This is a genomic window from Microbacterium sp. PAMC21962, from assembly GCF_019443465.1.
Taxonomy (GTDB): Bacteria; Actinomycetota; Actinomycetes; order Actinomycetales; family Microbacteriaceae; genus Microbacterium; species Microbacterium hominis.
In genome coordinates this window covers 1,190,496-2,103,042 of sequence record NZ_CP080381.1, presented here as the reverse complement: position 1 = coordinate 2,103,042, position 912,547 = coordinate 1,190,496, and the positions used below count along the sequence as shown (strand labels likewise).

Sequence of the window (912,547 nt, the reverse complement as noted above, 5' to 3'; positions counted from 1 at the left end):
GACTTCGAAGGAGAATCCATGGACATCGCCGGCGCATCCGCGCTCGTCACCGGCGGGGCCAGCGGCCTCGGCCTCGCCACGGCACGACGGCTCGCCGACGCGGGCGCCCACGTCGTGATCGTCGATCTCGGCGCCTCTGCCGGCGCCGAGCGGGCCGCGGAACTCGGCGGCACCTTCGTGGCGGCCGACGTCACCGACCCGACGCAGATCGCCGCCGCCGTCGAGACGGCCGCCGCGCAGGGGCCGCTGCGTGTCGTCGTCAACTGCGCCGGCATCGCCCCGCCGGCCAAGGTGCTCGAGCGCGACGGGTCGCCGAGCGACCTCGCCCACTTCGAGCGCATCGTGCGCGTCAACCTCATCGGCACCTACAACGTGATCGCGCAGGCCTCCGCCGCCATCGCGACGACGGAGCCCACCGACGGCGGTGATCGCGGCGTCATCGTCAACACCGCCTCGGTGGCGGCCTTCGACGGGCAGATCGGCCAGCCCGCCTACTCCGCGAGCAAGGGCGGTGTGCACGCCATGACGCTGCCGATCGCCCGCGAGCTCGCGCGCCACGGCATCCGCGTCGTCACGATCGCCCCCGGCATCATGGAGACGCCCATGCTCGCGGGCCTGCCCGAGGCGGCGCAGCAGAGCCTCGGTCAGCAGGTGCCCTACCCCGCCCGCCTCGGACGGCCCGACGAGTACGCGAGCCTCGTCGCGGAGATCGTCCGCAACGGCTACCTCAACGGCGAGACCATCCGCCTCGACGGCGCGATCCGGATGGCGCCGAAATGACCGCCTCGATCATCCACACCCGCGACGGCGCGCTCGCGCGGCTCACGTTCAACCGGCCCGCATCGCTGAACGCGATGGGCTTCGAGATGGGCCCGCGCTGGCGCGACCTCGCCCACGAGATCACGGCGGACCCGTCGGTCGGCGCCGTGCTCCTGGATGCCGCGGGCCCGGCGTTCTGCGCGGGCGGCGATGTCGTCGAGATGGCCGCCTCCGGCTCGAGCGGCGCCGACATCACGGCGATGGCGCACGTGATCCACGACGGCATCCGCACCTTCGTCGAGTCCGGGATCCCGATCGTCGCGGCGGTGCAGGGCGCCGTCGCCGGCGGCGGACTCGGGCTCATGCTGACCGCCGACTACATCGTCGCCGGCGACCGTGCCCGCTTCGTCAGCAAGTACGCGAACATCGGCCTCACCCCCGACCTCGGCGTCTCGACGCTGCTGCCGGCGGCGATCGGGCAGACCCGCGCGTTGCGGATGCTCCTCGACGACCTGACCATCGACGCCGCGACGGCGCTGGAGTGGGGGCTGGTCACCGAGGTCGCGGACGACCCGGCCGCCCGCGCCGAGCAGATCGCGCGCCTCTGGCTCGACGGCGCGACCGCCGCCTTCGGACAGGCCAAGCGGCTCGTGCGCGCCGGCGCGCGCCGCCGCTTCGCCGACAACCTCGACGATGAGGCGCGCACCATCGGCGCGAGCTTCGACACCCCGGATGCGGCAGCGCGCGTCGCCGCGTTCGCCGCGGCCTCCGCCAAGACCACGCACGACAGGGGACACGCATGACACTGGCCGGCAAGACCATCCTCATGTCCGGCGGCAGCCGCGGCATCGGCCTCGCGATCGCGCTGCGCGCCGCCCGCGACGGCGCGAACATCGCCCTCCTGGCCAAGACCGACACCCCGCATCCGAAGCTCGAGGGCACGGTCCACTCGGCCGCCGAGGCGATCGAGGCCGCGGGCGGTCGGGCGCTGCCGATCGTCGGCGACGTGCGCAACGACGACGACATCACGGCCGCCGTCCTGAAGACGCAGGGGGAGTTCGGCGGCATCGACATCGTCGTCAACAACGCGTCGGTCATCGACCTGTCGGGGTCGATCGAGCTCGCCGCCAAGAAGTACGACCTCATGCAGGACGTCAACGTCCGCGGCACGTTCATGCTCAGCCGTGCGGCGGTGCCGATCCTCAAGTATGCCGAGAACCCGCACATCCTGTCGCTGTCGCCGCCGCTGAACATCACGCCGCGCTGGCTGGGCGCCCATACCGGCTACACGCTGGCGAAGTACGGCATGACGATGGCCACGCTGGGGATCGCCGCGGAGTTCGCGCGCGACGGCATCGCGGCGAACACCCTGTGGCCCGAGACGACGATCGCGACGGCGGCCGTGCAGTTCGCGCTCGGCGGCGACCGGATGATGAAGGTCAGCCGCACGCCCGAGGTCTACGCCGACGCCGCGTACGAGGTGCTGATCCGCCCGGCGCGTGAGCGCACCGGTCAGACGCTCATCGTCGAGCAGGTGCTGCGGGAGGCCGGGGTGACGGACTTCTCCCGCTACGCGGCGACACCGGGCACGCCCGACGACGAGCTGTTCCCCGACATCTTCCTCTGAGCTCTGCGTTTCGACTCGTCGCTGCGCTCCTCTGCGTTTCGACTCGGAGTCGTGCCCCGGTCAGATCAGGCCGAGGCGGGCCAGCGCGTTGCCGACCCCGTCCTCGAGCACGCCGGTGGTGACCAGATCGGCCATCGCCTGCAGCTCGGGATCGGCGCCGCCCATCGCGACGGCGGTGCCCACGACCTGGAACATCTCGACGTCGTTCCAGCTGTCACCGATGCCGACCGCGTCCGCGGCATCCATGCCGAGCACCTCCAGCACCTCGAGGATCGCCGCGCCCTTGTTGACGCCCTGCTGGCAGATCTCGCCGTTCGAGCCCCCGGGCAGCGGGATCGATCCCGGGATGACGTGGAACTCGTCGCCGAGCTGTTCGGCCGCGCGCGACAGCGTGTCGCTCGCGGTGCTGAGGAACGTCGCCTTCACGACCGTGTCGAGGTCGACCTCGTCGAGCGGACGGTAGTGGTTCAGCAGGGCCAGATCCTCCGTCTCCGCCGCGTGCTCGCCGCGCGGGTCGACCGGCGGGTGGGCGCGCAGGAAGCGCTGCGCGTGCTCGAGCACGCCGGGGCTCACGTAGACGCTGCGATCGGTCTGCAGGAAGTAGTGCGCGCCCTGCTCCTCGAAGTAGGCGACCATGCGGTCCACGAGCGGACGGGGCATGAGGTGGGCCACAATCTGCTCGTCGCCGCGCACGGCGAACGCCCCGCCGTTGGTGATGGCGCCGTCCACCTCGATCTCGCGGACGCGGGGGTTGATGTCGCCGGCCGATCGTCCCGTGCAGAGGTAGACGAGGTGGCCGTTCGCGCGGGCGGTCGCGATGGCGACCGGCGTGGAGGGGGACATCCGGGCCCCGTGTTCGAGGATGGTCCCGTCGATGTCGATGAAGACGATCCGGCGGCGCGAAGGGGGAGGAGTCACCCCTCCATTGTCCCCGGATCCGTCAGTGCTTCGGGCCCGTCACCAGCAGGATGCCGCCCAGGCCGATCATGAGCCCACCGCCCGTCGCCGTCAGTCTCTCGATGCGCTTCGGCGAGCGGGCGAACCAGGCGCGCGCCGCGGCGGCGGCGAGCACCCAGATCGAGTCGGAGACGAGGGCGAGGACGGCGAACACGACGCCCAGCTCCATGAGCTGCAGCGGCACCGATCCGGCGTGCAGGTCGACGAACTGCGGGAGGACGGCGACGAAGAAGGCGATGGTCTTCGGGTTGGTGATGCCGACGACGAAGCCCTGCCAGAGCTGCCGGCCGTGGCCGGTGGGCAGCCGGGTCGGATCGGGAGCGCTCGCGGCATCCTTGCGGTGACGGATGGCCTGGATGCCGAGGTACACGAGGTACAGCGAGCCCGCGATCTTCAGCACCGTGAACAGCACCACCGACTGCGCCACGACACCGCCCACCCCGACGGCGACGAGCGCGACGATCGGGATGAGCGCGAGGCTCACCCCGGCGACGCTCAGCAGCCCGCCGGTGCGTCCCAGTGCGAGGGTGCGACCGACGGAGAAGAGCACCGCCGGGCCCGGGATGAGGATCAGGACGAGGGCGGCCAGCGTGAACGCCAGGAGGTTGTCTAACGGCACCATGGCGTCAGTGTACGACCGCGTCAGATCAGCCCGTTGCGGCGGAACGCGGTGCGCAGGCCGTCCTCGTCGATCGCCGTCGTCACCTGATCGGCCAGCGCCTTCACGCCGTCGACGGCGTTTCCCATCGCGATGGAGGTGCCCACGACCGCGAACATCTCCGCGTCGTTCCAGTTGTCGCCGATGCCGACGGCGTCGTCCGGGTCGAGGTCGAGCTCGCGCAGCAGCGCCTGGATCGCCGCGCCCTTGTGCACGCCGCGCGGTGCGACCTCGCCCGAGGCGGCGAAGGCGACGGGGATGGTCCCGCCGACGACCTCGAAGTCCTCCGCGAGCTCGGTGAGCGCGCGGGCGGCGGCATCCTCGTCGTCGGTGAGGAAGACGAGCTTCGCGATGAGGGTGTCGTCGACCTGAGCGTCGTCGTGGAACGACTTGGACGGGAAGCCCGCCGCCGTGAACCGCTCCGCGAGCAGCTCCGCCAGGCCCTCCGAGGCGAACAGGCCGTCGTACGACTGGAAGTAGCCGTGCAGACCGGTGCTCGCCAGATAGTCGCGCAGGCGCGCGACCTCCTCCGGCGTGAACAGCGTCGCCGAGACGATCCGCTCGCCCAGGCTGGCGAAGGCGCCGCCGTTGGTGACGGCGCCGTCGAAGCCGATGTCCATCAGCTCGGCGTGCAGCTCCGCCGTCCCGCGGCCCGTGCTCAGGAACACCAGGTGTCCCCGAGCACGGGCCGCGCGGATGGCCTCGACCGCGGACGGCGGGATGTGCCGTCCGTCCTGCAGGATCGTCCCGTCGACGTCGAGGAAGATCGCACGGGTCATGCGGTCAGCGCACCGCCGTTCGTGCGGATGACCTCGGCGTACCAGGCGAACGACTTCTTCTTGTGGCGGTCGAGCGTGCCGGAGCCGTCGTCGTTGCGGTCGACGTACACGAAGCCGTACCGCTTGCTCAGCTGCGCGGTGGATGCCGAGACGAGGTCGATGCAGCCCCACGTCGTGTAGCCGAGCACGTCCACGCCGTCGGCGATCGCCTCGCCGACCTGCACCAGGTGGTCGTTCAGGTAGGCGATGCGGTAGTCGTCGGCGACCGTCTTGACGCCGTCGATCTCGACCAGCTCGTCCTTCGCGCCCAGACCGTTCTCGACGATGAACAGCGGCTTCTGCCACCGGTCCCAGAACTGGTTGAGCACGATGCGCAGCCCCACGGGGTCGATCTGCCAGCCCCACTCGCTCGCCTCGAGCGTGGGGTTGGGCACACCGCCCATGATGTTGCCCTCGCCGGCGACCTTCTTGGCGGGGTCGGCGGTCGCGGCGACCGACATGTAGTAGCTGAACGACACGAAGTCGACCGTGTTGCGGAGATCCTCGCGGTCCTCGTCGGTGATCTCCAGCTCGATGCCCTTCTCGCGGAGGGTCCGCAGGAAGTAGCCCGGGTAGGCGCCGCGCGTGTGCACGTCGCCGTAGACCAGGTTCGAGTGGTCGAAGTCCATGACCGCCAGCGCGTCGGCGGGCGACGGGGTCAGCGGGTAGACCGGCATCGACAGCACCATGCAGCCGATCTGCGCGTTCGGTGCGACCTCCCGCGCGATGCGGGTGGCGCGTGCCGACGCGACCAGCTCGTGGTGCATGGCCTGGTAGAGCGTCTGCTCGCTGAGCTCGCTCTTCGGCGTGTTGATGCCGCCCGACATGAAGGGGGCGTGCAGGAGCGAGTTGATCTCGTTGAACGTCAGCCAGTACTTCACGCGGGCGCCGAAGCGCTCGAAGAGCGTGCGGGCGTAGCGCTCGTAGAACCCGATGAGGCGGCGGTCGGTCCAACCGTCGTACGTCTCGGCGAGGTGCAGCGGCGTCTCGTAGTGGGAGATCGTCACGAGCGGCTCGATGCCGTACTTCTCCAGCTCGTCCAGGAGGCGGTCGTAGAACGCGAGTCCCGCTTCGTTGGGCTCGGTCTCGTCGCCGTTCGGGAAGATGCGGCTCCACGCGATCGAGAACCGGTACGTCTTGAACCCCATCTCGGCGAAGAGGGCGATGTCCTCCGCGTAGCGGTGGTAGTGGTCGATGCCGACGAGCTTGAGGTTGTCCGGCGTCGGCGCGGCCGTGCGGGGGCCGACGATGCCCCGGGGCATGACGTCCTGGACGGACAGCCCCTTGCCGTCGGCGTCGTAGGCGCCTTCGAGCTGGTTGGCGGCGGTGGCGCCGCCCCAGAGGAAGCCGTCGGGGAAGGCGGGTGCGGTGGTGGTCATGGTGGTTCTCCTTACGTCGCCGGGGGTCACTTCGTCGCCGCGACCGAGTCGACCGAGACCGCGGTGAACAGCGGCTCGCCGTGCGCGATCGGGCCCGACGCGGCATCCGCGACAGCCGGGTAGAGGTCGGGGTTGGTGACGATGACCGGGGTGGTGAGGTCGTACCCGGCCTTCTCGATGGCGTCGCCGTCGAACTCGACGAGCAGATCGCCGGCGGCCACCTGCTGGCCGGTCGTGACCTTCACCGAGAAGTGCGCGCCGCCGAGCTTGACGGTGTCGAGGCCGATGTGGATCAGCACCTCGGTGCCGTCGGCGTGGCGCAGCCCGAACGCGTGGCCGGTCGGGAAGGCGGCGACCACGGTGCCGTCGAACGGGGCGTACACGGCGCCCGAGCGCGGCTGGATCGCGACACCCTGACCGAGCGCGCCGTCGGCGAAGGCGGCGTCGGCCACCTCGTTGAGCGGGATGACGGTGCCGTCGATCGGCGAGAGCACCGTGACGTCGTTGGCGGCGGCGGGGGCCGGAGCCTCCGTCGCGGCGTCCTCGGCGGGCTCCTTGAAGCCGATGAGCACGACCAGCAGGAACGGGAGCACGATGGCCACGAGCAGGCCGAGGCCCAGCATCACCATGTTGCCGTTGCCGAGCAGCCCGGTCACGGCCAGACCCGAGGGGACGACGAACGACTTCGAGAACACGCCGCCGAGGGCGATGATCGCGCCGCCGATCGCGCCGCCGACGATGCCGAAGGCGAACGGGCGCTTGAGGGGGAGGTTGAGGCCGTAGATCGCCGGCTCGGTGATGCCCGCGAGGAAGCCCGACAGGGTGGCGGGGGCGGCGAGCGACTTGAGGTTCTTGTTGCGCGCACGCACCCACACGCCCGCGACGGCACCGGCCTGCGCGAGGACGGCCGCGAACACGGGGCCGAGCAGCAGGATCTGGCCGGTCGTCTGGAACTCCACCTGGAAGACGGGAACGAGGCCCCAGTGCAGGCCGAAGATGACGAAGACCTGCCACAGGCCGCCCATGATCGCGCCGCCGGCCCACGGGGCGACATCCCACACCCAGCTGACCGCGTTGCCGACGCCCTGCGAGAGCAGGTCGGAGATCGGGCCGATGACGACGAACACCAGCGGCACGGCGATGAGCACGACGATCATCGGGGTGACGAAACGGCGGATCGCGGCGGGGAGCTTCGCGTAGAGGAACTTCTCGGCGTGCGACTGCAGCCACACGACGATGATGATGGGGATGACGCTCGAGACGTAGCTCACCATCGTGAAGGGGATGCCGAAGAACGTGAGGTCGGGGGCTCCGTTCGCCGCGACCACCGTCGGGTAGACGAGGGCGCCGGCGATCGCGAGCGAGGTCCACTCGTTGGCCTTGAAGTAGCGCGCCGCGGTGATCGAGAGCACCATCGGCAGGAAGTTGATGAACGCGTCCGAGAGCGCGTTGAGCACGAGGTAGGTCGAGGAGGTGGCGTCGATCCAGCCGAACGTGGCGGCGGCCGACAGGAACGCCTTCAGCAGGCCGGTGCCGGCGAGGGTCCACAGCACGGGGGTGAAGATCGCCGAGATCATCGAGATGAACCGGTTGAACAGGTTGCCCTTCGGCCCGGTGTCCTCGGCCGCGGCGTCGTGACCCCCGCCGAAGCGGGAGACCTTGCCGATCTCGGCGAACACCTCGGGCACGTCGTTGCCGATGACCACCTGGTACTGGCCGCCCGCCTGGGCGACGGTGATGACGCCCGGGGTGGCCTTGACCGCCGCGGCATCCGCCTTGCTCTCGTCCTTGAGGACGAAGCGCAGACGTGTCGCGCAGTGCACGAGCGAGCTGACGTTGTCTTCGCCGCCGACGCCGGCGAGCACGCCGGCCGCGGTCTTCGCGTAATCCGCCATCGGATTCGCCTTTCCTTGTGTGTGGAAGGCCCGGGCACCTCTGCCCGGGCAACAAAAAAACCTGGACTCGATGAGTGCCGAAGCTCTCGGTGAGTCCAGGTTTCGCCCGCTGATGCGGTAACGATCCAGGGATCTGCGATCAAGTTACCACAGGGTCGGGTTCAGCGCCAGGGGCGATCTGACTCTTCAGGCGCTCGACGTGGACGATGAGGTACAGCAGCTCCTCGTCGGTCAGCTCCGACCCGGTCGCGCCGCCGACGTACGCCTTGACCTCCTCGGCGATGGCGTACGAGCGCGGGTAGCTGTGCTTGGCGAACTCGAAGAACGAGGTGTCGCCGCTCGCGAGCATGGTGCGGCTCACGAGCCGCTGCAGCAGGAACTGCACGTGCAGGATGAACCGCGCGTAGTCGGGGCCGTCGACGTCCAGGCGCACGCCGAGCGAGTGCTCCACCACCTCGACCACGTGCTGCACGCGGCGGAACAGCAGCGCGGCCGTGCCGTTGGGCTCGTCGCGGGTGGCGTTGAGCAGGTGCATCGTGAGGAACACCGCCTCCTCGGCGGGAAGCTCGCGGTCCAGGCTCGTCGCGATCGATCCCGCCATGTGCTCGGCGGCGGCGAACTCCTGGGGGTGGAGCACGCGAAGCTCGGGCATCGAGGTCGTGGTGATCCGCATCCCCTTGTCCAGCCGCTCGATCACGTAGGCGACGTGGTCGATGACGGCGATCGTGAACCGCCGTCCCAGATCGCGGCCGAGTCGGCGCTCGGCCTCGTCGACCGCCCGCGTGGCGGCCTCGACGATGGGATACGGGACGTCGGTGAGCAGGCGCCGCTCGCGCTCGCCGTCCGCGCCGGTGTCGAGGATGAACGTCTTCTCCACCTTGGCGGGATCGAGCACGTCGGCCGGCTTCAACCCGAAGGCGAGCCCCCGTCCCATCAGCACGCGCTCCCGCCCCGACTCGTCGACGGCGATCACGACGTTGTTGTTGAGCACCTTGTGCACCGGGACGGCGTGCGTCGCGGGGGTGCGCCGAGCGGATGCCGCGGCGTCGGGGGTGCTCATGTGGAGAAGTCTAGAAGTCGCGCCGCCGACCGCTCCGACGATTTCGTGGTTGTAAAGGTTTCATTACGTACTGAAAGTTCGAAAGCTTTCGCCTCTACTGTGTGGGTATCTCGCCGGTCCTGCTCCTCGCCGGTGAGGCGCAGCACCTCACCCGTCCCGCAACCCGCAATGAGGAAACCATGAACAAGAGGCTCCTGGCCGCGGCGGCCACGGTCGTCGCCGCCGCCCTCGCACTGTCCGCCTGCAGTGCGACACCGTCCGATTCCGGCGCGGATCAGAAGAAGGAGATCCGCGTCGCCTCCACCGACCCGCAGCTGATCGTCCCGGGCCGCCAATCCGTCGCCTACGACGTGAACATGGCGGTGTGGGCGCCGCTCGCATTCCTGAACTCCGACGGCTCGCTCGAGTACGTCCAGGCCCAGTCCATCGAGTCCCAGGACGCCACGACCTGGACCGTCACCCTGCGCGAGGGCTGGACCTTCCAGGACGGCACCCCCGTGACGGCGCAGAGCTACGTCGACTCGTGGAACGCGGTGGCGTACGGTCCGAACGCGTTCGAGAACTCCGGACAGCTGGCCAACATCGTCGGCTACGCCGACCTCAACCCGGCATCCGGCACGCCGTCCACGACCGAGATGTCCGGGCTGAAGGTCGTCGACGACCTCACTTTCACGGTGACCCTCATCGGTCCCGACAGCCAGTTCCCGCTGCAGGTGACGCAGGCGCAGACCGCGATGTTCCCGATGCCCGCCTCGGCGTTCGCGGACTTCACCGCCTACAACACGCATCCGGTCGGCAACGGTCCCTTCCAGTTCGCGCAGGACTACGTCGAGAACGAGCCGATCGTCCTCGACGCCTACAGCGCCTACAAGGGCGACAAGCCCACGATCGACCGCATCACGTTCGTGCCCTACACCGACAGCGAGACCGCCTACACCGACGTCCTCGCCGGCAACCTCGACGTCGCGGGGGTCCCCGCCTCCAAGCTCACGCAGGCGTCGGCCGACTTCGGGCAGCGTCTGTACTCGTTCGAGGCGCCCGGCATCTCGTTCCTGGGTCTGCCCCTGTGGAACTCCGCCTACCAGGACGTGCGTGTGCGCGAGGCGATCTCCATGGCGATCGACCGCGAGGCGATCATCGACGTGATCTACGGCGGCACGTACGCCCCGGCGACGGCGTGGACGCCGGCCATCGAGCCCGGCACGCCCACCGGGATCTGCGGCGACTACTGCTCCTTCGACCCCGAGGCGGCCAAGGCGCTGCTGGCCGAGGCCGGCGGGTTCTCGGGCCCGATGGAGATCTACTACCCCGGTGGCGGCGGACTGGACCCGCTCTACCAGGCGATCGCGAACCAGCTCCGACAGAACCTGGGGATCGACGCGACGGCCACCCCGAGCGCCGACTGGGCCGAGTTCCTGCAGAACCGCAACGACGAGAACATCACCGGTCCGTTCTTCTCGCGGTGGGGCGCCCTCTACCCCAGCCAGCAGGCGACGCTGCGCGTCTTCTTCATCAAGGGCGGCGGCTGCACCAACTGCATCCCCTGGTACAGCGACGAGGTCGCCTCGGCGATGACCGCCGCCGACGCCGATCTGTCCACCGACGGCTCCGCCTACGCCGCCGTGCAGCAGATCATCCAGAAGGAGTTCCCGGCGGTGCCGCTCTTCTTCGAGAAGTACTCCTACGTCACCTCCCCGCGCGTCGCACAGCTCGTCACCTCGCCGGTGGGCAACCCCACCTACCGGTCGATCGTCCTCACCGAATGACGGTCGGGGTGCGGAGCGTCCCGCCCGACGCTCCGCACCCGCCCCGGCCGCACCCGCCCTCGACCCCCCTGCGGGGCCGTTCCAGTTCCAGACGAGAGCGCTCATGACCTTCCTCCCCGCCGCCGCTCCCGGTGCCGCCGACGCGATCGACGGCTTCCCCACCGTCGACGCGCTGCGCGCCGATCTGCAGGAGCTGTGCCGAGCGCATCCCGACCGGGCGACGGCATCGGTCATCGGACACTCGCGCGAGGGTGCGCCCATCGACGTGATCACCATCGGCGACGGGCCGGCGCAGGTCGTGGTCGCGGCCGGCGTGCACCCCAACGAGCCGATCGGCTTCCGCACCGTCCAGCGGCTCGCCCGCCTGCTGCTCACCGAGCCCGAGCACTCCCGCGGCGCGACGTGGCATCTCGTCCCGTGCGCCGACCCCGACGGCACGCGGCTCAACGAGGGCTGGTTCGCCCCGCCGCTTCGCCGGGCGGACTACTACCGCGGCTTCTACCGGCCGGCGCCGTCCGAGCAGGTGGAGTGGTCGTTCCCGTTCGCCTACCGCGGGGCGCGCTTCGACGCCCCGATCCCCGAGACGCTCGCCCTGATGGGGCTGTTCGACCGCGTCCGGCCGGACGTGTTCGTCGGCCTGCACAACGGCGAGTTCGGCGGCGTCTACTTCTACACCAACGACGCCGACCCCGCGCTCGCCCGCGAGCTCAGCGCGATCCCCGCCGCGTTCGGGCTGCCGCTGGACGTCGGAGAGCCCGAGTTCGACGGACTGACGCCGCTGGCCGACGCCGTCTTCCGGGCACCGCTGACGCGCGAGCTGATCGATCACCGCCTCGCGTCCGGCCTCGGCCTCGACGCCCGCGCGGGCGGGGCGGGCACCGCCGACTACCTCGAGCGCTACGGGACGACCACGATGATCGCCGAGCTGCCCTACTGGATCCACCCGGACGCCGCCGACACGACCGCCACCGACCTCGCCTACCGCGAGGTGCTGCGCACGAAGGCCGACCACCTCGACGAACTGCACGCGCTGCTGACGGGCACCCTCGACGCGGTGCGCCCGCTGCTGACGATCGACTCGCCGTTCCTGCGCGCCAGCGAGGCGTTCGCGCCGGGCATGGGCGCGGTCGCCGTCGCCGAGCGGCGACGGTCGGCGACGGCCGCCGCGGATCGTCCCGCCACCGTCGCGGAGGTCTTCGGCAACACCGAGGTCGTGCGCACCTTCCGGCTGCGTTTCGCCGGCATCCTGCGTCGCGCGCTGGATGCCGAGGTGCACGCCGGCACGGCCGCCGCCGACATCCGCCGCGCACGCGACGCCCTCGCGGCGCAGTGGGAGCGGTGGCTCGCCGAGGACCCGCACGCCGACCTGCCGCCCGTTCCGGTCGAGGCCCTCGTCGGGGTGCAGCTCGCGGCGCTGTTCGCAACGGTCCGGCGGAGGCTCGCATGATCGGCGCGCGGCGCATCGGGGGACGCCTGGCGGAGTTCGTCATCGTCGTCATCGGCGTCACCTTCATCATCTACGCCACCGTGTGGGCCCTGCCGGGCGATCCGATCGCCGCCCTCGGCGGAGACCGGCCCCTCCCGGCGAACGTCGTCGCCCAGCTGCGGGCGCAGTTCCACCTCGACGAGCCGCTCTGGCAGCAGTACCTGCGCTACCTGGGCGGGCTGTTCTCCGGAGATCTGGGCACGACCTTCAGCGGTGTGCCGGTCGCGGATCGGATGGCGTCGCGGTGGCCGGTCACGATCACGCTCGCGCTGACGGCGTGGGTGATCGAAGTCGTGCTCGGCGTCGCCCTCGGCCTGCTCTCGGGTCTGCGCCGCGACAGCGCGATCGACCGCACGGTGCTCTTCGGGACGATCCTCGCGACGTCGATCCCCGTGTTCGTGGTGGCCGTGACCGCGCAGCTGGTCTTCGGACTGCAGCTCGGCTGGTTCCCCATCGCGGGCACCGATGCGGGATGGCCGGCGTCCTACCTCCTGCCGGCGCTGGTCATCGCCCTCTTCGGTCTCGCCTCGATCACCCGGCTCATGCGCGGCAGCGTCGTCGACTCGATGGACTCCGACTTCGTGCGCACCCTGCGGGCCAAGGGCATGCCCCGCCGCCGCATCGTCGGACTGCACGTCATGCGCAACTCGGTGGCGCCCGTGCTGACGTTCGTCGCGATCGACCTCGGGTTCCTTCTGGGCGGCGCCGTCGTGGTGGAGGGCATCTTCAACCTCCCCGGGATCGGACAGCTCCTCTTCGGCGCCATCCGCACGCACGAGGGACCGACGATCGTGGGGGTCGGCACGACGCTGATCCTCATCTTCCTCGTGCTGAACGTGCTCGTCGATCTCCTGAACGCGTTGCTCGACCCCCGGAGCCGTCATGACTGAGACCGCTGTGACCGCCCTCGAGCACATCACCGTCCGCCGCGGCGTGTGGATGAGCCTGCGCCGTCGCGTCCTGTTCTGGCTCAGCGCCACGATCCTCGCGGTGCTCGCGCTCGTCTCGCTGTTCCCGTCGGTCATCGGCGGGCTCTTCGGCCAGCCCGACCCCCGCGCGTGCACGCTGCGCGACAGCGCCCAGCCGCCGAGCGCCGCGCACGTGTTCGGCACCGACCTGCAGGGCTGCGACGTCTACGCCAACGTGATCCACGGCACCCGCACCTCGCTGTTCATCGGCCTGACCGCGACGGTCATCGCGCTGGTCATCGCGATCGTCGTCGGGACCGTCGCGGCCTACTACGGCGGCATCGCCGACGCGATCATCTCCCGCCTGACCGACGTCTTCCTCGGCTTCCCCTTCATCCTCGGCGCGATCATCGTGCTCAACAGCGTGGGGGAGCGCACGCCGCTCGTGGTCGCCGTCGTGCTCGCGGTGTTCAGCTGGCCGACGCTCGCGCGGCTCGTGCGCACCTCCGTGCGCACCGTGCGGCGGACGGACTACGTCAGTGCGGCACGCGCGATGGGAATCTCCCACACCCGGACGCTCCTCACGCACGTGGTCCCCAACGCGCTGGGCCCGGTGCTCGCGATCACGGCGACGATGGTCGGCAGCATCATCGTCGCCGAGTCGACCCTCACCTTCCTCGGCGTGGGCCTGCGCGCGCCGTCGATCTCGTGGGGGCTGCAGATGGCGAACGCCCAGTCGTACTTCGGCACCTCCCCGCACATGCTCTTCTTCCCCGCTCTCTTCCTGAGCGTGACCGTCTTCGCGCTCATCACCCTCGGCGACATCCTCCGCGATGCGCTCGACCCGAAAGGACGTCGTCTGTGACCGCCTCCGCCTCCCCCTCCGACGACGAGACCGCCGCACGTCGACGCCGAGCCGTCGAGGATGCCGCGCGCTACGCGGCCCGGTGGTTCGCCTTCCTCGGCGCCCAGCGGGAGGTGCCCGGCATCCAGGCCGCCATCCGCGTCGACGGCGAGCTCGTCCTCGACTTCGCGTGGGGCCGTGCCGACGCCGCGAGCGGAACCCCGCTCACCGGCGCGCACCTGTTCCGCATCGCGTCGCACTCCAAGACCTTCACCGCGACCGCGGTGCTCCAGCTCGCCGAACGCGGTGATCTCCGTCTCGACGACACCGTGGCCGCCTGGGTGCCCGAGCTCGTCGACACCGAGCTCTCGGCGGTGACCGTCCGTGAGCTGCTCGCGCATCAGGGCGGTGTCGTCCGCGACGGACGCGACGCCGACTACTGGCAGCGCGGCGGGCCCTTCCCGGATCGTGCGCGCCTGGTCGAGATCTGCCGCGCGGAGGGGCGGGTGTTCGCGCGCAACGAGTTCTTCAAGTACTCCAACATCGCGTACGGGCTGCTGGGGCTCGTCATCGAGGCGGCATCCGGCGTGGACTACGACGCGTACACCCGCACGCACATCTGCACGCCGCTGGGTCTGGTGCGCTCGGGGTCGGACTGGCAGGGCGCTCGCGAGGGCGAGTACGCCGCGGGTCACACGGCGCGACTGGCCGACGGCGAGCGTCGCGTGATCGGTCACGTCGACACGCGTGCGCTCGCCGCCGCGACGGGCTGGTACTCGACGGCCGCGGAAACCACCGCCTACATCGCCGCCCACGCGCTCGGCGACGATCGCCTCCTCGCCGACGACAGCAAGCGCCAGGCCCAGCACGCGCACTCGCGCATCGACATCGGGGGCGTGACGCGGGACTACGGCCTCGGCTTCGAACTGCACACCCTCGGCGGACGCCGCCTCGTCGGACACAGCGGCGGCTACCCGGGGCACATCACGCGCACCTGGCTGGATGCCGAGGACGGGATCGCCGTCAGCGTCTTCACCAACGCCATCGACGGCCCGGCCGACCTGCTGGCCACCGGGGCGATGGCGATCATCCGGCTCGCCCTGACCCACGCGGATGCCGATGCGCGCGCCGATCTGCCGGAGGAACGGTTCGCGAGCCTGTGGAGCGTGCTCGACATCGCCCACCTGGGGGGCGCCACCTTCGCGCTGCACCCGGTCGCGGACGATCCCGCGCGCGCGGCCGAGAAGGTCGAGGTCGACGCCTCCGGACGCATGCACCAGGCGCGCCGCGACGGCTTCGGCGCGACCGGCGAGCCGATCGAGGTGGCGAAGGCGCCCGGCGGTGGGGTGGAATCGATCGTGTGGAGCGGCATGACGATGTGGCCCCAGGCCGTGTTCGAGGCGGCCATGGCGCTCCCGGAGCCGGGGACGGTATTGGAGAGGATGTCGCTATGAGCGAGGAGACCGACCGTCAGGCGGAGCAGCTGAGTGAAGAGGCGCGCACGTTCGTCGAGGACTTCGCCTTCTCGTGGGGCGCGGCGGGCAACCCGCGGATGGACGGGCGGGTGCTCGGCCTGCTACTCATCGTCGACCGACCGTTCCTGTCCTCCGCACAGATCGCCGAGATGCTCGGGGCGAGCGCCGGGGCCGTCTCGATGTCCACGCGCGCCCTCGTGAGCCTCGGGTTCCTGAAGCCGCACTCGCTGCCCGGCGATCGCAACCGCTACTTCCGCGTCGAGGAGGACGTCTGGGGCAGCTTCCTAGCCGGGGAGCGCGACTACGCGCGGCGGGTCACCTCGACCATCGAGTACGGTCTCGACATCCTCCCCGATGCCGCCTCCGGACCCCGCACGCGCCTGCAGAACGCGCGACGCTACATGATCTGGCTGATGGGCTACCACCGCAAGATGCTCGCCGACTGGCAGGCGTACCGCGACGCCGACATCGACGAGGACGTCGCGCCGTGACGTCGCTGCTGGAGGTGCGCGACCTGGCGGTGGACTTCGTCACCGGCGGCGAGACCACGCAGGCCGTCCGGGGCGTGTCGTTCGCGCTCGAGCGCCGTGAGGTGCTCGCCCTGGTCGGCGAGTCGGGATCGGGCAAGAGCGTGAGCGCGCTGGCGCTGGTCGGGCTGCTCCCGCGCAACACCGTCGTGCGCGGGGAGGCGCTGCTGGACGGCGAGGACCTGTTCACGATGACGCCGGCCCGGCGCGAGGCCGTCCGCGGAACGCGCATCGGCGTGATCTTCCAGGATCCGGGCAGTGCGCTCGATCCCGTGTTCTCCATCGGCGCGCAGATCGAGGAGATGCTCATCGTGCACCGGCCGGAGATGACGCGGGCCCAGCGACGGGCCCGCGTGATCGAGCTGCTGGAGATGGTCGAGATCGCCGAGCCCCGCAAACGCCTCTCCAGCTACCCGCACCAGCTGTCGGGCGGCCAGGCGCAGCGGGTCATGATCGCGATCGCCCTGGCGTGCGACCCGGAGATCCTCATCGCCGACGAGCCGACGACGGCGCTCGACGTGACGGTGCAGCGCGAGGTGCTCGACGTGCTGCGTCGGCTGCGCGACCGCGTCGGCACGGCGATCATCATGATCACGCACGACATGGGCGTCGTCGCCGACATCGCCGACCGCGTCGTCGTGCTCCACGACGGCCTCGTCGAGGAGGCGGCGGGCGTGCAGGAGCTGTTCTCGGCGCCGACCGCGGACTACACGCGCCGGCTGCTCGCCGCGGTGCCGCGCCTCGGCGCGCCCGAGCGCGACGATCCCTCCGGCAGCACCGTCGTGCTCGACGTCGACGCCCTGTCGGTCGTCTACGGGCGGGGCCGGCACGCGGTGGCGGCGGTGGACGATGTCACGCTGGCCGTCCGGGAGGGCGAGATCGTCGCGCTGGCGGGGGAGTCGGGGTCGGGCAAGTCGACCATCGGGCGCTGCGCCCTGGGCCTCACGCCCATCTCGGCCGGGACGGTGCGCGTGTGCGGCGTCGACCTGCGCGCCGTCAGCGGACGTCGCGCCGTCGCCGTGAAGCGCCAGGTCGGCGTCGTGTTCCAGAACTCCACCGCCGCGCTCGATCCGCGCCGCACCGTCGGTGACGCCGTTGCCGAACCCATCCGCGTGCACGCGCGGCTGCGAGGCGCCGCGCTCGACACGCGCGTCGCCGAGCTCCTGGATGCCGTGGGCCTTCCCGCCGCCTGGCGACGCCGGTATCCGCACGAGCTGTCGGGCGGTCAGCGTCAGCGCGTCGCGATCGCGCGCTCCATCGCGCTGCGTCCGCGGCTGCTGATCGCCGACGAGCCCACGAGCGCACTCGACGTGTCGGTGCAGGCGACCGTGCTGGAGCTCCTGCGCGAACTGCAGCGGGAGCTGCGCTTCGCGTGTCTGTTCATCAGTCACGACCTCGCGGTCGTCGACGAGCTCTGCGATCGCATCGTCGTCCTGCAGCACGGCAGGGTCGTGGAGGAGGGGCGGCGCACGCAGGTGCTGCGCGCGCCGCGGCATCCGTACACGTCGGCGCTGATCGCCTCCTCTCCCGTGCCGGATCCCCTCGTCCAGGCGCAGCGGCGCACCGCCTGACGCGACGGTCGGTGTCGTTTCGGCATCGATGCTTGACGAACCGGCGAGCTCGGGTCAATAATCACTCCAGACGTTAAATCGATTTATCACGAGGAAGTGGTGACATGGCCCGCGTACGCATCTCCGACGTGGCGGCAGCGGCCGGTGTGTCGGTCACGACGGTCTCGCTCGTGCTGAACGACGTCGAGTCGCGGATCTCGCAGGAGACGCGAGACCGCGTGCGCGCCGCCGCCGCCGCGGTCGGCTACGCGCCGAGCGCCCTCGCGCGCGGCCTCCGCCAGCAGCGCACCAAGACCGTCGGGCTCATCTCCGACCAGATCGCCACCACGCCCTTCGCCGGCCGCATGCTCGCCGGTGCGCAGGACGTCGCCCGCGCGAACGAACACCTCGTCTTCCTCGTCGACACGGGATCGGACGCCGCGGTGGAGGACGCCGCGATCCGGGCCCTCACCGCGCAGCAGGTCGACGCGCTGATCTACGCGGCGATGTGGCACCGCATCGTCCCGGCCGACGTGAAGCTGCCCGCCGACACGGTGCTGCTGGACTGCCGTCCGGCGGACGGCGTGACGGGCTTTCCCAGCGTCGTGCCCGACGACCGCGCCGGCGGCGCCGCGGCGACCCGCGAGCTCGTCGAGGCGGGCCACACGCGCATCGCGTACATCGACACCGACGAGGACCCGGGCCGTCCCATCGCCGCCGATCTTCGCCTCGAGGGCTACCGCGAGGTGCTCGCGGCATCCGGGATCGTCGTCGACGACGAGCTGCACGTGCACGGGGAGACCTCGCACCGCGGCGGGCGGGGCGCCGCCGAGCGCCTGCTCGATCTCCCGTCGGAGCGCCGCCCGACGGCGATCTTCTGCTTCAACGACCGCATGGCCACGGGGGCCTACACCGCGATCCACGCACGCGGGCTGCGCATCCCCGAGGACATCTCGATCATCGGCTACGACGACCAGCAGTTCATCGCCGCCGAGCAAGACCCCCCGCTGACCACCGTCGCGCTGCCCCACTACGAGATGGGCCGCTGGGCGATGGAGGTCGCACTCGGCATCCGCGAGGGGGGAGAGGATGCCGTTCACCAGATGGAGTGTCCCGTCGTCCGACGAGACTCCGTGGGCCCGCCGCCGGCGCATGTCGCCAAACCGAACCGGCGACGGACCTCACAACACACCGAGCGGTCGCTTTCGGCGACCCCCGATCGGTGATCGACGCACGCGTCGATCACGAGACAAGGAAATCACAATGAAGCGCACATCCGTGTCGGTCCTCGCTGCGGCGGGGCTCGTCGGGGTGCTGGCACTGACCGGCTGCGGTCAGGCCGGCAAAGGTGACAGCACGACCGAGGACGGTCGTACGAAGCTGACGATGTGGACGCACTCGGCCGGAAACCCGGCCGAGCTCGCGGTCTACCAGCAGATCATCTCGGACTTCAACGCGTCGCAGGACCAGTACGAGGTGGTCGAGGAGTCCTTCCCGCAGGGCGCCTACAACGACGCCGTCGTCGCTGCGGCGGCATCCGGCGACCTGCCCTGCCTCCTCGACCTCGACGGGCCGATCATGCCCAACTGGGCGTGGGCCGGCTACCTGCAGCCGCTCGGCATCGACACCAAGATCACCGACGCCCTGCTGCCGACCGCCGTCGGCACGTGGGACGGACAGATCTACTCGGCCGGCTACTGGGATGCCGCGCTGTCGATCTTCGCCCGCAAGTCCGTTCTCGAGGCGAACGGCATCCGCATCCCGACCGTCGACAAGCCCTGGACGAAGGATGAGTTCGGCTCCGTGCTGGCCACGCTGAAGGCCGCGGGCTACGAGACCCCGATCGACATCGGCGCCGAGGACAAGGGCGAATGGTGGCCCTACGCCTACTCTCCCTTCCTGCAGAGCTTCGGCGGCGACCTCATCGACCGCTCGAGCATGCTCACCGCCGAGGGCGCGCTCAACGGCGACGACGCCGTCGCGTGGGGCACGTGGTTCCAGAACCTCTTCCGCGACGGCTACGCCAACGCGAACGGCACGGTCGGCAACCAGGAGTTCGTCGACAACAAGGTCGCCCTCAGCTACACCGGCGTGTGGAACGCGCTCGCCTCGGTCGACGCCGTCGGCGACGACCTGCTGATCCTGCCCCCGCCGGACCTCGGCACCGGTCCGAAGATCGGCGGCGGCTCGTGGCAGTGGGCCATCTCCAAGGGCTGCAACGACGCCGACGGTGCCCGCAAGTACCTCGAGTTCAGCTTCCAGGACAAGTACATCACCCAGTTCGCCGACCAGCAGATCGTGATCCCGGCGACCGACTCGGCCGCGCAGGCCTCGAAGTACTTCAACGATGAGGGCGTGCTGCGTCCCTTCGTCGAGCTGTCGCAGAAGTTCGCGGTGCTGCGTCCCGCGACGCCGGCCTACGCCGTCATCTCCACGACGTTCGAGACCGCCGCGAAGGACATCATGAACGGCGCCGACGTCAAGACCTCGCTCGACCAGGCGGTCAGCGAGATCGACGCCAACATCTCGTCCAACGACGGGTACGGCTTCACCAAGTGAGCCCGAGCGGGTGGGACCTCGCGTCCCACCCGCTCCGCTCGACGACCTCGAAAGAGTCACCATGACTGTCACCCCTGCCACGGCCGTGGCCGAGAAGCCGCGCCGCGCCCTGAGCCGCTTCCGCTCCATCCGCGGACGCGAGACGTGGGCCGGCCTGGCGATGATCGCCCCGGCCGGCATCCTCCTCGTCCTGTTCCTCGTCATCCCCGTGCTGCTCGCCTTCGGGCTCTCGTTCACGAACGCGCGCCTCATCTCGCCGAACCCGCCGCGCTTCGTCGGCCTCGACAACTTCGCCCGTGCCTTCGGCGCCGACCCGATGTTCCTGCAGTCGGCCTGGAACACCTTCCTGTTCGCGCTCGTCGTCGTGCCGGTGCAGGCCGGCCTCGGCCTGCTGCTGGCGGTGCTCGTCAACCGGCGGATGCGGGGCGTCACCGCGTTCCGCGTGATCTTCTTCATCCCCGTGGTGACCTCGATCGTCGTCGTCTCGATCCTCTGGAAGTTCATGTACCAGAAGGACGGGCTCATCAACTCGTTCATCGACACGCTCACCTTCGGCGCCTGGCAGAGCGTCGACTGGCTCAACAACCCCGCCACCGCGCTGCCGGCGATCATCGTGCTGTCGATCTGGCAGGCGGTCGGTTTCCACATGATCATCTGGCTGTCCGGTCTGCAGACGATCCCGGAGGAGCTCTACGAGGCCGCGAAGATGGACGGCGCGAGCCCCTGGCGCCAGTTCACGAGCGTCACCTGGCCGGGACTGCGTCCCACCATGGTCTTCGTCCTCGTCACGATCACGATCGCCGCGCTCGGGCTGTTCGTGCAGGTGGACGTCATGACGCAGGGCGGGCCGACCGGCTCGACCTCCACGATCGTCTACCACGCCGTCCGCAAGGGCTACCAGCAGCAGGAGATCGGGTACGCCGCGGCGATCTCGCTGATCTTCTTCGTCGCGGTACTGATCATCGCGCTCATCCAGCGCCGGCTCACGCGAGACAAGGACTGAGTCATGACCGCCACCGTCACCCCCCTCGCCGCTCGCGTCCGCAAGGACGCCAGCGAGAGCCGTCGTCGCCGCCTCGGCCGGATCCTCACGTACGTCGTGATGAGCGGCTTCGGCATCCTGTTCCTGTTCCCGCTCGTGTTCATGTTCGTCTCGAGCCTCAAGCCCGACGCCCAGATCCTCCGCGACGTGAACTCGCCCGCGGCGTTCCTGCCCGTCGGCGACATCAGCCTCGACAACTACTTCGGCGTGTTCGACCGCGTCCCCGTCGCCCAGTTCATGTTCAACTCGGTGCTCGTCACCGTGCTGACCGTCGGGCTCGGGCTCATCGTCAACTCGATGGCGGGCTTCGCCCTGTCGCGCCTGCGGTGGAAGGGACGCCTCGTCGTGATGGCGCTGATCATCGCGACCCTGATCGTCCCGTTCGAGACGATCGCCGTCCCGATGGTCTACTGGGTCTCCCAGCTGCCGACCCTCGTCATGGAGGGCGGCGTGCTCAAGTACGACTTCGGCTGGCTGAACACCTACCAGGTGCAGATCGTGCCGTTCATCGCCAACGCGTTCTCGATCTTCCTGTTCGCCCAGTACTTCTCGACCATCCCGGCCTCGCTCGACGAGGCGGCGCGCATCGACGGGGCCAGCTGGTTCACGATCTACCGCCGGATCATCGTGCCCCTGTCGGGGCCGGCGTTCGCGACGGTCGCGATCCTCACGTTCCTCCCCGCCTGGAACCAGTACCTCTGGCCGCTCATGGTGGTGCAGAAGGAGGGGCTGCGGCCCGTGATGGTCGGGATGCAGTACTTCTTCCAACTGAACACGGCGTGGGGAGAGGTCATGGCGTACACCTCGCTGATCACCCTCCCCGTCCTCATCGTGTTCCTCGTCTTCCAGCGCGCGTTCGTCAGCAGCATCGCGGCCAGCGGAGTGAAGGGCTAAGCGCACATGTTCGACCTCTCCTCATCCTGGGTGTGGGACTACTGGTTCGCCGACGACGGCGAGACCTACCACCTCTTCTTCCTGTACGCCTCGCGCGCCCTGCACGACCCGGACGCGCGCCACTACCGGGCCTCGGTCGGCCACGCCGTGTCCGACGACCTCGTGACGTGGACGCCGGTCGCAGACGCCATCGTCCGCGGCGAGGCGGGCAGCTTCGACGACCTCGCGACCTGGACCGGCTCGACCGTCCGCGGCGACGATGGGCTCTGGTACCTCTTCTACACGGGGTCGTCGCTGGCCGCCGACGGCAAGAACGTGCAGCGGATCGGCTGCGCGACCTCGCCCGACCTCCTGGTGTGGACGAAGGTGCCGGGACCGCTGCTGTCGGCATCCGGCCCCTGGTACGAGACGCTCGCCGACGGCGACTGGCACGACGAGGCCTTCCGCGACCCGTGGGTGTTCGCCGACCCCGACGGCGACGGCTGGCACATGCTCGTGACCGCCCGCGCACCCGAGGGTCCGGCCTTCGGCCGCGGCGTCATCGGCCACGGCTGGTCGCCCGATCTGAAGACGTGGGAGCTGCGCCCGCCGCTGTCGGCGCCCAGCGAGCGGGGCTTCGGGCAGCTCGAGGTCATGCAGGTCGAGGTCGTCGACGGGCGGCCCGTGTTGCTGTTCTCCTGCCTCGCGGAGCACGCGATGCCCGCTCGCGCCGTCGAGCGCGGCGGCACGTGGGCGGTTCCCGCGGCGAGCGTGCTCGGGCCGTTCGAGGTCGAGGAGGCCTACCCCGTCACCGACGAGAGCCTCTACGTCGGGCGGCTGCTGCGGCGGCGCGACGACGGCCAGTGGCTGTTGTTCGCGTTCCACAACCTCGACGAGCACGGCGCGTTCGTCGGGGGCATCACCGACCCCCTGCCCGTCGGCTGGGTCGATGGCCGCCTCACGGTGCGGGAACTCACCCGACCGTCCTGACCGATACAGACAGAAGGATCCGACGATGCATCCTCGCCTCCGCGGACAGCGTTCCGCCACCACCCGATCGACCGCGCTGCGCACCGTGCGGGGGGTCGTCTGCGCCCTCGGCACGGTCGTGGCGCTCGCCGCCGCCCCCGCCGTCACCGCCTCGGCGTCGGCCTCGGCATCCGAGCCGGCCCCGAGCCTGCGGGCGCAGTACCACTTCACGGTGCCGGACCACTGGAAGAACGACCCTCAGCGACCCGTCTACATCGACGGCGCGTTCCACTACTACTACCTGTACAACGCCGACTACGACGCGAACCCGTCGGCCAACTTCGGCACGGCGTGGCGGCTCGCCACCACGACCGACGGCGTCTCCTTCGCCGATCAGGGGATCGCGGCGCCGAAGGGCACCAACGCGAACTACGACCTCTGGTCGGGCTCGGCCGTGGTCGATCACGCCGGCACCGCGGGGTTCGGTGCGGGCGCCGTCGTGATGCTTGTCACGCAGATGGACCATCCGACACCGGCCCAGAAGCTCGACGCGTCCGGGCAGCAGGCGCAGTTCCTCTGGTACTCGATCGACGGCGGCCGCACGTTCCGCCCCGACGGGGACCAGCCGGTGATCCCCGGAGACGGGCGGCGCGACTTCCGCGATCCGAAGGTGGTGTGGGATCCCGACCACCAGCGCTGGGTCGCCCTCATCGCCGAAGGCGACCGGGTGAGCTTCTACACCTCCCCCGACCTCCACTCCTGGACGCGTCGGTCGGAGTACGTGAACACCGGCATCGGCACGATCGAGTGCCCCGACCTGTTCCGCATCCGCGCCGACGACGGCACGTTCCACTGGGTGTTCGGGGTGAGCGCCAACGGCTTCGCGACCGGCGAGCCGGCGACCTTCGCGTACTGGACGGGCTCCTTCGACGGGGAGCGGTTCACTCCTGACCGGACCGCCCCGCAGTGGCTCGACCACGGGTTCGACTGGTACGGCGCCGTCACCTGGGAGGACCCGTCCGCCCCCGACGACCGGCGGTACGCGGTCGCCTGGATGAACAACTGGGACTACGCGCACTCCTCCGTGACCTGGCCCTCGGACGGGTTCACCGGCACCGACTCCATCACGCGGGAGATCCGGCTCGTGCGCGACGGGACCGGCTACACGCTCGCCTCGCAGCCGGTCGCGGCGCTGCAGCAGTACGCGTCCGCGCGCCACGAGCTCGGCGACGTGACGGTCGACGGCTTCCGCGAGCTCGCGTACCAGGGCGACGCGTACGAGATCACGACGCGGGTCAGCCGGCAGACGGCCCAGAACATCGGTCTGCAGCTGCGCCGCTCCGCCGACGGCAGCCGGCATGCGGATGCCGGGGTCACCTCCTCGTACGCGTACCTGAACCGCGGTCAGACGGGGCATCCCTCGCCGACCCACAAACTCGAGAGCCGGACCCCGTTCGACGGCGGGGCGGGAGAGGTCACCCTCCGCATCCTCGTCGACCGGACGACGATCGAGGTGTTCGTCGACGACGGACGCTACGTGCAGTCGAGCCAGGTGTTCGCTCCCGCCGCCGATCGCGGCCTGGCGCTGTACACGAGCGGGGGACCGGCCGTGTTCCACGACCTCACCATCACGGAGTTCGCCGGCCTCGCGCAGCGACCGGCGCGCGTGATCGCCGACTTCGAGGGGACGACGTGGGGTGACGGCTGGACCGCGACCGGGAGCCTCGCGGGGATCGGCCCGTCCGCCGCGGAGCTTCCCGGCCAGGTCGGTGCGCGCGTCGCGGACACCTTCGCGGGATCGGACGCGGCCACCGGCGTGCTCACCTCGCCCTCGTTCGTCGTGGACCGCGATCACCTGCACCTCCTGATCGCCGGCGGACGGCATCCGCTGGGGGTCGAGCCGGCGACGTCGGTGCAGCTGCTGATCGACGGACAGCCCGTGCGCACGGCCACCGGCGACGACTCCGCGACACTGCGCCCCGTCGACTGGGACGTGCGCGCGTTCGCGGGGCGGACGGCGCAGCTGCAGATCCTGGACGACGCGACGGGAGCGTGGGGACACCTCATGGTCGACCACGTCGTCCTGAGCGACTGAGCTCGCGCGGGGCGGCGGGGCGACGATGGGATAGCGTCGGAGGCGGGTCCGCGGGTGGGCGGACCCGCCGGCGACGAAGGAGAGGCGACATGGCGCGACCCAAGCTCCAGGACGTCGCCACGCGCGCCGGCGTCTCCGTCACGACGGTCTCGCGCGTGCTGAACAATCGCGGCTATCTCAGCGACGAGGTGCGGGCCCGGGTCAACGCGGCCATCGCCGAGCTGGGATACCGCCCCGACGGGATCGCGCGTTCGCTCATCGGACGCAAGTCGGGACTGGTCGGGGTGATCGTCCCGACGGTCGCCGACCCCTTCTTCGGCGAGCTGGTGGCGGCGATCGAGAACGCCCTGGCCGAGCGCGGGTACAAGGTGCTGCTGTGCGACTGCCAGGAGAACCCCGAGCGCGAAGCCGAGTACCTCGATCTCCTGCAGGCGAACCGCGTCGACGGCGTGATCACCTCCACCCACAATCGCGAGGTCCGCGGCTACGACGCCGCCGAGCTGCCCCTCGTCGCCGTCGACCGCCGCATCGGCCCGCGCGTGCCGATCGTCCGCGGCGACAACGCCGCCGGCGGACGCCTGGCCACGGAGCACCTGCTCGCGCGCGGAGCGCGCCGGCCGCTGCTCGTGACCGCGACCGACCACCCGGGCAACGACCGCGCCCGCGCCTACCGCGACGTGGTCGCCGCCCACGGGATCGAGCCGCGCGTGCGGGCGTACGGGTACTCGACCCCCGCCGACGAGCGTCGCGCGCTCATCGAGACCTGGCTCGCCGAGACCGGGGCGGACGCCGTGTTCGCGACCGACGACCTCACCGCGCTGATGGCGCTGGAGTGGGCCCACAAGACGGGGCGGCGCGTTCCCGACGACGTCCGCATCGTCGGCTACGACGGTTCCGCGGCCGTCCGGCTCGGCATGCCCGGGCTGACCACCGTGCGTCAGCCGATCGCCCGCCTGGGCGCGCGCGCCGCGGAGCTCATCGTCGACCGCATCGCCGACCCCGACGCCCCACCCGCCGCCGAGCCGCCGCTGCCGGTGGAGCTGCGGCTCGGCTGGACGAGCTGACCGGCCTCAGCGCTGCGGGTCGACCACGGCGAGCGGGGTCACCGACATCGCGTCGATCCTCACCGGGGCATCGACCGCCTCGACGCTGACCGGCGTCGTCGCGGTGGGATAGGCCGCCATCGTCAGCGACGAGCCGTCGCCGGTGAACACCTCGATGCTGGACGCATCGACGAGCACGTCGAGCTCCAGCCGGCCCCCGGCATCCACGGCGCTCGTGCGCACCGTGCGATAGGTCTCGGAGAGCCGCCCGGCCACCGTGTCGTGCGCACGGTCGACGAACACCGCGCCCGCCGCCGCGTCGTAGCCGACGGTCACATCGCCGCCGGCCTCTCCCAGTCGCAGGCGCAGGGTGCCGCCGGACGGGTCCAGCGTGACGCGCAGACGGTAGGACGCGGATGCCGGCTGCACCGCGAGAGGCGCGATCGCGCCCGGCTCGATGGTCTGCGCGGGAGCCGACGATGCGTCCCCCTCCAACCCGCGCAGAGCCTCGGCCGGACGCGACCGCAGTCGGAGCCGACCGTCGCTGTCGTCGAGGACGATGCGGCGCGTCACCGACAGCGCCCCGCCCTGCCAGCCCTCGGTCGGAAGATCCCTCGCGTAGGCCCAGTTGTTGATCCACCCGAGCGCGTAGCGCTCGCTCAGCCGGTCCGTCGCGGATCGGCGGGGATCGTCCCAGGTCACGGCGGCGTAGAAGTCGGCGCCGTCGTCGAGCCACTGCGGGTCGGCGGCATCCGCGGTGAAGCGCTCGCCGTCCCAGCTCCCCGTCCAGTAGGCCAGGCCGGTCGTGCGTCCCTCGCGCGTCCCGTCGGCGCTGGCGGCGAGGATCCAGGTGCGCCGGCCGGAGGCGGGGTCCACCATCTCGAACAGGTCGGGGCACTCGAGCAGCCCCAGACCGTCCGCGTCGAGGTCGGAGACGTAACGCCAGGAGCGCAGGTCGGTCGAGACGTAGAAGCCGATGCGCTTCCCCTCCGCGAGCGTCATGACCCAGCGGTCGTGGAGGTCGTCGCGCACGACCTTGGGGTCTCGCCAGTCGACGGCGCCGGGGTTGTCCATCACCGGGTTCCCGTCGTACTCCTGGAAGGTGTAGCCGTCGTCGGTGGAGAAGAAGAGCGACTGGCGCTGCACGCCGTCGTCCTGCTGCGTCACGAGGGCGACGACCGCTCCGGCACCGAACCCGGCGCTGCCGGTCTCGTCGACGACCGCGGAGCCGGTGAGGATGTCGCCGAGCCCGTTGCGGTACTTCTCGATCGCGACGCCCTCGTTGCGCCACGTCACGAGGTCGTCGGATGTCGCGTGGTACCAGGCGGTGCCGTTGCCGTGGGGGTAGTCGGCGTTGTAGAGGTAGTAGAGGTGCCACGTGCCGCCCGCGAACACGGGGCGCTGCGGATCGTTGATCCAGTGCGCGGCGGGCGTGAGGTGGAAGCCGGGGCGGAACCGCTCCCAGTCGGCCGGGCGGTCGAACGTCAGCGCGTCCCCGCCCGGTGCGGTCGGTGTCGGTGTCGGCGACGGGCCGCGGTCGTCGCGGCCCGCCACGACGACGGCCGCCACCACGAGCATCACGGCCAGGGCCGCCGCGGCGGCGATGACGAGGGCGCGCCGCCGCGACCCGCCCCGCCCCCGCGGCGTGCTCACGAGGTGCTCCGGCGGTCCCGCCGACGCGCGCTCCGCAGCGCGAGCGCGCCCGCGGCGCCCAGCGCGACGGCGACGGCGATGCCCGCGGCCGCTCCGGCGATCGATCCGCCGGTCGCGGCGAGCCGCTCACCCGGACGGGGCCCGGGCTCCGCCGGCACCTCCGGGGTGAGCGGAGGTGCCGTGATCGCCTGGAGCGTGGTCGCCCTCACGACGGTCGGCGCCGTCGCGCGGGTCGCGGTGACCGCCGCGGTGTTCTCGACGTCGCGCGGCCCACCGGCCACCGTCGCGTCGAACGCGACCTCCACGATCTCGCCGTCCTGCACCGCCGTGACGGCGACCCGGAGGCTCCCCGAGACGCACGAGACCTCGACGCGGTCGGCGGCCACGTCGGTCAGATCGACGAGGTAGCCGGTGTCGGGCTCCATCCGGGTGGTGGAGCGGACGCTCACGCCGGCTGCGCAGTCGATGTCCTGGCCCGGTGTCACCGTGTCGACGACCTCGACGGTGTCCCAGGGGCCGCGCGGGGTGTCGATGCTCCAGCGGACGACCGCGGGTTCGGTCGACGTCCACAGCCCGTACTTGTTCGCGGCATCCCGGTCGACGACGCCGTGGAAGGCGCCCGGCACATCGTCGGCGCGCAGACGGCTCGTCGCGGAGGACGTGAACGACTCCGGGGTGCCGGGTGTCGTGGACACCGTGGTCGTCACGATCGTCTCTCCTCGTCGGTTCGCGGGGTCGTCGGCCGCGTCGGTCAGCGTGATGGACAGGTCGCCGTCCGGGCCGAGCACGGCGATGCCGATCACCGCCCCCGAGGCAGCGATCCAGCGCCCGTCCCCGAGGCTCGACGAGGCGTGGTCGGGCAGCGCCAGCCGCACGGTGTCGCCGCCCCGGGCGGAGTCGGGCAGCTCCCACACCGTCGACGTCGTGACGGTATCGGCTCCGACGCCGGTGGTGCTGGTCGCGATGAGGTCGTCGCCGGTGGCGCCCCGGGCGGAGGCGCCACCGGCGATCGTGACGACCGCGGCCAGGATCGTCGTACCGAGGCCGATCATCCCCCGGCTCGCGGTCGCGCCGATCATTCCGCTCCCACCTCCGGGGTGGCCCGGCGACGCGCACGCAGGACGAGCGTCGTGCCGGCGGCGGCGAGGGCGAGGCCCCCGATCACCGCCCCGGCGACGAGGGCGCCGTCGCCGCCGGTGCGGGCCAGCGACCCGCTGCGCTGCGCGCCCGCCAGCGGGGTCGACGTCGCTGCCGCCGGTGCCCCGGTCGGGGCGGCCGACGCCGAGGGGTCGGGCGTCGGCGTCGCCGCGGGGGCGGACGACGAGATGCCGCCGGCCGCGAGGATCAGCGTCGTGTCGAGGTGGCCGTCGACGGTGTCGGCGACCGCCGCCACGATGGAGGTCTCCGCTCCCGGCGTGACCGCGGCCGTGCAGGTGAGGGCCGTCGTGAAGCCGTTCATCTCGGTGTCGTGCGCGGTCGACGGGGTGCGTCCGTCCGCGTTCGACACGAACGACGCGGCGTTGCGGGTCGCGTTGATGGTGTCGATGCCCGCCGGCACGCCGTCGATCAGCGAACACCGTGTGCCGTCGACGAAGATGCCCAGCGCGTCGGTGTAGTCCTTGGCCTCCCAGACGCCGTACTCCTCGCTCCCGAACTGGTAAACGATTGACAGAGTGTCGCCGGCAGGGACCACCGTCAACGCGAGCTGCGCGGCGTCGTACGTCGTGGAGCCGACCGCCGCGGACAGCTCCGCGGAGCCCTCGCCGCCCAGGTCGCCGGTGGTCGTCAGCGTGCTGTTCGGCCCGGTGAGCGCGGACCGCGAGAAGTCCACGTCGGCGGACGAGCTCGGATCGGCGGCGCGCAGCGACCCCGTGGTGAGGGCGACGCCGGACCCGATCGCGGGGTCGAGCGCCGCGCCGGTGACGGTGCCGATCTGCACGGCGCGCCCGTGCGCGATGGCGGCGTCGCGCAGCTGGATGTTGCTGCCGATCAGCGTCGCCGCGGCATCCTGGACGGAGATGGACTCCAGCGTCGTCACATCTGTGGCGGCGGATGCCGAGGCGGCGAACGCCGCGGCGGCCACGAGGCCGACGGCGGCGCCGGCGGCGAGGACGCGGCGTTCGCGCGTCGTGCGGAGATGGAACATGGCACTCCCTGGTGCTGTCGGTGCACCGCCGCCCGCGGGGACTGCCGGGGGCGCGACGGTGCGAGGGGGGATGAGAGATGGGCGTGCGCCCCGAGAGTCGATCCACGGGTCCCTCCGGATCGGAGGTCTCCACGGATGAGTGAACCATGGCGATTCGCGATATGTCAAACGTTTGACATATCGCAGCCCCTCGCCCTAGGCTCAGCCGCGAGAGACGACCACGCCTTCCGCCCTTCTGAGAAAGCAGACAGACGTGACCACCATTGACCCCCGCCGCCGGCGCCGCCCCCTCGCGCGTGCGTTGGCGATCGTCGCGACCACCGCGGCCGCGGCGACGCTGCTCGCGGCATCGCCCGTGCAGGCCGCCGACGAGATCGACGCCGTTCCCGGCCACCCCGCTCCCACCGTGCACACCCAGCAGGCGTACGATCCCGCCGCCGACTTCACGGCGCGCTGGACCCGTGCCGACGCGCGGCAGATCGCCGCGATGAGCGATCCGACCGCGGCTCCGCGGCAGAACTCCCTGCCCGAGGAGTACACGATGCCCACGGTTCCGCAGGACTTCCCCGACATGAGCAACGACCAGGTCTGGGTCTGGGACAGCTGGACGCTGACGGACGAGACCGCGGCGCAGCCGAGCTTCAAGGGGTGGGAGGTCGTGTTCTCGCTCGTCGCGGACCGCAGCCTCGGGTTCGACGACCGCCACACCTTCGCGCGCCTCGGCTACTTCTTCCGCAAGGCGGATGTGGCCGAGCGTCCCGCCGACGGCGGATGGACCTACGGAGGCCTCGTCTTCCCCGACGGGGCGTCGGGAGCGATCTTCGAGGACCAGTCGTTCAGCCACCAGACCGAATGGTCGGGCTCCACCCGCATCTTCGACGGCAACAAGCTGCGCATCTTCTACACCGCGGTGGCGTTCTACCGCAACGAGGACGGCAGCAACCGCAAGCCCTACGACCCGCGCATCGTGCAGAGCGAGGGGCGCATCTTCGCCGACGAGAACGGCGTCTGGCTGACCGGATTCCGCGACCAGCACGACATGCTGCAGGCCGACGGCACGTACTACCAGACCGGTGCGCAGAACGAGTTCTTCAACTTCCGCGACCCGTTCACCTTCGAGGACCCGGCCCACCCCGGCAAGACCTTCATGGTGTTCGAGGGCAACACCGCCGCCCCGCGCGGCGAGCGCGTGTGCACGGAGGAGGACATGGGCTACCGCACCGGCGACCCGTACGCGGAGACGGCCGCCGAGGTCATGGACCGCGGCGCCCACTACCAGCTGGCGAACGTGGGTCTCGCGGTGGCCGACAACGCCGCGCTGACCGAGTGGACCTTCCTCCCGCCGATCCTCTCGGCCAACTGCGTGAACGACCAGACCGAGCGCCCCCAGATCTATATCAAGGACGGCAAGTACTACCTGTTCACCATCACCCATCGCGGCACCTACGCCGCGGGCGTCGACGGGCCCGAGGGCGTCTACGGCTTCGTCGGCGACGGCATCCGCAGCGACTTCCAGCCCGTCAACCGCGGATCGGGTCTGGCACTGGCGAGCCCCTCGAACCTGAACTTCGCCGCGGGCACGCCGTTCGCCCCCGACGTGAACCAGCACCCCGGCCAGTTCCAGGCGTACTCGCACTACGTCATGCCGGGCGGGCTCGTGCAGTCGTTCATCGACACGATCGGCACGAGCGACGACTTCGTCCGCGGCGGCACCCTCGCCCCCACCGTGAAGGTCGACATCGACGGGTCCTCCGTGACGGTCGACCGCGCGTACGGCGACAACGGCCTGGGGCAGTGGGCCGACATCCCCTCGGGTTACGCGCACGACGTCCCGGCGACCGCGGACGTACGTCCGACGCGGTGACCGTGCACGGCTGACGCTCGTCGCGGAAGGCTCCCCTCTCCTCGTGGGAGGGGAGCCTTCCGTGTCCGCACGGACAGGCGGGCGGGCCCCTGGCTACGCTGAGGACGACCGAGGGAGGTCGCCATCGACGAGAGCCCGGTGCCGGCGGAGCGGATCGTCGCCGCGCTCGGCGACGTGAGCAACATCGCCGCATCCACGCACTGCGCCACGCGGCTGCGCATCGCCGTCGTCGATCCCGCCGCCGTCGACGAGCGCGCCCTGGCCGGGATCGACGGCGTGCTGGGCGTCGCGCGCGTGGGCGAGCAGGTGCAGATCGTCGTCGGGCCGCGTCGGGTCGCATCGACGCACGAGGCGCTCCGCGAGCTGGTGGACGCCGCGGCCGCCACCGCGCCGGCGCCGGGCGAGGCGCCGGTGCCCGATGAGGCCGACGGCACCTCGGGACGGCGCTGGCTGCGACCCGTGACCGTGGTGATGGACGTCATCGTGCCGCTGCTGCCGACCTTCGTCGCCGGCGGACTCCTCCTCGGGCTCCACAACCTGCTGACGGCGCCGGGCATCCTCGGACCGGCGGCGGCGGTCGAGGCGCTGCCCGGGATCAGCGGGATCGCCGCCCTGATCGGCATCCTCGGGGTGGGGGTCTTCACGCTCCTTCCCGTGATCGTCGGGTTCTCGGCCGCGCTGCGGTTCGGGACCAGTCCGTACCTGGGCGCCGCGATGGGCGCCGCCCTGGTGGTCGCACCCTTCCTCGTGGATGCCGGGGTGTTCCCCGCGCTGCGGCTCGACGGCGCCGGGGGATGGACCATCGCCGGCGTCGATGTGCTCGGCATCGACTACCGGGGCACGGTGGTGCCGATGATCGCCGTCGCCTACGTGCTCGCGCGGGTGGAACGGCTGTGGACGCGCCTGCTCGGCGGCACGGCGCGCTACCTCTTCGTCCCCACGCTGACGCTGCTCGTCACGGGACTCCTCGCCTTCCTCGTGATCGGGCCGGTCCTGGGCTGGCTCGGCGACGGTCTGGCCGCCCTGCTCACGGCGGCGTACGAGGCCACGGGCATGATCGGCGGCGCCCTCTTCGGCGCCCTGTATCCGCTCCTGGTCGTCACGGGGACCCATCAGAGCCTGGTCTCGGTGGAGCTGGGCCTGCTCGGCCAGGGCGGGTCGTTCATCTTCCCCGTCGCGGGCGCGGCGAACCTCGCCCAGGCGGGTGCCTGCTTCGCGGTGGCGCTGCTCGCCCGGCGACGCTCGTCGATGCGGGCGCTCGCCGCCGGCGCCGGCCTGCCCGCGTGCCTCGGCATCGCCGAGCCGGCCATCTTCGGCATCACCCTGCGGCTGCAGTTCCCGCTCGTGGCCGCCGTGATCGCCTCGGCGGCCGGCGGCGCGATGCTCGCCGCGTGGAACGTGCAGGCCGTCACGCTGGGCGCGGCCGGCGTGCTCGGGATCGCCTCCATCGCCCCGGGTCTCGGCATCCCCTATCTGGCGAGCGTGGCGACCAGCGCCGTGGTCGCCTTCGGGCTGACCCTCGGCTGGGGACGGCTGCGCCGACGCCCGATCGATGACGGCGCGGCCGGCACCGACCTCCGCCCTCCCGCCGCGCATCCAGGCGGCCTCGGTACCCTGGAGACATGACCGAGTCCAGCCCCGTGCGCACCACCCGTCCCCGACAGGTGCGCCCCCGCACCGAGGGCTGGACCCAGCGGGTGGATGCCGACGGCAAACCCCTGCTGCAGTTCGCCGCGCCCAAGCGCGGGATGCCGCCCGTGCACCTGGCCGACCTGACGCCCGAGCAGCGCGTCGAGCGGGTGAAGGAGCTGGGGCTGCCGGGGTTCCGGGCCAAGCAGGTCGAGAAGCACTACTTCCAGCACTACACGTCCGACCCCGCCGCGATGACGGACCTGCCGGCATCCGGACGGGAGGAGCTGGTCGCGGGCCTGCTGCCGCATCTACTCACCGAGGTGCGACGGCTCGAGACCGACCGCGGCGACACGATCAAGTTCCTCTGGAAGCTGCACGACGGGGCGCTCGTCGAGTCGGTGCTCATGCGCTATCCCGGCCGCATCACGCTGTGCGTGTCGAGCCAGGCCGGCTGCGGCATGAACTGTCCGTTCTGTGCGACCGGTCAGGCGGGGCTCACCCGCAACATGTCGGCCGCGGAGATCATCGAGCAGGTCGTCCGCGCGAACGCGGCGATCCGTGCCGGTGAGCTGGGCCCCGCCGAGCACACCGACGAGCGCGTCACGAACATCGTCTTCATGGGGATGGGGGAGCCGCTCGCCAACTACAACCGGGTGATGCAGGCCGTCCGCACGATGGTCGACAAGGATCACGGGCTCGGGATGAGCGCGCGCGGCGTGACCGTGTCGACCGTGGGTCTCGTGCCGGCGATCAACAAGCTCGCCGCCGAGGACATCCCGGTGACGTTCGCCCTGTCGCTGCATGCGCCGGACGACCATCTGCGCGACGAGATGATCCCGATCAACTCGCGCTGGAAGGTGGACGAGGCGCTCGATGCGGCCCGCGGCTACTTCGAGAAGACCGGCCGCCGCGTGTCGATCGAGTACGCCCTCATCAAGGACATGAACGACCACGCCTGGCGCGCCGACCTGCTCGCCACCAAGCTCAACGAGCGCGGTCGCGGCTGGGTGCACGTCAACCCGATCCCGCTGAACCCCACGCCCGGGTCGGTGTGGACCGCATCCGACAAGGATGTGCAGCGCGAGTTCGTGCGCCGCCTCAACGAGGCCGGCATCCCGACGACCCTCCGCGACACCCGCGGCAAGGAGATCGACGGCGCCTGCGGCCAGCTCGTCGCGACCGAGGAGGACCGCGCCGTCGCGGCATCCGTGCCCGTCGACTGACCCGGCCCGGTGCGCGCCGCGCGCGCTGCCCTCGCGCGGCCCGAACTGCAAGGCCTGCTGCCCGACACGCCGGTGTGGGGTGGCCTGCTGCGGCGTGTCGCCCGGCATCCCTTGCAGTTCGGTTCGGGGGAGGGGGATGGTGCCGGCGTCGCCGGCGGATGCCGAGGCCGCGGCATCCTGTCAAGCCCGCCCGCGCCGGTGCGCGCCGGCGGTAGCGTTGAGGAATGGTCAACTATCGCTATCTCGGCAACAGCGGCTTCAAGGTCTCGGAGATCACCTACGGCAACTGGGTGACCCACGCCTCCCAGGTGGAGAACGACGCCGCCATCGCCACCGTGCACAAGGCACTGGACCTCGGCATCACGTCGTTCGACACGGCGGATGCCTACGCCAACACCGCCGCCGAGGTCGTGCTGGCCGAGGCGCTGAAGGGCCTCGAGCGCACCGACTACGAGGTCTTCACGAAGGTCTACTGGCCGATCGGCAAGAAGGGCCCGAACGACCAGGGCCTGTCGCGCAAGCACCTCTTCGACGGCATCCACGGCTCGCTGCGCCGCCTGAACGTCGACTACGTCGACCTGTATCAGGCGCACCGCTTCGACTACGAGACCCCGCTCGAGGAGACGATGCAGGCCTTCGCCGACATCGTGCGCCAGGGCAAGGCGCTCTACATCGGCGTGAGCGAGTGGACGGCCGAGCAGCTGCGCGAGGGCGCGGCGCTCGCGAAGGAGCTGAACTTCCAGCTCGTCAGCAACCAGCCGCAGTACTCGGCGCTCTGGCGCGTCATCGAGGGTAAGGTCGTCCCGACCTCAGAGGAGCTCGGCATCTCGCAGATCGTCTGGTCGCCGATGGCGCAGGGCGTGCTCAGCGGCAAGTACCTGCCCGGACAGCCCGTTCCGGACGGCTCGCGCGCGACCGACGAGAAGAGCGGCGCCAACTTCATCAAGCGTTTCCTCAACGACGACACGCTCGCCGCCGTGCAGAAGCTCAAGCCGATCGCCGAGCAGGCGGGCCTCACCATGCCGCAGCTCGCGATCGCGTGGGTGCTGCAGAACCCGAACATCTCGGCAGCGCTCGTCGGCGCGTCGCGCCCCGAGCAGCTCGAGGACTCGGTCAAGGCCTCCGGGGTCGTGCTCGACGCCGAGGTCATGTCGGCGATCGACGCGGCCCTCGCGCCGGTCGCGGTCACCGACCCCGAGGAGACCTACATGGTCTCGCCCGCCTCGCGCCCGCTCTGATCGTCGAGGCCGCGAGTCGCGGAGCCTGACGCTCATGGTCACGACGAGCGCCGGCATCCTGCTGTACCGGAGAGATCCGGACGACACGGTGTCGGCGCTCGTCGCGCATATGGGCGGTCCCCTCTGGGCGCGCAAGGACGAGGGTGCCTGGTCGATCCCCAAGGGCGAGTTCGACCCGTCGCAGGAGTCGGCGCGGGATGCCGCGGTGCGCGAGTTCCGCGAGGAGCTGGGCGTCGACCCGCCGGCGGTCGACGACGTCGAGCTCGGAACCTTCGCGTACGCGTCGGGGCGCAAGACGGTCACGGTGTTCTGCCGCGACGGCGCCGGTTTCCTGGCTTCCGCCGCCGAGCGCGCCGCGCTCGTGTTCGGGTCGTTCGAGATGGAGTGGCCGCCGCGGTCGGGACGTCGTCAGCGCTTTCCCGAAGTCGATCGCGTCGAGTGGATGCCGCTCGCCGAGGCTCGTCCGCGCATGGTCGCCGGTCAGCGGCCGGCGCTCGACGCGTTGGACGTGCTGCTGCGCCAGGAGTGACCCTCTTGTGGTCGCACCGTCCGCGGCGCAGACTGTGCGCGGCGGAAGGAGCCATCATGGCGCACGGCGACATCACCCACATCGACATCCCCGTCGCGGACCTCGCGAAGGCGGCCGCGTTCTACTCCGATCTGTTCGGGTGGCAGATCGCGGAGCCGCCCGGTTTCGAGGGCTACCCGATGTGGTCGGCGCCCAACGGCATCAGCGGGGGCGGGCTCGCGCCGCGCAGTGACGGGTTCACCCAGCCGCGGTCGTACGTCGAGGTCGACTCGATCGACGACACCATCGCGAAGGCCGAGGCGGCGGGAGCGACCGTCGCCATGGCGAAGGAGCCGATCACCGCGAAGAGCTGGTGGGCGATCATCGTCGACCCCGACGGCAATCACATCGGACTGTTCGAGGGCACGACCCAGGACTAGCGCTTCTTCTTCGGCGCCGCCGACACGTCGAGCTGCGGGTGTAGGCCGCCCAGCGACGACCACGCGCTCGCGGTGCCCTTTGCGGCGTGCTCGGCACCGCGGACGGCGCGCTCGTCGGCCCACTCGTTGAGCACGTGGCCCTGGTGGCCGCGGACGTGCTCCAGCACGACGTCGGGCAGGCCCGCCGCGCGGCGGGCGTCGCGGGCGGCGATGAGCTGTTCGAGGAGGTCGCGGTTCTTCGTCGGCGCGCCCGTGGAAGTCTTCCAGCCGCGACGGCGGTGCCCGTCCATCCAGGACGAGTAGGTGTCGATGGCGTACTTGGAGTCGGCCTGCACGACGAGGTGCGCAGTGTCGGCGTGGTCTTCGATGGCCTTCAGCAGCCCCATGAGCTCGCCGATGTTGTTGGTGCCGCTCGGGATCGCGCCGGCGGCCCAGTGGCCGTCCTCCCCGACCCACGCCCAGCCGGTCGGTCCCGGGTTGCCCTTGCAGGCGCCGTCGGTGGCCACGGTGTAGGTGTCGTTCGGGTCGGTCGCGGAAGTCACCGTTCGACGGTACTCGATGGGGCAGGCGGCGGACGCCGCGGGCGCGTCGCGGCTCCTCTCGTATGCTGACGACATGACCGGTGTGCGCGTGACGACCGAGCTGGACGAGATCGACCTGGACCTCGTGCACCGCTGGCTCTCCGACGAGGCGTACTGGGCGCTCGGGCGCAGCCGTGAGCTCGTCGAACGCGCCGCCCGGGCGTCGCTGAACTTCGGGGCTCTGGATGCCGAGGGCGCGCTGGTCGGCTACGCGCGCGTCGTCACGGATGCCGCGACGTTCGCCTGGGTGTGCGACGTGTTCGTGGCTCCCTCTGCGCGCGGTGCGGGTGTCGGCACGCTGCTGGCCGAGACGATCGCGGCCACGGTTCGACCGTGGGGACTGAAGCGGACGATGCTGGCGACCGCCGACGCCCACGGCGTCTATTCGAAGGTCGGCTTCGTGCCGCTGCCGAATCCCGAGCGGATGATGGTCCTCGGCGGCTGACCCTCCATCTGAGTGGCCCCGCGCCCAGCGCACGCCACCGCCACGAGAATGGGAGCATGACCTCTCCGCGCCCTGTTCTCACTCTCATCGGCGGTCCCACGGCGATCCTCGAGTACGGCGGCATCCGCCTGCTCACCGACCCGACGTTCGACGAGCCGGGCGACTACCCGTCCGGCGCGGTCACGCTGCACAAGCTCACGGGTCCGGCGCTCGCAGTGGACGAGGTCGGCGAGATCGACGTCGTGCTCCTGTCGCACGATCAGCATCCCGACAACCTGGATGCCGCGGGACGCGCCTTCCTGCCGCGCGCCGGTGCCGTGCTCTCCACGCCCGCCGCGTCCGCCCGCATCCCCGGCGTCCACGGCCTCGAACCGTGGCAGACCCGCACCGTCGGCGACGTCGAGGTCACCGCCGTCCCCGCGCTCCACGGTCCCGACGGCGCCGAGGAGCTCTCCGGACCGGTCACCGGATTCGTCCTGCGCGCCCCCGACCGGCCCGTCGTCTACGTGGCCGGCGACAACGCGTCGCCCACGCTCGTCGCCGACATCGTCGACCGCGTCGGACCGATCGACATCGCTGTCCTGTTCACCGGCGCGGCCAACGTCGGCCGTTTCGGCGACAGCGACCTCACCCTGAACGCCCGCACCGCGGTCGAGGCGGCGCGGGCGTTGGGGGAGGCGATCATCGTTCCGGTGCACGCCGAGGGGTGGCACCACTTCAGCGAGACGATCGACCGCCTCGAGCGCGAGTTCGCCTACGCGGGGCTCGCGGACAGGCTCCGGGTGCCCGCCGCCGGCGTGCCGTTGCCGCTCTGACGCGCCGCGGGGTCGGCCGGTGCCCCCGCGACGAGGTCGCCGACCGTGAGCGCGCGGAGGGCCGGATGCCGCCGCGTCGCGGTCGCGATGGATCGGACCAGCATCGGTGTTCGCGCACCGGGCGGGCACGCGGGCTGACGGAGCCGACGCGCGATGCCGGCGTCGATCGCGCCGAGCGTGTCGCGGTGGGCATCGAGGGCCTCGTGACCGTCCGTGTCGCCGCCGCGGTCGTCGTCCGCGAGCCAATCGATGACGCGTGCGATGGTCCACTCCGACACAAGTGGCATGGGGGATGGCTGATTCTGCGGGTGTGGGGTCACGCGGGGGTGGGTCATTGGACCAGAATCGGTCTCGATGGACGCTCACGACAGGGCCACTTCTCCGCGAGTGGTCACACGATTGGCCGATGCGGACCGCACCGCAGTGGTGTCTCCCGCGGCGCTGGCGGCGCGGCTGGGGCGCTGGGTCGACTCCGACGGGTCGCTGACGGCGAGTCTGGCCGCCGCTCTGCGCGCGCTCGTGAGCTCGGGCGAACTGCGCCCCGGTGACCGGCTGCCCTCGGAGCGTGCGCTCGCCGCGGCCGTCGCGGTCTCACGCGGCACGGTCGTGGCGGCCTACGCCGCGCTCGCCGACAGCGGCGTGCTGGAACGGCGGCAGGGCAGCGGCACGCGCGTCGCGGGGGCGGCGATCGCGCTGCCGGCCCGGCGCTCGCAGGGCGAGAGCCTCTTCCAAGCCGCGCCCGCCTCCATCGACCTCCTGCGCGCGGTGCCGCGCATCCCCCCGCGCACGATCGAGATCGTGCGCGGCTTCGATGCCGCCCTGGTCGCCGCGACGGCCGCCGATTCCGACCCCGCGGGCCTGCCCGAGGTGCGGGAGCGCATCGCGCGACTGCTGAGCGACGACGGCACGCCGACGACGCCCGAGCAGGTGATCGTCACCAGCGGCGCCCAGCAGGCGCTGAGCCTCGTGATCGACGAGCTCGTCGCGCCGGGCGACGTCGTGCTGAGCGAGGAGCTCAGCTGGCCCGGTCTCGTCGACCCGGTCCGGCGGCGGGGAGCGCGCGTGCACGGGGTGCCGATGACGCCGGACGGCGTCGACGTGGATGCCCTGGAGGCCGCGATCGTGGCCCTGCGCCCCGTCCTCATCGCCCTCAACCCCCACCACCACAACCCGACCGGATCACGGATGCCGCCGGCATCCCGTTTGGCGGTCGCCGAGCTCTCCGCCCGTTACGGCGTGCGCGTCATCGAAGACCGCGTGCTCGCGAACATCTCCTTCGACGGAGTCGTGCCGGTGTCGCTGGCGGCGTTGCGGTCGGACGCGCCCGTCATCGTCGTCGACTCGCTGTCGAAGTGGGCGTGGTTGGGCCTGCGCATCGGGTGGGCGCGCGCCGATCCCGTGCTGATCCGGAGACTGCGCGCGTCGCGGCAGCTCGTCGACCAGGCCGCCAGCGTGCCGGCGCAGCGGATGGCGCTGGGTATTCTCGACGAGGCGCCCGCCCTGCGCCGCGACGCGAGCACCACCCACGCCGCGGCGCTGGAGCGGCTGGTCCCGGTGGTGCACGAGCACCTTCCGGGCTGGACCTTCGACGTGCCGCGCGGCGGCCTCTCGCTCTGGGCGCGCCTGCCCTCGGGGTCGGCGACCGCGTTCGCGCGGCGCGCGGCTCTGGCGGGTGTGGCGGTCGCGGGCGGCTCGGAGTTCGCGGCATCCGCACCCGCCGACGACCACATCCGCATCCCCTTCACCGCTCCCGACGAGCTGCTCCACGTCGCGATCGAGCGGCTCGGGCGGGTCTGGCGCGCGGGGTGATCACCCGGCCTGCGGAGCCGTCGCCTCGGCGGTCTTCGACAGCCGCAGCCACGTCTCCACGACGGTGTCGGGGTTGAGCGACACCGACTCGATGCCCTCGGCGACGAGCCATTCGGCCAGATCGGGATGATCCGACGGGCCCTGCCCGCAGATGCCGACGTACTTGCCGGCCGCGCGGCAGGCGCTGATCGCGAGGGACAGCAGGCGCAGCACGGCCGGGTCGCGCTCGTCGAACGTCGACGCCACGAGCCCTGAGTCGCGGTCGAGGCCGAGGGTCAGCTGCGTCATGTCGTTCGAGCCGATCGAGAAGCCGTCGAAGAACTCCAGGAATCGATCGGCGAGCAGCGCGTTGGACGGCAGCTCGCACATCATGATGACCTTGAGGTCGTTCTCGCCGCGGCGCAGCCCGTTCTCGGCGAGCAGCTCGACGACCGCGTGCCCTTCGCCGACGGTGCGCACGAACGGCACCATGACCTGCACGTTCGTGAAGCCCATCTCATCGCGCACGAACCGCAGCGCCTCGCACTCCATGTCGAAGCACGGGCGGAAATCGGGCGAGATGTACCGCGACGCCCCGCGGTACCCGAGCATGGGGTTCTCCTCGTGCGGCTCGTACAGCTCGCCGCCGACGAGGTTCGCGTACTCGTTCGACTTGAAGTCGCTGAGACGCACGATCACCGGCTCCGGCCAGAAGGCGGCGGCGATCATCGACACCCCCTCCGCCACGCGGCGCACGAAGTAGTCGCGCGGCGTGTCGTACGCCGCCGTGGCGTCGGCCACCCGCTCGCGCAGCTCGCCGTCGAGCGTGTCGAACTCCAGGAGCGCCCGCGGGTGGATGCCGATCTGCCGGTTGATGACGAACTCCAGCCGGGCCAGGCCCACGCCGCGATGCGGCAGCCGCGAGAACGAGAAGGCCTGGTCAGGGGTCCCGACGTTCATCATGATCTTCACCGGCGCCTCCGGCATGGAGTCCAGCCGCGTGATCTCCTCCTCGAACGGGAGGATGCCGCGGTAGACGAACCCGGTGTCGCCCTCGGCGCACGAGACGGTGACCTCGTCGCCGTCGGACACGATGGTCGTGGCATCCCCCGTGCCGACGACGGCCGGGATGCCGAGCTCGCGCGCGATGATCGCCGCGTGACAGGTCCGCCCGCCGCGGTTGGTCACGATCGCGCTCGCGCGCTTCATGATCGGCTCCCAGTCGGGATCGGTCATGTCGGCGATGAGCACCTCGCCCGGCTGGAAGTCGGCCATCTGGTCGAGACTGCGCAGGACCCGCGCGGGTCCCGCACCGATGCGCTGGCCGATCGCGCGGCCCGCCGTCGCCACCTCGCCGCGCGCGCCGAGCACGAAGCGCCGGATCACGCCCGCCTCGACCCGCGACACGACCGTCTCCGGGCGCGCCTGCAGGATGTAGAGCCGTCCGTCGATCCCGTCTTTGCCCCACTCGATGTCCATCGGACGTCCGTAGTGCTCCTCGATCACGAGCGCCTGGCGGGCGAGTTCGACGAGGTCGGCGTCGTCGATCGAGAACAGACGCCGAGCGGATGCCGGGACGTCCTCGAACCGTGTCGAGGCGCGCGCCTCGCGGGCACCCGTGTACCGCATGGCGATCGCCTTCTCGCCGACGGAGCGCTTGAGCACCGCGGGGCGACCCGCGCGCAGCGCGACCTTCGAGACGTAGAACTCGTCCGGGTTCACCGCCCCCTGCACGACCGCCTCGCCGAGTCCGTACGAGCTCGTGATGAACACGGCGTCCTCGAAGCCCGACTCGGTGTCGACGGTGAACATGACGCCGGCGGCGCCGATGTCGGAGCGCACCATCTTCTGGACGCCGGCCGACAGCGCGACCTCGTCGTGGTCGAATCCGTGGTGGGCGCGGTACGCGATCGCCCGGTCGTTGTAGAGCGACGCGAACACCGACCGGATCGCGGCGAGGACGTTGTCGATGCCCGCGACGTTCAGGAACGTCTCCTGCTGGCCGGCGAACGAGGCGTCGGGCAGGTCTTCGGCGGTCGCGGAGGAGCGCACCGCGAAGGAGGCCTCGGGGTTCTCGCCCGCGAGGCGGGCGTAGGCCGTGCGGATCGACGCCTCCAGCTCGGCCGGGAAGGGCTGCTCCTCGATCCACGCCCGGATCTGGGTCCCCGCGTGCGTGAGCGCCGCGACGTCCTCGACGTCCACGTCCGCGATGGCCGCGGCGATCCGCTCGCGCAGCCCGCCCTCCGCCAGGAACTCCCGGTACGCGTCGGCGGTCGTGGCGAAGCCGCCGGGCACGCTCACCCCCAGAGCGGCGAGATGCGACACCATCTCGCCGAGCGATGCGTTCTTGCCGCCCACGGCGGGGAGGTCTGCCATGCCGAGCTGATCGAACCAGAGGATGCTGCTCATGTGTCGGGCCTTTCGGTGGGAGGGGGCGCGGGGAGGGGTGGGACGCTCAGGTGCGGAGCTTGAGGGACTGCATGATCACCGCCGACATCTCCTCGACGCTCTTGGTCGACGAGTTCACGAACGGGATGTGGGTGCGGCGGTAGAGGTCCTCGGCGCGGCGCAGCTCGAGCGTGCACTGCGCGAGACTCGCGTAGGTCGAGTCGGGGCGCCGTTCGTGGCGCACCTGGCTGAGGCGCAGCGGCGTCGTGGTCAGTCCGAAGCAGCGCGCGGCGTAGGGGGCGACCGCTCGTGGCAGCCCCTCGGTGGGGAAGTCGTCGTCGGTCAGCGGGTAGTTCGCGACGAGCAGCCCGTACTGCAGCGCCAGATACATGGTCGTCGGCGTCTTGCCGCAGCGCGACGGTGCGACGATGAGCACGTCCGCCTGGTCGAGGGCGCGCATGCTCTGGCCGTCGTCGTGCTCGATCGCGTACTCGACGGCGCGCATGCGGGCGAAGTACTGCTCCGTGTCGCCGACGGTGTGGAACGAGCCGAGCTGCTCCGACGCCGTGGTGCCGAGCGCCGCTTCGAGCTCGGTGAGGTGGCCGCTCAGCAGGTCGATGTGGGTCGCCCGGGCTCCGCCCAGCACGCGGGCCACCGCGGGGGAGCGCACGGTGTGGAACACGATCGGCTCCTCACCCGCCGCGGCGGCGCGGTCGATCTCGCGGGCGACGGCGGCGGCGCCCTCGGCGGAGTCGACGAACGGCACGGTGTGGCGGCGGAACGTGACTCCGGGGAAGTTCACGAGCAGTGCGCGGCCGAGCGTCTCGGCGGTGATGCCGGTGGAGTCGGAGACGAAATAGGCGGCGCGGGGCGTCGTAGGGGTCACGCGGGTGCTCCTCGTCGCCTCGGGGGAGACCGGCCGATCGACCGGTTGTTCCGAGGCTACGAAAGATGACCCTTCCCTCTGCGCGCTCGGCGCGTAAAGAACTTCCGTTCTTGCGGCTCTGTCAGGAAGTCGCGATCGGGTGCGGCCCTCAGGCGCGCAGCTCGCGGCGCCGCATCGCCAGCAGGGCGGCGGCCACGGCGAGGGCGGTGGCGAGAGCGAGGGGCAGGATGCCGCGGAGATCGACGCCGTCGGAGGTCGGCACCGGCGCGGACGCGAACGGAGCGACGTCCACGAGCGCCGCGCTCATCCCGAAGAGGGGGCCGAAGAGCGCCACGACGGCGCCGATCGCGACGAGGGCCCACGCGGTCGGGATCGCGAGTCGCGGCAGCACCACGACGAGCACGGCGGCCAGCCCCGCGAACAGCCAGGCGGGCACCAGCTGACCCGCCCCCGCGATCGCCGCATCCCGCACCAGCCCCGCGCCGTCGCTCGCCGCCTGGGCGCCGGCGGCGGCCCCCAGGACGCCGCCGACGAGGGTGAGCGTCGCCGCGACCAGCGCGACGACGACGTGATCGCCCAGCCACCGCCGGCGCGCGACCCCCGACGACAGCAGCAGCTCGGCGGTGCCGCGGGTCTCGTCCTGCCGGGCGCGGACGACCGTCTGCGTCGCCGCGCACGCCGCGAAGACGCCCAGCATCACGAAGAAGACCACGACGAGGCCCCGCGCGAGATCCGCGCCGGCGCCCCCGAGGGCCTGCAGGACGGCGGTGACCGTCGGGTTGTCGTCGCCGATCCGGTCGGCCACGGAGCCCAGCGAGGTCGAGAGGACGCCGACGAGCACCCCCGCCGCCGTCCAGCCGATGACGGAGGGCAGGCTCTGGCGGGCGACGAGCGCCAGATGGGAGGCGAGGGCGGGGCGCGCGTGCGCGCGACCGCGCCGCTCGGGGAGGAAGGCGGCCCCGAGGTCGCGATGGGCGTGCAGCGCCGCCGCCGCGCCGATCAGGACCGCCGCGACCACCGCGCCGAGGATCAGGGGCCGGGGATCGTCGGCGTCGAAGGGGCGCACGTTCTCGGCCCAGCCGAACGGCGACGCCCAGGCGAGGCCCGAGCTCGTCATGCGGGTGAGGTCGTCGCTCGGGGTGCCGAGCGCGTTGCCGACGCCCGCGACGACGAAGCATCCGAGCAGCACCCAGACCGACAGGCTGTTCGCGCCGCGCGCGGTGGGCAGCAGCTCCGCCGCCGCCAGCCCCACGCCCAGGAAGACGAGCGCCACGACGAGGCAGGCCGCCCCGACCAGCGCCGATCCGAGCGCGGGAGCGCCGCTGGCGACGAACACGGCGCTCACCACGACCCCCAGCACCGCCGCGGCGACCGCCCCGTGCACCACCGTCGCCGCCAGCGGGACGGACCTGCCCGCCGGCGTCGCCGCCACCAGCTCCAGACGGCCCTCCTCCTCGTCGCCGCGGGAGTGCCGCACCGCGAGGAACGAGCTCATCAGCGCTCCCAGCAGCAGCAGCCACGGCAGCAGGAGGAACGCGACCATCTGCGCTTCACCCGCCCCCGACGGCAGCCCGCGGAAGAGCAGGATCACCGGATTGGCCATCACCGTCGCCAACAGCGCGACGCGCTCCTGCTCGTCGCCGTACGAGCCGCGCACGCCGGGGTAGCCGGCCGCGGCAAGGGCGGCGGTGCCCCCGATCCACACGCTCAGCTGCACGGCATCGCGGCGCAGGCGTTGGCGCAGGAGCGGAGCCAGCGTCGTCATCGCGGCCCCCCGGTCGGCTGTGCGCTGTAGTGGCGGAGGAACAGCTCCTCGAGCGACGGGGGAGCCACCCGCAGCCCTTCGGCGCCGAGCGCCCCCAGGCGCGGCAGCGCCGCCGCGACGGCGTCGCTCGCGAGGGTCAGCGAGATGCGCCCCGCGGCCTGCGTGACGTCCTCGGCGCCGGGCACCGTGCGCGCCGCCGCGAGCGTCGCACGATCCGTCGCGACGAACGACACCTCCGTCCGGGTGAGGTGGCGCATCTCGGCGAGCGTCCCGGCATCCACGATGCGACCGCCGCGCACGATCGACACGCGGTCGCACAGCAGTTCGACCTCCGACAGGATGTGGCTGGACAGCAGCACGGTGGCCCCGGCATCCCGCACCCGGGCGACCTCCTGACGGAAGACGACCTCCATGAGGGGGTCGAGGCCGCTCGTGGGCTCGTCGAAGACGTACAGGTCGGCGGGGACGGCGAAGGCCGCGACGAGCGCCACCTTCTGACGGTTGCCCTTCGAGTACGCGCGGCCCTTCGTGCGGGTGTCGAGATCGAAGTCCGCGCAGAGCCGGCGTCGCACCGCGGCATCCGCCCCGCCGCCGCCCGTGCGCAGGCGGCAGAGCAGGTCGATCGCCTCGCCTCCGGACAGGTTCGGCCACAGGCTCACGTCGCCGGGGACGGAGGCGATGCGGCGGTGAAGGCGGGAAGCCTCCGCCCACGGATCGCCGCCGAGCACAGTCGCCGAGCCGGACGTCGGCCGCGCCAGCCCGAGCAGGATGCGGATGGTGGTGGACTTGCCGGCGCCGTTGGGGCCGAGGAAGCCGTGCACCTGGCCCTCGTCGACCGTGAGGTCGAGCCCGTCGAGGGCGTGCACGCGGCCGTAGTGCTTCGTGAGGGCGTCCGTGCGGATGACGGCGGTCATGCGCCGGATGCTACGCCGAGGGCGGGTGCCGCGGTAGATGCGACACCCGCCCTCTCCCCCGGTGCGTCGGGGACGGCGCTCAGATCTGCGAGCGCGGCCCCGGTTCGACGATCTTGTTGAAGCCGGTGACGGGCTGGTTCTCGTCGAACGAGACGACCGGCCGGCGGAAGCCCCGCGTCAGGAAGACGAGGTACAGCAGACCGAGGCCCGTCCAGATGAGGCCGACGATGAGCGCGTGGTCGTCGAGGTTCACCCACAGCAGTCCGGTCAGCGCCATGCCGATGGCGGGCATCACGATGTAGTTGACGACGTCGCGCGGTGTGTGGCGTCGTCCCTGGCGGATCGCGAACCAGGCGATCACCGAGATGTTCACGAAGGTGAACGCGATGAGGGCGCCGTAGTTGATGTAGTCGACGATCTGGTCGAGGGTGAACGCGATGGCCGCGAGGCTCACGATGCCGACCAGGACGACCGTGAAGGCCGGCGTGTGGGTGCGCGGGCTGATGTAGCCGAAGAACTTCTTGGGCAGCACGCCGTTGCGGCCCATCACGAGCAGCATCCGCGCGACGGAGGCGTGCGAGGCGAGCCACGACGCGAGCGTGGCCGCGAAGCCCGCCGCCGTCAGCACCGACTGCAGCACGATGCCGCCGACCTGCGAGCCGATCTCCGGCAGCGTCGAGTCGGCTATCGCCTCGGGCGGGAACGCCTCGTGGGACGGGAAGCGCAGCTGCGTGAAGTAGGCCGCGATGAGGAAGATCGCCCCGCCGACGAGCACCGTGAGGAGGATGGCGCGCGGCATCGTCTTGGGGTTCTTCGCCTCCTCGGCGTACATCGTCACCGCGTCGAAGCCGATGAACGAGAAGCACACGATCGTCGCGCCGGCCAGGACCGCGCCGAACTCCACCTCCGGGTGGAAGAAGGGCTGCACCGAGGCGACCGTGCCGGCGCCGGCGCCCTGCACGAGCTGGACGATGACCATCACGACGAACACCGCCATGACCACGATCGAGAAGATCAGCAGGATCATGTTGACGTTCGACGTGCCGCGCATCGTCAGGTAGATGATCCCGGTGACGCCCGCCGTGAAGGCGACCACCCACACCCAGCCGGGGATGTCGGGGAACAGCGCCTCCATGTAGCTGCGGAGGATCAGCGCGTTCACCATCGGCAGCAGCAGGTAGTCGATGAGCGAGGTCCAGCCGACGAGGAAGCCGAGGCTCGGATGCATCGACTCGCGCACGTACGTGTAGGCGGAGCCGGCGCTCGGGATGACCCCGACCATCTTGCCGTAGCTGATCGCCGTGAAGCCCATGACGATGAGGGCGAGGGCGTAGGCGGCGGGGACGACGTTGTTGGTCTCGACGGCCACGTTGCCGAAGGTGTCGAACACGACCGTCGGCGTCATGTAGCCGAGGCCGAGACCGACGATGGACCAGACCCCCAGCGAGCGTGCGAGGGTGGCGGAGCGCGAGGATGCCGACGTGGCGGCCAGTGACTCGTTCGTGATTCCTCCTGATGATGAGGTCTTTCGGGTGCTCGAATACTAGGGTCGGCCTGTTTCGTTTGTGTAGCGTCGCCGTCACCTCGGATGACGCGTCGGCGCCATGTCCGGACGATTCGACCGGGGATCGCGTCCGCGCGGACGAACGGTGCGGGCTCAGACGCCGCGCAGGCCGTCGGTGCGCTCGAAGATGAGGCTCGTGTTGGTCGCCGCGACGATGGAATGGGTCGAGAGGTGGTCGGTGACGAAGGCGCGCAGGTCCGCGCTGTCGCGTCCGCGGAAGTGGATCACGAAGTCCTCCGCGCCGGCGACGTAGAAGTACTGGGCGACGTCGGGGTGGGTGCGCAGCTCCTCCGCGAAGCGCGTCAGCTGCGCCCGCGCCCCCGGACGGATGCGCACGGAGACGAGCGCCTCCGTGCGGTAGCCGAGCGCCGCGGGGTCGACGTCGATCGTGAAGCGGCGGATCGCGCCGCGTGAGACGAGTCGCGCGATCCGCGCGTGAACGGTGGACGCCGCCAGCCCCAGGGTCGTCGCGAGACGGCTGAGCGGTTGCCGCGCGTCCGCCCGCAACTCGTCGATGAGTCGGAGGTCAGCGGCATCCATCGAATCATTCGAGCCTGATGCGACCATGCGCCGATCTTATTTCGGTGGAACGTGCCGATGTCAACGAATCTTCGGTGGATCTTGTCGAGGTTCCGCGGGACTGACATCGTGATCGCGCTGCACCGCTCCACCTCACCCGCCCGTGGACCAGCATGAAGGAGTCCCGCCATGATCATCGGTGTTCCCGCAGAGATCAAAGACAGCGAGCGCCGCGTCGGCATGACGCCCACCGGCGTCGACGAGCTGGCCGCGCACGGCCACCGCGTGCTCATCCAGAGCGGCGCCGGCGTCGGGTCGGGCTTCGGCGATGAGGCGTACCGCGCCGCCGGCGCCGAGATCGTCGCCGACGCCGCCGAAGTGTGGGGCGCGGCCGACCTGCTCGTCAAGGTCAAGGAGCCCATCGCCCCCGAGTACGGCTTCCTCCGCGAGGACCTGACGCTCTTCACCTACCTGCACCTGGCGGCCGCCCCGGCGTTGACGCAGGCCCTCCTGGATGCCGGGACCACCGCGATCGCCTACGAGACCGTGCAGCTGCCCGACCGCTCGCTGCCCCTGCTCGCGCCCATGAGCGAGATCGCCGGGCGCCTGTCGGTGCAGGTGGGCGCGCAGCAGCTGCTCGGTCCGGCGGGGGGCCGCGGCATCCTGCTGGGAGGAGTGCCGGGCACGCCGCGCGGCCGTGTCGTCGTGATCGGCGGCGGTGTCGCCGGAACCCACGCCGCCCAGATGGCGGTGGGCCTCGGCGCGCACGTGACGATCGTCGACCTGTCGATCCCGCAGCTGCGGCGCCTGGACGAGCGTTTCGACGGTCGGGTCGACACGCGCGTGTCCACCCGTTCGACGATCGCCGACCTCGTCGCCGACGCCGATCTGGTCATCGGGTCCGTGCTCGTCCCGGGCGCCGCGGCGCCCAAGCTCGTCACCCTCGACATGGTCGAGCGGATGCGGCCGGGCTCGGTGCTGGTGGACATCGCGGTCGACCAGGGCGGCTGCTTCGAGGGCACCCACGCCACGACCCACACCGACCCGACCTACCGCGTGCACGACGCGATCTACTACGCCGTCGCGAACATGCCCGGCGCGGTGCCGCTCACCTCGACCCTCGCCCTGACCAACGCGACGCTGCGCTACACGCTCGCGCTCGCCGACCTGGGCACCGGCGCCGCCCTCGAGGCCGACGCGTCGCTGCGCGCCGGCCTGTCGATCCGCGGCGGCGAGGTGGTGGACACCCGCATCCTGGGGTGACACCACTCCCGCCCGGCGGGGGCGGGATGCCCGTCAGAGGCGGGTCCCGGCCTCCGTCAGCACGCTGCGCAGGATCTGCTCGATCTCGTCGAACTCGGCGGGTCCGATCGTCAGCGGCGGGGCGAGCTGGATGACGGGGTCGCCCCGGTCGTCGGCGCGGCAGTACAGGCCCGCGTCGAACAGGGCCTTGGAGAGGAAGCCGCGCAGCAGGCGCTCGGACTCGGCGTCGTCGAAGGTCTCCTTGGTGGCTTTGTCCTTGACCAGCTCGATGCCGAAGAAGTAGCCGTAGCCGCGCACGTCGCCGACGATCGGCAGGTCCAGGAGCTTCTCCAGCGTGGCGCGGAAGACCGGCGAGTTCTCGCGGACGTTCTCCAGCAGCTTCTCCTCCTCGAACACGTCGAGGTTCTCCAGCGCCACCGCGGCCGACACGGGGTGTCCGCCGAAGGTGTAGCCGTGGGGGAACGACAGGTCGCCGTGCGCGAACGGCTCGTAGACGCGGTCGTTCACGATCGTGCCGCCGAGCGGCGCGTACCCGCTCGTGACGGCCTTCGCGAACGTGATCATGTCGGGCTGGTAGTCGTAGGCCTGCGCGCCGAAGTAGTGGCCCAGGCGGCCGAAGGCGCAGATGACCTCGTCGGAGACGAGCAGCACGTCGTAGCGGTCGCAGATCTCGCGCACCCGCTGGAAGTAGCCGGCGGGAGCGGGGAAGCAGCCGCCCGCGTTCTGCACGGGCTCGAGGAAGACGGCGGCGACCGTCTCGGGGCCCTCGAACTGGATCATCTGCTCGATGCGGTCGGCCGCCCACACGCCGAACTCCTCGGGGGTTCCGCCGCCGAACCCCGACTCCGCCGCGCGGTAGTAGTTCGTGTTGGGCACCCGGAAGCCGCCGGGGGTGACGGGCTCGAACATGTGCTTCATGACCGGCAGGCCCGTGATCGCGAGGGCGCCCTGCGTCGTGCCGTGGTAGGCGATGGCGCGGGAGATGACCTTGTGCTTGGTGGGCTTGCCCTGCAGCTTCCAGTAGTGCTTGGCGAGCTTGAACGCGGTCTCGACCGCTTCGCCGCCGCCCGTGGAGAAGAAGACGTGGTTGAGGTCGCCGGGCGCGAGGTGCGCGATGCGGTCGGCGGCCTCGATGCCGGACGGGTGCGCGTAGGACCACAGCGGGAAGAAGGCGAGCTCCTCCGCCTGCTTCGCGGCCGCCTGGGCGATGCGGCGACGGCCGTGGCCGGCGTTCACGACGAACAGGCCGGCGAGCCCGTCGATGTAGCGCTTGCCGCGGGAGTCCCAGATGTGGTGGCCCTCGCCCTTGACGATGATGGGGACCCCGGGGCCCTCCGTCATCACCGACTGGCGTGCGAAGTGCATCCAGAGGTGGTCGCGGGCCTTGGCCTGCAGGTCGGCGTCGTCGATGGTCATCGTGTCCCCCAGTTGTAGAGCTGACGGTGGAGTTTGAGGTAGACGAAGGTCTCGGTCGAGACCACCTCGGGAAGGGCGCGGATCTGCTCGTTGAGCAGGTCCATGAGGTCGTCGTCGTTCTCGCAGACGACCTCCACGAGCAGATCGAACGAACCCGCCGTCGACACGACGTAGCTGACCCCCGGCAGGGTCGACAGCTGTGCGGCGATGCCGCGCGTGTCTCCGGCGACGCGGATGCCGATCATCGCCTGGCGGGCGAAGCCGAGCTGCAGCGGGTCGGTGACGGCGACGATCTGCATCACGCCCTGGTCGACGAGCTTCTGCACGCGTTGGCGCGTGGCGGCCTCGCTGAGGCCGACGGCCTTGGCGATCTCCGCGTAGGGACGTCGTCCGTCCTCCTGCAGCTGCTCGATGATCAGCTTGGATGCGGCATCCAGGGTCTGTCGACGCGAAGCTGCGATTTCCGTCGTCTGAGGCATGATCCGCGACGATATCAATCGAGGCAGTGAATAATCAAGACTGATTCAGAAGCTCTCGGGGGTCTCCATGGTGTCCAGGATGCCGATGAGGTCCTCGAACGTGGTGCGCGGGTTGAGGATCGCGAACCGCGCGTTCGCCCGGCCTTCGTGGCTCGACGGCGTGACGAAGGCGTGCTGCACGTCGAGCAGGCGCTGCGACCAGGCCTCGTATTCGGTCCGGGTCCAGCCGTCGCGCTCGAAGACGACGACGCCGAGCTGAGGCTGGCGCACGAGCGAGAAGCCGGGGCGCGCCGCGATCTCGTCGGCGATGCGGCGCGCCAGCACGATCGACGCGCTCACCGCCTCGCGGTAGGCGGCGGCGCCGTGCGTGGCGAGCGAGAACCACAGGGGGAGCCCCCGCGCGCGGCGCGTGAGGTGGGCGGCGTAGTCGGACGGGCTGTAGTCGGAGCGGTCGGTCAGCGTGTCGAGGTACTCGGCGTGCTGCGTGTGCGCGCGCCGGCCCTGCTCGGGGTCGCGGTAGATGAGGGCGCACGCGTCGAAGGGGGCGAACAGCCACTTGTGCGGGTCGACGATGACCGAGTCGGCCTGCTCGACCCCCGCGTACAGGTGCCGGGCCAGCGGCGAGAGCATTCCGGCCAGGCCGTAGGCGCCGTCGACGTGCAGCCAGACGTCGTGCGCGTGGGCCGCGGCGGCGACCCCGGCGATGTCGTCGACGATGCCGAAGTTGGTCGAGCCCGCCGTGGCGACGACGGCGAACACCCGCTCGTGTACGTCGGCCAGCGTCGCGGCCACCGCCTCGCCGCGCAGCACGCCGTCGGCATCCGTCGGCACGGTGATCACGTCGACGTCCATGACGCGGGCGGCCGAGGCGATCGAGGAGTGCGCCTGCGAGCTGCAGACCACGGCCCAGCGCGCGGGGGCGGGCGCTGCCGCCTCGGCGTGCCGTGCGCGCGCGGCTTCCCGCGCCGCGACGAGGGCGGAGAGGTTTCCGAGCGTGCCGCCCTGCACGAAGACGCCGCCCGCGGATGCCGGCAGGCCGAACTCGTCGGCCAGCCAGCGCAGCACCTCGTTCTCGGCGTGCACCGCGCCCGCGCCCTCCAGCCACGAGCCGCCGTAGAGCGCGCTCGCCGACACGACGAGGTCGAACGCCGCCGCGGCCTTCGTGGGGGCCGTGGGGATGAAGGAGAGGTAGCGGGGGTCGTCGGTGGTGATGCAGGCCGGGGCGAGCACGTGTGTGAACACACCGAGCGCGCGCTCCGCGCCGACGCCGTCCTCGGAGATCGTCCGACCGGCGAGCCGGCTCAGCTCCGCCGCGGAGAGCGGCTTGTCGAGCGGGGTGTCCTGGGCGAGCAGGCGTTCGCGGGAGTAGTCGAGCACGAGATCGACGATGCGGCGGGTCTCGGCGGTGACGTCGTGCATGCGGGCGGCATCGGTCATGTGCGGTCCTTCAGGGCGGGGGTGCGCGGCGGCACCGGTCGTTCGGGGGTGAGTGTCTCGATCGCGCAGCCGAGGCGCAGGAGTGCGACGTCGTCGCCGGATCGTCCCGCGATCGTCAGCCCGACCGGCATCCCGATGTCGGACAGGAGTCCCATCGGCACCGTCACCGTCGGGATGCCGAGATGGCGGATGGCGAGATTGCCGTTCGCGACCCACACGCCGTTTCGCCAGCCGAGGTCGGCGGAGGCGGGGTTCACGTCCATGTCGGCGGGGCCGACGTCGGCGACGGCGGGGAAGACGACGGCGTCGAGGCCGCGATCGTCCATCCAAGCCTCCAGGTCGAGCCGACGGGTGTGCTCGAGGCCGCGGAGGCCCTCCTCCAGCTCGGGCATGTCGCGCCAGGAGGTGCCGGGGTGGGCGCGCACCCAGCCGGGGTAGGTCGCGATGTCATCGTCGAAGCCGGTGTAGCGGTCGGGAAGGGCGCCGGCCGGGTGCGGGAAGATGCGGGCGCCGTCGACGGCGGCGAGCGAGGACAGGGCGGGGTCGCCGTTCGCGGTGAGGAAGTCCTCCCACGCCCACGCCGAGAGGTCGACGATCTCGCGGCGCAGGTAGGCGGGCGAGACGAGCCCGCGGGTCGCGATGGTGGGCGCGCCCGGGCGGTCGCCCTCGTAGTTGCTGACCACGGGGAAGTCGACCTCCACGACCTCGGCGCCCGCGGCCTCCAGAGCGGCGCGCGTCTGCTCCCACAGCGAGATCACGGAGGCACGCGTCCGGATCCGCTGCCCCGTCGGGCCGCCGATGCCGGGTGCGGCGGAGGTCCCGGCATCCGGATCGGCGTTGACGTACATCCGGGGGATGCCGAGGCGCAGTCCGGCCACCGCGGCGCCGGAGGCGAGCGTCCGGTAGTCCTCCGGTCGCAGTGCCGAGGGGGCCGGGAGGGGGATCCACGGCTGTGTGCGCCAGAAGTCGCCGCGGGTGTCGGGGTCGTCGGCGACGACCACGTCGAGCACCTCCAGGAGGTCGGCCATCGTGCGGGTGTGAGGCACTACGACGTCCATCGTGGGCACCAACGGCCAGTTGCCGCGCGTCGAGATGACGCCGCGCGAGGGCGTGTAGGCGCACAGCGCGTTGTTGCTGGCGGGCCCGCGGCCGCTCGACCACGTCTCCTCGCCCAGGCCGAAGGCCGCGAAAGACGCCGCGGTCGCCGTGCCCGAGCCGTTGGACGAGCCCGATCCGAACGGCGCCGTCAGCCAGTCGCGGGAGTAGGGGCTCTCGGCGCGCCCGTAGACGCCGCGCTGCATGCCGCCGTTGGCCATCGGCGGCATGTTCGTCAGTCCCAGGCAGATCGCGCCGGCGGCGCGCAGGCGCTCGATCGTGAACGCGTCGCGCTGGGCGACCAGCTCGGCGAAGGCGGGGGAGCCCGCGGCTGCCGTCAGGCCGCGCACGAGGTAGCTGTCCTTCGCGGTGTACGGGATGCCGTCCAGCGGCGAGAGCGCCGCGCCGCGGGCGCGGCGCGCGTCGGAGGCCGCGGCCTCCGCGAGCGCGTCGGGGTTGCGGACGACGACGGCGTTGAGGGCGGTCGTCGTGTCGGGGCCGTCGTAGGCGTCGATGCGCGCGAGGGAGGCCTCGACGAGTTCGACGGCCGTCGTGCGCCCGTCCTCGAGCGCGGCGCGGAGGTCGGCGATGGTGGCCTCGACGACGTCGATCATCGCGGCGTCTCCTGCCCGCCGAGTGCGGGCTGCTGCTGCGTGATGCAGTGGATGCCGCCGCCGCGGGCGAAGATCGGGCGGGCGTCGACCGTGACCACCTCGCGTCCCGGGTAGGCGTCGGCGAGGATCGCGCGAGCCTCGGCATCCGCCTTCTCCTCGCCGAAGCCGCAGGCGATGACGCCGCCGTCCACGACGAGGTGGTTGACGTAGCTCCAGTCGACGAAGCCCTCGTCGTCGCCGTGGCCGTCGCGCAGCGTCGCCGGCGCGGGAAGCTCGATGACCTCGAGGCGGCGCCCGGCCGCGTCGGTCTGCGCGGCGAGCAGCTCGTGCAGGGCCTCGCTGACGGCGTGGTCGGGGTGTGAGGGGTCGCGCTGGGTGTGCAGCAGCACGCGGCCGGGGGAGGGGAAGGTCGCGACGATGTCGACGTGGCCGTTGGTGCCGAAGTCGTCGTAGTCGCGCGTGAGCCCCCGCGGCAGCCAGATGGCCTTCGTCGTGCCGAGCGTGCGGGCGAACTCCGCTTCGACGCGGGCCCGGTCGGCGTAGGGGTTGCGGCGCGGGTCGAGCTGCACCGTCTCGGTCAGCAGCACCGTGCCTTCGCCGTCGACGTGGAAGCCGCCGCCCTCGGTGACCAGCGTGGAGGACACGAGCTCGGCGCCGACCTCGGCCGCGATGAGGCGGGCGTGCTCCGCCGAGCGCTCCCACCGCGCCCAGTCGTGGGCTCCCCACCCGTTGAAGATCCAGTCGACGGCCCCCAGGACGCCGGGACGTTCGTCGTCGACGACGAACGTCGGGCCGTGGTCGCGCATCCAGAACTCGTCGACGGGCGCCTCCAGGATCGTGACGTCGCCGGGCAGCATCCGCCGGGCGCGCGCGAGCTCGGAGGGGTCGACGACCATCGTCACCGGCTCGAAGCGGGCGATCGCCGCGGCGACCTCCGTCCAGGCGGCGTAGCCCTCGTCGCGGTCGGCATCGCGCTCGCCGAGGGTCGGCCCCTCGACGGGGAAGGCCATCCACGTGCGCGCGTGCGGCGCGGTCTCACTCGGCATCCGCCAGCTCATCGGCATCCTCGACTCTCGTCCGGTCCTGGAGTAGCTTATTGATCACATGATCAACTCATCGGAGGGTAGCGAGCGGATGCCGCAGACGTCAACCACTGGGCGCGCGCGATTGAGCGCCGAGCAGCGGCGTGAGCAGATCGCCGGCGCCGCGCACGACCTGGCGCTCGCCGACGGTCTGGACGCGGTGACGCTGCGCGCCGTCGCCACGCGCGTGGGGGTGGCGTCGGGACTCGTCGCCCACTACATCCCGAGCATGGACGTCCTCGTCGCCGACACCTTCTTCGACATCGTGGCCGGCGAGCTCGACGAAGTGCGCGCGCTCCTCCCCGCTGCGCCCGCGCCGGTGCGGATCGGCGCGCTGCTGCGGACCACGCTGGATCCCGCCCGGCGCGACGTCACCCTCGTCTGGGTGCAGGCGTGGGCGCTGGGGACGCGCAACGCGCCGCTCGCCGAGAGGGTGCGGGCGGCGATGGACGCCTGGCGCGGCGCGCTCGCCGACGAGATCGTGCGGGGGATGGATGCCGGGGTGATCCCTGCGGCCGATCCGGAGCCCCTCGCCTGGCACCTGCTGGCGATGATCGACGGTCTCAGTGCCCACGCGCTGGTCGGCTGGGGGCCGGGGATCGAGCCGGTCGCGCCCGTGCTGCGCGCGGCCGCGGGTCTGCTCGGGGTGGAGGCGGAGGCGCTCGACGGGGCCTGACGGTGGCCTCGGGCGGTGGCGGGATTCCGCGATCTCGCTCTTGCGTGTTTCGAATGTTTGTTCTATAGTGGGATGAAGAAACCCCGCGCGTGCCCACCTTCTGTTGCGGGTCCTGTCCTCCGGTTGTGGCCGGGTCAGGGGTGATGATGCACGCGCTGACGAGGACCCGTGAGGGTGATGCGATCTGGTCCGGGTTGGATGCCGTGGTGGCCGGTGTGGTGGATGCGCGGCGGCGTGCGGCTCAGGCGCAGGCCGCGGAGGCGAGGTTCCTGGCCGATGCGGTGGGACTGGTCGCGGAGCGGACGGCGTTGCTGCGTCAGGAGGCGCAGCACCGGGGTGGGTCGGTGCGGTCGTCGGATGCGGATCTGCCGTTGCGGGAGGTCGCGTTGGAGCTGGCGATGGCGTTGCGGGTGTCGGATCGGGGTGTGCAACGGCGGATGTCGGAGGCGTACCTGCTGACGACCCTGTTCCCGCGGACGCTTGAGGTGTGGGCGGGCGGGGAGATCGATGCCGCTCATGCGTGGGCGATCAGCCGCACCGGCACGCTTCTCACCTCTGAAGCAGACCGGTCACGGTACGAGACCCTCGCGTTGGAGGCGGCCCGGTCGGAGTCGCCTGCGCGGATGAGTGCGGCGGCGAAGGCGATCGCGGCGACTATCGACCCTGCCGCGTTCACCGAGGCCGCGCAGCGCGCGTATGACGAACGCTCCGTCCGGTTGTTCCCCTTGGAGGATGGGATGGCCCGGCTGATCGCGGATCTTCCCGCGCCGCTCGCCCACGCCATTCACGACACGCTGACGGCCCAGGGTCGGGCGATCCTCGACCAGCCCGACGAGGGCATCGACGGTGAGGCGGATGCCACCGAGGCGGCTACCCTCACCGGCGCCGACACGCTCATCACCGGCCCCGCTCGCGCCACCGACGTGACCTGCACGACCACGCCCACGGCCACGACCGCCGTGAAGGACTCCCGCACGCTCGCGCAGGTGCGTGCGGACATCCTCACCGACCTGCTCCTGACCGCTACTCCCTCCACCCGCGCCACTGGCGCCGGAGTGGAAGCGGTGACGGCGCAGATCCAGGTGACGATCCCTGCCCTCACCCTCGCCGGCGACCCCGACGGAGGCCCGGCGATCTTGACCGGGTACGGGCCCATCGACCCGGGACTTGCCCGCCGGTTGGCGGCGCTCGCGCCCGGGTGGGATCGGGTGTTCACCGACCCGACCACCGGCATCCCCGTCGCCGTGGACCGCTACCGACCCTCCGCGGAGTTGCGCCGTTACCTGGCTGCACGGGATGAGCGCTGCCGCACCCCCGGCTGCACCCGCCCCGCGCACCGGTGCGACCGCGACCACACGACCGCAGCCGCAGAAGGCGGCCCCACCGCCCCCGACAACCTCGCCCACCTGTGCCGCCGCCACCACACCGTCAAGCACCACACCGCCTGGCGGGTCCGACACCTCGGCCACGGCACCCTCCAGTGGACCTCACCCACCGGACGCCACTACGAGGACCACCCACCCAGCCTGGTGAGATTCGTCCCCGAACCCGCCACGCCGGCCGACCCGCCACCCTTCTGACGCCGAGCGGGGTCCGGCCGTGTGCGTGTGCGTCAGTCCAGGCTCGCCATGACGTGCTTGATGCGGGTGTAGTCCTCGAAGCCGTAGACGGAGAGGTCCTTGCCGTACCCGGAGTGCTTGAAGCCGCCGTGCGGCATGTCGGAGACGAAGGGGATGTGCGCGTTGATCCACACGCAGCCGAAGTCGAGGTCGCGCGAGAACCGCAGCGCTCGGGCGTGCTCGCGGGTCCAGACCGACGCCGCGAGGGCGTACGGCACCCCGTTCGCCAGCGCGAGCGCGTCCTCCTCCGACGTGAACGGCTGCACCGTGAGCACCGGGCCGAAGATCTCCTGCTGCACCACCTCGTCGTCCTGGCGCACACCCGTGACGATCGTCGCCTCGAAGAAGCAGCCCGTCTCGCCCTGTCGGCGTCCGCCGATCGCGATCGACGCGTGCGACGGCAGCCGGTCGACGAACCCCTGCACGCGCGCGAGCTGGTCGGGGTTGTTCACCGGGCCGAAGAACGCGTCGGGGTCGTCCGGCGCGCCGGCTCTCGCGTGGTCGCGCGTGTGGGCCACGAGCCTCTCGACCAGGTCGTCGTGCACCGCGGCATCCACGAGCACGCGGGTCGCGGCGGTGCAGTCCTGTCCCGCATTGAAGAACGCGGCCTCCACGATGCCGCGCGCCGCGCGATCCAGGTCGGCGTCGGCGAACACCAGCGCCGGCGCCTTGCCGCCGAGCTCGAGGTGCACGCGCTTGAGGTCCTGCGCGGCCGACGCGGCCACCTGCATCCCGGCGCGCACCGAGCCGGTGATCGCGACGAGCTGCGGCGTCGGATGCTCGACCAGCATCCGGCCGGTCTCCCGGTCGCCGAGCACGACGTTGAAGACACCCGCGGGAAGGATCCCGGCGGCGAGCTCCGCGAGGCGCACCGTCGTCTGCGGCGTCGTCTCGCTCGGCTTCAGCACGACGGTGTTGCCCGCCGCGAGGGCCGGACCGATCTTCCACACCGCCATGTTCAGGGGATAGTTCCACGGCGTCACCTGCGCGACCACGCCGATCGGCTCGCGGCGCACATAGGAGGTGAACCCCTCCGCGTACTCGGCCGCCGCCCGCCCATCGAGGTCACGGGCGGCGCCCGCGAAGAAGCGCAACTGGTCGATCGACTGGACGATCTCGTCGGCCACGAGGCTCGCCCGCGGCTTGCCGGTGTCCTGCGACTCCAGATCGGCGAACTCCTCCGCGTGCGCCTCGAGCGCATCCGCGAGACGGAACAGCAGCAGCTGGCGCTGGGCGGGCGTCGTCCGCTTCCACGTGTCGAAGGCGCGGGATGCCGCCGCGAACGCGGCATCCACCTCGTCCGCCGTCGAGATCGGCGCGTGCGCGTACACCTCGCCGGTCACCGGGCTCACGAGCGGCAGAGCCGCGCCGACCGAGGCGACCGGCACGCCGTCGACGACGTTGCGGAGCACGGTCGTCGACGTCGTCACGATGCCGCCTCGGCATCGGTGACCTCAAGGGCGCGGTCGATGATGTCGAGGCCCCGCACGAGGTCGTCCTCCGACACGATCAAGGGCGGCGCCACGTGCACGCGGTTGAAGTGCGTGAACGGCCAGAGCCCCGCCTTCTTGCACGCCGCGGCGAACGCGGCCATCGGGGCGGCATCCGCTCCCGCCGCGTTGAACGGAACCAGCGGCGTGCGCGTCTGCCGGTCGCGCACCAGCTCGATCGCCCAGAACAGGCCGAGTCCGCGCACCTCGCCGACCGACGGATGCCGCGCGGCCATCTGCTCCAGTCGCGGACGCACGACACGCTCGCCGAGGTCGCGGACGCGCTCCAGGATGCCGTCGCGACGGAACACCTCGAAGGTCGCGATGCCCGGGGCGCACGCCAGCGGGTGGCCCGAGTAGGTGAGCCCGCCGGGGAACGACACGGTATCGAAGTGCGCCGCGATGCGGTCGGAGACGACGACGCCGCCCAGCGGTACGTAGCCCGAGTTGACGCCCTTCGCGAAGGTGATGAGGTCGGGCACGACGTCGAAGTTCTCGAAGCCCCACCAGGTGCCCAGCCGTCCGAAGCCGACCATGACCTCGTCGGCGATGTACACGATGCCGTAGCGGTCGCACAGCTCGCGGACGCCCGGCAGATACCCGGGCGGCGGGATGAGCACGCCGTTGGTGCCGACGACGGACTCGATGATGATCGCGCCGATCGTCGAGGCGCCCTCCAGGATGATCGTCTGTTCGAGATGCGCGAGCGCCCGCTCGGCCTCCTGCTCCGGGGAGTCCGCGTGGAACGGCGACCGGTAGGCGTACGGACCGAAGAAGTGCACGACGGACGCGTCGGCCGGCTCGTTCGCCCACCGGCGCGGGTCGCCCGTCAGCGTGATGGCCGTCGACGTGTTGCCGTGGTAGCTGCGGTACATCGCGAGCACCTTGCGCTTGCCGGTGACCAGGCGCGCCATCCGGACCGCGTTCTCATTGGCATCCGCCCCGCCGTTGGTGAAGAACACCTTCGAGAAGCCGTCGGGGGAGATCTCGCTGATCCGCCGCGCCAGCTCGCCGCGCGTGTCGTTCGCCATCGACGGTTGGATCGTCGCCAGGCGCCCGGCCTGCTCCTGGATGGCCGCGACGAGGTCGGGGTGCTGGTGGCCGAGGTTGAGGTTCACCAGCTGCGAGGAGAAGTCGAGGTAGTTGTGTCCGGCGTAGTCCCAGAACGTCGCACCCGCGCCGCCCGCGACCGGCAGCGGGTCGATCAGGGCCTGCGCGCTCCAGGAGTGGAAGACGTGGCGGCGGTCGTCGCCGCGGACGGCCGCGTCGGCGGCGGGGTCGGCGGCGGGGGCGATGGTGCTCATGGTGTCTCCTTCGGATGCCGCGGGGTCAGTGGTTGCTGGGGAAGCCGAGGCTGATCTGGCTCTCGCTGGGGTCGGGCCAGCGGGTCGTCACGACCTTGCTCCGCGTGTAGAAGTGGATCGACTCGGGGCCGTAGATGTGCGAGTCGCCGAACAGCGAGTTGCGCCACCCGCCGAAGGAGAACGCGCCCACCGGCACGGGGATCGGCACGTTGACGCCGATCATCCCCACCTCGATGTCGAACTCGAACTGGCGGGCGGTGCCGCCGTCGCGCGTGAACACCGCGGTGCCGTTCGCGAAGGGGCTCGCGTTGATGAGGGCGACCGCCTCGTCGTAGGTCGCGACGCGTGCGACGGAGAGCACCGGGCCGAAGATCTCCTCGTCGTAGACCTTCATGCCGGGAGCGACCCGGTCGACGAGCGAGACGCCGATGAAGAAGCCGTCGCCCTCGAACTGCTGCGTCGTGCCGTCGACGACCACCGTCGCGCCTTCGGCGGCGGCGCCGGAGACGTACGCGGCGACCTTGTCGCGGTGCTCGCGCGTGATGAGCGGGCCCATCTCGCTCGCCGGGTCGGTGCCCGCGCCGATGGTCAGCCCGGCGATGCGCTCCGCGACCTTCTCGACCAGCGCGTCCGCCACGTCGTCGCCGACGGCGACGAGCACGGAGACGGCCATGCAGCGCTCGCCGGCCGAACCGTAGGCGGCCGACACGGCGGCGTCGGCCGCGGCATCCAGGTCGGCGTCGGGCATGACGACCATGTGGTTCTTGGCGCCGCCGAGGGCCTGCACGCGCTTGCCGTTCGCGGCGGCGCGCTCGTAGATCGAGCGTGCGATCGGCGTCGAGCCGACGAAGCTCACGGCGCGGACGGTGGGGGAGTCGAGGATCGCGTCGACGGCGACCTTGTCGCCGTGCACGACGTTGAGGACACCCGCCGGCAGGCCCGCCTCCTCGTAGAGCCGCGCGAGGAAGAGCGCGGCCGAGGGGTCCTTCTCGCTCGGCTTCAGCACCACGGTGTTGCCGCACGCGATGGCGGATGCCGTCATCCACAGCGGAACCATCACGGGGAAGTTGAACGGGGTGATCGCGCCCACGACGCCCACCGGCTGCTTCACCGAGTGCACGTCCACGCCGCGGGACACCTGCTCGGCGTGCTCGCCCTTCAGCAGATGGACGAGTCCGGCCGCGAACTCGACGTTCTCGATGCCGCGGCTGATCTCGCCCTTCGCGTCGGAGAGCACCTTGCCGTGCTCGGCGGTGATGATGGCGGCGAGCTCGTCCGCCCGCTCGACGAGGAGGTGGCGCAGGCGGAAGAACACGTCGGCGCGCTTGATGAGGCTCGTCGCCCGCCAGGCCGGCAGCGCGGCGGCGGCCGCCGCGATCGCGGCCTCCGTCTCGGTGGTCGAGGCGAACGCGACCTCCGCCTGCACGACGCCGGTCGCCGGGTCGTAGACGGGGCCGGTGCGCTCGGCCGATCCGGTCGATCGGCCGGCGACGTGGTGACGGATGAGATCCATGCGGGGCTCCTGACGGGAGGGGAGACGACGGGCGGGTACGCGGGTCGGACAGATCGACCGGCACGTGCCATGCTTATGCTGACTCAGCGATGGGGGAGGCGCAGGTGTCTGTTCGTCACGATGTAGACGTTTCCCGGACAGAACGTCCGACGACGGTTCTGCCGACCGTGGCGGAGGTGCTCGCCCTGGCGGTGTTCTCCGCCGGAGCGCCCGTCGTGGTCGTCGGCGGCGACGCCCTCGGCGCCGCCGTGCGATGGGTCCACGTCTCCGACAGCGCCGACGTCGCGCGGCTGCTCGAAGGCGGCGAGCTGCTGCTGTCGACGGGCTCCGGCTGGCCGGACGACCCCGCCCTGCTCGCCGGGTTCGTGACGCAGCTGGCCCGGGTCGGCGCAGCGGGCATCGTGCTCGAGCTCGGCTCGCACTACCGCTACGTGCCGGCGGTCCTCGCGGATGCCGCCCGCTCGGCGGGCCTCGCGCTGGTCGCCCTCCACCGCGAGGTCAAGTTCGTCACGATCACCGAGGCCGTGCACCGTCGCATCATCGCCGACCAGACGACGGCGCTGGAGGCGCGCGACGCGGTACGGACCCTGTTCACCGGGCTGGCGCTGCGCGGAGCGCCGGCCGAGTTCATCGTCGAGCAGGTCGGGCTCGCCCTCGCCGCCCCCGTCGTGCTGGAGACCGTCGCGCACGAGGTGGTGGTCGCCCACGTCGGCGGGGCGATCGAGACGCAGACCCTCCGCGGCTGGGGGCGCCGGTCGCGTGCGGCCGCGGCGGCCCCCGACCACGAGGGGCGGGCGATCGTCGCCGTCGAAGCCCGCGGCATCCGGTGGGGATGGCTCGTCGCGCTGCCCGGAACACCGCACCCGGCCGGACGGGAGGCCGTCCTCGAGCAGGCGGCCACGGCGCTCGCCCTGGGCCGGCTCGCCGATCCGGGGGGAGAGGAGTGGTCCCGGCTGGGGCGCCGCCGCGTCGTCGACGCGCTCGTCGACGGCCGGTTCACGAGCCTCGGGGCGGCGGCGGCCCGCCTGGACGCGGCCGGCCTGCCCCTCGCCGGCGTCGTCGCGTTCCCGCTCGTCGCGCTGGCCCCGGCCGGTCGCGAGGATGCCGTGGGTGTCGCGACCGCGGCGGACGTCGCCGCCGCCGCGCTGGGTGCGCGTGCCGTGTGCGGTTCGAGCGCGACACTGGAGGACGGGTCGGGCCTCGTCCGCACGCCGGTGCTGCTCACCGTCCCCGCCCGCGCCGCGACCGCCGCGGACAATCGCGCCGACGCCTTCGCCGCCGCACTGGAGGAGGCGTTGCGCGTCGCCACCGCCTCCGCCGGCGCCTCTGCGACGACCCTGCCGTCGCGCCCGGCGCGGCCGCGCGTCGTGCTCGGCCCCGGTGTCGCCATCCCCTCCGTCGAGGACGAGCGGGGCATGGGCCTGCTCGTCGGTGCGCTGCGCGAGACGATCGACCTCGTCGCCGCCGACGACGGCATCCGCAGCGCGCGCCGCGACCGCGAGGGCGACGGGCGCCGCACCGTCGAGCGGCCCCTGACCCGGGTCGTCGCCGCGATGCGTGACGATCATCGCCTCGTCGCGCACGCGGACCGGATGCTCGCCCCGGTGCTGGCCGAGGCACGGGGCCGCGGCGGCGACCTGCTCGACGTGCTCGCGGCCCTGCTGGCGCACCCGTCCAACCGCACGGCGGCCGCGGAGGCGGCGCACCTGTCGCGCTCGGTCTTCTACCAGCGCATCGCCCTGCTCGAAGACCTGCTCGGCATCGACTTCGACGACGGCGAGCAGGTCGCGGCCCTACACCTCGCCGTGTTGACCCATCGGCTCCACGTTCCCCACTGAACCGCGGCGCGCGCGACTTTCTGTATGCACTAGTAGCAGTTCGGGGTCGATGACTTCCCCTCAGAGCCACTTTTGTATACAGTGATGGCGACGAGAGGAGTTGTCGTGCGCGCGAGCGATCGGGCCTACCGCAGTCTCCTCGACGAGATCCAGTCCGGCGTCCTCCGCCCCGGTGCCGTGCTCGCCGAGGTGGAGCAGTCGGTGCGCCTCGGCGTGAGCCGCACGCCGCTGCGCGAGGCGCTCGGCCGGCTCGCCGCGGACGGGCTCGTCGTGCAGGCGTCGCCGCGCATGACCGTCGTCAGCGACCTCGACGCCGACGACATCCGCGAGCTGTTCGAGGTGCGCCGGGCGCTCGAGGAGACCGCCGCGCGCCTGGCGGTCCGCTCCGGGGCCACGCCGCCGTTCGCCGCGCTGGCGACCGAGTTCGCCGCCACGGATGCCGCCGCCGACCCCGACGCCTACTACGCCCTCATCGCGCGCTTCGACGACGCGCTCGATCTCGCCGTCGCCAATGACTACCTGACCGCGGCGCTGAAGACGGTCCGCACGCACCTCGTGCGCGTGCGCCGCCTCGCACGCGACAACCCCGAGCGGCTCGCGGCGTCCGTGGCCGAGCACCGGCTCATCGCGTCGGCCATCGGGGCCGGCGACGCGGAGCTCGCCGCGCACGCCACCCACGTCCACCTGCACAACGCGCTCGCCGCGATCCTCGCCTCGTTGGAAGGAACCCCATGACCGTCACCCACCACGTCCGTGTGCACCGCAGCGAGGAGAACCTCGCGCGCGAGGATCAGCTCGCCTTCGCGATCGCCGAGGTCGCCGCCGACCCGGTGGCCACCCTGCCCGAGGTCGTCGAGATGATCATCAACCGCGTCATCGACAACGCCGCGGTGGCCGCGGCATCCCTCACCCGGGGCCCCGTGACCGCCGCCCGCGCGCAGGCGCTCGACCACCCCGTGTCGCGCGGCGGACACGGCGCGACCGTGTTCGGCGAGCCCGACGACGTGCGCACCAGCCCGGAGTGGGCGGCGTGGGCCAACGGCGTCGCCGTGCGCGAGCTCGACTACCACGACACCTTCCTCGCCGCGGAGTACTCCCACCCGGGCGACAACATCCCGCCGATCCTCGCCGTCGCCCAGCACGTCGGCGCCGACGGGGCGGCGCTGGTGCGCGGCATCGCGACCGGCTACGAGATCCAGATGGATCTGGTGCGCGCCATCAGCCTGCACCGGCACAAGATCGACCACGTCGCCCACCTCGGCCCGTCCGCGGCCGCCGGCATCGGCACGCTCCTCGGCCTCGACGCCGGCACCATCGCCCAGGCCGTCGCGCAGGCCCTGCACACGACCACGGCCACCCGTCAGTCGCGCAAGGGTGAGATCTCCACGTGGAAGGCGCACGCCCCCGCGTTCGCGGGCAAGATGGCGGTCGAGGCCGTCGACCGCGCGATGCGCGGGCAGACCTCGCCGTCGCCCATCTACGAGGGCGAGGACGGCGTCATCGCCTGGATGCTGGACGGTAAGGACGCCGCGTACGACGTGCCGCTGCCCGCCCCCGGCGAGCCCAAGCGGGCGATCCTCGACTCCTACACGAAGGAGCACTCGGCCGAGTACCAGGCGCAGGCCTGGATCGACCTGGCCCGAAAGCTCCACGGCACCCATCCCGAGCTCGCCGACCCCGCGAACGTCGAGAGCATCGTGCTGCACACCAGCCACCACACGCACTACGTGATCGGCTCCGGCGCCAACGACCCGCAGAAGTACGACCCGGCGGCCTCCCGCGAGACCCTCGACCACTCGATCCCGTACATCTTCGCCGTCGCCCTGCAGGACGGCGGCTGGCACCACGTCGACTCGTACCTGCCCGAGCGGGCGGCGCGCGAGGACACCGTCGCGCTGTGGCACAAGATCACGACCGCCGAGGATGCCGAGTGGACCCGCCGCTACCACTCCGACGACCCCGACGAGAAGGCCTTCGGTGGACGCGTCGAGATTCGTCTCACGGACGGTTCGACGATCGCCGACGAGATCGCGGTCGCCGACGCCCACCCGCTCGGCGCGCGCCCGTTCGCCCGCGCCGACTACATCCGCAAGTTCCGCCTGCTCGCCGAGCCGGTGCTGGAGCCCGCCGAGATCGAGCGGTTCCTCGCCCTCGCCGAGCGACTGCCCGAGCTGACCGCCGATGAGGTGCGGCAGCTCAACATCGTCGCCCGCGACGGCGTGCTGGCCTCGGTTCCGAGCCCGAAGGGGTTGTTCTGATGCTCCGTTTCGACTCGTCGCTCCGCTCCTCGCTCGACGACCGGAGTACCCAGGACGGAGCCGACTGATGCTGTACAGCCAGACCCCGGCATCCGAGAAGCGGCGCCTGCTGCGCGAACGCCTGCGCGCGGGAGAGCTCGTCCGCTTCCCCGGCGCGTTCAACCCGCTGTCGGCGCGGCTGATCGAGCAGAAGGGGTTCGAGGGCGTCTACATCTCCGGCGCCGTCCTGAGCGCCGACCTCGGGCTTCCCGACATCGGGCTCACGACCCTCACGGAGGTCGCCGGCCGCGGGCAGCAGATCGCCCGCATGACCGAGCTCCCGGCGATCATCGACGCCGACACCGGCTTCGGCGAGCCGATGAACGTCGCGCGCACCATCCAGACCCTCGAAGACGCGGGGCTCGCGGGCACGCACATCGAAGACCAGGTCAACCCGAAGCGCTGCGGCCACCTCGACGGCAAGCAGGTCGTCGACACCGGTACCGCGCTGCAGCGCATCCGCGCCGCCGTCGACGCCCGCCGCGACCCGAACTTCCTCGTCATGGCGCGCACCGACATCCGTGCGATCGAGGGCCTGGACGCCGCCGTCGACCGCGCCAAGGCGCTCGTGGATGCCGGGGCCGACGCGATCTTCCCCGAGGCGATGCGCGACCTCTCGGAGTTCGAGGCCGTGTGCGCCGCCGTCGACGTGCCGGTGCTGGCGAACATGACCGAGTTCGGCAAGAGCGACCTGTTCACGGTCGACCAGCTGCGGGATGCGGGCGTGCAGATCGTGATCTGGCCGGTCTCCCTCCTGCGGATCGCGATGGGTGCGGCCTCCCGCGCGCTGGATACCCTGAACGACGAGGGGCGTCTCACGTCCCGTCTCGGCGAGATGCAGCATCGCGCGGAGCTGTACGACCTCATCGACTACGAGGGCTACAACCACTTCGATTCGAGCATCTTCGACTTCCAGATCACGAAGGAGTGACATGAGCGACCAGCAGATCCACAAGGGACTGGCGGGCGTCGTCGCCGACACGACCGCCATCAGCAAGGTCAACCCGGAGACGAACTCCCTGCTCTACCGCGGCTATCCGGTGCACGAGCTGGCCGCGACGCAGCCGGCCGAAGCCGTCGCCTACCTGCTGTGGAACGGCGAGCTGCCGACCGCCGACCAGCTCGCCGAGCTGCGGGCCACCGAGCGCCGGCACCGCGCGCTCGCGGACGACGTCAGGGCGGTGATCGAGCTGACTCCGCTCGACGCGCACCCGATGGACGAGGTGCGCTCCGCCGTCAGCGTGCTCGGCGCCCGCGACCTCGCCGGCACCGGCTCGGTGCTCGACGCGAGCGGGTCGCCCGCTGACAACCTCGCCCGCAGCATCCGCCTGTTCGCGGCCCTGCCCGCGATCGTCGCCTACGGACAGCGCCGCCGCCGCGGCCAGGAGCCCATCGCCCCGCGCGACGACCTCGACTACGCGGCCAACTTCCTCTGGATGACCTTCGGCGAGGAGTTCGACCCCGTCGTCGTCGACGCCTTCAACCGCTCGATGATCCTGTACGCGGAGCACTCCTTCAACGCGTCGACGTTCACGGCGCGGGTGATCACCTCGACCCTCAGCGACCTGTACTCGGCGGTCGTGGGGGCGATCGGAGCGCTCAAGGGGCCGCTGCACGGCGGCGCGAACGAGGCCGTCCTGCACATCTTCGACGAGATCGGCGACGCCGACAACGTCGGGCCGTGGCTCGATCGCGCCCTCGCCGAGAAGCGCAAGATCATGGGCTTCGGCCACCGCGTGTACAAGCACGGCGACTCGCGCGTCCCGACGATGAAGGCCGCCCTCGACACGCTCATCGTCCACTACGACCGCCCCGACGTCGAAGCGCTCTACGCGACGCTCGAGCGCGAGTTCGTCGAGCGCAAGGGCATCTACCCCAACCTCGACTACCCGTCGGGCCCCGCGTACAACCTGATGGGCTTCGACACGCTCACCTTCACGCCGCTGTTCGTCGCGGCGCGGGTGGTCGGGTGGACCGCCCACATCAGGGAGCAGGCGGCATCCAACGCGCTCATCCGTCCGCTGTCGGCCTACAGCGGTGTCGACGAGCGCCACGTCGACGGGTTCGTCGACGAGGCCGGCACCTCGTCGATCGCGCTGCGGGCCGCCGAAGCCGAGGGCTGAGCAGACATGCGCACCGCCGTCATCGTCGACGTCGTGCGCACCCCGTCCGGGCGCGGCAAGCCGGGCGGGGCGCTCAGCGGCATCCATCCCGTCGACCTCGCGGCCGAGGTGCTGCGCGCGACGCTGGAGCGCAACGGGCTCGCCTCGACGCAGGTCGACGACGTGCTGCTCGGCTGCGTCAGTCAGGTCGGCGAGCAGACGATGAACGTCGCCCGTCAGGCGGTGCTCGCCGCCGGCTTCGACGAGCGGGTGCCGGCGACGACGATCGACCGGCAGTGCGGATCGAGCCAGCAGGCCGCGCACTTCGCCGCCCAGGGCGTCATCTCCGGCCAGTACGACGTGGTCATCGCGGGAGGCGTCGAGTCGATGAGCCGGGTGCCGCTGGGGGTCGCGGCCTCCGTCGCGGGCTCGCCCTTCTCGCCGGGGCTGCACGCACGCTACCCCGACGGGCTCGTGAACCAGGGCGTCTCCGCGGAGCTCATCGCCGCGCGCTGGGGGTTCTCGCGCGAAGAGCTCGACGCGTTCGCGGCGGAGTCCCACGAGCGGGCGGCCGAGGCGCAGGCGCGGGGCCGGTTCGCCTCGCAGATGCTCGCGGTCGCCGGGGTCGCGGCCGATGAGACGGTGCGACCGGGAACGACCGTCGCCGCCCTCGCAGGACTGGCGCCCGCCTTCCGGACGGATGCCGCGGCGCAGCGCTTCCCCGAGATCGACTGGCGGATCACCCCCGGCAACTCCTCGCCGTTGACCGACGGCGCCTCCGCGGCGCTGATCATGAGCGAGGAGAAGGCGCTCGAGCTCGGGCTCACACCCCGGGCCCGCTTCCACGCCTTCGCGGTCGTCGGCGACGATCCCCTCCTGATGCTGACGGGGCCGATCCCCGCGACGCGGCGCATCCTCGAGCGGAGCGGGCTGACGATCGACGACCTCGACGCCTACGAGGTGAACGAGGCGTTCGCGTCGGTGCCCCTCGCCTGGGCGGCAGAGCTCGGGGCGGATGCCACGAAGCTCAACCCGTGGGGAGGGGCGATCGCGCTCGGTCACGCGCTCGGATCCAGCGGCACGCGCCTGCTCGGAACGCTGCTCGCGCACCTCGAGGCAACGGGCGGTCGCTACGGCCTGCAGACGATGTGCGAGGGCGGCGGCATGGCCAACGCGACGATCATCGAACGGCTGTAGGGGGCGGCGTCCCCATTTACTAGGACGTCCATGTAAAATGATCGCTGTGCCCTACCCGGCACGATTCTGGCTGTCGATCTGTTTCACAAGGACGTGACGCGATGAGCATGACTTTCACCCCCTCGCTCTCCGCCGATGAGCGCGGAGCGATCCTCGACGCGGTGCGCGAGTTCGCGCGCACCCGGCTCGAGCCGCACGCTCTGGAGTGGGACCGCGACAAGCACTTCCCTCGCGACGTGCTCGCCGACGCCGGTGAGCTGGGGCTCGGCGGACTGTACGTGCGCGAAGACGTCGGCGGCACCGGGCTCGCGCGCGAGGACGCCGCGCTGATCTTCGAGCACCTGGCGATGGGCGACCCGACGATCGCGGCCTACATCAGCATCCATAACATGGTCGCGTGGATGATCGACACCCACGGCACTGAGGCGCAGCGCCACGAGTGGCTGCCGCGGCTGACGACCCTGCGCGACCTCGGCGCCTACTGCCTCACCGAGCCCGGTGCCGGCTCGGATGCCGCGGCCATCACCACCAGTGCGATCGCCGACGGCGACGCCTACGTGCTCACCGGCGTGAAGCAGTTCATCTCCGGCGCCGGCGACGCGGCGGTCTACGTCGTCATGGCCCGTACCGGCGAGCCCGGCGCGCGCGGGATCAGCGCCTTCCTGGTTCCGGCGGACGCCGTGGGGCTGAGCTTCGGCCCCAACGAGCGCAAGATGGGGTGGAACGCGCAGCCCACCCGCCAGGTGATCCTCGACGAGGTGCGGGTGCCGGCATCCGCTCTGCTGGGAAGCGAGGGCGGCGGGTTCCGCATCGCGATGAGCGGTCTCAACGGCGGCCGCGTCAACATCGCGGCCTGCTCCGTCGGCGGTGCCCAGTGGGCGCTCGATCGTGCCGTGCGCTACGTGCACGAGCGCTTCACGTTCGGCGAGGCGCTGGCCGAACGCCAGAGCGTGGTGTTCGCGCTCGCCGACATGGCGACCCAGCTGCAGGCGGCCCGCGCGCTCGTCCGCGACGCCGCCCGCGCGATCGACACCCACGCCGATGACGTCGCGGTGCAGTGCGCGATGGCCAAGCGCTTCGCGACCGATGCCGGCTTCGAGGTCGCCAACCGTGCGCTGCAGCTGCACGGCGGCTACGGCTACCTGCAGGAGTACGGCATCGAGAAGGTGGTGCGCGATCTGCGGGTGCATCAGATCCTGGAGGGCACGAACGAGATCATGCGCGTGATCATCGGCCGCGACGTTCTGGGAGCATGAGCACATGAGCGACTACTCCACCCTCCTCGTCTCCACCCGCGGCCGCGTCGGGTGGATCACCCTGAACCGCCCCGAGGCGCTCAACGCGCTCAACTCCACGCTGCTGGGCGAGCTGGCCGACGCGGCCGTCGCGTTCGACGCCGACGAGCAGATCGGCTGCATCGTCGTGACCGGGTCGGAGCGCGCGTTCGCCGCCGGCGCCGACATCAAGGAGATGGAGGACAAGTCGCCGGTCGAGATGTCGCTGCGCAGCCCCTTCACCGGTCTCGAGGCCTTCTCGCGCGTGCGCACGCCGGTCATCGCCGCCGTCGCGGGGTACGCTCTCGGCGGGGGGTGCGAGCTGGCGATGGCGTGCGACATCATCCTCGCCGCCGACACCGCGCGTTTCGGCCAGCCCGAGATCACGCTCGGGGTCATCCCCGGCCTCGGCGGCACCCAGCGCCTGCCGCGCGCGATCGGCTACTACAAGGCGGCCGAGCTCGTCCTCACGGGCCGCATGATGGATGCCGCGGAGGCCGAGCGCGCCGGCCTCGTCTCGCGCGTCGTCCCCGCCGCCGACCTGCTCGCCGAGGCGGAGGCCATGGCCGATCAGATCGCGGCGAAGTCGCTGCCGGTGCTCTACGCCGCCAAGGAGTCGCTGCGGGCGTCGCTGGAGACGACCGGTGCGGAGGGGCTGCGGTTCGAGAAGCAGGTGTTCACGTCGCTGTTCGGCCTCGACGACCAGAAGGAGGGCATGGCCGCCTTCCGCGAGAAGCGCGCGCCGAGGTTCACGAATCGCTGACCACGTCGCCGGCGCCGGCGCGCAACCGCGCCACGATCGCGATGAGCCCCTCCACGTCGCCGTCGTCGAGGCCCGGCGCCGCGAACACGCGGGCGTTGAGCGCCGCCGTGGCACGCGCCGCCAGCTCGCGTCCCGCCGGGGTCAGTGCGACGAGCGTCGCGCGCCGATCGCCCGGGTGGGGCTCGCGCGTGACCAGTCCGGCTGCTTCGAGCCGATCGACGGTGTTCGTCACGCTCGTGGGATGCACCTGCAGGCGGCTCGCCGCCGAGGACAGCGGCATCCGCCCCGCGCGGGTGAAGCTCAGCAGGGTCAGCAGCTCGTACCGCGCGAAGGTGAGGGCGAACGGCTTCAGCGCCTCATCGACACGGGCCAGCAGCAGCTGATGGGCGCGCATGATGCTCGTGACGGCGGTCATGCCGGCCGCGGCATCCGCCCAGCCGTGCTCCACCCACTGCAGGCGCGCCTCGGCGATGGGGTCGCGGCGCGGCGACGGGTCACGGTTCACGGGTCCTCCTCGGGGCGGGTGTGTGCTCTCACGCTAGCGCGTGAGCCTCAGTGTCAACGGATGCGATACTGAGTCGCACCTTCTAGAATGAGTGCGTCGTGAAGGAGAACCGATGAAGATCGTGGTGCTGGTCAAAGAAGTCCCCGACACCTATGGCGACCGGAGGCTCGATCTCGAGACCGGTCTCGCCGACCGCGGCGCCTCTGACCGCGTGCTCGACGAGATCGGAGAGCGGGCGCTCGAAGTGGCGCTGAGCTACGCCGACGCGCACCCCGGCACCGAGGTCGCGGTCGTCTCGATGGCCTCCGAGGATGCCGCCGCGACCGTGCGCAAGGGTCTCGCCATGGGGGCGGCGTCCGCGGTGCAGGTCGTCGACCCCGCGCTCTCCGGCGCCGACCTGGGCGTCACCGCCGCCGTGCTGGCCGCCGCCGTCCGACGGGCGGGGTTCGACCTCGTCATCACCGGCAACCTCTCCACCGACGGCACGGGCGGGGTCCTTCCCGCCATGATCGCCGAGCATCTGCAGGTGCCCCAGGCCACCGCCCTCTCGTCGGTCGAGATCGGCGAGAGCGAGGTCGCCGGAACGCGGGCGACCGACTTCGGCACGGCACGCGTGACGGCGCCGCTGCCCGCCGTGATCTCGATCACGGAGGCGCTGCCCGACGCCCGGTTCCCGAACTTCAAGGGCATCATGGCGGCGAAGAAGAAGCCGTTCGAGACGGTCTCGCTCGCCGACCTCGACGTCGATGTCGACCCGGCCTCCGCGCCGCAGTCGATCATGACCGCCGTCGGACAGAAACCGCCGCGCGGCGCGGGTGTGAAGATCGTCGATGAGGGGGATGCCGCCGACAAGCTCGCCGCGTTCCTCGTCGAGAACAGACTGGCCTGAGGAACAAGGTGGGAAACGACATGGTGGACTTCGCCGCAGATTCGATCCTCGTCCTGCTGGACGTCACCCCGGCCGGTGATCTCGCGAGCTCGGCCGCGGGGCTCCTCGGGGCCGCCGCCGGTATCGGTGCGCCCGTCGCGCTGGTCGTCGCCGACGAGTCGCGCCACGCGGCGCTCGTCGAGGCCGCCGGCGCGCTCGGCGCGCCGCTCGTGCTGACCGCCCCGCTCGGCGGTGCGGACAGCGCCCTCACCGTCCCGCTCGTCGACGCGCTCGCCGCGGCATCCGCGCTCGTGCAGCCCGACGCGGTGCTGGTGTCGAACTCGATCGAGGGCCGCGACGTCGCCGGCCGCTTCGCGGCGCGCACCCGCTCGGCGCTCGCGGTGGACGCGGTGGGCGTCGCCCGCGACGAGGAGGGCGTGCTGGCGCAGCACTCCGTCTACGGCGGGTCGTACAACGTCACGAGCGCGCCGACGTTCGGGACCCTCGTGGTGACGGTCCGGCAGGGAGCCGTCGACGCGCGCGCCGCGTCGACGGCGGCGCAGGCCGTGCCGCTGGAGGTCGCCGCCTCCGGCGCGCCCGCCGCGCGGATCACCGGCTTCGAGGCAGAGGTCGCCGCGTCGTCGCGGCCCGAGCTGCGCGGCGCCGCGAAGGTCGTCTCGGGCGGGCGCGGACTCGGCTCGGCCGAGAAGTTCGCGCTGGTCGAGCAGCTCGCCGACACGCTCGGCGCCGCGGTGGGTGCCTCGCGGGCGGCCGTGGATGCCGGCTACGTCCCTTACTCGCACCAGGTCGGCCAGACCGGCGTCTCCGTCTCGCCGCAGCTGTACGTCGCGCTCGGCATCTCCGGCGCGATCCAGCACAAGGCGGGCATGCAGACCGCCAAGACGATCGTCGCGATCAATAAAGACGGCGACGCCCCCATCTTCGACATCGCCGACTTCGGCATCGTGGGGGACGTGTTCACGGTCGTCCCGCAGCTCATCGCGGCCCTCGAAGCCAGGAAGGCCTGATGGCGACGGGAGGATCGTCGGTGCGCCGGGGGCTTCCCCGCGTCGCCGGAGGCGAGCCGTGGCCGCCCCTCGACACCGGGAGCGCTGAGGCGGCGGCGGTGGAGACGGTGACGGAGGCGGCCCCCGCTGCGGCCGTCGCGCCCTCTCCGGCCGCGTCCTCGGCGGTGCGGCGCGGACTCCCGCGCACGCCCGGGGGAGAGCCCTGGCCCGAGGCGGCGGAGATTCCTGCCGTCGCGGAGGTCGCCGAGCCCGTGCGCGAGCAGGGCGTCGGGGTGCGGCGCGGGCTGCCGCGCGTGGCCGGGGGAGAGGCCTGGCCGCCGGCAGACACCACGGTGCCGATGGCGGAAGCACCGGCAGAGGTCGTCGCGCCGACCGCTGCACCCGCGGTCCCGGCGGTGCCCGAAGGCCCCCGCGCGCCGCTGACGGTACCGCGGAGCGCGTGGGCGGGACGCGCGGTGTCCCACCGCCCCATCCCGAAGACCGAGCCGCGACGGGTCGGACCGTTCACCCGCACGCAGTGGGCCGGAGCCGTCGTCGTCGGGGGCCTCGCACTGCTGTTCGCGGCGGGCATGGCCGTGCTCGCGGTGAGGTTCCTGCTGAGCCTGGACGGCATGCGGGACTTCCTCGCGACCTACCCGGGGGAGTACCACCTTCCCGACGGTGCCCCCGTCGGCATCCCCGCCTGGCTGGGCTGGCAGCACTTCTTCAACGTGTTCCTGATGGTGCTGATCATCCGCTCGGGCCTCACCATCCGTCGCGAGAAGCGTCCCACCGTATTCTGGGCGCCCAAGAACAACCCCAAGGGCAAGACCAGCCTGACGATCTGGTTCCATCAGGCGCTCGACATCCTGTGGCTGGTCAACGGCGCCGTCTTCATCGTCCTGCTGTTCGTCACCGGGCAGTGGATGCGGATCGTGCCGACGAGCTGGGAGGTGTTCCCCAACGCGCTCAGCGCCGCGCTGCAGTACGTGTCGCTGGATTGGCCCACCGAGAACGGCTGGGTCAACTACAACTCGCTGCAGCAGCTCGCGTACTTCTCGACCGTCTTCATCGCGGCCCCGCTCGCGGCGATCACGGGCTACCGCATGAGCGGGATGTGGCCGAAGAAGAACCTCACGCTCAGCGCCGCCTACCCCATCGAGTGGGCGCGGAAGGTGCACTTCCCGGTCATGCTGTTCTTCGTGGTGTTCATCGTGATCCACGTCGTGCTGGTGCTGGCGACGGGGGCGCTGCGCAACCTCAACCACATGTACGCCGCACAGGGCTCCGTGGATCCGATGGCCTACGCCGACAACTGGACCGGCTTCTGGCTGTTCGTCGTCTCGCTCGTCGTGATCGCCGGGGCCTGGGTGGCGGCGCGGCCGCTCGTGCTGGCGCCCATCGCGCGTCTGTTCGGGACGGTCAGCGGACGCTGACCGTCCCCCGGCGGACGCCGTCAGCGGACGAAACGGACCTCGGTGAGCGTCTCGCCGAGGAAGGGCTCGGTGTGGCTCGCGCCGTCGAGGGCGAAGCCGTTGCGCACGTAGAAGCGGTGCGCGCGAGGGTTGTCCTCGGCGACCCAGAGGTACAGCTCCTCGCCGGGCTCGACGGCGGCATCGAACAGCTGCTGGCCGATGCCGGTGCCGTGGAACTGGTCGAGCAGGTAGATGAAGTACAGCTCGCGGGTGCGCGGGGCGTCGCGGTCGCGCGCGGGGCCCGATCCCACGAAGCCGACGATGTCGCCGTCGACGAGGGCGGCGAACATCTTGAACTCGGGGCCCTGCTGCGCCCAGTGGGTCCACAGCTCGGCGAGGCGCTTCGGCGAGACGTTCTCGAGTGCGGCCTTGCTGATCAGATGGTCGTAGGTCTCGTGCCAGCAGCTGGCGTGGACGCGTCCGAGGGCCTCGGCATCGACGTCGCGAACGGGACGGACGACGGTGTCGGTCTGCGCTGAAAAGTCGGTGGTGGCTGCCATGGCCAGACTCTACGGCGGCCCTCGGAATTCGCGAAATCGGCGCAGCCCGGCCCACAGCGCGTCCCGGGACGCGTCGAGCGGACTGTGGGATGCCCACAACGGATTTCCGCTGACCCCTGTCGAACCCGCTAGCATCGCGCTTCGTGAACGTGTGGTGGCGGACCCTGCTGACGATCTGGCGTGCGAAGGTGCTGCTGCACCGTCGGGGGCCGATGCCGCCGCGCAGCGTGGGACGACTGCGGCTGCGCACCCTGCCGACCGACATCGATCTGCTCGGTCACATGAACAACGGCCGCTACGCCTCCCTCTTCGACCTCGGGCGCTTCGATCTGCTCATCCGCACCGGCATCTGGGACGCCATGAACGCCCAGGGGTGGTACGCGGTGGTCGCGAGCGAGACGGTGACCTTCCGCAAGTCGCTGCAGCTGTGGCAGCGGTTCACGGTGGAGTCGCGGCTCTACGGTCACGACGACAAGGCGGTCTATCAGATGCACCGGGCCGTCGTCGACGGCGAGGTCTACGCCGAGATGATCGTGCGCGCGCGGTTCCTGCGCCGCAGCGGCGGCGTGGTCAACACCGACGAGCTGTTCGAGGCGCTGCAGCGCCCGGACGACCTCCCGCCGCTGCCGCAGTGGGTCGCCGACTGGGCGCGCGACAGCGCACTGCCCTCGACCAAGGCCCCCGCCCCCAGCGAGTGGGACTGATCCTCGCGCCGGCCTCAGCGTGAGCGTGCGGCGAACGCGTCGCTGAGCGCGTCGCGCACGGCCCGGATGCCGGGCCGGTTGCGGCTGGCGCGGCGCGCCGCCGTGAAGATCTCGCGGACGGGATCGCCCGGCAGAGGAGTCAACCGCACCCGGGGCACGCCGCCGCCCCACAGCAGGTCGGGCAGCAGCCCGACGGCGTGACCGGCCGCGATGAGCTCGACGTGCCCGCCGAGATCGGCGAGCTCGAAGCGCACGTCGGGCTCGAAACCCGCAGCGCGGCACTGCTGCAGGGCCCACTCCCGCGCCGCGGTCCCGCGGGGCTCCATCACCCACGGGCGGTCGCCCAGCGCGGCGAGCGGGCGCGGCTCGCCCGAGGTCGCGAGCCGGATCGGGTCGGAGCCGAGTACGTCGCGGTCGAGCTCGGAACGATGCGGCCGGGTCAGCCCGGGGTACTGCTCGGCGATCGCCAGGTCGAACCCCCGGGCGCCGAGCTCGAAGAGGCCCTCCTCGGGCGGCAGCTCGGCGAGCTCGACGCGCAGCCCGGGAGCCCTCGCCGCGAGCAGGGTCAGGGCGGAGGGGACGATCGTGCGCGCCGCCGTCTGCAGCACCGCGACCCGCACGGGGGCGACGCCGGCCTGCAGCTCCTCGAGCTCGCCGCGGATCTCCTCGTCTGCGGCGAGGGCGCGCGCCGCGAAGGCGGCCAGCGTCTCGCCGTGCGCGGTGAGACGGACGCGGCGACCGTCGGGGGTGAGAAGAGCCACGCCCGCGTCGCGTTCCAGCTGCGCGAGCTGCTGCGAGATGGTGGACGGGCTGTACGAGAGGGCCTGTGCGACGGCGGCGATGGTCCCCCGCTGCGCCAGCTCGTGGAGCAGGCGCAGGCGCCGCAGCTCGAACATGTCCGCTCCTCGCACCCGCCGGGAAAAACATCGGTCTCATCGAACGATATCCGTCGAGGATCATCGCTTTTGCCGAATCATATGCGTGCCGCACGCTGGACGCATGGACACGGTGCACTCTGGAAGCGTGATGGACGACGACACTGCGCCCCCTTCGGCATCCGAGCTCGCCGAGCGCGCCGTCGCGCTCGCGCGCCGCTGGGTGGACGAGTCCGCCGCGGCGGACGTCGACCCGGCCGCCGCGCGCCTCGCCGGGGTGCTGAAGGACCCGCACGGCCTGCCGTTCACGATCGGCTTCGTCGACGGCGTGATGCGGCCCGAGTCGCTGGGCGCCGCGGCCGCGAACCTGCAGCGCGTCGCCCCGCTCGTGCCCGACTTCCTGCCCTGGTACCTCCGCGCCGCCGTCCGCACCGGCGGCGCGCTCGCACCGCTGCTGCCCGCGCCGACCGTGCCTCTGGCCCGCCGTGCCCTGCGCGAGATGGTCGGCCACCTCATCGTCGACGCCCGGCCCGACAAGCTGGGCCCCGCCCTCGCCGCGATCCGGGCCTCGGGCGCCCGTCTCAACCTCAACCTGCTGGGCGAGGCCGTGCTGGGCGAGGACGAGGCGCGCACGCGGCTCGACGGCATCCACGACCTCATCCGCCGCGACGACGTCGACTATGTCTCGGTGAAGGTGTCGGCCATCGCCAGCCACATCTCGATGTGGGCGTTCGACGAGGTCGTCGAGAAGGTCGTCGAGCGGCTGCTGCCGCTCTATCTGACGGCCGCGGCCGCACCGGGTCCGGACGCGACGCAGACCTTCATCAACCTCGACATGGAGGAGTACCGGGACCTCGACCTGACGATCGCGGTGTTCACCCGTCTGCTCGCCGACCCGCGGCTGCAGCGGCTCGAGGCGGGCATCGTGCTGCAGGCCTACCTTCCCGACGCGCTGCCCGCGCTGCGGCGGCTGACCGCGTGGGCGCAGGAGCGCGTGGATGCCGGCGGCGCGCGCATCAAGGTGCGCCTCGTCAAGGGCGCCAACCTCGCGATGGAGCGGGTGGATGCCGCGATGCACGGCTGGCCGCTCGCGACGCACGCCAGCAAGCTCGACGCCGACGCCGGGTACATCCGCTGCCTCGACGAGGCGCTGCGAGCGGAGAACACGCGCGCCGTCCGGCTGGGCGTCGCGGGGCACAACCTCTTCGACATCGCCTTCGCGTGGCTGCTCGCCGGTGAGCGCGGGGTACGCGCCGACGTCGAGTTCGAGATGCTGCTCGGCATGGCGCAGGGGCAGGTCGCGGCGGTCTCGGCCGAGGTGGGCCACGTGCTGCTCTACGTGCCCGTCGTCCGCCCCGACGAGTTCGACGTCGCCATCAGCTACCTGGTCCGCCGCCTGGAGGAGAACGCGTCGAGCGACAACTTCCTCTCCGCGGCCTTCGACCTCGCCGACGATCCCGCGATGTTCGCCCGCGAGCGCGACCGTTTCCTCGCGTCGCTCGATCGCGCCGTCGATGCGGCCCTGCCGGCCGGCCCGGTCCGCACGCAGGACCGCGGAGCGCAAGCCGCGGCATCCGAGGCGCCCCTCGCCGTCACCCGGCCGGCGCCGGCCGATGCCGACGCCGACGCCGACCTCACGCAGGTCGTCCTCGGCATCGCGAGCGGCCGGGACGACGGCGGTGCCTTCGTCGACACCGCGGTGTTCGACCTCCGCGAGAGCGCCGCCGCGGAGGGGGCGTCCGGCTTCGCGAACGCCCCCGACACCGACCCCGCGCTGCCCGCGAACCGCGCGTGGGCGGCGGACATCCTGTCGCGGGTGGAGGGCTCGACCGCGGGGGAGGCCGCGATCGCCGCGGCCCGCATCGACGATCCGGCCGCGCTCGACGAGGTCGTCGCCCGGGTCCGTCGCGCCGGCGCGCGGTGGGCCGCGGTGCCGGCCGACGATCGCGCCGCGGTGCTGCAGGCCGCCGCACGCGGCCTCGAGGCGCGTCGCGGCCGGCTCATCGAGGTCGCCGCCGCCGAGACCGGGAAGGTGTTCGCGGAGGCGGATGTCGAGGTCAGCGAAGCCGTCGACTTCGCGAACTACTACGCCGCGACGGCGCGCGAGCTCGACCGCGTCGCGGGGGCCGTCTTCGTCCCGGCGGCGCTGACGGTGGTCGCGCCGCCCTGGAACTTCCCCGTCGCGATCCCCTCGGGCGGGGTGATCGCGGCGCTCGCGGCGGGGTCGGGCGTCGTCTTCAAGCCCGCTCCGCAGGCCCGGCGGTGCGCCGCGGTCGTCGCCGAGGCGGTGTGGGAGGCCCTGGAGGGCGCCGGCATCGACCGCGACGTCCTCGCGCTCGTCGACCTCGACGAGGGGGAGCTCGGTGAGCGTCTGATCGCCCATCCCGACGTCGACCGCGTCATCCTCACGGGATCGTGGGAGACGGCGCGGCTGTTCCGGTCGTGGCGGCCCGACCTGCCGCTGCTGGCGGAGACGAGCGGGAAGAACGCGATGATCGTCATGCCGTCGGCGGACCTCGACCTCGCCGCCGCCGACCTCGTGAAGAGCGCGTTCGGTCACGCCGGACAGAAGTGCTCCGCGGCATCCCTCGCGATCCTGGTCGGTCCGGTCGCCCGGTCCGAGCGCTTCGCCCGCCAGCTGGTCGACGCCGTGCGCTCGCTGCGGGTGGGACCCCCGTCCGACCCGCTCAGCGAGGTGGGGCCGGTGATCGAGGTGCCGCGCGGCAAGCTCGAGTGGGCGCTGACCACCCTGGAGGAGGGGGAGAGCTGGCTCGTCGCACCGGAGCCGGTGGACGCGGCCGACCCCGTCCACGCGGGACGGCTGTGGCGGCCCGGCATCCGCGTGGGCGTGCGCCCGGGGTCGCGGACGCATCTCGAGGAGTTCTTCGGCCCGGTCCTCGGGATCATGCACGCGGCATCCCTCGCGGAGGCGATCGAGCTGCAGAACGCCGTCGCCTACGGGCTGACCGCGGGCCTGTACACGCAGGATCCCGCCGATCTTGAGCTGTGGCTCGACGAGGTCGAGGCGGGGAACCTCTACGTCAACCGCGGCATCACGGGGGCGATCGTGCAGCGCCAGCCCTTCGGCGGGTGGAAGCGCTCGTCGGTGGGAGCGGGCACGAAGGCGGGTGGGCCGAACTACCTGATCGGGCTCGGCTCCTGGCGTCCCTCGGCCGGCGGGCCCCCGTCGTCGACGCTGCACCTGCGGGGTCTGGACGCGCGCATCACCGCGCTCATCGAGGCCGCCCAGCCGTCACTGGACTACGAGGCGTTCGAGTGGCTCCGCCGCGGCGCCCTCTCCGACGCCGTCGCCTGGGATCGTGAGTTCGGGCGCGTCAAGGACGTCTCGCACCTGGTGATCGAGCGCAACCTCTTCCGCTACCGACCCGTGTCGGTCGCGATCCGCGCCACCAAGGATGCCGCGTGGCACGCGCTCCTGCGGGTCGTCGTCGCGGGGGTGCGCGCCGGCGGCGAGATCACGATCAGCGCTCCGGTCGGGCTTCCCGCGGGGGTGCGCCGCGCGCTCGGAGACGTCGACGTCGCGGTCTACGTCGAGACCGACGACGAGTGGATCGCCCGCCTCGCGGCGACGCGCGAGGAGGACGGATGGCCGCGCGTGCGGTTCGTCGGGCCGGTGGGCTCGGTCGCGGCCGCGCACGGCGTCCTCGTCGCGGCGACCGACGGCGACCCCGACCTCGCCGTGTACGACGGCGAGGTGACGACCGCGGGGCGGGTCGAGCTGCTCCCGTTCCTGCACGAACAGGCGATCTCGATCACGGCGCACCGTTTCGGCAACCCCGACCGGTGGAGCGAGGACGTGATCTAGGCGCCGGGCGGGACGTCCCGCCCGGGGTCGTGGCATGATGCCGCACATGCCGGAGACGTCTCTGCAGGTCCGCGCCCTCGCGGCGTCCGAGGTCGATCGCATCGAATCCGACGAGCCGCCCGGCCAGGGATTCGTCCGAGGGATGTGGCGGTTGCAGTCCCTCGGCGACAGCGTCCTGCTGGTCGCATGGCTGGGCGATCGGCCGGTCGGCTCGGGACAGCTCGACCTCCGCACGGTGCGGATCGAGCTGAAGAACCTGAACGTTCGGCCGGACGTCCGCGGCCGCGGCATCGGCAGTGCGATCGTCGTCGCGGCGGAGAACTGGTCGCGCGAGCGCGGGCATCGCCGGATCGCCATGGGCGTCGCCGTGGACAATCCCGAGGCGCGGCGTCTCTATCGGCGGCTGGGCTACGCCCCGACGGGCGAGCTCTCGACAGTGACCTACGAGTACGTGGATGCCCAGGGCGCCTCTCGCACCGCCACCGAGACGGACGAGATCCTCGTGAAGGTTCTCGGCTGAGTCACGCCGTCACGCCCGGAAGAGAAACAACTTATCTTTCTGGCGATGGAAGGTCGTGCGAGCGACGATATCTATGGCGCAACTGGGGAGCGCCGGACGGCGACCTCGTCCTTCGAGGATGCATCAGGTCGTGCCGTCATCCGACACGCCGGGGGGAGTGTCGCTCTGGGGCCGGGGGGATCACTCGACCCCAGAGCTCCCGGAGTGCGCGCCGGGGTGCCGGGCATCCTCGATCGGCGTCATGAACCCGGAGATGAGGGCCCGGACGCCGAGCGCGAACAGCGTCCACGTGCCTTCGGGGATGTCCTCCGCCGCACCGACCTCGAACGTCGGATGCGGGATGCCTTCGACGGCCCGCAGCGCGAAGCCCTCCGACATCGCCGCCATCACCGCCGTGAAGTCCTCGACCGTCAGAGGAGAGCGCATCCGCAGCCCGTACGCCTCCATGAGGTAGACGTAGAACTCCGCGAACGCGGCGATCGAGCCGTCGTGACGCTCGCGGCTCGCCTCCTTCAGCTCGGGCCAGGTCTCCGCCGTGGCCCGCAGCGCCAGCGTCACGAGGAACTGCTGCGCGTCGAGCGCATGGTCGAGGCGGTCGGCGTCGATGGAGATGCTCTGCACGTGCGCCGCGGCGGCGGCACGGATGACATCGTCGCCGTCGGCGCCCTCCGCCACGAGCTTCTCCACCGCCTCACGCGCGTACGCGGTCGGGCTCGTGCGCAGCCGCAGCCGCACCATGGACACCGCGAGGTCGCGCTGGTAGTCGTTCTGATCGGCCCAGAGACGGTAGGCGGCGCCGGTGGTCAGCCCCGCGCGGCGCAGCACCTCCTGCAGACGGATGTGCTGCACGCCGGCGGAGACGCCGCGCTCGAGCAGCATCTGCATCCCGACGCGCAGCAGCAGCGCGCGCGTCTCGTCCCCCGTTCGCCGGGCCATGAGAAGAAATCTACTCACCTGCATGCGCTCCGCAACGGGGGCGCCGAACGGCTGTCTGGCACAATGGACACCTGGCGTGGAACGAGGAGCGAGAATGCCCGACCGGATCGCGCAGCACCGCCGGTACCTGATGTGCCGGCCCGAGCACTTCACGGTGAGCTACCGCATCAACCCGTGGATGGAGCCCGCCCTGCCCACCGACACGGCGAAGGCCGTCGCGCAGTGGCAGACGCTCTACGACGCGTATCGGGCCTTGGGGCACGAGGTGGAGCTGATCGACCCGCTGCCGGGGCTTCCCGACATGGTCTACACCGCCAACGGCGGCTTCGTCATCGACGGACGGGCCCTCGGGGTGCGCTTCCGCGTGGCCGAGCGCCGCGGCGAGGAGCGCCCCTTCATGGACTGGTTCGCGGCGCACGGCCTCGAGGTCGTGGAGCCCGTCGAGGTGCAGGAGGGCGAGGGCGACTTCCTGCTCGTCGGGCAGACGATCCTCGCCGGCACCGGGTTCCGTTCCACCGGCGACAGCCACCGCGAGGTCGCGGAGGTCTTCGGGCGCGAGGTCGTGTCGCTGCGCCTCGTCGACCCGCGGTTCTACCACCTCGACACCGCGATCTGCGTGCTCGACCCCGTCGAGGGCCCCGGCGGGGTGGATGCCGCGAACATCGCCTACCTGCCCTCCGCGTTCGACGAGCCGTCGGTGCGCGTGCTGGAGGACCGCTACCCGGACGCCATCCGCGTCGACGACGCCGACGGGGCGGTGTTCGGTCTCAACGCGGCATCCGACGGGCGTCACGTCTTCGTCTCGCCGCGCGCGACCGGTTTCGCCGCCCACCTGGCCGAGCGGGGATACGTGCCGGTCCCCATCGATCTGTCGGAGCTCCTGCTCGGCGGCGGAGGCATCAAATGCTGCACGCTCGAACTGCGAGGAAAGCGATGAGCACCACCACCGAGCCCGACGACGTCACCGCGACCCTGATCGCCGCCGAGGAGGCGCACGTCGCCCACAACTACCATCCGCTGCCCGTCGTCATCGCCCGGGGCGAAGGCGCCTGGGTGACCGATGTGGAGGGCAAACGCTACCTGGATCTGCTGTCGGCGTACTCCGCGGTCAACTTCGGGCACCGCCACCCCGCCCTCGTCGCCGCCGCGAGCGCACAGCTGGGGCGGGTGACGCTCACCAGCCGCGCGTTCCACAACGACCGGCTCGGACCGTTCGCGGAGGCGCTCGCTGCGCTCTGCGGCAAAGACCTCGTGCTCCCGATGAACACCGGCGCCGAGGCGGTCGAGACGGGGATCAAGGTCGCCCGCGCGTGGGCGTACCGCGTGAAGGGCGTCGCCGCCGGGGCCGCGACCGTCATCGTGGCGGACGGCAACTTCCACGGCCGCACGACGACGATCGTCGGCTTCAGCGACGACGAGCAGGCGCGCGCCGACTTCGGGCCGTTCACCCCCGGGTTCGTCCGGGTGCCGTACGGGGATGCCGCGGCCATCGCCGCCGCGATCGACGAGACGACGGCGGCCGTGCTGGTGGAGCCGATCCAGGGCGAGGCGGGAGTGGTCATCCCTCCCGACGGGTACCTGCGGGCGATCCGCGAGATGTGCGACCGCGAGAACGTGCTGTTCATCGCCGACGAGATCCAGTCGGGCCTCGCCCGCGTCGGCACGACGTTCGCGTGCGACCGCGAAGACGTGGTGCCCGACGTGTACCTGCTCGGCAAGGCGCTCGGCGGCGGCATCGTCCCGGTGTCGGCCGTCGTCGCCGACCGCGACGTCCTCGGGGTCATCCGTCCCGGCGAGCACGGCTCGACCTTCGGCGGCAACCCCCTGGCCGCCGCCGTCGGCCTGCAGGTGGTCGAGATGCTCGCGTCCGGCGAGTTCCAGACCCGGGCGCTCGCCCTCGGCGCGCACCTCGAGGAGGCGTTGCAGCCGTTGATCGGCAGCGGCGTCACGGCCACGCGCGTCGCGGGACTCTGGGCCGGCGTCGACATCGACCCGGCGCACGGGACGGGACGCGAGGTGGCGGAGAAGCTGCGCGGTCGCGGCGTGCTCGTGAAGGACACCCACGGCCAGACCATCCGCATCGCGCCCCCGCTCGTCGTGCGCGGCACCGAGCTCGACTGGGCGGTCGAGCAGCTGCGGCTGGTGCTCGCCGGCTGAGGCTCGCCGTCAGGCGACGGTGATCTCGACGCGGGGCCAGCCGGTCGCGCCGTCGGGCGCCGGCGGGGCGGCCGTCTGCGTCTGCGGTTCGCCGTCGAGGCCGATCGCGCGCGCCGTGATGGTGTGCTGTCCGGGGCTCGCCTGCCACGGCAGCGACCACTGCACCCAGGTGTCCGCGGAGATCGCGGTCGCGAGGGTCGCCTCCTGCCAGTCGCCGTCGTCGATGCGCACCTGCACCCCGCGCACCCCGACGTGCTGCTGCCAGGCCACGCCTGCGATCACGCTCTCTCCCGCCGCGACGGTGCCGCCGCGGCGCGGCACGTCGATGCGGCTCGCGAGCTTGATCGGTCCCCGCTCCGACCAGCCGCGCGGCGTCCAGTACCCCTGGGCGTCGGAGAACCGCGTGACCTCCAGGTCGGTGACCCACTTCGTCGCGGAGACGTAGCCGTAGAGGCCCGGCACGACCATCCGCACGGGGAAGCCGTGCGCGATCGGCAGCGGCTCGCCGTTCATCCCGACCGCGAGGATCGCGTTGCGCTCGTCGGTCAGCGCCTCCAGCGGGGTGCCCGCGGTGAACCCGTCCGCCGACGTCGAGAGCACCATGTCGGCATCCGCCTGCACACCGGCGCGGGCGAGGAGGTGACGGATCGGGTATCCGAGCCACAGCGCGGTGCCGATCAGGTCGCCGCCGACCTCGTTCGACACGCACGTGAGCGTCGTGACGCTCTCCTCGAGGGGGAGTGCGAGCAGCTCGTCCCAGCTCAGCTCGATCTCCTCGTCGACCTTGCCGTGGATGCGCAGCCGCCACGTCGCCGGATCGATCTGCGGCAGCGCGAGCGCCGTGTCGATGCGGTAGAATCCGGCGTTCGGGGTGATGACGGGTGCCAATCCCGGGATGCCGAGGTCGGCCCCCGCCAGCACGGTCGCCGCGGCGGCGGCCCGCGGCAGGGTGATCGCGGCGCGGACGGCGGTGGCGGCGCGCGCACCCGTCTGCAGCGCCCATCCGCCGACAGCGGCCAGCGCGCCGGTCGCTGCCGCGCCGGCCGTCCACAGGAGGAAGGTGCGGCGCGAGGCGCCCGAGCCCGCGGCATCCGTGTCCGACGCGGTCGCGGGCGGGGCCGCGGCGATCGCGCGCGTCACGAGCGCGCTCAGAGCGAGGAGGGTCGCCCCGGCGCCGACCGCCGGCGGCACGACGGCGAGGGCCGCGGCATCCGCCCGGGTGACGGCCGCTCCGGCGCCGAGGAGACCGAGCACGACCACGAGCGTCTGCGCGGCTCCGCGGGAGCGCACGGCGAGCAGGCCCGCGGCGGCGCCGAGCAGCAGGAGCACGATCGCGACCGCGGTGACCAGGGCCGCCTTGTCGCCGGTGCCGAACAGGGCGATCGCGAGGTCCTTGCCCCACGGCGGCGCGAGGTCGATGAGCGCTCCGCCGACGGCGGCGATCGGGCTGGCGCCGACGATCGCGCCGGTGAGCTCGGCGAGGCCCGCTCCGAAGGCCGCCGCGGCGGCGCCGGCGAGCGCGGCTCGACCTCGTGATCGCGTGCGCATGCGCTGATCCTAAGTCGCGGGGGCGCGATGAGGGTGCGGATGCCGCGGCATCCATCGTCACACTCAGGAAACACGGCCCGGACTAGGCTCATGGCATGGGTGACCTGTTCGACGGATACGGCTCGACGCTGGCTCCACGCAAGACCGTCTCGGGCGTGCCCGCCTTCGACGAGATGTTCACCGCGCCGGCGTCCTCCGGCGCCCCGACGACCTCACGCGCGGCGTACCGCGAGCTGCATCAGGCGCTCGCGAGACTCACGCAGGAAGAACTGCGCGGACGCACCGAGTCGCTCGCCAGCTCGTACCTGGCGCAGGGCGTCACCTTCGACTTCGCGGGCGAGGAACGGCCCTTCCCGCTGGATGCCGTGCCGCGCGTGATCGAGTACGACGAGTGGTCGCACATCGAGAAGGGCGTCCAGCAGCGGGTGCGCGCCCTCGAGGCGTTCCTCGACGACGCGTACGGCCACCAGCACTGCGTGCGCGACGGGGTGCTCCCGGCGGCGCTGATCGCCTCGAGCCAGTACTACTACCGCCAGGCCGCCGGCATCCACTCCGCGAACGGGGTGCGCATCCAGGTCGCCGGCATCGACCTCATCCGCGACGAGCACGGCGAGATGCGCGTGCTCGAGGACAACGTGCGGGTGCCCTCGGGCGTCAGCTACGTCATCTCCAACCGGCGGGTCATGGCCCAGACGCTGCCCGAGCTGTTCGTCTCCATGCGGGTGCGCCCGGTCGGCGACTACCCGAACAAGCTGCTGCAGGCCCTGCGCGCGTCGGCCCCGCCCGGCATCGAGGACCCCAATGTCGTCGTGCTCACCCCCGGCGTCTACAACTCCGCCTACTTCGAGCACACGCTGCTCGCGCGCCTCATGGGCGTCGAGCTCGTCGAGGGTCGCGACCTGCAGTGCGTCGGCGGCAAGGTGTTCATGCGCACGACGCGGGGACCGCGCCGCGTCGACGTGATCTACCGCCGCGTCGACGACGACTTCCTCGACCCGCTGCAGTTCCGCGCCGACTCGATGCTGGGAGCTCCCGGCCTCATGCTGGCCGCGCGCCTGGGCAACGTCACGATCGCCAACGCGGTCGGCAACGGCGTCGCCGACGACAAGCTGCTGTACACGTACGTGCCCGACCTCATCCGCTACTACCTGGCCGAGGAGCCGATCCTCAAGAACGTCGACACGTGGCGGCTGGAGGAGCCCGAGGCGCTGGAGGAGGTGCTCGACCGGCTCGACGAGCTCGTCGTGAAGCCCGTCGACGGCTCCGGCGGCAAGGGACTGGTCGTCGGGCCCGACGCGTCGCCGGCCGAGCTGGAGAAGCTCCGCAAGAAGCTGATCCGCGATCCGCGCGGCTGGATCGCGCAGCCCGTCGTGATGCTCTCCACCATCCCCACGCTCGTCGAGGACGGCATGCGGCCCCGTCACGCCGACCTCCGCCCGTTCGCCGTCAACAACGGCGACGAGGTCTGGGTGCTCCCGGGTGGGCTCACCCGGGTCGCGCTGCCGGAGGGCCAGCTCGTGGTCAACTCGTCGCAGGGCGGCGGCTCGAAGGACACGTGGGTGGTCGGCGGTGAGGCGCCCCGCCGCGGCGACTACGCCGTGCAGACCTCCGGGGGCCTCGCCGGGCTGGTCGCGGACCAGGCGTCGGTGACCGAGGCGATCCCGATCATCTACGACGCGCAGGGGCAGCAGTCCCATTCGCCGCAGGATCGCCCCCGCACCACGCGCGAGCAGCAGGAGCAGCAGCAACAGCAGGTCTCCCGTCCGGTCGGGGGTGAGCACGGATGCTGAGTCGCATCGCGGAGAGCCTGTTCTGGATCGGACGGTACATCGAGCGCAGCGACGGGACCGCCCGCATCCTCGACGTGCACCTGCAGCTGCTGCTGGAGGATCCCTGGATCGACGAGGACACGGCCTGCCGTTCGCTCATGGGCGTCATGGGCTCCGTGCCGCCGCCGGCGGGAACCGAGGTCACCCGCTCCGACGTGCTCACGAGCCTCGCCGTCGACCGTGCCAACCCGTCGAGCATCGCCTACGCCGTGCAGGCGGCGCGCGAGAACGCGCGCCGCGCCCGCGAGATCGTGTCGACGGAGCTGTGGGAGACGCTCAACACCACCAACTCGCGGATGCCGCGGCGCCTGCACAACGAGAAGGTGCACGAGTTCTTCCAGTGGGTGCGCGAGCGCTCCGCGCTCGCCGTCGGGATCACCGACTCGTCCACGAGCCGCGACGAGGCCTGGCAGTTCCTCACGCTCGGCCGCTCGATCGAGCGCACCGACATGACGGCGCGGCTGCTCGCCACGCGTGCGCTGACCGAGGCCTCGGGGCCGTCCTGGACGACGATCCTGCGCTCGTGCGGCGCGTACGAGGCGTACCTGCGCACGTATCGCGGGATGCCGAGCGCGTCGAACGCGGCGGAGTTCCTGCTCCTGGACCGTCTGTTCCCGCGCTCGATCATCTACTCGATCGCGCAGGCCGAGGCGTGCATGCGCGCCATCGACCCCGTCGCCGACCGCGTCGGCCACTCGAACACGGTGCTGCGCGCTCTCGGCCGCATCCGCAACGACCTGGAGTACCGTCCCATCGGCGAGATCCTCAGCGAGCTGCCCGACCACATGGAGCGGGTCCAGAAGGTCACCCGAGAGGCGTCGGAGGCCATCCGCGGGCGGTTCTTCCCGACACACGCCGAGCCGAGCTGGATCGGAGAGACCTCATGATGCGCCTGCGGATCGAGCACACCACCGGCTTCGCGTACCAGGGGGAGGTGGGCGCCTCCTACAACGAGGCGCGGATGTTGCCGATCTCCACCGACAGCCAGTTCGTGCTGAGCTCCCAGCTCGACATCGACCCGTCGACGAGCGTCAACTACTACCTCGACTACTTCGGGACGCGCGTCGCCGCGTTCGACGTGCTCGCGGGCCACCGCGACCTCGAGATCACGGCGCGCTCGCTCGTGGAGGTCCGGCCGCGTCCGCTGGAGTTCCCCGAACTGAGTTGGGAGCGCCTGGCCGCCGAGAGCGCCCGCTCCATCGGCACGGTCGAGATGCTCGGCCAGTCCGTGCGGACCGCGCCGCACCCCGACGTGGTGGAGCTGGCCCGCTCGATCGCGGGCCGGCACGCCGAGCCGGCCCGCGCGGCGGTGGAGATCGCCACGGCGATCGGCGACGCGATGGAGTACATGCACGGCATCACCGGCGTGCACTCGACGGGGGCCGAGGCCTGGGCCGAGCGCAAGGGCGTCTGCCAGGACATCACCCACATCACGCTGGGCGCCCTGCGCGCGGTCGGCATCCCCGCCCGGTACGTCTCCGGCTACCTGCACCCCGACCCGGACGCCGAGGTCGGAGCGCCCACGACGGGCGAGTCGCACGCGTGGGTCGAATGGTTCTCCGGCGGCTGGCAGGGCTTCGACCCGACCAACAACGTGGAGATCGGCGACCGCCACGTGCTCGTCGGCCGCGGCCGCGACTACAACGACGTCCCGCCGCTGCGGGGCGTCTACGCCGGCCCGTTCAAGAGCAACCTTCACGTCAAGGTCACCGTCACCCGGGAGGCGTAGCGCCCCGCGCCGTCACTCGTAGCGCAGCGACTCGACCGGGTCGGCTCGCGCGGCCCGCGCCGCCGGCAGCGTGCCGGCCAGGAACGCGATGCCCATCACGATCAGCGTCGTGACCAGGATGGAGACCGGGTCGAAGGCGATCAGCTCGAGGCCCGGCAGGTCGGAGAACAGGCTCGTGGCGAGCTGCGCGCTCACCGCCGTGCCGACGACGATCGCGACCAGCGCGCCGATCGCGCTGCCGAGGAAGCCGATGACCACCGCCTCGAGGCTGAACAGCGTGAAGACGCGGCCGCTGCCCATGCCCATCGCCTTCATGAGCCCGATCTCCCGGGTGCGCTCCTGCACCGACATCAGCAGGGTGTTGACGATGCCGAAGCTCGCCGCCAGCAGCGCGATGACCGCGAACGCGTTCAGCACGAGCACGATGCCGTTGATGACGGCGGTGAAGGTGCCGAGCTGATCTGCGACGGTCGTGGCGGTGTACCCCTGCGCCGACAGCGCGGCCTTGACGTCGTCGAGCTGCGCCGGCGTCGCGTCGGCGGACACCCAGGCGTCGGCGCTCGCGAAGCGGTCCAGCTGGTCCTGGGGTACGCCGTCGTTCTGCAGCGCGAACATCGCATCGGTGAGGGCGGTGTTCGGCGTGACGGAGGTGCCGGCGGCGAAGGCCGCCTCGGTGACCCCGGTGATCCGGGCGGTGACGGTGTGCTGTGCGCGCAGGGGGTCGGTGACGGCGATCGTGGCCGTCTTGCCCACGGCATCCTCCGCGTCGGCGAAGCCGAGCGGCTCCACGAGGGCGAGGGGGATGGCGACCTGCGGCGTGCCGTCGGCGTCGTCGGGTGCGGCTCCGGCGGCCAGCTGCAGGGTCTGACCGGCGACGAGCGTCCCGACGCTCGCGACGTAGCGGGGACCGTCCGCGTACTGGATGTAGTCCGCCGTCACGGTGCGCACCGGCTCCACCTTCAGGATGCCGTCGGTGGCGGTGATCGCGGCGATGTCGTCGGGCGTGAGCGCCGTCACCGACGCCGTGCCGCCGCCGGGGGCTCCGGGCTGGGTCGACGCGACGGCGTCGGGGTCGTACTCCTGCGGGCCGCCGCCGGTCGCGGCGACGGTCTTGGTCACCGTCAGCACGTCGGAGGCGCCGAAGGAGGCGACCGTGCTGTCGATGAACCGGTTGATGCCCGTGCCCAGCCCGTTGGTGATGGTGAGGGTGAAGGCGCCGACGAAGATCGCGAGGATGGTGAGGATCGTGCGCGTCTTCGAGCGGAACGTGTTGCCGACGGCGGTGGTCAGCAGATCGGCGGTCTTCATGCGGCGCTCCTCTCGTCGGGGACGAGCACGCCGTCGCGGATCTGGACGCGGCGGTCGCAGCGCGCCGCGAGCTCCTCGTCGTGGGTGACGACGATCAGCGTGATGCCGTGCTCGCGGTTGAGGCGGAAGAGGATTTCCTCGACCACCGCTCCCGTCGCCGAGTCGAGGTTGCCGGTGGGCTCGTCGGCGAAGATCACGTCGGGATCGTTCACGAGCGCACGCGCGATGACGGCGCGCTGCTTCTGCCCGCCCGACAGCGCCGTCGCCTTGTTGCGCGCCTTGTCGGCCATGTCGAGCTCGGCGAGGGCGGCCATGCCGCGGCGGCGGCGCTCCGCGCGGCTCACCCCCGCGATCTTCAGCGGCAGCACGACGTTGTCGAACACCGAGGCGCTGGAGGTCAGGAAGAACTGCTGGAAGACGAACCCGAACGTCTTGTTGCGGGTGCGGTTCAGGCGGCGGCCGCGGAGGGTGTCGGCATCCACGCCGTCGAGCAGCACCCGCCCGCTGGTGGGGGCGTCCATGAGCGCGAGCAGGTGCATGAGCGTGGACTTGCCCGAACCGCTCTTGCCGACGATCGCGATGCTCTCTCCCCGCCGGATGTCGAGGCTGACGCCGCGGAGAGCGTCGAAGCGGGCGGAGCCGCGGCCGTAGGACTTGTGCAGGTCGTGGACGGAGAGCAGGGGCGGGGGCGCGGACGGCGCCGGATCGGATGTCATGACGACCAGCCTTCCCGTCGGCCGGCGCGGCGGCATCCCGTCGCTGCGGCAGATGCGTACCCCAGGCGGGGGATGCCGGGATCCCTCGCCGGGGCGATCCGTTGCGGTGCCCGGGGCGTCAGACTGGAGTCGTGAGCTCACCGGACGACACCTTCCCGCCGCCGCACCCCGTGGGCCCGGCGTGGGCGGCGGACGTCGTCCTGGTCGTGCTCGTCCTCCTCCCCGCCCTGCTCCCCCTGCCGATGGCCGAGCTGCGGCCGTCGACTCCGCTCGTCCTCGTCCTCGTCCTCCTGCCCGCCCCGGCGCTGCTGCTGCGGCGGCGCTGGCCGGTGGTGACGCTCGCGCTCTGCGCGGCCGCCTACGTCGCCGCGCTGGTGTGCGGCACGAACTCTCCCGGGGCGGCGCTCGCGGCGCTGGTGGCGATGTTCATCGTCGCCCGCGACACCTCCCGTCGCACCGCCGTCGCAGCGGCCGCGATCGTGGTCGCCGTCGTGGTGGGCGTGGGCATCGGGGTCACCGTCGCGACGAGAGCCGACACGCGGTTCCTGCAGATCGGGCTCGCCCTGGCGCTCGCGGCCGCGGTCGGCGACGGGGTCCGCTCGCGCCGCGCGTACCTGACGGCCGTCGTCGACCGCGCCCGCCGCGCGGAGCAGACCCGCGACGCCGAGGCCCGTCGGCGCGTCACGGAGGAGCGGCTGCGCATCGCGCGCGATCTGCACGACGCGGTCGCCCACCAGATCTCCGTGATCAGCCTCAATGCAGGGGTGGCCTCGGCGGCGCTCGACTCCCGCCCGGAGCGGGCGCGGGAGGCGCTCTCGACGATCCGCACGGCGTCCCGCGACGTGCTCAGCCAGATCGGCGGCATGCTCAGCGTGCTGCGCGCGGATGAGACGACCGCGCTGCGGGAGCAGCCGGGGCTGGCCCGGCTGCCGGAGCTCGTGGAGTCGGTGCGGGTCGCCGGTCTCGACGTGGTGCTGCGCGACGAACGCGGCGACCTCGCCGACACCCCGCTTCCGCTGGCGGTCGACATCGTCGCGTACCGGGTCATCCAGGAGGGGCTCACCAATGCGCTCAAGCACGGGGCCGGCGCGCGGGCGCACGTCCTCCTGCGGCTCGAGGACGACGCGCTCGAGGTCGTGGTCACGAACCCCGTCGACCGCAGCCTGCCGGTCGAGTCGGGCCCGGCATCCGGGTTCGGCCTGCTGGGGCTGAAGGAGCGCGTGGGGTCCGTGCGGGGCCGGCTCGAGTCGGGGCGCGCGCCGGGCGGCTTCCGGCTCGCGGCGCGGCTGCCGATCGATGCGGTGGTCGCCTCGTGATCGCCGTGGTCGTGGTCGACGATCAGGCGCTCATCCGCACCGCCGTGCGCGACCTCCTCGACGGCGAGCCGGACATCACGGTGGTCGCGGAGGCGACGGACGGCGAGAGCGCCGTCGAGGAGGTGCGCCGCCGACGACCGGATGTGGTGGTCATGGACATCCGGATGCCGCGCATGGACGGCATCGAGGCGACCACCCTGATCTGCCGCGACCCCGCCCTCGCCGACACGCGCGTGCTCATCCTCACCACGTTCGAGGAGGACGAGTACGTCGTCGCGGCGCTGCGCGCGGGAGCGAGCGGCTTCGTGGGCAAAGGCGCCGAGCCGGAGGAGATCGGCCGCGCCGTCCGCGCGGTCCACGCCGGCGACGAGCTGCTCTCGCCGGCCGCCACCCGCGCGCTCATCGGCAGATTCGTGCGCTCGACGGCCCCGGTCGCGGCGCCCCGCTCGCTCGCGCCGCTGACCGACCGCGAGCGGGAGATCCTCGTGCTCGTGGCCCGCGGCCGCTCCAACGATGCGATCGCGGCCGAGCTGTTCATCTCGCCGCACACCGCCAAGACCCACCTCAAGCGCGTGATGACCAAGCTGGGCGCGCACGACCGCGCCCAGCTGGTCATCGCCGCCTACGAGAGCGGACTGGTCGCGCCCGGGTCCTGATCGTCACCGGTCGCCGGGGCGCCGGTGCCGGCGGCGGCGCGCTGCTTCCGCTCCCGCTCCTCGGCCTCGGCGCCGCCGATCGCCTCGCCGCGCGCGACGAGGCCGGCGACGTCGGAGAGGGGGATCTGCTTCAGCGTGAGCGCCAGCACGAAGGCGAGGGCGATGAAGGGGACGAGGTACCAGAACACCGGCGCCAGCGCGTCCGCGTAGGCGTTCACGATCCCGTCGCGCACCTCCGGGGGAAGGGTCGCGAGCGTCTGCGGGTCGAGGTTCGCGGTGGCCGCCGCCGACTCCGACGCGCTGGCCCCCGCGGAGGAGAAGACGTCCCGGAGGTTGTCGGTGAGCCGCGTCGTGAAGAGGGTGCCGAACACCGCGGTGCCGAGGGCGGCGCCCACCTCGCGGAAGTAGTTGTTGGTGCTGGTGGCGGTGCCGACCTCGGCGGCGGGCACCGCGTTCTGCACGACCAGGACCACGACCTGGATGATCAGGCCCAGGCCCGCGCCGAAGAAGAACAGGAAGACGCAGATGAGCCAGATCGGCGTCGCGGCGGTGAGCGTCGTCATCGCGATCATCGACGCGCCCGTCACCAGCGTGCCCACGATCGGGAAGATCCGGTAGCGCCCCGAACGGCTGATGAGGATGCCGGAGGCGATGGAGGTGCCCATCAGTCCCGCCATCATGGGCACCATCAGCAGCCCCGACTCGGCCGCCGAGGTGCCGGAGGACATCTGCAGGAACGTGGGCACGAACCCGATCGCCGCGAACATCCCGATGCCGAGCGTCAGTCCGATCGCCGTCGCGTTGAGGAACACCGGGTTGCGGAACAGGTGGAGCGGGATGATGGGGTCCTCGGCGCGGGACTCGACGAGGACGAAGCCGCCCGCCGCGATGAGCAGCCCCAGACCCCACGCCCAGGTGGCGGGCGAGGTCCAGCCGAAGTCGGTGTCGCCGCCGAAGTCGGTGAAGAAGATGAGGCAGGTCGTCGCGATCGACAGCAGCACGATGCCGAGGACGTCGATCCGGCGGGTCGCGCGCTTGTCGGGCAGCGTCAGCGCGAACAGGGCGATGACGAACGCCGCGATGCCGACGGGGATGTTGATGTAGAACGCCCACTGCCAGGTCAGGTGGTCCACGAAGAACCCGCCCAGCAGGGGGCCGGCGATCGCGGAGAGGCCGAAGACGGCGCCGAGCGGGCCGAGGTACTTGCCGCGCTCCGAGGCGGGGACGATGTCGGCGATGATCGCCTGCGACAGGATCATCAGGCCGCCGCCGCCCAGCCCCTGCACGGCGCGGAAGAACACGAACATCCAGAAGTCGCTCGCCAGCGCGCAGCCGACCGAGGCCAGGGTGAACAGCGCGATCGCGATGAGGAACAGGCGGCGCCGGCCGAGCACGTCGCCGAACTTGCCGTAGACGGGCATGACGATCGTGGTCGCGAGCAGGTAGGCGGTGGTGATCCACACCTGGTGCTGGACTCCGCCCAGCTGGCCGACGATCGTGGGCATGGCCGTCGAGACGATCGTCTGGTCCAGACTCGACAGGAGCATCCCGGCGATGAGCGCGCCGAAGATGATCCAGACGCGCCGCGGGGTGAGCAGCAGGGGGGAGGCGGACGGCGAGGCGGCGGCGGACATGGTCATTCCTTCGGCGAGGTCGGGGAGAGGGCGGCGCGGCCCGCGTCGGCGCGGCGGCGCAGGAGGGTGAGGAAGTCGGGGTGCTCCTCGTCGAAGAACGCCGCGATCGCGGACCGCAGGAGCGGATTGATCATCCGCACGAGCATGTCGACGACGAGCGGGTCGGTCGGCGCGTCGGGGCGGCTGCGCACCAGCGCGATGTCGTTGACCTCGGCATCCGCCATGATCGACATCAGCTGGGCGTGCAGGCGCGGCTCGTCCGCGAGCAGGCGCCCGACCTCCTCGGCCTCCGTCCGGGTGTGGCCCATCAGCGCCCAGCGGGCGGCGTGCAGGTGCAGGTAGTCGTCGAGCAGGTCGCCGTCGCCGTGCACGAACCGCTCGTCGAGCTCCTCGAGATGCGCGCGCAGCGTGAGCCCGAGCACGGCGTTCTCCTTCGATGCGAAGTAGTTGAAGAACGTCCGGCGTGAGACCCCGACGTCGGCGCACAGCTGGTCGATCGTGAACCCGTTGAGTCCGTGCGCGGCGGTCAGCCGTCGTGCGGCGGTGCGCAGCGCGGCCGCTGTCTCGGCGATGCGTCTCCCGCGGGATCCGTTTGCACTCTCAGTCACAGAGTGCATGTTTGCACTCTTGGGGCGACAGTGCAAATTTCACGGATTCACGGCGCGGGGAATGCGGATCGCACTTTGTTGTTGCATCAACCATCGCCGCTCGGAGTCGCCGACGGCCCACCGAAAGGACCGCTCGTGCTCATCGTCTCCTTGTCCGTCGTCGGTGGCGGGGCGCCGGCATGAGGGCCGCGACCCTCGACTGGCGGCCCGCGCCGGTGCACACCGCGGGTGCCGCCGCCGACGCCACGCGGATGGACACCGTCGAGCTGCTCGTGGGCGACCTCGACGCGCAGACCGCGTTCTACCGCGATGCCGTCTCGCTCGAGATCCTCGACCAGTCCGGCGCGCAGGCGACCCTCGGCCGTGACGGCATCCCGATCGTCGCGCTCACGCACGCCCCCGAGCTCCCGCCGTTCGACCGCCACGGTGCGGGCCTGTACCACACGGCGATCGCGTTCCCCGATCGCGCGGCGCTGTCGGCGGCCGTGATGTCGATGGCGCGCCGCGCCGGCGGCACCTTCGAGGGCGCGACCGACCACACCTTCAGCAACGCGTTCTACTTCCACGACCCCGAGGGCAACGGCATCGAGCTGTACTGGGATCTGCCCACCGAGGTCTGGCAGGACAAGCCCGCCGGATGGATGCCGCGCAACACCGCGATCGACCCCAACGCCTTCCTCCGCGAGCACTTCGACCCGGCCCGCACGACCGCCGACGAGGCCACCGTCGGCCACGTCCACCTGCAGGTCGGCGACATCCCCACCGCCCGGCGCTTCTACGTCGACACGCTCGGCTTCGACGTGTCGATCGACGTGGGCTCCGCGCTGTTCCTCTCGGCGGGCGGCTACCACCACCACATCGGACTGAACACGTGGCACAGTGCGGGCGCCGGACCGCGGGCCGTGTCGCTCGGACTCGGCGACGTGCGGCTGCGGATGCCGGAGCGCGACGACGTGCTCGCGCTCGCCGATCGTGCGCGGCACGCGGGCATCGCGGTGCAGGACGACGGCGCCGGGGTGCGCCTGCGCGATCCGTGGGGGACGCTGCTGACCGTGCTTCCCGAGGGGAGCGCCTGATGGCGCTCACGGCCGGCGGGCTGCCGGCGGCGACCGTCCGCACCGCGGTGACGGTGCCGCTGCGCTTCTCCGATGGGTACGAGACGACGGCGCGCGTGCACACCTTCCACGCCCTGGTGGACGGCGCCGAGCACCTGCTGCTGAGCTTCGAGGGGCGAAGGCCCCGCGCGCGGGAGAGCGCACCGCTGGTCCGTCTGCACAGCGAGTGCCTCACGGGCGACGTCTTCGGATCCGAGCGGTGCGACTGCGGACCGCAGCTGCGCGAGGCCGTCGAGCGGCTCTCCGAGGACGGCGGAGCGCTCCTCTACCTCCGGCAGGAGGGACGAGGCATCGGGCTGTACGCGAAGCTCGACGCCTACGCGCTGCAGGACGAGGGGCTCGACACCTACGAGGCCAACACGGCGCTCGGGCACGGCGAGGACGAGCGCGACTACAGCGCCGCGGCGCAGATGCTGCACGCCGTCGGCATCCACCGGCTGCGTCTGCTCACGAACAACCCCGACAAGGTCGCGCAACTGCGCGCGCTCGGCGTCGAGGTGGCGGATGCCGTGGCCACCGGCGTGCACCTGACGGACGCGAACGCGCGCTACCTGCGTGCCAAGCGGGACCACACCGGTCACACGATCGACGTCCCCGCGGCCTGAGGATCATGGTGTATCCCGTTCCGCGCATGACCACCGCCGAAGCAGAGGCCTGGCTGGGGCTCATCCGCGTGTGCGACCTGCTGCCCAGCGCGCTCGACTCGCAGCTGCAGCGCGACTCCGCCCTGACGCACTACGAGTTCGGGGTGATGACCTTCCTCCGGCGCATGCCGGAGGCCACGGCCACCATGAGCGAGGTCGCCGAGGCGACCAACGCCACGCTGTCGCGGCTGTCCCATGTGTGCTCGCGCCTGCAGACGCGGGGTCTCGTGCTCAAGAGCGGGTGCCCCACCGACCGTCGGGTGAGCCGGGTGACCCTGACCGGCGCGGGGCGCCGGGAGCTCATCCGGGCCACCCCCGGCCACATCGCGACGGCCCGCTCGCTCGTGGTCGACGCGCTCTCCGCGGACGATCTCGCCCACCTGGCGCGGATCACGGCCGTCCTCGGCGAGCGTCTCGACCCGGACCACCGGTTCGGGGCGCACCAGTGAGCGGCGTCGGTACGCTGGCACCGTGACCACCTGGCGCAGCTCGCAGAAGGCCGACCGGCGCGCGCGACTGCTCGTGGAGGCGGCGGCGCTGTTCGCCCGTCGCGGCTTCGCCGCCGTCACCACCGTCGAGATCGGCGAGGCGGTGGGGATGAGCGGCCCGGCGCTGTACAAGCACTTCCCGAGCAAGGACGCGATCCTCGCCGAGCTCCTGGTCGACGCCAGCGAGCGGCTGCTGCAGGGCGGCCGCGAGATCGTCGCGGGCGCAGGTCCGTCCGACGCCGTCGCCGCGGGAGCCGTGCTCGACGAGCTCATCGCGTTCCACATCGGCTTCGCGACGGCGGCGCCCGACATCATCCGCATCCAGGATCGCGAGCTCGCCGGTCTCGACTCCGACACCAACCACCGGGTGCGGCGGCTGCAGCGCGCGTACGTCGCCGAGTGGGACGTCGTGCTCGCCACCGCCGCGCCGGCCCTGAGCGCGCCCGAACGCGAGACCCGCCTGCTCGGCGTCTTCGGCCTGCTCAACTCGACGCCGCACAGTGCGGGGGCGAGCGGGGACGACGCGGCACGGATCCTCGCCGGGATGGCGCGGCGTGCGCTGCGGGACGAGGCCTGAGCTCACCCCTCCTCGGTCGGTGCGCACCGCATGAGCACGCTGCGGGTCGCGGTCGCCACGACCTCGCCGCGCTGGTTGCGCATCGTGTGGGCGAGCTCGACGACGCCCTGACCGGGACGTGAGGCGGACCGCCGCGTGCCGACGACGAGCGTCTCGGCGTACAGCGTGTCACCGTGACGCACGGGAGCCGGGAAGCGCACCTCCCCGAATCCCAGGTTCGCCACGATCGTGCCCTGGGTCAGCTGCGCGACCGAGAGGCCGACCATCGTCGAGAGCGTGAACATGCTGTTGACGAGCCGCTCGCCGAACTCCGTGCCGGCCGCCCACGCGGCATCCAGGTGCAGCGACTGCGTGTTCATGGTGAGCGTCGTGAACAGCACGTTGTCGGTCTCCGTCACGGTGCGCCCCGGGGCGTGCACGTAGAGCGCCCCCTCGACGAACTCCTCGAAGTACAGTCCCCGCTGCCGGATGACCTCGCTCACGTCGTCCCCTCCTCGTCCTCGTCCTCGTGCCCATCCTCGTCCGCGGGCTCGATCGCGGCGACCACGCCGCCGCGCACCACCTGGTCGCCGACCGCGACACGCAGGCGGAGGATGCCGTCGACGCCGGCCCGCAGCACGTGCTCCATCTTCATCGCTTCCACGGCGACGACCGGCTCTCCCGCGCGCACCCGCGCGCCGTCGTGCGCGGCCACCATCACGACGGTCCCCGGCAGGGGGGAGGCGATCGTCGGCGACGCGTCCGCGCGGTCGTCCGCGGCGCCGTCGATCGTGCGCTCGGAGACGAGGACGGCTCCGGCGTCGCTGCGCAGCCACAGCCCCGCGGGGGCGGCGGCGACCGGGAAGGTGCGGCCGCGACCGTCGATGACGACCGTGGCCGACCCGCCGTCCGCGCCATGCCGCCGCACGGATGCCGCGACCGGCGCCGTATCGCCGACGGCGACGCGCAGCGGCGTGGACCACACCCGCACGCGGGCGTCGGCGTCGGCGGACACGAGGTCGTACACGCTCGGGGCCGCCGCCGCGCCGAGACGCCAGCCGTCGGCGCGGCTCCAGGGGCCGCTCACGGTCGCGTCGGGGGCCCGGGTCGCCGACGCCGCGTGCATCACGAGCGCCGCCTCCGCGAAGGTGCGCTCCGTGACGTCGGGGAAGGGCAGCTCGTCGAAGACGCGGGCGATCAGGCCGGTGTCGAGCGCGCCGGAGACCACCTCGGGGCGCTCCAGCAGCAGGCGGAGGAACGTGAGGTTCGTCTCGAAGCCGAAGATCGCCGTCCCGTCGATCGCGCGCACGAGGCGCCGGCGCGCCTCCTCCCGGTCGGGGCCCCACGCGATGAGCTTCGCCAGCATCGGGTCGTAGTCGGTCGAGACGACGAGGCCGTCCTCGAGTGCCGTGTCGACCCGCACCCCGGCCCCCGACGGGTGGACGACGCGCGTGACCGGACCGCCGGTGGGCAGGAACCCGGCGCGCGGGTCCTCCGCGTAGACGCGCGCCTCGATCGCGTGACCGTCCAGGCGCACGTCCTCCTGGGCGAACGGCAGCGGCTCCCCGGCGGCGATCCGCAGCTGCAGCTCGACGAGGTCACGGCCCGTGACCATCTCGGTGACGGGATGCTCCACCTGCAGACGGGTGTTCATCTCCATGAAGAAGAACGTGTCGGGCCGGTCGCCCGGCACGATGAACTCGACCGTGCCCGCTCCGACGTAGCCGACGCTCCTCGCCGTCTCGCACGCGGCCGCGCCGATGCGCGCGCGGGTCGCGGCGTCGAGCAGAGGGGAGGGCGCCTCCTCGACGACCTTCTGGTGGCGCCGTTGCAGCGAGCACTCGCGCTCGCCGAGGTGCACCACCGTGCCGTGCGCATCGGCGAGGATCTGCACCTCGATGTGGCGCGGTGCGGTGACGTAGCGCTCCAGGAACAGCGTGTCGTCGCCGAAGGATGCCGCGGCCTCCCGGCGGGCGGCGGCGACCGCGGCTGGAAGCCCCGCGGCCTCCGTGACGACGTGCATGCCCTTGCCGCCGCCGCCCGCGGACGGCTTGATCAGCACCGGGAAGCCGACCTCCGCCGCCCCCGCGATCAGCTCCGCGTCGGTGAGGCCGGCGCGGGCGATGCCGGGGACGGTGGGCACGCCGCGCGCGGCGACGGTGCGTTTGGCGGAGATCTTGTCGCCCATGACCTCGATCGCCTCGGGCGACGGGCCGATGAAGACGAGGCCCGCGTCGGCGCAGGCCCGTGCGAAGGCGGCGTTCTCGGCGAGGAAGCCGAACCCCGGATGGATCGCCTCGGCACCGGTGGCGAGCGCGGCATCCACCACGCGTTCGATCGACAGGTAGCTCTGCGCGGCGGCGGCGGGCCCCAGCCGCACCGCCTCGTCGGCCAGGCGCACGTGGAGCGCGTCGGCGTCGGCGTCGCTGTAGACGGCGACCGAGCGGATGCCGAGCGTGCGCAGTGTCCGGATGATGCGGACGGCGATCTCGCCGCGGTTGGCGATGAGGACGGTGCGGAGGGCGCTCATGCGATCACATCCGGAAGACGCCGTAGCCGGCGTCGGGCATCGGGGCGCGGGCGACGACGTCGAGGGCGAGCCCCAGCACGTCGCGGGTCTGCGCGGGCTCGATCACCCCGTCGTCCCAGAGACGCGCGGTGGAGTAGTAGGGGCTGCCCTGGTGCTCGTACTGCGCACGGATCGGCGCCTCGAACGCCTCCTTCTCGGCGGTGGTCCAGGGGGTGCCGGCGGCGTCGAGCTGCTCGCCGCGCACCGTGGACAGGACGGACGCCGCCTGCGGCCCGCCCATGACCGACACCCGCGCGCCGGGCCAGAGCCAGAGGAACCGGGGCGAGTAGGCGCGCCCGCACATCGAGTAGGTGCCGGCGCCGAACGAGCCGCCCACGACGACCGTGAGCTTGGGCACCCGCGCGCACGCAACGGCGTTGACCATCTTCGCGCCGTGCTTCGCGATGCCGCCGTGCTCGTACTCGCGGCCGACCATGAAGCCCGTGATGTTCTGCAGGAACAGCAGCGGGATGCCGCGCTGGTCGCACAGCTCGACGAAGTGCGCGCCCTTGAGCGCCGACTCGCCGAAGAGCACGCCGTTGTTCGCGACGATGCCGACGGGGTGGCCGTGGAGGTGCGCGAAGCCGGTGACGAGCGTCTCGCCGTACTCGCGCTTGAACTCGCTGAAGCGACTGCCGTCGACGAGGCGGACGATGATCTCGCGGGCGTCGTAGGGCGTGGTCAGTTCGACCGGGACGACGTCGTACAGCGAGTCCGGGTCGTGCAGCGGCGGGTCCGCGGGCCCGAGCCGATACGGCAGCGGTGCCGGCTCGGGCACCGTCGCGACGATCTCGCGGACGATGCGCAGCGCGTCCGCGTCGTCGGCGGCCAGGTGGTCGGTGACGCCGGAGATGCGCGAGTGCGTGACGCCGCCGCCCAGCTCTTCGGCGCTGACCACCTCGCCGGTCGCGGCCTTCACGAGCGGCGGGCCGCCGAGGAAGATCGTCCCCTGATCGCGGACGATCACGGTCTGATCGCTCATCGCCGGGACGTACGCGCCGCCGGCGGTCGAGGAGCCCAGGACGGCCGCGATCTGCGCGATGCCGTCCCGCGACATCCGGGCCTGGTTGTAGAAGATGCGTCCGAAGTGGTCGCGGTCGGGGAACACCTCGTCCTGGAGGGGGAGGAAGGCGCCGCCCGAGTCGACGAGGCAGATGCACGGCAGGCGGTTCTCCGCGGCGACCTCCTGCGCGCGCAGGTGCTTCTTCACGGTCATCGGGTAGTACGTGCCGCCCTTGACGGTCGCGTCGTTGGCGACGACCATGACGTGCCGACCGTGCACGAGCCCGATCCCCGCGACGACCCCGGCCGCGGGCGCCTCGCCGTCGTAGAGGCCGTCGGCGGCGAGAGGGGCGAGCTCGAGGAAGGGGCTGCCGCGGTCGAGCAGCAGATCGATCCGGTCGCGCGCCAGCAGCTTGCCGCGCGCGGTGTGCCGGCGCCGCGACGGTTCGGGGCCGCCGAGGGCCGCGGCCTCCCGCTTCGCCCGCAGCTCCGCGACGAGGGCGCGATACCCGTCCGTGGTCGTCGTCGACACGGCATCCTCATTTCGGTTATCAATCAGTAACCCGATCAGGAACATAGCGCCTGCGCCGCCGAATGTCCACCGTCGGCGCCGTTCTGGGACGGCGCGGCGCGCGTGGGGCACAATGATGCGATGAGCACGACGCCCGATCAGCCCGCGTCCTACTGGTACGTGGACGACGATGCGCGGTCGACGTCGGTCATGGAGGCCATGCGCTCCTACCGGGCGGCCGAGGTCGCGATGCGTCGACGGACGCAGCAGTCGATGGACATGGGCGAGAACGAGCTGCTCGTCCTGCGCTTCCTCGCCCGGGCGCGACTGCGGGGCGAGCCGGTGACCCCCGTGACGCTGAGCAGATATCTCGGCATCACCTCGGCATCCACGACGGCGCTGCTGGATCGCCTGGAGAGGTCGGGGCACATCACGCGCACGCCGAACCCGGGGGACCGGCGCAGTGTGCTGATCGCGTCGAGCGAGAAGTCAGACCTCGAGGTGCGTCACACCCTGTCGGCGATGCACGAGCGCATGATGGCGGTCGTTCGCGAGATGGACGAGGACCAGCGCGACACCGTCATCCGGTTCCTGGATGCGATGCGCGTGGCCGTGGATCACATCGACGCGTAGTCGCGCGAGACGACCGATCCGGCGATCTCGTCGGCGGCGCCGGTCGCGGCGTCCAGGAAGCTCAGCACGGCGGCCCGCCCCGACGGGTCGAGCCTGCGGATGGCCGCGGCCACGCGGTTCTCGAAGGCGTCGACGAGGTCGGCGACCTCCGCCGCGGCCCGCTCGGTCGGCGCGATGAGGATGCTGCGGCGGTCGGTGGGGTGGTTCACGCGCTGCACGCTGCCGAGGCGCTCCAGGCGGTCCAGCAAGGCGGTCGTGGATGCCGAGCTGATGCCGAGGTGGCGGGAGATCTCGCTCGGTTTGACGTCCAGGCCGTCGCGGTCGCAGGCGAGGACGTACTGAAGGATGCGCAGTTCGTTCTCGCCCAGTGCGGCGTTGGCCCGGACGCGCTGATGCATCTGCGCGTCCGCGGCCCGGAAGCGCGCGAGCGCATCCAGGACATCGGTCGTGCCGGATGTGTGTGTGGTCGTCACCGCACTCACCTCCACTCAGAGTCGGCGCCCGTAAAGGGTTCGGTGACACCAATATAGCTCATGATATATCTCGCTTGACTAACTACTTATTCACGGAATAACCTACTTCACGACAGATCCACCGCTGCGGCGAGGCCGAGCCCGACGCGCACCGAATGAGGGAGTCACGATGGGACGCTTGTACTACGGCAACACCAGCGACGCGATCGAGGTCGACGACACCGACCTGGCTCACCTGAGGATGGTGGCGATGACGAAGCTGCGTCGTTCCGAGGGCTTCAGCCTCACCTTCTCGTCGCCGACGCGTGGCCGCAGCGCCCTCTGGGTGCACTGCGCCATCCCGCTGCGCTTCGAGTTCGATGCGGCGGAGCCGATCCGCCTCGAGCCGGCGCGCGTCAACGAGCTGGCCCAGGCCGCCGCCTCCGCGGCGGGCATCGTCGTCGAGCTGGCCGCCGAGGCCGTGCCCTCGCGTGCCGAACTGGCGGCCGTCGCATGAGCGTGCTCGCCCTCGCGTCGGCGCCCACCGGCCGCGTGACCTGGGCGGCCGTCAGCGACGGCTTCTACGTCGCCTCCCGCGTCGGTGACTACGTCGGATGCGTCGAGTGCACGCCCGACGGTCACTTCGTGGGGTTCGACTTCCGCTCCACCCCCGTCGGGCGCTACGCGTCGCTCGGGGAGGCGCAGCGCGCCGTCGGCGGCGCCCACGAGGCGCGCCCCCTGCTCCCGTCACCCGAGCCGTCGCCCCGCGCGCAGGCGCTGTGGCAGACCGCCGCCGCGATCAGCGGGGTGGTGGCGCTGGGCGCCCTCGCGACCGCGGTGCTCACGACACCGCTGGTGTGAGCGCGCCGGCCGGCCGGCGCTAGGAGGCGCTCGCGGTCTCGGCGATGGCCTTCTCGGTGCGCTCCTGCAGGAAGCCGCACAGCTCGGCGACGGCGGCGAGATCGGCGGACAGGCGTGCGACGCCCGCGGCATCCAGGTCGAAGCTGTCGGCCCGCGCCTCGAACGTGACCACCCATCGCGGGCCCTCGTCGTGGACGACGGGCTGGATGTAGGTGACGGTGGAGGCGTTGCTCAGGGCGACGACGACGAGGCCCGAATCGGGGCCGGGGGTGTAGTCCTTCTCGAGGACGGAGATCGACGACTCGGCCGCCGGGTGGCCCGCGAGGTACTCGCGCACCCATGCTTCGACCGTCGCTTGATTGCGGTAGGGCATGGGACCTCGATCCTGGGTGTCGACGCGCCTGGCGGCACGCCTGTCCCATTATGCCGTGCGCGGGCGCAGGAGCGAGGTCAGCAGGAGCTCCATCGCGGCGACGGGATCGGCGTCGTCGGCGAGCCAGCGGATCTGGATCCCCTCCCATCCCGTGACGATGAGGCCCGCCAGGGCCGTGTCGTCGTCGTGGATCGGCGCGATCCGCCCGCGGGCGCGGTCGTGGGCGATCAGCCCGGCGTAGTCCGTGATGACGGACGCGTAGCGGCGCTGGAGCCACTCGTGCGCCTCGTGCCCCGGGTAGGTCGCCTCGGCGGAGACGATCGAGAACATGCGCACGAGCTCGCGGCGGCCGAGGTTGCGCCGGACGACGCCGAGCACGGCCGGGAGCAGGCCGTCGCGCCGTGCACGCTCGGGGAAGTCGGCGTCGGCGGCGTCCTCCTGCTCGAGCACCGCGGCCAGCAGTGAGACCTTGGTGGGGAAGTGGTGCATCACCGTGGTGAGGCTGAGGCCGAGCTCGGCGGCGATCTGCCGCAGCGACCCGCCGCGGTAGCCGTGCGCGCTGAAGATGGCGGTCGCCGACGCGATGATCTCGGACCGCCGCTCCGCCGACTTCGCGTACGGCCCGCGGCGAGCGGGCGACGAGGTGGCCATGGCATCAGAGCGTACCGCGCGGCTCTCCGAAAAAACCGTGCATGTGCACGATATTCGTTATAGGATGCCGACATGGCAACGCACGCGCGGGAGTATCGCTGGGTTCGAGACGGAGCAGTGGGGGCAGGACGCATGCGCTACGGCGCGGACTACAACCCCGAGCAGTGGTCGCGCGACGTCTGGGCGGAGGACATGCGCCTCATGCGCGAGGCCGGCGTGAACATCGTCTCTCTCGCGATCTTCTCGTGGGCGCTGCTGGAGCCGCGTCCCGGCGAGTTCGACTTCGGCTGGCTCGACGAGGTCATCGACCTGCTCCACGAGAACGGGATCGACGTCGACCTCGCCACCGCCACGGCATCCCCGCCCGCGTGGCTCTCGCAGCGTCACCCCGAGATCCTGCCCCAGACCGAGGACGGCACCGTGCTGTGGCCCGGCGCCCGGCAGCACTGGCGGCCGACCTCGCCCGTCTTCCGCACGCACGCGCTGCGACTCGTGCGGGCGCTCGCCGAGCGCTATCGCGACCATCCCGCGATCGTCGCGTGGCACATCTCCAACGAGCTCGGCTGCCACAACCTCTACGACTACTCCGACGACGCCGCGGCCGCCTTCCGCACCTGGCTGCGCGACCGGTACGGCACCCTCGACGCCCTCAACGAGGCGTGGGGCACCGCCTTCTGGTCGCAGCACTACACGGAGTGGGAGCAGATCCTGCCGCCGCGCACGGCGCCCACCCACCGCAACCCCGGCCAGCGCCTCGACTTCGAGCGCTTCTCCTCGGGCGCCGTGCGCGACCACCTGCGGGCGGAGGCCGCCGTGCTGGCCGAGCTCACCCCCGACATCCCCTTCACGACCAACTTCATGGTCGCCCAGAACGTCCGCGACATCGACTACCCGACGTGGGCGGGCGACGTCGACTTCATCTCGAACGACCACTACCTGCGCCCGGGTGAGCTGGGCCGCGACGACGTCTCCTTCTGGGCCAACCTCACGGGCAACATCGCCGAGGGACGCCCCTGGTTCCTCATGGAGCACGCCCCCAGCGCCGTCAACTGGCGCGAGGTGAACCCGCCGAAGCGCCCGGGGGAGCTGATGCGCGACGCCCTCACCCACGTCGGGCACGGCGCGGATGCCGTCTGCTTCTTCCAGTGGCGCCAGTCGCGCGCCGGAGGCGAGCGCTTCCACTCGGGGATGGTGCCGCACGCCGGCGAGCACAGCCGCGTGTTCCGCGACGTCGCCGCCCTCGGCGCGCGACTGGGGGAGCTCGGCGCCGTCACGGGCTCGCACCGCGAGCGCGCGCGCGTCGCGCTGGTCTTCGACTACGAGTCCTGGTGGGTCAGCGGCCGCGACTCCCACCCCTCCGACGCGCTGCGCTACGACGACGAGACCCTCGCCTGGTACCGGGCGCTGCTCGATCTCGGCGTCCGCGCCGACGTCGTCCCCGTCGCGGCGTCCCTCGACGGCTACGACATCGTCGTCGCCCCGATGCTGCACGTCGTGCCCGACGCCCTGCGGACACGGCTCGAGCACGTGGTGCGAAGCGGGCGCCACCTCGTGACCACCGCCTTCTCCGGCATCGTCGACGAGCACGACCGGGTGTGGCTCGGCGGCTACCCCGGGGCGCTGCGGGAGGTGCTCGGCGTCACCGTCGAGGAGTTCGTCCCGCTTCTGGCCGACGAGACGGCGCGACTGGCCTCCGGGGCCGTCGCGACGCACTGGAGCGAGCGGATCAGCCACGTCGCCGACGATGTCGAGGTGCTCGACACCTACGCCGCGGGCGATCTGGCCGGGATGCCGGCGGTCACGCGTCGCCGCGTCGGCGCCGGGTCGGCCACATACGTCTCCGCCGACACCGGCCGTGACGGGGCGCGCGCGGTGCTGGAGCGCCTCGCGGGCGACATCGGCGCGCTGGCCGGTGACCCCCTCGCCGCCGACGGCCGACTCGAGGTCATCGTCCGCGTCGACGCCGCGCGTCGCCATGTCTTCGTCGTCAACCGCACCGACGACGAGGTCGTCGTGGACGATCCCGAGCTCGGTGCGCTGCGCGTGGCGCCCCGCGGTGTCGAGACGCGCAGCATCCCGGCGCAGGAGCCCGCGCTCGCCGGCGCGCACGGAAGGATGGACGCATGAGCGAACGCATCGACTGGAGCGCCGGCACCTGGACCACACCGCCCGCGGCGGCGGTGGTGCGCGAGGACGGGCTGGCCGTCGTCGCGGTCGAGGGCAGCGACGCCTGGCGCCGCACGGCCTACGGCTTCATCCACGACACCGAGCACGCGCTGCTGGCCCCGTTCGAGGTCGGCACGGCGATGGAGGTCGTCTTCATCGCCGACTTCACGGCGCAGTTCGATCAGGCGGGCCTGTTCGTGCGCGCCGACGACGAGCGGTGGATGAAGGCCGGCGTCGAGAACGCGGACGGGGTGCTCGGCGTGGGCGCGGTCGTCACCGACGTCATGTCCGACTGGTCGGTCGGCGCGGTGCCGGAGTGGGCGGGCCGCCGACTCCGCGTGCGGGTCAGCCGCGGAGCCGACGCGCTGACGGTGCGCGCCGGCATCGACACCGAGCCGCTGCGTCTCGTGCGCGTCGCGCCGTTCGCGGGCGAGCTCGCCGCCCAGGCCGGCCCGTTCGTGTGTGCGCCGATGCGCGCCGGGCTCGAGGTCGTGTTCGCCGAGTGGACGCGCACCGACGCCGACGCGTCGCTGCACTGACGACGCGCCCCGCGATCACGTCTGCGGCAGGTAGCGACGCGGTGCGTGCGTCTGCGCGACCAGGTCGCGCAGCGCGTCGAGCGAGCCGCTGACGACGCCCGCGGCGCGTGCCTGCACCAGCACGTTGCCCAGCGCGGTCGCCTCGACGGGGCCCGCGAGCACCGGCATCCCGGAGCGGTCTGCGGTGCGCTGGCAGAGCAGCTCGTTGCGGGCCCCACCGCCCACGAGGTGGATCGTGCGCACGGCGACACCCCCCAGCCGGCTCGTCGTGACGACGGCGTCGGCGAAGGCCTGGGCGAGCGACTCCACGATCGCCCGCACATAGGCGGCGCGGGAGCGCGGCGGCGCGACGTCGTGCTCGGTGCACCAGGCGTCGATGCGGGCCGTCATGTCGCCGGGCGGCAGGAAGCGCGGATCGTCGACGTCGAACACGGGCACGGCGGATGCCGGGACGAGCGCGGCCGCCGCGAGCAGCTCCGACAGGTCGGCGCCGGCGCCGTCGGAGGACCAGCCGCGCACCGCCTCCGTCAGGATCCACAGGCCCATCACGTTGTGCAGCAGACGCACCCGCCCGTCGACCCCGCCCTCGTTGGTGACGTGCGCGGCCGCGACGGCGTCGTCCAGCACCGGATGCTCCACCTCGACGCCGACCAGGCCCCACGTTCCGCAGGAGATGTAGGCGGCCGCGTCCGCCCGCATCGGCACGGCCACCACGGCGGAGGCCGTGTCGTGCGAGCCGACCGCCGTGACCGGGGCCGTCCCGCCCAGCGCCGCCGCGACGTGCGGCAGGAGCGCGCCGACCCGCTCGCCGGGCGCGATCAGCTCGGGAAGCAGCGACCGCGGCACGCCGAGCCGCGCGGCGAGCTCGTCGTCCCAGCGGCGGGTGCGCGCGTTCAGCAGCCCCGTCGTGGACGCGTTGGTGAGCTCGGCCCGGGCCCGGCCGGTGAGCCAGTACGCGATCAGGTCGGGGACGAGCAGCGCCGTGTCGGCGATCGCGAGCACCTCGGGCGGCTCGGCGGCGAGCTGGTACAGCGTCGTGAAGGGCAGGAACTGCAGGCCGTTGCGGGCGAACAGCTCGGGGTATGGCACGCGGGCGTGCGCGCTCCCGACGCCGCGCTCCGTGCGCGCGTCGCGATAGTGGAACGGGAGGCCGAGCAGGCGCCCGTCCCGCAGCAGCCCGTAGTCGACGGCCCAGGAGTCGACGCCGATGCTCGCGATCGCGGGCTCGGCGCGGAACGCGTCGCGCAGGCCCCGCAGCGCCGCGGCGTACAGGCCGGGGATGTCGCCGTGCAGGCCGTCACCCAGGCGCAGCGGGGCATTCTCGAAGCGCGCGATCGTCGTGGTCTCCAGCGTGCCCCGGCCGACGTGCCCGAGGATGACGCGGCCGCTCGTCGCGCCCAGGTCGACGGCCGCGACCGCCGCGGTCATCGCAGGAACGCGGCGGCGACGCCGGAGTCGACCGGGATGTGCAGTCCCGTGGTGCGGCTGAGGTCGGGCCCGGTCAGCACCGCGACGGCGTCGGCGACGTTCTCGGGGACGACCTCGCGACCGAGGATCGTGCGGGCGGCGTAGAACTGCCCGAGCTCCTCCTCCTTCACGCCGTAGGTCGCGGCGCGGTTCGCGCCCCACCCCGAGGCGAAGATCCCCGAGCCGCGCACCACGCCGTCGGGGTTGATGCCGTTGACCCGCACGCCGTGCGCGCCCAGCTCGACCGCGAGCAGGCGCACCTGATGGGCCTGATCGGCCTTCGTCGCCGAGTACGCGACGTTGTTGGGGCCCGCGAAGACGCTGTTCTTCGACGAGATGTAGACGATGTCGCCGCCGAGGCCCTGGGCGATGAGCACGGATGCCGCGGCCTGCGACACCAGGAACGAGCCCTTCGCCATGACGTCGTGCTGGAGGTCCCAATCGGCCTCCGTCGTCTCCAGCAGCGGCTTCGACAGCGACAGTCCCGCGTTGTTGACGACGAGGTCCAGGCCCCCGAACGCGAGCACGGCGTCGGCCACGGCGGCCCGCACGGCCTCGCCGTCGGCCACGTTCACGGCGACCCCGACCGCGACGTCGCCGCCCCCGAGCTCGGCGGCGGCCGCTCGGGCCTTCTCGAGGTCGAGGTCGGCCACCACGACGCAGGCGCCGGCCGCGGCGAGGCGGGCCGCGGTGGCCTTGCCGATGCCGCTCGCGGCGCCGGTCACGAGCGCGATGCGGCCCTGGTGGCTCTTCGGCGCGGGGCGGCGCTGCAGTTTCGCCTCCTCGAGCGCCCAGTACTCGATGCGGAACTTCTCCGCATCCGAGATCGGCGTGTACGTCGAGACCGCCTCCGCTCCGCGCATGACGTTGATCGCGTTGACGTAGAACTCGCCCGCCACGCGCGCGGTCTGCTTGTCGGCGCCGTAGGAGAACATGCCGACGCCCGGCACGAGCACGATCAGGGGATCGGCGCCGCGCATCGCCGGGCTGTCGGCCGTCGCGTGCCTCTCGTAGTAGTCGCGGTAGTCGGCGCGGTACTGGGCGTGCAGCTCCCGCAGTCGGGCCAGCTGCTGGTCGACCGACGCCGTCGCGGGCAGGTCGAGCAGCAGCGGCTTCACCTTGGTGCGCAGGAAGTGGTCGGGGCAGCTCGTGCCGAGCGCCGCCAGGGCGGGCGCCTTCTGCGAGGCCAGGAAGTCGAGCACGACCGGGGAATCGGTGAAGTGTCCGAGCAGGGGGCGATCGGTGGAGACGAGCCCGCGGATCGTGGGGGCCAGCGCCGCCGCCCGGGCGCGCCGCTCGGCGGCGGGGAGCGCGTCGAATCCCTCACGGACGGCCCCGAACGGCGCGGGGCCGCCGTGCTCGGCCAGGTAGGCGGCCGCGGTGTCGATGATCCACGACGAGTTGCGCTCGGCATCGTCGGAGGTGTCGCCCCACGCCGTGATGCCGTGCCCGCCGAGGATCGTGCCGATCGCCTGCGGGTTCTCTGCGGCGATCGCCGCGATGTCGAGTCCGAGCTGGAAGCCGGGGCGCCGCCAGGGCACCCAGACGACGCGGTCGCCGAAGATCGTCCGCGTCAGCTCGGGCCCGTCGGCCGCCGTCGCGATCGCGATGCCCGAGTCGGGGTGCAGATGGTCGACGTGTGCGGCATCCACGAGGGCGTGCATCGCGGTGTCGATCGACGGCGCCGCGCCGCCCTTGCCGTGGAGGCAGTAGTCGAAGGCGGCCACCATCTCGTCTTCGCGGTCGACTCCGGGATAGATGTCGACCAGCGCGCGCAGACGGTCCCGCCGCAGCACGGCCAGGCCCTCGGGCGCGAGGGTCCCCAGGTCGCCGCCCGAGCCCTTGACCCACAGCAGCTCGACCGGCGCGCCGGTGACGGGGTCGATGTCCTCGCCCTTGGCCGACGTGTTCCCGCCGGCGTAGTTGGTGTTCTTCGGGTCGGAGCCCAGGCGGTTGCTGCGCGCGATGAGCGCGGCGGCGGTGGGGTTCGTCATCTCAGGCACCCCATCCCGCCTGGACGCCGCCGACGCGCTCGTCGGCGATGGTGCGGGCGTAGCCGGAGGCGAGGTAGGCGGCCATCGGATCCGCGGGCAGCCCGCGGCTCTCCCGCCAGGTCGCCAGCTGCGGCCGGACGTCGGTCTGGAAGGCGTCCATGAGGATCGCGTTGGCCGTCAGCACGTCGTTCTCCTCCTGGGCGGCGGCCAGCGCGTCACGATCGAGCAGCAGCGCCCGCGCGGTCATCTCCTGCACGTTGAGCACGGAGCGGATCTGGCCGGGGATCTTGTCCTCGATGTTGTGGCACTGATCGAGCATGAAGGCGACGTCCGGGTTGTTCAGCCCGCCGCCGCGGACGACCTCCACGAGGATCCGGAACAGCTGGAAGGGATCGGCGGCGCCGACGATGAGGTCATCGTCCGCGTAGAAGCGGCTGTTGAAGTCGAAGGAGCCCAGGCGCCCCAGTCGCAGCAGCTGCATGACGATGAACTCGATGTTCGTCCCGGGCGCGTGGTGGCCGGTGTCCAGGCACACCATCGCCTTCTCGCCGAGCGCGGCCACCTGCACGTAGGACGTCCCCCAGTCGGGGACGTCGGTGTGGTAGAACGCCGGCTCGAAGAACTTGTACTCCAGCACGAGCCGCTGCGCGTCGCCGAGCCGCGCGTAGATCCGGGAGAGCGAGTCGTGCAGGCGGTCCTGACGCGCGCGCATGTCGTTCTGGCCGGGGTAGTTGGAGCCCTCGGCGAGCCAGATCTTCAGATCGCGCGAGCCGGTCGCATCCATGATGTCGATGCAGGCGAGGTGGTGGTCGATCGCCTTGCGTCGGATGCGGTCGTCGTGGTGGGTGAGCGCGCCGAACTTGTAGTCCTCGTCCTGGAACGTGTTCGAGTTGACGGTGCCCAGCGCCACGCCGAGGTCTTCGGCGTGACGGCGCAGCGCCGCGTAGTCGTCGACCGCGTCCCACGGGATGTGCAGCGCCACGGTCGGGGCGAGCGCCGTGTGGCGGTGCACCTGGGCGGCGTCGGCGATCTTCTCGAACGGGTCGCGGGGCGTGCCGGGAGTGGGGAAGACCCGGAAGCGGGTGCCGGAGTTGCCGAACGCCCACGAGGGCAGTTCGATCCCCTGGGCCTGGAGCGTGGACAGGTTCTCGGCTGACAGCGTCGTCATACTCTCGCGCTTTCGGTGTGGAATCCGCGCCTCCGCGGATCTCTGCTGTGAATCGTTTCAAAGAGTAGTGTGGTTGAAACGATTCGTCAAGCGGCGACGACGACCTCGGAGGAGCGTGGATGAGCGCCAGCGTCAAGGACGTCGCCGCGGCGGCGGCGGTGTCGGTGGGCACGGTGTCGAACGTGCTGAACCGGCCCGAGAAAGTCGCCCCCGAGACCGTCGCGCGCGTGCACCGGGCCATCGAGAGCCTCGGGTTCGTCCGCAACGACGCCGCCCGGCAGCTGCGCGCCGGGCGCAGCCGCTCCATCGGCCTGGTCGTGCTCGACACCGCCAACCCGTTCTTCGCCGAGGTCGCGCGCGGCGCGGAGGAGCGTGCCGCGCGCGACGGACTGGCGGTGCTGCTCGGCAACAGCGACCAGAACGCGCAGCGCGAGAGCGCCTACCTCGACCTCTTCCGCGAGCAGCGCGTGCACGGCGTGCTGCTCACGCCGCGCGACCTGGACCCCGCGCCGCTGCGACGGCTGGCGCTGGCCGGCATCCCCCTCGTCTTGGTCGACGGCGACATCCCGGGCGAGCAGATCCCCTCCGTCGCGGTCGATGACGTGCAGGGCGGGTACGCGGCGGTCGAGCATCTCCTCGCCCGCGGACGGCGCCGCATCGCCTTCGTGGCGGGGCCGCTGACGATCCGTCAGGTGTCCGATCGTCTCGCCGGCGCGCGCCGCGCGCTCGAGACGGCGCCGGATGCCGCGCTCGAGGTCATCGAGACGACGGCGCTGACGGTGCTCGCCGGTCGCGCGGTGGGCGAGCAGCTGGCGCTGCGCGCGCCCGCCGACCGGCCCGACGCCGTCTTCTGCGCCAACGACCTCCTCGCCGTCGGCGTGCTCCAGGGGGCCGCCATCCTGGGCGACATCCGTGTGCCGCAGGATCTGGCCATCATCGGCTACGACGACATCGACTTCGCGCAGGCGGCCGTCGTCCCCCTCAGCTCGATCCGCCAGCCGGCGCGGGAGATCGGTGCGACCGCCGTCGACCTGCTGCGCGAGGCCGCCGCGGCTCCCGGATCGCCCGCCCGCCACGTCCGCTTCAGTCCCGAGCTCGTGGTGCGCGCGTCGACGCAGGCGTGACGCGCGCGGTCAGGGCGCCCCGCCCGTCCGCACCCTCTCGAACAGGTCGTCGTCCCCGACCTGGCCGCCCTTGAGCAGCAGTTCGACCCCGTCGAGCGGGCCGTCGGCGTGCGCGCGCAGGAGCGCGACGTTGCCCCAGGGGTTGGCGGCGATCGACAGCGCCCGGATGCCGAGGAGGCGCACGACGCGACTCGATGAGTCGCCTCCGCACACGATCACCCGGCGCGTCTCGCCGGCCGCCACCGCGGTGCGCACGACACGCGCCGCGCGCCGGGTGAGCCCGTCCAGCGCGCCGCCGTCGTCCGGCCCGAGATCCGACGCGAGCACGACGCTGCGCCCGGCGCGCAGGGCGTCGCGGGCGGGTGCGGCTTCGCGATCGTCCCGCGGAAGCGGCGCGACGAACCACCCGGCATCCGCGGCCGCCGCCGTCTGCCGTCGCGTCCGCGGCGACCGACTGCCCGAGACGACCAGGACCGGTCCGCTCGCGGCGGCCACGGCGGCCGGTGCCGGCCGGCGCGGTGCGGCATCGGCGATCGCCGCGCTCAGACCGCCCGAGCCGACGACGAACGCGGTCGGGGCGAGCCGGCCGATCGCCTCGCCGATGAGGCGCAGGTGGTGCGCGTCGAGCGCGTCGAGCACGACGGCGTCGGCGCCGCACGCCTCGATGCGGCGGGCGAGATCCGCGGCATCCGTGTAGCTGGTCAGGGGGATGCCGGTGAGGGCGAGCGCGGTCTGCGCGCCGAGGTGGCGCGCGATGTCGGACTCGGACATCGGGGTCGACGGATGCCGGGACATCGTCGGCTGCCGGTCGAGGCGGTACACGACGCCGTCGTCGGCCGCGAAGTGGTGGCCGAACACGGTGTAGCGGCCGAAGTCGGGCTGGGCGAACAGGAGCGGCACGGGGCGGGCGCCGGTGAGGTCGCGCCCGATCTCGAGGACGCGGCCGAGGCTGCCGACCTCGGGCGAGGAGTCCACGGTGGAGCAGGCCTTGTACTGCAGCACCGCGGGCCGCAGCGCGGCCAGCGCCGCCAGCGCCGGCCGCACCTCGGCCTCCAGCGCCGCGGGGCCGAGGGAGCGGGCGATGCCCGCGATGCCGACGACGTCCCCGTCGTCCGCCGCGTCGGCCAGCGCCGACGCGGTCGGGAGCGAGGTGAACAGGCGTCCGCGCCACCCGCGGCGGGTGAACTGCAGCAGCGCGTCGACGCTGCCGGTGACGTCGTCGCCGTAGAACCCGACCGCCGGCTCACTCACGGACGGGTCCGAACGTCTCGGCCGCACGGCGCAGGGCCGGTGAGGCCGCGAGGGCCTGCGCGACGCTCTCGCCGCGTTCGGCGGACGACCACGCCTCGCGCATGGCGGTCACGCCCGCCGCCGCACCGTCCGGGTGGCCGTGGATGCCGCCGCCGGCCATCACCAGCAGATCGGCGGTGCCGGTCGCGGCGTAGGTGGCGTGCGCGAGGCCGCCCCACTGGCCGGAGGAGAGCACCGGCACGGTCGAGGTCAGGCCCGGCAGGGGCGTGCGCACGGCGGCGACGGAGGCGAGCACGTCGTCGTCGGACTCGTAGAACTTGTTGGAGATGCCGTTGGTGTGGAGGTGGTCGACGCCGCACAGCCGCGCGAGCTTCTGCCACGCCGTGAACGAGATCCCCAGCCGGTCCGAGCGGCTCAGCGCGCCGAACCCGGCCCGGTGCCCGTGGATCGGCACGCCCGAGATGCGGCGCAGGTGGGCGATGCCGGCCAGGCCGACGTGCGCGATCACGGCCATGACGCACGTCCCGCCCGCCGCGACGACGAGGTCGTGATGGGCTTCGAGCCGGTCGATGTCGTCGGTGATGTTGAACGCGTACATGGGTTTGACCCCCGTGCGGTCGGCATGCCTCTCCAGCACCGGCATCACCGCCGCGACGCGCGCCGCGAGCGGGGCGTGCGGCGCGTTGCCCTGCAGCTCGTCGTCCTTGATGAAGTCGACGCCTGCGCGCGCGAGCTCGCCGACGAGCTCGGCCAGTTCCGCGGGCGAGAGTCCGATGGAGGGCTTCACGATCGTGCCGATCATGGCGCCGGTCGGCCGCGACATCAGCCGCCGCGTGCCCTCGAGGCCGAAGCGCGGACCCCCGTAGCGCTGCGCGAAGGCCGGCGGAAGATCCAGGTCGACCAGCTTCACGCCGGACAGCTCCTTGATCTCGAACAGGTTGCCGGCCACCGTGCTGAGCAGGTTCGGGATCGACGGGCCCGAGTTCTCGAGGGGGAACCGCACGCGCACGCGGGCGCGCCGGCGGTGGCCCAGGTCGCCGACGGCGCCGGGCAGGGGCGAGGAGTCCGCCGGGGGCAGCTCGGTGATCTCCACGACGCGCGCGGCGAAGCGGTCCCGCAGCGCGTCGCTCTCCCGCTCCACCCGCACGAAGGTTCCCGTCGACTGCTCGCCGGCGAGGATCTCCGCGGCCCGCTCGAGGTCGAGCCCGGTCTCGATGACGTAGGTCGCGACGACCGCGTCGGTCGCGGCGCTCACCAGATCACCGGCAGCCAGACGGACATCTCGGACGGGCCGCGATTGGCCCACGCGAAGTACGGCACCAGCCGCACCGTCGCCGTCGTGATCGGGTCGTCGTCGACCTCGTCGTACAGCGTCGCGGGCGTCGGCGGGAGGACGGCCGCCTCGGTCTCCAGGGCGACGACGCGTCGGCCCGCGATCTGTGTCGGCACGGCGCGCAGCGCGGCGCCGCGACGCAGGGCGATGCGTTCCAGGTCGATCCCCGCGGGCAGGTCCGGGCTCTCGACGCAGTACACGACGGGCCCGCGCTGGACGGCGACCTGCGCCGTGAGCTCCTCGGCCAGCCGGTGGCCGCGGAGGAGGCGGGCGGGCATCGGGAGGTCCAGGACGATCTCGTCGCCGGCGCGCCACGGGCGGTCGACCCGCGCGTACGACGAGGACGCCGCGGTCTCGACGTCCGCGCCCGCGACGGTGAGCCGCGCCCCCCGCGCCCACCCGGGGATCCGCAGGTGCAGCGGCACCGTGCCCTCCGCCTCGGTGACCGTGAAGACGATGCGCCCGTCCCACGGGTAGTCGGAGCTCTCACGCAGGCCCAGGACCCGCCCGTCGCCGAACGCATGACGGATCTGCGATCCGCCGTACTGGTGCACCCACAGCCCGTCGTCGGACACCGAGCCGATCCGCTCGTGGAGCTGCGCGAGGGTGCGCGCGATGTTCGGCGGGCAGCAGAAGCACGACAGGTACGGCTCGCGCAGGCGCTCGTCGGACGGCGGCGGGGCGGGCACCGGATGCAGCCCCGTGTCGCCCGCGCGCCGCAGCGGGAAGGGGAGCTCCCGCACCTGTCGCAGGGGGTTCGTGTAGAAGTAGGTGGCTCCGTCCAGACCGATGCCGGACAGCAGCGCGTTGTACGCGATGGTCTCGATGACGTCGGCGTACCGGGCGTCGGCGCGCAGCGCCAGCATCCGCTCGCTCCACAGCACCATCCCGATCTGCGCGCACGTCTCGTTGTGGGCGGTCGTGTGCGGCAGCTGGTAGGGGCGTCCGTAGGCCTGGTGGACCCGGCTGATCTCCTCCTGCCAGGGGTGGGCGTCGGGGGAGGCGCCGTCGTAGAGCGCCCCGCAGCCGCCGGTCACCGCCAGCTTGGTGTCCACGACATCACGCCACAGCGTGTCCAGCACGGCGTGCAGCTCCTCGTCGCCGGTCTCGATGACCAGGTCGGCCAGACCCGCGTAGAGGTAGTTGGCCCGCACGGCGTGCCCGGCCACGACGCTCTGGCGGCGCACGGGGATGCGGTCCTGATTGTCGTCGCCGCCCTCGTCGAACTCGTCGCGCACCCGCAGGAACGACTCCGCGAGCGTGAGGTAGCGGCGCTCGCCGGTCGCGCGGTAGAGGTCGACGACGGCCATGTAGTGCGAGGGGCAGACCGCGCTGCGGGCCAGCTCGCGCGGCTTGTCGGTCGCGAGGTGCTCCAGGAACCGCGCCGCCCCGCGGGCGACCTCGAGCAGGGTCGGCGATCCGGTGACGCGATGATGGCGCACACCGGCGGTGATCAGATGGCCGAGGTTGTACGTCTCGAAGTTGAAACGGTCGGCCAGGGCCGAGACGGGCTCGTCGTCGCGCGCGGCGATCGCCGTCGGCGTGTGGACGTAGCCGTCCTCCCGCTGCACCGCGGCGATCAGACGGGCGATGCGCTCCAGCTCGGCCTCGAGAGCCGGATCGGGATCCGTCTCCAGCCGGCTGATCGCCGCCTCCATCCACTTGTAGAAGTCGCCGTCCATGAAGGGGGGACCCTCGTGGCGGCCCGGACGCAGGCCCGCGGCCACCTCGAAGTTCGCGAGGGCCGGACTCGTGGCCGGGTCGGCGAGCATGGCGCCCATCGTCGGCACCGTCACCTCGCGCGTGCGCCGGGCGATGCGGCCCCAGAAGCCGTCGGCCCAGCGCGCATCGGCTGCGCCGAGGGGAGTCAGCGTGGCGTTCATGCCCGCGCCTCCGTTCCGGTCGCGTCGAGCGTCCGCGCGAGCCGCTCGACGCCGAGGGCGACGCTGGTCAGCACGGGGACCGTGGATGCGGCTGCCGCCGCGGCCGATGCCATGGAGGCCTGCGCGAGGACCACGACATCGGCGCCCGCGGCCGCCCGCTCCACGGCCTGGGCCACGAGACGGTCGTGGCGGTCGCGATCGCCGCCGGCGACGGCCGCGAAGGCGTCGTCGATCACCTCGGCATCGATGCGCGGCCGCGTTCCGGCGCGGTCGGCGCGCTCCCGCAGGAGCGCGGCCGTCGGCGCGCAGGTGGTCGGAAGGGTCGCGAGGACCGCGATGCGTCCGTCGCCCGCCGCCGTCACCGCGGCATCCGCCATGGCCTCGTCGATGCGCAGGACCGGGATGCCGACCGCTGCCGCCGTCGGCGCGGCCAGCGTCGAGATGGACGAGCAGGTGAGCATCACCGCCTCCGCCCCCGCGTCGCGCGCGGCGCGGGCGAGCTGTGCGATCCGGGCGGGCACCGACGGGGCCTCGTCGCGCGAGAGGTCGGCGACGATGCGGTCGTCCAGGTAGTTGACGATCTCCACGCCCGGCAGGAGCGTCGCCGCCTCCGCGGCGACCATCGGGATGACGACGGCGCCGGTGTGGATGAAGGCGACACGTCGCGGCGCGCTCACGCGATCACCTCCACCGCGCGGCGGACCACCCGTTCGTGCACGCCGTGGCCCACCCGTTCGGGGTCCCGACCCGGCAGGTCGACGATCGCCTCGGCGCCGACGGGCACCCGCATCCGCACGCGCAGGTCGTCGCCCTCGCGGACCCAGGAGATCTCCGCGGGTCCGTAGGGGGTGAGATGGCGGGCGCTCGCCGAGGTCAGTCCGCCTCCCGGACGGGGTGCGAACCGGATGCGCCGATAACCCGGCGCGTCGGGGGCCAGGCCGGCGACCGTCCGGTGCAGCCAGTCGGCCACCGCGCCCAGCGCGTAGTGGTTGAAGGAGGTCATCGTGCCCGCGTTGACCGATCCGTCCGGCAGCATGGCGTCCCACCGCTCCCAGATCGTGGTGGCGCCCATCTCCACCTGATACAGCCACGACGGGCAGCCGCGCTCGAGCAGCAGGTCGTACGCGGCGTCGAGGTGACCGTTCGCGCTCAACGCGTCGCACACCAGCGGCGTGCCCACGAACCCGGTGGCGATGTGGTTGCCGGCCTCGCGCACGAGGTGTGCGAGGCGGTCCGCGGCCGAGGAGCGCAGGTGCGCAGGGAGGAGATCGAACTGCAGGGCGAGCGCGTAGGCGGTCTGCGCGTCGGAGGTCATCGTGCCGTCCGGGCGGACGTAGGCGGCCACGAAGGCCTCGACGATCTCGTCGGCCAGCCGCCCGTACGCGCCCGCCTCCTCGGCGCGCCCGAGCTCCGCCGCCATCCGCGCGACGATCCGCGCCGACAGCGCGAAGTACGCCGTCGCGACGAGGTAGCGGTCGGTGCGGGCATCCGCCGGATCCTGCGGCGGTGCGGCCGGGTCGAGCCAGTCGCCGAGCTGGAAGCCCGTGTCCCAGAGGCGGCTCGGGCCGGCGATCTCGGCCTGGAGGTCCACCCACCTGCGCGCGCTGTCGAACTGCGCGCGCAGGATCTCGGGGTCGGCGAACCGCGAGAACAGCGTCCACGGCACGACCGTCGCCGCGTCGCCCCAGGCCGCTCCGGGCCGCTGCGGCGTCCACATCGTGTCGGCCGGGATCACCGGGACGAACCACGGCACGGTCCCATCGGGGAGCTGTTCGAGGGCCAGGTCGCGCAGCCAGCCGCCGAGCATGCCGGACACGTCGAAGAGGAAGGAGGCGGTCGGGGCGAACACCTGGAGGTCGCCGGTCCACCCGAGGCGCTCGTCGCGCTGCGGGCAGTCGGTCGGCACGTCGACGACGTTGCCGCGCATTCCCCACACGACGTTCTCGTGGAGCCGGTCGAGCATCGGATCGGAGGAGGAGAACCAGCCGGTGCGCTCCAGGTCGGTGTGCAGCACGCGCGCCTGCAGCGCGCCGGCGGCGGCATCCGCGTCGAGATCGCCCGGCCAGCCGTCGACCTCCACGTAGCGGAACCCGTGGAACGTGAACCGCGGCTCCCAGGTCTCGCCCTCGGGGCGGCCCGCGAACGTGTAGGCATCCGTGGAGCGTGCGTCCCGCAGCGGCCGCGTGTAGAGCTCGCCGTCCTGCAGCACCTCCGCGGTGCGCAGGGTCACCGTGGTGCCGGCGGGTGCCGTCGCGCGCAGGCGGACGACGCCGACCAGGTTCTGCCCGAAGTCGAGGATGCGCCTGCCCGACGGCGAGGTGAGCACGCGGCGGGGCGGGAGCTCCTCGGTGACGCGCACGGGCGGGCCGGTCGGGGCCACGAGGGTCGCGGGGTCGCGTCGCCGCATCTGCACCCGCTCCCAGCCTGCGTCGTCGAAGCCGGGGCGCGACCAGCCGGGCTGCTCCTCGCGCGCGTCGTACACCTCGCCGTCGTAGAGCCCCGCCTGCAGGATCGGGCTCGGCGCCGCCCGCCACGACGTGTCGGTCGGGACGACCACGCGCGAGCCGTCGTCGTAGACGAGCTCGAGCTGGGCGAGGAAGGAGAGGTCGTCGCCGAAGAGGTTGCGAAACCCGCCCCGCCAGCCGAGGCGCCCGCGGTACCAGCCGTCGCCGAGCCAGGCTCCGATCGCCGCGCGCCCGCTCTGCAGCAGCCCGGTCACGTCGTAGGTCGTGTAGCGCAGCCGCTCCCGGTAGACCGTCCAGCCGGGGGCGAGCAGGTCGTCGCCGACCCGCTCGCCGTTGATCTCCGCCTGGAACAGGCCGTGCGCGCTCGCGTACAGCCGGGCGCGCACCAGGCCGGGCGCGACGTCGAACTCCCGGCGCACCAGCGACGGGCGCCGCTCGTCGCTCATCGGGTTCTCGTTCCACAGCGCCCCCACCGGCGCGGCCGCCCAGTCGGACGGGTCGAGGAGTCCGATCTCGACGGGCGCCCACGGGCCCGGCGCGCTCCAGACGCCGTCGTGGCCACGGACGCTGATGCGCACCTCACGGCGCTCGCGCGACCGCAGGGCGGCGAACGGCCACGTCACGAGGATCTGCGCGGACGAGGCCACCTCCGCGCACTCCGCGGCGCGCTCGTCGGCGGCGGGATCGGCGGCCGCGTGCGGGTCGCGGGCCTCCACGCGGTAGGCGCTCTGGTGCCACTCGGGGGCCGCGTCGTCGATCGTCCAGGACAGGCGCGGCGCGCTCTCGCCGATGCCGAGCGCCTCCCGATGGTGTTCGAAGCGCGGTGCGGACACGGTGGCCGTCATTGGTCACATTCCCCTCGTTGGGCGGTCGAGTCGACTCGAAACGTTTCAGTCTGTCGTTTGCGATGCGAATCGCAGAGCGAACCAATAGCATTGGTACGTTTCAAACCATAGCAAAAGGAGCGGTCATGATCATCGCCGTCACGGGCAGCAGCGGGACTCTGGGACGGGCCACCGTCGAGCGGCTGCGCGCCGACGGGCACGACGTCGTCGGCTTCGACCTCGCCGGCCCCGCGGGTCCCGGGTTCACGCGCGTCGACCTGTCCGACTACGGACAGACGCTCGACGCGATCCTCGGCGTCACGGCCCGCCACGACGGCCTCGACGCCCTCGTCCACCTCGCCGCGGTGCCGGTGAACGGGCTGATCCCGGATGTCGCCACCTTCGAGAACAACCTGGCGGCGTCGTCGCACGTGCTCTTCGCGGCGCACCGCGCCGGCATCCGGCGCATCGTCATCGCCTCGAGCATCACGGCCGCGGGGTTCCCCTTCGACGTCGCGCCGCCGGCGCTGCCCGTCGACGAGGGCTACACGCGCGCGTTCAACACCTACGGCCTCGGCAAGGTCGTCGAGGAGACCCTGGCCGCGCAGATCGCCGGCTGGCGCGAGGGCGTCTCGATCACGGCCCTGCGCTTCACCAACGTCGTCGCCCCGGACGGCTACGCCACCTTCGCGCGTGCCGGCGAGGACGACTACCGACGCGATCTGCTCGGCTCGTGGGTCGATGCCCGCGACGGGGCCGAGGCCGTCGCCCTCGCCCTCGGGCGCGGACGCCCCGGATTCGAGGTGTACAACGTCGCGGCACCCGAATCGGGGCTGTCGACCCCCTCGCGCGAAGTCGCGGCGCGATGGTTCCCGGGCGTGCCCGTCGCGGAGGACCTCGGCGCGTTCGAGTCGCTGCTGTCGACCCGGAAGATCCGCGCGGAGCTGGGCTTCCGCGCCCGGCACGACTGGCGCTGAAGGATGCCGGCGGGTGCCGTCCTCGCGACCCGCCGGCATCCGGCTCATCCCTTGACCGCGCCGGCCGCGAGGCCCTTCATGATGCGCTGGTTGAGGAAGAGGTAGAGGACGAGGATGCCGACGACCGTGATGCAGATCGCCGCGAACAGCGGCCCGTAGTTGATGGCCCCGTACTCGCCGGAGAAGTTGAGCAGGCCGACCTGGATCGTGTTGAGGCTCTTCTTGCCGCCGAACACCAGCGCGATCAGCAGGTCGTTCCAGATCAGGAAGAACTGCACGATCGCGACCGTGAGCACGGCGTTGCGCATCATCGGGAACCCGATCGAGAAGAAGGCGCGCACCATCGAGGCGCCGTCGATGGTCGCCGCCTCGAAGATCTCGCGGGGGATCGCCCGGAAATAGGTCGCCATCATGAACACCGTCAGCGGCAGTCCGCCCGCCGTGTAGATGAGGATCATCGGCAGGTGCGAGCCGTTGATCCCGAGCTGGAAGAAGGCGTTGAACAGCGGCAGGATGATCATCTGCCCCGGGATCATGATGCCGGCGAGGAAGAGCAGCAGGACGGCACCGCGCCCCTTGAAGACGAGGACCTCGAGCGCGAAGCCGGCCGCGGTGCCGAGCACGACGATGAGCAGCAGCGACGGCAGCGTCACGATGATCGAGTTCATCACCGTCGTCGAGAGGTTGCCCGTCTGCCAGGCGGTCGCGTAGTTGTCCCAGCGCCACGTCTCCGGGAAGGCGTACGACGGGTTGTTCAGGAAGTCGGTGTTCGACTTCAGCGAGTTGATGAACATCCAGAACAGCGGGTAGGCCGTGACGACCACGAGGAAGAGGATGGTCAGCCAGGTCGGCACGCGGCGCAGCAGCGCGAGGGCGCGCCCCGCCGGCGTCGGTCGCTGCGACCTGACGGCACGGGGGCTCGTGACGGCGATGGTGTCGAGAGTCGTGGTCATGAGGTGCTCCTCTCAGACGGTGTTGTCGCGGCGCGACGAGCGGAAGATGGCGAGGGTGACGAGAAGGCACATCACGGTCAGCAGGAGCGCGATGGTCGACCCGTAGCCGAAGTCGCTGTACTGGAACGCGGTCCGGTACATGTAGAGGGTCAGCGGCGTGGTCGAGTTGCCCGGCCCGCCGCCGGTGAGGGCGAAGACCGAGTCGAACACCTTGATGGTGCCGTTGATGCTGAAGATGAACGAGGCGAACAGGATCGGCAGCGACATCGGCAGGATGATGTGCCGGAACAGCGAGAAGGTCTTGGCGCCGTCGATGCGGGCCGACTCGACGATCTCGTCGGGGATGTCGAGCAGGCCGGAGAAGACGAGCACCCCGTAGAAGCCGACCGAGCGCCACACGTCCATCACGACGATGACCACGAAGGCCGTCGTGCCCGAGCCCAGCCAGTCGACGGACGACAGGCCGACGTTGACGAGCAGCTCGTTGACGAGACCGTCGTTGGGGGCCGACTGGAAGATCTTCTGGTACAGGATCGCGATCGCGACGGTGGGCAGCACGACGGGGAAGAACACGAGCGTGCGCACCAGGACCGACGACCGGCGCAGGACGAACTGGTACAGCAGCGCGAGGCCGTAGCCCAGGACGACCTGCAGGATCGTCACCAGCACGGCGTACTTCAGCGTGAAGACCAGTGCGTCGCCGACGTAGGGGTCGGAGAGCAGCCGGGTGAAGTTGTCGATGCCGTTCCACTCGAATCCGGTCAGCACGCTGCCGGAGAAGAACGTGAGCCCGAACGACCAGAGGACGGGGACGAGCATGATCAGGGTGTAGACGATGAGCGCGGGAAGAAGCAGCAGCGTGATCGCCTTGCGGTCGCCGAGGACGGACTTCATGGGTGGCGGCTTTCGTGCGGAGCGGAAGGGGGTCGGGCGCCGGCCGGCCGGGGATCGGGACCCCGGCCGGCCGGCGCGGGGAGGGTCACCCCTCGTCGAGCGCGTCCTGGACGAGCTTCATGAACTGCTCGGCGGAGAGCTGGCCGGTCACCAGCAGGGCGGCGTTGGTCGAGGAGATGTTGCTCGCCTTCGCGTTGAACAGGGCCTCGAACCAGAGGACGCTGTCCTTGGCGCCGGCGATCTCGTCGGCGATCGTCTGCGAGATCGCGGGCAGCTCCACCTTCTTGTCCGCGATGAACCCGGTGATCTGGCCCTGCGCGAGCGCCTCGTTGCCGTAGTTCGACGTGATGCACTTCAGCCACGCCCCGACGCTGTTGTCGGCCGCGTAGGTCTTGGCGTTGAAGGTGGCCGGCAGGCCGACGTTGGAGGGGTACTCGTCGATCGAGCCGCTGCCCCCGGCGACGCCCGGGAACTTGAAGAAGCCCACGTTGTCGGCACCGATCTGGTTGCTGTCGCTGTTGATGTTGCCCAGCAGCCAGCTGCCCATGTAGATCATCGCGGCCTTGCCGGTGAGGAACTCGTTCGTCGCGGCGTCGTAGTCGAGAGAGGCCACGTTCGAGCCGAAGTAGCCGGCGGCGCCGAGGTCGGCGACGGCCTGCGCGGCCGCGACGTACTCAGGATCGGTGAGCTTGGCCTTGCCGTCGGCGACGTCCTGGAGGGCGTCGGCGCCGAGGGAGCGGAACAGGTAGCCGGAGATGAGGCGGGTCAGCGGCCAGCCCTGCTCGCCCGATGCCGCGAACGGCGTGAGCCCGGCGCTCTTCGCCTCGCCCGCGATCTTCAGCAGGTCGTCCCACGTCTCGGGCACCGCCCAGCCGTTCTTCTCGAAGAGCTCCTTGTTGTAGAAGATGCCCTCGATGTTGTACTGGTAGGGCAGGAAGCTGAAGGAGCCTCCGTAGAGCTTCTTGATCGTCGACACGGCGCCCTCGGCGACCTTGTCGCGCACGCCGAGCTCGGTGAGGGCCTTGTCGAAGTCGACGAGGTAGCCCGCCTTGGCGAGCTTGGCGCCCTCCGCGGGGTTGCCGCCGGCCGAGAACATGGGGGGCAGGCCGTCCTGCGTCGCGAGGAGCTGGACCTGTGCGTCGAGGTCCGCCTGCGGGACCGAGTTGACCTCCAGGGGAGCGGCGTCGTTCTCGGCCGTGCACGATCCGGATGCCAGCGCGTCGAGCACGGGCTGGGTGGTCGTGTTCTCCGCGTTCTTCAGGAACTCGAACGTCGTCGGGTTGTCCGTGCCGCCGCCGCTGCCGCCGCCGGAGCAGCCGGTGAGCACCAGCGCGCCGGCGCCCAGGAGCACCACGGCGCTGAGAAGCGGCTTGTTCGGGCGCCGCCGTTTCGCTGTGAACACATTTCCTCCTTGAAAGTGGTCATCTCTTCTTTTGAGACGTTTCAATAGTGGATGCTAGGGCGCTCGCCGACCCCTGTCAACAGTGATTCCCGGCCCTGCGGAGCGGCAGAGCAGCGAAATCCGTGACAGGGATGAGCCGACTGGGGCAAGATGGGGACGTGGAGTTTGAAACGTCACAATCTCATAACGGGTCGTCGTCGACCCGTCCCGGCGTACGCGTCGGCATCCGTGACGTCGCCGCTCTCGCCGGTGTCGCCGTCGGCACGGTCTCCAACTACCTGAACCATCCCGACCGCGTCTCCGACGACAAGGCGCAGCGCATCCGCTACGCCATCGACTCCCTCGGCTTCGTGCCCAGCATCGCGGGCCGTCAGCTGCGGCTCGGCGTCAGCCAGGTGATCGGCTACATCGCCCCCGACGTGAGCAACCCCTACTTCGCCGAGATCGCGGAGAGCGTCGAGCGTCGAGCCAGTGAACGCGGCGTGACCGTCTTCCTCGCCAACTCGCATCGCAGCCGGGAGCGGGAGGACGCGTACCTCGAGGTGTTCGAGCAGCACCGCGTGCAGGGGCTGCTGGTGTCCTCGCACCTGCCGATCGAGGACCGTCTCGCCCAGGTGCGCAGACGCGGCACCCCGTCGGTCATCGTCGGCCAGCGCGCCGAGAGCTCCGAGCAGCCGTCCGTGTCGCTGGACGACGTCTCCGGCGGGCGCCAGGCGATGCAGCACCTGCTCGATGTCGGATGCCGTCGCATCGCCTTCGTGGGAGGCCCCCTCGGCATCCCCCAGGTGGCCGACCGCCTGGCCGGGGCGACCGAGGTCGTCCGCACCTTCGGCGCGGCGACCGTCGAGGTGATCGACATGCCCGACCGCACGGTGCGCGGCGGCCGCGAAGTGGCGCGCGCGCTCGTCGCGCGCCCCGAGGCGTTCCGCCCCGACGGCATCTTCGCGGTCAACGACCTCCTCGCGCTGGGCATGATGCAGGTGCTCGTGCAGGCCGGCATCGACGTGCCGCGCCAGACGGCCATCGTGGGCTACGACGACAACGAGTTCGCCGAGGTGTCCCTCATCCCGCTCACCAGCGTCCGGGGCCGTCACGAGCGCTTCGGCATCGCGGTCGTCGACGCCCTCTTCGACGCGATCGCGGGCCGGTCGGCCGCGGACCCGCATCGGATGTTCCAGCCGGACCTGGTCGTGCGGGCCAGCACCGAGGGCTTCGGGCGCGGCTGAGACCGACGGGCCGCGCCGACGGCTCAGAACTCCGCGACGACGGGGCGTCCCTCCTGCCACGCCATCATGTTGAGCACGAGGAAGTTCCAGTTCTGGAAGCCGCTGGTCATGATCGGCTCGCCCGTGTCGGGGTGGTAGTACTCGTGCAGCGCGCCGGAGGCCGCCAGATCGCGCCCGAACAGGGCGACCGTCTCGTCCACGAGCGCCGCCGCATCCGCGTCGAAGCCGTAGCGCGCCAGCGCGCGGAAGACGAGGTAGTTGCTGATGCCCCAGACCGGCCCGAGCCAGTTCGAGGGGTTGTTCGACGCCCTCAGGTCGTACTGCTGCTCCAGCCGCGACAGCGTCCGCACCCCGTAGGCGGCGCGGAACGTGCGGCGGTCCGCGATCCGCGCGCGCACGCGCTCCGCGCGGTCGTGCGGGGCGATGCCCGCCCAGAGGGGAAGGAAGCTCGACCAGTTGTCGATGCGCAGCAGCAGCGAGTTCCAGCGGCGCGGCGCGCCGCGGTGCAGCCAGTCCTCGGGGTCGACGGGGCGGAGGTGGAGGTCGGCGCTGTAGTACATGCCGTCGCGCTCGTCCCAGAGCAGCGCGTTGACGGCATCGGCGAGGTCGGCGGCGCGTCCGCGCCACTGCAGGGATGCCGCGGCATCCCCGAGGTCCTCGCACAGGGCGCCGAACGCGAGCATCTCGCGGTAGAGCAGGCTGTTGAGGTAGACCGAGGCCGTGCTGCGGTCGGGGCGGTAGTACACGGACGGATCGTTGTCGACGCCGATCGCGAAGTCGGTCTGCCAGTAGGCGAGCCCGGTCGCCGGGTCCATGTGCGAGTGCACGTACCGCTCGAGGAAGCGTCCGATCCGTTCCCGCTCGGGTCTCAGCCACTCGGCCGACCCGCGCCGACGGGCCAGCAGCAGCGCCTGCTGGGCGACGATCGGCTTGTGCATGTTCTCGGTGAAGCCCGCCGCCCGGCTCGGATCGCGGTGCAGGAGCGGTCCGCCCGGCTTGATCAGGATCGGCATGACGCCGTCCTCGTCCATGTGGTCGAGGAAGTTGCGGATCGTCCCCTCCTCGTAGACGCCGAACAGGCCGGGCCGTCCGGTCTCCACCTCGACCTGGCCCATGACGACGCTGATGAACCACGAGTCCCAGTCCCAGAGCGTGTCGGAGTAGAAGGGGGACTCCGGGGCGCTGGGCACCGTGTACGGATGGGTGAGCACGCCGGAGGGCTCCCGGGTCATCCGGATCGTGGCGGCGTGGATGTACTCCGTCAGCAGGCTGCGGTGCGGTGCGGTCATGAGGGCTCCTCGATGAGCGGGTCGGTCGGGGCGGATCAGTCGTGAGCGGACGGTGCCGTGAGCGGAAGGATCGCGAAGGCTCCGGCGGGAACGGTGCGGGTGCCTCCGGGCTCGACGCGGACGACGCGCGGCACCCGGTCGAGGTTGGCCACGAGGACGCTCCCCCCGTCGTCGCCGCGCCCCCCGACGGCCCAGACGAGGCCGTCCGGGCTGTCGCCGTGCAGCAGGGTACAGGCTCGCCCGTCGGGCCCGGCGACGTCGGCGAGGGCGCGCAGCGCCGCGGCGACCGGCCGGTCCCGGCCCGCGGCGGTGCGGATGCCGCGGGGCCCCCACTCCTCGAAGAAGGTCAGCGCGGCCACCCCCGGCACGGCGAACGCCGCCGCGCTCGCGATCGTCCATGCGGCCAGCTCGTCGCTGTCGTGGCGCGGATCGTCGGCGTCGAGCAGTTGGGCGCCGTACCCCTCGGCCAGATCGGTGCGCCCGGGGCGGGGCGGGGGCGTGGTCGCGACGTCGTTGAAGCGCGGCCGGAGCGTGACCGGTCCGATGTGCACGGAGAGCCCCGACGCGATGTCCACGGCCTCCTGCGCCACGCGTCGTTGCATGGCGAGCGCCTCGACGAGCTGGTCGGTGCCGCGGCTGTGGAACAGCGGCGTGCTGCTGAGCACGATGCCGTCGAGCCCGTCCGGGAGACGGTGGTGCTCGCGGTTGAGCTCGGTGAAGTGCGCGCGGGTTCCGCCGACGACCGGCACGTCGACGTCGGCGGCGCGCAGCGCCGCGCGCAGCGCCCGGATCGTCGGGCCGTCGGACACGTGGCGGGCCGGCCCGGTCGCAGGGAAGGCCGTCACGCGCGCCGTGCGCCGTCCGCGGAGGGCATGCGCCGCCGCCCGGAGCGCGTCGGGGTCGTCGTCCGCGAGCACCAGGCGCACCTCGACCGGCAGTCCCGCCGCGCCCGCCCGGTCCAGGGCCGCGCGCCAGTTGGGATCGGCGAGATCGATGTCGGCGACGACGTGCGAGCCGAGCGGCGAGCCGAGCGGCGGCGCCGGATCCGGCGCGGTCGCGGCGCCGAGGCCGAGGCGCGGGAACGCGCCGCCCGGTCGAAGCTCGATCACCGCGGCCGGGGCGGGCTTCGCCGTCTCGATCACCGGGGCCGGGGCGGAGGCCGTCGCCTCGATCGTCACCGTCTGCGTCACCCGTTCGCCCGCCGCGACGCGGTACGGGAACGGGAGGTCGAGGGGGCGGCTGTACGTCTTGAACGAGGCGTCCGTCCAGTTGCGCTGATCCTCCATCTCGAACACGTCGCCGTCGAAGGTCAGCGCGACGGCGACACCTCCCGCCGTCCACGCCAGGGCCGCGATGTCGCGCACGGGCTGGTGCGCGCTGATGCGCGCGGGGAAGCGCGTCACCTCCGGCTCCGCCGCGGAGTGGACCACCCGCAGGGGCGTGCCGGCCAGCGTCGGCGGATGCAGGACCACGAGCCCCGTCCGATTGGTGTCGAACGGCTGCCGGGAGGTCAGGTCGCAGACGATCTGCAGACGATCGCCGTGTGCGTGCACCTGCACGGTGCCCGCGAACGACGACCCCAGCCCGCTCGAGTGCAGGGCGATGACGATCGCGTCGTCGCGGGCGTCGACATCGTCGATCACGAGGGGTGCGGTGCGCCAGTCGTGGTCGCGGACGACCGCGCGCGCGGAGCGGAGCACCACGACGCCGTCGTAGGCGATGTCGGCGAGCTCGTCGCCCCGCAGCTCGAGCGACCACCGCGCGCTGCGCCAGGGTCGCCGAGCCTCGTCATCCCACGTGCCGCTCACAGCGACGTCATGCCTCCGTCGACCTGGAAGACCGCGCCGGTCGCGAAGGCGCCGTCGTCGCTCGCGAGGTAGACCATGATGCCGGCGACGTCGTCGGGGGTGCCGGCGCGCCCGATCGGGATACGGCCGACGATGGCCGCGCGCGCCTGCGGGTCGTCCGTGATGGCCGCGACCAGAGGGGTCTCGGTGTAGGCGGGCTGCACCGTGTTGACGCGGATCCCCCGATCGGCGTAGGCGGCGGCGACGGTGCGTCCCAGCCCGTGGATCGCGGCTTTCGACGCGCTGTACGCCGTGAAGTCCCGGCCCTCGCCGTTGACCGCGGTCGGGCTGCCGGTGAGGATGATCGCCCCGCCGCCGCGGGGGAGCATGCTGCGCACGGCGTGCTTGACGGTGAGGAAGGTTCCCGTGAGATTGACGTCGAGGGTGCGCCGCCAGACGTCCAGCTCGAGGTCGGCGGCGGGGGCGTCCTGCCCGAACAGCTGGACGCCCGCGTTCGCGACGACGACGTCCGGCGCCCACCCCGCGGCCTCCAGCTCGGCGAACCCGGCGGCCACGGCCGCCTCGTCGGAGATGTCCATGCCCTGGGCGCGGGCGTGCGCGCCCAGGGCGGAGGCCGCGGTGGTCGCGGCATCCACGTCTCGGTCGGCGAGCACGACCCGTGCGCCCTCGCGGACGAAACGGGAGGCGACGGCGAGGCCGATGCCTTTGGCCGCCCCGGTGACGAGGGCGGTCTTGTCGGTGAGCTGTCCCATGCGATCCTCAGCGTTCGATGCGATCGAGGTGGAGCATCCGCGCGAGGTTCTTGTCGAGCTCGTCGTCGCGGAAGATCTTCTTCCAGTCGTCCTTGATGATGCTCTCGCGACCGTAGTCCATCGCGATGAGGCAGGCGTCGCTGAAGGGGTTGTCGCCGCGGAGCCCATTGGCCAGCGCCACCTGCGTGTGCCCGTACAGGATGCTGCGCGCCGCCGCCTCGGGAACGCCCATCGTGTGGATCGCCTCGTGCAGCGCCTCGTTGAGGAGGGATCCGATCATGCACGCGACCGTCTCGACGAGGGTGGGCTCCAGCTGGGCGAGCTGCTTGACGCTCACCCAGTGCACGTCGATGACGGGGGCATAGATGGCGCGCACCGTCTCCTCGACGATCGCCTTCTTGCGCGGGTCGTCGCTCTCGATCGCGGCGATCGCGTCCTGCGGTGCCGCGACGCCGCCGAAGGTGTCGGCCCATTCCTCCTTCGACGTGCGCTCGAGGAACACCGACGGGTGGCACGGATGGGCGACGGCCTGCACGATGTCGTCGCGGGTGGTCAGCAGGCCCGCGTAGGCGGCTGCCGGGTCGAGCGTCAGCACGATCGTCCCCGGCCGCAGCTGCGGAACCAGCTGCGCCGTCACGGGCCCGAGCGCGAGGTCTGGCACGGCCAGCACGACGATGTCGGCGTCGGCGACGGCGTCGGCGGCCTCGGACAGCGCGCGACCCGCGGCGCGCACGCGCTCGCGACCGGCGGGCGACGTCTCGACGTAGTGGACGGTGTGATCGGTGCGCACGAGGTTGTCGGACACGCGCGTGCCCATCTTCCCTCCGGCTCCGAAGACGGCGATGGTGTGGCTCATGGGGTTCTCCTCAGGTGGTCCAGGGCGGTGCGGGTCCATTCCCGCTCGGTGCGGACGGTGGTCTCGGCGTCGCTCTGCCAGGGCAGCCAGTGCTCGACGATCTCGTTGATCCCGCGCGCGGCGGGACGCACGGCGGCCCGCAGGTGCGCGTAGTCGTGCAGTCCGGTCCCCAGGGGGGTGCCGGTGAAGGTGAAGCCCACCCAGCCGTCCTGCCGCGCGAAGGCGAAGTCCTTGACGTGCACGTTGACCGTGGCGGATGCCGCGAGCTCGACCGTCGTCCGCGGTGTCTCCAGCCGGGCCACGACGTTGGCCGGGTCGAGGCACACGCCCAGCGCCGGGCTGCCGACGGCGGCGATGAGAGCGAGCAGGTCCGACGTCGCGATCTGCTCGTACGTCTCCAGAGCCAGCGTCACTCCGGCTCGCTCGAAGTCCCGCACGGACGATTCGAGCCACGTCTGCGCCTGCGCCGTCGTGGGCGCCGAGCCGGGGCCGTTGAGCATGGACCGCACCAGGCGGGCGTCGAAGACCTCGGCCACCCGCAGGTAGCGGCTCAGGTGCTCCGGGGCGATGCCCTTCGTGCCCAGCTCGATGGTCAGGCCCAGGTCGCGGGCGGCGGCCGCCGCCGCGCGCAGCTCCCGCTCGTTCATCGCGTCCAGCGGCGCGTAGTCGCAGATCTGGAACAGGTCGACCCCCAGCGCGCGGGTCGCCTCGAAGGCGCCGACCAGCGACAGGGGGTGGGCGACGCGCTCGGAGTGCTGCCAGAAGAAGGCGTACGTGCCCAGCCCGATCATGGCGCGAGCCCCGGCATCCGCGCGGCCTCGTCGACGACCGCGCGGAAGGCGGCGGGGTCGTGCGCGAACCGACCCAGGAACAGGCCGTCCACGGCGTCGCCGAGGCGGGCGAGCAGGCCGGGGCCGGCCGATCCGCCGTAGACGACGGCGGAGCCGGCGCGTGCGGCATCCGCGTCGAGCGCGACCCGCAGGGCCCGTGTCACCGCGGCGACGTGCGCGACGGGCGCCGGCGCGTCGGCCCCGATCGCCCACACCGGCTCGTAGGCGACGACGAGGCGCCCCGCCGGGGCGGCGTGGGTCGCGGCACGCAGCTGCGCGAGGGTGGCCGCCGCGGCCGCCGCGGCATCCTCTCGCGTGCTCTCCCCGAGGCAGAGCACGGGCACGACGCCCTCGGCGAGGGCGGCGGCGACCTTCGCGGCCACGTCGGCGTCGGTCTCGCGGTACAGGCGCCGCCGCTCGGCGTGGCCGATCTCGGCCAGCGTCACGCCGGAGCGGGTGAGCTCGGCTGCGGAGACCTCGCCGGTGAACGCGCCGTCGCCGTGGGCGGAGACGTCCTGCGCGGCGACCGCGATCGGTGTGTCCCGGAAGGCGCGGACGGCGTCGTCGATCTGCAGGTAGGTCGGCGCGACGAACACCTCGACGGCGCCGGCGCGGACCGCCGGGTGGGTGCCGACCTCGGCGGCGACGACGTCGAACCAGCGGCGGGCGCGGTCGCGGTCGAAGTAGGCCTTGAGGCTGACGCCGACCGTGACGGGGCTCACCCGCACGATCCCGTGCTCTCGTAGGCGGCGATGACGGCGACCTTCTCCGCCGACGCCGACGAGGCGTCGAAGCGGTAGGTGAGCCATTCGCGGACGAGGCGGCGCGCGAGCTCGATGCCGACCACGCGCTGGCCCATCGTGAGCACCTGCGCGTCGTTGGAGAGCACACCGCGCTCGACGGAGAACGAGTCGTGGGCCGTCACGGCGCGGATGCCGGGGACCTTGTTGGCCGCGATCGCGACACCCAGTCCGGTGCCGCAGATGAGGAGCGCGCGGTCGGCCTCGCCGCGGGCGACGCGCTCGGCGGCCTCGATCGCCACCGTCGGGTAGGGCGTGTGGCCGTCGGCGTCGACGCCGACGTCGACGAGGTCGGCGACGAGAGGGTGGGCCTGGAGGTCGCGCTTGAGGACCTCCTTGTACTCGAAGCCGGCGTCGTCGCTGCCGATGACGAGGCGCAGGGGTGCGGTCATGACGGGGTCCTCTCGGAGGGGCGTGCGGCGAGCACGGGGCCCACGGCGGTCGCGATGAGGGCGAGCGAGTGCGCGCCCGGGTCGGGGGTGCCGACGCTGTTGCGGCCGTGGGTGCGGGCGCGGCCACGACGGGGTACGAGGTCGGCGGTGGCGTCCGCGGCGGCGCGGGCGGCGGCGGCCGCGAGGGGCCAGGCGTCGGCGAGGCCGGCGCCGTCGCCCACGGCGCGCGAGAGCGCGGCACTGAAGGGCAGGAGGGCGTCGACGAGCGTCTTGTCGCCGGGCTCGGCGCCGCCGTACCGCTGCACGGCGCGCACGGCGTCGGCGACGCCGGCCGCGATCGCCGCGGCATCCGGCGCGCCGGTGTCGCCCAGGTGCTCCGCGATGCGACCGAGGATGACGCCCCAGAGCGCTCCGGACGTGCCGCCGGCGCGGTCGGACCAGGCGTCGGCGGCGCGCAGGAGCGTTCCGCGTGCGCCTGCCCCGGCGGCGGCGGCCTCCGCGGCGGCGTGCCGTGCGGCACGGGCGCCGCGCTGCATGCCGATGCCGTGGTCGCCGTCGCCGGCGACGGCATCCATCCGGCCGAGCTCCGCGACGTTCGCGTCGATGGTGGCGGAGAGGGTGCCGAGCACATCGACCACCGTGGCGGCGCAGCGGCGCGAGGCCTCGTCGCCGGGAGGCGCCGCGGGCGCGGCGCTCGGCGCGGCAGGGATGACCGCGGCGGGGGCGGGCGCCGCGGGGCCGGGCGCGGCCGTCGCGCCGCGGCGGTACGCGGGGGTGTCGACCGGGCTGTCCCAGAGAGCGGCCAGCTCGTCGTCGAGCCAGAGGAGCGTGAGCGACGTGCCGGCCATGTCGAAGCTCGTGCAGTAGTCGCCGACGTGCGGGTCGATGACCTCCACCCCGGCGGCGGCGAGCAGATGGGCGACGCGGCGGTAGACGACGAACATCTCCTCGTGCGCCAGCGAGCCGAGCCCGTTGAGGATCGGCACCACCCGGGCGCCGCTCGCCTCGACGCCGTCCGGGATCTCGCCGAGAAGCGCGTCCACGAGCAGAGCGGCGAGTCCGTCCGCGGTCGGGATGTCGGTCTCGGCGACGCCCGGTTCGCCGTGGATGCCGAGACCCACCGCCATCCGGCCGGGCGGCACCGAGAACAGGGGCGCGTCGGCGCCGGGCAGGCTGCACCCGGAGAAGGCGACGCCGAAGGAACGGGTGCGCTCGTTGGCGAGCGCCGCGACGCGGGCCACGCCGTCCAGGTCGTAGCCCGCCTCGGCGGCGGCACCGGCGATGCGGAACACGGCGAGGTCGCCGGCGATCCCGCGGCGGCGGTGCCGCTCCGCGGGGGCCGCGCTCATGATGTCGTCGGTGACCGCGACGGTCGCGCACGCGATGCCCTCGCCGCGCAGTCGCTCCTGCGCGGCGTCGAAGTTGAGCACGTCCCCGGCGTAGTTCCCGTACGCGAAGAAGACGCCGCCGCCGGCGTGGGCCGCCGACGCGACGGCGTGCACCTGCTGCGCGGAGGGGGAGGCGAACAGGTTCCCCATCGCGGCGCCGTGCGCGAGGCCCGGGCCGACGAGACCGCCGAACGCGGGGTAGTGGCCCGATCCGCCGCCGACGACGACCGCGACCCGGCCGGGCGTGGTGCCGGCGGCGCGGACGACGCCTCCCGTGACGCGGCGCACGTAGCGGGCGTGCGCCGCCACGAAGCCGTCGATCATCTCGTCGGCGAAGTCGGCCGGATCGTTCCACAGCCGTGTCATCGCGCGCTCCGCGCGGTCGCGGCGTGCGCACGAGTGCTCTGGAGAGGGTCCACGGTGACTCCTGGTCGATCGGTCCGGCGGCGAGCTGCCGCTCACCCGTCGATATTCTGACAAACCGGTTGACCAATTGCAAGAACCGGTTGACCAATATCTCACCCGCGACGGCGACTGCCGTATGTTGGTCCCGTGCCCGCCTACCCGGACGACCGCTCCGCCGAGATCACGGCGGCGCTCGGCGCGCTGCCGTCTGGGACGCCCGTGTCCGAGGTTGCCCGACGGCTCATGGATCTCTTCACCGGCGGCTCGCTCGCGCCCGGCACGCGTCTCCCGCCCGAGCGTCAGCTCGCTGCCACCCTCGGCGTCGGCCGCTCGGCCGTTCGCGAGGCGCTCGCCGCGCTGGAGATCCTCGGCATCGTCGACGTCCGCGCCGGCTCCGGCACCTACCTGCGCGGGACGGCCAGCGACCTGCTGCCGCAGACGCTGCGCTGGGGACTGCTGATCGGACAGCAGAACACCGCCGAGCTGCTCGAACTGCGCTCGGGCCTGGAGATCTACGTCGCACGCCTCGCGGCCGGACGGGCCGACGCCGCGCATCGGGCCGCCCTCGCGGCATCCCTCGATCGCATGCGGGCGGGCACCGCCGACCTGGGCGCCTTCGCCCGCGCGGATGCCGAGTTCCACGAGACGCTCGCCGCGGCCGCCGGCAACGACACGCTGGTCGACCTGCTGCACGTCGTCCGGTCGCTCCTGCAGGTCTACGCCGACCGCGCGGTGCACGACGAGGCGGCGGCCCTGCTGGCCATCGACGAGCACGCCGCCGTGCAGGCCGCCGTCGCCGCCGCCGACGCCGATCTCGCCGCCTCGGCGATGGCGACGCACATGGCGACGGCCTCGCGCCGGCTCTCGGAGGATTCGGGCCCGCTCAGGCCGGAATGACGACGGTGCTGAACGAAGCCGCCGGCAGCTCGAGCGACAGCACCCGTTCGCCCAGCAGCAGGCTGATCGGCAGGGGCTCGGCCAGCTCGTTGTGCAGGACCACCACCACCGAGCCGTCCGGGTTGCGGAACACCAGCTGATTGTCGTGGCCCGCGACGCACCACGTCGGCAGCACGCGGGCGCCGGGCCGCACGAACGCGGCCACGTGCTTGAGTACGAGGTAGTCGGGCGTGTACCGGAAGGTGCGGCGCTGCGGATCGACCACGACGAGCGAGTTCTGGGTCCAGCCCCATCGGCTGCGGCCGCCCTCGGGCAACGCGATGTTCCAGTACTGGTAGGCGTTCGCGCCGTTTCCGAGGAAGTGCTTCATGAGGCGCCACGCGTAGCGCGCCTGGCGCCAGTCGTTGCGGCCGTCGCCGCACTCCTGCTCGGTCTGGACGATGCGCAGGTCCGGATGCAGGCGGTGCAGCGCCGCGACCGCGCCCTTGCCCGCCCACTGCACGCCGATCCCCGACACGACCGCGGCCGCCGCATCGTCGGCGAGCACCGCGCCCACCAGACGGTCGTCGGCGCGCTCGAGGGTGCCGAGGTACACCTCGACCCCGCGGGCCGCCATCTGCGGTCCGAGGTGGCGCAGCAGCGCGGCCAGCCCGGCCGGCGTCCACGTGCAGCTGGGGAAGACCTGCGGCGAGTTGAACTCGTTCTGCGGCATGACCATCGAGATCGGGATCCCGCGCTCGGCGTAGGCGTCGACGAATCGGCCGAAGTAGGCGGCGTAGGCGCGCAGGTGCTCCTCGTCGGTGCGGAACATGTCGGTGCCCTCCGCGCCGACCTGCTCGGGTCGCAGCCCGTTGTCGACGTCGCCGAAGAACGGATGCGGCATCGCGCCGGCGTAGTGGCCGTTGCGCTTCATCCACGTCGGCGGGCTCCACGGGGACGCCCACAGCCGCAGGTCGGGCCGGTGCGCGCGTGCGGCGCGGATGAACGGGACGAGCGTCTCGTCGTCGTGCGACGCGTCGAAATGCGCCAGCGCGAGGTCGCCCGGCGTCTCGTCGTACGAGTACCAGTCCAGCGAGAAGTCGTTGGCTCCCACCGGCATCCGGCACAGCCCGAACGACGCGCCCACCCCGGGGGCGAACAGCTCGCGCAGGATGCCGTCGCGCTCCTGCGCCGTGAGCAGCCCGAGCGCCGCCCAGCCCAGTTCGTTGAAGCAGGCGCCGAAGCCGTCGATCTCCTGCTGCGGGTCGTCGACCGCCACGATCACGTCGGGCATGGCCGTGGGGGCCGCCAGGACGGGCGGGGGCGCGGCGCGCCACGGCTCCTCCGGCGTCGTGACGGTCCAGGTCGTCGCGTTCATGCGTCGGTCCGGGTGAGACGCACGGCGATGTACGGGCGACCGGGCAGCTCCACCCGCAGCTGACCGGTGTGGTGGCCCGGGATCTCCTCGATCGTCATGTTCCAGGTGTCGATGACCTCGACGCGCCAGGTGCCGTCGCCGAGGATGACGTGGCGGAAGCGCGGGCGGTTGAACCCGAAGTAGCCGACGCGCACACGCCCGCCTCCGTCGCCTCCCCAGGGCACGTCCCAGTCGCCCGGCAGCGGGTCCCACACGCCGTCGGGGGCCTCGCCGATCAGCCGGTCGAGGAAGGCGATGCGGGCGGGGGAGGTGCCGTGGAGCACGCCGCCCTTCGACCACCACAGCACCTCGTCGTCGTCCTCCTGGTCGTCGGTGTCGGCGGGATTGGCGGGACCGGCGGGATCGGCGGGGAGCACGGGCGGATAGTAGGTCTCGCCGTGGCCGATGTAGCCGCCGCGGACGGCGCCCTCCCAGAAGCGGCGGACCAGCTCCTCGCCGGTGATGTTGCCCCAGCCCTGGTCGATGTCGCCCTCGTAGGCGCACTCGTCGACGACCACCGGCTTGCCCCACCGCTGGCGCCACTGGTCGGTGTTCTCCGCCGTCCGGTACACGTCGACGCGCTGCACGGAGACATGGGTGATCCACGGCCGGCCGTAGTCGTAGAAGGGCCGGCAGTTGTGGATGGACAGCAGATGGCCGAACGGATCCTCCTCGCCGATGACGGCGGCGAGGCGCTCCCAGTCGTCGAGGTCCTTCGACCACAGCAGGTCGTACTCGTTCGCCAGCGACCACCAGACGTTGGCGAAGCCCGTCAGCCGACGGATCACGTAGCGCAGGTAGCGCTCGTCGACGGCCGGGCCGAGGTCGGAGAAGCCCCACCGGTCGTAGGCGTGGAACAGGATGAGGTCGGCCTGGATGCCGAGGGCCGCGAGATCGGCGATGCGACGCTCGAGCCGGCGGAAGTGCGCGGGATCGAACCGTTCGAGGTCGAAGCCCTCCGCGAGCGAGCCGACGAACGGGAAGTCGAGCGGCTCGTTCGCGTTGTACAGGTACGACTTCGGGAACACGCACATGCGCAGCTTCGCGAACGGCGCCGCGGCCAGGGTGCGCAGCGTCTGCTGCTGTCGGGCCTCGCTCTGGTGCGTCCACGCGTAGGCGGTGGTGCCGATCGGGCGGTGGCGTGCGCCGTCCGCGTGCCGGAAGTGGAACCCGTCGACGCGCACCGGTCCGTGCGCCTCGACGGGGGCGGCGGCGACCTCGAGGCGTCCGGTCACGCCGTCGAGCGAGCGCGCGGTCGATCGGGTCTCGAAGCGCCATTCGCCCTCGGCGTCCGCGAGGGCACGGATCACGTACACGCCGTCGCCGTCGTAGAAGCCGCCGACGCGCACCGTCGTGCCGTCGGGTCGGGTGAACAGGGCGTCGAGGTCGACGTCGACGAAGGGGTTGCCGTGCGCGGGACCCGACAGTCGCACCTCGAGCGGGTCCCATCGCCGCGTCGGCGCCGCCGCCGCCGGAACGGCCGAGCCCCGGGGCACGTCCTCGCCCTCGTAGGCGGGATCGGGCGCGATCGCGGGCGCGTGCGGCGCGCGCGCCGTCCCGTCGCCGACCTCGGCCAGCGCGGCCCACAGCGCGTCGCGCGCGGACGGGTCCTCCAGCTCCGGCACGAGGGCGACCAGCTGGCCCAGGCGCGCGTCGCGGAACTGCTGCGCCATCGGCGAGGCGGCGATGCCGGGCAGGTGCTTCTCGAGCACGGCGCGGCCGGCGGGACTGTCGAGCGTCTCGCCGAACGTGCTGGCGCGGTCGAACATGGTGCTCCTCGGGTGGGTGTCAGGCGGTCGGCGTCGTCGCCGCGCGGACGGCGGCGTCCACGGCGGCGAGCACCGGGGGCGGGGTGAACATCAGGGCGGTCGCGAGCGGGCGCCCGGCCGTCCAGGTCGTCTCGGCGCGCACGGTCGCGACGCGCTCGGGCGCGGCGGCGGCGAGTGCCTCGAGGAGGGCGGCGTAGGCGCGGGGGTCGTCGATCACGGCGGCGAGGTCCGCGTCGAGCCCGGGCAGCGGAGGACGGGGCGCCGGCGGAGCCGCCTCGACGCGCCACTCGTGCGTGCCGGGGCCGACCGTGGTGCGCAGCCCCGCAAGGTCGACCTCGGCATCCGTGTTGGCCGGCACCGTCGCGGTGACGACGATCGTCCCGCCCTCGCGGCGCCACGCGACGGCGGCCTCACCGTAGGGGGTGAGGTGGCGCGCCGACGCGTGGTCGAGCGACGCGAGGGGGCGGGGTGCGACGCGCAGGCGGCGATAGCCGGGGGATGCCGGGCCGAGCCCCGCCACGGTGCGATGCAGCCAGTCCGCGACGGCTCCGAGCGCGTAGTGGTTGAACGAGGTCATCTCGCCCGGGTTGACCGTGCCGTCGGGAAGCAGCGAGTCCCACCGCTCCCAGACCGTCGTAGCGCCCTGCGTGATCGGGTACAGCCACGACGGGCACTCGGTCTGCGTGAGCAGACGCTCGGCGGCGTCGAGGTGGCCGGTCGCGGTGAGGGCGTCGGCGACGAGCGGCGTGCCGACGAAGCCGGTGCCGATGCGGTAGCCCCCCTCGCGGACGAGGGCCGCGAGCCGTGCGCCCAGCGCCGCGCGCAGGTCGTCCCCCTCGACCAGATCGAACTGCAGCGCGAGTGCGTACGCCGTGGGCGCGTCGCTCATCATGCGGCCGGCGGGGGTGACGTACTCGGCGGCGAAGGCGGCGCGCGAGCGGGCGGCGAGGGCCCCGTAGCGCGCGGCATCCGCCTCGTGTCCGAGCAGGACCGCGGCGTCGGCGACCTGCTGCAGCGAGCGGGCGAGATAGGCGGTGGCGACGATGTCGACGTCGACCTTCGCCTGGCCCGGCTTGTCGGGCGGGGCGGCGGGGTCGAGCCAGTCGCCCAGCTGCATGCGTCCCGCCCAGAGACCACCGTCGCCCGCGTCGCGCAGCACCGCCTCGACCCACGCGCGCATGCTCGGATACTGCGCGGCGAGGACCTCGCGGTCGCCGAAACGCTCCCACAGGACGGTCGGCACCACGGTGGCCGCGTCTCCCCACGCGGCGGTGGGCCCGCCCCCGGCGAACGCCGGCAGCGCCGAGGGCACCACGAGGGGGACGACCCCGTCGGCGCGGGCCTGCTCGTGGGCGAGGTCGCGCAGCCACGACGCGAGGAAGCCCGCACAGTCGTAGAGGAACGTCGCGGTCGGCGCGAACACCTGGATGTCGCCCGTCCAGCCCAGACGCTCGTCGCGCTGCGGGCAGTCCGTCGGGATCGAGAGGAAGTTGCCCCGCATGCCCCACCGCACGTTCTCGTGGAGCTTGTCGATGAGGGGGTCGGATGCCGTGAACCAGCCGGTGCGCGTGAGATCGGTGTGCAGGACGATCGCCTCGACGTCCTCCGGGGCGACGTCGAGGCCCGTGATCTCCGCGTAGCGGAAGCCGTAGAAGCTGAAGCGCGACTCGAGGACGTCGTCGCCGCCGGACAGCTCGAAGGTGGCGGTCGCGGCGGCGTTTCGCAGGGGGCGGAGGGCGAGCTCGCCGTCCTCGAGCACCTCGGCGTGACGCACGACCACGCGCGTGCCCGCCGCCCCACGCACGCGCAGGCGCAGGCGGCCGACGAGGTTCTGACCGAAGTCGAGGATCGTGCCGCCCGAGGCGCTCGTGACGACGGCGGCGACGGGCAGCGCCTCGATCCGCCGCACGGGCGGGGCGATGCGCGGTTCGGGCACCGGGACCCGGTCGTAGCCCGGCCGCGCCGCGGGGCCGACGCGGGCCGGGCTCCAGGATGCGCCGGCGGCGTCGCGGCGCAGGTCCTGGTGTTCGCCGGCGTAGATCCCACTGTCCACGACCGGTCCGTCTCCGCTCGCCTCCCACACGGGGCCCGTGGCGGCCACCGTGGCGACCGTCCCGTCGGCGTAGGTCACGCGCAGCTGCGCGAGCAGCGACGGCTGGTCGCCGTAGAGGCGGTCGGTGAAGGTGAAGAACCCGTAGCGCTCGGTGTACCAGGCGCCGGCGATGGTGGCCGACAGCTCGTTGGGGCCGGGGTGCACGAGCGCCGTGACGTCGACCGTCTCCAGGACCAGGCGGTCGCGGTAGGCGCTCCAGCCGGGGGAGAGGACGTCCGCCGTGACGGGGGCGCCGTTGACGGCGGGCTCGCCGACGCCGAGCGCGGTCCAGAACAGGAGCGCGCGGGTGACGGGGCGATCGAGCGTGAACCTCGTGCGGACCTCGGCGGGCTGCGCCGCACGCGCGGGCTCGGCGAGGCCGATGGGCAGCGCGACCCACTCGCCGTCGGCGAGGAAGCCCGCCTCCACCTCGCGCGGTGCGCTCCAGGGCGTGGACCGGCCGTCCGTGCTGTGGGCGCGCACCCGCACCTGGCGCCGTTCACCGGCGGCGAGCGGGGCGAACGGCCACGCCACGAGGGCGCTCTCGTCGCCGGTGAGGGTGACCTGCTGCGCTCCGTCGGACAGCTCCGCCGACGCCTGCCGCCAGCCGGTGACGTCCCCGCCGACGACCCAGCTCAGCCGCGGACGCGCGGTCGGGACGAAGGCGGTGTCGTCGCGCACCTCGGCGCGCAGGCTCTCGATCACGGTGCTCACGGTCACGCTCCGAGCAGGGTGCCGAGCTCGCGCGCGAGCGACACGGCCCGAGGGTCGGCGCCGCCCGGCCACGGGCCGCGCACGATCGTCCAGGCGAAGGTGACGCCGGTGTCGGGGTCGGCGCACGCCAGCGCCCCCGCCGCGCCGTCGTGGCCGAAGGCCCGGGGGCCGCCGAAGGCGAGCTGCTGGGACGGCTTCTGGAAGACGATCGCGTGGGCGCGGTCGTGCTGGTGCAGCACCTCGTCGTAGCCGCGGACCTGTTGCTGGCCGATCTGCTCGACTGTGTCGGACGACAGGAACGGGGCGGCGCCGTCGACGCCGGTGACCGCGGCGGCGAACAGGCGCGCGAGCCCGCGGGCCGTCCCCGTCCCGGCGGTCGCGGCGTGGCCGTACCGGTAGTTGCGCGGCGAGTTGGTGTGGTCGATGTCCCGGCTGAGGGGTCCGAACACCACGGGCCCCAAGGCGGAGAACTGCGGGGTCGCCGTTGCCGACGCGGGACGCACCATCGGCTTCAGGGGCGTGAAGCGGTGCTCCTGGTCGGCCGGCAGGCCCAGGTGGAAGTCGATCCCGTGGGGGGCACGGATCTCGCGCTCGTAGAACTCGTGCAGCGTCCGGCCCGTCACCCGGTGCACGAGCTCGTCGCCGAGGCTGCCGATCGTGATCGCGTGGTAGCCGAACGCGCTCCCCGGTCGCCAGAAGGGTCGCGTGTCGGCGAGACGGGCGGCCGCGGCGTGATGGTCCCACAGCTCCTCCCACGTCAGCGGCGTGCTCGCCTGGGGGAGCCCGGCCTGGTGGGAGAGCAGTTCGCGGACGGTGACGGCATCCTTGCCCTTCGCGGCGAACTCGGGCCAGTAGTGGGCCACGCGTTCGTCGAGGTCGATGAGGCCCCGCTCGAGGAGGAGCCCGATCGAGAGCCCGATCGTGTTCTTGGTCACCGAGAAGGGGATGAGCATCGAGTCGGCGCGGATGTCGGGACCGCCCCAGGCGTCGAGCACCGGGGTGCCCCGGTGGAACGCGGCGACCTGGAACGACAGGCCGTCGTCCTCGCGGAGGTATCCGTCGAGGCGTTCGACGACGGCCGCGAGCCGCTCATCGGCTGCGCCCTGCAGCAGGCTCGCCTCGACGGCGGGCATCGGCGCGCTCACGCGGTCACCGTCCACGATGCCGCGAGCGGCAGATCGACGACCGAGGCGCCGACACGCAGCGTGTACGTGCCGGGCTCGACGCGCCACCCGCCGCCGTCCCAATACGCGAGTCGCCGGTCGGGGAGCGGAACGGAGACGGTGCCCGTCTCTCCCGGCGACAGCTCGACGGCGGCGAAGCCGACCAGCCAGCGCTCGGGACGCTCCACCGCCGAAGCGGCGCGCTCGGCGTACACCTGGACGACCTGCTTCCCGGTGCGCGCACCCGTGTTGGTCAGCGTCACCGCGACCGCGTCGCCGTCGCGCTGCGCGTCGTCCCACGACCAGGTCGTGTAGCCGAGACCGTGGCCGAAGGGGAAGGCGGGTGCGGCGGCCTCCTTGAGCCAGGCGCGGTAGCCGATGTGGATGCCCTCGCGGTAGCGCAGCACGCCGTCCTGCGGGGTGACGTCGACCACGGGGACGTCGGCGAGCGTCGCGGGCCAGGTGGTCGGCAGGCGGCCGCCGGGTTCGCGGGCGCCGGTCAGCACATCGGCGATCGCGTGGCCGAACTCCTGGCCGCCGAAGTAGCCCTGCACGACGGCCGACACCTCCTGCGCCCAGGGGAGCGCGACCGGCGAGCCGGCGTTGACGACGACGATCGTGGGCGTGCCCGTCGCCGCGACGGCGCGCACGAGCGCGTCCTGCGCGCCCGGAAGGTCCAGGCTCTCGCGGTCGTAGCCCTCCGACTCGACGCGGGAGGTGGTGCCGACGACCACGACGGCGACGTCGGCGGATGCCGCGGCGGCCACGGCCCGGGCGACGAGCTCGGCGTCGGGGGTGGGCGTGGGCGCGATGCCGACGGTGGCGCTGAGCGCGCCGGCGAGGGCGCCCTGCGGGTCGCACGTGAACTCGACGCGGATGTCGCGGGGCGCGCCCGCGGTGACGGCGACCGTCGTCGTGAGCGACGGCGGGTTGAGGAAGGCGGCGCCGAGGTCGGTGCCCTCGATGACCGGGCTGTCGTCGAGGACGAGCTCGCCGTCGACGAAGAGGCGGCCGGGGTTCGCGCCCGCGAACCCGAGCTCGATCGCGCCCGTCTCGGCGGGGGTGAAGCGGGTCTCGAACACGACCGTGCGGCTCGCGGCGATGGGCGCGTCGCCGCCGAACCACACGAGCGCCGTCGAGCGGCGGTCTTCGGCGAACAGCTCCGTGCCGGCGTCGTCCAGGAAACGCACCCGCAGACCGGGCTCGCCGGTGACGGGGTTCTGCAGCTGGGCCAGCGGGATCTCGACCACGCCGTCCTGCACGAGGGCGCCGAGCTCGTAGGAGACCTCGACGCCGGGAAGCGCCGCGCGCAGACCCTCCAACGGTGAGACGACGTGCGCGGGGACGACGGTGGCGCTGCCGCCGCCCTGCGTGCGGGCGTCACGGGCGTTCTGGCCGATGACGGCGACCGATCCGAGGGATGCCGCCTCCAGCGGCAGCGTGCCGTCGTTGCGCAGCAGCACGGTGCCGGCCACGGCCGCGTCGCGGGCGAAGGCGGGGCCGTCGATCGCGGGCACCGCGGCGCGGCCGGCCGGGCCGGCGTCTCCGAGGGCGCCGACGCGCTCGGCGAGCAGGAGCAGGCGCAGCACCTTGCGGTCGAGGTCCTCCTCGGCGACGCGACCGTCGCCGACGGCGGCGACCAGGTCGGCCCACGCGGGGGCGGGCCCGGGCATCGCGAGGTCCTGCGCGGCCGCGACGGCGTCGAGCGAGCGCACCGCCGTCCAGTCGCTGATCACGACGCCGTCGAAGCCCCATTCGCTGTTCAGCGGGGTCTCGAGCAGATCGTTCTCGGTCATCGTGACGCCGTCGACCGCGTTGTACGCGCTCATGATGCTCCAGGCGTGCGCCTCGGTCACGGCGCGCTCGAACGGGGCGAGGTACAGCTCGCGCAGTGCGCGGTCCTCGACCTCGACATCGACCGTGAAGCGGTCCGTCTCCGAGTCGTTGGCGACGTAGTGCTTCGGGCAGGCGGCCACGCCGTTGTCCTGCAGGCCGGCGACGTAGGCGGCCGCCAGAGCGCCGGAGAGTTCCGGATCCTCGCTGAAGCACTCGAAGTGGCGGCCGCCGAGGGGACTGCGGTGCAGGTTGATGGTGGGGCCGAGGACGACGTCGACATCCTTCGCGCGGGCCTCCGCCGCGGCGGCCGCGCCGTAGCGGTAGGCCAGATCCACATCCCACGACGCGGCCAGCGCCGACCCGGAGGGCAGGTTCAGCGACGGCTCGCGCTCGTCCCAGCGCGGCCCGCGCACGCCGGCGGGACCGTCCGACAGGGTCATCGCCCGCAGCCCGATCTCGGGCAGCGGCACCGTCGTCCAGAAGTCGGCGCCCTGGACGAGGGCGGCCTTCTGCTCGAGGGTGAGAGCCTCCAGCAGCGGGCGCAGGTGGTCGACGGGGGAGGTCATGGAGGTCCTTCCGGGGGTGGGTGTGGTCGCGGTCATCAGGAGGATGCGCGGATCTGGCTGACGTACTGCTCGACGCGCGCCAGCAGCTCGTGGTCGTACGGCCCCCAGTCGGGTCGGGGAGTGTCGGGGCCGGCATAGGGCAGGTCTCGATAGTGGTCCTGGTACTCGCGAAGGGTCTGCTCGAGCTGGGCGCGCACCTCGACGTACGCGGGATCGTCGGCCACGTTGCGCAGCTCGGCTGGATCGGCGACGAGGTCGTACAGCTCCCATTCGGGCTCGAACTCGGCATCCGAGGCACCGGGCACGCCCATGCCCACCCCGTAGTAGTGGATGAGCTTGTGCGTCGCGGTACGGATGCCGTAGTGCGCGGGAGCGGCATGGATCGGGTCGTCGTGCTCCCAGTAGCGGTAGTACGCGGCCTCCGGCCAGTCCTCCACCTCTTCGCCGCGCAGCAGCGGGCGGAAGCTGCGGCCCTGCGAGGTGGGCAGGGCGGATGCCGCGTCGATCCCGCACACGTCCAGGAAGGTCGCGGCGAAATCGACGTTGGTGACGATGCCCGCGCAGCGGCTCGCGGCGGGGATCTCGGCCGGCCAGCGGATGAGCATCGGCATCTGCAGCGACTCGTCGAACATGAGTCGCTTGTCGAACCAGCCGTGATCGCCGAGGAAGAACCCCTGGTCGGAGGTGTAGACGACCATCGTGTTCTCGGCGAGGCCGCGCTCGGCGAGGTGGTCGAGCAGCCGGCCCACGTTGTCGTCGATGGACTGCACGCACTGCAGATAATCGCGCATGTAGATCTGGTACTTCCAGCGCATGCGCGCCTCGCGGTTCTCGGGGCCGCGCAGGTGCGCCGGCACCTCCTCCTTCAAGTCGTCCGCCCCCATGTCGTCGGCGATCGTCATACGCACGCCCTGCACGGCCTTGCTGCGCGTCGCGTGGTCGTCGAAGAACGTGTCGGGCTCGGGGATCGTGCCGTCCGTGTAGAGGTGGTGGTGCTTCTCGTCCGGAACCCACGGCCGGTGCGGCGCCTTGTGGTGGACCATCATGCAGAACGGTTCATCACCCCTCGTGGCGACCTCGTCGATCCAGTCGATCGCGAGGTCCGTGACGATGTCCGTCGCGTAGCCGGGGACCGGCCCGCTGCCGTTCTCGTCGATCATCTCCGGGTCGACGTAGTCGCCCTGTCCGGGGAAGATCTTCCACGCGTCGAACCCGCGCGGCAGCGCGTTGCCGTGCTCGCCGAGATGCCATTTGCCGAACATCGCGGTGCGGTATCCGGCGCCGTGGAGCACATCGATGAACGTCGGCACCCGGTAGTCCATCTCGGTCCAGATCGAGGAGACGCCGTTGATGTGGCTGTAGGTGCCGGTCAGGATCGTGGCCCGGGACGGGCTGCAGATGGAGTTCGTGCAATAGACGGCATCCATGCGCACACCCTCCTGTGCCAAACGGTCCAGGTGCGGCGTCGCGTTGACCTTGCTGCCGTAGGCGGAGATCGCGTGGGCGGCGTGGTCGTCCGACATCACGAAGACGATGTTCGGGCGACTCATCGTGCGGCGGCCTCGGCCGCGAGCACCGCTCGTCGGGCGAGGCGGCGCTCCTCCTGCTTGTCGGGATCGGGCACGGGGGCCGCCATGAACAGCCGCTGCGTGTAGGGATGCTGCGGCCGCGAGGTGACCTGGTCGCCGTCGCCGGCCTCGACGATCTCGCCCCGGTACATGACGGCCACGCGGTGGCTGACGTGACGGACGACGGCGAGGTCGTGGGTGACGAAGAGGTAGGCGACGCCCGTGCGCTCCTGGATCTCGATGAACAGGTCGAGCACGCGCGCCTGGGTCGACAGGTCCAGCGCCGACACGGGCTCGTCGCAGACGATGAGGCGAGGACTCAGCGCGAGGGCGCGGGCGATCGCGACGCGCTGGCGCTGGCCGCCCGAGAACTCACGCGGCAGGCGGCTGCGCGCATCGCCGGGCAGGCCCACCTGATCCAGCAGCTCCCGTACGCGGGTCTTGGCCTCCGCCGAGCCGACGCCGGCGACCGTGAGGGGCTCCGTCAGGATCTGCTCGATGGTCATCGACGGGTTCAGCGACGAGTATGGGTCCTGGAAGACGACCTGGATCTGCGAGCTCAGGGCGCGGCGCTCCCGTCGCCCCAGGTGCGAGATGTCCTGGCCGTCGAAGCGGATCGTCCCCGCCGTGACCGGCGCGAGCCCGAGCGCGGCGCGCCCCAGCGTCGTCTTGCCCGATCCGGACTCGCCGACCAAGCCCACCGTCTCGCCCGGCAGGATGTCGAGGGAGACGCCCTTCAACGCCCGGAACGGTTCGGCGCGGAAGCCCTTGCCGGGGTATTCGACGACGAGGTCGGTGACCTCCAGCAGCGGCGCGCTCATGCTCCGGCTCCGTTCGTGGTGGGGAGGAGGGGGCCGCGGGCGGGACCCTCGTCGAGGATCGCGTCCAGCAGCGTCTGCGTGTACGGGTGCCGCGCGTCGGTGAAGATCGCCCGCACGGGGCCCTGCTCGACGAAGCGGCCGTTCTGCATGACCGTCACGCGGTCGCAGAGGTCGGCGACGACGCCGAAGTTGTGCGTGACCAGCAGCATCGCCATGTTGCGCTCCGCCTGCAGGTCGCGCAGCAGATCGAGCACCTCGGCCTGCACCGTCACGTCGAGGGCCGTCGTCGGCTCGTCGGCGATGATCAGGTCGGGGTCGGTCGAGACGGCGCCGGCGATCAGCACGCGCTGGGCCATGCCGCCCGACACCTCGAACGGGTAGGCGTCGAAGGTGCGCTTGGGCTGCGGGATGCCGACGCGGGCGAGCAGATCGAGCGCGCGCTCGCGTGCCTCGGCCTTGGACAGGCCCAGGTTCTTGCGCAACGGCTCGACCAGCTGGCTGCCGATCGTGAACGACGGGTCGAGGTTGCTCATCGGCTCCTGGGGGATGTAGCCGATGCGCTTGCCGCGGATGCCGGAGTACACGCGCTCCGAGGCGTCGGCCAGCTCGGTGCCCTCGTAGAGGATCGAGCCGCCGGTGACGGTGCCGCCGCGCGGGAGCAGCCCCAGGACGGCGAACGCCGTCTGGGTCTTGCCCGATCCGGACTCGCCGATGAGGCCGTGGACCTCGCCGCGGCGGATGTCGAGGGACACGCCGTGCACCACCTCGATGTGCGAGCGGTCCGGCTGGTCGTAGCCGACCCGCAGGTCGCGCACCTGGAGCACCGTCGCGCTCGCCTTGCTGCGCGCGTCCTCGGGGTGCACGATCACGTCGGCGCCGTCGAGGACCGGCGGCTCGTCGGGGTCGACGAGGTCGCCGCCGCCGAGTCGCACCGACGTCGTCACCGCGGCGATCGAGCCGGTGGCGGTCGTGACGGCGCGGCGGCGCTTGCGGCGCACCGTCACGGTCCGCTCGAGCTCGTCGCGCATGACGTTGGCGAGCAGCGTCAGGGCGATGCAGGTCAGGGCGATGGCCAGCGACGGCCACAGCATGAGCGTGGGCTGCTTGTAGATGCTCTTGAAGCCGTCGTTGAGCATGGCGCCCCAGGTGGGCACCGACGAGTCGCCGAGGCCGAGGAACTCGAGGCCGGACTGGATCGCGATGGCGATGCCCGCGATGATCGCCGACTGGATGATGATCGGCGCGCGCACGACCGACAGCACGTGGCGGCCGATGATGCGGACGTCGCTGAGGCCGGAGACGCGCGCGGCATCCACGTAGAGCTCGGCGCGCACGGCCGTGACGGACGCGAACACCAGCCGGAAATAGGCGGGCGACAGCAGGACGCCGAAGATGAGCATCGACAGCCACACGGAGGGGCCCAGCGCGGCGCGCGCCGCGAGCAGGACGACCATCGCCGGAAGCGCCATGTTCAGCTCGGTGACCCAGGTGGCCACCGTGTTGAACCAGCCCTGGTAGTAGCCGGCGATCAAGCCGGCCACGACGCCGAGCAGGAGGGCGGTGATCAGCGCCACGAGCGCCGCGGCGATGCTGGTCTGCGTCGACAGCAGCAGACGCGAGAACACGTCGCGGCCGGCGCTGTCGGTGCCGAGCAGGTGAGCGCCGCCGGGCGGGGCGAGGATCGCGCGGATGTCGGCGTAGTTGGGGTCCTGCGGGGCGATGACGGGACCGATGATCGCGATCACGGCGACCAGGGCGAGGAACGCGAGGGAGACGAGGCCGAGCGGGCGGCGCACGAGCCGGCGCATCAGCGAGACGCGCACGGGCGCCACGGGCACGGCGGGGGGAACGTCGACAGCGGTCATGACAGACGCACCTTCGGGTTGAGAGCGGCCTGAACGAGATCGATCAGGAGGTTGACGACGACGACGATGATCGCGAAGACGATCACCAGGCCCATGACGGCGGGGATGTCGCCCTGCGTCGTGGCCTTGACGGTCAGCTGGCCCATGCCGGGGATCGCGAAGACCTGCTCGACGATGACGGCGCCGCCGAGCAGCCCGATGAACTGGACCGCGAGCACCGCGAGGGCGGGACCGCCGGCGTTGCGCAGCACGTGCTTGTAGACGACGGAGCCCGTCGACAGGCCGCGCGAGCGGAGCGTGCGGACGTAGTCGCGGGACATCGCGTCGATCACCGAGCCGCGCACCTGCTGGGCGACGGTGGCGATGGCGCCCAGCGAGAGGGCGATGATCGGCAGCGTCACGGACGCGATCCAGCCGCTGAACGATGTGGTGAGGGGGACGAACCCGGTCGCCTTGAACCAGTGCAGCTCGATCGCGAAGACGAGCACGAGGCCCAGGGCGATGAGGAAGCCGGGGATCGCGAAGCCGATGAGCGAGAGGAACTGGACGAGGCCGTCGATCCACCCGCCGCGGCGGGCGGCGAGCACGCCCAGGACGATCGAGAGGACCGCGGAGACGAGGGTGGCGCCGATCACGATCGAGAGCGTCACGCCGACGCGTCCCGACACGCTGACGCTGACGAGCTCGCCGCTGAACCAGCTGCGGCCCAGGTCGCCCGTGAGCGCCGAGGTCAGCCAGTCCCAGTACTGCACCAGGAGGGGCCGGTTCAGGCCGAGCTCCTCGGTCTTCTTGGCGACCGTCTCGGCCGTGGCGGTCTCGCCGAGGATGCAGCGGGCGATGTCACCGCCGGCCGCATAGAGCAGAACGTAGGCGAGGAAGGAGATGACGGCGACGAGGACGACGCCCGAGGCGATCCGCCTGAGGATGAAGGTGAGCATGGCTCTCTCCGGGTTCGAGCGGCGCTGCCCGCCTGCGGAGGCCGCAGGCGGGCAGCGCGGCGGATCAGTTCTTCGGCGAGAAGCTGAAGATCGACGGGTAGGCGTTCGTCGGCCAGAAGTCGACGGTCGTGTTCGCGTCGGTCGCGAAGGAGCCCTGCACGCGGAAGAACGGGGCGAACCATGCCTGGTCGACCAGGTACTTGTTCAGGTCCTTCAGCGCCTGGTCGGACTCCTCGGTGGAGCCGGTCTGGATCGTCGCGATGTACTCGTCGACCTTCGGGTCCTGGGACTTGAAGGGGTTGAAGGTCGCGCCGGGGGCGATCATGAAGTTGATCAGCTGCCAGTCGGGGTCCTGCTGCAGCGCCATCCAGGTCGCCGGGTACTTCGGCGTCAGCATGTCGGAGATGAAGTTGTTCGTCCCGGTGTCGGTGTACTGCACCGTGACGCCGATGTCCTGCAGCTGCTGCTTGATCAGGTCGAACGAAGTCTGGAAGGCGGCGACCGAGGGCATGCTGATCGTCAGCCCGTTCGCGTAGCCGGCCTCGGCGAGCAGCTTCTTGGCGCCCTCGGGGTCGTAGGCGTACGTCGAGTCCAGCGCGGCGTCGTACGCGACGGAAGAGGTGGGGAAGACCTGCTCGGTGACGGTGCCGTAGCCGCTCTGCAGCGACTGCAGGAGCGCCTCGCGGTCGAAGGCCATGTTGATGGCCTGGCGCACCTTGACATCGCCCAGCGCCGGGTTCATCGTGCCCGCGCGGTCGAACAGGAGCAGGCCCTGGAAGTCGAGCTCGTTGGACGCGATCGTCCAGCCCGAGCCCTCGACCTCGCTGATGGTCGTGTTGTCGGCGATCTTCGCGCCGTTGGCCTCGCCGGCCTTGATGGCGTTCAGGATGGCGGTGGTGTCGTCGATCACGTTGACGGTCAGGTTGTCGTACTTGACGGCATCCTTGTTCCAGTAGTCGGGGTTCGCCGTGTACACGTACGTCGTGCCCGTGACCGTGGCGGCCGTGTCGAGGATGTAGGGGCCCGATCCGACCGGCTTGGTGGCCACGTCCGCGTCGGTGAACGACGACGGGGCGGCGACGAGGCCCTGGGCGAGCGAGAGCGAGTTGAGCAGCGCCGGGTTCGGGGCGGTCAGCGTGATGGTCACCGTGTGGTCGTCGGTGGCGGCGTAGACGTTGCCCTTCATGGTTCCCGCCTGCGGCGACGTGCCGTCGCGGAAGCGCTCCAGGCTGGCGACGACGGCCTTCGCGTCGACGGGCGTGCCGTCGGTGAAGGTCGCGTCGGTGCGCAGCGTGAGCGTGAGGACCGTCTTGTCGTCGTTGTAGGACCACTCGGTGGCCAGGTTGGGCTGGAGCTGACCCTTCGAGTCCTGTCGGAGGAGGGTGTCGAACACCGCCTCGAAGTACTCGCTGCGGTTTCCCCATTCGGCGCCCGCGCCGATGTCGTAGCTCGTGGGGGCGGCGATCGTGATGAGGGTGAGGCGGTCTGCCCGCTCACTGCTCGACCCGCTGCCGCCGCCGGATTCCCCGCCACCGGCGCAGCCGGTGAGTGCGAGTGCAGCGACGACCGCGAGGGCTGCTGTGGCCTTCCAACGGAACATCCTTGGTCCCTTTCTCGGGTGGGCGATACCCCTGCGGACCGCCCTGTCGGGGGACGCTAGCAGCAAATCCGAAGGAGCACTAGGTTTTGAAGTCAAATATCTAACGACTACTAGGTTTTCGTTATGAAACCGTGCACACTGGTGCCGACGGCGCCGAACCGCGGCGACCGGGATGGGGCACGATGGTCACGATGACCGAGACGACGACACCGCGACGCGCACAGCGCGGCGAATACGCCAAGAGCGAGGTCACGCGCAACGCGATCCTCGATGCGGCGCTGGAGGTGTTCGCCCAGGGCGGCTACCGGGCGGGATCCCTCCGGGAGATCGCGCAGCGCGTCGGCATGAGCGAAGCCGGCCTGCTGCACCACTTCAAGAACAAGAGCACGCTCCTGCTCGCGGTGCTCGACCACCGCGACGAGCAGTCGCGCAAGGTCGTCGACTTCGACGACGAGGACGGGGTCGAGACGCTGCGCGCGCTCGTGCAGCTCGCCCGCTACAACGCCTCGATCCCCGGCGTCATCGAGCTCTTCTGCACCCTGTCGGCCGAGGCCACGTCGCCGACGCACCCCGCGCACGGCTACTTCCTGCGCCGCTACGAGTACGTCCGCTCCAGCATTGCGGCGGCCTTCCGGAAGATCGAGGCCGACGGACGTCTGATCGGCACCATCGATCCCTTCCGCGCCGCGGTGGCGACCACCGCGCTCATGGACGGCCTGCAGGTGCAGTGGCTGCTCGACCCGACGTCGACGGACATGGCCGAGGCGCTCGCGGAGTTCTTCCGCGGGTTCGTGCGCGGCTACGACCTCGACGCGCTGGAGCAGATCCTCGACGCGCGGATGGGTGCCGAGCCGGACGTCGCCCCGTGATCCGGCTGCCCTTCCACCAGGGGTGGACGGTCGCGCCCAAGCTCGCCGCGTTCGAAAGCCGGGAGGCGGCGACGGCGCCGGTGCCGGTCGCGATCCCGCACGATGCGCTGCGCGATCTTCCCCGCGGCGCCGACAACGACGGCGGTGTCCACACCGGCTACATCCCCGGCGGGGTGTTCGTCTACGCGCGCTCCTTCGAGGTGCCCGCCGCGTGGGAGCACAAGAGCGTCACGATCGAGTTCGAGGGCGTCTACCGCGACGCCGTCGTCTACGTCAACGGCGACTTCGCGGCCCATCAGCCCGACGGCTATGCGGCGTTCGCGGTGGCCGTCGACGCGTTCCTGCGGTTCGGTCGCACCAACACGATCACGGTGGAGGCGCGCGCCCACCGCGACAGTCGCTGGTACACGGGTGCCGGCATCTACCGGCCCGTCCACCTCGTGGTCGCCGACCCGGTGCATCTCAGCCTGGACGGCACGACGGTGACCACCCCCGACATCGATGCCGAGCGTGCGGTCGTCGAGGTCGCCACGCGCGTCGAGAACCTCACGCGTCACACCCGCACGCTCCGGCTGCGCTGGGAGATGGTCGATCCCCGCGGCGGCACGGTCGCCGCGACGCACGCGCCCGTCACGGTGCTGCCCGGGGCGTCGGCCGTCGCCCGGGCGCGCCTGATCGTCGAGCGCCCCGCGCTGTGGGGGCCCGACGATCCCGCCCTCCACGAGGTGCGGGTGACGCTCGCCGACGAGGCCGCGGGGGAGGAGGTGGAGGGCGGCGGTGCGGTGCTCGACGAGGATGCCGTCCGCTTCGGCATCCGGCGCCTGCAGCTCGACCCGCAGCACGGTCTGCGCATCAACGGCGTCGTGGTGGATCTCCGCGGCGCGTGCGTCCACCACGACAACGGCGCGCTCGGGGCGATCACGCACCCCGACGCCGAGGACCGGCGCGTGCGGCTGTTGAAGGATGCCGGGTTCAACGCGATCCGCAGCGCGCACAACCCCGCCTCCCGGGCGCTGCTGGACGCCTGCGACCGACACGGCATGCTCGTGATGGACGAGCTGAGCGATGTCTGGACGCGCGCCAAGACGGGCTTCGACGCGTCGGTGGGCTTCGACGGCCGGTGGTCCGCGTCGGTCGCCGCGCTCGTCGCGAAGGACCGCAACCGTCCGAGCGTCATCCTGTACTCGATCGGCAACGAGATCCTCGAGCTGGCGACGCCGCACGGCGCGACGTGGAGCCGGCGCATCGCCGAGGAGTTCCGCCGGCTCGACCCGACCCGCTACGTCACCAACGGCATCAACGGCGTGATCGCGAACATGGAGCGGCTGCCGGAGATCCTCGGCGAGATCGCCGCGACCGACCCGAACACGATGATGGCCGGACTCGGCGCGCAGATGGCCGCCGCGAACGCGTCGGAGCTGATCACCCGCTCCACGGAGGAGTCGGCCGCCGTGCTCGACGTCGTCGGCTTCAACTACGGCGATGCCCGCTACGAGCTCGACGCGGAGCTGTTCCCCGACCGCATCATCGTCGGCTCGGAGACCTTCCCCGACCGCATCGCGCACCTGTGGGAGCAGGTGCGCCGGCTGCCGCACGTCATCGGCGACTTCACCTGGACCGGGTGGGACTACGTCGGCGAGGCCGGCATCGGTCGGGTCGAGTACACCGACGTCGACGGGTACCGCTCGACCGGCACGGCCGGGCCGTACCCGTATCTGCTCGCGCAGTGCGGCGACATCGATCTGACGGGGCGGCGCACCCCGGCATCCTTCTACCGGGAGATCGCGTTCGGGTTGCGCCGCGCGCCGGCGATCGCCGTGCACCGGCCCGCGCACCACGGCCGGCCGGTGGAGAAGACGCCCTGGTCGTGGGACGACGTCGTGTCGTCGTGGTCGTGGGCCGTCGAGGCGGGTGCGCCGGTGACGGTCGACGTGTACGCGGATGCCGAGGAGGTCGAGCTGCGTCTGGTCGACGCGGACGGCGACCGCCTGATCGGCCGGGCGCCGGTGGGCGACCCGCGGCCGCTCATCGCGCGGTTCGAGACGCACTACCGCCCGGGGCGGCTGGTGGCGATCGCGTGGCGTGGCGGGGTGGAGGTGGGTCGCACCGACCTGGTCACCGCGGGCGCGCTCGCGCTGCGCGTTCGTGCCGAACAGGATGCCGTGGACGCCGACGGCGGCCTCGCCCATCTCGTGATCGAGCTCGCGGATGCCGCTGAAGCCAGTGCCGATACCGGTACGGACGGCGCCGTGGTGTGCGACCGCGACACGGAGGTGACGGTTCAGGTGACCGGCGCGGGCGAGTTGGCGGCGCTCGGGTCGAGCCGTGCGCAGACGACGGAGTCGTTCGCCGGTCCGTCGCGTCGCACGCACGACGGACGCGCGCTCGCCGTGGTGCGCGCCGCGGGTGAGGGAGAGATCACGGTCACCGTGTCGGCGGAGGGATACGCCCCCGTCGTGCGGCGACTGGTCGCGCAGTCGCGGTAGGGCGTGTCGCCGGAACCTGCCTGTGCTAGCGCGATCTCTCGGTGGAGCGGAGGGCATTGAGGCGCTCCTGAAGGCCGTACTTCACGGTCGGCCATTCCCCGTCGATGATCGAGTACACGACCGTGTCGCGGATGGTCCCGTTCTCGAAGACCGTGTGGTTACGCAACACGCCGTCTTGCTTTGCGCCCAGCTTCTCGATGGCCGTGCGGGATTGCCGGTTGTGCCAGTGCGCGCGGAACTCGACCGCCCCGCAGCCCAGATCGTCGAACGCGCGACTCAGCAGCAACAGTTTGGCGGCGGGGTTGATCCCTGTTCCTTGCGCATTCCTGCCCAGCCACGTGCCTCCGATCTCCAGGCGTCGATTCGTCGGCTCGATGTTCAGGTACGACGTCATGCCGACGGCACGGTCGGAGGCGGCATCGATCACAGCCCACGGAACCATCGAGCCCTCGGCGTGCGCGGCGAGACGTTTCTCGATGGTCCCCGACATCTCGTCCGGCGAGGGGATGTGGGTGTACCAGGCTTCCCACATATTGCCCACTCGAACGGCGTCGACCAGGTCGGCGCGATGCGCCGCGCTGAGCGGTTCCAGACGCACGAACTCATTGCCGAGAACTGGAGCGGCGAGGAAGTCCATTTCCCCATCGTATGGTTCCCGCTCACCTCGACATCGAGCCCCACCATCCTCGAGCAACACGCCCGAGGCGCCCGCGACGCGCGGCGTCAGAAGGGTGGTGGCTCGGCCGGTGTGGCGGTGGTGGGGACGAATCGGACGCGGCTGGGTGGGTGGTCTTCGTAGTGGCGTCCGGTGGGTGAAGTCCATTGGAGGGTGCCGTGGCCGAGGTGTCGGACCTGCCAGGCGGTGTGGTGTTTGACGGTGTGGTGGCGGCGGCAGAGGTGGGCGAGGTTGTCGGGTGCTGTGGGGCCGCCTTCTGCGGCTGCGGTGGTGTGGTCGTGGTCGCACCGGTGGGCGGGGCGGGTGCAGCCGGGGGTGCGGCAGCGTTCATCCCGTGCAGCCAGGTAGCGGCGGATTTCCGCACTGGGTCGGTAGCGGTCGACGGCGACGGGGATGCCCGTGGCCGGGTCGGTGAACACCCGATCCCACCCGGGGGCCAGGGCGGCCAGGCGTCGGGCAAGCCCCGGGTCGATGGGCCCGTACCCGGTGAGCAGGGCCGGGCCTCCGTCGGGGTCACCGGCGAGGGTGAGGGCAGGGACCGTCACCTGGATCTGCGCCGTCACCGCTTCCACTCCGGCACCGGTGGCGCGGGTGGAGGCAGTGGCGGTCAGGAGCAGGTCGGTGAGGATGTCCGCGCGCACCTGCGCCAGAGTGCGGGAGTCCTTCACGATCGGCGTGGTCGTGCAGGTCGCGTCGGTGGCGCGGACGGAGCTGGTGATGAGTGTCTCGCCACGGCGGGTGTCGCTCGTGCCCCCGGCGACGCGCGTGTTCACATCGATATCGACGCCAGTGATGGCATCGGACTCAGTGTCCTCGTCGGGCTGGTCGAGGATCGCCCGGCCCCGGGCGGTCAGGGTGTCGTGGATCGCGTGGGCGAGCGGCGCGGGAAGATCCGCGATCAACCGGGCCATCCCATCGTCGAGAGGGAACAACCGGACGGAGCGTTCTTCATACGCGCGCTGCGCGGCCTCGGTGAACGCGGCCGGGTCGATGGTCGCTGCGATCGCCTTCGCCGCCGCGCTCATCCGCGCAGGCGACTCCGACCGGGCTGCCTCCAGGGCGAGGGTCTCGTACCGTGACCGGTCTTCCTCGGTCGTCAACATCGTGCCGGTGCGGCTGATCGCCCACGCATGAGCGGCATCGATCTCCCCGCCCGCCCACACCTCAAACGTCCGCGGGAACAGGGTCGTCAACAGGTACGCCTCCGACATCCGCCGTTGCACACCCCGATCCGACACCCGGAGCGCCATCGCGAGTTCCAACGCGACTTCCCGCACCGGCAGATCCGCGTCCGACGACTTCACCGACCGCCCCTGTTGCTGCGCCTCCTGCCTCAGCACCGCGGCACGTTCCGCGACCACATCCACTGCCGCGGCCAGCAACCTCGCCTCCGCGGCCTGCGCCTGAGCCGCCCGACGCCGCGCATCCACCACACCGGCCACCAGCGCATCCAACCCGGGCCAGGTCGTATCACCCTCACGGGTACTCGTCAGCGCGTGCATCATCACCCCTGACCCGGCCACAACCGGAGGGCAGGACCCGCAACAGAAGGTGGGCACGCGCGGGGTTTCTTCACCCCACTATAGAACAAACATTCGAAACACGCAAGAGCGACATCGATGCCGGACCCCGTGGGCTCGCGGCATCCGCCGCTTACCGCCGCGTCGGGTCGGGCAGCGAGATCGGCGTCGTCCCGGCAACCTCGTCGCTGAACTCCTCGGGCGCCACGACGGTCAGCGGTCGCGTCTCGTCGAGGGAGAGGGCGAAACGGCGCGACTCGTGGCGGTGCAGCCGGCCCGACCAGAGGAGCCAGCCGAACCCGATCGCGAAGGCGACCAGTGCCGCCGCGGCGCCGAGGAGGATGGCGGCGCGGGCGCCGTACTCCGCGGCGACCCAGCCGACGATCGGGGCGCCGATGGGCGTCCCGCCCATGAGGATCGCCATGTAGAGCGCCAGCACGCGGCCGCGCAGGGCCGGATCGGTCGTCGTCTGGACGTAGCCGTTGGCGGTGGTGAGCGTCGTGACGACGGCGAACCCGGTGAACATCAGCGTGAGGGCGTACAGCCAGTAGTCGGGCATGAACGCCGACACGGTGCCCGCGACCGCGAACATCCCCGTGCCGACGATCACGAGGCGCATGCGCGCGCGATCGCGGCGCGCGGCCAGCAGGGCCCCGGCGAGCGAGCCGATGGCGAGGATCGAGCTGAGCAGGCCGTAGCCGTCGGCGTCACGACCGAACTCGAGCGCCATCGTCGAGGCGAAGATCGGGAAGTTCATGCCGAAGGCGCCGAGCAGGAACACCATGATGAACGTGACGACCAGGTCGGGGCGCCCGCCGACGTAGCGGAACCCGTCGGCCAGGCGCGACGCGCCCGGCGCCGTGATCCGCGGCACCAGCTCCTCGGAGCGGATGAGGCGCAGGGCCACGATCATCGCGAGGAAGGTGACGGCGTTCACGAGGAACACCCAGCCGGTGCCGACCGCGACGATCACGATGCCGGCGACGGCCGGCCCGATCATGCGGGCGCCGTTGAAGGATGCCGCATTCAGCGCGACCGCGTTCGATGCGTTCTCGCGGTCGACCAGATCGGAGACGAACGCCTGCCGCGCCGGGTTGTCGAACGCGGCGACCAGTCCGAGCGCGAAGGCGAACACGTACATGAGCGGGAGCGTCATGACGCCGCTGAGGACCAGGATGCCGATGGTCGCGCCCAGCACCAGGAGCGATCCCTGCGTCACCATCAGCAGGCGGCGCCGCTCGAAGCGGTCCGCGACCCAGCCGGTGACGCTCACGAGCAGCAGCGGCGGGGCGAACTGCAGCGCCATCGTGACGCCCATGGCGCCCGCGTCGTTGTGCGTCAGCTGGGTGAGAACGACCCAGCTGAGCGCCGTGGCCTGCATCCATGCGCCGATGTTGGAGACGAGGGCGCCGATGAACCAGACGCGGTAGTTGAAGACGGAGAAGGAGCGGAACATCGCGGAGGAGCTCATCGCGCGGCCACCTCGCGCATCAGCTCGGCCGCGGCGCTCAGGAGGTCGCGCTGCTCGTCGGTGAGCTCGGACAGGGCCTGCTCGAGCCACGAGTCGCGGCGGCGCACCGTCTCGTCCACGACCGCGCGGCCGGCGTCGGTGAGCGCGATGTTCACCTTGCGGCGATCGTCCGCGTCGGCGGTGCGGGTGAGGTAGCCCGACTCCTCCAGCCCGTTCACGGTGCGGTTCATCGACGGCGCCGAGACCCGTTCCCGGTCGGCGAGCTCGCCGAGGGTGTGCTGGCCGTGCACCGACAGGGCCGCGAGCACGGCGAACTGGCCGTCGCTCATCGTGTCGACCGCGCGCTGCGAGCGCAGACGTCGCGCGAGGCGGAAGGTCGCCATCCGCAGATCGGAGGCGGCGGTGGACAGTTCGGGTGCGGCGGGGGTGGTATCGGTGCTCATTCCGATATTTAGCATAGCTCATTAGTCATGCTAAATATCCTTGTCCTCCGTCTCCTCGTCGCGGCGCCCCTCGCGTCCGAGGGGGATCGTCGCGAGCAGCCCGATCACGAGGAAGCCGGCGGCGGTGAAGGCCGACAAGCGCGTGGCATCGGAGAACGCCGCCTTCGCGTCCTGCGCGATCGGAGCCGTCTCGGGGTTCGCGGCGAGGCCCGCGATCGCCCCGCCGGAGCTGTCGACGACGGCGGACACGATCTGATCCCGCTCCTGCGCGGGCAGCCCGCGCGCGTCGAGCGCGGAGGAGAGGATGCCGGCGGTGCCGGAGAACAGCACGGTTCCCAGGATCGCGATGCCGAGCGCCGACCCGACCTGCCGGGCCGTGGACTGCGTGCCCGATCCCTGGCCCGACAGCTCCACGGGCACGTCCTGGAGGATGACGCCCGTGAGCTGCGCGGTCGCCAGGCCGACGCCGAAGCCGTAGACGAACAGGGCCGGCAGCAGCCAGAGCCACGCCGTCTGCGTCCCGGCATCCCAGCCCACGACGAGCCCGGCCGCGGCGACGCCCACGATCTCGGCGACGAGGCCCGCACGCACGATCAGCACCGGGCTGATGCGGCCGCTGGACGCCCCGGCGAACCCGCTCGCGACGAACGAGCCGGCCGCCAGGGCGATGAGGATCAGTCCGGTCTGGAGGGCGTCGAAGCCCAGGACGAACTGCAGCCAGAGCGGCAGCGACAGGATGATGCCGAACTCGCCGAGGGCGACGACCAGCGCCGCGATGTTGCCGCTGCGGAACGTCGCGATCGAGAACAGGCGCGGATCGAGCAGCGTCGGCCGGCCGCGTCGCGCCTGACGTCGCGACCACGTCACGAACGCGACGGCGGCGAGCGCGGCCAGGAGGAAGGCGAGGGGCACGGGGGACAGGGGGAGGGGCCAGCTCCAGCCGCCGACCGTGAAGGCGTCGTTCACCTCCCACCAGCCGAGGGTGCGCCCCTCGATGAGCCCGAAGACCAAGGCGCCGAACAGGACGACGGACAGCACGGCGCCGACGGCGTCGAGGGACGGCGCGTTCGCGGCGCGCGACTCCGCGACCGCCCACAGGACGCCGATCGCGATGACGATCCCGAGCGGGATGTTGATGCCGAAGGCCCATCGCCACGAGAACGAGGTGGTGAGCCAGCCGCCGAGCAGCGGGCCCACCGCCGCCATCCCGCCGATCGTCGACCCCCACACCGCGAACGCGATGCCGCGCTCGCGGCCATGGAAGGTCGCGTTCAGCAGCGACAGGGTGCTCGGCAGCATCATCGCCCCACCCACGCCCTGCACGAGCCGGGAGAGGATGAGCAGGTCGCCCGTCGGGGAGAGCGCCGCCGCGACCGACGAGCCCGCGAACAGCACGACGCCGATCAGCAGCAGCCGGCGCCGGCCGATGCGGTCGGCCAGCGACCCGAACAGCAGCAGCAGGGAGGCGAAGACGAGGGTGTAGGCCTCCTGCACCCACTGCACCTGTGTCGACGAGATGTCCAGATCGGTGACGATGGCGGGGATCGCGACGTTGACGATCGTCGAATCCACGATGATGAGCGCGACGGCGAGGCTGATGAAGACCAGACCGAACCACCGACGAGACGTGACGTCCTTCATGAATGGCTAGCTTATCTAGCTATCTGGCGAATCCCAACCCCTAGACTCGCACCATGGCAGCGGCGCGGCGCGAAGAACGCTCGTTCACCGATTCCCACGGCATCCGCATCGTCTTCGATGTCTACGTGCCGGGGCCCGACGATCCCGTCGCCCGCGGCGTGGTGCAGCTGCTGCACGGCGTCGGGGAGCACGCCGGACGCTACGCGCACGTCGCGGCGGCCCTGACCGCGGCGGGCTACATCGTCTACGCCGACGACCACCGCGGACACGGCCGCACCGGCATGGCGCAGCACGACGGCGACGCCCGCCGGCTCGGCCGGCTCGGACCCGGCGGCCTGCGCGCCGCGGAGGCCGCGTGCGCTCAGCTCACCGGCATCATCCGCGACGAGAACCCCGACCTGCCGCTCATCCTGATCGGCCATTCCTGGGGGTCCTTCCTCGCCCAGATGCTGCTGAACCACCACCCCGAGGCCTACGACGCCGTCGTGCTCACCGGTTCGGCGCTGCGCTGGCCGGGATCGCTCAACTCGGGTGACCTCAACGCGCCGTGGAAGGCTCCGGATGCCCTGGGCTCCGAGTGGCTGTCCTCCGACCTGGCCGTCGGCCGTGCCTTCCTGGACGACCCGCTGACCACGTCGGAGCCGCTGGCCAGGCTCTTCGGCCCGATCGACACCCTGCGGCTCATCGGCAAGCCGGCGAAGAACCTGCCGCGCGACGTCCCCGTGCTGCTCATGGTCGGCCGCGACGACACCGTCGGCGGACCCCGCAGCATCCACCGCCTCGCCGACGCCTACCGCACCCGCTCGGGGCTCACCGACGTCACGACGCTGATCTACCCGGACGTGCGGCACGAGGTCTTCAACGACGTCACCCGCGAGGACGTCATCGCCGATCTGCGGGCCTGGCTCGACCGGCGCTTCCCCGCGCGCGGCTGAGGACACCGTCGGGCGCGGACCTCGTACGCTGGAGACATGCACGGGGAATACAAGGTTCCGGGCGGCAAGCTCGTCGTCGTCGATCTCGAGGTCGACAACGGGCGCATCGCCGACTTCCATCTCGCCGGAGACTTCTTCCTCGAGCCCGACGACGCCCTCGCCGACATCGATGCGGCCGTCACGGGCCTTGCTGTCGAGACGGATGCCGCGGGCATCGCCGCCGCCGTCCGCGGGGCCCTGCCCGAGGGGGCGCAGCTGCTGGGGTTCACCCCGGAGGCGGTCGGCACCGCCGTGCGGCGCGCGCTCGTGACGGCGCCCGGCTGGCGCGACTTCCGGTGGGAGGTCGTGCACGAGAAGGCCGTCTCGCCGGCGATGAACCTCGCCCTCGACGAGGTGCTCACCACCCGGGTCGGCGACGGCCGCCGCACCCCGACGCTGCGCATCTGGGAGTGGGACCAGTCCGCGGTCGTCATCGGGTCGTTCCAGTCGTACCGCAACGAGGTCGACCCGGAGGGCGCCGCCCGCCACGGCTTCGACGTCGTCCGGCGCATCTCGGGCGGCGGCGCGATGCTCATGGCGGCGGGCTCGATCGTGACCTACTCGCTCTACGTCCCGGCATCCCTGGTCGCGGGTCTGACTTTCGCCGACTCGTACGCCTTCCTCGACGACTGGGTGCTGCAGGCGCTGCGCTCGCTCGGCATCGACGCGACCTACCAGCCGCTCAACGACATCGCCTCGCCCTCGGGCAAGATCGGCGGCGCCGCGCAGAAGCGGCTCGCCAACGGCGGCGTGCTGCACCATGCGACGCTGTCGTACGACATGGACGGTCAGGTCATGACCGAGGTGCTGCGCATCGGCCGCGAGAAGCTGAGCGACAAGGGCACGGTGTCGGCGGCGAAGCGCGTCGATCCCCTCCGCAGCCAGACCGGCCTTCCGCGTGAGGCGATCATCGAACGGTTCGTGCAGACCTTCTCCACGCTCTACGGAGCCGAGCCCGGACGTATCACCGAAGAGGAATACGCCGAGGCGGAGGCGCTGGTCGCCGAGAAGTTCTCGACCGACGCGTGGCTGCAGCGGGTGCCGTGACGGCCGCCGAGCCGGGCACGGTCGAGATCCAGCCGGGCACGGTCGAGATCCATCGGGGCGACAACCTGGCGCTCGCGCGGGCGCTGCCGGATGCCGCCTTCACCCTGATCTACCTCGATCCGCCGTTCAACACCGGGCGGCGCCAGGGCAAGGCCATCGAGTCCGCCGACCGCGACGGCCTCCGCGGGGAGGTCAAGGCGGGCTTCCGGGGCACCAGCTACGCGCGCCTGCGCGGCGACCTGCGCCGCTACGACGACCGCTTCGACGACTACTGGGACTTCCTCGAGCCGCGCCTGCGGGAAGCCTGGCGGCTGCTGGCCGACGACGGCACCCTGTACCTGCACCTCGACTACCGCGAGGCCCACTACGCGAAGGTGCTGCTGGACGCCCTCTTCGGGCGGGAGTGCTTCCTCAACGAGCTGATCTGGGCGTACGACTACGGGGCCAAGAGCCGGCGGCGCTGGCCGACGAAGCACGACACGATCCTCGTCTACGTCAAGGACCCGAAGTCCTACGTCTTCGACGCGGAGGCGGTCGACCGCGAGCCCTACATGGCCCCCGGACTGGTCACACCCGAGAAGGCCGCGCGCGGCAAGCTGCCGACCGACGTGTGGTGGCACACGATCGTCCCGACGAGCGGGCGCGAGAAGACCGGCTACCCGACGCAGAAGCCGGAGGGCATCCTGCGGCGCATCGTGCAGGCGTCCAGCCGTCCCGGCGACCGCGTCCTCGACCTGTTCGCCGGCAGCGGCACGACCGGCGCGGTGTGCGCCGCGCTCGGACGTCACGCCGTGCTCGTCGACGACAATCCGGAGGCGATCGCCGTCATGCGCCGCCGCATCCCCGGGGCGTCCGTGATCGGCGACGACTGAGGGCGGGCGTGCCATGATCGGTGGCGTGCACGACGATCCCGAGACCACCCTGTCCGCCGGACGCGTTCGCGGACGCTGGCGGGTCGACGCCGACGGGACGCGGTCGGCCGCCTTCCTCGGCATCCCCTTCGCCGAGCCGCCCGTCGGCGACCTGCGCTTCGCGGCGCCGGTGCGCGCCGCGGCGTGGGGCGGGGTGCGCGACGCGGGCGTCTTCGGCGCCACCGCGCAGCGCGGCGACCCGGGCATCACGCTGATCCCCGAGCCGAGCATCCCCGGATCGTCGACGCTGAACGTCAACGTCTTCACCCCCGATCCCGGCGCGGCCGGGCTCCCCGTGCTGGTGTGGATCCACGGCGGCGGGTTCTTCTCCGGATCGCCGGCCAGCCCCTGGTACGACGGACGCCGCTTCACGCGCGACGGCGTCGTCACGGTCACGATCTCGTACCGCCTCGGGGTCGACGGCTTCGGTGCGATCGCGGGTGCCCCCTCCAACCGCGGCGTGCGCGACTGGCTGGCCGCTCTGGAGTGGGTCCAGGAGAACGTCGCCGCGTTCGGGGGAGATCCCGCGCGGGTCACGATCGCGGGGCAGTCGGCCGGCGGCGGTGCGGTGCTGACCCTTCTCGGGATGCCGGCGGCGCAGCACCTGTTCCATCGGGCGTGGTCGATGTCGGCGGCGCTCGGCGACGTCGCCCCGGAGCGTGCGCGGGCGTTGACCGCCGGGATCGCGCGCGCGGCGGGCGTGACGGCCGATCGCGACGGTCTCGCGTCGATCGACGAGGAGCGCCTCCTGGCCCTGCAGAAGCAGGCGACGGCGATCGATCCCCGGGCCGTCGGTGCGCTGCTGAGCGACGGGCTCGCGCTCGGTCCCGAGATCGACGGCGACCTGCTGACCCGGCCCACCGGCGAGGCGCTGGCCGCCGGGGTCGGCGCCGACAAGCCGCTCGTGCTCGGCACGACCGACGACGAGTTCACGATGGCGCTGGCGGGTGCCGCGCGCACGCTCCGCTGGGTGCCGCGGGCCATCGTGCTCGGCCGGCTGGGCCTCGGTCGTGAGCGGCGGCGCGCGTACCTGGCGGCCAACGCCGACGTGGCCGCCCGCGGCACCGCGCGGATCGCGGGCCGCTACGTGACCGACCGGATGTTCCGGCTGCGCAACGTCGAGCTCGCCGACCGGCGGGGCGCGGCGCCGACGTGGATGTACCGGTTCTCGTGGCCCTCGGGCGCCTTCGGCTTCGCCGAGCACTGCCTCGACGTGCCGTTCTTCTTCGACTGCCTCGACGCCGAGCAGGTCGAGCCCCTGGCCGGCCCCCACCCGCCGCAGGGGCTCGCGGATGCCGTGCACGCCGATGCCGTGGGGTTCGTGGCGGGCGGCGAGCCGGCGTGGGCGCGCTGGGGGAGCGACGGCACCGCCCGCGTGTACGACGTGCCGGTCGCCGACCGCGCCGGCGCCTACGCGTCGCTCGCGCCGCTGCGCTGACCGCGCCCGCCGTCGTCGATGTCGCCGTCGATGCCGTCCGGCGGTGACAGCAGCGTGAACAGGGCCTCGATGGGAACGCTCATGTCGACCTCCCGATCGACGAGCCACTGCAGCTGCATGCCGTCGGCCAGCGCCTGCACCATGCGGGCCAGCGTCTCGGCGTCGACGCGGTCGCTGACACGGCCGTCGGCCTGACCGGCCCGCACGGCGTCGCCGAGGACCTCGCGCAGCGCGGCGCTGCGCTGGAGGAAGAACCCGTGGGCGGGATGCCCGGCGTCGGTGGCGTCGACGGCGAGGCGCGAGAACAGCTGCACGAGACCCGGCACGTCCCTGTTGTGGCGCACGAGCGCGAGGAACTCGTCGCGCATCTCGTCCAGCGGGGCGGGACCGGACGCGGGGCGCCAGGAGAGGGCGTCGGCCTCGTCGCGCTTGCGGAGGATCTCGGTGAAGAGCTCCTCCTTCGAGTCGAAGTAGTGCAGCAGCCCCGCCTGGCTCAGTCCCACGGCGTCGGCGATCGCCTTCACCGACGCGCCGCCGTAGCCCTCCCGCGCGATGACCTCCAGGGCACTGCTGAGGATCTCCTCGCGCTTGGCGAGGCCCTTGGCGTAGGAGCCCCGTCGTTCGGGGCGCTGCGGCGACATGGCGTCCAGTAAACACCACCTTGACCGCCAAAACCGAGTGACATATGGTTTTCGTGGAGGCCCCCATGACCGACATCACCGCATCCGACCTCACGCTCGAGGAGAAGGCGTCGCTGACCAGCGGAGCCGACTTCTGGACCACGACGGCGATCGACCGCGTCGCACTGCCGTCGGTCATGATGACGGACGGGCCGCACGGCCTGCGCAAGCAGCAGGGGGCGACCGACCACCTGGGTCTGGCGCAGAGCGTGCCGGCGACGTGCTTCCCGCCGGCCGTGGGCCTCGGGTCGTCGTGGGATGCCGCGCTCGCCGAGCGCATCGGCGTCGCCCTCGGCGTGGAGTCCGCGATCGAGGACGTCGCGGTCATCCTCGGACCGGGAGTCAACATCAAGCGCTCGCCGCTGTGCGGGCGCAACTTCGAGTACGTCTCGGAAGACCCGCTGGTGTCCGGTGTGATCGGTGCGGCGCTGGTGCGCGGCATCCAGTCGCAGGGCGTCGGCTCGTCGCTCAAGCACTTCGCCGCCAACAACCAGGAGTTCGACCGCATGCGCGCGAGCTCCGACATCGACCCGCGGCCGCTGCGCGAGATCTACCTGCGCGCGTTCCAGCGGATCGTCACCGACGAGCAGCCGTGGACCGTGATGTGCTCCTACAACCGCATCAACGGCGTGTACGCCTCGGAGGACCCGTGGCTGCTCACGCAGGTGCTCCGCGACGAGTGGGGCTTCGCGGGCCTGGTCGTCAGCGACTGGGGCGCCGTAAACGACCGCGTCGTCGGCCTTCCCGCGGGCCTCGACCTGGAGATGCCCTCCAGCGGCGGCCGCACCGACGCCCAGCTCGTCGCGGCGGTGCGCGGTGGCACGCTCCCCGAGGAGAAGCTCGACCTCGCCGCCGATCGCGTGCTCGAGCTCGTCCGGCGGGCCCGGCGGCGTCCGGCCGCGGCGGGACCGCTCGACGTCGACGCGCACCACGCGCTGGCCCGCGAGGCCGCCGCCCGCTCCATCGTGCTGCTGCGCAACGACGATCGCAGCGGGGCGGGCGCGCTGCTGCCCCTCGACCGCGGCGCCGCGATCGCGGTCATCGGCGAGTTCGCGCGCACGCCGCGCTATCAGGGCGCCGGGTCGTCGCTGATCAACCCCACCCGCCTGGACACGGCGCTCGAGGAGATGCGGCTGCTCGCCGACGGCGACGTCGCCTTCGCCCCCGGCTTCACCCTGGACGGCACGGGGGACGTCGAGGCGCTGCGCGCCGAGGCCGTGGCCGCCGCCGCGGCGGCCGAGGTCGCCGTGGTGTTCCTGGGGCTTCCGGCGGCCCAGGAGTCGGAGGGCTTCGACCGCGAGAGCCTCGACCTGCCGGAGGCGCAGCTCGCGCTGCTGGCCGCCGTGCGGGAGGCGAACCCGAACGTGGTCGTCGTCCTCTCCAACGGCGGCGTGGTCGCGCTCCCCTTCCGCGACGAGGTGCCCGCGATCGTCGAGGCCTGGCTGCTCGGCCAGGCGGGCGGCGGCGGCACCGCCGACGTCCTGTTCGGCGTCGTGAACCCGTCGGCCAAGCTCACCGAGACCATCCCGCTGCGCATCGAGGACACCCCCGCCTTCGGCAACTTCCCCGGCGAGTTCGGCCACGTCCGCTACGGCGAGGGGATCCTCGTCGGCTACCGCTGGTACGACGCGCGGGCGCTCGAGGTCGCCTATCCGTTCGGGCACGGCCTGTCGTACACGACCTTCGCCTACGGCGACGCGGTGGCCGCCGTCACGGACGCGGGCGACGTCGAGGTGAGGGTGCCCGTCACCAACACCGGAACGGTCGCCGGCCGCGAGGTCGTGCAGGTGTACGCCGGTCCGCTCCGGTCCGTCGTGCAGCGTGCGCCGCGCGAGCTGCGCGGCTTCGCGGCCGTCGAGGTCGCCCCCGGGCAGACGCGGGATGCCGTGGTCACGGTGCGCCGCGACGACCTGGCCTACTGGGACGTCCGCGTCGACCGCTTCGTCGTCGAGGGCGGCGCCTACCGCGTCGAGGTCGCCGCGTCGAGCCGCGACGTGCGCGCCGAGACCGTCGTGGAGATCGCCGGCGACGAGCTCGTGCTCCCGCTCACGATGAACTCGTCGGTCGCCGACGTGTTCGCCCATCCCGTCACGGGGCCGGTCGTGCAGCAGCTCATGGCCGGCGCGCTCGCCGGGCTGGGCGGTGCCGACAGCTCGGCGGCGTCGATGCTGCCCGACGACGACGCGCTGCAGAAGATGATGGCGTCGTTTCCGATCGGGCGCCTCGCGGGGTTCCCGGGGATGCCGCTCGGCTACGACCAGATCGAGGAGCTCATCCGGACGGCCAACGCCGGCGGCGCGCCCGATCCGGAGCTGTTCGCCGCGCGTCCCGCGACGGCGTCGTAGAACGTGAGGGCGAGCCGGAGCACCCCGAGCTCGAGGACGCGGAAGTCGCGCGTCGGACGAAGCCGCTCCCACAGTCCGGGATCGAGCTCGCGCAGGTAGCCGCGGGCACGGCGGGCGTGCGCCGTGTTCGACGCGATGCGGATGCTGCGCGCGTCCCGCAGCCACGGCAGGCTCCGCGAGAGGTTCTCGCGCGTGCTCTCGGCCGCCGGCTCGATGGCCACGGCATCCGGGTCGACGCCGAGGCGCTCGGTCGCGTAGCGCGCCATCATGACCGCCTCGGGCTCGACCCCGCGCACCGCGCCTCCGGAGAACACGAAGAGGGCGCCGGGCGGGGCCGACCGCACCGCGATGCGGGTGCGCCACGCCTGGAGCGCGTTGAGCGCGCCGTCCGCGCGGGAGCGGAACCCGAGCACGAGCACGACGTCGCGCCCGCCCGCGGGGCCCGTCGCCGGGCGGGCGGGATAGTCGGCCCGCGACGTGCGCCACGCCTGGACCTCCCCGAACGCGAGCAGGCCGGCGCCCGCGGCGGCGACGGCGGATGCCGCGACCAGCGCGCGTCGCGGCATCCGCCCGATCCGTCTCACCGTGGTCGGTCTCACTCCGCCAGGAAGTCGAGCAGCGCCGCGTTCACCTCGGCGCCGTGCGTGCGCAGCAGGCCGTGCGGGGCACCCTCGATCTCGACGTAGGTGAGGGGCGTGCCCTCCGGGACGAGGTCCCGGAACCGGCGGGCCGTCTTGTCGATCGGGAGGATGTTGTCGGCCGTGCCGTGGAGGATCAGGGTCGGCACCGTGAGGGCGGGCAGGTCGCCGCGGAAGTCCGTGGGCCAGGTCAGCGGCGCGGCGGCGAGGGCCGCGTTGCCGGCCTGGGTGGCGACCTGCACCGAGGCGGCGACGGCCTCCGGCGAGATGCGCGTGCCCAGGAGGTCGTCGAGGTTGTAGAAGTCGCGGAAGAACCCCGTCAGGAACGCGTGCCGGTCCTCGGCGACGGCGGCCGCGGTTCCGTCGAAGAACGCCTGGTCGCCCGCGCCGTCGGGGTTGTCGTCGGTGATGAGCAGGAACGGCTCGAGGGAGCCGAGGAAGGCGGCCTTCGCGATGCGCCCCGCGCCGTAGCGGGAGAGGTAGCGGGCGATCTCGCCGGTGCCCATCGAGAAGCCCACCAGGATCGCGTCGTCGAGATCGAGGTCTTCGATGAGGGCGTGCAGGTCGGCGGCGAACGTGTCGTAGTCGGAGCCCGACGCGGTCTTGGTCGAGGCCCCGAAGCCGCGGCGGTCGTAGGCGACCACGCGGTAGCCGGCCCCGAGGAGCGCCCGCTGCTGCAGGTCCCACGACTCGCCGTTCAGCGGGAAGCCGTGGATCAGCACGACCGGCTGGGCGTCGGAGGGTCCCTGGTCGGTGTAGAAGATCTCGATGTCGGCCGAGTTCTCGGTCCCGACGGTGATGTAGGCCACGGTCGCTCCTTCCGGGACGCCGCCGGTCGGCACCCCGCTCACGACGCTAGCCGTTCACCGGTCGCGGTGGGCGCCGTCCGACGGGTCTAGACGTCGGAGCCAGTCGTCGATGTTCCGACGGTGAAGCGGTGCAACGGGCAGGGAGGGCAGCCGCTCACGCAATGACTCGACGCTGAGGAGGCTCGCGGCTATCAGTGCTTCCGCAAAGTCCCTGTCCTTGGGCCGAAATGCCGCCAGTTTGGAAAGCACGAGATCGGTGGGATCGAGCAGTCGTACGGTGATCGGGCCCCAATCATCCGAGGTCCACGCGATGGTGCGAGCTTCCCAACCTGAGGGAAGTATGGCCGTCGATGTACTGACGCCCTGAGCGTAGTAACCGTGGGTCTCGTCGAACGGAGACAGTTCTCCGAATGCTCCATCGAGTCGGTCGGCGAGGATCTCCTCTGGGTCGTCCCAGAACGCGACATCCGCCTCCCGCGAGAGCATGGTCAGCTCGGGTAGCTCCTCGTCCGCAAAAGCTCCGTGAATGGCCTGACTGCCGATGACGAGCATGTCCGCGCCGACAATTCGCGATGCCGCCCGCAGGATGTGCTCCAGGTCACGCTTGCGCACGAAAGTGCCGATCCGCTCGAAACGCCTCGAGGACGGCGGTCCGTTGCTCCTCGCCCAGGACGCCGGCGAAGGGGGAGTTCTGGCGCAGTTCCCGGGCGTGAACGGTGTCAGCCGTCAATGCCCGGATGATCGGGCCCGCGGGTCCACGAAGGAGCTTCGCCCATTCCGCCGTCCAGCGATTGCTTCTGATGGAGGGCGATGTGACAGCCGCGAGCCCGGCCTCGCGCACGCGTCGCGGGTCTTGGACGAATACACCTGCGACAGCAACACCGAGCCACAGCGAGCGTTCCTGGTCTCTCGTCGCGCGCGAGGAGCCTCGCCGAACTGCGAGAACGTCTCCATGCTGGACGCGTCGATGGCTCCCCACTCGGATCGCCGGCAGTTCCCCGCGGTCGATGAGATCGACGACATGTTGGCGCGAGACGCCGAGGAGTCGGGCAGCTTCCCCGGTCGTCAGAAGCGTGGTCTCATCGGGCGCGGTCAGCAGTGCATCGAACTCTTTGCGCATGAGCTCATGCTCTCGCGTAAACGCCAAAATCGCAATATAGAGGCCTATTTTGTGATTTTGGTGATTGATTCACCGGTCGCGGTGGGCGCCGTCCGACGGGTGCACGGTGAACACGTGCGGTGCGCCGAAGCCGGCCGCGGCGAAGGCCGCCTCGACCGCGGCGGCGACCTCCGCCACGCGGGCGTGGTCGACGAGCGCGATCGCCGAGCCGCCGAAGCCGCCGCCGGTCATGCGGGCGCCGACGGCGCCGGCCGCGCGCGCCGTGTCGACGGCCAGGTCGAGCTCGGGGGTGGAGATCTCGAAGTCGTCGCGCATCGAGGCGTGCGACGCGTCGAGCAGGCCGCCGATCGAGCGCGGGCCCTCGGCGCGCAGCAGTCGGACGGCGTCGAGCACGCGCTGGTCCTCCGTGACCACGTGGCGCACGCGGCGGAACGTGACGTCGTCCATCAGCTCCCGGGCGCGGTCGAGGTCGGCGGGGGTGAGATCGCGAAGGGCCGGGACGCCCATGATCCGCGCGCCCCGCTCGCACGCCGCGCGGCGCTCGCCGTAGCCGCCCGTCGAGTGGGCGTGGCTCACGCGGGTGTCGACGACGAGAACCTCGAGGCCCGCGTCGGCGAAGCCGAGAGCGACGACCGCGGCATCCAGCGACCGGCAGTCGAGGAAGATGCCGGCGTCGGCGCGCCCGAGCATCGAAGCCATCTGGTCCATGATCCCCGTCGGTGCGCCGACGGCGTCGTTCTCGGCGCGCCGGCCGGCCTGCGCGAGCGCGACGGGCGACAGCCCCAGGCCCCAGATCTCGTTCAGCGCAGTCGCCGTCGCCCCCTCGATCGCGGCGGACGACGACAGGCCGGCGCCGACGGGCACGTCCGAGGCGAGCGCGATGTCCACGCCCGGCAGCGCGTCGGCGCGGCCGGCAGCGCGCGCGGCATCCTGCAGCGCCCAGGCGACGCCGAGTGGGTAGCGCGCCCATTCCACGATCTCGTCGCGGCGGTCGGGGAAGAGCGCGTCGAGGTCGGCGACGGGCACCTCGACGGGCACGGGGTCGAAGGTCGACACGACGCGGATGCGGGCGTCGTCGCGGACGCCGACCGCGGCGACGGTGCGTCCGTCGATGGCGAACGGGAAGACGAAGCCGTCGTTGTAGTCGGTGTGCTCGCCGATGAGGTTCACCCGCCCCGGTGCCGACCAGAAGCCCGCGGGCGCCGACCCGGTCAGCTCGGTGAACAGATCGCGCGCGTCGGTCTGGGGGGATGCCGTGGCGGTCACAGCTGGACTCCTTCGATGGCGGAGCGCAGCCGGTCGGCTGCGGTCTCGGGCGGGACGTCGCCGATCCAGGCGCCCATGGCGGCCTCCGATCCGGCGAGGAACTTGAGCTTGTCGGCGGCACGGCGCGGGCTCGTGATCTGCAGGTTCAGACGCACGGTGTCGCGACCGACGTGCACCGGCGCCTGGTGCCAGGCGGCGATGTAGGGCGTCGGATCGCCGTAGAGGGCGTCGACGCCGCGCAGCAGCCGCAGATAGACGGGCGCGAGCTCATCGCGCTCGTCGTCGCTGAGCGCCGCGAAGTCGGGGACGTGACGGTGCGGCAGCAGGTGGATCTCGAGCGGCCAGCGTGCGGCGAAGGGCACGAACGCCGTCCAGTGCTCGCCGCGCAGCAGGACGCGCGGACCCGCCTGCTCGAAGGCGAGGATGCGCGCGAACAGGTCGGGCGCCGTGCGGTCGATCGCGTCGAGCAGTCGACTGGTGCGCGGCGTGATGTACGGGTACGAGTAGATCTGTCCGTGCGGGTGCTGCAGCGTGACCCCGATGGCCTCGCCGCGGTTCTCGAACGGGAACACCTGCTGCACTCCGGGCAGCGCCGACAGCGCGGCCGTGCGATCGGCCCACGCCTCGATCACGGTGCGCGCCCGGGTCGGGCTCTGCGTGCCGAACGAGCCGGTGCGCTCGGGGGAGAAGCACACCACCTCGCAGCGGCCGACGCTCGTGCGCGTGCGGCCGAGGCCGAGGTGCTCGAGGTCGTCGAGCCCGCGGGGCGGATCGGCGGCGGCGGGGGCGTCGCCGAACGCCTCGGCGAGGGCCGGTCCGAAGGACGGGGAGCGGTTCTCGAAGACCGCGACGTCGTAGACGGAGGGGATCTCCGACGGGTTGGTCGCGGTCTGCGGCGCGAGCGGGTCGAGCTCGGCGGGAGGCAGGAAGGCACGGTTCTGTCGGGCCGCGGCGACCGACACCCAGTCCCCGGTCAGCACGTCCTGGCGCATGGTCGCCGTCGCCGGTCGGGGGTCGAGAGCGCGCGTGTCGGCGGCCCGCTCGGGCCCCAGCGTGGTGCCGGGATCGTCGAAGTAGATGAGGTCGCGCCCGTCGGCGAGACGGGTCGGTCGCTTCACGACACCCGCGCCGAGGAGGGTCCCCTCGGGGGTGATGGATGGCAGCTCCGGCATGTTCACGATAACACGATAGGGGTAGGTGCGTGCTATCGTCAACACGGAGGTCGGGATGGCACACAAGCGCGCATCGATGGCGGATGTCGCACGCATCGCAGGGGTGTCCGCGCAGACGGTGTCGCGGGTGGTCAATGCGAGTCCCCGCGTCGATCCGGCCACGCGCGCCCGCGTCGAGGAGGCGATGGCCCGCAGCGGCTACCGCATCCACCGCGCCGCCCGCGCCCTGCGCACCGGCCGCTCCGGCACCATCGGCGTCGTCGTCTCGACGCTCTCCACCGTCGGCAACTCGCTCATGCTCGAAGCCGTCACCGACGCCGCAGCCGCACGCGACCACGACGTCGCCGTCGTGACGCTCGGCGCGGGCGACGCCGCCGAGGCGCTGGAGCGTCTCAACGAGCAGGGCGTCGACGGCGTCGTCGTCATCAACGAGGCGTCCGCGCTCGTGCGGTCCGCCGACCTGCCCACCGCCCTCCGCCTCGTCGTCGTCGACTCCCCGCCCGACGACCGCTTCGCCGGCGTCGAGACCGACCATGCGGGCGGCGCGGCCGCCGCAACCGCCCACCTCTTGGCGCACGGCCACCGCACGGTCGCCCACATCGCCGGCCCCGAGTCGTCGTACGCCGCCGCCGAGCGCGAGCGCGGCTGGCGCGAGACCCTCGAGCGGGCCGGATGCCCCGTCGGCGCCCTCGTGCGGGGGTCGTGGACCTCGGCCTCCGGTTACGACGCGGCCATGACCCTTCTGGATGCCGGGACGCTCGGCACCGCGCTGTTCGTCGCCAACGACCAGATGGCGCTCGGCGCGCTGCGGGCGCTCGCCGAGCACGGTGCGCGTGTGCCCGAGGACGTGAGCGTCGTCGGCTTCGACGACGTCGACGACGCGGCGAACTACCGTCCTCCGCTGACGACCGTCCGCCAGCACTTCGACCGGCTGGGGACGCAGGCCGTCGTCGCCCTGCTCGACGAGGTGGAGGAGGGTCTCGAGGCCGGCACGGAGGCACCGACGGCCTCGGAGCGCACCGTCATGCCCGCCTCGCTCATCGTGCGTGGCAGCACGGGGCCCGCCCCGGTCTGACCGGTCGGCCCCGCGCGCCCGGTCAGTCGATCGCGGAGGCGGTGATCAGCGCGGCCGCCTGCGGCAGCAGCACGGGCGGGCGAAGTCCCACGGATGCCGCGGCCCGCCCGCTCAGCACGACCGCCTCCTCCTCCCAGGCCAGAGGCGACTGGCCGAGGTAGCCGGTCGAGCCCTCCGGGACCATGACCGCGATGCGGTAGCGCCGGTCGGGGTCGAGGCCCGGCAGCGTGACGGGGGCGGGCGGGTGCGCGCTGCTCGTGCGCACCTGCGTGTGCACGTAGAGGGCGGCGCCGCCGTCGCGCGCCACGACGCCGCGCAGGTCCAGCGCCGGGTCGGCGAGATCGGCGTGGACCCTCCGCCCCGTGGCGATGAGCGCGCGGTGCTCGCGGTAGAGGGCGACCCAGCCGGCGATCCGCTCCAGCGTCGCGTCGTCCTCCGCCGTGAGATCCCACTCGACGCCGAAGTGGCCGAGGAGAGCGGTGAGCGCGCTGAGGGAGAGGGACACCGTGCGCCCCGTCGAATGCACGATCGGGCTCGTCAGGTGCGCCCCCATGAGCTCGGGCGGGACGACCAGTCCGGTGTAGCGCTGGATGTCGAGCCGTTCGATCGGGTCGAGGCAGTCGCTCGTCCAGATCCGGTGCGTGCGCTGGAGGATGCCGAGGTCGACGCGGGCGCCCCCGGAGGCACAGGACTCGATCTCCAGGCCGGGATGACGCTCGCGCAGCTCGTCGAGCAGGCGGTAGAGGGCCAGGACGTTCGCCCGCACGCGCGGCCGCCCGTGGGGCCCCGATCCCGGCTCGGCGAGGTCGCGGTTGTGATCCCACTTGAGGTAGGCGATCGGGTACTCGTCGAGCAGCGCGTGCAGGCGCTCGGCGATGTAGGCGTACGCCTCGGGGTGGGCGAGGTCGAGCACCTGCTGCTGCCGTCCCGACGGCGGCAGCTCGTCGCGGGCGCGCAGCAGCCAGTCCGGATGCCGCCGCGCCAGGTCGCTGTCGGGGTTCACCATCTCCGGCTCGACCCAGAGCCCGAACTCCATCCCGCGCTCGCGCACGTGGTCGATCAGCGGCGCGAGGCCGTCGGGCCAGACCTCGGCATCCACCCACCAGTCGCCGAGTCCCGCGGTATCGTCGCGGCGGCCGTGGAACCAGCCGTCGTCGAGCACGAAGCGCTCGGCGCCGATCCGCGCGGCCCGGTCGGCGAGAGCGCGGAGGGTGTCCAGGTCGTGGCGGAAGTAGACGGCCTCCCAGGTGTTCACGGTCACCGGGCGCGGCCGCGTCGGGTGCATCGGGCGTGCCCGCAGCTCGTCGTGGAAGCGCGCCGCGAAATCGTCGAGCCCCTCGCCCCACGAGCCGACCGCGTCGGGGGTCTCGTAGCTCTCGCCCGGCGCCAGCAGCACCTCGCCCGGCTCCAGCAGCTCACCGGCGCGCAGGACGGCGTCGCCGGTGGGGGTGCGCTCGGCGAGCAGGCGGTGATCGCCCGACCAGGCCAGGTGTACGCCGTGCACCAGCCCGCGCTCGAATCCGAAGCCCGGCGTCCCGGCGATCACGACCAGCGTGGCGTCGGCGCCGGGGCGCCCCCGCCGGCTCTCGCGGAGGTGCCCGCCGACCGTGAAGGCGTGCCGTTCGGGCGCGCGCTCGCGCAGGTGGTGGCCCGTCGTGGTGAGCAGCTCGGTCGCCGTGGGCGGCAGGGGGAATCCCGCGCTCAGCCCGTCGACGCGGTACGGGGCGTCGCCGTCGTTGACCAGGCGCAGGCGCTGGTGGAGCAGACCGCTGACGCCGAGGGACAGTTCCACCTCGACCCTCAGGCCGGCCGCCGCGTCGCGCAGCACGAACGTCGCCGTCGTCGGGGTGACGTGCGCGGCGGTCGTCACCAGCCGGGTCGAGAAGTCAGTGCCGCCGCGATCGCCCGTGAGCCCCGGGGTGGTCAGCCACCCGCCGGAGGCCTGCGGCAGCACCGTGAGGCGACCGGTGGCGTCCAGCCCGCCCGACACGCGCTGCGGTCGCGCCGCCCGTGCGATGCCCTCGAGCTCGATGTCGGTGAGGGTGCCCAGGTCGCGCCCCCAGTGCACGATGGTCGGCTGGTCGGCACAGCGCACGTCGACGAGGACGCTGGTGCCCCCGGCGCGCAGGTGGACGTGGGCGGGCAGCGCCGCGGGCAGGGAGGTCACGGGGGTCGGTTCCTTCATCGCAGGTCGGTGGCGGGACGGCGCCCGGCGCGCGGGCCGGTGGAGCCGCGGACGACGAGGGAGGTCGACACGTGGTGGACGCCGCCGGACACCTCGCGTCCCTCGATCTGGTCGACCACGAGCGACACGGCCAGGGAGCCGGCGGTGCCGAAGTCTTGATGGACGGTCGTCAGCGGCGGCCAGAAGTACGCCGCCTCGGCCATGTCGTCGAAGCCGACGACGCTGATCTCGGCCGGCACGGGCCGGCCCCGCTCGTGGAAGGCGCGCATCGCGCCGAGGGCCATCTGATCGTTCGCGGCGAACAGGGCGGTCAGCTCGGGCACCGCGGCCAGCAGGCGGCCGATCCGATAGCCCGACTCGGCGGTCCAATCCCCGACGTGCACCTCGGGCACGGGGCGTCCGGCCGCCGTCAGGGTCTCCTGCCAGGCGAGCCGCCGCTGCTCGGCGGCCTTCGACTCGGGCGGGCCCGCGATGTGCCACACCGTCTCGTGCCCGAGCTCCAGCAGATGGGAGACCGCCTGGCGGCTGCCGTGCACCTGGTCGGCGGTGACCGAGGGGCGCTCGTCGGCGGCCCCGGACTGGATGAGCACACTCGGCATCCCCGGCGGGAAGCCGACCGACGCCGACGACATGAGGTGCGACTCGATGACGACGATGATGCCGTCGACGGCGTCCTGGTCGAGGCGGGAGACGGCCGAGGCCACGGCGTCGCCGGCCGTCAGTGCCGGCTGCGCCTGGATGAGCTCGATCGCGTACCCGCGCGCCGCCGCCGCCGAGAGGATGCCGCCGATCGTGCCGATGTTGCCGAGGGAGTCGAGGCTGAAGACCACGACGCCGATCGACCCGAAGGCCCCGCGGCGCAACGCCCGGGCCGCGACGTTGGGGCGATAGCCCAGTTCGCTCATGGCCGCGAGCACGCGGTGGCGCGTCGGTTCGGCCACCCGCTCGGAGTTGTTGGCGACCCGCGAGACGGTCTGCCCGGAGACGCCCGCATGCCTCGCGACGTCGTGCAGGGAGACGCTGCGGCTGCCGTCTGCTGACCTGTTCATCGGCGTCCCTCCTCGCGCGTCGACCGGGAAGTCTTGACACATGTTGACGTCAACATGCTACTCTCGACCTCGCCATGTTGACGTAAACATGGCACCGTCCGACAGAAGGCAAGACGAAGATGTCCGTACTCACCGCTCCCGCCCCGGCTCGACGCCGGGCGCGCAGGACCGACCGCCAATGGGCGGGATTCTGGTTCGTCCTGCCGTTCCTCATCGTGTTCGCCGTGACGTTCCTCGCGCCGCTCGCCTACTCGATCTACCTCAGCGTGTTCCGCACCAAGCTGATCGGCGGCACGTCGTTCGTCGGTGTGGACAACTACGTGCAGGCCTTCAGCGACCCGCAGTTCTGGTCGGGCTTCGGCAACGTGTTCCTGGTGCTGATCATCCAGGTGCCGGTCATGCTCCTGCTCGCGCTCGTCGCGGCGCTCGCCCTGGATTCGCGCCGCCTCGCCGGCAGCTCCCTGTTCCGCATCGGGATCTTCCTCCCGTACGCCGTGCCCGGCGTCGTCGCGGTGCTCATGTGGGGGTTCATGTACTCGGACCGCCTGGGCCTGGCCGGCAACATCAACCAGCTCGTCGGCTTCGAACTGGTCACGCCGTTCACCCAGCAGTGGATCCTCCTGGCGATCGGCAACATCATCACGTGGGAGTTCATCGGCTACAACATGCTGATCTTCTACTCCGCGCTGCGGACGATCCCCGAAGACCTCTACGAGGCGGCGGCGCTCGACGGCGCCGGCCAGTTCCGCATCATCCGGGCCATCAAGCTCCCCGCGCTGCGCGGTGCGCTCGTCATCGCGACGATCTTCTCGATCATCGGCAGCTTCCAGCTGTTCAACGAGCCCAACATCCTCAAGACGCTGGTCCCGAACCTGCTCACGACGTACTTCACCCCGAACATGTACGCCTACAACCTGAGCTTCATCGGCCAGCAGGTCAACTACGCCGCCACGATCGCGATCATCATGGGTGTCATCACCGCCGTCATCGCCTACGTCGTCCAGCTGCGTGGCACGCGTAAGGAGAACCGCTGATGGCCGGCCTGCCCCTCGATCACACCGGCACGCTGACCGGTCGGCCCCGTCGACGCCGCTCCGACGTCGGTGAGCGCGGCCCGCGCAAGTCGCCGCTGCTGACCATCATCATGTCGCTGTTCCTGGTCTACTCCTTCCTGCCGCTGCTGTGGCTCGTGATCAGCTCGACCAAGACGCAGCAGTCGCTGATCGGCTCGTTCGGCCTCTGGTTCTCGGGACCGTTCGCCCTGTTCGACAACATCGGCCAGGTGCTCACCTACAACGACGGCATCTTCCTGCGGTGGTTCCTCAACACCCTGATCTACGTCGTGATCGGCGCCGGCGGCGCGACGCTGCTGGCGACCCTCGCCGGCTACGGCCTCGCGAAGTACAACTTCCCCGGCAAGCGCGCCGTGTTCGCCGTCATCCTCGGCGCCATCGCCGTGCCGGGGACCGCGCTCGCGGTGCCGACGTTCCTCATGTTCAGCCAGCTGGGCCTGACGAACACCATGTGGGCGATCATCATCCCCTCGCTGATCTCGCCCTTCGGCCTGTACCTCATCTGGGTCTACGCGGTCGACTCCGTGCCGACCGAGCTGCTCGAGGCGGCGCGCGTGGACGGCTCGGGCGAGTTCCGCACGTTCTTCACGATCTCGCTGCGGCTGCTCGCACCGGGCGTCGTCACGGTCGCGCTGTTCGCGATCGTCGCGACCTGGAACAACTACTTCCTCCCGTTGATCATGCTCAACGACCCCAACCTGTTCCCGCTGACGATCGGTCTGCAGCAGTGGAACCTCCAGGCGGTCGGGGTCAGCTCGCAGCCGATCTTCAACCTGGTCATCACCGGGTCCCTCCTCACGATCATCCCGATCGTCATCGCCTTCCTCCTGCTCCAGCGCTACTGGCAGTCCGGGCTGAGCGCAGGAAGCGTCAAGCAGTGACAGGGGTGTCGCTGCAAGACGAACACCACCCCACCCCATATCCGACGAAGAAGCGGAAGGACACAGCATGACAAGCACCAAGAAGATCGCGCGCGTGGTCGCGATCGGAGCCACCGCGCTCCTGATCGGCAGCGGCCTCGCGGCCTGCGCCGGCGGCAACAGCTCGAGCAGCACCGACGCCGGCAGCGCCTCGTCGATCGACGAGGCCCTCAAGGCCGGCGGCGAGCTCACCTACTGGACGTGGACCCCCTCCGCCAAGGACCAGGTCGCCGCGTTCGAGAAGGCGTACCCGAACGTCAAGGTGAACCTCGTCAACACGGGCGGCGCCAACGACAACAACACGAAGCTGCAGAACGCGATCTCCGCCGGCTCGGGCATCCCCGACGTCGTGCAGATCGAGTACCAGTCGCTTCCGCAGTTCCAGCTCTCCGGTTCGCTGCTGGACCTCACGGCCTACGGCTTCGGCGACCTGGAGAAGGACTACACCGCCTCGACGTGGGGCGCGGTCTCGCAGAACGGCGGCATCTGGGGCCTGCCGCAGGACTCGGGCCCCATGGCCCTGTTCTACAACAAGGAGGTGTTCGACCAGTTCGGCATCTCCGTGCCCAAGACGTGGGACGAGTTCGTCGCCGCCGGTGAGAAGCTGCACGCGGCCGACCCGACGAAGTACATCACCAACGACCAGGGCACCGACGCCGGCTTCGGCACCTCGATGATCTGGCAGGCGGGCGGGCGTCCGTTCAAGACCGACGGCGAGAACGTCACGATCGACCTCGGCGACGCCGGAGCCAAGAAGTGGACCGCCGTCTGGGACAAGCTGCTGCAGAACGGCTCGCTCGGCAACATCCCCGGCTGGAGCGACGAGTGGTTCCAGGCTCTCGGTGACGGCACGATCGCGTCGCTGCCGATCGGCGCCTGGATGCCGGGTGTGCTCGAGGCCAACGTCCCCGGTGGCAAGGGCAAGTGGGCCGTCGCGCCCATGCCGACCTACGACGGCACCCCGGTGACCGCCGAGAACGGCGGCTCGTCCGAGGTCGTCATGAAGGGCTCGAAGAACCAGGCGCTGGCCGCCGGCTTCCTCAAGTGGCTCAACAACTCGCAGGACTCGATCGACGTCTTCCTCCAGTCGGGCGGCTTCCCCGCCACGACGGCCGACCTCGAGTCGAGCGCGTTCCTCAACACGACCTCCGACTACTTCGGCGGTCAGAAGATCAACGAGGTGCTCGTGGATGCGGCCAAGTCGGTCGGCACCGGCTGGCAGTACCTGCCGTGGCAGTCGTACGCCAACAGCATCTACGCCGACACCGTCGGCAAGGCCTACCTGAACAAGACGTCCATCGCGGACGGTCTGACGGCCTGGCAGGACAAGAACGTGTCGTACGGCACCGACCAGGGCTTCAGCGTCAACAAGTAAGCCCATCGCACGACCCGCGGCGGTGGGGTGGTCCCGATCACCCCACCGCCGCGGCTGTGAACGACAGTGACTCTGAGAGGCCCGCATGGCTACCGGCTCCTTCCGCATCGGTGAGAACGACTTCCTGCTCGACGACGAGCCGTTCCGGGTGCTCAGCGGCGCCCTCCACTACTTCCGCGTCCACCCCGATCAGTGGGCCGACCGCATCCGGGCCGCGCGCCTGATGGGTCTGAACACGATCGAGACCTACGTGCCGTGGAACGAGCACGAGCCCGAGCCCGGGGTGTTCCTCAGCGACGGCGGGCTCGACCTCGCGCGCTTCCTCGACCTCGTCGCGGCCGAAGGGCTGCGCGCCATCGTGCGTCCCGGCCCCTACATCTGCGCCGAATGGGACGGCGGGGGACTTCCCGCGTGGCTCTTCCGCGACGGCGACATCGGGGTGCGCTCTGCCGACCCGCGATTCTTGGCGCCGGTCACCCGCTTCCTCGACCGCGTGCTCGAGATCGTCGTGCCCCGCCAGATCGACCGCGGCGGCCCGGTGATCCTCCTGCAGGTCGAGAACGAGTACGGCGCGTACGGCGAGTTCACGGCGGGTGAGCGCGAGGAGTACCTGCGGGCCCTGCGCGACGTCTACCTCGCCGCCGGCGTGAGCGTGCCGCTGACCAGCGTCGACCAGCCCACCGACGAGATGCTCTCCCGCGGGAGCCTGCCCGAGCTGCACCGCACGGGATCGTTCGGCGGCAACGTCGCCGACCGTCTCGCGGTCCTGCGCACCCACCAGCCGACGGGGCCCCTGATGTGCTCCGAGTTCTGGTGCGGCTGGTTCGACTACTGGGGATCGTTCCACCGGACCTCCTCCACGGCGGCATCCGTCGCCTCGCTGGAGGCGCTGCTGGCGGCGGGCGCCTCGGTGAACATCTACATGTTCCACGGCGGCACGAACTTCGGTCTGACCAACGGTGCCAACGACAAGGGCGTGTTCGAGCCGACCGTCACGAGCTACGACTACGACGCCCCCCTGGACGAGGCGGGCCGGCCCACCGAGAAATTCTGGGCCTTCCGCGAGGTGATCGCGCGGTACGCGCCCGTGCCCGACGTCGCCGACGGTGATCTGCCGGCGCCCCTCGCCGCGGCGCCCGCGCCGGTGCCGCTGGAGACGGTCTGCGCGCTGGACGACGTCTTGGCCGATGTCGAGGTGCAGCGACGGGGCCACGCCCCCACGATGGACGAGCTGGGGATCGCGCGCGGGTTCCTGCGCTACGAGACGCGTCTCGCCCACGGCGACGCGCCCGTCGTCCTCGCGATCGGCGAGGTGCGCGATCGCGCGTGGGTGAGCCTGGACGGCGTCCCGGTCGGGACCCTCTCGCGCGACCGCCGCGAGCGCACCCTCGTGCTCCCGCGCGGCACGGGCGTGCTCGGCATCCTCGTCGAAGACCAGGGGCGCGTGAACTACGGTCCCCGCATCGGCGAGCACAAGGGACTGATCGGACCCGTCACCGTCGGCGGCGCCGCGCCCGCCGCGTGGGACGTGGTCGTGGTGCCGTGGGAGCAGCTGCCGGCGCGCGCCGGCGACGCGGCCGCCGCGGACGGCGCACCGGTCGCCGGAGCCGCGGTGTTCCGCGCGGTCGTTGAGCTGGACGCCGCCCGCGATCTCGTGCTCGATCTGCGCGCGCTCGGCACGGGCCTCGTCTGGATCGACGACGTCTGCCTGGGACGGTTCTGGCAGACCGGGCCGCAGCACTCGCTGTTCGTGCCGGCGCCGCTGACCCGGGCGGGCCGTAACGTGATCACCGTGCTCGATCTGGAACCGACCGGGGCCGACGTGCTGGCGTTCAGCGACCGGCTGCTGCTCGGGCCTGTCGAGTGGTGAGGCCTGTCGAGTGGTGAGGCCTGTCGAGTGGTGAGGAGAGAAACCATGACCGCACGTGTGATCGCGTCCGGACCCGTCGGCGAGATCGACCCGCGGGTGTACGGCGGCTTCGTCGAGCACCTCGGCCGGCACATCTACGACGGCATCCACGAGCCGGGCCACCCCGCCGCCGACGAGGAGGGGTTCCGCACCGACGTGATCGCGCTCGTGCAGGAGCTCGGCGTCACGACGATCCGCTATCCCGGCGGCAACTTCGTCTCCGGCTATCGGTGGGAGGACGGCATCGGTCCCCGCGCGGACCGGCCCCGACGGCTGGACCTGGCCTGGCGCTCGACCGAGACGAACCAGGTGGGGCTGCACGAGTTCTCCTCGTGGCTCGAGAAGGTCGGCAGCGAGCTGATGCTGGCGGTCAACCTCGGCACCCGCGACGTCGCGGAGGCGCTCGACCTGCTCGAGTACGCCAACGTAGCCGCCGACACCGCGTGGACCCGCCAGCGCGCCGCGAACGGGCGGGACACGCCCTTCGACGTGCGCATGTGGTGCCTGGGCAACGAGATGGACGGCCCCTGGCAGCTGGGCCACCGTGACGCCGAGGACTACGGCAAGCTCGCCGCGCGCGCGGCGAAGGCGATGCGGATGCTCGATCCGACGATCGAGCTCGTCGCGTGCGGCTCGTCGGCGCGCGACATGCCGACGTTCGGGCAGTGGGAGCGTGAGGTGCTGCGCCACACGTTCGACGACGTCGACTTCATCTCGTGCCATGCCTACTACCAGGAGCGCAACGGCCAGGCGCAGGAGTTCCTGGTGTCGGCCGTGGACACCGACCTGTTCGTGCGCGAGGTCGTCGCCGCGGCCGACGAGGTCGCCGCGGAACGCGGCTCGGACAAGCGGATCATGCTCTCGTTCGACGAGTGGAACGTCTGGTACCAGTTCGCCGACGACGGCACCAAGGCGGGCGACCTCGTGCCCGACGGCTGGCCGGTCGCGCCGCGCCTGCTGGAGGACGAGTACAACGTGATGGATGCCGTCGTCGTGGGCGACCTGCTCATCACGCTGCTGCAGCACGCCGACCGCGTGCGCTCCGCATCGCTCGCCCAGCTCGTGAACGTCATCGCGCCGATCATGACCGAGCCCGGCGGCCCCGCCTGGCGGCAGACCACGTTCTACCCGTTCTCGCTCACGTCGCGGCTCGGTCGCGGCACGGCGCGCCGGCTCGAGCTCGAGGGGGCGCCGCGCGTGCAGAGCACCCGCTTCGGCGACGTCTCCGCGGTGAACGCCGTCGCGACCACGGATGCCGAGGGCACGAGCGTGTTCCTCGTGAACCGGTCGGTGGCGGAGGCGGCGGACATCGAGATCGACCTGGGGGAGCTGGACGCGGCATCCCTGTCGCTCGTCGAGTCGTGGGTGATCACCGACCCCGACTACCGTGCCTCCAACACCCTCGCCGACCCGGACCGGGTGACGCCGCGGCCGCTGGAGGTCACCCGCGAGGGCGACGTGCTGCGCGTGTCGCTGCCGCCCGTGGCGTGGGCGGTCGTCCGCCTCGGGGCCTGACACCGCGTTTCGACTCCGCGCTGCGCGCTGCGCTCAACGACCGGGAGATCCGTACTCCCGGTCGTTGAGCGAGCGCCGGTCGTTGAGCGAGCGCCGGTCGTTGAGCGAGCACCGGTCGTTGAGCGAGCGCAGCGAGTCGAAACGCAGAGTCGAAACGCCGCGCGACCCTCGCTGTCAGCGCGCGGCGCGGCGGGCTTCCCAGCCGGTGCGCACCATCTCGTCGACGGTGTAGCGGTTCGCCCAGTCGAGGTCGCGCGCGGCCAGCTCGCCCGTCGCGACGATGCGGTCGGGGTCGCCGGGACGGCGCGGGCCGATCCGCGGCGTGAAGTCGATGCCGGTCACCCGTGCCACGGCATCCATGATCTCGCGTACGCTCAGGCCGTTCTGGGAGCCGAGGTTGTACGCGGCCTCGATGGGTTCGCCCGCCTCGAGGCGCTGCGCCGCCACGACGTGGGCCGCGGCGATGTCGCCGACGTGCACGTAGTCGCGCACGTTCGTCCCGTCGGGGGTGTCGTAGTCGTCGCCGTTGATCTGCGGCGTCTCGCCCGCGATCAGCTTCTCGAACACGATCGGGAAGAGGTTGTGCGGGCTCGTGTCGTACACCGACGGGTCGGCCGAGCCGACGACGTTGAAGTAGCGCAGCGAGGTGTGCCGCAGCGGGTGCGCGTCGGAGGCCGTCGCGACGCCCTGGTCGCGCAGCAGCCACTCGCCGATCAGCTTCGACTCGCCGTACGGCGACGCCGGACGCTTGGGCAGATCCTCGGTCACGAGCGGCACGTCGGGGGTGCCGTACACCGCGGCCGACGACGAGAAGACGATGTTGTGGACGCCGGCATCCGCCATGGCCGCCAGGACCACCCGCGTGCCCTCGACGTTCTGCTCGTAGGTGTGCAGGGGGCGCTGCACCGAGACGCCCGCGTACTTGAACCCGGCGACGTGGATGACGCCGGTGACGCCGTGCTGGCGCATGGTGTCGACCAGCAGGTCGCGGTGCAGGATCGTGCCCTCGATGAACGGCACACCCTCCGGCACGAACGACGCGTGGCCGCTCGAGAGGTCGTCCACAACGATCGGGGCGATGCCCGCCGCCTGCAGCGCGCGCACCACGTGCGCACCGATGTATCCCGCTCCGCCGGTCACAAGCCACGTCATGGCTCCATCCTGCCCGATGCCGGAGGCGGCCGATGACCGCCGGGGCGGCCGCCGCGTAGCATCGGCCCATGACCCGCGTCGTCGTCGCCCCCGACAGCTTCAAGGGGACCATCGCCGCGGCGCGGGCCGCGGCCGCGATCCGTGACGGATGGCTGTCGGTGCGGCCGGCCGACGAGGTCGTGCTGCGGCCGATGGCCGACGGGGGAGAGGGCACGCTGGACGCGTTCGCCGCCGCGGTGCCCGGTTCGCGGCGGATGCCGGTCGACGTCACGGCGCCGTGGGAGGGCGGACCGGTCGCGGCGAGCTGGCTGCGGCTTCCGGCGACGCCGGACGCGCCGTCCGGCACCGGCGTGGTCGAGCTGGCCTCGACGGCGGGGATCGAACTCTTCGGCGACCGCCGCGATCCGTGGCGGGCCTCGACGGCCGGCTTCGGCGACGCGATCGCGGCCGCACTGGATGCCGGGGTCTCGCGCCTCGTGCTCGCGATCGGCTCCAGCGCGTCGACGGACGGCGGCGCCGGGCTGCTGCGGGCGCTCGGCGCGTGGTTCCGCGCGGACGCGTCCGTGGTCGAGGCCCCCCGGCTCGGCGCCGGGCACCTGCCGCTGCTGCGGGGTGTCGAGCTCTCGGGGCTCCGTGCCCTCCCGCCCGGCGGCGCCCTGGTGCTCACCGACGTGTCGGCGCCCCTGTGCGGACCGACGGGGGCGGCGCGCGTGTTCGGTCCGCAAAAGGGCGTCGCCGCCGACCGGCTCGCCGAGCTCGACGCCATCCTCGCCCGCTACGCCACGCTGTTCGGCGTCGATCCCGCGACGCCCGGTGCCGGCGCGGCGGGCGGAACGGGGTTCGCCCTGCTCGTCTGGGGCGCCTCCCTGGAGCCGGGTGCGCTCGAGGTCGCCCGCCTCATCGGGCTCGAGGACGCCGCCGCGAACGCCGACGTCGTCGTCACGGGCGAGGGTTCCTTCGACGGCCAGTCGGCCGCCGGCAAGGCTCCCGCGCACGTGTCGGCCGTGGCCGCCGCGCTCGGCGTGCCGGCGGCGCTCGTCGCCGGGCGCATCGACCCCGACGCGGACACGACGGCCTTCGCGGCATCCGTCTCGCTCACCGAGCTCGCGCGCCGCGCCGGAGCCCCCGACCCGGCCGGGGCCGCCCTGGCCGATCCCGTCCTGTGGCTGCGCGCGGCGGGCGAGGAGCTCGCCCGCGCCCTCTCCTGACCCGGCGCGAAGCCGGCACGACGCACGGACGTCATCGATGTTGACGTCAACATCGGCAATCCTCTAGGCTTGTCCCAGCCATGTTAACGTCAACATGCATTGGCTCCCCGGTCGCGACGACGCGATACAGAGAGGAATCCCCCACGATGAAGTCCCCCGGCCTGATCGCCCTCGCCGCCGTGACCGCCCTCGGCGTCACCGGTCTCGTGGCGCCGCTCGCGGCGCCGGAACCGGCCGTCGCGGCATCCGCCGTCACCATCACCCCGAACCCCGCCTACGCGTCCGAGGCCTTCGAGGGGTGGGGCACGAGCCTGGTCTGGTTCGCCAACGCGACCGGCGGCTATCCCGAGCAGGTGCGCCAGGACCTGCTCGAGAAGGTCTTCGGCGAAGACGGCCTCAACCTCAACATCGCCCGCTACAACATCGGCGGCGGCAACGCCACCGACGTGCCGTCGTACCTGCGGCCGGGCGGGGCCGTGGACGGATGGTGGAACCCCGACCTGAACGCCAGCGACGCGTCCGGGCCCATCACCTCCACCTACGCCGACCGGGCCCGCTACGCCGCGGCCTGGAACCCCGACGACCCCGACGCCTTCGACTGGAACGCCGACGCGACCCAGCGCTGGTGGATCGAGGCGCTGAAGGACAAGATCACGAAGTGGGAGGCCTTCAGCAACTCGCCGCCGTACTTCCTCACGCAGAGCGGCTACGTCTCCGGCGGCATCAACAACGCCACCTCCGAGCAGCTCGCCCCCGCCGACATGGACAAGTTCGCGGGCTACCTCGTCAAGGTCGTCGAGCACCTCGAGGAGACTTACGGCATCCAGTTCGACTCGCTCGACCCCTTCAACGAGCCGAACACGAACTACTGGGGCACCACGATCCCGCAGGGTGCGACGTGGCCGAGCTCCGCGAGCCGCCAGGAGGGCGCGCACATCGGTCCGCAGCGACAGGACCAGATGATCCAGGCGCTCGCCGCGCGCCTCGCCGCCCCCGGCACCACGACCGACGTCCCGATCTCGGCCATGGACGAGACCAACCCCTCGACGTTCGTGACGAACTGGAACGGCTGGTCGCAGACCTCTCGCGACGAGGTCTCCCAGCTCAACGTCCACACCTACGGCACGTCCAACCGCACGATGGTGCGCGACATCGCCAAGACCTCCGACAAGCCGCTGTGGATGAGCGAGGTCGAGGGCAACTGGGACAGCTCGAATGCCGGCTTCAACCAGACCAACATCGACAACGGCCTGGGCATGGCCGGTCACATGATCGACGACCTGCGCGAACTCGAGCCGCGCGCCTGGGTGTTCTGGCAGCCCGTCGAGGACCTGTACAACATGCAGAAGGTCGAGAAGACCAACTGGGGCAGCGTCTTCATCGACTTCGACTGCAACGCGCAGAACCAGTCCGCCCGACGCCTCGCCGACGGTGACGCCGACGCGTCCTGCAAGGTGCTGACGAACGCGAAGTACAACACGATCCGCAACTTCACGCACTACATCCGGCCCGGCGATCACATCGTCCCGACCAACGACACGCAGACCACGGCGGCCGTGACGGCGGCGGGCGACGGTGTGAACCTCGTGCACGTGAACACCGAGGCATCCGCCCGCACGGTGCGCCTGGACCTGTCGAACTTCGGCCAGATCGCTCCCGGTGCCAAGGTCACCCCGATCGTGACGACGCAGTCGCCGGCGGACGCGGTCGAGCAGAACGCTCTCGTGCGCGGAAGCGACGTCGCGATCGACCCCCTCACCCGCACGGCCACGCTGACGGTGCCGGCCAAGTCGGTCACCACGTTCGTGGTGTCGGGCGTCTCCGGCGTCGCGGCGGCCGCGCCGGCCGTGAAGGACGGCGCGACCTACCAGCTGCTGGGGACCCAGAGCGGCAAGGCGCTCACGGTGCAGAACGCCGCGCTGACGATCCGCAGCTCCGCGACGACGGCGGATGCCGCGACGGCGCAGACCTGGACGGCGGTCTCCCTCAGCGGTGCCGGCACCGATCGCCAGCGGGTGCTGCTGCGCTCGGGCGACGGGCGCTATCTCGCCTCGTCGGGCACCTCCCTGACCCTCGCGACCGAGAGCGCCGAGCAGGCGGCGGCCGATCCGGCCGCGCAGTGGGTGCCGAACACCCTCGACGGTCGGAGCTACTCCTTCCTGAACGTCGCGAGCACCCGGGTGCTCGACGTCAACGGCGGGGGCACCTCCGACGGCACGAGCGTGGGGCTCTGGACCTCCAACAACGGCGCCAACCAGTCGTGGACCCTCGCGCCGACCGCGATCGACACCGTCGCGGACGTGACGGTCACGACGGAGGCGGGCGTGGCTCCGACCCTCCCGGGCACGGTGCAGGTCCGCTACCTCGGCGGCCTCACGCGCACCGCCGCGGTGACCTGGGACCTCTCCGGACACGACTGGTCCGCCGGGACGACCGAGGTCGCCGGCAGCGGCACCGACCTGTTCGGCGCACCGTTCACCGCCCGCGCGCTCGTCGACGTCGGCGCCTTCACCGCGGCCGTGCCGGTCTCGCTCACCACCTACGCGGGGACCACGCTCGACGCCGTGTCGGCGGCGGCGCCGCCGACCGTGCCCCTGGAGGTGCGTACGGGCGGCGCAACGGTGGCCGCACCGGTCACGTGGTCGTGGGATGCCGTGACGGATGCCGAGCTGGCCGCGCCGGGTACCGTGCGCGTGCCGGGGACCGCGGCCGTGCCCGGAGGCGGCACGCTCGACGCCGTGCTGACGGTCATCGTGACGACGCCCACCGAGAAGAACGTCGCCCCGACGAGCACGCCCACCGCCACCTACACGGAGAGCGGCTACCCGGCCACGCGCACGATCAACGGCGTGACGACCGACAAGGGCTGGTCGAACTGGCGCGGCGGTACGCTCAACGCCTCCGACACCCTCACCTACGCCCTGTCCGCTCCGACGCCCGTCACCCACGTGATGGTCTACTTCAAGCGCGACGGCGGCACGTCGTGGGCTCAGACGATGCACATCGACCACCGCCTCGGCACCGGGGAGTGGGTGATCGGCGACACGATCACGGTCGGCACTCCGGCGACCGGCGATCCGCAGGTCGACGTCCCCGTCGATGCGGCCTCGGCCGACCAGGTGCGCGTGGTGATGAACGCGTATCCGAACACGCACCTCATCGTCTCGGAGGTGGAGATCTACGCCCCGGCCGCCTCGCCGTCGGAGGTCGCCGACCTCGCGCGACTGACCGTCGGTTCGGCGTCGGTGAAGGACTTCTCCGCCGACACGACCGCGTACGAGGTCGCCGTCGCGGGCTCGGCCTGGCCGGTGGTCGCCGCGACCGCGGTCGACCAGGACGCGAGCGTCCGCGTCGTCCAGCCCGGCGACGGGCAGGGGACGGCCACCGTGACGGTGACCGCGCCCTCCGGTGCGCAGAAGTCGTACACCGTGACCGTCGCGCGTGCGGCCGTGCTCTCGGGCGTGACGATCGGCGGCACGCCGACGGTCGGCGCCGCCCTCAGCGCCGTGCCCGGCACCGTCGACCCCGCCACCGCCGACCTCGCCTACGTCTGGAAGCGCGACGGCGTCGCGATCGATGGCGCGGACGGCGCGCAGTACACCGTGACGACCGACGACGTCGGACACGAGCTGACCGTCGTGGCGACGGTCACCGCGCCCGGCTTCACGGCGGGTACGGCGACCTCGGACGCGGTCACCGGTCAGCCGGGCACCGCCACGCCGACCCCGACCCCGACGCCGACGTCGACCGCGACGCCCACGCCGACGCCGACTGCGACGCCCGAGCCGACGGGATCGCCCACCGCGAGCCCGTCGCCGTCGGCGACCGCGACGAGCGCACCCGGCACGTCCACACCGACCGAAGCCGACCTCACGACCGCGCTCGAGGGGCGCATCTCGGGCCCGGCATCCATCGCCGCCGGCAGCACCGTCTCGGTGCAGGTCGGCGCCGATCGGGCGGGCCAGCAGGTCGCCGCGTGGCTGTTCTCGACCCCGCGGGCTCTCGGCGCCGCGACGGTCTCGGCCGCAGGGACGATCCCCGTGACCGTTCCGCTGGACGCGGTCGCCGGTGCGCACCGCCTCGCCGTGACGGATGCCGCGGGCACCGTGATCGGCTGGTACGCCGTCACGGTCACGGCGCCGCCGACCACGCTGGCCACCACCGGCGCGACGGCGCCCTTCGCCCTGGCGCTCACCGTCGCGGTGCTGCTGCTGATCGCGGGAGCCGCCCTCGTGCGGCGTCGGCGCCCGGCGCGCGGCTGAGAACGCCGTGACGACCGCCTGAGCGGCGTCACGGCAGCGGCCCCGTCCCTCCGAGAGGAGGGACGGGGCCGCTGCCGTGACTGACGCGACGTCAGGCGTCGCGCGACGTCACGAGTCGGCCAGGGCCGCGGAGACGACGGCGCGGGCCTCGGCCTGCACCTCGCGCAGATGCTCCTCACCGCGCAACGACTCGGCGTAGAGCTTGTAGACGTCCTCGGTGCCGGACGGGCGCGCGGCGAACCAGGCGTGCTCGGTCTGCACCTTCAGGCCGCCGATCGCGGCGCCGTTGCCCGGCGCGTGGGACAGCTTCGCGGTGATCGGCTCGCCGGCGAGCTCCGTCGCGGTGACGGCCTCCGGAGCGAGCTTCGACAGCGCCGCCTTCTGTGCGGGGGATGCCGGGGCGTCCACGCGCTGGTAGGCGGACGCGCCGAACTCGGCCTCCAGCTCCGCGTAGCGCTGCGACGGGCTCTTGCCGGTGACCGCGATGATCTCGGCGGCGAGCAGGCACAGCAGGATGCCGTCCTTGTCGGTCGTCCAGACGGTGCCGTCGACACGGAGGAAGGACGCCCCCGCCGACTCCTCGCCGCCGAACGCCACCGAGCCGTCCAGCAGGCCCGGAACGAACCACTTGAAGCCCACGGGCACCTCGAGCAGGCGCCGACCGAGCGACGCGGCGACCCGGTCGATGATCATCGACGACACGAGCGTCTTGCCGACGGCGGCGTCGGCCGGCCACTGCGGGCGGTGGGCGTACAGATAGTCGATCGCCACGGCGAGGTAGTGGTTCGGGTTCATCAGGCCGGCGTCGGGTGTCACGATGCCGTGCCTGTCGGCATCCGCGTCGTTGCCGGTGAGCACGTCGTACTCGTCGCGGCGGGCGACGAGCGCGGCCATCGCCGAGGGCGACGACGGATCCATGCGGATCTTCTCGTCCCAGTCGAGCGTCATGAAGCGCCACGTCGGGTCGACCTCGGGGTTGACGACCGTGAGGTCGAGGCCGTAGCGCTCGCCGATCAGCGCCCAGTACTCGACGGACGCGCCGCCGAGCGGGTCGGCGCCGATGCGGACGCCGGCGCGGCGGATGGCCTCCACGTCGATGATGTTCGCGAGGTCGGCGACGTAGCCCTCGCGGAAGTCGTAGCTTCCGAGCGTGTCTGCATCGATGTCCTTGAACGGGGTGCGCGCGACCCCGTCCAGGCCCGCGGCGATCAGGGCGTTGGCCCGGTCGGCGATCCACCCGGTGGCATCCGTGTCGGCCGGCCCGCCGTGCGGCGGGTTGTACTTGAAGCCGCCGTCGCGCGGCGGATTGTGCGACGGGGTGACGACGATGCCGTCGGCGCGGCCCGGGTCGTCCAGGGCGCGGCCGCGGTTGTAGGTGAGGATGGCGTGGCTGAGGGCCGGCGTCGGCACCCACGCGTCGCGGGAGTCGATGCGCACGTCGATGCCGTTCGCGACGAGCACCTCCACCGCGGTGCGCTCGGCCGGCAGCGACAGCCCGTGGGTGTCGCGCCCGAGGAACAGGGGCCCGGTGATGCCTTGGGTCGCGCGGTAGTCGACGATCGCCTGAGTGGTCGCGAGGATGTGGTCCTCGTTGAAGCTCGTGCTCAGCGACGACCCGCGGTGGCCGCTCGTGCCGAACGCGACGCGCTGTTCGGGAACGGACGGATCGGGTCTGCGGTCGTAATAGGCGGCGATGAGCTCATCGATGTCGATGAGGTCGGAGGCTTCGGCTGGCTGTCCTGCGCGGCTCATGTCCACAGTCTGTCACTGCGGCGGGCCGGCGGTCACTTCCGATGCAGGACCGAGGCTGCCGTGCTGTCGGACAGCTTGTTGATCAGCGTCAGCGTGTCGGGCTTGCAGCCGTACTTCGCGTCGGTGATCGGGGCGTTCGAGATCTGCTGGCTGATGGCACCGGCATCCGTGCCCTTGCCGTCGATCGTCGCGACGATCTCCATGCCCGAGGTGTCCTGCGTCTGGCTGCCGATGCCGTTGCCGGTCACGGTGTAGGTGCCGGTGATGGAGCCCTTGAACTGGATGAGGGTGACCGTCCCGGAGATGTCGACCGCGACCCGCTCCGCGGGGGTCCACGTGTACGACCCGTCCTTGCGCAGCTCGAGATCCGCGGTGCCGGTCGCCGTGAAGGTGGCACCCGAGCTCGCCATCAGCGAGTTCACGTCGTTGTAGAACGCCGTCACCTGATCCTGGCCCATGTGCCACTCGCCGACGAGACAGGCGAGATCCGCGGTCGGAGACGGGGAGGGCGTCGGCGTCGGTGTGGGTGTGGGCGTGGTGCTCGCGGAGCCGCTGGGGCTGGGCTCGGTCGCCGGCTTGTCGTCGACCGGTGCGCAGGCGCTCAGGCTCAGGGCGAGGGCTGCTGCGGTGACGACGGCGAGAGAGGAGAATCGGCGGATCACCCCTTCAGCGTAGGCTGTCACCCGTGACTTCCGCGCCTTCGTCGACCGCGGCACCCGCGGCACCGCTGCCCTCGCGCCGCACCTACAGCTATCTCGGTCCGGCCGGAACCTTCACGGAGGCGGCCCTCGCGCAGGTGCCCGAGGCGCGCGATCAGATCTGGCGTCCGGTGCGCAACGTCGCGGAAGCGCTCGCCGATGTCGTCGACGGCCGCTCGGATGCCGCGATGATCGCGATCGAGAACTCGGTCGACGGCGGGGTCTCCACGGCGCAGGACGCGTTGGCGACGATGCCCGGGCTGAGAATCGTCGGTGAGTATCTCGTGCGAGTCAACTTCGTGCTCGTCGGCCGCCCCGGCATGCGCCTCGAGGACGTGCGACTCGTGGCCGCGCACCCGGTCGCCTACGGCCAGTGCCTGCGGTGGTTGTCGGCGACGCTGCCCGACCACGCCCACCTGCCCGCGTCGAGCAATGTGGCCTCGGCGGTCGACATGATCGAGGGCGTGAGCGACGCGGACGCGGCCATCGCACCTCCCGGCATCCTCGAACACCACGACCTCGAGTTGCTGGCCGAGGAGATCGGCGACAACGCCAACGCCGTGACGCGCTTCGTGCTCGTGAGCCGCACGGTGTCGGCGCCGCCGCCCACCGGCGCGGACAAGACCTCGCTGATCGTCGAGCTGCCCGAGGAGTATCCGGGTGCGCTGCTCGAGCTGCTGGAGCAGTTCGCGACGCGCGGCATCAACCTCTCGCTGCTCGCGTCGCGGCCCATCGGCGACGCTCTCGGCCGCTACCGCTTCGTCATCGACGCCGACGGCCACATCCAGGACGAGCGCATGGCCGACGCCCTCCTGGGCCTGCGCCGCTTCAGCCCGAAGGTCATCTACCTGGGGTCGTACCCGCGCGCGGACCGCGCCATCGTGCACTACCCCGACCGCTACTCCGACGAGGTGTTCGTCGAGGCCCGCGACTGGCTGCGTGGCCTCATCTCCGGAGCCCCCGAGGCCTGACGCCTGCGGCGGGGCGTTTCGACTCGTCGCTGCGCTCCTCGCTCAACGACCGGGGGTGCGCCTGTTACCGGTCGTTGAGCGAGCGCAGCGAGTCGAAACGCCGTACGCAGCTCCGGAGTCAGGCCGCGAGCAGCTCGAGAGTCTGGATGCGGCCGGTCGCGCTGTCCATCGCCTCACCGTCGTAGGCTCCCGAGACGGGGGAGATCATGACCTCGTCGACGCCGTGGCGCTCGGCGAACGCGGCCAGGGCCGCGCGGGACTCTTCGCCCGTGCCGACGAACCAGCGGCGGCGCAGAGCGTCGATGAGCGGTGCCGCGAGCCGGTCCTCCGCTTCCGCCGCGGCGGCCTGCTCGACGGTCTCGAGCGCCGTCAGCGGGCGGCCGCCGCGCAGCCGCGCCATCATGCGCGCCTGCGGCAGCATCCGCTCCTCGGCCTCCGCCGCCGTGGGCGCGACGACCGCGTTGGCGGTGAGGAAGGTGCGCGGGACGTCGAGGTGGGCCGACGGCTGGAACTGCGCGCGGTAGAGATCCAGCGCGCGCTCCAAGCCCTCGCCCGAGAAGTGGTTCGCGAACACGTACGGCAGCCCGAAGGCCGCGGCGAGCTGGGCGGAGTAGTCGCTCGAGCCGAGCAGCCAGACCTCCGGAGCGCCCGTGGCGGCGGGGGTCGCGTGGATGCCGTATCGATCGTCCCCGTCGCCGCGACCGGTCAGGCGCACCGTGGCGCCGTCGGGCGACATCAGCGCCGAGATGTCGCGCACGTGCTCGGGGAAGCGGTCGACGTCGCTGGACGTGCCGCTCATCCGCAGCAGCTGGGTGATGACCGGATCGCTTCCGGGCGCGCGTCCCAGTCCGAGGTCGATCCGCCCCGGCGCGATCGCCTCCAGCGCGGCGAACTGCTCCGCCACCACGAGCGGGGCGTGGTTGGGCAGCATCACTCCGCCGGAGCCGACCCGGATGCGCGACGTGCGGGCCGCGGCCGCGGCGATGAGCACCGGCGGCGTCGTCGAGGCCACCGCGGGCATGTTGTGGTGCTCGGCGAACCAGTAGCGGCGGTAGCCGAGCTCGTCGGCCCGCTGGGCCAGGGCGAGGGAGGAGGCGACCGCCTGGGTGCTGGTCTGATCGGTGCGGACGGGGACGAGATCGAGGACGGAGAGCGCAGGAGACATCGTCGGAGACAACCCCGCGGGCGGTCCTCGCATTCCGCGAGCGCTCAGCCGGCGCGCTTGACCTCCTCGTACGCCGCCAGCGCGGCGTCGCGGGTCTCCTTGAGATCGACGATCGGCTCGCGCTCCGCGGCATCCGGCGCCCATTCGCGGACGTACCGCCCGTCGGCGTCGAACTTCTTCGCCTGCAGCTCGGGATTGAAGATGCGGAAGTAGGGGGCGGCGTCGGCGCCCGACCCGGCCACCCACTGCCAGTTGAACGGGTTGCTGGCGGCATCCGCGTCCACGAGCGTGTCCCAGAACCACTCCTCGCCGCGGCGCCAGTCGATCAGCAGGTTCTTGATGAGGAAGGATGCCGTCACCATCCGCACCCGGTTGTGCATGAAGCCCGAGACCCAGAGCTCCCGCATCCCGGCATCCACGAGGGGCACGCCCGTCTCGCCCCGTTGCCACGCCCGCAGCATCGAGGGCTTCAGCCGCGGCCAGGGGAACGCGTCGTAGGCGGGCTTGAGGTTCTTCGTCGCCAGGTCGGGGGCGTGGAAGAGGGTGTGCCACGCGAACTCCCGCCAGCCCACCTCGGAGAGGAAGCCGCCGACGCGCGCACCCGACGACACCGCCGCGTGCCAGACCTGGTGGGGGCTCAGCTCGCCCCACCGCAGCCGGGGCGACAGCATCGAGGTCGCCCCGCCTGCGGGCTCGTCGCGGGCCCGGTCGTAGTCGGCGACGTCCTCGGCGAGGAACGCGTGCAGGCGCCGCCGCGCCGCCGGCTCGCCGGGCGTCCAGCGCTCGCGGAGGCCGCCCGCCCAGTCGGGCGCCGTCGGCAGCAGTCCCCAGCCGTCGAGGTCGTCGGATGCCGGCGGCGCCGGCGGCCCCGCGATCTCGCGGGGCTCGGACAGCGGCTCGCGCGGCGCGGGCAGCTGCTGGCAGGCCCGCCAGAACGGCGTGAAGACGCCGTAGGGCGTGCCGGCGCCGGTGCGGACGGTCCACGGCTCGAACAGCAGGGATGCCGCGAACGAGCTCACCTCGTGGCCGTCGGCGCGCAGCGACTCCTTGAGGCCGGCGTCGACCGTGCGCTCCGGCGCGCTGTAGCGCCGGTTCCAGAAGACGGCGCCGGCGCCGACCTCCGCGGCGAGGCGGGGGATGACCTCGGCGGCGGCGCCGCGGCGCAGGACGAGCGCGGTCCCCTTCTCGCGGAGCCCGTCGGCCAGGGCGGCGAGCGAGTGGTGCAGCCACCAGCGGGCGGCGCCGCCGAGGGGACGGAAGCCGGGGGACTCCTCGTCGAGCACGAAGACGGCCACCACCGGTCCGCCGCGGTCCACCGCCGCTCGCAGGGCGGGGTTGTCCGCGAGGCGGAGATCGTCGCGGAACCAGACGAGACTCGGGGATGCCGACATGCTCTCCATGGTGCCGGGTGCGTCGGGCCGCGGCGAGCCCTTGCGTGCGCGGTGGGGATGGCGGTACGCGGCGGGCCTCTTTGTGAGTACAGTTGTACTCACAAAGAGAGAGGCGGGTTGCATGATCGTGACGCTGATCGTGGCGTGCGAGGTCGGGTTCTGGGTGGCCGTGCTCGCCGGCCTCCTCGCGCGCTACCCGCTGCGGCGGCCGCGGCTGGGAGCGGCGCTGCTGATCGCGGCTCCGGCGATCGACGTGGTGCTGTTGACCCTCGTGGCCGTCGACCTGCTCCGCGGCGGGACCGCCTCGTGGCAGCACGGGCTGGCCGCGATCTACATCGGCTTCTCGGTCGCCTTCGGCCATCAGGTCATCGCGTGGGCCGACGTGCGCTTCGCGCACCGGTTCGCCTCCGGGCCCCCGCCCGTCAAACTCTCGGGTACCGCGTACACGATCGCGTGCTGGAAGGACGTGCTGCGCACCATCGTCATGGTCGTGATCGCGGGCGGTGTCACGTGGGGACTGATCGCGCTCGCCCGCGACGGCAACGGGACGGACGAGCTGCTGATCAACGTCCGGATCCTCGGGATCATCCTCGCCGCCGACGTGATCTGGGCCGTGAGCTACACGATCTGGCCGCGGCGCGCACCCTCGGCGCCGCCCGTCGGGGCACACTAGCTCTCGTGCCCCGGCTCATCGACCACGACGCCCGAACGCGAGAGATCGCCGCGGCCTCGCTGCGCGTGCTCGAGCGCGACGGCCTCGCGGGACTGTCGGTGCGCGGCGTGGCCGACGAGGCGGGCATCGCGGTCGCGTCGCTGCGGCGCACCTTTCCCACGCAGCACGCGCTGCGCGAGCACTGTCTGCTGCTCATCGATCAGCGGGTGTCCGCGCGTATCGCCGGGCTCGGCGGGCACTTCTCAGGACGGCGGCTCGCCGAAGAGATCCTGGAGCAGCTGCTGCCCCTCGATCACGACCGGAGGGTGGAACTGCTCGCCCAGATCCAGCTCGGGGTGCTCGCTCTCACCGATGCGCGGCTGCACGACTCGGTCCGGCGCCTCAACCGCGGGGTCACCGCGGCGTGCCGCGCGTGCATCGAGCTTCTGCGGGAGGCCGGCGACCTCGGCGCCGGGCGTGACCCGGGCCTGGAGGCCGAGCGGCTGCACGCCCTGCTGGACGGCGCCGCCCTGCACGCGGTGTGGGGCGGGGACGATGACGCGGAGGCGGCGCGCCGCCTGGTCGTCGCGCATCTCGACGACATCGCCCGGCGTCCGCGCTAGAGCGCGGGGGAGGTGTGCCCGGAGGGCACGGCGAGCCGGAGCGAGGCGGCGTGGATGCGGACGTCCACCGCGGTCGCCTCGCCGAACTCGTCGCCGTCGAGCTGCACGGGCGTGGCGGCGCCCGCCGCGATCTGGATGCCGGTGCCCCGCGCGTACCGGATCGAGTTGTCCTTGGTCCGCAGTCGCAGGATCCGGCGACCCGTGCGGAAGCGTCGCAGCACGCTGTTGTCCCACGCGACGCGGCGCCAGACCGCGAGCCAGCCGAACGCGGTCTTGGGCTGGAAGATCGCGATGTCGAGTTGGCCGTCGGCCACCGACGCCTCGGGGATGAGCTCGAGCCCGGCCGGCAGCGACCCGCAGTTCGCGAACAGTACGCTCTGCACCTGGGCGCGATGCATCCGGTGACCGGCGACCTGGTACATGATCGAGAACGGCTTCGCCTTCACGAGCGAGCGTGCGGCACCGTCGACGTACGCGACCCAGCCGACCTTCTTCTTCAGGTCGCCGCTGGTGTTGGCGATCATCGCGGCATCCAGGCCCATTCCGCCCATCACGACGAACGCACGCTCTTCGCGCTCGCCGTCGGGGCGGACGAGTTCCGCGAACCCGACGTCGATCGCCTGCACGTCGCCCTCGAACGTCGCCGCGATCATCGCGTCGGGGTCGGTGAGCGGCAGCTGGAGGTTTCGGGCGAGCAGGTTGCCGGTGCCGCTCGGCACGATCGTGAGGGGCACCTCGGACCCGGCCATCGCCTCGCTGACGGCGCGGACCGTGCCGTCGCCCCCCGCCACGAGGATGGCGGCGGCTCCGGCGTCGATCGCTTCGCGGGCCAGCCCGTCGCCGAGCTCGTCGACGGTCGTCTCGAAGAAGAGGGGCTCGCCCCAGCCGGCGTCCGAGGAGTGGCTCGTGACGGCGGCGCGCAGAGCGTCGGCATCCACCTTGATGGGGTTGTAGACGAGCGCCGCGCGACGGCGCGGCACCTCGTCACCGGAGGGCGCAGTGACGTCAGCAGGTGCCATGTGGCTAAACATACCCGGCGGTGAACATGAGCGGCGGGGCGGGCACGTCCGGGGAGAGCGGGCCCGTCGGGCTCGTCCACTCGAGGACTCCGCCCGGACGCTGGGCGACCCGCCACGCCGAGCGCGCGCGACCCCGCGAACTAGACTTGTCGGGTGATCGATCTCGCTCTCCTCCGTGACAACCCGGACCTCGTCAAGCGCTCGCAGCAGGCCCGCGGCGAGTCGCCCGACACGGTCGACGATGCGATCGAGGCCGACCGTGCCCGACGCGCCGCGATCACCGCCTTCGAGGAGCTGCGCGCCGCGCAGAACGCCCACGGCAAGACCGTCGCCGCCGCGCCCAAGGAGGACAAGCGCGCGCTCGTCGCCCAGGCGAAGGAGCTCAGCGACCGCGTCAAGGCCGCGCAGCAGGCCGTCACGGTCGCCGAAGAGGCGGCGGATGCGGCCCTCGCGCGCATCGAGAACATCGTCATCGACGGCGTTCCGGCCGGGGGCGAAGAGAACTTCGTCACGGTGCGGACGCACGGCGAGCCGGCATCCTTCGACTTCGAGCCGCTGGACCACCTCGCCCTGGGCGAGAAGCTCGGCGCCATCGACATGGAGCGCGGCACCAAGGTGTCGGGCAGTCGCTTCTACTTCCTGACCGGCATCGGAGCGCGCCTCGAATACGCGCTCATGTCCCTCGCGCTCCAGCGCGCCGTGGATGCCGGGTTCATCCCCATGATCCCGCCGACGCTCGTGCGTCCCGAGGTCATGCGCGGCACCGGATTCCTGGGGCAGCACGCCGACGAGGTCTACAAGCTGGAGGCCGACGATCTCTACCTCGTCGGCACGAGCGAGGTCCCGCTCGCCGGCTACCACATGGGGGAGATCCTCGACCTGACGGCGGGCCCCAAGCGCTACGCCGGCTGGTCGACCTGCTACCGCCGCGAAGCGGGCTCGTACGGCAAGGACACCCGGGGCATCATCCGCGTGCACCAGTTCAACAAGCTCGAGATGTTCGTCTACACGACGCCCGAGGACGCCGAGGCGGAGCACCTGCGGCTCGTCGCGCTGCAGGAGCAGATGCTGCAGGACCTCGGCCTGAGCTACCGCGTGATCGACGTCGCCGCGGGTGACCTCGGCTCCAGCGCGGCCCGCAAGTACGACGTCGAGGCGTGGGTCCCCACGCAGGGCTCGTACCGCGAGCTCACCTCGACGAGCAACTGCACGACCTACCAGGCGCGCCGGCTTGACGTGCGGCACCGGCCCGCCGTCGAGGGCGGCGGCGCGGGCAAGACCGCGCCCGTCGCGACCCTCAACGGCACCCTCGCCACCACCCGCTGGATCGTGGCGCTGCTCGAGACGCATCAGCGGGCCGACGGCTCCGTCGTGATCCCCGAGGTGCTGCGGCCCTACCTCGGCGGCCTCGAGGTGGCGGAGCCGATCGCGTGACGAGCGCCGGAGAAGAGCTGCCGCACACCGGAGCGGTGTCGGTTGTCGCGCAGAAAGACGCGGCTCACCTCATCGAGACCATTGCGGACGACACCGAGAATCCGACGATCGTCACCGAGCGCCTGCTCATCGCCCTCGACGTCGACGGCACCGTGCTGCTGGAGGACGAGACGCTCAGCCCGGGAGTCGTCGAGGCGATCGCGCACGCGCACCGCGCCGGGCACGAGGTGATGCTCGCCACCGGGCGCAGCTGGGAGGGCACGCGCGGCATCCAGCACGTGCTCGAGCTCGCTCCCGATTACGCGGTCTGCTCCAACGGGGCGGTCATCATGAAGCGGGTCGGCGGCGACTTCGCCGAAGAGGGCCGGTACGAGCGCTTCCACATCGAGACGTTCCATCCGTCGGAGGTGGTCGGGCTGCTGCGCGCGCACCTGCCGCACGCGAAGTACATGGTCGAGCTGGCCGACGGCGAGCGGCTCTACACGGAACGCCTCGACGACTGGAACCTGGCGAACGCGCGCCGCGTCGACTTCGCCGAGCTGGTCGCCCAGCCGGTGTGCCGTGTCGTCGTCGTCTCGCCCGACGAGACCGACGAGGACTTCCTCGAGCTCGTCGGCCGCATCGGCCTGAGCAAGGTGTCGTACGCCGTGGGCTGGTCGGCCTGGCTCGACATCGCACCGCAGGGCGTCGACAAGTCGACCGCGCTGGAGCGCGTGCGCACCTGGTTGGGCGTCGAGCCCGACCGGGTGCTGGTCATGGGGGACGGGCGCAACGACCTCGGGATGTTCCGGTGGGCGCTCGAACACGGCGGACGCGCGATCGCGATGGGGCAGGGGCCCGAAGAGGTGCGCCGCGAGGCGGGGGAGATCACGGCATCCGTCCACGCCGGCGGTGTCGCGGACGTCCTGCGGCAGCTCTGAGCTGCCGACGACACGACCCGCGCTTTCAGCGGCTGCCCAGGCGCACGCGCGAAGATGGGCACGGTCCGTCGACTAGACTCGACGCCTGTCTGGGGATGCCGCGGCGTCCGTCAGGGAGGGTTGTCCGAGCGGCCGATGGACCCGGTCTTGAAAACCGGTGGGCAGAGATGTCCCGTGGGTTCGAATCCCACACCCTCCGCAGGAGCGGTCGTGTCCGCTGTCGAAAGGTCCCCCGTGAGCCCACGCCCCGAGCGCCCTCGTCGGCAGCCCGTCGCCCGACACGGCATCCTGAAGTCGCCCCACCCGCTCTCGCAGGTGCTCGCGATCCTCGCCGCCGTCGTCGCGGTCGCCGTGATCAGCACGACGGCCGTCGGGGCGTTCTACGTGTGGGACGCCACCCGCGCCGTGGAGGCCGCCGGTGTCTCCATCGGCGGCGATGACGAGCAGCTGCCGCCCACGCTCGGTGAGATCGAGGGCGGCGTCAACATGCTCGTCGTCGGCACCGACTCGTGTGAAGGCGACAATGCCTCGCTCTCCAGCGCGTGCCAGAATCACGACACCGAGGGTGAACGCAACGACGTCACCATGCTGGTGCACATCTCCGATGAGCCGCGGCGTGTGACCGTCGTCTCCTTCCCCCGCGACATGATCGTCCCGATCCCGTCGTGCACGGGCGAGGACGGCACACAGTACTCGGCCATGAGCGGTCAGATGCTCAACTCGTCGTACATGTACGGTGGCCTGTCCTGCACCGTTGCCACGATCAAGAAGCTGACCGGCATCGACATCCAGTTCGCGGCCGCGACGCGGTGGACCGGCGTGATCAACATGTCGGACGCCATCGGCGGTGTCGACGTGTGTGTCGCCGACGACATCTTCGATGCGCACACGGGGCTGAACCTCACGAAGGGCGACCACACGCTCACCGGCGTCGAGGCGCTGCAGTTCCTGCGCACGCGCTACGCCATCGGCGACGGTTCGGACCTCGGGCGTATCTCCAACCAGCAGCAGTTCCTCAGCTCGCTGGTGCGCAAGTTGCAGTCGGAGGGGGTGCTCGGCAACCCCGCGACGCTGTTGAACCTCGCCAACACCGCGCTGCAGCAGGTGACGTCCGACCCGCCGCAGGTCGTGCTGAGCAAGAGCCTCGCGAACCCCCAGAAAATGGTGCAGATCGCCATGGCCGTGCGCAGCGTGCCCTACCAGGACATCGTCTTCGTGCAGTATCCGACGGTCTACGCAGCCGATGGCCTGCGTGTCGACCCGGTGACGTCGGCGGCGAAGGTGCTCTTCGATGCCCTCGCCAACAACCAGCCGATCCAGCTGACGGGCTCCACGAGCGACGGCTACGGAACCGAGGTCGTCGGCGAGGCCACGCCCACGCCCAGCGACCCGGCCACACCGGAGCCCACGGCGACAGCGGATGCCGGCGCCACCGCGGCGGCGCCCACGCCGACGCAGGAGGCCGTGCAGCTGCCGAGCTCCATCACGGGTCAGACGGCGGCGCAGGTCACCTGTACGGTCGCGCAGCGCTGACGCGCGGGCACGGGCCGGATGGCGCGGCCTCCGGTTCGGCGGGAGGGCTCGGACCGGTTATGATTGCCGGGTGCGTTCGCGCGGCTCCGGCCGCGCAGCGCCTGGAGACGTCGCATAGTCAGGCCTAGTGCACCACCCTGCTAAGGTGGAGTCCCCTTACGGGGACCGAGGGTTCAAATCCCTCCGTCTCCGCTCCCACGGACCTTCGAGTCGACCTCGCACGGAGACGTCCACCGACGAGCGGATTCGCGCCCCGGCATCACTCTCGTCGTGCGCTGGAATCGCCGCCGACGCGGTGCGGGCGACGGCTCATAGCCGCGTCTTCCGCCGCTGGGCGCGCAGGATGGCTGCGAGGCCGAGCGCGAGCAGCGCGAACGCGAGGGGGATGAGGGGCATCGGGGTGGCGCCCGTCGAGGCGAGCGCGCTCGAGGGTGGGACGGACCAGTGGCCGGCGCCCGGCGCCGCATCGACATCGGCGGAGGCCCAGACGCGGACCACCAGCGTGGCGGCGAGGGTCTGATCGGTGTCGTCGGGGTGCCGCGTGAGCACGCCGCTCACGGTGGCCGTTCCGCCCGGCGCGAGGCGCCCGAGCGACAGGCTCCCCTCGGCGTGAGAGGACAGGAAGGGCTCGCCGACGGCGGCGCCGTCGCGCCGGATCTGGTGCGTGGGCTCCTCGCCCGCGTGCGCGGGCGACGTGTCGAACTCGACGTACAACGCGATCTCGTCGCTGGAGGAGCTCGTCACCTCCGACGACCACTCCACGCTCTCGCCGGGTGCCGGCATCGGCAGCGTGATCTGCGCGGGGTCGGCTGCGATGGCGACCGCGCCGGCGCGCGTCGTCCCCTCCGACTCCTCCGACGGCCCGCGCGGCCCGGTCGGCATCGGTGACGCCTGGAGCAGCGCCAGCGCAAGGCTTCCCGCGGCGACGATCAATGCCGCCATCATCGCGATGATCGTCTTGCGCGGAGGGCGGCGGGGCGGGTCGGAGGCGAGGGCGACCGCGGCGTCGGGGCTCGCGAGCACCGCGCCGGACACCAGGGCGAGCAGCATCACCGCCAGCAGCGAGCCGCGCCCCAGCTCTTCGGTCAGCGACCGCTCCATCGACGGGCACACGTCGCACGCGGAGGAGTGCCGGCGGAAGTCCGCGACGTCCCGGCGGGCGGCGCGGCCGGTCACGACGCGGGCGAGCAGGGCGGGATCCACGCCGCACGCAGGCGGGTTGAGGTCGACGTAGGCCTTCGCGTACCCGTAGCGGAGCGTGCTCCGGGCGCGATGCAGGATGGTGGACACGTTCGAGGAGGACTTGCCGATCGCCTCGGCCACCTCGGCGCGCGAGCGGCCCTCGACGATGACCGCGAGCACGACGGTCCGCTGCACCCCGTCGAGAGCGTCGAGCGCGCGGTAGGCGAGGGCGCGCGCATCCTTCGCGGCGATCTCCTCGGCGATGTCGGTCACCACGGCGTCGAGCTGCTCGTCGACGACGGTGACGACCCGCCCGCCGGTGAGCTGCGCGCGCCGCACGACGTTGCGGGTGGTGGTGTAGAGGTAGGCGCGCAGATTCGCGATGGACGACAGCCGCTCCTCGTCGAAGGCGAGGAGCACGGCGAACGCCTCGGCGACGGCGTCATCGGCTCCCGCCGGATCCGAGCCCAGTCGGATCGCATACCCGCGCAACGCCGCCGCCGACGCCGCGAACTCCTCCGCCAGTCGTTGGCGTGAGCTCGTGCCCTCTCGCACGCTGTCCACCGCGTCCGCCCCTCGTCGTGTGCGTCGCGGGAGAGGCCGTCCCCGGTCATCGGAGACCCGGCCCCTCTTGACGCCTAGCAAGAATAATTGATAATCAAAAAATAACCGATGATCCTGTGACGAAGCCCCATCGTCGTGCTCTTACCAATGAGACCGCTGTTGCGGTGGGGACGCGGGCGCATCCCGTCGGCCCCCAGCTCACCATCGAAAAGTAAGGAAACACACTCATGGCACACACGACCTCGCGCGGGACGAAGCGACTCGTCGTCGCCGGTGGCTCCCTCCTCGCCGTCGCCGGCCTCATCACCGCGGCGGCGTTCACCGACTACGCCAACCTCAACCTCGGAAACGGCACCGACGACGGCATCGGCGGCGAGAACGCCCGCTTCAACATCCAGGTCGTCGGCACCGACGACGCCGGCGTCCCCGTGCCGGGCACGTGGCAGGAGGCGAACACCCCCGAGGGCGTCAACATCGCCGTTCCGGGCGCCGACCTGATCACGCCCGGCGACACCATCTCGGTGGACATCCCCTTCCGCAACGAGAGCCCGGCGCTGAGCGCCGACATCGCGTTCTCGCTGCAGGACCGCCCCGGCTACGTCTCCGACGCGCAGATCGCCGAGGCGCTGCGCTACAGCGTGCTGGTGGACGGCGTCGCGATCGTGACCGACGCGACCCAGGCGGTCGTGGCCGACCTCGACCTCGGGCTCTACACCTCCGGTCAGGACGGTGTCCTCACCGTGAGCATCACCCTCCCGGACCAGGGCAGCAACGACGCCAACAACGCGCTGCAGGGCCAGATCTCGTACGTGCAGGCGCACTTCGACGCGGCATCCGTCCAGCCGTGAGTCCGTCGGGGTGGCGGCCTGGCCGCCACCCCGACCGCAACACCGTCCCAGGAACGAGAACGAGGCAATGAGAGTACAGAGAACGGGCCGGGTCCGGGCCCTCCTCGCCGTCGGCGCGGTCTTCGCGGCAAGCGGCTTCCTGACGGCCGCAGCCCTCAGCGACTCCGCCGAGGTCGTCGTGACGATGGATGCCTCCCGAAACGGCTTCGATCTCATGACCGCGGGCAGCGCGCTGTCCGGCTGGCAGCCGGAGGCGAGCGACTGGGCGCAGGGAAGACCCGACTCCTACCAGATCGCCCTCGACGGTCCCGACGGCGGCGGCTATCCGCTCGCTCCCGGGGGCTCGATCAGCCTGCGCGTCGCCGTGCTGAACGCGAGCCCGCGTCTGACCGGCGCCGTGTCCCTCGCGATCGATGATCCCTTCCCACGCGGCAACGAGATCGATCCCGACACGGGACGCTTCGTCGAACTCTTCGATCAGCTCGTCTTCACCGTCTCGCACGACGGGGTCGTCGTCCTCGACGGGGTGCCGGCACCGGAGCTGCCCTCCACCGTCTGGGCCGGAGAGATCGTGTCGGGCCAGTCAGAGACCTTCGACGTCGTCATCCATCTGCCCGACACGGTCGACGACCGCTGGCAGCAGGCCTCGACGGACATCCGCTTCCACTTCGCAGGAGAGAACCGATGACCCCCTCCGGTCGGCGCACCCGTGACCGCCTCCTCATCCTCCTCGCCGGAGCCACGACCCTGGGACTGCTGGTCGGCGTGAGCGCCGCCGCGTTCACGGATGACGCGTACGGCCAGCTCGCTCCGGTGGGCGGGCACTTCGACCTCGCCTTCGAAGCGCCGGACGGCAGCATCGTCCAGGGCAATCCGGAGGTCTACGAGCTCGACACGACCGGTCTCGGTCCGATCCGGCCCGTCGGGGCGGAGGACCCGCAGCGTATCGAGCTGCGCGTCCGCAACAACGGCACCGTCCCCGCGGGCGAGGTGACCCTCACGATGCGCTCCCTGCTGCCGACGCAGCCGGCGGATGCCGACGGCGTGGTGCGTGACCCCTTCACCATCCTCATCGTCTCGGTCTGGGTCGACGGCGCGCTCGTCGCCGATGCGGTGCCCGCCGAGTCCCTGACGGCGACGATCCCGGACTGGTCCGTCGGCCAGACGCGGACGGTCGTCATCCAATCCTCCTATCCCACCGGTCTGGGCACCCCCTTCTACTACGGCAGGGACGTCCGACTCGGACTCCTCGTGACAGGAACGACGTGAACGTGAACTCTTCATCCCCGACGACGCCCTCCCGATCCTCGCGGCGTCGCCGCATCGGCGGCACCGTGCTCGCCGCCGTGCTCGCGGTGGCCACGGCGAGCACGGTCGCAGCCCCGCAGCCCACGCTGGCGGCCTACACCGACACCGCCGAGGCGGCCGCGGACACCTACACGAGCCCCGCGGTGTACATGGCCGTGTCGACCCAGTTCAGCGGAACCTCGGCGGCATTGTCCGACGGATACGTCTGGGTGTGGGGGTACAAGAACAGAGGGATGAGCGGCAACGGCGTCCAGAACGACACGAACTCGGCGCCGACGCCGGTGTACAGTCTGCCGAACGTCACCAAGGTGGTCGGCGCGTCCGACCTGAGCGACGCCTTCGGTACCTTCGGCGCGCTCACGGAGTCCGGCGAGGTCTACACGTGGGGATCGAACAAACTCGGGCGTCTGGGCATCGGCTCGACGACAGGGAACGCCGACTACCGAGACACACCGCAGAAGGTCGCCATCCCCGATGACGAGAAGGTGATCGACATCGGCTCGATGCGGGCGACGATGGCGGTGCTCACCGAGTCCGGCAAGGTCTACACGTGGGGCTCGGGCCAGTACGGCCAGGCCGGGAACGGGAGCACCACGACGTCGGCGGGTCCCAACTCTCCGTATCTCGTCATGAGCAACGTGCACTCCATGCACGTCGGGCAGCGCCTCACCTGGGTCGTCACCCGCGACAACGAGGTGTACTGGTGGGGCCGCAGCTACGGGGGCGAGTCGGGGATGGGCACCGCCTCCACCACCAACAACCACACGCCCAGGCTCGTGCCCGCCCTCACGGACATCGCGGAGTCGTGCGAGGGGCCCGCGGTGGCCGTGTACGGCGAGGACACCTGCTCGATCGTCGCGATCACCTCCTCGCGTCAGGCCGCCGCTCTCCTCACCCGGGACGGGACCGTCTACACCTTCGGCTCGCGCAACTACAGCCAGCTCGGCAGGGAGGCCACGGCGGCGACCGCCGTCCAGGTGCTGCCCATCACCGTCGATGGCCCCGTCGCGCGCGTCTCGGCCGGCAACTACCACTTCCTCGTGCTGACGGACGACGGCGACGTGTGGGGCTGGGGTGACAACGCCCGCTGGGCGGCCTCGGGCAACATCCGTCCGGACGGCACCACGGGGCAGGGCACGACCGCCGCCTCCACGCCGATCAAGCTTCCCCTCACCGACATGATCGGGATCGGCGGGTCTCGGGACACGAGCTACGCGACGCGGAGCGACTCGGTGCTGATCGGGTGGGGCGACGGGCGCGACGGAGCCATTCCGGGCGCCGAGCTGGACCGTCGCACCTTCACGCCCCTCGCTCTGCCCGGCATCCGGACGGAAGGCTGACCGATGCGCGCACACTCCTCCACCTCGACGACGGGACACCCTGTGGGAACGACGAACACCGCGGCCGCACCGGCCCGACGTCGACGAGCGCTCCCCGCGTTCGTCGTCGCCGGCCTGCTCGGGCTGATCGCCGCCGGCTCCTCCGCGTCGGGCGCCGCCGCGTCGTCGCCGCTGATCGATGCGACGCCCGCGACGGTCTCGATCGAGGCACCTGCTCCCGGTGAGGAGCAGAGCTGGCAGATGGCCGTGCGCAACGTGTCGGGCGGCGAGATCTCGCTGAGCGTGCGCATCGAGGGCGAGGCGGAACGCCTGTTCTCGGGCCCCGAGCCGTTGCGTCTGCGACTGTCGGACACCTCGACGGGTGTCGCCGTCGTGGCTGCCGCGGCGGGCGACGCCGTCGGCACCAGCGTCGAGCTGCCGGCGCTCGCCGCCGGAGAGACCTATCGGCTCGACGGCCTCGTGGCGCTGCCCATCGAGGCGGGCGACGAGTACCAGAACGCCGGGGGCACGCTGACGTTCCGGTTCGACGCGCAGGCCGCGGAGGCGCAACCCGACCGGCTGGCGACCACCGGTGGGGTCTGGGCGTCGGGCGTCCTGGTGGCAGCCGCGCTGGCCCTGGCGATCGGCATCCTGCTGCTCGCCCGCCGCCGTCGCGACCGAGAGAACGTCGAGAACGAAGGAGGGACGCGATGAGCACCCGTCGTGAGCGCACACGCGAGACCCGGCGCCGGCGGCGCGCGACGCGCCGGAACGCGGTCGCGGTGGTGCTGTCCGGAGGACTCCTGCTGGCCGGCGCGGTCTCCGTGTCGGCGGCGGCCCTCGCCGACCGTGCATCCCTCAACCTGAGCGGCGAGGCGAGCGAGGGCATCGGATTCGACGGCACCTTCGAGGTCGCCCTGGTCGACCAGACCGGGCTCGTGCACGTGGCGCCGTCGTCGGCGCCGCTGAGCTGGCCCGTCGCCGCGGGCGATGAGCTCATGCCCGGAGGCACGGTGAGCGTCGACATCCCGGTGATCAACAACACCGAGCGTCTCGGCGCCGAGGTCGCCGTCACCGTCGTCAGCCAGGGGTCCGGCTCGGCCGACCCCGACATCACCCCGTGGCTGCGCTTCACCGCGACGGATGCCGCCGGTGCCGTGATCTTCGCCGACGCCACTCTGGCCGAGGCGACGGGAACCCTCGCGGTGCTGGCGCCGCGCGGCGCGGCACCGCTGGCGGACGGGGCCGCGTACATCGCGGGGGCGACCGGCAGCGCCGGCGCCGTGCACCTGGAGATCCACTACCTCGACGAGCCCGAGACCGCGTCGCTGAACGGTGGTCGATCGCTCCTGAGCGTGCGCTTCGGCGCGGCCTCGGTGACTCCGTGACACCCACGCCCGCAGACGGCGACGCCCGCCCCCGCCTGTCGCCCGGGCTCCGCGTCTACGCGGCGATCCGTTCCGGCCTGCTGACGATCGCGGCGCTGCTCGGCGTGGTGTGCATCGCGGTCTTCGCGCTCGCGCTGATCACCGGCATCCGCCCCGTCGTCGTCATCTCCGGCTCGATGGAGCCGGAGATCCCGGTCGGGGCGGTCGTGTTCACGCAGTCGGTGGCGGCCGCGGAGTTCGTGCCGGGCGACATCGTCACCGTCGAACGGCCCCGAGGGCTGGGACTCGTGACGCACCGGCTCGTCTCGAGCACCGATCTCGGCGACGGGACCTTCTCGTTCGTGCTGCGCGGCGATGCCAACGACGTCGACGACCCTCAGCCGTACACCGTGACCAGCGCCGGACGCTACGTGTTCCACGTGGTCGCGCTCGGCTACGTCACCCTGCTGCTGCAGAGCACCCAGGGCCTCTTCGTGGCCGGGGGCATCGCGCTCGCGCTGATCGCCCTGTTCATCCTCGACCCCGCGCGGCTGACGCGCCGGGAGGCGGATGCCGCGCCGCCGGCCGCCCCGGGCTACCGTCGCCGGGGTTCGAGCTGACGACGCACGGCCGTCAGCTGAGCTGGCGCGGCAGCGACAGCTCCACGACGAATCCCTCCGCCTCCGCCCGCGCGTCGAGGGTGCCGCCGAGGATCTCGGCGCGCTCGCGCAGCCCGCGCAGCCCGATGCCGCCGCCCGGCAGCTCGAGCGGGCGGGCCGTCCCGGCGCCGTTTCGCACCGTCACGCCCCACGCCTGATCGTTCTGCCAGAGCGCCACCGTGATGGGCGAGCCGGGCGCGTGCTTGCGGGCGTTCGTCAGCGCCTCCTGCACCGTGCGGTACACGGCCCGTTGGGCCGCGGCGCTGGTCGCCTCCGGGGCGGCGCCGGTCACGGTGATGGGCAGGCCGCTCGACCCGATGAGTCCGGGCAGCTCGGCCAGCGTCGGCTGCGGGGCCAGCCCGGGGCTGCGCGTGCCGGCGGCGCGCAGGAGCATCACCATCGACCGCAGCTCCTCCAAGGTCGTCGAGCTGAGGCGCCGAATGGATGCCGCCGCCTCCCGCACCGCGGGGTCGGCGGTCGTCATCTGCAGCGCGGAGGCTTGGACGGCGATCAGGCTGACCTGGTGCGAGACGACGTCGTGCATCTCTCGGGCGAGCTGGTTGCGTTCCCGGGCGAGCACCGTCTGGGCGTAGAGCTCGCGCTCGTGACGCTTCGTCGTCTCGATCTCCTCGATGCGCGCGCGCAGCGTGGCGGCCGTCTGCACGAGCTGACCGAGCAGGATCGGCGCGGCGGCGGTGGCGAGCTGATAGAAGAACGTCACCGCCGTCCAGCTCTGATCCCCGACCAGCCGCGCCGTGAGGGGCCAGCCGATCGCCTCGGCCGCCGCGAACACGGCGCCCGCGGCGACGAGGATCCACCGCGTGCGGCTGCGCACCGACAGGCTGAACAGGGCGATCACGGGCGCGGCGAGGATGTTGGAGATCAGGGCGGCCGGGACGGTCAGCGCGAACGCCCAGAGCGGCCAGCGTCGCCGGATGAGGAGTGCGGCGCAGGCCACGACGCAGGCGACGTAGGCGAAGGGATCCTCGGTGTCGGCGGACAGGTACACGTCGGCGGCGGCCACGGTGACCGTCAGCAGGTCGACGACCACCGGGGGGATCCGGCGCCACCACGCGGCCAGGGCGCTCACGAGGAGGCCTCCCGGTCGTCGAGGAGACCGGCGCGCTGGGCCGCGAGGGCGGCCTGCACGCGGCCGGCGACGCCGAGCTTGGCGAGGATGGCGCTGACGTGATCCTTGACGGTGCCCGCGCCCAGGTAGAGGCGCGCACCGATCTCGGCGTTCGAGAGTCCCTCCGCGACGAGCGCGAGCACCTGCTGCTCGCGTTCGGTCAGCGACGAGACGCGTTCGGCTTCGGCATCCGTCTTCGACGCGAGCCCGGGGTGCGCCTGAAGCAGCCGCTGCGAGGCGCGCGGTGCGAGGACGACGCCGCCGGCGGCGAGGGCGCGCACGTACTGGGCGAGCTGCTCCGGCTCGGTGTCCTTGAGGAGGAAGCCGGAGGCGCCGGAGTTCAGCGCCGTCATGACGTACTCGTCCGCGTCGAACGTGGTGAGCATCGCGATCGCGGGTCGATCGGGCAGCGCCGTCAGCGCGCTCAGCAGCGTCAGCCCGTCGACCTGCGGCATCCGGATGTCGAGGAGGAGGACGTCGGGGCGTTCGGCCTCGATGACCTCCCACGCGTCGACCCCCGTCGCGCTCGCCACGACGCGGATGTCGGGGGTGGCGTTGAGGATCATCGTGAAGCCGCTGCGCACGAGCGCTTCGTCGTCGACGATGATGACACGGATCATCCCTGCACCTGCCTGTCGTCTCGTCCCGGGAGGCGAGCGCGACCCGGCCGCAGCCGTGACCGCCGCCACGTCCTCCATTCTGCTGCCGGACGACGGGATCCTTCGCCGCCGACCGGGTGGTTTGCTCCCGCCGATCGGCCGATGTGCCGGTGCCCCGTACGCAGTGGGATCGAGGGTGTGACCACTGCACGCACCGTCTCCCTCGCCCGCGCCGCCGCCCGCGCGGCCGTGCGCCACCCGCTGTCGCTGACCGTCGCGGTCGGTGTGCTCGGCGTCGGCGTCGCGAGCTCCGGCCTGGCCGATGGGCTCGCCCCCGAGGATGTGATCGGGCGCGTGCTGTCGTGGGCCGCGCTGATCGCCGTGCTCGCGGTCGCCGAACGGCAGGGGGGAAGCGTGCGCGCCGCGCTGGCCGCCTCGGTGGGCACGGCGGTCGCCGTGGTGCTGTCGTGGGGCGTGCTGTCGGCCCTCGCGGGCGTCGGCGAATCCCTGTCCGACGACGCCCTCCACTATCCGGCGTGGACGCCCTCGGTCACGACGGTGCTGCTGGTGGTGACCGTCTCCGGCGCGCTGCGTCCGGCGACCCGTCGCCGCATCCGCTGGGTCGCGGCGACGTTCGTGGTGGCGATGCTGCTCGTCAACGGCCACGCGTCCGACCTGTCCCGCGTCGTCGCGTTCGGGCTGGCTCTCGCGGCGGCGCCGTGGTGGTCACCCTCGAGCGCGCACGCCGCGGCGCCCTGGCCCGCCGCGACGCGGAGCACGTGGCGGCGCCTGATGGCCTCCGCGGTCGTCGTCGTGGCGAGTGCGCTCGTGACGCTGGCGCCCGACGCGAGCGGGGTGCTGGCGCGCACCGGGGCGGCCGTCGATCCGGCCGTCGCCCCGCTGACGGCCGCCCTGCTGGTCGTGAGCGTGCTGCTGATCGCCATCGGTCGCGTGACCGGCGTCGTCGTGGCCGGCGGCGTGCTGCTGTTCGTCGCCGTGACGGTGTTCGCGGAGATCGTCGACCTCGCCGCCGACGGGACGATCCTCGCGCCGGGGCTCGGCGATCCGCGGGGGGAGTGGCGGATCGTGCTCGTGCTCGCCGGCATCCTCCCCGCCCTCGCGGCCCTGATCGTCGTGCTCGGGGTGCGCGCCGTCATCCGCCGCTCGGCCCCGGTGCCGACCGTCGAGGAGCGCTCCGCGGTCCGCGACACGCTCGTGCGCGACGGCTCGGGCGCCTTCGCGCACATGGCGACGTGGGCCGGCAACTCGATCTGGATCGGGTCGGATGGTGCGGTGGTCGCCTACCGGGTGCGCCACGGGGTCGCGATCACGGTGGGCGATCCGATCTGCACCGATCGCGCGGCCACCGTCCGCTCCTTCGCGGCGTTCTGCGAGGAGCGCGGCTGGACCCCGGTCTTCTACAGCGTGCACGACGAGACGGCCGGCGCCCTCGACGCGGTCGGATGGTCGCGGATGCCGGTCGGAACCGAGGCCGTGCTCGCCACCGCGGGCTTCAGCGTCGCGGGCAAGCGGCGTCAGGACCTGCGGACGGCCGTCAACCGGGCGGCGCGGGAGGGGGTCGAGGCGGTCTGGACCCGTTACGTCGATCTCGACGAGCCGACCCGCGCCCAGGTCGAGGAGATCTGCGCCGTGTGGGCCCACGGCCGAGCGCTGCCGGAGATGGGCTTCACGCTGGGCGGCCTCGACGAGCTGCGCGATCGCGACGTGCGTCTCATGCTCGCGCGCGCCGCGGACGGCCGCGTGCACGCGGTCACCAGCTGGCTTCCGCGTCGGTGCGACGGTGTCGTGGTGGGATGGACGCTCGATGTGATGCGGCGCGCCGAGTATGCGATGCCGGGCGCGATGGAGTTCGCGATCGTCTCGACCGTCCGCCGGGCCGAGGCCGACGGGGTGCCGACGGTCAGTCTCTCGGGCACGCCGCTGGCGCCGCACGAGGGGGCGACGCGCGGGCGTCTGTCGCGCCGCGTCGTGCGCGCGCTCGAGCCGGCGTACGGCTTCTCGTCGCTGGAGAGGTTCAAGTCCAAGTTCGGCGCCGCCCACGAGCCGCTGTGGATGTGCTTCCCCGAGACCGTGCAGTTGGGCCGCATCGCTCCGGCCCTCGTCAAGACCTACGTTCCGGAGCTGCGCCTGCGCGGCGTCATCGCGACCCTGAAGGCGATGGCATGAGCACGGCGGCGCCCGACACGCGGATGCCGCCGCGGGCGGGGATGTCGACGGTCAGCAGCCCCGGGCGACCGACGTGGGCGCCCTGCGCGATGGTGACACGGGCGGGCACGCGGACCGCATGCAGCTCCCGCAGGTACGCGCCGACCGCCGCGGCGGCGGATCCGGTGGCCGGGTCCTCCGTGATGCGACCGACGGGGAACAGGTTGCGCGCCACGAAGCGGTCGTCGCCGAGGCGGTGGACGACCGCGATCGTGGCGGGCCACCCCCGCTCGTCTAGGAGCGCTCGGACGCGATCGGGGTCGAAGCGGAAGCCGTCGAAGACCCGCCGGTCGGCGAGCGCGATCACGGGGTGGGGGTTCCCGGCGTCGCTGAGGCGCGGCGGGAGCGCCGGATCGAGGTCGGACGACGCCAGAGCGAGCAGGTCGAGGATCGCGTCGCGGTCCTCGATCGGCAGCGGACGCACCGACGGCGGCACGCTCGTGAACGCGGCGCGGATGCCGTCGGCGTCCCGTTCGAGCTCGATGCGGATGTCGCCCACGGGGGTGGCGAACACGATGGCGTCTCCCGCGAGGTCGCCGCGTTCGGCGACGGCGACCGCGGTGGCCACCGTCGCGTGCCCGCAGAACGGCACCTCGGCGATGGGGGAGAAGTAGCGGATGCGCCGGGCGCCGTCTTCGCGGGTGCCGATCACGAAGGCGGTCTCGGCGAAGTCGACCTCGGCCGCGATCCGCTGCATGGTCGCCGCGTCGAGCCCGCGTGCGTCGAGCACCACGCCGGCCGGGTTGCCGCCCTCGGGGTCGGAGGTGAAGGCGGCGTAGCGCAGGACGTCGGGAACGGTCATCGTCCCAGGCTAGGGCGCCGGCCTCAGCGGGGCGACTGGAGCAGGCGCGCGAAGGTGCGCAGGGTGTCGCTGAGTCCGAGGGACGGCTCGAGCAGCCACTGGATCTGCAGACCGTCGGATGCCGCGATCAGCAGGGCGGCGAGGTCTTCGGCGGGCACGTCGTCGCGGATGTCGCCGGCCGCCTGCTGCGTGCGGAAAGAGGCTGTCAGCTCCGCGCGCACCCGGTCGAAGCGTGCGGAGAAGAACTCGCGCCCGACGTCGTTGCCGGCCTCCAGCGAGGCGGCGAGCAGGGTCGAGTAGAGCTGGACGAGCCCCGGCACGTCGACGTTGGCGATCGCGGCGTCGATCATGGTGTCCACGCCCGGCGGGCCGGACGGGCTCGCCGTCGCGTTGCGGCGGGCCTCGGCGTGCGCGTAGACGGCGACGAGCAGCTGCTCGCGCGAGTCGAAGTAGTGCAGCAGGGCGGCGTGCGAGACGCCGATCGCCTCTGCGATGCGCCGCAGTGACGTGCCGTCGGCGCCGCGCTCGCGGAAGACCTCGATCGCGCGGTCGAGGATCTCCTGGCGGCGGGCGACGCCCTTCGGCTGCAGTCCGCGCCGACCGATCACCGCCTCGTCGTCCGTGCTCACGGCATCCAACCTAGCCGATGGCGGGAAACAAAACCTCCAGGTGGAGGTTTTGTGATACCGTCGCCTCAGCGCCGAACGGACGACGAGCCGGCGACGCCGTACACACGAGACAACGAGGTTCGAAGGACGCACGTCATGACACTGCCCGTCGCTTCCGTCCAGCTCTACACGCTGGCCAAGGAGTTCACCGCCGACATGGGGGGCTCGCTCGACAAGCTCGCCGCGATCGGCCTGCGCAACGTGGAGGCGTTCGACTTCGTCTCCCGTCCGACGCAGATCCGCGCCGCGCTGGATGCCAGCGGCCTCGCATCGCCCACCGGGCACGCGCCGCTGCTGTCCGACACGCTCTGGACCCCGGACGGCGAGATCCCGACCCCCGCCCCCGAGGTGGTGTTCGCCGCCGCCGCCGAGATCGGCATGACCACGGTCATCGACCCGTTCGTCGCCCCCGAGCGGTGGCTGACGGCCGACGGCGTCGCCGACATCGCCGACCGCCTCAACCGCGCCGCCGAGAAGGCCGCCGAGTTCGGCCTGAGCGTCGGCTACCACAACCACGCGCAGGAGTTCGTCGCGTCCTTCGACGGCGCCACCGCCTACGAGCGCTTCGTCGCGCTGACCGACGAGCGCGTGCAGCTCGAGCTCGACCTCTTCTGGGCGCTGACCGGCGGCCAGGACGTGCCGGCTCTCGTCTCCGCGCTGGGCGATCGCCTCGTCGCGGTGCACGTCAAGGACGGCGTCGTCCCGGCATCCAACCCGTGGGCTCCGGGCGCCGGCTCGTTCGGCTCGGACAGCCTCGACCAGCGTCACGCCGGCACCGCCGACGTCCCGCTCGCGGAGGCGCTGACCGCGGGCACCGCGATCCGCTACGCCGTCATCGAGTACGACAAGGCCCCGGGAGACGTGTTCGAGGACATCGCCGCCAGCTACGCCTTCCTCCGCGACGGGGGGTACGTCAAGTGAGCGCCCTGCGCGTCGGTGTCATCGGCACCGGAGTCATCAGCCAGACCTACCTGGAGAACCTGACCTCGTTCCCCGACGTCGAGGTCGTGGCGGTGGGCGACCTGCTGCCCGAGCGCGCCCGGGCGAAGGCCGAGGAGCACGGCGTGCCCAGCTGGGGAACGGGCGAGGACGTGCTGGCCAATCCCGACGTCGACCTCGTGGTCAACCTCACGATCCCGGCGGTGCACGTCGCGGTGTCCCAGGCGGCGGTCGCCGCCGGCAAGCACGTCTGGACCGAGAAGCCGCTGGGCCTGGACCGTGAGAGCACGCGCGCGCTGCTCGCGCAGGCGGATGCCGCCGGCGTGCGCGTCGGCTCGGCGCCCGACACGATCCTCGGGCCCGGCTTCCAGACCGCCAAGCGCGCCATCCGCGACGGCGTCATCGGCACGCCGCTGTTCGTGCAGACGTCGTTCCAGACGCAGGGGCCCGACCTCTGGCATCCCGAGCCCGCGTTCCTGTTCGCCCAGGGGGCCGGCCCGCTCCTGGACATGGGCCCGTACTACTTCTCGGCCCTCGTGAGCCTGCTCGGCCCCGTCGCCGGCGTCACCGCCCGAGGTTCGCGCTGGCAGACGACGCGCCAGATCCACACCGGCCCGCGGGCGGGAGAGAGCTTCCCCGTCGAGGTGCCCTCCACGGTCCAGGTGCTGACCTCGTTCGCCGGCGGCCAGCACGGCACCCACCTGCTGAGCTTCGACTCGGCGCTGGAGCGCCACGGCGTCATCGAGATCCACGGCTCGGAGGGCACCATCGTCCTGCCCGACCCGAACGCGTTCACCGGGCGGACGGCCTACGTCAAGCCGCTCGGGGTCATCCGCGACGGCATGCGCTTCGAGCAGGAGTGGATCGAGGTCGAGGAGCAGGGCACCGTGGTCGGCCGCGGACTGGGCGTGCTCGACATGGCCCGCGCCATCGCGGACGGCCGTCCGCACGTCGCGACCGGAGAGCTCGGCTACCACGTGCTGGACGTCATGCTCTCGGCGCAGGAGTCCGCCGGCACCGGGCAGACGCTCACGATCGACAGCACCGTGGCCGACGTCCCGCTGCTGCCGGACGGATTCGACCCCTTCGCGCGTACGCTCTCCTGACCGTCCCGCGCCGCGCCGCCGTCAGTGGCCGGCGTGCGGGTCGACCACGATGACGGTGCCGTCGGTGCGCAGCAGCGCCGCGTCCTGCACGGCTCCCAACGCCGGGGTGGCCACCACCGCCACGATCGCTGCGGCGAGCAGCAGCGGCACCGTGCGGATGGCACCGGGCGCGGACGGGCCGCGACGCGCGGCGGCGATGGTCATGACGGCCACCAGAAGTAGGAGCACGATCGCGACGGCGGCGGCCAGCACGCTCGCGCGGCCTCCGGTCGCGGCGAGGAGCGCGGCGACGCCGATGACAGTGACGAGCGTCGACGCCGCCGCGGTTCGGGGGATCGGCAGACGTCCGGCGGCCAGCGCCGCGGCGCCCCAGGCGAGCCAGGCCGCGCCGGCGGTCGCGAGGACGATACCGATCCCCCGACCCCAGACGGACGAGGAGGCGGCGGTGACGGCCGCCGCCCCCATGCCGATCGAGATGAGTCCCGCCCCCCACGCGAGCGGGACGATCCAGGCGCGCAGAGCGGCTCCCGGGGCGGCCGCGGCGTGGGAGGGCGCGCTCATGCCGTGACCGACCGTGCGCCGCGCTCCGCGCCGAGGCCCACGCCCAGCAGCACGATCGCGCTGCCGAGGTGCAGGAAGTGGTCGGGCACGTTGAGCGCCAGGATGTTCGCGGACGTGCCGACCAGGAAGAAGCCGACCACGCCGAGCAGCAGGTAGGCCGCGCCGATCGTGGCGTTGACGGTCTTGGCGGCACGCACGCCGCTGAGGCCGGCGATCACGAGCGCGGCACCGATCAGAAGGTGGGCGATGTTGTGCAGCGGGTTGACGGCGAAGATGCCGAGCAGCAGCCCGCCGTCGGTGGCGAGGAACCCCACGCCGCCGGTGACGGCGAAGCCGAGGGCTCCGACGACGAGGTAGACGGCGCCGAAGACGACGGCGACGAGGCGGTTCGGTGACGAGCTCATGACTGACCTCCTGTTCAGGTCGCGACGGGTGTCGTGACGGAGGTTGTTCGGGGCTCGCGGGGAAACGGATTGCCCGGGTGTGCCGTCAGGCCCAGCGTTCGGCGACGATCGTCGTCGCGGCGGCGGGGTCGAGGCGGTGACCGACCGACTCGGGCACGATGAGAAGCTCCGCGGCCGGCATCGCCGCGGACAGGCGCTGCGCCGCGGCCGACAGCATCGGGAACGTCTGCTGCCCGCAGAGGATCGTGACCGGGACGGCGACCGACAGCATCCCCTCGTCCGGGGTCGACAGCTCACGGGTGAGCGCGGCGTCGTAGACCGTGGACTGCGCGAGCGGAACGATCTGCGCGAACATCGGGGTCGCGCGGAACTGCGCGATCATCGCCTCGGGCAGGCCGACCGCCTCCCGCTGGAACAGCACGACGGCCTCCTCCTCGTCGCCGGCGTCGACCAGGGCCTGGATGCGGTCGGCGAGGTCGACGGCCGGCTCGTGGACGCCGAAGTGGAACGGCGGCTCCGAGAGGAACAGCCGACGGATCCCGCCGCCCGCGGTGAGCGAGGCCGTGTACAGCGCCAGCACGGCGCCGGACGAATGACCGAGGACCGCGGCCGCGCCGCCGGCGGCCGCGACCACCGCGGCGAGGTCCTCGGCCTCCCGCTGCGGGGCGGAGGGCCGGGTGTCGCCGCTGTCGCCGCGGGCGCGGCGGTCGTACGTCACCGCGCGGAAGCCGGCGCGCGCCAGCGCCTCGGCGAGGGGCGCGGCATCCCGCGCCGTCGACAGGGCGCCGTTGACGATGACGACGGCGGGACCGGTTCCGGTCTCGTGCAGGGCGATGGCGGTGCCGTCGGCCGATGTGATGTGACGCATGAGCAGATGCAAGCACCGGGTGCCGACATCGTCAACATGAGCGGGCCACGCGCCGCCGACGTCAGAGCAGGTCGGCGCGGTGCACGAGCGCCGCCGCGCCGATGAGCGGGGCGTCGCCGCCCAGGCCCGCGCGCACGACGGGCAGTCGCGCGGCGTACCCGTTGATCGCCGAGGCGCGCACGACCTCCTCGATCTGGTGCGGGTAGTCGTCGGCGACGAACGAGAAGCCCCCGCCGACGACCGCCAGCTCCAGGTCGAGCAGCGTCGCGGCGCTCGTCAGGCCGATCCCGACCGCGTGCGCGGAGCGGGCGACGGCCGCCCGGGCGATGCGGTCGCCGTCCCGATACGCGGACGCGAGCTCCTCGCCGGTCGAGCCCGTCCAACCCCGCTCCTGCGCCCACGCGACGGTGTGCGGTCCCGAGGCGCGCTGCTCGAGGGTGGATGCCGCAGGGGCGCCGTCGATGTCGGCGACGAGCATCTGCCCGAGGTGCCCGGCGTTGCCCGACCCTCCGGCGACGAGTCGTCCGTCCGACAGGATGCCGCCGCCGACGCCGGTCGAGACGACGAAGACGATCGCGTTACGGACGCCCCGGGCGGCGCCCCGCCACGCCTCGGCGAGTGCGATGCAGGTGCCGTCCAGGCGCAGTGTGACGCCGTCGAGCCCGCTCGCCGCGCGCACCGCCTCGACGATGCCGAAGCCGTGGGCCGCGGGGAGATTGATCGGCGCGATGGTGCCGGCGGCCAGATCGATCGGCCCGGCGGCGCCGATCCCCGCGGCGGCGACCTCGCTCCAGCGCGGGTGCGCGCGGCATCCGTCGATCACCTCGGCGAGGCCGCGTGAGAGCACGGTGACATCCGAGGCGGCGCCGGCCCCCGTCGGCGTCCGTCGCCGGGAGCCCTCGACGATCGCGCCGTCGTCGTCGACCAGGGCCGCTTCGATCTTCGTGCCGCCGAGATCGATCGCCAGTGCGAGTGTCATGCCGCATCCTTGAGGGCTGGGAGCAGGGGAGCGGGCCGGAGAGTATGCCCGGAGCCGTATAGACGTAAGCGTAGTGTCGGGACCAGCGATCGGCATCCGCCTTTGGCTTCGCCCAACGGGCATCGCGTGGTGCGATGGACCGCCGATCAACGGAGCCGGACATGGCCACCATCGCCCCCGCATCCACTCTCGGACCGATTCGACAGACCTACGCGACGTCGGAGACGTTCCCGTCGGTCGCTCGGTCGTACACCCAGGTGTCGCAGGTGGTGAAGGAACTCGGCCTGCTGCGCCGCGCGCCCGTGTTCTACGCGCTCGTCGGCGCGGCGCTCGCGCTGTGCCTCGGCGGGTGCGTCGCGGGCTTCGTGCTCCTGGGGCAGAGCTGGTTCCAGCTGCTGATCGCGGCGGCGCTGGGCATCGTGCTCACCCAGGTCGCGTTCCTCGCCCACGAGGCGGCGCACCGCCAGATCCTCTCCTCCGGCCCGGCCAACGACCGCCTCGCCCGCATCCTCGCCGCCGGCGTCGTCGGCATCAGCTACTCGTGGTGGGACTCCAAGCACTCCCGCCACCACGCGAACCCCAACCGCGTCGGCAAGGACCCCGACATCGAGGTCGACACGATCTCGTTCCTCGTCGAGGATGCCGTGCAGGCGCGCGGCATCCGTCGGTTCATCACGCGTCGCCAGGGCTGGTTCTTCTTCCCGCTGCTGACGCTCGAGGGTCTCAACCTCCACGCCCACGGCATCCGCCACCTCCTGTCGCGCCAGCCGGTCAAGAAGCGCGGACTGGAGCTGGCGCTGATCACGACGCGTCTGGCCGTCGTCATCGTCCCGGTCTTCCTGCTCCTGCCCCTCGGCATGGCGTTCGCCTTCCTCGGCGTGCAGCTCGCGGTGTTCGGCGTGTACATGGGCGCCTCGTTCGCCCCCAACCACAAGGGGATGCCGATCGTCGACGCGAGCGCCCGCCTCGACTTCTTCACGAAGCAGGTGCGCACGTCGCGCAACATCACGGGCGGCTGGTGGGCGACCTGGATGTTCGGTGGTCTGAACCACCAGGTCGAGCACCACCTCTTCCCCAGCATGGCCCGACCGCACCTCTCGAAGGCGCGTGCCGTGGTCCGCGACTACTGCAAGGGCGCCGGCATCCCGTACACGGAGACGAGCATCTGGCGCTCGTACGCCATCGTCATCGACTACCTCAACCGCGTCGGCCTCGCGGCCCGCGACCCGTTCGACTGCCCGATGGTGGCGGACTACCGCCGCGCGTGAGCGCGCGGGGCGCCGCCGGCGCCGGGGCCTGTCAGGGTCGCCGGAGGCTGTCAACCCCCTCGTCGTCGCCCGCCCGGTTCGGTTGACTGTGGACTCCCACCCGACGTTGTTCTGACGATTCCCTGGCGAGGCCGAGCCGTGAAAGACATTCTGATCGAGGGTCACCGCATCCTCACCACCGATGACGTCGCGGACGCGGTGCTGACGTACGCCCAGCGGCTGGTGCAGACCGGGTCGACCGACATCGTGGAGTTCCCCAGCATCGACGACGGATCGCTCAGTGTCTGCCGGATGCTGCTGGGCAGCGGCATCCCCGTGGCGGTGCTCGACGCCACCACCTCGCTGGCGTCCGACGTCGTCGGGGCCGACCGCGCGTGCGCGGAGATCTCCCGCCGCACCGCGGCACTGGCCTGAGCGGCGCGCCGGCGTCGGAAGCTCGCAGTACGGTAGAGCCGTGGGACGGTTCAGTTACGACGGCAGTGTCAAAGCGGAGTTCGACGACCGGGTGCTCGCGCACCTGCAGGTCGTCATCAGCCAGAAGCTGCGGCGCGGCGAGACGTTCACCTTCAGCTGGCGCAACGACACGAGCCTCGGCGACGGACGCACCGCGATCTGGCTGCACCCGCACGCGTCGCTCGTGTACACGTACCACGGCAGCCGCCAGCCGGCGCTCAACCGTGCGTGGCTCGAGGCGCTGACCCACGCCGCGAACTCCACCGCCGGGCTCCAGATCGTGCCCGAGCCCGAAGGCCCCTACAGCGGCGAGGTCATGACCGGCTGAGCGCCGCACCTCTCACGTCGGCAGGGGCCTGTCAATCCCCTCGTCCGTCGTCTGCGCGACGCGCAGACTGGGGGATGAAGGCGGTGACGGTGATGACGCATCCTGCGCGAATCGACGGCCCCCTCGAACTCATCCCCATCGACGACGATGCGTGGCGACTGTGCGACACGCGTGTGGGCGCCAACGACGCGGAGTTCGTGGTGGCGTACATCGAGCGAGGCGACGACGGCTACGACGCGGTGTGGATGCGGGGTCCGCGGCGCCGCTCGCGCCATCGCCGCCTGGACGAGTGTCTGAGCTGCGGCCACGCCCTCCTGCGGGCGGAGGAGTCGTCGACCGCGAGTCGGCCGATCCCGATCGCGCACTTCCCGCCCGTGCGGGCCACGTGAGGACCCTCAGGCGTCGGCGACCGCGACCGTCTGCGGCGCGTTGTCCTGCGCCTCCTCGTCGGCGGGGGCTTCGATCTGCTCCTCCGTCAGGAGGATGCCGCCGGACGAGCTGGCCGACTGCGCCAGCTCCTCGATCCACGCCCGGTTCAGCTCGGTCGGCTCGGGGTCGTCGAACACGAAGCGCAGTGCGATGGACGGATGCAGCCAGATCGTACTGCGACCGCCGGGCTCGCCCTCGGGGTGCTGCCAGGAGACGGTGAAGCTCTCGCCGCGGCGCAGTTTCGTCGCGACGACGACCTTGAGGTGCGCCAGCACCCGGTCCTCGATGTGGATCGGCGTCGCCGACCCTCCGTAATAGATGGTGCCCACGCTGCGATTGTAGGTCGCGTCGCGTCAGGGTGTCATCACGCTGACACCGGCCTGACCCAGCGCCGCGGCGAGGGTCGGCGCGGGCGGCGCGTCGGTGATCAGGTAGTCGGCGCCGTCGAGCGGCGCGACCTGCGCGAACAGGCGCCGCCCGAGCTTGGAGGAGTCGGCCAGCACCGCGGTGCGGTCGGCGCGGTCGATCATCTCCGCCATCATGGTGGCGTCGCCGAGATTGCTCGTGGAGTACCCGGACTCGTCGACGGCGCCCACCGCGACCAGCGCGAGGTCGCAGCGGATGTCGAGCTCGCGTCCGCCGGCCGCCATCGTGAACGTGACCGGCCCGGTGGTCGCCTGGGTGATGGTGCGCACCGCGCCGCCGAAGACGTAGAGGTCGCGGAAGGCGGAGGGGGCGATCTCGGCGGGGATCCGCAGGTTGTTGGTCGCGATCGTCAGATCCCGGTGACTGCGCAGGGCGCGGGCGACCGCGAGCGTCGTCGTGCCGGCGTTGAGCATGATGACCGCGCCGTCGTCGACCATCTCCGCCGCCAGTCGGGCGATGCGCTCCTTCTCCTCCACCTGTACGCGCAGGCGCACATCCAGCCCCCGGTCGCGCAGCGCGCCGTCGGTGGCGCTCACGGCGCCGCCGTGGGTGCGGATGAGCGCGCCCTCGCGGTGCAGCTGATCCAGGTCGCGGCGCACCGTGTCGATCGAGACGTCGAAGTGCTCCGACAACTCGGCGACGGTGACCTGTCCGTGTTCGGCGACGTAGGCCGCCAGGTCGGCCTTGCGCCCGGCGGGGAGACGTCGGCCGCGGGGGGCTGCTTTGTCCATGCCTCCATCACTAGCACAGGGCACGCCGTTTTCACCTCTCAAATCAGCAAAAGGCGGCAGAAGTCAGCATTGTTTGCGAAGGAGCTCTTGACGAAGCGGCAAAAGACGGCATAATGGTGCTGAAAGACGCATGAATCCGCAGCGGTGCGGATCGCGCACATACTCAAAGAGGAGAAGCGATGTCCAGAGTGGGGCGGGGTCACAGCAGGGCCCTCACAGTCGTCGGCGCGGTCGCCGCGGCGACGACGCTGTTGGCGATGTCGGGCTGCTCGAGCAGCGCATCGCCGTCCGGCAGTTCGGACGCCGGCGGCGACGTCACGATCGAGTTCGCCCAGTGGTGGGAGCCGGAGCTTCCCGACGGGCAGTTCCGCGCGCTGATGGATCAGTTCGAGTCCGAGAACCCCGGCATCAAGGTGAACCTGGTCAGCGGCCCGTACGCCTCGACCAAGGAGCAGCTGTTCGCCGGCGCCGCCTCGGGCACCATGCCCGACGTCGTCGGCCTCGACGGCGCGTGGGTCAACGATTTCGCCTCCAAGGGCGTCATCGCGAACCTCACCGACCTGATGAAGGACAGCGGCTACGACGACAGCCAGCTCGCGAGCCAGATCAAGGTCGACGGCAGCACCTACATGATCCCGGTCGTCAACTTCGTCTACCCGATGTTCACGAACGACGACCTGCTCGCCAAGGCCGGCGTCACCGCGCCCCCGTCGACGCGCACCGAGTTCGCCGACGCCGCGAAGAAGATCACCGCTCTCGGCGGCGACGTCTCGGGCTGGGTGCTCCCGCTCTCCCTCGAAGCCCCCAACGGCGTGCAGAACGACGTGATGTCCTGGGTCTGGGCGTCGGGCGGCTCGATGCTGAAGGACGGCAAGCCCGACCTGACGAACAAGGACGTCACCTCGGCGATGGACTACATCGACGGCCTCTGGAAGGACGGCGTCATCGCGTCCGGCTCGTTCACGATGAAGGAGCAGGACAAGGTCGAGGAGTTCACGAACGGTCGCGTCGGCATGATGATCGACTCGCTCGCGCACATCAACCTGATCCGCGAGTCGAACCCCGACCTCAAGTTCTCGATCTCCGCCATCCCGGCCGCCGACGGCTACACCGGCGAGCGGGGCATCCCGTACGCCTCCTGGGGCATCGGCGTGGCCGAGAACTCGGCGCACAAGGATGCCGCCTTCAAGCTCGTGTCGTTCCTGATGAGCAAGGACACGAACTCGAAGCTGTCGACCCTGGCGAAGGCCTTCCCCGGCAACACGCAGTCCACGCCGGACTTCTCGGGCAGCGACGAGCTCTTCAAGCAGGCCTTCGACATCTACAAGGCGGGCTATCCGGCCAACGAGTTCACGGGCCTGCCCACGGCCGAGGACCTCATGCGCCAGCTCGGACAGCAGCTGCAGACGGCGCTGGACGGGCAGCAGTCCATGGACGATGCGCTCAAGAACGCGCAGACGTCCTGGGAAGCGGCGTTCTAGCGCTTCCCCCTCTGCCGGGTGCCGCATCGCCGATGCGGTGCGGCACCCGTCCACCGCTCGCCACGCCTCAGCCCCCTCAACCGGTCAGAACTAGGAGCCGTGCGGTCTCATGACCCTCAAAACACCCGTCTCGATGGACACCGAAGTCCTGGTGACCGGCGTCGCGCACTCCCGGCGCCGCCGCCAGCTGCGGCGCACGACCGAGTCGTACGCGTTCCTCGCACCCACCCTCGCGCTGCTGCTGGTGCTCATGATCATCCCGATCGTCATGGTCATCGGCTACTCGCTGCAGAGCAACGTCATCCTCAGCAAGAACGGCGAGTTCGTCGGCCTCGAGAACTACCTGACCGTCCTGGGCGACGGCACCTTCTGGAAGGCGACGTCGAACACGGTCGTCTTCACGGTCGTGAGCGTCGCCGCGCACCTGGTCCTCGGACTCGGCTTCGCCCTCATGCTCAACAGCCCGCTCATCGGCGGCGTGCCGCGGGCGATCTTCCGCGGCCTCTACGTCCTGCCGTGGCTGTTCACCGTCGCCGTCATCGCGGTGCTCTGGCGGATGCTCCTCGCGCCCAACGGCGTCGTCAACTTCCTCCTGAACGCCAACATCGAGTGGCTCGCGTCGCCGCAGCTGGCGCTCGGCACCGTGACCTTCATCAACATCTGGGCGGGCTACCCGTTCTTCATGGTGAGCCTGCTCGCCGGGCTCCAGGGCATCCCGAGCGACCTCTACGAAGCCGCGACGGTCGATGGCGCGAGCAGCGTGCAGCGCTTCTGGAACGTCACGCTCCCGCAGCTGCGCCCCATCATCATCAGCCTGCTGCTGCTCGATCTGATCTGGACCTCCCAGCAGTTCGCCCTCATCTGGATGACCACCGGCGGCGGCCCGATCGACGTCACCGAGGTGCTGAGCACCTACACCTACAAGCTGGCCTTCGCGAAGTACGACTTCTCGCTCGCGGCGACTTCCGCCGTGCTCGTCCTGCTCATGTCGATGGTCCTCGCCGTGTTCTACGTGCGGCATCAGAAGGCGAGGGATTGAGATGGCCATGTCCGTGCAGACCCGTCGGCGCACCGCGCGCGCCGGCATCTACCTCGGCCTGCTCCTGGGTGCGGTCTTCGCTGCGGGACCCGTGCTGTGGATGCTGTCGAACTCGTTCAAGTCGAACACCGAGATCTTCGAGCTGCCGCCGCGGCTGATCACCGACACGTTCTCGTTCGACGCGTACGTCGCGATCTTCACCAACCCGGAGACGGTCCGCTTCTTCATCAACAGCTACGTAGTCGCCGGCGCGGTGACGGTGCTGACGCTGCTGGTCGCGATCCAGGCCGCGTACGCGTTCAGCCGCTTCGAGTTCCGCGGCAAGCGCATCCTCAACGTCATCATCGTGAGCGTGCAGGCGGTGCCGCCGATCACGCTGCTCATCCCGTACTTCGGTCTCGTGGTCGGCCTCGGCCTCTACAACACCTACCCGGGCCTGATCCTCACCTACATGGTGTTCACGCTGCCCTACGCGATCATCATGATGACGGGGTACTTCAACACCCTGCCGCGCGAGCTCGACGAAGCCGTGCGCGTGGACGGGGCCGGATCGATGACCGCGCTGTGGCGCGTCCTGGTCCCGATCTCGGTGCCCGGCATCGTCTCGGTCGGCATCTACACGTTCATGATCGCGTGGAACGAGTACCTGTTCGCCCTGACGCTGACCCGCACGATCGACATGCGCACCGTCCCCATCGGCATCCAGCTGCTCATGGGCCAGCACTCGTACGAGTGGAATCAGATCATGGCGATGAGCGTGCTCGGCTCGATCCCCGTGCTGATCCTCTTCCTCTTCTTCCAGCGCTACTTCATCAGCGGGCTGACGGCCGGCTCGGTCAAGAGCTGACCGGACCCGCCCGCACAGGCGTCCACAACCACCCCCACCGACAGGAGAATCCACCGTGGTGCTGTACACCGGCAAGTCCATCCTCGACATCGCCAATCAGAACAACTTCGCCATCCCGGCCTTCAACATCAGCGACTGGGCGATGTTCCTCGGCGTCATGGACGTCAGCGAGGAGAAGAACGCGCCCGTCATCATCGCGATCCACCCCGACGAGGTCTCCCACGTGACGACCGACCTCATCGTCGCGATCCGCGAGCGCGCGCACCGCTCGAGCGTGCCGGTCGCGATCCACTGGGACCACGGCGGGACGTACGAGCAGATGATCACCGCCATCCAGGCCGGCTTCACCTCCGTCATGATCGACGCCTCGCTCCTGCCCTTCGAGGAGAACGTGGCGCTCACCCGCAAGGTCGTCGAGGCCGCGCACGCCGTCGGCATCCAGGTTGAGGGCGAGCTCGGCACGATCGGGGCGAACGACAGCTACGGCGAGTCCGGCGCGGCCGAGATCATCTACACCAACGTCGACGACGCGGTGCGCTTCGTCGAGGAGACCGGCGTGGACAGCCTCGCGATCGCGATCGGCACCTCGCACGGCCTGTACCCCGCCGAGAAGAAGCCCGAGCTGCGCCACGACCTGCTCGAGCAGATCAAGGCCGCCGTCAAGATCCCGCTGGTGCTGCACGGCGGCTCGGGAAACCCCGACGCCGAGCTCGCTCGCGCCGTGTCGCTGGGCATCAACAAGATCAACATCTCCAGCGACATCAAGGTCAGCTACCACAACCGCATGCGCGAGATCCTCGGCACCGACGAGCGTCTGCGCGAGCCGAACGCGATCCAGCCCGAGCCGATCGCCGCGCTGAAGGTGACGGCGGCGGAGAAGATCGACCTGTTCGGTGCGACCGGCAAGGCGGATCTGTACTGACCACCCCCGGCGGGAGATCATCGACACCATGAGCGCGCGACTCGTCCTCGGCCTCGGCGGCACCGTCGACTACGAGATCCGGTGGGATGCCGCGGTCATCAGCGCCCTCGCACACCGGCACGGTGTGCGGCGGGCGGAGCTGACGACCACGGCCCCCATCGACGACGAGCGCGCGCTCGTCGTCGCGATCCTCGCCCTCTTCGAGCGCGGCGTCGGGGGAGAGCGGTTCGCCGCCTCCTCCGACATCCTCGAGCGCTTCGCGGCGCGGTTCGAGACGTCCGTGACGCTCGGCGGCACGGGGGTGCGGGCGGGGATCGCGCTGGCGAACCTCGGCATCCCCAGCACCCAGCACCTGGTGAGCATCGACGACAACGTGCGTCGTCTCATGCCGCCGATCATCGACTGGGTGTGTTCGGCGACGACCGACACCCTCGACCCGCACCTGATCGTGCAGTATCCGGAGGGCGCGACCGTCGCGCTCGCCGACGGCGAGGTCGTGGCGCCTTCCGCGAACCGCGTCATCGTGGCCAACGACCGTCCGAACCGGGAGATGGCGATCTCCGCGCAGCTGGGCGATCGCCTGCGCACCGCGGACGCCTTCCTCGTGTCGGGCTTCAACACGATGCAGGACGCGGCGCTCCTGGCGTCGCGCCTCGACGACCTCTGGGCCGCCATGCGGCAGCTTCCGTGGGGAGCGCTCGTCTATTACGAGGATGCCGGGTTCTACCGTCGCGACTTCGCCGCGATCGCCCGAGACCGCCTCCTCCCGCGCATCGACGTGTACGGCATGAACGAGGACGAGCTGCAGGAGTACGTCGGCCGTGCGGTCGACCTGCGCGACGGGGCGGACGTGGCGGCCGCCCTCGACGAGGCGCATCGCCTCATCCCGGTGCCGGCGCTCGTGGTCCACACCCGCTTCTGGTCGATCGCCGTCGGACCCGACGCGCCCCGCCATCGCGCCGCCCTCGAGGCGGCCGTGCGGGTCTCGGCCACGCGGTACCGGCTCGGCGACGTCTTCGACGCCGCCGACCTCGAGGTCACGTCGCGCCTGCCGCGGCATCCGGACGGCGTCGGCGTCGTCGCGGCCGTCGGCGCCCACCGCCCGGATGCCGCGGGCGTGGCGGCCGTCGTCGCCGACACCCCGACCCCCACCACCATCGGGCTGGGCGACAGCTTCGTCGGCGGCTTCCTGTCCGTGACCCGCGCGGCCGTCGACGCCGCGACCGCGCACTGAGGGCGACCGCGATGCCGATCCGTCTGTCCGCGAACCGTCCCGCCGCACGCTTCTATCGCGGCGGTGAACGCATCGCGCTCTTCCGCGGGGCGCCGCGGCCGGCCGGACGCGAGGCGGAGGAACGCGAGCCGGAGGACTGGATCGCCTCGACGACGACCGTCGCGGGCGAGACCCGCACGGGGCTGACCGTGCTCCCGGACGGCGTGCTGCTGCGCGATGCGGTGGCGGCCGACCCGGTGCACTGGCTGGGCGCCGCGCACGCGGACCGATGGGGGAGCGACACGCGGCTGCTCGTGAAGCTCCTCGACGCGGGCCAGCGCCTGCCCGTGCACGCCCATCCCGACGACGCCTTCGCCGCGGCGCACCTGGGCCGGGCCCACGGCAAGGCCGAGGCCTGGTACATCCTCTCCGCGGGGACCGTGCACCTGGGACTGCGCGAAGACGTCGAGCCGGCGCGGCTGGCCGCGCTCGTCGCGCGCCAGGACACCGACGCGCTGCTCGGGCTGCTGCACCGCATCGCGGTGCGTCCGGGCGATGTGGTGTGGGTGCCGCCCGGTGAGCTGCACGCGATCGGCGCGGGCGTCCTCCTGCTCGAACTGCAGCAGCCCGAGGACCTGTCGATCCTGCTGGAGTGGCGCGGGTTCGCGCTGGACGGCGCCGTCGACGGCCACGTCGGCATCGGGTTCGACCGGGCGCTGACCGCCGTCACCCACCGCGCCCGCAGCTCCGCCGAGATGGCCCGTCTCGTCCACCCGGCACCCGCCGAGACCGACGGGTCGGTGTTCCCCGCCGCGGCCGATCCCTTCTTCCGGCTGGAGCGCCACGCGCTCGACGGCGAGCGGGCGCTGGCCGCGGGCTTCGCCGTCGCCGTCGTGAGTATGGGAGAGCTGCGGCTCGGCGGCCAGGAGGCGCCGGCGGGCACGACCTGGCTGATCGCCGCGGCCGAGGGCGCCGTCACGGTGAGCGGACGCGGCGAGATCCTCGTCGCCCGGCCGCCCGCTCCCTAGTCGAGGGGGCCGCCGATGCCTCCGGGCGTCAGGAGAGGCGGGAGTGGTCGCCGAGGCGGTGCCACGTGCGGTTGTGGTACACCAGCGCGTCGCCGTGGTCGCCGACGGCGACATCGCGCTCGAGCTGCGACTGCAGGGCGTGGGCGGCGAAGACGGTGGAGCCTCCGGCATCCATCCGCTCGATGACGGCGCAGCGCACCCACGCGCGGACGTCGTGGTACACCGGCTCGCCGGTGACCAGGCGCGACCAGGGGCGCGAGCCGTCGAAGCGGTCGACGCCGCTCGTCGCGCCCAGACGCGCGAGGTCGAGGTCGTTCGCGTCGAGGAGGTGGACCACCACCGTCTCGGCGGCGGCGAGGACGGCGGCCGACGACGACTGCGACGACACCGAGAAGATCAGCAGCGGCGGCTCGGCGCTCACGCTCGACACGCTGGTCGCGGTGAGGGCGACCGGCCCGTCACCGGCGTCGGCGGTGATCACGGCGACTCCGCCCGGGTGGCCCCGGAAGAGCGCCTTGAACTCGTCCGCCGACAGCGACGAGGCGAAACCCGCGGCGGCGAGATCCGCGCCTCGGCCGTCGCGGGCGTCGGTGGGCTCGGGAGCCGCGAACGGTGCGTCGATCGGTGCGGGGGGCGACGAGGTCATACATCCACGGTAAGCGCCCCGACGGGGGCGGGCTCCGCTGCGCGCAACACGGCGACATGTCGCGCGTCGCGGCCGGGCGTTCAGGTGGCGGCGGAGAGCGCGCGGTCGAGGTCCGCGAGGAGATCGGATGCCGTCTCGATGCCGATCGAGAGCCGGATGAGACCGTCGCCGATGCCCAGACGCGCCCGCTCCTCGGGCGAGAACGAGACGTGCGTCGTCGTGGCCGGGTGCAGCGCCATCGAGCGGACGTCGCCGATGTTCGTCATCCGGCTGATGAGGCGGAGGCGGTCGAAGAACCGCTCGGCGGCGGGCCGGCCGCCGCGCACCGTGAAGGCGAACACGGAGCCGGCGTGACCGCCGAAGCGCTCCTGGGCGATGCGATGGTACGGACTCGACGCCAGGCCCGCGAAGTCGACGCTCTCCACCGCGGGGTGGGCGTCGAGCCAGCGCGCGACGACCGCGGCGTTCTCGAGATGCTTCGCCATCCGCAGCGACAGCGTCTCGATGCCCTGCTGCAGCAGGAAGGAGTTGACCGGCGACAGTGCCGCACCGAGGTCGTTGACGATGCCGAAGCGCAGGTACGCCTCCAGCGCGCGCTCGCCGTGGCTGTCGACGAGCGACGGGCGGCCGGGGGCGATCGGCGCGGTGAGGCCCGGGTAGGCGCGCGACGAGCCCGCCCAGTCGAACCGTCCGCCGTCGACGATGACCCCCGACAGTGCGGCGCCGTGCCCGGTGAGGAACTTCGTCGAGGAGTGCACGACGACATCGGCGCCGTGCTCGAGCGGGCGGATGAGGTAGGGCGTCGCGACGGTGTTGTCGACGATGAGCGGGATCGTGTGGCGCCGGGCGATGCGGGCGACGGCGGCGACGTCGACGAGGTCGTTCTTGGGGTTGGGGATCGTCTCGACGAAGATCGCCTTCGTCTGCGGCGTGATCAGACGCTCCCACTCGGCCTCGTCGGACGGGTCGCGCACGTAGTCGGTCGTCACTCCCAACCGCGCGAAGGTGCGGTCGAAGAGGATGCGGGTGCCGCTGTAGATGCTCGCGGTCGACACCAGCCGCTCACCGGCGCCGGCGAGCCCCAGCAGCAGCGCGGTGATCGCCGCTTGACCGGAGCCCACCACGATCGCCCCGGTGCCGCCCTCCAGCGACGCGATGCGCCGCTCGGCGACCTCGTGGGTCGGGTTGAGGTTGCGCGAGTACAGCTGGCCCGCCTCCGCACCCGTGAAACGGTCCTCCGCCTGCGCGAACGAGTCGAAGCGGTAGGCCGCCGTCAGATAGATCGGGGTGATGCGCGCACCGTGGTTGCGCTCGTCGACCTCGCCGGCGTGCACCTGGCGGGTGTCGAAGCCGTAGTCGTCGGTGTCGTCGTGCGTGCTCACCAGCACAGAGTAGGGCGGGCGCGACGAATGTGACGGATCGGGCGTAACACTTCGCGGCATCCCCTCGCCGTGGGTTAGCATCCTGACGTGGCCCTGACCTGTCGTTGTTGTCGCTGAGCGCTCCGCGCTCCCTTCGACGACCCCGACAGCCCGCCGCCCTCTCGCGCACTCTGCGCACGCGGCACCACCCTCAGGACACCCCTCATGCGTTTCGCCTCGCACATCGCCGACGTCGTCGGCAACACCCCGCTCGTCCGTCTGAACGCCGTCGCCGCCGAGGTGCAGGCGACGGTGCTCGCGAAGGTCGAGTACCTCAACCCAGGCGGCTCCGCCAAGGACCGCATCGCCCGCAACATCGTCGACGCGGCCGAGCGCGACGGGCTGCTCCGCCCCGGCGGCACGATCGTCGAGCCCACCAGCGGCAACACCGGCGTCGGTCTCGCCCTCGTCGCGCTCCAGCGCGGGTACCGGATGATCTTCGTCGTCCCCGACAAGTTCACGGGGGAGAAGACCGCGGTGCTGCGGGCCTACGGGGCGGAGGTCGTGGAGGTGCCCACGAACGTCCCGCCGGAGCATCCCGACTCGTACTACAGCGTCTCCGACCGGCTCGCCCGCGAGATCCCCGGCGCGTTCAAGCCCAACCAGTTCGCCAACCCGAACGGTCCGCGCGCCCACTACGAGACGACGGGCCCGGAGATCTGGCGTGACACCGACGGGCGCGTCACCCACCTCGTCGCCGGAATCGGCACCGGAGGCACGATCAGCGGCACCGGCCGCTTCCTCAAGGAGGCGACGGCGGGCGAGATCGTCGTCGTCGGCGCCGACCCCGAGGGCTCGATCTACTCCGGCGGACCGATCCACGGTTACGCCGTCGAGGGTGTGGGCGAGGACTTCTACCCCGACACCTTCGACGCGTCCGTCGTCGACCGCTACGAGCGGGTCTCGGATGCCGAGAGCTTCGCCATGACCCGCCGGCTCGCCCGCGAGGAGGGCCTGCTCGTCGGGGGCTCGTCGGGCATGGCGGTCGTCGCGGCCCTGCGCACCGCGCGGGGGCTTCCCGCCGACGCCGTCGTGGTGGTCGTGCTGCCCGACCACGGCCGGGGCTACCTCACCAAGCTCTACGACGACGCGTGGCTCGCGGCCCGCGGCATCCCTCTCGACACCCTCACCGAAGGAGCATCCGCATGACCACCGACGCCGCCCGCCGTTTCGCCAGCCTCGCCGTCCACGCCGGGCAGGACCCCGACGAGAGCACCGGGGCGGTCATCCCGCCCGTGCACTTCGCCACGACGTTCGCCCAGGACGGGATCGGCGGTCTCCGCCAGGGCTACGAGTACGGGCGCAGCGGCAACCCGACGCGCACCGCCCTGCAGGCCCAGCTCGCCGCGATCGAGGGCGGCGCCCACGCGTTCTCGTTCGCGTCGGGACTCGCCGCCGAGGATGCGCTGCTGCGGGCCGTGCTGGTCCCGGGCGACGAGGTGCTGCTCGGCAACGACGTCTACGGCGGCACCTACCGGCTGCTCGCGCGGGTGCTGGGCCCGTGGGGTGTGCGGCTGCGCCTGGTCGACATGAGCGACGAGGACGCCGTCCGTGCGGCCGTGGCCGAGCGGGCCCCGCGCCTGCTGTGGGTCGAGACGCCGTCGAACCCGCTGCTGCGGATCACCGACATCGCGACGCTCGCGCGGATCGGTCACGACGCCGGCGCGGTCGTCGTCGTCGACAACACCTTCGCGACCCCCGCGCTCCAGCAGCCGTTGGAGCTCGGTGCCGATGTGGTCGTGCACTCGACGACCAAGTACCTCGGCGGCCACTCGGATGTCGTCGGCGGCGCGCTCGTGCTCGCCGAGACCCACCGCGACGACGCCCTCGCGGCCGAGATCGGCTTCCTGCAGTTCGCCGTCGGGGCCGTCTCCGGTCCGCTCGACGCCTGGCTCACCACCCGGGGCATCAAGACGCTCGCGGTGCGGATGGAGCGCCACAGCCGCAACGCGGCGGCGGTCGCGGCCTTCCTCTCGGAGAGCGACCGGGTCGCCCGCGTGTACTACCCCGGGCTGGCCCACCACCCCGGCCACGCGATCGCGGCGCGGCAGATGAGCGGCTTCGGGGGCATCGTCTCGGTGGCCCTCGAGTCGGGCGAGGCGGCGCGCCGCTTCGCGGAGTCGACGCGGCTCTTCCAGCTCGCGGAGTCGCTGGGCGGCGTCGAGTCGCTCGTGAACTACCCCGACGCCATGACGCACGCCTCGGTGCGCGGCACCGAGGCCGCGGTGCCCGTGGAGGTCGTGCGGCTGTCGGTGGGCATCGAGGACGAGGCCGACCTGCTGGCGGACCTCGACCGCGCCCTGCGGGCATGATGGAGGCATGAGCGAGAGAGCACGCTGGGCGGTCCTGGGCGCCGGTGTCATCACGGGCGACTTCCTGGCGGCGCTGCCGCACGCCGCGCACGGCGTGCTCCACGCGGTCGGCGCGCGCGACGGCATCCGGGCGCGGGAGTTCGCCGACCGGTTCGGCGCGCCCGTCGCGGGCACGTACGACCAGGTGCTGGCACGGGGCGACGTGGATGCCGTCTACATCGGCACCGTGCACACCACCCACGCCGAGCTCGCGCACGCCGCGCTCGACGCGGGCAAGGCGGTGCTGTGCGAGAAGCCCCTGGGGGTGACTGCCGCCGAGACCGACGCCGTGCTCGCGCACGCGGCCCGGGTGGGGCTGCCGGTGGTGGAGGCGTTCAAGTACCGCTTCGGCCCGTTCCCCGAGCGGCTGCGGGCGCTCGTCTCCGCGGGGACGCTGGGCGAGCTCGTCTCGGTGGACTCGACCCTCGGCTTCGCCGCCGACGCGCACGACGGGCGCCTGTTCGATCCCGCGACGGCGGGCGGGGCGATCCTCGATGTCGGGTGCTACCCGGCATCCCTCGTCGTGGGCCTCGCCGCGTGGGCGGGGATCGACGCCGAACCGGTGATCGTCGCGGCCGACGGCGTGGTCGGCGCCGTCGACGAGCAGGCGCGCGCGACGATCGCGTTCGGCGCGTTCGAGGCGCGCATCGCCACCGCGATCACCGCCGACCTGCCGCGGCGGGCCGTGATCCGCGGCACCGCCGGCGAGCTGGAGATCGCGAACGTGTGGGGCAGCCGCGTCGTCTCGACCGCCGAGGCGGTGCTGCGCCGCTCCGACGGGACGGTCGAGCCGATCCGCACCGCCACCGTCAGCCCGATGGCCGCCGAGGCGGACGCGACCGTGCGGGCGCTTCGCGAGGGGCGCACCGAGGTGCCCGAGATGCCGTGGTCGCAGACCCGCACGACGGCGCGCCTGCTCGAGGACTGGCGCGCCGCACTGGACTGAGCCCGTTCGCAGAATCGGAGATCAGCAACAGACGCGGATGCGGGGGCGCTCGCCATCCGCATCCGTTGCTCGTCTCCGCATCCGATGCGGCGCTCAGACGGCGTGGATCGCCCCGGACGGCGATCCGTGCAGCTGGCCGTGGAGCCGTTCCATGCGGGCGTCGAGGAGGGATGCCGACTCGGCGGCCTCCTTCAGCTCCACGAGCAGCCCGTCGGGCACCGCCCCGGCGTACTTGTAGTAGATCTTGTGCTCCAGGCTCGCCCAGAAGTCCATCGCGATCGTGCGGAACTGCACCTCCACGGCGACGTCGACGCGGCCCGACGAGAGGAAGACCGGCACCTCCACGATGACGTGCAGGCTCTTGTACCCGTTCGTCTTGGGCTGGGCGATGTAGTCCTTGACCTCGCGCACCGTGATGTCGTCCTGCTGGGTGAGCAGGTCGAAGAGGCGATAGGCGTCCTTCGTGAAGCTCGTCGTCACCCGGATGCCGGCGATGTCGGTGATCGCGGCGCGGATCGCGTCGAAGCTGGGCTCGACGCCCTTGCGGGTGATCTTGTCGACCAGGCTGTCGGCGCTCTTGACGCGGCTGGAGACGTGCTCGATCGGGTTGTAATCGTGCATGAGCAGGAACTCGTCGCGGAGGATCCCGAGCTTGGTCTCGACCTCGCGGAGCCCGAACTGGTACTCCAGCAGGAAGCGCTGGAACTCGTCCCGCATCATCCGCAGCTGCGCGGCGGAGAACGTCGCGATCCCCTCGTCGGTCGACACGGACAGGCCCGGCGCACTCGCTTCCATGCCTCCGACCGTAGCGAGCGCTCCTCGGCGGATGCTGTGGGCTTCGGAGGACCCGGCCGCACCGGCGGGGGACAATGGAGGGATGCCGTCGCCCACCCCGCCCGCCCGCTTCGGCGACCGTGTGCGCGCGGAGGCGGCGCACGTCGGGCGGAGCCTGGCGACGTTCGGTCCCGCGCGCGGGCGCCGCTGGCCGTTGGCCGTGCAGGCGGGGCTCGCGATGGCCGTGCCGATCGTGGTGCTCGCGGCATCCGGTCACGCCGAGCTCGCCCTGCTGTCGGCGACCGGCGCGTTCGCGGTCATCTACGGCGGGTGGCTGCGACCGCGGGAGCGCGCCCGGGTGGCGCCGCTGCTCGCGCTCGCCCTGTGGGTGTGCGCGGCGGCCGGCACGCTCGCGGCCGGCGGCGGCGTGCTCGCGGTGCTCGGCGGAGTGCTCGTCACCACGGTGGTCACCGCGGCGCTGGCGGGCGCGGTCTCGCTGGGCCCTCCCGGACCGGTGTTCTTCGTGCTGGTGTTCGGGCTGTCGGCCCAGGTGACCGCCGTCCGCGGCGGTGCGCGGGTCGTCGATCCGTGGACCTACCTCGCGATCGTCGCCGCATCGGGGGCCTTCGCGTGCCTCGTGGTGGCGGCGCCGCTGCTCCTGCCGCGCTATCGACGGGAACGCCCGCGACCGCTGGGCGTCCTGTTCCCGCTGCGCTGGTCGGCCGTCGCCCGCATGCTCACGCTGCGCGCCGTCGTCGTGGGCGTCGTGGGCGTGGCGGCCGCCGCGGTCGTCGACCCGGCGCGCTCGTACTGGATCGTGTGCGCCGGCCTCGCCGTGGTCGGACTGCCGGTGGGACGGCGGGATGCCACGACGCGCGGCATCCACCGCACCGTGGGCACGGTCGTCGGCGGCGCGCTCTACCTCGCCCTCGCCTTCCTGCCGCTGCCCGTGTGGGCGCTCGGCCTGCTGCTGGGCGTGCTGCAGGTCGCCATCGAGATGGTCGTGGTGCGCCACTACGCGCTCGCGCTGGTGTTCATCACCCCGCTCGTGCTGCTGCTCATCGGCGCGGCGACGGGCACGGTCGAGACGCTCCCGCTCGCTCTCGAGCGGATCGTCGACACGCTGGTCGGCGCGGCCGTCGGCACGTTCGCGGCGCTCGCAGTGCGGGGGCGGTCGCCGGAGTGACGCCCGCGCCGGCCATGTGGTTTCCGCGTATGCATATACTGAGAAAGCACATCGGGTGGTCGGGGGAGCGGGGGAGCGGATGTCGGTACGGCAGAGCCTGTTGGCGATCCTCGATCAGGGCCCCTGCTACGGGTACCAGTTGCGCGCCGAGTTCACGCGTCGCACCGGGGCGGCCTCGCTGAACGTCGGCCAGATCTACAACACGCTGGAACGACTCGAACGCGACGGACTCGTCTCCAAGGACGAGGTCGACGCCGAGGGGCACGTGTACTGGCGCATCACGGATGCCGGTTCCGCTGCCGTCCGCGACTGGTTCGACACCCCCGTGGAGCGGGTGGAGGGCGCCCGAGACGAGCTGACGCTGAAACTCGCGCTGGCCGCGACCCTGCCCGGCGTCGACGTGCTCCCGCTGGTGCGCGCGCAGCGCGCGGCGTCGCAGGGGCGGCTCGACGAGCTGACGGCGCGCTATGTCGCCGTGGAGGTCGGCGACCCGGCATCCGTGGTCGCGGCGTTGCCCCTGTCGGCGACGCTCTTCGCGGCCGAGAGCGAGGTGCGTTGGCTCGCCCACGTCGAGGACCGGCTCTCGGGCCCGTCCTTCGTGCCGCTCGCACAGGAGCTCTCGTCCGACCGGCCCAAGCGCGGACGGCCGGCGAAGACCGCCGTCACCGCCTCGTGATCGGCGGCCCTCAGCGCTCGTCGCGCCAGGAGTGGCGCGGCGTCCAGCCGAGCAGGCGCTGCGCCTTCGCCGTCGAGAACAGCGACGCGTTGACGCCGAGCTCGCCGCGCACCTCGACGTCGGGGAAGACCTCCGCGACGAGCTCCGCGTTGGGGCGGCTCATGACGGTGTCGCCGGCGGCGATGAGGAAGTGGTCGAACCCGGCGGGGGCGACCTCGAGGGCGCGCGCGATGACGGCGGCGCCGTCGCGGGCGTCGATGTAGCTCCACAGGTTCCACTTGCGTCGGGCGGCATCCGCGTCGAACGACGGGAACTCGGCGTAGTCGGCGGGGACCATGACGTTCGAGAAGCGCAGCGCCGTGAGCGACACCTCGGGGTGCCAGCGCACGAGCTCCTTCTCCAGGGTCTCCTCGAGGTGCTTGACCAGCGAGTAGACCGACTCGGGGCGGGCGGCGTAGGCCTCGTCGACGGGGATGTAGGGCGGCGGCACGTCGAACGGAAGGCCCTGCACCGTCTCGCTCGACGCCGTCACGATCCGGGTGATGCCGAGGCGGATCGCCGCCCACAGCACGTTGAACGTGACGGCGATGTTGTTGTGGAACGTGGCGACGTCCGACCGGATGCCGGGCGCCGGGATCGCCGCCAGGTGCACGACCGCGTCGAGGCCGTCGTGCTGGTCGTTCACGCCCTGGAGGGCGTCGACGGTCTGGCCGTAGTCGGTGAGGTCGACCTGCACGAAGCCGGCGCCGCGCGTGCCGACGACGTCGAGCCCGACGACGTCGTGGCCCGCCTCCCGGAGCTCGTTGACGACCACGGTTCCCAGCTTTCCGGATGCTCCGGTCACGGCGATACGCATGGGCCCGAGCCTAGCGGCGGGCGAAGGTGCGCAGGCGGGCGGCCCCGACCAGGCCCAGCAGCAGGAAGGCCGACGCCACCAGCAGCGACCAGCGCGTCGCGTCGGCGAATCCTGCCGAGAGCGCCTGCACGGCGGCATCCGTCTGCGCGCCGAGCATGCTGGAGGCGCCCTGCGCGCGCAGCTGCGAGATGAGCGTGCCGGCCGAGGTGCGCGTCGCATCGGCGAGCTCGGTGGCCGCGGTGCCGGTGATCCCGGCATCCGACAGCGCGCCGGGCAGGGTCACGGCGAGCGAGATCGACAGGGCGGCGCCGGCGAACGCCGTGCCCAGCGCCGTGCCGATCTGACGCACGGTCGACTGGGTGGCCGAGCCCTGGCCGCTGATCTCCACGGGGACGTCGCGCAGCACGGTGCCGGTCAGCTGCGCCGAGGCGAGGCCGAGTCCGAGGCCGTAGACGACCAGCGGCAGGGCGATGAGCCAGCCCGGGGTGGTGGCGCTCGCGAGGGCGGCGAGGACGAGGACGCCGACCACCTCCAGCCCGAGGCCGATCAGCACCGTGCCGGGGGAGCCGAAGCGCGCCGCGAGGTGGCGGGCCGCCGCGCCCGAGGCGAAGGCACCGAACGCCATGGCGGCCAGCACGAGACCGGTCTGCATGATCGACAGGCCGAGTGCGGCCGTGAGGTACAGCGGCAGCACGAAGATGATCGCGAACTCGCCGACCGCGACCATGGCCGCGGTCACGTTGCCCCAGGAGAAGGTGCGCAGGGAGAACAGGTGCAGATCGAGCAGGGCGTCGCGCTGCACCCGCTCGCGGTGCCGCTCCCAGAACACGAAGAGGGTCAGCGCGACGGCCGCGACCGCCAGGCAGATCGGCACGACCGAGATCGGCGCGGACGCCGGCCAGGTCCACGAACCGAGGGTGAGGTCGGCTTTCGGCGTCCACCACCCGAGGTCGGGTCCCTCGATCACGGCGAACACGAGCGAGCCGAAACCGACCGCCGACAGGAGGGCCCCGTCGACGTCGGCGCCGCGGCGGAAGCCGGAGCCGCGCGTCTCGGGCACCGCCCACACGGCGAGTGCGAGGATGAGGGCCCCGAGCGGCAGGTTCACCAGGAACACCCACTGCCAGGAGGCGTACTGCGTGAGGGCGCCGCCGACGAGCGGGCCGATCGCGGCGACGCCGGAGATCACGGCGCCCCAGACCCCGAAGGCGGCGGCGCGGTACCGGCCGCGGAAGACGGCGTTCACCGTCGACAGGGTCGCGGGCATGATGAACGCGGCACCCACGGCCTGCACCGCTCGTGCCCCGATGAGGGCGCCCCCGGTGGCGGATGCCGCGGCCCACACGCTGCCGCCCGCGAAGACGACGATGCCGACGAGGAACAGGAGCTTGCGCCCGAAGCGGTCGGCGAGCTTGCCGGTCGACAGCAGGAGGGCGGCCAGCAGCACGGCGTACAGGCTCGACACCCATTGCGCGTCCGTCAGGTCGAGGTGCAGATCCCGGATGATGTCGGGCAGGGCCACACCGACGATGGTGCCGTCGAGCACGATCATCCCGAGGCCGGCCGCGAGCACCGCAAGCCCCATCCATTCCCGCCGGGAGGGGGCCGGTTCCCGCACACCTTCAGTCATACTGAAAGTATGCACCCGGGGTCGGCGTGCGTCCAGTCGCGACCGCCGTCTGTTATCGATAACCATCGAAACGGTCGTCGAAAACGTTGCCGAGCGCCAGTGGTAGCGGTAACATCACGAATGTTCCATCTGAAACGGGATGTCGGGGGCAGTGTCGCTCACCCGAGCGCACCCGTCTCCGCACGGACCGGACGACTCCCCGGACGGGGTCCGGTCGATCGTGCATGCCGGCACGTTCGACCGCGCACGTTCACGTGCACCCGCCGTCCGAGGAGTCGTCGGAGTGTTCCTGACTGTGCAGGGGCGGCGATGCCGCCTCGGTCCGGAACGGCGAAAGTGTACACCTCGCACCGCGTGGTCGCGCTGAACGCCAGGCTCCTGCGATGGGCGCACCGCAGTCACAGATCAAAGGAGTCATCGACGTGAGTCAACCCACGAAACCGCCCGCCGCCGAGCATCGGCCGATGATGCGGCGGGCCGGCGCGCTCGCCGGTATCGGAGCCCTCGTGCTCTCCGCCCTCGCGACGGCCCCCGCCGCCGCGGCGGCGACGCCGGTGCCCGCCGTCAACGTCTTCGCCGCGGCCACCGAGAGTCCCGCCGTGCCGGGCAACCTTCTGCCGGACGGTCGCTTCGTCGAGGGCTTCACCGGCTGGACCACCGTCCAGGGCGGCACGCTCGCACTGAGCGACGACGCCGCCAGCGGCGCGCACGCGCTGAAGGTCACGGGTCGCACCGCGACGCAGTCCGGTCCCTTCGCCAGCGTGACGGGAAAGCTGCAGCCGGGGGCCTCCTATCGCCTCACGGGCAAGATCAAGTACACCGACGGCCCCGCCACGCAGCGGTTCAACTTCACGTTCTGCCCGTCGAACTTCAACGGCTGCGACGACCGGGGACAGACCTTCACGAAGGGCGAGTGGGGCACGTACACGGCCGACTTCGTCGCCGAGGCGAAGCACGCCGACATGGCCTGGCTGTTCGTCGAGACGCCCTGGGGCTCTGCCGCCCTGCAGGACTTCCTCCTCGACGACGTGTCGTTGGTGAAGACGGCCGACGCCCCCGCAGGGCCGGCGTTCACCTCGCTGGAGAAGGTGCAGACCAAGCCCGTCGGCGACCACAACCCGATCGTCGGGCAGAAGTTCGGCGCCGACCCGCACCACCTCGTCTACAACGGTCGCCTCTACATCTACTCGACCAATGACACCCAGCAGTACGAGGCGAACAGCAAGGACGCCAACGGTCTGCCCACCCAGTCCAACGGCTACGGCGCCATCACGACGCTGAACGTCATGTCGACGACCGACATGGTCAACTGGGTCGACCACGGCGCCGTTCCCATCGCCGGGGCCGGATCGGCCGCTCCCTGGTCGCGCAACTCCTGGGCGCCCGCGGCGATCGAGAAGGACGGCAAGGTCTACCTGTACTTCTGCGACAACGGCACGGGCACCGCGGTGGTCGTGGGCGGCTCGCCGCTCGGCCCGTGGACCGACCCGCTCGGCAAGAAGATCATCCCCGACACGGTCTCGCGCGACTACATCAACAGCGGCGGCTTCCCCGCCGGCATGTGGCTGTTCGACCCGGAGATCTTCATCGACGACGACGGCCAGGCCTACCTGTACTTCGGCGGCAACTCGCAGATCGGATCGGGCAGCAACGTCCAGGGGCCGCAGAACCCCAAGTCGACCCGCGTCGTGAAGCTGAAGGATGACATGGTCACCCTCGACGGCGACCCCGTCGAGATCGACGGCCCCGGCATGTTCGAGGCCTCGTCGATGTTCAAGCGCGACGGCAAGTACTACTACTCGTACTCGTCGAACTTCCAGGTCAACGAGGTTGCGGGCCAGTACCCGTCGCGCGGCGGCATCGCCTACATGATGACCGACGACCCGATGGACCTGCCGTCCGCGAAGTACGCGGGCGTGGCCTTCCAGAACCAGAGCGCGTTCTTCGGGGCGGGCAACGGCGGCAACAACCACTCCGACATGTTCACCTACAAGGGCGAGACCTACTTCACCTACCACGCGCAGACGCGCGGGGCGGCGTGGGCGCAGGCGCTCGGCACCCCCGGCCAGACGCAGGGCTACCGTTCGGTGCACATCGACAAGCTCGACTTCAACGCCGACGGGACGATCAAGCCGATCGTCGGCACGCGTCAGGGTGTCGCGCAGATCGAGGACTTCGACCCGTACCGCGCGTTCGAGGCCGAGACGCTCGCGTGGCAGCTCGGTGTGAAGACGGTGCCGACGACGGAGGCATCGGTGGAGTTCCCCGAGCACAACGGCAGCGGCAACATGGCGCTGTCGAGCCTCGACGACGGTGACTTCGCGGCGCTGTCGCAGGTCGCCTTCGGCGACGGTGCGAAGTCGGTCTCCGCGCGGGTGAAGCCGCTCGTGGAGGGCGCGTCGATCCAGGTGCGTCTCGACAACGTCGACGGACCGGTCGTCGCGGAGATCCCCGTGACGGGCACCGCCGGCGAGTGGACGACCGTGTCGGCCGCCGTCACCGGTGCCGAGGGGACGCACGACGTGTTCTTCGTGTTCGCGCAGCCCGAGGGTGCCGAGGTCGAGGACGGCCTGTTCGAGGTCGACAGCTGGGAGTTCGCCCCCGTGTCCGACGAGCCCGGGCAGACGGACCCCTCGATCGCGCTGAGCGCGACCGAGGTGCGCGCCGGTGAGGCGCTCACCGTGACCGGCAGCGACTTCGCGGTGGACCGCGTCGAGGTCGGCATCGCCAGCACCTATCGCGCGCTGGCGCAGGCGGATGTCGTCGACGGCGCCTTCTCGGCACAGGTCACCGTTCCGTCCGACCTCGAGCCGGGATCCCACACCATCCAGGTGCGGGTCGACGGCGAGGTCGTGGCCTCGGCCGCCATCACCGTGCTCGCCGCGGCGGGGACCGACCCCGGCACCGGGTCGGGCACGCCGACGCCGACACCGACGGCGACGACGGCGGGCGGGTCCACCCTGCCCGCGACGGGCGGCACCCCCGACGGTCTCGTCGCGGGCGTCCTCGTGGGACTGCTGCTCATGGCCGCCGGTGGTGCGGTCGTGCTGCGGAGGCGTCGCCTGAACTGATCGACGGTCGGATCGCTCGATCGCGGGCGGATGCCGGGACTCCGGCATCCGCCCGTGTGCGTGTCGGGCGTAACGTCGGAGCCATGACATCCCCGACGCCCCTCGTCGACGCGAGCGCCCTCGCCGTCGAGCTGTCCTCGCCGACGCCGCCCGTGCTCCTCGACATCCGCTATCGGCTCGATGCTCCCGACGGCAGCGCCGCCTACGCGGCCGGCCACCTCCCGGGAGCCGTGTACGTCAGCCTCGACGACGAGCTCGCCGCCCACGGCGATCCGGGGGAGGGGCGCCATCCGCTCCCGTCCGCGGCCGCGTTCCAGCGCGCCGTGCGACGGTGGGGCATCGATGACGGCGACGAGGTCGTCGTCTACGACGACTGGAACTCCTTCGCCGCGGCGCGCGCCTGGTGGATGCTGACCGACGCCGGGATCGCCGCGCGTGTGCTCGACGGCGGCCTCGGCGCCTGGACGCGCTCCGGCGGCGCCCTCCAGACCGGCGTCGTGACGCGCCCGGCCGGCACCGCGACCGTGCGACCGGGGCGACGCCGACGGCTCGACATCGACGACGCGGCCGCCCTCGCCCGCGACGGCGTGCTGCTCGACGCGCGCGCCCCCGAACGGTATCGCGGCGACATCGAGCCCCTCGATCCCGCCGCCGGGCACATCCCGGGGGCGCGCAACGCGCCGACGACCGCGAACCTCGACCCCGACGGACGCTTCCGTCCGGCCGAGGCGCTGCGCGCGGCATACGCCGATCTCGACGGCCTGCCGGTGGGGGTCTACTGCGGCTCGGGGGTGACCGCGGCGCACGCCGTGCTGGCGCTACGGGTCGCCGGCCACGACGCGGCGCTGTATCCCGGGTCGTGGAGCCAGTGGTCGAATACCCCCGGCCGGCCGGTCGCGATCGGCGACCGGCCCTGACACTACGATGTTGACGATGCCACTGTCACCTGCACACCTGTCTGCGACGTCCGTCCCCGCCTCGGGCACCGACGTCACCCTCCGTTCCGGATCGTACGAAGCGCACATCGCCAGTGTCGGCGCGTCGCTGCGCGCCCTCACCCTGGACGGGCGCGACCTCGTCGTCCCCTTCGCCGCCGACGAGGTGCGTCCGGCCTACCGCGGCGCCACCCTCGCTCCGTGGCCCAACCGCGTGGTCGACGGGGTGTACACCTTCGCGGGGCACACGCACCGGCTCGCGCTGAGCGATCCCGGCCGCCCCAACGCCCTGCACGGCCTCGCGGTGTGGCTCGACTTCGACGTCGTGGCGCAGAGCGAGGACGAGGTGACGCTCGCCACCGAGATCGTGCCGCAGGCCGGCTACCCGTGGCGGTTGCACGTCGAGACCACCTACCGCCTCTCCGCCGACGGCCTCACGCAGACCGTCGCCGCGACGAACCGGAGCGCGGATGCCACGCCGTTCGGCACCGGCCCGCACCCCTACCTCGTCGCGGGCCCCGCACGGCTCGACGAGTGGACGCTCGACCTGCCCGCCGGCCAGGTGCTGGAGGTCACCGACGCGCAGCTCGCGCCGATCGGGCTGGCCGACGTCACGGGGTCGCCGCGGTTCGACTGGCGTGCGGAGCGCACGCTCGGCGACGTGGAGATCGACCACGCCTTCACCGGTCTGCAGCGCACCGACGGCGCCGCGGTCGTGCGCCTGACCGACCCGTCGGGCACCGGGGTCGAGATGGTCTGGGATGCCGCGTGCCCGTGGGTGCAGATCCACACCGCCGATCTCCCGCCGCTCGCCGACGGCAGCGCGCCCGCGGGGCACCGGGCCGGACTCGCGGTCGAGCCCATGACGTGCGCGCCGGATGCCTTCAACGCCGAGCGCTACGACTACGACGCCGGACTCGTCGTCATCGAGCCGGGCGCCACCGCCGCGGCGTCGTGGCGGATCGCCGGGTTCGCGCGCTGACACCGCAACGACGAGGGGCCCCGGAGAACTCCGGGGCCCCTCGTCGTGCGGCGGGTCTCACGCGTCTCCGCGGAGCTCTTCCTTCACTTCGTTGCGCTTGTGCACCGAGTCGCGCTCGGCCTCGGCCTTCTTGACCTCGGCATCCGCCTTGACCTCGTCGATCTTGTCCTCGACGCGGTCGACGGTGTCCTCGAAGCCTTCCTTGAGCTTGCGGCCGGCCGTCTCCGCGGCGCTCTTCGCGTCGTCGATGAATCCCATGATGTGACTCCCCTCGTCCAGCTCGTACAGTGTCCGTTCCACGGTAGGCGCCCCGGCGGGGCCGCCACGAGGGGCTTGTCCGGCCCTCCGACACGTGCTATCGGTCAGGTCACGGACGCTGGCCGCCGCCGCCCATGCCGCCCTGACCGCCGCCGGGGCCCATCTCCGAGGACGTCTGCTCGCCGGCCACCGCCGAGCCCACCGTCGTGCCGCCGGAGCTGCCGCCGCTGGTGAGCCCGCCCAGCAGCGCGGTGCCCGCGGTGCCGCCGGAGGTGAGGGTGTAGGTCTGGCCGTTGACGAGGGCGGCGTCGGAGTAGACGAGGCTCTGCGTCTGCTTCGTGGTCGTGAAGGTCGCGAGCACCGTTCCCGACGAGTCCACCACCGACAGGACCGTGCCGGCCGCAATGGTCCCGCTCGTCGTGAACTGCACGGAGGCCTGCGCCGAGTCGGCGGACGGTGCCATCGCCATGCCCGACGAGCCGGCGGCGAGGAAGACGCCGCCCGAGATCGTCATGCCGTTGTCGACGTCGAGCGCGCCGTTGTCGTTCGCGGTCGGGCCGTTCACCACGACCGTGCCGCCCGACATCGTCAGCGTGCCGGAGTTGACGTCCAGGCCGTCGCCCTGCGCGTCCACCAGGAGCGTCCCGCCGGTGATCACGAGGGTCTGCGCCCCTCCGCCGGCATCCGGCTCGGAGACGTTGAGGCCGTCGTCGCTCGAGGTCACGGACGTGTCGCCGCCCGAGACCGTGATCTGCGCCGCCTCGAATCCCTCGTAGGCCCGGGCGACCGTGGTCGTTCCCGCCGAGACGACGAGCTGCAGGTCGGCGTGCACGCCGTCGTCGCCCGAGGAGAGGGTGACGGCCGCGCCGCCCAGGTGCGCGTACGCGTTCGTGTTGACCGCGTCGTCGGCGGCATCCACCTGCACCGTCCCGCCCTCGAGCACGGCGATGACGCCCGCGGAGATGCCCTTCGCGCCGCCGTCGGCGTCGCCGCCGGAGCCGCCGCCCGCCGTGATCGACAGGGTGCCGCCGGTGGTGACGACGTCGGTGGCGGCGTCGATGCCGTCGTCGCCGCTCGTGATCGTCGTGGTGCCGTCGGCGAGGTAGACGTAGCCGCGTGCGGCATCCTCCGTGTTGTCGCTCTTCAGGCCGTCGCCGCCGGCGGACACCGTGATGGCGCCGCCGCGGACGACGACGTAGTCCTTGCCGCGGATGCCGTCGTCGACGGCCGTCACCGCGACGGTGCCCGACTGGATCACCAGGCCGTCCGTCGAGGCGATGCCGTCGTTGCCGTTGCCGGTCACCGTCAGTGAGCCGGTGCCCGTGATCGTGAGGTCGGCGGCGCTGTACAGGGCCGCGTTGTGGGCCCCGTCGGCGTAGCTCGACGCGTCGGAGAGGCTGTTCGTCGTGCCGTCCGCGAGGATCACGACCGCCTCGTCGGCCGCCTGAACGTCGATCGCGGCGCCCGCCGTCGTGGCGATCTGGGCCCCGTCGAGCACGAGGCGCACCTGTCCGTCGACCGTCGAGTCGACGACGATCTGGCCGCTGTACGAGCCGGAGAGCACGTACGTCCCGGGAGCGGTGATCTGCACGGTCGCCCCGCTGACGGCGGCGCCCTCCCCGGAGACGGTCGCGGATGATCCGGACAGGGCGATCGTGGTCGCCGTCGCCGCGTCGTACGCGTCGTCGTCGGCCTTGTCGTGGGTCTCCTGGTTGCCGGCGAGCACGTCGGCGGCCGTCTGGGTGGCATCGGTGGCGCCGGTGATCGCGCTGGAGAGCGTGGACGCCGTCTCCACGGTGGAGGCGGACGCGGTGGCGCTGGGTGTCGGCGAGGACGTCGCCGTGGCGGCGCATCCTGCCAGCACGAGGCTGACCGCCAGTGCGGGGGCGGCGAGCAGCCAGAGCCGGCCGCGAGGGGTGCGGGGCGTGCGGGCGGTGGGTGTGTCGTTCATGATGTCGTCCTTTCGACGGGGGAGTGGAGGAGCGGGGCTCACGCGGCGACGGTGGTGACCGTCGCGGCGGAGAAGTGCCGCGTGAGAACGCGGTTCCAGCGATGGGCGGGCAGGTCGCGGTACAGCGCGGCCATGCCGGTGCCGTACTTCGACACCGTCGCGGGGCGGTGTCCGTGGCGCCACAGCGCGCGGTCCAGGGCCCCCGCGCGCTGGCCCGACTTGGTCTCGACGACCACGGATGCCGGCAGCCGCAGCATCCGCCCGTCGCCGTCGAGTCGCGTCAGCCAGGCGAGGTCGGTGTCGATGGTCGCCCGCGACGGGTCGTGGCGGTCGGTGCCGGGCAGGAGGATCGTCGTGCGCCGGTAGCGGGTGACGAGTACCGGCACGAGCGCCGTCGCCAGCCGTTCGGCGTCGGGGATGCCCGCGTCGGCGAGCAGGTCGGTCGCGTACGAGACGGCGTCGTCGTCGAGGACGTCGTCGGCGGCGTGGACCGCGACGGGGACGCGATCCTTCACGGTGGCGGCGCGCGCTCCCCGGGTCTTCACCTCGAGGAACGATCCGCCCGAGTCGAGGTAGGTGCGCGAGCGCACCTTGAAACGGCGGCGGCGGCCGTGGACGGCGCCGTAGTAGCTGTCCAGCGCCGGGGTGTCGAAGTACTGGGAGGCGTAGCGCAGCGACCGCTCGCCCGCCACCTCCAGCACCTGGGCGTCCGCGGGGAGCGCGGCGAGCACCTCCGGGAGTGCGCGGAGGGGGAGGAGGTACTTCCTGTCCACGCGGGTCTGCAGCGCGGCCTCCGCGTTCAGCGCGGTCAGATCGACGGTGTCGAGGTGCTGCAGCGGCTGCAGGGCGGTGAGCGGGCTCATCGTCCCAGCCCCGGCGTGCCGATGGTCTCCAGCGTCTCGGGATGCCGCGACGGTGCGCTGCCCGGTCGCGGAGCCGAGTACCGCACGTCCACGACGGTGGTGTCGGCGACGAGGTCGATGCTGCGGGTGGTGATGCGGTGCGCGGGGGTGCCCAGCAGCTGGGCGACGGCCCGGTGCAGCTCGGCCTCGTCGATGTAGGCGCGGTCGAGCACGAGCTGCTGCTCGCGCGAGCGGCGCAGCAGCGCCGGGCTGTCGACGACCGCGATGACGCCCACCACGAGCGCGATCAGGCCGATGCTCAGCCACGTCACCGACGAGCTCAGACCGGCGATGAGGCCGATCGCGAGCGCCGCGAGGTAGTACGACATCTCGCTCTGCTCGATCTCGCGCGAGCGCAGACGGATGATCGAGAGTACGCCGAACAGGCCGAGCCCGAGCCCCGCCCCCACGGCCGTGTCGGTGAGGACCATCGAGACGGCGAGCACCCCGACGTTCACCCCCACGAAGGCGACCGCGAGGTCGCGGCGCCGGTGGCGCGGGTAGTAGACGGCGAAGGCGAGCAGGGCGATCGCGACGAGATCGAGGGCGACGGCGGCGAAGGGGGCCATGGGAACTCCTGACGTGTGTGTCCGGATTCCCATGACAGACGGGCTCGCTATGCGCTTTCTATGCGGCGCGTCGGTCGCGCTTACGAATGCGTCGGCGGGCGATGCCCTAGCATGGCGCCGTGATGACCAGCGCAGGCACCCTCGACCAGTGGCAGTCCTTCTTCGGGCAGGGGACGGGGCTCGCGCTCTTCCTCACCTACTACGTGCTGCTCGCGGTGGCGATGTGGAAGGTGTTCAGCAAGGCCGGGTATCCCGGCATCCTCGCCCTGATCCCCATCGTGAACTGGTTCATCCAGGTCAAGATCGCGGGCTTCTCCGCGTGGTGGGGACTGCTCGCGATCGTCCCGCTCGTCAACATCGTGTTCTCGATCATCGTCGCGCTGCGCATCGGACGCGGCTTCGGGCACGGCGGCTTCTTCTCGTTCGTGCTGCTGTGGGTGATCGCGCCGATCGGCTACTTCGTCATCGGTTTCAGCGGCGACCGCTACTCCCGTCCGGCGTGAGGCGGGAACCCACGGCGCCCGCCTCGACCCCCGCGGAGCCGGTTCCGTAGGATCGAGGGTGAGGGGGTGCCGTGGCAGCCAGCAGCAAGCGCGTACGCACCCGTGACGTCGTCGCGGAGGGGCTGTACATCGCGTCCGCCGCGACGCGTCTGAGCCTGAAGAACACCATCCTCGTGCACATCCTCGCCGACGGTGAGGACTTCGACCTCGACCGTTACCTCCCGGAGGCGAAGGCGGCGCTGGAGGCCCTCGCCGCGGAGGCCGAGGACGACGCGGCACGCACGGAGCGCGAGCGCCGCGCGGCGCGCGGGCGCCACACCGACTCCGACGGCACGCACGACTATCGCAGTCGCGACGTGCGCAACCTGCGCCGGCGGCAGAAGCAGTCGCTGCACGTCGCGCACGAGCTGCGGGTGCGCGCCGACGACGAGGAGGAGCTGCGCAAGCTCGTGATCGACGCGCGGGATGCCGCATGGGCGGAGGTCGCGAGCAACATCGACCGGACGTTGCGCATCGAGGCCGCCCGCCCCGACCTCGACCCCGACTACGACCGCATGCGCAACGCCCGCATGCAGGCGCTGCGGCTCGTCGACCTGCCGAAACTGCGCGCCCACCGCCGCAGCGTCGCCGCGCAGCAGAAGCAGCGCGCCGCGGGCGTGGAGCCGGCGGAGATCGCGGAGCGCTCGGGCGCGGGGACGCCCGGCCTGGACGAGCTCGACGTCGGCCTCGATTCGTCACATCCCGGCGCGTAGGCTAAGCTGGTCCTCGGCCCTCGACGAGGTGCCGAAACTGCGCCCGTAGCTCAATGGATAGAGCATCTGACTACGGATCAGAAGGTTAGGGGTTCGAGTCCCTTCGGGCGCACCACATCACCAGTCAGCCCCTCGGCGAACCAGTCGAGGGGCTGACTCGTTGCGCGAGCAATGGCGAACATCTTCGAGGCTGAGGGCTCGGTTCGGCCTGTCTCCCACTGGGTCACCGCGCTCCGCGACACGCCAACGGCATCGGCCAGGTCTTGCTGGCGCATGTCGGCATTGACCCGTGCAAGTTCGATCTTCTTGGCGAGCGTGGCCCGCGTTTCGATCAGCGTCATGAATGCACACTAACAGTTAGATATCGCGACACGCCGCGGTGAATCCAATCCGGCGTGTCGCGATCACGGCGGGTTAGCGTGCAAGCGTGAATGTTAGATATCCAGTCATGGGGTCATGATGGGCGTCAAGCTCGTCAAGCTGACGTACGTCTACGCAGCAGACATCCCGCTCAACCCGAACGAGTTTCGTCTCCTTGCGTGGATGAGCATGACTGCGCTCGACGACGATGAAACGCCCCGATACTTCGACAGTCGGGAGTCATCAGCGCTCGCTCTCGGCCGGCGCGTCGTCGATGACGGATACGGCGATGAAGCTGACCAGCGCGAGCGAACTGCCGCATTCGAGGCGGTCAAGGTGGCGCAGCGCGGCCTCTGCGCGATCGGCGCAATTGAGCGTGTGAGTACGGGCCGGAACGGTCGGCGCTCCGAGTACGCGATCCGTCTCGATGTGCTCGCATCGCGTCGCACCGCCGAGTTCATGAGGCGGCGGGCTAAGGAAGGCTCAGCCTTCCACCAAGGGAAGGGCGAGCCTTCCGCCAAGGGAAGGGCGAGCCTTCCGCCAGGGGAAGGGCGAGCCTTCCCCTCAGGAACAACAGAGGAACCACAAGGAACAACAGCAGGAACCACCACCGGAAACGGGACCACCTCACCAGGGGCTGTGGACAACGTTCGATTCGAGGTGACGGCATGACTCTCGGAGGCAAGGGCCACACCCACATGTTCGACCCCGACAGCGGATGGTGCGCGTACTGCAACCTCCGCGACGACGGCCGCCTCATCGGCCTCGGCGGTGCCGTCTGGCAACCCGGCCGACCCTCATTCGATCCCAACGCCACGGAGGACCAGACATGACCAAGGCTCACCACCTCGCCGCCCTCGAAGCACTCGCCGATGTCGCCAACGCCGCGACTGCAACGGGCATCGCTGCGAGCGAGAAGCACTCCGACGAACTCGCCGCATCCGCCGCACGCATCCACGCCATGGCCGATGCGGCACGCACCCGCCTCGTGCAGGACGGCGACGAGTACCTACCCGTCGCGTGGGCCGTGCTCGACACATGCCGGATCAGCCTCGCCGAGACACGCCTCCGCGTGAGCAACGCACGAGGACGCCGATACGCGGTGAGCTACGCATGAGCGCTCGGCACCACACGCCCGCCTACCAGCGCAACGCCCGCATCATCCGCCAGCGTGTCCAGGGTCAGCACCGCATGGGCGCCTCGGCCACGTGCTGGCGTGGCGGCGGACCTATCCCGCCCGGCATGCCCTTCGACGTGGGGCACCGCGACCCGCTCGGCGGCGACGACGTGGGGAACCTCGCACCCGAGCACCGCACCGCCACGCCCGGATGCTGTCGAGGCAACCGAGCCCACGGCGGCGCAGACGGCGCCCGCATCACCAACCAGCGGCACACGCCGCGCCGATCCAGCGAGGCCACGACATGGAGACTGTGATTCAGCCAGAGACCGGGCCTTTTTTTAGAGAATCGGTCATACCCCCGCCTACCGGCAGCCTTCTTTCCCCCCGAGACTGGGACGGAACCGAGCTACCCGACGAGGTGCTCGCGCACCCGCTCCTCGACGAGGCCGCGTGGATCGAGTTCCGCGACTCCGGACGTCCGCCGTCCGAGCGCACCGAGCTTGCGACGAGCTACCAGTCGCGGGCCGAGTTCCTCGTCGGTGCGTGGCTCATCGACCGGGTAGTACCGCCGCAGCTCGGCGGGTCGCTCCTCGCCAACCTCCAGCCGCAGATGCTCGTCGAAAACGACACCCTCGCGGCCGGGTGCTTCCGCAACGCGATCCTCATGCCGCGTCGATCGTCCAAGACCACGACGCTCTGGTGCGTGCTCCTCGGACGGTGCTACATGCGCCCGATGCACCAAGCCGGCTACACGATGCTGACCCTCGCCAAGAAGGCCGACAAGCGGTTCGAGCTGGACGTGCGCGACCCGATCGCGCGCAAGTGGCGCGACGAGCGCGCGCGCTGGACGACCTACGGCGTCAAGCTGAAAGACGGCAAGGGAGGCAAGGGCATCCAGTTCGCCAACGGGTCCAACCTCGACGTGCTCGCGCCGAAGGGCGACGAGGTGCGATCGGGCGCATACGACACGCTCGTGCTCGACGAGGCCGGCGAGGCCGAGCCCGACGAGTGGGCAGACATCGTGTCGTCCGTCATCCCCGCATTCGACACCCGCCCCGGCGCACAGATCATCCTCGCCGGCACCGCCGGCCGCTACCGCACCGGCTCGTACTTCTGGAAGGTGCTGCACGACCCCGACGCCGGACGGCTCCGCTACGGCGTGCCCGACGACATCGACCCCGCACTCCTCGACGACTGGGACACCGTGCGGCTCCTCGTCGACAAGCTGCACCCCGGCCTCGACGGCCTCACCACCCTCGACCGCATCACCGGCAGCTTCGAAGACCTCGGGTGGGCGCTGTTCGCTCTGGAGTACCTCGGCCACTTCGGCGACGAGGGCGGCAACGCAACCGCGATCAGCGTGCGCGCATGGACCAGCACCCGCCAGGCCGGCCCGGTTCCCGAGGGCGTCACCTCGGGCTCGATCGCCCTCGCCGTGCACCCGAAAGCGCTCTACGCATCCATCGTCGTGGCCTGGCACATCACCGGCCCGAGCGATCTCGCCGAGGCCGCATGGGACCTCGACGGCATCACCGCCAACCGACCCCGCGTCGGCCTGAAACTCCTCCACCACCAGCGCGGCGTGCAGGGCATCGAGCGGACCCTCATCCTCGCCGCGCGCGCGCTCAACGCCCCGATCGTCTACGACAAGGGCACATCGGCATCCGTCGCCGTCATCGAGCGGATGCTCGAACGCGCACGACCCCGACCCCGCGTCGAGGAACGCCAGCTCGAACAGGTCAAGATCGCGCACGCACAGCTCGTCGCCGGCATCGAGCAGGGCGACATCTGGCACTGGCCACAGAAGCAGCTCGACACCGCAGCCGAGATCGGCGTCGTCGTGACCATGGGACGCGGCTACCTCATCCGCCCACCCAAGGGCGACGAGAACGACGTCACCCCGATCGAGGCCGGCGCGCTCGCCTACGACGCTCTCCCACAACGACCCATCAACCCCGTCACGCCCGCCACGGCATTCGACTTCGGATAGGAACACCCATGGCCCACAAGTCCCGAATCTGGCTCGACATCACGCCGTGCAGCATCGTCATCGTGTGCAACGACTGTCCCCACTGGCGCGGACTCGCCCTCAACCGCGACGACGCCTGGCAGCGGGCGGAAGCCCACGAAGACCTGTGCCACCCCGGCGCTGACCAGGCCTCCGATGCCGTCGCTAAGCGAGCCTCGCGGGCGCGACACGCCGCTGTCACCGTGTGATTTCACCGTGTCAGGAACCGCCCGGAGGGTTCTCGTGTGGGAATCTTCGGGCGCAACATCGACAAGGCATACGGTCCTCAGTCGACACTTACGATCGCCGTCGCATCCCCGTGGACGCCGACAGACAACCTGACGCAGCTTGCCTTCGATGAGCTGTTCAAGGGGCCGGACTCAGCCAGTATCCCGATGACGCGCGAGATCGCGCTCCGCATCCCCGGGGTGAAGCGCGCTCACCAGATTCACGTGAAGCAGTTCGCGGGCCTCGCGTTCAACGCGATGGTCAACGACCAGATCGCGCCGACACAGCCCGCATGGCTGACCTCCTCCGCGTCGGGCGTGTCGCCCTTCCACCGCATGCACGGCGTCGGCAGCGACCTGTTCTTCAACGGGTGGGCGTGCCTCGGGTTCGACCGCAGCCCGCTCGACGCGGACGCCGACTGCATACACGTCCCGTTCGGCCTGTGGGGCATCGACCCCGAAACCGGACGCCCGTGGATCGACGGAAAGCAGCTCGGCGCCATGGCACGCTTCGCCGCCTACCCCGTGGTCATCTCGGCCGGATACGGCGACAACGGGCTCCTGGTCGACGGAATCGACACGCTCCGCGAGGCACGCCAGATCGAGGACGCATACAAGCGCCGGCTCGACGACCCCGTGCCCCTCACCATCCTCAACATTCCTCGCGATGCATGGGAGGGCATGACGCCCGAAGAACGCGCCTCCTACCGGGAGCAGTGGGTCGACGGTCGCCGCAAGTCCTCGACGGCGCTGAAAGTCGCCGAGTGGCCCGTCGAAATGCCCGGTCAGGTCGCCGTCGACCTGTACGAAACCGGACGCAACGCCGTGCGCCTCGACATCGCGAACCACACCGGCACCCCCGCGAGCCTCCTCGAAGGCACCCGCCAGGCGGGCGGCGGCGGCACCGACGTGCGCTACACGGGCGTCGCGAACGGTGCCATGCGCGGCGAGCTGTGGGAGTTCGGCTCCGCGCGCGGCTTCACCCTCGCGTTCGAGGCCCGTATGTCCCTCGACGACATCGTGCCCTCGGGTCAGTCGATCCGTGCCGACCTCACCAGCATCAACGCGATCCCCGCGCCCGACACCAACCCGCCCCGGGAGGACTGACCCATGGAACCCGTCATCATCGACGCCGGCACCCTCACCTTCTCCGACGAGGACATGACCGCAACCGGCCTCCTCGTCCCGTACGGCGTCAAGTGCCGCAGCAACCTCGGCGAGTTCGACGTGACCTCCGGCGTCTTCTCGATCCCCGCCGACGTGACCGGCGCATCCCTCAACGTCGAGCACGCCCGCGAGAACGTCGTCGGCGGATTCGCCCGCGCATGGGAGCAGCCCGAGGGCATCATGGGCACCTTCAAGTTCGCGGCCACCGACGAGGGGCGCGCCGCCTACGCCGACGCCAAGTCCGGCAAGCGCAAGAACCTCTCCGCCGAGGTCGCGGGCGTCCGCATCCGCGACGGCCGCGCGATCAGCGGGCGACTGTTCGCCGCCGCGCTCGTCGAGAAGCCGGCGTTCGAGGGGGCGACGCTCCTCGCCGCCGAGGACACGCCCTCGTCCGAGGTCTACGACTCGCCCGAGGCTGCGTCCTCCAGCCAGTACGTGACCGAGTTCACCGACTCCAACGGCGTCAAGTGGCGCCGCATCGAAACCAACACCTCCACGACGACTGTCGAGAAGGTCGACAACCCCGACGCCAACCCGGCCGAGGACAACCCCGAAGGAGGGTCCACCGTGACCGCAACCGCAACCGAGCCGGGTACCCAGGCCCCGGCATCCGTCCCCGGCACGCTCCTCGCCGGCGCACCGCAGGGCGCCGCGCCCGACGCGGGCACCCGCGTCGACATCGACATGGGCTCGCTGTTCGCCGCGATGTCCACGATCAAGAGCGGACTCGGCGACATCGAGGCGGCCGAGACGCTCCTCGCCGCGCTCACCGACATCAAGTACGAGGCGACCGGCGGACTCACCACCGCCAACTCCGGCATCCTCCAGAAGGCGTGGGTCGGCAAGCTCTGGCAGGGCCGCCGCTACGTCCGGAAGTACATCGACCTGTGCACGCACCTCTACGGCGGCATCCAGCTCGCCGGACGCGAGGGCTACACCATGACCGCCGGCAGCGAGCTCGTCCAGGAATGGGCCGGCAACAAGGCCGACATGCCCTCGGGCGGCGCGACCACCGCCAAGCGCGGCGCATCCCGCAAGGCCTACGGGTGGGCCGCCGACCTCGCCCGCGAGTGGTTCGACCTCGAAGGCGGCGCCGACCTCATCGAGGAGCTGATGAAGCTCGTCATCGACTCCTACGCCCGCGTCACCGACCGTCAGGCGCTGACCGACATCTTCAACGCCGCATCCAAGACGACCACCGCGCTCGACCGCCTCGTCGCCCCGGACAGCCTCCCGTCCGGCACGCCCACCAACTCGCAGTACTACCCCGGCGTGGTCATGCTCATCCAGGCCATCGAGGCGATCAGCGACGCCGACGACGACCCCTCCTTCGCCGTGGTCAACCCGGTCCTGTGGAAGCAGCTCATCTACACGCCCAAGGATCTCCTGCCGGAGTTCGTCACCCTCTCGGCCCGCGCCGGGACCGGCGAGGGCAACGTCGACGGGAAGGTCGTCGTCAAGAAGGCGCCCCAGTCGTTCTTCGCCGGCACGACCGCGGCCAACCCGCAGGTCATGGCCGGCGCCAAGGGTGCGATCGAGTTCCGCGAGCTGGGCGAGACGCCCATCCAGCTCGACGCGCTCGACATCGCCCGCGGTGGCATCGACAAGGCGACCGTCGGCTACCTGGAGACGTTCGTCGTCCGCCCCGAGTCCCTCGTCCTCATCGGCACCAAGCCCTGATCCCGTCATGACCACCGTCAACATCGACATCAACCGGCTCACCGCCACCGGACACGTTTCGGCGACGGCGACCGTGCGCGTCACCTACGTGCGCGGCACGGCGACGCCGGTCCTTGTCGACGGTGCGGCGGTCACCTACCCCGACCGGATCGAACAGGAGATCACCGGGACAGCGGCCATGGAGGTGTACGAAACCGGACCCTCCATGGCCGCCCACTGGCTCATCACCTTCCCGACCGGCGCCCGCCTGGAACGCGTCACCGCGATCCCCGCGAGCGGAACCATCGACTTCGGCGACCTCGCTGACATCGACCCTGCCAGCGTCACCCCCACACTCGACGTCCTCCACGCGTGGGAAGCGATCGTCGGCGAGGTCGCCGGATACACCGACACCACCCTCGACTCCCTCGCCGCCGCCGTGACCGCCGCCAGCGCCTCCAGCGCCGCGGCCACCGCCGCCAGCGGATCGGCATCCGCGGCCGCCGGCAGCGCAACCGCCGCGGGCGCGTCGGCCGGCACTGCAAGCACCGCCGCCAGCGCCGCACAGACCGCTCGGACTGGCTCTGAGACTGCACGCACCGCCGCCGAGGATGCGGCGAGCCTTGCACTCGCGGGGCAGTTCGCGGGAGCGACGGTCAACGTGGCGACGGACGTCGATACCTTCCGGACACCCGGCGTCTACCGGTTCACGGGCGCCGCCACGACCTCGCCGAACCTGCCCGCCCAGCTCAGCGGCGTGCTCACCGTCACCCGGGTGAACGGTGATACCAACGTCATGCAGGAGTACCGGCCCTTCAGCGGGACGGCGGTGCGTCGTCGTGGGTACTACATGCGCACCGCGGCGAACAGCGCCACCGCCTTCGACGCCTGGGACTTCGTCTCGCCCGTGCGATTCGACACGAGCGCGGGGCGGGCGGCCTACATCGTGGACTCCGTAGCGCAGCGTGAGCAGCGCATCTACGGTGACACCGGGTGGCGGGATGTCACGTCGCTGCTGGACAGTGCGAAGTGGGACTACGCGTCCTCGAACTTCCACGTGCTCATGCGACGTGTCGGCGACAACGTGCAGATGGTGGCTCGACTGAAGACGGTCGGTGCGGTCGCGGCTGGCGACACCTTCCTCACCGCCCCGACCGGTTTCCGCGGCCCCGTGCCAGCACCGGGCGCAGCACCGTTCAGTGTCGGCCCGGTGGCGGCGCCTACCGGCGTGGGCCACATCCGCACCGCCCCGTTCAGCGTGACGGGCGTGCTCGACTTCCGCAGCGCGATCGCGGCGACGACCGAAATCTCGTTCGCCCTCTCGTGGCTCACAACCGAAGCGTGGCCGACGACCCTCCCGGGCGCCGCGTCCGGCACGATCCCGAACGCCTAGGAGACAACGATGGACGATCTCACCGCCCTCACCGACGCGCAGCTCGACGCGCACCTCAACGCGGTCATCAACGAGCAGGAGCGTCGCCGTCGTCTCGCCAATGCGCCCGCACAGGTCGCGCAGATCGCCGCCGCCTTCATCGCAGACGGCGGGGATCGCGCCGCGCTCACCGCCGCGATCGGGGAGGCCTGACCATGGCCGACTGGTACACCGCCGAGGACGACGACGGCGAGGCGATCCAGCGGCTCAAAGCCGCGTGGGAAGAGGTCCCCTACGAGAACCTCGAAACACTCCGGTACCTCCTGACGACCGCGAAAGAACAGGTGATCGCGCTCGCGCCGGCCGCGATCCCTCCGCAGAACTGGGAAACCGCTCCTCTCGACCGCTACGTGTACGCGCAGCTCCTCCAGGCGCAGAACCTCTGGAACGCGGGGCGTGTCCAGGTCAGCGGTGACATCGGAGACGGGCAGTACGTCTTCACCCCGCGGCCGCTCGACAAGACCATCCAGCAGATCGTCCGCCCGCCGGACAGGAGCCCCTATGTCCTCTGACCCGCGCACGCGCATCCTCGACGCGATCCGGCCGGCACTGCCTGACGGGTGGGACGAGATGCCCTACACCGTCCGATCGGTCGGGCAGCTCCGCAAGTCCGCCGTCTTCCTCGACTACACCGCGATCAACCATGACGGCATGCCCCCCGGTCAGGTCTACGACCAGTGGGAGATCGCGCTCGTGTCGAAGCTCGCCGACTACACGAAGGCCGAGGAGGAGATCGATCCCGTCGTCCGCGACGTGATCCGTCTCCTCGACGCCGCCACCGACCTCGCATGGTCCGGCGCCACCAAGCGCGGTGTCGCCGACGCCTACCTCGCGTGGATCATCACCGTCCAGCAGATCAGCCACACCACACACCAGGAGTAGACCATGGTCGAAATCGCCAACGCCGCATTCTTCCCCGCCGGCACCATCACCATCGGCACGGACAGCTACAAGTCGGCGATCCTGTCGGCGACGCTCACCCCCACCACGCCCACCGAGGTCCTCCGCGACATCGGCGGCGGCATCACCACCGTCGCCGGCACGCCCGAATGGGCACTCGGCCTCAACCTCGCACAGGACCTGAAGACGGCCAACAGCCTCTCCCAGTACCTCATCGCCAACGCCGGCACCAAGAAGACCATCGTCTACACGCCGCAGACGGGCGGGAAGGGCTTCACCGTCACCGCGCTCATCCTGCCCGCCGCAGTCGGCGGCGCGGGCGGCGCGGCCGCGAAGTCCGACGTCACCCTTCCCTGCGACGGTCAGCCGACCATCGCCTGACCGTCAGGAAACACCTGACAAGGAATCCTCGTGCGTATCTCCCTCCTCATCGACTCCCCGCTGACGACGCTCATGCACGTCATGCGGGGCCTCGACACCTCCGTGCGCCGGCAGGTCATCGCGCAGAGCAAGCGCGCGGCCCTGCCGATCTGGCAGGAGGAGACACGCTTTCGGGGTGACACCCGACAGCGGTCCCGGCTCGCACAGTCGGCCGCTGTCGGGATCACCGCGACCAACATCACCCTGAAAGCCGGCGCCGGCCCGCTCTCCGCCACCGCAGCTCTGCCCGAGCTGGCCAAGGCGATCGAGTTCGGCAACAACCCGTTCGTCAAGGAGCAGGTCGTGTCCAAGCGCGGCAAGGTCTTCACCCGGCGACGCGGGAACCGCTTCGGCCCGGCGACCAAGACGGGCAACGTCGCCTACCCTGCCGCGCAACAGGCGATCCCGCGCGTCACCTCCGTGATCGTGCAGACCGCCGTGCGCACCATCCATGAAGAGATCGAAACGGTGAACTGAACATGGCCCGCTCACCCATCGAGATCGCGCTCGCATCCGAGACGAAGGCGTTCAAGCAGGGCATCGAGATCGGTGTCATCAAGCCCCTCGAAGACGCGATCAAGCGGCTCCGCGAACTCGGCGACAACGACGGCGCCGACAAGCTTGAAGCGTCCCTGAAGGATGCGCAGAAGGCCACCGAGCGCCTCGCGGGTGACACGAAGATCGCCGCCGCCAAGATCGAACGTGAGTACCGCGACGCCTACCGCTCCGCCAGCCGCGCGGCCGACGGATACGGTGACGCGGGCGAGAAGGCGAACGATCGCGTTAAGGACGGTGCCCGTGAAGTGCAAGCCGAGTTCGGGCAGAACATGGGCGAGGCAGTGTCTTCGTTCCGTGGTGATCTCGAAGACCTCGGCCAGATCGGGCAGGATACCCTCGGCGGTCTCGCAGGAACTCTCGGGCAGCTCGGAGGCGTCGGCGCTCTAGCCGGCGCAGGGCTCGGCGTAGCCGCCGCCGCTGTCGGGTCCATCACCGACGCATATAGCAAGGCGAAGGAAGCCACCGACGAGGCCAGGGACTCGGCCTACCAATACGGCCTGACCGTGGCCGAATCCGGCAAGTACGCGGACGTCAGCAGCCGCCTCAGCGAACTCACCGGCTCTGTGGAAGGACTCAAGCGAGTCCAAGACCTTTCGACGGCATCCGGGTGGCAACAGATCGACGTCGTGAAGGCGCTCGCGACAGGTGACGGGCTCCCCGCTCTCACACGAGCATTCCAAGACCACGCGAACGAGACCGGAATCTCCACGTCCCGCAACCTCGAACTCCAGGGAGCGCTGGAAGGCGCGGCGCAGGGCTTCAACCTCGCCCGTGACGCGGCCGGGCTCAACCAGACCGCGCTCTACGACCTCGCAACCGCAGCCGGGAAGGCCACCGGCGAGGTCGATGATCTCGGCAACAAGATCATCGAAATGCCCGGCGGTAAGAAGGTCGTTGTCAACGCAGAGACACGCACTGCCTATGAGGACCTCGACGCGATCGAGCGGCGCCAGATCACTCAGAAGCAGGTCGAGGTGTCGGTCGTCGACCGTGCGAGCGAAGAGATGAATCGTATCGTCCGGCGTCTGGAAGGTCGGACGGTGAAGATCGGCGTCACCGCCCAGGACTTCAACACCTTCACGAAGGTCTACTGACATGACCACCACCATCACTTCCGGCGGATCGGCAATCAGCGCGCTCATCACTGCCTACGAATCCGAACGCGAGACGCGCAGCATCGTGCACGAGATCCTGAGCAATAGCACTGCCGATATCACTCTGCGCCCGTCGGGGTTGCGCACCGGAAACCTCACGCTCACGTTCACGGGACCGGACGCCGAGGCGAATAGCGCCGCAGCCGAGGCATTGCTCGCAGTCGGCTCGGTGTGCTCCCTCGCCTCGACGGATCGTGCCACCGTCAACATGTCCTTTGTGCGACCCGACGGCGGGCACATCGGGCGCACGATCGGCGCGACGCTCGCGACCTGGCTGGTGTCGTTCGACTGGCAAGAGGTTCCCGCGTGAGCGTGTCCACCCACACCTACAGCGCGTGGGTTCTGGGAACGCCCGACCGTCTGCTCGGGCTGCGCGGCGGAGAGATCACGCTGGACGATTCTCGATCGCCACACGTGGCCGCTTCGGTTAGTGTGTCGATTCCTGACGCCGCGATTCTCGGTCTCCTCGACCCCCGTGATCGTAAGCGTGTGCGCATCGACGTGACCGCTACGTACGCGTCCTTCGGCTCCACCACCTCGCGTAGCTTCGATCTCGCGGTGCGTGGTCGTCCGGTGAAGCATGCGGGTGCGTTCATGATGCTGAACCTCGCTTCCGATGAGGCGCTTCTCACGGACTACGCGCCTCTCGCAACCGATCTCGTGCCGTACACCTTCCAGTTCTCCCTTCGGGGTCTCATCGGCTACGTGCTCCACAAGGCGCTCCCCGGGGCCGTGCTGTCAGGGACCACCCCGGACATGACGGTGAACGCGCTGATCTCGTCCGTCAACGTCGTCCGCAACCCTCGGGCCAAGCTCGACCTGACGGATTGGTCCTCGGGAAACTCGATCTCGCGGCAGACCGCAGGCGGCCCCCCGGGCGCACCCACATGGGTCAACTGCCAGTCGGCATCGGCCGCGCAGCTCCTCGTGAACTACAGCGCGGACGGTGTGCCCCTGCAGGCGGGGAAGCGGTACCGGGTCGGCGTCTGGCAGAACGCCGCCGCGGGCGTCATGATCGCGTTCGACGGGCTCGTGCAGGACGCGGCCGGAACCACTCTTCTCGACCTCATCGAGACGCCCGTGGCCGCTACGGGGGCCTGGGTGCGCGCCTTCACGACTTTCACTGCCCCGGCCGGGGCGACCAAGATGGTGCTTCGGTCCTTCACGACCGGCTCGGTTCCCGCGGGCACCTCCCTGAACACGACCGGCTGGCGCGTCTCGGAGGTGAACGACGACCCCACCGACAACCTCTACTTCGACGGCGACACGACCTCCACCAGCGAGTACGCCTACGCGTACAGCGGCGCCACGAGCACCCGCACCGCGCTCGTCGACCGCGCCTCTGACCTCCTCACCTGGCGGGCGGGTGTCTCGGCGCTGGACTTCATCCTCCCGATCGTGCAAGCCCTCGGGCTCCGCCTCGTGTGCGACGAGGCGCGTGTGTGGACGCTCCGCAACGCCGACTACGACGCGGGCGGGTCGGTATCGATCCGGTACGGCATCAACATGGTCGACGGCGAAGACGTGATCGACCTCGACCAGAGCGAGTACTGCGATGCCGCGGTCGTCACATGGCGGTGGCGCGACCTCGCCGGCATCCAGCAGGAACGCATCGACGCCTACCAGCTCGTCACCACGCCCAAGAAGGTCATGAGCGTCGAACGCAACAGCCCGTACCCCGGCCCCGGCCTCGCCCGCTACATCGTCCAGCGTGCGCAGGGACGCGGCCGCCAGGTGACCGCCACGGCCGTCGCCGACTGGCGCACCAAGGCCGAGCAGGCGAGCGAGTACACCTTGCCGGGAGCGCCCACGCAGCTCGGCATGACGAGCCGTGTCGTGTTCGACCTGGACCGCGACGAAATGACGATCACGAGCCGCACGGTCGACGCCCCGCCCTCGGCGTGGCTCCTCGTGCCCTCGGGTGAGAGATGGATCGACTCGCCGGTCGGCGCGTCCTGGATTGGAGAGGTGGTCTGACATGGCCAACGGAGACGCCGCAGTCGCGGCCGGCATGGACAAGGTGCTCGGCACCGCAGATCGCCGGCTCGGATACGACGAGGACAACAAGACCCGCGACTACATCGCGGCCGAACGCGCCGCGCGCACCACCGCGCTGGCGGGCAAGCAGGACAAGCTCACCCCCGTCGGCACGAGCCCTGCCAGGCAGGAGCCCGGCTCGGTGCACAGCATCGGCTTCTACACCGTCACCGACAGCACCCTCTACTTCCGACCGGTCGCGACGACGGGCGACTACGACCGCAAGGTCATCACCCAGCAGGAGCTGACCGCCGCCCTCGCCGGCATCGACCTGTCGAACTACCCCACACGCGCGGACCTATCCTACGTGCAGGACGGCAACTTCACCTCCGCGATCTACAACCGCACCCTCAGCGGCAGCTACCGGGTCATGTACATCGGCGCAGACGGTAAGGCGGGATGGGTGCCCTCGTCGCGGCGCTACAAGAAGAACATTAAACCCGCCCCGGTCGACCCGGACGCCGTGCTCGCGATGCAGCTCGTGACCTTCCTCTACAAGGTCGAGATCGACACCGACCGGATCGGCGAACTACAGCACGGCCTCATCGCCGAAGACCTCGACGCGCTCGGCCTCGACTGGCTCGTCGACTACGGCGACGACGGCCAGCCCGAGGGTGTCCGCTACGACCGCATCGCACTCGCGCTCCTGCCCGTGCTCCAAGACCTCACCCGGCAACTGCGCGAGGAACGCGCCGAGCGCGAGCGACTCGCCGAGCGCGTGGCCGCGATCGAGGCGCACCTCGACGCCCTCGGTGGTGATCTGCATGCGTAGGCCCGTCGACCACGCGGTCATCGGTGACGGGACGGCCGAGCATGCGCTCCGCGGGGTCGACCCCGCACAGGACTACCCCTGCCCGGTCGGCACGCCCGTCTACGCCCCCTTCGCTGTCGTGCGGATCGAGCGGTTCACGACCAGCGCGGGCGGCATGTCGATCCGGGGGACCGCGGCCAACGGTGACCAGTGGATCATGCAGCACCTCTCCGGCTACATCACCCAGCCCGGTCTCACCGAGGGCTCCCACGTCGCCTACAGCGGCAACACCGGCTCGGCGACAACCGGCCCACACGTCCACCACTACGTGATCCTCGCAGGCACCCGCCGCAACCCCGAGGACGCCGGACTCTACGACCACCCACAAACCGCGGGCGAGACGACGCGCCCCTTCGAGGAGGATGACATGTTCACCGATGACGACCGCAAGATGCTCGAGGATGTGCAGCGGCGCATCCGGGGCGACAACCCCGACGCTGACATGCTCCAGGAAATCCGCGAGCGCGTCACCGCCGTGCGTGACCGCGTGCGCGGCGACGCGCCCAACGTGGACATGCTCCAAGACACCCTCGGGCAGGTCGAGGCTCTCCGCACCGAGCTCGCTGCGCTCGTCACCAATCTCCGCGCGTCGTGAGCGATCTCGCCGCCGTGATCGACTCGGTTTCCGAAGCCGGGACGGCGATCCTCGTCGCGCTCATCGGCGCCGGTGTCCTCTCGACTCGGCGCCGCGTGAAGCGTGTGCTCTCCCAGGTTGAGAACGACCATTCCACCAACCTCCGCGAGGAAGCCGACGAGCGACACAACGAGAACACCACCACCTTGCGCACCATCGTCCGCGATATCGGTGGTATCCGCGGCGACATCCGCGCTCTCCGCGACGACCTCACCCACGAGCGCGACCGTATCGACGACCTCGAAGACACCATCAACCCCACCAAGGAGAAGCCATGACCACGCCCCGCACCCGCGCCGAAGTGCGCGCCACCCAGACACCCAACAAGTGGGTCCCGAGTCCCGCTGTCCGACTCTGGCTCTACCGCGTCATCGCCGCAGCCGGCCCGCTCGTCGTGTTCTACGGGCTCGCGACGAGCGAGGAGGTCGCACTCTGGCTCGGCCTCGGCGCGACCGTCCTCGGCACGCCCGCCGCATCCCTCGCGGCAACGAACGTCCCGCGCGACTAGCGGCCGCGCGTGAGGCGCCAATCGATGCCGGCGACGACAAGGCCAGCCGCCAGTATCGGGACGCCGAGGGAGACGAGAAGCGGCGCTACATCGTCGAGCACCGGCACCGGGCTCGTGCTCACCAGACCGAGGACGGTGAACACGAGCCCGAGCAGGGCCACGATGCCACCGGCGACGAGCAGGGGGACAACGAAGGGGTTCGGCTTCATGTCGCTCACCTTATCCGGCCAGCTCGTCGACGGCATCGCGCATGCGGGCGGTGTCCCACTGCACGTAGCGGCGTGTGGTCGTCGGGGTTGCGTGCCCGAGCATGCCCTGCACGCCGAGGAGATCGCGCGTGTGCGCGTAGAGCCGCGTCGCGAACCTGTGCCGCAAGGTGTGCATAGTCCACTGATCGGGCAGCAGGTCACGGATGAGCTTGCCGACGTACCTCGGCGACAGGTGGCCGTCGTCCTGACCGGGGAAGAAATAGCCGGGCTCCAGCGCCGCGAGAGTCCGCCCGAGGCTACCGGGCAGCGGAACGATCCGCGTGCGGCCGCCCTTCCCGTGCACGACGAGCGACCGTCCGACGAGATCCTCCATGATGTCGCGCGTGTGCGCCACGGCGACCTCACCGCGGCGCAACCCGACCTCGGCCGCGAGGCGCAGCATGATCCTCTCTCGGGGGCTCGATCGCATCAGTGCCTCGTGGTACACGCGATCGGGCGCCGGCCTCGCCGAGGCTTGCACCATCCGCACCGCCGGTACGGGATCGACCGGGTTGACCGTCACGAACCCTCGATACAGGCCCCACTTGTAGAACCGGTCGAACGACGTACGCCGCCCACGTCGAGTCTCATTCGCCCAATCCTGAGCCCCGAGGTAGTCGAGGAGGATATCGGCCGTCACCGCCCACGGCCCGACCGTCACCCGCCTCGCGAGGTGCTGGAGGTGTTGCCGGCGCGCGTTGTTGGTCGTCGTCCGTTTGCCGCCGGCACGATCCCACGCGAGGAACCCCTCGATAGCTGTGATCCACTCCTGGTTAAGCATGTCTGCCTCCTTGCGCACATGATGCGCGAGCATAGATGTAACCGCTCCCACGGGGGAGCGGTGGTGAACGTGAAAAGCGTCGGCTACTGTTCGGCCGATTGCTGAGCTTCGAGACGGGCCAGATCGATCCATCCCTTGGCCAGCTCGATGCGCTTATCAAGCGGCACGTCTCCGTAGGTGCGGATGTACCCCGACTCTGCCGCCCGAAGGTGCTTCGCAGCCTCGCCCGCGGCGGTCATGACGGATCACCCGGCCCGGGAGCGAACCCGGCGTTGGCTCCGTTCGGCCGCTTCTTGCACGTCTCCCACCCATCCGTCGAGGTAGACCAACCCGTCCTCAGTGGGATGGATGATCGAAGAGAAGTTGTCGCCGTCAAAGCGCACGCGGATGCGGTGGTCCGCGCTCGTGATGCGGCCCGGACGCCCGTTGTATGCCACGCGTGCGCCCCGACGGGCGGGAACGCCGTAGTACCGCCGCACGTACGCCATGCTCATGACGGATCACCCGAACTGGGCCACCACGACAGGCGGTAGTTCAGCCGCCACTCGCACCCCTCGGCGTGAAGGGGCTCGCTCGGATCGCCCACAAGAGGGCGGATCGGCAGGCGCCGCGGACGCTTCCCGTCCGGGTAGCACGCACACGGGCGTGGCGGGATGAGCGCCCAGTCGATGTAGCCGATCAGCTCCTCGACGTTGAGCGCGTAGAGGTCGTTGCCGGGGTGCGTGTTCTCGAAGCAATCCCGGTCGAGGTCGAGCGACCACCCACCGGCTGCGCCGCCCATCTCGCCGGAGTCGTAGATCGGCTCCCAATCCAGCGCCTCGACCTTGAACCCGCGGGACTCGACGGCCTCGCGGATTCGGCGGCGTGCTCGCGTCTCGGTCATCGTTCGCTCCTACCGTTCGGGTGGTCCTGTACAGCCGAACTGCGTGCCTTGCGGTCAGCTCGCCACTTCGCGCGCAGCCGCGCGAGGTCGAGCATCCCGATCTCGACCGCACCGGCCGCGACAGCGGCGGCTCGTCGGGGTCGCGTCACGTCGTAATGGCGCTTAACATCGTCGTCGGGGTACTGAATCCACGAACGGCGCAGACCGATCTTGTCGGCCATCGCGTCGAGTTCTTCGCGGGTGTCGGCCTGCATATGGCACCACTCGCCCGTCACGCTTCGCGCACCGTTCGGAACGGTGGCCTTCTTGAACATGTCATCCACGTAGACGCTCATGACGGATCACCCGGTTGAGGCATCAACGGGACACACCGCCGACACACGTCCTCACGGTTCAACTCGGACGCCCGCCCCGCTGGCATGTCGTCATAGATCGCGCCCCCGAAGCCCACCGGGCGAGTGAGCTTCATCGAGTTGAGGAAGATGCGGCTGTTGCACTTTGCCGTCGTGTCACCTCGGTCGACGTGATACTTGCGATAGTCGCTCGGATACATATCGCCGTCGCGGTTCTTCTTCACATTGCCCCAGGAGCGGTCTACGCTCCACACGAGCGGATCAGTCTCGGTGCTCATCGTGCGCTCCTACCGTTCGTGTGATTGGTTGACACAAGCTCTGGTATGAATGCGGCCATGGCGATCTGATAGCCCTCGTGCGGGATCACAGCGTTACGCATCGCCTTACGACGGTCAGCAACCGAGCCGGCCGGCAGATGAGGTAGGCCGTAGCTCTGCGCGATCGCGTCCGCCGTCAGGCCCACGCGACGGCCGCTGATCGGGAGAACAACCGCCGGTGTAAGCGCGAGGGGCGGGGTGCTCGTCCAGTAGTAGTGCCGTTCGGTCACCACGTCTGGCGCGATGGGGGGCGCGTAGTACGTGTGCACGTTCTCGACCACGTAGCGGCCACCGAGGGAGCGCAGGTGCTCAATCTCGGCCCATAGGCGTGGGTCAGGCGCGGGCTCCACGCCCTTCCGCTTGGCGACGTTCACCGCGAGGCGTGAGTGCGTCGGGCACGGCGGCGATGTCCATCGGGCGTCGTACTCGTGCGCGCGCTTCATGACGTGCGCGTGCGCGTCCTCCACGAGCACGGTGTCATTCGGATAGCGGCGTGCGTACTCGGCCGCGACCCGAGGATCGATCTCGACGGCGGTCACGTGCCACTCGGTGGGCCAGAGGTGACGGTTCCCACCGATCCCGGCGTAGGCGTTGAGAACGCGCAGCTCGTTCATCGCCGCGACCTCCTCGCCACGACCACCTGGCGTCGCCAGACGACGCACAGCACGAGCGCGAGCGGCAGACCGATCCACACCGGAATTTCGTCGGGGTAGATCATGATGCAGCCTTCTCGCCGTAGCGCTCCTGCGCGCTCTGCCGCCTCATCCCGAGCGCGGCGCCGATGTACGCCCACGAGCGACCGATCGACCGCTGACCGTGGACGGCGGTCACGATCGCCGCTTCAAGCTCGGCACGAAGGGCCACAAGCTCGGCAAGCTCGAACTCGTCGGCATCCGCCACGCGCTCACCAGCGCGGCGGATGAAGCGACGAGCGGCAGCGAGATATTCGAGCGTGTCGCGCTCTCGACGTGCTCGACGGCCCATCACACGACCCCCGCGACGTTCGTCAATTCGGTGTCAGGGAACTCCTGACATACGATTGACCAGAACGCGGCATCGTCCGCGGCGCGCTCAGCCTGGTCGGCTACCAACCAGAAGGTTAGGGGTTCGAGTCCCTTCGGGCGCACACTGTGTTGAGACAGTAACGAAGAAGGCCCGCGGCATGCCGCGGGCCTTCTTCGTTGACGCCGTCGATGACGACGCTCGTGCATGAAGAACTGTGACGGCGACGGCCCCGGACGCCGCCATCGCGCCTACCGTGTGAGGGTGACCACCTCCTCCGCCCCGTCCACCGCACGCCCCGCCGGCATCGATCCGCGCGGCCCGCGGTTCGCGGCATCCGTCACCGCCGCCCTGCTTCTGGTCGGCACCTTCCTCGCCCTCGTCGGCTCCTCCACGGCCACGACGGCGACGACGCCCGGGGAGCGCGTCACCGATCCGGCGTTCCTGCTCCTGCTGGTCGTCGACCTGCTGTTCGTGTGGGGCTTCGCGGCTCCCCGCACCGCGCCGTGGGGCGCGCTGTACCGGGTCGCGATCCGGCCGCGCCTGCGGCCGCCGGTTGACCTCGAAGACCCGCGTCCGCCGCGGTTCGCGCAGGTCGTCGGTTTCATCGTCGTGACGGTCGGGCTCGTGCTGCACATCGCCGGCGTCGCGTGGGCGCTGCCGATCGCTGCAGCCGCCGCGTTCATCGCAGCCTTCCTCAACGCCGCCTTCGGCCTGTGCCTGGGCTGCCTGCTGTACCTCGCGCTGGCCCGCGCCGGGGTGTTCCGCCCGCGCGGCGGCCTGCTCGGCGCCTGAGCTGAGCCTCAGACGGGGCGGACCCGCAGCCACACGAAGCCGTGGGGGCGGAGGGCGACGCCCTCGTCGAGGTCGACCTCGACGTCGTGCACCGGGTCGAACGCGGTCCGTTCGAAACCCGACAGGGTCAGCGGGTCGATGGTGACCTCGGCATCCCCCACGTTCGCCAGCACCAGCATGCGCGTCTCGGCGCCCGGCCGCTGGTAGCCGACGACGGCGGCGTGCGGGGTGTGGAAGGGGAGGAGGGCGTTGCCGGCGAGCTCCGGCGACTGCCGGCGCACGGAGATGAGCTTCGTGAGGCGGTGGAAGACGCGGCCGGCGGCCGTGGTGTCGTCGCCGCGGTGGGCGTACGCGTCGCGGGGACGGTTGCCGCGGTGCACCCACCGGGTGTCGCCGTGGCGCACCGGGTCGTCGGCGTAGGTGTAGTCGTTGAGCTGCGCGACCTCGTCGCCGAGATACAGCAGCGGGATGCCGCCGGTCGACAGCGCCAGGGCGTGGGCGAGGACGACCCGGTCCTCGCCACCGGGATCGCCCGCCTCGATGCCCGCGAGCGACGCGGTGGTCCCGGTCACCCGGGCATCCCCCGTGGCGGGGTTCTCCTGGAAGGCGACGCCGCGCGCGAAGGTGCCCTCGTGGCGTCCGGTGTAGAAGCGGTTGAGGAACTGCCGGTGCGCGTAGCCGTCGATGCCGAGCTCCGCGGCATCCTCGTCGGCGAAGGTCCACCCGATGTCGTCGTGGCTGCGCACGTAGTTCACCCACGCCGTGCCCGGCGCCAGGGCGTGGCGGCGATCCAGCGCCTGCTGCAGCAGCCGTCCGTCGCGGGTGGCCAGCGCCTCCCACGTCAGCGCCATCTGCAGCGGGTTGTACGACAGCTCGCACTCGTGGGGCGAGATGTAGCTGACGACCTCGTCGGGGTGGACGATCGCCTCCGACTTGAACACCATGCCTGGAGCGGCCATCGCCAGCACCGCGTTGAACGCCTGCAGCAGCAGGTGCGCTTCGGGCAGCGACTCGCACGAGGTGCCGAGCCGCTTCCAGATGAAGGCGACGGCGTCCATGCGCAGCACCTCGACGCCCTGGTTCGCGAGGAAGAGCATCTCACCCGCCATCGCCCGGAAGACGGCGGGGTTCGCGTAGTTGAGGTCCCACTGGTAGTGGTAGAACGTCGACCAGATCCAGCGGCCGTCCTCCAGCGGCACGAACGAGCCACGGTGGTCGTCGGGGAAGATCTCCCGCGTCGTGCGCTCGTACGCGTCGGGCATCTCACGGTCGGGGAAGATCAGGTAGAAGTCGGCGTACTCGGGGTCGCCGGCGACGGCCTTGCGTGCCCACTCGTGCTCGTCGCTGGTGTGGTTGAAGATGAAGTCCAGCACGAGCGAGATGCCCGCCAGCCGCAGATCGGCCGCCAGCTCGGTGAGCTGCTGCATCGTGCCCAGGCTCGGGTTGACGCGCCGGTAGCTCGAGACCGCGTAGCCGCCGTCGTTGTCGCCGTCGGGGGCGTCGAACAGCGGCATGAGGTGCAGATAGGTCAGTCCTAGCTCGCGGAAGTACGGGATCTGGTCGCGGATGCCGGCGAGGTTGCCGGCGTAGCGGTCGACGTAGCAGACGCCGCCCAGCATCCGCTCGGACTGGAACCACTCGGGGTCGGCCTCGCGCTGCGCGTCGCGCACCTTCAGGTCGAGCGGGCGTGCGTTCCACGACGCGGATGCCGCGGCCACGGTCGCCGCGAGCTGTTCCTGGCCGTCGGCGCGATCGCCGTACAGACGGGTGAAGAGCTCGTGCAGGCGGGGGAACTGGGCATCGACGCGGGAGAGGAACCCCTCGTCGACGCGTCCGGCGCCCTCGCAGGCCTCGAGCGCGGCGCGGAGGTCGACCTCCGGCCTCGTCAGTGCGGTCATGGTGCCCCCTCCGAGTTCTCAGCGTAACCGGCGCGTAGGCTCGGAGCGTGAGTGCGTACGTCTCGGCGTTCGAGTTGTTCTCCATCGGGGTGGGCCCCTCGAGCTCCCACACGGTGGGTCCGCTGCGCGCGGCCCGCGACTTCGCGCGCCGCGCGGCCGATCGCGCCGCCGCGACGGGAGCCGGGATCGTCCGGGTCGAGTGCGCGCTGTACGGCTCCCTCGGCGCCACCGGCATCGGTCACGGCACACCCGACGCCGTCGTGGCGGGGCTGCAGGGCCACGAGCCCGAGACGGTCGATCCGGCTCTCGTGCGCGGCGCGTGGTCGGGATGGACGGACGGGGCGGACCTGCTGCTCGACGGACGTCTCGCCGTCGCGTTCGCGCGCGCCGACATCGTGCTCGCCCCGCGCACGCGCCTTCCCGGTCACCCGAACGCGATGACGCTGGTCGCGCGGGATGCCGCGGGAGCGGCGGTGTGCGAGGACACCTATTACTCGATCGGCGGCGGGTTCATCCGCCGCCAGGGCGAGGAGGCGGCCGTGTCCGCGGCATCCTCGCCCCTGCCCTTCTCCACGGCGGCGCAGCTGCTGGACGTCTGCGACGAGTACGGTCTGACGATCGCGGAGGTCGCCCGACGCAACGAGGAGGCGCTGCGATCCGAGGAGGAGGTCGCCGCCGGCCTCGACGCGATCTGGGACGCGATGGCCGCGTGCGTCGACGCGGGGCTGCACGCCGAGGGCGTGCTCCCCGGCATGCTCAAGGTGAAGCGGCGCGCCGGAGCGATCCGGGCGCAGCTGGAGGAGGTCGCCGCCTCCGGGCGGGAGCTGCCCGGGGAATGGCTGGGCGCGTTCGCCCTCGCCGTCAACGAGGAGAACGCCGCGGGCGGACGGGTCGTGACGGCGCCGACCAACGGTGCGGCCGGCATCCTGCCCGCCGTCGCGATGTACTGGTGGCGCTTCCTCGCCGACTCGGGGATCGGCGCCGCGAACGCCGTCACCCCGTACGGGGAGCTGGTCGGCTCGGCGCTGCTCGGCCTGCACGGCGAGGCCGATCCCGCGCCGGAGGCGGTCGTGGCCTCGGCCGAGGCGCTCGCCGAGGCGAACCGGCGCCGCGGCATCCGTCGGTTCCTGCTGACGGCGACGGCGCTGGGCTCGCTGTTCAAGGCGAACGCGTCGATCTCGGGTGCGGAGGGCGGATGCCAGGCCGAGGTCGGCTCGGCGTGTGCGATGGCGGCCGGCGGGCTGACGGCCGTGATGGGCGGGACGAACCGTCAGATCGAGAACGCCGCGGAGATCGCGATGGAGCATCATCTGGGCCTCACCTGCGACCCCGTCGGCGGGCTCGTCCAGATCCCCTGCATCGAGCGCAACGCCATCGCGGCCTCCACCGCCGTGACGGCGGCGCGTCTCGCGCTGCGCGGCGACGGCACCCACTACGTGCCGCTGGACGCCGTCGTCGAGACGATGCGCCAGACCGGCATCGACATGTCGACGAAGTACAAGGAGACGAGCGAGGGCGGTCTCGCCGTCAACGTCGTGGAGTGCTGAGCACCGGCTCGCAGCCGCGGTTCGGTTGGCGCTCGCGCCGCAAACCGCGCTGCCATTTCTGGCGAACGGGCCCACCGAGCGGCCGGTCACGCAGGCGCGGCGCGGCGCGCGAGGGCGGCGCGCACCAGTGCCGCGCCGAAGGACGGATCCTGACGGATGTGCGCGGAGGTCAGGCGTACGACGTCCCAGCCGAGGTTCGCGTAGTCGGCGTACTTCTGGAGGTCCCGCGCCCACTGGCGACGCGAGGTGCGGTGGTGATCACCCTCGATCTCGACGGCGACCTGGTGAGCCCGGAACGCGCCGTCGCTGATGCCGAGCAATCGCCCGTCCGAGGTGCGCACCTCGACGTCGAGCTCGGGCTCCGGCAGGCCGGTCCCGATGAGCGACAGTCGCCAGTCGGTCTCGAGCGGCGACATGCTGCCCGTGCGCAGCAGGGGGAGTGCTGCCCGGAGCTTCCCGATTCCCTGTCGGCGTCCTGCGGCGACGGCCGCACCCAGGTTCTCGGGCCTGGCGAGCTGGCGTTCGGGCACACGCCGCCCCCATCCGTCGCGGGGCACGCGGATGATCGCGTCGCCGATGACCACCAGATCGCGTGTCGAGTGCTCACGGGCGAGCATCGCCCAGGTGGAGCCGAGCGTCGCGACGGGAATTCCGGCCCGGACCGTGGAGTGGACGAGCATCGGCGCGACCTGCACGGCGGCGATGCCCGTCCGCCGGAGCGCACGGTGCGGCGCAGGCACGGCGACGTCGAGGTCGCCGGATGCCGCGGCATCCGCGTCGAGGAGGGGGAGTCCGTGGATCGCGAGCGCCGTCGTTCCGATGTAGAACGCGTGGGGCGGAAGCACCAGCACGTGCGCGCGGACGCGACGCAGGATGGCGCGCCGCGCGATCTCGTCCGGGGCGTCCTCGCCGAGCGTCGCCGCGTCGTCTGCCTCACGCCGGAGGCGGACTCCGCGGAAGGGTGCGTCCAGGTCGCGCGCCGCGAGTCGTCCGCGGGCGACGCCCGCCGCCGCCGCATCGGCGGCGGTGAAGACCTGGGGCAGAGTCGACGGAAGCGGGCGTGGTGGGCGCGGCATCCCCTCAGCGTGGGCGCATTCGCTGCCGTCGCGCGCCGCGCCGCGAGGCCCCGTGGAGAACGTGCGCGGGTGCGCCGTCTGGGGAGGAGGAGGGCGCTGCCCGGCGAGTTGGCGCCGACGCCGGAAACGGTGGCGTGGTTTCCGGCTCGTGCGTCAACTGAGCCCGGGCAGGTGGGAGGGTTCGCTGTGCGTGAACCGTTGGCACTCTCCTGGGGTGAGTGCTAATCTGAAGTTAGTTGAGTCGATGAGGCTCAACTTTCAGAACTCACAGAGCCATACACGAACAGGAGAGAACAATGGCCACGTATGACCCGTTCCGTGACCTCGACCGCATCGCGTCGGGCCTCTTCGACACGCGCCGCGGACCGCGCCGGATGCCGATGGACCTCTACCGCGACGGCGACCACTACGTGCTGAGCGCCGACCTGCCGGGCATCGATCCGGGCTCGGTCGACATCGACGTGGACGGCCAGCTGCTGACGATCCGCGCCGAGCGCACCCTCACCGAGGGCGAGGGAGTGAAGTGGATCACGCGCGAGCGCGAGACCGCGAGCTTCCTGCGCCAGCTCAACCTCGGCCAGGGCATCGACACCGACGGCATCGCCGCGACCTACAGCAACGGCGTGCTCACCGTGACGATCCCCGTGAGCGAGAAGGCCAAGCCACGCAAGGTCCAGGTCGTCGCCGACGGCGGCGCGCCCACGATCCAGGCCCACGCGTCGGCACAGGAGCCGCAGCCCGTCGAGCCGTGACCGTCGGCGCCCCGCGCCACCGCCCGAACCGCCCCGCGTCCGCCTCGGACCGGGGCGGTTCGCGTCGACAGCGCTAGTGTCGAAGCACCCGACCCGGAACGTCAGCAAGGATGCCGATGCCCGACCTCCCCGCCGCGCACGAGCGCGAGCTCACCGCACCCGTCTCCCTCACGCGCCCCGACGGCCGGCTGAACCCGGCCGCGATCGGGTTCAGCCGGACGCCCCTCGTCGACACCGACGGCATCGGCCGGGGGCGCGGCCGGTTCGTGCGATCGTGGGGTCGCAACAAGCGGTGGGAGTACTGGAACGTCATCACGCCCACGCACATCGTGTCGCTGACCGTGTCGTCGCTCGACTACGCCGCGGTCCACGAAGTGTGGATCCGCGACCGTGCCACCGGACGCACGTGGTCCCGCAACGCCACCGTCCTGCCCTCGCGCGAGGTGTCGCTGCCCGGCTCGCTCGGCACGGGCATCACGATCGCCCGTCATCGCGACTTCGCGGCGACCATCGCGCCCGCCGAGCGCGGGCAGCTCTGGCGGCTGCACGCGGAGATCCCCGCCGCGTCGTTCGACATCACCGTGACCCGGCCGCCCGGCCATGACCTGCTCGCCGTCGTGGTGCCGTGGTCGTCCCGACGCTTCCAGTACACCGTGAAGGACGTCGCGCTGCCGGCATCCGGCACGCTCACCCTCGACGGGATCGATCACGACGTGCCGGCCGGGTCGTGGGCGGTCCTGGATCACGGGCGGGGCCGCTGGCCGTACGACGTCGCGTGGAACTGGGGCGCCGGGTCGGGTCTGCTCGCCGACGGCCGGACGTTCGGCATCCAGGTGGGCGGGCGCTGGACCGATGGGACGGGGGCGACCGAGAACGGCGTGGTCGTCGACGGCGTGCTGCACAAGATCTCCGTCCCCGTCGCCTGGGACTACGACCTCGCCACGCCGCTGCGTCCGTGGCGGGTGCGCGGCGGCGGTCTCGACGCGGTGTTCGAGCCCGCGTTCGACAAGCGGTCGGCGACCAGCCTCGGGGTCGTCGCCTCGCGCACCGACCAGTGCTTCGGCCGGTGGTCGGGACGCGTCGCCGTGGAGGGCGGGGTCATCGACTTCGACGGCATCGAGGGCTTCGCCGAGGATGTCCGCAATCGCTGGTAGAGCTGAACACGAGGCGGAGGCACCGCCGGAAGGGAAACGGATGTCGTTTCAGGCATATCTCGACAACATCGAGGACAAGACCGGGCTCACCCCGCGCCAGTTCGTGGAGCAGGCGACGCAGAAGGGCTTCGGCCCCGGCACGAAGGCCGGGGAGATCGTCGCGTGGCTCGCCGACGAGTACGGCCTCGGCCGCGGGCATGCGATGGCTCTCGTGCACGTGATCACGAAGGGCCCGAAGATCGCGTCGACCCACGTGGGCACCGCGTCGACCCACAGCGATGCGAGCGACACGCTGTGGCTGGACGGCAAGGCCACGAACCCCGCGCGCGCCTCCTGAGGCGGATAATGCCCCCATGACGAGCATTCCCGAGGTGTCGTCCGCCCCGGCCGCAGCGTCGGCCCCGGCCGTGGTCGTCCGCGGCCTCGTGGTGCGGCGCGGACGCGACGCGGTGTTCGACGGGCTCGACCTCGACATCGCCGCGGGGCGGATCACGGGGCTGCTCGGGCCGAGCGGCAGCGGCAAGACGACGCTCATGCGTGCGATCGTCGGGGTGCAACGCCTCGCGGCGGGCACGGTGACGGTGCTCGGCGCGCCCGCCGGATCGCGGCCGCTGCGCCACCGCGTGGCGTATGACAGTCAGGGGGCGTCGGTCTACGACGATCTCACCGTCGCCCAGAACCTGGAGTACTTCGCGGCGGTCCTCGGCGCGACGCGCGGCGACGTCTCGCGCGTCCTCGACGACGTCGGGCTGCGGCCGCAGCAGCGCCGGCTGGTGGGCTCCCTTTCCGGAGGCCAGCGCGGACGCGTCTCGCTCGCGGTCGCGATGCTCGGCGCGCCCGACCTCCTCGTGCTCGACGAGCCGACCGTGGGCCTGGACCCGCTGCTGCGCGAGACGCTGTGGGGCATCTTCCGTTCCCTCGCGGATGCCGGTGCCACGCTGCTCGTGTCGAGCCACGTGATGGACGAGGCGTTGCGCTGCGACGAGATCGTGCTGCTGCGGGAGGGGCGGGTGCTGGCGCACTCCACGCCGGAGCGGTTCCTCGCGGCGACCGGGACCACCGATCCCGACGCGGCGTTCCTCGCGCTCGTGCGCGCGACGGGCGACGGGGGGATGCCGTGAACGCGCGCCGTGTGGACGCGACGACGGCGCGCGTCCTGCGCCAGCTGCGCCACGATCCCCGCTCGATCGTGCTCATGCTGGCCGCCCCGGCGCTGCTCGTCGGACTGTTCGCCTGGATCTTCTCCGACCGAGAGGGGGTCTTCGCGCAGTTCGGCGGCGGCATCCTGGCGGTCTTCCCGTTCATCGTGATGTTCCTGGTCACCTCGATCACGACGCTGCGCGAGCGTCGCGGCGGCACGCTGGAACGGTTGATGACGACGCCGATCGCCAAAGCCGACGTCATCCTCGGCTACGCGCTCGCCTTCGGGCTCGTGGCGCTCGTGCAGGCCGTCGTCACGGTCGCCTTCGCCGTCGTGGTGTGCGGGCTGGAGGTGGACGGCGAGATCTGGCAGCTCGGCGTGGTCGCGGTGGTGGACGCCCTGATGGGGACGGCGTTCGGCCTGCTCGCCAGCGCGTTCGCGCGCACGGAGTTCCAGGCCGTGCAGTTCATGCCCGTGCTCGTCTTCCCGCAGCTGCTGCTGGGCGGCCTCTTCCTGCCGCGCGATCAGATGCCCGACGTGCTGCGCGCCGTCAGCGACGTGCTGCCGCTGAGCTACGCGATCGACGCCGTCGCCGCCGTGAGCGCGGGCGACGACGGATGGGACCTCTGGGCGCCGGTGCTCGTGGTCGCCGGGGTCGCGATACTGTGCCTCGCGCTCGCCGCCCTCACCCTGCGGCGGCGCACCCCCTGAGCCGCACCTGGGCCCCCTGAGCCCCCCTGAGCCCCCCTGATCCCTCTGGGCCCTAGGCGCCGCGCAGTTTGCTCGTGAGTCGCTGGAGCTGCTCGAGCTCGGCGTCGCTGAGCACCGACATCCGCTCGGCGATGGAGCGGCCGTGGACCGTCGCGACGCGGCGGAACGCGGCGACGCCCTTGTCGGTCGCCCGGACGATGGCGCCCCGCCCGTCGTGCGGATCGGTGCACTTGCTGATGAGATCGCGCGCGACCATCCGGTCGACGAGACGGGAGACACTCGGCTGGCTGATCAGCATGTTCGCGGTGACGTCGCGCAGCCGGGCGGCGTTGTCGTCGCCGCGCACCACGGTGAGCAGCACGTCGTACTCGGCCTGCGTCAGATCGTCCTCGCCGAAGTCATCGCTGATCTCGCGGAGCACTTCGTGCTGCGCGCGGAAGAGGCTCTCCCACGCGGCGACGGCGAGGCGGCGGTCGGTCATGGCGTCCACTGTAGTGCGCGGGCCGGGCACCGCCGCCTAGGGTGGAGCGCATGGGGCATCGGCGACGCGGACGGGCGCTGCTCGTCGGGATCGGATCGGCTCTCGCGGCCCTGCTGCTCGTGGGTCCGGCGGCGCCGGCGTCGGCGACCTCCGCGGCGGGTCCGCTCTCGGCATCCGCGCCCGCCCTGCGCCCGGCGAGCGCCGATGATTTCTCGTTCTCGTCGATGACCGCGGACTACACGCTGACCCGCGCCGATGACGGGACGAGCCGCCTCGAGGTGGTCGAGACGCTGGTCGCGCAGTTCCCGGATGCCGATCAGAACCACGGCATCCGTCGGTCGCTGCCGACCACCTACAACGGGCAGCCGCTGCACCCGGAACTCGTGTCCGTGACCGACGAGAACGGCGCGCCGCGCCCGAGCGAGATCGACAGCGAGGACGGCGCCTTCTCGATCGTGTCGCGCGCGGACGGGTTCCTGCGCGGGACGCAGACGTTCGTGCTGACCTACACGCTCGAGAACGTCACGTGGGTCTTCCCGGACTCCGGTCTGGAGTTCTACTGGGACGTCAACGGCGTCGACTGGCCGCAGGTGTTCGGCACCGTGACGGCGCGGCTGCACCTGGGGTCCGAGCTCGCTCCCGCCCTCACGGGCCGGATGGCCTGCTATCAGGGGGTGCAGAACTCCTCGACGCCGTGTACGTCGATCGCCGCGTCGCCGGATGCCGGCGGTGGCACGATCGTGACGGCGGTCGCGGACGACGTGCAGCCGAACGAGACGCTGACGGTGGCGGTCGGTTTCACGGACGGCACCTTCTCGACCTACGACACCGGCTACCTGGCCTCGCCGTTCGGGTGGGGGCAGGCGGTCGCCGGGCTCCTCGCCGTCGCCGGCGGCGTGCTGGGCGTGCGGGCGCGACGCCGGCAGCTCGCGGACGAGCCGGGGCGGCCGACGATCATCGCCGAGTACGACCCGCCCAAGATCGTCGATGCGCTCGAGAGCGCGGTGCTGCTCGGCGAGACGTCGAAGGCGATCCCCGCCGAGGTGCTGGAGCAGGCCGTGCGCGGCTCGATCCGGATCCTCGACACGGACGGCGGCTGGTTCGGCAAGGACAAGCTGGCGGCGGAGCTCGTCGACCCGTCGAAGGCGGACGGCGACGGCAGGATGCTCCTCGACGGACTGTTCCCGGACGGCGTGCCGGGGGAGCAGTACCGGTTCGGCAAGCAGGACACCCGCCTGTCGAAGGTGGCCCAGAAGATCCTCGCCGCGGCGGAGACCGAGCTCGGCGCCCGAGGGCTGCGTCGACAGGTGCCCGCGCGGGCGCGCTGGCTTCCGATCCTGCTGGCGGTCGTCGGTGCGGGGGCCGCGATGGGCCTCGGTTTCGTGGCGCTGGGCTCGTACGTGCAGCCCGCCGTGCCGTGGACGGTGCTGGGAGTCAGCGTCGCGATCGCGGTCGTCGTGATCGCGATGTGCTCCCGCAAGCCGCTGACCGCCCTGGGCGCCGAGACGCGCGATCACCTCAAGGGGCTCGAGGAGTTCATCCGCTGGGCCGAGGCCGATCGCATCCGCATGCTGCAGTCGCCCTCCGGCGCGGAACGGGCGCCGGTGGACGTGGACGACCCGCGACAGAAGCTGGTGCTGTACGAGAAGCTGCTGCCCTACGCCGTCGTGTTCGGTCAGGAGAAGGAGTGGTCGGCGCAGCTCGCGGTGCTCTACACGGCTGTCGGCGCGACGGGTCCGTACTGGTACTACGGCTCGGGGGCTTTCGATGCGTCGGCGTTCTCGTCGGGCATCGGCTCGCTCTCCAGTGCGGCGATGTCGTCGTCATCGACGTCGGGAGGATCGGGCGGGGGAGGCTCGGCGGGTGGGGGCGGAGGCGGCGGCGGGGGCGGCGGCGTCTGAGGCGGTCGCTCGCCGCGGCGGTCAGGCGAACTGGCCGTCAGCGCCGCCGAGGATGGCATGGAGGGTGGCGAGGTCGATCTCGTCGCGGTCTCCGTCGACGTGTTCGTGGAGCGTGAACGGCAGTCCGAGGTCGGTGAGGTAGTCGATCGTCTTCTCCAGACGGGGGACCACGTCGATGTGGGCGTTGCCGAAGAGGGCGGCGGTGAACAGCGGCTGCCGGCCCTGGATGCTGCGCCGGAGCTCGACCGTGGAACGCCCGGTGATGCGGTAGAGCGCCTGCAGGATCGCGCTCGGCAGGTCGGGTGTGCCGTCGAGGGTGAGCGAGATCGCGGTGTCGGTCATGGTGCCATTCCATCACGGGCGCGCGGGCGGGCTGTGCCGGCGGCGCGGGCTCGGGCGGGCTCGGGCGGGTGGCGGGTGCGTCAGAACGGCGCGGGCTCGAAGGCGAGCGAGCGCGCGGGGCGATCGTCGTAGGTGCGCCCGGCCGGGCTGGTCCACTGGAGGGTGCCGTCCGGCCGCTGCCGGACCCGCCACGCGGAATGGTGTTTGAGGGTGTGGTGGCGACGGCACAGGTGGGCGAGGTTCGCCACCGTCGTCGGACCGTCGTGCTCTCGGGCGATCGTATGGTCGATGTCGCAGCGTGGGGTGGGCTGGCGGCATCCGGGGAAGCGGCAGTGCTCGTCGCGTGCCCGGAGGAGGCGGCGCTGCTCGTTGCTCGGGCGGTAGCGGTCGACGGCGAGAACGGTCCCGCCGGTCGGGGCGGTGAACAGTCGGTCCCACCCGGGTGCGGTCTCGGCCAGGCGCCGGGCGGTGTCGGCATCCACGGGGCCGTACCCGGCCAGATCGGCGGGTCGGTCATCGGCGCCGACGAGGGTGAGGAGGGGGATCGTGACCTGGATCCGCGCGCGGATCGACGCGCTCTCGGGCAGGGACGCGTTGCTCGCCTCGCTCGTGGCGTGCCCGCTCAGCAGCAGGTCGAGCGCGACGTCGCAGCGCACCTCGTCGAGGCGTCGCGTGTCGGGGGACGCGCCGTCGTCCGCGGGGAAGAGGGCGTCGAGCGGTTCGCCGTCGGTCGTGGGTCGAGTCGTGTTGGCGGCCGCGAGCGCGGTCGTGGCGCTCGCCGGATCGACGGCGGGCGGGCGACGGCGGGCGTCGGTGACGGCGCGCGCGAGTTGCGTGAGCCGGTCGAACGCGCCGTGGATCAGGTGCGCGGGACCGGTGAGGCCGAGCTCGGCCATGCCGTCATCGCGGTCGGCGACCCAGACGCGACGATCGCGGCGAGCCGTGCGGTGACGTTCGTCGAGGGGGACGGGATGAGCGAGATCGGCGAGACGTCGCGCGACGGGACGCAGTCGGCCGACCGTCTCGCGCTCGGCGACGGCGAGTACCGCGCTCTCGTACGCGTCGCGCGCGTCGTCCGTGGGGATCGCACCCCCGGCATCCACGATGACGGACGCGTGCGCGCGGCTGATCAGGCCCGCGCGCAGGGCGGCGAGAGTCGCCGGGAAGCGCGCGACCAGGGTGGCGGCGTCGCCCATCCGCGCCTGCACCGTGCGGTCGGACTGGAGGGTCGCGGCGCCGATCTCGGCCGCCACCGAACGCAGCGGGAGGTCGTCCGGCGCATCGCGATCGGCCGCGAAGGCGTCGTGTCGCGCGAGCGCGAACTCCTGGGCGGCATGGAGCAGCTCGGCTTCCTCGGCCTGTAGCGCCGCGATGCGGCGGCGCCGGTCGAGAAGGCCGTCGAGGATCGCGTTCAGGCGCGCGTGGTCGTCCGGCGGCGTGAGCGGATCGGTGTCTTCCATGCCTCGATTCTGCCGCGGACCTCCGACATCGGAGCGGGAGAAAGGCTGGTCAGGGGCCTTTTGTGGACAACTGCACAGGCGGCCGGGCTGGGGAGGAAGACACGCAAGAGTAAGGGCCGGTCGGAGAGGCTTCCGACCGGCCCTTGTCCCTTGCACCAAGAGTGTCCTGCAATCACATGCCGGTAGCTGCCACAGCAAAACAACTACCGTGCGAGCACTCTATAACGACCAGGTAACGGCCCACAAGGGGTTTCCGTTACCTTTTCGTGACTTCATACGAAAGTCGCATGCGGCTCTCGAACTGCCGTCTCCGGCTGTTCGATCTCGACGGCGTCGTCCGTCACTTCGACCCTCGGCTGACGGCCCCGACGCCGTGCTGTTCACCGACGATTCGCCCGGCCATGTCGCGGCAGCGCGCCGTGTCGGCATGGTCTCGCAGCACTTCGTGGGAGTGGCGGAGCTCGTGCACGCGCTGGAGGAGAACGGCGTCCCCGTGGACCTCTCCCGCTGAGAGCGGACGCCCCCTCCCATCCGATCCGGCGTCGGTGACGAACAACACGCGTAACCCCGACCCCGGCGGCAGGAGATCACTGTGACGACACGCAACGGCCGTGTGAGGTCTCTCGCCCTGGCAGCGCTCGCGGGTCTGGTGAGCGGCGCCGTGTTCCTCGGCGTCGCGGAGCTGCTTGCCCTCCTGCTCGCGCGCACCGCCAGCCCGATCCTCGCGGTCGGCGGGTTCGTGATCGACATCGTGCCGCAGCCGTTCAAGGAGTTCGCGATCGCGACCTTCGGCGCGAACGACAAGATCGCCCTGCTCGCGGGGCTCGGCCTCGCCGTCGTCATCGCCTCCGCGATCGGCGGGGTGCTCGAGTACCTGCGCGCTCCGCTGGGCGTCGTGATCGTCGTCATCGCCGGAGTGCTCTCCACGGCCGCGGTCGTCTCGCGGACGGGGGTCACGCCGCTGTCGTTCGTTCCGCCGGTGATCGGCACGGTCGCGGCATCCGTCGTCCTCGTGCTGCTCGGCCGTCGCCTCCGGCGCTGGCGTGGCGCAGCCGCCGGGGAGTCCGGCGCCCCCGACGACGGCGCACCGTCGGAGCAGGCCCTCGGCCGTCGCGGGTTCTTCCGCCTCGCCGGCGTCGCCGGCGTCTCGGCGGTGATCGTCGGCGTCGCGGCACGCGTCGTCACCGCGGCGACCTCGTCGGTGGACGCGATCCGCGACGCTCTCAAACTGCCCGCACCCCGACGGGCGCTGACCATCCCCGCGGGCGCCGAGCTCGACGTGCCCGGCCTGTCGCCGCTGTTCACGCCGAACGCCGACTTCTACCGCGTCGACACGGCCCTGACGGTGCCGACCATCGATCCGGCCACCTGGCGACTCGTCGTGGACGGCATGGTCGACCGCCGCGTCGAGCTGAGCTTCGACGAGCTCGTCGCGATGGGGCTCGACGAGTACGGCATCACCCTGACCTGCGTGTCGAACGAGGTGGGCGGCGGGCTGCTCGGAAACGCCACCTGGCTCGGGGTGCCGGTGCGCGACATCCTCCGGATGGCCGGTCCCCAGGCCGGCGCCGACATGGTGCTCTCCCGCAGCATCGACGGCTACACCGCGAGCACGCCGCTGTCCGCCCTCACCGACGACGGCCTGGACGCGATCCTGGCCGTCGCGATGAACGGCGAGCCGCTTCCGGCCGAGCACGGCTTCCCCGTGCGGATGATCGTGCCCGGACTCTACGGCTACGTGTCGGCGACGAAGTGGCTCACCGAGCTGAAGGTCACGACCTTCGCCGCCGACGAGGCGTACTGGACGCCGCGCGGCTACAGCGCCGAAGCGCCGATCAAGCTCTCCTCCCGGGTCGACGTGCCGAAGATCGACACGCCGGTCGCGCCCGGCACCGTCGCGGTCGCCGGCATGGCGTGGGCGCAGCCGGTCGGGGTCGGGCGCGTCGAGGTGAACATCGACGACACCGGCTGGATCCCCGCCACGATGTCCACGCCCGTCAACGACGACAGCTGGGTGCAGTGGATGCACGAGTGGGATGCCACGGCGGGCACGCACTACATCGCGGTGCGCGCCTGGAACAAGAACGGTGAGCTGCAGGTCCAGGAGCGGGCGCCCATCGCGCCGAACGGCTCGACGGGATGGCATCGCGTGCTGGTGACGGTGTCTGAGTGAGGATGCCGCGGGCGTGCCGGCTGCGCCGGAACGCTCCGCGGTCCAGACTGTGTCCATGACGCCCCGGTGGTCCGCCCTCGCCCTCACCTACCTCGCGCTCGCGGTCGTCGGGCTGGTCGGCACGTTCGCCCTCAACGTCTGGTCGGTCGTGCTGATGCACAACTACGTGCTGGACCTCGTGCAATCCGGCCCCGCGGTCGGCTCGATCGGCGTCGACCTGATGGTCGCGGCCGTGGCCGGCAGCATCCTGATCATCGTCGAGGGGCGCCGCCTGGGCATGCGCCGCCCGTGGCTGTACGTCGTGGCGTCGCTGGTGACGGCGTTCGCCTTCGTGTTCCCGCTGTTCCTCGCGATGCGGGAGCGGACCCTCGCCGTCCGCCGGGAGGCGGGTCGGTCGGAGTCGGACCGGGACGCGTCTAGGTAGCCGGGGTCTCGGGGCGCCGATCCTGGCGCTCGCGGGAGATGGTCCGCGCCAGCACCTGGCCGCCGCTGGTCAACAGGGCGCGTCGCCACGGGAGCGTCCCCTCGATCTCGATCTGGATCGACATGGACAGCACCGTCCGGATGACGACGATGAGCCCGAGGATCACGGCATCCTCGATCGACGGCTTCGAGGTGATGGTGCGGATGAGGTCCGCGGCCACGAGCACCTCGAGACCGAGGAGGATGGCCGCGCCCAGCGTGTTGCGCAGCACCAGGTACGCCGCGTGACCCTCGCCCGTGCGCCGCAGCGAGCGCCCCGCCAGGACGACGGCGATCACGAAGCCCACGACCATCGCGAGGGCGCCGATCATCTCGAAGGCGATCGCGATCACCGTGAAGAAGGGCTCGATGTGCTCGGACATGGTCGCTCCACCTCGGATATCGTCGTCCCACTCTAGGGCGGCGGACCGGTCGACGCAGAACGACGCCCCCACCGCGAGGGGTGGGGGCGTCGCGAGCGGGGGCCTACTTGAACGCGTCCTTGACGTCCTCGCCGGCCTTCTTGACGTGGGCCTTGGCCTGGTCGGCCTCGCCCTCGGCCTCGAGGCGCTCGTTGTTCGTCAGCTTGCCGACGCCTTCCTTGACCTTGCCGCCGAGGTCCTCGGCCGCGTTCTTGATCTTGTCGTCGAGACCCATGATGTCTTCCCTTCTCTGGACTCCTGATCTCGACGTTAGGAGCGCCGCCGTGAGCACGGCAGAGGGTTGACGGGTTCGCCGTGAAGGGCTACGTCGGCCCGCTCGCATCGGAGCGGGGGTCGCGCGGGGCATCGGGTCGCGCGTCGTCGGCCCACACCGGCCAGGCGGGCAACGGGTCGTCGAACCGCGCCCAGGCGGCCGGACCGGCCTCGAGCTCGCGATCCGTCAGGAGCGCACCGTCGAGGGTGCGCGCGACGGCATCCGCGACGAGATCCAGTCCCGTGAGAGCGAGGTCCTGGGCGGTGAGGGCCGCGTGCTCGCCCGCGTCCTGGGGGTCGATCCACATCGCCGAGCCGACCTGTTCCCACCGGGCGAGGATGCCCGCGCGGGTCGCGAGCCGGCAGAAGCCCGCCGAGCGCACGAGCAGGCCGAGGCGACCGGTGTCGAGCTCGTCGAGCGCAGCGGCGAGCCGCGACGGATGGAACGGGCGCAGGCGCTCGTACCGGAGGGTCGTCACGCGCGGATCGGTCATGTACGGGTCGTGCTCGTCGTTGAGTGCCATCACCCAGCCCGCGCGCTCCGGCAGCGGGGGCTCGCCGACGCCGTCCGGGTGCCCGTGTGCCAGCGCCGAAAGGTCCTCGGCGGGGCCGCGTGACAGGCGGACGCGCGCCCGCGGTGCCAGGTGCGAGGCCAGCGCCATGAGCAGCGACAGCTCGGCGGTCTCGACCCGCTCCCAGTGCACGAAGCTGATGAGCGTCGCGGCCTCCAGGAGCGTGACCGCGCGACGCGCCCGTGCGCCGGTGTCGGCGTCGCCTCCTCCGCCGGGAGCCTCGTCGCGGAGCGGGCTGGGATCGCGCAGATCCGCCAGCAGGTGCCGGGCGTCGACGACGCACACGATCGGTGCGGGCTCCGCACGCGTGACGAGGTCCAGGTGCAGCACGTCGACGTCGATGTCGGCATCGATGACGACGCGCTCGATCTCGCGCCGGTCGCGCAGCAGCGGCACGGCGACGGGGCCGTCGGGTGTCGGTGCCGTCCCGCCCCTGCTCGCGCTGACCCGCAGCAGGCCGCGACCGCTGGCGTGGGCGAGCCCGGCGGCGTAGCGGCGGCGCTCGGGTGTGCACAGTCCGGCGACGATCAGGGGGGAGGGGGGCACGACGATCCTGCTCTCGGGTTGACGGACGGGTCGCACCACTCTAGCGTTTTATTGATAAGTATTCTCAATAAGGAGTCATCGTGAAGGTTCGCGCATCCCTCAAGTCCCTCAAGGCGCAGCCGGGCGCACAGGTCGTCCGCCGCCGCGGGCGGGTCTACGTCATCAACAAGCTCACCCCGCGTTTCAAGGGACGCCAGGGCTGAGCCCGATCGGTCTCCGCACGCTCAGGCGAATCGGCCCAGGTGGATGCCGGCGTAGGCGAGCGCCGCGACCGTCTCGCCGTCGGTGATCTCGCCGTCCCGCACCATCCGCAGGGCGTCGGCGAACGGCACCCAGCGCACCGCGTCGATGCCCTCCTCGTGCTGGGTCGCGGCGGCATCCGACGCCCGTTCGACGCCGCGGGCGAGGAAGACGAACTCGGGCGCACGCGCGATGCCGTTGAGGGCGTTCATCCGTCCGAGCGACGTCCACTCGCGCGCCGTCATCCCGGTCTCCTCGGCCAACTCCCGCCGCGCCGCGACGAGGGGTTCCTCGCCGTCGGAACCGCCCGCGGGCACCTCCCACGACGGGCCGGTGGTGTAGCGCTCGAGCGAGATCAGGCAGACGCGGTCGTCGTCGTCGAGCGCCACGACGAACACCGCGGGATGCTGCATCTCGACGACGCCGTAGATGCCCTCGCCGTGGGGGCCCAGGACGTCGTGCTCGTCGACGCGGATCCAGCGGTTCTCGTACACGGTGCGCGAAGCGCGCGTCTGCCACGTCATGCGCCCACCCTAGAACGGGAGAACGGCCCGGACGGATTCGTCCGGGCCGTTCTCGGGGCATGGGGGAGCGGTCAGTACCAGCCGACCGACTCGGAGTGGTCCCACGCGCCGCACGGGGTGCCGTAGCGGCCGGAGATGTAGCCGAGGCCCCAGGCGATCTGCGTCGCCGGGTTCGTCTCCCAGTCCGCGCCCGCCGAGGCCATCTTGCTTCCGGGCAGGGCCTGCGGGATGCCGTACGCGCCACTGCTGTTGGCGGCGTTCACGCGCCAGCCCGACTCCTTGTTCCACAGCGACACGAGGCACGCGAACTGGTCGTCGCCCCAGCCGTAGCTGGCAGCCGCCATGGAGCGGGCGATGCCCTGTGCCGAGGCGGGGTCGACGTTCACGTCGACCGAGGGGACGGACGCCGATGCCGACGACGCCTTCGCGGCGGCGGCGGCTTCCGCCTCCGCCTGCGCCTGTGCGGCGGCGGCCGCCTCGGCGGCGGCCTGAGCCGCGGCGGCCTCGGCGGCGGCCTTCGCGGCGGCATCCGCTTCGGCCTTGCGCTGCTTGGCGGCGTCGAGGGCGGAGCGCAGGTCGGCGGTCTGAGTGCGCACGGCCTCGGTCTCGGCGGTGGCATCCGCGGTCAGCGACGGGATCATCATCGCCGGCGTCACCTCGAGCGCCTGCAGCTTGTCGACGAGCGCGCTGAGCTTCGTGGTGTCGATCACGATGTCGGTGCGGCCGACGTCGAGGCCGGAGGCCGTGATGTCCATGGAGACCTTCGCGGCGCCGGCGACGGCGGCCTGGGCCTTGGCGAGGGCGGTGATGCCGCCCGCCGTGATGGCGCTGAGCGGCGCGGAGGTGGACTCGGCGACGACGGAGCCGCTGGTCGCGGCCGGGGCGGTGCTCACGGCGAAGGCCGGAACGGCCCCCGCGGTGGTCGTGGCGGCGCCGATCACGAGGCCGAGGCCGAGGAGGGCGGACGTCACGGGACGGTGGGGCAGACGGGGCATAAAGAGAGCAGCTTCCGGTGGATCAGAATCGCCCCGGGGCGGGTGAAGGGGCGATGCGCGTCCTCGGGTGGACACGAAGGTCACAGCTTCACAACGTTTTCTGGACGTCCCCGGCACGGAACCTGAGTGAAACCTGAACGCGGATGCCGGGCGAAGAGCGGATCGAGGGGTCACGATTGCCACGGTCCGGGGCCTGTCCGCCGTCCTGACGGCGATATAGAGTCGCCTGCGACAGATCGTCATCGACAGGACGTCGCACAACGAAAAAGAGGCGAAAACATGGCATCCAATTCGGCATCCGAGATCGTCGACGCCGTCGGCGGGCCCGGGAACATCGCGAGTCTCACGCACTGCGCCACACGGCTGCGCTTCCAGCTCAACGACGGCGACAAGGCCGACAAGACCGCCGTCGAGGCCATCCCCGGCGTGCTCGGAGCGGTCCCGCAGGCCGGCGACCGCTTCCAGGTCGTGATCGGCGGCGGCGTGCAGACCGTCTACAACGAGATCATGGCGCTGCCCGTCATGGCCGGCGGCGGCGCCCCCGCCAGCGCCGAGAGCGACGCCGACATCAAGGCGCGCGAGCGCGCGAAGGGACCGCGCGGCACGAACGCGTGGCTCGACACCCTCTTCGAGTTCCTCTCGGACTCGTTCCGTCCGATCCTCGGCGCCCTGCTCGGCGCGTCGCTGTTCATCACGTTCATGGCCCTCGCGGCGACGCTCGGCTGGATCCCCGCGTGGAACGCGCCCGGCGTGGTGCTGCCGCCGTCGTGGGCCTTCGTCAACCTCATGTGGCAGTGCGTGTTCATCTTCCTGCCCCTGATGGTCGCCTACAACGCGTCGCAGAAGATCGGCGCCGACCCGTGGGTCGGCTTCGCGATCATGGCCGTCGTCATGCTCCCCGGCTTCACGGCGCTCGGGAAGACCGAGGATGCCGTGCAGACGACGTTCCTGGGCTCCGACATCACCACGGTGCAGGTGTTCGGGATGCCGCTGACCATCTTCGACTACAGCTCCCAGGTGTTCCCGCCGCTGCTCATGGCCGCGGTGCTCGGCCTCGTCTACAAGGGGCTGAAGAAGGTCATCCCCGAGAACATCCAGCTGATCTTCGTGCCGTTCATCGCGATGCTCGTGATGATCCCGCTCACGGCGTTCCTCATCGGCCCGATCGGCGTGTACGCCGGTGCCGCGCTGGCGAACGCCCTCAGCGCCATCAACTCCTTCTCGCCGTTCATCTTCGCGATCGTCATCCCGCTGGCCTACCCCTTCATGGTGCCGTTGGGCCTGCACTGGCCGATCAACGCGATCATGCTCCTGAACATCCAGACGCTCGGCTACGACTTCATCCAGGGCCCCATGGGCGCGTGGAACTTCGCGTGCTTCGGCGCGACCGCCGGCGTGCTGGTGCTGGCCTGGCGTGAGAAGGACAAGCAGATGCGGCAGACGGCGACCGGCGCCCTGGCGGCGGGCCTGCTGGGCGGCATCTCCGAGCCGTCGCTGTACGGCATCCATCTGCGGTACAAGCGGATCTATCCGCGCATGCTGGTCGGCTGCCTCACGGGTGGTCTGATCATCGGCATCGGATCGCTGCTGCTGGGCCTTCCCCACGGCATCACGACGCAGGCGTTCGTCTTCACGTCGCTGCTGACGATCCCCGCCTTCAACCCGATCGGCCTCTACCTCATCGCCGTCGCGGGCGCGTTCGTGGTCGCGATGGTGCTGGTCATGATCTCGGGCTACAAGAACCCCGAGCCGGCCGACGCGGCCGTCGCGACGGCCCCGGCCGGTGTGGGAGCGGTCGCCCCGGGCGCCGCGCGCGACAGCATCCCGGCCGTCGCCGGCGGTGCGGAGCTCGTCGGCGTCGCGGGCGAGACGGCAGCGGCGGCGACCGCGACCGCCGTCGCCGGGCGGCCCGCGGCCGTGGGCGAGCTCGTCCAGGTGGCCGCGCCGCTGGACGGGACCGTCGTCGCCCTCGACCAGGTTCCCGACCCCGTGTTCGCCGGCGGTGTGATGGGACCGGGCGTGGCGATCGAGCCGACCGGTGACACGGTCTACGCGCCCGGTGCCGGCACGGTGGTGGCCGCCCAGCCGACCGGACACGCCTTCGGCCTGCAGCTGGACAACGGCACCGAGGTGCTCATCCACGTCGGCATCGACACCGTCAACCTGAAGGGCGAGGGCTTCGACGTGAAGGTCAAGAACGGGGATCGTGTCGAGACCGGCACCCCGCTCGTGACCTTCGACCGCGCCGTGATCGAGAAGGCGGGCTACCCGCTGATCACGCCGGTGATCGTCCTCAACGGCGACTCGTTCGACACCGTCGACCCGGTGGCCCTGGGCCCCGTGACCCACGGATCGCCGCTGCTGGACGTGCAGAAGAAGGCCTGACCGCAGGCGCTCGACTCGCTGCGCTCTGCGTTTCGACTCGCTGCGCTCGCTCAACGACCGGGGGGATGACCCCGGTCGTTGAGCGAGGAGCGCAGCGACGAGTCGAAACGCGGCGAGCCGCTCAGCGCACGACGGCGACGGCGTCCCAGATCGCGTCGGCGACGGCGCGCTTGGAGCCCGCGGCCTCCGCGACCACCGCACCCGCGGCATCCAGCAGGAGCACACGGTTCTCGGTCGCCTCGAAGCCGTGCTCCCAGTCGACGCGGTTCACGGCGAGCAGGTCGACGCCCTTGCGCTCCCGCTTGCGGCGCCCGCGCTCGAGCAGCTCGGTGTCGTCGGCCGCCGTCTCGGCCGCGAACCCGATGACGATCTGGCCCGGCCGCCGCGCCGCGACCAATCCCGCAAGGATGTCGGGGTTCGGCACGAGATCCAGACGCGGTGCGCCGTCCTCCTTGCGGAGCTTGTGGTGCGACACCTCCGCGACGCGGAAATCGGCGACCGCGGCGACCATCGCGACGACGTCGGCGGTGGCCGCGGCATCCGTCATCGCGGCCTGCAGCTCGGCGGTCGTCCCCACGCGGACCACCGCGATGCGGGGGTGGCGGGATGCCGCGGTCAGCACGCCTTCGTCCACGTGCGCCGCCACGAGCGTCACCTCGGCCCCGCGCGCGGCCGCGGCGACGGCGAGCTCGGCGCCCTGACGTCCGCTGGAGCGGTTGCCGAGGAAGCGCACGGGGTCGATCGGCTCGCGCGTGCCGCCGGTCGAGACGGCGATGCGCCGTCCGGCGAGGTCGGACGGGTGCCCGGCGGCGACGGCCAGCGCGGCCGCGACGATCTCCTCCGGCTCCCGCATCCGCCCGGGGCCGCTGTCGCCGCCCGTGAGCGGGCCGTCGGCGGGGTCCACGACGTGCACGCCGCGCGAGCGCAGCGTCGCGATGTTGGCCTGGGTGGCCGCGTGCTCCCACATGGCCGTGTGCATGGCGGGGGCCACGACCACCGGGGCGGTCGTGGCGAGCAGGGTGACCCCGAGCAGGTCGTCGGCGATCCCCGCGGCCATCTTGGCGAGCGTGTTGGCGGTCGCCGGGGCGATGACGACGAGGTCCGCCGAGGTGCCGAGGGCCACGTGGCGCACGCGGGAGACGTCGTCGTGCACGCTGGTCGTGACAGGATTCCTGCTGACGGCCTCCCACGTGGTCGTCCCGACGAAGCGCAGCGAGTCCGCCGTGGGAACAACGTGCACCTCGTGCCCGTTGGTCACGAGGGCGCGCACGAGGTGCACCGTCTTGTACGCGGCGATGCCGCCCGTCACGCCCACGACAACGAACATGGTCCGATCCTCCCACGCCCGCCGGCGCGGGCACGAGGAGCGGACGGAGAGGTCACGAGCACCGTGTGCACCGTCATCGTCCACGTCCCGGCCGACCCCGCAGCGCCCGTGCGGCTGCTCGCCGTGCGCGACGAGGACCCCGCCCGCTCGTGGGACCCGCTCGGGCCGTGGTGGCCCGAGCTCCCCGACGTCACGGGGGTGCGCGACCGGCGCGCGGGCGGCGCCTGGCTGGCGGCGGATGCCGGGGCCGGACGGGTCGCGGTGATCCTCAACCGCGCCGACGTGCTGCCCGCCGACGGCGCCGGGCAGGCGGAGCCGCCACGGTCGCGGGGACGCATCGTCCTCGACGCCGTCGCGGGGGAGGGCCCGATCGCGCCGCCGCACGCGCAGGGGTTCAACCTCGTCGAGGTGACCCAGGCCGGCGCGACGGTGACGATGTGGGACGGCACCGACCTGCGCCGCGTCGGTCTGACGCCCGGCATCCACATGATCGCGCACGACGACATCGACGACGAGGCGACGGCGCGCATCGCCGCCTGGCGCGACGCTTTCGCCGAGCCCGCCGCCGCGGACGAGCGCTGGTGGGAGCCCTGGCTCGACACGCTCGAGCGCACGAGCGGGGTCGGCCCCACCGACGACCGCGCGATCGTGCGGGACAACCGACCGTTCGGCTATCCGACCCTGTCGCTGCTGGTGTGCGCGGCATCCCTCGGCCCTGACGGCGTCGACGTGCGCTACGCGGAGTTCGACGAGCCGGGGCAGTGGAACCGGCCCCGGCTCGCCTGAGCCCGTCCGGGCCGCCGACGCCGACGCCTCAGACGCCGCGGCGGATCGCGGTGACGAGGGGCCGCGTCGCGACGAGCGACAGACGAACCAGCAGGATGCCGGCCACGAACGTGCCCGCGATCACCGCGAGCGAGGCCGGTGCCACCAGCACCGTGAGTCCCACGATCGGCAGCGCCAGTGCCGCTCCGACGAGCGCGCCGCCCACCGCCGCCCACCGCAGCGGCACCATCACCGTGAGGGCCCGGGCGCGGCGGAGATCCCTCTCCGGCATGCCGAGGCGATCCAGCCCCACGATCAGCTCGCGATCCTCCAGCACGGAGGCGGCCTGCGTGACGCCCACCGAGCAGGCGAGCAGGGCAAAGCCGATCGCGAGCGTCACCAGCACGCCGGTGCGCATGTCGGCGAAGACGACCGCCTGGGCACCCGTCCCGCCGTCGTCGCCGGCGAGCGTCACCAGACTCGCGCCCGCCCCGCCCACCACCGCGATGAACGCGATCATCGCGATTCCCGACACGCGACGCCAGGCCGAGGCGGCGTGCGCCGACAGCTCCCGCCCGGCGATGAGCCGGGCGGGGGAGGAGGTCGTGCGCGCCAGGCCGCGGCCGCGGGCCGCGATCAGCGGCGTCCCGACGACGTTCACCACCAGCAGCGCCGCCCCGAACAGGCCCACCAGCACGATGAGGCCCACGGCGGCTCCCCACACCTGCGCGATCGCCGTGATGTTCGACACCACGGTCGCCACGGCGATGAGTCCCAGGATGCCGAAGACGAGCGCCGCGGTGCGCCGCCGCGGCGGATCGGTCCGCCGCGCCACCCCGAGGGGGGTCAGCTGCACCCTGCGCAGGCTCAGCGCGGCGCTCGCCGTCGCGATGACCACGACGCCGGCGACCGCCGCGACGACGATGGCCGCGCCCGTCCACAGCGCGCCCGCGCCGACCGGACCGCCGAAGAACGGCAGCAGGCCCACCGCGGGCAGCAGCGCCGCGTACAGTCCGACCCCCAGGATGCCGCCGGCCATCGCCGTGCCGGCGGCCTCCAGCACCGTCATCGCGCTCACCTCGCCGACGCTCGCGCCCAGCAGCCGCAAGGTCGCGAGCCGGTCGTTGCGCCGGCGCGCCGACAGTCGTGCCGCCGCGGCGCCGAGGGTCGCGATCGGCACCGTCAGCAGCACGAGGGCGAGCGCGCTGAGCACGCGATAGAGGATCTCCATGTCACCGGCGGCCCGCGGGTCGGTGAAGAACATGCGCACGCCACCGGCGACGACCAGCAGCAGCGCGGTGGTCACGGCGAACGCGACCACGGGCAGCGCGAGCGCCGCGCGCCCCTGGCGCGCCGGGCGGGCCAGCATCGCGGTCAGGCGGAGCGTTCCGGCGAGGCTCATGCGACGCTCCCGTCCGGGGCGTGCGTGCGGTCCGCGGCGGCCGCCGGGCTCGTGATGCGTCCGTCGATCATGTGCAGCGTGCGATCGCAGCGGGCCGCGACGCCCGGGTCGTGGGTCACGACGACCAGGCTGCGCCCCTGGCCGGTGGTCGCGTGCAGCAGTGCGCTCATGACCTCGCCGGAGGTCCGGGAATCGAGCGCTCCGGTGGGCTCGTCGGCGAACACGATCGGCGCACCGGTCACCTGCGCCCGCGCGATCGCGACCCGCTGCGCTTGGCCGCCCGAGAGCTGACCGATGCGGCGCTGCTCCATGCCCGCCAGCCCGAGCGTCCCGAGCCAGGCGGCGGCGTGCGCCTCGGCCGCCGCGCGTGGCCGGCCCTGCAGCAGGAGCGGAAGCGCGGCGTTCTCGACCGCCGTCAGCTCGGGCAGCAGCAGGTGCTCCTGGAAGACGAAGCCGAGGTGCGCGCGTCGCACCGCCGACCGCTGGTTCTCCGTCATGCCGACGAGCTCGACGGGGGCGGCGTCCGGGATGCCGAGGCGCACCGAACCGGCATCCGGGGGGATGATCGCCGCGAGACAGTGCAGCAGCGTGGTCTTTCCCGACCCCGACGCGCCCATCACGGCGACGGCCTCGCCGGCGGCGATCTCGACGTCGACGCCCGCGAGGGCGGTGAGATCGCCGTAGCGCTTGAGGAGGCCGGTCGCAGACAGCACGGGAGTGTTCATGCCTCCAGTCTTCGCGCCGCCGTCGCCGGCGTCGTCGGCCGCGGGGTGTATCCGGCATCCGTCGGCAGAGCGATCTCTGGCCGGTGTCTCACGGCGCTGATAGCGTCGCGGCATGAGCGATGCCGATCCCGAGGCGGTCTTCTTCGCGGATGCCGCGGCCTTCCGGGCCTGGCTCGAGCAGCACCACGCCACGGCCACCGAGCTGTGGATGGTGCGCCGCCGCAAGGGGCATCCCGAGCAGGGGCTGCGCTGGGAGGACGCGGTCCCCGAGGCGCTCTGCTTCGGCTGGATCGACTCGACCAGCCGTCGCCTCGACGACGATGCGCGCATCCAGCGGTGGACGCCCCGCACGGCCTCCTCGACGTGGAGTGCCGTCAACATCGCCCACGTGGAACGGCTGACCGCGGAAGGGCGCATGCACCCCGCCGGCCTCGCGGCGTTCGAGCGGCGCCGCCCCGACCGCAGTGCCGTCTACTCCTACGAGACGCGCGACGAGCTCGACGAGGTCGAGCTGCGTGCCCTCGCCGCCGTCCCGGCGGCGCAGGCGTTCTGGGATGCCGCCACCGACGGCTACCGCCGCGTCTGCGCGCACTGGGTGCGCGGCGCCAAACGCGCCCCGACCCGCGCCGACCGCCTCGCCGCGCTCGTGGCGGACTGCGCGGAAGGCCGGCTCATCCCGCCGCAGCGCTACGGCACGCCGCCCGCCTGGCAGCGCCGCGCCGCCGCTGCCGCTGCTGCCGCCGCTGCTGGCGCCGAGAAACCATAACCAGCGCGAGAAACCGCGTGGCGGGGTGTTTCTCGCGCCGGATCCGGTTTCTCGTCGGCGCGAGCCGCGTCCGTCCGGGCGGTCAGCGGCGGCGCAGCAGCAGGATGCCGTCCTTCAGCACCGCCTGCTCGCCCTCGGGGCCGATCACCTCGCGATCGCGGATGTCGACGATCACGCGCTCCCACGCGTCGGGGTCGAGCGCGAGCAGCTCCAGCTCCTCGGCGGGCGGCAGTAGTCGTGGGGCGTGGCCGTCGCCGTGACCGGTGGACCAGGGCGGCGCGGCGGCGTGCGAGACGACGAGGAGGTGGCCGCCGACGGCGACGCGGTCGGCCGCCGCCCGCAGGAGGGCGATCCGCGGGAAGTCCTCCTCCCACGAGTGCAGGAAGCCGGCGCTGACGAGGTCGAACGTGCCGGCCGGGGCGGCATCGGCGCCGTTGCCGACGAAGAACGCGATCCGGCCGCCCAGTCCGCGCTCGGCCGCCGCGGCGGCGCCACGACGGATCGCGGTGGGGGAGAGGTCGACCGCCGTCACGCGCCAGCCGCGCTCCGCGAGCCACACGGCATCCGCGCCCTCGCCGCAACCGATCTCGAGAGCGGTGCCGACCTCGAGACCACCCGCGACGGCGGCGACGGCCGCGTTGACCCGGCCCGACCAGATGCGGTCGCGCTCCGCGTAGCGCTGCTCCCAGTCGGCGGCGCGCTGCCGGGCGCGCGCTGCGACGGCGAGGTCGGCGTCCTCCGCCGCGAGGGCGGCGTTGACACCCGCTCCGGCCATCGACCCGGCCGCCAGGGCGACGGGCACGTTGCCGTAGGGTGCCACGACGTTGCCGGCGGCCCACACGCGGGGGTGCGAGGTCGCCCCCAGCACGTCGACCGCGAGCGGTGAGCCCGGCAGATCGGCGCGGGCGAGGCCCAGCGCGTCGGCGAAGGCGACGTCGACCACCGGCGTCGGCGCGACGAACAGGGCGTCGATCCCGTGGCTGCCTCCCGCGGCATCCTGCACCGCCCGCAGCGTCCCGTCCTCGCTCCGCACGCCGGTCACCGGGGTGTCGACGATGCGGATGCCGCGGGCGCGCAGGCGCGCCCGGACGGTCTCGTCGAGCGGTTCGATCGCCGCCGTGAACGCCGTGAGGTCGGCGCTCCACTGCCGGACGAGCTCGATCTGGTGCAGGCTCTGCGCCGACGTCGCCAGCACGCCCAGGCGGGCATCGGCCACCTCGTAGCCGTGGCAGTACGGACAGTGCAGGACGCTGCGGCCCCACGGCGCGGCGATGCCGTCGACCGGCGGCAGGACATCGCGCACGCCGGTCGCGATGACGAGCGCACGGGCGAGGTCGACCGTGCCGTCGACGCGCGTGATCCGCAGCGTCGCGCCCTCGTCGCGGACCGCCCCGACCTCGCCGGCCTCGACCCGCACGCCGTACCGGGCCACCTCGTCGCGCCCGCGGGCGAGCAGCTCTGCCGGCGCGATGCCGTCGTGCCCGAGCACGGCGTGCATGTGCTCCGCGGCGGCGTTGCGCGGCGCGCCGCCGTCGATGACGAGCGTCCGGTGCCGGGCGCGCCCCAGCATCTGCGCCGCGCTCAGCCCGGCGGCCCCGCCGCCGATGACCACGGCATCCCATTCCCGTTCCTGCATGGCTCCACTCTGCGCGAGGGATGCCGCTGTTGCAATCTGATTTGCGGTAATGGCAAGATCGGCCCATGGAGACGGGTCTCGATCAGGTCGGTGCGCGTCTGCGGGCCGCGCGGCGGGCTCGCGGCTGGACGCTGGACGACCTCGCCGGCCCGAGCGGCGTCTCGGTCAGCACGCTCTCGCGTCTCGAGTCCGGCAAGCGGCAGGCCTCGCTCGAGCTGCTGCTGCCGCTGACGCGTCAGCTCGGCATCCGCATCGACGATCTCCTGCCGGCCCGCACCGCCGACCCGCGCGTGCACCGCGCCGTCGAGCGCCGCGACGGCATGGTCATCGCACCGCTCACGCGGGAGAGCTCCGCCGTGCAGGCGCTGAAGATCGTCTACCCGCCGTCGGCGGCCGCCCCGGCGCCCCGCATCCACGACGGTTACGAGTGGCTGTACGTGCTGAGCGGTCGCGTGCGGCTCGCCCTCGACGGCACGGAGCACACCATCGCCGTCGGGGAAGCGGCCGAGTTCGACACCCGTCTGCCGCACTCCCTCAGCGCGACCGCGGAGGGGCCCGCCGAGGTGCTGAGCATCTTCAGCGCCGCCGGCGAACGCTTCCACACGCACCTCGCCTGACGACGAGAAACCACCACCCCCGTGAGAAACCACGCCGGCGCGTGTTTCTCGACGCGGCGATGGTTTCTCGCGGATGCCGCGGATGCGCGGATGGGGCGGATGCGGGAGTCAGCTGCGGTGGGAGCGGTAGTAGGACAGCAGCGCCTGGGTCGAGGCGTCCTGCGCGGCGGTCGCGGCCTCGTCGCCCTCGATCGCGGGGGCGATCTGCAGGGCCAGCTGCTTGCCGAGCTCGACGCCCCACTGGTCGAAGGAGTTGATGCCCCAGACGACGCCCTGGGTGAACGTGATGTGCTCGTACAGGGCGACCAGCTCGCCCAGCACCCGCGGCGTGAGCGCGGGCGCGAAGATCGACGTCGTCGGACGGTTGCCGGGGAAGGTGCGCGCCGCGACCAGGGCGCCGGTCGTGCCCTCGGCCTCGACCTCCTCGGCCGTCTTGCCGAAGGCGAGCGCCTTGGTCTGCGCGAGGAAGTTCGCCAGGAAGAGGCCGTGCACGTCGCGGCCGCCGTCGCTGAGGTCGTAGGCGGGGTTCACGAAGGCGATGAAGTCGGCCGGGATGAGGCGCGTGCCCTGGTGGATCAGCTGGTAGAAGGCGTGCTGGCCGTTGGTCCCCGGCTCGCCCCAGAAGATCTCGCCCGTGTCGCTCGTGACGGGAGAGCCGTCCCAGCGGACGCTCTTGCCGTTGGATTCCATCGTCAGCTGCTGCAGGTACGCCGCGAAGCGGCTGAGCTGCTGGGCGTAGGGGAGCACGGCGTGCGATTGGGCGCCGAGGAAGTTCGTGTACCAGACGTTGAGCAGGCCCATCAGCACCGGGACGTTCCGCTCGAACGGGGTCGTCCGCACGTGCTCGTCGATCGCGTGGAAGCCCGCGAGCAGCTCGCGGAACGCGTCGGGGCCCAGCTCCACCATCAGCGAGAGGCCGATGGCGGAGTCGACCGAGTAGCGGCCGCCGACCCAGTCCCAGAACCCGAAGGCGTTGGCCGGGTCGATGCCGAAGGCCGCGACCTTGTCGAGCGCGGTGGAGACCGCGACGAAGTGGTGGGCGACGGCATCCTGCTTCTGCGCGTCCGACCCGTCGATCGCGCCGGCGGCGGTCAGGCCCGCCCACAGCCAGTCGCGCGCGAGTCGCGCGTTGGTGAGGGTCTCCAGCGTGGTGAAGGTCTTCGACGCCACGATGAACAGCGTCGTCTCGGGGTCGAGGTCCTTCGTCTTGTGGGCGAGGTCGAACGGGTCGATGTTCGAGACGAAGCGCGCCTGGATGCCGGCGGTCGCATACGGCTCCAGCGCCGTGGAGATCATCGCGGGGCCGAGGTCGCTGCCGCCGATGCCGATGTTGACGACGTGCGTCACCTTCTTGCCGGTGACGCCCTTCCATGCCCCCGACCGCACGCGGTCGGCGAACGCGGTCATCGCCTCCAGGACGGCCTGCACGTCGGCATCCACGTCCTGTCCGTCGACGACGAGCTCGGGTGTCGCGCCGGCGGGACGGCGCAGCGCCGTATGCAGCACGGCACGGTCTTCGGTCGTGTTGATGTGCTCGCCGCGGAACATCGCCGCGAGGCGGTCGGCGAGGTGCACGTCGTCGGCGAGGGCGAGGAGCGACGCCAGGATGCCGTCGTCCAGCAGGTTCTTGGAGAGGTCGACGTGCAGGTCGGCGGCGTCGAAGGTCAGGCGTTCGACGCGCGTCGGGTCGTCGGCGAACCAGGCCCGCAGATCGGGCGCGAAGCTCGCGGCGCGGTCGGAGAGGGCGGCCCAGGCGGGAGTGCGGGTGGCGTCGATGGGAGTGCTCACGCCCTTACGCTAGCGCCCGCGGGCGAGGGTGCGCAGTCGTGTCTCCTGTGAGAAAGACACGGCCCGCGCCGGTGCCCGAGAACGACGGTGGGCCGGCCGTCCGAGCGGACGACCGGCCCTGCAATCCGTTGCACCACATTCGCAGGGGGAGAGTCCTGCGTCGCCGACCCCCGGATCATGGAGTCGTATTCGGGTTCCGGCGATGACTTCACCGTATAACGGTTCGGTCACGGAGCCGAGGGAGCCCGACGAGTGCATACCGTTCGCATACCGTCCTGTCAGCTACGGCGGCGACGACTCACGAGCGCAGCGACGCGAAGCCGGCCGCGACGCTGATCGTGATGCGGTGCGGCGAGGCCGGATCGACGCGGAGCCGGTTCTCGACGTCGCCCGCCGACGCATCGGTGGACACCGCGTAGGTGTCGTCCGGCAGCACCAGCGCGAGGCGTCCCGCGCTCAGCTCCGCCGTCAGCGCACGCGGCGCGGACCCCGTGAGACTGCCCTCCACGGAGCCGGCGCTGAGGGTGAAGTCGGCCGTCTGAACGCGGTCGAGGTCGATCACCAGCCGCCCCGCGGACACGTCCGCCTCCAGCGCGGACGCCCGACCCGACACGGTCATCGACCCGGCGCTCACCGTGAGGTCGAGCTCGCCGTACGTGCCCTGGGCGCGCAGCGCGCCGGCGCTCAACGAGATGTCGGCGTCGAGCGCGCTGCGTTCGAGGGCGCGCGGGAGGGTCAGCACGGCCGTGTCGCTCTCGGCGAAGGGGCGGATGCCGCTCCACCACGCGCGCTGCGTCTCGACCACGAGGCTGCCGCCGTCCCGGCGCAGGCGCCAGTCGGAGGCCGCGCCGTCGACGTCGAGGGTGACCTCGTCGCCGCCGTAGACGATCGTGAAGTCGGCCGCGGCGACGTCGACGTCGAGCGAACGGATGCCGGCGGCATCCGCCGTCAGCGTGCCGCCGGCACCGCGCGTGGCGGAGCCGAGCGCACCGAGTGCGGCCGTGCCGAGCGCGCCGAGGATCAGCGCGCCGCCGAGGGCGATCGTCAGGATCGCGACGACTCGGGAGGCCGAGCGCGTGGTCGCGGGCGGCTGGGGCGGGGCCGGAGGGGACGGCGGGACGGGAGGCGGGGTGAGGGTGGTCATCGGGTGGTTCCGTTCTCCCAGTGGATGAGGGCGGCGAGCACGCGGCGGTTGCCGTGCTCGTCCTGCTCCAGATCGAGCTTCTGGAACAGGGAGGTGATGTGCTTCTCGACGCTCGCCTCGCTGACGAACAGCGTCTGGGCGATCGCCTGATTGCTCTTGCCTTCGGCGATGAGCGCCAGCACGGTGCGCTCACGGTCGGTGAGGCGTTCCATGCGCACGTCGCGACCGCGACGGGTCAGCAGCTGGGCGACGACCTCCGGGTCGAGCACGGTCGCCCCGGCGCCGATCCGCTCGACCGCGTCGAGGAAGTCCGAGACGTCGGCGACGCGGTCCTTCAGCAGGTAGCCGAGCGAGCCCGACTGCTCGGTGGTGAGCTCGCCGGCGTACCGCTCCTCGACGTACTGGCTGAGGACCAGCACCGCCAGGTCGGGGCGGGTGCGGCGCAGGTGCACCGCGGCGCGGATGCCCTCGTCGGTGAAGGTTGGGGGGAGGCGGACGTCGAGGATGCAGAGCTCGGGCGCGGTCGCCTCGACCGTGGCGACGAGGTCGCCGGCGTCGGGCAGGGCCGCGACGACCTCGTGTCCGGCGTCGTCGAGCAGTCGTACCAGCCCCTCGCGCAGCAGCGCGGAGTCCTCGCAGATCAGGATGCGCACGGGACGCTCACCTCCAGCGCCGTCGGGCCGCCGTGGGGACTGTCGAGCCGGCTCATGCCGCCGGCCGCGGCGATGCGATGGGCGATGCCGTCCAGCCCGCCGCCGGGGAGCACCTGGGCTCCGCCGACGCCGTTGTCCTCGACGCGCGCCCAGAGCATCGGCGCCGCGCCGTCGACGGCGTCGCGTAGACGCACCGTGACACGCACCTCGCTGCCGCGCGAGTGCTTGGCCGCGTTGGTGAGCGACTCGGCGATCGCGAAGTAGACGGCCGCCTCGGCGGTGCGGCTGCAGCGGCCGGCCGCGGGGGCGGGGAGGCGCACGTCGAGGCTCACCGGCACGTGCGAACGCGCGGCGAGGGCGCTCAGCGCGGCATCCAGCCCGCGGTCGTCCAGCACCGACGCATGGATGCCGCGGGCCAGCTGGCGCAGCTCGGTGATGGCGGCCTTGGTCGAGGTGTGCGCCTCGTCGATCAGGGCTTTCGCGGAGGCAGGGTCGGAGTCGATCTTCTGCTGGGCCAGGCCCAGCGTCATCCCGACGGACACGAGCCGGGGCTGCACGCCGTCGTGGAGGTCGCGCTCGATGCGGGTGCGCTCGACCTCGCCGGCGCGCACGGCGCTCTCGCGCTGGGTGCCGGCCGTGCGGGCCTGTTCGAGGAGCACGGCCTCGCGGCTGGGCACGAGGACGGCGCGGGTGAGCACGCCGTGCAGGAGGGCGGCGCCGACCAGGAGGGCGAGGCCGGCGAGGATGCCGACGACGCCGACCAACACGGCCCACTCGCTGCCGATGTGCACGTCGGTGCTCGGCACGCGCACGCTGTCGCCGCCGACCAGCGGGGTGAACAGCACGGCGACGCTGGAGGCGAGGGCGCCGACGATCGGCAGCACCACGAGACCGAGGATCGTGGAGATCGCCGCCGAGGCGATGCCGCGCCACATGGGTCCGTCGGTGAACTGACGCCACAGCGAACGCAGCCAGCCGCCGAACCCGGGACGGCCGCTGTGTCGGAGGGGGAGGGCGGGCAGGCCGAACGAGTAGAGCCCGTCGACGCGGGCGTACTCGAGCCAGGCGGTGGCCCACATCGCGTAGACGAAGGCGACGAGGAAGACCGCGCCGATGCCGAGGGCGGGCAGCAGGCCCAGCCCGAGGCTCAGCAGCAGGAGGAGGACGGTGAAGACGGCGGTGCCGGCGAGGCCCATCGCGGCGAGCTGCGCGATGGCGCCCAGGTGGGCGAGCAGGCCGATCCGACGCGTGGGCGTCGCCTCGGGCACGGTCGCCGGTGGCGCGGGACGGGCGCCGGCATGATCGGTGTGGGGCATGACTCCACGCTAGGGCGCGGCCGACCGCGGGCGCAGGGGAGCGGTCCCCCGGTTCCGTTTCGGGTTATCCCCCGGTTGCGGCGCGCGACGCGCGGCGGGGCCGGTGGGAGAGGATGGAGGCGTGACCTCCGCCGACATCCGTCTCATCGCCGTCGACATGGACGGCACGCTGCTGCTGCCCGACGGCTCGGTGCCGGAGGGCCTGTGGCCCCTGCTCGAGCGCCTCCGCGATCGGGGCATCGCCTTCGCTCCCGCGAGCGGACGGCAGCTCGCGACGCTGCAGCGTACGTTCGCCGGTGTCGACGCAGAGCTCGACTACATCGCCGAGAACGGCGCGTACGTCGTCCGCGGCGACGTCGAGGTCAGCTCCGACGCCGTCGACCCGTCGGTCGCGGCCGAGGTCGTGGTGCGCGTGCGGTCGCTGGTCGCCTCCGGAGCCCTGCGGGCCGGGCTGGTGCTGTGCGGAAAGCGCTCGGCCTACGTCGAGGACACGGACGAGGCGTTCCTCGCCGAGGTGGACAAGTACTACGCGCGGCTGGAGGTCGTTCCCGACCTGCTCGCGGTCGACGATCAGATCCTCAAGCTGGCGATCTTCGACGTCGACGGCGGGGAACGGCACACGGCGCCCGCCTTCGCCGACCTCGCCGCGACCCATCAGGTGGTCGTCTCCGGTCAGCACTGGGTCGACATCATGAACCCGACCGTCAACAAGGGCGTCGCGCTGCGCGCGCTGCAGGACGCGTTGGGCGTGACGTCGGCGCAGACGGCCGCCTTCGGCGACTACCTGAACGATCTCGAGCTGCTGCGGGCCGCCGACTGGTCGTATGCGATGGCGGACGCGCATCCCGAGGTCGCCGCCGTCGCGCGCTTCCGCGCGCCGTCGAACGCGCAGGCCGGCGTGCTGACCGTGATCGCGCGGCTGCTCGGCGACTGACGGTCCGCCGCGGGGCGTAGCGTGGGGTCATGGTCACGATCCCCACGGTCTCCCTGAACGACGGCACCGCCTTCCCGGAGCTCGGCTTCGGCACTTACACGCTGCGCGGCGACGACGGCGTCGCGGCGATCGAGGCGGCGATCGGAGCCGGCTACCGCCTGCTCGACTCGGCCGTGAACTACCAGAACGAGGTCGAGGTGGGCGAGGCGGTGCGCCGCACCGGCATCCGCGACGAGCTCATCGTCACGACGAAGGTGCCGGGCCGCGAGCACGGCTACGAGGAGACCGTCCGCAGCGCGCACGGGTCGCTCGAGCGTCTCGGTCTCGACCGCATCGACCTCTACCTCATCCACTGGCCGAACCCCAGCGTCGATCGCTACGTCGAGACCTTCCGCGCGATGATCGACCTCCGCCGCGACGGGAAGGTCGGCTCGATCGGTGTGTCGAACTTCACCGCGGCGATGCTCACGCGGCTCATCGACGAGACGGGCGTGACGCCGGCCGTGAACCAGGTGGAGATGCACCCCTACTTCCCCCAGGACGCCCTCCGCGCCTTCCACGCCGCCCACGGCATCCGCACGGAGAGCTGGAGCCCCCTGGCGCGGCGCAGCGAGCTGCTGAGCGAGCAGGTCGTCGCCGACGTCGCGGCCGCGCACGGCGTGAGCCCGACCCAGGCCGTGCTGCGCTGGCACACGCAGCTCGGGTCGACGCCGATCCCCAAGTCCGCGACTCCGGCGCGGCAGGTGGAGAACGCCGATGTGTTCGACTTCACCCTCACGGATGCCGAGATCCGCGCGATCAGCGGGCTCGAACGCGGCCGCCTGTGGGACGGCGACCCCGAGACCCACGAGGAGATGTAGGCGCGTCGTCGCTCAGCGGGCGGGCTCCGTCTCCGCGGCGGGCCCGACGCGCGCGAGCAGCCGGTCCAGCCCGAGGAAGAGATAGCCGACGGCGACGAGCGCGACCGTCAGGCCGACGATCCACACCGCGACGCCGCCCACGCCGTGCGTGGACACGTCCATGAACGGGTAGGGCACCGTCGTGCCGCCCGCGAAGCGGCCGCCGAGGGCGCTGTAGCCGAACGCGAACACGAGGTAGGCGTAGGGGATGAGGGCCCACAGCAGGGGGTCGTAGCCGCGCAGTCGCCCCTTGGGGACGAACAGGAGCCAGTCGACGATGACGAGGACGGGCGTGATGATGTGCACGAGGTTGTCGGTCAGGGTGAACGGCTGATAGGCGCCCGGCTGGGTGAACAGCGACGGGGCGAGCACGAAGAGGTAGATCAGCATCGTGACGGTGATCGCCTCCATGACCGCCGCCGCCCAGCGCGCGGAGGGCGTCGAGGCTCCGGTCCAGCCCTCGCGCTGCGCGTCGCGCAGCGTCACGACGGCCGACAGGATCATCCAGGCCAGGCACAGCACGTTGCTGAGCACCGTGTAGTACAGGAACGACGTCCAGGTCGGCGACGCGGTCCACAGTCCCGACACCCGCGCGATGCCGACGACGATGACGAGCGCCGCGACGGCGCGATACCCGAAGGCGAGGAGGCGGGAGCGCACGATCATGCGCCCATGTTAGGGGGCGGGGCGGCGGTCGACGGCTCAGTGGGGTGCGTGGTACTCGCTCTCGCCGCGCTTCCAGTAGCCCTTCACGACGATGCGGTCTGCGGGCAGGCCCCAGCGCTCGACGAGCAGCGCCCGCCCGGGGCGGACGATCCCCTGCTCGGCGGCGACGAAGCCGAAGACGTCGCCGGCCGGCCGGTCGGCGGCCCCGAGCGCGTCGAGCCGGTGCGCGAGCGCGACGCCGGCGGCCGTGCCGCCGCGATGCACCTGCTCGACGATCACCCCGGGCGGCGCCGAGATCGGCAGCTCGTGCGCCTCGTCGGACGTCTCGACGAGGATGCGCCCGACGGCGTCGGCGTCCATGAGGTGCGCGAAGCGGCGCATCGCGGGCACCGCCGTCTCGTCGCCGGCGAGGAGCCAGCCGTCGGGCCGGCCGGTGAGCACCATCGAACCGCGGGGGCCGCCCACGCCGATCGCGGCGCCCGGTTCCGCGTCGCGCGCCCACGCGGCGGCCACGCCGTTGTCGCCGCCGTCAGCACCGTTGTCAGCACCGTTTTCCGCACCGTGCAGCGCGAACTCGATGTCGAGCCATCCCTCCTCGGCATCCCACGCGAGGGGGGTGTACTCGCGGCTCGGCGCCGCCCGCAGCTCCTCGAGGGACGCCGGCGGCGCGTCGGGGAAGAAGAGGCGGAGGTGGTCGTCGGCGCCCGGGGAGTCGAATCCGCGCAGGTCCGCGCCGGAGACGCGCACGCGCACGTAGGCGGGGGTCAGCCACTGACGCGCGGTCAACTGCGCGCGGCGGAACCGCAGCTCCAGGGGGCGACGCTCGAGGCGGAAGGCGGGGGTGGCGGACATGCGGGCTCCTCAGTGGACGGGCGGACGGTGGTAGACGGCGAATCGTCCCGTCGGGCCGTCGAGGACGGTGACGGGGGTGCGGAAGACGCGGCTGAGGACATCGTCCCGGATGATCTCGTCGGGGGTGCCGTGCACCACGATCGCGCCGTCGTCCATCGCGACGATGCGATCGCTGTAGGCGGCGGCGAAGTTGATGTCGTGCAGGACGATCACGATGGTCGTCCCGAGGGCGTCGGCGGCGTGTCGCAACTGCATCATCATCCGCACCGAGTGCTCGGCGTCGAGGTTGTTGAGCGGTTCGTCCAGCAGCACGTAGCGCGTGTCCTGCGCGAGCACCATGGCGACGTACGCGCGCTGGCGCTGGCCCCCGGAGAGCTGATCGAGGAACCGCAGCTCGAGCGGGGCGAGATCGAGGAGGTCGATCGCCTCGGAGATCTTCTCCTCGTCGCCGGCGGTCAGCCGGCCGCCGCTGTGCGGGAACCTTCCGAATCCGACGAGCTGGCGCACGGTCAGCCGCGTGACGAAGTGGTTCTCCTGCCGCAGGATCGACACGATGCGCGCGACCTCTCTCGACGCCGTGCGGTGCACGTCGACGCCGCCGATCGTGATCGTCCCCGTGTCGGGCGTCGAGAGGCGGCCCATCATCGTGAGCAGCGTGGACTTGCCCGCGCCGTTGGGCCCGACGAGGGAGATGATCCCGCCCGCGGGCAGTTCGAGCGAGACGGGGCCGATGCGGGTGGCTCCGTAGTCCTTCACGACACCGTCCAGACGGATCACAGGCGCCCCTTCCGGAAGACGACGAGCAGGAACAGGATGCCGCCGATGAGCTCGACGACGATGGTCACGCTGTCCACGAGCGAGAAGACGTGGCGCAGCAGGAAGTAGGCGCCGGTCAGGATGACGTAGCCGACCAGCCACGCGGTCGGCAGCACCCGGCGGTGCTCGTGGGTGTCGGCGACGGCGTAGGCCAGCGTCGCCGAGAGGAAGCCGAGGAACGTCATGGGCCCGACCAGCGACGTGCTCATCGCCATCAGCACCGCCACCAGGGTGAGCATGAGCATCACCTGGCGCCGGTGGCGGATGCCGAGACCCGTGCTGATGTCGCCGCCGAGCGCGAGCACGTCGAGCCGCCGGGACAGCAGGAGCACCGCCCCTCCGGCGACGGCGCAGATCGGGACCACGAGCCACAGCAGCCCCGTGTCCGCGTTGCCGATGCTGCCGAACAGGCGTGCGCGCAGCACGTCGAAGGTGCTGGGATCGAGCAGCTGCTGCAGGAAGGTCGACAGCGAGCTCATGGCCGTGCCGAGGACGATGCCCACGAGCAGCATGACGTGCAGGTTGCCGAAGCGTCCCGACAGCAGCCACGAGTACAGCAGCACGGCGAACAGCACCATCGCCGCCGACTGCAGCACGAAGCGCCAGGTCGGGGACAGGCCCGACACCGACGTGGTCCCGAACACGAAGACGACGGCGGTCTGGATGAGCACGTACATCGACTCGAACCCCATGATCGAGGGGGTGAGGATGCGGTTGTTCGTCACCGTCTGGAACGCGACGGTGGCGTGGGCCTGGCAGAACGTCACGAGGGCGATCACGACGACGGTCGTGGTCCGCATCGACGTCACCCGCCACCAACGATCGCTGAACGGCTCGAACCGGTTGTCCCACGTCAGCAGCAGCACCGTGAGCGCGAGGGCGACGGCGACGAGGGCGGCGGTCCGCAGGTGCGCGCGCGAGCGCCGCGCGGCGCTCGCGTAGGCGCCGACGGCGCGGGGCGCGGCGGGGGCGGATGCGGTGGCACGGCCGGTGGCGCGGTCAGCGAGCATCGGTCCTCCGGGTGCGCAGCAGCATCCCGATGAACACCACCGGCCCGATCACACCGAGCACGAGCGAGACGGGCATCTCGAAGGGCATGATGACGATGCGACCGATGATGTCGCACACCGTCACCACCCAGATTCCCGCGAGGAACACCCACGGCAGGTTCTCGCGGAGGTCGTCGCCGCGGATCATCGAGACCAGGTTCGGCACGATGAGGCCGAGGAAGGGGAGCATCCCGATCACGACGGTGACGACGCCGGTCGTGATGGCGACGAGCCCGACGCCGATGAGCACCACGCGCTCGTAGTGCAGCCCGACGTTCGTGGCCACCTCCTTGCCGAGCCCGGCGACGGTGAAGCGGTCGGCCGTGAACGCGACGACCGCGGCGACGGCGACGACGATCCACAGCAGCTCGTAGCGACCGGCCTCGACGCCGGTGAAGCGGCCCAGGAACCATCCGCCGAGCATCTGCAGCAGCCCCGCGCGGATGGCGATGAACGCCGTGACGGCGCTGATCACGGCGCCGAACATGATGCCGACGATGGGGACGATGAGGGAGGACTTCAGCGACACTCGCCGCAGGAACGCGAAGAAGACGAGGGTGCCCACGAACGCGCACGCGATCGCGGCGAGCATCTTCGCCACGACTCCCGCCGACGGCGCCAGCACCGCGGCGAGCAGGAGTCCGAGGCCGGCCCACTCCGTCGTGCCGACGGTTGTCGGCTCGACGAAGCGGTTCTGGGTCATGAGCTGCATGACGAGTCCCGCCATCGCCATGCTGGCCCCGGCCAGCATGAGCGACGCGGTGCGCGGGACGCGGGTGATCCACAGGAAGTCGGCGCCGGCGGGGTCGGTGATGTCGGCGACGCCGACGAAGAGGGAGACGCCCAGCAGCACGGCCGTGGCGGCGACGCCCGCCTCGAGGGTCACGGCGCGGCGGCGCCGGCTCCGCGCGGGTGCTCGCCGGGTGGCGAGCGCGTCGACGTTCGTCACGCGACGCAGAGCGGTGGGATCGGGCATGGGAGGCGGCTCCGAGCGGTGGCCGCCGCCACGGCCTCCCGGCCCGCCGTGCGGGATGCCGGGGGTCGCGGCGGCGACCGGTGGGGGCGTCAGCGGCTCTCGAAGAGCGTCGTGAGGCCGTTGAGGACCGTGATGTAGGCGAAGACGTCCTCGGTCAGGTAGTAGTCGGACGGGAGGACGTAGATCGCGCGATCCTTCACCGCGGCGACGTTCGCCAGCGCGGTCGAGCCCGTGATGAGATCGAGCGCCGGGGTGACCTCCTCGTCGCCGACGGCGGCGTCGCGGTCCAGCACGAGGAACACGTCGGCGTCGGCGGCGGCCAGCGCCTCGAGCGAGAGGGTGTCGCCCTTGTCGGTCTGCGTGCCCGCGGCATCCAGCGCGGGCGTCAGCCCGAGCAGGCTGAAGAAGATGCTCGCGCCGCGCCCGTCCGTCGGGTTGGAGTAGTTGATCTCGCCGCCCGTCGTGATCAGGCCCATCACCGTCGTGGCCGGGTCGTAGGCGGCCGTGGCGGCGGCGACGGCGTCGTGGAACTGCGCGATCAGGGCGGCGGCCTCGTTCTTGCGGTCGAAGATCTCGCCCATGAGCGTGACGCTCTTCACGAGGTACTCGTCGGCCGACATCCCGGCGGGGGTGTCGGTGTCGACGATCGCCGCGTCGGGGGCCGCGTCGCGGACGCCCTTCGCGGTCTCCTCGCCTCCGAAGCGGTAGCCCGTGATGACGAGGTCGGGGTCGGCCGCGACGATCTGCTCGTAGTCCGGCTCGCCGTGCGTGCCGATGTTGAGGATGTCCTCGTCGTCCTTCAGCGGGTTGTTCGGGCTCATGAGATCGCGCGGCGCGACCGTGATCGGCAGATCCCAGTCGGCGGCGAGCTGGAAGAGGCGGTTGTCGGTGATCGCGACGCTGTTCGCGCTCTCGATCGTGACCTCGTTGCCGCCGAGGTCGGTGACCGTCACGGGGTAGTAGTCGGCGGCGGCCGCGGCGGACGACGCGGGCGCGGTGGAGGTGCCGGCGCAGGCGGACAGGACGAGCAGGGATGCCAGGGCCAGCGGCACGGCGGCCGCGAAACGGCGCAGGGTCATAGGGAACTCCTCGGTTGCGGTGTGACGCGACCGTCGTCGCGAGATAGGTTAGGCATACCTAATCTCTACTATGCCGGATGGGCGTCGACACCGCCAAAGGAGGGGGTCAGAGCTGCGCGCCGTCGTCCCAGGGATCGTCGAGCCGCGGGGTGCGACCGCGCCATGACTCGTAGGCGAGGAGCCAGCCGATGGAGACGATGATGGCCAGCAGCAGTCCCAGCCAGACGTTCTGCAGGATCAGCCCGAACACCACGCCGGCCGCCAGCAGAACGAGCGTGCCGACCAGCCATCCGATGCGACCGCGCGGCCAGCCTCTGTGCGTCATGCCGTCAGCCTAGGAGATCGCCGTCACCGCGTCACCGCGCGCGATGGTCCTCCGGCGCGAGGCGCGGACCCCGCCGCGGCTCGAACCGGCCGCTGAGCCCGAGCAGGCGGATGACCCGCTGCCGGTGCCCGCGCCAGGGCTCGAGCAGCTCCAGCATCCCGTCGTCGTCGACGCGGCGTCCCGTCAACGCGTAACCGACCTGGTGGGCGAGGTGATAGTCGCCGACGCTGACGGCATCCGCGTCGCCGAAGGCGCGGATGCGCGCCTCCGCGCTCGTCCACGGACCGATCCCGCGCAGAGCGGTGAGGGGTGCATCGGCGGATGCCGCATCCGTCGCGACCCGCTCGATCGACGCGCGCCGGGCGGCGGCCTCGACGATCGTCCGCGACTGCGCCGGCTCGAGCCCCGCGCGATGCCAGGTCCAGCTGGGGATGCGATGCCAGTCGGCGGGCGGGGCGAACATCGGCAGTGGCGTGGGACCGGGCGCGCGCTCGCCGCACCAGGTCAGGATCATCCGCCAGGCGCCGAAGGCCTGCAGGCCCGTGACCTTCTGCTCGAAGATCGCGCTGACGAGCGCGTCGAAGACGAGATCGGTGCGGCCGAGGCGCAGGTCGTCGTGCCGGCGGTGGGTCTCGGCGACGACCGGATGGTGGTGCGCCTCGAAGCCGGCGGGGTCGTCATCGGCGCCGCACAGTGCCGGCACCTGCGCGAGCGCCCACGCGGCTCCCGGTCCCCACGCGGCGGCACGCACGCGGGTGCGTTCGATGCGCAGCGCGAGCGTCGCGACGCCCTCGGGCGTGCGGGTCGCGCGCCAGATGACCCCCTCGTGCTCCCGCTGCGACGGATCGTGCGCGCCGCGTTGCTGGTGCCGGATCGCTCGCGCCGCATCGATCGGTAGGCGCGGACGGTACTCGGTCTCGACGGGGCGCGGCGAGGCGGGTCGCGGGTCACGGGTGCGCGCCGGTGCCGTGCGCGCCGGCATCCTCTCCCGCGTCGTCATGCGCACACCCTACGTCACCACCTCCGACACCGGGTCCGACAGCGCGGACGGTCGGGCGCGCGGGACGCGCCGTGGCTCAGAAGCGGTCGGGCGAGGGGGTGCCGTGGCCGTAGCGGATGACGACGTCGGCGTGGCGGTCGAAGCGGTAGCCGATGCCGCGGACGGTTCGCACGATGTCCTCGTAGCGGCCGAGCTTGGAGCGCAGCCGTCGCACGTGCACGTCGATGGTGCGCTCGCCGGGGGCCTCCTCGGCGTCGGCGTGGCTCCACAGCGACGAGACGAGCTCGGCCCGCTCGATCGTGCGCCCTTCGCGCAGCACGAGGTACTGTAGCAGCTCGAACTCCTTGAACGTCAGCTGCGCCGCCTCGCCCTCGATGTGCACGCGCCGACGCGAGATGTCGATCGTGACGCCGCCGGGGACGTGGTCGTCCTCCGGCTCCTCCTGCTTGGTGCGCGCGACGGCGCTGGGCTCGTGCAGGGCGAGGCGGACGACGTCGACGTCACGGCCGCCCGCGCCGGCCGGGGCCAGGGCGACGGTCGCGTACGTCTCGGCGTGCGGGGTGAGCTCGCCGAGCGTGCGCCGCAGGGCCTCGACGAGCGTGGACAGCGACACGCCGGCGGCGGCGGCCTTCGCCTCGTCGATGCCGACGTACAGCGCGAACCCGCGCGGAGCGGTGCCGACGGGAACGCTGCCGGTCGCCGGTGCGGCCGTCGCCGGAGCGGCGGGAGCGGGAGCGGCAGGGCGGGCGGCGACGTCGGGGACGGCGCGGAGGTGACGGACGGGGGCGGGCGAGGCGAGGAGAGCGGAGTTCGACACGGGAGATGTCCTTCGGAGGCGGAACCCGGGCGGAGGGCCGAGAAGCGGGTTCGAGTGTGTGTTGCGAGGGGCCCGGAGGAAGATGTCGCATCGGATCCGATGCGAGGGCCTGTGCGAGACAGCCGGCATCCGCGTTGTGCGCGGTGCGGTGCTCGGGGGGTGGCGCCGGCTGAGAGTGTGGGTCAGCGTCGGCGGGCGCACCCGGCGGGGTTCACCGTCAGTGGCACATTCGGCAACACATGGCAACGCGCGGCATCATGATGCCGGCATGTCCGTTCGCCTCCAGGGCGGACAGAGTGCGTGCGTTGTCAGTCATGCGCCTGATTATGACGAACGGTGTCCGGATGTGTCAAACCGCACGGATGCCGCCGCCGCAAGATGACGGAATATGACAGAGTGCATGATCGTGCACGCGTCCCCTCCCCATCGCATCCGTGTCGTCGGCACCTCGGGGTCGGGCAAGTCCCGGCTCGCGGAGGTCGTGGCCGCGCGGATGGGGGTCGCCCGACTCGAGCTCGATGCGGTTTTCTGGGACGAGGGGTGGACGTACCGCGACCTCGACGAGGCCCAGGCCCGCGTGCGGGCGTTCCTCGCGGCGCACCCGGAGGGGTGGGTCGCGGACGGCAACTGGAACTCGCGCCTGGGCGACCTGATGGAGCCCGGCACCCCGGGCGGCGCCGACGCCGTGGTCTGGGTGGACCACTCGCGGCCGGTCGTGATGGCGCGGGTGATCCGGCGCACGCTGCGCCGCGGCATCCTTCGCGAAGAGCTCTGGCACGGCAACCGCGAGCGGCCGCGGACCTGGCTGAAGTGGGCGCCGGAGGACAACATCATCCGCTGGGCGTGGACCACCCATCCCACCATGATCCGGCGGATGGAGGCGCGCATCGCGGCGGGCGATCCCGTCGTCCGGCTGCGCGGGCAGCGCGAGGTCGATGCGTGGGTGCGCTCGCTGCCGGAGGCTCCGCGGCGATAGCGGCGCACCCGGCCCCCGTCACGGCGACGCGGCGTAGCGTAGAGGCATGACCGGAGAGACACGCGACGACCTGTCCTTCACGAACGAGGCGGAGCAGTCGCGGTACGTCCTGCGCGACGGCGAGCAGATCGTGAGCGTGCTCGACTACCGCGACGACGGCCGCACGGTCGCGATGACGCGGGCGTACACCGTCCCGACCTTCCGCGGCCACGGCTACGCCGGCGAGGTCGTCGCCCGCGCCGTCGCCGAGGTCGCCGCCCGCGGCGATCGCGCGATCAGCCCGGTCTGCTGGTACGTCTCCGACTGGTTCGACGCCCACCCCGAGCACCGGTCCCTGCTCGCCGAGCGCCGCGCCGGCTGAGGGCCTACTGCGGGCCCGACCGCGCCGTCAAGGCCCTGGCCCGCCGGCCGCGCGGGCGGCACAGTGATCTCAGCCACGACGTGGGCTCGGCGAGGAGGAGGACACCATGGTCGACGACCGTGACGGACGGCCCGAGGGTGCGAGCGGCCCGCAGGGCGCCACGCAGGACGAGCCCGCGCTCGCGATGCACGACGCGACGGAGGGGGAGCGGCTCGACGGGCTGGTCGCGCAACTGCGCGCCGACGTGCTCGGCGAGAACGTCGCGACGGTGGAGAAGGCGGTCCGCGGACGCATCGCGGAGACCGGGCTCACCGTGGACGAGGACGTCGTCGCGCGTCTGATCGCGGAGCTGTCGGCCGCCGACACCGCCGGCTGAACCGTCGCGGGGCTCAGTCCTGCGACAGCCAGCGTCGCAGCTCGGATGCCGCCGGCTCGGCCGTGCGGATGAGCGTCTCGTGGCGATGTCCCTCGATCACGAACGGGCGCGCATCGGGGATCGCGGCGACGACCTCGTCGAACCACGGTGCCGGCACGACGACGTCGAACTCCCCGCGCACGACGAGGGTGGGCGCGGCGATCCGGGGGAACGCGTGCTCCGGGCGGTGTGCGAGCATCGCCCGCATCTTGCGTCGCAGGTGCGGCCCGGCCCGCACGTACTCGCGCGCACCGAGGAGCAGCACCTTGGGGCTCTCGCCCCAGAGATCCCGCCCGAGGCGCCACAGCTGGCGCAGGGCTCGGCGGTGGTGGCGGTCGACGGTCGGCGCGACGAGGACGAGCCTGCCCACGGTCTCCGGGTGACGGACGGCGACCTCGGTGGCCACCTGCGTCCCCATGGAGTGGCCCAGCAGGACCACCGGACCGCGGTCGAGGTGTCGCAGGTAGGCCGCGACGAGATCCGCCATGCGTTCCATCGTGGGCGTGCGCGGCGGCTCGGGGGCGTCGCCGTAGCCCGGCAGGTCGACGGCCACGACGAGCGCATGGTCCTGCAGGTGCAGCACGAGGTCGCCGAACACCTTCCGTCCCATCCCGATCCCGTGGATCAGCACGACCGTCAGCTCGGCCTGCGGGTCGCCGCGGCGCTCCGCGATCAGGCTCGCCCCGGCATCGGCGAACACCTCGATGCGGCCGTCGTCGGTGGGCACCCCGGTGATCTCGTCGATCGCGCGGTCCACGGCATCCACGACCGCGTCGACGGCGTCGGCCGGTGTTTCGGGGGCGGCATCGTCCAGAGGCATGCCTCGAGCGTATGACGACGGGGGCCCGTTCCCGACAGAACGGACCCCCGTCGTCGACCGACGATGCGGCGGCGTCAGCCGCAGCTGCGGGCGGCGTAGGCCACGGTGAGCGGAGACACGGCCCCGCCCTGCGTCACCGTCGCCGACAGCTGACCGGCCGGCATCGTCGTCAGACGCGTCGTGAACGCGTACGAGGACGTCGCGCCCGCGGCCAGCGTGATGTTGCGGGACCCGTACGGGGTCACGACTGTGACCGTCGCGTCGCCGCCGCGCTCGTTCGCGGTCGTGACGACGAGCGTCGCCTTGCCCAGGACGCAGCGGGCCGTGGTGGTCACCGCGACGTGGGCCGCGGCCGTCACCGTGACGGTGGCCTCCACCGGCATGCGGGAGTCGTCCTGCGCGACGCCGCGCACCGTGAAGGTGCCCGGCTGGGCGTACGACGACGGGGCGACCGCGTCCCACACGACGTCGACGGTGCGCTGGGCGCCGCTGAGCGTGGTCAGCGTGGCCTGCGGCAGCGTCGGGGCGGTGCCCGCCGTGGTGGACAGGTCCATCGCCGCGACCGAGGCGACCGCGATGGCGGGGGCGTACGCCTCCAGCACCTTCTGGTACTCGGCGCGGGTGATCGGCAGGACGGTGCCGTGACGGGGCTTGCCGCCGTCGGCGTTCTGCGGCAGACCCTGCCGCAGCTTCGCGCCGAGCGGCTGCCAGGTGCCCCCGTCGAGGTCGGTCGTGCCGAACGGGACGTAGTGGTTCGGTCCGCCGTGGTAGTTCGGCTGGTCGATGAACAGATACCAGTCCAGCCCGTTCACGTCGCCCTCGTTGGCGGGGAAGACGTTCGGCCCCTCGCCGCTGGAGTACACGCCGCCCGGCTCGCCGTTGGACAGGCCCGTGGCGACGCGCTCCTGGACGAGCGTCCACTGGTCCGCGGCTCCCGAGGTGCCCGGCAGCGAGCCCGTGACGGTCGCCAGCAGGTTCGTCGACTTCTCCTCGCGGATCGTCATGCTCGCCTCGTCCTTGGTGAAGCGGTAGTAGACGTCGCCGACCTTGGCCACGGTGGAGTCGATCGTGCCGAGACCCGTGCCGCGACGCACGTCGATCCAGGGTTTCGCCTCCGAGAAGGTGACGAAGTCGTCGGTCGTGGCGTACATCATGCGGTTGTAGGTGACGGCGGTGCGGTCGGCGGCGTTCGCGGTCGGGTAGAGGTTCGAGGCCCAATAGACCACGAAGGTGTCGAGCTCCTCGTCCCAGTAGGCCTCGGGCGCCCAGGTGTTGCCGGCGAAGTCGCTCGAGACCTTCACGTGGCGCTGCGCCGACCAGGTGACGAGGTCGGTCGACTCCCACACCTCGATGTAGCGCGAGCCGGAGATCTGCGCCGTCGTGAAGCCGCCGGCCAGCCCGTCGATCTTGAGGTCGGTGGCGATCATGTAGAACTTGTCGCCGCCGGGCGCCCGCAGGATGAACGGGTCGCGCAGGCCCTGCGTGCCCACCGTCGAGGAGAACACGGGCTGCCCGCCGTTGAGCGTGTTCCAGCTCAGCGCGTCGTTGCCCTTGGATGCCGCGATGCTGACCCGCTCCGCGCCCTGACCCTCGCCGGTGAAGAACGTCCAGAAATAGGCCTCGGTCGTGGCCGAGCCGCCCGGCATCGGCTGCACGCGGGCCGTGAAGGTGCGGCTGGCCGTGGCGTCGCCGCTGCGGGCGACGGCCGTGAGCTCGACGGTGGTCGCGGCGGATCCCGCGGCCGGTCGGGCGACCACGACGGTGCGCGCGTCGGCGCGCACGCCGTCGCGGAGCGAGGCCGAGGCGGCGCCGGAGCTGACGGTCCAGGTGATCGTCGAGCCCTGCGCGCCGAGCGTCGGCACCGAGAAGTTGGTGCGCACGTCGTCGAGGCCGCTCACCTGCACGGCCGCGATGTCCTGCGACACCCGCTGCTGGTCGGTCAGCTCCTGCGGCACGGTCACGGAGTAGGTCTGCGTGCGCGTCGTCGTGCCCACCGTGAAGGTCGCGGTGAGGGTCACGTGCGCGTCGCCCGCGCCCCCCGCGGGCCGGCGCACGGTCGCGGATCCCCCGGAGACGGAGATCGCCGCGGCATCCGACTGCCACGCGACGGCGACGCCGGCGCTCGTCGTCGGGAGGGTGAAGTCGGCCGTCGCCGTGGTGGGGACGGTGACCCCCGCGACGGCGCGGTCGAGGGCCTGGCCCGCGTAGAGGCTCTGGACGTCGGCATCCGACATCGCCTGGGAGTACACGGCGAAGTCGTCGACCAGACCGCTCCAGTTGGTGTCGTTGTACGTCGAGCGGCCGAGGCTCGCCGTCAGCGTGGCGCCGAACGAGGCGACGTCGCGCGCGATGGCGTTCTGGGTGATGCGCGACCCGTTGACGTACACGCGCAGCTGTCCGCTCGTGCCGTCGATCACGGTGGTGTACAGGCTCAGCCCCGCCGGCGTGCGGGCGCCTGCGGTCGCGGCGCCGGTCGCGCCCGCGCCGACCTCCGTGCTCCACGGCGACCCGGCGTTGGTCGCGTTGGTGATGACGGACTTGACGTAGCCGGAGGGGTTGCTGGGGTTGAGCAGCCAGTAGCCGGAGGAGTACGACGCGCCCGAGGCGACCGGTGCCCCGATGAAGGCGGCGGCCGTGTTCGCCGCGCCGGTGCGGGGGGAGAGCCACGTCGAGATGGTGAGGTCCTTCTTGCCGACGAGCGCGGCGGTGGGGATCTCGAGGTAGGCCGCCGTCGCGCGGGCGCCGCCGGGCAGCGACAGCGCGCCGTCGGCGACCGTGGCGCCGGTGAGGCGGATCGTGGCGTCGTTCCCGTTGCCGCTCGCGTCGGCGACGGTCGTGCCGGCGGCCGCGTCGAACGAGTAGTGGATGATCGGCTGCGCCGCGGCATCCGCCTGGGCGGCCGTGGGAACCGTCGCTCCGGCGACCGCGAGGGCGACGGCGGTCAGGACGGCGCCGGCGCGGATCGGCGGCAGGGCGGCGGCGGGACGGTTCGGGACTCCGGGGAGGCGGAATCGGGCTCTCGGGCGCGTCGTCATGCGCGGGTACCTCGCTGTTCTCGGTCGCGGCGACGAGCCGGTGGTCCGATCCCGCGACGGCTGCGTCGCGGGGGCGGGAGGGCGCCATCGCTCAGGGGGGTCGACCGCCGATGGACGGTCGTGGGTGTTAGCGGAAACAATCCGACGCGGCTCACGGTAGGGCGGCGGCCGCGGGCGTGTCAAGGCACCGGACCGCGGGAAGGCGGGGGCGTGGTCGGGGCCGTCGGTCGCGCCGCGACGGCGTTATCAAAGCGTTACTGTTTCCGCTAACCGTTATCGCTAACATTTCTCGGAGTCGAGGCCCACCGTCGGGCCGACAGCATCCGGCGCGGCGCAGAGGCCGCTCTGAGAACGGGAGTCAAGCAATGAAGAAGAACGTCGTGCTCGCGCGCACCGCCGCCGGTGTCGTCGGAGGGCTGCTGCTGATCGGTGGCGCCGGAGCCGCCTTCGCCGCCGAGGACAACGCGGTGGGCAACCAGGAGGTCGGCGTCGACGTGCAGATCGACGCGGTCGGCGCCCTCACGCTGAGCGTCGCATCGGGCTCGACCTCGCTGACCGAGGTTCCGTCGGGCGACGCCGGCATCCGCCAGTTCAACGGCGCCCTGCCCGACGTCACGGTCACCGACGACCGTCAGAGCGTGCCGGAGGGCGTGTTCTGGTACGTCACGGGCCAGTCCAGCGCACTGACGGACGGCACGAACAGCATCGACGCCGGTCACCTCGGCTGGGCGCCGAAGCTGATCACCGACACCGGTGACGGCGAAGTGGGCGAGGGTGCTCAGGTGAACACGGTCCTCGACGCCCCCACGCCCAACGTGCCGGCCGACAACGTCGGACTCGTCGGCAACGAGCTGCTCGCGCTGAGCCTCGACTCGCAGAGCGCCGCGAGCGTCGGCAGCTGGAAGGCCGGCGCCGACCTCTTCCTGAAGGTCCCGAGCACGGTCACCCCCGGCGCCTACGCGGGCACGATCACCCTCACGCTCTGGGAAGACCAGGTGGACTGACACCCCTCACCCGCTCCACCCCGTTCACCCCCAGGAGACGCAATGACGCGCACGACGCCCCGAATCAGGATCCTGGCCGCCGCCACCACCCTCGCGATGTCCGTCGCGGGCGTGGTGGGCCTGGCGGCCCCGGCGACCGCGGCGACCGGACTGGTCGCCCACTACCCGCTGGACGACACCTCCGGGACCGTCGCGCGCGACGCCTCCGGCAATGCGCGCGACGGCCGCTACGTGGGCGGTCCGACCCTGACCGGGGGCGAGGGCGTGCGACTGGACGGCGTCGACGATCACGTCGCGCTGCCGGCGAACCTCCTGGCCGGTCTCACGTCCATCACGATCAGTGCGGACGTGCTGATCCGCGGTGAGCAGGGCACGCCCTACTTCATCTACGGGTTCGGGAACACGGATGCCGGCGGGGTGGGCAACGGCTACCTCTTCTCCAGCGGCAACGGCTACCGCGCGAGCATCGCCAGCGGCAACTGGAGCACCGAGCAGACGGTCTCCAGCGGCCAGAACCTGCCCCGCGACGTCTGGAAGACGATCGCCTACACCCTGGACGACGCCACCGACACCGCACGTCTCTACCTCGACGGCGTGCAGGTGGCCCAGCAGTCCGGTGTGACCCTCACCCCGGCATCCATCGGCGGCGGCCTCACGGCCGCGAACGTCCTCGGCAAGTCCGTGTACACCGCCGACCGCACCCTCGCCGGGAGCCTCCGCGACGTCCGCATCTACGACCACGCCCTCACCTCGACGGAGGCGGCCGCCCTCGCGCCCTCCGACGACGTGCGGGTCGCCCGTGACCGTGCCGCGCTCGCCCTCGGCGACCTCGGCGCGGTGACGTCGGACCTCACCCTGCCGACGACGGGGCCCAACGGCTCGCAGGTGGCCTGGGCGTCCAGCGACCCCGCCGTGATCACCCCCGCCGGCGCGGTCACCCGCCCCGCCGCGGGCAGCGCTCCCGCCGCCGTCACCCTGACCGCGACGATCACGCGCGGGGCGGCATCCGCCACCCGCGCCTTCGCGGCGACCGTCTCGCCGGCGGCCGATGCGACGGCGCGCGCCCAGCAGGACCTCGACGCCCTCTCGATCCCCGACGCGCAGGACATCCGCGGCAACATCACCCTGCCCGCGGCGGGCGCGGTCAACGGCAGCACGATCGCCTGGTCGGCGTCGCCGGCCGGCATCATCACGACCACCGCGCAGGCCGCCGCCGCCGCCGGCGTCGTCACGCGCGGCGCGACGAGCCGCCAGGTCACCCTCACGGCCACCGTGCCCGGCACGAGCGCGGTCCGCTCGATCGACGTCACCGTCACCGCGGCTCCGCAGAACCTCGACACCGACTACTCCGCGGGCTACCTGTGGACCCACTTCGCCACGAGCGGGGGCTACGAGAAGATCTTCTTCGGGCACTCCACCGACGGTCTGCACTGGTCGAAGCTCAACGACGACAAGCCCATCCTCGCCAACCTCGCCGGAGACCTCGGCGTGCGCGACCCCCACCTCGTGCGATCGCCGGAGGGGGACAAGTACTGGATCATCGGCACCGACCTCCACGCCGAGGGCGGCGGGGCCGGCGGCTCCGGATGGGACCAGCTGAACGCGAGCAAGAACCTCGTCGTCTGGGAGTCGACCGACCTCGTGACCTGGAGCGACCAGCGCATCGTGTTCGCGGGCTTCGACGACGCCGGATGCGTCTGGGCGCCCGAGGCCACCTACAACGAGGCGACCGGCGAGTACTACGTGTACTGGGCGGCGCGCGACCGCACGGACAACGGCACGTCCGACTGGGCGCTGCGGATGTACCTGACCAAGACGCGTGACTTCGTGACCTTCACCGAGCCGGTGATCTGGACCTCCCTCAACGACAAGGGCGACGGGCAGTCCGGTCCGAACATCATCGACTCGACGATCGCGAAGGAGGGCGACACCTACTACCGCTTCTCCACGTCCGACTGGATGACCGTCGTCGACACCGCCACGAGCCTCGACGGCCCCTGGACCCGCGTCATCGAGCGCGGGGATGCCGCCGCGCACGGTCTGCGCGCCTCGATGGAGGGCCTCACGGTCTACCCGCTGCCCCAGGGCGGCTGGGCGGTCATGGGCGACCAGAACGGGTACTACGCGCAGACGACCCCGTCGCTGGCGAGCCTGTCGTTCACGCAGCTGAGCGCCGGCACCGGCGCGGACCAGTACTCGTTCGACAAGCCGTTCCGGCACGGATCGGTGCTGCGTCTGTCCGCCGCCGAGGAGGCGCGCCTCCTCGCCGCGTACGGCGACGACGCGACGACGCCGGAACAGCCGCAGCAGGGCCCCATCGCGCAGTACTCCTTCACGGGGGGCTCACTGGCGGACGAGGTCGGCGACGCCGACCTGACCGCGCACGGCACGGCGACCGTCGTCGACGACCCCGACCGGGGCGCCGTGCTGCGTCTGACGGGTGCCAGCGGAGGCTACGCCTCCTTCCCGACCGGCTTCTTCGACGGGCGCGACACGATGACCGTGTCCCTCGACGTGAAGTCGGAGAAATCCAGCGGCAACTTCTTCACGTTCGCGTTCGGAACGGACTCGACGCGGTACGCCTTCCTGCGCCTGCGCGGCGGCGACGTGCGCACGGCCATCACGCAGAACTCGTGGACCGCGGAGTCGGCCGTGACCGGGAGCGTGAGCGCCGGGCAGTGGCATCGACTGGACCTCGTCTTCGACAAGAGCACGATGCGGGTGTACGCCGACGGCGCGCTGCTCGGGGAGAACGCGGCCCTGGGCGCCACGGTGTCGCAGCTCGGCAGCGATCTGGTCGGCTACCTCGGCAGATCGCTCTACAGCGCGGACGGCTACTTCCAGGGCGCCTACGACAATGTGCGGGTCTACAACCGCGCGCTGTCGCAGACCGAGATCCTCGCCAACGCGGGCATCGAGGACCGGCTGCTGGACGTCTCGCTCGCCCAGCCGGAGGCCCTGAAGCTGGCGCCGATCGTCGACGCCGCGGCGCACCGCGTCATCCTGCCGGTGGTCAAGGGCACCGATCTCACCCACCTCGCGCCGACGTTCACGACCGTGTCCACCGCCACGGTGTCGCCCGCCAGCGGCACGACGGTCGACCTGTCGTCGCCGGTCACCTACACGGTGACCACCGGAACGGGCGCGACGACGGCCTGGACGATCGAGGCGGGCGTCGTCGCGAGCCCGGTGCTGCCCGGCCTCTACGCCGACCCGAACATCGCGGTCTTCGGCGACACGTACTACATCTACGCGACCAGCGACGGCGTGCCGGGCTGGGGCGGGAACACGTTCTACGTCTGGAGCTCGAAGAACCTCGTCGACTGGGAGCGCTCGGCGCAGCCGATCCTCACCCTCGACGGCGTCAACGGCACCGTGCCGTGGGCGACGGGGAACGCGTGGGCGCCGACGATCATCGAGCGCGCGGGCAAGTACTACTTCTACTTCTCCGGGCACAACCCCACGTACGACCGCAAGACCATCGGGGTCGCCGTCGCCGACAGCCCGACCGGGCCGTTCGTGGCGAAGACTACCGCGATGATCCTCAACAACGAGGCGATCACGTCGGGTCAGGCGATCGACCCGGCCGCCTTCCACGACCCGGTCACCGGCAAGTACTACCTCGGCTGGGGCAACGGGAGCCCGGTTCTCGCGGAGCTCTCCGACGACATGGTGTCGATCAAGCCCGGCACGTACCAGCGCATCAACGGGCTGACCGACTTCCGTGAGGGCGTCTTCTTCAACTACCGGCAGGGGCTGTACCACCTGACCTACTCGATCGACGACACCGGCTCGGAGAACTACCGGGTGGGCTACGCGACCGCGACCAGCATGAACGGCCCGTGGACCTACCGGGGCGTGATCCTGCAGAAGGACCTGTCCCTCGGCATCAAGGGCACCGGGCACAGCTCCATCATCAACGTCCCGGGAACCGACGACTGGTACATCGCGTATCACCGGTTCGCGATGCCGTCGGGTGACGGCACGCACCGCGAGACGACGATCGATCGGGTGGAGTTCGGTCCCGACGGCCTGATGAAGACGATCACCCCGACGCTGGAGAGCGTCGCGCCGCAGACCGTCGCGGTCGGACCGCGCATCTCGGTGTCGGCCACGACGCGCTGCGTCGCCGGTAAGGTCTACGTCACCGTGCAGACCAAGAATCTCGAGAGCGCCGCGATCTCCGCGGACGTGACCACCGCGTTCGGCAGCAAGGCCTACTCCTCGATCGCCGCCGGGGCGACCGTCACGTGGGCCATCTCGACGCGCGCCGCCGCGACCACCGCGGGCACCGTGTCGGTGACCGCGCGCAGCGGGTCGGACGTCGCGGCGCCGCAGACCGCGGCCTACGCCGCACAGGCGTGCGGGTGAGTACGCGGACGGGGTCCCGTGCCGCGGCGGCGCTCGCCGCCGCGGCACTCGGGCTCGCCGCGCTCGTGGGCGGCATCCTGCTGCCGACTCCGGCGCACGCGGACGACGCGGCGCCGGACGTGCGGTGGTCGGTCGTGCCGGCGGACGCCTCCGGTCCCGACGGCCGTCGCACCGTCGACGTGCGTCTCGACCCCGGCCAGAGCGTCGAGGACCACTTCGCCGTGCGCAACGTCGGGGATGCCGAGGTCACCTTCCGCCTGACCGCGGCGGACGGGTTCACGACCCCCGCCGGGCGCTTCGACATCCTCGCCGACGGCACGGCCTCGGTGGATGCCGGGACCTGGATCTCCGTCCCGGAGAGCGTGACGGTCGCCGCCGGTGCGACCGTCGTCGTCCCGTTCACGATCGCCGTGCCCGCCACCGCCGAACCGGGCGACCACGCGGCGGGCATCACGGCGAGCGTCCTGTCGGTGCGGCGCGCCGACGGCGGGGCGAGCGTCGGGGTGGAGAGCCGTGTCGGCTTCCGGGTCCTCACGCGGGTGACGGGCGAGATCGCTCCGGCCGCCGCGCTGGACGCGACCGCCGCCTCGTACGACATCGACTGGAACCCGCTGCGGCCGGGGACGGCGGTCGTGACCTTCGACGTCGCCAACGCCGGCAACACCCGGCTGGTGGCGGCCGGCACGGTCTCGGTGGGCGATCGCACCGTGTCGTTCCCCGCCGAGGGGGAGTCGGCGACGGAGCTGCTGCCGGGTGACCGGCGGACGATGCGGGTGGTGGTGGACGGCGTGTGGCCGCTGGTCTACGTCCCGGCCACCGTCTCGCTCGTGCCCCGCGCCGTGACCATCGCGGGCGACACCCCCGCCGTGGCGCCGACGTCGGCGGAGGCGTCGCTGTGGGCGCTGCCGGCCCCCCAGGCGATCGTCCTCCTCGGCATCGCCCTCCTCGTCTTCGCCCTGTTCTGGGGGCGCACACGATCGCGCCGCCGGATCGATCAGCTCGTCGCCCAGGCGCACGAGGAAGGCCGTCGCGCGGCGGCCGCGGACCTGAACCAGGAGGCCCCCCGTGGCTGATGACATCCCCCTCGACCCGGTCGCGGATCCGAACGGCCTGGGCGTGAACGTCAACGTCGTGATCGCCCCGCTGCCCGCCCCCGGCACACCCCTTCCCGCGACCGGCGGCACCCCGCCGATCGAGCTCGGCCTCGTCGGCGTGGCCGTCGTGCTCGCCGGCGCGGCGCTGATGCTGCGCTCCCGGCGCCGGCGCGGCGCGTCGGGCGGTGGCGCTCCGGATGGAGTGTGAAACGATGAGGCATCCGCTCCCGAGCGCGTGACGACTCCATCGGAACGGTCGCGCCGGCAGGTGGCCGATGCGGAGCTTTCTCAGGGGAGGGGCGCAGATGGCTGACCAGAACGGTCGCGGATGGGCCAAACCGAGCATCTACGACGTCGCCAACCACGCCGGCGTCTCGCACATGACGGTCTCGCGGGTGCTCAACGGGCATCCGAACATCCGCGAGTCCACGCGGGTGCGCGTGCTGCAGGCGATCGATGAGATGCAGTACACCCGCAGCTCGATCGCGCGTGCTCTCGCGACGAGCAGGTCCATGCGCATCGGCGTGCTCGTGGACAGCCCCGTCCAGTGGGGCCCGAACAGCACGCTGCGTGCGATCGAGGAGGCCGCGCGCGCGAGCGCGTACTCGGTGAGCGTGTTCTCGACGTCCGACGAGGATGCCGCCACCATCTCGACCGGCATCAGCGATCTCGTCGCGCAGGGCATCGACGCCCTGTGCGTCATCGCGCCGCGCTCCTCCGCGCTGGAGCTCTTCCGCGAGCACAGCTCGAACATGCCGACCCTCGTCATCAAGGCCGAGCCGGACCCCCACCTCCACACGGTCGCCGTCGACCAGTACACGGGCGCGCGGATGGCGGTGGCGCACCTCGTCGGCCTGGGGCACCGCACCATCGCGCACGTCGCGGGCCCGCTCGACTGGTACGACGCCCGCGCCCGCTGGCAGGGCTGGCGCGACGAGCTGCAGGCCGCGGGCCTGCCCGAAGGGCCGATGGTCCCGGGGGACTGGACGTCGGACCGCGGCTACGAGATCGGGCGCTCGCGCCAGCTGGGCGCCGCGACGGCCGTGTTCGCCGCCAACGACCAGATGGCGCTCGGCACGGTGCACGGGCTCGTGGAGCGCGGTCTGCGTGTGCCGGAGGACGTCAGCGTCATCGGGTTCGACGACCTTCCCGACGCGCGCCACTTCCTGCCGCCGCTGACGACGGTGCGTCAGGACTTCGCCTCGCTGGGCGCTCTCGCGCTGCGGTTGATCATCGCGGCGATCGACGGCGACGACACCGCCATGCACGCCCTGATCGCCCCCGAGCTGGTCCTGCGCGCCTCCACGGCGCCCCCCGCGCGCTGACCCCGTCGACGCCCGCCGCGTGCCGCGCGTGTTCGCGGTAACAAACAGGTAACGAAAGTCACGGAAACCGCGATCCGGGCTTGTGTTCGCCAATTGTTAGCGCGCACAATCGTCCTGCAGCATCCCATGCGCCCCCCCGGGGCACCACACACATCCTCCGCAATCGTCGCGGAGGACTCTCAAGGAGGAGAAAGAATGGACATCAGCAAGCGCGGATTCCGTGGACTGCTCACGGTCGCAGCCGCCGGCGCGATGGTCGTCGGGCTGAGCGCATGCTCGGGCGGCTCGGAGCCTGCCGGCACCGGTGGCGCCGCCGCCGGCAGCGACACCATCACCGTCGGCTTCGTCGCCGTGGGTCCCGAGGGCGGCTGGCGCAACGCCAACGAGCAGGCCATCAAGGACGCGTTCACCAAGGACGCCGGCTTCGACCTCAAGTACGCCCCCGCCGCGAGCCCCAGCGACCAGAAGTCGCAGCTCGACGCGTTCTCGACCTTCGTCAACGACGAGGTGGACGTCATCCTCCTCACCGCGACCGAGGCGTCGGGCTGGGAGGACGAGCTGAAGAAGGCCAAGGAGGCCGAGATCCCGGTCATCCTCCTCGACCGCGGCGTCGACGCCCCGTCGGACCTCTACGTCACCCGCATCGCGCCCGACAACACGCAGGTCGCCAAGTCGGTCGGCGAGTGGGCCGCGACCACCTTCCCGAGCGGAGCGAACTACTTCGTCCTCGAGGGCGTGCCCGGCCTGTCCGTCGTCAACGAGCGCAACGAGGGCTTCGACGCGGCCATCTCCGGCAAGTCCGGCTGGAACAAGGTCGGCGCGCAGACCGCCAACTGGAAGACCGACGAGGGCAAGTCCGTCATCGAGACGGTCCTCAAGGCCAACAACAACAACATCCAGTTCATCTTCGCCCAGAACGACGAGATGGGCATCGGCGCGGCGCAGGCCGTCACCGCGGCGGGCCTCAAGCCCGGCACCGACGTCAAGATCGCCACGATCGACGGCACCAAGGGCGCCCTGGAGGCCCTCGCCAAGGGTGACCTGAGCTTCGTCGCGCAGTACAACCCCTTCTTCGGCACCGACGCTGTCGACGCCGTGAAGAAGGCACTCGCCGGCGAGACGGTCGACTCGACCATCATCGTCAAGAGCGCCACGTTCGACTCGCCGGAGGCCGCGCAGACGGCCCTGGACGAGGGCCTCGGCTTCTAAGCCGCGCCACCGAGCCCGCTCGACACACGGGGACGGGGATCGCCGCCCGCGGCGGTCCCCGTCCCACCATCCACCCGCAGTGGTGACCCACCCATTCAACGAGGAAGTCTGCACGTGGTGACCGAACCCCTCCCGATCGTCGAAGTCCGCGGCGCGTCGATCACGTTCCCGGGCGTCAAGGCCCTCGACGACGTGAACTTCCGTCTGCTGCCCGGCGAGGTCCACACCCTCATGGGCGAGAACGGCGCCGGCAAGTCGACGCTCATCAAGGCGCTGACCGGCGTCTACCAGATCGACTCCGGCTCGATCCTCGTCTTCGGCGAGGAGCGACGCTTCTCCGGCACGGCGTCGGCGCAGGCCGCCGGCATCTCCACCGTGTACCAGGAGGTCAACCTCTGCACGAACCTCACCATCGGTGAGAACGTCATGCTCGGTCACGAGACCCGCTCGGTCTTCGGCATCGACTGGCGCAAGACCCACGCCCGCGCCCGCGAGGTCCTCACCGACATGGGGCTGGGCGACCTCGACCCCCGCGCCCCGCTGCAGTCGATCTCGATCGCCCTCCAGCAGCTCGTGGCGATCAGCCGCGCGATGGTCACCAAGTCGAAGGTGCTCATCCTCGACGAGCCGACCTCGAGCCTGGACGCCGCCGAGGTCGAGACGCTGTTCGGCGTCATCCGGCAGCTGCGCGACCAGGGCGTCGCCATCCTCTTCGTCTCCCACTTCCTCGACCAGGTGTACGCGATCAGCGACCGGATCACGGTGCTGCGCAACGGCCGGTTCGTGGGGGAGTACCTCAAGCGCGACCTCGACCGCACCGAGCTGATCTCCAAGATGATCGGCAAGGACCTCGGCGCCCTGCGGGCGCTCGGCTCCAACCGTCAGGTCGATGACCGCGACCGCACCGCGACCCCGGTCTACGCGGCCGAGGGCATCGCGCGCAAGGGCGCGCTGGCACCCACCGACATCGAGATCCACAAGGGCGAGGTCGTCGGCTTCGCGGGCCTTCTGGGCTCCGGCCGCACCGAGCTCGCCCGCCTGATCGTCGGCGCCGACAAGCCGGATGCCGGCAGCGTCCGCCTCAAGGGCGCCAAGGCGAGCATCACCTCGCCGGTCTCGGGCCTCGCCCACCACATCGCCTACTCCACCGAGAACCGCCGCGACGACGGCATCGTCGGCGACCTCAGCATCCGCGAGAACATCATGCTGGCCGTGCAGGCCCAGCGCGGGTGGCTGCGCCGCGTGCCGGCGCGGGAGGTCGACCGCCTCGTGAAGACCTACATGGAGCGCTTCAGCGTGCGGCCGAACGATCCCGACCGTCCCATCCGTCTGCTCTCCGGCGGCAACCAGCAGAAGGTGCTGCTGGGTCGCTGGCTGGCCACCGACCCCGAGCTGCTGCTGCTGGACGAGCCCACGCGCGGCATCGACGTCGGCGCGAAGGCCGACATCCAGGAGACCGTCGCCGAGCTCGCCGAGGGCGGCATGAGCGTCGTCTTCATCTCCTCGGAGCTGGAGGAGGTCGTCCGCCTCTCGGAGCGCATCGTCATCATGAAGGACCACCAGAAGGTCGGCGAGGTCGTCAACGGCCCCGACGTCACCGCGGAACGGATCGTCTCGATCATCGCCGCCGACTCGGATGCCGCGGCGGAAGCCCGCGCGGACGCCCTCGCCGACGAGGTCGAAGGAGAACAGGCATGAACCGTCTGAGGGCGCTCGTGCGCACACCGTGGTTCTGGGGCATCGTCGGCATCGTCCTGCTGCTCGCCCTGAACACGCTGAAGGACCCGTCCTACCTGGCGGTCGGGGTGAACCCCACGACCGGTCAGCTCTCGGGCAACGTGCTGGACATCCTGCGGGTGTCGGCGCCGATCGTGATGATCGCGCTCGGCATGACCTTCGTCATCGCGACCAGCGGCATCGACCTGTCGGTCGGCTCGGTCATGGCCGTCGGCGGCGCGATCGCCATGGTCACCCTGAGCGGCCTGGGCCAGCCCACCTCGGTGGGGGCGATGTTCGCCGCCATCGGGCTCGCGGTGCTGCTGGGCGTGGTGCTCGGCGCGGTCAACGGCTTCCTCGTGGCGGTCATCGGCCTGCAGCCGTTCATCAGCACGCTCGTCATGATGCTCGCCGGCCGCGGCATCGCCCGCGTCATCACCGGCGGGCAGAACACGAACGCGGAGAACGCGCCGTTCCGGGCGCTGGCCAACGGCCAGTTCCTCGGGCTGCCGCTGAGCTTCGTGCTCGCGATCGCCATCGTGATCCTGGTGGCGCTCGTCATGCGCCGCACCGCGCTCGGGCTGATGATCGAGTCGATCGGCATCAACCCGCAGGCCAGCCGCCTCGCCGGCATCCGTCCGCGGCCCATCCTCATCTCGGTGTACGTGCTGTCGGCGGCGCTCGCCGCGGTCGGCGGCCTGTTCACCGTGTCGGAGGTCATGACCGTCGACGTGTCGGGGACGGGCTACCAGATGGAGCTCGACGCGATCCTCGCGGTCGTGATCGGCGGCACCTCGCTCGCGGGCGGCAAGTTCTCGATCGTCGGGTCGACGGTCGGCGCCCTGCTGATCGCCACCCTCAACAAGACGGTGCTCTTCCTCGGTGTCTCTGCGGCGGCCACCCCCGCCTTCAAGGCCATCGTCATCGTCGCCCTCGTGCTGCTGCAGTCCGAGCGCATCCGCTCCCTCGTGCTGCGTCGCGGCGACCGCTCGCGCACCCCCGAGGCCCCCCTCTCCGAGTCCACGCAGCCGAAGGAGGTCGTCGCATGAGCGACGCGTCCACCACCCGCGAACGCACCGCGCCGGAGCCCGCGGCCGGCACCGCGGCGATCGCCACGCCCCGGGGCACGGCCTGGTCGCGCCTCTGGGGGCGCAGCCAGTCGCTGATCCCGACCCTCGCCGCCGTCGTGCTCTTCATCGGCATGCTCGTGTACGCGGAGCTCGCCTACGGCCGCGTCTTCCACCTCGGCACCATGTCGAGCCTGCTCGTGAGCTTCGCGCCGACGATCATCCTCGCCGTCGCGATGACGATCGTCATCCTCTCCGGCGGCATCGACCTCTCGGTCGGCGCGGTCGTCGCCTTCACCTCGGTCGCCGGTGTCATGCTCATGGGCATCGGGGTCAACGGCTGGCTCGCGATCGTGCTGATGATCGTGTTCGGTGCGCTGTTCGGACTGGTCTCGGGCGTGCTGATCCAGTACTTCAATGTGCAGCCGTTCATCGCGACGCTGGCGATGATGTTCCTGGCACGCGGACTGGCCTCGATGCTCTCGACGGTGCCCGTCCACGCCCCGGACGACGCGCCCATCCGCCTCTTCGCCACCGACTTCAAGCTCATCGACGGCGTCAAGACGAACGACCTCGTGCTCACGCCGGGCTTCTTCGTCGCCGTGATCATCGTGATCGCCGCCGTGTTCTTCCTGCACCGCACCCGCACCGGACGCACCGTCTACGCGATCGGCGGCGCGGAGTCGTCCGCTCAGCTGATGGGCCTGCCCGTCGCCCGCACCCGCGTCTGGATCTACGTGATCAGCGGCGCGCTGGCCGGCGTCGCGGCGGTCGTCTACACGGCCGAGGTCGGCGGCAAGGCGCAGAACGTCACCGGCATCGGCTGGGAGCTCGATGCGATCGCGGCGGTCGTCATCGGCGGCACCCTCCTGACCGGCGGCGTCGGCTACGTGCTCGGCTCCGTCGTGGGAACGCTCGTGCTCGCGGCGCTGTGGATGATCATCACGAAGGACGGCTCCATCAAGCCCGAGTACCTGACGATCATCACCGGCGGCATCCTCCTGGCCTTCGTCCTGCTCCAGAGGGTCCTCACGAAGCGGAGGAGCGGATGAGCGGGCACGAGGGCGCGGTCGTGATCGACGCCGCGCTGCAGGAGCGCATCGATGCGGTGCGCGCCGATGTCGCCGCCCTCCACGGCGAGCTGGTGCGGTACGGCCTCGTCGTCTGGACGGGCGGGAACGTGTCGGGACGGGTTCCGGACAGCGACCTGTTCGTCATCAAGCCCTCCGGGGTCTCGTACGACGACCTGGCGCCGGAGAACATGATCCTCTGCGATCTCGACGGCGCCGTCGTCCCCGGCACTCCGGGCAGCGACCGCAGCCCCTCGAGCGACACGGCGGCCCACGCCTACGTGTACCGGAACATGCCCGACGTCGGCGGTGTCGTGCACACCCACTCCGACTACGCGGTCGCCTGGGCGGCGCGCGGCGAGGAGATCCCCTGCGTCATCACGGCGATGGCCGACGAGTTCGGCGGACCGATCCCCATCGGCCCCTTCGCGATCATCGGCGACGACTCGATCGGCCGCGGCATCGTGGAGACCCTGCGGGGCCACCGCAGCCGCGCCGTGCTGATGCAGAACCACGGTCCCTTCACCATCGGCGTCAACGCCAAGGATGCCGTCAAGGCCGCCGTGATGTGCGAGGACGTCGCCCGCACCGTGCACATCGCCCGCCAGGCGGGGGAGCTCATCCCGATCCCGCAGGAGAAGATCGACGCGCTCTACAACCGGTATCAGAACGTCTACGGGCAGGGAACGGACGAACGGCGATGACCACCACGGGTGACACCGTCCTCGCGGAGGCGATCCGCGCCGGTCGCACCAGCCTCGGCATCGAGTTCGGCTCGACCCGGATCAAGGCCTGCCTCGTCGACGCCGATGCGCCGGCGACCGTGCTGGGCGTCGGTGCCCACGCGTGGGAGAACCGTCTCGAGGACGGCCGCTGGACCTATCCGCTCGACGCCGTCTGGGCGGGACTGCAGGACGCCTACGCCGACCTGGTCGCCGACGTCGAGCGCCGGTACGGGGTGCGGCTGGAGACCGTGGGCGCGATCGGCGTCTCGGCGATGATGCACGGCTACCTCGCCTTCGATGCGCACGGCGAGCTGCTCGTCCCCTTCCGCACCTGGCGCAACACCAGCACGGGTCCGGCCGCCGCGGAGCTGTCGGAGCTGCTGGGCGTGAACATCCCGCTGCGCTGGACGATCGCGCACCTGCGGCAGGCGGTGCTCGACCGCGAGCCGCACGTGGCGCGGCTCGCCGCGGTCACGACGCTGGCCGGCTACGTGCACGAACGCCTGACGGGTCGGCGTGTCCTGGGCGTCGGAGACGCCTCGGGCGTGTTCCCGATCGGCGCCGACACGGCGGACTACGACGAGCGCCTGGTCGCGCGCGTGGACGCGCTCATCGCGCGCGACGGCGCCGCCCTCCCGCCGCTGCGCTCCCTGCTGCCCGAGGTGCTGCCCGCGGGCGCCGATGCGGGGTCGCTGACCCCCGAGGGCGCGGCGCTGCTCGATCCCCGCGGCGCGCTGCGGCCGGGCGTGCCGTTCTGCCCGCCCGAGGGCGACGCCGGCACCGGCATGGTCGCGACCGGCGCGGTCGCGCCGCGCACCGGCAACGTCAGCGCCGGCACGAGCATCTTCGCCATGGTCGTCCTGGAGCGGCCGCTCGCCGGGCGTCACCACGAGCTCGACCTCGTGACGACCCCCGCCGGCGACCCGGTCGCGATGGTCCACTGCAACAACGGCGCCAGCGAGCTCGCCGCCTGGGCGGGCCTGTTCCGCCGGTTCGCGGCGGCATCCGGAGCGCCCCTCGACGACGACGCCGTGTTCGAGGTCCTGCTGCGCGAGGCGCTCGAGGGCGATGCCGACGCGGGCGGACTGCTGGCCTACAACCACCTCGCGGGCGAGCCGATCGCCGGCCTCACGGCGGGGCGCCCGCTGTTCGTGCGCACGCCGGAATCGACGTTCGACCTGGCCAACGTCATGCGCGCGCAGGTCTACGGCGTGTTCGGCACCCTCGCCCTGGGCATGACGGTGCTGCACGGGGAGGGCGTCGCCCTCGACCGGATGTACGCCCACGGCGGCGTCTTCCGCACCGCCGGCGTCGCGCAGCGCTTCCTCGCGGCCGCCCTCGACGCCCCCGTGGCCGTCGGCGACACCGCGTCCGAGGGCGGGGCGTGGGGCATCGCGGTGCTCGCGGCCTTCCGTCGCGCGGTCGCGGCGCGCGCCGCCGAAGGCCTCGGCGCCTACCTGGACGCCGTGGTGTTCGCGGATGCCGCGGCCGCCGTCGTCGACCCCGATCCCGCGGACGTCGCGGGATTCGCCCGCTATCTCGACCGCTACCGCGCCGGCCTCGCCGTCGAGGCGGCGGCCGTCACCGCTCTCTGAGGCCGCGCCCCTTCGCGGCCGCCCACCCCCGTCCCCACGACCGGAAAGACATCATGACCCTCTCCACCACTCTCGAGAACTACACCGTCTGGTTCGTCACCGGCAGCCAGGGGCTGTACGGCGAGGAGACGCTGCAGCAGGTCGCCGCGCAGTCGCAGGCGGTCGCCGCCGGTCTCGAGGGGCTGCCCGTGCGCGTCGTGTGGAAGCCGGTGCTGACCGACTCCGACAGCATCCGCCGCCTGGCCCTGGACGCCAACAGCGACGACTCCGTCATCGGCGTCGTCGCCTGGATGCACACCTTCAGTCCCGCCAAGATGTGGATCGCGGGCCTGGACGCACTGCAGAAGCCGCTGCTGCACCTGCACACGCAGGCCAACGTCGAGCTGCCCTGGAACGACATCGACTTCGACTTCATGAACCTGAACCAGGCCGCCCACGGCGACCGTGAGTTCGGCTACATCCAGACCCGGCTGGGGGTGGCCCGCAAGACCGTCGTGGGTCATGTCTCCAACCCCGCCGTGCGCGATCAGATCGAGCAGTGGCAGCGCGCCGCCGCCGGATGGCAGGCCGCCCGCACCCTCAAGCTCGCTCGCTTCGGCGACAACATGCGCTACGTCGCGGTCACCGAGGGCGACAAGACCGAGGCCGAGCTGCGCTTCGGCGTGCAGGTGAACACGTGGGGCGTGAACGAGCTCGCGGATGCCGTCGCCGCGGCATCCGACGCCGACATCGACGCCCTGGTGCAGGTGTACCTCGCCGAGTACGACGTCGCCGAGGAGCTGCGGCCCGGCGCCGAGCGCCACGCGTCGCTGCGCGACGGCGCGGCCATCGAGATCGGACTGCGCACCTTCCTCGAAGCCGGCGGCTTCGGCGCCTTCACGACCTCGTTCGAAGACCTCGGCGCGCTGACGCAGCTGCCGGGTCTGGCGGTGCAGCGGCTCATGGCCGAGGGCTACGGCTTCGGCGCCGAGGGCGACTGGAAGACTGCGATCCTCGTCCGCGTCGCCAACGTCATGGGCGCGGGCCTGCCGGGCGGTGCGAGCCTCATGGAGGACTACACCTACGACCTGGTCGCCGGGGACGAGAAGATCCTCGGCGCGCACATGCTCGAGGTCTCGCCGTCGCTGACGACCCAGAAGCCGCGCCTGGAGATCCACCCGCTCGGCATCGGCGGCAAGGACGACCCGGTGCGTCTGGTCTTCACCGCCGACCCCGGCCCCGCCGTCGTGGTCGCCATGAGCGACATGCGCGACCGCTTCCGGCTGGTCGCCAACGTGGTCGAGAACGTCGACGCGCCCGACCTGCCGAAGCTGCCGGTCGGACGCGCGATCTGGAAGCCGGCGCCCGACTTCGCGACCAGCGCCGCCTGCTGGCTGACCGCCGGCGCCGCGCACCACACCGTCATGACGACGGCGGTCGGCATCGAGGTCTTCCGCGACTTCGCCGACATCGCCGGCACCGAGCTCCTCGTGATCGACGAGGACACCACCGTCCGCGGCTTCCAGAAGGAGCTGCGCTGGAACCAGGCCTACTACCGCCTGGCCCAGGGATTCTGAGCCCCCTCGCCCGCCCTCGACACCACCTACCCGAAAGAGAAAGGTCTCGACGATGAGATCAGCACTGCTCCCGCCTGCCCCCGCGGCATCCGGGCGTTCGTCCCGCCGCGCGGTCGCGGCCGCCCTCGCCGGTGTGCTCGCGCTCACCGGCGTCGGCCTCGCGACCCCCGGTGCCGCGTCGGCCGCCGGCGTGCCCGCCCCGACCGCGCACTACGACATGTCGCACAGCGGCACGACCCTGCTCGACGTCTCCGGCAACGGGCGCAACGCGACGCTGACGGGCCTCACGGACGGCTCCTTCGCCGACGCGGGCGGCGACGCCGTCCTGCGCTTCCGCGCCGACGGCTACGCGTCCCTCCCGTCGGGGCTCATCACCGCGGCGGACAACGACTTCACGGTCGAGTACACGGTGTCCACGCAGACCTCCGCGAACCACTTCGGCTGGGTCATCGGCGACGGCGTGGGCGCGTGGAACACGACGGCCCTCGGCAACCACATCTTCCTCAGCCCCCGCTCGGCTCAGGGCGGCTACACCGACCAGGTGCTGTCCGCGATCCGCGTCAAGAACGGCGGCAGCAACGGCGAGAGCCGTCTGCCGGCCGGCGGCGGGCTCAACCCCGGCTTCACGACCCTGACGATGGTGGGCTCGGGCAGCACGCTGACCCTGTACCGCGACGGCGTGCAGATCTCCACGCTCACGCACGCGCTCTCGCTCAGCTCGATCATCCCGACGGGCTCGGTGCTCGGCTACCTCGGCCGCTCGCTCTACCAGGGCGACCCGCTGCTGAAGGCGGACGTGTCCGACGTCAAGTTCTGGGACGTCGCGCTGTCGTCCTCCGACGTGTCGGCGAGCATGCCGACGGCGCAGCAGAAGAGCGCGACCACGTCGGCGCTGCTGCGCGGTGACGTCCTCGCGCAGATGCTGGGCTCCAACGCCTCGCTCTCGAGCGTGTCGTCGAACCTGACGCTGCCGGCGACGGTGAACGGCGTCTCCCTGACCTGGTCCTCCTCCAACCCGTCGGTCGTGTCGACCACCGGTGTGGTCTCCCGCTCCATCGGCGCGAACACGGCCGTCACCCTGACGGCGCAGACGGGCCTGTCCAGCACGCTGACCTTCGACGTGACGGTGCTCGCGCCCAGCGTCGCCGCCGACCTCGACGCCATCACGCTCGCGTCGCGCACCACCGAGAACCTCCCGCTGGCCACGAAGGGCGCCGTCAACGGCGCCGCCATCACGTGGACCTCCTCGGACGCGTCGCTGGTGACCCCGACCGACCCCGGCTACACGGCGCCGGCGGTCGGCGCGGCCGATCCGTACCGCGGCGGCGGCATCGTCGCGCGGCCCGCCTACGGCGCGGGCGACCGCACCGCGACCCTCACGGCCCACGCGACGCTCAACGGCGCCACCGCGGAGCGCAGCTTCACCGTGACCGTCGCCGAGCACGGTCGCTGGGCTCCGGATGCCGGCTACGCGGCGGCCTACTTCAAGTCCGACAGCGACGAGAAGATCTACCAGGCGGCCACGTCGGGCAACGACTTCTTCACGTTCTCGCCCGTCAACGGCGGCAACGCGGTCATCACCTCCACCGCCGACACGAAGGGCCTGCGCGACCCGTACATCCTCCGCTCGAAGGACGGCGACAAGTACTACATGGTCGCGACCGACCTGTGCATCGGATGCGGCACCGGCTGGGGCCCCGCCCAGTCGGCGGGAAGCCTGAAGATCGAGGTGTGGGAGTCGACCGACCTCGTCACCTGGAGCCGCACGAACGGTGAGAACACGGGCATCACCGTCAACCAGCCGGCGGCGGGCATGACCTGGGCGCCCGAGGCGTACTGGGACGACGACCTGCAGTCCTACGTCGTGTTCTTCGCGTCGCGGCTGTACTCGGATGCCAGCCACACCAACAGCGACAACCTGTATGCGCGCATGTTCTACGTGCTGACGCGGGACTTCCGCACCTTCACGTACCCGCCGACGAGCTGGCAGGACACCGGCTACGCCCGCATCGACTCGACCGTCACGAAGATCGGCGACTACTACTACCGCTTCACCAAGAACGAGGAGGGCGGCGCCGCCGGCACCCTCGAGGCGGGCAAGGACATCTTCCTCGAGCGCTCGAAGGTGCTCACGGCGCCCACGACCGCGTCGAGCTGGACGGCCGACCCGTCGACGACGTGGCAGCTGGTCGACACGCACATGACCTCGCTCGAGACCGGGCAGGCGGGCGAGGGCCCCGAGATCGTCAAGCTCAACGAGGGCGACCCCAACAACACGGGCGACGGCTACGTCTTCCTCGTCGACAACTACGGCGCGGGCGGCTACCGGGCCTTCCTCACGAGCGGCGGCGCCATCGCCTCGAGCACGCAGAGCGACCGGCTGTCGCAGCGGTCGACGTGGAACGTGCGGGCCACCGGCGGCCTGCCCGCCAGCCCCCGGCACGGCGCGTTCGTGAGCGTCACCCAGGGTGTGCTCGACGCGATGCACGCGTGGACCGGCGTCTCCGCGGTGGCCTCCACCACCACGCTGAGCGCCCAGGGCCGCGAGGTCACGGCGCGCGTCGCCGCGGCGGACGGCGGCGACGTCGTCGGCACGGTGACCTTCTCCGGCGGCGGCTGGAGCGCCACCGTGGCGCTGTCCGACGGTGCCGCCCACGTCGAGGTGCCCGGAACGGTCACGGCCGTCACGGCGCACTACGACGGCTACCGCGACGGGCTGGTCAGCGCGTCGACGTCGGCATCCGTCTCGTTCGGGCCGCGCATCGCCGTTGCCGCGACGACGCGCTGCGTGCTCGGCAAGGTGGTCGAGGTCGTCACCGTGACGAACAACGAGACCGTCGCGGTCTCGGCGGCGCTCGCGAGCCCGTCCGGCGCGAAGACGGTCTCCGTCCCGGCCGGCAAGAGCGTGTCGACGACGTTCACCACGCGCGAGAGCGCGCTGGCGGCGCACACCGTGACCGTGACGGCCACGGCCGCCGGCAACGCGTCGTCGACGGTGCAGACGGCGACGGTGGCGGCCGCCTCCTGCCGCTGATCGCCTGAGGGGAGGGGTCCGCCGCGAGGCGGACCCCTCTTCCCGTTCCGCGGCCGCCCCGCCGCGCAGGGACGCTAGCGTGGGACGGTGACGAGTCCCGCAACGGCCAGCATCCCCCTCGACAGCGCTCAGCGGTGGCGCGCCTTCTGGGTCTGCGTCTCGGTCGCGGCGCTGACCATCCTCGATCTGAGCAAGGTGAACGTCGCGCTGCCCTCGATCGAGAAGGCGCTGGGCGCCGGCTCGACCCAGCTGCAGATCGTCGTCTCGGGCTACGTGCTGATGTTCGGGCTGGCGCTCGTGCCCTTCGGGCGCCTCGGCGACCAGCGCTCCCGCAAGACCCTGTTCCTCGTCGGGCTGAGCCTGTTCCTCGTCACGAGCATCGTGTGCGCCGTCGCGCCCACCATCGAGGTGCTCATCGCGGGCCGCCTCGTGCAGGGGCTGGCGGCCGGCATCCAGATGCCCCAGGTGCTCGGGACCATCCAGCAGATCTTCGTCGGCGCCGAGCGCGGGCGCGCGTTCGGCCTGTTCGGCGCGACGATCGGCATCGCGACGGCGATCGGCCCGACGCTGGGCGGGCTCATGATCGCGCTCGGCGGAGCCCAGGACGGCTGGCGGTGGATCTTCTGGATCAACGTGCCGCTGTGCGCGCTCGTGATCGCGGGCGTGCTCGGACTGCTGCCGCGCACCCGCCGCTCGACGCCCGGGCGGCTCCAGCTCGATCCCGTCGGGCTCGTGCTGCTGGCCTTCACGATCATCACGCTCATGTGGCCGTTCCTGTTCACCACCGGTGCTCCGAGCGACGACCCGCGTCGGTGGTGGTCGCTCGTGCTGTTCGTGGTGTTCGTGACCGCGTTCACGTGGTGGGAGCGGCGCTACGCGGCATCCGGCCGGTCGCCTCTCGTGCCGTTCTCGCTCTTCTCGATCTCGTCCTTCCGCAACGGCACGCTCGTGGTCACGACCTACTTCACCGCGATCCCGGCGATGTTCCTGCTCACGACGCTGTTCCTGCAGACCGGGGTCGGCACCGAGCCGGTGTTCGCGGGCATGGTCTCGATCGGCTTCGCGGTCGCCAGCGCGATCACCGCCTGGTTCGGCGGCAACCTGGTCGCGCGGCTCGGGCGGCCGCTCGTGGTGTGGGGCCTGGTGATCGTGCTCGTCAGCGTCGCGGCCCTCGCCGTCGTCGCCTACACGGTGCCGGCCGGGGTCGTCGAGTACGCGATGGCGGCGGTCATGGTCGTCGCCGGTGCCGGCGCCGGACTCGTGGTCGCGCCCAACCAGACGCTCACCCTCGCCGACATCCCCACCCGCGCGGGCGGGTTGGCGGGATCCGTCGGCCAGCTCGGACAGCGCGTCGGGACCGCCGTCGGCACGGCGATCGGCCTGTCGCTGTTCTACTCGACGATCTACCGGGAGAAGGGCGAGGGCCACGACGGGCTCGAGGTCTTCCACAACGCGTACGCGTACGGAATGGTCGCGGTGGGCGTCTTCGTCGCGATCGCCCTGCTGATCGGCGTCATCGATCTCGGGGTGCGGCGCCGCGCGGCCCAGGACTGAGGGCTCCGCCGCGGGCCTTCCGGGCGATGTCGCCGGCTCCGCCTACCGTGGAGTCATGCGCATCCTGCACACCTCGGACTGGCACATCGGGCGGACCTTCCACGGTCATTCCACGCTCGACGCGCTCCGCGGGGTGCTCGAGGCGCTCACGCGACAGGTGCGCGAGCACGACGTCGACGTCGTGATCGTCGCCGGCGACGTCTTCGACTCCGCCGCTCCGGCCGCCGCCTGCTACACGCTCCTCTCCGACACCCTCCGGGCGCTCGCCGACACCGGGGCCCAGGTCATCGTGACCAGCGGCAACCACGACTCGGCCGCGCGTCTGGGCTTCCAGGCGGGCCTGCTGCGCGACGGCATCCACGTGCGGACCGACCCGGAGCGCCTCGACGAGCCGATCACCGTGTCCGATGCGCACGGCCCGGTGCACTTCTACGGCATCCCCTACCTCGAGCCGGCACTGCTGCGCGCGTCGTGGCCCCAGGCGCGCACGCACGCCGACGTGCTCGGGCACGCGATGCAGCGGGTGCGCGCCGACCGGGCCATCCGGGGCGGGCGCGCGGTCGCCATCGCGCACTGCTTCGCCGCGGGCGTCGAGCCGACCCCCCACCTCGAACGCGACATCCAGCAGGGCGGGCTCGACGTCGTGCCGCTGTCGGTGTTCGACGGAGTGGACTACGCGGCGCTCGGACACATCCACGGCCGCCAGCGGCTCGCCCCCCACGTGCGCTACGCCGGCGCCCCCCTCCACTACAGCTTCGGCGAGGGCGACAAGCCGCGCGGGTCGTGGCTGGTCGAGCTGGATGCCGAGGGTGCGGCCGAGGCGACGTGGCTCGCGCTGCCGGTGCCGCGCCGGCTCGTCACGCTGCGCGGCCCGTTCGCCGAGATCCTCTCCTCTCCCGCGCACGCCGCGGCGCAGGACGCGTGGGTGAGCGTCGAGTACACCGACGCGCTGCCCGAGCGCGATCCGCTGCGCCGCCTCCAGGAACGGTTCCCGTTCTGCGCCAAGGTCGTGCACGCTCCGGCCGTGGTGCGCAGCGACGACGGGCGCTCGTACTCCCAGCGCGTGCGCGCCGCGCGCAGCGACGCCGAACTCGTCGACGCCTTCCTCACGCACGTGCGGGAGGGCGAGGGCGCGACGGCGCGCGAACGCGAGCTCCTCGGCGACGTCCTCGACGAGCGCATCCGCGTCGAGGCGTTCGCGTGATCCTCCTCCGGCGTGCGGAGCGACGGTCATGAAGCTGCACCGGCTCGAGCTCACCGGTTTCGGTCCGTTCCGCGACACGCAGGTGGTCGACTTCGACGCCTTCGACGACGACGGCCTGTTCCTCATCTCCGGGCGCACCGGCACGGGCAAGTCCAGCATCCTCGACGGGGTCAGCTTCGCCCTCTACGGCACCGTGCCCCGCTACGAGGGCGGCGAGAAGCGGCTGCGCAGCGACCACGCCCACCCCGCCGACCCCACCGAGGTGCGGCTGGAGTTCACGGTGGGCGCGCGGCGGTGGCGGGTGACGCGGGCTCCCGAGTACGACCGTCCCGCCAAGCGCGGCGGCGGTCTGACGACGGCGCCGGCCCGCGCCGAGCTCGACGAGTTCGTCGACGGCGCCTGGGTCGGCCGCGCCGCCAAGCCGCGCACCGTCGGCGAGGCGCTGGGCGAGGTGCTGGGGCTGAACGCCGCGCAGTTCCAGCAGGTCATCCTGCTGGCGCAGAACAAGTTCTCGCGGTTCCTGCTCGCTCCGGGCGACGAACGCCAGACGCTGCTGCGCACGCTCTTCGGCACACGGCGCTTCGAGCGCTACCGTGACGACCTGGAGCAGCGCCGCCGCGACGCCGCCGATGCACTGAAGGCCGTAGACGGACGGGCCCGCACCCTCCTGGGCGAGGCCGAGCGTCTCATCGGCGCCCACGGTCTCGAGCCCGCCGACGGTGCGAGCGCGGCCGACGCGCCCCTGCCCGAGCGGCGGGCCGCCGCCGAGCGGGCGCTCCAGCGTGCGCAGTACCGCGTCGAGCAGGCGGACCTCGCACGCCGCAGCGCCGACGCCGCCTCCGAGGCCGCGGCGGCGGCGCACGCCGCTCTGCAGGCGCGCGCGGAGCGCGGGCGCGAGCGCGCGGCGCTCCGCGAGAGGCTGAGCGGGCTCGAGGAGCGCTCCGCCGCCGTCGACGCCGACCGCCGGCGCCTCGCCGACGCGCGGGCCGCCGCACTGCTGCGGGCGCCGGGAGATGCCGCGGAGCGCGCCGACCGTGCCGCCGCGCCGGCCGCGGCGGATGCCGCGGCGGCCTGGCGACGATGGACCGACGGCGGGGGAGACGCCGACGCCGATGTGGCGGCGCTCGTCGACACCCTCACCGGAGACCTCGTGCGGTGGGAGGCCGCCGCCGCGCACGAGCGCGAGCTCGACGAGCGGGCGGCCGCGCACGTCGAGACGACGCGCGTCGTCGCCGACCTCCGCGCCGCGTGCGACGCCCTCGACGAGCGGCGCGCGGGGGTGCCGGCCGCGCGCGCCGCCCTGGACGAGCAGATCGTCCGGGCGGAGGCCGGTGCGGCGCGCCGCGACGAGCTCGACGCCGAGCGCGCACGGCTCCGTGACGTGCTCGACGCCGCACGCCGCGCCGAGGCGCACACGGACGCGCTGACCCGCGCCGAGACCGCGTACGCCCGGGCGTCGGCGGCGACGGAGGCCGCGGCGGCCGAGGTCGGCGCCCTGCTGCGCCGGCGACTCGCCGGGGCCGCGGGCGAGCTCGCGGCCGCTCTGATCCCGGGCGAGCCCTGCGCGGTCTGCGGCTCGACGGCCCATCCCCGTCCCGCACACAGGGGCGACGAGCCGGTGACGGACGAGGTGCTCGCCGCCGCCGAGCGTGCGCGCGACGCCGCCGTCGCGGCCGAGGGGACCGCCCGCGAAGCCGCGGCCCGCGTGCGCGACGAGCTCGCCCAGGCCCGGGCGGAGGCCGCGGGCCTGGAGGTGGCCTCGGCCGAGGAGCAGCTCGCGAGCACCGCCGCCGCGGCCGCCGCGGCGGCGCAGGCCGCTGCCCTGCTCGACGAGCTCCACGCCCGCCGCCGCGAGCTCGATGCCACCGCCGCCCTCGCCGAGACCGAACGCGCGCGCGTCGCCGACGACCTCGCCGCCGCCCGCGAACGGCTCCGCGGCCTCGAGAGCGACATCGCGCGGCTGACGGCAGCCGTCGTGGAGGGGCGCGGGGGCTTCGACAGCGTCGCCGCGCGGATCGCCGCGACGGCGGCGGAGCGGGATCGGGCGCGCGCCGTCGTGGCCGCCGTCGCCGCGCGCGATGAGAGGCTCCGCGTCCGCGACGCGGCGACGGCCGAGTTCGAGACCCGCCTCGCGTCGTCGCCGTTCGCGGATGCCGCCGCGGTCCGTGCGGCACTCCTCGACGACGCCGGCATCGCGCAGCTCGACGCCGAGGTCGCCGACCACGCGGCCCGGCTGACGGCGACGCGGGCACGGCTGCTCGAGCTCGAGCTCGACGCCGTCGGCGACGAGATCGATGCCGAGGCGCTCGCCCGTTCCGCCCAGGCCGCGGCCGCGGCGGACGCGGCCCGCGCCGAGGCGATCGCCGCGCACACCGGCGCGGACGGTGTCGCCGCACGCCTGGACGATCTGCTGCGGCAGGTCGATGCGGCACTGGTCGCGGTGCAGGAGAGCGGCGAGGACGCCGCCGCCGTCATCCGCCTGGCCGACACGGTCGCCGGTCGCGCGCCCAACACGATGAAGATGGATCTGGAGACGTTCGTGCTGGCCGCCGAGCTCGAGGAGATCGTCGCCGCCGCCAACGTCCGGCTCGCCGAGATGTCGTCGGGCCGGTACACCCTGCACCATTCCGACGCGCGTGCCGCCCGCGGACGGGCATCGGGACTCGGCATCGACGTGCTCGACGCGCACACGGGCCGACTGCGCTCGCCCCAGTCTCTCTCCGGCGGCGAGACCTTCCTCGCCTCGCTCGCCCTCGCCCTCGGTCTGGGCGAGGTGGTCACCTCGCGCGCCGGCGGCATCCGCCTGGACACCCTCTTCGTCGACGAGGGCTTCGGCTCCCTCGACCCCGAGACGCTCGAGCTCGCCATGCGCACCCTCGACGACCTCCGGGCGGGCGGGCGCACCGTCGGCGTCATCAGCCACGTCGAGGCGATGAAGGAGCAGCTGCCCGCCCAGATCCTCGTGTCCTCGACGTACGAAGGGCCGAGCGTCATCCGTCAGGATGCCGCCCGGCCCTCGGCCGAGAGCGCGCGCGAGGCGCGCTGAGCGCTACTGCAGGTAGGTCTTCGCGGAGGCCAGGATCTCCTGGTACAGCGTGCGCAGCAGGTCGGCGGCGCTCTCATCGGCGCCGATGCTGGTGATGGTCTGCTGGACGAGGTCTTCGACGCCGCTGTCCCCGGTCACCAGCAGCGTCTGGCCGATGATGATGAGCGACTCGTCGGGGAGCACCTCCTCGATGACGTCCGGCGTGGCGGTCGGGTCGACCTCGGCGAAGATGTCGTTGACCTTCGGGCGGACGTCGGCGATGAACGCCTGCTCGGCGGCGGTCTCCTCGGCCGCGTCGGCCTCGCTGTCGTCGGTCGGCAGACCGGCGCCGGGCGTGACCTCCGCCGACGGCGTCGCGGAGGGGGCCAGCACGTCGTCGATCGACGACCCGGCCGCGGAGAGGCCAAGAAGCACGATCGACCAGATCAGGGCGAACGCACCGATCGTCGCGCCCACGAGCGACAGCACGAGCGCCGTGATGCTCAGCGGCTTGCCGCCGTAGCGCTTGCCGGCCAGCCCGACGATCGAGAAGATGAAGCCCGCCAGCAGCAGCAGACCGCCGATGAGCACGGCCACGAGGCCGACCCACGGCACGGGCACGAGGCCGACGAGGCTGAGGATCGTTCCTCCCGCCGCCAGTCCGAGCGCCGTCCACGCGATCGCCTTGGACCGGGTGTCGGGCTGTCCCGGCTGCGGAGGGACGGGGCCGGGCGGCACCGCCCCGGGCTGTCCGAACGGCGCGGCCGCGTATCCGGGCTGGCCGTACGGGGCTGCCGCGGGCGGCACGGGAGGCAGCGGGGGCGCCGTCGGCGCGACGTACGCGTCGCCGTAGCCGCCGGTGGCCGGCGGGTAGACCTCGGTCGGCTGGGCATCCGTGGGGTAGGCCTGGGTGGGCTGGTCGTCCGCCGGAGCGGACGCGGCGGCATCCGGGGTGTCGCCGGGGGCGCCGTCGGGGTCGGTGGGCGGAGGTGTCGACATGCACTTTTCCTTCGTCTTGTCCGTCACGGCGCAGCACGGCTCTCCGTGGAGAGGATGCGCGGATACATAGACACTATCGAGTGCGCCCCGCTCCGCGGGCTTTCTCACGCCGCATCCCCTCCCTGCGGGAGGCCGATGTGGGTCAAGATGGGACGGCGTGGCAATCCCCGTCGGCACGGGGGAAGGAAGGACGACATGACACTCACCTCGGTACTCCTGGACACCCCCTCCTCGGTTGCGGCGCGTCTCGGGTGGGATCCCGGCACGAGCGTGCACGATCGCCGCCGCATCCTCGCGAAGGAGCTCATCGCCGCGCGTCTCGGCTGCGACATGACCGAGATCCGCATCGAGCGCGAGGCCCCGCGCGGCTTCGGCTACCACACGCGTCTCATCGCCTCGCGCGACGGGCAGGAGCTGCCGATCGCGATCGTCACGGCGAGCTATCGCGCGGCGACGGTCGTCGCGATCTGCGACCCCGGCCTGCCGCTGGGCATCGACATCCGCGACATGACGCCGGAGCAGGCCGACATCCGGCTGATGCAGAAGCACTCGCACCTGTTCGACCCGAACAACATCCCCGACCTGTTGCAGCACTGGGTGCGCGTGCAGGCGGTGCTCGAGGCCGACGGCCGCGGGGTGCGCGTCGCCCCCGAGCGCGTGCGGCTGGACATGGGGCGGCTCAAGGGGTGGATCCCCGACCGCAACATGAAGTACACCCTGGTCGACGCCTCGCGCGACAGCTGGGTCATCACGGTCGCGATCGGAACGCTCCCCGCCGCCTGAGCACCGCCTTCATCCGTCCCCTCGCGTCGCCTCGTGCGGCGCGACACGACGACACGGGACGGATGAACGGCGACGGGGGTCAGGCGGGCGGCAGCGCCCGGTCGAGCTCGGCGAGCCAGACCGCGGGGTTGCCGTCGCTGGGGGCGCGCCAGTCGCCGCGCGGCGACAGCGAGCCGGCCGCGAGCACCTTGGGGCCGTTGGGGATCGCCGTGCGCTTGAACTGGGCGAAGCCGAAGAAGCGGCGCAGGAACACGCGCAGCCAGCGCACGACGGTGTCGCGGTCGTACGCGTAGCGGTCGGATGCCGGGAAGCCGGGCGGCCACGTCCCGGCATCCGCGTCGCGCCAGGCGCGCTCGGCGAGGAAGGCGATCTTCGACGGACGCAGGCCGTAGCGCAGCACGTGGAACAGCGTGAAGTCGTGCAGGGCGTACGGACCGATCGTGTCTTCGGTGGACTGCACCTTGCCGTCCTGGCCCGCCGGGACGAGCTCGGGGCTGATCTCGGTGTCGAGCACCGACTGCAACACGGCCTTCGCCTCGTCGGTGAGGGCGGTCCCGTCGCCGTCGGAGTGGGCGATCACCCAGCGGATGAGGTGCTGGATCAGGGTCTTGGGCACGCCCGCGTTGACGGCGTAGTGGCTCATCTGGTCGCCGACGCCGTAGGTGGCCCACCCCAGGGCGAGCTCCGACAGGTCGGAGGTGCCGACGACGAAGCCGCCGTTCTGGTTCGCGAGTCGGAAGAGGAAGTCGGTGCGGGCGCCGGCCTGCACGTTCTCGAACGTCACGTCGTAGACCGGCTCGCCGTCGGCGAAGGGATGGCCGATGCCCGTGAGCAGTGCGGTCGCCATCGGACGGATGTCGATGGTCTCGATCGACGCGCCGATCGCCTCGGCGAGGGCGATCGCGTTCGACTTCGTGTGATCGCTCGTCGCGAAGCCCGGCATCGTGTAGGCGAGGATGTCGCTGCGCGGGCGGCCCATCCGGTCCATCGCGCGGGCGACCACGAGCAGGGCGTGGGTCGAGTCCAGGCCGCCCGAGACGCCGATGACCGGCTTGGGCGAGCCGATCGCGCGCATGCGCTGCTCGAGGGCGGAGACCTGGATGCTGAACGCCTCGAAGCAGTCCTGGTCGAGACGGGCCGCGTCGTCGGGGACGAACGGGAAGCGGTCGAGCGCGCGGCGCAGACCGATGTCGGATGCCGGGGGGTCGACGGTGAAGGCGACCGTGCGCGCGCCGGGCGCGCTGACGCGGCGGTTGTCGTCGAAGGTCCCCTGCCGGAGCCGGTCCTGGCGCAGGCGGTCGAGGTCGACGTCGGCGACCGAGGAGCGCGGGCCGTCGGGGAAGCGCTCGCTCTCGGCCAGGAGGGCACCGGACTCGTAGATCATCGTCTGGCCGTCCCACGACACGTCGTTCGTCGACTCGCCGATCCCCGCCGCGGCGTACACGTAGGCGGCGTTGCAGCGGAACGACTGCGCCTTCGCGAGCAGATGCCGGTCGTCGGCGCGGGCGACCGTGATGGGGCTGCCGGACAGGTTGAGCAGCACCGTCGCGCCGGCGAGGGCGGCGGCCGAGGACGGCGGGATCGGCACCCACATGTCCTCGCAGACCTCGGCGTGCACGACGAGCCCGGGCACGTCGGTCGCGGCGAACAGCAGGTCGGCGCCGACCGGCACCTCCTGACCCGCGAGGACGGTGGCGGCCGGGGCGCCCGCGCCGGCGGCGTACCACCGGGCCTCGTAGAACTCGCGGTAGGTCAGCGGGTAGCTCTTCGGGACGACGCCGAGCACACGGCCGCGGTGGATGAGGACCGCGCAGTTGTACACGCGGGCGTCCAGGCGCAGCGGCGCGCCGACGGCGATGAGCGGCCGGAGCTCGGTCGACGCCTCGACGAGCGTCGCGATGGCCGCGTGGACGGCGTCGAGCACGGCATCCTGCATGACGAGGTCGTCGATGGCGTATCCGCTGAGGCAGAGCTCGGGGAAGACCGCGACGGCGACCGCGTCGTCGCTCAGGGCCCGGGTCGCATCGATGACCGCCTCGGCGTTTCGCGCCGGGTCGGCGATGGCGACGGGGATCGTGGCGGCGGCGACGCGCGCGAAGCCGTGCCGGTAGACGCTCTCGAACGGCAGGTTCTCGATCACGTGTCCAGTCTGGCAGGTGCACGGCGCTCCGGCGGGTGCGCGGCGGCCCGCGGTGCGCGATGTCGGCGCCTCCGACTAGCGTCGAAGACGGAAGGGCGACATGCGATACATCGAAGACAGCGGCAGCGGGGCGCGCATCGTCTGGAGCGCGACCGATCTGAAGGCCGCTGCGGAGTGCGAGTTCGCCTGGCTCCGGGCGATCGACGCCAAGCTCGGACGGGTGCCCGCGGTGGAGGAACCCACCGATCTCACCCTCGAGCGGGCGGGACGGCTGGGGACGCAGCACGAACGGCGCCAGCTCGAGGCGTACCGCGCGCAGTACCCGGGCCGTGTGGTCGAGCTGCCCGAGACGCGGTCCTCGGATGCCGAGGCCGTCGCCGTCGCGGTCGCCGCGACCACCGCGGCGCTGGCCGATCCGACGGTCGCCGTCGTGTATCAGGCCGTCTTCGCGACGGACGAGTTCGTGGGCTTCGCCGACTTCCTCGTCCGCGACGACCCGACGGCCGGCGCGCCCACGCCGTGGGTCGTGCAGGACACCAAGCTCGCCCGCCGCGCGCGGGTGACGGCGCTCATGCAGCTCGCGGCATACGTCGATCAACTCGACCGTCTCGGCGTCGCGCGCAGCGACCGGGTGGAGCTGCTGCTGGGCGACGGCTCGACCTCGACGCACGCCGTGCGCGACCTCATGCCGGTGTTCCGCCTGCGGCGCGAGCGCCTGCGTGCGCTCATCGCCGACCGCGATCTGGCCGCCGGCGCCGACGGTGACGCGATCGCGTGGGGCGACGACCGCGGCGCCCTGCGCGTCGTGGCGTGCGGCCGGTGCGCGACGTGCGACGCGGAGGTCGTCGCCCACCGCGACCTGCTGCTGGTCGCCGGCATGCGTCCGGTCCAGCGCGATCGGCTGCGCCTGGACGGCATCCGCACGATCGACGCGCTCGCGGCGGCGCGCGAGGCCCCGGCGCGTATGTCGTGGGACGCGTTCGCGGGCCTGCGCACGCAGGCGCGACTCCAGCTCGAGAGCCCGGCCGGCGGCGTCGGCGATGCGGCGCCGACCTCGGAGCTGCCGCCGGTGCCGACCTACGAGGTGGTGCTCCCGACGGCCATCGGCGCGCTCCCGCGCCCCGACCGCGGCGACCTGTTCTTCGACTTCGAGGGCGACCCGCTCTACACCGAGTCCGCCGACGGTGCCCCCGGGACGACCGGGGCGACGGGGACGAACGGGGCGATGTGGGGGATCGACTACCTGTTCGGGTGGGTCGACGACGACGAGCAGTACGCGGCGCTGTGGGCGCACACCTTCGCCGAGGAACGCCGGGCGCTCGAGGACTTCCTCGACGTCGTGGCGCTGCGTCGGCGCGCCCACCCCGGCATGCACATCTACCACTACGCGCCGTACGAGCCGACCCACCTGCTCGCGATGGCCGCCCGCTACGGCGTGCGCGAGGCCGAGGTCGACACGCTGCTGCGCGAGGGCGTCTTCGTCGATCTGTACCCGATCGTGCGCCGGGCGCTGCGGGTGGGGTCACGCTCGTACTCGATCAAGAAGCTGGAGCCGCTCTACATGGGCGCCGAGGTGCGCACGAGCGACGTCCAGCGCGGCGACGACTCGATCGTGAAGTACGTCGAGGCCCGCGCGGCGATCGAGTCGGGGGCGCCGGATGCGGGGGCCGCCATCCTCGACGACCTCGCGGACTACAACCGCTACGACTGCGTCTCCACCCGCAGGCTGCGCAACTGGCTCGTCGACCGGGCCCGCGAGGCGCGCCTCGTGCCCTCGGCGGACGTCGACGCCGCGGAGCGTCCCTACGAGCCCTCCCCGCGGGCGGAGGCACTGAACCGGATGGCGGTGGCGGCGGCATCCGCGGCGGCACCCGACGAGACGGCCGTGCTCGCCCTCCGGCTCGGCGCGGCCGCGATCGACTACTACCCGCGCGAGGCGAAGACGTTCTGGGCGACGCACTTCCTGCGCCTGCGCGAGCCGGTGTCGATCTGGGAGGACACGCGCGACGTCATCGTCTTCGACCACGACCGCTGCCGCATCCTGAGCGACTGGCACATCCCGGAGGGAGGCCGGGTGCAGCGACGCGTGGTGGAACTGCGCGGCGACCTCGCCCCCGGGACGAAGCTCAGCGCCGACGGCTCGGCGTTCGTGCTCTACGAGCTGCCCGCGCCGTTCCCGATCGACACGAGTCCGCGCTGGATCCACGCCGCACGATCGGTGCGGATCGTCGACGTGCTCGATGACGGCGTGGTCGTGGAGGAGAACTCCGTGCAGGGCTTCACCTGGCAGGAGCTGCCCCTCGCGCTGACCCCGCCCGCCCCGCCCCAGGCGGGATCGCAGCAGGCCGCGATCGATCAGTGGGCCGACGGGCTCATCGACTCCGGCGCCGCCCGCACCGCGGACTTCCCGCGGGATGCCGCGACCGACCTCCTGCTGCGCCGTCCGCCGCGCACGCGTCGGGGCGGGCTCACGCGGGCGGTCATCGCCGGCGACCTGCCCCGCGACGACGTCGACGACATCGCGCGGTCGGTGCACGATCTGGACCACAGCTACCTGGCGGTCCAGGGCCCGCCGGGCACGGGCAAGACCTACGTCGGATCGCACGTCGTCGCGCGGCTGGTGCGTGAGCACGGCTATCGCGTCGGGGTCGTGGCGCAGTCCCACGCCGTGGTCGAGAACATGCTCGCGCGCATCGTCGAGGCGGGCGTGCCGGCCGAGCTCGTCGCGAAGGCCATGAAGGGCAAGGGGCCCGCGTCCGGTTCCGAGCCGTTCACCCCCATCGCCAAAGACGGCTACGCCGCCTTCGCCGCCGACCATCCCGGGGGCTTCGTGATCGGGGGCACCGCCTGGGACCTCAGCCACGCCGGACGCGTGCCGCGCGGCAGCCTCGACCTGCTGGTCATCGACGAGGCGGGCCAGTTCTCGCTCGCCTCGACGATCGCCGTCTCGGTCGCCGCCCCGCGCCTGATGCTGCTGGGCGACCCCCAGCAGCTCCCGCAGGTGAGCCAGGGCACGCACCCCGAGCCGGTGGACACATCGGCTCTCGGCTGGGTCATGGACGGCGCCGCCGTCATCGCGGAGGATCGCGGCTTCTTCCTCGCGCAGACCCGCCGCATGCGCCCCGAGGTCGCGGCGCCGGTGTCGGAGCTGTCGTACGACGGGAAGCTGGCCGCGCATCCGTCGACCGCGGCGCGCCGCCTCGCGGGCATCCTGCCCGGCGTCGTGCCGGTCGCGCTCGCGCACACCGGCAACGCGACCCAGTCGCCGGAGGAGGCGGAGGCGGTCGTCGCGCTCGTGCGCGACCTCGTCGGCCGCGAATGGACCGCCGCCGCGGGCGCCGCGCCGAGGCCGCTCGAGCCGGACGACCTCATCGTCGTCACCCCGTACAACGCGCAGCAGGTGCTGGTCGAGGCGGCGCTGGTCGAGGCCGGGTTCGGCACGGTCCCGGTGGGCACGGTCGACAAGTTCCAGGGGCAGGAGGCCGCGGTCGCGATCGTCTCGCTCGCGGCATCCAGCGGGCGGGACGCACCGCGGGGCCTCGAGTTCCTGCTGCTGCAGAACCGTCTGAACGTCGCGGTCTCGCGCGCCGAGCACACGGCCTACGTCGTGTACGGCACGGGGCTGCTCGACGATCTGCCGCGCACGCCCGACGGGGTCGCCCGCCTCAGCGCGTTCGCGCGGCTCGTCGGCGCGGACCGCACGTAGACTCGCCGCAAGACGTCCCTGCCGGCGTGCGGCCCCGGCGCCGCGGCCGGCGCACCGCGAGAAGGAGGACGGCATGAACGATGAGACGCCCCGGCAGTTCGAGATCGACCTGCCCCCCGAGATCGTGGCGGGCACGTACGCCGACTTCGCGAACGTCTGGCACACCCCCGACGTGTTCGTGATGGACTTCGTCTGCCTCGCCCGGCCCCCGCAGGCGGGGGTGGATGCCGAGGGTGCCCCGGTCACGGTCGTGCCCGGCCGCGTCGTCCAACGGGTGCGCATCCCTCCCCAGCAGGTGTTCGAGCTCGCGAAGGCGCTCACCCAGCAGCTGGAGTTCTGGGAGCAGGAGACGGGGCGTCGCTCCGAGGCGTGAGCCGCCTGTGAGGTCACGTCACCCGCGGGGGCTATACTCACCGAGGCCCGTCACCGCGTATCCGAGCGCGGCAGGCCCCGATCCGAGGCGGTGAGACACCATGGCAGACGATAGTAGGCGCGCCGCGGTGGGCGCCGCCGGCATCACCTCGCTCTGAGAGCCGGCCCCTCCGCGGCGCTTCCGTGCGCGCCGTCAGCCGCGCGCACCCCGCGCCCACCCGACACGGGTGCGCGATGATCCGCGCCTGCGCCACCCCCGCGCCGCGCGCCATCCGGAGGAGGACCGACATGACCCTGATCGACAACGCCGTGTACAAGGACGGTGTCCGCGTCGCGACGCCGGCCTCGTTGGACGAGGCCTACGCGCTGCAGGAGGCGCACGCGGGCTTCGCCTGGATCGGTCTCTACCGGCCGTCCGAGCAGGAGCTCGCCTCGGTGGCCGCCGAGTTCGAGCTGCACCCCCTCGCCATCGAGGACGCCGCCCTGGGCCACCAGCGCTCGAAGGTGGAGCGCTACGGCGACACGCTCTTCGTGGTGCTGCGCCCGGCCCGCTACGACGACGAGCGCGAAGAGCTCGACATCGGCGAGCTGCACCTCTTCGTCGGCCCCGACTTCCTCATCACCATCCGCCACGCCGAGTCGCCCGACCTCGGTGCCGTCCGGCGGCGGCTCGAGGAGCAGCCCGAGCTGCTGGCACTCGGGTCGGAGGCCGTCCTGTACGCGGTACTGGATCGCGTGGTCGACGAGTACGAGCCTCTGGTTGCCGGCATCGAGAACGACATCGACGAGATCGAGGACGACCTGTTCGGCGACGCCGACGACGACGCGCTCTCCCGCCGCATCTACGAGCTGTCGGGCGAGCTGAACCGGTTCGCGCGCGCGACGCATCCGCTGGTGCCGATCATCGAGTGGCTGCAGCGGGGCCATGAGGCGTACCACGTCGACATCGAGCTGCAGCGCCGGCTGCGCGACGTCCGCGACCACGCGCTGCGGGTCACGGAGCGCATCGACGGGTTCCGCGCCGTGCTGGACAAGGCGCTCACCGTGCACTCGGCGCTCGTCGCCCGGCGGCAGACCGAGGTCAACCTCGCGCAGAACGAGCAGGTCAAGAAGATCTCCTCGTGGGCGGCCATCATCTTCGCGCCGACGCTGATCGGCACCGTCTACGGCATGAACTTCGACGTCATGCCGGAGCTGCACTGGGAGTACGGCTATCCGGTCGCCCTCACGGTGATGATCACGTTCCCGGCCGTGCTGTACGTCATCTTCAAGCGCCGCCGCTGGCTGTGACCGCCACCCGCGCTTCGTCCGTCCCGCGGCGCCGCTTCGCGGCGGCGATGGCGACCGGAGCGGACGGATGAAGGCGTCGGCGGCGGGTCAGACGGTGCCGTAGAGTCGGTCGCCGGCGTCGCCGAGACCGGGCACGATGTAGCCCTTCTCGTTCAGCCGCTCGTCGAGCGCGCCGAGCACCAGCGTGACGTCGCGGTCGCCGACGAGCTCCTCGATCTTCGCGACGCCCTCCGGGGCGCCGAGGATGCAGATCGCGGTGACGTCCTGCGCCCCGCGGGCGAACAGGAAGTCGATCGCGGCCCCCAAGGAGCCGCCCGTCGCGAGCATCGGGTCGAGCACGAAGCACTGGCGGTCGCTGAGGTCGCCGGGAAGGCGCTCGGCGTACGTGTACGGCTGGAGGGTCTCCTCGTTGCGCGCCATGCCGAGGAAGCCGATCTCGGCGGTGGGCAGCAGCTTCACCATGCCGTCGAGCATGCCGAGGCCGGCGCGCAGGATCGGCACCACGAGGGGACGCGGCTCGGAGATGCGCACCCCGGTCGTCGTCGTGACGGGCGTCTGGATCTCGACCTCCTCGACACGCACGCCGCGGGTCGCCTCGTAGGCGAGCAGCGTCAGCAGCTCCTCGGTGAGCTGGCGGAACACCGGCGACGGTGTGCGCTCGTCGCGCAGCACCGTGAGCTTGTGGGTGATGAGGGGGTGATCGGCAACGTGCACGCGCATGATGTCAGCCTACGCGTCCGCCTCGTCGTCCGACGGCGCGAGCTGCCACGCCGCGGCCAGCACGACGGCGTCACTGAGCGTGCGCACGGCGTCGAGCTGGTCGACGTGCGGCGTCGAGAAGCTCACCAGGCAGAGGCCGCGTCCGTCGGGGAACTGCAGCCAGTAGTCGATCACTCCCACAGGGCGTCCGCTCAGCTCACTGGGTCCGAGGCGCCGCGTCGTGTGACGCAGCAGGGGGCCGCCAGCGGTGGATGCCGTGACGAGCTCGTCCTGCGTTCCGGTCGCGGCCGCGAGGCGGGTTCGCAGGCTCAGCATGTGGTCGTCGGCACCGGCCGGCCCGAGCTCCTGCCAGTACACCGTGACCGCCACGGCCGCCGCGGCGTCCGTCGTTCGACGGGTGAGGTAGGCCATCGACCGCCCGCCGGCGCCGGCCGCCGTGCGCGCCGACTGACGCAGCCACGCGATCAGCTGCCCGCGCAGCACCGGCGCAGGAGGAAGCCCGGTCAGCTGGGCGTCGACGATCGCCTTCGCATCGGCGTCGATCGTGAGGGATGAGGTGAGATCGAGCTGGGCCCAGTCATCGCCGAGGAAGAGGTCGAGTCCCACGACGCGCTCGCCGGCGCGCAGCCCGCGCTCGGGTTGCTGCGTGATCCATGCGACGTCGTCGTCGCCGGGTTGCGGTTCGAGGGCGGCGCGCACGTCCGCCGCCGAGGCGTGAACCGGGTGCGGACCGGCGGGATCGAACACCACACGACGCAGCAGCGGCGCGTACGCGTCGAGCAGCGGCACCAGCCCGGGACCGCGTTGCAGTGCGAACTCCGCCGCTTCGCGCTCACCCGCCGCCCAGGCCGCGAGGGTCTGCGACGACGAGAAGAGGTGCAACTCCCAGCGGCGCTCGCCGTCGGGGTCGTCGGCGGCCACCGTGAGGGTCTGTGTCTGCCCGTCCGGGGTACGCATGAGGGGGATCACGACGACGTCGTGGCGCAGCGCCCGCCCGATCTCGATCGGATCGTTCGTCGCCAGGGCGGCGGCGAGGCGCTCCGAGCCCACGTCGACGGCGGGCGCGGTGGGGATCGGCGCGAGCGGATCGTCGGTCACGGTTGTCAGCCTAAAGCTCTCCGGCGCCTTCGAACTCGACCTCCGCGCGCTCGCGGAACCGCCGGTCGAGCGGACTGCGGACGTTCTCCGCGGACGCGGTCGGGTCGACGTCGTAGAGCAGGCCCATGCCCCATCGCCGTCCGCGCACGTCGCGGGCCAGGCGCGTGTCGATGTAGCCGTACTGCGGCCCGGCACCCGTGTCGTAGACGATGAAGGCCCCCGCCGCATGCAGTGCGTCGTCCGACGCGGCCACGCGGACGCCGTCGAAGGGCGCCACCGTATTGATGAGGCGCAGAGCCACCGGGAACGAGAGCTCCGAGACCCTCATCGCGCCACCGACCAGACGATGTCCGTCACGTTCGTCAGTCCCTTCGACGCGAGGTCGCCCCCGACGATGATGTACTCCGGGGCGCCGCCGGGCATCCCGTCCAGCGGCAGGGCGTGGCGCTGCAGCACGACGGCGCCCACATCGTCGACGGTGGCGTGGACGAGTCGCTCCGCGGAGTTGACGTCGGGAAGGCCCAGGGTGCTGCGGTAGTCGCCGAAGGTGGACGGGGCCCGCGTCGACCAGGAGGCGCCGGTCTGTGCAGCGCCGTCGCCGTAGAGGCGGAAGACGTCGTCCCCCTTCGCCAGGTCGGCCACCGGCGTCGCCCAGAGACGCTCCGACTCGGCGAGCTGCTGCGGGCGCAGTCGGATGGCCTGCTGCACCGTCAGGGCACCGAACGTCTCGGTGCCCCCGCGGGCTGCGACCTCGGCGGCGGCCTGGGCGTTGATACGGCCCGCCATCGCAACGTTCCCGACGACGCGGGCGGCGCCGCCCAGGCCGATGACGGCGAGCGCGGCGCCGACGATGCTCACGGCGGCCTCTCCCCACGTGCGGTCGCCCGTCGAGGCCAGCACGATGTTGCCGACCGCGTTGATGATCGCGGCGATGCCGGCCACGAGCAGCAATGCGGCCGCGAGTGCCTGGCCGATCACCGGGATCCACGACACCACGAGGGCGAGAATGCCGGCGATCGCGGAGATCGTACCGGCGACATCGGTGATGACGGACAGGACGTCCTTGCCCCAGTCGTCCCACCAGGAGTCGTTGAGACCGTCCTCGCTGGTGGTGTTCTGGATCTCGTCGCGAGCAGTTTCCGCGGCCCGGTCGCGGCGGGCGGCGGCGTCGAGGATCTGCTGACGAGCGACGCCTGCGGCGGCGCTGGCCTGGCGCGAATCGATGCCTGCATCGTCGGCGAGGCGCTCGTAGCGGAGGGCCTCCGCGGGATCGTCGGACGACTCCGAGAGGTGAAGGTAGCGTCGCCGCTCCCGCTGGGCGTCGACGGCGCCGTTCTGCGCCGCGTGCGCGCGCTGCAGAGCGGCGAGCGAGTCGTCCTGCGCCGATGCGAGCGCCGCCGCGTAGCCGACGAGGGCGTTGCCGGTGGCCCGATACCGTTGCTCGGCCCGAGCGATGTCGTCGGCAACCGTGCGCGCCGTCTCGCCCAGGGCGTCGACGGCCTCCGACACGGTGCCGCCGAGATCCAGGGTGCGCAGCCCGCGCACCGTGTCGCCGATGGTGTCGGCGATCTGGAGGTAGTTCCCTCCGCCCTGGCGCACCCCGTCGGGGTCGCCAGGCACGGGATCCGTCCCGAAGCCGGCCGCCGACCAGTCCGCCGGCCTCACGATGCTGCCTCCGGGCGTCGGCCACCGCCGGCCGGTGTCGAGGCGCCGACCGTCGAGGTGCCGTCCATCGCGGCGGCGAGTTCCTGATCGGCCTGTTCGAAGGTGTCGGCGATCGCGGTCGTCGCCTCGCCGAGTCCCGAGATCGACGACGTCATCTCCTCGCGGGTGTCGTCCCACGCGTGCGCGAAGGAGCGGACCGCCTCCGCGAGTGCGTCGTGGCCGACCGCCTCCGCGATGCGGTCGCTGCGCACGTTCGCGTTCTGGAACTCCGCGGCGATCCGCGACAGTCCCGCGCCCACCGCGCGCACCTGCTCGGTGTTCAGCTCCAGATCCGCCATCGTGTCCTCCGGAACACGAGTCTAGGTCTGCCGGTGACGGGCTTGGATGGGGAGAACTCCCCATCCGTCGCCCTACGCTGAAGGGGTGAGCCTGCCGATCCGCGTCGACGACGAGAGCGCGCTGCGTCGCGCGCTCGCGCTCGCCGCCGAGGCCGGTGCCGCGGGCGAGATCCCGGTGGGTGCCGTCGTGCGGGATGCCGCAGGCACCGTGATCGGCGTCGGACGCAACCGGCGCGAGGCCACGGCCGATCCCACCGCCCACGCCGAGATCGTGGCGCTGCGCGAGGCCGCGGCATCCCTCGGCTCCTGGAACCTGGAGGGGTGCACGCTCGCGGTCACCCTCGAGCCCTGCCTGATGTGCGCGGGGGCCATCCTGCAGGCGCACATCGGACGCGTCGTGTTCGGCGCGTGGGACGAGAAGGCCGGCGCGGCCGGGTCGGTGTACGACGTGCTGCGCGACCGGCGCCTGCCCGTGCGCGCCGAGGTGGTCGGCGGCATCCTGGAGGACGAAGCGCGGGCGCTGCTGCGGGACTTCTTCGACGCGCGCCGCTGACCCGCCCGATCGCGGGGAGCGGGTGCGCGGTCAGTCGGACGAGCTGAGGATGATCGCCTCGGTCGGCGGCGCCGGGTCGGCCGGACGGCCGATGTAGCCGACGTTCTCCAGCAGCGCCCGGCGGAAGACGGCCGGCTGCTCCAGGTGCGGCGCGTGTCCGACGCCCTCGAGCACGAGCTCGGTGACGGCACCGCCGGCCGCACGGTAGGCCTCCAGCACGTCGCGGGTCTGCGACACCATCTCCTGGGCCGGCGCGACGTCGGCACCCGGCCAGCCGGGGATCACCCCGAGCGCGCCGAGGTGGTTGAGGTCGAAGAACGACGCGTCCGAGACGATGGCGTCCGCGTCGCCGCGCACCCAGAGGATCGGGGGTTTGCGCGCGATGTCGACGATGCCCGAGGTGTCGAAGTACCGCGGCGCCATCGTGTTGAGCACGCCGATGCTGCCGGCGGCGAAACCGGGCCAGTTCTCGCTCGCGACGCTGTCGCCGGGGTAGTTGCCCGTCGCCGTCGAGGTGGTGTTCATCGACTCGACCCAGAGGTCCTCGTGCGCGCTCGTGTAGCCGGGCGCGACGTAGCCCGAGCGGAAGACGCTCCGCGGCGACGTCGGCGCCTCGTCGGTCGTGTCGCGGTCGGTGAGCCGCTGCACGAAGTCGGGGTTCGCCGCGCCGCCGCCGCAGCCGGCGTCGTCGTCGGTGAGCCGCGATCCGTCGCGGCGGGTGCCGCCGAAGCCGTAGGGCGAGACGGGCGCCTGCAGGGTGAGCGAGAGCACCGGGTGATCGATCGCGTACTGCATGACGACACCGCCGCCCATCGACCAGCCCACGAGGTGGGCGGTGTCCAGCCCCAGCACCTGGAGCGTCGCGAACACGTCGTCGCTGAAGTCGCGGACGCCGCGCGTCGCGTCGACCGGCGTGCTCTCGGACTCGCCGAAGCCGCGGAGGTCGATGGCGATCACGCGCAGGTCGCTGGGCAGGTCCTGCATGAGCTCCTGCCAGAACAGGCTCGACGAGACGTTTCCGTGGACGAGGACGACCGTCTGGTCCGCCGCGGCCGCGGCGTCGTCGCCGACCCGTTCCAGGATGCCGACGCGCAGCCGATCGGTGTCGATGATCCGGGAGGTGATGCCGTCGAGGAGCGTCATGACCGCATCCTACTCCGCCGCTCCCTGTGCATGAACAGGGTTTCAGGTGAACGCGTGGAGCGCGCCGAGCCGTGGCCCGCGCCACGCCTTCCCTGCCCGGGGCGGTGCATACGGCCCCGCCGTGCTGGTGCGTTTGCCGAGGGCGATCAGACCCTCCGCGAACCGCACGGCGGCGGCGACGCCGTCGACCACGGGAACCCCCAGTCGGCGCTCCAGCTCGGCGTCCAGCCCTGCGAACCCGGCGCAGCCGAGCACGAGCACGTCCGCGCCGTCGGCGAGCACCGCGCGTCCGGTCGCCTCGAGGGCGTCCGCGGTGCGGGCGACGTCGTCGGCGATGGCCGAGACGTGCACCTCCGCGGCACGGACCGATCGGCACCGGCCGCTCATGCCCATCGTGGCGAGACTGTCGTGGATGCCGGCGACCGCCGCGTCGACCGTGGTGACGATGCCGAAGCGGTGGCCGAGCAGGCAGGCGGCGAACACGGCCGCCTCCGTGATGTCGACGACCGGCTGGCGGACGAGCTGGCGCATCCCCTCCCGGCCGTGCTCGCCGAAGCCTGCCATCACGACGGCGTCGAACGGGGCGGTGTGGCTCGCGACGGCGTCCATGACGGCCGCGGCCGTGACGAGGCTCTCGACGTACCCCTCCGCCGAGGCGGGACCCCAGGCCGGGGTGACGCCCACGACGCTCGTCCCCGCCGAGGCGGCGGCCTGGCCGATCGCCGCGATGGCGGCCGTCATCGCGGCATCCGTGTTGCAGTTGACCGCCAGGATCGTCGCCGTCATCGCAGGTCGTCGTCCTCGGCCACGACGCGGCCGCGGTGGATGACGAGGCGCTGCGGGAGACGGTCCATGACGGCGGCGGTCGCGGTGTCGCCGCGGACGACGACCAGCTCCGCCGGGTCGCCGACGGCGACGCCCGGGCGCGCGCCGGGGGAGAGGCGCGGCAGGTCGGCGTCGATCACCGACGCGCCGCCCCAGGTCGCGATCGCGAGGCAGTCCTCGATCAGGTCGTCGCGGGAGAACCCCTGCGTGAAGGCGAGCATCCACGTGCGCTCGAGCATGTCGCCGTCGCCCCACGGCGACCAGTAGTCGCGCTGGCCGTCCATCCCGAGCCCGACGCGGACCCCGAGCTGCAGCAGCCGCTCGATCGGGAGGTCGAGGGGGACCGACAGCGAGCCCTTCGGGGCGATCGTGGTGAGGGCGACGTCGAGCTCCGCGATCTGTTCGAGCGCGCGGTCGACGCCGGGGGAGCGGTCGGCGAGCGAGAAGGCGTGCGACACGCTGACCCGTCCGGCCATGCCGAGTGCGCGGGTGCGCTCGAGCACGAGGTCGAGGGAGAACAGGCCCAGCGAGCCGCCCTCGTGCAGGTGGATGTCGACGCCGACGCCGTGACGGTCGGCGAGGTCGAAGACGGTGTCGAGGTGGCGCACCGGGTCGCGGTCGATCTCGCACGGGTCGATGCCGCCGATGAGGTCGGCTCCCGAGCGCAGCGCGACATCGAGCAGGTCGGGCACCCCGTCCTCGAGGTGGATGCCCACCTGCGGGAAGGCGACGATCTCGACGGACGCGCGGTCGCGGTGCGCCTCGCGCGCCGCGACGACGCCCTCGAACTTCTCCAGGCCGGAGTCGGCGTCGACCTGGGCGTGGCTGCGCACCCGGGTCGCCCCCTGCGCGATCATCCGCCCGAGCGTGTAGGTCGCCCGCTCGGCGACCGACCGCTCTGCCGACCGCCAGTTCTCCCGGTCGTTCATGATGTGCGACCAGCGCGTGTCGCCCGCGGTGTTCGGGCGGAACGGCAGCCCCATCCGCGTCGAGTCGAGATGCACGTGCACGTCGCTGAACGACGGGATCAGGATGCCGCCGTCTCCGTCGACCGCGACGGCATCCGGCGCCGGCAGCGTGCCGGGTGCGCCGATCGCGCGGATGGCGTCGGCGTCGAGCAGGACGTCGGACGCGTCGGCGGCCCAGGGGCGGACGTTGCGGAGCAGGGTGAGGGGCACGGAGGGGCCTTTCGGGGTCGGGGAGGAGCGGGGCGGGGCCGGCGGGGCGAGGGGGCGGCGGCGGACCGCCCCCTCGCCGCCGCTCAGCCGGTGAACGCGACGTCGGCGAGGTCGTACTCGCCGTCGACGCGCGGCGTCCAGGTGACCTTCGGCGAGACCGCGTAGTCGGCCTCGGGGGTGAACAGCGGCACGATGTACGCACCCTGGAAGTTCGCCTCGGCGAGGTCGCGGAAGGCGGCGATGCGCTCGTCGCCCGCGACGGTGCGCTGCGTGGCGACGAGCGCCGCCGTCTCCGGGCTCTTCGCGTAGTCGTTCTGTCCTCCCGCGAACAGATTGGTGGCGGGCATGTCGCCGTCCATGGTGGAAGGCGCCCAGGTGTTGAGGTACAGGCCCTTCATGTCGACCGTGCTGTAGATGCGGTTCGACAGTGTTGCCTGGTCCATGCCGGAGAGGCTGACCGTGAAGCCCACCGCCTCCAGGTAGCCCGCGATCGCCTGCGCGATCTCGGCGCTCATCGGGATGCGGCCGCTGGTCGCGTACTCCAGGGGGATCGCCTCGCCGGCGTAGCCGGCCTCGGCGAGCAGCGCCTTGGCGGCGGCGGGGTCGTACGCCGGTCCCGTCGCGTCCGACACGTAGCCGGTCACGTTGGCGGCGACGATCTGGTCGTTGGCGACGGCGCGGCCGCTGAGGACCGTCTTGACGAGCGCGTCACGGTCGATCGCGTGCCACACGGCCTGACGGATGCGCTCGTCCGCCAGCGGGCCGGACGTGGAGTTGACGCCGAGGAACGTGGTGCCGTTGGCCGCGCGGGAGCGCACGTCGATGCCGCTGCCCTCGGCCGACGAGACCTGGTTCGGCGAGATCAGGGCGATGTCCAGGCTGCCGGAGATGACCCCGTTCAGTCGGGCCTCCTCGTCGGACACCGTCTGGAAGGTGAGGGTGTCGATCTGGGGAGCGCCGCCCCAGTAGGCGTCGTTGCGCTTGAGGACGTAGTCCACGCCGCGCTTCCAGCTCACGAAGGAGAACGGGCCGCTGCCGACGGGGGCGGCGGCGAAGCCTTCGGAGCCGAGCGCCGTGTAGACCTTCTCCGGGACGATCGACTGTGCGGTCGTGATGGACGGCCACGGCGAGAACGACGAGTTGAGGTCGAAGACCACCGTGTGGTCGTCGGGGGCGGAGACCGATTCGAGCATGCCCATGTAGCCGAGGTTGTCGGAGTCGGGCGTGTTCAGCACGGTCTCGTAGGTGAAGACCACGTCGGATGCCTTCAGCGGTTCGCCGTCCTGGAAGGTCACGTCGTCGCGAAGGGTGAACGTCCACTGGGTGAAGTCGGCGTTGGGGGTCCACGCGGTGGCCAGCGACGGCTGGATCGTGCCGTCGGCGTCGAGCACCGTGAGCTGGTCGAAGAGGTTGTAGTAGATGTTGTAGCCGGCCAGCGAGCCGTCGACGATCGGGTCGGGCGACTTCTCGGGCTCCGCGACGACGCCGATCGTCAGGTTGCGGGTCTCGGCCGTCGACGCCGAGCCGCCCGCGCAGGCGGACAGCACCAGCGCGGCGCCGGTGAGCGCGGCGGCCGCGGCGAGCGCGCGGCGGACACGGGATGAGCGGTGGGTCATGACGTTCCTCTGTTCGTTCGGGTGAGGGCAGGGGATGGTGCGGGTGGGGCATCCGCCCGCAGGCGCGGGTCGGGGATCGGGATGGCCGCGAGCAGCGTGCGCGTGTACTCGTGGCGGGGATCGTCGAAGATCTGGTCGCGCTCGCCGATCTCGACGATGCGTCCCTGTCGCATCACCGCGACGCGGTCGGAGAGGTGGCGGACGACGGAGAGGTCGTGCGCGATGAACAGATAGGACAGCGCGTGGGTGCGCTGCAGGTCCTGCAGGAGGTTGATGACCTGCGCCTGCACCGACACGTCGAGGGCGGAGACGGGCTCGTCGAGCACGAGCACCTCCGGCTCCAGCGCGAGGGCGCGCGCGATGCCGATGCGCTGACGCTGGCCGCCGGAGAACTGCGCGGGCGTGCGCCGCAGCGACTCGGCGCCGATCCCGACGCTCTCCAGCAGCTCGACGACGCGGTCCTTCGAGTAGCGCCCCACGATCGTGAGCGGCTCGGCGACGATGTCGTGCACGCTCAGTCGCGGATCCAGCGACGAGTACGGGTCCTGGAACACCAGCTGCACGCGGTTGCGCAGCCGCCGGCGCTGCAGCGGGGGCAGATCGTCGATGCGATGCCCCAGGATGCGGATGTCGCCGGATGCCGGGGTGTTGAGCCCGAACACGGTGCGCACGAGCGTCGACTTCCCGCAGCCGGACTCGCCGACCAACCCCAGGGTCTCCCCGCGGTGCAGTGTCAGCGAGACGCCGTCGACGGCGTCGACGACGTGGCGGCGGCGCCATCCGGTGCGCCGCGTGAATCGCACGTGCAGGTCGTCGATCTGCAGGACGGGTTCGGCGTCGCTCATCCGGCGACCTCCTCGGCGAGGGCGGAGACGGCGTCCGCGTGGTGGCAGGCGGAGGCGTGATCGGGCGCGACCAGGCGCAGGGCGGGCCGTTCGGCGGTGCACAGCGCCGACTTCGCGGGCAGCTCGCAGCGCGGCGCGAAGGGGCATCCGTGCGGGCGTGCCGCCGGCTGCGGGGGAGAGCCCGGGATCGCGTAGGCGCGCCCGGCCGCGCTCTCGGAGGTCAACAGGCTCGCGAGCAGGCCGGCCGTGTAGGGATGGCGGGGCGCGGCGAACAGGTCCCACACCGTCCCGCTCTCCACGATGCGGCCCGCGTACATGATCACGATCCGGTCGGCGGTCTGCGCCACCAGCCCCAGATCGTGCGTGATCAGGGCCATCGCCGCACCGGTGCGCTGTCGCGCCTCGGCCAGCAGCTGCATGATCTGCGCCTGGATGGTGACATCGAGCGCCGTCGTGGGCTCGTCGGCCACCAGGAGATCGGGGTCGTGGGCGATCGCGGCGGCGATGACGGCGCGCTGGCGCATGCCCCCGGACCACTGGTGGGGATAGGCGCGGGCGCGCGCCGCGGCATCCGGCACGCCGACCGCGCTCAGCAGTGCGGCGGCGCGCCGATCGGCCTCGGCGCGGCTCACGCCATTGCCGTGCCGTCGCACGGCGCGGGCGATCTGGGCGCCCACGCGCTTGACCGGGTTGAGCGCGGTCATCGGATCCTGGAACACCATCGCGAGGCGGCGTCCGCGCAGCTCGCGCAGACGGCGCTCGCCGGCGGCCAGCAGGTCCTCGCCGCGGTAGTCGACCCGTCCGGAGAGCACCTCGACGCCGGCGGGGAGGAGCCCCAGCACCGCCGCCATCGTCAGGCTCTTGCCCGAGCCCGACTCGCCGACCACGCACAGCACCTCGCCTTCGGCGATCTGGAAGGAGACGCCGTCGACGAGACGCACCTCGCGTCCGTCGGCGTCGCGCGTGCCGACGACCAGGTTTTCGACGCTCAGCAGCACATCCCGGGTCATGCGCGGGCCTTCTTCCGTCGGCGGAGGGTGGACAGGTCGCGCTCGGCGGTGAAGCGCTGGCTCACGAGGTTCGTGCCGATCACCACGAGGAAGATCGCGATGCCGGGGATCAGGGCGAGGTACGGCGCCTCGCGCACGTACTTCTGCCCCTCGCTGATGAGCAGTCCCCAGGAGGGCGTCGGGGCCTGCACGCCTAGCCCGAGGTAGTCGAACGACGACGTGAGCAGCAGCACGCCGCCGATGTCGGCCGAGGCGAGGATGAGCACCTGCACGCCGACGTGCGGCGCGATGTGGGTCGACACGATCCACTGGGCGGTGGCGCCCTGGATGCGCGGCGCGACCACGAAGTCGCGGCTCTTCAGCGACATCGCGGTGCTGCGTGCCACGCGGGCGTAGCCGACCCAGTAGGTCGCCGCGAGTGTGATGACCATCAGCCAGACGCTGGGGCCCAGTGCCGCGGACAGGGCGATGAGCACGAGGATGATCGGCATCGCCAGCTGTACGTCCGCCCAGCCCATCAGCAGGTTGTCGAGTCGTCCGCCCGCATACCCCGCGATCATGCCGACGACCATGCCGATGAAGGCGTTGATGGCGACGACGAACAGCACGATGCCCAGCGACACCTGCCCGCCGAGCGCCAGCCGGCTCGCGAGGTCGCGGCCCAGCATGTCGGTGCCCAGCAGGTGCGCGCCGTCGGTGAAGGGACGGATGAAGGAGGCGGACAGATCCTGTGCGTAGGGGTCGCTGCCGGGCAGCAGGGGCACGATCAGGATGAAGGCGGCGACGACGGCGAGGATGCCGATGCCCACCCATTCGGCCGCCCGCAGGCGGGGCCACGTGAACCGTGCGGCGGTGTCGGCAGGCGGAGCGGGCGTGACCGTCTCGGCGGGCGACGCGGGCGGCGAAGCGATGGGCGCGGTCATGCGAGGTGCCTCACTCTCGGGTCGACCAGAGCGCTCAGGACGTCCACGAGCGCGTTGGAGAGGATGAACAGGGCGGCCACGACGATGAGGCCGGACTGCACGACCGGGAAGTCGCGGGCGTACACGGCGCTCAGCATGAGCTGGCCCAGCCCGGGCCAGGCGAAGACGTTCTCCACGATGACCAGACCGCCCAGGAACGAGCCGAGGCTGATGCCCGCGATGGTCATCACCGGCAGCACCGCGTTGGGGAGCATCTCCGACACCACCACGTGGAACCGGCTCTCGCCCCGGGCGTAGGCCGTGCGGGCGTAGTCGAGTCGGGACTGCTCGCCCAGCGCGTTGTCGAGCAGCCGCAGGTACACCACGAACTGCGCCGTGGCGATGGTGGCGGCCGGCATGATGATCGCGAGCGGATCGCGGTTGCCGAGCGAGGGCAGCATCCCGAGCGCGACGGAGAACACGAGCACGAGCAGCAGCCCGAAGAAGAAGTCCGGGATGGCTTGTCGGGCCGCACCGACGGTCAGCAGGGTGGTGCGCAGGGCCCGGCTGCGGGTCAGGTGGACGGCGACGGCCGCGACGGCGGCCAGGATCACACCGGCCACCAGGCCCACCGCGCCGAGCTGGAGCGACGCCGGCACCCGTTCCAGGACCAGCTGCATCGACGGCACGCCGCTCTGACGGTACGAGTCGCCGAAGTCGCCGCGGGTCACGATGCCGACGAGGTAGTCGAGGTACTGCTTCCACAGCGGCTGGTCGAAGCCGAGGCTCGCGTTGAGCGCGTCGATCTGCTCGCGCGAGGCGTTCTCGCTGAGCAGGAGCGCCGCCGGGCTGCCGCTCAGCCGACCCAGGGCGAACGCGATCGTCACGACGACGAAGATCGTCGACAGGGCCTGAATCAGTCGTCCTACGACCAGTCGTGCCATCGGCTTCTCCTCTCCGTCATCAATCTGGGATACAGAATCCGCCACTTCTGTTACGGCGATGTGTCCCGCGGTTTCGGTGCAGTGAACTCTTTCGCGCATCGCGATCGGTCTCCGAGTGTGCTTTTATGCCGTTTTTGCGCGGTTCTTCGTGCGTCGCGATGACCGTGCGGGCGTCGTGGGCGGGAGTCGGGGTGATGTGACCGCGGTGGCCTCGTTCTACATTTGGGATACCAAAAGGAGATCCGATGACGACACTCACCCTGACCTCCGACGACGTGGAGGCGCTCGCGGATGCCGACGGCATGCGCGAGGCGATGGCGGCGGCCCACCGGGCGCTGCGCACCGGACGCGCCGTGCAGCCGCGGCCGCACGCGCTCCCCGCTGCCGCCGACCGGACGGCGGACGCCCCGACCGTCGTGCCGATGAGCGCGATCTCCGAAGAGCTCGGGATGTTCGCCGTCAAGGTGCTCGCCGACGCCCCGCGCAACCGGTCGGTGGGACTGCCCGCCCAGCGCTCGACCGTCGCGGTCTTCGACGCGGCGACGGCCGAGTGCGTCGCCATGATCGACGGACGGGCGCTCACCCGCATCCGCACCGCCGCCGTCACGGCACTCGCGACCGACGTCCTCGCGGATCCCGCGGCGCACGTTGCCGCCCTCATCGGGGCCGGTCCGCTCGCCGCCGAGCACGCCCGCGCGCTCATGCGCGTGCGCCCCTTCGCGGAGCTGCGCGTGTGGTCGCGCAGCGCTCCGCGCGCCGCCGAATGCGTCGCGGCGCTGCGCGCCGACGGCATCCCCGCCGTGACGACGGACAGTCGCGAGGGCGCTCTGGAGGACGCCGACGTGGTCTGCACGCTCACGCCCGCGGAGCAGCCGTTCCTGGCGCGTCGGATGCTGCGCGCCGACGTGCACCTCAACGCGGTCGGCTCGCCGCCGCGGCCGATGTTCAGCGAGGTGCAGGCGGACGTCTTCGCCCACGCGCGTAGCGTCGTGGTCGACGATCCGGCGGTCGCCCTCGCCGAATCGGGCAACGTGCGCGGCGCGTGCGACGCGGGTGCGCTCGATCCGGCGGGTCTGGTCCCGCTCGGCGACGTGCTCGACGTTCCGCCCCTCCGCGGCCGCGGCGGGCTCACGGTCTTCAACTCCGTGGGCCTCGGCATCCAGGACCTCTACGCGGCGCACCTGCTGTGCGGGCGCGCGAGCGTCGTCGGCGCTGGCACAATGGTCGCGATCCGCTCATGAGCGCGCGTGCCGCCCTGGTCCGCCCGTGACGGGATCGCCGTGAGCGGCACCGTGAGGGGAGACGGCATGTCCGAGGCGCAGGATGCAGCCGACGACTCTCTGGCGGCGACGGCGTACCGCCGCATCCGCACCGCCATCATCCTGGGGCGCTACGCCGACGGCGCCGCGATCACCGAGGGGCGCCTGGCCGACGAGTTGCAGATGTCGCGCATCCCGGTGCGGGCCGCGATCCTGCAGCTCGGCGTCGACGGGTTCCTCGCGACGGCGCCGCGCCGCAGCGCCCGGATCGTCGGGTGGGACCGGCGCTCGATCGACGAGCTGTTCGACGTGCGGCTGAGCCTCGAGACGCTCGCCGCGCGCCTCGCGGCCCAGAACGCCGGCCGGGGCGCCCCCGTGGAGGTGTTGGACCGGGCTCTCGCGTCGGCCCATGACGCGGTCACGAGCGGCGAGCGGCTCGCGATCGCCGAGGCCCACGCCGCCTTCCACGCCCGCATCGTCGAGATGGCCGACAGCACCCTGCTCACCTCCCTCACCCGCGTCGTCAGCGGACGGCTCGTGTGGCTCTTCTACCTGACCGGCGTCGGCCGCGACGCCCGGGAGCAGTCCCACGAGCACGACGAGCTGCTGGCGGCCATCGCGGACGGCAACGCCCGCCTCGCCGAGAGCCTCGCCTTCAGCCACATCGAGAAGGGCCGCGCCCCGTCGATGCGGCTCATCCTGAACGAGCCCCGCGACTGAGACCCCCCTGCGGCGGGCTCCCGGGGCGGGTGGTTCCTCTGCGAGGATGGGGGCATGGCCTCTCCGCTTCCCTCGATCGCGATCCTCGGTGCCGGCTCGATGGGAGGTGCCATCCTGCAGGGCCTCGTCCGCTCGGGCGCGGCGCCCCGCGTGACCGTGACCAATCGCACGGCGGCCAGCGCCGCGCCGCTGGCAGCGCTGGACGGCGTGACGAGCCTCTCCCTCGAGGAGGATGCCGCCGCCAACACCACGGCCGCCGCCGCGGCGGACATCGTGCTCATCGGCGTCAAGCCCGTGATGGTCCCGGACCTCCTGCGCGAGATCGCTCCGGTCCTGCGACCGGGCACGATCGTGGTGAGCCTCGCCGCGGGTGTGACGCTCGCGACCTTCGCCTCCATCGTGGGCGAGGACGTCGCCGTCATCCGGTCGATGCCGAACACCCCCGCGGTGGTCGGCAAGGCCGTCACGGGACTGTCGGCCGGTGCCGCGGCATCCGCCGACGACCTCGCCCTCGTGCGCCGACTGTTCGAGACGTGCGGCGTGGTGATCGAGGTCCCGGAGTCGCAGATCGACGCGCTGTCGACGATCTCGGGGTCGGGTCCCGCCTACGTGTTCCTGCTGATCGAGGAGCTCGCCGAGGCGGCCCGCGGAAAGGGCTTCTCCGACGCGGACGCCCGCCTCATGGCCGAGCAGACCTTCATCGGCGCTGCGGCGCTCCTGGATGCCACGGGCGAGGACCCCGCAGAGCTGCGCCGCCGGGTGACCAGCCCGAAGGGCACGACCGAGCGCGCCATCGCGGTGCTGCAGGGCGCGCGCCTGGACGGCGTCTTCGCGGAGGCGACCGACGCCGCCCTCGCCCGCGCGAAGGAGATGGCCGCCGGCGCCTGACCCCCCTCCTCGCCGCGCCCGCGAGAAACCACCTTCGGCGCGAGAAACCACCACCGCAGGTGTGTGTCGTCGCCGTTGTGGTTTCTCACCGCGGTCGGTGAGGGAGAACGCGCGGCGTCTGACGCAGGCTCGCCAGTCCGGCGCGGTCGCGCGGGCGGACGAGCCGCACCCCAGCGCGCTGCAGGGCGGTCGCCAGCGGCTCGACCCGCACCGCATCCGCCATCTCCCAGCGCGCGACGGGATGCCCCGCGCGGCGCAGCCGGTCTTCGCGGCGCTTCTCGTCGCGGAAACGCCGCGCGGCGTCCGCGGGCGCGTCGCCGTCGCCGATGCCGTACTTGCCCCAGCCGTCGCTCTCGCCCACCGTGCGGCTGGACGGGAACAGGAAGTCCGTGCGGTCGGTGACCCCCTCGTAGCGGAACTCGGCCTGCAGCACCGGGTCTTCGAAGCCGCACCAGCGGATGACGGCGCGGCTCACGCTCTCGCCGGGCGACTCGGCCCGCGCGTCCGCGTGCGCCCAGGCCCACGCCAGCCGCGCGACGCCCCGGCGGGAAGCCTGCGACGCGGCCCGCTCCCGGAGGTCGTCAACGACGAGCGCGCCGCCCTGTCGGGGCGAGATCGCGGCATCCACGACGGCGAGCGCCTGCGCGGGTGGGAGCACGCGGGCGAGGTCGATGACGGCATCCGCCGGCGACGTGCACAGGATGCCGTCGACCGGCACGACCTCCCGCGCGTCGACGCTGGTGTGCACGCACACGTCGCCGAACCGGCGGGACGCCGTGCGGTCCGGATCGAACACGTGGATGTCGCGCGTCTCGCCGAAAAGCGGCAGGCCGAGCAGCACCGCGGCGGACTCCAGGCACAGCACGGCATCCGGGTGGACGAGCGCGAAGGCGTGCACCCGCAGCGCGTACCGCTGCCAGGGTGCCAGCCGCGCCGCCGCGGCGGCATCCACGTACACGCCGCGGCGCACCCGCGCGACGCCGGGACCGGCCAGCGCCAGCCGCAGCACGCGGGCCTCGGCGGAGGTGACGAGCGGAAGCGGTGACCGGGTGATGGCGCGGTCGGTCAGCAGGTGCGGCATCCGCAGATCATGCCCCGCCGCCCGCGCCGGCGCGCGCTCGTCCCCACCCTCCCCGCCGCCACCCCTTCTCGCCCGCGCCTGGGGAGGAGCCCCCGCGCCGCCGCGAGAAACCACCGGCGAGCCGAGAATCCACGCACGGCAGGGTTTCTCGCGCCGCAGATGGTTTCTCGGTCAGCGGTCGAGGGAGGCGAAACGCTCGATGTCGCTGTTGGTGCCCGACACGATGATGAGGTCGTGGTTGGTGACCACGGTGTCGGCCTCGGCGTAGCGGAACGGCTTGCCCGGGCTCTTCACCCCGACCACCGTCACGCTGTACTTGGAGCGCACGCCCGACTCGTTCAGGCCGATACCGCGGATGAACTTCGGCGGATACATCTTGGCCAGCACGAAGTCGTCGTCGAAACGGATGAAGTCGAGCATCCGGCCGCTGACGAGGTGCGCGACCCGCTCGCCGGCCTCGCGCTCGGGGTAGATGACGTGGTTCGCTCCGACGCGGGCGAGGATCTTGCCGTGCGACTGCGAGACGGCCTTCGCCCAGATCTGCGGCACCTTGAGGTCGACCAGGTTCGCCGTGATCAGCACGGATGCCTCGATGGAGGATCCGACCGCGACGACGGCCACCTGGAAGTCCTGGGCGCCGATCTGCTTGAGCGCCTCGATGTTCTTGGCGTCGGCCTGCACCGTGTGCGTCACGCGCTCGGACCACTTCTGCACGAGCTCGAGGTTGTCGTCGATCGCGAGCACCTCGCGATCGAGTCGGTCGAGCTCGCCGGCGCACGCGGCTCCGAAGCGGCCGAGGCCGATCACCAGGACGGGAGCATCGCTCCGGATCTGCTCAACCAACGATCGGCCTTTCGACGGGCAGCGAGTAATGCTGCGATCGGCTCGTCGCGGCTACGGCCGCAGCGAGAGTGACGGTACCCACACGACCCATGAACATCGTCGCCGCCATGACGTAGACGGCGAGGTCGGGGAGGTCCTGCGTGATGCCCGTGGACAGCCCCACTGTGGCGAAGCCCGAGACCACGTCGAACAGCACGTATTCGACCGGATATCGCGTGATCTGGGCGATCGTGATGGTCGACACCGCGACGATCGTCGACCCCCACGCGACGACGGACAGTGCGACCCGCTGCACGTCGCTGGGGATGCGGCGGCCGAAGGCCTGCACGCTCGGGCGCCCCTTCGCCTCCGACCAGACGGCGAGGGCGAGCACGGCGAGCGTGGTCACCTTGATGCCGCCGGCGGTGGATGCCGAGCCGCCCCCCACGAACATGAGCATCGAGCCGACCACCAGCGACGATCCGTGCAGCTCGCCGATGTCGACGATCGAGAAGCCGCCCGAACGCGTCATGGCCGACAGGAAGAAGGCCTGGAAGGTCGTGTCCCAGGCATCCATCCCACCGAACGTCTTCGGGTTGTCGTACTCGAGCAGCAGGAAGACGGCGGCGCCGACGAAGAACAGGATCACCGTCGTGATGAGGGTGAGCTTGGCGTGCAGCGACCAGCGCCGCACGTGCAGGTGGTGGCGCCACAGCGCGAAGATCACGGGGAAGCCGATCGAGCCGAGGAAGACCCCCGCCATGAGCAGCGTGAGCAGCACGTAGTTGGTGGCGAAGGGGGCGATGCCCTCGGCGTTGGGGGCGAATCCGGTGTTGGTGAAGGCCATCGCCGCGTAGTACGGCGCCTCCCACAGGGCGCTGAGGGGGTCGACGCCGCTGGCCAGCAGCGACGGGTAGAGCAGCACCGCGAGGCCCGCCTCGATCACGAGCGTCGACAGCGCGACGGTCGCCAGCAGCTGACCCACCTCGCCGAGGCGCACGGTCTGGCCCTCGTTGACCGGGCCGCCGTGGGCGCGCAGCGGGTTGGTGTCTCCGGCGGCGATCAGCTTCGCCCGCAGGCCGAGCCGCTTGGAGATGACGAGTCCGAGGATGGATGCCAGGGTCAGCACGCCCATCGCGCCGACGTTGACGCCGACGTAGACGAGCACGTGCCCGAACGCGCTCCAGTGGGTGCCCATGTTCACGGTCGACAGGCCGGTCACGCAGATGGTCGACACGGCCGTGAACAGCGCGTCGGCGAAGGGGGTGACCCGGCCGTCGGCGGATGCCGCGGGCAGGGAGAACAGGGCGGTGAACAGCAGGATGAGCGCTAGGAAGATGCCCACGGCGAAGCGCGAGGGCGACGAGGTCGTCGCGTCGCGGAGGCCGTCCCAGGCCGCGCTCATCGATGCGCGCAGGGAGCGCCACGCACGGGCACCGACGGTGTCGCCCGTCATGGTCCGCCCCTCTCTGCCCAAGAACCGTTGTCATGGTACTCCGGAGCGCGGCGCGGGCTAACCTATCGTCATGGCGGACATCTTCGACGTGATCGCCGACGGCACCCGTCGGGACATCCTGCAGCTGCTGCGCGAGCGCGCGTCCGCGGGCGAGCGCGGGACGAGTGTCTCGCACATCGTCACCGAGCTCGGGGTCAGCCAGCCGACGGTCTCCAAGCACCTCAAGGTGCTCCGCGAAGCCGAGCTCGTCACGGTCCGCGAAGAGGGCCAGCACCGTTTCTACAGCCTGTCGCCGGCGCCGCTGGACGCCGTCGACGACTGGCTCGTGCCGTTCCTCGACGAAGACCTCGTGGCCGCGCCGGCGGGCGCCTCGACCCTGCCCGAGCCCGCCGTGGCCGCCGCCGATCTGGTGGGGCGGGCCGCGGCATCCGCGAAGCACGCCTGGGACACCGCGCTCAAGCGTCTTCCCGGCCGCTGAGCGGCGCGGGGCGTCACCGTCCTGCTCATCCGTCACACGGATCACACGGGTTTACACGCGGCGCACCGAGACCCTAATGTTGTTCCACAGCAATGCGGAGGCACCGCATCGGGGATCGGTGGGGGAATCGGGATGCCGGACCTTTCTGACGTGCGTTTTCTGACGGTCGCCGAGGTGGCCGACATCATGCGTGTGTCGAAGATGACCGTGTACCGGCTGGTGCACGCCGGAGAGCTGCCCGCGGTGCGCTTCGGGCGCAGCTACCGCGTGCCCGAGACGGCCGTCACCGACGCCGTGCAACGTCCCATCGCCGACGTCGGCTAGACTGATCCGAGGGCATTTTTCGAGATGCCCGTTCCCGGACGCGGCCATCCGCGTCCAGACCCCTGACATAGTGAGGTTTTCCGTGGGTTCTGTCATCAAGAAGCGCCGCAAGCGCATGGCGAAGAAGAAGCACCGCAAGCTGCTTCGCAAGACTCGCCACCAGCGCCGCAACAAGAAGTAATTCGTCGCGGCACGCTGCAAAACGACACCGAGCGCCTGTCTCCGAGATCTTCGATCCGGGACGGGCGCTTCGTGTCTGCCCGCCCGCCGGAGTGGGGCAGGATGGATGCCGTGACCACCCTCACGATCATCTCCAAGCCCGACTGCCACCTCTGCGACGTCGCACGGGAGATCGTCGAGACCGTGGTCGCCGACCTGCCCGAGGATGCCGTCGAGGTCGAGGAGCTGTCGATCCTCGACGACCCCGCGCTGTATTCGCAGTGGTGGGAGAAGATCCCCGTGGTGCTCATCGACGACCGGCTGCACGCGCACTGGCGGCTGTCGCCGGATCGGCTGCGTGCGGCGCTCGAGGACGCCTCCGCACCGGCATCCCCCGTCCCTCCCACCCCCGAGGAGTCCGCATGATCCGCCATGTCGTCGCGTGGAAGCTGAAGAGCGAAGACCCCGTCGAGAAGGCCGCGCAGGCGCAGAAGATCTCCGCCGACCTGCTGGCCCTGCGCGGCGTGGTCCCCTCGATCATCGAGATCGCCGTCGGCCCGGACGTCGTCGGCGGCGCGAACTGGGACGTCGCGCTCGTCGCGGACTTCGCCGACCAGGCCGGACTCGACGCCTACCAGACCCATCCCGACCACCAGGCGGTCGTCGGCTACGTGCGGGCGGTCGTCGCCGACCGGGTCGCGGTGGATCTCGAGGTCTAGCAGGCTCCGCCGCGCAGCCTCCGGCGCAGCGCATCGATCCCGTCCGCGCTCAGGCCGCCCGTGGCGAGGTAGTCCGCGGCCCCTCCGTGCGTGCGGTCGATCCAGTCCAGGGCCGCGCGGATCGCGCTCGGCGGGGTCTCGGTGACGAGCGTGCGCAGGGCCGGGGTGAGCGGCATCCCGAGCGACGAGATCATCGCCAGCATGCCGTCGGCCCAGGCGCCGGCGAGGTGCTGCTGCGACGCGGCGTAGTCGGCGACGACCGCGTCGCGCTCGACCCCGGCGGCGTCCAGGAGGAGGGCGACGGCGACGCCCGTGCGGTCCTTGCCGGCGGTGCAGTGCACGAGCACGGCCGTGGGCTCGTCGTCGCGGGAGGCGCCGACCCGGCGGGCCACCTCGGCGAAGGATGCCGCGCCGTGCTGCAGCATGCCCACGTACAGCTGGTCGAGGGTCGGCAGCTGGGCGAGCGCGTGCTCCACGAGCGCGGGGTCGGCCGCGCCGCCGGAGGCCAGCACGCGCTGCGCCATCTCGGCCATCGCTCCCTCCAGAAGCGACAGCTCGAGGATCTCGATCGGGCGCGACGGCGGGAGCCGGTCGGGAGCCGCACGGCGCTCGTCGGGCGTGCGGAAGTCGGCGACGACGCCGATCGGGCTGTCCGCGAGCGCCTCCAGGCCGGCGTCGGTCAGCCGGTCCAGCGCGGCGGAGCGGTACAGCACGCCGGCTCGCGTCGTGCCGCCTCCGATCAGCGGCATCCCACCCGTGTCGCGGAAGTTGTGCAGTCCCTCGATCGCGTGTGCCACGGCATCCAGCCTAGGCCCGCGCGTTCGAGGGGCCGGTTCAGGGCGCCAGGCGCGTGGGGCCGCGGAAGAGGAAGGTGACCTCGCGGATGGAGTCCTGTCCGAGCATGAGCATCAGCACGCGCGCGAGGCCCATGCCGAAGCCGCCGTGGGGCGGGATGCCGTAGCGGAAGAAGTCGAGGTAGTGCTCGAGGCCCTCCAGTGACAGGCCCTTCTCGAGCGCCTGCGCCTCCAGCACGTCGATGCGGTGCTCGCGCTGCGCGCCCGTGGTGATCTCGGTGCCCTGGAACAGCAGGTCGTAGCTGTTCGTCAGCCCGGTCTCGGGGTTTCGCATGTGGTAGAACGGGCGGATCTCGGGGTGGTAGTCGGTGATGAACACGAACTGGTGCCCGAAGGTCTCCTGCACATGCGCCGAGATCTGACGCTCGCCCTCGGGGTCGAGGTCGCCGTCGGTGCGGGGGATGTCGTAGCCGCGCGCCGCCACGATCTCGCGGGCCTCGGCCAGCGGGATGCGCGGGAAGGGGAGCGTCGGCACGACGACGTCGATGTCGAACAGCTCCTTGATCTCGTCGCCGTGCTTGTCTTTGACGGCCTGGAACGCGGCGGCCAGCAGCTCCTCCTGCATCGCGGCGACGTCCTCGTAGGAGTCGATCCAGCTGATCTCGGCGTCGATCGAGGTGAACTCGGTCGCGTGGCGGCTCGTGAAGCTCGGGTCGGCGCGGAACACGTCGCCGATCTCGAACACCTTGCCGAAGCCGGCGGCCTGCGCCATCTGCTTGAAGTGCTGCGGGCTCTGCGCGAGGTAGGCCGTCTGGTCGCCGAAGTACTCCAGGGCGAACAGCTCGGCGTTGCCCTCGGCGGGCGTGGACATGAGCTTGGGGGAGTGGATCTCGACGTAGTCGCGCTCGATCCAGTAGGTGCGCATCGCGTGCTCGAGCGTCGTCTGGATGCGGAAGACCAGGTTGTTGCGGCGCTGGCGCAGGTCGATGAAGCGCCAGTCCATGCGCTTGTCGAGGCCGCTGTCGGCGGCGATCGGCGTCTCGGGCAGGGCCGCGGCGGCGATCTCCAGGGTGGCGATCTTGATCTCGACGCCGCCGAGCTTGACCCGCTCGTCGTGCTTGAACTGACCGGTGACCGTCAGGAAGGTGCCCGTCGACAGCTCCGAGATCAGCGCGGTGAGCGCGAGGGCCGCGGCATCCTGCTCGGCGCCCGTCGATTCGAGGAGAGCCGGGTCGGGACGGGTCGCGGGGTTCACGAGCTGGACGGCACCGGTCTCGTCGCGGAGGATGACGAACTGCACCTTCTTCTGGTCGCGGACGGTCTCCACCCATCCGGACACCGAGACGGTGCCGTCTTCGCGGGACTGCAGCTGGCTGACGAGGGTGCGTTCACTCACGAGGGATCAGTCTACGTGGAGCGGCGTTTCGACTCGCTGCGCTCGCTCAACGACCGGGGGTGTGCGGCGTTTCGACTCGCTGCGCTCGCTCGACGACCGGGGGTGTGCGGCGTTTCGACTCGCTGCGCTCGCTCAACGACCGGGGGTGTGCGGCGTTTCGACTCGCTGCGCTCGCTCAACGACCGGGGGTGTGGGGCGTTTCGACTCGCTGCGCTCGCTCGACGACCGGGGGTGGGGGCGGGCCCGGTCGTTGAGCGAGGCGCGCAGCGCCGAGTCGAAACGCCCTGCACCCGGCATCCGCCCAGGTTCCGGTCACCTGCGGTGGGTACCGTCGACGCCATGGCGATGGCATCCGACGGCTCGTGGCTCACCGCGCTCGTCGATGCGGTCGTCGGCCTCATGAACCTCATCGGGGCCCCCGGTGCGGGCATCGCGATCGCGCTCGAGAACCTCTTCCCGCCGCTGCCGAGCGAGGTCATCCTCCCGATGGCGGGACTGGCCGCGGCACGCGGATCGTTCACGCTCGTCGAGGCGCTGCTGTGGACGACCGCCGGCTCGGTCGCGGGCGCCTTCGCGCTCTACGGCCTCGGCGCGTGGCTCGGTATCGCCCGGCTGCGTGCGCTCGTACGACGGATGCCGCTGCTGAAGGTCGACGACGTCGACCGCACGGTCGCGTGGTTCGAGCGCCACGGCGGCAAGGCGGTGTTCTTCGGGCGCATGCTCCCGATCTTCCGGAGCCTCATCTCGATCCCCGCGGGCGTGACACGGATGCCGCTGTGGCGCTTCGGACTGCTGACCCTCGCCGGATCGTTCCTCTGGAACGCCGTGTTCGTGCTGTCCGGCTATCTCCTGGGCGACCAGTGGCACGTCGTCGAGGAGTACGCCGGGGTGCTGCAGTACGCCGTCATCGGCGTCGCCGCCGCGGCCCTCGTCTGGTTCACGGTGAACCGCGTGCGCCAGCTGCGCGGACGGACCGCGGATCGCGATCCCGCCTGAGCGCCGCCGCGGGCTCCGTTCCCAGCCCGGCCACAGATGAGGCCTGCGTAGACTGAAGGTGTGCCCGCCGATCGCCTCCACCTCGTGCGCCATGGCGAGGTCCACAACCCGGGCCGCGTGCTGTACGGTCGCCTCCCGAACTTCCGGTTGAGCGCCGACGGGCGCGAGATGGCGCGCAGCGCCGCCGCGCACCTGTCCGCTCTCGGTCGTCCCGTCACGGCGCTGTACGCCTCGCCGCTGCAGCGCACGCGCGAGTCCGCCGAGCCGATCGCGGAGCTGTTCGACCTCGATCCGATCATCGACGAGCGCGTCATCGAGCCGACCAACGTCTTCGAGGGCAAGCGCATGAAGCGCGCCGTGCTGAACCCGCTCAACTGGCGTCACCTCACCCGCCCCGCCGTGCCCAGCTGGGGTGAGCCCTACGCCGAGGTCGTCGCCCGCATGGATGCCGCGATGACGGAGGCGTGGAACGACGCCGACGGCGGCGATGTCGTCATCGTGTCGCACCAGCTGCCGATCTGGGTGACGCACCTCGCGGTGGCCGGCGAGGCGCTCCGTCACGATCCGCGCAAGCGCCGCTGTGCGCTGTCCAGCGTGACGAGCTTCGAGCGCGACGGCGCAGGCTGGCGCGAGGTGGCCTACGCCGAGCCGGCGTCGACATCGCGGGCCGTGGACGTGGGGGCGGTATGAGGCGCTCGACGACCGCGAAGCTCGCGGCATCCCTGGTCGCCCTGGCGCTCGCCGTCGGTCTCGCGGGGTGCAGCGGAGCCAACGACGACCTGGCCAACCAGTACAAGCAGGGCGACGGCAAGGGGTACATCTCCGGTGACGGCAGCGTGCAGGAGATCGCGCCGGAGGACCGCACGGCCGCCGTCGCGTTCACCGGGACGGCCGTCGACGGCTCCACCGTCACCAGCGCCGACTACGCGGGCAGGGTCCTCGTGCTGAACTTCTGGTACGCCGGCTGCGGTCCGTGCCGGGCCGAGGCGCCCACCCTCGAGAACACCTTCCAGTCGGTCGAGCCCGCCGGCGCGGCCTTCCTGGGCGTCAACATCTACGACGGGCCGGAGGCGGCGACCGCGTTCGAGCAGACGTACGGCATCAGCTACCCGTCGCTGCTCGCGAAGGACGACGCCGACCTCAAGCTCGCCTTCGCCTCGTGGACGCCGCTGCAGTCGGTGCCCATCACGCTGGTGCTCGACAAGCAGGGCCGCGTCGCGGCGCGCTTCGTCGGTCGCGTCGAGAGCGAGTCGATCCTCAAGACGATCGTCAACGACGCGCTGTCGGAGACCTCGTGACCGAGGTCGTCTTCAGCGGGGCGCTGTGGCTCGCGATCCCGATCGCCATGCTCGCCGGTCTCGTCTCCTTCCTCTCGCCCTGCGTGCTGCCGCTCGTCCCCGGCTACCTCGGCTTCCTCGGCGGGGCATCCGGCGCCGCCGCGGCGCGCGGGCGCACGGTGCGCGCCGGCCGCGGACGGCTGCTGATCGGCGTGCTCCTGTTCATCGCGGGCTTCACCGTCGTCTTCGTCGCGATGGGTGTGCTGGCGGGCACCGCCGGCCGCTTCTTCATCCAGTACGGAGAGCTGCTGACGCGCATCCTCGGCGTGGTCGTCATCGTCATGGGGCTCGTGTTCCTCGGGCTGTTCGGCTTCGCCCAGCGGACGCTCAAGCCGCAGGTGCGCAGCGGCCTCGGGCTCGCCGGTGCGCCGCTGCTGGGGGTCGCGATGGGCATCGGCTGGGCGCCGTGCATCGGCCCCACCTACGCCGCGATCCTCTCGATCTCGCTGACGCAGGCCGATCCGCTCCGGGCCGTGCTGCTGGCCGTCGCGTACTCGCTGGGCCTCGGCACCCCGTTCCTGCTGCTGGCCGTCGGGTTCGGCTGGGCCACGCGGTCGGTCGCGTTCCTGCGCCGCCACATCCGCACGGTCAACGTCATCGGCGGGCTGCTTCTGATCGTGCTCGGTCTGCTGATGGTGACCGGGCTCTGGACCGCGGCGATGTCGCAGCTGACGGGGGTGATCGGCGGTGTCGAACTCCCGCTCTGAGCGCGCGGGCAGCGATCCGCTGCGTCCGGACGACCACGCGGATGCCGAGGCGCCCGCCACCGGGATCGCCCAGCCGCGGCTGGGCGTGGTCGGCTGGCTGCGCTGGGGGTGGCGTCAGCTCACCAGCATGCGCACGGCGCTCGTGCTGCTGCTGCTGCTCGCGATCGCGGCGATCCCCGGCTCGATCGTGCCGCAGCGCTCCGCCGACCCCAACGGCGTGCTGCAGTACAAGACGGACAACCCCGACCTGTTCCCCGTCCTCGACACGCTGCAGCTGTTCGACGTCTACTCGTCGGTGTGGTTCTCGGCGATCTACATCCTGCTGTTCATCTCGCTGATCGGGTGCGTCATCCCGCGTACCAAGCACCACTTCAACGCGTTGCGCGCGCGTCCGCCCCGCACGCCGGTACGGCTCTCGCGCCTCGACGACCACGCGGAGATCGACCGTGTCGTGCCCGCGGGCGTGGACGCCGCGGCCTACGCCGAGGCCGCCGTCGAGCTCGCGCAGGCGCAGCTGCGCAAAGCGGGGTACCGCGTCGAGCGGTACGACACGCCCGCGACGGGCAAGCGTCCCGCCACGGCATCCGTCTCGGCGGAGCGCGGCTACGCCCGCGAGACCGGCAACCTCGTCTTCCACGCCGCGCTCGTCGGCGTGCTGATCTCCGTGGGCGTCGGCGGCGGTCTCACCTACACGGGCCAGACCGTGATCGTCGAGGGCGACAGCTTCGTCAACTCCCTGGGCCTGGGCTACACCTCCTTCAACCCCGGACGCTTCGTCGACACGAACGCGCTCCCGCCCTACTCGCTGACCCTCGACAGCTTCGATGTCACGTACGTCCCGGTCGGCGAGGCCGGGCAGGGGCAGGCGGGCGACTTCGCGGCGAACCTGACCACGCGCGAGCCGGGGCACGATGCGCAGCAGCAGACCGTGCGCGTCAACCATCCGGTCGACATGGCGGGCGACCGCGTGTACCTCATGGGCAACGGCTACGCGCCGACCATCACGGTGCGAAACCCCGCGGGCGATGTCGTGCTGCGCGAAGACGTCGAGTTCCTGCCGCAGGGCGCCACCATGACCTCGCTGGGTGTCGTGAAGGTGCCCGACGGGCTCGCGCAGCAGGTGGGCATGGTCGGTTTCTTCTATCCCACCGCGGCCAAGCTGCACACGGGGGCGCTCACCTCGGCCTACCCGGCCCTGGCGAACCCGGTGCTGACCCTCGACGTCTACACGGGCGACCTCGGCATCGACGACGGCACCCCGCGCAACGTCTACGCACTGGACGTCAGCGGCATGACGCAGCTCACGGGCCGCAGCATCGACGTCCCCTCCCTCGAGCTCGCGCCGGGGCAGACGGTGGACCTGCCCGACGGTCTGGGCACGATCACGTTCGAGGACGCCAAGGCCAGCGGGGCCGCCGAGCAGGTGAAGCGCTACGTCTCCCTCTCCATCCACCGCGACGTCGGTGCGCCGTGGGTGCTGGGCTTCGCGATCGTCGCCCTCGCCGGGCTGCTCGCCGCGCTGTTCGTCCCGCGTCGGCGCATGTGGGTGAAGGCGACCGCCGACGGCGACGTCGTGCACCTGGAGTACGCCGGTCTCGCGCGCGGCGAGGACCCCGCGATCGCGGCGGCCGTCGCCGACCTCGTGCGCGAGCACGGTGCCGCCATGGATGCCGCGGGAACCGCCGGCGCCGCGGCATCCGACCGGACCGCTGCGCAGACCGCCGACGTAGACTGATCGTCATGCCCGACGGCCTCTCCCTCGACGAAATCTCCCGGCTCCTGGTGTGGACCGCGGTCGCGATCTACGCGCTCGCGTTCATCGCCTACGCGATCGACCTCGGGCGCCGGTCCGACCTCGCCATCCAGCAGAAGGATGCCGCCCGGGAGCGGGTGCTCGTCGGTGCCGCCGCGGCGGTGTCGGCCACGGCAGCCACGTCGCTCGCGAGCCCGCTCGACGAGATGCGGGCGCAGCAGCAGGCGGCCAAGGCGGAGCTGGAGGCGCCGCTCGCCCGCCGCACGCGCTACCTGTGGGCGCGCATCGGCACGTCGCTGACGGTGCTCGGCTTCCTGTTCCACGTCGCCGGCGACGTGCTGCGGGGCATCGCCGCCAGCCGGGTGCCCTGGTCGAACATGTACGAGTTCGCGCTCACCGGGACGATGCTGATCATGGCCGTCTACCTGGTCGTGCTGTTCAAGTACGACCTGCGCTTCCTCGGCACCTTCATCACCGGCCTCGTCGTCGTGCTGCTGGGCGGCACGGTCCTCTGGTTCTACACCGCGGTCGTGCCGCTGTCCGATCCGCTGAAGAGCGTGTGGCTCGTCATCCACGTCTTCGTCGCGTCGCTGTCGACGGCCCTGTTCGCCCTCGCGTTCGCCCTCTCGGTGCTGCAGCTCATGCAGGCCCGCCGCGAGCGCCTCGCCATCGCCGCCATCGCCGCCGCGGGAGAGGAGAGCACGACGCGCCGCCGCGGTCCGCGCTTCCTGCGGACGCTGCCGTCGGCCGACGTGCTGGAATCGCTTGCGTACCGCTTCACGATCATCGGCTTCATCTTCTGGACCTTCACCCTCATCGCCGGCTCCATCTGGGCCAACGACGCGTGGGGCCGCTACTGGGGCTTCGACACGAAGGAAGTCTGGACGTTCGTCATCTGGGTGCTCTACGCGGGCTACATCCACGCGCGCGCGACCCGCGGGTGGCGCGGCACGCGCTCGGCCTGGCTGTCGATCATCGGCTTCGCGGCGGTCATGTTCAACTTCACGATCGTCAACATGTTCTTCAAGGGCCTGCACGTCTACAGCGGCCTGAACTGACCCGCGGTCGGCGGCATCCCGCTGCCGACCGCGCCGTCCGCGGCGGTCAGGCCAGGGCGGGGGATGCCGCGAGCAGCGCGCGGGCGCTCGCCGTGCGGCGCCGCGTCACGGCGATGGTGCTCGCGATGAACGCCAGCACCGCCCACGCGATCATGGCCGTCAGCCCGGCGGCCGCTCCACCGGCCGACGTGGTCGCCGCGAGCAGCGCGGTGTAGGCGGGCGAGGTGGGCATGACGCCGGCGATCGAGGCGAGGATGCCCGGGATCGTCGACACGATCCCGGTCGCCACCGCGAGCACGCCCACGAGCGTCGAGATCCACCGGCCCGCGCCTCCGAACACCGCGACCAGCGCCTGGTTGACGGCGGCGAACGAGATGCCGGCGACGACGGCGAGGCCCGCGAAGGCGAACCAGGTGCCCGCGTCGTAGTTCGCCGCGATCTGGGCGACACCGGCGACCAGCAGGCCCTGTGCCGCGCCGATGGCGGCGGCCGGAGCGAGGCTGCGCAACGCCAGCAGCACCGACGGACGGCGCGAGCTGAGCGCGTGGCGCGGCACCGCCTGGAGCGCGATGAACGAGCCCAGACCGCCGAACCAGAGCGCGAGCATCGCCAGCAGCGGGATCGCCGACGCGCCGAAGAGGTTCGTGCCGATGCCGTCGGCGCTCACGGGGTTCGCCACCACCTCGGCGGTGGCGTCGGCCTGCTGCTGCGAGTACGTCGGGATCTGCGAGACGGCCGAGTCCAGGCCCTGCGCCAGCGAGCTGGAGCCCGAGGCGAGCTGGGTCACGCCGGTGCTGAGCTGGGTCGCGCCGTCGGCGAGCTGCGTGGCCCCGTCCGCCAGCTGGGAGGCACCCGTCGACAGCCCGGTCGCGCCGGTGGCCGCATGGTCGATGCCGTCGGCGAGCTGGCCGAGACCGGACTGCAGCCCCTGGGCTCCACTGGTCAGCTGGGCGATTCCCGCGGCCGTCTCGGGCAGCGCCTGGTCCTTCAGGCCGTTCGCGTATCCCGCGGCGTACCCGGCGTTCGTGGCGGAGCTTTGGACATCCGCCGCCAATGTGAGAAGCGCCGCGCAGGTCGGTGTCTGGACCGGCGACGTCGGGTCGCAGGCATTGGACACGAGCAGCTTCTGGTACTGCGTCGCCAGGCTCTGCGTCGAGGCCGCCGCCGCCGACGCGTACTGCGCCGTCGTCGACACCGTGCCGCCGAGCGTGTTCGGCTGCGTCGAGGTGACCTGCGCCGACAGCTGGTTCAGCCCGCCGGCGAGCTGTCCCGCTCCCGCGGACGAGTCGCGCGCACCGGTCGCGAGCGTCGCCAGCCCGCTCGACAGGTCGCTCGCGCCCGAGCCGAGCTGGCCCGCTCCGGAGGCGAGTGCCGTAGCCCCGTCCGGGAGCTGCGCGGCGCCCGTCGCCGCCTGCTGGGCGCCGCTGGCGAGCTGGTCGGCGCCGTCGGCGGCCTCACCGAGCTGGTCGTGAAGCGTCGTGAAGCCCATGAGCACGTTGGTGAGGTACTGCTGCGAGACGGCGCTGCCGAACACGGATGCCGCGGTCTGGGTGATCGTCGCCGTGATGGCGCCGTCGACGACGCGGCCGTCGGGGGCGGTCTGCACCTGGATGGTCGCCTTCTCCGGCGTCTTGCCGGGCGCGGTCGAGGTCGCGGCCGCCGAGAAGTTCTGCGGGATCGTGATCACGGCGTCGTAGGTGCCGTCGGCGAGACCGGAGGCGGCGTCGTCGGTGTTCGAGATCACCCAGTCGAGGTTGCTCGGCACGTCCGACGACCCTTCCACGAGGCCGGCGGTCAGCTGCCGCCCGAGCGGTGCGGTCTGGCCGTTGATCGTGACGGGCTCGTCGTTGTTCACGATCGCCGCGCGGACGTTGCCGAGGCGCTCGGTCGGGTTGTAGAGCGCCGTGAGGAGGATGCCGCCGATCAGCACGGGCAGCAGGAGGACGCCGAGCACCGTGAGCCAGGTCACGGGGCGGCGGGAACGAGCGCGTTCGAGGGGGAGAGTCATGCGGAGATCACCTGCGTGGGAGAGTCGGCGGTACCGGTGGTGAGGGCCAGGGCGGTGACGCTCCGGCGATGAGCGTCGGCGAGCACGTCGAGGGCGGGGCCCTCGCGACGTGCCGACGCGATGAGGGTGAGCGGGCGGGCGTGTGCGCCGCCGCGGGAGATGCGCGCGGCGGCGCGCTCCTGGGCGTCGCGCAGCAGGGCGGCGGCCTGATCGCGGTCGGCGCCCGTGAGCGTGTCCAGGCCGTCGATGGCGACGATGGTCGTCCCGCCCGCGAGCGCTCGCCGCAGCTCCGTGAGCGGAGCGGCGGCGCCGTCGAGGAGGGCGACGCCCACGTGGGCGCGCACCCACGCCCCGCGGCCGGGCAGGAGGTGCCCGGCGACGCGCAGGCGCCCCTCGCTCGGATCGACGCGGCCGGCGACGGCGAGGACGAAGGCGCGTCCGGCGCGCGGGTCGGCCGCCGTCGCCAGCAGGGTGCCGCCCTGCTCGAGACGGATCGTCGACGCGCGGAAGAGCATGACCTCGCCGACACCGGCCCCGCCGTCGACGCGGACGGTCAGGTCGTCGGCGGCCAGCGCGCCGTCGTAGCCGGGCTCCGGCCATGCGGTGAGCGCGAGCTCGCGCTCGACGGCCTCGCCCTCGATGTCGAAGTGCGGGAGCACACGGTCGAGCCATCGCGGCATCCACCAGGCCTTGTCGCCGAGGAGCGTCATGATGGCCGGGCCGAGCGTCATCCGCACGAGGAAGGCGTCGACGGCGATGCCGACGGCCAGTCCCAACGCGATCGGTTTGATCGAGGTGTCGCCCTCGGGGATGAACGCCGCGAAGACCGCGAACATGATGACGGCCGCCGCGGTGACGACGCGCGCCGAGGCCGTGAAGCCGCTGCGCACGGCGTCGACCGCCATCGCCCGGTCGGCGCGCCCGCCGCGGTCGCGGCGCGCGTGGACGAAGTCCTCGCGCATGCGCGAGACGAGGAAGACCTCGTAGTCCATCGCGAGGCCGAACAGCACACCCATGAGGATGATCGGCATGAAGCTGATCACCGGACCGGTGCGCGTCACGTGCAGGGCGTCGGCGAGCCAGCCCCACTCGAACACCGCCGCGACGGCGCCGAAGGCCGCGAGGATCGACAGCAGGTAGCCCAGCGTCGCCTTCAGCGGCACCCAGATCGAGCGGAACACGATCATCAGGAGCACGAACGACAGGCCCACGACGAACAGGCCGAACGGCAGCAGTGCGGCGCCGAGGCGATCGGAGATGTCGATCGCGATCGCCGTGAAACCGGTCACCTTCAGGTCGATGCCGTACTTCTGGAGCCACTCGTCGTGGTGGGCGCGCAGCTCGCGGACGAGCTCGGCGGTCTGCGGCGCGTCGGGGGCGGTGGTCGGGACGATCTGCACCAGCCCCGTGTCCGCCGTCTCATTGGGGGTCGAGAGGGCCACGCGCTCGACGCCGGGGATCTTCTCGACATCCGCCTTGAGATCGGCCATGAGCGTGAGCGGGTCGGTCGAGGTGACGATGGTGCCGGTGAGGATCAGCGGCCCGTTCGCGCCGGGGCCGAAGTGCTCCGCCGTCAGGTCGTACGCCTGGCGGGCCTCGCTGGATGTCGGCTGCATGCCGGCGTTGGGCAGCGCGAGCTGCAGGCTGGAGGCCGGGATCGCGATGACGCCGAGCGTCAGGATCACCGCGAGCGTGCTGACGACGGGATGGCGCGTCACGAGGGCGACCCACGGGTTCGTCTTCGTGGCGGGCGCCGCACCGGCGGCATCCGCCTGCGCGCGCGCCGGGCGGCGACGGCGACCGACGCGGATGCCGCGACCCAGGACGCGGCTCCAGCCCACGACGCGGCCCTTCGCGAAGCCCAGCAGCGCCGGGGTGAGGGTGATCGCGACGACGACGGCCACCGCCACGGCGCCCGCGGCGGCCAGGCCCATCGTCGTGAGGAAGGGGATGCCGGCGAAGCCGAGGCCGACCAGCGCGATGAGCACCGTGATGCCCGCGAACATGACCGCCGAGCCGGCCGTCCCCGTCGCACGGGCCGCGGACTCCTCGGGGTCGACACCGGCGCGCACCTGATCCTGATGTCGCGCCACGATGAACAGCGCGTAGTCGATGCCGACCGCGAGCCCCAGCATGATGGCGAGCATCGGCGTCGTCGAGGACACGGTCGCGAACGCCGTGGAGGCGAAGATCAGCACGACCGACAGGCCGACGCCGATGAGGGCGCTCACCAGCGGGAACCAGGCGACGGCGAGCGAGCGGAAGGTGACGATCAGCACGAACAGGGCGATGAGCACGCCGATGGCCTCGATGATCGACAGGGCGGGCAGCGAGGTGGAGAACAGGTCGCCGCCGACCACCACGGTCGATCCGGCCGGCAGGGCGGCGTCGAGCGAGGTGGACAGGTCTTCGAGCGTGGTCTTCGTCGCGGCCGGCACGTCGGTCGCGGTGCCCTGGAACTGCAGGCGGATGAGGGCGGCCTGACCGTCGCCGCTGACCATGCCGTCGACGTTCTCGCTGAACGGGTCGGTGACGGCGAGCACACCGTCGAGAGAGCCGAGCTCGGAGACGGCCGAGGCGATCTCGTCGGAGTACGGCTTCTCGTCGACGCGGTCGCCCGCAGCGGCGACGACGATGTACTGCGCGCTCGTCCCGCTCGCCTGGGGGAACGTGCGGTTGAGCAGCTCGAGGCCCTCCTGACCCTCGGTGCCGGGGATCGAGAAGGAGTTGTCGAAGCCCTTTACGGCGCCGGTCGCGACGCCGACGCCGACCGCGCCGCCCACCACGCCCAGCAGCAGGAGCCACGACACGAGGACCCGCCACGAGTGGCGGTAGGACCAGCGGCCCAGCGAGTAAAGCAGAGTGGACACAGGTGCTCCGGTTCAGACGATCGGGGTGGGGGCGGACAGGGATTCGATACACCGCTGTATCCGATACACAGATGTATCCTAAGAGCCGGGGTTCTCGCAATCCTGAGCACTCGATGTGAAACTGAGGACCGGCGCCGAGCGCCGCATCCCGCCGACGAAGGGAGGGCACCGTGACGGACATCGCCGAACGCGCCGACGGCAGTCGCCCGCCCAGCCAGCGCCGCGAGCAGACCCGGGCGCGCCTTCTCGACGCGGCGCACGACGTGTTCGCCGAGGTGGGCATGGATGCCGCGTCGGTCGAGGCGATCTGCGAGCGCGCGGGATTCACCCGCGGGGCGTTCTACTCGAACTTCGAGTCGAAGGACGAGCTCTTCCTCGCGCTCGTGACCCGCCTGTCCGACGCGAAGCTCGACGCGGTCGCCAGCCGGGTCCACCGCCTCTCGCCCGACGGTCCCGTCGACGTCTCCGAGCTCGTGGGCCAGCTGGGAGCGCCGTTCGGCGAGGGCATGGATCCGCAGCTCATGACGGAGATCCGCGTGCAGGCGCTTCGCGACCCGCGACTCGCCGAGGCCTTCCTCACCCTGCAGCGGCGCATGCTCGACCGCATCGAAGGATTCCTCGAGCACATCATCGCGACCTACGGGCTGACCCTGCGTCTGTCGGTGGCGGAGGCGGCGCGCATCCTCCTCGACGTCGCGAACGAGACCTGCACGACGGCGATGTTGCAGGGCATCGAGGACGACGGGGTCACCGCTGCGCTGCGCGGACGTCTCGACGCCCTGATCCCGGCGCTGGTCGCCGCCGGTGGGGAGCGGGCCTTCCGCTACGCCGACCGCTGACCGCCGCGGGGTCGACCCCGGGCGCGATCCGCCGCGGTCACAGCAGCGCGGCGCACCGCTCCAGGCGGTCGAGCCACCACGCGCGCCGATCGGGCGTCGCCGCATGCCGGGCGAGCGCGGCGGCATCCGGGACGACCCGCCCCACGGGCAGCATTCCGCCGGAGGGACGCAGCGGCCGCGCCGTGACATCCGCCGCGAGCAGCGAGGCCGTGCCGAGGCCGCAGTCGTAGGGCAGATCGGGCAGGGCCGCGGCGAGGGTCGTGCCCATCGACAGGCCGATGCTCGTGTCGAGAGCGCTCGAGACGACCGCCGGAAGGCCCGCCTCCGCGACGATCGCCAGCGCCGCGGCGACCCCGCCGAGAGGCTGCGCCTTCACGACGAGCAGATCAGCCGCTCCGGCGCGCGCGACGGCGAGCGGGTCGGACGCCTTGCGCACCGACTCGTCGGCGGCGATCGGGATGTCCCAGTCGGCGATGCGCGCGCGCAGCTGGGCGAGCTCCTCCACCTCGGTGCAGGGCTGTTCCAGGTATTCGAGGTCGAACTCGGCCAGCGCGTGCACGGCGTGCTCGGCCTCGTCGACGTTCCACCCGCCGTTGGCGTCGAGGCGCACCCGCCCCTCCGGGCCCATCGCGGCGCGCACGGCACGCACCCGCGCGACGTCGTCGGCGAGCGTCTGGCCGCGCTCGGCGACCTTCACCTTCGCGGTGCGGCACCCGTCGAAGCGGGCCAGCACCCCGGCCACCTCGTCGGCCCGGACGGCGGGGACGGTGGCGTTGACGCGGACGGTGTCGCGCCGCGGATCGGGCTGGCGGCGCCATCCGAAGTCGATCGCCGCGGCGAGCCAGACGGCGGCCTCCGCGTCGTCGTACTCGAGAAACGGGGAGAACTCGGTCCAGCCCTCGGGGCCCTCCATCAGCACCGCCTCGCGGTGGTCGACGCCGCGGAAGCGGGTGACGAGGGGCAGCGACACCACGTGCGCCGTGGCGAGCAGCTCGCCGAGTGCGGGGACGGTCATGGCTCCATCCTGCCTCGGGAGGCCGCCGCCGCGGGGACCCTGCGTCGCGGCCCGCCGTCTGCGGCGGCGACGCCCGTAGAATCGGGCGGTGACCGCCTCCCTCGCCGCCGCCCGCTTCGCGCTCGACATCGACGGTGTGCCGCGCCCCGCCCGGGCGCAGGCGCTGCTGGACGCCCTCGCCGAGCGGGTCGTCATCGCCGACGGGGCGATGGGCACGATGCTGCAGCGTCACGACCTGCGGATCGACACCGACTTCGCCGGCCTCGAGGGCTGCAACGAGATCCTGAACGTGACGCGACCCGACGTGGTCGCCGACATCCACGACGCCTACTTCGCGGTCGGCGTGGACGCCGTCGAGACGAACACGTTCGGGGCGAACTGGTCGAACCTGTCGGATTACGGCATCGACGACCGCATCACGGAGCTCGCGGCCGCCGGGGCGCGGATCGCCCGCGAGCGTGCGGAGGCGGCGGAAGCGGTCGACAGACGGATGCGCTGGGTGCTCGGCTCGATGGGGCCCGGCACGAAGCTGCCGAGCCTCGGCCACACCACCTATGCGCATCTGAAGGAGACGTTCGCCCTCCAGGCCGAGGGGCTCATCGACGGGGGAGCGGATGCGTTCCTGGTCGAGACGAGCCAGGACCTGCTGCAGACCAAGGCCGCGATCAACGGCTGCAAGCAGGCCATCGTGGCCCGCGGCATCCGGCTGCCGATCTTCGTCGAGGTCACCGTCGAGACGACCGGCACCATGCTGATGGGCTCGGAGATCGGGGCGGCGCTCACGGCGCTGGAGCCGCTGGGCGTCGACGCCATCGGCCTGAACTGCGCCACCGGTCCGGCCGAGATGAGCGAGCACCTGCGCCACCTGTCGAAGCACTCCTCGGTGACGATCGCGTGCATGCCCAACGCGGGGCTGCCGGTGCTGACCGCCGATGGTGCGCACTACCCGCTGACGCCCGCGGAGCTCGCCACGGCGCACGAGCAGTTCGTCCGCGAGTTCGGCCTGGGCCTCATCGGCGGATGCTGCGGCACGACGCCCGAGCACCTCGCCGCGGTGGTGGAGCGGGTGGGGTCCCTCCCGGTGACCTCCCGTCGGATCGTCGACGGCCTGCCGGGGGACGCGGCGACGGAGTACACCGCGCTGGCCTCGCGCTCGCGCACCACGCTTGTCGGCGCGGCGCCCCTCGCGGTCGACCGCGAGCCGGGCGTCGCCTCGCTGTATCAGCACGTGCCGTTCCGGCAGGATGCCAGCTACCTCGCGATCGGGGAGCGCACCAACGCGAACGGGTCGAAGGCGTTCCGCGAGGCGATGCTGGAGGGCCGGTGGGACGACTGCGTCGAGATCGCCCGCGGGCAGATCCGCGTCGGCGCGCACCTGCTCGACGTGTGCGTCGACTACGTCGGCCGCGACGGCGTCGACGACATCCGCGAGGTGGTGTCGCGGTTCGCCTCGGCATCCACTCTGCCCCTCGTCATCGACTCGACCGAGCCCGCCGTCATCCAGGCGGGGCTGGAGCTGATCGGCGGCCGTCCCGTCGTGAACTCCGTCAACTACGAGGACGGCGACGGCGCGGCATCCCGCTTCGGGCGCATCATGCCGCTCGTCAAGGAGCACGGCACCGCCGTCATCGCCCTCACGATCGACGAGCAGGGGCAGGCGCGCACCGCCGAGGACAAGCTGCGCATCGCGTCGCGGCTCGTCGACGAGCTCGTCGGGGCGTGGGGCATGTGGGTCGAGGACATCATCGTCGACTGCCTCACCTTCCCGATCGCGACGGGCCAGGAGGAGACCCGCCGCGACGCGATCGAGACCATCGAGGCGATCCGCGGGCTGGTCGCGAAATACCCGGGCATCAACACGACGCTCGGCGTCTCCAACGTCTCGTTCGGGCTCAACCCCGCCGCCCGATCGGTGCTCAACTCCGTGTTCCTGCACGAGGCGACGCAGGCGGGGCTGACGAGCGGCATCATCGACGCCGCGAAGATCGTGCCCCTGGCGTCCCTCCCCGAGGAGCAGCGGAAGGTCGCGCTCGACCTCGTCTGGGACCGGCGCGAATGGGATGCCGACGGCACCCTCACCTACGACCCGCTGGCGACGATGCTCGACCTGTTCGCCGGCGTCGACACGGCGGCGCTGCGCGACCAGCGCGCCGCCGAGCTGGCCGCGCTTCCTGTGGGCGAGCGGCTGGAGCGTCGGATCATCGACGGCGAGCTGAAGGGTCTCGAGGCCGACCTCGACCTGGCGCGCGCCGGCGATGCGGATGCCGCGCCGCTCAGCCCGCTGCAGATCATCAACGACCACCTGCTGGAGGGCATGAAGGTCGTCGGCGAGCGGTTCGGGTCGGGACAGATGCAGCTGCCGTTCGTGCTGCAGTCCGCCGAGGTCATGAAGACCGCGGTCGCCCTGCTCGAACCGCACATGGAGAAGACCGACGAGGCCGGCAAGGGAACGATCGTGCTCGCGACGGTGCGCGGCGACGTGCACGACATCGGCAAGAACCTCGTCGACATCATCCTCACCAACAACGGCTACACGGTGATCAACCTCGGCATCAAGCAGCCGATCGCCGACATCATCGCCGCCGCCGAGGAGCACGGCGCCGACGTCATCGGCATGAGCGGCCTGCTCGTCAAGTCGACGGTGGTGATGAAGGAGAACCTGCAGGAGCTCTCGGCGCGAGGGCTCGGCACGCGGTGGCCGGTGATCCTCGGCGGTGCGGCGCTGACGCGCGCGTACGTCGAACAGGATCTCGCGGAGCTCTTCGACGGCGAGGTCCGCTACGCCAAGGACGCGTTCGAGGGGCTCGCGCTCATGGAGCCGCTCGTGCGGATCGCGCGCGGTGAGGCTCCGGATGCCGTCGGCCTGCCGCCGCTGAAGAAGCGCATCCACGCCGCGGGGTCGCGCCTGACCCTCACCGAGCCGGAGGCCATGCCGGCCCGGTCGGACGTGGCATCCGACAACCCCGTGCCCGCGCCGCCGTTCTGGGGCACGCGCATCGTCCGCGGCATCGCGCTCGCCGACTACGCGGCCTTCCTCGACGAACGCGCGACGTTCATGGGGCAGTGGGGGCTCAAGCCCGGGCGCGGGGAGGACGGGCTGTCGTACGAGCAGCTGGTCGACACGGAGGGTCGTCCGCGGCTGCGGTACTGGCTCGACCGCATCCTCGCCGAGCGCATGCTCGACGCGTCGGTGGCCTACGGGTACTTCCCGGTCGTCTCCGAGGGCGATGACCTCGTCGTGCTGCACCACGGCGACGACCCGACCGGTCTGCTCGGGCCGGCCGGACTGCTGGCGCCGGACGGCGGCTCGGGCGGCGCCCTCGGCAGCGACCGGCTGCGCTTCCACTTCCCGCGGCAGCGGCGCGACCGCCACCTGAACCTCGCCGACTTCGTGCGCTCCCGCGCGTCGGGGCAGGTCGATGTGCTGCCCGTGCAGCTGGTCACGGCGGGGGCGGCCATCGACGCCGTCACCGCGAAGATGTTCGCCGAGGACCGCTACCGCGACTACTACGAGCTGAACGGGCTGGTCATGCAGCTCACCGAGGCGCTCGCCGAGTTCTGGCACGCGCGCATCCGCGCCGAGCTCGGCTTCGCCGGGGAAGACCCCGCCGACACCGCGGGACTGTTCAAGCTCGACTACCGCGGCGCGCGGTTCTCGCTCGGCTACCCGGCCTGCCCCGACATGGAGGACCGCCGCAAGGTCGTCGAGCTGCTGCGTCCGGAGCGCATGGGCGTCGAGCTGAGCGAGGAGCTGCAGCTGCATCCCGAGCAGTCGACCGACGCGTTCGTGTTCCACCACCCCGAGGCGAAGTACTTCTCGGTCTGAGCCGGTCGCGGCATCCGCGGGTGGGGCGGGTGCGGGTTCCGGGTGTCTCGGCGCCGGGGCCGAACTGCAAGGGATGCCGGGCGCCACGCCGCGGCCCGGCGCGGGGTGGCGGCGCGTCGCGGCTACGACCTTGCAGTCGGGGCGTGAGGAGGTGGAGGTGACGGTGGGGCCGAAGCGGGCTCAGCGACGTGCCAGGGCGGCGGCATGCGCCGCGATTCGGGCGAACACGCGTCGCTGCACCGCGTACGACTCCTCCCAATCGCCGTCCGACTGCAGACCGTGGTCGGCGCCGGCGATCTCCATCACCGCGGCTGCGGTCTCGCTGATGCGGTCGGGCCACCACGTGGCATCCGTCGTGCCGGCGACGATGAGATGAGTCGCGGATGCCGCGCGCAACGCCGTAGCCACGACATCGTGGCCGACCAGCGGCGTCAACCACACCCCAGGTATGCCTGCCGCGACGGCGTGTGAGGCCGCGAAGGTGCCCAGAGACTTGGCGACGACAAGGTCAGGCGCGCACGGGAGGGCCGAGATGATTTCGCCCCACTCCCGGGCGACGAAGTCGGCCGGGTCGTCCGCAGCGTCACCCAATGCCCACTCGGCGGCGTAGACGTCCCATCCGTTCTGAGCCAGGATGACGCCGGTCCAGTGCAGCAGCGGCGCCTGCGCGGTGTATCCGCGCCCGGGCAGCAGGACCGCTGCAGGTGCGCCGTCCGACGACGGTGTGAGGCGGTGCAGCACGACCATCCCGCGATCCTAACGGCCAGCCGCACACACCGGACTGCAAGGGATGCCGGGCGACACGCCGTGGCCGGGCGCGGGGGTGGCGGCGTGTCGCGGCTGCGAGCTTGCAGTTGGGATACGGCCCGCGGATGAGGGTCAGGCGACGGGGGTGCCGCACATGCCGCAGATGCCGGTCGCGGGCACCTGTACGAAGCAGTCCGGGCACATCACCGCGGGGCGCTCGGGGATGGTGGGGGCGGCGACGGTGCGCGGCGTGCCCGAGGCGACACGGGCGGCGCGGGCACGCTCGCGCGTGGTCGGCGCGGGCGCGGCGGCGAGCTTGGCCGCGGGCTTGTGGTCGGCGCAGTAGAACCGCACGAATCCGGCCGGATTGTTCGGATGCCGGTGCTTCATCACCCACAGCGCTTCGCGCGGCCACGGCTCGCTGGTCGGTCCGCAGCCCGAGCACCGGGTCGCGTCGCCCGGCACGGCCTGCTCGGCGGCGACGGCGATTTCGAACGGCAGGGCATCTCGCCAGTCCGAGGAGTTCCTGATCTGCACGACATGCCCTTCCGGCGGCATCCTCGGGTGGACGACGGCCGTGCCCCATTCTCCCACGGCCGCGCCGCCGGCGGGTCTCACTCCGCAGCGGATGCCACCGTGGATGCCGCCCCCGCCCATCCCGACCACTCCGCCGCGTCGACGACGCAGAACCGGTTGCCCTCGGGATCCTCCATGATCACGTAGTCCGCATCGGCCGGCTGCCGGTCCCATACGACGCGGCGCGCGCCCAGACTCTCCAGCCGCGCCACCTCGGCGTCCTGGTCTTGCGCGTAGAGGTCGAGGTGGATCCGCGGGGGCGGGACGCGCGGCGCCGCGACGGCATCCAGCGACACGCTCACCCCGGCCCCGTGCCGCGGATGCAGCAGCGCGACGTCGTCGCCGGCGGGCTCGCGCACCACGTAGTCGAGGGCCGCGGTCCAGAAGGCCGTCTCCCGCGCGAGGTCGTCGACGCGGATCACGACGGAGCCGACGACCAGCATCACCCGGCCTCCGGGTTGCGAGCCGTCACCGTGATCCAGGGGTCGGTGGCCGCGGCATCCGGGGCCGTCGTGTCGCGGACGACGACGTCGGTCCAGCCCGTGGCGGCGAAGGCCTCGGCCAGCGGATCCTCGCGCCACAGCACGAAGTGTCGCGGCGCGTCGAGCTTGTGCGCCGACCAGTGCTCGCCCTCGCCCTTCTTGAACGAGGCGATCATGACCCCGCCCGGCCGGGTCGCGGCGCGCGCTCGCCGCAGCACGCCCCGCAGCCGCGCCCGCGGCACGTGCAGCAGCACGGCGCTGGCGAACACGGCGTCGTACGGGCCGCCGAAGTCGGCGTCGCGCACGTCGAGCAGGCGTGCACGATGGCCCGCCGCGTGCTGCAGTGCGATGAAGGATGCCGCGGCATCCGTGCGGTCGACGGCGAAGCCCGCCGCCTCCAGCGCATCGGCGTCGCGGCCCGGGCCCGAACCGAGCTCGAGCACGGAGGAGCCCGCCGGCAGCAGTGCCCCCAGCTCCGCGACGAGTGGCGACGGTGTGGCCGACGTGCGCTGGGCGTAGCGCAGGGCGTGGTCGCGGTAGACGGCGAGGGTCAGCTCGAGCGGGTCGCCGAGCGGCGGGATCGTGCAGTCGTAGCGCTGCCGGGTCGGCCACCGCGGGTCGCGCGGCGCATCGGAGACCGCGAAGCCGAGGCGACGGTAGAACTCGACCGCGTCGTCGTCGGTGCTCGCGAACAGCGGGAGGGTCGGGTCGGCGCGACGCGCGGCATCCACGAGCCGGGACCCGAGACCGGTGCCCCGCGCCTCGTGCGCGACGGCGATGTAGTGCAGCTCCGTGCGGCCGCGGGCGGGGTCGGGGCCGAAGGCGGCGAAGCCGAGGATGCTGCCGGCCACGACGCCGACGACGGTGAGCCGGGGCAGTTCGGCGTCGCGGATCCACAGGAGTGCGTCGGCATCCACCCCGGCCGCCTCCCAGAGGAGGGGGAGGAACGCCTCCGAGCCGATCTCGTCCGGGGTCAGGGGCCGCTCCGTCGTGGTCATGATTCGACTGTAGCGAGCGCTCCGCGGGGTCTTTGAGGGGGCGACGGCGGCCCGGGAGCCCCGGCGACGGGCTTCGCGCGCCGCAGTGAGCGCAGCAGCGCACGCCCGATGAGTCCGATCCCGATGACCGTGGTGACGGCGCGCAGCGTGTCCCAGCTGAGGGTCGAGGTCACCAGCGAGTAGACGAGGAAGTTCCCGAGGTTCTCGGTGAGGGGCGCGCCCGGGCTGTAGGAGATGCTCGTCCCGGCGCCGACGGCGAACGGCCAGAACCACATGTTCATGATCAGCCCGAACACGTACGCCGACACGACGCCGTACGCCGCGAGCATCGCGACCTCGGCGCCGCCGCGCACGCGCCGCGGCAGCAGCCCCGCGCCCGCCGCGACCCAGCCGCAGGCGAACATCTGGAACGGCAGCCACGGCCCGACCCCGCCCCACAGCACCGCCGACAGGGCGAGGGATGCCGCGCCGAGCAGCAGTCCGAAGCGCGCGCCGTACGCCCGCCCGGCCAGGATCAGGAGCACGAACAGCGCCTCCACGCCGCCCACCCCGGTGCTCGCGATGCGCACGGCCGCCCCGATCGCCGCGAGCACGGCCAGCAGCGCGAGGGTGTGCGCCGACCGCACCGTCGTGTCGAGGCTCGCGAGGGCGACGATGATCGCGAGAGGGGCGAGCGCCATCGCGATGACCGGCGCGGCGGCCTGCGCCTGCGCCGGCACCGCCGTCGCCACGAGGGGCCACAGGAACGCGGCCGCCGCGACGAGGTTCGCCGCGATCAGGGCCGCGGTGAGGCTGCGCCGCGGTCGGGGTTGGGGCCGGGGCTGCGGCCGGGGCTGCGGGGTCCTGGCTGCGGCTCGCCGTGGGGTGCGGGTGGGGGGCGTGTCCCGAACTCCTCCGGATTGCGGCGCGAGGCCGGGCGGGGGCCCCGAGACGGGGTCGGCGGTCGCGGATTGGAGGAGTTCGGCGCGGGCGGGGTCGGCGAGGGCGGGCTCGGTGCGGGCGGGCGGGGCGGCGGGCGAGGCGGCGAGCCGCCCGGCCGCCAGGGGCAGCACGCGGTCGGCGCGGGCGATGGCCGACGGATCGTGGGTCGCGATCAGGACGGCGGTCCCGGCATCCGCGAGCCGCGCGAGGGCGGCGTCGACCAGGCGGCGCGCGTCGGGGTCGAGGCCGCGGGTCGGCTCGTCCACGAGCAGGACGGGGGCGCGGGTCGCCGTCTGGATCGCGAGAGCGAGGCAGCGCCGCTGACCGGCGGACAGGTCACGCGGATGCCGGTGCCACAGCTCTCGCGCCGCCTCCACGCCGCCCTCGTCGTCGCTGCCGCGCCCGAGGAGCCCGGCGAAACGGTGGGCGGTCGTGCCGGCCGGCAGGCGCGCCCGCCGGTCGGTGCGCCGACACTCGGCGGCGACGGTGTCGCGCACGAACAGCGCGTCGGAGTCATCGGGGACCAGTCGCACCTCGCGGGCGTGCGCGCCGGTGGCGAGGGCGACGAGCAGGCTCGACTTGCCGGCGCCGTTGGGGCCGACGAGCGCCACGATCTCGCCGGCGTGGAGCGCGATCGGTGCGTCGTCGACGGCGACGCGGTCCGCGTACCGCACGGTGATGCGGGTCGACAGCACCGGTCCCGTCGAGGGAGTCCGGGGGGTCGCCGGGTCGGGCGCCGTCCGCGGCGGTCGGGGACGACCTACCTGCGCGAGCCCCGCACCCGCGGTCGCGAGCACCCCGGGCCGCCCGCGGGAACCACCCGCGTCGATGCGCAGCCACGCGTCGGCGACCGCGCCGAACTCGTCGCCGCGGTGCTCGGCGACGACGACGCAGACGCCGGCCTCGTGGGCGAGCGCGCCCAGGAGCGCCACGATGCGGGCGCGGGCGGTGCGGTCGAGGTCGGCGAGCGGCTCGTCGACGAGCAGGAGGACCGGCTGCTCGATGATCGCGGCGGCGATCGCGACGAGCGTCGCCTGCCCCGCCGACAGTGCCCCCAGCTCGCGGTCGAGCAGGTCCACGATCCCGACCCGCACCGCCACCTCGCGGACGCGCTCGTCCACGACGACGGGGGCCACGCCCCGCAGCTCCAGGGCGAGGCCGATCTCGTCCCGCACGCGCGTCGTCGCGAAGGCGGCGCGCGGGCTCTGCAGCACGACGCCGACGACGCGCGACAGATCCCGGGGCGCCGTGGCGCTGCGCTCGTGTCCGGCGACGCGCAGCTCGCCGCGGATCCACCCGCCGTCGACATGGCTGTGCAGGCCGCTCAGCGCCCGCAGCAGGGTCGTCTTGCCCGACCCGGTCGCTCCCGTGAGCACGGTGAGGGCGCCCGGGCGGATGCCGCGCCCCACCGCGTCCGCCACGACGACCGGATCGCCGGCGCCGAACCCGAGCGCGACGTCCTGCCCGGCCACGGGGTGCGCGCAGTCGCCCTCGAGCCCCCGTCCGGCGTAGCCGCGCAGTTCGAGGGCCGCGGCGACGGCGCTTGCACGCTCCAGTGTCGCCTCGAGCACCGGCGCGAGCAGTCGGGCCGAGCCCGCGACGCCGACCCGTTCGCCGCGCAGCCGCGCCGCCCGCCGTGCCGAACGCACCGCGTCGGCGAGCGACGGCAGCGTCGCCCAGCCGATCGACAGCGCCCGGGCGAGGCCCTGGAAGGGGCCGCGCCGGGCGCCGCGGGCGAGCAGGCGCGGCAGGTCGAGCACGGCGCTGAGCAGTCCGAACGCGAGGATCGTCAGCGCGATCGGCAGGGCGCTGACCGCGGCATCCCAGAGCCCTCCCGCCGTCGCGGGGCCGAGCACCTCGACGTGGGCGAGCGGCGGCGCGAGGCGCCACAGGGGCAGCGGCAGCACCACCGGCCCGGCGCCGTCGGCGCCGTGGAAGAGCACCCGGTACCCCACGCGCACCGCGACGAAGCCCACCGCCAGGGCGGCGGCGGCACGCAGGGGGCCGGGGCGGAAGCTCACGCGCCGAGATTACGCGCGTCGGCGCCGCTCAGGCCGCGGGAGCCGCGGGCGCCCCGTCCAGGCTGAAGAGCAGCTCGACGCTCTCGCCCGGCTGAGCCGTCAGCGTCGACACGCCCTCCTGGGCGTAGTCCCACGCGCCGCCGGCGGGCTTGGTCCACAGTGCCCAGTACGCGAACGCGGCGGGCATCGACTCGCACTTCTCGACATACGCAGGGTCCTGGGTGGAGCCGACCGGCTCGGATGCCGAGGGCAGCCCGTCGACGCGGCAGATCACCTGGTCGCCGTACTCCTTCGTGCCCTCGATCTCGAGCCCGGCCGCGGCGACGATGTCGGCGACGGCGACCTCGGCGGTGGTCGTGTAGCACCGCGTGTCGGAGGTGCCGCCCGCCAGGGCGGAGGAGTCGACGACGAGCGTGACGCCCTCGGTCCCTTCGCACGCGCCGGCGGTGATCGGCGACGCGGTCGCGTCGGTCGCGGTCGGCGACGCCGCACCGCCGCCCGTCGAGGCGCAGGCCGACAGGCCGAGCGCGAGGGCTCCGGCGGCGAACAGGGCGAGGATGCGGGGGGTCGACGTCACCGTCCCAGCGTAGGGGGAGTCGCCCACCCGTCCCGGCCATATGACGACACCCTCACGACGCCATGGCGATGCTCGCGCGTAGGCTGGCCGGGTGACCGACACCTTCGTCTCCGAGCTGTTCGATCCGACCGCGTGGACGCTCGCGCCCGGCGCGGACGACTACACCGACATCACGGCGCACGTCTCCGGCGACGGCCGCATCGCGCGCATCGCGTTCGATCGGCCCGAGGTGCGCAACGCCTTCCGGCCGCACACGGTCGACGAGCTGTACCGGGCCCTCGACCTCGCGCGACAGGACCCGCGCATCGGTGTCGTGCTGCTGACGGGCAACGGCCCGAGCCCCAAGGACGGCGGCTGGGCGTTCTGCTCGGGCGGCGACCAGCGCATCCGCGGCCGGGACGGCTACACCTACGCGGCCGACGACGCGACCGCCCCCGACCCGGCCCGCGCCGGCCGGCTGCACATCCTCGAGGTGCAGCGGCTCATCCGTTTCATGCCGAAGGTCGTCATCGCCGTGATCCCCGGGTGGGCCGCCGGCGGCGGGCACTCGCTGCACATCGTCTGCGACCTGTCGATCGCGAGCGCCGAGCACGGCCGGTTCAAGCAGACGGATGCCGATGTGGGCTCGTTCGATGCGGGGTACGGGTCCGCCTACATGGCGCGTCAGGTCGGTCAGAAGCTCGCGCGCGAGGTGTTCTTCCTCGCGGAGGAGTACTCGGCGCAGCGCGCCTACGAGATGGGCGCCGTGAACCGCGTGGTCCCGCACGCGGAGCTCGAGCGCGAGGCGATCGCGATGGCGCGGACGATCCTCGGCAAGTCGCCCACCGCGATCCGCATGCTGAAGTTCGCGTTCAACGCGATCGACGACGGCATGGTGGGCCAGCAGGTGTTCGCGGGCGAGGCCACGCGCCTCGCGTACGGCACCGATGAGGCCGTGGAGGGTCGCGACGCCTTCCTGCAGAAGCGCGACCCCGACTGGTCGCCCTATCCGTACCACTACTGACGCGACGGCGCGGAGGCGACGGTGAAGCTGGAGCGGGTGGATGCCGCCGATGCGCGCGCGGTGCTGCGCGGACTGCGGGGCGCGGTGCTGGGGGCGGGCCCCGCGATCGCCCTCGGCGCGCCGTCCGGCTCCGGAGATGCGCTGCCCGCGGAGGTCCCGGCCGGCACCGCGGTGGTCGTCACGACATCCGGGTCGTCGGGATACCCCAAGGCGGTCGCGCTCAGCCGTTCCGCGCTGACGGCCTCGGCGCTCGCGACGAGCGCGCGCATCGGCGAGGGGGCGTGGCTGCTCGCGCTGCCGCCGGGCTACATCGCCGGGGTCCAGGTGCTCGTGCGTGCGCTCGTCGCCGGACGCGAGCCCGCGCTCCTGTCGGGGCCGTTCCGCACGGCGGGGTTCGTCGCCGCCGCATCCTCCATGGCATCGAGCGACGGGGGGCGGCCGGTGCCGACGTACACGTCCCTCGTCCCGGCGCAGCTGCAGACCCTCCTCGACGACCCCGATCCGGCCGCCCGCCGCGCACTCGCCGGGTTCTCGGCGGTGCTGGTGGGCGGGCAGGCGCTCGCCCCTGTGCTCGCCGCGCGCGCCGCCGACGCCGGCGTGCGCATCGTGCGCACCTACGGATCGAGCGAGACCGCGGGCGGCTGCGTCTACGACGGCGTGCCGCTCGACGGCGTCGGCGTCCGCATCGACGACGGCGAGGTGCTCCTGTCGGGTCCCACCCTCGCGGACGGCTACCTGGGCGATGCCGCGCGCACCGACGCCGCCTTCTTCCGCGACGCGGCGGGCACCCGCTGGTACCGCACCGGTGACGCCGGCGCGTTCGACGGACGCCTCGCGATCACCGGTCGCCGCGACAACGTCATCATCTCGGGCGGGATCAACGTGGCGCTCGACCGCGTCGAACGGGTGGTGCGGACCCTTCCCGGGCTCGTCGACGCCGTCGTGGTCCCGGTCCCCGACGAGAGGTGGGGCGAGGCGTCGATCGTGGTCGTCCCGGCCGGCGCGGGGGATGCCGATGACGCCCTCCGCGGCATCCGCGCCGCCGTCGAGGCCGAGATCGGTGCGCCCGCACGCCCCCGGGCGGTCGTGCCCGTCGCCGCCATCCCGCTGCTGCCGAGCGGCAAGCCCGATCGCGCCGCCCTCCGCCGGCTCGCGGCGGACGCCGGCGCGTGAGCGCGCCGCGTCGGCATCACAGGGGACTCATGCGTCCGCGGGCATAGGATTCTCGCGTGGCAGGCAGCACCCGCAAGAAGAAGGCCCGTTCGGGACGGCGCTCCGCGGCGCACACGCCGCGCGGCAATCCGCAGAGGGCGCAGCTCTCCGGCGACCCCGCGCACGTCGAGCGCGCCACCGCGCGCGACTGGATCGGCGCGGCGCGCCTGCGCACCCTGCCCCTCGCCGTCTCGCCCGTGCTCATCGGCACCGGCGCGGCGCTGCTCGGCGGGATGCCGCTGCGCTGGGTGGTCGCGCTGTGCTGCCTCGTCGTCGCGGTGTCGATCCAGATCGGCGTCAACTACGCGAACGACTACAGCGACGGCATCCGTGGCACCGACGACCACCGCGTCGGGCCGGCGCGGCTCACCGCGTCGCGCAAGGCGCAGCCGCGCACCGTCCTGATCGTCGCCCTCGTCTTCTTCGGCATCGCGGCGGCCGCCGGTATCGCCCTCATCGTGCGCACGGGGTACTGGTGGATGGCGCTGATCGGCGCCGCGTGCCTGGTGGCGGCCTGGTTCTACACCGGCGGCAAGCGTCCCTACGGGTACGCCGGTCTCGGCGAGCTGTTCGTCTTCGTCTTCTTCGGCCTGGTGGCCACGGTCGGCACCACCTTCGTCCAGGTCGGCACCGTGCCGCAGGAGAGCTGGTTCGGCGGCGTGATCGCCGGGCTCCTCGCCTGCGCCGTGCTCCTGGCCAACAACCTCCGCGACATCGATCAGGACCGCCTCGCCGGAAAGCGCACGCTCACGGTGCGTATCGGGCGCCGGGCGACGCAGATCCTGTTCACGGTGCTGGTGGTCGGCGCCTTCGCGATCGTGGCGTTCCTGGCGGTCTTCTACCCGCTCGCCTGGCTGGCGCTGCTCGCGCTCATCCCCGCGGCCTGCGCCGTCCTGATCGTCTGGACCTATCGCGCGCCGCGGGAGCTGGTCGTGGCGCTCGGGCTGACGTCGCTGACGTCGCTGGCCGTCGCGGCGCTGCTGTTCTGGGCGTTCACGGGCTGACGGCACCGGTCACCCGGCGCCCGCGCTCACTCCGTCGGTGCGGCGGCGGCCTGGTCGGCCGCGGCATCCTCGACGTCTTCGTCGGTCGCGGCGCGGCGCGCGCGACGCTCGGCGAGGCCCGCGGTCAGATCGTCGAGCGGACGGCGCAGGAACAGCACCGACAGGCTCAGGCCGATGAGGGCGGCGAAGATCGCCGACAGCCAGTAGTACTCGCGCATGACCGGGAACAGCATCATGATCCCGAACGGCACCACGAACACCAGGAGACGCAGCACGCTGTAGACGAGGGCCGAACGGACACGCATGCCTCCAGCCTACGCGCGTCGTCCGTGCGCCCGTACCCGTGCCCGCGCCCGCCGAGGATGCCGGCGCGCGCCTAGGATGGAGGGGTGGTGCGCATTCTGCTGCCTCTGGCGCTGTTGCTGATCGCCTTCTGGGTGTACAGCATCGTCGACTGCGCCCTGCAGCCGCCGACGCGCCATCGCGGCGTCAGCAAGCCGGTCTGGATCCTGCTCGTGGTGCTGCTGCCCATCATCGGCGGCGTGATGTGGTTCGTGGTCGGTCGCGGCCGTCCCCAGCGGGTGAGCACCTTCCGCGCCCCCGACGACAACCCCGACTTCCTCGGCAGCCTGGGCGCGATCTCGATCGCCGACCAGGACGAGCGCATCCGCCGCCTGGAGGCGGAGCTGGCCGCCCTCGACTCCGAGGGTCCGGAGCCCGACCGCCGGCGCGGCGCCGGCGACGAGCCCGCGACCGCCCCGGACGACGACCCCGACGAGAACCGTCGCGGCAGCGCCGCCTGACATGGACGAGAGCCCTCTCGCCGGTCGCGCGCCGGCGACGGATGCCGCCGCGGCGCTCCTGGGGCGCCTCGTCGAGCTCGGCGTGGGGCACGTGGTCGTCAGCCCGGGATCGCGCTCGCAGGCGCTGGCCCTCGTCGCGGCCGAGCTGGAGAGCCGTGGCGCCGTGCGCGTGCACGTGCGCATCGACGAACGGGTCGCCGGCTTCACGGCGCTCGGCGTCGGGCGCGAGTCGGGCATGCCCGCGGTCGTCGTGTGCACCTCCGGCACCGCGGTCGCCAATCTCCTTCCCGCCGCGCTGGAGGCGCACCATGCCGGTGTCCCGCTGATCCTGCTGACGGCCGACCGTCCGCCCGAGCTGCGCGGCGTCGGCGCCAACCAGACCACCCGCCAGCCCGGCATGTTCGCTCCGAACATGCGGCTGGAGGAGGATCTGCCGGTGCCGGACGAGGTGGATGCCGACGGTACCGGGGAGCAGTCCGCCATGCTGCGGCGGGTGGCGGAGGACGCGGTCGCCGCGGCGCTCGGCGCGGGCACCCGTCAGGCCGGGCCCGTGCACCTCAACCTGCCGCTGCGCGACCCGCTGGCCGGCGGCCTGCCGCCGTGGCTCGGCACGCCGGAGCTCGAGCTGGACACCGCGCCCGTCGGGCCCGACGTCGCCGCGGAGGATCCGGTCCAGATCGAGCCGTCGGGCGCGCTGTACCAGGGCGGCGGTGGCATCGGCGAGTCGAACCTGCCGACCGATCCCGACGGCGACCCCCATGTGCTCGTGCGCGGACCGCGCACCGTGGTGATCGCCGGCGCGGATGCCGGGACCGGCGCCGAGGCGCTGGCGCACGCCGGCGGGTGGCCGCTCATCGCCGAGATCGTCAGTGGGGCGCGGTTCGGCCGCAACCTCGTGCACGGCTACCGCCGCCTGCTCCGCGACCCGGAGCTCGGCGGTCGCATCGAACGCGCCGTCGTGTTCGGGCATCCGACGCTCAGTCGCGAGGTCGTCGCGGTGCTCTCGCGCGACGATGTCGAGGTGCTCGCGGTGCGCGGGCCGGGGGAGCCCCTCAATCTCAACGGGTCGTCGATCGCGGTCGATGCGGTCGTCGCCGCCGTGGGCGACGTCGACCGCGACTGGTTCGGCGCGTGGATGCGGGCGTCGCGCGCGGCATCCGTCGATCTCGCGCCGCCGGCGCCCGACGCCGAGGCCCTGTCGTCGGCCGTTCCCGCCGAACGGCTGGGGGCGATCGCGTCGGAACTGGCGATCGCGCGCAGGCCGATCGACCGGGTCGCGCTGGTCGACGCCGTCTGGCGGGCCACCTGGCCGCACGACCGGCTGCTGTTCGCGTCGTCGCGGCTGGTGCGGGTCGCCGACGAGGTGCTCGGCGGCAAGAAGGTCCCGGTCCACGCCAACCGCGGACTGGCGGGAATCGACGGCACGATCGCCACCGGGACCGGCATCGCCCTCGCGAGTCAGGCGACCGCGGCGGTCGGGGTGACCCGGGTGCTGACGGGAGACCTCGCCTTCCTCCACGACGTGGGCGCGCTGCTGCTGCCGGTCGGTGAGGAGGCCCCGCGCCTCCAGGTGGTCGTCGGCAACGACGGGGGCGGGACGATCTTCGACGGTCTCGAGGTCGCGTCGGTGGCTGCGCCGTCCGCGATGGAGCGGGTGCTCTACACGCCGCAGGACGTCGACGTCGCCGCGCTCGCCGCGGCCTACGGCTGGGACTACGTCCGCGCCGCGACGCGGACCGAGCTGGATCAGGCGCTCACCGCCCGCGTGGCCGGCCGTCAGATCGTCGAGGTCGCGCTCGATCGCTGAGCCCTGGCCGAAACCCCGGGGTCGCGCCATGATGTGGTGATGACCGCGAGAAGCCAGAAGCACTGGAGCGCCGACCCCGCCGACATCCTCCGCGCCGACCCCGGATTCCGCCTCGCCGACCTCGACCCGTCCTCGACGCCGGGGTACGAGGAGGGCAAGAGCAGCGGCCGGTCGGACCTCGAGGCGGGCGCCGACGAGCTGGACGAGCTGCAGGAGCGCCTGTACGCGCAGAGCCGTATCCAGGAGGACGCCCCCGCCGTGCTCCTCGTGCTCCAGGCGATGGACTCCGCCGGCAAGGGCGGCATCGTCCGCCACGTCGTCGGCTCGGTGGACCCGCAGGGCATCGCGCTCGCCGCCTTCAAGAAGCCCACGCCGGAGGAGCTCGCGCACGACTTCCTGTGGCGCATCGACAAGCGCGTGCCGGCGCCGGGCCTCATCGGCGTCTTCGACCGCTCCCACTACGAGGACGTCCTCATCGGGCGGGTGCGCGCGCTGGCCCCGGCCGAGGAGATCGAGCGCCGCTACGGGGCGATCGTCGACTTCGAGAAGGGCCTCACCGACCGCGGCATCCGCCTCGTGAAGGTGATGCTGCACATCTCCGCCGACGAGCAGAAGGAGCGGCTGCGGGAGCGGCTGGACCGTCCCGACAAGCACTGGAAGTACAACCCCGGCGACGTCGACGAGCGGCAGCGCTGGGACGAGTACATGGCGGCCTACCAGACGGTCTTCGAGCGGACGTCCACGCCGAACGCCCCGTGGCACGTCGTGCCCGCGAACCGCAAGTGGTACGCGCGCCTCGCCGTCCAGGCGCTCCTGCTCGACGCCCTCGAGGACGTCGATCCGCAGTGGCCCGCGGCGGACTTCGACGTGGAGGCCGAGAAGGTCCGCCTCGCCGCGACCTGAGCCCGCGGCGCCCGGTCGTTGAGCGCCGCGCGCAGCGCCGAGTCGAGACGCCCTACGCCAGCGCGTCGACGATCGGCCGGAACTTCACGCGGGTCTCCAGCATCTCGGCCTCGGGGTCGCTGCCCGCGACGATCCCCGCGCCCGCGTGGGCGCGGAACGGGATGCCGCCGGCATCCGTCGCCGCGAGGTCGAACTGCGCCCCGCGCAGCGCGATGGCCCACTCCCCGTCGCCGTGGGCGTCGACCCACCCGACCGGGCCCGCGTACCGCCCGCGGTCGAACGGCTCGATGCGGCGGATGGCCGCGAGCGCCGCGGCCGTCGGTGTTCCGGCGACGGCCGCCGTGGGATGCAGCACGCCCAGCAGATCGAGCGCCGACGTCTCGGGCGAGGTGGTCGCCTCGACGTCGGTGGCGAGGTGCCAGACGTTGGGCAGGGCGAGGGTGAAGGGCTGTTCGGCGGCGGCCAGCGCGCTCGTGTGCGGGGCGAGCGCGTCGACGAGGCTGCGGACGGCGTACTGATGCTCCGCCAGATCCTTCGCGCTGGTGGCGAGCCGCAGGGCCGCCTCGCGATCGGCATCCGGACCCGAACCGCGCGCCACCGTGCCGGCGAGCACGCGCGCGGTGACCTGGCCCCCGGAGACCGTCACGAGCGTCTCGGGGCTGGCTCCGATGAGACCGTCGACCGCGTAGACCCAGGTGTCGGGGTAGGCCGAGGCGAGGGAGCGCACCAGCCGGCGCAGATCGGCGTCGGCCGGCACCGTGCCCGCCAGCTCGCGGGCGAGGACGACTTTGCTGACCTCGCCCGAGGCGATCGCCGCGAGGCCCGCGCGCACCGCGTCCTGGTAGCCCTCGGGGGTGAGCGCGCCGGGGCCGACCGCGGCCGACCAGTGCGGTCCGTAGCCGATGGCGCGCGGCTCGTCGGGTTCGGGGGCGCCCTCCTCGGGCAGCACCCACGACGCCCACGTGCGCCCGTCGCGCGAGCCCACGGTCAGCAGCGGCACGGTGAGGACGGCCGACGAGGCGGACTGCGTGTCGAAGGGGAGTGCGCCGAAGGCGATCAGCCCCGTTCCCGGCGCCCGGACGTGGTCGTCGACCACCGCCGCCGCCGCGACCTCGCGCCAGCGGTCGGCGAGGGTCGCGGCATCCGTCGCCGAGGCCGTGAGCGTCAGGGCGGAGCCGACACCGACCAGCCACGAGCCGCGCCGGGTCCACACCAGCGGATCGGCCGGGTCGGCGTACTCGAGCGGGTCGTCGATGGGGGCGATCTCGCGGGTCACGATGCGCAGACGGGGCGGACGGGACGGCGCGGAACTCACCCGTTCAGCCTAATCCGCCGCGTCCGCGCCGTCCGCGGCGACGGTGGCGGCCGGTTAGGCTCGCGACCATGACCGCTCGCCCCGCGCCCGGCACCCCGCTCGTCTTCCGCTGGCGCAAGTGGGACGGCGGCCCGCATTGGGAGCACGAGTGCGTGTTCCTCGGCAGCGACGAGCACGGCGACTGGGTCGGCCAGCGTGACGGCTGGCGCAGCGCGCGCCCCGGCGTCGACACGGTCAGCCTCGGCGACAACGTGACGCTCGTCCCGCCGAGCGGCGAGTATGCGGCGACCCTCAACGCGACCCACCCGCGCATCGCGATCTACATCGACATCGCGTGGGATCTGCGATGGGATGCCGCCACCGACGCCGACGGCATCCCGACGCCGACGGGCATCGACATGGACCTCGACGTCGTGCGCGCCCGCGACGGCCGGGGCACCTGGATCGATGACCGCGACGAGTGGGACGAGCACCGCGTCCGCTATGGATACCCGCGGGAGATCGTCGACCGCCTGGAGGACGTCGCGGTCGCGCTCGAGGCCGACGTCCGCGCGGAGCGGGCACCGTACGACGGCGCCACCGCCGCGCGCTGGCTGGCGGTGCTCGACGCGGTCGCGCCCGGCGGGGGCGCACCGTGGGCCGGGACCCGCGCCTAGGATCGAAGGGTGAGTGAGCACCGCGCCGACCTGGGCAAGGATCCGTCCCGCGTGAGCGGCATGTTCGACGAGGTCGCGGCGGGGTACGACCGCACGAACACGGTCCTCAGCCTCGGCAACGACCGCCTCTGGCGCATCGCCACCACGCGCGCCATCGCGCCCCGCCCGGGCCAGCGCATCCTCGATCTGGCTGCGGGGACGGGCGCCAGTTCCGTGGCGATCGCCCGCAGCGGCGCCGAGGTCGTGGCCGGGGACTTCTCTCCCGGCATGATCGCCGAGGGTCGTCGCCGGCACGGCCACGTCCCGAACGTCACGTTCGTGGAGGCCGACGCGATGGCGTTGCCCTTCGCCGACGACGAGTTTGACGTCGTGACGATCTCGTTCGGGTTGCGCAACGTCAACGACCCCAAGAAGGCGCTCGCAGAGATGCTGCGCGTGACCGCGCCCGGGGGCAGGCTCGTCGTCTGCGAGTTCTCGCATCCGCAGAACGCGGCCTTCGCGGGCCTGTACCGCTTCTACAACGACCGGATCCTCCCGACCGTCGCCCGGACGGTGAGCTCCAACGCCGACGCGTACGACTACCTCAACGAGTCGATCAAGGACTGGCCCGACCAGGTGACCCTGTCGTCGTGGATCCGGGATGCCGGGTGGACCCGCGTCGCGCACCGCGATCTCACCTTCGGCATCGTGGCTCTGCACCGCGCGGTGAAGCCGCTGGTCTGAACCTGCGGCGGGCGGGACCCGACGGCCGCGGGTAGGCTGGGATGGTGACTCCGAGCCCTTCCGCTGCCGGCGCGCGACTGACGGCCAATCTCGGCCTGACCGAGCGCGTGCTCGCCGGTCCCCGGATGCGCAAGCTCCTCGCGGTCGTCGAAGACGGCCTCGACCGTGTCGAGGACACCCTCGCCCGCGAACTGCGTGTGAGCGATGCGCTCGCCGACGCCACCACCCGCTACCTCTACGAGGCGGGCGGCAAGCGGGTGCGGCCCATGCTGACGCTGCTGACCGCGCAGCTCGGCGAGGGCACGACCGAGCAGGTCGTGACCGGTGCGACCGCGCTCGAGATGACGCATCTGGGCTCGCTCTACCACGACGACGTCATGGACGGCGCGGACGTGCGCCGCGGCGTCCCCAGCGCCCACGCGGTGTGGGGCAACAACGTCGCGATCCTCACCGGCGACCTCATGTTCTCGCGCGCCAGCCAGCTGATGGCGCAGATCGGCGAGCGGGCGATCCGCCTGCAGGCCGACACGTTCGAGCGTCTCGTGCTCGGTCAGATGCACGAGACGGTCGGCGCGCAGGCGGGCGAGGATCCGGTCGACTTCTACCTCCAGGTGCTGGCCGACAAGACGGGCTCGCTGATCGCGGCATCCGCCCAGGCCGGCATCCTGTTCTCGGACGCTCCGTCCGAGTACCGCCGGCCCGCGCTGGAGTACGGCGAGAAGGTGGGCGTCGCCTTCCAGCTGCTCGACGACGTCATCGACCTCTCCGACGATCCCGCACAGACCGGCAAGGTCCCCGGCACCGACCTGCGCGCCGGCGTTCCGACGATGCCGTATCTGCTGCTCGGACGCGCCTCCGACCCGGCGTCGCGCGCGCTGAAGGCGACGATCGACGACGGCGTGGCCCGCATCGCCGACGGCGCCGATCCGGCGATCCTCGACGAGGCGATGGAGCAGCTGCGCACCCACGCGGTCACGGAGGCGACCCGGGCGAAGGCGTACGAATGGGCGGATGCCGCGATCGAGGCGATCGACCCGCTCCCGGCCGGCCCCGTCCGCGACGCGCTCGTCAAACTCGCCCACGTCATCGTCGACCGCTCCAGCTGACCGCGTGTCGGCGCGGGCCGGCCGGCCCGGGCTCAACGACCGCAAGAACACGAAGGAAACACCCATGACCAAGCTGAGGCTGGCCATCGTCGGCGCGGGTCCTGCCGGCATCTATGCGGCGGACATCCTGCTGAAGGCGGAGCGCAAGTTCGACGTCTCGATCGACCTGTTCGACCACCTCCCGGCCCCGTACGGGCTCGTCCGCTACGGCGTGGCGCCCGACCACCCCCGCATCAAGGGCATCATCACGGCCCTGCGCGACGTGCTCGACCGCGGCGACATCCGCATCTTCGGCAACGTCCGCTTCGGCGAGGACATCACCCTCGACGACCTCAAGCAGCACTACAACGCCGTCATCTTCGCGACCGGCGCGATCAAGGACGCCGAGCTCGACATCCCGGGCATCGACGCCGTCGGCTCGTTCGGCGCGGCCGACTTCGTCAGCTGGTACGACGGCCACCCCGACTTCCCGCGCGAATGGCCGCTGGATGCGGCATCCGTCGCGGTGATCGGCAACGGCAACGTCGCGCTCGACGTCGCCCGCGTGCTCGCCAAGCACGCCGAGGACCTCCTGGTCACCGAGATCCCCGCGAACGTGCACGCCGGGCTCGAGGCGTCGCAGGTCACCGACGTGCACGTGTTCGGCCGCCGCGGCCCGGCGCAGGTGAAGTTCACGCCGCTCGAGCTGCGCGAGCTCGGTGAGCTGCGCGACGTCGACATGGTCGTCTACGACGAGGACTTCGACTACGACGAGGCCTCGCGCGCCGCGGTCGCGAGCAACAAGCAGGTCATGGTCATCGACCGCGTGCTGCAGTCGTGGCGTCAGCGCCCGGGCGTGAACAACGCCGGCGGTGAGGCGTCGCGCCGGCTGCACCTGCACTTCTGGGCCAAGCCGGTCGAGGTCAAGACCGACGACACCGGTCGCGTCGCGGCCCTCGTCTACGAGCGCACCCGTCCCGATGCGGAGGGCGGGGTGGTCGGCACCGGCGAGCTGCGCGAGGTGCCGATCCAGCAGCTCTACCGTGCCGTCGGGTACTTCGGCTCCCCGCTTCCCGGCGTCCCGTTCGACAAGAAGCACGGCGTGATCCCCAACCACGAGGGCCAGGTGCTGCACAAGGACTCCAACGAGCGGGTCCCCGGTGTGTACGCCACGGGCTGGATCAAGCGCGGTCCGGTGGGACTGATCGGCCACACCAAGTCCGACGCGATGGAGACGATCAGCCACCTCATCAACGACCAGGCGTCGTGGTGGCAGCCGGCCGATCCCTCCGCCGAGGCGATCCCGGCGCTGCTGGAGTCGCGCGGGGTCGCGTGGACGGATCTCGACGGCTGGCACCGCCTGGACGAGCACGAGGTCGCCCTCGGGGCGGCCCAGGACCGCGCCCGCATCAAGGTCGTCGACCGCGACGAGATGGTCCGGGTCTCCCGCGGCGAGTAAGCCGTCGGCTCGGGAGGACATTTCGCGTCGGGAGGTCGTTTTCGCGGCATCCATCCTCCGGAACGGAAATCTCCTCGGTTGGCGCGCACGGGTCGGCCTGCTTCGGCTCCTCCCCAGCGGGGCGAAAGCGACAGGTTGTACACGGATGCCGCGGCGTGCGGGGTCGCCGGATGCGCCGCGGGTCACGATGTCGCACATGGATGCGGCGACGTGGGCCCGAGAGCGCGGGGGCGTGGTCCGCAGCGACCGGATCGGGCGAGCCGGATACGGGCGCGGTGCGCTCGCGCCGACGGCCACCGCGGTCGTGCACTGGGCGCGGCCGGTGGTTCCGCGGCATCCGGATGGCCTGGTCGATGCCCCCGAGAACGTGCTCGCTGCTGTCGCCGCGTGCCAGCCGTTCGAGGTCGCGTTGGCGGTGTGGGAGTCGGCGCTGCGGAATGCGGAGATGGATGCCGCGGCGCTCGCGCGGCTTCGTCTTCCGGCCTGTGCGCGCCGCGTGCTCGCCGCGGCGGAGGTCTGGTCCGACTCGGGGCTCGAGACCTTCGTCGTGCCCCGGCTGCGGTGGATGCGTCTGCCGCTGCGGCGCCAGATCTGGATCGCCGGCCACCGCGTCGATCTGCTCATCGGTGAGCGGCTCGTCCTGCAGATCGACGGCGGCCATCATGTCGGGCCGCAACGGCTCCACCGTGCACGATGAACCGCTCGGGAGGAGATTCCGCGTCGGGAGGTCGTCTTCGCGGCATCCGTCCTCCCGAGGAGAAATCTCCTCCGCGCGCGCCGGCGAGGCCGGCATCCGTGCCGCGCACGGGTCCCGCCGATAGGCTGGCGGCATGGCGAGCGGGTGGGGCGCAGACATCCTCGGGCCGGGCTTCGAACAGCTCACGCTCGAGCTCGAGGCGGACGCCGGTCCCGCCACCCTCGTGCGCTCCCTCCCGCGGATGCCGTGGCTGCGCGCCCTGAACGGCGTCGACGTGCTGTACGTGCACGGGTGGTCGGACTACTTCTTCCAGACCGGGCTGGCCCGGCTGTGGACGGGCCTCGGCGCCCGGTTCTACGCGCTCGACCTGCACGGCTACGGGCGCAGCCTGCGCCCCGGCCAGACCCCCGGCTACGTCGCCGCCCTCGAGGACTACGACGGCGACATCGCGGCGGCGCTGGCCGCGATGGGACACGACGGCGCGAGCCGGCGACGGCTCGTGCTCCTGGGGCATTCCACGGGCGGGCTGACGCTCAGCCTGTGGGCGGCGCGGCATCCGGGCGTCGCGAGCGCCGTCGTGCTCAACAGTCCGTGGCTCGAACTGCAGACCGGCACGATCGGGCGTCAGGCGATCGCCCCGCTCATCGAGATGCGCGCGCGCTTCGACCCGCTCGGGGCGCACCCGGTCGTCGACCTCGGCTTCTACACCCGCGCGCAGCGCGAGCTCGGCACCCTGCCCGACAGCCCTGAGGGGTGGCGGCCCGAGCGGGGCTTCCCGACCCATCCGGGCTGGCTGGCCGCGGTCATGCGTGGCCATGCCACGGTCGCCGCGGGCGTGACGATCGACGCGCCCGTGCTCACGATGCTCTCGACCGGGTCGACCTCGCCCGTGCTGTGGAGCGCGCAGATGACCTCGACCGACAGTGTGCTCGTCGTCGACGACATCGCCCGCGCCGCGACGCGGTTGGGTCCGCTGGTGACGGTCGCGCGCATCGACGGCGCGATCCACGACGTTTTCCTGTCGGCCCCCGGCCCGAGGGATGCCGCGTACGCCGCGCTCCGGCGCTGGCTCCTGTCCGGCGCGATCTCCTGATCAGGCCGTCGGCGAGGGCGCCGGTGAGGGCGTGGGTGTGACGGCGGGCCGACCGAACGCGCCCGCTCAGCTACACATACGTCGACCGTAATGCAACCCCTCCGGGGCTGTTTCCGCGGCGTGCGAGGATGTCGCTGCGGATATCCCATCCGATCGGGCCTCGGCTCCGAACACCAGGTAGCCACGCCCCATCCGAAGGAGAGCTCTGCCCGTGAGAGAAGCGACGACCGCGCCACTGGCCGACCTGACCGCCTACCGCAACGTCACCGACCTCCTCGTCGGCCGCGTCGCGGAGGCACCCGACCACGTCGCGTTCGACGTGCGCAGCGCCGGCGCGAGCTGGCGCGGTGTCCGCACCGCCGCCTTCGCCGACGAGGTGCGCGCCGTGGCCAAGGGGCTGCTCGCCGGAGGGCTCCAGGCGGGGGATGCCGTGGCGATCATGGCTCCGACCCGGTACGAGTGGGCGGTCGCCGACCTCGCGGTCTGGTTCGCGGGCGGCGTCGTCGTGCCCGTCTACGACTCCTCGGCGCCGAGCCAGGTGGCGGCGATCGTCGACGACGCGCAGGTGCGCGTCGCCTTCTGCGGAGACGCGCGTTCCCGCGCCGCGCTGGAGCAGGCCGGCCTCGCGACGGTGATCTCGCTGGCCGACGGTCTGCCCGCGCTCATCGCGAGCGGGGCCGCCGTCGGCGACGACGCGCTGGAGCGGGCCCGGACGCAGGCCGGACCCGGATCGCCCGCGACGATCGTCTACACCTCCGGCACCAGCGGCACGCCGAAGGGCGTCGTGCTCACCCACGAGAACTTCCTGGGGCAGGTGCTCAACATCGCGGCCGCCTACTCCGACATCGTGCGTGCCGACGGCAGCACCGTGATCTTCCTCCCGCTGGCGCACGTGCTCGCCCGCGGGCTGCAGCTGATCTGCCTGGCGAGCGGCATGCGCATCGCCCACCTCTCCGAGCCGTCGGAGGTCGTCGCGTCGCTGTCGGTCCTGCGCCCGACCTTCCTGGTCGTGGTCCCGCGCATCCTGGAGAAGATCGCCGCGGCCGCCGGTGCCAAGGCCGCCGAGAAGCGTCTGGGCGGAGCGTGGTCCGCGGCGGCGCGGACCGCCGTGCAGGCCGCGCGCCGGGAGGAGCGGATCGACGACGGCGAGGTCCCGGCATCCTCGTGGAGCCTGTCGCTGCGTCGGCGCCTGTTCGACGCGCTGTTCTACCGTCGTATCCGCGCGCTCATGGGCGGGCGGATCCGTTACGTCCTCTCCGGAGGCGCCACCCTGCCGTCGCGGCTGTCGCTGCTGTTCCGGGGGATGGGCATCCCCGTCATCGAGGGCTACGGCCTGACCGAGACGACGGCGCCGCTCACCGGCAACCTCCCGGGGCGCATCCGCTCCGGCACGGTGGGCGTGCCGCTGCCCGGCTCGACCGTGCGCATCTCCGACGACGGCGAAGTGCTCGCCAAGGGCGTCGGCGTGTTCTCCGGCTACCGCAACCCGGACGATGACCGTGAGGCGTTCGTGGACGGCTTCTTCCGCACCGGCGATCTCGGCACGCTCGACGAGCGCGGCCGGCTGGTGCTGCAGGGTCGGGTGAAGGATGTCGTGACCACCTCCGGCGGCAAGACCGTCGCGCCCGCGCGCTGGGAGGCGGCGATCGAGGAGCACCCGCTCATCTCGTCCGCGGTCACCGTGGGGGAGGGGCGCCCCTACCTGACCGCGCTGATCGTGCTCGATCAGGACGCCGTGACCTCGGCCCACGACGGCCGCAGCGTCGCCCTCGACGACCCGGATCTGCGGGCGGCCGTGCAGCGCGCCGTCGACGACGCGAACACGCTGGTCTCGCGCAGCGAGCAGGTGCGCCGCTTCGCGCTCGTGTTCGCGGATGCCGAGGACCGCGAGATCGTCACACCCACCCTCAAGATCCGTCGGCGCGAGCTGCTGAATCGCGAGTCGCGCACGATCGACGCCCTCTACAGCTGACCGCTCCGCCCCCTCCGTTTCCCCCCGTTCCCCCGTCCCACCCGCCCGACTCGTCCCACCCGGAGAGACCCCATGTCACAGCGCCCCGGAGCCATCCTCGTCACGATCCTCGTCGCCCTCGGTCTCGGCGCCGCGCTCGCCGTCGCCGGCAGCACCGCCGGACAGTCGCTCGGCGGCATCCCCCTGTTCGCCCTCGCCGTCGCCGCGGCCTTCGCGATCCAGCTGATCGCGTACCTCCCGGCCGTGCTGCTGCGCACGGAGAAGTTCTTCGACCTGACCGGCGGCCTGACCTTCGCGCTCGTCGCGGTGTGCCTGCTGATCGCTGTCGCACCCGCCGATGCGCGGGCCTGGGTGCTGGTCGCCATGATCGTGATCTGGGGCGTGCGGCTGTCGGTGTTCCTGTTCGTCCGGGTGCACGCCCAGGGCTCGGACGGGCGCTTCGACGACATCAAGGTGAACCCGCTGGCGTTCCTGCGGGTGTGGATCATGCAGGGTCTCTGGGTCGCGGTCACGTCCTCGGCGGCGTGGGTGGGCATCACCGCGCGAGAGAGCCGGGGTTTCGACGTCTGGATCGTCGTCGGCGCGGTCGTCTGGCTCGCCGGTCTCGTGATCGAGATCGTTGCGGACGGGCAGAAGGCCGCGTTCCGGCGCGATCCCGCCAACACGGGCCGGTTCATCGACGTGGGCGTGTGGTCGTGGTCGCGGCATCCCAACTACTTCGGCGAGATCCTCGTGTGGGTGGGTGTCGCCGTCGTCGCGCTGCCCGCCGCGACCGGGTGGCAGTGGGTCACCCTCGTCTCGCCGGTGTTCGTCGTGCTGCTGCTGACCCGCGTGAGCGGCATCCCCCTGCTCGAGAAGCGCGCCGACGCCCGCTGGGGCGACGAGCCCGCCTACCGGGAGTACAAGCGGCGCACGCCCGTGCTGGTGCCGGGTCTCGGCCGCGGCTGAGCGCGCGGCCGGCGCCCTCAGCGGTAGTTAGTGAACTGGAGGTCGACGTCGAGGTCGGCGGCCTTCAGCATCCGCTGCACCTCCTGCAGGTCGTCGCGCGACTTGGACTGCACGCGCAACTCGTCGCCCTGGATCTGCGCCTTGACCGACTTGGGCCCCTCGTCGCGGATCATCTTGCTGATCTTCTTCGCGTCCTCCGAGGAGATGCCCTCCTTGAGCGTGGAGGTGATGCGGTACTCCTTGCCGGATGCCTGCGGCTCGCCCGAGTCGAGCGACTTGAGTGAGATGCCCCGCTTGATCAGCTTCGTCTGGAACACGTCGAGCACGGCCTTCGCGCGCTCCTCGCTGTTGGCCTTGATGAGGATCGCCTCGCCGCTCCAGTCGATGGAGGCGCCGGTCCCCTTGAAGTCGTAGCGCTGCTCGACCTCCTTGCGGGCCTGGTTGAGCGCGTTGTCCGCCTCCTGGCGATCGATCTTGGAGACGATGTCGAAAGAGCTGTCAGCCATGCGTGGCAGTCTAGCCGCGCCCGCGCGAGCAGACCCCGGAGGCCCGCCCCTGCAGGCGCGGACGCGTTCGTAGACTGGACGGATGCAGCCGCTCACGGAGGATCAGGTGCGCGCCGCGCTCGTCAACGCGACACCCGACGAGGTCGATCGGATGGGCGTGCCGCTCTCGCTCGTGCTCGCCGACTGGGACCACCTGGACTTCCTCGCCTGGTCCGACCCCGACTTCCGCGGCCGCGGGTACCTGGTCGTGGAGCGCGACGGCGTACCGACCGGGATCGTGCTGCGCGCGGCATCCGGAGCGCGGCCGCGCGCCGCGATGTGCAACCTCTGCCACACGATGCAGCCCGGCAACCAGGTCGCCCTGTTCACGGCGCGACGGGCGGGGGATGCCGGGGTCCGCGGCGACAGCGTCGGCACCTATATCTGCGCCGATCTCGGCTGCCACGAGAACGTCCGGCTGGCCGCGCCGCTCGCGCCGAGCGAGGTACGTGCGAGCGTGGACCGGCGGATCGACGGCACGCGTCACCGCGTGGAGGCCTTCGTCGATCGCGTCGTCGCCCCCGTCTGACGAGGCGATGCGCCCTCCGGTTTTTCGGAAGGCGCCCGGCCGGGTAAGATGGTTGATCGCGCCTCCGGTCGACTGCAAAAGCCGGGCGGGTGCGCACTTGGCGAGTTACCCAAGCGGCCAAAGGGATCTGACTGTAAATCAGCCGTCTTCGACTTCGGGGGTTCGAATCCCTCACTCGCCACCCTCAGAAAGGCCCCGTTTCGGCGGGGCCTTTCGCGTTCCCGGGTAGCGCGCCGCCCGCCCGCATACCTGCACGGCCGGCGCACCCCGTGTCAGGATGGGGGAACGGATGGATGCCCGACGAAGGGAACGACATGACCGAGCCGACGAGCTCACCGCACTCCACGAAGATCCTGCGAGCGACGATCTGGGTGGCGATCGGGGCGCTCATCGCCGCGGCGCTGGTCTGCGTCGTATGGGTGCTGATCGGCGACTCGAACGGCATCGTCGGCAAGGCGTTCCTGACGATCCTCCTGCTCGCGGGCTTCGCCGGCGTGGCGATCGGCGAGTCGAACCTGGCCCCGCGTCGCCCGACGTGGCTGGCGCTGACGAGCATGATCTCCTGGGTGCTGATCCTCCTGGTCGGGGCGGTGCTCATCTGGATGCCGACCACCGGCTACTTCGGCTCCGGCGCCGAGCGTGTGTTCCGCTTCATCCTCATCGCGCTGATCATCCAGGGCGCACTGCTGCACACGCGCCTGTACCTGAACGCGTTCCTGCGTCATCAGACCACGTTCACGTCGATCGTCGCCTACGTCACGATCGGCCTGGTGGCGATCCTGATGGTCATGCTGGTGCTGCCTCTCATGACCGACGAGTACGTGACGTACCGCCCGCTGTACTGGCGTGTGGTCGTCGCGCTGGCGATCCTCGCCGCGGTCGGCACCGCGCTCATCCCGCTCGTGAACGCGCTCTTCGCCCCCAAGCGTCCCCGCCCGCCGGTGCCCGCCCCCGCGCCCTACGGCGCCGCCCCCCACGGCGCCGCCCCGTACGGCGCCGCCCCCGCGCCGCAGCCGGCCGCTCCGGCCGCTCCCGCCGCTCCCGCCGCGGAGTTCACCCCCTCGGCGCCGTCGCCCGCGCCGTGGCCGACGCACGCCGACGGCGTGACCCCGCTGCCGGTGTTCCCCGACGGGTCTCCCGACTGGAACGCCTATTACACGGGGCAGCCGTCGCCGGGTGCGCGCGTCTGGTTCTCGGATGCCGCGGCGCCCGCCGCCCCCGCGGCGCACCAGCCGCAGGCCTCCGCGTCGCCCTCCGTCGAGAGCCCGCCGGCTCAGGGGTACGAGGGCTTCCCGCCGCCGCCCCCGCTTCCTCCGCAGCAGCACAGCTGACGGTCGGCCGCCGCCGCGGCGCGAGCTTCATCCCAGGATCTCGAGAGCGGCCATCGCGGCGTTGTGGCCGCCGATGCCGCTGACGGCGCCCCCGCGGCGCGCTCCCGATCCGCACAGCAGCACGCGATCGTGGGAGGACGCGACGCCCCAGCGCTGCGCGGGCGAGTCCAGAGGCTCATCGTCCGCCGCCCAGGGCCACGCGAGCGGGCCGTGGAAGATGTCACCGCCCGTCATCCGCAGCGACCGTTCGAGGTCGACGGTCGTGCGCGCCTCGATGCACGGCGTGCCGTCGGGGGCGGTGTAGATGCAGTCCGCGATCGGTTCGGCCAGCACCGCGTCGAGCGTGCGCTGAGCGGCATCCATGAGCCTCGCGCGGTAGTCGTCGGGATCGACGCCCGCACTCAGCCGGTGCGGCAGCTGCAGACCGAAGAGGGTGAGCGTCTGCGCCCCCGACGCCTGCAGCCGGGGGCCGAGGATCGACGGGTCGGTGAGGGAGTGGCAGTAGATCTCGGCCGGGAGGGGGTCGGGGATGCCGCCGGTCGCGGCCGTCGCGTAGGCGTCGTCGAGCTGGCTCATCGTCTCGTTGACGTGGAACGTGCCCGCGAACGCCGCCTCGGGGGCCACCTCGTGGTCGCGCAGGCGCGGCAGGCGCGACAGGAGGAGGTTCACCTTCAGCTGAGCCCCCTCGGGCGGATCGGCCTCGTCTGTGCGCGGATCGCCGAGGAGATCGGCGAGCACCGCGGGCCCGACCCCGCTGAGCACGAGCCGCCCGGAGAAGGTCTCGCCGGAGGCGAGCGTGACGGTCCCGTCGGGATCGATCGCGACCACCTCCGCCTCGGCGCGCAGCTCGGCGCCGGCCGCCCGCGCCGCGTGCTCGAGCGCCGCGCTGACGCTCCCCATGCCGCCGACCGGAACGTCCCAGTCTCCGGTGCCGCCGCCGATCACGTGGTAGAGGAAGCACCGGTTCTGGCGCAGCGAGGGGTCGTCGGCCCACGAGAACGTGCCGATGAGGCCGTCGGTCAGGGCCACGCCGCGCGCGATGTCGGTGTGCAGGCTCTCGCGCAGGAGATCGCCGAGCGGGCGTCGGGTCACGGCATCCCAGAGGCCCGCGTCGGGCAGGAGTGCGCGCAGCTCGGATTCGCGCCGGAGCGGTGAGGTCACGGTCGGGAACACCGCGGCGGCGAGCGGCAGCAGGCGATCGGAGAGCTCCGAGAAGCGCTCCGCCTCCCGCACGTCGCCGGTCGTGCGGATGAAGCTCGCGGTGGTGGCCGCGGCATCCGCGTTGTCGACGAGGAGACCGCGGGTCGGATCGCCGGGGTCGGGCGTGTATGAGCTGTAGCGGCGCCGGCGCAGATCCAGCGGGAGGTCGAGGTCGTCGACGATCGTCCGCGGCAGGAGGCTCACGAGGTAGGAGTAGCGCGAGAGCCGCGCGTCCACTCCTGGCCAGGGGTGTTCGGACACCGCCGCCCCGCCCCATCCGTGCTGTCGTTCCAGCACGACGACGCGCTTGCGTGCGCGGGCGAGATAGGCGGCAGCGGTGAGGGCGTTGTGGCCCCCGCCCACGATCACGACGTCGTAGAGCGCGCTCATGAGCCCACGGTAGTGCGCGTACGGTGGAGGCATGGTGGATGCCGAGCGCTTGCACGTGATCGCTGTCGAGATCGCTCGGGAGGCGGGTGCGCTCGCACGGCGGCGGCGCTCCGAGGGCGTCGCCGTGGCGGCGACGAAGTCCACGCTCGCCGACATCGTCACCGAGGCCGACCGTGAGGTCGAGCAGCTCATCCGCGACCGGCTCTCCGCGGAGCGACCCGATGACGGTTTCGTCGGAGAGGAGTCCGACGCGCAGCCCGGCACCAGCGGGGTGACCTGGATCGTCGACCCGATCGACGGCACCGTCAACTATGCCTACGGCATCCCTCACTACGCCGTCAGCATCGCGGCGGTGACCGGTGAGCCCCGCCCGGGCCGGTGGGAGGCGCAGGCCGCCGCGGTCTACAGCCCCGTCGTGGACGAGCTGTTCCATGCGGTGCGCGGCGGGGGAGCCTGGCTCGGCGAGCAGCGGCTGGCCGTGTCGACGGTGACGGATGCCGGGGCCCTCCTGGCCACCGGCTTCGGATACGACCCGGCGACCCACGACGGCGACCTGGCGCGCGTGCGGCGCCTGATGGTGCTCGCGCGCGATCTTCGCCGGGCCGGAGCCGCGTCGCTCGATCTCGCGTACGTCGCGGCCGGGCGACTCGACGGCTACTTCGAGCGCGGATTGAAGCCGTGGGATCACGCGGCGGGCGCGCTGCTCGTCACCGAAGCCGGTGGCCTCGTCGGCGGTCGGCCCGGCGGAGCACCCGGTGCCGACATGACGATCGCCGCCGGGCCCGGCCTGTTCGAGCGGATGCGCGACCTGCTCGACGAGGTCGACGGCGTGGGCGGAAACGGATAGGAACGTCCACCGCGCGTCCATGGCATTCCCAGCGTGCAGCATGTAGTGTTTACCCGATCGTTATCTTTGCCGGCCCGAACGGCAGAGTGATCCGAAGCCCGTAGTACGTCGCCGCCCGGAGCTCCCCCTTCCGTGCGGCCTGACGAGAACCTGTGATGTGACCCTCGACACCCCCACGGCTGACGCCGCGCCGTCACGGCGCGCAAGCCGACGACCCGAAGCGGCGGCGACGCCGAACGGGTCGGGTGTGCTGACCCGCGCGGAGTACCGGCGCCGGGCTGCCGAGGCCGCCGCTCCCGACGTGGTCTCGCCCGAAGCCGTCGTCCCCTCCATGGTCGAAGCCGCCGTCGTGGACGCCGCGCTCGCCGAGGCCCCCGCCACCGAGCTGACCGACGAGCCCTCGCTCGCCGAGGCCGTCGTGGCGGATGTCGCCGCGGCGATCGTGGCCGAGACCGTCGTGGGCGCGCAGCCCGACGAGGCGTCGCGTCGGCGTCTGCGCCGCGCAGCCCGCGCCGTCTTCGAGTCGGTCGCCGCCGACGGCGCCGCCGAGGTGGACGTCCACGTCGACGCCGCCGACGACCAGCCGGTCGCCGCGCAGTCGATCCCCGTGGCCGAGCAGCTTCCGTCGGGCTCCGCCTTCACGGCCCCCGCGGACGATGCCTGCGACCTCGACGAGTTCGAGTTCGCCGCGCGACTGTTCTCGTTCACCGGTGAGACCCCCGTCCAGCGCCCGGTCGTCGACGCCACGGACGACACCGTGTCCGCTGCCGAGCCGGCCCCCCACGTCGCACCGCGTCGGCCCCGTGCGACGGCGGTGGTGAAGCGGATGGCGGCGGCATCCTTCTCCGTGGGCGTCATGGCCGTCGTGGGACTGCTCGCGGTCAGCACGACGACTCCCGCCGCGGCGATCGCCTCGGCATCCGACACCACCACATCGACCTCGACCTCGACCGCCGTGACGGCCAGCCAGAAGCTCACGACGGGATCGGGCAGTCAGATCCAGGCGTTCGTCGCTTCGGGCGCCGAACAGCCCAACACCCTCGATCGTCCCGAGAGCTACAACGTCACCTCGATGGCGGAGCTCGCGGCCGAGTCCGGTGTGCGCCTGTTCGCCAACACGTGGGTCAACGACCCGACGTCGCCGATCCAGTACCCGTTCCCCGTCGGCGTGCCGATCTCGGCCGCCTTCGGATCGCTCGCCTACGAGTCGGAGTTCGCCACGCCGCACAACGGCGTCGACCTCACGCCGGGCGAAGGGGCCGAGATCCACGCCGTGGCGGCCGGTACCGTGCGCATCGCGACCGAGGCGGGCGGCGACTACGGCGTGACCGTGCTGATCGATCACATCATCGACGGTCAGCTCGTCTCCACCCGCTACGGCCACATGCAGTACGGCTCGCTGCAGGTGAAGCAGGGCGACAAGGTCACCGCCGGTCAGGTGATCGGCCGGGTCGGCCAGACCGGTAAGGCGACCGGGCCGCACCTGCATCTCGAGGTGCTCCTGGGCGGCACGACGCGCATCGACCCGATGCCGTGGCTGGCCGAGCACACCAAGGGCGGTCACACCGTCGGTTGACCGATTCTGTCGGACGCCTCGGCTCTGATATTCTTTTCTGGTTGCCCCGCGAGGGGCGGCACGCCCCGATAGCTCAGTGGCAGAGCACTTCCATGGTAAGGAAGGGGTCGTCAGTTCAATCCTGACTCGGGGCTCGCAGCATCCACATCTCGCCGTGTGGGTGCGGCGCGGCGGGGTAGCTCAGTTGGTGAGAGCGCACGACTCATAATCGTGAGGTCGCGGGTTCAAGCCCCGCTCCCGCTACAAAAAACCCAGATCAGCCCCGGGAATTCCGGGGCTGTTTTGCGTTATGGGTCACGCTGTCCCGCACTTACCGCGCGGATCCGGGACGCGTGCGTGTCGGCGCCCGGCGATAGCATGAACCGTTCCCACCTCGCCCCGCAGACGGAGTGCCTCATGCTCGGAAAACTCCTCGTCCGTTACCTCTGGACGTACAAGTGGTGGCTGCTGGGCGTGCTCGTCTTCCAGTTCGCCTCGGCCATGGCGTCCCTCTACCTCCCGCGACTGAACGCCGACATCATCGACAAGGGCGTCGCGGCGGGCGACACCGGCTACATCTGGTCCCGCGGCGCGTTCATGCTCGTCATCGCGCTGGGCCAGATCGTCGCGTCCGTGATCGCGACGTTCTTCGCGGCGCGCGCGGCGATGAGCGCCGGCCGCGACATCCGACGCGACGTCTACGACAAGGTGAGCGGCTTCTCCGAGCGCGAGGTGTCGTCGTTCGGCGCGGGCACCCTCATCACCCGCAACACCAATGACGTGCAGCAGGTGCAGATGCTCGCGATGATGGGCGCGACCATGCTCGTCACGGCGCCGCTGCTGGCGATCGGCGGCATCATCATGGCCGTCCAGCAGGATGTCGGTCTGAGCTGGCTCATCGCCGTCGCGGTGCCGACGCTGCTCGTGATCGCGGGCTTCATCATCAGCCGCATGGTCCCGCTGTTCCGCGAGTACCAGGGCAAGCTCGACGGCGTCAACCGGGTGATGCGCGAGCAGCTGACCGGTGTGCGGGTCGTGCGCGCCTTCGTCCGCGAACGCATCGAGGAGGCGCGCTTCCGCGTGGCCAACACCGACATCATGGTCGTCGGCCGCCGCGTCGGATCGCTCTTCGTGATCATGTTCCCGCTCGCGATGCTCGTGCTCAACGTCACCGTCGTCGGCGTGATCTGGTTCGGCGGCATCCAGGTGGATGCCGGTCACGTCGAGATCGGCACCCTGTTCGCGTTCATGCAGTACGTCGGCCAGATCCTCATGGGCGTGCTGATGGCGACGTTCATGACGATCATGATCCCGCGCGCCGCCGTCTCCGCCGACCGCATCGGCGAGGTGCTCGACTCCACCGATGCGCTGCACCGTCCCGCCCAGCCGATCGACCGCTTCCCCGAGCTGGGCGCCGTGGAGTTCGACGACGTGTCGTTCAGCTACCCCGGCGCCGAGTCGCCCGTGCTGGAGCACATCTCCTTCCGGGCCGAGCCCGGTCAGACCGTGGCGATCGTCGGGTCGACCGGCTCCGGCAAGACGACGCTCGTCTCGCTCATCCCGCGGCTGTTCGACGTGACCGACGGCACCGTCCGCGTCGGCGGCGTCGATGTCCGCGAGGCCGATCTCGACGAGATGTGGCGCGGCATCGGCTACGTTCCGCAGCGTGCGTTCCTGTTCACCGGCACCGTCGCCAGCAACCTCCGCTTCGGGCGGGAGGATGCCACCGACGACGAGCTCTGGGACGCCCTCGACATCGCCCAAGGGCGCGACTTCGTCTCCGAGATGGAGGGCGGACTCACGGCACGCATCTCCCAGGGCGGCACGAACGTGTCGGGTGGGCAGCGCCAGCGGCTCTCGATCGCCCGCGCGATCGTGCATCGCCCGCACGTGCTCGTCTTCGACGACTCCTTCTCGGCGCTCGACGTCACCACCGACGCGCGACTACGGCAGGCGCTGTGGCGCGAACTGCCCGACGTGACGAAGATCGTGGTCGCTCAGCGCATCTCCACGATCGCGGATGCCGACGTCATCGTGGTCCTCGACGACGGGCGCCTGGTCGGCATCGGAACCCACGACGAACTGCTCGCCGGCAACGACACCTACCGGGAGATCGTCGAATCGCAGCTGGGGGTGGACGCATGAGCGCGCCGAACACGGCGGCCCTCTCCGAAGAGGAACGCGAAGAACTCGAGCTCGCCGAACAGGCGCGGCTCAACTCCGGGTCGTGGGACTCGGTCGCCCCCGGCAAGGCGGCGAACTTCGGTCGCAGCTTCGGTCGGATGATCGGCCTGCTCGCCCCCTACAAGTGGGCGTTCGCGTTCGTCTCCGTCCTCGGGGCGGTCGGCGTCGTGCTCGCGGTCATCGCCCCCAAGGTCCTCGGCGAGGCCACCAACATCCTCTTCGAAGGGGTCGTCTCGACGTCGCTGGCCGCCCAGTTCCCGGCCGGCACGAGCCAGGACCAGGTCGTCGACGCCCTGCGCGCGGCCGGACAGGGCGACATCGCCAACATCGTGTCGGCGATGCACGACTTCCAGGTCGGCACGGGTGTCGACTTCGAGCGCCTGAAGTGGGTGCTCGTCGCGGTCCTCGCCATTTACGTCGTCTCCGCCGTGCTGACCTGGCTGCAGGGCTATGTCATCAACGTCATCATGGTGCGCACGATGTGGCGGCTGCGCGAGTCGGTCGAGGCCAAGATCAACCGCCTGCCGCTGTCGTACTTCGACCGCGTCCAGCGCGGCGAGCTCATCTCGCGCGTGACGAACGACATCGACAACATCACCCAGACGATGCAGCAGTCGCTCTCGACTGCCGTCACCAACGTGCTCACGGTCGTCGGTGTGCTCGTGATGATGTTCTCCATCTCCTGGCAGCTCGCGATCGTCGCCCTGGTCGCCCTTCCCCTGATGGCCGTGATCTTCGGCATCATCGGGCCGAAGTCGCAGAAGGCGTTCGCCACCCAGTGGCGCAAGGTCGGACGCCTCAACGCCCGCGTCGAGGAGTCGTTCTCCGGCCACGCGCTGGTGCGCGTCTACGGACGCGAGCAGGACTCGCGCGAGAAGTTCGAGCAGGAGAACGAGGAGCTCTACCAGGCCGCGTTCAAGGCGCAGTTCCTGTCCGGGCTGATGATGCCCGCGATGATGTTCATCGGCAACCTCTCCTACGTCGGCATCGCGGTGCTCGGTGGCCTGATGGTGGCCTCCGGCCAGCTCCGGCTCGGCGACGTGCAGGCCTTCATCCAGTACTCGCAGCAGTTCACCCAGCCGCTGTCGGAGCTCGGCGGCATGGCCGCGGTGGTCCAGTCGGGCACGGCCTCGGCCGAGCGCGTCTTCGAGCTGCTCGACCAGGAGGAGCAGGAACCGGATGCCGAGGACGCGCCGCAACTGCGCGACGGGCGCGGCGTCATCGAGTTCCAGAACGTCGCGTTCTCCTACACCCCCGACAAGCCGCTCATCCGCGACCTGTCGTTCCGCGTCGAACCCGGTCAGACCGTCGCGATCGTCGGCCCGACCGGCGCGGGGAAGACCACCCTGGTCAACCTCCTGATGCGCTTCTACGAACTCGACGGCGGTCGGATCCTCCTCGACGGGCAGGACACCTCCGCGCTCACCCGCGACGACGTCCGCTCCCGCACCGGCATGGTGCTGCAGGACCCGTGGCTGTTCGCCGGCTCGATCCGCGAGAACATCCGCTACGGCAACGAGTCGGCATCCGATCTGGAGATCGTCGAGGCGGCCGTCGCGACGCGGGTCGACCGCTTCGTCCACTCGCTGCCCGACGGCTACGACACCGTGCTCGACGAGGACGCCGCGAACGTCTCGGCGGGGGAGAAGCAGCTGATCACGATCGCGCGGGCGTTCGTGGCGGAGCCGAGCGTGCTGATCCTCGACGAGGCGACGAGCTCCGTCGACACGCGCACCGAGCTGCTCCTGCAGCATGCGATGTCGGCGCTGCGCGAAGGACGCACGTCCTTCGTGATCGCGCACCGTCTGTCGACGATCCGCGACGCCGACCTCATCCTCGTGATGGAGCACGGCGACATCGTCGAGCAGGGTACGCACGAACAGCTCATCGCCGCGGAGGGGGCCTACTGGCGGCTCTACCGCTCGCAGTTCGAGCAGGCGGCGACCACCGTCGACCAGAGCACCGCGGGAACCGACGCGTGAGCGCGGCCGTACCGGCGGCGCCGCAGCGCCGCCGCGACCTGCGCTTCGTGCTCTCGTGCGTCGGCGTGGGCCTCGCCGCGGGACTGCTCTCCGGCCTGTTCGGCGTGGGCGGCGGCACGGTCATCGTGCCGATGCTCGTGCTGCTGCTCGGATTCGATCAGCGACTCGCGGCCGGCACCTCGCTCGCCGCGATCGTTCCCACGGCATCCGTGGGCGTCGTCTCCTACGCCGTGCACGGCTCGGTGGCCTGGATCCCGGCCCTGATCCTCGCCGCGGGAGCGGTGGTCGGCGCGCAGATCGGGTCGTGGCTGCTCGCCCGGATCCCGCAGAACGCCCTCCGGTGGGGTTTCGTCGGATTCCTCGCCGTGGTCATCGTGATGCTCTTCATCGTCGTGCCGTCCCGCGACGCGGTGCTCGAGCTCACCGTCGCTTCCGGCATCGGACTGGCCGTTCTCGGACTGTTCACCGGCGTGATGGCCGGGCTGCTGGGTGTCGGGGGCGGGGTCATCGTCGTGCCCGCACTGATCTTCCTGTTCGGCACCAGCGATCTGATCGCGAAGGGCACCTCGCTGCTGATGATGATCCCCACCGCCGTCTCGGGGACGATCGGCAACGTCAAGCGCCGCAACGTCGACCTCGTGGCCGCGGCCCTCGTCGGCGTCGCCGCCTGTACGACGACCGCGCTCGGCGCGTGGATCGCGACGCTGCTGTCGCCGTTGGTCGCCAACATCCTCTTCGCCTGCTTCCTCACCTTCATCGCGGTGCAGATGGCGATCCGCGCAGTGCGGGCCCGTCGCACCCGCTGAGCGCGTTCGTCCGTCCCGCACGGCTGCTACGGGGTGTTTATCGCGGCGGTGGGGGACGGATGAGGGCGGGCGCCCCTCGGTAGGATCGAGGGGTGTCAGTGAACCCCGATCTGGTGGGACGTGCGTTCCCGCCGACCGCGTCCTATCTCGTGGGCCGTGAGAAGGTGCGCGAGTTCGCGCGCGCCGTCTTCGCCGAGGCGCCGCAGCACTACGAGCCGGAAGCCGCGCGCGCGCTCGGCTACGCCGACGTCGTCGCGCCCCCGACGTTCGCCATGGTCGTCCAGGACCTGACGATGCAACAGCTGCTCGCGGTCGAGGACTCCGGCATCGCGCTCGAGCGCACGGTGCACGCGGAGCAGCGCTTCCGCTACTCGCGTCCCATCGTCGCCGGGGACGAGCTGGTCGCCCAGCTCAGCATCACCGGCATCCGCCCCTTCGGCGCCGGTGCGATGGTCACCAGCGAGGCCGAGATCACCGACGTCGACGGCAGCCACGTCGTCACCGCGACGTCCGTTCTCCTGATCGGAGGCGAGGTCGCATGACATCCGCACCCCTCGAGATCGGCGTGGTCGTCGCCGAGCGCACCGTGCACCTCACGCGGGAGTCTCTCGTGCGCTACGCCGGTGCGTCCGGAGACCTCAACCCCATCCACTACCGCGACGACGTCGCCGCCCGGGTGGGCCTGCCGGGTGTGCTCGCGCACGGCATGCTCACGATGGGCCTCGCCGTCGAGACCATCGTCGAATGGCTCGGCGACGCCGGGCGCATCCTCGAGTACGGCGTGCGTTTCACGCGCCCCGTCGTGGTGGATGCCGACGCCGGCGCCGACCTGGTCGTCACCGCGAAGGTCGGTGCTCTCGACGACGACACCGCGCGCATCGATCTCACCGTGACCTTCGCCGACACGACGGTGCTCGGCAAGGCGCAGGTGCGCGTGCGCCGGCAGCCCTGATGGGCGAGATCGCGCCCATTCCGCTCGCGCAGCTCACCACGCTGCGCGTCGGGGGCACTCCGGAGCGGATGGTCGAGGCCCGCACCCGCGACGAGCTCGTCGCGGCGCTGCAGGACGTGTGGGCCGCGGGGGAGCCGTGGCTCGTGCTCGGCGGAGGCTCCAACCTGCTCGCCGGCGACGAGCCGTTCGAGGGGACCGTCGTGCTGGTGCGCACCTCCGGCATCGAACGCCTGGCCGACGCCGGCGACGGCCGCGTGCGGCTGCGCGTGGAGGCCGGTCACGACTGGGACGATCTCGTCGAGTACACCGTCGCGGCGGGACTGGCCGGCATCGAGGCGATGAGCGGCATCCCCGGGTCGGCCGGCGCCGCGCCCATCCAGAACGTCGGCGCCTACGGTCAGGAGATCGTCGAGACGCTCGTCGAGGTGGAGCTGCTGGACGAGGCCACCGGCGAGATCGAGGTGGTCTCCGCCGCCGATCTCGAGCTCGGCTTCCGCACCTCGGTGCTCAAACAGCACTACGGCCGCGGCGCGCTCCGTTCGGGCGTGATCGTCTCCATCACTCTCGAGCTGCACGATGTCGGCCACGGCGAGGTCCCGGTGCGTGGCGGCCAGCTGCGGCAGGCGCTGCGCCTCGCGCCCGACGCCGCGGTGTCGCTGCGGTGGATCCGGGAGACGGTGCTCGCGACGCGCGCCTCGAAGGGCATGGTGCTCGACGACGCCGATCCCGACACCCACAGCGCGGGCTCGTTCTTCCAGAATGCGATCGTGTCGGCATCCTTCGCCCGCACCCTCCCGCCCGAGTGCCCCCGGTGGCCTCTCGCCGTGGAGGTCGACCCGGTGACGGTGATCCCGCTCGCGGCGTTCGACGGCATCGTGCCGCCGCCGGTCTCGGTGCAGCCCGACGTGAAGGTCAGTGCGGCGTGGCTCATCGAGCACGCCGGGCTGGGGAAGGGCTTCCGCCTGCCGCGGTCGCGCGCCGCCCTGTCGACCAAGCATGCGCTGGCCCTCACGAACCGCGGCGGGGCGACGGCGGGCGAAGTCGCCGAGCTGGCCCGCTACATCCAGCACCGCGTGCAGGCGGAGTTCGGGCTGCTGCTGCAGCCGGAGCCCGTCCTGGTCGGCGTGGAGCTCTAGAGCTCCCCGCGTCGCTGCGGACCGGACACCGCCGGCGCCGGTGCCGGTCGCGGTGCGTCGCGCAGGAACGGCACCAGCGGCATGATCGTCCGCACCCAGATCAGCCGGGCGGCGGGGAAGACGCCCAGCACCCACAGCACGGAGGCCACGGCGTCCGTGGGGTAGTGCACGCCGATGATCGACACCGAAGCGGCCATCACGACGACCGCGAGGGCGCCGACGACGATCGCGAAGGGACGCCAGCGCGAGCCCTTGAGCATGACGACCACCGTCACCGCGACGGCCGCGACGAAGACGACGTGACCGCTCGGGTACGACGGGTCCACGGGCATGTGATCGACGGGATGCGGCAGGAGGGTCGCGTCGGGACGCGGGCGGGCGACGGCGATCTTGATGATGTCGGCGGGCACCCACGTGACGGCGACCGTTCCGGCGAACGCGATCGCGAGGGCGATGCGCCCGCTCACCGCCCACACCAGTCCCGTCGCGATGATCGTGATCACGATCGCGGGGACGGGTGAGAACAGGTCGTAGACCAGCGCGGTCACCTGCCCGGCCCCGGCGATGTGCCAGCTGTTGAGCGTGCGCGACAGGTCGGCGTCGATCGGGGCGGCGCGCAGCGCCAGCCCCGCGCTGATCAGGAAGACGACGGTGGCCAGGCCCACCACGAGCGCGGTCGCCGGGTGCACCGAGGGGGCGAGCAGGGCGTTGCGCGGTCGCCGCGACCTGCGCGATGCCGAGACGGAGACAGGGGACGACGAACGCATGAGTCCCGATCGTCCCCCGCTCGTCTCTGAGGTCTCTGAGTGCCGGCTCGGGCTCACTCCGTGCCGAAGAGCTTCTGCAGTCGTTGGACGCCCTCGAGCAGCTGGTCGTCGCCGAGCGCGTACGACAGGCGCAGATAGCCGGAGGGGCCGAACGCCTCGCCCGGCACGACGGCGACCTCGGCCTGCTCGAGGATGAGGTCGGCGAGCTCGAGCGACGTGTCGACGCGGGTGCCGTTCCATTCCCGTCCGAGCAGCCCGGTGACGTCGGGGTAGACGTAGAACGCACCGAGCGGGTTCGGCACGGTGACGCCCGGGATCTTCGCGAGCTCCGCGACGATGAGCCGGCGGCGGCGGTCGAACGCCTGGCGCATCTGCTCGGCCTCCGTCTGCGGGCCGGTCAGCGCGGCCAGCGCGGCACGCTGCGCGATGTTGTTGACGTTCGAGCTGAGGTGCGACTGGAGGTTGCCGGCGAGCTTGATGGCGTCGGCCGGCCCCACCATCCAGCCCACGCGCCACCCGGTCATCGCGTAGGTCTTGGCCACGCCGTTGACGAGGATCGTCTGTCCGGCAAGCTCGGGCACGGCCTCCACGATCGACACGGCGCGCGCACCCTCGTAGACGAGGTTCTGGTAGATCTCGTCGCTGACGACCCAGATGCCGTGCTCCAGCGCCCATGCCCCGATCGCCTTCGTCTCCTCGGGCGTGTACACGGAACCGGTCGGGTTCGACGGTGAGACGAAGACCAGCACGGTGGTCTTGTCGGTGCGGGCGGCCTCGAGCTGCTCGACGGTCACCTTGTAGTCCTGGTCGGCGCCGGCGAAGACCTCGACGGGGATGCCGTCGGCGAGCGCGATCGCCTCGGGGTAGGTCGTCCAGTAGGGCGCCGGCAGCAGCACCTCGTCACCGGGGTTCACGACGGCCTGGAACGCCTGGTAGACGGCCTGCTTGCCGCCGTTCGTGACGATGACCTGGGACGGGGCGACCTCGAGCCCCGAGTCGCGCAGGGTCTTGGCGGCGATCGCCTCGCGCAGCACCGGCAGGCCGGCCGCGGGCGTGTAGCGGTAGTTCGCGGGGTCGTGGAGGGCGTGGGCCGCGGCATCCACGATGAACGCCGGCGTCGCGAAGTCGGGCTCGCCCGCCGCGTAGGAGATCACGGGGCGGCCGGCGGCCTGCAGCGCCTTCGCCTTCGCATCGACCTTCAGGGTCGCGGACTCGGCGATGGCGGACAGCTTGCGGGACAGGGGAGCGCGTTCGGTCACAGGGAAAGCGTAGTCGTCCGTCGACCGCTCAGACGAGGGCGGCGATGGCCGCGCGGATCGCGTCGTCGTCGCGCCCGTCCGCGCTGTTGTCGTAGAGCGCGTGGTGGGCTCCGCGCCACCGGCATTCGGCGGCCTGGGCGCTCGCCCAGAACTCATCCCAGTGGGCGAGCTTCCAGCTGTCGCGCTGGTAGCCCCGACCGGCGACGCGATCGCGCACCCGCGCGCCGTCGACGCTCACGTGCACGACGGTGATGCGGGTGTCGGCGGGCCAGTCGTGGGCGAGCGCGGCGCGCTCGAGGTAGTCCGGCTGCGGGAAGTACCTCACGAACGGGGCGTCGAGCACCACCGGCGTCCCGAGCCGGAGGTTGTCGCCGGCGAGGCGCAGCAGGGTCTGATACTCCAGATCCATCACGACCTGCTGGTAGTACGCGTTGTTGTCGCGCTCGTGGGGATCGCTGCCGTGAGCCACCAGGAGCGCCTCGGTGAACAGGGTCGCGACGCTGTCCTTGTCGAGGTAGGCGGCGCCGAGCTGGCGTGCGATGAGCGTGCTGACGGTCGATTTCCCGCTGCCGGCGGGACCGATCACGAAGAAGAGATGCGAAGTCATGTGACTCTCCAGGGCGGTGGCGAGGGGCGTCGCCGCCCCTCGCCACGGGCTCAGGCGGTGCGGCCGGAGCGGTCCTTCACGAAGAAACCGTAGGACAGCGCCCCGACCAGCAGCAGCACCCCGCCGATGAGGAAGACGAGCGTGTAGTTGCCGCCCGTCGCGGTCAGGATCGCACCGGTGACCACGGGAGCCACGGCGGCGCCGACGAACCCGCCGAAGTTCTGGATCGCGCCGAGGGAGGCGACCTGGTTGGAGGGTGCGACGTCGGAGGCCAGGGTCCACAGGCAGCCGATCGGCACCTGCGAGGCGAAGTAGCCGATCGAGAGCAGGGTGATCGCGAGGGGCGTGTTGTCCACGTAGGCCACCGGCAGCACCGCCGCGGCCGCGAGCACCGCGCCGCCGACGATGGGGATCTTGCGCGCGCGCACCGTGTTGACGCCGCGCGAGACGAGGCGGTTGGAGAGCCAGCCGCCGAAGACGACGCCGATGATGCCGCAGAGGAAGGGGAGGGAGGCGAGCCAGCCGCTCTGGGCCAGGCTGAAGCCGCGGGCCGTCTGCAGGTAGCTGGGCAGCCACGTCAGGTACACCCAGACGGTGTAGAAGATGCCGAAGGCGCCGAGCACCATGAACCACGTGTTGCGCTGCTGGAGCAGCCGGCCCCAGCCCACCTTCGGCACGGTCGAGGCGATCGCCTCCTGCGCCTGGGCGCCCTTGATCAGCGCCTGCTCGCTCAGCGTGGGGTCGCGGTAGATGCGGAGCCACACCAGAGCGACGACGATCCCGAGGGCGCCGACGATGACGAACATGCCGCGCCAGCTCATCGTGAGCAGCAGGAAGGTCAGCAGCGGCGGGGCGATGGCGTTGGCGATCTGCGAGCCGGTGTTGACGAGGGCGACCGGCAGAGCGCGTTCGCGCTTGTTGAACCAGCGCTCGTTGACCTTCAGGGCCGAGGTGAAGAACGGCGATTCGGTGATGCCGAGGGCGACCCGCAGCGCGTAGAGCACGCCGAAGGAGTTCGCGGCCGCGGTGACCATCGACACCAGCGACCAGGCTCCCGCGGCGAAGGCGAACATCCGCTTCGGCCCGAACTTGTCGACCAGGTAGCCCGCGGGCAGGTTCGCGATCGCGTAGGGCCACGAGAACGCCGACAGGAGCAGGCCCATCTCGAAGGCGTTGAGTCCGAACTCCCCGGCGATCGTGGTGTTGGCGACGCTCAGGGTCGAGCGGTCGAGGTAGTTCACCACACCGCCCAGGATGAGGAAGCCGACGAGGAACCAGCGGATCCGGACGGACCTCTTCTCCTGCGTGGTCAGAAGCGGTGTCTCCGCGAGGGTGTCGGTCATCGTGTGCACTCCTTTGTGGTGGGCGGTTCGGGGGTTGTCGTGGTCGGGAAGGGGAGGGTGGGACGGGCGGCGTCGCCCGCGCGGGAAGGGCCCGCGGGGGACGGGTCAGTGGCGCGCGTCGCGGATCGCGTCGAGGAAGTCGGTCGCGGCCCGGGTCACGCGCAGGTAGTCGCCGTCGGCTCGCGCCGCCTTGGTGACGGCCGAGCCGACGCCCACGGCGAGGGCTCCGGCGTCGAACCAGTCGCCGACGTTGTGCACCGTCGCGCCGCCGGCCGGCAGCACCGGGGTCTGCGGCAGCGGTGCCAGGACCGTGCGGAGGTAGTCGGGGCCGGCGATCTCGGTGGGGAACAGCTTGACGATGTCGGCGCCGCTCTCCATCGTCTGGACGAACTCGGTGGGCGTGAAGGCGCCGCTGATCGTGGCGACCTGGTAGCGGTTGGCCAGGCGGATCATCTGCGGGTTGAGGTTGGGGCTCACGAGCAGCCGGGCTCCGGCGGTGATGGCCGTGAACGCCGCCTGCTCGTCGAGGACCGTTCCCGCCCCCACGGCGATGCCGTCGTCGGCGAACTCCTGCGACAGCGTGCGGATGACATCGAAGGCGCTCGGGACGGAGAGCGTCACCTCGAGTGCGCGGATGCCGCCGGCGACGGCTGCCCGCGCGACGGCGAGGGCCTCGTCCGCCGAGTCCAGGCGGATGATGAGCAGGGCGCCGGTGTCGGCGATGGCGTGGAGGACTTCGTGTTTGCGTAACATCGATGCACACATTAGCACAAGAATTCACACTTAGTAACAATCTCGAACGTGCGTGTACCGCGGGCGGTCGCGGGACCGCCCTAGAATCAGACGACATGGCCAGCGATCCGCCCCTCATCCCCGAGCAGCGTCAGCACGAGCTGCTGCGGCTGCTGCGCGGCGCCGGTGCCCTCAGCATCCGCCATCTCGCCGAGCTCCTCGGCGTCTCGCACATGACGGTGCGCCGCGACATCGTCGTGCTCGAATCCGAGGGACGCGTCGTGTCGGTGCAGGGCGGCGTGCGCCTCACGGAGCGCGCCGGCACCGAGACGCCTCGGGAGCGCACCTCGCGCGCCGTGCTCGAGCTTCCCCGCAAGAAGGCCATCGCCGGCGAGGCGGCCGCGTTGGTCGTCGACGACAGCGTCGTCTTCCTGGATGCCGGGACCACCTGCGAGGCGCTCGTGCCGCATCTGGCGCTGCGCAGCGGGGTCACCGTCGTCACCAACGACTTCTTCGCCATCGCGACGCTGCGCGACTACCCCTCGATCCAGACCATCCACACCGGCGGCACCGTCGACGCCGCCAGCGGATCCGCGACGGGCCCGCTGGCCGCCGCGACCCTCGGCGCGCTCGCCGTCGACGTCGCCTTCCTCAGCACGGGCGCGTGGGACACGACCCACGGCGTCACGACCCCGGAGCTGGACAAGGTCACCCTCAAGCGCGCCGTGCTCGACGCCGCCTCGGTGTGCGTGCTCGTCGCGGACAGCACCAAGTACGGTGCGAGCGAGCGCTTCAAGGTCGCGCCGCTGGATGCCTTCGACGTCGTCGTCACCGATGACGAGCTCGACGAGGTGGCGGCCGCGGAGCTTCGTGAGCGCGGCGTCGAGGTGCGGCTGGCGCCGATGGCGGCACCGTGACGGCCCGCACGCGGCCGCGTGGGGAGCGCTCGCGCGCCCGCCGTGCCGGTCTGTGGGCGCTGGTCCGGCTGGGCGTCGCCACCGCCGCGGTCGGCGTCGCGACCGGAGTGGCCGTGCTCCTGCTGGTGTGGATCGTGCACACGGTCGAGCACCTCGTGTGGGGAAGCGCCGAAGGCCCCTTCCTCGACGGCCTCGCCCTTCCCTCGCCCTGGTGGCTCCCGATCGTCAGCCTCACCGCCGCGGGCGTCATCGCCGCCGGGGGCTGGTACCTGCTGCGCCGGTTCGGCCGGCGCATCGCGAGCGTCGAGGAGGGCGTCGCGGGCACGCGGATGCCGGTGTGGGAGACGCTCGCCGACACCGTCATCCAGGTGACCTCGGTCGGTCTGGGCGCCTCGATCGGCAAGGAGGTGGCGCCGCGGGAGCTGTCCGCGATGGCGGGCTCCACCCTCGTGCGGTGGTTCGGCATCGACGCGCGCTGGCGGACCATCCTCATCGCTTCGGCGGCCGGCGCGGGTCTCGCCGCCGTCTACAACGTCCCCCTCGCGGGCGCACTGTTCGCGATCGAGATCCTGCTGGCGCGGTTCAGCGCCGGGGCCGCCGTCGTCGCGCTGTCGGTGAGCGCCATCGCCACCTTCGTGGCCCGTCCGCTGGTGGCCGACGGATCGCTCTACCAGGTGGCGCCGGTGGAGGTGAACCCCTCGCTGCTGGTGGCGGCGCTGCTCATCGGACCCCTCATGGGCTGGGGGGCGACCAGCTTCTCCGCGGTCACCGCACGACTGTCGCGCCGGCGACCCACCGGGTGGCGGCTGCTGCTCGTCCTCCCGCTGACGTTCGCGGCGGTGGGCGTCGTGGGCTCGTTCTTCCCCCTGCTGCTCGGCAACGGCCGGGCGCTGGCGACGGCCGGGTTCGATCTCACGCAGCCGGCGCTCCTGCTGCTCGCTCTGGCGGTCCTGAAGTACGTGGTCACGGCGATCTCGTTGGGCTCGGGTGCGATCGGCGGCACGCTGCAGCCGTCCGTCGCGATCGGCGCGTCGCTCGGCGCCGCGGCCGCAGCGGGATGGGCGTTCATCTGGCCGGGCGCCGACGCGACCGCCCTGGCGATCGTGGCGGCGGGAGCCTTCCTCGCCGCCAACATGAGGGCGCCCTTCACGGCCATCGCGCTGATCATCGAGTTCACGGGCACCGGTTTCACCCTGCTGCTGCCCATCTTCCTGGCCGTCGCCGGCGCGCTCGCCGCGTCGCGACTCGTCTGCGGAGGCGGTCTGGGCCGCTTCGCGCCGATCGATCCGGGACGGGAGTGACTCCGCCTCCGGCGAGAGCTCTCAGCTCGACCAGGTCGACAGCATTCGATCGAGCCCGGCGATCAGCCGCGCGAAGCTCTGCTCCACGCTGACCGGCATCGCGAACCCGCCGCCGTTCTCCAGGGCGCAGAACCCGTGGAGCGCGGCGCGGAGCGCGCGGGTGGCGTCGACGAGCTGATCGTCGTCGGCGATGTCGTAGCCGCGCAACGTCGCCGAAACGACCTCCTGCACCTCGGCGGCGGCGCGCGTGTGCGCGTCGTCGCGGCTCTCGCCGGGCATCGGCGCCCGCTGGGTCGCCGCGTAGCGTCCCGGATGCCGCAGCGCATACGAGCGGTAGGTGCGGCAGAGCCGGTCGAGCGCCTCCGCCCGGGAGACGCCGACGGCCGACATCCGCAGCTCGTGTGCGAGCTCGCGGGTCGCCGCCGTCGCGACGGCGGTGCGCAGGACCTCGAGCGAGGCGACGTGCTTGTACAGGCTCGGGACCTTGACGCCCGCCCTCGCCGCGACCTCCGCAAGGGTGAGCGCCTCGCTGCCGACGTCGTCGATCGCCTCGAGCGCGACGGCGACCACGGCGTCGGGGGTGAGCCCGGCCCTAGGCACCCGTCACCTCGCGGCAGAAGGCGACGAGCGCCGGGGTGACCCTCTCGGGATCCTCGGCCTGCGGGTAGTGCCCGGCCCCGTCGATCAGCTCCACGCGGGCGTTCAGACGCTCGGCGACCCACGTCGCCTCCGCCGCGGGGTCGCGGAAGTCGGGATCGGCGGTTCCCATCACGACCAGCGTGGGGGCCGTGACCCGGGGCAGGCGTTCCTCCGCCGGGGTGTGGTCGGTCCGCGTGGTGCGCACGAAGGCCGCGGTCGCCCCCGGTCGCGCCATCGCCGCGCGGATGGCGTCGCGGTGCTCGGTGAAGTCGGCGGGCAGGCGGCCCGGGTAGAGCTGGGGGAGATAGGCCAGCCAGGCGCCGCGCGCCCACGGGCGCTGCATGAGCAGGCGGAAGAGCGCGGCGGCGACCGGGTTCGTCGGGGCGTTGCGGACGAACGGGCCGATCAGCGCGAGGGCGCGGACCGCCTCGGGCGACTCGGCCGCCGCCCAGACCGCGGCGCCCGCCGCCATCGAGGTACCGACGACGACCGCCGGGGCCCCCAGGTGCGCGATGAGCGCGAGCACGTCGCTTCCGGCGGCCGCATCGTCGTAGGCGGAGAACGTGGCGTCGGAGTCTCCGTGGCCGCGCAGGTCCATGACCGCCACGCGGAAGCCGGCGGCGCGGAGCGCGGGCACGGTGTAGCGGTACGCGGCGGCGATCTCGCCCATCCCGGGGACGCAGACGACCAGCGGTCCTTCTCCGGTGAGGCGGTAGGCGACGCGTCCCTCGGGGCGGCGCAGGTGATGGATGCCGAGTCGCGCGAACGCGGCGGCGGCGGTGTCGTTCGGGCTTGTTTCCATAGCCCTAAAGCTAATGACATTAGCCATACCTGTCAACCCCGCTCCGTCGACGGTCAGCGCACCTCCGCGTCGGTCGTGCCGAACAGTCCGTCGCCGTGCTCCACCAGCGCGTCGAACGCCTCGCCGTAGGTGGTGGGGATGACGGCGTCGCGGTTGAAGCGCGACATCAGCAGCCCCACCAGTCCGCGCGCGGGCGACGTGAGCGGCCGCCGTTTGTGCGTCGCGGTGGTCTGCTCGGCGACCGCCTCGGGGTTGGGCGGTCGCCACAGCGACGACGGCTGCGGCCACGTGTAGGGCTGGCGCGGCACCGTGAGATTGATCGCGTTGAAGACGGGGTTGGCCCCGGCATCCCTCGCGGTCAGCGGCCGGAGACCGTGGAGGCGGCAGAGCGTGTTGATCACCGAGCCGTGGTGCATCTCGTCATGGATGACCGTTCCCGCGGCGGTGTAGGCGCTGACGACGATCGCCGGCACCCTCAGACCGAGTCGGTCGAAGCGGAAGCCCATCTCGCCGGGCTCGCCCGATCCGGGCGGAGCTGCGGCGGGCGGCGCCACATGGTCGAAGGTCCCTCCGTGCTCGTCGAAGGTGATGACCAGGGCCGTGTTCATCGCGTTCGAGCCGCCGCGGGTGCGGCTCGTGCGGATCGCGTCGTAGACGTCCTGGATGAGCTTGTCGCCCGCGCGCACATCCGACACGGCGCTGTTGTCGATCTCGAGCGTCGACCCGTCGTCGAGGGTCAGGGTGCCGTCGCGCAGCTCGCCCCAGGGCGGGTGCATGTCGTTGTGGTTGAAAATCATGCGGGGTTCGATGAACGAGTACGCGGGCAGCGTGCCCTGCGCGGCATCGGCGTAGAACTGGCGCATGTCCCGGAAGTGCGTCTTCCAGTACTGCTCCAGCACGGGCGCGTGCAGCATCCCGGTCAGCGACACGAGCTGCGTCGGGTCGTAGTACACCCGCCACGGGATGCCGGCCGCCTCCAGTCGGTTGAAGATCGTCGGTGTCGCCGGCGCCTCGATCCACTTCTCGTAGTCGTCGCCGTCGTGGTTCGTGACGAACCCGTGGGACGTCGACGCGTGGAAGAACGACCGGTTGCAGAAGGTCTGCGACGGCACGGCCGCGAACCACCGGTCGTACACCGCGAACTCGCGGGCGAGGGTCGAGAGCACCGGCAGCATCTCGGGGGCGAAGCCGCCCATCGCGACCGCCACCTCCTCCGCCGTGGGCTCCCGTCGCATGCTCAGCCGGAAGTTCACGATGTAGTCCGTGACGAACCCGCTGTTGGTCGGCTGCATGCCCGCCGGCGGCGCGTTGAACGGATCGGACAGCGGGTGCGTCCGCAGGTCCGCGTTGGACGGCGGGTCGATGACGTCGAACAGCTGCGTGTTCACGTGGGGGTAAGTCTCGCCTGGGTCGGGTTGCGGCTGCTGCATGATCGCGTCAGTGGAGCCGGCGTAGATGTGCGCCGGAACCGGCACGCCGTCGGGTCCCGCGTTGGCGTACGCGCCCTGCGCGATCCCGTCGAACTCGCCCGCCGACTTCTCCTGCGCGCCGTAGAGGTGTCCGAGCACGTTGTCGAAGCTGCGGTTCTCGAACATCACGACCACGACGTGATCGAAGCCCGGTGCGTGGCGCGGGGCGAGCGGCGTGAACTCGGGCGGGTGCACCGTGGCGGCCGTCGTGACCGCCGCCGCCGCGGAGCCGCCGATCGCCAGCCCCGCCGCGCCGATCCCCGTGCGGCGCAGGAACTCGCGCCGGCTCGTCCCGGCATCCGGGCCCCGTCCGCCTTCCATCCCCCGATTGTAGGGAGGATGTCGGCTACTCTCTGCCCATGGCTCCGACTCTCCGCTTCGACGGCGCCGCCCGCTACGGGGCGGCCATCGTGCTGATGATGTTCGGGGTCTACCTCGGGGTCGCGACCGACTTCTCCGCGATCGTGCAGTCGGAGAGCTTCGCGGGGACGATCGCCACCGACATCCCCTTCCTGAACGCCGCGCAGTTCCTCCTCGTGCTCGGTGCGATCCTCACCGCGATCGTCCTGCTGCCCACATCGGGGTGGCGGCGCCTCGGGGCCTTCACGCTGGCCGCCGTCGTGCTGCTGCTGTGGGCCACCTTCGGGCTCCAGCGCGCCGGCGGGAACCTCGTCGAGCCGGCCGACGTCTGGCGCTTCGTCCTCAACCAGGCGATGGTGATGCTGATCGCCGGTGTCGGAGGCTGGCTGATCGCCCGCGGACGCCACCCCCTGTCGTGGATCGTGCTGGTCCTCGCGATCATCCCCGCGCTGGTGACGCCGGTCATGACCCAGCACAGCTTCCCGAGCGGAGCGATCGCCCTGATCACGCAGGCGATGACCGCCGTGATCGGGTTCGGCGCGGTCTGGCTCGCGGCGGTGATCGACCGTGCCCAGGGCGGACGCACGCAGGCGGGGGCGGATGCCGCGGCATCCGCCCCCGACTCCGACGCTCAGTCCTCGTCGGTCAGGTAGTCGGCGTAGGCCCCGAGCGTCAGGAACGTCGGGAAGTCCTCGCCCAGCGCGACATCTCGGAAGATGGCCGCCGCGTCGTCGAACCGGTCGCCACGGTCCTCGGCGGAGACGGGGCGCCGCTCCACCTCGCCGAGCACCCGCTCGATGAGGCCCTCCACGTACTCGCGCGTGATGCGGGTGCCGTCGTCGGTGGTGCGGTCCTGGTGGATCCACTGCCACACCTGGCTGCGGCTGATCTCGGCGGTCGCGGCATCCTCCATGAGGTTGTCGATCGCGACGGCGCCGAGGCCCCGCAGCCACGCTTCGATGTAGCGGATCGCCACCGACACGTTGCCGTACACGCCCGCCGCCGTGACCGGCAGACCGATGTGCACGTCGATCAGCTGCGACGCCCGGACGTTCACCTCGGGCCGCTGGCGGTCGATCTGGTTCGGGCGCTCGCCGAGCACCGCATCGAACTCCGCCTGTGCCACCGGGATCAGGTCGGGGTGGGCCACCCACGTGCCGTCGAAGCCGTCGCCGGCCTCGCGCTTCTTGTCGGCGGCGACCTTTTCGAACGCCTGGGCGGTCACCTCGGGGTCGCGCCGGTTGGGGATGAACGCGCTCATGCCGCCGATCGCGAAGGCCCCGCGCTTGTGGCACGTCTTCACGAGCAGTTCCGTGTAGGCCCGCATGAACGGCACCGTCATCGTCACCTGGCTGCGGTCGGGCAGCACGAAGCGCGCACCGCGGCCGCGGTAGTTCTTGATCATCGAGAAGATGTAGTCCCAGCGCCCGGCGTTCAGGCCCGCGACGTGATCGCGCAGCTCGAACAGGATCTCCTCCATCTCGAACGCGGCCGGCAGCGTCTCGATCAGCACCGTCGCGCGGATCGTGCCGTGCGGGATGCCGATGTACTCCTCGCTGAAGGTGAACACGTCGTCCCACAGCTTCGCCTCTTCGGCCGACTCGATCTTCGGCAGGTAGAAGTAGGGCCCCACGCCGTTGTCGATGAGGCGCTGCGCGTTGTGGAAGAAGTACAGGCCGTAGTCGACCAGCGAACCGGATGCCGCGAGGTCGCGGCCGGCGCGGTCGGTGTAGCGGATGTGCTTCTCCACCAGGTGCCAGCCGCGCGGGCGCATCACGATCGTGGGCGTGCGCTCGGCGGTGACGCGGTACTCCTTGCCCTCGGGGCTCGTGTACGACAGCTGCCCGCGGATCGCGTCGAACAGGGAGAGCTGACCCTCGATGACGTTGCGCCAGGTGGGGCTCGTGGCGTCCTCCTGGTCGGCCAGCCACACCTTCGCGCCCGAGTTGAGCGCGTTGATCGTCATCTTCGGGTCGGTCGGGCCGGTGATCTCGACACGGCGGTCCTCCAGGCCCGGGCCGGCGCCGGCGACCGTCCAATCGGCGTCCTCGCGGATGTGGGCCGTGTCGGAGCGGAACTGCGGGTCGTGCCCGTTGCCGATCTCGAAGCGGCGCCGCATCCGGTCGGCGAGCCGGTCGTGGCGGCGGCCGGCGAAGCGGACGTGCAGCTCTGCGAGGAACGCGATCGCCGCGGGCGTGAGGATCTCGTCGTAGCGGTCGCGGATCGGTCCCGTGATGGTGATGGTCGATGCGGGCGCGGTGCCCGTGGCGGTGGGAGTCATGGCCCTGCTCTTTCTGTGTCGTGTGGGGTTGGGTGCTCAGTGGAACTGTTCGGCCTCAGTGGATCCCACCAGAGCCAGGGTCGCGCTGTCGGGGTTGAGCGCCGTGGAAACGACGTCGAAGTAGCCGGTGCCCGCCTCGCGCTGGTGCTTGGTGGCGGTGTAGCCGCGGGCCTCCGCGGCGAACTCGGCTTCCTGCAGCTCGACGTACGCGCTCATGGCGCGCTCGGCGTAACCGGAGGCGAGATCGAACATCGAGTAGTTGAGGGCGTGGAAGCCCGCGAGGGTGATGAACTGGAACTTGTAACCCAGGTCGGCCAGCTCCTGCTGGAAGGTCGCGATCTGCTCGTCGCTGAGGTGACGCTTCCAGTTGAAGCTCGGCGAGCAGTTGTAGGCGAGCATCTTGCCGGGGAACCGCTCGTGGATCGCGCTCGCGAACGCGCGGGCCAGCTCGATGTCGGGCTCGCCCGTCTCCACCCACAGCAGGTCGGCGTAGGGGGCGAAGGCCAGGCCGCGGCTGATGACCGCCTCCAGGCCCGGACGCACCCGGTAGAAGCCCTCGCTCGTGCGCTCGCCGGTCGTGAATTCCTGGTCGCGGGGATCGACGTCGCTCGTGAGCAGATCGGCCGCCAGCGCGTCGGTGCGGGCGATGATGACGGTCGGCACGCCGGCGACGTCGGCGGCGAGCCGAGCCGCGTTCAGGGTGCGGATGTGCTGCTGCGTGGGCACCAGCACCTTGCCGCCGAGGTGGCCGCACTTCTTCTCGCTGGCGAGCTGGTCTTCCCAGTGGATGCCGGCGGCACCCGACTGGATGAGCGAATGCGCGAGCTCGTACGCGTTGAGCGGGCCGCCGAAGCCGGCTTCGGCATCCGCGACGATGGGCGCCAGCCAGTCCTGCGTGAGGGTGCCCTCGGTGTGCTCGATCTGGTCCTGGCGGATCAGCGCGTTGTTGATGCGGCGGACGACAGCGGGCACCGAATTGGCCGGGTAGAGGCTCTGGTCGGGGTAGGTCTGCCCGGCGAGGTTGCCGTCGGCGGCGACCTGCCAGCCGGAGAGGTAGATGGCCTTCAGGCCCGCGCGTACCTGCTGCACCGCCTGACCGCCGGTGTACGCGCCGAGCGCCCGGATGTAGTCCTCGGTGTGCAGGAGGTTCCAGAGGTTCTCCGCGCCGCGGCGGGCGAGGGTGTTCTCCTCGCGGACGCTGCCGCGCAGGCGGACGACGTCCTCCGCGGTGTAGGTGCGCTCGACGCCGTCCCAGCGCGGGTCGGTGTCCCAGATCTCCTGCAGCTCGGCGGCGGTCTGCGTCTGGTCGCCCGCGCGGAGGGGCGGCTGACCGGGGGTGGCCTGGATCGTCATGGTGCTCTCCTTCATCGGATGCCGGGGCGGGGCCGGCGGTGGCTCGTGTCTCCACTGTGGGTGAAGTTTGAGGCCAGGAGTAACCAAATCCATTGTGAAGATTGATCGAAGTTCACGTTCTGTGACACAATCCGGGACATGACGAACGTCGATGTTCCCTTCGCCGACCTCTCGGGCGCCGCCGACGATGAGGCCGACGCCCTCACGATCGGCCGGCGCATCCGGCAGCTGCGCACCGCCCGCGGCCTGACCCTCGACGAGCTCGCGGCGGCCGTCGAGCGCGCGCCGAGCCAGCTGTCGATGATCGAGACGGGCAAGCGCGAGCCCAAGCTCACCCTCCTGCGCACCATCGCGAAGGCCCTCGGGGCGACGGTCGACCAGCTCCTCGAGGCGGAGCCGCTGGACGAGCGCGCCACCCTCGAGATCGCCCTCGAGCGCGCCATGAAGGGCCAGACGTTCCGGGCGCTCGGCATCGAGCCGTTCCGCATCGGCAAGTCGGTCCCCGACGACGCCCTGCGGGCGCTGCTCGCGCTGCAGGGGGAGATCGAGCGGCTCGGCGACGAGCGCTCCGCCACCCCTGAGGAGGCGCGGCGGGCGAACGTGGAGCTGCGCCACCTCATGCGACGGCAGGACAACTACTTCGCCGAGCTGGAGGAGCATGCCCGCGGCATCCTGCGCGCCGTCGATCACCCCGGAGGTCCGCTCACGCAGCGCACCGCGTCCGACATCGCCGCTCATCTGGGCTTCTCCCTGCACTACGTCGCCGACCTGCCGGCGTCGACGCGGTCGGTCGCCGACATCAAGCACGGGCGGCTGTACCTCTCGAGCACGGTGCCCGCGAAGGGCGACTCGCGCACGGCCGTGCTGCAGGCGCTCGCGAGTCGCATCCTCGGCCACGCCGAGCCGCGCTCGTACGCCGAGTTCCTGCGCCAGCGCGTGGAGACGAACTACCTCACGGGGGCGCTGCTGATCCCCGAGGATCACGCGGTCCCGGTGCTCCACGACGCGAAGTCGCGCCGCGCGCTGTCGATCGAGGACCTCCGCGATGCCTACTCGGTGTCGTACGAGACCGCGGCGCACCGCTTCACCAACCTGGCCACGCGTCACCTCGGCATCCCGGTGCACTTCCTGAAGGTGCACGAGTCGGGGACCATCACGAAGGCGTACGAGAACGACGACGTGAACTTCCCCTCCGACCGCCTGGGGGCGATCGAGGGGCAGCTGTGCTGTCGCCGCTGGACGAGCCGGGTCGTCTTCGACATCCCCGACAAGTTCAACCCGTACTACCAGTACACCGACACCGGCAACGGCACGTTCTGGTGCACCGCGCGCGTGGAGGCCTCGAGCGAGGGCGCGCACTCGGTGTCGGTGGGGGTGCGCTTCGACGACACCAAGTGGTTCGTCGGGCGCGAGACCACCAACCGCGGCGTCTCGCGCCATGCCGTCGAGGTGTGCTGCCGCCGTGCTCCCGCCGAGCTCGAGTCGCAGTGGCGCGACCAGGCCTGGCCCAACGTCCGCACGCCCCGGACGCTGCTGGCGACCCTGCCGACCGGCTCGTTCCCGGGCGTCGACACGACCGACCTCTACGAGTTCCTCGAGGCGCACGCTCCGCGCGACTGAGCGGCTCGCCGCTCCGTCGGCGAGAAACCGTTCGCGCACCGAGAAACGCCGCGCGCAGCGGTGCCTCGGTGCGTCGATGGTGTTTCGCGGGACACCGTCTTGACGAAGGTTATGCGCATAAGTAAAGTGGCCAGCGACACCGCAGCGGGTGTCCCGTTCGAGGAGGAACCATGAAACATGTCCGGCTGGGAGCCGTCGCTCTCGTCGCCATCGGCGCGCTCGCGCTCGCGGGATGCGGTCGCGCAGACGACGCCGCGAGCGCACCCGACAGCGCCACGACCATCGGAAGCGAGCCGGCCACCGGCACGATCACGATGTGGGCGATGGGTGCGGAGGGCGAGGCGCTGCCCGACTTCGTGAAGACGTTCGAAGAGGCCAACCCCGGCGTCACCGTCGAGGTCACGGCGATCCCGTGGGATGCCGCGTACAGCAAGATCCAGACCGCCATCGCCGGCGGCACGACGCCCGACATCGCCATGATGGGTTCGACCTGGATGGCCGACTTCGCCGACGCGTTCCAGACCGTGCCGACCGACCTCGACACCTCCGGGACCTTCCCCGGCGCCGTCGCGTCGACCCAGGTGGGCGACCGCATGACCGGGGCGCCCTGGTACGTCGACACCCGCGTGCTCTACTACCGCACCGACCTCGCCGAGAAGGCGGGCTGGACCACGGCCCCCACCACGTGGGACGAGCTGAGCCAGATGGCCGCCGACATGCAGTCCAAGGCCGGTGCCGAGTACGGCATCCGTCTGCCGGGCGGCAACGACTCGTTCCAGGGCACGCTGTGGATGCCGTGGTCCAACGGCGCCTCGCTCGTCGACGGCGATAAGTGGACCGTCGACACGCCACAGATGGTCGAGGCCTACGAGTACTACCAGAGCTTCTTCCAGAAGGGCATCGCCAACCCGGCGGCCGACCGCTCGTCGGGCGCGCAGGAGGCGGACTTCGTCGCCGGCACGACCCCGATGCTCATCGACGGGCCGTTCATGATCGGCTCGCTCGAGAAGGTCGGCGGGGAGGGCTTCTCCAGCAAGTTCACCACCGCCGTGCTGCCCACGAAGGAGTCGTCCACCTCGTTCAGCGGCGGGGCGAACCTCACGGTCTTCAAGAACTCGAAGAACGCGCACTCCGCCTGGAAGCTCGCGCAGTGGCTGACCGATCCGACGACGCAGGCGCAGTGGTACGAGAAGACCGGTGACCTGCCCGCCGTCCAGGCCGCGTGGAAGGAGCAGGCCCTCGCCTCGCAGCCGACGCTCGCCGCGTTCGGCACGCAGCTCGAGACCGCGAAGTCGGTGCCGGCGACCACGACGTGGGTGCAGGTCGCCGCCGCGGGCGACGCCGTGCTCGAGAAGGTGCGCCTGGGCACCCAGAGCCCTGCAGACGCCATGAAGGAGCTGCAGAGCAAGGCCGACGCCCTCGGAATGGGCTGATCGAGATGACGCAGGCATCACTGGCCGCGACCGGAGCGGCCGCCGCCGTCTCCGGTCGCGGCCGTGGTCGCCGACCCGGGTCGTCCCGGCGTCGGCGTCAGGGATGGATCGCGTGGGGGTTCGCGCTCCCGTTCGTGATCGTGTTCGCGGTCTTCATGATCGTGCCGATCGTGGGCTCGTTCGCGATGTCGTTCACCGACTTCCGCGCGCAGGACATCCGCTCCCCGTTCGCGGTCGACTTCGTGGGCCTCGATCAGTACGTCAAGGTGCTGACCGACCCCACGTTCCTGAAGTCGATGGGCGTGACGGCGACGTTCGTCGTCGTCGGCATCCCCGTGACGATGGCCGTCGCGCTCGCACTGGCGCTCGCCCTGAACTCCGGCGGCGGGCGCATCGTCTCGTTCCTGCGCGTCGGCTTCTACGCACCGGTCGTGACGAGCATCGTCGCCGTCGCGGTGGTGTGGCGCTACATCCTGCAGCCGGACGGGCTGCTCAACAGCGCCCTCGCCGTCGTCGGCATCCAGGGGCCGGACTGGCTCAACGACACCACCTGGGCGCTGCCGTCGCTCATCGCGGTGGCGGTGTGGCGCAACGTGGGCACGCTGATGGTGATCTTCCTGGCGGGCCTGCAGGCCATCCCGACCGACGTCAAGGAGGCCGCCATGATGGACGGCGCCTCGGCGTGGCGGCGCCTCACCGCGGTCACGCTGCCGATGCTGCGCCCGACGCTGCTGCTGGGCGCCGTGCTCATCTCGGTCGGCTTCCTGCAGTTCTTCGAGGAGGCCTTCGTGATGACCCAGGGCGGCCCGCTCGACTCGACCCTGTCGGTCGCCTATTACACGTTCAAGCAGTTCGGCTTCGGGCAGTACGGCGTCGCCTCGGCGGCCAGCTACATCCTGTTCCTCGCGATCGCGCTGCTGAGCCTGCTGCAGTTCCGGCTGCTGCGGACGAAGGACTGAGAGGACCCCGCCATGACCGCTCCTGTCACCGCCCGCCCGACGCGGCGCGCGCGCCGCGCCGTCACCGGCCGGGCCGTCACCTACACCGTGCTCGTCTTCGGCCTCATCGTGTGGATGCTGCCGTTCGCCTGGATGCTGCTGGGCTCCGTCAAGACCCAGGCCGAGATCCTGCAACGCCCGCCCACGTGGTGGCCGCGCGAGTTCACGTGGGACAACTTCGCCCAGTGGTTCGGCCCGCTCGACATCGGCCGCTTCTTCACCAACAGCATCGTCGTGGCACTGCTGACCGTGCTCGGCAACCTCGTGTTCTGCTCGATGGTCGGCTACGCGCTGGCGAAGATGGACTTCCCCGGCAAGAAGATCCTGTTCGCCGTGGTGCTCGTGACGCTCATGGTGCCGGGCGTCGTCACCTTCGTGCCGCTGTTCGTGATGGTCTCCTCGCTCGGGCTGACCAGCAGCTACGCGGCGCTGATCCTGCCGTTCATCACGACGCCGCTCGGCGTGTTCCTCATGCGCCAGTTCATGCTCGGCATCCCCGACGAGCTCATCGAGGCGGCGCGCATCGACGGGGCGGGGGAGCTGCGCATCTTCGCCCGTGTCGTCATGCCGCTGTGCGGGCCGCCGCTGGCGACCCTCGGCATCCTCACCTTCCTCGCGTCGTGGAACAACTTCCTGTGGCCGCTCGTCGCGGCCCAGACCGAGAACATGTACACCCTCCCGGTGGCGCTCTCGCTGTACTCGACCGGACAGAACGCGACCGACTACGGCCTGCTGCTGGCGGGGTCCGTGCTCGTGATCGCGCCGATCCTGCTGCTGTTCGTCTTCCTGCAGCGCTACTTCATCCAGGGCGTCGCCACGACCGGGCTCAAGTGAGCCCCCGCGACCCGCCTCGAGAAAGAGAATCATGACCCCCACGTATCTCACCGCGCCCGACGGCACCCGCTTCCGCGACCTCAACGCCAACGGGGTGATGGATCCGTACGAGGATCCGCGCCGCAGCGCCGACGAGCGCGCCGCCGACCTCGTGGCCCGGATGAGCCTGGAGGAGAAGTGCGGGCTGATGTTCCAGACCGTCATCGAGGTGGGGGAGGAGGGCGAGCTGCTGGAGGCGCCCGGGCGCATCTCGAAGTCGCCGACGACCACGGTCGTCCGCGGCAAGCACCTGTCGCACTTCAACGTGCACGCCATCCGCTCCGCCCGGCAGGCCGCCGTCTGGAACAACAACCTGCAGGCCCTGGCCGCGCAGACTCCGCACGGGGTGCCCGTCACCGTCAGCACCGATCCGCGGCACGCGTTCGTCGAGAACACCGGCGTGGGCTTCGCCGCCGGGCCGTTCTCGCAGTGGCCGGAGGGCCTCGGACTGGCGGCGATCGACGACGTCGAGACGGTGCGCCGGTTCGCGGACGTCGCGCGGCAGGAGTACCGCGCCGTCGGCATCCGCGCCGCCCTGCACCCCCAGATCGACCTCGCGACCGAGCCCCGCTGGGGGCGGCAGGCCCAGACCCTCGGGCAGGATGCCGCGCGGGTCGCCGAGTTCACCGCCGCCTATCTGCAGGGCTTCCAGGGTGACGCGCTCGGACCCGACAGCGTCGCGTGCACGACAAAGCACTTCCCGGGCGGCGGTCCGCAGAAGGACGGCGAGGACGCGCACTTCCCGTACGGGCGCGAGCAGGTCTACCCGGGCGGCATGTTCGAGTACCACCTGGAGCCGTTCCGCGAGGCGATCCGCCGCGGCACCGCCGCGATGATGCCGTACTACGGCATGCCCATCGGGCTGGAGCGCAACGGGGTGCCCATCGAAGAGGTCGGCTTCGGCTACAACCGGCAGATCGTCACGGACCTCCTCCGCGGCGAGCTCGGCTTCGACGGGGTCGTCGTCACCGACTGGGAGCTGGTCAACGACAACCACGTCGGCGACCAGGTGCTGCCGGCGCGCGCCTGGGGCGTCGAGGAGCTGTCGCCGAGCGAACGCATGCTCAAGATCCTGGATGCCGGGGCCGACCAGTTCGGCGGCGAGGAGTGCGTCGACCTGCTGATCGAGCTCGTGCGCGCGGGGCGCGTCGACGAGGCCCGCATCGACGCGTCCGCGCTTCGCCTCCTGCGCGTGAAGTTCCAGCTGGGCCTGTTCGACGACCCGTTCGTCGACCCCGACGAGGCGGAGCGCATCGTCGGGAACGCGCAGTTCCGGGCGGAGGGGGAGCGCGCGCAGGCGCGTTCGCTGACGGTGGTGCAGAACCGTCCGACGCCGGGCGCGGATCACCCGGTGCTGCCGCTGAGCGGAGCCGGGCGCCGGGTGTACGTCGAGGGGTTCCGCCCCGAGGACGTCGCCGAGCTGGGCGAGATCGTCGCCGACCCCGCCGACGCGGATCTCGCGCTCGTGCGCCTCGGTGCGCCGTTCGAGCCGCGCGACGACCTCTTCCTCGAGGCGTGGTTCCACCAGGGCTCGCTCGAGTTCCCGCCCGGCCGCGTCTACCGGATGAGGAGCATCGCCGCGCACTGCCCGCTCGTGCTCGTGGTCAATCTCGACCGTCCCGGCATCCTGACCCCGTTCGCGGCGTTCGCGTCGGCGATCGTCGTCGACTTCGGCAGCTCGTCGCGCGCGGTCGTCGACGTGCTCACGGGCCGCATCGCGCCCGAGGGGCGCCTGCCGATCGAGCTGCCGCGCTCGATGGATGCCGTGCGCGCCTCCCGCGAAGATGTACCGTCGGATACGGGCGACCCCCTCTTCCCGGTCCACTTCGGCCTGGAGCTGCCGATGCGGGTCGGAGGCCGCGCCGACGCGTGAGGCGGCCGTGGACACGAGGAGGGGCTGCGCATGAGTGACGCCGGCTCGCGTCGCCCGACGGTCTACGACGTCGCGCAGGAGGCGGGCGTGTCGATCGCGTCGGTGTCGTTCGCCTTCCGCCGGCCCGAACGCATCAGCGAGGCGACGCGCGAGCGCGTGCTGGCCGCGGCGCGCCGCCTCGGCTACGCCCCGAGCGCCGCCGCCCGTGGGCTCGCGAACGGTCGCACCGGCATCCTGGGCCTGCACGCGTTCGACCTCATGCTCGAGCGGGCCGACCCGAGCGACATCGCGCCGCCGCGGCCCGACACGCGCCGTCCGCCGCTGGATGCCGGGGCCATCATCCCGTGGTCGCAGACCGACGACGAGACGCTGTCCGATCCCCGCGCGTTCCCGCTGTACGTCGACGAGGTCCAGCGCGGCTTCGCGCTGGAGTGCTGGATGCTGGGGCGGCCGGTGGTGCTCTCCAGCGGCTCCGACAGCGACGTCTCGGTGGCCGACACGGCGGGCCGGGTCGACGGTCTGGCGATCTTCCCGTCGCCCGTGCTGCCGACGGCGCTGCTGCGGATGCCCGCGACCATCCCCACGGTGCTGTTCAGCGTCGCCCCGGGCGATGACCCGCACCATCGCGTGCGCGTGGACAATGCGGGCGGCATGAGCGCGCTCGTGGATCATCTCGTGCGCGATCACGGCTACGACGACGTCGCCTTCGTCGGCCGGCAGGAGGGCTTCGACAACGCCGAGCGGTTCGCCGCCTACCGCGCGTCGCTGACCCGCTGGGGTCTGCGCCCGCGCGACGAGCCGATCGACGGGACGGTGCGCGGTCCGCACCGCATGGTCGAGCAGCTGAGCGCGCTGCACGCGAGCGGTGCCCTGCCGCGCGTGCTCGTCTGCGCCACCGATCAGCACGCCCTGATGGCGCTGGATGCCCTCGCCGCGCTCGGCGTGCGGGTGCCCGACGACGTCGCGGTCACCGGGTTCGACGGCATCCTGGCCGGCCGTCTCAGCACGCCGACGCTCACGTCGGTGCGTCAGCCGATGGAGGCGATGGGCCGCGCCGCCGCCCGCATCCTGGCGGGCACCGCCGGCCCGCTGCCGGAGGGGCAGACGCGCTTCGACGCGGTGTTCGCCCCGCGCGTGGTGATCCGCCACAGCTGCGGCTGCTGAGCTCCGGCCCGCGTTCCTGTCAGGTTCCTATGGATGCCGCCGGGGCGGCGGATTCTTGGCCTTGTCTCAGAGCCGCTCGGCGACGCTCGACGCATGACCACCCAGGCCGCCACCCGAGCCACCCGAGCCACCTTCGTCGCCGCCGCACCCGCCGTGCGCGCCCGGTCGTGGCGACCGGTGCGGCGCCTCGTCGCGATCGCCGTCATCTGGGCGACCAGCCTGTTCGTCGTGGCGCTGTGGGTCGCCGGCGGCGCCGTGCAGGATCTGCTCGCGTGGGATGCCGACACCCTCAACACGCTGGGCCGCATCACGGGCCTGGTGTCGGCGAACCTGCTGCTGTACCAGGTGCTGTTGATGGCGCGCGTGCCGCTGTTCGAGCGGGCGTTCGGCCGCGACGCGATCACGCGGATGCACCGCTGGGTCGGCTTCTGGTCGTTCTGGCTGCTGCTGGCCCACATCGCCCTGCTGGTCGCCGGCTACGCGGCGCAGGCGGACGTGAACGTGTTCGTGCAACTGTGGGACTTCGTCTGGAACTATCCCGGGATGCTGCTCGCCACCGCCGGGACGGGCCTGCTGGTGCTGGTCGTGGTGACGAGCATCCGCCGTGCGCGCCGCGCGATGCGCTACGAGTCGTGGCACCTGCTGCACCTGTACGGCTACCTCGGCGTGGGCCTCGCGATCCCGCACATGCTGTGGACCGGCGCGGACTTCGCGGCGCATCCGCTCGCCGAGGTCTACTGGTGGGGGCTGTGGGCCGTCACGGCGGCGGCGGTGCTGGTGTACCGGGTCGGCCTTCCGCTGTGGCGATCGGCACGCCACGGCATCCGCGTCACGGCCGTGGAGGCCGACGGCCCGGTCGGCGTCGTGGTGCGCATGCGCGGCCGCAGGCTCGGGCGGCTCGGCGCCCGCGCGGGGCAGTTCTTCGTGTGGCGCTTCCTGGACGGCCCCGGCTGGACGAGGGGGCACCCGCTGTCGCTCGCCGCCGACCCGCGCCGCGGGGAGCTGGTCGTCGCGGCCCGCATGGTCGGAGACGGCACCCGGCGCCTGGCGACGCTGCGCCCCGGCACGCGCTTGCTCATCGAGGGGCCGTACGGAGAGTTCACGGGGGAGGCCCGCACCCGGCGGGGCCTGCTCCTGCTCGGCGCGGGCGCGGGCGTCGCACCCCTCGTGGCGTTGCTCGAGGCCGAGCCGTACGCCGCCGGGGAGGCGACGCTCGTGACGCGCGACCACGCGCCGGCCGAGGCGATGCGGACGGCGGCCATCGACCGCCTCGTGCGCGACCGCGGCGTCCGCCACGTCGCGCTCCACGGCCCACGGCGGGTCGAGGGCTCCACGTGGATGCCGGCGCACTTCGCCGACGGACGGGGTGCCGAGCTGCTGCGGCGGCTGGTGCCGGCCCTCGACGAGCACGACGTGTTCCTCTGCGGACCCGAGCCCTGGATGGCCGCCGTCCGGCGCGACCTGCGCGCCGTGGGCGTGAGCGCCGACCGGATCCACAGCGAAGCCTTCGGCGTCTGACGCCGGGAGAGGAGACGACGATGAAGAAGATCGTCTACGCGATACTCGCGACCCTGAGCGGGCTCGTCCTGCTCTTCAGCTACCGCACGTCGTTGCCCGAGGATCAGGCGTCCGCGGCCACGGACACGGCCACCGCCGCCGCCCGCACCGCGACCGCGCCGACCGCGACGACGCCGACGACGACGCCGCGCGCCACCGCGTCGGCCGCCGCGGCCACACCGTCCGCGACGGCCTCGTCGGGCACCGGCCTCGCCGACGGCACCTACACGGGCGCCGCCGCCGACACCCGCTACGGCGCCGTGCAGGTGCAGATCACGGTGGCGGGCGGTGTCATCACGGACGTGCAGACCCCCCAGTACCCGAGCAGCAACGGCCGCGACCGGCAGATCAACCAGAACGCGCTGCCCCGCCTGATCTCGGAGACGATGGCCGCCCAGAGCGCCGCCATCGACATGGTCTCGGGGGCGACCTACACCAGCGACGGCTACATCGCGTCGCTGCAGTCGGCGATCGATCAGGCGGCGGCGTGAACGCGCCGCGGCGGCAGGCCTGGACGGCCGCGGTCATGGGCACCACCGTCAGCATCCACGTGATCGCCGCGGGCGCCGTGCCGCAGCGTGCCGCGGACGCCGCGGCATCCACGATCGCGGCGCTGCGCGAGCTCGACGCCCTCTTCTCGCCGTTCCGATCCGCCTCGCAGGTCTCACGGCTGCGTCGCGGGGAGCTGGCGCTCGCCGACGCCGATCCGCGGCTGCGGGAGGTGGCGCAGGCCTGCGCCCGGCTCGAGACCGCCACCGGCGGCCGCTTCAGCGCCTCCTGGCGCGGCGGATTCGATCCCACCGGCTACGTGAAGGGCTGGGCGGCCGACCGCTCCGCCGACGCGCACCTGGTCCCCCTCCTCGAGGGCGGCGACGTCGTGGCCGTCGGGATCAACGTCGGCGGCGATCTGCGGGTGTGGACGGCCGCCGACGCGGACTGGTCGTGGCGCGTCGGCATCGCCGACCCGCGCCTCCCGGGCGCGCTGCTGGCGACCGTCGAGCTGCGGGCCGGCGCCGTGGCGACATCCGGGACGGCGGAGCGGGGAGCGCACCTGATCGACCCGCGGTCGGGCAAGCCGGTGCCCGGTCTCGTCAGCGCCACCGTCGTCGCCGACGACCTCACCACCGCCGACGCGTGGGCGACGGCGGTCGCCGTCTCGGCGGACGAGGACCTCGGGTGGCTGTGGGGTGCGCCGCTGCGCTCCGGACTGGTCGCCGCCGCGACGGACGGCCCCGGCGGCGAGCCCGCGTCGCTCCGCGTGCGCCGGTGGCTCGGCGGCGTGGGCGTGGAGACGGTCGTCCACGCGGCGGCCTGATCGCGCCGCGGCAGGCGGCCGGGCGCGGGCCGAGCCGTCGTCAGGCGGCGGGCAGCCGCAGCAGCATCGTCGTCCCGCGCGAGGAGGTCGACTCGATGCCCACCGTGCCGCCCACCGTCGTGGCCGCCTCGCGCACCAGTGCGAGCCCCAGACCGAAGCCCCGCCGCCTCCCCGACTCCGGACCGCGGGCGAACCGCTCGAAGATCCGGTCGCGATCGGCGTCGGAGATGCCGGCGCCGGCATCGTGCACCCGCACCTCGACGGTGTCGCCCGACGTCGCCGCGGAGATCTCGACGGTCGCCCCCGTCGGCGAATGCTGCACGGCGTTGTCCAGCAGCGCCACGCACAGCCGGGTGAGGGTGACGCGCGGCATCCGGACCAGAGCGGCGCTCGCGCCGGTGACGACGACCGCGACCCCGGCCTCCTCGGCGAGCGGCGCGATGGTCGCCGTGGCGGCGGCGATCGCGTCCGCCACCGGCGTGGGGGTGCGCTCCGAGGCGCTGCCCTCCGCGGTCAGCAGCATGTCGGTGAGCACCTCGTCCATCACGGCCGCGTCGGAGCGCAGCGCGGCGAGGGTGGCCGTCAGGTCCTCGCCTCGACGGTGGCGCCGTTCGAGGATCTGCACCCGGCTCGTGAGGGCCGTCAGCGGCGTGCGCATCTCGTGGCTCGCGTCGGCCACGAACCCCCGTTGGAGGCGCAGCGCCGTGGCGAGAGGAGTGACCGCCCGCCGCGCGGCGAACCAGGCGACGAGGGCGAGCAGCACCACGCCCGCCACCCCGAGCGCGATCACCCAGGGCAGCACGTGGTCGACGTCGACCACGATCCGGTCGCCGTCCGGGCCGGGGCGGCCCGCGTCCCCGCCGCCCCGGTGCGCCTCGGGGCGCGCCGACAGCAGCAGGATCGAGACGAGCACGGCGACACCGGCGGTCACCACGACGGCGGAGGCGACGCCCACCAGGACGCCCACGTTCAGCGCCGCGCGGTGCAGGCGGCGGCGGTCGGCGTCGTCGCTCATGCGCTGCTCCCGGCGCGGTAGCCACGGCCCCGCACGGTCTCGATGATCTCGGGCGACGCCTTCCGGCGGATGTAGTGGACATAGGTGTCGACCGAGCTGAGCGCATCGTCCGAGGAGAAGACGGCACCGAGGATCTCGTCGCGCGAGAACACGTGCTCGGGGCTCTCCGCGAGCAGAGCGAGCAGCCGCGCCTCCGTCGCCGTCAGGGCGATGCGCTCCCCGCCCGCCCCGTACAGGGCCGCCGACTCGGCGATGAAGGTCCAGTCGCCGAGGTGGCGCCGCCGCCCCTCCGCCCGGTGGCCGCGCACCAGGGCGCGCAGCCGCGCGAGCAGCTCGTCGAAGTCGAAGGGCTTCACGAGGTAGTCGTTGGCCCCGGCATCCAGACCGTCGACCCGATCCGACACGGCGCCCAGCGCGGTCAGCAGCAGGACCGGTGTCGTCAGGCGGGCGGTGCGCACGGCCTGCACCAGCTCGACGCCGTCGAGCCCGGGCAGGCGGCGGTCGACCACGAGCACGTCGAAGCGTTCGGCCAGCGCGCGGTCGCGGGCCGCGCGGCCGTCCGTGAGGTGCGTGACCTCATAGACCTCCGAGAGCACCTCGACGGTCATCCCGGCGATCGTCGGGTCGTCCTCGACGTAGAGCAGCCGTGGTCGGGCACCGTCGCGCGACATGCGTCCTCCGTTCCTGTCCGCCATCATCCACCCACACGCACGCCAAGAGTCCGCCAAGAATCCCGCGCGCGTCTCAGTCCGACGCGACCAGCGCGGCCCACAGCTCCGCCCGTGCCGGGAACCGGGACAGGTCCACGCCGAGCAGCTGCTGCGCGTGCGCGACGCGGGCGCGCACCGTGTGCCGATGGATGCCGAGGCTGCGCGCCGCCTCGTCGATGCGGGCATCGTGCGCCAGCCACGTGCGCACCGTCTCGATCAGCGCCGTCCCGTGGGCCGCGTCGTGCGCGCGCAGGGGACGCAGGCGCGCGTCGGCCAGGGCCCGCGCGGCGGGGGAGTCGAGGCTCGACAGCACGCCGGCGGCATCCGCGAAGCGTCCCACCCGCCCGGGCGCGGCGGTGCGCAGGGCGGTGAGGGCTTGCGCGTGCGCCCGCGCGAACGCCGCGTACTCGGCGGGCTCCGAGACCCCCACGGCGGCGTCGAGCAGCCCCGAGAGCGCCTCGGCGGCCCGCTCGTCGCCGGCGGGTTCGACGAGGACGATGCCGTCGGAGCTGCGGGCGTAGAACAGGCCGCCGCGCTCGGCCGCGCGCAGCTCGAGCCAGTCGACGGCGGCGTCCGCACGCCCGGGGGAGACGTTGGCCACCGCGACGACGACGGGCGCCGCCGGCAGCGGGCCCCACAGCTCCCGCGACACCCGCCGGGCCAGCTGTGGGTCGTCGGACAGCAGGGTCTGCAGCAGGCCCGTGCGCAGGGCCGAGCGGGCCCGGCCGAGGCCGACGTTCTGTTCGAGGGCGAGCCCGGCCATCGCGATCACCGAGGTCACGACGCTGCGCCCCTCCAGATCGAGGTCGGCGCCCACGATCGCGATGAGGCCGCGCAGGTGGCCGCCGCGGCCGAGCGTCTGCATCGTGACGTGGCGGTCGCCGATGTCGAGGGTCGAGGCGGCGCGCGCGCCGCGGCGGAGGACGGCCCCGGCCTCGGTCGCGAGCGCCGCGAGCGCGGCCTCGTCGAGGGCGTCGGAGGGGGCGCTCTGGGTGAGCGTGCCCGCCGCATCGAACAGCCCGACCCACGCGCCGAGCTGCGCCGCGAGCTCCGCCACCGTCGCGGCGAGCCCGTCGGGGCGCAGGGCGGCGAGCGAGATGGCGCGCTGCGCCGAGAGCGCCCACGTGCGCCGGGCGTACGCCTGGGCGGCGATCGCCTCCGCGTTCGCGCGGGCGAGGGCGATGAACGGGGTGCGGTAGGGCACCTCGAACAGCGGCATCCGCTCGGCGCGGCACGCCTCGACGAGGGCGGGCGGGATGCCGTCGCGGACGACCTCGGTGCCGAAGCCGAGGCCGCGCACGCCGCGGGTGCGCAGCCGTGCGACGTAGGCCGTGTACCCGTCGAGGTCGCCGTCGGGCGCGGGGCCGGCCCCCACGAACTGGGTGCCGGTGGTCAGCAGCAGGAGGTCGTCGGCCAGGAAGGGCGTCGGATCGGCGAGGTCCGAGCTGTGCACCCACCGCAGCGGGGCCTCCAGCGCTCCCGCGTCGAGGTCGTCCGGATCCGACGCGAGGCGCAGATCGAGGTCGCGGCGCGCGAGGAGCGCGCGCAGGGTGGGCTGCGGATCGGTCACGGCGGGGCCTCCTCGGCGCGCTGCGGGGCCGCGCGCGGCGGTGCGGTCTGCGGGTCGACGGGCGCACCCCGCTGTACGCGATGTATGCCCTTCGACTCAGAATGTACACGGCGGAAGGTGTGACGCGGGGCTCGCGGCTCATACGCTCCCGGCATGAGCATCATCGACAGCGCCGTCGTCGGCGGACCGACCCTGGCGCAGGAGCGCCGCCTCGTCACCAGCATCCCCGGCCCCCGCTCGCAGGAGCTGCTGGCCCGCAAGAGCGCCGCCGTCGCCGCGGGTGTCGCGCACACGGTGCCGATCGAGGCCGTCGCCGCGGGCGGCGGGGTCGTCGTGGATGCCGACGGGAACTCGCTCATCGATCTCGGCAGCGGCATCGCGGTGACCAGCGTCGGAAACGCGAACCCGCGCGTCGTGGCGGCCGTGCAGGCCGCGGTCGCCCAGATGACCCACACGTGCTTCATGATCTCGCCCTACGAGTCCTACGTCGCCGTCGCCGAGCGGCTGAACCGGCTGACCCCGGGCGACCACGAGAAGAAGTCCGCGCTGTTCAACTCGGGCGCCGAGGCCGTCGAGAACGCGATCAAGATCGCCCGGAAGGCGACCGGACGTCAGGCCGTCGTCGCCTTCGACCACGCCTACCACGGCCGCACGAACCTGACGATGGCCCTCACCGCCAAGTCGATGCCGTACAAGAGCGGCTTCGGGCCGTTCGCCTCCGAGGTCTATCGGGTGCCCGCGTCCTACCCGTTCCGCGACGGCCTGAGCGGTGCGGACGCCGCGGCCAGGGCCATCTCACTGATCGAGAAGCAGATCGGCGCCGACAACCTCGCCGCCGTCATCATCGAGCCCATCCAGGGCGAGGGCGGCTTCATCGTCCCCGCCGAGGGGTTCCTTCCGGCGGTCGTGGACTGGTGCCGCGCGAACGGCGTCGTCTTCATCGCCGACGAGGTCCAGACGGGCTTCGCCCGCACCGGCGAGATGTTCGCGAGCGACCTGTTCGGCATCGTCCCCGACCTCATCACGACCGCGAAGGGCATCGCCGGGGGCATGCCGCTGGCGGCGGTCACCGGTCGCGCCGAGATCATGGACGCGACCCACGGCGGCGGCCTGGGCGGCACGTACGGCGGCAACCCCGTGGCCTGTGCCGCCGCGCTCGCCGCGATGGACGCGTTCGAGGACGACGGGCTGCTCGAGCGGGCACGAGAGATCGGGGGGATCCTCCGTGCCCGCTTCGAGTCGCTGCAGGGCTCCGACGCCCGCATCGGCGACGTCCGCGGCGCCGGCGCCATGATCGCCGTCGAGTTCGTCGACCCCGCCACGAAGGCACCGGATGCCGCGCTGACCGCGGCGGTCGCCAAGGCGGCGATCGCGCAGGGCGTCATCGTCCTCACGTGCGGCACCTACGGCAACGTCATCCGCTTCCTGCCGCCGCTGACGATCTCGGACGACCTCCTCGCCGAGGGCGTCGACGTGGTCGCCGCCGCCGTCGCCGCCCACGCCGCCGTCGCCGCCCACTGAACCCGCCCCGGCACCACGCCATCACCCCACCCCATGTCCCACTTGCGCCCGGCGATGTCCCACTTTCGGTCTTCCAGAGGCCACTGTGACAGCGCTTATCGGGACATCGTGCGGGAGCACCACGCAACCGGACTCACGACAGAGGAGATACCATGACCGAGATCACACGTGACGTCGTCGTCATCGGAGCGGGAGCGGCGGGCCTGACGGCCGCGAACCAGCTCAAGAAGGCCGGTCTGTCGGTGGCCGTGCTCGAGGCGCGCGATCGCGTCGGCGGCCGGCTGTGGACCGACACGATCGAGGGCGCGATGCTCGAGATCGGCGGCCAGTGGGTCTCGCCCGATCAGGACGCGCTGAAGGAGACCATCGCGGAGCTGGGCCTGGAGACCTTCGACCGCTACCGCGAGGGCGACAGCGTCTACATCGGACCCGACGGGGTGGCCCACCGCTACACCGGCGACATGTTCCCCGTGAGCGCCGAGACCGAGCGGATCATCGCCGAGGTGACCGCGCGCCTGGACGCGATGGTCGCCGAGATCGACCCCGACCGCCCCTGGGCCCACCCGAAGGCCGCCGAGTGGGACACCGTCTCCTGGGATGCCTGGCTGCGCGAGCAGACCGACGACGACGAGGCCATCCGCAACCTCGCCTTCCCGACGGGCTCGGCGATGCTCACCAAGCCGACGCACTCGTTCTCGCTGCTGCAGTCGCTGCTGATGGCGGCATCCGCCGGCAGCTACACCCACCTCGTCGACGCCGACTTCATCCTCGACAAGCGCGTCGTCGGCGGTCTGCAGCAGGTGCCGCTGCTGCTCGCCGAGCGCCTGGGCGACGACGTCTTCCTGGGCCAGCCGGTGCGCACCCTCGAGTACACCGAGGGCGAAGGCGTCGTCGCCGTCGCCGAGGGGGTGACGGTGCGGGCCCGTCACGCGATCCTCGCGCTGGCCCCCGTGCTCTACAACCGCATCTCGTTCGTCCCGCCGCTGCCGCGTCTGCAGCACCAGATGCACCAGCACATCTCGATGGGCTTCGTCATCAAGGTGCACGCCGTGTACGAGACGCCCTTCTGGCGCGAGAAGGGCCTGTCCGGCACCGCGTTCAGCCCCTACGAGCTCTCGCACGAGGCCTACGACAACACGAACCACGGCGACGAGCGCGGCACCCTGGTCGGCTTCGTGTCCGACCGCACCGCGGACGACCTGTTCCGCCTCAGCGCCGCGGAGCGCAAGGAGCGCATCCTCGAGTCGCTGAGCCACTACTACGGCCCCGAGGCGAAGGACCCCGTCGTCTACTACGAGAGCGACTGGGGCAGCGAGGAGTGGACGCGCGGCGCGTACGCGGCATCCTTCGACCTCGGCGGGCTCCACCGCTACGGCGCCGACCTGCGCACGCCCGTCGGGCCGATCCACTTCGCCTGCAGCGACATGGCCGGCGCGGGCTACCAGCACGTCGACGGCGCCATCCGGATGGGACGCGTCGCGGCGCAACAGATCCTCGACGAGATCCGCGCATGAGCGGTCACCTCGTCGTCGGCTACACCGCGACCAAGCCCGGTCGCGACGCCGTCGCGTTCGCCGCGCGGCTCGCGGCGGCCCTGGACGCCGTGCTCGACGTCGCGATCATCCTGCCCAGCGCGGACCGCAGCGTCATCACCCCGCCGGATGCCGGCTACGACCGTCACCTGCACGCGCAGGCCCAGACGTGGATCGCGCAGGCGATCGACCGCATCCCCGCGAACGTCGTGGCGCACGCCCACGTCCGGCCGGCGGAGTCGTTCGCCGAGGGCTTGGTCACCCTCGCCGACGAGCTGAGGGCCTCGTACATCGTGGTCGGCGCCGCCGACGGCGGCTCGCGCGGCCGCCACCGTCTGGGCTCGACGACGACCGAGCTGCTGCACTCCTCCGACGTGCCGGTCGTGCTCGTGCCGCGCGGTGCGCGCAAGATCGCGCCGGAGACCGGCATCGCACGTCTGACGGTGGCGATCGGCACCCGACCCGGCGCCGACGCGCTGATCACCGAGACGGCCGAGCTCGCCGGCGCCATCGGCGCGCCGGTCCGGCTGCTCTCGCTGCTGCCGGTCGACCTGCCGCCGTCGGCCGACACCGCGGCGATCCGCATCGCCGGCACGACCGAAGCCGACGAGGTGCTCGCCGCGGCGCGCGCCGAGCTTCCCGCGGGCCTGCGCACCGACGTGGCGGTCGCCGCGGGCGACAGCATCGAGGAGGCGGTGTCGTACCTCGACTGGCTTCCCGGCGAGGTCGTGCTGGTCGGCTCGAGCCGACTCGCCCAGCCGCGACGGCTGTTCCTCGGCTCCACCGCGGCCAAGATGCTCCACGAGATCACCGTCCCGGTGATCGTCGTCCCCCGCACCCGTTCCCACTCCGAGGAGGCTCGACGATGAGCGCACCCTCCGCATCCGACGCGCCGGCCGTGCCGGCCGAGACCGGCGGCCTGTCCAGCAAAGGGCTGAGCGCCGGCACGATCGGTCTCATCGGCGCCGTCGTCATCGGCATCTCGTGCATCGCCCCGGCCTACACCTTCACGGCGGCCGTGGGGCCCACGGCATCCGCCGTCGGCGCACAGATCCCGGCGATCATCCTCGTCGGCTTCATCCCCATGCTGCTGGTGGCCTTCGGCTACCGCGAGCTGAACAACCGCATGCCGGATGCCGGGACCAGCTTCACCTGGGCGGCGCGCGCGTTCGGCCCGTGGGTCGGGTGGATGGCCGGGTGGGGCCTCGTGGTCGCGACCATCCTCGTGCTGTCGAACCTCGCCGGCGTCGCGGTCGACTTCCTGTTCCTGCTGCTGTCGCAGGTCACGGGCAACGCGGAGATCGCCGACCTGGCCGCGAACACCTGGATCAACGTCGGCGTGTGCCTGCTGTTCATGCTGGCGGCGACCTTCATCTCCTACCGCGACATGCAGACCACCCAGAAGCTGCAGTACGTGCTGGTCACCTTCCAGGTGGCCGTGCTGCTGTTCTTCGCGATCGCGGCGATCGTGGAGGCCGTGGGCGGCAAGGGCTTCGACTTCCAGCCGTTCGACATCGGCTGGTTCAACCCGTTCGCCGTCGGCTCGTTCAGCGCGTTCGCGGCGGGCCTGTCGCTGTCGATCTTCATCTTCTGGGGGTGGGACGTCACTCTCACCATGAACGAGGAGACGAAGGATCCCGAGAAGACCCCGGGCCGCGCCGCGACGATCACGGTGCTCACGATCGTCTCGATCTACCTGCTGCTCGCGGTCGCCATGATCATGTACGCCGGTGTCGGCACGGGCGAGCTCGGCCTCGGCAACGAGGGCATCCAGGAGAACGTGTTCTTCCACCTGTCCGGGCCGATCCTCGGTCCCCTCGCGTTCCTGGTGTCGCTGGCCGTGCTCACCTCCTCGGCGTCGTCGTTGCAGTCGACGTTCGTGGGACCCGCGCGCACGCTCCTGTCGATGGGGCACTACGGCGCGCTTCCGCCCGCGTTCGCCCGGGTGAGCCCGCGGTTCTTCACGCCGGGCTTCGCCACGATCGTCTCGGCGATCGTCGCGTCGGCGTTCTACGCCGTCATGCGCGTCGTGAGCGAGAACACGCTGTGGGACACGATCCTGACCCTCGGCATGATGATCTGCTTCTACTACGGCATCACGGCGTTCGCCTGCGTCTGGTACTTCCGCAAGCAGTGGTTCGACTCGGTGCGCAACGTCTTCTTCACCTTCCTGTTCCCGCTCGTCGGCGGGGCCATCCTCGCCGTCCTGTTCTTCACGACGCTGTTCGACTCGATGGACCCGGCCTACGGGTCGGGGGCCAACGTCGGCGGCGTCGGGATCGTCTTCATCCTCGGCATGCTCATCATCGTGGTGGGCATCGTCCTCATGATCTGGCAGTTCGTGAAGCGCCCCGCCTTCTTCCGGGGCGAGACGCTGTCCACGGACGCCCCCGCCAGCACCCGTCGCCTGAAGGAGGCCGCACGTTGATCAGCGAAAGCGCACTGCTCGAGAAGGTTCCCCGCGGACTGTTCATCGCCGGGGAGTGGGTGGACGGCTCCGCCGGCACCTTCCCGGTGGTCGATCCGGCGACCGGCGACACCCTCGTCGAGATCGCGGACGCGTCGCCCGAGGACGGCATCCGTGCCCTCGACGCCGCGGTCGCGGCGCAGGAGGAGTGGGCGGCCACCGCTCCGCGCGTGCGCAGCGACATCCTGCGCCGGGCGTTCGACCTGCTCACCGCCCGCGCCGACGAGTTCGCCCTGCTGATGACCCTGGAGATGGGAAAGCCCCTCGCCGAAGCGCGCGGGGAGGTCACCTACGGCGGCGAGTTCCTGCGCTGGTTCAGCGAGGAGGCGGTGCGCATCGCCGGCCGCTACGGCTCCAACCCGGAGGGCACCGGGCGGATGATCGTCAGCCAGCGCCCGGTGGGACCGTGCTTCTTCATCACGCCGTGGAACTTCCCGCTGGCGATGGCGACCCGCAAGATCGCTCCCGCGCTCGCCGCGGGGTGCACCGTGGTGGTCAAGCCCGCCGAGCTCACCCCGCTGACGACGCTCGCCTTCGTCGACCTGCTCGTCGAGGCGGGTCTGCCCGCGGGTGTCGTCAACGTGGTCACCACGACGCGCTCGGGTGCACTCTCGGCACCGATCATCGCCGACCCCCGCCTGCGCAAGCTGTCGTTCACGGGATCGACGCCGGTGGGCAAGAAGCTCATCGCGCAGGCGGCCGAGGGCGTGCTCCGGGTGTCGATGGAGCTCGGCGGCAATGCGCCGTTCGTGGTCTTCGACGACGCCGACCTCGACAAGGCGGTCGACGGGGCGATGCTCGCGAAGTTCCGCAACATCGGGCAGGCCTGCACCGCCGCGAACCGCTTCATCGTGCACGAGTCCGTCGCGGCGGAGTTCGCCCGTCGCGTCACCGCGCGCGTGGACGCCATGCGCGTGGGCCGCGGCACGGAGGACGGGGTGCAGATCGGCCCGCTCATCGACCGCAAGGCGGTCGACGGCACCGAGGCGCTGGTGTCGGATGCCGTCTCCCGCGGAGCTCGGCTGCTCACCGGTGGCGAGGCCATCGACGGACCCGGGACCTTCTTCGCCCCCACGGTGCTCACCGACGTCGCCGCCGGCAGCGACATCCTGCGCGAGGAGATCTTCGGCCCGGTGCTGGCGATCGCGACGTTCGGGAGCGAGGACGAGGCGGTGCGCCTGGCCAACGACACGGAGTACGGCCTCGTCTCCTACGTCTTCACCGAGGACCTCGCCCGGGGCCTGCGGATGATCGACCGCCTCGAAACCGGCATGATGGGGCTGAACGCGGGCGTCGTGTCCAACGCGGCGGCACCGTTCGGCGGCGTCAAGCAGTCGGGTATGGGGCGCGAGGGCGGCCTGGAGGGCATCCACGAGTACCTGTCGACGAAGTACACGCTGATCCCCGCCACCTGATCCGAACGCGAACCGAGCACGATCCGACACGAACGGAGAACGACGATGACGTATGCGGTTGTGAACCCCGCCACCGGCGAGACCCTCGCCACCTACCCGGACGCCACCTCGTCGGAGGTCGAGGCCGCCGTCGCGGCCGCCCACGAGGCGGCCCAGACGTGGGGGCGCACCTCGACGCCCGCCGAACGCGCGGCGCTGCTGCGCCGCGTCGCCGAGCTGCACCGCGAGCGCCGCGACGAGCTCGCCGCGATCATCGTGCGCGAGATGGGCAAGCCGCTCGCCGCGGCCGAGGGCGAGGTCGACTTCGCCGCCGACATCACCGAGTTCTACGCCGATCACATCGACGAGATCACCGGCGACCGGCCCCTCGACATCCTGGGGGAGGGCACCGCCGTCATCCGCCGCTCGCCCCTGGGCGTGCTGCTGGGCATCATGCCGTGGAACTTCCCCTACTACCAGGTCGCCCGCTTCGCCGCGCCCAACCTGGCGATCGGCAACACGATCCTGCTCAAGCACGCGCCGCAGTGCCCCGAGTCGGCGGCGGCCATCGCGGCCATGTACGCCGACGCGGGATTCCCCGCCGGCGCCTACGTCGACGTCCGCCTCACGAACGAGCAGGCCGCCGACGTGATCGCCGACCGTCGCGTACACGGCGTCTCCGTCACCGGCAGCGAGCGCGCCGGCGCGGCGGTCGCCGAGATCGCGGGCCGCAACCTCAAGAAGGTCGTGCTGGAGCTCGGCGGCTCGGACCCCTTCATCCTGCTGTCCACCGACGACCTGGATGCCGCGGTGCAGGCGGCCGTCGATGCGCGCCTGGACAACAACGGTCAGTCCTGCAACGGCGCCAAGCGCTTCCTCGTCGCCGACGAGCTGTACGACGGGTTCGTCGAGCGCTTCGCCGCGGCCCTGCAGGCGGCGAAGGTCGGCGATCCGTTCGCCGAGGACACCGTGCTCGGACCGCTGTCGTCCCTGGCGGCCGCGGAGCGGCTGCAGGAGCAGGTCGACCGTGCCGTCGCGCAGGGCGCGACGGTCGTGACCGGCGGCACGCGCGACGGCGCCTTCTTCCCCGGCACCGTCCTCACCGGTGTCACCGCCGACATGGACGCCTACCGCGAGGAGTTCTTCGGTCCCGTCGGCGTCGTCTACCGCGTCAGCGGCGAGGACGAGGCCGTCGAGATCGCGAACGGCACCGAGTTCGGCCTCGGCTCGTACGTCTTCACGACCGACCCCGCGCAGGCCGCCCGCATCGCCGACCGCATCGACGCCGGCATGGTCTACGTCAACATCGTCCTCGCCGACTCGCCCGAGCTGCCGTTCGGCGGCGTGAAGCGCAGCGGCACGGGACGTGAGATGGGCCTGCTCGCCGCCGAGGAGTTCGTCAACAAGAAGCTCATCCGCATCGCGGGCTGAGCCCGGTCAGGCCGGCAGCACCGCCCGGACCTCGGCCGCCTCGGCGTGACGGCCGAGGCCCTCGAGGACGTCGCCCAGCTCGAGGGCGACGGCCTGTCGGAGGGCCTCGGCGTCGTCGGCGTGGTCGAAGGCGGCGCGGTAGACCGCCACGGCGTCGCCGGGCCGGCCGGCCTCGCGCAGCACGCGCGCCGCCAGCAGCTCCGACCCGCCGGCGCCGGCCGGGTCGCCCGCCGCCGCGAACGCGTCCGCGGCCTGCAGGGCGGTCGCGACGGCGTCGTCGACGTCTCCGCGGCCGATCAGCAGACGGGCGCGGGTGTCGAGCACGTCCGCGACGAACCATGCCGCCTCGTGGCGTCGGCCGAGCTCCAGAGCCTCGTCGACCAGGGCGAACGCCTCGTCGTCGCCGCGCTGCTGATGCGCCTGGGCGAGGGTGTGCAGGGCGTCGGCCAGCAGGCCCACCTCGTCGTCGTCGCCGCGGACGATGCCGACGGCCTCGGCGAGCACCTCGATCGCATCGTCCAGGGCGCCGAAGCGTCCGAGCAGGCGGCCCTGCTGCACGAGCGCGTACGCCCGGCCCGCGGCATCCTCGGCCTCCTCGCGGAGATCGGCCGTGTACGCCCACGCTCCCACGGCGTTGCCGTACTCCTCGGCCGCCTGCAGCGCCTGCGCCAGCAGCGCGGCGGTGAGGGCGCGCGAGGCCGGCTCGACGCCGCTCTCGCTCTCCTCGCGGAGCACCTCGTTCAGCGTGTCCACCGCCTCCGCGGCGAACCCGGCGGCGAGCATCGCGCGGCCCTGGCGGAAACGGACGTCCACGCTCGACAGTTCGGCGCCGTCGCGGCGCTCCGCGGCGACCCGGTAGCGGCTGACCGCCGCCGCGGGCGCACCGGCATCCTCGTGCAGCATCGCCGCGAGCAGGAAGGACTCCGAGACGATCACGTCGTCCACGCCGATCGAGACCGCGATCCGCGCCGCCTCGTCGGCGGCGGCGGCGCCCGCGGCGAACTCCTCGACGACACCGTGCAGCCGGGCACGGGTCACCAGGGCGCGCACGCGTCGGCCGTCGTCGACCGCGGGATCGGCCAGCAGCGCGTCGATGACCCGGATGGCGCCGGCGGCGTCGTCGGCGGCCGAGAGCGCGTCCGCCTCGAGCAGCCGCATACCGTGGGCGCGGCGCACGTCGCCGGCCTCGGCGAACAGGGCCGCGGCATCGCGGGCCGGCGCCAGCGCGGCGTCGTGATCGCCCGCCCAGAGTCGGCCGATCGCGACCGTCGACAGCAGATCCGCCCGCTCGGCGATCCGATCCGCCGCCAGGGCGTCGAGCTCGTCCTGCACGCGCGGGAGCGACTCGACCAGGTCGACGCCGAACAGCACGAGTCCGAGCCGCTCCTCCAGTGCCTCCTGCACGTCCAGGCCCGCCTCCCGCAGGATGGCGCGCCGGTCCGCGAGCGCGGCGGACGCCTCGTCGGTGCGGCCGTACGAGGTGAGGGCGGAGACGAGGTGCGAGCTCAGAGCGACCCGTTCCTCCCCGACGGCGTCCGGGAGGGCGGCACGGATGGCGTCGATCGCGGTGCTCGATCCCGCGCTGGCGAGCACGAGCGCGCGCTCCACCCGCTGCTGCGGGGTCTGCGGCTCCTCCGCCGCGACCAGGGTCGAGAACTCGTGGGAGCGGATCGGCACGTCGTAGCGCTCGGCCCCGCTCTCGCGCAGTCGCGCGAGAGCACGGGCATGCGCGTCGGTGCCGTTGCGCGCGTCGAACGCGGCGGCGATGCGGTCGGCTTCGGCCCACGCCCGCGCCGCCAGCTCGGCGGCCGACCACGGTCCGTCGTGCGGGCCGAGCACGGCCACCAGCTCGGCCGCCTCCGAGCCGCGCACGGGCGTGTCGGGGTGCCCGCCCGCGGCGACCGCGTCGAGGCCGACGGCGAACGCGGCCAGGGCGGTCTCGTGCGCCGCGGCATCCAGCCCGTCGTGCACCAGCCACGGGAGGTGCTTCTCGACGAGGGCCAGGGTGCGGGCGTCGTTGCCGGTGACGGCGCAGAAGACCACGTTGTCCGCGATGATCGCGAGGTTCGCGGGGTTGTCCTTGGCCAGCCGATAGCTGCGCAGGTGCGCGGCGCGCGCCTCGTCCAGCATCCCGGCGCGCAGGTACGGCAGCAGGATGCGGGCGAGCGCGTGCTCCGGCTCCTCGCCGCACGAGAAGCCGCCCTCGATCATCTCCTGCACGAGGCGGATCGCGTCGTCCTCTCGTCCCGTCTCGGCGAAGAATCCGGCGAACTGACTGCGCACGCACGCGTCGCAGTGGCTGTAGTCGTCTCGCGGGGTCGCCTCCAGTCGCTGCTGCAGGGCAGCCGCCTCCTCGACACGGCCCGCCGACCAGGCGTCCTCGAAGCGCGCCATGAGCACGCCCGACTCGCCGACGCCGGCACGGCGGTAGTGCTCCGCCATGTCGTCGAGCACCGCCGCGATCTGCGCGGGGGCGAACTCGGGCGAGTTGGAGAGCGCGCCGGCCATCCACTTGTAGTGCCAGAGAAGGTCGCCGGCGGGTTCGAGCACGGCCGGGAAGCGCTCCGGGTCGGCGTCGTGATGGGCCAGGCACCACGCGAACGAGGTGAGCATCAGGTCGGTGTCGCCGGCCATGTTGGCGCTCGATGTCTGCCGCAGCCGGGCCTCGTACTCGAGCCGCTCGTCACCGCTCTCGCGCGCCAGCGACACGGCGTCCGCGACGAGCGCGCGTTCGGCGGGACCCCACGGCGTGCGGTCGATCTCGTCGAAGAGCGTGCGGACGCGGGAGGCGAAGCTGGTCATGATTCTCCTTCGGGGGATGCGGATGCCGCCGGGTCGTCGGCGTGCAACGCACGGCCGAGCAGCTCCGAGAGCGAGGTCGTCATCAGTGCGCGGTCGGCCGCGCCGAGCGGGTGGTGGCCGGCCAGCAGCGACTGGACGTACAGCAGGTGGATGCCGAGGTCGAACACCCGGCCGTCCGGGGCCGATCCGAGTCGGCGCACGAGCGCGTTGGTCCAGTTCAGACACAGCCGCGCGGCGGGGGCGCCGTCGGCGGGCGCGCCGCCGACGACCGCGGCGGCGCGATCGAGCACGCCGCCCCACAGCGCACCGCCGGCGCTGCGGGCACGGCCGCGATCGAGCGCGCGCAGCACGGCGGGGTCGGAGACGAACAGGCCCGGCAGCTCGCCGCGCGCGAAGGAGCGGACCATCACGTCGACGTCGGGCAGCGCCGCCGCCGCGCGGCGTTCCAGCTCCAACGCGGCGGCGCGGTCGTCCAGAGGCGGCAGATCGAGCCGGTCGATCTCGTCCAGCACCTCGATGCGCTCGACGGTGACGTGGGGGAAGACGTCGGGGAGGCGTCGGATCAGATCGGCGTCGTAGACGTAGCCGCCGTCGACCAGCACCCCGCCGTCGTCGATGACGCTCGCCACCTGGCGGAACTCGTCGACGGTCTCGGCGTAGCGCACGTGCGGGAACCGGCGCACGAGCTCCTCGATCCGCAGCCGGCCCTGCGTGGTCTCCACCGACAGCCAGCGGACGATGAAGCGGGCGAGCTCGTCGTCGTGGCGGACGAGCGCCTTGAGGGCGACCTCGTGGATCGCGACGAACTGGGCGAGACGGGCGGGATCGCTCAGTGCGAGGTCGAGGATCCACCGGCGGATGCCGTCGCCCAGCTCCCGACGGGTCTGCTCCAGCGCGTCGTCGTCGACCAGCGCCTCCCGGCTCGCGGTCGGGTGCAGTCCCTCCGAGTCGATGACGGCGCGCGCGAAGAACGCCCAGTCGGGGAGGATGTCGTCGGCGCGCTCGGTCAGCAGCATCCGGCGCAGGTACACGCGGGTGCTCTGCCGCGCCGACGGCGGCGGCGCGAACGGCAGCACGTAGGCGACACCGCGGGTCTGCGTCGCCGGCACCGTCAGCGCGATGACGTCCAGCGGTTCCGCACCGAGGAGGTCGCGGCCGTAGGCCAGCCGCGTCTCGCGGTCGGCGGACAGGAACGGGGGCGCGGTGGTGATCGTCGTCTCGCCGCCGGCGGGCAGGTCGACCGCGATCGTCACGGGCAGGTAGGCGGCGAAGGTCTCGGCGAGCTCGAGCACCGTCGCGGTCTCCACGAGGGCGCGCGTCTCGGCGCGGGGGGAGAGGTGCACGCTGGTGCCGACGGGGGTCTCCGGCGCGCCGGGGCCGACCGTGAAGGTGCCGTCGGAGCGGCCCACCCACTCGACGGCCTCGCCGGCGGCGGCGCTGCGCGAGCGGATGACGATGGTGTCGCAGACCATGAAGCACGACAGCATTCCGATGCCGAACTGGCCCAGGTAGTCGCCGCGCGGCAGGTCGAAGATGTCGCGCTTGGAGCTGCGCCCCACGGTCGCCAGCAGATCGGCGACCTCGGCGGCGGTGAGACCGACGCCGTCGTCGCGGAGGACGAACTCGTCGGATGCCGCACTCACCGGCGTGATCCGCACGCGCCCGCCCCCGCCGTCGACGCCGCGGCGCGCGGCGATCGCGTCGACCGCGTTCTGCAGGAGCTCGCGCAGATACACGCGGGGGCCGGAGTAGATGTGCCGGCTGAGCAGATCGATGACTCCGCGCAGGTCGACCTGGAACTGATGGGCGGCGTTCTCGTTCAGCGTCATACCTCGGGGTGGAGCATCGGGGATACCTCCAGGCTATTCGAGAATTTGCCCGGCGCGCGGGGGTGGCGCCGCGCGCGCCGGCGGAGCAGGATGAGGCCATGGACACCTCGGATGCGGTCAGCTTCCTCGATGACCGGCAGTGCTGGCAGCGACTCGCCGAGCAGGAGCTCGGCCGCCTGGTCACCCACGTCGGCGACGTCCTGGACATCTTCCCGGTGAACTACATCCTCGACGGGGAGAGCATCGTCTTCCGCACCGCCGAGGGCAGCAAGCTGACCGAGCTCACGATCAACGACGGCGTGCTCTTCGAGGTCGACGAGTACAGCGACACCGACGCCTGGAGCGTGGTGGTGCGCGGCCACGCCCACCGCCTGACGACGGCCGACGACGTGCGCGCCGCGGACGAGCTCGGGCTGCGCCCGTGGATCCCGACGGTGAAGTACAACTACGTCCGCGTCGTGCCGGCATCCCTGTCCGGACGCGACTTCCGCCGGGGGCCGGAACCCGATCGGTACGGTGTGCAGGAGTACTGACGGTTCGCGCGTCCAGATGGCATGACGTACACTGGACAGTGCACTTGAAGTCTGCATTCTTTTGCCGTGCCCGCGTGGTTCCCGCGTGGTCCTCGAGCACGGGAGGCGGATTTCACCCTGGGATCCCCGGATCTCTAGGGCGGTAGCTCAATTGGCAGAGCAGCGGTCTCCAAAACCGCAGGTTGCAGGTTCGATTCCTGTCCGCCCTGCGCGTCAGCGATCAGTTGACACAGCAGGCGCGCCGGTCCACGCCGGCGCGGAAGCAAGTCCGAGAACGTCCGAGCACGTCACATGGGTGGGTACATGGTCCAGGAAGAGGCGCACGGCGAGGTCGTCGCAGCAGGCGGCACGCCCCGCGAGAAGAAGCTGAACTTCTTCCAGCGGATCGCGCTCTTCATCCGCCAGGTCTTCGGCGAACTCCGCAAGGTGGTCACGCCGACCCGCCAGGAGCTCCTGAAGTTCACCGGTGTCGTCCTCGGCTTCGTCGTCGTGATGATGGCCGTCGTGTACAGCCTCGACTTGCTCTTCACCTGGGTGGTGCAGGTCGTCTTCGGCGTGCCGAGCTGATCCAGCCGACGCCCGAGCTGTCACCGCACGACCCCCGAGGGAAGAGGACATACGTGTCTGAGAAGTACACCGACGACGTCGACTGGGCCACCGCCGCCGAGCAGTCCAGTGAAGACGACGAGGCGCAGGAGGGCAACGTCCTCGCCGCCGAGGAGCGCGCCTCCGCGCCCGCGGAGCACCTCGCCGTCCACGTGGTCGACGACGAGGACGCGGCCGTCGACGACGACGAGTACGACGACATCGACATCGAAGACCCGGAGGCAGACGCCATCGTGAACGACGCACTGGAGATCGACGAGGCCGCCGAGGCCGAAGCCGCCGCCGAGGTGCTCACCGACGCCCTCGCCGAGGAGGAGGCCGACGCGGCCGCTCACGCCGCCGAGGAGATCGCGCCCTACGACGGACCCGACGTCAACGGCGAGCCCGACGCCCCCGTGCTGGACGAGGAGTTCGTCGCCGAGGTCGAGACCGCCGGCGAGGTGGTCGAGGCCGCCGAGGACGACGCCGACGCCGCACCCGAAGACCCCTACGAGGCGTTCCGCACCGAGCTGCGGTCGCTTCCCGGCAAGTGGTACGTCATCCACTCGTACGCGGGCTTCGAGCGCAAGGTGAAGGCCAACATCGAGCAGCGCAAGAACTCGCTCGAGGTCGAAGAGGACATCTACCAGGTCGAGGTCCCCATGGAGGACGTCGTCGAGATCAAGAACGGTCAGCGCAAGATGGTCACGCGCGTCCGGATCCCCGGCTACGTGCTCGTGCGCATGGAGCTCAACGAGGACACGTGGTCGGTCGTGCGTCACACGCCCGGCGTCACGGGCTTCGTGGGCAACGCCCACAACCCGACGCCGCTGCGTTTCGAGGAGGCCTTCAACATGCTGAAGTCCCTCGTGCAGATCACCGAGACGGCGCCCGTCAAGGGCGGCGGGGCCAAGGGCTCCGCGACCCAGGCGCGCAGCGTCATCACCGAGGTCGACTTCGAGATCGGCGAGACGATCACGATCAAGGAGGGCTCGTTCGCGGGTCTTCCCGGCTCGATCAGCGAGATCAAGCCGGAGAGCGGCAAGCTCACGGTGCTCGTCTCCCTCTTCGAGCGCGAGACGCCGGTCGAGCTGTCGTTCGACCAGGTCACCAAGCAGTGATCGCCACCGGATGCCGCGGCATCCGGTAGAATCATCAGGTTGCGCGCTCGTCGCGCGACCTCCCCACCACCTTTCGGGTCCGCCGATCGCGTGGAAGCGCGCCCCGATGCTCCGGCCACGGGCGCTCGACAGAAGGAAAGAGAATGGCACCGAAGAAGAAGGTGACCGGCCTGATCAAGCTTCAGATCAACGCCGGTGCCGCCAACCCGGCGCCGCCGATCGGCCCCGCGCTCGGTCAGCATGGCGTCAACATCATGGAGTTCTGCAAGGCGTACAACGCCGCGACCGAGTCGCAGCGCGGCAACGTCATCCCCGTGGAGATCACCGTCTACGAGGACCGCAGCTTCACGTTCATCCTGAAGACCCCGCCCGCCGCGGAGCTCATCAAGAAGGCCGCCGGCGTGCAGAAGGGCTCCAAGACCCCGCACACCGTCAAGGTCGCGAAGCTCACCAAGGACCAGGTCCGTCAGATCGCCGAGACGAAGATGCCCGACCTGAACGCGAACGACATCGAGGCCGCCTCGCTGATCATCGCCGGCACCGCCCGCTCCATGGGCATCACGGTCGAGGACTGAGGGGGAACGCACAATGGCTAAGTCCAAGGTTTACGAAGCAGCCGCGGCGAAGATCGACCGCGACAAGTTCTACACGTCCACCGAGGCCGTGAAGCTCGCGAAGGAGACGGGGTCGAAGAAGTTCGACTCGACCGTCGAGGTCGCCCTCAAGCTCGCGGTCGACCCGCGCAAGGCGGACCAGATGGTCCGCGGCACGGTCATCCTCCCGCACGGCACGGGCAAGACCGCCCGCGTCATCGTGTTCGCGACGGGCCCGGCTGCCGAGGCCGCCATCGCTGCGGGCGCGGACGAGGTCGGCGGCGCCGAGCTCATCGAGAAGGTCGCCGGCGGCTGGACCGCGTTCGACGCGGCCGTCTCCACGCCCGAGCTCATGGGCCAGGTCGGACGCCTCGGCAAGGTCCTCGGTCCCCGTGGCCTCATGCCGAACCCCAAGACCGGCACCGTGACCCCCAACCCGGCCAAGGCCGTCGAGGAGATCAAGGGCGGCAAGATCGAGTTCCGCGTCGACAAGCACGCCAACGTGCACTTCGTCGTCGGCAAGGCCTCCTTCACGGCCGAGCAGCTGGAGGAGAACTTCACCGCCGCGGTCGAGGAGATCGTGCGCCTCAAGCCCTCGAGCTCGAAGGGCCGCTACATCCAGAAGGGCGCCGTGTCGACCACGTTCGGCCCCGGCATCCCGCTGGACGTCAACTCCCTGGTCTGATCCTCGGATCGACCTCACGACGGGGCTCCACCTTCGGGTGGGGCCCCGTCGTCGTCTCAGCCGTCCCGGCGGATCTCGAAGACGCCGGAGCCCTCGGGCGCGATCTGCTCGACCTGCACGTCGTCGACCCAGCCGCCGCGCGGGCCGCGGCGGGCCCAGTCCACGACGTCGGCCACGGCCGCATCGCTGCCCTCCACCTCGGCCTCGACGCTGCCGTCGGGGCGATTGCGCACCCATCCGGTGGCGCCGACGCGCGCGGCGACGGCTTCCATCGTGAATCGGTACCCGACGCCCTGCACGCCGCCGCGGGCGACGAGGTGGACACGCATCATCCCTCCATCCTGCCCGCACCGCGTCAGCGGGGCCAGACGAGGCTCACCGCGAGGGCGATCATCACGACCGCGATCACGCCGTCGACGATGCGCCAGGAGCGCGGCGTGGCCAGCCGGCGCCCCAGATGACGGGCGCCGAGGGCGAGCGAGAAGAACCAGAGGACGGATGCCGCGGCGGCCCCCGCGGCGAACCACCAACGGTCCGCGCCGTGCGTGTTCGCGACGGAGCCGAGGAGGAACACGGTGTCGAGGTAGACGTGCGGGTTGAGCCAGGTGAGCGCGAGGCACGTCAGGACGATCGGTGCGAGCCGCGGCGCGCGCTCGGCGTCGCGGGGCCCCTCATCGGACACCTGCAGCGCCGCGTGCGCCGGACGCAGCGCCCGGCGCGCCGCGAGCAGCCCGTAGCCGCCGAGGAAGAGGGCGCCCGCCCACCGCACGGCGTCGATGAGCCAGGGGACGGCGTGCAGGATCGCGCCGATGCCGGAGACGCCGACCGCGATGAGCACGGCATCCGACAGTGCGCACACGAGGGCGACGGCCACCACCCGCTCGCGGCGGATGCCCTGGCGCAGCACGAAGAGGTTCTGCGCGCCGATCGCGACGATGAGCGACAGGCCGAGGCCGAAACCGGCGAGGACGGTGGGGAGCACGGCTTCGACGCTAGGAGGCTCCTCGTGATCAGTCCAGGTGACGATTCTCACGCCTCGTAAGCTGAGCTTATGTCACGCATCTCGCCCGAGCTGGCGCTCACCCTCGCGACGGCCGTCGAGGAGGGGACGCTGGAAGCCGCCGCGCGTCGACTGCACCTCACCCCCTCCGCCGTCAGCCAACGCATCCGGGCGCTCGAGGACGCGCTCGGACAGGTGCTCCTCGTGCGGACGAAGCCGGTGCGCGCGACGCCGGCAGCGCACGGTGTCGTCCGCTACGCCCGCCAGCTCGCGCTCCTCGAGGCCGACGCGATCGCGGAACTGGGCGCGGATGCCGCCACGACGCGCGTGCCCCTCGCCGTGAACGCGGACTCCCTGGCGACCTGGTTCCTCGCCCCGCTGGCACGGTTGAGCGCGCGCCATCCGGTGGTCTTCGACCTGCACCGCGACGATCAGGACTTCACGGCGGGCCTGCTCGAGTCGGGCACGGTGATGGGGGCGGTCACCTCGCGTGAGCAGCCCGTCGGCGGATGCCGGGTCAGCCCGCTCGGGGAGCTCGTCTACGAGGCGGTCGCGACCCCGGCCTTCCGCGATCGGTGGCTGACCGGCGACGCCGACGGCGACCGCGACGGGCTGCGGCGGGCGCCGGTGATCGACTTCGACCGCCGCGACGACCTGCAGACGCGCTGGTTGACGGCCCGGGGCGTGGACCCCACCGCCCCGCCGCGCCACCGCGTGCCCGCGTCGCACGACTTCGCGACGGCCGTCCAACTCGGGTTGGGATGGGCTCTGCTGCCGCGCCTGCAGTCGCGCGAGGCCCTCGCCTCCGGCGCCCTCGTGCCGCTGGGCGGACCAGAGGTGGCGGTGGCGCTGTTCTGGCAGCAGTGGAACCTGCGCTCGCCCCTGCTCGACGCGGTGGCGGGGGAGATCGTCGCGGAGGGACGCCGCGTGCTGTCGCGGTGAGTCAGCAGTCGCCGACCGCGAGGACGATCTTCCCGCGGGTGTGACCCCGCTCCACCTCGCGGTGCGCCGTCGCGGCCTCGCCCAGGTCGTAGACGTGGTCGACGAACACGCGGATCGCGCCCGAGTCGAGCAGACGCGCCAGCGTCGCCAGGACGGTGCCGTCGGGGACCACCTTGTACGAGGTGGTCCGCACGCCCGCGGCCGCGGCGGCATCCGCGTACTGCGGCCAGCCCCCGGTGGGCACGAGGACGTATAGGCCGCCCGGGCGCAGCACGCCCAGCGACCGGGTGCCCGTGTCGTCGTGCACGTTGCCGACGAGGTCGATGACGACGTCGACGGTGCCGACGACGTCTTCGAAGCGCGTGGTCGCGTAGTCGATGGCGACGGATGCCCCCAGCTCGCGCAGCCACGCGAGGTTGCCGGCCGATCCGGTGGCGATCACCTGTGCGCCGAAGTAGGCGGCCAGCTGCACCGCGAAGTGGCCCACACCGCCCGCGCCGGCGTGGATGAGCACCCGCTGGCCCTCGTGGGCGTGCGCGGTCTCGACGACGAGCCCCCACGCGGTGAGCGCCGCCAGCGGCACGGCCGCGGCCTCGGCGTGCGAGAGCGACGCGGGCTTGCGCGCGACGGAGAGGGTGGGCACCACGACGTAGTCCGCGTACGATCCGCCGGAGCGGGGGAAGGGGGTCATCCCGAACACCTCGGTGCCGGGAGGGAACGGGTGCGACTCGTAGGGCGCCGAGACGACGACGCCGCTGAAGTCGAAGCCGAGCGTGCTCGGGAACGCGTCGATGGCCCCCGACACCCCCGCGCCGGAGCGGGTCTTGGCGTCGATGGGATTGACCCCGGCGGCGACCACGCGCACGAGGAGCTCGCTCAGCACGGGAGCCGGCACGGGGATCGTGGCCTCGTGCAGCACCTCCGCGCCGCCGACCTCGTCGAAGACCATCGCGCGCATGTCCCGGGGGATCTCGGGGACGGCGGCGGTGTGGGCGGCATCCGCTGCCGCGGCGCCCCGCAGAGGCCGGAATCGGGTGAGACGGTGAGAGACCATCGGGTCGCTCCTTCCCGTGCGTGTCGGCGTTGGCTGCACGTGCGGCCGGGGAGGCGTGGTGCCCCCGTGCCGACCAGTCAACCCCGGCGATGTCTCCGCCGTGTTACGCGAGTGCTACCGGGCCGCTAAGCGTCGTCAGCGGCGCGTGACGCTCTCGCCGAGCGCATGCAGCAGGCGGGTCAGCGCGTGGATGTCGTCGAGGGGCCAGTCCACGATCGCATCCAGCAGCAGGCCCTGCTGCGGGGCCCGCGCGGCCTCGAGGCGCCCCCGGCCCTCGGCCGTGGCGGACAGCAGGCTCGAGCGGCCGTCGGCGGGGTCGGGGGCGCGCGAGATGAGGCCGAGGCTCTCCAGCTCGCGGATCGTCCGGCTCAGCTGGCCCTTGTCCATCATGAGGTGATCGGCGAGCGTGGACAGGGTCACGCCGTCGCGGCGGGCGATGGTCGTGAACACCTTGTACGCGCCCGGCAGCAGACCCGGGCTCACCCGGTTCGCGATCTCGCTGATCACCCGTTGGAAGCGGGTGATCAGCTCCCCGAACTCGGCCTCCAGCTCCCGCACCGCGTCGGTACGGGAGCTGGAGGCTGCGGAGGTCTCAGCCATCGTCGCGGGTTCCCGTGCGCACGGTGCGCACCGATCCGGTCGCGGTCAGCGTCTCCATGGCCTCCGGGACGGAGACGGTCGCGAGGTCGGCCTCGCTCGCCTGCAGGCGCTCGACGGTGGTCATCGTCGTGAGCGGCTTGTTGGGGAGGAAGACGATCGCGATCAGCGAGATCACGGCGAAGGGGACGGCGATCAGGAAGGAATGGGAGATGCCGTTGGCGTAGATGTCCTCGAACACGACACGAAGCGTATCGGGCATCGCCGAGACCTTGGGCAGCGATCCGGACTGCAGCTGCTGCCCCCAGTACTGGGCCTGGTCGCCGAGCCCCATCACGGCGGCGGTGATCTCCTCCTTGCGCTCGGCGACGAGGTCGACCACGCGCGCGGCGAGGGCGGCGCCCATGACCGAGACGCCGATGGTCCCGCCGAGGCTCCGGAAGAACGTCACACCGGAGCTCGCGACACCGATCTCCTCCGGACGGGTCGTGTTCTGCACGACCAGCACGAGGTTCTGCATCGTCATGCCCACGCCCGCACCGAGCAGGAACATGTACACCGAGACGAGGAAGAAGTCCGTGTCGAAGTGGATCGTCGACAGCAGCGACGAGCCGGCGATCAGCAGCACGGCGCCGACGATGAGGTACGGCTTCCACGTGCCGTAGCGGGTCACCAGCGTGCCGACGCCGACCGAGGCGACCAGGAGGCCGCCGATCATCGGGATCGTCATGAGCCCGGCCTCGGTCGGGGTCGCCCCGCGCGCCAGCTGCATGTACTGGCTGAGGAACACCGAGGCGCCGAACATGGCGATGCCGGTGGCGATGGAGGCGATGACCGACAGCGTGAACGTGCGGTTGCGGAACAGCGTCAGCGGCACGAGCGGCTCGCGCGAGCGCAGCTCGACGATGACGAACAGGATCGCGGCGAGGATCGCGCCGCCGACCATCAGCACCGTCGTGAGGCTCCACCAGTCGTTGTTGCCGAGATCCCACCAGTCGCCGGTCTTGGTCGTGCCGGCGTTGGTGACCCAGACCAGCAGCAGCGAGACGGCGGCCGACAGCAGCACGATGCCGAGGTAGTCGATCGTCGTCTTCTTCTTCGGGCGGGCCGGCACGTGCAGGGTCGCCTGGACGAGCACGAGGGCGACGACGGCGACCGGAAGCGAGACGAAGAAGTTCCAGCGCCAGCCCCAGGCATCCGTGATCACACCGCCCAGCAGCGGCCCGCCGATCGTGGCGAGCGCCATCACCGCGCCGAACAGGCCCATGTAGCGGCCGCGCTCGCGCGGGCTGATGATGTCGGCCATGAGCACCTGGCTGAGCGCGGCGAGGCCGCCGGCGCCGATGCCCTGCACGGCGCGGAACGCGATGAGCATCTCGGGGCTCTGCGAGAATCCCGCGGCGGCGGTCGCGAGCACGAAGATCACGATCGCGAGCTGGTAGAGCACCTTGCGGTTGGTGAGGTCGGCGAGCTTGCCCCAGATGGGGGTCGAGATCGCCGTCGTGAGCAGGGTCGCCGTGACGACCCACGTGAAGGCGGCCTGGTTGCCGTCGAGGTCGTGGATGATCACGGGCAGCGAGCTGGAGACGACGGTCGAGGCCAGCATGGACACGAACATGCCCAGCAGCAGACCGGACAGGGCTTCGAGCACCTGCCGATGGTTCATGCGCGGTGCGCCGTCGGTGAGGGTTTCTGACATAGGGGTGCTTCCTGGAGGTACGGCGATGCGGAGGAGTCGCCGGGGGCGACGGGATGGTTGATCTCAGTCAACGTTTGAGCTGGGTCAACTATATGAGCAACGTTGACCTGCGTCAACTATTCCCGACCCGGCTCTGCCCGTGCCGAGGCCCCGGCATCCGGCGGGCGGTCAGTCGGCGAGGGCGAGGGCGCGGAACGGCTCGCGGGCGCGCGGTGCGGCGGCATCGGCCGGCGCCGCCCCGACCCGGCGCGCGGTGGTGCGGCGGTAGAGCTCGTCGATCAGCTCGGTCGCGAGGCGCACGAGGTTGCCGATCTCCCGCTCGTCGCGGTCGACCCAGGCGCACCGGGGCTCGTCGCCGACGGGCACGAACCCGTCGTGCTCCTCCCACACGACCAGGGTGCGCTCGGCACCCAGCACGTGCTGCTGCCACCACACCTGACGCAGGTAGGTGCGGGGGATCGAGCGCCACGTCTTGTTCGTGGTCTTGATCTCCGCGAGCACGACACGACCGTCCTGATCGACCGTGATGCCGTCGGGGGTCGCGAGGTGGCGCTTCTCGACGACGGCGTGGAAGAGGGCCGACGAGGGGTGGATGCCGTGCGTCGCCGCGACCCAGGCGGCGATCTCCGGCTCGCGGCGACGTCCGTGGTCGGTGTACGCGTTGCCCGAGAAGCCGCGCCCGGCGCCGAGCTTGGCGTCGGCCGCGCGCGCGATGGCGGCGGGACTCGTCAGCTGAGCGACATCCGTCGCCGTGATGCCGCGCGAGCGGGCGCGCATCCAGCCCACGCGGTCGCGCGAGTCGGCGACGATGCGGGAGGCCAGTTCCGGGGCGATGCGTGCGAAGGCCTCCGGAGTCATGACATCGAGGCTAACCCGCGCCGTCGACAGCCGGGCCCCGCGACACCCGCGCCGCCCGGATTTGGCGACGGTGCCGGCGTCGCCTATGCTGGGGGAAGCCAAAGACCGCTGGTCTCGGCGTGCGCGCAAGCGGATGCCGACGAAGCTCTGCATCGCAGGGGCCCGCGCAGGTGTCACAGACAGTACCGGGAAACCGGACACGAAGCTCCGTGCGCTTGCGCCGGAGCTTTTTCTCGTTGTGCGGGGTCCGTATCGCAGGACAGCCGGTCGAGGCCGACGCTCCGCCACCGCGGGGTGTCACGTTCACATCAAGGAGTGACCATGGCGCAGAAGGATGCATCGGTCGCCGAGCTCACGAAGAACTTCGAGAACTCGACTGCCGTTCTGCTGACCGAGTACCGCGGTCTGACGGTCGCCCAGCTCAAGCAGCTGCGCAACAGCATCCGTCAGGACGCGAGCTACGCCGTGGTGAAGAACACGCTGACCAAGATCGCCGCGAACAACGCGGGGATCACGGCGCTGGACGAGGACCTCAAGGGGCCCTCGGCCGTCGCGTTCGTGCACGGCGACTTCGTCGCCACCGCGAAGGCTCTGCGTGACTTCGCCAAGGCCAACCCGCTTCTCGTGATCAAGGGCGGCGTCTTCGAGGGCAACGCCCTGAGCGCCGACGAGGTCAACAAGTACGCCTCCCTGGAGAGCCGTGAGGTTCTGCTGGCGAAGGCGGCGGGCATGATGAAGGCGACGATGGGCAAGGCTGCGGCCACCATCGACGCGCTTCGCGAAAAGCTGGAGACCGCCGAGGCCGCGTAAGCGACCGGCGAGCTCTTTCCCATACACCCCACCCATCTAGGAGATACATCATGGCGAAGCTCACCACTGAGGAGCTGCTCGAGCAGTTTGCCGGCCTGACCCTCGTCGAGCTCAGCGAGTTCGTGAAGGCGTTCGAGGAGAAGTTCGACGTCACCGCTGCCGCCCCCGTCGCCGTTGCCGGCGCCGCGGGTGCCGCGGGTGGCGCCGAAGAGGTCGAGGAGAAGGACTCCTTCGACGTCATCCTCGAGGCCGCCGGCGACAAGAAGATCCAGGTCATCAAGACGGTCCGCGAGCTCACCTCGCTCGGCCTCGGCGAGGCCAAGGCCGTCGTCGACGGTGCCCCCAAGGCCGTGCTCGAGGGCGCGAACAAGGAGACCGCCGAGAAGGCGAAGGCTGCCCTCGAGGAGGCCGGCGCTTCGGTGACCATCAAGTAATCAGCTCTTCTCGAAGAACTGCAGCGAAGACCCCCGGGCTCGGCCCGGGGGTCTTCCGCGTCCGTGCGGCGCGCTCAGACGCGCTCGACGCCGTCGCTGATCGGGGCCGTGGAGCTGCGCACGACGAGCCGGGCGGGAAGACGCAGCTCGGTGCGCGCGCGGCCCGGCTCGGCGATCTCGGACAGCAGCACGCCCACGGCGGCCCGGCCCTGTTCCCGCGGCACCTGCTGGAGCGTGGTGAGGGCGAACATGTCGGCGAACTCGTGGTCGTCGATCCCCACGACGCTCAGCGCCGACGGCACCTGGATGCCGAGGCGACGGGCCGCGATGATCGCGCCGATCGCCACCTCGTCGCAGACGCCCACGATGGCGGTCGGGCGGCGGCGCGTGTCGCTGAGCAGATCGGCGGAGGCGGCGTAGCCGTCGGGCAGCGTCACCTCGGAGTGCGCGTGCCGGGCGAACTGCGACAGGCCCGCCTCGCGCATCGCGTGGCGGTAGCCGGCGAGCCGCTCCTGGTCGACGTGCGCCCAGTGGCTCTCGGGAGCGCCGCCCACGAACGCGATGTCGCGATGGCCGAGGGCGATGAGGTGCTCGGTGGCCCGCCGCGCCGCATCCGCGTCGTCCACCGCGACGACGCTGGTCAGCTCGCTCGAGCCGACGACGCTGACGATCGGGCGGTCGATGCGCGTCAGACGCTCGAGCTCGTGGTCCACCGGTTCCAGGCCCACCGCGATCAGGCCGTCGAACCTCTTGCGCGCCAGGAAGTCGTCGAAGATCCGGGCGCGCCCGTCGGTGCCGGGCTTCGCGTCGTACAGGGTGAGGTCGAGGCCGCGTTCCAGCAGCGCCTGCTGGATGCCCTCGAGCACCTCGGCGAAGAACCAGCGGTTGACGTAGGGCATGACGACGCCGACGTTCTGCGTGCGGCCCGTCGCGAGTCCGACGGCCCCGGCGGACGGGACGTAGCCCAGCTCGGCGGCCGCCGCGCGCACCCGCGACTTCGTGCTCTCGGATACGTAGCCGGCGCCGCTCAGGGCACGACTGGCGGTGGCCTTCGAGACGCCCGCGTGGGCGGCGACCTCCGCTATGCCCGCCATCGGCGCTCCTCCTCGAGCTGATCGATCGTCTTTCTCACGGTTCAGTATGGAACCGGTTGCTCTCATCTTCGTGGCGGCGCGTTCCGCGCGATAGTTGTCGTTATCGGGTTGTGACAATCGCTGCCTTGTGTCGTGGGAGCGTGTCCAATAGCTTTGCCTGGAATCGGTTCCGGGAAGGAACCGTGTGCACAGGAATCATCCGAGCACTCAATGAGGAGGAATCACATGGGGATGTCACGGCGGCGCTGGATTGCGCCTCTTGCCGTCATGGGCGTGGCGGCATTCGCTCTCGCCGGCTGCGCCGAAGGCGGCAGCAGCGGCGGCAGCACAGGGGGATCGGCAGCGGCCGGGGGCACCGTGCGGATCGCGGGCGGTATCACCGGTTCTGAGGCCGACGCCCTGCAGAAGGTCTTCGACGACTGGAGCAAGACCAGCGGGGTCACCGTGGAGTACACGGGCGACAAGAGCTTCGAGGCCAACATCGTCACGAAGGTGACCGGTGGCGATGCTCCCGACATCGCGATCGTGCCGCAGCCGGGTCTGCTGAAGACCCTCGTCGGCACGGGCGACGTGAAGGCGGCACCGAAGGCCGTCGAAGACAACGTCGACGCCAACTGGTCGCCCGACTGGAAGAAGTACGGCACGATCGACGGCACGTTCTACTCGGCGCCGATGCTCGCCAACATCAAGGGCTACGTCTGGTACTCGCCGGCGAAGTTCAAGGAGTGGGGCGTCGAGATCCCGAAGACGTGGGACGAGCTGCTCACGCTGACCAAGACGATCCAGGAGAAGACCGGGGCGGCGCCCTGGTGCGCCGGCTTCGAGTCCGGCGGCGCGTCGGGCTGGCCCGGCACCGACTGGGTCGAGGACCTCGTGCTGCGCCAGTCGGGTCCCGACGTGTACGACCAGTGGGTCGACGGCACCGTGAAGTTCACGGACAAGCCGATCTCCGACGCGTTCACTGCGGTCGGCGACATCCTGCTGAACCCGTCGTACGTCAACGCCGGCTACGGCGACGTCAAGAGCATCAACAGCACCGCGTTCGGTGACGTCGCGGCGAAGGTGGCGGACGGCTCCTGCCCGATGACCCACCAGGCGTCGTTCCTCACGGCCAACTTCCTGACCGTGAAGACGGCATCGGGTGAGACCCCGAAGGTCGCGCCCGACGGTGACGTCTACGCCTTCGTGCTCCCCGGCTACAAGGAGGGCTCGGCCACGATCGAGGTCGGTGGCGAGTTCGTCGCCGGCTTCTCCGACAGCGAGGCCACGCAGAAGGTGCTCGAGTTCATGTCCAGCCCCGAGTTCGCCGACGCCCGCGTCAGCGAGGGCGGCGCCATCTCGGCCAACCTCAAGGCGGACCCGAGCAAGGCCTCGAGCGAGTTCCTCACCGAGGCGATGAAGCTGCTGCAGGACCCGAACACCACGGTCCGCTTCGACGCGTCGGACCTCATGCCCGCCACGGTCGGCTCCGGCTCGTTCTGGAAGGGCATGGTCGACTGGATCGACGGCAAGGACCAGGCCACGGTCCTCAGCGACATCCAGGCCGGCTACAACAACTAGTCACACCCACCGCGTGACACCGCGGGCGGGATGCCGAGGCCTCGGCATCCCGCCCGCGGTGCCCGCCCTCGTCGTCACCCACGTCCCGCGTCCGCCGAAGCACACGGAGGCTCATCGATGTCCGCAACAACCACCGCGCCCGCGCGATCCCAGACGGATGCCCCGAAGCCTCCGCCGGGCCGGCGCCGCGCCTTCTCTCCCCGCGTCACCGCGGGTATCGCGACCGGCGCGCTCGTCGTCGTCCTCGCGCTCGTCGTCCTGCTGCTGCTGAGCGCACCCGTCGAGGATCCCGCCAAGATCGTCATCCCGGGCGTCTCGCTCACCGCGTTCTTCCAGTGGCTCGGCGTCATGGGGCCGATCGTCCAGATCCCGATCATCCTGATCGTCTTCGGTGCGGTCGTCGGCGTGCTCCTGCTGCTGATCGAGTACGCGCCGCGCCCCGGTCGCCTCTACTTCTGGATCCGCCTCGTCGCGTGCTTCGCCATCCCGGTGATCGCGCTGATGCTGCTGCGGCCCTACGCGAACGCGTTCATCTACGTGCTCGGCATCGCCCTGGTCTCCGGCGGCGCGCTGTTCCTGCTGGACTACCGTGCGCGCAAGGGCGCCGGCTACCTCTTCCAGCTCGTGCTGTTCGCCGCTCCCGCGGCGGTGCTGCTGCTGATCGGTCTGATCTACCCGTTCATCGCCACGTTCGTGCAGTCGTTCTACGACAAGACGGGCGCCGAGTTCGTGGGCTTCGAGAACTACGTGTGGGTGTTCACGCAGCCGGAAGGCACGTGGTCGGTGATCAACACCGTCATCTGGGTGCTGATCTGCCCCACCATCGCAACGATCGTCGGGCTCGCCTACGCGGTGTTCATCGACCGTGCCGCGGGGGAGCGGTTCCTGAAGGTGCTGATCTTCATGCCGTTCGCCATCTCGTTCGTGGGCGCCGGCATCATCTGGAAGTTCATGTACGACTACCGGCAGGGCGATCAGCTGGGTCTGCTCAACGCGATCATCACGGCTTTCGGGGGCGACCCCGTCGCCTGGCTGAGCGTGACGCCCCTGATCAACAGCCTGCTGCTGATGGTGGTGTTCATCTGGAGCCAGACGGGCCTCGCCATGGTCATCCTCTCGGCGGCCATCAAGGCGGTCCCGCCGGAGCAGATGGAGGCCGCCGAGCTCGACGGCGCGAACGCCTGGGACAGGTTCCGCAACGTCACGGTGCCCGGCATCCGCTCGTCGATCGTCGTCGTGGTGACCACCGTGGCCATCGCGGCGCTGAAGATCTACGACATCGTCGCGGTCATGACCGGCGGTCGCGCCAACACCTCGGTGCTCGCCTTCGAGATGGTCAACCAGCAGCAGCGCTTCCAGAGCTACGGCCACGCGGCGGCGCTGGCGGTCGTGCTGTTCATCTTCGTCACGCCGCTGATCGTCTTCAACATCATCCAGATCCGCAAGCAGAGGGAGATCCGATGAGCACCGGCGTCGACGTCATCGAGCCCGTCACCGACACCCGTTCGGCACGGCAGGTCTCCCGCGACACGCGCAAGCACGAGGCGATGGCGCGCAAGCGCCTGTCGTCGAAGGGCGCGACGATCGCGGCACTCATCATCGCGATCTTCTGGACCATCCCCACGTTCGGCCTGTTCGTCACGTCGTTCCGCCCCGGATCGGACGTGCAGAGCACCGGCTGGTGGACAGTGTTCACCGACCCGTCGTTCACGCTGGAGAACTACCAGAAGGCGCTGACCTCCGGCGGCACCGCCCTGACGCTGGGGGAGTCGTTCCTCAACTCGCTGGCGATCACGATCCCGGTCGTCTTCTTCGCCCTCGCGGTCGCCTCGCTGCTGGCCTACGCGTTCGCGTGGATCGACTTCAAGGGTCGCAACCTCGCCTTCATCGCGGTGTTCGCGTTGCAGATCGTGCCGCTGCAGATGGCTCTCGTGCCGCTGCTGAGCCTGTTCTCCCGCGGCATGACGATCGGCGACGTGACCGTCTTCCCGGCCCTCGACCTCCGCGGGCTCGAGCACAGCTTCGCGACGGTCTGGATCGCGCACACGATCTTCGCCCTGCCGCTGGCGGTGTTCCTGCTGCACAACTTCATCGCGGAGATCCCCAGCGAGGTCATCGAGGCGGCGCGGGTGGACGGCGCCGGACACGGGCAGATCTTCTTCCGGATGATCCTGCCGCTGGCCGCGCCCGCGCTGGCGTCCTTCGCGGTGCTCGAGTTCATCTGGGTGTGGAACGACCTGCTCGTCGCGACGATCTTCGCGCCGTCGTCGTCGCTGCCGATCACCCAGTCGTTGAACTCGCTGTCGGGCACGTGGGGCGACCAGTGGTTCCTGCAGGCCGCCGGAACGTTCATCTCGATCATCGTGCCGCTGGTCGTGTTCTTCGCCCTGCAGCGCTTCTTCGTGCGGGGGCTCCTCGCGGGGGCGACGAAGGGCTGATCGTTCGGCACCGCCCTTCGGGGGAGCGGCGCGGAACTCGTGGGCACACGAGCCGCGCCGCTCCTTTAGTGTGAAGCCATGACCAGCCCCGCGCAGGACGTCGGCGTCGAGCTCGAAGAGGTGGACCCGGCCGTCGGCCTCCGCGCCGACGAGGTCGCCGCGCGCATCGCGGACGGGCGCTCCAACGCCTATCGGGCCGAGACGAGCCGCAGCGCCGCCAGCATCGTGCGCGCGAACGTGTTCACCCTCTTCAACGGCATCGTCTTCGCGTGCTTCGGCATCCTGTTCGCCCTCGGCCGCTGGCAGGACGCCCTCTTCGGCTTCGCGGCGGTGGCCAACGCCGTCATCGGCTCGGTGCAGGAGTTCCGCGCGAAAGCCGCGCTCGACAAGCTCGCGCTGCTCAACGCCGCCGCCGCGCGCGTGCGCCGCGACGGGACCGAGCAGGAGGTGGCGCAGACGGAGGTGGTGCTGGGCGACATCCTGGTGCTGCGCGCCGGCGACCAGGTGCCGGCCGATGCCCGGATCGTGGGCTCGCGCGGCCTGCAGATCGACGAGTCGATGCTGACCGGCGAGTCGGATGCCGTGGACAAGCGCCCCGGCGACGAAGCGCTGTCCGGGTCGATCGTCGTCGGCGGCGACGGCGACGCGCAGGTCATCCGCGTCGGGGCCGACGCCTACGCGAACGCGTTCGCCGACGAGGCGAAGCGGTTCTCGCTGGTGGGCTCCGAACTGCGCGACTCGATCAACCGCGTGCTGACCTGGGTCGGGTGGGGGATCGGCCCGATCGGACTGCTCGTGCTGAACGCCCAGATGCAGGTCGCGGGCGGCTGGCGCGCCGCGTGGGAGACCGGCTCGTGGGTGCAGGCGGTGGTGAACACGATCGCCTCGCTCACCGCGATGATCCCGCTCGGGCTCGTGCTGATGACGTCGATCACCTTCGCGGTGGGCGCCGCGCGCCTGGCCGCCCGACAGGTGCTCGTCAACGAGCTGCCCGCCGTGGAGGGCCTCGCCCGGGTCGACGTCATCTGCCTGGACAAGACGGGCACGCTCACCGAGGGCGAGATCGTCTACGACGACGCGTTCCTGCTCGACGAGGTCGACGGCTGGCGCCGCACGCTGGGCTGGTACGGCGCCGCGCCCGACGCCAACGCGACCGCACGCACCCTGCGCGAGCCGTTCGCCGCCGATGCCGCCGCGCGCCCCCGCGTGGCGGCGGAGACCATCGCGTTCTCGTCGGCCCGCAAATGGAGCGCCGTCTCGTTCGACGCCGACGGCGACGCCGCCGGCACGTGGGTGCTCGGCGCGCCGGAGATGGTGTTCGGCGCGGCCGCGAGCGACGTCGCCGACCCGCTCGGCTCCGCGGTCGTCGCGCGCGCCTCCACCGGCCGCCGCACCCTCGTGCTCGCGTATGCGGCGAGCGTGCTCAGCGCCGACGACGCCGAGCACGAGCGACTGCCCGAGGGGCTCGGGCCCGTGGCGGTGCTGACTTTCCGCGAAAAGGTGCGCGCCGACGCCGCCCAGACGCTCGAGTACTTCCGCGCCCAGGGGGTCGGCATCCGCATCATCTCCGGCGACAACCCGCGCACGGTCGCGGCGATCGCGCGCGAGGTCGGCGTGGATGCCGCGGAGGGCTACGACGCCCGCGAGATCCCCGACGACGACGCCGCGCTCGCCGAGGTGCTGGAGCAGCACACCGTCTTCGGTCGGGTGAGCCCCGATCAGAAGAAGCGGATGGTCGTCGCGCTGCAGTCGAACGGGCACACCGTCGCCATGACCGGCGACGGGGTCAACGACGCGCTCGCGATCAAGACGGCCGACATCGGCATCGCGATGAACTCGGGCGCCGCGGCCACGAAGGCCGTCGCCCGCCTCGTGCTGCTCGACGGGCGCTTCTCGCACCTTCCCGACGTCGTCGCCGAGGGGCGGCAGGTGATCGCGAACATCGAGCGCGTCTCGATGCTGTTCCTCACCAAGACCACGTACGCGACCCTGCTGGCGCTGCTCTTCGGGCTCCTGCTGCTCGAGTTCCCCTTCCTGCCGCGGCAGTTGTCCATCACCGACGGGCTGACGATCGGCATCCCCGCCTTCTTCCTCGCCCTGATGCCGAACGCGCAGCGCTACATCCCCGGGTTCCTGCGTCGCTCGCTGAGCTTCGCGATCCCGACCGGGGTCATCGTGGCGCTGACCCTCACCGCGTACACGCTCGTCGTCCGCGGCGCGGGCATCGAGGTCGACGAGCTGCGCACGGGCGCCACCATCATCCTCGCCGTCGTCGGCATCTGGATCCTCGCCGTGCTCAGCCGCCCGCTCAACCGCTACAAGGGCGCCGTCGTCGGGGGGATGTTCGTCGCCCTCGTCGTCATCTTCTCCGTCGCGCTGTCGCGGTCGTTCTTCCTGCTGGTCGATCCCGGCCAGGTCACCGCGGTCGTGGTGACCGGCGCGTGCGTGGCCGCGATCGTGCTGATCGAGGTCGTGCGCGCGATCCAGCGCCGCTACGTCGCGCGCGCCCTCGCCGATGCGGCTCCGGCGCATGCCGTCTCGCACACGCGGGAGGTCTCGCGTCCGGTGCCGGTCACGATCGCCGTCGCGCTGGTCTACCTCGGTGGTCTGGCCAGCGCCATGTTCGGCATCCTGTTCCTGCTCAGCCGCTACGACGTGCCGGGGTCGATGGTGATGAGCGTGTCGCTGATCGGTGTCGGGATCGTGCTGTTCGGCCTGCTGTCCGTGGCCGCCGCGTCGGGGCTGGCCCGGGGCAGCGGGCTGTCGCGGCTGTTCGTGAGCGTGCTCGCCCTGGCGCTGATCGCGCTGCAGGCGTGGAGCCTCGCGGTCGACCACGACTGGGACGGGTGGTCGCTCGCCCAGATCGCCGTCCACGCGCTCGTGCTCGCCGCGCTGTGGGCGCCGCCCGCGCACCGCTTCTTCCGGCCCGTGCTCCACGCGAGCTGAGAGAGGATCGACATGAGCGAGCTCATCGTGACCGGCGGAGCGGTGTTCGACGGCGTGGAGCGCATCGACGCGGAGGCCGTGGGCGTGCGCGACGGCCTCATCGTCGCCGTCGGCGCGCGCGACGAGGTGCGCCGCGGGCTGCCGCACGCCGACGAGCTGGATGCCGCGGGCGGTCTCATCGCGCCCTCCTTCGCCGATGCGCACGTGCACCTCGGCCTCGTCGCCCTGGAGGGCCTCGACTGCACCCTCGACGACACCGGCTCGGAGCGGGGATGCCTCGAGCGCATCCGCGCGCACGCCGAGGCGCTCGCCGACCCGCAGGCATGGGTGCGCGGAGGCGGCTGGCGCGCCGAGTGGTTCGCCGGCGGCACGCCCTCGCGCGCGGCGCTGGACGCCGTCGTGCCCGACCGTCCGGTGCTGCTGCTCGACAGCGACCGGCACGGCGCGTGGGCCAACTCGCGCGCCCTCGCCCTCGCCGGGATCGACCGGACCACGCCCGACCCGCCCGACGGGCGCATCGTGCGCGATGCCGACGGCGAGCCGCAGGGCACCCTGAGAGAGGGCGCCGTCGACCTGGTCGGCCGCATCGCCCCGCAGCCGGGCCCCGACGCGCTCGCCCCCGGCATCCGGACGGCCGCCGACCATCTGCTCTCCCTCGGCGTGACGGGCTGGCAGGAGGCGGCGCTCGCCTCGTTCGGCAGCATCCCGGACTTCACCGACGCGTACCTCCTCGCGCGCGCCGCGGGGATGCGCGGGCGCCCCACCGGTGCGGTCTGGGTGCCGCGGGACCTGACGGTCGACGCCGTCGCGGAGTTCGTCGCCGGCCTGCGGGAGCGCGCCGATCGAGCGGATGCCACGGGTTTCCCCACCCGCACGGCCAAGCTCATGCTCGACGGCATCGTCGAGTCGAAGACGGCCGCACTTCGCGGGGGCTACCCGGACGGATCGCGCGGGCTCAGCTACTTCCCCGACGAGGTCGTCCACGCCGTCGTCGCGCAGGTGAACGCGGCCGGCATCCCGGTGCACGTGCACGCCATCGGCGACGCCGCGGTCGCCCAGGCGCTGGACGCCTTCGCCGCGGCGGGGCCCGCACCCCACGGCGTGCGCAACCACATCGCGCACGTGCAGGTCGTCGATCCCGCCGACGTCCCGCGGTTCGCCGCGACCGGGACGACCGTCAACGCGCAGGCGCTCTGGGCGTGCCGCAGCGAGGTGATGCGCACCGTCACCGCTCCGCTGCTCGGTCCGCAGCGCAGCGCGTGGCAGTTCCCGTTCGGGTCGCTGTGGCGCTCGGGCGCGGCGCTGGCGATGGGATCGGACTGGCCCGTGTCGGCGCCCGATCCGTGGGCCGCGATCGGCGTCGCCGTCACGCGGAGGGAGGCGGACCATCCCGACGTCGACCCGCTGGGCGCCGACGAGTCCCTGCCGCTGGCGGTGGCCCTCGCGGCGTACACGAGCGGCTCGCACGCGCTCATCGGCGACGGGGCGGCGGGCCGGATCCGCGTCGGCGCCGCCGCCGATCTGGCGATCGCCGACCGTGACCCGTTCGCCGGCGCCGACGACGAGATCGCCCGTACCCGCAACGCTTGGACGATCGCGGCCGGGCACGTCATCGACGCGCGGCGGCACTCCGGCGCCGCCTCCGCCGACGTCTCGGCGCAGGCCTGTCCCGCCTGCGCCTGAGGTCTCAGCCGGTGCAGCCCAGGCCGGCGCGCAGCGAGGTCATCAGGTCGATCTCGGCGGACTGGGTGTCGATCACGCCCTGGGCCACCGTGAGCGCACGCGGCTCGTGTCCGAGCTGCAGCAGCGCCTGAGCCATGGGCAATGCGCCCTGGTGGTGCCGGATCATCAGTCCCAGAAACGTGCAGTCCGCCGCGGTGCCCGTCTGCGCGCGCAGCGCGGCGAGCTCGTCCGTACTGGCCATACCCATCTGCGTCATCAGCTCGGCCTCGGACGGGCGGGCCGCACCCGTGCCGGCGTGCTGGTGCGAGGTGTCCGCGGCATCCATCCAGCCCATCAGCGGGCCGCCCGCCTGCGGCAGCCCCCACTTCACGAGCCAGTCGTAGAACTCGCCCTTCTGCGCCGACTGCGTCGTGGCGATGTCGTAGGCGAGCACGCGCACGTCGTCGTTGCGGGTCGTGCGGTAGATGTCCATCGCCATCTCGACGGCCTGACCGTGGTGCACCTGCATGTCGCGGGCGAACCCCGCCTCGGGTGAGTCGGATGCGGGGGCCGCCGCGGCCGCCGCGGCGCCGAACGTGGAGAATCGTCCGATCGCGAAGGCGAGGCCCGCGATCGCGAGGGCGACGATGAGCACCGCCCACCAGGGCGGCAGGGCGCGCGTCGAGGCGGGGGCGGTCACGACCGCTTTCCGGGACCGTCGATCGCGCCGGTGCACGCGGCGCCGGGCTCGGGCACGTTCTGGTTGCGCCAGTACTCCTCGAAGAAGGTCGGGATGCGGCTGTCGGTCGCGCTGTCGAGCTTCAGCTGCGCGTTCCAGGCGCTGAGCACGATGGGGGTCGGCAGCCCCTCGTACGGCGAGAGGATGACGTACGTCGACGGCAGCTGGGCCTTGAGCGCGTCGAGGTCGGCGCCGCTGACCTGGGTGGCGTCGTAGGTGACCCAGACCGCGCCGTGCTCGAGCGAGTGCACCGCGTTCTCGTTGGTCTGCGGCTGGTCGTAGATGCCGCAGTTGAGCCAGTACTGGTTGTGGGGGCCGCCGGCGGGCGGGTTCTGGGGATAGTCGACGGTGCCCGCGACGTGCTGCGTCTCGTTGGTGAAGGTCTCGACGCCCTCGATCGTCGCGCCCGTCCCACCGGCCTGGTAGGTCGCGGCGCGCGGGGCGAAGACGATCGAGGCCGCGATCACCGCGACGACCGCGACGGCGGCGACGCTGCCGATGACCCACCAGGTGAGGCGGCTGCGCCGGCGTCGCGCGAGCTGTCGCTGATACTCGGCCAGCTTCTCCTGCTTCTGCTGCTCACGCTGTTGCTTGACGGTGAGCTCGATCTTGGCCTGCGTCGCGGGGTTGCCGCTGGCGCGCTTGCCGCGGGGGGTGGAGGGCGTCGGGGTCATGGAGAGGTCCTCGGCTCGGGGGCGGGCGGGGCCGGTCCGGGAGGGAGCGACCTTTCGATCGTATGCGCACGCATGACTCCGAGTCTGGGGAAAAGGTTAGGATCGGAACCGGCTCGAATCGTTTCGAGTCCTCATCGCCGATGTCGTCCCGCCTCGCTCGGCGCCGCGACACCTCCTCGGCCGCCGCGGCGGGCCTCGCCCGCCCCCGCCCGCCCCCGCCCCGCCCTTCGCCCCCACCCGTCTGGAAACCGTGCGCGACAACCCCGCCTCCCGCCCCGCCTCCACCGCCGCCGATCGCACCGCCACCGGTGCGATCCGCACGTTGGGCCCGCATCCCGCGACGGCGCCCGTCGTTCTGCACCCGGGAGATGCGATCTCCACGCCGCGACGCGTGGTCTACATCATCCTGCTCGGCGCTCTCACGGCCCTCGGGCCGTTCACGATCGACCTGTACCTGCCGGCCTTCCCGACGCTGCAGGCCGACTTCCGCACCTCCGCGGCCGCGATCCAGCTGACCCTGACCGGCACCATGGTGGGCTTCGCGCTGGGCCAGCTGATCGTCGGGCCGCTCAGCGACAAGGTCGGGCGCCGCCTGCCCCTGCTCGCCGTCACGGCGCTGCACGTCGTGGCGAGCGTCGCGGCCGCGCTGGCCCCCGACCTGACGCTGCTCGCGATCGCCCGGGTGTTCATGGGCGTCGGCGCCGCGGCGGGCGGCGTCGTGGCGATGGCGATCGTGCGGGACCTGTTCGGCGGGCGCCGGCTGGTCGTCATGCTGAGCCGGCTCGCCCTCGTCTCCGGCGCGGCGCCCGTCGTCGCGCCGCTGATCGGATCGGCGCTGCTCACGGTCATGCCCTGGCGCGGCATCTTCGTGGTGCTCGCCGTGTACGGCGCCGTCATGCTCGTGGCGGCGATCGCGCTCGTGCCGGAGACCCTGCCCGCGGCACGACGCCGCGAGCGCGGAGCGACCACGGTGCTGCAGCGCTACCGAGCCGTGTTCAGCGACCGGGTGTTCGTGGGCGTGCTGATCATCGGCGGCATGTCGTTCAGCGGTCTGTTCTCCTACCTCTCCTCCTCGTCGTTCCTCTTCCAGGAGACCTACGGCTTCGACGCCCAGCAGTACGGCCTGCTGTTCGCGGCCAACTCCCTCGGTCTGGTCATCGGCGTCCAGGTGGCTGCACGGCTGGCGGCGCGCTTCGGACCGCAATGGGTGCTCGCCGTCTCGACCGGCGTGCTGGTGCTCGCGGCCGTGGCGATCATCGTCCTCGACCAGCTCGGGCTCGGACTCTGGGGCACGATGGTGCCGCTGTTCGTCTTCATGACGGCGTGCGGGTTCACCTTCCCCTGCGTCCAGGTGCTCGCACTCGACCGGCACGGCAAGGCGGCCGGCACCGCGGCATCCATCCTCGGAGCGACCAACTTCGGCGTCGCGGGGCTCATCTCGCCGATCGTCGGCTGGGTGGCCAAGGATGCCGGGATCACCGCGACCACCATGGCCTCGGTGATGGTCGGCTGCGCGCTCATCGGCTGCACCGCGCTGTGGGCGATCGTGCGGCCGTGGACGGTCGCGCGCCTCACGCCGTAGCGGATGCCGTCGGGCACAATGGGGCGATGAGAGCACCGACCGACGACGACCTCACCACCGTCGCCCTGCAGCGCCTCGTCGCGGGGGTGCTGCTGATCGCCGCCACGGTGTGGCTCGGCATCCAGGTGGTCGTCGAGGCCGACGTCAACGTGGACGAGTGGTGGAACGTGTTCGTCGATCGCTTCGCCTTCCTCGATCCGGCGGCCCTGGCGATGAACTTCCTCGGCGGGGGCTGGTTCGCGACCTTCGTCGTGCCGCTCGGCGGCGTCGCCCTCCTGCTGGTGCTGCGCCGCCCGCGCGGCGCGCTGTTCGTCGTCGTCGCCTCGGTCGGCAGCGTCGCCCTCGTCCAGCTGCTGAAGGCGCTGTTCGGACGCGCCCGTCCCGAGGACATGATCGTGTTCTCCGACCACGGCTCGTTCCCCTCCGGCCACACCGGCAACGCGGCCTCGGTCGCCACGATCGCCGTCATCCTCTTCCCCCGGGTCGCCGTCGCCGTCGTCGGCGGCGCGTGGGTGTTCGCGATGGCGTTCAGCCGCACCCAGGTGCACGCGCACTGGCTGAGCGACACCGTCGGCGGCGCCCTCGTCGGCGTCGGCGCCACCCTCGTCGTCGCGGCCGCCTTCACGCGCGTGCTGGACCGTGAGAGCGAGCGGGTCCGCTCGCTAGGCTGAGCGCCATGAGTGCTGTCGACGATGCCGAGCTCGCCCGTCTGCAGGCCGAAGCGGAGGCCGCAGAGGCCGCGTTGAAGCTCGCCCAGGCCAAGGCGGCGCTCGCCGCCGCACAGGCCGCCCGTGCGTCCGCACCGGCAGCAGCAGAGGAGATTTCCGCCCCGGAGGATGCTGCGGGCACATCCGCTCCTCCCGAGGTGATATCTCCTCCCGAAGCGCACGCGGCGCAGGCGGCGCAGGCGCCGTCGGAGGTGGATGCCGCGGCATCCGGCCCCCTCGACGCCGACCAGGTCGCCGCCATCGCGAAGGGGTACACGTTCGAGGGGCTCACGCTCGACCTCGGCGCGCTGATGAACACCGAGCCGGTGCCCGCGGCGCAGATCCGGATCCCGCTCGCGATGATGAACCGCCACGGCCTGGTCGCCGGTGCCACCGGCACGGGCAAGACGCGCACCCTCCAGGGGCTCGCCGAGCAGCTCGCCGCGAAGGGCGTGCCCGTCTTCGCGGCCGACATGAAGGGCGACCTGTCCGGTGTCGCGACCCCGGGCGAGCCCAGCGACAAGCTGCGTGCCCGGACGGCGGCGATCGGGCAGGAGTGGGCGCCCGCGGCATCCGTGACCGAGTACTTCGCCCTCGGCGGCGTGGGCATGGGCGTGCCGGTGCGCGCCACCGTCTCCGGGTTCGGCCCGCTGCTGCTGAGCAAGGTGCTCGGCCTGAACGAGACTCAGGAGTCGAGCCTCGGCCTCGTCTTCCACTACGCCGACGCCAACGGACTCGCCCTCGTCGACCTGTCCGATCTGCGGGCGGTGCTCACGTGGCTCACGAGCGACGAGGGCAAGGTCGAGCTGAAGGAGCTGGGCGGCCTGTCGGCGGCGACGGCGGGCGTGATCCTCCGCAAGCTCATCACCTTCGCCGACGACGGCGCGGACGTCTTCTTCGGCGAGCCGGAGTTCGACGTCCGCGATTTCCTGCGTACGGCGCCCGACGGTCGCGGCGTGATCTCGCTGCTGGAGGTGCCGGGCGTCGCCGACAAGCCCGCGCTGTTCTCGACGTTCCTCATGTACCTGTTGGCGGAGCTGTTCGAGATCCTCCCCGAGGTGGGAGATCTCGACAAGCCGAAGCTCGTGTTCTTCTTCGACGAGGCGCACCTGCTCTTCCGCGACGCGTCGAAGGCGTTCCTCGCGGCCATCACGCAGACGGTGCGGCTCATCCGCTCCAAGGGCGTCGGCGTGTTCTTCGTCACCCAGACGCCCAAGGACGTGCCGTCGGACGTGCTCGGCCAGCTCGGCTCCCGCGTGCAGCATGCGCTGCGCGCCTTCACGCCCGACGATGCGAAGGCGCTGCGGGCCACGGTCGGCACCTACCCGAAGAGCGGGTACGACCTCGAGCGCGTGCTGCAGGAGCTCGGCACGGGCGAGGCGATCGTGACCGTCATGAGCGAGAAGGGGGCACCGACCCCCGTCGCCTGGACACGGCTGCGCGCGCCGCAGGGGCTCATGTCGCCCACGCCCGTCCCCGACATCGAGCGGGCGGTGCACGCGTCGCCCCTGCTCGCGCAGTACGGGACGCCCATCGACCGGGAGTCCGCACGCGAGATCCTGACCGCGAAGATGAACGCGGCCGCGGAGGCGGATGCCGCCGCAGAGAGAGCCGCCGCGGAGGCCGCCGCGCAGGCCGCCCAGGCCAAGGCGGATGCCGCCGCCGCGCGCGAGCGGCAGAAGGAGTACGACCGCATCCTGCGCTCCACCGGCGGCACGGGCGCCTCGCGCACGTCGCGCACCTCGCGGGCCGCGCAGAAGTCCCCGCTGGAACAGGTCTTGAACGCGAAGTCCACCCAGACCATCCTGACCTCGGTCATCCGCGGCATCTTCGGCACCGGCCGCCGCTAGCCCTTCGCGAGCCGCTACCCGCCGGCCGAGCCGCTACCCGCCGGCCCGCCCGCGCGGTAGCGGCTCGGCCGCGTCATGGCGGCTCGGGGGAAGGCGGGCTAGCGTGGCGGGCATGAGCGAACTGTCCACGCCCACCGGCCGCGAAGAAGCCCTGCGGGCCGTGCCGCGCGCCGACGGCAGCGCGCCGCGCGCCCTCGTGCTCGGCGCCACCGGCTACATCGGCGGCCGGCTCGTGCCGCGGCTGATCGCGGCCGGGTACCGCGTGCGGGTCCTCGCGCGCGATCCCGCCCGCCTCGCGGCGTTCGACTGGGGGGACGAGGTCGAGGTCGTCGCCGGTGCGGCGGTCGATCGCCCCGCGCTCGCCCGGGCCTGCGACGACGTCGACGTGCTCTTCTACCTCATCCACTCGATGTCGGCGGGCGCGGGGTTCGAGGAGGCCGACCTCGCCGCCGCCCGGGCCGTCGCCACCGCGGCGGCCGCGGCATCCGTGGGCCGGATCGTCTACCTGGGCGGCCTGCACCCCGACGGGGTGCCTCTGAGCCCGCACCTGCGCTCGCGGGTCGAGGTGGGCGACGTGTTCCTGCGCAGCGGAGTGCCGACGCTCGTGCTGCAGGCGGGGGTCGTCATCGGCTCGGGGTCCGCGTCGTTCGAGATGATCCGCCACCTCACCGAGGTGCTGCCCTACATGCCCGCGCCGAAGTGGGTGCGCAACTTCATCCAGCCGATCGCGGTGCGCGACGTCATGTACTACCTCCTGGGCGCGGCGCGGGTCGCCCCCGAGGTCAACCGCGCTCTCGACATCGGCGGTCCCGACGTGCTGCGCTACGGGCAGATGATGAACGGCTACGCGGTCGAAGCCGGGCTCCCGCAACGCCCGATCGCCCCGCTGCCGGTGCTCACCCCGGGTCTCGCCTCGCACTGGGTCAACGTCGTCACGCCCGTGCCGCGCTCGATCGCGCGCCCGCTCATCGCCTCGCTGCAGAACGAGTGCGTCATGGACGATCACGACATCGACGCGATCATCCCGCCGCCGGAGGGCGGCCTCACCCCGTACCGCCGCGCCGTCGCGCTCGCCCTCGGTCGCGTCGCGGCCGACAGCGTCGAGACGAGCTGGCAGGATGCCGAGGTCAGCGGGGTACCGTCGGATCCGCTGCCGTCCGACCCGGAGTGGGCGGGGCGCACGGTATACACCGACGTGCGCACGGCGGCGACCACCGCGGCGCCGGAGCGGCTCTGGGACGTCATCGAGGGCATCGGCGGGGAGAACGGCTGGTACTCGGCGCCCCTGCTGTGGGCGCTGCGGGGGTGGATGGACCGCCTCGTCGGGGGCGTCGGCCTCGTCCGGGGTCGCCGCAACCGTACGCGCGTCGCGGTCGGCGACGTGATCGACTTCTGGCGGGTCGAGAAGGTGGAGCCCGGGCGGCTGCTGCGCCTGCGTGCCGAGATGAAGGTGCCCGGGCTGGCCTGGCTCGACCTCGGCTGCGAGCCGGGCGCGGACGGCGGCGCGGTGTACCGTCAGCGCGCGGTCTTCTTCCCGTCGGGGCTGTCGGGGCGGCTGTACTGGCTGGCCGTGCTGCCGTTCCACGGGTTCATCTTCCGCGGGATGGCCAACCGGATCACCGCGGCCGCCGAGGCCGCGCAGCCGGCGGCATAGAATCGCGGGATGCCGCACCTGCGACCGTTCCGCGCCGGCGACGAGGCCGCGCTCGCCGAGGTCTGCCTGCGGACCGCGGATGCCGGCGCGGACGGCACCGGCATCCTGGACGACGACGACATCTGGGGCGCCGTCTTCGTGCTGCCGTACGCGGCTCGCCATCCCGACCTCGCCTTCGTCGTGGAGACCGACGACGGCCGCGTGGCCGGCTACATCGTCGGCACCGATGACACCGACGCCTTCGAGGAATGGTTCCGCTCCGACTGGTGGCCGCGGATCGGCTCGCGCTGGCCGCGGCGCGCCGCGGGTGGCGAGGAGGGGGAGGGCACCCGGCAGGATGCCGTCCTGGCGTATGCCGACAGCCGACGCCCCGGCGCGGAACCGTACGCCGCCACCCATCCGGCGCACCTGCACATCGACCTCCTGCCCGAGCTGCAGGGGCAGGGATGGGGACGGCGGCTCATCGCCGCGCTCGTCGACGCGCTGCGCGCCCGCGGCGCCGCGGGCCTGCACCTCGTCGCCGCGGGCGGCAACGCCGGCGCGATCGCGTTCTACGAGCGCATCGGCTTCTCGCGTCTGGACGGCCCGACCGACGTCGCCGCGTTCGGCCTCGTGCTGTGACATCGGCTCGTCCGCCCGCGCGCCGCGGGAGGGCGGGGCGTAGGCTGGCGGCGTGTCGATGCCTGCCGCTGTGATCACCGTGTCCGACCGGAGCGCGGCGGGGGCGCGCGACGACGTGAGCGGCCCGGTCGCCGTGCGCGTGCTGCGCGAGGCGGGCTTCGCGTGCGCCGACGCGCGCGTGGTGGCCGACGGCGCCGACAGCGTCGAGGCCGCGCTGCGGGAGGCGATCGCCGCCGGCGCCCGCCTCGTCGTCACGACCGGCGGCACCGGCGTGGCGCGGCGCGACCGGACCCCCGAGGGCACGGCTCGCGTGATCGATCGGGAGCTCCCCGGCATCGCCGAAGAGCTGCGCCGCCGGTCGGTCGCCGAGAAGCCCGCGGGGATGCTGTCGCGCGGGCTCGCCGGCGTCGCCGGCACCGCCCTCATCGTCAATCTGCCCGGCTCTCCCGCCGCCGTGGCATCCGGGATGCCGGTGATCCTCTCGATCGCGGACCACGTCCGCCACCAGCTCGACGGAGGCGACCACTGATGGCCGTGCGCATCGCCCGCATCACCGACGAACCGCTCGATCTCGCCGTCCACATCGCCGCGGTCGAGGATGCCGCCGCCGGCGCCGTGGCCAGCTTCATCGGCACGGTGCGCGACCACGACCCCGACGCGCACGGGGCGGTCGTCGCGCTCGAATACTCGGCCCATCCCGACGCCGAGGCGACGCTGCACGACATCGCGGTCACCGCGGTCGGCGACCGCCGCGCGATCGTGGCGGTGAGCCACCGCATCGGACGGCTCGAGGTCGGCGACATCGCGGTCGCGATCGCCGTGGCCACACCGCACCGCGCGGAGGCGTTCGAGGTGTGTCGGGAGATCATCGAGGCGATCAAGCGCGAGCTGCCGGTGTGGAAGCGTCAGCTGGCCGAGGACGGGTCGGCGGCGTGGAAGGGGCTCGGCGGCTGAACGCGGCGGTGCCCCGGGGTTCCGCGACCCGCGCTCAGCCTCCGGCGAAGGGCGGGAGCACGTCGATCAGGGTGTCGTCGCCGAGCGCGGCGTCGCCGTCGGTGCGCCGCCCGTCGACGAGCACGGCGCAGCGCGGCAGGATGCGTCCGAGGCCGGGGTACTCCGCCGCCCACGCGGAGCGCAGGGCCTCGAGGTCGTGCTCGCCGCGGACCTCCTCGTCGCGCCCCGCGAACTCGGCGGCGGCGGCGAAGTAACGCACCCTCGCCATCAGGCCTCCCGCGTCCAGTCGCCCGACTTGCCGCCGGTCTTCGCGATCAGACGCACGTTCTCGATGGCGGTCGCCTTGTCCATGCCCTTGACCATGTCGACGATCGCGAGGGCGGCGACGGCGACGGCCGTCAGCGCCTCCATCTCGACGCCGGTGCGGTCGGCCGTCCGCACGGTCGCGGTGACCTCGACGCCCTCGTCCGTGACGATCGCATCGACGACGGCGCCGTGCACGCCGATGACGTGGGCGAGCGGCAGCAGCTCGGGCGTGCGCTTGGCCGCCTGGATGCCGGCGATGCGCGCGACGGCCAGCACGTCGCCCTTGGGGACGGAGCCGTCGCGGAGGGCGGCGACGACCGGCGCGGCGCAGCGGACGAATCCGCGGGCGGTCGCGGCACGCACCGTCGGCTGCTTCTCGGTCACATCGACCATTCGCGCGTGACCGGCGGCATCCAGATGGGTGAAGCTCATGCGTCCCATCCTTCCAGCAGCATGACGGCGACCGGGTCGCCGGTGCGCACCTCGACGACCTCGGCGGGAACGACCGCGAGGGCGCGGGCGCGGCCGAGTCCGCCGGCGAGATGCGACCCGGAGCCGCCCGCCGTCGCCGGGCGGACGGTCCACGAGCCGTCACGGTCGGTGTCGACGACCGCGGGCAGGTAGTGCCGGCGTCCCTCCGGCGTGCGCCAGGGGGCTCCGGCGGGCAGCTGCAGGATCGGCCGGTGGATCGCGCGGCGACCCTGCAGCGCCAGCAGCGCCGGCCGGACGAAGACCTCGAACGACACCGCCGCGCTGACGGGGTTACCCGGCAACCCGAACAGCAGGGCCGCACCGGCCGGTGTCGGCAGCGTGCCGAAGCCCTGGGGCTTGCCGGGCTGCATGGCGATGCGGCTGAACGTCATCGCGCCGGACAGCTCGGCGCGCACGACCTCGAACGCGCCGGCACTGACGCCGCCCGAGAAGACGACGGCGTCGACGGAGGCCGCACGCGCCGCCGACACCGCGTCGCGCAGCGCGGCGCCCTCGTCGTCGACGCTGAGGCGCGCGACGACCTCCGCGCCGGCCGCGGCGGCGAGGCCCGCGAGCAGGACGCCGTTGGACTCGGGGATCTGGCCGCGGCGCAGGGGCGTCCCGGCGGGGGCCAGCTCGCTGCCGGTGGACACGATCGCGACGCGGGGGCGCGCCGACACGAACGCCTCCGTCACCCCGGCCGCGGTCGCGGCGGCGATCTGCAACGGCCCGAGGACGGTGCCCTCCTCGAGGAGGATGTCGCCGGCGTGCACGTCGTCGCCGGCACGGCGGACGAAGACGCCCGGGCGGGCGGGTGCGCGCAGCACCCGGGCGGTGTGCAGCGAGTCCGCCAGGCCGCCGGCGGTGTCCTCGAAGGGGACGATGGCGTCGGCATCCGCCGGCACGGGGGAGCCGGTCATGATGCGCGCGGCCTCGCCCGCACCCAGACGGGGGTCGTCGCTGGTGCCGGCCGGCAGATCGGCGACGACGCGGAGCACGGCGGGGGCGTCGCCGGTCGCGGCGGCGACGTCGGCGAAACGCACCGCGAAGCCGTCCATCGCCGAGTTGTCGAAGACGGGGATGTCGAGGGCTGCCCGCAGCGGCGCGCGCAGCGTGCGGCCCGCCGCCTCCTCCAGCGCCACGGTGGCCGCCGCGAGCGGCCGCACCGCGGCGAGCACATCGCCGAGCTGCTCCTCGACGGTCCGCAGCGCCGGCGGCGTCGTGTCGGCGGCGCTCATGCCTGCTGCCAGGCGGCGAGACCACCGACGAGGATGTCGGCCTCGACCCCGCGGGCGCGGAGGACCTCGGCGGCGTGGCGGGCGCGCACGCCGTGGGCGCAGATGACCACGACACGATCGTCCTCGACGCGGTCCGGGTCATCGAGCAGGTCACCGAGGGGAATCAGGACCGACCCCGCCACGATGCCGCCCTGGGTCTCCCACGGCTCCCGCACGTCGAGGAGGGTGGCCCCGGCATCCTGTGCGGAGAGCATCTCGGATGCCGTCAGCTCACGGATCCCGTCCGTCGCGGGCGCCGGCGGCACGGGCGCGGAGGTGCGCTCCGCCGCCGCGTGCAGGGCGACCTCGGTCTGGGTGGCGCGAAGGGCGTCGATGACGAGCACGCGACCCAGCAGCGGCTCGCCGACGCCCACGACGAGCTTGATCGCCTCGGTCGCGAGGATGCCGCCGACCTGCAGGCACAGCGCGCCCAGCACGCCCACCTCGGCGCAGGTGGGCGGCTCGCCCGCGGCGTCGGCGGGGTGCAGGTCCGACAGGCGGACGGCCTCCGTCCCGGCGGGCGGTGCGCTCCAGAAGACGGTCACCTGGGCGTGGAACTCCTGCACCACGCCCCAGACGAGCGGGATGCCGCGAGCCTCGCAGGCCGCCGCGACCGCGGTGCGCGTGGCGAACGTGTCGCTGCCGTCCACGACGAGGTCGACGTCGGCGAGCAGGCGCTCGGCGTTGTCGGCGGTCAGGCGCTCCCGCACCGCCGTGACGACGGTCTCGGGCGAGAGGTCCCCGGCCACCCGCACGGCCGAGTCGGTCTTGGGGGCGCCGATGTCGGCGTGGCGGTGCAGGAGCTGTCGCTGCAGGTTGGTCTGATCCACGTCGTCGTCGTCGATCACGGTGAGACCGCCGACCCCGGCTGCCGCGAGGGCCATGATCACGGGGGAGCCGAGTCCGCCCGCGCCGACGACGGCGATGCGCGCGGCGGCGAGGCGGCGCTGACCGAGATCGCCGATGCCGGTGAGGACGAGGTGGCGCTGCGTGCGCGCGCGCTCGGCCGCGGTCAGCGCGGGGACAGGGTCGACGAGGGGAGCGAGGGGCACGGTGTCAGCGTAAACCGCGGCATCGACGGCGGGGCCGGTACGGGTGTCACGGACCCAGCGATTTCCGCGGATGCGGGGAGCACATGTCACTTTCTCCGCAGATGAGCGATATCGTCGCCGTATGCGCTCGTATCGCATCACCGAAGCCGCCCGTCTGCTGGGCGTGAGCGATGACACCGTGCGTCGCTGGATCGACCACGGCGTCCTGCCGACGACGGGCGAGTCGCCCGCGCGCGTGCCGGGCGACGCGCTCGCCGCGCGGGCCGTGGAGACCGCCCGCGCCGCCGCGGATCCCGGCGACGCGCTCTCGAGCGCGCGCAACCGCTTCGTGGGCCTGGTCACCCGGGTGCAGATGGACGGGGTCATGGCGCAGGTCGACATCCAGTCCGGGCCGCACCGCGTCGTGTCGCTCATGTCGGCCGAGGCCGTGCGCGACCTGGGCCTCGAAGCCGGTGCGCTCGCCGTCGCGATCGTCAAAGCCACGAACGTCATCGTCGAAACCCCCCAGGAGCACTGATGCGCACGCGACGCGGTCCCGCCCTCGCCCTCCTCGCCGCGGCGGCCCTCGCGCTGGCCGGATGCGGCGCCGGCGGTGCGGCCACGGATGCTGCGCCGGCGGCGACCGCCCCGGCATCCGCGTCGGCCGACGCGCTGTCGGGCGAGCTCACGGTCTTCGCGGCCGCGTCGCTGAAGGCCGCGTTCACCCAGCTCGCCGAGGCGTTCGAAGCCGCCCATCCCGGCGTGAGCATCCGGCCGATCAGCTACGACGGATCGTCCACTCTCGCCACCCAGCTCGTCGAGGGGGCGGCGGCCGACGTCTTCGCCTCGGCCGATCAGAAGAACATGCAGAAGGTCGTCGACGCCGGGCTCGCGGCGGCGCCGCAGCCGTTCGCGACGAACGTGCTGACGCTGGTCGTGCCGAAGGGCAACCCGGGCGGCGTGACGGGGCTTGCCGATCTCGCGACGCCCGACCTGTCGGTCGTGCTGTGCGCCGCCGAGGTGCCGTGCGGCGCCGCATCCGCCACTCTGCTGGCCGACGCGGGCGTCACCGCGTCCGTCGACAGCTACGAGCAGAACGTCACGGCGGTGCTGACCAAGGTCGCCAGCGGCGAGGCCGATGCCGGTCTCGTCTACGTCACCGACGCGAAGACCACGACCGACGTCCAGACCGTGACGACCGCGGGGGCCGACGCCGTCGTCAACACGTATCCGATCGTCGCCCTCGACGGCGCCGCGAACCCGGCGGCGGCCGAGGCGTTCGTCGCCTTCGTGCTGTCCGACGACGGCCGCGCGGTGCTCGCCGGGCTCGGCTTCGGGCAGCCGTGATGATCGCCGGACGGCCGTGATGATCGCCGGGCAGCGCGCATCGCGCGGGTTCGTGCCGCAGGTGCTGCTCGTGCCGGCCGTTGTCGGGGTCGCCTTCCTCGTGCTTCCGCTGACCGCGCTCGTCGGTCGCGTCGATCCGTCCACGCTGTGGGCGGACGTCACCTCGCCTGCCGCCGTGTCGGCGCTCGGCCTCTCGCTCGGAACGGGTGCCGTGGCGACGGCGGCGTGCGTCGTGCTGGGCGTGCCGCTCGCGCTCGTGATCGCCCGGTCGGGGCCGCGGCTGGCGGGTGTGCTGCGCGCGGTCGTGACGGTTCCGCTCGTGCTCCCGCCGATGGTCGGCGGCGTCGCGCTGCTGTTCCTCCTCGGCCGCAACGGCTGGCTGGGACAGCTGCTCGCGGGGGCGGGGCTGCGCATCCCGTTCACGACGACCGCGGTCGTGATCGCGCAGACGTTCGTCGCGCTCCCGTTCCTCGCGCTGGCGCTCGAGGGAGCCCTGCGCGCGACCGGTGTGGGCTACGAGCATGCCGCGGCGGCACTGGGGGCGGGTCGGTGGCGGATCCTCTGGCGGATCACGCTGCCCCTGGCCGCGCCCGGCCTGCTCGCCGGGGTCGTGCTGTGCTTCGCGCGGGCCATCGGGGAGTTCGGGGCCACGGCGCTGTTCGCGGGCAACGCGCCGGGCGTGACGCAGACGATGCCGCTCGCGATCTACACCGCCTTCAACGGGGCGGGTGTCTCGCAGGGCACCGCCGTCGCCCTGTCGTTGCTGCTGCTGGTGACGGCGGTGGGCGTGCTGCTTCTCGTCCGGGCCTGGCGGCCGATGCCGGGGGCGGGACGGTGACCGTGGCCGCGCTCGACGCGTACGTCGTCGTCCGCCGCGACGCGTTCGTGCTGGATGCCGAGATCTCCGCGGCCGCGGGGGAGATCGTCGCCGTCATGGGACCGAGCGGCGCGGGCAAGTCGACGCTGCTGGATGTCGTGTCGGGACTGATGCGCGCGAGCGCCGGCGAGGTGCGCGTCGGAGGCGAGGTCGTCTCGTCGCCCGCGGTGCAGGTGGCGCCGCAGCGGCGGGGTGTCGTGCTGCTCGGCCAGGATCCGCGCCTGTTCCCGCATCTGTCCGCGCGCGACAACGTCGCGTTCGGGCTGCGCGTCTCCGACGATGCCGGGAGGGCGGCTGCCCGGGTCGCGCGCCGCGCGCAGGCGCAGCGCTGGCTCGAGAACGTCGGGCTGCCGGGTGTCGGCCACCGCCGGCCCGCGGAGCTCTCCGGCGGCCAGCAGCAGCGGGTGGCCCTCGCCCGCGCCCTCGCGACCGCGCCGCGGCTGCTCCTGCTCGACGAGCCCTTCACCGCGCTCGACCCGGTGACGGTCGCCGACATCCGCCGTGTGCTCGCCGCGCATCTGCGCGCTTCCGGCACGACGACGCTGTTCGTGACGCATGACGTCGTGGATGCCGTCACCCTCGCCGACCGCCTCGTCGTGATCGAGGACGGCCGGGTGTCGCAGCAGGGACCCGCCCGCGAGGTGCTCACGACGCCCGCGACGGACTTCGTCGCGGCCCTCGGCGGGGTCAACCGCGTGCCGGGTCGGGTGCAGGCGGGGGTGTGGACGGCCGGTGCGGTGCACCTTCCCGCGCCCGGCCTCTCCAACGGCGACGCCGTGGCGCTGATCCCGACCGGCGCGGTCCGGGTGCGGTCCGCGCGGGCGGCAGGGGAGAGGGATTCGGCTGAGGTGGCGGCCGTGGGCGCCTCGGCACCCGGCATCCGCTGGAGCGCCAGGGTGGTGCGGATCGAGGCGACCGCCGCGGGTGTCCGCCTGCACACCCGCGAGCCTGCCGTCGTCTGCGAGCTCGCGATCGCCGAGTTCGCCGCCGCCGACGTCGCCGAGGGTGACGAGGTGCGTCTGTCGATCGGCGCGACCGACGTGCGGGTCGCTGCCCGGTGATCTCAGCAGCTCGAACGCGTTCCGGTACGCGGAGGCGCCGACGTGTGCGCGCCGGGGTTCTCTCCCACGGTGTTTGTGGCTTTTGCGTGATCGTCTCCTGATACGGCACGCTGATCCCACGAGGGAGGGGCGCGCCGATGATGCCATATGACTCGCGGCGGGTGCGTCGTCGGCTGCTCGAGCGGAGCGCACCCCCTTTCACGATCCGGCTCGGCGCAGCGGTCGGGGCTGGACTCGTGTTCGTCGTGGTGGCGGTGATCGTCGCGCAGTGGCATTGGGCTGTGTTGGCTTTCGGTGTCCTCGCCGCCGCGGCGACCGCAGAGTTCATGCGTTCGATGCAAGACCGGATCAGTCGCTGGCCGCTGTGGGGCTGGTGGTTGGCAACGACCTTCGTTGTTCCATTGGTGCTGTTGCTGTTCGCGAAGTCGGCGATTCCCGCAGAGGTCGGCATGAAGCTGATGCTCTTAGCGAGCTGGGCGACGTTCGGCCTTGCGAGTTCGAGGACGCTGGAGCGACTCGTCATGAGGCGCCTGCCCAAGAATGCGCGCCTCGATTGGATCGCCGCGGCGGCTTCGGTTGTCCTCGGTGCGCTCGGCGGGTTGGCAGTTCCGCTGGCCGCCATAGATCTCGTTGCAGCGCCGCGGTCGGTCGAGGCGTACGCAGTCGCGGTGACGTGCAATGGCGTGCGGGTGCCTGCCGTCGGGATTTCTCCGACGGTGTACGTCGATTCGCGCCCCAGTGAGACATTCGTGGCCGACGCGCAGGGTCGGGTGCAGTATGAGTTGCCGGTCTACTGGGACACCTACCGGATGGATCTTCCGAACGCGGACAACAGCGGGATTGCTCGAACGGAGCACTGGAAGCAGGGGCTCGAGGGGGTTTCCCCCGAAGTCCTCAGCACTCTTCTGTCGTTCGGGCTCGTGCGCGACTCTCTCGACTACGTGGAAGGGGGCTGGGAGGTTACTCAGCGGAACTGCGATCTCGCGCCCTGACAACGCTGTTCAGGCGCGTGGCAAAGCGGCCGTCGTCGATCCGCTCTCACGGCTCAGCCGTCCGCAGACTCCCGTCTGTCCGATCGGGTGGTGTCGGAGGATGTGTCGTCGGTACTCATCCCCGCTGACGCTTCCCGTGCGTGGTGCTCAGAACGGTGGTGGGTCGTCGGTGTGCGGGACGAATCGGACGCGTCCGGGTGGGCGGTCTTGGTAGTGGCGTCCGGTGGGTGAGGTCCACTGGAGGGTGCCGCCGCCGAGGTGTCGGATCTGCCAGGCGGTGTGGTGCTTGACGGTGTGGTGGCGGCGGCACAGGTGGGCGAGGTTGTCGGGTGCCGTGGGGCCGCCTTCTGCGGCTGCGGTGGTGTGGTCGCGGTCGCACCGGTGGGCGGGGCGGGTGCAGCCGGGCGTGCGGCAGCGTTCATCCCGTGCGGCGAGGAAGCGGCGCAGCTCCGCGGACGGTCGGTACCGGTCCACGGCGACGGGGATGCCGGTGGTCGGGTCGGTGAACACCCGATCCCACCCGGGGGTGAGCCCGGCGAGGCGTCGGGCGAGCGCGGGTTCGATGGGCCCGTACCCGGCGAGGAGGGCCGGGCCTCCGTCGGGGTCGCCGGCGAGGGTGAGGGCGGGGATCGTCACCTGGATCTGCGCCGTCACCGCCTCGACACCGGCGCCAGTGGCGCGGGTGGAGGCAGTGGCGGTCAGGAGCAGGTCGGTGAGGATGTCCGCACGCACCTGCGCCAACGTACGAGTGTCTGCATGAGCGCAGGGGTGGGAGCCGGTGATGACTCTTTCGCCGTGCGGTGCGTCGTCCGTGTCCGCGCTGGCATCCGATGAAGCGCCATCGTTGCCGTCGATGTCCTCGTCGGGCTGATCGAGGATCGCCCGGCCCCGGGCGTTGAGGGTGTCGTGGATCGCGTGGGCGAGCGGCGCGGGAAGATCCGCGATCAGCCGGGCCATCCCATCGTCGAGAGGGAACAACCGGACGGAGCGTTCTTCATACGCGCGCTGCGCGGCCTCAGTGAACGCGGCAGGGTCGATGGTCGCGGCGATCGCCTTCGCCGCCGCGCTCATCCGCGCAGGCGACTCCGACCGGGCCGCCTCCAACGCGAGGGTCTCGTACCGTGCCCGGTCTGATTCAGAGGTGAGAAGCGTGCCTGTGCGGCTGATCGCCCACGCATGAGCGGCATCGATCTCCCCGCGCTCCCACACGCCCCAGGTGGTGGGGAACAGGGTCGTCAGCGGGTATGCCTCCGACATCCGGCGTTGCACACCCCGATCCGACACCCGGAGCGCCATCGCGAGCTCCAACGCGACTTCCCGCAACGGCAGATCCGCATCCGACGACCGCACCGACCCACCCCGCTGCTGCACCTCCTGCCTGAGCAACGCCGTCCGCTCCGCGACCAGTCCCACCGCATCGGCCAGGAACCTCGCCTCCGCGGCCTGCGCCTGAGCCGCACGCCGCCGCGCATCCACCACACCGGCCACCACAGCATCCAACCCGGGCCACCCGAGCTCAGCCGGGGACGACACCGAAGACGGCGGATCGATCAGCGCGTGCATCATCACCCCTGACCCGGCATCAACCGGAGGACAGGACCCGCAACAGAAGGTGGGCACGCGCGGGGTTTCTTCATCCCACTATAGAACAAAACTTCGAAAATCGCAAGAGAACATTGCCCTCGGCCCGCGCCGTCCATCGGGCGGGTAGCCTCGGAGCATGGTCGCCGTCCCGCTCACGCTGCGCGCAACGACGCACGCCGCGCGACAGGACGGCGCCGTTTCCGCGCCCCGATCGACGTCGCCGGCAGCGCCCGGCGCCCCGCTCGTCGACCGCTTCGGCCGGGTGCACCGTGACCTGCGCATCTCACTCACCGACCGCTGCTCGCTCCGCTGCACCTACTGCATGCCCGAGCAGGGCAACGAGTGGCTCGCGCGCACCAGCATCCTCTCCACCGACGAGATCGTCCGCGTGGCCGCGGTGGCCGCGGCATCCGGGATCACGACGTTCCGCCTCACCGGTGGCGAGCCGCTCCTGCGCGCCGACATCGTCGACGTCGTGCGGCGCCTTGCGGCGATCGAGGGTCCGAGCGGCCCCGTCGAGATCGCCCTGACGACCAACGGCATCCGGCTGGGGGAGGTGCTGCCCGACCTCGTCGCGGCGGGACTGCAGCGGCTCAACATCTCGATCGACACGCTCGATCGCGAGCGGTTCCGCGAGCTCACCCGGCGGGACCGGTTGGACGAGGTGCGCGCGGGGATCGCCGCCGCCGCGGCCTCGGGTCTGCGGCCGCTCAAGCTCAACGCCGTCGCCATGCGCGGCGTGAACGAGGACGAGCTCGCCGACCTGGTCGCCTTCGCGCTCGACCACGGCGCCGAGATGCGCTTCATCGAGCAGATGCCCTTGGATGCCGGGCACACGTGGGACCGCTCGCAGATGGTCACCCGCGACGAGATCCTCGCCGCTCTCGCCGCCCGGTGGACCCTCGATCCGATCCCCGGGCGGGGCGGAGCGCCCGCGGAGCGCTTCCTCCTCGACGGCGGTCCCGCGACGGTCGGCGTCATCGCCTCGGTCACGGCCCCCTTCTGCGGCGCGTGCGACCGGCTGCGGCTGACCGCCGACGGGCAGCTGCGCAACTGCCTGTTCTCGAACGACGAGTACGACCTGCTGCCCGTGCTGCGCGCGGCCGTCTCCGACGACGCCGCGATCGACGCCGTGCTGCACGACTGCGTCGCGGGCAAGCTCCCCGGCCACGCGATCGACGATCCGTCGTTCCTGCAGCCGCATCGCGGGATGAACGCGATCGGCGGCTGAGCCGCATCCGGCGCGCCCGGGTCAGGCCTCGATGCGACCTCCGGCGAGGCGCACCGTGCGGTCGACGAGTCCGGCCGGCACCTCGACGTGCGAGATCAGGACGACGGCCCGATCGGGACCGACGGCCGACAGCAGGTCGGTGAGCAGCGCATCCGAGGCGTCGACGTCGACACCGGCGGTGGGCTCGTCGAGCACCAGCACGGGGAAGCCGTGCAGCAGCGCCCGCGCCAGGGCGATGCGCTGGGCCTGCCCTCCCGACACGAGCGCGCCGCGCTCCCCGACGCGCGCGTCCAGTCCGCCGCGCTCGTGCAGCCAGTCGCCCAGACCGACCCGCTCCAGCACGGCCTCCAGCTCGGCATCCGTCGCGGTGTCGTGGGCGAAGAGAAGATTCTGCCGGATGTCCTCGTCGAAGAGCATCGGCTGCTGTTCGCACAGTCCGACCGTCTCCCGTACGTCGTCCGGATCGAGATCGGCGACGTCGACGCCGCCGATCGTGTAGCGCCCGCGCACGGTGTCGAGGAAGCGGACCAGCACGTGCGCCACGGTCGTCTTGCCCGCGCCGCTGGAGCCCACCACGAGCACGCGCTCGCCCGGGGCGATCGACAGGTCGAGGTCGTGCAGCGCGTCCTCCTGCGCCGCCGGCCAGCGCGCCGACACGCCGTGGAGCACGATGCCGTCGCCCAGATCGGGGCCCGTGCCGACCGCCGGGACGGTGGCGACCGGGATGCCGGCCGGCACCGTGTCGGGCACCGCCTCGGCGATGCGTGCGGCCGCCGCGCGCACCTGACGCCAGGCGGATGCCGCGGCGGGAACGGCGGTGAAGACCTCGAACACGGCCATCGGCACGAGCACGACGACCGCGAAGGCGGGACCGGTGATCGTGCCGTCTCCGACGGCGCCCACCGTCGCGAGCACGGCGAGCAGCGACGCGGCACCGGCCAGCACCGACACGAGAGCCGTCGAGCCCGCCTGCGCGCCGGCGCGGCGGGTGACCGCGCGGCGCAGCTCCGCGTCGGCGGCGGCGATCCGTGCCGCGCTGCGCCCGGCCGCGCCGTACGCGGTCAGCACGTCGAGGCTCGCGAGATGGTCGAGGACGGCGTCGGCGAGCCGGGCCCGCAGCGGGGCGATCGACCGCTCGGCCCGCGAGCCGGCGAGCCATCCCCAGCCGACCGCGACGAGCGCCGCGACGACCAGGCAGGCCAGGAGGGTGAGCGCAGCCGGCCACCAGACGACCGCGACGAGCACGACGGCGCCCAGGGCGACGGCCGCCGACGACACGAGTGGCAGCACCACCCGCAGCGGCAGGTTCTGCAGCTCGTCGACGTCGTCGACGAGAGCGCCCAGCACCGACCCGCGGCGGGTGCGGGTGAGGCCGTCCGGGGCCAGCGGGATCAGCCGTCGCACGAGATCGGTGCGCGTGACCGCGAGCTGGCGCAGGGCCGCATCGTGGCTCGCGAGCCGTTCGGTGTAGCGGAAGGCCGCGCGGCTGAGGGCGAACGCCCGCACGCCGACGACGGCGGCCGACAGGTACATCACGGGGGGCTGCTCGCTGGCGCGGACGATCAGCCACGCGCTGCAGGCGAGGAGTGCGACCGCGGAAGCCTCGGACAGGAAGCCGGCCGCCGCGCCCGGCCAGAACCGGCGCAGCGACGGCATCGCGCGCCGGAGCACGTCGGTCGTCGTGGTCACCTCGTCACCTCCTCGGCGGAGACGGCGGAGTCGGCGGGGGCGGCGGCGCGGGTGACCTCGGCGCCGGTGACGGCGACCACGCGGTCGGCGATCTCGCGTGCACTGCGGCGGTGGGAGATGAGCAGCACCGTCGCGCCGGCGTCGGCGAGCTCGCGGATGCCGCGCCAGAGGGCGGCCTCCGTCGCGGCATCCAGGGCCGAACTGGGCTCGTCGAGGGCCAGCACCGACGCGTGGCCGCGCAGGTGCCGGTACACGGCGCGTGCGACGGCGACCCGCTGGGCCTGTCCTCCGGACAGACCCGCGCCCTGGACTCCGAGATCGAGGTCCGGGTCGAGCTCGTGCGCCTGCGCGATCCGCAGGGCGCGGACGACGAGGGCGCGCCGGGCGGCCGCATCGGCATCCTCGTCACCGAGCGCGACGTTCGCGGCGATCGTGCCGGCGACGAGTCCGGGACGCTGCCCCGCCCACGCGAGCCAGGTCGCCGACGGCAGTGCGCTCACCGGCATCCCGTCGAGCTCGGCCGTGCCGTCGAACCCGGCGGCGCCGAGCAGCGCCGCGAACACGCTCGACTTTCCCGCGCCGCTCGGCCCTTCCAGAAGCGTGACCGTTCCCGGCGCGGCGTCGAAGTCGACCGGTGCCAACGTCGATTCCCCGCGGCGCACGCGGAGCTCGCGGACCACGAGGTGCCCCCGCGGCCCGGGAGGGAGCGGGGGCGCCGCGGCGCGCGCGGCCTCTCCGCCGGATGCCGCCGCCGCGCGGGCCTCGTCGAGCACCGCGAACACGTCCTCCGTCGCGGCCACGCCCTCGGCGGCGGCGTGGAACTGCACGCCGACCTGGCGCAGCGGCAGGTAGGCCTCGGGGGCGAGCAGCAGCACGAACAGGCCGACGGCGAGCGTGATCGTCCCGTCGATGAGGCGGAAGCCGATGGACACGGCGACGATCGCCACCGAGATCGAGGCCAAGAGCTCGAGCGCGAAGCCGGACAGGAACGACACGCGCAGCACGCGCATCGTCTCGGTGCGGTAGGTGTCGGTGACCTTCTCGATCGAGCCGGCCGCGCGGTGCTGGCGGCCGAACACCGTGAGGGTCGACAGCCCCTGGACGGTGTCGGCGAAGCGTGCGGCGAGCCGCCCGAGCGTGCGCCACTGCCGCTGCTGGACGGTGCGCGTCGCGAGCCCGATGAGCACCATGAACAGGGGGATGAGGGGGAGGGTCAGCAGGACGGTGAGCCCCGAGATCCAGTCCTGCCACCACATGACGGCCAGGAGGACGGGCGTCGCGATGGCCGTGAGGACGAGCTGCGGCAGGTAGCGCCCGAAGTAGGCGTCGAGCGCCTCCAGCCCCCGTCCCGCGGTCACGGCCAGGCGGGCCGTGTTGCGTCCCGCGAGCCAGCCCGGGCCGAGGATGCCGACGGCATCCACCAGCTGCGCCCGCAGCTGGGCCTGCACGCGCGCGGCGGCCCGCGCGGACAGCACCTCGCGCGCCCACAGCAGCAGTGCCCGCACCACCACGACGCCGCCGAGGGCCAGGAGCGTCGCGGTGAGCTCGGCCCACGGCATCCCCTCGATCGCGCGGGTGATCGCGTGGGTGAGCAGCCAGGCGAACGCGACGACGACGGCCGTCTGCGCCGCTCCGATCAGGGCGATCGCGACGAAGAACGCGCGGGATGCCGACGCGTACCGCAGCAGGCGCGGGTCGACGGGTCGCACGCGTGTGTCTGCCATCCTTCGATCCTGCCTCATCCTTCATCCCCCGCGAGCCGCCATCACACGGCCGAGCCGCCACGTTCCGGCCGGCCGAAGCATGTCGGCTCGAACAGAACGTGGCGGCTCGGCGGTGAGTGTCAGTGCGCTTCGGCCAGCTCGGCCTTCTCGATCGTCGAGCGGGTGATGCGCTTGCGGAACACCCAGTAGGTCCACGCCTGGTAGGCGAGCACCAGCGGCAGGAAGATCAGCGCGGCCCACGACATGATCTGCAGCGTCATGGTCGTGCTGGAGGCGTTGGAGATCGTCAGGCTGAACGCGTCGTCGGTCGTCGACGGCATCACGTACGGGAACAGGGCCAGCCACAGCGTGAGCACCGCGAAGACGATCGTCACGGCGCCGGCGGCGAAGGCCTTGCCGTCGCGGTCGGCGATGTTGAGCCACACCGACAGCAGCAGCGCGACCGCGGCGATGACGCCGCACGCGATGACGGCCCACAGCAGCGGCGCCTCGCGGCCCGCGGCGATGAAGATCGTCCAGACGACCGTGCCCGCGGCGAAGATCACGGTGGGGATCGCGAGCTTCTTGCCGAGCGCCTGCGCGTCGTGGTGCACCTGCCCGTCGGTCTTCAGGCCGACGAAGTACACGCCGTGCAGGAAGAACAGCAGCAGCGTCGTCACGCCCACCCACAGCCCATACGGGTTGAGGAGCGTGAACAGCGAACCGGTGAAGTTCTTGTCGGCGTCGATCGGCACACCCTGCACGATGTTCGCGACCGCGACGCCCCACAGCAGGGCGGGCACAGCCGAGCCGACCACGATCATCGCGTCGAAGCGGCGCTTCCACCGCAGGTCGTCGCGCTGGTGGCGGTACTCGAACGAGACGCCGCGCGCGATGAGCGCCAGCAGGATCAGCAGCAGCGGCAGGTAGAACCCGCTGAACAGCGTCGCGTACCACTCCGGGAACGCCGCGAACAGACAGGCGCCGGCGACGATGACCCAGGTCTCGTTGAGGTCCCACACGGGGCCGATCGTGTTGATCACCTGGCGGCGCGACACCTCGTCCTTGCCGAGGAAGGGCAACGACATGCCGACACCGAAGTCGAAGCCGTCGAGCACGAAGTAGCCGACGAACAGCACTCCGACGATGAAGAACCAGAGATAGGCGAGGTCCATGTCAGCTCCTAGTAGACCGTGGACGGGGTCTGATCGACCGGGACGTCGGACGGATCGGGGTCACCGGGCTCGGGCAGCGGCTGCGGGCCCTCCTTGACCGTCTTGAAGATGAGGCCGAACTCGACCACCGCGAGGATCGCGTAGATCGCGGTGAAGGCGATGAGCGAGATCAGCACGGTCCAGCCGGGCACGTTGGGCGAGACGCCGTCCTCGGTGAGCATGAGGCCGAAGACGATCCAGGGCTGGCGTCCCATCTCCGTGAAGATCCAGCCGACGAGGATGCCGAGCAGGGCCAGCGGCGCCTGCCAGATGGCCAGCTTCCACATCCAGCCGGCGACGGGGCGCTTCGCCTTCTTGCGCGTCACCCACAGACCGGCGACGGCGATCGCCGTGGCGAGCAGGCCGAAGCCCATCATCCAGCGGAAGGCCCAGTAGGTGACCCACAGGACGGGGGCGAAGTTGCCGTCGACCTGATCCGCGAACTGCGGGAACAGCTGCGTCGTGTAGAGCTGGTTGAGGTCGTTGATGCCCTCGACGCAGCCGTTGAAGTCGTGGGTCGAGAGGAAGGCGAGCACGTAGGGGACGCGCAGCGACCACACCTCGCCGGTGCCGTCGGGCGTGCCGATCGAGAAGATCGAGAACGAGGCGTCCGCGCCGCACGCGGTGTTGAACATCGCCTCCGCAGCTGCCATCTTCATGGGCTGGGTCTGCACCATCACCAGGCCCAGCTGGTCGCCCGAGAGGAACACGGCCACGAAGCCGGCGATCATCGCCCAGAGCCCGAACTTCAGCGCCGGGCGCAGCATCTCGACGTTCTGCTTGCGGGCGAGATGCCACGCGGATGCCGCGATCACGACGCCGGCGGAGAACATGATGGCCGACGAGATCGTGTGGGGGAACTGCGTCAGGGCGACCGGGTTGGTCAGCACCTGCCAGAAGTCGGCCATCTCGGCGCGGTGGCCCGCGGCCGACATCTGGTAGCCCTTGGGGTTCTGCATGAACGCGTTGGCCGCGAGGATGAAGTAGGCCGACAGCCAGGTGCCGACGACCGTCATCCAGATGGTGAGCAGGTGGATGCGGCGGGGCAGCTTGTTCCACCCGAAGATCCACAGACCGATGAACGTGGCCTCGAAGAAGAAGGCCATCAGACCCTCGAAGGCGAGCGGGGCGCCGAAGACGTCACCGACGAAGCGGGAGTAGCTCGACCAGTTCATGCCGAACTGGAACTCCTGCACGATGCCGGTGACGATGCCCATCGCGAAGTTGATCAGGAAGATCTTCCCGAAGAAGCGCGTGAGGTGCAGCCACTTCACGTCTCCCGTGCGGTGCCAGACCGTCTGGAAGATGGCGACGAACAGCGACATGCCGAGCGTGAGCGGCACGAAGATGAAGTGGTACAGGGTCGTGAGACCGAACTGCCATCGTGCGAGCAGCAGCGGATCCAGGAAGTCCATCGTCATCCTTCCGAGGGTGGGAGTCTTCTTCGAGACTGAAGCTACACAGGGTTTTCCCAGCCTTGGAGGCGCTGGGCCGTGAAAAAGAAAAGGGTTCTGATCAGGCCGTGGCCGGGGCGAACATCAGCTGGACGACGCACTCGCGCGGGTCGCAGGAGGGGCGCATCTCGTCCACCGCGAGCGGTCCGCCGGCGGCGGCGAGCACGCTCTGCATGAGGCCCAGGTGCACCTGGCAGAGCATCTCGCGGTGCTCCGCCTGAGACGAGGCGTGCGCGCACGGGGTCAGGTCGACCGTCAGCTCCCGCTCGTCGACGAGCGGGTCGAAGCCGGCGTCGATGAGGTCCTCGACTAGGGCGTCGACCTGGTGCAGCGCGTCGGTGTCGAGCTCGGGCGCCGCGCCGGGGAGCACCCGCCGCATGAGGTCGCCGCGTTCGGCGGCGGCGCGCACCTTGCGCCGCTGGATCGGGCTCGAGGCGCGCACGCCGTCGGCCGCGCTGTAGAGCACGCGCGGACGCCCGCGGGTCGTGCGGTGCTCCGCTGCCGAGACGACGTATCCCTCGTCGATCAGGCGCTGCAGATGCTCGCGCACGGTGTTCGGATGCAGCCCCGTCGCATCGACGATCTCGGTGATCGTGCGACGCGGCTGCTCCTGCACGAGGTGCAGGATCTCGACACGTGAATAGCTGGAAATGGCGCTGTACCCAACCGGGCGACCTGTGGTCATACCTCACATTATTCACGGTGACGCCCCCCACCGCCACCCCCGAAATCCGGCGCTTTCTTCCGGTCCCGCGGAAGCTCCGCATCCGCTCAGCGCGACCTCAGGTCTGCGCCCCTAGAGTCGGAGCATGCAGATCTGGCAGTTGCCGATCATCGGTGGTGCCGTTCCGATCGTGGTCCACGCCGTGGCCGCCGTGTTCCTCGCCGTCGTGCTCGTGCGCCGGTGGGATCGACGCGCCCTCCTGTGGGCGGTGATCGGCGCGGTCGCCGGGGCCGGCCTCGCGGTGCTCGCGGTGCACCTCGTGGACCGCTCGCAGGTGTTCGGCGCCGACCCGCTCCCCGCGTTCGTGCTCCAGTGGGCGGCCGGTGCGCTCGCGGCATCCGGATGGGCGATCGGGGCGATGGTCGGTGCCCGTCCGTGGCGGCGGATCGTGTCGGCGGTGGCCGTCCTCAGCTTCCTCGTCTCCGCGACGATCGGGGCCAACGCCTCCTTCGGGCTCAACCCGACGCTCGGCACGCTGTTCGGCATCGCGGTCGACAACAGCATCGACCTTCCGCACGCCGACAACACGAACGGGGCGGCGCCGGCCGTCCCGCTCGCGCAGTCGTTCGTCCCGCCCGCGGGGATGCCGCAGAAAGGCACGCGCGGAACCCGGAACATCCCCGCCACGGCATCCGGGTTCGACGCGCGTCCGGCGGGCATCTACCTCCCGCCCGCCGCCCTCGTCCCGAACGCGCCGGCGCTGCCGCTGGTGATCATGATGATGGGCCACCCCGGCAACCCCGACCCGACGGCGATCAGCGACGTGCTGGACGACTTCGCGGCGCGCAACCACGGCCTGGCGCCGATCGTGATCGTCGCAGACCAGGTGGGCTCGGCGGTCAACGACACCGCATGCGCCGATTCGAGCGCCTACGGCCGCGCCCGCACCTACGTCACGCAGGACGTGGTGGCGTGGGCCAAGGCGAACCTGAACATCATCCAAGACCCCGCCTACTGGACGATCGCGGGGTACTCCAACGGCGGCGGCTGTGCCCTGTCGTTCGGTGCCGACTACCCCGGACTCTGGAAGAACATCCTGGACGTCTCGGGGGAGCCGTTCCCCGGCTCCGAGCAGGTGGAGAACATCACGAAGACGATCTTCGGCGGTGACGCGGCCGCGTTCGAGGCGTCCAAGCCGGTCAACGTCCTGGCCGCCGCGCCGGCGGGCACGTATGCCGGAATGACCGCGGTGTTCACCGCGGGAGCGGACGATCCGACCTATCGCGCCCACGCCGACGCCGTCGCGGCCGCCGCGCAGAAGGCCGGAATGACCGTGACGCGCTACGACATCCCCGGCGCCGGTCACACCGGCGACGCGTTGAAGCTCGGGATCGTGGAGGGTTTCACGGTGCTGTACCCCGTGCTCGGGCTCTCCGTGACGCCCGGCGGGTGACGACGCTTTTACCTTCGCGTCGGCGTCGCGTCAAGATCGGCGACCTCAAGATCTGCGCAAGATTTCCGCAGGCCGAGAGTGCCTCGGACGGCGTTCCCGGGTCGTATGCGCGTGAATGTTGAGGATGCCGCAAGATTCGCGCCGATCGCTGTCTCGTACGAGCCGAACCACGTAGCGTCGTCAGTACGCGAGCCGGCGCCCGAAGTCGGCCAGCGCATCGATGAGGGCGATCGCCGGTCTGGGGGGATACGGCGGTCGCCTTCATCGTCCGTCCGGCACCGACGGCGGCGCGCGGTCACTCCGGCGGTCGGCTGAAGGTGATGTGGGTCACGCCGCTCTCGGCCGCTTCCGACGTCACGCGGTAGCCGTTCTCCAGCCCGCGGAGGTCGTCCCACAGGCGGATGCCGCGGCCCAGCAGGATCGGCACGACCGCCACGTGGATGTCGTCCACGAGCCCTTCGTCGAGGAAGTCGCGCGCCGTGGTGGCCCCACCGCCGATGCGGATGTCGCCGCCGCCGGCGACGGCGCGCGCCCGGGCCAGGGCGTCGTGCGGGCTCGCGTCGAGGAAGTGGAAGCTCGTGCCGTTGGCCATCTCGATCGATGCCCGGGGTGTGTGGGTGAGGACGAACACGGGGATGCGGAAGGGCGGCTCCTCGCCCCACCAGCCGCGCCACTCGGGGTCGTCGCCGTGCTCGTGCAGACCGAACATGCCGGCGCCCATGATCTCCGCGCCCAGGTCGGCGAAGTAGCGCATCGCGTAGCGGTCGTCGACGCCGGTCGTGCCGGCGCCCGACGAGTCGTGCAGCACGCGCTCGCGGAAGGTGCGGGTCGCCGTGTAGTCCCGCGTCAGCCGCATCCAGTCCTCACCGAACGGGTTCTCGGGCGTCTGGTCGGTGGTGGTGGCGAAACCGTCGAGGGAGATGTTCAGGTCGAGGCGGACGCGTCTCATGGTCACCAGCGTCGATCATCCCCGTCGCGGCGTCAATCACCGATCCGGACGTCATGCCCGTCTGCGGAGACGCGCACCGGATTCGGATGCCGTGGCATCCGCCGTCCGAATCCGATGCGTTCCTCCGCATCCGCTCCTTACGCGGAGGCGAGGGTGGACTGCCAGCCGAGCGCCGGGGCGACGTGGCGGGCGAAGGACTCGATGATCCGCAGGTTGAACTCCACGCCCAGCTGGCTGGGGATGGTGAGCATGAGGGTGTCGGCGGACATGACCGCGGCATCCTGTCGCAGCTGCTCGACGAGCACGTCGGGCGCCGCGGCGTAGGTCTTGCCGAAGGTCGAGCGGAAGCCGTCGATGTAGCCGATGCCGTCGCCCTCCTGGCTGTGGCCGAAGTACAGCTCGTCCTCCGCGGTCGTGATCGGGAACACGGAGCGGCTCACCGAGACGCGGGGCGTGCCGGCGTGCCCGGCCTCGGCCCAGGCGGCGCGGAAGCGGTCGATCTGCTCGGCCTGCAGGATGTCGAAGGGGCGGCCGTCCGCCTCGGTGACGAGGGTCGAGGACATGAGGTTGAGGCCCGTGCGCCCCGCCCACTCGGCCGTGTCGCGCGAGCCCGCGCCCCACCACACGCGCGAGCGCAGCCCGGGCGAATGCGGCTCGATGCGCTGCAGGCCGTGGCCGCCGCCGAAGGGGGAGTTCGCGTCGCGCTCGGCGAGGCCCTCGCCGTCGATCGCGCGGAGGAAGAGGTCCATGTGCTCGCGGGCGAGGTCGGCCCCGCGGGGGTCTGCCCCGGTGTAGCCGAACTTCTCGTAGCCGCGCACGACCGTCTCGGGTGAGCCGCGGCTCACGCCGAGCGCCAGGCGCCCGTCGGAGATGAGGTCGACGGCGGCGGCCTCCTCGGCGAGGTAGAGCGGGTTCTCGTAGCGCATGTCGATGACGCCGGTGCCCACCTCGATCCGCTTCGTCTTGGCGGCCATCGCCGACAGCAGCGGCATGGGGGCGGCCTGCTGGCGCGCGAAGTGGTGTACGCGCACCGCGACGCCGTTGACGCCGAGGTCGTCCATGCCCTGCGCGAGGTCGATCGCCTGGTGCAGCATGTCGCCGGCGGTGAGCTCGCGCCCGCCGCCGAGCGGGCCGTAGTGGCCGAAGGAGAGGGTTCCGAAGCGTTGCATGATGGGGGCAACGTTACGCTTCCCGCATCCATTCCACTGAATGGATGTCGCGGCTGCCGCGGGGACGCCGGAGGCGACGGAGATTGCCTCCGCGCGATTGTTCCCGCTAACATGCGGTCATCGCCCTGTGAACGACGCGCGTTCGCACCCTTCGGCACGCATCGTCGCTGCCGAAGCCGGCGGATCACGACAGCGCAGCGACGCGCAGGAGGGGACTCATCCCGTGACGATCACCAGCCCGCCCACCCCATCCCGACGACGTCTGCGGAGGGGATCAGCACTCGCCGTCGCCGTGGCCACGATGCTGTCCGGCACGATCGTCGGTGCGTCCACGGCGCAGGCCGCCGACGACGATGCCTGGTCGGGTCAGGGCAAGAGCTTCACGTCCACCCAGACCGCCGACGGCACCTTCCTGAACGCGATCATCGGCTCCGACGTGCCCGACGTGGCCACGATCCGCATCCCCGCCGGCACCGCAGGGGCGAGCATCGACACCTACTACATGATCTCCACGACGATGGAGCTGACGCCCGGCGCGCCCATCCTGCGCTCCTACGACCTCGTGAACTGGGAGATCGTCAACTACGTCTACGACGTGATGGAGGTCACCGACACCAACGCGCTCCGTAACGGCTACAGCGCCTACGGACAGGGGCAGTGGGCGAGCACCCTGCGCTACCACGACGGCACGTTCTACGTCGTGATGAACAGCAACAACAACGGTCACGCCTACCTCTTCACGACGACCGACATCGAAAGCGGACAGTGGGACAAGTTCAGCTACAACCGGAGCTTCCACGACCCCAACATCTTCTTCGACGGTGACACCCCGTACATCGTCTACGGCAGCTCGTCGACCCAGATCGCGCAGATGAGTCCCGACCTCCACTCGGTGATCAGCGACCGTGTCGCCGCCACCACGGCCACCGCGATCAACAACACGGGCCTGAGCACGACCGAGGTGATGGGCAGCGGCTGGGAGGGCAACCAGGTCGAGTACATCAACGGGTACTACTACATCCTCGGCATCACCTGGGGGAAGTACGGCCGCCAGGCGATCGTGCTGCGCTCCCGGAGCCTGCTCGGCTCCGCGGCATCCGATCCGTACGAGGTCCGCGTGGGCGTCGGCTCCAACCTCGTCGCGCAGGGCGGATTCATCGGCACGGGCGATTCGGCGACGCCGCAGTGGGCGCTGCTGTTCGGCGACGACTACCCGACCGGGCGCATCCCCGTGCTGGTGCCGGTGGCGTGGGATGCCGCCGACCCGGATGCCTGGCCCGTGTTCGGCACCGGCGTCCTCGGCAGCTCGCAGGTGCCGTTGCCCGGAACGCAGCCGATGCCCGTCACGCTGAGCGCGGCGGATGCCCGCACGGCCCAGGCGGCGAGCGTCGTCACCTCCGACCAGTTCTCCAACGATGCCGCGCCGCGCGACTTCCGCAACCCCAACGTGCCCGCGCCCGAGGTGGTGGTGCCCGAGTCCCGGGGCGAGCACATCGCCAACGGCACGATCGAAGCCGGCACGACGGGATGGCAGGCGCTGAGCGGCGCGAGCCTCAGCCTGGGCTACTCCACGCGCCACCAGGGCGCGATGTCGCTGAAGGTCAACGGTCGCACGACCGACGTCGCCGGCGCGTCGCAAGCGGTGACGACCCTCCAGCGCGGTTCGACCTACGCGGTGTCGGCGTGGGTGCACTACCGCGACGCCGGCAGCGACCCGGCGACGTTCGCGATCACCCTGAGCGACGGAAAGGGACACTCTTACCCGATGGCGCGGGCGAGCGTGCCCAAGGGTTCGGCCTCCGCGCCGACCACCTTCGTCCAGGTCGCGGGAGAGTTCACGGTCCCCGCTGAGCTCGACGTCGCCACCGCGAAGGTCTCGATCGTCACGGCCGGCTCGACCACCGTGCCGGACATCTTCTTCGTCGACGACGTCTCGATGGTCGGAGACCGTCCGGTGCCCGACTACTACACCTCCGCGGAGGGTGCCGACAACGGCTCCCACCTCGCCCTGCCGTGGCAGTGGGGGCACAACGTCGACAACCGGTACTGGTCGCTGACCGATCGCGACGGCTGGCTGCGTCTCACGAACGGTCGCGTCGTGACCGGTGCGGCCAACAAGCAGTACCAGCTGACGTACTTCGAGGAGGCGCGCAACACGTTGTCGCAGCGGACGTTCGCCCCGGCATCCTCCGCGCAGACGAGGCTGGACTTCTCGGGCCTCAAGGACGGGGACGTCTCGGGTCTCGCGGTCTACAACCGGCAGCTCAGCTACATCGGGGTCGCCAAGAAGGACGGCGTCTCCACGCTGGGAATCGTGAACCGTCCCGTGCGCGATTACGCCGATCAGGAGTCGATCGCGACCGTGGAGGACTTCCTCGCCAGCGTCGCCGTGCCCCAGGGCGTGACCAGCGTCTCGCTCAAGGCGGACCTCAACATGCGCAAGTCCGGGGCCGACCGCAACACGGTGCGCTTCTACTACAGCTGGGACGGCGTCACCTGGCAGGCGCTGGGCGATGCGCAGGCCAAGCGCTCGTCATGGGAGTCCAAGCACTTCAAGGGCCAGCGGTTCGGGCTGTTCAGCTACGCCACGCAGACGAGCGGCGGTCACGCCGACTTCGACGACTTCTCCCTCTCCGACGTGCTGACCGCAGACGGGCTCGCCGTCGACACGGCCGACCTCGACTGGCTGGTGCGCGAGGCGTCCCGGCTGGACGAGCGCGACTACACGGCGCCGTCGTGGGCGAAGGTGCAGAAGGCGCTCTCGTGGGCGACGTCGGTGGCGGAGCCCTCGACGCAGAACGAGGTGGATGCCCCGGCGCAGGCGCTCAACAGCGCGATCGCGTCGCTCGAAGACGGGCCGTACGTCGCGCCGGTGGTCACCGCCACGGTGACGTCGAACGCGCCCGAGGTCTCCGGGTGGTACCGCGGTGCGGTGTCGGTGACGCTCGCGCTCAACGAGCGCGCGAAGGCGGACATCGAGTACCGCCAGGACGGCGGCGAGTGGAAGGGCTACGCGGGCGAGATCGTCGTCGCGGCATCCGGAGCGCACCAGCTCGACTACCGCGCCAGCGAGGACGGCGAGGCGGTCGCCGGCTCGGGCGGCACGGCGTCGTTCTCGATCGACGTCGATGCGCCGGTGACGACGGTGGTGACAGATGCCGCCGCCCGCACCGTCACTCTGACCGCGGTCGATGCGCATTCGGGCCTCGCCCGCATCGAGTACCGGATCGGCGACGCCGCGGACTGGTCGCCCGCCACCGGCGCGGTCGTCGTCGGCGATGCGGCGACGGTCGTCGGCTACCGCGCGGTCGATCTCGTCGGCAACGTGGAGGCCGCGCGGACGGTCACGGTGCCCGCGGCATCCACGTCGACCCCGACGCCGGGGGGTGTGCTCGCCCCCGCGGAGAGCGATCTGACCGCGGCGCTGGAGGGTGCGGTGACCGCGCCCTCCACGGTCCGGGCGGGAGCGTCGCTCACGCTGACGGTGCCCGGTGTGCAGCCCGGAGCCCCGGTCCACGTGTGGATGTTCTCGACCCCGACGTACCTGGGGCAGGCGACGGTCACGACGGCCCACGCGGCCACCGTCACGGTGCCCGCGGGGATGAGCCTCGGCGCGCACCGCGTGGTCGTCGCCGACGCCGACGGAACGGTGATCGGGTGGGCGCCCATCACGGTGACCGCCGGCGACGACGCTCTCGCCGTGACCGGCGGCGACGCGACCACCGCCGTGTCGATCCTGCTCACCGCGCTGGTCCTCCTGGGCCTCGGGGCGCTTCTGGTGCGGCGTCGCCGCCGCGGGTCCGCCTGACCCGCGGCGAGACCGCGTCTATCGCCCGTCGCGCACGCTGCGGACGAACGCCTCGACGTTCTCGCGCAGCGCGGCGATGCGCGCCGCGCGCGCGGCTTCCACGTCGAACCCGACGTAGGCCGACGCGGGGCGGCGGCGCGCGTTGTCGTTGCACTGGAAGCGATCGCACGCGAGCGTGCCGACCGTGTCGCCGCGGCGTCCGGCGTCACCCACGCGCTTCGCGGTGAACAGCAGCACGTCGTTCGGCAGGTGGATGTCGGCGCACCACGAGCATTGCGCGCGGCTCTTCGGCCGGGTGTCGGCCTGGCGCAGCAGCAGGCCGGTGGGCTCGCCGTCGAGCTCGACGACGACGTAGCCGACCAGCGCCAGCTTGCGGTCGCGGGTGCCGTAGAACTGCCGGGAGTCCCAGTCCGTGTCCGGGAAGTCGGCCGGCAGGGTGAGGCTGCGGCGTTCGGACTGGGTGACGTTGATGAGCGAGGCGCGGATCTGCGCTTCGGTGAGTGCGTGCATGAGCATGCCCTTCGGTGAGAGTCGTGCGAAGGCGGATGCCGCGGCGGCATCCGTGACGGAAGGTCGACGATCAGCGCCGGCCGCGTGCGAGACGCGGCGCACGGCGCCGGGGCGACGTCACCTCTCATCGGCGAAGAGCTCGCCGATGACCTCCCTCTGGCCCGCACGGCGGGGGCCGTTCCCGATACTCACCCCTCCAGCGTACGCGTCCGGCCCTGCAACAGATCGGAATGCGCGGAACACGTCCGCCACGGCGGTGGTTGGATCGAGGTATGACCCGCATCGCGCACACCGACATCGACGTCTTCCCCCTCGCCCTCGGCGGCAACGTGTTCGGCTGGACGGCCGACCGCGAGGAGTCCTTCCGCATCCTCGACGCGTTCCACGCCGGCGGCGGCACCTTCATCGACACCGCCGACTCCTACAGCGCCTGGGCTCCCGGCCACAGCGGCGGCGAGAGCGAGACGATCATCGGTGCCTGGCTGGCCGAGCGCGGCCACGGAGACGTCACCGTCGCGACGAAGGTCAGCCAGCATCCGCAGTTCAAGGGGCTCGCGGCATCCACCGTGCGCGCCGCCGCGGAGGCGTCGCTCGAGCGGCTCGGCGTCGAGTCGATCGACCTGTACTACGCCCACTTCGACGACGCCGAGACGCCCTTGGAGGAGACGGTCGCGGCCTTCGGCCAGCTCGTGTCCGACGGCCTCGTCCGCTACACCGCCGTGTCGAACTACTCGGCCGACCGCATCCGCGAGTGGGTGCGCATCGCCCGTGAGCTGGGCGTCGCCGAGCCGGTCGCGATCCAGCCGCACTACAACCTCGTGCACCGCGAGACCGAGGACGACATCGTGCCGGTCGCCGAGGAGTTCGGCCTGTCGCTGGTGCCCTACTTCTCGCTCGCGAAGGGTTTCCTGACGGGCAAGTACCGCTCGACGGATGCCGCGGCCCACGACACCCCGCGCGCGCAGGGCGCCGCGGTGTACGCGACCCCGCAGGGCCTGCAGATCATCCAGGTGCTGGAGCGCATCGGCACGGCCCACGACGTCTCGATCGCCGCGACCGCCCTCGGCTGGCTGCGCGCGAAGCCGACCGTCGTCGCCCCGATCGCGTCGGCGTCGAAGCTGTCGCAGGTCGCCGATCTGCTCGACGGCGGTCGCGTGGAGCTCACGGCCGACGAGGTCGCCGAGCTCGACGAGGTCTCGGAGTGGACGCCCACCGACATGTGAGCCCCCGGGCTGCGCGGTGTCGGATGCGGCGGGTACCGTGGCGGCATGCATCACCTGAGCCGGGAGCAGGCGCGTCGCATCGCCGTGCGGGCGCAGCTGCTCGACGCCGATCGTCCCGGAGACGTGGTCGAGGTCGGCGAGCAGCTCGGGTCCATCAAGATCGACCCGACGGCCACGATCGCGCCCGCCGAGCAGACGATCCCGTTCAGCCGCATCGGCTGGGGCTACGAGCCCGGTCAGCTCGTGAAGGCGGTCGAGGACGACCGGGCGCTGTTCGAGTTCGATGGCCAGTTCCACGCGGCATCCCTGCTGCCGGCGATGCTCGCGCGGATGCGCGCGCGGGTCTTCCGCGGGCAGGCGGCGGGCTGGCTGGAGGCCAACGCGCGCTTCCGCGCCGACGTGATCGCGCGCCTCCGCGCCGACGGCCCGCTGCTGGCCGGTCAGATCGACGACACCAGCCAGGTCGCACACAAAGACGAGGCCGGCTGGTACGGCTCGAACCAGGTGCCCAGGATGCTCGACCTGCTGTCGTACGTCGGCGAGACCGCGGTGGTCCGTCGGGAGGGCCGCCAGCGCGTGTGGGACCTCGGCGAACGCGTGTACGCCGACGTCCCGGTGATCGACCCCGACGAGGCGACGGCGCTGCTCGAGGAGCGACGGCTGCAGGCGGCGGGCATCGCCCGCCAGAAGTCCCGGTGGACCCCGGTGGGGATGGCGGGGGAGCCCGCGACCGTGGAGGGCTCGTCGTGGTCGTGGCGCGTCGATCCGGCGGCGCTGGCGGCTCTCGACGACGACGCCGGCGGTCGCGTCGCGATCCTCAACCCCTACGACGGCATGCTCTTCGACCGTCCGCGCCTGACCGAGCTCTTCGCGTTCGAGTTCGTGCTCGAGCAGTTCAAGCCGAAGGCGCAGCGCCGGTACGGATACTTCGCGCATCCCATCCTCATCGGCGACGGTTTCGTGGGGCTGCTCGACGCCGAGCTCGACAAGAAGAAGGAGAACCTCGTCGTCACCGCCGTGCACGAGTTCACGCCGCTGGAGCCGGAGGAGCGCGAGATGGTGGATGCCGAGATCGACGACCTCGCCGGATGGCTGGGTGTGCCCGTGCAGCGGGCGCGGTGAGAGGAGCGGGGCCGCATGATCGACGACGCCGTCCGTGACTGGCTGCTGGATTCAGACCCGACGTTGCGATGGCAGGTGCAGCGCGACCTGCTCGATCTGCCGGAGGACGTGTGGGCGCGCACGCGGTCGCGGATCGCCGTCGAGGGCGACGGTGCGCGCCTGCTCGCGCACCAGGATGCCGACGGCCGGTGGGCGGGGGGAGCGTTCTTTCCCGCCGACTTCGACGTCGACACGCAGGATCAGACGCCCGGCCAGCCGTACACCGCGACCACCTGGACCCTGACGACCCTCCGCGAGTGGGGCACCGATGCGGGCGCGCTCGGAGACACCGCCGATCGGCTGGAACGCAGCGCCCGGTGGGAGTACGACGATCTGCCCTACTGGGACGGTGAGGTCGACGTGTGCATCAACGCCATGACGCTCGCCAACGGCGCGTGGCTGGGGCGCGACATGTCGGCGCTGGCGGCGTGGTTTCCCGCGCACCAGCTCGCCGACGGCGGGTGGAACTGCGAATGGGTCGACGGTTCGGTGCGGTCGTCGTTCCACTCGACGATCAACGCCGTCCGCGGACTCCTCGCCTACGAGCAGCTCACCGGTGACGCCTCCCTCGCGGCCTCGCGCCGGCGGGGCGAGGAGTACCTGCTCGCACGCCGCCTGCGCACCCGCCTGTCGACGGGGGAGCAGGTCGGGCCGTGGACCGACGTCATCGTCCATCCTTACCGGGCGCCCTTCACCGCGCTCAAGGCGATCGACCACGTGACGGCCGCTGCGATGCACGACGGCATCCCGCCCGATCCCCGCGCCGCCGGCAGCATCGCGATCGTGCGCGCCGCCCGCCGCCCCGACGGCACGTGGCTCCAGGGCCATCACTTCGCCGGCGACGTCTGGTTCCCGCTCGACGTCGCCGTGGGCGAGCCGTCGAGGTGGGTCACCTTCCTCGCGCTGCGTGCGCTGCGACGCTGGGATGCCGCGTACGGCTGACGCGCGACGCGTCACACGACGAAACGCGATTCGCCCGTGACCGCGCCGTCCCGAGACGATGGGGACGTCGACGCGTCCCGAGCCGTCGGCGCGGACAGGAGGACGCCATGAGCAGGCGAGGATTCGCGACCCGACAGGTGCACGAGCGCGCACGCCGCGACGGCGACGCCCGCATCGCGACGTCCCGTGCGACGCCCATCTACCTGACCGCCGGTTTCGAGTTCGGCGAGTACGACGACGCGGCCGCGCACTTCGGTCGCGGCGAGGGCTACGCCTACACGCGCATCGGCAATCCGACCGTCGACGCCGTCGAGCACACCCTTGCCGCCCTCGAGGGCGGCTCTCAGGCGCTCCTGCTCGCGAGCGGCCAGGCCGCCACCACGGTCGCCTTGCTCGGACTGCTCGAGGCGGGCCAGCACGTCGTGTCCTCGACGCACGTGTACGAGGGCACCCGGGGCCTGCTGCGCGACAACCTCTCGCGGTTGGGCATCACGACGACCTTCGTCTCCGAGATCGACGACCTCGAGGCGTGGGAGGCCGCGATCCTGCCGACCACGCGCGTGCTGTTCGCCGAGTCCATCTCGAACGCCAGCAACCGCCTCGTCGACATCCCGGCGCTCGCCGACCTCGCGCACCGCCACGGGATCGCCCTGGTCATCGACAACACGTTCGCCACCCCGTACCTCGTCCGTCCGCTGGAGCTCGGCGCCGACGTCGTCGTCCACTCGGCGAGCAAGTTCCTCGCCGGGCACGGCAGCGTGCTGGGGGGAGCGATCGTCGACAGCGGTCGCCTCGACGAGACCAGCCTCGGACGGCTCTACCCGCATCTGACGGCGCCCGGTCGCGGCGGTGTCCCGAGCGTGTTCGAGCGGGTGGGCGGCGATGCGCGGATCGCGTATGCGCGCGAGGCCGTCGCTCCCCGGTTCGGTCCCACGCCGTCGCCGCTGAACGCCTTCCTGATCGGGCAGGGCGTCGAGACGCTGAGCCTGCGCGTCGAGCGGCAGAGCGCGAACGCGCTCGCGGTCGCGCAGTGGCTGGCGGGACGTCCGGAGGTGGCCTCCGTCGACTACGTCGGGCTCCCCGCCCACCGCGACCACCACCTCGCGCTGCGCGACCTCCCGGACGGCTTCGGATCCGTGTTCAGCTTCACCCTCCACGGCGACGCCGACACGGCCCGCGCGTTCGTCGAGGCCCTCGAGGTCTTCACCCACATGACCCACCTCGGCGACGTGCGGTCGCTGGTGCTGCACCCGGCATCCACGTCGCACGCCGCGCTCACGGATGCCGAGCGCGCCGCCGTGGGCGTGCACGACGGCACGCTGCGCGTGTCGATCGGCATCGAGGATGCCGCCGACCTCATCGACGACCTGTCGCACGCGCTCACCGTCGCCAGCGACGTGCCGGTCGCGGTACTGGCATGACGCGTCCGCAGCACTTCGGCTGGTTCCTCGCGCGCGGCTTCGGGCCGCACGGGTGGGGTCATCCGTACCTGGACTGGAACTGGGACTGGACCCGGCCCGAGCTGTATCAGCAGTCCGTCCGCGAGCTCGAGCGCGCGGGGTTCGAGTTCGTGCTCATCGAGGACGCGCCCTCGCTCGGGTCGCCGGACACGATCGACCTGCGCATCCGCCACGCCTTCGGCGGTCCCAAGCTCGACCCGCTGCTGCTCGCCCCCTACCTCTTCCAGGCGACGCAGCGCCTCGGCGTGATCCCGACGGTCAACCCCGCCGCGTACCTGCCCTACACCGCGGCCCGCCAGTTCGCCACGCTGCAGCACCTGAGCGGCGACCGGCTGGGGCTGAACGTCGTGACCGACACCGGCAGTGCGCGCCATTTCGGCGATGCCGCGCCGCTCGGCCACGACGCCGCCTACGACCGCGCGGAGGAATGGCTGGCCGGGCTGCGGGAGCTGTGGAACTCGTGGGGTGAGGGCGCTCTCGTGCGCGATGCCGCGACCGGCGTCTACGCCGACGGCGCCCGGCTCGACGCCGTCCGCCACCGCGGCGAGTACTTCGCCTTCGACGGTCCGCTCAACGCCGTGCCCTTCACCCGCGGGGAGCCGGTGATCGCCTCTCCGGGCGGGTCGGGCCGCGGGCTCGCGTTCGCGGGGGCGAACTCCGACATCCAGTTGGCGCTCGCTCCGCTCACCGAGCAGAGCGTCCGCGCGTACCGCGCGAAGATCCACGCCGCCGCGGTGGAGCGCGGGCGTGCGCCGTCGGATGTGACGGTGATGTTCGCCATCTCACCGGTGATCGTGTCGTCGCCGGAGGAGGCCGATCGCCTGGTCGCCGCCTCCGCGCGGCCCGACGACGACGCGCTGCGCCTGATCGCGCAGCGCCAGTCCAGCGACCTGGAGACCGATCTGACCGCGCTCGAGCTCGACGCGCCGCTGCCGGCGGGACTGTTCGCGGATCACGTCTCGCAGGGATCCCTGCGCCGGCTCATCGGCGATCGGGATGCCGCGACCGCGCCGTTGCGCGCGCACCTGACCGCGCTCGCGCGGCTGGGGCGCATCTCGGACCGGTCGGGCTTCGTCGGTACGGCGGAGGAGTTCGCCGACCTCATCGAGGAGCTCGGCGACTGGGGCAACGACGGCGTGCTGCTGTGGGGCGACCTGCATCCGGTGACGATCCACCGCACGCTCGACGAGCTGGTTCCCGTGCTGCGTCGCCGCGGCATCCTCCGCGACGAGCTCTCGGACGGCGGCTTGCGGGCGAACCTGCAGTCGTTCTGACGCCGCTCCGGCCGGCACGGGCGAGGGGTGGGGCGTTTCGACTCGCTGCGCTCTGCGTTTCGACTCGCTGCGCTCTGCGTTTCGACTCGCTGCGCTCTGCGTTTCGACTCGCTGCGCTCGCTCAACGACCGGGAGTTTGTAGCCCGGTCGTTGAGCGACGAGCGCAGCGCGGAGTCGAAACGCCCGACGCCTCAGCTCAGGCCGTTGGCCTTCAGCCAGGCGGCGGCGATGTCCTTCGTCGACTTCTGATCGACCTTGGACTCGACGTTGAGGGCGACCAGGCCCTCGGGCGTCAGCTTCGCGTTGACCGCGTTGATGACATCCGCCGCGTCGGCGGGGAACGAGCTGCTCACGAGCGGGACGACGTGCGACGCGAGGAAGAGGCCCTTGGGGTCTTCCAGCGTGACGAGGTTCTTCGTCTTGATGCTCGGGTCGGCGCTGTAGACGTCGGCGAGCTGGACGCCGCCGGCGACGAGCTCGTCGACCGTGGTGTCCGCCGTCGCGCTGAAGCTCACGGTGACGCCGTACTTGTCCTTCAGGCCGGTGGGGCCGTAGGGGCGCTGCTCGAGCTCGGGCGCGCCGCCGAGCACGAGGTTCGGGACGTTGGCCAGGTCGGCGATCGAGGTGAGGTTGTGCTCCGCGGCGAAGGCCGCGGTCACGTTGTACGAGTCCTGGTCGGTCGCCGAGGCCTGGTCGAGGACGCTGAGACCCTCGGGCAGCGCCTTCTTGAGTGCCGCGTAGACGTCCTCGGTGGTGGTGGCGGTGGTGTTCTTGTCGAAGTACTGCAGCAGGTTGCCGGTGTACTCCGGCGTCAGCGAGATCGTGCCGTTCTGCAGCGACGGCACGATGGCGTCGCGCTGGCCGATGTTGAACTTGCGCTCCACCGTGTAGCCCGCGCCCTCGAGCGCCTGGGCGTAGATCTCGGCGATGACCTCGTTGGAGTAGTACGCCTGAGAGCCGATGGTGATGGTGGAGGCCGAGCCGGTCGCGTCGCCGGTGGCGGCGGGCTGCTCGAGGGAGCTGCTGGAGCCGCAGCCGGTGAGGGCGAGGGCGGTCACGGTGAGCGCTGTCGCCGCCAGGGCGAGCCGCGCTCCGAGACGGGAGGTGCGCAGTGCGGACATGAGAGGTGCCTTTCGTTGGGTGCTGTGGGAGGGAGAGTCAGGATGCCGTCGCGGCCCGGGCCACGGGGCGCGAACGCGCCGTGCGGGCGGCGACGCCGCGGGGGACGACGATGCGCTGCAGCAGGGCGAACACGCCGTCGAGGACGAGGGCCAGCACGACGACGAGGATCGAGGCCCCGAGGATCTGGGCGGTGTCGCGCAGCTGGATGCCCTGGATGATGTAGAAGCCGAGGCCGCCCAAGCCGACGTAGGTGGCGATGGTCACGGTGGCGACCACCTGCAGGGTGGCCGAGCGCAGGCCGCCGATCAGCAGGGGCAGACCGAGGGGCACCTCCACCTTCCACAGGATCTGACGGCCGGTCATGCCGACGGCCCGCGCGGCGGAGATGGTCGAGCGGTCGATCGCCTCGAACCCCGCGTAGGCCCCCGCGAGGATCGACGGGATCGCGAGGATCACGAACGCGACGACCGCGGCCTGGCTCTTGTAGACGACGCCGACGAGGAGGTAGAGCAGCACGACGAGTCCGAGTGTGGGGATGGCGCGCGCGGCGCCCGAGAGGGCGACGGCGAACTCGCGCCCGCGGCCGGTGTGCCCGATGGCCCACCCGGCCGGGATCGCGATCAGCGCGGCGATGAGCACCGAGCCGAACGTGAAGGCGAGGTGCTGGGCGATCGCCTCGGGCAGGGGCAGCGACCCGGTGAGGCGGTCGGGGGAGAAGATCCACGCGAAGGCGTCGGCGAACAGATTCATGCCGCCTCCGCGGAGTCGAGCCGACGGGCGGCGAGACGGCGCAGTGCGCGGCGCTCGGCCCGGCTGCCGTCGCGTCGCGGCATCCACGGCATGAGCACGCGTCCGGCGAGGACGAGCAGGAGGTCGAAGACGAGCGCGATGACCACGACGATCACCACGCCCGCCAGCACCTCGGGGATGATCCGGCGCTGGAGCCCGTTGGTGAAGAGGTAGCCGAGGTTCTCGACGCCGATGAGGATGCCGACGGTCGCGAGCGCGATCGTGGAGGTCGCGGTGACGCGCAGGCCGGCCAGCAGCACCGGGCCGGCGAGCGGGAGGTCGACCGTCCAGAACCGTCGCCACGGGCCGTAGCCGACGGCGATCGCGGCGTCACGGGTGGCGGCGTCGACGGAGTCGAGTCCATCGGTGACCGAGCGCGTCATGATCGCCACGCCGTAGACGGTCAGCGCGATCACGAGGTTGCTCTCGGAGAGATAGGGGATGCCGAAGACCGCCCACAGCAGCGCGAACAGCCCCAGCGAGGGGATCGTGTACAGCAGCCCGATCGTGGTGAGCACCGACCCGCGCAGCGCCGTGTACCGCCAGGCGAGCCACCCGAGGGGGAGCGCGATGACGAAGGCGGCGACGATCGCGATCGCGCTCTGGCGCAGGTGCGCGAGCGCCAGCGAGCCGATCAGATCGAGGTTGTTCGCGACCCAGTTCATGGCACCCCGTCGACGAGCACGCCCTGTGCCCGGCCCGCGGCATCCACGAGCACCGTGCCGTGTGCGGTCTTCTTCGGCGTCAGCGCGCGCGATCCGCGCTCGACACCCACGAACTCGGCGACGAACGCGCTGGCGGGGTTCTCGATGATCTCGTCGGGCGTGCCGACCTGCGCGATGTGCGCGCCCTTCTCGAGGATCACGACCTGGTCGCCGAGGAGGAACGCCTCGTCGATGTCGTGCGTGACGAAGACGACCGTCTTGTCGAGGTCGCGCTGCAGGCGACGCGTCTCGGTCTGCAGCTCCTTGCGCACGATGGGATCCACCGCGCCGAAGGGCTCGTCCATCAGCAGGATGTTGGGATCGGCCGCGAGTCCGCGCGCGACGCCGACGCGCTGCTGCTGGCCGCCGGACAGCTGGCGGGGATAGCGGTCGGCGAGTGCGCGATCGAGTCCGACGATGTCGAGCAGCTCGAGCGCACGCGCACGCGCCTGCTTCTTGGGCGTGCCGTTGAGGATCGGGACGGTCGCGACGTTGTCGAGGACGCTGAAGTGGGGCAGCAGCCCCGCGCTCTGCAGGACGTAGCCGATGCCCCGGCGCAGCTGCACCGGATCGCGGTCGCGGATCGATTCGCCGTCGATCGTGATCTCGCCGCTCGTCGGCTCGACGAGGCGGTTGATCATGCGCAGGAGCGTCGTCTTGCCGCATCCGGACGAGCCGACGAAGACCGTCGTCTTGTGGGCGGGCAGGACGAGGCTGAAGTCGTCCACCGCGACGGTGCCGTCAGCGAATCGCTTCGTGACGGAGCGGAACTCGATCGCCATACGTCCTCCGGGCTCGGATTCAACCACCCAACCACATACCCCCGACACGGCGACAAGGGGCTGGAATCTGGCGTCACAGTCCGGTATGCGTGAGGAATGGATGTCCAAGAGTACGACCTCATCGTGATCGGAGCAGGACCCGTCGGCGAGAACGTCGCCGATCGGGCGGTACAAGGCGGACTGACGGTCGCGATCGTCGAGTCGGAGCTGGTCGGAGGGGAGTGCTCCTACTGGGCGTGCATGCCCTCGAAGGTGCTGCTGCGCGCGGGTGCCGCGCGCGCGGACGCCGCCGACGCGCCCGGGGCCCTCGCGAGCCCGCCCGCCGGCCCGGTCGACGTTGCCGCGGTGCTCGCGCGCCGCGACGAGATCGTGCACGACTGGAACGACTCCGGCCAGGTCGAGTGGCTCGACGGCGCGGGCATCGCACTCGTCCGCGGGCACGGCCGCCTGAGCGCGGAGAAGGAGGTGACCGTCGCGCGCGACGGTGCGGATGCCGCGGTGCTCCGCGCCCGCCACGCGGTCGCGGTGTGCACGGGGTCGGCGGCGCTGCTGCCCGACATCCCCGGGCTCGCCGCGGCCTCGCCCTGGACCTCCCGCGAGGCGACCGGTGTGCAGGAGGTGCCGGAGTCCCTCGTGATCCTCGGCGGCGGCGTCGTGGCGTGCGAGATGGCGACGGCGTACGCGTCGTTCGGCTGCACGGTCACGGTGCTCGCCCGCTCGGGGCTCCTGGGCTCGATGGAGCCGTTCGCCGGGGAGGCGGTCGCTCAGGCGCTCCGGGACGACGGCGTGGACGTGCGCACGGGCGCTCACCCGCAGGCCGTGTCGCGGGATGCCGCGACGGGCGCGGTCACGGTGACGCTCGCCGACGGCGAGGTGACGGCATCCGAGATCCTCGTCGCGACCGGGCGCGTCCCGCGCACCGGCGACGTCGGCCTCGAGGTCGCCGGACGGGAACCGGGGTCGTGGCTCGACGTCGACGACACGATGCTCGTGCGCGGCAGCGACTGGCTGTACGCGGTGGGCGACGTCAACCACCGCGCCCTGCTCACGCATCAGGGCAAGTACCAGGCGCGCGCCGCCGGCGACGTCATCGCCGCGCGCGCCCGCGGCGGCGAGGTGGACGACGCGCCGTGGGGTGCGCACGTCGCGACGGCCGATCACACGGCCGTGCCGCAGGTCGTCTTCACCTCGCCCGAGGTCGCGGCCGTCGGACTGACCGCCGCGGAGGCCGAGGAGAAGGGGCTCGCGACGCGCGTCGTCGACCTGGATCTCGCCAACATCGCCGGTGCCAGCACGCGCGCGGCGCACTACCGCGGGCAGGCCCGCGCCGTGGTCGACACCGACCGCGGCGTGCTCGTGGGGGCGACGCTCGTCGGGGCCGACACGGCGGAGCTGCTGCAGGCGGCGACGATCGCGATCGTCGGCGAGGTGCCGCTGACGCGGCTGTGGCACGCGGTGCCGGCGTACCCCACCCTCAGCGAGCTGTGGCTGCGGTGGCTCGAGGCGATCGGGCGTCCCGTCTGAGCGGACCCGACCGCCCCGAGCCGTCCGTTCAGCCCGCGAGGGCGGCGCGGAAGGTGTCGACGACGGGGGTCGTCGGGCGGCCGATGAGGCGCGCCAGCGTGCCATCCGTGTCGGCGAGGACACCGCCGCGGATGCCGTCCTCCATGCCCGCGACGAACTCGGCGGTCCCGGCATCCAGGCCGGCGCCCTGAAGGGCCGCGACGAAGTCGTCGCGCGAGACCGGAACGTACGCGACCTCGCGGCCGAGCGCCTCGCCGGCCGCGGCCGCGAGGTCGTCGTAGCCCAGGCTGCGGTCGCCGGCGAGCTCGTACACCTGGCCGAGGTGGCCGTCCTCGAGTAGCACGACGGCGGCGGCCTCGGCGTAGTCGGCCCGGGCGGCCGCGGCGACGCGACCGTCGGCGACGGAGGCGGCGATGACACCGGAGTCGGCCGCGCGCTGGAGGTCGGTGAGGTAGTTCTCGGTGTACCAGTCGTTGCGGAGGATCACCGTCGGCAGGCCGCTCGCCGCGAGCGCCTCCTCGGTGGCCTTGTGCTCGGCGCCGAGGGCCCAGTCGAACGTGGTCGCCTTCGAGACGCTCGTGTACACGAACTTCTGCACGCCCGCGGCGACGGCCGCGTCGATGACGTTCTTGTGCCCGGCGAAGCGGCGACCGGCCTCGGAGGCCGAGATCAGCAGCACGGTGTCGACGCCCTCCAGGGCGGCGGCGATCGTGGCGGGGTCGTCGTAGTCGACGTGGGCGGTGCGCACACCGCGGGCGGCGAGGTCGTCGAGCTTGGCGACGGAGCGCGCGCCGGCGACGATGTCGGATGCCGTGGCGCCGCGCGTCAGCAGCGCGTCGACGACGAGGTGGCCGAGGTGCCCGCTGGCACCGGTGACGAGGATGGTCATGAGTTGGTCCTTTCGTTGGGGTCCGAGGGAGGGAACCCATACGGAGGATCAGTACATTCCGAAGAACATGTACCCACTTTCACGTAAGGTACCTACGTGATGGTTAGTCTTGCGGAAATACGCACCCAGAACGATCAGGCGTTCACGGAGAACTGTCCGACCCGGGTGGTCCTCGACCACGTCATGAGCAAGTGGGGCGTCCTCGTGCTGCTGGCGCTCAGCGAGGGCACCGCCCGCTGGGGCGAGCTGCGGCGCGCCGTCGACGGCATCAGCGAGAAGATGCTGGCGTCGACGCTGCGAACCCTCGAGGCCGACGGGCTCGTCGTGCGCACCGCCTACCCGGAGGTCCCGCCCCGCGTCGAGTACGCCCTCACCGCGCGCGGCGACCAGCTCATGGAGCGCGTCCTGCCGCTCATGAGCTGGATCGCCGACAACGCCGGCGAGATCGTCGGTCGCTGATCGCGCCGCGGCAGGATCAGCGCGTCGCGCGCGCCAGGTTCGCCCGCAGTTCGTCGGCGTCCTGGCGCACGACGTACGCCGGCTGGTCGCGCTCGACGCGCCAGCTCTCGGCGACCGAGCCGATGTCGACGGTGTCGAAGCCGAACGCGTCGTAGAGCGCCGTGGCGAGTGCCGCGGCATCCGCGTGGTCGCTCGCGATCGCGAGGGCGCGTCGGCCGGGCGTGCCGGCGGGAGCGCCGGTGGTGAGGATGTCGGCGGCGGGGATGTGGTTGAACGCCTTCACGACGCGTGCACCCGCGAGATGGTCCTGGACGAGGGCGGTGGTGGTCGTGGTCTTGTCCTCGAGCGCGGCGATGCGACCGTCCCGCTCCCAGTAGTAGTTGTTGGTGTCGAGCACGATCTTGCCGGCCAGGGGGGCGGCCGGCACGTCGCCGATCGCCTTCAGCGGCACCGTGACGACGGCCCAGTCCGCCGCCTCCGCGGCCTCCGCGGCGGTCGCCGCGCGGGCGCGCGCGCCCAGACGGTCGACGAGACCGGCCAGCGTCTCGGGGCCGCGCGAGTTGCTGATCACCACGTCGTACCCGCGGGCGACGAGACCTTCCGCGAGCGCGCTGCCGATGTGTCCTGCTCCGATGATTCCCACTGTTGTCATGCGAGGGGCAACAGCCATGCCTCCTGTGCGCATTCCCCGTGGGTCCGCTGTCAAGACCTGGCGAGGAGGCGCCGCGCGCGACAGGCTGAGGTCATGACCGATGACACCACGGCCGCCCGCGCTCAGCGCCTGCGCGACCTGTACGCCGCCCCCGAGATCCTCCGCGTCGTGAACGTGTGGGACGTCGTCTCCGCGCAGGCGGTGCTCGCGCTGCCCGAGACCCGCGCCCTCGCCACCGCCGGCCACTCGATCGCGGCATCCTTCGGATACGCCGACGGCACCATCCCGCTGGAGACGACGCTCGACATGGTCGGACGCATCGTGTCCGTCGCGGGCGAGGTGCCGGTCAGCGCCGACCTGGACGACGGCTACGACGAGCCCGGCGAGACGGTTCGCCGCGCCATCGGCGTGGGGATCGTCGGGGCCAACATGGAAGACCGCCTGCGCCCCTTCGACGAGTCGGTCGCGCGGGTCGCCGCCGCGGTCGCCGCTGCCGAGGCCGAGGGCGTGCCGTTCGCGCTGAACGCACGCACCGACGCGATCGTGCGCGGCGGAGAGCGCCCGCCGGCGGAGTCGATCGCCGACGCGATCGCCCGCGGTCGCGCGTTCCTCGAGGCGGGCGCGACCTCGGTGTTCGTCCCCGGCGTGCTCGACGCCGACGCGACCGCCCAGCTGGTCGCGGGCATCGGCGAGCGCGCCGTCAGCGTGATCGGCCTGCCCGGCGCGCTCGCGGCCGCCGACTACGAGAAGCTCGGCGTCGCCCGCATCTCGTACGGTCCGCTGACGCAGCGCGTCGCGCTGACCGCGTTCCAGGACGTCGCCGCCCAGCTCTACGCCGACGGGGTGATCCCCGAGGGGACACGCGCGCTGAACTGACGGACGGCAGCCCGGCGACGGGGGAGGAGGATGGAGGCATGTCGCGTTCCGCCTCCCTCCTGCTCGCCGCCGCCCTCGACGTCGCGCTCGTGATCACCTTCGCCGCCGTCGGCCGGGCCAGCCACGACTCCGACGTCTGGACGGGGCTCGCGACGACGGCCTGGCCGTTCCTCGCCGCCCTCGTGCTGGGATGGCTGATCGCCCAGGGGTGGAAGGCGCCGTTCGCCCTCGGACGCACCGGCCTGCCCGTGTGGGCGGTGACCCTCGTCGGCGGCATGCTGCTGCGGGTGGCGTCCGGTCAGGGCATCGCGGTCTCGTTCGTGATCGTGGCGGGCATCGTGCTCGCGGTGTTCCTCCTCGGCTGGCGGCTCGTCGCGCTGCTGCTGCGCCGGGCCACGACGCGGCGCCGCGCCGCGTGAGGCGCCCCCGCGAACTACGCTGAGACGATGCCCGACTCCACCGCGATCCGCGCCCACGCCGAGGATCTGGCCGCGTTCGTCGCCGCCTCGCCGTCCAGCTTCCACGCCGCCGCGGAGGTCGCGCGACGGCTTCGGGATGCCGGGTTCACGGCGCTCGCCGAGGACCAGGCGTGGCCGCACGCTGCCGGCGGCACGCACCTCGTCGTCCGCGACGGCGCCGTCATCGCGTGGGTCGTGCCCACACGGGCGGACGCCGCGACGCCGGTGCGGGTGTTCGGTGCGCACAGCGACTCGCCGGCCTTCAAGCTCAAGCCGAAGCCCACGACGGGCCGCCTCGGCTGGCTGCAGGCGGGCGTCGAGATCTACGGCGGACCGCTGCTGAACTCGTGGCTCGACCGCGAGCTGCGCCTCGCCGGCCGCCTCGTCCTCGACGACGGCACGACCGCGCTCGCCGCCACCGGGCCCCTGCTGCGCCTGCCGCAGCTCGCGATCCACCTCGACCGCGAGGCGAACGACCACCTCGCCCTGAACAAGCAGGCCCACACCCAGCCCGTGTGGGGACTGGGCGACGCGGCATCCGCCGATCTGCTCGGCGAGCTCGCCGCCGCGGCCGGCGTGGATGCCGCGCGCATCCGCGGCTACGACGTCGTCACCGCCGACGCGGCCCCGGGCGCGGTCTTCGGCAAGGACGACGCGTTCTTCGCGAGCGGACGCCTCGACGACCTCGCCTCCGTGCACGCCGGGGTCGTCGCCCTCGCCGCTGCCGACACCGACGCCGACCACATCGCGATGCTCGCCGTGTTCGACCACGAAGAGGTCGGCTCCGCGACCCGCTCCGGGGCGGCGGGGCCGTTCCTCGCCGACGTCATCGAGCGGATCCAGCTCGGGCTCGGCGCCGATCGCGACCAGCAGCTGCGGGCGCTCGCGGCATCCTGGTGCGTCTCGAGCGACGTCGGCCATTCGGTGCACCCGAACTACCCCGACAAGCACGACCCGGTCGTCCAGCCCGTGCTCGGCAGCGGCCCCATCCTCAAGATCAACGCCAACCAGCGCTACGCGACGGATGCCGCGGGCGCCGCCGCCTGGCACGGCTGGTGCGACGCGGCCGGGGTCGTCTCGCAGGAGTTCGTCTCGAACAACGCCGTGCCGTGCGGGTCGACCATCGGCCCGATCACGGCGACGCGTCTCGGCATCCGGACGGTCGACGTCGGCATCCCGATCCTCTCGATGCACTCCGCGCGGGAGCTCGCCGGGACGGCGGATCTCCACGCGCTCACGCGGGTGGCGGCGGCGTTCTTCGCCTCCGACGGGTCGCATCGGGTACACTGAAGCGCTGTGTCCCCGACGGGGACGCGAAGTGCATCTACCTGCTCCACCCAGCCATCCGGCCGCGACGTCGCGGCGGGAACGCGGCCCCGGATCCATTCGGAGGGCAAGGCGGCACGTGAATAACGAGCCGATGTCCCGGAGGATTCTGTGCACCACCCCTCGACCGCACGCGGTCGGCAGTCGCTGATCGCGCACACCGGCTGGTCGTACTGGCCGATCGCCTTCATCGCGCGGCTGCCGTTCGCGATGATGACCGTCGGCGTGCTGATGCTCGTCGTCCACGCCACCGGCTCCGTCGGCTTCGGCGGGCTGACCTCGGCGGCCGTCGGCATCGGCGTCGTCATCGCCGGTCCGATCATGGGCGACCTCGTCGACCGCCACGGCCAGCGCCGTGTGCTCGTCCCGATCGGCCTCGCGAACGGTCTGCTGCTGGCCGTGTTCCCCCTCGTCGCGACCGGCGGGATGCCCGAAGGGGTGGTCCTCGCCGCCGCCCTCGCGATCGGGCTCACCGGTCCGCAGGCCGCCGCGATGTCGCGCAGTCGCCTGCTCGCGATCGTCGCGGCCCGCATCGCCCCGGAGCGCCGCACGACGACCACGGCACGGTTGATGTCGTACGAGTCGGCGGCGGATGAGACCGCGTTCGTGATCGGCCCGTTCCTCGTCGGCATCCTCGCCGCCCTCATCGCGCCGTGGGCGCCCATCGCGATCGCGGCCGCCCTGAGCTTCGGGTTCGTGCTCGCCTTCGCGCTGCACCCCACGGCCCGGATGCTGCAGAGCCGCGCCGACGCCGATGCGGAGCGCGCCTCGTTCCGCGCGGTCCTGACGCGGCCCCTGCTCGTCCTCGTCGCGGCGACCTTCGCCGTCGGCATGTTCTTCGGCTCCACGCTCACCTCGCTGACCGCCGTCGCCCGCGACGCGGGAGACGAGGCGCAGGCCGGTCTGCTCTACGGCCTGATGGGCATCGGCTCGGCCGTCCTCGCGCTCGGCGTCGTGCTGCTTCCCGCGCGCTTCGCGCTGCGTCACCGGTGGCTGTCGTTCGCGGCCGTGCTGACCGCGGCATCCATCGGGTACGCGACCGCGGCGGGACTGAGCGCCGTGGCGGTGTGGCTGCTGGTGATGGGGCTCGGCGTGGGGCCGACCCTCGTGACCCTGTTCTCCCTCGCCGGCCACCGCGCGCCGCAGGGCCGTTCGGCGACGACCATGACGCTGCTGAGCTCGGCGCTGACGCTGGCGCAGGCGCTGTCGGCCGCGTTCACGGGCTGGCTGGCCGAGCAGGTGTCGGTGGGCGTCGCGATGGTCGTGCCCGCCGTCGCCGCCGCGATCGTGCTCGCGCTCGGCGCGTGGAACGTCGCGATCGAACGCCGCCGCCCGGTCGCACCCGTTCATCCGTCCGGCGAGGTCGCTGTGCCGGCGGCGTGGCGGCACGACGGGACGGACGAACGCGCCCGCGTGCGCTGACGCGTAGACTCGCGACCCATGACAGAGGATGCCGCAGCCCGCACGATCGTCATCACGGGGGCCAGCAGCGGCATCGGCGCCGCCGCCGCGCGTCAGCTGGTGCTGGCCGGGCAGCGCGTGGTGATCGTCGGCCGTGACCGGCGTCGCACGCAGCAGGTCGCCGGCGAGCTGGGCATGCCGTTCCACGTCGCCGATTTCGCCGTGCTCGCCGAGGTGCGCGCCCTCGCGGACGAGCTGCTCGCCGCCCATCCGCGCATCGACGTGCTCGCCAACAATGCCGGCGGCATCTTCGGCGACCGCACGGTGACGGTCGACGGCCTGGAGGCGACGTTCCAGACCAACCACCTCGCGCCGTTCCTGCTCACGAACCTGCTGCGCGAGCGCCTGGTCGGCAGCGGAGCCTCGGTCATCCAGACCTCGAGCGTCGCCGCACGCCGCTTCGCCCGTTGGGACATCGACGACCTCAACGCCGAACGGCGCTACTCCGCCAGTGCGGCCTACGGAAACGCGAAGCTGGCGAACGTGCTGTTCACGAAGGAGCTCGCCCGGCGCTGGGGCGGCGACGGGGTCGCGGCGGCCGCCTTCCACCCGGGGGTGATCGGCAGCAGCTTCGCGTCGACCGCGAAGGGCGCCTGGCGGTTCCTGTACACGAACCCGGTCACCAGCCGTCTGCTGACGTCGGTGGACGTCGGCGGCGCGCGACTGGCCTGGCTGGCGCTCGGCAAGCCCGGTCTGGACTGGGAGTCGGGCGGCTACTACGAGGCCAACCGCCCGGCCCGGACCTCGCCGCTCGCCGCCGATCCGGTGATGGCGGCGCGCCTGTGGGAGCGCAGTGCGGAGATGGTCGGTCTCTGACCGCGTTCATCCGTCCCGCGTGGTCGCCACGGCGGCGCGGAAGCGGCGGAGCGGGACGGACGAACCGGCGGTCACTCGACGAAGCGCACCCAGTTCGCGCCGCGGCCGGTCTCGGCGCGCTGGCGGCGCTCGAGCTGCGCGCCGTCCGCCGCGTAGAGCGTGACGGTCGTCGACTTCTCCCCGGCCGCGACGAGGTAGCGCCCCCCGAGGCCCGTGGCGAAGCCGCGAGGCTGCGGCTCGGTCACGGTGAACGACTCGGCATCCGCGACCGTCCCGTCCCCGGCGACCGGCACCGCGGCCAGCGTGCTCTCGGTGCGCTCCGACGCCCACAGCACCGCGCCGTCGGTGCCCCAGTGCAGGTCGGCGCCCCAGATGTAGTGATGGGCGAGCGGGTCGGCGCCGAACTCGCTGTGGCCGAGGCCCTTCGACCGGTCGAAGGCGGATGCCGCGCCCACGAGCTCGAGCGTTCCCGCGGCGGTGTCGCGGCGGTAGTGCAGCACCTCGCCGGAGAACTCGGTCAGCACGTACACGGCATCCTGCGCGTCGTTGAGCACCAGGTGGCGCGGGCCGCTGCCGGCCGGGGCCGCGGCGGTCGCGGGCTCGAGCGGGACGAGCGAGAGGTCGTCGGCGAGGGCGTACTGGGCGACGAGGTCGGCTCCGAGCGAGACGAAGTACGCGAAGCGGCCGTCGGCGCTGGCGAGCACGGAATGCAGGTTCGGGTAGGCGATCCGCGAGACCGGCGCGCCGACGGAGCCGTCCGCGACGGGGCAGCTGATGCCGTAGCCGCCGCCGTAACTCGCGCCCAGGAGGGCGGTGCCGTCGCGCGTGAGCGCCAGGTAGTTCATGCCGCCGCCCGGCAGGTCGAGCCGCGACACCGTCGTCAGCCGACCGCTCTCGCGATCGAGCGCGAGGGTCACGATCCCGGCGGGCTCGCCCTTGACCGCCGCGTAGACCAGGTCGCGCGCGGCGTCGACGGCGAAGGTCGAGCATCCGGTCAGTCCCTCGGTGACGGCGAGCCGCTCGAGGGCGCCGTCGGCGAGGCGGAAGGTCGAGATCGAGCCGTCCGCGGCGTTGGCGACGAGGACGAGGGGAGTCGTTGCGGTCATGGCTCCAGCGTAGGCGGCGGCGCGTACGCTGGAGTCACCGCAGCGACGACCGGAGGACTGACCATGGCGCGCATCCTGCTCATCGGCGGACACGGCAAGGTGGCCCTGCTCCTCGAGCCGCTCCTGGCCGACCGGGGCCACGAGGTCACCGCCGTCATCCGCAACCCCGCCCACGAGGACGAGGTCTCCGCCACCGGCGCGCACCCGCTCGTCGCGGATGTCGAGCGTTTCGACCTCGACCGGCTCACCGGGCTCGTGAGCGGCTTCGACGTCGTCGTGTGGTCGGCGGGCGCGGGCGGGGGAGACGCCGCCCGTACCTACGCGGTCGACCGCGACGCGGCGATCCGCACGATCGACGCCACGCGCGCCGCGGGGGTCTCTCGCTTCGTGATGGTGTCGTACTTCGGCGCGGGGCCCGATCACGGCGTCGACCCCGAGGACGGGTTCTACGCGTATGCCGAGGCGAAGGCCGCCGCGGACGAGCACCTGCGCGCCAGCGGCCTCGCCTACACGATCGTCGCGCCGTCGGCGCTGACGCTCGACCCGCCGGCGGGGCTCATCGACGTGGATGCCGAACGGAGCGCGTCGGTGTCGCGCGCCGACGTCGCGGCCGTGATCGCCGCGGTGATCGACGAGCCGTCGACCGTCGGGCGGACGATCCGCTTCAACGCGGGCGCGACCCCCATCGCGTCGGCGCTTCGGCGCTGAGCTCCGAGCCGCGGCATCCCGGTCGCCCGCGCGCGGCAGCGTCTACGCTGGAACCATGAGCAGGAGCACTCTCGGGACCGTCGTCGGGGTCGTCGTGGCGATCCTCATCGCGTGGGTGCTCGTGAACGTGGTCTTCAGCGTGCTGTGGTTCATCGCGAAGATCGGCGTCGTGCTCGTGGTCGCCGTGATCGTGTTCTTCTTCCTGCGCGGCGCCTTCGCCCGCGGCGACGACTGATCGCCGCCCGCTCCGTGCCCGCTGCTACGGTCGAGGGGCGCGGACCGCGAGAGGACGCGTGGATGCCGAGGGAGGCAACGTGACGGAACGGACCAGCTGGATCCTCGTCGACGGTGAGAACATCGACGCCACGCTCGGCGGATCGATCCTCGGTCGTCGACCGCAACCGGACGAGCGACCGCGCTGGGACCGCCTCCTCGGGTTCCTCGAGGAGCGGTGGCAGCAGCCGGTGCGCGGGCTGTTCTTCCTCAACGCCTCGACGCACCTGCCGATGCCGTTCGTGCAGGCGCTGCTCGCGCTCGGCTACACGCCCGTGCCCCTGTCGGGTCCGAGCGACGCGAAGGTGGTCGATCTGGCGATCCAGCGGACCCTCCGCGCGCTTCGCGATCGCGGGGGCGACGTCGTGCTCGTCAGCCATGATCGCGACTTCGTCGACGACCTCGCCGTCCTCGCCGACGAGGAGCGGCGGGTGGGCCTCATCGGATTCCACGAGTTCCGCAGCAGCGAGTTCGCCGCCGTGCCGGGCCTGGAGTTCTTCGACCTCGAGTACGACGTGCACGCGTTCGACGCCGTCCTGCCGCGGGTGCGGGTCATCCCGATCGAGGAGTTCGATCCGCTGCAGTTCCTCGGCTGAGACCGCGTCGCGCCGCCCGCGCCGCTGCTCGGATTCCAAGCCCGCACACAGACGAACGATATATCGTTGACTATCGTCGAATCGTCGACGCGACATCGGGAGGCATCATGAACGACTCATTCGCAGGTGCAGACTTCGGCGGACGCCGGCCGGGAGCCCACGGCTTCGGCGGGCGCGGGTTCGGCGCGGGAGCATTCGGCGGAGGTCCGGGCGGCATGTGGGACGCGATGGAGAACCTCCGCGCGTCGTTCGAGCAGCGCACCGGCCCGCGCATGGGACGCGGGGACGTGCGCGCGGCGGTGCTCGCGCTGCTCGCCGAACAGCCCATGCACGGCTACCAGATCATCCAGGAGATCGAGCAGCGCAGCGGCGGGGCGTGGAAGCCCAGTGCGGGCTCGGTGTACCCCACCCTGCAGATGCTCGCCGATGAGGGCCTGATCGCCGCCGAGGAGGCGAACGGGCGCAAGACCTACAGCCTCACCGACGCGGGTCGCGCCGAGGCCGACGCGGCCGCGGAGCGGACGGCGCCGTGGGAGACGCCGGGCCAGCGCGACGGCGGGCGCATGAGCGCGCTGCCCAAGGCCGGGTTCGAGCTCGCGCAGGCCGTCGCCCAGGTCGGACGCACCGGCACGCCCGCGCAGGTGCAGCAGGCCGTGGATGTGCTCGACGAGGCGCGTCGCCGCATCTACGCCCTCCTCGCGCAGGACTGAACGGCGTGCCGTCCGGGTCCCGCGCGCGATACCGGCGCATCCTCCGCTTCGCCGCACTGTCGCTGGCGCAGACCTGGTGGTACGACCTGTTCCTCCCGCGCGTCGGGCTGCGCCGACTGGCCGAACGTTCGCGCAGCGCCCGGATGCAGCGCATCGCACGCCGCTTCCACGCGCTCGCCGTCGACCTCGGCGGCCTGATGATCAAGGTCGGGCAGTTCATGTCGTCGCGGCTGGACGTGCTGCCGCCGGAGATCACGCAGGAGCTGGAAGGGCTGCAGGACGAGGTGCCGCCGGTGCCGTTCGCGCTGATCCGCGCGGCCGCCGAGGCCGAGCTGGGCGTGCCCCTCCAACGGGCGTTCGCCTGGTTCGACGAGTCGCCGGTGGCGGCGGCATCCCTCGGGCAGGCGCACCGCGCGCGGCTCACGCCGGCCGATGCGACGCTCACCGGTTACGGCGCGGTGATCGTCAAGGTGCAGCGGCCCGGGATCGATGAGATCGTCGAGGTCGACCTCGCCGCCCTCCGCCGTGTCGCGGGCTGGCTGAGCCGCGTGCGGCTGGTGTCCGACCGGGTCGACGCCCCGGCGCTCGCGGAGGAGTTCGCGGCGACCTCCCTCGAGGAGATCGACTATCTCCACGAGGCGCAGAACGCCGAGCGCTTCGCCGCCGACACCGCCGCCGATGCCCGGGTCGCCGTCCCGGAGGTCGTCTGGGAGCGCTCGACCCGCAAGGTGCTCACGCTCGAGGACGTCACGGCGATCAAGATCTCCGACGTCGACGCCCTGCGCGCCGCGGGGATCGACCCGTCCGAGGTCGCGCACGCCTTCGCGACGACGATGTTCACCCAGCTGTTCCGCACGGGCTTCTTCCACGCCGACCCCCACCCCGGCAACGTGTTCGTCACGCCGCGACCGGCGTCGGCGGATGCCGCGGCGCCGCCCTGGACGCTCACCTTCATCGACTTCGGGATGATGGGCACGGTCGACACGCGGCTGCGCTCGGGGCTGCGCACCGTGCTGCTGGCCGTCGCCGCGCGCGACAGCAAGCGTCTGGTCCAGGGCATCCTCGACGTCGGTGCGCTCCTGCCCGGCGCCGACACCCGTGACCTCGAGCGCGCCTACGCGAAGCTGTTCGCGCGCTTCGGCGGGATGGGCTTCGCGCAGCTGCGCGAGGTCGATCCGCGCGAGTTCCGCGACTTCGCGGAGGAGTTCGGCGACGTCGTGCGGACCCTTCCGTTCCAGTTGCCGGAGAACTTCCTGCTGATCATCCGCGCGATCTCGCTGACGTCGGGTGTCTGCAGCACGCTCGACCCCGAGTTCAACATCTGGGAGAGCGTCGAACCGTTCGCCGGTCAGGTGCTGCGCGACGAGGGCGGCAACGTCGTCAAGGACGCCCTCGCCCAGGTCGGCGACGTGTTGGCCACCTCGTGGCGGCTGCCGGGGCGTCTCGACGGCCTCATCACGGGTTTCGAGGAGGGCACGGTCGCCGTCGACATGTCGCGGCTGGAGCGGCGATTGGACCGTCTGGAGCGGATCGCCTCGCGAGGGCTCACGGCGATGGTGTTCGGCATCCTCCTCATCGCCGGCATCCTGCTGCGCGCCACCGACGGGGTGTTCGGAACCGTGCTGATGGCGGCATCCGTCGTGCCGCTCGTCATGACGCTGCTGCCGCGGTCGGGTCGACCCCGACGGTGAGGCCGCCGCGTCAGCGCGCGGCGGCGCGCAGGAGCGCGTCGACGACCGCGGGCGTCGCGTGCGGCGCCACGTGCAGGTTGAGCGCCGGCTCGACGAGCTCGACTTCCAGCAGCAGGAGGCCGTAGCGGCGCGAGCGCACCGTGTCGATGCGGGCGTACAGGGGGAGGGGTCCGCCGGTCACGGTCTGCACCGCGCGCACGACCTCGGTCGCGAAGGCGATCTCGTCGTCGAACGCGGGGACCTGCTCGGGATGCTCCTCGTACACGCCGCCGATGAGACCGCCGCCCACCTCCAGCAGCGCACCCTTCGAGATCGCGTGGGTGAAGACGCCGTCGACGAGGTAGAGGGCCTTCTCCCATCCGCGCGAGAGCTCCGACACCTCGGGCTGGATCATCGCCGTGCCGCCGCCGTCGATGATCCGCGCGGCGAGGGCGAGCGCCGCCGGGTCGGCGGCGTCGAACAGCCCGGTGTCGCGGGCCCCCGCCGACACCGACGGCTTCACGACGGCGCGTTCGTGGGCACCGAGGGCCGCGCGAGCCTCGTCGACGCTCCGCGCGTAGGCGGTCGGAACCACGCGGATGCCCGCGCCGTCCAGCTCGGCCAGATAGTGCTTGTCGAGGTTCCAGCGCATCGTCGCGGGGGCATTCACGACACGCGTGGACGCCTCGGCGCGGTCGAGCCATGCCTGGAACTGCGCGGGACGCTCGGGGTAGTCCCACGGTGATCGGATCGCGAGCAGGTCGAACGCGGCGAGGTCCGCGCGATCGTCATGCCAGACCACGGCGTCCGCCGCGGCGCCGCGGCTGCGAAGAGCGTCGAGCAGCAGAGGGGTGTCGTGGTCGGGGTCTTCGTCGGAGTAGGCGTCCGTCACGACGATGCCGATGCGCGGCGCGGGCGAGCTCACCGCTCCACCCTATCGACGGGCGGGCCCGCCCCCGCGCCGTCCGCCGCCGTGAGGCCGTAGCCTGAACGGGTGCCCTCAGAACGTGCTCTCGACCCCGCGGGCGGGGGAGCACGGGCCGAGCTGATCGCGCTCGCCGCCGGCGGCGAGGGCTGGAGCGTGCCGTTGCGCGAGCTGCCCGCCCCGGCATCGGCGCGGCCCGCCGCCGTGCTCATCCTGTTCGGCGTGCTCGATGCGGTGCCCAGTGCGCACGACGCGCAGGATGCCGCGGTCTCGCGCGAGCTCGATGTGCTGCTGCTCGAGCGTGCGACGACGCTGCGTGCCCACCCCGGCCAGGTCGCCTTCCCCGGCGGTCGTCTCGACCCCGGGGATGCCGGGCCGATCGCGGCCGCGCTGCGCGAGGCGGAGGAGGAGACGGGACTCGACCCCGCGGGCGTGGAGGTGCTGGGGGCGCTCCCGTCGGTTCCCCTCGAGTTCTCCGGTCACCTCGTCACGCCCGTGCTGGGCTGGTGGCGGCATCCGTCGCCCGTCCGCGTCGTGGACGACGCCGAGTCGGCCGCGGTCTTCCGCGCCCCCGTCGCGGACCTGCTCGACCCGCGCAACCGCGCCGTCACCGTGATCGAGCGCGACGGCCGGGTCTGGCGCGGACCGGCGTTCGAGGTTCAGGGGCACCTGGTGTGGGGCTTCACGGCGATGCTGCTCGATGCCCTGTTCGACCGCCTCGGCTGGACCGAGCCGTGGGATCTCGGCGATCGGACCCGGCGCATCCCGCTGCCGTCCTGACCCTCGGTCGACATCGAGGCTTCCCCGCGGCTGATAGGATCGTCGGCGGAAGTGTGTCCGAGCGGCCTAAGGAGCATGGCTGGAATCCATGTAGGCGGGGTAACTCGCCTCGCAGGTTCAAATCCTGTCACTTCCGCTCCGCGATGAGCCCCGCCCGTGCGAAAGCCCGGGCGGGGTTTTCGCGTGACGGCGCTCCGTAGGGGTGGCGCCGTTCGACCAGGATCGTGTCGCGCCACCGATCCGCCCCCAAATGAGAGTTTGGGCGGGGTTCTCACATGTGTACACGTTCTGACGTGTCTGGAAGCCCAGCAGGGCGGCCTCCGGCTTCCAGCGCCGCTCAGCTTGCGTTTAAGGTGCAGACCCGGAACCGATCATCCTCGTTCGGGGCTGTCCCTAATCATCTTCCACCGTTGTATTTCTCGAGCGATGACAGAAGCGATGTCTCCGGTCGAAATGGACTTCCAGCCGGGCAACAGCCCATCAGCAGCGAGCAGCTCTCGGTACTGATGGGCGATCCTCATAAGCTGCTCGTCATGATGAACCATGTCATCGCCTCTTGGACCGTGAAGTCGCTCCAGTAGAACGTCATCAGAAGCGTCGACGTGCACCTTCAGGGCATCGATAGCGTTCAGTGCATACTCGATCGACATCACGTTGTCATCTGAGAGCCGTGAGGCCCCGCGATAGATCGGCCCATAGATTAGCTCTCCCACGTGCAGACGATCGAAGACGATGAGACGGCCTGCCGCGGTAGCTGCGTACACCTGGTCGAGATAGTGATCCCGCAGTATTACATCCGGCGGCGGAGGGCCGTTGGCGACGATGCTGCCACCGAACTGGCGAGCCAACGCCTCGGCCGCTGTGGACTTCCCTGCGAAGTCTGGGCCTTCAAGTACCACGATCATGAGGTTCCTCATCCGACGATGGCTATTCCCGCGCGCCGACTCGCGCCCAAGGCCGTCTAGGGCTAGCTTGGCGAGAAGATTGGGGCGCTGCAATACTCAGGGGGGATCGATGTCGCTCGTCGTGGAAGAGAGCACTCTTGATGACCTGCTGTTCGCATCGGTTCAATATCTCCTCAGTGCGGGTGAGTCGGTCTCCACATCACGCGGCGAGACGCTTGAGACTCGTGGCGCTCGGCTGCAGCTCTCTAATCCACGAGCCAGAGTGAGTCGCACGTCGGCCCTCCCTCACATGTTCAGCGCACTTGCGGAGACGATTTGGTACCTGACAGGGGACGACAGCCTTGACCATATCTCGTTCTACGTTTCGGGATACAAAGGTTTGATTGGTGAAGGGACCGGTGTTTACGGTCCGCGCCTCTTCGGTACTGGGGACTATGCACAGATTCAGAGAGTTGTTCAGCAGCTCACTGTTGGCTCCACAACGCGGCAAGCAGTGGTTGAACTCTTCGAACGCCGCGACCTCGATGCGGATCCACGAGATGTTCCTTGCACCTGCACTCTTCAGTTTCTTCTGCGTGGTGGCCGTGTTGACTTGATTGTTTTCATGAGGTCTAACGACGCCATTACAGGCCTCAGGCACGACCTTTTCTCCTTCACATTCATCCAGGAGCTGGTTGCGCGAGCGATTGGGGCAGACGTCGGGACGTACACACACTTTGTGGGCAGTTTTCATATATATGAAGAAGACCGCGACAAGGGCGAGGCGTTCCTGCGGGAAGGCGCGCAAACGCCGTACCCGATGCCGCTGATGCCTCCTGGGGATCCGTGGCCGAATGTCGAGGTAATTATCGAGTGGGAGGCCGCGTTGCGGGCGCAGCGAGATTACGAACCTCCTGATTCGCTTGCGCCGTATTGGATTGAACTCGGCCAGTTGCTTTCGGGTTACCATGCGTACCGGCGGAAGGATAGTAAGGCGCTCACACGGGCTCGCGATCAATTGCGCGGAACGGTCTACGACCTCTACTTAAGCGATCGTGATCACATCTTGGAAGGAGAGTTACCAGATGCGTAGGAACTACGAGCAGGACTCGCGGCGACTAGACAGGGTACTCGCTGACTATGAGTCACGATACGGAGTGCTTCCGGGACTTGCGCAGCCGGGTCATCGAGAAGCACTCATTGAGCAGCTGATTGACAGTGAACAACGTGTGCAGTACACCGACCGTCTGCGGAGCAGGACGCTGGATCCTAAGTCGGGCGATCCACGCGATCCGGGATTTGATCCCGTTCGCGCAGCAATCCTCAATGCTCGGGCCGGTGATCTTGACGAAGCAGTCTGGCTGGTTTACCTGTTTGTCCATTTTGGGAAGCACCGGCATGCCGGGTGGCGCTACATCCGGTACGTGTATGGCGCGTTCGGAGAGGGGCCATCAGGCTGGTGGACTTGGGCGCGCACCGCCGCTGACCCATTCGCCTTTCGGTTGTGGCTTGCCGAGCACCAGGAAGATTTCCATCGTGACGGAGGACGTCATGGATTCGGAAACCACCGTAAGTACGAGAGTCTAGATGCGTGGAAGGACACTGGGACGGGTGCCGCGATCGCAAGTTACGTCACCTGGGTCTTGGCGGCCGGGGGGGATCATGCGGAACGTTTCGCATCCTTCACCGGCGGCACGCCTGAGGAGAGCTTTGACTCAGCTTACCGTTCTCTTGATGCTGTGATCAGGTTTGGGCGCACGGCTCGGTTCGACTATCTAACGATGTTAGGCAAGCTCGGGCTTGTCGAGCTGCGGCCGCCCCACTCATATGTTGTGAACGCAACGGGTCCACGCCGGGGGGCAGCGCTTCTGCTGCGCGGCGACCCTACTGAGGGCACGGGTCGAGTACTGCAAGCAGAGCTTGCTCAGTTCGGCAACTTGACTGGCATTCGCCCCGATGTGCTGGAAGATGCGATATGCAACTGGCAAAAACAGCCGGACAAATACGTCAAGTTTTCTGGGTAAGAGTCTGTTCGCTCCACCTGTAACGCCGAATCAGCTTGTTCTGCTGCCTGAAATCGATTACTCCATCGAAGTGAAGACGACCGACTACTACTCCGGGAGCGACCCCATGTCTTGCAGCGAAACGGGTGATTTCGCGGGCGGTCGGTCCCTTCGCGCGTAGGTTTCGAAGCTCGTCGACACCAGCGGGAAGCAACGCGGAACGCGCAAACTCATTTGCTTCCCTCTCGGTCGCAGACTCCGAACCGTCCGTCACGTCAATCTCATCGAGGAACTCGCCGTCAGCACCGTGAAGCAGAAGATGTCCGATCTCGTGAAACAGAGTGAACCACAGGTGGTCCTCAGCCAGATAGCGGGCTGAGAGCGCGATGGCTCGTGCGTGCTCGTTCACACGGAAGGCGGCGCCGCTGACACGAGACTCTTTCGTGGGTTGGACAACTACCAACGCCACACCGACGCGAGCTAGCAGATCGCTGAGCTGCGGCAGGTATCTCTGAGGATCCCCGATCTTGCTCAGCGACCTAAGTTGCGGAATGCTGGCGCGTAGCTGAGCAGGCGACCAGCTCGCTACGTCGCGTCGCGCGGCTTCCATCTCGGCGCGACGTAACCATGCGGCGACAGCTAGCTCGTCCGATTCGAAGCTTGAGGAGGTCCGGTAGTGCGCATCGGCAAGTCTCGACGTCCACACGTCAGTCCATTGCTGTGCGTCTTCGACGCCAAAATACTCAAGCAGCGTTGCTGCCTCGTGCTGCCAGCTGCCACGGTCGTCCGCAAGCCAGCCGCGATGCCTTAGTTCTGCAATTGGGGCTCGGCGGACAAGGTCATCGACCCTCAGCCAGTTCAGAGACTCCCGATACTGAGCGTCTCTGCGGCACCAGAACTCTGGTGTTGAGCCGAGCATGCTGGCGAGCCCTGCCGCCAGCTCGTTCGTCAGCGCTATCTCCCCAAGTATGAGTCGGCGCGCTTCGGGGTCGCTGATGCCCAGCGCATCCGCGAGGTCGTCTGTGGAGAGACCCTTGGTCTCGAGGAGGCGGCGAATCGTTTCGCCGGGAGGTGATGCCCACCGCGGTGCGTCATCCCGAACGTGAAGTGTCACACTCATGCCTCCTCCCAACCGTTGATCATGAGTCGATTGATCTGTGACCACGCGGGTTTTCCCCCGGCGGTGACCCGAAACGAGTGATGATCAACTCGGCAGCGCAGAACGACACTAGTGCCAGCAACGATCTTAAATCCGGCTGCGTTAACGCTAGCCAGCGGCGGCACGCCGAGCGGAACCTCAAGGAGCGATTCCGCCGCTGTCATGTCAGCGACCTGTTGTCGCATGTCGCGGAGGTGTTCGGGTGAGGGCCAGTCCCCGTCGCTCGGGTCGAGGAACTGCTGCCGCAACCGCGGCGTTGCGTAGCTCAACTGCATCACCGATCTTCCCCAACACCCTCAGCTCTGCGACCACGCGATAGTTCATCCGTCTCTGGGAGTCTTCGCTCAAACGATACTTCGATGAGACTAGCCGCATGGGTCGATTGCCGTGTGCCTTGCCGCGGAGTTTGGGCTGGCAGCGCTGAGCGCGTCTTCGTCGCGGCGCTGCAAGAGACGCGCCGAACTCGATGCTTGGCTTGCATGCCAGCTTCGCGGCCCCCGGACTCGCGCCAGCAGCCGCGTCATCGGGCGTCGTTCGCGACGCCGGCTTTCGCTACGCACGTAATTTCCGTACGCTGGCGATGTGTCGGAGATCAGCCCCAGTGACAGAGCCGCTCTTGCCGCGAAGGTCGCTAGAGGGAGTTATGGCAAGTACCTCAGACGTGTGATCTTGCGAAAGGTGCGGGGCTTCGAGAACAAAGAAGTGTCATTCGACTTCCCCGTGACGGCGCTAGTCGGCCCTAATGGCGGTGGCAAGACCACAATTCTAGGCGCGGCTTCATTGGCATACCGTTCCGTTGAACCTGGACGATTCTTTGCAAAGAGCGGCCGCTACGACAGCAGCATGGTCAAGTGGTCGATTGAGCACGGCGTTATTGACAAGACCGTTGACGTGGCGTCTGAGATCCGCCGTAGCGTCAATTTTCCCACGTCGAAGTGGAACCGCACGCCCTTCGAGCGTGAGGTGCTCATCTTCGGGGTGACGCGTACGGTGCCCGCAACCGAGCGGTCGGACCTTCGCCTGGCGCGCGGTAGCCGCTTCAAGGCGATTGGCGAGGTCGATTTCCCGGATAGCGTGAGGTTTGCGGCACAGAAGATCCTTGGGAAATCGATCGACGGGTACTCGGAGCTTGATGTCACAAGCCGAGCGACACTCTTCGCGGCGGTCGACAGTGCCACAAAGAACCGTTACACAGAGTTCCACTTCGGTGCGGGTGAAGCCAGCATCATCCGAATTGTGAGCAAGGTCGAAGCGGCACCCGAAAACAGTCTCATTCTCGTCGAGGAGATAGAGAATGGCCTTCACCCCGTAGCGGTGCGACGTCTGGTGGACTATCTACTTGCGATCGCGCGTGACAAGTCCTGCCAAGTTATCTTCACGACGCACTCTTCGGAGGCGATTGAAGCACTACCGCCGGAAGCTGTGTGGGCGGCCTTCGACAACGAGGTTGTTCAGGGTGCGCTCAACATCGAAGCTCTACGCTCGCTCACTGGACGCGTAGAGTCGCAGATTGCGATCTTCGTTGAAGACGACTTCGCAGTACTGATGGTAAAGGCGGCGCTTCGCTACTTCGGTGCTGACCTCGCCGCCGTCGCTGTGCACGGCGTGGGTGGCGCGAGCCAGGCCGTGAAGGTGCACGATGTGCACAATGCAGACCCCACCCGTTCGTTCGATAGTGTCGCGATCGTTGACGGCGACCAACGCGCACTTGTCGACTCCGCGGCCCAGATCTACGCGCTGCCTGGAGTGACGGATCCGGAAGCTTACGTCTTTGATGTGGTGCTCGCAGATCTCGATTCCGTTGCTCTCAAGCTAACGGCAGCTCTCAACCTTCCCGTGAGCGACCAGGATCGAGTCAAGAGGGTGGTCAGGGAGCGCGCGCTCACGAACCACGACCGGCACGTCATTTACCAGCAGATCGGGGAGGATCTCGATCTCACCGCAGAGTTGACGGTGCAAAACGCGTTCCTCGGACAGTGGGCGCAACTTCGACCCGCTGAGGTCGACGCGCTCTTCGCGCCCTTCGAGGCACACCTACCGATGAGGGGCGTCTAGTCTCGACCCAAGCGGCGAAGCCGTCGCATTACGATCGCTGCATCGCCGAGCGCGGGCCTACCTGCGAGTCTGCGCGCGCTGACAGATTCATCAACGCTGTGACCTGTCTGTTGTCCAATCCAGCAGCCGCTTCGTCTCCCACGACGGGTTCGAAAGCCATTGCGTGGCCTCCGCTCCGAGATGAGCCCCACCTCTCCATGGTGGGGCTCATCGTCATTCCCGGGACGGAAGGGCCGGCCGTTCACCCGCGCGGACGCGACCTGGCTACGAAGCCGGGAATACGGTGGATGAGGTCGAGGTTGGCCTCACGAGTCGGGTGATCCTCCGTGGTCGCCGCCGCGGCCGCCGCTCCACCCGGCATCCGTCAATCTGGAGATATCCCCCTCATGAGTTCCACCAGCACCACCGCGCCCGCCGCGCGTCCGCCCAAGCCGAAGAAGCCGTTCTACCGGTCGTTCGGCTTCCAGATCACGATCGCGCTGATCGCCGGCATCCTGCTCGGCGTCCTCGCGCTGAACCTGGGTCCGGATGCCGCGGGAGGCCCGAACGGACTGACGGCGACGCTGTCGACCATCGGAAACGGATACGTCACGCTGCTGAAGGCGGCCGTCGTGCCGCTGATCTTCCTCGCCATCGTCGCGAGCATCACCCAGTTGCGCAACGTCACGAACGCCGCACGCCTGGCCGGGCAGACGCTGCTCTGGTTCGGCATCACGGCGCTGATCGCGGTGACGATCGGCATCGTCCTGGGCGTCACGATCCAGCCCGGCAACCGCGTCGCGCACGACCAGCTGACCACCGCCGACCCGTACACGGTCGGCACCTGGTGGAACTTCCTCAAGGGCCTGATCCCGCAGAACGTCCTCGGTCTCACCGTCTCGAGCTCCGCGGATGCCGCCACCGGCGCCGTGACGTCGACGGTGGGCTTCAACGTCCTCCAGGTGATCGTGGTCTCGGTGGCCGTCGGCATCGCGGCGCTGAAGATCGGCGCCCGCGCGGAACCGTTCGTGGCGTTCACGCAGTCGTCGCTGAAGATCGTCCAGCGCGTGCTGTGGTGGATCATCCGCATCGCGCCCCTCGGCACCCTCGGGCTCATCGCGTCCGCGGTGGTGCAGTACGGCACGGACAAGCTGCTCACGCTCGTGTGGTTCGTGGTCGCCGTCTACGCCGGCCTGGTGCTGGTGCTGTTCGTCGTGTACCCGATCCTCATCAAGAGCCACGGGCTGTCGATCAAGCAGTACTTCTCCGGCGTGTGGCCGGCCGTCCAGCTCGGATTCGTGTCGCGGTCGTCGATCGGCACGCTGCCGCTGACCGAGCGGGTGACCGAGCGCAACCTCGGCGTGCCGCGCGAGTACGCGTCGTTCGCCGTGCCGCTCGGCGCGACGACCAAGATGGACGGCTGCGCCGCGATCTACCCGGCCATCGCCGCGATCTTCGTCGCGCAGTTCTTCGGCATCGAGCTGAACATCGTGTCGTACCTGCTCATCGCGCTGGTGTCGGTGGTCGGATCGGCCGCGACGGCGGGGACGACGGGCGCGACGGTCATGCTGACGCTCACGCTGTCCACGCTCGGCCTGCCGCTGGAAGGCGTCGGACTGCTGCTCGCGATCGATCCCATCCTCGACATGGGCCGCACCGCGGTGAACGTCGCCGGGCAGGCGCTCGTTCCGACGATCGTCGCGAAGCGCGAAGGCATCCTCGACCGCGCGCTGTACGACGCGCCCCGCGACGGGGAGCCCTTCGCGGACGACTCGGCGGACGACGCCGAGAGCGCCCCGGCACTGTCGCGGAGCTGACCCCTCGGCTCTCGCCCCGCGACGCCCCGGTCCCGATCAGGCCGGGGCGTCGCGGTCGGCGAAGGCCGACCCGGGCCGGATGAGCAGCGAGCGGGGCAGCGCGATCACCCGCGCGCGCCGAGCGGGCGTCATCGCGGCGAGCATCGCGGCGCGGATGCCGAGAGCGTCCTCGACGGCGCGCGCACCGGCATCCGCCCCCGCTCCCGCGGCGTAGTTCGCGCGCTCCACCGCGGAGACCAGCCGGGACACGGCATCGGGCGGCGCGTCGGCCGACGCCACGAGCATGGCGCCGAAGGCCCGCGGCGTCTGGGACGACGACACGGGCACGCCTGCGTCGATCGCGGTGTCCTGCACGAGCCGCCAGGCGGCGGCCACACTGGCGCGGCGCCGGAGGAGCATCCTCCGCGCGGCGCCGGCCGCGGCCGGCAGGATCGCCAGGACGATCACGGCGGCGACGCCGCCGAGCACCGGCCGGGGATCGATGAGGGCCGCCCCGGCACCGGCGGCATCCGCGGGCGCGGTCTCGGCCGGACCGTTCACGCTGTCGGTGGGAGCCGTCGTGGCCGCGGCGGTCGGCGACGCGGTCGGCGCGCTCGTGGGCGCGTCGGTGCCGCTCGACGCGGCGCTCTGGAACCGTGTCGCCGTGCCGAGGCTCTTCGTCGGCTCGAACGGCACCCAGCCGATCCCGCGGAAGTACACTTCGGGCCACGCGTGCAGCTGGCTGCCGGTGACGTTCACGACGCGCTCGCCGTCGACGACCTGACCGGTGAACGCGCCCGGAAGGAAGCCCACGACGATGCGGGTGGGCATGCCGAGGCTTCGCGCCATCAGCGCGAACGCGCCCGCGAAATGCACGCAGTAGCCCGTCTTGGCCTCGAGGAACGCGGCGACCGCATCCGATCCCTGGCCGTCGAAGCCCTCCTGCACGGGAGCGTCGAGCGAGTAGGTGAACGCGGGGCCGCGGAACCAGTCCTGCAGGGCGATGAGTCTGTCGTAGTCGGTGGTCGCCGACGCCGTGACCTCGCGGGCGAGCGCGCCGATGATGGGCGGGGTGTCGGCGGGCACCGAGTCGACCTCGATCCGCAACCCGGTGCCGCCGGCGGAGGTCGCGCGGATCTGCTCGAGGGTGGGGCGGGCGACATCCGCGAGGACGGTGTACTCCTGCCCCTGCGTCGCGCCCTGGGAGCCCATGACCGTGCGGTTGTACGGCACGAACCGCCACGACCCGACGAGGCCGTCGACCTGCGCCGCCGCGTAGGGGACGGGCGCGTAGGCCGTGGCCAGGTTCTTGACGGTGATGGTCGTGCGCTCCTGCGCGACGGCGATGTCGGGGCCGACCTCGAGACCCTCCAGCGGCTCGCCGCCGAGATCGACCGTGCTCGTGCGATCGGGCTGCCAGACGGCGCCGTCGAAGACGGAGAGCGTCGCGACGCGGAGGTAGGGCACGACGGAGCTGTCACTGCGCATCGTGAGCACGGTCGCATCGCTCTGGCGGCGCAGGTCGGCGCCGAGATCCAACGAGGGGTCGATCATGGTGGCCGTGCCGGGGCCCGCCGCCGGCGTGGCCGCCTGGATCGTCGGCCCGAGCGCGAGAGCCGTCACGATCGCCACCGCGCCGATGGTCACCGCGACGGCGGAGACGCCTCCCGCCCGACGCGGCGCCCGCGACTCGCGGGTGCGCGTCTCCGCCCGGATCAACAGGAGCACCGCGACGGCCAGCAGCACGAAGGCGACGACGTCGACGCCCGCGGGCACGGCGATCGCGGGGATCAGCCACACGGCGACCAGCGCGACGCTCGCCAGCAGCGGCATCCGCGCCGTCACGACGACATGGTCGAGCGCGATCGTCAGCAGCCCGAGCGAGGCGACGATCACGAAGGTCAACGGGGTCGTCGCCGTCAGCGGAGCGATGCCGTCGGCGATCGACGTGGATGCCGCGGCGATCATGCGCGGCACCGCCTCGACGAGCGTCCCCGTCGGGATGACGCCGAGGAGCGCATCGCGGGGGAAGAAGACGGCCGTGACGGCGCCGGCCCACACCGCGAGCTCGATGAGCGTCACCACGGTCGCCGCGACCCGCAGCCGGCGCAGCACGTAGCCGATCGTCAGGAGCGCCAGCGGCAGGCCGGCCGCGCCCCACAGCCACGAGCCGCTCTGCACGACGCGCGTGAGCGGCACGAGGGTGGCGAGCAGTCCCAGCCAGAGAGCGAGGGAGAGTCGCAGCTCTCCGCCTTGCGCCGTCCGCCGCCGGCGGCCCTCACGCGACGGCACGGCCGCCTCCTGGCGTGCTGGTCGCGGCGACGGCATCCGACCACGCCGATGCGAGATCGGCGCCCGGAGCGATGACGCCGAGCCGCCACCCCGTGTCGACGGCGCGAGCACGCGCCGCCTCGGAGACCGCCACGGTCAGAAGCACCGGCAGCGTGCTGTGATGGGGCAGCGCAGCCAGCGCCGCGGCATCCGCGTCGTCGATCGCGCCGGTGACGAGCACGACGGGACCGGCAGAGATACCCGTGAACAGGCGCACCAGGGCGTCGAGGGGGAGGTCGCGTCGTGCCGTCACGGTCGCCAGTGCGATGGCCAGCTGCTCGACACCGCCGCCGTCGCCGCCCTCGATGGGATCGGCCAGCACGGCGCCGTCTGCGTCGATCACCGTCACGAGGTAGCCCTCGCGCACCAGCAGCGCCGTCGCGGACAGGCATGCCGACACGGCGATCTCGAAGCCCGGGTCGCCTCCCGGGGCGCGCGCCGCCTCGACGGGCCAGCGGGGTGCGCCGCGGTCGAGCACGACGACGGCCTCGGGCGTCGTCTCCTGCTCCTCCTGTCGCACCATCAACTCGTCGCGGTGGGCGCTGGCGCGCCAGTGGATGCGGCGCATCGAGTCGCCCGGTGCGTAGGTGCGCGGGATGAGGTTGTCGGCCCCCTGCCCGAGACGGTCGACGACACTGCGGGTGCTGCCGCCGGCGTCGCCGGGCAGATCGCTCAGCGGCCCGAGCTCCACGACCTCCGGCACGATCACGAGCGGAGAGCCGTCACCGACCGAGCGCCGCCGGCGGGTGAAGCCGAAGGGATCGGTCGAGACGACGGAGAGGGGCCCGACCGTGCGGATGCCGCGGCGCATCGCTCGCGCCGAGTAGACGAGCTCGACGCCCTCGGTGCCGGCCACGGCGGAGGCGGTCGCCGGGAACACGCCGGCCGGCCCCGCGGCGGTGGCGTCGGGGCTCGCGTCGATGCCGTCCGGCAGTCGGTCGCGCCAACGGCCCTCGCTGGAGGGGAGGGAGGATCGGGTGCGCACGCGGAGGCGCACGCGGACGTCGGTGCCGACCGGCGCCACGTCGGGTGAGAACGAGCGGGAGACGCGCGCCGAGCGGGGCACCAGGTACAGCGTCGCCGCGCTGACGGCGACGACGATCGCGAGGAGCGCGCCGACATAGGCGAGCTCGGCGATGCCGAAGCGCTGCGCGAGGAACCCGCACACCGCCGCGAGCAGCACCGCGCCGGTGCCGCGCGCGGTCAGAGGCCAGCCGGACACGACCGGCCTCAGCGGGTGGCCAGCGGCACTCGCACCGACCCGACGATCGCGCGCAGGACGGCGGCGATGGTGTCGGCCGACGAGCGCCCCCGCGCCGACGCGGTGCCGCGGGCGGCGATGAGGCGATGGGCGAAGACCGGTTCGACGAGCGCGGCCACGTCGTCGGGGATGACGAACTCGCGGCCGTCGAGCGCGGCGCGCACCTTGGCGGCGCGCACCAGCTGCAGGGTCGCGCGCGGACTCGCGCCCAGCCGCAGATCCGGGTGCTCGCGCGTGGCGCGCGCGAGCCCCACGGTGTACTCCTCGACGGCGGGGGAGACGTGCACCCCGCGTGCCCACGCGATCAGGGCGCGCACATCCGCGGCGCCGAGCACGGGGGCCACCCCGTCGAGCGGGTTGACGGTCTCGCGCTGGCGGAGCATGAGCGCTTCGCTCGCGGCATCCGGATAGCCCATGGAGATGCGCATCATGAAGCGGTCGCGCTGCGCCTCCGGAAGTGCGTAGGTGCCCTCCATCTCGAGGGGGTTCTGCGTGGCGACGACGAGGAACGGATCGGCCAGCCGGTGGCTGGTGCCGTCGACGGTCACCTGACGCTCCTCCATCGCCTCCAGGAGAGCGGACTGGGTCTTGGGGGAGGCGCGGTTGATCTCGTCGGCGATGACGATCTGCGCGAAGATCGCCCCCGGCTTGAACTCGAACTCGCGGTCCACCGGGTTGTAGACGCTGACCCCGGTCACATCACCCGGCAGAAGGTCGGGGGTGAACTGGATGCGGCGCACGCTCGCGTCGATCGAGGAGGCCAGCGCGCGGGCCAGCATGGTCTTGCCCACCCCCGGCACGTCCTCGATGAGGAGGTGGCCCTCGGCCAGCAGACAGACCAGCGCGGCGCGCACGGCATCCGGCTTGCCGTCGATCACGCGCGTGACGGAGGTCTCGACCGCCTCGGCGGCCCGGGCGAACGTGGCGGCGGTGAGCGGGTGGTCGGGCATGCGTCTCCCTGTCTCAGCGGCGGTGCTTGCTCGATGCTAACCCGGCTGGCGAGCCGCGGGCGCGACGTCGGGTAAACTCGCATGTAGCTCTCCGCGAGACGGCATCCAGGCCAACTCCCCCAGGACGGAAACGTAGCAAGGGTAACCGGGCTCTGCCGGGTTCGCGGAGAGTCTTTCTTTTGCCCGACGGGGTACGGACCGCGCCGTGCTTCCGTCCCGCCGGAAGGTTTTCTCCGGCAGATCCCTCACGGCCCCGCGGGGGCCCCGCCTAGGCTGGAACCCGTGGCGCAGAGCATCTACATCACCTCCACCGAGGGCCTGTCCGGAAAATCCACGATCGTTCTCGGAGTGCTGGACGCGCTGAGCCGTTCCACTCCGCGGGTCGGGGTGTTCCGCGCCATCGCGCGCTCCATCGACGAGCGCGACTACGTGCTCGAGATGCTGCTCGACCACATCGGCGTCGACCTCGACTACGAGGAGGCGGTCGGCGTCACCTACGACGACGTGCGCAACGACCCGGATGCCGCGCTCTCGCGCATCGTCGAGCGGTTCAAGGCCGTCGAGGCGAAGTGCGACGCGGTCGTCGTCGTCGGCAGCGACTTCACCGACGTCGGCTCCACGAGCGAGCTCGGCTACAACGCGCGCATCGCCGCGAACCTCGGCGCGCCGGTGCTCGTCGTGCTCAACGGGCGCGGTCACGAAGGCGACCGTCTCGGGGTCAGCGAGGCGCGCACGCCGCAGCAGCTGGCGCAGCTCACCGCGCTCGCGCTCACCGACATCACGCACCAGCGCGCCGAGCTGTTCGCCGTGATCACCAACCGCGCCGACCCCGATCACCTGGACGAGATCAACGCGGCGATCGGCGAGGTCGTGCGCGACGTCCCGGCCGTCGACGGCAGTCGCGAGGCCGACGTGGCCGTGTGGTCCATCCCCGAGGACGTGTTCCTCGTCGCTCCCGCCGTGCGCGACATCATGCTGACCCTCGGCGGCACGCTGCTGCGCGGCGACGAGGCCCTGCTCGTGCGCGAGGTGCTCGACGTCGTCGTCGCCGGCATGTCGCTCAACAACATCCTTCCGCGACTCACCGAGGGCGCCATCGTCATCGTCCCCGCCGACCGCACCGAGGTGCTGCTGGGCCTGCTGCTGGCCAACTCCTCGGGGACGTTCCCGTCGATCGCGGGCATCATCCTCAACGGCCCGTTCCCGCTGCCGCCCGCGGTGCAGGACCTCATGGTCGGCCTCGACTCGCCGCTGCCGATCATCCAGACCGACCTCGACACGTACGACACCGCGGTGCGGGTCATGGGCACCCGGGGTCGTCTCGCGGCCGGCTCGCAGCGCCGGTTCGACACCGCCCTGGCCCTGTTCGAGCAGCACGTCGACACCGACGAGTTCACGCGCGCGCTGGGCCTCGCCCACTCCACCGTGGTCACGCCGCTCATGTTCGAGTACCAGCTGCTGGAGCGCGCCCGCACGGGACGCAAGCGCATCGTGCTGCCCGAGGGCGGCGACGACCGCGTGCTCAAGGCTGCGGCGACGGTGCTCGCCCGCGGCATCGCCGACCTCACGATCCTCGGCGACGAGGCCGAGGTGCGCGGCCGGGCCGTCGAGCTCGGTCTCGACCTCGGCGCCGCACAGGTGCTCAGCCCCTTCGACCCCCAGATCGTGCACCGCTTCGCCGAGGAGTACGCGGAGCTGCGCAAGCACAAGGGCATCACGTACGAGAAGGCGGCCGACACCATCACCGACGTCTCGTACTTCGGCACGATGATGGTGCACCTCGGCCTGGCCGACGGCATGGTCTCGGGCGCCGCGCACACCACGGCGCACACGATCCGTCCCGCCTTCGAGATCATCAAGACCCGGCCCGGCGTCTCGGTCGTCTCGAGCGTGTTCCTCATGGCGCTCGCCGACCGGGTGCTCGTCTACGGCGACTGCGCGGTCATCCCCGATCCGACGGCGACGCAGCTGTCCGACATCGCGATCTCGTCGGCCGCGACCGCTCGCCAGTTCGGCATCGACCCGCGTATCGCGATGCTCTCCTACTCGACCGGCGAGTCGGGTTCGGGTGAGGACGTCGACAAGGTCCGCGAGGCCACGGCCTTCGTGCGCGAGCGCGCACCGGAGCTGCTGGTCGAGGGTCCGATCCAGTACGACGCGGCCGCCGACGCCGCCGTCGCCAAGGCGAAGATGCCCGATTCCGCTGTCGCCGGACGGGCCACCGTGTTCGTGTTCCCCGACCTCAACACGGGCAACAACACCTATAAGGCCGTGCAGCGCTCGGCGGGCGCGGTCGCCATGGGCCCTGTTCTCCAGGGGCTCAACAAGCCGATCAACGACCTGTCGCGCGGTGCGCTGGTCGAAGACATCGTCAACACGATCGCGATCACCGCGATCCAGGCGCAGAACCAGCAGCAGGGAAACAACGCATGACCGTCGTCCTCGTCATCAACAGCGGCTCCTCGTCGTTCAAGTACCAGCTCGTCGACGTCGAGTCGCAGACGGCGCTCGCATCGGGACTCGTCGAGCGCATCGGACAGGAGATCGGGTCGGCCCGGCACAAGACGGGGGATGCCGACCACACGCGCGAGCTGCCCATCCCCGACCACACCGCAGGCTTCCGCGTGATGCTCGATGCGTTCGAGGAGTACGGCCCGTCGCTCGTCGAGACCCCGCCGTCGGCCGTGGGCCACCGCGTCGTCCAGGGCGGCGCGCGCTTCTTCCGTCCGACGCTCATCGACGACCTCGTCGAGATCAACATCGACGAGCTCTCGGTGCTCGCGCCGCTGCACAACCCCGGAGCGCTGCAGGGGATCCGCGCGGCACGCGCGGCGTTCCCCGTCCTGCCGCACGTCGCGGTCTTCGACACCGCGTTCCATCAGACGCTGCCCCCGGCTGCCTACACCTACGCGATCGACCAGACGATCGCGCGCAAGCACCGCATCCGCCGTTACGGCTTCCACGGCACCAGCCACAAGTTCGTCAGCGAGGCCGCCGCCGACTATGTGGGACGGCCGCTGCGCGAGCTCAAGCAGCTCGTGCTGCACCTGGGAAACGGCGCCTCGATCACCGCGATCGACGGCGGGCACTCCGTCGACACCTCGATGGGGCTGACGCCGCTGGAGGGGCTCGTGATGGGGACGCGCTCCGGCGACCTCGATCCCTCCGTGCTGCTCGTGCTCGCCCGCCGTGAGGAGATGAGCCCCGGAGACCTCGACGACTTCCTCAACAAGCGCAGCGGCATGGTCGGTCTCGCCGGTGTCTCCGACATGCGTGACATCGAGGACCGCCGCGAGGAGGGCGCCGGTGCGGCCATGCTCGCCTTCGACGTCTACATCCACCGGCTGCGGGCGTACATCGGCGCCTACATCGCGCAGCTCGGCGGGGTGGATGTGATCTCGTTCACGGCCGGGGTGGGGGAGAACTCGCCGCTCGTGCGTGCGGAGGCCCTGGCGACGCTGGGATTCCTCGGCATCCGTGTCGACGCGGAGCGCAACGAGGCCCGCGAACGCGGCATCCGCACGATCTCGACCGACGACTCGAGCGTCACGGTGCTCGTCGTGCCGACCAACGAGGAGCTCGAGATCGCCCGTCAGACGCTCGCGGTCGTGGCCGACTGACACACCGATCCGCCGCGACGCGGCTCACCGATACGCGACGTCCGCACCTGCCCACTACGCTGAATCCGTGACAGCCGACCTTCCCGACCTCAGCGCTCTCGACGGCGTGCTCTTCGACCTCGACGGCGTGCTGACCCCGACCGCCGAGGTGCACATGCACGCGTGGGAATCGATGTTCACCGAACTGTTCTCCGCGTGGGGCATCGAGCCCGCGTACACGGAAGAGGACTACTTCCGGTACCTCGACGGAAAGCAGCGCTACGACGGCGTCGCGAGCCTCCTGCGCTCGCGCGACGTCGAGGTGCCCTGGGGCGATCCGGACGACGATCCCTCCGCGGACACCGTCTGCGGCATCGGCAACCGCAAGAACGAGGTGTTCGCGCGCGTCCTGCGCGCCGACGGCATCGCGCCCTACCCGGGCTCTCTGGCGCTCCTCGAACAGCTCCGCGCAGCGGGGACGCCGATCGGCGTCGTCTCGAGCTCCAAGAACGCCGAGGAGGTGCTGGCCGCGGCCGGCATCCGCGACTTCTTCCCCGTCATCGTCGACGGAGTGGTCTCGGCGCGCGAGGGGCTGCGCTCCAAGCCCGCGCCCGACATGTTCGCCGCCGGGGCCCGCATGCTCGGCGTCGACCCGGCGCGCAGCGCCGCCGTCGAAGACGCGCATTCGGGCGTCGCCTCCGCCGTGGCGGCCGGGTTCGGGCTCGTGGTCGGCGTCGACCGCGGCGCGGGTGCCCAGGCGCTGCTCGACCTCGGCGCGACGCTCGTCGTCGACGACCTCGCGGCGTTCGTCGCCTGATGACCGACCAGTCCGACGGAAGGATGGACAGGATGGATCGCGACCGTTTCCCGATCGACCCGTGGCGTCTGGTGGAGAAGCGCTTCTCGCTCGACGACGTCGGCGTCACCGAGACGCTGTTCGCGCTCGGCAACGGCTACCTGGGCCTGCGAGGCAACCAGCCCGAGGGCCGCCATGCCCACGAGCACGGCACATTCATCAACGGGTTCCACGAGATCTTCCCGATCCGCCACGCGGAGCAGGCCTACGGCTTCGCCGAGGTCGGCCAGACGATCATCAATGCGCCGGATGCCAAGGTCATGCGCGTCTACGTCGACGACGAGCCCCTGTCGTTCGACGTCGCCGACATCCGCGAGTACGAGCGCGCCCTCGACATGCGCAACGGGCTCCTCACGCGCCACGTGCGCTGGATGACCCCCAGCGGCAAGGACGTCGTCATCGATTTCGAGCGCATGGTCTCGTTCGAAGAGCGCCACCTCGCCGTGATGCGTGTCACGGTCACGGTGCTCAACAGCGACGCCCCGATCACGGTGAGCTGCCAGATCATCAACCGTCAGGACGGCGAGGACGTGTACGGGGGCTCGGCTCCCGGCGGCGGCACCGCGAAGGGATTCGATCCGCGCAAGGCGGAGAAGATCGAGGACCGCGTGCTCCAGCCCGAGGAGTACTGGCAGGAGGGCGACCGCGCCGCGCTCGCCTACCGCGTGACCGCGTCGGGGATGACGATGTCGGTGGTCGCCGACCACGTGATCGAGACGGACAACGAGTACTCGTCGCGCACGCTCATCGAGCCCGACATCGCCAAGAACGTCTACCGGGTGCAGGCGAAGGCCGGGGTGTCCGTGACGGTCACCAAGCTCGTCAGCTATCACACGTCGCGCGGGGTGCCCGCTCGCGAGCTGGTCGACCGCGGACGCCGCGCGCTGGACCGCGTGGCGGCCGAGGGCATCGAGCGCCAGTTCGAGCGTCAGCGCGAGTGGATGTCGGCCTTCTGGGACCGTTCCGACGTCGTCATCGGCGGCCACGACGACCTGCAGCAGGCGACGCGCTGGTGCCTCTTCCAGCTCGCGCAGGCCGCGGCGCGCGCCGACGGTCAGGGCGTCCCCGCGAAGGGCGTGTCGGGCTCGGGCTACAGCGGCCACTATTTCTGGGACACCGAGATCTACGTGCTCCCGTTCCTCATGTACACGACCCCGATCTGGGCGCGCAACGCCCTGCGGATGCGCTACCTCATGCTGCCGGCGGCCCGGCGTCGTGCGGCGCAGCTCAACGAGGCGGGGGCCCTGTTCCCGTGGCGCACGATCAGCGGCGAGGAGGCGTCGGCCTACTACGCCGCCGGCACCGCGCAGTACCACATCAACGCGGACGTCAGTTTCGCGCTCGCCAAGTACGTGCGCGCCACCGGCGACGACGAGTTCCTCTACCGCGAGGGCGTCGACATCGCCGTCGAGACGGCACGGCTGTGGGCGACGCTCGGCTTCTGGCGCTTCACCGAGGACGGCCAGCCCGAGGTGTTCCACATCCACGGAGTGACCGGCCCGGACGAGTACACGACGGTCGTCAACGACAACCTGTTCACGAACGTGATGGCGCGCTTCAATCTGCGCTTCGCGGCGCGTGCGGTGCGCGAGATGGCAGAGGACGCTCCCGAGCACTACGCGCAGATGGTCGAGCGGCTCTCCTTCGACCCGGCGGAGGCCGACGCGTGGGATGCCGCGGCCGAGGCCATGCACATCCCGTACAGCGAGGGCCTCGGCATCCACCCGCAGGATGAGGTGTTCCTCGAGCGCGAAGTGTGGGATCTCGAGAACACGCCGCGCGAGCAGCGTCCGCTGCTGCTGCACTTCCATCCGCTCGTGATCTACCGCTACCAGGTGCTGAAGCAGGCGGATGTCGTGCTGGCGCTGTATCTGCAGGGCAACCACTTCACCGACGAGGAGAAGCTCGCCGACTTCGAGTACTACGACCCGCTGACCACGGGCGACTCGACGCTGTCCGCGGTGGTCCAGGCGATCCTCGCCGCGGAGGTCGGCTACCAGGACCTCGCGCGCGAGTACTTCTCGCAGTCGATCTTCGTCGACCTCGGCGACCTGCATCACAACGCCGCGGACGGCGTGCACGTCGCGTCGGCCGGCGGGGTGTGGACCGCGCTCGTCGCCGGCTTCGGCGGCATGCGCGACCACTACGGTGAGTTGAGCTTCGACCCGCGTCTGCCGAAGGACTGGCTGTCGCTCTCGTTCTCCCTCCAGTGGCAGGGGACGAGCCTGAAGGTCGAGATCACCGCCGACGAGTTGCGCGTGGATGCCGGTGCCGGCGAGCCCGTCGCGTTCTCGGTGCGGGGCGAGTCGCTCGTCGTGCAGCCGGGCGCCACGGTGGTCGTGCCGTTGCGCGGCCAGGGGCCGGAGCTGTCGGGCCGCCCCACGATCAGCGACATCGGTGAGGCGCTGCGTGAGGACGGCACACTGCTGTCGGCCTCGGTCCCCACGATGACCACCTCGATCCCGGTGATCACCGGCAGCATCCCGGTGGTCGGTGCGGTCACGGGCGACGACGCGAACCTCGGCATCGACTCGTAGCGGTGCGACCCGGTCGCCGATGTGCCCGCGTTTCGGCGCGGGTCAGAACGGCGGCGGGTCCTCCGCGGCGGGGACGAACCTGACGATGGCGGGTGGGCGGTCGCGGTAGTGGTGTCCGGCCGGGCTCGTCCACTCGAGCGTGCCGTTTCTGAGGTGCCGGACGCGCCACGCCGTGTGGTGCTTCGTCGTATGGTGCCGCCGGCACAGGTGGGCGAGGTTGTCGTGGGCGGTGGCGCCGCCGTGCGCGGCCGCGGTCGTGTGGTCGATGTCGCACCGCTGCGCGGGGCGGGTGCAGCCGGGGGTGCGGCAGTGCTCGTCGCGGGCGGTGAGATAGCGGCGTAGCTCCGCGCTGGGGCGGTACCGGTCCACCGCGCGGACTTCACCGGTGTGCGGGTCGGTGAAGATCCGGTCCCAGCCGGGGGCGAGCCCCGCGAGGCGACGGGCGAAAGATGTGGCGATCGGGCCGTACCCCGCCAGCAGGGCCGGGCCGCCGGTCGGGTCGCCGGCGAGGGTGAGGGCGGGGATCGTGACGTGGATCCGCGCCGCGACGGCCTCGAGGCCGTCGCCGGTCGCGCGGGTCGTCGGCCGGCCGGTGAGCACCAGGTCGCTGAAGACGTCCGCGCGCACCTGCGCCAGCGTGCGGGCGTCCGACCGGTGGCGGCTGCCGGTTCGCCCGCCCCTTCCCGGGCCGGTTCCCCTGCCGTTCCCGGTGACCACGGCATCCTCGTCGCCGTGGTGTCCGCCATCGGAATCGGCGTCGGCGCGCGGCGTGGCCGCGTCGGCGTCGGCCTCCGGCTCGCGGTCGAGGATCGCGCGGGCGCGGGTGGTCAGGGCGTCGTGGATCGCGTGGGCGAGCGGGGCCGGGAGGTCGGCGATCAACCTCGCCATCCCGTCGTCGAGGTCGAACAGGCGCACCGAGCGCTCATCGAAGCCCCGACGGGCGGACTGCTCGAACGCGGCCGGGTCGATGCTCGCGGCGATCGCCGTGATCGCCGGCGCCGCGCGCGTCGGGGATTCGGATCGGGCGACCTCCAGCGCACGATCCTCGAACCGCGCGCGATCCTCGTCGCCGGTCAGCATGGTCCCGGTCCTGCTGATCGCCCAGGCATGACCGGCGTCGATCTCACCGGCCGCCCACGCCGCATGGGTGCGGGAGAACGAGGTCATCAGCTGATGCGCATCGGACATCCGCCGCTGCACGCCCCTGTCGGAAGCCCGGATCGCCATGCCCAGTTCGAGGCACACTTCGCGCACCGGGAGATCCGCTTCCCCCATCGGCAGAGCCCGGCCCTGCCGCTGGGCCTCCTGCCGTGACACCGCCACCCGGTCTGCGACGAGCTCGACCGCCGCCGCGAGCACGGCCGCTTCCTCCGCCTGCGCCGCGGCGATGCGGCGCCGGGCCGCCCGCAGACGCGTGACCAGATCATCCAACGCCGGCCAGGCCGAACCTCGAGCCGGGGCATCCGGGATCGCGTGCATCGTCACCTCCGCCCGGCCGAGGCCGGGAGGCAGAACCCGCTGAAACGAGGTGGGCACGCGCGGGACTTCTCCGACCCAGTATAGAACAAAGATTCGAATAATGCAACGGGTTCGGAAGTGTTCTCGCATCACGCGACGTACGGCGCGACGTCCTCGGCGACGGGGGTCAGCCGACCGAGCAGCTCGTCCGCCTCGACGATCCGGTGCCGCGGGCCGGAGAAGGCCAGCGCGCCGGCGATGCCGCCGTCGGCGCCGCGGAGGGGGACGGCCAGGCATCCGAACCCCGCCACGCCGCCGTCGAGCCGGCGCACACCGCCGATCCGCGCGAGCTCGGCCGCCGCGGTCGTCGCGGTGGGTCCGGAATCGCCCGCGGCGACCAGCATGAGGGCGCCGAGCGCGTAGCGCTCCGGCTCGCGCGCCAGGCGTACCGCATCGCTGAAGGGGAAATCGGGATCCTCGTCGAGCAACTGCACGCGGCGGTCGACGTACACGGCGACGTGGACGCCTCCTCGTATGGTCGATCGCGCGTCGGCGACCATGTCGTGGGCGCGGGTGGGCAGTCGAGCGGGGGCGGCGGCCGCGGCCAGCTGCGCCACCTTCGACCCCAGCGCGAATCCGGACAGATCGGGGGTGCGAACGAGGTACTCGTCCTCGACGAGCAGGTTGAGCAGACGGTAGGTCGTCGCGCGCGGCAGTGCGAGCCGTGTCGAGAGCTCGCGCGCCGTCACGCCGGCGCCGAGCTCCGCGACCGCTTCGAGCACCGTGAGCGCGCTGTGGATCGCGCGCGGCTGGCGCGCGGAGAGCGTCGGCTGCGAGGGGCCGGCGCGTGTCTCAGCCATCCCGGTCATCTCGTGCGATGCCGCCGAGCACGGCCGCGGCGACGGGGACGTCGTACGCCCCCAACGGGCCGATCGGGCGGCGCAGGCGCCACGCGATCAGGGCGGCCGAGACGGCGCCGACCGCGGCGGCGATCCACACGGCGGCGCTGCCCGCCGCGATGTCGGCCGCCGCGAAGGCGACCACGGCCCCCGACAGCGCGACGGCGGCGCACAGGGCCGTCACCGCGGCGAGCGACGTCAGCTCCCCGATCCTGCGCAGGAACAGCGGCACCGCGATGCAGGCGAACACGTACGAGACGATGTAGCCGATGCCGCCGAGGGCGATCGTGATGTGCATCGCGTCGCGGAGGTCGACGCCGCAGACGACGAGCGCCAGCGGAACGCCCACCACCGCGGGTAGGGCGATCGCGATGGCGCCGATGGGCGTGCCGTAGCGCGCGTGGGTGCGTCCCGCGAGGCGCGGCATGACGTCGTCGCGTCCCATCGCGAACAGCACCCTCGCCAACGCCGTGGTCGACCCGATGGCGCACGCCAGGAAGGATGCCGCGATGCCGAGGTCGGCGACGCTCGCCCACCCGCCGATGCCGAACGCGTCGGCGAGCTCGTTGAGCGGCGACGCGCTGGCGGCGAAGTCGCGGCGCAGCGCGGCGAACCCGGCGACCTGGGCGGCCGCGGCCAGGAGGTAGAGCAGGAGCGAGATCACGACGGTGGCGCGGACCGCGCGGGGGATCGTCCGCAGCGGGGTGCGCGCCTCCACCCCGAGCGTCGCCGCGCTCTCGAACCCGACGTACGCGGTCAGGGCGATGAGCGCCCCGGCGCCTACCCCCAGCGGCGTGTCGGCGGCGGGCGACGGCAGCAGCGCCGCCGGATCGACCGGACCGATCCGCGTCAGCAGCACCACGAGCAGGACGACGATGAGCACGACGGAGGCGAATTCCACGAGCAGCGCGACGCGAGCGGAGAGGCGGATGCCGCGGACGAGCACGAGAGTCAGCAGTCCCGCCTCGGCCAGCAGGACGCAGGCGATCCCGAGCGGTGCGTCGGCGGCCGGCCAGAACGGCCGGAGCAGGAGGGCGGTGTAGTAGGCGCCGCCGAGGAGCGCGAACATCGCGACGGCGGCGTACCCGACAACGGCGGCGGTTCCCGTCGCGAGTCCGCCCGCCGGCCCGAGTCCGCGCGCCGCGTACGTGTACAGCGCGCCCGACGCGGCGAGGCGGCGCGCGAACTGGCCGACGGCAGAGGCGACCAGCAGGCTCAGGACCCCGGCGACGAGCACCGACACGATGACGCCGCCGGGCGACACGCCGGCGACCAGGACCGTGACCGTGGTCGCCGCCGCGGCCGGGGCGACGGCGGCGACCGACTGCGCCATCACGTCGATGAACCCGACGCTGCGCCGGTCCAGGCCGTGCAGCGGTGAGCGTCCGCCGAAGTCGCGGACCGGCGCGGGGCTGCGGATCGCGCGCTCCAGTGCGGTCATCGTCCCTCCTTGCCCGCCGATGCTAGGGCGGCGCCGTTGCCGCCCCACGTCTCTCGTGTTTCCGCCTGGTTTCCCCGAATGAGACGCCGTCGGCGGGCCCTCCCATTCCGGGAGCGCGGGATTTTCACGGCCCGGAGACGGCGCCGTGACGGCCCTGCGCGACGATCCCGGTATCCGTTCCTTCCGCCTCGCTCCGCACCCCGATCTGGAGAGGTCATCATGACGAGAATCGACTCACCCGGCGCCGCCGCCCCGTCCGCCGCGTCGCCCGCCCGCGCCCTGACGGGCTCGCTGGGCGCGACGGCCATCGTCTTCATGGTCGTCGCCGCGGCGTCGCCGCTCACCGTCATCGGGGGTGCGGCGCCCCTCGGCATCCTGATCGGAAACGGGGTCGGCTTCCCGGCCCTGTACGCCGTCAGCGCCGTCATCCTGCTGCTGTTCTCCGTGGGTCTCGCCGCGATGTCGCGGCACATCCCGCGGCCGGGCGCCTTCTTCACCTACGTCGGCTACGGCCTCGGACGTTCGACGGGACTGGCGGCGGCATGGATCGCGATGCTGACCTACACGACGATCCAGGTCTCGGTGTACGGCTACGTCGGCTACATCCTCTCCTACACGCTCGCGTCGACGGCCGGGATCTCGCTGCCGTGGTGGCTGTTCTCGCTGCTGGTCATCGGACTGGTCGGCATCCTCGGCTATCGGCACATCGACCTGTCGAGCAAGGTGCTCGGGGTGCTGCTGATCGCGGAGGTCGGTGTCGTCGTCGTGCTCGTCGCCGTCGTGCTGTTCCGTGCCCCCGAGGGGCTGAGCCTCGCCCCCTTCGAGCCCGCCAACATCGCCAGCGGCTCGCCGGGGGTCGGGCTCATGTTCGCCATCGCGGCCTTCATCGGCTTCGAGGCCACCGCCATCTTCCGCGACGAGGCCCGCGACCCGGATCGCACCATCCCGCGGGCCACCTACATGGCCGTGATCGGCATCGGCGTCTTCTACACCGTGGCCTCTTGGGGTCTCGTGATGGCGTGGGGACCGAGCGCGATCGTCGACGAGGCGGCCGCCGATCCGGGCAGCCTCATCCTGCGCACGATGGCCACCTACCTGGGACCGATCGGGGAGATCGTCACGAACGTGCTGCTGATCACGTCGATGTTCGCGTGCGTGCTCTCCTTCCACAACGTCGTCACCCGCTACCAGCACTCGATGGCCACCGCCGGCGTTCTGCCCGAGCGGCTCTCCGCCGTGCACCACCGCCACCTGTCGCCGCACGCGTCCTCCATCGTCCAGACCGTCACGGCCGCCGTGCTGACGGGGATCTTCGCGGCCTTCCAGCTCGACCCGGTGCTGGCCGTCTTCACGTGGTTCGCCGGCGTCGCCACGCTCGCCATCGCGATCCTCATGGCCGTCACCTCGGTGGCGGTGATCGTCTACTTCCTGAGGCGGCGCTCCGACCGGCGGGTCTGGAACACCATCGTCGCCCCGGCGCTCGGGTTCGCCGGGCTCGTCATCTCGGCGGCGCTCATCGTCGCCTACTTCCCGATCATGGTCGGCGATGTGGATGCCGAGGGCGCCCCGGTGTTCGGCGGGCTGAGCTGGTTCCTCATCGGGCTCGTCGTGCTCTTCCCCGCTCTGGGCTACGTCCAGGCCGCGTGGATCCGCGCGCGCCGCCCCGCCGCCTACGCGAAGCTCACCGACGCCATCGCCGGCTGAGCACCCTCGAACGCCGCACCCCACGAAAGCCCCACCCCTCGAAAGCCCCACCCCTCGAACGAAGGACATCCGGATGACCCTCACCGACCTCACCGCGTCGGGCTTCGCCGCCCCCGCCGCGCCCGCCCACCCGCTGGCCTCCCTCTCCGCCGCCGAGATCGACGCGGTCCGCACGATCGTGCTGGCGCTCGCGTCGACCACCGATCGCGTCCGATTCGTCTACGTCGGACTGGAAGAGCCGGCCAAGGGCGAGATCGCGGCCTGGGAGCAGGGCGGGCCCGCGCCGGAGCGGCGCGCACGGGTGCAGCTGCTCGACATGGCGACGACCCGGTCGAGCGACCTCGTCGTGTCCCTCGCCAGCGGCGAGGTGCTGCGCGAGACGGTGCTCGACGGAACGGCGGGACAGCTCCCGATCCTCGATGCGGAGTTCGAGGAGGTCGGCGTGATCGCCGGCGCCGACGAGGGATGGGTGGCCGCGCTCGCCGCCCGCGGTCTGACGGTCGAGGACGTCGTGCTCGTTCCGCTGTCGGCGGGACACTACGGGTACCCGGCCGAGGAGGGACGACGCATCCTCCGCACCTTCGCCTTCCGACAGGATCACCCCCAGGACCATCCGTGGGCCCATCCCGTCGACGGCCTCACGGCCTACATCGATGTCGCGGCGCGCTCGGTGATCGAGATCGTGGACACCCCCGGGTTCGCGGTGCCCGAGACGAGCGGCAACTACGACGATCCCGCCCTCCAGGGACCGCCCCTGGAGGGGCTGAAGCCGATCGTCATCACCCAGCCCGAGGGGTCGAGCTTCACGGTCGACCAGGAGCACGTCGTGTGGGGGGACTGGGATCTGCGCATCGGTTTCGACGCGCGCGAAGGGCTGATCCTGCGCCAGCTGAGCTTCCAGGGACGACCGGTGATGTACCGCGGCTCGATCAGCGAGATGGTCGTGCCGTACGCCGACCCCGCGCCCAACCGCTTCTGGCAGAACTACTTCGACACCGGCGAATACCTGTTCGGGCGCTACACCAACGAGCTGGAGCTCGGGTGCGACTGCGTCGGCGACATCACCTACGTCGACGCGGTGCTCGCCGACGAGCTGGGGATGCCGCGGACCGTCCGCAACGGCGTGTGCATGCACGAGGAGGACTTCGGCTCTCTCTGGAAGCACACCGACATCTTCACGGGCGCCAGCGAGGTACGCCGCCAGCGCCGGCTCGTGATCTCTTTCTTCACCACGGTCGGCAACTACGACTACGGCTTCTTCTGGTACCTGTACCTCGACGGCACGCTCGAGTGCGAGGCGAAGCTGACCGGCATCCTCTTCACCTCCGCCTACCCCGGCGCGGACTACCCGTTCGCGTCGCAGGTGGCACCCGGCCTGGGCGCCCCCTACCATCAGCACCTCTTCTCGGCCCGGCTCGACATGACCGTGGACGGCGTGGCGAACGTCGTCAACGAGATCGACGCGGTGCGGGTGCCGATCTCGCCGCAGAACCCGGCGGGCAACGCCTTCACGAAGAAGGTCACGCCCATCGTGTCGGAGAAGGTCTCCGGCCGCGTCGCCGACGGCGCCGTGAACCGGGTCTGGCAGATCGCGTCGACCGAGCGGACCACCGCGATGGGCCAGCCCACGTCGTACGTGCTCTTCCCGACGGAGACCCCCGTGCTGCTGGCGGACGACGACTCCTCGATCGCCGCGCGCGCCGCCTTCGCGACCAAGAACCTCTTCGTCACGAAGTACGACCCGGACGAGCGGTACGCGGCGGGGGACTTCGTCAACCAGCACCCGGGCGGCGGCGGCATCCCCGCCTTCATCGCCGGCGACGAGCCGCTGGTCGGCGAGGACCTCGTGCTGTGGCACACCTTCGGCCTGACGCACTTCCCGCGCAACGAGGACTGGCCGGTCATGCCGATGGACTACGCGAAGTTCACCCTCAAGCCGTACAACTTCTTCGAGCGCAACCCCGCGCTGCATGTTCCCGCGCCGACGTCCGCGCACTGCGCGCCCGGTCATGATCACGGCGGTCACGGTCATGACCACGGCGGTCACGGACACCACAGTTGAGAACGTGACCCTGCACCTGTTCGCGCTCGCGCCCGCCACGATCGGACTGTGCTGCCTGGCAGCCGACCGGCGGCGGGCGCGAGCCGGGGAGCTGGCGACCGCGCTGCTCATGCTCGTCGCGATGGCGGATGCCGCGGTGACGCGGCTCGTGCCGGTGGTGTGGTGGGTGGCGATGCTCCTGGCCGGGGCGATCGCCCTCTCGGCGGCCGGTGGACGGCGTCGAGGATCCGGCCGTTCCGCGGACGCCGTACGGATGCCGATGGGACTGCATGCCGCCGCAGGCATGGTCGTGATGGCGGCGCTGATGCTCGCGATGACGGGCGGCGGGGTCGCCGACGCCGCGCATCACCACGGGGCGTCCGCCCCGGCGCTCGCACCGGTGGGCGTGGTGCTCGCCGGCGCCTATGTGCTCGGATCGGTGCGGGTGGCGGTGCGGGCACGCACCGCGCTGGATCGCGGACAGTACGCGGCGATGGCGGCATCCGTCGGTCTGATGTCGCTCGCCCTCGTCGTCTGAGGCGCCCTCTCGTCCACAGGCCGTTCCGTTGACGTCCGTGCAGGAAACCCGGGTCTGGTATCCGGCGTGAGCGTCAACGGAATCGTCACCCTCAGGGGGCGTCGAAGAAGGCGAGCTCGTGACGCATCGACCGCTCGAACGCGGCGGACATCCGGTCGCGGTCGTCCGGGGATGCCGCGGCGGCTGCCGCGTCGGCGATCGCGATCGCCCGCCTCGTAGCCTCCGCGAACGCCGGGTCGCCGTAGGCCCGCAGCCAGTCGGCGTAGGGGTGCGCGTCGTGCGCGAGCGGCGCGAGCCGGGTGCCGAGATCGGCGTAGAGCCAGAAGCAGGGGAGCACGGCGGCGACCAGCTCCGCAGAGGAGCCGCCCGCGACGACCCGGTCGAAGTGGGCGAGATAGCCGCGCGTGGCCGGGCCCGGCTCGGGGTGGGCCTCGCCGATGCGCACGCGGTGGAGGCGCTCCTCCTCGAGGAGGCACGAGGCCGACGCCTCCGTCCAGAAGGCGCGCTCCTGCCCGTCCGCGGCGAGCTCGGCGGCGCGGGCGAGCACGCGGGAGTATGCCCGCAGATACAGGGCGTCCTGCGCGAGGTAGCGATGGAAGCGGTCGAGGTCGAGGGAGCCGTCGCCGAGGCCCGTCACGAGGTCGCACGCGTCGACGTCGGCGCGAACGGTCGAGGTCAGCCGCCACACGCCCGCGCTCCACGGCGCCCCGTCCCGCAGCGCGGGGCGCAGCTCGTGGAAGTGGTCGACGGGTCCGTCGCCCTCGCCGACGCGAAGGGCGTCCGCATGCTGCAACGCGCCCGTCAGCCACGCCTTCGCCCGTGCCAGCGCCGCCGGCCACGGCATCCCGGCGGCGCCGAGCGTGGCCATGGCGGAGGACAGCGAGCACCCGGTGCCGTGCGTGTGACGGGTCATCACGCGGATGCCGGAGACCTCGTGCACGCCGTCGGCGTCGACGATCGCATCGGGAGAGGCGGCGCCGTCGAGGTGCCCGCCCTTCAGCAGCACGGCCGTCCCGGTCTCACGGTGCAGGCGTTCGGCCTGTGCCACGGCCTGCGGCCACGATGCGGCGGGCGCGGCGTCGACGAGGACGGCCAGCTCGGGCAGGTTCGGGGTGACGAGGTGGGCGCGGCGGCACAGCCGACGGACGGCCGCCACCGCCTCGGCGTCGAGGAGCCGGTCGCCGCTCGTGGCCACCATCACCGGATCGAGGACCACCACCGGCGGACGCACCCGCGTCAGCCAGGCCTCGACGACGCCGGCGATCTCGCCCGAGAGCAGCATCCCGATCTTGACCGCATCGATCTCGACGTCATCGCTGACCGCGCGCAGCTGCTCGTCGAGGAACGCCGTCGGCGGCGCGTGCAGCGTGCGCACGCCGCGGGTGTTCTGGGCGACGAGCACCGTGACCACCGCCATCCCGTACCCGCCGAGCGCGCCGATCGACTTGAGGTCGGCCTGGATGCCCGCCCCACCGGTCGGATCGGTCCCGGCGATGCTGAGCACGCGGGGGATGCCGGCGGTCACCGGGCCGCCTCGGCGGCGTGCTCGGCGGGGCCGGTCAGAGCGGCGGCGAAGACCCCCGCCGCCGCGCCCGGATCGGCGGCCGCGCAGATCGCCGAGACCACCGCGACGCCCGCGGCGCCCGCGGCCCGGAGGGCAGGGACGTCGGCCGGCGTCACGCCCCCGATCGCGACGCAGGGCAGTGCGGTCGCGGCGGCGATCCTCGCGCACCCGCCGATGCCGAGCGGCTCGGGGTGATCGGGCTTGGTCGCGGTGGGCCGGATGACCCCCACCCCGAGGTAGTCGAGGGTGCCGGCGGGCATCTCGGCCGCGGCGGCGAGGTGGGCGGGGGTGTTCGCCGTCCAGCCGACCAGCGCGTCGGCGCCGAGCAGGGCACGGGCGGTCTGCGGGGGCACGTCGCTCTGGCCCAGGTGGATGCCGTCGACACGGGCGCCGGCGTCACGGGCCGCGAGCACGACGTCGAGCCGGTCGTCGACGACGAGCGCCGCCCGTGCGGCGACGACATCCGACAGAGCGACCGTCTGTGCGATCAGCTCGCGGGCGGTGGAGGCCTTGGCGCGCAGCTGCACCACGCTCGCCCCGCCGGCCACGGCCGCATCGACGATCTCGCACAGCAGCGGGAACGGGACGCGCTCGTCGGTGACGAGGTGCAGCGAGAGGTCGTGACCGGTGGCCCCGCTCATCGCGCGGGCTCCGCAGACGAGAGGCGATCGGGGGTGTCGAGGTCGGCCGGCGCCACGGCGGCCAGAGCGTCGAGGAACGCCACCGCGAACGAGCCCGGCCCGCGGGCCGCGCGCGCCGCCCGTTCCGCCGCGACGGCGTGCACGGCGGAGGCCGCGACCGCCGCCGACAGTGGGTCGCACACGCCCAGGAAGGCCGCCATGGTCGCACCGAGCGCGCATCCGCCTCCCGTCACCCGGGTCAGCAGCGCGTCGCCGCCGTGCACCCGGACCACCCGGGTGCCGTCGGTGATCAGGTCGACCGGCCCCGACACCGCCACCACCCCGCCCGTCCGCCGGGCGAGCGCGACCGCCGCGTCCCCCGCGGCCTCCGGGTCGTCGGTGGCATCCACGCCGCGTCCGCCCGCCCCGAGGCCGGCGAGTGCGAGGATCTCCGACGCATTGCCGCGCACGATCGCGGGTCGGCGCTCGACGAGCTCGGCGGCGAGGGCCGTCCGCACCGGGAGCACGCCGACGGCGACGGGATCGAGCACCCAGCGCTCGGTCGCCGCGACCGCCTCGCGCGCCGCGGTGCGCTGCTCGGCCGTCGGCGTGCCGAGGTTCACGAGCACGCCGTCCGCGATGCCCGCGAACACGCCCGCTTCGCCGGGGATGTCGCACATCGCGGGGGCGGCGCCCAGGGCCAGGAGGGCGTTGGCGGTGAAGTTCGTCACCACCGCGTTGGTGATGCACTGCACCAGCGGATGGGCCGTGCGCACGGCATCCACGGCGTCGGCGGGGGAGAGGTGGGCGCGCGCGCTCATCGGGGGGACATCCCTTCGCTCGTACGAACGAGATCAGGTTCGACGGGTGTGATCTCAGCCCATGGTTCGGGCACCCCGTGTCGTTGACCAGGAATGTAGCAGGGCGTCGCCGCGGGCGCGAACCCGCCGTCGGCGGCTCAGACCGGAGCGGCCGCGAGGTCGGCCACGATCGCGCGCACCGCATCGCGGCCGGCGCGGTTCGCGCCCACCGTCGACTGCGACGGCCCGTAGCCGATGAGGAACAGCCGCGGCTCGTCCACGGCGCGACCGTTCGCCACGCGGACACCGCCGAGCGCGGTCCGCAGCCCCAGCGGGGCGAGATGGGCGATGTCGGCGCGGAAGCCGGTGGCCCACAGGATGACGTCGGCGGGCTCGAACGACCCGTCGGGCATCCGTACCCCGTGCTCCTCGATGCGGGTGAACATCGGGTGGCGCACGAGGACGCCGCGCTCCTGCGCGCGCCGCGCCCAGGGCGTCCAGTGCTGGCCCGTCACCGAGATCACGCTGCCCGGCGCCTCGCCGCGCCGCACCCGCTCCTCCACGCCCGCGATCGCCGCGACGCGGGCCGCGGTGTCGAACTCCGCGGCATCCCACCGCACCTCCCGCCGCGTGACCCAGAAGGTGTCGGCGACCCGGGAGATCTCCTCCAGGAGCTGCACGGCCGAGATGCCGGCGCCCACGACGACGACGCGCTGACCGCGGAACTCGTCGGCCGACACGTAGTCGTGCACGTGCAGCTGGCGGCCCGCGAACTGCTCCTGACCCGGGTAGTGGGGCCAGAACGGCCGTCGCCAGGTGCCCGTGGCGTTGATCACGAACCGCGCGTGCCAGGCTCCGCGATCGGTGTCGACCTCCAGGAGGCCGTGCGGATCGGCGTCGACGCGGCGCACGGCGGTGACGTCCACGGGCCGCTGGACCCTCAGATCGAATCGCCGCTCGTAGTCGGCGAAGTACGCCGGGAGCACGTCGGCGCTCGCCGCGTCGGGGTCGGCCGGGGGAACGGGGGCTCCCGGCAGTTCGTGGATGCCGTTGACGGTCGCCATCCGCAGCGAACGCCACCGATGCTGCCAGGCGCCGCCCGGAGCGGCATCGGCGTCGAGCACGACGAACACGGGGGCGCGTCCGTCGCCCGGTGCCGGGACGAACCCGCGGCGGCGCAGATGGTAGGCCGCCGACAGTCCCGCCTGGCCGGCGCCGATCACGAGGACGTCCACCGTCCGGTCGGGCAGGGCGAGACTCATGCCCATCCCAACGCGGTCCGGCCGCAGATGTTCCCGCCGGGGCGCCCGCCGCGCCGCATGTCGGGGGCACGCCGTAGTCTGTTCTGGTGACCACCGCCCTGTACCGCCGCTACCGTCCGGAGACGTTCGGCGAGATGATCGGGCAGGCGCAGGTGACCGAGCCGCTCATGACCGCCTTGCGCGGCGACCGCGTCGGGCACGCGTATCTGTTCAGCGGCCCGCGCGGCTGCGGCAAGACGACGTCGGCGCGCATCCTCGCCCGCTGCCTGAACTGCGCGGCGGGCCCGACCGACACCCCCTGCGGCGTCTGCGACAGCTGCGTGGAGCTCAGCCGCGGAGGCGGGGGCTCCCTCGACGTGGTGGAGATCGACGCGGCCTCGCACAACGGCGTCGACGACGCCCGCGACCTGCGTGAGCGCGCGATCTTCGCCCCCGCGCGCGACCGGTTCAAGATCTTCATCCTCGACGAGGCGCACATGGTGACGGCGCAGGGGTTCAACGCCCTGCTCAAGCTCGTCGAGGAGCCGCCGGAGCACGTCAAGTTCATCTTCGCGACGACCGAGCCCGAGAAGGTCATCGGCACCATCCGCTCGCGCACCCACCACTACCCGTTCCGCCTCGTCGCGCCCGCCGCGATGCTCGAGTACGTCGAACAGCTGTGCGCCCAGGAGGGTGTGCAGACGGAGGCGGGCGTGCTGCCGCTCGTGGTCCGCGCCGGCGGGGGGTCGCCCCGCGACACGCTGTCGCTGCTCGACCAGCTCATCGCCGGATCCGATCCGGTCGACGGCGCCGCCGGTGCGACCGTGCGCTACGAGCGCGCCGTCGCCCTGCTCGGCTACACGCACGGCGCCCTGCTCGACGAGGTCGTCACGGCGTTCTCGGCCCACGACGCGGCCGCCGCCTTCGCGGCCGTCGACCGCGTCGTGCAGACGGGTCAGGACCCGCGTCGATTCGTCGACGACCTGCTCGAGCGTCTGCGCGACCTCATCATCGTCGCGGCCACGGGAGACGGTGCCGGCGCGGTGCTGCGCGGCATCCCGGCCGACGAGCTCGAGCGGATGGGCCGTCAGGCGTCCGCGTTCGGCACCGATCGCCTCTCGCGCATCGCCGATCTCGTCGTCGGGGCCCTCGACGACATGAGCGGTGCGACGTCCCCGCGGCTGCAGCTGGAGCTGCTCGTCGCCCGCGTCCTCGCCCACACCGCCGGATCCGTTCCGGCGGCGGCCCCGGACTCGCCGCCGGTGGCCGTGCCCGCCGCCGCTCCCGTCGCCGAGCCGCCGGCCGCGCCGAACCCGCCGGCTGCCGCCGCGCCGACCCCGCCGGCCACCGCAGCGCCGGCCGCACCGGTCGCGTCGACTCCGCCGGAGGAACCGGTCCCGCCGGCGGTCGCCGCACCGACTCCGCCGGCTGCCGCCGCACCCGTGCCGCCGGCAGGTCCCGTGACGCTGCCGCAGGTGCGCGACGCGTGGCCCGAGATCCTGCAGCGGCTCGAACCGGTGAGCCGGTCGTCGTGGATGATCGCGACCGACGCCACCCCGATCGCGTTCGCCGACGACGTGCTGACCCTCAGCTTCCGGACGCAGGGCGACGTGGCCGCCTTCAAGAAGCTCGCGGCCGGGAAGGGACCGAGCGAAGACCTGCGCGGAGCGATCCACGCTGTCCTCGGCATCCGGGTCAAGTACGTCGCGCGCTTCGACGCCGACCCGCCGTCCGACGGTGCTCCCGCTGAGCCCCCGCGGCCCGCATCGCCGCCCGCGACCGCGCCCGCTCCCACCGGCGACGCGCGCCCGGGCGGAGGCGGACGGACGGGCAGCTCCGTGGCCTCCGCGGCCGCCGCGCCCGTGACGGAGTGGGCCGTCGCGCCGATCCCGACCGATCCCGGCCCGGTGGCGGCCGCGCCGTCCGTTCCCGTCGCATCCGCCCTGACGGAGGCGCCCGGGCTCGCGGTCGACGACGAGCCCGAGGATGCCGTGGCGGCGCCCGTCCGCACGCTGACGGCGGTCCGCGAGGCGCCGTCCCCGGCAGCGGCCGAGTACACCCTCACCGACGACGACGCTCCGGACGACGACGAGTTCCCGCCGCCCGTCGACGACACGCCCGTCCCGCCGCGGGCGCCCGTGGCCGTCGAGCGTCCCGCCCCCGTACGCGCCCCCCGCCCCGGCGGGATCGAGCGCGTGGGGGAGGCGGTCGTGCGCCAGGTGCTGGGAGCGACGTTCGTGCGCGAGGAACCGTACACGCCGCCGACGAGGTTCAACTGATCCATGTACGACGGCATCGTCCAAGACCTGATCGACGAGTTCGGCCGCCTTCCGGGCATCGGACCGAAGTCGGCGCAGCGCATCGCGTTCCACATCCTGCAGACGCCGACCTTCGACGTCGCGCGTCTCTCGCAGCTGCTGGGCGAACTGCGCGAACGGGTGCGCTTCTGCGAGATCTGCGGAAACGTCAGCGAGCAGGAGCGTTGTGCCATCTGCCGCGATCCGCGACGAGACCAGACGTTCATCTGCGTCGTCGAGGACGCCAAGGACGTCTCCGCGATCGAACGCACCCGTGAGTTCCGCGGGCTCTATCACGTGCTCGGCGGCGCGATCAGCCCCATCGCGGGCGTCGGGCCCGAAGATCTTCGCATCGCGCAGCTCATGCAGCGCCTCGCGGACGGTACCGTGCAGGAGGTCATCCTCGCCACCAACCCCAACCTGGAGGGGGAGGCGACCGCGACCTACCTCAGCCGGCTGCTGCACACCCTCGAGATCCGTGTGACGCGACTCGCGTCGGGACTGCCGGTCGGCGGCGACCTCGAGTACGCCGACGAGGTCACCCTCGGCCGCGCCTTCGAGGGCCGCCGGAGCATCTGATGTCGCCGGCGGTGTCCGGCCGCGCCTGGGCGCTCTAGCCCGGTCGCGCGCAACCTCTCGTGCGCGAGATCGACCTCCCGCGTTCACCCCGCCGACCCGTCCGCGTCGCCTGCAGCCGACACTCTTCCTTCGCGGCCGAGTGCACGACTTCCGGTGTCGCGAAAGGGAGCATCATGTCCGCGCGTCTTCTCTACGCGCACTTTCCCGCGGCCACGCACCCCTCCGCCCTCGAGTGGATGCGCGTCGTCGCCGAGATCGCGGCGGGCCGGCCCGGCGTGGGACCGTTCCTCACCGGTCAGGACGTCCTGCCGCCGGCGCCCGCGGTCGCATGGCGCCTCGTGAGCGAGAACCGTCGCGAGATCGCCCGCGGATGCCGCCTGTTCGCCGATGAGACGGCGGCGCGGGCCGATCTCGCGGTCGTGCTGCGGGATGCGGCCGCCTTCGAGATCCACACCAACCCGGCGCCGCGGCTGCGCAGCACGGGATGGTTCGTCAGCTCCGGCGGGGCACTGGTCATGATGGGGGCACGCCGCTACGAGAAGAGATCGGCGGCGGAGAGCGCGGCGGTGCTGGCCGTGCGCCTGATGCGCGAGCTCGCTGCGGCGGGTGAGCCCGTGCTCGCGCGCCCGGAGCCGACGGATCCGCTCATCCTGCGATGAGCGACGGCCTGATCGCGGACCGGTTCCACCTCCGCCGACTGCTCGGCAGCGGGGGGACGGCATCCGTCTTCGAGGCCGACGACGTCGTCGGCGGCGTCGTCGTCGCCCTGAAACTGCTGCACCCGCACCTCGCCGTCGGCCCCGCCGTGTGGGAGGCGTTCTTCGAAGAGGTCCGGGCCGCCCGCGCGATCGCGCATCCGAACCTCGCGGAGGTGTACGACGCCGGGGTGGACGACCGCGACCCGCCGGTCGCCTGGATCGCGATGGAGCGCGTGGACGGCGAGACGCTCGCCGATCACGTCCGCGAGCACGGGCCCCTCGAACCGTGGGCGGCCGTCGCGCTGATGGGCGCCGTGCTCGATGCGCTGCAGGCGGTGCACGACGGCGGGGTGGTGCACCGTGACCTCACCCCCGCCAACATCATGCTCGACCCTCGTCTGAGCGCCGATGCCGGCAACGCGGACGCGTTCGCGCGGAGCGTCCGGCTGCTCGACTTCGGGCTCGCGGACATCCCCGGCCGCACGACCCTCGGCGCCGACGCCCTGCTCAGCGCGGACGACTCCCGCACCGCGGGTGTCGTGGCGAGCGTGCCCTACGCGTCGCCGGAGCAGCTGTCCGGCGCCGCCGTGGGGGAGGCGAGTGATCTCTACCAGGCCGGCGCCACGCTCTGCTTCGCCCTCACCGGGTCGGCGCCGTTCGCCGGCGATGCGCGCGCGGTGGTGCGCGCCCACCTCACCGCTCCGCCGCCCGTGCCCTCCGCACGGCGGCGCGGCATCCCGCGGCCGCTCGACCGCGTCGTGACGACCGCGATGCTCAAACGGCCCGACGACCGGTACGCGGATGCCGCGGCGATGGCCGCCGCCCTCGCCGCCGCCGTCCCCGCGATCGGTGTCACCGCGGACACGCCTCCGGACGAGGCGGGGGAGCAGACGGCGCGGACCCGCGTGTACCGCACCCGTCTCGCGGGCGACCCCGTGACACCGGCGGCCGCGGCGGGGAGCGCACCGCCACCCGCCGTGACCGCGGCCCGCGGCGCGTGGCGGGCGCCCCTGGTCGCTGCCGTCCTCATCGCCGCGGTGACCGCCGCCGCGGGCCTGTCGGCGATGGCGGCATCCACGAGCGCTCCGCCGGCCGCCTCGCCGACGGCCCCGTCCGCGACCGCGTCGCCGTCCGTCGCCGCGCCGCCGACACCGACGAGCGTCGCGGTGGTCCTCGTAGGGGTTCCGCAGGTCGGGGGGCTCGGTCTCGCCGAGGCCACCGCGGCGCTGGAGAGTGCGGGGCTCGCCGTCGGCGACCTCGCGCGCGTCGACGGACCGGCTCCCGCCGACGTCGTGCTGGAGTCGTCGCCGGGGGCGGGGGAGCGTGTGCGGGAGGGCTCGCCCGTGACGCTCCGTCTCGCGTCGGGGAGCAATGCGATCCCCGCGGTGGTGGGGATGACGCTCGCCGACGCCCAGGCCGCTCTCGTGTCCGCGGGGTTCGCGTCGCGGACGGCGGTCGTCGGCGCGGGCCCCTCGGGCGCCGTCTCCGCGTCGATGCCCTCGGCAGGCGAGCGGGCTCCGGTCGGCACGGTGGTGGTGCTCTCGATCCCGGGTGAGACCGTCGCGACGCCCACCCCGTCGGCATCCCCGACGCCGGTACCGACACCGTCGCCGGCGGTCACCGAACCACCCCGTCCGTGACTCTGCGCGCACCGTCCCGAGCCGTCATCTCCCGCACGGCGAGGCGTAAGACGGCGGTCATGAAACGACCGATCCTCGTTCACCTCGTGCCGTCATCCTGTGACCGCGGCGTGCGTCCCGAGCGCCCCGCAGCGCGCGCGGCCCGGATCCACAAGCGTCGCTCGACATCGCGATCCGCTGACCGATTCGGCCCGCCAGGGAGGCGCCATGACCACTGACTCCGTGACGGAGGTCATCCCGGCGCCGACCGTGCCGACCCCGCGGCCGCTCACCTCCCGCCCGGTGCAGGCGGACCGCATCTTCCGCGCCGTCTGCTACACGGCCGGCGGGGTCACGGTCGCGATCATGCTCGCCGTCGGCGTCTTCCTCTCCGGGCGCGCCGGCGAGGCGCTCGCGCGGTCGGGGCCCGCCTTCCTGTGGACCCAGGAATGGTCGCCCGAGACGGGCGAGTTCGGCATCGCGGCCGTGCTCTTCGGCACCGTGACCATCGCCCTGATCGCCCTCACCATCGCCGTCCCGCTGTCGCTGTCGACGGCCCTGCTGATCAGCGAGGTGGTGCCGGGATCCGTGCGGCCCCTGCTGATCTCGCTCGTCGATCTGATGGCCGCCGTCCCGAGCGTGGTCTTCGGGCTGTGGGGCGTGTTCTTCCTCCAGTCCAACGTCATCCCCATCTCGCAGTGGATCTCGACCTACTTCGGCTGGATCCCGCTGTTCGCCGTCACCGACGACACCGGCGCCCGCATCACGGATGCCGGGGCCTTCACCTCCTCCGCGTTCATCGCCGGCATCGTCGTGTCGCTGATGATCGTCCCGACGCAGACCTCCGTCATGCGCGAGGCGTTCTCGCAGGCGCCTCTCGGCGAGCGCGAGGGCGCGCTCGCCCTGGGCTCGACGAGGTGGGGGATGATCCGCACGGTCGTGCTCCCGTTCGGCCGCGGCGGCATCATCGGCGGAACCATGCTCGCCCTCGGCCGGGCGCTCGGCGAGACGATCGCCGTCGTGATGATCATCTCCCCGATCTTCTCGATCAACCCGCAGGTGCTGAAGACGGGGACCAACTCGGTGTCGGCGCTGATCGCCCTGCGCTACGGGGAGGCGAGTCAGTTCGGACTGTCCGCGCTGATGGCCGCCGGGCTCGTGCTGTTCATCATCACCCTGATCGTCAACTTCACGGCATCCACGATCGTGGCCCGCAGCCGTTCGGGAGCGGAGAGCAACTGATGACGATCCTCGAGACCGCCGCGCCGGAGCGCGCGGAGAGCGCCGCCGCGGGGCGGACGGCCGTACCGCACCGTCGCGACGAGGTCGCCGCTCGTCGCGATCTGCGCAGCGTCCCCCTCGACGACGCGTTCAACGTTTTGGGTGCGGTCGCGGCGGGCCTGGCCATCGCCACCCTCCTGTTCGGATGGCTGACGCCCATGACGGGCTTCGTCGGGTGGCTGATCATCTCCTTCATCGCGTTCCTGGGCGTGTACGGCGTCCTGTCCGCCCTGCGCGCCGACCGCCTCACCGTCAGCGAGCGCATCATGACCGCGCTCTTCTACTCGGCGGGCGCCCTGCTGCTCGGCGCCCTGGTCTTCGTCCTCGGCTTCACCGTCGTGCGCGGCGTGCCCGCGTTGATCCATCCGAACTTCTTCGTGGAGACCATGCGGCTGGCGGGACCGCTCGAACCGCTCAGCGTCGGGGGGATCGCACACGCGATCGTCGGGACGCTGATCCAGATCTCCATCGCCCTGGTGATCACGATCCCGCTCGGCATCACCACGGCGGTGTTCCTCAACGAGGTCGGCGGGCGCTTCGCGCGGTTCGTGCGGACGATCTCCGATGCGATGACGGCGCTGCCGTCGATCGTGGCCGGACTGTTCATCTACGCGGCCGTCGTCACGCTGGTCACGCACCAGCGCTCGGGGTTCGCCGCGGCGCTGGCGATCAGCGTCATGATGCTGCCGATCATCATCCGCGCCTCCGACGTCGTCCTCCGCCTCGTGCCGAACAATCTGCGCGAGGCGTCCTACGCGCTGGGCACGACGCGCTGGCGCACGGTGTGGAACGTGGTCCTGCCGACGTCGCGCTCGGGTCTGGTCACGGCCGTGATCCTCGGCACCGCGCGCGGGATCGGTGAGACCTCGCCGGTGCTGCTGACCTCCGGGGTCACGGCGGAGATGAACGTCAACCCCTTCACCGGGCCGATGATCTCCCTGCCGCTGCAGGTGTTCGACTTCGTCAAGTCGCCGGAGCCGAACATGATCGCCCGCGGCTTCGGGACGGCCGCGGTGCTCATCATCCTCGTCCTGCTCCTCTTCGTGATCGCGCGCGTCATCGGCGGCCGGGGAGCGGGCGTCCTCTCCGACCGTCAGCGGCGCCGCGCGTCGCAGCGCTCGCGCGACGACCTGCTCCGCATCGAGCGTCGTCGCGGCTCCGCACGCGTGACCCCTCCGCTCGCCGCCTCTCACCAGGAGACATCGTGACCCGTCGACTTCGACTCCTCGTCCGGACCGCGGCTGCGGTCTCGACCGTCGTCGCCCTCTCGCTCGTGTCGGTGCTGCCCGCCGGCGCTGCGCCGTCGTACGTCGCGATCTCGGGCTCCGGGTCGACGTGGTCGCAGAACGCGCTCGACCAGTGGCGCCGCAACGTCGCCAACAACTTCGCGATGACGGTGAACTACTCCGGTACCGGGTCCTCCGCCGGTCGCACCGACTTCATCAGCGGTCGTGTCGACTTCGCCGTCAGCGAGATCCCCTTCCAGCTGACGCCGGACAACCCCAACGACGCGCCCGAAGACCCCTCCGGTCGGCCGTACGCCTATCTCCCGATCGTCGCCGGCGGCAGCTCGTTCATGTACAACCTGAAGATCAACGGCAAGCGGGTCACGACGCTGCAGCTGACCGGAGAGGTGATCTCCAAGATCTTCACCGGAGCGATCACCGCGTGGAACGACCCGGCGATCCAGTCGCTCAACCCCGACCTCGCTCTTCCGAGCCGTCCGATCACCCCCGTGGTGCGCTCGGACGGATCCGGCTCGACGGCGCAGTTCACGCGCTGGATGGCGACGCAGTACCCGTCCATCTGGACCTACCGCATGACCTCGCAGTTCCCGACGATCAACAGCACGTTCAAAGCCCAGAACGGGTCTCTCGGTGTGTCCGGGTACGTCAAGCAGGACTACGGCGAGGGCGCGATCACCTACGTCGAGTACTCCTACGCGCTCAACGCGGGCTTCCCCGTGGTGCGGGTGCAGAACGCGGCGGGCGCCTTCGTCGAGCCCACCGCCGCGAACGTCCAGGTCGCCCTGACGCACGCGAAGATCAACACCGACCAGAGCTCGCCCGACTACCTCACGCAGATCCTCGACGACGTGTACAACGCCCCCGAGGCCGATGCGTATCCCGTCTCGAGCTACTCGTACATGATCGTGCCCACAGCGGTCGGCGGCGTCTTCACCGATGTGAAGGGGTTCACGCTCGGCGAGTTCCTGAAGTACGTCGTCTGCGAGGGGCAGAACCAGGCCGCGACGCTCGGCTACTCGCCGCTGCCGATGAACCTCGTCCAGGCGGCGTACGACCAGATCAAGCGCATCCCGGGAGCGTCCGTGAGCGGATTCGATCCGTCCACGTGCAAGAACTCCGGCGCGCCGGCGAACGATCCCGGCAGTGGCGCGAGCGGCGGCGGCGGTGACGGCTCCGGAGGCGGCGGGGCCGCCGCCGCGGCGGGAGGAACGGCCGCGGCGGCCGGGGCGGCGGCATCCGATCCCGTCTACGACGCCAACGGCAACCTGGTCTCCGGGGCGGCGGCCGGCGGGGCGCAGGCGGTGTCGAGCCCGTTCACGCTCGCGTCCGACGCGTGGGGGGTGCCGCAGACCACGATGCTCGTCGCCGGGGGACTCCTGGTCGCCGCGGTCATCCTGCCGCCGCTGCTGTCGCGACGGCTGCGCAACGATCGCCGACGCTGAATTTTCCCTTCCGGTCTGGGGTTTGACCGCGTTCGAGCGTTCGGTACCCCGACGAGTCGCCTCGTTCCCAGCTCGTTCATCTCGAATCCATAGCGCGCTTCTAGCGTGATCACGTCGCGCGAGAGATCGCCGGCGATACCCGAAAGAACGGTTCCAGGATGCTGCGTCCTCGACGGCGGACCCTGCTCGCCTCCACGGCCAGCGGCTTCGTGACGGCCGCCCTCGTGTTCACCCTCGTGGCGGGCGCGAACGTCGCCCTCGGCTCGCCCGCGCAGGCGGCGACCCCGGCGTCCTCCGCCGTCACCGTCACCGCCGCCGAGCAGGATCGCGACCTCACGCACGCGCCGATGCCCGACCTGGCCGTGACGGTCTCGCAGACCGAGAACCTCGTGGCGCAGGGTGTGCGCGTCAGCTGGACCGGCGGCAAGAAGTCGGTGGTGTCCAGCGTGAGCAGCGGTGGCGAGAACTTCCTGCAGATCTTCATGTGCTGGGGCGACGACCCGACCGACTCCTCCCGCCCCGACCGCACCACGTGCCAGTACGGGGCTCCGGGCAACATCGGCGCGTCCCGCGACGCGTACCGGGCCTCGGGCACCGCCCTCGCCGACGTGCCGAAGGAGGATCAGGCGTACACCGCGCCCGGTCTCGCGAGCTTCCTGCCCCCGTACACCGCGATCCCGTTCGTCGCGCGTGACCGCAAGCGCGTCGACGCGATCAAGACCGATGCCACGACGGGGGCGAAGTCGCGCGATCTGACGGTCGATCTGAGCACCAACGAGTTCTTCACGTCGTACACGACCAACGAGATCCCGTGGGCGGGCTCGGGGGACGACGGCAGCGGCTCGGTGTCCTTCGAGGTCCAGACCCTCGCGCAGTCCAACGGGCTCGGCTGCGGCACTCCCGTCGTCCACGACGGCGTCACCACCGGTGCCAGCTGCTGGCTGGTCGTGCTGCCGCGCGGCACCGCCGACAACGGCGCCTCGAGCATCTCGCAGTCCGGCCTGTTCATCGACTCGTGGAGGCATGCGCTGTCGATCAAGCTGGACTTCGAGCCCGTCGGCAGCAGATGCGAGGCGGGCGCGAAGGAGCACCAGCTCGCCGGCAGCGAGCTCATCTCCTACGCCGCGGGCTCGTGGCAGCCGGCCGTCTGCAAGCAGGCGTCCGGGGGCGTGTACTCGCTTCTCACGGTCCCCGAATCGGATGCCGTGACGGCCGCCGCGACCACCGACGACGCGCCGCTGGCCCTCACCTCGTTCCCGCTCGCCGCAGACGGCGGGTCGGATCCGCTCGTGTACGCGCCCCTGGCCATCAGCGGCATCAGCGTCGCGCTGGCGATCGACCGCTCGCCGGACCCGTTCCTGCAGGACATCCCGGAGAAGTACCTCGCGGCGGCGCACCTGCCGTTCACCTCGGTGAACCTGACGCCGCGGCTGCTCGCGAAGCTGCTGAGCTACTCGTACCTGTCGTCCCTTCCCACCGGCGCCGACACGTCGTACATGGGTGCCAAGAACCCCAGCAACATCACCAAGGACCCGGACTTCCTCGCCGTGAACGACCCGGAGTGGGCCGCGCAGGATCTCGCCGGACCTGCGATCGCGGACGTGATCGTCCCGCAGGGGCGCTCCGACGCCGCGCGCGCCGTGTGGGCCTACATCGCAGCCGACGACGACGCGCGCGCCTTCCTCGCGGGCGAGCCGGACCCGTGGGGGATGACCGTCAACCCCTGGTACGCCACGGACGCGACGAAGAACAAGACGGGCAACGCCTTCTCGCTCGATCGCGACGACTTCCCGAAGGCGGATCCCGTCGAGTACGCCCCCACCAACTCCGGTCCCGTGAACCTCGTCACGTGGCGTCCGTACGCGTCCGACCTCGGCACGGTCTCCTATCTCACCCTCCGCGGCGACGGTCAGATCCTCGGCGGCTGGGATCCCTACGCGAGCCCGCCGCGCTACGCCAAGGCGTCGCGCATGGCGACCGGGTCGCAGGCCATGCTCGGGTTGACCAGCTCCGCCGCGGCCGCCCGGTACCAGGTGATCTCGGCATCCCTGCGAAATCCCGCGGGGAGCTTCGTCGCGGCCACCGGCGACGCGATGGCGGCCGCCGCCGCCTCGATGACCGCGGACAACGCCGCGGGCGCCGTCGTCGGGTTCCAGCCGGCGTCGCCGGAGGCGAAGGCCGCGACATCCGCCTACCCGCTCACGCTGCCGATCTACGCCGCCAACAACCCCGCGAAGACCACCGCTGCGGTGCGGACCTCCTACGCCGCCTTCATCCGCTACGCCGTCAGCACGAACGGCCAGACGCCGGGCGCCGACGAGGGACAGCTCCCCGCCGGATACGCGCCGCTGCCCTCCTCCTGGGTGGCGCAGGCGACGGCGGCCGCCGAGCGCCTGGAGACGTACGCCCCCGCCACCACCACGGCGCCGCCCACGACCCCGGCCGCCGCGGCTCCCGGGCGACCGGCCGCCGCGGCGGCTGCTGCGGCTCCCGTCGCGGCTCCCGCCGCCGCGGCGCCCACCGCGACGGGAGCGGCCAGCGGTGCGCTGGCCGGCGCCACCACCCCCGGCGACCCGGATGTCGGGGCCCTCGCCGCGGCCGTTCCCGCGACCGTCCTCGGCGGCGCCGCGGGTGCCCTCATCGTCCCCCTGATCACCCGCTTTCGCCGGCGGGTCCTCTGAAGCGCGTCCCCGCGTCGCTTCTGCCTTCCACCAACGCAGTACCCGACAAGGAAACAGGAACACATGAAACTCCAGAAGTTCGCGGCCATCGGTGCCGCGGTCGGCGTCGCCCTCGCAGGCTTCGGCGTGAGCGCTGCTCACGCCGACCCCGTGACCGACGGATACTCGATCGTCGGCTCGGACACGCTGCAGGATGCGGTCAGCGCGCTGGCCAACGGCACCAACATCACGGGCCCCTCGGTCAAGGCGACCGGCGCGGGCAAGGCCCTGGCATCCTGGGACGCCTTCGCCCTCGGTGTCACCGGCGGCGTCGGCAAGATCCAGACCAAGCCCTTCGGCCCGACGTTCGACCGGCCCAACGGCTCGGGTGCCGGTCGCAACGCGCTGCTCGCGTCGATCGGCGGCGTGGGCGGCAACTCGTTCACGTACAACAACGTCAACATCAAGGACCAGGTCGACCTCGCGCGCAGCTCGTCCGTCTCGGGCACGCAGGGCAGCGTCCTCACCTACATCCCCTTCGGGCAGGACGCGATCTCGTTCGTGTTCAAGGTGGGCGCCTCCGGCAGCGGTGACGCGGCCGCGGCCAAGGACTGGGTGTCGGGTCTGTCCTCCGCCCAGCTCAAGTCGATCTACACGTCCACCTCGGCCTCCCCGGTCGCGGCCGGCTCCTCGGGCTACGTCGTCAAGCCGCTCGCCATCCAGTCGAGCTCGGGCACCTGGACGACTTTCCTCAGCAAGATCGGCGTCACCAGCATCGGCAGCGGTGTGGACACGCGCAACAACTCGATCCCCGAGAACGACGGCACCGTCCTGACCCCGGGGACCGACGAGATCCAGCTGATCCCGGTCTCGGTCGCGAACTACATCGGCCAGGTCAACGGCGCCTCGCGCATCAACACCTTCAACGCCGCCACGCTCGTCGGCACCATCGACGGCCTGCCGAGCCCGTTCACCGGCACGCTGAGCTTCAACGGCACCGCCGGCACCAGCACGCTGGTCCCGAACTCCGACTTCTACAACAGCGCGAGCTGGGGTCGCACGGTCTACATCGTCGTCCCGACGGCGAAGCTCTCGGACGCGGGCCTCGGCGAGCTCCTCGACACCAGCTCCCCGCAGAGCCTCACCTACTGGGGCACCTCGAACTCCCCGGCCACCACCAAGGCCGTGAAGCTCAAGTTCGGTTTCGCCAAGCCCGTCGGTGACACCGTCACCCGCAACGGCTGATCCCCTCGTCGCGCAGACAGAGAAAGAGAACACGATCCTCATGAACACCAACACCCTCACCCGAGGACTGGTCGGCCTCGCGGCCGCCGCCGCCCTCGTCCTCGTCCCGACGCTCGGCGCGAGCGCGGCGATCGTCCCCACCGTCGGCTCCACCCACGACGTCTACCTGATCGATGTCGAGGAGGGCACCCCCATCACGGAGGGCGCGTCGCTCAAGTGGAACAAGGGCGTGCTCGCCGCGCCCGAGGCCAGCGACACGGACTTCAACAGCTACTTCTCGATCCCGGCCGGTGCCGACTCCGTCGTGAAGTTCATCTCGCCCCGTGGCAAGGAGGCCGACCAGTCGCAGTGGAACGCCTACGCGGCGCTCGGCTTCACCCCGAACCCCGGCATCCAGCTCCCCAACCTCCAGCCGAGCTCGCTGACCAGCAACGGTCAGGGCAGCCCGTCCGGCATCCGCTCGGTGTTCACCGCGGCGGGCTCCTACACCGGCGGCGAGTACTCGCTCGGCATCGCGTTCCTCAAGAACGGCGGCTCGCAGGTCGTCGAGACGGACTTCGTCTTCGTCGACGTCGTCGCGACGTCCGACTTCAACCAGGGCACCTGGACGTTCTCGACGCCGCACCCCGCCGTCGCCCCGACGGTGACGACGCAGCCCGCCGACGCGTCGGTGATCCTCGGCAACTCCGCGACCTTCACCGCGGCCGCGTCGGGCTCGCCCGCGCCCGCGGTGCAGTGGCAGTCGTCCACCGACAGCGGTGCCAACTGGGCGGATGTCGCGGGTGCGACCTCCGCATCGCTCACGGTCGCCAACACGACGCTGGCGAACAACGCCGCGCGCTACCGTGCCGTCTTCACCAACACGGCCGGCTCCGTCACGACCTCCGCCGCGACGCTGACCGTGATCGACTCGGTGCCCACCGAGCCGACCGGCTCCGACGCGCACAAGGTCACCATCACCGACCCGGCCGACGGGGCGAAGACGATCACCGTGCCCGCGGGCGTGGCCAACGCGAACAAGACGCTGCAGGCGTGGGCCTGGTCCACCCCGACCAGCCTCGGTCAGGTGACGACGGACGCCAACGGCGACGCGCTGGTGAACATCAGCGGCCTGCCGGCGGGCGCGCACACGGTCGCCCTGACGCTCCCGGCCGACCCCGACGTGCTCGCCTGGGGCACGTTCACCGTCCCGGTCGCCTCCTACCCCGACAAGACCGCCACCGCCGACGTGCAGGCGACGGTCACGGCGAGCGACCTGTGGTCGCTGAACGCGGAGAAGTCGGCGATCAACTTCGGCAACGTCGCGCGCAGTGCCACGGCGGCGACCCAGTCGCTCGGCAAGGTCACCGTCGTGGACGACCGCAACGTGCTGAAGGGCTGGGACCTCAACGTCGGCTGGACCTCGTTCACGAACGCCGCCAACGACGAGATCCCCGGCACGGCCCTCACGGTCACCCCGAAGGCCTACACCGGCTACACGCTCCTGGACGGTGTGACGCTCGGCTCGACGGGCACCAAGATCGCCCAGAGCGCCGCGGGCGTGTCCACCCTGACGAGCGGTGCGCTGTTCGACGCCGACCTCGTCTTCACCGCGCCCAAGGACGCGAAGGTCGGCGAGTACCACTCGACGCTGACCCTCACGCTCGCCTCCAAGTGAGTCGAGCCCTCCACTGAGAACCGGTGAGGGGAGGCCGCCTGCGGCCTCCCCTCACTGCGTGTTCGTGCGCAGCGCGGCATCCGTCATCTGCGCGAACGATCTCGATCACTCCCCGTTCACCCCCGCGACGACGCTGCGTCGCCGCCATCTGCGGAAATAGACCGTGCTCTCCTCGTTGACCCGATCGAGGGGCCGCATCCAGCCTGTGCTCGGTGCGTTCCTCCTGCTCGCCCTCGCCCTCGCTCCGCTGGGCGTCCCCGCTGCGGCCCACGCCGACGACGACGGCTCGACCGACACGACGGTCGGTGTGGCCACCCGCCCCGCCGGCGCGGACGGCCGCCCGGACGATCGCACGCGCTTCGCCTACTCCGCCGACCCCGGCCAGAGCGTCACCGACCAGGTGCTCGTCGGCAACACCGGCACCGAGAGCCAGGACTTCACCGTGCTGGCGACCGATGCCTACAACGGCACGAACGGCGACTTCTCGCTGCTCGCGTCGGCTGAGACGCCGACCTCCGTCGGGGCGTGGGTCCGCTTCGAGAACGGGGAGAACCGCATCCAGTTCTCCCTCGCCCCCCAGGAGGTCCGCCTCCTCACGTTCACCGTCGCCATCCCCGCCGACGCCACCCCCGGCGACCACGTCGGCGGCATCGTCGCGTCGGTCGTCGAAGACGGTCAGCAGGTGAGCCTGGACCGCCGCGTGGCGACCGCCGTGTTCGCCCGGGTCTCCGGCGAGCTGCAGCCCCGGCTCACGCTGGCCAGCTTCGACGCGACCTATCAGGGCGACTGGTGGAACCCGTTCGGGGGCTCCCTGAAGGTCCTCTACACCGTCGACAACCCCGGCAACGTCGCTCTCGCCGCCAACCTGACGATGAGCGCGGCCACCTGGTTCGGCGTCCCCGTCACCGCCGAGCGCGGCGGCAGCATCCCGGTGCTGCTGCCCGGCAACTCCGCGACCTACGAGTTCGAGCTGCCGGGCATCGCGCAGTGGGGCTACCTCAACCCGAGCGCGCTCCTGAATCCTTTCGTCGACGCCTCGGATGCCGCGCTCCAGGTGCCCGTCGCGCCCGTCTCCCGCGACACCGTGGTGCTCGTCCTGCCCTGGAGCGTGGTGATCCTCGTCGCGCTCATCGTGGCGGTCGTCCTCTTGGTGCGCCGGCGTCGCCGTCGTGACGAGGAAGCCGCCCGGGAATGGATCGCCTACACGGAGAGCCAGGCGGCCGCCGCAGCGGAGGCGAGGCTGCGCGCCGCCTCCGGGGCGGTCGACGAATGACCGCCCTCCGGCGCACGCCGTGGGCCGTCGCGCTGCTGGGCGCGGTCGCCCTCTTCACCCTGCTGCCGATCGCGGGGCTCGGGGCCCGTGCCGACGACGGCGTCGACGACAGCGGCAACGTGTCGGTGACGGTCGTCGACGGGTCGACCCCGTCGCCCAGCCCGTCGTCCACCGCGAGCCCGCGGCCCACGACCCCTCCCGCTCCCGGATCGTCGTCGACGTCCGGCGGGTCCGGCGGCGGGGGAGCGGCCGGCGGCGCGTCGGGAGGCTCGGCGCCGGCCGGCACCGGCGCAGCCGACGACGTCAGCATCGCCGGCATGGTCTACATCGGGGGGATCAACTCCTCGGTCGCCCTCTCGCCCGACCCCGGCAGCGGTGAGGTGACGCTGTGGCTGACCGTGCGCAACGCCTCCACCCGCACGATCGACCTGACGGTGGACTTCTGGATGGAGAGCGTGCTGTTCGGCGTCCCGCTCGATCAGACGCGCGGTGTCGCGGTTCCGGCGCTGCAGCCGGCCGAGGTCCGGGTCGTCTCCACCCGCCTGCACGGCGCCGGACAGTGGGGCCTGGTCGACACCCACGCGACGGTCACCCCGCCGGCGACCGTGGACGGTACGGCGCTGACGCCGGTGACCCGCGACGCGCTGGTCTTCGTCTTCCCGTGGGTGAGCGTGCTCGTCGCGGCCGTGATCGTCATCGGGCTGCTCGCGTGGCGCGCGGTCGCCCTCGCCCTCGCCGCCGAGCCGCCGGCGGAGGCCGCGGCATGACGCTGTTCGAGGAGCGGACCCAGATCGTCGCCCCGGCCCCGGCGGCGCCGGCGAGCCCGCCGCCCCCGCGGCGCCCCCGTCGGATGCCGCGGCCGGTCCCGCAGTACGCGCCGCTCACCGCGGGGCAGGCGCTCGCGCGCGGCATCCTGGCGCTCGTCGCCGCGCTCGCGCTCGCCTTCGTGTTCCACCTGCTGATCCTCAGCCACGTCCTCCACTTCGCGGCGCAGCAGCAGCTCTCCGACACGTATCGCGCGCAGCTCGCCGCGGGAACGGCGCCGGTGAGCGAGGGCGACTTCGACGACGTCCTGCTCGCCGACGGCGTGCCCGTCGGGATCATCGAGATCCCGCGCCTGGGCATCAGGGAGGTCATCTCCGAGGGCACCTCCTCGGGGGTGCTGACCGGCGGCCCCGGACACCGCCGCGACACGGTCCTGCCCGGACAGGTGGGGGTGAGCGTCGTCATGGCTCGTGCCGCGGCGTTCGGCGGGCCCTTCGGCCGGTTGCAGTCGCTCCAGCCGGGCGACACGTTCGAGGTCCGCACCGGCCAGGGGGCGAACACCTTCGAGGTGCTCGGCGTGCGCTACGCCGGCGACCCCACCCCGCCGGCCCCGGCGCGCGGGGAGAGCCGTCTCATCCTCATGACCGCGCGCGGGGCTCCGTACGTCCCGACGGGCATCGCCTACGTCGACGCGACGCTCACCTCCCCGGCGCAGCCGGCCGGCGCCCGCCAGACGACGCCCGTGACGCTGGCGCCGTCGGACCGGGCGATGGCCACCGACACCTCCACCGTGTGGGCGCTCGTGTTCGCGCTGCAGTTCCTCGTCGCCGCCGAGGTGGCCGCGGTCTGGGCGTTTCGTCGGGTGGGCGCGCAGAAGACCTGGATCGTCTTCGTGCCGGTCCTCCTCCTCGCGAGCGTCTTCGTCTGCGATCAGCTCGTCCGCCTCCTTCCCAACCTCCTCTGACTCGGAGCCCCCCATGTCTGACGACGTCGAACCCTCCCGCGCGGCCCACCGCGCCGAGCGGGCGAACCGCCCCCGCTTCCTCGGCCGCACGAGCGGACGTGCGCCCGCCCCGTCGGAACTGGTGATGGCGGGCGGCGAGTTCGCCCTCTCTCCCGCGCCGGGCGGAGCCGTCGTGGTCGGCGGCGCGCCGGCGATGCACGCGGATGCCGTCGGCGCGACGGCGGTCCCGGTGCCGCCGTCGCAGCTCGAGGCGCGCGCCATCTCGGCCTGGTTCGGCGACCACCAGGTGCTCCACGACGTGTCGCTGCAGATGCCCGCCGGTCAGGTGACGGCCCTCATCGGCCCGTCCGGCTGCGGAAAATCGACGTTCCTGCGCATCCTCAACCGCATGCACGAACTGGTGCCCTCGGCATCCCTCGCCGGTGAGGTGCTGCTGGACCACGACGACATCTACGACGCCGGCCACCGTCTCGTGGATGCCCGCAAGAAGATCGGCATGGTCTTCCAGAAGCCCAACCCCTTCCCGGCCATGTCGATCTACGACAACGTCGTCGCGGGCCTGAAGCTCGCGGGCATCCGTGCCAGTCGCAGTGAGAAGGACATGCTCGTCGAGACCTGCCTCACGAAAGCGGGACTGTGGCGGGAGCTGAAGGACCGTCTGCGTGCGCCCGGCGGCGGCCTGTCGGGCGGGCAGCAGCAGCGCCTGTGCATCGCGCGCTCCCTCGCCGTGCGGCCGCGGGTGCTCCTGATGGACGAGCCGTGCTCGGCGCTGGACCCGACCTCCACGCGCGTCATCGAGGAGACGATGACCGAGCTCGCGCGCGAGGTCACGATCGTCATCGTCACCCACAACATGCAGCAGGCGCAGCGGGTCTCCCAGCAGTGCGCGTTCTTCCTCGCCTCGCAGGGCCAGCCCGGCCACATCGTCGAGCACGGCGACACCGACGCGATGTTCTCCTCCCCGATCGACCCGCGCACCTTCGACTACGTCAACGGCCGCTTCGGCTGAGCGCGATGCGGGCGGGTGGATGGTGGTCGCCGCGCGACGGGATGTTGATCGCCGTCGCCGGGGCTCTGATCGCGGTGTTCGTCGGCGGGGTGATCGCCCACGCCGAGACGCCGCGTCCGCCCGCGCCTCTCGCCTCCTCGGCGAGCGGTCCGGTCGAGGCGGTCGAGCCGGTCGAGCAGGTCGCTCCGGTCGTCACGGCTCCCGCCGCACGCGTCGACCCCGCGTGGCTCGCCCGCACCGCCGCGGCCACCGGCATCCCCGCCCGCGCCCTGCGGGCCTACGCGGGCGCCCAGCTCACGGTCGCCGCCGAACAGCCCTCGTGCGGGCTGGGGTGGAACACCGTCGCCGCGATCGGGGCGATCGAGTCCGACCACGGGCGGCACGGGGGAGCGGTCCTGGGCGAGGACGGCCGCTCGACGCCCGCGATCCGGGGGCCTGCGCTGGACGGCGACGGCGTGGCCGCGATCGCGGACACCGACGGTGGGCGGTGGGACGGCGACGCGGTGTGGGACCGCGCGGTCGGGCCGATGCAGTTCATCCCCGACACGTGGGCGCGCTGGGGCGGCGACGCCGACGGCGACGGCATCGCCGATCCGAACCAGATCGACGACGCGGCGCTCGCGACGGCGCGCTACCTCTGCGGTGCGGGCACGATGACGGATGCCGACGGGTGGCGGGCGGCCGTGTTCGGGTACAACCACCTCGACGTCTACGTCGACGATGTCGCCGCCCTCGCGAACCGCTACTCCGCGGCCGCCGCGCGCGCCGCGCGCCTCAGCGCAGCACCTCGACCAGCACCACCCACGACACGAACAGCGCCGAGACGATCGCCGCGATCGCCCCGACCGCCAGCCAGACCAGTCCGCCGCCGGATCCCGTCAGCGCGATGATCCCGCCCGCCGCGTACAGCAACGGCGTGACGAAGGCGACCGCGGCCTTGCCCGCCCGCAGGCGGTTCTCCGGGTGATGGTTCTGGAAGATGCGCACCGCCGCGACGGCGGCGAAGACCGTCGTGAGGGCGGCCGCGCCCACGACGACCGCGCCGTATGCGGTGATCGTCAGATCCGGGAACAGCCCCACGGCGCACACGATGCTCGCGAGGATCAGCCCCGCGATCCCCGACGCGACGCGGGACGTCAGGGATGCCGCCGTGATGACGACCTGGATGTTCACGCTGGCCGCGACGATGACCAGACCCGCCAGTGCGGCGGTCGCGCCGAGCATCGCGACGTTGTACTCGTGCCAGTTCTCCAGCGCATCCATGCTCGCAGGATAGTGGCCGCCGGCCGCCGTCACATGGCTCGGCGGGCATGCGCCGCTCTCTAGGATGGGGAGGTGGGCGCGGCATCCGAGTGCCCGTCGACATGTCTTCAGGAGTTCCACACGTGGCGCTGATCGTCCAGAAGTACGGCGGCTCGTCCGTCGCCGACGCCGAGAGCATCAAGCGGGTCGCGAAGCGCATCGTCGACGCCCGACGCGCCGGGCACGACGTCGTCGTGGCCGTCAGTGCGATGGGCGACACGACCGACGAGCTGATCGACCTCGCCGCGCAGGTCGCTCCCATCCCGGCGCCGCGCGAGCTCGACATCCTGCTGAGCTCGGGCGAGCGCATCTCGATGGCGCTGCTGGCGATGGCGATCCACTCGATGGGCTTCGAGGCACGCTCGTTCACCGGCAGCCAGGCCGGCATGATCACGACCGCCGACCACGGCTCGGCGCGCATCGTCGACGTCACGCCCGTGCGGCTGCGCGAGGCGCTGGACGAAGGGGCCATCGTCATCGTCGCGGGCTTCCAGGGCTTCAACCGCGACACCCGCGACATCACGACGCTCGGTCGCGGCGGCTCCGACACGACCGCCGTGGCGCTCGCCGCCGCCCTCGACGCCGACGTCTGCGAGATCTACAGCGACGTCGACGGCATCTTCACCGCCGACCCCCGCGTCGTGCCGAAGGCCCGCAAGCTCGAGGTCGTGTCCGCCGAGGAGATGCTCGAGCTCGCCGCCAACGGCGCCAAGGTGCTCTACATCCGTGCCGTCGAGTACGCCCGCCGGCACGGCGTCATGATCAACGCCCGCTCCACGTTCAGCTCCGGCCGCGGCACCTTCGTGCTCGGCCCCGGCATGTCCGTCCCCGAAAGCCTCGCTCCCGACAGCACAGAGGAGTCCCCCATGGAAGAGCCCATCGTCGCCGGTGTCGCCACCGATCTCGGCCAGGCCAAGATCACCGTCATCGGCGTGCCGGACGTTCCCGGCAAGGCGGCCGAGATCTTCACGGTGATCGCCAAGTCGGGGGCCAACGTCGACATGATCGTCCAGAACGTGTCCGCCGCCGCCACGGGCCGCACCGACATCTCCTTCACGCTGCCCAAGTCGGATGCCGCCACCGCTCTGCGGGCGCTCGCCGCCGAGCAGGCCGGCATCGGATTCGAGAGCCTCGTGCACGACGACCAGATCGGCAAGCTCTCCGTCGTCGGCGCCGGCATGCGCACCCACTCGGGCGTCTCGGCGACGCTGTTCGAGGCGCTGTCGACCGCGGGCGTGAACATCGAGATGATCTCGACCTCGGAGATCCGCATCTCGGTCGTGCTGCGCGGCGACGACCTCGCCCAGGCCGCCCGCGTCGTGCACACGGCCTTCGGCCTGGACAGCGACACCGAGGCCACGGTCTACGCCGGCACCGGCCGCTGACGGCCCCAGCACACGGCATCGCGCCCGGAGCGGGCCGTCCGCCCCACACGGGCCGATATGGCGGGCATCCGCCGTCCTTCGGCAGATCGCCTGCGCTCGGCCGGCGATAGAATCACTCAACCCCACCTCTCTCGCAAGGATCCCTCATGACCCGCATCTCTGACTCAGGACTGAACGTCGCCGTCGTCGGCGCCACCGGACAGGTCGGCACGGTCATGCGCGAGATTCTCGCCGAGCGCTCGTTCCCGATCCGCGAGCTGCGGCTGTTCGCGACGGCCCGCTCGGCCGGCACGGCCGTCGAGTTCGGCGGCGAGACCGTCATCATCGAAGACATCGCCACGGCGGATCCGACCGGCATCGACGTCGCCCTGTTCAGCGCGGGTGCGACCGGCTCGCGGGCGCACGCCCCGCGCTTCGCCGAGGCCGGCGCGATCGTCATCGACAACTCGAGCGCGTGGCGCATGGACCCCGAGGTTCCGCTCGTGGTCAGCGAGGTCAACCCGCACGCGACGGTGAACCCGCCCAAGGGCATCATCGCCAACCCCAACTGCACCACGATGGCCGCCATGCCCGTCCTCAAGCCCCTGGATGCCGCCGCGGGCCTGGAACGGCTGATCGTCAGCACCTATCAGGCCGTGTCGGGCTCGGGCCTCGCGGGCGCCCAGGAGCTGCTCGGCCAGGTCGAGGGCGTGCTGGCCCAGGGCCACACGCTCGATCTCGTCCACGACGGATCGGCCGTCGACTTCCCGCAGCCCGAGAAGTACATCGCCCCCATCGCGTTCGACGTCATCCCCTTCGCGGGCAACCTCGTCGACGACGGCGACAACGAGACCGACGAGGAGAAGAAGCTCCGCAACGAGAGCCGCAAGATCCTCGAGCTGCCCGAGCTCCGGGTCGCCGGCACGTGCGTGCGCGTGCCCGTCTTCACCGGCCACTCGCTCTCGATCCACGCGGAGTTCCGCGACGACATCACCCCCGAGCGGGCCCGCGAGATCCTGGCATCCGCTCCCGGGGTCGCGCTGGAGGAGGTGCCGACGCCGCTGCAGGCCGCCGGCAACGACCCGAGCTACGTCGGCCGCATCCGCGCCGACCAGTCCGCGCCCGAGGGCAAGGGCCTCGTGCTGTTCATCAGCAACGACAACCTGCGCAAGGGCGCCGCGCTCAACGCCGTGCAGATCGCCGAGCTCGTCGCCGCCCGCCTCACCGCGACGACCGTCTGACGCCACGGCGCACGCCCGCGGCATCCGTGGAATTGAGCGCGGGCGAAAGAACGGCGAGAGTTCACGGCGAGGGATGCCGCGGCACGCGGAGACCGTGCAAAACGGCACCTAGACTGGATCATTGTGAGTGAACCCGTCGACGTCGTCCTGATCGGCGGTGGCATCATGAGTGCCACCCTCGGAACCCTGCTGACGCAGTTGCAGCCGGACTGGAAGATCGTGGTGCTCGAGCGGCTCAGCGATGTCGCCGAGGAGTCCTCGAACGCCTGGAACAACGCCGGCACCGGTCACGCGGCGCTCTGCGAGCTCAACTACATGCCGGAGGCCGCAGACGGCTCCGTCGACCCGGCCAAGGCCATCGCGATCAACGAGCAGTTCCAGCAGAGCCGCCAGCTGTGGTCCAGCCTGGTGGAGCGCGGCGTCCTGGACGGCCCGTCCACCTTCATCAACGCGACCCCGCACATGACCTTCGTGCGCGGGGAGAAGGATGTCGCGTACCTCAAGAAGCGCTACGAGGCGCTGCGCACGCAGCCGCTGTTCGAGGGCATCGAGTACTCCGAGGACTCCCGCGTCATCAACCAGTGGGCGCCGCTGCTGATGCAGAAGCGGAAGAAGGCCGACGAGCCGTTCGCCGCCACGCGCGTGCCGGCCGGCACCGACGTCGACTTCGGCTCGCTCACGCGCCAGCTCTTCTCCCACCTGCAGGAGCAGGGCGTGGAGGTCGTGACCAACCGCGAGGTGCGAAAGCTCCGCAAGAACGCCGACGGCACCTGGAAGGTGTCGTACCGCCACACGCTCGGGCGCACGCCCGGCAGCTTCTCGGCGCGGTTCGTGTTCGTGGGCGCCGGCGGCTGGGCCATCAAGCTCCTGCAGTCCTCGCGCATCCCCGAGATCTCCGGCTACGGCGTCTTCCCGATCGGCGGGCAGTGGCTGAAGACCTCGAACCCCGCGATCGTCGCGCAGCACAAGGCGAAGGTGTACTCGCAGGCCTCGGTCGGCGCGCCGCCCATGTCGGTGCCCCACCTCGACACGCGCGTCGTCGACGGCGAGGCCTCGCTGCTGTTCGGCCCGTTCGCGACCTTCAGCCCGAAGTTCCTCAAGAACGGTCGCATCACCGACATCGTCGCGCAGGTGCGCCCCGGCAACATCGGCCCGATGCTCAAGGTCGCCGTCGACAACCCCGGGCTCATCAAGTACCTCGTCAGCGAGCTGCTGAAGAACCACAAGAAGAAGGTCGACTCGCTCCGCGACTTCATGCCCACCGCGAAGGACGAGGACTGGGAGCTGCTCCAGGCCGGCCAGCGGGCACAGGTCATGAAGAAGGACCCGCAGAAGGGCGGCGTCCTGCAGTTCGGCACCGAGGTCGTCACCTCCGCGGACGGCTCGATCGCGGGTCTGCTGGGTGCCTCCCCGGGGGCGTCGACCGCGGCATCCATCATGCTCGGCCTTCTCAAGACGTGCTTCCCCGACCGCATCGCCGAGTGGGAGCCGGAGCTGCGGGCGCTCATCCCGAGCTACGGCTCGACGCTCAACGGCGACCCGGCTGCCGCGGACGCGTCGCTGACCGCGACCTCCGCCGTGCTGGGCATCAACCGCTGACCCGCGGCATCCCCCTCGCATGGCCAAGCTCTATTTCCGCTACGGAGCGATGAACTCCGGAAAGTCGACGGCGCTGCTGCAGGCCGCGTTCAACTACGAGGAACGTGGACAGCACGTCCTTCTGGCCAAGCCGGAGATCGACACGAAGGGTGCCGACCAGATCTCCAGCCGGCTCGGGGTGGAGCGCGAGGTCGACTTCCTCATCGCTCCGGATGCCGATCTGCGTGCGCTCGTCGCCGAGCACGCAGCCCGCTACGACGGCGCGGTCGCCTGCCTGCTCATCGACGAGGCCCAGTTCCTGACGCCGGAGCAGGTCGACGACCTGTTGCGGATCGTGGTCGACGACGGCATCCCTGCTCTCGCGTACGGCATCCGTACGGACTTCCAGACCCGTGCCTTCCCGGGCTCTGCGCGCCTGCTCGAGCTCGCGCACAGCCTCGAAGAGCTGAAGACGATCTGCCGGTGCGGGAGGAAGGCGCTGTTCAACGCGCGGCTCGTGGGCGGGCGGTTCGTCTTCGACGGCGATCAGGTCGCGATCGACGAGCTGTCGCACGAGAAGGTGACCTACGAGTCGATGTGCGCGGAGTGCTATCTGCGCGAGTCGGGCGGCCGCCTCAGCTGACGGCGCCGCGCGACGCTCCGCGGCGTCGGGGGAGCGGCACGAGCATCGACGTCGTCCGGCGGTAGTCGGCGTATTCCGGATACTTGCTCGCCGAGATCGACTCGGTGAACACGGTCGAACCCAGGAACAGCAGGGTCAGCAGCACGGCGCCGACGATGGTGGGATTGACCACCCCGCCCCAGAAGCCCGCGCCCGCGAGGACCGCGGACGTCGCCCCGATCGCGTAGAAGACCCACCACTGCGCCTGTTCGAAGAAGAAGTTCGGATGCCGGCTGTAGGCGAACAGCCCGCGGGTGAGGAACCCGGTCGCCTCTCCCCGCGCTTTGGCGCGATGGAACTCCCACTGCTGCTGGTCGGCGACGGTCTCTCCACTCAGCATCCCGAGGAAGAGCAGGGCCAGGATGACGTCTGCGGGTGCCAGCGGGGCGGGATGCTGCCAGGCCGTCCAGGCGGGCAGGGTGATGAGCACCAGGAGCGTCATCTGGTACAGGACGATGAACAGCAGGTTGAAGAGCTGGAAGAGTGCGGCCGGCATGCGCGCGCGGAGGATCGCCCACCGGTAGTCCTCGACTCCCGAATATCCGCCCTTGCGGGCGAAGTTGAACGTCAGCCGGGCGCCCCACGCCGTGACAAGCACGGCCATCAGCACGAGTCTCGCGGCATCCTGACCCGACGCGAGCCCGGCCGCGGCGAAGATCCAGACGTACACGACGGGGACGATCGACCACAGCCGGTCGACCCACGACGTGTCGCGGGTGAGGAGGGAGGCGATCCAGCAGAAGGCCGACGCGAGTGCGGCGACGACGATGACGGCCAGAAGCGGGTCCATTCTCCGAGCGTAGGGCCGGAGTCCGACACGGCGAGGATTTTTGCCGGTCCGTCCGACGTGCGCTAATGTGGCCTGACCATATAGGAAGCGGCGGGAGGCGACGATGACGGAGAACGCTCCGGCGCGCGCATGGCGTGTGGTGCTCGAGAAGATCGAGGCCGATCTGCTGAGTGGGGCCCTCGGCCCCGGCGACCGGCTGTCGCCCGAGCGCGAGCTCGCCGCGACCCTCGGCGTGGGGCGCTCCAGCGTGCGTGAAGCGCTGCGCGTGCTCGAGGTCATGGGGCTCATCCGCACCGCGACGGGCTCCGGTCCGACGGCGGGCGCGATCGTGACGGCGACGCCGCACGGCGGTCTCGCCCAGCTGCTGCGCCTGCAGGTGGCCGCCCAGGGCTTCCCGATCCCCGACGTGTACGAGACGCGGCTCCTGCTGGAGGAGTGGGCGGTCGCGCATCTGGCCGATCTCGACGAGCCCGATCTTGCCGAGGCGCGCGCGACGCTCAAGGCGATGGAGGATGCCGGCCTCACGGCCGACGACTTCCTCGCGCTCGACGCCCAGTTCCACTTGCGCCTCACGGATGCCGCGGGCAACGTGGTCGTCGCCGCCACGATGGCGGGCCTGCGCACCACCATCGAGAGCTACATCCGTGCCGGCGCGCGCCGGATCGACGACTGGGACGCCACGGTCGCGCGGTTGCACCGCGAGCACGGCGACATCCTCGCCGCCATCGACGACGGCGACGCCGCGCGTGCGCGCGACCTCGTGCGGGCGCACATCACGGCCTACTACGCCGACGCGGGCATGCCCGCGCCCTCCGACGCCGTCGTCCCGACGGAGGGTTGAGCCTCCGCCCGCCTCCGCCCGCCCCCGCCCTCAGGGCGTCAGCGCAGCGGGAGCGTCGGGATCAGCGCCGTCAGGTATTCGGCGGTGTGCTCCCAGCCGTCGACCGCCTGGCAGGTCACGCCCATCGCGAGCACCGGGTAGTCGTTGCCGTGCTCGTCCAGACGGTCGCCGACGAAGAGCATGTCGTCGAGCGGGATGCCGGTGACCTCGGCGAGCTTGCGCATGCCGTAGGCCTTGTCGATGCCGCGGTGGGTGATGTCGACCGAGGTGGAGCCGCCGGAGCGGACCTCGAGGTCGGGGATGCGCGCCGCGACGGCGTCGCGAAGCGCGTTCTTCTTCTCTCCCGTCGGGTCCCAGGCCATCTTGGCCTCGAGCGGGGCGGTCTGTCCGAGCGCCGAGAACGTGATCTGGGAGCCGCGATCCTCGAGGATGTCGCCCCAGGGCTCGGCCTCCCACAGTCCGAGGCGCTGGGCCTCCTCCTCGACGGCGGCGAGGGCGCGGGACTTCTCGTCCTCCGTCAGGGCGTGCGCGTACACCGTGCGCACTCCGTCCGCCTCGAGTCGGTAGTACTGCGTGCCGCACGTGGGCATGAGGTGGAACCGGTCCAGCGTGGCCGCATCGGCGGCCGGGAGCCGGTCGACGACCTGCGTCTGGAACTGCTGCAGCTGCCCGCCGGAGATGATGGCCACCTCGACGCGTGCGGCGAGGTCGAGGAGCAGATCGCCGATGCGCGCATCGATCGCGCTCTTGGACGGCGCGAGGGTGTCGTCGAGATCGAAGGCGATCAGGCGCGGGGTGGTCATCGGGTGTGCTCCCATCCGGTGAGTGAGCCACGAGAGGCTCCGCCTGACGATACAGGCGGAGCCTCTCTGCTGTCGGGGTGACAGGATTTGAACCTGCGGCCTCTTCGTCCCGAACGAAGCGCGCTACCAAGCTGCGCCACACCCCGTGGCAACCCCCCGAGTCTACCCCGGCAGGGGCCGTGCTGACGAATCGAGAGGGCCATCGATTGCGTCGCGGGCGCGCAGGGTGAGCACCGAGGCCTCCGGACGGCATCCGAAGCGCACCGGCGCGTAGATCGAGTGTCCGAGTCCCGCCGACACGTTCAACGGGACGCGGCGACCGGCGGCGCTCCAGCTGCTGAGGCCGCGCGCCTGGTCGAGCGGGATGTCGCAGTTCGCGACGATCGCCGACCGCGAGAAGGGGACCCGCACCTGTCCGCCGTGCGTGTGGCCCGCGAAGATCGCCTCGGCTCCCAACTCGACGAAGCGGTCGAGCACGCGGCGGTACGGGGCGTGAGTGACGCCGACCGCGAGGTCGGGGGCGGGCGAGCGCCGGAAGGCGCGGGGGCGTCGAGCGGCGTCGAGAGCACCGGGGAGGGCTGACAGGTCGTCCCACTCGCGGTGCGCGTCGCTGACGCCGAACGTCTCGAGTCGCAGGCCCGCCACCTCCAGCATCGCGGCCGTGTTGTTGAGATCGGTCCAGCCCAGCTCGTCCGCGAAGTACGCGTTCATCGCGGCCGTGTCGAGCCGCTCCGCGCGGTGCGGACGTGAGGACGGCCCCTGGAAGTAGCGCAGCGGGTTGCGCGCCGACGGACCCGTGACGTCGTTCGAGCCGTGGACGAAGACGCCCGCGACGGAGCGGAGAGGAGCGAAAGCGGTGCGGATGCCGCGCAGCCCGTCGGCGTGACCCAGGTTGTCGCCGGTGTTCACGACGAGGTCGGGCTGGGTCGCCTCGGCCAGGCGCGCGATCCACTCCTGCTTGCGGTGCTGCCAGGGCGCCATGTGCGCATCCGACAGATGGAGCACGGTGATCGACGGCGAGCCGACCGGAAGGATCGCGAGCTCATGGCGGCGCACCGTGAACAGGAACCGCTCGATGCACGTGCCCCAGACGGTCGCCCCGACGGCGACCGCCCCCGCCGCCGAGACGGCAGCGAGGGCGGTACGACCGGGCGTCACGAACGTCCGCCGCAGTTCTTCGCCTGATACTGGACGGTCACCTGCGCGCCACGGCTCACCACGGTTCCGGCGGCCGGGTCGGTCCCCGTCACGGTCCCGTCGTCGCTGGCCGTGGGGGAGACGGTGCACTGACCGGTGACGGCGAAGCCGGCGGCCTTCAACGTGTCCTGGGCGTCCTTCCAGGTCGTGAACCCGCCCGGCACCGCCACGCCCTGGCCGTTGCTCGGACGGATCGTCACCGTCGTGCCACCCGCCACGCGACCGGCGCCGGGGTCCTGCTGGATGATCGTGCCGGCCGCTTCCGTGCCGTCCACCGCGTCGCCGACCGTGACCGAGAACCCGGCCGCCTGCAGCGTCTGGGTGGCCCGGTCTACCGTCATGCCGATCACCGAGGGGAGGTCGGCCAGCTGGCGCTTCGTGAGCGCGGCGTCGGGGCCGGGGAACGCGTCTCCGCCGAACTTCGCGTTGGCGGCGCCCTGCATGGCGGGCCAGATCGAGTTGCGGATGCGCGAGAGGACGTAGCCGTTCTCGTAGTGGTCGCTCAGCAGCGCGTCGCCCTCCACGTTGCCGACCCAGACCACGGTCGCGACCTTCGTCGACGAGCCGTCCATCCAGGTGTGCAGGTACTCGTGGATACCGGTCTTGCCGAACACCGGGACGCCGTCGCCGATCCGTGCGCCGGAACCCGTGCCGCTCATGACGCCCTCCAGCGTGTACGCGGCGGTGTTCGCCACGGCCTCGCTCATGGCGGGGGAGCAGTTCGTCTGCGGCGTGATGTCGTTGCCGTCCGCGTCGAGGGCCTTGTCGATGGACTTCGGCTGGCAGAGCACGCCCTTCGCGGCGATCGAGGCGTAGACCTCGGCCATGTCCAGCGGCGCGACGGGCTGGTCGCCGAGCACGTTGTACGCGAGGTTCGTCTGATCGAGCGGGCTGCCGTCACCCATCATGACGCCCATCTTCATCGCGAGCTGGTTCGTCGAGCAGACCGAGATCTTCTCGGCCATCGTGAGGAAGCCCGAGTTCAGCGAGTCGCGGGTGAAGTTGTAGACCGTGCCGGTGTAGCCGGGGTTGTTCTCGAAGTTGCCGACCTGTCCGCCGCCGCTGTTACCGGCGACCACGTTCTGGATCGTGCCGTTGCATTGGTCGATCTTCTTGGCTCCGACGCGCCCGTTGAGGGTCTCGTTGACGGAGTGTCCCTGCTCCAGCCAGTTCAGCAGGCTGAAGACCTTGTAGGTCGATCCGGCCGAATGTCCGCCGCCGCCGCCGTTGATGGCACGCACGTTGTAGTTGACCTGGGTCGTGGGACCGTTGGTCGCGGCATCCTCGATCGAGTACGGACGGTTCTGGACCATCGACAGGATGCGGCCGGTACCCACCTCCACCTGCACGCCGGAGGCGCCGAGGTTCATGTAGTCGACGGTCGCCGGGACGATCGAGATCGCGTTGAGCCCGTCCTGCTGGAGAGTCGGGTCGAGCGTCGTGTAGATCTTCATCCCGCCGCGCCGGAGGTTGGCGGCGCGCGTGTCGTCATCGTCGCCGAAGGCGGGGTCGGTCAGCAGGATGGTGCGCACGTACTCGCAGAAGAACTCCGCGCCGGCCGCCGTCTGGCAGCCCTGCGTGCGGTCGGTGATCTTGGGCTCGATCGGCGAGGCCTTCGCGGCGTCGTACTCCTCCTGGGAGATCTTGCCGTTGTCGAGCATCCGGCCCAGGACGTAGTTGCGACGCTCGAGCGTCAGCGCGTAGCCGTCGGCGGCGCTGTTGACGGGATTGCCCGCCTTGTCGGTCGTCGAGCCGTCGGGGCGGTCGATGCGGTACACGTTCGGCGCCTGCACCATGCCGGCGATGGTCGCGGCCTGCGCGATGGTGAGGTCGGCGGCCGAGACGCCGAAGTAGTGCTGCGCAGCGGCTCCGATGCCGTAGACGAGGCCACCGAAGTTCGTGATGTTGAGGTAGCCGAGGAGGATCTCGTCCTTCGAGTACATCTTCTCCAGCTGGATGGCGTAGCGCATCTCCTGGAGCTTGCGCTGGTAGCCCTCGGCGCCCTCGTTGGCGGTCGTCGTGGCGTAGCAGGCGCTCACTTCGTCGTCGTTGGTGGCCTTGCGCTCGCAGTTCTGCTGCAGCACGTTCTTGACGTACTGCTGGGTGATCGAGGATCCACCACGGTTGGAGCCGCTGGAGGCGTTGCCGACGAGCGCGCTCACGGTGCCGAGGAGGTCGACGCCGCCGTGCGTGTAGAAGTTCTTGTCCTCGCTGGAGATGATCGCGTCGTACATGACCGGGTTGACCTGGTCGAACGTGACCGGGATGCGGTTCTGGTCGTAGAACTCCGCCATCAGCATGTCGTTGCCGTTGGCATCCTTGCGGTACATCTCGGTCGGCAGCATCAGCGGGTCGATCTGCAGGAAGCCCGGCATGTTCTCGAACGTGTCGAGAGCGCTCGAGGCCGCGTACCCGGAGACCGCGATCGCGGGAGTCACTGTCGCGGTGATGAGGATGCCGGCGACAGCGCTCAGACCGACGAGTCCCGCGAGGCCACCGAGCACACCGGTGGCCGTCCGTTTGAGTTGGGGCATAGGCTTGATGGTAAGGGACAACCCTGGGGGATCCCTCGGTGCGCCGGGGCGCGCCCCCCGCTCCATCGCACCGATTCCGGGAGTTCGCATGACCACGTGGGAGTACCTCACGACGCCCCTGTTGATCCACAACACGGCCGCCATCCTGAACAACTGGGGCAAGCAGGGGTGGGAGCTCGTGCAGGTCGTGCCGGGGCCGGAAGGCGGACTGGTCGCCTACTTCAAGCGGCCGGTCGGCGGCGGCGCCGCCAACGGCGGGCTCGGAGCCGCGGCCGTGGCCGCCCAGCAGTTCGGGGAGGACGCGTGAGCATCGCCGCCCGCCTGAGCGAGCTCGGCATCGAGCTGCCCGCCGTCGTGCCGCCGGTCGCCGCGTACGTGCCCGCCGTCGTCCACGGCGATCTCGTCTACACGTCGGGCCAGCTGCCCATGATCTGCGGCGCGCTTCCGGCGACGGGCAAGGTCGGCGAGGGGGAGGGGCTCGTCCCGGCATCCGAGGCGCAACGTCTCGCGCGGCAGAGCGCGCTGAACGCCCTGGCGGCCGCCGCCGCGGCGGTCGGCGACCTCGAACGCCTCACCGGTGTCGTCAAGCTCACCGGCTTCGTCGCGTCGGTCCCGGACTTCACCGGGCAGCCCGGCGTGATCAACGGAGCGAGCGAGGTCCTCGGCGAGATCTTCGGCGAGGCCGGCCGACACGCACGATCAGCGGTCGGCGTGCCCGTCCTTCCCCTCGACAGCCCCGTCGAGGTCGAGGTCGTCTTCTCCTTCGCCTGACCCGTGCCCAGGGGGAGGCGTCGGCGATGACGCACTTCCGCCGGGCCGTGAATTAGGTTAGCCTCACCTAAGAGCTTGGTGAGAGCCGGGGCGGCGACTGTTGGTAGCGGCAGCCGCCCCGGCGCCTCATCGGCTCATCGAGCGCCCGCACGTGTGCGGGCGCCGCACCGAGTGCCGAGAGGCACTCCAACCCTACTGATTGGAGTACTCCCTCATGTCCCGTACCCTGCGAAAGCGCACGATGGCCGCCTCGATCGCCGGCCTCACGCTCGCCCTCGTCGGACTCGTCGGCGTCCCCGCGTTCGCGGCGACCGGCCTGAGCCCGGCGCCGTCCGTGGATGCCGCCGGCACCCGCTACTTCGTCGACGGCGACAGCACGACGACGACCGTCACCGGCCTCGCCGCCAACACCGACTACTACGTCGGCCTGTGCTCGAACACCAGCTATCTCTTCGGCATCCCCGCGTGCGCCGGCTTCCAGACCGTGACGACGGACGCCTCGGGTGCGTTCACCGCCACCGTCGCCCTGGAGAGCAACGGCGCCAACACGCACGCCTCCGCACCCGGACAGCCCGCGACGGTGAACTGCACCGCCACCAACGCGTGCGCGATCAAGGTCGCGACCCACGGCACCAGCAAGCAGATCGTCGACCAGAGCGTCTCGTTCCGCGTCGAGCAGTAGTCGCACCCCCCTCCCCGGACGGGTGGGGCCGGTCGCCGCGACCGTGTCCCCACTGCGGCGCGCCCCGGCGCCGGTCCCACCCGTCCTCCCCTTCTCCTCCACCCGACCGAGGTACTTCCGCATGTCCGCGCGCCGCCGCATCCCCGCGTTCACCGCCGTCCTGGCCCTTCTGGCGGGACTGCTCGCCGTCCTCGCCCCGGTTCCCGCCGTGGCCGCCCCCGCCGAGATCGGCGCGGGGAGCGTGCACTGGGGCATCAAGGAGTCCTGGCGCAACTACATCGGCGCCGGGGTGATCATGACCGGCGGCGTGACGCGGGCGGCGGACGGCGCCTTCGACTTCCCGGTCACGGCAGGCTCGTTCGGCGACGGCAACGCGCTCACGGTGCAGCTGGGCGGCACGGTGCGTTTCGCGGCGTACTGCGACGACAACGTCGCCTTCACGTCGTGCCTGCTCGACTCGACGTTCTCCGGCCTGCAGCTGACCATCTCCGCCGACAGGCAAGAGCTCCGAGGAGACTACGAGGGCATCTCCCGGGACACGCCCGGGGGCGCGATCACGCGCTACGAGGACGTCGTGATCGCCACGATCGATGCGCTCGGGGCGAGCCCGGTCGTGGGCGACGGCACGACGGCCTGGCCCGCCATGCCCACGGTGGCCGGCGACGGCTTCCCGCTCTATCCGGTCGGCACGACGATGGATCCGGTCTCGCTCACCTACGCCGGCCCCGGCGGGGCGCCCGATCTGGGCGAGCACTGGAGCGTTCCGGGCGCGCCCGCCTTCACGCCCGCCGCGACCTGGGTCGGCGCCGTCAATCCGGCCAGCCGCGATGCGTTGGTCGGCGCGACGGCGCTGCACGTCGTCGAGCGGGCGACGAGCACCGCGACGGCGCTGACCGTGAGCGCGCTCGATCCCGCGACCCTCCAGCCGGCCGGCGCGGTCGAGGTGCCGCTCGCCGCGAACGCCGCGTACGCCGTCGCGAACGACCCGGCATCCGACCGCGTGTTCGTGCTCACCCAGGTGCGCACCACTGTCGGCGGGGTGCGCGGCGGCGACGCCACCCTGACCGCGCTCACCTGGACGGGCGGCGGCTACGAGACGGCCACCGTGGGGACGATCACGGGGACGGCGTACACCCTCAACGCGATGGCGTGGAACGCGGTCGCGAACGAGATCGCCGTCATCACGCAGGTGCGCGGCACCGCGGCCGACCGCTTCACCCTCACGCGGTCGGCAGGCGGCACGGGTGCCCTCGTCTCCGTGCCGATCGTGCTGCCCGCCGATGCGACCGACGCGCAGCGCGCCGCGGACCTGTTCGGAAGCTCCGGCCCGAAGGCGGGCGGCACACTGGTCGCGCTCCGCGACGGCAGCTACCTCGCCGTCGGCAAGCTCGCCGAGGGCATCCCGCTGCCGGCGCGCCACCTCGTCGTGGGCGCCCAGACGGCGACCGCGGCCTTCGTCGCCGACACCGTTCCGACCACGCAGCCCTATGCGGCCGAGTGGAACCAGTACTTCACCTACGAGCTCGCCGCGACCGCGGCCGACGGGGCGGTGATGCTCTACAGCGCCAACTGGACGGGCGTCGTCGGCTACGCGGATGTGATCGCGGGATCGGTCCGCATGCTCGCGAACGACGTCGGCATCGGCGTCCAGGGCTACGCGGACCAGGCGGGCTCCGACGCCGCGCACGGCCTCGACTACGTGCTCAGCCAGACGGCGGCCTCGATCGACGTGCTCCGCGACCACCGCCTGGTCGCCAGCATCCCGATCGCCGGATTCGCCCGCGACGCCCTCAGCCGCGACGTGTTCGCCGTCCTTCCCGACGGCTCCGTCATCGTGCAGGTCGCGGATGCCGCGACGGGACGGCGGGCGCTGCAGCGCCTCGAGCTCACGGGCATCGCTCCCGTCGTGACCTCCGACCCCGCCGACCGTGCCGTCACGCTCGCCGCCGGCACGGCGTCGACGGCCATCGCCTTCCAGGCGACCGGCACCGGTCAGGTGCAGTGGCAGATCCGTCCGTCCGGCGCCACCCGGTTCGCCGACATCGCGGGGGAGACCTCGCCGCTTCTCGCGCTCGAGGCCACCGTCAACACCGACGGCACCCAGGTTCGCGCCGTCTTCGCCACCCCCGGCGGCCGCGTCGCCACCGCGCCGGCGACGATCCGGGTCACCACCGCCCCGATCGTCGAAGCCCAGCCGACGGCGCCGACGGTGTATGTCGGTCAGCCTTACGAGCTCTCGGTGCTCGCGTCCGGCAACCCCGCTCCCACCGTGTCCTGGCAGCGCCGCTCGGGAGAGGACTGGGTCGAGGTGGCCGCGGGCGTCGACGGGAGCAGGCTGACGGTCGACGCGGCGCCGTTGAGCGACGACGGCGCCGTGTACCGCGCCCGGCTCTCGAACAGCGTCGACACCGTCTACAGCGCCGAGGTGCGCGTGAGCGTGCGGGAGCGGCCCTCGGTCCCCGAGACGACGACCTACACGGGAGTCGTCCTCGAGTGGACCGGGGCGCCGGAATGGCAGCACCGTCCCCCCAACGGCAGCGCCGCGAACTACTTCTCGGCGGGCGTCTCCGACGGGACGACGGCGACCTACCGTGCGCGCGGCGACGGCGCCGAGATCGTGCAGCGCGCCGCCGACGGCTCCACCGCGACCGCGACGTGGGACACGCGCGGCAGCCATGTCGACGCGGGCGGGCAGGCCGCGCAGCTGATGCGATTCACCCACGGCACCGCGGTGCTCGATGCGAGCGGCGCGGCCACCATCACCTGGCCGGGTGAGGTGAGCGTGAACTTCTACGACGGGCTCGTGCCGTTCACCCTCTCCCATCCCCGGCTCGAGGTCTCGGCCGACGGCGTCGGCTCCCTGACGGCCGATCTCTCCGGCTACGCCGGCGACATGTCCGATCCGGACAAGCCGAAGGAGGCCGTCGCACCGCAGACAGGCGTCACGGTGGCGACACTGCGCGGCGTCGTCGTCGACGCGCAGCGCGGCTTCGTCGTCACGCCCGACTTCGCGGGCGTCGAGATCGACGCGCGCGGCGGAACCCCGCAGGTGCGGTCGGGCTCCGGGTGGGGGTCGTGGCCCCAGTCGTTCGTCGACTTCCACGCGACGACCCATCTGGCCGCCTACTTCTATTCGACCGGCGGATCGATGGATGCCGCGAAGCGGCCGGCATCCTTCGCCGTCGGGTTCTCCGGAGCGACCCCGACCACCCCGACCACCCCCGAGGTCCCCGTCGTCACGCCACCCGTGATCGCGCCGAGCGCACCGACCACGGTCGTGCCCACCCGCGAGGGCGCCCTGCTCTGGGGCGTGAAATCCTCCTTCCGCAGCTACATCACCGGGCCGATCGCCAAGGGGGCCATCGCGGTCTCCGGCGGCGCGAGTGCGGCGGACGGCCGGTTCCGCTTCGGGCAGACCGGGCGCGACCTCGCCGACGGGCGCGGCACCGCGAGCTACGGCGGTGCGGTGCGGTTCACCGGACACTCCGGCGTGCTCGACCTCACCTTCAGCGACCCGCAGGTGCGGATCGACTCGGCATCGGCCGGAGCGCTCATCGTCAGTGTGGGCGGTCGACGCACCGAGCTGGCCGCGCTCGACCTGTCCGCCGGCACCCGCAGCGACGCGGACGGCGCGATCGCCTACACCTCCGTGCCCGCCACCCTCACGGCGTCGGGCGCCGGCGTGTTCTCGTACGGATCGTCGCAGTTCTACGGCGCCGGCACCGCGATGGACGCGGTCACCTTCGTCGTCGGCGCGGATGCGGCGCCCGGCTCCGCCGCACCGGCGCAGACGGTCGCGTCCGCCGCCGCGGGCGCGGCGTGGGTCCCTCCGGCCGACCCGCCCGCCCGCACCGGGCTCACGGTCGACCCCGCCTTCGCTGCCGGCGTGGCCGCGGGCGGCGAGATCGCGGCCTCGGGAAGCGGCTTCGCCCCCCGCGAGACCGACATCAAGGTCGTCGTGTACTCGAGCCCGGTGGTCCTCGAGTTCGCGCTCACCGCGGACGAGAACGGTGTCGCCGCCTGGCGCGGGCTGCTCCCGGCGACGTTGGCGCCGGGGGAGCACACCCTGACCTTCCAGGGCGCGCAGCTCGCTCTCGGTGCGCCGATCACCGTTCTCGCCCCGCTCGCGATGAGCGGCTGCACCGTGCGGGACGCGTCGCTCGACTGGGGGTTCAAGGAGTCGTTCCGCTCCTACATCTCCGGCTCGATCGCCCACGGCGAGTGGACCGTGGCCGACGGCGCCGCCTACAGCACACCCGTCTTCCAGTGGCGCGGCGGCACCGGGACGGCCGACATCGCCGGGGCGACCGGTCAGGTCGACTTCACCGGAACGGTGACCTTCACGGGCCACGACGGCCTCTTGCACACCACCGTCGGAAACCCGCGCATCCGCCTCATCGACTCGACCCGGGCCCAACTGCTCCTGGACGTGTCGGGGCTCACGATGGACGACGCTCTGGCCGGGCGCACGGAGAACGTCGTGACGGCCGTCGCGGTGCCCTTCGCCGATATCGACCTGACGCAGGGCGACGTCTCCCGCACCGCCGACACGATCACGGTGACCGGGGCCGCCACGACGATCACGGCAGAAGGCTCAGCCGCCTTCCCGAACTACCCGGCGGGCACCGCGTTCGACCCGATCGACTTCTCGGTCGCGGTCACCGACTGCGCCGCGCAGGTGCTCACCGACGGCGACGTGCCGCAGGCGACGCAGCCGACGGCGGATGCCGGGACGCCGGCGCTCCCGGTGTGGGCGTGGCTCCTGATCGCCGGCATCGCGCTGCTGTGCGCGGCCGCAGGGTCCGTGGGCACCGTCCTGGTGATGCGCCGGCGCGGGAAGGCCGGTGATCCTACGACGTCGGCGTGATCTTCGACTGGATGGTGGACATGACCATCGTGTCGGCGAGGGTCGTGGTGTCGCCGACCTCGCGTCCCTCGGCCACGTCGCGCAGCAGCCGCCGCATGATCTTGCCGGAGCGGGTCTTCGGCAGCTCGGTGACGATGTACACGTCGCGCGGACGCGCGATCGGGCCGATCTGCTCACCGACCCAACGGCGCAGGACGTCGACGATGCCCGCGGCGTCGTGCGCCTTGAGGAAGGACTCCTTCAGCACGCAGAAGGCGACGACCGCCTGCCCGGTGGTCTCGTCGGACGCGCCCACCACCGCCGCCTCGGCGACGGCCTCGTTGCCGACCAGCGCCGATTCGATCTCGGTCGTCGAGAGCCGGTGGCCGGAGACGTTCATGACGTCGTCGACGCGCCCGAGGAACCAGACGTCGCCGTCCTCGTCGAGGCGTGCGCCGTCGCCGGCGAAGTAGAAGCCCTTGTCCTGGAACTTCTCCCAGTAGGTCTCGACGAAGCGCTCCGGGTCGCCCCAGATGCCGCGGAGCATCGACGGCCACGGCTGGGTGATCACGAGGAGGCCGCCGTTGCCGTTGCCGACGTGGGTGCCCTCGTCGTCCACGACGTCGATTCCGATGCCGGGGAGCGGCACCTGCGCCGAGCCGGGTTTGGTCTCGGTCACGCCGGGCAGGGCGGAGACCATGATGGCTCCCGTCTCGGTCTGCCACCAGGTGTCGACGATGGGAGCGGTGTCGCCGCCGATGATCGAGCGGTACCACATCCATGCCTCGGGATTGATCGGTTCGCCCACCGATCCGAGCAGGCGCAGCGACGACAGGTCGAAGCGCTGCGGGATCTCACGGCCCAGCTTCATGAACGATCGGATGGCCGTGGGCGCCGTGTAGAGGATCGTCACGCCGTACTTCTCGACCAGTTCCCACCAGCGGCCGGGGTGCGGGCTGTCGGGAGTCCCCTCGTACAGCACCTGGGTCGCGCCGTTCGCGAGCGGACCGTAGGTCACGTACGAGTGACCGGTGATCCAGCCGATGTCGGCCGTGCACCAGAAGACATCCGTCTCGGGGTGCAGGTCGTGGACGACCCGGTTGGTGAACGCGGCCTGGGTGAGGTATCCGCCCGAGGTGTGCAGGATGCCCTTCGGCTTTCCGGTGGTCCCCGACGTGTACAGGATGAAGAGCGGGTTCTCGGCGGGGAACGGCTGCGCCTCGTGTTCGGCGGATGCCGCCGGCACGGCGTCGTGCCACCAGATGTCGCGCCCCTCGGTCCAGGCGACCTCGTTCTCGGTGCGCCGCACGACCAGGACGTGCTCCACCGTCTCCTGCGGTCCCGCACCGCGGTCGCCGAGCGCCTGATCGACCGCCGGCTTCAGCGGGGACACGCGGCCCTTGCGGTAGCCGCCGTCGGCGGTGATGACGAGCTTCGCGCCGGCGTCGTCGATGCGGGAGCGCAGGCTGTCGGCGGAGAAGCCGCCGAAGATGACCGAGTGGATGGCGCCGATCCGCGCGACGGCGAGCATCGCCGCGATCGCCTCGGGGATCATGGGGAGGTAGATCGCGACGCGGTCGCCGGCGCCGACGCCGAGCTCCTGCAGCACGTTCGCCGTGCGCTTGACCTCCTCGGTGAGCTGTGCGTAGGTGATGCGGCGCTCATCGCCCGGCTCGCCCTCCCACAGCAGCGCGACGCGATCGCCGTTGCCCTCCGCCACGTGGCGGTCGAGGCAGTTGTAGGCGACGTTGAGCTCTCCGTCGGCGAACCACCGGGCGAAGGGCGGCTGCGACCAGTCGAGGACCTCGGTGAACGGGGTGTGCCAGTGCAGCGCGCGGGCCTGCTCGGCCCAGAACGCCTCACGGTCGGCATCCGCGCGCGCGTACAGGTCGGCCGTGGCGATCGCGTCGGCGGCGAACGCGGGGGAGGGGGCGAACCGACGGGTCTCGTTCAGCAAGTGGTCGATCTGGCTGCTCATCTGCGCGCTCCTTTGCGGCGGGGACGGGACCGTGTCCCGGACGATTCACGAAATCTAGCGACGGCCTCCGACGTGCACCACCTCCGGAAGTGGGGAGCGACGGACATCCGATATATCAGTGGAAACACGCGGTTTCGATTGGAGTGGTGCCGCGCGTCTGCGTAAGCTCGATCCGGCCGAACTTCGATTCAGGCAGCGCGACTCCCGACCACCCCCGATTCCGGGATGTCGCGTGGCGGCATCCCATCTCCCCCTATGGGATGCCGCCTTCTCTCTTTCCGGCGAAGACTCCTCCCCAACGTCGCGCCGACGGGCACTGTCCACGGATGCCGCCGCCCACCTCGAGCGCAGGCGCCGGCCGCACCTACCGTCGAGGCATGTCCGAGCCGTTCGTCGTCCGTCGCCGCGAGAGCCGGCGCGTTCCCGAATCCGTGCGCCGGACCCCGATCGTCGTCGATGCGGCGGCGGCCGCGGCGTCACCGGCGGCTCCGCTGCGGCGGCCGGAGCGCAGACCGCTGCCCGACCATCCGGCGCTCGACCCCCTCCGCCATCTGCTGGGCGATCCGCAGATCACGGACGTGTTCATCAACGGCGTCGACGGCCTCTTCGTCGACCGTGGTCGCGGCGTCGAATCCGTGGAGGGTTGGCGCCTGGGAGCGGACGACCTGCGCGCGCTGGCCGTCGCTCTCATCGGCGTCGGCGGACGCCACCTCGACGATGCCACACCGCTCGTGGACGTCCGGTGGGAGCACGGCGCACGGGTGCACGCGGTGCTCCCGCCGGTGGCGTGCTCGGGCACGGCCATCTCGATCCGTCTCCCGCAGGTCGGCATCCCCGATCTCGACGAGCTCGTGCGCGGCGGTCTGTGCGATGCCGAGACCCTCCGCCGTCTCGACGCGCTCGTGACGGCGCGCCGGAACGTCCTCATCTCCGGTGCGACCGGGGCCGGCAAGACCACCCTGCTGTCGGCGCTGCTGGGACGTGTTCCCGCCCGGGAACGCATCGTGACCATCGAGGACGTCGCCGAACTGCGCATCCGGCATCCCCACCACGTCCGCCTCGAGGCGAGACAGCCCAATCTGGAGGGCGCCGGGGCGGTGCCGTTGGCGCGGCTCGTCCGCGAGGCCCTGCGGATGAGGCCCGACCGCCTCGTCGTGGGGGAGTGTCGCGGCGAGGAGGTGCGAGAGCTCCTCACCGCGCTCAACACGGGACACGACGGCGGCGCCGGCACCGTCCATGCCGGCAGCATCCGCGACCTTCCGGCCCGGCTGGAGGCGCTGGGCGCGCTCGCGGGCATGGACGATCGCTCGATGGCGCGTCAGGTCGTCAGTGCCATCGGCGTGGTGGTCCACGTCGAGCGGGGCGCCGACGGCATCCGGCGCGTCTCGGGAATCGCGCGGCCCGCGCTCGACGACAGTGGCCGCCTGCGCATGGAGGTCGGATCGTGAGCGCCCGGCCCGCGGAGGCCTCCGACGCCGCGGCGACCGTCCAGAAGGTGTCGGTCCTCCTCGAATCCGGCGTCGCGCCCGGCCGGGCGTGGGAGCTGCTGGCCGAGGACGGCGATCCCGTCGCGCTGCGGGTCGCGACGACTCCCGACAGCACCGGCGCCTCCTCCGCGCTGCGCGCACTGGGCGGCGCGTGGATCGATGTCGCCGCCGCGTGGCAGGTCGCGGAGACCGTCGGCGCGCCGCTCGCATCCAGCCTCCGGCGGTTCGCCGACGCGCTGCGCGGCGCCCAGGAGGCGCGCGACGACGTGCGCGTGGCGCTGGCCGACCCGACGGCCACCGCGCGTCTCGTCACGTGGCTCCCCGTCGTCGCGGTGCTCCTCGGCATGACGCTGGGCTTCGACCTCGTCGCGGCGCTCACCCAGCCGATCGGCATCGCGTGCGCGGTCGCGGGCGTCGCACTGATGCTCGCCGCACGCGGCTGGACGAAGCGCCTGGTGGCGCGCGCCCAGCCCGACGACCGCCTCGCCGGCGTGCAGGCGGAAGTCGTCGCCATCGCCCTGTCCGGGGGCGTGTCGATCGATCGGGCGCTGGCGACGGCGGAGGGTGCCGGCGCCGGACGGATCGCGCCCGACGTGCACGCGGTCCTCCGTCTGTCGCAGCGGGCCGGCGCCCCGGCCGTCGACCTCCTCCGGGCGGGCGCCGCGGAGCAACGCCGTGCCGCACGCACGGAGGGCCGGTTGCGTGCGGCCCGTCTGGGCGCGTCGCTGCTGCTGCCGATGGGCGTGTGCACCTTGCCCGCCTTCCTGCTGCTGGGCGTCGCCCCGCTGCTGCTCTCGGTGGTCGGCGGCGCATCCCTGCCGCTCGGCGCACCCGCGGCACCGCCCTAGCCCCCGCTGCCTCGGCGGCACACCGCCGCCGTCACCCCGTGCCCGCTCGTCCACCGTCACGAAAAGGAGATCCCATGTCACTCTCATCACTCGACCGCCCCTCGCCGAGGACCGCGACCGCGTCCTTGCCGCCGTTGAGCGCTCGACGCGCCCGCGCCCTGTACGCCGACGAGGACGGTGCCGCCACGGCGGAGTACGCCGTCGCGACGATGGCGGCCGTCGCGTTCGCGGGGCTGCTCGTCGTGATCATGCGCAGCGACGAGGTGCGCGGCATCCTCACCGATCTGGTCCGCCGCGCACTCACGGTCGCATGAGTCGCCGGGACGATGACGGCGGTTCGGCGACCGCAGAGTTCGCCGTCATCGTTCCCGCGGTGCTGCTGCTCGTGGCGCTGACCGCGGGCGCCGTGTCCGCGGTGGGACGGCAGGTGCGGCTGGAGCATGCGGCCGCGCAGGCCTCGAGGCTCGCCGCGCGCGGCGAGCCCGATCGCGCCGGCGAGATCGTGCAGGCGATCGCCGGTGGACACGTCGCCGGGGTCACCGCCGACGGCGATCTCGTGTGCGTCACCGCGACGGCGTCCCCCGGCATCCCGCTTCCGCTGCCCGAGCTGCGGGCCCGCTCCTGTGCCCTCGACGGTGGACGGTGACGACAGTGATGATGAGGGGGGATCGCTGATGGCGGGGGCAGCGGCCGCGCTCGCCGCGGTCGCCGTCGCGTCGGCCGTGGCGGTCGGTGTCGTGACCGCCGGGGCGGCGGCGGTCGTCGGTGCCCGCGCGGCGGGCATCGCGGATGCCGCGGCCCTCGCCGCCGCCGATACGGCCGCGGGCCTCGTGTCGGGGACGGCGTGCCAACGCGCCGTCGATGTCGCGGCCGTGGCGGGTGCCGCGGTCGTGGCGTGCACCGTGGTCGGAACGACCGCGACGGTCCGTGTCCGCCTCGGGTCGGGGGTGCTTGCCGCGGAGGCTCGCGCGCGGGCCGGGCCCCCTCCCGGTGGTGGGTGAGGCGGCGGCTCCCAGCGTCCTCCACGTCGAGCGGTGTGTATGGTGTGCATCGGAGAAAGGACGCCACGTGGCAGCTGTCAAGAGTGCTGGGGGCAAGAAGCTCGTCATCGTCGAGTCGCCGACGAAGATGAAGTCGATCCAGGGATACCTGGGCGACGGATACGAGGTGCTCAGCTCGGTCGGTCACATCCGTGACCTCGCGGACAAGAAGGACATCCCCGCCGAGCTGAAGAAGACCTCGGTCGGAAAGTACTCGATCGACATCGAGAACGGCTTCACTCCTCTTTATGTGGAGAGCGAGCGCGGCAAGAAGACCGTCGCCGAGCTCAAGCGCGCCCTCAAGAACGCCGACGAGCTCCTGCTCGCCACCGATGAAGACCGCGAAGGCGAAGCCATCGCGTGGCACCTGCTCGAGGCCCTCAAGCCCAAGGTCCCCGTCAAGCGCATGGTGTTCCACGAGATCACCAAGGACGCCATCCGCGCCGCCGTCGACAACACCCGCGAGCTCGACCTCGCCCTCGTCGACGCGCAGGAGACGCGCCGCATCCTCGACCGTCTGTACGGCTGGGACGTCTCCGACGTCACGCGCCGGAAGGTCGGACAGGGCACCTCCGCCGGGCGCGTGCAGTCGGCTGCGACGCGCCTCGTCGTCGACCGCGAACGCGAGCGCATGGCCTTCGTCTCGGCGTCGTACTGGGATGTCGAGGCGCTCGCCGCCTCCGGCGGCGAGTCGTTCGCCACCCGCCTGGCCCGCCTCGACGGCGCTCCGCTGGCGCGCGGCACCGACTTCGACGATGCCGGGCAGCTGAAGAAGGCCGTCGTCGTCCTCACCGAATCGCAGGCGCGCGAGCTGGCCGCCGCGATCGAGGCGGGCGGGGAGGCGACCGTCACGGCCGTCGAGGCCAAGCCCGGAACCCGCAGCCCCAAGCCCCCGTTCACGACCTCCACGCTCCAGCAGGAGGCCGGTCGCAAGCTCTCGATGAGCGCGAAGCACGCCATGGGCGTCGCACAGCGGCTCTACGAGAAGGGGTACATCACCTATATGCGCACCGACTCGACCGCGCTGTCCACGCAGGCGGTCACGGCGGCGCGTACCCAGGCCGTGGCGCTGTACGGCGACAAGGCGGTGCCGGCCAACCCGCGCAGCTACCGCAACAACAGCAAGAACGCGCAGGAGGCGCACGAGGCGATCCGTCCCTCGGGCGACTCCTTCCGCACCCCGGCATCCGTGTCGTCGTCGCTGGACCGCGACGAACTGCGCCTGTACGACCTCATCTGGAAGCGCACCGTCGCCTCGCAGATGTCCGACGCCAAGTACGAGACCACCACGGTGACGCTCGAGACCGAGGCGGCCGGCCGCACGGCGTCGTTCACGGCATCCGGCACCGTGTACACCTTCAAGGGCTTCCTCGAGGCGTACGAGGAAGGGCGCGACGAGAAGCGCGGCGACGCCGACAAGTCCGACGACCAGTCGCTGCCGCCGCTGGCCGTCGGCGACGTGCTCTCGTTGCACGACGTCGAGCCGAAGGGGCACGCCACCAGCCCCAAGCCCCGCTACACCGAGGCGTCGCTCGTGAAGGCGCTGGAGGAGAAGGGCATCGGTCGTCCCTCGACGTTCGCGAGCATCATCGACGTCATCATCAACCGCGAGTACGTCACCAAGCGCGGTCAGGCGCTCGTGCCCAGCTGGCTGGCGTTCAGCGTCGTGCGGCTGCTCGAGGAGCACTTCGCCGACCTCGTCGACTACGACTTCACGGCCGCGCTCGAAGACGACCTCGACGCGATCGCGCGCGGCGAGCAGCAGCGCGTCGCGTGGCTGCAGGAGTTCTACTTCGGCTCCGAGAACCACGTGGGCCTTCGTCACATCCTCGACAACCTCGGCGAGATCGACGCGCGCGAGATCAACGCGACGAAGATCGGCGACGTCGCCACCCTGCGCTTCGGCCGGTACGGCCCCTACCTCGACGTGCCCAACGAGGACGGCACGTCGCGCATCGTCAACGTCCCCGGCGATCTGGCCCCCGACGAACTCACCCCCGAGAAGGCGCGCGAGCTCATCGACGCCCCGATCGCCGGCGACCGCGTGCTCGGACAGAACCCCGAGAACGGGCGCGACATCGTGGTGAAGGACGGTCGTTTCGGTCCCTACCTCGAAGAGGTGCTCCCCGCCGAGCCCGAGCCGGAGCCCGCGCCCGTCGCGGAGGCCGTGGCCGAGTCGGCGCCGAAGAAGCGGGTCGCGAAGAAGAAGGTCGAGGCGCCCAAGCCGCGCCGCGCCTCGCTCTTCAAGAGCATGTCGCCCGAGACGATCGACCTCGAGACCGCGCTGAAGCTCTTCTCGCTTCCGCGCACCGTCGGTGTCGACCCCGAGACCGACACCCCGATCACGGCGCAGAACGGCCCCTACGGTCCGTACCTGAAGAAGGGCACCGACTCGCGTTCGCTCGCGGGCGAGGACCAGATCTTCGACATCACCCTCGAGCAGGCGCTCGAGATCTACGCGCAGCCGAAGTACGCCAACCGCGCCGCGAGCTTCCTCAAGGAGTTCGAGGCCGATCCGGTGTCGGGCAAGCCCATCCGCATCAAGGACGGCCGCTTCGGCGCCTACGTCACCGACGGGACCACGAACGTGACGATCCCGCGCGGGCAGACCGCCGACGACATCACCTTCGAGGTCGCGGTGCAGATGCTCGCGGACAAGCGTGCGAAGGGTCCCGCGCCCAAGCGCACGACCCGCCGGACGACCACGACCACGCGCAAGCCGGCCGCCAAGAAGAAATGACCCGCGGACTGTGGGTCACGTTCGAGGGCGGTGACGGCACCGGGAAGACGACGCAGGCGAGCCTCCTCGAGCGCTGGCTGCGCGATCAGGGGCGCACGGTCCTGCGCACCCGTGAACCCGGCGGCACGGAGGTCGGCGTCCTGATCCGCGACATCGTCCTGCACCACCGCGGCGAGGTCGCCCCGCGCGCGGAGGCGCTGCTCTACGCGGCGGATCGCGCGCAGCACGTCGCGACGCTCGTGCGACCCGCCCTCGACCGCGGCGAGGTCGTCATCCAGGACCGCTACCTCGACTCGTCGGTGGCCTACCAGGGTGCGGGGCGTGTGCTGGATGCCGACCAGGTGCGCGAGCTGTCGCTGTGGGCCACGGAGGACGCGCTTCCCGACGTGACGGTGCTCCTCGACCTCGATCCGGCCGCCGCCCGTCGGCGACTGGATGCCGCCGACAAGCCCTTCGACCGGCTCGAGGCGGAGAAGGCCGAGTTCCACGATCGTGTCCGCGTCGCATTCCTGAGCCTGGCCGCCGCCGATCCGCAGCGCTTCCTCGTGCTCGACGCCGCGCTCCCCGCCGCCGAGCTGGCCGCCGCCATCCAGACCCACATCGCCCACCACCTCGCCTGACCCCGCCCCACCCACCCCACCCCGCCGAGCCGCCATCCCGCGCCCGAGCCGCCACGCCCCGGGCCGGACGCGCCGTGGCGGCTCGCACAAGACATGGCGGCTCGCCGCTGGGGGGAGAACTCCCTGGGGGTGTCCGTGCGGGCACGTAGGCTGGGGGCATGATTGCGGATGCTCCGATCGCCGAGGGGGAGCCCGGGACGGAGGTCCCGTGGGGCGAGGTGTGGGGCCAGGACGAGGCGTTGCAGCAGCTGCGCGCCGCGGCATCCGATCCCGCTCAGCTCGCGCATGCGTGGCTCATCACCGGCCCGGCCGGCTCGGGCCGCTCGACCCTCGCGTACGCGTTCGCCGCGGCGCTGATCGCCGAGCCGGGGGATGAGAACGCGATGCGTCAGGTGCTCGCCGGCACGCACCCCGACCTCACCGCGCTGCGCACCGAGGGTGTGATCATCTCGATCAAAGACGCCCGCGCGCTCGTCGAGCGCTCCTACTTCTCCCCGTCGCTCGGCCGCTACCGCGTCATGGTGATGGAGGATGCCGACCGGATGGTCGAGCGCACCAGCAACGTGCTCCTCAAGGCGCTCGAAGAGCCGCCGGAGCGGACCGTGTGGATCCTCTGCGCGCCCAGCGACGCCGACCTCCTGCCCACGATCCGCTCGCGCGTGCGCACGCTGCGTCTGCGTGAGCCCGATGTCGCCGACGTCGGACGCCTCATCGTGGCACGCACCGGCGTCGACCCGGCCACCGCCGAGCAGGCGGCGCGGCTCGCGCAGCGCCACATCGGCATGGCGGTGCGCCTGGCCACCGACGAGGGCGCGCGCGCCCGCCGCGACGAGACGCTGCGCGCCGTGCTGTCGGTCCGCGGCGTCGGGGGAGCGGTCGAGACCGCGGCGCGGATCGTGCAGCTGGCCACCGACGACGCCAAGGCGCTGACGGCCGAGCGCGACGAGGCCGAGCGCGCGTCGCTCCTGCGCACCCTCGGCATCGTCGCCGGCGCGGCGGTGCCGCCTGCCGTGCGCGGTCAGCTCAGCGCGCTGGAGGACGACCAGAAGCGGCGCGCGACCCGCAGCCTGCGCGACGGCATCGACCGCGTGCTCACCGATCTCGAGTCGATGTTCCGCGATGTGCTCATGCTGCAGTTCGGTCGCGGCGACGATCTCATCAACCGCGAGCTGGCGTCCGAACTGCGCGCCCTCGCCGACGCCTGGTCGGCCCCCCGCACGCTGGTGGTGCTGGACGCGATCTCGCAGACGCGCACGAACCTGGAGGGCAACGCCGCCCCCGCCCTGGCCCTGGAGAGCATGCTCGTGACCGTCGCGAGCGGGAGGACACTGTGACCGAGACATCCCACCGCCGTCGTCGTTCCGTCGTCGGCCGATCCGTCGTCCGGCGCGCCGTGGTCACGATCGCCGCCCTCGCGGCGGCGACCACGATGCTGTCCGGCTGCCTGTACGCGGCCATCCCCCCGGAGAGCGCCGCCACACCGGCGCCCAGCCGCGAACCCGACGTCGACGGGGCTCCCGCCGGCTTCGAGGAGTTCTACGGGCAGCAGCTCGACTGGCAGGCCTGCAGCGGCGCGGATGCCGGAAGTTACGACTGCGCGACGGTCACCGCACCGCTGGACTGGACCGATCCCTCGGTGGGGACCATAGATCTCGCCGTGATCCGCCGCGCCGCGACCGACGGCGACGCCATCGGGTCGCTGCTGACCAACCCCGGCGGACCCGGCGCGAGCGGTTACGATCTCATCGCGCAGTCGTCGTCGTTCGCGGTCGGTGCGGCGCTCTCCGACGTCTACGACGTCATCGGGTTCGACCCGCGCGGCGTCGGCCGTTCCACGGCGGTGCGCTGCTTCGATGCCGCGGAGATGGACGCCTACCTCTTCGACATCCCCGCCGATCCGCGGGGCAGCCAGGGCTGGACCGACGAGCTGACGGCCCGCAACCAGGACTTCGTCAAGGCCTGTGAAGCGGGAAGCGACGGCATCCTGCCGTACATCACGACCGACAACGCGGCGCGCGACATGGATCTGCTGCGCGCCGTGCTCGGCGACACGAAGCTCAACTACCTGGGCTACTCGTACGGCACCTTCCTCGGCGCGACGTACGCCAAGCTGTTCCCCGAGCGCGTCGGGCGCCTCGTGCTCGACGGCGCGATCGATCCGTCGGTGTCGGGACTGGACGTGAGCACGACGCAGGCCATCGGATTCGAGTCGGCGCTGCGGGCCTACATGGCCGACTGTCTGCAGGGCCGTTCCTGCCCGTTCTCGGGCAGCGTCGACGAGGGCATGGCCGCTCTCGGCACGCTCCTGGCGAGCGTCGACAGCTCGCCGCTGACCGGCTCGGACGGGCGTGAGCTGGGCGCCGACACGTTGATGACCGCGATCATCGCCGCCCTGTATTCCCAGGACAGCTGGTCCTACCTCAGCAAGGCCCTCACCGACGCCCTCGCCGGCGACGCCGACACCGCCCTGACGCTGGCCGACTTCTACTACGCCCGCTCCGACGGCACCTATCAGGACAACTCGACCGAGGCCTTCCGGGCCTACAACTGCATGGACTACCCCCTCGACTCCTCGCAGGCCGACAAGGATGCCGCCGACGCGCTCGTGCGGCAGAAGGCGCCGACCATCGCGCCGTACTGGCAGGGTGTGGACGTGTGCGAGGTCTGGCCGTACCCGCCGACGGGCGTGCGCGAGAAGATCGCCGCCGACGGCGCCGCACCCATCGTGGTGGTCGGCACCACCAACGATCCCGCGACGCCGTACGAGTGGTCGGTCTCGCTGGCCGAGCAGCTGTCGTCGGGGGTGCTGGTGACCCGCCAGGGCGAGGGGCACACCGGCTACAACAAGGGCAACACGTGCGTCGACACGGCCGTGGAGGACTACCTTGTCGACGGCACGGTGCCGCAGAACGGGCTCACCTGCTGAGCTCGCGCGGAGGGTCGCTCAGCGGCGCAGGACCCGGCGGGCGAGCGCGTTGCCGACGAACTGCACCAGCTGGACGATCACGACGATGACCAGCACGGCCGACCAGGTCACCCACGGGTTGAACTGCTTGAAGCCGTAGTTGATCGCGAACTCGCCGAGTCCGCCGGCGGCGACGGCGCCGGCCATCGCGGTCATGTCGACGAGCGCCACGACGACGAAGGTGTATCCGAGCACGAGCGGGCCCAGGGATTCCCGGGGGACGAGCCGGAAGAGGATCCGCGACCGGCTCGCGCCCGCCGCGCGCGCGGCCTCGATGACCCCGGGGCGCACGGTCAGCAGATTCTGCTCGACGATGCGGCTGATGGCGAACAGCGAGGCGATCGTGATGGCGAACACCGCGAACGGCACGCCGATGCCGGGCACGCCGACCCCGCGCGCGATGGGCTGCACGGCGGCCAGCAGGATGATGAAGGGGATCGGTCGGATCGTGTTCACGATGACGTTGAGCACCCCGAACACCGCGCGCTGCGGGAAGAGGCTGCCCGGGCGGGTCGCGTAGAGGGCGAGACCGAGCAGCAGGCCGCCGGCACCGCCCAGCACCAGCGCCGCGCTCGCGACGTACAGCGTCTCCAGCGTCGCCTCCCAGAGCTGGGGCAGCAGCGTGATGAGCCTATCCACGGGGGTCCTCCTCGGTCAGGGGCGCGTGCGCGGATGCCGCGGCCAGCGCGCGCGTGACGGCATCCGCGTCACCGGTCACGGCGAGCGTGAGGTGTCCGAAGACGCGGCCCCGGATGTCGTTGATGCCGCCGTGCACGACCTCGAAGCGCACGCCGTGGGCGGCCAGGGCGGCGAACACGTCCGCCTGTGCGGCGACGCCGTCGCGGACGTCCAGCGTGACGATGCGTCCGTCGTGCCGAGCGCGCAGGGCGGCGAGGTCGTCGCCGGTGGGGACGTCGTCGATGACGCTGGCGACGAAGCGCGCGGTCGCCGGATGCTGCGGGGCGGAGAGGATGTCGAAGACGCTGCCGGTCTCGATGACGCGGCCCTGCTCCATCACGACGACGCGATCGGCGAGGGTGCGGATGACCTCCATCTCGTGCGTGATGAGCACGATGGTGACGCCGAGCTCCGCGTTCACCCGGCGGAGGAGACCCAGGACCTCCTGGGTCGTGTCGGGGTCGAGCGCGCTCGTCGCCTCGTCGGCGAGGAGGATGCGGGGGCTCGTCGCGAGAGCGCGCGCGATGCCGACCCGCTGCTTCTGCCCGCCGGACAGCTGCTCGGGGTAGTTCTGCGCCTTGGCGGACAGGCCGACGAACTCGAGGAGTTCCGCGACGCGTGAGCGGATCTCGCCACGGGGGCGGCCCGCGACCTCCAGCGGGTAGGCCACGTTCCCGGCGACCGTCCGCGAGTCGAAGAGGTTGAACTGCTGGAAGATCATGCCGATGTCCGCGCGCAGCCTCCGCAGCTCCCGCTCACCGAACCGGGTGATGTCGGATCCGTCGATCTCCACGCGTCCCGACGACGGCGTCTCCAGCGCGTTGATGAGACGAAGCACGGTGGACTTGCCCGCACCGGAGTATCCGATGATGCCGCAGATCTCACCCGCCGCGACGTCGAGGGAGACGTCGTCGAGGGCGACCACGGGCGGTGCCCCCTTCGTCTGCGGGGGGAAGACCTTCGTGGCCGATGTCAGTCTGATGATGCTCATGGGCTCCCGATCCGGGTCGAGGCGGAGACGACGCACGCGTGTGCGGCCCGCCTTCCGACGGGCCGCACACGCGGGGCGATCACTGCTGGGCGCGGATGTCGTCCTCGGTCTTCTTCAGCGACGTCACCAGATCGGCGACCGGCGTCTTCAGGAGCACCGCGGTGCCGCCCGAGGCCTCCAGCACGCCCTCCTGGACAGCGGCGGTGTTCTGGTACAGCTCGACGAGCTTCGCGTAGGTCGGGTTGTCGGCGTCCGCGGCCTTGGCCGCGAAGATGTTGATGTACGGGAACGCCGACGAGTCCGCCGGGTCGTCCTGCGCGAGCAGCTGGTCCTTGGTCAGTCCGGACTTGGCGACGAAGTCGTTGTTCACGACGGCGCCGGCGAAGTCGGGGAGCGACGAGGCGGTGAAGTCGGCGGCGACGGCCTCGACCTTGACCTTGGAGCCCGGCTCGATGTCGGCGACGGCCGAGAAGATCGACCCGCCGTCCTTCAGCGTGATCAGGCCCGCCGACTGCAGGACCAGGAGCGCGCGCGCCTGGTTGGACTCGTCGTTGGGGACGGCGATGGTCTCACCGGCGGGGATGTCGGCGACGCTGGCGTACTTGGTCGAGTACAGGCCCAGCGGGTAGATCGCGGTCGCCCCGATCGGCACCAGGTCGTCTCCGGCCTTCACGTTGTAGGTGGCGAGGTAGATGATGTGCTGGAACTGGTTCAGGTCGAGCTCGCCCGCCGACAGAGCCGGGTTCGGCTGGTCGTAGGAGTCGAAGTTCACGATCTCGACGTTGATGCCCTCGGCGGCAGCGGCTTCCTTGTAGGTCTCCCAGTAGGGGTCGCCGGCGCCGACGACGCCGATGCGCACGGGGTCGGAGGAGGCCCCCGCGGAGTCGGAGGGCGATGCGGCGCCGGAGGCGCACGCGCTCAGCAGCAGGACGAGCGGCAGCGCCAGAGCGGCGGCCAGGGTCTTCTTGGACATGGGTGGTGCTCCTTGTGGGTCGGGGCACCGCGTGGCGCGGGAGGACTGCAGGGTCGGCTTCCGCGCTCGCCTCGTCGCGGTGCCTCATCGACGGTAGGCAGATCCGGCGTCCAGATCAGAATCGGGACGTAACACGACGACACCGCCGGATCGGGTCGGCGTCGCCGGCCCCGGCGACCGGTTCGCGAGAGGCGCCCCGACCCTGTAGGATCGATCATCGTGCATGGCGCTCCGGCTCCCTGCGCCGCCTTAGCTCAGACGGCAGAGCGATTCACTCGTAATGAATAGGTCAAGGGTTCGATTCCCTTAGGCGGCTCCACACTTCCCCTCGCCCAGGGAGACTCCATGGATCACGCGATCGACGCGCTGATCGAGATCTTCACGTGGGTCGGACTCGGCGCGTTCGTCGTGCTCGCCGCCGCGGCTGTCGTCGTGTGGGCGGCCGACGGCACGTGGCTCCCGGCGGAGGCCATCATCGACCGCGACGGTGAGCATCCGCTCGCGCGGTGGTTCGACGCGGACGGCGACGCGAACAGTGCGCCCCTGTCGGCGGCGGATGCCGCGGCTATCGGCGACGCCGACGCGGCATCCATCTGGTACCGCCACGGCTGGCAGGGACGCATGCGGCTGCAGCGGCGCCCCGCCGGGCTGCGTGCGCTGACCTGGTCGGCGGCGGGGATGCTCGCGCTCGGCATGATCAGTCTCGTCACGGGCTGGGTGCTCTACTTCGTCCGCGGGTGAGTGCGCGTCCCCGCGCATCACGGCGCTGGCATGCGGGACTTATTACTAGATAAGCTAGCGACATGACTCGTCGCACCGACACCCCGACGCGCTGGCTGCGTATCGGCATTCCCGTTCTGCTGGTCCTGATCTGGCTCGTCGGCGGATCCATCGGCGGCCCCTACTTCGGCAAGGTCGACGAGGTCGCGACCAACGACCAGTCCTCGTTCCTGCCGTCCTCGGCGGAGTCCACGCAGGTGCAGGAGCGGCTCTCGCAGTTCACCGGCGGCGACAGCATCCCCGCCGTCATCGTCGTCACCGGCGACGGGGCGCTCAGCGCGGCGCAGCTCACTCAGATCTCCGACCTTGCCTCGACCATCTCCGGCGTCGAGGGCGTCGAGCAGGTGTCGCCGGCCATCCCGTCCGAAGACGGCGAGGCGGTGCAGTTCTTCGTGCCGATCTCGACCGCGGGCGACGTGGGCGAGACGGTCACGGCCGTCCGCGAGAGCATCGAGAAGAACCTGCCGTCGGGCCTGGAGGCGTGGGTCACCGGCCCCGCCGGGTTCACCGCCGATCTGGTGGCGGGATTCCTCGGTATCGACGGCCTGCTGCTCGCCGTCGCGCTCGGGGCGGTGTTCATCATCCTGGTGATCGTCTACCGCTCGCCGCTGCTTCCGGTGCTCGTGCTGCTCACCTCGACCTTCGCCCTGTGCGTCGCGCTGCTGACGGTCTGGTGGCTCGCCAAGGCGGGCATCTTCGTGCTGAACGGGCAAGTGCAAGGCATCCTGTTCATCCTCGTCATCGGTGCCGCCACCGACTACGCCCTGCTGTACACGGCACGCTTCCGCGAAGCGATCGGCACGGGGGTCAAGCGATGGGATGCCGCGATCCTCGCCTGGCGCGGCGCGTTCGAGCCGATCATCGCCTCGGGCGGCACGGTCATCGCCGGCCTGCTCTGCCTGCTGCTGAGCGATCTCGCCAGCAACCGCGCGCTCGGGCCGATCGCCTCGATCGGCATCGCGTTCGCGGTGCTGTCCGCCCTCACGTTCCTGCCGGCGCTGCTCGCGATCTTCGGGCGCGCGGCGTTCTGGCCCTTCATCCCGAAGGGCGCCGACGGCGACCCGGGGGACAACGCCGAGCGGCTCGTCACCGACCCGCACGCCCCCGTCCGCGGTTTCTGGGGCCGCCAGGCGCGGCTGGTCGCGCGCCACGCACGGCCCGTGTGGATCATCTCGACGGTCGTGCTGCTCGCGGCATCCGTCGGCGTGCTGCAGCTCAAGGCCGACGGGGTGCCGCAGAGCGACCTGGTGCTGGGCGCGTCGCAGGCGCGCGACGGGCAGGACGTGCTCGCCCAGCACTTCGCCGCGGGATCGGGCAGCCCCGCCTACATCGTCGTGCCCCAGGATCGGGTGGCCGACGCCGTGACCGTGCTCGAGAAGGCGCCCGGCATCGAATCCGTCGCCGCGACCGCGAAGGACACCGCGTCGGGTCAGATCGGTGTCTCCGTGCAGAACGGCGCCCCCGTCTACACGCTGGCCGGTCCGCCGAGTGCGACGCCGCCCCAGCCCACGATCGTCGACGGCGACGTGCTGCTGGTGGCGACGCTGTCGGACGAGGCCGACTCGCTGGCCGCGGAGCAGACCGTGCGCGATCTGCGGACGAGCTTCACGACCGAGCTCGGCGCGGACGTCGCCCTGGTCGGCGGGCCGACGGCGATCGACCTCGACACGAACGACACCTCGATCCGCGACCGTACTCTCATCATCCCGGTGATCCTCGCCGTGATCCTCGTGATCCTGATGCTGCTGCTGCGGGCGGTCGTCGCCCCGGTCATCCTGATCCTGAGCGTCATCCTGTCGTTCGGCGCGGCACTCGGCGTCAGCGCGCTCGTCTTCGACAACCTGTTCCACTTCCCGGGGGCGGACCCCGCCGTGCCCCTGTACGGCTTCGTCTTCCTCGTGGCACTCGGCGTCGACTACAACATCTTCCTGATGTCGCGCGTGCGGGAGGAGTCGAAGCGTCACGGCACGCGCCCCGGCATCCTGCGCGGGCTCGTCGCGACCGGAGGGGTGATCACCTCGGCGGGGCTCGTGCTGGCCGCAACCTTCGCCGCGCTCGGCGTGATCCCGATCCTGTTCCTCGCCCAGCTCGCGTTCATCGTCGCCTTCGGCGTGCTGCTCGACACGTTCGTCGTGCGCTCGCTGCTGGTGCCGGCGGTCGCGTACGACCTCGGCCGGCGGATCTGGTGGCCCTCACGTCTCGCGCGGGCCGACGTCGATGCCGGGCGAAACTCCTCCATTCCGGTGGCGGCGGGCGCGACACGCCGGTCGCGGCGACGTGGTGGGGGCGATTCGGCGGAGTTGTGACCGGGGCGCCGACCGCAGCCGCCCCGAGGGATTAGCCTCGGTGGTATGACCAGAGCACTGTTCATCGTCGACGTCCAGAACGACTTCACGGAGGGCGGAGCGCTCGCCGTCGCAGGCGGTGACGCGGTCGCGCGCGGTCTGACGGCGTATCTGTCCGCGCACGCCGACGACTACGCGCTGATCGTCGCGTCGCGGGACTGGCATGAAGGTCACACCGACAACGGCGGCCACTTCGCCTCCGATGCGGCCCCCGACTTCGTGGACACCTGGCCGGTGCACTGCGTCGCCGGCACGGCCGGAGCGGACTACGACCCGGAACTCGTCACGGACGCCGTGACCCACCACGTCAAGAAGGGACAGGGCATGCCCGCCTACTCGCTGTTCGAAGGAACCACGGATGCCGGTGAGAAGGTGTCGTCCCTGTTGAGCGCCCACGGCGTCACGCAGGTGGATGTCGCCGGCCTGGCCACCGATCACTGCGTGCGCGCGTCGGCGCTCGACGCGATCGCGCACGGGCTGCACGTCCGCGTCCTGACCGACCTCATCGCGGGCGTCGCGCCGGAGAGCTCGGATGCCGCGCTCGCCGAACTCGCCCACGCCGGTGCCGAGCTGGTCGGAGCGGCCTCGTGAGCGCCCCCGCCGGCTGGTACCCCGACCCGGCGGATGCCGCCGCGCGCCGCTGGTGGGACGGCACCCAGTGGACGGCACAGACGGCGCCCGCGCCGCGGTTCGGCGAATACGCACCGAATCCCGCCGCACCCGCCGCGCCGGTCGCACCCGCCGCGCCGGTCGCTCCGGCGTATCCGGCCTACCCGACGGCTCCCGCCCCTGCGGGTCCGGGGGCCACCCCGCCGGCCGTCGACGTTCCGACCCAGACGATCTGGGTGTGGCTGGCGGTCGCCGCATCCGTGCTGCCGATGCTGTCGATCTTCCTTTTCGACTGGAACGGCTACCTCTCCATCATCGCGGCGATGATGCGCGCGGCGGAGTCGGGCTCGGGGACGGCCGCGGCCGCGGCCACCGCGGACCTGACGTCGTGGGAGATCCGCACTCTCGGCATCTCCCTGATCGGCTGGGCGTGCTACGCCGCGTTCATCGTGTTCAGCTGGCTCGACTGGCGCGAGCTGAAGCGCCGCGGCGTGCCGGCGCCGTTCGGTTGGGCATGGTCGTTCTTCGTGCTGGTGAGTGCAGGATCGGCCGTCTACATGATCGGGCGCGCGGTGGTGCTGCGGCGGCGGACCGTCGCCGGCGGCTGGGCTCCGTTGTGGACGTGGGTCGCGGCGACGGTCGTGGGCTTCGTCGCCGCGATCTCGCTCGGCGTGTGGCTGTTCGGCGAGATCCTGCAGGTCGTGTCCGTCGGCACTCTGGGCAGCTGACCGCGGCATCCGTCCGGGGGAAGGGGCGGCTCAGCCGCCGTCCTTGCCCGGGCCGCCGCCCTTGCCGCCGTTGTTCTCGCCCGGCCCGCCCTTGTCCTTGCCTTTGTCCTTCGGGTCGGCGGGAGCGACGGGGTCGGGGTTCGACACCGTGCTCGCGTCGGTCGCCGCGGGCGTGGGCGTCGATGACGGCGTCGTCGTGGTCGGTGACGGTTCGACGCTCGGCGCCGACGACAGTCCCGACCATGCCGACAGGGCGATGACGATCGCGGCCACCGCCGCGCCCGCGCCGATCAGCAGCGGAGTGCGGCGCCACCACGGGCGTGCCCCGGCCGCATCCCGATCGAACCGCGCCGCGGCTGCCGCGGCGGGCTCCGCCGGCGGCAGCGGCGGGATGAGGACGCGGGTGTCTTCGGCACCCGCCGCGCGCGGGGGAGCAGCGAGGGTGTCGGCGATCGCGGCGGCGCTCGGGCGCGCCGCCGGGTCGCGGTCGAGCATCGCGGGCAACAGCCCCGCCCACAGGGGCGGGAGCTCCGCGGGGATGTCAGGATCCTGCGCGAGTCGGGCGAGCAGCTGGCTCGCGCCCTGAGCGGACGGGAAGGCCCGCGCACCGCTGAGCGCCTCCAGCAGCACGAGGCCGAGGGAGTACACGTCGGATGCCGGGGCCGGAGCGTGTCCGAGAGTGACCTCGGGAGCGAGGTAAGCGGCGGTGCCGATGAGGGTGCCGGGCTGCGTGATCCGCTCCGAGCCGAGCAGATGAGCGATGCCGAAGTCGGCGAGCTTCGCACGGCGCGGCCGGCTCGGTGTCGCGCCGGGTGCGAGCAGGATGTTGGAGGGTTTGATGTCGCGGTGCACGACACCGGCGGCGTGGACGGCGCTCAGCGCCTCGGCCAGCTCGCCGGCGATGCGGGTGAGCTCGGCATCCGTCAGCGGTCCTTCGGCGAGCCGCGCCGACAGCGAGGGGCCGTCGACACGTTCCATGACGAGGTAGCGGGGGCCGGGACCGGTCAGGCGCGCGTCGTGCAGCACGACGAGGTTCGGGTGGGTGAGCGCCGCGAGCGCGGCCGTCTCGACCCGCACCCGCTGGCCGGCATCGAGATCATCGCCTGTCGCCGTGATGATCTTGATCGCGACCGTGCGACCCAGCGTGAGGTCGTGCGCCGCGTAGACACGCGACATGCCGCCCGTGCCGATGAGCGCGTCGATGCGGTAGCGCGCATCGAGCAGCATCCCGGCATCCACAGCTGACGTCCGATCGTCCACGTTCCGAGGCTAGCCGCGCGCGCCCCACTGGTGGGCCCCGTGGGGCTCGAACCCACGACCCGCGGATTAAAAGTCCGATGCTCTACCGACTGAGCTAGAGGCCCCAGGCATCCCAGCGTACCGGCTGCGGGCGGGGCACGGACGCGACGAGGCCGCCGGCGCGCAGCGCGCCGGCGGCCTCGACCGGGGTGTGACCGGGAACGATCAGTTGGTCGGCGTCAGAACCGTGTCGATGAGGTACACGGTCGCGTTGGCCGTCTGTACGCCGCCGCAGATGACGGTGGCGTCGTTGACCTTCAGGTTGTCGCCCGAGCCGGTGACGGTCAGGTCGCCGCCCTCGACGGTCTTGTGGGTGCCGACGACCTGCGACGGGTCGAGCTGGCCGGGAACCACGTGGTACGTGAGGATCTTGGTCAGCGCGGCGCTGTCGGTCTTCAGCGAGTCGATCGTGGCCGCGTCGATCTTGGCGAACGCGTCGTCGACCGGGGCGAAGACGGTGAACTCACTGCCGTTGAGGGTGTCAACGAGGTTCACGTCGGGGTTGAGCTGGCCGCTCACGGCCGCGACGAGGGTCTTCAGCAGCGGGTTGTTCGAGGCGGCGACGGCCACCGGGTCCTGAGACATGCCCTCGACCGAACCGGCGCCGGACGGCACGGCCTCGGCGTACGCGGCGCATCCGGGGCCCACGAGGTTGGCGGCCGGGTCCATCGTGGACGGCGACGGCGCCATCGACTGGGTCTCCTGCGTCATCGCGGGGGGCGTGGTCTCGGCGCTGGTCGAGGAGCCCATCGAACATGCCGAGAGCGCGAACGCGCCGGCGATCGTGAGCGTCAGGGCCGCCGTGATCTTCTTCGTGGTGCTGAGCATGATGTCCTCCATGTGAGCTGACGTGCGGTTGTTGGTCCTGCCGAGCCGCAGGTGCGGTCTCGACAAGTCCTTCGGAGCCCGCCGCGCATCGGATGGGAAAAAGTTCCGAATCCGTTTGCGCCTCCGCATCCGCCCCCCTTATAGACCGAGGGTCTCTTCGCCCGTCTCGGCCTCCGTTCCGGCGGCGCAATCCGATCCCGGTCCGGCGACGAACAGCACATGACCCGAGCGCATCGCGACCTCTGCGGTCGGGGGCGGCGGGAGCATACTCGTTCGCCGCCGGATGGGCCACCCGCGGCCGCGATGCACGACAGAGGGACGGTGATACGGCATGCTGAGAGAGATGGTCATCGACGGTGTGGACGTACCCGAGGACTCACCGGCGCGTGATCACGCCGGGGAGCTCCTGGTGCGCATCGCGGCGGGCGACCGGACGGCTTTCGGGCAGCTCTATGACATGCTCGCCCCCCGCGCCTTCGGTCTGATCCTGCGGGTGCTCGTGAACCGCGCGCTGAGCGAGGAAGTGCTTCAAGACGTCTTCCTGGAAGTGTGGCAATCCGCTTCCGGTTTCGCTCCGAATAAGGGTCAGGGACGGTCCTGGGTCCTCACCATCGCCCATCGTCGCGCTGTCGATCGCGTGCGCTCCACACGCGCAAGCACGGAGCGAGATGAGAAGGCGGGTCTGCGCGAACTGAACACGGGCCAGGACAGCGTCGACGACCAGGTCGCCCTGCGCATCGAGAGCAGGCGCGTCGCCCGGGCGATGGACGCACTCCCCGACCCTCAGCGAGAAGCGCTGCTGCTCGCCTATGTCGGGGGATATTCTCAGAGCGAGATCGCCGCGTTGGTGGGATCGCCCCTGGGGACGATCAAGACGAGAATGCGCGACGGTCTGTCGCGCCTGAGGCAGGAGATGGGGGTGACGTCATGAACGACCGCGACCACCGAGACATCGGAGAAGACGAGTTCGCCGATCTGTCGGCAGGGCACGCGATGAACGCGCTGTCGGCCGATGACGAGCGCGCCTATCAGACCGCCCTCGACGCCCATCCCGAGTGGGACGACGTCGTCGCCCTCGACGCTGCCACGATCGACATCCTCGCCGACGCCGTCGCGCCGGTCGCGCCACCCATCGACCTGCGTTCGCGACTGATGCGTGCCATCGAGGTCGACCCGTCCGCGCCGACGGACGACGGTGCGGATGCCGCGGCATCCGCGGACGAGACGGATGCCGCTCCGCCCGCCCCCGACGCCGAGGAGCCGCTGCCCACCGACGTCGTCCAGACGGTCGAGCGTCGCGCGTGGACGCGTGGGCTGTTCGCGCTCGTCGCCTCCGTCGCCCTGCTGATCGGGATCGGCTGGGGAACGGGTGCGGTGACGAGCCTGTGGCGCACGCCGGCCGCCGTGACGGCGTTGGAGCAGATCCAGTCGGCGCCGGATGCCGCATCCGCACAGGTCGACTTCCAGGGCGGCGAGGCGACCGCGCACTGGTCGCAGAGCGTGGGCAAGGTCGTGCTGGTGGCCGAGGGCCTGCCGGAGATCCCCGCGGATCGCACGTTCGAGCTGTGGTTCGTGCGCGGCGATCAGCCGATCGCGGCCGGCACCTTCGACGCCTCCGGTGCGAAGGCCACGGCTCAGCTCGACGGCACGATGCAGCCCGGAGACACCATCGCCGTGACGGTGGAGCAGGCCGGCGGATCGCCCGACGGCTCGCCGACGACCGCGCCGATCATCGCGATCCCGACGGTGTGACCGCGACTGCGGCGATCGGGGCCTCGGCCCCGCCCCGGCAGGCCGCCGGTAGCCTGGAGCGATGAGCGACGACTCCCGGGACTACCACCGCCCCGTCCGTCGACCCGCGGACGCGTTCGACCGCCGATTCGGGTCCACGGATCCGGCCGACGTCTCGCGGATCGCGCATGCCACGGCATCCGCCCTGGTGACGAGGGTGCGCAACGAGCCGACCGACGCGGTCGTCGACCGCCTCGTCACCTTCACCGATGCCCACGGGCTCGAGACGGTGGCCGAGCTGTGGTCGCACTCGCCGGCGAAGTCGCTTCCGGGCACGCTGTGGCGGCTGTATCTGCTGCAGTTGATGGTCCGGGACGACGCGGCGACCGCCGCGCTGCTCTACGAGCGCGGGCGGGTCGTGCTGCCCTCCGTCGACGACGTCGTCGCGGGCGCGCCCACGCCGGCCGGGCCGGAAGAGCTCATGACGCTCGTCGACGAGATCCTGCGGGGCGTGTTCACGGGCGACTTCGCGGTCGCGCTGGAGCGTGCCGCGTCGTTCTGTCGGGTCGAGGCGGCGGGCGCCGCCGATGTCGCCGACGACTACGACGCGGCCGAGCCCGAGCGGGCGAGCGCGTTCACGACCCGCGCCCTGCGCCTGGACACCTACGCCGGAGACCTGACCGCGTGCGCGGGCCTCTGGCGACGTGACGCGTTGACCTGACCCGGCGGCTGCTCCCGGTGGCCGGTGGCCCGTGGGCGGTGGCCGGTCGTTGAGCGAGGAGCGTAGCGACGCGTCGAAACGCGGATGTCGCGGGTGCCCGGCACAGAAGTGCCGGGCCGCAGAACGCCTCTCGGCGCGAGGCCGCTCGGAGCGGCGAAAGATGGAGCCCGGGGTTACTGCGGCCCGGCTGTTCCAGTGTAACGGACGCCCCCTGAGGGGTATTCCCGCGGTCTAGGCTCGGGGCATGGCCTGGCACTTCGCGCTGATGATCGACCCCGCCGACGTGGACGACACCCGCTCCGACTTCGCAGCGACCTTCACCGAGGTCGATCCCGCCGCCCCCGCGCTGACCGTCGGAGAGCTCAGCACGCAGCGCGGCGACGGCATCTTCGAGTCGATCGGCGTCATCGACGGTCATCCGCAGGAGGTCGAGGCGCACCTGTCCCGTCTCGCCCATTCGGCGCAGCTGTGCGACCTCCCCGTGCCCCACGCGGAGCAGTGGCGCCAGGCCGTGGCCCTCGCCGCGTCCGCCTGCGGTGCGGGGGAGGCCGTCATCAAGCTCATCCTGAGCCGGGGAATCGAGCACGGTCCCACTCCGACCGCGTGGGTGACCGCGGCTCCGGCTGCCGACTTCTCGATCGCGCGGTCGCGCGGCATCCGTGTCGTCACCCTCGACCGCGGGTACGCCCTCGACGTGCCGTCGCGGGCGCCGTGGCTGCTGTTGGGCGCGAAGACGCTGTCGTACGCCGTGAACATGGCGGCGCTGCGCGAGGCCCGCCGGCGCGGCGCGGACGATGCGATCTTCACGACGAGCGACGGCTACGTGCTGGAGGCACCGACCGCGTCGCTCATCCTGCGCCGCGGAGACGCCTTCCTCACCCCCGCGCCGAACGCCGGCATCCTGCACGGCACGACGCAGCTGAGCCTGTTCGAGCACCTCGCCGCCCAGGGCTTCGAAACCGGCTACGAGACGATCCCCGTGGCGGAGCTGCACACCGTGGATGCCGCGTGGCTCGTCTCCAGCGTGCGCCTCGCGGCGCCGATCACGGCGATCGACGATGTCGACGTGCCGATGGATGCCGCTCTCACGGTATCCATGAACGACTACCTGCTGAGTCCGCGGGACTGAACCGGCACACGGGGCTGGGGCTGGGGCTGCGGCTGCGGCTCGCGGCCCGAACTGCAAGGCCTCGCGGGCGACGCGCCGGGGTGGATGCGGAGGCGCCGGCGTGTCGCCGCGCTGCCCTTGCAGTGCGGTCAGGGGCGTGGCGTGCGGGGTGGCGGCGCTGCCCTTGCAGTTCGGTGCGGGGCGTCGGGTGCGGGGTGGCGGCGCGGGCGCGAACGCGACGGTGTGGCGAGCGGTGAGGGCAGGCGCAGCCGTGGCCGGGCGCTCGCGGCCCGAACTGCAAGGCCTCGCGGGCGACGCGCCGGGGTGGATGCGGGGCCGCCGGCGTGTCGCGGGGCTGCCCTTGCAGTTCGGTGAGGGGGGTCGGGTGCGGGGTGGCGGCGGAGACGCGGGCGTGGCAGTGCGGTCAGAGGTGATGCTGCTCGGCGCGGCCGAGGGTCGCGAGGGCGCCGACGATCGCGGCTTCGACGAGGTCCCAGTCGTGCACGATCATGGCGTAGTCGAACCGCAGCGTCATGAAGCCCCAGATGGCGGCGGTGGCATCGCGGACGAGGTCCTTGTGGCGGTGCGGCGCGCCATCGTGATTGTCGACGCCGTCGGCCTCGACGAGCAGCCGGTCGCCGATGAGCGCGTCGACGACGCCGACCCCCGCGATGCGCCGTTGGGTCCGTACGCGAAGGCCGAGGTGACGAAGCCGCCACCGCAGCAACGACTCGAGGCCGCTGTCCGCGTCATCCCGTGCGAGGTCGAGCGCTTCGCGCATCGCGGCGGTGCTGCGCTGTCGCAGCCACCGACGGCCGCTGTCGTCGAGCTGACCGAGCCGCAACGCCGACTCGAGCACGACGAAGAACTCCTCGACGCCGTGGCACCGCGCGATCTGCAGCAGCAGCCGCGGGATCGACGGCGTGCTCCCCGGCGGGCCGAGCGGCCCGTCGTCCCAGTGCTCGACGCATCCGCATCCGTTGGGGTGATACGTGCGCTGCCCGTCGCAGAGCCAGACGTGCGCCCGCAGGTCGGCGGTCAGCACCCAGAGCCCGAGGTGCGTCGCGGCTGTGACGCAGGCGAGTCGCCCTCCGTGCCCGGCCACCGCGCGCGGCATCGCAGGCATCGGCGATGACGTACACGCCCCGACGTCGGCGTTCGAGGATGCCGGCTCGCAGTTGCTCTCGCAGCTGGGCGCGCGATAGGCCCGACCGCCGCAGCATCGCGGTCGTCATCACGGCCGGTCGGACATCGCACATGCCGACATCGTCGCCAGTCTGCGTGACGGTGACGGGCGAAGTCCCGGCATCCGTGGACGGAGTCGTGTGTCGGCCGTCTGTGGAGGAGCCTGTGGCCGGCTCATGCCCGACCCGAACTGCAAGGTCGGGGGAGGGACACGCCGGGGTGGATGCCGGCGTGGCGGCGTCTCGGGTCGAAGCCCTTGCAGTTCGGTTCCGCGCCCGCACTCGGGCGCCCCGGCGCCCCGGGTGGGTGCGTGGGGCGATCGCAGCTGCGGCGGCATCCGGGGGACCGAACTGCAAGGTCGGGCGAGGGGCACGCCGGGGTGGATGCTGTGGTGCCGGCGTGTCGCGGGGGAGCCCTTGCAGTTGGGACCCGAACCGAGCCGGGACACGACCCCAGCCCGCCCCGACCCCAGCCCCCCACGACCGACGCGGCCCCGCGGCGCACGAAGCGCGGCAGGGCCGGACAGCGATCAGCGGTCGCTCACCCGAAGCGGCCGGAGACGTAGTCCTCCGTGGCCTGAACGGACGGGGCCGTGAAGATCGTGTCGGTGTTGTCGTACTCGATGAGCTTGCCGGGCTTGCCCGTGCCGGCGATGTTGAAGAACGCCGTCTTGTCGGAGACGCGGGAGGCCTGCTGCATGTTGTGCGTGACGATGACGATCGTGTAGTCGGACTTCAGTTCCTGGATGAGCTCCTCGATCGCGAACGTCGAGATCGGGTCGAGGGCGGAGCAGGGCTCGTCCATGAGGAGCACGTCGGGGGAGACGGCGATCGCGCGCGCGATGCACAGACGCTGCTGCTGGCCGCCCGACAGGCCCGCACCGGGCTTGTCGAGGCGGTCCTTGACCTCGTTCCACAGGTTCGCGCCCTGCAGGGAGCGCTCGACGAGGGCATCCGCGTCGCTCTTGGAGATGCGCTTGTTGTTGAGCTTCACGCCCGCCAGCACGTTCTCCTTGATCGACATCGTGGGGAAGGGGTTCGGCCGCTGGAACACCATGCCGACGTGGCGGCGCACGAGCACCGGGTCGACGCCGGGACCGTACAGGTCGTCGCCGTCGACGAGGACCTTGCCCTCGACGTGGGCGCCGGGGATCACCTCGTGCATGCGGTTGAGCGTGCGCAGGAACGTGGACTTCCCGCAGCCCGACGGGCCGATGAACGCCGTGACGGCGCGGGGCTCGATATCCATCGACACGCCCTCCACGGCGAGGAAATCGCCGTAGTAGACGTTGAGGTTCTCGACTTCGATGCGCTTGGACACTGGTGCCTTCCTTGCTTAGCGTGCCTTCGGCGCGAAGACCTTCGCGACGATCCGGGCGATCAGGTTGAAGATGACGACGAGGATGACCAGCAGCAGCGCGGCACCCCAGGCCTGGGCCTGGGAAGCGTCGATGTCCTGTCCGGGGAAGCTGTAGGCCGTGTAGGCCATGACCGGAAGGGTCTGCATGGGTCCGTTGAACGGGTCGGAGTTGAAGTTGTCGGTGAAGCTGGCCGCGATGAAGATCGGCGCGGTCTCGCCGATGACGCGGGCGACGGCCAGCACGACGCCGGTGATGATGCCGCTCGCCGCCGTCCGCAGCACGACCTTGATGATCGTGGTCGACCGCGGCACGCCGAGGGCGAACGACGCTTCGCGCAGGTCGGCGGGCACGAGGCGCAGCATCTCCTCCGTCGAGCGGATCACGATCGGGATCATGAGCACGCACAGGGCGATGGATGCCGAGAAGCCACTGAACGCCTTGGGTCCGACGATCAGGGCGAACAGCGAGAACGCGAACAGACCGGCGACGATCGACGGGATGCCGGTCATCACGTCGACCAGGAACGTGATGGCGCGTCGCAGCGGGTTGTTCGGCTGGGCGTACTCGACGAGGTAGACGGCCGCCAGGATGCCGATCGGCACGGAGATCAGGGCGGCGATCCCCGTGATGATGAGGGTGCCGACGATGGCCTGGAGGGCGCCCGGGGTCGAGACGACCGCCAGCGTGTCGGGGTCGAACGTCGTGCCGCCGACCTTCGTCACGAAGTCCCACGACATGACGCCCATGCCCTTGGACACGACGGTCCACAGCGTGGAGATCAGCGGTGCGACGGCGAGCACGAAGGCCGCCGTGACCAGGCCGCGCACGACGCGGTCGGTCGACTTGCGCCGGCCCTCGACGATGGCGGAGAACACCCCGATCGCCAGCAGGTAGACCAGGGCGCTGAAGATGAGCCACGTCGCGACGTTGAACCCGCCGAGCACGAGCTGCAGCGCCGCGATCACCGCGAGCGAGACGCCGAGGACGATCGGCTCGATGAAACGGGGCAGCTGGCCGCTGGTCAGCGACAGCGGCGGCGTCGAGGTCGTTGCGACGGGCGTGCTGAGCTCGGTCACGAGCGCTTTCCTCTCTTGCGGCCCTTCGAGCCTGGACCGGTCGCCCCGATGATGTAGCGGGCGAGCATGTTCACGGCGAGCGAGACGACGAACAGCATCAGGCCGGTGCCGATGAGGGCGGAGCGCTGCAGATCGGTGGCGATGGGGAAGTTGAGGGCGATGTTCGCCGCGATCGTCTGCGAGTTGTAGCCGTCCGTGAGCAGCGCGACGGAGAAGATCAGGCTGGGCGAGATGATGAGCGCGATGGCCATCGTCTCGCCGAGGGCGCGCCCGAGGCCCAGCAGCGTGGCCGAGACCATGCCGCTGCGGGCGTAGGGGATGACGGCCAGGCGCACCATCTCCCAGCGGGTGGCCCCGAGGGCGAGGGCGGCCTCCTCGTGCAGGCGCGGCGTCTGCAGGAAGATCTCGCGGGTGATCGAGGTAACGATGGGCAGGATCATCACGGCGAGCACGACACCGCCGGCGAGCATCGTCGATCCCGTGCTCGAGACCGGGCCCTGGAACAGCGGGATCCACCCCAGGTACTGGTTGAGGAAGTCCGCGAGCGGCAGCAGCAGCGGCCGCATCACGATGATGCCCCAGAGGCCGAACACGATGGAGGGGACGGCGGCCAGCAGGTCGATGATGTAGCCGAGGAAGCCGGCGATGCGCCGCGGGGCGTAGTGCGAGATGAACAGCGCGATGCCGATCGCCACGGGGGTGCCGAGGACCATGGCGATCAGAGCTGCCCAGATGCTTCCCCAGAGCAGCGGGGCGACGTAGTCCCAGAAGCTGGTCCAGTCCTTGTTCTGGTACCCGGCGAGGTCGCCCTCGCTCCAGTTGGCCGTGATCGCCGGCAGACCCTTGAGGATCAGGAAGATGGCGACACCGGCCAGGATGATCATGATCGACACGGCCGCGGTGGTCGACAGGCCGAGGAAGACGGAGTCCCCGGCGCGACGCTTTCCGACGATGTTGGATGCCGGTTTCTGCGCGGGTGCGGTCTTGACGTCAGCCACGACGAACCCCCAGGTCGGGCAGGGTCATGTGTTCTCCTCGGGTCGGGAAGATCGCAGAGTCGGGCTGTGCTGTCCGGCTCAGCAGGACCGTCGATCCGGGGATCGACGACCCTGCTCAGCCAGGTCCGGTCTGCGCAGCGTGAGCCGCGCAGACCGGACCGGGACGAGGTGCTACTTGATCGCCGCGAGCGTCTTCGCGGCGTCGGCCAGCACCGACTCGGGAAGCGGCGCCGATCCGGCGTTCTTCTCCGCGACCGACTGGCCGAGCGAGCTGGTGACGAAGCCGAGGTACGACTTCACGAGCTCCGCCTGCGCGGCGTCCTTGAAGGTGGAGCAGACGACAGCGTACGAGACCAGCGGGATCGGGTACGACTCCGGGGTCAGCTTGCTGTAGTCGAACTTCTTCGACAGGTCGCCGGCGACGCCGTTGGAGTTGTCGACCGCGGCGGCCTCGAAGGTCTTCGAGACGGCCTCGCCGCTGTACGCGACCGCGGTGCCGTCGGTGACGATCGAGGCGGCGTTCAGCGTGCCGATCGCGGAGTGGTCGGCGTAGCCGATGGTGCCCGAGCCCGCCTTGACGGCCTCGACGACGCCGGAGCCGCCCTTCTGCTTCGAGACGTTGCCCTCGACCGGCCAGTCCTTGCCCGCGGGGAAGGTCCACACCGACGACTGGGTCGCGGCGAGGTAGTTGGTGAAGTTCTGGGTCGTGCCGGAGCCGTCCGAGCGGGCGACCGTGGTGATCGCGCCGGCGGCCAGAGCGGTGCCGTTGTCCTTCGTGATGGCCGGGTCGGACCAGTCGGTGATCTGGAGGGCGAAGATCTTCGCGATCGTCTCGCCGCTCAGCTGCAGCTTGGTGACGCCGGGGATGTTGAAGATGATCGCGACGCCGTCGAGGTAGATCGGGATGTTGATCCCGCCCTCGGTGCACAGCGCCTTCGACTGCGCCGTCTGGTCGGCGTTCAGCGGCGAGTCGGAGCCGGCGAAGTCGTACGCGCCGCTCAGGAAGTTGGTGACGCCGCCGCCGGAGCCCTGCGACTTGTCGTAGTTGATCGTCACGTTCTTGGCGGTCGCGTTGTAGGCGGTCGTCCAGGCCTGCTGCGCGTTGGACTGAGCGCTCGAGCCGCCGGCGGTGATCGTGCCGCTCAGGTTCGGGTCGATCTGGAAGGCGACGTCCGAGCTGGTCGCCGTCGGGCTCGCGCTCTCGGCCGGCGTGTTGCCGCCGGACGACGCGCAGCCCGTCAGGGCGAGGGCGGCGACGGCCGCGAGAGCGCCCAGCTGGGAGATACGGGTGAGCTTCACTGTGAATCCTTCACGTTGTTCGGGAGATGCGGCCCGGTGCAGGGCACGCCCCGACGCTAGACAGCGACTCTTACCGGCCGGCGCTGTGGAGGTGAACGACGGGTTAACGATGCCGTGCGATCGCGTGCTCCCGCCGTCGCGGCGCGGCACCGGTTCTCCGACGGTTCACCTGGCACGCCTACGATGAGCGCCATGGGCACCAAGAGCACCTCCGAGCGCGCGGCGCGCGACGCCGTCACCGATGCATCCGCGGCAGCGAAGACAGCGGCCAAGACGGCGAAGAGCCTTCCCAAGAAGCTCGCCGCCGGCCTGGAGGAGTACATCGAGGAGGCGCGCGACGCCGCGGACGTGTCGAAGAAGCGTCTGCGCCGCAAACCACGCGCCGTGACCCGCGAGGCCGAACGCGCCGTGCGCCGGCTGGAGCGCGCGGTCGCGAAGGCCGTCTCGGCGGCCGACCGCAAGGCGCGGCTTCGCGCCGAAGCCCGCCAGAGCGCGGCGGAGGCCGAGCGGGCCGCCGCCCGGGCTGCCGCCGAGGCCGCGGAAGCCAAGGCGTTGAAGAAGGCGGCCCGCCGTGCGGAGCGGGCCGCGGCGCGCGCGGATGCCGAGGCCGTCGCGGCATCCGACGCACTCGCGTCCGAGCTGGCCGCTCCGGGCGCCACCGCCGCCGCGAGCACCCCCGCGGACGCCGACGCGGAGCCGGGCGGACCGGCGTCGGAGCTCGCGGCGCTCACGGTCGCGCAGCTGCGCGATCGCGCCCGCACCGACGGCCGCTCCGGGTACTCGCGTCTGACCAAGGCGCAGCTGATCGATCTGCTCTCCTGACGTGACGGGCTCTGCGCAGACGGCACTGGACCGGTCGGCCGCCGCGCCGCCGGCCCGGACCCTTCTGGACGTCCTCCGGGCGACCACGCTCGCCTTCCCCGAGGCGTCCGCGATCGACGACGGCTCGGGTGCGCTGAGCTACCGCGAGCTGATGGCGCGGGTCGGGGCGACGGCCGCCCGTCTGCACGACGCGGGGGTGCGCCGCGGCGACCGCGTGGGCGTGCGGATGCCGTCGGGGTCGAAGGAGCTCTACATCGCGATCCTGGGGATCATCGCCGCGGGCGCCGCCTACGTGCCCGTCGACGCGGACGACCCCGACGAGCGCGCCCAGCTCGTCTTCGGGGAGGCCGGCGTGAGCGGCGTCGTCTCGGGAGTGGGGGAGTACTCCCCGGCATCCGGCGACGCGGCCGTCGGCCGCGGCCTGTTCGACGGGGCGGCGCCGCACCCGGCGACGCAGGCGATCATCGCCGTGCCGCCGCCGAGCGTCGACGACGACGCCTGGGTCATCTTCACGTCGGGGTCCACGGGCGTGCCCAAGGGCGTCGCGGTCAGTCACCGCTCCGCGGCCGCGTTCGTGGATGCCGAGGCGCGCCTGTTCGTGCCCGATGCGCCGCTCGGGCCGCAGGACCGCGTGCTGGCCGGGCTGTCGGTGGCCTTCGACGCGTCGTGCGAGGAGATGTGGCTGGCGTGGCGTCACGGTGCATGCCTGGTGCCGGCGCCGCGGTCGCTCGTGCGCTCGGGGGAGGATCTCGCGCCGTGGCTGCTGCGGCAGGGCATCACGGTGGTCTCCACGGTGCCGACCCTCGCCGCGATGTGGCCGGCCGATGCGATCGAGAACGTGCGTCTGCTCATCTTCGGCGGCGAGGCCTGCCCGCCCGAGCTGGCCGCGCGCCTCGTCGCCGACGGCCGGGAGGTGTGGAACACCTACGGCCCCACCGAGGCGACGGTCGTCGCGTGTGCGGCGCCTCTCGACGGCTCGGTGCCGGTGCGCATCGGCCTGCCGCTGGACGGGTGGAAGCTCGCGGTCGTCGACGCCGACGGGCAGCCGGTCGCCGAGGGCGGTGTCGGTGAGCTCATCATCGGCGGCGTCGGTCTCGCGCGCTACCTCGACCCCGCCAAGGATGCCGAGAAGTACGCCCCCCTGCCGACGCTCGGATGGGACCGCGCCTACCGCTCCGGCGACCTCGTCCGTTACGAGTCCGAAGGCCTCGTCTTCCAGGGGCGCGCCGACGACCAGGTGAAGGTCGGCGGACGTCGCATCGAGCTCGGCGAGGTCGAGGCGGCGCTGCAGGACCTGCCCGGTGTCACCGGCGCCGCGGCCGCCGTGCGCACGACCGAGGCCGGGGTCCCCGTGCTCGTCGGCTACCTCGCGGCGCCGCCCGACTTCGACCGCCTGGCGGCGCGCGCCGACCTCGCCGCACGTCTGCCCGCGCCCATGGTCCCGCTCCTCGCGGTGGTCGACGAGCTGCCGGTGCGCACCTCCGGCAAGGTCGACCGTGCCGCGCTGCCGTGGCCGCTGCCGAACGTCGAGCTGCCCGCCTCCGACCTCTCCCCGGGCGAGGCCTGGCTCGCGCAGCAGTGGCTCGCCGTGCTCGGGATGCCGGTCGTCGATCGGAAGGCGGACTTCTTCGACCTGGGCGGCGGCTCGCTCGCCGCGGCGCAGCTCGTGTCGCGGCTGCGCACGCGTGTGCCGGAGTTCTCGGTCGCCGACATCTACGACGTGCCCCGTCTCGGGGCGATGGCGAAGGCGCTCGGATCGGGCCTGCAGGAGGAGGCGTCGACCACGTTCCACCGCCCCGAGCCCACGCCGCGGCGCGCGCAGTGGGCGCAGACCGTGCTCGCCGTCCCGCTGTTCATCCTCTCCGGCATCCGATGGATGCTGTACCTGCTCACGGCCGCGGCCCTGCTGCAGCTGGTCCCCGGCTTCGACGTCCTGCCCGATGCGCCGCTGTGGCTGCTGGTGGTCGGCCTCGTCCTCTTCGCGACGCCGTTCGGTCGCATGGCGATCGCCGCGGCATCCGCTCGACTGCTGCTCGCCCGCGTCCGCCCCGGCGACTACCCGCGCGGCGGCTGGGTGCACATCCGACTCTGGCTGGCCGAGCAGATCGCCGACCAGGTGGATGCCGTCGGGCTCGCCGGAGCGCCGTGGGTGAGCTACTACGCACGGGCGCTCGGTGCCCGCATCGGCAGCGGCGTCGATCTGCACGCCCTGCCGCCGATCACCGGCATGCTCGACATCGGGGACGGCGCGGCCATCGAGCCCGAGGTCGACCTGTCGGGGTATTGGATCGACGGCGATGTCGTGCGCATCGGCGGCATCCGCATCGGCGCCGGAGCCACCGTCGGCTCGCGCAGCACGCTCGCTCCGGGAACGCGCATCGGCCGCCGAGCCGAGATCGCTCCGGGCTCCGCCGTGTTCGGCCGCGTCCGCGCCGACCAGACCTGGGCCGGCTCGCCGGCGGTGCGCGTCGGCGGCACGTCGGCGCAATGGCCGGTCGAGCGGGCGCCCGCGCCGAACCGCTGGCTGTGGGCCTACGCCGCGTCGGCGCTGGGTCTCGCCCTGCTGCCGCTGGTCGCCTTCGCGGCGGGCGGGCTCGTCGTCGCCCGCGGCATGGTGGGCGCCTCGTCGCTGGCGGCGGCGCTCGGCGGTGCGCTGGTGTGGCTCGTGCCGGGCGTCATCGTCGCGGGGCTGGTCTTCGCCGCCGTCGTGGTGCTCGCGGTGCGCCTGCTGTCCGTCGGGCTGCGGGAGGGCGTCCATCCCGTCCGCAGCCGCATCGGGTGGCAGGCGTGGACGATCGAGCGCCTGCTCGACTCCGCCCGCACCATCCTGTTCCCGCTGTACTCGAGCCTGTTCACGCCGGTCTGGCTGCGTCTGCTCGGGGCCCGGGTGGGCCGTGACGTCGAAGCATCCACCGTGCTGCTGATCCCCTCTCTCACCCGCATCGAGGACGGTGCCTTCCTCGCCGACGACACGATGGTCGCCTCCTACGAGCTGCACGGCGGCTGGATGCGGCTCGGGCCCGTGCGCATCGGCAAGCGCGCGTTCCTCGGCAACTCCGGCATGGCCGCGCCGGGGCACCGCGTGCCGCGCGACGGCCTCGTCGCCGTCCTGTCGGCCGCGCCGCTGAAGGCCAAGCCGGGATCGTCGTGGCTGGGCTCGCCCGCCGTCCGGCTGCGGCGGCGCTCCGCGGAGGGCGACGAGTCGCGCACCTACCGGCCGCCCGTGCGGCTGCGGGTCGCGCGCACGCTCTGGGAGCTGTGCAGGTTCGTCCCCGTCGTCGTCACCTGCGCGATCGGGCTGCTGGTCGTCTTCGTGCTGGCGGCCCTCATCGAGGTCGCCGGACTCGGCGTCGCGATCCTGCTCTCCGGCGTCGTCCTGCTGTGCGCGGGCGCCGTCGCCGCGGGCGTGTCCACGGCCGCGAAGTGGCTGATCGTGGGCCCGATCCGCGCCGGCGAGCAGCCGTTGTGGTCGAGCTTCGTGTGGCGCACCGAGGTGTCGGACACCTTCACCGAGATGGTGGCCGCGCCGTGGTTCGCGCGGGCCGCCACCGGCACTCCGGCGCTCGCGGTCTGGCTGCGCTCGCTCGGCTCGCGCATCGGCCGCGGCGTCTGGTGCGACAGCTACTGGCTGCCCGAGCCCGACCTGGTGACTCTCGGGGACGGATCCACCGTGAACCGGGGATGCGTCGTGCAGACGCACCTTTTCCATGATCGAATCATGAGCATGGACACCGTCGAACTCGCGGCCGGGGCGACCCTCGGACCCCACAGCGTCATCCTCCCGGCGGCCAGTATCGGCGCCCACGCCACGGTGGGCCCGGCATCCCTGGTCATGCGCGGCGAGACCGTGCCGGTGGGATCACGCTGGAGCGGCAATCCCATCGGTCCCTGGAACGCCGTCACGGTGCGCGCGTACCAGTCCACCTCGTGAGCGGGCACGACCCCTACGCCCCCGAGAGCGGCGATCCGGGCTTCGACGTCGAGTCCTACGACGTGGCGATCGACTACCGCGTGCGCACCAACCGGCTGGAGGGGCGCGCGACGATCAACGCGGTCGCCGCCGCACCGGTGTCGGCAGTCAGCATCGACCTCGTGGGGCTGCGCGCCTCGCGGGTGCGCGTCGACGGCGACCGTCGCACGCGGTTCGCGCAGGGGCCGCGCAAGCTCCGCGTCACGCTGCCGCACCGCATACATCCCGGGGAGCGGTTCTCGATCGAGGTGGTCTACGCCGGCGCCCCCGCCCCGCGGCGCTCCCGCTGGGGCACGATCGGGTGGGAGGAGCTCGAGGACGGCGCGCTCGTGGCCTCGCAGCCCACCGGGGCGCCCACGTGGTTCCCCTGCAACGACCGTCCCGACGCGCGGGCGCCGATGCGACTGGCGGTGACGACGGATGCCGGCTACCTCCCCGTGCTCACGGGACGACCGGCCGCACAGGCGACGGCCGGCGGACGGCTGACGGTCACGTCGGTGTCCGCCGTGCCGGTGGCCACCTACCTCGTCGCGGTGCACATCGGCCCGTACGAGCAGACCCTGCTCGGATCCCGCGACGACGGCGACGGCGACGGGGTGCGGGTGTTCGCCCCCGCCGGGCTCCGCCGCGAGGTGACGCGGGCGTTCGCGGACGTCCCGCGCATGCTCGCGTTGTTCGAGGAGTCCTTCGGCCCGTATCCGCAGGAGGCGTGCACGCTCGTCGTGACGCCCGACGAGCTCGAGATCCCGCTGGAGGCCCAGGGCCTGGCGGTCTTCGGCAGCAACCACCTGGTGCCCGAGGAGCAGCGGCTGATCGCCCACGAGCTCGCCCACCAGTGGTTCGGCAACAGCGTCGGCATCGGGCGCTGGAGCGACATCTGGCTCAACGAGGGCTTCGCCTGCTTCGCAGAGTGGCTGTGGTTCGAGCGGTCCGGCGCGGCGACGGTGGCGGAGAAGGCGGCGAAGCACCACGCCCGTTTGCGGGCGCTGCCGCAGGATCTGCTGCTCAGCGACCCCGGACCCGATCTCATGTTCGACGACCGCGTCTACAAGCGGGGCGCGCTCACCCTCTACGCCCTGCGGTGCCGCATCGGTCCTCCGGCGTTCACGCGGGTGCTCCACGACTGGGTCGAGACGTATCGGCACACACTCGCGACGACCGACGACTTCCGCGCGCTCGCCGAGCGCGTCGCCGGCCGCGACCTCGACGACGTGTTCACGCCGTGGCTCGACCGCGCGGAGCTGCCGTCGCTGCCGCGGCCGTAGGCCCGCCGCCGCGCCCGCACCCGCCGCGCCCGCGCCTGCGCCCGCGCCCGCGGCCGCGCCGGTAGCCCGTGACGAACGTCGGAGTTGTGATCGCGCCGACGCCGATGGCCGCGTGTCGCGAGCGCTTTCGGCACGAATCTCCGACGATCGTCACGCGCCCGCGGCGACTCGTCCCGCGTGGGTGAGAACGGCGGCGCAGACGAGGACCCCGGGGGGACCCTCGACCTCCGCGCCGTGCACGACCCGCGCGGTGCCCGGCAGCCGGGCGACCCAGCGATCGCCGTCGTCGCCGGCGATCGCGACGGATGCCGCGTCCACCGCCAGTCCGCGGCCGTCGGCCTTCAGTGCGGCCTCGGCGCGAACCCACCGCCGCAGCCCTCCCGGGATGCCGCCGGCCGCCTCGCGCACCGGATCGTGCAACGGCTCGGCGTCGAGGGCGAACCCGTCGGCGGCGTCACGGGGGAGGATGCCGACGACCGCCGTCGCCCCGGCGTAGGTCACCGCCGCCCACCAGGGCGCACCGCGGAGCTGCACCGGGCCGTGCGCACCCCCGCACCGGGGGCACGGGTTGGTCAGCACGACCTCGGGCGCCCCGGCCTCCGCCAGCAGCGTCCGCAGCAGCGCCCACGCGGCCTCGCGCCGAGCGATCCGCCCGGGCGGCACCGGACCCCACGCGAGACGCAGGCCCTCCACCGGCTACAGCTTCGGCTCGTGCGTCTCGATCGCGATGATGCCGGACCCCGGATTGGTCGCCGACAGGTGCACGACGGAGAACGCTCCCGTGTCCAGCGCCGAGGCGCTGCCCAGGTACGACCCGTGCAGGGTGCCGGTCGCGAGGGCGAGCTCCGACAGGATGCCGGGAAGCACCGGTCCGTGACTGCACAGCACCGCGGGCTTGCGCGAGCGCACGCGCCGGCCGATGACGGCGCGCACGTCGGAGGTGCCGTCCTCCCACGCGTCCTGGCTGAGCGCGCTCGTGCGGTGGATCTCCTTGCCGAGGCTCGCGGCCAGCGGCGTCACGGTCGTGACGCAGCGGACCGCGTCGCTCGAGACGATCTTGCGCACACCGAACGCGCGGAGCGGACCGACGGCGGCCGCCGCCTGCTTCGCCCCGCGTGCGGTGAGGGGACGCGCCGCATCCGCACCGTCCCAGTCCTCGCGGGGGAGCGCTTTGGCGTGGCGCAGCACGACGATCGGGAACGTCGCGAGCACACCGTCGTCGACGTAGCGCAGGAACTCCTCGAGGATCTCCACGTCGACCGGGTACGAGAGCTTCGCGAGCGCTTTGCGCGGCGACAGCCACTCGATCGCGGCGATCTCCTTGTTGGGCACGAACGCGGACGCGCGGATCGCGGCATCCGTCGCCTCCGCCGACCAGTAGTGCACGATCTTCTGCCGCTTGTTGGGCATGCGGTAGCGCGAGACGCCGACCGGGATGCCGAGCGCGACCCGGATGCCGGTTTCCTCGAAGATCTCGCGGACGGCGGTCTCGGCCAGGCTCTCGCCGGGATCGACCTTGCCCTTCGGGATGGTCACGTCGGCGTAGGCCGTGCGGTGGATCACGAGGACGCGGAGCTTGCCGTCGACGACGCGCCAGACCACTCCGCCGGCGGCGTAGACGGCGGTGTCGGTCATCGCACCGCCCGGGCCCGCCGCCGACGCTGCACCTGCGCCATCGTGCGGTCCTGCAGGTCGACGAGCGGCTTGCCGTCGGCATCCGTGCTGTGGCGCTGCCACTCGCCGCTGTCCTGGAGGTGCCAGGAGCTCGTCTCGTCGCTCATCGCCAGATCGAACAGGTCGACGAGCTCCTTGATCTGGGCCGGCGCCACGACGCGGACCAGGGCCTCGACGCGGCGGTCGAGGTTGCGGTGCATCATGTCGGCGCTGCCGATGAACACCTGCGGTTCACCGGCCCCGGCGAACGCGAAGATGCGCGAGTGCTCGAGGTAGCGGCCGAGGATCGATCGGACCGTGATGTTGTCGCTCACGCCGGGCAGCCCCACCTTGAGCGAGCAGATGCCGCGCACCCAGACGTCGACGCGCACCCCGGCCTGGCTGGCGCGGTACAGGGCGTCGATGATCTGCTCGTCGACCATCGAGTTGACCTTGATGCGGATGTGGGCCGGCTTGCCCTCGAGGGCGTGGCGCCGCTCGTTCTCGATCTGGCGCAGCAGCCCCTTGCGCAGGTGCAACGGGGCGACGAGCAGACGCTTGAACTTCTTCTCGATCGCGTAGCCGCTGAGCTCGTTGAACAGGCGCGTGAGGTCACGGCCCACCTGCTCGTCGGCGGTGAAGAGCCCGAAGTCCTCGTAGATGCGGCTGGTCTTCGGGTTGTAGTTGCCGGTGCCGATGTGGCTGTAGCTGCGTAGCATCCCGTCTTCCTCGCGGATGACGTGCAGGAGCTTGCAGTGCGTCTTCAGCCCGACGAGGCCGTATACGACGTGCACGCCGGCCTTCTCGAGCTTTCGGGCCCAGACGATGTTCGCCGCCTCGTCGAAGCGCGCCTTGACCTCGACCAGCGCGAGCACCTGCTTGCCGCGTTCGGCCGCGTCGATGAGCGCCTGGACGATCGGGCTGTCGCCCGAGGTGCGGTACAGCGTCTGCTTGATGGCGAGCACGTGCGGGTCGCGCGCCGCCTGCTCGAGGAAGCTCACGACGCTCGTCGTGAACGACTCGTACGGGTGGTGCACGAGCACGTCGCCCTTGCGGATCGCCGCGAAGAAGTCGGCACGGCCGTTCTGCTCGAGCGGCTGGAACGCCGGCGCCGTCGTCGGCACGTGGGCCGGGTAGTGAAGTTCGGGCCGATCGATGCGGGAGAGGTCGAACAGGCCCCGCAGGTCGAGGTGGCCCGGCAGGCGGTACACCTCCTGCTCGGTGATGTCGAGCTCGGCGATCAGGAGGTCGAGCGTGACGTCGTCCATGTCCTCGGTGACCTCGAGGCGGATCGGGGGACCGAAGCGTCGGCGCAGGAGCTCCGCTTCGAGGGCCTGGATGAGGTTCTCGGTCTCGTCCTCCTCGATCACGACGTCCTCGTTGCGCGTCAGACGGAACGTGTGGTGCTCGAGGATCTCCATGCCCGGGAAGAGGTCGCCGAGGTGGTTGGCGATGAGCTGCTCCAGCGGCAGGTAACGCGCCCGCCCGGGCTCGCCGGGGACGGCGACGAAACGGGGCAGCATCGGCGGAACCTTCAGACGCGCGAACTCCTGACGGCCCGTCTTGGCGTTGCGGATGCGGATCGCGAGGTTCAGTGACAGGCCCGAGATGTACGGGAAGGGGTGCGCCGGGTCGACGGCCAGCGGCATGAGCACCGGGAACACCTGCGACTGGAAGTAGTCGGAGAGCTCGTCGCGGTCGGCGGCGGTCAGATCGTCCCAGGAGATCACGTCGATGCCGGCGTCGGACAGGGCCGGCTGCACCATGTCGAGCCAGACGGCCGCTTGACGCAGCTGCAGCGCGTGGGCGGCATCCGAGATGTCGGCGAGCACGTCCTGAGGAGCGCGGCCCACGTTGGTCGGCACGGCGAGCCCCGTGACGATGCGTCGCTTGAGCCCCGCGACGCGGACCATGAAGAACTCGTCGAGGTTGCTGGCGAAGATCGCGAGGAAGTTCGCGCGCTCCAGGACCGGCAGCGAGGGATCCTCCGCGAGCTCCAGCACGCGCTGGTTGAACGCGAGCCAGCTGAGCTCGCGGTCCATGTAGCGGTGCTCGGGAAGCTGCGCGTCGCCGTCTTCGACCATCTCGTCGAAGTCGTCGTCGTCCTCGTCGCCCAGCCCGGTGTCCAGAACGTCGGTGTCGATCATTACCTCATCATGTCAGGGCCAGGTGACCGCCGCGTTAACCGCGTGGTCGATCGTGCGCCCGCGACGAGATCAGGCCTGGGAGGCCTCGCGGGGCGACGGGATCTGGTCGTCCTCGTAGACGTTGAACCGGTACCCGACGTTGCGGACGGTGCCGATGAGCTGCTCGAGGTCGCCGAGCTTGGCGCGCAGACGCCGCACGTGCACGTCGACCGTGCGCGTGCCGCCGAAGTAGTCGTAGCCCCACACCTCGCTCAGCAGCTGCTCGCGCGTGAAGACGCGCGAGGGGTGCGTCGCGAAGAAGTGGAGGAGCTGGAACTCCTTGTAGGTGAGATCCAGCGGCTTGCCGTGCACCTTCGCCGAGTAGGACGACTCGTCGATCGTGATGCCGGAGGTCTGGATGCGGCTGGACACCTGCGCCGCCGACTGCCGCCCCACCGCGAGCCGGATGCGCGCGTCGACCTCGGCGGGGCCCGCGCCGACGAGGATGACGTCGTCGATGCCCCAGTCGGTCGACACGGCCGTCAGTCCGCCCTCGGTGACGACGAGCACCAGGGGGGCGTCGAGCCCCGTCGTGTTGAGGATCTTGCACAGCGACTTGGCGCCCACCAGGTCGGTGCGCGCGTCGACGAAGATCACATCGGAGCTCGGCGCGTTCACGAGCTGGGCGGGCTCGGCCGGGATCTGCCGCACGCGATGGCTGAGCAGCTCGAGCGCGGGCAGGACGGGACTGCCGCCCGGGGCGGAACTCAAGACGAGCAGCTGAGCCAATGGGGTCCCTTCCGGTCCTGATGCCCGAACCGTGCCCCCATCTTAGAACCCGGGCGCGGCGGCGACGTGCGCACGTGCGGACGCGGTGAGTGCGCGGACGCGGCGCGTCGGTGACAATGGACCCATGACGCTTCCCGGATTGGCGCCCCGCGCCGGATACGGCGGCATCGTCGGGGTCTGGGTCGCCGGCGCCGTGATCGCGATCGCGATCGGCATCCTCGCCCCCGACGAGTGGCGCGCCGCATGGATGCCGGTCGGCATGGCCGCCTGCCTCATCCTCGCGTTCGTGGTGCAACTGGTGCAGGGGCACTCGCAGGGCTTCCTCCGCCGTGTGGCCGCGAGTGCGCTGGGCGCGTTCGTGGTGATGGGGCTGATCGGGCTCGGCCTCGGACTCTCCAGCATGTTCTCGTGAAGGTAGAGTGAGGGTATGGACCTCGTTGCGCTCGAACTCTTCTTCGTCGGGTTGCTCGCGCTCGCCTCGCTCGCGATCGTCTTCGTGTCGGGTGTCGTGATCAAGAACCTCTACCGCGGCCAGCGCTGACGACCATGTTGGACCTGCCGACCGACCTGCCGGCGGATCTCGTCCCGCTCTCGTGGCTCCTGGGCGTCTGGGAGGGCACCGGGGTCATCGACTACGAGGCCGACGACGTCTCGTTCGGCGGCGAGTTCGCCCATCGCGTGAGCTTCAGCCACGACGGCGGCGACTACGTGAACTACTCCGCGAGCGCCTGGCTCCTCGCCGACGACGGCGCGCGCACGCCGCTCGTGGCCGAGACCGGCTACTGGCGCCTCGCCCGGCCCGCCGACGGCGGCGACGCGGGGCCGGCGCTGCTGCCGGCATCCGTCGCGCGCGCGACGCCGCGCACCGCGGACGACGTCGAGCTGCTGCGCAACGCGGAGGGCGGATTCGACCTCGAGGTGGCGCTCGTCCACTCCGACGGGGTCAGCGAGCTGTACGTCGGACAGGTGCGCGGGCCGCGGATCGACATCGCGACGGATGCGGTGGTGCGTCCGGCCAGCGCCAAGGCGTACACCGCCGCGACCCGCATGTACGGCCTCGTCGACGGTCATCTGCTGTGGGCCTGGGACATAGCCGCGCTCGGCGGAGAGCTCGCCGCGCACGCCTCGGCGCGACTGGCGCGGGTCGAGTGATCGCGCCGTGACCGACGACACCGCATCCTCCAGTCCCTTCGCCCGCATTCCCGGCGCGGTCGTCGATGAGCGCGGACTGGCGCACGTCGCCGCCCCCACCCGTGAACAGCGCGATCTGATCGCGGGTCGTGCGCTGGCGCCCCTCGATGACCGGGTCGTGCTCGCCGTCGACGGGGTCGACCGGCTCACCTGGCTGGACTCCATCACGTCTCAGGCCCTCGCCGCGCTCGCCCCCGGCGTGAGCACCGAGCTGCTGGTGCTCGATCCGCAGGGGCACGTGGAGCACGCCGCATCCGTCGTCGACGACGGTGAGCGGACCTGGCTCATCGTCGACCGCTCGCACGCCGACGCGCTGCTGACCTGGCTCACGCGCATGCGCTTCCGCCTGCGCGTCGAGCTGCACGACCTGTCCGACCGGATGGCGGTCATCGGCGGCACCGGCGACGCCGTCGCGGCGCTTCCGGCGCTCGCCGTCTGGCGCGATCCCTGGCCCGAGGTCGGCGTCGGTGGGTGGGGCTACGCGCCCGCGACCCCGCATCCCGGCACCGCCTACGACTGGTCCGAGGCCGTCGTCACGGTCGACACCGCCGCCGACATCGCCGCCGCCGCGGCCTCCGGATCGCAGGCGGTGGCCGGGTGGATGGCCGTCGACGCGGTGCGCGTCGCCGCCTGGCGTCCGCGCGCCGACACCGAGGCCGACGGCCGCGCGCTGCCGCACGAGGCCGACTGGCTGCGCAGTGCCGTCCATCTGGACAAGGGCTGCTACCGCGGGCAGGAGACCGTCGCGAAGGTGCACAACCTGGGGCATCCGCCCCGGCGTCTGGTGTCGCTGCAGCTCGACGGGAGCGACGCGCGGCTTCCCGAACGGGGAGCGGAGGTGTTCTTCGGCGAGGATGCCGTGGGCGCCGTCACCTCGGTCGCGCGCCACCACGAGGAGGGGCCGATCGCGCTCGCGTACGTCAAGCGGACGACGCCGACGGATGCCGAGCTCACCGTCGCCGTCGACGGCGGTGTCGTCGCCGCCGCGCAGGAGGTCATCGTGCCGCCCGACGCGGGCCGCACGGCCGCCGTGCCCCGCATGCCGCGGTTGTCCCGGCGTCGCTGACCGCGGTGGCCGCCGTCCCTCCTCCCGAGCCGCCCGGAAAGCCCCGGCCCCCCGCGTCGCCGCCGACCGCGGCGATCGCCACCGGATGGCGTGCGCGCTGGCATCCCCGCGTCGGCGTGGACCGTGTCGTCGCATCGGCCCCCGCGATCGTCCAGATCGTCGTCGCGGCAACGGTCGCCTTCTCGTTCGCCCACTACGTGCTCGGCCACGCCGCGCCGCTGCTGGCGGCCACCGTCACCGTCTCGAGTCTGGGGTTGGTGCGCGACGCGCGCCCGCGCCGCGTGCTGGAGACGGTCATCGGCATGATCGTCGGCATCCTCGTCGCCGAGATCATCGTGCTGGTCGCCGGCATCGGCTGGTGGCAGCTGGGTCTCACCCTCGCGGCATCCCTCGTCATCGCCCGCTTCCTGTCGCCGCAGCCGGCCTTCGCCATCGCGGCGGCGATCCAGTCGGCGATCGTCATGGTGATCCCCGTGAGCGTGCCGTTCCTGCGGATGATCGACGGCGTGGTTGGCGGCGTCACGGCACTGCTGGTGACGGCGCTGCTGCCGCGCAGTCCGCTGCGTGCCGTGACGCGGGAGGGCGCGGAGCTGTTCGCAGCGTTCGACGGCGCCCTCGCGACCCTCGTGCAGGCGCTGCGGCGCGGTGACCCCGGTCGGGCCGAGCGCGGGCTCAGGAAGGCGCGGGCGCTGCAGGGGCTCGTCGACCAGTGGCGCGCGGGCATCGAGTCGGGCTCGGAGATCGCACGCATCTCGCCGTTCCTGCGTGCGCAGCGTCCGGAGTTCGAGCGTCAGGAACGGGTGCGTGTGCACGTCGATCTCGCGACGCGCAACCTCCGGGTGATCGCGCGGCGCATCGTCTACCTGTGCGACGACCGCACCGCGCGGCCGATCGCCGCCGACCTGCTCAACGAGCTCGGCGCGGGTGCGCGGCTGATCGCCGACGCGCTCGGCGACATCTCGTACGAGCCGGCGGCGCGGGAGGCCGTCCGCGCGGTCGCGGGCCGCCTCGATCCCGGGGTGCTCGCGGACCGCAGCTCGGCCGTCGACCAGACCCTCATCGGGGCGATGCGTCCGCTCGCCGTCGACCTCATGACTGCGGCGGGCATGCCCGCGGACGAGGCGCGTGCCGCCATCCCGCGGGTCTGAGCGGGATCGCCGGGCGGTCGGTCAGGAGGCCGGGGCGACCAGCGTCCACGGCACGGTGACCTCGCCGAGGCGCCAGCGTGCGCGTCCGCCGACGGGCCAGCCGGCGCCGTGCAGCGCGAGCAGGGCCGTGCGCCACCGATGGACGGGACCGAACGACGCGGTCGCGACGGCGCGCGTCCACTCCTCGTCGAGCGCCCGCAGGAAGCCGTGCACGGGCTCGCCCGGGACGTTGTGGTGGATGAGGGCCTTCGGCAGCCTCTCGGCGGCGATCGCGGGGGCTTCGAGCGCGGACAGGCGCAGCGACAGCGTCAGGGTGCGCGGCACGGCGTCGGCGCCGATCTCGAGCCAGGTGCACACCCGCCCCTGCTCGTCGCACGTGCCTTCCACGAGGATGCCGTCGGGCTGCAGTCGTCGCGCCATGCGCGACCAGGCCGCCGGCACGTCGGTCTCGTCGTACTGCCGCAGCACGTTGAACGCCCGCAGCACGGCGGGACGCCGATCGTGCGGCGCGGGCACCTCGAACCCGCCGCGGGCGAACGCGACCCGCGCGTCGCGGGCGAACGGGGTGCGGCCCGCGCGCACGCCGTCGAGTTGGGCGCGCGCCCGTTCGACGCGGCCGGGATCGATCTCCAGCCCGAGCACGTCGACATCGGGACGCACGCGCCGCAGCCGCTGCTCGAGCTCCAGCACCGTCACGGCGCTCGCCCCGTAGCCCAGGTCGACGACGAACGGATCCGCGGCACGGCGCAGCACCGGATGCCGCGCGATCCAGCGGTCGATGCGGCGCAGCCGGTTGGTGTTGGTCGTGCCTCGCGTGATCTGACCGACGACGCCGCGGGCGGGGGCTTTCTCCGGCGGCATCCCCCCATGATGCCAGCCCCCGCGCCGGTAGGATGACGAGCATGACCGCGCCGTACACGCTGATCCTCCTCCGCCACGGGCAGAGCGAGTGGAACAAGACCAACCAGTTCACCGGATGGGTGGACGTCCGCCTCACCGAGCAGGGTCGCGGCGAGGCCGCGCGCGGTGGTGAGCTGCTCAAGGAGTCCGGCATCCTGCCCGACGTGCTGCACACCTCGCTGCTGAGCCGGGCCATCCAGACCGCGAACATCGCCCTGGACACCGCCGACCGTCTGTGGATCCCCGTGAAGCGCTCGTGGCGCCTCAACGAGCGTCACTACGGCGACCTGCAGGGCAAGGACAAGGCGCAGACGCTCGAGGAGTTCGGCGAGGAGCAGTTCATGCTGTGGCGCCGCTCGTTCGACGTGCCGCCGCCGGAGCTCGCCGACGACTCGCCCTACAGCCAGGTCGGCGACCCGCGCTACGCCGGCATCGACGGCGACGTGCCGCGCACCGAGTCGCTGAAGATCGTCATCGACCGTCTGCTCCCGTACTGGGAGAACGAGATCGTCCCCGACCTGAAGGCCGGTAAGACCGTGCTCGTCACGGCACACGGCAACTCGCTGCGCGGCCTGGTCAAGCACCTCGACGGCATCAGCGACGCCGACATCGCCGAGCTCAACATCCCCACCGGCATCCCGCTGGTGTACCGCCTCGGCGAAGACCTCATGCCCGTCGCACCGGGGGAGTACCTCGACCCCGAGGCCGCGGCCGCCGGTGCCGCCGCCGTCGCGAGCCAGGGCAAGGGCTGAGCGCGGCGCGCGAGCGCAACGACGAAGAGGGGGGATGCCGACCGGCATCCCCCCTCTTCGTGTGCGCCCCGGCGGGGCGGAGCCTCACTCGACGTCGTCGAGCGCCTCGCCCTCGGCGATGATGACCGCGATGGTGTCGGTGTCCGGCGTCCAGTCGCCGGTCGCGAGGTAGGCGACCTTCTTGGCGACCGAGACGGCGTGATCGGCGAAACGCTCCAGGTAGCGGCTGGCCAGGGTCGCGTCGACGGTCGCGCCGGCCTCGCCCTGCCAGTTCTCGCTGAGCACCTTCTCGAACACGGAGAGGTGGTGGTCGTCGACCTTGTCGTCCAGCGTGCGCAGCGTCTCGACGAAGGAGAGGTCTTCGGTGCGCAGCAGCTCGGTGAGCGTCTGCGCGACCTCGACGTCGAGCTCGCCCATCTTGGTGAACGTGCCCTTGAGGCCCTTCGGGATCGCGCGCTCCGGGAAGCGCATCCGGGTGAGCTGGGCGATGTGCTCGGCGATGTCGCCCATGCGCTCGAGGGAGGCCGACACGCGCAGCGCCGCCACGACGATGCGCAGATCGCGGGCGACCGGCTGCTGGCGCGCGAGGATCTGGATGGCGAGCTCGTCGAGGGCGACCGCCTTCTCATCGATGACCTGATCGGCCTCGATGACCTCCTCCGCGAGAGCGACGTCGCTCGTGCCGAAGGCGCGCGTGGCCTTGTCGATGGCCTCCGTGACGAGTTCGGCGATCTCCACGAGACGCGACTGCACGTCCTCGAGCGACTGGTGGAAAACTTCGCGCATCAGGGTGCCTCTCTTCCGGCGGGCAGGCACGGTGCCGTCCGCTGACCCGGCGATCATCGCGGGCCAAGGTTAACGATCGGTGCCGCAGCGATGAACGTTGCGGCCGGGGTGTCGGGCGGTGATCCGCAACGTGAATCTGCGGTGTCCGTCCACCCTACGCTGGGAGGCATGGACTCCCTGCAGCCGGTGATCGCCCTGATCCTCGGCCTCGTTCTCGGCGGCGGTGTGGCGACGCTCGTGCTCATCGCGCTGCGTGCGCGCGACCGTGCGCGCGTGGCCGCGTCGACGGCGCTGCCCGACGGCACCGCCGCCGTCCTGCAGGGGATGGACGAGGTCGCGGTCGTCGTCGACACCTCCCTGCAGATCGTCGCGGTGTCCGCTCCGGCCGCGCTCTTCGGCATGCACGAGGACTTCGCCCTGCCGGACGACGACCTGCGCGCGCTCGCCCGGTCGGTACGGCGCAGCGAGATGCCCGAGACGCAGACGATGCGGCTGCGCCGCGGGGTCGAGCCGCGTCTGGTGTCGGCACGGGCGAGCGTGATCACCCCGCGCCTGATCCTCATCGTCATCCGCGACATCACCGAGCGCGAGCGCGTCGAGGAGATGCGCCGCGACTTCGTGGCCAACACCAGTCACGAGCTGAAGACGCCGGTCGGCGCGGTCAGCCTGCTCGCGGAGGCCGTCGAGTCGGCCGCCGACGACCCGGACCAGGTGCGCCACTTCGCCGGCCGTCTGAGCGCGGAGGCGGCGCGGTTGAGCCAGCTGACCTCGCGGATCATGAACCTGTCGCGGCTGCAGTCCGCCGATGACCTCACCGAGCTGCGCGACGTCTCGGTCGACGAGGTGGTCGCCGCCGCCATCGAGTCGCAGTCCGTCGCCGCCGACTCCGCCGCGATCTCCGTCGCCCGCGGCGGTGCGCGTCACGCCTACGTGCGCGGCGACGTGCAGGTGCTCACCGAGGCGATCGCCAATCTCGTGGCCAACGCCATCGCGTACTCCCCGCAGGGCGGCCAGGTGGGTGTCGGCGTCAAGACCGACGGGGAGATCGTGGAGATCGCGGTCACCGACCGCGGCATCGGCATCCCCGAAGACGAGCAGGAGCGCGTCTTCGAGCGCTTCTACCGCGCCGATCAGGCCCGTTCCCGTCGCACGGGCGGCACGGGGCTGGGCCTGTCGATCGTGAAGCACGCGGTGCAGCGGCACGGCGGCGAGGTCGAGGTCTGGTCGCGTCCCGGTCGGGGTTCGACCTTCACGGTCCGCCTTCCCGCGGTCGCTCCGCCCGACGACCTCCCGGTCAAGAAGAAACGCAAGAAGAAAGCCGCCCGCGACGTCTCGCGGGCGAAAGGAGACAAGAAGCGATGACCCGCGTCCTGATCGTCGAGGATGAGCCCGACCTGGCCGACCCGCTCGCCTACCTGCTGCGTCGGGAGGGCTTCGAGGTGGAGATCGCCGAGGACGGCCCCGCCGCCCTCGAGGCGTTCGCGGCGCGCGGGGCGGACATCATCCTGCTCGACCTCATGCTCCCCGGGATGCCGGGCACCGAGGTGTGCCGCGTGGTGCGGACGAGCTCGAAGGTGCCCATCATCATGCTGACCGCGAAGGACTCCGAGGTGGACATCGTCGTCGGCCTGGAGCTGGGCGCCGACGACTACGTCACCAAGCCGTACTCGTCGCGCGAGCTGCTGGCGCGCATGCGCGCCGTCCTGCGCCGCAGCGAGGGGCCCGATCTCGGCCTGGACGACAGCATCGTCGACGGCGGCCGCGTCGTGCTCGACATCGACCGGCACACGGTGTCGGTCGACGGGGAGACGATCCCGATGCCCCTGAAGGAGTTCGAGCTGCTCGAGGTGCTGATGCGCAACGCCGGCCGGGTGCTCACCCGCGGCCAGCTCATCGACCGGGTGTGGGGCAGCGACTACTTCGGCGACACGAAGACGCTCGACGTGCACATCAAGCGGATCCGGTCCCGCATCGAGCGCAACCCGAGCGAGCCGGTCATGCTGCTGACGGTGCGCGGGCTGGGATACCGGTTCGAGGCCTGAGCGCCGCCGGGCGCCCGGCCGCGGCGATCAGCTCGCGGGGACGAAGTCGGCGAGGTAGGAGAGCGTGCCGTCGAGGACGGGCACGCGATCCTCGACCGCTTCACCGGTGCCGGACTGGAAGGACACCTTCACGTCGGTGCCCGGCTTCGAGGACAGCCCGGTGAACAGCAGCGGGTCGGCGCCGTCGAAGCCCAGGCTCACGGTGGAGCGGGCGGGCACGCGCACGCGCTGCGTGGTGCCGTCGACGCCGACGAGCAGGCTCTCGGCGCTGTCGGTGTCGTTGACGATCGCCGCGAGGAAGTTGGCTTCGGTGCCGTCCTCGTTCGCGACGAAGAGCGCGTTGCGCACCTTCAGCGGCTCCGAGTGGGCGATGTTGACGCCCTCCGCGGGGGAGTAGGTGATGGTGGTGGCCTGCGGCGAGATCATGCTGCAGCCGGCCGTGGAGAGGACCACAACGGCGGCGAGGGCGACGGACGCGAGACGGCGCGTGTTCACGGATCCTCCTGGACGAGTCGGTGTGTCCTCATTCTATGCCGGGAGCCGGCGCCGCCCCCGCCGCCCGGCGGCTCGGCCTCGAACCGGCGAACCTTAGCGTATGTCGCCTGTGGTATTCTGGACTTTGCCGAAAGGACATAACTGCATGCTTTTTGAGGTTGGCGAGACGGTCGTCTATCCGCACCACGGGGCCGCGACGATCATCGAGGTCAAGGACCGGATCATCAAGGGCGAGACCAAGAAGTACCTGAAGCTGAACGTGACGCAGGGAGACCTCATCATCGAGGTCCCTGCCGACAACGTCGACCTGGTCGGCGTTCGTGACGTGATCGGCAAGGACGGTCTCGAGCGGGTGTTCGACGTGCTGCGCGCGCCGTTCACCGAGGAGCCCACCAACTGGTCCCGCCGGTACAAGGCGAACCTCGAGAAGCTCGCCTCCGGCGATGTGATCAAGGTGAGCGAAGTGGTGCGCGACCTGTGGCGCCGCGATCAGGACCGCGGCCTCTCGGCGGGTGAGAAGCGCATGCTCGCCAAGGCACGTCAGATCCTTGTCTCGGAGATCGCTCTCGCGCTGAAGGCCGACGAGGACCACGCCTCGGGCGTGCTCGACGAGGTCCTCGCGAGCTGACCGCCGCGCGGGCTCGCCCGCGCGGACGCGGCTCGGTAGGGTCGCGATGTGAGTTCCGAACTTCTTCCCGTCCCGCACGTCGCCGTCATCGTCGTCGCCGCGGGCTCCGGCCAGCGTCTCGGCGTCGGTGTGCCGAAGGCCTTCGTCGGACTCGATGAGCACACCGTGTTGCGTCATGCCCTCGACGGCGTCTTCGCGGCGCCGGCCGCTCAGGTGATCGTGGTCGCACCCGCCGACCGTGTCGGCGATGCGCTCACGGACGCACTCGCCGCGGCCGGCCCCCGCCGTGACCTGGTCTCGGTGGTGGCCGGCGGCCCGACGCGGCAGGCCTCGGTGGCGGCCGGTCTGCATGCCGTGTGGCCCGACGTCGAGCGGGTGCTCGTGCACGACGCAGCCCGCGCGCTCACGCCGCCGGAGGTCTTCTCCCGCGTGATCGACGCGCTCGAGCACGGGAAGGACGCCGTCCTGCCGGTGCTGCCGATGGTCGACACCGTCAAACGGGTCGCGGGCGAGGCCGTGCGCGAAGCCGTCGACCGGTCTGACCTCGCGACCGCGCAGACCCCGCAGGGCTTCTCGCGCACCGTCATCGATGCGGCCTACGCCGCGGCATCCGCTGATCACACCGACGACGCCGCGCTCGTCCAGAGCGCCGGCACCGCCGTCTGGACCGTGGCCGGCGACGAACGGGGCTTCAAGATCACGACGCCGGCAGACCTCGACCGTGCTCGCGCACTCCTCGGCGCCCGTCCTGCCGGCACCGTGGCGGCGGCGCTGCCCCGCGTCGGGATCGGCACCGACGTGCACGCCGTCGGCGGCGAGGGCGAGCTCTGGCTGGCGGGACTCGCCTGGCCGGGCGAGCCCGGACTGCAGGGTCATTCCGACGGGGATGCCGTGGCCCACGCGATCGTCGACGCCGTGCTCGCCGCCGCCGGCCTGGGCGACATCGGCACCCACTTCGGCACCGATCAGCCGGAGTACGCGGGTGCCCACGCGGCGGTCTTCCTCGCACGGACCCGCGCGCTCGTCGCCGAGGCCGGCTACGCGGTGGGTAACGTCTCGGTGCAGGTGCAAGCGCGCCGGCCGCGCTTGTCCGCACGTCGGGCGGAGGCGGAGAGCGTGCTGTCGGCGGCGCTCGGCGCCCCGGTCACGGTGTCGGCGACGACGACCGACGGACTGGGATTCACGGGCACGGGCGAGGGCGTCGCGGCGTTCGCCGTCGCGGTCGTCGTCCCCCGCTGAGCGGTGGACGGGCGCGACTCCCGCGGTGCTAGAGCTCCCGCGTCATGAACGTCGAGAACGGGTCGGGCACGTAGTCGTCGAACGGGCCGCACACGACGAAGCCCTCGCTGGCGTAGAGGTGCCGCGCCGCGGCGAACTTCTCGGTCGTGCCCGTCTCCAGCCACAGGCTCGACATCCCCGCGGCCGCCGCCTCGGCCATGATGTGGCGAAGGAGCGCGCGACCGACCCCGCGGCCCAGGAACCGCTCGGCGGTGCGCATCGACTTCAGCTCCCCGCGGTGCGGGTCGCGCCGCTTCAGTGCGCCGATCCCGGCGATCTCGCCGGCGATCCACGCCGACCAGAACGAGACGGACGGATCGCGCAGCGCGTCGATGTCGAGCGCGTGGACGCTGCAGGCGGGCGACGCGGCGTGCATCCCGCTGAGGTGGGCCGCGACCAGAGCGCGCGTGGCCTGCCCGGTGAGGTCGTCGGGGCGGATGAGGATGTCGTCGGGGGCGTTCATCGTCCGCCAGTGTCCCACGCCGCCGTCCGTCGGCGCCCGCGCCGGTAGGCTGGAGCGGTGACGGTCCGGCTCTACGACACCCAGGTGCAGGCGTTGCGCGACTTCGCCCCGCAGGATCCGGCGAACGTCACCATGTACGTCTGCGGTCCGACGGTGCAGTCGGGTCCCGGCATCCATCATCTGCGTGCCGCTCTCGCGTTCGATCTGCTGCGGCGCTGGCTGGGGCGACGGTTCGGCCGGGTCACCTTCGTGCGCAACGTCACCGACATCGACGACAAGGTGCTGCAGAACGCGACGGACGACGAGCCGTGGTGGGCCCTCGCCTACCGCATGGAGCGCGAGTTCGGCCAGGCGTATTCCGCCATCGGCATCCTGGCGCCGACCTACGAGCCGCGGGCGACCGGGTCGATCCCGCAGATGCAGGAGCTCATCGAGACCCTCATCGCGCGCGGGCACGCCTACGCCGCCGCCGGCGACGTCTACTTCGACGTGCGATCGTGGCCGTCCTACGGGGCGCTCACGCATCAGAGCATCGACGCGATGGAGCCCGCCGCCGACGCGGATGCGCGCGGCAAGCGTGACCCGCGCGACTTCGCGCTCTGGAAGGGCGCCAAGCAGGGCGAGCCGGCGGACGCCGTCTGGCACAGTCCCTGGGGGCCCGGTCGTCCCGGCTGGCACATCGAATGCTCCGCGATGAGCAGGCGCTACCTCGGCGCATCGTTCGACATCCACGGCGGCGGCATCGATCTGCGCTTCCCGCACCACGAGAACGAGCTCGCCCAGTCCACGGCGGCCGGCGACGCGTTCGCGCGCTACTGGGTGCACAACGGGCTCGTCACCGTCGGCGACCAGAAGATGTCGAAGTCGCTCGGAAACCATCTGCTGGCGGCCGATGTCCTCGCCGAACGCGATCCGCTCGTCGTCCGCTACGCGCTGGGCGCCGCCCACTACCGCTCCACGCTCGATCTCACCCCCGCGTCGTTCGACGACGCCGAGGCGGCCCTCGATCGGATCCGTACCTTCCAGCAGCGCGCGACCCGCGTGCTCGGGACCCCGACGCCGCTCGTCGTCGCCGACCTGCCGGAGGCCTTCGCCGCCGCGATGGACGACGACCTCGGCGTTCCGCAGGCGCTGGCCGTCGTGCACGAGACCGTGCGCGCGGGCAATGCGGCCCTGGACGCCGGCGATCGGGATGCTGCCGCGCGCGCGCTCGTCGAGGTCGGGCGGATGACCGGCGTGCTCGGCATGAACCCCGCGGACCCGCGCTGGCGCGGCGACACCGACGACGCACAGGGCCGTGCGCTCGACAGCCTGCTGCAGGCGATGATCACCCAGCGCGCCGAGGCGCGCGCGAACAAGGACTGGGCGAGCGCCGACCGCCTCCGCGATGCGATCGCGGCGGCCGGCGTCGTCCTCGAAGACGGTCCCGACGGGACCCATTGGAGTCTGAACGATGGCTAAGCCGGGCAACCCCTCCGCGGGCAAGGGCAAGAAGAAGGGCCCGCTCAAGGGCACGGGCGGTCACGGGCGCAAGGCGCTCGAGGGCAAGGGACCGACCCCCAAGGCCGAGGACCGCAGCTGGCACGTCGCCGGCAAGCGCAAGGCCGCGGCCGAGCGCTACGCGGCCGCGGGCGGCAAGGGACGGCCGGGACAGAAGCCGGGTCCCTCACGCGCCCCGAAGGCGAAGGCGGGCGACGACACCGAGAACGTCACCGGGCGCAACTCCGTGCTGGAGGCGCTGCGGGCGCGCATCCCGGCCACCGCCTTCTACATCGCGCAGCGCGTCGAGATGGACGACCGCGTCAAGGAGATGCTGTCGATCGCGACCCAGCGCGGCATCCCGGTCATGGAGGTCACGCGGCCCGAGCTGGACCGCATGGCCGGCTTCGACGGCGTGCACCAGGGCGTCGCCCTCAAGGTGCCGCCGTACGAGTACGCGCACCCGCAGGACCTGCTCGAGCAGGTGATCGCCACGGGCCAGACCCCGCTGCTGGTTGCGCTCGACGGCGTGACCGACCCGCGCAACCTCGGCGCGATCATCCGCTCCACGGCGGCCTTCGGCGGCCAGGGCCTGATCATCCCGCAGCGCCGCTCCGCGGGCGTCAACTCGGCGGCGTGGAAGACGAGCGCCGGAGCCGCCGCCCGCGTTCCGGTCGCCATGGCACCGAACCTCACGACGACCCTGAAGGAGTTCAAGAAGCAGGGCGTGTTCGTCCTCGGTCTCGACGGCGGCGGAGACGTCGCCCTGCCGCAGCTCGAGCTCGCCGACCGCCCCGTCGTCATCGTCGTCGGCTCCGAGGGCAAGGGCCTGTCCCGCCTGGTGACGGAGACCTGCGACCAGATCGTCTCGATCCCGATCTCTTCGGCCACCGAGTCGCTCAACGCCGGCATCGCGGCATCCGTCGCGCTCTACCAGGTCGCCACCATCCGCGCCGCGTCCGAGTGACGCGGAGTCGAACGAAAGGATCGCTCCACATGGCCATCATCGCTGTTCTGGGAGGCACCGGCTTCGCCGGCCGTCACATCGTCTCGGAGGCCGTCGACCGCGGGCACACCGTCCTGTCGGTGTCGCGCTCCGTCGCCGCCGACCGCGTTCCGGGCGCCACCTACATCGAGGGCACCCTGCTGGACATCCCCGGCCTCGTCGCGCAGCTGGAAGGCGTCGACGTCGTGGTCAGCACGGTCGCTCCGCGCGGTGCGATGGAGGGACTCGTGCGCCCCAACCTCGAGGCCCTCAACACGGTGCTGCCGGAGAGCGTGCGGCTGGGCGTCGTCGGCGGCGCGGGCGGAAGCCTCGTGGCACCGGGCGGTCAGCGCGTGATCGACCTGGGCTTCCCCGAGGAGTTCAAGGCCGAGGCCCTGGAGATGATCGGCGTGCTGGAAGACCTGCAGGCCGAGCAGACCGGCCGCGACTGGTTCTTCATCCACCCGGCCGGCGGCTTCGGCGCGTTCAACCCGGGCGAGCGGACCGGACGCTACCGCGACGGCGGCGACGTCCTCGTCACGGATGCCGAGGGGGAGTCGTTCATCTCCGGAGCCGACCTCGCCGTCGCCATCCTCGACGAGATCGAGAACCCGAAGCACGTCCGCGAGCGCTTCACCGTCGGCTACTGACGGGCGGCGGCGTTTCGACTCGGCGCTGCGCGCCTCGCTCAACGGACGGGGTTCGACGGGCGGCGTTCGACGAAACGCCGCGTCAGACGAGATCGCGCCAGTCGACGTCGTCATCCTCGTCGTCGTCGATCGTGCCGATCGCCGCGGTGATCACCGGAATGGCCATCGTCTCCGTCGGCGGACCCATGACGGTGGCCTCGTCGCGGCGGTGACGCAGCACATCGTCGATGTAGGACGAGACGACCTCCGCGATGGGAACGGACTGTCCGCGCGCCTGCGACATGTACCAGCGGTGCTCGAGCACCTGGTGGAACACCTCGGCGGGCTCGAGCTTCGCCCGCAGATCCCACGGGATCGCCTTGATGACGGGCTCGAAGACGCGGGTCAGCCACTCGTGCGCGACCATCTCCTCGTCCGAGCCCAGCCGCGACACGCGTGCGCGGAACTCGTCCATGTCGTTGAGGAGCCGCCGTGCCTGGTTCTCCTCGACGTCCAACCCGGTCAGGCGTAGAAGGCGGCGCTGATGGTGCCCCGCGTCGACCACCTTGGGCTGGATCGACACGCTCGTGCCGTCGGACGTGGTGCGGATCGACATCTCGCCGATGTCGAAGCCGAGGTCGTTCAGGCGCTTCACGCGCTCAGTGATGTGCCAGGCCTCGCCCGCCGCGAAGCTCTCCTTGTCGGTCAGGGCCGCCCACAGCGAGTGATACGACGACATGATGCCGTCGGCGATGGCCACGGCATCCACCCCGCCCTCGAGCCTTCCGCCGGCTTCGAGGTCCATGATCTCGCCGGCGATGTTCGTGCGCGCGACATCGAGGTCGTGCTCGCGCTGGCCGCGCGTGAGGCCGCCCTCGTGCAGCTCGCCGGTCTCGGCGTCGACGAGGTAGGCGGCGAAGGCCCCGGCATCCCGGCGGAACAGGGTGTTGGAGAGCGAGACGTCGCCCCAGAAGAAGCCGATCGTGTGCAGGCGCACGAGCAGAGCCGCGAGGGCGTCGACGAGACGCCCGGCCGTGTCGGGGCGCAGCACCTGGGTGAACAGCGCGCGGTAGGGGAGGGAGAACTTGAGGTGGGCCGTCACCAGGGCCGCCGGCAGCGGCTCGCCCTTCGGCGTGCGGCGGCCGTCGATGACCGCGACGCGTTCGACGCAGGGGACGTCGAGGCGGCCGAGTGAGCCGAGCATGTCGTACTCACGACGGGCCATCTCTCCCGTGGTCTCCTTGACGGCCACCACACGTCCGGACAGGTCGGCGAAGCGGACGAGGTGGCGGGACAGGCCCTTCGGGAGCGAGACGATCGTGTCTTTGCCCCACTCGTCGAGAGGAGTGGACCAGGGCAGGGCGAGCAGGCCCGCGTCGACGCTGCTCGCAGTGATCGTGAGGGAGTGGACCACGCCGGTCTTCGCTTTCGTCGGGGGATACGACGCGGCGCGGGGGCCGGTTCGCTGAACCGGAGCCACCCGCGCCGCGTCGTCGTCGGATCAGGCCGAGGCGATGGCCTTCTTGGTGAGGCGCTCGCCGGACTCGATGTCGAACGCGTGCACGTGGTGCGGCACGGGGGCGAGGACGACCGTCTCGCCGGCGTTCGGGTGGCTGCGACCGTCGACGCGCGCGACGATGTCGGTGCGCTTGCCGGCGATGTCGGTGTGGCCGTAGAGGTAGCCGTCCGCGCCGAGCTCCTCGACGAGGTCCACCGTGACCGACAGGCCGAGGCCGTCGGCGGGGTTCACGATGATGTCCTCGGGGCGGATGCCGGCCGTGACCTGCGTCGCGCTCGTCGGGCGGTCGATGTCGGCGTCGACGACGGCGGTGCCGAACTGGATGCCGCCCGCGCTCGCGAGGTCGACCGGGAACAGGTTCATCGCGGGCGAGCCGATGAAGCCGGCGACGAACACGTTGTTCGGCTTCTCGTAGAGGTCGCGCGGCGTGCCGACCTGCTGCAGGAGGCCGTCCTTGAGCACGGCGATGCGGTCACCCATGGTGAGGGCCTCGGTCTGGTCGTGCGTGACGTAGACCGTGGTGACGCCGAGGCGACGCTGCAGCGACGCGATCTGCGTGCGCGTCTGCACGCGCAGCTTGGCGTCGAGGTTCGACAGCGGCTCGTCCATGAGGAAGACCTGGGGCTGGCGGACGATGGCGCGACCCATCGCGACGCGCTGACGCTGACCACCCGAGAGCGCCTTCGGCTTGCGCGTCAGGTACTCCTCGAGGTCGAGCAGCTTGGCGGCCTCGAGCACGCGCTGGGCGCGCTCTTCCTTGCCGACGCCGGCGATCTTCAGGGCGAAGCCCATGTTCTCGGCGACCGTCATGTGCGGGTACAGCGCGTAGTTCTGGAAGACCATCGCGATGTCGCGGTCCTTCGGCGGGATGTCGGTGACATCGCGGTCGCCGATGAGGATGCGGCCCGAGTTGACCTCTTCGAGGCCGGCCAGCATGCGCAGCGAGGTGGACTTACCGCAACCGGAGGGGCCGACCAGGACCAGGAACTCGCCGTCGGCGACCTCGAGGTTCAGCTTGTCGACCGCGGGGCGGGTGCCGCCGGGGTAGAGGCGGGTTGCGTTGTCAAAGGTGACGGACGCCATGTTTTCTTCTCCTTCACCGGCAGGTACGTGCCGGACGATCCGTTGTGATGGAATGAGCGGGGGCTTGACCCGCACGCCCTTCGGTGGACGCGCTCTCAGTATCGCACGTTCTCGCGGGTGAGGAGGAGGCTCCGTCTGGGCATTTCCCAGGCTGGCTGACTAGCATCGAGGCATCGCCCAGCCCCGTCCGCGACGATCGCGACGTGTGGCGGCACGCACCCCGAGCTGCTTCTCTCAGAAGGTCCCATGTCCCACGACGACACTCCGAACGAGCCCACGCCTGCCGGCCGCCGCGATGCGGTCCGCGAGAAGGCGCAGCTCGTGCACGCCAAGCAGTCGCGTGTCCGGCTCGTCCAGCGGTTCGCGCTGGCGGTCGGAGTCGCGGCCGCGGTGGTCGTCGTCGCGGTGGCCGTGTCGTGGGCGATCCGGTCCAACGACGACCGTCCGCAGCTCCAGCCCGCCGATGCGACCGCAGACGGCTTCGCGGTCACGTCCGTCTCGGTGACTTCGTCGGGTGACGAGATCGACGGCGCCACCCCCGAGCCCACCGCTGCGGCCGAGCCGGGCGCGACGCCGGCACCGAGCGCCTCGGCATCCGTCGTCAACATCCACGTCTACGTCGACTACCTCGCGCCCGCCGCGCGCCAGTGGCAGCTCGCGAACGCGCAGCAGCTGTCGTCATGGGTTTCGGACGGTGCCGCGACGCTGACCTACCACCCGGTGTCGATGCTCACCGCGAAGTCGAACGGGACCAAGTACTCGCTGCGCGCCGCGAGCGCCGCCGCGTGCGTCGCAACCCTCGACCCCGCGAAGTTCTTCAGCTTCAACAATGAGCTGCTCACCCGCCAGCCCGCCGTCGACTCGGACGGGTTCTCCAACAAGGAGCTCGCCGACATCGCGCAGGCCAACGGGTCGGACGACCCCAAGAAGCTGCGCGAGTGCATCGAGACGGAGTCGTACTCGGCGTGGGTGAAGGGCGCGACGGAGCGTGCGATCAGCAGCATCCCGGGCACCGACGGTCTCACGCTGACGGGCACGCCGATGGTCGTCGTCAACGGTCAGCAGTACGTCGGCGACATGTCGGACGCCGCCGAGTTCTCCCAGTTCGTCCTCACGAGCGCGAGCGGGTCGTACTACAAGTCGCAGACCGCGACCCCGACGCCTTCCCTCACGCCGACGAAGGCGCCGTAAGCGGCCCGGACCGCTGGCTAGACTGGAGCGGCCCCGCCGGCTTGGCGCAATTGGTAGCGCACCGTACTTGTAATACGGGGGTTGCAGGTTCAAGTCCTGTAGCCGGCACCGACCCCAGTCTTCGAAGGCCCTCCGATCCGCGTGATTCCGCGGATCGACGGGCCTTCTGTCGTTGAGGTTGCGCTCGCCGACCCGCTGCCGTCTAACATCCGTCTAACATGACACGCGACGTCGGGGATGCGAGCTCACGCTGCGGCGGACTTGCGAAGCGCCTCGGCGCGGCGCTTCTCGACGGCTGCCATCACTTCGCCTGTGCGCTCAGGCCAGAGGTGCGCGTAGGTGTTCAGGGTCTCGGTGGCGTCCTTGTGTCCGAGCATCTGCTGGACGAGCTTCACGTCGGCGCCGGCGGCGATCGCGTTCGACGCGGCGACGTGGCGGAGGTCGTGGACGGACATGCCCGCCGCGAGGCCGGCGTCCTTCACGGCCCGGTACCAGACCCGCTGCCGCCAGTTGCCGCCGTCGATCGCGGCGGCAAGCATGCCGGTGAAGAGGAACTCGTCCTCGTCGCGCCCCTCGATCAGGTCCTGCAGTCGTTTCACGAGGAATGCGGGCACCGGCACCCACCGCTTCTCCCAGGTCTTCACCGGGCCGAGCTTGCGGCGCCCCTCACGGTCGAGCGTCCAGGTGCGGTGCACGCGGACACGGTTGGCGCCGGCGTCGAGGTCGCGCACCTTGAGTGCGGTGGCTTCGCCGATGCGCGGGCCGGCGTAGGCGAGCAGCCGTAGGAGGTCGCCGTCGACGACGCGTCCGGTACTGCGCTGCGCCTCTTCCGCGAGAGCCTCGATGTCGGGGTATGACAAGGAGGGGAGGTCGGCTTCAAGGTCACCCTCGATGCGGGGCAGTTCGACACGCTCGAGCGGGTTGCGGCCGATGAGCTGCTCGGCGACGGCGTAACGCATTACGCCACCGAACGTCGCGCCGACCACGTTGCGCATATACGCCGGCGCCATGGCGCGCGGGGTGCGAGGCTTCTTGAGGTACTCGTTCACGTCGAAGACGTAGGGAGCGTCGCCGGTCTGCAGCTGGGCGACCCACGCGTCGATCTGCGGCCGGGTGATGGCGCCGATGGGGGAGTCGCCCCACCGCGGCAGCACGTACATGTCGAGCTCGCGCCGGTAGCGACGCCAAGATGACTCCTTGACGCGCTTCTTCGATGCGAGCCACTCCTCGGCGACGACCCGGAAGGCGCGCTCCCGCTCGGCGGGGTCGATGTAGCGGTCCGAGCGGATATCGTCCTCGAGTGCGGCGATGAAGGCTTCGGCATCCGATCGCCGCTCGAAGAGGCGCTGCCGTTGCCGGCCGCCGATCTCGTACCATGCAGCGATCCAGCGTGATCCTCTGCCGAACTTCGACGTGCGGAAGTGCTCGGGCAGCGTCTTCAGCGAACGCAGCTGCGCGCTCGTCGCGCTGAGGCGCGTCTTCGACCCGTCGGGGAGCTCGACGATCGCGTCCTTCACCCAACGGTCAGTGATCCACGCACGCGCCATCAGTCATTCAATGGTGAGAAGGAGCGACATGCTCAGCCGGTCTTCGTCCACTTGCCGCATCGGCTCGACTCGAAGACGTCTCCGTCTCGGAGAGTGACGGTGGCAGTGCCCGACTTCACGATGTTGTTGTCGATGATCTCAGCATCGGATGCGGTGCTCGTCCTCCACACGTAGTAGCAGGAACCCGAGGTGATCTCCGCGGTCGTGTACACGCCGGCGGCCGTGTTCTTGCCGACGAGCCGGATGCCTTCACCGAACGAGTTAGCAGCGATGGTCTGCTCGGTCGTCTTCACAGCGGCCTCCCGCTCCGTCACCGCGGCCTCGCGCGCTTCCAGGTCACTGACGCGACCCTGCAACTCCTCGAGCGATGCCTCCGCAGTACTCAGCTGGCTTTCGCTCGTACGCAGAGACGACTTGGCGTTCTTCAGATCGATCTCCAACGTGTCACGAGTCTCCGTCGAGCTGGCCAGCTGCGCTGCGGACCCGCTCGCGGCGATCTGAGCCGGTATAGCCACCGCGGTGGCGCCGAGTATGAGCCCCAGGACACCAGCGCCGATGGCACCAACGAGGAGCGAGGGCGGCCAGAGCTTCCGCGGAGTCCTCGACTCGTCGCTCAGCGGCGCTGTCGTGCTCGCCGCTTCCGCCGCGCTCTGGTCGGGAACGGGAGGCGTCTCGATGTTGGCTTCTTCGGGATCGATGCTGCTGCTCATGGTGTGACTCCCCAAGGGTCAAGCGGCGAGAAGGATCTCGCCGCGGTGGATGGCCTTCCGGTAGGCCTCGATGATCCGGACCGTGGTACCGAGTTCGCGGGCGATGTACGCGGCATTGTGGCTGATGCGCTCCGCCGCGGCGTACGCCTCGTCGTCGACGAGGATCCGGGCGGCCGTGCGCCAAGCACGCCACTCGACTGCGGGATGCCGAGTACGGTCGCGGTGGAGGGCGTGCGCGTACTCGTGGGCGAGCGTTTCAAGCTCGAGCGCGCCATGCAGACTAGCCCGGATCAGGATGCGACGCTCGTCGTCGAGGTAGCACCCGAGCCGTTCGGGCGGCAGTTCGTTGGTGTAGATCAGCTCGACTCCGAGGTCGCCGATTAGATCGCAGATGTTCATAGCCCTCCCCAGGGGTTACTCGTTCTCCGCCTCCTGGCGGCTCTGCCAGTCGTCATCATCTGAAGCCGCAAGTGCGTAGTCCTCGGCGATGGCTTCTGCCCGTTGGACGAGCTCGGCCGGATCGAGGTCCATGGCGGCAGCCATCGCGAAGAGGTCTCGGATGTTCAGGATCACCCGCTCCCCGGTTCGCGGGTTTCCCCCGTCCAGTCGCGATGACACGTACTGAGCGTTCACGCCGATCGCTCGAGCGATGGCCCGCGAAGAGAGGTCACGCCTACCCATCTCAGCCTTGATCTCTGAGACCAGAGCCTCCGTGAAGCGAGCCGTCTTGTCGGTGTGCACGCGTCCGATCATGCCGGATGGATGATTTTTCGTCAACACGAATGATTTGCTTGACAGTGGATGATTTGGCATTCACTATGTCTGTATGACAAAGCAGACAGTGGCTGATGAGCAGGCCATCGCGTTGTGCGAAGAGGTGCGCGTCGAGATGGCGCGCCACCGCCGAACATCGGCTGATCTCGCCGTCGTTATCGACGTCACGCCGCACACGGCTGGCCGCCGTCTCAAGGCGGCTCCCCCGTTCACAATGGGCGAGCTCTTCACTCTCGCGCCGTGGCTTGGCGTCACCGTTGCCGAGCTGATTTCCCGCGTCGAAGCATCGGCTGCTCTCACTCCCGATCCTCAGGCGGTGGCGTCGTGAGCAACGTGACACCTCTGAACGCGGCATCCGCACCGGAGCCTGAGTACCTTGAGGTCCCCGGGTTCGAAGACCTCCCCGTGATCATGTCGCCTCGGGCGCTCGCCGAGATCCTCGACATCTCGACGAAGTCGCTCGAGCGGTACCGTGCCGACGGCACCGGCCCGCGCTGGATCAAGCTGCCCGGGTCGAGCCTCATCCGCTACACGCGTCGGGACGTGGCCGCGTGGCTCGAGCAGTGCAGTGCTGGCGGTGCGAAATGACGCGCGTCAACTTCTTCAATCGCGTCCCGAAGGATGATGGCCGCCGCCTCGATCCGCTGCGCTCGAGTGAGACTTCCGGCGTCCGCGCCGCGACCACGTCTCCCGTTCGTCATGACGGCAAGGCTACGTGCCCTGCTCACCCCGCCGGCACTCACACGGCTTGTGGCTCGTGCGAGACCGCCCGCGGGGCGCTCGCCGTGGGGCTAGCTCGTGACGATCGCGAGCGGCGTATCGACCGTGAGTCTCAGCGACACGTGTCCGCCGCCTCGAAGGTCGAACCACACGACGATCGGACCCTCCTGGATCTCGGGGCTCTCGAAGTAGCTCCCAATCAACCGGCGGTGCAGATCGTCATCTGTGCTCTCGGTGAGCTGGAAGACGGACCCGTAGTAGTGAATCTCGGTGGCCATGCCGCTGAGCCTACCGAGCGGGTATCTTGCGCCGCGCACCCGACCGGAACGATCGTCCCGTGCCGAGACTGTCGCGACGCACGCAAGGCTCGGAATGCGGAGCGTGCAGCGTGAGCACCATCGTCGTGCGACCTGTGCCCACACCTGAGGAGCAGGCCAAGGCCGAGGCCCGCGTCAAGTGGGACGTGCCCGTCGGCCGCGCCCACGCGCACGTGCTCCTCGACATCCTCCGCGGGCGTGCCGCATGATCGCCGCAGCGCTCGCCGCCGTCCTGCTCGTCGCGCCGATGGGTGGATCGGACGCCCCGACCCCGTACACGGTGGATGCCGCAGGCATCACCCTGCCGGCCGGCGCGTCGTTCACCGATGGCGGTCACGTCAACATCCGCACGACCACCGGCAGCTACAGCATCCACTTCGAGGCGCTCAACAACCAGCCTTCGGGGAAGTGGATCGGCGCGAGCTTCCTCCCGTGGTCGGCCTTCGGCCTCGACGCCGCCTCGGTGTGCGTCGAGTGGGTCCAGCTCGCCGAGTTCCCGGAGCACTTCGGTGAGGGCGGGCAGGCGCCCGTCGGCGCCGGCTGCAGCGTGACTCCCGAGCCGTCCCCGTCGCCGACGCTCACCTCTCAGCCTTCGCCCTCACCGTCCCAGACGGTGGCGGCGTCCCCGACTCCGGCGCCCTCGGAAGTCGTGACCCCCATCACGACGTCGACACTGCACCCCCAGATTGTGTCGACCGAGGGCGCCGGCCCCACTCGCCTTGCCGAGTCCGGAGCGCAGCTCTTCCCCTTCGCGGCCGGCGTCGCGCTCATCGCGGCCGGCGTCGCGTTCATCCGCATCAGGAAGGCATCCCGTCGATGATCACCATCCGCTGGGCCGCGTTCGTCGTCGCACTCGTGACGATCGTCGCCCTCTGTCTGCAGCAGGAGCGCACCCTCCTCACCGCCGCGCTCGCCGCGCTGCTCGCTGCCGCGTTCATCACGGTCTGCTGGTCGTACGGCGCCTTCGACAAGAGCACGTGGATCGCGGACGAGGAGACGTCGGCGCGTCTGGACCGCGTCGACCAGGAGCTCGACCGTCTGTACGGCGGTGGTCGGCGATGAGCGAGCCCGAAGCGACGGCCACGCCGCAGCCGATGCCGGCATCCCGAGCGGCGGCCACGCCGATCCCGATCGAGACAGAACCGGATACGCGCACTCCGCTGTGGGCGGTCGTGCTCGTCGGCATCCTCGGCGCGGTCGTTCTCGCTGAGGCTGTCCTCGCATGGGCGGTGCTGTGATGTTCGACGTCCTGCAGGTGGTCCTCTTCATCGTCGTCGTGCTCGTGCAGGCAGCGGCGGTCGTTCTGCTCGCGCGGATGCTCCGTCGGGTCGACGACATCGACGAGCGTGTCGCGTTCCTCGAGCCGATGTTCGACGTCCGCCGCTGCCGCGTCTGCCAGTGCACGGACGACGTCGCCTGCATGTCGGGCTGCTGGTGGGTGGAAGAGGACCTGTGCTCGTCATGCGCGGATGACGAGGCCGCATCATGACGTGCCTCACTCATCCGACCGGGACGTTCATCGGATGTGGTCCGTGCGCGACGAATCTGCTGCGCCGGTCAGTCGTGCCGGTGAAACAGGATCTCAGCGGGCGCGACGACGGCGATCGGCGTGCCGGGGTAGAGGTGCAGCCACGCTCCTCGACCGTCGGCAAGGTTCAGTCCGAGCGGCAGAGGACGTCCGGTCTCATTGACGGTGGCGATCGTCTCATCGATGAACGAGCACCAGAAGGCGTCGCTTCGCGTGGGGTCGAGGTCGAACACGGATCCCTGGTAGTGCACCTGGACGGCCATGGTGGCGAGCCTACCGATGGCTGTGGTCCGTGCGCGACCGCACGCCGCCGCATCGCGGACGCGGCTGCCTCGTCGCTCGAGGGCGGGCGGGGATGAGCGCCGTGGTCGAGCTGTCCCGGACGCGCACGAAGCTCATCCACCGGATGCCCGGCGCGGGCGACCTGTGGATCTTCGTCGACGCGGGCGCGATGTTCATGCGCGCTGATCAGGTCGAGGCGATCGCAGGCATCCCGCCGTGGTCGACCGGGGAGCTGCTCGTCGAGGCCGGCACGTGGGAGACCATCGACGGTCACGTCTGCTACCCGGTCGAGGTCGCGATCGCGCGCTGTGAGGCCGCCGCGACGCCGCCGGCGTCCCGGTTCCTCGACTGGGTGCGCACGGTGCTCGAGGCCACGGACGACGACGCGCTCGACAAGGCGCAGCTGGTGCCGTCGTTCATCGGCTCGCACCCGGTGCACGTCGCCGCGCGGATTCTCTCCGAGGATCCCGAGGTCACGATCGGCCGCAACGGCCTCTTCGAGGTCATGCACCAGGCTGGATGGCTCGATCGCAGCGGCGGCGACTGGACCGTCACGCACGTCGCCCGCCGCAACGGCTGGCTCACCGTCCGCAACATCCCCGTCCCCGGCCGTGGACGCACCCCGTACCCGCAGACCTACGTCACGCCCGCTGGCCTCGTCGAGCTGCAACGGCTCCTCACCGCCGGCCGTCGGCACAGCCCTCCCGAACCGGCCCAGCATCCGACCCTCTTCGACTGACCACCACCCATCCAAGGAGCACACCATGGACCACACGACCCCCACCGCGACCGCCACGCTCGAAGCGGCCGGCACCGTCGCCCCGATCCGCCTCCGCAGCCGGTGGACGCAGCGCGTCCAGACTCCGGACGGCAAGATCCTCACCCGCGAGATCGAGATCATCGGCGCCCCGACGCTCTCGTCCCCGGTGAACTACCGCATCCGGCGCAACGACGCCCACCCGCACCGCGTCGGCAAGACCGCATCCATCCGCCGCGCCGACCTCCACGCGAAGTACGTCCCCGCCCGCTGATGGACACCGTCACCGTGACCGAGGCACCCGTGTGCCCCGACAACCACAAGCACGGCCTCACCGCCACCTGCTACACCAGCCACGGGTGTCGTTGCCTCGGCTGCCGCGCAGCCCAAGCCGCCACGAAGCGCACCGAGCGTCGCCTGCAGGCGTACGGCAGATGGGATCGAGCGCCGCGCCTCGCAGGCCACGCCAGAGCGCACGTCCTCGTCCTCTCACGATTCGGGTACGCGTACGAGCACATCGCCCGCGCGGCCAACATCAATCCCCGCACCGTCTACCAGATCGCGACCGGCCGGGTCACACGCATCCACTACCGCGTGCACAACTCCATCCTCGCCATCGAACCGAAGATCTCCGACCTCGATCCCGCGACACGCATCCCCTCGACAGGATCGCGCCGCCGCGTCCAGGCACTCGCCTGCAGGGGATGGTCCATCGAAGCGCTCGCCACGCAGCTCGGCATCACCCGCTCTGCTCTCACGCAGAGGGTGAACGCAGGCGGCACCACCGTCCGGGCCCACCAGCAGCTCGCCGAGCTCTACGAGCAGATCTGGAACACGCGACCCATACCGACCAGCGACGCCGACGCCGCGTACATCACCCGCACCATCCGTCGCGCGCAACGTGCCGGATGGATGCCACCGATGGCATGGGGCGACATCGACACCGACCCCGAACCACAGACGGGGGAGGACGCTGCCGTCGACGAGATCGCTGTTGAGCTCGCGGTCCACGGCAACCGCATTCGCCTCACCCGCGACGAGCGTCTCCTCGCCGTCCGCCAGCTCCACGCCGCCGGCCACAGCGACGAGTTGATCGCGCACATGCTCCTCGTTTCCGACAAGACCATCACCCGCGACCGCGAGCACCTCGGTCTGGTCGCGAACGAGGACCCGACCCCGCTCATCCGGAAGCTGGCCGCCTGATGCGCTGGCTCATCCAACGCGCCATCCTCCGCGAACCCCGCTTCGGCGAGACCCGCCGAGACGTCCTCGGATGGACCGTCCAGCCCTACGTCGAACTCGGCGACGGTTCCCGCCAGTTCTTCAACGACCCCGTCCCGTTCCCCACCCTCGCCGCCGCGCACCGGTACGCGCGCAGCGAATGCGACCGAGTCGCCACCGCCGCGAAACGCAAGGCGATCGCCGCCGGCCGCATCGCCGCCTGACCCCACCCAAGGAGCACACCATGACCACCACCACCGACCTTCAACTCATCAAGGTCGACCCCGCCGCGCTCGCCGTCCGCGACCAGGCGCGCGAGGATGCGACGCCCGACGAGCAGCTGATCGCCTCGGTGCTGCAGCACGGCATCATCCAGCCTCCTGTCGTCGAGGAGCACGACGGCGGGTACGTCATCGTCACGGGTCACCGCCGTGTCGGTGCGGCGATCGCCGCCGGCATCGCCGAGATCTCCGTCATCCTCCGCCCCACCCCGCTCGACGGTGAGGCCATCACGCTCGAGCAGCAGATCGTCGAGAACGAGCGCCGCAAGCAGCTCTCCGCCCGCGACCTCGCCGCCGGCTACCAGAGGCTCACCCTCTTCGGTCTGCGCCCCGAGGACATCGCCGCCGGCCTCGGAGAGAAGCCCGAACGGATCCGCGCGGGACTCAGGGTCACCGCATCGGAGAAGGCCGCCGACCTCGTCGCGCAGGAGCCGACGATCGACCTCGAGCGCGCCGCGATCATCGCCGAGTTCGACGAGCACCCGAAGCTTCAGCAGAAGCTCATCAAAACCGCGACCACCCGCCCCGAGAACTTCGACCGCGACACCGCAGACGCCCGCTCCAAGCGAGAAGTCGACGCCCGCGTCACGAAGCTCAAGGAGCAGCTCGTCGCCGAGAACGTCGACGTCGTCGAAATCCTCACCTACGGCAGCGAATGGTGGACCGGCAAGGGTGCGCCGGGCACCGGGAAGACCCTCGAACGCCTCGGCATCGAACCCGCCGCGCACACCACCTGCCCCGGCCACGCCGCGATCATCGAGAAGGCGGCGTCCTACTACCTCCACGAGCAGCCCGACGACTGGATCCGCTACGTCTGCACCGACTGGGAAACCAACGGTCACACCCTCCCGTCCGCCGTGCACGTCCGGGAGAGGACGCCCGAGGAACTCGAACGCGAAGCCGAGTGGCAGCGCCAGCAGCAGGAGCGCCGCGAACGCCAGGCGCTCATCGACACCAACACCGACGTCCGCCGCGCGTGGATCCACACCCACCTCACCACCGGACGCCTCCGCCCCGTCGCCGCGCACTTCGACCTCCTCGCCGCCGCCCTCCGCGCCGAGATCCACCACGAGGACGCGCCCGACCCGCGCCTCACGCTGCAGCTCATCGACGGCACCGCACGTCCCCGCAACATGACATGGCAGGAACAGAACGCGCTCGCCGACGAGCTTGTCGAGGTTGTCGAGTCGGGCCGTGTGCCGTCGCTGCGCATCGCGCTCGCTCGAGCGTTCGCCTATTTCGAGGACCGCGGACACTTCGACGGCGCCGCGGCCGTGAAGTACTGGGACGCTCTCGAGGCCCTCGACTACACGCTCACCGACACCGACAAGGACCATCGCGCCGATGCGCTCGTCGCCCAGACCGAATGGTTCGCCGACCGCGCCGGTGAGGACCTCACCGGCGACGCCGCCGACGACGAGAACGAGCCGGAGGTCGACGAGTGAACGCCGCAGCTGACCGTCTCGACGACTCCTTCCCGCACGGCGCCGTCGACGGGTACAAGGGCGGATGCCGCGGCAACGCCTGCCCCGCCGGCGACGAGTACGGACTCTCCTGCAAGCGAGCGAACCAGCTCAACGCCGGCGACTACCGCTACCAGAAGCTCGTCAAGCGCGGCCTCACCCCGGGCGACATCGCCCTCGAGCTCGGCCTCGTCCCCGAGAACCCGACCGCACCCGTCGTGCCCACCAAGACGACCCCCACCCCCAAGGAGACCGCCCCGGTCGAGACGTCCACCGTCGACGAGGTACCTGAGCCGCCCGTCACCGACGCCGACCTCGACGCCTGGGCCGAAGACCACCCCGAACCCACCCCGATCCCGCACATCACCGACGAGATCGACCAACTCCCCCCCCGCATCGACATGGCCACCCCCGAACCCCTCACCATCGACGAGAACGCGCTCGCCGACGCCGCCACCGCCGCCCCCGACGCGAGGGTCGAGGTCGCGACGCCCGCCGAGTTCGCCGCCCGCTGGAACGGCCTGAGCGACGACGAGCGGGCCACATGGGTCCAGGACATGCGCCTCGCCCACCGCACCGCCCACCAGTGCTGGATCGAGGACCACGCCACCCTCGTCCGCCTCCGCGACACCCGACCCGACTGGGCCACCGTCGCCACCACCGAAGACCTCGGCAACGCCATCGCACAACGCGACCAAGCCCGCCGCTTCGCCGAGAACACCCTCGCCGAACTCGCACACCTCGAGGCCCGTGAAGAGTCCGCCCTCACCCTCGCCATGCAGAAGTGGGCCGATGTCGTCGCCGAACGTGACGCCCTCGACCGCGAGCTCACCACCCTCCGAAACACCCTCTACGCCGTCCGCGACGTCGAAGCACAACTCTCCGAGGCCTACGCCGAAATCCGCGCGCTCGCCGACGCGGCCGCGGAGCGTGACCGTCTCGCTGCGCGCCTGGCTCTCTCGGATGCGCTTCTCACGAGTCAGCAGCACGAGATCGAGCGGCAGCGTCGCGTGATCGAAGCCGCTGCGGCATCGCGACCGACGATCGTGCGGGACGTCTTGCGGATCGGGCGTGCGCGATGAGGGCGACCAAGGGCTTCGGATGCACCGAACACCCACAGTGGAGGTCCGTCATGGTCCCGACCTGGTTCGGATGGTGGATGCCGCGCCTGCACCTGTGGGCGCACAACCGGCTCACGAACCACATGGACGGGAGCCGTGATGCCTGACGCACCCCGGATGCTCGATCTGTTCTGCTGTGAGGGCGGCGCGTCGACGGGCTACGCGCGAGCCGGGTTCCGCCTGTACGGCGTCGACAAGGTGCCGCAGGACGCCTACCCGTTCCCGATCTACATCGGCGACGCCATCGACGCCCTCGATCGGCTCCTCGCCGGCGAGGCGCTGCCGTTCACGCATCCGAACGGCGACGTCGAGTGGTTGATGCTCGCCGACTTCGCTGCCCTCGGCGCGTCGCCGCCGTGCCAGGCGCACTCGACGATCACCCCGGACAAGTCCAAGCACGTCGACCTCATCCCGCCCACACGCGAGCGTCTGCACGCGACCGGCAAGCCGTTCATCATGGAGAACGTCGAGGGCGCACGGCGGACGATGGACAACGCCGTGAAGCTGTGTGGTTCGTCTTTCGGCCTGCGGGTTCGGCGGCATCGTTACTTCGAGACGAACCTCGATCACGTGTGGTCGTTGCCCTGCCGCCACGCCGAGCAGGGCCGACCGATCGGTGTCTACGGTGACCATCCGCAGGACGACAGCGACTATCGCCGGCCGGACGGGACCAAGCGCGGCGACAAGGCCAAGACGATCGACGAGGCGCGCGAGGTGATGGGGATGCCGTGGGCGACGTGGCATGGGACGACGCAGGCGGTCCCGCCGGCGTACACCGAGTTCCTCGGGCACCAGCTCATCGGCATCCTGAAGGAGGAGCCCGCATGGTCCAAGCAGAACAGTTGACTGCGCCGTTCCCGTACTTCGGTGGTAAGAGGCACGTCGCGCCCATGGTGTGGGACCTTCTGGGCGACGTTGAGGCCTACGTGGAGCCGTTCGCCGGCTCGGCTGCCGTCCTTCTCGGGCGGCCGGAGGTGAAGGGACATCGCCGCGAGGTACTCAACGACCTCGACGGGTGGATCACGAACCTCTGGCGCGCTATCCGTGACCGACCCGACGAAGTGATGTCCTATGCGGGCGGTCCCGTGATGGAACTGGACTTGCATGCGCGTCTCGCTTGGTTGCGGGAACGGAACGACGGCGAGCTGGCGGATTGGCTGGCAGGCGATCCCGAGCATTGCGACCCGAAGGCTGCTGCATGGTGGTTGTCTGCAACGATCGGAAGCATCGGCGGCGGAACCAACCGCGGCCCATGGAAGTCGGACGGCGAGTACTTACGCAAGACGCGGGGCGCGAAGGACGGCATCTGCCGCGCGATCCCGCATCTTGGGCAAGGGCGCGCAGGCATGCGAGTGCTCGCCGCTGATCTTCCGGCTCTCTCAGCGCGGATGCGGAACGTCGTTATCACCTGTGGTGACTGGAAGCGTCCGTTGTCGAAGAACCTCCGCCACTACACGACAGTCGGCGTCCTGCTCGACCCGCCGTACGAAGACAGCAAGCGTACGAGCGACGGTCAGGAGATCTACCAGCATGACAGCGCCGATGTTTCGGCGGAGGTGCGCGCTTGGTGCGCCAAAGCTCCACGGGACTGGCGAATCGTGTTGTGTGGATACGACGACGAACACGACGAACTCGTGGATCGGGGGTGGCGGAAGTTGACGCCGCCCAAGGCGGTCAGTTCGGGTTACAACGTCACTGATCTCAACTCTCAGCGTGACCGCCTGTGGGTGTCGCCGGCGTGCCTCGAACTGAACACACAGCAGGCGTTCGACTTCGACGCACTGCTGGCTCACGGATCGGGTGATCCGTCATGAGCGTCTACGTGGATGACATGTTCAAGAAGGCCACCGTTCCGAACGGTGCGCGAAGCGTGACGGGCGAGTGGTGCCATATGCAGGCCGACACCCGCGAAGAACTCGACGCGATGGCCGACAAGATCGGTCTGCGCCGTTCGTGGATTCAGTACCCCGACGACGATGTTAAGCGCCATTACGACGTGACGCGACCCCGACGAGCCGCCGCTGTCGCGGCCGGTGCGGTCGAGATCGGGATGCTCGACCTCGCGCGGCTGCGCGCGAAGTGGCGAGCTGACCGCAAGGCACGCAGTTCGGCTGTACAGGACCACCCGAACGGTAGGAGCGAACGATGACCGAGACGCGAGCACGCCGCCGAATCCGCGAGGCCGTCGAGTCCCGCGGGTTCAAGGTCGAGGCGCTGGATTGGGAGCCGATCTACGACTCCGGCGAGATGGGCGGCGCAGCCGGTGGGTGGTCGCTCGACCTCGACCGGGATTGCTTCGAGAACACGCACCCCGGCAACGACCTCTACGCGCTCAACGTCGAGGAGCTGATCGGCTACATCGACTGGGCGCTCATCCCGCCACGCCCGTGTGCGTGCTACCCGGACGGGAAGCGTCCGCGGCGCCTGCCGATCCGCCCTCTTGTGGGCGATCCGAGCGAGCCCCTTCACGCCGAGGGGTGCGAGTGGCGGCTGAACTACCGCCTGTCGTGGTGGCCCAGTTCGGGTGATCCGTCATGAGCATGGCGTACGTGCGGCGGTACTACGGCGTTCCCGCCCGTCGGGGCGCACGCGTGGCATACAACGGGCGTCCGGGCCGCATCACGAGCGCGGACCACCGCATCCGCGTGCGCTTTGACGGCGACAACTTCTCTTCGATCATCCATCCCACTGAGGACGGGTTGGTCTACCTCGACGGATGGGTGGGAGACGTGCAAGAAGCGGCCGAACGGAGCCAACGCCGGGTTCGCTCCCGGGCCGGGTGATCCGTCATGGGCGAGATGGTGGAGCCGTTCGTTGTGCTCTACGCGGTCAGGTACGGGCTGCCGCGGTCGACGTATGCCCATCATGAAGCGGTGATGCTCGCCATCGCTCATGCCCCGGCGCTGAGGAGATGGGCCGACACGTTGATCCCCGACATTCGCGCGACTGAAGAGGACGTGCCCTATCGGGTCCCGTGCGACTCCCGTTGCCGTGGAGGAACACGACCGCGCGATCGCCGCGCTCAAGGTGGGCGACCCCGTATGAGTGGTCGCGCAATCTGTGAGCGGTGTTCTGCTGGCCGTCATTCGCACGACACCTATACCGGCGCTCGCCGAGGTGAGGACGCGGGATGCCCGTTCGCCGTCGACGGCCACGAGTGCCGGTGTTCCGTTCGGCTGCCCACGGAGGTGGAACAGACCGAGGATCTCGCGACCTGGATCACCACCAACCTCGACGTTCGACTGCTGCCATGGCAGCGCGAGTACTTGAAGCGATGGGAGAGAAGGTAATGCTGACAGCTGAGTGGCGGAAGGCGATCGAGGGCTACCTCGCGCACGAGCGTGCCGGCGGGAAGCGGACGTCGACGAGCGCCGCGCGCCGGCAGCACCTCGAACACCTCGCCCGTCGGGTGAACGTCGGCCCCTGGCAGGTGACGACCGACATCCTGCTCGACTTCCTCGCCGCGCAGGAGTGGGCATCGGAGACCCGCCGCGGCCGCCGCACCACGTTCGGACGCTTCTACGCGTGGGGAATGTTCCGCGGCTTCGTGCACGTGAACCCCGTCGACGACACCCCGCACGTCCGCACCATCAATGGTGCCGCCCGCCCCGCACCGGACAAGGTCTACCACGAGGCACTCCTCGCCGCCGACCCGCGCGCCCAGCTCATGCTCCGCCTCGCCGCGGAGCTCGGCCTCCGCCGCGGCGAAGTCGCCCGCGTCCACACCCGCGACCTCATGGTCGACCTCGTCAACTACTCCCTCATCGTCCACGGCAAAGGCGGACGCGACCGGATCGTCCCCCTCCCGCAATCCCTCGGCCAGCAGCTCGCCACCGAACCCGCCGGCTACCTGTTCCCCGGCCGCGACAACGGCCACCTCTCACCCCGCTACATCGGCAAAATCATCCGCGACCTCCTCCCCGGCGAATGGACCATGCACACCCTCCGCCACCGCTTCGGAACCCGCGCCTACGCCCTCACCAGCGACCTCCTCCTCGTCCAAGACCTCCTCGGACACGCCTCACCCTCAACCACCCGCCGCTACGTCGCCGGCAACCCCACCCGCGCCCGCGAAGCCATCGAAGCGCTCGCCGCGCAGACCGAACAGCTCCCGCCCGCACGGCCGACCCTCAGCGCAGTCAGCTGATGCCCGCCCTCATCGACCTCACCGGCCAACAGTTCGGCCGCCTCCGCGTCCTCCAGCGCCTCGACGACCGCGTCATGCCTTCCGGCGCCCGACAGCCCGTCTGGGGCTGCCAGTGCGCCTGCGGGCGCCGCACCACCGAGGAAGGACGCGCCCTGAGCGCCGGCCGCGCCATGTCATGCCGTGAGTGTGTCCGCGACCCGTCCCGCATGCTCAAGTACGCCCAAACCTACGTCGCCTACTGGCCGAAGTGGGGCGTCCTGAAAGTCGGTCGAGCCTGGCGCTCGTCCCGCCTCGAGCAACTCAGCGAAGACGCGATCGTCATCGTCTGCATGAGCGGCACCGACGAAACCTGGGAACGCGAAGCCCTGGCCCTGCTCCGAGCCCGATTCCCCACCGCGTTCGACAACGCCCGCCAAGCCGAAGAACTCATGCGCCACGGCCGCGGCTACTCCGAGTGCGTCCTCGTCGACACCCACGAACTCGACGAAGCACTCGAACTCTGCATGACCGGATTCGCGAGAGGAAACGACCTTGGCTACAACCCACCAGCAACCCCAAGCTGGCGGCAGACACTCACCCAACTCCGCACCGCCCGACGCGCTCGCCGTCGCGGCGACGCTGGTGGCGCTGCGTCTGATCGCATCGCCGGAGACGCGCATGCCGCTGGACGTGGCGACGATCGCCGGTCTGCTGTGGCCGAGGGAGGAAGCCGCGACGGCGATCGACCGAGCGGTGATGCACCTGCTGCTGCTCGAGGAGGCGAGGCAGATCACGACGGGGATCGAGACGGATGGGCAGGAGTGGATTCACCTCGACGGGTCTCCGTTTTCACCGGGTGTAAGCGAGAGTGCGCGGGCGAGCGGGCGAGCGCGGGCGAGCGCGGGCGAGCAGCCGCGGGAGCGGCCTCCTCGCCGCCCGTGGTTCATGGATGCTCCGCCGATTGGGTGTGTCGATCATCCGCGGGGTTCTCGGTTCCCGTGTGGTCCCTGCCGCACTGCGCGCCTGAATCACGAGATGTTCATGCTCCAGGGTCGCGCTCGTGCGCAGCTCGCGGATTGGGAGTCCGTCAACGGCCCCGTCGAGGACTGGGAAGGCGACGAGTCGGGGTCGACTCGCGGAGAGGTGCTGTTCGATGAGCCGTTCTGAGTGCGTGCGTGGATGCCTCCGCCCCGAGGTGCACCTGGCTGACTGTCCCGCGTCGGCGAACCCCGCTGAGCCGTGCCCGATCCCTCGTCGCTGCGCGGGCGCGGTCGTGCTCGAGGGCTTCGTCGTGTGCGAGACGTGCCGCAAGCGCATCCGCGGTCTGCTGCGCATCGCTCCCGACCTCCTCGGTCGTCTCCGGGCTCTCGCCGGCCATGGCAAGGCTGTCGTGTACTCGCCCGTGAAGACGTTCGCGGCCGCGTCGACCGCGCCCGATCAGGTTGACGCCGAGGTCGCCGACGCGCTGATCGAGATCTCCCAGAACCTGCGCGACTGGTCGCGGTGGATCAACATGCACACGCTCGACGGGGTCGACCGCATCCTCGCCGACGCTGACCAGACGCTACGCCTCGCCGCCGCGGTGATCGACATGCACACACCCGACGAGGACGGTGGCCGGCACTGGTCGATCGCGGATGCCGCGTCGAGGTGGGGTGTCGAGCGCCGCGACCGGAGCACCTTCGTCTACCAGGACGACGCGGACGACGTCGAGATTCTGATCAACCCGATTCCGGAGCCGCGCTTCGACCCGCTGCTGATCACGCGCGATGCGGCGAAGCGTGCGCAGGTGACCGAGCGTCAGCTGCGCAACTGGGTGGCGGCGGGGGAGCTCGCGCCTCGGGCAACGCTTCGCGACGGCCGCGGGGTGATGACTCGCTGGTACCGACAGTCCGAGGTCGACGCGACGGCAGCGCGCATGCGTGCAGCGGCGGTCGCATCACAGTTTCGACCTCGCCGCGCCGCGCCCGCGTAGTTCGCGGCACTTCCACGGCTCGTGGTACGCTGTGCGTGCACGAGATCTATGACCTAAGCCTCATCCCGACGGATGGGGCTTTCGTCGTTCGTGCGCTCTTCTCGGGGGTGTGTGCTCACCGCCGAGTCGCCGCCTCGCCGTGACCACGCGACCTCAACTCCTTAGGCGCCCCGATCTGTGGGCGAGTCGCTTGATGCTCTCGGCGGGGCGTGATCGTGAGAAGGGATGGGCTCTCGCTGTTGCGCGCGGGAGCCCATCCTCGACGGAGACGAGGCGCGGCGATGACATCGGCACGCAAGACCACGCGACGGTTCGTGAAGGACCGTGCAGAGTTCCGCGCGAGGTGCGCCGAAGTCAACGCGCCGTGCTGGATCTGCGGCGAGCGGCACATTGACTACGACGCCCCATCGGACGACTACACGAACGGCGATCGCTTCGAGCTCGACCACTACTACCCGGTCTCCACGCATCCTCAGCTGCAGCATGACCCGGCCAACTTCCGCGCGTCCACGCACGACTGCAACAACGAGCGCAGCAACGGCCCTCCCCGCCCCGGTCTCGGTGTCCTGTCGCAGGCGTGGACGTAGGGGAGGGGCGTTCGAATCTCAGGGATCCGCGCCTGGCGGCCCACCTCCCGCGCGGTCTGTTCCTCTCTCCCCGAGCGCACGCACGCGAGACGCCCGCGCAGCGTTTTGGGTGGCATCGGATATGCACCCTTTGACCTGATCGGGGTGGAAAAATATGCACGACCGGCGCGCTATTCGGGCGCATCGTGAAGCAGGCGGGACGATCCGAGGCATCGCTCGCGAGATCGGTGCCGACCGAAACAGCATCCGTCGAGCGCTCGCCGATGGCGCGGCTCTGGACTACCACCGGCCATCGCTCGCTGAAGAGTACGAGCCTGCCGTTCGTGACGTGTTGGCGGACTATCCCCGCATCAGCGTGATGCAGGTGGCTGAGATCGTCGAGTGGCCGGCATCGCGTCGCGCGTTGTCGAACCTCGTCGCGAGACTTCGTCCGATCGCGTTGGACCGTGAGCGGGAGTCGTTGACGTCGATCCCGCTCGGCAGCCTCCGCGCGGGCGTCGCTGCCGCCGGACGCATCAGCGTAGGCGCCCTGAGGGTTGGAGGCATCCATGGCATCTCCGAAGCCCTTCACCATTCCCTCCGACCCGCCCGAACGTCTTGACGAGGAGGGGCGCGAGGTCTGGCGTGACGTGGTCGAGCGCGGCGCGATTGCGCCCGGCGTCGACGAGCACACGCTCGAGGCGTACTGCGCGCTCGTCGTCCGGTGGCGTGACGCATCCCGCCGCATCGCCGAAGACGGCCTGGTCGTTGACGGTGGGGAGAAGCGCGGAGCGATCGTCCACCCAGCTCTCGCGGCGGAGCGTCAGCTCGCGCAGCAGCTGCGCGAGTGGGCGGAACTCGTCAACCGTCCCGCAGCGCTGCGTCGACGTCCCGGCCGCATCTACGACGCGACTCGGGAGTCGATCAAGGAAGCCGGACTCGACACCAAGAAGCAGTACGCGGGCGCATGCGAGGCCGTCCTCACCTTGGCGTGGCTGATCGACGAGGCACAGCGTGAAGGCCTCGATGAGCTCCGCAAGGCAGCTCACCCGCTGATCCCGAACTACCTGAAGGGGTGCGCGGAGCTGAAGATCACGCCCGCATCCGTGCCCGCCCAGGCAGGGCCAGCCCCTGCCGTAGGCGCCGGCCCAACCGCAGAGGCGGCGCCCGACGACGACATCGCGGCGATGCGCCGCAAGCTCGGCGCCGGCTAACAAAGGGAGGCGCCGTGGCGGATGCGTTCGGGATCACCGAGCCTCGCGTCTGGACGGTGCCGCTGCGTCCCCTCACTCCGAAGACGTCGCGCGGGTTCGCGGTCATCGACTTCGCGCGTGACACCCTCCACGTCACGCTCTACCCGTGGCAAGAGTGGCTGCTGATCCACCTGCTCGAGCTAAACCCGGACGGCACGCTGCGCTTCCGCAAAGCGCTAGTGATCGTCGGTCGGCAGAACGGGAAGACCCTGATCGGTGCCGTGCTCTGCGCGTTCTGGCTCTACGTTGATGCCGGCCGCTGGCCCCAGCAACTGCGCGAGTTCGACTTCGAGATCGTCGGCGCCGCGCAGAAGCTCGACATCGCAATGAAGCCGTGGAAGCAGGTGCGCCGATGGGGTGCGCCCGACGATCGGAAAATCGGCATCGCTCCCGATCGCGTTCCCCAGCTGCAGGCGTTCACCTACCCGCCCCGCACGACGAACGGAGAGACAGAGCTCCGCACCCACGGGGGAGCCGTCTACAAGCCACGGACCTTCGACGGCGCCCGCGGCATGTCCGCTGCGCGGCTGATGCTCGACGAGCTCCGTCAGCAATACGACTACGACGGCTGGTCATCGATCGAGAAGGCATCCTCGGCGATGTATGACTCGCTGCTGCTGTGCTTCTCCAACGCCGGCACCGCGAAGTCGAAGGTACTGAAGGGTGTCCGTGAGTCCGCCCACCGCGACGTCGAGAACCCGGATGCGGAGTGGTTCGTCGCGGAGTGGTCGGCTCTGCCCGAGGCGAGCCTCGATGACCCGATGGCGTTCCGTCAAGCCAACCCGTCCGCGGGGTATCACCCGGGCATGACGATCAAGGGCCTCATGCGCTCGGCGGCGAATGCGCCGGAGAAGAACGTCGAACGTATCGAGGTGCTTGGCCAGTGGGTAACCGCTGAGATCACCCCCTATATCGACTTCGCAGCATGGGACGCGTGCGCGGATGCGCCGATCGTCGGCGCCGACGGGACGCTCGCCTACGCAGGCTCTCAGATCGCCGCGGGTCGCCGCATCATGCTCGGCGTTGACGTCTCCAGCGATCACAGGATGTCCTACATCGCGGTCGCGAGCTCACGTGATGACGACCTCGCCCATGTTGAGGTGATCGCGCAGCGTCCCCGCATGATGTGGGTGATCGAGCATCTCAAGAAGGTGCGGGAGAAGACCGGCGTCAACGAGGTTGCGTTGCAGGGGCGCGGAACGGCTGCGTCTGACCTGATCGAGCCGCTCAAGCGCGAAGGCTTCGTCGTCCACGAGATATCCGCAACCCCGCTGCTCAACAGCGCCGGTCGCCTCCACGACGCCATACGTGCAGGGCAACTGCGACACCGCTCGCAACCGTCCCTGGACATGGCGGTGGAGAACGGCGTCACGAAGGCACTGAACGGAATGCCGGTCTGGGATCGGGAGAAAGCTCCCGTCGACATATCCCCGGTCATCGCGGTCACCATGGCCTTCTACGCCCTGCTGACCACCCAAGCGACCGAACCGCCGGAGTCGGCCTACGAGGACCACGGTCTCCTCGTCGTCTGAGAGGGGGCGAAGATGCGCGAACTGAAGCTGCTCACCGGGCACCTCGTCGTGATCGCAGCTGACGCAGTGACGCTGCGCGGTGTCATCGAGTCTGCGTCGCGCTCCGCGGTCACGCTCGTCAACGCCGAGGATGTCACTGCGCCGCAGCGTGCGCTCATCGCAGGGGCCGTGCTTGTCCCCACCGCCCGCATCCAGTACGTGCAGGTGGTGGAGAACTGATGGCCTACTTCGACACCCTCTCCGAGCTCGGCGACTACGCCGCAAATACCGGCGCCAGCATCGAAGTCGTCGATCCTCCGACCACCCTCACGGAATGGACGGACAAGCTCGCCTACGGACCCGCCTGGGACAACCAGCCGTCGGTCCGCAAGGTCGTCGGCTTCATCGCCCGACAGCTCGCATCCACCCCGCTGCACCTGTTCGAGCGCTCGCCGAACAACGACCGTGAGCGGGTGCGCGTGGGAGCCTTGGCGGAGCTGCTGCGCCGCCCGTCGCGCGCCCCGGGAGTGACCCCGTACCGGTTCTGGGAGTCGTTGCTGATCGATGGCCTCCTCCACGACAAGTGGGTCGCGCGGATCAACGAGCACAACGACGGCTACTCACTCACCCGTATCCCCGCCGTGCGGGTTCGGTTCAAGAGCGACTGGCTCGGTCAGATCGAGAAGATCCGCATCACCAACGACAAGGGCGAGACGCAGGAGGAGGACCCCGCCGGCTACCTCATCGACGTCGGCTACTCGACCCGAGGCGCGAACGGAACGAGCCCCCTAAAGACGCTGCGCGACATTCTCGACGAGTACAGCGAAGCGATCGCGTACCGACGCGAGGTGATGCAGAACGGTGCCCGCATCCCGCAGGTGATCGAGCGACCACATGAAGCGGGGAAGTTCGAAGAGGGCGCGTTCACGCGGTTCAAGCAGTCCTGGCAGGCGTTCCTGAAGGGCGGCGGGAAGGCGGGCGGCACGCCGATCCTCGAAGACGGGATGAAGCTCAAAGAGGTCAACTCGTTCCGCCCCCGCGACACCGAGGATCTTGAAGGGCGACGGCTCACCGACATTGAGGTGTGCTCGTCGTACTACATCGCGCCGGAGCTCGTCGGCGCCCGCCCCGGCACATTCGCGAACGTGAAGGCGTTCAAGGAGATGCTCTTCGGCCCGAACCTCGGCCCGTACTACGACGCCTGGCAGCAGGTGCTCAACAACGGACTCGTCCCGCTCATCGAGCCGTCGCGTGACGTGTACATCGAAGCATCAATCGAGGCGAAGATGCGCGGCTCGTTCGAAGAGCAGATCGACTACCTCTCCACCGCTGTTGGCGCACCGATCATGACCCGCAATGAGGCTCGACCCCGGCTCAATCTGCCGCAGGTCGACGGTGGCGATGAGCTGGTCACTCCGCTCAACGTCCTCATCGGCGGCCAGGCATCTCCACAGTCGGGCAAGTCGATGGACGTCGTCGTGCGGGAGTTCCAACACCGACAAATCCAGGTCGCCCGCTCGCAGAAGAACGCGGGCGTGCACGACTGGTGGGACCGCGCCCGTTGGGACCGCGAGCTCGCGGATGACCTGGTCGCTGCGGGCGCTGAGCCAGACCGCGCGAAGGCGCTCGCGCGCCTGATCAACGACAAGACGGAGCGCATGCTCACGACGGAAGGAACCTCCGGTGCTGACGAAGACGGTTGATGTCGAGATCAAGGCGATCGGCGCCGAGGGCGACGGACGGTTCCAGGCGTACGCGTCGACGTTCGACGTGGTCGACACGTACGGCGACATGGTCATCAAGGGTGCCTTCCTCGAGTCCCTCGCCGAGTACGGCAAGAAGGGGGAGGGCATCCCGCTCTACTGGCGGCATCGCATGGACGACCCGTTCATGCTTATCGGCCAGACCATCGAGGCGAAGGAGGACAGCCACGGCCTGTGGGTGGACTGCACGCTGCTGGACACCAACAACGCCAAGCAGGTGTACGCACTCCTGAAGGCCGGACTCGTCAGGCAGATGAGCTTCGCGTACGACGTCGTCGAAGCGGGATGGGTCGAGAAGACCGTCGACGGTAAGAGCGTCAGCTACTACGAGCTGCGCAAGCTCCGCATCCACGAGGTGTCCGTCGTGCCGGTCGGCGCGAACCAGGAGACGGAGATCCTCGCCGTGAAGGCTGCACGCGACGCGGCGATCGCGGCGCTCGAAGACGACCGCCAGAAGGCGGACGAGGCACCCGCATCCGCGGGCGCCGACATCCAGGGAACGGCAGACGAGCCGTCAGACGCCAAGACCGAGGAGCCCCCCGGGGCCAAGGCCGAGGAGCCGAAGACGGAGCAGTCCAAGCGGCACCTGGGACTCATCACCATCGCAACGGCCCTCTGAGGGCAGAAAAGGCAGGCATGAGATGAATCTCAAGCAGCAGCTCGCGGCGCTCCAGAAGGAGCTCCTCGGCATCCAGACCAAGGCCACGGCTGAGGGCCGCGACTTCACCGACGACGAGATGACGGAGATCGAGGCCAAGAGCGCCGAGATCGCCCAGCTGAAGACCCGCATCGAGCGGATCGACGCCTCGGAGAAGTCGCTCAAGGAACTCATCGAGTTCGGCAAGTCCGATGACGCCGTCGACGACAACCCCGACGACTTCAAGGACGTGCCCCTCGGTGAGCGGTTCACGAAGTCCGGAGCGTACGAGGCATTCGCGAAGGCGAACCCCACGGGCGTCGGCCAGGGCTCTCCCGTGAACATCGAGCGCGTCCGCATCGGCGACATGAAGGACTTCTTCGCCAACCGCAAGGCGCTCACCTCTCCGCAGGCACGGATCCAGAACATCCGTGTCCCGATGGTCGACATGGTCGACCGGGACGAGCTCACCCTCCTCGATCTGATCTCGCGCGGACAGACCGGCGGCAACTTCGAGTACGTGCAGGTGGTCTCGGTCACCCGCAGCGCGAAGATCGTCCCGGAGGCGACGAGCGGCACGGACAACGCGGCACTCAAGCCCGTGTCGGAGATGTCGACGCAGCTCGCCGACGCGAAGGTCTACACCTACGCCGACGGCTACGACGTCACCAACCAGCTGCTCGCCGACGCACCGGCGTTCGCGTCCTACATGGACCAGGAGCTGCGCTACTCGCTCGATGCGGTCATCGAGGACAAGCTCCTCAACGGCAGCGGAACGTCGGGCGAGCCGAAGGGGATCCTGAACACCACCGGCATCCAGGATCACGAGTTCACCGGCACCACGCCGAAGGACCTCGTCCGGGCCGTGCGCCGAGGGATCACCAAGGTCACCCGCCACGGCATCGGCGGCCGCGTGACCGCCGTGCTGATCTCGCCCGAGGACGCCGAAGAGATCGATCTCATGGAGGACGGCAACCAGCGCTTCTACGGACAGGGCCCGTTCGGCAGCGGACCGGACACGCTGTGGGGTCGCCCGCGCGTCACGTCCGAGCGCATCGACCCCGGCACGTTCCTGCTTGGCGACTTCAAGCAGGTCGCCCTGCTCGACCGTGAAGGCCTGTCCGTGCTGGCGTTCAACCAGCACAAGGACTACGCCCAGCGCAACATGACCTACGTGCGCGCCGAGCTGCGCGCCGCCCAGGTCGTGTGGAAGCCGAACCGCCTCGTGTTCGGTCACCGTGGCACCGTCGAGGAGGGGTAACCCATGGGCGAGAGCATCGTCATCATCGACGGCATCCGCTACAGGCGGGAGGACGCACTCGCACGCGGCCTCCTCACCGAGGCCCGCGGCTCCGGTCGCGCGCTCAGCCTCACCGCCGCCCAGATCGACGTCGACGCACTGGTCGAGGCCCGCGTCGCCGACCACGAGAAGCAACTCGACTCCGCACACGCCGAGAGATCGAAGGCGCTCGAGGCCGAGTTCGACGAGCGCGTCTCGGCCGCCGTCGAAGAGAAGCTCGCCGAACGCATCACCGCCGCGCTCGCCGAGCGGGACGGTGCGGCGGACGCCGGGAACGCAGAACCCGTCAAGCCGGCCAACCGCTCCGCGAAGCCGGCGACCAAGTAGGGGAGGAGGTGACCGGAGTGACGAGTCAGCCGATCGTGACGGGAACGACACAGGTCAATCCCGAGTTCTGGCTCAACGCCGCGCACGCGGCCGTCCGCAGGGAATGCGGTTGGCACGTTGCTCCGGTCATCACCGAAACCCTCACTCTCGACGGCAGCGGTAGTCGGGGGCTGCTGCTGCCGTCGGGGCGCGTCGTGTCGATCGCATCCGTGAAGAACGACGGTGTCGACGTGACAAGCGCCGTGCGCCTGTCACGTCGTACTGGCGTGCTGACGCTGGCATCGCGATGGACGCCCGAGCTCGGCGCAGTCGAGATCACCTTCACGCACGGCTATCCCGTCGAGGAAGTCCCCGACGTCGCCGCGCTCATCGTCACCCTCACATCCCGTGCGGCAGCGACCTTGCGGAGCAACGTCGCGCAGCAGAGCATCGGCGGAGCGTCGGTGCGCTATCTCACCGGGGCCGACGGGGGACCGCTGAGTCTGCCGCTGCTCGAGTCCGAGAAGCGGACTCTCGCTCCCTACAAGCTCACCTGGGGATCATAGTGAGCTGGCTCGAAAGCCTCCCCGGCGATGCGATGACGTTCGAGTTCGGGCAGACCGTGCATCGAATCCGCCCCAAGCTGGTCTGGAACGAGTACAGCAAGAAGTACGTCGCCGGCGACTGGACTGACCCGGACGAGCTGCCGATCGAGGACGCATTCGTCGCGCAGTCGTCGACGTCGCTGCTGCGCACGGAGACCCGCGACCAGGCCGCCGAGTCGAAGTCGCTCTTCTGCGACGGCGACGCTGACGTGCGCAAGGGTGATCGCATCCGTGTCGGCGGTCCTGGCGGCCCCACCTACACGATCGACGGCATCCCGCCGGCGGCCGACTCCAACCCGTTCACGGGGTGGACGCCTCCGCGCGAGATCCCGCTGACGCGCTTCGTCGGCTGAGAGGCGGTGCATCATGGCACGCAGCGGCGACATCGACCTCGAGTTCAACGAGGACTTCTTCGCGACCGTGCTCCGTTCGCCCGGTGTGGAGGCGCTCGTCGACGGCGTCGGCGCGCGAACTGAGCAGATCGCGAAGTCGACAGCGCCCGTTGACTCTGGCGACTACCGCGACGGCATCGGCATCCGTCACCGCGAGTCGAAGTTCCGCAGGGTGACGGAGGTCGTCGGTACCGACGACAAGACGCTGCTCATCGAGGCCAAGACGGGCAATCTGGCCCGTGCGCTGAAGGCGGCGAAGCAGCCGTGATGGTCCAGCCGCCGAATCTCACCCTGTGGCTGACCGACTACGTGCGGCTAGGAGCCGAGACCGCCGGGATCGACGTCGAGGTCGACTCGCAGGAGCCGGCAGAGCTCGAGCTGCCGCTGACGGTCCCGCTGATCGTCATCCGTGACGACTCCGGCCCGCGCCTTTCGCACGTCACCTTCGACCGCTCCATCGGAGCGTCGGTGATCGGCGGGAGCCGATCGGCGCCGAAGCCGATCGACGATCTCGCATCCTGGCTGGCGGGTCTGCTGTTCGATGACGCGATCGCGCTCGTCGAGGGCAGCCCGATCGCTTCCGTCGAGTGGGACGGATGCAACGGACCGTACGCGGTCCCTGAGTCGCTGGACGCGGCACGCCGCTACATCACAGCGCAGTACACGGTCGTCGGCACCTGGTGACCGACGCCAACCAACCTGAGCCATCCCGAGCGGGGTGGCTCTTCTCTTTGAAGGAGGAGAAATGACGGCAGATGCCGAAGGTAACGACCTCGGCGCGGTTGGCGTCCCGATCACCGGGTTCGCGGCTGTGCAGCTCACGGGCGGGCCCTCGTTCGTGAGCTCGGCGGCGGGGGCGGCGACACCGCTCGTGCTGCCCGCGGGGTATCAGAAGGTCGGCCTGTTCAAGGTCGACGGTGGCCCCCAGGACGGCGGCGACGCCGGCGACAAGATCGAGTTCTTCCAGCAGGGCTACAAGCTCTCGGGGGACGACCAGCCGACGGTCCAGATCAACCTGGCCCAGTTCGACGCGCTGGTGCGGAAGCTCCTGACGGGGCAGACGCCGGATGCGAACGGCATGGTCACGATCAAGGCGCTCACGCCCGACACGGTGTTCCCGCTGTTCGTGGCCACGAAGTTCAAGAACGGCTGGTCGCGTCGCCGCAACGGGCTCGCGCGGATCTCGGCGGTCGAGATCGACAAGGAGACCCGCGGCGAGGTCAACGGCCGCAACACCACCTTCGAGTGGATCGACGACCAGACCGTCGGCGGCTTCTACCGCGAGTGGCTCGTGCCGCCGGCGTCCGGTGTCGCGAAGCAGAACTGGGCGGTCGAGGTTCTCGGCGGCCCGACGGGCGGCACGTTCACGCTGCTGGTCAACGGCATCCCGACGGCGCCGATCGCGTACGGCGCGAACGCCGCGGCGATCACGTCTGCCCTGAACGGCATCTCGGGAGTGACCGGCCTGGCCGGCATCACCACGTCCGGCACGGGACCGTTCACGGTCGCGTTCCCCGCCGCGGCGGTTCTGACCGCGACGGACGAGCTCACCGGAGGCACCGACCCGTCGGTCGCTGTCTCCTGATCAGGCCGGCTGGCCGGGGTGCTATCGGGTCGCCCCGGCCAGCCTCACACCCGAACCCGACAACCCGAGAAGGAGGGCCATCATGGCCACCACCAAGACCCCCACGCCCGAGTACGACTTCGACAGCTGGAGCGACGAGGACGAAGAGAAGGCGATCGCAGCCGCCGTCCCCGACGTGAAGTACATCGTCGTCGAGCGCCGCTTCATCGGCCGGTTCACCAACGGTGAGATCGTCGAAGTGCCGCTCAGCCTCAGCCTCGACGACGTCGAAGCGCTCCAGGAGGAGCACGACGCCGCCGTCGACCAGTTCAAGATGCTGCTGCGGATCGTCGGCGGCGACGACGTCGCGAACGTCTTCGGCCGTCAAGACCTCGTCGAGGCGGCGATCATGGCCGAGAAGTACTTCCGCGTCCTCCAGCGCATCCAGCAGGCGGCCTTCCCGGAATCCTGAGCGTCGCCCAGTACATCGGAGAGCACCGAGGACCCGTCGCGCGCACGCTGCGCGAGATGGGCACTCCGGGGCTCTCCGGGCTGGGCGGCGCGCTCACGTGGGGCGAAGCAAGGCTTCTCCTCGATGAGGCGGCCGCGGACACGTCGACTGTGCTCGGCGCCCACCTCGCTGGCTGGGCCTACAGGGCGACCACTCCCGAGCTCATGATGATCGCGGCGACGGTCGGCGCGCGCGCGGCGGAGATCATGCCGTGGGCGATCACGAAGCCCGAGCAGGCGACACCGGCTGAGGTGGCGTCGGCGCTCGCGCAGCTCGAGGACGAGATCGTCTTCACCTAGGCGAGGAGGTCGCGATGTCATCTCAGGTCGCATCCGGCCACGTCGCCATCTTCCCGACGCTGACCGGCTTCAAGGCGAAGGTCACGAAGGACACGAAGGATGCCGGCGTCGCCGGCGCGAAGTCGTTCGAGGGTGGCTTCAAGGGGGCCGGGACGTCGGCGGGGCGCGCGCTCGGAACGGACCTGAAGTCCGCGCTGACCGCGTCCGCCGGCGGTCTCGGCGCAGCTCCGATGAAGAGCCTCACGAGCGAGGTCGCGGCCGCGTCGGCGGCGCTGTCTCGCGCGCGGATGAAGCAGCAGGACGATGCGGGGCGTGTTCGCGTCGCTGAGGCCAAGCTCGCCGAGGCGATCTCCAAGTCGGGGGAGGGCTCCGCCCGCGCGATCGCCGCGGAGGAGCGTCTCGCCTCCGCCCGACGCACCCACGCCGCGTCCACCGATGCTGTCGCGGCTGCGTCGACGCGTCTGCAGTCCGCGCAGACCGCCCTCGCGGCGGCACAGGCCGCGGTCGCGACGACAGCCGCGGCCTCAGCTGGCGGGCTGCGCACGATGCTCTCGAACCTCCGCGCCGGCGCCACCAGCTCGACCGCGGCGCAGTCGGCGTTCACAGGCGTCGCCGGCTCCATCGGCGGCGTGCTCCGTGCCCTGTCCGACGTGACCGGGTTCACGCGCCTCGGCGCCCTGGCACGCAGCTCCGCGCAGCAGGTGTCCGCGTCGTTCACGTCGATGGCCACGATGGTCGGCGGCAAGCTCGCCGCCTCCTGGTCGACGTCGTCGCGCTGGCTGAGCGGTATCGGCAGCAGCGTCGCCGGCGCGCTCGCCCCGGTCGGCCGAGTCGCCTCGACCGCGGGCACTGCGCTCGCGACTCCGTTCGTGCAGCTCGGGTCGCGAGTGTCGAGCTGGCTGTCGCCGGTCACGACTCAGGTGTCGGCTCTGTTCACGAAGGCGGGCGCCGCGGCTGGCCCCGCCGGATCCCGCATCGTGGATGGGCTCCGTACCGGTCTGGCCCAGGTCGGTACGGTCACGTCGACGGCGCTGCAGGGGATGGTCACTGCGGCATCCCGAGCGGGCGCCGCGGCCGGCGAAGCCCTTCGTAGCGGCTTCTCGGCAGCGTCGGTCGGCGCCGCGGCCGTCATCGGCGGCCTGGTCGCCGCGATCAAGTCCGGTGTCTCGGCGTTCTCGAGCTTGCAGGGCGCCGTGTCGGGCCTGCAGCGCATCACCGGCGGCACGGTCCAGGAGGTCTCCGGCCTCCGCGGTGCGATGCAGCTGTCGGGCATGGACACCGACAACGCGACGACGTCGCTGACGCGGTTCTCCGCGAACCTCGAGACCGCTGCCTCGTCGGCGGAGTCCGCGGCCGAGATGAGCTCGCGGCTGGGGTTCGACATCCTCGACGCGAACGGCAACGTCCGCGACATGACCGAGCTGCTGCCGCTCGTGGCCGACCGGTTCGCGGGCATGCAGAACGGCACCGAGAAGACCGCGCTCGCGGTGAAGCTGTTCGGCAAGTCCGGCACGCAGATGCTCCCGTTCCTGAACAAGGGCGCCGCGGGCATCGAGGAGCTCACGGGCAAGGCCACGGCTATGGGCCTGGTGCTCGATGACACGCAGCAGAAGAAGTTCGGCGCGTTCCGCGGTGCGAGCCGCGCACTCGCGGGAACCTTCCAGGGGCTCGCGGTCCAGATCGGCTCCACGTTCCTCCCGATCCTGACGGGCCTGTCGACGGCGTTCACGTCGATCGTCACGCCGGCAGTGCAGGCACTTCGAGGGTGGCTCGACCGGCTCAACGAACCGATCCAGACGCTGGGCGACAAGTTCGCCGCCGTGTCGTCGGGGGCGGCAGGGATGAAGGATCTCTTCGGGTCGATCTCCCCAGTGATCGCCACCCTCGGCGCCGCGTTCCTCGCGATGTCCGGTGGTGGCATCGCGGGGGTCGTCGGCCTCCTGGCGAAGCAGATCCCGTTCCTCGGTGGCGCGCTGACGGGGCTTTTGGGGCCGCTCTCAGCCCTGGGCGGTCCTCTGGGTGTCCTGATCGCCGGGTTCGCCGGGTTTGCCCTCTCAGGCGGTGACGCATCGGCTCTAGTGCAGAGCCTCGTCGGGATCATCAACTCGGTCGTCGGCGCGATCCCCGGACTGGTCGATCAAGTGGCGACGTTCGTTCCGCAGCTCGTCGCGTCGATCCTCAGTCAGGTGCCGGCCCTGCTTGGCGTGGGTACGGCAGTCATCATGGCGCTGGTCAACGGAATCAGCACCGCTCTGCCCGTGATCGTGTCGGGTGCACTCGCTCTGGTCCAAGGTCTCGTCGCAGCAATCGTTGCGAACCTGCCGACGATCATCGGCGCCGCAGTACAGCTCGTGGGGGCACTCGTCGAGGGGCTCGTCCAAGCAATCCCACAGATTCTGACGGGCGCCATGCAACTGGTCCAGGGGTTGCTCCGAGGAATCATCGCGGCACTTCCCACGATCGTCCAGGGAGCGATTCGGCTGGTCGGCGCGCTCGTTCAAGGACTTATCACCGCGCTCCCGCAGCTTCTCCTCGGTATCCAGAGTCTCTGCATCGCGATTGTCGGGGCTCTCGTTCAGGCGCTACCACTGATCATCCAGGGCGGAATCCAAGTGCTCCTCGCACTGGTGCAGGGAATCATCGGCGCGCTGCCAACGCTGCTCCAGGCCGCCCTCGAGCTGGTCATGAACCTGCTGCAGGCGATCATCACGAACCTGCCGATGATCATCGAAGCCGGCATCCAGCTGCTGCTGTCGCTGGTCACGGGCCTGATCAACGCGCTCCCGCAGCTGATCACCGCGGCGATCGAGCTCGTGCTGCAGCTTGTGGCCGGGCTGCTGCAGATGCTGCCGGAGTTGATCAAGGCCGGAGTGCAGCTGATCGTCTCGCTTGTGAAGGGACTCGCTCAGGCGATTCCGCAGATCATCAAGATGGTCCCCGACATCGTGAAGGCGATCTGGGACGGTCTGGCGAACGTCGACTGGCTCGGTCTGGGTGCGGAGATCATCCAGGGCATCATCGACGGGTTCTTCTCGATGGTCGGCGCCGTGGGCGACGCGATCGGGTCGGTCGTCGGGGGCATCCTCGACTTCTTCCCGCACTCGCCGGCAAAGAAGGGGCCCTTCTCCACCGCAGGCGGCGGGTGGCGTCAGCTGCGCACCTCGGGGCTCGCGACGATGCAGCAGTTTGCGGAAGGCGCGAAGGATGGCGCTCCGGCATATGCGGATGCGCTCTCGGCGGCAGCATCCGCGGCTGGCGCCACTGCCCAGATCGCGGTGAGCTCGGCCGTTCGCGCGACGGGCACAGCCACGACGCAGGTGACGCCCCAGCAGGACCAGGCACCTGTGACACGTGACGATCTTCGTGACTTCGCCAAGCAGATCGTCGGGGGAATTCAGAGCCTGCGTTCCTCGGATGCGCGGGCATCCGAGCAGACCGCACTTCGAGGTTGGGATGGGGGGCTCTGATGGTCTCGACGGCTGTCGCATTCACGGATATGGCTCCCTCGCCCCGAACACGGATCGACATCGATCCCGCCGATCTCGACCCTGAGGCGGTGTCTGTCACCGTGTGGCAGACATCGCCGTGGGGCCAGGTGAAGGTGAATCGGACGCCGCGCCCGGTCGCGGGCGGCATGGTGCTGGACGACTTCGAGGTCCCCGGTGGGGTGCCGGTGGTGTACCGGGTTGAGCAGTTCGACTCGATGGGCGCCACTCTCGGATTCGCCTTGAACTTGCCTGTGCAGGTGTCGTGGGATCTGGGGGACGTGATCCTCTCCGATCCCCTCGATCCAGGGAGAGCGGTTCGTGTGAGGGCTGAGAAGCTGTTCGCCGGCTCGCTCGAGCGGGGTCGATCGTCCTCGGTCTATCGAGCGGGTGCGAAGACCTTCGTCATGTCCGGGCCGATGTCGGGCTTCCAGAAGCTGACGTTGCGTGTGGTGACCGAGAATGAGGCCGATCGGACGACGCTCGGACTGATCACGGATCAGGCCACGATGCTGGTCCGCGCGATGCCGCAGACCCGTCTCCCGGGCGTCCTGTACGTGTCGGTGCCATCTGTGCCGATGCTGCCGTTCGACGCCCGGAGGCGGGGCAACGTGGACCTGTGGGACTTGGTCGGCGATGAAGTGTCGCGGCCGAACATCGACATCGTCGTGGCCGTGTACTCGTACGACCTGTTCAAGGCGTACCTGGATGCGAAGTACCCGCCGGAGGCGACGTACGACGATGCGGCGACGGAGTGGGCGACGTACGTCGATGCGGCGCGGACGCGCCCGTCACCTGTGTAGGGGGTGCTGATGCTCACCGTTCCCGCCGAGGTGGCTGCCGCGCTGAACGACGTCGAGGTGGTGTCGGAGGTGTCGGCGGTCGCCCAGTATGGCGGCCGGAGCGTCGACCTGAGACTGCACACCGATGGTGGCCTCACGTGGGATGCGAATGGGGAGCTGCAGTGCACCGGTGACCTGCGTGCGTTCGGCTTCGGGGAGTCTCTCGTGCCGAAGGCTCGGGATGCGTTCCTCGCCCCGTTCGGGCAGGAGGTGACCGTCTCCCGCGTCGTGAAGATGCGCGACGGGGACTACCCGATCCCGCTCGGCGTGTTCCGGATCACTGGGAACGACGGCGGCCGGGAACGGTTCCGGGTGCGCCAGGTGGAGACGAAGGTTCCGGCGGTGCTCGGCCTCATCGAGGACCCAGACCGACCGGGGACGTTCATCCTGACGACGGGCGAGTCGATCCCCGAACCATCGCCGGGTGTGTTCTCGTTTCCCGCTGAGTGGGTGACTGCCGATCCGGATGGTGTGTGGACGATCGTTGGGCCGGTGGTGACGCCGGCATGGTCCTACTTCACCCAGGAGCTCACGAGCGTCGTGGAGGACTGGGAGGTGGGGGTCAGCCTTGCCGACCGGCTGCGGATGCTGCAGCGCGCGAAGATCGTGAACCCGGCGTCCCCGCCGGTGGGTGCGACGGTGTACTCGGAGCTGCAACGGCTGACGCTGTTCCCGCTCGAGCGGAATCCGGCGGTCGCCGATCAGCTGGTGCCGTCTGGGACGGTGTACGACGATCGGCGCTCCGCGGTGTCGCTGCTGGCTGGTTTCGCGGGCGCGAAGGTGCGTGTCACCCGGCAGGGTGCGCTGACGTTGCGTCCCGCTGACCGGTGGGCGTACGAGACGGTCCTCGACTTCGACATCGATGGTGTCGTCGAGCTGTCCGATGAGCAGTCGGATGAGTTCTACAACTTCGTCTGGGCGCACAACCCGGACGGGTCGGTGTCGGCGTTCGCTTCGTTCCTCGACGACACAGACCCTCGCTCTGTGGGTCGTGCTGGGCCTTCCACCTACGAGCATGCGTCGCCCGTCTACACGACGCAGGCGCAGGCCGAGGCAGGCGCGTGGACGGTGCTGTCGCGGCTGCTGAACCGTCGCTCTCGGGTTGCGACGGTGAAGGTCGGCGCGGAGGGTCTGCTGCTTGACCTGTCCGACTACGGCCGCTTCACCGACACCGCGACGGGACGCACGGTGACTGGTGAGGTGTCGGGCCTGCGGGTGCAGAACGATCAGACGGCGTTGGTGGAGGTCACTGTGATCGTTGCGGAGAACTCATGAACGATCAGCAGCGTCTCTACGAGCTCGGCCAGGGCCGCGCAGATTCGACCGAGGGTATCTGCACCGCCGTCGACTGGGCGGCCGGTGAAGCCGTCGTGAACACGAACGGGCAGGAACGTCGCGCCCGGTTCGCGGGGGAGCCGCCGTGGCCGGGTGACCGGGTGCGGGTCGTGCAGGCGGGTGTCGGGAACCTGGTGTGCGTCACGATCTACGGGGCCCCGATGGGCACCGTGATCACCACCGCCTCGGGCCTGGCGACAGTCCAGGGCGACGATGATGCGACCTACCAGTACCCGTACCGGGGAACGGCCCCGGCGAACGGTGCACGCGTCCGCATCGATCACGCGGGCCGGTGCATCCCGCCGGGTGCGTACTCCGTTGAGCCTCCAGGGTCGACCTTCACGACCCCCGACGCGCCGCCTGCTGTGGGCGGTGCGGCAACGTTCACGGCTTCCTGGTCGGGGTCCTGGCGGTACGACGTGTACGGCAGCGCCGGAATCGAGTCCTCGTTCTCCCGCGTCGCGGGTTTCGGCTTCTCCTCGACCGTCGCTGACACGATCCCCGACACGGCGACGGTGAAACGCGCCGAGCTGCAGCTCACGCTCGACTGGAACCGGTCGGGCTCGTCAACGGCGGTCCGGTTCGGGTCGCACGGCTTCGGGGATGCGCCCGGGGTGCTGTCTGCGGGGAGCCTGTCGGGCTCACTGTTCGTGCCGCAGGGGGTCCTGGCTGTGGACGTGCTCGCGTTCGCGGATGCGCTGAAGACCGGCGCAGTGAAGGGGTTCGGGATCTACCCGAACGAGGCGTACTGGATTCGCTACTCGCCGGCACCCAACGGTGCCCGGCTGTACATGGAATGGGAGTGACCGATGGCTGATGTGACTGGTGGTACGCCGCCGACCGGGGCTTCCCCGTTCCGGCCGGCGGAGGACATCGCTGAGGTCTACGCCCACATTGGCAGCCAGGAGATGTTCTCGCGTCCGAACGTCGCTTCGCTGCCCGCGTCAGGGAACTGGCCGGGACGCACGCTGATGGTTCAAGACCTGAACGTGCTGTACATGTACACCGGTTCGCAATGGATCCCGGCGGGGCTCCGGCCGCGGAGCCTCACCCCTGCTCCGACGTTCTTCCAGATGGGCCGCACAAGTATCACGAGCGACGTGAACGGTTTGTTCGAGGTGACGTTCACGACCCCGTTCCCCAACAACTGTGATTTTGCGATGGCGCAGTCCGGCAGCCCGACCGACTTCTACGGTGGTGTCGCGATCAGCGGCACGATCGCATCGAAGTTCTCTGGCCGGCTGCAGCTCCCGGATGGTGCGTCGAAGACGATCGATATCGTCTGGATTGCGATCGGACGATGAGCGGGCTCGCATTCTGGGCCGAGGATCGGTGGACGCGCCCGTTCGGCTACCGGCCGGGCCCGAACGAGGACAACCCGTACACGCTCGGCTACCACATCGGGCAGGACGTCGGCGGGCGGTCCTGGTTCGACCCGGTGCCGGTGCTCGTCAGCGGCATGGTGGTGCAGTCAGGGCGGGGTGCTCTGATCGGCGGGTACGTCGTCGTGCGTGTCAGCGACGGCACCTTCCACACGTACTGCCACCTGCGCACGGGGAGCCTCCCCGGGTACGGGACGCAGCTGACGGCAGGCGACGATCTGGTGCCGCTCGCGCGGTCTGCGAGCCCGTACGCGGGCGACGACTACATGGGCTCCGCTTCCGACGGGGCCCACTGCCACTTCGTCGTGTCGACGAACCCGGCGACGGCGTACAGCCCTCGCGCGGGCACCGTGATCGACCCGCGACCCATCATCCGCGCCGCACTGGGCGGCGACACAGCGGGCTCGAGCTCGCGACCGTTCCAGAAAGAAGGTCCCTTCATGGCACTCGACGACAAGCAGCAGGACGACCTCGCCATGCGCGTGGAGGCCATCGCGAACGCGGTCGGTGACATCGGCCGCGGCGTGGCTCTCCTCCTCAAGCGCGGCGGACTCGACCAGCAGCAGGAGAACGACATCTACATGCGCGTCGAGGCGATCGCCAACGAGGTCGGCGAGATCGGCCGCGCCGTCGAGAGCAAGCCGACGTCGTGATCCGCCGGATCTGGGGCGCGATCCATGAACCCCGAGTGAAGAAGCTCCTCTACGCGCTGCTGTACACGGTCGCGGTCCTCACCGGCTGGTCGACGTTGTGGCGGCCGCCGCAGTCGATCGAGGGGCCGCTGGGGTCATCCCTCACGACGATCTGGGCTATCGCGCTGACGGTCGGTGCGGCGCTCGCGCTGCTGGCGGTGTTCCCCGGGTGGTGGTGGCTGGAGCGGACCGGACTGTTCGGTCTCGGTGCCGGCGCGCTCACCTACTTCGCCGTCGTGCTGGTTCTCCACTTCCAAGGACCGCCGGACTCGTCCCGCCTGACGCAGGCGGGGTTCATCCTCATGGTGGTCTTCTCCGTGTGCATCATCCGGGTGCATGAGATCTGGAGGTACACCTTCGAGCCCCGCAGGAGGTGACCGGTGGATCCCGTCGCACAGGAGATCACTCGAACGATCCTGACGCTCGTCGGTGGCGCCGCTGGCGTCGAGCTGATCCGCGCCGTCGTGGGCGGTATCAGCGGATCGATGCGCCGCCGCCGCGCCGAGGTCGACCGCAAGGAGACCGAACGCGCCCACGAGGAAGCCCGCGCCGACGAGGCAGAGCGGCGCCTCCGCATCGTCACCGAGCACGCTCACACCGTCCGTGTCGCCGCGATCAACGGCGGCATCCCGATTCCCGACTTCCCCACTTTCTAGGAGCAGCCATGACCACCCCGACCGAAATCACCCCGAACGTCGTCGTCTCGAACCCGACCACGCGCCGACGCATCGGCGTCTCCCTGTACCTGATCAGCCTGCTCGCCGGAGTCGGTGCCCTGCTGTTCGCGTTCTTCCCCGAGCTGGCATTCGGCACCGACATCCCGACCCGTGCGGTCGGCTTCGCCAACGGCGTCGTCTCGCTGCTCTCTGGCGGATTCGGTCTGATCGTCACGACCCCGAACGTCCCGCGCGACACCACGGGCCTGCTCCGCCGCGACCTGAAGGGCTGACGCATGGTCTACCGTCCCGTTGGAGTGGATGAGGACTGGAACCTCCCACCCGAAGCTCGCGCGGCGCTCGCCGGCTCGGATGAAGTGGCCGAGACCATCGCGGGCGAGGTCGGCGCTGCTGTTCCTCCCGCCGTGGCTACGGCTCTCGCATCCGACGAGACGATCCGGGAGGCAGCGGCATCGGCGGTCACGACCCAGATCGCCGCACGCTCGCTCGTGGAGCGTGTCGAGGTGCTGCGGGCGATCGCGCGAGCGCCGGAGCAGATCATCGCCGGCGCGATCACCCGGAACGTCAACGGGGTCGTTACGTCGGCTGCGGTGCAGTGGCCGGACGGGACCGCTGGCGTGTACACGGCGACACCGTCGACGGCGTTCCCGACGGCGGTGGACACCTACCAGATCACCTACGGCGTGCCGACCGCGATCTACACGTTCACGCAGCCGGCGCCGACCCGAGACTCCTTCGGGGTCGCCACGGTCATCCCCGCCATCACCGTCACCGCTGTCCTGCCGGACACGACGGCCCCGTCGACTCCGACGTCGGTGGTCGTGGACCTGATCACGTCGACGAGCGCGCGGGTGTCGTGGTCGCCGAGCTCCGATGACCGTGGCGTGGTCGCGTACGACGTGTACGACGGTGCGACGCTGCTGACCTCGGTCGCCGCTTCCCCCGCGGCGTTGACGGGTCTGGCGGCGGGCAGCTCTCACACGATCACCGTGCGCGCGCGGGACGCGGCCGGCAACACGTCCGGGGTGTCCTCGTCGGCGCCGTTCACGACGGTCCCGTACGGGTTCGTCGACGAGTTCGACGGCCCGACCGGCGCGATCGCTTCCGACCGGCACAGCCCCACCGGTGGCAAGACCGGGGTGCTGCTGAAGGTGTCGTCCGCGACGGCGACGCCGACGATCACCTCGACCGGGCGCCTGCAGATCCCCGACGGCACCAGCAACGCCGCCTACGGGTACGACGCGGGCACCACACAGGGCGAGTTCCAGACGACGATCGCGTACATCGACTCCGACAAGGCGCCGTTCATCGCGGCGTGGGCGACGGACTACAACAACGGCCTGTTCCTCACCCGCAACAGCTCGACGGACAAGTTCTGGCAGCTCGGCCGCCGCGTGGGCGGGTCGACCGTCGAGGTGCTCTACACCGGCACGACCGCGATCGTCGCGGCCGCGATCTCGATCACCCGTGCCGGCGACACCTTCACGTTGAAGATCGCCGGGGTGACCGTGTGGACCGGGACGGCATCCGGGAGCCTGCCCGGGACCATCTTCGCTGTCGGATGCGCGACGGCCTCGTCCGAGATGCTCTACGACCGCATCGCCTTCATCCCCGCCTAGAAAGGGCCGACACACATGGGCATCCTCGACCCGATCCTCGACATCACCCCGATCGCGCAGGACCAGACCGTCCTCACCGGCCCCGCGACGCAGACGGATATCCTCGCCCCCGAGGGCGGGAAGCTCCGCCGCCGTGGGAAGGTGCTGTTCTCCGACACCTTCTCCGGTGTCGAGGGTGACTTCCACCACTGGCGGGACCATCAGGGCGCGCGCGCCCCGAAGGTGCCCGTGGGGCTGAGCACCTACCCGCCGGGCCTGATCCTGTCCACGGCGGCCGTGCCGTACGAGACGGGCCGCGCGGACTCCGACACGTCGACGTACAAGAACCTCAGCCGGTTCCGCGACACGGGCGTGGTGTCGTTCTCCGGCCTGTTCGCGCATGCCGGCTCGGCGGGGGCGAGCGCGGGGTCGCGGGAGGTCGCGTTCTCGTCGTGGCAGCTCGGCATCGACACGCAGACGTGGAGCACCCAGGACGGCACCGGCGCGACGCGCGGGTTCTACAAGCTGATCTACTCCGACTCGTCGACCAGCAACGACCCCGCCTGGTACATCTCCAACGACGCCGGCGACACCGTCATCATCCCCGGCTCCCGGGGGATCACCGCGGGCGAGAACGAGGGGAAGTGGAACTTCAACTACATCCGCCTCACGATCGACCTGTCCGCGAACGGTGGGCTGGGCGGTTACCTCGAGGCGCAGATCAACCACAAGGTGTTCGACCTCACGGTCCTCGGCGCGGGCCGCGGCATGCAGAACCCGCAGACCGGATCCGCGATGGCCTCCTACTCCGGCGGCCTGAACTTCGGTGTCTCGCTGGTGCGCTCCACCCGCTACCCGAACGCCATCCAGAACAAGCTGATCGCGAACCTGCTGACAGCGACCATCGGCGACGTGAAGGCGGCCTGACCATGTCGAAGACGCATCAGCTCATCACCACCACGATGGGCTCGTTCGGCCCCTCGGGTAACCCGATCGCGAACGTCCAGCCGGTGAACTACATGCCGTGGGGGGCGTGGTCCGATCGGGTCACCTACGCGATGCGGATCGCCGCGATCGAGACGACCGCCCCGACCTGGGCTCTCCTCGCACGGGTGGAGTACTGCATCGAGTCGACGGAGGGCTACCAGTACGAGAACCCCGTGTGGGCGCCCCTGGATGCCGTCGGCGTCGCGCACGACATCGTCGAGGGCGTCGGCATCTACGCCGGATCTCACCCCGCCCCTGTGGGAGCGGACTGGGGTCTGATCGCCGACCAGACCGACCTGCTCCCGACCTACTCGGGCGGCGCGATCACCACGCCCGCGGGCACCGCGCCGCTGTTCTTCAAGCGCACCGTCCGCAACACGACCCTCCGCAACCGGATCGCCTTCAAATGGGTGATCCCCGACGGCGGCCCGAACCCGGCGCTGCGCGTCGACCTCGCCGCAACCCCGCTGCGATGACGGCGGCGGACGATCACCGGCATCTCACCGTCGGGGAGCTGCGCGACCTGATCGCGGATCTCCCCGACGGTGCGCCGGTGGCGTACATCTACGACGGGATGCTGTCCCTCATCGGCAACGTCGGCATCATGGACGACTTCCACCACCGGCCCCAGATCCGCGATGATCCCGAAGACCCAGAGATCCACGCCCCGGAAGCCATCGTGTTGACGGCGATCTGGGAGGACAGCGCCCAGGACAACTGGACCCACCCGGAGAACAGAGCGAAGCCACCGAAGCCAGAGCCCGCCCCACCGCCGCGCGCGCCGGCTCCGGCAGCAGAATGGTCGACGATCGCACGCTACGGCGTTCGACGGCAGGACGCGTTTGGACGATGGGTCACGGACTACCCGGTGGAAGCTGCGATCGCGAGTCCCATCTAGAACAGCCCCCGGCTAACCCTCACGGGTCGGCCGGGGCTGTTCTGCGTTACAAGGACCGTCGCGCCCTCGGGGCGCCGTGCACGGGAGCATCCCGCCGCTCCCGGCCGAATGCCACCCACGCGTCCGCGCCGGGGATCTCGAGCAGCGCCTCGCTGAGCGTCCTCGTGTGTTCGTCGCCGTAGTACCCGACCCATGATCCGGCGACGCGCGCGAGGATGTGCTCCTCTCGGCGACATGCTCCCGACACCGGTACACGAAGGATGCCGCGCCCGTCATCGCCGAGCTGCACCGCATCGCCGGCGCTCGTCTCGACACGTCGAGAGCGGTGTCGGGGTCGAGACCATGGCGGGGCATGGGGTGAGCGTAGAAGGCACCGTCGACACCGGTGTCGGTGGCCGCGCGCACACTACCGCCATGCCCACCCCGGCGCGGTACTTCCAGCTCCTCGGACGCGCGGCCGCGTCGCTCGAGGGTCAGGCGTATGACCCGCTCACCGCGAGCTCCGACGGATTGGTGCGCTCCGCTAGTATCCGAGGCATGAGTGATGAGGTCGCTGCTGATCTGAGTGCGGGTGACGGCAAGTCGGTCCCGCTGCTGTCGTTCGTCTCCCACATCGAGGGGAAGAATGCGCGGGTGAGCGTCTGGCCTGACCGGGTCGAGTGGGATCGGAAGGGGATCCTGTCGACAGGAGCGAAGGCGGGCATCGCCGTCATGACGATGGGCGCTTCGTACCTGGCGACGGGCGTGACGCGGAAGCAGTCGACCGAGGTGATCCCAGTGAAGTCGATCATGTCCGTGACGACGAAGCGTGGCCTCGGGTTACAGACGAAGCTCAGTGTGATCACCGCGGGGAACACGATCGAGATGCGGATCGCCCACAAGGAGGCGGAGCAGGTCCGTGGGGTGCTGATGCAGCTCGCATCGGGCACTCACCCGTCACAGTCACCTTCGGCTGCTGTAGTGCCCCCCGCGGCCCCCGCCCCCGTCCAGGCAGCTCCTGATCTGACGGCGCAGTTGCAGCAGCTCAAGTCTCTCCGGGATGCGGGGATCCTCACGGAGGAGGAGTTCGTCGCGAAGAAGGCCGACATCCTCGCCCGTCTCTGACCGAGCCGCTCAGAGTCCAGCGTCTAACATTCGTCCAACATGTCGGAGTCTCCGGGTGTCTCCGAGTGTCTGCGATGGTCGCACGCGGCGACCGAAAGATGCCTGACCAGGAGGGATAAATGCGGGTCAGTGGGGGCGGGAGTCTGCGGCTGACATCCTCCGTCGCGCCAAACGGGGGTTGCAGGTTCAAGTCCTGTAGCCGGCACCGTTCTCTGACACCCTGACCAGCTGACTCTTCCGCGATCCTCGCGGGTGGGTGTGGTTGGCGGGTTCGCCTGCTTCGGCATCCTCCTGATCGCCATTCTCGCCGGTTTCAATCCTTCATACGGTCCCCTTTACGCCGTTTGGTTCGAATGGATCGCCCCCGTGCTCATTCTGTTCGGCGCTGTTACCTTGGGGAGAGAATCGGGCGCTCACGACGATGATGGGGATCCAGATGCGTGATCGGCGTTACCCCCCGATCCGGCGCCATCCCGTTTTCGACCTCTGACCGAGTGCCAGCATCTGCTTTCCAGGAACGCCTGTCACGAACTTCGGTTCGGGGCAGAATGTCGGTTGATCAGAAGACCGCCGCGATAATTCGGGGGTTGTAGGCTCACATCCTGCGGCCTGCACTTTTGTAAGCCCTGACCGGCTGACTCCTTCGCCCAACCGTGCTCGAGATGTAGGGTCTGGGGTATGGATGCCGCCTCGTTCATCATGGGCGCCTCCGTGGCGTCAATCGTCTGGATCTCGATCGGGGTCTTCATGACTCGGCGCGGCGGCGACTCCGGGGATGTCTGAGCGTCAACGGCCGATCTGGAAGTCCGGTCGGTGTCGGCGGATCACGCTCACGATGCTGGCGCCGAGTTGGTGGGGAGTACCAGAATGACCAACGCGGACCGTGGGTACTCGGTTCATCCCAACCCGGTGTGGCGGGAGCGTGCGAACTTCATCATCAACGCGCGGTTGCCCGAGGAGGGGCGATTCGAGCAGTTGTGGTGTCGGCGGCTCACCGAGTCGACGTTCGAGGTCTGCTGTATACCGTTCTTCCTCTACGACGTGGCGCTGGGGGACATCGTCGAGACAGAGTCCACCTCTGAGGGTCGCTTCGTGTTTCGCGGCGTGAGACAACGGTCGGGTCGCTTCGTTTTTCGTGTGCACTTCTTCGACTCGTCGCGGGACAGCCGTCGCGCGGTCGAGCAGTGGACGATCGGCGCGGGAGGGTTGATCGAATGGGCGACGCCGACATTGCTGGCGATCGACGCTGACAGCCCGGCTCGCGCTTCCCGGATTGGCGAGTGGCTGCAGGCCGAGAGTCGCGTGGGCCAGATGATCTACGAGACGGGGTGGCTGTGACCGCCAGGCTGCAGCGGAATTTGCCGCAGCATGATTTCATGGACCATCGATTCTGTTTCGAATGGATGGAAAAAATACAGTGGTGAGTGAAAGGCCGAGAGCCAGATTGCGCGCTTCAGCGGCATCGCTGCAGCATTATTGGTGCTTCTCGGCGTGTTATGGGTGATGAATCCGACATATCGTGTGGCGGCAATTTCCAGAGCAGATGTCGTTGGCGACTGGGTCCTCGCATATCCCAGGAGGCAGAGTATTACGCTCACCTTCGAACCCGGCGGCCGATTTCATTCTGCAGATTGGCCCATCGAGCTCGGGTGTTACACCGCCGCGTCGGGTGTTCATATAGCCGACTTGGACTGGTCAGATCGCGCTCATTGGGAAGGTACGTGGGGCGGGTATCCGAAGAGAGATGACGCGCTTGGGTCCGAGATAGACGTCTTCGCCGATAATCGATCCGGATGTCCTGTGTCGCCGGTGTTCTTTCTCGAAAGAGACGTTCTCGCTGGCCAGATGCACCTCGTCTACTATCCGTGGAGCTTGCAAGATGAGGACCAGAGGGTTCACTTCACGCGCTCAGATTGATGGCGCCGAGCGGCGGAGGCGTGTTGATGGCGCTGAGCGGCGGAGGCGTGGGTCTGCGTGGCAATATGTCGATAGGTAAGGAGCCTCATGTTCGATGAGTTCCGACGCGTGTTCGGCGCACGACGCGACGTGGTGTCGAGTGCAGGCCTGCCCTGGCGCGATGACGCACTGCTTACGGTGCCCGGATACTCGTCCTTCATGGACGAGTTCGCAGGGGCCTCGTTTCGTGGGGGTCTTTACCGTCTGCATGACGATGAGTCGGGCCCGGCCGCAGCACAGTGGATCTCAGAGATGTTCCCGACGACGGACATCCGCCCCTTCGCCTTCGATTGGCTCGGGCGTCAGTTCGGCTTCGACGCCGCGGCTGCGGAAGATGCACGTTTCCGATCGGTGCTTCTCGTCGAACGCGGGACGGGAGAGATCCTGACGATCCCCGCGACGTTCGACGATTTCCATGACTCAACGCTGCACGAATACGAAGACGCTGCGCTTGCGTCAGGCTTCTTCTTGGAGTGGGTGAATGAGTGCGGGCCTACGCTGCCGATCAGCCATGACTACTGCGTTGGGTACCGAGTCCCGTTGTTCCTCGGCGGGGCGGATGCTGTGACAAACCTGGAGCTCACAGACATGGCGGTCTACTGGGGAGTCACGGGTCAGCTGTGGCTGGCGACGAGAGCGATGCAACCGGGGACTGGACTGGGGAGCGTGAGCATCGGTCGTGGCGACAGCTGAAGGGCAGAAGCAGCAGCTCGATGCTCGCGCCGTCATCCGAGAAGGAGCGGAGGATCTGTCTGCCCTGCAACGCCGTGAGGGCGCGGATCGCTATCCGGCATCGCCGAGAGACGGCTCTCGGGACGTGCGGCGTGGAGGCCCACAGTGAATCGAGCACCTAGGCAGTACGTGGCGCACCACGAGCCCATCTGGCGAGAGCGTGCCAACTTCATCGTCGTCGCGCCGTTGCCGGAGCAGGACCGATATGAGCAGCTGTGGTGCCGGCAGCTGACTGAATCGACATTCGAGGTCTGCTGCATACCGTTCTTTCTCTACAACGTTGCGCTCGGAGACTTCGTCGAAACCGAGACGACGTCGGAAGGTGCTTTCAGCGTCCGTCGCGTGACGGAGCATTCAGGGCGTTACGTCTTCCGCGTGCTCTTCTCTGACCTCTCAGCCGAGACACAGGCCGAGGTCCAGGACCGTGTGATGGGTCTTGGAGGAGCGGTGGAGCGGGGGACACCAAAGCTGATCGCGATCGACGCGGAGAATCAGAGGGTCGCGTCCCGAGTCGCCGACTATCTGCAAACCCAGGAGGCTGACGGCAGGCTCTTCTACGAGACGGGCAGAGTGTGACCGCGCCAGGAGGTCAAGAGGTGGTGCTGGAAGAGCTCGCCCGCCTTGGATACCACTTCGACTCGCTGGCAAACCTGCGTCGGTCTGGGCTCCGGTACGTCAGCGCGATCCCCGTGCTTGTACAGGCGCTCGAAGGATCCGAACAGGGGTGTTCGTTGAGCCGCAGGTAACGCGCTGGAGACCTCCTGGGATGACGCGGCTTTCGATGAGTTGGTCGATCTGGCGACGGAGGTGCGGTACAGGCGGGGACGAGAGATGATCGTGCTCGGGTTCGCGAAGTCGAAGCGTCCGGAGGCGGATCAGGTGTTGCTGGGGTTGTTGTCTGATCGAGACGTCAACGGGCATGCTCTGTCGGCGCTCCGGAAGCGAAAGGTGCGGTTGCCCGCTTCTGTGCTCGACGGACTCCTCCACGATGACCGCACGTGGGTGCGCAAAGAGGCGCAGAAGGTTCTGGAGGCGTACCCGGTTGGCTACGCTGGGGCACGTCAGATCCGTAGTCGGCATTCGAGCAATTTGGACGACGTCGATGCGCCATGAACCGGAACTCTATTGTCGAATCTGCGGCTACCAGCCGCCGGACCTTCCGTGGGGAACGAGCGGAAACGACCCGTCCTGGGATATTTGTCCTTGCTGCCGTGTTGAACATGGATACGAGGATTCAACGCCCTCCAGTTCGCGTCGCTTCCGCGATCGGTGGCTCGCCGCCGGTGCGCCTCTGTTCAAACCCATGATCGTCGATGACGGTCTCTCGGCGCTCGACCGTCTGCACCGCGTACCTGAGCAGTATCGGTAGATGCTGCCCGTCTCACCCCCTCATATGGTCGTTTCCCCGCGAGATGCGAGGCTACGCGAAAAAAGGGGTCCAACTGCGTGCCCCCTGAAGGAGTGACCGCTTACGGAGCTCGATTTGCGTGGATCGCTCGAGCAGCCAGGAACGGCTTGATGGAGGAGAGGGCGATAACCACACCGCTCGCTATTCCTACAAACCCCATGAAGCCCTGCGAGGCATAGGGCAAGCTGAGGACCGTGAGCATGATGCCCACGAGTACGAGCAGAACCCCGCCGATGATGTTCGCCCTCATGATCCGACTCTACCGACGCCGCGCAGAGGAGTTCCGGAGGTCGGTGCACGGCCCGCTGGCCGCGGCGGTCGCTTGGAAGGCCGCCGCCGGTAGTCCCAAAGGGTTCCGCAGTCGGTGCGGGATGAAGCGCTGATGATTTCCGAAGCAGGCTGGCTGTGACCGCCAGTGAAACCCCGCCGGCGAAGGATGCCTGGACCACTTCGATGCCCCAAGAATCGCAACTTCAATGTCAAATCTGCGGCTACCTGCCGCCGGACATTCCGTGGGGAAAGAGGCGTCTGCGCATTCACCCGCATCGTCGCCATCGACATGATCCGGCCCAAGGAGAGAGGGGGCGCATCTCCATCAGCGTCGGTGGCGACGAGATCGCCGTCAGTCTCAATGAGCGGTCCATCCGCGCTATCAAGACCAAAACCCGACCACCGCAAGAGCACGGTGACCACAGCCCCTTCTGACACACATGAGCGGCGCCCGTGGGTGGCCCTCATACCTCAGTGCTTCGCTTCGCGATTCGCCGCGCGGGTCAGCCGCAGGCCCGAGTTCACGAAGGCGAGACCGAGGAGGAATAGCACTGTCTCCGCGATGTAGACCGCCCAAGGACTGGGTGTCGTTTGCGCGATCGTCATGGCGTACCCGCTCTGCACCAATAGAATCACACCGATCACGTAGCTCGCTGTCGGCTCTGCGGTCATCTGCCACAAGGGTCGTGACGGACCCTCATGTTCGCCGCGAAAAGTGCGCGCCGCGACGACCGTCAGCGCCAACAAGGTCAGAACTGTCCATATGAGACCGGCCGTGAAGTCGGCAGCTATAAAGAGGAGACCGCCCGAGACGACGACAAGAAGTCCGACGAACAGGACGCCTGCTTTCGCGGGCGCTGAACTCAATCGCATGACACCCCGCCTTCCTATTTGACCACTGCGTAGGTGTAGTAGCTGCAGTAGTTGAAGCCACAGCTCCAGTAGGTCGCTTTGATTCGCTTGTTCTGCCAATACGCTTGGGTCACCGCGGTCTTGCCTGGGAAGCCGTTAGCGCATGCCACTCCTACCCAGTAGGGAAGCGGCAGCAAGCTGCAAGCCCCTTGAATGTTGTTGATTGTGTTGTACATCGAAACAACGGTGCTGTGAGAAAGGTAGATATCGTAAGGCGTGTAGCTGGGGTCCGCAACGATGGGGTACGCGTAGTTCCCATCGAGCTCCACCACCTGGATGAGTGTCGACGCGTTGACCACATAATGGGTCGGAACGGCCGCGCCTCGTGCGTCTCTTGCCCAAGGGGCTGAAAACTCGCCGACGGTATCGCCCGTACCCCGGTCGACAATCTTGGCGCCGGCGTCGTTAATGACGAGTTCGGTGCCAGCAGGTAAATCGATGGGGTACTCGTATCGGGTAGGTGCAAGCGCGGAACCGATGACGGTGGCCACCTGAATCGTTCCGCTGTCGTGCACAAGAGCGACGGTGCTTGTGTCGTTGTTGTTGTCGTACGTCATCGTGCCGGCTGCTGAAGAGGATCCCGAGTCGGCCGTTTCCGCAAACGGTAGCCCGATCTGCACGGCTCCGTCACCCGCGTCAGTCGTCAGCCCGTCGATTGCTTCGATGGGGATGGAAACCGCTGCACCGTTGACCGTCACCTCAATTCCATCGCGGACGCGGTCGCGTCCGCGATGGAAGCGAATACATCTGGAGCGGCCTTCTGTACGGCGCTGAGGGCATTGGTGTCATCCGCTGCGGCCGGATACACTCCAGCAAGCGTGAGAATTCCGGTCGTAACGACCGCCGCGATCGCCATCGTCACGCGTCGAGCACCGATTTCTGTGTCTCTTGAGAATCTCTGCATCATTGGCCACCCTTCGGCACGTATGCACAGACCGCCCGCGCACCTTCGATCACTTTGAGCTTACCGACCGATCGGTGAATTCAGCCTCATACTTTTGACGAGATTCGAGCCACAGGTCCGCGGGCTGCGATGTTACGAGAACTGGGGCGTCTTGTGACGTGATCAGACGGGTCTGCATACTGGACCGACGACCAATATTCGACGTTCGTGACTATTCGAGGGGCCATGGAGTGACAAGCCTAGTTGAACCGGTGCGGACGGGGAGCACCTTCGTCGTGCTTGCCGGGAGACGAGACGAGATCGCCACGGCCCGGTGGAAGTGGAGCACGGGGCTGGGAGTCGCGGTGCGAGTCGTGCGCGGGCGGAAGATGAGGGACGTGGCGGGCGTGTTCAACGAGTTCGCGGCCGCGCTACAATTTCCGACGTACTTTGGAGAGAACAAGGCCGCGTTCGACGAGTGCATCCGTGAGGCGGACGAGTTTTCTCGTGATGCGGGGCTAGTCGTTCTCCTAACGGAGCCGGATCAGATACTGGCCGATGAGCCGGTGGAGTCTCTGAGCTGGTTGATTTGGACGCTCGAGGCTGCTGCTGTGGAGTGGGGAATGCCGATCGCCTTGGGAGAATGGTGGGACCGCCCGGCTCTTCCCTTTCACGTTGTTCTCGCCGGTGACGGTCCCACAATCGCGGACTCGACCTCACGATGGGGGGCGGCCGGTCTCTCGCGTCCCGGTACGGTGGATGTGGCTGGAGAGATCAGCTCGTTGTGATGTTCAGCGGCGTTGTCGCGCACCGCGGTTGAGTCAGGAGGCAGCGGACCATTTTCACGGGCGCCGCCTCAAGGCGGCGCCCGCGTGTTGCTTCTCAGGGGTGGGATGGTGCCCTAATCATCGCCGGCGTCTCGTTGGGCTCCGCGCATGATGTCGCGGTCCAGCCAGACGGAGCCGAGGTAGACGACGAAACCGAAGATCCCGATTCCGAGGATAGGGAACACCCACCACGGTACGAACTGCTCGGTGAGGATCGTGAACAGATAGAACGCGAGCCAAATCCCTACGAATATCAGGATGCGGGGAACGGTCTTGAACAGCGCTTGTGCTGCCTGGAGGCTGAGAACTCTTCTCATTCTCGTCCTTACCTGCAGTAGCTGTCTTTGTACTCAACGCCGCCCAGGATACCCGGACCGATAAGGACCTGGAGGCAGTTGCCATTACCGTAGAAGGCTCCAGCCTTTGCGGTCAAGACGGCAAGGCTTACCGCGCAAGGCCCCGCAACGGCAATGCCGGCAACGCCGCCGATGGTCCCGCACAGCGCGAGCTTTGAGGGCAGGGACCCGTAGCGCATGTTGTATGTCTCACTCCGGTTGAGTTTCACGGTGGGGACGATACCCATCCAGGCGAACTGCGGGTCGGCCACCACGGGGTAGGCGATACCCGGGCCTGAGTGGTCCACGTATTGGACCAGCTTGTCGCCCTCTACGGCGTAGTGAGTCGGTACATCCAAGCCGTTCGAGTCTTTCGCCCAGGCTGGAAGGATCATCACCACGGGATTGCCGTCCTCATTGAAGACAGCCGCCGCTCCTCCGCCGACTTCCTTGAGGGCTCCGCCCGCGGGGACGTCTATCGAGTACTCGTACCGGGCCGGCGCATTCGGGCCCGCGATCGTGGTGAGCATCTGGACGCCCTGTTCCGAAGCGATGACGGAGTTGCTGAACGCTCGGGCCGTGTAGGTGACGGTTCCGTCAGCGAGAGGAACGCCGTCTTCAGCCGCGCTCGCCCCCGGAAGCCCGATCTTCAGATCGACGCCCTCGATCGCGACGGTCACTCCGTCTGCAGGGTCAGCCGGGATATGCACCGTCGCCGCCGTGAGATCGGTGGTGCCCAGGCCGGCTCCGTCGGCGGGCGTGAGCTTGAGGCTCCCGTCGATTCCAGCCAGCGCCGCCGCCGTGCCGTCTGTTGAAGAGATGTCCCCCTCCGCCGCATTTGCGGGCGCTGCCATGCCTGCGCTGATCAGAATCATCGCGGCCGGGATAACCAGGAGGATTTTTTGCTTCATCTGGGCAACGTATCCGGGGTGCTGCTCACAGTGACAGCGACTTTGGTCTACTCGTGTGTCCCGCCCGGGTGTAATTGTGATTCTTTCGTGTCAAATTTCGGGTCTCTCGGGCGCTGAGCGGCTTTCGTAAACTCGCACGATGACGGAGGCATCATGGGCGAATTCTTGCCCGTGCGAGCGCGGGCCTCTGACGTGACATCTGACCATTCTGACTCGGTCGCCCCGAGTATGGTCCGCACGTGCGACCGGTGGGTGCGGCCTGATCTGATGTACCCACCGATGCCCCGCCCTATCGGCGCAGTGTCACGTCGAGAGGTGCTCAGCGTGGCCGGTCGCGCTCTTCGGCCTCGCCGCTGTCGGCCGGGACGACTCGTACGTGTGCGGCGGCTTCGGCCGTCAGCTCGCGCCGGTCGTCTCCGATCGTGACGACGAGGGCGCCGGCGGCGAGCGAGTGGTGGATGACGGTCAGGGTCGTACCAAGGACGATGCGTTTGTCGGTGAGGTAGCGCAGCACGTCGGCATGGCGGTCGGAGATGCGGATCACCGTGACGCGTTCTCCCGTCGCGACCTGCGTGAGAAGCCGCGAGTCCACGGTGGCGACGGATCCGTCGCGGGCCGGTATCGGGTCGCCGTGCGGATCGAACGTCGGGTGGCCGAGCACCTCGTCCATGCGATCCAGGACGAGGTCGGACACCGCGTGCTCGAGGCGGTTGGCCTCGTCGTGCACCTGGTCCCAGGTGAGCCCGAGCCGTTCGGTCAGGTAGGTCTCGATGATGCGGTGCCGACGTACGATCTCGACGGCGACCGTGCGACCCGCGTCGCTGAGGGCGATCGAGCCGTAGGGCTCGTAGGCGATGAGGCCGTCGCGGGCGAGCTTCTTCAGGTTCGCCGACACGGTCGACGCGGTGACGCCCAGGGCGGCGGCCATCTCCGTCGTGGATGCGGACGTTCCCGGCCACTCATGGGCTTTCCAGATGAGGGTCAGATAGTCCTCGGCCATGCGGCTCACGACGGGTTTCGACATTCCCGTCATCCTAGGCAGTCGCGCGTTGCGGGGGGAGGGATGCCGCATCCGACGTGCGCGCCGACGGTCGACGGAACGGAGCCGAGAGCGTGACCAGGAGGTGTCGGCGGTGCACGAACAGCACCACGATCGCGGCGGACGCCTGGATCGCGCTCAGCACGTAGCGGCCGCCGGTGTCGGTCACGAAGAACTGCACCGCGAACAGCGCCGCCAAAGACAGGGCCGACCAGAGGTGGAAGCGCAGCGCGAGGATGATCGCGACGCCGAGAAGGGTCTGGGTCGCCGTCAGGACGAACTCTTCGACCTGGCGGGCATCGAGGGCGAGGGCGAGGTCTCCGCCGCCGAAGAAGTGGGCGATGGGGAGCGATCCGACCAGCAGGCTCCATTGGTTCACCTTCGACGCGATCAACGTGCCGATCGCGGCTGCCCCCATGCCGCGAAGAGCGAACATCACGGCGATGATGAACTCCGGCGCTTCCGAAGCGAGGGGAGCAAGCCACTGGACGAGGAAGTAGCTGTCGATTCCGAGCGTGCTGCCCGACGCGACGAGCGCCTCGGCGAACGGCTCGGCGCAGGCGAGGATGATCGCCGCCGACACGACGAACAATCCGACGACCGTGGCGCGCCGAGCCCGCCTCGGCAGATCGACGATGAGCGCGGCCGCGCCGACGAACTCCTCCTCGCCGTCGGACGGGACCTGCCCGGCGCGCCAGAGGTACGCGATGAACACGGCGATCAGGACGACGCCGAACCAGATCGGGATGGCGCCCCGGAGCGGAATCGCGAAAGCCGTGAGGGCGAGGAGTGCGAGGAAGCCGATGTCGAGGCGACTCTCCGACGGCAACGCGAGGAATCGCTGCGCCCGGGCGCCGGTCCTGCGCGCGGCCCGGCTCGCGACGACGATCCCGACGATGACCACGAGCGGCCACCCGAAGCCGAGCAGCAGCCGGTTCGACCCGGTCATGTTCGCGGCAGCGAACGGAAGGTAGGCGGCATCCGACCCGGAGCGGAACGCGTAGTAGAGGTCCACCGCGTATTCGGGCAGCACCGCGATGAGGGCGAGGATGGCGATGGCGAGCGCTCCGGAGATGTCCTTCTGCGCCGCTTCGGCGGCCCACGCGAGAAGGAATGCGGCGGCGACCACGGCAGCGCCGAAGATGAGCATGTCGAGCACGGGCACGGTGTGGGTGCCGGTCATGCGCAAGCCGATGGCCGGGGCGGCGATCGCGAGGCATACCGTGATCCGCAGGATGAGGGCAGGGGGCATCATCGTCTTTCCGTCGGGGCGACCGAGGAAGGACCACGGCCGCGACAAAGGGCCGAAGGTCTCGTTCGCCTCGAGAGTCGAGGTGCTGCGCCGGACGGATCATCGTGATCGTCAGCATGTCGACGCAGACGCGCCCGCAGAGCCGGGCGGAACTACTCCCCTTCGCCCCTGAGCCTTCCCGTCGCGCCTCGGGTGTGTCTACGGGCACCTGAGAGTTGGACGCGTCACACACGTTCGCACGGGGTGCGGGTGTGACGCCCGCGCGGCGTCGGCGGGTGGTCGGCGGTGGGCCGCAGTCGATAGTGTGGGGGCGTCGACACCGCGCATCGTGGTGCGACGGCCCGGCCCAGAGGTGGCTCCCGTCGTGCGGGGGTTTCAGGTTCGAATCCTGTCGCCGGCACGTGTCTCAGCCGCAACCCACGCCCGCGACCGCATGGGCGACCTCGTCGCCCGAGCGGGTGGCGGACGTGCTCGCGCAGACGTCCGCGCGGTGGTGGCTCTCGGGCGGGGCGGCACTCGACCGCTGGCTGGGAGAGACCATTCGCCCGCGCACGAACCTCGACGCGAGCACGACGGCGCGCGAGCTCCCGGCCCTGATCGCCGCGCTTCCCGACGGCCACAGCGTGTGGGTGTCGGGCGAGGAGGGCGAGTTCGTGCCGTGGGAGCGGATCGCCGCGGATGCGGACGTGCAGCGGGTGCTCGTGCACGACGACGCGCGTGGACAGTGGCTGGTGCGACTCAACGTGGAGGACGGCTCGGACCGGGCGTGGTTGTACCGTCGCGACTCGCGCCTGCAGCTGCCGTGGGATGCGGCGATCCTCGACCTGGACGGCATCCCCACGGGAGCTCCGGAGGTGCAACTCGTGTGGAAGGCGCTGCGTCCGCGGCCGGAGGACGACCTCGACAAGGATGCCGTGCTGCCCCACCTGTTGGAGGAGAAACGGTCCTGGTGGCAGCGGGCCATCCTCACCATCCATCCCCACTCCACCTGGGCGATCCACGTGCGCAGTCCGCTGAGCCCGGCCAAATCCAGCTGGAACCGGGGGCGGGCCGTCTAGTCCTCGAGCGGTCGCCGGTCGGGCTCTGCGGGGTGACCCGGCTCGTACTCGCCGGAGGTCACGGCGGTGAGCACGAGTGAGCGGAACCAGCGCTGCGCGGGCGTGAGGCTCGCCTCGCGCCGGCTGTAGAGGGCGACCGGGGAGCTCTGCGCAGGCCACGGCAACTCGGCGATCCGCAGCTCGGGGAACCAGCCGCAGAAGACCTCGGCGACGTGTCGGGGCAGCAGCACGACGAGGTCGGTGGCGGAGAGCACCGCCGGGACGGTGGCGTACTCGACGACGCTGAGCGCGACCTGGTCGATCAGGCCCTGCTCGGCCAGCGACTGCTCGGGGAAGATGTGCCCGCCGCGCGAGGAGACCTGCACGAAGCGTCGCCCGGCGAACATGTCCGCACCCGTCTCGGGGAGCGGGTGGGCGTGCGAGGAGAGGGCGACGTACTCGACGCTGCGCACCCGCGAGCGCCACAGCCGCGCGCTCACGAGGTGCGAGACGGAGATGGCGACATCGACGGTGCCCCGCACCAGCTCGTGCTCGACGTGGTCGGCGTCGACGCGCTCCACGCGCAGCCGCGGATGAGCGGCGGCCCGCTCGAGGCTCGCCATGATCGGCGGCAGGAACGTCTGCTCACCGATCGAGGTGAGTCCCAATGCCAGTTCTCCGCTGAAGGATGCCGGATCGAACACGTCGGCCTCGCTCACGGCCGCGTCGATCTGCGCCAGTGCCTCGTGCAGCGGCGCGAACAACGCGGTCGCACGCGCGGTGGGCACCATCGCGTTCGCCTCGCGTCGGAAGAGCACATCGCCGAAGCGCTCGCGCAGGCGGGCGAGCGTGTAGCTGACCGTCGGCTGCGTCACGTGCAGCCGGTCGGCGGTGGCCGTCAGACTGCGCAGCTCGTACAGCACGACGAACGTGCGCAACTGGTTCAGATCGGGAAGCGACATCTATAGAGGATATCGATAGATGTCTTACGCAGAATCTATTGGACCGCAGTGACGGCGCTGACTACCGTCGCTGTAAGGCAACATCCGAACGGCGAGGACCAGCGTTGATCATCGACATCCACGGCCACTACACGACGGCACCGGCACAGCTGGGCGCCTGGCGCGACCTGCAGATCGCCTTCGCGGCCGGCGAGGGGGCGGAGCCGGACCCGGCCGCGCTGCGGATCTCCGACGACGACATCCGCGAGACGATCGAGGCGAACCAGCTGCGGCTCATGGACGAGCGCGGCAGCGACGTCACGGTGTTCAGCCCGCGGGCGTCGTTCATGGCGCACCACATCGGCGACGCGACGGTGAGCGCCACGTGGGCGCGCATCTGCAACGACCTCTGCGCACGCGTGAGCGCCCTCTTCCCCGACCGGTTCCTGATGGGGGCCATGCTGCCGCAGTCACCCGGCGTCGACCCGGCGACGACGATCGACGAGCTCACCCGGGCCGTGGAAGAGCTCGGCGCGGTGACCGTCAACCTCAATCCCGATCCGTCGGGCGGACGGTGGAACGCGCCGCCGCTCACCGACCGCTCCTGGTATCCGCTGTACGAGAAGCTCGTCGAGTTCGAGATCCCGGCGATGATCCACGTGTCCACGTCGTGCAAGCCCCAGTTCCACACGACCGGGGACCACTACCTGGGCGCCGACACGACGGCGTTCATGCAGCTGCTGAAGGGCGACCTCTTCCGCGACTTCCCCGACCTCACCTTCGTGATCCCGCACGGCGGCGGCGCCGTGCCCTATCACTGGGGCCGTTTCCGGGGCCTCGCCATGGCGCTGGGCAAGCCCGAGCTCGAGGAGCACCTCCTCGGCAACGTGCTGTTCGACACGTGCGTCTACCACCAGCCCGGCATCGACCTGCTCACCCGCGTCGTGCCGACCGAGAACATCCTCTTCGCGAGCGAGATGATCGGCGCCGTCCGCGACGTCGACCCGCGCACGGGCCACTACTTCGACGACACCCGGCGCTACGTGGATGCCACGCCCACCCTGACCGCGCCGCAGCGGGAGCAGGTCTTCGAGGGCAACGCGCGTCGCGTCTACCCCCGCATCGATCGGGCCCTCGCGGCCCGCGGTCTCTGAAAGGCACCCCATGCGTCTGAACGATCTCGGACTGGTCCGCACCGTCATCGACCGCCCCGATCCCGCCGACGTCGAGCGGCTCTCGCACTTCGGCGTCGCGACCGTCCACGAGGCGATGGGGCGGGTCGGGCTGCTGCGCCCCTACATCCGCCCCGTCTACACGGGCGCGACGCTGTGCGGTCCGGCGGTCACCGTGTTGCTGCAACCGGGCGACAACTGGATGTTCCACGTCGCGGCCGAGCAGGTGCGGCCCGGTGACGTCATCGCCGCCGGCTGCACCACCGAGAGCGAGGACGGGTTCTTCGGCGAGCTGCTGGCGACCTCGCTCGCCGCCCGCGGCTGCGCGGGCCTGGTGATCGACGGCGGCGTGCGCGACGTCGCCGACCTCGAGCGGATGGACTTCCCGGTCTTCTCCCGCGCCATCAACGCGAAGGGCACCGTGAAGGCGACGCTGGGCTCCGTCAACGTCCCGGTGGTCGTCGCCAACGCCCTCGTCAATCCGGGCGACGTCATCGTCGCGGACGTCGACGGCGTCGTCGTCGTCCCGCGGGCGCTGGTCGGCGCGGTGGCCGACGCCGCGGCCGCCCGCGAGGCCAACGAGGAGAGCAAGCGGCAGCGGTTCCGCGACGGCGTCCTGGGGCTCGACCTGTACGGGATGCGCGAGCCGCTGGCCGCGGCCGGCCTGGAATACGTGGAGGACTGAGAGATGACGGCATCCGACGCGGCCGTGCGGCACGGACAGACCACCGGCGGGTTCGAGAAGACCCCCGGCTGGCTCGACTGGTTCGACGGTCCCCGCACCCCCGCCTTCGTCCTGCCCGCCGGTGCCGTCGACGCGCACTGCCACGTGTTCGGCCCCGGTGCGCAGTTCCCGTACGCGCCGCAGCGCAAGTACACCCCGTGCGACGCCTCGGCCGATCAGCTCTTCGCCCTGCGCGACCACCTCGGTTTCGCGCGCAACGTCATCGTCCAGGCCACCTGCCACGGTGCCGACAACCGTGCTCTCGTCGACGCGCTCGAGCGGGCCGGCGACCGGGCGCGCGGTGTCGCGACGGTGCGGGCCGACGTCGGCGACGACGAGCTCGCCGCCCTGCACGCCGCGGGCGTGCGCGGCGTGCGCTTCAACTTCGTCAAGCGGCTCGTCGACACCGTTCCCACCGACGCGCTCTCGCGCATCGTCGAGAAGGTCGCGCCGTGGGGGTGGCATGTGGTGATCTACTTCGAAGCCCAGGACCTCCCGGACCTGTACGACTTCTTCAGCGCCATCCCGACGGACGTCGTCGTCGACCACATGGGCCGCCCCGATGTCACGAAGGACGTCGACGGCGAGGAGTTCGGGCTGTTCCTGCGCTTTCTGCGCGAGAACGCCAACGTGTGGACGAAGGTCAGCTGCCCGGAGCGGCTGAGCGTCACCGGCCCCCGTGCCCTCGACGGCGAGCAGTACGCCTACACCGATGTCGTCCCCTTCGCCCGTCGCGTCGTCGAGGAGTTCCCCGACCGCGTGCTGTGGGGCACCGACTGGCCCCATCCCAACCTGAAGGACCACATGCCCGACGACGGACTGCTGGTCGACTACATCCCGCAGATCGCGACCACCGCCGAGCTGCAGCGCAAGCTGCTCGTCGACAACCCGCTGCGGCTCTACTGGCCCGAACTCTCACGCGAAGGAGCATGACATGGCACTCGACAAGCCCTACCAGAAGATCCCCGGCACGATCATCTTCGACGCCGATCAGGCGCGCAAGGGTTATCACCTCAACCAGTTCTCCATGTCGCTGATGAAGCCCGAGAACCGCGAGCGCTACCTCGCCGACCGCGAGGCGTACCTCGACGAGTGGCCGCTGTCGCCCGCCCAGCGCCAGGCCGTGCTCGACCTCGACCTCAACGCGATGATGGCCGAGGGCGGCAACATCTACTTCCTCAGCAAGATCGGCGCCACGCACGGCATGAGCTTCCAGCAGATGGCCGGCTCGATGACCGGCATGAGCGAAGCGGCCTACCGCGACATGATGGTCGGCGGCGGCCGGCGCCCCGAGGGGGCGCGGCTGAAGGATCTCGACGGGTGGACGCCGCCGTCGACCGAGAAGGCCGAGACGATGCGCGAGGACGCGCCCGCGAGGTTCACCTCGGCCCTGTTCACCTCCCACGTCCCGGCGATCGGTGCGGCCATGGACCACGGCAAGACCGAGGAGCCGTACTGGAAGAAGGTGTTCGCCGGGTACGAGTGGACGCGGCGCTGGGCGAAGGAGAACACGCCCGACGTGATCATCCTGGTGTACAACGACCACGCCACCGCGTTCGACTCGAACATCATCCCGACCTTCGTGCTCGGCACCGGCGCCCACTATCCGGTGGCGGACGAGGGCTACGGCCCCCGGCCGGTGCCCGACGTGAAGGGCTATCCCGAGCTCGCCGCGCACATCGCCCAGTCGGTCATCCAGGACGATTTCGACCTCACCCTCGTCAACGAGATGGTCGTCGACCACGGCCTGACCGTCCCGCTGTCGCTCGTCTTCGGCGACGTCGACGAGTGGCCGTGCCGCGTCATCCCGCTGCCGGTCAACGTCGTCCAGTACCCGGTGCCGTCCGGGCGCCGGTGCTACGAGCTGGGCAAGGCCATCCGCCGCGCCCTGGACAAGTGGGACGGTGAGCCGCTGAACGTGCAGATCTGGGGCACCGGCGGCATGAGCCACCAGCTGCAGGGCCCGCGCGCAGGGCTGATCAACGAGGAATGGGACAACGCCTTCCTCGACCACCTCATCGCCGACCCGCTGGGTCTGACGGAGTGGTCGCACATGGAGTACGTCGACGAGGCGGGGTCGGAGGGCATCGAGCTCGTCGACTGGCTCATCGCGCGCGGCGCGATGGATGACCAGTTCGGCGGCGGTGCGCCGGACGTGCAGCACCGGTTCTACCACGTCCCGGCATCCAACACCGCCGTCGGCCACCTCGTCATCTCGAACCCGACGGCGCCCGCACCGGTACTGTCTCAGAGCGAGAGCCGTCCCGTCGAAGAGGTACCCGCGTGAGCACCGAGAAGATCCGTATCGCCGTCGTGGGTGCCGCCGGCGCCTTCGGGAGGAAGCACCTCGACGGCCTCATGAACATCCCCGACGCCGAGGTCACGGTCGTCAGCGGCACCGACCCCGGGGCGACCGAGGCGGTCGCGCGTCAGTACGACGTCGCCACGGCCGTGACCGGCCTGGACGCCGTGCTGGAGCGCGACGACGTCGACGCCGTCATCCTCGCCACCCCCACGGGTCTGCACGCGGCGCAGACGCAGGCGGTGCTGGCGGCCGGCAAGCACGTCCAGGTCGAGATCCCGCTCGCCGACTCGTTGGCCGATGCCGAGGAGACGCTCGCGGCGGCGCTCGCCTCGGACCGGGTGTCGATGGTGGGGCACACGCGGCGCTTCAACCCGTCGCACCAGTGGATCCACCAGCGGATCGCCGCCGGGGCGTACGACATCCAGCAGATGGACGTGCAGACCTACTTCTTCCGGCGCACGAACACCAACGCGAAGGGCGAGCCGCGCAGCTGGACCGACCACCTCCTGTGGCATCATGCGGCCCATACGGTGGATCTGTTCGGCTATCAGGCGGGCAGGATCGTGCAGGCCCACGCGATCCAGGGGCCGTTGCACCCGGAGCTCGGGATCGCGATGGACATGTCGATCCAGCTCAAGGCGGAATCCGGCGCGATCTGCACGCTGTCGCTCTCGTTCAACAACGACGGGCCGTTCGGCACCTTCTTCCGCTACATCGGCGACACCGGCACCTACGTCGCCCGCTATGACGATCTCGTCGACGGCAACGAGACGCCGATCGACGTCTCGCACGTCGCGGTGAGCATGAACGGCATCGAACTGCAGGACCGGGAGTTCATCGCGGCGATCGGGGAGGGGCGCGAGCCGAACTCGTCGCTGCGTCAGGTGTTCGACTGCTATCGCGTGCTGGGGATGCTCGAGGAGCAGCTCGCGTGACCCTCGCCCGCGTCGGTCTCGGCTGCATGCCGCTCAGCCACGCCTACGGGGTCGCGCCGCCCGTGGAGGACGGCGTCGCGTTCGTGCGGCGCGCGCTGGATGCCGGGGCCGCCTTCCTCGACACCGCGACGCTCTACGGCGGCGGACGCAACGAGGAGCTCGTCGGTCGCGCCATCGCGGGACGTCGCGACGAGGTGCTGCTGGCGAGCAAGGGGGGCATGGCGATCGTCGACGGCGTGAAGCGGATCGACGGACGCCCCGAGACCCTCCGCGCCCAGGTGGATGCGTCGCTGCGCCGGCTCGGGGTCGATCACATCGACCTGTACTACCTGCATCGGTGGGACAAATCGGTGCCGATCGGGGAGAGCGTGCACGCCCTCGCCGGCGCCGTCGCGAGCGGCAAGATCGGCGCCATCGGGCTGTCGGAGGTGTCGGTCGCGCGGCTGCGCGAAGCGCAGCAGGCGGCGCCCATCGCCGCGGTGCAGAACGAGTACTCGCTGTGGAGCCGCAACCCGGAGCTCGGGATGCTGCAGGCCACACAGGAGGACGGGATCGTCCTGGTGGCCTTCTCGCCGGTCGCTCGCGGCTTCCTCGCCGATGCGATCCGCGACCCCGACCTCCTGCCCGACGGCGACATCCGCCGCGCGATGCCCCGCTTCCAGGGAGAGAACTGGTCGGCCAACGCCGCGCTCCTGCCGGCGTGGCGGCGCCTCGCCGCCGAGAGCGGATACACGCCGGCCCAGCTCGCGCTGGCGTGGGTGCTCTCGCGCGGCCCGCACGTCGTGGCGATCCCGGGGACGACGCGTGCGGACCATCTGCGCGACAACCTCGATGCGGCCGACCTCCGCATCGCCCCCGACATCCTCGACCGTGCGAGCGCGCTGATCGACACCGCGACCGTCGCGGGGGCGCGGTACAACGACCGCGGGGCGGCAGAGGTGGATGCCGAGACGTTCGAGGATGCCGCGTGAAGGCGATCTCGTCGATGGCGACCCGGCACGTGCTCGCCGACCTCGCCGCCGCGGCGGAGGCGGCCGGTCTGCCGGCCGTGGAGCTCGAGTCCGTCGGCGGAGTGGATGCCGGGCGCCGCGTCGCGGCGGGGGAGAGGGTCGACCTCGTGTTCCTGGCGGACGACGCGTTGCGCGCACTCGCGCGGGACGGCCATGTGCGCGCCGACACGGTGACGCCGCTGCTGCTGTCCCACGTGGCGGTGGCCGTCCCCGCACCCGAGGATGCCGTCGCCGTCGCGACCGGTCGGCCCGCCTTCGACGACGTCGCGGCGCTGCGTGACGCGCTGCGCGGGGCGCGGCGGATCGGCTACTCGACCGGTCCGAGCGGGGTGGCCCTCGTGGCGCTGATCGCCGAACTGGGACTCGACGACGAGCTGCGCGATCGCCTCGTCCAGGCGCCGCCCGGCATCCCCGTCGCCCGCCTGCTGCGCGAACGCCGCGTCGACCTCGGCTTCCAGCAGGCGAGCGAGCTCGTCGGCGAGCGGGGAGTGCGTCTGCTCGGCGCCCTGCCCGCCGCCGTCGCCATCGACACCGTGTTCTCCGGGGCGGTCGCGACTGCCGCGACCGCCCCCGAGGACGCTGCCGCGGTGCTGGCCGCCTTCGGCGATGACACCGCCGCCGCCCTCATCGTGTCGCACGCCTTCGACGTCCCCGGCGGGCACTGAGCGGCGCGCCTCACACCGCGCGCACCGTCGCGGTCGTCCCGGTCGCGACGGCCCGCGCGACGGCATCCATCACCGCGAGGTTTCGGGCGCCTTCGCGCGCACTGACGAGAGGCTCCGTCCGGCGTGCGACGACCTCGCCGAAATGGCGCAGCTGCCGGACGTATGGGCTCGTGTCGCCGTCCTCGACGCGCCGATCGGCGGGCTGCGGGTGCATCCGGTTCGTCCAGGTGCGCTCGCCGTCGTGGCGCCACACCTCCAGGGTCGGCAGCGTCAGCGACGCCTCGACGCCGCCGACACGGTGCGAATCGACCGGATGGGCGGGGAAGCGCGGCGAGTCGCCGGCCGTCAGATCCCAGCTCCACGGCCCCGCGACGGTGTCGGAGACGATGAGGGTGCCCAGTGCCCCCGAGTCGAACGCGAACGCGAGCGCGCCGGTGTCCTCGACCTCCAGGCCGCGGGTCGCGGTGGAGGCGAGGGCCGTCACCGCGGTGATCTCGCCGACGAGGTAGCGGAGCAGATCGATCTCGTGGATCAGGTTGATCAGGAACGTTCCGCCGGTGCCGGCCGTGCGGTGCCAGGCGATGTCGAAGTAGTCGTCCGGCTTGGCGAGGAACGAGGTGACGCTCACGGCGACGAGGCGTCCCAGGGTTCCGGCCGCGATGATCTGCTTCGCCCTCGCGGCGACCGGATGATGGCGCCGGTGATGCCCGACGAGGACCGGCACGTCGGCGGCATCGGACGCCGCGACGAGGGTCAGGGCGTCGGCCAGGTCGACGGCGACCGGCTTCTCGACGAGGACGGGGATGCCCGCGGCGATGAAGTCCAGCGCCTGGGGAACGTGCAGCTCGTTCGGCGTGCCGATGATGGCGGCGTCGGGTCGTTCCGCCTCGATCAGCGTCCGATGGTCGCGGTGGTGCCGCGCCCCGTACCGCTCGGCGACGGGCCCGGCCGCGTCGAACGGGTCGGCGATGCCGGCGAGGTCGAACCCGGCGGTCGCGGCGATCGTGTCGGCGTGCGTGCGCCCGATCGCGCCTGCTCCCACGAGCGCGACCCTCATCGCCCGGCCCCCACGAGCGTGCGCGCGGCGCGCGCCGCGGCCGCGGCCGCAGGACCGGCGACGAAGGCGCGTGCCACGGCGGAGCCGAGCGTCGCACCCCCTCCCGGATAGGTGCCCCGGAAGACCCCGGCGGAGACGTTGCCCGCGGCGAACAGCCCCTCGATCGCGGTTCCGCTCCACGAGAGCACGCGGCTGTCGCGATCGGTCAGGAGGCCTCCCGAGGTGCCGAGCGCCCCGGCTCGCACGGGGACGGCGGCGTACGGCGGTGTGGACAGGGGGGCGAGGCACGGGTTCGGGGTGTGCGTCGCGTCGCCGAGGAACCGGTCCTGGGCGCTCGCGCCCCGTCCGAACACCGTGTCCACGCCGGTGGCGGCATCCCGGTTGAAGCGGGCCACCGTCGTCTCCAGCCCGTCGGGATCGACGCCGATGGCGATGCCGAGCTCGCGCACCGACGGCGCGGTCACCGCCCAGTCCGGGGCCGCGCCCGTCGCCGACCCGGCGATCGGGTAGCGCTGGGCGAACGCCGCGTCGAACACCAGCCACGCCGGGCTGTTGCGCGGCCGGCCGGTCACGGGATCGGTGTCGCCGAACATGCGGCACGTGTCGGCGTACGCGAGGGCCTCGTTGACGAAGCGCTCGCCGGCCGCGTTGACCGTGAGCGAACCCGGCAGCGTCATCTCGACGTTGCCCATCCGTCCCGACGGTGCGCCGTCGTAGACCTGCTCCGGAGGGGTGAGCACCGGCACGCCCCAGATCTCGGTCATGTCCGCGACTGCGGCGCCGAGCGCCAACCCCAGCTCGAGCCCGTCGCCCTCGTTCGACGGGGCACTGATCGGGGTGACGTCGAAGGGGAGGAAGGCGGCCCGCAGGTGCGCGTTCCACTCGAAGCCCCCGGTCGCGACCACGACCGCGCCGGCGGTGACGGTCGTCTCGGCGAAGGAGACCCGCCACCGGTCGCCCGCACGTTCCAGTCCGTCGGCGCGGACGCCGCGCACCACCCGGATGCCGCGGTCCAGCGCACTCGCGACGAGAGACCCGACGAGGGCTCCTCCCATCGTGCGCACGCCGCGGGCGGCGCGGTCGGCCAGCAGGGTCGGATCGGCGGCCCGACCGTCCAGGTCGTCGCGCTCGGCCATCGTCAGCAGCGGGAAGTAGGACGGCGGACGAAGCGCCTCCGCGAGCCCGGGGAAGGGCGCGGGGTCGAACGGCTCGTTGTCCAGCGAGCGTCCGCCCGCGGCCGCTCCCGGCCATTCGCCGCGATAGTCGGGACGGGCCAGGGGAGCGAGACGGACGCGCGTCGCGGTGTCGAGATAGGCGATCGCCTCCCGGATCGTCTCCACGTACCACTCGATCGTCTCGGCATCCATGACGTGCCCGGAGGCGGCGGCGAGGTAGTCGCGCCCCGCGCGGGGGCTGTCGGCGAAGCCCGCCGCGGCCGCGATGTCGGTGGCGGGGGCCCAGATGACACCGCCGCCGGCGCACGTGGTGCCGCCCAGGCGGTCGGCCTTCTCGGCGACGCAGACGACGGCGCCGGCATCCGCCGCCCGCAGGGCCGCGACCAGACCGGCCGCCCCCGAGCCCAGCACGAGCACGTCGACGGCGGGCGGCAGCTGCTCGACTCCCGCGAGGACGCCGCTCACGCCGTGGCCTCCGTCTCCGCAGAGAGCAGGACGAGGATCTTGCCGGTGGGAATGGACGGGTCGGCCATCGTGCGGAACGCCTCCGGGAGGTCGCTGAAGGGGAAACGGTGGGTGAGGAGCGCCGCGGTGGCCGCGGGGTGGCGCGCGAGCATCGCGAGACCGTCCGGGATCAGGCCGCGGCTGTTGCGGCTGCCGTGCAGCTCGATCTCCTTGTCGGTGAGGTCTTTGACCGTGATGCGGGCGGGGCGGGGCGAGATCCCGACCTGCACGATGCGCCCGCCGGCCGCGATCAGGCGGACGGCGTTCTCCAGCGACGCGGGCACCCCCGTCGCTTCGATGACGACATCGGGTCCGGCGCCGTCGGTGAGGGCGGACAGCAGCGCTCGCTGCTCGTCGTCGGGGAACCCGTCGGCCACGCGGAGCGCGTGAGCCGCGCCGAACTCCCGCGCGAGCGAGATGCGCTCTGCGTCGGTGTCGGCCGCGACCACGGTCACGCCGCGCTCGGTCAGTCCGAGCGTCGCCAGCAGCCCGATCGGCCCGCATCCGAGGACGAGCGCCGTCTCGCCGGGCTGGGCTCCGGCGCGTGCGACGGCCTGCAGGGAGATCGACGCCGGTTCGCCGAGGGCCGCCGCATCCAGCGCGAGGTCGTCGGGCACCCGGTGCAGTCGGTCGACCGGGACGCTCACGACCTCGGCGAATCCGCCGTCCTCGTAGCATCCGCGCACCGACAGGTGCGGGCAGACGTGAGAGCGCCCGCGCCGGCAGGCGGGGCAGTCGCCGCACGCGACCAGCGGATCTATCGCGACGCGCTCGCCGCGGGAGAATGCGGCGGCGGGGTCGGTGTCGATCACGGTGCCCGACATCTCGTGCCCCTGCACGAGGGGCAGCTGCGTGGGGAAGTCGTCGTCGAAGATGTGCAGGTCGGTGCCGCACAGGCTCACGGCGTGGATGCGCACACGGGCGTGGCCGGCGCGCGGCTGCGGCTCGGCGATCTCGTCGAACGAGAGCGTTCCGCGGGCGACGGTGCGGGCGGTGCGCATCAGGAGACCGTGTTCCGCGGATCGAAGAACACGTTCCACTCGGCGACGGTGCGCTGCGCGATGAGGCCCTCGGTGAAGAACGGGTCCTCGTCCAGGCGGGCGCTCAGCGTGTCGCGGTCGGTGTCCTGGAGGATCAGCAGCGCGCTCGGGTCGGTATCGGCGAGCGGGCCGCTCATGTACAGGATGCCCGCACGGTGCAGTCCCTGCAGGAAGGCGAGGTGGGCCGGGCGGTGCGCGGCGCGGGTCTCCTCGCTGCCGGGCGCGTAGGCGTATGACACGGCGAACGTCGGCATGATGACTCCTTCGTCTGGGCTCACGGACTCCAGTATGTGACGAAGATAGTGTGAACAGAACGACTGAATCAGTCATTGTTTATGCTTGATCCCGTTCAAATGGGCGCGCTACCGTGGCGGGCATGTCACAGGTGACTTTCGACTTCCGAGACACGTCCGTCGTCATCACGGGAGGGGCGCGCGGGATCGGCGCCGGCATCGGGGCGCTGTTCGCGGCATCCGGTGCCGACGTGTCCGTGTGGGATCGCGAGCCCGCCGCCTTCGCCGGATCGTGGGAGCCCGCCGCGCTGCTGACGGCGGACGTCACGGACGAGCGGTCGTTGCGCGACGCGATGGACCAGACGCTGCGCCGCGTGGGCAAGGTCGACGTCGTGGTCTCCTCCGCGGGGATCACCGGCCCGGTCGGACCCCTCTGGGACTACGACGCGGACGCGTGGCGACGGGTGGTCGATCTCGACCTCACCGGCGCCTTCCTGACGGCCAAGACCGTCGTGCCGCACCTGCGCGAACGCGGCTACGGACGCGTCATCACGGTCGCCTCGATCGCCGGCAAAGAGGCGACCGCCTCGCTGTCGGCCTACACCGCCGCGAAGCACGGCGTCGTCGGCATGACCAAGGTGTTGGCGCGCGAGCTGATCGCCGACGGCGTGACCGTGAACGCCATTGCGCCCGTCATGGTGCGAACGGAGCTGTTCTCGCAGCTGACCGACGAGTTCATCGAGCGCACGCGCGCCCTCATCCCGATGGGGCGCTTCCTGACGGTGGAGGAGGTGGCGGCGACCGTCGCCTGGATCGCGAGCGATCAGTGCGGCTTCACGACCGGAGCCACCTTCGACCTCTCCGGCGGCCGCGCCGACTACTGAGTCGCGCCCGTCAGCGCGAGGAAGCGGGCCCGCATCCGCTCCGGATCCGCGTCCCGTCCCGTGATCAGCCGGAAGGTGTCGGCGGCCTGGCCGACCACCATCCGCCCGCCGTCGAGAACCGCGCACCCGAGGGCCTGCGCCGTCTCGATCAGCTCCGTGCGCAGCGGCCGGTAGATCGCGTCGGCGACCCAGAGGCCGGAGTGCAGCAGCGACGGGTCGACAGGGATGCCGGGGTGGCCCACCATGCCGATGGGGGTCGCGTTGACCAGTCCGTCGGCCGCTCCGATCGCCGCCGCGAGCTCGTCGGCGCCGATCGCCACGATCTCCGCTCCCGGGAAGGCCGGGCCCAGCGCCGTGCGCACCGCCCGGGCGCGTTCGACGACGGGGTCGAAGACCGACAGCACCCGCGTGCCGGCGTTCAGGAGGGCGAAGGCGATGGCCGAGCCCGCTCCGCCCGAGCCGAGGAGGACGACGCGGTCGAGCGCGGGGGAGTCCAGCCCGTCGCGCAGGCCCTGGGCGAAGCCCGAATGGTCGGTGTTCGCGCCGATCGCGCGGCCGTCGCGGAACACCACCGTGTTCACGGCGCCCAGCAGCTCGGCGTCGGGGGAGAGCTCGTCGAGCGCCGACAGGACGGTCTGCTTGCAGGGGTGGGTGATGTTCAGTGCGTCGTAGCCGAGTTCCTGCGCCTGCCGCACCAGTTCGGCGCCGTCGGCGGCCGTCCGGCCGAGGGCGTCGATGTCGATCGTGCGGTAGAGGTAGCGCACGCCGTGCGCGTCGGCCTCGCTCTCGTGCAGGGCGGGCGTCGACGACGACCCGATCCCCGAGCCGATGAGTCCGACGAGGTAGGAGCGTGTCATGGGGTTCCGTTTCTGGGGACGCGGATGCCGGGAGCCGCGCCGATGACGGCGGCGGCGCCCGGCATCCTGGTGTTCAGCGGCGGCTGAAGCGGTCGTAGGGCGTCGTGCGCACCGACTGCGTGAGCGCCTCGCCGGTCTCGGTGCGGCGATCGATCTCCGCGAGCTGACGCCGGCTCAGACCGAGGTGCGCCGTGGGCGTCCGCGAGGTCTCGGGGGCGAACACGGTCGCGATTCCCGAGATCAGGACGATGCCGATCGTGAAGAACGCGACCGCGGGCCAGTTCTGCTCGTTGCCCTCGCCCGTCACGAAGCCCTGCGCGATCGCGGGCGTGAAGCCGGCCAGGACGAGCCCGAGCATCAGGCTGACCGCCATGCCGGTGTAGCGCACGCGCGCCGGGAACTGCTCCGGGAAGTAGGCCGGGTACACCGAGTTGGACAGGGTGTAGGCGATGCCGATGAGGAAGATGCTCAGCGCCCACACCAGCGGCATGTTCGCGGCGTCGACGGCGGCCAGCACGGCGTAGATTGTGATCGACTGCAGCACGAGACCGACGAGGAAGACGGGCTTTCGTCCGATCCGGTCCGACAGCGCCCCGGCGATCGGGCCGAAGCAGACCGCGGCGAAGTTGGCGACGGTGATGATGATGAGCATGTTCGCCCGCGGGATGCCGGCGACGGTCGTGCCGTAGGCCAGGACGAACACGTTGAACATCGTGTTGACGACGGTGAACAGCGACATCAGCGTCACGCGCAGGACGGTGCCGCCGTTGTAGCGGAAGAGGGTGACCAGCGGGATCTTCGCGACCTCTTCGGTCTCCTTCACCTCTTCGAACACCTCCGGCTCGTCCAGCATGCGGCGCAGGACGATCGCGACGACGGTCACGGCGAGCGATGCCCAGAACGGCACACGCCAGCCCCAGCTGAGCAGCGCGTCCTCGGGGAGGGCCGCGATCGGGATGAACACGAGGCTCGAGATCACGATGCCGAACATGATGCCGGACATCGTCCAGCTCGTGAAGAAGCCGCGGTGACGGTCGGGGGCGTGCTCCAGCGTCAGTGCGCTCGAGCCCGGGGACTCACCGCCGGCCGACACGCCCTGGATCAGGCGCAGCGCGACGATGATGATCGGCGCGGCGACCCCGATCGCGTCCCACGTCGGCAGGCAGCCGACGAGGAAGGTCGCCACGCCCATGATGGACAGGCAGGCCAGCAGCGCCTTCTTGCGTCCCCACCGGTCTCCGACGTGTCCCCACAGCACGGCACCGAACGGGCGGGCGACGTAGGCGACGCCGACCGTGGCGAACGACAGCAGCGTCGCCACGCCGGGCTCGCCGGCGGGGAAGAACAGGTGCGGGAAGATCAACGCGGCGGCGGACGCGTAGATGAAGAAGTCGTAGTACTCCAGTGCGCTGCCGATGAATCCTGAGACGGCGGCGATGCGCGCGTTGTTCTTCTTCCGGGGAGGAGATGTCGTCTTTGACATGTGCTCTGCCTTCGTTCGAGGGCGCTGAGGCCAGACGCCGTTGTTCTGTGGGGTGCGGTCGCGTGTGCGATGCGCTCCCGACAGCGTGGCATCCCTATTGTGTCGCGTCCAGAACTAGGTTTGTCTGAAACAAAGAAGATTCTGCGCTTAATCCTCCGGTGTCGGCAGGATGCGCTCCGCGAGGTCGAGCACCGCCCGGAGCGCGGCGCTCTGGTCGTCCTTGAGCCAGGCGATGCCGTGCCGCATGTACTGCGGCTCGTCGAGCAGCTCCACCCACCGGGCCCCCTGCGGCATGATCGGCGCCAGATCCTCGGCGGTGATCGTCACGCCGATGCCCGCCGCGACGAGGGTCAGCATCATGTAGGGGTCCGCCACCTCCTGCACGATGTTCGGGCGGAAGCCCGCGGCGACGCAGCAGCGGATGAGCCCCTCGGCCATGGCGGACGAGCCGTCCGTCGGCATCGAGAGGAAGTCGTCCTCGGCCAGCTGACGCGCGTGGAGTGCCGGCTCATCGGCCAGGGGATGATCGATCGGCAGGGCCGCGCCCAGACGCGTGCGGGCGATCATGCGGGAGTCGATGCCCTCGGCGGCGACCGGCAGCCCGACGAACGCCAGGTCGAGGGTGCCGCTGCGCAGCTTGGCGAGCCCATCGCGGGTGCGGACGCGACTGACCAGCTGCAGGTCCACCTCCGGCAGCTCCCGCCGGGCCGCGCGCGCCAGCGCCGGCAGGGTCAAGTGGTTGAACGCGCCCGAGAACCCGATGCGCACGGCGCCGCGGATGGCGCCGGAGGCCGCGCGCGCGGCCTCGGTGGCCAGGGCGAGGTCCTGGATCACGCGGTAGGCCATCGGCAGCAGCGCCCGCCCGGCCGGCGTCAGTGCGACGCTGCGCGTGTTGCGCTCGAAGAGCTCGGTGCCGATGCTCGCCTCGAGTCGGCGGATGGTCTGACTCAGCGGCGACTGCGCGACGTGCAGGCGTTGGGCCGCGCGTCCGAAGTGCAGCTCCTCGGCGACGACGACGAAGGCTTCGAGCCAGCGGATCTCCACCTCGCGAGCATAACGGCTGCCGATGTCCATGTCGGAGCGCTCACACGGGCGTGGACAGGATCTCGAGGAAGAAGCCCAGCGTCGGGCGCGCGTCGAAGTAGGCGTAGCGGACGCCGCCGCCGCGCACCGAGTCCCCCTCCTGATGCACGGGCATGCCCGCCGCGGCCATCGCCGCGACGACGGCGTCGTGATCGTCCACCGCGAAGCGGATGTGGTGCAGTCCCGGGCCGTGCTCGTCGAGGAACTCTTGCCAGATGTCGGGGCCGCCGCGGGGCGCGAGGAACTCGATCTCGATGCCGAACAGGTCGTAGAAGAGCGCATCGACCTCCGTGTCCAGGCTCGACCCGCGATAGCGTGCACCGCGGTAGCGGGCAGTGGTGCGCAGCCGTGGCTCGATGCCGAACGCCGCGCGCATCCCCGCCGCGGCGGCATCGAGGTCGGCGACCACCACGCCGATCTGGTCGAGCGCGGTGGCGAGGGTCCGCAGGTTCGGGGTGGTCATGACCGTGCCTCCGTCGTCGCGATCCGCACGGCACCCTCCGCGGGGGAGGAGGGCGCGGCGGATGCCGCGTGGCGCGCGGCGATGTAGCCGAAGGTCATGCCCGCGCCCACCTGCCCGCCGGCGCCGGGATACTCGGCGGCCATCGGGGAGTCCGCGTCGTTTCCGGCCGCGTACAGCCCGGCGATTGGTCGGCCGTGCGCGTCGAGCACGCGGGCCTCCGTGTCGATCCGCAGTCCCCGCGCGGTGCCGAGCGGGGTCGGGACGAGGGGAAGGGCGTAGAAGGGCGCCCTGCGGATCGGTCCGAGGTTGACGTTGGGGCGGTGGCGCGCGTCGCCGTACTGGTGGCCGAACGGGCTCGTGCCCTTTCCGAACTCCTCGTCGACGCCCGTGACGGCGGAGCGGTTGTTGGTGCGGACGGTCTCGGCGAGCCCGTCCGGGTCGACGCCGATCCGTCGCGCGAGGTCGGCGATCGTTCCGGCGCGGTGGATGTAGCCGTCCGAGACGTAGCGGCGCAGCGCGCGCCCGGGGGTGTGCGGGCGGATCATGCCGAGGCCGTACTCGCGCAGGGCGTGGGCATCGATGATCAGCCACGCCGGGATGGCCTCGTCGCGGGCCGGGGCGGCGTACATGGCGCGGACGAACCGGTGGTACGACACCGACTCGTCGACGAAGCGGCGTCCCGAGGCGGTCACCGCGACGATGCCGGGCTTGGCACGGTCCCAGATGTGCGGGAAGACGACGAGCGACCCGTCGCGGCGCCGGCCGATGGAGCTGGGGAACCAGAAGCCGTTGTCGCCGTGATCCGGTCCGAGCGCGGCGCCCGCGGCGAGGCCGAGGGCGAGCGTGTCGCCCGTGGCCCCCTCGGCGGCGCGGGTGAACTGGGGTGTCGGGGCGGGCAGATGCGCCTCCCGCCACGCGTGGGAGGCCGCGAACCCGCCGCCGGCGAGCACGACGCCGCGCCGCGCGAGCACGCGCCGCTCACGCCCGTCCGCCTCCACGATCGCGCCGACGACGCGGCCGTCCTCGATCAGCAGCTCCTTCGCGGTGCTGCTGAACGAGACTCGGCCGCCGCGCGCCGTGAGGGTGTGGAAGAGGTTCGCGACGAGGGCGTTGCCCATCGCCAGACGGGTGCCGCGGGGGTAGCGCAGGCGGTCGAAGAACCAGCGGATGCCGAGGGAGAGCGCCGTGGCGGCCGCCCGCGGCGACCAGCGGAACAGCTCCAGCAGGCGGTTCACCTCCGCCCGGCGCACCATGAGCGTGCCGCCGAACAGGGCGAACTCCGGCACGGGCGGCCGGACGCGCCGGAAGTCCTCGTAGCCCAGGCGGCGCCCGTCGAAGGTCTCCGGCTCCAGGGCGCGGCCGACACCGGCTCCGTCCTCCTCGGGGTGGTAGTCGACCACCGTGCGGGAATGCCAGAACCGCACTCCCAGGTCGTGGAACCAGTCGATCATCTCGGGGCCGCGGTCGAGGTAGGCCTCCCGGATCTCACGGGGCGCCTTGTCGCCGACCACCGCGTCGAGGTAGCGCGAGGCCTCCGCTCTCTCGTCCGCGAGCCCCTGTGCGCGCTGATGACGGTGACCGGGCACCCAGCAGGTGCCGGCGGAGTAGGCGGTCGTCCCCCCGAGGTACTCGGTCTTCTCGAGCACCAGCGTCTCCAGCCCGCTCGCGGCGGCGGTGACGGCGGCCGACAGGCCTGCGGCCCCGGTGCCGAGCACGAGAAGATCGACGACCGTGTCGCCGGGGCGCGCCGTCGCGGCGACCGCGCTCTCGGCATGCGGGGTGCGGGGGGTCGTGGCGGTCATGAGCGCTCTCCTTCGACGACGATGTGCCCGGCCGCCTCCGCGGCGGGCGAGGGACGGGTCCGATCGACGCGCTCCAGCAGGTCTCGGGTGCTCCGAGCGACCCGGCGGGCGTAGGCGAGCGGACGCAGGCGCGCCTGCAGGCGCGCGTGGGGGATCTCGACGCTCACGGGAGTGCCGGGTGGTACGGCCTCGAGGAGCCCCGCCAACGGCAGCCCGCCTTCGCCGACCAGCAGCCGCTGCGCGCGGGCTTCGCCTTGCAGTGCGGCCACCCGGTCGTCGCCGCACGGGGCGGTCGGCGGCGCGTCGCACAGTTGGAGCACCGGCACGAGCGACGCTTCGAGGCCGCGGATGTCGTCGAGCGACGATCCGCCCCGCCAGATGTGGAGCGGGTCGAGCATGAGGGCCGCGCCGGTCTCACGGGCGATCGCGGCGGCGTCGGCGACGCGGCCGACGGGTTGATAGGAGATCGGCTCCAGCAGCGGGCGGATGCCGTGGGCCGCGGCATCCTGCGTCAGTGCCGCGAGCGTATCGGTCAGCCGCGCGCGGTCGGGGTCGGCCCCGGTGACCGTCAGCGCCGATGCGCCGAGGGCGGCACCGGCTTCGAGGGCGGGGAGCCACTGCTCGCGTCCGACCCCGGCAGTGAGCGGCAGGAACTCGACGTCGCGGACGGTCAGTCCCGTGTGCTGGAGTCTCGCGAGCGTCTCGGCGAGCATCGGCGAGCCCGGTCGCATGTCGAACGCGCGTTCCTGGGTCGTGACGGCCCGGACGCGGATGCCGACGAAGCCGAAGCCGGCCGCGGCCGCGATGTCGACGAGCTCGGGCGGCGTGAGCGTCAGCAGCGTGAGGTGCGCCACCCCCATCTCGCGCATCACCGGACCGCCGCCGTCTCGATGCGGGCGAGGTCGCGTCCGACGACGTAGCCGAAGGTCAGCGCGGGCCCGATGTTGACGCCGCCGGCGGGGTAGTGGCCGCCCATGACGTTGGCCTGGTCGGCGCCGACGGCGTAGAGCCCCGGGATGGGGCGGTCGTCGGCATCCACGACGCGCGCGCTCGCATCGGTGGCCAACCCCGCGAAGGTGCCGAACGAGCCGGGCAGCACGCGGACGGCGTAGAACGGCCCCTTCTCGAGGGGAGCGAGCGAGGGGTTCGGCGTGACGGAGGCGTCACCGCCGTAGCGGTTGAAGGCGGTGCGTCCCCGCCCGAACCGGGTGTCGACGCCGGCGCGGGCGTCGCGGTTGAACTCCGCGACGGTGCGTTCGAGTCCGTCCGGATCGATCCCGCATCGCGCGGCGAGCTCGCGCAGGGTCGGCGCCTTCACGAGGTAGCCGTTGCGCAGGTAGGGCAGCAGCGGCACGGGGCGCGGCCGGGCCATGCCGAGCGGGAACCGTCGCACGAAGGTCGCGTCGGCGATCTGCCACGACTGGACCGGCTCGCCCGCCGGCACCGCCGCGAACATGCCGGTCACGTAGTCGTAGTACCCGTTGGCCTCGTTGACGAACCTCTCGCCCGTGCTGATGACGCCGATGCTGCCGGGCTTGGCGCGGTCCATGATGTGCGGGAACACGCCGGTGCGCCCCGTCGTGCGATAGGTGATGAGCGACACGGGGCACCACGCGCCGGCGGCGGCGCCCTGCTGGAGGCGTCCGCCGACGCTCTCTCCGAGCGAGATGCCCGTGCCGTCGGCGGTCGCCGGTGCCAGGGTCCAGTGCTCCGTGCCCGTGGGGGTGCGGGGGAACCGGTCGCGCCGACGTTCGACGTCGTTCGGGAAGCCTCCGGCGGCCAGCACGACGCCGGCGCGCGCGACGAAGGTGCGTTCTCCGTCCGGCGTCTGGGCGACGACCCCGGTGACACGGCCCTCGGCATCCGTCGTCAGCGCGCGGGCGGGGGAGCTGACGCGGATCTCGACTCCCGCGTCCTCCGCGGACTGCAGCAGTCTGCCCACCAGGGCGGTGCCGTTGACCAGCTGCATGCCGCGGCGGTGGAGCACGAGATCGACGAGGTGGAGCCCGACCCGCCACGTGCAGTGCCACAGACCCCGCAGGTCGCCGCGGGCCGCCGCGAGGAACGCGCCGAGGTCCGGTCCGGCCATGATCCCCATCCCGAGGAAGGACGTCTCGTAGAGCTGACCGCGAAGGAGTGCCCGCACCGAGCGGCTGAGCCGGCGCGCGTTGATCGGTTTCGGGGCGGCGGAGCGGTTGCCGGTGCCGGCATGGGGCAGATCGCCGTAGATGTCGTGGATCTTCGAGCCGGGCACGAACTCGAGCGCGGTCCGGGTGTGGAAGAACTCGATCATCTCGGGGGCCGCCTCCAGGAAGGCCCGCACCCGGTCCTCCTGGTAGTCGTCACCGAGCACGGCACGCAGGTAGACGCTGACGTCGTCCAGCGACTCATCGACGCCTTCGCGGGTGGCGAGCAGTGACCGCGGTGCCCACAGCCACCCGCCCGACCATGCCGTCGCGCCTCCGCAGACCTCCGCCGCCTCGAGCACGAGCACGGAGCTTCCGCCGTGAGCGGCGGTCACGGCGGCGGCGAGCCCACCTGCTCCCGCACCCACGACGACGACGTCGTACTCCGAGACGGGCGATGTCTGCATCAGGGGTCCTCCATTGGCTCCGCGATGATCATGATCCCGAGGGACACAAACTGTGACGTCTGGTGTATATAATCAGGGATCGATCGTGTAGAAAAGAAGATATAGCGGTCGTGTGCGTCGTGCAACCCGCGTCCAGAGGTCGGCGCGCGGAGAGCGTTGTCGTTATGCACGGCGATGCGGCTGGCCTCCCGCGTCGGACGCCCCTAGATTCGATCTCGTGGACGAGCACGACCCGCGTACCGAACCCGACCCGATCACCGAAGCGATCTGCATCCTCGGCTACGACTGAGCAGCCGGGTCCCGCCGTCCTGCCCGGATAGGCTGAGGACTCGTGACACCTCCGACGACGCACCGGCTGCCCGCCGCCGTCGCCCTCGGGGGCGCCGTGCTCGTCGGTGTGCTGACGGCCATCCAGGCGCGCATCAACGGCCAGCTCGGTCTGCACATCGGCGACGGCTTCGTCGCCGCCGTCGTCTCTTTCGCCTCCGGCTTGGCCGTGCTCGTCGTGCTCTCTGCCGTCCTGCCGGCCGGCCGTCGTGGCGTCACGGCGCTCGTCCTCGGCATCCGTGCGCGGACGATCCCCTGGTGGATGCTGGGTGGTGGCCTGGCCGGAGCGCTCACCGTCGCCACGCAGGGGCTCGCCGTCGCGGTCATCGGCGTGTCGCTGTTCACCGTGGGCGTCGTCGCCGGGCAGACGCTCAACGGACTCGTGCTCGACCGCATCGGCTACGGCCCGGCCGGCGTCGTCGCCGTCACCATGCCGCGTGTCGCGGGCGGCATGCTCGCGCTCGTCGCCGTCGGCATCTCCCTGCAGGGCGGCGTGCTCGACCGCATCCCGTGGTGGATGCTGCTGCTGCCGTTCCTGGCGGGCGTCGGCATCGCGTGGCAGCAGGCGACCAACGGACGACTTCGTCAGCGCGTGGGCACGCCCCTGACGGCGACCTTCGTCAACTTCCTGGGCGGGACGATCGTGCTCGCGATCGCGGCGGCCGTCCACGTCGCGCTGGTGGGACCGCCCGCCGAGCTCCCCGCGGCCGGCTGGCTGTACCTCGGAGGCGTCGTCGGCGTCGCCTACATCTTCCTGTCGGCGGCTCTCGTCGCCCACACGGGTGTGCTGCTGCTGGGCCTGGGGGTGGTCGTCGGCCAGCTCGGCACCGCGTTCGCGATCGACGCCCTGTGGCCCGCCGATTCGGGCCCGGGCTGGGTCACGGAGCTGCTGATGGTGCTCGTGGCCGGGACGTCCGTCGTCATCGCCGCCGCGCCGTGGTGGCGCCGGCGGACTAGTCCTTCTTCTTCTTCTTCTTGACCTTCTTCTTCGCCTTCGCCGCGGCGGCGTCCGCCTTCTCGCCGGAGACCGTCGCCGCCGGCATCCGCGTCAGGTGCGATCGAGGGTCGACCGAGGTCCGCCGTCCCGGGCGCGCGCCCTGCGGCTTGCCGCCGACGTAGAGCCACCCGAGCAGCTCCTCGTCCGCGCCGAGGCCGTGCGCCTTCGCGACGGCCTTGGCGCGGGTGTAGCGACCCGTGCGCCAGATCACCCCCCAGCCCGCTTCGTCCAGCAGCAGGCTCAGCATGTGCGCGACGCCCGAGGCGACGGCCTCCTGCTCCCAGCGGGGCACCTTGTCGCTCTTGCGGTAACTGGCGACGATCGCGAGCACGAGGGGTGCGCGCAGCGGCTTCGTCGAGGGCTTGTCGTCGCCCTCGGCCGTCGCGATGGCCGCACCGAGGGTCAGTCGGTCATCGCCGCGCAGCTCGATCACCCGCCACGGGCGCAGAGACGAGTGGTCGGCGACCCGGCCGGCCGCCGACACCAGGGTGAGCAGCTCGGCACGGGTCGGGGCGGCATCCGTCACCTTCGACCACGACCGCCGCCCGCGCACCGCCGCGAGGGCGGGGTAGTCGGTGACCGCGTCGATCACGACGCGTCCGCCTCGCCCTGCGGCGTGAACGAGAGCGACAGCGAGTTCATGCAGTACCGGTCGCCGGTGGGCGTGCCGAAGCCGTCGGGGAAGACGTGGCCCAGGTGGGACCCGCAGTTCGCGCAGCGCACCTCCGTACGCACCATGCCGTGGCTGCGATCCTCGATGAGCTCCACGGCCTCCGGCCGCACCGACTCGTAGAAGCTCGGCCACCCGCAGTGCGAGTCGAACTTCGTGCCGCTCTGGAAGAGCTCGGCGCCGCACGCGGCGCACGTGTAGAGACCCGCGCGGCTCTCGTCGAGGAGCTCGCCGGTCCATGCGCGCTCCGTCCCCGCCTGACGGAGGACGGCGTACTGCTCGGGGGTCAGCTCCGAACGCCACTGCTCGTCGGTCTTGGTGACGTGGTAGGTCATATCTGGCTCCTTAGTCCACCTCCATTCAACCCGACGTCGCGGGGGCGTGCTCCGTCCCGGCGAGAATGGAGCCCGTGGATGCAGAGATCGCCGCGGTCGCGGAGCGCTACGCGCGCTTCGCGCGGAAGGAGGCGCCCGGGCGCTCGGCCGTGTACGCCGACTGGGCGGCCGGCGTCGCCGCAGACCGGACGGTGCAGTCCGTCCTGGCGCGGATCGCCCCGATGCACCGTCAGCCGCCGCTCGTCTTCGCCGTCGCGCGCCTGCTGGGCTCCGGCGAGCCGCCCTACGCGGTGTGGCGGGAGTGGCTCCTGCGCCACGCCGACGAGGTCGTCGGGGAGTGCGCCCGCCGGTCGCTGCAGACGAACGAGCCGCTGCGGTGCGCCGCTCTGCTGCCCGCGCTCAGCCTGATCGACGGGCCGATCGCCCTGCTCGAGATCGGTGCGAGCGCCGGACTCTGCCTCTACCCCGACCGCTATTCCTACCGTTACGCGACGCCGGACGGCGAGATCGCCCTCGACCCCGACGGCGGCACGTCGGAGGTGGTCCTGCGCAGCGTGCTGCGCGGCCCGCTCGTACCGCCGCTGCGCTCTCCGACGATCGTCTGGCGCGCCGGGATCGACCTGGCACCGCTCGCGCCGACCGATCCCGCGACGGCCGCCTGGCTGACCGGTCTCGTCTGGCCGGGCGAGGAGGGCCGCGTCGAACGCGTCGCCGACGCGCTGCGCATCGCGGCGGCCGACCCGCCGCTGCTCCTCGCCGGCGACGGCTCCGCTCAGCTCGCCCGCGCCGTCGCCGCGGCGCCGCGGGAGGCGACACTCGTCATCCAGACCCCGGGGGTGCTGGCCCACATCCCGTGGGATGCCCGCCACGTCCTCATCGACGACGTGCGCGCTGCGGGACGGTGGATCACCCTCGACGCCCCGACGCTGCATCGCGGCTGGCAGGCGGGAGGGCACGCGGAAGAGCCGTCGTCGGACGGGTTCGCCCTCGCCCTCGACGGGCGCATCGTGGCGATGGCCGATCCGCTCGGCTCCTGGCTGGAGTGGCGCGAGGGGGAAACGTCCGCGACGCGTTAGCGTGAAGTGTGCCCCTCGCCGACCGTGACCGCCTGCTCCTCGACTTCGAGTCGCGCTGGAGCGGTCACGATGCGGCCAAGGAGGAGGCGATCCGCGCGGAGCTCGGGCTCGCGCCGGCGCGCTACTACCAGCTCCTCGGCCGGGTCGTCGACCAGCCGGATGCGGCCGCCTACGATGCGATGCTCGTGCACCGGCTGCGCCGGTTGCGCGAGGCACGCGAACGCGAGCGCGCAGGCCGCGCCGCCGTTCCCGCGGTTCCCACGGGAACGGGCCGATAGCATTCTGTGGTGCCGAGAACCCCCGCTCACCAGGACCGCTTCGATGATCTGCCCCTCGACGGGGGCCGCATCGGTGCTCATCGCGCCGAAAACCCGCGGATGCGCGGGGGTGTGGTGGTGCTGTGGTCGGTGATCGCGATCGTCGTCCTCGTCGCCGTCGGCATCTTCGGCACGCTGGTCGCGACGGGCCGCGTGACCCTGTTCCCGACGCCGAGCGCGACCCCGACGCCGATCGCAACGGCTGAGCCCGTCGTCGACACGTCGTTCAAGGTGACCGTGCTCAACGCCACCACGCAGTCGGGGCTCGCCGGCGCGCTCGCCCAGACCATCGTGGCCGCCGGCTGGGCCGCCGACGACGTCACGGCCGGCGATGCCGGCTCGACGGGGTTCCAGACCACCACCGTGTTCTATTCGGATCCCGCCGAGGAGGGCGCCGCCCGCGGCCTCGCGCAGGTCATCGGCGGTGCCACGGTCTCCCTCAGCGACGCCTATGCGGGGCTGGCCGGCGGCGACGGCAGCACGCTGCTGGTCGTCGTGATCGGCGCCGATCGCACGGATGCCGGCGCCACGCCGGCCGGCTGACACCGCGCGGACGCGACCTCCGCGGGGGAGTGTTTCACGCGTGTGAACACTTCGATGCGCGCGTGTCAACAGTTGCCGGATCGGCGTTTTCGCGCCGCGAGCGCTGGTTAGCATTGCGACGTCCCACCGCAGCATCAGGAGATTCGCATGGCCCAGGGTACCGTCAAGTGGTTCAACGCCGAGAAGGGTTTCGGCTTCATCACCGTCACCGATGGCCAGGACGTCTTCGTCCACTACTCCAACATCGACATGTCCGGATTCCGGGTGCTCGAGGAGGGGCAGACGGTCGAGTTCACCGTCGGTGCCGGTCAGAAGGGCCCGCAGGCCGAGTCGGTCCGCGTCGTCGCCTGACCCCGCGTCGACCCTCCTCCCGCGCGCCCTCGGCGGCGGTTCGGCGCGTGTCGCCGCGCCGGGCGTCGGCGGCTTGCACTCGTCATGCCAGAGTGCCAGAATGAGTTAGCACTCCATCCTCGCGAGTGCTAAAGACTCATCCTCACGTCCGGGAGGGACGACACACTTATGGCAAAGATCATCGCTTTCGACGAGGAGGCCCGCCGCGGCCTCGAGCGTGGCCTGAACATCCTGGCCGACGCCGTCAAGGTGACCCTGGGCCCCCGCGGTCGCAACGTCGTGCTCGAGAAGAAGTGGGGCGCCCCCACGATCACGAACGACGGCGTCTCGATCGCCAAGGAGATCGAGCTCGACGACCCGTACGAGAAGATCGGCGCGGAGCTCGTCAAGGAGGTCGCCAAGAAGACGGACGACGTCGCCGGTGACGGCACGACCACCGCGACCGTCCTCGCCCAGGCGCTCGTTCGCGAGGGCCTGCGCAACGTCGCCGCCGGGGCCGACCCCATCTCGCTCAAGAAGGGCATCGAGAAGGCCGTCAAGGCTCTCTCCGACGAGCTGCTCGCATCGGCGAAGGAGGTCGAGACCAAGGAGGAGATCGCCGCCACGGCATCCATCTCCGCCGCCGACCCCGAGATCGGCGCGCTGATCGCCGAGGCGATCGACAAGGTCGGCAAGGAGGGTGTCGTCACCGTCGAGGAGTCGAACACCTTCGGCACCGAGCTCGAGCTCACCGAGGGCATGCGCTTCGACAAGGGCTACATCAACCCCTACTTCGTCACCGACCCGGAGCGTCAGGAAGCGGTGTTCGAGGACCCGTACATCCTCATCGCGAACCAGAAGATCTCCAACATCAAGGACCTGCTGCCGATCGTCGACAAGGTGATCCAGGAGGGCAAGGAGCTCGTCATTATCGCGGAGGACGTCGAGGGTGAGGCTCTCGCGACCCTCGTGCTCAACAAGATCCGCGGCATCTTCAAGTCGGTCGCCGTCAAGGCCCCCGGCTTCGGCGACCGTCGCAAGGCCCAGCTGCAGGACATCGCGATCCTCACCGGCGGCCAGGTCATCACGGAGGAGGTCGGTCTCAAGCTCGAGAACGCCACCACCGACCTGCTCGGCAAGGCGCGCAAGGTCATCGTCACCAAGGACGAGACCACGATCGTCGAGGGTGCCGGCGAGTCCGCGCAGATCGAGGGTCGCGTGACCCAGATCAAGCGCGAGATCGAGAACACCGACAGCGACTACGACCGCGAGAAGCTGCAGGAGCGCCTCGCCAAGCTCGCCGGCGGCGTCGCCGTCATCAAGGCGGGTGCGGCCACCGAGGTGGAGCTCAAGGAGCGCAAGCACCGCATCGAGGACGCCGTCCGCAACGCGAAGGCGGCCGTCGAGGAGGGCATCGTCCCCGGTGGTGGCGTCGCGCTCATCCAGGCCGGCAAGCGTGCGTTCGAGAAGCTCGAGCTCACGGGCGACGAGGCCACCGGTGCGAACATCGTCAAGGTCGCCATCGAGGCCCCGCTGAAGCAGATCGCGCTGAACGCCGGTCTCGAGCCCGGTGTCGTCGCGAACAAGGTGTCGGAGCTGCCCGTCGGCCAGGGCCTGAACGCGGCCACCGGCGAGTACGTCGACATGTTCGCCGCCGGCATCATCGACCCGGCCAAGGTCACGCGCTCGGCGCTGCAGAACGCCGCGTCGATCGCGGGTCTGTTCCTCACCACCGAGGTCGTCGTCGCCGACAAGCCCGAGAAGGCTGCCGCGCCCGCCGGTGACCCCACGGGTGGCATGGACTTCTGAGTCCGACCCTCATCGGAAAGGCCCCTCCTCGGAGGGGCCTTTCTGTGTTCCCGGATGCCGTCAGCGGAACAGGCCCGCCGCCGCGACCTCGGTCTGCGCGTACTGCGCGCCCGCGTGACCGAGGGCGGTCCCGATGTCGGTGAGGGCGCTCTCCAGCTCGGTCTGCGCGCTGCGCCAGCGATCGACGAGACTCTGGAACGCGACGGCGGCGCCACCGGTCCAGGTGCCCTGGAGCTGGGTGAGCTGACCCAGCATCGCGGCGGTCTCGGCCTGGAGCCGGTCGGCGGTGCCGCGGATCGCACCGGTGGCGGCGAGGACGGCGTCCGCATCGACGCTGAAGGCGGTCATGGGATCTCCTTTCGACGGGGCCCCCACGCTACGCGGCGCGCGTGGCGGCGCGTGGGGCGGGCGCCGCTCCCGTGGACGGCGTCGGGCGCCAGCCGTGCGGGGAGGAGGCGGCGCCCTCAGGAGTCCGCGTGGAGGCGCGGCAGCGGCTGGGTCTCGATGAACAGGTGCTCGGCGGCATCCCGCGCCTGGGCCAGCGGGAAGGCCACCCGGAAGGTCGCGCCGCCGCCGGGCGTCTCGCTGACCACGATGGATCCGTGCAGCGCCTCGACGACGGAGGCGACGATCGAGAGCCCGAGGCCCGAGCCTCCCGTCTCGCGCGTGCGGGACGTGTCGGCGCGCCAGAACCGCTGGAAGATCTTGTCGCGGAGCTGGGGCGGGATGCCGTCGCCGTGGTCGATGACCGAGATCCAGCCCATGCCCGCCGGCTCGTCGACGCCCACGGCCAGCTCCACCGGCGAGCCCTCCGGCGTGTAGCGGCGGGCATTGCCCAGGAGGTTCGCCACCACCTGGCGGATGCGGTTCTCGTCGCCGAGCACGATGGGCTCCCTCGCCGCCAGGACGGGGGGCCGTTCCGCCGGCGCGGGCGTGCCGGTCTCTTCGCCCGGGCGCGGGCGCCGACGCAGCAGCGCGCCGATCGCCGCCGTCGGCGGACGGCGCCGCGTCGGCGAGCTGCTCGTCGGGGGAGCGGACGCGGGGCGCAGCAGTCGCGGCGCGGGAGCGTCGTCCAGGAACGACACGGTCCGCTCCGGCGCGGTCGCCCGGGCATCGAGCACCGCGTCGCGCGCGATCGGGCGCAGGTCGACGGGGGCGACGACGATGTCGCGGCGCTCGTCGAGGCGGGCGAGGGCGAGGAGGTCCTCGACGAGGCCGCCCATCCGGATCGCCTCCTTCTCGATGCGCTCCATGGACTGCGCCGTCTGCTCGTCGCCCGAGATCGCCCCCATCCGGTACAGCTCCGCATAGCCGCGCACGGTCACGAGCGGGGTGCGCAGTTCGTGGCTGGCATCGCCGATGAAGCGTCGCATCTGCAGCACGGTCGCATCGCGCTGCCCGAGGGCGTGGTCGACCCGGTCGAGCATCGCATTGATGGCCGTCTTGAGCTTGCCCACCTCGGTGCCCGGGGCGATGTCGCCCATGCGCTGACCGAAGTCACCGCGTGCGATCGACATGGCCGTCTGCTCGACCTGTCCGAGACTGCCGAACGCGAGCGTCACGAGCCACCGGGTGAGCAGGGCGCTCGCGAGGATCGTCAGGATGGCGAGGATGCTGTAGATGCCGACGAAGCTGGCCACGGTCTGGGTGACGGGAGTCAGCGGCAGCGCGAGCAGCTGCACGTTGTTCTCCCGCGCCCCCGGGATCTGAAGCACGTCCACGGCGGCGTGGTACACCGTCTCGCCGTCGGCGGAGAACAGCTCGAACGGCGCCGTGCCCTGCATGAGCGTCCGATCGAGACCGAAGGTCGCCGGGAACACCGGGCCGTCGCTCTGGGCCGGCCCGCCGGTGGCCAGCAGGGTGCCGTCCGGGCCGTAGACGGCGATGGAGAACGAGGTGAGCGGGGGGTAGTCGGCCGGCTCGAACTGCGCGACGCCCTCGACCACCTCGACGTTGAGCAGGCTGCTGGCCTGATCGAGCGTGACGGTCTGGCTGATCGACTGGTCGCGTTCGGCGATCTGGGCGTTGCGGAGGAAGACGGCCGTTCCGAAGCCGGCCGCGAGCAGGCCCACGGTGAGCACAGCGACCGTGACGCCCGTCACCTTGGCGCGCAGGCTGATGCCGCGCCACCACGACGTCAGGCGATCGTTCTTCTTCGCGTGCGCCGCGTACACCCCGTCCACCGTCATGGGCGGGCGGTCAGGAGGACTTGCCGGCCTTCAGCATGTAGCCGAAGCCGCGCTTGGTCTGGATGAGCGGCTCCGACGAGTACGGGTCGATCTTGCGACGCAGGTAGGAGATGTAGCTCTCGACGATGCCGGCATCGCCGTTGAAGTCGTACTCCCACACGTGATCGAGGATCTGCGCCTTGCTGAGCACCCGGTTCGGGTTGAGCATCAGATAGCGCAGCAGCTTGAACTCGGTCGGCGACAGATCGATGGAGACGTCGCCGACGGTCACGTCGTGCGTGTCCTGGTCCATCGTGAGCTCACCGGCACGGATGGTGGACTCCTCGTCGGCCTGCATCGTACGGCGCAGGATGGCCTGCAGACGCGCGACGATCTCGTCCAGCGAGAACGGCTTGGTGACGTAGTCGTCGCCGCCGGCGTTGAGCCCTTCGATCTTGTCCTCGGTCTCGTCCTTCGCCGTCAGGAACAGGATCGGGGCGGTGTATCCCGCGCCCCGCAGACGCTTGGTGACGCTGAACCCGTTCATGTCGGGAAGCATGACGTCGAGGATGATGAGGTCGGGTTCCTCCTCGAGGACGGCCGAGATGGTCTGGGCGCCGTTGGCGACGGCGCGCACCTGATAGCCGGCGAACCTCAGGCTCGTGACCAGCAGGTCCCGGATGTTCGGTTCGTCGTCCACGACGAGGATGCGCGGTGCGGTCATAGGCCCATCCTGGCATCGCAACCCTTCCCTTTGCTGGATATCGGCGAAGATGGATGAATGACGACGCCCGCGCCGCAGGTCCCCGTCCCTCCGTCATCACCGCTGTTCGCACCGCCGATGCCGCCCGTCACGCCGCCGATCGCGCGTCCGGCCCGTGCCCTCCCGGGCGACGCCCTCGTCGGCGGCCTCGCCTTCCACCGGCTGATCTTCGCGCGGCGGCGCTCGGGCTGGTGGACGCCGCTGGTCACCGGCATCCTGGGCCTGGCGATCTACGTCGCCTCCCTCGTGTTCGCCATGGTCGTCGTCGGCATCGCGCTGTTCCGCGACCCGGAGCGGTTGGACAGCCTCGCGCGCCTGGGCCAGTCGGGCGGCGTCGACATGGGCGACCCGCTGATGGTCGCGATCCTGCTCGGCACGATCGCCCTGATGCTGCCGGCCTACATCCTGGCGTCGCTGATCGTGAACGGGCGGCGCCTGGGGCTCGTCTCGTCGGCCGCGGGCCGGCTGCGCTGGCGATGGATGCTGCTGTGCGGCGCGCTCGCCGTCGGCGTCTCGGCCGTGCTGACCGCGGTGGGGTTCCTGCTCCCCGGCGGCATGGAGGAGCCGGTCGCGGGCGGCCCGGCCCCGACCTGGCCGATCACCGCGGCGGTCGTGCTGCTGCTCGTGCCGGTGCAGGCGGCCGCGGAGGAGTACATCTTCCGCGGATATCTCATGCAGGCCATCGGGCGATGGCTGCGGCATCCGGCGTTCGCCATCCTGCTGCCCGTGCCGCTGTTCGTCCTCGGCCACGGCTACGACGTACTCGGCCAGATCGGCGTGGGGCTGTTCGCGGTCGCCGCCGGCTGGCTCACGTGGCGCACCGGGGGCCTGGAAGCGGCGATCGCGCTGCACGTGGTGAACAACCTGACGGCGTTCCTGCTGTCGCTCGCGTCGGGATCGAGCCCGACGGAGAGCACGACCGGCATCGTCAGCTTCCTGTGGTCGTTCCTGCTGATCGGCGGCTACGTCGCGGTGGTCGAGTGGATGCTGGTGCGTCGCCCGCTGCCGCGGACGCTGCTGCTGCCGCCGCCCGCTCCCGCGTGGTGAGCATCCCGCTCGTCGGGGCGTTTCGACTCGCTCCGCTCGCTCAACGACCGGGGGTGCGGGGCGCTTCCGGTCGTTGAGCGAGGAGCGCAGCGACGAGTCGAAACGCGGTGCGCTTTCCGGGCGTTGAGCGCGGAGCGCAGCGACGAGTCGAATCGCGGTGCGGTTCCGGTCGTTGAGCGAGGAGCGCAGCGACGAGTCGAAACGCGGTGCGCTACGCGGCGGCGATGCCCTCGGCATCCAGGATCGTGTAGCTGTACCCCTGCTCGGCGAGGAAGCGCTGCCGGTTCTGGGCGAAGTCCTGGTCGACGGTGTCGCGGGCGATGAGCGTGTAGAAGCTGGCGGTGTGCCCGTTCGACTTGGGACGCAGCAGGCGGCCCAGACGCTGCGCCTCCTCCTGGCGTGAGCCGAAGGATCCCGACACCTGGATCGCGACCGACGCGTCGGGCAGATCGATCGAGAAGTTCGCGACCTTCGAGACGACCAGCACGGGCACGCGGCCCTCCCGGAATGCGGCGAACAGCTCCTCGCGCTCGTCGACGGGCGTCGCGCCGGTGATCTTGGGGGCGTCCAACGCCTCGGCGAGCACGTCGATCTGGTCGAGGTACTGCCCGATCACCAGGATCTGCTCTCCGCTGTGGCGGGCCACGAGGTCCTTCACGACGCCGATCTTGGCGTGCGCGGTGGCGGCCAGGCGGTAGCGCTCGTCATCGGCGGATGCGGCGTACTCGAGGCGGTCGGAGGGCGGCAGGTCCACGCGGACCTCGTAGCAGACGGCGGGGGAGATGAAGCCCTGGGCCTCGATCTCCTTCCACGGCGCGTCGAAGCGCTTGGGGCCGATGAGGCTGAACACGTCGCCCTCGCGGCCGTCCTCGCGCACGAGCGTCGCCGTCAGGCCCAGGCGGCGGCGCGCCTGCAGATCGGCGGTGAGCTTGAACACGGGCGCGGGCAGCAGGTGCACCTCGTCGTAGACGATGAGTCCCCAGTCGAGCGCGTCGAGCAGCGCGAGGTGGGCGTACTCGCCCTTCCGCTTCGCCGTCAAGATCTGGTAGGTCGCGATCGTGACCGGCTTGATCTCCTTGGTCTGGCCGGAGTACTCGCCGATCTCCTCGGGCGTGAGCGACGTGCGCTTGAGCAGTTCGTCGCGCCACTGGCGGGCGCTGACGGTGTTGGTCACGAGGATCAGGGTGGTGGTCTTCGTCTCGGCCATCGCGGCCGCGCCGACGAGGGTCTTGCCCGCACCGCAGGGGAGCACGACGACGCCGGAGCCGCCCTCGCTGAAGATGTCGACCGCCTGGCGCTGATAGGGGCGGAGGGTCCAGCCGTCCTCGTGCAGGTCGATCTCGTGCGGTGTCCCGGGCGTGTAGCCTGCGTGGTCCTCGGCCGGCCAGCCGATCTTCAGCAGCTCCTGCTTGATGTGCCCCCGCGCCCACGCGTCGATGAGGTACGTGTCGGGGGAGGGGCGACCGACCAGCAGCGGCTGGATGCGCTTGTTCTTGCCGACCTCGGCGAGCACCGCGGGGTCGGTGCCGCGCAGCACGAGCGCGCCCTCGGCATCCCGCTCGATGACGAGCCGTCCGTAGCGGTTCACGGTCTCGCGGATGTCGATCGACACCGAGGCGGGCACGGGGAAGCGCGACCAGCGATCGAGCGTCGCCAGCATGTCGTCGGCCGTGTGGCCGGCCGCGCGCGCGTTCCACAGCCCCAAGCGCGTGACGCGATAGGTGTGGATGTGCTCGGGTGCGCGCTCGAGCTCGGCGAAGATCGCGAGCTCGTGTCGCGCCGTCTCCGCCTGCGGGTGCGCGACTTCGAGCAGCACGGTACGGTCGCTTTGCACGATGAGGGGGCCGTCAGCCATAGCGTCCCAGTCTACCGGCGTCGGCGCGGGTGCCGGTCGGTCGTCCCGGCGGCGGATGCCGCGGGGTCGCTCAGGCCGTTCCGGCGGGGCGGATGCCGCTGATGCTCGAGACGGGGAGGGTGCGTTCCACGTCGACCGTGCGATCCAGTCCGCGCAGGCGCCCGCCGCCGAGACCGGTGGCCTCGATGATGAACTCGCGGTCGCTGCCGTCGGGCATGCGCACCGCGACCACGATGGTCGCGCGGGCGCGGACGGCCTGGTCGAGCTCACGGCCGAGCCAGGCGGCGTCGGCGTCCTCCGACGGTGCGGCGCGCAGGCGGGAGAGCAGGACGGCGTAGATCTCCTCCCGCGGGGCGGCAGCGGGAGGCGTCGATGCGAGGCGATGGCGGTCGAGGCGGCGTCGCCGTCCACCGGCATCCACGGCCACCACCGGGTAGCGGGCGTCGGCGATCATCCAGAAGGCCGTGTCGGCTCCGCTGCGGGTCACGAGGTCGGCGCCCTCCGGCACGAGGCCGAGGGGGCGCAGGGCCTGGTCGACGGCCAGCGTGCGCAGCAGGGCGTCGTCGTCGCTCGTGACACGCGTGCGGCCCTCGCTGTCGGGGCCGACGCGGATCGTGCCGTGGGTGCGGGCCGTCCGCTCGATCTCGTAGGCCAGCGGCTGGGGGAGCCCGGTGAGGGACAGCTCCGTGAGGAACTCGCGCAGGGACTCGGCGCTCTCGCCGGAGGTGAGCGCGTCGGCGATCGTCTCCGGCGTGAACCGGTAGGTGGATGCCTGGGCGTGCGATTCGCGGCGGGCGACGGAGCGCAGCCGCATGTCCAGGTGGGGAGCGAGCGGTCCGGGAGCGATGGCCGTCAGGTCGTTCTGCAGGTAGACCCGATCGACCTCGCCCGGGAGCAGCCCCGCCAGGGCGTCGAGGTCGAGCGCACCGGTCGTCGGGGTGTCGTCGCCCGCCGCGGCGAACACGTCGCGCGCCCAGCTCGTCGGGCGGCCGGCATCGTCGAGGAGCGCCCATCGCCCGAGCAGCGCGCGCAGCGCGGCGGCGCGCTCCGACCACGCCGAGTCGAACGGGTACGCCGCCGCCCAGGCGTAGGGCGGCAGCCAGCCGCCGCCGCGCCGGCGCACACCCCGCGGGAGCGCGTCCAGCAGCGCCGCCGCGACCTCCGCCCAGCGCGAGAGGGTGTCGCTGTGCAGCCACTGCGCTCCGCGCGGGGTCACCAGCCACGTCTTGTCCTGCCCGGACAGCAGCCCCGTGCGTTCGGCGATCACGACCAGCTCGTCGGCCGCGACGGCGTCGTCGACGATGCCGGCCTCGATCAGGCGGCGCCGGTCGGCGGCGCCGAGCGTGCCGGCGCCGATCCGCCCGAAGGGATGGGCGAGCGCGGCGTGGAGGATGTCGGCGAGCGAGCCGAGCGAGGCGAAGGCCCGCTCCGCAGCGCCGGCATCGTCCGACCCCTCGGCGGCGGGCGGGGCGACGGCGCCGGATGCCGTGGCGACGCCGCGCCGGCGGATCGTCTCCAAAGCGGTGCGCACCGCCGTGTACGGGGTCCCGTCCGCGTCGATCAGGGCGCGCTCGTGGAGCGTGTCGCGCACGGGGCCGGGCGGGGCCGGCCCGTCGCCGGAGAGCGCGTCCACCTCGTCGCCGGTCAGCGCGACGAGCGCGCGGTCGAGGGAGGTGGGGTCCAGGAGCGCCTCGGCCGCGTCGAAGGCGTCGTTCCATCCGACGGTGGGGGCGATGTGCCGGGCGGCGAGCAGGCTCGCCAGCGCGTCGTCGCCGCGCTGCACCAGGTGCTGTGCGAGTGCGCGCGCGTCGGAGGCGGTCACGTCAGCGGCCCTTGCCGACCCGGGCCTTCCGGATGAAGGTCATGATGAGCACCGCCATCAGCAGCGCGAAGGCGACGATGGGCGCGATGTAGACGAGGGTGCCGACGAGCGGCCACAGTCCCTGGCCGAAGTCATCGTGCTTCATGCCGGTCGCCGAGCCGATCATGATCGCGACGAAGCAGACGACCGACAGCAGCAGCAGACCCAGGGACATGAACGCGAGGACGCGGTCGATCCGCCGGACCGGGAGATCGTCGGCGGCGCCGGGAGTGCGAGAGGACGAAGAGGGCATCGGGATCACCCTACTGCGTCCCCGCCGCAGTCGTGGTGGTGCCGTAGGCTGGAGACAGGGGCAGAACGCCCCCATGTCACCGCGTCCGCATGTTCGGGCGCCGATGAGCGAGGTCAGTGCGATGCCCACCGGCAAGGTCAGGTTCTACGACGACGAGAAGGGGTTCGGCTTCATCACCACCGATGACGGCCAGGACGTCTTCCTGCACGCCACGGCCCTCCCCGCGGGCACCGAGGGACTCAAGGCCGGCACGCGCCTGGACTTCGGTGTGGCCGACGGCAAGCGCGGGCTGCAGGCCCTCGCGGTCCGGGTGCTCGACGCGCCCGTGAGCCTCGCCAAGCGCAACCGGATGAAGCCGGACGACATGGCCGTCGTGGTCGAAGACCTCGTCAAGCTGCTCGACAAGGTCGGCGGCGATCTCCGCCACGGCCACTACCCCAATGCGGGTCAGGGCAAGAAGGTCGCGGCGATCCTGCGCAAGGTGGCCGATGAACTCGACGCCTGAGTCCGTCGACTCCGGCGCGGCCGAGCCGGAGGGCTCGGCTCCCGTCGTCGCCGACGAGCGTCTGCTCGCGGCTCACGACCTGGCGCTCGCCGCACTGTCGGAGATCACCCCCGCCGCCACGGTGGGCGCCCCCGCGGGCTACACCGTCGAGGAGGGCGGCGTCGTGTCGTTGCGGTTCGGCAACACGATGGAGGGCTACCCGGGCTGGTACTGGACGGTGAGCCTCGCCGTGGTCGAGGACGCCGAGCCCACCGTGCTGGAAGCTGAGCTCCTGCCGGGCGCGGGCGCGCTGCTGGCTCCCGAATGGGTGCCGTGGGCGGTGCGACTGGCCGAGTACCAGGCCGCACAGGCGGCGCTGGCCGCCGAGCGCGGTGCCGACGCCGAGGACGACGCGGAGAACGAGGACGGCGTGTCCGACGACGACCTCGACGAGCTCGACGAGCTGGACGACGAGCTCGACGACGTCGACGATCTGGATGCCGCGGACTTCGACGACGACGGGTCGCCGATCCTCCACGCGGGAGACGTCGACGGCGTCGACATCGACGTGCTCGATGACAGCGACGACGAGGACGACGACGAGGGCTGAGGCCGCTCGGGCCCGCCCTCGCCGCGGACGCTCACCCCACGGGTGACGCGCCGCCCCGGCGGGACTCAGCCGTGCGTGTGCGCGATCGTGTAGTCGATCGCCTTGATCAGCTGACGCACGTCGTCGGGCTCGATCGAGACGAAGGTGGCGATCCGCAGCTGGTTGCGGCCGAGCTTGCGGTACGGCTCGGTGTCGACGATGCCGTTGGCGCGCAGGCTCGCGGCGATGGCCGCGGCATCCACGGTCTCGTCGAAGTCGATCGTGACGACGACCGGCGAGCGGTCGGCGGGGTAGGCGACGAACGGCGTCGCCACGGGCGAGGCCTCGGCCCACGCGTACAGCGCGTTCGACGACTCGGCGGTGCGCGCGGCGGCCCAGCCCAGTCCGCCGTTGCCGTTGATCCACTCGAGCTGCTTGTCGAGCAGGATCAGCGTCGCCACGGCGGGCGTGTTGAGCGTCTGGTTCAGTCGCGAGTTGTCCAGGGCGTTCTTCAGGCTCAGGAACTCGGGGATGTAGCGACCGGATGCCGCCACGCGCTCGATCCGCTCGATCGCCGCGGGGGAGACGGCGGCGAACCAGAGCCCGCCGTCGGAGCCGAGGTTCTTCTGCGGCGCGAAGTAGTAGACGTCGGTCTGCGAGACCGCGAAGTTGATGCCGCCCGCGGCGCTCGTGGCGTCGATAACGGTGAGGGCGCCGTCATCGCCCGCGACGCGAGCGATCGGCGCCGCGACGCCGGTGGAGGTCTCGTTGTGGGGCCACGCGTACACGTCCACGCCCTCGACGGCCTCGGCGACCGTGCGGGTGCCGGCATCCGCCTTGCGGACGTCGGGTGCCTCGAGCCACGGCGCCGCCGCGGCCGCGGCGAACTTCCCGCCGAACTCGCCGAAGACGATGTTCTGCGCGCGGCGTTCGATCAGGCCGAACGCGGCGGCGTCCCAGAAAGCGGTGGAGCCGCCGTTGCCGACGATGATCTCGTAGCCGTCGGGCAGGCGCAGCAGGTCGCTGAGTCCCATGCGCACCTGGCCGACCAGGCTCTTGATCGGAGCCTGGCGGTGCGAGGTGCCCATGAGCACCGAGCCGGGACCGGCCAGGGCAGCCAGCTGCTCCGGGCGGATCTTGGACGGTCCGCAACCGAAGCGACCGTCGGCGGGCAGGATCTCGCGGGGCAGCGTGACGTGGGCCATGCTCCCGATTCTAGGGTGAGCGCGGGGGCGGCCCCGCCGGGACGCCGTGAGAAACGGATAGGCTGGCAGGACACCCACGAACGCGCACCGAGGCCTGCCACATGACCGATCTGATCGACACCACCGAGATGTACCTGCGTACGATCCTCGAGCTCGAGGAGGAGGGCATCGTCCCCCTGCGTGCGCGCATCTCCGAGCGCCTCGGGCACTCCGGGCCCACGGTGTCGCAGACGGTGGGACGCATGGAGCGCGACGGCCTCGTGGTCGTCTCCGACGACCGCTCGCTCGAGCTGACCATCACCGGCCGGCAGAAGGCGGTGGACGTGATGCGCAAGCACCGCCTCGCCGAGCGCCTGCTGAGCGATGTGATCGGCCTGGACTGGGCCTACGTCCACGAAGAGGCCTGCCGCTGGGAGCACGTGATGAGCGAGCTGGTCGAGCGCCGGCTCATCGAGCTGCTCGGTCACCCCACCGAATCGCCCTACGGCAACCCGATCCCCGGGCTGGACCAGCTGGGCGACGTGCCGGCGCGCACCTTCCACGACGGAGTCGTCGGCCTGGTGCGGCTGCTCAACGAGACCGGTGGGCCCGTCAGCGGGACCGTGCGCCGACTCGCGGAGCCGGTGCAGGTCGACCCCGAGCTGCTCGACCAGCTGCGCGACGCGGGTGTGGTGCCGGGCGGGGTCGGAGAGTTCCGTTTCAGCGAGGGCTACGTGCTCGTCCAGATGGCCGGCAAGCCCGACGGACTCGAGCTGCCGGTCGAGGTCGCCTCGCACATCTTCCTCGTCGACGCGGTCCCGCAAGCCTGAGCATCGCCAGGGAAGGGCCTGCGTACGAAGAACTCTGCGTGACTTATTCGTTACCTTCCGCTAGCCTCGAAAAGTCCACGTGGCGAGAAGCCCGCCACGGACCTCCGCACGGATTGCCTCATCGGTTCGTCGTTCGCGCGGTGAAGCCCGTACATCTGTGCCCTGACACCGAGTGCCGACGAACCAGCATCCTGCCCCCGGGGAGGACTGCAGAGGCGCCGGAGGACAATTGGCTGATCAGTTCGACCCGTCGCAGGAGAAACCCGAGTCCGAAGCGACGACACCCACTCTCCGGAGCCGCGCGCGCCGTTTCACGCTCGCCCGCTCCGCATCCACCTCTCCCGCCGTCCGCGCAGACGCCGCCGCGACCCCCGCACCGGCACGACGTGCACGCCGCACGGGTCACCCCGTGCGCAGCTTCGTGACGGTCGCCGCCGTCGGCGGCCTCATCGCCACCGTCGCCATCGTGCCCGCGTTCGCCGCCACGAGCTCCGGCTCGGCGGAAGCCGTCACGCTGCAGCAGGTGGCCGCCGAGAACGCGCAGTCGCTCGTCATCGCCTCCGAGGCCACGCCCACGGCGCTCGCGCGCGACAGCTACTCGGCCACCACGCCGGAGGAGATCCAGACCAAGAAGGACGAGGATGCCGCGAAGGCCGCGGCCGCTGCGCGGATCGCGGCGGCATCCACGGCGTCCGCCGTCTACTCCGGATCGCTCGCCGAGACCATCGCGCCCGCCGGCTCCGTCGTGCGCCCGCTGCCGTTCTTCAACAACTTCGGCGAGCCCTACGCGGGGCACAAGGGCACCGACTACATGGTCGACCGCTACACGCCGATCTACGCGATCGCAGACGGCGTCGTGGTCGAATCGACCGAAGATGGCCCCGGCTGGGGCGTCTACGTGAAGATCGCCCACAACATCGGCGGCAACACCGTCACGTCGCTGTACGCGCACATGTCCTACGGCACCCGCCGTGTCGTCGTCGGCGACACCGTGCGGGCCGGCCAGATCATCGGCCAGGTCGGCGACACCGGTCGTGCCTACGGCACGCACCTGCACCTGGAGATCTACGTGAACGGGTCGTGGACCAACGCCGAGGACTTCCTCGTCGCGAACGTCCGCTGATCGCGCATGAACGGATGCCGCGTGTCGCGGCCCGGTGACCGGGCCCGACACGCGGCATCCGTTCATCTGCCATTCGCCCGCGTCGTCGCTGCGTGCATTAGCCTGATCCCGACGCTCGCACAGCCGAGGGGGAGCCGCATGGACACAGGACCTCGCATTCGAACCGTGAATGCGCTCGGCCGCTATGTCCTTCGGCATCGTGTGCACGACTGCCGCGACATTCGTCGCGGGTTCAAGGCGCTGTCTTCATGACAGCGCCTTTTTTCGTGCCTGCGCCGCCCCGTCCGTGCCGCGTCGACAACGGAGAGCCGTCGAAGCCATCGACGGCCGTTCGAGAGGAACGCGCATGCGCACACTGGTGCTGAACGCCGGATACGAACCCCTGGCCGTCGTCTCGTTCAAGAGAGCCCTCGTGCTCGTGATGAACGAGAAGGCGACCGTCATCGAGCGCATCGACGGCAACCCCGTGTGGGGGATCCGTGGCTCGTGCGACCGTCCGGCGGTGATCGTGCTCACACGGTACGTGCGCGTGCCGGGGGCCCGTCGCGTGCCGGTGACCCGACGCGGCGTGCTGCGTCGGGACGCCCACCGCTGCGCGTACTGCGGCAAGAGCGCGACCACGATCGATCACGTCCTGCCGCGCTCGCGCGGGGGCGCCGACTCGTGGGAGAACCTCGTGGCCGCGTGCCTGCGCTGCAACAACATGAAGGGCGACCGCACCCCGCAGGAGATGGGCTGGGAGCTGCGCTGGCTGCCCCAGCCGCCCCGCGGCCCACAGTGGACGGTGCGCGGCACCGAGCGCTCCGAGCCGGCCTGGGAGCCGTATCTGTCGCTGGCCGCCTGACCCCGGTCAGCCGGGCAGAGCCTCCGACCGCCACCCGTCGCCCACGCGCGTGTAGGCGAGGCGGCGGCTCGCCGCGGACGGGTTCGACACCCAGAACACGAGGCGATGGGGCGTCACGGCGTAGCCCGCCCAGGTCTCGGGCGGCGTGAAGGCGGGGTGCTCGGCGCCGCCGTGGGCGGCGAGGAACGCGCTCCACTGTGCGCGCCGCTCGGCGAGCGGCAGAGCCGCATACGCGGCGGTGTTCTGCCAGGCGAGCTGCTGGAGGTAGGGCGAGCGGCGCCGGTAGGCCTCGTCCGACTCCTCACGCGGCGACCGCGTCGCGGTGCCCTGCACGACCAGCTGGCGGGTGAAGCCCGGCCACAGGAGGGTGAGGGCGACGCCGGGGGAGGCCGCCAGCTCGGCGGCCTTGCGGCTGTCGGCATCGGTGTGGAAGAAGAACCGTTCGCCGTCGAAGTCGCTGAGCATCGTGGTGCGCGCGTCGGGGATGCCGTCCAGCCCGATGGTCGACACCGTCATCAGCAGGCGGTCCTCGCCCGGCGCGGGCAGCCAGTCGGCGGCGAGGGCGAGGGGATCGCTCCACGCGACATCCGACTGCACCGGGTCGCTGTCGTGGGCGATCACGACGGGCGCGGGAGGGATGCCGGGGGCGTACGACGCGGTCATCCGAACACGAACCCGTCGATCTCGGCGAGGGCCTCGCAGACGAAGTCCACGCCCCGGTCGTACAGCTCCTTGCCGTGCGCCGCGTTGGCGCCCGTCGCGTCGCCGATCACGCCCTCGGGGCCGAAGTCGTCGCTCGTCCACCCGAACATGACCGGCTTGCGGTTGAAGCCGATGTGGGTGAGGCCGGCGATGTGCTCCGGGACGTTCCGGGCGGGCATGTCGGGGGCGACGAGGTGGGGGGCCAGGTGCATGACCAGCGACGTCTCGGAGAAGCCGCCGTGGATGCCCTGTCCCTTCTCGTCGGGGCGGCCGTCGATGCCGTCGCCGGCCCCTCCGGCGGTCGCGGGCATCGAGAAGGTGCGCAGACCGAAGCGTCGACGCAGCTCGCGGTTGGCCCAGCCGAGCAGCATGACGTTGCCGCCGTGGCCGTTGACGAACACGACCGTCTTGGCCGGCGTCATCGCGATCGAGCGGCCGATGTCGACGAGCTGGTCGAGCACGGTCGTGCCCTCGAGCCAGATGGTGCCCGGCGCCCAGTGGTGCTCGTCGGACTTGGCGTAGCTGATCGTCGGCAGCACCCAGGCGTCGATCCCCGCGGAAGCGACGCGCGCGACGGCCGCCGTCGCGATGGTCTCGGCGACCAGCGCGTCGGTGCGCAGCGGCAGGTGCGGACCGTGATGCTCGATCGCGCCGATGGGTACCACGGCGATCGAGCGCTCGGTCAGCAGCGCCGTGAGCGCGGGGCCGGACAGGTCCGCCCAGTGGCGAGACGTCGGGGTGAAGGGGAACTCGCCGGTCATCGGATCGCCCCCTTCACGGGTCCGCCGTAGGCGGGATCGAGCTTGCCGGGGTTGAGCAGCCCCCGCGGGTCGGTCGTCCGGGCGAGCTGCACCGTCTCGGAGAGGCGGAAGTCGACGTTCCACTGGTGGGGGCTGTGCACGCCGACTCCGAGCGCGGTCAGGGCCGCGATGCCGTCGGCGACCTGCTCCGGGCTCTCGTAGACTCCCGCGAGCATGCCGATGGGACGCGTCGCGGTCGCCTCGATGTGCAGGTGCGCGCCCGGGTAGACCGCCATGACCTCGTCGTGACGGTCGATGAGGGCGTCTCCGCCGACCTCGACGTGGAAGTACACGCCGGGCTCGGACTTCTGCAGCCATTCGATCGGATGGTTGTAGCTCAGCACCGAGATGGCCGCCGACACCTGGGGCCCCTCCCGCACCTCTTCGATGCGCCCGCCCGCCGCGGTGATGAGGGCGGTCGCCTCGTCGACGAGGGACGCGTCGATGATCGTCCGCAGCGAGCTGCGGCCCTCGGGGAACGCGGGGTCGGGCGGCAGCTGGGCGGACACGTGCGGGTCGTCCGCGGAGACGAGCCGGGGGAAGGGACGGAGGGCGGCGAGTCGCTGCAGCACCGACATCGAGCCGGTGAAGTCGCCGAACGACGCGTACAGGCCCCGCCAGTCGTTCATCGGCTCCAGACGCACCGTCGCCCGCGCGATGATGCCGGCCGTGCCGTAGTTGTGCACGAACCCGAGGGCATCGTCACCCTCCACGTGCACCAGTTCACCCCCGGATGCCGGGGTCACGACGTCCAGGGCGAGCACGAAGCCCTCGTGGTTGCTGCCGTGCGCGATCGAGCCGGTGCCGCCCGAGCCGCCCGAGATGAACCCGCCCACCGTCGAGTGCACGGTCGAGGGGTACATCCACAGCTGCTGGCCGTGCTGGCGGGCCGCCTGCTCGAGCGCGGCCATGGGCGTACCGGCCTCGGCCGTGATCCACCCGTCGCCCACCTCGACGATGCCGCGGGCGCGCGAGGTGTCCAGCACCAGGCCGCCGGGCATCGGGATCGCCTGACCGTAGTTCCCGGTGCCCTTGCCTCGAGGCGTCACGGGGGCGCCGTGCGCGACGGCGATGCGCACGACGTCGGCGATCTGCTGCGCGTCGGCGGGGAACGCGACGAGGTCGGCGACGCCGAGGGGCAGCTGTTCGGCGATGATCGGCGACATCCGGGCGCCGTCGACCGAGGCCTTCTCCCGCTGCCGGGGGTCGCTGGAGACGCCCCGGACGCCGAGGACGGCCGCCAGGTCCGCCTCGAGGGCCGCGTAGTCGGGGGAGGCCGCGGCAGTGAGAGCCGCGGGTTCGAGCATGTCGGTGGGTGTCGCGCCGGTCATCTCGGTTTCCTTTCGTGTGTCATAGTCTTCACTCATGTCCGATGCCGCCTCGTCGCGCCGCCGTGCCGCCGACGCGCCCCTGGCCGACGACGGCCCGGCCTCGGCGGCCCGCGCGCTCGGTGCGCGGATCCGCGCGCTCCGTCAGCGCCGCGGGATGACGCTCACCCAGGTGGCGGCGCAGGCCGAGCTGTCGCACTCGTTCCTCAGCCAGGTCGAGCGCGGGCTCGAGCGGATGAGCATGACCTCGCTGTTCCGGGTCGCCCAGGCGCTCGGCACGACCCAGCAGGCCCTGCTCACGGACGACGCCGACGCGGCGGTGCGCACCCAGGGGGAGTTCCACGTCTTCCGCGCGAGCGAGGCGACGCCGCTGGATGCCGGGGGCAGCCCCCTGCGCGTGCTCGCGCGCGACCACCCGCGCTTCGTGCCGATGGTCATGTCGGGGACGTTCTCGGAGGACCTGTGGTGGGTCCACGACGAGGAAGAGTTCGTCTACGTGCTCGAGGGTCGCCTCGTCGTCGTGCTGGAGGATCAGGAGTTCGCCCTCGAGGTCGGCGACGCCGTGTATTACCACGGCGGCATACGCCACCGGTGGCGTACCGAACCGGGCGAGTCGACGCGCGTGCTGACCGTCAAAGAAGGCAGCGCCGGAGCGCACTGACCCGCTCACGTCCCGCCTCCGAGCTCTCGGGCCACCGTGGCGAGGTCGGCGGCGTAGGAGACCTCCTCGCCCAGACGGGCACCGCCGGCGATGACGACGCCGCCGACGAGACCGGTGTCGAGGAGTGCGCGGCCGTATTCGACGGCCAGGCGGATCCCCTCGGCGCGCACGTCCCGCGCCGCGAAGAGACGGTCGATGAAGCCCCGCGGCAGCTTCGCGGCGTGGAAGGAGGCGAGCAGTCCCGCCCCGTCGCGGTCGATCACCAGAGGAACGCCCGGGAGCACCGGAGCGGTGGCGCCCGCCGCGCGGCACTGCGCGACGAAGTCGGCGACCTCCTCGGCATCCCCGGCGTACTGCGTGAGGCACAGCCGACCGCCCGCGCGTTGCTTCTGCGCCACCCGGGCGCCGCGCTCGGCGACGGGCGGTGCCGCGGGGGACTCCGCGAACGAGGTGAGCAGGCCGAGGGCTCGCGCGCGGGGCAGCATCGTCGTGGATTCGAGATCGAAGACGGGTCGCGCGTCGGCCCGGTCGCCCGTCTGCGTGTGGTCGCCGGTGACGCAGTGCACCCCGGCCACCCCCAGTGCGCGCAGCGACAGCAGCTCGCGCTCGAGCGCCGTGCGATTGCGGTCGCGTGCGTTGAAGCCCATCCACAGCCGCAGGCCCGTCGCCGCGATGAGCGCGGCCCGGTACGACGGCGGGAACTGCACGCGCGAGCGTCCGGCATCGCCGGAGAGCACGGCATCCACGCTGCCGGACAGGGCGTCGGCGGTGGGGCGGACGGCGTCGGAGCGCAGCGCGCGCACCGGGAATCCCGTGAACACCAGCGGTCGACGCTGAGCGATCTCGGCTACCTCGCGCCCCGCGGCCGTCGTCACCGCGTCGACCGGGCCGCGGTCGACGGGAGCGTCGCCGTTCCCGTCCCAGCGCACGGGAAGGTCGCGCCGGAGGAAGACGCAGGGCGTCGGATCGACCTCGCAGGTGCCGTCCGGGTTCACGCCCCCGCAGGGGCCGTAGGCCATCGACTTCGGACACCCCGCGACGCGCGGCGCCGTGCCCGCGGCGAGGCTCATGCCGCGGCCCCCGTCGCCGTCGCGTCGGAGGACGGGGCGCGGCTCGCGCGCAGGAGCGTCGCGGTGCGCACGATCGCGTCGACCGCGGCCAGGCCGGTCGGGTCGGTCTCGTCGACGACGGCCGACAGGTGCACGCCCACCACTCCCGGCACCGTGAGGGCCTCCCGTGCCGCCGCGACGGCGGCGTGCACGCCCGCGTCGTCGACGGCCGCGGCCGCGGTGACCGCCGTCACGAGCCCCGACGGCAGGCGGACCCCGGGCAGCGCCGCGAGCCGCAGGGCCGCCGATCGCGACGTGATCACGGGCACCGAGGCGACGAGGGGGATGGCCCCGCCGGTCGCGGCCAGCGCTCCGGCGAAGCGGACGAGATCGGACAGGTCCCCGCAGAGGTTCAGGATCGCCAGCTCCGCCCCCGCGCGCGCCTTCAGCGCGAGCCGGACGGGCCGGTAGTCGATCGGCGGTGCGGCGGGCTGCTCGGCCACCGCCACGAACAGGCCCGCGCGGCGGGCGAGGGCCGCCACGCGCGTCGAGTCGAGGTCGAACACCGGCTGGGCGTGCGGGAGCGCGGTCGATGCCGGGTGGTCGCCGGTCACGGCCAGCACGCCCGCGACGCCGAGATCGGCGAGGGCCGCGAGCTCGCCCTCGATCGCGACACGGTTGCGGTCGCGACAGGTGATGCCCGCGATCACGGTGGCGCCGGCGCCGCCGAGCACCAGCGCCTTGTGGGTCGGGCTGAGCGACGCGCGGAGGCCGGGCGGCTCGCCCGCGATCACCGCCGTCAATCCGGCCAGGCGCGCGCCCGCCTCGGCGAGCACGCCGGCATCCGCCGAGCGCACGGGAAGATCGGCGGTGACGAGCAGCCCCTCCGAGACGCGCGTCGCGAAGGCGGCCGCCGCCGTCCGGCGCGGGGAGAGGGGCAGCGCGTCGCCGCTGGGCTCGGCGCTCTCGGGGGCTGCGACGTCGGCGGCGGAGACGTCGAGCGTATGCAGGAGGTCGGGGTCGGCGGCGAACGAGCAGCGGATGCCGGGGACCTCGCAACCGCCGTCGGCTCCGACGCCGCCGCACGGTCCGTAGACCATGCGCTTGGGGCATCGTCGCGACGCGTCGCGCAGGCGCAGCTGGACGGTCACGGTGCCTCCTCTCGCGGTTCGCCCGCGGTCGGCGATCCAGGAATCGATGTTGGTCTCGCCAACAATGTCACTGTAGAAGCGCGCCGTTTCGCGGGTGTTACGGTCGCGTATGCGTCGATGTCGCCCCCCGATCGGCGCGGCCGCCCGCCCCTAGAGTGGGCGCATGTCCGCCCCCGATCTCGCATCCGCACGCCTCGACGACTGGCTGGCGGCGCTCGCCGCCCCCGTCCCCGAACCCGGCGGCGGAGCCGCTGCGGGCGTCGTGATCGCGACAGGGGCCGCGCTCGTCGCCATGACCGCCGGCTACGCCGTCGCCCCGCACCGGGACGCGGTGCTCGCGGACGCGACGCGGGCGCGCCGCGACGCGCTGGTCGCCGCGGAGCACGACGGGCGGATGTCGGCGGCGCTGGTCGCCGCCTTCCGCCGTCCCGCCGGTGACGCGGAGCGCCCGGCGGCGATCATCGCCACGACGGTGGCCGCCGCTGAGGCGAGCGCCGCACTGGTCGACGTCGCGGCATCCCTGGGGTCGGCCCTCACCTGGCTCGAAGAGCACGGCGAGCCACGCGTGGCGCCCGACGTCGCCGTCGCGGCGCGGATGCTCGCGTGCGGCATCCGTGCGACGGCCGTCAACATCCGCTGCGACACGACGAGCGCCCGCGACGCCGGGGCGGAGGTCGAGACGCTCGCGCCGCTGCACGCCGCCCTTGCGGAGGCGCTCGCCGTCGCGCAGCGCTTCGACGCGCTCGCCGACCGCGTCACCGCGACACTCTGACGCCCCGACCGACGCGAACGCCCTGCCCCGACGATCGTGGGGCAGGGCGTTCGCGTGCGGACGGTGTCAGTCCATCTTGATCGAGGTGTCGATGAACTCGTTGGTGTAGAGCGCCGACGGGTCGATCGCCGACGCGGCCGCCTGCGTGATGCTGCCGGCCGTGACGAGGAAGGGCGTGAAGTCCTTCACGATCGAGGCCATGCGGTCGGGGTCGAACTGCCCGAAGACGCCCGACGCCTCGTCGTTGGCGACCAGGCCCAGCTCCTTCTGCTGCGCCACCGAGAACTCCGCGACGCCCTCCGAGTAGGTCCAGCCGGTGTCGTACTTCTCGACGAGGTCGAGGATGACCGCGTTGCCGTGCTCCGGCGCGTTCAGGAAGTCGATCTGCGACTGCTGCATGATCGGGACGAGCTTCTTCAGGCAGTCGGCCTTGTCGGTGACATCGGCCTTGCGCACCGCGAGGGGCTCGGGATAGATGTTGTACCCCAGCTCGGACAGCAGCTGGTAGCCGACGTCCTTGCCCCACTGCGAGATCTCGTTCTTGTAGATGTAGGGCTCGGCCGTCGCGAAGCCCTGCTGCAGGATCTTCGGGTCGGACACGAAGCGCTGCGGGGTGCCTTCGTAGCTCGTGTCGATCTGCGACGAGGTGATGATGCCCTGCGACAGCAGCAGGTTGGGGATCACGTCGCCCGACGTGACGATCGGGTCGCCGGCGGCGGCGGCCTCCTTGATCGTCTTGGCGCCGTCGTGGCTGGCGGGGTCCCACATGAGGATCTGCGGGCTGAAGGTCAGCTGCGACGTGACCGCGACGGTCGGCTGGTCGGCGTCGGCGACGATCGCGGCATCCGTGTTGACGGCGCCGATGAGGATGTCGGTGTCGAGGTACATGAGCGCGGGCACCGGCTGGAAGTTGACCGCCGGGCCGCCCGAGCGCACCTCGATCTTCACGCCCGTGTCGGTGCCGTTGACCACGAGCGGGCCGGTCACGGTCTTCTTGTCGGTGTCGACCGTGTACCCGTCTCCCACCAGGTTGTACATGGCGCCGTGCTCCGACTCCGGCTGCCAGTCCTGCTGCATGACGACGGTGGCGGGGCAGACGCTCGCGAGGTCGAGGGGGCCGCCCTTCTCGGCCGCGGTCGCGGCCGAGGTCGTGGCCGGAGCCGCCGCCTCGGTGCTGGAACATCCCGCGACGGCGAACACCGTGACGGCGAGGGTGCCGACGGCGACGCTGCGCGCCATCAGACGACGGGAGAGAAAGGTGGGCTGTGACACGGTGTCCTCCTGGACGGGCTTCGGGTGCGGTGCGGACAGACGGGTGGTGCGATTCGTGGTGCGGGTGAGGAGAAGCGGTGCGGGCGGCGGGGCGCGATCAGCGGGTCGCGACGCCGAAGAGGCGTCCGACGACCAGCCGATCGAGCGCGGCGAAGATCGAGAAGACGATCACGCCGAACAGTGCCGTGAAGATGATCGCGAGGAACAGCGGCTCCATGTTCAGGCGCAGCGTGTAGGTGCGCAGCAGTCCGCCGATGCCCTGGCTGCCCTGCTGGAAGAAGAAGTCTCCGACGATCGCGCCGATCACGGCCAGACCGGCCGACTGGCGCAGCCCCGTGAAGATCGACGGGATCGCCGCGGGGAGCATGAGCTTCGTCATCCGCTGCCACTTGCTGGCCTTCTGCAGGGTGAACAGGTCGTGCGCCGCGGGCGTCGCCGACTGCAGGCCGAAGAGGGTGTTCGAGATCATCGGGAACACCGCGATGATGACGCAGACGACGATGCGCGCCGGCAGGCCGTAGCCCATCCAGATGCCGATGAGAGGGGTGAGCGCGAGGATGGGGATCGTCTGGAGGATCACCGCGTACGGGTACAGGATCTTCTCGGCGAGGGTCCACTGGGACATCACGATGGCCCAGCCCATGCCGATCACGACCGCGATCGCGAGACCGACCAGCGCGACGGAGATCGTCTGACCGAGCGCGGCGATCATGGGTGCGATCACCTTGTCGTTGCCGACCGTCTCGGCCAGCACCTGGTGAGGCGGCGGCAGCAGGAACCGGCGGCTCTCGCTCAGCAGCAGGTACGACACCGCGTACCAGATGGCGATGATCCCGAGCAGTGCGGCGACGATCGGGAACGCGCGCGACCAGGCGCCGCGCACGACGCCCGCCGCGCCGCGAGGCCGCCGGCGCGCCGCCATCACGGCGGTCGTCGTCTCGGCGGATGCCGCGGCATCCGCGGCCGCCTTCGACGGGCTCACCGGGCCGGCCGACGTGTCGGCGTGCGCCGTCGGCGCCTTCAGGGCGAGGTTCTGGCTCACGAGTGTGCCTCCAGTGCGTGCGAGAGGTGGCCGACGATGCGCCCGAACTCGGGTTCGTAACGCAGCTCGGGCGAGCGGGGGTAGGACCAGGGCAGTTCGATGTCGTCGACGATGCGGCCGGGCCGTCCGCTCATCACGAGCACGCGGCTCGACAGGTAGACGGCCTCGGAGATGGAGTGGGTGATGAACATCGCCGCGAACCCCTTGAGCTGGAACAGCCGCTGCAGCTCGGTCTGCATCTTCAGGCGCGTGATCTCGTCGAGGGCGCCGAACGGCTCGTCGAACAGGGCCAGCTGGGGCTCGGCGACGAGGGCGCGGGCGATCGAGACCCGCATGCGCATGCCGCCCGACAGCGCCCGCGGATGCTGGTCCTCGAAGCCCGACAGGCCGACGAGGTCGAGCACCTCCGCGGCGCGACGCCGACGCTCGGCCTTGGCGACGCCGGCGAGCTCCCCGACGAGCTCGACGTTGCGCTGAGCGCTGCGCCACTCCAGCAGGGTCGCCTCCTGGAAGACGAAGCTCGTGGTGTCGGCGCGGACGTCGATCTCGCCCTCCGTGGCGGCGTCGAGCCCGGCCGCGAGGCGCAGCAGCGTCGACTTGCCGCAGCCGGAGGGACCGACCACCGACACGAACTCGCCCGGGCGCACATCGATCGACACGTCCTCCAAGGCGCGGGTGCCCGTGTCGAAGACCTTGGCGACGTCGCGGAAGGCGAGCGTGGGTGTGGAGGTCGGCCGGGCGGTGTCGGCGGTGCCGGCGTGCGAACGCGGATCGGCGGGTGCGGTGACGGTGGTCATAGGAGGGCTCCCTCGGAGGTCGGGGCGGACGGCGGGGTCGGCAACGGGCGGAGATCGAGCACGCTGCCGACGACGCGGCGGCGCACCGCGATGACGCGGCCGTCGCGGATGACGATGCGATCCGGTGCGCGCTCCGCGAGCGCCTCGGCGGTGTGCGCGGCGCGCACGAGCACGATGTCGGCGACGTCGCCGACCCGTCCGCGGGCGGGCGGCAGTCCGAAGGCGGCGCGTCCTCCGTTGGAGCTGACGTGCCAGGCCTCGGCGGGCGTGAGGTGACCGGCGACGACGAGCTCGGAGGCGACGTCGACTATGTCGGCGTTGCCGAGCGGGTTGAACGGGTCCTGCACGTTGTCGCCGCCGGCTGCCAGCGTGATGCCGGCCTCCAGGATCTCGCGCAGCGGGGGGATGCCGCGCGGCGTGCCGACCGGATGCTGCCACCCCTGGAGGTAGAGGTTGGTCAGCGGGTTGGTGACGATGGAGACACCGGCCTCCGCGACGGCGGCGAGGGTGCGGGCGCGGGTCGCGGCATCCTGCGTGGACAGGCTGACGCAGTGGCCGGCGGAGCGGATGAGCCCGGCGGGCCAGTGGCGCGTGCGGGCGGCGAGCTCGGCCAGGCCGGTCGAGGCGGGATCGAGCGTCTCGTCGGTGTGCAGGTCGAGGCCCAGGCCGAACTCCTCGGCGAACGCGGCGGCGCGCTCGAGATCCGCCGCGGGGTCGTCGGCGAGGTGGGGGAAGCCGCCGACCAGGTCGATCCCGAGGGCGACGGCGGCACGCCCCAGATCGTCCGGGCCGTCGGAGGGCCCGGGGCTCGCGACGACCTGCAGGTCGACGAGCCCGGCGAACTCGGCGCGCAGCTCCACGAGCGCACGGACGCCGCGCAGCGGGTCGTCGCCGAGGTGGTAGTTCGTGTGGGAGCGCACGGCGGTGACGCCGGCGTGCAGCGCGGCGACCAGGTGGCGGCGGGCGCCGGCCGTGATCGCCTCGTACGTGTGGCTCTCGCCGTGGTCGACCCAGCACGCGATGGCGTCCTCGAGCGAGCCCTCGGGCTGGCCGAACGCGCTCCACGTGTAGCCCTTGTCGAGGTGGGCGTGCAGGTCGGCGAGCGGTGGCAGGGCGACCCAGCCGGTGGCGTCGATCGTCTCGCCGTCGGCATCCGCAGCCCTCGCGTCGACGACACGACCGTCCGCGAAGGCGAGGGTGTCACCGACCTCTCCGGCCGGCGAGAGTCCGGTGACGGCGCCGATGCGCTGGCCCGGCTCGAGGAGTTCGGCATCCATAGGGGCTTCTCCTCACGTGGCGATGACGGCGGGCGGTGACGGTGACGGCGGGCGGTGCGGTGTTGTTGGTATGACCAACATCGGGTGAGAATCAGTAAACGCCCGACGTGTTTCCTGGCAGGCCTGTCGGGATTGCAGCCGTGTTAAATCCGCGCGAAGAGTGCGGCCGGTCGCCGCCCGCGGGCGGGACGGCCCCGCGCGAATGGGAAGAGTGGGATCCATGAGCTACTTCAGTGACGTCGAGCGCGACCTCGTGGTCGCCGCCCGCACCGTGCTCGCCGACGGCGTCGTGGCACTCGACCTCGTGGCCCACAATGGCCGCGACCTTCCCGGCTGGGCGCCCGGGTCGCACGTGGACCTCATCCTCGCCGACGGCCGTCAGCCCGGGACGGAGCGCATCGAGCGCCAGTACTCGCTCTGCGGCGACGCCGCGGACCGGTCGACGTGGCGGGTCGCGGTGCTCCGGGAGGACGACGGGCGCGGAGGGTCGGTGCGCGTGCACGACGACGTGCAGGTGGGCCAACGGCTGCGGGTGCGCGGACCGCGCAACCACTTCTCGTACGACATGGTGCCCGAAGCGGTGCACCGCTTCGTCGCCGGCGGTATCGGCATCACCCCGATCCTCGCGATGGTGCGCGCCGCGGCCGCCGCGGGGGCCGCGTGGACGCTCGACTATGCCGGGCGGTCGCTGTCGACCATGGCCTTCGTCGACGACGTGCGCGCGCTCGACGACGGCACGGGCCGCGTGCGACTGCATCCCTCCGACGAGGGCTCCCGCCTCGACGTCGCCGCACTCGTGGCTGCCGCCGCCGCCGACGGCGGTCCCGTCTACGCCTGCGGTCCGGCGCGACTGATCGCGGCCCTCGAGGAGGGCTTCGGAGCGGCGGGGCGCGCCGAGGCGCTGCACGTCGAGCGGTTCGAGGCGATCGCGTACGGCGAGCCGGTCTGGTCGGAGCCGTTCGAGGTCGAGCTCGCGATGACCGGCGACGTCGTCACGGTGCTGCCCGGCCAGTCGGTCCTGGAGGCGATCGAGGAGCAGAGCCCGACCGCGATGGTGCTCTCCAGCTGCCGCCGCGGCACGTGCGGCACCTGCGAGGTGCCGGTGCTGGAGGGAGAGGTGGAGCACCGCGACTCGGTGCTGACCCCGCTCGAGCGGGAGCAGGGAGCCGTCATGATGGCCTGCGTCTCGCGGGCGGCCTGTCCCCGGATCGTGCTCGACGTCTGAGCGGGTGCCGCGGCGGCTTGGGCTGGGGTTGGGGCTTGGGTTGAGGTTGGGTTGGGGCTTGGGTTGCGGTTGGGTGGTGGTGACGATCGTCGGACTTTTCCGGCGTGAGCCCCGAACCGAGGGATGGTCTGGTGTCATCCACCGGGATTCTCCGGCGTACGTCACGTCGCGCTCGCCGCGCTTCTGTGCGGGCCGGACGGCCGCGCCGACGGTGGGGGCACCGGGGGAGCTCGGGCCAAGCGGGGCCGATCCTGTGACGAACGTCGGAGGTTGTGCCCTGCCCGCGGCGGAAGGGGGCCGCGGTGGGCCGATCCTCGCGGAAACTCCGACGGTGGTCACGGCTCCGGGGCGCCGACGCCGGCCGGCGCCAGGGCTCCGGGGTGGCGGCGCCGACGTCAGCGGCCGACGCGGGCGCGGAGCGCGGCGGTGAGCGCGGTCTCGTCGCCGCTGACCAGCCGGTAGTCGCGGACGACCACGCGCCCGCCGACCACGACGTGCCGCGGCCGGCGCCCCGGGTGGGCCCACAGCAGTCCGGCGACCGGATCGGCCACGCCCGCGTCCGCGACGCCGGAGACGTCCCAGACGCACGCATCGCCCGCGGCCCCCGGGGTCAGGATGCCGAGCTCCGCCCGACCGAGACCCGCGGCGCCGCCCGACGTGGCCATCGTCAGGACGTCTCGCGCCGGGAGCGTCGGCCCGACGAGGCCCGACACCTGCATCGCGAGGCGGGCGTCGGCGAGGAGGTGCCCGGCGTCGTTCGACCCGCCGCCCGAGGTGCCCAGACCCACGGCGATGCCGTGCGCCCGCAGGCGGGCCACGGGGGCGATGCCCCACCCCATCGGCACGTCGCAGCCCGGTGCGTGCGTGGCGGTGACGCCGGCGGCCGCGAGACGTGCGATCTCGGCCTCCGTCACGTCGCACAGGTGCGCGATCGTCACGTCCGGCTCGAGCCAGCCCCACTCCTCGAGCAGGTCGAGGGGCCGCCGGCCGTACCGGGCGAGCGCGATCTCGGTGTCGACCTGCTCGTTCGCCTGGGTGCGCCGGCGCAGACCGTGGCGCCGCGCCACGTCGCCGAGCGCGCGGAAGGTCTCCGCGGAGTCGGAGTGCACGCCCGCCGGGCCCACCGCGAGCTGCAGCATGCCGTCGGCGCTCGTGCCGCCCGGGACGTCGGCGGCGGAGGGGAGGAGGTCGCGGACGATCGCCTCCGCGCTCGCCGCGGCGGCGGCGGGGGCGTCGCGGGCCGATCCGCGGACGAACACGAGGCGCGCGCCGAGCTCTGCGGCCGCACCGGCGATGGCGTGCGCGATCGCGACGGTGTCGTCGACCGGAGTGGGGGAGGCCGCGGGGTCGGGCCAGTTGAGCTGGTGGTCGGCGACGGTGGTCACTCCGCACAGGAGCGACTCGGCCAGCCCCACGCCGGCCGTCGCGCGGACGAGGGAGGCGTCGATGCCCGCGGCGGCATACGCGGCGGCCATCGCGGGCAGCCACTCCCGCATGGGCACTCCCCGGGTGCCCGGCAGGGTGCGGAAGCCCGACTGGAGCAGGTGGTGGTGCGCGTTGACGAGACCGGGGGTGACGAGGCCGCCCTCGGCGTCGAGGGTGTCGTGCGCGGATGCGGCGGGCTCCGCGGTCGGGACGCCGACGCGGCCGTCCGCGCCGATCACGAGGTCGCCGGTGCGGTCGAGGTCGGGCTCGTCGAAGCGCTCCACGATGAGGGAGGCGCCCGTGATGGTCAGCGTACGGGTCATGGCGTCCGTCCTATCAGTCGCATGTTTCGCGCAGATGAGCCGTCCGGCGCGGCCGGTCGAGGGATGCGGCGCGCAATGTCCGAACCCGTTCTTATCTTCGACGCAGAGGCATTGAAGTACTAGAACACATGTTCTAATCTGTCGAAGTGAGGCCGATCGTGGGGAACGTCGCTGCCGCGGACGTCGCGGGCACCGTGAGCACCCTGCGCGCGCAGATGGAGCGCATGCAGGGGCGTCGCCTCGACACGCCCGTGCTCCCGGTGCCGCCGGCGCTGGCGTCGCTGCTGCCCGGCGGAGGCCTGCGCACGGGGGGAGCCTACGCGCTCGGGCGGTCGATGTCGCTGCTGTTCGCTCTGCTGGCCGAACCCTCGCAGACCGGCTCGTGGTGCGCCGTCGTGGGCATGCCGCACGTCGGTGTGGAAGCGGCGCGCGCCGCCGGCGTGGACCTGTCGCGGCTCGTCCTGGTGCCCGATCCGGGCGAGCGCTGGCTCGCGGTGACCTCGACGCTCGCCGATGTGCTGTCGGTCGTGGCGGTGCGGCCGCCGGCCCGGGCGAAGGATGCCGACGTCGCCCGGCTCGCCGCGCGCATGCGTGAACGCGATGCCGTGCTGCTCGTGCAGGGCCCCTGGCCGCAGACCGAGGCGATGATCGACGTCTCCGATCCGTCGTGGTCGGGCCTCGGCGAGGGCCACGGCATCCTGTCGGGACGAGAGCTCACCGTCACGGTGACCAGCCGGCGCGCGCCCGTGCCGCGATCGAACCGGCTCCTGCTTCCCGACGAGCAGGGCCGCCTCGGCGGGGGGGAAGGCGCCGGCCGCTCGCGCGTGCCCGCGCCCGTGCCGATGAGACGGGCGGTGTGAGATGGATGCCGATGTCCGGGGCGGCCCGCCCCCTCCGCGCAGTCTGGTCGTGTGGGTGCCCGACTGGCCGATCGTCGCGCTCACCCGCGACGGCGACGACCCGCTGGACGCCGACGGGCCCATCGCCGTGTTCGAGAAGGGGATGGTCGTCGCCTGCTCGGCGGCGGCGCGCGCCGAGGGCGTCCGGCGACGGATGCGACGCCGTGATGCGCAGGCCCGCTGCCCGCAGCTGACGGTGGTGGATGCCGACGCCGTGCGCGATCATCGGGCGTTCGGGCCCGTGATCGCGGCGATCGAGGAGGCCGCACCGAACGTGCAGGTGATCCAGCCCGGACTGTGCGCCCTGCACGCGCGCGGGCCGGCGCGCTATTTCGGCGGTGAGGCCGCGGCGGCGACGGTGCTCGCGGGCGCCGTGTCGAGCCTCGGCGTCGATGACGTGCGGGTGGGCATCGCCGACGGCACCTTCACCGCCCAGCAGGCGGCCCGCGGCGGCACGCGCCGGGAGGATCCGGTGCGGATCGTGCCGGCCGGTTCGGCCGCGGCCTTCCTCTCGCCGCTGCCGGTGGGGGTGCTCGACGAAGAGCTGGCCTCGCTGTTCGGCCGGCTCGGGGTGCAGACGCTGGGCGAGGTCGCGGCCCTCGGCGCCGACCGGCTCGTCGAGCGGTTCGGCGCGCGCGGTCAGCGGCTGCACGCGCTGGCCGCCGGCCGCGACCCGCGCCCCGTGACGGCGCGCACGCCGCCGCCCGAGCTGCACCGCGAGGTCGCGTTCGAGCCCCCGGTCGAGACCGCGGACCAGGTCGCGTTCGCCCTGCGGATGCCGGCTGCGGAGTTCGTCTCCCGGCTCGGGGAGCAGGGGCTCGTCTGCACCGAGCTGCGTGTCGTGCTCACCGGCGACCGCGGGGAGCGCAGCGAGCGGGTGTGGCTGCATCCCGGGGCTTTCGACGCCGCCGCGGTGGTCGACCGGGTGCGCTGGCAGCTCGCCGAGCAGGGCGCGGCGACGGGCGCCGGGGGCGCGAGCGGCGCCGGGGGCGCAGGGGGCGCCGGGGGCACGAGCGGCGCCGGGGGCGCCGGGCGCGGCGGGACGGGACGGGCGCTTCGCAGCGCGGTCGTACGGGTGCGCATCGAGCCCGAGGCGGTGGATGCCGCCGCCCACCACACCGCGCGGCTGTTCGGTTCGGGTCCCGAGGAGCGCGTGCATCGCGCGCTCTCGCGCGTGCAGGCGATGCTCGGACACCAGGGCGTGCTCACTCCCGCGGTCGGCGGCGGTCGGTGGCTCGCGGAACGACAGCGGCTCGTGCCCTGGGGGGACGTCGCCGCCGATCTGCGCACGGGCGAGCGTCCCTGGCCGGGGAGCCTTCCCGATCCGCTGCCGACGACGGTGTTCGCCGAGGGGATGCCGGTCGCGGTGCTGGATGCCGACGGCGACATGATCGCCGTGGATGCCCGCGGGGAGCCGACCGCCGTCCCCGCGGCGATCGAGCTCGGCGGGCGGCGCCGCGGCATCCGCACCTGGGCGGGACCGTGGCCGGTGATCGAACGCGCGTGGGATCCCGAGCGGGCTCGGCGGGCGCACCGCTTCCAGGTGGTCGACGTCGCGGAGGGCGCCTGGCTGCTGGTGTGCGAGGAAGGCGTCTGGCAGATCGAGGGGAGGTACGACTGATGGGGTTCAACAATCCGTCGGTCCGCTGGTCGGAGATGGCGCGCCTGCTCGGTGCGCCGATGATCGGCGGCGACCCCGCACCGGACGGCGGCGACGGCCCCGCCTTCTCCCGCAAGCGCGGTGCCTACGAGCGGCCGCCGATCGAGCGGCCCACGGATGCCGTGCCGTACGCCGAGCTGCACGCGCACTCGTCGTTCTCGTTCCTCGACGGGGCGTCTTCGCCCGCCGAGCTCGCCGAGGAGGCGGAGCGGCTGGGTCTGCACGCCCTCGCGATCACCGACCACGACGGCTTCTACGGGATCGTGCGTTTCGCGGAGGCCGCCGAGCAGCTTCAGGTGAAGACCGTGTTCGGGGCGGAGCTCTCGCTCGGGGCAAGCGGCGGCGCGGGGGAAGGGGCGGGGCGTGCGACGGGCCTGCTCGCCGGTCCGAGTGCCGCGCGGGCCGGGGCGCCCGACCCCGCCGGCTCGCACCTGCTCGTGCTCGCCCGCGGCGAGGAGGGCTACCACCGGCTGGCGGCGGCTCTCACCCACGCACAGCTCGCCGGCGGGGAGAAAGGGCGGCCCTGGTACGACCTCGACGAGCTCGCCGCGCGCGCCGACGGGCACTGGGCGATCCTCACCGGATGCCGCAAGGGCGCGGTGCGTCAGGCGCTCGCCGCCGGGGGAGCCGATGCCGCGGCCGCCGCGCTCGACCGGCTCGTCGCGCTGTTCGGCGCCGACGCGGTGAACGTCGAGCTGATCGACCACGGCGCCCCCACCGACACCCGCGACAACGACGTGCTCGCCGCGCTCGCCGCCGCACGCTCGCTCCCGGTGCTGGCGAGCAACAACGTGCATTACGCGGTGCCCGACCGCGTGCACCTGGCGGCCGCCGTCGCGGCGGTGCGCGCCAATCGCGGCCTCGACGAGCTCGACGGCTGGCTGCCGTCGCACGCGAGCGCGCATCTGCGTTCGGGCGCCGAGATGACGCGGCGGTTCCGCCGCTACCCGGGCGCGGTCGCCCGCACGGTCACGCTCGCCGACGAGCTCGCCTTCCCCCTGCGCCGCGCCAAGCCGGCCCTGCCGAAGATGGCCGTCCCCGACGGGCACACGCCGATGTCGTGGCTGCGCACCCTCGTGTGGGAGGCCGTGCCGCGCAAGTATCCCGACCTCACCGAGAAGAACCGCGCGCGCATCGAACGCGAGCTCGACGTCATCGCGCAGAAGGACTTCCCGGGCTACTTCCTCATCGTCCACGGCATCGTCGCCGAGGCCCGTCGCCGCGGCATCCTGTGCCAGGGACGGGGCTCGGCCGCCAACAGCGCCGTCTGCTACTTGCTGGACATCACGGCGATCGACTCGATCTACTACGACCTGCCGTTCGAGCGGTTCCTGTCCGCGATGCGCGAGGAGGAGCCCGACATCGACGTCGACTTCGACGCCGACCGGCGCGAGGAGATCATCCAGTGGGTGTTCGGCGAGTACGGGCGCGAGCGGGCGGCGCAGGTCGCGAACGTCATCCAGTACCGTCCGAAGAACGCGGTGCGCGACATGGCGAAGGCGCTCGGACACTCGCCCGGTCAGCAGGACGCCTGGTCGAAGCAGGTCGAGCGGTGGGACGGCGCCGTCGCGGGCTCGCACGACATCCCCGATCGCGTGCTCGAGTACGCCGCCGAGCTGCTGAAGGCGCCGCGACATCTCGGCATCCACTCGGGGGGCATGGTGCTCACCGAGCGTCCCGTGGGCGAGGTGGTGCCGATCGAGCACGCGCGGATGGAGAACCGCACCGTCATCCAGTGGGACAAGGACGACGCCGCGTGGATGGGGCTCGTGAAGTTCGACCTGTTGGGGCTCGGCATGCTCGCCGCGCTGCAGCACTGCTTCGATCTCATCGCCGACGCGACGGGGGAGCGGTGGACGCTCGACACCCTCCCCAAGGAGGAGGCCGCGGTCTACGACATGCTGTGCCGCGCCGACTCGATCGGGGTGTTCCAGGTGGAGTCCCGCGCGCAGATGGGGCTGCTGCCGCGGCTGCAGCCGCGGCGGTTCTACGACCTGGTGATCGAGATCGCCCTGATCCGGCCGGGTCCGATCCAGGGCGGCGCGGTGCACCCGTACGTGCGCCGCAAGCTGGGGCTGGAGGAGCCGACGTACGCCCACGAGAAGCTCCGACCGGTGCTGGAGCGGACCCTCGGTGTGCCGGTGTTCCAGGAGCAGCTCATGCAGATGGGGATGGCCGTCGGCGACCTCACCGGAGAGGATGCCGATGTGCTGCGCCGTGCCATGGGCTCCAAGCGCGGCATCGAGCGGATCGAGTCGGTGCGGCAGAAGCTGTACGACGGGATGGCGCGGCACGGGCTGGTCGGACAGGTCGCCGACGACATCTACGCGAAGATCCAGGCGTTCGCGAACTTCGGCTTCGCGGAGAGCCACTCGCTGTCGTTCGCGCTGCTCGTCTACGCGTCGTCGTGGCTCAAGCTGCACTACCCGGGCGCGTTCCTCGCCGCGCTGCTGCGTGCGCAGCCCATGGGCTTCTACTCCCCGGCGACCCTCACCGCCGACGCCCGCCGGCACGGTGTCGTCGTGCGTCGCCCCGATCTGCACGCCTCCGGGGTGGATGCCGGTCTCGAACCCCTCGACGAACCCGCTTCCCCGGTCGTCGACCCGGCGAGCGCAGCCCTCTCCCCGGTCGTTGAGCGAGAGAGCGCCGCCCCCTCTCCGGTCGTTGAGCGAGAGAGCGCAGCGAACGAGTCGAAACGCGTCCCCACCGGCATCCCCGCCTGCACCGACCGCCACCAGCCGCCGGTGCCGCCGTTCGATGCCGCCGCGCCCGACGCGTCGGCCGCCCATCGCCGGGACGGCCGTTTCGCCGTCCGACTGGGGCTGGCCGCGGTCACGGGGGTGGGAAAGCCCCTCGCGCAGCGCATCGTGTCGACGCGCGAGAGCGACGGCCCCTTCCGTGACCTCCGCGACCTCGTGCGGCGAACGGGCGCCACGGCCGCCCAGGTGGAGGCGCTGGCGACGGCGGGGGCGTTCGAGAGCATGGGCATCACGCGGCGCCAGGGGCTCTGGCTGGCCGGCGATGCGGCCCAGGATCTGCCCGAGTTCCTTCCCGACTCTCTCGTCGCCGTGCAGCCCCCGCTGTTCGGCGACCAGTCCACCTACGACGTGCTCGCCGCCGACCTCTGGGCCACGGGCATCTCCACCGACGACCATCCCCTCACGCATTACCGGGCGCCGCTGGATGCGCGCGGGGTGCTCACCTCTCGCGAGCTGCGCACGCACGAGGTCGGGCGGCGGGTCGAGGTCGCGGGACTGGTGACGCACCGGCAGCGGCCCGCGACGGCATCCGGGATCACCTTCATCAACCTCGAGGACGAGCACGGCCTCGTCAACGTCATCTGCTCGAAGGGCGTCTGGGACCGCTATCGCCGGGTGCTGCGGGATGCGCCGGCGCTCATCGCGCGCGGCATCCTCGAGCGTTCACCCGAGGGCGTCACGAACCTCGTCGCCGACGCGTTCGAAGACCTGCGCGTCGGCGTGCGCCACCGCTCCCGCGACTTCCGCTGACCCCCACACCCACCCCGCCGAGCCGCTATTCTCCGGCCGAGCCGCCATGCTCTGGACGGCCCGCGACATAGCGGCTCGGCCACAGCATGGCGGCTCGCCGGAACGCGGGGCGCGCGGCGCGGCGCGCGGCGCGCGGGGTCAGGGGAGGGGAGCGTGCTGCTCGGTCTTCGCGAGCTGGGCGGCCAGGTCCTCGGGGGCGAGGGCGGCCTCGCGGAACTCCGTCGTCAACGGCAGGCGCAGATGCAGGTCGGTGCACAGGCACAGCTCGACCGTGCCGTGCTCGAGGGTGAAGTCGAGCACGTGGCCGCCGCGGGTGCGTCCGTCGTCGATGAAGTGCGCGTGGCATCCGGGCACGCCGATGCCCTGCTCGTACAGAGGCGTGCGGAAGGCGACGATCGTGCCGTCGACGTCGTCGAACTCGAGCACGGCGTCGTCGTCGGTCGCCTCCGTCATGGGGCGGTACGGCTTCTGCTGCCGGGTGACCGTCCGCGCCGTCACGCGGCGGAACCGCCCGGTGATGCGCAGTGCGTACATGTAGTTGGCCGAGGCGGTGATCGCATCGATCGCGGCCGAGGCCTCCGCGCGCGTGGCCCCGTCGGGCAGCGAGCGGGTGATCGTGGGGACGAAGTCGGTCACCACCGCATACGGCGTGGCGGAGTCGGCGGATGCCGCGGCCGCCGTGCCGTCGCCGCGCAGCCGGTACGCGACACCGTCGACGACGACCATCTCTCCGTCGAGGGCGTTGAACGTGCCGATGCCGAAGTCGCCGTGGCCGAGCAGCTCGCCGACGGTCATGTCGTCTTCGTAGATGCCGTCCAGCAGCGCGGCCATCAGGCTCGTCTGGAAAAGGGTGTGGCGTTCGGCGCTCATGCGCGGTCCTTTCGGGACGGGAGGCGAAGAGGAGGAGGGGGAGGTCACAGCAGCACGTCGGCGAGGAGGTCGCCGCCGAGACGGCGGAGGTTGTCGCGGTAGTCGACGGGCACGTCGATGACGGACGGCCCAGGCTCAGCGAGGGCCGCGACGATCGTCGGGACGAGATCCTCGACCCGGGTCACGCGATGTCCGTGCGCCCCGAACGACTCGGCGAAGGCCACGACGTCGTAGGCGCCGAGCTCCACGGCCGCGGTGCGCCCGTACTTCTCGACCTGCTGGAACGCCACCATGTCGTACGCCGAGTCGTTGAAGACGATGTGCGTGAAGCTCGCCCCGACCCGCACCGCGGTCTCCAGCTCGACGGCGGAGTAGAGGAAGCCGCCGTCGCCCGAGACGGAGAGCACCGGGTCGCCCGCGTCGGCGAGACTCGCCGCGATCGCCCACGGGAGTGCCACCCCCAGCGTCTGCTGCCCGTTCGAGAACATCAACGAGCGCGGCCGGTAGGTGCGGAAGTGGCGCGCCATGTACAGGTAGTTCGACCCCACGTCGCAGAGCACGGTGGCCTCGTCGGGCAGGGCGGCGCGGATGCCGGCGACCACCGCGACCGGATCGAGACCGAACGCGTCGTCGTGGTGCGGGTCGCCGAGGTCGGTGTTCTCCGCCAGGCGCGTGCGTTCGCGTTCGACGATGACCGCCGTCGCCGCATCGCGCTGCGGGATGCCGCCGCGCGTGTGCAGCGTGCGCGTCAGATCGGTGAGCGTGGTGGCCAGGTCGCCGAGGAGCTCGACGTCCGGCCGGTAGTCGTTGTCGATGTCGGCCGCGACGGTGTCCACGTGAACGATCCGGCGTTCCTTGCCGAGGTTCCACTCGGCGGGCACGAACTCCACCGGGTCGTAGCCGAGCGTCAGCACGAGATCGGCGTGGTGCAGAAGGACGTCGCCCGGCTGGTTGCGGGCGAAGCCCACGCGGCCCAGGTAGTGGTCCTCGAGGTCGCGCGAGATGATCCCTGCGGCCTGGAACGTCTCGACCACCGGCAGGCCCGTCGCGCGCAGCAGCGCGTGCAGCGCGTCGACCGTGCGCGGGTCGCCGCTGCGCGCCCCCGCCAGCACGACCGGGAACCGCGCCTCGCGCAGCAGCGCCGCGGCCCGGTCGACGGAGGCGGCGGCCGCCCCGCCCACCGCCGCCGGCACGATCGGCTCGGTGAAGCCGACGGCGGTCGTCGCGGTCGACACGTCGTAGGGGAGCACGACGGCCGCCGCGCCGCGCGGCTCCCGCGTGGCGGCGCGGAACGCGTTGACGATCGCTTCGGCGACGTTGTCGGCCGCGGTGACCTCGGCGGCCGAGACGGTCACCGTCTGCAGCATGCCGACGGCATCCATCGCCTGATGGGCCCGCTTGAGGTGCTGCGACCGTGAGACGGCGCCGCAGATCGCGACGACGGGGTCGCCCTCGGTCGTCGCCGTCAGCAGTCCCGTCGCGAGGTTCGCCGTGCCGGGCCCGCTCGTGACGAGGACGACGCCCGGGATGCCGGTGAGACGCCCCACCGCGGCGGCCATGAAGACGGCGTTCTGCTCGGTGCGGCAGGTGATCAACTGCGGTGCGCCGGCGACGCCCTGTACGGCGGCGAGGGCGTCGAAGACGGGGTCGATCTTGGCGCCCGGGACGCCGAACACCCAGCGCACGCCGTGGGCGCGCAGCACCTCGACGACACGGTCGGCGGCACGGGTCCCGACGGGCGGGGCGGTGACGGCGGCGTTGGCAGCCGCTGGGGACGGGGCGAGGACCGGCGCGATGCTCATGACTCCATGTTCCGCCCGGCGAGCGGTGCGAGGAAGACGGCGTTCGCGATGCGACTCATCTGCTGCGCAGATGATTCCGGGCTGCACGGAGGGAGGATGATCGAGATATGGATGTGCGTCACCTCTCCGTGTTCGTCGCGGTCGCGCAGGAGTTGAGCTTCACGCGCGCCGCCGATCGCCTGCTGCTGGCGCAGTCGGCGGTCTCGACGACCGTGCGCGATCTCGAACGCGAACTGGGGGTCGAGCTGTTCGACCGTTCGCATCGGCAGATCCGCCTGACGGGTGCAGGTGAGGAGCTGCTGACCCGCGCGCAGCAGGTCCTCGAGCAGGTGCGCGAGCTCGGGGAAGCCGTCGCGGCGGCGGCCACCGAACTGCGCGGCGCCGTCACCATGGGGCTCATGACGGGGGTCGACCTCGTCGACGTGCCGGGGCTGCTGGGTCGCTATCACGAGCGGCATCCGGCCGTCGCGGTGCAGCTGCGGGCGACCGGGCTCGGCTCGACGGGCCTGGTGGCGCAGCTGGAGAGGGGCGAGATCGACGTGGCGCTCCTCTCCGTCGTTGACGGGCTTCCCGCGACACTGCGGGGCGAGGTCGTCGCATCGTCGCCGTACGTGCTCGTCGTGCCCGACGGCCACCCCGCGGCAGACCGCGACCGCGTCGCTCTCGGCGAGCTGGAGGGGGAGAGCTTCATCGACCTCCCGCCCGGCTACGGGTCGCGACGCATCGTCGACGACGCGTTCGCCCACGCCGGAGTGTCGCGGCGTGTGCTCATCGAGGTCGCCGATCTCTCGACGGCGGCGACCTACGTGCCGCAGGGCCTCGGTCTGGCCATCGTGCCGGAGTTCGCGGCGGCCGCGGCATCCGCGAGGGCGTCGGCGGCGCACCGCGGTCGGATGCCGGTGCGCACCGTGCCGCTGGACGGCGCCGTACCCGCGTTCGCCGTCTCGCTCGCGTGGGCGCGGCGACGTCCGCTCAGCTCCGCCGCGCAGGCGCTCGTCGAGCTCCTGCGCAGCGAGCTGCTCCCCGCGTGAGGCCGCCACGCGCGGACGGCGGGGGTGAGGCGTTTCGACTCGGGCCTGCGGCCCTCGCTCAACGACCGGGAGGTGGTGACGTGCGGGTGGCGGGGGTGGGGCGTTTCGACTCGGGCCTGCGGCCCTCGCTCAACGACCGGGAGGTGGTGACGCGCGGGTGGCGGGGGTGAGGCGTTTCGACTCGGGCCTGTGGCCCTCGCTCAACGACCGGGAGGTGGTGACGTCCCAGCGGGCGCGCACGTTTCGACCGACGTCGAGGCCCGCCGTGCCGACAAGCGGCGTAGCGTCGAGGGCATGGCGAATGTTGCGGACTTCTTCATCGAGACTCTCAAGCGTGCCGGCGTCACCCGCATCTGGGGGCTCCCCGGCGACTCGCTCAACGCGTTCACCGACGCGCTGCGCCGCGACAGCGCCGGCGACGCGATCCGCTGGATGCACATGCGCCACGAGGAGGCCGCGGCCTTCGCCGCCGGCGCCGAGGCCGAGCTCACCGGCGAGCTCGCCGTGGTCGCGGGCTCGTGCGGTCCGGGCAACCTGCACTTCATCAACGGCCTGTTCGACGCGAACCGCAACCGCGTGCCGCTGCTGGCGATCGCATCCCACATCCCTTCGGCCGAGATCGGCAGCACCTACTTCCAGGAGACGCACCCGCAGGAGCTGTTCCGCGAATGCAGCGTCTACACCGAGCTCGTCGCCGACCCGTCCCAGCTGCCGTGGGTGCTGGAGATCGCCATGCGCACCGCGGTCGAGAAGCGCGGGGTCGCGGTGGTGGTCGTCCCCGGCGACGTGTTCTTCGCCGACGCGCCCGACCGCCGTCCCACCGCCCCGATCCGGGCGACGGGCTCGACCGTGCTGCCCGCGGCATCCGCCCTGGCCGCCGCCGCGACGGCGCTCAACGACGCGAAGAAGGTGACGATCCTCGCCGGATCGGGCGTCGCCGGCGCGCACGACGAGGTGCTGGCCCTCGCCGAGGCGCTCCAGGCGCCGATCGTGCACGCCCTGCGCGGCAAGGAGCACATCGAGTGGGACAACCCGCACGACGTCGGCATGACGGGACTGCTGGGTTTCGCCTCGGGCTACAAGGCGATGGAGTCGTGCGACACGCTCCTGATGCTCGGCACCGATTTCCCGTACCGGCAGTTCTACCCGTCGAAGGCGACGGTCATCCAGGTGGACGTCCGCGGCGAGCAGCTGGGGCGGCGCACGCCCATCGACGTCGGCCTCGTCGGCGGGGTGAAGGAGACGGCGAACGCGCTGCTGCCGCTGCTGCAGCGGGACCGCTCCTCGTCGCACCTCGAGGAGAGCGTCGCGCACTACCGCAAGACCCGCGAGCGGCTGGACGATCTCGCCATCGACGACGGCAAGGCGCCCGTGCGGCCCGAGTACGTCGCCCGCGTCATCGACGAGCTCGCCGCCGAGGATGCCGTGTTCACGGCCGATGTCGGAAGCCCCGTGATCTGGGCCGCGCGCTATCTGCGCATGAACGGGCGCCGGCGGCTCATCGGTTCCTTCGCCCACGGGTCGATGGCCAACGCCATGCCGCAGGCGCTCGGAGCGCAGGGTGTCGACCGGTCGCGTCAGGTGATCGCGCTCGCCGGGGACGGCGGCCTCGCGATGCTGCTGGGCGATCTGCTGTCGATCCGCCAGAACGACCTGCCGGTGAAGATCGTGGTCTTCAACAACTCCTCGCTGAACTTCGTCGAGCTGGAGATGAAGGCCGCCGGCATCGTGAACTTCGGCACCGGGCTCGAGAACCCGAGCTTCGCGGCGATCGCGGAGGCGATGGGCATCACCGGCATCCGCGTCGAGAAGGCGAGCGAGCTGCGCGGCGCCGTCGCGCAGGCCCTCGCCGTCGACGGGCCGGTGCTGATCGACGTGGTCACCGCCCGGCAGGAGCTCGCGATCCCGCCCGCGATCACGCTCGCTCAGGCGAAGGGGTTCTCGCTGTGGGCGCTGCGGACGGTGCTGTCGGGTCGGGGCGACGAGCTGATCGACCTCGCCGAGACCAACGTGTGGCGCCGTCTGTTCCACTGACCGCTCGGGCGGTGCGGTGCGGCTCACCCGCCGCCTCGCGGCGACCGAGGCGGTGGCGGCGCTCGATCGCCTGACCCGCGTAGCTGGCGGCGACGATGAGGGCCGCGCCGCCGATGCCGACGACCCCGATCGCCTCCCCGCCGAGGGTCACGCCCACGACGAGCGCCCACACCGGCTCGGTGCCCATGAGCATGCTCGCCCGCGCGGCGGAGGTGCGCCGCACCGCCCACAGCTGCACGACGAACGCGAAGACCGAGCACAGCAGACCGAGGAAGACGACGTCGGCGACGGCCGCGGCATCCAGCGCGCCGACCGCGCGGGGCAGCGCCGGGCCCGCGAGGAGGGTGAACACGGCGCTGCCGACGACCAGCTGCACGAACACGACGCCGAGCGAGCCGTCGGCGCGTGAGCGCGTGAGGTGGCCGCTCGCGGTGACGTGAACGGCGCGGACCACGGCGGCCGCGATGACGAGCAGGTCCCCGGCGGTGGGCGGGCGGATGCCGTCGCCGGAGACGAGCAGGGCGACGCCGATGACGGCGGCGACGGCCGCGACGAAGTAGGAGCGCGGCAGCCAGACCCGCGAGACGATCCCCTCGAGCGCCGGCGTCATCACGAGTGCCAGGCTGATGAGCAAGCCCGCATTGGTCGCCGAGGTCAGGCTCACTCCCCAGGTCTCCAGGCCGATGATCGCGGCCTGCGAGATGCCGAGGATCACGGCGATGAGCAGGCCGCGTCCGCGGGGCAGGCGCTGTCGCGCGAGCAGGCACAGGATGCCGGCGCCCGCCGCGGCGACGAGGAAGCGCAGCGCGTTGGCGCTCGGGACGCCGGTGACGGCGACGAGGTCCTTGGCGGCGAGGAAGCTCGCGCCCCACACGACGGCGACGGCGAGGAGGGCGAGGTCGACGAGGAGGTCGGCGCGCCGGGTCATGGAGTCAGAGTGGCAGCATCCGGCGTGAAGAACATCGGGCAATGTCTTCATCGATGTGTTAGAGATTGCTTATGGATCCGATGCGGCTGCGGCTGCTCCGCGAGCTCGGCGACCGGGGGAGCGTGACCGCGGTCGCCGCCGCGCTGCACGTCAGTGCGTCGGCCGTGTCGCAGCAGCTGGCGATCCTGCAGGCGGACGTCCCGGTGCCGCTCACCGTGAAGCAGGGGCGCACGCTCGTGCTCACGGATGCCGGGCGCGCGCTGGCCGCAGCAGGGATGCGGGTGGAGGAAGCCCTGGTGCTCGCGCGGGAGAGCGTCGGCGCCTACCTGGCGCTCGACCCGACGCCGGTGCGCGTCTCGGCGTTCCACAGCGCGGGCGTCGCCCTGTTCGGACCGCTGCTGGCCGCGGTCGGCGGCGATGCCGTCGCGTTCGCCGACGCGGATGTCGCACGGGAGGACTTCGCCGGTCTCACCGCCGATCACGATCTGGTGATCGCGCACCGGCTCGCCCACGATCCGCCCTGGCCGCGCGAGCGGGTGCGGGTCACGCCGCTGTTCGCCGAGCCCCTCGACGTCGCCCTTCCCGCGGCCCATCCGTTGGCGGCCCGAGACGCGATCACCCCCGCGGAGCTGCGCGGTCAGACGTGGATCTCGACCCATGACGGTTTCCCGCTGGCCGGGGTGCTCCATGCCATCGCCGCGGTCGGCGGCGAGCCTCCCGTGATCGGTCACCGGGTCAACGAGTTCTTCGTCGCGGCCCAGATCGTGCGTGCGGGCGCGGCGATCGCGATCATGCCGCGCTACACCGCCCGGGCCCTCGCGACGGAGGGAATGGTGCTGCGCCCGGTCGCCGGGCTCGCGCTGGTGCGCCACGTCGACGTGCTCGCTCGTCCCGACGCGCTCGCCCGCGCGGCGGTCCGCCGCGTGCTCGGTGCGCTCGCCGACATCGCCGCCGATCTCGCACGGTGAGACTGCGGGATGTCGGGCCGACCCCGTGAGTTCCGTCGCCGTGTCGGGCATGCTGGAGGCATGGTGGTCTCCGGCTGGCACGTCCTGATCCTGATCGCGGTGCTCGCGGGCATCGCGTTGTTCATCGCGGCCGTCGTCAGCATCGCCTCGTCGGCGGCGACGAGCTTGGAGAAGACGCTCTGGATCCTCGTCACACTGATGTTCCCGCTCATGGGTCCGATCGTGTGGTTCGCCGTCGGGCGGCGTTCGATCGTCGCCAATCCCGCCGAGCGACGTTGAGCGGTGTCGAGCGGCGGATCGCGGTCCTGCGCCGTCGCAGTGGGAGCGCTCCCTTAGGCTGAGTCCAGCCCCTCTTCCCGTCCCCGGTCTCCTCCGTGCCTCTACGTCGCGACATCCAAGGTCTGCGCGCGCTCGCCGTGCTGGCCGTCATCGGCGCGCACGCCGCCGGCTGGCCGCGGGGCGGGTTCGCCGGTGTCGACGTGTTCTTCGTGATCTCCGGTTTCGTCATCACCGGGATGCTGCTGCGCGAGCAGCGGGAGACGGGCCGCATCCGGTTGGCGCGCTTCTACGGCCGGCGCGCCCGGCGGCTGCTGCCGGCCGCGCTCGTCACGGTCGGGGCGGTCGTCGGTGCCGCGTTCGCCCTCTTCGGTCGTGCGCGGGCCGAACAGGTGCTGTGGGACGGTGTCTCGGCGCTGCTGCTGGTGTCGAACTGGCGGTTCACGCAGCAGGGCACCGACTACTTCCACGCCGGCGATGCCGTGTCGCCGCTGCAGAACTTCTGGTCGCTGTCGGTCGAGGAGCAGTTCTACCTCGTGTGGCCCGGCCTTCTCATCGTGTCGCTGCTGTTCGTGCCCGCCGTCGCGCGCCGCGGCCGGGCGGTCGCCGCGGTGGTGGCGGCGTGGGCGGTCGTCGTGGTCGCGGCATCCTTCGGCTGGGCGCTGCTGCAGGGGGCGTCGGCGCCGACGGCGGCGTACTTCTCGACAGCGACCCGGGCGTGGGAGTTCGCTCTGGGCGCCCTGCTCGCCGCCGGGGTGCCGGTGCTGCGTCGGATTCCCGCGGCCGCCGCGGCCCTGCTGGCCTGGATCGGCGTCGCCGGTGTCGTCGCATCGCTCCTGCTCATCGACCCCGCGAGTGTGGGCTTTCCCGGACCGTGGGCTGCCGCGCCGACGTCCGCGACCGCGCTGGCGCTCGCCGGCGGCGTCGCCGCATCGCCGCGGGCGCTGTTCCCGTGGACGAACCCGCTGGCGGTCGTCGTCGGCAACGCCTCGTACTCGCTCTATCTGTGGCATTTCCCCGTGGTCGTGTTCGCCGCCGCCCTGCTTCCGGCGTCGCCCTGGTCGCTGCCGCTGACCCTCGCGATCGTCGCCGTGGTGGGCGTCGCGTCGTACGCGATCGTGGAGCAGCCGCTGCGCTACGCGCCGTTCCTGGGCGGCCGGGTTCCCGTGGCGGATGCGGGCGCGGACGCTGACGCGGCGCCGGATGGGGGACTGGATGCCGCGCCGGCGACGGCCGGTCGAGCGGCGCCGGCTGCCCCCGCTCCGCGCACCCCCGAGATCGCGACGCGCCGGCCCGCGGGGTGGCAGCCGGGCACCCGCTACTACCCGGGCGGCGCGCGCATGGTGGCCGAGGCTGCCGCGCCGGACGCGGAGGCGGTGCCGCCGGCATCCGTCGTCGAGGCGATCGTCGAGGAGCGGCTTCCGGAGCCGGACCCCGTCGCTCCGACACCGCCGGTCCTCGAGGCCGCCGGGCCGGTGGCGAGCGTTGCTCCGATGGTGGCCTGGCGGGAGCGGTTCCGCACGCAGGTGGCGCTCGCGACCGCGGGGCTGGTCGCCGCGGCGCTGCTGCTCGTGCTCGCCGTGCAGGTGCAGCAGCCGCGTCCGGTTCCGCCGAGTGCCGACGCGGCCCAGGCGGCGCCCGCGATCGACGACCCGACGGCGGCGCTGCAGGCAGACCTGGCCGCCGCGGTGTCGGCGACGACCTGGCCGGAGCTGCATCCGTCGCTCGATGAGGTGATGGCCCAGTCGTCGGGGGCCAACCCGACGCACGACTGCTTCGCGCCGACGCCGCTTCCGGATGCCGCGGCGTGCACGTGGGGGAGCGGCGACGCGCCGCGCCACCTCTACCTCGTGGGCGACTCGACGGCGATGGCCTACGCGCCGGCGCTGAAGGCGCTCGCCGAAGAGAGCGGGGGTGCGATCCGCGTCACCACCGTGGGGCTCTACGGATGCCGGTTCACGGACGTCTTGGTGCAGAACGACGACCCCGCGGTGATGCAGGCGTGCACGCAGCGGAAGAACGACGTCGCGGCGATGATCGCGGCCGACCAGCCCGAGAAGGTGCTCGTCTCGAACGCGTACACGCTGGGCCGCACCGCCGACGGGCGCGACCTCAGCGCGGCGGAGCTCACCGCCGCCGAGGCCGCGGAGATGGCACGCTACGGGATGCCGGGGCGCATCGTCTATCTCGAGGCTCCGCCGGAGGGTGCCCCGCTCGGCAATTGCTACACGCGCCTCGGCTCGCCGTACGCCTGTGCGACGAGCATCACGCCGACCTGGCGCGACATGCAGGCGGCGACGACCGCCGCGGTGGCCTCGTCCGGTGATCGCGTGGTGGATGCCCTGGCCTTCACCTGCTGGCAGGACGTGTGCCCGGCGTTCGCGGGGACCCTGCCCATCCGCTACGACCAGACGCACCTGACGGTCGCCTACTCCGCACACCTCGCGCCATACCTGCGGTGGGCGCTGGATGGGGGCGGCGGGGCCGGTGCCGCGGCGCCGCCCGGGTAGAATCGACGCGCCAGCCTCTGTAGCTCAGTGGAAGAGCCACTCCGTCCTAAGGAGCGGGTCGGGGGTTCGAATCCCTCCAGGGGCACACCACTTTGCTTCCGACCGCGCGTTTCTGCCGTGGCCAGACCGCAGCGAATCGCGTTCGCGAGCTTTCGCTTGACTTGGCAGAATGCCGAGATCGAACGTCTAAAACGCCTGCGGCGGATCGAGCAGATGAACAATCTGCTCTGCGGTCGGTTCTGCCGCGAGTATCGCGTCTGCGGGCCGGTAGGCAGCGTGATGCGCAGCATGGCGTCGTTGGGCGGGGGGGGCGACGGCATCCAGATCGTCGTCGAAGAGGTCGGCGTAGGTGTCGAGGGTCATCGCCGCCGACGCATGCCCGGGCATTCGCTGCACGGCCTTCACGTTCGCACCGGAGCTGGTTACGAGCGATGCGGCGGTGTGACGGGGATCGTGCGGCGTGAGTCTCGGGATCGATGGATCGACAGCCTGCGCGCGCCTGACCGCATTCGCGAGCGATCCCTGCGCACGCGAGTTGCGCATGTGGTTGACGCCGTCGCCGAAGAGCAGCCCCTCCCCGGGCCCGTGCCGACGCACGCCTGCTCGATCATCGGCGCGAGGCGCTCAAGGTATGCGACCGAGAGCTTCTTGTGCGTCTTCGGTGTGCCGACGTGGATCCCGTAGCCGATCATCACCGCGTTCTCCTCGATGACGAAACGTCCGCGCAGGTGGTTCACGGCGCGTACCCTTCGCGCGGCCCAGCGGTCACAGACGTTCTAGGAGGTGCTCAGCGATCGCTCGCCCCAATGGCACGGGCACAGCGTTCCCGATCTGGCGCGCGATCGCCGTCTTCGAACCGACGAACCGGTGCGTGTCGGGGAATCCCTGCAAAACCGCCGCCTCGTAGTGCGTGATCGCGCGGTTCTCGGTCGGGTGCAGGTATCGGCCCTTTTCGGGCTTGAAGAACTCCGTGCGGACTGTCACCGAGGGCTTGTCCCAGTGCAGTCGCCCCATCACGTCGCCCGATCCGTTCGTGTGTCCGAGCCAGCACGGCGCCTTCAGCCGATCGGGGAGATCGAACCTGTTGCCACCTTCTGGAATCTCCGAGAAGCGAAGCTTGGAGATCTCCGCGTAGTCGCGCCCGATGTGGAGCTCGAACGGGCGGAACACGCCGGGGAGCTCGGTGCCGAAGAAGGACTTGACGCGGCCGTCAAGCCTGGTTTCGGTGACGGTCGATGGGATGTTCATGAATGCTTGCCGCACCGTGCGATGCCGCCCGACGTGCGTCGGCTCCGGCATCCCGACTGGCAGCAGATCTCGATGGCGACCTATCAGGATCGCCCGCTTACGGGCCTGGAATGCGCCGTAGTCGGCAGCGTTCAGAATGTCCCACTCGAACGTGTAGTCACGCAGGATCCCGTCCGACTGCGTCGACTCAGTGAAGTCACGGAACTGCTGGGACTTCGCGAATGCCGCGACATTCTCGACGACGAAGTACTTCGGCTGCGCTCGCAGAATTGTGGTGGCGTACTCCTGCCATAGGTAGTTGCGTTTGTCGGTGGCGTCTCGTTTGCCGAGGGTCGAGAACCCCTGGCACGGGGGCCCGCCGACGATGACGTCGACGGTAGGCGGCATCTCTTCTTTCAGCCAGTCTTCGATGCCGCCCCGGTAGACCAGGTCCTCGCCGAACGTCGCAGCAAAGGTGGCGGCGGCTGCCGTATCGAGCTCGACGGCGCGGGCAACCCGGAAACGATCAGACGCTGCATGGAACCCCGCGGTGAGCCCGCCGGCGCCGGAGAAGAGATCCAGCATCGTGATGGTCCGCGTCGCACGTGCGGAGGCGGGGGTCGCATCGACCTCGGCCGGGAGCTGCAGAGTCATCGCGTCCAATCTACTGTTGAGGTGGAGGGATTCAGGGATGGCAGCCGGCGAGTCGACGGCGCCCCGACGTCGCGACGAGTCGTGGGCCAGCACGCCCGGTTCGCGCGCGTCCATGCAGTCCAATCGCGGCCGCGACACGTCCCCTGAACTCGCCGTCCGTCGTCGCCTCCACGCGCTCGGCCTGCGCTATCGGGTCTCGGTCCGGCCGGTCAAGAACGTACGCCGCACTGCGGACATCGTTTTCTCACGTGCCCGGATCGCAGTCTTCATCGACGGATGCTTCTGGCACGGGTGCGCCGAGCACTATCAGGCGCCCGCCCGCAACGCAGAGTTCTGGCTTGCCAAGCGAGTACGCAACCAAGAGCGGGATGCTGACACCGACAGCATCCTCCAGGCGCACGGCTGGCGTCCCCTCCGCATCTGGGAGCACGAGGTCCGCGCTGATCCAGACGCGGCCGCGGCACGCATCGCAGCGGTGGTCAGATCGACCTGATCGACGCGGAACCGTCGATGCCAGGTCGGGCGCTCGTCCGGCGTCGCGACAGGTGTACGCGGGTCGCTCCCCGGCGCTTTCGCGTCTGCGATCTCCATCCGGAATCGCTGGCCGCGCACTCCTGGGACGAGAAGTCGCGCCGCGAGTCGGCTTCCTCCTCGATCATCGACGCCTCACCCGAGCAGCAGCGCGCTCGGCGCCCCCTTCCACGTCACCACCAGCTCATCACGCGCGCGGCTCGCGGCGACGTAGAGCAGAGAACGAAACTGCTTGTCCTTGTCGGGCTTGTCCTCGTCGGGCACGCCCTTGTAGGCCCACGGGGGAGGGAATGCTCCGTCCGAGACATCGAACAGCACGACCCGCGAGAACTCCATGCCCTTCGCGGTGTGCATCGTCATGGCCACGGTCTGACCGCCGGTCACACGCGGCTGGGTGATCAGAGCCACCGAAATGTCGCGCTGCGCGAGCCCTTGCTGCACCTTCTTCGCTGAATTGTTTGACGACGCCAGCACTGCGATCGTCTCAGGGCGCACGCCTTCCTCGTCGCACCAGCGGTTGATATCCGCCGCGATCAGGTCGAGCTGCTCTGCATCCGACTTCGCCGCACGCTTCGAGGGTTTGGGCCCACTTCGCGCCGAGCGATACCCCTCGGTCGACACCTCCAGACCCTCGGCGTCGTCGTACTCTTCGCCGGCGAGCACCCCGAGGGCGAAGCGCAGATTCTCCAGCGTGGTGCGATAGTTCAGCGTCAGTCGCCGCGAGCGGCCCTGGATCTGGATGCCGTAGTGCTTCAGCACCGTCGAGCGCCCGTAGATGCGCTGATGCGAGTCGTCGGCGATGAAGAGGTCGTTCGGCCCCTCGGTCACGATCGCGCGGAGCAGCTTCCACTTCGAGGGCTCGAGGTCCTGCCCTTCGTCGACCAGCACATGATCGGCGAGTGTCGTGCCGCGCGACGTCAACCATGTCGCGCCGACCGCCGCGATCTCGCCGTAGCCGAGCTGGTTCGCGATCCGCTGGTCCTTGCGCATCTGCTCGATGACCGCCCATACCGAGGCTCGCTTGCCGCGGTCGAGGGCGACGCCACGCCCCGGTCGCCGGACGGTGAAGTAGGCGTTCGCTTCGAGGATGCCCGCCGGAAGCACCACCTGCGCGTACTCGTCATCGAAGAAGGATGTCGACTGCAGCGAGATGGGGAGTGCAGATCCGGCTTGCGTGATCGCCGAAGACCAGTCCGGTTCCGCGGGCGATGCGGTCTTCTCGCGCGTCGAGCCGATCGTCGCGAGCGCGGCCGCGCCGAAGTCATCTCCCGCGCGGAGGCGCACTTCGGCTGCGAGTTGGTCGACACCCTTCACGAGCACGCCAGCGTCGCCGAGCCTCTCGGCGATCGGCACCGAAGCATCGAGGCGTTCCAGGTCGCGGCGCAGGTTGTCGGCCAGGGCCCGCGTGAATGTGGTCAGGATGACGCGTGCCTGCGGGTTCGCGAGCGCGAGGCGTCGCGCCCGGTGCAACAACACGACAGTCTTGCCCGTGCCGGCTCCTCCGCTGAGACGGAACGATCCTGAGTAGTCCTTCTCGACGTATGTGCGCTGTTCGGGATGGAGGAAGATCCGCCAGGCACCGAAGTCGCCGTCCTCGATGATCCGACGGAGCTCTTCGCTGTTCTCGACGTAGGTGAACTGCATACGGGATGCAGGGTGCTCGAGCGCCTTGAGGATCTTCGTGGCCTCATCCTCGTGCGGTTCCACCTCGACCGGCTTGTCGAGCCCGAGCTGCTCGCGGATGACGTGCAAGGCTTCCCGAGCCGCCATGGACAGAAGAACCTCCTGCTGCCACGGGGTGTGCAGGCCTTCGGCGAACTCGAGTAGCGAATCCTCGTCGGGGAGCGCAAAGGCGCCCTCGGCCACGTCTTGCGAGAATCCGAACTCCTCGGAGAGGTCCGTGATGAAGTAGCCCAGCTCGCTCAGCAACGGCGCCGACGTGGGTGTGCCCGCAGTGGATACCGGCGCGGTCTCGCCCGCATCCGCCGCCACCTCTTGCGCGGCGACCGCCTCGTGGAGTTCGAGCACACCGTTGACGTGATTGACGTGCAGAGTGAGCTTCTTCGCCTTCTCCGTCCCCTCGTCGTGCGGCCACGTACCCGCGTAGACGTAGTGGGTCTCTCCGCTCGGGGGATCGATCCGGAACAGCACCGCACGCCAGAACTCATTCACACGGCCGGTACGGGCACGCGGGTCGGCCGAACCGTTGATGGGCTCTATGTGAAGGCCCGGAGTAGCGTCGCTCTGACTCAGCTTGTCGATGAAGGTGAAGATCAGCGCCTTGAGGTCCTTGTCATGCTTGGGCTGCTTGACGGTGGCGTAGGTGACGGCCGGCATGTCAGTGTCCTCCGGTCAGTGCCGCGATCTGTGCGGCGAGGTCCTCGGAATGTGGGTCGATGAGCGTCCAGCCCTCAGCCTCCAGCGATTCGGGTTCACCGTCCTGCAGACCGAGAGCGATGGCGACGCGCGGAACAGTCCACCCGAAGGAGATCGGGATGCCGCCGACCTCGACGCCCATTTCGGGGAGCGGGACGGATGCCACAGCCAGGCGCTCGATCACACCTCGCTCGGCGGCGGTGGCGACCTCTGCGAGCGCCGCCCACTCTGCGGGGAGCTTGACGGCCGATGAAGAGGCGGACGACTCTGGAGTCGGGCTCGCGATGATCCTCGACAGCGTGGTGATCTCGACACCTGACATGTCGGTGCGCCATCCCACGATGTTCGACAAGTGCAGCCAGAGTCGCCACGCGCGATCGAACCCGTCTGCGGCGAGAGCTGCATCGCGGTCATCGAGGACGAGCGCGAACTCCGTCATGCCGCCCTGCTTCAGCCGAGTCGTCGACACCAGAGAGCCGTCCACGACGATCCAGTCCGGCGCTTGCACTCCCGCAGCCGGGAGCCCTTCCGTGAACACCCTCGCGGCGCGTTCGACGGCGGACTCCGCTCCGAACGGCGTCGTCACCGCACCCTGTCTCAGGATCATCGGCAACACCTGGCCGAGGGTGTCTCTCCGCTTGGCCTCGTCGACCGGCTTCTGCATCCATTGCATCAGCAGGGTGATCGGGTCGAGCGTGAGCTTCGCCAGCTGCGTTAGCGGCAGCTGCGCCTGGGCGGCGACCTTCTCCGCCCAGGCGCGCGTGAACCACGAGTGGTCGATCGTCTTCCCGTTCAGGTCAGCCCACGTCACCGCGATGACGCGGTAACCGAGTCCGCGTGCGGCATCCCGTTTGTTCGTGTCGTCGGCTAGACGGTTACACCCGACCACCGCGTGGAAGGCCTTTCCGTCGGTGTAGATCGCGATCGGCTCGGCACCGCCTCCGAACTGCTCGAGCACGAAGTCGGGCTGGGTCGGACCGAGGGGCACTTGGGGGCGCAACATCCAGATGCGGGAGTCTCCGGGGAACGAGACCTGGACCTTGTTGCCCCAGTCGCCGGGGATCTCCTTGACCCGCCCGCCGAGCGCCTGCGCGCGTTCGATGAAGGTCTTGCGGAAGAGCTGCTCGATCACCGACTCGCCGAGCGGTACTCCGGGGTCGTCGTCGGTCGCGTCGAACGCGGCCGACGGTGCGCCGGAGGACGACACGTCGAGCAGCGTGGCAAGCGCCTGCTCCGCGGAAGCGCGCGAGAGGTTCGCGTTGCCGGTCGCGAACGGCAACAAGCAGCGATGGCATGCGGTGCGCTGTTCGTCTTGGCAGGCGCACGATTTCAGCACCGTCCAGGCAGCCTTGAGGATGCCGTGGAGCCGCGCCGGGTCAGCTAGCTCGGCGAGGTACCCCGTGCCACCGGGCACCGTGTCATGGATCAGCAGCGCATGGGCTGTGCCGCCCTCGTCGCCAGCGAGGGGTTCCGTCACGGGAACGATCCGAAGGTGGTCGGGGTCGCCACCCATCGACTCCCGTAGCCCGAGAAGGACGGCCGCAGAGAGGCTGGGAACGACGACCCCGTCGCCGAGAGTGAGCGCGGGAGGCAGCCGGAGGAAGATCCCCTGCGTCACGAGGGTGCGCGTGAGGGCGAGCGTGACCGTCCTCTCGGCGGCCTGGTCGCGACGCGGACACCATGGCCGGTGGTCGCGGCGGTTGTTACCACCCGCCTGCGAGTCGAGCTGACCGCACGAGTCGCAGACGCGGAACAGAGGGCCGGTGACTTCAGATCCGGCGAGGTATCGGCTGGGGCCGGATCCCGAGCGTTTGCCGACGTTGATCCACCGGATCGTGAGGTCGCGCGAGTAGGTGACACCGAAACCGGAGCCCTTGTCGTACCAGCGTCGCACGACCCCGGCCGGGTCGAGGTCGGCGGTGACCTTCACGGTGAACGCCGTACGGCGGCGGTCGTCGCTCCGGTCGCCTATCACGGCCTCGTCACGCCGGGCGAGCGCAGAGACCGTCTTCAGCTCCGCGACCGGCATACGCTGCGCCGCGTCTCCGATGCCTCTCGAAAGGCAGCGCGGACATTCGCCGAGCGGGCCGTCGGCGGTGCGGCGAGAGAATCCGCACTCGGGGCAGAACGTCCAGTCTTCGACCGCCTCACCGCCGGGTCCGAGGTCGACGGCGTCGACGGGTATCTCAAGCCCCTGCGCATAGAAGTACGAGCCGGGGGCCAGTTCGTGAATGGCCACGGCCGCGCCGCGCTCGTATGCATAGGTGTCGTCGTGCCACTCCGAGGTGTCGGGGTCGATCCACGACACTGCGGCGTCGAGTCGAACGGAGTCGTCGAGGAGCGTGTAGTTCGGCAGCAGGCCGAAACGCTCCAGCGCGCTGATCCAGTAGCCGTCGGCGAGGTCGGTCTGCTGTCTCCGCAGCATCTGATCCGCCGCCTTCGCAGCCCGGAATGCGTCTTTCGCATCGCTCTCGACCCCGAGTTCCGCGGCCTTCTGCAGGTCAGGAAGGGCCTTGCCGATCTCGGTGCGGCGGCGCGAAATGGCCTGCAGATCCACGTTCCAGTGGAGCACGGCGTCACGGACGGCTGCGGCGAGCCCCGACGTCCCGGGTTCCCCTGACGGCGTGGCCCAATCGCGCAGACGGTGGAGGGCAGCCGAACCGAGACTCGGGAATGTGCTCAGGAACGATTCGACCAGTTCAGCGGAGTTCTCGTCCGCGTAGGCAACGGCGTCTCCGAGGAAGGAGCCCGCCTCAGCCGTCTTCAGGACGTCCTGCGCCGTCTGCACCGTTTCGGCTTCCGCGGCCCGGCGATCGAGGATTGATGCGAAGTACTGTCGCCGAAGGATCTCCTGGGCGTCCACGAAGGTCGCTGGCGGCCGCACGGCGCCGTTGATCACCGACAGTGGCTCACCCATGCGCGGCAACTGGTCCCCGCGGCCGGTGACCGTCGCGACCGACAGAGCGTTCCCGGTGAGACGTCCGGCGCGACCGACGCGCTGCAGGTAGGAGGCGACGGTGCTGGGCAGCCCTGCGAGCATCACGGTGGACAGATCGCCGATATCGATGCCCATTTCGAGCGTCGGCGTGGCGACGAGCACGTTCGGTGCCGAGGGATCGTCGGACGACGCCTTGAACCCGTTCTCGTACTCGAGTCGCACCTTGGTGTCGAGCAGGCTCGTGTGTTCCCGGGCGACGACGCGTCGCATCGAACCCTCGTCGTAGAGCGTGCGGTAATAGTTTCCGTCGTCGATGTGGACAAGCGTCAGGCGACCCGAGCATCGTGCGGATACGCACGGCCCCCCATTGAGCTGGAGCACGGCGTCTGTGGTGCCGGTCACCGGGTTGCGGCACACGTCGCACGCGAGGCGAACGGGCTCCGCTCCGCGACCGTGGGAGCCGACGGGCTGCACCACGATCGCCGATGGCGGCAACATGTACACCGTTGCCGCGCCGCCCGATACGGGGTGCGAGCGCAGCAGCCCGGTCCGCTCGAGCTCGACCAGAAGCGCGGAGGTGAGTCGCACTCCGCCTGTCGGAGTCGAGCCGAGTACCTTCCTCGCCCAGATCGCGTACCAACTCTGAGCGGATGACACGACATCGAGATGAGTGCGCCTCGCGTCGTCGCTGGTCGGGGCGTGCGGGCCGACGCGCGGGTAGCCCGGCGCGTCGCGGCCGGGAGGGAACGCCGGCATCCCGACTCCGCGTGGGCGTCCGCCCCAGATCGGCCAGCGTTTGCCGTCTTCCTCGATGTAGCGGGTGAACCACTCGTGCCCGATCGCTCCGCGGTCACGCATCCGCTCGAGCACCCCACGCACCCAGCGCACCACGACCTCGTCGGAGCTGGACCCGGGATTCAGGCCGTCGATCACACCGTCGGCGGGCGTCTCGTCGAGCACCTTTCGGCCCGCGGCGCGCATCGAGGCCTCGGTCGCGGAGACGGATGCCGCGAGACTGCCGGTCAGCTCGAGCGTGCGGCCGACGCGCGACTGCAAGCCGAACTCCATCGCGAGGTCGAACTGCAGCCGACGCTTGACACGCGTGAGCGCGGCCGCCGGCACGCTGCGGAGTGTCGGCGCCTTCCAGAACTGGATGAATTCGTCGCGCTCGACCAGGTCGGGCGGCAACAGGCGGTACCGCGCGTCGGGATCGTCTCCGGCATCCTGCACCAACAGGTTGGCGATCTCGTCGAGCGGAGTCGAATCGTCGGCCACCGCGTGACGAATGGCGTTGCGCAACGCGAACACGTGCGCACGGCTCTGCACGAAGCCGGCGCGATGCGCCGCGTCCTGCACACTGTCGGTGAAGACGAGCGCCTTCTTCTCGGCGCGGTCGAGGTCGGCGTCACCGAACAGCGTCGTCACGACGACCGAGAGCATGGTCGCCATCGCGCTGCCGAGGAATCGGATGCCGTCACGGTTGCCGCATGCCGGGCACATGTCATCGCGTGAGTCGTCGTCGACGTCGCCGGTGGTCAGCGCCAGCACAGGAAGCGCGGTGCTCTCTTCGCCGTCCGAAGGCGGCGCTGTGAGAAGTGCGCGACGATCGTGGTCGAACCACGCGAGGCCAGGCACCGGCCCGCCGGTGAGCGAGGCATCGGCTTCGACGGGGGCATGAAGGAGTGCGCGGAAGCGACTCTTCGTATCGCGGGCAGCGTGATCGCGGCGGATGTCGTCGTCGGTCGCCGAGAGTTCGTTGCCGACCGGTGCGAGATGGACGCCCCAGCCGCTGCGGCCGCAATGCCGGCAGTAGACCGCAGGAAACCAGCTGGTCTCGATACGGTCGTCGAGTCCCGGTGCGACGGGGCCGTCGTCGGCCCAGTGGAACCGCGCCACGGGTGTCGCGGCGCGGTCGATGCGTGTCAATTCGCGGATCCACAGGTGCAGGTCGATCGACAGCGCGCCTCGACCGACTCGGGCGCGCACATGGCTCAGCGCTGCAAGCACACGCGTGATGAAGATGCGTCGCGAGGCGCTGCGTTCCTCGAAGGACTCGGTGATGCCGAGTCCGGCGGGGAGCAACTCGTCGGCGAGTGCGTCCACGTCAATCGCGGACTCTGCGCGCTGCGCGATCGCCTGCACGAGTGGATGGGACGCCACGGAAGCCAGGAGATCAGCGTCGGAGGCGTTCGACCAGCCGACCGCCGAACCTTCTTCGAAGAGCGTGGTCAACACCCGATCGGCAAGGACCCGCGATGCGATCTCTTCGCCCTCAGTGTGGAGCGCGACGACCTGTGCCACCAGTGAGTTGTCGAGCGCGTGCGGGCGGCCACCGAGCGGGGATCCGCCTTCGCGTGCGCCGATGACCCACTGATGCATCGACTGACGGGTTTCGCGCACGACACTGTCTGCGGGGAACGGGATGCCGAACACCGTCTCGGCGAACTCGAGCATCCGACCCGGGTCGCCGTCGTCACCGAGTGTCGCGCTCGTCGCGACCGGGGTTACGTCGCCGAGCGGCCCTGTCCCGGTAGGTTCCGGCGATTCGGCAGGACGCAGCCGTCGCAGGGTGAGCCCGAGGCGGCGGAGGAGCATGGCGACGTCGGTGCCTTGGGCGCCGTCGTAGGTGTGGAACTCGTCGAGTACGAGGTACTGCAAGCTCGTCGCCGCGGCCGCGAGCAGCTGCTGGTCAGCGCTGCGCAGCAGCAGCTGATCCAGCATCTTATAGTTGGTGAGCAGGATGTCAGGCGGCTCCGACCGGATCGTGTTCCGGTCGTTGATCAGACCCTCGGCGGTGACCCGCGTGCGGCTCCGCCCCGCCGTCTCACCCGTATAGATCGCGGCGCGGACACCCTTGAGCGCGTCGTGCCTGCGGATCAGCTCGGCCAGGCGACGCGACTGGTCGTTCGCGAGGGCGTTCATCGGGTAGAGGATGAGCGCCTTGAGTCCGGTCTCGCCGGCGGCCTTCGCGCGGATGACGTGATCGAGGATCGGGTAGAGGAACGCCTCCGTCTTGCCCGACCCGGTACCGGTCAAAACGAGGGTCGGCAACGGGGCGGCCTTGATCGATCCGTCGGGCTGCTCGCCGAGGTTCGCCGAACTCAGGCGCCGGAACGCCTCGGCCTGGTGGCCGTACGGCGTGTGTCCCTCGTACCAGCCGAGCGCGTCACGCCACCCATCGTCGGCCGCGCGGAAGGGTATCCGTGCGCGGACGTACGGGCCACGGAAGATTCCCCCCTCAGCATGGCCGAGGAAGTCACGAAGGGCTCGCTGTGCCTCTTCGTCCGAGAGCGCGAATGTCGTCGTGAGGTAGTCGACCAAGCTCAATTGGATCTGCGCCGCCTGGCGCGAAGGGAGAAGCTCGGACACACAGTGAATCTATCGGAGCTTACGGCGCGCTCGGCTTCGCCCACATGCGAGATCGGTCGGCAATCGCGTCGCGCATGCGAACACTGTCGACTGCGACGTAGCGCTCCGTCGTCGCCAGAGATGCGTGACCGAGGACGGTCTGCACGAGGCGGATGTCGTGGGTCGCTTCGTGTAGCTCTGTGGCGCATAGGTGGCGGAGCTGATGCATTGTCGTGCCCTCCGGTAGCGCACGGGAGACCAACGTGCCCACCCAGTGCGGCGACAGATGACCCCCACGTTGATTCGGGAACAGGAAACCCGAAGGCACGTTGCGGATGACTGCTGCCAGATCGTCGGGGATCGGAAGCACTCTGTTGCGGGACCCCTTGCCGTGGACGATGAGCGACCATCCGCCTGACGCGCGAACCAGGTCGTTCGCCGGTTCCACCCGAGAGACTTCGGCTCGCCGCATCCCGAGGTCGTTCGCGAGCCGGATCATCAGCGCCACGCGAGCGTCGGCCGCAAGGAGAGCTGACATCACTGCCTCAGCCGCCGCGGGACGTGGTCGCGGTTGCGCCGCGGCGATCGGCGGCAGCGAATCCGCGACGTTCTCTTCTGTTCGGCCGGTCTCGACGCCCCAGCGCCAAAACCTCCGGAGAGACGAGCGGACGGCGCGAGCAGTCTCCCTCGACCATTCGTGGCGGCCTGTCCATTCGAGGAGGTCGTCGATTCGAAGATCCCACGGATCCCGCGAAGCCTGTGCGCGGCCGAGTCGATTGATGTGAAAGGTGCGGAGAGCGATGGTCTCCGGGGACAGACGCATCGACGTCATTGCGACACGCCAGTCCTTGATTTCCCGTGCCCAGTGGGCGGTAAGTGCGTCAGACATGTCGCCACTGTGCACCTTCGCGGACGCCGTACCCACGGGTTCAGTCGCTCTCATCCACCCGGAGACCCACTTCACGGACGAGAAGGCAGGGGCCCTCCGTCATGAGACATACCGACGGCTCCGCCGCCATTGGCAGTTCATCAATGAACTGAGTCTGTTCGAGATTCATCATCTCGTGAGTTATGGGGTGCATGTATACAGCGCTCCCACCAGCGTGAGGTTCCTGCAGGCGACGTCGTTGTATCACCCGTCGACGGTCGAGCGGTCACTGGACCACGATGGTTCAGGCGTCGAGCCCGGGCTGAAGGACGACGAGGGCAACTGGGATCTGCGACCCCACGCATCTCGCATCCAACACGTCGACGAGGACACGCTCCGCACCTGGCACTCGATCCTCGAAACCGATCAGGTCCCGGTCGACCGGACCCGGATGGTCTACACCGTGAACACATCAACCGCCGCCGTTCTCGACAAGCTCGCCGACGCACCTCGGATCGGTGACCTAGGATTGCACTTTTCGGCAGGTTGGCACGAGACGAACGATCGATCCAAGGGGTACCTCGAGGTCGATTGGGGGACGCCTGAATCATGGGATCAAGTCATCCTCCAGGGCCCGCACCTTCACGTCGCCAATCCGGCATACAAGACGCCGAACCCCACGATGCTGCACAACCAGGACTGGACCCCCGTCGACCTCGAGGCGCTCCCGGCCGACTGGATCCCCGCAACGTCATACAAGCCGGCTGCGGACCGCGCCACCTACGACGCCGCCTACACCCACTGGGACGGCGACCCCGCCCGAAATCACTACCGAGTCGCCTGGCGAGCCATGGCCGCGAACACCGGCGAACGGACACTGATACCGGCGATCATCCCGCCGGGAAGCACGCACATCAACGGGGTGTTCTCAGTTGGTTCGGAGAGTGCGGCCGATGTTGCTCTCGCCGCCGGAGTGGCAAGCTCGCTTGTGGCCGACTTCGCGGTGCGCGCCGCGCCGAAGAGTGGCATCTACCAAGGGGTGTTCGAGCGTCTCCCCAGTGTCGGAAGCAACCGGCTCGCGGTCGAGATCGCACAACGGATCTTGCGCCTGACGTGCGTCGTCAGTCGATATGCGCCGCTGTGGGAAGCGATCGTCGGGACTCGTTGGACGCCCGACGCCGCCGCGACTCGGGCTGCGGCGAGACGCTCGATCGGTGTCGAGATCGATGTTCTGGTCGCGATGTCGCTCGGAATCACGGCTGACGAGCTGTGCACGATCTATCGGACTCAGTTCCCTGTTCTCTACGGATACGACAGGCGCGTGTACTTCTACGATGCCAACGGTCGGCTGGTGCCGAACTCTGTCCTGAACACGTGGCGTTCCAAGGGCGACGTGATCAGCGATGACGAGCGTCGAGCGACCCACCCGGGATCGGGTGTAGCTCACACGTATGAGCTCCCTTTCGCGACGATAGACCGCGAGGAACAAATCCGACAGGCGTTCGAGCGCTTCGCCGACTATGTGGTCTCCAAGTGAGAGAACGCCTCATAGGCCGCACGCATTTCGGCCTCGCGATCGAGAGCGCTAAACGGAAGTTCGTAGGTGTACTCGATACCGCTCGACGGATGAGAGGCTGTGAGCTCTCCAAGGTCAAATGATCCTTCGTTCAGCCCCTTGGCGCGCCATGTCGAGAGGACAGGTGTCGGAGGGAGGCGGCCATTGGAGTCGTAGATGTATGACCGGCGGTCATACCCGTAGAGAACAGGAAACTGGGTCCGGTAGAGCGCACAGAGCTCATCCGCTGTAACGCGAAGAGCGATAGCTACGAGTACATCAAGCTCCAGCTGAGCCAACCTTCGATCTCGCTGGAATCGCAATGGCACGTCGACTGTCCATGGAGTGCCCGTGCACGCCTCCCACCATTCGCCGTAGGCAGCAGTGATGCAGTTGAGGCGGAGCGTTCGCTCGATGATCGCGTCCTTGATCGCCTCACCTTCGGCAAGCGGAAGCCTGTCGATCGCGCTGCGCAGAATCTCACTCTTAGGCACAGCACGAACCGCAAAGTCGGCGAGCATCGATGAAAGGGATCCCGCCACGAGGGCAATCGTCCTTGGATTGCTGTCAGTCGCAGCCATAGAGAACAACCCGTTGACGTGGGCAGCTCGCCTTGGAAGGACCGCCGGTATCAGTGTCCGTTCGCCGGTGTTCGCCGCCATTCGACGCCAGGCGACTCGGTAGTGATTTCGGGCGGGGTCGCCGTCCCAGTGGGTGTAGGCGGCGTCGTAGGTGGCGCGGTCCGCAGCCGGCTTGTATGACGTTGCGGGGATCCAGTCGGCCGGGAGCGCCTCGAGGTCGACGGGGGTCCAGTCCTGGTTGTGCAGCATCGTGGGGTTCGGCGTCTTGTATGCCGGATTGGCGACGTGAAGGTGCGGGCCCTGGAGGATGACTTGATCCCATGATTCAGGCGTCCCCCAATCGACCTCGAGGTACCCCTTGGATCGATCGTTCGTCTCGTGCCAACCTGCCGAAAAGTGCAATCCTAGGTCACCGATCCGAGGTGCGTCGGCGAGCTTGTCGAGAACGGCGGCGGTTGATGTGTTCACGGTGTAGACCATCCGGGTCCGGTCGACCGGGACCTGATCGGTTTCGAGGATCGAGTGCCAGGTGCGGAGCGTGTCCTCGTCGACGTGTTGGATGCGAGATGCGTGGGGTCGCAGATCCCAGTTGCCCTCGTCGTCCTTCAGCCCGGGCTCGACGCCTGAACCATCGTGGTCCAGTGACCGCTCGACCGTCGACGGGTGATACAACGACGTCGCCTGAGCAAACGAAGCTTCGTGCGAAGCACCGTACACGTGAACGCCGAAGGACACATGGTGATCAATGTCGAAGAGCACCAACTCATTGATGAACTGCCAATGCCGACGCAGCCGCGCATACGTCTCGCGCCTTAGCAGCCCTGCCTTCTCATCGGTGAAGTGGGTCTCCGGGTGGATGAGAGCAACTGAACCCGTGGATCCAGCGTTTCGCCAAGTCTTCTCCATGAAGCAGCGATAGAGGTCGGGCTGCAGGCCGGCGAGGTGGGGGTAGTTGACCGGTGCGCCGACGAAGGCCGCCGTACACGCGACGTCAGACGTCCCATCGACCAGGAGCTCGCGCACTCCCGGGACCGCGAGTGTCTCGTCACGCTTTGACTTCACCTGAGACTGCGTCGGCTTCACCGCGAGCTGCCACCAGGGATCGCCTTCAGCCAGGAGGGCACTGACGTCGGAACGCGGGCGAACCCACGGTGGGTTGCCCACCTGCAGATCGAAACCGCCGCGAGCGAATACACCAGCGAAGTCGAGCTCCCAGTGGAAGAAGCCACCTGCCGCGCTAACCTCGCGCGCGACCCGCATCCAGGGGAACTTCGCCTCGACATCGTTGCTCGACGCGGCGCCGGCGTATCCAAGGTCGACAGCTTCGGCATCCGCGAGGTTCCCCCAGATCGTGGGCAGGCCGAGCGCCTGGGCACCCTCTCCGCCGCGGCGCGGCTTGGCTTCGCTGTGGCGCCCCAGCGTCGCCTCCAGACCCTCGATCCACTCGTCGAGTGTCGGCGGCTTGACACCACGGGTAACCGTGTCGGTGAGCGGCCAGAACCACAGCGCACACCAGGCATCCATCGCCCGACGCAGCCGCTGGTAGGCGCCGTCGGGGTCGCGCATGAACGCCTCGATGTCGGCCCGAGAGATCACCGCGCCCCCGTCATCCGACACAGTGCGGGGGTCGCTCCACAGCGCGATCTCGCGGCTGACTTGTCCCTCAGCGATCTCGAGCCGGCGGAGCGTAAACTGCCACAACGTCTCGACGCGATGCGCGAGAGCGGTCAGACGCTTGAGCTGAGCGTTCGCCGGCTTGCGTCGGATCGCATTGCGCCACGCCCGCAGGGCGGCGTGCGCCTCGGGTGCGAGCTCCTTCGCCTCCTTGGCATCTACGGCTGAGCCCCATCCGTCCGCTGGCAGGAGGAAGTGGTGCATCTTGCCCGAGGTCGCACTCCCCACCCGGCCCTCGTTCATGTCGTCGACGAGCGTCGAAACCGGCACGTCGGTGGGGGTGTCGTTGAGCCATGCCTTGTCGATGACTTGCTTCTCCGTGTACACCGCACGGCGCGCCCCGATGAGCGAGTTGCCGCAGCGCAAGCGCAGGCCGAACCATGGGGCCTTGAGCCCGTCGACCATCGTGTCGAGCCACAGCGAGATCTCGGCGAGCTCGACCGCCGTTGCGTTGAGGTCCACACCGTAGACCTGGTGCAGCGCAATCGCGGCCTTCGCCTTCTGCAACTCACGGGGACGCTCATCGGGATCGATGCGTTCGCCCGTCTCTTCTTCGCGACGGTCGAGGTACTGCTCTGCAAGCTGGCGCACGGCCTCGATCGCGAACGCACCCGACCCCAGCGCCGGCTCACACACCGACAGGCTGAGGATCTCCTCGGCTGTCGTACGGTGTCCGTCTTGATCGAGAAGCTCCTCGAGCGCCTGCGACACGACGAACTTCGTCAGCACTTCGGGCGAGTAGTACGACGCCGAGGTCTGTCGCTCACGGCCGGAGAGGCGGAACACGAACTCCCCGTCGCTGTAGCGGCGCGGCTCGCGGCGGCCGAGGTCGTCCGGCGGTCCGAGGACGAAGTCCTTCGTCGCGATGCCGTCGGCTCGCGAGACCGGGACCACCCAGGAGCCCTTCGCCCCGTCTCCCCCCGGTGCGACCTCGAGGAGGGGCTCCTTCGCGAAGAAGCCCGTGTACGACATGAGCCCCTCGTACACCGCACCCAGCTGGTTGATGCCGAGGTCGGCGTAAGAGATGAAGCCGCGGTCGCGGCCCTTCTTCACCTGGTTCTCGCGGGTGAGGAGAAGCAGCTGCAGCACCCGCTGGAGTGCGGCGTCGCCGAGCCCGACCTCGTCGATCAGCGACGTTGCCTGCTTCGCGAAAAGGTCGGCGTTGAGCGGGTTGAAAGTCAACCCTTCGCGCAGGGTCTCGTCAACTTCGTGCTGCGCGCCGGCGTCATGCCCGGCATCCACGAGTCGGAAAAGGGTCGCGAGCGACGAGTAGAGGTGCGTGCGGTGGCGTGACTCTTCGCCCAGTTCAACGAGAACGAGCTCGCGCAGACGGTCGAGGCCATATCCGAGCGCGTACTCGGGGGCGCCTACCGGCAGCACCTTCATCTCGGGTGACGCCTCGGCGTAGAGGAGGAAGAGGATGCGGTAGAGGTAGCGCAGCGACTGGCGCGCGAGCACGTTCGCATCGCTGTCGGGCAGTGGGTCGAGGCCTTCAGTCTTCCGGCGTCTGACGACCTCATTGGCGATGATCTCGATGGACTCCCGCACGCCTTCGCGCAGGTCCTTCGAGACGCCGACCGTGTGCTTCACCGAGTCGTCGAGCGTCTCGGCCCACCACGTGGTGCCGTCGACGTCGGGCAGCACGGTCTCGCTGCTGAGCGCCGCGAGGGCGCGGTCGAACTCTCCGGCCTTCTTGGTGTCGTTGCGGTCGAGGACAAGCTGAAGGTCAACGGCCAAGTAGCGCCCTTCCGCCCATCGGTCGCGCTCGGTGAGGAGCGCCCATGTGCCCGACAGCACGACGGCGAATGCCGGGGAGTCGTCGCCGCTGAAGAGATACGAGAGGCAGCGGGCGACCGACGTGACCGCCTCGGCGTCCTCAGGGATGAACGGTTCGACGAGGGTCGCCGCGTCCTTGGCGAGCAGATCGGACAGGTCACCCACCCGTCGTGCGCGCACGACCGCACCCGCGGGGGACTCCGGGGTGTCGGCGGGCATGACGATCGTCACCGGGCCGGCTACCGTGCGGTGCCAACGGGCGTCTCCGTAGCCGAGCGCGGCAACGAGTGGCGTGAGTACTGCGGAGTCGTACACCGCGGCATCCGTCGTCTCGCTCGCGAGTGCGCTGAGCAGGTCGCGTCGTACGGCGGCGAGGCGTGACGGCGGCGTCTGCTCGCCGTCCTTCGCGCGCTCGTCCCACGACTTGCGAAGCGCCGTGATCCGCGACTGGAACGACTGCTTCGTCGACTCGATGTTGAAGTAGTGCTCGCTGATCCAGTCCTCGCCGACGACGAAGGCATCCGAAGCCATTCTCAGTTCTCCTCGGGGACGATCACGAGCAAGGGGCGGGCGAGCCGCCGCGCCGGCAGCATCGTCCGTGCGATCTCGGCCTCTTCGCGGACGCGGCGCGTGCGCTCGCGTACATCGGCGCGCTGGACCAGGTCGCCGGAGGCATTCACCCATTCCCCCACACGATCGAACCACTCGCTCACCCGGCGACGGACGTCTTCCGCCGCGGCTTCAGACGTCAGGCGCAGGTGTTCCTCGGCGGCGTCGACGGCTGCGGGGATCAACCTCTGGAGCTCGTCGGCGTCGGCGACCGGCGAAGGGTTGCTGCGGTCATGGGTGACGCCGAGCTCGTCGAAAGCCTCCGAGGCGTCAGCGAAGGGCTGGACGGATGCGCCCGAGACAGCGACGAGATTCGTGGCGATGACCTGGCCGCGCTCGTTCGTCAGCGATCCCAGGACGAGCACGGTCGGGGCGAACACATCGCCACGGACGACGAACACCTCGTCGCGGCCGAGCCGCGCCAGGGTTCGGTCGCCCGCCCAATCGAGCACCGGATGCAGCGGGCCGAGGTAGTGCGCTTCGGGCCACAGACCCTTCTGGTTCGAACGGTCGTCGCGCGCTTCCTTGAGTGAGGCCTGCGCGAGCGTCGGCGTGATCGCGAGCTTCATGTCGTCGGCGACCCGGCGTTCCGCGAGGTACGACTGCGGAAGCGCCGAGAGGCGCTGGCGGAGATCGTCGGTGGGACTGAGCTCGACGAGTCCGTATCCGGTGTGCTCGCGCCAGTCGACGCCGCCAGCGGCCTGTGGTGCGGCCGGCGTTTCGAAGACCTCCTCGAGCGCGGCGGCGAGGTAGGCGGCATCGGAAGGGAACAGTCCCGTCGCGATGCGCTCCGACACGGTGACCTCGGGGGTGATCTCGACGTCATGGTCCGCCTCGTCGAGGATGAAGCTCAGCCACGGGTCGGTGTCGTCAGCGGCAACGGCGTCAGGTGTGGGGATGACGTCTTCGAGCGACTTGCCCTTCACCAACGCGTCTTCGACCGCCTTCTCTTCGGCGGCCACACTGTACGTGCCCATAAGTACCCCGGCATCGCCGAGTGCCCCGTGTGCCTCGTTCTCGCGCTTGACGAGCGCCGTGAGCACACGCACGTCGCCCGCGAACTTCTCGTGACTCGGACGGAGCAGAAGCGTCGTGATCTGCGGAGCGTGTCGCTGCCCGTAGCGGTCGATGCGACCGTTGCGCTGCTCGATGCGGATGAGGCTCCACGGGATGTCGAAGTGGATGAGCTCGTGGCACTGGGCGTGGAGGTTGACTCCCTCGGATGCGATGTCGCCGGTGACGAGGATGCGGATCGGGCTCGACGAGAGCTTGAACGACTCGACGACCTCCTGCTGCTCCACATCGGAGAGGCCACCGTGGAGGACCGCGATCTGTTCGGGCTTGAGGCCGAGTCGGCTTTGCAACTGTTCCTGGAGCCAGATGAGTGTGGGGACTCGCTCCGAGAAGACGACGGCGCGCATGTCGGACGTCTTCGAGACGCCGACGCCTTTCAGGTACCGGACGAGTTCACCGAGCTTCGCGGAGGGCGCATCGGCGCTCGCGCGAGCGAGCGTGAGGAGCCGGTCGAGGGCCTCGCGCTCGCCCTGTTGAGAGCCGTTGAGCTCATCGCCGAGCGTGCGTATGCGGTTGCGCACCGACTCGACGAGAGCCGGCGGGCTGGACAGGTACGCCTTCGCGAGTGTCCAGGGAAAGAGACCCTTGTTCTCGCCGGAGTAGGGATTCGTTCCCGAGGCCGGATAGAGCCAAACATTCGCAAGCTCATGCGCGACGGCATCCTCTTCCCGCGACGCGACGACCGGGAGGTGTTGGATCTCTTTTCGTTCGACCCAGTCGTCGCCCACCTCACGGGCGACCTCGGGAGAGTGGCGGTGGCGACGCACGACGAGGCGGTCGAGCGCAGCGCGATCGATGTCGCCGGCGGGCCCGACCGCCGTCGGTTCGAGCAGGCGGACGAGTTCGGCGAACGACTCCTTGCTGCCGTTGTGGGGAGTCGCCGACGCGAGGATCAACGCTTCGGTGTTCGGAGCGAGTACGCGGGCGAGCGCGTTGTTCTGGGTGCCTGAGCCGGTGAGGTTGTGCGACTCGTCGATGACGACGGCATCCCACCGATGCTTCCGCAGGTGGTTGAGATAGCGGTCCTGCTTGAGCGTGTCCATCGAGATGATCACGCGCTTGTAAAGGCTGAACGGGTTGCGCGTGGCCGGCAGCTTCTGTCGCACGCGCTGGATGCCGACCGAGTCGAGTCGGACGAACGGGAGAGCGAAACGCGTCCACATCTCGAACTGCATCTGCTCGAGCACGTGTTTCGGGGTGACGATGAGGATGCGTTCGCCCCTGCCGCGACGGACGAGCTCGGACAGGATCATCCCGATCTCGATCGTCTTGCCGAGTCCGACGGTGTCGGCGAGGAGGATGCGTGGCCGGAGGTTGTCGGCCGAGAGCGCCTTCCGGACGGCGGAGCGCTGGTAGCCGAGGGCATCCGTGAGCATCTGCGTCGAGACGGAGAGTCGTCCCTCCCCCAGCGGAATGGGGGTGCGGCGCAGGGTGGATTCGAGCCAGAGGCGTGAGCGTCGGTACTTGGGAGAGTCGTCGGCTCGGACCTTCGTTGCGCGAGGGTCATAGGGGACGATCTCGTCGAGGTGCTCGTAGAACGCAGCGCGGGTGTCGCGAACGAGTTCAGAGAGGCCGGTGACCTCAATGAGCAGGCCGTCCTGTGTGGGTGATGCGTTGGTGACGAGCCAGTCGGCGTCGCGAACGCGGACGAGGGAGCCGGGCGCGACGTTCACGGGAGTACTCGTCATCTTTGTCGTGTCCACTCAGACTGTCCCCTTGATCGCCGACCGGCGCACAGTCTCGCCATCGTACCCAGACATCGATCCAGGGGACTTCGTGCAGCTGCGTGATTTACCCCGCGGAGTTCGATGAGTCGATTCTCATCTTTCCCTATGCTCGGTGTCGACGGCGACCTGAGCCGTCTAGTCGGTGAATGTCGGAGGCAGTCCGTAACGTCAGCCGGCTGAGCTGAGGGGCTCGGCAGGACGGAAGTCCTCCCGCAGATTCAGGGAGAAGAGCAATGAGCTGGCCGGAGCTTATGGAGCCTGCGCTCCAGGAGTACATCGAGGAACGACAGGCGACCGCGCTGAGGACGTACGAGAACGATCCCGATCTGCTGATCGAACACGTACGACAGGAAGACAGCTTCCGCACAGGCGGCTACGGCACGCGACAGGTGAGCGAACTGCTGCAGAACGCGGTCGATGCGATCGGCGCTGCGGGCGGGACAGGAATGGTCGAACTCCGGCTCGCTGACGGTGCGCTCTACTGCGCCAACGAGGGGGTCGAATTCGCCCGCGACGGCGTGCGTGCCGTCACCTACGCGTTCCTCAGCACCAAGCGCGGCGACGAGATCGGACGGTTCGGTCTCGGTTTCAAGAGCGTCCTCGGAATCACGGACCACCCGCAGATCTTCAGCAGAAGCGTGAGCTTCGAGTTCAACGCACCGGACACCGCGGAGCTCTTCGCGGGGATCCCGAATGAGGGCGGTCGCCTACCTCTGCTCCGTATCCCAACGTTGACGGATCCGGTTCGGGCCGCGGCTGAGGATCCCAACCTCGCCGAGTTGTTCTCGTGGGCGACGACCGTTGTCAAGCTTCCGCTCACCCGCGAAGGTGACAGGCTGCGCGAGGAGCTCCTTGGTTTCGACGTAGAGGCGCTGCTCTTCTTCAAGCCGCTCGAGCGGCTGCGCATCACGGTGCAGGAAGCGCCCGGTGCAGCGCCTCAATCCCGCGACTACGCTCGCGAAGGTCACCCCGACGACGGCGAGGTCCATCTGATCGCCCCTGGCCAGGAGCGCGAGCGATGGCTTTACGCCGAACGCGACTACCGGCCGACGATCGACGTCGCGTCGACACTTCCGGCGACTGCTCTCCGGGAATCCATGACCGTGTCCTACGCGGTTCGACCCGAAGGTCGTGCCGCCGTCGGGCGCCTGTGGGCTTGGTTTCCGCTCAAGGACGAGACGACAGCCAGCGGGGTCTTCAATGCTCCGTGGCAAGTGAACGACGATCGCACATCACTTGTCCCCGGCTCGATGCTGAACCGCGCGATGCTGGGCGTCGCAGCCGACCTCTTCCTGGACGTCGTCGCGCGAGCCTCGACGTCGTCGGACACTGGGGCGCATCTCGATCTGTTCCCCGCACGTGGCCGCGAGGCGAGGAGCAACGCCGACAAGTTCCTCTCTGACGAGGTCCCTCGCCGGGCGGCCGTTCGGCCGATGATCCCGGACACCACAGGCCAACTCAAAGTGCCCGCCTACTTCCAGCGCGTGCCCGATCTGCAGAAGACGCCGATCCCCGCGGGCGCTGCGCGAGCCTGGCAGGAGCGTGCGCCCCGGACGACGATGCCGCATTGGCAGTGCTTCACGTCACCGACGCGGCGCCTGCGGCTGCGAACCTTGCTCGGTGGCTCTGATGATCAGCGCTCGTCCCACGAGACGACGGTTGCAGGCTGGTTGGAGGAACTCGCCCACAAACGTCGCCCAGAGGATGTCGAGGCGGCCATCTCGATCGCTGCGGCGGTCTCGCCTCTGTCCGCGGAGATGAAAGAAGCGGTAAGCCCGGCACCGATCGTTCCGCTGGAAGGTGGCGGATGGGCCCGAGTGGGATCCGCGGCGTCGGTGCTGCTGCCGCTGGACGGAGCCGCGGTTCCGGACGGAGTGAAGACCGTCGACAGAGAACTTGCGGCATTCGGCACGATCTCAGACGACCTGCGACGGCTCGGGTACCGCATGGTGTCGCCCGACGAGACTGCGACCGCCCTCGCGCACGAAGCGTCCACGCGCTGGTCGCCGCAAGAGTGGCAGCGATTCTGGACCGTACTCAGTGCGGCGACGCAGCACGTCGCGATCGCAGCCCTCGAAAGCATCCGCTCACGCGGTGTGGACCTGCTTCTACCGACCAAAGCAGGGACTTGGCGGCCGGCCCGTGAGATCATCGCGGACCCCACGTTCGCGCCTACGATCTTCGCGCGGCACATCGATTCTCAGCAGGTGCCCAGCGCGGCGCTCGTCCGTGCGGCGGGTGCGATCGAAGCACCCATGCGTGGATATCCGCTTGCCCGCGATGCGCTCCACCCGCAGTATGTGTCGGCGATCGAGGAGATGGCGTGCGCCTACCTCGCTCGGGCAGGCTACGAAGGAGTTCGGGTCGTCGTACCGGACACGGACGGCGTCGGACCCCTCGAACTGCTGCAAGAGGAGCTCAACGACACCGAGCGCGTCTTCTGGACTCGAGCGGTGATCCGAGCCATGCCCAGCCGCGACATCGTCCTCAAGGCCCCACTGGGTGGCGGCAAAGTTGCCGAGATCCCCGCGTCGTCCTTCGAGTGGTGGGCCGTGCGGAACCTTGGACGGGTCATCACGACCCGTGGAGCACGACCGATCACCGATGCGGTGTCTTCACGCCTCGCGCAATTCGGCGCGTACCTGCCGGTCGCCGCCGACAGTGAGCTGAGCTCCAGCGTCGGCCTGCCATCCGACCTCGCGTCCGTCCCCGATACGCAGCTTCGGGAGTTCCTCGGTCGCGACGGATACGACGTCAGCGCAACCGGCGTAGAGCCGTTCGTTCAACTGCTCAGACTGAGCGCGAGTCGTGCGTCGATCGAGGCTCCAGACCTGATACCGGCGATCGCGAAAGGCAATGTCACCCTCACGCCTCGCGTCGAGGCCGCTGTGACTGAGAAGCCTTCCGACACCGCGGGACTCGACGAGGCTGGTGTGGCGTATGTGCCCACGCATGGCGAGCTCGGGGACCTCGTCGCGAAGTGGGGACTCCTGCTTCCCGGCGACGCACTCCAGCAGTCTCTCGAAGTGACCGGGCTCGGAAATGCGACCCCGGTGCTCGATCTCTACCCGAGTCTGCAGGGGCGGGTCATCACGCGTCTCGGTAAGCAGCGTGTCGCCGCGGCCGATTCGATCTCTCGTGTGCTGCAGAGTATTCACGGCGTGACGAAACGCCGTCTTCTTTGGGCCATGCAAGATGGTGTCGTCGTCGTGGACGCATCCCTCGACCACGAAGGAGTACTTGAACAGGTCTCGCGTGCTCTGGACCTCGGGCTGTCGACCGACGACGTGCGCGGCGTCCTGCGAGACGACGAGGCGATGCGTCGCAGCGAGCTCATCGAGCGCGCGCAGGTCGCACGGAACAACGAAGAGCGGCTACTGATCTTGGTGGGCGCCGTCATCTTGCGCCAACGGTTGCCGAAGGGACTGCTACCCGCCGTGGAGTCCCGAACGGGAGAGCTGAACGATCGCGAGATCGCAGAGCTCTTCCTGCAGGTGCAGGGTCAAGATGCCGTAAGGGCGCTCCGCGATGATCTCGCGCGGGCAGGTGTGCAGGTACCCAAGCAGTGGGACGGTTCATTGAACGCCCAGAGCGCCGTCAAACGGCTGGGCTTCGACACCTCGTATGCGGGAAACCGGGAGGTGCGCAGAGCATCCGTCACGCAGGTGCAGGGACAGATCTTCCTCAACGAGCTGCACGACTACCAGCAGTCGTTGGCACACCAGATCAACGAGTTGGCGACCACGAGAGACCCGGCCAAGCAGCGAGGGCTCCTTTACCTCCCTACAGGGGCCGGAAAGACGCGAGTGACAGTGGAGGCAATCCTCCATCTGCTCAAGGACGGTGAGATCGAGGCACCAGTCCTTTGGATCGCGCAGAGCGAAGAGTTGTGTGAGCAGGCGATCACCTGCTTCGCCGAGGTGTGGCGCTGGATGGGTGATGAGCGCCCGCTCGACGTCAGTCGCTTCTGGTCAGGGCATGAACTCGACGAGTCAAACGAGGAGCTGCAGGTCGTCGTCGCCATCGACGACACGCTCGCCAACCGGCTCAACGAGCCGCAGTACGGCTGGCTCACACGGCCGGGGCTGGTCGTGATCGACGAGGCGCACACGGCCGGCACGAAGACCTACACCGAGATCCTTCGCTCTCTCGGGTTGACCGCCAGCCGGACCGAACGTCCGTTGCTCGGGCTAACCGCTACACCGTTCCGTGGGCGTAACGAAGAGCTCAACCGGCGCTTTGTGGAGCGCTTCGGCTCGAATCGTCTGGAGTCGTTGGATCCCGAGGATCCCATTGCTGAACTGCGGAAGCGGCAGGTTCTCTCCGAAGTCGACTACGACATCCTTTCGGGTGTGTCCGTCGCGGTCGCCGATCAGGACGCAGAGTTCCGCCGGATGAAGGAGGTCACCAAGAACATGCTGGCCCTCATCGGTCAGGACATGGGACGCACGCAGACCGTCGTCGACCACATCCAGGGCTTGCTGTCGAAGAACCCGGACTGGCCGGTGCTCGTCTTCGCGGCATCCGTCGCTTCCGCCCACACGATCGCCGCGCTCCTTCGTCTGCAAAACGTGCGCGCCGACTCTGTCGACGGCGGCGTGCGTAAGCATCAGCGTCGACGGGTCGTCGAGCGGTTCAAGACAGGCGAGTCTCAGGTGCTGGTCAACTGCGACCTACTCAACCAGGGTTTCGACGCGCCCAAGGTGCGGGCACTCTATATCGCTCGCCCCACATTCAGCCCGAACCGCTATCTGCAGATGGTCGGCCGCGGTTTGCGGGGACCGGCGAACGGCGGCACCGATCGCTGCCTTGTCGTCAACGTCGCGGACACCTTCGAGCAATTCGGTGAACAACTGGCCTACAACGAATTCGACTACCTCTGGAGCAAGAAATGACCGACATCATCGAGGCGCCGCCGATCTCCGATCCTCGAGAGGGACGGGCTGCCGTCACCGCCGAGCTTCGCAGGCGGTGGCTCGGACCTCTCGGCGGGGACGAAGAGTTGCTCGAGAGAAGCCCCGTGTACGCCTACCTCGTCGGTACGCTGTATCCGGTCGAGCGTGGGGTCCCACCTGCTCCGGTTGCGGAGGAGGTAGAGGTCGAGGGTGCAGACGAGACATCGCTCGCTGAGCCGGAGATCGACGCCGCCGAAGACGATGCCGACGCGGGTACCGGGGATGCCGACGAAGAGGACACCGGGATCAACATCACCGGCGCCTTCGGATGGGCCCCGCAGTCCCTGGGCGTGTCCTTCGTCCACGCGAGCGACGTCATCGCCGTGGACATCGCCGCGGGCGCCTACGTGAAAGTCGAATTCTCCGACGAGGATGGCGCCCCGGCAGATGAGCATGGGGATGAGAAGACACAGAAGCGCGAGGGATGGAAGCGTCGCCCGCTCGCGGAGCGCCAGATGATCACGGTGACAGGGTCGGGATCCGTTGCGGTGCTCGACGAGCGCGCCAAGCTGTCCTGGCGGTCCCGCACTCACAACGGAAGGCGGCTCACCACGGTGTCGCTGTCGAACGCCGAGGAAGTCCCGCCGGGAGAGGCGAAGAAGCACGCAGACCTCTGTCTGTTCCAGGTTTCGATCGAGTGCACGGACGACGGCGGGCTTCTCCCCTATCCGCAGGGGGACGTTTACGCGACGGACGAAGACCGTGAGCTCGCGTTTCGCTACCGCGACAAGCCGGCCTTCGCCATCGGCCACGGCGCAGCTGTCGAGTGGTCGCCGGACGACGCGCCTTTTGCCGTCAAGACGACCGTGCTGCCGGAGGTGGAGGTCGCGGCGATTCGCGCGAAAGTCGGATCGGGTGACATCTACTCGATGCGATGGCTGTCCGACGATGGCATCGCCGGTGTCGACTTCGCGGCCGCGCTGACTCAGGTTGTCACTGACTATCGGGCTTGGATCGACGGTCAGCGGGCGGTCGCGGCTGCCGAGACGGGTCGCTTCCAGAACGTGGCGGCAGACATCGTCGCCCGCCAGGAGCGCGCAGCATCCCGCATCGCGGAGGGCATCGGGCTCCTCGCTCGCGACCCTCAGGTGCTCACATCGTTCAGGATGGCCAACCGGGCGATGCGGTGGCAGATGCTCCGGCAGCGAGACCTCGTCCACATGAACGTGCGCTACGGCGCGGCTCTGGACGCCGATCGGGCTGACGACGAGCCTCAGTGGCGGCCCTTCCAGCTCGCCTTCATCCTGAGCGCGCTGACATCCACGGTCAACGACGAACATGAAGATCGCGAACTGGTCGATCTCATTTGGTTCCCGACCGGCGGAGGCAAAACCGAGGCGTACCTCGGCTTGGCGGCCGTCGAGATGATCCGTCGACGGGTCGTCGACGGATTCAGGGGCGGCGGGCTCGCCGTCCTCACCCGGTACACCATGCGTCTGCTCACCGCGCAACAGTTCCAGCGCGCCGCGACGCTCATTTGCGCACTCGAGCTGATGCGCTCCGACGACGGGCGGCTCGACGACGCTCCGGCATTCTCGATCGGGATGTGGCTCGGTAACTCGACCACACCCGGGACGTACAAGGCGGCCGAGAAACAAATGCGCCAAGTGCGCTCGCAGGCTCGGCCGGAGAACCCCTTCCAACTGCTCCAGTGCCCGTGGTGCAGAACGTCGATCATGCCTACGCGATCCACGTCGAACGATAGGGCGTACGGTGTGCGTGCGTCGGCGCACGGGTTCGAGTTCTTCTGTCCGAACGAGGACTGTCCCTTCAACGACGAGCTTCCCGTACAAGTGGTGGATGAGGGGCTTTACGACAACCCGCCGACCATGCTCGTAGCCACGGTGGACAAGCTCGCGCGCCTCGCGTGGATCTCTCAGGGCTCCAAGCTGTTCGGGGTCAACTGCGTCTCAGCTCCGCCGTCGCTGGTCATCCAGGATGAGTTGCACCTACTCTCGGGACCGCTCGGCACTATCGTCGGGATCTATGAGGCAGCGATCGGCGGATTGCTCCGTTGGAACGGGACCGCGCCAAAGGTCGTCGCGTCCACCGCGACGACCCGCGCCTCGGTCGAACAGGTGCGAGGGCTGATGGCGAAGGAGGTCGAGTCGTTCCCGCCCGCCGGCGTGGATGCCGATGACAACTACTTCTCGGAACCCGACCCTGAAGCGGCGGGACGCCGATACATCGGAATAATGCCGCAGGCCCACACCCCCTCGTGGGCCGTGGGTCAGCTGTCTGCCGAGATCCTCAATGCGCCGCGGGCGGTGAACCTCTCGGGCACAGCAGAAGACGCCTACTGGACCCTTGTTGTCTATCACAACAGTCTTCGCGAGCTGGGGCGCACGGTCACGATCCTCCGTGACGACGTCGCGTCCAACCTGATACGCCGCGAGAAGGCGGAGGGGTCTGCCCGCGAGCTCGGATCCGACGGCGTGCACGAGCTGAACGGCAACGTCGATTCCGCTGAGCTGATCGCTCTCTTGCAGCGACTCGAGAAGGGGCCTGACGACTCGCAGGTCATCGACGCGCTCGCGACCACCAACATCATGTCGGTAGGCATCGACGTGAGCCGCCTCGGCGTGATGCTCGTCAACGGACACACCAAGACCGCATCCGAGTACATACAGGCGACATCACGCGTCGGCCGTGGCAAGACGCCAGGCCTGGTCGTGACGATGTTCCGATCCGGCAAGCCTCGGGACCGTTCTGTCTTCGAGTCGTTCGGCGCCTACCACCGTGCGTTCTATCGATTCGTCGAGCCTTCCAGCGTCACTCCATGGTCCCTTCAGGCACGCAAGCGCGCCATCCGTGCAGCTCTGGTGATCCTCGTGCGTCACGGTGTCGGGCTCTCGGACAACGGCGATGCCGCGCTGTTCGACCCCGACTCGGCGTCCGTGAAGAAGGCTGTAGACCTGTTGAAGAAGCACGTGGAGTTCGCTGACGAGGACGAGGCGCCCGCGGTGGGCGACGAGATCGACGATGCCGTGCTCGAGTGGGTCGACGCGCGGAACCGCGTTCAGCAGGAGGGGAAGAAGCTCGTCTACTCCTCACGCGATCACGATGAGCGGCTGATGCGACAGTTCACCGATCCGGGAAGGGGTTGGCCGGTGATGAACTCGATGAGAAACGTGGATGAGGTGGTTCGCGTGCGGGCGAATGGAGAACGTCGTGGCTGAAGCGCAGGTGAAGACGGTCCGCGCGTCGGAGACGGTGTCGCCATACGGACCGGGCGCGATTGTGGACATCCTCGGCCAGTCGTTCATGGTTCCGACCGGTGACAAGTGGCCGCCGACCAAACTCCGTCGGCCGGTGCGATCCGACCGTCTTGCCGAGGCGCTGGGGGTGGACGACCTCTGGGCGGCACCGACAACCCACACGCCGGAAGACCAGAAGACCCCGGGGCTCGAGTTCGAGCGCTTCCCCGCTTGGCTGTTCTGCCAGGGATGCCGTCGCATGGTGAAGTGGACTCGGTCGCTCGAGACTGGTGGTGTTCCTCACTGCCAGGAGGTCGCCTGCGACGGCAGGCTCGTGCCGATGCGATTCGTCGCGGTCTGCACCTCGAACAGCCACATTGCGGACGTGCCCTGGGTCGAGTGGATGCACCGCACCGCGGAAGGCGACTGCAAAGCAGGCGACAAGCTCAAATTCGAGTCAGCGGAAGGACGTGCGGAGGGTCTCAGCAGCCTTCAGGTCCGATGCGAACGATGTGGTCACCGACGCACGCTCGGAGATTTGCGCCGGGATGTGCTCTCGGTCGAGGGCTTCACGTGTCGGGGCAATCAGCCGTGGGAGCGCGACTGGGGTGCTTGCGGGAAGCCGATCGACCCCCAGCAGCGTGGCGCCACCAGCCTGCATTTCTCCGACACGGTGAGCGCCATTGACATCCCTGCAGTGGAGAGCCGATCCGAGCAAGACCTCGAGGCGATGCGCCGTCACGTGTTCTTCACCGCACTCCGCGCCGCAACCGACCCGGCTCAGCGAGCCATGCTCGCCGGCCAGATCTCGCTAGACACGGGAATCGCTGTGGCAGACGTGATCGCGGCTGCGCAACCACCAGCGGTGCCCGGCGACGTCGACGTCCGCGCCACGAGAAGCGGGCTCCAAGCCGACGAGTACGAGGCGTTCGTCGCCGCGATCGCAGGAACCGTGCCGGTCGAGAGCTTCCACACTCGTCCGACGCGGCTTGCGCATGACAGGGGCGATGCGAGTGACGGACTTGCTGGACTGATCACGGACATCGTGCTGGTGGATCGACTTCGCGATGTGCGAGCCGTGCTGGGGTTCCGCCGGTACACCCCGGATGCTGAGCTGAAGCCTGCCGTGCCGTTCTCTGCGCACGAACGCAAGTGGTTACCGGCGGTTGAAGGTTATGGAGAGGGTGTGTTCCTCCGCTTCGACCCGCAGGCGGTGGCGGCTTGGGCGGCACAAGACGAGGTGCAGCGACGCGGCGACACCCTGCTCGCGCATCAGAATGCGTCCATTCTCGGCAATCGCTTGCACATCGTGTCGCCCGAGTATGTGCTCCTCCACACCTTCGCGCATCTGTTGATGCGAGAGCTGGCGTTCGGAAGCGGCTACACCGCGGCCTCCATCCGCGAACGCGTCTACTGTGAGGCGGACGGCGACTACGGCGTCTTCATCTACACGACGTCGTCCGATGTCGAAGGAACCCTCGGCGGCCTCGTCCGCCAGGGGGACCCCCGGTACCTTTCGCCCGCGATCGTCCGCGCACTCGAGCAGGCAGCCTGGTGTCCGAACGACCCGGTGTGCATCGAGTCCGAACCTCAGAGCATCGACGGCCTGAACCTCGCGGCATGCCACGCCTGTTGCCTCGCGCCGGAGACAGCCTGCGAGTCACAGAACCTGCTGCTCGACCGTGCGTTCATCGTCGGCAGCGAGTCGGTACACGGATACTTCGAGCACGTGCTCGCGGCGATCCTCGGACAGCGGAGCGGCTGACGCCACCGCTGGCTCCACGATGAACAGACGGTTCGCGGAGGCTGTCGTGAATATTGAAGACGCTGTCGTCGTAACCCTCGTCCCGATGAAGGGGAGTCGAGCATGGAGGTGATGCTCTGAATGCTCGTCAACCGCACAGAATCGCCTCCGCGACCGCGTCCCGATCTTCTGGCAGGCTGAGTTCAACGTGCGCCGCGCACATAACGGGCTGACTCGCGAGGGCATGACTCGAATCGACGTTTTTTGAGCTGCAGCGCCGTCGCTCACGCGCCCTCGCCCCGCACAGCCGCCGCTGCCTGCGGCTGAACATCAAGGTGCTCGATGCGGTCGGCAGATGGTCGAACCTCCCGAACGGCGCGAGCGCGTCAACTCACTTCTCAGGGCGCTGCGGCGGTCGTCGGAGTCCAGGTCGGTGTCGGGAGCACGGCGAGTCCGGTGGGTTGAGGCCACCGATTCAGGCACGCGTATCCCGGCGGGCAGGGGTCCCGAACGCAGGCCGCTGCGGCCGGACCCCCGCTGTTCACCCACTCGGAGTGATCGAAGTCGGACACGTCGATGAGTGCTGAGAATTCGTGGTCACCGTGGGAGTCGGCCGCACGGATGGTGGCCGCGAACTGATCGCCGAGCGCTGCGGCCATCTCCTGTTCGCTGCGAGGCCCGATGGTGACCTGAAGGCCCGAGGGTGCCGCACCCACCGCGAACTCGAACCCCTCCGGAACGGCGGCGGATCCGGCGGCTGACCAGACGAGAGTGGCGCTGTCGTCGTCCTCGCCGTCCATCCGTTCGAGCGTGATGGAGGAGATCGTCACGGGAAGGCACATGCGAACGATCGTCGCCCCGTCCGCCCGCGCGAAGAAGACGGGGTCCGCGGCCCAGCTGTCACACCCGGCGAGCGAGCCGCCGGCGGCGGCGCACGTCACGACAGCCGCCAGACGAGCCAGAAGGTGCGCTCTCCGATCCCGCTCATGACCGCACGTAGTGCGCACCGGCATCGACGCAATCGTTATGAGTCCGTCGCCGATCGCCGGCCCGCAGGCGATGTCGTCGACGACGCCGCGTCACGCCGCCAGCTGCGCCGCGACGGTGGCGGAGTCGATGAAGACGCGCTCGGCCACGACGCGGCCGTGGTCGTCGAAGGTGACCACCGCGATCATCTCGAGGTCGATGACGCGTCCGGTGGCGGCGAACCCGCCGTAGACGCCGTCGTGGGTTCCGTCGAATCGCACGAGCATCGCGCCCGTGTCGCCCTCCTGTCCGAGCGGGGCGATCGTGGCGCGCAGATCGCTGAACGCGGCGAAGAGCGCCTCTTCTCGTTCCTGCAGGGCGTGCAGCCCGCTCTGCGCACCGGTCAGGGGGGAGTGGTAGGCGGCGGGCTCCGCCCACAGTGCGACGACGGCGGCCGGGTCGTGCGCGTTGACCGCGGCGGCAGCGGCGCGGGCGAACTCGTGGATGTGCATGGTGATCTCCTTCGATCGGGGTGAGGATGCCGGGGAGCCGGCGGCTCAGGGACGGACGGAACGTTCTGCGAGCGTGAGGGACAGTCGCTCGGGAAGTCGCGGGGCGAGCCAGGACACGAGCGCGTTGCCGCGGCCGTCGACCACCGAGGGGCGGCCGCGGCGCAGGGCGCGCAGGGCCGTCTCGACGACCTGCTCGGGTGTGCGGCGGGCGCCGACGGAGGCCGCGTCGCCGGCCGTCGCGAAGAACGCGGTGTCGGTGGCGCCGGGGCAGAGGGCCAGCACGTCCACGCCGGTGCCGCGGGTCTCGCGCCACAGGGCGCGGGTGAAGGTGAGCACATACGCCTTCGAGGCGGAGTAGACGGCCATGTGGGGGACGGGCTGGAAGCCCGCGGTGCTCGCGACGTTGATGATCGTGCCCCGGCCCCGCGCGAGCATCGGCGGGAGCAGCAGCGCCGTGAGCGCGGTGAGGCTGTTGACGTTGACCGCGATCTGCGTGGTCGCCGAGCTCAGCGGCTGCGTCGCCACGTCACCGTGGATGCCGAGCCCCGCATTGTTGACGAGGGCGTCGACGGCGATCTGCTCGCGCTCGAGGCGGGCGACGAGCTCCTGTGCGGCATCCGGGCGGTCGAGGTCGTGCGCCATGACGGTCACGGAGACCGCATGCCGTGCCCGGAGATCGGCGGCGAGCTCGTCGAGCACGTCGGCGCGACGCGCGACGAGGACGAGGTCGCTGCCGAGGGCGGCGAAGCGGTGGGCGAACGAGCGCCCGATTCCGGAGGAGGCTCCGGTGATCAGGGCGGTGGTCCCTGCGGTGATGGTGCGCACGATTCTCCTAAATAAACAAACCGGTCGGTCTAATAAATCAGGACTATAGTGGGAAGATGCCTGCGCGTCCAGTCGCCGAAGCCGAAGCCGGTCGAACCGCCGCCCGCCGCGTGGGGCGTCCGGCCGGGCCGACGGCGCAGGGTGCGGCGTCGCGAGAGGTGATCGTCGACGCCGCCGCGGGGGTGTTCGCCCGCCTGGGCTACGACCGGGCGCGCATGGCCGACATCATCGAGGCGAGCGGGATGTCGAAAGGGTCGGTGTACTTCCACTTCGACAGCAAAGAGGCTCTCGCGGTCGCCGTGCTCGAAGACCGGCACGAACGGTGGATCGCCGCCGTGGAGAGTGCCGTCGCGGACGTCGACGCGGGGCAGCCGAGGCTCTCGCGGCTCCTTCCGGCGATGCTCTCGCTTCACCGTGAGGATCCCGACGCCTGGGTGATCTCGCGCCTCACGCAGCGCCTCGCCGACGCCGAGCCCACCCGCGATCTCGCGGCGGCGGTGACGCGGCGGTGGATCGACCTCGTCGCGAGCCTCATCCGCGAGGCCCAAGGCGTCGACGACAGGGCAGAGTCCGTGGACGCGGCCGCCCTCGCCACGGTGCTCGTGGGCGCCTTCGACGGTCTGAAGATGACCGTGGATGTCGTGGGCACCGGCGACCGCACCGACGACGGCCGGCTTCTCGCCGAGGGCGGTGCCGTTCTCGAGCGGATGCTGTTCGAGACCGTCGGGATCGTGCCCGCCGAGAAGTCGCGACAGAAGTCGAACGTTCGCCCGACCTCGAGCCGGGCTGCCCGAGTACCGTGAGGTCAGCGACCGCGCCGGTGTTCGCCGCGGCGGTCACCTCCGGCGGCACCCACCGAGATGAGGAGTGACATGACTGAGACGAACGACTCCGGCCCGGCAGACCTGAGCGGCACCGTGGACGAACGACTCGCACAGCTGACGGCTCTGGAGTCGGGCTCCGAGCCGCTGACCGACCAGTGGCTGCATCGTCAGCTCCGCTCCGCGCTCAACGCCTGGGCCGAGGATGCGACCACGGTCGACATCGACCTGGAATCCCGCACCGACTACTGACCGTCCGGCTAGTCCGGCTGCCGCTCGGCTACGCCGGCAGCGCCGTCGGGTCGTCGGCGAGCCCGCTGAGGGCATCCGCCGACGGCACGAAGAACGTGCAGCCCATCACCGGCGTCGAGAAGTCCAGGATCCGGTCGTGGAGTCCGGGCGGGTCTCCGATGAACATCCGCTCCAGCATCTTCTCGATGACCCACAGGTGGCGCGCGTATCCGATGAAGTAGGTGCCGAACTCCGACGCGCCGGGGCTGCCGAACGGCATGTTGTCGCGGAGGATGTCGTGCTCGACACCGTCGACCACGATCGTCGACAGCGTCTTGTGCGACTTCTGCCCGGTGTCGGCGTCGTCCAGTTCGACGTTGTCCGCCTTCTTCCGACCGATGATCGCCTCCTGCTGCTCGGTCGTGAGGGCCTGCCACGTGTCGAGGTCGTGAAGGTACTTCTGGATCACGACGTAGCTGCCTCCCGCGTTGTCGGGATCCTCGTCGCCGATCAGTGTCGAGTCGGCGACCGCGTTGCCGACGGGATTCGCGGTGCCGTCGACGAAGCCCAGCAGGTCACGGACGTCGAAGTAGCGGAAGCCGGTCGTCTCGTCCACGACGGTCACGGCGTCCCCGAGCGCATCCATCAGCTGGCGCTCGAACTCGAACGTCAGATCCTGCCGGTTCGCGCGGATGTGGAACAGGATGTCGCCCGGGGTGCTCGGCGCCGTGTGCGTCGCGCCGGTGACCGCCGTGAAGGGGTGGAGCCCGCGGGGAGCGGCCCGCGACGTGAGGCGGGGCCACACCCGCGAGCCGATGCCCACGGTGCAGGAGAGCTGAGCGTCGAGGTCGCGGAATCCGACGTTCTTGATGATGTCGTCGATTCCGCTGATGGTGTCGCGGACGGTGGCCGCGGCATCCGCGTCGTCGTTGACGGTCACGACCAGGAAGGTCGCACTGGAGGTGAGAGGCGCATCGACTTTCTGGGCCTCGATGGGAACGCGTCTCGACGAGGAGTTGCTCATGCTCCCGAACCTAGAGCACCGGGTGGGGCATGCGTTCCGACGCCTGTCGAGCACCTCCGCCCCGCGCGGCCTACGTGCGGAGGGGTGTGATGCCCTGCGTGCCTCGCGGGAACGTCGCGAGGGTCGCCGCGTCGATGTTGAGATGCGCGGCCACCAGCGCGGGCGGGACGTGGCTCAGCCAGTTCGCCAGCGAGATCTCCTCGTACTTCGGCGCCTTGAACACCTCGAGGAACTGCAGCACGTCATCGCCGGTGTTCTCGACGTAGTGGCCGAAGTTCTTCCTCACCACGCCGACGTCGCCCGCGCGGAAGTCCGTGGTGTTGGCGTGGGGGCCGGTGTTGAACACCGTCATCCGGGCGGAGCCGCGGAGGTAGTACTGCCACTCGTCGGCGTTCGGATGCCAGTGCAGCTCGCGCATCGACCCGGGCTCGACGGTCACCAGCGCGGCGGCGACGGTGCGCGAGAGCGGGAAGTTCGTGCTGTCGGCGATCTGGATGCTGCCGCCCGAGTTCTTGTGCAGGGGCTGCGACCGCGACAGGCGGAAGATGATCGGTTCCGAGGCGCCCCATTCCACGCCCGCATCCGTCTGGTCGGTCGCGAGGTCGCCGGGCTCGTCGCCGGGGAAGATCCAGAGGTTGTGCAGCGGGATGTCGGCGAAGACCTCCTGTGCGACGCCGAAGTTCTTGGCGAGCACCTCCGGGGGAGTGTGGGCGAACCAGTCCGTGAGCAGGAGCGTGTTCGACTCGGACTGCTCTCCGTCGTCGAACGCCAGCACGAACTCCGCGCCGTCGGGCCCGAGCCCCTGCAGCGAGTGCGGCGTCCCACCCGGGAAGAACCACAGGTCGCCTTCCTCGACGTCCTCGACGCTCGGAAGGCCGGAGCGGCCGAGGGTCGTCACGCGGCACCGGCCGCGGGTCATGACCGCCCACTCGGCCGTCTGGTGCCAGTGCAGCTCGCGGATGCCGCCGGGCTCCAGATACATGTTGACCCCGGCGATCTCGTCGGAGATCGCGAAGTCCTGCTTCGTCAGCTCGCGGGCCCATCCGCCGCGCTGTACCCGGCGCGGGGAGATGTTGAACGACGACCAGAACAGCGCCTGCGTGGAGATGTCCGTTCCGGGCGCATCGATCTGGTCGGGGAACTGGCTCTCGATGACCGGGTTCCGGGGCCCGGTCATCGTGAGGCTCGCCGGGTCGTCCACGGTGTTGGACTCGCCCTCCGGGGGGAGATCGGGGTTGCCGAACACCGGCGACTCGTGGTGCGGGGTGGGGGTGTTGTCGTGCATGGGGAGCTCCGTTCGTTCTCGCGGCCGTCGTGCGGGCATCGGCCCGCCCTCTCAGCACAGTCGTCGGGAGGGGACGCGGCCTCAGACAGATGCAGAAGATTGCCCGGATGCCGAAGGTCGCGGCCCCGTTCGGCGCCTACTTCTTCGTCGTGAAGATGCCGTTCTCGCGCAGCAGGCGGCGCACGTCCAACACCATCTGCTCGTCGACGTCCTTATGACGCGGTCTGGTGAGGAAGAGCTCGGACTGCCCGAGCCGGACCCGGAACGTCCCGTCGTGTCCGGCGGTCACATCCGCGATCTCCTCGAGGAGGGAGAGGATGTCGTGCCATTCGAGATTGTGCGAGGTGGGGTGCTGTTCGAGGTGGTACAGCGTGGTGCGGTGGTGCTCGGACAGGTGCGCGGTGAGCGGCTGGTCGGACATGTGTGTCTCCTTCGTCGGATGCGGGGTGGGGTGGGTCTGTCGGTGCGGATCTGATCAGGCGGGGGTGGATCGGGGGTGTCGGCGCGGGCGTGGCCGTCCGATGTCGAGGAGGTGCGTCGCTTCGGGGGCGACTGCGCTCATCGCCCACGCGCGGGAGATCAGCTCGCCGTCGAACGCGGTCGTGCGCCCCTCGTGCTGGCTCACGTGCTCCCGCCACGACCCGACGGTGTACGCCTCCACGAGGATGTCCGCGTCGTCCGCATCCGCGTAGACGCGCCACTCGCGGCCGCCGGTGCGCAACCGGGTCTGCTTGACCTGCGACATGAGAGCGAGGAACTCCGTGCGCCGGTCGCGGGGGACGGCGTAGCGGATCAGGACGAGCACGGCCGCGTCGTCGCGGCCGTCCGCCCGCGGCTCGTCCTGGACGCCCGGGACCTCGACGATGTCGCGTCCGATTCCGGTCGTCGTCGGCAGGGGCCACACGAGCAGCGACAGCGCACTCAGGATGCAGAGAACCCCCGCGCCGACGACGACGGCCCCCGACCCCCATGCGGCCGCGAGGATGCCGGCGAGCGCGGCGCCCGCCGCCGTGCACCCGTAGAGGACCAGCTGATAGAAGGAGAGTCCGCGGGTGCGCACCCACACGGGCAGGAACGCCTGGATGGTGCCGTTGATGGTGGCGATCACGCCGATCCACGCCAACCCCGTCGCGACCAGGACCGGGAAGGTCACCCAGAGCGTCGGGGAGACGACCAGGACCACCAGCCCCGCACCGAACACGGCGGAAGACGCGAGGACGACGCCGTTGAGCGCGGCGATGCGGCGAGCCCACGGGAGCACGAACGCCCCGATGATGGAGCCGGCGCCGAGGGCGGCCAGCAGGAGGCCGTAGCCGGTGGCGGCGAAGCCCAGGGAGTCTTTCGCGATGGTCGGCAGGAGTGCCCACAGGGCGTTCGCGGGGATCAGGAAGATCGCCAGTCGCAGCAGGGTGAGCCGCACGACGCGGGAGTGGAGCACGTAACGCGTGCCGGCGCGGGTGGCGTCGACGAACGGTTCGTGACGGGCGGCGGGCGGGCGATAGGTCTTCCAGAACAGCAGGACGCCGAGGAACACCACGAACGAGGCCGCATTGAGGAGGAAGACCGCGACGACCCCGAACTGTGCGACGACGAGTCCGGCGACCGCGGGGCCGACGGCGCGCGCGATGTTCACGCCGATCGACGAGAGGCTGGCCGCGTCGACGAGCATGTCGCGCGGGACGATGTCGGGCACGAGCGCCTGGAAGGCGGGCAGCTGGACGGCCGAGATGGTGCCGAGGACGAAGGTGCACGCCAGCAGGATGGTCGGGGTGGTCTGGCCGCTCCAGGTCAGGAAGGCCAGCACCAGCACGACGACGAACTGGACGGCCTGCGAGTACAGGAGCACGAGTCGCCGGTTGAGGAACTCGCCGATGACGCCGGAGGGAATGGCGAAGATCAGCACCGGCGCCGCCGATGCCGTCTGCACGAGCGCCACGAGCAGGGCGGAGCTGTTCGTCTCGACGAGCAGCCACTGCGCACCGACCGTCTGCATCCAGCTTCCGATGTTGCTGACGAGGGAGGCCAGCCACACCAGTCGGAAGATGCGTACCGTCAGCGGCGTGAATCCGGACGCCCAGACGCGGGGCCCTGCGGGAGGCCGTTCGGCCGGCGCGTCAGTCATCGGCGGCGACGTCCCCGAGGATGGTGTCGATGAAGCCCACGATCTCGGCGGCATGGGTCTGTGTGACCAAATGCGGCGCGGCGAGGGCGACGACGTCGCGGCAGTGGGCGCGCCGGTACCCGAAGCGCTGCACGTCAGGGTTGATCGCGCGATCCTCCGTGGCGACGACGCCCCAACTGGGCCTGCCGCGCCAGGCCTCGACGCGCGCGCGCTCGCTGAACACCGACACCGACACCGGCCGCTGCGAGACGGCGAGCACCGAGGCCTCGTCGGCGGGGAGACCCTCGGCGAGCAGGCGGGGGAACGCGTCGACGGCGACGGTCACCTCCGTGCCGGGAACGCCGTGGTCGTCGCGGAACATCGCGGGGACGAGGTGCTGGGAGACCTCGTCCGGGGCGAAGGCGTCGCGCATCTCGCCGATGCTCTCGCCGCGCTCGAGCGCGTAGCCGGCGATGAAGAGCAAGCCGGTGACGTTCGCCGCGTCTCCCGCGACGGTGATGACGGCCGCCCCATAACCGTGCCCGACGAGCAGCACCGCTCCGTCGATGCGCTCGACGACGGTGCGGATGTAGGTGCAGTCGCCGTCGAAGCTGCGGCCGACCAGGGGAGGGGCGAGCACGGGATGCCCGCCTCCGAGCAGGCGCAGCGCGATCGGCCACCAGCTGGACGCGTCCAGGAAGGCGCCGTGAACCAGGACGACCGTCGTACGTGCTGTCATGTGGATACCTCGTGGTGGTTGTGCCGGCCCTGAGACGAATCTAGGAACGAGTGCGCCGACAGCACTCCGACAGGAGTCGGAGACGTGGCCCGGCCGGTGGGACGGTGCCCGCGGCGGATGCGGAGACGTCGCACTTCTGCCTGTTTTCTTCCTGGTGCTGCCGTCGCGGACGCGGTCGGATGGCTGTGACTCGACTTCGGTGTGGCTGCGTGTCGGCTACTGCCGGCGCGGCCTCATGGTGGGCCCGGCCCGGATAGGAGTGCATCCGTGAAAGCCAGCGAGAGCAGTGCCGTCGTGCCTGCCACGTTGCAGGGCATCGCCGAACAGCTCACCGCCGCGCTCGGACGTCCGGTGTGGGTCCGCGGCGGACCGCCGTCTGCGCCCGCCGGCGTGTGCGGCGCGACGGATCCGTCGCTCGCGGCACCGCGCCGGCTCGACGTGACGGTGGAGGACCGGGGCGTCGTGGTGGCGCACATCGCCGTGCGGACGGAGGGACGATCCCTCGGCCCGTCGGACTTCGAGGCGCTCGATGCGGCATCCCTCCTCGTGCGAGACCTGTTGCGCGCGGAGGGAGGGACGAGCCGCGAATCGGTGCTGCACGATCTCCTGCACGACGACGAGGGCGTTCGGCGGAGCGCGTACGCCCGCGCGGTGCAGCAACGGTGGCTGCACCGCGACGAGGGCACCGTCGTGCGCGCGTTGCTCGTCGATGCGACCGTCACGGACATCCATGCCATCGCCTTCGCCCGGCACCTCGCGAATCTGCGCCCCGTCCCCCACCACTTCATGGCCCTGCACGCCGGCATGGTCATGCTCGTGGGGCAGCCGTCCGATCGCGGCATCGACGACGTGATCCTCCGGGAGGCGACCGCGCGCGGCATCCGCGTCCTGGGAATCGGCTCGGCCTCTCCTGCGCCGGGGGCGGAGGACGTGCGTGCCGCGGCCGACGAAGCGGTCATCGCCGCTTCTCTCGCCGCCGCGCTTCCGCAGTTCCATCCGGCGGTCGACGCCAGTGAGCTCGGCGGCTGGCTGCTGCTGGCCTCGGCCTCGGCGAACCCGGAGCACCTGCGCATCATCTCGCCGGCCGCGCATGCGCTGTACGTGCACGGCGACGGCAGCCAACGAGAGACCATCGAGACCTACCTGGATGTCGGCGCGAACGTGGTGGCGGCGTGCGAGATCCTCTTCGTGCACCGCACGACGCTGTACTACCGGCTCGAGCGGATGCCGGAGGTCGTCCGCGACGCTCTGAGCGACGGCATCAAGCGCAGCACGCTCCACGTCGCGCTCAAGCTCATCCGGCTCTGGGAGGCGACCGGTCGTGCCTGATCGTGTCGGGGCGGACTTCCGGCGAACGTCGAAGCGCCGCACGCGGCCGGGGCGATACCGTCGACCCATGCCCCGCACAGGAGAGGTCGGACGATGAGGACGGCGTTGCGGGTGGGCGTGGTCGGCGGGTCTCTCGGGGGCCTGTTCACCGCTGCCCTGCTGCATCAGGCAGGTCACGACGTCACCGTCCTCGAACGGTCCCGCGCGGGGCTGGCCCGACGCGGCGCGGGCCTGGTCGGTCAGCAGGACCTGTTCGACGTCCTCGCGAGACTGGGGTTGACCTCGGTGCTGCGATCCGGCGTGGAGGCGCGCGAACGCATCACACTCGGTCGCCGCGGCGACGTGCTCCATCGCGACCCGACGCCCCAGACGCAGCTGTCGTGGGACTACATCTACGACGGCCTGCGGGCGCTCATCCCCGCCGGCCGCTACCGGCTCGGCAGTGCGGTCACGGAGGTGCGGTCGGACGGCCGGCACGCGACCGTCCGGATCGAGGACGGGACGACGATCCCGTTCGACCTGGTCGTCGGCGCCGACGGTCTCAACTCCGTCGTCCGCCGCGCCGTCGCGCCCGAGCGGTCGGACAACCGCTACGTCGGCTACCTCACCTGGCGCGGGCTCGTGCCGGAGGCGGCGCTCCCGGAGCGGGCCGCGGACATCCTGCTCGAACGGTTCGCCTTCTACACGGCGCCGGGCGCCCACATGCTGGGCTACCTGGTCCCGGGACCGGACGGGCAGACGGCGCCGGGGCGGCGTCGGTACAACTGGGTCTGGTACCGGTCGCTGCCGTCTCCGGAGCTGGAACGTCTGATGGTCGCGTGCGGGCACGGTGCCGCGAGCGCCTCTCTCGCACCGGGAGACCTCCCGGCAGACCTCCGGCAATCGCTCGTCGCGGCCGCCGCGGCAGAGCTGCCGGTGCCGTTCGCGGATGCCGTCGCGGCCGAGCCGCGACCGTTCCTGCAGGCCCTCTACGACTACGTCGCGCCGCGGATGGCGGCGCCGTCCGTCGCGCTCGTCGGCGACGCCGCCGTCGTCGTGCGCCCGCACACCGCGATGGGCGCGGCCAAGGCCGCGGGAGACGCGATGGCGCTGGTGGACCTCCTGGGCACCGAGCTCTCCCTGGCCGACGCGCTCGCGACCTACGACCGGGACCGGCTGCCGGTGGGCCGCGCCATCGCCCGCTACGGTCAGGAGCTGGGCGACTCGCTCCCGCTGTGAGGCGCATCTCGCGCGGTCGTCCGTCCTGCCGTCATCCCCGCGATCTCTCGACGGAACCGGGCGAAGATGAACGCCTCGCTGCTGCCCGGGCCGAGCAGGCGCAACGCCTCCTCCGCCTCGGCCATCGCCGCTTCCGACTCCCCGGCTTCGATCAGCGCGCGGATGTGGCGGCGCATCATCAGGGCGACCCGCATGTCGTCGTTGAGCGAACGGGCGATCTGGATGCCGATCGCGCCCGCCCGGATCCCGTCGTCGTAGCGGCCGACGGCGATGTACGCGTCGACGAGGTCCAGATAGGCCGCGTATCGCGTGATGAGCGTGAGGAAGCCGTCGGCCTCGGGTTCGGCCTGGATGCGCGCGAGCGTGGACTCCAGCTCCTCGATCGCCGCGAGGTGCTCACCGCGGGTGTTCATGATCATCGTCGTCAGCAGGCGCGCGTTCTCCAGTCCCACCTTCTCGCCCGCGAGTGAGAACGCCCGGATCGCGCCCTCGGCGGCGTCTGCGGCCTCGACGACACGGCCGAGCAGCCAGCTCGCCCATCCCACGTAGTAGTTCGCCCACCCCTCCTGCGTGGCGTCGCCGGCGCGGAGCGCCGCGCGGAGTGCCGAGCGTGCCGTCAGGACGGCGCGCTCGCGGTCTCCGACCTCCACGATCTCGGCCCACGCGAGGTAGCCGAGATGCGTCGCCTCCATCAGCGGATTTCGCAGACTCTGCGCGGCGGTCACGGCGAGGGAGAAGAACCGATGCCAGTTCCCCCAGGAGAGCCAGACGTCGGAGTACCAGTGGAGGGCGTCGGCGACGTCGACGACCGTCTCGTTCTCGCCGAGCTCGGCGGCCTCCGCATACGCCGGCCACCAGTGCTCGGCTTCCGTGCGGATCCACAGCGCCGCCGCCTCGGCGCTGACGAAGCCGCGACCGACCCGGCTCGCCGTGTGCTGCTCCCTCTCCGGCTCGAACCAGGCCCCCGCCCGTTCCAGGCTCCCCAGGATCCAGGCGCGGATGTGCGCGCGGCGCCGTTCGAGCTCGTCCGCACCGACGACGTCGCGCAGCCTGTTCAGGCCGAACAGCCGCATGAGGTCGTGCAGGCGATAGCGGTCGCCGCCGCGCGCTTCCAGCAGCCCGAGGTCGGTCAGGTCGTCGAGTCGGAACTCCACTTCTGCGACCTCGGTCGAGCGGACCGCGGCGGCGGCCAGCTGCGCATCGAAGGTCTTGCCGCCGATGAGCGCGACCCACCGGAAGAGCGCGGCCGTGCGAGGGTCGAGCTCTTCGTAGGAGAGGGAGATGGCGGCTTCGACCGCCAGGTCGCCGGCGACGAGCAGCCGCAACCGGTCCTCGGTGGTCCGCAGTCGCCGCAGCAGGTCCTCGACGTTCCATTCCGGCCGGCTGGCGATGCGGCTGCCCACCACGCGCAGTGCGAGCGGGACGTCGTCGCACAGCCCGGCGACTTCGTCGAGCGCCTCGTCGTCGGATCCGGCCTGCGGGATGAGGCGGCGCAGGAGTGAGACGCTCTCGTCGCGTTGCAGAGGACCGAAGCGCAGCCGCCGCACTCCTTCCAGCCCGGCGAGGCTGCGGCGCGACGTCACGACGACGATCTCGCCGCTGCAGATCGAGAGGATCGGGCGGACCTGCGACTCGTTCGCGGCGTTGTCGAGCAGGACGCGCACCGGACGGGCGTCGACGGCCGCGCGCCATTGCCGAGCGGCGACGTCGAGATCCGCGGGCGCCTTCTGCTGCGTCCCCTGCAGCTGGCGGAGCATCGCGGTGATGATCTGGAGGGGCGTCAGCGGCGAGGCGTTGAAGCCGTCCAGGCCGACGAAGACGGTGGGATCCTGGGCGGATCGGCCGCGGGCGAGGATCTCGACGGCCCCCGTCGTCTTGCCGATGCCGGGGGCGCCGCTGATGACGAGCGCCGGGCGGCTCTCGCCGGGCTCGCGTTCTCCTTCGAGGATGTCGAGGGCCTCACGGATCTCGCGCTCTCGCCCGGAGAAGTCGAACACCCGATGAGGCGAGACGCCCCCGGTCGCCTCCGCGGCGTCGACGCCGCGGGGACGGGCGCGGGCCGCCCGGAGGAACGCGTGTCGCGCGGCGACGTCCAGGCCGAGCCCCTGGGCCAGTGCCTCGACGGTGCGACGCTGGGGCGAGGTGCTGGCGCCTCTCTCGAGGTCGCCGATGGTTCGTACGCTCACACCGGAAGCGGCCGCGAGGGACTCCAGCGTCGAGTTCTGCCCGACGCGCAGCGACCGGAGCAGCTGGCCGAACGGTGACGGCTCGGTCACGACGCCCTCCCTCTCACAGCCGTCAGTCTGACAGAGCCGGCCGCCGACGAGCCGCCCGCTCCTCTCACGCGCCGGATGCCGCCGCGCGGCGCATGACCAGCGCCGCGGAGACGGTCGCCACCAGCACGGCGGCGGAGAAGACGAGGAGCACGATCGCCTGCGGGGCGACGGTGAGGCTCACCCCGATCGCCAGCACCGGAAGGGCCAGCCCGCAGTACGCCACCAGGAAGATGAGCGCGAGGGTCTCCCCGCGGCGGCCCGACTCGGCCAGCCCCGCGGCGGTGGCGATGGCGGACTTGAACAGCACACCGACGCCGACGCCCGACACGACGCCGCCGACCAGGAAGACGCCGAGCGAGGGAGCGAACGCGCCGACGGCGACGGATGCCAGCCCGACCGCGCAGCACACGGCCGCGATGGTCAGCTGGATGCGCAGCGGGACCGCGGCGAGTGCCGCTTGGCCGATCGCCGCCGCGGCGAAGACGCAGGACGCCGCGATGCCGGCGAGGAGGTGGTCGTGCTGATCGAACGTCGCGATGAGGATGGTGGGCGCGAGCGAGGTGAACAGCCCGAACAGGGCGAAGCCCGCGAACGCCCCGAAACCGGCGGCCACGAACGCGGCGCGCCCGCGCGGGGGAGCGGCGATGCGTTGCGGCCGATAGCGCCGACGCTCCTCCGGCTCCGGCACCGTCTCGGGGACGCAGCTGACGGCGATCGCCGCGACGATGAGCAGGACGAGGAACACGGCGTGCGGGAGGACGAGCGGATCGGGGAGGAACTCGGCGAAGAGTCCGCCGATCAGCGGACCGAGCGCCAGGCCGCCCAGATTGGCGGCGCCAGCGACCGACGCCGCGACGACGACGCTCTCGGTGGGTCGGGCGTGGGTGCGCAGCTCGCCGAGGTGGGCGGTCGCCGTCGCGGTGAGGATTCCGACGCTCGCCCCGTTCACGAGCCGCGCCGCCAAGAGGCCCGGAACCTCCGTCCAGAGCAGGAACATGCCGGCGGAGAGCGCGGCGACCAGAATCGCCACCGTCAGCATCCTTCGCCGGCCCATCCAGTCGCTCACGTGCCCGAGGAGGAACAGGCTGAGCACGACACCCACCGCGAACGCGGCGAAGACGAGCGTGATGACGGCGACGGGGAAGCCGTCGCGCTCCTGATACAGCGGGTACAGCGGGGTCGGGACGGTCGCGTAGGCCATCACGAGGACGAAGGCGCTCGCGACGACCCAGAACCCCGCCCCGTGCGAGATCTGCGGCAGCCCGAGCGGGGTGGCCCGCTGCGCCATGGGTCAGGACCCGCTTCCGTGGCCGGCGAGCGCCGACCTGATCGCCTCCGCCAGTCCTGCCGTGCCGGCCTCCACGAGGGCGCCGTTGAGGAAGAAGGTGGGGGTGCCGTTGACCCCGCTGCGGATGCCGCCCTCTTCGTCGGCCCGTATCCGAGCGGTGTACCGGTCCTCCGCGGCCGCCTTCCCCAGATCGGCGACGGCGAGGCCGAGCGCCTCGCAGATGCGCTGATAGAGCTGAGGGCCGAGGTCGATCTGGTTCTCGTAGAGCAGGTCGTGCGCCTGCCAGAACTCGCCGTGCTCCGCGGCGAACTCCGCGACGAAGGCGGCGTCGACGGCCTCGGGGTGGATCTGCGCGAGGGGGAAGTTGCGGAAGACGAATCGGATCTTCCCGTCGTACTCGTGCAGCAGCTGCTTCACGATCGGGAAGGCCTGGCCGCAGTACGGGCACTGGTAGTCGCCGTACTCGACCAGCGTCACCGGGGCGTCCGGCGGGCCGAAGCTGTGGTCGTGGTCGGAGACGGGGATGCGAAGGTGGGACATGGCGGGTCCGATCTCAGGGGGAGGGCGTGGTGGGCGATGCCAGGGCGTCGAGCGCGTCGAGGACGCCGTCGACGCCCGGGTTCACGTCGATGGGCGACAGGTAGCTCCAGGCGATGACGCCCGAGGAGTCGATGACGAACAGCGCACGCGTGCTCGTGCCGGTGTGGAAGTCGTAGGCGCCGTAGCGCCGGGACACCTGCCCCTTCGGCTCGAAGTCGCTGAGCAGGGCGAAGGTGAAGCCGCGATCCGCGACGAAGGCCCGATGCGACCAGACGCCGTCGACGGAGACGCCGAACACCGCCGCGCCGTGGGCGGTGAGAAGGGGCATCGCCGCGTTGACGACATTGAGCTCGTCGCCGCACACCGCGCTCCAGTCGGCGGGGTAGAAGATGAGCACCACCGGCTGTCCGCGAAGGCTCGACAGGGTGACGGTGTCCTCCGGCGTGCGGTGCAGCGTGAAGTCCGGCGCCGCGGTGCCGGCGCCGAGGACGCTCTTCGGATGGTGTTCGACGTAGCCCATCGTCGGCTCCTCTTCGCATCGGTCGGACGTTGTTCCCCTGCGCCAGACGGTACGCGCGTGCGGGCCCGCTGTCACAGGACAGATGTCGAAACGCGGGCGGGCCGGCCTGCGGGAGCCCTCCCAGAGTCTGAACAAAAGTAGGAGCGCCGCGGTTCTCGTCCGGCGTTATCGTGAACGCGCTCCCGGCTCGATCAGCAGTCGGGAACACCGGATCGTCGTCCCGAGACCGCCTCGGGATCACATAACCCTGGAGGTCGACCATGTCTTTTGTGACGACGGAAGATGGCGCGGAAATCTACTTCAAGGACTGGGGTCCCCGTGACGCCCAGCCCATCATGTTCCACCACGGCTGGCCGCTGTCCTCCGACGACTGGGACGCGCAGATGCTCTTCTTCCTGAACGCGGGCTACCGCGTCGTCGCCAGCGACCGCCGTGGTCACGGACGGTCCTCGCAGATCGCCACCGGTCACGACATGGACCACTACGCCAGCGACGCGAGCGCCGTGGTCGAGCACCTCGACCTCCGCAACGCGATTCACGTCGGACATTCGACCGGCGGCGGTCAGGTCGCGCGGTACGTCGCCCGGTACGGCGAACCCCAGGGGCGCGTCGCCAAGGCCGTGCTCGTCTCCTCGGTTCCGCCGCTGATGGTGCAGACCGCGGCGAACCCCGAGGGCACGCCGCTCTCCGTCTTCGACGGTTTCCGCAGCGCGCTCGCGGCGAACCGCGCGGAGTTCTACCAGGCGGTCGCGTCCGGGCCGTTCTACGGCTTCAACCGCGAGGGTGCGACGGTGTCCGAGCCCGTCATCGCCAACTGGTGGCGGCAGGGGATGACCGGCAGCGCGCAGGCCCACTACCTCGGCATCGCGGCCTTCTCCGAGACCGACCAGACCGACGACCTGACGTCGATCACCGTGCCCGTCCTGGTGCTCCAGGGCGACGACGACCAGGTCGTGCCGTACAAGGATGCCGCGCTCAAGCAGCACGAGCTCCTGCAGAACTCGACCCTCAAGATCTACGAGGGCTACCCCCACGGCATGCTGACGACCCACGCGGAGGTCATCAACCCCGACATCCTCGCCTTCATCCGGGCCTAGCCCGCGGCTCCGCCCACGCGGACAGCGCACTCCGGAGGTCCGGAGTGCGCTGTCCGCGTGGGCTCAGGCGCGGCGTTGCCCGACGGCGGCGAACGGGCCGTCGGGCGCGAACGCGTAGTCGGCGAACCGGGCGCCCATGCGCTCGTAGGCCGCCGCGTTGGGATGCAGACCGTCGTCGAGGTCGCCGATCTCGCTGTCGGGCAGCAGCGCACGACCGTCGAGCCAGAACAGCCGCGGGTCGTCGGCGCGAGCGGCCAGCACGTTCCCCCAGGCCTCGCGGACGATCGCGAGGCTCATCCCGCCGCGCTCGAGCTCCCGCGCGTCGCCGGCGCTCACCGCCTGGCCCGTCGCGGGGTCGATCACGGTCGGACCCGGCATCCGCTCCAGGGACGGGCAGGGGATCGGCCCGATCGCGACGAGCGGCGTGTCGGGGTGGCCGTCCCGGATCGTGTCGAGCACGCCGTGCAGCACGGGTTCGAAAAGGCGCCGGCGCAGGAGATCGCCGTTGACGACATTGACGCCGATCTCGATGCTGATGGCGTCGGCGGGGTGGTCGCGGATCGTCCGTGCCACGAAGGGATCGCCCACGGCGTTGCCGCTGAAGCCGAGGCTGCGCAGGCTCACCGCGCCCGCCGTCGCGGCCACCGCCGGCCACGTCCGGGTGGGCGCGGAGGCCTCGCCGCACTGGCTGATGGACGAACCGTGGTGCAGCCACACGGGCCGGGCGTCGCGGGGCGGCGCGAGAGGCGCGTCGGCGCGCAGCGCCACGAGCTCCACGGCTGTGGTGTGCGGCAGCCACACCTCGACGGCGCGCGCGCCGCGGCCGGGTGCAGGAAGGGCGAAGGAGACCGTCACGGGGGGACGCTCCTGGGTGAGCGCCCCGTCCGCGGCGACGAGGGTCTGCGCCTGGACGGGGACCGAGACGGAGCCTCGGCGCTCGCCGTCGACGACGAGCTCGACGATTGCGGGCGCTCCGGGGGCGATCCCGATCACGACGAGCTCGACGGCGATCGCGCCTGCCGTGGTCGACGTGGCCACGCGCACGCCCGAGGTCATGCCCACCACGAAGTCGAAGCCGGGGTCGGGGATCTGCGGCCGCGTCCACTCCGGCAGCCGCCGCGGGCGCACCCCGTACCTCCCCGGCGCGAAGCCGAGTGCGCCGACCACCTCGACATCGGCCGAGGGGAACGGGGCCGTGTAGCTCAGGGCGCTCATCGCGGGTCGGCGTCGGGCGTGGACGACGAGGTTCCGCGCACCGGCGGCGCGGTCACCGTCCGCAGCAGCGTCTCCACCAGGTGCAGGCGGGCGGCGTCCCCGCCGCGGACCGTCGCCCCCGGGGCGTAGGCGGGAGCGATGGGGGCGGCATCCGCGGTGTCGTCCTCGTCCAGGGCGGCGATGAGGTACTGCGCCGCGCGCTCGCCCACGGCCGTGAGCCGCGGATCGATCGACGCGAGGTACGGGTCGGCATCCTCGCCGTAGCCGGCGACGTGGTCGTAGCCGATGATCGCGATGTCGTCGGGCACCCGCACGCCGGCGGCTTCCAGGCCCGCCGCCAGACCGATCGCGATGGCGTCGCTGCCGGCGAAGACGGCGTCGGTGTCGGGCGCCTGCGCGAGCAGCAGCTCGGCGGCGCGGTGCCCCCAGTCGCGGCTGAACTCGCCATGCAGGATCACCGCGGGCTCTCGTCCCGCCGCGTGCACGGCTGCGGTGAAGCCGTCCGCGCGCTCCCGCACCGACGGCAACGCGGCCGCCGCCGTGACGTGGGCGATGCGCCGCCGGCCGGCCTCGAGGAGGGTCCGGGCCGCCAGCGCCCCTCCGGCGTGCTCGTCGGGGTGGACGCTCACCGCCCGGTCGGGCTCGTGCGGGCCGAACGCGTGCACGACGGGGTGGGAGTCGCTCGCGCCGATGTCGGCGATCGGGACGTCGGGACCCTCGCCGATCACGATGATGCCGTCGACCTGCCGATCGAGCATGTGCCGCACGTGCTGGTGGCGCCGCTGCGGATCGTGGCGCGCGTCGTAGAGGATGCTCGCCAGGTCGTGGTCGCTGAGGGCGCGGTTGATGCCGATCAGCACCGGCATGCAGAACGCGCCCGCGGCGTTCTCGGCGAGCACGCCGATGGTGCGGCTGCGTCCGAGGGCGACGCTGCGGGCCAGAGCGTTCGGCCGGTAGTCGAGGTCGCGCGCGGCATCCAGGACACGCTGTCGGGTCGCCTCGGCGACGCGCCCGGTGTCGTTCATCACCTGGGAGGCCGTGGGCACGGACACCCCTGCGGCCCGGGCGACGTCGGCCAGGCGCGCGGATCTCTGCGGCATGGGCACATCCTCTCGCAAGCGGTGGCGCTTGTGCCGCCCATCTTATGCCAAAGCGCTTCGGCAGTAGACTGGCGGCGTGACGGACGACCCGCAGACCCCCCGCATCCACCCCCGCGCGACCGCCCCGGCCCACGGCCACGTCCATCCCGCCTATGCCGGGGTGGCCGAGGCGTTCGCGCGCGTGCTCGAGAGCGATGCCGCCGGTGCGGCGCTCTCGATCGTCGTCGACGGGGAGACGGTGGTCGACCTGTGGGGCGGCGCCGACCCCCTCTCGGGGCGGGCGTGGGAGCGTGAGAGCGCCACGCTGGCGTTCTCCGCGGCGAAAGGCATGGTGGCCCTGCTCGTGGCACAGCAGGTGCAGGCCGGTGCGCTCGATCCCGCGCTCCCCGTCGCGCACTACTGGCCGGAGTTCGCCGCAGCCGGCAAGGAGCGCATCACCGTCGCCGACGTCCTGACGCACGTCGCGGGCATGCCCACCCTGCCGATCCGCGAGCCCGAGGACCTCCTCGATCCGCTCGCCCTCGCCGCCCGGGTGGCGGCGGCGCCGCCCGACTACGCCCCCCGCAGCGCTCGTGTCTACCACGTGCTCAGCTACGGGGTCATCGCCGCCGAGCTGCTCCGCCGCGTCACCGGGGACGACGCGGCGACCCTGCTGCGCGAACGGGTCGCCGATCCGCTGGGTGCGGCGCTCTGGCTCGGGCTGCCGGCAGACGAGGACCGTCGCTACCTCCCCGCCCTCATGGAGCCGATCGTGCCGCCGCCCGTGCCGGCCGGTACGCCGGAGTCGACCGGCGCGGCCTGCGCGGCCGCCTTCCGCAGCACGGTGCAGATCGTCCCGTTGTTCGAACGGGTCGACGGGATGCTGGGCACCGAGCGGGTCAACGGCCTCCCCTTCCGACGCGCGCTCGTTCCCGGGGGCGGTCTGGTCGCGGACGCACGCGCCCTCGCCCGGGTGTACGGGGCGTGCGTCGCGCCGGTCGACGGGGTGCGTCTGCTCGACGACGACACCGTCGGCCTGGTGTCACGCGACTGGCTCGGCGGCATCCGCGAGCCGCTGTGCCTTCCCGGCGCCGCCGCGACCGTGCGGTGGGGGCTGGGGTTCGAGATCTCGCACGCTCTGAACCGCATGCTCGGCGACGGCTCGTTCGGTCATTCCGGCATGGGCGGCCGGCTCGCCTTCGCCCACGCCCCCTCGCGCACCGGCTTCGCCTTCGTGGGACAGCGGATGACCTTTCCGCCGCCCGGCCAGGACCCGCGGTGGGCGCTTCTGCTCGACGCGCTCGCCGCGGTGTGACGGCCGGGGCGTGAGACGCCCCGGCCGCCGTCAGGATGCGTCCGCTCGCGCGAGCTTCTCCGCCTCCAGCTGCGCGAGACCGCGGTAGCCGGCGTTCGGGCTCGTCGCGGCGCGGGCGGTGCGCAGCGCGGCACGCACCGCCGCGGGCGTGAACGCGTCCGGCGCGGCGGTGCGGATCGTCCACGCCACAGTCTCGCCGGGCAGCAGCGTCTCGAGGGTGCGCTCGGCGTGCGCGTCGGGGTCGATCTGATCGACGAGCAGGGTGGCGTCGCGCAGCAGCGTGCGCGCGGTGAGGTGCACCGACACCCCCGCGGGCACCGCGTCCACCTCCACGTCGAACCGCGGCTCCGGGTCGGGGTGGACGCGATCCGTCTCGCCGAGCAGGACGCTCCGCGACGCGCGCGCCCCGGACGCGCCGGGTGCGCCGGACGCCTCGGGTGCGCCGGTGTCGGCATCCGTCGGGGTGAGCACCGTCGCGACGAGCAGCTCGTCGCCACCGAGGTCGGCGGCGAGGGCGTGCATCGGCACGGCGATCGCCGTGTGCGCCGGCACGTGCGCGGTGGCCTCGGTCTGCCCCGAGAGCGCACCACGCGTCCAACGCTGCACGTCGACGACCGCGTCCCACGGCTCGGGTGTGCTGTTGCACGCGAACAGGGTGGGTCCGTCGGCCTCGTGCCGCAGGACGACGATGCGCGGGCGGTAGGCCTCGCGCACGGCGTAGGCGACCGGCTTGTAGCGGTCGGCGACGTCGATCATCGACCACGAGAGCGCGGGCCAGCAGTCGTTCAGCTGCCACACGATCGTGCCGCGGCAGAAGGGCTCGAGAGTGCGGAACCGCTCGACGCCGTAGCGCACGGCGCGCGCCTGATCGAGCTGGGCGAGCCAGTACCACTCGTCGAAGTCGGTCGGCACGCCGAAATGGGCGTCGAGCACGTCGTTGATGCGCTCCGTGCCGCCGGCCGCCTTCTGGCGCTGGATGGTCCCCGCCGAGAAGGGTGCCGGCCGCTCGTCGTGGACGACCGCGTCGAAGGTCGCGCGGGCCGGGGGTCCCTGGAACCCGAACTCCGAGACGAACCGCGGGCGTACGTCGTCGTAGGCGCGGTAGTCGTCGGGGATCCACCAGTGCACCACGCCGCGGGAGGGATCGTTGGGATCGTCCCACCGTCCGCCCGACGACGGGCTGCCCACGAGATAGGCCCGCGAGGGGTCGAGCTCGGCGACGAGTCGGGGGAGGAGGTCGACGTAGAACGTCTCGCCCCAGCTCGCGCCGTCCAGCACGTGCTCCCAGTCGTGCAGGAACCAGAACCACAGGTTCTCGTTGTTGCCGTTCCAGAGCGCGAGGCTGGGGTGCGGCATCAGCCGGGTGATGTTCTCGCGCGCCTCCGCCTCGACCTCGCCGGCGAAGGGCTCCTCCTCGGGATACGCCGCGCAGGCGAAGAGGAAGTCCTGCCACACGAGGATGCCGGCCTCGTCGCACGCGGTGTAGAACTCGTCCGACTCGAACACGCCGCCGCCCCACACGCGCAGCAGGTTCGCGCCGAGGTCGAGCGTCTCGGCGATCCGACGGCGGATGTCCCGGCTCGTGACGCGGGCGGGCGAGGTGTCGTCGGGGATCCAGTTGAAGCCCCGGACGAACATCGGCACCCCGTTGACCGTCAGGCCGAAGCTGCGACCCTCTGCATCCTCGGTCTGATCGACCACGAGATCGCGGAACCCGATCCGCCGCGTCCAGACGTCCAGTGCGGCGCCGTGCGCGTCGACGAGCGTCACGGTGAGCTCGTGCAGCGCGGGTGCCCCCATGCCGGTCGGCCACCAGCGGGCGGGGTGCGGCACGACGAGCTCGCCCCGGAGGCGGTCGGAGTGCGCGGGCGCGGCGATCCAGGTGCGGGCGCCCCCGACCTCGACGAGCACGCCGAGGTCGCTCTGCCGCCCGGACTCGGCGGTGCGCTCCAGCTCGATGTCGAGCGAGATCACGCCGTCGTCGCCCGCGAGACGCGACGTGGGCCGCACGGCGCTGAGCCGGGCGGTCGACCACGCCTCGACCTCGACGGTGCGCCAGATGCCCGACCCGGGCAGGGCCGGGCCCCAGTCCCAGCCGAACGCGCACGCGTTCTTGCGGATGAAGGGCGACAGCGTGCTGAAGACGGTCCAGCGCGCTCCGAGCCGGTCGCGTTCCGCCTCCGCGGCGGCGACCGGCGAGCGCAGGGCGACGCGCAGCTCGGCGGGGCCCTCGGCGAGCTCGGGAGCGGCGACGCGCCAGGTGCGGTGCATGTTCGACAGGCGCGCGCGCGGGTCGCCGTCGATGAGGATGTCCGCGTGGGTGTCGACGCCGTGGAACACGACCTCGATCCGCTCGGGGGTGCCCGTCACGGCGGGGAGCCGGGTGCGGTACTCCCAGTCCGCTTCGCCGATCCACGTGAGCCGGTGCTCGTTGTCGTCGTCGAACGGGTCGGCGATGGCCCGCGCGTCGCGCAGCGCCATGTGCACGTCGCCCGGCACCGGGGCGTCGAAGGTACGGCCGACGACGTGGTCGGGGAGGGGGCCCGACGCTCCGCGGAGCTGCCAGACGGCGTCGGTGGGGATACGGGTGAGCACGGCGTCGTCCTCGTCTCTCAGCGGGTGTCACGGATTTCGGATTGCGGTCTTGCGTCCGCCGCCACCCTCGGGCTAATGTGCAAAAGCGCTTTGGCATCTGGCCCGACCAAAGTACATCACGCACCGAGTCGCCTGCAATCCGACTCAGAAAGAGAAGTTTCGATGAAGAGACCACTCCGCTCCCGCCCGTGGGCGAAAGCCGCCGCTCTCGCGGCGATGACGGCCCTGACCGTCGGCGGGCTCACCGCCTGCGGCGCCGGCTCCACCCCGGCCGAGTCCGCCGGACCAGTCGAGATCGTCATCGGCAATCAGCCCGCCGCGACCGAGACCGCCCGCCTCGCCCTGTTCAACTCCCTCGTGGAGACGTTCAAGTCGCAGCATCCGAACTACGTCGTCACGACCACCGAGGACGGCTGGGACGCGCAGACCTTCTCCGCACGGCTGGCCGCCGGAGACCTGCCGACGGTGATGGGCGTGCCCTTCACCGAGATCCGCGGACTGATCGAGCGCAAGCAGGTCGCCGACCTGACCGACGCCGTCGACCAGCTCGGGGTCACCGACCTGCTGAACCCCCAGCTGGTCGACCTCGTCTCCGCCGACGGCAAGAAGTACGGCGTGCCGACCATGGCCTACGCGATGGGACTCGTCTACAACCGTGCCCTCTTCCAGAAGGCGGGCCTCGACCCCGCCGCCCCGCCCACCACGTGGGACGAGGTGCGCGCCGCCGCGAAGCAGATCACGGACAAGACGGGCGTGCCCGGCTTCGCCCAGGTGACCACCGACAACCAGGGCGGCTGGGTGCTCGGCGCCCAGGTCGCGTCGCGCGGCGGGTCGCTCGTGAACGAGGCCGGAGACGAGATCACCTTCGACGATGCGGCCACCACCGACGCGCTGACGCTCCTGCACGAGATGCGCTGGATCGATGGCAGCATGTCTCCCAACGGGCTGATGGCGGCGCTCGATCTCGCGCAGGCGTTCGCGGGGCAGCAGGTCGGCATGTTCATCCTGCAGTCCGACGCCTACCGGCCGCTCACCGAACAGCTCTCCTTCCCCAGCGCCGACTTCGGCTTCGGGGCCATGCCGACCGTCTCGGCGGGCGATGCGCCCACGACCCTGTCGGGCGGCACCATCGACATCGTGCGCCCCGACGCGTCGCCGGCGCAGGCGAAGGCCGCCGTCGAGTGGATCCAGCTCGCCGAGCTCGGCAAGTACACCGACAAGGATGCCGCGCGCGCCGACGCGCAGGCACTCGCGTCACAGGGCTCCGCCGTCGCGATCCCCGGCCTGCCCGTCGTGACCGCCGCGGCCTACGAGCAGTACCTGTCGTGGATCTCCGATCTGAACAACGTCCCGATCGAGAACTTCCGCCCCTACCTCGACGAGGTCGCCGAGCAGAAGGTGCAGTCGGAGCCGCCGGTGAAGGGGCAGGACATCTACGCGACGCTCGACCCGGTCGTGCAGGCGGTCATCACCGACCAGGGCGCGGACATCCCCACGCTCGTGTCCGGCGCCGCCTCCACGGCTCAGGCGCTGTTGTCCCGCTGATCCGTGCGGGGCGGCGGTGAGCCCGCCCGTCGCCCCGCACCCCCACGACTCCTCGCCGCGCCGCGGCGGGGGAGCCCACCACCCGTCCCCGTCGCACCGAGGAGTCCGATGTCCGTCCGTTCCCGACGTCGCCGCACGTCCCTGGCGGCGCTCGCCGTCGCCGCGCCGACGATCGTCGTGTTCGCCGTGTTCTCGTGGTGGCCGATCGTGCGCGGCGCGCTCATGAGCGTGCAGCACCCCACGTTCGTGGGCGCCGTCGAGTGGGTCGGCTGGAGCAACTTCGCCTACGTCCTCGCCGATCCGCAGCTCGGGCAGGCGGTGGGCAACACCCTGTGGTTCACGGTGCTCGCGATCGTCTTCGGATTCCCCCTGCCGCTCGCCCTCGCCGTCATGATCTCCACGGTCCGCGCCCGCCGCCGCGGCCTGTTCGCGGCGCTGGCGTACTTCCCGGTGATCGTGCCGCCGGTGGTGGCGATCCTGCTGTGGCGGTTCGCGTACGACCCCGCCCCGACCGGGCTGTTCAACAGCATCCTGGCGACGGTCGGGGCCGGACCGTTCGCCTGGCTCAACGACGCCGCGCTGGCCATGCCGTCGATCGTGCTGCAGGCCACGTGGGCGGCGGCCGGGACGAGCGTGCTCATCTACCTGGCCGCGCTCACCGCCGTCCGCCCCGACCTCTACGAGGCCGCGGCGCTCGACGGCGCGTCGGTGTGGCAACGCGTCTGGCACGTCACGCTTCCCCAGATGCGCACGATGATCCTCATCATGCTGCTGCTGCAGCTCATCGGTGCGGCTCAGGTGTTCACCGAGCCCTTCCTCATGACCTCCGGCGGACCGCAGAACGCCACGCTCACGATCCTGCTGCTGATGTACCGGTACGCGTTCGGCGGCTCCGCCGACTACGGTGCGGCCACGGCTCTCGGGCTCCTCCTGGCGGCGGCGCTCACAGTGCTGTCGGTGCTCTACCTGCGTCTCACGCGGAGGTGGCAGGCATGAGCGGCGGCCTGCTCACCCCGGCGGAGCTGCGGCGCGCGCGCACGCGGTGGGTGCTGCGCGGCGTGCACGCGGCCGTGCTGGCCGGACTGGTCGTGGCCGGGTTGGGGCCGCTGCTGTGGCTCGTCGCGGCATCCCTCGGCGAGACCACCGACGTGCTGCGCGACCCGCTCGGGGTCTTCGGGCGGATGACCGAGTGGCACCACTACGCCGACGCTTTCCGCGGCGTCGACACCGCGCGCCTGCTGGGCAACACGCTGGCGATGGCGGCGGGATCGGCGGTCACGACCGTCGTGGTGGCCCTGAGCGCGGGATACGTCATCGCGATCATGCGGCCGCGCTGGGCGCCGCTGCTGTCGGCCGGCATCCTGGCGACGGTCTTCCTGCCGGCGATCGTGTCGTTCGTGCCGCTCTACCTCACGGTGGTCGACCTGTTCGGCACCGGCATCTCGCTGCAGAACACCTTCTGGGCGGTGTGGCTGCCCGCGGGCGCCAACGCGTTCGCGGTGCTGCTGGTCACCGGGTACCTCCGCGGCATCCCGCGCGAGCTCATCGAGGCGGCCGAGATCGACGGCGCCGGGCCGCTGCGCATCCTGTGGAGCGTCGTGCTGCCGGCGGCGCGGCCCATCCTCGGTGTGGTCGCCCTGCTGGCCGCGATCGGCGCGTGGAAGGACTACCTGTGGCCCTCGCTGGTGCTCACCGACCCGAAAGTGCGGCCCATCTCGGTCGCATTGCCGATGCTGGAGCGCACGAACGACCTGACGACCTTCTTCGCGATCCTCGTCGTCTCGGCGCTGATCCCCATCGGGCTGTTCCTGGTCTTCCAGCGTCCCCTCCTGGCCAGCGCCGGGCTCTCCGCGGGGATGAAGGACTGAGACCCGCCGCCGTCGCCCCCCGCCACCGATGCGGCCCCGCCGCCACGAAGCTCCCGCGCGCAACGGTGCGTGCGGACGAGAGAGGAGATTGGTCCATGACCGAACAGCCCATGTCGCGACCGGAGGGCCGCCGCCCCAGGTCGCGCCGCCGCGCGCTGGCCACTGCGCTCGCCGTCGTGCTCGCGACCGCAGGGGGCGTGCTGGCGGCCGAGCCCGCCCAGGCCGCCCCCACCGCGTACTACGTCGACAGTGTGAACGGCAGCGACGCCGCCGCCGGCACCAGCCCGGCCAGCGCGTGGAAGTCGCTCGCTCCGGTGAACGCGCACACCTTCGCCGCCGGCGACAGCATCCTGCTCGCGCGCGGCGGCGCCTGGACGGGACAGCTCGCTCCGCAGGGGTCGGGCACGGCGTCCGCCCCCATCACGGTCTCCGCCTACGGTTCGGGCGCGCTGCCGCACCTCAGCGGCGCGTCGCTCGCGTCGGGCGGCACCGTCCAGCTGCAGAACCAGAGCTGGTGGACGATCCAGAACCTCGACGTGTCGAACGACTCCGGCACCGACAACTTCGGCGATCCCACGGGCGGCGCGCCCCGCTCCGGCATCCTGGTGCGCAACACCGTCGCGAACACCCTGCAGCGCGGGATCGTGATCCGCAGCAACGTCGTCAGCGACGTCAACGGATGCTTCCACTGCGCCGACATCGACGCGCACGACAACGGCGGGATCGTCGTGGACACCACCCAGCTCGGCGCGAGCTTCGACGGGGTGCTCATCGAGAACAACACCGTGCACGACGTCGGCCGCACCGGCATCGTCGTGTGGGATGCCAGCTACTTCACCACCGACATGACGGTGATCGTGCAGTCCGCCCTCACCTCGAACGTCCGCATCCGCGGCAACACCGTGATCGACCCCGACAGCGACGGCATCCTCGCCTTCGGAACCGACGGTGCCGTGCTGGAGTACAACGTCGTCCGCGGGGCGGGCCAGCGCACCACCGATGCGGGCAACATGCCGGCGTCGGCGGGGCTGTGGCCCACGCGCGGCATGAACACGCTCGTGCAGTTCAACGAGGTGTCGGGCACCCGCACCCACGGCACCGACGGTCAGGGCTTCGACGTCGACATGGGCAGCAAGAACACCCGCGTGCAGTACAACTACTCGCACGACAACGAGGGCGGCTTCCTGCTCCTGATGGGTGGCTACTCGAGCGACGTGGTGGTGCGTGACAACCTGTCGGTCAACGACGCCTGGGGAGGAGTGAAGGGCGTCTTCACCTTCTCGTGGGGCGTGCCGGGACCGGTGAAGATCTACAACAACACCGTCTACATCCCCGCCGGATCGCCCGCGAACCCCATCTACTGCGACGGCGACGCCGGGGCCTGCGCCTCATCGACGCCGGGCCAGTGGTCGTTCGTGAACAACATCGTCGACAACCACGGCACCGGGTCGTACACGTACCCCGGCATGGGCACGAACGCGACGTTCGCCTCGAACGTGTTCTCGGGCAACCACCCCGCCAGCGAGCCGGCCGATGCCACGAAGATCACCGCCGACCCGCGGTTCGTCGCGGCGGGCACCACCGGCAACGGGTTCGCCGTCGCCGACGCCTACAAGCTCCTGTCGACCTCGCCGGCGATCTCCACCGGGCAGGTCGTGAGCCCCAACGGGTTGCGCGACTTCTTCGGCAACGCACTGTCGACGACCGCGGCGCCCTCCCGCGGGTTCCACGAGGCCGCGCCGCCCGCCGTCGCCCCGGCGCTCTTCGACCCGGTCAACGACTGGAGCATCAGCACGGCGCGCTCGGCGAACATCATGCTGGACACGACCGCTCCGGCATCCAACATGGCCGGCGACACCTCGCGCATCAAGCGCAGCGACGACCAGCCCGGCTGGGTGCGCTGGGATGCGGCGCCCGGCAAGACCGTGACCCTCTCGACCTTCTACTTCAACCAGGGGCCGAGCGCGTTCACGATCGTCGCCCTCGACGGCTCGGGCACCGCGACGACGGTGGCCTTCACCGCGACGGCGGCCACGGCCACGACCAACGGGTGGACCAAACGCACGATCACCAGCGCGGCGCTGCCGGCCGGCACGCGCGCCGTCGAGGTCCGGTTCGGGCTCGTGTCATCGTGGGGCGTGCAGATCGGCGACATCACGATCGGCTGAGTCCCCGCATCCGCAGAGCGGGCTCCGCGTCGTTCGCCGTCCTGGGCGACGCGGGGTCCGTTCTCGGGGGTGGTGCCCGTCGAGGAGAGGCAGGAGGAAGAAGGATGCTGGAGGGTGCGAGCGTGCTCCGCGCGCCGGAGGGATGGCGCGGTGCGCCGGGGTTCGTGCGCGCGTTCTCGGTGCCGGGCGGCGCCGCGCTGACCGCGGCGGTGCTGGAGGTGACGGCCGAGGGTCTGGTCGAGCCGCTGCTGGACGGACGGCCCGTGACCGCCGACGTGCTCCTGCCGGGGTGGACGGCGTACCGCCACCGGCTGCGCGTGGCGACCTACGACGTCACCGCGCAGCTGGGCCCCGGGCGCTCCCACGAGATCGAGCTGCGTGCCGGCAACGGCTGGTACTGCGGTCGCCTCGGATGGAGGGGAGCCCGCGCGCTCTACGGCGATCGGCCGGGTGTCGCCGCCGCGCTGACCCTGCGTTTCGACGACGGCTCGTCGCGCCGTCTCGTCACCGACGACGCCTGGCGGACGGTCCGCACGGCGACGCTCTCCGATGACCTCTATGACGGTGAGCACCTCGATCTGCGCACGCGCCGCGGCGCTGCGCATCCGGTCGTCGTGGAACACCTCGACCGCTCCCGGCTCGTGCCGTTCGCGGGGCCCCCGATCGTGCGGACCGCACGCGTCGCCCCCATCTCGGCGTGGAGCGACGGCCGCGGCGGCACGATCTTCGACTTCGGACAGAACCTGGTGGGTCGGCTGCGGATGAGGGTCCGGGGGCCGCGCGGCCATCGGCTCACCGTGCAGCACGCCGAAGTGCTCGAACGCGGAGAGCTCGCCCGCCGCCCGCTGCGCAGCGCCCGCGCCGAGGACGTCGTCGTGCTGTCCGGCGGCGACGACGACGTCGAGCCCGCCTTCACCTTCCACGGGTTCCGCTACGCGCGCATCCAGGGATGGCGCGCGGTGGAGGGCGACGTGGAGGCCGTCGTCATCGGCAGCGACCTGCGCCGCACCGGACGCTTCGCCTGCTCCGATCCGGTGCTCGACCGCTTCCACCGCAACGTGGTGTGGAGTCTGCGCGGCAACACCGTCGGCATCCCCACCGATTGCCCCCAGCGGGACGAGCGCCTGGGATGGACGGGCGACATCGCCGTGTTCGCCCCCACCGCCTGCTTCCTCTTCGACATGGACGGGTTCCTCCGGGAGTGGCTCACCGACCTTCGGTGCGAGCAGGACGATGCCGACGGGCGGGTGCCCTATGTCGTGCCCGATGCGCTGCCGGGGTGGAGCGTGCGCGCGGGGGAGCCGCCGGAGGCGGTGGGCGTCTGGAGCGACGCGGCGGTGTGGGTGCCGTGGGCGCTGTGGGAGTCGTCGGGCGAGCCCGCCGTGCTCGCGGAGAGCTGGGCGAGCATGACCGCGCACGTCGAACGGGTGCTCGGCCGGCTCTCCGCCGACGGGGTCTGGCGCGACGACTTCCAGTTCGGGGACTGGCTCGATCCCACGGCTCCGCCCGACGACCCGTTCGCGGCGATCGCTGACCCCGGCGCGGTCGCGACGGCCGCGCTGCACCGCAGCATCCTGATGCTGTCCCGCGCCGCGAGCGTGCTCGGCCGTCCCGGCGATGAGAGGCGGTGGGCGGCCCGCGCCCGGCGGCTGCGCGACGACTTCCGGCGGGCGTACGCCGAGCCCGGCGGGCGGCTGCGCTCGGATGCGCCCGCCGTGTATGCGCTCGCGATCGTCTGCGAGGTGCTCGACGGGGCGGATGCCGCGAAGGCCGGGCAGCGGCTGGCCGAGCTCGTCCGCGCGTCGGGACACCGCGTCATCGCCGGTTTCGCCGGTGCCCCCTACCTGTGCGACGCCCTCACGGCGACCGGTCATCTCGACGACGCGCTGGCGCTGCTCGTCAACCGCGAGACGCCGGGGTGGCTCGCCCCGGTCGACCTCGGAGCCACCACCGTGTGGGAGCGATGGGACGCGCTCCTTCCCGACGGAACGGTCAACCCGGGGGAGATGACGAGCTTCAACCACTACGCGTTCGGCGCTGTCGCCGACTGGATGCACCGCGTCGTCGGCGGACTCGCCTCCCTCGCCCCGGGGTGGGCGCGGGTGCGGGTCGACCCGCGTCCGCCCGCCGGCCTCGCCTGGGCGCGCACCTCGATCGACACGCCGCGGGGCACCATCGGCGTGCACTGGGAACGGGATGCCGAGGGCGCGCTCCACGTGGACTACGCCGCGCCCGAGGGTGTCGAGGTCGAGCTGGCCGAGGACATCGCCGATCGCGCGCGCCGCGTCCCGCCTGCGGCGCTCGCTCCGGCGACGGCATGACGGCCGGAGCGATCCGCCGCCTACGGCCGCTACCCAGAGCTGCGGCTGGGCTCAGCGTTGATCAGCACCCCGGCGACTTGCTCGAGCGCGGTCGGCACGAGACGGTAGTACGCCCACGTTCCCCGCTTCGCGCGGGTCAGGAACCCGGCATCCGTGAGCACTTTGAGATGATGCGACACGGTCGGCTGCGACAACCCGATCGGCTCGATCAGGTCGCACACGCACGCCTCCTGGTCGAGGCTGGACGCGACGATCGACAGCAAACGCAACCGGGCCGGATCTGCAAGAGCCTTCAACGTCTGCGCCAGCTGCTCCGCGTCAGGCTGCGACAACGGCTCGGCGACCAGCGGCTGGCAACACGTCACCGTGGAGACGTCGTGGACCTCGAGCATCGCACCCATGCATCGATGATAGTCGATATTGACAGTCATCGATAGATGAGTCGATACTTGCATCGACGCACATCGATATCTTGGAGGTCACGTCGTGATTCTGTTGGATCTGACTCCCCGCGCCGTGCACAGCGATCGTCTCGCGACGCTGCCCGTGGTGATCATCGGCGCGGGGCCGGTGGGGCTCGCAGCGGCCGCAAACCTCGCCGAGCGCGGCATCGACTTCGTCGTGCTCGAGGCGGCGGATGAGGTCGCGGCGTCGGTGAGGCTCTGGGGCCATACGCGCCTGTTCTCGCCGTGGCGGCATCTGATCGATCCGGCCTCGGAGCGACTCTTGGAGGAGGCCGGATGGGTCGCTCCGGCATCGGATGACGCCCCGACGGGCGCCGAGCTCGTGGAGGCCTACCTTGCCCCGCTGGCGGAGCTGGAGGCGATCGGGTCGCGGATCCGGTTCGGGGCGCGGGTCGTTGCGGTCAGCCGGGAGGGCATGGATCGGACACGCACGGCGGGCCGCGCACAGGCGCCGTTCCTGCTGCGGCTGCGACACCGTGACGGGTCCGTGGAAGACATCACCGGGCGGGCCGTGATCGACGCATCCGGCACCTACACGACGCCGAACCCGCTCGGTTCATCCGGGCTCTCCCCGATCGGCGTCGAGGCTGCCGGCGATCTGGTCGTGCACGCTCTCCCGGACGTGCTCGGCGCGGACCGGTCCCGGTTCACGGGCCTGCACACCACTGTGGTCGGCGCCGGTCACTCGGCCGCGAACACGCTGATCGCGCTGGCAGAGCTGGCGAAGACCGCGCCGGGAACCCGGGTCAGCTGGCTGATCCGCAACGCCTCCGCGATCCGCGTCTCCTCGTCCCCTGACGACGAGCTGGAGAACCGCGCGCTGCTGGGCTCGCGGGTCGACCAGCTCGTCGCGACCGGGCGCATCGACCTCGTCGACGGGTTCGAGATCTCCACCCTCCACCGCGGCAGCGACGGCGTGGTGCTGCACGGCTCACGGCGCGGGGAACCCGCGCAGCACAGCACCGACCTGGTCGTCAACGCGACCGGGTTTCGGCCCGACCTCGACATGCTCCGCGAGGTGAGGTTGGAGCTGGATGACATCGTGGAGGCCCCGCGCCGGCTGGCGCCCCTTATCGACCCGAACGAACACTCCTGCGGCACCGTCGAACCGCACGGGTTCCGCGAACTCACCCACCCGGAGCCAGGGTTCTTCCTGGTCGGCATGAAGTCCTATGGCCGCGCACCGACCTTCCTGCTCGCGACCGGTTACGAGCAGGTCCGCTCCATCGTCGCCTGGATCGATGGCGACATGCCCGCCGCCACCCAGGTCGAACTCGTCCTGCCCGCGACGGGGGTCTGCTCCACCGACATCGGCAACGGCAGCTCCTGCTGCTCATGACTCGTATCCGGCCGATGACCTCGGAGGACTGGGCCGCGGTCGAGGAGATCCTCGCTGCGGGGATCGCCGGGGGTGAGGCGACTTTCGAGACCACGGGCAGGGCATCGGCGCCGCGCTGCTGGACGCGTTCATCCACGTCGCCGACGACGCCGGCTACTGGACCATCCAGTCGAGCATCTTCCCGGAGAACACCGCGAGCCTCCGCCTGCACGACCGGGCCGGGTCCCGGCGCATCGGCACGCGGGAACGCGTCGCGCTCATGACCGTCGGCCCACACGCCGGCACCTGGCGAGACACCGTCTCGATCGAACGCCGCTCCACCCGCAATGGCGGCTGAGGGTCAGGTCAGGGCGAGTATCCGCGGTGCCAACCGCGTCACCCGCGCGGACAGATCCGCGAACGTCGCCTCGAACGCCTCGTCCGTCGCGACCGGCACCGGGTCGGGCACCGACCAATGCACCATCCCTGCGGGGAACTCCTCGTGCGCGCGGTCACACACCGTGATCACGAAATCCGTGTCCTTCACCAAGCCTTCGATCTGCTGCGGCGCCGCGCCGGCAAGATCCAGACCGTGACGCGCCGCGGCGGCGACGGCACCGGTAGCCACGTCGGCTGCGGGATGCGTCCCCGCGCTGACGGCGGGGATCTCGCTGACGTCGTTCCACAGCGCCTGTGCCAGCTGAGACCGAGCCGAGTTGGCCGAACACACGAACACGACCCGGTCGGCACCGGCCGTCGCGAACGATCCCAGTTCGACCAGTGCGCCCGGGATGAGCGCCACATACATCCTCCGGCCGTCGCCTTCGGACCGAGTCCGCGACACGATGCCCACCCGCTCCAGCACTTTCAGATGATGCGCGAGCAGGTTCGAGGTCATCCCCGGCAGCTCGTGCAGTAGCTCGGTCGGAGAGAGATCTCCGAAGGACAGCAGGTCCAGCATCCGCAGCCGCGCCGGATCGGCCAGGGCGGCGTGTTTCGCAGCCCGCACCTCGAGAGAATTTCGCTCAACTTTCATTACCTCAATCTTGACTGAGTTATAGTCGTGTCGTCAAGATGAGGGAGCCCATGAACACGATCGCGTTGCTGCGCCGCGTCGGCGCCGAGCTCCTCGGCACCGGGCTTCTGGTGACCGTCGTCGTCGGCTCCGGGATCGCCGCCGCGCGGCTCTCAACCGATTCGGGCCTGCAGCTGTTGGAGAACTCGATCGCGACCGCGCTCGGCCTTGCGGTGCTGATCCTGCTGCTCGGCCCGGTCTCCGGCGCGCACTTCAACCCCGTCGTCTCCCTCGCTGACACCCTCCTCGATCGTCGGCACGGCACCGGCATGCCGTTGCCGCTCTCGGTGTTCTACATCGTCGCGCAGGTCGCCGGGGCGATCCTGGGGGCGATGCTCGCCAACGCCATGTTCGAGATCCCGACCTCCATCGCCACCACCGCCCGCGCCACTGCGGGGACGTTCCTCGCGGAGATCGTCGCGACCGCCGGGCTGGTGCTGCTGATCTTCGGCCTGGCCCGCGCGCGCCGCACCGCCCCGACGATCGCTGCGGCGGTCGGGGCCTACATCGGCGCCGCGTACTGGTTCACCAGTTCCACCTCGTTCGCCAACCCCGCCGTGACCATCGGCCGGATCTTCACCGACACCTTCGCGGGCATCGCCCCGACGTCGGTGCTCCCGTTCCTGGCTGCGCAGCTGTTCGGCGCCGGCATCGGTGTCGCCCTCGCGGTGCTGTTGTTCCCGCGCGCCACCGTCACTGCGGACGACCTCGCCGTCACTCGTACCCTCACCGACCCCAAGGAAGCCTCATGACCCACATCGTCGCCATCGGCGGCAGCGACGCCGGCATCTCCGCCGCGCTGCGCGCCCGCGAACTCGACCCGACCGTCGAGGTCACCGTCGTGGTCGCGGACGCCTACCCGAACTACTCCATCTGCGGCATCCCGTACTTCTTCTCCGGCGACGTGAAGCCATGGCAGTCCCTCGCGCACCGCACCCACGCGGAGCTGGAAGCCACCGGAATGCGCCTGCGCCTGGACACCCTGGCCACCGGCATCGACGTCGCCGGGCAGCGGTTGAGCATCCGCGACCAGCACGGCCGCGAGGAACAGCTCAGCTACGACGAACTGATCGTCGGCACCGGCGCCCTCCCGGCCCACGCCGGCATCACCGGCCTCGACACCCTCGGCCCCGACGACGGGCTGCACGTCATCCACTCCATGGGTGACACGTTCGCCCTGCAACGGCAACTCGAGGAACAGAATCCCGGCTCGGCGATCATCATCGGCGCCGGCTACGTCGGCCTCGAAATGGCCGAAGCGTTCACCGCACGCGGCATGCACGTGCTGGTCCTGCAGCGCGGACCCGAAGTCCTCTCCACCCTCGACCCCGAGCTTTCCGGGCTGGTCCGCACCGAACTCGAAGACCACGACGTGCTCGTGCACACCGGCACCACCGTCCACACCGTCGAGAAGACCGCCGAAGGCCTCATCGTCCGCGGCACCCGCAACGGGCAGCCCGTCACCCACACCGCGCAGCTGGTCCTCGCCGTCGTCGGCGTCCGCCCCAACACGACCCTCCTCGAACAGGCCGGCGCGACCCTCGGGCCCGGCCGCGCCGTCGTCGTCGACGAGCAGATGCGCACCGGCCTGCCACACGTCTTCGCCGCCGGCGACGGCGTCATCACTCACCACCGCCTCCTCGGGCTCACCTACCTGCCCCTCGGCACCACTGCCCACAAGCAGGGCCGCGTCGCCGGGGAGAACGCGCTCGGCGGCACCGCCCGATTCGCGGGATCCGTCGGCACCCAGGTCGTGAAAGTCTTCGACCTGGTCGCCTCCCGCACCGGCCTGCGCGAGGACGAAGCCATCGCCGCCGGCTACCGTCCCGCGACCACGCAGATCGCCGCCGACGATCACAAGCGCTACTACCCGGGCGCGCAGCCCATCAGCATCCGGATCACCGGCGACGCCCAGAGCGGCCTGCTGCTCGGCGCGCAGCTGGTCGGCCGCCTCGGCACCGAAACCGCCAAGCGCGTCGACACCTACGCCACTGCCCTGTTCGCCGGGCTCACCGTCGAACAGATCTCAGACCTCGACCTCTCCTACACGCCCCCACTCGGCTCCCCGTGGGACGCCGTCCACGTCGCCACTCAGGCCTGGTCCCGCACCCACACCCCCGCAGGAGTCCTCGCGTGAGCACCCCACCCACCGTCCTGTTCATCTGCCAGCACAACGCCGGCCGATCCCAACTCGGCGCACACCTCCTCGCTCACATCGCCCCCGGGCAGGTGAACGCGACCAGCGGAGGACTCTCACCCGCCGAGCACATCAACCCGGTCATCGCCGACGCCCTCGGCGAGTTGGGCATCGACACGAGCGCGGCCGTTCCGCGCGCCGTCACGGCCGCAGACCTCGCCGCGGCGGACATCGTCGTCACCATGAAGCCCCGGCTTGCTCTCCCCGGACCGGTGAGCGGGCGGCTTGTCGAATGGGAGTTCCTCGACCCCGAGAACTGGGGCATCGACGGCGTCCGCGGTCTTCGCGACCGCATCCTCGCCCACATCCGCATCCTGGCAGCTGACCTGGGCACCACGGCCGCGTCGAGCGGGCCGGTCACCGGCTGAGGGTGCGCTCCACGTGGACTACGCCGCGCCCGAGGGCGTCGAGGTCGAGCTGGCCGAGCAGATCGCCGATCGCGCGCGCCGCGTCCCGCCTGCGTCGCTCGCTGGAAGACTGTGACCGTGCCGGGCTTTCATCACGTCGAACTGTGGGTCGCAGACCTCCCGCGAGCGCGTCGCGAGTGGGGCTGGCTGCTGGGCGGACCGGATCACTACGCGGGCTGGTTGGAGGACTCCGCGGGAGCCAAAGCCGACGCTGACGACCCGCTCCTGCGCGGATCGAGCGCGGGCGAGCGCGGCGCTCCGGAGGTGGCCGCATGTGCCCGGCGGGCGGGTTCACGCCGGGGCGAGGTCCTCGCGCACCAGTGCCCACACCTGCTTGTCGTGGAACACCCCGCCGTTGAGCCAGGCGCCGCGCAGGGTACCGTCCAGCGTCATCCCCAGCCGTCGCGCGACCGCGGCGCTGCGCTCGTTGTCGGCCCGGCAGCGCCACTCGACGCGGTTCAGGCCGCGCTCGCGCAGCGCATACTCGACGAGCACCCGGGATGCCGCGGTCACCAGTCCCCGCCCCTCGGCCGCGGGCTCGAGCCAGCATCCGATCTCGCAGTGGCCGGCGGCGGCGCTGAAGGCGACGAACATCACGCCGCCGACCAGCCGCCCGTCCGCCCAGATGCCGAACAGGCGCGCGCCGTCGTCGGCCGCACTCGCTGCGTAGCGGTGCAGCGTGGCGCGGGCGCCCTCGACGGTGTCCGTGACGAACGAGGCGCCCACCCAGGGGCGGATGTGCTCGCGCGCCCGCTCCATGTGCGCGGCGAACTCGTCGGCGTGCCAGAGCTCCAGAGGTCGCAGCTCGGCGGAGGGGGAGAGGACTCGATGAAACATGGACGCCTTCCATAACGATCGTTATGTCGGGCAGTCTAGACCCATGCCTCCTCCCGAGCGGACCCGCCGCGACCGTCAAGCGGAGGTGGCCGAAGCCGTCTGGCGCGTGCTGGACCGCGACGGTTTCGTCGGGCTTTCCCTGCGTGTCGTCGCCGCCGAGATGGGCGCGACGACCGGAACCGTGACGCACTACTTCCGCTCGAAGAAGGAACTCACCGACTACGCACTCGACCTGCTCGCCGCGCGCCGGGCCGCGGATGCGGGATCGCCGTCGGAGAGTGCTCGATCGGCGCTGCGGGCGGCGCTGCGCGGCATGCTGCCGCTCGATCGGCCGTCACGATCGGCGACGCGCATCTGGGTGAGTTCGTGGGATGCCGCGCTCGCCGAGCCCGACCGTGCGGCGGCGCACGCGCAGCGCTATCGCGACGGCCGCGCCAGACTTGCGCTCCTCGTGGCGGCGGTCCTCGACGAGACGTCGCCGCACCCGGACGATGCGGCCGCGATCGCCGAGCAGCTGCACGCCACGATGCTGGGCATCGCCACTCAGGCGGTGCTCGACCCCGAGGCGTATCCGCCCGAGCGCGTGGCGCGGCTGGTCGAGGCGGCCATCGCCCGATGGGTCACCGATCCGACGGAGACTGGTGGCCCCTCGGGCGACGGCGCGCCCGCTCAGGCGAGCGGTTCATAGACCTCGGTGATCAGCTCGGCCGGGCCCACCTCGGCGGGAGTGTTCAGGTAGATGTTGAACGCGCGTGCAGCCAGCGCGTCGTCGCTGCGCGGACGCAGCTCGTCGGCGGCGATGCGTTGGTTGATGAGGTCGTGCGCGGCGGTGATCTGATCGTAGGGGCCGACCACGCGCGCGACGAGGCAGTCGCGCGCGGGAAGCTCGACGAGCTCGAGCGGGGCCTCGACGCGCGTGCCGGGTGCGACGGGCACGAAGATCGAGAGGTCGACGTCGCGTTCGGTGTACTGATCGTCGTGCTCGATCACGCCGCACGGACCGAGCGGCGCGATCGACTGCGCGCCGAGAGCGGGCATCATCCGCTCCCAGAGCTGGCCCTCGTCGGAGTAGGTGGGCACGGTTCCGCGCAGGCACGCGAGCGTCATCGCGGGAACGGTGGTGCGACTGACAGTGATGGACATGGGTGTTCCTCCGTGGTCGAGCAATCTGTTGATGAGAGAGACACGTCCCTGGGCCGCGCGCTGTTCCTCGAGCAGGGACTCGCGCTGCAGGCGCAGCGCCGTCGTCCATTCCGGGGTGTCGCGGGCGGCGAGGAGGATGCCGATGGCGGAGACGCCGAACCCGACGTCGCGCAGATTGCGGATGTCAGCGGCATCCTGGAGCTGCCGTGCCGCATAACGTCGGTACCCGCTCACGCGGTCGACGTCGGCGGGCACGAGGACTCCGTGGAGGTCGTAGTGACGCAGCATGCGCACGGAGAGTCTGCTCAGCGAGCTGAACTGTCCGATCGTCATGAGATCCGTGGTCTCGGCCATGAGGTCATGCTCCCGCGTGACACGGTGTGAGAGTCAAGTCCGTCGCGTGAACGGGAAGAGCCCGCCCCGACGATCGTCGGGACGGGCTCTCTCGCGCGGTCTGGGTCAGAGCGCGCGGATGTTCGCGGCCTGCATGCCCTTGGGGCCACGCTCGGCGTCGAATTCCACCTTCTGGTCTTCGCGCAGCTCCTTGAAGCCGTCGGTGACGATTGCGGAGAAGTGCGCGAACAGGTCGGCGGAGCCGTCGTCCGGCGCGATGAAGCCGTAGCCCTTCTCGGAGTTGAACCATTTCACGGTGCCAGTGGCCATCGTGTCTTTCCTTCTGTTTTTCGGGCCGCCGGGGCGGCCGGGTGTGCCGAGTCGACGAATGCGACGCGGACGTGTGGGGGTCTTGTGAGCGGTCGAGAGCGCCGCGGTCACGGCGGCTCGAGCCAGCAGCGGGCTGGTGTGGATGCCGAGGTCTTCGCCGCGCGCGCCGTGCGCGTGGGCTCCGGCGAGTGTGTCGGCGACGAAGCCGGCGTACTCACCGGCGATCGTGGCGACGTGGACGTCGGCGTCGGCCTGGCGCCAGAGGACCTCTGGCGAGGTGGGAGGGAAGGTCATGAATCGTTTCTGTAGCGCGCGATCACAGTGGTGCGCGGGCGGCGAAGGATGCCGCTGGTCGTAGATGGCGGTCCGAGGAGATGGCTCTCGGCATCGAGAGGGACGGAACGGACGCGTGCCCGAGATACGGGACGGTCAACTGTAGCACCCGATGCCTGTGAAATGGCCGGGCCGGCTCACAGCGGTGGGCGGGTGCTGACATACAGTCGAGGGATGCGACGTTCCCTCCCCGCCGTGTTGATCCTCGCCGCCGCCACCGGAGCACTCGCGTTCACGTCGTGCGCCGCGGGGGTCACGACGCCCGCCGCCTCGCCCACGACGACCGCCGGTGCGGCCACGTCCTCGCCGGGGCCGTCCGCATCCGTGTCCGGCGCCGTCGGTGCTCCGGCGGTGTGTGACGCCGTCGAGCTGAAGCCCGGGGCGTCGGTCGCGGGCTCGGATCTGGCCGCGTGCGTCGTGGGCTTCTCGCGTGCCGCGGGAAGCGGCCGCGAGACGTTCACGGCCTCCGACGGCAGTTCGGGGCAGGCGGATTTCGTCTTCGGCGACGCGCCCGCGATGTCGGGAACCGTGACGGGGGCGGACGGCTCGACCTCGTTCGTGCTCACGCCCGATGCGGCGTGGATCACGATCGACGGCGTGTGGGTCGAGGGCGACGCGAGCAGCACCGACCCGAAGCGGATGCTGGCGGGCACCGTGGGGCAGGCCTATCGGGCCTTCGCCGATCCGTCGGCCACCACCGCCGTCATCTCGGCATCTGCGTCGTGGACGGTGCAGACCGATCAGGACGTCCTCACGCTTCCCGACGACACCGAGGTCCCCGCGTGGCGGCTCCAGTCCGACGCCGCCTTCACCGCCGTGGGGGCCGACGTCCAGGAGATGGTCGTGTGGCTGACGTCGGCGCACGTGCCGGTCGGCGTCCAGGCGACCGCGAGCGTCGGCGGCATCCAGACCACCACCGTGCAGCACTACTACGGGTGGGGGACGCCGGTCGCGATCACGACGCCGCAGCCGTGAACGCCGGATCTCGCGCCCAGGTCGCGCGCGTCGCGGCGGTGGCACTCTCCGCGGGTGCACAACGTCGGAACAATGCCCGCGCCGTCGCCCCGCTTCGCGGGATCTCCTGCGCCCGCCCGCGGTTCTCCGACGTTGGTCACGCGCGCGGCGTGACGCCCTCCCGCGCGCGGCGGCGCAGCGCCCGGTAGCCGACGCCGACCGCCACGACCGTCGCGCCGCCGACGATGGAGGGCCAGGGGAGCGTGGCCACGAGGACGGCGCAGCCCACCGCGCCGACGATCTGCAGCACGCGCGGGAAGCGCCGCGCCGCGGCACCCTGCCGATACGCCGCGACGTTCGCGATCAGGTAGTACAGCAGCACCCCGAACGAGGAGAACCCGATCGCCGCACGAAGGTCGGTCGTGAGGATCAGCACGCTCACGACGGCGGCGAGGGCGAGCTCGGCGCGGTGCGGCACGGCGTAACGCGGGTGGACCGCCGACAGCCACCGCGGCAGGTCGCCCGCGCGGGCCATCGCGAGGCTGGTGCGCCCGATACCCGCCACGAGAGCCAGCAGCGCGCCCAGGGATGCCGCGGCGGCGCCGACCCGCACGACAGGTCCGGTCCAGGTCCAGCCGCCCGCGGCGGCCAGCTCGGCCAGCGGCGCCGGGGAGGCGGCCAGCCGCTCGGGCCCGAGCGTGGCGAGCGCCGCCACGGCGAGCGCGACGTAGACGATGAGGGCGAGGACCAGCGCGATGACGATCGCGCGCGGGATGGTCCGCTGCGGATCGCGCACCTCTTCGCCCATCGTCGCGATGCGCGCGTAGCCGGCGAAGGCGAAGAAGAGCAGCCCCGCCGACTGGAGGATCCCGTACCAGCCGTGCTCGCCGGGCGCGATGGTCAGGTTTGCCGTCGTCGCCGCGCCGGATGCCGCGGCGGCCACCACCACGAGGACGAGCACCGACAGCACCACGACGACGATCGCTCGGGTGAGACCGGCCGTCCGCGTCACCCCGAAGGTGTTGACGATCGCGAGCACGATGACGGCCGCGACCGCGACCGGCCGCTGCCACGCCTCCGGCACCGCGTACGACGCGAAGGTCAGCGCCATCGCGGCACAGCTGGCGGTCTTGCCGATGACGAACGACCAGCCGGCGAAGAAGCCCGACCAGGGGCCGATCATCTCCCGGCCGTACACGTAGGTGCCACCGGATGTCGGGAACTGCGCGGCGAGCTGAGCGGACGACGTCGCGTTCGCGTACGCGACGACCGCCGCGATCGCGAGACCGATCAGGAGTCCGCCGCCGGCCGCCGCGGCCGCGGGTGCGAAGGCGGCGAAGACGCCCGCGCCGATCATCGATCCGAGACCGATGGCGATCGCATCGACCAGGCCCAGCCGTCGTGCGAGCGCCCCCGACGCGCTCATCGGGGAGTGCTCGTCGATGACGGTCGTCGGGGCGTGGAGCGGGAGGTCACGCGGGGAGTGTACTCGGCGCCCGGCAACGCCTCGTGAACGGGTGCGCGCGACGCGCGCCGCGCGTGGACGGGGTGCTCTCCGCTACCCTGGGCAGCACCGACGGGAGGAGGCGGTCCATGATCGACACGCTCCGTTCCGTCGTGCGGGAGCTCATATCCGGCATCGGCATGCTGGCGCCGGACGTCGCGCAGATCGGCGCGCTGAGCGCCGTGGCGGTCGCGGTCGCGACGCTCGCCGTCGTCGTGCTCGTTGCGACCGCCGCCTCCACCCTCGAGGGCGCATCGCCCACGCGCGTGCGGTCGGCGCGGTCGCGACTGCTCGCTGCGCCGCTGGCGCAGAGCGATCCGGACGCTCCGGGGCATGTCCTGCGGCGCGGTCCGAGTCGGGCGGCACCGGCCGCCTAGCCACGCCGCGCGCGCCATCGCGCCTCGGCATCCCTTCGCGGTCGACCAGCCCACTCTGATCGCCTCGTTGGAACGGATGCCCCGTGGACCTCTTCGCCCTGCCGCCGGTGGCGGCCCTGCTCGACCTCGTCTCGACCGGCCTCATGGCCGTGATCGCCTTCCTCGCCCCTGTCGCCGGACCGCTCGCGGCCGGCTTCTCCGTCGTGCTCATCACTCTCGGCGTGCGCACGCTCCTCATCCCGGTCGGGATCGCCCAGGCCCGGGCGGAACAGGCCCGCTCGCGGCTCGCGCCCCGTCTGCAGGTGCTGCGGCAGCGGCACCGGACGGACCCCGACCGTCTCCGGCGCGAGACGATGGCGCTCTACCGCGAGGAAGGGGTGTCGCCCTCCGCGGGATGCCTGCCGCTCGTGCTGCAGGCTCCCGTCGTCGGCCTCGTGTACGCCGCCTTCCTGCACGCCTCGATCGCGGGCCACGGCAACCCGCTTCTCGATCAGACGCTCCTGGGCGTCCCGCTCGGACGCAGCTTCGTGGGCGCGGTCCTCGCGCAGCAGCTGGATGCCGCGACGGCGATCATGATCGGTGTGGTCGTCATCGTGATCGCCGCCGTGGGCGAGCTCACGCGGCGCCTGCTGCTGCCGTCGGCGGACGCGCGGTCGGGCGCCGCTGCGGCGCATCCGGTCGTCGGTGCGCTGCAGTTCGCCACCGCCGTGGTCGCGCTGTTCGTGCCGCTCGCCGCGGCGGTCTATCTGATGACCACCGCTGCCTGGACCCTGGGGCAGCGCCTGATCCTGCGGCGCCGGTACCCGCCGTTCAGCGCGCCGAGGTGAGGCCGCGGTGCGCGCGGGCGATCAGGGCGGCGCCGACGACGCTGACCACCAGGGCCACGACGGCCATGCCCAGCATGAGCGCGCCGAAGCCGTCGCGGTAGGCGCCGAGGGCGGCATCGAACACCGCGGCATCCGGACGGGTTCCGTCCTTCGCGTAGGCGCCGACGCTCGTCAGAGCGGTCTGGACGGCGGCATCCGACATGCCCGATGACGACAGCCGCGAGGTGATGCCGGCCACCGTGAGCTGCGTGACGACGACCGTCGACAGCGCCGTTCCCAGCGAGTAGAAGAGCTGACCGAAGGTGGTGCGCGAACTCGTGACCGGGCCGTAGAACTCGGCGGGCGCCTCGCTGAGCACGAGGGTGCCGTAGGGGAGCGCGGCGGCCGTGATCCCGAGGGCGATGAGGATGCCGGCGGGGACGAACGCCAGCGGTGAAGCGGCATCGCGGGCGAGGAACGCCGCACCGAACCCGGCCGCCGACAGCACGCCGCCGACGAGCAGGGAGGTCTGCGGGCTCATCCCGCGGGTCATGAGCCGCCCGAGCACGATCGCGCCCAGGATCGAGGTGACCGACACCGGCAGCTGCCACACCGCCACCGTGCCGGGGGTGAGCCCCAGGACGTACTGCCACAGGTTCGAGAGCTGGAGGAAGGCGACCGCCCCGCCCGCGTTGAACACGAACCCGGCGCACAGTGCGGCGAGGAACAAGGGCCGGCGAAACAGTGCGACGGGGAAGAACGGATGCGCGACGCGCGTCTGCGACCACACGAACGCGCCGAGAAGCAGCGCACCCAGCGCGATCGCCGCCCAGGTGAGGGGGCTGCGCAGCGAGGACGCGAGCTGGGAGACGCCGAACAGCAGCACGACCATGCCGGTGATGAGGGCGATCTGTCCCCACACGTCGCGCTTCTCGGTGACGCTCGGAGCCACGGCCGGCAGCAGGGCGAGCACCGCGGGGATGCTGAGCGCGGACAGGAGCGGCACGAGCAGGAACGCCAGCCGCCAGTCGGCCCCGGCCAGCATCCCGCCCGAGAACGTGAAGACGACGCCCGCGGCACCCGAACACGCCGCGAACGTCGCGACCGCGGCGGGCAGGCGACCCGGCGCCGCGAGCACCTGGATGTAGGCGAAGGCGGCCGCGTAGACCGCTCCCAGACCGACGCCGGACACGGCCTGCCCGAGGATGTAGACCGCCGGCATCGGGGCGGCGGCGACGATCAGCTGCCCCACGAGCCCCGTGACGAGGGCGGCGACGAGCATGCGCCGACGTCCGATGCGGTCGGCGAGCAGGCCCGTCGTGATGACGGATGCCGCGATCGCCAGAGTCTGCATCGAGGCGGCGAGCGCCTGGTCTCCGCCGACCATGTCGAGGCCGCGGCTGGCGCCGACGAGTGCGGTCGCGGCGATGTTCGGCGCCGAGCCCTGCACGGCGGCGAGGACGCCGAGCAGGGGGACGGCGAGGACGGAGGGGGAGCGCACGACGGACGTCGGCAGGGTGCTGGTCATGAGAAGCCTTCGGGAGAGGGGGAGGCGAGGAAAGGGGACAGGCGGGAAGGGGGGTGGGCGGCGAGCGGTCAGGCGGAGAACGCCGGGACGCCGTCGATGTAGGTCGCGTGGACGGCGATGTCGTCCCAGCCGGCGGGATCGCTCGTCCACGGATCGGCGTCCACGACCGCGAAGTCCGCGCGCATGCCCGCGCGGAGGCTCCCGCGATCGTCGGCGTGGATCTGCCAGGCGGCATCCGCGGTGATCGCGGCGAGCGCCTGGGCGGGCGTGGCGCACTCCTCGGGCGCGAGCACCGATCCGTCGGCTTCGAGGCGGCGCAGGACGGCGGTCTGGGCGGCGTGCAGCGGGTGCACCTCGGTGACGTTGTAGTCCGAGTGCAGGCTCGGACGCAGCCCCGCACGCACGGCGGACGCGAGGCGGTCGAGCCGTGCCGCGCGGTCGGGTCCGAGGATCGTGTCGCGGAAGGCGGCACCCCAGTAGTAGACGTGGTCCATCAGGAAGCTCGGCGAGATGCCCGCGGCCGCCATGCGCACGAGCTGATCGTCGGTCGTGACGGACGCGTGCTCGAACCGGTGGCGCAGGTCGCCTCGGCGCCCGGGGAGCAGCTCCTCGGCGGCGCGCAGCGCGAACTCCACCGCCGCATCGCCGTTCGTGTGGATCATCAGCTGCCAGCCGTCGTCGAGGCCGGCGCGCATCACCTCGCGCAGGCTCTCCGGCGTCCAGTTCGCGTGGCCGCCCGAGGTCTCGCCCAGGTACGGCTGCAGGAAGTAGCCCGACCGGCCCTGGTTGGAGCCGTCGGCGACGATCTTCCAGGCGTCGGCGCGCACCATCTCGTCTCCGCTGAAGGGGGTGACCCCCGCCTCCTTCCACGCGGCGGCGGCCTCGAGCGGACCCGCGCAGCCGGCGAGTGCGGAGAACTGGGCCGTCGACACCCGCACGGGCAGGCGGGCGGCGCCGTTGAGCGCGTGCAGCATCGCGATCTCGCTCACCCCGGCGAGCGTGCCGGTCATCGCCTCGCGCATCGACGTGACGCCCCGGCTCGCGAAGGCGGTGAGCACCTGCCGGATGCCGCGGGCGATGTCCTCGCTCGTCGGCCGGGGCAGCCTCGCCAGCAGCATCGTGACCGCGGGGGACTCGCCGACCACACCGGTGAGGCGCCCGTCGACCTTCTCGAGCGTGCCGCCGACGGGTTGCGGCGTGGCGTCGGTGATGCCGGCGGCATCCAGTGCCGCGCTGTTGGCGTAGGCGAAGTGCATCGACGCGTTCAGCACGATCACCGGGCGGTCCGTCGCGACCCGGTCGAGGATGTCGCGCGTCAGGACGGGCTCGCCGGGGTAGAGGCTCGGGTCGAAGAGCTTCGCGAGGACGTACTGCCCGGCGGGCGTCGCGGCGGCGGCCGCGGTGAGCGCGGCCACGACGTCGTCGAAGCGCGGGCAGGCGCTGTGCGACACGTCGGTCCAGTCGAGGGTGAGCAGCGACACCCAGATGTGCGCGTGGGGCTCGATCAGGCCCGGGATCACGACACCGTCCGGTGCGAGCGTCGTCGTGGCGGGGCCGGTGAGCGCGTCGAGGTCGGCGCGGGAGCCGATGCCGACGATGCGCCCGCCGGCGACCGCCATCGCCTCCGCCGTCGGCGCGGCCGGGTCGCCGGTGGCGATGCGGCCCACGACCAGCAGGTCGGCGGCCGCGGCGGCCGGGTGCGCGGAGGCGTGGCGTGCGGGCGTGATCGTCGCACCCGCCGTGGCGATGGCGGGGGCAAGGTGGGTGCGGCTCAGGGGTGCGGCGGCGCTGCACGTGTCGGACATGATGCTCCTCGAGGGGGGTGGGGCGGGGCGAAGCCGGGGCGACGGGGGATCAGTGGAAGTCGAGGACCTGGTCGCCCCAGGCCGCACGCAGCGGCGCGTCGAGGTCGTCGACGACGCTGTCGTGCCGCTCGATCACCAGCGTGGCGCGGGCGATGTCCGCGGCGTCGGTCGATGCGGTGGCGTAGGCGGGCCAGTGGGGCGCACCGGGCACGCCCTCGGCGTCGGGGGTGCGCCCGTGGGCGAAGGCGGTCCAGCGGTCCTGCATCCGCACGGAGATCTCCTCTCCGGAGCGCTTGCCGCCGAGACGGAACGTGAGGTCCTTGGGGCCGCTGGAGAAACTGCCCCAGAGGTAGGCCAGCTCGCTGCCGTGGGTGGCGCCCAGCCCGATCAGCCGGAGGAAGGGCGTCGCGTGGTCGAAGCGGTACAGCCAGACGTCGGCGACCCGGCTGTGGCCCTCGGCGATCCACAGGGTGGGCATCCGGAAGCCGATGTCGCGGGCGACGCCCAGCCCCACCATGTTGTGGCGCACGTTCTCGTAGGCGGTCTGCACCTGCGCGACCGACGGCAGCTCGACGGTGGGGTTGTCGGCGGCCATGTCGGTGAACATCTTCATGATGCGCTCCTCGGTGATCGGGATGAGCGGCGACTTCATGAACTTGAACAGCGAGGCCTCGTCCTTGTTGGTGCCGATGATGAGCGGCACGGGCAGGCCGCGACCCTCGTGGAGCACGGTGGCGGGCGCCTCCGGCAGCAGCTCGCCGTCGACGATGGGCGCGAAGGCCAGCGTGCCGGGCGCCTCATCGGGCACCTGCGCGTACACGGCCATCCCCGCCGCGACGAGTCGGTCGGCGGATGCCGCGCGCAGCGCGGCTGCGGCGGCCGCGGCATCCGTGGTGTCGATGCCGAGCTCTCGGGTGAAGCGCTCGGCGACGTCGCGGGCGCGGTCAACGCCGTACATGCTGGAGGCGGGGGAGGACTGCGCGATGGCGCGGTGGAAGAGCCCGGCCGCCGACGGTGTCGCGAGCAGCGTCGTGACCAGGCCGCCCCCGGCGGACTCGCCGAACACGGTGACCCGACCCGGGTCGCCCCCGAACGCGGCGATGTTCCCCTGCACCCAGCGCAGGGCGAGCAGCACGTCCTTCAGGGCGAGGTTGCGGTCGAAGCCGCCGTCGGGCAACAGGCCCGACAGATCCAGGAAGCCGAACGCGGCCAGCCGGTAGTTGACGGTCACGACGACGACGTCACCGCGGTCGACGATCGACGTCGCGTCGTACATCTGCTGGCTCGACGCGCCGAAGGTGTAGGCCCCGCCATGGATCCACACCATCACGGGGCGCGCCGCGGCGGTGTCGGTGTCGGGTGCCCAGACGTTGAGGGAGAGGCAGTCCTCGTCCAGCACCGCATCGTCGCCGAGGGCGATCGCCGGGGTGCGCACCTGCGGGCAGGCGGGGCCGAACGCGGTCGCGTCGACCTCGCCGTCGGCGGTCGCCGCGGCGACCGGGTCGCGCCAGCGGCGATCGCCCGTGGGTGCCTCGGCGTAGCGGATGCCGCGCCAGGAGCGGACGCCCTCGCGGACCAGCCCGCGGAAGGTGCCCGCGGGGGCGGTCGCGACGCAGGGGACGGTGGGGGTGTTCTCGATGGTGTTCGACATGACGGCCTTCTTTCGGGGATGCGCGGGAAGCGGAGAGGGGAGGACGCCGGTCAGGCGACCAGGCGGTGGATGACCTGTGCGGCCTCGTTCGCCGCGAGGATCGCGAACAGCACTGTCATCATGGCGGCGTTGTGGGCGATCAACTGGGATTTCAGTGCCTGCAGGCCACGGTGCACGCGTGCGGAGCCGGTCAGCTCGACGAGGGCGGGCACGATCAGCAGCAGCGAGCCGGTGATCGCGACGGCGAGGCAGAGGATCACGCCGATGAGGGGCGTCACGTGCGCCTCGCCGATGACGGCACCCGCCTTCAGAGCCAGCGGGATGTTCTTGGTGTTGGTGATCGCCATGACCAGCCCGAGGCCCACCGCAGACAGAGGGGTGACGCCATCGATCGCCGCCAGCCATTTCGGTGCGACGGCCGGCTGGCCGTGCGGAGGGCGTCCCGCCCAGCTCGCGATCGCGAAGACCGTGAACCCGATGGTCAGCACGATGGCCAGCACGAGCGAGACGATCCGCGAGTCGGCGCCGTTCGCCGACGATGCGCGGGCGGCGCCCGCGGCGCCGAGGCCGACGACCGCGACCGAGACGAGCGTGAACGCGGCGGTGTACACCGGAGCGCAGGCCCGCCCGCGCGGGGAGAGGAGGATCGCCACCACGGCCACGATCGGCAGGGGGGACAGGAGCATCCCCACGGCGAGGGGGAGGAGGGTGTGCAGCTCGTTCACGTCGGTTCCGTTCATCGGCGGGTCCCGACCGGATGTCGGGGCGCGATGACGACGTTATGACCCGGGTGTCGGCGCCTCTCCGCGATGTTCGGCTGACACGACAGGAGGGGCGGGGGCGAGCGGCAGCGCCGCCTCGAGCACCGCTCCGCCCGCCTCGGCGCGCAGGCGCGCGCCGAGATCACGCACGTGCGACGCGGGGCGCAGCTGGGCCCCCGCCGGCGCCGCGCCGAAGGAGCGCACCTCGACGCGCAGCCGCGGCCCCGCGCCGGTCGGGGCGACATCGAGGAGAACGCGAGCGCGCTTCTGCCCGCTGTGCTTGACCGCGTTGAGGAGGCCCTCGGCGACCACGTCGTACGCGTCGCGCGCCGCCCACGGATCCCGGTCGAGCGCCGTCGCCGCCGCCGGGCTGACCCGCGCGTCCAGGTCGATCACGCGCCCCCACGTGTCGGTGAGGGCGGCGAGCGCCGCGGCGTCGGCCCCGCCGTCCGCGGCGGCGTACGTCGACGGCATCCGGTGCAGGAGGTCGCCGAGCCGGTGCTGCAGCAGGGCGATCTCGTCCGGGGTCGCAGCGGGATGCGCGAGCACGAACTGCACGCAGGCGCCCTGGCCCTCGCGGTGCAGCAACTCGGCGGTGCGGCGCAGCCCCTCGCGCACCGGGCGCGCCCCTTCCCTCGTCGCGCGCTGCGCGTGCGCGACCGCGCCGGACAGTCGCCGCTGCTCGCGTCGCAGCGCGTGCAGCGCGCCGGCGCACAGTCCGCCGGCGAGGGAGAAGGCCAGGTAGTCGACGGCCGGCAGCACGGCGACGACTCCGTGGTGGCCGTCCGCGAGGGCGAGCAGCGAGAGCAGCACGCCGGCGCCGGCCGCCGTGCCGAGGTAGGTCGCCGCGGCGGCGTGCGCGCTGCGCGCCAGGGCGCGTCGGCGCGAGACCCCGTCCACGATCGCTCCCGCGAGCGCCACGGCGAGGAGTCCGACCGCCAGCTCGGACGGGGTGCTCGTGCGCAGCGCGTAGGGCAGGGTGCAGGCGATGTAGACGACGGTCACCGCGCCGCGCGGCGGCAGTCGGAACGGCGGAAGTCGCCGGCGCCCGCCGCGCCCCGGGGGGCCGACGGGGGCGGGCGCCGTGACGGCGTCGCCGGGCGCGAGCGGTTCGTCCGCCAGATGCTGCAGTCGATGGCTCCAGGCGCGGAAGCCGACCGCGCCGAGTTCGCGCACCGGGTCGGTGCCGTCGTGCATGCCCAGCCGCGCGACGGCGACCGTGAGCGCGGATGCCGCGGCCTCCACCTCCCGCCGCGCGACGCGGTCGGCGTGGGCGGCGCGCGCACCCGCATCCGCCAGCTCGTGGGCCACCTCGCGCAGGAGCGCGTTGGTGCGCCGGAGGGTGCGCAGCGCGTTCTCGAGCACCGCGACGACGGCCAGCACGACCGGCCACACCACGACGTTCGTCGCGATGCGGAAGGGCAGCTGTGCGGCGGCCGGCGCCGGCAGGCCCAGCGCGCTCGCCCACGCATCCTGCACGACGGGACGCAGCGCCGCGCACACGACGATCCCCACCACGATCGCCACCGCTCTGACGCGGCGACGGGGGAGGCGCCGCTCCAGGGCGGCGAGCAGGCCGAGCGCGAGCACGAATCCCGCCGTGGTCAGGGCGGTGGCCGGGGCGACCGCTCCGACGTCGACGCCCGCGCCGACCGGGGCCATGATCGTGAGCGAGAGGGGCGCCGTGAGAACGAGCGACCACACGCTCAGGAAGCGCCCTCCCGAGGCGGCGGCGCGCACCGCGAGCAGCAGCCGCCTCATCGGGCGGTGCTCATCGCACGGGGCCGAACGCCGCGAGGTAGATCGCCGCGGCGGCGACGCGGGGACTCACCGTCGGATCGCCGGTGACGTCGAGTCTGTCGAACAGTCGACTGATCGAGCGCTCCACGGCCCGCAGGGTCGATCCCGACTCCTGCGCGATGCGCTCGTTCGACCAGCCACGCGCCACCATCGCCAGGATCTCCAGCTGGTGCCGGGTCAGTGCGTCCAAGCCGTCGCGAGACCCTGCCGCGGGCGCGGCCGTCGCCTCGGGCTCCCGCCGTGTGGACAGTGCGCGCTCCAGCGCCGAGACGAGTGTGTCGGGGGAGTCCAGATCCTGCTTGGCGACGAAGACGGCGTGCGCGATCCCCATCGCCGTCGCGCCCGCAGCGGCCCGCGGATAGCTGCTGAGGAAGACGATCGCCAGATGCGGGGCGAGCTCGGCGAGCATCGCCGCCAGCTCGGCGCCGGAGGGGCGGCTGCCCAGGTCGATGTCGGTCAGCAGCGCGTCCGGGTCGAAGTCGGCGAACAGTCGCGTCGCGGTCGCGGCGTCGGCGGCCGACGCCGTCTCGAACCCGTGCCGCTCCAGCAGGTCGCACACGAGCATGCGCAGTGCGGCCTGGTCCTCCACCACGAGCACACGACGCGTCCAGTCCGAGCCCACGTGATCACCATAATGCCCGCGCCGACCGTGTCGTCGCGGTGCGATCCCGGGCATCGGCTGCGCCGGGTGCCATCATGGCGTCATGAGCGTCTCCCGCCGCATCCCGCTGGTCGCCGCCGTCGTCGCCGTGCTGGTCGCCCTCACCGCATGCGCCTCGGGCGGCGGCGCGGGCACTCCCACCCCGTCGGGCGACGGGACCGCCGTGATCGCGCCCGTGACGATGAGCGCGAACGACCTCCAGGGCGCCACCGTCGATCTCATCGTCGGCCAGAGCCTCAACATCCTCACCGGCGACCTCGCGGGCGACAGCTACACCGCGACGGTGTCGGACGCGCGGGTGGCCGAGTTCGTCCCCGGTGGCACGAAGGGGGATGCCGAGTTCAATCCGGGTGTCCGCGCGCTCGCGGTCGGCGAGGCGACCGTCGTCCTGGCGAACGCGGACGGCGGCATCCAGGATGTGACCTTCACCGTCGACGTGACCGCCGGCTGATCACCCGCGCGAGGCGGCCTCGCCGGGGCGGGCGTCGTCAGGGGAGCAGTCCCGCGCGGCGCGCCCGGGCCACCGCGGCGTGGCGGGTGCCGGCGTCGAGCTTGGACATCGCCGCCTGCAGGTACGACTTGACGGTCCCCTCGCGCAGGCCGAGCGCGAGGGCGATCTCGGCGTTGGTCTGGCCGAGCGCGGCGCACGACAGCACGTCGATCTCGCGCGGCGACAGCCGGACGTCGAGCGTCTCGACGGCGGTCCCGTCTTCGCGGGTCAGCGCGGCCAGGCGGCGTTCCACCTCGCCGAGTCGTCGGCGGATACCCGCATCCGCGACGTCGGCGGCGATGCCGCGCAGCTGCGCGTAGGCGTCGCGAAGCTCCTCCCGGGCGGCGACGTCGACCCCGGTCGCGGGGGAGGTCGTGAGGGCCAGGCGCCGGCCCACTTCGTCGCGCACGCGCAGCTCGGTCGCCAGATCCGTTGCGACCTGGAGCGCGGTCCGCGCCGTCGACTCGCCGAACGGCGCCGGCGACCACGAGCCGCAGTACAGCACGCCGCGCGCGCGGCCCGAGACGACGACCGGCACCGCGAACAGGGTCGAGATGCCCTCCCCGAGGATGGCGCGGTCGTAGTCGTGGGTGATGTTGCGCGACGACCGGTAGTCCAGCGCGAGACGCGGGCGTCGCTCGACGAGGGCGCGTCCGCCGAGGCCGCGTGTGGCCTGCACGACGAGACCGGACAGATGCGGCGTGCGATTGCCGACCACCGAGGTCACCTCGACCGCGTTGGCGCGTTCGAAGCCGCCGAAGGCGACCGGAAGGCCGGTGCGGGTGGCGAGCTCGCCGACCGCTTGGGCGAGCAGATCGTCGTCGGTGGCGAGCGGCGTCACAGCCATCTCGCCTCCCTCATTTCGGGGGTGACGGCCGCGTCACCCGTGCCGACGACGATACCACCGGCCTCCCGCGGGACGGCGAGCGGGCCCCGCCGGGAAGGCGCCGCGACCGGCCTACACGGTCGCGGCGCCTTCGATCGACGTGGGCGGGACCGCACCGACGCGGGCCTCGAGATGGAGCAGGAAGCGCTTGCGTTCGGGATGCCCGCCGTACTCGCCGATCGAGCCGTCGGCGCGCACGACGCGGTGCGCCGGCACGACGATCGAGATCGGCGTGCGCGCGCACGCCGACCCCGCGGCACGGTGCGCGCCGGGAGACCCCGCCCGCACCGCGACCTCGCCGTATGACGCGGTCTCCGCATAGGGGATCTCGCAGATCGCCTCGAGTGCGCGTCGGGCGAAGCCGTCGACGGTGCCGAGGTCGATCGGCAGTGCGAACGTGCGCCGGTGGCCGGCGAAGTACTCGTCGAGCTGGTCGACGACGTCCGCGGCGGGGCCGTCGTCCGGTACCGGAACGGCACCGAGCCGGGCGCTGATCTCCTCTAGATGTCGTTCGAGCTGGCCGGGCGACCCCTCGAGGACGTCGAGGAAGGCGAGGCCCCCATCGGCGACGACGATGAGGGCCTCGCCGATCGGTGTCGGGTGCACCGAGAATGCGGGAGTCGAGGTCATGCGTCCATGATGGCGTCGGCCGCGGACGCGAGAGCCCCTTCCCCCGTCGGCGGTGGACACTCCGGAGGTCTCCGGGTGTGGGGAGGAGGCGATGGTCCGCCCGCATCCGGCATTCTCATCCGCCACATCCGCCCCAATACCGGCAAAACCCGCCGCGCCAACCGGGAACGCCGTGATCGGGACTTTAAGGTGTCGAGTGTGTGGAGAGCAGACGATGGCGCCGTGCGAGGCGTGGACGACGCCGACCACGGGTACGCCGTGACCCCCGCCGACCTCGACCTGTCGGAGCCGGGCGTCGTCGTGGCGCACGTCGCGGCCGGCGAACGCGCACGGCTGCGCGAGGAGTCGGGCTGGCTGGGCGGGCGCTCGACGCTCCTGCACTACACGGATGCCGGTGACGCCGGCATCGACATCACGAAAGCGCATCCCGGGAGCCTGCCGCAGTTCATCACCGGCCGCTCCACGCTGCTGTCCAACCTCTTCCGCGACGAGGTCGCGCTGCGCACCGCACGCCTGGCCGCCGAGCGCATCGCCGCCAAGGACGTCGAGCTGCGCACGACGCGCGGACTGGACACGGTCCATCTCGCCGTCGGCGTCGCGGCCTGGCGGATCGGCGGCGTCGCCTACGCGGCGCCCGTGCTGCTGCGCCCCCTCGCCATCCGCCGGCACCATGCCGACTTCGACCTCAAACTGCACGGCGCCTTCACGATCAACCCCGAGCTCGTCGTCGCGGCACGCACGCATTTCGGCATCGTCATCGACGGTCGCGCGCTCGCGGAACTCGCCTACGACGCGGGCGTCTTCAAGCCGCAGCCGGTGATCGACCACCTGCGGGCGCTCACCGCGCACGTCGACACGTTCACGGTGCAGCCGCGTCTGGTGGTCTCGACCTTCGCCGACGTCTCCTCGCCGATGGGACGCGACGCCGAGACCCTCGACCACCCGATCCTGAACGCCCTGGCCGGCCACGAGTCCGATCGGGAGGATCTCACGATCGTGCGGACCCCGCCGCCGAGCGTGAGCTCCGACGAGCGTCCGCCCGCCGCCGACCGCCTGCTCCTCGACGCCGACGCGGAGCAGGAGGCCGTACTGGCGCGCATCGTCGCGGGCCAGTCGCTCGCCGTCCACACCCTGCCCGGCACGGGCGGCACCCAGACCGTCATCAACGCCGTCGGCGAGCTCGTCCGCGCGGGCAAGCGCGTGCTGGTGGTCAGCGCACGGCGTTCCACGCTCGAGGGCGTGCGGCACCGCCTCGGCGGCATCGGGCTTCCCGGGCTCGCCGTCTCACCCCGCCACCTGCACCGCGACCTGATCCGCGCGATCACCCGCAACGAGAAGGCCGAACAGCCCAAGGTGGCCGACGTCGATGACGCCCTCGTGCGGCTGCGCACCGTGCTGCGCGACTATCGCGACGCCCTCACGCAGCGGCATCCGCGTGTTGAGGTCTCGCCGCTCGAGGCGCTGCGCACCCTGACCACGATCGCGGCGATGACGCCGCAGCCGTCGGCATCCACCCGTTTCGACCTCGCCACGCTGCAGTCGCTCGGCACCCGCCGCGCCGAAGCCGCGCAGGCGCTGGCGACCGCCGCCCGCCTCGGCGAGTTCCGCTTCGGCCCCGACGACTCGCCGTGGTACGGGGTCGCGTTCGCGTCCACCCAGGAGGCCCGCGACGCCCACGCGCTCGCCGGACGCCTCCACCGCAGCGACGTGCCGGCGATGCTCGAGCGCGGCTACGAGCTCATCGCCCAGACGCGCATGCGTCCGTTCTCGACGCTCGCCGAACTGGGCAGCTACGTCCAGTTGCTGCAGGGCATCCGCGCGTCTCTCGACCGTTTCAGCATGACGGTGTTCGAACGCCCGCTCGGAGAGCTCATCCAGGCGCACGCCCCGCGTCGTGACGCGCCCGCCATGACCTCGCCGCAGCGCCGCCGGTTGAAGAACCTCTCCCGCGAGTACGTGCGACCCGGCATGCACATCACCGACATGCACGAGTCGCTCGTGCGGGTGCAGCAGCAGCGCACGCAGTGGCAGCAGCTCGTCGACCCGGGTGTCATGCCCGAGATCCCCCTGGGGCTGGATGACGTCGCGATGGCGTGGCAGCGGGTGTCGGCCGACCTCGCCGCGCTCGACCGCGCCCTCGGGCGCACCGAGCCGCTGTCGTCGCTTCCCATCCCGTACCTCCTGCGGACCCTCGCCGGTCTCGCCGCCCGCTCCGACGTGTTCGACAATCTGGTCGAGCGCGCGACGCTGCGCGGTGAGCTCGCCGAGATGGGGCTGGAAGACCTCCTCACCGAGCTGTCGGTGCGCCACGTGCCGGAAGAGCACGTCGCCGCGGAGTTCGAGTTCGCCTGGTGGCAGTCGGCGCTGGAGGCGATGCTGCGCTCGGATCGCGCACTGCTCGGCGCCAACACCTCGGTCGTCGACCGTCTGGAGCGCGACTACCGTCTCGTCGACGAGGCGCACGCCGCCTCGGCCGGACCGCTGCTGGCGGCGGAGCTGGCGACCACCTGGAAGATCGCGGTCGTCGACGAGGCCGGCGAGGCCGCGGCGCTCAAGCAGGTGCTGCGCGGCCCGGGAGCGACCGCGGCAGAGCTCGTCGCCGCGGCGCCGGCTCTCGTGCGCACGCTGGCGCCGGTCTGGCTCGCATCCCCGTACGAGGTGCCGGCGATCCCCGAGACGCCCCTGTTCGACGTGGTCGTCATCGCGGATGCCGCGGCCCTGTGCCTGGCCGAGGCGGCCCCGGCGCTGCGGCGTGCGCGTCAGGTCGTCGTGTTCGGCGACCCGGTCACCCAGCGCCCGACGCCGTTCCGGGTCGGGGCGGGCCACCCGACACCCGACGACGAGCCCGAGGTGCCGTTCGACCATGTGAGCGTCTTCGAGCGGCTGTCCGAGCTCGTGCCGGTCGAGACCCTCACCCGCAGCTACCGCGCGGGCGGCGAAGACCTGGCAGAGCTCGTCAACGGCGCGTTCTACGGGGGCCGGCTCGTCTCGTTCCCCTGGGCGGGCTCGTACCTGGGACGCGGAAGCCTCAGCGTCGACTACGTCGAGGGCGGCACTGGCACCCCCGATCCGATCACGGGCGCCGTCGAGAGCCCCGACGCCGAGGTCGCCCGGGTCGTCACCCTCGTCGTCGAGCATGCGGTCAACCGGCCCACCGAGACGCTCATGGTCGTCACCGCGTCGGTGCGCCACGCCGAGCGCGTGCGCGCGGCCGTCGCCGCGGCGTTCGCGGGTCGCTCGGATGTCGCCGAGTTCGTCGGTCGTGACACGGCCGAGCCGTTCGCCGTGCTGGGCCTGGAGGAATCGGTCGCCGAGAGCCGCGACCGTGTCGTGTTCTCCCTCGGCTTCGGACTGACCAAGCACGGGCGTGTCCTCAGCGACTTCGGAGACCTCTCCGGGGCGGACGGGGAGCGTCTGCTCACCGTCGGCATGACACGGGCGCGCCGCTCGATGGTGATCGTCTCCTCGATCCGCCCGTCGGCGTTCGACGAGGGACGGCTGGAGTCCGGCGCGGCGATGCTGATGTCGATCCTCGGCGGCATCGCGGCACGGGCGCGGGAGTCGCGTCTGGAAGACCTCGCCGACCCCCTCACGCTGACGTTGGCCGGTGAGCTTCGCGCCCTGGGCATCGCCGTCGACGTCGACTACCGCGGACTGCTGCCGCTCGTCGCGCAGCACCGCGGCAAGGCCGTCGTCGTGGAGAGCGATTCCGACAGCATCGGCGAGACCCTGCGCGAGAGCCTGCGGCTGCGGCCCCAGGTGCTGCGGCGTCTCGGCTGGCACTACGTCCGCGTGCACGCGTTCGACCTCTACAGCGATCCCGCCGGCGTGGCCGCACGGATCGCGGCGATCCTGGGCGCGTCGCCCGAGACGCCGAAGGCCGAGACGGCGACCCAGCCGCTCGACCTGCGCTGACGGCGATGTCGGACGCCGATCGTCAGCGCGTCGAGCGCGTTCCCGGCTCGCGGCGCGCGCGGCTCACGCCGGCACCCGGCACCGACCCGTCGCCGGAGCTGCCCGCGCAAGCGCCCGACGCCCCGCAGCCGGCGGGCGGCGGGGCGTCGGGGCCGAACGACGATCGGATGCGGCGGGACGTCCCGCCGCACTACTGAGGGCGTTTCGACTCGCTCCGCTCGCTCGACGACCGGGGGTGCGACGGGCGCGTCAGCGCTGTGCGGCGTTCTTCTCCAGGAGGTCGCGGATCTGGATCAGGAGCTCCTGCTCGGTGGGCAGCTTCGACTCCGGCTCCTCCGCGACGCCGGCCTTGGCGGCCTGCCGCTCCTTGAAGTGGTTCATCGGCACCACGAAGGCGAAGTAGACGACGACGGCGACGGCGAGGAAGCTGATGACCGCCGAGATGAGGGTGCCGATCGGGAAGATCACCTCGCCGTAGAGCCCGTTGACGGGGATGCCGATGTTGCCGTTGGCATCCGCCTTCCAGAAGAGCGCGATCAGGGGGTTGATGATGGCTTCCACCACCGCATTGACGAGCGCGGTGAAGGCCGCGCCGATGACGACAGCGACGGCGAGGTCGATGACGTTGCCGCGCATGATGAAGTCTTTGAAGCCCTTGATCACGGTTCCTCCGATTCTCCGGCTCCCGCCGGTCACGACCCCGACGGTGCGGGCGAGGACTTCGCCTCGGACTTCGATGATGTCGAAGTCGATCCGCCGGCGCCAGGTGCCGCGCCGGAGGTGGACGCACGCGAGTCGGTGCGGTAGAAGCCCGACCCGTTGAAGGTGACGCCGACCGAGCCGTACTGCTTGCGCAGCGCACCGCCGCATTCCGGGCAGACCGTGAGCGCCGCGTCGGCGAAGGACTGGACGGCATCGAAACGGTGGCCGCACTGGGTGCAGGCATAGGCGTAGGTGGGCATGTGTCCTCCGGGGAACGGCTCAGCGTCGCGGTGCCGCGAGCGCGACGGTGCGGGTGGGGGTGACGACGCCGGTGACCGGCTGATCGTGGAGATCGCGCGGCACCTCGTCGAGGATCTCGGCGTCGAAGACGACCGCGTAGACGGGAGGGCAGTGCTCCATCGACCCGAGGGTCTTGTCGAAGTAGCCGCGTCCCCACCCGAGTCGCATCCCCGTGCGATCGACCGCGGCGGCGGGGATGATCAGCAGGTCGACGTCGTTGACGGCGAGGGGGCTGAGCACCTCGCCGACGGGCTCGGGCATGCCGAACAGGCCTTCCGCGATGTCGGCGCCCGGCTCGGCCACGACCCAGTCGAGGAGCCCGTCGGCGCGCGTGACGGGCAGCAGCACGCGGATGCCGCGCGCCACGGCATCCGCGACGAACTCGTGCGTGCCGGGCTCGGTGGGAGCGGAGAGGAAGCACGAGATCGAGCGGGCGCCGAGGCGGTCGACGAGGGCGTCCAGCTGCTGCTTGACCCCGGACGCGTCGGCGGTCCGCATCGCCTCCGACCGCTGCTGACGACGCTCGCGCAGGTCGGCACGCAGTGCGCGCTTGGCGTCGTCGATCCCGTCGGTCATGGTCCGATTGTAGGCGGCGCGGCGAGCGGGGCGCCCCGCAGACGGCACGGAAGCGTCAGCGGGCCCCGATAGGGTGTCGCCATGTCTTCCCCCGCCATCAAGGCCGTCATCCCCGCCGCAGGATTGGGCACGAGATTCCTTCCCGCCACCAAGGCGATGCCGAAGGAGATGCTGCCCGTCGTCGACAAGCCGGCGATCCAGTACGTGGTCGAGGAAGCGGTGAAGGCGGGCATCGACGACGTGCTCATCATCCTCGGGCGCAACAAGAACAACATCTCCAACCACTTCGACTCCGTCCCCGAGCTCGAGTCCAACCTGCTGACCAAGGGCGCCCACGAGAAGCTCCGCGCCGTCCAGCAGTCCACCGAGCTCGCCGACATCCACTTCGTCCGCCAGGGCGAGCCGAAGGGGCTGGGCCACGCCGTGCTCCGCGCGCGTCATCACGTCGGAGAGGCGACGTTCGCGGTGATGCTCGGCGACGACCTCATCGATGAGCGCGACGAGCTGCTCTCCACGATGATCTCGGTGAACGCGGCATCCGGGCTCACCGTCATCGCGCTCATGGAGGTCGACCCCGACCACATCCACATGTACGGCGCGGCCGCGGTCGAGCCCACCGACGACCCGGGGGTCGTGCGGGTGACGGGTCTCGTCGAGAAGCCGAAGAAGGAGGACGCCCCGTCCCACTTCGCCGTGATCGGCCGTTACGTGCTCACCCCGGGCGTCTTCGACATCCTCGAGCGCACCGAGCCGGGCAAGGGCGGCGAGATCCAGCTCACCGACGCGCTGCAGGAGCTGGCGGTCACCGACGGCGTGTTGGGAGTGATCTTCCGCGGTCGTCGCTACGACACCGGCGATAGGGTGGACTACATCAAGGCCATCGTCCAGCTGGCGGCCGATCGCGACGATCTCGGCCCCGAACTGCGACCTTGGTTGAAGGACTTTGCGGAGAAGCTCTAGCGCTGCTCCCGACGCGGCGCACACGAGGGGGAGCCGGTGGAGTTGACGGCACCGCGCGAGCACGGTCCGATCTCGATCCGACTCATCAAGCAGCGCGATGCCCGCGTCCTGCAGTCGGAACTGCTCGGCAACCGCGCCTGGCTGCGGCCGTGGGAGGCCACGAGCCCCGACGGCCCCGTCTCGTTCGACATGCGTCTGGGCATCCGGCGGCTGCTGCAGCAGTACCGCGACGGCGGCGGCGTGCCCTTCGTCATGGAGTACGACGGTGAGATCGCCGGTCAGCTGAACGTGTGGGGGATCGCCCGCGGCTCGCTCTCGTCGGCGACGATCGGCTACTGGGTGAGCGAGCGGTTCGCCGGGCGCGGCATCACGCCGACCGCCGTCGCGCTGGCGACGGACGTCTGCTTCCGCGAGCTCGGTCTGCATCGCATGGAGATCTGCATCCGTCCGGAGAACCGGGCGAGCCTGCGGGTCGTCGAGAAACTCGGTTTCCGCTACGAGGGGCTGCGGCGGCGCTTCATCCACATCGCCGGCGACTGGCGCGATCACTACGCGTTCGCCCTCGTACGCGAAGAGGTCCCCGACGGCGTGCTCCAGCGCTGGCTGCAGGGGCGCGCGCCCCAGGATGCCGCCACGATCCCTGCGCCGGATCGTCCGACGGGCTGAATCGACCTCTCGCCGCGGCGTCGAAAACCCTCAGGTTCCACATGAAGGTCAGACACGCGGTCGGATATCGCGGCACCGGTGCCCGTCGCCCTTACCGTGGTCACCATGGGTGGTCAGGTTCTCGGCGGTGGGGTGGTCGTCCTCGTCGCCGTCGCACTGTGGATGATCTACCTGCTGCCGTCGTGGCACGGCCGTCATCAGTTCAACGCCGCGGAGCGCAACGCCGTGCGCCTCAACCAGGCCCTGCGCATCCTCGCCGAGACGAGCGAGACGCCCGAGGAGGTCCGCCTCGAACTGAACGCGCGCACGGCGATGGCCCAGCAGCGGTTGGCGCGTCAGGCGCAGGCCGAACGCGAGCAGGCCGAGCTGGCTCGCGTGCGCGCCGAGCTCGAGGTCACCAAGCTCCAGGCTCGCGCCGAGGCCGCTGCGGCCCGCGAGGCCGCCGCGCTCGCCGCCGCCCGTGAGCGGGCACGGCCCGAGATCCGTCGCGCGCAGGCCCGTCGACGGGCCCGCCTGGTCATCAGTGTCACCGCGATCGTCGCGCTGGCCCTGGGCGCATGGGGCGGTGTCCGGCTCGCCACGACGGGCTCCCCGCTGATCCTGTGGGCCGCCGGCGCCCTCCTGGTCACCTGTCTCGTGCTGCTGCAGCGGATGTCGCGGGTGCGGCGTCGGGCCGTCGTGCGCGAGACCGTCGTCCCGGTCGCGCGTGTCGCACGCGAGGTGCAGGATCTGGCCGTCGGCTCCGAGCGGGCGTCCTGGGTGCCCCGCGAACTGCCCCGTCCGCTCACGGCCTCCGCCGGCTCGCGCGCCGCCGCGGTGCTCGACGAGGTCGACGCCCGCGAGGCGCTGCGTCGCGGCGCGCTCGAAGAGGCGATGCGTCAGCGTGCCGAGAGCCGGCGCCCGGTCGCGCTGCCGCAGCGGCAGGCCGCACGCGAGGAGGAGCTGGTGGGCGGAGCCGCCGCCGGCGACGCCGCGATCGAAGCCCACGTGCGCCGTCTGCTGGAACGCCGCGCTTCCGGTCAGTGACCCGTCACCGGTGCCGGTGACGGCGGCGATCAGCCGACCAGCAGCCGCCCGTTGCCGATGACCGCCTCGCGGCGCGGAGTGCGCACGAGGGCGTCCATGCTGTTCTCGGCATCCACGAGGACGATGTCGGCGCGATCGCCGACCTCGAGACGGTTCACCGGCAACCCCACGAAGGGTGCAGAGCCGCCCGTCGCGATCTCCACGACGCGCCGGAGATCGTCGTCGCGGACGACGCTCGACGCCCGCGCGTACTGCCAGGCGATGCCGAGCAGGTCGCCCGTGCCGTAGGGGCTCCACAGGTCGCGGATGCCGTCGGTGCCGAAACCGAACGCGACCCCGGCGGCGTCGAGCTCGTGAAGCGGAAGCTGGGGGAGCCGCAGCGGCGCGACCGTCGTCATCGTCACGCCGAGCGCCCCCATCCGGGCGAGCAGGTCGCGCCGACGACTCGGATCGAGCTGCGCGACGGCGAACCCGTGGGAGATGTTGACGCGTTGCTGGAGCCCGTATCGCTCCACACCGTCGAGGATCAGCTCGATCTGGAACGCGCCGAGCTCGGCGGGGTCGTGCAGGTGGATGTCGAGTGCCACCCCGTGCTCCGCCGACAGCGCGAGCAGGGCGTCGACCTGCCCGACGGGGTCGCGGTCGATCGTCGCGGGGTCGAGGCCGCCGATGTGCTCGACGCCGTCGCGGGCCGCCCGATCGAGCAGCGCCAGCACGCCCGGGCGGCGGAGCACGCCGTCCTGCGGGAAGGCGACGATCTGCACGGTGAGCGCGTCGCCGTAGGCGGCCACGGCTTCACGGACGGCGTCGATCCCGCGCAGATCCAGCCCCAGGTCGACGTCGACATGTGTGCGGATCGCGGTGGTGCCGTGCGCGACGAGCTGCTCGAGCACGTTGCCCGTGATGCGGGCCGACGGCATCCCGATCTCGTCACGGTGCGCGCGTTCGTGACGGATCCGTCCCTCGGTCGTCCCCTCCCCGCCGTACGACTGCCAGGGCAGTCCCCACCACGACTTGTCGATGTGCGCGTGCGCGTTGACGAGCCCCGGCAGCGCCAGCAGGCCGCGCCCGTCGTAGCCGTCCGTCGCATCCGCCCGCGCCGGCGTGACCGCGGAGATGACGCCCTTCTCGATCGAGATGTCGACGGCCTCGGACGAGGCGGATGTCGAGAGCCGGACGTTGCGGACGATCGCGGGGGAGTCGGGGGCGGAGCTCATCACTCCATCCTGCCCGTGCATCGAGCACCCGAGACGCGTGATAACCTAGATCCTGTTCATGGGCCTATGGCGCAGTTGGTAGCGCGCCTCGTTCGCATCGAGGAGGTCAGGAGTTCGAATCTCCTTAGGTCCACCACATCGGTCGCTTGATAACAAGTGACCTCGTAAGAGCCACTTGATAGCGGCGTGTCTCCCCGAGGAGATGCGCCGCTCTTGGTTTTCGCAGTGGTTCCAATGAGTGCGACGGCATCGTCGAGGTTCTGCTCACAGCAGCCGTGGCTCGGTTCACTCATCCCCGAGAACCTCTACGGACGGCTCAGCCTCAGCGCCGCCATGGGGCACCGTCGGTGGCGGTGTCAGTACTGCACTGACGGGTGGAGTTCGGCTCCCTGCACCCTCAGAAGGAAGGCCGGTATTGCCATGACGGCGACGAAGAATGGTCCTCGATTTCCAGCTCTGACGGTCGAGTTTCGTGGCGTTTCGATTCGCGTCGGGACTATCCCCGTCGTCGCGCTGACGGGCAGGGCGAAACCATCGCGCTCACTCCGCAGGCGCTTCTCCTCTTGGACGAGACCGGGGAGGGCGCTAATGCGGCGACGGCTGCCGTCGTGACCGACGGCAGCCGTGCAGCGCGCGGCACGGGTGGTGGTTCGGCGCAAGCCATTTCCGGTCGCTCGTCCCAGCCCCGGCGCGATCGCCTCAGAGCTCTCGGCTCCGAGTATGGGGCACCGCTACTTCGCGAGCTGCGGGTACAGCGCCTCGAAGGGTCCGGACAGCGCCGCCTTCAGCTGCACCGAGGTCTCATCGGCCAGCACCTCGTACTCGCCCGCCTCGGTGGCATCGAACACCTTCGCGACGAGCACGGCAGGGTCGAGTTTCGGATCGGTCGATCCTGCGGCCATCGCCGTGTCGACCCAGCCCACATGCACACCCAAGACCTGCACGCCGGCGGGGTGCAGCTCGAGGCGCATCGAGTTCGTCGCCGACCAGAGGGCGGCCTTCGTTGCCGAGTAGATGCCGCCGACGGCGAACCAGGCCATCGCGGAGTGGATGTCGATGATCGCGGTCTCTCCGGCCTGGGCCGACAACAGCGGGGCATAGGCGCGTGCGAGCATGAGTGGTCCGACGAAGTTCGTCTCGATGTTGCGACGGATTTCGTCGTCGGTGTGGTTCAGGATGCCGAAGCTCGAGGGCGATGCGCCGGCGTTGTTGATCAGGATTGTGACGTCGGGCGCGGCGGCGACGGCGGCCTCGATCGATGCGGCATCCGTCACGTCGAGCTGCACGGGGACGATGCGCTCGTCGTCCCAGGTGCGCGGTGTGCGGGCGGTGGCGTAGACCTTCGCCGCGCCGCGGACGAGCGCCTCGCGCACGAAGTGGGTGCCGATGCCTCCGTTCGCGCCGGTGACGAGGACGGTGGCTCCGTTGAGTGAGGTCATGGGTGCGTTCTCTTCCTGTTTCGGGTCAGACGTGGGTGAGGGTGGGGTAGTCGACGTACCCGCGGGCGCCGCCGGTGTACAGCGTGCCGGGGTCGACCTCGGTGAGCGGGGCATCGGCCTTCAGCCGCTCCACAACGTCGGGATTCGCCAGCGCGAACCGTCCGAGCGGGGTGATGTCGGCCAGGCCCGCCTCGATGTCGTCCGCGATCTGCTCGCGCGTGCGGCCGTAGCGGACGACCAGCACGGCCGTCGGCCAGGCTTCGCGCAGCGCGGCGAGCAACTCGTCGTCGCCCAGGTGGTGCACGTGGAGGTAAGCGAGGTTCAGGGGCGCGAGGCGCGCGACGAGGTCGAGGTACTGGGCGTGCACGTCCGCGCGCGCCCCCTCGTCGATGCCGCCGAGGGGGAAGGCGGGGGAGATGCGGATGCCGGTACGGTCGGCGCCGATCTCATCAGCGACGGCCGCGGCGACCTCGACGACGAAACGCGACCGGTTCTCGATCGACCCGCCGTACTGATCGGTGCGCTCGTTGGCGTTGGGGGAGAGGAACTGGTGCAGGAGGTAGCCGTTGGCCGCGTGGATCTCGATGCCGTCTGCTCCCGCGGCGATGGCGGATGCCGCTGCGTGACGGAACTCCGCGATGACGCCCGGGATCTCGTCGGTGGCGAGGGCGCGCGGAACGGGCAGGGGCTGCGGGCCGGACGCCGTGAACATGTCCTGACCCGCGGCGATAGCCGACGGCGCCACGGGCTGGCGGTGGTGGGGGGTGTTGTCGGGGTGGGAGACGCGGCCCACGTGCATGAGCTGGATGAACAGGTGACCGCCCCCGTCGTGCACGGTGTCGGCGACCTTCCGCCAGCCGGCGATGTGCGCGTCTGTGTAGATTCCGGGAGTGTTCACGTATCCCTGGCCGTCCGCGGAGGGCTGGGTTCCCTCGGTGATGAGCAGTCCGAGCGATGCGCGCTGGCCGTAGTACTCGGCGACCAACTCGCCGGGGGTGCCGTCGGCATCTGCTCGGTTGCGCGTCATCGGTGCGAGCGCCAGGCGGTGGGGGAGTTCGAGGCGACCGAGCGCGAAAGGCCGCCAGAGAGCGTCGAGAGTCATCGTGAGTGTCGTTCCTTGTGTTGTGGGGCAGGTGGTGTTGTGGGACAGGTCGTCACCGGGTCGAGGATGGGAGAATCGAAGAGGCCCATGACGTTAGTGACTACGCTCATAACCGGGGCCACTCAGTATTCATTCCCGGAGGAGCGAAGATGTCACCGACCTCACCGCCCGTGGGGCGTCGCGAGCGCAATAAGCAGGAGAAACTCGAGCGCATCATGGTTGCGGCCGGCGCGCTCTTCGCCGAGCGCGGCGTCGATGACGTCACGACGCAGGAGATCGCCGACGCCGCAGACATCGGCACCGGCACCCTCTTCCTCTACGCCAAGACCAAGGGGGAGTTGCTCCTCCTCGTGCAGAACGCCCACTACTCTCGAGCCCTCGAAGAAGGTCGCAGCGCCGCGGCTGCCACATCCGGAGCGATCGACGGTGTCCTCGCGCTGCTGGCGCCGGTCGTCGCGTGCAACCGGACCCAGGTCGACAACGGCCGCACATACCTGCGGGAGATGATCTTCGGTGACGCGGCGGAGCCGCACCACGCGGAGGCGCTCCGGGTCGTCAGCGAGAGCGAGCAGACCCTCATTGACCTGATCGTCACGCGCGCCGGTCGCAGCGAGGCCGATGCGGCTGTGTTGGCGCGGGTGATCTCTTCCGGGCTGGTGGTCGCGATGGCCTCGGCACCGACGGCGGACACGAGCGTCGACGAGATCCTCGCGATCGTCCGCGCTCAGGTCACGGCGATCCTCTCCGGCGTCGAGGGCGAGACGTGGGTGCCGACCACGTAGCCTGCACCCGCCTCGTGATCGCGCCGCTCTCGCTGCGTCCGCCTGACGGGGCCCACGGCCCGGCTCGCACCTGCCGGGTGGCCTCGTCTGCGAGCACTTCGAAGCGATCGGCCTCGAGCCCGTCGCCGCCGGGGTGCGCGGCCATCGGTGTGTCGAAGACGTTGACCCCGAAGATGGTGTCATGCCCGAACGTCGGTGAGGAATTTCGCGGCGACCGGCGCGAACTCCTCCCAGTACTGGAAGATGCCACCGTGTCCGGAGTTCGGGTAGATGATGAGCTCGGAGCCGGTGATGCGGCGGTGCAGGTCCTCCGAGAGGATGCTGGGGACCATGCGGTCGTTGTCGCCGTTGGCGATGAGCGTGGGCGATGAGATCACCGAGAGGTCGGACGGTGCGGAGCGGCCGAACTTCACGATGGCCTTCAGCTGTGTGCGAAACGCCTTGGTGGAGATCGCCTTGTCGCGGTCGATGGTGCGCTCCTTGAGCCGCCCGATGAACGCCTTTCCGGCCCTCTTGCCCTGGGCGTCGCGGTTGAAGAAGAGGAACTCCTTAGGGTCCGAGCGCGTGAGGACCGACCGGAGGATGTCCCCGTAGGTTGTGCCGACGACTTTGTCCATGTCTTTGCCGCCGCGCGGACCCGTGCCGGTGAGGATGAGGCCGCGAACGAGGTCGGGGTGCTTCACCACGAGGTCTTGAGCGATCATCCCGCCCATCGAGAACGAGAACACATCGATCTTCTTCAGGCCGAGACCCCTCGTGATGAACCGGTAGGCGTCATCGGCGGCCTCATCGAGGGTGTCGGGCACGCGGCCGCTGGACGCACCGACGCCGAGCTGATCGAACGTGATCACGTGACGGATCTTCGCGATCGCGTCGATGATGCGAGGGTCCCAGTTGTCGAGGGTTGCGGCGAGGTGGACGAAGAAGACGACGGGGATTTCCTCCTTCGGGCCGAGCTCGCGGTAGGCGAAGGTGTCCGGGCCGACCGCGACGGTCTTCGCGGGGGCGTGGGCGTACGAGGTGATGACTGTTTCGTTCATGGGAGACGTCCTTGGGTTCGGTGGTGAGTGTGAGGGGCGCGAGTGGGCGGTGGGAAGGGAATCACGCGCCGAGGAGGACGGACTTTCCGCGGATGCCACCGCGGTGCAGCGACGCGAGAGCCTTCGGTGCATCCTCGAAGGGGGACGTGGCGCCCACGATCGGGCGGATCGCACCGGCGTCCACGAGTTCGGCGATGGCCCGCAGCTGCTCGCCGTCGGCGCGCATGAAGAGGAACTCGTAGGTGACGCCGAGTCTCTTCGCTTGCCCGCGCACCCTCCTGCTCAGCGCGCCGGTCACGAGACGCAGGGCCGGGCTCAGGTCGATCTGCCGGGCGAACGCGGGTGTCGGCGGGCCGGCGATGCCGACGGCCGTGCCCCCGGGGCGCAGGACGCGCAGCGACCTCGTCAGGTTCTCGCCGCCGAGGCTGTCCAGCACGAAGTCGTACCCCGACAGCTCTGCCGAGAAGTCCCGGCTGGCGTAGTCGATCACGATGTCGGCGCCGAGGGACCGCACGAACTCCGCGTTCTTCGCCGAGGCGGTCGTCGCCACCTCCGCACCGAGATGCTTCGCCAGTTGGATGGCGATCGTTCCGACACCGCCGGCCCCTCCGTGGATGAGGACCTTCTGACCGGCCTTCACGCCGCCCTTCTCGACGAGAGCTTGCCACGCGGTCAGGGCGACGAGGGGAAGGGATGCCGCTTCGACGAGATCGACCGACGAGGGAACGCGGGCGACATCCGCCTGATCGACCGCGATGCGCTCCGCGAAGGTTCCGATCCGATGGTCGCGCGCCCGGGAGAACACCTCGTCGCCGGGCGAGAAGGAGCGGACCTGCGCGCCCACCCGGATCACCGTCCCGGCCACATCGTGGCCGAGCGTGAACGGCGGTCGGTACGGGAGGAACGCCTTGAAGTCCCCTACGCGGATCCGCTCGTCCAGGCTGTTGAGTCCGGCCGCACCCACCGCGATGAGGACGTCGTTCGGACCGACGGTCGGCTCGGGGACGTCTGCCTCGTGGAGGGGCTTCTTGTAGCCGTCGATGACGAATGCACGCATGTCGAGATTTCCTGTTCTGGGAGAGAGGTTCGGGCACTGCGTCAGGCGCGCAGGAAGGACTGGATCCGACCGGTCACGATGTCGCGGTGCTGCGAGACCACGCCGTGCCCGGCATGCCGGAAGGTCACCACATCGAGAGCGGAGAACGCCGTACGCAGCTGGTTCGCGTTGGCCACCGGGACGAGGATGTCGTCCTCGCCGTGGAAGGTGAGCGTCGGCGTGCTCATCCGCTCGTGGGCTGGGCCGGGCTGGGCTCCCCACCGCGCGACGGCGCGGAGCTGTGCGCGCATGACGCCCGGGGTGACGGCCGCATCGCGGTCGGTGCGGCGGCGCTTCAGTCGGCGTTGATACGCGGCCGCGGCACGCGTCCCACTGTCTGTGCGGGGGAAGAAGAGGACGGAGGTCGCGGGGCGCGCGGTCAGGACGCTGCGCGCGATGCCGCGGAGCATGACGCCCGTCATCCGGGTGAGCCCGGCGCCGCCCCGCGGGCCGGTTCCGGACATCACGAGGTGGTCCACCAGGGTCGCCTCCTCCTCGACGATCGTTTGGGCGACCATGCCTCCCATCGAGAGGCCGAAGAGGTCGATGCGGTCGAGGCCCAGCGCGAGCACGGCGGCGATGGTGTCGCGGGCCATGTCGTCGAAGGTGTCCCGCACCCGGCCGGTCGATCGACCCACGCCGCGGTAGCCGAGCACGATGACCCGGCGATCCTGCGCGAGCGCATCGATCACCTCGGGGTCCCACGCATCCAGATTTCCGCCGAGATGCGTCAAAGCCACGAGAGGCGGCCGGTCGCCCGATCCGATCTCGCGGTAAGCGATGTCGGCCCCGTCGACGTGCACCATCCGCGTGTTGGCGTCGATGATGGACGCTCTGCGGCGGTCGCCGCGCGAGCCCGTGGCCATATGTGCTCCCGGGGTCCGATGAGGATTGTGCAGCCCTCGCTTTTGCGAGCAGACTCATTATTGACTGAACTCAGTCAGAGGTCAAGGAGGCGATGTGATGCGGCGGTCCGGTTCGGTCGGGCGTCGGGGGGAAGCGAGACCGGCGGTGGATACCGCGCTCCTCTGTAGTGGGGCACGCACTGAGCCCTGACCGGTCGTCCGAGAAGCGCCGGCGTCAACTGCCGATGTGAACGCGTCCCGGAGACCTGCGCACGGACCGAACCGTGCAAAAGGCGCCGAATCTCGCCTCTTCGCTTTCGGTCATCGTGACGATCGCGGCGTGTCCTCGCGCGAGACGCGCCGTTGCCCCGTCACGGAGGGGAGGACCAGCATCACGGTCAGTGCGCCCGCGATCGCGTACGCCGCGGGGATCGGGAGCCATGCAGCGAGTAGTGCTCCAGCGCCGAGGCCTGCGAGGCCGCTCCCTTCGACGAGGAAACTGGCCGACGACATCGTGCGTGCGACGTCGTGGCTTCCCGCTCCCGATTGCAGCTCGCCGTAGAGAGTGGCCATCACGAGCGTTCCACCGAAGGCGGTCGAGAACTCGATCGCCACCAGTGCGACGTATGTCCACGGACTGTTCGCAGGAGCGAGGGCCACACCGATGGTGGCGAGTCCCACCGTCAGGAGTCCGATCACGACGACCGTTGCCGTGCTCCAGTGGGCGTAGAGGCGACCGAGCGCGACGCCCCCTGTGATGCCGCCCAGTGCGCCCGTCGCCACGACAAGACCGAGCAGCGGAGGGTCTACGCCCAGCGTGTTCACGAAGTAGTAGACGCCCAAGGGGGCGGTGAGCGAGGAGAACAGGCCGGCCGCGGCGGCGATCCACAGCGTCGGGTTGTGCGACAACTGCCGGGCGATGAGCCTCAGAGAGGGCCGCGGCTCCTCCGCCGGATCCGCGTCGACATCGGGGATCTTCGTCCACGACAACGCTGCGATCCACGAGGCGACGGTGTCGATCAACAGTGCAAGGGGTGCCGGCATGAAGGCGATGAGAAGGGGCGCTCCCGACTGGCCGACGATTTCGCCGGTACTGGTCGCCGAGCTCAACAGGCCGACTTGTCGCACGCGGTCTTCGGGTTCGGTCAGGTGGTTCAAGACACCGTGACCCAGAACCGACAGCGCAGTGAGAAGCAGGATGTTCACCGCGAGCCAGGCGATCAGGGTGACGGGGGACAGTGCTCCGACCGACCACATGATCGGTACCACCGTCGACCACAGTCCTGACAGTGTCGCGGTCAGGATCATCAGCCTCACGTGTCTGCGGCTGCGGTCGGCCCAGACCGCGAGCGGAATCCGTAGAAGCATGCTCGTCGCGAGCATCACGGCCAACAGGGCCGCGACGTGGGCAGGCGTCCCGCCGAGTGTCGACACGAGGATGAGAGGCGCGAGGACCTCGGTCGCGGCCCCACCAGCGGAGGTGAAGACCCGCCCCGCGCGAAATCGTGTGACGTCGGAAATCACGGGCTCCTCCGACCCGAGTGCCTGACATTTGTGGCGATTGCCGTCAATTCTCGAGTTCCTCGCCCGTGTCGCCGGTGTGCCGTGGGAGGCAGGCTATTGCCGACCGAATACGGCGTCAACGTCCCCGCCGAAATCCCACACTTTGGTCGAGCATTTCGAGCACGTCGTCCTCTCCGGTGAGAGGACGACGTGATGATGCTGAAGGGCTGCGCAACGCCGGCCGGGTGATGACCCGTCGCCCGGGGTCACGCGATGCCTCTGTCTTAGAGCGATGCCGGCGAATGGAATGCGCGGGCGAGGAAAGCCACGACGAGCCACACGAGTGCCGCGACAAGCAGCAGAGCGCCGGCGAGGAAGAAGACGACAAGCGCCACGGGCGTGGGACCGAGTGCACAGCTCGGGGAATGCTCCGAGATCGCGAACCCCAGCACGCCCGCAGGGATGACAATCGCCGAGGCGCCGCACCCGGCTGCGAGCACGCACACGAGGATCGTCCGCGGCGCGCCCCCGCGGTGGGGGCGACCGAGGAGATGCGCGATCAGGCCGGTGGAGCCGAACGAGGCAGTGAATAGCATCACCCACGCCAGAATCGTCGCCGGTCGTGCCATGGATGCCGCGAGTTCGGCCGAGAATGCACAGTCAGGCAATGTGGCGAGGGTTCCTGCCGATCCGGCGATCGCGGCGACAGCCCAAGCGATCCACACGACTCCACGCCGGGAGGCATCCCGCTGCGTTGTCGTCGACGAGCCACGACCGGTCTCCTGCGCCCTGCTCCCGTCTCGCGCGCGGTGCGGTGTGGCGTGCTCAGAGCTCAACGGGTCACTCCGTTCTCGCGTCTCCGCGTCGTGAGGAGAATCCTGGCGGATATCGTCCCGTTCGGCGAGGAACGACTGTGGGCACCGATGAGAACGATCGTTCCCAGCGGTGCCCACAGTGACGTGCGCGTGAATCCGATCAGTGCGCCGCGGTGTACGCCTCGAGCACGGCGGCGGGAACGCGTCCGCGCTCGCTGACGGTGTGACCATTGGCACGCGCCCATTCACGAACGACGCCGAGGTCCTTGCCGGAGGCCTTTCGCGATGAGCGGGCGCCGGTTCGACGTGCGCCGCCGTTCGTCGCGGGCGAGGATGCGCGTGCAGCGCTGATGAAAGGCGCGAGTGCGTCCTCGAGCTTCGCGAGATTCTCGTCGGAAAGGTCGATCTCGTAGGACTTCTTACCGAGCGCGAAGCTCACGCTGCCGCCCTTACCGTGTGCGATCGGGGTGCCATCGAGGTCGTCGACGAGCTCGACGATGACTTTCTGTGCCATGAGTGGGGCTTCTCTCAGGTTGTATGGGGCGCTGGGCAGTCGGGTTATCGACCCGTCTGCGGAAAAGCCTACTCACTCATTTGAGTGAAAGCGGTTCATTCCCCTGCCCCGTGACAACTTTTTCCCGGCGCCGTGGCGAGCGTTCCCGATTCGGTGCGCGGTGACATCGCGGTCGGGTGAATGCCACGTGCAGACACCGCGGGGCGAGCCCCATTCCGTCGCGGGCCGTTTGGCGGCGAAGGGCACCCCTGGTTAGCCTTCGTGAGGACGGGAACGACGCGGAGAAGAGGCTGGTCCCGATGAGCTCCTACCGTCAGGCGGACTGGGACGCGAGCCCGACGCATCCCAGCTCGCTGCGGGCGCCCTACCTCATGAGCACGGGCGTCATCACCGCCGACGACGTCTCGTCGCGACCGATCTCGCCTCCGCACGCCCACCCCGACGCCCTGCTCGCGTGGTGCTACCGCGGCACGGTGTGGGTGTACCTGCGTGACGCCATGTGGCGTTTGGCCCCCGGCCAGGGCATGTGGATCCCCACGGGCACGCCGCATACGGCACGCCATGAGCGCGACTCGACCGGCTGCTACACCTACATCCCCGACGCCTCGCTCGTCACCCCGGTGGTCGAGGTTACGCGAGTGCTCGTTCCTCGCGCGGTGCAGGAGATGCTGCTCCACCTCGGGACCGATGACATGCCCGACCGCCTGCGGGTGCGCATTCAAGCGGTGCTGCTGGAGATGCTTCAGCAGCCCGTGCGCGAGTCGTCGGACGAGTGGAGCGAGGTGCCGATGCCCGCCGACGAGCGTGTGCGCGCCCTCGTGCAGGCCGTGCTCTCAGATCCGGGCGACGTGCGGACCGCCCGTGAGCTCGTCGCCGCCCACGGCCTGCACGAACGCACGGTGCTGCGCGTGTTCACCCACGACATCGGGATGAGCTTCGGCCAGTGGAGGACGTGGGTGCGCATGGTGCTGGCGGCGCGATTGATCGTCGACGGAACGCCGATCGGGATGGCGGCCCGCCGGTGCGGCTATGCGACGACGAGCGCATTCTCGGCCGCGTTCAAAGACAGGTTCGGGGTGACTCCGCGCCAGCACGTCGCGCGCGTGCGCGCGGATCCGGCGCACCGCCTCTACGGCCGCTGACTCCGAACGGGGGTTCGGCGGGAGAGGATGCGCCCCACGAGGTGTCGCTTCTGCGACACAACTCGTCCGTCCTGCGACACTGTCGGGCAGCAAGCGCCCCTAGCATCGTGTTGTTAGGTGAGCGTTACCTAACTTTCGGCCGCGTCGTCGCGGCATCCCTCCCACCCTCATCTCGCAAGGAGAACAATGCCGCACGCTCTTGCGCGCCCGAAAGCGCGACGCGTATCCGCACTCGCCGCCGCCCTCGCCGTGGTGGTCGCCCTCACCGGGTGCGCTGCCGCCGAGGAGACGGCCGCGTCCTCGACGGCCACCTCGAGCGGGGTCGTCATCACGCACGCCCACGGATCGACCACGATCGCCGAGAAGCCGAAGCGCATCGTGGCCCTGGGATGGATGTCCGGTGACATCGTCGCCGCTCTGGGCGAGAACCCCGTCGGCATGGAGAAGGTCTGGGGCGCCGACGACAGCGGTTTCCAGCCCTGGTTCACGGACTACGCCACCGAGCACTACGGCGAGTTGCCCACCCTGATCTCCCCGCTCGACGAAGGCCCGAACTACGAGGCCATCAAGGCGCTCGAGCCCGACCTCATCCTGGGCCTCTACACCGGCATCAGCGACGTCGAGTACCAGCGGCTGAGCGGGATCGCGCCGACCGTGCCGTACATCGAAGGCCCGTGGAACCCCGGCACGTGGGAGGAGATGACCCGCACGATCGGCGCCGCGATGTGGGAGAGCGACAGAGCGGAGGAGGTCATCGCGGACACCGAGCAGCAGATCGCCACGCTCGCGGCCGCCCACCCCGAGTTCGAGGGGAAGACCTTCGTGTGGGGGCTGACTCTCAACGAGGGCGGCACCGACCTCGGGGTCTACCTGAAGTACGACCCCCGCGTGCGCATCACGGAAGCGCTCGGATTCACCTCGACCTCGGCGATGGACAGCTTCCTCGCCTCGGCAGAGGGCGACAACTGGTACACGGGAGTGAGTCTCGAAAAGCTCTACGACGTGCAGGCCGACCTCTTCGCCGCCTGGGGAAGCTCCGCCGCCGAGGGCACGTACACGGTCGAGAACAAGGTCGTATCACGGTGGCAGCCGATCGCCGCGAACGCGTACGTGATCTACGCCGACCAGGCCCAGGCGGCCGCGATCAGCGCACCGACCGTCCTCTCGCTGGCCTCTGTGCTGCCGACCTACGTCGACGACCTCGCCGCAGCCCTGCGCGGTACGCCGACCATCACGGGCGAGTGAGCACCGGGGTGTCCGCGCCGCTGTCGTCGCCGGAACGACCGGCGACGCCGGCGGGTGCCGACGCCCCGACCCACCACGCGGGGAGGCGGCGCGATCGGGCCGGCTCCCCGCGCCGCACCGCCAGGCGCGTTGCGGGGGTCGTCGTCGCCGGAGGGATCCTCGCGCTGACGGTGGTCGCGTCGCTCGCGATCGGCAACCGGCCGATCGACCCCGCGACCGTGCTGGCCGCGCTCACCGCCTACGACGACGACGACCCGATGCACCTGCTCGTGCAGCAGCTCCGCGTGCCGCGCACCCTCCTGGGCATCGCCGTCGGCGCCGCGCTCGCGGTGTGCGGTGCCCTCATCCAGGCGTTCACCCGCAATCCGCTCGCCGACCCGGGCATCCTCGGGGTCAACGCGGGAGCCTCGTTCGCCGTGACCTTCGCCGTCGCGGTGCTGGGGATCACCGCGCCCGGCGGCTTCGTGCCGTTCGCGCTGCTGGGCGCGCTCGTGCTCACCGTGCTCGTCTCCCTGCTCGGCTCGTTCGGCCCGTCGGGGGCGACGCCCATGAAGCTCACGCTCGCCGGCGTCGCCCTCGGGGCGGCGTTCACGGGATTCACGACCGCGATCGTCCTGCAGAACCGCACCTCCTTCGACGTCATGCGCTTCTGGGGCGTCGGCGCGATCGGCGGACACGCGATCGAGGAGCTCGTCTGGGCGGCACCCCTGATCGCGGCTGGACTGGTCATCGCCGTCGTCTGCGCCCGGCCGCTCAACGCGATGGCGCTCGGCGACGACCTCGCCCAGTCGCTCGGCGCGCGCGTGCGCATCACCCGCATCCTGGTGATCGTCGCCGTCACCCTGCTGGCGGGCACGAGCGTCGCGGCGGCGGGACCCATCGCGTTCGTCGGCATCATGATCCCGCACGTCGTGCGCTGGTTCACCGGTCCCGACCAGCGCTGGGTGCTGGCGTACTCGATGCTCGTCGGGCCCACGTTCCTGCTGCTCGCCGACATCCTCGGGCGCCTCGTGCTGCCCAACGGCGAGGTCCGCGTCGGCATCGTCACGGGACTGCTGGGCGCGCCGGTGCTGGTGGCCCTCGTGCGGCGGCGGCGGGTGAGCGGGCTGTGAGCGTCGACGTGCGAACCGGCCCTGACCGTCCGCTCGAGCCGTCCCGGCCGTCGCGGCTTCGCTCCACCCCGCAGGGGGTCGACTTCGGCCGGCGTCACCTCCGGATCGACACGCGTCGCGTCGCGGCTCTCCTCCCCGTGCGCACCGTCGTCGTCTGCGCGGCCCTGCTCGTGCTGATCGTGGTCGCGGGGCTGTACTCCATGACCCTCGGCGCGTACGACATCGACGTCGCCGGCGTCGTGCGCGGCGTGCTCGATCCCTCGTCCGACCCCGATGTGCGCCAAGTCGTCTGGGAATGGCGGATGCCGCGCATCCTGTTCGCCGTGCTCTGCGGCGCCGCGCTCGCGCTGTCGGGCGGGATCTTCCAGTCGCTGACCCGCAACCCGCTCGGCTCGCCCGACATCATCGGTTTCGGCGTCGGCGCGCAGTTCGGCGTCACGGTGACGATGGTGGTGCTCGAGCTGAACACGTACCTGTTCAAGGCCGCCGGTGCGCTCGTGGGCGGCATCCTCACGGCCGTCCTCGTCTACGCGCTCGCCGCCAAGAACACGATGTCCTCGTTCCGGCTCATCATCGTCGGGATCGGTGTCTCCGCGGGGCTCGGGTCGCTGACCTCGTGGATCCTCCTGTCGGTGAGCGTGGAGAAGGCGATGATGGCGGCGACGTGGGGCGCCGGCTCCATCGCCTCGCTCGGGTTCGACCAGCTCGCCCCGGCCGCCGTCGTGTTCGTCCTCGTCCTCGCGGCATCCATACCGCTGCAGCGCACACTGCCCGTGCTCGAGATGGGCGACGACGCCGCCTCGGCGCTCGGGGTCGCCCCGGCGCGCACGCGACTGGCGGCGATGGTGTGCGGTGTGGCCCTGATCGCCCTCGTCACCGCGGCCGCCGGACCGATCTCGTTCATCGCCCTGGCCGCGCCGCAGATCGCGCAGCGGCTCACCCGCGCGAACACGCCGATGGACATCGTTCCGGTCATGCTCACCGGTGCCGCCCTCGTCATCGTCTCCGACGCGGTCGCGCAGCTCGCGACGGTGCCCGTCGGGGTGGTGACCGTCTCGGTGGGCGGCCTCTACCTCGCGTGGCTGCTCGCGACACAGTATGCGCGACGCGCCTGACCCGCCCCCGTCCGGAGGAACCCCATGACCGTCTCCCTGCTCGCCCGCGACATCACCCTCGGCTACGGCGACGCCCCGATCGTCTCCGACCTGTCGCTGGAGGTGCCCGACCAGTCGTTCACGATCATCATCGGGCCCAACGCCTGCGGCAAATCGACGCTGCTGCGCGGGTTCGCGCGTCTGCTGCGCCCCACCACCGGCGCCGTGCTGCTCGACGGTGCGGAGCTGCGCAGTTTCTCCGCGAAGGAGCTCGCCCGTCGGCTCGGGTTACTGCCGCAGTCGTCCATCGCCCCCGACGGCATCACGGTCGCCGAGCTCGTCGGGCGTGGCCGCTTCCCGCACCAGAGCGCGCTGCGCACCTGGAGTCGCGCCGACGAGCGCGCCGTGACGGAGGCGCTGGCCGCCACCGCGACGACCGCGCTGTCGAGCCGCCTCGTCGACGAGCTCTCCGGCGGTCAGCGCCAGCGCGTCTGGGTGGCCATGGCCCTCGCCCAGCAGACCGGCCATCTGCTGCTGGACGAGCCGACGACCTTCCTCGACATCGCCCATCAGATCGACCTCCTCGAGCTGTTCGCCGACCTGCACCGCGCGGGGACGACGCTCGTCGCCGTCCTCCACGACCTCAACCATGCGGCGCGCTACGCGACTCATCTCGTCGCGATGCGCGACGGCGCGGTCGTCGCGCAGGGAGACCCGCGCGAGATCATCACGGCCGAGCTCGTCGAGGCGGTGTACGACCTGCCGTGCAGGGTGATCACCGACCCCGTCGCGGGGACGCCGCTGGTGCTGCCGCTCGGACGGCGAACGCCGTGACGAGCACGGCAGGGCGCCTGTTCCGCATCGCGCTCACCGCACAGGGCCGAGGTCTCGCGCTGGCCGCGGCGACGGCGCTGCTCATGGTGCACGCGCTCGCCGAGGCGGCGATCCCCGTGATCATCGGTGCGACGATCGACCGCGCCGTCCTTCCCGCCGACCCGGCCGCCCTGGCCCTGTGGCTCGGCGTGCTCGTCGCGGTGTTCGCGGTCCTCACCAGCAGCTACCAGTCGGCATCCCGCCTGATGGTGTCGGTCTACGGCCACGGGGAGCAGCACCTGCGTCACCTCGCCCTCTCGCGGATGCTGCGGCCGCGTCTGTCGTCACGGATGCTGAGCCCGGGGGAGGCGCTGACCTTCGTCACGTCGGACACCTACCGGGTCGCCGGCGTCGCCTGGTCGGTGGCGCAGCAGTCGGCGACGGTGGCGGCGATCGCGGGCGCGGCGATCGCCATGCTCGTGATCTCGCCGATCGCCGCGATCGTCGTGTTCGCCGCGACGATCGCGATGATGGCGGTGATGCAGGCCGTCTCCCGTCCCCTCGAGCGGCGCGGCCATGCGGAGCAGAGCGCGGCCACGGAGGCCGGCGCCGTGGCCGCCGACGTCATGAACGGTTTCCGGGTCCTGGTCGGCATGGGCGCCCGCCAGGAGGCGGTGCGCCGCTATGTCGCGGCGAGCGACCTGTCGCGCCGGGCGGCGACGTCGGCGGCCCGCGCGCTCGCCGACTACGACGCCGTCAGCGCGGCGCTGGCCGCCGTCGTGGCCACCGCGCTCGCCGGCATGTCGGCCTGGCTGGCCGCCGACGGGCGGATCAGCATCGGCGAGCTCGTCACGGTGCTCGGACTCGCGCAGTTCGTCAGCGGGTCGCTCGCCCACGTGGGATCGTTCCCCTCCAACTGGATCTACAAGGTGGCGTCCGCACGACGACTCGCCGATCTCATCGACGCCGCCGACCTGATCGACGCGCCCGACGACGCGGAGGCCCGGCACCGGGGGGAGGGAGGAAGCTCCGCAGGCGCGGTGCTCGCCGTCCGCACGGGCGCCCGAGACGCCGAACGCATCGAGGTCCACGAGGGAGAGCTGCTCGGCATCCGGCCGTCCTCCAGCGAGGCGGCGCGCCGGCTCTCGCGGGTGCTCGGCCTGCGCACGCGCGTCGCTCGCGGCGCCGTGTCGGTGCGCATCGGCCCCGACCGCCGCGACCTGCGCGACCTCGACCCCGTCGCGTATCGCCGCCACGTGCTGTCGATGCCGCACCGCCACGCGATCGCCACCGGCTCGCTGCGCGACGCGGTGTGCGGACGCTCGGGTGCGCACCCCCGACCGGAGCTCCTGCGCATCGCGGCGCTGGATGACGTCATCCACCAGCTCGGGGGCTGGGAGGCGCCGGTGGGCGAGTCCGGTCGGCGCCTGTCGGGCGGACAGCGTCAGCGCGTCGGACTCGCCCGCGCGCTGCACGCCGCGCCGAGCGTGCTGGTGCTGGACGAGCCGACATCCGCCGTCGACGCGGTGACCGAGTCGCACATCGCCCGGTCGCTGGCCCAGCGCGAAGGGACGACGGTGGTCATCACGACCTCTCCGCTGCTGCTGGCCGCCTGCGACCGCGTGGTCGACCTGCCCGACGACGCGCGGATCGACGCGGATGCCTAGGCCCGTGCTCGCCGCGTCGACGCCCGCCCTCCTTCCGATCGCCGCGGCGAGGTCGGTGCGCGCCGTGCTGCGCGCGCTGCTGCGGCACCATCGCGGCCGCCTGGTCGGGGTCGTCGCGCTGCTGATCGTCGCCGCGGGGCTGGGCCTCGTGACACCGGCCTGCCTCGGACGGATCGTGGATGCCGTGATCTCCGGTGCCGGTCCCGCGGCCGTCGCGGCCTGGGTGCTCGCAGCGGGCGTCGGCGCACTCGCGGCCGTCGGCTGCTCGCTCTGGGGCATGCGGCTGCTGGCCGCGCTCGTGCAGGACGTGCTCGCGCGGCTGCGCGAAGACGTGTTCGCGTCGGCGATGCGCCTGCCCGTGGCGATCATCGACGACGGTGAGAGCGCCGATCTGATCTCGCGCGTGACAGGGGATGTCGACGCGGTCGCCGAGGCCGGCGGCAACGTCGTGCCGACCCTGCTGTCCGCCGCGTTCGCGATCGCCGTCTCGCTCGTCGCCCTCGCCGCGCTCGATCCGTGGCTCGCGCTGGCGGGGCTGGCCTGCGTGCCGTGTTACGTCATCGGCACCCGCCGGTTCCTGCGGCGCTCGCGAGTGTTCTTCCGCGAGGTGCGTGCGCGAGAAGCCGCCCGCAGCCAGGCGGTGCTGGAAGCGGTGGAGGGCGGCGAGACGCTAATGGCACTCAACGAGCAGGACGAGGCCCTCGCTCTCGTGCAGGAGCGTGCCGCGTCGTCGATCGCGGCGCAGATCGACGGCGTGCGGCTGCGCAACCGGCTGTTCCGATGGATCAACGGGGGAGAGGCGATCGGTCTCGTGTGCATCCTCGCGACGGGCTTCGCTCTCCACGCGGACGGAGCCCTCACCGTGGGCACGGTGACGACCGCCGCGCTCGT

Annotated in this window: 835 protein-coding genes, 14 tRNA genes, 1 other RNA gene, 1 pseudogene and 1 riboswitch (1 of these 852 running past the window's edge); of the genes and pseudogenes, 489 read left to right on the top strand and 362 right to left on the bottom strand. The window is 71.3% G+C overall.

What is annotated here, in order from left to right; all coding sequences use genetic code 11:
- The first annotated feature begins 18 nt into the window (after positions 1–18).
- The 3 genes from KY498_RS10080 to KY498_RS10070 are packed head-to-tail and all read left to right on the top strand — an operon-like array spanning position 19 to position 2,386.
- Positions 19–780, top strand: coding sequence for an SDR family NAD(P)-dependent oxidoreductase (locus KY498_RS10080; RefSeq protein WP_191009458.1), 762 nt, complete (start codon positions 19–21; stop codon positions 778–780).
- On the top strand, positions 777–1,562 hold the full coding sequence (locus KY498_RS10075) for an enoyl-CoA hydratase/isomerase family protein (protein WP_191009459.1): 786 nt from the start codon (positions 777–779) through the stop codon (positions 1,560–1,562). Before KY498_RS10080 ends, KY498_RS10075 begins: the two co-directional genes overlap by 4 nt.
- A complete protein-coding gene (locus KY498_RS10070) occupies positions 1,559–2,386 on the top strand; it encodes an NAD(P)-dependent oxidoreductase (protein ID WP_191009460.1) in 828 nt (275 codons plus the stop codon). Before KY498_RS10075 ends, KY498_RS10070 begins: the two co-directional genes overlap by 4 nt.
- A gap of 60 nt (positions 2,387–2,446) precedes the next feature.
- On the opposite strand, the gene KY498_RS10065 is transcribed toward KY498_RS10070, so the two are convergent.
- From KY498_RS10065 to KY498_RS10040, 6 genes are all read right to left on the bottom strand, one after another.
- Positions 2,447–3,304 carry a Cof-type HAD-IIB family hydrolase gene (locus KY498_RS10065; RefSeq protein WP_060959292.1) on the bottom strand — a complete coding sequence of 286 codons (858 nt, stop codon included), beginning with the start codon at positions 3,302–3,304 and terminating at the stop codon, positions 2,447–2,449.
- A gap of 22 nt (positions 3,305–3,326) precedes the next feature.
- Complete coding sequence (locus KY498_RS10060) at positions 3,327–3,965, bottom strand: LysE family translocator (RefSeq protein ID WP_191009461.1); 639 nt, start codon at positions 3,963–3,965, stop codon at positions 3,327–3,329.
- Positions 3,966–3,985: 20 nt separating this feature from the next.
- Positions 3,986–4,780, bottom strand: a complete 795-nt coding sequence (locus KY498_RS10055; protein ID WP_101305424.1) for an HAD family hydrolase — start codon at positions 4,778–4,780, stop codon at positions 3,986–3,988.
- The gene (locus KY498_RS10050) at positions 4,777–6,198 is read right to left on the bottom strand and encodes a glycoside hydrolase family 1 protein (RefSeq protein ID WP_060959295.1); all 1,422 of its coding nucleotides are present in this window, start codon (positions 6,196–6,198) and stop codon (positions 4,777–4,779) included. The genes KY498_RS10055 and KY498_RS10050 overlap by 4 nt, the downstream gene beginning before the upstream one ends.
- A gap of 26 nt (positions 6,199–6,224) precedes the next feature.
- A complete protein-coding gene (locus KY498_RS10045; RefSeq protein WP_060959296.1) occupies positions 6,225–8,093 on the bottom strand; it encodes a beta-glucoside-specific PTS transporter subunit IIABC in 1,869 nt (622 codons plus the stop codon).
- A gap of 139 nt (positions 8,094–8,232) precedes the next feature.
- Positions 8,233–9,153: a PRD domain-containing protein gene (locus KY498_RS10040; protein WP_082734122.1), complete on the bottom strand. Its 921-nt coding sequence runs from the start codon at positions 9,151–9,153 to the stop codon at positions 8,233–8,235.
- A gap of 179 nt (positions 9,154–9,332) precedes the next feature.
- On the opposite strand from KY498_RS10040, the gene KY498_RS10035 reads away from it, so the two are divergent.
- From KY498_RS10035 to KY498_RS09970, 14 genes are all read left to right on the top strand, one after another.
- Complete coding sequence (locus KY498_RS10035; RefSeq protein ID WP_060959297.1) at positions 9,333–10,919, top strand: ABC transporter substrate-binding protein; 1,587 nt, start codon at positions 9,333–9,335, stop codon at positions 10,917–10,919.
- A gap of 103 nt (positions 10,920–11,022) precedes the next feature.
- Positions 11,023–12,366 (top strand): M14 family zinc carboxypeptidase, encoded by a 1,344-nt coding sequence (locus KY498_RS10030; RefSeq protein ID WP_191009462.1) that lies wholly within the window; start codon positions 11,023–11,025, stop codon positions 12,364–12,366.
- Complete coding sequence (locus tag KY498_RS10025) at positions 12,363–13,295, top strand: ABC transporter permease (protein WP_101305429.1); 933 nt, start codon at positions 12,363–12,365, stop codon at positions 13,293–13,295. The genes KY498_RS10030 and KY498_RS10025 overlap by 4 nt, the downstream gene beginning before the upstream one ends.
- Positions 13,288–14,178 (top strand): ABC transporter permease, encoded by an 891-nt coding sequence (locus KY498_RS10020; protein ID WP_101305430.1) that lies wholly within the window; start codon positions 13,288–13,290, stop codon positions 14,176–14,178. Before KY498_RS10025 ends, KY498_RS10020 begins: the two co-directional genes overlap by 8 nt.
- Positions 14,175–15,611 carry a serine hydrolase gene (locus KY498_RS10015; RefSeq protein ID WP_191009463.1) on the top strand — a complete coding sequence of 479 codons (1,437 nt, stop codon included), beginning with the start codon at positions 14,175–14,177 and terminating at the stop codon, positions 15,609–15,611. Before KY498_RS10020 ends, KY498_RS10015 begins: the two co-directional genes overlap by 4 nt.
- The gene (locus KY498_RS10010) at positions 15,608–16,123 is read left to right on the top strand and encodes a GbsR/MarR family transcriptional regulator (RefSeq protein ID WP_060959302.1); all 516 of its coding nucleotides are present in this window, start codon (positions 15,608–15,610) and stop codon (positions 16,121–16,123) included. The genes KY498_RS10015 and KY498_RS10010 overlap by 4 nt, the downstream gene beginning before the upstream one ends.
- Positions 16,120–17,730, top strand: a complete 1,611-nt coding sequence (locus KY498_RS10005; RefSeq protein WP_191009464.1) for an ABC transporter ATP-binding protein — start codon at positions 16,120–16,122, stop codon at positions 17,728–17,730. The genes KY498_RS10010 and KY498_RS10005 overlap by 4 nt, the downstream gene beginning before the upstream one ends.
- Positions 17,731–17,834: 104 nt before the next feature.
- Positions 17,835–18,935 carry a LacI family DNA-binding transcriptional regulator gene (locus tag KY498_RS10000; protein ID WP_191009465.1) on the top strand — a complete coding sequence of 367 codons (1,101 nt, stop codon included), beginning with the start codon at positions 17,835–17,837 and terminating at the stop codon, positions 18,933–18,935.
- Between the two features lie 37 nt (positions 18,936–18,972).
- On the top strand, positions 18,973–20,268 hold the full coding sequence (locus KY498_RS09995; RefSeq protein ID WP_060959305.1) for an extracellular solute-binding protein: 1,296 nt from the start codon (positions 18,973–18,975) through the stop codon (positions 20,266–20,268).
- 61 nt (positions 20,269–20,329) lie between these two features.
- On the top strand, positions 20,330–21,271 hold the full coding sequence (locus KY498_RS09990) for a carbohydrate ABC transporter permease (RefSeq protein ID WP_112931953.1): 942 nt from the start codon (positions 20,330–20,332) through the stop codon (positions 21,269–21,271).
- 3 nt (positions 21,272–21,274) lie between these two features.
- A complete protein-coding gene (locus KY498_RS09985) occupies positions 21,275–22,204 on the top strand; it encodes a carbohydrate ABC transporter permease (RefSeq protein ID WP_060959306.1) in 930 nt (309 codons plus the stop codon).
- 6 nt (positions 22,205–22,210) lie between these two features.
- Entirely contained in the window at positions 22,211–23,173 is a 963-nt protein-coding gene (locus KY498_RS09980) for a family 43 glycosylhydrolase (protein WP_060959307.1), read from the top strand.
- 25 nt (positions 23,174–23,198) lie between these two features.
- Complete coding sequence (locus KY498_RS09975) at positions 23,199–25,247, top strand: glycoside hydrolase family 32 protein (protein WP_191009466.1); 2,049 nt, start codon at positions 23,199–23,201, stop codon at positions 25,245–25,247.
- Between the two features lie 89 nt (positions 25,248–25,336).
- Positions 25,337–26,311, top strand: a complete 975-nt coding sequence (locus tag KY498_RS09970; RefSeq protein WP_061782396.1) for a LacI family DNA-binding transcriptional regulator — start codon at positions 25,337–25,339, stop codon at positions 26,309–26,311.
- Positions 26,312–26,317: 6 nt separating this feature from the next.
- Here the strand turns inward: KY498_RS09970 and KY498_RS09965 are convergent, their stop codons facing one another.
- The 3 genes from KY498_RS09965 to KY498_RS09955 are packed head-to-tail and all read right to left on the bottom strand — an operon-like array spanning position 26,318 to position 30,089.
- A complete protein-coding gene (locus tag KY498_RS09965) occupies positions 26,318–27,943 on the bottom strand; it encodes a glycoside hydrolase family 32 protein (protein WP_223849546.1) in 1,626 nt (541 codons plus the stop codon).
- Positions 27,940–29,022 carry a hypothetical protein gene (locus tag KY498_RS09960; protein ID WP_191009467.1) on the bottom strand — a complete coding sequence of 361 codons (1,083 nt, stop codon included), beginning with the start codon at positions 29,020–29,022 and terminating at the stop codon, positions 27,940–27,942. The genes KY498_RS09965 and KY498_RS09960 overlap by 4 nt, the downstream gene beginning before the upstream one ends.
- A complete protein-coding gene (locus tag KY498_RS09955) occupies positions 29,019–30,089 on the bottom strand; it encodes a choice-of-anchor L domain-containing protein (RefSeq protein WP_191009468.1) in 1,071 nt (356 codons plus the stop codon). Before KY498_RS09955 ends, KY498_RS09960 begins: the two co-directional genes overlap by 4 nt.
- A 253-nt stretch (positions 30,090–30,342) precedes the next feature.
- Between KY498_RS09955 and KY498_RS09950 the strand changes: the two genes are divergently transcribed.
- The 6 genes from KY498_RS09950 (at position 30,343) to KY498_RS09925 (ending at position 36,994) form a co-directional block, all read left to right on the top strand.
- Positions 30,343–31,953: a glycoside hydrolase family 68 protein gene (locus KY498_RS09950; protein ID WP_219879369.1), complete on the top strand. Its 1,611-nt coding sequence runs from the start codon at positions 30,343–30,345 to the stop codon at positions 31,951–31,953.
- A 138-nt stretch (positions 31,954–32,091) separates the two neighbouring features.
- The gene (locus KY498_RS09945; RefSeq protein WP_191009469.1) at positions 32,092–33,579 is read left to right on the top strand and encodes a PTS transporter subunit EIIC; all 1,488 of its coding nucleotides are present in this window, start codon (positions 32,092–32,094) and stop codon (positions 33,577–33,579) included.
- Entirely contained in the window at positions 33,576–34,808 is a 1,233-nt protein-coding gene (gene rlmN, locus KY498_RS09940; protein ID WP_191009470.1) for a 23S rRNA (adenine(2503)-C(2))-methyltransferase RlmN, read from the top strand. Before KY498_RS09945 ends, rlmN begins: the two co-directional genes overlap by 4 nt.
- Before the next feature lie 224 nt (positions 34,809–35,032).
- Positions 35,033–36,046 (top strand): aldo/keto reductase family protein, encoded by a 1,014-nt coding sequence (locus KY498_RS09935; RefSeq protein WP_191009471.1) that lies wholly within the window; start codon positions 35,033–35,035, stop codon positions 36,044–36,046.
- A gap of 34 nt (positions 36,047–36,080) precedes the next feature.
- Entirely contained in the window at positions 36,081–36,575 is a 495-nt protein-coding gene (locus KY498_RS09930; RefSeq protein WP_191009472.1) for an NUDIX domain-containing protein, read from the top strand.
- Positions 36,576–36,631: 56 nt separating this feature from the next.
- Entirely contained in the window at positions 36,632–36,994 is a 363-nt protein-coding gene (locus KY498_RS09925) for a VOC family protein (RefSeq protein ID WP_060960237.1), read from the top strand.
- On the opposite strand, the gene KY498_RS09920 is transcribed toward KY498_RS09925, so the two are convergent.
- A complete protein-coding gene (locus KY498_RS09920; protein ID WP_060960236.1) occupies positions 36,991–37,536 on the bottom strand; it encodes a ribonuclease H in 546 nt (181 codons plus the stop codon). The genes KY498_RS09925 and KY498_RS09920 overlap by 4 nt on opposite strands.
- A 73-nt stretch (positions 37,537–37,609) precedes the next feature.
- Here KY498_RS09920 and KY498_RS09915 point away from each other — a divergent pair, with 73 nt between their 5' ends.
- Together KY498_RS09915 and KY498_RS09910 are read left to right on the top strand one after the other, a co-directional pair.
- Positions 37,610–38,020 carry a GNAT family N-acetyltransferase gene (locus KY498_RS09915; protein WP_191009473.1) on the top strand — a complete coding sequence of 137 codons (411 nt, stop codon included), beginning with the start codon at positions 37,610–37,612 and terminating at the stop codon, positions 38,018–38,020.
- Between the two features lie 56 nt (positions 38,021–38,076).
- Positions 38,077–38,835, top strand: coding sequence for an MBL fold metallo-hydrolase (locus tag KY498_RS09910; RefSeq protein ID WP_191009474.1), 759 nt, complete (start codon positions 38,077–38,079; stop codon positions 38,833–38,835).
- Here KY498_RS09910 and KY498_RS09905 read toward each other — a convergent pair.
- Entirely contained in the window at positions 38,775–39,122 is a 348-nt protein-coding gene (locus KY498_RS09905) for a hypothetical protein (protein WP_191009475.1), read from the bottom strand. The genes KY498_RS09910 and KY498_RS09905 overlap by 61 nt on opposite strands.
- A gap of 136 nt (positions 39,123–39,258) precedes the next feature.
- On the opposite strand from KY498_RS09905, the gene KY498_RS09900 reads away from it, so the two are divergent.
- Entirely contained in the window at positions 39,259–40,644 is a 1,386-nt protein-coding gene (locus KY498_RS09900; RefSeq protein WP_223849547.1) for a PLP-dependent aminotransferase family protein, read from the top strand.
- Here KY498_RS09900 and ppsA read toward each other — a convergent pair whose 3' ends face one another.
- The 6 genes from ppsA to KY498_RS09870 form a co-directional block, all read right to left on the bottom strand.
- Complete coding sequence (ppsA, locus tag KY498_RS09895; protein ID WP_191009477.1) at positions 40,645–43,032, bottom strand: phosphoenolpyruvate synthase; 2,388 nt, start codon at positions 43,030–43,032, stop codon at positions 40,645–40,647.
- A 46-nt stretch (positions 43,033–43,078) separates the two neighbouring features.
- Complete coding sequence (locus KY498_RS09890) at positions 43,079–43,897, bottom strand: pyruvate, water dikinase regulatory protein (protein ID WP_060960231.1); 819 nt, start codon at positions 43,895–43,897, stop codon at positions 43,079–43,081.
- 148 nt (positions 43,898–44,045) lie between these two features.
- A complete protein-coding gene (locus tag KY498_RS09885) occupies positions 44,046–45,662 on the bottom strand; it encodes a polyketide antibiotic transporter (protein WP_191009478.1) in 1,617 nt (538 codons plus the stop codon).
- The gene (locus tag KY498_RS09880; RefSeq protein ID WP_191009479.1) at positions 45,659–46,576 is read right to left on the bottom strand and encodes an ABC transporter ATP-binding protein; all 918 of its coding nucleotides are present in this window, start codon (positions 46,574–46,576) and stop codon (positions 45,659–45,661) included. Before KY498_RS09880 ends, KY498_RS09885 begins: the two co-directional genes overlap by 4 nt.
- Positions 46,577–46,655: 79 nt before the next feature.
- Positions 46,656–47,981, bottom strand: coding sequence for an APC family permease (locus tag KY498_RS09875; RefSeq protein ID WP_060960229.1), 1,326 nt, complete (start codon positions 47,979–47,981; stop codon positions 46,656–46,658).
- A gap of 252 nt (positions 47,982–48,233) precedes the next feature.
- A complete protein-coding gene (locus tag KY498_RS09870) occupies positions 48,234–48,680 on the bottom strand; it encodes an Lrp/AsnC family transcriptional regulator (RefSeq protein WP_061782404.1) in 447 nt (148 codons plus the stop codon).
- A gap of 168 nt (positions 48,681–48,848) precedes the next feature.
- Between KY498_RS09870 and ald the strand changes: the two genes are divergently transcribed.
- The gene (ald, locus tag KY498_RS09865) at positions 48,849–49,922 is read left to right on the top strand and encodes an alanine dehydrogenase (RefSeq protein WP_191009480.1); all 1,074 of its coding nucleotides are present in this window, start codon (positions 48,849–48,851) and stop codon (positions 49,920–49,922) included.
- Between the two features lie 33 nt (positions 49,923–49,955).
- On the opposite strand, the gene KY498_RS09860 is transcribed toward ald, so the two are convergent.
- Genes KY498_RS09860 through KY498_RS09840 form a run of 5 tightly spaced genes read right to left on the bottom strand, consistent with a single transcriptional unit; the run spans position 49,956 to position 56,021 of the window.
- Entirely contained in the window at positions 49,956–51,338 is a 1,383-nt protein-coding gene (locus KY498_RS09860) for an aspartate aminotransferase family protein (RefSeq protein WP_219879368.1), read from the bottom strand.
- Entirely contained in the window at positions 51,335–51,817 is a 483-nt protein-coding gene (locus KY498_RS09855; RefSeq protein WP_101305449.1) for an Lrp/AsnC family transcriptional regulator, read from the bottom strand. Before KY498_RS09855 ends, KY498_RS09860 begins: the two co-directional genes overlap by 4 nt.
- Before the next feature lie 45 nt (positions 51,818–51,862).
- A complete protein-coding gene (locus KY498_RS09850) occupies positions 51,863–53,254 on the bottom strand; it encodes an aminotransferase class V-fold PLP-dependent enzyme (RefSeq protein ID WP_191009482.1) in 1,392 nt (463 codons plus the stop codon).
- A complete protein-coding gene (locus tag KY498_RS09845; protein ID WP_191009483.1) occupies positions 53,251–54,963 on the bottom strand; it encodes an amidase in 1,713 nt (570 codons plus the stop codon). The genes KY498_RS09850 and KY498_RS09845 overlap by 4 nt, the downstream gene beginning before the upstream one ends.
- Positions 54,960–56,021, bottom strand: coding sequence for an agmatine/peptidylarginine deiminase (locus KY498_RS09840; protein WP_191009484.1), 1,062 nt, complete (start codon positions 56,019–56,021; stop codon positions 54,960–54,962). The genes KY498_RS09845 and KY498_RS09840 overlap by 4 nt, the downstream gene beginning before the upstream one ends.
- 76 nt (positions 56,022–56,097) lie before the next feature.
- On the opposite strand from KY498_RS09840, the gene KY498_RS09835 reads away from it, so the two are divergent.
- On the top strand, positions 56,098–56,721 hold the full coding sequence (locus tag KY498_RS09835; protein WP_191009485.1) for a TetR/AcrR family transcriptional regulator: 624 nt from the start codon (positions 56,098–56,100) through the stop codon (positions 56,719–56,721).
- A gap of 143 nt (positions 56,722–56,864) precedes the next feature.
- Complete coding sequence (locus KY498_RS09830) at positions 56,865–58,301, top strand: HNH endonuclease signature motif containing protein (protein ID WP_191009486.1); 1,437 nt, start codon at positions 56,865–56,867, stop codon at positions 58,299–58,301.
- Positions 58,302–58,333: 32 nt separating this feature from the next.
- Here the strand turns inward: KY498_RS09830 and KY498_RS09825 are convergent, their stop codons facing one another.
- From KY498_RS09825 to KY498_RS09815, 3 genes are read right to left on the bottom strand one after another with little or no spacing between them, the layout of a single operon-like run.
- A complete protein-coding gene (locus KY498_RS09825; protein WP_191009487.1) occupies positions 58,334–59,770 on the bottom strand; it encodes a gamma-aminobutyraldehyde dehydrogenase in 1,437 nt (478 codons plus the stop codon).
- Positions 59,767–61,134, bottom strand: a complete 1,368-nt coding sequence (locus KY498_RS09820; protein WP_191009488.1) for an aspartate aminotransferase family protein — start codon at positions 61,132–61,134, stop codon at positions 59,767–59,769. The genes KY498_RS09825 and KY498_RS09820 overlap by 4 nt, the downstream gene beginning before the upstream one ends.
- A 25-nt stretch (positions 61,135–61,159) precedes the next feature.
- Complete coding sequence (locus tag KY498_RS09815) at positions 61,160–62,647, bottom strand: CoA-acylating methylmalonate-semialdehyde dehydrogenase (protein WP_191009489.1); 1,488 nt, start codon at positions 62,645–62,647, stop codon at positions 61,160–61,162.
- A 167-nt stretch (positions 62,648–62,814) separates the two neighbouring features.
- Between KY498_RS09815 and KY498_RS09810 the strand changes: the two genes are divergently transcribed.
- The 8 genes from KY498_RS09810 to KY498_RS09775 all read left to right on the top strand — a co-directional run bounded on the left by KY498_RS09810 (position 62,815) and on the right by KY498_RS09775 (position 72,118).
- On the top strand, positions 62,815–64,485 hold the full coding sequence (locus KY498_RS09810) for a PucR family transcriptional regulator (RefSeq protein ID WP_061782458.1): 1,671 nt from the start codon (positions 62,815–62,817) through the stop codon (positions 64,483–64,485).
- A 105-nt stretch (positions 64,486–64,590) separates the two neighbouring features.
- Positions 64,591–65,220, top strand: coding sequence for a GntR family transcriptional regulator (locus KY498_RS09805; RefSeq protein WP_101305454.1), 630 nt, complete (start codon positions 64,591–64,593; stop codon positions 65,218–65,220).
- Positions 65,217–66,743 (top strand): MmgE/PrpD family protein, encoded by a 1,527-nt coding sequence (locus KY498_RS09800; RefSeq protein ID WP_191009490.1) that lies wholly within the window; start codon positions 65,217–65,219, stop codon positions 66,741–66,743. The genes KY498_RS09805 and KY498_RS09800 overlap by 4 nt, the downstream gene beginning before the upstream one ends.
- 67 nt (positions 66,744–66,810) lie before the next feature.
- On the top strand, positions 66,811–67,713 hold the full coding sequence (gene prpB / locus KY498_RS09795) for a methylisocitrate lyase (RefSeq protein ID WP_060958349.1): 903 nt from the start codon (positions 66,811–66,813) through the stop codon (positions 67,711–67,713).
- A 1-nt stretch (position 67,714) separates the two neighbouring features.
- The gene (locus KY498_RS09790) at positions 67,715–68,905 is read left to right on the top strand and encodes a bifunctional 2-methylcitrate synthase/citrate synthase (RefSeq protein WP_191009491.1); all 1,191 of its coding nucleotides are present in this window, start codon (positions 67,715–67,717) and stop codon (positions 68,903–68,905) included.
- 6 nt (positions 68,906–68,911) lie between these two features.
- A complete protein-coding gene (locus tag KY498_RS09785; protein ID WP_191009492.1) occupies positions 68,912–70,081 on the top strand; it encodes a thiolase family protein in 1,170 nt (389 codons plus the stop codon).
- A 101-nt stretch (positions 70,082–70,182) separates the two neighbouring features.
- The gene (locus tag KY498_RS09780) at positions 70,183–71,337 is read left to right on the top strand and encodes an acyl-CoA dehydrogenase family protein (RefSeq protein ID WP_060958352.1); all 1,155 of its coding nucleotides are present in this window, start codon (positions 70,183–70,185) and stop codon (positions 71,335–71,337) included.
- Positions 71,338–71,341: 4 nt separating this feature from the next.
- Positions 71,342–72,118: an enoyl-CoA hydratase-related protein gene (locus KY498_RS09775; RefSeq protein WP_191009493.1), complete on the top strand. Its 777-nt coding sequence runs from the start codon at positions 71,342–71,344 to the stop codon at positions 72,116–72,118.
- Here KY498_RS09775 and KY498_RS09770 read toward each other — a convergent pair.
- Positions 72,105–72,623, bottom strand: coding sequence for a MarR family winged helix-turn-helix transcriptional regulator (locus KY498_RS09770; protein WP_223848812.1), 519 nt, complete (start codon positions 72,621–72,623; stop codon positions 72,105–72,107). The genes KY498_RS09775 and KY498_RS09770 overlap by 14 nt on opposite strands.
- Before the next feature lie 112 nt (positions 72,624–72,735).
- Here KY498_RS09770 and KY498_RS09765 point away from each other — a divergent pair, with 112 nt between their 5' ends.
- From KY498_RS09765 to KY498_RS09755, 3 genes are read left to right on the top strand one after another with little or no spacing between them, the layout of a single operon-like run.
- The gene (locus KY498_RS09765) at positions 72,736–73,512 is read left to right on the top strand and encodes an electron transfer flavoprotein subunit beta/FixA family protein (protein WP_191009494.1); all 777 of its coding nucleotides are present in this window, start codon (positions 72,736–72,738) and stop codon (positions 73,510–73,512) included.
- Positions 73,513–73,532: 20 nt separating this feature from the next.
- The gene (locus KY498_RS09760) at positions 73,533–74,519 is read left to right on the top strand and encodes an electron transfer flavoprotein subunit alpha/FixB family protein (RefSeq protein WP_191009495.1); all 987 of its coding nucleotides are present in this window, start codon (positions 73,533–73,535) and stop codon (positions 74,517–74,519) included.
- On the top strand, positions 74,519–75,934 hold the full coding sequence (locus KY498_RS09755) for a cytochrome b/b6 domain-containing protein (protein ID WP_191009496.1): 1,416 nt from the start codon (positions 74,519–74,521) through the stop codon (positions 75,932–75,934). Before KY498_RS09760 ends, KY498_RS09755 begins: the two co-directional genes overlap by 1 nt.
- Positions 75,935–75,954: 20 nt before the next feature.
- On the opposite strand, the gene KY498_RS09750 is transcribed toward KY498_RS09755, so the two are convergent.
- Entirely contained in the window at positions 75,955–76,473 is a 519-nt protein-coding gene (locus KY498_RS09750) for a GNAT family N-acetyltransferase (protein WP_060959336.1), read from the bottom strand.
- A 143-nt stretch (positions 76,474–76,616) separates the two neighbouring features.
- Between KY498_RS09750 and KY498_RS09745 the strand changes: the two genes are divergently transcribed.
- Complete coding sequence (locus KY498_RS09745; RefSeq protein ID WP_060959337.1) at positions 76,617–77,177, top strand: thioesterase family protein; 561 nt, start codon at positions 76,617–76,619, stop codon at positions 77,175–77,177.
- A gap of 14 nt (positions 77,178–77,191) precedes the next feature.
- Here the strand turns inward: KY498_RS09745 and KY498_RS09740 are convergent, their stop codons facing one another.
- A complete protein-coding gene (locus KY498_RS09740; RefSeq protein WP_061782463.1) occupies positions 77,192–78,073 on the bottom strand; it encodes a LysR family transcriptional regulator in 882 nt (293 codons plus the stop codon).
- A gap of 103 nt (positions 78,074–78,176) precedes the next feature.
- Here KY498_RS09740 and KY498_RS09735 point away from each other — a divergent pair, with 103 nt between their 5' ends.
- Entirely contained in the window at positions 78,177–81,878 is a 3,702-nt protein-coding gene (locus KY498_RS09735) for a proline dehydrogenase family protein (RefSeq protein WP_191009497.1), read from the top strand.
- 46 nt (positions 81,879–81,924) lie between these two features.
- Positions 81,925–82,398, top strand: coding sequence for a GNAT family N-acetyltransferase (locus tag KY498_RS09730; RefSeq protein WP_191009498.1), 474 nt, complete (start codon positions 81,925–81,927; stop codon positions 82,396–82,398).
- A gap of 180 nt (positions 82,399–82,578) precedes the next feature.
- Here the strand turns inward: KY498_RS09730 and KY498_RS09725 are convergent, their stop codons facing one another.
- Positions 82,579–83,334: a hypothetical protein gene (locus tag KY498_RS09725; RefSeq protein WP_191009499.1), complete on the bottom strand. Its 756-nt coding sequence runs from the start codon at positions 83,332–83,334 to the stop codon at positions 82,579–82,581.
- A 94-nt stretch (positions 83,335–83,428) separates the two neighbouring features.
- Here KY498_RS09725 and ddaH point away from each other — a divergent pair, with 94 nt between their 5' ends.
- Entirely contained in the window at positions 83,429–84,271 is an 843-nt protein-coding gene (gene ddaH / locus KY498_RS09720) for a dimethylargininase (RefSeq protein WP_191009500.1), read from the top strand.
- Positions 84,268–85,491 (top strand): ornithine--oxo-acid transaminase, encoded by a 1,224-nt coding sequence (gene rocD, locus KY498_RS09715; protein ID WP_191009501.1) that lies wholly within the window; start codon positions 84,268–84,270, stop codon positions 85,489–85,491. Before ddaH ends, rocD begins: the two co-directional genes overlap by 4 nt.
- Positions 85,492–85,500: 9 nt before the next feature.
- Here the strand turns inward: rocD and KY498_RS09710 are convergent, their stop codons facing one another.
- Positions 85,501–87,039: a molybdopterin-dependent oxidoreductase gene (locus tag KY498_RS09710; protein ID WP_191009502.1), complete on the bottom strand. Its 1,539-nt coding sequence runs from the start codon at positions 87,037–87,039 to the stop codon at positions 85,501–85,503.
- A gap of 95 nt (positions 87,040–87,134) precedes the next feature.
- Between KY498_RS09710 and KY498_RS09705 the strand changes: the two genes are divergently transcribed.
- Genes KY498_RS09705 through KY498_RS09695 form a run of 3 tightly spaced genes read left to right on the top strand, consistent with a single transcriptional unit; the run spans position 87,135 to position 90,597 of the window.
- The gene (locus tag KY498_RS09705; protein ID WP_101305467.1) at positions 87,135–88,829 is read left to right on the top strand and encodes a circularly permuted type 2 ATP-grasp protein; all 1,695 of its coding nucleotides are present in this window, start codon (positions 87,135–87,137) and stop codon (positions 88,827–88,829) included.
- Positions 88,823–89,755, top strand: a complete 933-nt coding sequence (locus tag KY498_RS09700) for an alpha-E domain-containing protein (RefSeq protein ID WP_060959958.1) — start codon at positions 88,823–88,825, stop codon at positions 89,753–89,755. The genes KY498_RS09705 and KY498_RS09700 overlap by 7 nt, the downstream gene beginning before the upstream one ends.
- Positions 89,752–90,597, top strand: a complete 846-nt coding sequence (locus KY498_RS09695; protein ID WP_060959957.1) for a transglutaminase family protein — start codon at positions 89,752–89,754, stop codon at positions 90,595–90,597. Before KY498_RS09700 ends, KY498_RS09695 begins: the two co-directional genes overlap by 4 nt.
- Before the next feature lie 12 nt (positions 90,598–90,609).
- On the opposite strand, the gene KY498_RS09690 is transcribed toward KY498_RS09695, so the two are convergent.
- Positions 90,610–91,905, bottom strand: coding sequence for an ABC transporter permease (locus KY498_RS09690; protein WP_191009503.1), 1,296 nt, complete (start codon positions 91,903–91,905; stop codon positions 90,610–90,612).
- A complete protein-coding gene (locus KY498_RS09685; RefSeq protein ID WP_191009504.1) occupies positions 91,902–92,621 on the bottom strand; it encodes an ABC transporter ATP-binding protein in 720 nt (239 codons plus the stop codon). The genes KY498_RS09690 and KY498_RS09685 overlap by 4 nt, the downstream gene beginning before the upstream one ends.
- A gap of 131 nt (positions 92,622–92,752) precedes the next feature.
- On the opposite strand from KY498_RS09685, the gene KY498_RS09680 reads away from it, so the two are divergent.
- Together KY498_RS09680 and KY498_RS09675 are read left to right on the top strand one after the other, a co-directional pair.
- A complete protein-coding gene (locus KY498_RS09680; protein ID WP_223848814.1) occupies positions 92,753–93,937 on the top strand; it encodes a sensor histidine kinase in 1,185 nt (394 codons plus the stop codon).
- On the top strand, positions 93,934–94,593 hold the full coding sequence (locus KY498_RS09675; protein WP_060959952.1) for a response regulator transcription factor: 660 nt from the start codon (positions 93,934–93,936) through the stop codon (positions 94,591–94,593). Before KY498_RS09680 ends, KY498_RS09675 begins: the two co-directional genes overlap by 4 nt.
- On the opposite strand, the gene KY498_RS09670 is transcribed toward KY498_RS09675, so the two are convergent.
- Positions 94,560–96,227: an MDR family MFS transporter gene (locus KY498_RS09670; RefSeq protein WP_191009505.1), complete on the bottom strand. Its 1,668-nt coding sequence runs from the start codon at positions 96,225–96,227 to the stop codon at positions 94,560–94,562. The genes KY498_RS09675 and KY498_RS09670 overlap by 34 nt on opposite strands.
- Positions 96,228–96,229: 2 nt before the next feature.
- Positions 96,230–96,835, bottom strand: coding sequence for a TetR/AcrR family transcriptional regulator (locus KY498_RS09665; RefSeq protein WP_061782471.1), 606 nt, complete (start codon positions 96,833–96,835; stop codon positions 96,230–96,232).
- A 179-nt stretch (positions 96,836–97,014) separates the two neighbouring features.
- Here KY498_RS09665 and KY498_RS09660 point away from each other — a divergent pair, with 179 nt between their 5' ends.
- From KY498_RS09660 to KY498_RS09645, 4 genes are read left to right on the top strand one after another with little or no spacing between them, the layout of a single operon-like run.
- A complete protein-coding gene (locus KY498_RS09660) occupies positions 97,015–97,911 on the top strand; it encodes a VOC family protein (protein ID WP_191009506.1) in 897 nt (298 codons plus the stop codon).
- On the top strand, positions 97,911–98,555 hold the full coding sequence (gene ribA / locus KY498_RS09655; RefSeq protein ID WP_060959949.1) for a GTP cyclohydrolase II: 645 nt from the start codon (positions 97,911–97,913) through the stop codon (positions 98,553–98,555). Before KY498_RS09660 ends, ribA begins: the two co-directional genes overlap by 1 nt.
- Before the next feature lie 26 nt (positions 98,556–98,581).
- Positions 98,582–99,043 carry a MarR family winged helix-turn-helix transcriptional regulator gene (locus KY498_RS09650; protein ID WP_223848815.1) on the top strand — a complete coding sequence of 154 codons (462 nt, stop codon included), beginning with the start codon at positions 98,582–98,584 and terminating at the stop codon, positions 99,041–99,043.
- A 22-nt stretch (positions 99,044–99,065) separates the two neighbouring features.
- The gene (locus tag KY498_RS09645) at positions 99,066–99,659 is read left to right on the top strand and encodes a TetR/AcrR family transcriptional regulator (protein ID WP_191009507.1); all 594 of its coding nucleotides are present in this window, start codon (positions 99,066–99,068) and stop codon (positions 99,657–99,659) included.
- A gap of 2 nt (positions 99,660–99,661) precedes the next feature.
- Here the strand turns inward: KY498_RS09645 and KY498_RS09640 are convergent, their stop codons facing one another.
- From KY498_RS09640 to KY498_RS09630, 3 genes are read right to left on the bottom strand one after another with little or no spacing between them, the layout of a single operon-like run.
- Positions 99,662–100,141, bottom strand: a complete 480-nt coding sequence (locus KY498_RS09640) for a MaoC family dehydratase (protein WP_191009508.1) — start codon at positions 100,139–100,141, stop codon at positions 99,662–99,664.
- Positions 100,138–102,168 carry a biotin carboxylase N-terminal domain-containing protein gene (locus KY498_RS09635; protein WP_191009509.1) on the bottom strand — a complete coding sequence of 677 codons (2,031 nt, stop codon included), beginning with the start codon at positions 102,166–102,168 and terminating at the stop codon, positions 100,138–100,140. Before KY498_RS09635 ends, KY498_RS09640 begins: the two co-directional genes overlap by 4 nt.
- Positions 102,169–102,172: 4 nt before the next feature.
- Positions 102,173–103,786 carry a carboxyl transferase domain-containing protein gene (locus KY498_RS09630; protein ID WP_060959944.1) on the bottom strand — a complete coding sequence of 538 codons (1,614 nt, stop codon included), beginning with the start codon at positions 103,784–103,786 and terminating at the stop codon, positions 102,173–102,175.
- Between the two features lie 75 nt (positions 103,787–103,861).
- On the opposite strand from KY498_RS09630, the gene KY498_RS09625 reads away from it, so the two are divergent.
- Entirely contained in the window at positions 103,862–104,353 is a 492-nt protein-coding gene (locus KY498_RS09625) for a MarR family winged helix-turn-helix transcriptional regulator (RefSeq protein WP_101305475.1), read from the top strand.
- On the opposite strand, the gene KY498_RS09620 is transcribed toward KY498_RS09625, so the two are convergent.
- Positions 104,338–104,826, bottom strand: a complete 489-nt coding sequence (locus KY498_RS09620) for a MarR family winged helix-turn-helix transcriptional regulator (RefSeq protein WP_060959942.1) — start codon at positions 104,824–104,826, stop codon at positions 104,338–104,340. The two genes, KY498_RS09625 and KY498_RS09620, sit on opposite strands and share 16 nt — an antisense overlap.
- A gap of 169 nt (positions 104,827–104,995) precedes the next feature.
- Here KY498_RS09620 and KY498_RS09615 point away from each other — a divergent pair, with 169 nt between their 5' ends.
- Positions 104,996–105,322 (top strand): hypothetical protein, encoded by a 327-nt coding sequence (locus KY498_RS09615; RefSeq protein WP_061782473.1) that lies wholly within the window; start codon positions 104,996–104,998, stop codon positions 105,320–105,322.
- On the top strand, positions 105,319–105,666 hold the full coding sequence (locus KY498_RS09610; RefSeq protein WP_061782474.1) for a hypothetical protein: 348 nt from the start codon (positions 105,319–105,321) through the stop codon (positions 105,664–105,666). Before KY498_RS09615 ends, KY498_RS09610 begins: the two co-directional genes overlap by 4 nt.
- A 19-nt stretch (positions 105,667–105,685) precedes the next feature.
- Here KY498_RS09610 and KY498_RS09605 read toward each other — a convergent pair whose 3' ends face one another.
- Positions 105,686–106,039 (bottom strand): protein-L-isoaspartate carboxylmethyltransferase, encoded by a 354-nt coding sequence (locus KY498_RS09605; protein WP_191009510.1) that lies wholly within the window; start codon positions 106,037–106,039, stop codon positions 105,686–105,688.
- 48 nt (positions 106,040–106,087) lie between these two features.
- Complete coding sequence (locus KY498_RS09600; protein WP_191009511.1) at positions 106,088–106,690, bottom strand: TetR/AcrR family transcriptional regulator; 603 nt, start codon at positions 106,688–106,690, stop codon at positions 106,088–106,090.
- A gap of 72 nt (positions 106,691–106,762) precedes the next feature.
- Here KY498_RS09600 and KY498_RS09595 point away from each other — a divergent pair, with 72 nt between their 5' ends.
- Both KY498_RS09595 and KY498_RS09590 read left to right on the top strand, forming a co-directional pair.
- Positions 106,763–108,817 carry a beta-galactosidase gene (locus KY498_RS09595; protein WP_191009512.1) on the top strand — a complete coding sequence of 685 codons (2,055 nt, stop codon included), beginning with the start codon at positions 106,763–106,765 and terminating at the stop codon, positions 108,815–108,817.
- Positions 108,814–109,395, top strand: a complete 582-nt coding sequence (locus tag KY498_RS09590; protein WP_191009513.1) for a DUF1349 domain-containing protein — start codon at positions 108,814–108,816, stop codon at positions 109,393–109,395. Before KY498_RS09595 ends, KY498_RS09590 begins: the two co-directional genes overlap by 4 nt.
- Positions 109,396–109,410: 15 nt before the next feature.
- On the opposite strand, the gene KY498_RS09585 is transcribed toward KY498_RS09590, so the two are convergent.
- From KY498_RS09585 to rhaI, 3 genes are read right to left on the bottom strand one after another with little or no spacing between them, the layout of a single operon-like run.
- Positions 109,411–110,823, bottom strand: coding sequence for a rhamnulokinase family protein (locus tag KY498_RS09585; protein ID WP_191009514.1), 1,413 nt, complete (start codon positions 110,821–110,823; stop codon positions 109,411–109,413).
- The gene (locus tag KY498_RS09580) at positions 110,820–112,856 is read right to left on the bottom strand and encodes a bifunctional aldolase/short-chain dehydrogenase (protein WP_191009515.1); all 2,037 of its coding nucleotides are present in this window, start codon (positions 112,854–112,856) and stop codon (positions 110,820–110,822) included. The genes KY498_RS09585 and KY498_RS09580 overlap by 4 nt, the downstream gene beginning before the upstream one ends.
- A 1-nt stretch (position 112,857) precedes the next feature.
- Positions 112,858–114,024 (bottom strand): L-rhamnose isomerase, encoded by a 1,167-nt coding sequence (gene rhaI, locus KY498_RS09575; RefSeq protein WP_191009516.1) that lies wholly within the window; start codon positions 114,022–114,024, stop codon positions 112,858–112,860.
- A 119-nt stretch (positions 114,025–114,143) separates the two neighbouring features.
- Here rhaI and KY498_RS09570 point away from each other — a divergent pair, with 119 nt between their 5' ends.
- Complete coding sequence (locus KY498_RS09570; RefSeq protein WP_101305481.1) at positions 114,144–115,148, top strand: LacI family DNA-binding transcriptional regulator; 1,005 nt, start codon at positions 114,144–114,146, stop codon at positions 115,146–115,148.
- Between the two features lie 9 nt (positions 115,149–115,157).
- Here the strand turns inward: KY498_RS09570 and KY498_RS09565 are convergent, their stop codons facing one another.
- Genes KY498_RS09565 through KY498_RS09545 form a run of 5 tightly spaced genes read right to left on the bottom strand, consistent with a single transcriptional unit; the run spans position 115,158 to position 122,925 of the window.
- Positions 115,158–116,399 carry a four-carbon acid sugar kinase family protein gene (locus tag KY498_RS09565; RefSeq protein WP_191009517.1) on the bottom strand — a complete coding sequence of 414 codons (1,242 nt, stop codon included), beginning with the start codon at positions 116,397–116,399 and terminating at the stop codon, positions 115,158–115,160.
- Positions 116,392–117,654: a RuBisCO large subunit C-terminal-like domain-containing protein gene (locus KY498_RS09560; RefSeq protein ID WP_061782481.1), complete on the bottom strand. Its 1,263-nt coding sequence runs from the start codon at positions 117,652–117,654 to the stop codon at positions 116,392–116,394. Before KY498_RS09560 ends, KY498_RS09565 begins: the two co-directional genes overlap by 8 nt.
- A complete protein-coding gene (locus KY498_RS09555; protein ID WP_191009518.1) occupies positions 117,651–119,615 on the bottom strand; it encodes a glycoside hydrolase family 127 protein in 1,965 nt (654 codons plus the stop codon). The genes KY498_RS09560 and KY498_RS09555 overlap by 4 nt, the downstream gene beginning before the upstream one ends.
- A complete protein-coding gene (locus KY498_RS09550) occupies positions 119,612–120,292 on the bottom strand; it encodes an aspartate/glutamate racemase family protein (protein WP_061782483.1) in 681 nt (226 codons plus the stop codon). Before KY498_RS09550 ends, KY498_RS09555 begins: the two co-directional genes overlap by 4 nt.
- Positions 120,289–122,925 (bottom strand): glycoside hydrolase family 78 protein, encoded by a 2,637-nt coding sequence (locus tag KY498_RS09545; protein ID WP_191009519.1) that lies wholly within the window; start codon positions 122,923–122,925, stop codon positions 120,289–120,291. The genes KY498_RS09550 and KY498_RS09545 overlap by 4 nt, the downstream gene beginning before the upstream one ends.
- Positions 122,926–123,050: 125 nt before the next feature.
- Here KY498_RS09545 and KY498_RS09540 point away from each other — a divergent pair, with 125 nt between their 5' ends.
- A complete protein-coding gene (locus KY498_RS09540) occupies positions 123,051–123,881 on the top strand; it encodes an NAD(P)-dependent oxidoreductase (protein ID WP_101305485.1) in 831 nt (276 codons plus the stop codon).
- Positions 123,882–123,925: 44 nt separating this feature from the next.
- On the opposite strand, the gene KY498_RS09535 is transcribed toward KY498_RS09540, so the two are convergent.
- The 3 genes from KY498_RS09535 to KY498_RS09525 all read right to left on the bottom strand — a co-directional run bounded on the left by KY498_RS09535 (position 123,926) and on the right by KY498_RS09525 (position 127,130).
- Positions 123,926–124,834: a carbohydrate ABC transporter permease gene (locus KY498_RS09535; RefSeq protein ID WP_061782486.1), complete on the bottom strand. Its 909-nt coding sequence runs from the start codon at positions 124,832–124,834 to the stop codon at positions 123,926–123,928.
- A gap of 12 nt (positions 124,835–124,846) precedes the next feature.
- The gene (locus KY498_RS09530) at positions 124,847–125,728 is read right to left on the bottom strand and encodes a carbohydrate ABC transporter permease (RefSeq protein WP_060958298.1); all 882 of its coding nucleotides are present in this window, start codon (positions 125,726–125,728) and stop codon (positions 124,847–124,849) included.
- A gap of 85 nt (positions 125,729–125,813) precedes the next feature.
- Positions 125,814–127,130, bottom strand: coding sequence for an ABC transporter substrate-binding protein (locus tag KY498_RS09525; RefSeq protein WP_101305486.1), 1,317 nt, complete (start codon positions 127,128–127,130; stop codon positions 125,814–125,816).
- A gap of 158 nt (positions 127,131–127,288) precedes the next feature.
- Here KY498_RS09525 and KY498_RS09520 point away from each other — a divergent pair, with 158 nt between their 5' ends.
- A complete protein-coding gene (locus KY498_RS09520) occupies positions 127,289–128,356 on the top strand; it encodes a LacI family DNA-binding transcriptional regulator (protein ID WP_191009520.1) in 1,068 nt (355 codons plus the stop codon).
- A gap of 23 nt (positions 128,357–128,379) precedes the next feature.
- On the opposite strand, the gene KY498_RS09515 is transcribed toward KY498_RS09520, so the two are convergent.
- The 8 genes from KY498_RS09515 to KY498_RS09480 are packed head-to-tail and all read right to left on the bottom strand — an operon-like array spanning position 128,380 to position 136,837.
- Positions 128,380–129,645, bottom strand: a complete 1,266-nt coding sequence (locus tag KY498_RS09515) for a trehalase family glycosidase (protein WP_191009521.1) — start codon at positions 129,643–129,645, stop codon at positions 128,380–128,382.
- A gap of 35 nt (positions 129,646–129,680) precedes the next feature.
- Positions 129,681–131,453: a hypothetical protein gene (locus KY498_RS09510; protein WP_191009522.1), complete on the bottom strand. Its 1,773-nt coding sequence runs from the start codon at positions 131,451–131,453 to the stop codon at positions 129,681–129,683.
- Entirely contained in the window at positions 131,450–132,205 is a 756-nt protein-coding gene (locus KY498_RS09505; RefSeq protein WP_191009523.1) for an SDR family NAD(P)-dependent oxidoreductase, read from the bottom strand. Before KY498_RS09505 ends, KY498_RS09510 begins: the two co-directional genes overlap by 4 nt.
- A gap of 7 nt (positions 132,206–132,212) precedes the next feature.
- Positions 132,213–133,061, bottom strand: coding sequence for a phosphogluconate dehydrogenase C-terminal domain-containing protein (locus tag KY498_RS09500; RefSeq protein ID WP_061782556.1), 849 nt, complete (start codon positions 133,059–133,061; stop codon positions 132,213–132,215).
- Positions 133,058–133,852: a sugar phosphate isomerase/epimerase gene (locus KY498_RS09495; protein ID WP_191009524.1), complete on the bottom strand. Its 795-nt coding sequence runs from the start codon at positions 133,850–133,852 to the stop codon at positions 133,058–133,060. The genes KY498_RS09500 and KY498_RS09495 overlap by 4 nt, the downstream gene beginning before the upstream one ends.
- Positions 133,849–134,613, bottom strand: coding sequence for a triose-phosphate isomerase family protein (locus tag KY498_RS09490; protein ID WP_223848818.1), 765 nt, complete (start codon positions 134,611–134,613; stop codon positions 133,849–133,851). Before KY498_RS09490 ends, KY498_RS09495 begins: the two co-directional genes overlap by 4 nt.
- Positions 134,610–135,083 (bottom strand): ribose-5-phosphate isomerase, encoded by a 474-nt coding sequence (locus KY498_RS09485; protein WP_061782557.1) that lies wholly within the window; start codon positions 135,081–135,083, stop codon positions 134,610–134,612. The genes KY498_RS09490 and KY498_RS09485 overlap by 4 nt, the downstream gene beginning before the upstream one ends.
- Positions 135,080–136,837 carry a dihydroxyacetone kinase family protein gene (locus tag KY498_RS09480; protein ID WP_191009526.1) on the bottom strand — a complete coding sequence of 586 codons (1,758 nt, stop codon included), beginning with the start codon at positions 136,835–136,837 and terminating at the stop codon, positions 135,080–135,082. The genes KY498_RS09485 and KY498_RS09480 overlap by 4 nt, the downstream gene beginning before the upstream one ends.
- Positions 136,838–137,023: 186 nt before the next feature.
- Here KY498_RS09480 and KY498_RS09475 point away from each other — a divergent pair, with 186 nt between their 5' ends.
- Positions 137,024–137,773 carry a FadR/GntR family transcriptional regulator gene (locus tag KY498_RS09475; protein WP_061782559.1) on the top strand — a complete coding sequence of 250 codons (750 nt, stop codon included), beginning with the start codon at positions 137,024–137,026 and terminating at the stop codon, positions 137,771–137,773.
- Here the strand turns inward: KY498_RS09475 and KY498_RS09470 are convergent.
- The 10 genes from KY498_RS09470 to KY498_RS09425 form a co-directional block, all read right to left on the bottom strand.
- Positions 137,760–139,130, bottom strand: a complete 1,371-nt coding sequence (locus tag KY498_RS09470) for a glycoside hydrolase family 30 beta sandwich domain-containing protein (protein ID WP_191009527.1) — start codon at positions 139,128–139,130, stop codon at positions 137,760–137,762. The two genes, KY498_RS09475 and KY498_RS09470, sit on opposite strands and share 14 nt — an antisense overlap.
- On the bottom strand, positions 139,127–140,938 hold the full coding sequence (locus tag KY498_RS09465; RefSeq protein ID WP_191009528.1) for a DUF5605 domain-containing protein: 1,812 nt from the start codon (positions 140,936–140,938) through the stop codon (positions 139,127–139,129). The genes KY498_RS09470 and KY498_RS09465 overlap by 4 nt, the downstream gene beginning before the upstream one ends.
- A gap of 19 nt (positions 140,939–140,957) precedes the next feature.
- The gene (locus KY498_RS09460; protein WP_191009529.1) at positions 140,958–143,744 is read right to left on the bottom strand and encodes an alpha-L-rhamnosidase; all 2,787 of its coding nucleotides are present in this window, start codon (positions 143,742–143,744) and stop codon (positions 140,958–140,960) included.
- Between the two features lie 2 nt (positions 143,745–143,746).
- A complete protein-coding gene (locus KY498_RS09455; RefSeq protein ID WP_223848819.1) occupies positions 143,747–144,889 on the bottom strand; it encodes a serine hydrolase in 1,143 nt (380 codons plus the stop codon).
- Entirely contained in the window at positions 144,886–147,309 is a 2,424-nt protein-coding gene (locus tag KY498_RS09450; protein ID WP_191009530.1) for a glycoside hydrolase family 3 C-terminal domain-containing protein, read from the bottom strand. Before KY498_RS09450 ends, KY498_RS09455 begins: the two co-directional genes overlap by 4 nt.
- Positions 147,310–147,344: 35 nt before the next feature.
- Positions 147,345–148,859, bottom strand: coding sequence for a sulfatase (locus tag KY498_RS09445; RefSeq protein WP_191009531.1), 1,515 nt, complete (start codon positions 148,857–148,859; stop codon positions 147,345–147,347).
- On the bottom strand, positions 148,856–149,698 hold the full coding sequence (locus KY498_RS09440; protein WP_101305500.1) for an ATP-binding cassette domain-containing protein: 843 nt from the start codon (positions 149,696–149,698) through the stop codon (positions 148,856–148,858). Before KY498_RS09440 ends, KY498_RS09445 begins: the two co-directional genes overlap by 4 nt.
- Positions 149,695–151,563 carry a dipeptide/oligopeptide/nickel ABC transporter permease/ATP-binding protein gene (locus tag KY498_RS09435; RefSeq protein WP_061782563.1) on the bottom strand — a complete coding sequence of 623 codons (1,869 nt, stop codon included), beginning with the start codon at positions 151,561–151,563 and terminating at the stop codon, positions 149,695–149,697. Before KY498_RS09435 ends, KY498_RS09440 begins: the two co-directional genes overlap by 4 nt.
- Positions 151,560–152,501 (bottom strand): ABC transporter permease, encoded by a 942-nt coding sequence (locus tag KY498_RS09430; RefSeq protein ID WP_219879367.1) that lies wholly within the window; start codon positions 152,499–152,501, stop codon positions 151,560–151,562. The genes KY498_RS09435 and KY498_RS09430 overlap by 4 nt, the downstream gene beginning before the upstream one ends.
- A gap of 64 nt (positions 152,502–152,565) precedes the next feature.
- The gene (locus KY498_RS09425; RefSeq protein ID WP_060958966.1) at positions 152,566–154,101 is read right to left on the bottom strand and encodes an ABC transporter substrate-binding protein; all 1,536 of its coding nucleotides are present in this window, start codon (positions 154,099–154,101) and stop codon (positions 152,566–152,568) included.
- A gap of 191 nt (positions 154,102–154,292) precedes the next feature.
- Between KY498_RS09425 and KY498_RS09420 the strand changes: the two genes are divergently transcribed.
- Both KY498_RS09420 and KY498_RS09415 read left to right on the top strand, forming a co-directional pair.
- Positions 154,293–154,970: a TetR/AcrR family transcriptional regulator gene (locus tag KY498_RS09420; protein WP_060959074.1), complete on the top strand. Its 678-nt coding sequence runs from the start codon at positions 154,293–154,295 to the stop codon at positions 154,968–154,970.
- The gene (locus KY498_RS09415; RefSeq protein ID WP_191009532.1) at positions 154,967–157,456 is read left to right on the top strand and encodes a glycoside hydrolase family 2 TIM barrel-domain containing protein; all 2,490 of its coding nucleotides are present in this window, start codon (positions 154,967–154,969) and stop codon (positions 157,454–157,456) included. The genes KY498_RS09420 and KY498_RS09415 overlap by 4 nt, the downstream gene beginning before the upstream one ends.
- Before the next feature lie 25 nt (positions 157,457–157,481).
- Here the strand turns inward: KY498_RS09415 and KY498_RS09410 are convergent, their stop codons facing one another.
- The 5 genes from KY498_RS09410 to KY498_RS09390 all read right to left on the bottom strand — a co-directional run bounded on the left by KY498_RS09410 (position 157,482) and on the right by KY498_RS09390 (position 163,207).
- Positions 157,482–158,093, bottom strand: coding sequence for a GNAT family N-acetyltransferase (locus KY498_RS09410; protein WP_191009533.1), 612 nt, complete (start codon positions 158,091–158,093; stop codon positions 157,482–157,484).
- An 86-nt stretch (positions 158,094–158,179) separates the two neighbouring features.
- Entirely contained in the window at positions 158,180–159,637 is a 1,458-nt protein-coding gene (locus KY498_RS09405; RefSeq protein ID WP_191009534.1) for an HNH endonuclease signature motif containing protein, read from the bottom strand.
- A 148-nt stretch (positions 159,638–159,785) separates the two neighbouring features.
- A complete protein-coding gene (locus KY498_RS09400; protein ID WP_191009627.1) occupies positions 159,786–161,108 on the bottom strand; it encodes an MFS transporter in 1,323 nt (440 codons plus the stop codon).
- Between the two features lie 11 nt (positions 161,109–161,119).
- The gene (locus KY498_RS09395; protein WP_174524662.1) at positions 161,120–161,566 is read right to left on the bottom strand and encodes a MarR family winged helix-turn-helix transcriptional regulator; all 447 of its coding nucleotides are present in this window, start codon (positions 161,564–161,566) and stop codon (positions 161,120–161,122) included.
- A gap of 30 nt (positions 161,567–161,596) precedes the next feature.
- Complete coding sequence (locus KY498_RS09390; RefSeq protein ID WP_191009535.1) at positions 161,597–163,207, bottom strand: MFS transporter; 1,611 nt, start codon at positions 163,205–163,207, stop codon at positions 161,597–161,599.
- Between the two features lie 53 nt (positions 163,208–163,260).
- Between KY498_RS09390 and KY498_RS09385 the strand changes: the two genes are divergently transcribed.
- Genes KY498_RS09385 through KY498_RS09370 form a run of 4 tightly spaced genes read left to right on the top strand, consistent with a single transcriptional unit; the run spans position 163,261 to position 167,577 of the window.
- A complete protein-coding gene (locus KY498_RS09385; protein ID WP_101305507.1) occupies positions 163,261–164,142 on the top strand; it encodes an alpha/beta hydrolase in 882 nt (293 codons plus the stop codon).
- 36 nt (positions 164,143–164,178) lie between these two features.
- Entirely contained in the window at positions 164,179–165,228 is a 1,050-nt protein-coding gene (locus tag KY498_RS09380; RefSeq protein WP_101305508.1) for a biotin/lipoate A/B protein ligase family protein, read from the top strand.
- Complete coding sequence (locus KY498_RS09375; RefSeq protein WP_375140939.1) at positions 165,207–166,100, top strand: DNA-methyltransferase; 894 nt, start codon at positions 165,207–165,209, stop codon at positions 166,098–166,100. The genes KY498_RS09380 and KY498_RS09375 overlap by 22 nt, the downstream gene beginning before the upstream one ends.
- Positions 166,101–166,113: 13 nt before the next feature.
- Complete coding sequence (locus KY498_RS09370; RefSeq protein WP_191009536.1) at positions 166,114–167,577, top strand: carboxylesterase/lipase family protein; 1,464 nt, start codon at positions 166,114–166,116, stop codon at positions 167,575–167,577.
- Here KY498_RS09370 and KY498_RS09365 read toward each other — a convergent pair.
- A complete protein-coding gene (locus tag KY498_RS09365; RefSeq protein ID WP_191009537.1) occupies positions 167,550–168,218 on the bottom strand; it encodes a TetR/AcrR family transcriptional regulator in 669 nt (222 codons plus the stop codon). The genes KY498_RS09370 and KY498_RS09365 overlap by 28 nt on opposite strands.
- A 65-nt stretch (positions 168,219–168,283) precedes the next feature.
- Here KY498_RS09365 and KY498_RS09360 point away from each other — a divergent pair, with 65 nt between their 5' ends.
- Entirely contained in the window at positions 168,284–170,602 is a 2,319-nt protein-coding gene (locus tag KY498_RS09360; RefSeq protein WP_191009538.1) for a glycoside hydrolase family 3 C-terminal domain-containing protein, read from the top strand.
- Here the strand turns inward: KY498_RS09360 and KY498_RS09355 are convergent.
- The 6 genes from KY498_RS09355 to galT form a co-directional block, all read right to left on the bottom strand.
- A complete protein-coding gene (locus KY498_RS09355; RefSeq protein WP_191009539.1) occupies positions 170,509–171,168 on the bottom strand; it encodes a YdcF family protein in 660 nt (219 codons plus the stop codon). The genes KY498_RS09360 and KY498_RS09355 overlap by 94 nt on opposite strands.
- Before the next feature lie 29 nt (positions 171,169–171,197).
- On the bottom strand, positions 171,198–172,049 hold the full coding sequence (locus KY498_RS09350; RefSeq protein WP_191009629.1) for an alpha/beta fold hydrolase: 852 nt from the start codon (positions 172,047–172,049) through the stop codon (positions 171,198–171,200).
- A 54-nt stretch (positions 172,050–172,103) separates the two neighbouring features.
- Positions 172,104–172,661: a DUF6036 family nucleotidyltransferase gene (locus tag KY498_RS09345; protein ID WP_191009540.1), complete on the bottom strand. Its 558-nt coding sequence runs from the start codon at positions 172,659–172,661 to the stop codon at positions 172,104–172,106.
- A complete protein-coding gene (locus KY498_RS09340; RefSeq protein WP_191009541.1) occupies positions 172,648–173,169 on the bottom strand; it encodes a helix-turn-helix domain-containing protein in 522 nt (173 codons plus the stop codon). The genes KY498_RS09345 and KY498_RS09340 overlap by 14 nt, the downstream gene beginning before the upstream one ends.
- A gap of 69 nt (positions 173,170–173,238) precedes the next feature.
- Positions 173,239–174,435, bottom strand: coding sequence for a galactokinase (gene galK / locus KY498_RS09335; RefSeq protein WP_061782019.1), 1,197 nt, complete (start codon positions 174,433–174,435; stop codon positions 173,239–173,241).
- Positions 174,432–175,607 carry a galactose-1-phosphate uridylyltransferase gene (galT, locus tag KY498_RS09330; RefSeq protein WP_061782018.1) on the bottom strand — a complete coding sequence of 392 codons (1,176 nt, stop codon included), beginning with the start codon at positions 175,605–175,607 and terminating at the stop codon, positions 174,432–174,434. Before galT ends, galK begins: the two co-directional genes overlap by 4 nt.
- A 55-nt stretch (positions 175,608–175,662) precedes the next feature.
- Between galT and KY498_RS09325 the strand changes: the two genes are divergently transcribed.
- Positions 175,663–176,682, top strand: coding sequence for a LacI family DNA-binding transcriptional regulator (locus KY498_RS09325; RefSeq protein ID WP_191009542.1), 1,020 nt, complete (start codon positions 175,663–175,665; stop codon positions 176,680–176,682).
- 22 nt (positions 176,683–176,704) lie between these two features.
- Here the strand turns inward: KY498_RS09325 and KY498_RS09320 are convergent, their stop codons facing one another.
- Entirely contained in the window at positions 176,705–178,849 is a 2,145-nt protein-coding gene (locus tag KY498_RS09320) for an alpha-galactosidase (RefSeq protein ID WP_223849548.1), read from the bottom strand.
- A gap of 14 nt (positions 178,850–178,863) precedes the next feature.
- Positions 178,864–179,916, bottom strand: coding sequence for a LacI family DNA-binding transcriptional regulator (locus tag KY498_RS09315; RefSeq protein ID WP_191009544.1), 1,053 nt, complete (start codon positions 179,914–179,916; stop codon positions 178,864–178,866).
- Between the two features lie 119 nt (positions 179,917–180,035).
- Between KY498_RS09315 and KY498_RS09310 the strand changes: the two genes are divergently transcribed.
- From KY498_RS09310 to KY498_RS09290, 5 genes are all read left to right on the top strand, one after another.
- Positions 180,036–180,950 carry a carbohydrate ABC transporter permease gene (locus KY498_RS09310; protein ID WP_060958979.1) on the top strand — a complete coding sequence of 305 codons (915 nt, stop codon included), beginning with the start codon at positions 180,036–180,038 and terminating at the stop codon, positions 180,948–180,950.
- The gene (locus tag KY498_RS09305; RefSeq protein WP_060958980.1) at positions 180,950–181,870 is read left to right on the top strand and encodes a carbohydrate ABC transporter permease; all 921 of its coding nucleotides are present in this window, start codon (positions 180,950–180,952) and stop codon (positions 181,868–181,870) included. The genes KY498_RS09310 and KY498_RS09305 overlap by 1 nt, the downstream gene beginning before the upstream one ends.
- A gap of 67 nt (positions 181,871–181,937) precedes the next feature.
- Entirely contained in the window at positions 181,938–183,284 is a 1,347-nt protein-coding gene (locus KY498_RS09300) for a sugar ABC transporter substrate-binding protein (RefSeq protein ID WP_060958981.1), read from the top strand.
- 85 nt (positions 183,285–183,369) lie between these two features.
- Positions 183,370–185,154, top strand: a complete 1,785-nt coding sequence (locus KY498_RS09295) for a beta-galactosidase family protein (protein ID WP_191009545.1) — start codon at positions 183,370–183,372, stop codon at positions 185,152–185,154.
- A 45-nt stretch (positions 185,155–185,199) separates the two neighbouring features.
- Entirely contained in the window at positions 185,200–186,708 is a 1,509-nt protein-coding gene (locus KY498_RS09290) for an alpha-N-arabinofuranosidase (RefSeq protein ID WP_191009546.1), read from the top strand.
- Between the two features lie 174 nt (positions 186,709–186,882).
- Here the strand turns inward: KY498_RS09290 and galE are convergent, their stop codons facing one another.
- The gene (gene galE / locus KY498_RS09285; protein WP_061782015.1) at positions 186,883–187,860 is read right to left on the bottom strand and encodes a UDP-glucose 4-epimerase GalE; all 978 of its coding nucleotides are present in this window, start codon (positions 187,858–187,860) and stop codon (positions 186,883–186,885) included.
- A 68-nt stretch (positions 187,861–187,928) separates the two neighbouring features.
- On the opposite strand from galE, the gene KY498_RS09280 reads away from it, so the two are divergent.
- Both KY498_RS09280 and KY498_RS09275 read left to right on the top strand, forming a co-directional pair.
- Positions 187,929–189,068, top strand: a complete 1,140-nt coding sequence (locus KY498_RS09280) for a glycerate kinase (protein ID WP_191009547.1) — start codon at positions 187,929–187,931, stop codon at positions 189,066–189,068.
- 146 nt (positions 189,069–189,214) lie between these two features.
- Positions 189,215–193,330, top strand: coding sequence for an RICIN domain-containing protein (locus tag KY498_RS09275; RefSeq protein WP_191009548.1), 4,116 nt, complete (start codon positions 189,215–189,217; stop codon positions 193,328–193,330).
- 108 nt (positions 193,331–193,438) lie between these two features.
- On the opposite strand, the gene pgm is transcribed toward KY498_RS09275, so the two are convergent.
- The gene (gene pgm, locus KY498_RS09270; RefSeq protein WP_191009549.1) at positions 193,439–195,082 is read right to left on the bottom strand and encodes a phosphoglucomutase (alpha-D-glucose-1,6-bisphosphate-dependent); all 1,644 of its coding nucleotides are present in this window, start codon (positions 195,080–195,082) and stop codon (positions 193,439–193,441) included.
- Between the two features lie 32 nt (positions 195,083–195,114).
- The gene (locus KY498_RS09265) at positions 195,115–195,744 is read right to left on the bottom strand and encodes a hypothetical protein (protein WP_223849034.1); all 630 of its coding nucleotides are present in this window, start codon (positions 195,742–195,744) and stop codon (positions 195,115–195,117) included.
- 23 nt (positions 195,745–195,767) lie between these two features.
- Here KY498_RS09265 and pheA point away from each other — a divergent pair, with 23 nt between their 5' ends.
- Positions 195,768–196,751, top strand: coding sequence for a prephenate dehydratase (pheA, locus tag KY498_RS09260; protein WP_060958986.1), 984 nt, complete (start codon positions 195,768–195,770; stop codon positions 196,749–196,751).
- A gap of 118 nt (positions 196,752–196,869) precedes the next feature.
- Here pheA and KY498_RS09255 read toward each other — a convergent pair whose 3' ends face one another.
- Both KY498_RS09255 and KY498_RS09250 read right to left on the bottom strand, forming a co-directional pair.
- Positions 196,870–197,949, bottom strand: coding sequence for an LLM class flavin-dependent oxidoreductase (locus KY498_RS09255; protein ID WP_191009550.1), 1,080 nt, complete (start codon positions 197,947–197,949; stop codon positions 196,870–196,872).
- A gap of 11 nt (positions 197,950–197,960) precedes the next feature.
- The gene (locus tag KY498_RS09250; protein WP_191009551.1) at positions 197,961–199,307 is read right to left on the bottom strand and encodes a deoxyribodipyrimidine photo-lyase; all 1,347 of its coding nucleotides are present in this window, start codon (positions 199,305–199,307) and stop codon (positions 197,961–197,963) included.
- A gap of 121 nt (positions 199,308–199,428) precedes the next feature.
- Between KY498_RS09250 and KY498_RS09245 the strand changes: the two genes are divergently transcribed.
- Positions 199,429–199,980 carry a hypothetical protein gene (locus KY498_RS09245; protein ID WP_191009552.1) on the top strand — a complete coding sequence of 184 codons (552 nt, stop codon included), beginning with the start codon at positions 199,429–199,431 and terminating at the stop codon, positions 199,978–199,980.
- A gap of 5 nt (positions 199,981–199,985) precedes the next feature.
- Positions 199,986–200,582, top strand: a complete 597-nt coding sequence (locus tag KY498_RS09240) for a TetR/AcrR family transcriptional regulator (protein WP_191009553.1) — start codon at positions 199,986–199,988, stop codon at positions 200,580–200,582.
- Here KY498_RS09240 and KY498_RS09235 read toward each other — a convergent pair.
- Positions 200,579–201,601, bottom strand: a complete 1,023-nt coding sequence (locus KY498_RS09235; RefSeq protein ID WP_191009554.1) for a diacylglycerol kinase family protein — start codon at positions 201,599–201,601, stop codon at positions 200,579–200,581. The genes KY498_RS09240 and KY498_RS09235 overlap by 4 nt on opposite strands.
- Positions 201,602–201,754: 153 nt before the next feature.
- On the opposite strand from KY498_RS09235, the gene serS reads away from it, so the two are divergent.
- The 5 genes from serS (at position 201,755) to KY498_RS09210 (ending at position 205,680) form a co-directional block, all read left to right on the top strand.
- A complete protein-coding gene (gene serS / locus KY498_RS09230; protein ID WP_191009555.1) occupies positions 201,755–203,035 on the top strand; it encodes a serine--tRNA ligase in 1,281 nt (426 codons plus the stop codon).
- Positions 203,032–203,955: an HAD family hydrolase gene (locus KY498_RS09225; protein WP_191007841.1), complete on the top strand. Its 924-nt coding sequence runs from the start codon at positions 203,032–203,034 to the stop codon at positions 203,953–203,955. Before serS ends, KY498_RS09225 begins: the two co-directional genes overlap by 4 nt.
- A gap of 114 nt (positions 203,956–204,069) precedes the next feature.
- Positions 204,070–204,154, top strand: a tRNA-Ser gene (locus KY498_RS09220).
- Between the two features lie 35 nt (positions 204,155–204,189).
- Entirely contained in the window at positions 204,190–205,488 is a 1,299-nt protein-coding gene (locus tag KY498_RS09215) for an LCP family protein (RefSeq protein ID WP_060958993.1), read from the top strand.
- A 103-nt stretch (positions 205,489–205,591) separates the two neighbouring features.
- Positions 205,592–205,680 (top strand) — tRNA-Ser (locus KY498_RS09210).
- Positions 205,681–205,797: 117 nt separating this feature from the next.
- On the opposite strand, the gene KY498_RS09205 is transcribed toward KY498_RS09210, so the two are convergent.
- A complete protein-coding gene (locus KY498_RS09205; RefSeq protein WP_191007842.1) occupies positions 205,798–207,234 on the bottom strand; it encodes an RNA polymerase sigma factor in 1,437 nt (478 codons plus the stop codon).
- 227 nt (positions 207,235–207,461) lie between these two features.
- Here KY498_RS09205 and KY498_RS09200 point away from each other — a divergent pair, with 227 nt between their 5' ends.
- The 7 genes from KY498_RS09200 (at position 207,462) to KY498_RS09170 (ending at position 212,696) form a co-directional block, all read left to right on the top strand.
- Positions 207,462–208,082 (top strand): hypothetical protein, encoded by a 621-nt coding sequence (locus KY498_RS09200; RefSeq protein WP_060958995.1) that lies wholly within the window; start codon positions 207,462–207,464, stop codon positions 208,080–208,082.
- 67 nt (positions 208,083–208,149) lie between these two features.
- On the top strand, positions 208,150–208,770 hold the full coding sequence (locus KY498_RS09195) for a hypothetical protein (RefSeq protein WP_191007843.1): 621 nt from the start codon (positions 208,150–208,152) through the stop codon (positions 208,768–208,770).
- A complete protein-coding gene (locus KY498_RS09190; RefSeq protein WP_191007844.1) occupies positions 208,767–209,351 on the top strand; it encodes a hypothetical protein in 585 nt (194 codons plus the stop codon). Before KY498_RS09195 ends, KY498_RS09190 begins: the two co-directional genes overlap by 4 nt.
- A gap of 2 nt (positions 209,352–209,353) precedes the next feature.
- Positions 209,354–210,730, top strand: coding sequence for a hypothetical protein (locus KY498_RS09185; protein ID WP_191007845.1), 1,377 nt, complete (start codon positions 209,354–209,356; stop codon positions 210,728–210,730).
- 3 nt (positions 210,731–210,733) lie between these two features.
- Complete coding sequence (locus KY498_RS09180) at positions 210,734–211,423, top strand: hypothetical protein (protein ID WP_191007846.1); 690 nt, start codon at positions 210,734–210,736, stop codon at positions 211,421–211,423.
- Complete coding sequence (locus KY498_RS09175; protein WP_061782009.1) at positions 211,420–212,097, top strand: hypothetical protein; 678 nt, start codon at positions 211,420–211,422, stop codon at positions 212,095–212,097. Before KY498_RS09180 ends, KY498_RS09175 begins: the two co-directional genes overlap by 4 nt.
- Positions 212,094–212,696: a signal peptidase I gene (locus KY498_RS09170; RefSeq protein ID WP_191007847.1), complete on the top strand. Its 603-nt coding sequence runs from the start codon at positions 212,094–212,096 to the stop codon at positions 212,694–212,696. The genes KY498_RS09175 and KY498_RS09170 overlap by 4 nt, the downstream gene beginning before the upstream one ends.
- Positions 212,697–212,709: 13 nt before the next feature.
- On the opposite strand, the gene KY498_RS09165 is transcribed toward KY498_RS09170, so the two are convergent.
- Positions 212,710–213,825, bottom strand: coding sequence for a sensor histidine kinase (locus KY498_RS09165; protein ID WP_061782007.1), 1,116 nt, complete (start codon positions 213,823–213,825; stop codon positions 212,710–212,712).
- Positions 213,822–214,484, bottom strand: coding sequence for a response regulator transcription factor (locus KY498_RS09160; protein ID WP_191007848.1), 663 nt, complete (start codon positions 214,482–214,484; stop codon positions 213,822–213,824). The genes KY498_RS09165 and KY498_RS09160 overlap by 4 nt, the downstream gene beginning before the upstream one ends.
- Before the next feature lie 177 nt (positions 214,485–214,661).
- Here KY498_RS09160 and KY498_RS09155 point away from each other — a divergent pair, with 177 nt between their 5' ends.
- Positions 214,662–216,650: a bifunctional lysylphosphatidylglycerol flippase/synthetase MprF gene (locus tag KY498_RS09155; RefSeq protein ID WP_223848823.1), complete on the top strand. Its 1,989-nt coding sequence runs from the start codon at positions 214,662–214,664 to the stop codon at positions 216,648–216,650.
- Here the strand turns inward: KY498_RS09155 and KY498_RS09150 are convergent.
- Together KY498_RS09150 and KY498_RS09145 are read right to left on the bottom strand one after the other, a co-directional pair.
- The gene (locus tag KY498_RS09150; protein ID WP_191007850.1) at positions 216,622–217,491 is read right to left on the bottom strand and encodes a PhzF family phenazine biosynthesis protein; all 870 of its coding nucleotides are present in this window, start codon (positions 217,489–217,491) and stop codon (positions 216,622–216,624) included. The genes KY498_RS09155 and KY498_RS09150 overlap by 29 nt on opposite strands.
- A 23-nt stretch (positions 217,492–217,514) precedes the next feature.
- The gene (locus KY498_RS09145) at positions 217,515–218,120 is read right to left on the bottom strand and encodes a TetR/AcrR family transcriptional regulator (RefSeq protein WP_061782006.1); all 606 of its coding nucleotides are present in this window, start codon (positions 218,118–218,120) and stop codon (positions 217,515–217,517) included.
- Positions 218,121–218,255: 135 nt separating this feature from the next.
- On the opposite strand from KY498_RS09145, the gene KY498_RS09140 reads away from it, so the two are divergent.
- The gene (locus KY498_RS09140) at positions 218,256–219,080 is read left to right on the top strand and encodes a sugar phosphate isomerase/epimerase (RefSeq protein ID WP_060959005.1); all 825 of its coding nucleotides are present in this window, start codon (positions 218,256–218,258) and stop codon (positions 219,078–219,080) included.
- Positions 219,077–220,204, top strand: a complete 1,128-nt coding sequence (locus KY498_RS09135) for a Gfo/Idh/MocA family protein (protein WP_101305534.1) — start codon at positions 219,077–219,079, stop codon at positions 220,202–220,204. Before KY498_RS09140 ends, KY498_RS09135 begins: the two co-directional genes overlap by 4 nt.
- Before the next feature lie 21 nt (positions 220,205–220,225).
- On the opposite strand, the gene KY498_RS09130 is transcribed toward KY498_RS09135, so the two are convergent.
- The 4 genes from KY498_RS09130 to KY498_RS09115 form a co-directional block, all read right to left on the bottom strand.
- Positions 220,226–220,765 carry a hypothetical protein gene (locus KY498_RS09130; protein ID WP_101305535.1) on the bottom strand — a complete coding sequence of 180 codons (540 nt, stop codon included), beginning with the start codon at positions 220,763–220,765 and terminating at the stop codon, positions 220,226–220,228.
- Positions 220,762–221,169: a DUF4383 domain-containing protein gene (locus KY498_RS09125; protein WP_060959008.1), complete on the bottom strand. Its 408-nt coding sequence runs from the start codon at positions 221,167–221,169 to the stop codon at positions 220,762–220,764. Before KY498_RS09125 ends, KY498_RS09130 begins: the two co-directional genes overlap by 4 nt.
- 85 nt (positions 221,170–221,254) lie before the next feature.
- Positions 221,255–222,037 (bottom strand): alpha/beta fold hydrolase, encoded by a 783-nt coding sequence (locus KY498_RS09120; protein WP_191007851.1) that lies wholly within the window; start codon positions 222,035–222,037, stop codon positions 221,255–221,257.
- A 61-nt stretch (positions 222,038–222,098) separates the two neighbouring features.
- Positions 222,099–223,016, bottom strand: coding sequence for an ROK family protein (locus tag KY498_RS09115; protein ID WP_191007852.1), 918 nt, complete (start codon positions 223,014–223,016; stop codon positions 222,099–222,101).
- A gap of 161 nt (positions 223,017–223,177) precedes the next feature.
- Between KY498_RS09115 and KY498_RS09110 the strand changes: the two genes are divergently transcribed.
- From KY498_RS09110 to KY498_RS09095, 4 genes are all read left to right on the top strand, one after another.
- Positions 223,178–224,284 carry an acyl-CoA desaturase gene (locus KY498_RS09110; RefSeq protein WP_191007853.1) on the top strand — a complete coding sequence of 369 codons (1,107 nt, stop codon included), beginning with the start codon at positions 223,178–223,180 and terminating at the stop codon, positions 224,282–224,284.
- Positions 224,285–224,422: 138 nt separating this feature from the next.
- Entirely contained in the window at positions 224,423–224,698 is a 276-nt protein-coding gene (locus KY498_RS09105) for a hypothetical protein (protein ID WP_060959012.1), read from the top strand.
- Positions 224,699–224,738: 40 nt separating this feature from the next.
- Positions 224,739–225,065, top strand: a complete 327-nt coding sequence (locus KY498_RS09100; protein ID WP_060959013.1) for a hypothetical protein — start codon at positions 224,739–224,741, stop codon at positions 225,063–225,065.
- A gap of 92 nt (positions 225,066–225,157) precedes the next feature.
- On the top strand, positions 225,158–225,454 hold the full coding sequence (locus KY498_RS09095) for a hypothetical protein (RefSeq protein ID WP_223849505.1): 297 nt from the start codon (positions 225,158–225,160) through the stop codon (positions 225,452–225,454).
- 6 nt (positions 225,455–225,460) lie between these two features.
- On the opposite strand, the gene KY498_RS09090 is transcribed toward KY498_RS09095, so the two are convergent.
- Positions 225,461–225,823 (bottom strand): hypothetical protein, encoded by a 363-nt coding sequence (locus KY498_RS09090; RefSeq protein WP_060959014.1) that lies wholly within the window; start codon positions 225,821–225,823, stop codon positions 225,461–225,463.
- 24 nt (positions 225,824–225,847) lie between these two features.
- Complete coding sequence (locus KY498_RS09085; RefSeq protein WP_191007854.1) at positions 225,848–226,651, bottom strand: DeoR/GlpR family DNA-binding transcription regulator; 804 nt, start codon at positions 226,649–226,651, stop codon at positions 225,848–225,850.
- Between the two features lie 179 nt (positions 226,652–226,830).
- Between KY498_RS09085 and KY498_RS09080 the strand changes: the two genes are divergently transcribed.
- The 6 genes from KY498_RS09080 to KY498_RS09055 all read left to right on the top strand — a co-directional run bounded on the left by KY498_RS09080 (position 226,831) and on the right by KY498_RS09055 (position 233,181).
- Positions 226,831–228,132, top strand: coding sequence for a sugar ABC transporter substrate-binding protein (locus KY498_RS09080; RefSeq protein ID WP_101305539.1), 1,302 nt, complete (start codon positions 226,831–226,833; stop codon positions 228,130–228,132).
- Between the two features lie 133 nt (positions 228,133–228,265).
- Complete coding sequence (locus KY498_RS09075; protein WP_223848828.1) at positions 228,266–229,171, top strand: carbohydrate ABC transporter permease; 906 nt, start codon at positions 228,266–228,268, stop codon at positions 229,169–229,171.
- 7 nt (positions 229,172–229,178) lie between these two features.
- Complete coding sequence (locus KY498_RS09070; RefSeq protein ID WP_223848829.1) at positions 229,179–230,018, top strand: carbohydrate ABC transporter permease; 840 nt, start codon at positions 229,179–229,181, stop codon at positions 230,016–230,018.
- Positions 230,019–230,073: 55 nt separating this feature from the next.
- The gene (locus KY498_RS09065; RefSeq protein ID WP_060959019.1) at positions 230,074–230,940 is read left to right on the top strand and encodes a ketose-bisphosphate aldolase; all 867 of its coding nucleotides are present in this window, start codon (positions 230,074–230,076) and stop codon (positions 230,938–230,940) included.
- Positions 230,941–230,968: 28 nt separating this feature from the next.
- Positions 230,969–232,174, top strand: coding sequence for an ADP-dependent glucokinase/phosphofructokinase (locus KY498_RS09060; RefSeq protein ID WP_219879366.1), 1,206 nt, complete (start codon positions 230,969–230,971; stop codon positions 232,172–232,174).
- Between the two features lie 11 nt (positions 232,175–232,185).
- Positions 232,186–233,181, top strand: coding sequence for a class I mannose-6-phosphate isomerase (locus KY498_RS09055; protein WP_191007856.1), 996 nt, complete (start codon positions 232,186–232,188; stop codon positions 233,179–233,181).
- Between the two features lie 28 nt (positions 233,182–233,209).
- Here the strand turns inward: KY498_RS09055 and KY498_RS09050 are convergent, their stop codons facing one another.
- Complete coding sequence (locus tag KY498_RS09050; protein WP_060959022.1) at positions 233,210–233,827, bottom strand: flavin reductase family protein; 618 nt, start codon at positions 233,825–233,827, stop codon at positions 233,210–233,212.
- An 80-nt stretch (positions 233,828–233,907) separates the two neighbouring features.
- On the bottom strand, positions 233,908–235,209 hold the full coding sequence (locus tag KY498_RS09045) for an O-acetylhomoserine aminocarboxypropyltransferase/cysteine synthase family protein (RefSeq protein WP_375140938.1): 1,302 nt from the start codon (positions 235,207–235,209) through the stop codon (positions 233,908–233,910).
- Positions 235,210–235,413: 204 nt separating this feature from the next.
- Here KY498_RS09045 and KY498_RS09040 point away from each other — a divergent pair, with 204 nt between their 5' ends.
- The 3 genes from KY498_RS09040 to KY498_RS09030 are packed head-to-tail and all read left to right on the top strand — an operon-like array spanning position 235,414 to position 238,545.
- Positions 235,414–236,397 (top strand): PLP-dependent cysteine synthase family protein, encoded by a 984-nt coding sequence (locus KY498_RS09040; protein WP_060959024.1) that lies wholly within the window; start codon positions 235,414–235,416, stop codon positions 236,395–236,397.
- Positions 236,394–237,560 (top strand): cystathionine gamma-synthase, encoded by a 1,167-nt coding sequence (locus KY498_RS09035; protein ID WP_191007858.1) that lies wholly within the window; start codon positions 236,394–236,396, stop codon positions 237,558–237,560. The genes KY498_RS09040 and KY498_RS09035 overlap by 4 nt, the downstream gene beginning before the upstream one ends.
- A gap of 7 nt (positions 237,561–237,567) precedes the next feature.
- Positions 237,568–238,545, top strand: a complete 978-nt coding sequence (locus KY498_RS09030; protein ID WP_191007859.1) for a Gfo/Idh/MocA family protein — start codon at positions 237,568–237,570, stop codon at positions 238,543–238,545.
- Positions 238,546–238,638: 93 nt separating this feature from the next.
- Here KY498_RS09030 and KY498_RS09025 read toward each other — a convergent pair whose 3' ends face one another.
- Positions 238,639–239,340, bottom strand: coding sequence for a GTP pyrophosphokinase family protein (locus KY498_RS09025; protein WP_060959027.1), 702 nt, complete (start codon positions 239,338–239,340; stop codon positions 238,639–238,641).
- A gap of 82 nt (positions 239,341–239,422) precedes the next feature.
- On the opposite strand from KY498_RS09025, the gene KY498_RS09020 reads away from it, so the two are divergent.
- Together KY498_RS09020 and KY498_RS09015 are read left to right on the top strand one after the other, a co-directional pair.
- Positions 239,423–240,505 carry an FUSC family protein gene (locus KY498_RS09020; RefSeq protein WP_191007860.1) on the top strand — a complete coding sequence of 361 codons (1,083 nt, stop codon included), beginning with the start codon at positions 239,423–239,425 and terminating at the stop codon, positions 240,503–240,505.
- A gap of 79 nt (positions 240,506–240,584) precedes the next feature.
- A complete protein-coding gene (locus KY498_RS09015) occupies positions 240,585–241,181 on the top strand; it encodes a PadR family transcriptional regulator (RefSeq protein WP_101305547.1) in 597 nt (198 codons plus the stop codon).
- A gap of 10 nt (positions 241,182–241,191) precedes the next feature.
- On the opposite strand, the gene KY498_RS09010 is transcribed toward KY498_RS09015, so the two are convergent.
- Positions 241,192–242,037, bottom strand: a complete 846-nt coding sequence (locus tag KY498_RS09010; protein WP_060959030.1) for an NAD(P)-dependent oxidoreductase — start codon at positions 242,035–242,037, stop codon at positions 241,192–241,194.
- 10 nt (positions 242,038–242,047) lie between these two features.
- Positions 242,048–243,667: an MFS transporter gene (locus KY498_RS09005; RefSeq protein WP_219879365.1), complete on the bottom strand. Its 1,620-nt coding sequence runs from the start codon at positions 243,665–243,667 to the stop codon at positions 242,048–242,050.
- 464 nt (positions 243,668–244,131) lie between these two features.
- Here KY498_RS09005 and KY498_RS09000 point away from each other — a divergent pair, with 464 nt between their 5' ends.
- The 3 genes from KY498_RS09000 (at position 244,132) to KY498_RS08990 (ending at position 248,655) form a co-directional block, all read left to right on the top strand.
- Positions 244,132–246,738: a family 43 glycosylhydrolase gene (locus tag KY498_RS09000; RefSeq protein ID WP_223849506.1), complete on the top strand. Its 2,607-nt coding sequence runs from the start codon at positions 244,132–244,134 to the stop codon at positions 246,736–246,738.
- 83 nt (positions 246,739–246,821) lie between these two features.
- Entirely contained in the window at positions 246,822–247,655 is an 834-nt protein-coding gene (locus tag KY498_RS08995; RefSeq protein ID WP_191007862.1) for a sulfurtransferase, read from the top strand.
- Between the two features lie 16 nt (positions 247,656–247,671).
- Complete coding sequence (locus KY498_RS08990) at positions 247,672–248,655, top strand: aldose 1-epimerase family protein (protein WP_191007863.1); 984 nt, start codon at positions 247,672–247,674, stop codon at positions 248,653–248,655.
- A gap of 57 nt (positions 248,656–248,712) precedes the next feature.
- Here KY498_RS08990 and KY498_RS08985 read toward each other — a convergent pair whose 3' ends face one another.
- The 4 genes from KY498_RS08985 to KY498_RS08970 form a co-directional block, all read right to left on the bottom strand.
- On the bottom strand, positions 248,713–248,955 hold the full coding sequence (locus KY498_RS08985) for a hypothetical protein (protein ID WP_223848834.1): 243 nt from the start codon (positions 248,953–248,955) through the stop codon (positions 248,713–248,715).
- A 67-nt stretch (positions 248,956–249,022) separates the two neighbouring features.
- Positions 249,023–250,864, bottom strand: coding sequence for a carbohydrate-binding domain-containing protein (locus KY498_RS08980; RefSeq protein ID WP_191007864.1), 1,842 nt, complete (start codon positions 250,862–250,864; stop codon positions 249,023–249,025).
- Positions 250,865–250,902: 38 nt separating this feature from the next.
- Positions 250,903–251,727: a polyphosphate polymerase domain-containing protein gene (locus KY498_RS08975; protein WP_191007865.1), complete on the bottom strand. Its 825-nt coding sequence runs from the start codon at positions 251,725–251,727 to the stop codon at positions 250,903–250,905.
- Positions 251,724–252,335 carry a DUF4956 domain-containing protein gene (locus KY498_RS08970; RefSeq protein WP_060959036.1) on the bottom strand — a complete coding sequence of 204 codons (612 nt, stop codon included), beginning with the start codon at positions 252,333–252,335 and terminating at the stop codon, positions 251,724–251,726. Before KY498_RS08970 ends, KY498_RS08975 begins: the two co-directional genes overlap by 4 nt.
- A 122-nt stretch (positions 252,336–252,457) precedes the next feature.
- Here KY498_RS08970 and KY498_RS08965 point away from each other — a divergent pair, with 122 nt between their 5' ends.
- The 3 genes from KY498_RS08965 to KY498_RS08955 all read left to right on the top strand — a co-directional run bounded on the left by KY498_RS08965 (position 252,458) and on the right by KY498_RS08955 (position 253,705).
- Positions 252,458–252,838 carry a DUF5684 domain-containing protein gene (locus KY498_RS08965; RefSeq protein ID WP_060959037.1) on the top strand — a complete coding sequence of 127 codons (381 nt, stop codon included), beginning with the start codon at positions 252,458–252,460 and terminating at the stop codon, positions 252,836–252,838.
- A 71-nt stretch (positions 252,839–252,909) separates the two neighbouring features.
- Positions 252,910–253,590, top strand: coding sequence for an asparagine synthase (locus KY498_RS08960; protein WP_223848835.1), 681 nt, complete (start codon positions 252,910–252,912; stop codon positions 253,588–253,590).
- Between the two features lie 39 nt (positions 253,591–253,629).
- Positions 253,630–253,705: transfer RNA gene (locus KY498_RS08955), tRNA-Arg, on the top strand.
- On the opposite strand, the gene KY498_RS16630 is transcribed toward KY498_RS08955, so the two are convergent.
- Positions 253,668–253,865, bottom strand: coding sequence for a helix-turn-helix transcriptional regulator (locus KY498_RS16630; RefSeq protein WP_375140957.1), 198 nt, complete (start codon positions 253,863–253,865; stop codon positions 253,668–253,670). The two genes, KY498_RS08955 and KY498_RS16630, sit on opposite strands and share 38 nt — an antisense overlap.
- Before the next feature lie 181 nt (positions 253,866–254,046).
- Here KY498_RS16630 and KY498_RS08945 point away from each other — a divergent pair, with 181 nt between their 5' ends.
- The 21 genes from KY498_RS08945 (at position 254,047) to KY498_RS08845 (ending at position 268,585) form a co-directional block, all read left to right on the top strand.
- Positions 254,047–254,622: a hypothetical protein gene (locus KY498_RS08945; RefSeq protein WP_191007866.1), complete on the top strand. Its 576-nt coding sequence runs from the start codon at positions 254,047–254,049 to the stop codon at positions 254,620–254,622.
- Complete coding sequence (locus KY498_RS08940; protein ID WP_191007867.1) at positions 254,619–254,783, top strand: hypothetical protein; 165 nt, start codon at positions 254,619–254,621, stop codon at positions 254,781–254,783. Before KY498_RS08945 ends, KY498_RS08940 begins: the two co-directional genes overlap by 4 nt.
- Positions 254,780–255,067 (top strand): hypothetical protein, encoded by a 288-nt coding sequence (locus KY498_RS08935; protein ID WP_191007868.1) that lies wholly within the window; start codon positions 254,780–254,782, stop codon positions 255,065–255,067. The genes KY498_RS08940 and KY498_RS08935 overlap by 4 nt, the downstream gene beginning before the upstream one ends.
- Positions 255,064–255,384, top strand: coding sequence for a hypothetical protein (locus tag KY498_RS08930; RefSeq protein WP_191007869.1), 321 nt, complete (start codon positions 255,064–255,066; stop codon positions 255,382–255,384). The genes KY498_RS08935 and KY498_RS08930 overlap by 4 nt, the downstream gene beginning before the upstream one ends.
- 104 nt (positions 255,385–255,488) lie before the next feature.
- Complete coding sequence (locus KY498_RS08925; RefSeq protein ID WP_191007870.1) at positions 255,489–257,060, top strand: hypothetical protein; 1,572 nt, start codon at positions 255,489–255,491, stop codon at positions 257,058–257,060.
- 8 nt (positions 257,061–257,068) lie between these two features.
- The gene (locus KY498_RS08920) at positions 257,069–257,287 is read left to right on the top strand and encodes a hypothetical protein (protein ID WP_191007871.1); all 219 of its coding nucleotides are present in this window, start codon (positions 257,069–257,071) and stop codon (positions 257,285–257,287) included.
- A gap of 36 nt (positions 257,288–257,323) precedes the next feature.
- Positions 257,324–258,412, top strand: a complete 1,089-nt coding sequence (locus KY498_RS08915) for a hypothetical protein (RefSeq protein ID WP_191009815.1) — start codon at positions 257,324–257,326, stop codon at positions 258,410–258,412.
- 3 nt (positions 258,413–258,415) lie between these two features.
- Entirely contained in the window at positions 258,416–260,152 is a 1,737-nt protein-coding gene (locus tag KY498_RS08910; protein WP_191007873.1) for a hypothetical protein, read from the top strand.
- Between the two features lie 7 nt (positions 260,153–260,159).
- Positions 260,160–261,524, top strand: coding sequence for a pyocin knob domain-containing protein (locus KY498_RS08905; RefSeq protein WP_191007874.1), 1,365 nt, complete (start codon positions 260,160–260,162; stop codon positions 261,522–261,524).
- Positions 261,525–261,533: 9 nt separating this feature from the next.
- Positions 261,534–261,716, top strand: coding sequence for a hypothetical protein (locus tag KY498_RS08900; protein WP_191007875.1), 183 nt, complete (start codon positions 261,534–261,536; stop codon positions 261,714–261,716).
- 2 nt (positions 261,717–261,718) lie between these two features.
- Positions 261,719–262,075 (top strand): hypothetical protein, encoded by a 357-nt coding sequence (locus KY498_RS08895; protein ID WP_191007876.1) that lies wholly within the window; start codon positions 261,719–261,721, stop codon positions 262,073–262,075.
- The gene (locus tag KY498_RS08890; protein ID WP_191007877.1) at positions 262,065–262,445 is read left to right on the top strand and encodes a hypothetical protein; all 381 of its coding nucleotides are present in this window, start codon (positions 262,065–262,067) and stop codon (positions 262,443–262,445) included. The genes KY498_RS08895 and KY498_RS08890 overlap by 11 nt, the downstream gene beginning before the upstream one ends.
- Before the next feature lie 3 nt (positions 262,446–262,448).
- A complete protein-coding gene (locus tag KY498_RS08885) occupies positions 262,449–262,844 on the top strand; it encodes a hypothetical protein (protein WP_191007878.1) in 396 nt (131 codons plus the stop codon).
- A gap of 30 nt (positions 262,845–262,874) precedes the next feature.
- Entirely contained in the window at positions 262,875–263,360 is a 486-nt protein-coding gene (locus KY498_RS08880) for a hypothetical protein (protein ID WP_191007879.1), read from the top strand.
- A 2-nt stretch (positions 263,361–263,362) separates the two neighbouring features.
- Entirely contained in the window at positions 263,363–264,535 is a 1,173-nt protein-coding gene (locus tag KY498_RS08875) for a hypothetical protein (protein ID WP_191007880.1), read from the top strand.
- 1 nt (position 264,536) lies between these two features.
- Positions 264,537–264,905 carry a hypothetical protein gene (locus KY498_RS08870; protein WP_191007881.1) on the top strand — a complete coding sequence of 123 codons (369 nt, stop codon included), beginning with the start codon at positions 264,537–264,539 and terminating at the stop codon, positions 264,903–264,905.
- A complete protein-coding gene (locus KY498_RS08865; protein ID WP_191007882.1) occupies positions 264,902–266,572 on the top strand; it encodes a hypothetical protein in 1,671 nt (556 codons plus the stop codon). The genes KY498_RS08870 and KY498_RS08865 overlap by 4 nt, the downstream gene beginning before the upstream one ends.
- A 1-nt stretch (position 266,573) precedes the next feature.
- Complete coding sequence (locus tag KY498_RS08860; protein ID WP_191007883.1) at positions 266,574–267,404, top strand: tail fiber domain-containing protein; 831 nt, start codon at positions 266,574–266,576, stop codon at positions 267,402–267,404.
- The gene (locus KY498_RS08855) at positions 267,397–268,038 is read left to right on the top strand and encodes a M23 family metallopeptidase (protein WP_191007884.1); all 642 of its coding nucleotides are present in this window, start codon (positions 267,397–267,399) and stop codon (positions 268,036–268,038) included. Before KY498_RS08860 ends, KY498_RS08855 begins: the two co-directional genes overlap by 8 nt.
- Positions 268,035–268,355: a hypothetical protein gene (locus tag KY498_RS08850; RefSeq protein WP_191007885.1), complete on the top strand. Its 321-nt coding sequence runs from the start codon at positions 268,035–268,037 to the stop codon at positions 268,353–268,355. Before KY498_RS08855 ends, KY498_RS08850 begins: the two co-directional genes overlap by 4 nt.
- Complete coding sequence (locus KY498_RS08845) at positions 268,352–268,585, top strand: hypothetical protein (protein ID WP_191007886.1); 234 nt, start codon at positions 268,352–268,354, stop codon at positions 268,583–268,585. The genes KY498_RS08850 and KY498_RS08845 overlap by 4 nt, the downstream gene beginning before the upstream one ends.
- On the opposite strand, the gene KY498_RS08840 is transcribed toward KY498_RS08845, so the two are convergent.
- From KY498_RS08840 to KY498_RS08810, 7 genes are all read right to left on the bottom strand, one after another.
- Positions 268,582–268,794, bottom strand: coding sequence for a hypothetical protein (locus KY498_RS08840; RefSeq protein ID WP_191007887.1), 213 nt, complete (start codon positions 268,792–268,794; stop codon positions 268,582–268,584). The two genes, KY498_RS08845 and KY498_RS08840, sit on opposite strands and share 4 nt — an antisense overlap.
- A 10-nt stretch (positions 268,795–268,804) precedes the next feature.
- Complete coding sequence (locus KY498_RS08835) at positions 268,805–269,614, bottom strand: tyrosine-type recombinase/integrase (protein WP_219879364.1); 810 nt, start codon at positions 269,612–269,614, stop codon at positions 268,805–268,807.
- An 83-nt stretch (positions 269,615–269,697) separates the two neighbouring features.
- Positions 269,698–269,853 (bottom strand): hypothetical protein, encoded by a 156-nt coding sequence (locus tag KY498_RS08830; protein ID WP_191007889.1) that lies wholly within the window; start codon positions 269,851–269,853, stop codon positions 269,698–269,700.
- A 251-nt stretch (positions 269,854–270,104) separates the two neighbouring features.
- On the bottom strand, positions 270,105–270,497 hold the full coding sequence (locus KY498_RS08825; protein ID WP_191007890.1) for a hypothetical protein: 393 nt from the start codon (positions 270,495–270,497) through the stop codon (positions 270,105–270,107).
- Positions 270,494–270,832 carry a DUF4031 domain-containing protein gene (locus tag KY498_RS08820; RefSeq protein WP_191007891.1) on the bottom strand — a complete coding sequence of 113 codons (339 nt, stop codon included), beginning with the start codon at positions 270,830–270,832 and terminating at the stop codon, positions 270,494–270,496. The genes KY498_RS08825 and KY498_RS08820 overlap by 4 nt, the downstream gene beginning before the upstream one ends.
- Entirely contained in the window at positions 270,829–271,128 is a 300-nt protein-coding gene (locus KY498_RS08815; protein WP_191007892.1) for a hypothetical protein, read from the bottom strand. Before KY498_RS08815 ends, KY498_RS08820 begins: the two co-directional genes overlap by 4 nt.
- On the bottom strand, positions 271,125–271,781 hold the full coding sequence (locus tag KY498_RS08810) for a DNA cytosine methyltransferase (protein WP_191007893.1): 657 nt from the start codon (positions 271,779–271,781) through the stop codon (positions 271,125–271,127). The genes KY498_RS08815 and KY498_RS08810 overlap by 4 nt, the downstream gene beginning before the upstream one ends.
- 202 nt (positions 271,782–271,983) lie before the next feature.
- On the opposite strand from KY498_RS08810, the gene KY498_RS08805 reads away from it, so the two are divergent.
- Together KY498_RS08805 and KY498_RS08800 are read left to right on the top strand one after the other, a co-directional pair.
- Complete coding sequence (locus KY498_RS08805) at positions 271,984–272,199, top strand: hypothetical protein (protein ID WP_191007894.1); 216 nt, start codon at positions 271,984–271,986, stop codon at positions 272,197–272,199.
- Positions 272,200–272,433: 234 nt separating this feature from the next.
- The gene (locus KY498_RS08800) at positions 272,434–272,964 is read left to right on the top strand and encodes a DUF4395 family protein (RefSeq protein ID WP_223848836.1); all 531 of its coding nucleotides are present in this window, start codon (positions 272,434–272,436) and stop codon (positions 272,962–272,964) included.
- Positions 272,965–272,972: 8 nt separating this feature from the next.
- On the opposite strand, the gene KY498_RS08795 is transcribed toward KY498_RS08800, so the two are convergent.
- Positions 272,973–274,862, bottom strand: a complete 1,890-nt coding sequence (locus KY498_RS08795; protein ID WP_191007896.1) for an alpha-amylase family protein — start codon at positions 274,860–274,862, stop codon at positions 272,973–272,975.
- 47 nt (positions 274,863–274,909) lie between these two features.
- Here KY498_RS08795 and KY498_RS08790 point away from each other — a divergent pair, with 47 nt between their 5' ends.
- Positions 274,910–276,409, top strand: a complete 1,500-nt coding sequence (locus KY498_RS08790) for an L-serine ammonia-lyase, iron-sulfur-dependent, subunit alpha (RefSeq protein WP_219879363.1) — start codon at positions 274,910–274,912, stop codon at positions 276,407–276,409.
- Positions 276,410–276,495: 86 nt separating this feature from the next.
- On the opposite strand, the gene KY498_RS08785 is transcribed toward KY498_RS08790, so the two are convergent.
- Positions 276,496–277,485, bottom strand: a complete 990-nt coding sequence (locus KY498_RS08785; protein WP_191007898.1) for a hypothetical protein — start codon at positions 277,483–277,485, stop codon at positions 276,496–276,498.
- A gap of 296 nt (positions 277,486–277,781) precedes the next feature.
- Between KY498_RS08785 and KY498_RS08780 the strand changes: the two genes are divergently transcribed.
- The 5 genes from KY498_RS08780 (at position 277,782) to KY498_RS08760 (ending at position 281,243) form a co-directional block, all read left to right on the top strand.
- A complete protein-coding gene (locus KY498_RS08780; protein WP_060959041.1) occupies positions 277,782–278,237 on the top strand; it encodes an Hsp20/alpha crystallin family protein in 456 nt (151 codons plus the stop codon).
- 116 nt (positions 278,238–278,353) lie between these two features.
- Positions 278,354–279,391, top strand: a complete 1,038-nt coding sequence (locus KY498_RS08775) for a DUF2804 domain-containing protein (protein ID WP_191007899.1) — start codon at positions 278,354–278,356, stop codon at positions 279,389–279,391.
- Positions 279,392–279,431: 40 nt separating this feature from the next.
- Positions 279,432–279,728 (top strand): DUF4287 domain-containing protein, encoded by a 297-nt coding sequence (locus KY498_RS08770; protein WP_060959043.1) that lies wholly within the window; start codon positions 279,432–279,434, stop codon positions 279,726–279,728.
- 16 nt (positions 279,729–279,744) lie between these two features.
- Positions 279,745–280,512, top strand: coding sequence for an ABC transporter ATP-binding protein (locus tag KY498_RS08765; protein WP_191007900.1), 768 nt, complete (start codon positions 279,745–279,747; stop codon positions 280,510–280,512).
- Positions 280,509–281,243, top strand: coding sequence for an ABC transporter permease (locus tag KY498_RS08760; protein ID WP_191007901.1), 735 nt, complete (start codon positions 280,509–280,511; stop codon positions 281,241–281,243). Before KY498_RS08765 ends, KY498_RS08760 begins: the two co-directional genes overlap by 4 nt.
- A gap of 52 nt (positions 281,244–281,295) precedes the next feature.
- Here KY498_RS08760 and KY498_RS08755 read toward each other — a convergent pair whose 3' ends face one another.
- The gene (locus KY498_RS08755) at positions 281,296–281,724 is read right to left on the bottom strand and encodes a MarR family winged helix-turn-helix transcriptional regulator (RefSeq protein WP_101305559.1); all 429 of its coding nucleotides are present in this window, start codon (positions 281,722–281,724) and stop codon (positions 281,296–281,298) included.
- 50 nt (positions 281,725–281,774) lie between these two features.
- Between KY498_RS08755 and KY498_RS08750 the strand changes: the two genes are divergently transcribed.
- Positions 281,775–283,625, top strand: coding sequence for a DUF2207 domain-containing protein (locus KY498_RS08750; RefSeq protein WP_191007902.1), 1,851 nt, complete (start codon positions 281,775–281,777; stop codon positions 283,623–283,625).
- A gap of 21 nt (positions 283,626–283,646) precedes the next feature.
- On the opposite strand, the gene KY498_RS08745 is transcribed toward KY498_RS08750, so the two are convergent.
- Both KY498_RS08745 and KY498_RS08740 read right to left on the bottom strand, forming a co-directional pair.
- Positions 283,647–283,967, bottom strand: coding sequence for a hypothetical protein (locus KY498_RS08745; protein ID WP_060959048.1), 321 nt, complete (start codon positions 283,965–283,967; stop codon positions 283,647–283,649).
- Positions 283,968–284,047: 80 nt separating this feature from the next.
- Positions 284,048–285,427: an HNH endonuclease signature motif containing protein gene (locus KY498_RS08740; protein WP_191007903.1), complete on the bottom strand. Its 1,380-nt coding sequence runs from the start codon at positions 285,425–285,427 to the stop codon at positions 284,048–284,050.
- Between the two features lie 373 nt (positions 285,428–285,800).
- On the opposite strand from KY498_RS08740, the gene KY498_RS08735 reads away from it, so the two are divergent.
- The 3 genes from KY498_RS08735 to KY498_RS08725 all read left to right on the top strand — a co-directional run bounded on the left by KY498_RS08735 (position 285,801) and on the right by KY498_RS08725 (position 288,024).
- Positions 285,801–285,938, top strand: coding sequence for a hypothetical protein (locus tag KY498_RS08735; RefSeq protein ID WP_157831551.1), 138 nt, complete (start codon positions 285,801–285,803; stop codon positions 285,936–285,938).
- An 81-nt stretch (positions 285,939–286,019) separates the two neighbouring features.
- The gene (locus KY498_RS08730) at positions 286,020–287,600 is read left to right on the top strand and encodes a molybdopterin-dependent oxidoreductase (protein WP_191007904.1); all 1,581 of its coding nucleotides are present in this window, start codon (positions 286,020–286,022) and stop codon (positions 287,598–287,600) included.
- A gap of 55 nt (positions 287,601–287,655) precedes the next feature.
- Positions 287,656–288,024, top strand: coding sequence for a DUF2834 domain-containing protein (locus KY498_RS08725; RefSeq protein WP_191007905.1), 369 nt, complete (start codon positions 287,656–287,658; stop codon positions 288,022–288,024).
- Here the strand turns inward: KY498_RS08725 and KY498_RS08720 are convergent.
- The 3 genes from KY498_RS08720 to KY498_RS08710 all read right to left on the bottom strand — a co-directional run bounded on the left by KY498_RS08720 (position 288,017) and on the right by KY498_RS08710 (position 289,875).
- Positions 288,017–288,445: a DUF1622 domain-containing protein gene (locus KY498_RS08720; protein WP_191007906.1), complete on the bottom strand. Its 429-nt coding sequence runs from the start codon at positions 288,443–288,445 to the stop codon at positions 288,017–288,019. The two genes, KY498_RS08725 and KY498_RS08720, sit on opposite strands and share 8 nt — an antisense overlap.
- 103 nt (positions 288,446–288,548) lie before the next feature.
- The gene (locus tag KY498_RS08715; protein WP_060959052.1) at positions 288,549–288,719 is read right to left on the bottom strand and encodes a CsbD family protein; all 171 of its coding nucleotides are present in this window, start codon (positions 288,717–288,719) and stop codon (positions 288,549–288,551) included.
- An 88-nt stretch (positions 288,720–288,807) separates the two neighbouring features.
- A complete protein-coding gene (locus KY498_RS08710) occupies positions 288,808–289,875 on the bottom strand; it encodes a GTP-binding protein (protein ID WP_191007907.1) in 1,068 nt (355 codons plus the stop codon).
- A gap of 80 nt (positions 289,876–289,955) precedes the next feature.
- Here KY498_RS08710 and ykgO point away from each other — a divergent pair, with 80 nt between their 5' ends.
- Positions 289,956–290,078 carry a type B 50S ribosomal protein L36 gene (ykgO, locus tag KY498_RS08705; RefSeq protein ID WP_060959054.1) on the top strand — a complete coding sequence of 41 codons (123 nt, stop codon included), beginning with the start codon at positions 289,956–289,958 and terminating at the stop codon, positions 290,076–290,078.
- Between the two features lie 21 nt (positions 290,079–290,099).
- Here ykgO and KY498_RS08700 read toward each other — a convergent pair whose 3' ends face one another.
- Positions 290,100–290,639, bottom strand: a complete 540-nt coding sequence (locus KY498_RS08700) for an NUDIX hydrolase (protein WP_191007908.1) — start codon at positions 290,637–290,639, stop codon at positions 290,100–290,102.
- A 71-nt stretch (positions 290,640–290,710) separates the two neighbouring features.
- Entirely contained in the window at positions 290,711–291,634 is a 924-nt protein-coding gene (locus tag KY498_RS08695; protein ID WP_061781993.1) for a lytic transglycosylase domain-containing protein, read from the bottom strand.
- Between the two features lie 279 nt (positions 291,635–291,913).
- On the opposite strand from KY498_RS08695, the gene KY498_RS08690 reads away from it, so the two are divergent.
- Positions 291,914–294,019: a glucose PTS transporter subunit IIA gene (locus KY498_RS08690; protein ID WP_191007909.1), complete on the top strand. Its 2,106-nt coding sequence runs from the start codon at positions 291,914–291,916 to the stop codon at positions 294,017–294,019.
- Between the two features lie 121 nt (positions 294,020–294,140).
- Here the strand turns inward: KY498_RS08690 and coaBC are convergent, their stop codons facing one another.
- Entirely contained in the window at positions 294,141–295,346 is a 1,206-nt protein-coding gene (gene coaBC / locus KY498_RS08685) for a bifunctional phosphopantothenoylcysteine decarboxylase/phosphopantothenate--cysteine ligase CoaBC (protein ID WP_191007910.1), read from the bottom strand.
- Between the two features lie 63 nt (positions 295,347–295,409).
- On the opposite strand from coaBC, the gene KY498_RS08680 reads away from it, so the two are divergent.
- Positions 295,410–296,132 carry an NRDE family protein gene (locus KY498_RS08680; RefSeq protein WP_191007911.1) on the top strand — a complete coding sequence of 241 codons (723 nt, stop codon included), beginning with the start codon at positions 295,410–295,412 and terminating at the stop codon, positions 296,130–296,132.
- Positions 296,133–296,160: 28 nt separating this feature from the next.
- Here KY498_RS08680 and KY498_RS08675 read toward each other — a convergent pair whose 3' ends face one another.
- Positions 296,161–297,513, bottom strand: coding sequence for an FtsX-like permease family protein (locus tag KY498_RS08675; protein WP_191007912.1), 1,353 nt, complete (start codon positions 297,511–297,513; stop codon positions 296,161–296,163).
- Positions 297,510–298,238 (bottom strand): ABC transporter ATP-binding protein, encoded by a 729-nt coding sequence (locus KY498_RS08670; RefSeq protein ID WP_191007913.1) that lies wholly within the window; start codon positions 298,236–298,238, stop codon positions 297,510–297,512. The genes KY498_RS08675 and KY498_RS08670 overlap by 4 nt, the downstream gene beginning before the upstream one ends.
- 112 nt (positions 298,239–298,350) lie before the next feature.
- Between KY498_RS08670 and KY498_RS08665 the strand changes: the two genes are divergently transcribed.
- A complete protein-coding gene (locus KY498_RS08665) occupies positions 298,351–299,004 on the top strand; it encodes a YdeI family protein (RefSeq protein ID WP_191007914.1) in 654 nt (217 codons plus the stop codon).
- Positions 299,005–299,086: 82 nt separating this feature from the next.
- Here the strand turns inward: KY498_RS08665 and KY498_RS08660 are convergent, their stop codons facing one another.
- A complete protein-coding gene (locus KY498_RS08660; protein WP_191007915.1) occupies positions 299,087–300,640 on the bottom strand; it encodes an FAD-dependent oxidoreductase in 1,554 nt (517 codons plus the stop codon).
- 65 nt (positions 300,641–300,705) lie between these two features.
- Between KY498_RS08660 and KY498_RS08655 the strand changes: the two genes are divergently transcribed.
- The gene (locus KY498_RS08655; protein ID WP_060959061.1) at positions 300,706–301,257 is read left to right on the top strand and encodes a helix-turn-helix domain-containing protein; all 552 of its coding nucleotides are present in this window, start codon (positions 300,706–300,708) and stop codon (positions 301,255–301,257) included.
- 108 nt (positions 301,258–301,365) lie between these two features.
- Here KY498_RS08655 and pgi read toward each other — a convergent pair whose 3' ends face one another.
- From pgi to KY498_RS08635, 4 genes are all read right to left on the bottom strand, one after another.
- Positions 301,366–303,045 carry a glucose-6-phosphate isomerase gene (pgi, locus tag KY498_RS08650; RefSeq protein WP_060959062.1) on the bottom strand — a complete coding sequence of 560 codons (1,680 nt, stop codon included), beginning with the start codon at positions 303,043–303,045 and terminating at the stop codon, positions 301,366–301,368.
- A gap of 298 nt (positions 303,046–303,343) precedes the next feature.
- The gene (locus KY498_RS08645) at positions 303,344–304,189 is read right to left on the bottom strand and encodes an HtaA domain-containing protein (protein WP_223848838.1); all 846 of its coding nucleotides are present in this window, start codon (positions 304,187–304,189) and stop codon (positions 303,344–303,346) included.
- A complete protein-coding gene (locus tag KY498_RS08640) occupies positions 304,186–304,842 on the bottom strand; it encodes a response regulator transcription factor (protein ID WP_191007916.1) in 657 nt (218 codons plus the stop codon). Before KY498_RS08640 ends, KY498_RS08645 begins: the two co-directional genes overlap by 4 nt.
- Positions 304,830–306,158 (bottom strand): sensor histidine kinase, encoded by a 1,329-nt coding sequence (locus KY498_RS08635; RefSeq protein ID WP_061781985.1) that lies wholly within the window; start codon positions 306,156–306,158, stop codon positions 304,830–304,832. The genes KY498_RS08640 and KY498_RS08635 overlap by 13 nt, the downstream gene beginning before the upstream one ends.
- Before the next feature lie 121 nt (positions 306,159–306,279).
- Between KY498_RS08635 and KY498_RS08630 the strand changes: the two genes are divergently transcribed.
- Both KY498_RS08630 and KY498_RS08625 read left to right on the top strand, forming a co-directional pair.
- The gene (locus tag KY498_RS08630) at positions 306,280–307,092 is read left to right on the top strand and encodes a Cof-type HAD-IIB family hydrolase (protein WP_060959066.1); all 813 of its coding nucleotides are present in this window, start codon (positions 306,280–306,282) and stop codon (positions 307,090–307,092) included.
- 29 nt (positions 307,093–307,121) lie between these two features.
- On the top strand, positions 307,122–307,952 hold the full coding sequence (locus tag KY498_RS08625) for an aldo/keto reductase (RefSeq protein WP_191007917.1): 831 nt from the start codon (positions 307,122–307,124) through the stop codon (positions 307,950–307,952).
- A gap of 12 nt (positions 307,953–307,964) precedes the next feature.
- Here the strand turns inward: KY498_RS08625 and KY498_RS08620 are convergent, their stop codons facing one another.
- The 9 genes from KY498_RS08620 to KY498_RS08580 form a co-directional block, all read right to left on the bottom strand.
- Positions 307,965–308,657, bottom strand: a complete 693-nt coding sequence (locus tag KY498_RS08620; protein ID WP_191007918.1) for a Pr6Pr family membrane protein — start codon at positions 308,655–308,657, stop codon at positions 307,965–307,967.
- A 36-nt stretch (positions 308,658–308,693) separates the two neighbouring features.
- On the bottom strand, positions 308,694–309,509 hold the full coding sequence (locus KY498_RS08615; protein WP_191007919.1) for a siderophore-interacting protein: 816 nt from the start codon (positions 309,507–309,509) through the stop codon (positions 308,694–308,696).
- A gap of 9 nt (positions 309,510–309,518) precedes the next feature.
- Positions 309,519–310,286: an ABC transporter ATP-binding protein gene (locus KY498_RS08610; protein ID WP_191007920.1), complete on the bottom strand. Its 768-nt coding sequence runs from the start codon at positions 310,284–310,286 to the stop codon at positions 309,519–309,521.
- Positions 310,283–311,335 carry an iron chelate uptake ABC transporter family permease subunit gene (locus tag KY498_RS08605; RefSeq protein ID WP_061781983.1) on the bottom strand — a complete coding sequence of 351 codons (1,053 nt, stop codon included), beginning with the start codon at positions 311,333–311,335 and terminating at the stop codon, positions 310,283–310,285. The genes KY498_RS08610 and KY498_RS08605 overlap by 4 nt, the downstream gene beginning before the upstream one ends.
- Positions 311,325–312,350 (bottom strand): ABC transporter permease, encoded by a 1,026-nt coding sequence (locus KY498_RS08600; protein WP_191007921.1) that lies wholly within the window; start codon positions 312,348–312,350, stop codon positions 311,325–311,327. The genes KY498_RS08605 and KY498_RS08600 overlap by 11 nt, the downstream gene beginning before the upstream one ends.
- Positions 312,351–312,439: 89 nt before the next feature.
- Positions 312,440–313,429: an ABC transporter substrate-binding protein gene (locus tag KY498_RS08595; protein ID WP_191007922.1), complete on the bottom strand. Its 990-nt coding sequence runs from the start codon at positions 313,427–313,429 to the stop codon at positions 312,440–312,442.
- A gap of 106 nt (positions 313,430–313,535) precedes the next feature.
- Entirely contained in the window at positions 313,536–313,754 is a 219-nt protein-coding gene (locus tag KY498_RS08590) for a hypothetical protein (RefSeq protein ID WP_060959372.1), read from the bottom strand.
- A gap of 31 nt (positions 313,755–313,785) precedes the next feature.
- Entirely contained in the window at positions 313,786–314,754 is a 969-nt protein-coding gene (locus KY498_RS08585) for a DNA-3-methyladenine glycosylase (protein ID WP_191007923.1), read from the bottom strand.
- Between the two features lie 76 nt (positions 314,755–314,830).
- Complete coding sequence (locus tag KY498_RS08580) at positions 314,831–315,571, bottom strand: winged helix-turn-helix domain-containing protein (RefSeq protein ID WP_191007924.1); 741 nt, start codon at positions 315,569–315,571, stop codon at positions 314,831–314,833.
- A gap of 400 nt (positions 315,572–315,971) precedes the next feature.
- Here KY498_RS08580 and KY498_RS08575 point away from each other — a divergent pair, with 400 nt between their 5' ends.
- From KY498_RS08575 to KY498_RS08565, 3 genes are all read left to right on the top strand, one after another.
- Positions 315,972–316,547: a toxin gene (locus tag KY498_RS08575; protein WP_191007925.1), complete on the top strand. Its 576-nt coding sequence runs from the start codon at positions 315,972–315,974 to the stop codon at positions 316,545–316,547.
- A gap of 46 nt (positions 316,548–316,593) precedes the next feature.
- Entirely contained in the window at positions 316,594–316,908 is a 315-nt protein-coding gene (locus tag KY498_RS08570; RefSeq protein ID WP_060959375.1) for a GNAT family N-acetyltransferase, read from the top strand.
- A gap of 106 nt (positions 316,909–317,014) precedes the next feature.
- On the top strand, positions 317,015–317,284 hold the full coding sequence (locus tag KY498_RS08565) for a hypothetical protein (RefSeq protein WP_060959376.1): 270 nt from the start codon (positions 317,015–317,017) through the stop codon (positions 317,282–317,284).
- Positions 317,285–317,297: 13 nt separating this feature from the next.
- Here the strand turns inward: KY498_RS08565 and KY498_RS08560 are convergent, their stop codons facing one another.
- Positions 317,298–318,143, bottom strand: coding sequence for an alpha/beta fold hydrolase (locus KY498_RS08560; RefSeq protein ID WP_191007926.1), 846 nt, complete (start codon positions 318,141–318,143; stop codon positions 317,298–317,300).
- Positions 318,144–318,217: 74 nt separating this feature from the next.
- A complete protein-coding gene (locus KY498_RS08555; protein WP_191007927.1) occupies positions 318,218–321,178 on the bottom strand; it encodes an immunoglobulin-like domain-containing protein in 2,961 nt (986 codons plus the stop codon).
- A gap of 365 nt (positions 321,179–321,543) precedes the next feature.
- Here KY498_RS08555 and KY498_RS08550 point away from each other — a divergent pair, with 365 nt between their 5' ends.
- The 16 genes from KY498_RS08550 to KY498_RS08475 all read left to right on the top strand — a co-directional run bounded on the left by KY498_RS08550 (position 321,544) and on the right by KY498_RS08475 (position 346,748).
- The gene (locus KY498_RS08550; RefSeq protein WP_191007928.1) at positions 321,544–322,182 is read left to right on the top strand and encodes a hypothetical protein; all 639 of its coding nucleotides are present in this window, start codon (positions 321,544–321,546) and stop codon (positions 322,180–322,182) included.
- Positions 322,183–322,224: 42 nt separating this feature from the next.
- Positions 322,225–326,553: a family 43 glycosylhydrolase gene (locus KY498_RS08545; RefSeq protein WP_191007929.1), complete on the top strand. Its 4,329-nt coding sequence runs from the start codon at positions 322,225–322,227 to the stop codon at positions 326,551–326,553.
- Positions 326,550–327,626 (top strand): WxL protein peptidoglycan domain-containing protein, encoded by a 1,077-nt coding sequence (locus KY498_RS08540; protein ID WP_223849507.1) that lies wholly within the window; start codon positions 326,550–326,552, stop codon positions 327,624–327,626. Before KY498_RS08545 ends, KY498_RS08540 begins: the two co-directional genes overlap by 4 nt.
- Positions 327,619–327,855 carry an LPXTG cell wall anchor domain-containing protein gene (locus KY498_RS08535; protein ID WP_061781976.1) on the top strand — a complete coding sequence of 79 codons (237 nt, stop codon included), beginning with the start codon at positions 327,619–327,621 and terminating at the stop codon, positions 327,853–327,855. The genes KY498_RS08540 and KY498_RS08535 overlap by 8 nt, the downstream gene beginning before the upstream one ends.
- 97 nt (positions 327,856–327,952) lie before the next feature.
- Positions 327,953–328,972 (top strand): LacI family DNA-binding transcriptional regulator, encoded by a 1,020-nt coding sequence (locus KY498_RS08530; protein ID WP_060959383.1) that lies wholly within the window; start codon positions 327,953–327,955, stop codon positions 328,970–328,972.
- 195 nt (positions 328,973–329,167) lie between these two features.
- Positions 329,168–330,181, top strand: coding sequence for an ABC transporter substrate-binding protein (locus tag KY498_RS08525; protein ID WP_191007930.1), 1,014 nt, complete (start codon positions 329,168–329,170; stop codon positions 330,179–330,181).
- A gap of 114 nt (positions 330,182–330,295) precedes the next feature.
- On the top strand, positions 330,296–331,879 hold the full coding sequence (locus KY498_RS08520; RefSeq protein ID WP_101305589.1) for a sugar ABC transporter ATP-binding protein: 1,584 nt from the start codon (positions 330,296–330,298) through the stop codon (positions 331,877–331,879).
- Positions 331,876–332,946 carry an ABC transporter permease gene (locus KY498_RS08515; RefSeq protein ID WP_060959386.1) on the top strand — a complete coding sequence of 357 codons (1,071 nt, stop codon included), beginning with the start codon at positions 331,876–331,878 and terminating at the stop codon, positions 332,944–332,946. The genes KY498_RS08520 and KY498_RS08515 overlap by 4 nt, the downstream gene beginning before the upstream one ends.
- Positions 332,943–334,016 (top strand): ABC transporter permease, encoded by a 1,074-nt coding sequence (locus KY498_RS08510; RefSeq protein ID WP_205282307.1) that lies wholly within the window; start codon positions 332,943–332,945, stop codon positions 334,014–334,016. Before KY498_RS08515 ends, KY498_RS08510 begins: the two co-directional genes overlap by 4 nt.
- Positions 334,013–334,738, top strand: a complete 726-nt coding sequence (locus KY498_RS08505) for an L-ribulose-5-phosphate 4-epimerase (RefSeq protein WP_060959388.1) — start codon at positions 334,013–334,015, stop codon at positions 334,736–334,738. The genes KY498_RS08510 and KY498_RS08505 overlap by 4 nt, the downstream gene beginning before the upstream one ends.
- Complete coding sequence (locus KY498_RS08500) at positions 334,735–336,354, top strand: xylulokinase (protein WP_191007931.1); 1,620 nt, start codon at positions 334,735–334,737, stop codon at positions 336,352–336,354. Before KY498_RS08505 ends, KY498_RS08500 begins: the two co-directional genes overlap by 4 nt.
- A 53-nt stretch (positions 336,355–336,407) precedes the next feature.
- Entirely contained in the window at positions 336,408–337,910 is a 1,503-nt protein-coding gene (gene araA / locus KY498_RS08495; RefSeq protein WP_060959390.1) for an L-arabinose isomerase, read from the top strand.
- 52 nt (positions 337,911–337,962) lie between these two features.
- Positions 337,963–340,944, top strand: a complete 2,982-nt coding sequence (locus KY498_RS08490; RefSeq protein WP_061781974.1) for an immunoglobulin-like domain-containing protein — start codon at positions 337,963–337,965, stop codon at positions 340,942–340,944.
- Between the two features lie 87 nt (positions 340,945–341,031).
- A complete protein-coding gene (locus KY498_RS08485; protein WP_061781973.1) occupies positions 341,032–342,498 on the top strand; it encodes an MFS transporter in 1,467 nt (488 codons plus the stop codon).
- Positions 342,499–342,553: 55 nt separating this feature from the next.
- Positions 342,554–343,702: an exonuclease SbcCD subunit D gene (locus KY498_RS08480; RefSeq protein ID WP_191007932.1), complete on the top strand. Its 1,149-nt coding sequence runs from the start codon at positions 342,554–342,556 to the stop codon at positions 343,700–343,702.
- Between the two features lie 28 nt (positions 343,703–343,730).
- Positions 343,731–346,748 carry an AAA family ATPase gene (locus KY498_RS08475; RefSeq protein WP_191007933.1) on the top strand — a complete coding sequence of 1,006 codons (3,018 nt, stop codon included), beginning with the start codon at positions 343,731–343,733 and terminating at the stop codon, positions 346,746–346,748.
- A gap of 3 nt (positions 346,749–346,751) precedes the next feature.
- Here KY498_RS08475 and KY498_RS08470 read toward each other — a convergent pair whose 3' ends face one another.
- A complete protein-coding gene (locus tag KY498_RS08470; RefSeq protein WP_191007934.1) occupies positions 346,752–347,726 on the bottom strand; it encodes a hypothetical protein in 975 nt (324 codons plus the stop codon).
- Between the two features lie 195 nt (positions 347,727–347,921).
- Between KY498_RS08470 and KY498_RS08465 the strand changes: the two genes are divergently transcribed.
- Complete coding sequence (locus KY498_RS08465; protein ID WP_101305598.1) at positions 347,922–348,509, top strand: hypothetical protein; 588 nt, start codon at positions 347,922–347,924, stop codon at positions 348,507–348,509.
- Between the two features lie 79 nt (positions 348,510–348,588).
- Here KY498_RS08465 and KY498_RS08460 read toward each other — a convergent pair whose 3' ends face one another.
- The gene (locus KY498_RS08460) at positions 348,589–350,649 is read right to left on the bottom strand and encodes an NAD(+) synthase (protein ID WP_101305599.1); all 2,061 of its coding nucleotides are present in this window, start codon (positions 350,647–350,649) and stop codon (positions 348,589–348,591) included.
- 100 nt (positions 350,650–350,749) lie between these two features.
- On the opposite strand from KY498_RS08460, the gene KY498_RS08455 reads away from it, so the two are divergent.
- From KY498_RS08455 to KY498_RS08445, 3 genes are all read left to right on the top strand, one after another.
- Positions 350,750–354,355, top strand: coding sequence for a bifunctional RecB family nuclease/DEAD/DEAH box helicase (locus KY498_RS08455; protein ID WP_191007935.1), 3,606 nt, complete (start codon positions 350,750–350,752; stop codon positions 354,353–354,355).
- A 73-nt stretch (positions 354,356–354,428) separates the two neighbouring features.
- On the top strand, positions 354,429–354,728 hold the full coding sequence (locus KY498_RS08450) for a DUF3467 domain-containing protein (protein WP_060961047.1): 300 nt from the start codon (positions 354,429–354,431) through the stop codon (positions 354,726–354,728).
- A 287-nt stretch (positions 354,729–355,015) separates the two neighbouring features.
- The gene (locus tag KY498_RS08445) at positions 355,016–356,017 is read left to right on the top strand and encodes a magnesium and cobalt transport protein CorA (RefSeq protein ID WP_060961048.1); all 1,002 of its coding nucleotides are present in this window, start codon (positions 355,016–355,018) and stop codon (positions 356,015–356,017) included.
- A gap of 87 nt (positions 356,018–356,104) precedes the next feature.
- Here KY498_RS08445 and upp read toward each other — a convergent pair whose 3' ends face one another.
- The 5 genes from upp to KY498_RS08420 are packed head-to-tail and all read right to left on the bottom strand — an operon-like array spanning position 356,105 to position 359,838.
- Positions 356,105–356,737 (bottom strand): uracil phosphoribosyltransferase, encoded by a 633-nt coding sequence (gene upp / locus KY498_RS08440; protein WP_060961049.1) that lies wholly within the window; start codon positions 356,735–356,737, stop codon positions 356,105–356,107.
- Positions 356,738–356,746: 9 nt separating this feature from the next.
- The gene (locus KY498_RS08435; protein WP_191007936.1) at positions 356,747–357,835 is read right to left on the bottom strand and encodes a hypothetical protein; all 1,089 of its coding nucleotides are present in this window, start codon (positions 357,833–357,835) and stop codon (positions 356,747–356,749) included.
- A gap of 10 nt (positions 357,836–357,845) precedes the next feature.
- Positions 357,846–358,163 carry a hypothetical protein gene (locus tag KY498_RS08430; RefSeq protein WP_060961051.1) on the bottom strand — a complete coding sequence of 106 codons (318 nt, stop codon included), beginning with the start codon at positions 358,161–358,163 and terminating at the stop codon, positions 357,846–357,848.
- The gene (locus KY498_RS08425) at positions 358,160–359,500 is read right to left on the bottom strand and encodes a putative T7SS-secreted protein (protein ID WP_191007937.1); all 1,341 of its coding nucleotides are present in this window, start codon (positions 359,498–359,500) and stop codon (positions 358,160–358,162) included. Before KY498_RS08425 ends, KY498_RS08430 begins: the two co-directional genes overlap by 4 nt.
- A complete protein-coding gene (locus KY498_RS08420) occupies positions 359,497–359,838 on the bottom strand; it encodes a hypothetical protein (RefSeq protein WP_191007938.1) in 342 nt (113 codons plus the stop codon). Before KY498_RS08420 ends, KY498_RS08425 begins: the two co-directional genes overlap by 4 nt.
- An 85-nt stretch (positions 359,839–359,923) precedes the next feature.
- Between KY498_RS08420 and tadA the strand changes: the two genes are divergently transcribed.
- Entirely contained in the window at positions 359,924–360,391 is a 468-nt protein-coding gene (gene tadA, locus KY498_RS08415; protein WP_223848840.1) for a tRNA adenosine(34) deaminase TadA, read from the top strand.
- A 30-nt stretch (positions 360,392–360,421) separates the two neighbouring features.
- On the opposite strand, the gene KY498_RS08410 is transcribed toward tadA, so the two are convergent.
- The 8 genes from KY498_RS08410 to KY498_RS08375 all read right to left on the bottom strand — a co-directional run bounded on the left by KY498_RS08410 (position 360,422) and on the right by KY498_RS08375 (position 368,854).
- A complete protein-coding gene (locus KY498_RS08410; RefSeq protein WP_191007940.1) occupies positions 360,422–361,534 on the bottom strand; it encodes an alpha/beta fold hydrolase in 1,113 nt (370 codons plus the stop codon).
- A gap of 42 nt (positions 361,535–361,576) precedes the next feature.
- The gene (locus KY498_RS08405; protein WP_191007941.1) at positions 361,577–362,320 is read right to left on the bottom strand and encodes an aspartate/glutamate racemase family protein; all 744 of its coding nucleotides are present in this window, start codon (positions 362,318–362,320) and stop codon (positions 361,577–361,579) included.
- Positions 362,317–363,537, bottom strand: a complete 1,221-nt coding sequence (locus KY498_RS08400) for an amidohydrolase family protein (protein WP_191007942.1) — start codon at positions 363,535–363,537, stop codon at positions 362,317–362,319. The genes KY498_RS08405 and KY498_RS08400 overlap by 4 nt, the downstream gene beginning before the upstream one ends.
- Before the next feature lie 83 nt (positions 363,538–363,620).
- Positions 363,621–365,153, bottom strand: a complete 1,533-nt coding sequence (locus KY498_RS08395) for an ABC transporter substrate-binding protein (RefSeq protein WP_191007943.1) — start codon at positions 365,151–365,153, stop codon at positions 363,621–363,623.
- Positions 365,150–365,998, bottom strand: coding sequence for an ATP-binding cassette domain-containing protein (locus tag KY498_RS08390; RefSeq protein ID WP_101305612.1), 849 nt, complete (start codon positions 365,996–365,998; stop codon positions 365,150–365,152). The genes KY498_RS08395 and KY498_RS08390 overlap by 4 nt, the downstream gene beginning before the upstream one ends.
- Positions 365,995–367,008, bottom strand: coding sequence for an ABC transporter ATP-binding protein (locus KY498_RS08385; RefSeq protein ID WP_191007944.1), 1,014 nt, complete (start codon positions 367,006–367,008; stop codon positions 365,995–365,997). The genes KY498_RS08390 and KY498_RS08385 overlap by 4 nt, the downstream gene beginning before the upstream one ends.
- Positions 367,005–367,931 (bottom strand): ABC transporter permease, encoded by a 927-nt coding sequence (locus KY498_RS08380; RefSeq protein ID WP_060961059.1) that lies wholly within the window; start codon positions 367,929–367,931, stop codon positions 367,005–367,007. The genes KY498_RS08385 and KY498_RS08380 overlap by 4 nt, the downstream gene beginning before the upstream one ends.
- On the bottom strand, positions 367,928–368,854 hold the full coding sequence (locus KY498_RS08375) for an ABC transporter permease (RefSeq protein ID WP_060961060.1): 927 nt from the start codon (positions 368,852–368,854) through the stop codon (positions 367,928–367,930). Before KY498_RS08375 ends, KY498_RS08380 begins: the two co-directional genes overlap by 4 nt.
- A 245-nt stretch (positions 368,855–369,099) precedes the next feature.
- Here KY498_RS08375 and KY498_RS08370 point away from each other — a divergent pair, with 245 nt between their 5' ends.
- From KY498_RS08370 to proC, 3 genes are all read left to right on the top strand, one after another.
- Positions 369,100–370,095 carry an ornithine cyclodeaminase family protein gene (locus KY498_RS08370; protein ID WP_101305616.1) on the top strand — a complete coding sequence of 332 codons (996 nt, stop codon included), beginning with the start codon at positions 369,100–369,102 and terminating at the stop codon, positions 370,093–370,095.
- A gap of 66 nt (positions 370,096–370,161) precedes the next feature.
- Positions 370,162–370,833 (top strand): GntR family transcriptional regulator, encoded by a 672-nt coding sequence (locus KY498_RS08365; RefSeq protein ID WP_157831553.1) that lies wholly within the window; start codon positions 370,162–370,164, stop codon positions 370,831–370,833.
- Positions 370,834–370,887: 54 nt separating this feature from the next.
- Positions 370,888–371,721: a pyrroline-5-carboxylate reductase gene (gene proC, locus KY498_RS08360; protein WP_101305618.1), complete on the top strand. Its 834-nt coding sequence runs from the start codon at positions 370,888–370,890 to the stop codon at positions 371,719–371,721.
- Positions 371,722–371,806: 85 nt separating this feature from the next.
- Here the strand turns inward: proC and KY498_RS08355 are convergent, their stop codons facing one another.
- The 3 genes from KY498_RS08355 to KY498_RS08345 form a co-directional block, all read right to left on the bottom strand.
- Complete coding sequence (locus KY498_RS08355) at positions 371,807–372,802, bottom strand: hypothetical protein (RefSeq protein WP_191007945.1); 996 nt, start codon at positions 372,800–372,802, stop codon at positions 371,807–371,809.
- A 171-nt stretch (positions 372,803–372,973) separates the two neighbouring features.
- On the bottom strand, positions 372,974–373,645 hold the full coding sequence (locus tag KY498_RS08350) for a TrkA family potassium uptake protein (protein ID WP_005049780.1): 672 nt from the start codon (positions 373,643–373,645) through the stop codon (positions 372,974–372,976).
- Positions 373,638–375,080, bottom strand: coding sequence for a TrkH family potassium uptake protein (locus KY498_RS08345; RefSeq protein ID WP_060961065.1), 1,443 nt, complete (start codon positions 375,078–375,080; stop codon positions 373,638–373,640). The genes KY498_RS08350 and KY498_RS08345 overlap by 8 nt, the downstream gene beginning before the upstream one ends.
- A 70-nt stretch (positions 375,081–375,150) precedes the next feature.
- Here KY498_RS08345 and KY498_RS08340 point away from each other — a divergent pair, with 70 nt between their 5' ends.
- From KY498_RS08340 to KY498_RS08320, 5 genes are all read left to right on the top strand, one after another.
- Positions 375,151–375,558 carry a helix-turn-helix transcriptional regulator gene (locus tag KY498_RS08340; protein ID WP_060961066.1) on the top strand — a complete coding sequence of 136 codons (408 nt, stop codon included), beginning with the start codon at positions 375,151–375,153 and terminating at the stop codon, positions 375,556–375,558.
- Between the two features lie 132 nt (positions 375,559–375,690).
- The gene (locus KY498_RS08335; RefSeq protein ID WP_101305621.1) at positions 375,691–375,882 is read left to right on the top strand and encodes a helix-turn-helix domain-containing protein; all 192 of its coding nucleotides are present in this window, start codon (positions 375,691–375,693) and stop codon (positions 375,880–375,882) included.
- A gap of 82 nt (positions 375,883–375,964) precedes the next feature.
- Positions 375,965–376,063, top strand: coding sequence for a 30S ribosomal protein bS22 (locus KY498_RS08330; RefSeq protein ID WP_003792170.1), 99 nt, complete (start codon positions 375,965–375,967; stop codon positions 376,061–376,063).
- Between the two features lie 110 nt (positions 376,064–376,173).
- Entirely contained in the window at positions 376,174–376,467 is a 294-nt protein-coding gene (locus KY498_RS08325) for a glutaredoxin family protein (RefSeq protein WP_191007946.1), read from the top strand.
- Positions 376,464–376,760: a Dabb family protein gene (locus KY498_RS08320; RefSeq protein WP_060961069.1), complete on the top strand. Its 297-nt coding sequence runs from the start codon at positions 376,464–376,466 to the stop codon at positions 376,758–376,760. Before KY498_RS08325 ends, KY498_RS08320 begins: the two co-directional genes overlap by 4 nt.
- On the opposite strand, the gene KY498_RS08315 is transcribed toward KY498_RS08320, so the two are convergent.
- The gene (locus KY498_RS08315) at positions 376,757–377,557 is read right to left on the bottom strand and encodes a tyrosine-protein phosphatase (RefSeq protein WP_191007947.1); all 801 of its coding nucleotides are present in this window, start codon (positions 377,555–377,557) and stop codon (positions 376,757–376,759) included. The two genes, KY498_RS08320 and KY498_RS08315, sit on opposite strands and share 4 nt — an antisense overlap.
- Positions 377,558–377,594: 37 nt before the next feature.
- Entirely contained in the window at positions 377,595–378,950 is a 1,356-nt protein-coding gene (aspS, locus tag KY498_RS08310) for an aspartate--tRNA(Asn) ligase (protein ID WP_219879604.1), read from the bottom strand.
- 339 nt (positions 378,951–379,289) lie between these two features.
- Here aspS and KY498_RS08305 point away from each other — a divergent pair, with 339 nt between their 5' ends.
- Genes KY498_RS08305 through ccsB form a run of 6 tightly spaced genes read left to right on the top strand, consistent with a single transcriptional unit; the run spans position 379,290 to position 384,801 of the window.
- Entirely contained in the window at positions 379,290–379,946 is a 657-nt protein-coding gene (locus KY498_RS08305) for a DedA family protein (protein WP_060961072.1), read from the top strand.
- Between the two features lie 60 nt (positions 379,947–380,006).
- Positions 380,007–380,636 carry a histidine phosphatase family protein gene (locus KY498_RS08300; RefSeq protein WP_191007949.1) on the top strand — a complete coding sequence of 210 codons (630 nt, stop codon included), beginning with the start codon at positions 380,007–380,009 and terminating at the stop codon, positions 380,634–380,636.
- Entirely contained in the window at positions 380,633–381,244 is a 612-nt protein-coding gene (locus tag KY498_RS08295) for a TlpA disulfide reductase family protein (protein WP_191007950.1), read from the top strand. Before KY498_RS08300 ends, KY498_RS08295 begins: the two co-directional genes overlap by 4 nt.
- The gene (locus tag KY498_RS08290) at positions 381,241–381,990 is read left to right on the top strand and encodes a cytochrome c biogenesis CcdA family protein (RefSeq protein ID WP_191007951.1); all 750 of its coding nucleotides are present in this window, start codon (positions 381,241–381,243) and stop codon (positions 381,988–381,990) included. The genes KY498_RS08295 and KY498_RS08290 overlap by 4 nt, the downstream gene beginning before the upstream one ends.
- A complete protein-coding gene (locus KY498_RS08285) occupies positions 381,971–383,725 on the top strand; it encodes a cytochrome c biogenesis protein ResB (RefSeq protein ID WP_191007952.1) in 1,755 nt (584 codons plus the stop codon). The genes KY498_RS08290 and KY498_RS08285 overlap by 20 nt, the downstream gene beginning before the upstream one ends.
- A gap of 5 nt (positions 383,726–383,730) precedes the next feature.
- Entirely contained in the window at positions 383,731–384,801 is a 1,071-nt protein-coding gene (gene ccsB, locus KY498_RS08280; RefSeq protein WP_060961076.1) for a c-type cytochrome biogenesis protein CcsB, read from the top strand.
- A gap of 46 nt (positions 384,802–384,847) precedes the next feature.
- Here ccsB and KY498_RS08275 read toward each other — a convergent pair whose 3' ends face one another.
- A complete protein-coding gene (locus KY498_RS08275) occupies positions 384,848–386,809 on the bottom strand; it encodes a YhgE/Pip family protein (RefSeq protein WP_191007953.1) in 1,962 nt (653 codons plus the stop codon).
- On the bottom strand, positions 386,806–389,679 hold the full coding sequence (locus tag KY498_RS08270; protein WP_191007954.1) for an MMPL family transporter: 2,874 nt from the start codon (positions 389,677–389,679) through the stop codon (positions 386,806–386,808). Before KY498_RS08270 ends, KY498_RS08275 begins: the two co-directional genes overlap by 4 nt.
- Positions 389,680–389,849: 170 nt before the next feature.
- Here KY498_RS08270 and KY498_RS08265 point away from each other — a divergent pair, with 170 nt between their 5' ends.
- Positions 389,850–390,518, top strand: a complete 669-nt coding sequence (locus tag KY498_RS08265) for a TetR/AcrR family transcriptional regulator (RefSeq protein WP_060958878.1) — start codon at positions 389,850–389,852, stop codon at positions 390,516–390,518.
- Positions 390,519–390,555: 37 nt separating this feature from the next.
- On the opposite strand, the gene KY498_RS08260 is transcribed toward KY498_RS08265, so the two are convergent.
- Positions 390,556–391,533 carry an o-succinylbenzoate synthase gene (locus KY498_RS08260; protein ID WP_191007955.1) on the bottom strand — a complete coding sequence of 326 codons (978 nt, stop codon included), beginning with the start codon at positions 391,531–391,533 and terminating at the stop codon, positions 390,556–390,558.
- Between the two features lie 88 nt (positions 391,534–391,621).
- On the opposite strand from KY498_RS08260, the gene KY498_RS08255 reads away from it, so the two are divergent.
- On the top strand, positions 391,622–395,359 hold the full coding sequence (locus KY498_RS08255) for a homocysteine S-methyltransferase family protein (RefSeq protein ID WP_191007956.1): 3,738 nt from the start codon (positions 391,622–391,624) through the stop codon (positions 395,357–395,359).
- Positions 395,360–395,539: 180 nt separating this feature from the next.
- Here KY498_RS08255 and KY498_RS08250 read toward each other — a convergent pair whose 3' ends face one another.
- The 6 genes from KY498_RS08250 to KY498_RS08225 all read right to left on the bottom strand — a co-directional run bounded on the left by KY498_RS08250 (position 395,540) and on the right by KY498_RS08225 (position 401,681).
- Entirely contained in the window at positions 395,540–396,106 is a 567-nt protein-coding gene (locus tag KY498_RS08250; RefSeq protein ID WP_101305632.1) for a hypothetical protein, read from the bottom strand.
- 132 nt (positions 396,107–396,238) lie between these two features.
- Positions 396,239–396,643, bottom strand: coding sequence for a glucose-6-phosphate dehydrogenase (locus KY498_RS08245; protein ID WP_191007957.1), 405 nt, complete (start codon positions 396,641–396,643; stop codon positions 396,239–396,241).
- A gap of 77 nt (positions 396,644–396,720) precedes the next feature.
- Entirely contained in the window at positions 396,721–397,125 is a 405-nt protein-coding gene (locus KY498_RS08240) for a VOC family protein (RefSeq protein ID WP_191007958.1), read from the bottom strand.
- Positions 397,125–398,162 (bottom strand): GNAT family N-acetyltransferase, encoded by a 1,038-nt coding sequence (locus KY498_RS08235; protein ID WP_191007959.1) that lies wholly within the window; start codon positions 398,160–398,162, stop codon positions 397,125–397,127. Before KY498_RS08235 ends, KY498_RS08240 begins: the two co-directional genes overlap by 1 nt.
- A complete protein-coding gene (locus KY498_RS16595; RefSeq protein ID WP_191007960.1) occupies positions 398,159–401,104 on the bottom strand; it encodes an ATP-binding cassette domain-containing protein in 2,946 nt (981 codons plus the stop codon). Before KY498_RS16595 ends, KY498_RS08235 begins: the two co-directional genes overlap by 4 nt.
- Before the next feature lie 28 nt (positions 401,105–401,132).
- Positions 401,133–401,681, bottom strand: coding sequence for a hypothetical protein (locus KY498_RS08225; protein WP_061782299.1), 549 nt, complete (start codon positions 401,679–401,681; stop codon positions 401,133–401,135).
- Positions 401,682–401,772: 91 nt separating this feature from the next.
- On the opposite strand from KY498_RS08225, the gene KY498_RS08220 reads away from it, so the two are divergent.
- Genes KY498_RS08220 through KY498_RS08210 form a run of 3 tightly spaced genes read left to right on the top strand, consistent with a single transcriptional unit; the run spans position 401,773 to position 404,900 of the window.
- Positions 401,773–402,684 carry a 1,4-dihydroxy-2-naphthoyl-CoA synthase gene (locus KY498_RS08220; protein WP_191007961.1) on the top strand — a complete coding sequence of 304 codons (912 nt, stop codon included), beginning with the start codon at positions 401,773–401,775 and terminating at the stop codon, positions 402,682–402,684.
- 21 nt (positions 402,685–402,705) lie between these two features.
- On the top strand, positions 402,706–403,857 hold the full coding sequence (locus tag KY498_RS08215) for an AMP-binding protein (protein ID WP_191007962.1): 1,152 nt from the start codon (positions 402,706–402,708) through the stop codon (positions 403,855–403,857).
- A 56-nt stretch (positions 403,858–403,913) separates the two neighbouring features.
- A complete protein-coding gene (locus KY498_RS08210) occupies positions 403,914–404,900 on the top strand; it encodes a 1,4-dihydroxy-2-naphthoate polyprenyltransferase (protein WP_101305637.1) in 987 nt (328 codons plus the stop codon).
- A gap of 26 nt (positions 404,901–404,926) precedes the next feature.
- On the opposite strand, the gene KY498_RS08205 is transcribed toward KY498_RS08210, so the two are convergent.
- The gene (locus KY498_RS08205; RefSeq protein ID WP_101305638.1) at positions 404,927–405,205 is read right to left on the bottom strand and encodes a DUF4229 domain-containing protein; all 279 of its coding nucleotides are present in this window, start codon (positions 405,203–405,205) and stop codon (positions 404,927–404,929) included.
- An 84-nt stretch (positions 405,206–405,289) separates the two neighbouring features.
- Between KY498_RS08205 and KY498_RS08200 the strand changes: the two genes are divergently transcribed.
- The 3 genes from KY498_RS08200 to KY498_RS08190 are packed head-to-tail and all read left to right on the top strand — an operon-like array spanning position 405,290 to position 408,413.
- Complete coding sequence (locus KY498_RS08200; protein ID WP_191007963.1) at positions 405,290–405,703, top strand: PLD nuclease N-terminal domain-containing protein; 414 nt, start codon at positions 405,290–405,292, stop codon at positions 405,701–405,703.
- A gap of 1 nt (position 405,704) precedes the next feature.
- Positions 405,705–407,510: a 2-succinyl-5-enolpyruvyl-6-hydroxy-3-cyclohexene-1-carboxylic-acid synthase gene (gene menD / locus KY498_RS08195; RefSeq protein WP_191007964.1), complete on the top strand. Its 1,806-nt coding sequence runs from the start codon at positions 405,705–405,707 to the stop codon at positions 407,508–407,510.
- A 39-nt stretch (positions 407,511–407,549) separates the two neighbouring features.
- Positions 407,550–408,413, top strand: a complete 864-nt coding sequence (locus KY498_RS08190) for a polyphosphate kinase 2 family protein (RefSeq protein ID WP_060960363.1) — start codon at positions 407,550–407,552, stop codon at positions 408,411–408,413.
- A gap of 52 nt (positions 408,414–408,465) precedes the next feature.
- Here the strand turns inward: KY498_RS08190 and KY498_RS08185 are convergent, their stop codons facing one another.
- The gene (locus KY498_RS08185; RefSeq protein ID WP_191007965.1) at positions 408,466–409,728 is read right to left on the bottom strand and encodes an isochorismate synthase MenF; all 1,263 of its coding nucleotides are present in this window, start codon (positions 409,726–409,728) and stop codon (positions 408,466–408,468) included.
- A 68-nt stretch (positions 409,729–409,796) separates the two neighbouring features.
- On the opposite strand from KY498_RS08185, the gene KY498_RS08180 reads away from it, so the two are divergent.
- From KY498_RS08180 to KY498_RS08145, 8 genes are all read left to right on the top strand, one after another.
- Positions 409,797–410,384 (top strand): YgaC family protein, encoded by a 588-nt coding sequence (locus tag KY498_RS08180; protein ID WP_191007966.1) that lies wholly within the window; start codon positions 409,797–409,799, stop codon positions 410,382–410,384.
- 9 nt (positions 410,385–410,393) lie between these two features.
- Positions 410,394–411,107 carry a demethylmenaquinone methyltransferase gene (locus tag KY498_RS08175; protein WP_060960366.1) on the top strand — a complete coding sequence of 238 codons (714 nt, stop codon included), beginning with the start codon at positions 410,394–410,396 and terminating at the stop codon, positions 411,105–411,107.
- A gap of 44 nt (positions 411,108–411,151) precedes the next feature.
- Positions 411,152–412,213: a polyprenyl synthetase family protein gene (locus KY498_RS08170; protein WP_082734227.1), complete on the top strand. Its 1,062-nt coding sequence runs from the start codon at positions 411,152–411,154 to the stop codon at positions 412,211–412,213.
- A 64-nt stretch (positions 412,214–412,277) separates the two neighbouring features.
- A complete protein-coding gene (locus KY498_RS08165) occupies positions 412,278–413,651 on the top strand; it encodes an FAD-dependent oxidoreductase (RefSeq protein WP_060960368.1) in 1,374 nt (457 codons plus the stop codon).
- Between the two features lie 196 nt (positions 413,652–413,847).
- Positions 413,848–414,348 carry a DNA/RNA helicase gene (locus tag KY498_RS08160; RefSeq protein WP_191007967.1) on the top strand — a complete coding sequence of 167 codons (501 nt, stop codon included), beginning with the start codon at positions 413,848–413,850 and terminating at the stop codon, positions 414,346–414,348.
- Positions 414,349–414,481: 133 nt separating this feature from the next.
- Entirely contained in the window at positions 414,482–415,441 is a 960-nt protein-coding gene (locus KY498_RS08155) for an alpha/beta hydrolase (RefSeq protein WP_191007968.1), read from the top strand.
- Between the two features lie 211 nt (positions 415,442–415,652).
- Positions 415,653–417,413 (top strand): long-chain fatty acid--CoA ligase, encoded by a 1,761-nt coding sequence (locus KY498_RS08150; protein WP_191007969.1) that lies wholly within the window; start codon positions 415,653–415,655, stop codon positions 417,411–417,413.
- A gap of 72 nt (positions 417,414–417,485) precedes the next feature.
- Complete coding sequence (locus tag KY498_RS08145) at positions 417,486–418,361, top strand: DUF1295 domain-containing protein (RefSeq protein ID WP_191007970.1); 876 nt, start codon at positions 417,486–417,488, stop codon at positions 418,359–418,361.
- Between the two features lie 17 nt (positions 418,362–418,378).
- On the opposite strand, the gene KY498_RS08140 is transcribed toward KY498_RS08145, so the two are convergent.
- Positions 418,379–418,867 carry a YajQ family cyclic di-GMP-binding protein gene (locus KY498_RS08140; RefSeq protein ID WP_191007971.1) on the bottom strand — a complete coding sequence of 163 codons (489 nt, stop codon included), beginning with the start codon at positions 418,865–418,867 and terminating at the stop codon, positions 418,379–418,381.
- Between the two features lie 82 nt (positions 418,868–418,949).
- On the opposite strand from KY498_RS08140, the gene KY498_RS08135 reads away from it, so the two are divergent.
- From KY498_RS08135 to KY498_RS08125, 3 genes are all read left to right on the top strand, one after another.
- The gene (locus KY498_RS08135; RefSeq protein WP_191007972.1) at positions 418,950–419,435 is read left to right on the top strand and encodes an FBP domain-containing protein; all 486 of its coding nucleotides are present in this window, start codon (positions 418,950–418,952) and stop codon (positions 419,433–419,435) included.
- 99 nt (positions 419,436–419,534) lie between these two features.
- Positions 419,535–419,616 (top strand) — tRNA-Tyr (locus tag KY498_RS08130).
- A gap of 133 nt (positions 419,617–419,749) precedes the next feature.
- Positions 419,750–420,766 carry a hypothetical protein gene (locus KY498_RS08125; protein ID WP_191007973.1) on the top strand — a complete coding sequence of 339 codons (1,017 nt, stop codon included), beginning with the start codon at positions 419,750–419,752 and terminating at the stop codon, positions 420,764–420,766.
- Positions 420,767–420,793: 27 nt separating this feature from the next.
- Here KY498_RS08125 and KY498_RS08120 read toward each other — a convergent pair whose 3' ends face one another.
- Positions 420,794–422,356 carry an NAD(P)/FAD-dependent oxidoreductase gene (locus KY498_RS08120; protein WP_191007974.1) on the bottom strand — a complete coding sequence of 521 codons (1,563 nt, stop codon included), beginning with the start codon at positions 422,354–422,356 and terminating at the stop codon, positions 420,794–420,796.
- A gap of 31 nt (positions 422,357–422,387) precedes the next feature.
- Here KY498_RS08120 and KY498_RS08115 point away from each other — a divergent pair, with 31 nt between their 5' ends.
- The 10 genes from KY498_RS08115 (at position 422,388) to KY498_RS08070 (ending at position 431,818) form a co-directional block, all read left to right on the top strand.
- Positions 422,388–423,203 carry an inositol monophosphatase family protein gene (locus KY498_RS08115; RefSeq protein WP_375140953.1) on the top strand — a complete coding sequence of 272 codons (816 nt, stop codon included), beginning with the start codon at positions 422,388–422,390 and terminating at the stop codon, positions 423,201–423,203.
- Positions 423,204–423,450: 247 nt separating this feature from the next.
- The gene (locus tag KY498_RS08110; RefSeq protein WP_223848843.1) at positions 423,451–424,779 is read left to right on the top strand and encodes a M23 family metallopeptidase; all 1,329 of its coding nucleotides are present in this window, start codon (positions 423,451–423,453) and stop codon (positions 424,777–424,779) included.
- A 62-nt stretch (positions 424,780–424,841) separates the two neighbouring features.
- Positions 424,842–424,913 (top strand) — tRNA-Thr (locus KY498_RS08105).
- 35 nt (positions 424,914–424,948) lie between these two features.
- Positions 424,949–425,022 (top strand) — tRNA-Met (locus tag KY498_RS08100).
- 153 nt (positions 425,023–425,175) lie between these two features.
- Positions 425,176–426,903 carry an ABC transporter ATP-binding protein gene (locus KY498_RS08095; RefSeq protein ID WP_191009632.1) on the top strand — a complete coding sequence of 576 codons (1,728 nt, stop codon included), beginning with the start codon at positions 425,176–425,178 and terminating at the stop codon, positions 426,901–426,903.
- Positions 426,900–428,924 (top strand): ABC transporter ATP-binding protein, encoded by a 2,025-nt coding sequence (locus tag KY498_RS08090; protein WP_219879603.1) that lies wholly within the window; start codon positions 426,900–426,902, stop codon positions 428,922–428,924. The genes KY498_RS08095 and KY498_RS08090 overlap by 4 nt, the downstream gene beginning before the upstream one ends.
- Positions 428,921–429,730: a sulfite exporter TauE/SafE family protein gene (locus KY498_RS08085; protein ID WP_082734225.1), complete on the top strand. Its 810-nt coding sequence runs from the start codon at positions 428,921–428,923 to the stop codon at positions 429,728–429,730. Before KY498_RS08090 ends, KY498_RS08085 begins: the two co-directional genes overlap by 4 nt.
- Positions 429,731–429,822: 92 nt before the next feature.
- A complete protein-coding gene (locus KY498_RS08080) occupies positions 429,823–430,272 on the top strand; it encodes a MaoC family dehydratase N-terminal domain-containing protein (protein ID WP_101305727.1) in 450 nt (149 codons plus the stop codon).
- Positions 430,269–430,682: a MaoC/PaaZ C-terminal domain-containing protein gene (locus tag KY498_RS08075; protein ID WP_060960380.1), complete on the top strand. Its 414-nt coding sequence runs from the start codon at positions 430,269–430,271 to the stop codon at positions 430,680–430,682. Before KY498_RS08080 ends, KY498_RS08075 begins: the two co-directional genes overlap by 4 nt.
- Positions 430,682–431,818, top strand: a complete 1,137-nt coding sequence (locus KY498_RS08070) for a UDP-N-acetylmuramate dehydrogenase (protein WP_191007976.1) — start codon at positions 430,682–430,684, stop codon at positions 431,816–431,818. Before KY498_RS08075 ends, KY498_RS08070 begins: the two co-directional genes overlap by 1 nt.
- On the opposite strand, the gene KY498_RS08065 is transcribed toward KY498_RS08070, so the two are convergent.
- The 5 genes from KY498_RS08065 to KY498_RS08045 form a co-directional block, all read right to left on the bottom strand.
- Positions 431,815–432,585, bottom strand: coding sequence for a phosphatase PAP2 family protein (locus tag KY498_RS08065; RefSeq protein WP_191007977.1), 771 nt, complete (start codon positions 432,583–432,585; stop codon positions 431,815–431,817). The genes KY498_RS08070 and KY498_RS08065 overlap by 4 nt on opposite strands.
- 53 nt (positions 432,586–432,638) lie before the next feature.
- Positions 432,639–433,844 (bottom strand): pyridoxal phosphate-dependent aminotransferase, encoded by a 1,206-nt coding sequence (locus KY498_RS08060; RefSeq protein ID WP_060960383.1) that lies wholly within the window; start codon positions 433,842–433,844, stop codon positions 432,639–432,641.
- 28 nt (positions 433,845–433,872) lie between these two features.
- A complete protein-coding gene (locus KY498_RS08055) occupies positions 433,873–434,451 on the bottom strand; it encodes an ATP-binding protein (protein WP_191007978.1) in 579 nt (192 codons plus the stop codon).
- Between the two features lie 50 nt (positions 434,452–434,501).
- The gene (locus tag KY498_RS08050) at positions 434,502–435,794 is read right to left on the bottom strand and encodes an MFS transporter (protein ID WP_191007979.1); all 1,293 of its coding nucleotides are present in this window, start codon (positions 435,792–435,794) and stop codon (positions 434,502–434,504) included.
- 105 nt (positions 435,795–435,899) lie between these two features.
- Positions 435,900–436,547: a bifunctional 4-hydroxy-2-oxoglutarate aldolase/2-dehydro-3-deoxy-phosphogluconate aldolase gene (locus KY498_RS08045; protein WP_060960385.1), complete on the bottom strand. Its 648-nt coding sequence runs from the start codon at positions 436,545–436,547 to the stop codon at positions 435,900–435,902.
- 95 nt (positions 436,548–436,642) lie between these two features.
- On the opposite strand from KY498_RS08045, the gene KY498_RS08040 reads away from it, so the two are divergent.
- Together KY498_RS08040 and KY498_RS08035 are read left to right on the top strand one after the other, a co-directional pair.
- Complete coding sequence (locus KY498_RS08040; RefSeq protein ID WP_061782311.1) at positions 436,643–437,443, top strand: DeoR/GlpR family DNA-binding transcription regulator; 801 nt, start codon at positions 436,643–436,645, stop codon at positions 437,441–437,443.
- Positions 437,440–438,744: a chloride channel protein gene (locus tag KY498_RS08035; protein ID WP_223848844.1), complete on the top strand. Its 1,305-nt coding sequence runs from the start codon at positions 437,440–437,442 to the stop codon at positions 438,742–438,744. The genes KY498_RS08040 and KY498_RS08035 overlap by 4 nt, the downstream gene beginning before the upstream one ends.
- Positions 438,745–438,765: 21 nt before the next feature.
- On the opposite strand, the gene KY498_RS08030 is transcribed toward KY498_RS08035, so the two are convergent.
- From KY498_RS08030 to KY498_RS08020, 3 genes are read right to left on the bottom strand one after another with little or no spacing between them, the layout of a single operon-like run.
- Positions 438,766–439,344: a TetR/AcrR family transcriptional regulator gene (locus tag KY498_RS08030; RefSeq protein ID WP_191007980.1), complete on the bottom strand. Its 579-nt coding sequence runs from the start codon at positions 439,342–439,344 to the stop codon at positions 438,766–438,768.
- On the bottom strand, positions 439,337–440,185 hold the full coding sequence (locus KY498_RS08025) for an alpha/beta fold hydrolase (protein ID WP_191007981.1): 849 nt from the start codon (positions 440,183–440,185) through the stop codon (positions 439,337–439,339). The genes KY498_RS08030 and KY498_RS08025 overlap by 8 nt, the downstream gene beginning before the upstream one ends.
- 53 nt (positions 440,186–440,238) lie before the next feature.
- Positions 440,239–441,975, bottom strand: coding sequence for an alkaline phosphatase family protein (locus tag KY498_RS08020; protein ID WP_191007982.1), 1,737 nt, complete (start codon positions 441,973–441,975; stop codon positions 440,239–440,241).
- 38 nt (positions 441,976–442,013) lie between these two features.
- On the opposite strand from KY498_RS08020, the gene KY498_RS08015 reads away from it, so the two are divergent.
- Positions 442,014–442,667, top strand: a complete 654-nt coding sequence (locus KY498_RS08015) for a hypothetical protein (protein WP_191007983.1) — start codon at positions 442,014–442,016, stop codon at positions 442,665–442,667.
- Here the strand turns inward: KY498_RS08015 and aceB are convergent.
- Together aceB and aceA are read right to left on the bottom strand one after the other, a co-directional pair.
- Positions 442,646–444,295: a malate synthase A gene (gene aceB, locus KY498_RS08010; RefSeq protein ID WP_191007984.1), complete on the bottom strand. Its 1,650-nt coding sequence runs from the start codon at positions 444,293–444,295 to the stop codon at positions 442,646–442,648. The two genes, KY498_RS08015 and aceB, sit on opposite strands and share 22 nt — an antisense overlap.
- A 36-nt stretch (positions 444,296–444,331) precedes the next feature.
- Entirely contained in the window at positions 444,332–445,648 is a 1,317-nt protein-coding gene (gene aceA, locus KY498_RS08005) for an isocitrate lyase (RefSeq protein ID WP_191007985.1), read from the bottom strand.
- Positions 445,649–445,786: 138 nt separating this feature from the next.
- Here aceA and KY498_RS08000 point away from each other — a divergent pair, with 138 nt between their 5' ends.
- The 9 genes from KY498_RS08000 (at position 445,787) to KY498_RS07960 (ending at position 456,481) form a co-directional block, all read left to right on the top strand.
- Entirely contained in the window at positions 445,787–447,268 is a 1,482-nt protein-coding gene (locus KY498_RS08000; protein ID WP_060960392.1) for a helix-turn-helix transcriptional regulator, read from the top strand.
- A 170-nt stretch (positions 447,269–447,438) separates the two neighbouring features.
- Positions 447,439–448,701, top strand: coding sequence for an extracellular solute-binding protein (locus KY498_RS07995; RefSeq protein ID WP_191007986.1), 1,263 nt, complete (start codon positions 447,439–447,441; stop codon positions 448,699–448,701).
- Between the two features lie 5 nt (positions 448,702–448,706).
- Positions 448,707–449,660, top strand: a complete 954-nt coding sequence (locus tag KY498_RS07990; protein WP_191007987.1) for a carbohydrate ABC transporter permease — start codon at positions 448,707–448,709, stop codon at positions 449,658–449,660.
- A 12-nt stretch (positions 449,661–449,672) separates the two neighbouring features.
- Positions 449,673–450,533 carry a carbohydrate ABC transporter permease gene (locus tag KY498_RS07985; protein WP_191007988.1) on the top strand — a complete coding sequence of 287 codons (861 nt, stop codon included), beginning with the start codon at positions 449,673–449,675 and terminating at the stop codon, positions 450,531–450,533.
- A gap of 31 nt (positions 450,534–450,564) precedes the next feature.
- Positions 450,565–452,445: a glycoside hydrolase family 3 protein gene (locus tag KY498_RS07980; RefSeq protein WP_191007989.1), complete on the top strand. Its 1,881-nt coding sequence runs from the start codon at positions 450,565–450,567 to the stop codon at positions 452,443–452,445.
- 30 nt (positions 452,446–452,475) lie between these two features.
- Complete coding sequence (locus KY498_RS07975) at positions 452,476–453,609, top strand: LacI family DNA-binding transcriptional regulator (RefSeq protein WP_191007990.1); 1,134 nt, start codon at positions 452,476–452,478, stop codon at positions 453,607–453,609.
- 93 nt (positions 453,610–453,702) lie between these two features.
- Positions 453,703–455,127, top strand: a complete 1,425-nt coding sequence (locus KY498_RS07970; protein WP_191007991.1) for a ferric reductase-like transmembrane domain-containing protein — start codon at positions 453,703–453,705, stop codon at positions 455,125–455,127.
- A 20-nt stretch (positions 455,128–455,147) separates the two neighbouring features.
- Complete coding sequence (locus KY498_RS07965; protein ID WP_191007992.1) at positions 455,148–455,657, top strand: FMN-binding protein; 510 nt, start codon at positions 455,148–455,150, stop codon at positions 455,655–455,657.
- The gene (locus KY498_RS07960) at positions 455,654–456,481 is read left to right on the top strand and encodes an FAD:protein FMN transferase (protein WP_191007993.1); all 828 of its coding nucleotides are present in this window, start codon (positions 455,654–455,656) and stop codon (positions 456,479–456,481) included. The genes KY498_RS07965 and KY498_RS07960 overlap by 4 nt, the downstream gene beginning before the upstream one ends.
- A gap of 40 nt (positions 456,482–456,521) precedes the next feature.
- On the opposite strand, the gene KY498_RS07955 is transcribed toward KY498_RS07960, so the two are convergent.
- The 3 genes from KY498_RS07955 to KY498_RS07945 all read right to left on the bottom strand — a co-directional run bounded on the left by KY498_RS07955 (position 456,522) and on the right by KY498_RS07945 (position 459,776).
- A complete protein-coding gene (locus KY498_RS07955; RefSeq protein ID WP_191007994.1) occupies positions 456,522–457,496 on the bottom strand; it encodes a sensor histidine kinase KdpD in 975 nt (324 codons plus the stop codon).
- A complete protein-coding gene (locus tag KY498_RS07950) occupies positions 457,493–458,167 on the bottom strand; it encodes a response regulator transcription factor (protein ID WP_061782320.1) in 675 nt (224 codons plus the stop codon). Before KY498_RS07950 ends, KY498_RS07955 begins: the two co-directional genes overlap by 4 nt.
- Positions 458,168–458,240: 73 nt before the next feature.
- Entirely contained in the window at positions 458,241–459,776 is a 1,536-nt protein-coding gene (locus KY498_RS07945; protein WP_191007995.1) for a PucR family transcriptional regulator, read from the bottom strand.
- A gap of 153 nt (positions 459,777–459,929) precedes the next feature.
- Here KY498_RS07945 and gabT point away from each other — a divergent pair, with 153 nt between their 5' ends.
- The 6 genes from gabT to KY498_RS07915 all read left to right on the top strand — a co-directional run bounded on the left by gabT (position 459,930) and on the right by KY498_RS07915 (position 468,121).
- On the top strand, positions 459,930–461,297 hold the full coding sequence (gene gabT, locus KY498_RS07940; protein ID WP_191007996.1) for a 4-aminobutyrate--2-oxoglutarate transaminase: 1,368 nt from the start codon (positions 459,930–459,932) through the stop codon (positions 461,295–461,297).
- Positions 461,298–461,449: 152 nt separating this feature from the next.
- Complete coding sequence (locus KY498_RS07935; protein ID WP_060959222.1) at positions 461,450–462,811, top strand: NAD(P)/FAD-dependent oxidoreductase; 1,362 nt, start codon at positions 461,450–461,452, stop codon at positions 462,809–462,811.
- Entirely contained in the window at positions 462,808–463,698 is an 891-nt protein-coding gene (locus KY498_RS07930; protein WP_060959221.1) for a universal stress protein, read from the top strand. Before KY498_RS07935 ends, KY498_RS07930 begins: the two co-directional genes overlap by 4 nt.
- A complete protein-coding gene (locus tag KY498_RS07925; RefSeq protein ID WP_060959220.1) occupies positions 463,695–465,257 on the top strand; it encodes an APC family permease in 1,563 nt (520 codons plus the stop codon). Before KY498_RS07930 ends, KY498_RS07925 begins: the two co-directional genes overlap by 4 nt.
- Positions 465,254–466,711 carry an NAD-dependent succinate-semialdehyde dehydrogenase gene (locus KY498_RS07920; RefSeq protein ID WP_191007997.1) on the top strand — a complete coding sequence of 486 codons (1,458 nt, stop codon included), beginning with the start codon at positions 465,254–465,256 and terminating at the stop codon, positions 466,709–466,711. The genes KY498_RS07925 and KY498_RS07920 overlap by 4 nt, the downstream gene beginning before the upstream one ends.
- A 45-nt stretch (positions 466,712–466,756) precedes the next feature.
- On the top strand, positions 466,757–468,121 hold the full coding sequence (locus KY498_RS07915) for an NAD-dependent succinate-semialdehyde dehydrogenase (RefSeq protein ID WP_061782323.1): 1,365 nt from the start codon (positions 466,757–466,759) through the stop codon (positions 468,119–468,121).
- A gap of 6 nt (positions 468,122–468,127) precedes the next feature.
- Here the strand turns inward: KY498_RS07915 and KY498_RS07910 are convergent, their stop codons facing one another.
- The gene (locus tag KY498_RS07910; RefSeq protein WP_191007999.1) at positions 468,128–470,923 is read right to left on the bottom strand and encodes a hypothetical protein; all 2,796 of its coding nucleotides are present in this window, start codon (positions 470,921–470,923) and stop codon (positions 468,128–468,130) included.
- Positions 470,920–472,752 carry an HSP90 family protein gene (locus KY498_RS07905; RefSeq protein ID WP_101305750.1) on the bottom strand — a complete coding sequence of 611 codons (1,833 nt, stop codon included), beginning with the start codon at positions 472,750–472,752 and terminating at the stop codon, positions 470,920–470,922. The genes KY498_RS07910 and KY498_RS07905 overlap by 4 nt, the downstream gene beginning before the upstream one ends.
- Before the next feature lie 98 nt (positions 472,753–472,850).
- Here KY498_RS07905 and KY498_RS07900 point away from each other — a divergent pair, with 98 nt between their 5' ends.
- The 6 genes from KY498_RS07900 (at position 472,851) to rplA (ending at position 476,269) form a co-directional block, all read left to right on the top strand.
- Positions 472,851–473,285 carry a pyridoxamine 5'-phosphate oxidase family protein gene (locus KY498_RS07900; protein ID WP_060959214.1) on the top strand — a complete coding sequence of 145 codons (435 nt, stop codon included), beginning with the start codon at positions 472,851–472,853 and terminating at the stop codon, positions 473,283–473,285.
- Between the two features lie 136 nt (positions 473,286–473,421).
- A tRNA-Trp gene (locus KY498_RS07895) sits at positions 473,422–473,494 on the top strand.
- Positions 473,495–473,588: 94 nt separating this feature from the next.
- Complete coding sequence (gene secE / locus KY498_RS07890) at positions 473,589–473,852, top strand: preprotein translocase subunit SecE (RefSeq protein ID WP_167626531.1); 264 nt, start codon at positions 473,589–473,591, stop codon at positions 473,850–473,852.
- Positions 473,853–473,905: 53 nt separating this feature from the next.
- Entirely contained in the window at positions 473,906–474,991 is a 1,086-nt protein-coding gene (gene nusG, locus KY498_RS07885) for a transcription termination/antitermination protein NusG (RefSeq protein ID WP_191008000.1), read from the top strand.
- A gap of 143 nt (positions 474,992–475,134) precedes the next feature.
- The gene (gene rplK / locus KY498_RS07880) at positions 475,135–475,566 is read left to right on the top strand and encodes a 50S ribosomal protein L11 (RefSeq protein WP_005050009.1); all 432 of its coding nucleotides are present in this window, start codon (positions 475,135–475,137) and stop codon (positions 475,564–475,566) included.
- Between the two features lie 13 nt (positions 475,567–475,579).
- Positions 475,580–476,269: a 50S ribosomal protein L1 gene (gene rplA, locus KY498_RS07875; protein ID WP_005050012.1), complete on the top strand. Its 690-nt coding sequence runs from the start codon at positions 475,580–475,582 to the stop codon at positions 476,267–476,269.
- Positions 476,270–476,325: 56 nt separating this feature from the next.
- Here the strand turns inward: rplA and KY498_RS07870 are convergent, their stop codons facing one another.
- Together KY498_RS07870 and KY498_RS07865 are read right to left on the bottom strand one after the other, a co-directional pair.
- On the bottom strand, positions 476,326–476,601 hold the full coding sequence (locus KY498_RS07870) for an acylphosphatase (protein WP_101305752.1): 276 nt from the start codon (positions 476,599–476,601) through the stop codon (positions 476,326–476,328).
- Between the two features lie 23 nt (positions 476,602–476,624).
- Entirely contained in the window at positions 476,625–477,251 is a 627-nt protein-coding gene (locus KY498_RS07865) for a LysE/ArgO family amino acid transporter (RefSeq protein ID WP_082808076.1), read from the bottom strand.
- A 69-nt stretch (positions 477,252–477,320) separates the two neighbouring features.
- On the opposite strand from KY498_RS07865, the gene KY498_RS07860 reads away from it, so the two are divergent.
- On the top strand, positions 477,321–478,211 hold the full coding sequence (locus tag KY498_RS07860) for a LysR family transcriptional regulator ArgP (RefSeq protein ID WP_191008001.1): 891 nt from the start codon (positions 477,321–477,323) through the stop codon (positions 478,209–478,211).
- Between the two features lies 1 nt (position 478,212).
- Here the strand turns inward: KY498_RS07860 and KY498_RS07855 are convergent, their stop codons facing one another.
- The 4 genes from KY498_RS07855 to KY498_RS07840 all read right to left on the bottom strand — a co-directional run bounded on the left by KY498_RS07855 (position 478,213) and on the right by KY498_RS07840 (position 482,419).
- The gene (locus KY498_RS07855) at positions 478,213–479,265 is read right to left on the bottom strand and encodes an NADP-dependent oxidoreductase (RefSeq protein ID WP_191008002.1); all 1,053 of its coding nucleotides are present in this window, start codon (positions 479,263–479,265) and stop codon (positions 478,213–478,215) included.
- 135 nt (positions 479,266–479,400) lie between these two features.
- On the bottom strand, positions 479,401–479,865 hold the full coding sequence (locus tag KY498_RS07850; RefSeq protein WP_060959208.1) for a MarR family winged helix-turn-helix transcriptional regulator: 465 nt from the start codon (positions 479,863–479,865) through the stop codon (positions 479,401–479,403).
- Complete coding sequence (locus tag KY498_RS07845; protein ID WP_191008003.1) at positions 479,858–481,561, bottom strand: MDR family MFS transporter; 1,704 nt, start codon at positions 481,559–481,561, stop codon at positions 479,858–479,860. The genes KY498_RS07850 and KY498_RS07845 overlap by 8 nt, the downstream gene beginning before the upstream one ends.
- Positions 481,562–481,729: 168 nt before the next feature.
- Positions 481,730–482,419 carry a YqaJ viral recombinase family protein gene (locus tag KY498_RS07840; protein ID WP_082734116.1) on the bottom strand — a complete coding sequence of 230 codons (690 nt, stop codon included), beginning with the start codon at positions 482,417–482,419 and terminating at the stop codon, positions 481,730–481,732.
- 321 nt (positions 482,420–482,740) lie between these two features.
- Between KY498_RS07840 and rplJ the strand changes: the two genes are divergently transcribed.
- Both rplJ and rplL read left to right on the top strand, forming a co-directional pair.
- On the top strand, positions 482,741–483,229 hold the full coding sequence (gene rplJ / locus KY498_RS07835) for a 50S ribosomal protein L10 (protein WP_060959206.1): 489 nt from the start codon (positions 482,741–482,743) through the stop codon (positions 483,227–483,229).
- A 50-nt stretch (positions 483,230–483,279) separates the two neighbouring features.
- Positions 483,280–483,663 carry a 50S ribosomal protein L7/L12 gene (rplL, locus tag KY498_RS07830; RefSeq protein WP_060959205.1) on the top strand — a complete coding sequence of 128 codons (384 nt, stop codon included), beginning with the start codon at positions 483,280–483,282 and terminating at the stop codon, positions 483,661–483,663.
- A 74-nt stretch (positions 483,664–483,737) separates the two neighbouring features.
- Here rplL and KY498_RS07825 read toward each other — a convergent pair whose 3' ends face one another.
- Positions 483,738–484,757, bottom strand: a complete 1,020-nt coding sequence (locus KY498_RS07825) for a LacI family DNA-binding transcriptional regulator (protein WP_101305757.1) — start codon at positions 484,755–484,757, stop codon at positions 483,738–483,740.
- 225 nt (positions 484,758–484,982) lie between these two features.
- Here KY498_RS07825 and KY498_RS07820 point away from each other — a divergent pair, with 225 nt between their 5' ends.
- The 5 genes from KY498_RS07820 to KY498_RS07800 all read left to right on the top strand — a co-directional run bounded on the left by KY498_RS07820 (position 484,983) and on the right by KY498_RS07800 (position 493,384).
- Positions 484,983–486,317, top strand: a complete 1,335-nt coding sequence (locus tag KY498_RS07820) for an ABC transporter substrate-binding protein (protein ID WP_060959203.1) — start codon at positions 484,983–484,985, stop codon at positions 486,315–486,317.
- A gap of 117 nt (positions 486,318–486,434) precedes the next feature.
- Complete coding sequence (locus KY498_RS07815) at positions 486,435–487,781, top strand: carbohydrate ABC transporter permease (protein ID WP_101305759.1); 1,347 nt, start codon at positions 486,435–486,437, stop codon at positions 487,779–487,781.
- Positions 487,778–488,755 carry a carbohydrate ABC transporter permease gene (locus tag KY498_RS07810; protein ID WP_060959201.1) on the top strand — a complete coding sequence of 326 codons (978 nt, stop codon included), beginning with the start codon at positions 487,778–487,780 and terminating at the stop codon, positions 488,753–488,755. The genes KY498_RS07815 and KY498_RS07810 overlap by 4 nt, the downstream gene beginning before the upstream one ends.
- A gap of 78 nt (positions 488,756–488,833) precedes the next feature.
- Positions 488,834–491,701: an HAD-IC family P-type ATPase gene (locus tag KY498_RS07805; RefSeq protein ID WP_191008004.1), complete on the top strand. Its 2,868-nt coding sequence runs from the start codon at positions 488,834–488,836 to the stop codon at positions 491,699–491,701.
- A 12-nt stretch (positions 491,702–491,713) separates the two neighbouring features.
- Complete coding sequence (locus KY498_RS07800) at positions 491,714–493,384, top strand: amidohydrolase (protein WP_219879602.1); 1,671 nt, start codon at positions 491,714–491,716, stop codon at positions 493,382–493,384.
- A 4-nt stretch (positions 493,385–493,388) separates the two neighbouring features.
- On the opposite strand, the gene KY498_RS07795 is transcribed toward KY498_RS07800, so the two are convergent.
- Positions 493,389–494,063 carry a DUF305 domain-containing protein gene (locus tag KY498_RS07795; RefSeq protein WP_191008006.1) on the bottom strand — a complete coding sequence of 225 codons (675 nt, stop codon included), beginning with the start codon at positions 494,061–494,063 and terminating at the stop codon, positions 493,389–493,391.
- Positions 494,060–494,776 (bottom strand): DUF3105 domain-containing protein, encoded by a 717-nt coding sequence (locus tag KY498_RS07790; protein WP_191008007.1) that lies wholly within the window; start codon positions 494,774–494,776, stop codon positions 494,060–494,062. Before KY498_RS07790 ends, KY498_RS07795 begins: the two co-directional genes overlap by 4 nt.
- A gap of 250 nt (positions 494,777–495,026) precedes the next feature.
- On the opposite strand from KY498_RS07790, the gene KY498_RS07785 reads away from it, so the two are divergent.
- From KY498_RS07785 to KY498_RS07755, 7 genes are all read left to right on the top strand, one after another.
- Entirely contained in the window at positions 495,027–496,358 is a 1,332-nt protein-coding gene (locus tag KY498_RS07785; protein ID WP_258186446.1) for a multidrug effflux MFS transporter, read from the top strand.
- 26 nt (positions 496,359–496,384) lie between these two features.
- Positions 496,385–497,029 (top strand): phosphatase PAP2 family protein, encoded by a 645-nt coding sequence (locus tag KY498_RS07780; RefSeq protein ID WP_191008008.1) that lies wholly within the window; start codon positions 496,385–496,387, stop codon positions 497,027–497,029.
- A 5-nt stretch (positions 497,030–497,034) separates the two neighbouring features.
- Positions 497,035–498,915: a helicase HerA-like domain-containing protein gene (locus tag KY498_RS07775; protein WP_191008009.1), complete on the top strand. Its 1,881-nt coding sequence runs from the start codon at positions 497,035–497,037 to the stop codon at positions 498,913–498,915.
- Between the two features lie 112 nt (positions 498,916–499,027).
- Complete coding sequence (locus KY498_RS07770) at positions 499,028–500,569, top strand: SDR family oxidoreductase (RefSeq protein WP_191008010.1); 1,542 nt, start codon at positions 499,028–499,030, stop codon at positions 500,567–500,569.
- A 9-nt stretch (positions 500,570–500,578) separates the two neighbouring features.
- Complete coding sequence (locus KY498_RS07765) at positions 500,579–501,190, top strand: GNAT family N-acetyltransferase (RefSeq protein WP_191008011.1); 612 nt, start codon at positions 500,579–500,581, stop codon at positions 501,188–501,190.
- A gap of 58 nt (positions 501,191–501,248) precedes the next feature.
- On the top strand, positions 501,249–501,719 hold the full coding sequence (locus KY498_RS07760) for a molybdenum cofactor biosynthesis protein B (RefSeq protein WP_191008012.1): 471 nt from the start codon (positions 501,249–501,251) through the stop codon (positions 501,717–501,719).
- On the top strand, positions 501,716–502,144 hold the full coding sequence (locus tag KY498_RS07755; protein ID WP_191009634.1) for a molybdenum cofactor biosynthesis protein MoaE: 429 nt from the start codon (positions 501,716–501,718) through the stop codon (positions 502,142–502,144). Before KY498_RS07760 ends, KY498_RS07755 begins: the two co-directional genes overlap by 4 nt.
- Before the next feature lie 34 nt (positions 502,145–502,178).
- Here the strand turns inward: KY498_RS07755 and KY498_RS07750 are convergent, their stop codons facing one another.
- The 4 genes from KY498_RS07750 to KY498_RS07735 are packed head-to-tail and all read right to left on the bottom strand — an operon-like array spanning position 502,179 to position 505,250.
- Positions 502,179–502,412, bottom strand: a complete 234-nt coding sequence (locus KY498_RS07750; RefSeq protein ID WP_061782581.1) for a MoaD/ThiS family protein — start codon at positions 502,410–502,412, stop codon at positions 502,179–502,181.
- Positions 502,412–502,882, bottom strand: a complete 471-nt coding sequence (gene moaC, locus KY498_RS07745) for a cyclic pyranopterin monophosphate synthase MoaC (protein ID WP_060959193.1) — start codon at positions 502,880–502,882, stop codon at positions 502,412–502,414. Before moaC ends, KY498_RS07750 begins: the two co-directional genes overlap by 1 nt.
- Positions 502,879–504,159: a gephyrin-like molybdotransferase Glp gene (glp, locus tag KY498_RS07740; RefSeq protein ID WP_191008013.1), complete on the bottom strand. Its 1,281-nt coding sequence runs from the start codon at positions 504,157–504,159 to the stop codon at positions 502,879–502,881. The genes moaC and glp overlap by 4 nt, the downstream gene beginning before the upstream one ends.
- A complete protein-coding gene (locus tag KY498_RS07735) occupies positions 504,156–505,250 on the bottom strand; it encodes a ThiF family adenylyltransferase (RefSeq protein ID WP_223848847.1) in 1,095 nt (364 codons plus the stop codon). Before KY498_RS07735 ends, glp begins: the two co-directional genes overlap by 4 nt.
- A 121-nt stretch (positions 505,251–505,371) precedes the next feature.
- On the opposite strand from KY498_RS07735, the gene KY498_RS07730 reads away from it, so the two are divergent.
- From KY498_RS07730 to KY498_RS07710, 5 genes are all read left to right on the top strand, one after another.
- Positions 505,372–505,767, top strand: a complete 396-nt coding sequence (locus KY498_RS07730; protein WP_061782578.1) for a molybdopterin-binding protein — start codon at positions 505,372–505,374, stop codon at positions 505,765–505,767.
- Complete coding sequence (gene modA, locus KY498_RS07725; RefSeq protein WP_191008015.1) at positions 505,767–506,576, top strand: molybdate ABC transporter substrate-binding protein; 810 nt, start codon at positions 505,767–505,769, stop codon at positions 506,574–506,576. Before KY498_RS07730 ends, modA begins: the two co-directional genes overlap by 1 nt.
- Positions 506,577–506,595: 19 nt before the next feature.
- Positions 506,596–507,414: an ABC transporter permease gene (locus KY498_RS07720; protein WP_191009635.1), complete on the top strand. Its 819-nt coding sequence runs from the start codon at positions 506,596–506,598 to the stop codon at positions 507,412–507,414.
- Positions 507,415–507,416: 2 nt separating this feature from the next.
- Positions 507,417–508,514: a sulfate/molybdate ABC transporter ATP-binding protein gene (locus KY498_RS07715; protein ID WP_375140956.1), complete on the top strand. Its 1,098-nt coding sequence runs from the start codon at positions 507,417–507,419 to the stop codon at positions 508,512–508,514.
- Between the two features lie 236 nt (positions 508,515–508,750).
- Positions 508,751–509,506 carry a hypothetical protein gene (locus KY498_RS07710; RefSeq protein ID WP_191008016.1) on the top strand — a complete coding sequence of 252 codons (756 nt, stop codon included), beginning with the start codon at positions 508,751–508,753 and terminating at the stop codon, positions 509,504–509,506.
- Between the two features lie 147 nt (positions 509,507–509,653).
- Here KY498_RS07710 and KY498_RS07705 read toward each other — a convergent pair whose 3' ends face one another.
- Positions 509,654–510,994 carry an HNH endonuclease signature motif containing protein gene (locus KY498_RS07705; protein WP_223849509.1) on the bottom strand — a complete coding sequence of 447 codons (1,341 nt, stop codon included), beginning with the start codon at positions 510,992–510,994 and terminating at the stop codon, positions 509,654–509,656.
- Positions 510,995–511,226: 232 nt separating this feature from the next.
- On the opposite strand from KY498_RS07705, the gene moaA reads away from it, so the two are divergent.
- Entirely contained in the window at positions 511,227–512,321 is a 1,095-nt protein-coding gene (gene moaA / locus KY498_RS07700; protein WP_191008017.1) for a GTP 3',8-cyclase MoaA, read from the top strand.
- Positions 512,322–512,342: 21 nt separating this feature from the next.
- Here moaA and cydC read toward each other — a convergent pair whose 3' ends face one another.
- The 5 genes from cydC to KY498_RS07675 all read right to left on the bottom strand — a co-directional run bounded on the left by cydC (position 512,343) and on the right by KY498_RS07675 (position 519,066).
- Positions 512,343–514,010 (bottom strand): thiol reductant ABC exporter subunit CydC, encoded by a 1,668-nt coding sequence (cydC, locus tag KY498_RS07695; RefSeq protein ID WP_191008018.1) that lies wholly within the window; start codon positions 514,008–514,010, stop codon positions 512,343–512,345.
- Positions 514,007–515,734: a thiol reductant ABC exporter subunit CydD gene (cydD, locus tag KY498_RS07690; RefSeq protein WP_191008019.1), complete on the bottom strand. Its 1,728-nt coding sequence runs from the start codon at positions 515,732–515,734 to the stop codon at positions 514,007–514,009. Before cydD ends, cydC begins: the two co-directional genes overlap by 4 nt.
- Positions 515,735–515,853: 119 nt before the next feature.
- The gene (gene cydB / locus KY498_RS07685; RefSeq protein ID WP_060959969.1) at positions 515,854–516,888 is read right to left on the bottom strand and encodes a cytochrome d ubiquinol oxidase subunit II; all 1,035 of its coding nucleotides are present in this window, start codon (positions 516,886–516,888) and stop codon (positions 515,854–515,856) included.
- 8 nt (positions 516,889–516,896) lie between these two features.
- Positions 516,897–518,342, bottom strand: a complete 1,446-nt coding sequence (locus KY498_RS07680; RefSeq protein WP_060959970.1) for a cytochrome ubiquinol oxidase subunit I — start codon at positions 518,340–518,342, stop codon at positions 516,897–516,899.
- 100 nt (positions 518,343–518,442) lie between these two features.
- Complete coding sequence (locus KY498_RS07675; RefSeq protein ID WP_101305774.1) at positions 518,443–519,066, bottom strand: metalloregulator ArsR/SmtB family transcription factor; 624 nt, start codon at positions 519,064–519,066, stop codon at positions 518,443–518,445.
- A gap of 124 nt (positions 519,067–519,190) precedes the next feature.
- Between KY498_RS07675 and KY498_RS07670 the strand changes: the two genes are divergently transcribed.
- On the top strand, positions 519,191–520,498 hold the full coding sequence (locus tag KY498_RS07670) for an esterase family protein (protein WP_191008020.1): 1,308 nt from the start codon (positions 519,191–519,193) through the stop codon (positions 520,496–520,498).
- A gap of 295 nt (positions 520,499–520,793) precedes the next feature.
- Here the strand turns inward: KY498_RS07670 and KY498_RS07665 are convergent, their stop codons facing one another.
- Positions 520,794–521,447: a dihydrofolate reductase family protein gene (locus tag KY498_RS07665; protein ID WP_191008021.1), complete on the bottom strand. Its 654-nt coding sequence runs from the start codon at positions 521,445–521,447 to the stop codon at positions 520,794–520,796.
- A gap of 137 nt (positions 521,448–521,584) precedes the next feature.
- A complete protein-coding gene (locus tag KY498_RS07660) occupies positions 521,585–522,616 on the bottom strand; it encodes an LLM class flavin-dependent oxidoreductase (protein WP_191008022.1) in 1,032 nt (343 codons plus the stop codon).
- Positions 522,617–522,839: 223 nt separating this feature from the next.
- On the opposite strand from KY498_RS07660, the gene KY498_RS07655 reads away from it, so the two are divergent.
- On the top strand, positions 522,840–526,424 hold the full coding sequence (locus KY498_RS07655) for a family 43 glycosylhydrolase (protein WP_191008023.1): 3,585 nt from the start codon (positions 522,840–522,842) through the stop codon (positions 526,422–526,424).
- A gap of 18 nt (positions 526,425–526,442) precedes the next feature.
- Here KY498_RS07655 and KY498_RS07650 read toward each other — a convergent pair whose 3' ends face one another.
- A complete protein-coding gene (locus tag KY498_RS07650; protein WP_191008024.1) occupies positions 526,443–526,934 on the bottom strand; it encodes an FBP domain-containing protein in 492 nt (163 codons plus the stop codon).
- Positions 526,935–527,206: 272 nt separating this feature from the next.
- Here KY498_RS07650 and KY498_RS07645 point away from each other — a divergent pair, with 272 nt between their 5' ends.
- The 5 genes from KY498_RS07645 (at position 527,207) to KY498_RS07625 (ending at position 532,994) form a co-directional block, all read left to right on the top strand.
- Entirely contained in the window at positions 527,207–528,157 is a 951-nt protein-coding gene (locus tag KY498_RS07645) for an aldo/keto reductase (protein WP_060959975.1), read from the top strand.
- A gap of 45 nt (positions 528,158–528,202) precedes the next feature.
- Positions 528,203–529,279 carry a DNA glycosylase AlkZ-like family protein gene (locus KY498_RS07640; RefSeq protein WP_191008025.1) on the top strand — a complete coding sequence of 359 codons (1,077 nt, stop codon included), beginning with the start codon at positions 528,203–528,205 and terminating at the stop codon, positions 529,277–529,279.
- A gap of 15 nt (positions 529,280–529,294) precedes the next feature.
- Complete coding sequence (locus KY498_RS07635) at positions 529,295–530,260, top strand: squalene cyclase (protein ID WP_191008026.1); 966 nt, start codon at positions 529,295–529,297, stop codon at positions 530,258–530,260.
- A gap of 107 nt (positions 530,261–530,367) precedes the next feature.
- Positions 530,368–531,681 carry an O-acetylhomoserine aminocarboxypropyltransferase/cysteine synthase family protein gene (locus KY498_RS07630; protein ID WP_191008027.1) on the top strand — a complete coding sequence of 438 codons (1,314 nt, stop codon included), beginning with the start codon at positions 530,368–530,370 and terminating at the stop codon, positions 531,679–531,681.
- Complete coding sequence (locus KY498_RS07625) at positions 531,678–532,994, top strand: LLM class flavin-dependent oxidoreductase (RefSeq protein WP_191008028.1); 1,317 nt, start codon at positions 531,678–531,680, stop codon at positions 532,992–532,994. Before KY498_RS07630 ends, KY498_RS07625 begins: the two co-directional genes overlap by 4 nt.
- Positions 532,995–533,185: 191 nt before the next feature.
- On the opposite strand, the gene KY498_RS07620 is transcribed toward KY498_RS07625, so the two are convergent.
- From KY498_RS07620 to KY498_RS07605, 4 genes are read right to left on the bottom strand one after another with little or no spacing between them, the layout of a single operon-like run.
- The gene (locus KY498_RS07620; protein WP_060959980.1) at positions 533,186–534,115 is read right to left on the bottom strand and encodes an ABC transporter substrate-binding protein; all 930 of its coding nucleotides are present in this window, start codon (positions 534,113–534,115) and stop codon (positions 533,186–533,188) included.
- A gap of 37 nt (positions 534,116–534,152) precedes the next feature.
- Positions 534,153–534,866 carry an ABC transporter permease gene (locus tag KY498_RS07615; protein ID WP_060959981.1) on the bottom strand — a complete coding sequence of 238 codons (714 nt, stop codon included), beginning with the start codon at positions 534,864–534,866 and terminating at the stop codon, positions 534,153–534,155.
- Positions 534,863–535,570: an ABC transporter permease gene (locus KY498_RS07610; protein ID WP_060959982.1), complete on the bottom strand. Its 708-nt coding sequence runs from the start codon at positions 535,568–535,570 to the stop codon at positions 534,863–534,865. The genes KY498_RS07615 and KY498_RS07610 overlap by 4 nt, the downstream gene beginning before the upstream one ends.
- The gene (locus tag KY498_RS07605; RefSeq protein ID WP_060959983.1) at positions 535,567–536,391 is read right to left on the bottom strand and encodes an ABC transporter ATP-binding protein; all 825 of its coding nucleotides are present in this window, start codon (positions 536,389–536,391) and stop codon (positions 535,567–535,569) included. The genes KY498_RS07610 and KY498_RS07605 overlap by 4 nt, the downstream gene beginning before the upstream one ends.
- Positions 536,392–536,487: 96 nt before the next feature.
- On the opposite strand from KY498_RS07605, the gene KY498_RS07600 reads away from it, so the two are divergent.
- The gene (locus KY498_RS07600) at positions 536,488–537,915 is read left to right on the top strand and encodes an NAD(P)/FAD-dependent oxidoreductase (protein ID WP_191008029.1); all 1,428 of its coding nucleotides are present in this window, start codon (positions 536,488–536,490) and stop codon (positions 537,913–537,915) included.
- A gap of 28 nt (positions 537,916–537,943) precedes the next feature.
- Here KY498_RS07600 and KY498_RS07595 read toward each other — a convergent pair whose 3' ends face one another.
- Complete coding sequence (locus KY498_RS07595; RefSeq protein ID WP_061782336.1) at positions 537,944–538,804, bottom strand: NmrA family NAD(P)-binding protein; 861 nt, start codon at positions 538,802–538,804, stop codon at positions 537,944–537,946.
- A 99-nt stretch (positions 538,805–538,903) separates the two neighbouring features.
- Here KY498_RS07595 and KY498_RS07590 point away from each other — a divergent pair, with 99 nt between their 5' ends.
- A complete protein-coding gene (locus tag KY498_RS07590) occupies positions 538,904–539,263 on the top strand; it encodes a helix-turn-helix domain-containing protein (RefSeq protein ID WP_060959985.1) in 360 nt (119 codons plus the stop codon).
- Positions 539,264–539,279: 16 nt separating this feature from the next.
- Here KY498_RS07590 and KY498_RS07585 read toward each other — a convergent pair whose 3' ends face one another.
- Complete coding sequence (locus tag KY498_RS07585) at positions 539,280–539,915, bottom strand: NADPH-dependent F420 reductase (protein WP_219879601.1); 636 nt, start codon at positions 539,913–539,915, stop codon at positions 539,280–539,282.
- 93 nt (positions 539,916–540,008) lie between these two features.
- Here KY498_RS07585 and KY498_RS07580 point away from each other — a divergent pair, with 93 nt between their 5' ends.
- The 5 genes from KY498_RS07580 to KY498_RS07560 all read left to right on the top strand — a co-directional run bounded on the left by KY498_RS07580 (position 540,009) and on the right by KY498_RS07560 (position 544,852).
- Entirely contained in the window at positions 540,009–540,791 is a 783-nt protein-coding gene (locus tag KY498_RS07580) for an isocitrate lyase/phosphoenolpyruvate mutase family protein (protein ID WP_191008030.1), read from the top strand.
- A gap of 38 nt (positions 540,792–540,829) precedes the next feature.
- On the top strand, positions 540,830–541,210 hold the full coding sequence (locus KY498_RS07575) for a DUF3054 domain-containing protein (RefSeq protein ID WP_060959988.1): 381 nt from the start codon (positions 540,830–540,832) through the stop codon (positions 541,208–541,210).
- A gap of 27 nt (positions 541,211–541,237) precedes the next feature.
- Positions 541,238–542,539 carry a M18 family aminopeptidase gene (locus tag KY498_RS07570; protein WP_191008031.1) on the top strand — a complete coding sequence of 434 codons (1,302 nt, stop codon included), beginning with the start codon at positions 541,238–541,240 and terminating at the stop codon, positions 542,537–542,539.
- A gap of 147 nt (positions 542,540–542,686) precedes the next feature.
- Positions 542,687–543,997, top strand: a complete 1,311-nt coding sequence (locus tag KY498_RS07565) for an MFS transporter (RefSeq protein ID WP_191008032.1) — start codon at positions 542,687–542,689, stop codon at positions 543,995–543,997.
- Between the two features lie 18 nt (positions 543,998–544,015).
- On the top strand, positions 544,016–544,852 hold the full coding sequence (locus KY498_RS07560) for an SDR family NAD(P)-dependent oxidoreductase (protein ID WP_191008033.1): 837 nt from the start codon (positions 544,016–544,018) through the stop codon (positions 544,850–544,852).
- Between the two features lie 71 nt (positions 544,853–544,923).
- Here the strand turns inward: KY498_RS07560 and KY498_RS07555 are convergent, their stop codons facing one another.
- Positions 544,924–545,958, bottom strand: a complete 1,035-nt coding sequence (locus KY498_RS07555; protein WP_191008034.1) for a beta-propeller fold lactonase family protein — start codon at positions 545,956–545,958, stop codon at positions 544,924–544,926.
- Between the two features lie 63 nt (positions 545,959–546,021).
- On the opposite strand from KY498_RS07555, the gene KY498_RS07550 reads away from it, so the two are divergent.
- The 5 genes from KY498_RS07550 to KY498_RS07530 all read left to right on the top strand — a co-directional run bounded on the left by KY498_RS07550 (position 546,022) and on the right by KY498_RS07530 (position 549,936).
- Positions 546,022–546,666: an NAD(P)H-binding protein gene (locus tag KY498_RS07550; RefSeq protein ID WP_191008035.1), complete on the top strand. Its 645-nt coding sequence runs from the start codon at positions 546,022–546,024 to the stop codon at positions 546,664–546,666.
- A gap of 55 nt (positions 546,667–546,721) precedes the next feature.
- Positions 546,722–546,901 (top strand): hypothetical protein, encoded by a 180-nt coding sequence (locus KY498_RS07545; protein WP_060959994.1) that lies wholly within the window; start codon positions 546,722–546,724, stop codon positions 546,899–546,901.
- A 79-nt stretch (positions 546,902–546,980) separates the two neighbouring features.
- Positions 546,981–547,535 (top strand): NYN domain-containing protein, encoded by a 555-nt coding sequence (locus KY498_RS07540; protein WP_101307170.1) that lies wholly within the window; start codon positions 546,981–546,983, stop codon positions 547,533–547,535.
- Between the two features lie 107 nt (positions 547,536–547,642).
- Positions 547,643–548,245 (top strand): PadR family transcriptional regulator, encoded by a 603-nt coding sequence (locus tag KY498_RS07535; RefSeq protein WP_061782340.1) that lies wholly within the window; start codon positions 547,643–547,645, stop codon positions 548,243–548,245.
- 5 nt (positions 548,246–548,250) lie between these two features.
- Positions 548,251–549,936 carry an AarF/ABC1/UbiB kinase family protein gene (locus KY498_RS07530; RefSeq protein ID WP_191008036.1) on the top strand — a complete coding sequence of 562 codons (1,686 nt, stop codon included), beginning with the start codon at positions 548,251–548,253 and terminating at the stop codon, positions 549,934–549,936.
- A gap of 10 nt (positions 549,937–549,946) precedes the next feature.
- Here the strand turns inward: KY498_RS07530 and KY498_RS07525 are convergent, their stop codons facing one another.
- Complete coding sequence (locus KY498_RS07525) at positions 549,947–550,840, bottom strand: RimK family alpha-L-glutamate ligase (protein WP_191008037.1); 894 nt, start codon at positions 550,838–550,840, stop codon at positions 549,947–549,949.
- Between the two features lie 69 nt (positions 550,841–550,909).
- Between KY498_RS07525 and KY498_RS07520 the strand changes: the two genes are divergently transcribed.
- A complete protein-coding gene (locus tag KY498_RS07520; RefSeq protein WP_191008038.1) occupies positions 550,910–551,620 on the top strand; it encodes a CoA pyrophosphatase in 711 nt (236 codons plus the stop codon).
- Between the two features lie 47 nt (positions 551,621–551,667).
- A tRNA-Ser gene (locus tag KY498_RS07515) sits at positions 551,668–551,756 on the top strand.
- Between the two features lie 235 nt (positions 551,757–551,991).
- Here the strand turns inward: KY498_RS07515 and KY498_RS07510 are convergent.
- Positions 551,992–552,537 carry a hypothetical protein gene (locus KY498_RS07510; RefSeq protein ID WP_191008039.1) on the bottom strand — a complete coding sequence of 182 codons (546 nt, stop codon included), beginning with the start codon at positions 552,535–552,537 and terminating at the stop codon, positions 551,992–551,994.
- Positions 552,538–552,634: 97 nt separating this feature from the next.
- On the opposite strand from KY498_RS07510, the gene KY498_RS07505 reads away from it, so the two are divergent.
- A complete protein-coding gene (locus KY498_RS07505; RefSeq protein WP_191008040.1) occupies positions 552,635–553,597 on the top strand; it encodes a thymidylate synthase in 963 nt (320 codons plus the stop codon).
- A gap of 136 nt (positions 553,598–553,733) precedes the next feature.
- Positions 553,734–554,528, top strand: a complete 795-nt coding sequence (locus KY498_RS07500) for a hypothetical protein (protein ID WP_258186445.1) — start codon at positions 553,734–553,736, stop codon at positions 554,526–554,528.
- Here the strand turns inward: KY498_RS07500 and KY498_RS07495 are convergent.
- Both KY498_RS07495 and KY498_RS07490 read right to left on the bottom strand, forming a co-directional pair.
- The gene (locus KY498_RS07495; RefSeq protein ID WP_191008042.1) at positions 554,512–555,627 is read right to left on the bottom strand and encodes an ImmA/IrrE family metallo-endopeptidase; all 1,116 of its coding nucleotides are present in this window, start codon (positions 555,625–555,627) and stop codon (positions 554,512–554,514) included. The genes KY498_RS07500 and KY498_RS07495 overlap by 17 nt on opposite strands.
- Positions 555,624–555,941: a hypothetical protein gene (locus KY498_RS07490; RefSeq protein WP_191008043.1), complete on the bottom strand. Its 318-nt coding sequence runs from the start codon at positions 555,939–555,941 to the stop codon at positions 555,624–555,626. Before KY498_RS07490 ends, KY498_RS07495 begins: the two co-directional genes overlap by 4 nt.
- A gap of 307 nt (positions 555,942–556,248) precedes the next feature.
- Between KY498_RS07490 and KY498_RS07485 the strand changes: the two genes are divergently transcribed.
- Both KY498_RS07485 and KY498_RS07480 read left to right on the top strand, forming a co-directional pair.
- Complete coding sequence (locus tag KY498_RS07485) at positions 556,249–557,721, top strand: ATP-dependent endonuclease (RefSeq protein ID WP_191008044.1); 1,473 nt, start codon at positions 556,249–556,251, stop codon at positions 557,719–557,721.
- Between the two features lie 386 nt (positions 557,722–558,107).
- Positions 558,108–559,517 carry a dicarboxylate/amino acid:cation symporter gene (locus tag KY498_RS07480; protein WP_082734188.1) on the top strand — a complete coding sequence of 470 codons (1,410 nt, stop codon included), beginning with the start codon at positions 558,108–558,110 and terminating at the stop codon, positions 559,515–559,517.
- Between the two features lie 36 nt (positions 559,518–559,553).
- Here KY498_RS07480 and KY498_RS07475 read toward each other — a convergent pair whose 3' ends face one another.
- From KY498_RS07475 to KY498_RS07465, 3 genes are read right to left on the bottom strand one after another with little or no spacing between them, the layout of a single operon-like run.
- Positions 559,554–561,788, bottom strand: a complete 2,235-nt coding sequence (locus KY498_RS07475) for a DUF3488 and transglutaminase-like domain-containing protein (RefSeq protein WP_191008045.1) — start codon at positions 561,786–561,788, stop codon at positions 559,554–559,556.
- Positions 561,775–563,049: a DUF58 domain-containing protein gene (locus KY498_RS07470; protein ID WP_223849510.1), complete on the bottom strand. Its 1,275-nt coding sequence runs from the start codon at positions 563,047–563,049 to the stop codon at positions 561,775–561,777. Before KY498_RS07470 ends, KY498_RS07475 begins: the two co-directional genes overlap by 14 nt.
- A gap of 8 nt (positions 563,050–563,057) precedes the next feature.
- Positions 563,058–564,038, bottom strand: a complete 981-nt coding sequence (locus KY498_RS07465; RefSeq protein WP_101305789.1) for a MoxR family ATPase — start codon at positions 564,036–564,038, stop codon at positions 563,058–563,060.
- Between the two features lie 82 nt (positions 564,039–564,120).
- Between KY498_RS07465 and ffs the strand changes: the two genes are divergently transcribed.
- The 5 genes from ffs to KY498_RS07440 all read left to right on the top strand — a co-directional run bounded on the left by ffs (position 564,121) and on the right by KY498_RS07440 (position 571,030).
- Positions 564,121–564,217: signal recognition particle sRNA small type (ffs, locus tag KY498_RS07460), an RNA gene on the top strand.
- Between the two features lie 103 nt (positions 564,218–564,320).
- Positions 564,321–566,471 (top strand): phosphate acetyltransferase, encoded by a 2,151-nt coding sequence (gene pta, locus KY498_RS07455; RefSeq protein WP_191008046.1) that lies wholly within the window; start codon positions 564,321–564,323, stop codon positions 566,469–566,471.
- Complete coding sequence (locus KY498_RS07450; protein WP_191008047.1) at positions 566,468–567,658, top strand: acetate/propionate family kinase; 1,191 nt, start codon at positions 566,468–566,470, stop codon at positions 567,656–567,658. Before pta ends, KY498_RS07450 begins: the two co-directional genes overlap by 4 nt.
- A gap of 67 nt (positions 567,659–567,725) precedes the next feature.
- Positions 567,726–568,454, top strand: coding sequence for an HAD family phosphatase (locus KY498_RS07445; protein ID WP_191008048.1), 729 nt, complete (start codon positions 567,726–567,728; stop codon positions 568,452–568,454).
- A 32-nt stretch (positions 568,455–568,486) separates the two neighbouring features.
- On the top strand, positions 568,487–571,030 hold the full coding sequence (locus KY498_RS07440) for a glycoside hydrolase family 65 protein (protein WP_191008049.1): 2,544 nt from the start codon (positions 568,487–568,489) through the stop codon (positions 571,028–571,030).
- A gap of 42 nt (positions 571,031–571,072) precedes the next feature.
- Here the strand turns inward: KY498_RS07440 and KY498_RS07435 are convergent, their stop codons facing one another.
- Genes KY498_RS07435 through KY498_RS07425 form a run of 3 tightly spaced genes read right to left on the bottom strand, consistent with a single transcriptional unit; the run spans position 571,073 to position 574,828 of the window.
- Positions 571,073–572,638, bottom strand: a complete 1,566-nt coding sequence (locus KY498_RS07435) for an HNH endonuclease signature motif containing protein (RefSeq protein WP_223848853.1) — start codon at positions 572,636–572,638, stop codon at positions 571,073–571,075.
- Complete coding sequence (locus tag KY498_RS07430) at positions 572,638–573,348, bottom strand: helix-turn-helix domain-containing protein (RefSeq protein WP_101305794.1); 711 nt, start codon at positions 573,346–573,348, stop codon at positions 572,638–572,640. The genes KY498_RS07435 and KY498_RS07430 overlap by 1 nt, the downstream gene beginning before the upstream one ends.
- Positions 573,341–574,828, bottom strand: coding sequence for an APC family permease (locus KY498_RS07425; protein WP_101305795.1), 1,488 nt, complete (start codon positions 574,826–574,828; stop codon positions 573,341–573,343). Before KY498_RS07425 ends, KY498_RS07430 begins: the two co-directional genes overlap by 8 nt.
- A 219-nt stretch (positions 574,829–575,047) precedes the next feature.
- Between KY498_RS07425 and KY498_RS07420 the strand changes: the two genes are divergently transcribed.
- From KY498_RS07420 to KY498_RS07410, 3 genes are all read left to right on the top strand, one after another.
- On the top strand, positions 575,048–576,532 hold the full coding sequence (locus KY498_RS07420; RefSeq protein WP_101305796.1) for an APC family permease: 1,485 nt from the start codon (positions 575,048–575,050) through the stop codon (positions 576,530–576,532).
- A 73-nt stretch (positions 576,533–576,605) separates the two neighbouring features.
- Positions 576,606–578,594, top strand: a complete 1,989-nt coding sequence (locus KY498_RS07415; RefSeq protein WP_191008051.1) for a primary-amine oxidase — start codon at positions 576,606–576,608, stop codon at positions 578,592–578,594.
- Between the two features lie 4 nt (positions 578,595–578,598).
- Positions 578,599–579,111 carry a hypothetical protein gene (locus KY498_RS07410; protein ID WP_191008052.1) on the top strand — a complete coding sequence of 171 codons (513 nt, stop codon included), beginning with the start codon at positions 578,599–578,601 and terminating at the stop codon, positions 579,109–579,111.
- A 91-nt stretch (positions 579,112–579,202) separates the two neighbouring features.
- On the opposite strand, the gene thiD is transcribed toward KY498_RS07410, so the two are convergent.
- From thiD to KY498_RS07390, 4 genes are all read right to left on the bottom strand, one after another.
- The gene (thiD, locus tag KY498_RS07405; protein ID WP_191008053.1) at positions 579,203–580,636 is read right to left on the bottom strand and encodes a bifunctional hydroxymethylpyrimidine kinase/phosphomethylpyrimidine kinase; all 1,434 of its coding nucleotides are present in this window, start codon (positions 580,634–580,636) and stop codon (positions 579,203–579,205) included.
- Positions 580,633–581,316 carry a thiamine phosphate synthase gene (thiE, locus tag KY498_RS07400; RefSeq protein WP_191008054.1) on the bottom strand — a complete coding sequence of 228 codons (684 nt, stop codon included), beginning with the start codon at positions 581,314–581,316 and terminating at the stop codon, positions 580,633–580,635. Before thiE ends, thiD begins: the two co-directional genes overlap by 4 nt.
- Positions 581,313–582,116 (bottom strand): hydroxyethylthiazole kinase, encoded by an 804-nt coding sequence (thiM, locus tag KY498_RS07395; protein WP_191008055.1) that lies wholly within the window; start codon positions 582,114–582,116, stop codon positions 581,313–581,315. The genes thiE and thiM overlap by 4 nt, the downstream gene beginning before the upstream one ends.
- Positions 582,110–582,204: riboswitch (TPP riboswitch) on the bottom strand. It overlaps the preceding gene by 7 nt.
- 49 nt (positions 582,205–582,253) lie before the next feature.
- Entirely contained in the window at positions 582,254–583,357 is a 1,104-nt protein-coding gene (locus KY498_RS07390; RefSeq protein ID WP_191008056.1) for an NAD(P)-binding domain-containing protein, read from the bottom strand.
- A gap of 86 nt (positions 583,358–583,443) precedes the next feature.
- On the opposite strand from KY498_RS07390, the gene KY498_RS07385 reads away from it, so the two are divergent.
- The 15 genes from KY498_RS07385 to KY498_RS07315 all read left to right on the top strand — a co-directional run bounded on the left by KY498_RS07385 (position 583,444) and on the right by KY498_RS07315 (position 602,962).
- A complete protein-coding gene (locus tag KY498_RS07385) occupies positions 583,444–585,615 on the top strand; it encodes a DNA polymerase III subunit gamma and tau (RefSeq protein ID WP_191008057.1) in 2,172 nt (723 codons plus the stop codon).
- Positions 585,616–585,618: 3 nt separating this feature from the next.
- Positions 585,619–586,212, top strand: a complete 594-nt coding sequence (recR, locus tag KY498_RS07380) for a recombination mediator RecR (RefSeq protein ID WP_060961043.1) — start codon at positions 585,619–585,621, stop codon at positions 586,210–586,212.
- 173 nt (positions 586,213–586,385) lie between these two features.
- Complete coding sequence (locus KY498_RS07375; protein ID WP_060961042.1) at positions 586,386–586,871, top strand: hypothetical protein; 486 nt, start codon at positions 586,386–586,388, stop codon at positions 586,869–586,871.
- Positions 586,868–588,550, top strand: coding sequence for a PASTA domain-containing protein (locus KY498_RS07370; protein WP_191008058.1), 1,683 nt, complete (start codon positions 586,868–586,870; stop codon positions 588,548–588,550). The genes KY498_RS07375 and KY498_RS07370 overlap by 4 nt, the downstream gene beginning before the upstream one ends.
- 207 nt (positions 588,551–588,757) lie before the next feature.
- A complete protein-coding gene (pstC, locus tag KY498_RS07365; protein WP_060960205.1) occupies positions 588,758–589,771 on the top strand; it encodes a phosphate ABC transporter permease subunit PstC in 1,014 nt (337 codons plus the stop codon).
- Positions 589,771–591,018 carry a phosphate ABC transporter permease PstA gene (gene pstA, locus KY498_RS07360; protein ID WP_191008059.1) on the top strand — a complete coding sequence of 416 codons (1,248 nt, stop codon included), beginning with the start codon at positions 589,771–589,773 and terminating at the stop codon, positions 591,016–591,018. Before pstC (KY498_RS07365) ends, pstA (KY498_RS07360) begins: the two co-directional genes overlap by 1 nt.
- Entirely contained in the window at positions 591,015–592,499 is a 1,485-nt protein-coding gene (gene pstS, locus KY498_RS07355; protein ID WP_061782354.1) for a phosphate ABC transporter substrate-binding protein PstS, read from the top strand. Before pstA (KY498_RS07360) ends, pstS begins: the two co-directional genes overlap by 4 nt.
- Before the next feature lie 158 nt (positions 592,500–592,657).
- Positions 592,658–595,180 (top strand): hypothetical protein, encoded by a 2,523-nt coding sequence (locus tag KY498_RS07350; protein WP_191008060.1) that lies wholly within the window; start codon positions 592,658–592,660, stop codon positions 595,178–595,180.
- 63 nt (positions 595,181–595,243) lie between these two features.
- Positions 595,244–596,404, top strand: coding sequence for a hypothetical protein (locus KY498_RS07345; protein WP_191008061.1), 1,161 nt, complete (start codon positions 595,244–595,246; stop codon positions 596,402–596,404).
- Positions 596,405–596,444: 40 nt separating this feature from the next.
- A complete protein-coding gene (locus KY498_RS07340; protein WP_191008062.1) occupies positions 596,445–598,061 on the top strand; it encodes a hypothetical protein in 1,617 nt (538 codons plus the stop codon).
- Positions 598,062–598,236: 175 nt separating this feature from the next.
- Positions 598,237–599,334 carry a WxL protein peptidoglycan domain-containing protein gene (locus tag KY498_RS07335; protein ID WP_223849511.1) on the top strand — a complete coding sequence of 366 codons (1,098 nt, stop codon included), beginning with the start codon at positions 598,237–598,239 and terminating at the stop codon, positions 599,332–599,334.
- Positions 599,331–600,101 (top strand): hypothetical protein, encoded by a 771-nt coding sequence (locus tag KY498_RS07330; RefSeq protein WP_191009823.1) that lies wholly within the window; start codon positions 599,331–599,333, stop codon positions 600,099–600,101. Before KY498_RS07335 ends, KY498_RS07330 begins: the two co-directional genes overlap by 4 nt.
- On the top strand, positions 600,098–601,063 hold the full coding sequence (locus tag KY498_RS07325; protein WP_191008065.1) for a sortase: 966 nt from the start codon (positions 600,098–600,100) through the stop codon (positions 601,061–601,063). The genes KY498_RS07330 and KY498_RS07325 overlap by 4 nt, the downstream gene beginning before the upstream one ends.
- A gap of 193 nt (positions 601,064–601,256) precedes the next feature.
- Positions 601,257–602,072, top strand: a complete 816-nt coding sequence (locus KY498_RS07320; protein WP_191009640.1) for a phosphate ABC transporter ATP-binding protein — start codon at positions 601,257–601,259, stop codon at positions 602,070–602,072.
- A gap of 5 nt (positions 602,073–602,077) precedes the next feature.
- Positions 602,078–602,962: a lytic murein transglycosylase gene (locus KY498_RS07315; protein ID WP_191008066.1), complete on the top strand. Its 885-nt coding sequence runs from the start codon at positions 602,078–602,080 to the stop codon at positions 602,960–602,962.
- Here KY498_RS07315 and KY498_RS07310 read toward each other — a convergent pair.
- Entirely contained in the window at positions 602,847–603,335 is a 489-nt protein-coding gene (locus KY498_RS07310; RefSeq protein ID WP_060958313.1) for a hypothetical protein, read from the bottom strand. The two genes, KY498_RS07315 and KY498_RS07310, sit on opposite strands and share 116 nt — an antisense overlap.
- 122 nt (positions 603,336–603,457) lie before the next feature.
- On the opposite strand from KY498_RS07310, the gene KY498_RS07305 reads away from it, so the two are divergent.
- From KY498_RS07305 to KY498_RS07290, 4 genes are all read left to right on the top strand, one after another.
- Complete coding sequence (locus tag KY498_RS07305) at positions 603,458–604,759, top strand: aspartate kinase (RefSeq protein ID WP_191008067.1); 1,302 nt, start codon at positions 603,458–603,460, stop codon at positions 604,757–604,759.
- A 146-nt stretch (positions 604,760–604,905) separates the two neighbouring features.
- Positions 604,906–605,979: an aspartate-semialdehyde dehydrogenase gene (locus KY498_RS07300; RefSeq protein WP_060958315.1), complete on the top strand. Its 1,074-nt coding sequence runs from the start codon at positions 604,906–604,908 to the stop codon at positions 605,977–605,979.
- Between the two features lie 165 nt (positions 605,980–606,144).
- Entirely contained in the window at positions 606,145–607,578 is a 1,434-nt protein-coding gene (gene mqo / locus KY498_RS07295; RefSeq protein ID WP_232784042.1) for a malate dehydrogenase (quinone), read from the top strand.
- 19 nt (positions 607,579–607,597) lie between these two features.
- Positions 607,598–608,200: a thymidine kinase gene (locus KY498_RS07290; protein ID WP_101305814.1), complete on the top strand. Its 603-nt coding sequence runs from the start codon at positions 607,598–607,600 to the stop codon at positions 608,198–608,200.
- Here KY498_RS07290 and KY498_RS07285 read toward each other — a convergent pair.
- Positions 608,193–609,029 (bottom strand): DUF1295 domain-containing protein, encoded by an 837-nt coding sequence (locus tag KY498_RS07285; RefSeq protein WP_191008068.1) that lies wholly within the window; start codon positions 609,027–609,029, stop codon positions 608,193–608,195. The genes KY498_RS07290 and KY498_RS07285 overlap by 8 nt on opposite strands.
- A 103-nt stretch (positions 609,030–609,132) precedes the next feature.
- Here KY498_RS07285 and KY498_RS07280 point away from each other — a divergent pair, with 103 nt between their 5' ends.
- On the top strand, positions 609,133–609,870 hold the full coding sequence (locus KY498_RS07280) for a FadR/GntR family transcriptional regulator (protein ID WP_061782357.1): 738 nt from the start codon (positions 609,133–609,135) through the stop codon (positions 609,868–609,870).
- 38 nt (positions 609,871–609,908) lie between these two features.
- Here the strand turns inward: KY498_RS07280 and KY498_RS07275 are convergent, their stop codons facing one another.
- The 4 genes from KY498_RS07275 to KY498_RS07260 form a co-directional block, all read right to left on the bottom strand.
- Positions 609,909–610,673: an HAD-IIB family hydrolase gene (locus KY498_RS07275; protein WP_060958320.1), complete on the bottom strand. Its 765-nt coding sequence runs from the start codon at positions 610,671–610,673 to the stop codon at positions 609,909–609,911.
- Positions 610,674–610,745: 72 nt separating this feature from the next.
- Positions 610,746–610,819, bottom strand: a tRNA-Pro gene (locus KY498_RS07270).
- Between the two features lie 16 nt (positions 610,820–610,835).
- Positions 610,836–611,831, bottom strand: coding sequence for a metallophosphoesterase (locus KY498_RS07265; RefSeq protein WP_191008069.1), 996 nt, complete (start codon positions 611,829–611,831; stop codon positions 610,836–610,838).
- Complete coding sequence (locus tag KY498_RS07260) at positions 611,828–614,404, bottom strand: transglycosylase domain-containing protein (protein ID WP_191008070.1); 2,577 nt, start codon at positions 614,402–614,404, stop codon at positions 611,828–611,830. The genes KY498_RS07265 and KY498_RS07260 overlap by 4 nt, the downstream gene beginning before the upstream one ends.
- 88 nt (positions 614,405–614,492) lie before the next feature.
- Between KY498_RS07260 and KY498_RS07255 the strand changes: the two genes are divergently transcribed.
- The 4 genes from KY498_RS07255 to KY498_RS07240 all read left to right on the top strand — a co-directional run bounded on the left by KY498_RS07255 (position 614,493) and on the right by KY498_RS07240 (position 620,724).
- Complete coding sequence (locus KY498_RS07255) at positions 614,493–614,711, top strand: DUF4177 domain-containing protein (protein ID WP_061782358.1); 219 nt, start codon at positions 614,493–614,495, stop codon at positions 614,709–614,711.
- Positions 614,708–615,175 carry a RidA family protein gene (locus tag KY498_RS07250; protein ID WP_191008071.1) on the top strand — a complete coding sequence of 156 codons (468 nt, stop codon included), beginning with the start codon at positions 614,708–614,710 and terminating at the stop codon, positions 615,173–615,175. Before KY498_RS07255 ends, KY498_RS07250 begins: the two co-directional genes overlap by 4 nt.
- A 214-nt stretch (positions 615,176–615,389) precedes the next feature.
- Positions 615,390–615,857: a hypothetical protein gene (locus KY498_RS07245; RefSeq protein ID WP_191008072.1), complete on the top strand. Its 468-nt coding sequence runs from the start codon at positions 615,390–615,392 to the stop codon at positions 615,855–615,857.
- A 121-nt stretch (positions 615,858–615,978) separates the two neighbouring features.
- Positions 615,979–620,724 (top strand): HtaA domain-containing protein, encoded by a 4,746-nt coding sequence (locus KY498_RS07240; RefSeq protein WP_191008073.1) that lies wholly within the window; start codon positions 615,979–615,981, stop codon positions 620,722–620,724.
- Here the strand turns inward: KY498_RS07240 and acs are convergent.
- A complete protein-coding gene (gene acs, locus KY498_RS07235) occupies positions 620,708–622,681 on the bottom strand; it encodes an acetate--CoA ligase (protein WP_191008074.1) in 1,974 nt (657 codons plus the stop codon). The genes KY498_RS07240 and acs overlap by 17 nt on opposite strands.
- Positions 622,682–623,058: 377 nt before the next feature.
- On the opposite strand from acs, the gene KY498_RS07230 reads away from it, so the two are divergent.
- From KY498_RS07230 to KY498_RS07190, 9 genes are all read left to right on the top strand, one after another.
- The gene (locus tag KY498_RS07230) at positions 623,059–624,129 is read left to right on the top strand and encodes a TadA family conjugal transfer-associated ATPase (RefSeq protein WP_191008075.1); all 1,071 of its coding nucleotides are present in this window, start codon (positions 623,059–623,061) and stop codon (positions 624,127–624,129) included.
- Entirely contained in the window at positions 624,126–625,016 is an 891-nt protein-coding gene (locus KY498_RS07225) for a type II secretion system F family protein (protein ID WP_191008076.1), read from the top strand. Before KY498_RS07230 ends, KY498_RS07225 begins: the two co-directional genes overlap by 4 nt.
- 74 nt (positions 625,017–625,090) lie before the next feature.
- Positions 625,091–625,330, top strand: a complete 240-nt coding sequence (locus KY498_RS07220; RefSeq protein WP_060960476.1) for a DUF4244 domain-containing protein — start codon at positions 625,091–625,093, stop codon at positions 625,328–625,330.
- Positions 625,327–625,662, top strand: a complete 336-nt coding sequence (locus KY498_RS07215) for a TadE family type IV pilus minor pilin (RefSeq protein WP_101305825.1) — start codon at positions 625,327–625,329, stop codon at positions 625,660–625,662. The genes KY498_RS07220 and KY498_RS07215 overlap by 4 nt, the downstream gene beginning before the upstream one ends.
- Positions 625,663–625,690: 28 nt before the next feature.
- Entirely contained in the window at positions 625,691–626,017 is a 327-nt protein-coding gene (locus KY498_RS07210; protein ID WP_191008077.1) for a helicase, read from the top strand.
- A gap of 127 nt (positions 626,018–626,144) precedes the next feature.
- Entirely contained in the window at positions 626,145–628,796 is a 2,652-nt protein-coding gene (topA, locus tag KY498_RS07205; protein ID WP_258186452.1) for a type I DNA topoisomerase, read from the top strand.
- Complete coding sequence (tmk, locus tag KY498_RS07200; RefSeq protein ID WP_191008079.1) at positions 628,793–629,416, top strand: dTMP kinase; 624 nt, start codon at positions 628,793–628,795, stop codon at positions 629,414–629,416. Before topA ends, tmk begins: the two co-directional genes overlap by 4 nt.
- A gap of 158 nt (positions 629,417–629,574) precedes the next feature.
- The gene (locus tag KY498_RS07195; RefSeq protein WP_191008080.1) at positions 629,575–630,750 is read left to right on the top strand and encodes a DNA polymerase III subunit delta'; all 1,176 of its coding nucleotides are present in this window, start codon (positions 629,575–629,577) and stop codon (positions 630,748–630,750) included.
- Positions 630,747–632,342, top strand: coding sequence for an alpha/beta hydrolase (locus tag KY498_RS07190; RefSeq protein WP_375140952.1), 1,596 nt, complete (start codon positions 630,747–630,749; stop codon positions 632,340–632,342). The genes KY498_RS07195 and KY498_RS07190 overlap by 4 nt, the downstream gene beginning before the upstream one ends.
- An 18-nt stretch (positions 632,343–632,360) precedes the next feature.
- Here the strand turns inward: KY498_RS07190 and KY498_RS07185 are convergent, their stop codons facing one another.
- The 3 genes from KY498_RS07185 to KY498_RS07175 form a co-directional block, all read right to left on the bottom strand.
- Positions 632,361–633,020, bottom strand: coding sequence for an ABC transporter permease subunit (locus KY498_RS07185; RefSeq protein ID WP_060960471.1), 660 nt, complete (start codon positions 633,018–633,020; stop codon positions 632,361–632,363).
- Positions 633,013–634,050 carry a methionine ABC transporter ATP-binding protein gene (locus tag KY498_RS07180; protein WP_191008081.1) on the bottom strand — a complete coding sequence of 346 codons (1,038 nt, stop codon included), beginning with the start codon at positions 634,048–634,050 and terminating at the stop codon, positions 633,013–633,015. The genes KY498_RS07185 and KY498_RS07180 overlap by 8 nt, the downstream gene beginning before the upstream one ends.
- Before the next feature lie 79 nt (positions 634,051–634,129).
- Positions 634,130–635,023, bottom strand: a complete 894-nt coding sequence (locus tag KY498_RS07175) for a MetQ/NlpA family ABC transporter substrate-binding protein (RefSeq protein ID WP_060960469.1) — start codon at positions 635,021–635,023, stop codon at positions 634,130–634,132.
- A 243-nt stretch (positions 635,024–635,266) separates the two neighbouring features.
- Here KY498_RS07175 and KY498_RS07170 point away from each other — a divergent pair.
- The 5 genes from KY498_RS07170 to KY498_RS07150 all read left to right on the top strand — a co-directional run bounded on the left by KY498_RS07170 (position 635,267) and on the right by KY498_RS07150 (position 639,485).
- Positions 635,267–635,342: transfer RNA gene (locus KY498_RS07170), tRNA-Thr, on the top strand.
- 26 nt (positions 635,343–635,368) lie between these two features.
- A complete protein-coding gene (locus tag KY498_RS07165) occupies positions 635,369–635,764 on the top strand; it encodes a hypothetical protein (RefSeq protein ID WP_101305829.1) in 396 nt (131 codons plus the stop codon).
- Positions 635,765–635,826: 62 nt separating this feature from the next.
- Positions 635,827–638,109 carry an MMPL family transporter gene (locus KY498_RS07160; RefSeq protein WP_191008082.1) on the top strand — a complete coding sequence of 761 codons (2,283 nt, stop codon included), beginning with the start codon at positions 635,827–635,829 and terminating at the stop codon, positions 638,107–638,109.
- Positions 638,110–638,154: 45 nt separating this feature from the next.
- Positions 638,155–638,739 (top strand): isochorismatase family protein, encoded by a 585-nt coding sequence (locus tag KY498_RS07155; RefSeq protein WP_101305831.1) that lies wholly within the window; start codon positions 638,155–638,157, stop codon positions 638,737–638,739.
- The gene (locus tag KY498_RS07150) at positions 638,736–639,485 is read left to right on the top strand and encodes a DUF2510 domain-containing protein (protein ID WP_191008083.1); all 750 of its coding nucleotides are present in this window, start codon (positions 638,736–638,738) and stop codon (positions 639,483–639,485) included. The genes KY498_RS07155 and KY498_RS07150 overlap by 4 nt, the downstream gene beginning before the upstream one ends.
- Positions 639,486–639,515: 30 nt before the next feature.
- Here KY498_RS07150 and KY498_RS07145 read toward each other — a convergent pair whose 3' ends face one another.
- The 3 genes from KY498_RS07145 to KY498_RS07135 all read right to left on the bottom strand — a co-directional run bounded on the left by KY498_RS07145 (position 639,516) and on the right by KY498_RS07135 (position 641,612).
- Positions 639,516–640,745: a serine/threonine-protein kinase gene (locus KY498_RS07145; RefSeq protein WP_191008084.1), complete on the bottom strand. Its 1,230-nt coding sequence runs from the start codon at positions 640,743–640,745 to the stop codon at positions 639,516–639,518.
- Between the two features lie 28 nt (positions 640,746–640,773).
- Positions 640,774–640,849: transfer RNA gene (locus tag KY498_RS07140), tRNA-Lys, on the bottom strand.
- A 100-nt stretch (positions 640,850–640,949) separates the two neighbouring features.
- A complete protein-coding gene (locus tag KY498_RS07135; protein ID WP_060960478.1) occupies positions 640,950–641,612 on the bottom strand; it encodes a fasciclin domain-containing protein in 663 nt (220 codons plus the stop codon).
- 331 nt (positions 641,613–641,943) lie between these two features.
- Between KY498_RS07135 and sigK the strand changes: the two genes are divergently transcribed.
- The 4 genes from sigK (at position 641,944) to KY498_RS07115 (ending at position 645,193) form a co-directional block, all read left to right on the top strand.
- Positions 641,944–642,543: an ECF RNA polymerase sigma factor SigK gene (gene sigK / locus KY498_RS07130; RefSeq protein WP_060960451.1), complete on the top strand. Its 600-nt coding sequence runs from the start codon at positions 641,944–641,946 to the stop codon at positions 642,541–642,543.
- A complete protein-coding gene (locus KY498_RS07125; protein WP_191008103.1) occupies positions 642,540–643,364 on the top strand; it encodes an anti-sigma factor domain-containing protein in 825 nt (274 codons plus the stop codon). The genes sigK and KY498_RS07125 overlap by 4 nt, the downstream gene beginning before the upstream one ends.
- Before the next feature lie 61 nt (positions 643,365–643,425).
- Positions 643,426–644,064, top strand: a complete 639-nt coding sequence (locus KY498_RS07120) for a hypothetical protein (RefSeq protein WP_060960450.1) — start codon at positions 643,426–643,428, stop codon at positions 644,062–644,064.
- A gap of 244 nt (positions 644,065–644,308) precedes the next feature.
- A complete protein-coding gene (locus tag KY498_RS07115; protein ID WP_191008104.1) occupies positions 644,309–645,193 on the top strand; it encodes an aminodeoxychorismate lyase in 885 nt (294 codons plus the stop codon).
- 403 nt (positions 645,194–645,596) lie between these two features.
- On the opposite strand, the gene KY498_RS07110 is transcribed toward KY498_RS07115, so the two are convergent.
- From KY498_RS07110 to KY498_RS07090, 6 genes and pseudogenes are all read right to left on the bottom strand, one after another.
- A complete protein-coding gene (locus KY498_RS07110; RefSeq protein WP_223848859.1) occupies positions 645,597–646,298 on the bottom strand; it encodes an endonuclease domain-containing protein in 702 nt (233 codons plus the stop codon).
- A 49-nt stretch (positions 646,299–646,347) separates the two neighbouring features.
- Positions 646,348–646,395 (bottom strand): annotated as a pseudogene (locus KY498_RS16625) (hypothetical protein); the annotation flags it as partial.
- A 502-nt stretch (positions 646,396–646,897) separates the two neighbouring features.
- The gene (gene pstB / locus KY498_RS07105; RefSeq protein WP_060960447.1) at positions 646,898–647,677 is read right to left on the bottom strand and encodes a phosphate ABC transporter ATP-binding protein PstB; all 780 of its coding nucleotides are present in this window, start codon (positions 647,675–647,677) and stop codon (positions 646,898–646,900) included.
- Between the two features lie 15 nt (positions 647,678–647,692).
- Complete coding sequence (gene pstA / locus KY498_RS07100) at positions 647,693–648,793, bottom strand: phosphate ABC transporter permease PstA (RefSeq protein WP_191008105.1); 1,101 nt, start codon at positions 648,791–648,793, stop codon at positions 647,693–647,695.
- Entirely contained in the window at positions 648,790–649,791 is a 1,002-nt protein-coding gene (pstC, locus tag KY498_RS07095) for a phosphate ABC transporter permease subunit PstC (RefSeq protein WP_060960445.1), read from the bottom strand. The genes pstA (KY498_RS07100) and pstC (KY498_RS07095) overlap by 4 nt, the downstream gene beginning before the upstream one ends.
- A gap of 171 nt (positions 649,792–649,962) precedes the next feature.
- Positions 649,963–651,090, bottom strand: a complete 1,128-nt coding sequence (locus KY498_RS07090) for a phosphate ABC transporter substrate-binding protein PstS (RefSeq protein WP_060960444.1) — start codon at positions 651,088–651,090, stop codon at positions 649,963–649,965.
- Positions 651,091–651,282: 192 nt separating this feature from the next.
- Here KY498_RS07090 and KY498_RS07085 point away from each other — a divergent pair, with 192 nt between their 5' ends.
- The 3 genes from KY498_RS07085 to KY498_RS07075 are packed head-to-tail and all read left to right on the top strand — an operon-like array spanning position 651,283 to position 657,147.
- Positions 651,283–651,912, top strand: coding sequence for a hypothetical protein (locus tag KY498_RS07085; RefSeq protein WP_223848860.1), 630 nt, complete (start codon positions 651,283–651,285; stop codon positions 651,910–651,912).
- 1 nt (position 651,913) lies between these two features.
- On the top strand, positions 651,914–655,843 hold the full coding sequence (locus KY498_RS07080; protein ID WP_191008106.1) for a Pls/PosA family non-ribosomal peptide synthetase: 3,930 nt from the start codon (positions 651,914–651,916) through the stop codon (positions 655,841–655,843).
- Positions 655,840–657,147 (top strand): M1 family metallopeptidase, encoded by a 1,308-nt coding sequence (locus KY498_RS07075; RefSeq protein WP_191008107.1) that lies wholly within the window; start codon positions 655,840–655,842, stop codon positions 657,145–657,147. The genes KY498_RS07080 and KY498_RS07075 overlap by 4 nt, the downstream gene beginning before the upstream one ends.
- A 150-nt stretch (positions 657,148–657,297) precedes the next feature.
- Here the strand turns inward: KY498_RS07075 and KY498_RS07070 are convergent, their stop codons facing one another.
- The 4 genes from KY498_RS07070 to KY498_RS07055 all read right to left on the bottom strand — a co-directional run bounded on the left by KY498_RS07070 (position 657,298) and on the right by KY498_RS07055 (position 661,715).
- Positions 657,298–657,840: a chemotaxis protein CheY gene (locus KY498_RS07070; protein ID WP_191008108.1), complete on the bottom strand. Its 543-nt coding sequence runs from the start codon at positions 657,838–657,840 to the stop codon at positions 657,298–657,300.
- A 3-nt stretch (positions 657,841–657,843) separates the two neighbouring features.
- A complete protein-coding gene (locus tag KY498_RS07065) occupies positions 657,844–658,782 on the bottom strand; it encodes an NUDIX domain-containing protein (RefSeq protein ID WP_060959917.1) in 939 nt (312 codons plus the stop codon).
- A complete protein-coding gene (locus KY498_RS07060; RefSeq protein WP_191008109.1) occupies positions 658,779–660,947 on the bottom strand; it encodes an RNA degradosome polyphosphate kinase in 2,169 nt (722 codons plus the stop codon). Before KY498_RS07060 ends, KY498_RS07065 begins: the two co-directional genes overlap by 4 nt.
- Before the next feature lie 69 nt (positions 660,948–661,016).
- The gene (locus tag KY498_RS07055) at positions 661,017–661,715 is read right to left on the bottom strand and encodes a response regulator transcription factor (RefSeq protein WP_060959915.1); all 699 of its coding nucleotides are present in this window, start codon (positions 661,713–661,715) and stop codon (positions 661,017–661,019) included.
- A 124-nt stretch (positions 661,716–661,839) separates the two neighbouring features.
- Between KY498_RS07055 and KY498_RS07050 the strand changes: the two genes are divergently transcribed.
- The 4 genes from KY498_RS07050 to KY498_RS07035 all read left to right on the top strand — a co-directional run bounded on the left by KY498_RS07050 (position 661,840) and on the right by KY498_RS07035 (position 665,120).
- A complete protein-coding gene (locus KY498_RS07050) occupies positions 661,840–662,127 on the top strand; it encodes a hypothetical protein (RefSeq protein WP_061782262.1) in 288 nt (95 codons plus the stop codon).
- 134 nt (positions 662,128–662,261) lie between these two features.
- A complete protein-coding gene (locus KY498_RS07045) occupies positions 662,262–662,867 on the top strand; it encodes an FABP family protein (protein ID WP_191008110.1) in 606 nt (201 codons plus the stop codon).
- A 7-nt stretch (positions 662,868–662,874) separates the two neighbouring features.
- The gene (locus tag KY498_RS07040; protein ID WP_191008111.1) at positions 662,875–663,972 is read left to right on the top strand and encodes a folate-binding protein YgfZ; all 1,098 of its coding nucleotides are present in this window, start codon (positions 662,875–662,877) and stop codon (positions 663,970–663,972) included.
- Positions 663,973–664,088: 116 nt separating this feature from the next.
- Complete coding sequence (locus KY498_RS07035; protein ID WP_223849512.1) at positions 664,089–665,120, top strand: aromatic acid exporter family protein; 1,032 nt, start codon at positions 664,089–664,091, stop codon at positions 665,118–665,120.
- 21 nt (positions 665,121–665,141) lie between these two features.
- Here the strand turns inward: KY498_RS07035 and KY498_RS07030 are convergent, their stop codons facing one another.
- Positions 665,142–665,981 carry a class I SAM-dependent methyltransferase gene (locus KY498_RS07030; protein ID WP_191008112.1) on the bottom strand — a complete coding sequence of 280 codons (840 nt, stop codon included), beginning with the start codon at positions 665,979–665,981 and terminating at the stop codon, positions 665,142–665,144.
- 41 nt (positions 665,982–666,022) lie between these two features.
- On the opposite strand from KY498_RS07030, the gene KY498_RS07025 reads away from it, so the two are divergent.
- Complete coding sequence (locus KY498_RS07025; protein WP_060959912.1) at positions 666,023–666,772, top strand: phosphoglyceromutase; 750 nt, start codon at positions 666,023–666,025, stop codon at positions 666,770–666,772.
- A gap of 84 nt (positions 666,773–666,856) precedes the next feature.
- On the opposite strand, the gene phoU is transcribed toward KY498_RS07025, so the two are convergent.
- Positions 666,857–667,558 carry a phosphate signaling complex protein PhoU gene (phoU, locus tag KY498_RS07020; protein WP_060959911.1) on the bottom strand — a complete coding sequence of 234 codons (702 nt, stop codon included), beginning with the start codon at positions 667,556–667,558 and terminating at the stop codon, positions 666,857–666,859.
- 90 nt (positions 667,559–667,648) lie between these two features.
- Here phoU and KY498_RS07015 point away from each other — a divergent pair, with 90 nt between their 5' ends.
- Together KY498_RS07015 and KY498_RS07010 are read left to right on the top strand one after the other, a co-directional pair.
- Positions 667,649–668,920, top strand: a complete 1,272-nt coding sequence (locus KY498_RS07015) for a cell wall metabolism sensor histidine kinase WalK (protein ID WP_101305844.1) — start codon at positions 667,649–667,651, stop codon at positions 668,918–668,920.
- Entirely contained in the window at positions 668,917–669,600 is a 684-nt protein-coding gene (locus KY498_RS07010) for a response regulator transcription factor (protein ID WP_060959909.1), read from the top strand. The genes KY498_RS07015 and KY498_RS07010 overlap by 4 nt, the downstream gene beginning before the upstream one ends.
- 27 nt (positions 669,601–669,627) lie before the next feature.
- Here KY498_RS07010 and KY498_RS07005 read toward each other — a convergent pair whose 3' ends face one another.
- The gene (locus KY498_RS07005; RefSeq protein ID WP_060959908.1) at positions 669,628–670,095 is read right to left on the bottom strand and encodes a hypothetical protein; all 468 of its coding nucleotides are present in this window, start codon (positions 670,093–670,095) and stop codon (positions 669,628–669,630) included.
- Between the two features lie 145 nt (positions 670,096–670,240).
- Between KY498_RS07005 and KY498_RS07000 the strand changes: the two genes are divergently transcribed.
- Positions 670,241–670,723, top strand: coding sequence for a CarD family transcriptional regulator (locus KY498_RS07000; RefSeq protein WP_023954865.1), 483 nt, complete (start codon positions 670,241–670,243; stop codon positions 670,721–670,723).
- A gap of 48 nt (positions 670,724–670,771) precedes the next feature.
- A complete protein-coding gene (gene ispD / locus KY498_RS06995; protein WP_101305845.1) occupies positions 670,772–671,962 on the top strand; it encodes a 2-C-methyl-D-erythritol 4-phosphate cytidylyltransferase in 1,191 nt (396 codons plus the stop codon).
- Positions 671,963–671,990: 28 nt separating this feature from the next.
- Here the strand turns inward: ispD and KY498_RS06990 are convergent, their stop codons facing one another.
- Positions 671,991–672,464, bottom strand: a complete 474-nt coding sequence (locus KY498_RS06990; RefSeq protein WP_191008113.1) for a GNAT family N-acetyltransferase — start codon at positions 672,462–672,464, stop codon at positions 671,991–671,993.
- Between the two features lie 57 nt (positions 672,465–672,521).
- Here KY498_RS06990 and cysS point away from each other — a divergent pair, with 57 nt between their 5' ends.
- From cysS to KY498_RS06975, 3 genes are read left to right on the top strand one after another with little or no spacing between them, the layout of a single operon-like run.
- Positions 672,522–673,925, top strand: a complete 1,404-nt coding sequence (gene cysS, locus KY498_RS06985) for a cysteine--tRNA ligase (protein ID WP_191008114.1) — start codon at positions 672,522–672,524, stop codon at positions 673,923–673,925.
- A complete protein-coding gene (rlmB, locus tag KY498_RS06980; RefSeq protein ID WP_060959905.1) occupies positions 673,918–674,910 on the top strand; it encodes a 23S rRNA (guanosine(2251)-2'-O)-methyltransferase RlmB in 993 nt (330 codons plus the stop codon). Before cysS ends, rlmB begins: the two co-directional genes overlap by 8 nt.
- Positions 674,911–674,939: 29 nt before the next feature.
- Positions 674,940–675,578, top strand: a complete 639-nt coding sequence (locus KY498_RS06975; RefSeq protein WP_060959904.1) for an NAD(P)-dependent oxidoreductase — start codon at positions 674,940–674,942, stop codon at positions 675,576–675,578.
- A gap of 82 nt (positions 675,579–675,660) precedes the next feature.
- On the opposite strand, the gene KY498_RS06970 is transcribed toward KY498_RS06975, so the two are convergent.
- Both KY498_RS06970 and KY498_RS06965 read right to left on the bottom strand, forming a co-directional pair.
- On the bottom strand, positions 675,661–676,971 hold the full coding sequence (locus KY498_RS06970; RefSeq protein WP_060959903.1) for a DUF4032 domain-containing protein: 1,311 nt from the start codon (positions 676,969–676,971) through the stop codon (positions 675,661–675,663).
- A gap of 87 nt (positions 676,972–677,058) precedes the next feature.
- The gene (locus KY498_RS06965) at positions 677,059–678,159 is read right to left on the bottom strand and encodes an ABC transporter ATP-binding protein (protein WP_060959902.1); all 1,101 of its coding nucleotides are present in this window, start codon (positions 678,157–678,159) and stop codon (positions 677,059–677,061) included.
- Between the two features lie 246 nt (positions 678,160–678,405).
- On the opposite strand from KY498_RS06965, the gene KY498_RS06960 reads away from it, so the two are divergent.
- The gene (locus tag KY498_RS06960; RefSeq protein ID WP_101305849.1) at positions 678,406–679,350 is read left to right on the top strand and encodes a thioredoxin domain-containing protein; all 945 of its coding nucleotides are present in this window, start codon (positions 678,406–678,408) and stop codon (positions 679,348–679,350) included.
- A gap of 35 nt (positions 679,351–679,385) precedes the next feature.
- Positions 679,386–679,458: transfer RNA gene (locus KY498_RS06955), tRNA-Thr, on the top strand.
- 137 nt (positions 679,459–679,595) lie between these two features.
- Here the strand turns inward: KY498_RS06955 and KY498_RS06950 are convergent.
- The 4 genes from KY498_RS06950 to KY498_RS06935 are packed head-to-tail and all read right to left on the bottom strand — an operon-like array spanning position 679,596 to position 682,348.
- Positions 679,596–680,897, bottom strand: a complete 1,302-nt coding sequence (locus KY498_RS06950; RefSeq protein ID WP_191008132.1) for a site-specific integrase — start codon at positions 680,895–680,897, stop codon at positions 679,596–679,598.
- Positions 680,898–680,929: 32 nt separating this feature from the next.
- On the bottom strand, positions 680,930–681,607 hold the full coding sequence (locus KY498_RS06945; RefSeq protein ID WP_191008133.1) for a hypothetical protein: 678 nt from the start codon (positions 681,605–681,607) through the stop codon (positions 680,930–680,932).
- Positions 681,608–681,625: 18 nt separating this feature from the next.
- On the bottom strand, positions 681,626–682,006 hold the full coding sequence (locus KY498_RS06940; RefSeq protein WP_191008134.1) for an ImmA/IrrE family metallo-endopeptidase: 381 nt from the start codon (positions 682,004–682,006) through the stop codon (positions 681,626–681,628).
- 15 nt (positions 682,007–682,021) lie between these two features.
- Entirely contained in the window at positions 682,022–682,348 is a 327-nt protein-coding gene (locus KY498_RS06935; RefSeq protein WP_191008135.1) for a hypothetical protein, read from the bottom strand.
- Positions 682,349–682,433: 85 nt separating this feature from the next.
- Here KY498_RS06935 and KY498_RS06930 point away from each other — a divergent pair, with 85 nt between their 5' ends.
- Both KY498_RS06930 and KY498_RS06925 read left to right on the top strand, forming a co-directional pair.
- Positions 682,434–682,709 carry an XRE family transcriptional regulator gene (locus tag KY498_RS06930; RefSeq protein WP_191008136.1) on the top strand — a complete coding sequence of 92 codons (276 nt, stop codon included), beginning with the start codon at positions 682,434–682,436 and terminating at the stop codon, positions 682,707–682,709.
- On the top strand, positions 682,706–682,969 hold the full coding sequence (locus tag KY498_RS06925) for a helix-turn-helix domain-containing protein (protein ID WP_219879600.1): 264 nt from the start codon (positions 682,706–682,708) through the stop codon (positions 682,967–682,969). Before KY498_RS06930 ends, KY498_RS06925 begins: the two co-directional genes overlap by 4 nt.
- Positions 682,970–683,172: 203 nt before the next feature.
- Here KY498_RS06925 and KY498_RS06920 read toward each other — a convergent pair whose 3' ends face one another.
- Positions 683,173–683,379: a hypothetical protein gene (locus tag KY498_RS06920; protein WP_219879599.1), complete on the bottom strand. Its 207-nt coding sequence runs from the start codon at positions 683,377–683,379 to the stop codon at positions 683,173–683,175.
- A gap of 110 nt (positions 683,380–683,489) precedes the next feature.
- Here KY498_RS06920 and KY498_RS06915 point away from each other — a divergent pair, with 110 nt between their 5' ends.
- From KY498_RS06915 to KY498_RS06895, 5 genes are read left to right on the top strand one after another with little or no spacing between them, the layout of a single operon-like run.
- On the top strand, positions 683,490–683,627 hold the full coding sequence (locus KY498_RS06915) for a hypothetical protein (protein WP_219879598.1): 138 nt from the start codon (positions 683,490–683,492) through the stop codon (positions 683,625–683,627).
- Complete coding sequence (locus KY498_RS06910) at positions 683,624–684,238, top strand: hypothetical protein (protein ID WP_219879597.1); 615 nt, start codon at positions 683,624–683,626, stop codon at positions 684,236–684,238. The genes KY498_RS06915 and KY498_RS06910 overlap by 4 nt, the downstream gene beginning before the upstream one ends.
- Positions 684,235–684,480 (top strand): hypothetical protein, encoded by a 246-nt coding sequence (locus tag KY498_RS06905; RefSeq protein ID WP_219879596.1) that lies wholly within the window; start codon positions 684,235–684,237, stop codon positions 684,478–684,480. Before KY498_RS06910 ends, KY498_RS06905 begins: the two co-directional genes overlap by 4 nt.
- Positions 684,477–684,656 carry a hypothetical protein gene (locus KY498_RS06900; RefSeq protein ID WP_219879595.1) on the top strand — a complete coding sequence of 60 codons (180 nt, stop codon included), beginning with the start codon at positions 684,477–684,479 and terminating at the stop codon, positions 684,654–684,656. The genes KY498_RS06905 and KY498_RS06900 overlap by 4 nt, the downstream gene beginning before the upstream one ends.
- Positions 684,641–684,907 (top strand): hypothetical protein, encoded by a 267-nt coding sequence (locus KY498_RS06895; protein WP_191008142.1) that lies wholly within the window; start codon positions 684,641–684,643, stop codon positions 684,905–684,907. The genes KY498_RS06900 and KY498_RS06895 overlap by 16 nt, the downstream gene beginning before the upstream one ends.
- Positions 684,908–684,975: 68 nt before the next feature.
- Here KY498_RS06895 and KY498_RS06890 read toward each other — a convergent pair whose 3' ends face one another.
- Positions 684,976–685,209, bottom strand: coding sequence for a hypothetical protein (locus tag KY498_RS06890; protein ID WP_191008143.1), 234 nt, complete (start codon positions 685,207–685,209; stop codon positions 684,976–684,978).
- 92 nt (positions 685,210–685,301) lie between these two features.
- Between KY498_RS06890 and KY498_RS06885 the strand changes: the two genes are divergently transcribed.
- The 46 genes from KY498_RS06885 (at position 685,302) to KY498_RS06660 (ending at position 723,680) form a co-directional block, all read left to right on the top strand.
- Positions 685,302–685,967: a phage antirepressor KilAC domain-containing protein gene (locus KY498_RS06885; protein ID WP_219879594.1), complete on the top strand. Its 666-nt coding sequence runs from the start codon at positions 685,302–685,304 to the stop codon at positions 685,965–685,967.
- A 25-nt stretch (positions 685,968–685,992) separates the two neighbouring features.
- Positions 685,993–686,259, top strand: coding sequence for a hypothetical protein (locus KY498_RS06880; RefSeq protein WP_219879593.1), 267 nt, complete (start codon positions 685,993–685,995; stop codon positions 686,257–686,259).
- Between the two features lie 14 nt (positions 686,260–686,273).
- Positions 686,274–687,188 (top strand): hypothetical protein, encoded by a 915-nt coding sequence (locus KY498_RS06875; RefSeq protein WP_219879592.1) that lies wholly within the window; start codon positions 686,274–686,276, stop codon positions 687,186–687,188.
- On the top strand, positions 687,188–687,430 hold the full coding sequence (locus tag KY498_RS06870; RefSeq protein ID WP_191008147.1) for a hypothetical protein: 243 nt from the start codon (positions 687,188–687,190) through the stop codon (positions 687,428–687,430). Before KY498_RS06875 ends, KY498_RS06870 begins: the two co-directional genes overlap by 1 nt.
- Before the next feature lie 20 nt (positions 687,431–687,450).
- Positions 687,451–688,932, top strand: a complete 1,482-nt coding sequence (locus tag KY498_RS06865; RefSeq protein WP_219879591.1) for a ParB/RepB/Spo0J family partition protein — start codon at positions 687,451–687,453, stop codon at positions 688,930–688,932.
- Positions 688,929–690,032 carry a hypothetical protein gene (locus KY498_RS06860; protein WP_219879590.1) on the top strand — a complete coding sequence of 368 codons (1,104 nt, stop codon included), beginning with the start codon at positions 688,929–688,931 and terminating at the stop codon, positions 690,030–690,032. Before KY498_RS06865 ends, KY498_RS06860 begins: the two co-directional genes overlap by 4 nt.
- 138 nt (positions 690,033–690,170) lie before the next feature.
- The gene (locus tag KY498_RS06855; RefSeq protein WP_219879589.1) at positions 690,171–690,917 is read left to right on the top strand and encodes a hypothetical protein; all 747 of its coding nucleotides are present in this window, start codon (positions 690,171–690,173) and stop codon (positions 690,915–690,917) included.
- A complete protein-coding gene (locus KY498_RS06850; protein WP_219879588.1) occupies positions 690,896–691,885 on the top strand; it encodes a DNA adenine methylase in 990 nt (329 codons plus the stop codon). The genes KY498_RS06855 and KY498_RS06850 overlap by 22 nt, the downstream gene beginning before the upstream one ends.
- Entirely contained in the window at positions 691,882–692,220 is a 339-nt protein-coding gene (locus tag KY498_RS06845; protein WP_191007891.1) for a DUF4031 domain-containing protein, read from the top strand. Before KY498_RS06850 ends, KY498_RS06845 begins: the two co-directional genes overlap by 4 nt.
- Complete coding sequence (locus KY498_RS06840) at positions 692,217–692,609, top strand: hypothetical protein (protein ID WP_191007890.1); 393 nt, start codon at positions 692,217–692,219, stop codon at positions 692,607–692,609. Before KY498_RS06845 ends, KY498_RS06840 begins: the two co-directional genes overlap by 4 nt.
- A 751-nt stretch (positions 692,610–693,360) precedes the next feature.
- Positions 693,361–694,218, top strand: a complete 858-nt coding sequence (locus KY498_RS06835; protein ID WP_219879587.1) for a site-specific integrase — start codon at positions 693,361–693,363, stop codon at positions 694,216–694,218.
- Between the two features lie 531 nt (positions 694,219–694,749).
- Complete coding sequence (locus tag KY498_RS06830) at positions 694,750–695,364, top strand: hypothetical protein (RefSeq protein WP_219879586.1); 615 nt, start codon at positions 694,750–694,752, stop codon at positions 695,362–695,364.
- A 124-nt stretch (positions 695,365–695,488) separates the two neighbouring features.
- Positions 695,489–696,172, top strand: coding sequence for a hypothetical protein (locus KY498_RS06825; RefSeq protein WP_219879585.1), 684 nt, complete (start codon positions 695,489–695,491; stop codon positions 696,170–696,172).
- Positions 696,173–696,453: 281 nt separating this feature from the next.
- Complete coding sequence (locus KY498_RS06820; protein WP_191008161.1) at positions 696,454–696,759, top strand: hypothetical protein; 306 nt, start codon at positions 696,454–696,456, stop codon at positions 696,757–696,759.
- 548 nt (positions 696,760–697,307) lie between these two features.
- A complete protein-coding gene (locus KY498_RS06815) occupies positions 697,308–697,952 on the top strand; it encodes a P27 family phage terminase small subunit (RefSeq protein WP_219879584.1) in 645 nt (214 codons plus the stop codon).
- Between the two features lie 14 nt (positions 697,953–697,966).
- A complete protein-coding gene (locus KY498_RS06810; protein WP_191008163.1) occupies positions 697,967–699,523 on the top strand; it encodes a terminase large subunit in 1,557 nt (518 codons plus the stop codon).
- 12 nt (positions 699,524–699,535) lie between these two features.
- Positions 699,536–699,742, top strand: coding sequence for a hypothetical protein (locus KY498_RS06805; RefSeq protein ID WP_219879583.1), 207 nt, complete (start codon positions 699,536–699,538; stop codon positions 699,740–699,742).
- Positions 699,742–701,205 carry a phage portal protein gene (locus KY498_RS06800; protein ID WP_219879582.1) on the top strand — a complete coding sequence of 488 codons (1,464 nt, stop codon included), beginning with the start codon at positions 699,742–699,744 and terminating at the stop codon, positions 701,203–701,205. Before KY498_RS06805 ends, KY498_RS06800 begins: the two co-directional genes overlap by 1 nt.
- The gene (locus KY498_RS06795) at positions 701,186–701,884 is read left to right on the top strand and encodes an HK97 family phage prohead protease (RefSeq protein WP_219879581.1); all 699 of its coding nucleotides are present in this window, start codon (positions 701,186–701,188) and stop codon (positions 701,882–701,884) included. The genes KY498_RS06800 and KY498_RS06795 overlap by 20 nt, the downstream gene beginning before the upstream one ends.
- A 22-nt stretch (positions 701,885–701,906) precedes the next feature.
- The gene (locus KY498_RS06790; RefSeq protein WP_191008167.1) at positions 701,907–703,163 is read left to right on the top strand and encodes a phage major capsid protein; all 1,257 of its coding nucleotides are present in this window, start codon (positions 701,907–701,909) and stop codon (positions 703,161–703,163) included.
- Positions 703,164–703,166: 3 nt separating this feature from the next.
- A complete protein-coding gene (locus KY498_RS06785; protein ID WP_191008168.1) occupies positions 703,167–703,529 on the top strand; it encodes a hypothetical protein in 363 nt (120 codons plus the stop codon).
- 8 nt (positions 703,530–703,537) lie between these two features.
- The gene (locus KY498_RS06780; protein ID WP_191008169.1) at positions 703,538–704,074 is read left to right on the top strand and encodes a hypothetical protein; all 537 of its coding nucleotides are present in this window, start codon (positions 703,538–703,540) and stop codon (positions 704,072–704,074) included.
- Positions 704,074–704,466 (top strand): hypothetical protein, encoded by a 393-nt coding sequence (locus tag KY498_RS06775; RefSeq protein ID WP_219879580.1) that lies wholly within the window; start codon positions 704,074–704,076, stop codon positions 704,464–704,466. The genes KY498_RS06780 and KY498_RS06775 overlap by 1 nt, the downstream gene beginning before the upstream one ends.
- Positions 704,467–704,479: 13 nt before the next feature.
- Entirely contained in the window at positions 704,480–704,773 is a 294-nt protein-coding gene (locus tag KY498_RS06770) for an HK97 gp10 family phage protein (protein WP_219879579.1), read from the top strand.
- Positions 704,773–705,189, top strand: a complete 417-nt coding sequence (locus KY498_RS06765) for a hypothetical protein (protein WP_258186444.1) — start codon at positions 704,773–704,775, stop codon at positions 705,187–705,189. The genes KY498_RS06770 and KY498_RS06765 overlap by 1 nt, the downstream gene beginning before the upstream one ends.
- A 61-nt stretch (positions 705,190–705,250) precedes the next feature.
- Positions 705,251–706,090: a hypothetical protein gene (locus KY498_RS06760; RefSeq protein ID WP_219879577.1), complete on the top strand. Its 840-nt coding sequence runs from the start codon at positions 705,251–705,253 to the stop codon at positions 706,088–706,090.
- 82 nt (positions 706,091–706,172) lie between these two features.
- Positions 706,173–706,541 carry a hypothetical protein gene (locus tag KY498_RS06755; RefSeq protein WP_219879576.1) on the top strand — a complete coding sequence of 123 codons (369 nt, stop codon included), beginning with the start codon at positions 706,173–706,175 and terminating at the stop codon, positions 706,539–706,541.
- Positions 706,542–706,597: 56 nt separating this feature from the next.
- A complete protein-coding gene (locus KY498_RS06750; RefSeq protein ID WP_258186443.1) occupies positions 706,598–706,879 on the top strand; it encodes a hypothetical protein in 282 nt (93 codons plus the stop codon).
- Positions 706,880–706,893: 14 nt separating this feature from the next.
- Positions 706,894–710,346 (top strand): phage tail tape measure protein, encoded by a 3,453-nt coding sequence (locus tag KY498_RS06745; RefSeq protein WP_191008174.1) that lies wholly within the window; start codon positions 706,894–706,896, stop codon positions 710,344–710,346.
- Positions 710,347–710,435: 89 nt separating this feature from the next.
- Positions 710,436–711,167, top strand: a complete 732-nt coding sequence (locus tag KY498_RS06740) for a hypothetical protein (protein WP_219879575.1) — start codon at positions 710,436–710,438, stop codon at positions 711,165–711,167.
- 9 nt (positions 711,168–711,176) lie between these two features.
- Positions 711,177–712,481, top strand: coding sequence for a hypothetical protein (locus KY498_RS06735; protein ID WP_219879574.1), 1,305 nt, complete (start codon positions 711,177–711,179; stop codon positions 712,479–712,481).
- Positions 712,478–713,347 (top strand): hypothetical protein, encoded by an 870-nt coding sequence (locus KY498_RS06730; protein WP_219879573.1) that lies wholly within the window; start codon positions 712,478–712,480, stop codon positions 713,345–713,347. The genes KY498_RS06735 and KY498_RS06730 overlap by 4 nt, the downstream gene beginning before the upstream one ends.
- A gap of 3 nt (positions 713,348–713,350) precedes the next feature.
- Positions 713,351–713,845, top strand: a complete 495-nt coding sequence (locus tag KY498_RS06725; protein ID WP_219879572.1) for a hypothetical protein — start codon at positions 713,351–713,353, stop codon at positions 713,843–713,845.
- Positions 713,842–714,576, top strand: a complete 735-nt coding sequence (locus KY498_RS06720) for a M23 family metallopeptidase (RefSeq protein WP_219879571.1) — start codon at positions 713,842–713,844, stop codon at positions 714,574–714,576. The genes KY498_RS06725 and KY498_RS06720 overlap by 4 nt, the downstream gene beginning before the upstream one ends.
- Positions 714,577–714,611: 35 nt before the next feature.
- Complete coding sequence (locus tag KY498_RS06715) at positions 714,612–714,992, top strand: hypothetical protein (protein WP_219879570.1); 381 nt, start codon at positions 714,612–714,614, stop codon at positions 714,990–714,992.
- 3 nt (positions 714,993–714,995) lie between these two features.
- Complete coding sequence (locus tag KY498_RS06710) at positions 714,996–715,271, top strand: hypothetical protein (RefSeq protein WP_219879569.1); 276 nt, start codon at positions 714,996–714,998, stop codon at positions 715,269–715,271.
- Between the two features lie 8 nt (positions 715,272–715,279).
- Entirely contained in the window at positions 715,280–715,564 is a 285-nt protein-coding gene (locus tag KY498_RS06705) for a hypothetical protein (RefSeq protein WP_219879568.1), read from the top strand.
- A 24-nt stretch (positions 715,565–715,588) separates the two neighbouring features.
- Positions 715,589–716,911, top strand: coding sequence for a fibronectin type III domain-containing protein (locus KY498_RS06700; protein ID WP_219879567.1), 1,323 nt, complete (start codon positions 715,589–715,591; stop codon positions 716,909–716,911).
- Positions 716,912–716,926: 15 nt separating this feature from the next.
- Positions 716,927–717,817 (top strand): hypothetical protein, encoded by an 891-nt coding sequence (locus tag KY498_RS06695; protein ID WP_219879566.1) that lies wholly within the window; start codon positions 716,927–716,929, stop codon positions 717,815–717,817.
- Between the two features lie 2 nt (positions 717,818–717,819).
- Positions 717,820–718,353, top strand: a complete 534-nt coding sequence (locus KY498_RS06690) for a hypothetical protein (protein ID WP_219879565.1) — start codon at positions 717,820–717,822, stop codon at positions 718,351–718,353.
- Positions 718,350–718,775: a hypothetical protein gene (locus tag KY498_RS06685; RefSeq protein WP_219879564.1), complete on the top strand. Its 426-nt coding sequence runs from the start codon at positions 718,350–718,352 to the stop codon at positions 718,773–718,775. The genes KY498_RS06690 and KY498_RS06685 overlap by 4 nt, the downstream gene beginning before the upstream one ends.
- Before the next feature lie 537 nt (positions 718,776–719,312).
- Positions 719,313–719,879, top strand: coding sequence for an SHOCT domain-containing protein (locus tag KY498_RS16520; RefSeq protein WP_258186442.1), 567 nt, complete (start codon positions 719,313–719,315; stop codon positions 719,877–719,879).
- 867 nt (positions 719,880–720,746) lie between these two features.
- The gene (locus tag KY498_RS06675; RefSeq protein ID WP_060959881.1) at positions 720,747–721,217 is read left to right on the top strand and encodes a DUF4265 domain-containing protein; all 471 of its coding nucleotides are present in this window, start codon (positions 720,747–720,749) and stop codon (positions 721,215–721,217) included.
- Positions 721,218–721,883: 666 nt separating this feature from the next.
- Complete coding sequence (locus KY498_RS06670; protein ID WP_191008187.1) at positions 721,884–722,528, top strand: T6SS immunity protein Tdi1 domain-containing protein; 645 nt, start codon at positions 721,884–721,886, stop codon at positions 722,526–722,528.
- Between the two features lie 168 nt (positions 722,529–722,696).
- Positions 722,697–723,143: a DUF4265 domain-containing protein gene (locus KY498_RS06665; RefSeq protein ID WP_191008188.1), complete on the top strand. Its 447-nt coding sequence runs from the start codon at positions 722,697–722,699 to the stop codon at positions 723,141–723,143.
- Between the two features lie 255 nt (positions 723,144–723,398).
- Entirely contained in the window at positions 723,399–723,680 is a 282-nt protein-coding gene (locus KY498_RS06660; RefSeq protein ID WP_191008189.1) for a hypothetical protein, read from the top strand.
- 356 nt (positions 723,681–724,036) lie between these two features.
- On the opposite strand, the gene KY498_RS06655 is transcribed toward KY498_RS06660, so the two are convergent.
- Positions 724,037–724,225: a hypothetical protein gene (locus KY498_RS06655; RefSeq protein ID WP_191008190.1), complete on the bottom strand. Its 189-nt coding sequence runs from the start codon at positions 724,223–724,225 to the stop codon at positions 724,037–724,039.
- Positions 724,226–724,380: 155 nt separating this feature from the next.
- Between KY498_RS06655 and KY498_RS06650 the strand changes: the two genes are divergently transcribed.
- Complete coding sequence (locus KY498_RS06650) at positions 724,381–724,680, top strand: hypothetical protein (protein ID WP_191008191.1); 300 nt, start codon at positions 724,381–724,383, stop codon at positions 724,678–724,680.
- 36 nt (positions 724,681–724,716) lie between these two features.
- Here the strand turns inward: KY498_RS06650 and KY498_RS06645 are convergent, their stop codons facing one another.
- Genes KY498_RS06645 through KY498_RS06635 form a run of 3 tightly spaced genes read right to left on the bottom strand, consistent with a single transcriptional unit; the run spans position 724,717 to position 726,064 of the window.
- The gene (locus KY498_RS06645; protein WP_191008192.1) at positions 724,717–725,118 is read right to left on the bottom strand and encodes a hypothetical protein; all 402 of its coding nucleotides are present in this window, start codon (positions 725,116–725,118) and stop codon (positions 724,717–724,719) included.
- A gap of 14 nt (positions 725,119–725,132) precedes the next feature.
- Complete coding sequence (locus KY498_RS06640; protein WP_191008193.1) at positions 725,133–725,855, bottom strand: hypothetical protein; 723 nt, start codon at positions 725,853–725,855, stop codon at positions 725,133–725,135.
- On the bottom strand, positions 725,852–726,064 hold the full coding sequence (locus tag KY498_RS06635; RefSeq protein ID WP_191008194.1) for a hypothetical protein: 213 nt from the start codon (positions 726,062–726,064) through the stop codon (positions 725,852–725,854). Before KY498_RS06635 ends, KY498_RS06640 begins: the two co-directional genes overlap by 4 nt.
- A gap of 155 nt (positions 726,065–726,219) precedes the next feature.
- Between KY498_RS06635 and KY498_RS06630 the strand changes: the two genes are divergently transcribed.
- Entirely contained in the window at positions 726,220–726,828 is a 609-nt protein-coding gene (locus KY498_RS06630) for a barstar family protein (RefSeq protein WP_219879563.1), read from the top strand.
- A 113-nt stretch (positions 726,829–726,941) separates the two neighbouring features.
- Here KY498_RS06630 and KY498_RS06625 read toward each other — a convergent pair whose 3' ends face one another.
- From KY498_RS06625 to KY498_RS06610, 4 genes are all read right to left on the bottom strand, one after another.
- Positions 726,942–727,184, bottom strand: coding sequence for a hypothetical protein (locus tag KY498_RS06625; protein ID WP_191008195.1), 243 nt, complete (start codon positions 727,182–727,184; stop codon positions 726,942–726,944).
- A gap of 8 nt (positions 727,185–727,192) precedes the next feature.
- Positions 727,193–728,113: a hypothetical protein gene (locus KY498_RS06620; RefSeq protein ID WP_191008196.1), complete on the bottom strand. Its 921-nt coding sequence runs from the start codon at positions 728,111–728,113 to the stop codon at positions 727,193–727,195.
- Between the two features lie 319 nt (positions 728,114–728,432).
- Positions 728,433–729,137, bottom strand: coding sequence for a metal-dependent transcriptional regulator (locus KY498_RS06615; RefSeq protein WP_219879562.1), 705 nt, complete (start codon positions 729,135–729,137; stop codon positions 728,433–728,435).
- A 10-nt stretch (positions 729,138–729,147) separates the two neighbouring features.
- Positions 729,148–730,407, bottom strand: coding sequence for a sodium:proton exchanger (locus KY498_RS06610; protein ID WP_223848867.1), 1,260 nt, complete (start codon positions 730,405–730,407; stop codon positions 729,148–729,150).
- A gap of 398 nt (positions 730,408–730,805) precedes the next feature.
- Between KY498_RS06610 and KY498_RS06605 the strand changes: the two genes are divergently transcribed.
- Positions 730,806–731,462, top strand: a complete 657-nt coding sequence (locus KY498_RS06605; protein ID WP_223848868.1) for a nucleotidyltransferase domain-containing protein — start codon at positions 730,806–730,808, stop codon at positions 731,460–731,462.
- Here the strand turns inward: KY498_RS06605 and KY498_RS06600 are convergent.
- The gene (locus KY498_RS06600; RefSeq protein WP_191008198.1) at positions 731,459–732,403 is read right to left on the bottom strand and encodes a LysR family transcriptional regulator; all 945 of its coding nucleotides are present in this window, start codon (positions 732,401–732,403) and stop codon (positions 731,459–731,461) included. The genes KY498_RS06605 and KY498_RS06600 overlap by 4 nt on opposite strands.
- Before the next feature lie 104 nt (positions 732,404–732,507).
- Between KY498_RS06600 and KY498_RS06595 the strand changes: the two genes are divergently transcribed.
- The 7 genes from KY498_RS06595 to KY498_RS06565 are packed head-to-tail and all read left to right on the top strand — an operon-like array spanning position 732,508 to position 739,193.
- Entirely contained in the window at positions 732,508–733,536 is a 1,029-nt protein-coding gene (locus KY498_RS06595) for an amidohydrolase family protein (RefSeq protein ID WP_191008199.1), read from the top strand.
- A gap of 10 nt (positions 733,537–733,546) precedes the next feature.
- Positions 733,547–734,239: a 4-carboxy-4-hydroxy-2-oxoadipate aldolase/oxaloacetate decarboxylase gene (ligK, locus tag KY498_RS06590; RefSeq protein WP_060959873.1), complete on the top strand. Its 693-nt coding sequence runs from the start codon at positions 733,547–733,549 to the stop codon at positions 734,237–734,239.
- 3 nt (positions 734,240–734,242) lie between these two features.
- Positions 734,243–735,211: an amidohydrolase family protein gene (locus KY498_RS06585; RefSeq protein ID WP_191008200.1), complete on the top strand. Its 969-nt coding sequence runs from the start codon at positions 734,243–734,245 to the stop codon at positions 735,209–735,211.
- Between the two features lies 1 nt (position 735,212).
- Positions 735,213–736,565 carry a protocatechuate 4,5-dioxygenase subunit alpha/beta gene (locus KY498_RS06580; RefSeq protein WP_060959871.1) on the top strand — a complete coding sequence of 451 codons (1,353 nt, stop codon included), beginning with the start codon at positions 735,213–735,215 and terminating at the stop codon, positions 736,563–736,565.
- A complete protein-coding gene (locus tag KY498_RS06575) occupies positions 736,562–737,518 on the top strand; it encodes a Gfo/Idh/MocA family oxidoreductase (RefSeq protein ID WP_205282505.1) in 957 nt (318 codons plus the stop codon). The genes KY498_RS06580 and KY498_RS06575 overlap by 4 nt, the downstream gene beginning before the upstream one ends.
- Positions 737,515–738,489 carry an aldo/keto reductase gene (locus tag KY498_RS06570; protein WP_223848869.1) on the top strand — a complete coding sequence of 325 codons (975 nt, stop codon included), beginning with the start codon at positions 737,515–737,517 and terminating at the stop codon, positions 738,487–738,489. The genes KY498_RS06575 and KY498_RS06570 overlap by 4 nt, the downstream gene beginning before the upstream one ends.
- A complete protein-coding gene (locus tag KY498_RS06565; RefSeq protein WP_101305857.1) occupies positions 738,486–739,193 on the top strand; it encodes a substrate-binding domain-containing protein in 708 nt (235 codons plus the stop codon). The genes KY498_RS06570 and KY498_RS06565 overlap by 4 nt, the downstream gene beginning before the upstream one ends.
- 10 nt (positions 739,194–739,203) lie before the next feature.
- Here KY498_RS06565 and KY498_RS06560 read toward each other — a convergent pair whose 3' ends face one another.
- Genes KY498_RS06560 through KY498_RS06545 form a run of 4 tightly spaced genes read right to left on the bottom strand, consistent with a single transcriptional unit; the run spans position 739,204 to position 743,247 of the window.
- The gene (locus KY498_RS06560; protein WP_191008201.1) at positions 739,204–740,235 is read right to left on the bottom strand and encodes a Gfo/Idh/MocA family protein; all 1,032 of its coding nucleotides are present in this window, start codon (positions 740,233–740,235) and stop codon (positions 739,204–739,206) included.
- A gap of 11 nt (positions 740,236–740,246) precedes the next feature.
- On the bottom strand, positions 740,247–741,890 hold the full coding sequence (locus tag KY498_RS06555) for an FAD-dependent oxidoreductase (protein ID WP_191008202.1): 1,644 nt from the start codon (positions 741,888–741,890) through the stop codon (positions 740,247–740,249).
- Positions 741,887–742,930 carry an alcohol dehydrogenase catalytic domain-containing protein gene (locus KY498_RS06550; protein WP_191008203.1) on the bottom strand — a complete coding sequence of 348 codons (1,044 nt, stop codon included), beginning with the start codon at positions 742,928–742,930 and terminating at the stop codon, positions 741,887–741,889. The genes KY498_RS06555 and KY498_RS06550 overlap by 4 nt, the downstream gene beginning before the upstream one ends.
- Positions 742,930–743,247: a YciI family protein gene (locus tag KY498_RS06545; RefSeq protein WP_258186441.1), complete on the bottom strand. Its 318-nt coding sequence runs from the start codon at positions 743,245–743,247 to the stop codon at positions 742,930–742,932. The genes KY498_RS06550 and KY498_RS06545 overlap by 1 nt, the downstream gene beginning before the upstream one ends.
- A 98-nt stretch (positions 743,248–743,345) precedes the next feature.
- Between KY498_RS06545 and KY498_RS06540 the strand changes: the two genes are divergently transcribed.
- Positions 743,346–744,086: an SDR family NAD(P)-dependent oxidoreductase gene (locus KY498_RS06540; RefSeq protein ID WP_060959865.1), complete on the top strand. Its 741-nt coding sequence runs from the start codon at positions 743,346–743,348 to the stop codon at positions 744,084–744,086.
- Here the strand turns inward: KY498_RS06540 and KY498_RS06535 are convergent.
- The 7 genes from KY498_RS06535 to KY498_RS06505 form a co-directional block, all read right to left on the bottom strand.
- Entirely contained in the window at positions 744,080–744,943 is an 864-nt protein-coding gene (locus KY498_RS06535) for a shikimate dehydrogenase (protein WP_060959864.1), read from the bottom strand. The two genes, KY498_RS06540 and KY498_RS06535, sit on opposite strands and share 7 nt — an antisense overlap.
- 73 nt (positions 744,944–745,016) lie before the next feature.
- On the bottom strand, positions 745,017–746,426 hold the full coding sequence (locus KY498_RS06530; RefSeq protein WP_191008205.1) for an MFS transporter: 1,410 nt from the start codon (positions 746,424–746,426) through the stop codon (positions 745,017–745,019).
- Between the two features lie 147 nt (positions 746,427–746,573).
- On the bottom strand, positions 746,574–747,470 hold the full coding sequence (locus KY498_RS06525) for a LysR family transcriptional regulator (protein WP_191008206.1): 897 nt from the start codon (positions 747,468–747,470) through the stop codon (positions 746,574–746,576).
- Between the two features lie 40 nt (positions 747,471–747,510).
- Positions 747,511–747,972 (bottom strand): VOC family protein, encoded by a 462-nt coding sequence (locus KY498_RS06520; RefSeq protein WP_191008207.1) that lies wholly within the window; start codon positions 747,970–747,972, stop codon positions 747,511–747,513.
- A complete protein-coding gene (locus KY498_RS06515) occupies positions 747,969–749,774 on the bottom strand; it encodes an FAD-dependent oxidoreductase (RefSeq protein ID WP_191008208.1) in 1,806 nt (601 codons plus the stop codon). The genes KY498_RS06520 and KY498_RS06515 overlap by 4 nt, the downstream gene beginning before the upstream one ends.
- Complete coding sequence (locus KY498_RS06510) at positions 749,771–750,643, bottom strand: sugar phosphate isomerase/epimerase (protein ID WP_191008209.1); 873 nt, start codon at positions 750,641–750,643, stop codon at positions 749,771–749,773. Before KY498_RS06510 ends, KY498_RS06515 begins: the two co-directional genes overlap by 4 nt.
- Positions 750,643–752,367, bottom strand: coding sequence for an FAD-dependent oxidoreductase (locus tag KY498_RS06505; protein ID WP_191008210.1), 1,725 nt, complete (start codon positions 752,365–752,367; stop codon positions 750,643–750,645). Before KY498_RS06505 ends, KY498_RS06510 begins: the two co-directional genes overlap by 1 nt.
- A gap of 331 nt (positions 752,368–752,698) precedes the next feature.
- Here KY498_RS06505 and KY498_RS06500 point away from each other — a divergent pair, with 331 nt between their 5' ends.
- On the top strand, positions 752,699–753,673 hold the full coding sequence (locus tag KY498_RS06500) for a DMT family transporter (protein ID WP_191008211.1): 975 nt from the start codon (positions 752,699–752,701) through the stop codon (positions 753,671–753,673).
- Here KY498_RS06500 and KY498_RS06495 read toward each other — a convergent pair.
- Both KY498_RS06495 and msrB read right to left on the bottom strand, forming a co-directional pair.
- On the bottom strand, positions 753,648–754,283 hold the full coding sequence (locus tag KY498_RS06495) for a nitroreductase family protein (RefSeq protein WP_191008212.1): 636 nt from the start codon (positions 754,281–754,283) through the stop codon (positions 753,648–753,650). The two genes, KY498_RS06500 and KY498_RS06495, sit on opposite strands and share 26 nt — an antisense overlap.
- On the bottom strand, positions 754,280–754,696 hold the full coding sequence (msrB, locus tag KY498_RS06490) for a peptide-methionine (R)-S-oxide reductase MsrB (RefSeq protein ID WP_060959858.1): 417 nt from the start codon (positions 754,694–754,696) through the stop codon (positions 754,280–754,282). Before msrB ends, KY498_RS06495 begins: the two co-directional genes overlap by 4 nt.
- Before the next feature lie 65 nt (positions 754,697–754,761).
- Here msrB and KY498_RS06485 point away from each other — a divergent pair, with 65 nt between their 5' ends.
- The 5 genes from KY498_RS06485 to groL all read left to right on the top strand — a co-directional run bounded on the left by KY498_RS06485 (position 754,762) and on the right by groL (position 758,771).
- A complete protein-coding gene (locus tag KY498_RS06485; RefSeq protein WP_219879560.1) occupies positions 754,762–755,772 on the top strand; it encodes a DUF2332 domain-containing protein in 1,011 nt (336 codons plus the stop codon).
- Between the two features lie 8 nt (positions 755,773–755,780).
- Positions 755,781–756,050 carry a DUF3263 domain-containing protein gene (locus KY498_RS06480; protein ID WP_060959857.1) on the top strand — a complete coding sequence of 90 codons (270 nt, stop codon included), beginning with the start codon at positions 755,781–755,783 and terminating at the stop codon, positions 756,048–756,050.
- A gap of 9 nt (positions 756,051–756,059) precedes the next feature.
- On the top strand, positions 756,060–756,632 hold the full coding sequence (locus KY498_RS06475) for a LytR C-terminal domain-containing protein (RefSeq protein ID WP_191008214.1): 573 nt from the start codon (positions 756,060–756,062) through the stop codon (positions 756,630–756,632).
- A 147-nt stretch (positions 756,633–756,779) separates the two neighbouring features.
- Entirely contained in the window at positions 756,780–756,983 is a 204-nt protein-coding gene (locus tag KY498_RS06470; protein ID WP_005051075.1) for a cold-shock protein, read from the top strand.
- Between the two features lie 168 nt (positions 756,984–757,151).
- Positions 757,152–758,771: a chaperonin GroEL gene (gene groL / locus KY498_RS06465; RefSeq protein WP_005051072.1), complete on the top strand. Its 1,620-nt coding sequence runs from the start codon at positions 757,152–757,154 to the stop codon at positions 758,769–758,771.
- 60 nt (positions 758,772–758,831) lie between these two features.
- On the opposite strand, the gene KY498_RS06460 is transcribed toward groL, so the two are convergent.
- The 3 genes from KY498_RS06460 to KY498_RS06450 all read right to left on the bottom strand — a co-directional run bounded on the left by KY498_RS06460 (position 758,832) and on the right by KY498_RS06450 (position 761,663).
- The gene (locus KY498_RS06460; protein WP_060959856.1) at positions 758,832–759,119 is read right to left on the bottom strand and encodes a WXG100 family type VII secretion target; all 288 of its coding nucleotides are present in this window, start codon (positions 759,117–759,119) and stop codon (positions 758,832–758,834) included.
- Between the two features lie 116 nt (positions 759,120–759,235).
- Positions 759,236–760,960 (bottom strand): cell wall metabolism sensor histidine kinase WalK, encoded by a 1,725-nt coding sequence (locus KY498_RS06455; RefSeq protein WP_191008215.1) that lies wholly within the window; start codon positions 760,958–760,960, stop codon positions 759,236–759,238.
- 10 nt (positions 760,961–760,970) lie between these two features.
- Positions 760,971–761,663 (bottom strand): response regulator transcription factor, encoded by a 693-nt coding sequence (locus tag KY498_RS06450; protein WP_060959854.1) that lies wholly within the window; start codon positions 761,661–761,663, stop codon positions 760,971–760,973.
- Positions 761,664–761,720: 57 nt separating this feature from the next.
- Between KY498_RS06450 and KY498_RS06445 the strand changes: the two genes are divergently transcribed.
- Positions 761,721–762,749, top strand: coding sequence for a CPBP family intramembrane glutamic endopeptidase (locus tag KY498_RS06445; protein ID WP_223848873.1), 1,029 nt, complete (start codon positions 761,721–761,723; stop codon positions 762,747–762,749).
- Positions 762,750–762,960: 211 nt separating this feature from the next.
- Here KY498_RS06445 and KY498_RS06440 read toward each other — a convergent pair whose 3' ends face one another.
- The 3 genes from KY498_RS06440 to KY498_RS06430 all read right to left on the bottom strand — a co-directional run bounded on the left by KY498_RS06440 (position 762,961) and on the right by KY498_RS06430 (position 766,718).
- Entirely contained in the window at positions 762,961–764,604 is a 1,644-nt protein-coding gene (locus KY498_RS06440) for a DNA repair helicase XPB (protein WP_191008216.1), read from the bottom strand.
- Between the two features lie 70 nt (positions 764,605–764,674).
- Positions 764,675–766,426: a helicase-associated domain-containing protein gene (locus tag KY498_RS06435; RefSeq protein WP_191008217.1), complete on the bottom strand. Its 1,752-nt coding sequence runs from the start codon at positions 766,424–766,426 to the stop codon at positions 764,675–764,677.
- A gap of 1 nt (position 766,427) precedes the next feature.
- Complete coding sequence (locus KY498_RS06430) at positions 766,428–766,718, bottom strand: hypothetical protein (protein ID WP_060959179.1); 291 nt, start codon at positions 766,716–766,718, stop codon at positions 766,428–766,430.
- A 121-nt stretch (positions 766,719–766,839) separates the two neighbouring features.
- Between KY498_RS06430 and KY498_RS06425 the strand changes: the two genes are divergently transcribed.
- Both KY498_RS06425 and KY498_RS06420 read left to right on the top strand, forming a co-directional pair.
- Positions 766,840–767,223, top strand: coding sequence for a cold-shock protein (locus tag KY498_RS06425; protein WP_060959180.1), 384 nt, complete (start codon positions 766,840–766,842; stop codon positions 767,221–767,223).
- A complete protein-coding gene (locus KY498_RS06420) occupies positions 767,207–767,812 on the top strand; it encodes a DUF3027 domain-containing protein (protein ID WP_191008218.1) in 606 nt (201 codons plus the stop codon). The genes KY498_RS06425 and KY498_RS06420 overlap by 17 nt, the downstream gene beginning before the upstream one ends.
- Before the next feature lie 65 nt (positions 767,813–767,877).
- Here KY498_RS06420 and serC read toward each other — a convergent pair whose 3' ends face one another.
- Positions 767,878–768,996 carry a phosphoserine transaminase gene (gene serC, locus KY498_RS06415; protein WP_191008219.1) on the bottom strand — a complete coding sequence of 373 codons (1,119 nt, stop codon included), beginning with the start codon at positions 768,994–768,996 and terminating at the stop codon, positions 767,878–767,880.
- A 101-nt stretch (positions 768,997–769,097) separates the two neighbouring features.
- On the opposite strand from serC, the gene KY498_RS06410 reads away from it, so the two are divergent.
- The 3 genes from KY498_RS06410 to KY498_RS06400 all read left to right on the top strand — a co-directional run bounded on the left by KY498_RS06410 (position 769,098) and on the right by KY498_RS06400 (position 771,772).
- Positions 769,098–769,805 (top strand): metal-dependent transcriptional regulator, encoded by a 708-nt coding sequence (locus KY498_RS06410; protein ID WP_060959166.1) that lies wholly within the window; start codon positions 769,098–769,100, stop codon positions 769,803–769,805.
- A 409-nt stretch (positions 769,806–770,214) separates the two neighbouring features.
- Positions 770,215–770,928, top strand: coding sequence for a M23 family metallopeptidase (locus KY498_RS06405; protein WP_223848874.1), 714 nt, complete (start codon positions 770,215–770,217; stop codon positions 770,926–770,928).
- A 346-nt stretch (positions 770,929–771,274) separates the two neighbouring features.
- Positions 771,275–771,772, top strand: coding sequence for an HNH endonuclease (locus KY498_RS06400; RefSeq protein WP_101305872.1), 498 nt, complete (start codon positions 771,275–771,277; stop codon positions 771,770–771,772).
- Between the two features lie 6 nt (positions 771,773–771,778).
- On the opposite strand, the gene KY498_RS06395 is transcribed toward KY498_RS06400, so the two are convergent.
- From KY498_RS06395 to KY498_RS06385, 3 genes are read right to left on the bottom strand one after another with little or no spacing between them, the layout of a single operon-like run.
- The gene (locus KY498_RS06395; RefSeq protein WP_191008220.1) at positions 771,779–772,435 is read right to left on the bottom strand and encodes a pyridoxal 5'-phosphate synthase; all 657 of its coding nucleotides are present in this window, start codon (positions 772,433–772,435) and stop codon (positions 771,779–771,781) included.
- Complete coding sequence (locus tag KY498_RS06390) at positions 772,432–773,235, bottom strand: creatininase family protein (RefSeq protein ID WP_060959170.1); 804 nt, start codon at positions 773,233–773,235, stop codon at positions 772,432–772,434. Before KY498_RS06390 ends, KY498_RS06395 begins: the two co-directional genes overlap by 4 nt.
- A complete protein-coding gene (locus KY498_RS06385) occupies positions 773,232–774,605 on the bottom strand; it encodes an FAD-binding oxidoreductase (RefSeq protein WP_223848875.1) in 1,374 nt (457 codons plus the stop codon). Before KY498_RS06385 ends, KY498_RS06390 begins: the two co-directional genes overlap by 4 nt.
- A 34-nt stretch (positions 774,606–774,639) precedes the next feature.
- On the opposite strand from KY498_RS06385, the gene KY498_RS06380 reads away from it, so the two are divergent.
- On the top strand, positions 774,640–775,263 hold the full coding sequence (locus KY498_RS06380; RefSeq protein ID WP_082808072.1) for a helix-turn-helix domain-containing protein: 624 nt from the start codon (positions 774,640–774,642) through the stop codon (positions 775,261–775,263).
- A gap of 5 nt (positions 775,264–775,268) precedes the next feature.
- On the opposite strand, the gene KY498_RS06375 is transcribed toward KY498_RS06380, so the two are convergent.
- Together KY498_RS06375 and KY498_RS06370 are read right to left on the bottom strand one after the other, a co-directional pair.
- Positions 775,269–776,333: a methylenetetrahydrofolate reductase C-terminal domain-containing protein gene (locus tag KY498_RS06375; RefSeq protein WP_191008221.1), complete on the bottom strand. Its 1,065-nt coding sequence runs from the start codon at positions 776,331–776,333 to the stop codon at positions 775,269–775,271.
- Positions 776,330–777,463, bottom strand: a complete 1,134-nt coding sequence (locus tag KY498_RS06370; protein WP_191008222.1) for a methylenetetrahydrofolate reductase C-terminal domain-containing protein — start codon at positions 777,461–777,463, stop codon at positions 776,330–776,332. Before KY498_RS06370 ends, KY498_RS06375 begins: the two co-directional genes overlap by 4 nt.
- Before the next feature lie 163 nt (positions 777,464–777,626).
- On the opposite strand from KY498_RS06370, the gene KY498_RS06365 reads away from it, so the two are divergent.
- Positions 777,627–778,235, top strand: coding sequence for a cyclodeaminase/cyclohydrolase family protein (locus tag KY498_RS06365; protein WP_191008223.1), 609 nt, complete (start codon positions 777,627–777,629; stop codon positions 778,233–778,235).
- 66 nt (positions 778,236–778,301) lie between these two features.
- Here KY498_RS06365 and KY498_RS06360 read toward each other — a convergent pair whose 3' ends face one another.
- From KY498_RS06360 to KY498_RS06345, 4 genes are all read right to left on the bottom strand, one after another.
- Positions 778,302–779,507, bottom strand: a complete 1,206-nt coding sequence (locus KY498_RS06360) for a hypothetical protein (protein WP_060959174.1) — start codon at positions 779,505–779,507, stop codon at positions 778,302–778,304.
- A gap of 97 nt (positions 779,508–779,604) precedes the next feature.
- Positions 779,605–780,549, bottom strand: coding sequence for an ABC transporter permease (locus KY498_RS06355; protein WP_061782279.1), 945 nt, complete (start codon positions 780,547–780,549; stop codon positions 779,605–779,607).
- A complete protein-coding gene (locus tag KY498_RS06350) occupies positions 780,546–781,346 on the bottom strand; it encodes an ABC transporter ATP-binding protein (RefSeq protein WP_060959176.1) in 801 nt (266 codons plus the stop codon). Before KY498_RS06350 ends, KY498_RS06355 begins: the two co-directional genes overlap by 4 nt.
- Positions 781,343–782,623, bottom strand: coding sequence for an amidohydrolase family protein (locus tag KY498_RS06345; RefSeq protein WP_191008224.1), 1,281 nt, complete (start codon positions 782,621–782,623; stop codon positions 781,343–781,345). Before KY498_RS06345 ends, KY498_RS06350 begins: the two co-directional genes overlap by 4 nt.
- Positions 782,624–782,843: 220 nt before the next feature.
- Between KY498_RS06345 and KY498_RS06340 the strand changes: the two genes are divergently transcribed.
- Positions 782,844–783,848 carry a PDR/VanB family oxidoreductase gene (locus KY498_RS06340; protein ID WP_191008225.1) on the top strand — a complete coding sequence of 335 codons (1,005 nt, stop codon included), beginning with the start codon at positions 782,844–782,846 and terminating at the stop codon, positions 783,846–783,848.
- Positions 783,849–784,243: 395 nt separating this feature from the next.
- Here the strand turns inward: KY498_RS06340 and KY498_RS06335 are convergent, their stop codons facing one another.
- Positions 784,244–785,596, bottom strand: coding sequence for an amidohydrolase family protein (locus KY498_RS06335; RefSeq protein ID WP_191008226.1), 1,353 nt, complete (start codon positions 785,594–785,596; stop codon positions 784,244–784,246).
- A 158-nt stretch (positions 785,597–785,754) separates the two neighbouring features.
- Between KY498_RS06335 and KY498_RS06330 the strand changes: the two genes are divergently transcribed.
- Genes KY498_RS06330 through KY498_RS06320 form a run of 3 tightly spaced genes read left to right on the top strand, consistent with a single transcriptional unit; the run spans position 785,755 to position 791,664 of the window.
- Positions 785,755–786,456: a hypothetical protein gene (locus KY498_RS06330; RefSeq protein ID WP_061782283.1), complete on the top strand. Its 702-nt coding sequence runs from the start codon at positions 785,755–785,757 to the stop codon at positions 786,454–786,456.
- Position 786,457: 1 nt separating this feature from the next.
- Positions 786,458–788,116 (top strand): DNA polymerase Y family protein, encoded by a 1,659-nt coding sequence (locus KY498_RS06325; protein ID WP_191008227.1) that lies wholly within the window; start codon positions 786,458–786,460, stop codon positions 788,114–788,116.
- Positions 788,116–791,664, top strand: coding sequence for an error-prone DNA polymerase (locus KY498_RS06320; protein ID WP_191008228.1), 3,549 nt, complete (start codon positions 788,116–788,118; stop codon positions 791,662–791,664). Before KY498_RS06325 ends, KY498_RS06320 begins: the two co-directional genes overlap by 1 nt.
- 138 nt (positions 791,665–791,802) lie before the next feature.
- Here KY498_RS06320 and budA read toward each other — a convergent pair whose 3' ends face one another.
- Both budA and alsS read right to left on the bottom strand, forming a co-directional pair.
- Positions 791,803–792,534 carry an acetolactate decarboxylase gene (budA, locus tag KY498_RS06315; RefSeq protein ID WP_101305882.1) on the bottom strand — a complete coding sequence of 244 codons (732 nt, stop codon included), beginning with the start codon at positions 792,532–792,534 and terminating at the stop codon, positions 791,803–791,805.
- Between the two features lie 44 nt (positions 792,535–792,578).
- Positions 792,579–794,336: an acetolactate synthase AlsS gene (gene alsS, locus KY498_RS06310; protein ID WP_191008229.1), complete on the bottom strand. Its 1,758-nt coding sequence runs from the start codon at positions 794,334–794,336 to the stop codon at positions 792,579–792,581.
- Positions 794,337–794,443: 107 nt separating this feature from the next.
- Between alsS and KY498_RS06305 the strand changes: the two genes are divergently transcribed.
- Positions 794,444–795,367: a LysR family transcriptional regulator gene (locus tag KY498_RS06305; protein ID WP_223848880.1), complete on the top strand. Its 924-nt coding sequence runs from the start codon at positions 794,444–794,446 to the stop codon at positions 795,365–795,367.
- 294 nt (positions 795,368–795,661) lie between these two features.
- Positions 795,662–797,401, top strand: a complete 1,740-nt coding sequence (poxB, locus tag KY498_RS06300; RefSeq protein ID WP_101305884.1) for a ubiquinone-dependent pyruvate dehydrogenase — start codon at positions 795,662–795,664, stop codon at positions 797,399–797,401.
- On the opposite strand, the gene KY498_RS06295 is transcribed toward poxB, so the two are convergent.
- Positions 797,283–798,329 carry a DMT family transporter gene (locus tag KY498_RS06295; protein ID WP_223848881.1) on the bottom strand — a complete coding sequence of 349 codons (1,047 nt, stop codon included), beginning with the start codon at positions 798,327–798,329 and terminating at the stop codon, positions 797,283–797,285. The genes poxB and KY498_RS06295 overlap by 119 nt on opposite strands.
- 71 nt (positions 798,330–798,400) lie before the next feature.
- Between KY498_RS06295 and KY498_RS06290 the strand changes: the two genes are divergently transcribed.
- The 4 genes from KY498_RS06290 (at position 798,401) to KY498_RS06275 (ending at position 802,168) form a co-directional block, all read left to right on the top strand.
- Positions 798,401–799,297 (top strand): LysR family transcriptional regulator, encoded by an 897-nt coding sequence (locus KY498_RS06290; protein ID WP_191008230.1) that lies wholly within the window; start codon positions 798,401–798,403, stop codon positions 799,295–799,297.
- Between the two features lie 60 nt (positions 799,298–799,357).
- Positions 799,358–799,576 carry a PLDc N-terminal domain-containing protein gene (locus KY498_RS06285; protein ID WP_205282542.1) on the top strand — a complete coding sequence of 73 codons (219 nt, stop codon included), beginning with the start codon at positions 799,358–799,360 and terminating at the stop codon, positions 799,574–799,576.
- A gap of 95 nt (positions 799,577–799,671) precedes the next feature.
- On the top strand, positions 799,672–802,083 hold the full coding sequence (locus tag KY498_RS06280; protein ID WP_191008231.1) for an acyltransferase family protein: 2,412 nt from the start codon (positions 799,672–799,674) through the stop codon (positions 802,081–802,083).
- A gap of 13 nt (positions 802,084–802,096) precedes the next feature.
- Positions 802,097–802,168, top strand: a tRNA-Arg gene (locus KY498_RS06275).
- A gap of 101 nt (positions 802,169–802,269) precedes the next feature.
- Here KY498_RS06275 and KY498_RS06270 read toward each other — a convergent pair.
- Together KY498_RS06270 and KY498_RS06265 are read right to left on the bottom strand one after the other, a co-directional pair.
- Positions 802,270–802,626: a tyrosine-type recombinase/integrase gene (locus KY498_RS06270; RefSeq protein WP_191009653.1), complete on the bottom strand. Its 357-nt coding sequence runs from the start codon at positions 802,624–802,626 to the stop codon at positions 802,270–802,272.
- Positions 802,627–802,848: 222 nt separating this feature from the next.
- Complete coding sequence (locus KY498_RS06265; protein ID WP_219879558.1) at positions 802,849–803,964, bottom strand: DNA cytosine methyltransferase; 1,116 nt, start codon at positions 803,962–803,964, stop codon at positions 802,849–802,851.
- 37 nt (positions 803,965–804,001) lie between these two features.
- On the opposite strand from KY498_RS06265, the gene KY498_RS06260 reads away from it, so the two are divergent.
- Positions 804,002–804,457 carry a very short patch repair endonuclease gene (locus tag KY498_RS06260; protein ID WP_191008232.1) on the top strand — a complete coding sequence of 152 codons (456 nt, stop codon included), beginning with the start codon at positions 804,002–804,004 and terminating at the stop codon, positions 804,455–804,457.
- Between the two features lie 173 nt (positions 804,458–804,630).
- On the opposite strand, the gene KY498_RS06255 is transcribed toward KY498_RS06260, so the two are convergent.
- The 3 genes from KY498_RS06255 to KY498_RS06245 are packed head-to-tail and all read right to left on the bottom strand — an operon-like array spanning position 804,631 to position 814,046.
- The gene (locus tag KY498_RS06255; RefSeq protein ID WP_191008233.1) at positions 804,631–806,832 is read right to left on the bottom strand and encodes a 3'-5' exonuclease; all 2,202 of its coding nucleotides are present in this window, start codon (positions 806,830–806,832) and stop codon (positions 804,631–804,633) included.
- 1 nt (position 806,833) lies between these two features.
- Positions 806,834–813,178, bottom strand: coding sequence for a DEAD/DEAH box helicase (locus tag KY498_RS06250; RefSeq protein ID WP_191008234.1), 6,345 nt, complete (start codon positions 813,176–813,178; stop codon positions 806,834–806,836).
- A gap of 19 nt (positions 813,179–813,197) precedes the next feature.
- Positions 813,198–814,046 (bottom strand): tyrosine-type recombinase/integrase, encoded by an 849-nt coding sequence (locus KY498_RS06245; protein WP_191008235.1) that lies wholly within the window; start codon positions 814,044–814,046, stop codon positions 813,198–813,200.
- A gap of 214 nt (positions 814,047–814,260) precedes the next feature.
- Here KY498_RS06245 and KY498_RS06240 point away from each other — a divergent pair, with 214 nt between their 5' ends.
- Positions 814,261–815,562, top strand: coding sequence for a hypothetical protein (locus KY498_RS06240; RefSeq protein ID WP_219879557.1), 1,302 nt, complete (start codon positions 814,261–814,263; stop codon positions 815,560–815,562).
- Here KY498_RS06240 and KY498_RS06235 read toward each other — a convergent pair.
- Positions 815,544–820,142: a DNA methyltransferase gene (locus tag KY498_RS06235; protein ID WP_219879556.1), complete on the bottom strand. Its 4,599-nt coding sequence runs from the start codon at positions 820,140–820,142 to the stop codon at positions 815,544–815,546. The two genes, KY498_RS06240 and KY498_RS06235, sit on opposite strands and share 19 nt — an antisense overlap.
- Positions 820,143–820,144: 2 nt before the next feature.
- Positions 820,145–822,982 carry a helicase-related protein gene (locus tag KY498_RS06230; RefSeq protein ID WP_191008237.1) on the bottom strand — a complete coding sequence of 946 codons (2,838 nt, stop codon included), beginning with the start codon at positions 822,980–822,982 and terminating at the stop codon, positions 820,145–820,147.
- A 272-nt stretch (positions 822,983–823,254) separates the two neighbouring features.
- Between KY498_RS06230 and KY498_RS06225 the strand changes: the two genes are divergently transcribed.
- The 3 genes from KY498_RS06225 to drmB are packed head-to-tail and all read left to right on the top strand — an operon-like array spanning position 823,255 to position 832,938.
- Entirely contained in the window at positions 823,255–827,916 is a 4,662-nt protein-coding gene (locus KY498_RS06225; RefSeq protein WP_191008238.1) for a DEAD/DEAH box helicase, read from the top strand.
- On the top strand, positions 827,913–831,155 hold the full coding sequence (locus KY498_RS06220; protein ID WP_191008239.1) for a helicase-related protein: 3,243 nt from the start codon (positions 827,913–827,915) through the stop codon (positions 831,153–831,155). Before KY498_RS06225 ends, KY498_RS06220 begins: the two co-directional genes overlap by 4 nt.
- Positions 831,148–832,938, top strand: coding sequence for a DUF1998 domain-containing protein (gene drmB, locus KY498_RS06215; RefSeq protein WP_191008240.1), 1,791 nt, complete (start codon positions 831,148–831,150; stop codon positions 832,936–832,938). The genes KY498_RS06220 and drmB overlap by 8 nt, the downstream gene beginning before the upstream one ends.
- Before the next feature lie 377 nt (positions 832,939–833,315).
- Here drmB and KY498_RS06210 read toward each other — a convergent pair whose 3' ends face one another.
- The 3 genes from KY498_RS06210 to KY498_RS06200 form a co-directional block, all read right to left on the bottom strand.
- Entirely contained in the window at positions 833,316–833,759 is a 444-nt protein-coding gene (locus KY498_RS06210; protein ID WP_219879555.1) for a hypothetical protein, read from the bottom strand.
- Positions 833,760–833,996: 237 nt separating this feature from the next.
- Entirely contained in the window at positions 833,997–834,395 is a 399-nt protein-coding gene (locus KY498_RS06205) for an ester cyclase (RefSeq protein WP_191008242.1), read from the bottom strand.
- A gap of 45 nt (positions 834,396–834,440) precedes the next feature.
- The gene (locus tag KY498_RS06200) at positions 834,441–835,220 is read right to left on the bottom strand and encodes an SDR family oxidoreductase (protein ID WP_219879554.1); all 780 of its coding nucleotides are present in this window, start codon (positions 835,218–835,220) and stop codon (positions 834,441–834,443) included.
- Positions 835,221–835,276: 56 nt separating this feature from the next.
- Here KY498_RS06200 and KY498_RS06195 point away from each other — a divergent pair, with 56 nt between their 5' ends.
- The gene (locus KY498_RS06195; protein WP_191008243.1) at positions 835,277–836,023 is read left to right on the top strand and encodes a TetR/AcrR family transcriptional regulator; all 747 of its coding nucleotides are present in this window, start codon (positions 835,277–835,279) and stop codon (positions 836,021–836,023) included.
- 69 nt (positions 836,024–836,092) lie between these two features.
- On the top strand, positions 836,093–836,293 hold the full coding sequence (locus KY498_RS06190; RefSeq protein ID WP_191008244.1) for a hypothetical protein: 201 nt from the start codon (positions 836,093–836,095) through the stop codon (positions 836,291–836,293).
- Between the two features lie 28 nt (positions 836,294–836,321).
- Here the strand turns inward: KY498_RS06190 and KY498_RS06185 are convergent, their stop codons facing one another.
- The 5 genes from KY498_RS06185 to KY498_RS06165 all read right to left on the bottom strand — a co-directional run bounded on the left by KY498_RS06185 (position 836,322) and on the right by KY498_RS06165 (position 841,421).
- Positions 836,322–837,296 (bottom strand): Dyp-type peroxidase, encoded by a 975-nt coding sequence (locus KY498_RS06185; protein ID WP_191008245.1) that lies wholly within the window; start codon positions 837,294–837,296, stop codon positions 836,322–836,324.
- Positions 837,297–837,366: 70 nt separating this feature from the next.
- On the bottom strand, positions 837,367–838,581 hold the full coding sequence (locus KY498_RS06180; RefSeq protein WP_191008246.1) for a cupin domain-containing protein: 1,215 nt from the start codon (positions 838,579–838,581) through the stop codon (positions 837,367–837,369).
- Positions 838,582–838,717: 136 nt separating this feature from the next.
- Positions 838,718–839,002, bottom strand: a complete 285-nt coding sequence (locus tag KY498_RS06175; RefSeq protein ID WP_060960096.1) for a hypothetical protein — start codon at positions 839,000–839,002, stop codon at positions 838,718–838,720.
- A 54-nt stretch (positions 839,003–839,056) separates the two neighbouring features.
- Positions 839,057–840,703, bottom strand: coding sequence for an MFS transporter (locus KY498_RS06170; protein ID WP_191008247.1), 1,647 nt, complete (start codon positions 840,701–840,703; stop codon positions 839,057–839,059).
- Positions 840,696–841,421, bottom strand: a complete 726-nt coding sequence (locus KY498_RS06165; RefSeq protein ID WP_060960094.1) for an alpha/beta hydrolase — start codon at positions 841,419–841,421, stop codon at positions 840,696–840,698. Before KY498_RS06165 ends, KY498_RS06170 begins: the two co-directional genes overlap by 8 nt.
- Positions 841,422–841,715: 294 nt before the next feature.
- Here KY498_RS06165 and KY498_RS06160 point away from each other — a divergent pair, with 294 nt between their 5' ends.
- On the top strand, positions 841,716–842,750 hold the full coding sequence (locus tag KY498_RS06160; RefSeq protein WP_191008248.1) for a helix-turn-helix domain-containing protein: 1,035 nt from the start codon (positions 841,716–841,718) through the stop codon (positions 842,748–842,750).
- A 93-nt stretch (positions 842,751–842,843) separates the two neighbouring features.
- A complete protein-coding gene (locus tag KY498_RS06155; RefSeq protein WP_191008249.1) occupies positions 842,844–843,968 on the top strand; it encodes an FAD-dependent monooxygenase in 1,125 nt (374 codons plus the stop codon).
- Here KY498_RS06155 and KY498_RS06150 read toward each other — a convergent pair.
- The 4 genes from KY498_RS06150 to KY498_RS06135 form a co-directional block, all read right to left on the bottom strand.
- A complete protein-coding gene (locus KY498_RS06150) occupies positions 843,938–846,244 on the bottom strand; it encodes an XRE family transcriptional regulator (protein WP_191008250.1) in 2,307 nt (768 codons plus the stop codon). The genes KY498_RS06155 and KY498_RS06150 overlap by 31 nt on opposite strands.
- A 64-nt stretch (positions 846,245–846,308) precedes the next feature.
- The gene (locus KY498_RS06145; protein ID WP_191008251.1) at positions 846,309–847,532 is read right to left on the bottom strand and encodes an MFS transporter; all 1,224 of its coding nucleotides are present in this window, start codon (positions 847,530–847,532) and stop codon (positions 846,309–846,311) included.
- 3 nt (positions 847,533–847,535) lie between these two features.
- Positions 847,536–848,072: a thioredoxin domain-containing protein gene (locus KY498_RS06140; protein WP_060960090.1), complete on the bottom strand. Its 537-nt coding sequence runs from the start codon at positions 848,070–848,072 to the stop codon at positions 847,536–847,538.
- Between the two features lie 13 nt (positions 848,073–848,085).
- Positions 848,086–848,592, bottom strand: a complete 507-nt coding sequence (locus KY498_RS06135; protein WP_060960089.1) for a redoxin domain-containing protein — start codon at positions 848,590–848,592, stop codon at positions 848,086–848,088.
- 260 nt (positions 848,593–848,852) lie between these two features.
- Between KY498_RS06135 and KY498_RS06130 the strand changes: the two genes are divergently transcribed.
- The gene (locus KY498_RS06130; RefSeq protein ID WP_101305900.1) at positions 848,853–849,689 is read left to right on the top strand and encodes an alpha/beta fold hydrolase; all 837 of its coding nucleotides are present in this window, start codon (positions 848,853–848,855) and stop codon (positions 849,687–849,689) included.
- Positions 849,690–849,752: 63 nt separating this feature from the next.
- On the opposite strand, the gene KY498_RS06125 is transcribed toward KY498_RS06130, so the two are convergent.
- Positions 849,753–850,904: a GDSL-type esterase/lipase family protein gene (locus KY498_RS06125; RefSeq protein ID WP_191008252.1), complete on the bottom strand. Its 1,152-nt coding sequence runs from the start codon at positions 850,902–850,904 to the stop codon at positions 849,753–849,755.
- Positions 850,901–852,004 carry a LacI family DNA-binding transcriptional regulator gene (locus tag KY498_RS06120; protein ID WP_191008253.1) on the bottom strand — a complete coding sequence of 368 codons (1,104 nt, stop codon included), beginning with the start codon at positions 852,002–852,004 and terminating at the stop codon, positions 850,901–850,903. Before KY498_RS06120 ends, KY498_RS06125 begins: the two co-directional genes overlap by 4 nt.
- Before the next feature lie 76 nt (positions 852,005–852,080).
- Between KY498_RS06120 and KY498_RS06115 the strand changes: the two genes are divergently transcribed.
- The gene (locus tag KY498_RS06115) at positions 852,081–853,298 is read left to right on the top strand and encodes a serine hydrolase domain-containing protein (RefSeq protein WP_191008254.1); all 1,218 of its coding nucleotides are present in this window, start codon (positions 852,081–852,083) and stop codon (positions 853,296–853,298) included.
- Positions 853,299–853,328: 30 nt separating this feature from the next.
- Here the strand turns inward: KY498_RS06115 and KY498_RS06110 are convergent, their stop codons facing one another.
- Positions 853,329–855,893, bottom strand: a complete 2,565-nt coding sequence (locus KY498_RS06110) for a glycoside hydrolase family 2 protein (protein ID WP_191008255.1) — start codon at positions 855,891–855,893, stop codon at positions 853,329–853,331.
- Between the two features lie 162 nt (positions 855,894–856,055).
- Between KY498_RS06110 and KY498_RS06105 the strand changes: the two genes are divergently transcribed.
- The 5 genes from KY498_RS06105 (at position 856,056) to KY498_RS06085 (ending at position 863,795) form a co-directional block, all read left to right on the top strand.
- Entirely contained in the window at positions 856,056–857,438 is a 1,383-nt protein-coding gene (locus tag KY498_RS06105) for an ABC transporter substrate-binding protein (RefSeq protein WP_191008256.1), read from the top strand.
- A gap of 108 nt (positions 857,439–857,546) precedes the next feature.
- Positions 857,547–858,434 carry a carbohydrate ABC transporter permease gene (locus KY498_RS06100; RefSeq protein ID WP_101305906.1) on the top strand — a complete coding sequence of 296 codons (888 nt, stop codon included), beginning with the start codon at positions 857,547–857,549 and terminating at the stop codon, positions 858,432–858,434.
- Positions 858,431–859,306 (top strand): carbohydrate ABC transporter permease, encoded by an 876-nt coding sequence (locus tag KY498_RS06095; protein WP_191008257.1) that lies wholly within the window; start codon positions 858,431–858,433, stop codon positions 859,304–859,306. The genes KY498_RS06100 and KY498_RS06095 overlap by 4 nt, the downstream gene beginning before the upstream one ends.
- A gap of 95 nt (positions 859,307–859,401) precedes the next feature.
- Positions 859,402–861,474, top strand: coding sequence for a right-handed parallel beta-helix repeat-containing protein (locus KY498_RS06090; protein ID WP_191008258.1), 2,073 nt, complete (start codon positions 859,402–859,404; stop codon positions 861,472–861,474).
- A gap of 104 nt (positions 861,475–861,578) precedes the next feature.
- The gene (locus KY498_RS06085) at positions 861,579–863,795 is read left to right on the top strand and encodes an alpha-L-rhamnosidase (protein WP_061782090.1); all 2,217 of its coding nucleotides are present in this window, start codon (positions 861,579–861,581) and stop codon (positions 863,793–863,795) included.
- Between the two features lie 29 nt (positions 863,796–863,824).
- On the opposite strand, the gene KY498_RS06080 is transcribed toward KY498_RS06085, so the two are convergent.
- On the bottom strand, positions 863,825–864,196 hold the full coding sequence (locus KY498_RS06080) for a metalloregulator ArsR/SmtB family transcription factor (RefSeq protein ID WP_060960077.1): 372 nt from the start codon (positions 864,194–864,196) through the stop codon (positions 863,825–863,827).
- Between the two features lie 85 nt (positions 864,197–864,281).
- Between KY498_RS06080 and KY498_RS06075 the strand changes: the two genes are divergently transcribed.
- The gene (locus KY498_RS06075; protein ID WP_060960076.1) at positions 864,282–865,598 is read left to right on the top strand and encodes an FAD-dependent oxidoreductase; all 1,317 of its coding nucleotides are present in this window, start codon (positions 864,282–864,284) and stop codon (positions 865,596–865,598) included.
- Positions 865,599–865,701: 103 nt separating this feature from the next.
- Positions 865,702–865,935 (top strand): GNAT family N-acetyltransferase, encoded by a 234-nt coding sequence (locus tag KY498_RS16515; protein WP_375140955.1) that lies wholly within the window; start codon positions 865,702–865,704, stop codon positions 865,933–865,935.
- A 3-nt stretch (positions 865,936–865,938) separates the two neighbouring features.
- Here KY498_RS16515 and KY498_RS06070 read toward each other — a convergent pair whose 3' ends face one another.
- Positions 865,939–866,613, bottom strand: a complete 675-nt coding sequence (locus KY498_RS06070; protein WP_061782091.1) for a helix-turn-helix domain-containing protein — start codon at positions 866,611–866,613, stop codon at positions 865,939–865,941.
- A gap of 50 nt (positions 866,614–866,663) precedes the next feature.
- On the opposite strand from KY498_RS06070, the gene KY498_RS06065 reads away from it, so the two are divergent.
- Genes KY498_RS06065 through KY498_RS06055 form a run of 3 tightly spaced genes read left to right on the top strand, consistent with a single transcriptional unit; the run spans position 866,664 to position 869,217 of the window.
- Complete coding sequence (locus KY498_RS06065; protein WP_060960074.1) at positions 866,664–867,404, top strand: aquaporin; 741 nt, start codon at positions 866,664–866,666, stop codon at positions 867,402–867,404.
- Complete coding sequence (locus KY498_RS06060) at positions 867,401–868,789, top strand: FAD-dependent oxidoreductase (RefSeq protein ID WP_191008260.1); 1,389 nt, start codon at positions 867,401–867,403, stop codon at positions 868,787–868,789. The genes KY498_RS06065 and KY498_RS06060 overlap by 4 nt, the downstream gene beginning before the upstream one ends.
- Entirely contained in the window at positions 868,786–869,217 is a 432-nt protein-coding gene (locus tag KY498_RS06055) for a low molecular weight phosphatase family protein (protein WP_060960072.1), read from the top strand. The genes KY498_RS06060 and KY498_RS06055 overlap by 4 nt, the downstream gene beginning before the upstream one ends.
- A 330-nt stretch (positions 869,218–869,547) precedes the next feature.
- Here KY498_RS06055 and KY498_RS06050 read toward each other — a convergent pair whose 3' ends face one another.
- Positions 869,548–870,093: a GNAT family N-acetyltransferase gene (locus tag KY498_RS06050; protein WP_060960071.1), complete on the bottom strand. Its 546-nt coding sequence runs from the start codon at positions 870,091–870,093 to the stop codon at positions 869,548–869,550.
- On the opposite strand from KY498_RS06050, the gene KY498_RS06045 reads away from it, so the two are divergent.
- Positions 870,092–870,781 carry a TetR family transcriptional regulator C-terminal domain-containing protein gene (locus tag KY498_RS06045; RefSeq protein ID WP_219879553.1) on the top strand — a complete coding sequence of 230 codons (690 nt, stop codon included), beginning with the start codon at positions 870,092–870,094 and terminating at the stop codon, positions 870,779–870,781. The two genes, KY498_RS06050 and KY498_RS06045, sit on opposite strands and share 2 nt — an antisense overlap.
- On the opposite strand, the gene KY498_RS06040 is transcribed toward KY498_RS06045, so the two are convergent.
- Together KY498_RS06040 and KY498_RS06035 are read right to left on the bottom strand one after the other, a co-directional pair.
- Positions 870,763–871,590, bottom strand: a complete 828-nt coding sequence (locus tag KY498_RS06040; RefSeq protein WP_191008261.1) for a GyrI-like domain-containing protein — start codon at positions 871,588–871,590, stop codon at positions 870,763–870,765. The two genes, KY498_RS06045 and KY498_RS06040, sit on opposite strands and share 19 nt — an antisense overlap.
- A gap of 105 nt (positions 871,591–871,695) precedes the next feature.
- A complete protein-coding gene (locus tag KY498_RS06035; RefSeq protein WP_060960125.1) occupies positions 871,696–871,899 on the bottom strand; it encodes a cold-shock protein in 204 nt (67 codons plus the stop codon).
- A gap of 507 nt (positions 871,900–872,406) precedes the next feature.
- Between KY498_RS06035 and KY498_RS06030 the strand changes: the two genes are divergently transcribed.
- Positions 872,407–873,207: a hypothetical protein gene (locus KY498_RS06030; protein ID WP_191008262.1), complete on the top strand. Its 801-nt coding sequence runs from the start codon at positions 872,407–872,409 to the stop codon at positions 873,205–873,207.
- A gap of 136 nt (positions 873,208–873,343) precedes the next feature.
- On the opposite strand, the gene KY498_RS06025 is transcribed toward KY498_RS06030, so the two are convergent.
- Positions 873,344–874,612 carry an APC family permease gene (locus tag KY498_RS06025; protein ID WP_191008263.1) on the bottom strand — a complete coding sequence of 423 codons (1,269 nt, stop codon included), beginning with the start codon at positions 874,610–874,612 and terminating at the stop codon, positions 873,344–873,346.
- Positions 874,613–874,779: 167 nt separating this feature from the next.
- Here KY498_RS06025 and KY498_RS06020 point away from each other — a divergent pair, with 167 nt between their 5' ends.
- Positions 874,780–875,067 (top strand): hypothetical protein, encoded by a 288-nt coding sequence (locus KY498_RS06020; protein ID WP_101305918.1) that lies wholly within the window; start codon positions 874,780–874,782, stop codon positions 875,065–875,067.
- A gap of 83 nt (positions 875,068–875,150) precedes the next feature.
- Positions 875,151–875,894 (top strand): membrane protein insertase YidC, encoded by a 744-nt coding sequence (locus KY498_RS06015; RefSeq protein WP_191008264.1) that lies wholly within the window; start codon positions 875,151–875,153, stop codon positions 875,892–875,894.
- On the opposite strand, the gene KY498_RS06010 is transcribed toward KY498_RS06015, so the two are convergent.
- The 6 genes from KY498_RS06010 to KY498_RS05985 all read right to left on the bottom strand — a co-directional run bounded on the left by KY498_RS06010 (position 875,878) and on the right by KY498_RS05985 (position 884,040).
- Complete coding sequence (locus KY498_RS06010) at positions 875,878–877,401, bottom strand: MFS transporter (RefSeq protein ID WP_191008265.1); 1,524 nt, start codon at positions 877,399–877,401, stop codon at positions 875,878–875,880. The two genes, KY498_RS06015 and KY498_RS06010, sit on opposite strands and share 17 nt — an antisense overlap.
- A gap of 68 nt (positions 877,402–877,469) precedes the next feature.
- The gene (locus tag KY498_RS06005) at positions 877,470–879,206 is read right to left on the bottom strand and encodes an amidohydrolase (RefSeq protein ID WP_191008266.1); all 1,737 of its coding nucleotides are present in this window, start codon (positions 879,204–879,206) and stop codon (positions 877,470–877,472) included.
- A gap of 49 nt (positions 879,207–879,255) precedes the next feature.
- A complete protein-coding gene (locus KY498_RS06000; protein ID WP_191008267.1) occupies positions 879,256–880,857 on the bottom strand; it encodes a carboxylesterase/lipase family protein in 1,602 nt (533 codons plus the stop codon).
- A 50-nt stretch (positions 880,858–880,907) separates the two neighbouring features.
- Positions 880,908–881,597, bottom strand: a complete 690-nt coding sequence (locus KY498_RS05995) for a GAP family protein (protein ID WP_223849517.1) — start codon at positions 881,595–881,597, stop codon at positions 880,908–880,910.
- Between the two features lie 39 nt (positions 881,598–881,636).
- A complete protein-coding gene (locus KY498_RS05990) occupies positions 881,637–883,379 on the bottom strand; it encodes a hypothetical protein (protein ID WP_191008268.1) in 1,743 nt (580 codons plus the stop codon).
- Positions 883,380–883,389: 10 nt separating this feature from the next.
- Positions 883,390–884,040: a response regulator gene (locus tag KY498_RS05985; protein WP_191008269.1), complete on the bottom strand. Its 651-nt coding sequence runs from the start codon at positions 884,038–884,040 to the stop codon at positions 883,390–883,392.
- An 82-nt stretch (positions 884,041–884,122) separates the two neighbouring features.
- On the opposite strand from KY498_RS05985, the gene KY498_RS05980 reads away from it, so the two are divergent.
- Positions 884,123–884,530 (top strand): hypothetical protein, encoded by a 408-nt coding sequence (locus KY498_RS05980; protein ID WP_191008270.1) that lies wholly within the window; start codon positions 884,123–884,125, stop codon positions 884,528–884,530.
- A gap of 37 nt (positions 884,531–884,567) precedes the next feature.
- On the opposite strand, the gene KY498_RS05975 is transcribed toward KY498_RS05980, so the two are convergent.
- Together KY498_RS05975 and KY498_RS05970 are read right to left on the bottom strand one after the other, a co-directional pair.
- Entirely contained in the window at positions 884,568–885,416 is an 849-nt protein-coding gene (locus KY498_RS05975) for a LuxR C-terminal-related transcriptional regulator (RefSeq protein WP_061782099.1), read from the bottom strand.
- Positions 885,417–885,527: 111 nt separating this feature from the next.
- Positions 885,528–886,085 carry a methylated-DNA--[protein]-cysteine S-methyltransferase gene (locus KY498_RS05970; RefSeq protein ID WP_191008271.1) on the bottom strand — a complete coding sequence of 186 codons (558 nt, stop codon included), beginning with the start codon at positions 886,083–886,085 and terminating at the stop codon, positions 885,528–885,530.
- A 222-nt stretch (positions 886,086–886,307) separates the two neighbouring features.
- Between KY498_RS05970 and KY498_RS05965 the strand changes: the two genes are divergently transcribed.
- Positions 886,308–890,000, top strand: a complete 3,693-nt coding sequence (locus KY498_RS05965; RefSeq protein ID WP_061782100.1) for a DNA2/NAM7 family helicase — start codon at positions 886,308–886,310, stop codon at positions 889,998–890,000.
- 5 nt (positions 890,001–890,005) lie between these two features.
- The gene (locus KY498_RS05960) at positions 890,006–890,197 is read left to right on the top strand and encodes a hypothetical protein (RefSeq protein WP_191008272.1); all 192 of its coding nucleotides are present in this window, start codon (positions 890,006–890,008) and stop codon (positions 890,195–890,197) included.
- A 52-nt stretch (positions 890,198–890,249) separates the two neighbouring features.
- On the opposite strand, the gene mscL is transcribed toward KY498_RS05960, so the two are convergent.
- From mscL to KY498_RS05945, 3 genes are read right to left on the bottom strand one after another with little or no spacing between them, the layout of a single operon-like run.
- A complete protein-coding gene (gene mscL / locus KY498_RS05955; RefSeq protein WP_191008273.1) occupies positions 890,250–890,663 on the bottom strand; it encodes a large conductance mechanosensitive channel protein MscL in 414 nt (137 codons plus the stop codon).
- A gap of 29 nt (positions 890,664–890,692) precedes the next feature.
- The gene (locus KY498_RS05950; protein WP_060960054.1) at positions 890,693–890,962 is read right to left on the bottom strand and encodes an FmdB family zinc ribbon protein; all 270 of its coding nucleotides are present in this window, start codon (positions 890,960–890,962) and stop codon (positions 890,693–890,695) included.
- A 19-nt stretch (positions 890,963–890,981) separates the two neighbouring features.
- Positions 890,982–891,578 (bottom strand): 5-formyltetrahydrofolate cyclo-ligase, encoded by a 597-nt coding sequence (locus tag KY498_RS05945; protein ID WP_060960053.1) that lies wholly within the window; start codon positions 891,576–891,578, stop codon positions 890,982–890,984.
- 81 nt (positions 891,579–891,659) lie between these two features.
- Between KY498_RS05945 and galU the strand changes: the two genes are divergently transcribed.
- From galU to KY498_RS05930, 3 genes are all read left to right on the top strand, one after another.
- On the top strand, positions 891,660–892,538 hold the full coding sequence (gene galU, locus KY498_RS05940) for a UTP--glucose-1-phosphate uridylyltransferase GalU (RefSeq protein WP_060960052.1): 879 nt from the start codon (positions 891,660–891,662) through the stop codon (positions 892,536–892,538).
- Positions 892,539–892,574: 36 nt separating this feature from the next.
- On the top strand, positions 892,575–893,204 hold the full coding sequence (locus tag KY498_RS05935; RefSeq protein WP_219879552.1) for a GNAT family N-acetyltransferase: 630 nt from the start codon (positions 892,575–892,577) through the stop codon (positions 893,202–893,204).
- Between the two features lie 105 nt (positions 893,205–893,309).
- Positions 893,310–894,230 carry a large exoprotein gene (locus KY498_RS05930; RefSeq protein WP_191009659.1) on the top strand — a complete coding sequence of 307 codons (921 nt, stop codon included), beginning with the start codon at positions 893,310–893,312 and terminating at the stop codon, positions 894,228–894,230.
- A gap of 29 nt (positions 894,231–894,259) precedes the next feature.
- On the opposite strand, the gene KY498_RS05925 is transcribed toward KY498_RS05930, so the two are convergent.
- The gene (locus tag KY498_RS05925) at positions 894,260–895,447 is read right to left on the bottom strand and encodes an amidohydrolase family protein (protein ID WP_191008275.1); all 1,188 of its coding nucleotides are present in this window, start codon (positions 895,445–895,447) and stop codon (positions 894,260–894,262) included.
- Positions 895,448–895,507: 60 nt separating this feature from the next.
- Here KY498_RS05925 and KY498_RS05920 point away from each other — a divergent pair.
- A tRNA-Ala gene (locus tag KY498_RS05920) sits at positions 895,508–895,583 on the top strand.
- 595 nt (positions 895,584–896,178) lie between these two features.
- Here the strand turns inward: KY498_RS05920 and KY498_RS05915 are convergent.
- Entirely contained in the window at positions 896,179–896,886 is a 708-nt protein-coding gene (locus tag KY498_RS05915; RefSeq protein ID WP_191008276.1) for an SDR family oxidoreductase, read from the bottom strand.
- Positions 896,887–896,911: 25 nt separating this feature from the next.
- Complete coding sequence (locus KY498_RS05910; RefSeq protein ID WP_191008277.1) at positions 896,912–897,988, bottom strand: alkene reductase; 1,077 nt, start codon at positions 897,986–897,988, stop codon at positions 896,912–896,914.
- Between the two features lie 149 nt (positions 897,989–898,137).
- Between KY498_RS05910 and KY498_RS05905 the strand changes: the two genes are divergently transcribed.
- Positions 898,138–898,770 (top strand): TetR/AcrR family transcriptional regulator, encoded by a 633-nt coding sequence (locus KY498_RS05905; protein WP_060960042.1) that lies wholly within the window; start codon positions 898,138–898,140, stop codon positions 898,768–898,770.
- Between the two features lie 179 nt (positions 898,771–898,949).
- Here KY498_RS05905 and KY498_RS05900 read toward each other — a convergent pair whose 3' ends face one another.
- From KY498_RS05900 to KY498_RS05875, 6 genes are all read right to left on the bottom strand, one after another.
- On the bottom strand, positions 898,950–899,810 hold the full coding sequence (locus KY498_RS05900) for an alpha/beta fold hydrolase (RefSeq protein WP_101305940.1): 861 nt from the start codon (positions 899,808–899,810) through the stop codon (positions 898,950–898,952).
- 61 nt (positions 899,811–899,871) lie between these two features.
- On the bottom strand, positions 899,872–900,867 hold the full coding sequence (locus tag KY498_RS05895) for an NADP-dependent oxidoreductase (protein ID WP_101305941.1): 996 nt from the start codon (positions 900,865–900,867) through the stop codon (positions 899,872–899,874).
- 41 nt (positions 900,868–900,908) lie between these two features.
- On the bottom strand, positions 900,909–901,772 hold the full coding sequence (locus KY498_RS05890; protein ID WP_191008278.1) for an alpha/beta fold hydrolase: 864 nt from the start codon (positions 901,770–901,772) through the stop codon (positions 900,909–900,911).
- Positions 901,773–902,072: 300 nt separating this feature from the next.
- Positions 902,073–903,275: an MFS transporter gene (locus KY498_RS05885; protein ID WP_191008279.1), complete on the bottom strand. Its 1,203-nt coding sequence runs from the start codon at positions 903,273–903,275 to the stop codon at positions 902,073–902,075.
- A gap of 263 nt (positions 903,276–903,538) precedes the next feature.
- Positions 903,539–903,853: a hypothetical protein gene (locus tag KY498_RS05880; protein WP_191008280.1), complete on the bottom strand. Its 315-nt coding sequence runs from the start codon at positions 903,851–903,853 to the stop codon at positions 903,539–903,541.
- Between the two features lie 376 nt (positions 903,854–904,229).
- Positions 904,230–904,583: an Lsr2 family protein gene (locus tag KY498_RS05875; protein WP_101305944.1), complete on the bottom strand. Its 354-nt coding sequence runs from the start codon at positions 904,581–904,583 to the stop codon at positions 904,230–904,232.
- Positions 904,584–904,882: 299 nt separating this feature from the next.
- On the opposite strand from KY498_RS05875, the gene KY498_RS05870 reads away from it, so the two are divergent.
- From KY498_RS05870 to KY498_RS05840, 7 genes are all read left to right on the top strand, one after another.
- Positions 904,883–905,725, top strand: a complete 843-nt coding sequence (locus KY498_RS05870; protein ID WP_191008281.1) for an AraC family transcriptional regulator — start codon at positions 904,883–904,885, stop codon at positions 905,723–905,725.
- Positions 905,726–905,911: 186 nt separating this feature from the next.
- On the top strand, positions 905,912–906,970 hold the full coding sequence (locus KY498_RS05865; protein ID WP_191008282.1) for an ABC transporter substrate-binding protein: 1,059 nt from the start codon (positions 905,912–905,914) through the stop codon (positions 906,968–906,970).
- Entirely contained in the window at positions 906,967–908,082 is a 1,116-nt protein-coding gene (locus KY498_RS05860) for an iron ABC transporter permease (RefSeq protein WP_223848887.1), read from the top strand. The genes KY498_RS05865 and KY498_RS05860 overlap by 4 nt, the downstream gene beginning before the upstream one ends.
- 8 nt (positions 908,083–908,090) lie before the next feature.
- On the top strand, positions 908,091–909,197 hold the full coding sequence (locus tag KY498_RS05855; RefSeq protein ID WP_219879551.1) for an iron chelate uptake ABC transporter family permease subunit: 1,107 nt from the start codon (positions 908,091–908,093) through the stop codon (positions 909,195–909,197).
- 24 nt (positions 909,198–909,221) lie between these two features.
- Positions 909,222–910,010 carry an ABC transporter ATP-binding protein gene (locus KY498_RS05850; RefSeq protein WP_061782102.1) on the top strand — a complete coding sequence of 263 codons (789 nt, stop codon included), beginning with the start codon at positions 909,222–909,224 and terminating at the stop codon, positions 910,008–910,010.
- On the top strand, positions 910,007–911,656 hold the full coding sequence (locus KY498_RS05845) for an ABC transporter ATP-binding protein (protein WP_219879550.1): 1,650 nt from the start codon (positions 910,007–910,009) through the stop codon (positions 911,654–911,656). Before KY498_RS05850 ends, KY498_RS05845 begins: the two co-directional genes overlap by 4 nt.
- Positions 911,649–912,547, top strand: partial view of an ABC transporter ATP-binding protein gene (locus KY498_RS05840; RefSeq protein WP_191008284.1) — the beginning only. Its footprint extends 922 nt past the window's final position; the window shows 899 of its 1,821 coding nt (coding positions 1–899); its start codon is at positions 911,649–911,651; its stop codon lies beyond the right edge, outside the window. Before KY498_RS05845 ends, KY498_RS05840 begins: the two co-directional genes overlap by 8 nt.

Coding starts and splice junctions, on each gene's coding strand:
- KY498_RS10080 (WP_191009458.1), top strand. CDS start 19: ATGGACATCGCCGGCGCATCCGCGCTCGTCACCGGCGGGGCCAGCGGC.
- KY498_RS10075 (WP_191009459.1), top strand. CDS start 777: ATGACCGCCTCGATCATCCACACCCGCGACGGCGCGCTCGCGCGGCTC.
- KY498_RS10070 (WP_191009460.1), top strand. CDS start 1,559: ATGACACTGGCCGGCAAGACCATCCTCATGTCCGGCGGCAGCCGCGGC.
- KY498_RS10060 (WP_191009461.1), bottom strand. CDS start 3,965: ATGGTGCCGTTAGACAACCTCCTGGCGTTCACGCTGGCCGCCCTCGTC.
- KY498_RS10055 (WP_101305424.1), bottom strand. CDS start 4,780: ATGACCCGTGCGATCTTCCTCGACGTCGACGGGACGATCCTGCAGGAC.
- KY498_RS10050 (WP_060959295.1), bottom strand. CDS start 6,198: ATGACCACCACCGCACCCGCCTTCCCCGACGGCTTCCTCTGGGGCGGC.
- KY498_RS10045 (WP_060959296.1), bottom strand. CDS start 8,093: ATGGCGGATTACGCGAAGACCGCGGCCGGCGTGCTCGCCGGCGTCGGC.
- KY498_RS10040 (WP_082734122.1), bottom strand. CDS start 9,153: ATGAGCACCCCCGACGCCGCGGCATCCGCTCGGCGCACCCCCGCGACG.
- KY498_RS10035 (WP_060959297.1), top strand. CDS start 9,333: ATGAACAAGAGGCTCCTGGCCGCGGCGGCCACGGTCGTCGCCGCCGCC.
- KY498_RS10030 (WP_191009462.1), top strand. CDS start 11,023: ATGACCTTCCTCCCCGCCGCCGCTCCCGGTGCCGCCGACGCGATCGAC.
- KY498_RS10025 (WP_101305429.1), top strand. CDS start 12,363: ATGATCGGCGCGCGGCGCATCGGGGGACGCCTGGCGGAGTTCGTCATC.
- KY498_RS10020 (WP_101305430.1), top strand. CDS start 13,288: ATGACTGAGACCGCTGTGACCGCCCTCGAGCACATCACCGTCCGCCGC.
- KY498_RS10010 (WP_060959302.1), top strand. CDS start 15,608: ATGAGCGAGGAGACCGACCGTCAGGCGGAGCAGCTGAGTGAAGAGGCG.
- KY498_RS10000 (WP_191009465.1), top strand. CDS start 17,835: ATGGCCCGCGTACGCATCTCCGACGTGGCGGCAGCGGCCGGTGTGTCG.
- KY498_RS09995 (WP_060959305.1), top strand. CDS start 18,973: ATGAAGCGCACATCCGTGTCGGTCCTCGCTGCGGCGGGGCTCGTCGGG.
- KY498_RS09990 (WP_112931953.1), top strand. CDS start 20,330: ATGACTGTCACCCCTGCCACGGCCGTGGCCGAGAAGCCGCGCCGCGCC.
- KY498_RS09985 (WP_060959306.1), top strand. CDS start 21,275: ATGACCGCCACCGTCACCCCCCTCGCCGCTCGCGTCCGCAAGGACGCC.
- KY498_RS09980 (WP_060959307.1), top strand. CDS start 22,211: ATGTTCGACCTCTCCTCATCCTGGGTGTGGGACTACTGGTTCGCCGAC.
- KY498_RS09975 (WP_191009466.1), top strand. CDS start 23,199: ATGCATCCTCGCCTCCGCGGACAGCGTTCCGCCACCACCCGATCGACC.
- KY498_RS09970 (WP_061782396.1), top strand. CDS start 25,337: ATGGCGCGACCCAAGCTCCAGGACGTCGCCACGCGCGCCGGCGTCTCC.
- KY498_RS09960 (WP_191009467.1), bottom strand. CDS start 29,022: ATGATCGGCGCGACCGCGAGCCGGGGGATGATCGGCCTCGGTACGACG.
- KY498_RS09955 (WP_191009468.1), bottom strand. CDS start 30,089: ATGTTCCATCTCCGCACGACGCGCGAACGCCGCGTCCTCGCCGCCGGC.
- rlmN (WP_191009470.1), top strand. CDS start 33,576: ATGACCGAGTCCAGCCCCGTGCGCACCACCCGTCCCCGACAGGTGCGC.
- KY498_RS09935 (WP_191009471.1), top strand. CDS start 35,033: ATGGTCAACTATCGCTATCTCGGCAACAGCGGCTTCAAGGTCTCGGAG.
- KY498_RS09930 (WP_191009472.1), top strand. CDS start 36,081: ATGGTCACGACGAGCGCCGGCATCCTGCTGTACCGGAGAGATCCGGAC.
- KY498_RS09925 (WP_060960237.1), top strand. CDS start 36,632: ATGGCGCACGGCGACATCACCCACATCGACATCCCCGTCGCGGACCTC.
- KY498_RS09915 (WP_191009473.1), top strand. CDS start 37,610: ATGACCGGTGTGCGCGTGACGACCGAGCTGGACGAGATCGACCTGGAC.
- KY498_RS09910 (WP_191009474.1), top strand. CDS start 38,077: ATGACCTCTCCGCGCCCTGTTCTCACTCTCATCGGCGGTCCCACGGCG.
- KY498_RS09905 (WP_191009475.1), bottom strand. CDS start 39,122: ATGCCACTTGTGTCGGAGTGGACCATCGCACGCGTCATCGATTGGCTC.
- ppsA (WP_191009477.1), bottom strand. CDS start 43,032: ATGAGCAGCATCCTCTGGTTCGATCAGCTCGGCATGGCAGACCTCCCC.
- KY498_RS09885 (WP_191009478.1), bottom strand. CDS start 45,662: ATGACGACGCTGGCTCCGCTCCTGCGCCAACGCCTGCGCCGCGATGCC.
- KY498_RS09880 (WP_191009479.1), bottom strand. CDS start 46,576: ATGACCGCCGTCATCCGCACGGACGCCCTCACGAAGCACTACGGCCGC.
- KY498_RS09875 (WP_060960229.1), bottom strand. CDS start 47,981: ATGACGCCGACGGTCGTGTTCGACACCTTCGGCAACGTGGCCGTCGAG.
- KY498_RS09870 (WP_061782404.1), bottom strand. CDS start 48,680: ATGGATGCCGCTGACCTCCGACTCATCGACGAGTTGCGGGCGGACGCG.
- ald (WP_191009480.1), top strand. CDS start 48,849: ATGATCATCGGTGTTCCCGCAGAGATCAAAGACAGCGAGCGCCGCGTC.
- KY498_RS09860 (WP_219879368.1), bottom strand. CDS start 51,338: ATGACCATCGACGACGCCGACCTGCAGGCCAAGGCCCGCGACCACCTC.
- KY498_RS09855 (WP_101305449.1), bottom strand. CDS start 51,817: ATGCCTCAGACGACGGAAATCGCAGCTTCGCGTCGACAGACCCTGGAT.
- KY498_RS09850 (WP_191009482.1), bottom strand. CDS start 53,254: ATGACCGATGCCGCCCGCATGCACGACGTCACCGCCGAGACCCGCCGC.
- KY498_RS09845 (WP_191009483.1), bottom strand. CDS start 54,963: ATGATCGACGTCGTCGAGGCCACCATCGCCGACCTCCGCGCCGCGCTC.
- KY498_RS09840 (WP_191009484.1), bottom strand. CDS start 56,021: ATGAGCTGGCGGATGCCGAGTGAGACCGCGCCGCACGCGCGCACGTGG.
- KY498_RS09835 (WP_191009485.1), top strand. CDS start 56,098: ATGCCGCAGACGTCAACCACTGGGCGCGCGCGATTGAGCGCCGAGCAG.
- KY498_RS09830 (WP_191009486.1), top strand. CDS start 56,865: ATGATGCACGCGCTGACGAGGACCCGTGAGGGTGATGCGATCTGGTCC.
- KY498_RS09820 (WP_191009488.1), bottom strand. CDS start 61,134: ATGAGCACCATCGCCCCCGCCGCCGACCCCGCCGCCGACGCGGCCGTC.
- KY498_RS09815 (WP_191009489.1), bottom strand. CDS start 62,647: ATGGATCTCATCCGTCACCACGTCGCCGGCCGATCGACCGGATCGGCC.
- KY498_RS09800 (WP_191009490.1), top strand. CDS start 65,217: ATGACCGTCACCCACCACGTCCGTGTGCACCGCAGCGAGGAGAACCTC.
- prpB (WP_060958349.1), top strand. CDS start 66,811: ATGCTGTACAGCCAGACCCCGGCATCCGAGAAGCGGCGCCTGCTGCGC.
- KY498_RS09790 (WP_191009491.1), top strand. CDS start 67,715: ATGAGCGACCAGCAGATCCACAAGGGACTGGCGGGCGTCGTCGCCGAC.
- KY498_RS09785 (WP_191009492.1), top strand. CDS start 68,912: ATGCGCACCGCCGTCATCGTCGACGTCGTGCGCACCCCGTCCGGGCGC.
- KY498_RS09780 (WP_060958352.1), top strand. CDS start 70,183: ATGAGCATGACTTTCACCCCCTCGCTCTCCGCCGATGAGCGCGGAGCG.
- KY498_RS09775 (WP_191009493.1), top strand. CDS start 71,342: ATGAGCGACTACTCCACCCTCCTCGTCTCCACCCGCGGCCGCGTCGGG.
- KY498_RS09765 (WP_191009494.1), top strand. CDS start 72,736: ATGAAGATCGTGGTGCTGGTCAAAGAAGTCCCCGACACCTATGGCGAC.
- KY498_RS09760 (WP_191009495.1), top strand. CDS start 73,533: ATGGTGGACTTCGCCGCAGATTCGATCCTCGTCCTGCTGGACGTCACC.
- KY498_RS09755 (WP_191009496.1), top strand. CDS start 74,519: ATGGCGACGGGAGGATCGTCGGTGCGCCGGGGGCTTCCCCGCGTCGCC.
- KY498_RS09750 (WP_060959336.1), bottom strand. CDS start 76,473: ATGGCAGCCACCACCGACTTTTCAGCGCAGACCGACACCGTCGTCCGT.
- KY498_RS09740 (WP_061782463.1), bottom strand. CDS start 78,073: ATGTTCGAGCTGCGGCGCCTGCGCCTGCTCCACGAGCTGGCGCAGCGG.
- KY498_RS09735 (WP_191009497.1), top strand. CDS start 78,177: ATGGACACGGTGCACTCTGGAAGCGTGATGGACGACGACACTGCGCCC.
- KY498_RS09730 (WP_191009498.1), top strand. CDS start 81,925: ATGCCGGAGACGTCTCTGCAGGTCCGCGCCCTCGCGGCGTCCGAGGTC.
- KY498_RS09725 (WP_191009499.1), bottom strand. CDS start 83,334: ATGGCCCGGCGAACGGGGGACGAGACGCGCGCGCTGCTGCTGCGCGTC.
- ddaH (WP_191009500.1), top strand. CDS start 83,429: ATGCCCGACCGGATCGCGCAGCACCGCCGGTACCTGATGTGCCGGCCC.
- rocD (WP_191009501.1), top strand. CDS start 84,268: ATGAGCACCACCACCGAGCCCGACGACGTCACCGCGACCCTGATCGCC.
- KY498_RS09710 (WP_191009502.1), bottom strand. CDS start 87,039: ATGCGCACGCGATCACGAGGTCGAGCCGCGCTCGCCGGCGCCGCCGCG.
- KY498_RS09705 (WP_101305467.1), top strand. CDS start 87,135: ATGGGTGACCTGTTCGACGGATACGGCTCGACGCTGGCTCCACGCAAG.
- KY498_RS09700 (WP_060959958.1), top strand. CDS start 88,823: ATGCTGAGTCGCATCGCGGAGAGCCTGTTCTGGATCGGACGGTACATC.
- KY498_RS09695 (WP_060959957.1), top strand. CDS start 89,752: ATGATGCGCCTGCGGATCGAGCACACCACCGGCTTCGCGTACCAGGGG.
- KY498_RS09690 (WP_191009503.1), bottom strand. CDS start 91,905: ATGAAGACCGCCGATCTGCTGACCACCGCCGTCGGCAACACGTTCCGC.
- KY498_RS09685 (WP_191009504.1), bottom strand. CDS start 92,621: ATGACATCCGATCCGGCGCCGTCCGCGCCCCCGCCCCTGCTCTCCGTC.
- KY498_RS09670 (WP_191009505.1), bottom strand. CDS start 96,227: ATGTCCGCCGCCGCCTCGCCGTCCGCCTCCCCCCTGCTGCTCACCCCG.
- KY498_RS09660 (WP_191009506.1), top strand. CDS start 97,015: ATGAGGGCCGCGACCCTCGACTGGCGGCCCGCGCCGGTGCACACCGCG.
- ribA (WP_060959949.1), top strand. CDS start 97,911: ATGGCGCTCACGGCCGGCGGGCTGCCGGCGGCGACCGTCCGCACCGCG.
- KY498_RS09650 (WP_223848815.1), top strand. CDS start 98,582: ATGACCACCGCCGAAGCAGAGGCCTGGCTGGGGCTCATCCGCGTGTGC.
- KY498_RS09635 (WP_191009509.1), bottom strand. CDS start 102,168: ATGAGCGCCCTCCGCACCGTCCTCATCGCCAACCGCGGCGAGATCGCC.
- KY498_RS09630 (WP_060959944.1), bottom strand. CDS start 103,786: ATGTTCCTGATCGGGTTACTGATTGATAACCGAAATGAGGATGCCGTG.
- KY498_RS09625 (WP_101305475.1), top strand. CDS start 103,862: ATGAGCACGACGCCCGATCAGCCCGCGTCCTACTGGTACGTGGACGAC.
- KY498_RS09615 (WP_061782473.1), top strand. CDS start 104,996: ATGGGACGCTTGTACTACGGCAACACCAGCGACGCGATCGAGGTCGAC.
- KY498_RS09610 (WP_061782474.1), top strand. CDS start 105,319: ATGAGCGTGCTCGCCCTCGCGTCGGCGCCCACCGGCCGCGTGACCTGG.
- KY498_RS09605 (WP_191009510.1), bottom strand. CDS start 106,039: ATGCCCTACCGCAATCAAGCGACGGTCGAAGCATGGGTGCGCGAGTAC.
- KY498_RS09600 (WP_191009511.1), bottom strand. CDS start 106,690: ATGGCCACCTCGTCGCCCGCTCGCCGCGGGCCGTACGCGAAGTCGGCG.
- KY498_RS09595 (WP_191009512.1), top strand. CDS start 106,763: ATGGCAACGCACGCGCGGGAGTATCGCTGGGTTCGAGACGGAGCAGTG.
- KY498_RS09590 (WP_191009513.1), top strand. CDS start 108,814: ATGAGCGAACGCATCGACTGGAGCGCCGGCACCTGGACCACACCGCCC.
- KY498_RS09585 (WP_191009514.1), bottom strand. CDS start 110,823: ATGACCGCGGCGGTCGCGGCCGTCGACCTGGGCGCGACGAGCGGCCGC.
- KY498_RS09580 (WP_191009515.1), bottom strand. CDS start 112,856: ATGACGAACCCCACCGCCGCCGCGCTCATCGCGCGCAGCAACCGCCTG.
- rhaI (WP_191009516.1), bottom strand. CDS start 114,024: ATGACGACGCTGTCAGCCGAGAACCTGTCCACGCTCCAGGCCCAGGGG.
- KY498_RS09570 (WP_101305481.1), top strand. CDS start 114,144: ATGAGCGCCAGCGTCAAGGACGTCGCCGCGGCGGCGGCGGTGTCGGTG.
- KY498_RS09555 (WP_191009518.1), bottom strand. CDS start 119,615: ATGAACGCCACGCTGACTCCCCTCGGCGCAGCCGATGCGCGCTGGGCC.
- KY498_RS09545 (WP_191009519.1), bottom strand. CDS start 122,925: ATGACGGCCACCGTGTCCGCACCGCGCTTCGAACACCATCGGGAGGCG.
- KY498_RS09540 (WP_101305485.1), top strand. CDS start 123,051: ATGATCATCGCCGTCACGGGCAGCAGCGGGACTCTGGGACGGGCCACC.
- KY498_RS09535 (WP_061782486.1), bottom strand. CDS start 124,834: ATGACCACGACTCTCGACACCATCGCCGTCACGAGCCCCCGTGCCGTC.
- KY498_RS09530 (WP_060958298.1), bottom strand. CDS start 125,728: ATGAAGTCCGTCCTCGGCGACCGCAAGGCGATCACGCTGCTGCTTCTT.
- KY498_RS09515 (WP_191009521.1), bottom strand. CDS start 129,645: ATGACCGCACCGCACCGCAGCCTGCTGACGGAGTACATCCACGCCGCC.
- KY498_RS09505 (WP_191009523.1), bottom strand. CDS start 132,205: ATGGGACAGCTCACCGACAAGACCGCCCTCGTCACCGGGGCGGCCAAA.
- KY498_RS09500 (WP_061782556.1), bottom strand. CDS start 133,061: ATGAGCCACACCATCGCCGTCTTCGGAGCCGGAGGGAAGATGGGCACG.
- KY498_RS09495 (WP_191009524.1), bottom strand. CDS start 133,852: ATGATCGGGCTGGGCACGTACGCCTTCTTCTGGCAGCACTCCGAGCGC.
- KY498_RS09485 (WP_061782557.1), bottom strand. CDS start 135,083: ATGACCGCACCCCTGCGCCTCGTCATCGGCAGCGACGACGCCGGCTTC.
- KY498_RS09480 (WP_191009526.1), bottom strand. CDS start 136,837: ATGACACGGCTGTGGAACGATCCGGCCGACTTCGCCGACGAGATGATC.
- KY498_RS09470 (WP_191009527.1), bottom strand. CDS start 139,130: ATGAACGCGACGACCTGGACCGTCACGACGCCGGAGGAGCCGTGGCGC.
- KY498_RS09465 (WP_191009528.1), bottom strand. CDS start 140,938: ATGTTCGACCGCGCCAGCACGTTCGGCGAGACGCTCGACAGTCCCGCC.
- KY498_RS09450 (WP_191009530.1), bottom strand. CDS start 147,309: ATGACCTCCCCCGTCGACCACCTGCGCCCGCTGCTGGAGGCTCTCACC.
- KY498_RS09445 (WP_191009531.1), bottom strand. CDS start 148,859: ATGAGTCGCCCGAACATCGTCTTCGTGATGTCGGACGACCACGCCGCC.
- KY498_RS09440 (WP_101305500.1), bottom strand. CDS start 149,698: ATGAGCGCGCCGCTGCTGGAGGTCACCGACCTCGTCGTCGAATACCCC.
- KY498_RS09435 (WP_061782563.1), bottom strand. CDS start 151,563: ATGACCGCTGTCGACGTTCCCCCCGCCGTGCCCGTGGCGCCCGTGCGC.
- KY498_RS09430 (WP_219879367.1), bottom strand. CDS start 152,501: ATGCTCACCTTCATCCTCAGGCGGATCGCCTCGGGCGTCGTCCTCGTC.
- KY498_RS09425 (WP_060958966.1), bottom strand. CDS start 154,101: ATGTTCCGTTGGAAGGCCACAGCAGCCCTCGCGGTCGTCGCTGCACTC.
- KY498_RS09420 (WP_060959074.1), top strand. CDS start 154,293: ATGACCGAGACGACGACACCGCGACGCGCACAGCGCGGCGAATACGCC.
- KY498_RS09410 (WP_191009533.1), bottom strand. CDS start 158,093: ATGGACTTCCTCGCCGCTCCAGTTCTCGGCAATGAGTTCGTGCGTCTG.
- KY498_RS09405 (WP_191009534.1), bottom strand. CDS start 159,637: ATGATGCACGCGCTGACGAGTACCCGTGAGGGTGATACGACCTGGCCC.
- KY498_RS09400 (WP_191009627.1), bottom strand. CDS start 161,108: ATGTTCCGCTCCTTCTCCGTCTTCAACTACCGCGTCTGGTTCATCGGC.
- KY498_RS09395 (WP_174524662.1), bottom strand. CDS start 161,566: ATGAGCACCGATACCACCCCCGCCGCACCCGAACTGTCCACCGCCGCC.
- KY498_RS09390 (WP_191009535.1), bottom strand. CDS start 163,207: ATGAAGGACGTCACGTCTCGTCGGTGGTTCGGTCTGGTCTTCATCAGC.
- KY498_RS09385 (WP_101305507.1), top strand. CDS start 163,261: ATGGCAGCGGCGCGGCGCGAAGAACGCTCGTTCACCGATTCCCACGGC.
- KY498_RS09380 (WP_101305508.1), top strand. CDS start 164,179: ATGCACGGGGAATACAAGGTTCCGGGCGGCAAGCTCGTCGTCGTCGAT.
- KY498_RS09370 (WP_191009536.1), top strand. CDS start 166,114: ATGATCGGTGGCGTGCACGACGATCCCGAGACCACCCTGTCCGCCGGA.
- KY498_RS09365 (WP_191009537.1), bottom strand. CDS start 168,218: ATGTCGCCGCAGCGCCCCGAACGACGGGGCTCCTACGCCAAGGGCCTC.
- KY498_RS09360 (WP_191009538.1), top strand. CDS start 168,284: ATGACCGACATCACCGCATCCGACCTCACGCTCGAGGAGAAGGCGTCG.
- KY498_RS09355 (WP_191009539.1), bottom strand. CDS start 171,168: ATGCCGCGACGCGCGCTGGTCGCGGCATCCGCCGTCGCCGCCGCGGGC.
- KY498_RS09340 (WP_191009541.1), bottom strand. CDS start 173,169: ATGCGCAAAGAGTTCGATGCACTGCTGACCGCGCCCGATGAGACCACG.
- galT (WP_061782018.1), bottom strand. CDS start 175,607: ATGCCGGAGCTGCCATCCATCACCCCCGAGGGGACCCTCCTCGGCGCG.
- KY498_RS09325 (WP_191009542.1), top strand. CDS start 175,663: ATGGCACACAAGCGCGCATCGATGGCGGATGTCGCACGCATCGCAGGG.
- KY498_RS09315 (WP_191009544.1), bottom strand. CDS start 179,916: ATGAACAGGTCAGCAGACGGCAGCCGCAGCGTCTCCCTGCACGACGTC.
- KY498_RS09310 (WP_060958979.1), top strand. CDS start 180,036: ATGTCCGTACTCACCGCTCCCGCCCCGGCTCGACGCCGGGCGCGCAGG.
- KY498_RS09305 (WP_060958980.1), top strand. CDS start 180,950: ATGGCCGGCCTGCCCCTCGATCACACCGGCACGCTGACCGGTCGGCCC.
- KY498_RS09300 (WP_060958981.1), top strand. CDS start 181,938: ATGACAAGCACCAAGAAGATCGCGCGCGTGGTCGCGATCGGAGCCACC.
- KY498_RS09295 (WP_191009545.1), top strand. CDS start 183,370: ATGGCTACCGGCTCCTTCCGCATCGGTGAGAACGACTTCCTGCTCGAC.
- KY498_RS09290 (WP_191009546.1), top strand. CDS start 185,200: ATGACCGCACGTGTGATCGCGTCCGGACCCGTCGGCGAGATCGACCCG.
- galE (WP_061782015.1), bottom strand. CDS start 187,860: ATGACGTGGCTTGTGACCGGCGGAGCGGGATACATCGGTGCGCACGTG.
- KY498_RS09280 (WP_191009547.1), top strand. CDS start 187,929: ATGACCCGCGTCGTCGTCGCCCCCGACAGCTTCAAGGGGACCATCGCC.
- KY498_RS09275 (WP_191009548.1), top strand. CDS start 189,215: ATGAAGTCCCCCGGCCTGATCGCCCTCGCCGCCGTGACCGCCCTCGGC.
- pgm (WP_191009549.1), bottom strand. CDS start 195,082: ATGAGCCGCGCAGGACAGCCAGCCGAAGCCTCCGACCTCATCGACATC.
- KY498_RS09255 (WP_191009550.1), bottom strand. CDS start 197,949: ATGCGAGGACCGCCCGCGGGGTTGTCTCCGACGATGTCTCCTGCGCTC.
- KY498_RS09250 (WP_191009551.1), bottom strand. CDS start 199,307: ATGTCGGCATCCCCGAGTCTCGTCTGGTTCCGCGACGATCTCCGCCTC.
- KY498_RS09245 (WP_191009552.1), top strand. CDS start 199,429: ATGATCGTGACGCTGATCGTGGCGTGCGAGGTCGGGTTCTGGGTGGCC.
- KY498_RS09235 (WP_191009554.1), bottom strand. CDS start 201,601: ATGGCACCTGCTGACGTCACTGCGCCCTCCGGTGACGAGGTGCCGCGC.
- KY498_RS09200 (WP_060958995.1), top strand. CDS start 207,462: ATGGCACACACGACCTCGCGCGGGACGAAGCGACTCGTCGTCGCCGGT.
- KY498_RS09195 (WP_191007843.1), top strand. CDS start 208,150: ATGAGAGTACAGAGAACGGGCCGGGTCCGGGCCCTCCTCGCCGTCGGC.
- KY498_RS09190 (WP_191007844.1), top strand. CDS start 208,767: ATGACCCCCTCCGGTCGGCGCACCCGTGACCGCCTCCTCATCCTCCTC.
- KY498_RS09180 (WP_191007846.1), top strand. CDS start 210,734: ATGCGCGCACACTCCTCCACCTCGACGACGGGACACCCTGTGGGAACG.
- KY498_RS09175 (WP_061782009.1), top strand. CDS start 211,420: ATGAGCACCCGTCGTGAGCGCACACGCGAGACCCGGCGCCGGCGGCGC.
- KY498_RS09160 (WP_191007848.1), bottom strand. CDS start 214,484: ATGATCCGTGTCATCATCGTCGACGACGAAGCGCTCGTGCGCAGCGGC.
- KY498_RS09150 (WP_191007850.1), bottom strand. CDS start 217,491: ATGACCGTTCCCGACGTCCTGCGCTACGCCGCCTTCACCTCCGACCCC.
- KY498_RS09140 (WP_060959005.1), top strand. CDS start 218,256: ATGACACTGCCCGTCGCTTCCGTCCAGCTCTACACGCTGGCCAAGGAG.
- KY498_RS09130 (WP_101305535.1), bottom strand. CDS start 220,765: ATGAGCGCGCCCTCCCACGCCGCGGCCGCCCCGGGAGCCGCTCTGCGC.
- KY498_RS09125 (WP_060959008.1), bottom strand. CDS start 221,169: ATGAGCTCGTCACCGAACCGCCTCGTCGCCGTCGTCTTCGGCGCCGTC.
- KY498_RS09120 (WP_191007851.1), bottom strand. CDS start 222,037: ATGCGTCACATCACATCGGCCGACGGCACCGCCATCGCCCTGCACGAG.
- KY498_RS09115 (WP_191007852.1), bottom strand. CDS start 223,016: ATGACACTCGCACTGGCGATCGATCTCGGCGGCACGAAGATCGAAGCG.
- KY498_RS09110 (WP_191007853.1), top strand. CDS start 223,178: ATGGCCACCATCGCCCCCGCATCCACTCTCGGACCGATTCGACAGACC.
- KY498_RS09095 (WP_223849505.1), top strand. CDS start 225,158: ATGACGCATCCTGCGCGAATCGACGGCCCCCTCGAACTCATCCCCATC.
- KY498_RS09085 (WP_191007854.1), bottom strand. CDS start 226,651: ATGGACAAAGCAGCCCCCCGCGGCCGACGTCTCCCCGCCGGGCGCAAG.
- KY498_RS09080 (WP_101305539.1), top strand. CDS start 226,831: ATGTCCAGAGTGGGGCGGGGTCACAGCAGGGCCCTCACAGTCGTCGGC.
- KY498_RS09075 (WP_223848828.1), top strand. CDS start 228,266: ATGGACACCGAAGTCCTGGTGACCGGCGTCGCGCACTCCCGGCGCCGC.
- KY498_RS09070 (WP_223848829.1), top strand. CDS start 229,179: ATGTCCGTGCAGACCCGTCGGCGCACCGCGCGCGCCGGCATCTACCTC.
- KY498_RS09060 (WP_219879366.1), top strand. CDS start 230,969: ATGAGCGCGCGACTCGTCCTCGGCCTCGGCGGCACCGTCGACTACGAG.
- KY498_RS09055 (WP_191007856.1), top strand. CDS start 232,186: ATGCCGATCCGTCTGTCCGCGAACCGTCCCGCCGCACGCTTCTATCGC.
- KY498_RS09050 (WP_060959022.1), bottom strand. CDS start 233,827: ATGACCTCGTCGCCCCCCGCACCGATCGACGCACCGTTCGCGGCTCCC.
- KY498_RS09040 (WP_060959024.1), top strand. CDS start 235,414: ATGCGTTTCGCCTCGCACATCGCCGACGTCGTCGGCAACACCCCGCTC.
- KY498_RS09035 (WP_191007858.1), top strand. CDS start 236,394: ATGACCACCGACGCCGCCCGCCGTTTCGCCAGCCTCGCCGTCCACGCC.
- KY498_RS09030 (WP_191007859.1), top strand. CDS start 237,568: ATGAGCGAGAGAGCACGCTGGGCGGTCCTGGGCGCCGGTGTCATCACG.
- KY498_RS09025 (WP_060959027.1), bottom strand. CDS start 239,340: ATGGAAGCGAGTGCGCCGGGCCTGTCCGTGTCGACCGACGAGGGGATC.
- KY498_RS09020 (WP_191007860.1), top strand. CDS start 239,423: ATGCCGTCGCCCACCCCGCCCGCCCGCTTCGGCGACCGTGTGCGCGCG.
- KY498_RS09015 (WP_101305547.1), top strand. CDS start 240,585: ATGTCGGTACGGCAGAGCCTGTTGGCGATCCTCGATCAGGGCCCCTGC.
- KY498_RS09010 (WP_060959030.1), bottom strand. CDS start 242,037: ATGCGTATCGCCGTGACCGGAGCATCCGGAAAGCTGGGAACCGTGGTC.
- KY498_RS09005 (WP_219879365.1), bottom strand. CDS start 243,667: ATGACTGAAGGTGTGCGGGAACCGGCCCCCTCCCGGCGGGAATGGATG.
- KY498_RS09000 (WP_223849506.1), top strand. CDS start 244,132: ATGATGCGGCGGGCCGGCGCGCTCGCCGGTATCGGAGCCCTCGTGCTC.
- KY498_RS08995 (WP_191007862.1), top strand. CDS start 246,822: ATGACATCCCCGACGCCCCTCGTCGACGCGAGCGCCCTCGCCGTCGAG.
- KY498_RS08990 (WP_191007863.1), top strand. CDS start 247,672: ATGCCACTGTCACCTGCACACCTGTCTGCGACGTCCGTCCCCGCCTCG.
- KY498_RS08980 (WP_191007864.1), bottom strand. CDS start 250,864: ATGAACGACACACCCACCGCCCGCACGCCCCGCACCCCTCGCGGCCGG.
- KY498_RS08975 (WP_191007865.1), bottom strand. CDS start 251,727: ATGAGCCCGCTCACCGCCCTGCAGCCGCTGCAGCACCTCGACACCGTC.
- KY498_RS08970 (WP_060959036.1), bottom strand. CDS start 252,335: ATGGCCCCCTTCGCCGCCGTCGCCCTCGATCTCGTCGCGATCGCCCTG.
- KY498_RS08965 (WP_060959037.1), top strand. CDS start 252,458: ATGACCAGCGCAGGCACCCTCGACCAGTGGCAGTCCTTCTTCGGGCAG.
- KY498_RS16630 (WP_375140957.1), bottom strand. CDS start 253,865: ATGCGCCAGCAAGACCTGGCCGATGCCGTTGGCGTGTCGCGGAGCGCG.
- KY498_RS08945 (WP_191007866.1), top strand. CDS start 254,047: ATGATGGGCGTCAAGCTCGTCAAGCTGACGTACGTCTACGCAGCAGAC.
- KY498_RS08940 (WP_191007867.1), top strand. CDS start 254,619: ATGACTCTCGGAGGCAAGGGCCACACCCACATGTTCGACCCCGACAGC.
- KY498_RS08935 (WP_191007868.1), top strand. CDS start 254,780: ATGACCAAGGCTCACCACCTCGCCGCCCTCGAAGCACTCGCCGATGTC.
- KY498_RS08930 (WP_191007869.1), top strand. CDS start 255,064: ATGAGCGCTCGGCACCACACGCCCGCCTACCAGCGCAACGCCCGCATC.
- KY498_RS08920 (WP_191007871.1), top strand. CDS start 257,069: ATGGCCCACAAGTCCCGAATCTGGCTCGACATCACGCCGTGCAGCATC.
- KY498_RS08910 (WP_191007873.1), top strand. CDS start 258,416: ATGGAACCCGTCATCATCGACGCCGGCACCCTCACCTTCTCCGACGAG.
- KY498_RS08905 (WP_191007874.1), top strand. CDS start 260,160: ATGACCACCGTCAACATCGACATCAACCGGCTCACCGCCACCGGACAC.
- KY498_RS08900 (WP_191007875.1), top strand. CDS start 261,534: ATGGACGATCTCACCGCCCTCACCGACGCGCAGCTCGACGCGCACCTC.
- KY498_RS08895 (WP_191007876.1), top strand. CDS start 261,719: ATGGCCGACTGGTACACCGCCGAGGACGACGACGGCGAGGCGATCCAG.
- KY498_RS08890 (WP_191007877.1), top strand. CDS start 262,065: ATGTCCTCTGACCCGCGCACGCGCATCCTCGACGCGATCCGGCCGGCA.
- KY498_RS08885 (WP_191007878.1), top strand. CDS start 262,449: ATGGTCGAAATCGCCAACGCCGCATTCTTCCCCGCCGGCACCATCACC.
- KY498_RS08875 (WP_191007880.1), top strand. CDS start 263,363: ATGGCCCGCTCACCCATCGAGATCGCGCTCGCATCCGAGACGAAGGCG.
- KY498_RS08870 (WP_191007881.1), top strand. CDS start 264,537: ATGACCACCACCATCACTTCCGGCGGATCGGCAATCAGCGCGCTCATC.
- KY498_RS08860 (WP_191007883.1), top strand. CDS start 266,574: ATGGCCAACGGAGACGCCGCAGTCGCGGCCGGCATGGACAAGGTGCTC.
- KY498_RS08855 (WP_191007884.1), top strand. CDS start 267,397: ATGCGTAGGCCCGTCGACCACGCGGTCATCGGTGACGGGACGGCCGAG.
- KY498_RS08845 (WP_191007886.1), top strand. CDS start 268,352: ATGACCACGCCCCGCACCCGCGCCGAAGTGCGCGCCACCCAGACACCC.
- KY498_RS08840 (WP_191007887.1), bottom strand. CDS start 268,794: ATGAAGCCGAACCCCTTCGTTGTCCCCCTGCTCGTCGCCGGTGGCATC.
- KY498_RS08835 (WP_219879364.1), bottom strand. CDS start 269,614: ATGCTTAACCAGGAGTGGATCACAGCTATCGAGGGGTTCCTCGCGTGG.
- KY498_RS08830 (WP_191007889.1), bottom strand. CDS start 269,853: ATGACCGCCGCGGGCGAGGCTGCGAAGCACCTTCGGGCGGCAGAGTCG.
- KY498_RS08825 (WP_191007890.1), bottom strand. CDS start 270,497: ATGACCGAGACGCGAGCACGCCGCCGAATCCGCGAGGCCGTCGAGTCC.
- KY498_RS08820 (WP_191007891.1), bottom strand. CDS start 270,832: ATGAGCGTCTACGTGGATGACATGTTCAAGAAGGCCACCGTTCCGAAC.
- KY498_RS08815 (WP_191007892.1), bottom strand. CDS start 271,128: ATGAGCACCGAGACTGATCCGCTCGTGTGGAGCGTAGACCGCTCCTGG.
- KY498_RS08810 (WP_191007893.1), bottom strand. CDS start 271,781: ATGAACGAGCTGCGCGTTCTCAACGCCTACGCCGGGATCGGTGGGAAC.
- KY498_RS08795 (WP_191007896.1), bottom strand. CDS start 274,862: ATGACCGCACTGACGAGGCCGGAGGTCGACCTCCGCGCCGCGCTCGAG.
- KY498_RS08785 (WP_191007898.1), bottom strand. CDS start 277,485: ATGCCGCGCCCACCACGCCCGCTTCCGTCGACTCTGCCCCAGGTCTTC.
- KY498_RS08780 (WP_060959041.1), top strand. CDS start 277,782: ATGGCCACGTATGACCCGTTCCGTGACCTCGACCGCATCGCGTCGGGC.
- KY498_RS08775 (WP_191007899.1), top strand. CDS start 278,354: ATGCCCGACCTCCCCGCCGCGCACGAGCGCGAGCTCACCGCACCCGTC.
- KY498_RS08770 (WP_060959043.1), top strand. CDS start 279,432: ATGTCGTTTCAGGCATATCTCGACAACATCGAGGACAAGACCGGGCTC.
- KY498_RS08765 (WP_191007900.1), top strand. CDS start 279,745: ATGACGAGCATTCCCGAGGTGTCGTCCGCCCCGGCCGCAGCGTCGGCC.
- KY498_RS08755 (WP_101305559.1), bottom strand. CDS start 281,724: ATGACCGACCGCCGCCTCGCCGTCGCCGCGTGGGAGAGCCTCTTCCGC.
- KY498_RS08750 (WP_191007902.1), top strand. CDS start 281,775: ATGGGGCATCGGCGACGCGGACGGGCGCTGCTCGTCGGGATCGGATCG.
- KY498_RS08745 (WP_060959048.1), bottom strand. CDS start 283,967: ATGACCGACACCGCGATCTCGCTCACCCTCGACGGCACACCCGACCTG.
- KY498_RS08740 (WP_191007903.1), bottom strand. CDS start 285,427: ATGGAAGACACCGATCCGCTCACGCCGCCGGACGACCACGCGCGCCTG.
- KY498_RS08725 (WP_191007905.1), top strand. CDS start 287,656: ATGACGCCCCGGTGGTCCGCCCTCGCCCTCACCTACCTCGCGCTCGCG.
- KY498_RS08720 (WP_191007906.1), bottom strand. CDS start 288,445: ATGTCCGAGCACATCGAGCCCTTCTTCACGGTGATCGCGATCGCCTTC.
- KY498_RS08715 (WP_060959052.1), bottom strand. CDS start 288,719: ATGGGTCTCGACGACAAGATCAAGAACGCGGCCGAGGACCTCGGCGGC.
- KY498_RS08700 (WP_191007908.1), bottom strand. CDS start 290,639: ATGACGTGGCAGACGCGCGCTTCGCGCACCGTGTACGAGAACCGCTGG.
- KY498_RS08695 (WP_061781993.1), bottom strand. CDS start 291,634: ATGCCCCGTCTGCCCCACCGTCCCGTGACGTCCGCCCTCCTCGGCCTC.
- KY498_RS08690 (WP_191007909.1), top strand. CDS start 291,914: ATGGCATCCAATTCGGCATCCGAGATCGTCGACGCCGTCGGCGGGCCC.
- coaBC (WP_191007910.1), bottom strand. CDS start 295,346: ATGTTCGTTGTCGTGGGCGTGACGGGCGGCATCGCCGCGTACAAGACG.
- KY498_RS08675 (WP_191007912.1), bottom strand. CDS start 297,513: ATGAGCCTCGCCGGAACGCTCCGCCTGACCGCGATGCTGGCCCGCCCG.
- KY498_RS08670 (WP_191007913.1), bottom strand. CDS start 298,238: ATGAACACTCCCGTGCTGTCTGCGACCGGCCTCCTCAAGCGCTACGGC.
- KY498_RS08665 (WP_191007914.1), top strand. CDS start 298,351: ATGAGCGATGCCGATCCCGAGGCGGTCTTCTTCGCGGATGCCGCGGCC.
- KY498_RS08660 (WP_191007915.1), bottom strand. CDS start 300,640: ATGCAGGAACGGGAATGGGATGCCGTGGTCATCGGCGGCGGGGCCGCC.
- KY498_RS08655 (WP_060959061.1), top strand. CDS start 300,706: ATGGAGACGGGTCTCGATCAGGTCGGTGCGCGTCTGCGGGCCGCGCGG.
- KY498_RS08645 (WP_223848838.1), bottom strand. CDS start 304,189: ATGACCACCCTCACCCCGCCTCCCGTCCCGCCGTCCCCTCCGGCCCCG.
- KY498_RS08635 (WP_061781985.1), bottom strand. CDS start 306,158: ATGCCCCACACCGATCATGCCGGCGCCCGTCCCGCGCCACCGGCGACC.
- KY498_RS08625 (WP_191007917.1), top strand. CDS start 307,122: ATGGTCACGATCCCCACGGTCTCCCTGAACGACGGCACCGCCTTCCCG.
- KY498_RS08620 (WP_191007918.1), bottom strand. CDS start 308,657: ATGATCGTGCGCTCCCGCCTCCTCGCCTTCGGGTATCGCGCCGTCGCG.
- KY498_RS08615 (WP_191007919.1), bottom strand. CDS start 309,509: ATGTCCGCCACCCCCGCCTTCCGCCTCGAGCGTCGCCCCCTGGAGCTG.
- KY498_RS08605 (WP_061781983.1), bottom strand. CDS start 311,335: ATGCTCGCTGACCGCGCCACCGGCCGTGCCACCGCATCCGCCCCCGCC.
- KY498_RS08600 (WP_191007921.1), bottom strand. CDS start 312,350: ATGCCCGATCCCACCGCTCTGCGTCGCGTGACGAACGTCGACGCGCTC.
- KY498_RS08595 (WP_191007922.1), bottom strand. CDS start 313,429: ATGACCCTGCGCCGTTTCGCGGCCGCCGTGCCGCTGGCCCTGGCATCC.
- KY498_RS08590 (WP_060959372.1), bottom strand. CDS start 313,754: ATGACGCACAGAGGCTGGCCGCGCGGTCGCATCGGATGGCTGGTCGGC.
- KY498_RS08585 (WP_191007923.1), bottom strand. CDS start 314,754: ATGACGACGCGGGAGAGGATGCCGGCGCGCACGGCACCGGCGCGCACC.
- KY498_RS08575 (WP_191007925.1), top strand. CDS start 315,972: ATGATCGTGCACGCGTCCCCTCCCCATCGCATCCGTGTCGTCGGCACC.
- KY498_RS08570 (WP_060959375.1), top strand. CDS start 316,594: ATGACCGGAGAGACACGCGACGACCTGTCCTTCACGAACGAGGCGGAG.
- KY498_RS08565 (WP_060959376.1), top strand. CDS start 317,015: ATGGTCGACGACCGTGACGGACGGCCCGAGGGTGCGAGCGGCCCGCAG.
- KY498_RS08560 (WP_191007926.1), bottom strand. CDS start 318,143: ATGCCTCTGGACGATGCCGCCCCCGAAACACCGGCCGACGCCGTCGAC.
- KY498_RS08555 (WP_191007927.1), bottom strand. CDS start 321,178: ATGACGACGCGCCCGAGAGCCCGATTCCGCCTCCCCGGAGTCCCGAAC.
- KY498_RS08550 (WP_191007928.1), top strand. CDS start 321,544: ATGAAGAAGAACGTCGTGCTCGCGCGCACCGCCGCCGGTGTCGTCGGA.
- KY498_RS08545 (WP_191007929.1), top strand. CDS start 322,225: ATGACGCGCACGACGCCCCGAATCAGGATCCTGGCCGCCGCCACCACC.
- KY498_RS08530 (WP_060959383.1), top strand. CDS start 327,953: ATGGCTGACCAGAACGGTCGCGGATGGGCCAAACCGAGCATCTACGAC.
- KY498_RS08525 (WP_191007930.1), top strand. CDS start 329,168: ATGGACATCAGCAAGCGCGGATTCCGTGGACTGCTCACGGTCGCAGCC.
- KY498_RS08515 (WP_060959386.1), top strand. CDS start 331,876: ATGAACCGTCTGAGGGCGCTCGTGCGCACACCGTGGTTCTGGGGCATC.
- KY498_RS08510 (WP_205282307.1), top strand. CDS start 332,943: ATGAGCGACGCGTCCACCACCCGCGAACGCACCGCGCCGGAGCCCGCG.
- KY498_RS08505 (WP_060959388.1), top strand. CDS start 334,013: ATGAGCGGGCACGAGGGCGCGGTCGTGATCGACGCCGCGCTGCAGGAG.
- KY498_RS08500 (WP_191007931.1), top strand. CDS start 334,735: ATGACCACCACGGGTGACACCGTCCTCGCGGAGGCGATCCGCGCCGGT.
- araA (WP_060959390.1), top strand. CDS start 336,408: ATGACCCTCTCCACCACTCTCGAGAACTACACCGTCTGGTTCGTCACC.
- KY498_RS08490 (WP_061781974.1), top strand. CDS start 337,963: ATGAGATCAGCACTGCTCCCGCCTGCCCCCGCGGCATCCGGGCGTTCG.
- KY498_RS08480 (WP_191007932.1), top strand. CDS start 342,554: ATGCGCATCCTGCACACCTCGGACTGGCACATCGGGCGGACCTTCCAC.
- KY498_RS08475 (WP_191007933.1), top strand. CDS start 343,731: ATGAAGCTGCACCGGCTCGAGCTCACCGGTTTCGGTCCGTTCCGCGAC.
- KY498_RS08470 (WP_191007934.1), bottom strand. CDS start 347,726: ATGTCGACACCTCCGCCCACCGACCCCGACGGCGCCCCCGGCGACACC.
- KY498_RS08465 (WP_101305598.1), top strand. CDS start 347,922: ATGACACTCACCTCGGTACTCCTGGACACCCCCTCCTCGGTTGCGGCG.
- KY498_RS08455 (WP_191007935.1), top strand. CDS start 350,750: ATGCGATACATCGAAGACAGCGGCAGCGGGGCGCGCATCGTCTGGAGC.
- KY498_RS08450 (WP_060961047.1), top strand. CDS start 354,429: ATGAACGATGAGACGCCCCGGCAGTTCGAGATCGACCTGCCCCCCGAG.
- KY498_RS08445 (WP_060961048.1), top strand. CDS start 355,016: ATGACCCTGATCGACAACGCCGTGTACAAGGACGGTGTCCGCGTCGCG.
- upp (WP_060961049.1), bottom strand. CDS start 356,737: ATGCGCGTGCACGTTGCCGATCACCCCCTCATCACCCACAAGCTCACG.
- KY498_RS08430 (WP_060961051.1), bottom strand. CDS start 358,163: ATGAGGGTCTCGGAGCTCTCGTTCCCGGTGGCTCTGCGCCTCATCAAT.
- KY498_RS08420 (WP_191007938.1), bottom strand. CDS start 359,838: ATGGCGGATCTGGAGCTGAACACCGAGCAGGTGCGCGCGGTGGGCGCG.
- KY498_RS08410 (WP_191007940.1), bottom strand. CDS start 361,534: ATGACGCTCCTCGACGGCATCACCTCCCGGATCATCGACACCGATCGG.
- KY498_RS08405 (WP_191007941.1), bottom strand. CDS start 362,320: ATGACGGCGACGATCCTGGCGGTCAACTGCAACACGGATGCCGCGATG.
- KY498_RS08395 (WP_191007943.1), bottom strand. CDS start 365,153: ATGACCCACCGCTCATCCCGTGTCCGCCGCGCGCTCGCCGCGGCCGCC.
- KY498_RS08390 (WP_101305612.1), bottom strand. CDS start 365,998: ATGAGCGACGCCGAACCCGTCCTGCAGATCGACGACCTGCACGTGCGA.
- KY498_RS08385 (WP_191007944.1), bottom strand. CDS start 367,008: ATGACCCGGGATGTGCTGCTGAGCGTCGAAAACCTGGTCGTCGGCACG.
- KY498_RS08380 (WP_060961059.1), bottom strand. CDS start 367,931: ATGACCGCGCCCATCGCTTCGCCGCCCGCGTCGCCCGCCGAGACGGTC.
- KY498_RS08375 (WP_060961060.1), bottom strand. CDS start 368,854: ATGGCACGACTGGTCGTAGGACGACTGATTCAGGCCCTGTCGACGATC.
- KY498_RS08370 (WP_101305616.1), top strand. CDS start 369,100: ATGACGACACTCACCCTGACCTCCGACGACGTGGAGGCGCTCGCGGAT.
- KY498_RS08365 (WP_157831553.1), top strand. CDS start 370,162: ATGTCCGAGGCGCAGGATGCAGCCGACGACTCTCTGGCGGCGACGGCG.
- proC (WP_101305618.1), top strand. CDS start 370,888: ATGGCCTCTCCGCTTCCCTCGATCGCGATCCTCGGTGCCGGCTCGATG.
- KY498_RS08355 (WP_191007945.1), bottom strand. CDS start 372,802: ATGCCGCACCTGCTGACCGACCGCGCCATCACCCGGTCACCGCTTCCG.
- KY498_RS08345 (WP_060961065.1), bottom strand. CDS start 375,080: ATGACGGGCGACACCGTCGGTGCCCGTGCGTGGCGCTCCCTGCGCGCA.
- KY498_RS08340 (WP_060961066.1), top strand. CDS start 375,151: ATGGCGGACATCTTCGACGTGATCGCCGACGGCACCCGTCGGGACATC.
- KY498_RS08335 (WP_101305621.1), top strand. CDS start 375,691: ATGCCGGACCTTTCTGACGTGCGTTTTCTGACGGTCGCCGAGGTGGCC.
- KY498_RS08320 (WP_060961069.1), top strand. CDS start 376,464: ATGATCCGCCATGTCGTCGCGTGGAAGCTGAAGAGCGAAGACCCCGTC.
- KY498_RS08305 (WP_060961072.1), top strand. CDS start 379,290: ATGGCGATGGCATCCGACGGCTCGTGGCTCACCGCGCTCGTCGATGCG.
- KY498_RS08295 (WP_191007950.1), top strand. CDS start 380,633: ATGAGGCGCTCGACGACCGCGAAGCTCGCGGCATCCCTGGTCGCCCTG.
- ccsB (WP_060961076.1), top strand. CDS start 383,731: ATGCCCGACGGCCTCTCCCTCGACGAAATCTCCCGGCTCCTGGTGTGG.
- KY498_RS08275 (WP_191007953.1), bottom strand. CDS start 386,809: ATGACTCTCCCCCTCGAACGCGCTCGTTCCCGCCGCCCCGTGACCTGG.
- KY498_RS08260 (WP_191007955.1), bottom strand. CDS start 391,533: ATGACCGTCCCCGCACTCGGCGAGCTGCTCGCCACGGCGCACGTGGTG.
- KY498_RS08250 (WP_101305632.1), bottom strand. CDS start 396,106: ATGGTCGTGCTGCACCGCCTCACACCGTCGTCGGACGGCGCACCTGCA.
- KY498_RS08240 (WP_191007958.1), bottom strand. CDS start 397,125: ATGCTGGTCGTCGGCTCCGTCGTGATCCGCGTCGACGACCTCGCGCGG.
- KY498_RS08235 (WP_191007959.1), bottom strand. CDS start 398,162: ATGACCACGACGGAGCGGCCCCTGACCCCGGACGAGATCGGCTCGGAG.
- KY498_RS08205 (WP_101305638.1), bottom strand. CDS start 405,205: ATGCGTGTCCGTTCGGCCCTCGTCTACAGCGTGCTGCGTCTCCTGGTG.
- menD (WP_191007964.1), top strand. CDS start 405,705: ATGGACGAGAGCCCTCTCGCCGGTCGCGCGCCGGCGACGGATGCCGCC.
- KY498_RS08190 (WP_060960363.1), top strand. CDS start 407,550: ATGACCGCGAGAAGCCAGAAGCACTGGAGCGCCGACCCCGCCGACATC.
- KY498_RS08180 (WP_191007966.1), top strand. CDS start 409,797: ATGACCGCTCGCCCCGCGCCCGGCACCCCGCTCGTCTTCCGCTGGCGC.
- KY498_RS08165 (WP_060960368.1), top strand. CDS start 412,278: ATGACCAAGCTGAGGCTGGCCATCGTCGGCGCGGGTCCTGCCGGCATC.
- KY498_RS08160 (WP_191007967.1), top strand. CDS start 413,848: ATGGATGCGGCGACGTGGGCCCGAGAGCGCGGGGGCGTGGTCCGCAGC.
- KY498_RS08155 (WP_191007968.1), top strand. CDS start 414,482: ATGGCGAGCGGGTGGGGCGCAGACATCCTCGGGCCGGGCTTCGAACAG.
- KY498_RS08145 (WP_191007970.1), top strand. CDS start 417,486: ATGTCACAGCGCCCCGGAGCCATCCTCGTCACGATCCTCGTCGCCCTC.
- KY498_RS08140 (WP_191007971.1), bottom strand. CDS start 418,867: ATGGCTGACAGCTCTTTCGACATCGTCTCCAAGATCGATCGCCAGGAG.
- KY498_RS08135 (WP_191007972.1), top strand. CDS start 418,950: ATGCAGCCGCTCACGGAGGATCAGGTGCGCGCCGCGCTCGTCAACGCG.
- KY498_RS08125 (WP_191007973.1), top strand. CDS start 419,750: ATGACCGAGCCGACGAGCTCACCGCACTCCACGAAGATCCTGCGAGCG.
- KY498_RS08120 (WP_191007974.1), bottom strand. CDS start 422,356: ATGAGCGCGCTCTACGACGTCGTGATCGTGGGCGGGGGCCACAACGCC.
- KY498_RS08115 (WP_375140953.1), top strand. CDS start 422,388: ATGGTGGATGCCGAGCGCTTGCACGTGATCGCTGTCGAGATCGCTCGG.
- KY498_RS08095 (WP_191009632.1), top strand. CDS start 425,176: ATGCTCGGAAAACTCCTCGTCCGTTACCTCTGGACGTACAAGTGGTGG.
- KY498_RS08090 (WP_219879603.1), top strand. CDS start 426,900: ATGAGCGCGCCGAACACGGCGGCCCTCTCCGAAGAGGAACGCGAAGAA.
- KY498_RS08075 (WP_060960380.1), top strand. CDS start 430,269: ATGACATCCGCACCCCTCGAGATCGGCGTGGTCGTCGCCGAGCGCACC.
- KY498_RS08070 (WP_191007976.1), top strand. CDS start 430,682: ATGGGCGAGATCGCGCCCATTCCGCTCGCGCAGCTCACCACGCTGCGC.
- KY498_RS08065 (WP_191007977.1), bottom strand. CDS start 432,585: ATGCGTTCGTCGTCCCCTGTCTCCGTCTCGGCATCGCGCAGGTCGCGG.
- KY498_RS08055 (WP_191007978.1), bottom strand. CDS start 434,451: ATGACTTCGCATCTCTTCTTCGTGATCGGTCCCGCCGGCAGCGGGAAA.
- KY498_RS08050 (WP_191007979.1), bottom strand. CDS start 435,794: ATGACCGACACCCTCGCGGAGACACCGCTTCTGACCACGCAGGAGAAG.
- KY498_RS08045 (WP_060960385.1), bottom strand. CDS start 436,547: ATGTTACGCAAACACGAAGTCCTCCACGCCATCGCCGACACCGGCGCC.
- KY498_RS08040 (WP_061782311.1), top strand. CDS start 436,643: ATGGCCAGCGATCCGCCCCTCATCCCCGAGCAGCGTCAGCACGAGCTG.
- KY498_RS08025 (WP_191007981.1), bottom strand. CDS start 440,185: ATGGAAACAAGCCCGAACGACACCGCCGCCGCCGCGTTCGCGCGACTC.
- KY498_RS08020 (WP_191007982.1), bottom strand. CDS start 441,975: ATGGAAGGCGGACGGGGCCCGGATGCCGGGACGAGCCGGCGCGAGTTC.
- KY498_RS08015 (WP_191007983.1), top strand. CDS start 442,014: ATGGCTCCGACTCTCCGCTTCGACGGCGCCGCCCGCTACGGGGCGGCC.
- aceB (WP_191007984.1), bottom strand. CDS start 444,295: ATGACTCCCACCGCCACGGGCACCGCGCCCGCATCGACCATCACCATC.
- aceA (WP_191007985.1), bottom strand. CDS start 445,648: ATGACGATCCAGGCCACCCCCGGTCAGCCGCCCCTCCGCGCGGGCGAC.
- KY498_RS08000 (WP_060960392.1), top strand. CDS start 445,787: ATGACGAACGTCGATGTTCCCTTCGCCGACCTCTCGGGCGCCGCCGAC.
- KY498_RS07995 (WP_191007986.1), top strand. CDS start 447,439: ATGAAACATGTCCGGCTGGGAGCCGTCGCTCTCGTCGCCATCGGCGCG.
- KY498_RS07990 (WP_191007987.1), top strand. CDS start 448,707: ATGACGCAGGCATCACTGGCCGCGACCGGAGCGGCCGCCGCCGTCTCC.
- KY498_RS07985 (WP_191007988.1), top strand. CDS start 449,673: ATGACCGCTCCTGTCACCGCCCGCCCGACGCGGCGCGCGCGCCGCGCC.
- KY498_RS07980 (WP_191007989.1), top strand. CDS start 450,565: ATGACCCCCACGTATCTCACCGCGCCCGACGGCACCCGCTTCCGCGAC.
- KY498_RS07975 (WP_191007990.1), top strand. CDS start 452,476: ATGAGTGACGCCGGCTCGCGTCGCCCGACGGTCTACGACGTCGCGCAG.
- KY498_RS07970 (WP_191007991.1), top strand. CDS start 453,703: ATGACCACCCAGGCCGCCACCCGAGCCACCCGAGCCACCTTCGTCGCC.
- KY498_RS07965 (WP_191007992.1), top strand. CDS start 455,148: ATGAAGAAGATCGTCTACGCGATACTCGCGACCCTGAGCGGGCTCGTC.
- KY498_RS07955 (WP_191007994.1), bottom strand. CDS start 457,496: ATGAGCGACGACGCCGACCGCCGCCGCCTGCACCGCGCGGCGCTGAAC.
- KY498_RS07950 (WP_061782320.1), bottom strand. CDS start 458,167: ATGTCGCGCGACGGTGCCCGACCACGGCTGCTCTACGTCGAGGACGAC.
- gabT (WP_191007996.1), top strand. CDS start 459,930: ATGAGCATCATCGACAGCGCCGTCGTCGGCGGACCGACCCTGGCGCAG.
- KY498_RS07935 (WP_060959222.1), top strand. CDS start 461,450: ATGACCGAGATCACACGTGACGTCGTCGTCATCGGAGCGGGAGCGGCG.
- KY498_RS07930 (WP_060959221.1), top strand. CDS start 462,808: ATGAGCGGTCACCTCGTCGTCGGCTACACCGCGACCAAGCCCGGTCGC.
- KY498_RS07925 (WP_060959220.1), top strand. CDS start 463,695: ATGAGCGCACCCTCCGCATCCGACGCGCCGGCCGTGCCGGCCGAGACC.
- KY498_RS07915 (WP_061782323.1), top strand. CDS start 466,757: ATGACGTATGCGGTTGTGAACCCCGCCACCGGCGAGACCCTCGCCACC.
- KY498_RS07910 (WP_191007999.1), bottom strand. CDS start 470,923: ATGACCAGCTTCGCCTCCCGCGTCCGCACGCTCTTCGACGAGATCGAC.
- KY498_RS07905 (WP_101305750.1), bottom strand. CDS start 472,752: ATGACGCTGAACGAGAACGCCGCCCATCAGTTCCAGGTCGACCTGCGC.
- KY498_RS07900 (WP_060959214.1), top strand. CDS start 472,851: ATGGACACCTCGGATGCGGTCAGCTTCCTCGATGACCGGCAGTGCTGG.
- secE (WP_167626531.1), top strand. CDS start 473,589: ATGGTCCAGGAAGAGGCGCACGGCGAGGTCGTCGCAGCAGGCGGCACG.
- rplK (WP_005050009.1), top strand. CDS start 475,135: ATGGCACCGAAGAAGAAGGTGACCGGCCTGATCAAGCTTCAGATCAAC.
- rplA (WP_005050012.1), top strand. CDS start 475,580: ATGGCTAAGTCCAAGGTTTACGAAGCAGCCGCGGCGAAGATCGACCGC.
- KY498_RS07870 (WP_101305752.1), bottom strand. CDS start 476,601: ATGATGCGTGTCCACCTCGTCGCCCGCGGCGGCGTGCAGGGCGTCGGG.
- KY498_RS07860 (WP_191008001.1), top strand. CDS start 477,321: ATGTCACGCATCTCGCCCGAGCTGGCGCTCACCCTCGCGACGGCCGTC.
- KY498_RS07855 (WP_191008002.1), bottom strand. CDS start 479,265: ATGGTCTCTCACCGTCTCACCCGATTCCGGCCTCTGCGGGGCGCCGCG.
- KY498_RS07850 (WP_060959208.1), bottom strand. CDS start 479,865: ATGGCTGAGACCTCCGCAGCCTCCAGCTCCCGTACCGACGCGGTGCGG.
- KY498_RS07845 (WP_191008003.1), bottom strand. CDS start 481,561: ATGTCAGAAACCCTCACCGACGGCGCACCGCGCATGAACCATCGGCAG.
- KY498_RS07840 (WP_082734116.1), bottom strand. CDS start 482,419: ATGACTCCGGAGGCCTTCGCACGCATCGCCCCGGAACTGGCCTCCCGC.
- rplJ (WP_060959206.1), top strand. CDS start 482,741: ATGGCGCAGAAGGATGCATCGGTCGCCGAGCTCACGAAGAACTTCGAG.
- rplL (WP_060959205.1), top strand. CDS start 483,280: ATGGCGAAGCTCACCACTGAGGAGCTGCTCGAGCAGTTTGCCGGCCTG.
- KY498_RS07825 (WP_101305757.1), bottom strand. CDS start 484,757: ATGGCGGGCATAGCGGAGGTCGCCGCCCACGCGGGCGTCTCGAAGGCC.
- KY498_RS07820 (WP_060959203.1), top strand. CDS start 484,983: ATGGGGATGTCACGGCGGCGCTGGATTGCGCCTCTTGCCGTCATGGGC.
- KY498_RS07815 (WP_101305759.1), top strand. CDS start 486,435: ATGTCCGCAACAACCACCGCGCCCGCGCGATCCCAGACGGATGCCCCG.
- KY498_RS07810 (WP_060959201.1), top strand. CDS start 487,778: ATGAGCACCGGCGTCGACGTCATCGAGCCCGTCACCGACACCCGTTCG.
- KY498_RS07805 (WP_191008004.1), top strand. CDS start 488,834: ATGACCAGCCCCGCGCAGGACGTCGGCGTCGAGCTCGAAGAGGTGGAC.
- KY498_RS07800 (WP_219879602.1), top strand. CDS start 491,714: ATGAGCGAGCTCATCGTGACCGGCGGAGCGGTGTTCGACGGCGTGGAG.
- KY498_RS07790 (WP_191008007.1), bottom strand. CDS start 494,776: ATGACCCCGACGCCCTCCACCCCCCGCGGCAAGCGCGCCAGCGGCAAC.
- KY498_RS07780 (WP_191008008.1), top strand. CDS start 496,385: ATGAGAGCACCGACCGACGACGACCTCACCACCGTCGCCCTGCAGCGC.
- KY498_RS07775 (WP_191008009.1), top strand. CDS start 497,035: ATGAGTGCTGTCGACGATGCCGAGCTCGCCCGTCTGCAGGCCGAAGCG.
- KY498_RS07770 (WP_191008010.1), top strand. CDS start 499,028: ATGAGCGAACTGTCCACGCCCACCGGCCGCGAAGAAGCCCTGCGGGCC.
- KY498_RS07765 (WP_191008011.1), top strand. CDS start 500,579: ATGCCGCACCTGCGACCGTTCCGCGCCGGCGACGAGGCCGCGCTCGCC.
- KY498_RS07760 (WP_191008012.1), top strand. CDS start 501,249: ATGCCTGCCGCTGTGATCACCGTGTCCGACCGGAGCGCGGCGGGGGCG.
- KY498_RS07750 (WP_061782581.1), bottom strand. CDS start 502,412: ATGGCGAGGGTGCGTTACTTCGCCGCCGCCGCCGAGTTCGCGGGGCGC.
- moaC (WP_060959193.1), bottom strand. CDS start 502,882: ATGAGCTTCACCCATCTGGATGCCGCCGGTCACGCGCGAATGGTCGAT.
- glp (WP_191008013.1), bottom strand. CDS start 504,159: ATGAGCGCCGCCGACACGACGCCGCCGGCGCTGCGGACCGTCGAGGAG.
- KY498_RS07730 (WP_061782578.1), top strand. CDS start 505,372: ATGCGCTCGTATCGCATCACCGAAGCCGCCCGTCTGCTGGGCGTGAGC.
- modA (WP_191008015.1), top strand. CDS start 505,767: ATGCGCACGCGACGCGGTCCCGCCCTCGCCCTCCTCGCCGCGGCGGCC.
- KY498_RS07720 (WP_191009635.1), top strand. CDS start 506,596: ATGATCGCCGGGCAGCGCGCATCGCGCGGGTTCGTGCCGCAGGTGCTG.
- moaA (WP_191008017.1), top strand. CDS start 511,227: ATGGTCGCCGTCCCGCTCACGCTGCGCGCAACGACGCACGCCGCGCGA.
- cydD (WP_191008019.1), bottom strand. CDS start 515,734: ATGGCAGACACACGCGTGCGACCCGTCGACCCGCGCCTGCTGCGGTAC.
- cydB (WP_060959969.1), bottom strand. CDS start 516,888: ATGGACCTCGCCTATCTCTGGTTCTTCATCGTCGGAGTGCTGTTCGTC.
- KY498_RS07680 (WP_060959970.1), bottom strand. CDS start 518,342: ATGGACTTCCTGGATCCGCTGCTGCTCGCACGATGGCAGTTCGGTCTC.
- KY498_RS07675 (WP_101305774.1), bottom strand. CDS start 519,066: ATGACCACAGGTCGCCCGGTTGGGTACAGCGCCATTTCCAGCTATTCA.
- KY498_RS07670 (WP_191008020.1), top strand. CDS start 519,191: ATGCAGATCTGGCAGTTGCCGATCATCGGTGGTGCCGTTCCGATCGTG.
- KY498_RS07665 (WP_191008021.1), bottom strand. CDS start 521,447: ATGAGACGCGTCCGCCTCGACCTGAACATCTCCCTCGACGGTTTCGCC.
- KY498_RS07660 (WP_191008022.1), bottom strand. CDS start 522,616: ATGCAACGCTTCGGAACCCTCTCCTTCGGCCACTACGGCCCGCTCGGC.
- KY498_RS07650 (WP_191008024.1), bottom strand. CDS start 526,934: ATGCACGCACTCACCGAAGCGCAGATCCGCGCCTCGCTCATCAACGTC.
- KY498_RS07645 (WP_060959975.1), top strand. CDS start 527,207: ATGACCCGCATCGCGCACACCGACATCGACGTCTTCCCCCTCGCCCTC.
- KY498_RS07640 (WP_191008025.1), top strand. CDS start 528,203: ATGCATCACCTGAGCCGGGAGCAGGCGCGTCGCATCGCCGTGCGGGCG.
- KY498_RS07635 (WP_191008026.1), top strand. CDS start 529,295: ATGATCGACGACGCCGTCCGTGACTGGCTGCTGGATTCAGACCCGACG.
- KY498_RS07630 (WP_191008027.1), top strand. CDS start 530,368: ATGAGCAGGCGAGGATTCGCGACCCGACAGGTGCACGAGCGCGCACGC.
- KY498_RS07625 (WP_191008028.1), top strand. CDS start 531,678: ATGACGCGTCCGCAGCACTTCGGCTGGTTCCTCGCGCGCGGCTTCGGG.
- KY498_RS07620 (WP_060959980.1), bottom strand. CDS start 534,115: ATGTCCGCACTGCGCACCTCCCGTCTCGGAGCGCGGCTCGCCCTGGCG.
- KY498_RS07615 (WP_060959981.1), bottom strand. CDS start 534,866: ATGAATCTGTTCGCCGACGCCTTCGCGTGGATCTTCTCCCCCGACCGC.
- KY498_RS07610 (WP_060959982.1), bottom strand. CDS start 535,570: ATGAACTGGGTCGCGAACAACCTCGATCTGATCGGCTCGCTGGCGCTC.
- KY498_RS07605 (WP_060959983.1), bottom strand. CDS start 536,391: ATGGCGATCGAGTTCCGCTCCGTCACGAAGCGATTCGCTGACGGCACC.
- KY498_RS07600 (WP_191008029.1), top strand. CDS start 536,488: ATGGATGTCCAAGAGTACGACCTCATCGTGATCGGAGCAGGACCCGTC.
- KY498_RS07595 (WP_061782336.1), bottom strand. CDS start 538,804: ATGACCATCCTCGTCACCGGTGCCAGCGGGCACCTCGGCCACCTCGTC.
- KY498_RS07590 (WP_060959985.1), top strand. CDS start 538,904: ATGGTTAGTCTTGCGGAAATACGCACCCAGAACGATCAGGCGTTCACG.
- KY498_RS07585 (WP_219879601.1), bottom strand. CDS start 539,915: ATGACAACAGTGGGAATCATCGGAGCAGGACACATCGGCAGCGCGCTC.
- KY498_RS07580 (WP_191008030.1), top strand. CDS start 540,009: ATGACCGATGACACCACGGCCGCCCGCGCTCAGCGCCTGCGCGACCTG.
- KY498_RS07575 (WP_060959988.1), top strand. CDS start 540,830: ATGTCGCGTTCCGCCTCCCTCCTGCTCGCCGCCGCCCTCGACGTCGCG.
- KY498_RS07570 (WP_191008031.1), top strand. CDS start 541,238: ATGCCCGACTCCACCGCGATCCGCGCCCACGCCGAGGATCTGGCCGCG.
- KY498_RS07560 (WP_191008033.1), top strand. CDS start 544,016: ATGACAGAGGATGCCGCAGCCCGCACGATCGTCATCACGGGGGCCAGC.
- KY498_RS07555 (WP_191008034.1), bottom strand. CDS start 545,958: ATGACCGCAACGACTCCCCTCGTCCTCGTCGCCAACGCCGCGGACGGC.
- KY498_RS07550 (WP_191008035.1), top strand. CDS start 546,022: ATGGCGCGCATCCTGCTCATCGGCGGACACGGCAAGGTGGCCCTGCTC.
- KY498_RS07545 (WP_060959994.1), top strand. CDS start 546,722: ATGAGCAGGAGCACTCTCGGGACCGTCGTCGGGGTCGTCGTGGCGATC.
- KY498_RS07535 (WP_061782340.1), top strand. CDS start 547,643: ATGAACGACTCATTCGCAGGTGCAGACTTCGGCGGACGCCGGCCGGGA.
- KY498_RS07510 (WP_191008039.1), bottom strand. CDS start 552,537: ATGAGGAACCTCATGATCGTGGTACTTGAAGGCCCAGACTTCGCAGGG.
- KY498_RS07505 (WP_191008040.1), top strand. CDS start 552,635: ATGTCGCTCGTCGTGGAAGAGAGCACTCTTGATGACCTGCTGTTCGCA.
- KY498_RS07495 (WP_191008042.1), bottom strand. CDS start 555,627: ATGAGTGTGACACTTCACGTTCGGGATGACGCACCGCGGTGGGCATCA.
- KY498_RS07490 (WP_191008043.1), bottom strand. CDS start 555,941: ATGCAGTTGAGCTACGCAACGCCGCGGTTGCGGCAGCAGTTCCTCGAC.
- KY498_RS07480 (WP_082734188.1), top strand. CDS start 558,108: ATGAGTTCCACCAGCACCACCGCGCCCGCCGCGCGTCCGCCCAAGCCG.
- KY498_RS07465 (WP_101305789.1), bottom strand. CDS start 564,038: ATGCCCGACCACCCGCTCACCGCCGCCACGTTCGCCCGGGCCGCCGAG.
- KY498_RS07450 (WP_191008047.1), top strand. CDS start 566,468: ATGACCGTCGTCCTCGTCATCAACAGCGGCTCCTCGTCGTTCAAGTAC.
- KY498_RS07440 (WP_191008049.1), top strand. CDS start 568,487: ATGGATCGCGACCGTTTCCCGATCGACCCGTGGCGTCTGGTGGAGAAG.
- KY498_RS07435 (WP_223848853.1), bottom strand. CDS start 572,638: ATGCGAGAACACTTCCGAACCCGTTGCATTATTCGAATCTTTGTTCTA.
- KY498_RS07430 (WP_101305794.1), bottom strand. CDS start 573,348: ATGGCTGAGACACGCGCCGGCCCCTCGCAGCCGACGCTCTCCGCGCGC.
- KY498_RS07425 (WP_101305795.1), bottom strand. CDS start 574,828: ATGACCGCACTGGAGCGCGCGATCCGCAGCCCCGCGCCGGTCCGCGAC.
- KY498_RS07420 (WP_101305796.1), top strand. CDS start 575,048: ATGACGAGAATCGACTCACCCGGCGCCGCCGCCCCGTCCGCCGCGTCG.
- KY498_RS07415 (WP_191008051.1), top strand. CDS start 576,606: ATGACCCTCACCGACCTCACCGCGTCGGGCTTCGCCGCCCCCGCCGCG.
- thiE (WP_191008054.1), bottom strand. CDS start 581,316: ATGAGCGGGGCCACCGGTCACGACCTCTCGCTGCACCTCGTCACCGAC.
- thiM (WP_191008055.1), bottom strand. CDS start 582,116: ATGAGCGCGCGCGCCCACCTCTCCCCCGCCGACGCCGTGGATGCCGTG.
- KY498_RS07390 (WP_191008056.1), bottom strand. CDS start 583,357: ATGAGTCTCGCCCTGCCCGACCGGACGGTGGACGTCCTCGTGATCGGC.
- recR (WP_060961043.1), top strand. CDS start 585,619: ATGTACGACGGCATCGTCCAAGACCTGATCGACGAGTTCGGCCGCCTT.
- KY498_RS07375 (WP_060961042.1), top strand. CDS start 586,386: ATGTCCGCGCGTCTTCTCTACGCGCACTTTCCCGCGGCCACGCACCCC.
- KY498_RS07370 (WP_191008058.1), top strand. CDS start 586,868: ATGAGCGACGGCCTGATCGCGGACCGGTTCCACCTCCGCCGACTGCTC.
- pstC (WP_060960205.1), top strand. CDS start 588,758: ATGACCACTGACTCCGTGACGGAGGTCATCCCGGCGCCGACCGTGCCG.
- pstA (WP_191008059.1), top strand. CDS start 589,771: ATGACGATCCTCGAGACCGCCGCGCCGGAGCGCGCGGAGAGCGCCGCC.
- KY498_RS07350 (WP_191008060.1), top strand. CDS start 592,658: ATGCTGCGTCCTCGACGGCGGACCCTGCTCGCCTCCACGGCCAGCGGC.
- KY498_RS07345 (WP_191008061.1), top strand. CDS start 595,244: ATGAAACTCCAGAAGTTCGCGGCCATCGGTGCCGCGGTCGGCGTCGCC.
- KY498_RS07340 (WP_191008062.1), top strand. CDS start 596,445: ATGAACACCAACACCCTCACCCGAGGACTGGTCGGCCTCGCGGCCGCC.
- KY498_RS07330 (WP_191009823.1), top strand. CDS start 599,331: ATGACCGCCCTCCGGCGCACGCCGTGGGCCGTCGCGCTGCTGGGCGCG.
- KY498_RS07325 (WP_191008065.1), top strand. CDS start 600,098: ATGACGCTGTTCGAGGAGCGGACCCAGATCGTCGCCCCGGCCCCGGCG.
- KY498_RS07320 (WP_191009640.1), top strand. CDS start 601,257: ATGCACGCGGATGCCGTCGGCGCGACGGCGGTCCCGGTGCCGCCGTCG.
- KY498_RS07315 (WP_191008066.1), top strand. CDS start 602,078: ATGCGGGCGGGTGGATGGTGGTCGCCGCGCGACGGGATGTTGATCGCC.
- KY498_RS07310 (WP_060958313.1), bottom strand. CDS start 603,335: ATGGATGCGCTGGAGAACTGGCACGAGTACAACGTCGCGATGCTCGGC.
- KY498_RS07300 (WP_060958315.1), top strand. CDS start 604,906: ATGACCCGCATCTCTGACTCAGGACTGAACGTCGCCGTCGTCGGCGCC.
- mqo (WP_232784042.1), top strand. CDS start 606,145: ATGAGTGCCACCCTCGGAACCCTGCTGACGCAGTTGCAGCCGGACTGG.
- KY498_RS07290 (WP_101305814.1), top strand. CDS start 607,598: ATGGCCAAGCTCTATTTCCGCTACGGAGCGATGAACTCCGGAAAGTCG.
- KY498_RS07285 (WP_191008068.1), bottom strand. CDS start 609,029: ATGGACCCGCTTCTGGCCGTCATCGTCGTCGCCGCACTCGCGTCGGCC.
- KY498_RS07280 (WP_061782357.1), top strand. CDS start 609,133: ATGACGGAGAACGCTCCGGCGCGCGCATGGCGTGTGGTGCTCGAGAAG.
- KY498_RS07275 (WP_060958320.1), bottom strand. CDS start 610,673: ATGACCACCCCGCGCCTGATCGCCTTCGATCTCGACGACACCCTCGCG.
- KY498_RS07260 (WP_191008070.1), bottom strand. CDS start 614,404: ATGCCCCAACTCAAACGGACGGCCACCGGTGTGCTCGGTGGCCTCGCG.
- KY498_RS07255 (WP_061782358.1), top strand. CDS start 614,493: ATGACCACGTGGGAGTACCTCACGACGCCCCTGTTGATCCACAACACG.
- KY498_RS07245 (WP_191008072.1), top strand. CDS start 615,390: ATGTCCCGTACCCTGCGAAAGCGCACGATGGCCGCCTCGATCGCCGGC.
- KY498_RS07240 (WP_191008073.1), top strand. CDS start 615,979: ATGTCCGCGCGCCGCCGCATCCCCGCGTTCACCGCCGTCCTGGCCCTT.
- acs (WP_191008074.1), bottom strand. CDS start 622,681: ATGAGCAGCCAGATCGACCACTTGCTGAACGAGACCCGTCGGTTCGCC.
- KY498_RS07230 (WP_191008075.1), top strand. CDS start 623,059: ATGTCCGAGCCGTTCGTCGTCCGTCGCCGCGAGAGCCGGCGCGTTCCC.
- KY498_RS07220 (WP_060960476.1), top strand. CDS start 625,091: ATGTCACTCTCATCACTCGACCGCCCCTCGCCGAGGACCGCGACCGCG.
- KY498_RS07215 (WP_101305825.1), top strand. CDS start 625,327: ATGAGTCGCCGGGACGATGACGGCGGTTCGGCGACCGCAGAGTTCGCC.
- KY498_RS07210 (WP_191008077.1), top strand. CDS start 625,691: ATGGCGGGGGCAGCGGCCGCGCTCGCCGCGGTCGCCGTCGCGTCGGCC.
- topA (WP_258186452.1), top strand. CDS start 626,145: ATGAAGTCGATCCAGGGATACCTGGGCGACGGATACGAGGTGCTCAGC.
- tmk (WP_191008079.1), top strand. CDS start 628,793: ATGACCCGCGGACTGTGGGTCACGTTCGAGGGCGGTGACGGCACCGGG.
- KY498_RS07195 (WP_191008080.1), top strand. CDS start 629,575: ATGATTGCGGATGCTCCGATCGCCGAGGGGGAGCCCGGGACGGAGGTC.
- KY498_RS07180 (WP_191008081.1), bottom strand. CDS start 634,050: ATGAGCATCATCAGACTGACATCGGCCACGAAGGTCTTCCCCCCGCAG.
- KY498_RS07175 (WP_060960469.1), bottom strand. CDS start 635,023: ATGTCCAAGAAGACCCTGGCCGCCGCTCTGGCGCTGCCGCTCGTCCTG.
- KY498_RS07165 (WP_101305829.1), top strand. CDS start 635,369: ATGGATCACGCGATCGACGCGCTGATCGAGATCTTCACGTGGGTCGGA.
- KY498_RS07160 (WP_191008082.1), top strand. CDS start 635,827: ATGACTCGTCGCACCGACACCCCGACGCGCTGGCTGCGTATCGGCATT.
- KY498_RS07155 (WP_101305831.1), top strand. CDS start 638,155: ATGACCAGAGCACTGTTCATCGTCGACGTCCAGAACGACTTCACGGAG.
- KY498_RS07135 (WP_060960478.1), bottom strand. CDS start 641,612: ATGCTCAGCACCACGAAGAAGATCACGGCGGCCCTGACGCTCACGATC.
- sigK (WP_060960451.1), top strand. CDS start 641,944: ATGCTGAGAGAGATGGTCATCGACGGTGTGGACGTACCCGAGGACTCA.
- KY498_RS07125 (WP_191008103.1), top strand. CDS start 642,540: ATGAACGACCGCGACCACCGAGACATCGGAGAAGACGAGTTCGCCGAT.
- KY498_RS07120 (WP_060960450.1), top strand. CDS start 643,426: ATGAGCGACGACTCCCGGGACTACCACCGCCCCGTCCGTCGACCCGCG.
- KY498_RS07115 (WP_191008104.1), top strand. CDS start 644,309: ATGGCCTGGCACTTCGCGCTGATGATCGACCCCGCCGACGTGGACGAC.
- KY498_RS07110 (WP_223848859.1), bottom strand. CDS start 646,298: ATGCCTGCGATGCCGCGCGCGGTGGCCGGGCACGGAGGGCGACTCGCC.
- KY498_RS07085 (WP_223848860.1), top strand. CDS start 651,283: ATGGGCACCAAGAGCACCTCCGAGCGCGCGGCGCGCGACGCCGTCACC.
- KY498_RS07065 (WP_060959917.1), bottom strand. CDS start 658,782: ATGACCGACACCGCCGTCTACGCCGCCGGCGGAGTGGTCTGGCGCGTC.
- KY498_RS07060 (WP_191008109.1), bottom strand. CDS start 660,947: ATGATCGACACCGACGTTCTGGACACCGGGCTGGGCGACGAGGACGAC.
- KY498_RS07050 (WP_061782262.1), top strand. CDS start 661,840: ATGACGCTTCCCGGATTGGCGCCCCGCGCCGGATACGGCGGCATCGTC.
- KY498_RS07045 (WP_191008110.1), top strand. CDS start 662,262: ATGTTGGACCTGCCGACCGACCTGCCGGCGGATCTCGTCCCGCTCTCG.
- KY498_RS07030 (WP_191008112.1), bottom strand. CDS start 665,981: ATGCCGCCGGAGAAAGCCCCCGCCCGCGGCGTCGTCGGTCAGATCACG.
- KY498_RS07025 (WP_060959912.1), top strand. CDS start 666,023: ATGACCGCGCCGTACACGCTGATCCTCCTCCGCCACGGGCAGAGCGAG.
- phoU (WP_060959911.1), bottom strand. CDS start 667,558: ATGCGCGAAGTTTTCCACCAGTCGCTCGAGGACGTGCAGTCGCGTCTC.
- KY498_RS07015 (WP_101305844.1), top strand. CDS start 667,649: ATGAACGTTGCGGCCGGGGTGTCGGGCGGTGATCCGCAACGTGAATCT.
- KY498_RS07010 (WP_060959909.1), top strand. CDS start 668,917: ATGACCCGCGTCCTGATCGTCGAGGATGAGCCCGACCTGGCCGACCCG.
- KY498_RS07000 (WP_023954865.1), top strand. CDS start 670,241: ATGCTTTTTGAGGTTGGCGAGACGGTCGTCTATCCGCACCACGGGGCC.
- KY498_RS06990 (WP_191008113.1), bottom strand. CDS start 672,464: ATGAACGCCCCCGACGACATCCTCATCCGCCCCGACGACCTCACCGGG.
- rlmB (WP_060959905.1), top strand. CDS start 673,918: ATGGCTAAGCCGGGCAACCCCTCCGCGGGCAAGGGCAAGAAGAAGGGC.
- KY498_RS06975 (WP_060959904.1), top strand. CDS start 674,940: ATGGCCATCATCGCTGTTCTGGGAGGCACCGGCTTCGCCGGCCGTCAC.
- KY498_RS06965 (WP_060959902.1), bottom strand. CDS start 678,159: ATGGCGTCCGTCACCTTTGACAACGCAACCCGCCTCTACCCCGGCGGC.
- KY498_RS06960 (WP_101305849.1), top strand. CDS start 678,406: ATGTCCCACGACGACACTCCGAACGAGCCCACGCCTGCCGGCCGCCGC.
- KY498_RS06950 (WP_191008132.1), bottom strand. CDS start 680,897: ATGGCGCGTGCGTGGATCACTGACCGTTGGGTGAAGGACGCGATCGTC.
- KY498_RS06945 (WP_191008133.1), bottom strand. CDS start 681,607: ATGAGCAGCAGCATCGATCCCGAAGAAGCCAACATCGAGACGCCTCCC.
- KY498_RS06940 (WP_191008134.1), bottom strand. CDS start 682,006: ATGAACATCTGCGATCTAATCGGCGACCTCGGAGTCGAGCTGATCTAC.
- KY498_RS06930 (WP_191008136.1), top strand. CDS start 682,434: ATGACAAAGCAGACAGTGGCTGATGAGCAGGCCATCGCGTTGTGCGAA.
- KY498_RS06920 (WP_219879599.1), bottom strand. CDS start 683,379: ATGGCCACCGAGATTCACTACTACGGGTCCGTCTTCCAGCTCACCGAG.
- KY498_RS06910 (WP_219879597.1), top strand. CDS start 683,624: ATGATCGCCGCAGCGCTCGCCGCCGTCCTGCTCGTCGCGCCGATGGGT.
- KY498_RS06905 (WP_219879596.1), top strand. CDS start 684,235: ATGATCACCATCCGCTGGGCCGCGTTCGTCGTCGCACTCGTGACGATC.
- KY498_RS06900 (WP_219879595.1), top strand. CDS start 684,477: ATGAGCGAGCCCGAAGCGACGGCCACGCCGCAGCCGATGCCGGCATCC.
- KY498_RS06895 (WP_191008142.1), top strand. CDS start 684,641: ATGGGCGGTGCTGTGATGTTCGACGTCCTGCAGGTGGTCCTCTTCATC.
- KY498_RS06890 (WP_191008143.1), bottom strand. CDS start 685,209: ATGGCCGTCCAGGTGCACTACCAGGGATCCGTGTTCGACCTCGACCCC.
- KY498_RS06885 (WP_219879594.1), top strand. CDS start 685,302: ATGAGCGCCGTGGTCGAGCTGTCCCGGACGCGCACGAAGCTCATCCAC.
- KY498_RS06880 (WP_219879593.1), top strand. CDS start 685,993: ATGGACCACACGACCCCCACCGCGACCGCCACGCTCGAAGCGGCCGGC.
- KY498_RS06870 (WP_191008147.1), top strand. CDS start 687,188: ATGCGCTGGCTCATCCAACGCGCCATCCTCCGCGAACCCCGCTTCGGC.
- KY498_RS06865 (WP_219879591.1), top strand. CDS start 687,451: ATGACCACCACCACCGACCTTCAACTCATCAAGGTCGACCCCGCCGCG.
- KY498_RS06855 (WP_219879589.1), top strand. CDS start 690,171: ATGCCTGACGCACCCCGGATGCTCGATCTGTTCTGCTGTGAGGGCGGC.
- KY498_RS06850 (WP_219879588.1), top strand. CDS start 690,896: ATGGTCCAAGCAGAACAGTTGACTGCGCCGTTCCCGTACTTCGGTGGT.
- KY498_RS06845 (WP_191007891.1), top strand. CDS start 691,882: ATGAGCGTCTACGTGGATGACATGTTCAAGAAGGCCACCGTTCCGAAC.
- KY498_RS06840 (WP_191007890.1), top strand. CDS start 692,217: ATGACCGAGACGCGAGCACGCCGCCGAATCCGCGAGGCCGTCGAGTCC.
- KY498_RS06835 (WP_219879587.1), top strand. CDS start 693,361: ATGCTGACAGCTGAGTGGCGGAAGGCGATCGAGGGCTACCTCGCGCAC.
- KY498_RS06820 (WP_191008161.1), top strand. CDS start 696,454: ATGACATCGGCACGCAAGACCACGCGACGGTTCGTGAAGGACCGTGCA.
- KY498_RS06815 (WP_219879584.1), top strand. CDS start 697,308: ATGGCATCTCCGAAGCCCTTCACCATTCCCTCCGACCCGCCCGAACGT.
- KY498_RS06805 (WP_219879583.1), top strand. CDS start 699,536: ATGCGCGAACTGAAGCTGCTCACCGGGCACCTCGTCGTGATCGCAGCT.
- KY498_RS06800 (WP_219879582.1), top strand. CDS start 699,742: ATGGCCTACTTCGACACCCTCTCCGAGCTCGGCGACTACGCCGCAAAT.
- KY498_RS06790 (WP_191008167.1), top strand. CDS start 701,907: ATGAATCTCAAGCAGCAGCTCGCGGCGCTCCAGAAGGAGCTCCTCGGC.
- KY498_RS06785 (WP_191008168.1), top strand. CDS start 703,167: ATGGGCGAGAGCATCGTCATCATCGACGGCATCCGCTACAGGCGGGAG.
- KY498_RS06770 (WP_219879579.1), top strand. CDS start 704,480: ATGGCACGCAGCGGCGACATCGACCTCGAGTTCAACGAGGACTTCTTC.
- KY498_RS06765 (WP_258186444.1), top strand. CDS start 704,773: ATGGTCCAGCCGCCGAATCTCACCCTGTGGCTGACCGACTACGTGCGG.
- KY498_RS06760 (WP_219879577.1), top strand. CDS start 705,251: ATGACGGCAGATGCCGAAGGTAACGACCTCGGCGCGGTTGGCGTCCCG.
- KY498_RS06755 (WP_219879576.1), top strand. CDS start 706,173: ATGGCCACCACCAAGACCCCCACGCCCGAGTACGACTTCGACAGCTGG.
- KY498_RS06750 (WP_258186443.1), top strand. CDS start 706,598: ATGGGCACTCCGGGGCTCTCCGGGCTGGGCGGCGCGCTCACGTGGGGC.
- KY498_RS06745 (WP_191008174.1), top strand. CDS start 706,894: ATGTCATCTCAGGTCGCATCCGGCCACGTCGCCATCTTCCCGACGCTG.
- KY498_RS06735 (WP_219879574.1), top strand. CDS start 711,177: ATGCTCACCGTTCCCGCCGAGGTGGCTGCCGCGCTGAACGACGTCGAG.
- KY498_RS06730 (WP_219879573.1), top strand. CDS start 712,478: ATGAACGATCAGCAGCGTCTCTACGAGCTCGGCCAGGGCCGCGCAGAT.
- KY498_RS06725 (WP_219879572.1), top strand. CDS start 713,351: ATGGCTGATGTGACTGGTGGTACGCCGCCGACCGGGGCTTCCCCGTTC.
- KY498_RS06720 (WP_219879571.1), top strand. CDS start 713,842: ATGAGCGGGCTCGCATTCTGGGCCGAGGATCGGTGGACGCGCCCGTTC.
- KY498_RS06705 (WP_219879568.1), top strand. CDS start 715,280: ATGACCACCCCGACCGAAATCACCCCGAACGTCGTCGTCTCGAACCCG.
- KY498_RS06695 (WP_219879566.1), top strand. CDS start 716,927: ATGGGCATCCTCGACCCGATCCTCGACATCACCCCGATCGCGCAGGAC.
- KY498_RS06690 (WP_219879565.1), top strand. CDS start 717,820: ATGTCGAAGACGCATCAGCTCATCACCACCACGATGGGCTCGTTCGGC.
- KY498_RS06685 (WP_219879564.1), top strand. CDS start 718,350: ATGACGGCGGCGGACGATCACCGGCATCTCACCGTCGGGGAGCTGCGC.
- KY498_RS16520 (WP_258186442.1), top strand. CDS start 719,313: ATGAGTGATGAGGTCGCTGCTGATCTGAGTGCGGGTGACGGCAAGTCG.
- KY498_RS06675 (WP_060959881.1), top strand. CDS start 720,747: ATGACCAACGCGGACCGTGGGTACTCGGTTCATCCCAACCCGGTGTGG.
- KY498_RS06670 (WP_191008187.1), top strand. CDS start 721,884: ATGTTCGATGAGTTCCGACGCGTGTTCGGCGCACGACGCGACGTGGTG.
- KY498_RS06660 (WP_191008189.1), top strand. CDS start 723,399: ATGATCGTGCTCGGGTTCGCGAAGTCGAAGCGTCCGGAGGCGGATCAG.
- KY498_RS06655 (WP_191008190.1), bottom strand. CDS start 724,225: ATGAGGGCGAACATCATCGGCGGGGTTCTGCTCGTACTCGTGGGCATC.
- KY498_RS06645 (WP_191008192.1), bottom strand. CDS start 725,118: ATGCGATTGAGTTCAGCGCCCGCGAAAGCAGGCGTCCTGTTCGTCGGA.
- KY498_RS06635 (WP_191008194.1), bottom strand. CDS start 726,064: ATGATGCAGAGATTCTCAAGAGACACAGAAATCGGTGCTCGACGCGTG.
- KY498_RS06625 (WP_191008195.1), bottom strand. CDS start 727,184: ATGAGAAGAGTTCTCAGCCTCCAGGCAGCACAAGCGCTGTTCAAGACC.
- KY498_RS06620 (WP_191008196.1), bottom strand. CDS start 728,113: ATGAAGCAAAAAATCCTCCTGGTTATCCCGGCCGCGATGATTCTGATC.
- KY498_RS06615 (WP_219879562.1), bottom strand. CDS start 729,137: ATGTCGAAACCCGTCGTGAGCCGCATGGCCGAGGACTATCTGACCCTC.
- KY498_RS06610 (WP_223848867.1), bottom strand. CDS start 730,407: ATGATGCCCCCTGCCCTCATCCTGCGGATCACGGTATGCCTCGCGATC.
- KY498_RS06600 (WP_191008198.1), bottom strand. CDS start 732,403: ATGTCGCTTCCCGATCTGAACCAGTTGCGCACGTTCGTCGTGCTGTAC.
- ligK (WP_060959873.1), top strand. CDS start 733,547: ATGCGTCTGAACGATCTCGGACTGGTCCGCACCGTCATCGACCGCCCC.
- KY498_RS06585 (WP_191008200.1), top strand. CDS start 734,243: ATGACGGCATCCGACGCGGCCGTGCGGCACGGACAGACCACCGGCGGG.
- KY498_RS06580 (WP_060959871.1), top strand. CDS start 735,213: ATGGCACTCGACAAGCCCTACCAGAAGATCCCCGGCACGATCATCTTC.
- KY498_RS06550 (WP_191008203.1), bottom strand. CDS start 742,930: ATGCGCACCGCCCGCACCGTCGCCCGCGGAACGCTCTCGTTCGACGAG.
- KY498_RS06540 (WP_060959865.1), top strand. CDS start 743,346: ATGTCACAGGTGACTTTCGACTTCCGAGACACGTCCGTCGTCATCACG.
- KY498_RS06535 (WP_060959864.1), bottom strand. CDS start 744,943: ATGACACGCTCCTACCTCGTCGGACTCATCGGCTCGGGGATCGGGTCG.
- KY498_RS06530 (WP_191008205.1), bottom strand. CDS start 746,426: ATGTCAAAGACGACATCTCCTCCCCGGAAGAAGAACAACGCGCGCATC.
- KY498_RS06520 (WP_191008207.1), bottom strand. CDS start 747,972: ATGACCACCCCGAACCTGCGGACCCTCGCCACCGCGCTCGACCAGATC.
- KY498_RS06515 (WP_191008208.1), bottom strand. CDS start 749,774: ATGACCGCCACGACCCCCCGCACCCCGCATGCCGAGAGCGCGGTCGCC.
- KY498_RS06510 (WP_191008209.1), bottom strand. CDS start 750,643: ATGCGCGAGATGGGGGTGGCGCACCTCACGCTGCTGACGCTCACGCCG.
- KY498_RS06505 (WP_191008210.1), bottom strand. CDS start 752,367: ATGCAGACATCGCCCGTCTCGGAGTACGACGTCGTCGTCGTGGGTGCG.
- msrB (WP_060959858.1), bottom strand. CDS start 754,696: ATGACCTACCACGTCACCAAGACCGACGAGCAGTGGCGTTCGGAGCTG.
- KY498_RS06485 (WP_219879560.1), top strand. CDS start 754,762: ATGGAGCCCGTGGATGCAGAGATCGCCGCGGTCGCGGAGCGCTACGCG.
- KY498_RS06470 (WP_005051075.1), top strand. CDS start 756,780: ATGGCCCAGGGTACCGTCAAGTGGTTCAACGCCGAGAAGGGTTTCGGC.
- groL (WP_005051072.1), top strand. CDS start 757,152: ATGGCAAAGATCATCGCTTTCGACGAGGAGGCCCGCCGCGGCCTCGAG.
- KY498_RS06460 (WP_060959856.1), bottom strand. CDS start 759,119: ATGACCGCCTTCAGCGTCGATGCGGACGCCGTCCTCGCCGCCACCGGT.
- KY498_RS06455 (WP_191008215.1), bottom strand. CDS start 760,960: ATGACGGTGGACGGGGTGTACGCGGCGCACGCGAAGAAGAACGATCGC.
- KY498_RS06450 (WP_060959854.1), bottom strand. CDS start 761,663: ATGACCGCACCGCGCATCCTCGTCGTGGACGACGAACCGAACATCCGG.
- KY498_RS06445 (WP_223848873.1), top strand. CDS start 761,721: ATGACGACGCCCGCGCCGCAGGTCCCCGTCCCTCCGTCATCACCGCTG.
- KY498_RS06440 (WP_191008216.1), bottom strand. CDS start 764,604: ATGGCTGACGGCCCCCTCATCGTGCAAAGCGACCGTACCGTGCTGCTC.
- KY498_RS06430 (WP_060959179.1), bottom strand. CDS start 766,718: ATGCCCTCTTCGTCCTCTCGCACTCCCGGCGCCGCCGACGATCTCCCG.
- KY498_RS06425 (WP_060959180.1), top strand. CDS start 766,840: ATGCCCACCGGCAAGGTCAGGTTCTACGACGACGAGAAGGGGTTCGGC.
- KY498_RS06420 (WP_191008218.1), top strand. CDS start 767,207: ATGAACTCGACGCCTGAGTCCGTCGACTCCGGCGCGGCCGAGCCGGAG.
- serC (WP_191008219.1), bottom strand. CDS start 768,996: ATGGCCCACGTCACGCTGCCCCGCGAGATCCTGCCCGCCGACGGTCGC.
- KY498_RS06410 (WP_060959166.1), top strand. CDS start 769,098: ATGACCGATCTGATCGACACCACCGAGATGTACCTGCGTACGATCCTC.
- KY498_RS06400 (WP_101305872.1), top strand. CDS start 771,275: ATGCGCACACTGGTGCTGAACGCCGGATACGAACCCCTGGCCGTCGTC.
- KY498_RS06395 (WP_191008220.1), bottom strand. CDS start 772,435: ATGACCGCGTCGTACGCCCCCGGCATCCCTCCCGCGCCCGTCGTGATC.
- KY498_RS06390 (WP_060959170.1), bottom strand. CDS start 773,235: ATGACCGGCGAGTTCCCCTTCACCCCGACGTCTCGCCACTGGGCGGAC.
- KY498_RS06385 (WP_223848875.1), bottom strand. CDS start 774,605: ATGACCGGCGCGACACCCACCGACATGCTCGAACCCGCGGCTCTCACT.
- KY498_RS06380 (WP_082808072.1), top strand. CDS start 774,640: ATGTCCGATGCCGCCTCGTCGCGCCGCCGTGCCGCCGACGCGCCCCTG.
- KY498_RS06375 (WP_191008221.1), bottom strand. CDS start 776,333: ATGAGCCTCGCCGCGGGCACGGCGCCGCGCGTCGCGGGGTGTCCGAAG.
- KY498_RS06365 (WP_191008223.1), top strand. CDS start 777,627: ATGTCCGCCCCCGATCTCGCATCCGCACGCCTCGACGACTGGCTGGCG.
- KY498_RS06350 (WP_060959176.1), bottom strand. CDS start 781,346: ATGACCACCGTCACCGCACCCGCCGATCCGCGTTCGCACGCCGGCACC.
- KY498_RS06345 (WP_191008224.1), bottom strand. CDS start 782,623: ATGGATGCCGAACTCCTCGAGCCGGGCCAGCGCATCGGCGCCGTCACC.
- KY498_RS06340 (WP_191008225.1), top strand. CDS start 782,844: ATGAGCTACTTCAGTGACGTCGAGCGCGACCTCGTGGTCGCCGCCCGC.
- KY498_RS06335 (WP_191008226.1), bottom strand. CDS start 785,596: ATGACCCGTACGCTGACCATCACGGGCGCCTCCCTCATCGTGGAGCGC.
- KY498_RS06325 (WP_191008227.1), top strand. CDS start 786,458: ATGGATGCCGATGTCCGGGGCGGCCCGCCCCCTCCGCGCAGTCTGGTC.
- KY498_RS06320 (WP_191008228.1), top strand. CDS start 788,116: ATGGGGTTCAACAATCCGTCGGTCCGCTGGTCGGAGATGGCGCGCCTG.
- budA (WP_101305882.1), bottom strand. CDS start 792,534: ATGAGCGCCGAACGCCACACCCTTTTCCAGACGAGCCTGATGGCCGCG.
- alsS (WP_191008229.1), bottom strand. CDS start 794,336: ATGAGCATCGCGCCGGTCCTCGCCCCGTCCCCAGCGGCTGCCAACGCC.
- KY498_RS06305 (WP_223848880.1), top strand. CDS start 794,444: ATGGATGTGCGTCACCTCTCCGTGTTCGTCGCGGTCGCGCAGGAGTTG.
- poxB (WP_101305884.1), top strand. CDS start 795,662: ATGGCGAATGTTGCGGACTTCTTCATCGAGACTCTCAAGCGTGCCGGC.
- KY498_RS06295 (WP_223848881.1), bottom strand. CDS start 798,329: ATGACCCGGCGCGCCGACCTCCTCGTCGACCTCGCCCTCCTCGCCGTC.
- KY498_RS06290 (WP_191008230.1), top strand. CDS start 798,401: ATGGATCCGATGCGGCTGCGGCTGCTCCGCGAGCTCGGCGACCGGGGG.
- KY498_RS06285 (WP_205282542.1), top strand. CDS start 799,358: ATGGTGGTCTCCGGCTGGCACGTCCTGATCCTGATCGCGGTGCTCGCG.
- KY498_RS06270 (WP_191009653.1), bottom strand. CDS start 802,626: ATGCGCAACTCGCGTGCGCAGGGATCGCTCGCGAATGCGGTCAGGCGC.
- KY498_RS06265 (WP_219879558.1), bottom strand. CDS start 803,964: ATGACTCTGCAGCTCCCGGCCGAGGTCGATGCGACCCCCGCCTCCGCA.
- KY498_RS06260 (WP_191008232.1), top strand. CDS start 804,002: ATGGCAGCCGGCGAGTCGACGGCGCCCCGACGTCGCGACGAGTCGTGG.
- KY498_RS06255 (WP_191008233.1), bottom strand. CDS start 806,832: ATGCCGGCCGTCACCTACGCCACCGTCAAGCAGCCCAAGCATGACAAG.
- KY498_RS06245 (WP_191008235.1), bottom strand. CDS start 814,046: ATGTCTGACGCACTTACCGCCCACTGGGCACGGGAAATCAAGGACTGG.
- KY498_RS06235 (WP_219879556.1), bottom strand. CDS start 820,142: ATGGCTTCGGATGCCTTCGTCGTCGGCGAGGACTGGATCAGCGAGCAC.
- KY498_RS06230 (WP_191008237.1), bottom strand. CDS start 822,982: ATGACGAGTACTCCCGTGAACGTCGCGCCCGGCTCCCTCGTCCGCGTT.
- KY498_RS06225 (WP_191008238.1), top strand. CDS start 823,255: ATGAGCTGGCCGGAGCTTATGGAGCCTGCGCTCCAGGAGTACATCGAG.
- KY498_RS06220 (WP_191008239.1), top strand. CDS start 827,913: ATGACCGACATCATCGAGGCGCCGCCGATCTCCGATCCTCGAGAGGGA.
- KY498_RS06210 (WP_219879555.1), bottom strand. CDS start 833,759: ATGTGCCTTCCCGTGACGATCTCCTCCATCACGCTCGAACGGATGGAC.
- KY498_RS06205 (WP_191008242.1), bottom strand. CDS start 834,395: ATGCACATCCACGAGTTCGCCCGCGCCGCTGCCGCCGCGGTCAACGCG.
- KY498_RS06195 (WP_191008243.1), top strand. CDS start 835,277: ATGCCTGCGCGTCCAGTCGCCGAAGCCGAAGCCGGTCGAACCGCCGCC.
- KY498_RS06190 (WP_191008244.1), top strand. CDS start 836,093: ATGACTGAGACGAACGACTCCGGCCCGGCAGACCTGAGCGGCACCGTG.
- KY498_RS06185 (WP_191008245.1), bottom strand. CDS start 837,296: ATGAGCAACTCCTCGTCGAGACGCGTTCCCATCGAGGCCCAGAAAGTC.
- KY498_RS06180 (WP_191008246.1), bottom strand. CDS start 838,581: ATGCACGACAACACCCCCACCCCGCACCACGAGTCGCCGGTGTTCGGC.
- KY498_RS06175 (WP_060960096.1), bottom strand. CDS start 839,002: ATGTCCGACCAGCCGCTCACCGCGCACCTGTCCGAGCACCACCGCACC.
- KY498_RS06170 (WP_191008247.1), bottom strand. CDS start 840,703: ATGACTGACGCGCCGGCCGAACGGCCTCCCGCAGGGCCCCGCGTCTGG.
- KY498_RS06165 (WP_060960094.1), bottom strand. CDS start 841,421: ATGACAGCACGTACGACGGTCGTCCTGGTTCACGGCGCCTTCCTGGAC.
- KY498_RS06155 (WP_191008249.1), top strand. CDS start 842,844: ATGAGGACGGCGTTGCGGGTGGGCGTGGTCGGCGGGTCTCTCGGGGGC.
- KY498_RS06145 (WP_191008251.1), bottom strand. CDS start 847,532: ATGGCGCAGCGGGCCACCCCGCTCGGGCTGCCGCAGATCTCGCACGGG.
- KY498_RS06140 (WP_060960090.1), bottom strand. CDS start 848,072: ATGTCCCACCTTCGCATCCCCGTCTCCGACCACGACCACAGCTTCGGC.
- KY498_RS06135 (WP_060960089.1), bottom strand. CDS start 848,592: ATGGGCTACGTCGAACACCATCCGAAGAGCGTCCTCGGCGCCGGCACC.
- KY498_RS06130 (WP_101305900.1), top strand. CDS start 848,853: ATGTCTTTTGTGACGACGGAAGATGGCGCGGAAATCTACTTCAAGGAC.
- KY498_RS06125 (WP_191008252.1), bottom strand. CDS start 850,904: ATGAGCGCCCTGAGCTACACGGCCCCGTTCCCCTCGGCCGATGTCGAG.
- KY498_RS06120 (WP_191008253.1), bottom strand. CDS start 852,004: ATGCCGCAGAGATCCGCGCGCCTGGCCGACGTCGCCCGGGCCGCAGGG.
- KY498_RS06105 (WP_191008256.1), top strand. CDS start 856,056: ATGAAGAGACCACTCCGCTCCCGCCCGTGGGCGAAAGCCGCCGCTCTC.
- KY498_RS06100 (WP_101305906.1), top strand. CDS start 857,547: ATGTCCGTCCGTTCCCGACGTCGCCGCACGTCCCTGGCGGCGCTCGCC.
- KY498_RS06095 (WP_191008257.1), top strand. CDS start 858,431: ATGAGCGGCGGCCTGCTCACCCCGGCGGAGCTGCGGCGCGCGCGCACG.
- KY498_RS06090 (WP_191008258.1), top strand. CDS start 859,402: ATGACCGAACAGCCCATGTCGCGACCGGAGGGCCGCCGCCCCAGGTCG.
- KY498_RS06085 (WP_061782090.1), top strand. CDS start 861,579: ATGCTGGAGGGTGCGAGCGTGCTCCGCGCGCCGGAGGGATGGCGCGGT.
- KY498_RS06080 (WP_060960077.1), bottom strand. CDS start 864,196: ATGGGTGCGATGCTCGAGGTCCACGACGTCTCCACGGTGACGTGTTGC.
- KY498_RS06070 (WP_061782091.1), bottom strand. CDS start 866,613: ATGAAAGTTGAGCGAAATTCTCTCGAGGTGCGGGCTGCGAAACACGCC.
- KY498_RS06065 (WP_060960074.1), top strand. CDS start 866,664: ATGAACACGATCGCGTTGCTGCGCCGCGTCGGCGCCGAGCTCCTCGGC.
- KY498_RS06060 (WP_191008260.1), top strand. CDS start 867,401: ATGACCCACATCGTCGCCATCGGCGGCAGCGACGCCGGCATCTCCGCC.
- KY498_RS06045 (WP_219879553.1), top strand. CDS start 870,092: ATGGACGCCTTCCATAACGATCGTTATGTCGGGCAGTCTAGACCCATG.
- KY498_RS06050 (WP_060960071.1), bottom strand. CDS start 870,093: ATGTTTCATCGAGTCCTCTCCCCCTCCGCCGAGCTGCGACCTCTGGAG.
- KY498_RS06040 (WP_191008261.1), bottom strand. CDS start 871,590: ATGGCCGAGACCACGGATCTCATGACGATCGGACAGTTCAGCTCGCTG.
- KY498_RS06035 (WP_060960125.1), bottom strand. CDS start 871,899: ATGGCCACTGGCACCGTGAAATGGTTCAACTCCGAGAAGGGCTACGGC.
- KY498_RS06030 (WP_191008262.1), top strand. CDS start 872,407: ATGCGACGTTCCCTCCCCGCCGTGTTGATCCTCGCCGCCGCCACCGGA.
- KY498_RS06025 (WP_191008263.1), bottom strand. CDS start 874,612: ATGAGCGCGTCGGGGGCGCTCGCACGACGGCTGGGCCTGGTCGATGCG.
- KY498_RS06020 (WP_101305918.1), top strand. CDS start 874,780: ATGATCGACACGCTCCGTTCCGTCGTGCGGGAGCTCATATCCGGCATC.
- KY498_RS06010 (WP_191008265.1), bottom strand. CDS start 877,401: ATGACCAGCACCCTGCCGACGTCCGTCGTGCGCTCCCCCTCCGTCCTC.
- KY498_RS06005 (WP_191008266.1), bottom strand. CDS start 879,206: ATGTCCGACACGTGCAGCGCCGCCGCACCCCTGAGCCGCACCCACCTT.
- KY498_RS06000 (WP_191008267.1), bottom strand. CDS start 880,857: ATGTCGAACACCATCGAGAACACCCCCACCGTCCCCTGCGTCGCGACC.
- KY498_RS05995 (WP_223849517.1), bottom strand. CDS start 881,597: ATGAACGGAACCGACGTGAACGAGCTGCACACCCTCCTCCCCCTCGCC.
- KY498_RS05990 (WP_191008268.1), bottom strand. CDS start 883,379: ATGAGGCGGCTGCTGCTCGCGGTGCGCGCCGCCGCCTCGGGAGGGCGC.
- KY498_RS05980 (WP_191008270.1), top strand. CDS start 884,123: ATGAGCGTCTCCCGCCGCATCCCGCTGGTCGCCGCCGTCGTCGCCGTG.
- KY498_RS05975 (WP_061782099.1), bottom strand. CDS start 885,416: ATGGCTGTGACGCCGCTCGCCACCGACGACGATCTGCTCGCCCAAGCG.
- KY498_RS05970 (WP_191008271.1), bottom strand. CDS start 886,085: ATGACCTCGACTCCCGCATTCTCGGTGCACCCGACACCGATCGGCGAG.
- KY498_RS05960 (WP_191008272.1), top strand. CDS start 890,006: ATGTCGGACGCCGATCGTCAGCGCGTCGAGCGCGTTCCCGGCTCGCGG.
- KY498_RS05950 (WP_060960054.1), bottom strand. CDS start 890,962: ATGCCCACCTACGCCTATGCCTGCACCCAGTGCGGCCACCGTTTCGAT.
- KY498_RS05945 (WP_060960053.1), bottom strand. CDS start 891,578: ATGACCGACGGGATCGACGACGCCAAGCGCGCACTGCGTGCCGACCTG.
- galU (WP_060960052.1), top strand. CDS start 891,660: ATGTCTTCCCCCGCCATCAAGGCCGTCATCCCCGCCGCAGGATTGGGC.
- KY498_RS05930 (WP_191009659.1), top strand. CDS start 893,310: ATGGGTGGTCAGGTTCTCGGCGGTGGGGTGGTCGTCCTCGTCGCCGTC.
- KY498_RS05925 (WP_191008275.1), bottom strand. CDS start 895,447: ATGAGCTCCGCCCCCGACTCCCCCGCGATCGTCCGCAACGTCCGGCTC.
- KY498_RS05915 (WP_191008276.1), bottom strand. CDS start 896,886: ATGACCTCACTCAACGGAGCCACCGTCCTCGTCACCGGCGCGAACGGA.
- KY498_RS05910 (WP_191008277.1), bottom strand. CDS start 897,988: ATGACTCTCGACGCTCTCTGGCGGCCTTTCGCGCTCGGTCGCCTCGAA.
- KY498_RS05905 (WP_060960042.1), top strand. CDS start 898,138: ATGTCACCGACCTCACCGCCCGTGGGGCGTCGCGAGCGCAATAAGCAG.
- KY498_RS05900 (WP_101305940.1), bottom strand. CDS start 899,810: ATGAACGAAACAGTCATCACCTCGTACGCCCACGCCCCCGCGAAGACC.
- KY498_RS05895 (WP_101305941.1), bottom strand. CDS start 900,867: ATGCGTGCATTCGTCATCGACGGCTACAAGAAGCCCCTCCACGAGGCA.
- KY498_RS05890 (WP_191008278.1), bottom strand. CDS start 901,772: ATGGCCACGGGCTCGCGCGGCGACCGCCGCAGAGCGTCCATCATCGAC.
- KY498_RS05875 (WP_101305944.1), bottom strand. CDS start 904,583: ATGGCACAGAAAGTCATCGTCGAGCTCGTCGACGACCTCGATGGCACC.
- KY498_RS05870 (WP_191008281.1), top strand. CDS start 904,883: ATGAGCTCCTACCGTCAGGCGGACTGGGACGCGAGCCCGACGCATCCC.
- KY498_RS05865 (WP_191008282.1), top strand. CDS start 905,912: ATGCCGCACGCTCTTGCGCGCCCGAAAGCGCGACGCGTATCCGCACTC.
- KY498_RS05850 (WP_061782102.1), top strand. CDS start 909,222: ATGACCGTCTCCCTGCTCGCCCGCGACATCACCCTCGGCTACGGCGAC.